819 protein-coding genes, 2 tRNA genes, 2 other RNA genes, 5 pseudogenes and 3 riboswitches (2 of these 831 running past the window's edge) are annotated in these 922,746 nt (G+C 46.6%); of the genes and pseudogenes, 435 read left to right on the top strand and 393 right to left on the bottom strand.

What is annotated here, in order from left to right; translation table 11 throughout:
* Together MY523_RS17135 and MY523_RS17130 are read right to left on the bottom strand one after the other, a co-directional pair.
* On the bottom strand, window positions 1-647 hold the 5' portion of the coding sequence (locus MY523_RS17135; RefSeq protein ID WP_250655899.1) for an SMP-30/gluconolactonase/LRE family protein. The gene continues 409 nt to the left of window position 1, outside the view; only the first 647 of its 1,056 coding nucleotides appear in the window; it begins with the start codon at window positions 645-647; the stop codon falls past the left edge of the window.
* A 60-nt stretch (window positions 648-707) separates the two neighbouring features.
* Complete coding sequence (locus tag MY523_RS17130; RefSeq protein WP_250655898.1) at window positions 708-1,574, bottom strand: phosphotransferase family protein; 867 nt, start codon at window positions 1,572-1,574, stop codon at window positions 708-710.
* Between the two features lie 72 nt (window positions 1,575-1,646).
* Here MY523_RS17130 and thiB point away from each other — a divergent pair, with 72 nt between their 5' ends.
* The 3 genes from thiB to MY523_RS17115 are packed head-to-tail and all read left to right on the top strand — an operon-like array spanning window position 1,647 to window position 4,813.
* Window positions 1,647-2,624, top strand: a complete 978-nt coding sequence (gene thiB, locus MY523_RS17125) for a thiamine ABC transporter substrate binding subunit (protein WP_250655897.1) — start codon at window positions 1,647-1,649, stop codon at window positions 2,622-2,624.
* Between the two features lie 34 nt (window positions 2,625-2,658).
* Complete coding sequence (locus MY523_RS17120) at window positions 2,659-4,221, top strand: ABC transporter permease subunit (protein WP_250655896.1); 1,563 nt, start codon at window positions 2,659-2,661, stop codon at window positions 4,219-4,221.
* Window positions 4,214-4,813 carry an ATP-binding cassette domain-containing protein gene (locus tag MY523_RS17115; protein ID WP_250655895.1) on the top strand — a complete coding sequence of 200 codons (600 nt, stop codon included), beginning with the start codon at window positions 4,214-4,216 and terminating at the stop codon, window positions 4,811-4,813. The genes MY523_RS17120 and MY523_RS17115 overlap by 8 nt, the downstream gene beginning before the upstream one ends.
* A gap of 84 nt (window positions 4,814-4,897) precedes the next feature.
* On the opposite strand, the gene nhaD (MY523_RS17110) is transcribed toward MY523_RS17115, so the two are convergent.
* Window positions 4,898-6,277: a sodium:proton antiporter NhaD gene (nhaD, locus tag MY523_RS17110; protein ID WP_370301151.1), complete on the bottom strand. Its 1,380-nt coding sequence runs from the start codon at window positions 6,275-6,277 to the stop codon at window positions 4,898-4,900.
* A gap of 390 nt (window positions 6,278-6,667) precedes the next feature.
* On the opposite strand from nhaD (MY523_RS17110), the gene MY523_RS17105 reads away from it, so the two are divergent.
* The 3 genes from MY523_RS17105 (at window position 6,668) to nhaD (MY523_RS17095) (ending at window position 9,100) form a co-directional block, all read left to right on the top strand.
* Window positions 6,668-6,961, top strand: a complete 294-nt coding sequence (locus tag MY523_RS17105; RefSeq protein ID WP_250655894.1) for a hypothetical protein — start codon at window positions 6,668-6,670, stop codon at window positions 6,959-6,961.
* A gap of 91 nt (window positions 6,962-7,052) precedes the next feature.
* Window positions 7,053-7,652, top strand: a complete 600-nt coding sequence (locus tag MY523_RS17100; protein WP_250655893.1) for a CBS domain-containing protein — start codon at window positions 7,053-7,055, stop codon at window positions 7,650-7,652.
* Between the two features lie 77 nt (window positions 7,653-7,729).
* Window positions 7,730-9,100 carry a sodium:proton antiporter NhaD gene (nhaD, locus tag MY523_RS17095; protein WP_370301148.1) on the top strand — a complete coding sequence of 457 codons (1,371 nt, stop codon included), beginning with the start codon at window positions 7,730-7,732 and terminating at the stop codon, window positions 9,098-9,100.
* 153 nt (window positions 9,101-9,253) lie between these two features.
* On the opposite strand, the gene MY523_RS17090 is transcribed toward nhaD (MY523_RS17095), so the two are convergent.
* The 6 genes from MY523_RS17090 to MY523_RS17065 all read right to left on the bottom strand — a co-directional run bounded on the left by MY523_RS17090 (window position 9,254) and on the right by MY523_RS17065 (window position 13,381).
* The gene (locus MY523_RS17090) at window positions 9,254-10,585 is read right to left on the bottom strand and encodes an ATP-binding protein (protein ID WP_250655892.1); all 1,332 of its coding nucleotides are present in this window, start codon (window positions 10,583-10,585) and stop codon (window positions 9,254-9,256) included.
* The gene (locus tag MY523_RS17085) at window positions 10,582-11,250 is read right to left on the bottom strand and encodes a response regulator transcription factor (RefSeq protein WP_250655891.1); all 669 of its coding nucleotides are present in this window, start codon (window positions 11,248-11,250) and stop codon (window positions 10,582-10,584) included. Before MY523_RS17085 ends, MY523_RS17090 begins: the two co-directional genes overlap by 4 nt.
* Before the next feature lie 25 nt (window positions 11,251-11,275).
* Window positions 11,276-11,599: a PepSY domain-containing protein gene (locus tag MY523_RS17080; protein ID WP_250655890.1), complete on the bottom strand. Its 324-nt coding sequence runs from the start codon at window positions 11,597-11,599 to the stop codon at window positions 11,276-11,278.
* Between the two features lie 63 nt (window positions 11,600-11,662).
* Window positions 11,663-12,247, bottom strand: a complete 585-nt coding sequence (locus tag MY523_RS17075; RefSeq protein ID WP_250655889.1) for a diheme cytochrome c — start codon at window positions 12,245-12,247, stop codon at window positions 11,663-11,665.
* A 36-nt stretch (window positions 12,248-12,283) separates the two neighbouring features.
* Window positions 12,284-12,700: a DUF1924 domain-containing protein gene (locus MY523_RS17070; RefSeq protein ID WP_250655888.1), complete on the bottom strand. Its 417-nt coding sequence runs from the start codon at window positions 12,698-12,700 to the stop codon at window positions 12,284-12,286.
* Window positions 12,701-12,763: 63 nt separating this feature from the next.
* Window positions 12,764-13,381, bottom strand: a complete 618-nt coding sequence (locus MY523_RS17065) for a cytochrome b/b6 domain-containing protein (RefSeq protein ID WP_250655887.1) — start codon at window positions 13,379-13,381, stop codon at window positions 12,764-12,766.
* 264 nt (window positions 13,382-13,645) lie between these two features.
* Between MY523_RS17065 and MY523_RS17060 the strand changes: the two genes are divergently transcribed.
* From MY523_RS17060 to MY523_RS17050, 3 genes are read left to right on the top strand one after another with little or no spacing between them, the layout of a single operon-like run.
* Complete coding sequence (locus MY523_RS17060) at window positions 13,646-14,011, top strand: hypothetical protein (RefSeq protein ID WP_250655886.1); 366 nt, start codon at window positions 13,646-13,648, stop codon at window positions 14,009-14,011.
* A 27-nt stretch (window positions 14,012-14,038) separates the two neighbouring features.
* Window positions 14,039-14,392 (top strand): hypothetical protein, encoded by a 354-nt coding sequence (locus MY523_RS17055; RefSeq protein ID WP_250655885.1) that lies wholly within the window; start codon window positions 14,039-14,041, stop codon window positions 14,390-14,392.
* Between the two features lie 49 nt (window positions 14,393-14,441).
* Entirely contained in the window at window positions 14,442-16,862 is a 2,421-nt protein-coding gene (locus MY523_RS17050) for a M48 family metallopeptidase (protein ID WP_250655884.1), read from the top strand.
* A gap of 71 nt (window positions 16,863-16,933) precedes the next feature.
* On the opposite strand, the gene MY523_RS17045 is transcribed toward MY523_RS17050, so the two are convergent.
* Window positions 16,934-17,086, bottom strand: a complete 153-nt coding sequence (locus MY523_RS17045) for a hypothetical protein (protein WP_250655883.1) — start codon at window positions 17,084-17,086, stop codon at window positions 16,934-16,936.
* 521 nt (window positions 17,087-17,607) lie between these two features.
* Between MY523_RS17045 and MY523_RS17040 the strand changes: the two genes are divergently transcribed.
* The 3 genes from MY523_RS17040 (at window position 17,608) to MY523_RS17030 (ending at window position 21,970) form a co-directional block, all read left to right on the top strand.
* Window positions 17,608-20,307 carry a cation-translocating P-type ATPase gene (locus MY523_RS17040; RefSeq protein WP_250655882.1) on the top strand — a complete coding sequence of 900 codons (2,700 nt, stop codon included), beginning with the start codon at window positions 17,608-17,610 and terminating at the stop codon, window positions 20,305-20,307.
* 70 nt (window positions 20,308-20,377) lie between these two features.
* Window positions 20,378-20,914, top strand: coding sequence for a GNAT family N-acetyltransferase (locus tag MY523_RS17035; protein WP_250655881.1), 537 nt, complete (start codon window positions 20,378-20,380; stop codon window positions 20,912-20,914).
* A 354-nt stretch (window positions 20,915-21,268) separates the two neighbouring features.
* Window positions 21,269-21,970, top strand: coding sequence for a TIGR02466 family protein (locus tag MY523_RS17030; protein WP_250655880.1), 702 nt, complete (start codon window positions 21,269-21,271; stop codon window positions 21,968-21,970).
* 8 nt (window positions 21,971-21,978) lie between these two features.
* Here MY523_RS17030 and MY523_RS17025 read toward each other — a convergent pair whose 3' ends face one another.
* Window positions 21,979-22,869 carry a transporter substrate-binding domain-containing protein gene (locus MY523_RS17025; RefSeq protein ID WP_250655879.1) on the bottom strand — a complete coding sequence of 297 codons (891 nt, stop codon included), beginning with the start codon at window positions 22,867-22,869 and terminating at the stop codon, window positions 21,979-21,981.
* Window positions 22,844-23,323: a Cd(II)/Pb(II)-responsive transcriptional regulator gene (gene cadR / locus MY523_RS17020; RefSeq protein WP_250655878.1), complete on the bottom strand. Its 480-nt coding sequence runs from the start codon at window positions 23,321-23,323 to the stop codon at window positions 22,844-22,846. The genes MY523_RS17025 and cadR overlap by 26 nt, the downstream gene beginning before the upstream one ends.
* Before the next feature lie 143 nt (window positions 23,324-23,466).
* Here cadR and MY523_RS17015 point away from each other — a divergent pair, with 143 nt between their 5' ends.
* The 10 genes from MY523_RS17015 (at window position 23,467) to MY523_RS16970 (ending at window position 33,384) form a co-directional block, all read left to right on the top strand.
* Window positions 23,467-24,096, top strand: coding sequence for a cation diffusion facilitator family transporter (locus MY523_RS17015; protein WP_250655877.1), 630 nt, complete (start codon window positions 23,467-23,469; stop codon window positions 24,094-24,096).
* Window positions 24,089-25,039: a cation diffusion facilitator family transporter gene (locus MY523_RS17010; protein WP_250655876.1), complete on the top strand. Its 951-nt coding sequence runs from the start codon at window positions 24,089-24,091 to the stop codon at window positions 25,037-25,039. Before MY523_RS17015 ends, MY523_RS17010 begins: the two co-directional genes overlap by 8 nt.
* 214 nt (window positions 25,040-25,253) lie before the next feature.
* Window positions 25,254-26,597, top strand: a complete 1,344-nt coding sequence (locus MY523_RS17005; protein ID WP_250655875.1) for a V-type ATP synthase subunit B — start codon at window positions 25,254-25,256, stop codon at window positions 26,595-26,597.
* Complete coding sequence (locus MY523_RS17000; RefSeq protein WP_250655874.1) at window positions 26,590-27,183, top strand: V-type ATP synthase subunit D; 594 nt, start codon at window positions 26,590-26,592, stop codon at window positions 27,181-27,183. Before MY523_RS17005 ends, MY523_RS17000 begins: the two co-directional genes overlap by 8 nt.
* Window positions 27,184-27,294: 111 nt before the next feature.
* Window positions 27,295-29,121, top strand: a complete 1,827-nt coding sequence (locus MY523_RS16995) for a V-type ATP synthase subunit I (protein WP_250655873.1) — start codon at window positions 27,295-27,297, stop codon at window positions 29,119-29,121.
* Window positions 29,122-29,568: an ATP synthase subunit C gene (locus MY523_RS16990; protein WP_250655872.1), complete on the top strand. Its 447-nt coding sequence runs from the start codon at window positions 29,122-29,124 to the stop codon at window positions 29,566-29,568. It begins immediately after the preceding gene.
* A gap of 11 nt (window positions 29,569-29,579) precedes the next feature.
* Complete coding sequence (locus MY523_RS16985) at window positions 29,580-30,257, top strand: hypothetical protein (protein ID WP_250655871.1); 678 nt, start codon at window positions 29,580-29,582, stop codon at window positions 30,255-30,257.
* 75 nt (window positions 30,258-30,332) lie between these two features.
* A complete protein-coding gene (locus tag MY523_RS16980) occupies window positions 30,333-31,025 on the top strand; it encodes a DUF2764 family protein (RefSeq protein WP_250655870.1) in 693 nt (230 codons plus the stop codon).
* Window positions 31,022-32,875: a V-type ATP synthase subunit A gene (locus MY523_RS16975; RefSeq protein WP_250655869.1), complete on the top strand. Its 1,854-nt coding sequence runs from the start codon at window positions 31,022-31,024 to the stop codon at window positions 32,873-32,875. Before MY523_RS16980 ends, MY523_RS16975 begins: the two co-directional genes overlap by 4 nt.
* Window positions 32,876-33,165: 290 nt before the next feature.
* On the top strand, window positions 33,166-33,384 hold the full coding sequence (locus MY523_RS16970) for a hypothetical protein (RefSeq protein ID WP_250655868.1): 219 nt from the start codon (window positions 33,166-33,168) through the stop codon (window positions 33,382-33,384).
* 131 nt (window positions 33,385-33,515) lie between these two features.
* Here MY523_RS16970 and MY523_RS16965 read toward each other — a convergent pair whose 3' ends face one another.
* Entirely contained in the window at window positions 33,516-35,135 is a 1,620-nt protein-coding gene (locus MY523_RS16965) for a methyl-accepting chemotaxis protein (protein ID WP_250655867.1), read from the bottom strand.
* A gap of 177 nt (window positions 35,136-35,312) precedes the next feature.
* Between MY523_RS16965 and MY523_RS16960 the strand changes: the two genes are divergently transcribed.
* The 3 genes from MY523_RS16960 (at window position 35,313) to MY523_RS16950 (ending at window position 37,511) form a co-directional block, all read left to right on the top strand.
* The gene (locus MY523_RS16960) at window positions 35,313-36,518 is read left to right on the top strand and encodes a porin (RefSeq protein WP_250655866.1); all 1,206 of its coding nucleotides are present in this window, start codon (window positions 35,313-35,315) and stop codon (window positions 36,516-36,518) included.
* A gap of 11 nt (window positions 36,519-36,529) precedes the next feature.
* Complete coding sequence (locus MY523_RS16955; RefSeq protein WP_250655865.1) at window positions 36,530-36,955, top strand: type 2 periplasmic-binding domain-containing protein; 426 nt, start codon at window positions 36,530-36,532, stop codon at window positions 36,953-36,955.
* A gap of 346 nt (window positions 36,956-37,301) precedes the next feature.
* Complete coding sequence (locus MY523_RS16950) at window positions 37,302-37,511, top strand: hypothetical protein (protein WP_250655864.1); 210 nt, start codon at window positions 37,302-37,304, stop codon at window positions 37,509-37,511.
* Between the two features lie 5 nt (window positions 37,512-37,516).
* Here MY523_RS16950 and MY523_RS16945 read toward each other — a convergent pair whose 3' ends face one another.
* The 8 genes from MY523_RS16945 to MY523_RS16910 all read right to left on the bottom strand — a co-directional run bounded on the left by MY523_RS16945 (window position 37,517) and on the right by MY523_RS16910 (window position 45,440).
* Window positions 37,517-37,876, bottom strand: coding sequence for a Na+/H+ antiporter subunit G (locus MY523_RS16945; RefSeq protein WP_250655863.1), 360 nt, complete (start codon window positions 37,874-37,876; stop codon window positions 37,517-37,519).
* Window positions 37,877-37,932: 56 nt separating this feature from the next.
* Window positions 37,933-38,202 (bottom strand): K+/H+ antiporter subunit F, encoded by a 270-nt coding sequence (locus tag MY523_RS16940; protein ID WP_250655862.1) that lies wholly within the window; start codon window positions 38,200-38,202, stop codon window positions 37,933-37,935.
* Entirely contained in the window at window positions 38,196-38,699 is a 504-nt protein-coding gene (locus tag MY523_RS16935; RefSeq protein ID WP_250655861.1) for a Na+/H+ antiporter subunit E, read from the bottom strand. The genes MY523_RS16940 and MY523_RS16935 overlap by 7 nt, the downstream gene beginning before the upstream one ends.
* Window positions 38,696-40,207: a monovalent cation/H+ antiporter subunit D gene (locus tag MY523_RS16930; RefSeq protein ID WP_250655860.1), complete on the bottom strand. Its 1,512-nt coding sequence runs from the start codon at window positions 40,205-40,207 to the stop codon at window positions 38,696-38,698. The genes MY523_RS16935 and MY523_RS16930 overlap by 4 nt, the downstream gene beginning before the upstream one ends.
* Window positions 40,207-40,590, bottom strand: a complete 384-nt coding sequence (locus tag MY523_RS16925; protein WP_250655859.1) for a Na+/H+ antiporter subunit C — start codon at window positions 40,588-40,590, stop codon at window positions 40,207-40,209. Before MY523_RS16925 ends, MY523_RS16930 begins: the two co-directional genes overlap by 1 nt.
* Window positions 40,590-43,385, bottom strand: coding sequence for a monovalent cation/H+ antiporter subunit A (locus tag MY523_RS16920; RefSeq protein WP_250655858.1), 2,796 nt, complete (start codon window positions 43,383-43,385; stop codon window positions 40,590-40,592). The genes MY523_RS16925 and MY523_RS16920 overlap by 1 nt, the downstream gene beginning before the upstream one ends.
* 202 nt (window positions 43,386-43,587) lie before the next feature.
* The gene (locus tag MY523_RS16915) at window positions 43,588-44,508 is read right to left on the bottom strand and encodes an oxidoreductase (protein WP_250655857.1); all 921 of its coding nucleotides are present in this window, start codon (window positions 44,506-44,508) and stop codon (window positions 43,588-43,590) included.
* A gap of 176 nt (window positions 44,509-44,684) precedes the next feature.
* Window positions 44,685-45,440: a substrate-binding periplasmic protein gene (locus MY523_RS16910; protein ID WP_250655856.1), complete on the bottom strand. Its 756-nt coding sequence runs from the start codon at window positions 45,438-45,440 to the stop codon at window positions 44,685-44,687.
* Between the two features lie 213 nt (window positions 45,441-45,653).
* On the opposite strand from MY523_RS16910, the gene MY523_RS16905 reads away from it, so the two are divergent.
* The gene (locus MY523_RS16905; protein ID WP_250655855.1) at window positions 45,654-46,625 is read left to right on the top strand and encodes an MBL fold metallo-hydrolase; all 972 of its coding nucleotides are present in this window, start codon (window positions 45,654-45,656) and stop codon (window positions 46,623-46,625) included.
* Window positions 46,626-47,001: 376 nt separating this feature from the next.
* Here MY523_RS16905 and MY523_RS16900 read toward each other — a convergent pair whose 3' ends face one another.
* The 6 genes from MY523_RS16900 to MY523_RS16875 form a co-directional block, all read right to left on the bottom strand.
* Window positions 47,002-47,487, bottom strand: a complete 486-nt coding sequence (locus MY523_RS16900) for a hypothetical protein (RefSeq protein ID WP_250655854.1) — start codon at window positions 47,485-47,487, stop codon at window positions 47,002-47,004.
* 88 nt (window positions 47,488-47,575) lie between these two features.
* Complete coding sequence (locus tag MY523_RS16895) at window positions 47,576-48,253, bottom strand: class I SAM-dependent methyltransferase (RefSeq protein ID WP_250655853.1); 678 nt, start codon at window positions 48,251-48,253, stop codon at window positions 47,576-47,578.
* A 147-nt stretch (window positions 48,254-48,400) separates the two neighbouring features.
* The gene (locus MY523_RS16890; protein ID WP_250655852.1) at window positions 48,401-50,065 is read right to left on the bottom strand and encodes an electron transfer flavoprotein-ubiquinone oxidoreductase; all 1,665 of its coding nucleotides are present in this window, start codon (window positions 50,063-50,065) and stop codon (window positions 48,401-48,403) included.
* Between the two features lie 638 nt (window positions 50,066-50,703).
* Window positions 50,704-52,239, bottom strand: coding sequence for a helix-turn-helix transcriptional regulator (locus MY523_RS16885; protein WP_250655851.1), 1,536 nt, complete (start codon window positions 52,237-52,239; stop codon window positions 50,704-50,706).
* Between the two features lie 164 nt (window positions 52,240-52,403).
* Entirely contained in the window at window positions 52,404-52,649 is a 246-nt protein-coding gene (locus MY523_RS16880) for a DUF2970 domain-containing protein (protein ID WP_250655850.1), read from the bottom strand.
* A gap of 157 nt (window positions 52,650-52,806) precedes the next feature.
* Complete coding sequence (locus MY523_RS16875; protein WP_250655849.1) at window positions 52,807-53,373, bottom strand: bacteriohemerythrin; 567 nt, start codon at window positions 53,371-53,373, stop codon at window positions 52,807-52,809.
* Window positions 53,374-53,511: 138 nt separating this feature from the next.
* On the opposite strand from MY523_RS16875, the gene ybaK reads away from it, so the two are divergent.
* Both ybaK and MY523_RS16865 read left to right on the top strand, forming a co-directional pair.
* A complete protein-coding gene (gene ybaK / locus MY523_RS16870; RefSeq protein WP_250655848.1) occupies window positions 53,512-53,979 on the top strand; it encodes a Cys-tRNA(Pro) deacylase in 468 nt (155 codons plus the stop codon).
* Window positions 53,980-54,156: 177 nt separating this feature from the next.
* Window positions 54,157-54,486: a DUF4156 domain-containing protein gene (locus tag MY523_RS16865; protein ID WP_250655847.1), complete on the top strand. Its 330-nt coding sequence runs from the start codon at window positions 54,157-54,159 to the stop codon at window positions 54,484-54,486.
* Between the two features lie 24 nt (window positions 54,487-54,510).
* Here the strand turns inward: MY523_RS16865 and MY523_RS16860 are convergent, their stop codons facing one another.
* The 3 genes from MY523_RS16860 to MY523_RS16850 all read right to left on the bottom strand — a co-directional run bounded on the left by MY523_RS16860 (window position 54,511) and on the right by MY523_RS16850 (window position 57,392).
* Window positions 54,511-55,305 carry a PhzF family phenazine biosynthesis protein gene (locus MY523_RS16860; RefSeq protein WP_250655846.1) on the bottom strand — a complete coding sequence of 265 codons (795 nt, stop codon included), beginning with the start codon at window positions 55,303-55,305 and terminating at the stop codon, window positions 54,511-54,513.
* A 516-nt stretch (window positions 55,306-55,821) separates the two neighbouring features.
* Window positions 55,822-56,442, bottom strand: a complete 621-nt coding sequence (bamJ, locus tag MY523_RS16855) for a BamJ family beta-barrel-assembly machinery protein (RefSeq protein WP_250655845.1) — start codon at window positions 56,440-56,442, stop codon at window positions 55,822-55,824.
* Between the two features lie 44 nt (window positions 56,443-56,486).
* Window positions 56,487-57,392 (bottom strand): LysR family transcriptional regulator ArgP, encoded by a 906-nt coding sequence (locus MY523_RS16850; RefSeq protein ID WP_250655844.1) that lies wholly within the window; start codon window positions 57,390-57,392, stop codon window positions 56,487-56,489.
* 176 nt (window positions 57,393-57,568) lie between these two features.
* Here MY523_RS16850 and MY523_RS16845 point away from each other — a divergent pair, with 176 nt between their 5' ends.
* Window positions 57,569-58,207, top strand: coding sequence for a LysE/ArgO family amino acid transporter (locus MY523_RS16845; protein WP_250655843.1), 639 nt, complete (start codon window positions 57,569-57,571; stop codon window positions 58,205-58,207).
* Here MY523_RS16845 and MY523_RS16840 read toward each other — a convergent pair.
* Window positions 58,193-59,089: a DMT family transporter gene (locus tag MY523_RS16840; RefSeq protein ID WP_250655842.1), complete on the bottom strand. Its 897-nt coding sequence runs from the start codon at window positions 59,087-59,089 to the stop codon at window positions 58,193-58,195. The genes MY523_RS16845 and MY523_RS16840 overlap by 15 nt on opposite strands.
* Before the next feature lie 155 nt (window positions 59,090-59,244).
* Here MY523_RS16840 and MY523_RS16835 point away from each other — a divergent pair, with 155 nt between their 5' ends.
* Together MY523_RS16835 and MY523_RS16830 are read left to right on the top strand one after the other, a co-directional pair.
* Window positions 59,245-60,039 carry a substrate-binding periplasmic protein gene (locus MY523_RS16835; RefSeq protein WP_250655841.1) on the top strand — a complete coding sequence of 265 codons (795 nt, stop codon included), beginning with the start codon at window positions 59,245-59,247 and terminating at the stop codon, window positions 60,037-60,039.
* 128 nt (window positions 60,040-60,167) lie between these two features.
* Window positions 60,168-60,491 (top strand): hypothetical protein, encoded by a 324-nt coding sequence (locus MY523_RS16830; RefSeq protein ID WP_250655840.1) that lies wholly within the window; start codon window positions 60,168-60,170, stop codon window positions 60,489-60,491.
* Window positions 60,492-60,503: 12 nt separating this feature from the next.
* Here the strand turns inward: MY523_RS16830 and MY523_RS16825 are convergent, their stop codons facing one another.
* The 5 genes from MY523_RS16825 to MY523_RS16805 form a co-directional block, all read right to left on the bottom strand.
* The gene (locus tag MY523_RS16825; RefSeq protein ID WP_250655839.1) at window positions 60,504-61,028 is read right to left on the bottom strand and encodes a hypothetical protein; all 525 of its coding nucleotides are present in this window, start codon (window positions 61,026-61,028) and stop codon (window positions 60,504-60,506) included.
* 161 nt (window positions 61,029-61,189) lie between these two features.
* Window positions 61,190-61,663 carry a DUF2947 domain-containing protein gene (locus MY523_RS16820; RefSeq protein WP_370301133.1) on the bottom strand — a complete coding sequence of 158 codons (474 nt, stop codon included), beginning with the start codon at window positions 61,661-61,663 and terminating at the stop codon, window positions 61,190-61,192.
* Window positions 61,664-61,868: 205 nt separating this feature from the next.
* Window positions 61,869-63,236, bottom strand: coding sequence for a phosphohexomutase domain-containing protein (locus MY523_RS16815; RefSeq protein WP_250655838.1), 1,368 nt, complete (start codon window positions 63,234-63,236; stop codon window positions 61,869-61,871).
* A 164-nt stretch (window positions 63,237-63,400) separates the two neighbouring features.
* Entirely contained in the window at window positions 63,401-64,345 is a 945-nt protein-coding gene (locus tag MY523_RS16810) for an alpha/beta fold hydrolase (protein ID WP_250655837.1), read from the bottom strand.
* A gap of 83 nt (window positions 64,346-64,428) precedes the next feature.
* On the bottom strand, window positions 64,429-65,985 hold the full coding sequence (locus MY523_RS16805; RefSeq protein ID WP_250655836.1) for a flavin-containing monooxygenase: 1,557 nt from the start codon (window positions 65,983-65,985) through the stop codon (window positions 64,429-64,431).
* A 208-nt stretch (window positions 65,986-66,193) separates the two neighbouring features.
* Between MY523_RS16805 and MY523_RS16800 the strand changes: the two genes are divergently transcribed.
* Window positions 66,194-67,198, top strand: coding sequence for an AraC family transcriptional regulator (locus MY523_RS16800; protein ID WP_250655835.1), 1,005 nt, complete (start codon window positions 66,194-66,196; stop codon window positions 67,196-67,198).
* 6 nt (window positions 67,199-67,204) lie between these two features.
* On the opposite strand, the gene MY523_RS16795 is transcribed toward MY523_RS16800, so the two are convergent.
* Window positions 67,205-67,978, bottom strand: a complete 774-nt coding sequence (locus tag MY523_RS16795; protein WP_250655834.1) for a ferredoxin--NADP reductase — start codon at window positions 67,976-67,978, stop codon at window positions 67,205-67,207.
* A gap of 176 nt (window positions 67,979-68,154) precedes the next feature.
* Here MY523_RS16795 and MY523_RS16790 point away from each other — a divergent pair, with 176 nt between their 5' ends.
* The 5 genes from MY523_RS16790 (at window position 68,155) to MY523_RS16770 (ending at window position 72,858) form a co-directional block, all read left to right on the top strand.
* Window positions 68,155-69,066, top strand: a complete 912-nt coding sequence (locus MY523_RS16790; protein ID WP_250655833.1) for a LysR family transcriptional regulator — start codon at window positions 68,155-68,157, stop codon at window positions 69,064-69,066.
* 136 nt (window positions 69,067-69,202) lie between these two features.
* Window positions 69,203-69,964: a substrate-binding periplasmic protein gene (locus tag MY523_RS16785; protein ID WP_250655832.1), complete on the top strand. Its 762-nt coding sequence runs from the start codon at window positions 69,203-69,205 to the stop codon at window positions 69,962-69,964.
* A 361-nt stretch (window positions 69,965-70,325) separates the two neighbouring features.
* Window positions 70,326-71,645 (top strand): NAD(P)/FAD-dependent oxidoreductase, encoded by a 1,320-nt coding sequence (locus MY523_RS16780; RefSeq protein WP_250655831.1) that lies wholly within the window; start codon window positions 70,326-70,328, stop codon window positions 71,643-71,645.
* A gap of 253 nt (window positions 71,646-71,898) precedes the next feature.
* Window positions 71,899-72,471: a PEP-CTERM sorting domain-containing protein gene (locus MY523_RS16775; RefSeq protein WP_250655830.1), complete on the top strand. Its 573-nt coding sequence runs from the start codon at window positions 71,899-71,901 to the stop codon at window positions 72,469-72,471.
* Between the two features lie 243 nt (window positions 72,472-72,714).
* Window positions 72,715-72,858 carry a hypothetical protein gene (locus MY523_RS16770; RefSeq protein WP_250655829.1) on the top strand — a complete coding sequence of 48 codons (144 nt, stop codon included), beginning with the start codon at window positions 72,715-72,717 and terminating at the stop codon, window positions 72,856-72,858.
* Window positions 72,859-72,972: 114 nt separating this feature from the next.
* Here the strand turns inward: MY523_RS16770 and MY523_RS16765 are convergent, their stop codons facing one another.
* Window positions 72,973-73,869, bottom strand: coding sequence for a Tim44 domain-containing protein (locus MY523_RS16765; RefSeq protein WP_250655828.1), 897 nt, complete (start codon window positions 73,867-73,869; stop codon window positions 72,973-72,975).
* A 141-nt stretch (window positions 73,870-74,010) separates the two neighbouring features.
* Here MY523_RS16765 and MY523_RS16760 point away from each other — a divergent pair, with 141 nt between their 5' ends.
* Window positions 74,011-74,481, top strand: coding sequence for a flavodoxin family protein (locus MY523_RS16760; protein ID WP_250655827.1), 471 nt, complete (start codon window positions 74,011-74,013; stop codon window positions 74,479-74,481).
* Between the two features lie 427 nt (window positions 74,482-74,908).
* On the opposite strand, the gene rsgA is transcribed toward MY523_RS16760, so the two are convergent.
* A complete protein-coding gene (gene rsgA, locus MY523_RS16755; RefSeq protein WP_250655826.1) occupies window positions 74,909-75,949 on the bottom strand; it encodes a ribosome small subunit-dependent GTPase A in 1,041 nt (346 codons plus the stop codon).
* 432 nt (window positions 75,950-76,381) lie between these two features.
* Between rsgA and MY523_RS16750 the strand changes: the two genes are divergently transcribed.
* The 5 genes from MY523_RS16750 (at window position 76,382) to MY523_RS16730 (ending at window position 83,334) form a co-directional block, all read left to right on the top strand.
* Complete coding sequence (locus MY523_RS16750; RefSeq protein WP_370301128.1) at window positions 76,382-76,819, top strand: DUF4399 domain-containing protein; 438 nt, start codon at window positions 76,382-76,384, stop codon at window positions 76,817-76,819.
* 382 nt (window positions 76,820-77,201) lie between these two features.
* Entirely contained in the window at window positions 77,202-77,813 is a 612-nt protein-coding gene (locus MY523_RS16745) for a DUF2760 domain-containing protein (RefSeq protein ID WP_250655825.1), read from the top strand.
* Window positions 77,810-79,777: an Hsp70 family protein gene (locus tag MY523_RS16740; protein ID WP_250655824.1), complete on the top strand. Its 1,968-nt coding sequence runs from the start codon at window positions 77,810-77,812 to the stop codon at window positions 79,775-79,777. The genes MY523_RS16745 and MY523_RS16740 overlap by 4 nt, the downstream gene beginning before the upstream one ends.
* A gap of 39 nt (window positions 79,778-79,816) precedes the next feature.
* Window positions 79,817-82,657, top strand: coding sequence for an Hsp70 family protein (locus MY523_RS16735; RefSeq protein WP_250655823.1), 2,841 nt, complete (start codon window positions 79,817-79,819; stop codon window positions 82,655-82,657).
* Window positions 82,658-82,701: 44 nt separating this feature from the next.
* Window positions 82,702-83,334, top strand: coding sequence for a LysE family translocator (locus tag MY523_RS16730; RefSeq protein ID WP_250655822.1), 633 nt, complete (start codon window positions 82,702-82,704; stop codon window positions 83,332-83,334).
* On the opposite strand, the gene MY523_RS16725 is transcribed toward MY523_RS16730, so the two are convergent.
* Window positions 83,331-84,188, bottom strand: coding sequence for a transporter substrate-binding domain-containing protein (locus tag MY523_RS16725; RefSeq protein ID WP_250655821.1), 858 nt, complete (start codon window positions 84,186-84,188; stop codon window positions 83,331-83,333). The genes MY523_RS16730 and MY523_RS16725 overlap by 4 nt on opposite strands.
* A gap of 155 nt (window positions 84,189-84,343) precedes the next feature.
* Here MY523_RS16725 and MY523_RS16720 point away from each other — a divergent pair, with 155 nt between their 5' ends.
* Complete coding sequence (locus MY523_RS16720) at window positions 84,344-84,775, top strand: universal stress protein (RefSeq protein ID WP_250655820.1); 432 nt, start codon at window positions 84,344-84,346, stop codon at window positions 84,773-84,775.
* 30 nt (window positions 84,776-84,805) lie between these two features.
* On the opposite strand, the gene ccoG is transcribed toward MY523_RS16720, so the two are convergent.
* The 8 genes from ccoG to MY523_RS16680 form a co-directional block, all read right to left on the bottom strand.
* Window positions 84,806-86,233 carry a cytochrome c oxidase accessory protein CcoG gene (ccoG, locus tag MY523_RS16715; protein WP_250655819.1) on the bottom strand — a complete coding sequence of 476 codons (1,428 nt, stop codon included), beginning with the start codon at window positions 86,231-86,233 and terminating at the stop codon, window positions 84,806-84,808.
* Window positions 86,234-86,253: 20 nt separating this feature from the next.
* Window positions 86,254-86,766, bottom strand: coding sequence for a DUF934 domain-containing protein (locus MY523_RS16710; protein WP_250655818.1), 513 nt, complete (start codon window positions 86,764-86,766; stop codon window positions 86,254-86,256).
* Window positions 86,750-88,411 (bottom strand): nitrite/sulfite reductase, encoded by a 1,662-nt coding sequence (locus MY523_RS16705; protein WP_250655817.1) that lies wholly within the window; start codon window positions 88,409-88,411, stop codon window positions 86,750-86,752. The genes MY523_RS16710 and MY523_RS16705 overlap by 17 nt, the downstream gene beginning before the upstream one ends.
* Before the next feature lie 225 nt (window positions 88,412-88,636).
* Window positions 88,637-88,945 (bottom strand): cytochrome C oxidase subunit IV family protein, encoded by a 309-nt coding sequence (locus MY523_RS16700; protein WP_250655816.1) that lies wholly within the window; start codon window positions 88,943-88,945, stop codon window positions 88,637-88,639.
* A 67-nt stretch (window positions 88,946-89,012) separates the two neighbouring features.
* On the bottom strand, window positions 89,013-89,675 hold the full coding sequence (locus tag MY523_RS16695) for a cytochrome c oxidase subunit 3 family protein (protein WP_250655815.1): 663 nt from the start codon (window positions 89,673-89,675) through the stop codon (window positions 89,013-89,015).
* Between the two features lie 408 nt (window positions 89,676-90,083).
* Window positions 90,084-91,532 (bottom strand): sigma-54 interaction domain-containing protein, encoded by a 1,449-nt coding sequence (locus MY523_RS16690; protein ID WP_250655814.1) that lies wholly within the window; start codon window positions 91,530-91,532, stop codon window positions 90,084-90,086.
* Between the two features lie 69 nt (window positions 91,533-91,601).
* Entirely contained in the window at window positions 91,602-92,294 is a 693-nt protein-coding gene (locus MY523_RS16685) for an SIMPL domain-containing protein (protein ID WP_250655813.1), read from the bottom strand.
* A gap of 242 nt (window positions 92,295-92,536) precedes the next feature.
* Complete coding sequence (locus MY523_RS16680; protein ID WP_250655812.1) at window positions 92,537-93,205, bottom strand: DJ-1/PfpI family protein; 669 nt, start codon at window positions 93,203-93,205, stop codon at window positions 92,537-92,539.
* 118 nt (window positions 93,206-93,323) lie between these two features.
* Here MY523_RS16680 and MY523_RS16675 point away from each other — a divergent pair, with 118 nt between their 5' ends.
* The 4 genes from MY523_RS16675 to MY523_RS16660 all read left to right on the top strand — a co-directional run bounded on the left by MY523_RS16675 (window position 93,324) and on the right by MY523_RS16660 (window position 96,082).
* Window positions 93,324-94,268, top strand: a complete 945-nt coding sequence (locus MY523_RS16675; protein ID WP_250655811.1) for a LysR family transcriptional regulator — start codon at window positions 93,324-93,326, stop codon at window positions 94,266-94,268.
* Between the two features lie 269 nt (window positions 94,269-94,537).
* A complete protein-coding gene (locus tag MY523_RS16670) occupies window positions 94,538-94,759 on the top strand; it encodes a DUF5683 domain-containing protein (RefSeq protein WP_250655810.1) in 222 nt (73 codons plus the stop codon).
* The gene (locus MY523_RS16665; RefSeq protein WP_250655809.1) at window positions 94,752-95,642 is read left to right on the top strand and encodes a substrate-binding periplasmic protein; all 891 of its coding nucleotides are present in this window, start codon (window positions 94,752-94,754) and stop codon (window positions 95,640-95,642) included. The genes MY523_RS16670 and MY523_RS16665 overlap by 8 nt, the downstream gene beginning before the upstream one ends.
* A gap of 89 nt (window positions 95,643-95,731) precedes the next feature.
* The gene (locus MY523_RS16660) at window positions 95,732-96,082 is read left to right on the top strand and encodes a copper-binding protein (RefSeq protein ID WP_250655808.1); all 351 of its coding nucleotides are present in this window, start codon (window positions 95,732-95,734) and stop codon (window positions 96,080-96,082) included.
* Between the two features lie 4 nt (window positions 96,083-96,086).
* Here the strand turns inward: MY523_RS16660 and MY523_RS16655 are convergent, their stop codons facing one another.
* Window positions 96,087-97,463, bottom strand: a complete 1,377-nt coding sequence (locus MY523_RS16655; protein WP_250655807.1) for an MFS transporter — start codon at window positions 97,461-97,463, stop codon at window positions 96,087-96,089.
* A 181-nt stretch (window positions 97,464-97,644) separates the two neighbouring features.
* On the opposite strand from MY523_RS16655, the gene MY523_RS16650 reads away from it, so the two are divergent.
* Both MY523_RS16650 and MY523_RS16645 read left to right on the top strand, forming a co-directional pair.
* On the top strand, window positions 97,645-98,088 hold the full coding sequence (locus tag MY523_RS16650; protein WP_250655806.1) for a hypothetical protein: 444 nt from the start codon (window positions 97,645-97,647) through the stop codon (window positions 98,086-98,088).
* 164 nt (window positions 98,089-98,252) lie between these two features.
* The gene (locus MY523_RS16645; protein WP_250655805.1) at window positions 98,253-99,617 is read left to right on the top strand and encodes an esterase/lipase family protein; all 1,365 of its coding nucleotides are present in this window, start codon (window positions 98,253-98,255) and stop codon (window positions 99,615-99,617) included.
* A 41-nt stretch (window positions 99,618-99,658) separates the two neighbouring features.
* On the opposite strand, the gene MY523_RS16640 is transcribed toward MY523_RS16645, so the two are convergent.
* On the bottom strand, window positions 99,659-100,516 hold the full coding sequence (locus tag MY523_RS16640; RefSeq protein ID WP_250655804.1) for a substrate-binding periplasmic protein: 858 nt from the start codon (window positions 100,514-100,516) through the stop codon (window positions 99,659-99,661).
* A gap of 230 nt (window positions 100,517-100,746) precedes the next feature.
* Here MY523_RS16640 and MY523_RS16635 point away from each other — a divergent pair, with 230 nt between their 5' ends.
* Together MY523_RS16635 and MY523_RS16630 are read left to right on the top strand one after the other, a co-directional pair.
* Window positions 100,747-101,736, top strand: a complete 990-nt coding sequence (locus MY523_RS16635; RefSeq protein WP_250655803.1) for a GlxA family transcriptional regulator — start codon at window positions 100,747-100,749, stop codon at window positions 101,734-101,736.
* 166 nt (window positions 101,737-101,902) lie between these two features.
* Entirely contained in the window at window positions 101,903-103,726 is a 1,824-nt protein-coding gene (locus MY523_RS16630) for an SLC13 family permease (RefSeq protein ID WP_250655802.1), read from the top strand.
* Between the two features lie 113 nt (window positions 103,727-103,839).
* Here MY523_RS16630 and MY523_RS16625 read toward each other — a convergent pair whose 3' ends face one another.
* Window positions 103,840-105,228 (bottom strand): OmpP1/FadL family transporter, encoded by a 1,389-nt coding sequence (locus MY523_RS16625; RefSeq protein WP_250655801.1) that lies wholly within the window; start codon window positions 105,226-105,228, stop codon window positions 103,840-103,842.
* Between the two features lie 276 nt (window positions 105,229-105,504).
* On the opposite strand from MY523_RS16625, the gene MY523_RS16620 reads away from it, so the two are divergent.
* The 9 genes from MY523_RS16620 to MY523_RS16580 all read left to right on the top strand — a co-directional run bounded on the left by MY523_RS16620 (window position 105,505) and on the right by MY523_RS16580 (window position 116,982).
* Complete coding sequence (locus MY523_RS16620; RefSeq protein ID WP_250655800.1) at window positions 105,505-106,011, top strand: hypothetical protein; 507 nt, start codon at window positions 105,505-105,507, stop codon at window positions 106,009-106,011.
* A gap of 360 nt (window positions 106,012-106,371) precedes the next feature.
* The gene (locus tag MY523_RS16615) at window positions 106,372-108,027 is read left to right on the top strand and encodes a hypothetical protein (protein ID WP_250655799.1); all 1,656 of its coding nucleotides are present in this window, start codon (window positions 106,372-106,374) and stop codon (window positions 108,025-108,027) included.
* A 12-nt stretch (window positions 108,028-108,039) separates the two neighbouring features.
* The gene (locus MY523_RS16610) at window positions 108,040-109,020 is read left to right on the top strand and encodes a hypothetical protein (protein WP_250655798.1); all 981 of its coding nucleotides are present in this window, start codon (window positions 108,040-108,042) and stop codon (window positions 109,018-109,020) included.
* Window positions 109,007-109,531 (top strand): peroxiredoxin family protein, encoded by a 525-nt coding sequence (locus MY523_RS16605; protein ID WP_250655797.1) that lies wholly within the window; start codon window positions 109,007-109,009, stop codon window positions 109,529-109,531. The genes MY523_RS16610 and MY523_RS16605 overlap by 14 nt, the downstream gene beginning before the upstream one ends.
* Window positions 109,531-110,082: a TlpA disulfide reductase family protein gene (locus MY523_RS16600; RefSeq protein ID WP_250655796.1), complete on the top strand. Its 552-nt coding sequence runs from the start codon at window positions 109,531-109,533 to the stop codon at window positions 110,080-110,082. Before MY523_RS16605 ends, MY523_RS16600 begins: the two co-directional genes overlap by 1 nt.
* Window positions 110,083-110,335: 253 nt before the next feature.
* A complete protein-coding gene (locus MY523_RS16595) occupies window positions 110,336-112,447 on the top strand; it encodes a DUF8754 domain-containing protein (RefSeq protein WP_250655795.1) in 2,112 nt (703 codons plus the stop codon).
* 296 nt (window positions 112,448-112,743) lie between these two features.
* Window positions 112,744-113,865, top strand: a complete 1,122-nt coding sequence (locus tag MY523_RS16590) for a ferredoxin reductase (protein ID WP_250655794.1) — start codon at window positions 112,744-112,746, stop codon at window positions 113,863-113,865.
* A gap of 21 nt (window positions 113,866-113,886) precedes the next feature.
* Window positions 113,887-114,990: a fatty acid desaturase family protein gene (locus MY523_RS16585; RefSeq protein ID WP_250655793.1), complete on the top strand. Its 1,104-nt coding sequence runs from the start codon at window positions 113,887-113,889 to the stop codon at window positions 114,988-114,990.
* 384 nt (window positions 114,991-115,374) lie between these two features.
* Window positions 115,375-116,982, top strand: coding sequence for an LA2681 family HEPN domain-containing protein (locus tag MY523_RS16580; protein WP_250655792.1), 1,608 nt, complete (start codon window positions 115,375-115,377; stop codon window positions 116,980-116,982).
* A 220-nt stretch (window positions 116,983-117,202) separates the two neighbouring features.
* On the opposite strand, the gene MY523_RS16575 is transcribed toward MY523_RS16580, so the two are convergent.
* The 3 genes from MY523_RS16575 to MY523_RS16565 form a co-directional block, all read right to left on the bottom strand.
* A complete protein-coding gene (locus MY523_RS16575; RefSeq protein WP_250655791.1) occupies window positions 117,203-117,457 on the bottom strand; it encodes a hypothetical protein in 255 nt (84 codons plus the stop codon).
* Window positions 117,458-117,749: 292 nt separating this feature from the next.
* Window positions 117,750-118,559 carry a helix-turn-helix domain-containing protein gene (locus tag MY523_RS16570; protein ID WP_250655790.1) on the bottom strand — a complete coding sequence of 270 codons (810 nt, stop codon included), beginning with the start codon at window positions 118,557-118,559 and terminating at the stop codon, window positions 117,750-117,752.
* 549 nt (window positions 118,560-119,108) lie between these two features.
* Window positions 119,109-119,360 carry a hypothetical protein gene (locus MY523_RS16565; protein WP_250655789.1) on the bottom strand — a complete coding sequence of 84 codons (252 nt, stop codon included), beginning with the start codon at window positions 119,358-119,360 and terminating at the stop codon, window positions 119,109-119,111.
* A 525-nt stretch (window positions 119,361-119,885) separates the two neighbouring features.
* Between MY523_RS16565 and MY523_RS16560 the strand changes: the two genes are divergently transcribed.
* Window positions 119,886-120,515 (top strand): NYN domain-containing protein, encoded by a 630-nt coding sequence (locus MY523_RS16560; protein ID WP_250655788.1) that lies wholly within the window; start codon window positions 119,886-119,888, stop codon window positions 120,513-120,515.
* A gap of 161 nt (window positions 120,516-120,676) precedes the next feature.
* Here MY523_RS16560 and MY523_RS16555 read toward each other — a convergent pair whose 3' ends face one another.
* Together MY523_RS16555 and ada are read right to left on the bottom strand one after the other, a co-directional pair.
* Entirely contained in the window at window positions 120,677-120,934 is a 258-nt protein-coding gene (locus MY523_RS16555) for a hypothetical protein (protein WP_250655766.1), read from the bottom strand.
* A 270-nt stretch (window positions 120,935-121,204) separates the two neighbouring features.
* Entirely contained in the window at window positions 121,205-122,284 is a 1,080-nt protein-coding gene (ada, locus tag MY523_RS16550) for a bifunctional DNA-binding transcriptional regulator/O6-methylguanine-DNA methyltransferase Ada (protein ID WP_250655787.1), read from the bottom strand.
* 198 nt (window positions 122,285-122,482) lie between these two features.
* Here ada and MY523_RS16545 point away from each other — a divergent pair, with 198 nt between their 5' ends.
* Entirely contained in the window at window positions 122,483-123,094 is a 612-nt protein-coding gene (locus MY523_RS16545; protein WP_250655786.1) for a DNA-3-methyladenine glycosylase family protein, read from the top strand.
* Window positions 123,095-123,096: 2 nt separating this feature from the next.
* On the opposite strand, the gene MY523_RS16540 is transcribed toward MY523_RS16545, so the two are convergent.
* The 3 genes from MY523_RS16540 to MY523_RS16530 all read right to left on the bottom strand — a co-directional run bounded on the left by MY523_RS16540 (window position 123,097) and on the right by MY523_RS16530 (window position 129,007).
* Entirely contained in the window at window positions 123,097-126,240 is a 3,144-nt protein-coding gene (locus tag MY523_RS16540; RefSeq protein ID WP_250655785.1) for an efflux RND transporter permease subunit, read from the bottom strand.
* Window positions 126,240-127,418 (bottom strand): efflux RND transporter periplasmic adaptor subunit, encoded by a 1,179-nt coding sequence (locus MY523_RS16535; protein ID WP_250655784.1) that lies wholly within the window; start codon window positions 127,416-127,418, stop codon window positions 126,240-126,242. The genes MY523_RS16540 and MY523_RS16535 overlap by 1 nt, the downstream gene beginning before the upstream one ends.
* Before the next feature lie 158 nt (window positions 127,419-127,576).
* On the bottom strand, window positions 127,577-129,007 hold the full coding sequence (locus MY523_RS16530; RefSeq protein WP_250655783.1) for an efflux transporter outer membrane subunit: 1,431 nt from the start codon (window positions 129,005-129,007) through the stop codon (window positions 127,577-127,579).
* A 441-nt stretch (window positions 129,008-129,448) separates the two neighbouring features.
* On the opposite strand from MY523_RS16530, the gene MY523_RS16525 reads away from it, so the two are divergent.
* The 7 genes from MY523_RS16525 (at window position 129,449) to MY523_RS16495 (ending at window position 139,521) form a co-directional block, all read left to right on the top strand.
* Window positions 129,449-131,056 carry a glycerol-3-phosphate dehydrogenase/oxidase gene (locus MY523_RS16525; protein WP_250655782.1) on the top strand — a complete coding sequence of 536 codons (1,608 nt, stop codon included), beginning with the start codon at window positions 129,449-129,451 and terminating at the stop codon, window positions 131,054-131,056.
* 275 nt (window positions 131,057-131,331) lie between these two features.
* Complete coding sequence (gene tssI / locus MY523_RS16520; protein WP_250655781.1) at window positions 131,332-135,759, top strand: type VI secretion system tip protein TssI/VgrG; 4,428 nt, start codon at window positions 131,332-131,334, stop codon at window positions 135,757-135,759.
* Window positions 135,759-136,463 carry a DUF7738 domain-containing protein gene (locus MY523_RS16515; RefSeq protein WP_250655780.1) on the top strand — a complete coding sequence of 235 codons (705 nt, stop codon included), beginning with the start codon at window positions 135,759-135,761 and terminating at the stop codon, window positions 136,461-136,463. Before tssI ends, MY523_RS16515 begins: the two co-directional genes overlap by 1 nt.
* Window positions 136,464-136,523: 60 nt before the next feature.
* A complete protein-coding gene (locus tag MY523_RS16510; RefSeq protein ID WP_250655779.1) occupies window positions 136,524-137,243 on the top strand; it encodes a DUF7738 domain-containing protein in 720 nt (239 codons plus the stop codon).
* A 43-nt stretch (window positions 137,244-137,286) separates the two neighbouring features.
* Window positions 137,287-138,000 (top strand): DUF7738 domain-containing protein, encoded by a 714-nt coding sequence (locus MY523_RS16505; protein WP_250655778.1) that lies wholly within the window; start codon window positions 137,287-137,289, stop codon window positions 137,998-138,000.
* A gap of 43 nt (window positions 138,001-138,043) precedes the next feature.
* Window positions 138,044-138,748, top strand: a complete 705-nt coding sequence (locus tag MY523_RS16500; protein WP_250655777.1) for a DUF7738 domain-containing protein — start codon at window positions 138,044-138,046, stop codon at window positions 138,746-138,748.
* Between the two features lie 62 nt (window positions 138,749-138,810).
* Window positions 138,811-139,521: a DUF7738 domain-containing protein gene (locus MY523_RS16495; protein WP_250655776.1), complete on the top strand. Its 711-nt coding sequence runs from the start codon at window positions 138,811-138,813 to the stop codon at window positions 139,519-139,521.
* Between the two features lie 163 nt (window positions 139,522-139,684).
* Here the strand turns inward: MY523_RS16495 and MY523_RS16490 are convergent, their stop codons facing one another.
* Window positions 139,685-140,413 carry a substrate-binding periplasmic protein gene (locus MY523_RS16490; protein WP_250655775.1) on the bottom strand — a complete coding sequence of 243 codons (729 nt, stop codon included), beginning with the start codon at window positions 140,411-140,413 and terminating at the stop codon, window positions 139,685-139,687.
* 156 nt (window positions 140,414-140,569) lie between these two features.
* On the opposite strand from MY523_RS16490, the gene yegD reads away from it, so the two are divergent.
* Complete coding sequence (gene yegD, locus MY523_RS16485; RefSeq protein ID WP_250655774.1) at window positions 140,570-141,934, top strand: molecular chaperone; 1,365 nt, start codon at window positions 140,570-140,572, stop codon at window positions 141,932-141,934.
* Window positions 141,935-141,945: 11 nt separating this feature from the next.
* On the opposite strand, the gene MY523_RS16480 is transcribed toward yegD, so the two are convergent.
* From MY523_RS16480 to tnpA (MY523_RS16460), 5 genes are all read right to left on the bottom strand, one after another.
* On the bottom strand, window positions 141,946-143,535 hold the full coding sequence (locus MY523_RS16480; RefSeq protein WP_250655773.1) for a methyl-accepting chemotaxis protein: 1,590 nt from the start codon (window positions 143,533-143,535) through the stop codon (window positions 141,946-141,948).
* A gap of 188 nt (window positions 143,536-143,723) precedes the next feature.
* Window positions 143,724-146,852 carry an efflux RND transporter permease subunit gene (locus MY523_RS16475; protein WP_250655772.1) on the bottom strand — a complete coding sequence of 1,043 codons (3,129 nt, stop codon included), beginning with the start codon at window positions 146,850-146,852 and terminating at the stop codon, window positions 143,724-143,726.
* A complete protein-coding gene (locus MY523_RS16470) occupies window positions 146,849-148,213 on the bottom strand; it encodes an efflux RND transporter periplasmic adaptor subunit (protein WP_250655771.1) in 1,365 nt (454 codons plus the stop codon). Before MY523_RS16470 ends, MY523_RS16475 begins: the two co-directional genes overlap by 4 nt.
* A 36-nt stretch (window positions 148,214-148,249) precedes the next feature.
* Window positions 148,250-148,897, bottom strand: coding sequence for a TetR/AcrR family transcriptional regulator (locus MY523_RS16465; protein ID WP_250655770.1), 648 nt, complete (start codon window positions 148,895-148,897; stop codon window positions 148,250-148,252).
* Between the two features lie 205 nt (window positions 148,898-149,102).
* Window positions 149,103-149,519, bottom strand: a complete 417-nt coding sequence (gene tnpA, locus MY523_RS16460; RefSeq protein ID WP_250655769.1) for an IS200/IS605 family transposase — start codon at window positions 149,517-149,519, stop codon at window positions 149,103-149,105.
* Window positions 149,520-149,540: 21 nt separating this feature from the next.
* Between tnpA (MY523_RS16460) and MY523_RS16455 the strand changes: the two genes are divergently transcribed.
* From MY523_RS16455 to MY523_RS16445, 3 genes are all read left to right on the top strand, one after another.
* The gene (locus tag MY523_RS16455) at window positions 149,541-150,605 is read left to right on the top strand and encodes an RNA-guided endonuclease InsQ/TnpB family protein (RefSeq protein WP_250655741.1); all 1,065 of its coding nucleotides are present in this window, start codon (window positions 149,541-149,543) and stop codon (window positions 150,603-150,605) included.
* Between the two features lie 199 nt (window positions 150,606-150,804).
* Complete coding sequence (locus tag MY523_RS16450; protein ID WP_250655768.1) at window positions 150,805-151,236, top strand: MerR family DNA-binding protein; 432 nt, start codon at window positions 150,805-150,807, stop codon at window positions 151,234-151,236.
* 118 nt (window positions 151,237-151,354) lie between these two features.
* The gene (locus MY523_RS16445) at window positions 151,355-151,708 is read left to right on the top strand and encodes a VOC family protein (RefSeq protein ID WP_250655767.1); all 354 of its coding nucleotides are present in this window, start codon (window positions 151,355-151,357) and stop codon (window positions 151,706-151,708) included.
* Between the two features lie 255 nt (window positions 151,709-151,963).
* Here MY523_RS16445 and MY523_RS16440 read toward each other — a convergent pair whose 3' ends face one another.
* Window positions 151,964-152,221, bottom strand: a complete 258-nt coding sequence (locus MY523_RS16440; protein ID WP_250655766.1) for a hypothetical protein — start codon at window positions 152,219-152,221, stop codon at window positions 151,964-151,966.
* Between the two features lie 381 nt (window positions 152,222-152,602).
* On the opposite strand from MY523_RS16440, the gene MY523_RS16435 reads away from it, so the two are divergent.
* A complete protein-coding gene (locus MY523_RS16435; protein WP_250658838.1) occupies window positions 152,603-153,193 on the top strand; it encodes a MarC family protein in 591 nt (196 codons plus the stop codon).
* A gap of 19 nt (window positions 153,194-153,212) precedes the next feature.
* Here the strand turns inward: MY523_RS16435 and MY523_RS16430 are convergent, their stop codons facing one another.
* From MY523_RS16430 to MY523_RS16410, 5 genes are all read right to left on the bottom strand, one after another.
* On the bottom strand, window positions 153,213-153,746 hold the full coding sequence (locus MY523_RS16430; RefSeq protein ID WP_250655765.1) for a GyrI-like domain-containing protein: 534 nt from the start codon (window positions 153,744-153,746) through the stop codon (window positions 153,213-153,215).
* Window positions 153,747-154,008: 262 nt separating this feature from the next.
* Window positions 154,009-155,025 (bottom strand): synaptic vesicle VAT-1 family membrane protein, encoded by a 1,017-nt coding sequence (locus MY523_RS16425; protein ID WP_250655764.1) that lies wholly within the window; start codon window positions 155,023-155,025, stop codon window positions 154,009-154,011.
* 233 nt (window positions 155,026-155,258) lie between these two features.
* Window positions 155,259-157,136, bottom strand: a complete 1,878-nt coding sequence (locus MY523_RS16420) for a PAS domain-containing protein (protein WP_250655763.1) — start codon at window positions 157,134-157,136, stop codon at window positions 155,259-155,261.
* Window positions 157,137-157,306: 170 nt separating this feature from the next.
* Window positions 157,307-159,154: a putative bifunctional diguanylate cyclase/phosphodiesterase gene (locus MY523_RS16415; RefSeq protein ID WP_250655762.1), complete on the bottom strand. Its 1,848-nt coding sequence runs from the start codon at window positions 159,152-159,154 to the stop codon at window positions 157,307-157,309.
* A gap of 559 nt (window positions 159,155-159,713) precedes the next feature.
* Window positions 159,714-160,412, bottom strand: a complete 699-nt coding sequence (locus MY523_RS16410; protein ID WP_250655761.1) for a hypothetical protein — start codon at window positions 160,410-160,412, stop codon at window positions 159,714-159,716.
* A gap of 421 nt (window positions 160,413-160,833) precedes the next feature.
* Between MY523_RS16410 and MY523_RS16405 the strand changes: the two genes are divergently transcribed.
* The gene (locus tag MY523_RS16405) at window positions 160,834-161,466 is read left to right on the top strand and encodes a hypothetical protein (RefSeq protein WP_250655760.1); all 633 of its coding nucleotides are present in this window, start codon (window positions 160,834-160,836) and stop codon (window positions 161,464-161,466) included.
* 25 nt (window positions 161,467-161,491) lie between these two features.
* On the opposite strand, the gene MY523_RS16400 is transcribed toward MY523_RS16405, so the two are convergent.
* Entirely contained in the window at window positions 161,492-163,252 is a 1,761-nt protein-coding gene (locus MY523_RS16400) for a vWA domain-containing protein (RefSeq protein ID WP_250655759.1), read from the bottom strand.
* 283 nt (window positions 163,253-163,535) lie between these two features.
* Between MY523_RS16400 and MY523_RS16395 the strand changes: the two genes are divergently transcribed.
* Window positions 163,536-164,297: an SDR family NAD(P)-dependent oxidoreductase gene (locus MY523_RS16395; protein ID WP_250655758.1), complete on the top strand. Its 762-nt coding sequence runs from the start codon at window positions 163,536-163,538 to the stop codon at window positions 164,295-164,297.
* A gap of 68 nt (window positions 164,298-164,365) precedes the next feature.
* Here the strand turns inward: MY523_RS16395 and MY523_RS16390 are convergent, their stop codons facing one another.
* Both MY523_RS16390 and MY523_RS16385 read right to left on the bottom strand, forming a co-directional pair.
* Window positions 164,366-164,692, bottom strand: coding sequence for a hypothetical protein (locus MY523_RS16390; RefSeq protein ID WP_250655757.1), 327 nt, complete (start codon window positions 164,690-164,692; stop codon window positions 164,366-164,368).
* A gap of 1 nt (window position 164,693) precedes the next feature.
* On the bottom strand, window positions 164,694-165,200 hold the full coding sequence (locus tag MY523_RS16385) for a hypothetical protein (RefSeq protein WP_250655756.1): 507 nt from the start codon (window positions 165,198-165,200) through the stop codon (window positions 164,694-164,696).
* Window positions 165,201-165,348: 148 nt separating this feature from the next.
* Between MY523_RS16385 and MY523_RS16380 the strand changes: the two genes are divergently transcribed.
* From MY523_RS16380 to MY523_RS16355, 6 genes are all read left to right on the top strand, one after another.
* The gene (locus MY523_RS16380; RefSeq protein ID WP_250655755.1) at window positions 165,349-165,948 is read left to right on the top strand and encodes a LysE family translocator; all 600 of its coding nucleotides are present in this window, start codon (window positions 165,349-165,351) and stop codon (window positions 165,946-165,948) included.
* A gap of 39 nt (window positions 165,949-165,987) precedes the next feature.
* A complete protein-coding gene (locus MY523_RS16375; RefSeq protein WP_250655754.1) occupies window positions 165,988-166,806 on the top strand; it encodes an AraC family transcriptional regulator in 819 nt (272 codons plus the stop codon).
* Between the two features lie 52 nt (window positions 166,807-166,858).
* Entirely contained in the window at window positions 166,859-167,758 is a 900-nt protein-coding gene (locus tag MY523_RS16370; protein WP_250655753.1) for a hypothetical protein, read from the top strand.
* 63 nt (window positions 167,759-167,821) lie between these two features.
* On the top strand, window positions 167,822-168,076 hold the full coding sequence (locus MY523_RS16365) for a hypothetical protein (protein WP_250655752.1): 255 nt from the start codon (window positions 167,822-167,824) through the stop codon (window positions 168,074-168,076).
* A gap of 199 nt (window positions 168,077-168,275) precedes the next feature.
* Window positions 168,276-170,336 (top strand): NADPH-dependent 2,4-dienoyl-CoA reductase, encoded by a 2,061-nt coding sequence (locus tag MY523_RS16360; protein ID WP_250655751.1) that lies wholly within the window; start codon window positions 168,276-168,278, stop codon window positions 170,334-170,336.
* 144 nt (window positions 170,337-170,480) lie between these two features.
* A complete protein-coding gene (locus tag MY523_RS16355) occupies window positions 170,481-171,431 on the top strand; it encodes an NAD(P)-dependent alcohol dehydrogenase (RefSeq protein ID WP_250655750.1) in 951 nt (316 codons plus the stop codon).
* A 182-nt stretch (window positions 171,432-171,613) separates the two neighbouring features.
* Here MY523_RS16355 and MY523_RS16350 read toward each other — a convergent pair whose 3' ends face one another.
* Both MY523_RS16350 and MY523_RS16345 read right to left on the bottom strand, forming a co-directional pair.
* Window positions 171,614-171,907, bottom strand: coding sequence for a type II toxin-antitoxin system RelE/ParE family toxin (locus MY523_RS16350; protein ID WP_250655749.1), 294 nt, complete (start codon window positions 171,905-171,907; stop codon window positions 171,614-171,616).
* Window positions 171,908-172,126, bottom strand: a complete 219-nt coding sequence (locus MY523_RS16345; RefSeq protein WP_250655748.1) for an addiction module protein — start codon at window positions 172,124-172,126, stop codon at window positions 171,908-171,910. It abuts the gene before it with no gap.
* Window positions 172,127-172,248: 122 nt separating this feature from the next.
* Between MY523_RS16345 and MY523_RS16340 the strand changes: the two genes are divergently transcribed.
* From MY523_RS16340 to MY523_RS16330, 3 genes are all read left to right on the top strand, one after another.
* Entirely contained in the window at window positions 172,249-172,425 is a 177-nt protein-coding gene (locus MY523_RS16340) for a zinc-binding dehydrogenase (RefSeq protein WP_256470533.1), read from the top strand.
* A gap of 248 nt (window positions 172,426-172,673) precedes the next feature.
* Entirely contained in the window at window positions 172,674-173,240 is a 567-nt protein-coding gene (gene tehB, locus MY523_RS16335) for a tellurite resistance methyltransferase TehB (RefSeq protein WP_250655746.1), read from the top strand.
* A 224-nt stretch (window positions 173,241-173,464) separates the two neighbouring features.
* Window positions 173,465-173,683, top strand: a complete 219-nt coding sequence (locus tag MY523_RS16330; protein ID WP_250655745.1) for a DUF3185 family protein — start codon at window positions 173,465-173,467, stop codon at window positions 173,681-173,683.
* A 24-nt stretch (window positions 173,684-173,707) separates the two neighbouring features.
* On the opposite strand, the gene MY523_RS16325 is transcribed toward MY523_RS16330, so the two are convergent.
* Window positions 173,708-175,036: an MATE family efflux transporter gene (locus tag MY523_RS16325; RefSeq protein WP_250655744.1), complete on the bottom strand. Its 1,329-nt coding sequence runs from the start codon at window positions 175,034-175,036 to the stop codon at window positions 173,708-173,710.
* A 196-nt stretch (window positions 175,037-175,232) separates the two neighbouring features.
* Window positions 175,233-175,375: riboswitch (cobalamin riboswitch) on the top strand.
* A gap of 34 nt (window positions 175,376-175,409) precedes the next feature.
* Here MY523_RS16325 and MY523_RS16320 point away from each other — a divergent pair.
* Window positions 175,410-176,090, top strand: coding sequence for an energy-coupling factor ABC transporter permease (locus MY523_RS16320; RefSeq protein WP_250655743.1), 681 nt, complete (start codon window positions 175,410-175,412; stop codon window positions 176,088-176,090).
* Between the two features lie 85 nt (window positions 176,091-176,175).
* On the opposite strand, the gene tnpA (MY523_RS16315) is transcribed toward MY523_RS16320, so the two are convergent.
* Window positions 176,176-176,592 (bottom strand): IS200/IS605 family transposase, encoded by a 417-nt coding sequence (gene tnpA / locus MY523_RS16315; RefSeq protein WP_250655742.1) that lies wholly within the window; start codon window positions 176,590-176,592, stop codon window positions 176,176-176,178.
* 21 nt (window positions 176,593-176,613) lie between these two features.
* On the opposite strand from tnpA (MY523_RS16315), the gene MY523_RS16310 reads away from it, so the two are divergent.
* The gene (locus MY523_RS16310; RefSeq protein ID WP_250655741.1) at window positions 176,614-177,678 is read left to right on the top strand and encodes an RNA-guided endonuclease InsQ/TnpB family protein; all 1,065 of its coding nucleotides are present in this window, start codon (window positions 176,614-176,616) and stop codon (window positions 177,676-177,678) included.
* A gap of 305 nt (window positions 177,679-177,983) precedes the next feature.
* Entirely contained in the window at window positions 177,984-179,300 is a 1,317-nt protein-coding gene (locus MY523_RS16305) for a sphingomyelin phosphodiesterase (RefSeq protein ID WP_250655740.1), read from the top strand.
* 246 nt (window positions 179,301-179,546) lie between these two features.
* On the opposite strand, the gene MY523_RS16300 is transcribed toward MY523_RS16305, so the two are convergent.
* Together MY523_RS16300 and MY523_RS16295 are read right to left on the bottom strand one after the other, a co-directional pair.
* On the bottom strand, window positions 179,547-179,837 hold the full coding sequence (locus tag MY523_RS16300; protein WP_250655739.1) for a HigA family addiction module antitoxin: 291 nt from the start codon (window positions 179,835-179,837) through the stop codon (window positions 179,547-179,549).
* Window positions 179,838-179,851: 14 nt separating this feature from the next.
* Window positions 179,852-180,142 carry a type II toxin-antitoxin system RelE/ParE family toxin gene (locus MY523_RS16295; protein WP_250655738.1) on the bottom strand — a complete coding sequence of 97 codons (291 nt, stop codon included), beginning with the start codon at window positions 180,140-180,142 and terminating at the stop codon, window positions 179,852-179,854.
* A gap of 469 nt (window positions 180,143-180,611) precedes the next feature.
* Here MY523_RS16295 and MY523_RS22015 point away from each other — a divergent pair, with 469 nt between their 5' ends.
* On the top strand, window positions 180,612-180,797 hold the full coding sequence (locus MY523_RS22015; protein WP_338021775.1) for a type II toxin-antitoxin system RelE/ParE family toxin: 186 nt from the start codon (window positions 180,612-180,614) through the stop codon (window positions 180,795-180,797).
* A 220-nt stretch (window positions 180,798-181,017) separates the two neighbouring features.
* Here MY523_RS22015 and trpB read toward each other — a convergent pair whose 3' ends face one another.
* Window positions 181,018-182,196: a tryptophan synthase subunit beta gene (trpB, locus tag MY523_RS16290; RefSeq protein WP_250658837.1), complete on the bottom strand. Its 1,179-nt coding sequence runs from the start codon at window positions 182,194-182,196 to the stop codon at window positions 181,018-181,020.
* A 173-nt stretch (window positions 182,197-182,369) separates the two neighbouring features.
* On the opposite strand from trpB, the gene ptsP reads away from it, so the two are divergent.
* The 5 genes from ptsP to MY523_RS16265 all read left to right on the top strand — a co-directional run bounded on the left by ptsP (window position 182,370) and on the right by MY523_RS16265 (window position 191,241).
* The gene (gene ptsP / locus MY523_RS16285; RefSeq protein ID WP_250655737.1) at window positions 182,370-184,640 is read left to right on the top strand and encodes a phosphoenolpyruvate--protein phosphotransferase; all 2,271 of its coding nucleotides are present in this window, start codon (window positions 182,370-182,372) and stop codon (window positions 184,638-184,640) included.
* 53 nt (window positions 184,641-184,693) lie between these two features.
* Entirely contained in the window at window positions 184,694-185,332 is a 639-nt protein-coding gene (locus MY523_RS16280) for a transglycosylase SLT domain-containing protein (protein WP_250655736.1), read from the top strand.
* A 194-nt stretch (window positions 185,333-185,526) separates the two neighbouring features.
* Window positions 185,527-187,764, top strand: a complete 2,238-nt coding sequence (locus tag MY523_RS16275) for a bifunctional diguanylate cyclase/phosphodiesterase (RefSeq protein ID WP_250655735.1) — start codon at window positions 185,527-185,529, stop codon at window positions 187,762-187,764.
* A 55-nt stretch (window positions 187,765-187,819) separates the two neighbouring features.
* Window positions 187,820-188,935, top strand: coding sequence for an ABC transporter substrate-binding protein (locus MY523_RS16270; protein ID WP_250655734.1), 1,116 nt, complete (start codon window positions 187,820-187,822; stop codon window positions 188,933-188,935).
* Window positions 188,932-191,241: a PAS domain-containing sensor histidine kinase gene (locus tag MY523_RS16265; RefSeq protein ID WP_250655733.1), complete on the top strand. Its 2,310-nt coding sequence runs from the start codon at window positions 188,932-188,934 to the stop codon at window positions 191,239-191,241. Before MY523_RS16270 ends, MY523_RS16265 begins: the two co-directional genes overlap by 4 nt.
* Before the next feature lie 141 nt (window positions 191,242-191,382).
* On the opposite strand, the gene MY523_RS22030 is transcribed toward MY523_RS16265, so the two are convergent.
* The 3 genes from MY523_RS22030 to MY523_RS16250 all read right to left on the bottom strand — a co-directional run bounded on the left by MY523_RS22030 (window position 191,383) and on the right by MY523_RS16250 (window position 197,402).
* On the bottom strand, window positions 191,383-195,024 hold the full coding sequence (locus MY523_RS22030; RefSeq protein WP_250655732.1) for an ATP-binding protein: 3,642 nt from the start codon (window positions 195,022-195,024) through the stop codon (window positions 191,383-191,385).
* A 182-nt stretch (window positions 195,025-195,206) separates the two neighbouring features.
* Window positions 195,207-195,911 carry a DUF4194 domain-containing protein gene (locus MY523_RS16255; protein ID WP_250655731.1) on the bottom strand — a complete coding sequence of 235 codons (705 nt, stop codon included), beginning with the start codon at window positions 195,909-195,911 and terminating at the stop codon, window positions 195,207-195,209.
* Window positions 195,912-195,926: 15 nt separating this feature from the next.
* Complete coding sequence (locus tag MY523_RS16250; RefSeq protein WP_250655730.1) at window positions 195,927-197,402, bottom strand: Wadjet anti-phage system protein JetA family protein; 1,476 nt, start codon at window positions 197,400-197,402, stop codon at window positions 195,927-195,929.
* A 285-nt stretch (window positions 197,403-197,687) separates the two neighbouring features.
* On the opposite strand from MY523_RS16250, the gene MY523_RS16245 reads away from it, so the two are divergent.
* The gene (locus tag MY523_RS16245; protein WP_250655729.1) at window positions 197,688-198,443 is read left to right on the top strand and encodes a substrate-binding periplasmic protein; all 756 of its coding nucleotides are present in this window, start codon (window positions 197,688-197,690) and stop codon (window positions 198,441-198,443) included.
* 84 nt (window positions 198,444-198,527) lie between these two features.
* Here MY523_RS16245 and MY523_RS16240 read toward each other — a convergent pair whose 3' ends face one another.
* The 7 genes from MY523_RS16240 to MY523_RS16210 all read right to left on the bottom strand — a co-directional run bounded on the left by MY523_RS16240 (window position 198,528) and on the right by MY523_RS16210 (window position 206,281).
* Window positions 198,528-199,016: a DUF2505 domain-containing protein gene (locus MY523_RS16240; RefSeq protein WP_250655728.1), complete on the bottom strand. Its 489-nt coding sequence runs from the start codon at window positions 199,014-199,016 to the stop codon at window positions 198,528-198,530.
* Between the two features lie 372 nt (window positions 199,017-199,388).
* Window positions 199,389-201,389, bottom strand: a complete 2,001-nt coding sequence (locus MY523_RS16235) for a ribonuclease R family protein (RefSeq protein WP_250655727.1) — start codon at window positions 201,387-201,389, stop codon at window positions 199,389-199,391.
* 101 nt (window positions 201,390-201,490) lie between these two features.
* Window positions 201,491-202,099 carry a hypothetical protein gene (locus tag MY523_RS16230; protein WP_250655726.1) on the bottom strand — a complete coding sequence of 203 codons (609 nt, stop codon included), beginning with the start codon at window positions 202,097-202,099 and terminating at the stop codon, window positions 201,491-201,493.
* A 135-nt stretch (window positions 202,100-202,234) separates the two neighbouring features.
* Complete coding sequence (locus MY523_RS16225; RefSeq protein ID WP_250655725.1) at window positions 202,235-202,738, bottom strand: DUF411 domain-containing protein; 504 nt, start codon at window positions 202,736-202,738, stop codon at window positions 202,235-202,237.
* A 119-nt stretch (window positions 202,739-202,857) separates the two neighbouring features.
* Window positions 202,858-205,125 (bottom strand): heavy metal translocating P-type ATPase, encoded by a 2,268-nt coding sequence (locus MY523_RS16220; protein WP_250655724.1) that lies wholly within the window; start codon window positions 205,123-205,125, stop codon window positions 202,858-202,860.
* The gene (locus MY523_RS16215) at window positions 205,115-205,564 is read right to left on the bottom strand and encodes a MerR family transcriptional regulator (RefSeq protein WP_250655723.1); all 450 of its coding nucleotides are present in this window, start codon (window positions 205,562-205,564) and stop codon (window positions 205,115-205,117) included. Before MY523_RS16215 ends, MY523_RS16220 begins: the two co-directional genes overlap by 11 nt.
* A 156-nt stretch (window positions 205,565-205,720) precedes the next feature.
* Complete coding sequence (locus tag MY523_RS16210; protein WP_250655722.1) at window positions 205,721-206,281, bottom strand: TMEM165/GDT1 family protein; 561 nt, start codon at window positions 206,279-206,281, stop codon at window positions 205,721-205,723.
* 392 nt (window positions 206,282-206,673) lie between these two features.
* On the opposite strand from MY523_RS16210, the gene MY523_RS16205 reads away from it, so the two are divergent.
* The 3 genes from MY523_RS16205 (at window position 206,674) to MY523_RS16195 (ending at window position 210,271) form a co-directional block, all read left to right on the top strand.
* Window positions 206,674-208,236, top strand: a complete 1,563-nt coding sequence (locus MY523_RS16205; RefSeq protein WP_250658836.1) for an ABC transporter substrate-binding protein — start codon at window positions 206,674-206,676, stop codon at window positions 208,234-208,236.
* 31 nt (window positions 208,237-208,267) lie between these two features.
* On the top strand, window positions 208,268-209,005 hold the full coding sequence (locus MY523_RS16200) for a substrate-binding periplasmic protein (protein ID WP_250655721.1): 738 nt from the start codon (window positions 208,268-208,270) through the stop codon (window positions 209,003-209,005).
* Window positions 209,006-209,368: 363 nt separating this feature from the next.
* The gene (locus tag MY523_RS16195; RefSeq protein WP_250655720.1) at window positions 209,369-210,271 is read left to right on the top strand and encodes a DMT family transporter; all 903 of its coding nucleotides are present in this window, start codon (window positions 209,369-209,371) and stop codon (window positions 210,269-210,271) included.
* A gap of 68 nt (window positions 210,272-210,339) precedes the next feature.
* Here the strand turns inward: MY523_RS16195 and MY523_RS16190 are convergent, their stop codons facing one another.
* Together MY523_RS16190 and trhA (MY523_RS16185) are read right to left on the bottom strand one after the other, a co-directional pair.
* A complete protein-coding gene (locus tag MY523_RS16190; RefSeq protein WP_250655719.1) occupies window positions 210,340-210,753 on the bottom strand; it encodes a rhodanese-like domain-containing protein in 414 nt (137 codons plus the stop codon).
* 77 nt (window positions 210,754-210,830) lie between these two features.
* Complete coding sequence (gene trhA / locus MY523_RS16185; protein ID WP_250655718.1) at window positions 210,831-211,496, bottom strand: PAQR family membrane homeostasis protein TrhA; 666 nt, start codon at window positions 211,494-211,496, stop codon at window positions 210,831-210,833.
* 424 nt (window positions 211,497-211,920) lie between these two features.
* Here trhA (MY523_RS16185) and MY523_RS16180 point away from each other — a divergent pair, with 424 nt between their 5' ends.
* From MY523_RS16180 to MY523_RS16165, 4 genes are all read left to right on the top strand, one after another.
* Complete coding sequence (locus MY523_RS16180) at window positions 211,921-214,257, top strand: efflux RND transporter permease subunit (protein WP_250655717.1); 2,337 nt, start codon at window positions 211,921-211,923, stop codon at window positions 214,255-214,257.
* Between the two features lie 400 nt (window positions 214,258-214,657).
* Window positions 214,658-215,545, top strand: coding sequence for an alpha/beta hydrolase (locus MY523_RS16175; RefSeq protein WP_250655716.1), 888 nt, complete (start codon window positions 214,658-214,660; stop codon window positions 215,543-215,545).
* A 574-nt stretch (window positions 215,546-216,119) separates the two neighbouring features.
* Window positions 216,120-216,500 carry a hypothetical protein gene (locus tag MY523_RS16170; RefSeq protein WP_250655715.1) on the top strand — a complete coding sequence of 127 codons (381 nt, stop codon included), beginning with the start codon at window positions 216,120-216,122 and terminating at the stop codon, window positions 216,498-216,500.
* A 29-nt stretch (window positions 216,501-216,529) separates the two neighbouring features.
* On the top strand, window positions 216,530-216,844 hold the full coding sequence (locus tag MY523_RS16165) for a DUF1244 domain-containing protein (RefSeq protein ID WP_370301101.1): 315 nt from the start codon (window positions 216,530-216,532) through the stop codon (window positions 216,842-216,844).
* Window positions 216,845-216,916: 72 nt separating this feature from the next.
* Here MY523_RS16165 and MY523_RS16160 read toward each other — a convergent pair whose 3' ends face one another.
* Together MY523_RS16160 and MY523_RS16155 are read right to left on the bottom strand one after the other, a co-directional pair.
* Window positions 216,917-217,219, bottom strand: a complete 303-nt coding sequence (locus MY523_RS16160) for a GIY-YIG nuclease family protein (RefSeq protein WP_250655714.1) — start codon at window positions 217,217-217,219, stop codon at window positions 216,917-216,919.
* A complete protein-coding gene (locus MY523_RS16155; RefSeq protein WP_250655713.1) occupies window positions 217,203-217,997 on the bottom strand; it encodes a tetratricopeptide repeat protein in 795 nt (264 codons plus the stop codon). Before MY523_RS16155 ends, MY523_RS16160 begins: the two co-directional genes overlap by 17 nt.
* Window positions 217,998-218,141: 144 nt before the next feature.
* On the opposite strand from MY523_RS16155, the gene MY523_RS21995 reads away from it, so the two are divergent.
* Both MY523_RS21995 and MY523_RS16145 read left to right on the top strand, forming a co-directional pair.
* On the top strand, window positions 218,142-218,603 hold the full coding sequence (locus MY523_RS21995) for a DUF3565 domain-containing protein (protein ID WP_370301100.1): 462 nt from the start codon (window positions 218,142-218,144) through the stop codon (window positions 218,601-218,603).
* Window positions 218,604-218,714: 111 nt separating this feature from the next.
* Window positions 218,715-219,242 carry a nucleoside 2-deoxyribosyltransferase gene (locus tag MY523_RS16145; protein ID WP_250655712.1) on the top strand — a complete coding sequence of 176 codons (528 nt, stop codon included), beginning with the start codon at window positions 218,715-218,717 and terminating at the stop codon, window positions 219,240-219,242.
* A 67-nt stretch (window positions 219,243-219,309) separates the two neighbouring features.
* Here MY523_RS16145 and MY523_RS16140 read toward each other — a convergent pair whose 3' ends face one another.
* The 4 genes from MY523_RS16140 to MY523_RS16125 all read right to left on the bottom strand — a co-directional run bounded on the left by MY523_RS16140 (window position 219,310) and on the right by MY523_RS16125 (window position 221,079).
* Entirely contained in the window at window positions 219,310-219,753 is a 444-nt protein-coding gene (locus MY523_RS16140; protein WP_250655711.1) for a CoA-binding protein, read from the bottom strand.
* Window positions 219,750-220,121 carry a dihydroneopterin triphosphate 2'-epimerase gene (folX, locus tag MY523_RS16135; protein ID WP_250655710.1) on the bottom strand — a complete coding sequence of 124 codons (372 nt, stop codon included), beginning with the start codon at window positions 220,119-220,121 and terminating at the stop codon, window positions 219,750-219,752. The genes MY523_RS16140 and folX overlap by 4 nt, the downstream gene beginning before the upstream one ends.
* Before the next feature lie 29 nt (window positions 220,122-220,150).
* A complete protein-coding gene (folE, locus tag MY523_RS16130) occupies window positions 220,151-220,705 on the bottom strand; it encodes a GTP cyclohydrolase I FolE (RefSeq protein ID WP_250655709.1) in 555 nt (184 codons plus the stop codon).
* Between the two features lie 209 nt (window positions 220,706-220,914).
* The gene (locus MY523_RS16125) at window positions 220,915-221,079 is read right to left on the bottom strand and encodes a hypothetical protein (protein ID WP_250655708.1); all 165 of its coding nucleotides are present in this window, start codon (window positions 221,077-221,079) and stop codon (window positions 220,915-220,917) included.
* A gap of 422 nt (window positions 221,080-221,501) precedes the next feature.
* On the opposite strand from MY523_RS16125, the gene MY523_RS16120 reads away from it, so the two are divergent.
* From MY523_RS16120 to MY523_RS16100, 5 genes are all read left to right on the top strand, one after another.
* The gene (locus tag MY523_RS16120) at window positions 221,502-222,380 is read left to right on the top strand and encodes an alpha/beta fold hydrolase (protein ID WP_250655707.1); all 879 of its coding nucleotides are present in this window, start codon (window positions 221,502-221,504) and stop codon (window positions 222,378-222,380) included.
* Window positions 222,381-222,519: 139 nt separating this feature from the next.
* On the top strand, window positions 222,520-223,032 hold the full coding sequence (locus MY523_RS16115; RefSeq protein ID WP_250655706.1) for a disulfide bond formation protein B: 513 nt from the start codon (window positions 222,520-222,522) through the stop codon (window positions 223,030-223,032).
* A gap of 182 nt (window positions 223,033-223,214) precedes the next feature.
* Window positions 223,215-223,352, top strand: a complete 138-nt coding sequence (locus MY523_RS16110) for a hypothetical protein (RefSeq protein ID WP_250655705.1) — start codon at window positions 223,215-223,217, stop codon at window positions 223,350-223,352.
* Window positions 223,333-223,803, top strand: coding sequence for a sigma D regulator (rsd, locus tag MY523_RS16105; RefSeq protein WP_250655704.1), 471 nt, complete (start codon window positions 223,333-223,335; stop codon window positions 223,801-223,803). Before MY523_RS16110 ends, rsd begins: the two co-directional genes overlap by 20 nt.
* A 276-nt stretch (window positions 223,804-224,079) precedes the next feature.
* On the top strand, window positions 224,080-225,039 hold the full coding sequence (locus MY523_RS16100; protein ID WP_250655703.1) for a WD40 repeat domain-containing protein: 960 nt from the start codon (window positions 224,080-224,082) through the stop codon (window positions 225,037-225,039).
* A gap of 77 nt (window positions 225,040-225,116) precedes the next feature.
* Here MY523_RS16100 and bamJ (MY523_RS16095) read toward each other — a convergent pair whose 3' ends face one another.
* From bamJ (MY523_RS16095) to MY523_RS16085, 3 genes are all read right to left on the bottom strand, one after another.
* Window positions 225,117-225,806, bottom strand: coding sequence for a BamJ family beta-barrel-assembly machinery protein (gene bamJ / locus MY523_RS16095; protein WP_250655702.1), 690 nt, complete (start codon window positions 225,804-225,806; stop codon window positions 225,117-225,119).
* Between the two features lie 261 nt (window positions 225,807-226,067).
* On the bottom strand, window positions 226,068-226,562 hold the full coding sequence (locus tag MY523_RS16090) for a DUF4124 domain-containing protein (RefSeq protein WP_250655701.1): 495 nt from the start codon (window positions 226,560-226,562) through the stop codon (window positions 226,068-226,070).
* A gap of 128 nt (window positions 226,563-226,690) precedes the next feature.
* Window positions 226,691-227,290, bottom strand: coding sequence for a TIGR02444 family protein (locus MY523_RS16085; RefSeq protein ID WP_250655700.1), 600 nt, complete (start codon window positions 227,288-227,290; stop codon window positions 226,691-226,693).
* 38 nt (window positions 227,291-227,328) lie between these two features.
* Here MY523_RS16085 and MY523_RS16080 point away from each other — a divergent pair, with 38 nt between their 5' ends.
* Together MY523_RS16080 and MY523_RS16075 are read left to right on the top strand one after the other, a co-directional pair.
* Window positions 227,329-229,245 (top strand): ATP-binding cassette domain-containing protein, encoded by a 1,917-nt coding sequence (locus tag MY523_RS16080; RefSeq protein WP_250655699.1) that lies wholly within the window; start codon window positions 227,329-227,331, stop codon window positions 229,243-229,245.
* Window positions 229,242-229,907: a glutathione S-transferase gene (locus tag MY523_RS16075; protein ID WP_250655698.1), complete on the top strand. Its 666-nt coding sequence runs from the start codon at window positions 229,242-229,244 to the stop codon at window positions 229,905-229,907. Before MY523_RS16080 ends, MY523_RS16075 begins: the two co-directional genes overlap by 4 nt.
* A gap of 15 nt (window positions 229,908-229,922) precedes the next feature.
* Here the strand turns inward: MY523_RS16075 and ppx are convergent, their stop codons facing one another.
* Window positions 229,923-231,449, bottom strand: coding sequence for an exopolyphosphatase (ppx, locus tag MY523_RS16070; protein ID WP_250655697.1), 1,527 nt, complete (start codon window positions 231,447-231,449; stop codon window positions 229,923-229,925).
* Between the two features lie 197 nt (window positions 231,450-231,646).
* Here ppx and trxA point away from each other — a divergent pair, with 197 nt between their 5' ends.
* Window positions 231,647-231,973, top strand: coding sequence for a thioredoxin TrxA (trxA, locus tag MY523_RS16065; RefSeq protein ID WP_250655696.1), 327 nt, complete (start codon window positions 231,647-231,649; stop codon window positions 231,971-231,973).
* A 109-nt stretch (window positions 231,974-232,082) separates the two neighbouring features.
* On the opposite strand, the gene MY523_RS16060 is transcribed toward trxA, so the two are convergent.
* The 8 genes from MY523_RS16060 to MY523_RS16025 form a co-directional block, all read right to left on the bottom strand.
* Window positions 232,083-232,220 carry a TIGR02808 family protein gene (locus tag MY523_RS16060; protein WP_250655695.1) on the bottom strand — a complete coding sequence of 46 codons (138 nt, stop codon included), beginning with the start codon at window positions 232,218-232,220 and terminating at the stop codon, window positions 232,083-232,085.
* 40 nt (window positions 232,221-232,260) lie between these two features.
* Complete coding sequence (locus MY523_RS16055) at window positions 232,261-232,860, bottom strand: NapC/NirT family cytochrome c (protein ID WP_250655694.1); 600 nt, start codon at window positions 232,858-232,860, stop codon at window positions 232,261-232,263.
* A gap of 34 nt (window positions 232,861-232,894) precedes the next feature.
* Window positions 232,895-233,350 carry a nitrate reductase cytochrome c-type subunit gene (locus tag MY523_RS16050; RefSeq protein ID WP_250655693.1) on the bottom strand — a complete coding sequence of 152 codons (456 nt, stop codon included), beginning with the start codon at window positions 233,348-233,350 and terminating at the stop codon, window positions 232,895-232,897.
* A gap of 1 nt (window position 233,351) precedes the next feature.
* Window positions 233,352-234,227, bottom strand: coding sequence for a quinol dehydrogenase ferredoxin subunit NapH (gene napH / locus MY523_RS16045; RefSeq protein WP_250655692.1), 876 nt, complete (start codon window positions 234,225-234,227; stop codon window positions 233,352-233,354).
* Complete coding sequence (napG, locus tag MY523_RS16040) at window positions 234,224-235,021, bottom strand: ferredoxin-type protein NapG (RefSeq protein WP_250655691.1); 798 nt, start codon at window positions 235,019-235,021, stop codon at window positions 234,224-234,226. The genes napH and napG overlap by 4 nt, the downstream gene beginning before the upstream one ends.
* 71 nt (window positions 235,022-235,092) lie before the next feature.
* Window positions 235,093-237,585, bottom strand: coding sequence for a nitrate reductase catalytic subunit NapA (gene napA, locus MY523_RS16035; RefSeq protein ID WP_250655690.1), 2,493 nt, complete (start codon window positions 237,583-237,585; stop codon window positions 235,093-235,095).
* A complete protein-coding gene (locus MY523_RS16030; protein ID WP_250655689.1) occupies window positions 237,582-237,956 on the bottom strand; it encodes a chaperone NapD in 375 nt (124 codons plus the stop codon). The genes napA and MY523_RS16030 overlap by 4 nt, the downstream gene beginning before the upstream one ends.
* A 7-nt stretch (window positions 237,957-237,963) precedes the next feature.
* On the bottom strand, window positions 237,964-238,560 hold the full coding sequence (locus MY523_RS16025) for a ferredoxin-type protein NapF (protein ID WP_250655688.1): 597 nt from the start codon (window positions 238,558-238,560) through the stop codon (window positions 237,964-237,966).
* 328 nt (window positions 238,561-238,888) lie between these two features.
* Between MY523_RS16025 and MY523_RS16020 the strand changes: the two genes are divergently transcribed.
* The 6 genes from MY523_RS16020 to maiA all read left to right on the top strand — a co-directional run bounded on the left by MY523_RS16020 (window position 238,889) and on the right by maiA (window position 245,795).
* Entirely contained in the window at window positions 238,889-240,706 is a 1,818-nt protein-coding gene (locus tag MY523_RS16020) for a type IV pili methyl-accepting chemotaxis transducer N-terminal domain-containing protein (protein ID WP_250655687.1), read from the top strand.
* Between the two features lie 10 nt (window positions 240,707-240,716).
* Window positions 240,717-241,370, top strand: a complete 654-nt coding sequence (gene narL / locus MY523_RS16015; protein WP_250655686.1) for a two-component system response regulator NarL — start codon at window positions 240,717-240,719, stop codon at window positions 241,368-241,370.
* Between the two features lie 390 nt (window positions 241,371-241,760).
* On the top strand, window positions 241,761-242,861 hold the full coding sequence (hppD, locus tag MY523_RS16010; RefSeq protein ID WP_250655685.1) for a 4-hydroxyphenylpyruvate dioxygenase: 1,101 nt from the start codon (window positions 241,761-241,763) through the stop codon (window positions 242,859-242,861).
* Window positions 242,862-242,920: 59 nt separating this feature from the next.
* Window positions 242,921-244,048: a homogentisate 1,2-dioxygenase gene (locus MY523_RS16005; protein ID WP_250655684.1), complete on the top strand. Its 1,128-nt coding sequence runs from the start codon at window positions 242,921-242,923 to the stop codon at window positions 244,046-244,048.
* 42 nt (window positions 244,049-244,090) lie between these two features.
* A complete protein-coding gene (locus tag MY523_RS16000) occupies window positions 244,091-245,071 on the top strand; it encodes a fumarylacetoacetate hydrolase family protein (RefSeq protein WP_250655683.1) in 981 nt (326 codons plus the stop codon).
* Window positions 245,072-245,153: 82 nt separating this feature from the next.
* The gene (maiA, locus tag MY523_RS15995) at window positions 245,154-245,795 is read left to right on the top strand and encodes a maleylacetoacetate isomerase (protein ID WP_250655682.1); all 642 of its coding nucleotides are present in this window, start codon (window positions 245,154-245,156) and stop codon (window positions 245,793-245,795) included.
* A gap of 4 nt (window positions 245,796-245,799) precedes the next feature.
* Here the strand turns inward: maiA and MY523_RS15990 are convergent, their stop codons facing one another.
* Window positions 245,800-246,039, bottom strand: coding sequence for a CDGSH iron-sulfur domain-containing protein (locus MY523_RS15990; RefSeq protein WP_250655681.1), 240 nt, complete (start codon window positions 246,037-246,039; stop codon window positions 245,800-245,802).
* A gap of 60 nt (window positions 246,040-246,099) precedes the next feature.
* Window positions 246,100-247,026: a hypothetical protein gene (locus MY523_RS15985; protein ID WP_250655680.1), complete on the bottom strand. Its 927-nt coding sequence runs from the start codon at window positions 247,024-247,026 to the stop codon at window positions 246,100-246,102.
* A gap of 223 nt (window positions 247,027-247,249) precedes the next feature.
* Here MY523_RS15985 and mobA point away from each other — a divergent pair, with 223 nt between their 5' ends.
* Window positions 247,250-247,864: a molybdenum cofactor guanylyltransferase MobA gene (gene mobA, locus MY523_RS15980; protein WP_250655679.1), complete on the top strand. Its 615-nt coding sequence runs from the start codon at window positions 247,250-247,252 to the stop codon at window positions 247,862-247,864.
* Window positions 247,865-247,880: 16 nt separating this feature from the next.
* Here the strand turns inward: mobA and moaE are convergent, their stop codons facing one another.
* The 5 genes from moaE to MY523_RS15955 all read right to left on the bottom strand — a co-directional run bounded on the left by moaE (window position 247,881) and on the right by MY523_RS15955 (window position 251,210).
* Complete coding sequence (gene moaE, locus MY523_RS15975; protein ID WP_250655678.1) at window positions 247,881-248,348, bottom strand: molybdopterin synthase catalytic subunit MoaE; 468 nt, start codon at window positions 248,346-248,348, stop codon at window positions 247,881-247,883.
* A 6-nt stretch (window positions 248,349-248,354) separates the two neighbouring features.
* Window positions 248,355-248,603 carry a MoaD/ThiS family protein gene (locus tag MY523_RS15970; protein ID WP_250655677.1) on the bottom strand — a complete coding sequence of 83 codons (249 nt, stop codon included), beginning with the start codon at window positions 248,601-248,603 and terminating at the stop codon, window positions 248,355-248,357.
* Window positions 248,604-248,749: 146 nt separating this feature from the next.
* Window positions 248,750-250,003 (bottom strand): molybdopterin molybdotransferase MoeA, encoded by a 1,254-nt coding sequence (locus tag MY523_RS15965; protein WP_250655676.1) that lies wholly within the window; start codon window positions 250,001-250,003, stop codon window positions 248,750-248,752.
* Between the two features lie 32 nt (window positions 250,004-250,035).
* Window positions 250,036-250,596, bottom strand: a complete 561-nt coding sequence (moaB, locus tag MY523_RS15960; protein WP_250655675.1) for a molybdenum cofactor biosynthesis protein B — start codon at window positions 250,594-250,596, stop codon at window positions 250,036-250,038.
* Window positions 250,597-250,838: 242 nt separating this feature from the next.
* Window positions 250,839-251,210: a hypothetical protein gene (locus tag MY523_RS15955; RefSeq protein WP_250655674.1), complete on the bottom strand. Its 372-nt coding sequence runs from the start codon at window positions 251,208-251,210 to the stop codon at window positions 250,839-250,841.
* A gap of 402 nt (window positions 251,211-251,612) precedes the next feature.
* On the opposite strand from MY523_RS15955, the gene rho reads away from it, so the two are divergent.
* The 3 genes from rho to MY523_RS15940 all read left to right on the top strand — a co-directional run bounded on the left by rho (window position 251,613) and on the right by MY523_RS15940 (window position 255,775).
* On the top strand, window positions 251,613-252,875 hold the full coding sequence (rho, locus tag MY523_RS15950) for a transcription termination factor Rho (protein WP_250655673.1): 1,263 nt from the start codon (window positions 251,613-251,615) through the stop codon (window positions 252,873-252,875).
* A gap of 266 nt (window positions 252,876-253,141) precedes the next feature.
* Window positions 253,142-254,614, top strand: a complete 1,473-nt coding sequence (gene ubiD, locus MY523_RS15945; RefSeq protein WP_250655672.1) for a 4-hydroxy-3-polyprenylbenzoate decarboxylase — start codon at window positions 253,142-253,144, stop codon at window positions 254,612-254,614.
* Between the two features lie 153 nt (window positions 254,615-254,767).
* Window positions 254,768-255,775, top strand: a complete 1,008-nt coding sequence (locus MY523_RS15940; protein WP_250655671.1) for a 2Fe-2S iron-sulfur cluster-binding protein — start codon at window positions 254,768-254,770, stop codon at window positions 255,773-255,775.
* 169 nt (window positions 255,776-255,944) lie between these two features.
* Here the strand turns inward: MY523_RS15940 and MY523_RS15935 are convergent, their stop codons facing one another.
* The 6 genes from MY523_RS15935 to MY523_RS15910 all read right to left on the bottom strand — a co-directional run bounded on the left by MY523_RS15935 (window position 255,945) and on the right by MY523_RS15910 (window position 262,399).
* Complete coding sequence (locus tag MY523_RS15935; RefSeq protein WP_250655670.1) at window positions 255,945-257,183, bottom strand: heme biosynthesis HemY N-terminal domain-containing protein; 1,239 nt, start codon at window positions 257,181-257,183, stop codon at window positions 255,945-255,947.
* Window positions 257,180-258,349, bottom strand: coding sequence for a uroporphyrinogen-III C-methyltransferase (locus MY523_RS15930; protein WP_250655669.1), 1,170 nt, complete (start codon window positions 258,347-258,349; stop codon window positions 257,180-257,182). The genes MY523_RS15935 and MY523_RS15930 overlap by 4 nt, the downstream gene beginning before the upstream one ends.
* A 102-nt stretch (window positions 258,350-258,451) precedes the next feature.
* Entirely contained in the window at window positions 258,452-259,303 is an 852-nt protein-coding gene (locus tag MY523_RS15925) for a uroporphyrinogen-III synthase (RefSeq protein ID WP_250655668.1), read from the bottom strand.
* Complete coding sequence (gene hemC, locus MY523_RS15920; protein ID WP_250655667.1) at window positions 259,293-260,228, bottom strand: hydroxymethylbilane synthase; 936 nt, start codon at window positions 260,226-260,228, stop codon at window positions 259,293-259,295. The genes MY523_RS15925 and hemC overlap by 11 nt, the downstream gene beginning before the upstream one ends.
* A 216-nt stretch (window positions 260,229-260,444) precedes the next feature.
* Window positions 260,445-261,194, bottom strand: coding sequence for a LytR/AlgR family response regulator transcription factor (locus tag MY523_RS15915; RefSeq protein ID WP_250655666.1), 750 nt, complete (start codon window positions 261,192-261,194; stop codon window positions 260,445-260,447).
* Between the two features lie 95 nt (window positions 261,195-261,289).
* On the bottom strand, window positions 261,290-262,399 hold the full coding sequence (locus tag MY523_RS15910) for a sensor histidine kinase (RefSeq protein WP_250655665.1): 1,110 nt from the start codon (window positions 262,397-262,399) through the stop codon (window positions 261,290-261,292).
* Between the two features lie 163 nt (window positions 262,400-262,562).
* On the opposite strand from MY523_RS15910, the gene argH reads away from it, so the two are divergent.
* Complete coding sequence (gene argH / locus MY523_RS15905) at window positions 262,563-263,963, top strand: argininosuccinate lyase (RefSeq protein ID WP_250655664.1); 1,401 nt, start codon at window positions 262,563-262,565, stop codon at window positions 263,961-263,963.
* A 70-nt stretch (window positions 263,964-264,033) separates the two neighbouring features.
* On the opposite strand, the gene MY523_RS15900 is transcribed toward argH, so the two are convergent.
* A complete protein-coding gene (locus MY523_RS15900) occupies window positions 264,034-266,499 on the bottom strand; it encodes a diguanylate cyclase (RefSeq protein WP_250655663.1) in 2,466 nt (821 codons plus the stop codon).
* 364 nt (window positions 266,500-266,863) lie between these two features.
* On the opposite strand from MY523_RS15900, the gene MY523_RS15895 reads away from it, so the two are divergent.
* The 8 genes from MY523_RS15895 (at window position 266,864) to MY523_RS15860 (ending at window position 278,602) form a co-directional block, all read left to right on the top strand.
* On the top strand, window positions 266,864-269,731 hold the full coding sequence (locus MY523_RS15895; protein WP_250655662.1) for a class I adenylate cyclase: 2,868 nt from the start codon (window positions 266,864-266,866) through the stop codon (window positions 269,729-269,731).
* Between the two features lie 116 nt (window positions 269,732-269,847).
* Window positions 269,848-270,048, top strand: coding sequence for an LPS translocon maturation chaperone LptM (gene lptM, locus MY523_RS15890; protein WP_250655661.1), 201 nt, complete (start codon window positions 269,848-269,850; stop codon window positions 270,046-270,048).
* A gap of 81 nt (window positions 270,049-270,129) precedes the next feature.
* A complete protein-coding gene (gene lysA / locus MY523_RS15885; RefSeq protein ID WP_250655660.1) occupies window positions 270,130-271,380 on the top strand; it encodes a diaminopimelate decarboxylase in 1,251 nt (416 codons plus the stop codon).
* A gap of 119 nt (window positions 271,381-271,499) precedes the next feature.
* Complete coding sequence (dapF, locus tag MY523_RS15880) at window positions 271,500-272,348, top strand: diaminopimelate epimerase (protein ID WP_250655659.1); 849 nt, start codon at window positions 271,500-271,502, stop codon at window positions 272,346-272,348.
* 60 nt (window positions 272,349-272,408) lie between these two features.
* Window positions 272,409-273,152, top strand: coding sequence for a DUF484 family protein (locus MY523_RS15875; protein WP_250655658.1), 744 nt, complete (start codon window positions 272,409-272,411; stop codon window positions 273,150-273,152).
* Between the two features lie 194 nt (window positions 273,153-273,346).
* Window positions 273,347-274,057, top strand: coding sequence for an HAD family hydrolase (locus tag MY523_RS15870; RefSeq protein ID WP_250655657.1), 711 nt, complete (start codon window positions 273,347-273,349; stop codon window positions 274,055-274,057).
* Window positions 274,058-274,117: 60 nt separating this feature from the next.
* Complete coding sequence (locus MY523_RS15865; RefSeq protein WP_250655656.1) at window positions 274,118-275,860, top strand: GGDEF domain-containing protein; 1,743 nt, start codon at window positions 274,118-274,120, stop codon at window positions 275,858-275,860.
* Between the two features lie 27 nt (window positions 275,861-275,887).
* Window positions 275,888-278,602, top strand: a complete 2,715-nt coding sequence (locus tag MY523_RS15860; protein WP_250655655.1) for an ATP-binding protein — start codon at window positions 275,888-275,890, stop codon at window positions 278,600-278,602.
* A gap of 47 nt (window positions 278,603-278,649) precedes the next feature.
* Here MY523_RS15860 and MY523_RS15855 read toward each other — a convergent pair whose 3' ends face one another.
* Window positions 278,650-279,057, bottom strand: a complete 408-nt coding sequence (locus MY523_RS15855) for a hypothetical protein (RefSeq protein ID WP_250655654.1) — start codon at window positions 279,055-279,057, stop codon at window positions 278,650-278,652.
* 218 nt (window positions 279,058-279,275) lie between these two features.
* Window positions 279,276-279,418, top strand: a riboswitch (adenosylcobalamin (AdoCbl) riboswitch).
* A 17-nt stretch (window positions 279,419-279,435) separates the two neighbouring features.
* Here MY523_RS15855 and MY523_RS15850 point away from each other — a divergent pair.
* Window positions 279,436-280,464 carry an energy transducer TonB gene (locus MY523_RS15850; RefSeq protein WP_250655653.1) on the top strand — a complete coding sequence of 343 codons (1,029 nt, stop codon included), beginning with the start codon at window positions 279,436-279,438 and terminating at the stop codon, window positions 280,462-280,464.
* 192 nt (window positions 280,465-280,656) lie between these two features.
* Here the strand turns inward: MY523_RS15850 and MY523_RS15845 are convergent, their stop codons facing one another.
* The 6 genes from MY523_RS15845 to MY523_RS15825 all read right to left on the bottom strand — a co-directional run bounded on the left by MY523_RS15845 (window position 280,657) and on the right by MY523_RS15825 (window position 292,328).
* Window positions 280,657-281,454, bottom strand: coding sequence for a heme ABC transporter ATP-binding protein (locus tag MY523_RS15845; RefSeq protein ID WP_250655652.1), 798 nt, complete (start codon window positions 281,452-281,454; stop codon window positions 280,657-280,659).
* Complete coding sequence (locus MY523_RS21820) at window positions 281,451-281,573, bottom strand: hypothetical protein (RefSeq protein WP_256469643.1); 123 nt, start codon at window positions 281,571-281,573, stop codon at window positions 281,451-281,453. Before MY523_RS21820 ends, MY523_RS15845 begins: the two co-directional genes overlap by 4 nt.
* A 15-nt stretch (window positions 281,574-281,588) precedes the next feature.
* On the bottom strand, window positions 281,589-282,629 hold the full coding sequence (locus tag MY523_RS15840) for a FecCD family ABC transporter permease (RefSeq protein ID WP_250655651.1): 1,041 nt from the start codon (window positions 282,627-282,629) through the stop codon (window positions 281,589-281,591).
* Complete coding sequence (locus MY523_RS15835) at window positions 282,626-283,600, bottom strand: ABC transporter substrate-binding protein (RefSeq protein ID WP_250655650.1); 975 nt, start codon at window positions 283,598-283,600, stop codon at window positions 282,626-282,628. Before MY523_RS15835 ends, MY523_RS15840 begins: the two co-directional genes overlap by 4 nt.
* Before the next feature lie 13 nt (window positions 283,601-283,613).
* A complete protein-coding gene (locus MY523_RS15830; RefSeq protein WP_250655649.1) occupies window positions 283,614-285,548 on the bottom strand; it encodes a TonB-dependent receptor plug domain-containing protein in 1,935 nt (644 codons plus the stop codon).
* 211 nt (window positions 285,549-285,759) lie between these two features.
* Window positions 285,760-285,939, bottom strand: a riboswitch (cobalamin riboswitch).
* Between the two features lie 134 nt (window positions 285,940-286,073).
* On the bottom strand, window positions 286,074-292,328 hold the full coding sequence (locus MY523_RS15825; protein WP_250655648.1) for an EAL domain-containing protein: 6,255 nt from the start codon (window positions 292,326-292,328) through the stop codon (window positions 286,074-286,076).
* A 344-nt stretch (window positions 292,329-292,672) separates the two neighbouring features.
* Here MY523_RS15825 and MY523_RS15820 point away from each other — a divergent pair, with 344 nt between their 5' ends.
* Window positions 292,673-293,494, top strand: coding sequence for a hypothetical protein (locus tag MY523_RS15820; protein WP_250655647.1), 822 nt, complete (start codon window positions 292,673-292,675; stop codon window positions 293,492-293,494).
* 61 nt (window positions 293,495-293,555) lie between these two features.
* Entirely contained in the window at window positions 293,556-295,790 is a 2,235-nt protein-coding gene (locus tag MY523_RS15815) for a patatin-like phospholipase family protein (RefSeq protein WP_250655646.1), read from the top strand.
* A gap of 45 nt (window positions 295,791-295,835) precedes the next feature.
* Here the strand turns inward: MY523_RS15815 and MY523_RS15810 are convergent, their stop codons facing one another.
* Genes MY523_RS15810 through cls form a run of 3 tightly spaced genes read right to left on the bottom strand, consistent with a single transcriptional unit; the run spans window position 295,836 to window position 298,580 of the window.
* On the bottom strand, window positions 295,836-296,330 hold the full coding sequence (locus tag MY523_RS15810; protein WP_250655645.1) for a hypothetical protein: 495 nt from the start codon (window positions 296,328-296,330) through the stop codon (window positions 295,836-295,838).
* 39 nt (window positions 296,331-296,369) lie between these two features.
* Window positions 296,370-297,020 (bottom strand): GntR family transcriptional regulator, encoded by a 651-nt coding sequence (locus MY523_RS15805; RefSeq protein ID WP_250655644.1) that lies wholly within the window; start codon window positions 297,018-297,020, stop codon window positions 296,370-296,372.
* 57 nt (window positions 297,021-297,077) lie between these two features.
* Window positions 297,078-298,580 (bottom strand): cardiolipin synthase, encoded by a 1,503-nt coding sequence (gene cls, locus MY523_RS15800; RefSeq protein WP_250655643.1) that lies wholly within the window; start codon window positions 298,578-298,580, stop codon window positions 297,078-297,080.
* Between the two features lie 123 nt (window positions 298,581-298,703).
* Between cls and MY523_RS15795 the strand changes: the two genes are divergently transcribed.
* Entirely contained in the window at window positions 298,704-300,614 is a 1,911-nt protein-coding gene (locus MY523_RS15795) for a Na/Pi cotransporter family protein (RefSeq protein ID WP_250655642.1), read from the top strand.
* Window positions 300,604-300,876 (top strand): hypothetical protein, encoded by a 273-nt coding sequence (locus tag MY523_RS15790; protein ID WP_250655641.1) that lies wholly within the window; start codon window positions 300,604-300,606, stop codon window positions 300,874-300,876. The genes MY523_RS15795 and MY523_RS15790 overlap by 11 nt, the downstream gene beginning before the upstream one ends.
* A gap of 12 nt (window positions 300,877-300,888) precedes the next feature.
* Here MY523_RS15790 and MY523_RS15785 read toward each other — a convergent pair whose 3' ends face one another.
* A complete protein-coding gene (locus MY523_RS15785; protein WP_250655640.1) occupies window positions 300,889-301,308 on the bottom strand; it encodes a hypothetical protein in 420 nt (139 codons plus the stop codon).
* 250 nt (window positions 301,309-301,558) lie between these two features.
* Here MY523_RS15785 and MY523_RS15780 point away from each other — a divergent pair, with 250 nt between their 5' ends.
* The 6 genes from MY523_RS15780 (at window position 301,559) to MY523_RS15755 (ending at window position 308,525) form a co-directional block, all read left to right on the top strand.
* Window positions 301,559-302,353: an alpha/beta fold hydrolase gene (locus tag MY523_RS15780; protein ID WP_250655639.1), complete on the top strand. Its 795-nt coding sequence runs from the start codon at window positions 301,559-301,561 to the stop codon at window positions 302,351-302,353.
* Window positions 302,354-302,850: 497 nt separating this feature from the next.
* Window positions 302,851-303,981: an IS91 family transposase gene (locus MY523_RS15775; protein ID WP_250655473.1), complete on the top strand. Its 1,131-nt coding sequence runs from the start codon at window positions 302,851-302,853 to the stop codon at window positions 303,979-303,981.
* Window positions 303,982-304,359: 378 nt separating this feature from the next.
* Window positions 304,360-305,490 (top strand): IS91 family transposase, encoded by a 1,131-nt coding sequence (locus MY523_RS15770; RefSeq protein ID WP_250655473.1) that lies wholly within the window; start codon window positions 304,360-304,362, stop codon window positions 305,488-305,490.
* Window positions 305,491-305,868: 378 nt separating this feature from the next.
* Window positions 305,869-306,999, top strand: coding sequence for an IS91 family transposase (locus MY523_RS15765; RefSeq protein WP_250655473.1), 1,131 nt, complete (start codon window positions 305,869-305,871; stop codon window positions 306,997-306,999).
* A 266-nt stretch (window positions 307,000-307,265) separates the two neighbouring features.
* Window positions 307,266-307,613 carry a hypothetical protein gene (locus tag MY523_RS15760; RefSeq protein ID WP_250655638.1) on the top strand — a complete coding sequence of 116 codons (348 nt, stop codon included), beginning with the start codon at window positions 307,266-307,268 and terminating at the stop codon, window positions 307,611-307,613.
* A gap of 123 nt (window positions 307,614-307,736) precedes the next feature.
* The gene (locus MY523_RS15755; protein WP_250655637.1) at window positions 307,737-308,525 is read left to right on the top strand and encodes a hypothetical protein; all 789 of its coding nucleotides are present in this window, start codon (window positions 307,737-307,739) and stop codon (window positions 308,523-308,525) included.
* Between the two features lie 10 nt (window positions 308,526-308,535).
* Here MY523_RS15755 and MY523_RS15750 read toward each other — a convergent pair whose 3' ends face one another.
* The 3 genes from MY523_RS15750 to ltrA (MY523_RS15740) all read right to left on the bottom strand — a co-directional run bounded on the left by MY523_RS15750 (window position 308,536) and on the right by ltrA (MY523_RS15740) (window position 311,125).
* Window positions 308,536-309,399, bottom strand: coding sequence for a DNA-methyltransferase (locus MY523_RS15750; RefSeq protein ID WP_250655636.1), 864 nt, complete (start codon window positions 309,397-309,399; stop codon window positions 308,536-308,538).
* Entirely contained in the window at window positions 309,374-309,652 is a 279-nt protein-coding gene (locus tag MY523_RS15745; protein WP_250655635.1) for a hypothetical protein, read from the bottom strand. The genes MY523_RS15750 and MY523_RS15745 overlap by 26 nt, the downstream gene beginning before the upstream one ends.
* Before the next feature lie 138 nt (window positions 309,653-309,790).
* The gene (gene ltrA / locus MY523_RS15740; protein ID WP_250655634.1) at window positions 309,791-311,125 is read right to left on the bottom strand and encodes a group II intron reverse transcriptase/maturase; all 1,335 of its coding nucleotides are present in this window, start codon (window positions 311,123-311,125) and stop codon (window positions 309,791-309,793) included.
* A gap of 705 nt (window positions 311,126-311,830) precedes the next feature.
* Here ltrA (MY523_RS15740) and MY523_RS15735 point away from each other — a divergent pair.
* From MY523_RS15735 to MY523_RS15725, 3 genes are all read left to right on the top strand, one after another.
* Complete coding sequence (locus tag MY523_RS15735) at window positions 311,831-312,961, top strand: IS91 family transposase (RefSeq protein ID WP_250655473.1); 1,131 nt, start codon at window positions 311,831-311,833, stop codon at window positions 312,959-312,961.
* Between the two features lie 298 nt (window positions 312,962-313,259).
* On the top strand, window positions 313,260-313,826 hold the full coding sequence (locus MY523_RS15730) for a hypothetical protein (RefSeq protein WP_250655633.1): 567 nt from the start codon (window positions 313,260-313,262) through the stop codon (window positions 313,824-313,826).
* A gap of 81 nt (window positions 313,827-313,907) precedes the next feature.
* Entirely contained in the window at window positions 313,908-314,306 is a 399-nt protein-coding gene (locus tag MY523_RS15725) for a hypothetical protein (RefSeq protein ID WP_250655632.1), read from the top strand.
* A gap of 242 nt (window positions 314,307-314,548) precedes the next feature.
* Here MY523_RS15725 and MY523_RS15720 read toward each other — a convergent pair whose 3' ends face one another.
* The 4 genes from MY523_RS15720 to MY523_RS15705 form a co-directional block, all read right to left on the bottom strand.
* On the bottom strand, window positions 314,549-315,610 hold the full coding sequence (locus tag MY523_RS15720) for an IS91 family transposase (RefSeq protein ID WP_250655631.1): 1,062 nt from the start codon (window positions 315,608-315,610) through the stop codon (window positions 314,549-314,551).
* The gene (locus MY523_RS15715; RefSeq protein ID WP_250655630.1) at window positions 315,607-316,509 is read right to left on the bottom strand and encodes a tyrosine-type recombinase/integrase; all 903 of its coding nucleotides are present in this window, start codon (window positions 316,507-316,509) and stop codon (window positions 315,607-315,609) included. The genes MY523_RS15720 and MY523_RS15715 overlap by 4 nt, the downstream gene beginning before the upstream one ends.
* Before the next feature lie 186 nt (window positions 316,510-316,695).
* Window positions 316,696-317,097, bottom strand: a complete 402-nt coding sequence (gene vapC, locus MY523_RS15710) for a type II toxin-antitoxin system VapC family toxin (protein WP_250655629.1) — start codon at window positions 317,095-317,097, stop codon at window positions 316,696-316,698.
* Window positions 317,094-317,288, bottom strand: a complete 195-nt coding sequence (locus MY523_RS15705) for a type II toxin-antitoxin system VapB family antitoxin (protein ID WP_250655628.1) — start codon at window positions 317,286-317,288, stop codon at window positions 317,094-317,096. Before MY523_RS15705 ends, vapC begins: the two co-directional genes overlap by 4 nt.
* A 162-nt stretch (window positions 317,289-317,450) precedes the next feature.
* Between MY523_RS15705 and MY523_RS21990 the strand changes: the two genes are divergently transcribed.
* The 5 genes from MY523_RS21990 to MY523_RS15685 all read left to right on the top strand — a co-directional run bounded on the left by MY523_RS21990 (window position 317,451) and on the right by MY523_RS15685 (window position 323,699).
* Complete coding sequence (locus MY523_RS21990; RefSeq protein WP_370301089.1) at window positions 317,451-317,705, top strand: type II toxin-antitoxin system HicA family toxin; 255 nt, start codon at window positions 317,451-317,453, stop codon at window positions 317,703-317,705.
* Window positions 317,702-318,037 carry a type II toxin-antitoxin system HicB family antitoxin gene (locus MY523_RS15700; protein ID WP_117618980.1) on the top strand — a complete coding sequence of 112 codons (336 nt, stop codon included), beginning with the start codon at window positions 317,702-317,704 and terminating at the stop codon, window positions 318,035-318,037. The genes MY523_RS21990 and MY523_RS15700 overlap by 4 nt, the downstream gene beginning before the upstream one ends.
* Before the next feature lie 430 nt (window positions 318,038-318,467).
* Window positions 318,468-319,325 (top strand): sialidase family protein, encoded by an 858-nt coding sequence (locus tag MY523_RS15695; RefSeq protein ID WP_250655627.1) that lies wholly within the window; start codon window positions 318,468-318,470, stop codon window positions 319,323-319,325.
* 5 nt (window positions 319,326-319,330) lie between these two features.
* The gene (locus tag MY523_RS15690) at window positions 319,331-319,609 is read left to right on the top strand and encodes a ubiquitin family protein (RefSeq protein WP_250655626.1); all 279 of its coding nucleotides are present in this window, start codon (window positions 319,331-319,333) and stop codon (window positions 319,607-319,609) included.
* 496 nt (window positions 319,610-320,105) lie between these two features.
* Entirely contained in the window at window positions 320,106-323,699 is a 3,594-nt protein-coding gene (locus MY523_RS15685) for an FG-GAP repeat domain-containing protein (protein ID WP_250655625.1), read from the top strand.
* Between the two features lie 58 nt (window positions 323,700-323,757).
* On the opposite strand, the gene MY523_RS15680 is transcribed toward MY523_RS15685, so the two are convergent.
* The 5 genes from MY523_RS15680 to MY523_RS15660 form a co-directional block, all read right to left on the bottom strand.
* Window positions 323,758-324,870, bottom strand: a complete 1,113-nt coding sequence (locus MY523_RS15680) for a dihydrolipoamide acetyltransferase family protein (protein WP_250655624.1) — start codon at window positions 324,868-324,870, stop codon at window positions 323,758-323,760.
* 34 nt (window positions 324,871-324,904) lie between these two features.
* Window positions 324,905-325,957, bottom strand: a complete 1,053-nt coding sequence (locus MY523_RS15675; RefSeq protein WP_250655623.1) for an alpha-ketoacid dehydrogenase subunit beta — start codon at window positions 325,955-325,957, stop codon at window positions 324,905-324,907.
* On the bottom strand, window positions 325,950-327,035 hold the full coding sequence (gene pdhA / locus MY523_RS15670; RefSeq protein ID WP_250655622.1) for a pyruvate dehydrogenase (acetyl-transferring) E1 component subunit alpha: 1,086 nt from the start codon (window positions 327,033-327,035) through the stop codon (window positions 325,950-325,952). Before pdhA ends, MY523_RS15675 begins: the two co-directional genes overlap by 8 nt.
* Before the next feature lie 62 nt (window positions 327,036-327,097).
* Window positions 327,098-328,120, bottom strand: a complete 1,023-nt coding sequence (locus tag MY523_RS15665) for a Leu/Phe/Val dehydrogenase (protein ID WP_250655621.1) — start codon at window positions 328,118-328,120, stop codon at window positions 327,098-327,100.
* Window positions 328,121-328,537: 417 nt separating this feature from the next.
* Entirely contained in the window at window positions 328,538-329,560 is a 1,023-nt protein-coding gene (locus MY523_RS15660) for an AraC family transcriptional regulator (RefSeq protein ID WP_250655620.1), read from the bottom strand.
* Between the two features lie 212 nt (window positions 329,561-329,772).
* On the opposite strand from MY523_RS15660, the gene MY523_RS15655 reads away from it, so the two are divergent.
* Together MY523_RS15655 and MY523_RS15650 are read left to right on the top strand one after the other, a co-directional pair.
* A complete protein-coding gene (locus MY523_RS15655; protein ID WP_250655619.1) occupies window positions 329,773-331,539 on the top strand; it encodes an autotransporter assembly complex protein TamA in 1,767 nt (588 codons plus the stop codon).
* Window positions 331,539-335,204, top strand: a complete 3,666-nt coding sequence (locus tag MY523_RS15650; protein ID WP_250658834.1) for a translocation/assembly module TamB domain-containing protein — start codon at window positions 331,539-331,541, stop codon at window positions 335,202-335,204. The genes MY523_RS15655 and MY523_RS15650 overlap by 1 nt, the downstream gene beginning before the upstream one ends.
* 549 nt (window positions 335,205-335,753) lie before the next feature.
* Here the strand turns inward: MY523_RS15650 and MY523_RS15645 are convergent.
* The 3 genes from MY523_RS15645 to MY523_RS15635 all read right to left on the bottom strand — a co-directional run bounded on the left by MY523_RS15645 (window position 335,754) and on the right by MY523_RS15635 (window position 339,360).
* Window positions 335,754-336,437 carry a response regulator gene (locus MY523_RS15645; protein WP_250655618.1) on the bottom strand — a complete coding sequence of 228 codons (684 nt, stop codon included), beginning with the start codon at window positions 336,435-336,437 and terminating at the stop codon, window positions 335,754-335,756.
* An 84-nt stretch (window positions 336,438-336,521) separates the two neighbouring features.
* Window positions 336,522-338,036 carry an ATP-binding protein gene (locus MY523_RS15640; protein ID WP_250655617.1) on the bottom strand — a complete coding sequence of 505 codons (1,515 nt, stop codon included), beginning with the start codon at window positions 338,034-338,036 and terminating at the stop codon, window positions 336,522-336,524.
* A gap of 223 nt (window positions 338,037-338,259) precedes the next feature.
* A complete protein-coding gene (locus MY523_RS15635; protein ID WP_250655616.1) occupies window positions 338,260-339,360 on the bottom strand; it encodes a hypothetical protein in 1,101 nt (366 codons plus the stop codon).
* A gap of 353 nt (window positions 339,361-339,713) precedes the next feature.
* Here MY523_RS15635 and MY523_RS15630 point away from each other — a divergent pair, with 353 nt between their 5' ends.
* The 3 genes from MY523_RS15630 (at window position 339,714) to MY523_RS15620 (ending at window position 341,461) form a co-directional block, all read left to right on the top strand.
* Window positions 339,714-340,109 (top strand): phnA protein, encoded by a 396-nt coding sequence (locus tag MY523_RS15630; protein WP_250655615.1) that lies wholly within the window; start codon window positions 339,714-339,716, stop codon window positions 340,107-340,109.
* Between the two features lie 247 nt (window positions 340,110-340,356).
* Entirely contained in the window at window positions 340,357-340,686 is a 330-nt protein-coding gene (locus tag MY523_RS15625) for a hypothetical protein (RefSeq protein ID WP_250655614.1), read from the top strand.
* Window positions 340,687-340,933: 247 nt separating this feature from the next.
* A complete protein-coding gene (locus MY523_RS15620; protein ID WP_250655613.1) occupies window positions 340,934-341,461 on the top strand; it encodes an aminoacyl-tRNA deacylase in 528 nt (175 codons plus the stop codon).
* Window positions 341,462-341,523: 62 nt separating this feature from the next.
* On the opposite strand, the gene MY523_RS15615 is transcribed toward MY523_RS15620, so the two are convergent.
* The 7 genes from MY523_RS15615 to MY523_RS15585 all read right to left on the bottom strand — a co-directional run bounded on the left by MY523_RS15615 (window position 341,524) and on the right by MY523_RS15585 (window position 347,756).
* Window positions 341,524-341,778 (bottom strand): hypothetical protein, encoded by a 255-nt coding sequence (locus MY523_RS15615; RefSeq protein WP_250655612.1) that lies wholly within the window; start codon window positions 341,776-341,778, stop codon window positions 341,524-341,526.
* Window positions 341,779-341,826: 48 nt separating this feature from the next.
* Entirely contained in the window at window positions 341,827-343,923 is a 2,097-nt protein-coding gene (locus tag MY523_RS15610; protein WP_250655611.1) for an NHL repeat-containing protein, read from the bottom strand.
* Window positions 343,924-344,010: 87 nt separating this feature from the next.
* Entirely contained in the window at window positions 344,011-344,772 is a 762-nt protein-coding gene (locus MY523_RS15605; protein WP_250655610.1) for a substrate-binding periplasmic protein, read from the bottom strand.
* Between the two features lie 291 nt (window positions 344,773-345,063).
* Window positions 345,064-345,909, bottom strand: coding sequence for a deoxyribonuclease IV (gene nfo / locus MY523_RS15600; RefSeq protein WP_250655609.1), 846 nt, complete (start codon window positions 345,907-345,909; stop codon window positions 345,064-345,066).
* Window positions 345,910-345,935: 26 nt separating this feature from the next.
* Window positions 345,936-346,583, bottom strand: coding sequence for a DUF4136 domain-containing protein (locus MY523_RS15595; RefSeq protein ID WP_250655608.1), 648 nt, complete (start codon window positions 346,581-346,583; stop codon window positions 345,936-345,938).
* 142 nt (window positions 346,584-346,725) lie between these two features.
* Entirely contained in the window at window positions 346,726-347,313 is a 588-nt protein-coding gene (locus tag MY523_RS15590; RefSeq protein ID WP_250655607.1) for a methyltransferase domain-containing protein, read from the bottom strand.
* An 8-nt stretch (window positions 347,314-347,321) separates the two neighbouring features.
* Window positions 347,322-347,756, bottom strand: coding sequence for a hypothetical protein (locus MY523_RS15585; protein WP_250655606.1), 435 nt, complete (start codon window positions 347,754-347,756; stop codon window positions 347,322-347,324).
* Between the two features lie 143 nt (window positions 347,757-347,899).
* On the opposite strand from MY523_RS15585, the gene MY523_RS15580 reads away from it, so the two are divergent.
* The 6 genes from MY523_RS15580 (at window position 347,900) to MY523_RS15555 (ending at window position 353,074) form a co-directional block, all read left to right on the top strand.
* Window positions 347,900-348,979, top strand: a complete 1,080-nt coding sequence (locus MY523_RS15580) for a DNA alkylation repair protein (protein ID WP_250655605.1) — start codon at window positions 347,900-347,902, stop codon at window positions 348,977-348,979.
* A gap of 166 nt (window positions 348,980-349,145) precedes the next feature.
* Window positions 349,146-349,469, top strand: a complete 324-nt coding sequence (locus MY523_RS15575) for a hypothetical protein (protein ID WP_250655604.1) — start codon at window positions 349,146-349,148, stop codon at window positions 349,467-349,469.
* A gap of 18 nt (window positions 349,470-349,487) precedes the next feature.
* A complete protein-coding gene (locus MY523_RS15570; protein WP_250655603.1) occupies window positions 349,488-350,618 on the top strand; it encodes an ABC transporter permease in 1,131 nt (376 codons plus the stop codon).
* Window positions 350,619-351,389, top strand: a complete 771-nt coding sequence (locus MY523_RS15565) for an ABC transporter ATP-binding protein (protein ID WP_250655602.1) — start codon at window positions 350,619-350,621, stop codon at window positions 351,387-351,389.
* Window positions 351,390-351,428: 39 nt separating this feature from the next.
* Window positions 351,429-352,430, top strand: coding sequence for an MlaD family protein (locus MY523_RS15560; RefSeq protein WP_250655601.1), 1,002 nt, complete (start codon window positions 351,429-351,431; stop codon window positions 352,428-352,430).
* 68 nt (window positions 352,431-352,498) lie between these two features.
* The gene (locus tag MY523_RS15555) at window positions 352,499-353,074 is read left to right on the top strand and encodes a PqiC family protein (protein ID WP_250655600.1); all 576 of its coding nucleotides are present in this window, start codon (window positions 352,499-352,501) and stop codon (window positions 353,072-353,074) included.
* 28 nt (window positions 353,075-353,102) lie between these two features.
* Here the strand turns inward: MY523_RS15555 and MY523_RS15550 are convergent, their stop codons facing one another.
* Entirely contained in the window at window positions 353,103-354,749 is a 1,647-nt protein-coding gene (locus tag MY523_RS15550; protein WP_250655599.1) for an FMN-binding glutamate synthase family protein, read from the bottom strand.
* Between the two features lie 279 nt (window positions 354,750-355,028).
* Here MY523_RS15550 and MY523_RS15545 point away from each other — a divergent pair, with 279 nt between their 5' ends.
* Window positions 355,029-356,054 (top strand): acyltransferase, encoded by a 1,026-nt coding sequence (locus MY523_RS15545; protein ID WP_250655598.1) that lies wholly within the window; start codon window positions 355,029-355,031, stop codon window positions 356,052-356,054.
* Window positions 356,055-356,075: 21 nt separating this feature from the next.
* Here the strand turns inward: MY523_RS15545 and MY523_RS15540 are convergent, their stop codons facing one another.
* On the bottom strand, window positions 356,076-357,269 hold the full coding sequence (locus MY523_RS15540; protein ID WP_250655597.1) for a DUF1570 domain-containing protein: 1,194 nt from the start codon (window positions 357,267-357,269) through the stop codon (window positions 356,076-356,078).
* A gap of 183 nt (window positions 357,270-357,452) precedes the next feature.
* On the opposite strand from MY523_RS15540, the gene MY523_RS15535 reads away from it, so the two are divergent.
* Window positions 357,453-357,698: a hypothetical protein gene (locus MY523_RS15535; RefSeq protein ID WP_250655596.1), complete on the top strand. Its 246-nt coding sequence runs from the start codon at window positions 357,453-357,455 to the stop codon at window positions 357,696-357,698.
* A 7-nt stretch (window positions 357,699-357,705) separates the two neighbouring features.
* Here MY523_RS15535 and MY523_RS15530 read toward each other — a convergent pair whose 3' ends face one another.
* From MY523_RS15530 to MY523_RS15515, 4 genes are all read right to left on the bottom strand, one after another.
* Window positions 357,706-358,695, bottom strand: a complete 990-nt coding sequence (locus MY523_RS15530; RefSeq protein WP_250655595.1) for an alpha/beta hydrolase — start codon at window positions 358,693-358,695, stop codon at window positions 357,706-357,708.
* 12 nt (window positions 358,696-358,707) lie between these two features.
* Entirely contained in the window at window positions 358,708-359,283 is a 576-nt protein-coding gene (locus tag MY523_RS15525) for an ATPase (protein WP_256470543.1), read from the bottom strand.
* Between the two features lie 54 nt (window positions 359,284-359,337).
* On the bottom strand, window positions 359,338-359,682 hold the full coding sequence (locus MY523_RS15520) for a TA system antitoxin ParD family protein (protein WP_250655594.1): 345 nt from the start codon (window positions 359,680-359,682) through the stop codon (window positions 359,338-359,340).
* Between the two features lie 242 nt (window positions 359,683-359,924).
* Window positions 359,925-361,289, bottom strand: coding sequence for an L-serine ammonia-lyase (locus MY523_RS15515; protein WP_250655593.1), 1,365 nt, complete (start codon window positions 361,287-361,289; stop codon window positions 359,925-359,927).
* A 341-nt stretch (window positions 361,290-361,630) separates the two neighbouring features.
* Here MY523_RS15515 and MY523_RS15510 point away from each other — a divergent pair, with 341 nt between their 5' ends.
* The 4 genes from MY523_RS15510 (at window position 361,631) to MY523_RS15495 (ending at window position 368,887) form a co-directional block, all read left to right on the top strand.
* Window positions 361,631-363,250 (top strand): IS1182 family transposase, encoded by a 1,620-nt coding sequence (locus MY523_RS15510; protein WP_250655547.1) that lies wholly within the window; start codon window positions 361,631-361,633, stop codon window positions 363,248-363,250.
* 173 nt (window positions 363,251-363,423) lie between these two features.
* Window positions 363,424-364,749 carry an alpha/beta hydrolase gene (locus MY523_RS15505; RefSeq protein ID WP_250655592.1) on the top strand — a complete coding sequence of 442 codons (1,326 nt, stop codon included), beginning with the start codon at window positions 363,424-363,426 and terminating at the stop codon, window positions 364,747-364,749.
* Between the two features lie 31 nt (window positions 364,750-364,780).
* Window positions 364,781-366,499 carry an alkaline phosphatase family protein gene (locus MY523_RS15500; protein WP_250655591.1) on the top strand — a complete coding sequence of 573 codons (1,719 nt, stop codon included), beginning with the start codon at window positions 364,781-364,783 and terminating at the stop codon, window positions 366,497-366,499.
* Between the two features lie 39 nt (window positions 366,500-366,538).
* Window positions 366,539-368,887 carry a tetratricopeptide repeat protein gene (locus tag MY523_RS15495; protein WP_250655590.1) on the top strand — a complete coding sequence of 783 codons (2,349 nt, stop codon included), beginning with the start codon at window positions 366,539-366,541 and terminating at the stop codon, window positions 368,885-368,887.
* Window positions 368,888-368,992: 105 nt separating this feature from the next.
* Here the strand turns inward: MY523_RS15495 and MY523_RS15490 are convergent, their stop codons facing one another.
* On the bottom strand, window positions 368,993-369,862 hold the full coding sequence (locus MY523_RS15490; protein WP_250655589.1) for an SDR family NAD(P)-dependent oxidoreductase: 870 nt from the start codon (window positions 369,860-369,862) through the stop codon (window positions 368,993-368,995).
* A 223-nt stretch (window positions 369,863-370,085) separates the two neighbouring features.
* On the opposite strand from MY523_RS15490, the gene MY523_RS15485 reads away from it, so the two are divergent.
* Window positions 370,086-370,724: a TetR/AcrR family transcriptional regulator gene (locus tag MY523_RS15485; RefSeq protein WP_250655588.1), complete on the top strand. Its 639-nt coding sequence runs from the start codon at window positions 370,086-370,088 to the stop codon at window positions 370,722-370,724.
* A 235-nt stretch (window positions 370,725-370,959) separates the two neighbouring features.
* On the opposite strand, the gene MY523_RS15480 is transcribed toward MY523_RS15485, so the two are convergent.
* A complete protein-coding gene (locus MY523_RS15480; protein WP_250655587.1) occupies window positions 370,960-371,157 on the bottom strand; it encodes a CsbD family protein in 198 nt (65 codons plus the stop codon).
* A gap of 332 nt (window positions 371,158-371,489) precedes the next feature.
* Between MY523_RS15480 and MY523_RS15475 the strand changes: the two genes are divergently transcribed.
* Window positions 371,490-371,975, top strand: coding sequence for a DUF4112 domain-containing protein (locus MY523_RS15475; RefSeq protein ID WP_250655586.1), 486 nt, complete (start codon window positions 371,490-371,492; stop codon window positions 371,973-371,975).
* Here the strand turns inward: MY523_RS15475 and MY523_RS15470 are convergent.
* Complete coding sequence (locus tag MY523_RS15470) at window positions 371,972-375,430, bottom strand: mechanosensitive ion channel domain-containing protein (RefSeq protein WP_250655585.1); 3,459 nt, start codon at window positions 375,428-375,430, stop codon at window positions 371,972-371,974. The genes MY523_RS15475 and MY523_RS15470 overlap by 4 nt on opposite strands.
* A 439-nt stretch (window positions 375,431-375,869) precedes the next feature.
* On the opposite strand from MY523_RS15470, the gene MY523_RS15465 reads away from it, so the two are divergent.
* The 3 genes from MY523_RS15465 (at window position 375,870) to MY523_RS15455 (ending at window position 378,055) form a co-directional block, all read left to right on the top strand.
* Window positions 375,870-376,028 carry a DUF1328 domain-containing protein gene (locus tag MY523_RS15465; RefSeq protein WP_250655584.1) on the top strand — a complete coding sequence of 53 codons (159 nt, stop codon included), beginning with the start codon at window positions 375,870-375,872 and terminating at the stop codon, window positions 376,026-376,028.
* A gap of 82 nt (window positions 376,029-376,110) precedes the next feature.
* Window positions 376,111-376,302 carry a hypothetical protein gene (locus MY523_RS15460; RefSeq protein ID WP_250655583.1) on the top strand — a complete coding sequence of 64 codons (192 nt, stop codon included), beginning with the start codon at window positions 376,111-376,113 and terminating at the stop codon, window positions 376,300-376,302.
* 130 nt (window positions 376,303-376,432) lie between these two features.
* Window positions 376,433-378,055 carry a diacylglycerol kinase family protein gene (locus tag MY523_RS15455; protein WP_250655582.1) on the top strand — a complete coding sequence of 541 codons (1,623 nt, stop codon included), beginning with the start codon at window positions 376,433-376,435 and terminating at the stop codon, window positions 378,053-378,055.
* Window positions 378,056-378,186: 131 nt separating this feature from the next.
* Here MY523_RS15455 and MY523_RS15450 read toward each other — a convergent pair whose 3' ends face one another.
* Window positions 378,187-379,593: a sigma-54 interaction domain-containing protein gene (locus MY523_RS15450; protein WP_250655581.1), complete on the bottom strand. Its 1,407-nt coding sequence runs from the start codon at window positions 379,591-379,593 to the stop codon at window positions 378,187-378,189.
* A 240-nt stretch (window positions 379,594-379,833) separates the two neighbouring features.
* On the opposite strand from MY523_RS15450, the gene MY523_RS15445 reads away from it, so the two are divergent.
* The 3 genes from MY523_RS15445 (at window position 379,834) to MY523_RS15435 (ending at window position 382,748) form a co-directional block, all read left to right on the top strand.
* Window positions 379,834-380,301, top strand: coding sequence for a ferritin family protein (locus tag MY523_RS15445; protein ID WP_250655580.1), 468 nt, complete (start codon window positions 379,834-379,836; stop codon window positions 380,299-380,301).
* A 204-nt stretch (window positions 380,302-380,505) separates the two neighbouring features.
* The gene (locus MY523_RS15440; protein WP_250655579.1) at window positions 380,506-381,063 is read left to right on the top strand and encodes a BON domain-containing protein; all 558 of its coding nucleotides are present in this window, start codon (window positions 380,506-380,508) and stop codon (window positions 381,061-381,063) included.
* A gap of 308 nt (window positions 381,064-381,371) precedes the next feature.
* Entirely contained in the window at window positions 381,372-382,748 is a 1,377-nt protein-coding gene (locus tag MY523_RS15435; protein ID WP_250655578.1) for a DUF2254 domain-containing protein, read from the top strand.
* Window positions 382,749-382,799: 51 nt separating this feature from the next.
* On the opposite strand, the gene MY523_RS15430 is transcribed toward MY523_RS15435, so the two are convergent.
* The 5 genes from MY523_RS15430 to MY523_RS15410 form a co-directional block, all read right to left on the bottom strand.
* A complete protein-coding gene (locus MY523_RS15430; RefSeq protein WP_250655577.1) occupies window positions 382,800-385,793 on the bottom strand; it encodes a cache domain-containing protein in 2,994 nt (997 codons plus the stop codon).
* A gap of 2 nt (window positions 385,794-385,795) precedes the next feature.
* Window positions 385,796-386,968 (bottom strand): ABC transporter substrate-binding protein, encoded by a 1,173-nt coding sequence (locus MY523_RS15425; protein WP_250655576.1) that lies wholly within the window; start codon window positions 386,966-386,968, stop codon window positions 385,796-385,798.
* Window positions 386,969-387,002: 34 nt separating this feature from the next.
* Window positions 387,003-387,656 carry a type 1 periplasmic-binding domain-containing protein gene (locus tag MY523_RS15420; RefSeq protein ID WP_250655575.1) on the bottom strand — a complete coding sequence of 218 codons (654 nt, stop codon included), beginning with the start codon at window positions 387,654-387,656 and terminating at the stop codon, window positions 387,003-387,005.
* Window positions 387,657-387,675: 19 nt separating this feature from the next.
* A protein-coding gene (locus tag MY523_RS15415; protein ID WP_250655574.1) for an IS3 family transposase occupies window positions 387,676-388,844 on the bottom strand; the annotation gives its coding sequence in 2 pieces (ribosomal slippage) (window positions 387,676-388,583 and window positions 388,583-388,844; 1,170 coding nt in all).
* A 404-nt stretch (window positions 388,845-389,248) separates the two neighbouring features.
* Window positions 389,249-390,046, bottom strand: coding sequence for a helix-turn-helix domain-containing protein (locus MY523_RS15410; RefSeq protein ID WP_250655573.1), 798 nt, complete (start codon window positions 390,044-390,046; stop codon window positions 389,249-389,251).
* Between the two features lie 211 nt (window positions 390,047-390,257).
* Between MY523_RS15410 and MY523_RS15405 the strand changes: the two genes are divergently transcribed.
* Together MY523_RS15405 and MY523_RS15400 are read left to right on the top strand one after the other, a co-directional pair.
* Complete coding sequence (locus tag MY523_RS15405) at window positions 390,258-391,217, top strand: lipase family alpha/beta hydrolase (RefSeq protein ID WP_250655572.1); 960 nt, start codon at window positions 390,258-390,260, stop codon at window positions 391,215-391,217.
* An 84-nt stretch (window positions 391,218-391,301) separates the two neighbouring features.
* Window positions 391,302-392,345, top strand: a complete 1,044-nt coding sequence (locus tag MY523_RS15400) for a lipase secretion chaperone (RefSeq protein ID WP_250655571.1) — start codon at window positions 391,302-391,304, stop codon at window positions 392,343-392,345.
* A 147-nt stretch (window positions 392,346-392,492) separates the two neighbouring features.
* On the opposite strand, the gene MY523_RS15395 is transcribed toward MY523_RS15400, so the two are convergent.
* A complete protein-coding gene (locus MY523_RS15395) occupies window positions 392,493-392,954 on the bottom strand; it encodes a 3'-5' exonuclease family protein (protein ID WP_250655570.1) in 462 nt (153 codons plus the stop codon).
* A 64-nt stretch (window positions 392,955-393,018) separates the two neighbouring features.
* Entirely contained in the window at window positions 393,019-393,540 is a 522-nt protein-coding gene (locus tag MY523_RS15390) for a Tn7-like element transposition protein TnsE (RefSeq protein ID WP_250655569.1), read from the bottom strand.
* 179 nt (window positions 393,541-393,719) lie between these two features.
* On the opposite strand from MY523_RS15390, the gene MY523_RS15385 reads away from it, so the two are divergent.
* From MY523_RS15385 to MY523_RS15375, 3 genes are all read left to right on the top strand, one after another.
* Complete coding sequence (locus MY523_RS15385; RefSeq protein WP_250655566.1) at window positions 393,720-394,409, top strand: transposase; 690 nt, start codon at window positions 393,720-393,722, stop codon at window positions 394,407-394,409.
* A 77-nt stretch (window positions 394,410-394,486) separates the two neighbouring features.
* Complete coding sequence (locus tag MY523_RS15380; RefSeq protein ID WP_250655568.1) at window positions 394,487-395,809, top strand: RHS repeat-associated core domain-containing protein; 1,323 nt, start codon at window positions 394,487-394,489, stop codon at window positions 395,807-395,809.
* On the top strand, window positions 395,806-396,270 hold the full coding sequence (locus MY523_RS15375; protein ID WP_250655567.1) for an ankyrin repeat domain-containing protein: 465 nt from the start codon (window positions 395,806-395,808) through the stop codon (window positions 396,268-396,270). Before MY523_RS15380 ends, MY523_RS15375 begins: the two co-directional genes overlap by 4 nt.
* 576 nt (window positions 396,271-396,846) lie before the next feature.
* Here MY523_RS15375 and MY523_RS15370 read toward each other — a convergent pair.
* Complete coding sequence (locus MY523_RS15370; protein ID WP_250654847.1) at window positions 396,847-397,863, bottom strand: IS110 family RNA-guided transposase; 1,017 nt, start codon at window positions 397,861-397,863, stop codon at window positions 396,847-396,849.
* Window positions 397,864-398,041: 178 nt separating this feature from the next.
* Between MY523_RS15370 and MY523_RS15365 the strand changes: the two genes are divergently transcribed.
* Window positions 398,042-398,731 carry a transposase gene (locus MY523_RS15365; RefSeq protein ID WP_250655566.1) on the top strand — a complete coding sequence of 230 codons (690 nt, stop codon included), beginning with the start codon at window positions 398,042-398,044 and terminating at the stop codon, window positions 398,729-398,731.
* Between the two features lies 1 nt (window position 398,732).
* Here MY523_RS15365 and MY523_RS15360 read toward each other — a convergent pair whose 3' ends face one another.
* Complete coding sequence (locus MY523_RS15360; protein WP_250655565.1) at window positions 398,733-399,050, bottom strand: hypothetical protein; 318 nt, start codon at window positions 399,048-399,050, stop codon at window positions 398,733-398,735.
* 176 nt (window positions 399,051-399,226) lie between these two features.
* On the opposite strand from MY523_RS15360, the pseudogene MY523_RS21980 reads away from it, so the two are divergent.
* Window positions 399,227-399,418 (top strand): annotated as a pseudogene (locus tag MY523_RS21980) (RHS repeat-associated core domain-containing protein); the annotation flags it as partial.
* A 101-nt stretch (window positions 399,419-399,519) separates the two neighbouring features.
* Here the strand turns inward: MY523_RS21980 and MY523_RS15350 are convergent.
* From MY523_RS15350 to MY523_RS15340, 3 genes are read right to left on the bottom strand one after another with little or no spacing between them, the layout of a single operon-like run.
* Window positions 399,520-400,236 (bottom strand): hypothetical protein, encoded by a 717-nt coding sequence (locus MY523_RS15350; RefSeq protein WP_250658869.1) that lies wholly within the window; start codon window positions 400,234-400,236, stop codon window positions 399,520-399,522.
* Window positions 400,233-400,937, bottom strand: a complete 705-nt coding sequence (locus MY523_RS15345; RefSeq protein WP_250655564.1) for a hypothetical protein — start codon at window positions 400,935-400,937, stop codon at window positions 400,233-400,235. Before MY523_RS15345 ends, MY523_RS15350 begins: the two co-directional genes overlap by 4 nt.
* Window positions 400,934-401,593: a hypothetical protein gene (locus MY523_RS15340; RefSeq protein ID WP_250655563.1), complete on the bottom strand. Its 660-nt coding sequence runs from the start codon at window positions 401,591-401,593 to the stop codon at window positions 400,934-400,936. Before MY523_RS15340 ends, MY523_RS15345 begins: the two co-directional genes overlap by 4 nt.
* Before the next feature lie 91 nt (window positions 401,594-401,684).
* On the opposite strand from MY523_RS15340, the gene MY523_RS15335 reads away from it, so the two are divergent.
* Both MY523_RS15335 and MY523_RS15330 read left to right on the top strand, forming a co-directional pair.
* Window positions 401,685-403,019: a DNA/RNA non-specific endonuclease gene (locus MY523_RS15335; protein WP_250655562.1), complete on the top strand. Its 1,335-nt coding sequence runs from the start codon at window positions 401,685-401,687 to the stop codon at window positions 403,017-403,019.
* A 10-nt stretch (window positions 403,020-403,029) separates the two neighbouring features.
* Window positions 403,030-403,566, top strand: a complete 537-nt coding sequence (locus MY523_RS15330; RefSeq protein WP_250655561.1) for an SMI1/KNR4 family protein — start codon at window positions 403,030-403,032, stop codon at window positions 403,564-403,566.
* A 494-nt stretch (window positions 403,567-404,060) separates the two neighbouring features.
* Here MY523_RS15330 and MY523_RS15325 read toward each other — a convergent pair whose 3' ends face one another.
* Window positions 404,061-405,077: an IS110 family RNA-guided transposase gene (locus MY523_RS15325; RefSeq protein WP_250654847.1), complete on the bottom strand. Its 1,017-nt coding sequence runs from the start codon at window positions 405,075-405,077 to the stop codon at window positions 404,061-404,063.
* A gap of 178 nt (window positions 405,078-405,255) precedes the next feature.
* Between MY523_RS15325 and MY523_RS15320 the strand changes: the two genes are divergently transcribed.
* The 4 genes and pseudogenes from MY523_RS15320 to MY523_RS21975 all read left to right on the top strand — a co-directional run.
* Window positions 405,256-405,945, top strand: a complete 690-nt coding sequence (locus MY523_RS15320; protein WP_250655560.1) for a transposase — start codon at window positions 405,256-405,258, stop codon at window positions 405,943-405,945.
* A gap of 183 nt (window positions 405,946-406,128) precedes the next feature.
* A complete protein-coding gene (locus tag MY523_RS15315) occupies window positions 406,129-406,752 on the top strand; it encodes a DUF6088 family protein (RefSeq protein WP_250655559.1) in 624 nt (207 codons plus the stop codon).
* Window positions 406,753-406,755: 3 nt separating this feature from the next.
* The gene (locus MY523_RS15310; RefSeq protein WP_250655558.1) at window positions 406,756-407,772 is read left to right on the top strand and encodes a nucleotidyl transferase AbiEii/AbiGii toxin family protein; all 1,017 of its coding nucleotides are present in this window, start codon (window positions 406,756-406,758) and stop codon (window positions 407,770-407,772) included.
* A 282-nt stretch (window positions 407,773-408,054) separates the two neighbouring features.
* Window positions 408,055-408,141 (top strand): annotated as a pseudogene (locus MY523_RS21975) (hypothetical protein); the annotation flags it as partial.
* 5 nt (window positions 408,142-408,146) lie between these two features.
* Here MY523_RS21975 and MY523_RS15305 read toward each other — a convergent pair.
* Entirely contained in the window at window positions 408,147-408,962 is an 816-nt protein-coding gene (locus tag MY523_RS15305) for a helix-turn-helix domain-containing protein (RefSeq protein ID WP_250655557.1), read from the bottom strand.
* Between the two features lie 146 nt (window positions 408,963-409,108).
* On the opposite strand from MY523_RS15305, the gene MY523_RS15300 reads away from it, so the two are divergent.
* Window positions 409,109-409,987 carry an SMP-30/gluconolactonase/LRE family protein gene (locus MY523_RS15300; protein WP_250655556.1) on the top strand — a complete coding sequence of 293 codons (879 nt, stop codon included), beginning with the start codon at window positions 409,109-409,111 and terminating at the stop codon, window positions 409,985-409,987.
* Between the two features lie 126 nt (window positions 409,988-410,113).
* On the opposite strand, the gene MY523_RS15295 is transcribed toward MY523_RS15300, so the two are convergent.
* Window positions 410,114-410,190, bottom strand: a tRNA-Arg gene (locus tag MY523_RS15295).
* Between the two features lie 111 nt (window positions 410,191-410,301).
* Entirely contained in the window at window positions 410,302-410,655 is a 354-nt protein-coding gene (locus tag MY523_RS15290) for a hypothetical protein (protein ID WP_250655555.1), read from the bottom strand.
* A 163-nt stretch (window positions 410,656-410,818) separates the two neighbouring features.
* On the opposite strand from MY523_RS15290, the gene MY523_RS15285 reads away from it, so the two are divergent.
* A complete protein-coding gene (locus MY523_RS15285; RefSeq protein ID WP_370301532.1) occupies window positions 410,819-411,235 on the top strand; it encodes a c-type cytochrome in 417 nt (138 codons plus the stop codon).
* Window positions 411,236-411,263: 28 nt separating this feature from the next.
* Here the strand turns inward: MY523_RS15285 and MY523_RS15280 are convergent, their stop codons facing one another.
* On the bottom strand, window positions 411,264-411,821 hold the full coding sequence (locus tag MY523_RS15280) for a PadR family transcriptional regulator (protein ID WP_250655553.1): 558 nt from the start codon (window positions 411,819-411,821) through the stop codon (window positions 411,264-411,266).
* Window positions 411,822-412,001: 180 nt separating this feature from the next.
* On the opposite strand from MY523_RS15280, the gene MY523_RS15275 reads away from it, so the two are divergent.
* Window positions 412,002-413,660, top strand: a complete 1,659-nt coding sequence (locus MY523_RS15275) for a phytoene desaturase family protein (protein WP_250655552.1) — start codon at window positions 412,002-412,004, stop codon at window positions 413,658-413,660.
* Window positions 413,661-413,895: 235 nt separating this feature from the next.
* On the top strand, window positions 413,896-414,426 hold the full coding sequence (locus MY523_RS15270; RefSeq protein WP_250655551.1) for an REP-associated tyrosine transposase: 531 nt from the start codon (window positions 413,896-413,898) through the stop codon (window positions 414,424-414,426).
* 95 nt (window positions 414,427-414,521) lie between these two features.
* On the opposite strand, the gene MY523_RS15265 is transcribed toward MY523_RS15270, so the two are convergent.
* Entirely contained in the window at window positions 414,522-416,141 is a 1,620-nt protein-coding gene (locus tag MY523_RS15265) for an IS1182 family transposase (RefSeq protein ID WP_250655547.1), read from the bottom strand.
* 114 nt (window positions 416,142-416,255) lie between these two features.
* On the bottom strand, window positions 416,256-418,271 hold the full coding sequence (gene rep / locus MY523_RS15260; protein ID WP_250655550.1) for a DNA helicase Rep: 2,016 nt from the start codon (window positions 418,269-418,271) through the stop codon (window positions 416,256-416,258).
* Between the two features lie 331 nt (window positions 418,272-418,602).
* Here rep and MY523_RS15255 point away from each other — a divergent pair, with 331 nt between their 5' ends.
* The 5 genes from MY523_RS15255 to rmf all read left to right on the top strand — a co-directional run bounded on the left by MY523_RS15255 (window position 418,603) and on the right by rmf (window position 427,060).
* Window positions 418,603-420,384 carry a two-component system response regulator gene (locus MY523_RS15255; protein WP_250655549.1) on the top strand — a complete coding sequence of 594 codons (1,782 nt, stop codon included), beginning with the start codon at window positions 418,603-418,605 and terminating at the stop codon, window positions 420,382-420,384.
* A gap of 220 nt (window positions 420,385-420,604) precedes the next feature.
* Window positions 420,605-422,998, top strand: a complete 2,394-nt coding sequence (locus MY523_RS15250; RefSeq protein ID WP_250655548.1) for a Tex family protein — start codon at window positions 420,605-420,607, stop codon at window positions 422,996-422,998.
* 153 nt (window positions 422,999-423,151) lie between these two features.
* Entirely contained in the window at window positions 423,152-424,771 is a 1,620-nt protein-coding gene (locus MY523_RS15245; RefSeq protein WP_250655547.1) for an IS1182 family transposase, read from the top strand.
* A gap of 111 nt (window positions 424,772-424,882) precedes the next feature.
* Window positions 424,883-426,490, top strand: coding sequence for a glutamate--cysteine ligase (gene gshA / locus MY523_RS15240; RefSeq protein WP_250655546.1), 1,608 nt, complete (start codon window positions 424,883-424,885; stop codon window positions 426,488-426,490).
* A 369-nt stretch (window positions 426,491-426,859) separates the two neighbouring features.
* On the top strand, window positions 426,860-427,060 hold the full coding sequence (gene rmf, locus MY523_RS15235) for a ribosome modulation factor (RefSeq protein ID WP_250655545.1): 201 nt from the start codon (window positions 426,860-426,862) through the stop codon (window positions 427,058-427,060).
* A gap of 292 nt (window positions 427,061-427,352) precedes the next feature.
* Here the strand turns inward: rmf and MY523_RS15230 are convergent, their stop codons facing one another.
* The 4 genes from MY523_RS15230 to MY523_RS15220 form a co-directional block, all read right to left on the bottom strand.
* Window positions 427,353-427,805: a flagellar basal body-associated FliL family protein gene (locus tag MY523_RS15230; protein WP_250655544.1), complete on the bottom strand. Its 453-nt coding sequence runs from the start codon at window positions 427,803-427,805 to the stop codon at window positions 427,353-427,355.
* Between the two features lie 19 nt (window positions 427,806-427,824).
* Entirely contained in the window at window positions 427,825-428,412 is a 588-nt protein-coding gene (locus MY523_RS15225; RefSeq protein ID WP_370301531.1) for a methyl-accepting chemotaxis protein, read from the bottom strand.
* A 326-nt stretch (window positions 428,413-428,738) separates the two neighbouring features.
* Window positions 428,739-428,975, bottom strand: a complete 237-nt coding sequence (gene nrtS, locus MY523_RS21970; protein ID WP_370301081.1) for a nitrate/nitrite transporter NrtS — start codon at window positions 428,973-428,975, stop codon at window positions 428,739-428,741.
* A gap of 357 nt (window positions 428,976-429,332) precedes the next feature.
* The gene (locus MY523_RS15220) at window positions 429,333-429,938 is read right to left on the bottom strand and encodes a LysE family translocator (protein ID WP_250655543.1); all 606 of its coding nucleotides are present in this window, start codon (window positions 429,936-429,938) and stop codon (window positions 429,333-429,335) included.
* 194 nt (window positions 429,939-430,132) lie between these two features.
* Between MY523_RS15220 and MY523_RS15215 the strand changes: the two genes are divergently transcribed.
* The 3 genes from MY523_RS15215 (at window position 430,133) to MY523_RS15205 (ending at window position 433,610) form a co-directional block, all read left to right on the top strand.
* Complete coding sequence (locus MY523_RS15215) at window positions 430,133-431,518, top strand: aminotransferase-like domain-containing protein (protein WP_250655542.1); 1,386 nt, start codon at window positions 430,133-430,135, stop codon at window positions 431,516-431,518.
* A 139-nt stretch (window positions 431,519-431,657) separates the two neighbouring features.
* A complete protein-coding gene (locus MY523_RS15210) occupies window positions 431,658-432,251 on the top strand; it encodes a TetR/AcrR family transcriptional regulator (RefSeq protein ID WP_250655541.1) in 594 nt (197 codons plus the stop codon).
* 156 nt (window positions 432,252-432,407) lie between these two features.
* On the top strand, window positions 432,408-433,610 hold the full coding sequence (locus MY523_RS15205; protein ID WP_250655540.1) for an NHL repeat-containing protein: 1,203 nt from the start codon (window positions 432,408-432,410) through the stop codon (window positions 433,608-433,610).
* Window positions 433,611-433,726: 116 nt separating this feature from the next.
* Here the strand turns inward: MY523_RS15205 and MY523_RS15200 are convergent, their stop codons facing one another.
* Window positions 433,727-434,548, bottom strand: a complete 822-nt coding sequence (locus tag MY523_RS15200; protein WP_250655539.1) for a sterol desaturase family protein — start codon at window positions 434,546-434,548, stop codon at window positions 433,727-433,729.
* Between the two features lie 188 nt (window positions 434,549-434,736).
* Here MY523_RS15200 and MY523_RS15195 point away from each other — a divergent pair, with 188 nt between their 5' ends.
* Together MY523_RS15195 and MY523_RS15190 are read left to right on the top strand one after the other, a co-directional pair.
* Window positions 434,737-435,774, top strand: a complete 1,038-nt coding sequence (locus MY523_RS15195) for an AraC family transcriptional regulator (protein ID WP_250655538.1) — start codon at window positions 434,737-434,739, stop codon at window positions 435,772-435,774.
* A gap of 109 nt (window positions 435,775-435,883) precedes the next feature.
* On the top strand, window positions 435,884-436,609 hold the full coding sequence (locus MY523_RS15190; RefSeq protein ID WP_250655537.1) for a lysophospholipid acyltransferase family protein: 726 nt from the start codon (window positions 435,884-435,886) through the stop codon (window positions 436,607-436,609).
* Here the strand turns inward: MY523_RS15190 and MY523_RS15185 are convergent.
* The 3 genes from MY523_RS15185 to znuC all read right to left on the bottom strand — a co-directional run bounded on the left by MY523_RS15185 (window position 436,595) and on the right by znuC (window position 439,843).
* Entirely contained in the window at window positions 436,595-438,076 is a 1,482-nt protein-coding gene (locus MY523_RS15185; protein WP_250655536.1) for a CHASE domain-containing protein, read from the bottom strand. The genes MY523_RS15190 and MY523_RS15185 overlap by 15 nt on opposite strands.
* 163 nt (window positions 438,077-438,239) lie before the next feature.
* Window positions 438,240-439,028, bottom strand: a complete 789-nt coding sequence (znuB, locus tag MY523_RS15180; RefSeq protein ID WP_250655535.1) for a zinc ABC transporter permease subunit ZnuB — start codon at window positions 439,026-439,028, stop codon at window positions 438,240-438,242.
* Between the two features lie 11 nt (window positions 439,029-439,039).
* A complete protein-coding gene (gene znuC / locus MY523_RS15175) occupies window positions 439,040-439,843 on the bottom strand; it encodes a zinc ABC transporter ATP-binding protein ZnuC (RefSeq protein WP_250655534.1) in 804 nt (267 codons plus the stop codon).
* Between the two features lie 222 nt (window positions 439,844-440,065).
* Here znuC and MY523_RS15170 point away from each other — a divergent pair, with 222 nt between their 5' ends.
* On the top strand, window positions 440,066-441,412 hold the full coding sequence (locus MY523_RS15170; protein WP_250655533.1) for a DUF3422 family protein: 1,347 nt from the start codon (window positions 440,066-440,068) through the stop codon (window positions 441,410-441,412).
* Between the two features lie 86 nt (window positions 441,413-441,498).
* On the opposite strand, the gene MY523_RS15165 is transcribed toward MY523_RS15170, so the two are convergent.
* The 8 genes from MY523_RS15165 to pilG all read right to left on the bottom strand — a co-directional run bounded on the left by MY523_RS15165 (window position 441,499) and on the right by pilG (window position 456,646).
* Window positions 441,499-441,966, bottom strand: coding sequence for a chemotaxis protein CheW (locus tag MY523_RS15165; RefSeq protein ID WP_250655532.1), 468 nt, complete (start codon window positions 441,964-441,966; stop codon window positions 441,499-441,501).
* 26 nt (window positions 441,967-441,992) lie between these two features.
* A complete protein-coding gene (locus MY523_RS15160) occupies window positions 441,993-443,009 on the bottom strand; it encodes a chemotaxis protein CheB (RefSeq protein WP_250655531.1) in 1,017 nt (338 codons plus the stop codon).
* 56 nt (window positions 443,010-443,065) lie between these two features.
* Window positions 443,066-452,092, bottom strand: a complete 9,027-nt coding sequence (locus tag MY523_RS15155) for an Hpt domain-containing protein (RefSeq protein WP_250655530.1) — start codon at window positions 452,090-452,092, stop codon at window positions 443,066-443,068.
* A 16-nt stretch (window positions 452,093-452,108) separates the two neighbouring features.
* Complete coding sequence (locus tag MY523_RS15150) at window positions 452,109-453,002, bottom strand: CheR family methyltransferase (RefSeq protein WP_250655529.1); 894 nt, start codon at window positions 453,000-453,002, stop codon at window positions 452,109-452,111.
* A 34-nt stretch (window positions 453,003-453,036) separates the two neighbouring features.
* Complete coding sequence (locus MY523_RS15145; protein ID WP_250655528.1) at window positions 453,037-455,082, bottom strand: methyl-accepting chemotaxis protein; 2,046 nt, start codon at window positions 455,080-455,082, stop codon at window positions 453,037-453,039.
* A gap of 133 nt (window positions 455,083-455,215) precedes the next feature.
* Window positions 455,216-455,761: a chemotaxis protein CheW gene (locus tag MY523_RS15140; RefSeq protein WP_250655527.1), complete on the bottom strand. Its 546-nt coding sequence runs from the start codon at window positions 455,759-455,761 to the stop codon at window positions 455,216-455,218.
* Between the two features lie 20 nt (window positions 455,762-455,781).
* Entirely contained in the window at window positions 455,782-456,144 is a 363-nt protein-coding gene (gene pilH, locus MY523_RS15135) for a twitching motility response regulator PilH (protein ID WP_250655526.1), read from the bottom strand.
* 115 nt (window positions 456,145-456,259) lie between these two features.
* Window positions 456,260-456,646, bottom strand: a complete 387-nt coding sequence (pilG, locus tag MY523_RS15130) for a twitching motility response regulator PilG (RefSeq protein WP_250655525.1) — start codon at window positions 456,644-456,646, stop codon at window positions 456,260-456,262.
* 331 nt (window positions 456,647-456,977) lie between these two features.
* On the opposite strand from pilG, the gene gshB reads away from it, so the two are divergent.
* From gshB to MY523_RS15085, 9 genes are all read left to right on the top strand, one after another.
* Window positions 456,978-457,937, top strand: a complete 960-nt coding sequence (gene gshB / locus MY523_RS15125) for a glutathione synthase (protein ID WP_250655524.1) — start codon at window positions 456,978-456,980, stop codon at window positions 457,935-457,937.
* A 116-nt stretch (window positions 457,938-458,053) separates the two neighbouring features.
* Complete coding sequence (locus MY523_RS15120) at window positions 458,054-458,917, top strand: energy transducer TonB (protein ID WP_250655523.1); 864 nt, start codon at window positions 458,054-458,056, stop codon at window positions 458,915-458,917.
* A 107-nt stretch (window positions 458,918-459,024) separates the two neighbouring features.
* Complete coding sequence (locus tag MY523_RS15115; RefSeq protein WP_250658831.1) at window positions 459,025-459,570, top strand: YqgE/AlgH family protein; 546 nt, start codon at window positions 459,025-459,027, stop codon at window positions 459,568-459,570.
* 51 nt (window positions 459,571-459,621) lie between these two features.
* Complete coding sequence (gene ruvX, locus MY523_RS15110; RefSeq protein WP_250655522.1) at window positions 459,622-460,053, top strand: Holliday junction resolvase RuvX; 432 nt, start codon at window positions 459,622-459,624, stop codon at window positions 460,051-460,053.
* 94 nt (window positions 460,054-460,147) lie between these two features.
* Complete coding sequence (pyrR, locus tag MY523_RS15105) at window positions 460,148-460,651, top strand: bifunctional pyr operon transcriptional regulator/uracil phosphoribosyltransferase PyrR (protein WP_250655521.1); 504 nt, start codon at window positions 460,148-460,150, stop codon at window positions 460,649-460,651.
* Between the two features lie 78 nt (window positions 460,652-460,729).
* The gene (locus tag MY523_RS15100) at window positions 460,730-461,722 is read left to right on the top strand and encodes an aspartate carbamoyltransferase catalytic subunit (protein WP_250655520.1); all 993 of its coding nucleotides are present in this window, start codon (window positions 460,730-460,732) and stop codon (window positions 461,720-461,722) included.
* A gap of 135 nt (window positions 461,723-461,857) precedes the next feature.
* Window positions 461,858-463,129, top strand: a complete 1,272-nt coding sequence (locus MY523_RS15095; RefSeq protein ID WP_250655519.1) for a dihydroorotase — start codon at window positions 461,858-461,860, stop codon at window positions 463,127-463,129.
* On the top strand, window positions 463,122-463,769 hold the full coding sequence (locus MY523_RS15090) for a MarC family protein (protein ID WP_250655518.1): 648 nt from the start codon (window positions 463,122-463,124) through the stop codon (window positions 463,767-463,769). Before MY523_RS15095 ends, MY523_RS15090 begins: the two co-directional genes overlap by 8 nt.
* Before the next feature lie 82 nt (window positions 463,770-463,851).
* Window positions 463,852-464,286 (top strand): ComEA family DNA-binding protein, encoded by a 435-nt coding sequence (locus tag MY523_RS15085; protein WP_250655517.1) that lies wholly within the window; start codon window positions 463,852-463,854, stop codon window positions 464,284-464,286.
* Between the two features lie 77 nt (window positions 464,287-464,363).
* Here MY523_RS15085 and MY523_RS15080 read toward each other — a convergent pair whose 3' ends face one another.
* Window positions 464,364-464,639 carry an HU family DNA-binding protein gene (locus MY523_RS15080; RefSeq protein WP_250655516.1) on the bottom strand — a complete coding sequence of 92 codons (276 nt, stop codon included), beginning with the start codon at window positions 464,637-464,639 and terminating at the stop codon, window positions 464,364-464,366.
* Between the two features lie 426 nt (window positions 464,640-465,065).
* Between MY523_RS15080 and MY523_RS15075 the strand changes: the two genes are divergently transcribed.
* The 4 genes from MY523_RS15075 (at window position 465,066) to MY523_RS15060 (ending at window position 470,698) form a co-directional block, all read left to right on the top strand.
* Entirely contained in the window at window positions 465,066-466,112 is a 1,047-nt protein-coding gene (locus tag MY523_RS15075) for a hypothetical protein (RefSeq protein WP_250655515.1), read from the top strand.
* Window positions 466,113-466,181: 69 nt separating this feature from the next.
* Window positions 466,182-467,201: a putative solute-binding protein gene (locus MY523_RS15070; RefSeq protein ID WP_250655514.1), complete on the top strand. Its 1,020-nt coding sequence runs from the start codon at window positions 466,182-466,184 to the stop codon at window positions 467,199-467,201.
* 158 nt (window positions 467,202-467,359) lie between these two features.
* Window positions 467,360-469,429 carry a TRAP transporter large permease subunit gene (locus MY523_RS15065; RefSeq protein ID WP_250655513.1) on the top strand — a complete coding sequence of 690 codons (2,070 nt, stop codon included), beginning with the start codon at window positions 467,360-467,362 and terminating at the stop codon, window positions 469,427-469,429.
* Window positions 469,430-469,660: 231 nt separating this feature from the next.
* On the top strand, window positions 469,661-470,698 hold the full coding sequence (locus MY523_RS15060) for a putative solute-binding protein (protein ID WP_250655512.1): 1,038 nt from the start codon (window positions 469,661-469,663) through the stop codon (window positions 470,696-470,698).
* A 203-nt stretch (window positions 470,699-470,901) separates the two neighbouring features.
* On the opposite strand, the gene MY523_RS15055 is transcribed toward MY523_RS15060, so the two are convergent.
* The 4 genes from MY523_RS15055 to yrfG form a co-directional block, all read right to left on the bottom strand.
* Window positions 470,902-472,455, bottom strand: coding sequence for a phosphoenolpyruvate carboxykinase (locus tag MY523_RS15055; protein WP_256470540.1), 1,554 nt, complete (start codon window positions 472,453-472,455; stop codon window positions 470,902-470,904).
* A 226-nt stretch (window positions 472,456-472,681) separates the two neighbouring features.
* Window positions 472,682-473,539, bottom strand: coding sequence for an Hsp33 family molecular chaperone HslO (gene hslO, locus MY523_RS15050; RefSeq protein WP_250655510.1), 858 nt, complete (start codon window positions 473,537-473,539; stop codon window positions 472,682-472,684).
* A 74-nt stretch (window positions 473,540-473,613) separates the two neighbouring features.
* Window positions 473,614-474,033 carry a ribosome-associated heat shock protein Hsp15 gene (hslR, locus tag MY523_RS15045; RefSeq protein ID WP_250655509.1) on the bottom strand — a complete coding sequence of 140 codons (420 nt, stop codon included), beginning with the start codon at window positions 474,031-474,033 and terminating at the stop codon, window positions 473,614-473,616.
* Between the two features lie 168 nt (window positions 474,034-474,201).
* Window positions 474,202-474,867 (bottom strand): GMP/IMP nucleotidase, encoded by a 666-nt coding sequence (gene yrfG / locus MY523_RS15040; protein ID WP_250655508.1) that lies wholly within the window; start codon window positions 474,865-474,867, stop codon window positions 474,202-474,204.
* 166 nt (window positions 474,868-475,033) lie between these two features.
* Between yrfG and cysQ the strand changes: the two genes are divergently transcribed.
* Window positions 475,034-475,873, top strand: coding sequence for a 3'(2'),5'-bisphosphate nucleotidase CysQ (gene cysQ / locus MY523_RS15035; RefSeq protein ID WP_250655507.1), 840 nt, complete (start codon window positions 475,034-475,036; stop codon window positions 475,871-475,873).
* A gap of 78 nt (window positions 475,874-475,951) precedes the next feature.
* Here cysQ and MY523_RS15030 read toward each other — a convergent pair whose 3' ends face one another.
* Together MY523_RS15030 and mutM are read right to left on the bottom strand one after the other, a co-directional pair.
* Complete coding sequence (locus tag MY523_RS15030; RefSeq protein WP_250655506.1) at window positions 475,952-476,287, bottom strand: hypothetical protein; 336 nt, start codon at window positions 476,285-476,287, stop codon at window positions 475,952-475,954.
* Window positions 476,288-476,494: 207 nt separating this feature from the next.
* Window positions 476,495-477,304 carry a bifunctional DNA-formamidopyrimidine glycosylase/DNA-(apurinic or apyrimidinic site) lyase gene (mutM, locus tag MY523_RS15025; protein WP_250655505.1) on the bottom strand — a complete coding sequence of 270 codons (810 nt, stop codon included), beginning with the start codon at window positions 477,302-477,304 and terminating at the stop codon, window positions 476,495-476,497.
* 122 nt (window positions 477,305-477,426) lie between these two features.
* Between mutM and MY523_RS15020 the strand changes: the two genes are divergently transcribed.
* Window positions 477,427-479,457, top strand: coding sequence for a hydantoinase/oxoprolinase family protein (locus tag MY523_RS15020; protein WP_250655504.1), 2,031 nt, complete (start codon window positions 477,427-477,429; stop codon window positions 479,455-479,457).
* Window positions 479,458-479,467: 10 nt separating this feature from the next.
* On the opposite strand, the gene rsmD is transcribed toward MY523_RS15020, so the two are convergent.
* The gene (gene rsmD / locus MY523_RS15015) at window positions 479,468-480,082 is read right to left on the bottom strand and encodes a 16S rRNA (guanine(966)-N(2))-methyltransferase RsmD (protein WP_250655503.1); all 615 of its coding nucleotides are present in this window, start codon (window positions 480,080-480,082) and stop codon (window positions 479,468-479,470) included.
* 252 nt (window positions 480,083-480,334) lie between these two features.
* Between rsmD and ftsY the strand changes: the two genes are divergently transcribed.
* The 7 genes from ftsY to MY523_RS14980 all read left to right on the top strand — a co-directional run bounded on the left by ftsY (window position 480,335) and on the right by MY523_RS14980 (window position 487,615).
* Window positions 480,335-481,576 (top strand): signal recognition particle-docking protein FtsY, encoded by a 1,242-nt coding sequence (gene ftsY, locus MY523_RS15010; protein WP_250655502.1) that lies wholly within the window; start codon window positions 480,335-480,337, stop codon window positions 481,574-481,576.
* 16 nt (window positions 481,577-481,592) lie between these two features.
* Window positions 481,593-482,333, top strand: coding sequence for a cell division ATP-binding protein FtsE (ftsE, locus tag MY523_RS15005; RefSeq protein WP_250655501.1), 741 nt, complete (start codon window positions 481,593-481,595; stop codon window positions 482,331-482,333).
* Complete coding sequence (ftsX, locus tag MY523_RS15000) at window positions 482,317-483,423, top strand: permease-like cell division protein FtsX (protein WP_250655500.1); 1,107 nt, start codon at window positions 482,317-482,319, stop codon at window positions 483,421-483,423. Before ftsE ends, ftsX begins: the two co-directional genes overlap by 17 nt.
* 206 nt (window positions 483,424-483,629) lie before the next feature.
* The gene (rpoH, locus tag MY523_RS14995) at window positions 483,630-484,484 is read left to right on the top strand and encodes an RNA polymerase sigma factor RpoH (RefSeq protein ID WP_250655499.1); all 855 of its coding nucleotides are present in this window, start codon (window positions 483,630-483,632) and stop codon (window positions 484,482-484,484) included.
* A gap of 211 nt (window positions 484,485-484,695) precedes the next feature.
* A complete protein-coding gene (gene djlA / locus MY523_RS14990) occupies window positions 484,696-485,511 on the top strand; it encodes a co-chaperone DjlA (protein WP_250655498.1) in 816 nt (271 codons plus the stop codon).
* 37 nt (window positions 485,512-485,548) lie between these two features.
* Complete coding sequence (locus tag MY523_RS14985; RefSeq protein WP_250655497.1) at window positions 485,549-486,226, top strand: winged helix-turn-helix domain-containing protein; 678 nt, start codon at window positions 485,549-485,551, stop codon at window positions 486,224-486,226.
* Window positions 486,227-487,615: a sensor histidine kinase gene (locus MY523_RS14980; protein WP_250655496.1), complete on the top strand. Its 1,389-nt coding sequence runs from the start codon at window positions 486,227-486,229 to the stop codon at window positions 487,613-487,615.
* A gap of 49 nt (window positions 487,616-487,664) precedes the next feature.
* On the opposite strand, the gene MY523_RS14975 is transcribed toward MY523_RS14980, so the two are convergent.
* Window positions 487,665-487,976 carry a hypothetical protein gene (locus MY523_RS14975; RefSeq protein ID WP_250655495.1) on the bottom strand — a complete coding sequence of 104 codons (312 nt, stop codon included), beginning with the start codon at window positions 487,974-487,976 and terminating at the stop codon, window positions 487,665-487,667.
* Window positions 487,977-488,462: 486 nt separating this feature from the next.
* Here MY523_RS14975 and MY523_RS14970 point away from each other — a divergent pair, with 486 nt between their 5' ends.
* The 4 genes from MY523_RS14970 to MY523_RS14955 all read left to right on the top strand — a co-directional run bounded on the left by MY523_RS14970 (window position 488,463) and on the right by MY523_RS14955 (window position 490,953).
* On the top strand, window positions 488,463-488,882 hold the full coding sequence (locus MY523_RS14970) for a hypothetical protein (RefSeq protein WP_250655494.1): 420 nt from the start codon (window positions 488,463-488,465) through the stop codon (window positions 488,880-488,882).
* Window positions 488,882-489,382: a transcription elongation factor GreB gene (gene greB, locus MY523_RS14965; RefSeq protein WP_250655493.1), complete on the top strand. Its 501-nt coding sequence runs from the start codon at window positions 488,882-488,884 to the stop codon at window positions 489,380-489,382. The genes MY523_RS14970 and greB overlap by 1 nt, the downstream gene beginning before the upstream one ends.
* A gap of 57 nt (window positions 489,383-489,439) precedes the next feature.
* Complete coding sequence (locus MY523_RS14960; protein WP_250655492.1) at window positions 489,440-490,408, top strand: VanZ family protein; 969 nt, start codon at window positions 489,440-489,442, stop codon at window positions 490,406-490,408.
* A gap of 119 nt (window positions 490,409-490,527) precedes the next feature.
* Window positions 490,528-490,953: a hypothetical protein gene (locus MY523_RS14955; RefSeq protein ID WP_250655491.1), complete on the top strand. Its 426-nt coding sequence runs from the start codon at window positions 490,528-490,530 to the stop codon at window positions 490,951-490,953.
* A 71-nt stretch (window positions 490,954-491,024) separates the two neighbouring features.
* On the opposite strand, the gene MY523_RS14950 is transcribed toward MY523_RS14955, so the two are convergent.
* Both MY523_RS14950 and MY523_RS14945 read right to left on the bottom strand, forming a co-directional pair.
* Window positions 491,025-491,336: a site-specific integrase gene (locus MY523_RS14950; protein WP_250655490.1), complete on the bottom strand. Its 312-nt coding sequence runs from the start codon at window positions 491,334-491,336 to the stop codon at window positions 491,025-491,027.
* Window positions 491,337-491,516: 180 nt separating this feature from the next.
* Window positions 491,517-491,789, bottom strand: coding sequence for an acyl-CoA-binding protein (locus MY523_RS14945; protein ID WP_250655489.1), 273 nt, complete (start codon window positions 491,787-491,789; stop codon window positions 491,517-491,519).
* 352 nt (window positions 491,790-492,141) lie between these two features.
* Between MY523_RS14945 and MY523_RS14940 the strand changes: the two genes are divergently transcribed.
* The gene (locus MY523_RS14940; RefSeq protein ID WP_250655488.1) at window positions 492,142-492,633 is read left to right on the top strand and encodes a DUF4442 domain-containing protein; all 492 of its coding nucleotides are present in this window, start codon (window positions 492,142-492,144) and stop codon (window positions 492,631-492,633) included.
* A 56-nt stretch (window positions 492,634-492,689) separates the two neighbouring features.
* Here MY523_RS14940 and MY523_RS14935 read toward each other — a convergent pair whose 3' ends face one another.
* Together MY523_RS14935 and pdsR are read right to left on the bottom strand one after the other, a co-directional pair.
* Window positions 492,690-494,900, bottom strand: a complete 2,211-nt coding sequence (locus tag MY523_RS14935; RefSeq protein ID WP_250655487.1) for an ATP-binding protein — start codon at window positions 494,898-494,900, stop codon at window positions 492,690-492,692.
* 30 nt (window positions 494,901-494,930) lie between these two features.
* Window positions 494,931-495,632 (bottom strand): proteobacterial dedicated sortase system response regulator, encoded by a 702-nt coding sequence (pdsR, locus tag MY523_RS14930; RefSeq protein WP_250655486.1) that lies wholly within the window; start codon window positions 495,630-495,632, stop codon window positions 494,931-494,933.
* A gap of 264 nt (window positions 495,633-495,896) precedes the next feature.
* Here pdsR and MY523_RS14925 point away from each other — a divergent pair, with 264 nt between their 5' ends.
* A complete protein-coding gene (locus MY523_RS14925; RefSeq protein WP_250655485.1) occupies window positions 495,897-498,407 on the top strand; it encodes a marine proteobacterial sortase target protein in 2,511 nt (836 codons plus the stop codon).
* Window positions 498,404-498,964, top strand: coding sequence for a class GN sortase (locus MY523_RS14920; protein WP_250655484.1), 561 nt, complete (start codon window positions 498,404-498,406; stop codon window positions 498,962-498,964). The genes MY523_RS14925 and MY523_RS14920 overlap by 4 nt, the downstream gene beginning before the upstream one ends.
* 19 nt (window positions 498,965-498,983) lie before the next feature.
* On the opposite strand, the gene MY523_RS14915 is transcribed toward MY523_RS14920, so the two are convergent.
* Entirely contained in the window at window positions 498,984-500,498 is a 1,515-nt protein-coding gene (locus MY523_RS14915; RefSeq protein WP_250655483.1) for an aminotransferase-like domain-containing protein, read from the bottom strand.
* Window positions 500,499-500,674: 176 nt separating this feature from the next.
* Between MY523_RS14915 and MY523_RS14910 the strand changes: the two genes are divergently transcribed.
* Window positions 500,675-500,905, top strand: coding sequence for a DUF1127 domain-containing protein (locus MY523_RS14910; protein WP_250655482.1), 231 nt, complete (start codon window positions 500,675-500,677; stop codon window positions 500,903-500,905).
* A 187-nt stretch (window positions 500,906-501,092) separates the two neighbouring features.
* Here the strand turns inward: MY523_RS14910 and MY523_RS14905 are convergent, their stop codons facing one another.
* The 3 genes from MY523_RS14905 to MY523_RS14895 form a co-directional block, all read right to left on the bottom strand.
* Window positions 501,093-502,460, bottom strand: coding sequence for a hypothetical protein (locus tag MY523_RS14905; protein ID WP_250655481.1), 1,368 nt, complete (start codon window positions 502,458-502,460; stop codon window positions 501,093-501,095).
* A 396-nt stretch (window positions 502,461-502,856) separates the two neighbouring features.
* Window positions 502,857-503,114: a hypothetical protein gene (locus MY523_RS14900; protein ID WP_250655480.1), complete on the bottom strand. Its 258-nt coding sequence runs from the start codon at window positions 503,112-503,114 to the stop codon at window positions 502,857-502,859.
* Window positions 503,115-503,391: 277 nt separating this feature from the next.
* Window positions 503,392-504,249 (bottom strand): OmpA family protein, encoded by an 858-nt coding sequence (locus MY523_RS14895; RefSeq protein ID WP_250655479.1) that lies wholly within the window; start codon window positions 504,247-504,249, stop codon window positions 503,392-503,394.
* A gap of 292 nt (window positions 504,250-504,541) precedes the next feature.
* On the opposite strand from MY523_RS14895, the gene MY523_RS14890 reads away from it, so the two are divergent.
* A complete protein-coding gene (locus MY523_RS14890; protein ID WP_250655478.1) occupies window positions 504,542-505,993 on the top strand; it encodes a rhomboid family intramembrane serine protease in 1,452 nt (483 codons plus the stop codon).
* A 49-nt stretch (window positions 505,994-506,042) separates the two neighbouring features.
* Here the strand turns inward: MY523_RS14890 and MY523_RS14885 are convergent, their stop codons facing one another.
* Both MY523_RS14885 and MY523_RS14880 read right to left on the bottom strand, forming a co-directional pair.
* On the bottom strand, window positions 506,043-506,315 hold the full coding sequence (locus MY523_RS14885) for a hypothetical protein (protein WP_250655477.1): 273 nt from the start codon (window positions 506,313-506,315) through the stop codon (window positions 506,043-506,045).
* A 36-nt stretch (window positions 506,316-506,351) separates the two neighbouring features.
* On the bottom strand, window positions 506,352-507,335 hold the full coding sequence (locus MY523_RS14880) for an integron integrase (protein ID WP_250655476.1): 984 nt from the start codon (window positions 507,333-507,335) through the stop codon (window positions 506,352-506,354).
* A gap of 466 nt (window positions 507,336-507,801) precedes the next feature.
* Here MY523_RS14880 and MY523_RS14875 point away from each other — a divergent pair, with 466 nt between their 5' ends.
* From MY523_RS14875 to MY523_RS14845, 7 genes are all read left to right on the top strand, one after another.
* Window positions 507,802-508,932, top strand: coding sequence for an IS91 family transposase (locus MY523_RS14875; RefSeq protein WP_250655473.1), 1,131 nt, complete (start codon window positions 507,802-507,804; stop codon window positions 508,930-508,932).
* A gap of 378 nt (window positions 508,933-509,310) precedes the next feature.
* Entirely contained in the window at window positions 509,311-510,441 is a 1,131-nt protein-coding gene (locus tag MY523_RS14870; RefSeq protein WP_250655473.1) for an IS91 family transposase, read from the top strand.
* Between the two features lie 378 nt (window positions 510,442-510,819).
* Window positions 510,820-511,950, top strand: a complete 1,131-nt coding sequence (locus MY523_RS14865) for an IS91 family transposase (RefSeq protein WP_250655473.1) — start codon at window positions 510,820-510,822, stop codon at window positions 511,948-511,950.
* Between the two features lie 292 nt (window positions 511,951-512,242).
* A complete protein-coding gene (locus MY523_RS14860; RefSeq protein WP_250655475.1) occupies window positions 512,243-512,605 on the top strand; it encodes a hypothetical protein in 363 nt (120 codons plus the stop codon).
* Between the two features lie 124 nt (window positions 512,606-512,729).
* Window positions 512,730-513,161, top strand: a complete 432-nt coding sequence (locus tag MY523_RS14855) for a hypothetical protein (protein WP_250655474.1) — start codon at window positions 512,730-512,732, stop codon at window positions 513,159-513,161.
* Window positions 513,162-513,360: 199 nt separating this feature from the next.
* Window positions 513,361-514,491: an IS91 family transposase gene (locus MY523_RS14850; RefSeq protein WP_250655473.1), complete on the top strand. Its 1,131-nt coding sequence runs from the start codon at window positions 513,361-513,363 to the stop codon at window positions 514,489-514,491.
* Between the two features lie 266 nt (window positions 514,492-514,757).
* On the top strand, window positions 514,758-515,225 hold the full coding sequence (locus MY523_RS14845; RefSeq protein ID WP_250655472.1) for a GNAT family N-acetyltransferase: 468 nt from the start codon (window positions 514,758-514,760) through the stop codon (window positions 515,223-515,225).
* Between the two features lie 94 nt (window positions 515,226-515,319).
* Here MY523_RS14845 and ltrA (MY523_RS14840) read toward each other — a convergent pair whose 3' ends face one another.
* A complete protein-coding gene (gene ltrA, locus MY523_RS14840) occupies window positions 515,320-516,612 on the bottom strand; it encodes a group II intron reverse transcriptase/maturase (protein ID WP_370301520.1) in 1,293 nt (430 codons plus the stop codon).
* A 937-nt stretch (window positions 516,613-517,549) separates the two neighbouring features.
* Here ltrA (MY523_RS14840) and MY523_RS14835 point away from each other — a divergent pair.
* The 3 genes from MY523_RS14835 (at window position 517,550) to MY523_RS14825 (ending at window position 519,794) form a co-directional block, all read left to right on the top strand.
* Window positions 517,550-517,714: a hypothetical protein gene (locus tag MY523_RS14835; RefSeq protein WP_250655470.1), complete on the top strand. Its 165-nt coding sequence runs from the start codon at window positions 517,550-517,552 to the stop codon at window positions 517,712-517,714.
* Between the two features lie 35 nt (window positions 517,715-517,749).
* Window positions 517,750-519,081, top strand: coding sequence for a group II intron reverse transcriptase/maturase (gene ltrA / locus MY523_RS14830; protein WP_250654866.1), 1,332 nt, complete (start codon window positions 517,750-517,752; stop codon window positions 519,079-519,081).
* 134 nt (window positions 519,082-519,215) lie between these two features.
* Window positions 519,216-519,794: a HupE/UreJ family protein gene (locus MY523_RS14825; RefSeq protein WP_250655469.1), complete on the top strand. Its 579-nt coding sequence runs from the start codon at window positions 519,216-519,218 to the stop codon at window positions 519,792-519,794.
* A 778-nt stretch (window positions 519,795-520,572) separates the two neighbouring features.
* Here MY523_RS14825 and MY523_RS14820 read toward each other — a convergent pair.
* From MY523_RS14820 to MY523_RS14805, 4 genes are all read right to left on the bottom strand, one after another.
* On the bottom strand, window positions 520,573-521,025 hold the full coding sequence (locus MY523_RS14820; protein WP_250655468.1) for a hypothetical protein: 453 nt from the start codon (window positions 521,023-521,025) through the stop codon (window positions 520,573-520,575).
* Between the two features lie 78 nt (window positions 521,026-521,103).
* On the bottom strand, window positions 521,104-521,499 hold the full coding sequence (locus MY523_RS14815) for a type II toxin-antitoxin system VapC family toxin (RefSeq protein WP_250655467.1): 396 nt from the start codon (window positions 521,497-521,499) through the stop codon (window positions 521,104-521,106).
* Window positions 521,496-521,726 (bottom strand): type II toxin-antitoxin system Phd/YefM family antitoxin, encoded by a 231-nt coding sequence (locus tag MY523_RS14810; protein ID WP_250655466.1) that lies wholly within the window; start codon window positions 521,724-521,726, stop codon window positions 521,496-521,498. The genes MY523_RS14815 and MY523_RS14810 overlap by 4 nt, the downstream gene beginning before the upstream one ends.
* A 226-nt stretch (window positions 521,727-521,952) precedes the next feature.
* On the bottom strand, window positions 521,953-522,354 hold the full coding sequence (locus tag MY523_RS14805) for a hypothetical protein (protein ID WP_250655465.1): 402 nt from the start codon (window positions 522,352-522,354) through the stop codon (window positions 521,953-521,955).
* Between the two features lie 21 nt (window positions 522,355-522,375).
* Between MY523_RS14805 and MY523_RS14800 the strand changes: the two genes are divergently transcribed.
* From MY523_RS14800 to MY523_RS14790, 3 genes are all read left to right on the top strand, one after another.
* Window positions 522,376-523,014, top strand: coding sequence for a Vat family streptogramin A O-acetyltransferase (locus tag MY523_RS14800; protein WP_250655464.1), 639 nt, complete (start codon window positions 522,376-522,378; stop codon window positions 523,012-523,014).
* A gap of 201 nt (window positions 523,015-523,215) precedes the next feature.
* Entirely contained in the window at window positions 523,216-524,112 is an 897-nt protein-coding gene (locus MY523_RS14795; RefSeq protein ID WP_250655463.1) for a patatin-like phospholipase family protein, read from the top strand.
* A gap of 50 nt (window positions 524,113-524,162) precedes the next feature.
* Window positions 524,163-525,698, top strand: coding sequence for a flavin-containing monooxygenase (locus tag MY523_RS14790; protein WP_250655462.1), 1,536 nt, complete (start codon window positions 524,163-524,165; stop codon window positions 525,696-525,698).
* Window positions 525,699-525,734: 36 nt separating this feature from the next.
* Here MY523_RS14790 and MY523_RS14785 read toward each other — a convergent pair whose 3' ends face one another.
* The gene (locus MY523_RS14785) at window positions 525,735-527,174 is read right to left on the bottom strand and encodes a B-box zinc finger protein (RefSeq protein WP_250655461.1); all 1,440 of its coding nucleotides are present in this window, start codon (window positions 527,172-527,174) and stop codon (window positions 525,735-525,737) included.
* Window positions 527,175-527,268: 94 nt separating this feature from the next.
* Here MY523_RS14785 and MY523_RS14780 point away from each other — a divergent pair, with 94 nt between their 5' ends.
* Entirely contained in the window at window positions 527,269-527,919 is a 651-nt protein-coding gene (locus tag MY523_RS14780; protein ID WP_338021781.1) for a DUF3179 domain-containing (seleno)protein, read from the top strand.
* 18 nt (window positions 527,920-527,937) lie between these two features.
* Here MY523_RS14780 and MY523_RS14775 read toward each other — a convergent pair whose 3' ends face one another.
* On the bottom strand, window positions 527,938-530,220 hold the full coding sequence (locus tag MY523_RS14775) for an ATP-dependent helicase (RefSeq protein WP_250655459.1): 2,283 nt from the start codon (window positions 530,218-530,220) through the stop codon (window positions 527,938-527,940).
* A gap of 183 nt (window positions 530,221-530,403) precedes the next feature.
* Between MY523_RS14775 and MY523_RS14770 the strand changes: the two genes are divergently transcribed.
* Window positions 530,404-531,141, top strand: coding sequence for an ankyrin repeat domain-containing protein (locus tag MY523_RS14770; protein ID WP_250655458.1), 738 nt, complete (start codon window positions 530,404-530,406; stop codon window positions 531,139-531,141).
* 225 nt (window positions 531,142-531,366) lie between these two features.
* On the top strand, window positions 531,367-532,305 hold the full coding sequence (locus MY523_RS14765) for a DUF2914 domain-containing protein (RefSeq protein ID WP_250655457.1): 939 nt from the start codon (window positions 531,367-531,369) through the stop codon (window positions 532,303-532,305).
* 256 nt (window positions 532,306-532,561) lie between these two features.
* Here the strand turns inward: MY523_RS14765 and mmsB are convergent, their stop codons facing one another.
* The 5 genes from mmsB to MY523_RS14740 all read right to left on the bottom strand — a co-directional run bounded on the left by mmsB (window position 532,562) and on the right by MY523_RS14740 (window position 538,346).
* The gene (gene mmsB / locus MY523_RS14760) at window positions 532,562-533,446 is read right to left on the bottom strand and encodes a 3-hydroxyisobutyrate dehydrogenase (RefSeq protein WP_250655456.1); all 885 of its coding nucleotides are present in this window, start codon (window positions 533,444-533,446) and stop codon (window positions 532,562-532,564) included.
* A 45-nt stretch (window positions 533,447-533,491) separates the two neighbouring features.
* Window positions 533,492-534,616 carry an enoyl-CoA hydratase/isomerase family protein gene (locus tag MY523_RS14755; RefSeq protein ID WP_250655455.1) on the bottom strand — a complete coding sequence of 375 codons (1,125 nt, stop codon included), beginning with the start codon at window positions 534,614-534,616 and terminating at the stop codon, window positions 533,492-533,494.
* A gap of 157 nt (window positions 534,617-534,773) precedes the next feature.
* Window positions 534,774-535,559 carry an enoyl-CoA hydratase gene (locus MY523_RS14750; RefSeq protein ID WP_250655454.1) on the bottom strand — a complete coding sequence of 262 codons (786 nt, stop codon included), beginning with the start codon at window positions 535,557-535,559 and terminating at the stop codon, window positions 534,774-534,776.
* 54 nt (window positions 535,560-535,613) lie between these two features.
* Entirely contained in the window at window positions 535,614-536,774 is a 1,161-nt protein-coding gene (locus tag MY523_RS14745; protein WP_250655453.1) for an acyl-CoA dehydrogenase family protein, read from the bottom strand.
* A gap of 78 nt (window positions 536,775-536,852) precedes the next feature.
* Window positions 536,853-538,346, bottom strand: coding sequence for a CoA-acylating methylmalonate-semialdehyde dehydrogenase (locus MY523_RS14740; RefSeq protein WP_250655452.1), 1,494 nt, complete (start codon window positions 538,344-538,346; stop codon window positions 536,853-536,855).
* 656 nt (window positions 538,347-539,002) lie between these two features.
* Between MY523_RS14740 and MY523_RS14735 the strand changes: the two genes are divergently transcribed.
* The 4 genes from MY523_RS14735 (at window position 539,003) to MY523_RS14720 (ending at window position 542,097) form a co-directional block, all read left to right on the top strand.
* Window positions 539,003-539,887, top strand: a complete 885-nt coding sequence (locus MY523_RS14735) for a helix-turn-helix domain-containing protein (RefSeq protein WP_250655451.1) — start codon at window positions 539,003-539,005, stop codon at window positions 539,885-539,887.
* A 19-nt stretch (window positions 539,888-539,906) separates the two neighbouring features.
* On the top strand, window positions 539,907-540,656 hold the full coding sequence (gene elyC / locus MY523_RS14730) for an envelope biogenesis factor ElyC (RefSeq protein WP_256470531.1): 750 nt from the start codon (window positions 539,907-539,909) through the stop codon (window positions 540,654-540,656).
* 384 nt (window positions 540,657-541,040) lie between these two features.
* Window positions 541,041-541,298 (top strand): hypothetical protein, encoded by a 258-nt coding sequence (locus MY523_RS14725; protein WP_250655449.1) that lies wholly within the window; start codon window positions 541,041-541,043, stop codon window positions 541,296-541,298.
* Window positions 541,299-541,359: 61 nt separating this feature from the next.
* The gene (locus tag MY523_RS14720) at window positions 541,360-542,097 is read left to right on the top strand and encodes a DUF4852 domain-containing protein (protein WP_250655448.1); all 738 of its coding nucleotides are present in this window, start codon (window positions 541,360-541,362) and stop codon (window positions 542,095-542,097) included.
* A 120-nt stretch (window positions 542,098-542,217) separates the two neighbouring features.
* On the opposite strand, the gene hemH is transcribed toward MY523_RS14720, so the two are convergent.
* Window positions 542,218-543,207 carry a ferrochelatase gene (gene hemH, locus MY523_RS14715; protein WP_250655447.1) on the bottom strand — a complete coding sequence of 330 codons (990 nt, stop codon included), beginning with the start codon at window positions 543,205-543,207 and terminating at the stop codon, window positions 542,218-542,220.
* 291 nt (window positions 543,208-543,498) lie between these two features.
* On the opposite strand from hemH, the gene MY523_RS14710 reads away from it, so the two are divergent.
* Complete coding sequence (locus tag MY523_RS14710) at window positions 543,499-544,020, top strand: copper chaperone PCu(A)C (RefSeq protein ID WP_250655446.1); 522 nt, start codon at window positions 543,499-543,501, stop codon at window positions 544,018-544,020.
* Window positions 544,021-544,272: 252 nt separating this feature from the next.
* On the top strand, window positions 544,273-544,539 hold the full coding sequence (locus tag MY523_RS14705) for a c-type cytochrome (protein ID WP_370301530.1): 267 nt from the start codon (window positions 544,273-544,275) through the stop codon (window positions 544,537-544,539).
* Between the two features lie 217 nt (window positions 544,540-544,756).
* Here MY523_RS14705 and ppnN read toward each other — a convergent pair whose 3' ends face one another.
* Window positions 544,757-546,127: a nucleotide 5'-monophosphate nucleosidase PpnN gene (ppnN, locus tag MY523_RS14700; protein ID WP_370301074.1), complete on the bottom strand. Its 1,371-nt coding sequence runs from the start codon at window positions 546,125-546,127 to the stop codon at window positions 544,757-544,759.
* 269 nt (window positions 546,128-546,396) lie between these two features.
* Between ppnN and thiI the strand changes: the two genes are divergently transcribed.
* Window positions 546,397-547,848, top strand: a complete 1,452-nt coding sequence (thiI, locus tag MY523_RS14695) for a tRNA uracil 4-sulfurtransferase ThiI (RefSeq protein ID WP_250655444.1) — start codon at window positions 546,397-546,399, stop codon at window positions 547,846-547,848.
* 141 nt (window positions 547,849-547,989) lie between these two features.
* Window positions 547,990-549,558 (top strand): DUF3369 domain-containing protein, encoded by a 1,569-nt coding sequence (locus MY523_RS14690; RefSeq protein WP_250655443.1) that lies wholly within the window; start codon window positions 547,990-547,992, stop codon window positions 549,556-549,558.
* Between the two features lie 80 nt (window positions 549,559-549,638).
* Here the strand turns inward: MY523_RS14690 and MY523_RS14685 are convergent, their stop codons facing one another.
* Together MY523_RS14685 and MY523_RS14680 are read right to left on the bottom strand one after the other, a co-directional pair.
* The gene (locus tag MY523_RS14685; RefSeq protein WP_250655442.1) at window positions 549,639-552,500 is read right to left on the bottom strand and encodes an ATP-binding protein; all 2,862 of its coding nucleotides are present in this window, start codon (window positions 552,498-552,500) and stop codon (window positions 549,639-549,641) included.
* Window positions 552,490-552,741 carry a hypothetical protein gene (locus MY523_RS14680; protein ID WP_250655441.1) on the bottom strand — a complete coding sequence of 84 codons (252 nt, stop codon included), beginning with the start codon at window positions 552,739-552,741 and terminating at the stop codon, window positions 552,490-552,492. The genes MY523_RS14685 and MY523_RS14680 overlap by 11 nt, the downstream gene beginning before the upstream one ends.
* A 443-nt stretch (window positions 552,742-553,184) precedes the next feature.
* Between MY523_RS14680 and MY523_RS14675 the strand changes: the two genes are divergently transcribed.
* From MY523_RS14675 to MY523_RS14650, 6 genes are all read left to right on the top strand, one after another.
* On the top strand, window positions 553,185-553,844 hold the full coding sequence (locus tag MY523_RS14675; protein ID WP_250655440.1) for a TetR/AcrR family transcriptional regulator: 660 nt from the start codon (window positions 553,185-553,187) through the stop codon (window positions 553,842-553,844).
* Between the two features lie 84 nt (window positions 553,845-553,928).
* A complete protein-coding gene (locus MY523_RS14670; RefSeq protein WP_250655439.1) occupies window positions 553,929-555,398 on the top strand; it encodes an OmpP1/FadL family transporter in 1,470 nt (489 codons plus the stop codon).
* A 73-nt stretch (window positions 555,399-555,471) separates the two neighbouring features.
* A complete protein-coding gene (locus MY523_RS14665; protein ID WP_250655438.1) occupies window positions 555,472-556,677 on the top strand; it encodes an amino acid deaminase/aldolase in 1,206 nt (401 codons plus the stop codon).
* Between the two features lie 77 nt (window positions 556,678-556,754).
* Window positions 556,755-558,197 carry a GMC family oxidoreductase N-terminal domain-containing protein gene (locus tag MY523_RS14660; protein ID WP_250655437.1) on the top strand — a complete coding sequence of 481 codons (1,443 nt, stop codon included), beginning with the start codon at window positions 556,755-556,757 and terminating at the stop codon, window positions 558,195-558,197.
* Complete coding sequence (locus MY523_RS14655) at window positions 558,197-558,649, top strand: hypothetical protein (protein ID WP_250655436.1); 453 nt, start codon at window positions 558,197-558,199, stop codon at window positions 558,647-558,649. The genes MY523_RS14660 and MY523_RS14655 overlap by 1 nt, the downstream gene beginning before the upstream one ends.
* Window positions 558,646-560,196: an aldehyde dehydrogenase family protein gene (locus tag MY523_RS14650; RefSeq protein ID WP_250655435.1), complete on the top strand. Its 1,551-nt coding sequence runs from the start codon at window positions 558,646-558,648 to the stop codon at window positions 560,194-560,196. The genes MY523_RS14655 and MY523_RS14650 overlap by 4 nt, the downstream gene beginning before the upstream one ends.
* A gap of 83 nt (window positions 560,197-560,279) precedes the next feature.
* Here the strand turns inward: MY523_RS14650 and MY523_RS14645 are convergent, their stop codons facing one another.
* Window positions 560,280-560,888 carry a CCXG family PEP-CTERM protein gene (locus MY523_RS14645; protein ID WP_250655434.1) on the bottom strand — a complete coding sequence of 203 codons (609 nt, stop codon included), beginning with the start codon at window positions 560,886-560,888 and terminating at the stop codon, window positions 560,280-560,282.
* Between the two features lie 128 nt (window positions 560,889-561,016).
* Here MY523_RS14645 and MY523_RS14640 point away from each other — a divergent pair, with 128 nt between their 5' ends.
* Entirely contained in the window at window positions 561,017-561,460 is a 444-nt protein-coding gene (locus tag MY523_RS14640) for an acyl-CoA thioesterase (RefSeq protein ID WP_250655433.1), read from the top strand.
* Between the two features lie 99 nt (window positions 561,461-561,559).
* On the opposite strand, the gene MY523_RS21860 is transcribed toward MY523_RS14640, so the two are convergent.
* Entirely contained in the window at window positions 561,560-562,087 is a 528-nt protein-coding gene (locus tag MY523_RS21860; protein ID WP_275975297.1) for a type II secretion system protein, read from the bottom strand.
* 291 nt (window positions 562,088-562,378) lie between these two features.
* On the opposite strand from MY523_RS21860, the gene MY523_RS14630 reads away from it, so the two are divergent.
* Entirely contained in the window at window positions 562,379-562,633 is a 255-nt protein-coding gene (locus MY523_RS14630) for a hypothetical protein (protein WP_250655432.1), read from the top strand.
* A 371-nt stretch (window positions 562,634-563,004) separates the two neighbouring features.
* Here MY523_RS14630 and MY523_RS14625 read toward each other — a convergent pair whose 3' ends face one another.
* On the bottom strand, window positions 563,005-564,213 hold the full coding sequence (locus MY523_RS14625; protein WP_250655431.1) for an iron-containing alcohol dehydrogenase: 1,209 nt from the start codon (window positions 564,211-564,213) through the stop codon (window positions 563,005-563,007).
* Window positions 564,214-564,575: 362 nt separating this feature from the next.
* Between MY523_RS14625 and MY523_RS14620 the strand changes: the two genes are divergently transcribed.
* The gene (locus MY523_RS14620) at window positions 564,576-565,448 is read left to right on the top strand and encodes a DMT family transporter (protein WP_250655430.1); all 873 of its coding nucleotides are present in this window, start codon (window positions 564,576-564,578) and stop codon (window positions 565,446-565,448) included.
* A 46-nt stretch (window positions 565,449-565,494) separates the two neighbouring features.
* On the opposite strand, the gene MY523_RS14615 is transcribed toward MY523_RS14620, so the two are convergent.
* The gene (locus MY523_RS14615; protein ID WP_250655429.1) at window positions 565,495-566,301 is read right to left on the bottom strand and encodes a transporter substrate-binding domain-containing protein; all 807 of its coding nucleotides are present in this window, start codon (window positions 566,299-566,301) and stop codon (window positions 565,495-565,497) included.
* Between the two features lie 106 nt (window positions 566,302-566,407).
* On the opposite strand from MY523_RS14615, the gene MY523_RS14610 reads away from it, so the two are divergent.
* From MY523_RS14610 to MY523_RS14595, 4 genes are all read left to right on the top strand, one after another.
* Window positions 566,408-567,286 carry a DMT family transporter gene (locus MY523_RS14610; RefSeq protein ID WP_250655428.1) on the top strand — a complete coding sequence of 293 codons (879 nt, stop codon included), beginning with the start codon at window positions 566,408-566,410 and terminating at the stop codon, window positions 567,284-567,286.
* Between the two features lie 211 nt (window positions 567,287-567,497).
* Window positions 567,498-568,349, top strand: a complete 852-nt coding sequence (locus MY523_RS14605; protein WP_250655427.1) for an MBL fold metallo-hydrolase — start codon at window positions 567,498-567,500, stop codon at window positions 568,347-568,349.
* Between the two features lie 209 nt (window positions 568,350-568,558).
* Window positions 568,559-569,305: a substrate-binding periplasmic protein gene (locus tag MY523_RS14600; protein ID WP_250655426.1), complete on the top strand. Its 747-nt coding sequence runs from the start codon at window positions 568,559-568,561 to the stop codon at window positions 569,303-569,305.
* 67 nt (window positions 569,306-569,372) lie between these two features.
* Window positions 569,373-572,330: an HD domain-containing phosphohydrolase gene (locus tag MY523_RS14595; protein WP_250655425.1), complete on the top strand. Its 2,958-nt coding sequence runs from the start codon at window positions 569,373-569,375 to the stop codon at window positions 572,328-572,330.
* 31 nt (window positions 572,331-572,361) lie between these two features.
* On the opposite strand, the gene MY523_RS14590 is transcribed toward MY523_RS14595, so the two are convergent.
* A complete protein-coding gene (locus MY523_RS14590) occupies window positions 572,362-573,948 on the bottom strand; it encodes a cytochrome-c peroxidase (protein ID WP_250655424.1) in 1,587 nt (528 codons plus the stop codon).
* Between the two features lie 232 nt (window positions 573,949-574,180).
* On the opposite strand from MY523_RS14590, the gene trhA (MY523_RS14585) reads away from it, so the two are divergent.
* From trhA (MY523_RS14585) to MY523_RS14575, 4 genes are all read left to right on the top strand, one after another.
* A complete protein-coding gene (trhA, locus tag MY523_RS14585) occupies window positions 574,181-574,840 on the top strand; it encodes a PAQR family membrane homeostasis protein TrhA (RefSeq protein ID WP_250655423.1) in 660 nt (219 codons plus the stop codon).
* Window positions 574,841-574,976: 136 nt separating this feature from the next.
* On the top strand, window positions 574,977-575,105 hold the full coding sequence (locus MY523_RS21965; RefSeq protein WP_338021780.1) for a PAAR domain-containing protein: 129 nt from the start codon (window positions 574,977-574,979) through the stop codon (window positions 575,103-575,105).
* Complete coding sequence (locus MY523_RS14580; RefSeq protein WP_250655422.1) at window positions 575,062-576,006, top strand: hypothetical protein; 945 nt, start codon at window positions 575,062-575,064, stop codon at window positions 576,004-576,006. The genes MY523_RS21965 and MY523_RS14580 overlap by 44 nt, the downstream gene beginning before the upstream one ends.
* Window positions 576,003-576,839, top strand: coding sequence for an Imm49 family immunity protein (locus MY523_RS14575; protein ID WP_250655421.1), 837 nt, complete (start codon window positions 576,003-576,005; stop codon window positions 576,837-576,839). The genes MY523_RS14580 and MY523_RS14575 overlap by 4 nt, the downstream gene beginning before the upstream one ends.
* Before the next feature lie 213 nt (window positions 576,840-577,052).
* Here the strand turns inward: MY523_RS14575 and MY523_RS14570 are convergent, their stop codons facing one another.
* Window positions 577,053-577,619 (bottom strand): hypothetical protein, encoded by a 567-nt coding sequence (locus tag MY523_RS14570; protein WP_250655420.1) that lies wholly within the window; start codon window positions 577,617-577,619, stop codon window positions 577,053-577,055.
* A 304-nt stretch (window positions 577,620-577,923) separates the two neighbouring features.
* Here MY523_RS14570 and ald point away from each other — a divergent pair, with 304 nt between their 5' ends.
* Window positions 577,924-579,045 carry an alanine dehydrogenase gene (gene ald, locus MY523_RS14565; RefSeq protein ID WP_250655419.1) on the top strand — a complete coding sequence of 374 codons (1,122 nt, stop codon included), beginning with the start codon at window positions 577,924-577,926 and terminating at the stop codon, window positions 579,043-579,045.
* A 31-nt stretch (window positions 579,046-579,076) separates the two neighbouring features.
* Here the strand turns inward: ald and MY523_RS14560 are convergent, their stop codons facing one another.
* Together MY523_RS14560 and acuI are read right to left on the bottom strand one after the other, a co-directional pair.
* Window positions 579,077-579,754 (bottom strand): substrate-binding periplasmic protein, encoded by a 678-nt coding sequence (locus tag MY523_RS14560; RefSeq protein ID WP_250655418.1) that lies wholly within the window; start codon window positions 579,752-579,754, stop codon window positions 579,077-579,079.
* Window positions 579,755-579,987: 233 nt separating this feature from the next.
* Window positions 579,988-580,995 (bottom strand): acrylyl-CoA reductase (NADPH), encoded by a 1,008-nt coding sequence (acuI, locus tag MY523_RS14555; RefSeq protein WP_250655417.1) that lies wholly within the window; start codon window positions 580,993-580,995, stop codon window positions 579,988-579,990.
* Window positions 580,996-581,225: 230 nt separating this feature from the next.
* Between acuI and MY523_RS14550 the strand changes: the two genes are divergently transcribed.
* The 5 genes from MY523_RS14550 (at window position 581,226) to MY523_RS14530 (ending at window position 586,712) form a co-directional block, all read left to right on the top strand.
* Entirely contained in the window at window positions 581,226-581,837 is a 612-nt protein-coding gene (locus tag MY523_RS14550) for a DUF998 domain-containing protein (RefSeq protein ID WP_250655416.1), read from the top strand.
* 105 nt (window positions 581,838-581,942) lie between these two features.
* Window positions 581,943-583,310, top strand: coding sequence for a glutamine synthetase family protein (locus MY523_RS14545; protein ID WP_250655415.1), 1,368 nt, complete (start codon window positions 581,943-581,945; stop codon window positions 583,308-583,310).
* 23 nt (window positions 583,311-583,333) lie between these two features.
* Window positions 583,334-584,716: an aldehyde dehydrogenase family protein gene (locus MY523_RS14540; protein WP_250655414.1), complete on the top strand. Its 1,383-nt coding sequence runs from the start codon at window positions 583,334-583,336 to the stop codon at window positions 584,714-584,716.
* An 80-nt stretch (window positions 584,717-584,796) separates the two neighbouring features.
* Window positions 584,797-585,996: an iron-containing alcohol dehydrogenase gene (locus tag MY523_RS14535; RefSeq protein ID WP_250655413.1), complete on the top strand. Its 1,200-nt coding sequence runs from the start codon at window positions 584,797-584,799 to the stop codon at window positions 585,994-585,996.
* Window positions 585,996-586,712, top strand: a complete 717-nt coding sequence (locus MY523_RS14530) for a glutamine amidotransferase-related protein (RefSeq protein ID WP_250658829.1) — start codon at window positions 585,996-585,998, stop codon at window positions 586,710-586,712. Before MY523_RS14535 ends, MY523_RS14530 begins: the two co-directional genes overlap by 1 nt.
* Here the strand turns inward: MY523_RS14530 and MY523_RS14525 are convergent.
* Genes MY523_RS14525 through MY523_RS14510 form a run of 4 tightly spaced genes read right to left on the bottom strand, consistent with a single transcriptional unit; the run spans window position 586,709 to window position 590,764 of the window.
* Window positions 586,709-587,563 (bottom strand): ABC transporter permease, encoded by an 855-nt coding sequence (locus MY523_RS14525; RefSeq protein ID WP_250655412.1) that lies wholly within the window; start codon window positions 587,561-587,563, stop codon window positions 586,709-586,711. The genes MY523_RS14530 and MY523_RS14525 overlap by 4 nt on opposite strands.
* Window positions 587,560-588,441 (bottom strand): ABC transporter permease, encoded by an 882-nt coding sequence (locus tag MY523_RS14520; RefSeq protein WP_250655411.1) that lies wholly within the window; start codon window positions 588,439-588,441, stop codon window positions 587,560-587,562. The genes MY523_RS14525 and MY523_RS14520 overlap by 4 nt, the downstream gene beginning before the upstream one ends.
* Before the next feature lie 11 nt (window positions 588,442-588,452).
* Window positions 588,453-589,640: an ABC transporter ATP-binding protein gene (locus MY523_RS14515; RefSeq protein ID WP_250655410.1), complete on the bottom strand. Its 1,188-nt coding sequence runs from the start codon at window positions 589,638-589,640 to the stop codon at window positions 588,453-588,455.
* A 50-nt stretch (window positions 589,641-589,690) separates the two neighbouring features.
* The gene (locus MY523_RS14510) at window positions 589,691-590,764 is read right to left on the bottom strand and encodes an extracellular solute-binding protein (protein ID WP_250655409.1); all 1,074 of its coding nucleotides are present in this window, start codon (window positions 590,762-590,764) and stop codon (window positions 589,691-589,693) included.
* 522 nt (window positions 590,765-591,286) lie between these two features.
* Here MY523_RS14510 and MY523_RS14505 point away from each other — a divergent pair.
* From MY523_RS14505 to MY523_RS14495, 3 genes are all read left to right on the top strand, one after another.
* Window positions 591,287-591,733, top strand: a complete 447-nt coding sequence (locus MY523_RS14505; RefSeq protein ID WP_250655408.1) for a CBS domain-containing protein — start codon at window positions 591,287-591,289, stop codon at window positions 591,731-591,733.
* Between the two features lie 93 nt (window positions 591,734-591,826).
* A complete protein-coding gene (locus MY523_RS14500; RefSeq protein WP_250655407.1) occupies window positions 591,827-592,210 on the top strand; it encodes an MmcQ/YjbR family DNA-binding protein in 384 nt (127 codons plus the stop codon).
* Window positions 592,211-592,230: 20 nt separating this feature from the next.
* Entirely contained in the window at window positions 592,231-592,923 is a 693-nt protein-coding gene (locus tag MY523_RS14495) for an aspartate/glutamate racemase family protein (RefSeq protein WP_250655406.1), read from the top strand.
* Here MY523_RS14495 and MY523_RS14490 read toward each other — a convergent pair.
* Window positions 592,867-593,778, bottom strand: coding sequence for a metal-dependent hydrolase (locus MY523_RS14490; RefSeq protein WP_250655405.1), 912 nt, complete (start codon window positions 593,776-593,778; stop codon window positions 592,867-592,869). The two genes, MY523_RS14495 and MY523_RS14490, sit on opposite strands and share 57 nt — an antisense overlap.
* A gap of 267 nt (window positions 593,779-594,045) precedes the next feature.
* Between MY523_RS14490 and MY523_RS14485 the strand changes: the two genes are divergently transcribed.
* Window positions 594,046-594,885, top strand: a complete 840-nt coding sequence (locus tag MY523_RS14485) for a 23S rRNA (adenine(2030)-N(6))-methyltransferase RlmJ (protein WP_250655404.1) — start codon at window positions 594,046-594,048, stop codon at window positions 594,883-594,885.
* A gap of 95 nt (window positions 594,886-594,980) precedes the next feature.
* Here MY523_RS14485 and MY523_RS14480 read toward each other — a convergent pair whose 3' ends face one another.
* Window positions 594,981-595,463, bottom strand: a complete 483-nt coding sequence (locus MY523_RS14480) for a winged helix-turn-helix transcriptional regulator (protein WP_250655403.1) — start codon at window positions 595,461-595,463, stop codon at window positions 594,981-594,983.
* Window positions 595,464-595,633: 170 nt separating this feature from the next.
* Here MY523_RS14480 and MY523_RS14475 point away from each other — a divergent pair, with 170 nt between their 5' ends.
* Entirely contained in the window at window positions 595,634-597,955 is a 2,322-nt protein-coding gene (locus MY523_RS14475) for a molybdopterin-dependent oxidoreductase (protein WP_250655402.1), read from the top strand.
* Between the two features lie 576 nt (window positions 597,956-598,531).
* Here MY523_RS14475 and MY523_RS14470 read toward each other — a convergent pair.
* From MY523_RS14470 to MY523_RS14460, 3 genes are all read right to left on the bottom strand, one after another.
* The gene (locus MY523_RS14470; RefSeq protein WP_250655401.1) at window positions 598,532-599,662 is read right to left on the bottom strand and encodes an HD-GYP domain-containing protein; all 1,131 of its coding nucleotides are present in this window, start codon (window positions 599,660-599,662) and stop codon (window positions 598,532-598,534) included.
* A gap of 171 nt (window positions 599,663-599,833) precedes the next feature.
* Window positions 599,834-600,040 carry a PA3496 family putative envelope integrity protein gene (locus MY523_RS14465; RefSeq protein ID WP_250655400.1) on the bottom strand — a complete coding sequence of 69 codons (207 nt, stop codon included), beginning with the start codon at window positions 600,038-600,040 and terminating at the stop codon, window positions 599,834-599,836.
* 150 nt (window positions 600,041-600,190) lie between these two features.
* Complete coding sequence (locus tag MY523_RS14460) at window positions 600,191-603,118, bottom strand: EAL domain-containing protein (protein ID WP_250655399.1); 2,928 nt, start codon at window positions 603,116-603,118, stop codon at window positions 600,191-600,193.
* A 246-nt stretch (window positions 603,119-603,364) separates the two neighbouring features.
* On the opposite strand from MY523_RS14460, the gene uvrD reads away from it, so the two are divergent.
* The 5 genes from uvrD to MY523_RS14435 all read left to right on the top strand — a co-directional run bounded on the left by uvrD (window position 603,365) and on the right by MY523_RS14435 (window position 611,007).
* A complete protein-coding gene (uvrD, locus tag MY523_RS14455) occupies window positions 603,365-605,530 on the top strand; it encodes a DNA helicase II (RefSeq protein ID WP_250655398.1) in 2,166 nt (721 codons plus the stop codon).
* A gap of 190 nt (window positions 605,531-605,720) precedes the next feature.
* A complete protein-coding gene (locus tag MY523_RS14450; RefSeq protein WP_250655397.1) occupies window positions 605,721-606,827 on the top strand; it encodes a TRAP transporter substrate-binding protein in 1,107 nt (368 codons plus the stop codon).
* A gap of 559 nt (window positions 606,828-607,386) precedes the next feature.
* Window positions 607,387-608,379, top strand: coding sequence for a Vgb family protein (locus MY523_RS14445; protein WP_250655396.1), 993 nt, complete (start codon window positions 607,387-607,389; stop codon window positions 608,377-608,379).
* Between the two features lie 299 nt (window positions 608,380-608,678).
* Window positions 608,679-609,545, top strand: coding sequence for a transporter substrate-binding domain-containing protein (locus tag MY523_RS14440; RefSeq protein WP_250655395.1), 867 nt, complete (start codon window positions 608,679-608,681; stop codon window positions 609,543-609,545).
* A gap of 604 nt (window positions 609,546-610,149) precedes the next feature.
* Window positions 610,150-611,007: an AMP-binding protein gene (locus MY523_RS14435; RefSeq protein WP_250655394.1), complete on the top strand. Its 858-nt coding sequence runs from the start codon at window positions 610,150-610,152 to the stop codon at window positions 611,005-611,007.
* Between the two features lie 31 nt (window positions 611,008-611,038).
* On the opposite strand, the gene istB is transcribed toward MY523_RS14435, so the two are convergent.
* Window positions 611,039-611,824: an IS21-like element helper ATPase IstB gene (gene istB / locus MY523_RS14430; RefSeq protein WP_250654787.1), complete on the bottom strand. Its 786-nt coding sequence runs from the start codon at window positions 611,822-611,824 to the stop codon at window positions 611,039-611,041.
* Window positions 611,821-612,843, bottom strand: coding sequence for an IS21 family transposase (gene istA / locus MY523_RS14425; protein ID WP_250654786.1), 1,023 nt, complete (start codon window positions 612,841-612,843; stop codon window positions 611,821-611,823). Before istA ends, istB begins: the two co-directional genes overlap by 4 nt.
* Window positions 612,844-612,969: 126 nt before the next feature.
* On the opposite strand from istA, the gene MY523_RS14420 reads away from it, so the two are divergent.
* Window positions 612,970-615,036 (top strand): AMP-binding protein, encoded by a 2,067-nt coding sequence (locus MY523_RS14420; protein ID WP_250655393.1) that lies wholly within the window; start codon window positions 612,970-612,972, stop codon window positions 615,034-615,036.
* Between the two features lie 51 nt (window positions 615,037-615,087).
* Here MY523_RS14420 and MY523_RS14415 read toward each other — a convergent pair whose 3' ends face one another.
* Both MY523_RS14415 and MY523_RS14410 read right to left on the bottom strand, forming a co-directional pair.
* Complete coding sequence (locus MY523_RS14415; protein WP_250655392.1) at window positions 615,088-615,312, bottom strand: hypothetical protein; 225 nt, start codon at window positions 615,310-615,312, stop codon at window positions 615,088-615,090.
* 128 nt (window positions 615,313-615,440) lie between these two features.
* Window positions 615,441-616,055 (bottom strand): DUF899 family protein, encoded by a 615-nt coding sequence (locus MY523_RS14410; protein WP_250655391.1) that lies wholly within the window; start codon window positions 616,053-616,055, stop codon window positions 615,441-615,443.
* 246 nt (window positions 616,056-616,301) lie between these two features.
* On the opposite strand from MY523_RS14410, the gene MY523_RS14405 reads away from it, so the two are divergent.
* The 3 genes from MY523_RS14405 to MY523_RS14395 all read left to right on the top strand — a co-directional run bounded on the left by MY523_RS14405 (window position 616,302) and on the right by MY523_RS14395 (window position 619,068).
* Window positions 616,302-616,673, top strand: coding sequence for a hypothetical protein (locus tag MY523_RS14405; protein ID WP_250655390.1), 372 nt, complete (start codon window positions 616,302-616,304; stop codon window positions 616,671-616,673).
* Window positions 616,674-616,980: 307 nt separating this feature from the next.
* Window positions 616,981-618,003: a YjgN family protein gene (locus tag MY523_RS14400; RefSeq protein WP_250655389.1), complete on the top strand. Its 1,023-nt coding sequence runs from the start codon at window positions 616,981-616,983 to the stop codon at window positions 618,001-618,003.
* Window positions 618,004-618,012: 9 nt separating this feature from the next.
* On the top strand, window positions 618,013-619,068 hold the full coding sequence (locus MY523_RS14395) for a M48 family metallopeptidase (RefSeq protein ID WP_250655388.1): 1,056 nt from the start codon (window positions 618,013-618,015) through the stop codon (window positions 619,066-619,068).
* Window positions 619,069-619,242: 174 nt separating this feature from the next.
* Here the strand turns inward: MY523_RS14395 and MY523_RS14390 are convergent, their stop codons facing one another.
* The 5 genes from MY523_RS14390 to MY523_RS14370 all read right to left on the bottom strand — a co-directional run bounded on the left by MY523_RS14390 (window position 619,243) and on the right by MY523_RS14370 (window position 627,308).
* Window positions 619,243-619,944 (bottom strand): response regulator transcription factor, encoded by a 702-nt coding sequence (locus MY523_RS14390; RefSeq protein ID WP_250655387.1) that lies wholly within the window; start codon window positions 619,942-619,944, stop codon window positions 619,243-619,245.
* A 27-nt stretch (window positions 619,945-619,971) separates the two neighbouring features.
* The gene (locus tag MY523_RS14385) at window positions 619,972-622,824 is read right to left on the bottom strand and encodes a cache domain-containing protein (protein WP_250655386.1); all 2,853 of its coding nucleotides are present in this window, start codon (window positions 622,822-622,824) and stop codon (window positions 619,972-619,974) included.
* Between the two features lie 216 nt (window positions 622,825-623,040).
* Window positions 623,041-624,681: an acyl-CoA synthetase gene (locus MY523_RS14380; RefSeq protein WP_250655385.1), complete on the bottom strand. Its 1,641-nt coding sequence runs from the start codon at window positions 624,679-624,681 to the stop codon at window positions 623,041-623,043.
* 39 nt (window positions 624,682-624,720) lie between these two features.
* Window positions 624,721-626,115: a xanthine/uracil/vitamin C permease gene (locus MY523_RS14375; RefSeq protein ID WP_250655384.1), complete on the bottom strand. Its 1,395-nt coding sequence runs from the start codon at window positions 626,113-626,115 to the stop codon at window positions 624,721-624,723.
* A gap of 245 nt (window positions 626,116-626,360) precedes the next feature.
* Window positions 626,361-627,308 (bottom strand): LysR family transcriptional regulator, encoded by a 948-nt coding sequence (locus MY523_RS14370; protein WP_250655383.1) that lies wholly within the window; start codon window positions 627,306-627,308, stop codon window positions 626,361-626,363.
* Window positions 627,309-627,448: 140 nt separating this feature from the next.
* Here MY523_RS14370 and MY523_RS14365 point away from each other — a divergent pair, with 140 nt between their 5' ends.
* The 7 genes from MY523_RS14365 to MY523_RS14335 all read left to right on the top strand — a co-directional run bounded on the left by MY523_RS14365 (window position 627,449) and on the right by MY523_RS14335 (window position 640,098).
* A complete protein-coding gene (locus tag MY523_RS14365; protein WP_250655382.1) occupies window positions 627,449-628,786 on the top strand; it encodes an efflux RND transporter periplasmic adaptor subunit in 1,338 nt (445 codons plus the stop codon).
* Between the two features lie 24 nt (window positions 628,787-628,810).
* The gene (locus MY523_RS14360) at window positions 628,811-631,954 is read left to right on the top strand and encodes an efflux RND transporter permease subunit (protein WP_250655381.1); all 3,144 of its coding nucleotides are present in this window, start codon (window positions 628,811-628,813) and stop codon (window positions 631,952-631,954) included.
* A gap of 90 nt (window positions 631,955-632,044) precedes the next feature.
* Window positions 632,045-633,127 (top strand): SAM-dependent methyltransferase, encoded by a 1,083-nt coding sequence (locus tag MY523_RS14355; RefSeq protein WP_250655380.1) that lies wholly within the window; start codon window positions 632,045-632,047, stop codon window positions 633,125-633,127.
* Window positions 633,128-633,334: 207 nt separating this feature from the next.
* Entirely contained in the window at window positions 633,335-637,069 is a 3,735-nt protein-coding gene (locus MY523_RS14350) for a cytochrome P450 (RefSeq protein WP_250655379.1), read from the top strand.
* Window positions 637,069-638,445: a phthiocerol/phthiodiolone dimycocerosyl transferase family protein gene (locus tag MY523_RS14345; protein WP_250655378.1), complete on the top strand. Its 1,377-nt coding sequence runs from the start codon at window positions 637,069-637,071 to the stop codon at window positions 638,443-638,445. The genes MY523_RS14350 and MY523_RS14345 overlap by 1 nt, the downstream gene beginning before the upstream one ends.
* A 160-nt stretch (window positions 638,446-638,605) precedes the next feature.
* Window positions 638,606-639,352 carry a DUF1194 domain-containing protein gene (locus tag MY523_RS14340; RefSeq protein WP_250655377.1) on the top strand — a complete coding sequence of 249 codons (747 nt, stop codon included), beginning with the start codon at window positions 638,606-638,608 and terminating at the stop codon, window positions 639,350-639,352.
* Window positions 639,353-639,588: 236 nt separating this feature from the next.
* Window positions 639,589-640,098: a DUF3087 domain-containing protein gene (locus tag MY523_RS14335; protein WP_250655376.1), complete on the top strand. Its 510-nt coding sequence runs from the start codon at window positions 639,589-639,591 to the stop codon at window positions 640,096-640,098.
* A 123-nt stretch (window positions 640,099-640,221) separates the two neighbouring features.
* Here MY523_RS14335 and MY523_RS14330 read toward each other — a convergent pair whose 3' ends face one another.
* Together MY523_RS14330 and MY523_RS14325 are read right to left on the bottom strand one after the other, a co-directional pair.
* Window positions 640,222-640,977, bottom strand: coding sequence for a fructosamine kinase family protein (locus MY523_RS14330; RefSeq protein WP_250655375.1), 756 nt, complete (start codon window positions 640,975-640,977; stop codon window positions 640,222-640,224).
* A 19-nt stretch (window positions 640,978-640,996) separates the two neighbouring features.
* Complete coding sequence (locus MY523_RS14325) at window positions 640,997-643,294, bottom strand: EAL domain-containing protein (RefSeq protein WP_250655374.1); 2,298 nt, start codon at window positions 643,292-643,294, stop codon at window positions 640,997-640,999.
* A 273-nt stretch (window positions 643,295-643,567) separates the two neighbouring features.
* On the opposite strand from MY523_RS14325, the gene trxC reads away from it, so the two are divergent.
* The 6 genes from trxC to MY523_RS14295 all read left to right on the top strand — a co-directional run bounded on the left by trxC (window position 643,568) and on the right by MY523_RS14295 (window position 649,921).
* Window positions 643,568-644,005: a thioredoxin TrxC gene (gene trxC / locus MY523_RS14320; protein WP_250655373.1), complete on the top strand. Its 438-nt coding sequence runs from the start codon at window positions 643,568-643,570 to the stop codon at window positions 644,003-644,005.
* A 77-nt stretch (window positions 644,006-644,082) separates the two neighbouring features.
* Window positions 644,083-644,349, top strand: coding sequence for a Rho-binding antiterminator (locus MY523_RS14315; protein WP_250655372.1), 267 nt, complete (start codon window positions 644,083-644,085; stop codon window positions 644,347-644,349).
* Window positions 644,350-644,500: 151 nt separating this feature from the next.
* Window positions 644,501-645,451 carry a glutathione S-transferase family protein gene (locus MY523_RS14310; protein WP_250655371.1) on the top strand — a complete coding sequence of 317 codons (951 nt, stop codon included), beginning with the start codon at window positions 644,501-644,503 and terminating at the stop codon, window positions 645,449-645,451.
* A 442-nt stretch (window positions 645,452-645,893) separates the two neighbouring features.
* Entirely contained in the window at window positions 645,894-647,873 is a 1,980-nt protein-coding gene (locus MY523_RS14305) for a transglycosylase SLT domain-containing protein (RefSeq protein ID WP_250655370.1), read from the top strand.
* A gap of 325 nt (window positions 647,874-648,198) precedes the next feature.
* Window positions 648,199-649,188, top strand: a complete 990-nt coding sequence (locus MY523_RS14300; protein ID WP_250655369.1) for a sensor histidine kinase — start codon at window positions 648,199-648,201, stop codon at window positions 649,186-649,188.
* Complete coding sequence (locus tag MY523_RS14295) at window positions 649,181-649,921, top strand: response regulator transcription factor (protein ID WP_250655368.1); 741 nt, start codon at window positions 649,181-649,183, stop codon at window positions 649,919-649,921. The genes MY523_RS14300 and MY523_RS14295 overlap by 8 nt, the downstream gene beginning before the upstream one ends.
* Here MY523_RS14295 and MY523_RS14290 read toward each other — a convergent pair whose 3' ends face one another.
* Together MY523_RS14290 and MY523_RS14285 are read right to left on the bottom strand one after the other, a co-directional pair.
* Window positions 649,922-651,427: a sensor histidine kinase gene (locus MY523_RS14290; RefSeq protein WP_250655367.1), complete on the bottom strand. Its 1,506-nt coding sequence runs from the start codon at window positions 651,425-651,427 to the stop codon at window positions 649,922-649,924.
* Window positions 651,424-652,143, bottom strand: a complete 720-nt coding sequence (locus MY523_RS14285; RefSeq protein ID WP_250655366.1) for a response regulator transcription factor — start codon at window positions 652,141-652,143, stop codon at window positions 651,424-651,426. The genes MY523_RS14290 and MY523_RS14285 overlap by 4 nt, the downstream gene beginning before the upstream one ends.
* A 235-nt stretch (window positions 652,144-652,378) precedes the next feature.
* Here MY523_RS14285 and MY523_RS14280 point away from each other — a divergent pair, with 235 nt between their 5' ends.
* Entirely contained in the window at window positions 652,379-652,879 is a 501-nt protein-coding gene (locus MY523_RS14280) for a Spy/CpxP family protein refolding chaperone (protein ID WP_250655365.1), read from the top strand.
* A 22-nt stretch (window positions 652,880-652,901) separates the two neighbouring features.
* Here the strand turns inward: MY523_RS14280 and MY523_RS14275 are convergent, their stop codons facing one another.
* Entirely contained in the window at window positions 652,902-653,504 is a 603-nt protein-coding gene (locus MY523_RS14275) for a TetR/AcrR family transcriptional regulator (protein ID WP_250655364.1), read from the bottom strand.
* A gap of 132 nt (window positions 653,505-653,636) precedes the next feature.
* On the opposite strand from MY523_RS14275, the gene MY523_RS14270 reads away from it, so the two are divergent.
* Window positions 653,637-654,245: a glutathione S-transferase family protein gene (locus MY523_RS14270; RefSeq protein ID WP_250655363.1), complete on the top strand. Its 609-nt coding sequence runs from the start codon at window positions 653,637-653,639 to the stop codon at window positions 654,243-654,245.
* A gap of 31 nt (window positions 654,246-654,276) precedes the next feature.
* The gene (locus MY523_RS14265; RefSeq protein ID WP_250655362.1) at window positions 654,277-654,936 is read left to right on the top strand and encodes a glutathione S-transferase family protein; all 660 of its coding nucleotides are present in this window, start codon (window positions 654,277-654,279) and stop codon (window positions 654,934-654,936) included.
* Window positions 654,937-654,953: 17 nt separating this feature from the next.
* Here MY523_RS14265 and MY523_RS14260 read toward each other — a convergent pair whose 3' ends face one another.
* From MY523_RS14260 to rpe, 7 genes are all read right to left on the bottom strand, one after another.
* Complete coding sequence (locus MY523_RS14260) at window positions 654,954-658,625, bottom strand: response regulator (RefSeq protein WP_250655361.1); 3,672 nt, start codon at window positions 658,623-658,625, stop codon at window positions 654,954-654,956.
* 347 nt (window positions 658,626-658,972) lie between these two features.
* Window positions 658,973-659,779 carry an indole-3-glycerol phosphate synthase TrpC gene (gene trpC / locus MY523_RS14255; RefSeq protein WP_250655360.1) on the bottom strand — a complete coding sequence of 269 codons (807 nt, stop codon included), beginning with the start codon at window positions 659,777-659,779 and terminating at the stop codon, window positions 658,973-658,975.
* A gap of 16 nt (window positions 659,780-659,795) precedes the next feature.
* Window positions 659,796-660,830 carry an anthranilate phosphoribosyltransferase gene (gene trpD, locus MY523_RS14250; protein WP_250655359.1) on the bottom strand — a complete coding sequence of 345 codons (1,035 nt, stop codon included), beginning with the start codon at window positions 660,828-660,830 and terminating at the stop codon, window positions 659,796-659,798.
* Between the two features lie 63 nt (window positions 660,831-660,893).
* Window positions 660,894-661,472 carry an anthranilate synthase component II gene (locus MY523_RS14245; protein ID WP_250655358.1) on the bottom strand — a complete coding sequence of 193 codons (579 nt, stop codon included), beginning with the start codon at window positions 661,470-661,472 and terminating at the stop codon, window positions 660,894-660,896.
* A gap of 58 nt (window positions 661,473-661,530) precedes the next feature.
* The gene (gene trpE / locus MY523_RS14240; protein ID WP_250655357.1) at window positions 661,531-663,012 is read right to left on the bottom strand and encodes an anthranilate synthase component I; all 1,482 of its coding nucleotides are present in this window, start codon (window positions 663,010-663,012) and stop codon (window positions 661,531-661,533) included.
* Between the two features lie 296 nt (window positions 663,013-663,308).
* Entirely contained in the window at window positions 663,309-663,995 is a 687-nt protein-coding gene (locus MY523_RS14235; RefSeq protein ID WP_250655356.1) for a phosphoglycolate phosphatase, read from the bottom strand.
* 57 nt (window positions 663,996-664,052) lie between these two features.
* Entirely contained in the window at window positions 664,053-664,736 is a 684-nt protein-coding gene (rpe, locus tag MY523_RS14230; RefSeq protein WP_250655355.1) for a ribulose-phosphate 3-epimerase, read from the bottom strand.
* A gap of 209 nt (window positions 664,737-664,945) precedes the next feature.
* On the opposite strand from rpe, the gene MY523_RS14225 reads away from it, so the two are divergent.
* On the top strand, window positions 664,946-666,184 hold the full coding sequence (locus tag MY523_RS14225) for a DUF3530 family protein (RefSeq protein ID WP_250658828.1): 1,239 nt from the start codon (window positions 664,946-664,948) through the stop codon (window positions 666,182-666,184).
* A gap of 16 nt (window positions 666,185-666,200) precedes the next feature.
* Here MY523_RS14225 and murU read toward each other — a convergent pair whose 3' ends face one another.
* Together murU and MY523_RS14215 are read right to left on the bottom strand one after the other, a co-directional pair.
* Complete coding sequence (murU, locus tag MY523_RS14220) at window positions 666,201-666,920, bottom strand: N-acetylmuramate alpha-1-phosphate uridylyltransferase MurU (protein WP_250655354.1); 720 nt, start codon at window positions 666,918-666,920, stop codon at window positions 666,201-666,203.
* Between the two features lie 4 nt (window positions 666,921-666,924).
* Window positions 666,925-668,139, bottom strand: coding sequence for an aminoglycoside phosphotransferase family protein (locus MY523_RS14215; protein ID WP_250655353.1), 1,215 nt, complete (start codon window positions 668,137-668,139; stop codon window positions 666,925-666,927).
* 130 nt (window positions 668,140-668,269) lie between these two features.
* On the opposite strand from MY523_RS14215, the gene MY523_RS14210 reads away from it, so the two are divergent.
* The 10 genes from MY523_RS14210 (at window position 668,270) to MY523_RS14165 (ending at window position 678,098) form a co-directional block, all read left to right on the top strand.
* Window positions 668,270-670,624, top strand: coding sequence for an LPS-assembly protein LptD (locus MY523_RS14210; RefSeq protein WP_250655352.1), 2,355 nt, complete (start codon window positions 668,270-668,272; stop codon window positions 670,622-670,624).
* Between the two features lie 78 nt (window positions 670,625-670,702).
* Window positions 670,703-672,013, top strand: coding sequence for a peptidylprolyl isomerase (locus MY523_RS14205; protein WP_250655351.1), 1,311 nt, complete (start codon window positions 670,703-670,705; stop codon window positions 672,011-672,013).
* 73 nt (window positions 672,014-672,086) lie between these two features.
* The gene (gene pdxA / locus MY523_RS14200; protein WP_250655350.1) at window positions 672,087-673,082 is read left to right on the top strand and encodes a 4-hydroxythreonine-4-phosphate dehydrogenase PdxA; all 996 of its coding nucleotides are present in this window, start codon (window positions 672,087-672,089) and stop codon (window positions 673,080-673,082) included.
* A 58-nt stretch (window positions 673,083-673,140) separates the two neighbouring features.
* Window positions 673,141-673,950 (top strand): 16S rRNA (adenine(1518)-N(6)/adenine(1519)-N(6))-dimethyltransferase RsmA, encoded by an 810-nt coding sequence (gene rsmA, locus MY523_RS14195; protein WP_250655349.1) that lies wholly within the window; start codon window positions 673,141-673,143, stop codon window positions 673,948-673,950.
* 29 nt (window positions 673,951-673,979) lie between these two features.
* Complete coding sequence (locus MY523_RS14190; protein WP_250655348.1) at window positions 673,980-674,813, top strand: symmetrical bis(5'-nucleosyl)-tetraphosphatase; 834 nt, start codon at window positions 673,980-673,982, stop codon at window positions 674,811-674,813.
* A complete protein-coding gene (locus tag MY523_RS14185; protein WP_250655347.1) occupies window positions 674,813-675,232 on the top strand; it encodes a DUF423 domain-containing protein in 420 nt (139 codons plus the stop codon). Before MY523_RS14190 ends, MY523_RS14185 begins: the two co-directional genes overlap by 1 nt.
* Before the next feature lie 12 nt (window positions 675,233-675,244).
* A complete protein-coding gene (gene thiS, locus MY523_RS14180) occupies window positions 675,245-675,445 on the top strand; it encodes a sulfur carrier protein ThiS (RefSeq protein WP_250655346.1) in 201 nt (66 codons plus the stop codon).
* A 94-nt stretch (window positions 675,446-675,539) separates the two neighbouring features.
* On the top strand, window positions 675,540-676,349 hold the full coding sequence (locus MY523_RS14175; RefSeq protein ID WP_250655345.1) for a thiazole synthase: 810 nt from the start codon (window positions 675,540-675,542) through the stop codon (window positions 676,347-676,349).
* A 56-nt stretch (window positions 676,350-676,405) separates the two neighbouring features.
* Window positions 676,406-677,005, top strand: coding sequence for a nucleoid occlusion factor SlmA (gene slmA / locus MY523_RS14170; RefSeq protein ID WP_250655344.1), 600 nt, complete (start codon window positions 676,406-676,408; stop codon window positions 677,003-677,005).
* 277 nt (window positions 677,006-677,282) lie between these two features.
* A complete protein-coding gene (locus MY523_RS14165) occupies window positions 677,283-678,098 on the top strand; it encodes a substrate-binding periplasmic protein (RefSeq protein ID WP_250655343.1) in 816 nt (271 codons plus the stop codon).
* 7 nt (window positions 678,099-678,105) lie between these two features.
* On the opposite strand, the gene MY523_RS14160 is transcribed toward MY523_RS14165, so the two are convergent.
* Entirely contained in the window at window positions 678,106-678,936 is an 831-nt protein-coding gene (locus tag MY523_RS14160) for an inositol monophosphatase family protein (protein WP_250655342.1), read from the bottom strand.
* Window positions 678,937-679,121: 185 nt separating this feature from the next.
* Between MY523_RS14160 and MY523_RS21815 the strand changes: the two genes are divergently transcribed.
* The 4 genes from MY523_RS21815 to fusA all read left to right on the top strand — a co-directional run bounded on the left by MY523_RS21815 (window position 679,122) and on the right by fusA (window position 682,986).
* On the top strand, window positions 679,122-679,247 hold the full coding sequence (locus MY523_RS21815) for a hypothetical protein (protein ID WP_256469637.1): 126 nt from the start codon (window positions 679,122-679,124) through the stop codon (window positions 679,245-679,247).
* Window positions 679,248-679,299: 52 nt separating this feature from the next.
* Entirely contained in the window at window positions 679,300-679,797 is a 498-nt protein-coding gene (locus MY523_RS14155; RefSeq protein WP_250655341.1) for a DUF2753 family protein, read from the top strand.
* Between the two features lie 135 nt (window positions 679,798-679,932).
* Window positions 679,933-680,628, top strand: a complete 696-nt coding sequence (locus MY523_RS14150) for a GGDEF domain-containing protein (protein ID WP_250655340.1) — start codon at window positions 679,933-679,935, stop codon at window positions 680,626-680,628.
* A 273-nt stretch (window positions 680,629-680,901) separates the two neighbouring features.
* Window positions 680,902-682,986 (top strand): elongation factor G, encoded by a 2,085-nt coding sequence (gene fusA, locus MY523_RS14145; protein WP_250655339.1) that lies wholly within the window; start codon window positions 680,902-680,904, stop codon window positions 682,984-682,986.
* Between the two features lie 306 nt (window positions 682,987-683,292).
* On the opposite strand, the gene MY523_RS14140 is transcribed toward fusA, so the two are convergent.
* From MY523_RS14140 to MY523_RS14130, 3 genes are all read right to left on the bottom strand, one after another.
* On the bottom strand, window positions 683,293-686,385 hold the full coding sequence (locus MY523_RS14140; RefSeq protein WP_250655338.1) for an efflux RND transporter permease subunit: 3,093 nt from the start codon (window positions 686,383-686,385) through the stop codon (window positions 683,293-683,295).
* Between the two features lie 9 nt (window positions 686,386-686,394).
* On the bottom strand, window positions 686,395-687,516 hold the full coding sequence (locus tag MY523_RS14135; RefSeq protein ID WP_250655337.1) for an efflux RND transporter periplasmic adaptor subunit: 1,122 nt from the start codon (window positions 687,514-687,516) through the stop codon (window positions 686,395-686,397).
* A 186-nt stretch (window positions 687,517-687,702) separates the two neighbouring features.
* Window positions 687,703-688,548 (bottom strand): prephenate dehydratase, encoded by an 846-nt coding sequence (locus MY523_RS14130; RefSeq protein ID WP_250655336.1) that lies wholly within the window; start codon window positions 688,546-688,548, stop codon window positions 687,703-687,705.
* Window positions 688,549-688,751: 203 nt separating this feature from the next.
* Here MY523_RS14130 and MY523_RS14125 point away from each other — a divergent pair, with 203 nt between their 5' ends.
* Window positions 688,752-689,504 carry a DnaJ domain-containing protein gene (locus MY523_RS14125; RefSeq protein ID WP_250655335.1) on the top strand — a complete coding sequence of 251 codons (753 nt, stop codon included), beginning with the start codon at window positions 688,752-688,754 and terminating at the stop codon, window positions 689,502-689,504.
* A 22-nt stretch (window positions 689,505-689,526) separates the two neighbouring features.
* On the opposite strand, the gene MY523_RS14120 is transcribed toward MY523_RS14125, so the two are convergent.
* A complete protein-coding gene (locus MY523_RS14120) occupies window positions 689,527-690,354 on the bottom strand; it encodes a secretin N-terminal domain-containing protein (protein ID WP_250655334.1) in 828 nt (275 codons plus the stop codon).
* 478 nt (window positions 690,355-690,832) lie between these two features.
* Here MY523_RS14120 and MY523_RS14115 point away from each other — a divergent pair, with 478 nt between their 5' ends.
* Window positions 690,833-691,897, top strand: coding sequence for a 3-deoxy-7-phosphoheptulonate synthase (locus MY523_RS14115; RefSeq protein WP_250655333.1), 1,065 nt, complete (start codon window positions 690,833-690,835; stop codon window positions 691,895-691,897).
* Between the two features lie 108 nt (window positions 691,898-692,005).
* Here the strand turns inward: MY523_RS14115 and MY523_RS14110 are convergent, their stop codons facing one another.
* The 3 genes from MY523_RS14110 to MY523_RS14100 all read right to left on the bottom strand — a co-directional run bounded on the left by MY523_RS14110 (window position 692,006) and on the right by MY523_RS14100 (window position 695,058).
* Entirely contained in the window at window positions 692,006-692,224 is a 219-nt protein-coding gene (locus tag MY523_RS14110) for a hypothetical protein (RefSeq protein ID WP_250655332.1), read from the bottom strand.
* A gap of 59 nt (window positions 692,225-692,283) precedes the next feature.
* Window positions 692,284-694,224, bottom strand: coding sequence for a methyl-accepting chemotaxis protein (locus MY523_RS14105; RefSeq protein ID WP_250655331.1), 1,941 nt, complete (start codon window positions 694,222-694,224; stop codon window positions 692,284-692,286).
* A gap of 165 nt (window positions 694,225-694,389) precedes the next feature.
* Window positions 694,390-695,058, bottom strand: a complete 669-nt coding sequence (locus MY523_RS14100; protein ID WP_250655330.1) for a LysE family translocator — start codon at window positions 695,056-695,058, stop codon at window positions 694,390-694,392.
* 267 nt (window positions 695,059-695,325) lie between these two features.
* Here MY523_RS14100 and MY523_RS14095 point away from each other — a divergent pair, with 267 nt between their 5' ends.
* From MY523_RS14095 to MY523_RS14080, 4 genes are all read left to right on the top strand, one after another.
* Entirely contained in the window at window positions 695,326-696,060 is a 735-nt protein-coding gene (locus MY523_RS14095) for a glutathione peroxidase (RefSeq protein ID WP_250655329.1), read from the top strand.
* A 118-nt stretch (window positions 696,061-696,178) separates the two neighbouring features.
* The gene (locus MY523_RS14090) at window positions 696,179-697,699 is read left to right on the top strand and encodes a dihydrolipoyl dehydrogenase (protein WP_250655328.1); all 1,521 of its coding nucleotides are present in this window, start codon (window positions 696,179-696,181) and stop codon (window positions 697,697-697,699) included.
* A gap of 93 nt (window positions 697,700-697,792) precedes the next feature.
* On the top strand, window positions 697,793-698,998 hold the full coding sequence (gene gltS / locus MY523_RS14085; RefSeq protein WP_250655327.1) for a sodium/glutamate symporter: 1,206 nt from the start codon (window positions 697,793-697,795) through the stop codon (window positions 698,996-698,998).
* Window positions 698,999-699,228: 230 nt separating this feature from the next.
* A complete protein-coding gene (locus MY523_RS14080) occupies window positions 699,229-700,263 on the top strand; it encodes a transposase (RefSeq protein WP_250655326.1) in 1,035 nt (344 codons plus the stop codon).
* 731 nt (window positions 700,264-700,994) lie between these two features.
* Here the strand turns inward: MY523_RS14080 and MY523_RS14075 are convergent.
* Complete coding sequence (locus tag MY523_RS14075) at window positions 700,995-701,981, bottom strand: hypothetical protein (RefSeq protein ID WP_250655325.1); 987 nt, start codon at window positions 701,979-701,981, stop codon at window positions 700,995-700,997.
* A 21-nt stretch (window positions 701,982-702,002) separates the two neighbouring features.
* Window positions 702,003-702,395 carry a TerB family tellurite resistance protein gene (locus MY523_RS14070; RefSeq protein WP_250655324.1) on the bottom strand — a complete coding sequence of 131 codons (393 nt, stop codon included), beginning with the start codon at window positions 702,393-702,395 and terminating at the stop codon, window positions 702,003-702,005.
* Window positions 702,396-702,564: 169 nt separating this feature from the next.
* Here MY523_RS14070 and MY523_RS14065 point away from each other — a divergent pair, with 169 nt between their 5' ends.
* Complete coding sequence (locus tag MY523_RS14065) at window positions 702,565-703,608, top strand: lecithin retinol acyltransferase family protein (RefSeq protein ID WP_250655323.1); 1,044 nt, start codon at window positions 702,565-702,567, stop codon at window positions 703,606-703,608.
* Window positions 703,609-704,062: 454 nt separating this feature from the next.
* Here MY523_RS14065 and purD read toward each other — a convergent pair whose 3' ends face one another.
* The 10 genes from purD to MY523_RS14015 all read right to left on the bottom strand — a co-directional run bounded on the left by purD (window position 704,063) and on the right by MY523_RS14015 (window position 715,699).
* The gene (gene purD, locus MY523_RS14060; protein WP_250655322.1) at window positions 704,063-705,352 is read right to left on the bottom strand and encodes a phosphoribosylamine--glycine ligase; all 1,290 of its coding nucleotides are present in this window, start codon (window positions 705,350-705,352) and stop codon (window positions 704,063-704,065) included.
* 106 nt (window positions 705,353-705,458) lie between these two features.
* Complete coding sequence (purH, locus tag MY523_RS14055; RefSeq protein ID WP_250658827.1) at window positions 705,459-707,033, bottom strand: bifunctional phosphoribosylaminoimidazolecarboxamide formyltransferase/IMP cyclohydrolase; 1,575 nt, start codon at window positions 707,031-707,033, stop codon at window positions 705,459-705,461.
* Window positions 707,034-707,292: 259 nt separating this feature from the next.
* On the bottom strand, window positions 707,293-707,616 hold the full coding sequence (gene fis, locus MY523_RS14050) for a DNA-binding transcriptional regulator Fis (protein WP_250655321.1): 324 nt from the start codon (window positions 707,614-707,616) through the stop codon (window positions 707,293-707,295).
* Window positions 707,613-708,599, bottom strand: coding sequence for a tRNA dihydrouridine synthase DusB (dusB, locus tag MY523_RS14045; RefSeq protein WP_250658826.1), 987 nt, complete (start codon window positions 708,597-708,599; stop codon window positions 707,613-707,615). The genes fis and dusB overlap by 4 nt, the downstream gene beginning before the upstream one ends.
* A gap of 311 nt (window positions 708,600-708,910) precedes the next feature.
* Complete coding sequence (locus MY523_RS14040; protein ID WP_250655320.1) at window positions 708,911-710,206, bottom strand: DUF3426 domain-containing protein; 1,296 nt, start codon at window positions 710,204-710,206, stop codon at window positions 708,911-708,913.
* 120 nt (window positions 710,207-710,326) lie between these two features.
* Window positions 710,327-711,217: a 50S ribosomal protein L11 methyltransferase gene (gene prmA / locus MY523_RS14035; protein WP_250655319.1), complete on the bottom strand. Its 891-nt coding sequence runs from the start codon at window positions 711,215-711,217 to the stop codon at window positions 710,327-710,329.
* A 215-nt stretch (window positions 711,218-711,432) separates the two neighbouring features.
* Window positions 711,433-712,770 (bottom strand): acetyl-CoA carboxylase biotin carboxylase subunit, encoded by a 1,338-nt coding sequence (accC, locus tag MY523_RS14030; RefSeq protein WP_250655318.1) that lies wholly within the window; start codon window positions 712,768-712,770, stop codon window positions 711,433-711,435.
* Window positions 712,771-712,783: 13 nt separating this feature from the next.
* Window positions 712,784-713,242, bottom strand: coding sequence for an acetyl-CoA carboxylase biotin carboxyl carrier protein (gene accB / locus MY523_RS14025; protein WP_250658825.1), 459 nt, complete (start codon window positions 713,240-713,242; stop codon window positions 712,784-712,786).
* Window positions 713,243-713,446: 204 nt separating this feature from the next.
* Window positions 713,447-713,899, bottom strand: coding sequence for a type II 3-dehydroquinate dehydratase (aroQ, locus tag MY523_RS14020; RefSeq protein ID WP_250655317.1), 453 nt, complete (start codon window positions 713,897-713,899; stop codon window positions 713,447-713,449).
* Window positions 713,900-714,061: 162 nt separating this feature from the next.
* The gene (locus tag MY523_RS14015) at window positions 714,062-715,699 is read right to left on the bottom strand and encodes a GGDEF domain-containing response regulator (protein WP_250655316.1); all 1,638 of its coding nucleotides are present in this window, start codon (window positions 715,697-715,699) and stop codon (window positions 714,062-714,064) included.
* A 390-nt stretch (window positions 715,700-716,089) separates the two neighbouring features.
* On the opposite strand from MY523_RS14015, the gene MY523_RS14010 reads away from it, so the two are divergent.
* The 4 genes from MY523_RS14010 (at window position 716,090) to MY523_RS13995 (ending at window position 719,902) form a co-directional block, all read left to right on the top strand.
* Window positions 716,090-718,075 carry an EAL domain-containing protein gene (locus MY523_RS14010; RefSeq protein WP_250655315.1) on the top strand — a complete coding sequence of 662 codons (1,986 nt, stop codon included), beginning with the start codon at window positions 716,090-716,092 and terminating at the stop codon, window positions 718,073-718,075.
* Between the two features lie 41 nt (window positions 718,076-718,116).
* Window positions 718,117-719,169, top strand: a complete 1,053-nt coding sequence (locus MY523_RS14005; RefSeq protein ID WP_250655314.1) for a DUF2333 family protein — start codon at window positions 718,117-718,119, stop codon at window positions 719,167-719,169.
* Between the two features lie 169 nt (window positions 719,170-719,338).
* The gene (locus tag MY523_RS14000; protein WP_250655313.1) at window positions 719,339-719,605 is read left to right on the top strand and encodes a type II toxin-antitoxin system Phd/YefM family antitoxin; all 267 of its coding nucleotides are present in this window, start codon (window positions 719,339-719,341) and stop codon (window positions 719,603-719,605) included.
* A gap of 3 nt (window positions 719,606-719,608) precedes the next feature.
* A complete protein-coding gene (locus MY523_RS13995; RefSeq protein WP_250655312.1) occupies window positions 719,609-719,902 on the top strand; it encodes a type II toxin-antitoxin system RelE/ParE family toxin in 294 nt (97 codons plus the stop codon).
* A gap of 301 nt (window positions 719,903-720,203) precedes the next feature.
* On the opposite strand, the gene MY523_RS13990 is transcribed toward MY523_RS13995, so the two are convergent.
* The 6 genes from MY523_RS13990 to nosR form a co-directional block, all read right to left on the bottom strand.
* Window positions 720,204-720,743 (bottom strand): nitrous oxide reductase accessory protein NosL, encoded by a 540-nt coding sequence (locus tag MY523_RS13990; RefSeq protein WP_250655311.1) that lies wholly within the window; start codon window positions 720,741-720,743, stop codon window positions 720,204-720,206.
* 90 nt (window positions 720,744-720,833) lie between these two features.
* Window positions 720,834-721,658: an ABC transporter permease gene (locus MY523_RS13985; RefSeq protein ID WP_250655310.1), complete on the bottom strand. Its 825-nt coding sequence runs from the start codon at window positions 721,656-721,658 to the stop codon at window positions 720,834-720,836.
* Window positions 721,658-722,632, bottom strand: coding sequence for an ABC transporter ATP-binding protein (locus tag MY523_RS13980; protein WP_250655309.1), 975 nt, complete (start codon window positions 722,630-722,632; stop codon window positions 721,658-721,660). Before MY523_RS13980 ends, MY523_RS13985 begins: the two co-directional genes overlap by 1 nt.
* Window positions 722,629-724,071 (bottom strand): nitrous oxide reductase family maturation protein NosD, encoded by a 1,443-nt coding sequence (locus MY523_RS13975; RefSeq protein ID WP_250655308.1) that lies wholly within the window; start codon window positions 724,069-724,071, stop codon window positions 722,629-722,631. Before MY523_RS13975 ends, MY523_RS13980 begins: the two co-directional genes overlap by 4 nt.
* Window positions 724,072-724,281: 210 nt before the next feature.
* Window positions 724,282-726,183 carry a TAT-dependent nitrous-oxide reductase gene (gene nosZ / locus MY523_RS13970; RefSeq protein ID WP_250655307.1) on the bottom strand — a complete coding sequence of 634 codons (1,902 nt, stop codon included), beginning with the start codon at window positions 726,181-726,183 and terminating at the stop codon, window positions 724,282-724,284.
* Between the two features lie 104 nt (window positions 726,184-726,287).
* The gene (gene nosR / locus MY523_RS13965; RefSeq protein WP_250655306.1) at window positions 726,288-728,432 is read right to left on the bottom strand and encodes a transcriptional regulator NosR; all 2,145 of its coding nucleotides are present in this window, start codon (window positions 728,430-728,432) and stop codon (window positions 726,288-726,290) included.
* Window positions 728,433-728,468: 36 nt separating this feature from the next.
* Between nosR and MY523_RS13960 the strand changes: the two genes are divergently transcribed.
* Entirely contained in the window at window positions 728,469-728,675 is a 207-nt protein-coding gene (locus tag MY523_RS13960; RefSeq protein ID WP_250655305.1) for a hypothetical protein, read from the top strand.
* A gap of 37 nt (window positions 728,676-728,712) precedes the next feature.
* Here MY523_RS13960 and ppa read toward each other — a convergent pair whose 3' ends face one another.
* Both ppa and MY523_RS13950 read right to left on the bottom strand, forming a co-directional pair.
* Window positions 728,713-729,258, bottom strand: coding sequence for an inorganic diphosphatase (ppa, locus tag MY523_RS13955; RefSeq protein WP_250655304.1), 546 nt, complete (start codon window positions 729,256-729,258; stop codon window positions 728,713-728,715).
* Window positions 729,259-729,403: 145 nt separating this feature from the next.
* Entirely contained in the window at window positions 729,404-730,552 is a 1,149-nt protein-coding gene (locus MY523_RS13950; protein WP_250655303.1) for an acyl-CoA dehydrogenase family protein, read from the bottom strand.
* A 298-nt stretch (window positions 730,553-730,850) separates the two neighbouring features.
* On the opposite strand from MY523_RS13950, the gene MY523_RS13945 reads away from it, so the two are divergent.
* Both MY523_RS13945 and MY523_RS13940 read left to right on the top strand, forming a co-directional pair.
* On the top strand, window positions 730,851-733,019 hold the full coding sequence (locus tag MY523_RS13945) for a PAS domain-containing hybrid sensor histidine kinase/response regulator (protein ID WP_250655302.1): 2,169 nt from the start codon (window positions 730,851-730,853) through the stop codon (window positions 733,017-733,019).
* 211 nt (window positions 733,020-733,230) lie between these two features.
* Complete coding sequence (locus MY523_RS13940) at window positions 733,231-733,911, top strand: transporter substrate-binding domain-containing protein (protein ID WP_250655301.1); 681 nt, start codon at window positions 733,231-733,233, stop codon at window positions 733,909-733,911.
* Between the two features lie 11 nt (window positions 733,912-733,922).
* Here the strand turns inward: MY523_RS13940 and MY523_RS13935 are convergent, their stop codons facing one another.
* The 4 genes from MY523_RS13935 to MY523_RS13920 form a co-directional block, all read right to left on the bottom strand.
* Complete coding sequence (locus MY523_RS13935) at window positions 733,923-734,246, bottom strand: branched-chain amino acid transporter permease (protein ID WP_250655300.1); 324 nt, start codon at window positions 734,244-734,246, stop codon at window positions 733,923-733,925.
* Window positions 734,246-735,016, bottom strand: a complete 771-nt coding sequence (locus MY523_RS13930) for an AzlC family ABC transporter permease (RefSeq protein WP_250655299.1) — start codon at window positions 735,014-735,016, stop codon at window positions 734,246-734,248. Before MY523_RS13930 ends, MY523_RS13935 begins: the two co-directional genes overlap by 1 nt.
* 262 nt (window positions 735,017-735,278) lie before the next feature.
* Window positions 735,279-737,051: an acyl-CoA dehydrogenase family protein gene (locus MY523_RS13925; RefSeq protein WP_250655298.1), complete on the bottom strand. Its 1,773-nt coding sequence runs from the start codon at window positions 737,049-737,051 to the stop codon at window positions 735,279-735,281.
* A 130-nt stretch (window positions 737,052-737,181) separates the two neighbouring features.
* Window positions 737,182-737,760, bottom strand: a complete 579-nt coding sequence (locus MY523_RS13920) for a TetR/AcrR family transcriptional regulator (RefSeq protein ID WP_250655297.1) — start codon at window positions 737,758-737,760, stop codon at window positions 737,182-737,184.
* A 518-nt stretch (window positions 737,761-738,278) separates the two neighbouring features.
* Between MY523_RS13920 and MY523_RS13915 the strand changes: the two genes are divergently transcribed.
* Window positions 738,279-739,079 carry an SGNH/GDSL hydrolase family protein gene (locus tag MY523_RS13915; RefSeq protein WP_250655296.1) on the top strand — a complete coding sequence of 267 codons (801 nt, stop codon included), beginning with the start codon at window positions 738,279-738,281 and terminating at the stop codon, window positions 739,077-739,079.
* A gap of 89 nt (window positions 739,080-739,168) precedes the next feature.
* On the opposite strand, the gene MY523_RS13910 is transcribed toward MY523_RS13915, so the two are convergent.
* Window positions 739,169-739,849, bottom strand: a complete 681-nt coding sequence (locus MY523_RS13910) for a PspA/IM30 family protein (protein WP_250655295.1) — start codon at window positions 739,847-739,849, stop codon at window positions 739,169-739,171.
* 38 nt (window positions 739,850-739,887) lie between these two features.
* Window positions 739,888-740,163, bottom strand: coding sequence for a YiaA/YiaB family inner membrane protein (locus tag MY523_RS13905; RefSeq protein WP_250655294.1), 276 nt, complete (start codon window positions 740,161-740,163; stop codon window positions 739,888-739,890).
* A gap of 188 nt (window positions 740,164-740,351) precedes the next feature.
* Here MY523_RS13905 and MY523_RS13900 point away from each other — a divergent pair, with 188 nt between their 5' ends.
* Together MY523_RS13900 and MY523_RS13895 are read left to right on the top strand one after the other, a co-directional pair.
* Complete coding sequence (locus MY523_RS13900; protein ID WP_250655293.1) at window positions 740,352-741,101, top strand: helix-turn-helix domain-containing protein; 750 nt, start codon at window positions 740,352-740,354, stop codon at window positions 741,099-741,101.
* Between the two features lie 91 nt (window positions 741,102-741,192).
* The gene (locus MY523_RS13895) at window positions 741,193-741,570 is read left to right on the top strand and encodes a DUF2237 family protein (RefSeq protein WP_250658824.1); all 378 of its coding nucleotides are present in this window, start codon (window positions 741,193-741,195) and stop codon (window positions 741,568-741,570) included.
* Window positions 741,571-741,574: 4 nt separating this feature from the next.
* Here MY523_RS13895 and rpiA read toward each other — a convergent pair whose 3' ends face one another.
* Window positions 741,575-742,255, bottom strand: a complete 681-nt coding sequence (gene rpiA, locus MY523_RS13890) for a ribose-5-phosphate isomerase RpiA (RefSeq protein WP_250655292.1) — start codon at window positions 742,253-742,255, stop codon at window positions 741,575-741,577.
* A 210-nt stretch (window positions 742,256-742,465) separates the two neighbouring features.
* Here rpiA and MY523_RS13885 point away from each other — a divergent pair, with 210 nt between their 5' ends.
* The 6 genes from MY523_RS13885 (at window position 742,466) to MY523_RS13865 (ending at window position 749,345) form a co-directional block, all read left to right on the top strand.
* On the top strand, window positions 742,466-743,293 hold the full coding sequence (locus tag MY523_RS13885) for an adenosylcobinamide-GDP ribazoletransferase (RefSeq protein ID WP_250655291.1): 828 nt from the start codon (window positions 742,466-742,468) through the stop codon (window positions 743,291-743,293).
* 60 nt (window positions 743,294-743,353) lie between these two features.
* Window positions 743,354-744,517 (top strand): MFS transporter, encoded by a 1,164-nt coding sequence (locus tag MY523_RS13880; protein WP_250655290.1) that lies wholly within the window; start codon window positions 743,354-743,356, stop codon window positions 744,515-744,517.
* Window positions 744,518-744,751: 234 nt separating this feature from the next.
* The gene (locus tag MY523_RS13875) at window positions 744,752-748,072 is read left to right on the top strand and encodes an EAL domain-containing protein (protein WP_250655289.1); all 3,321 of its coding nucleotides are present in this window, start codon (window positions 744,752-744,754) and stop codon (window positions 748,070-748,072) included.
* 211 nt (window positions 748,073-748,283) lie between these two features.
* On the top strand, window positions 748,284-748,721 hold the full coding sequence (locus tag MY523_RS13870; RefSeq protein WP_250655288.1) for a hypothetical protein: 438 nt from the start codon (window positions 748,284-748,286) through the stop codon (window positions 748,719-748,721).
* 174 nt (window positions 748,722-748,895) lie between these two features.
* Entirely contained in the window at window positions 748,896-749,123 is a 228-nt protein-coding gene (locus MY523_RS21960) for a type II toxin-antitoxin system VapC family toxin (RefSeq protein WP_370301046.1), read from the top strand.
* A 3-nt stretch (window positions 749,124-749,126) separates the two neighbouring features.
* Complete coding sequence (locus MY523_RS13865; protein WP_250655287.1) at window positions 749,127-749,345, top strand: type II toxin-antitoxin system Phd/YefM family antitoxin; 219 nt, start codon at window positions 749,127-749,129, stop codon at window positions 749,343-749,345.
* A 41-nt stretch (window positions 749,346-749,386) separates the two neighbouring features.
* On the opposite strand, the pseudogene MY523_RS13860 reads toward MY523_RS13865, so the two are convergent.
* Window positions 749,387-749,561, bottom strand: a pseudogene (locus MY523_RS13860) (transposase); the annotation flags it as partial.
* Window positions 749,562-749,986: 425 nt separating this feature from the next.
* Between MY523_RS13860 and MY523_RS13855 the strand changes: the two are divergent.
* The 3 genes from MY523_RS13855 (at window position 749,987) to MY523_RS13845 (ending at window position 751,702) form a co-directional block, all read left to right on the top strand.
* Window positions 749,987-750,541 (top strand): hypothetical protein, encoded by a 555-nt coding sequence (locus MY523_RS13855; RefSeq protein ID WP_250655286.1) that lies wholly within the window; start codon window positions 749,987-749,989, stop codon window positions 750,539-750,541.
* Entirely contained in the window at window positions 750,538-750,888 is a 351-nt protein-coding gene (locus tag MY523_RS13850; protein ID WP_250655285.1) for a hypothetical protein, read from the top strand. Before MY523_RS13855 ends, MY523_RS13850 begins: the two co-directional genes overlap by 4 nt.
* 448 nt (window positions 750,889-751,336) lie before the next feature.
* Window positions 751,337-751,702: a VOC family protein gene (locus MY523_RS13845; protein ID WP_250655284.1), complete on the top strand. Its 366-nt coding sequence runs from the start codon at window positions 751,337-751,339 to the stop codon at window positions 751,700-751,702.
* 282 nt (window positions 751,703-751,984) lie between these two features.
* Here MY523_RS13845 and MY523_RS13840 read toward each other — a convergent pair whose 3' ends face one another.
* Window positions 751,985-753,235: an NADH:flavin oxidoreductase/NADH oxidase family protein gene (locus MY523_RS13840; RefSeq protein ID WP_250655283.1), complete on the bottom strand. Its 1,251-nt coding sequence runs from the start codon at window positions 753,233-753,235 to the stop codon at window positions 751,985-751,987.
* A gap of 129 nt (window positions 753,236-753,364) precedes the next feature.
* Complete coding sequence (locus MY523_RS13835; protein ID WP_250655282.1) at window positions 753,365-753,973, bottom strand: TetR/AcrR family transcriptional regulator; 609 nt, start codon at window positions 753,971-753,973, stop codon at window positions 753,365-753,367.
* 283 nt (window positions 753,974-754,256) lie between these two features.
* Between MY523_RS13835 and ilvA the strand changes: the two genes are divergently transcribed.
* Together ilvA and MY523_RS13825 are read left to right on the top strand one after the other, a co-directional pair.
* On the top strand, window positions 754,257-755,777 hold the full coding sequence (gene ilvA / locus MY523_RS13830) for a threonine ammonia-lyase, biosynthetic (RefSeq protein ID WP_250655281.1): 1,521 nt from the start codon (window positions 754,257-754,259) through the stop codon (window positions 755,775-755,777).
* Window positions 755,778-756,113: 336 nt separating this feature from the next.
* Complete coding sequence (locus MY523_RS13825; RefSeq protein WP_250655280.1) at window positions 756,114-756,257, top strand: hypothetical protein; 144 nt, start codon at window positions 756,114-756,116, stop codon at window positions 756,255-756,257.
* Between the two features lie 48 nt (window positions 756,258-756,305).
* On the opposite strand, the gene MY523_RS13820 is transcribed toward MY523_RS13825, so the two are convergent.
* The 4 genes from MY523_RS13820 to MY523_RS13805 form a co-directional block, all read right to left on the bottom strand.
* On the bottom strand, window positions 756,306-756,962 hold the full coding sequence (locus tag MY523_RS13820) for a 5-formyltetrahydrofolate cyclo-ligase (protein WP_250655279.1): 657 nt from the start codon (window positions 756,960-756,962) through the stop codon (window positions 756,306-756,308).
* An 8-nt stretch (window positions 756,963-756,970) separates the two neighbouring features.
* A non-coding RNA gene (ssrS, locus tag MY523_RS13815) (6S RNA) lies at window positions 756,971-757,163 on the bottom strand.
* A 143-nt stretch (window positions 757,164-757,306) separates the two neighbouring features.
* Entirely contained in the window at window positions 757,307-757,591 is a 285-nt protein-coding gene (locus tag MY523_RS13810; protein WP_250655278.1) for a cell division protein ZapA, read from the bottom strand.
* Entirely contained in the window at window positions 757,591-757,797 is a 207-nt protein-coding gene (locus MY523_RS13805) for a TIGR02449 family protein (protein WP_250655277.1), read from the bottom strand. The genes MY523_RS13810 and MY523_RS13805 overlap by 1 nt, the downstream gene beginning before the upstream one ends.
* A 424-nt stretch (window positions 757,798-758,221) precedes the next feature.
* On the opposite strand from MY523_RS13805, the gene MY523_RS13800 reads away from it, so the two are divergent.
* The 6 genes from MY523_RS13800 (at window position 758,222) to MY523_RS13775 (ending at window position 763,407) form a co-directional block, all read left to right on the top strand.
* Window positions 758,222-758,818, top strand: a complete 597-nt coding sequence (locus MY523_RS13800; RefSeq protein WP_250655276.1) for a UPF0149 family protein — start codon at window positions 758,222-758,224, stop codon at window positions 758,816-758,818.
* Between the two features lie 138 nt (window positions 758,819-758,956).
* Window positions 758,957-760,276, top strand: a complete 1,320-nt coding sequence (gene pepP / locus MY523_RS13795) for a Xaa-Pro aminopeptidase (protein ID WP_250655275.1) — start codon at window positions 758,957-758,959, stop codon at window positions 760,274-760,276.
* An 80-nt stretch (window positions 760,277-760,356) separates the two neighbouring features.
* Window positions 760,357-761,631, top strand: a complete 1,275-nt coding sequence (ubiH, locus tag MY523_RS13790) for a 2-octaprenyl-6-methoxyphenyl hydroxylase (protein WP_250655274.1) — start codon at window positions 760,357-760,359, stop codon at window positions 761,629-761,631.
* Window positions 761,628-762,896: a UbiH/UbiF/VisC/COQ6 family ubiquinone biosynthesis hydroxylase gene (locus MY523_RS13785; RefSeq protein ID WP_250655273.1), complete on the top strand. Its 1,269-nt coding sequence runs from the start codon at window positions 761,628-761,630 to the stop codon at window positions 762,894-762,896. The genes ubiH and MY523_RS13785 overlap by 4 nt, the downstream gene beginning before the upstream one ends.
* A gap of 45 nt (window positions 762,897-762,941) precedes the next feature.
* Complete coding sequence (locus MY523_RS13780) at window positions 762,942-763,181, top strand: DUF4160 domain-containing protein (protein WP_250655272.1); 240 nt, start codon at window positions 762,942-762,944, stop codon at window positions 763,179-763,181.
* Complete coding sequence (locus MY523_RS13775; RefSeq protein ID WP_250655271.1) at window positions 763,141-763,407, top strand: DUF2442 domain-containing protein; 267 nt, start codon at window positions 763,141-763,143, stop codon at window positions 763,405-763,407. The genes MY523_RS13780 and MY523_RS13775 overlap by 41 nt, the downstream gene beginning before the upstream one ends.
* Window positions 763,408-763,435: 28 nt before the next feature.
* Here MY523_RS13775 and MY523_RS13770 read toward each other — a convergent pair whose 3' ends face one another.
* The 10 genes from MY523_RS13770 to ubiE form a co-directional block, all read right to left on the bottom strand.
* Entirely contained in the window at window positions 763,436-764,221 is a 786-nt protein-coding gene (locus MY523_RS13770) for a metallophosphoesterase (RefSeq protein ID WP_250655270.1), read from the bottom strand.
* A 10-nt stretch (window positions 764,222-764,231) separates the two neighbouring features.
* Window positions 764,232-764,939, bottom strand: coding sequence for a 16S rRNA (uracil(1498)-N(3))-methyltransferase (locus MY523_RS13765; protein WP_250655269.1), 708 nt, complete (start codon window positions 764,937-764,939; stop codon window positions 764,232-764,234).
* A 37-nt stretch (window positions 764,940-764,976) separates the two neighbouring features.
* Complete coding sequence (gene tatC / locus MY523_RS13760) at window positions 764,977-765,804, bottom strand: twin-arginine translocase subunit TatC (RefSeq protein ID WP_250655268.1); 828 nt, start codon at window positions 765,802-765,804, stop codon at window positions 764,977-764,979.
* 27 nt (window positions 765,805-765,831) lie between these two features.
* Complete coding sequence (gene tatB / locus MY523_RS13755; protein ID WP_250655267.1) at window positions 765,832-766,221, bottom strand: Sec-independent protein translocase protein TatB; 390 nt, start codon at window positions 766,219-766,221, stop codon at window positions 765,832-765,834.
* Window positions 766,222-766,244: 23 nt separating this feature from the next.
* Window positions 766,245-766,469, bottom strand: coding sequence for a Sec-independent protein translocase subunit TatA (gene tatA, locus MY523_RS13750; protein WP_250655266.1), 225 nt, complete (start codon window positions 766,467-766,469; stop codon window positions 766,245-766,247).
* 254 nt (window positions 766,470-766,723) lie between these two features.
* Window positions 766,724-767,056 (bottom strand): phosphoribosyl-ATP diphosphatase, encoded by a 333-nt coding sequence (locus tag MY523_RS13745; protein WP_250655265.1) that lies wholly within the window; start codon window positions 767,054-767,056, stop codon window positions 766,724-766,726.
* A 52-nt stretch (window positions 767,057-767,108) separates the two neighbouring features.
* On the bottom strand, window positions 767,109-767,516 hold the full coding sequence (gene hisI, locus MY523_RS13740) for a phosphoribosyl-AMP cyclohydrolase (RefSeq protein WP_250655264.1): 408 nt from the start codon (window positions 767,514-767,516) through the stop codon (window positions 767,109-767,111).
* A gap of 4 nt (window positions 767,517-767,520) precedes the next feature.
* On the bottom strand, window positions 767,521-769,161 hold the full coding sequence (ubiB, locus tag MY523_RS13735; protein ID WP_250655263.1) for a ubiquinone biosynthesis regulatory protein kinase UbiB: 1,641 nt from the start codon (window positions 769,159-769,161) through the stop codon (window positions 767,521-767,523).
* Between the two features lie 106 nt (window positions 769,162-769,267).
* Window positions 769,268-769,936: a ubiquinone biosynthesis accessory factor UbiJ gene (locus MY523_RS13730; RefSeq protein ID WP_250655262.1), complete on the bottom strand. Its 669-nt coding sequence runs from the start codon at window positions 769,934-769,936 to the stop codon at window positions 769,268-769,270.
* A gap of 1 nt (window position 769,937) precedes the next feature.
* Complete coding sequence (ubiE, locus tag MY523_RS13725; protein WP_250655261.1) at window positions 769,938-770,729, bottom strand: bifunctional demethylmenaquinone methyltransferase/2-methoxy-6-polyprenyl-1,4-benzoquinol methylase UbiE; 792 nt, start codon at window positions 770,727-770,729, stop codon at window positions 769,938-769,940.
* 337 nt (window positions 770,730-771,066) lie between these two features.
* Here ubiE and MY523_RS13720 point away from each other — a divergent pair, with 337 nt between their 5' ends.
* The 3 genes from MY523_RS13720 to MY523_RS13710 all read left to right on the top strand — a co-directional run bounded on the left by MY523_RS13720 (window position 771,067) and on the right by MY523_RS13710 (window position 774,204).
* A complete protein-coding gene (locus tag MY523_RS13720; protein WP_250655260.1) occupies window positions 771,067-771,351 on the top strand; it encodes a polyhydroxyalkanoic acid system family protein in 285 nt (94 codons plus the stop codon).
* A 309-nt stretch (window positions 771,352-771,660) separates the two neighbouring features.
* On the top strand, window positions 771,661-773,490 hold the full coding sequence (locus MY523_RS13715) for a long-chain-acyl-CoA synthetase (RefSeq protein WP_250655259.1): 1,830 nt from the start codon (window positions 771,661-771,663) through the stop codon (window positions 773,488-773,490).
* Window positions 773,491-773,835: 345 nt separating this feature from the next.
* Window positions 773,836-774,204: a hypothetical protein gene (locus MY523_RS13710; RefSeq protein WP_250655258.1), complete on the top strand. Its 369-nt coding sequence runs from the start codon at window positions 773,836-773,838 to the stop codon at window positions 774,202-774,204.
* 73 nt (window positions 774,205-774,277) lie between these two features.
* Here the strand turns inward: MY523_RS13710 and MY523_RS13705 are convergent, their stop codons facing one another.
* The 3 genes from MY523_RS13705 to MY523_RS13695 form a co-directional block, all read right to left on the bottom strand.
* Window positions 774,278-775,081: a crotonase/enoyl-CoA hydratase family protein gene (locus tag MY523_RS13705; protein WP_250655257.1), complete on the bottom strand. Its 804-nt coding sequence runs from the start codon at window positions 775,079-775,081 to the stop codon at window positions 774,278-774,280.
* Window positions 775,082-775,129: 48 nt separating this feature from the next.
* Window positions 775,130-775,909, bottom strand: coding sequence for a DUF8198 family protein (locus MY523_RS13700; protein ID WP_250655256.1), 780 nt, complete (start codon window positions 775,907-775,909; stop codon window positions 775,130-775,132).
* A 151-nt stretch (window positions 775,910-776,060) separates the two neighbouring features.
* Complete coding sequence (locus MY523_RS13695; RefSeq protein ID WP_250655255.1) at window positions 776,061-776,993, bottom strand: alpha/beta fold hydrolase; 933 nt, start codon at window positions 776,991-776,993, stop codon at window positions 776,061-776,063.
* A 503-nt stretch (window positions 776,994-777,496) separates the two neighbouring features.
* Between MY523_RS13695 and MY523_RS13690 the strand changes: the two genes are divergently transcribed.
* The 4 genes from MY523_RS13690 (at window position 777,497) to MY523_RS13675 (ending at window position 780,803) form a co-directional block, all read left to right on the top strand.
* Entirely contained in the window at window positions 777,497-779,005 is a 1,509-nt protein-coding gene (locus MY523_RS13690; protein ID WP_250655254.1) for a wax ester/triacylglycerol synthase family O-acyltransferase, read from the top strand.
* 99 nt (window positions 779,006-779,104) lie between these two features.
* Window positions 779,105-779,872 carry a substrate-binding periplasmic protein gene (locus tag MY523_RS13685; RefSeq protein WP_250655253.1) on the top strand — a complete coding sequence of 256 codons (768 nt, stop codon included), beginning with the start codon at window positions 779,105-779,107 and terminating at the stop codon, window positions 779,870-779,872.
* A 140-nt stretch (window positions 779,873-780,012) separates the two neighbouring features.
* Entirely contained in the window at window positions 780,013-780,291 is a 279-nt protein-coding gene (locus MY523_RS13680) for a hypothetical protein (RefSeq protein ID WP_250655252.1), read from the top strand.
* 32 nt (window positions 780,292-780,323) lie between these two features.
* Window positions 780,324-780,803, top strand: coding sequence for a CDP-archaeol synthase (locus MY523_RS13675; protein ID WP_250655251.1), 480 nt, complete (start codon window positions 780,324-780,326; stop codon window positions 780,801-780,803).
* A 93-nt stretch (window positions 780,804-780,896) separates the two neighbouring features.
* Here the strand turns inward: MY523_RS13675 and MY523_RS13670 are convergent, their stop codons facing one another.
* Entirely contained in the window at window positions 780,897-781,841 is a 945-nt protein-coding gene (locus tag MY523_RS13670; RefSeq protein ID WP_250655250.1) for a metallophosphoesterase, read from the bottom strand.
* 249 nt (window positions 781,842-782,090) lie between these two features.
* On the opposite strand from MY523_RS13670, the gene MY523_RS13665 reads away from it, so the two are divergent.
* Entirely contained in the window at window positions 782,091-782,897 is an 807-nt protein-coding gene (locus MY523_RS13665; RefSeq protein ID WP_250655249.1) for a hypothetical protein, read from the top strand.
* A gap of 82 nt (window positions 782,898-782,979) precedes the next feature.
* Here the strand turns inward: MY523_RS13665 and MY523_RS13660 are convergent, their stop codons facing one another.
* A complete protein-coding gene (locus MY523_RS13660) occupies window positions 782,980-783,270 on the bottom strand; it encodes a YebG family protein (RefSeq protein ID WP_250655248.1) in 291 nt (96 codons plus the stop codon).
* Between the two features lie 235 nt (window positions 783,271-783,505).
* Here MY523_RS13660 and MY523_RS13655 point away from each other — a divergent pair, with 235 nt between their 5' ends.
* Window positions 783,506-784,312, top strand: a complete 807-nt coding sequence (locus tag MY523_RS13655; protein WP_250655247.1) for a flagellin N-terminal helical domain-containing protein — start codon at window positions 783,506-783,508, stop codon at window positions 784,310-784,312.
* 597 nt (window positions 784,313-784,909) lie between these two features.
* On the opposite strand, the gene MY523_RS13650 is transcribed toward MY523_RS13655, so the two are convergent.
* Together MY523_RS13650 and MY523_RS13645 are read right to left on the bottom strand one after the other, a co-directional pair.
* Window positions 784,910-786,139, bottom strand: a complete 1,230-nt coding sequence (locus tag MY523_RS13650; RefSeq protein WP_250655246.1) for a saccharopine dehydrogenase family protein — start codon at window positions 786,137-786,139, stop codon at window positions 784,910-784,912.
* Window positions 786,140-786,218: 79 nt separating this feature from the next.
* Window positions 786,219-788,060, bottom strand: a complete 1,842-nt coding sequence (locus MY523_RS13645; RefSeq protein ID WP_250655245.1) for a sensor domain-containing diguanylate cyclase — start codon at window positions 788,058-788,060, stop codon at window positions 786,219-786,221.
* Window positions 788,061-788,497: 437 nt separating this feature from the next.
* Between MY523_RS13645 and MY523_RS13640 the strand changes: the two genes are divergently transcribed.
* Window positions 788,498-789,685: an FAD-dependent oxidoreductase gene (locus MY523_RS13640; RefSeq protein WP_250655244.1), complete on the top strand. Its 1,188-nt coding sequence runs from the start codon at window positions 788,498-788,500 to the stop codon at window positions 789,683-789,685.
* A 92-nt stretch (window positions 789,686-789,777) separates the two neighbouring features.
* Here the strand turns inward: MY523_RS13640 and MY523_RS13635 are convergent, their stop codons facing one another.
* The 4 genes from MY523_RS13635 to MY523_RS13620 form a co-directional block, all read right to left on the bottom strand.
* Window positions 789,778-790,818, bottom strand: coding sequence for a hypothetical protein (locus MY523_RS13635; protein WP_250655243.1), 1,041 nt, complete (start codon window positions 790,816-790,818; stop codon window positions 789,778-789,780).
* Between the two features lie 23 nt (window positions 790,819-790,841).
* Window positions 790,842-791,183 carry a hypothetical protein gene (locus MY523_RS13630; protein WP_250655242.1) on the bottom strand — a complete coding sequence of 114 codons (342 nt, stop codon included), beginning with the start codon at window positions 791,181-791,183 and terminating at the stop codon, window positions 790,842-790,844.
* A 91-nt stretch (window positions 791,184-791,274) separates the two neighbouring features.
* On the bottom strand, window positions 791,275-792,372 hold the full coding sequence (locus tag MY523_RS13625; protein ID WP_250658823.1) for a fatty acid desaturase family protein: 1,098 nt from the start codon (window positions 792,370-792,372) through the stop codon (window positions 791,275-791,277).
* 49 nt (window positions 792,373-792,421) lie between these two features.
* Window positions 792,422-793,543 (bottom strand): ferredoxin reductase, encoded by a 1,122-nt coding sequence (locus MY523_RS13620; RefSeq protein WP_250655241.1) that lies wholly within the window; start codon window positions 793,541-793,543, stop codon window positions 792,422-792,424.
* 360 nt (window positions 793,544-793,903) lie between these two features.
* On the opposite strand from MY523_RS13620, the gene fabR reads away from it, so the two are divergent.
* A complete protein-coding gene (gene fabR, locus MY523_RS13615; protein WP_250655240.1) occupies window positions 793,904-794,524 on the top strand; it encodes an HTH-type transcriptional repressor FabR in 621 nt (206 codons plus the stop codon).
* Between the two features lie 50 nt (window positions 794,525-794,574).
* Here the strand turns inward: fabR and MY523_RS13610 are convergent, their stop codons facing one another.
* Genes MY523_RS13610 through MY523_RS13585 form a run of 6 tightly spaced genes read right to left on the bottom strand, consistent with a single transcriptional unit; the run spans window position 794,575 to window position 801,400 of the window.
* The gene (locus MY523_RS13610) at window positions 794,575-795,702 is read right to left on the bottom strand and encodes an AI-2E family transporter (protein ID WP_250655239.1); all 1,128 of its coding nucleotides are present in this window, start codon (window positions 795,700-795,702) and stop codon (window positions 794,575-794,577) included.
* 13 nt (window positions 795,703-795,715) lie between these two features.
* Window positions 795,716-796,381 (bottom strand): potassium channel family protein, encoded by a 666-nt coding sequence (locus MY523_RS13605; RefSeq protein WP_250655238.1) that lies wholly within the window; start codon window positions 796,379-796,381, stop codon window positions 795,716-795,718.
* A gap of 9 nt (window positions 796,382-796,390) precedes the next feature.
* A complete protein-coding gene (locus MY523_RS13600; RefSeq protein ID WP_250655237.1) occupies window positions 796,391-797,281 on the bottom strand; it encodes an efflux RND transporter periplasmic adaptor subunit in 891 nt (296 codons plus the stop codon).
* 8 nt (window positions 797,282-797,289) lie between these two features.
* Window positions 797,290-797,499: a DUF1656 domain-containing protein gene (locus MY523_RS13595; RefSeq protein WP_250655236.1), complete on the bottom strand. Its 210-nt coding sequence runs from the start codon at window positions 797,497-797,499 to the stop codon at window positions 797,290-797,292.
* On the bottom strand, window positions 797,499-799,160 hold the full coding sequence (locus MY523_RS13590; RefSeq protein WP_250655235.1) for a TolC family protein: 1,662 nt from the start codon (window positions 799,158-799,160) through the stop codon (window positions 797,499-797,501). Before MY523_RS13590 ends, MY523_RS13595 begins: the two co-directional genes overlap by 1 nt.
* Window positions 799,161-799,168: 8 nt before the next feature.
* On the bottom strand, window positions 799,169-801,400 hold the full coding sequence (locus MY523_RS13585) for an FUSC family protein (protein WP_250655234.1): 2,232 nt from the start codon (window positions 801,398-801,400) through the stop codon (window positions 799,169-799,171).
* A 341-nt stretch (window positions 801,401-801,741) separates the two neighbouring features.
* Between MY523_RS13585 and MY523_RS13580 the strand changes: the two genes are divergently transcribed.
* Window positions 801,742-802,083: a DUF2956 domain-containing protein gene (locus tag MY523_RS13580; RefSeq protein ID WP_338021766.1), complete on the top strand. Its 342-nt coding sequence runs from the start codon at window positions 801,742-801,744 to the stop codon at window positions 802,081-802,083.
* 25 nt (window positions 802,084-802,108) lie between these two features.
* Window positions 802,109-804,043, top strand: a complete 1,935-nt coding sequence (locus MY523_RS13575) for a RecQ family ATP-dependent DNA helicase (protein ID WP_250655233.1) — start codon at window positions 802,109-802,111, stop codon at window positions 804,041-804,043.
* A gap of 16 nt (window positions 804,044-804,059) precedes the next feature.
* Here the strand turns inward: MY523_RS13575 and MY523_RS13570 are convergent, their stop codons facing one another.
* A complete protein-coding gene (locus MY523_RS13570; RefSeq protein WP_250655232.1) occupies window positions 804,060-804,698 on the bottom strand; it encodes an AF_1327 family membrane protein in 639 nt (212 codons plus the stop codon).
* Between the two features lie 126 nt (window positions 804,699-804,824).
* On the opposite strand from MY523_RS13570, the gene MY523_RS13565 reads away from it, so the two are divergent.
* Window positions 804,825-805,835: an AraC family transcriptional regulator gene (locus MY523_RS13565; protein ID WP_250655231.1), complete on the top strand. Its 1,011-nt coding sequence runs from the start codon at window positions 804,825-804,827 to the stop codon at window positions 805,833-805,835.
* 294 nt (window positions 805,836-806,129) lie between these two features.
* Window positions 806,130-807,680 carry a B12-binding domain-containing radical SAM protein gene (locus tag MY523_RS13560; protein ID WP_250655230.1) on the top strand — a complete coding sequence of 517 codons (1,551 nt, stop codon included), beginning with the start codon at window positions 806,130-806,132 and terminating at the stop codon, window positions 807,678-807,680.
* 106 nt (window positions 807,681-807,786) lie between these two features.
* Here the strand turns inward: MY523_RS13560 and MY523_RS13555 are convergent, their stop codons facing one another.
* The gene (locus tag MY523_RS13555) at window positions 807,787-808,107 is read right to left on the bottom strand and encodes an EF-hand domain-containing protein (protein ID WP_250655229.1); all 321 of its coding nucleotides are present in this window, start codon (window positions 808,105-808,107) and stop codon (window positions 807,787-807,789) included.
* A 492-nt stretch (window positions 808,108-808,599) separates the two neighbouring features.
* Between MY523_RS13555 and MY523_RS13550 the strand changes: the two genes are divergently transcribed.
* Genes MY523_RS13550 through MY523_RS13540 form a run of 3 tightly spaced genes read left to right on the top strand, consistent with a single transcriptional unit; the run spans window position 808,600 to window position 812,001 of the window.
* Complete coding sequence (locus tag MY523_RS13550; RefSeq protein WP_250655228.1) at window positions 808,600-810,072, top strand: sensor histidine kinase; 1,473 nt, start codon at window positions 808,600-808,602, stop codon at window positions 810,070-810,072.
* Entirely contained in the window at window positions 810,059-810,673 is a 615-nt protein-coding gene (locus tag MY523_RS13545) for a hypothetical protein (RefSeq protein ID WP_250655227.1), read from the top strand. The genes MY523_RS13550 and MY523_RS13545 overlap by 14 nt, the downstream gene beginning before the upstream one ends.
* Window positions 810,670-812,001 carry a sigma 54-interacting transcriptional regulator gene (locus MY523_RS13540; protein WP_250655226.1) on the top strand — a complete coding sequence of 444 codons (1,332 nt, stop codon included), beginning with the start codon at window positions 810,670-810,672 and terminating at the stop codon, window positions 811,999-812,001. The genes MY523_RS13545 and MY523_RS13540 overlap by 4 nt, the downstream gene beginning before the upstream one ends.
* 110 nt (window positions 812,002-812,111) lie before the next feature.
* On the opposite strand, the gene MY523_RS13535 is transcribed toward MY523_RS13540, so the two are convergent.
* From MY523_RS13535 to MY523_RS13525, 3 genes are all read right to left on the bottom strand, one after another.
* Window positions 812,112-812,879, bottom strand: coding sequence for a DUF748 domain-containing protein (locus MY523_RS13535; protein ID WP_250655225.1), 768 nt, complete (start codon window positions 812,877-812,879; stop codon window positions 812,112-812,114).
* A 195-nt stretch (window positions 812,880-813,074) separates the two neighbouring features.
* Window positions 813,075-814,091: a YbgA family protein gene (locus MY523_RS13530; protein WP_250655224.1), complete on the bottom strand. Its 1,017-nt coding sequence runs from the start codon at window positions 814,089-814,091 to the stop codon at window positions 813,075-813,077.
* 3 nt (window positions 814,092-814,094) lie between these two features.
* Window positions 814,095-815,162, bottom strand: coding sequence for an NAD(P)/FAD-dependent oxidoreductase (locus tag MY523_RS13525; RefSeq protein ID WP_250655223.1), 1,068 nt, complete (start codon window positions 815,160-815,162; stop codon window positions 814,095-814,097).
* Window positions 815,163-815,314: 152 nt separating this feature from the next.
* Here MY523_RS13525 and MY523_RS13520 point away from each other — a divergent pair, with 152 nt between their 5' ends.
* The 3 genes from MY523_RS13520 (at window position 815,315) to MY523_RS13510 (ending at window position 817,549) form a co-directional block, all read left to right on the top strand.
* Window positions 815,315-816,181 carry a MerR family transcriptional regulator gene (locus tag MY523_RS13520; RefSeq protein WP_250655222.1) on the top strand — a complete coding sequence of 289 codons (867 nt, stop codon included), beginning with the start codon at window positions 815,315-815,317 and terminating at the stop codon, window positions 816,179-816,181.
* Window positions 816,182-816,210: 29 nt separating this feature from the next.
* Entirely contained in the window at window positions 816,211-817,104 is an 894-nt protein-coding gene (locus MY523_RS13515) for a TIGR01777 family oxidoreductase (RefSeq protein ID WP_250655221.1), read from the top strand.
* Between the two features lie 73 nt (window positions 817,105-817,177).
* Window positions 817,178-817,549 (top strand): sirohydrochlorin chelatase, encoded by a 372-nt coding sequence (locus tag MY523_RS13510; RefSeq protein ID WP_250655220.1) that lies wholly within the window; start codon window positions 817,178-817,180, stop codon window positions 817,547-817,549.
* 243 nt (window positions 817,550-817,792) lie between these two features.
* Here MY523_RS13510 and MY523_RS13505 read toward each other — a convergent pair whose 3' ends face one another.
* The 4 genes from MY523_RS13505 to MY523_RS13490 are packed head-to-tail and all read right to left on the bottom strand — an operon-like array spanning window position 817,793 to window position 819,788.
* The gene (locus tag MY523_RS13505; RefSeq protein ID WP_250655219.1) at window positions 817,793-818,011 is read right to left on the bottom strand and encodes a tautomerase family protein; all 219 of its coding nucleotides are present in this window, start codon (window positions 818,009-818,011) and stop codon (window positions 817,793-817,795) included.
* Between the two features lie 19 nt (window positions 818,012-818,030).
* Window positions 818,031-818,693, bottom strand: a complete 663-nt coding sequence (locus MY523_RS13500) for a DsbA family oxidoreductase (RefSeq protein ID WP_250655218.1) — start codon at window positions 818,691-818,693, stop codon at window positions 818,031-818,033.
* Window positions 818,690-819,121, bottom strand: coding sequence for a nuclear transport factor 2 family protein (locus MY523_RS13495; RefSeq protein ID WP_250655217.1), 432 nt, complete (start codon window positions 819,119-819,121; stop codon window positions 818,690-818,692). The genes MY523_RS13500 and MY523_RS13495 overlap by 4 nt, the downstream gene beginning before the upstream one ends.
* Before the next feature lie 58 nt (window positions 819,122-819,179).
* Window positions 819,180-819,788 (bottom strand): glutathione S-transferase family protein, encoded by a 609-nt coding sequence (locus MY523_RS13490; protein WP_250655216.1) that lies wholly within the window; start codon window positions 819,786-819,788, stop codon window positions 819,180-819,182.
* A gap of 182 nt (window positions 819,789-819,970) precedes the next feature.
* On the opposite strand from MY523_RS13490, the gene MY523_RS13485 reads away from it, so the two are divergent.
* The 4 genes from MY523_RS13485 to MY523_RS13470 all read left to right on the top strand — a co-directional run bounded on the left by MY523_RS13485 (window position 819,971) and on the right by MY523_RS13470 (window position 823,311).
* The gene (locus tag MY523_RS13485; protein ID WP_250655215.1) at window positions 819,971-820,849 is read left to right on the top strand and encodes a LysR family transcriptional regulator; all 879 of its coding nucleotides are present in this window, start codon (window positions 819,971-819,973) and stop codon (window positions 820,847-820,849) included.
* 221 nt (window positions 820,850-821,070) lie between these two features.
* A complete protein-coding gene (locus MY523_RS13480; RefSeq protein WP_250655214.1) occupies window positions 821,071-821,553 on the top strand; it encodes an Hsp20 family protein in 483 nt (160 codons plus the stop codon).
* 141 nt (window positions 821,554-821,694) lie between these two features.
* Window positions 821,695-822,627: an alpha/beta hydrolase gene (locus MY523_RS13475; RefSeq protein WP_250655213.1), complete on the top strand. Its 933-nt coding sequence runs from the start codon at window positions 821,695-821,697 to the stop codon at window positions 822,625-822,627.
* 18 nt (window positions 822,628-822,645) lie between these two features.
* Window positions 822,646-823,311: a CocE/NonD family hydrolase C-terminal non-catalytic domain-containing protein gene (locus MY523_RS13470; protein ID WP_256470538.1), complete on the top strand. Its 666-nt coding sequence runs from the start codon at window positions 822,646-822,648 to the stop codon at window positions 823,309-823,311.
* Between the two features lie 169 nt (window positions 823,312-823,480).
* Here the strand turns inward: MY523_RS13470 and MY523_RS13465 are convergent, their stop codons facing one another.
* The 3 genes and pseudogenes from MY523_RS13465 to MY523_RS13455 form a co-directional block, all read right to left on the bottom strand.
* Window positions 823,481-823,963: a helix-turn-helix domain-containing protein gene (locus MY523_RS13465; RefSeq protein WP_250658821.1), complete on the bottom strand. Its 483-nt coding sequence runs from the start codon at window positions 823,961-823,963 to the stop codon at window positions 823,481-823,483.
* Window positions 823,940-824,284, bottom strand: a pseudogene (locus MY523_RS13460) (AraC family transcriptional regulator ligand-binding domain-containing protein); the annotation flags it as partial. The pseudogene MY523_RS13460 and the gene MY523_RS13465, both read right to left, overlap by 24 nt.
* A 49-nt stretch (window positions 824,285-824,333) precedes the next feature.
* Window positions 824,334-824,501 (bottom strand): hypothetical protein, encoded by a 168-nt coding sequence (locus MY523_RS13455; RefSeq protein ID WP_250655211.1) that lies wholly within the window; start codon window positions 824,499-824,501, stop codon window positions 824,334-824,336.
* Window positions 824,502-824,887: 386 nt separating this feature from the next.
* Between MY523_RS13455 and MY523_RS13450 the strand changes: the two genes are divergently transcribed.
* Window positions 824,888-827,839, top strand: a complete 2,952-nt coding sequence (locus MY523_RS13450; protein ID WP_250655210.1) for a ricin-type beta-trefoil lectin domain protein — start codon at window positions 824,888-824,890, stop codon at window positions 827,837-827,839.
* A 132-nt stretch (window positions 827,840-827,971) separates the two neighbouring features.
* Here the strand turns inward: MY523_RS13450 and MY523_RS13445 are convergent, their stop codons facing one another.
* Window positions 827,972-828,679, bottom strand: a complete 708-nt coding sequence (locus tag MY523_RS13445; RefSeq protein WP_250655209.1) for a hypothetical protein — start codon at window positions 828,677-828,679, stop codon at window positions 827,972-827,974.
* Between the two features lie 391 nt (window positions 828,680-829,070).
* On the opposite strand from MY523_RS13445, the gene MY523_RS13440 reads away from it, so the two are divergent.
* The 3 genes from MY523_RS13440 to MY523_RS13430 all read left to right on the top strand — a co-directional run bounded on the left by MY523_RS13440 (window position 829,071) and on the right by MY523_RS13430 (window position 830,193).
* Window positions 829,071-829,535: a M15 family metallopeptidase gene (locus MY523_RS13440; protein WP_250655208.1), complete on the top strand. Its 465-nt coding sequence runs from the start codon at window positions 829,071-829,073 to the stop codon at window positions 829,533-829,535.
* Between the two features lie 200 nt (window positions 829,536-829,735).
* Window positions 829,736-830,011 carry a type II toxin-antitoxin system Phd/YefM family antitoxin gene (locus MY523_RS13435; RefSeq protein WP_250655207.1) on the top strand — a complete coding sequence of 92 codons (276 nt, stop codon included), beginning with the start codon at window positions 829,736-829,738 and terminating at the stop codon, window positions 830,009-830,011.
* Complete coding sequence (locus tag MY523_RS13430) at window positions 830,011-830,193, top strand: hypothetical protein (RefSeq protein WP_250655206.1); 183 nt, start codon at window positions 830,011-830,013, stop codon at window positions 830,191-830,193. Before MY523_RS13435 ends, MY523_RS13430 begins: the two co-directional genes overlap by 1 nt.
* 196 nt (window positions 830,194-830,389) lie before the next feature.
* Here MY523_RS13430 and MY523_RS13425 read toward each other — a convergent pair whose 3' ends face one another.
* The 5 genes and pseudogenes from MY523_RS13425 to MY523_RS13400 all read right to left on the bottom strand — a co-directional run bounded on the left by MY523_RS13425 (window position 830,390) and on the right by MY523_RS13400 (window position 832,560).
* The gene (locus MY523_RS13425) at window positions 830,390-830,704 is read right to left on the bottom strand and encodes a type II toxin-antitoxin system RelE/ParE family toxin (protein WP_250655205.1); all 315 of its coding nucleotides are present in this window, start codon (window positions 830,702-830,704) and stop codon (window positions 830,390-830,392) included.
* Window positions 830,704-830,952 (bottom strand): type II toxin-antitoxin system ParD family antitoxin, encoded by a 249-nt coding sequence (locus MY523_RS13420; RefSeq protein WP_250655204.1) that lies wholly within the window; start codon window positions 830,950-830,952, stop codon window positions 830,704-830,706. The genes MY523_RS13425 and MY523_RS13420 overlap by 1 nt, the downstream gene beginning before the upstream one ends.
* A 145-nt stretch (window positions 830,953-831,097) precedes the next feature.
* Window positions 831,098-831,804: pseudogene (locus tag MY523_RS22025) on the bottom strand (TOTE conflict system archaeo-eukaryotic primase domain-containing protein).
* Window positions 831,797-832,165: a helix-turn-helix domain-containing protein gene (locus tag MY523_RS13405; RefSeq protein WP_250655201.1), complete on the bottom strand. Its 369-nt coding sequence runs from the start codon at window positions 832,163-832,165 to the stop codon at window positions 831,797-831,799. Before MY523_RS13405 ends, MY523_RS22025 begins: the two are co-directional and overlap by 8 nt.
* A gap of 92 nt (window positions 832,166-832,257) precedes the next feature.
* Window positions 832,258-832,560 carry a type II toxin-antitoxin system HigB family toxin gene (locus MY523_RS13400; protein ID WP_250655200.1) on the bottom strand — a complete coding sequence of 101 codons (303 nt, stop codon included), beginning with the start codon at window positions 832,558-832,560 and terminating at the stop codon, window positions 832,258-832,260.
* A gap of 80 nt (window positions 832,561-832,640) precedes the next feature.
* Between MY523_RS13400 and MY523_RS13395 the strand changes: the two genes are divergently transcribed.
* Window positions 832,641-832,889, top strand: coding sequence for a helix-turn-helix transcriptional regulator (locus MY523_RS13395; RefSeq protein ID WP_250655199.1), 249 nt, complete (start codon window positions 832,641-832,643; stop codon window positions 832,887-832,889).
* 259 nt (window positions 832,890-833,148) lie between these two features.
* The gene (locus tag MY523_RS13390) at window positions 833,149-833,364 is read left to right on the top strand and encodes a helix-turn-helix transcriptional regulator (protein ID WP_045857757.1); all 216 of its coding nucleotides are present in this window, start codon (window positions 833,149-833,151) and stop codon (window positions 833,362-833,364) included.
* Here the strand turns inward: MY523_RS13390 and MY523_RS13385 are convergent.
* Complete coding sequence (locus MY523_RS13385; RefSeq protein WP_250655198.1) at window positions 833,351-836,818, bottom strand: TM0106 family RecB-like putative nuclease; 3,468 nt, start codon at window positions 836,816-836,818, stop codon at window positions 833,351-833,353. The two genes, MY523_RS13390 and MY523_RS13385, sit on opposite strands and share 14 nt — an antisense overlap.
* 345 nt (window positions 836,819-837,163) lie before the next feature.
* Here MY523_RS13385 and MY523_RS13380 point away from each other — a divergent pair, with 345 nt between their 5' ends.
* From MY523_RS13380 to MY523_RS13365, 4 genes are read left to right on the top strand one after another with little or no spacing between them, the layout of a single operon-like run.
* Window positions 837,164-839,893 (top strand): DEAD/DEAH box helicase family protein, encoded by a 2,730-nt coding sequence (locus MY523_RS13380; protein ID WP_250655197.1) that lies wholly within the window; start codon window positions 837,164-837,166, stop codon window positions 839,891-839,893.
* Window positions 839,890-840,999 (top strand): hypothetical protein, encoded by a 1,110-nt coding sequence (locus MY523_RS13375; protein WP_250655196.1) that lies wholly within the window; start codon window positions 839,890-839,892, stop codon window positions 840,997-840,999. Before MY523_RS13380 ends, MY523_RS13375 begins: the two co-directional genes overlap by 4 nt.
* 12 nt (window positions 841,000-841,011) lie before the next feature.
* Window positions 841,012-842,544 carry a phospholipase D-like domain-containing protein gene (locus tag MY523_RS13370; RefSeq protein WP_250655195.1) on the top strand — a complete coding sequence of 511 codons (1,533 nt, stop codon included), beginning with the start codon at window positions 841,012-841,014 and terminating at the stop codon, window positions 842,542-842,544.
* Between the two features lie 2 nt (window positions 842,545-842,546).
* On the top strand, window positions 842,547-843,992 hold the full coding sequence (locus tag MY523_RS13365) for a sigma-54-dependent transcriptional regulator (protein WP_250655194.1): 1,446 nt from the start codon (window positions 842,547-842,549) through the stop codon (window positions 843,990-843,992).
* 132 nt (window positions 843,993-844,124) lie between these two features.
* On the opposite strand, the gene MY523_RS13360 is transcribed toward MY523_RS13365, so the two are convergent.
* Complete coding sequence (locus tag MY523_RS13360) at window positions 844,125-844,571, bottom strand: LacI family transcriptional regulator (RefSeq protein ID WP_250655193.1); 447 nt, start codon at window positions 844,569-844,571, stop codon at window positions 844,125-844,127.
* Entirely contained in the window at window positions 844,568-845,818 is a 1,251-nt protein-coding gene (locus MY523_RS13355) for a recombinase family protein (protein ID WP_250655192.1), read from the bottom strand. The genes MY523_RS13360 and MY523_RS13355 overlap by 4 nt, the downstream gene beginning before the upstream one ends.
* 276 nt (window positions 845,819-846,094) lie before the next feature.
* Here MY523_RS13355 and MY523_RS13350 point away from each other — a divergent pair, with 276 nt between their 5' ends.
* Genes MY523_RS13350 through MY523_RS13335 form a run of 4 tightly spaced genes read left to right on the top strand, consistent with a single transcriptional unit; the run spans window position 846,095 to window position 847,666 of the window.
* Entirely contained in the window at window positions 846,095-846,376 is a 282-nt protein-coding gene (locus MY523_RS13350) for a DUF6127 family protein (protein WP_250655191.1), read from the top strand.
* 34 nt (window positions 846,377-846,410) lie between these two features.
* Window positions 846,411-846,869, top strand: coding sequence for a hypothetical protein (locus tag MY523_RS13345; protein ID WP_250655190.1), 459 nt, complete (start codon window positions 846,411-846,413; stop codon window positions 846,867-846,869).
* 1 nt (window position 846,870) lies between these two features.
* The gene (locus tag MY523_RS13340; protein WP_250655189.1) at window positions 846,871-847,305 is read left to right on the top strand and encodes a lysozyme; all 435 of its coding nucleotides are present in this window, start codon (window positions 846,871-846,873) and stop codon (window positions 847,303-847,305) included.
* Window positions 847,306-847,363: 58 nt separating this feature from the next.
* Window positions 847,364-847,666: a hypothetical protein gene (locus tag MY523_RS13335; RefSeq protein ID WP_250655188.1), complete on the top strand. Its 303-nt coding sequence runs from the start codon at window positions 847,364-847,366 to the stop codon at window positions 847,664-847,666.
* Here the strand turns inward: MY523_RS13335 and MY523_RS13330 are convergent.
* The 9 genes from MY523_RS13330 to MY523_RS13290 all read right to left on the bottom strand — a co-directional run bounded on the left by MY523_RS13330 (window position 847,654) and on the right by MY523_RS13290 (window position 862,180).
* Complete coding sequence (locus tag MY523_RS13330; protein WP_250655187.1) at window positions 847,654-848,565, bottom strand: S-4TM family putative pore-forming effector; 912 nt, start codon at window positions 848,563-848,565, stop codon at window positions 847,654-847,656. The two genes, MY523_RS13335 and MY523_RS13330, sit on opposite strands and share 13 nt — an antisense overlap.
* A gap of 6 nt (window positions 848,566-848,571) precedes the next feature.
* Window positions 848,572-849,576, bottom strand: a complete 1,005-nt coding sequence (locus MY523_RS13325) for a nucleotidyltransferase (protein ID WP_250655186.1) — start codon at window positions 849,574-849,576, stop codon at window positions 848,572-848,574.
* A 62-nt stretch (window positions 849,577-849,638) separates the two neighbouring features.
* Window positions 849,639-852,476 (bottom strand): ATP-binding protein, encoded by a 2,838-nt coding sequence (locus tag MY523_RS13320; RefSeq protein ID WP_250655185.1) that lies wholly within the window; start codon window positions 852,474-852,476, stop codon window positions 849,639-849,641.
* 15 nt (window positions 852,477-852,491) lie between these two features.
* Entirely contained in the window at window positions 852,492-855,413 is a 2,922-nt protein-coding gene (locus tag MY523_RS13315) for a DUF1156 domain-containing protein (RefSeq protein ID WP_250655184.1), read from the bottom strand.
* A gap of 9 nt (window positions 855,414-855,422) precedes the next feature.
* Window positions 855,423-855,620 (bottom strand): hypothetical protein, encoded by a 198-nt coding sequence (locus MY523_RS13310; RefSeq protein WP_250655183.1) that lies wholly within the window; start codon window positions 855,618-855,620, stop codon window positions 855,423-855,425.
* Window positions 855,620-856,294: a retron system putative HNH endonuclease gene (locus MY523_RS13305; protein WP_250655182.1), complete on the bottom strand. Its 675-nt coding sequence runs from the start codon at window positions 856,292-856,294 to the stop codon at window positions 855,620-855,622. The genes MY523_RS13310 and MY523_RS13305 overlap by 1 nt, the downstream gene beginning before the upstream one ends.
* A gap of 2 nt (window positions 856,295-856,296) precedes the next feature.
* Complete coding sequence (locus tag MY523_RS13300) at window positions 856,297-857,712, bottom strand: AAA family ATPase (RefSeq protein ID WP_250655181.1); 1,416 nt, start codon at window positions 857,710-857,712, stop codon at window positions 856,297-856,299.
* The gene (locus tag MY523_RS13295; RefSeq protein ID WP_250655180.1) at window positions 857,709-861,272 is read right to left on the bottom strand and encodes a DUF8742 domain-containing protein; all 3,564 of its coding nucleotides are present in this window, start codon (window positions 861,270-861,272) and stop codon (window positions 857,709-857,711) included. The genes MY523_RS13300 and MY523_RS13295 overlap by 4 nt, the downstream gene beginning before the upstream one ends.
* Window positions 861,272-862,180, bottom strand: a complete 909-nt coding sequence (locus MY523_RS13290; protein WP_250655179.1) for a WYL domain-containing protein — start codon at window positions 862,178-862,180, stop codon at window positions 861,272-861,274. The genes MY523_RS13295 and MY523_RS13290 overlap by 1 nt, the downstream gene beginning before the upstream one ends.
* A 364-nt stretch (window positions 862,181-862,544) precedes the next feature.
* Between MY523_RS13290 and MY523_RS13285 the strand changes: the two genes are divergently transcribed.
* Genes MY523_RS13285 through MY523_RS13270 form a run of 4 tightly spaced genes read left to right on the top strand, consistent with a single transcriptional unit; the run spans window position 862,545 to window position 869,734 of the window.
* On the top strand, window positions 862,545-864,029 hold the full coding sequence (locus MY523_RS13285) for a DUF3375 domain-containing protein (protein WP_250655178.1): 1,485 nt from the start codon (window positions 862,545-862,547) through the stop codon (window positions 864,027-864,029).
* Between the two features lie 38 nt (window positions 864,030-864,067).
* On the top strand, window positions 864,068-865,012 hold the full coding sequence (locus tag MY523_RS13280) for a DUF4194 domain-containing protein (RefSeq protein ID WP_250655177.1): 945 nt from the start codon (window positions 864,068-864,070) through the stop codon (window positions 865,010-865,012).
* Complete coding sequence (locus tag MY523_RS13275) at window positions 865,005-868,403, top strand: ATP-binding protein (RefSeq protein ID WP_250655176.1); 3,399 nt, start codon at window positions 865,005-865,007, stop codon at window positions 868,401-868,403. The genes MY523_RS13280 and MY523_RS13275 overlap by 8 nt, the downstream gene beginning before the upstream one ends.
* Window positions 868,403-869,734: a Wadjet anti-phage system protein JetD domain-containing protein gene (locus tag MY523_RS13270; protein ID WP_250655175.1), complete on the top strand. Its 1,332-nt coding sequence runs from the start codon at window positions 868,403-868,405 to the stop codon at window positions 869,732-869,734. Before MY523_RS13275 ends, MY523_RS13270 begins: the two co-directional genes overlap by 1 nt.
* Window positions 869,735-870,008: 274 nt before the next feature.
* Here the strand turns inward: MY523_RS13270 and ssrA are convergent.
* Together ssrA and smpB are read right to left on the bottom strand one after the other, a co-directional pair.
* Window positions 870,009-870,395: a transfer-messenger RNA gene (gene ssrA, locus MY523_RS13265) on the bottom strand.
* A gap of 131 nt (window positions 870,396-870,526) precedes the next feature.
* Window positions 870,527-871,006: an SsrA-binding protein SmpB gene (gene smpB, locus MY523_RS13260; RefSeq protein ID WP_250655174.1), complete on the bottom strand. Its 480-nt coding sequence runs from the start codon at window positions 871,004-871,006 to the stop codon at window positions 870,527-870,529.
* A 243-nt stretch (window positions 871,007-871,249) separates the two neighbouring features.
* Here smpB and MY523_RS13255 point away from each other — a divergent pair, with 243 nt between their 5' ends.
* The 3 genes from MY523_RS13255 to MY523_RS13245 all read left to right on the top strand — a co-directional run bounded on the left by MY523_RS13255 (window position 871,250) and on the right by MY523_RS13245 (window position 873,666).
* Window positions 871,250-872,752, top strand: coding sequence for a sodium-dependent transporter (locus MY523_RS13255; protein ID WP_250655173.1), 1,503 nt, complete (start codon window positions 871,250-871,252; stop codon window positions 872,750-872,752).
* 196 nt (window positions 872,753-872,948) lie between these two features.
* The gene (locus MY523_RS13250) at window positions 872,949-873,386 is read left to right on the top strand and encodes a type II toxin-antitoxin system RatA family toxin (RefSeq protein ID WP_250655172.1); all 438 of its coding nucleotides are present in this window, start codon (window positions 872,949-872,951) and stop codon (window positions 873,384-873,386) included.
* On the top strand, window positions 873,376-873,666 hold the full coding sequence (locus MY523_RS13245; RefSeq protein ID WP_250655171.1) for an RnfH family protein: 291 nt from the start codon (window positions 873,376-873,378) through the stop codon (window positions 873,664-873,666). Before MY523_RS13250 ends, MY523_RS13245 begins: the two co-directional genes overlap by 11 nt.
* A gap of 143 nt (window positions 873,667-873,809) precedes the next feature.
* Here MY523_RS13245 and MY523_RS13240 read toward each other — a convergent pair whose 3' ends face one another.
* The gene (locus tag MY523_RS13240; protein WP_250655170.1) at window positions 873,810-874,154 is read right to left on the bottom strand and encodes an outer membrane protein assembly factor BamE; all 345 of its coding nucleotides are present in this window, start codon (window positions 874,152-874,154) and stop codon (window positions 873,810-873,812) included.
* Between the two features lie 267 nt (window positions 874,155-874,421).
* On the opposite strand from MY523_RS13240, the gene fur reads away from it, so the two are divergent.
* Window positions 874,422-874,829, top strand: a complete 408-nt coding sequence (gene fur / locus MY523_RS13235) for a ferric iron uptake transcriptional regulator (RefSeq protein ID WP_250655169.1) — start codon at window positions 874,422-874,424, stop codon at window positions 874,827-874,829.
* Window positions 874,830-874,885: 56 nt separating this feature from the next.
* Here fur and recN read toward each other — a convergent pair whose 3' ends face one another.
* Window positions 874,886-876,589 (bottom strand): DNA repair protein RecN, encoded by a 1,704-nt coding sequence (gene recN / locus MY523_RS13230; RefSeq protein ID WP_250655168.1) that lies wholly within the window; start codon window positions 876,587-876,589, stop codon window positions 874,886-874,888.
* A 266-nt stretch (window positions 876,590-876,855) separates the two neighbouring features.
* On the opposite strand from recN, the gene grpE reads away from it, so the two are divergent.
* From grpE to greA, 7 genes are all read left to right on the top strand, one after another.
* Window positions 876,856-877,485, top strand: a complete 630-nt coding sequence (grpE, locus tag MY523_RS13225; protein WP_250655167.1) for a nucleotide exchange factor GrpE — start codon at window positions 876,856-876,858, stop codon at window positions 877,483-877,485.
* A 253-nt stretch (window positions 877,486-877,738) separates the two neighbouring features.
* Window positions 877,739-879,661, top strand: a complete 1,923-nt coding sequence (gene dnaK / locus MY523_RS13220) for a molecular chaperone DnaK (protein WP_250655166.1) — start codon at window positions 877,739-877,741, stop codon at window positions 879,659-879,661.
* A 176-nt stretch (window positions 879,662-879,837) separates the two neighbouring features.
* Window positions 879,838-880,971: a molecular chaperone DnaJ gene (gene dnaJ / locus MY523_RS13215; protein ID WP_250655165.1), complete on the top strand. Its 1,134-nt coding sequence runs from the start codon at window positions 879,838-879,840 to the stop codon at window positions 880,969-880,971.
* 141 nt (window positions 880,972-881,112) lie between these two features.
* Window positions 881,113-881,913, top strand: coding sequence for a 4-hydroxy-tetrahydrodipicolinate reductase (gene dapB / locus MY523_RS13210; protein WP_250655164.1), 801 nt, complete (start codon window positions 881,113-881,115; stop codon window positions 881,911-881,913).
* A gap of 285 nt (window positions 881,914-882,198) precedes the next feature.
* On the top strand, window positions 882,199-883,329 hold the full coding sequence (carA, locus tag MY523_RS13205) for a glutamine-hydrolyzing carbamoyl-phosphate synthase small subunit (RefSeq protein WP_250655163.1): 1,131 nt from the start codon (window positions 882,199-882,201) through the stop codon (window positions 883,327-883,329).
* A 153-nt stretch (window positions 883,330-883,482) separates the two neighbouring features.
* A complete protein-coding gene (carB, locus tag MY523_RS13200; protein ID WP_250655162.1) occupies window positions 883,483-886,689 on the top strand; it encodes a carbamoyl-phosphate synthase large subunit in 3,207 nt (1,068 codons plus the stop codon).
* A gap of 156 nt (window positions 886,690-886,845) precedes the next feature.
* The gene (greA, locus tag MY523_RS13195; RefSeq protein ID WP_250655161.1) at window positions 886,846-887,322 is read left to right on the top strand and encodes a transcription elongation factor GreA; all 477 of its coding nucleotides are present in this window, start codon (window positions 886,846-886,848) and stop codon (window positions 887,320-887,322) included.
* 115 nt (window positions 887,323-887,437) lie between these two features.
* Here greA and yhbY read toward each other — a convergent pair whose 3' ends face one another.
* Window positions 887,438-887,740 carry a ribosome assembly RNA-binding protein YhbY gene (gene yhbY, locus MY523_RS13190; protein ID WP_250655160.1) on the bottom strand — a complete coding sequence of 101 codons (303 nt, stop codon included), beginning with the start codon at window positions 887,738-887,740 and terminating at the stop codon, window positions 887,438-887,440.
* A 172-nt stretch (window positions 887,741-887,912) separates the two neighbouring features.
* Here yhbY and rlmE point away from each other — a divergent pair, with 172 nt between their 5' ends.
* The 14 genes from rlmE to pnp all read left to right on the top strand — a co-directional run bounded on the left by rlmE (window position 887,913) and on the right by pnp (window position 903,259).
* Window positions 887,913-888,533 carry a 23S rRNA (uridine(2552)-2'-O)-methyltransferase RlmE gene (gene rlmE, locus MY523_RS13185; protein WP_250655159.1) on the top strand — a complete coding sequence of 207 codons (621 nt, stop codon included), beginning with the start codon at window positions 887,913-887,915 and terminating at the stop codon, window positions 888,531-888,533.
* Between the two features lie 109 nt (window positions 888,534-888,642).
* Window positions 888,643-890,571 (top strand): ATP-dependent zinc metalloprotease FtsH, encoded by a 1,929-nt coding sequence (gene ftsH / locus MY523_RS13180; RefSeq protein WP_250655158.1) that lies wholly within the window; start codon window positions 888,643-888,645, stop codon window positions 890,569-890,571.
* Between the two features lie 83 nt (window positions 890,572-890,654).
* Window positions 890,655-891,476, top strand: a complete 822-nt coding sequence (gene folP, locus MY523_RS13175; protein ID WP_250655157.1) for a dihydropteroate synthase — start codon at window positions 890,655-890,657, stop codon at window positions 891,474-891,476.
* 3 nt (window positions 891,477-891,479) lie between these two features.
* Window positions 891,480-892,823 (top strand): phosphoglucosamine mutase, encoded by a 1,344-nt coding sequence (gene glmM / locus MY523_RS13170; protein WP_250655156.1) that lies wholly within the window; start codon window positions 891,480-891,482, stop codon window positions 892,821-892,823.
* Window positions 892,824-892,963: 140 nt separating this feature from the next.
* The gene (gene tpiA / locus MY523_RS13165; RefSeq protein WP_250655155.1) at window positions 892,964-893,716 is read left to right on the top strand and encodes a triose-phosphate isomerase; all 753 of its coding nucleotides are present in this window, start codon (window positions 892,964-892,966) and stop codon (window positions 893,714-893,716) included.
* A gap of 4 nt (window positions 893,717-893,720) precedes the next feature.
* Entirely contained in the window at window positions 893,721-894,107 is a 387-nt protein-coding gene (secG, locus tag MY523_RS13160; protein WP_250655154.1) for a preprotein translocase subunit SecG, read from the top strand.
* Window positions 894,108-894,137: 30 nt separating this feature from the next.
* Window positions 894,138-894,223: transfer RNA gene (locus MY523_RS13155), tRNA-Leu, on the top strand.
* A 325-nt stretch (window positions 894,224-894,548) separates the two neighbouring features.
* Entirely contained in the window at window positions 894,549-895,007 is a 459-nt protein-coding gene (gene rimP / locus MY523_RS13150; protein ID WP_256470530.1) for a ribosome maturation factor RimP, read from the top strand.
* Window positions 895,008-895,027: 20 nt separating this feature from the next.
* Complete coding sequence (gene nusA, locus MY523_RS13145; RefSeq protein WP_250655153.1) at window positions 895,028-896,521, top strand: transcription termination factor NusA; 1,494 nt, start codon at window positions 895,028-895,030, stop codon at window positions 896,519-896,521.
* 27 nt (window positions 896,522-896,548) lie between these two features.
* Window positions 896,549-899,065 carry a translation initiation factor IF-2 gene (gene infB / locus MY523_RS13140; RefSeq protein WP_250655152.1) on the top strand — a complete coding sequence of 839 codons (2,517 nt, stop codon included), beginning with the start codon at window positions 896,549-896,551 and terminating at the stop codon, window positions 899,063-899,065.
* A 79-nt stretch (window positions 899,066-899,144) separates the two neighbouring features.
* Window positions 899,145-899,567: a 30S ribosome-binding factor RbfA gene (gene rbfA / locus MY523_RS13135; RefSeq protein WP_250655151.1), complete on the top strand. Its 423-nt coding sequence runs from the start codon at window positions 899,145-899,147 to the stop codon at window positions 899,565-899,567.
* A 5-nt stretch (window positions 899,568-899,572) separates the two neighbouring features.
* Entirely contained in the window at window positions 899,573-900,511 is a 939-nt protein-coding gene (truB, locus tag MY523_RS13130) for a tRNA pseudouridine(55) synthase TruB (RefSeq protein ID WP_250655150.1), read from the top strand.
* Window positions 900,512-900,611: 100 nt separating this feature from the next.
* Window positions 900,612-900,881, top strand: a complete 270-nt coding sequence (gene rpsO, locus MY523_RS13125; RefSeq protein WP_250655149.1) for a 30S ribosomal protein S15 — start codon at window positions 900,612-900,614, stop codon at window positions 900,879-900,881.
* 278 nt (window positions 900,882-901,159) lie between these two features.
* Window positions 901,160-903,259, top strand: coding sequence for a polyribonucleotide nucleotidyltransferase (gene pnp / locus MY523_RS13120; RefSeq protein WP_250655148.1), 2,100 nt, complete (start codon window positions 901,160-901,162; stop codon window positions 903,257-903,259).
* Between the two features lie 124 nt (window positions 903,260-903,383).
* On the opposite strand, the gene MY523_RS13115 is transcribed toward pnp, so the two are convergent.
* Window positions 903,384-904,274 (bottom strand): alpha/beta hydrolase, encoded by an 891-nt coding sequence (locus MY523_RS13115; protein WP_250655147.1) that lies wholly within the window; start codon window positions 904,272-904,274, stop codon window positions 903,384-903,386.
* Window positions 904,275-904,676: 402 nt separating this feature from the next.
* Between MY523_RS13115 and MY523_RS13110 the strand changes: the two genes are divergently transcribed.
* Together MY523_RS13110 and MY523_RS13105 are read left to right on the top strand one after the other, a co-directional pair.
* Window positions 904,677-905,159 (top strand): DUF3015 domain-containing protein, encoded by a 483-nt coding sequence (locus MY523_RS13110; protein ID WP_250655146.1) that lies wholly within the window; start codon window positions 904,677-904,679, stop codon window positions 905,157-905,159.
* A 184-nt stretch (window positions 905,160-905,343) separates the two neighbouring features.
* On the top strand, window positions 905,344-907,278 hold the full coding sequence (locus tag MY523_RS13105; protein WP_250655145.1) for an Lnb N-terminal periplasmic domain-containing protein: 1,935 nt from the start codon (window positions 905,344-905,346) through the stop codon (window positions 907,276-907,278).
* A gap of 107 nt (window positions 907,279-907,385) precedes the next feature.
* On the opposite strand, the gene MY523_RS13100 is transcribed toward MY523_RS13105, so the two are convergent.
* The 6 genes from MY523_RS13100 to MY523_RS13075 all read right to left on the bottom strand — a co-directional run bounded on the left by MY523_RS13100 (window position 907,386) and on the right by MY523_RS13075 (window position 913,361).
* On the bottom strand, window positions 907,386-908,087 hold the full coding sequence (locus tag MY523_RS13100) for an ABC transporter ATP-binding protein (protein WP_250655144.1): 702 nt from the start codon (window positions 908,085-908,087) through the stop codon (window positions 907,386-907,388).
* Window positions 908,088-908,855: a high-affinity branched-chain amino acid ABC transporter ATP-binding protein LivG gene (gene livG / locus MY523_RS13095; RefSeq protein WP_250655143.1), complete on the bottom strand. Its 768-nt coding sequence runs from the start codon at window positions 908,853-908,855 to the stop codon at window positions 908,088-908,090. It lies immediately after the preceding gene.
* On the bottom strand, window positions 908,848-910,116 hold the full coding sequence (locus MY523_RS13090; RefSeq protein ID WP_250655142.1) for a high-affinity branched-chain amino acid ABC transporter permease LivM: 1,269 nt from the start codon (window positions 910,114-910,116) through the stop codon (window positions 908,848-908,850). The genes livG and MY523_RS13090 overlap by 8 nt, the downstream gene beginning before the upstream one ends.
* Window positions 910,116-911,042, bottom strand: coding sequence for a high-affinity branched-chain amino acid ABC transporter permease LivH (livH, locus tag MY523_RS13085; protein WP_250655141.1), 927 nt, complete (start codon window positions 911,040-911,042; stop codon window positions 910,116-910,118). Before livH ends, MY523_RS13090 begins: the two co-directional genes overlap by 1 nt.
* Window positions 911,043-911,188: 146 nt before the next feature.
* Window positions 911,189-912,307: a branched-chain amino acid ABC transporter substrate-binding protein gene (locus tag MY523_RS13080; protein ID WP_250655140.1), complete on the bottom strand. Its 1,119-nt coding sequence runs from the start codon at window positions 912,305-912,307 to the stop codon at window positions 911,189-911,191.
* 526 nt (window positions 912,308-912,833) lie between these two features.
* A complete protein-coding gene (locus MY523_RS13075; protein ID WP_250655139.1) occupies window positions 912,834-913,361 on the bottom strand; it encodes a hypothetical protein in 528 nt (175 codons plus the stop codon).
* A gap of 517 nt (window positions 913,362-913,878) precedes the next feature.
* Between MY523_RS13075 and MY523_RS13070 the strand changes: the two genes are divergently transcribed.
* The 3 genes from MY523_RS13070 (at window position 913,879) to MY523_RS13060 (ending at window position 916,108) form a co-directional block, all read left to right on the top strand.
* Entirely contained in the window at window positions 913,879-914,322 is a 444-nt protein-coding gene (locus MY523_RS13070; RefSeq protein ID WP_250655138.1) for a hemerythrin domain-containing protein, read from the top strand.
* 132 nt (window positions 914,323-914,454) lie between these two features.
* Window positions 914,455-914,703, top strand: coding sequence for a DUF2249 domain-containing protein (locus MY523_RS13065; protein ID WP_250655137.1), 249 nt, complete (start codon window positions 914,455-914,457; stop codon window positions 914,701-914,703).
* 61 nt (window positions 914,704-914,764) lie between these two features.
* Window positions 914,765-916,108 carry a hypothetical protein gene (locus tag MY523_RS13060; RefSeq protein ID WP_250655136.1) on the top strand — a complete coding sequence of 448 codons (1,344 nt, stop codon included), beginning with the start codon at window positions 914,765-914,767 and terminating at the stop codon, window positions 916,106-916,108.
* Here MY523_RS13060 and MY523_RS13055 read toward each other — a convergent pair.
* From MY523_RS13055 to MY523_RS13040, 4 genes are all read right to left on the bottom strand, one after another.
* Window positions 916,092-916,652 (bottom strand): hypothetical protein, encoded by a 561-nt coding sequence (locus MY523_RS13055; protein WP_250655135.1) that lies wholly within the window; start codon window positions 916,650-916,652, stop codon window positions 916,092-916,094. The two genes, MY523_RS13060 and MY523_RS13055, sit on opposite strands and share 17 nt — an antisense overlap.
* 171 nt (window positions 916,653-916,823) lie before the next feature.
* The gene (locus tag MY523_RS13050) at window positions 916,824-917,498 is read right to left on the bottom strand and encodes a LutC/YkgG family protein (protein ID WP_250655134.1); all 675 of its coding nucleotides are present in this window, start codon (window positions 917,496-917,498) and stop codon (window positions 916,824-916,826) included.
* Complete coding sequence (locus MY523_RS13045) at window positions 917,495-918,937, bottom strand: LutB/LldF family L-lactate oxidation iron-sulfur protein (RefSeq protein WP_250655133.1); 1,443 nt, start codon at window positions 918,935-918,937, stop codon at window positions 917,495-917,497. The genes MY523_RS13050 and MY523_RS13045 overlap by 4 nt, the downstream gene beginning before the upstream one ends.
* Before the next feature lie 49 nt (window positions 918,938-918,986).
* The gene (locus tag MY523_RS13040; protein ID WP_250655132.1) at window positions 918,987-919,742 is read right to left on the bottom strand and encodes a (Fe-S)-binding protein; all 756 of its coding nucleotides are present in this window, start codon (window positions 919,740-919,742) and stop codon (window positions 918,987-918,989) included.
* 716 nt (window positions 919,743-920,458) lie between these two features.
* Between MY523_RS13040 and aceE the strand changes: the two genes are divergently transcribed.
* Window positions 920,459-922,746, top strand: the 5' portion of a protein-coding gene (gene aceE, locus MY523_RS13035) for a pyruvate dehydrogenase (acetyl-transferring), homodimeric type (protein WP_250655131.1). The gene runs 379 nt beyond the window's last position; 2,288 of the gene's 2,667 nt are visible here — the first part of the coding sequence; it begins with the start codon at window positions 920,459-920,461; its stop codon lies beyond the right edge, outside the window.

Here is a 922,746-nt window from a genome sequence, read left to right as displayed (position 1 = left end):
TATTGAAAGCCGGATGCGACAAGCTGTCCTTCTTTGCCATCAAAATAACTCACCGTTGATAACGGCAGGCCTAAGTAGTCTTCAACAGCCTGCATGATGCTGTCACGGGGATAACGATGATCATTGGTGGCATAAAACTGTGAAGGACCGACGGCGACCAGGTCATTCGGCGTAATTAATTCAGGGTAGGTAATACTTTGGCGGTGAGTTAGTTGGTCATTTGATGAAATATCGAAGATTTCTACCTGCTGTTTTCCACTGTTGAGGTGGTTAATAACAAACAATGACTTTGTTTCATTGTCGCCATGATAAAGGCTAATGCCGTGAGGGTGAAAATCGTCAGAGAACTTCTCTGTTAACAGAATGGGGGTTGCATCGGCTGAAGATAGGTTCAGGCCATAAATGCCACCGCTGACAGGTGCGCCAGCCATGATGGCTCGTCTGTCATCAGCAGAGATATAGGCAAACTGGTTAGCGTGATCGATGGTGATGTCTTCTGCTCCGGTGACGCCCTCTATGGCCTTACATTGGCCGGAAAAGTGTGGCTCGATAGGGTATAAAAGGCCTGCCCCTTCAATAGTACGGTAGCCCTGTATGCAGATCAGCGTAATAAAAATGGCCAGTGAAATTGTTGTAATGGGTTTCATATCTTTCCTTGTTTATTTTTGTTGTTAAGAGTTGCTGCAAAATATAAACGGCCTGGGTACTCAATCATGCTGGGTGTGGACGCCATCGCTACCCCTAACCGCGTACCAGAGCGTTTCAAGTGCCTTTGTTAACCATAACGCATTTGTTAATCCTTGCGTTAATTGATTTTTTTGAATCTGTTTAAATGCCGGTAAAGAACCAATGACGTCGGCTGTTATGCCAAACTTACCGCATAATGACGCGGCGTCAAACCAGGGGTTTCCAAACCCTGCATACTCCCAATCAAGTACGATTAGCTGGTGCCCATCAAGGCACAGGTTGCCAGGATGAAGGTCGTGGTGGGTCAAGCAGAGGGGTACAGTTGGTAGACGGTCAAACCGGTCAATCAGTTGATCGAGCAATTCAGTGTGACGTCGGCTCGATGAAATATTAGAGCTGTTTTCTATCTTGTTGCGATATGTTTCAAATAGCGTGGCATAGTTAAATCGCAGGGTATGTCCAAGCTGTATCGTATGGTCAAGTGAGGAATGGTCAAATGAGGAATGGCTATCGACAGCAATCGTTTGCCATTCAGCAATGGATGCCAGAAGCTGGCTGGTGACGGTTTGGCTAGTCTCTGACGCAACTGCTGAGCCGTGATCCTGCATTAAGCACCAGCCCTCTTGCCAGTTGTTTTTGATGACGGTGGGCGACCAGTCGAAGTCTTGAATGAGTTCAAGCGCCATGGCCTCGGATTGGCGAGAAGCGCCAAATGCCACGGTTTTGGTCGCATTGATTCTGAGGATCAGATTTTGTGCCTCATGCAGTCCACGGAAGTGGTGATTGCTTGTGCCTTGGGTTTCAATGGCCGTCCACACCACTGATTTGCCAAGAAACGCATTCACAGAATTTATTATTGCCGTGTTTGCACCGGGCTGAGCTGCCATTGTCGTCGCCCCTCCGAAAGGAGTGTGTTAGTATTTTTCAATATTTTACCTCTAATGCCCGATCTTATACTTATGAAAAAAACACTTTTTGCTGCCGCTTTACTGTGGGTGTCTGTTCCGACATTTGCTGCTGACCTGACCGTTTATACCTATGACTCATTTGTCTCTGAATGGGGGCCTGGCCCCAAGTTGGAAAAGGCGTTTGAGGCTCAATGCCAGTGTGACATTGAGTTTATTGCGGTCGAAGACGGCGTGAGTATCCTGAACCGGTTGAGGATTGAAAAACGAAAGACTAAGGCAGATGTGATACTGGGTATTGATGATGCGCTGATTGAGAGTGCCCGAAACGAAGGACTTGTTCAGTCTCATAACATTTCATTAACGGGGCTAAAGCAAGAGCTTAACTGGCATGACCCGGACTTTGTTCCCTTTGACTACGGCTATTTTGCGTTTGTATATGATAGCCGTAAGGTTAAATCGCCCGTTACTTCACTGCGTGAGCTTATTGAGTCAGATGCTTCGGTCATCTACCAAGACCCAAGAACCAGCACCCCAGGTCAAGGGTTAATGCTGTGGGTTAAATCCGTTTATGGTGATCAGGCGAATAAAGCCTGGGGGCAGTTGGCAACGCATACGGTCACGGTCACAAAAGGGTGGTGGGAAGCCTACAGCATGTTCCTAAAAGGCGATGCTGATTATGTGCTGAGTTACAATACATCACCCGCCTATCATGTGGTCACGGAGAATAAGTCTCAGTATAAAGCGGCTGCTTTTTCAGAAGGCCATGTGGCACAGATAGAAGTGGCGGCGATTACCAAAACATCACCCAATAAAGCGCTTGCCCAGCAACTGTTGGCGTTTCTCATTTCACCGCAAGCTCAGACAATTATTGCCACTAACAACTGGATGCTGCCGGTTATTGATGGAGTGGAACTGCCAGATGTTTTTTCACAACTTATCATGCCTGAGCGGATTGGGTTCTCTTCAACACAGGTGGCAAAACAGCGTAAAAAATGGTTGAAAGAGTGGCGAAGCAGCGCGACTCGATAGCGCCTAAGATAATGTTTAGGCCACTGGAAAAGCGATGAAGATAGCTGGTTGGGTTAGCCTGGCTCTAACAGTGTTAACCACTGTGTTTGCCTTTCAAGGGTTAATAGGCTTCAGTAATCAGGGGCCTGACTGGGCACTGCTAAGTGACCACTACTTTTACGGCATACTGGCCTTCTCAGTTAAGCAGGCATTGCTGAGTGCGGTGTGTTCTGTGGTTCTGGCTTGGCCTATTGCCCGAGCGCTTTATTACATTCCTGGTTTGCCTGCCCGCCGTGGCTTTTTAGCGCTTTGTCTACTCTGTTTTGTGATGCCTTCTCTGGTGCTTATTACCGGGCTTGTCGCCCTCTTGGGCCGTTCAGGTTTGTTATCACCGCTCATTATCAGCGCTACGGGTCACGAATGGAATCTATATGGACTGAATGGCATTCTTATCGCACATATCTATCTCAATATGCCTTTTGCAGTGAGGGGGCTTTATCAACAGCTGAAAAGCATACCTGATAGCAGCTGGAAGTTATCGGTGCAGCTTAAACTGAGCCGCTGGCAACGGTTGCGCATTATCGAATGGCCCAGTTTGAGAGGCACGATGCTGGTGCTGTTTGGTTTTATTTTTGTGCTCTGCTTTAACAGCTTTGCGACGGTGCTGGCGCTAGGGGGCGGGCCTCAATCAACTACGCTTGAAGTGGCTATCTATCAGGCCTTGAAGTACGACTTTAATATCCCCGAAGCGCTAATGCTGGCCTGGGTTCAGCTACTGATTGCTGGTGGGCTATTTTTGATGGTTTCCCGCTTTGGCAGCACAGGGTGGTTATCGGTTGATACCGGAAGTCATGAGTGGAAGCCTCGCCCTGTAGGCTGGCGACTAAGGTTAATGAAATGCGGTTACTACCTTGTTTGGGGCATATTGTTGTTGCCGATACTTGCCTTGCTTTTGGGGTTTGCTGAGGGCGATCAGCTGCGCCTGGAATGGCTGCCCTTGATTAAGCCCACACTGACGACGCTGGCCTTGGGGGTCATCGCCGCATCTGTTGGAATGGCGTTGGCGTATTCGATGCTCAGCCCTATCAGGCAGTTTAATGCATCGGGTTTATCTCGTAAGCGGTTGGTGCTGGAATGGTTGGCGACCCATGCACTGGTCGCTCCGGCGATGGTGATTTCAGTGGGGATGTTTATATTCTGGCTGCCGATTATAGATATTGACCAGTGGGGCATTGTATTTGTGGCTATTTTGAATACAGCGATGGTAGTGCCGTTTGCGGTGCAGAAACTCAAACCCAGGTTGTATCAGTTTGACGCGCAATATGGCGCATTGGCCCGATCATTGAAGCTTAAAGGATGGTCTCTTTGGAAAATAGAGTGGCCTTTTGTCAGGTCGGTTTTTCTTTCCAGTTATGCGCTGGTGCTCGTGCTGTCGATGGGTGATGTTGCCATCTTTTCAATTTTTGGCACTCAAGAATGGACGACACTGCCTTGGTTGATATACGGCTATGCAGGAACCTACCGTATTGCAGAAGCCAGCATGGCATCGCTTATACTGCTAGCGTTATGTGCATTGATTTTATGGTTATTTGAAAAGGCCCAATCCAAACATGCTTGATATTTGCCAATTAAAGATTACGCGAGAAGGCCGTGACCTCAACTACGACCTGCAGTTAGATGAGGGCAACATACTGGCAATACAAGGTATTAGTGGGGTAGGCAAGTCGACCTTGCTGAGTGCGATTGCGGGTTTTGTCGAGCCATCTGACGGGGCTGTGAAATGGAAAGGGCAGTTATTAAATGTGCTTCCGGTAGAAGAGCGTCCAGTCAGTTATCTGTTTCAAGACCATAACTTGTTTGAGCACCTCTCAGTGATGGAAAACCTGCTACTCGGGTTTCCGGGCGTGGCCCCAAAGCAGGATTTAGTCGAGGCGGCTGGTACGTTGAAAGTTAATGATCAGCTAGATAAGCGGCCTGGCTCCCTGTCAGGTGGCCAGCGCCAGAGAGTCGCCCTGATTCGCACGTTATTGCGGCCTGAGCCGATAGTATTACTGGATGAGCCGTTTGCCGAACTAGACCCGGAGACCAGGCTATTGACGGCTAGTTGGGTTAAGAAAACGGCCAAGGAAAAAGGTAAAACCGTATTGATGGTGACACATCAATCAGAAGATGTGGAGCAAGTGGCAGATGAATGTTTAGTACTGAATTAAGCTATTTGGCGGAGTAATGAGCAGGACATAAAAAAGGGAGCATATACAGAATGCTCCCTATGGGTAGTAGACTAAATAAGTGCGTTAAGCCCCATTAATCAAATAATGCGTGTAGATACTTCCGGCATAGCCTAAGCCGATTGCCCAGCTCCACTTCATATGGCTAAAGAAGGTGTACATACCCTGAGATTGACCCATCAGTGCAACACCCGCAGCTGAGCCTACAGAGAGCAAGCTACCCCCAACGCCCGCAGTCATGGTGATTAACAACCACTGATAGTTATCCATATCAGGAGACATTGAAAGAATCGCAAACATCACCGGAATGTTATCCACCACCGCTGACAGCAGACCTGCAACGATATTGGCATTGGTGGGACCCCAGCCTTCGTACATGAAGTGTGAAACATAACCTAAGTAACCAATCGTACCCAATCCACCAACGCAGAAGATAACGCCAAAGAAGAACAGCAGTGTATCCCACTCGGCACGGGCGACTTTATTAAAGATGTTGAATTCAGCAGTGTGGTCGTAGGTGTTCCTCTCGGTAATCTTGATGTAATAAGAGAAAAAGAACAGATACGAAAGCCCCATCATCATACCCAGAAAAGGGGGCAGGTGAAGTATTTGCTCAAAGCTGACTGCGGTCACAATGGTACACATAAACAAGGCACAGATGATGAAGCCGCCACGTTTAACAGACACATCTTCATTGCCCGGAGGCGGTGTCTCATTAGGCACTGCGAAGTGCATAATAGCCGCAGGGATTAAAAAGTTAACCATAGAAGGAACAAACAAAGCGAAAAAGCCGAAGAAGTCGATATGACCGGACTGCCATACCATCAGCGTGGTGATATCACCAAATGGACTAAACGCGCCACCGGCATTCGCCGCGACCACGATATTTATAAAGGCAACCGCAACAAATTTAGGTCGATCAGAGCCTACGGCTAATACCACGGCACCCATCAGCAATGCGGTGGTCAGGTTATCGGCAATAGGTGAGATGAAAAAGGATAAAAAGCCGGTAATCCAGAATAGCTGACGGTAACTAAAGCCTTTTCGAACTAACCAGGAGCGCAATGCTTCAAAAATATTTCTGTCTGTCATTGCGTTTACATAGATCATGGCGGTTAGCAAGAACAGCAATAGTGCGGCATATTCTAATAAGTTGTGATTGAGGGCTCCCTCAATTAATTCAGCGCCATGCTCAACCTGCTTCGCGAGTAAACCTACGCAAATCCAGATTAACCCTGCAGCTAAAATAACGGGTTTTGATTTTCGTAGGTGGATAAACTCCTCAGCGATGACCAGGCTATATGCCAGAACAAATATCACTAGCGCAGCAATACCTAAGCCTGTGGCCATCATATTTAGGCTGCCTCCGCCAGGAGAAGCGCCAGATGCCGCAGCGGGTAGTGTTGTTGCAAAAAACAGCAACAGAGAGTGCAGTAAGGTTTTCAAGTTTCGTCCTCATTTTAATCAATAAATCTTTATTGAAACGTATAGGGGTCAGTGTCTAATGGCTAAAACCCTGCTTCAGAATCGGTTAGGATACGTAATTGTGCGTATTCTGATTACTTTTAACCGGTTAGTAATTGATATTGACCAAGTTACGCTACGGTTATTTCAATGTTGTAGATGAGAGGTCAGCTTACCCCCCTTCGAATGGGCGACAATTTTATACTTTTTTACAGGCGCTCGCTGAGGAATTTTTACTGGATTTGGTGAGTATTGTCTTATTCGATTCATCAATGCGCCTTTTGCTTGTTTTCCCTGCGTTAAAACAAAGTATTCACCTGTATATGAGATTAGTTTATTATTGATTGAATTCTCTCCCAGAGGCATGCTGTTATGCGGCTGAACCATATATTGTTACTCATGTTAGTAACGCTGCTGTTTGCAGGTTCTGCTTCGTCCTCAGTTTATGATCTTCCTGCTTATCAAGAAATCAGCGTTAGCGTCTTTGACCTATTTGATGGCAGTGAAGGAGACAGCGACTCTACAGGGCACGCCGCCAGCCACGCTGTTTCTGGGGACACACCGAATTGCCCGTTAGCAATAGGTAAGGCACTCGCCAGCCCTGTTCAATGGAAGAGAGCCCGTGTTATAGCGTCTTCTCTAACGCCCCAAGCGCCTCCTGCCTGATTTCAAAAATAAAAGCACCTGCTGATCACAGTTATTCCGCGAATAGTTGATGTTCGGCGCAATCTATTTTTTGAAATTATGGAGGCATATTATGCCCTTAATCTATCATGCTATGCCGACGACAGACGTCGTTGAAGCCCAGCGCATCCTCTACCCTGACTCGAACAAACATCTGACGTTAGACGATTCCGCTTTTTCTGTTATGGACGACTATCTGGAAAAACGTCCATTGGTCATTGATGGCTCGCTTCCGGTCGTTGATGCTAAAAACTTCATGAAGTCAGCACACGTCTCTTTATATATGGTAATAAACGAGGCGGGAAAGATGACCGGAATTATCACATTGAAGGATATTCTTGGGAAAAAGTCCGCGGCTAAAGCCCATGAAATGGGCATTAATATTGGTGATATTCAAATTCAGGATATTGCACAACCTGTCTCGCGCCTGACACATATTCATGTCAACCAACTGAGAGGGGCAAAAATAGGGGATCTGATAAAAACCTTCTCCAATACAGGGATGGAGTACATTCTCGTGATTCAGGATGACGAAGTGCCTGGTAAAACTGCATTAAGAGGTGTTATTTCTGCGACTCGAACCGCCCGAATGCTTAATGTTTCCTTTGACTTAAATGAGAGAGCCAGATCGTTCTCAGATATCGTTCATGCCGTTCACGGCCACTTCGAATGATACAAAACGGCCACCTTATGGGTGGCCGTTTAGGTCATTTAACGGGTTACTATCATTTTGGATTACGAGGGCTAATTTTGAAAAATACACTGATAAGTTTGCTGTTATTACTGACCGTCGCGCTGCCGGTTGAGGCTTCTGAAGGCGCAATGGGGCATTTGGATATGACCACCGCAACATTAGGTATTGTCGCATTAGTCATATTTATCTTGGCGTATGGGCTTGTTATCGCCGAAGAGTTTATTCATTTACGGAAATCAAAACCTGTCATATTTGCCGCTGCAATCATATGGATATTAGTGGCATTGCTGGCAAAAGGCAGCCCTCATGGGGCGGCGCTAATCGAACAGGCAATTAACCACAATCTGTTGGAATACGGAGCCTTATTACTGTTTCTGCTAACCGCCATGGTTTATGTCAATGCGATGACCGAGCGCAACGTGTTTGAAGCGCTGCGGGCATGGCTGGTGAAGCGCGGTTATAGCTATCGAAAATTGTTCTGGATTACCGGCTTTTTGGCATTCTTTATTTCACCCGTTGCCGATAACCTGACGACAGCTCTGTTAATGGGGGCGGTGGTGCTCGCGGTGGGAGCGGAGAAGCCTGAATTTGTCGCACTGTCGTTTATCAACATTGTTGTCGCGGCCAATGCGGGGGGCGCGTTTAGTCCATTTGGTGATATCACCACGCTGATGGTTTGGCAGTCCGGTCATATCGACTTCTTCGGTTTTTTTGCTCTGTTTGTTCCCTCTCTGGTCAATTTCATAGTGCCTGCTGCCATCATGAGTTTTGCTATCCCCAATGAAACCCCGGCCGCGGCCGATGAGGGGGTATCGATTAAACAGGGCGGGTTGGTTATTTGCCTGTTATTTATGTGCACCATTGTGACCGCGGTTAGCTTTGAGCAAGTACTTCACCTGCCCCCTTTTCTGGGCATGATGATGGGGCTTTCGTATCTGTTCTTTTTCTCTTATTACCTGAAGCTAAAATCTCACAATGACTCTGATGTGGTTTCAGAATTCAATATCTTCAACAAAGTCGCTCGGGCAGAATGGGACACCTTACTGTTTTTCTTTGGGGTTATTTTCTGTGTCGGCGGGCTCGGAACAATAGGGTATCTCGCCTATGTATCCCACTTCTTATATGAAGGGCTAGGTGCCACTAACGCCAACATTATTGCCGGTGTTTTATCCGCCGTAGTGGATAACATTCCGGTGATGTTTGCGATTCTGACCATGAACCCCGAAATGGATACCTATCAGTGGCTGCTGGTCACGATGACCGCCGGCGTTGGCGGAAGCTTACTGTCAGTCGGCTCAGCGGCGGGTGTTGCATTAATGGGGCAATCCAAAGGCATGTACACCTTCTTCAGCCATATGAAATGGAGTTGGGCGATAGCGCTAGGCTACGCGGCCAGTATTTATGTTCACTACCTAATAAATGGTTAGTCACTGATAAAGAAGCTTCGTTATGTGTATTAACCAATACCGATAGAATAATAACAATAATATAGCCCCCTTCAGGCTAATAATGTCAGCAAATTTATGGCGCAGATAATGCGCCTTTTTTTATCCTTATTAATGGGTGGGGTATCGTTAGGGTTACAGTGGTAGTTCAACATCAATCTTGAACCCCCCGAATGTAGTTGAAACACCGGATGTCATCGTGCCGTTATAGTGGGTGACTATATCGCTTACAATCGATAACCCCAAACCATGGCCTTCAACCGTTTCGTCTAGTCGAACGCCGCGTTGATTAATGGAGTCCAGGCTTTCTTTAGGTGCTCCGGGGCCATCATCCTGAATGGTAATTTTGAGCGCTGAGGTTTGACTGACCTCCACATAGACCGTTTGATTAGCCCATTTGCAGGCGTTGTCGAGCAGGTTGCCCAGTAATTCAAGCATATCTTCCCTGTCAAACGGGCATTGAGAGCCGTTTGTAATATTCGTTGATATGGTCACTGATTTATCGCGATACATCATGCGTAGAGTGTCTAGAAGCCCTGGGAAATCATGGTCAAAATCGAATAGATTATCTGTCTTTACGGCCCCTGCAAGCCGTGCTCGACTCAAAATCCGTTGTGTTAGTTGTCTTGTTGTTTCTGCTTGCCTCTCAAGTGTCTGCTTTATCTCCGGGAGCGTTTCCAAATTGGGGTCTTTTGAGAGCTGTCGAATAACGGTCAGTGGTTTTTTGAGTGCATGGGCTAAGTCTGACAGTGCATTTCGGTGCCGCTTTAACCTGGCGTCGAGTCTGGTGTGTAAATGATTTATTTCAGTGACTAAGGGAGTGAGCTCCCGTGGAACAGAGGTTTCTAAGCGGTGTATATGCCCATTTTCAAGCGCTTTAAGGTCATCCTGTAATTGGGTAATGGGCTTCAACCCTCTACGCATGACCCACGCCTGAATGACAATCAGAACCAATAAAATAACGGCGATGATGATAGATAGACGGACTTGGAAAACCCCTATCGCGACCTCTACAGGCGAAAAGTCTTCTGCGATGATAATCGTAATAGGTTGTTGTTGCTTCACAAAATGACTTACCAGCACCAACAACGGTTGCTGTTGCGGCCCTGTTTGGTATAGACGTGTTTCTTGATAGGCTTGGTCAGTTTGATCGATTGTGACGTCAAGGCTTTGGTCCCACAATGAGCGCGAACGAATAACCTGACCATCATATATTATTTCAAAATAATGGCCTGAGAAGGGTTGCTGGTAAACTGCGCCAAGTCTTGAGCTTTCAACCTCGAATTCAGGTGAACCTTTAACGATAGCCGCTAACAGTGTTTCAGCATCATGAGCAAGGCGTGTATAAATATAGTCTTCAGTCAAATAACGGATACTGATACTGACAAACCCCCAAAGAGCAATAAAAGCGGTAATCAAACTCAGTAGCAGGCCAGTCCCTAACTTGCCTTGTAGCGAACGTATCATGGCTTATCCTTAAATAAATATCCCTGCCCGCGACGAGTTTCAATACGTGCCTTGCCAATGATTTGCCTTAGGCGCTTGACGTAAACCTCAATGACATTGCTATCTTTATCAGAGTCGAAGTCATAAACATGCTCTGTTAGCGTTGTTTTCGACAGTATCTTGCCGGGATGAAGCATAAAGTAACGGGCTAGACGAAATTCAATACCGGTGAGCGAGTGAGTTACATGATCGTTGGTGGTGATGGTCTGATTGGTACTGTCCAATATCAGTCCATTTTTCTTAAGTTGTTCCGAGGGCGCATTATTGTGAGATCGTTGTAACACCGCATTTAACCGTGCCAAAAGCTCTTCAATATGAAATGGTTTGCCGACGTAGTCATCGGCCCCTGTTTTGAACCCATCAACACGCTCATGCCAGCTATCGCGTGCGGTTAAAACAATTACTGGCATGGTGTAGCCTGTTTCACGCCAGTGAGCTAGAACCTCCAGCCCGCTGCGCTTAGGTAGTCCGAGGTCAAGAATAACGGCATCATAAATCGACTCCTTACCCAGGAACTCAGCATCAACACCATTATCGGCAGCATCGACGGCGTAACCTGCACGCTCAAGGTCTTTGCGCAACGAGGTCATCAGGTCAATGTCATCTTCAACGAGTAATAGTCGCATCTATTAACGCCTCTAATTATCGTCACTATTCGTCAATCTTTTCTTTGAGTAGGTGACCGTCTGTTGCATCAAAAACAAACTCTCTGACGATGCCTTTATTGTCGATCTGCTCAATTTCATAAACCAGGCGATCATTTTTTTGTTCGAGCTCAACCTCTATCACTCGACCTGCTATTCTCTTTTGGAGCTGTTCCAGGATATTTTCAAGGGGGACGATATCGCCAGATTCCATTAACTCTCTGGCGTTATCATGATCGCCTGCCCATAACGTGACAGAGAAAGAGATTGTCAGAATGATGACCGAGACCTTCAACAGCATAGTCCACTTCTGTTTTAACTGATTAATCACTCAACCTCCTTTGCTCAAGCTACTTCTACCATCTCTATTAAGACTGTAATTCAAAAGAACGGCTCACTCACCCCAATAACCAACACCGGGAATACTGACTTCATCTTCGCTGAAACTGCCTTTTTGCGCATTCAGATGACATAGGTTGCATTGGCTAAAGCTGCCAACCTTGGGGTTATCCACAACAAGCCGTTTGGGTATTTCGTCATGCTTACGAATAAAATACGGCGTCTTGGTTATTCTGTCGACCGTTTCATTTGAATTAAGAGAGCGCATGATTTTCTGTGAGCGACGGTATTCAGAATGGTCGGCGGCATTGTCGGTCAGGTATGACAGTAATTCCTGATGAGTTGACGTCTCCAATTCCGCATTATCACCAAAGTGGTTTTCTAAATTACGCATGACTTTTTTCCAGGAGTCCTGAGGAAGTAACCCAGGAGGATAGGCCATATGGCAACTGCCGCACTCGTCCTTGTATGATGCGTTCTTGACCGGAGCCACCCCTGTGTATTTCAGACTGGATAACCCAAATAGACTCCATTCTTCGTTATGCTCGTCGCTCCATGCCTGCTCACTGTTTACAAACACCAACGCGGTGATTAATAACGTGGTGGTGATTAGTGTCGTACTAAGAATAAACTTATTCATGCTGTCGTCCTTTTATTAACCGGATGCTAGTGATGTTCATTGAGATTGTAGGTAGGTGATGATGTCGCCTTTTTCTTGAGGCGTACAAACCCGACCAAGCGTCCATTTACAGTTGCGCGTAAACCACTTTTCAACCTTCTTGGTACTACTTAAACTCGCGGGGTTCACTGAAAGTGCCATAGGGTTAATGGCTTTTTTAGTTCGAATATGTTGCCCGCGTTGTTTAACATCTTGGCTATGGCAAGTTGTACAGCTTCTTGTGGTGAAGGGGGCAGTACCATCGTTGGGTTGCTCCCATAATTGTTGGCCTCGTTCTGCACTGAACTGGCTTACTCCTTGATCACTGTATTTCTCAAGCAATGTCGCGCGTTCGGTTGCCGATGAATTTAATGTTATCGCCATTAGCAAACTGATAAGAATTGTATTGCGATGGGTGAAATTGAGGTTGTTCATACGCTTGTTCCTGTCTTTCTACTACCAATATTGACTCTGTCTAAACAGAGAGAATGAGTTCCTTCAATCTTGCTTATCGTTGCTGCGTTTCTTGCCGTTTAACATCGAAGCCACTAGGTTTTCGCTATGAATCAAGCTTTCTACTACCACGCCTGCCACATGCACAAACACCAGAAACAGGGTGAAATTGGCAAAGAATTCGTGAAGTTCTTCAAATATATCGCTTACAAAATGGCTACTCCCTGATAGCCAAGACGCTAAAGGGCCTTGTCCTTCTTCAACGCCAAAAAGGATCAACCCGCTAAATGTGGTTATTAGCAAGCTCGAGATAAGCAAAATAACCATCGCACCGCCAGCAGGGTTGTGTCCTAAGTAACGTCTTGCTCGAAGAAAAACTGTATCTTTTATAAATTGGATGATCTGTTGTGGAGAGAAAATAAAGTCTTTAAAGCGGGCATGTTTTGTACCAATAACCCCCCAAATAATTCTGAAGATTAAAAGGCCAAGTACGGTATAACCGGCCCACGAGTGGATTGTCAGGAAATCCTCTTCTGTCATGTAGGCGATAAAAAATGCTCCCACCAGCACCCAATGGAAGATCCTCACCAGTGGATCCCACACAGAGACTTCGTTTGGGCTTAGGTCTGGTATAGAAGGGACATTTTGTTCAGTTGTTGTCATCGCAACGCTCCTTATGAATCGGTTTGGCGATGACTTTACAGGTTGAAACTGAATTAAAGCTGAAAACTCCCGAAGACTCATTATGCATTTGATACTCAATGAGCTGTGGTGATCGCATGACGGGGTGTTTTTGTTACGCGGTTAAAAAGATGCGAGGTCTGTGAGGTAGAGCGTTAATAATAGGTATGTAATTTCTATCTGGTTTGCTATAAATGATAAGAGCGGTATCATCGGATGCATACATCAATCAAAGGAAAAACATAAATGGAATTTATACTAATTGCAGCGGCAATCTACAATTTAATTGGCGCTTTAACCATGTGGTTTCAAGCTCCGCAGCTTCAAGCTAATGCAGGTGAAGTCCCCCCGGATTACATGCAGTATCGTATTTTTACCGGCGGTACTGCTTTCGTTTTTAGTTTAATCTACACCTATGTTTTTTTTGTTCCAGAGGCAGCCGTACCATTACTACTGTTTGGCATTGCACTTAAATTCTGGTCATTTGTTTCCTCATTAATTAGTTATAAAAAGTTTAACTTTCCTAAAGAGGAGTTCTTTAAGGTGGGGGTCGGCAATTTGTTTTTTGCAGTGCTATTTGTCGTCTATCTGCTAACCCGAACAACAGCCTGAATATAAGCAATTAGCGGGAGAGGCGGAATGAATAACGAAATGGAAGCACTATCCATTGTAGAGAACTTTCTTACTGAAATGCTGGAGGCGGATCGTACGAGTGATTATGAGGCCTTTATAAAGCGATTCGATAAAAATGACCTGGAAGACTTTAACAAGGATATTTTCCTTAATGATACGGCTTTAATGCGGGAAGAGTTGGGTGCATATAAAAGTCGAGTATATTTAGGGTCTCTAAATGGTTTTAAGGATGATAGTCATCCGAATTGCTTGAGATTTGTATGGCGCGGAATATATGAAAAGAACGAAGCGCTAATTGTTTTAGGCATTCATCAAAAAGATGGCGTCTGGTACGTTAACGAAAATGCGATATCCAAGTAGACCTTAAAAATTAAACGGGCCGCCACAATATAGTTTTAGGAGTAGTAGGTTGGGAGCATTAGAACAGTTTGATGTCATTTCAGAGGGATATGTTTCAGGCTCTCGGTCAATTGAAGACGTTAAAGGCAACATCGAGAAAAAGTTAAAACTATCCTCTGAGCAAGCAGAGCGAATTCTTTCGGCGGGTACGCTATTAAGAAAGTCTGTAACAAAAGACGAAGCTGCCCGATATAAGAAAACATTCCTAGCGCTTGGGGTGGGAATAACTATTCAAGGTGCTGCGGCCCAAGCTCAATCAGCTAAAAGCAATGAACTAAGTCAGCGTGAGATAGAAAAGAGACGGTCAAAAGCGCTAACGGATTTGGTGTCTTCTACCTTTTCTGACCCCATCCCCAGGCTGCCTGTCTCGCTGAAATACAAACTGGGCGTGGTCACTGTGAGTCTCTTGAGTCTAGTGGCCCCTCTCTTGTACTTATTGCTAGTCACCGCCTCGCTAGGGTTTACTGCATGGTATGGCTTAAGCATACCTGGATGGTTCGAAACGAACGTTCGTGGCGCAAATCAGGCTGTTTTCATCTTTTTGCCTCTTCTTGTTTCTGGGGTTTTTACCCTTTTCCTTATTAAACCGTTTTTCTCCACCTATAAAAAACAGCCAGAGTTGGAGTTGAACCCAAAAAAGCACTATCGTTTTTACCACCTTATCAATACCTTGGCTGAAAGTATGGGGCTGCCGAGCCCCGCGCATATCTATGTGAATGGTGAGGTGAACGCGTTCGTTGCGCCTAAAAATGGGTTTTTTAGTCTACTGAAGCGAGACCTGACATTAACCGTTGGGCTTCCATTGCTTGCAGGCTTAAATAGCAAGCAGTTAGTTGGGGTTCTCGGTCATGAGTTTGGTCACTTTAGGCAGCGCAATGCGATGATTGCCAACTATATTGTTAATACCGCTAATCAGTGGATGGCCAGCCGTGCATTTGAAGAGGATGCTTGGGATCAGAGACTCGAAAAATGGAATGAAAGCGCACCTTTCTTTATTCTTAATGTTGGAATAATGGGCGCACAGTTAATGATCAAACTGACGCGATTTATCCTTAAATACTTGTTTCTCTTTAATTTGAGCGCGACCCGCTGGATGTCTCGCGAGATGGAATATGATGCTGACCGGTACGAATGTTGGGTATCAGGTAGTAGCACGTTTAGAGAAACGGCGATTGAGTTAAGAAAAATGGGCTTGGCAGAGCAGCGCTCGTACGATGTAGGTCGAAGGGCTTGGAATGAAGGACATCTTATTGAAAATATCCCGGCTGCGATTGTCGCCATCGCAGACCAACTAACAGCTGATGATATTGAGGCTATTCAATGTCAGATGGAAAAAGACCAAACCAATGTATGGGATACACACCCGGCAGACAATAATCGAATCAATCATGCGGATTTGCAGAAATTTGAAGCGGTGTGGGAGCATGACTTTCCGGCTTCAGAGCTGATGCCTAAATTTGAAGCGCTATGTAAGACGGTAACGCTCAGGCAATTTAATCAATGGGGCATTGATTCGCCAGAGCAGTATGTAAAACCATACGCTGAAATTCTTGGAGTGACGAAGAGGCAAGCTGAATCAGAAAACGCGTTAGAACGTTACTTCGGCGGTCTTTTTACCATGAGATTAATGCATTTTCCTTCTTCGGTGGGTGGTGTTGATGACGTATCTTCAGTTATTTCGCAAATATCCAACCAATATCTATCCATAAAATCGCTGATCGATGATTACTGGGAGCAGTATAATCAGCTGGTTAATCTGAACTGGGCAATTGCTTACCTAGAGGCAGGTTATCGAATAGACCCTAGTGAATTTGGGCTGCATACGGTTGAGGTTGATGGCGTAAATAGAGAAATTACAAGCAAAACGGAAGCGCTACAGTTATCGAATACGAACGTGATTAAAGCGTTCGATAGCCTTATGGCGCAGCGTATTCAGTTCGCGATAGACAACATGACACCAGAAGATAAGCAGAAAACGGTCGCCTTGTACGATTCTCTTAGACAGTTTGGTCTTTTAAAGGATATTTGGACTACTCATGATTTATATCTTCAACGGTTGAAAGCCTTATTGGAAGATGATGAAGAGGAGCGACCTGCAACCTACGATATTGCTCTGAAGAACACCGTAGAACGAAATATAGAGTTTATTCGTCAATTTCAACATATCGCTTCAATGATTTGCCTTCAATTTGAAACTGCTAAAGGTCAATCGTTGAAAGCGTTTTCATTAACATGGGGCGTTGATTTGGACGAAGAGCTTGGAGGGCTTGGGCCTGCATCGATATATGAAATTAGCGATGGCTGCGCCAGGGTAATAAGATTCACCTATCACCGTACCATGGGGGAGTTAGCTTATCTTTGCGATGAGCTTGAAGCCAAGTTATCAGTTAAGCCGATTAGCGTACCTGCGGATGATGCTGGTGGGCAATAGAGCCTTATCTTGAAGATTAAAGGGGCGTTGGCCCTTGATCGTTGCTTTGGTTGTAAGAGTGAAGGTAGCCATTAACCAAGTTCGTCATCAAGTTCATTCATCAGGCTCTCATAGCTGTACTCTGCTGTACCGCTTTTCTCACCTTCTTCAGCAACTGTCATTCCGCCGAAGAGCGGAATCCATGATCGAAACTGCTTTCTAAAAGGCAAAGCCAGCGTTATCAATAAATAACGGGCTTTGGCTTATTGATACCCTTCACTTCCAGATTACTCAAGATTGAACCGAGAGAAGTCAGCTCCAACCTCCTTTCTCCTCTAATTTATTAGCACTGTTGGTTTTTTTCTGCTGTACTTTTTTGGTACAAAATAAAGTACAGAAGGGTGTGGTTATGAGCCGTATTAAATTAGATCAAGATATTCAGCCTCTCTCCGAATCAGTACCGCATCGGTATTCCCTCCTGTATTCAAATATAGGTAAAACTACCCATTATTTAATGATCGGCGATTTTATATCGTTTTAGATGCTCGTTTCGGGTATTTTATATATGGGCGGATATTTATAAACGCTATTGTACTGTTTTAAACCGTTATTTAACTGGCTTCAGAAAATCACTACCCCTAAGTTGTCGAGAGGCTATGAATAGCGCCGGTAGCGAGTGTGATTATTATATCGGATGATTGTGCTACGCTTTGAACCTATAAAGGTATATGTCTTTAGTGCTATATAGAATATGTAAGGAGATAATATGAAGTGGTATAGCCTTTCCGTTGAAGAGGCCATTGATAAGCTCGAATCGGATGAATTGACTGGCTTGTCGAAAGATATCTCCTCTGCTCGCATTGACCAGTATGGCTTAAACGAGCTCAGCGGTGAGGAGAAAACACCCTGGTACGTATTACTATTCAATCAACTTAAAAGTCCTTTGATTGTTATTCTCTTTATTGGTGCATTGTTGTCGGTGTACACCGGCCATATGATCGATGCCATCGCTATCACCGTTATTGTCTTGATCAATGTGTTAATTTCCTTCGTGCAGGAAATTAACATGCAAAAATCGATGGACTCTCTCAATGATATGTCTGCGCCGACTGCCTTGGTGCGCAGCGGCGGCGAGTGGTGTAAAAAACTCGCGTCTAATATTGTGCCTGGCGATATTGTAAAGCTTGATACCGGCTCAATTGTACCGGCTGACATGCGCTTAATTGAAGCGACGCAACTTCAAATAGATGAAGCCGCACTAACGGGCGAATCAGTACCTTCCGAAAAAGATACCGCCACGATTAGAGAAACAGAAGTACCGCTGGGTGATCAACTGAACATGGCCTTTATGGGGACTATTGTCTCTACTGGTCACGGCATAGGCTTGGTTGTTGGTACCGGTATGGATACCCAGATGGGTCAGATCGCGACCATGTTGTATAGCGCTGAAGAGACTAAAACGCCTATGCAGCAACGGGTTGATGCGCTCTCTCGCATATTGATCGCTGCCGCACTTATCATTGTTGCAGCGATTATCGGCATTGGTATCCACCAAGGCATGGACTGGATAGAGATCGTCAACACCGGTATTTCGCTTACTGTTGCGGCTATACCAGAAGGGTTAGTCACCGTCGTCACCATTGTGCTTACCCTCGGGGCTAAACGTATGGTGGTGAATAAGGCGCTCACTCGAAAGCTTGCCTCGGTTGAAACTCTGGGTTCTTCTACGGTTATTTGCTCGGATAAAACCGGCACACTTACACAGAATAAAATGCAAGTGTTGTCGATTTATAGTGGTGGTGACTACTTTTCAGTGACAGGTGAAGGTTATGAGCCGGTAGGTGACTTCTTAGATGCATCCGGCACTAAAGTTGACGCACAAGAAACACGTTCGCTTTCGCATTTGTTGAAAATGTCCGCAGCTTGTAATGACGCCATTATAGTCAGCGAAAATGGTCGTCATGGTATACAGGGCATGCCTACGGAAGGTGCTTTGGCTGTGGTAGCTGCCAAGGCAGGTATTACCAAGCAAAGTGTCTTGGATGAGGGGAGTGAGTTACTGAAAAGCTTCCCATTTGATTCAACACGAAAACTCATGAGTATCGTTGCTAAAGCGACAGACGGTAATTACTATCTAGTGGCGAAAGGCGCACCGGATGTAATATTAAAACGTAGCGTGTCGGTATTTAGTAACAACGAATCTCACTCTTTAACGGAAGAGAGCGCGCAACCCGCCTTGGATGCAATGCACCGCTTTTCGGCGAGGGCTTTGCGTACGCTTGCGGTTGCCTTCAAACAGATTGATGAAACCGACTTGGATAAGCCGCAAGAAGAGCTCGAAAGTGGTTTTACCTTTTTGGGTATACACGGCATTATGGATCCGCCCCGTATAGAAGTGCCTGTTGCTGTAGATGAATGCCATACTGCTGGCATACGAACCGTTATGATTACAGGTGATCATGCCGGTACGGCAGAAGCTATCGCTAAACAAATTGGTGTAAAACGCAACGATAACGAACATGTTATTACAGGCACTGAGCTCGATGCTCTCAGCGATAAAGCGCTAGAAGAGAGCGTCAAAAATACTGTGGTTTTTGCCCGCGTCACACCTAAACACAAATTAAGAATAGTGAAAGCACTGCAGTCTAATGGCGAGGTTGTTGCCATGACTGGAGATGGCGTAAACGATGCTCCCGCATTACGTTCAGCTAATATCGGTGTCGCCATGGGTATTACTGGCACTGATGTAGCCAAAGATGCTGCAGACCTGATTTTACTTGATGATAACTTTTCAACTATCGTAAAGGCCGTGCGAGAAGGGCGCCGTATTTACGACAATATGCGCAAGTTTATTAGACAAGCACTTACCGCTAACGTGAGTGAAGTAAGCGCTCTATTGTTTGCGTTTTTGTTAATGGGGGACGACCCTTTATTGACGCTCGCACCCTTGATGATCTTATGGGTAAACCTAGTGAGTGATGGTATTCCTGCGCTTGCCTTAGGGGTTGATAATGAAGAGCCTGGCATCATGCAGCGTAAGCCGGTGGCTGGAAACGAAGGTTTTTTTGCTGATAGCCTAGCGAGTAAGATTGTACTGCGCGGATTAGTGATGGGCTTTATTACCTACTATTTATTTCAAGTGGCTCTAGACAATGGTGCCACCCTGGCGTATGCACAAACAGTGGCCTTTATGACGCTTATCTTTGGCCAAATATTTCATATCTTTGATGCACGAACATTTACCTCGCTTTTCCGTCGCAGCCCCTTTAGCAACAAATATCTACTGGTTGCCGTCGCGGGCTCGTTGCTTTTATCGTTAGGTTTAATTTATAGCCCTCTAGGCTCTCTTGTGTTTGGCACTGAGCCTTTGCAGTTTAAACACTTACTAATGGTATTTTGTATCGCGGCGCTGCCGACCTTTGTTTTGTCAGGATTAAAAGAAGTCTTTAGGTTGAAGTGGGTGTAACGAGATATTTCGTTAAAGGATAGACAGCCAGTCGTAGCGCTTGATCTCAAACATAAGTGGTTAATAAAATATGAATATTTCTACGTTCGACGCTTGCCAGTCTCAAGCCGTCATTAACCTTTATATCAGCGTATTTTCTGATTCTGAAGGCCGAGATGAAGGGGCGTCAATTGGTCATCTGGTGTCAGACCTTATCGCGACCACCGATGAGCGTGATATTGTAGGTTTTGTTGCCATATTGGACGACGCAATAATCGGCTGTATTTTCTTCAGCCGCCTTTTCTTAACGAGTGAAAAAAACGCGTTTATTCTTTCCCCCGTTGCGATCGCTACTGAGCAACAAGGAAAAGGCATTGGTCAACAACTGATTAAGCATGGCATTGAGTACTTAAAGTCCAAAGGTGTAGAGTTTGTTCTAACCTACGGAGATCCGAATTTTTACTCTAAAGTGGGTTTTGAGCAAATTAGCGAACATATTATTAAAGCGCCCTTTAAATTATCGCAGCCTGAAGGCTGGCTCGCCCAGCCACTTCAACAGGGTAATATCGAAGCGATTAAAGGTTCGTCAACGTGCGTAAAGGCATTTAATAATCCTGAGTATTGGTGACATCCGCCAGAAAAGTCCCCACTACGCTTCATGCAAGGCTACGGCAGTGGGTCGTGCATAGAAGGCTATCGTAAATATCCAGACATAAAAAAACCCGGCAAATTGCCGGGTTAAAATAAGGATAAAATGAAAGGATTTGAGAGGCAGGGCCTGAAGTCTGTCTCTCACAATTCAATATTTGTAGATTAGGTGAAACAGGTCACAAAGTCTGTTGATGTTTCTTGTACAAATGTAAAGAAATGCAGCGTTTGTTGGTTTACGGGTAATTAACAGACCCTGTACCGGGTGCGTAGAGGCTCGGTGACGTAGTAGAATAAGGAGACTTTTAACCCTGTACACAGGCTGGTATCGCATATGAATTCGTACGACATTCAAGGCTTATCATTACATGATGCTGACGAGTATGAGTCACCCAATGTAGAGAGTATTTCAGCTTGGGCTTCGTCGTTGTTTGTTGCCGCCTTGCCTGAGCATGATGTGCTAAAAGAAGACTTGTTACCGTACGCCTATCAGGTGCGAAAGTCTGCTGACCGTGCCATTGCCAGCCAAGTGGCTGTCAGTGCAAAAAATAATCTGTTTGAAAGCCAGCTGGATTTTCTTGAGTCGGATACTCAAGGGGTTGGAGAGCTAAAGCTGATTCTTGAAGAGCTGGTTTCAGCTGTGGTTGAACAGGTTAACAGTCGTTGCATGGAAGAAGGTGAGGGGCTTTATGCCTCTATTATCGAATCCTGGTGCCATATCACTGAAAACGGTGGTTATCACGATGCCCACTCCCACCCTAACTGTTCATGGTGTGGCATCTACTACCTTGATGCGGGCGACTGCGAGCTGGCCAGTCGAAGTGGGGTTAACCGCTTTTATGACCCTCGCACATGCGCTAACCAATACCATGATGCAGGCACTCAATATCTTGATGCGACGGGCGTATGGGACTTTGTGCCGAAGAGTGGTCAGGTTGTGATTTTCCCCTCATACCTTAAACACTCTGCACTGCCTTATTTTGGCCAGAAAGACCGGGTTGTTATCGCGTTTAATTGCAGGGTCGACAGCGCCTAGAGCCAGGCTTATGGCCGATACCAATAATGCTCTATATCTAGCGGTGTTGCGGGTGAAAGGTTAGGGTTATTGATGAGGAACATTCTTCGTGTTGAAAGTTTGGCAGCTTTAATCATGTCGCCAAACTCGGCATTGAACAACTCATCAAATGAGCCATCCTCTATCATCATAAGCAGGCCTTCCTCTATTCGCTCCGCTAACTTAGGGCGTTTAGGGGTCACAAAAAAGTAAGTCGGAAGCGGTATATGCAGCAGCAAGTCTTGTTCAATCGCCAATTCAGGAATTTTGCTTTTGTAGACATCGTACTCTGCAAATATCTCACTAATTCCCCGTCCAAAGGTGATGAAACGGCCTTCCATTAGCATGGTGAACAACCCCTCGTAATTCATACCTTCTCTAACGTCGAAGCCATTTTCTATCAGCGTTTTGGTGGTAGACCATTGCCGTCCTGACCCAGTGGGTATTTTCTTTAGCTCTTCAAGAGAGATAATGCGGGATAGCGTTGGCTGGTGTTGTTGAAGAATAAGAAAAACCCTATACCCGAGAATGCCTTTCCGTATCGGTACTCGAATGGGAATCAGGCGTCTCTCCCATTCAGGTTTAAGTGCTGTCGCCATTACATGTATGTTCTCGCCCGCTTCCAATTCGATTAGCGATCTATTCCGTTGCATTGGAGAAGGGGCATACTGGATGAGAGCAGAACCATAGTTCTGCTTAGTGATTTCTAATATGTGGGTTAATAGTTTTTGCGGGTATTCATACCGTTTGTCATCAGCTGTACGGGGTTGATTGACCAATATGATATCAGTTGCATTCACAACAGGGCTGAGAAAGATCACCAGAACAAGCAAACAGAGACAGCGGGCTCTGAGGTCAACATACCTGATGTTCAGATTCATTATTTTGCCCTATTCTGGTGGGGCCTGATGTACCTTCATGACAAGGACAACTGCCCGCTTCTGCATCACTATCCAGTTCTTTGAGTATGCCGCAATCCCCTGCAGCATGGTCACTGTCACATCGGCTTCGCAACGAGTTGAGCTGCTCTTTCAGGCCCTCCAACATTTCAATCTTATTCGCTACCGAATCCAGTTGTTGATCAATAAGCTGGTTGACCTGATCGCATTTCAGGGTTGGGTGGTCACGAAAGTGAAGTAGCGAGGTGATTTCTTTGAGAGGCATATCGAGTGAACGGCAATGGCGAATAAAGTTGAGCCGCTCTAGGTGATGCTGGTTGTATATGCGGTAGCCAGACTCGTTTCGAGGGGGCGCAGGCATGAGTTTTATCTTTTCATAATACCTCACGGTTTCAAGGTCACAGTGTGCCGCTTTTGCTAGCTGGCTTATCCGCATAATGTTTATTCCACTTGCTTACTGTTCTTTTACTTGACTCTGTAGTGACTACAGAGTTTTTAATAAAGATAGTTGATAGGCTGGGCTAAAACAATATTTCGTTTGAAAAGCCTCTACGAATAGTAAAACTGAAAGGAACCAATATGTCTGGATGTGGTTGTGAGGTAGATGTAAAAGATGCCTCTCAGAAAAGAGTACTGCTGGTGCTACTGACAATCAATGCAGTGATGTTTGTTGTTGAGTTAGGGTTTGGCTGGATTGCAGAGTCTACAGCCCTGATTGCTGATTCGCTGGATATGTTGGCCGATGCGGTCGTATACGGCATTGGGCTTTACGCGGTAGGGCGGTCAAGTACTCATAAAGCTAAAGCGGCACTACTGAGTGGTTACTTTCAAGGCGTTTTGGGGCTGTTGATTGTGTTTGATATCGTTAGACGGTTCCTGTTCGGAAGTGAGCCTGCGTCAGGGTTAATGATGATGGTGGGGCTTGCAGCGCTGGTCGCAAACGTCATTTGTCTGTTACTTATCATGAAGCACCGTAGCAGTGATGTGAATATGCGCGCTAGTTGGGTATGCTCAAGAAATGATGTGATAGCTAATGTGGGCGTAATTATAGCAGGCGGGTTAGTCGGTTTGTTGGGCAGTCGCTGGCCTGACCTTTTGATTGGGGGCGTGGTTGCCATCGTCATTTTGCGCAGTGTGCGCGCGATCATCAATGATGCAAAAATGGCTTTGGCAGAGGGCGCGGGTCAAGAGGTGAAATGCAATGCATAGCCATTCACAATCAGGTCATGGTCATTCAAAGCCAGGGCATAGCCACGCTCATTCACACACTCACGGGCACCATCATACCGTATCCGGGCGCATTGGGGTGGCGTTCTTTCTGAACCTGTTTTTCACTGTTATTGAATTTATTGGTGGAGTATTAACCAATAGTACTGCCATTATGGCGGATGCGGTGCACGACCTGGGGGATACACTCTCTATCGGTCTGGGTTGGTTTTTAGGCAAGATGAGTGATAAAGGGGCCGACAACGCGTTTAGTTATGGTTACCGCCGCCTCTCGCTGCTGGGCGCGCTGGTCAATGGCGCGGTATTAGTGGCCGGATCCATATGGGTTCTGTTTGAAGCCATTCCTCGTCTCGCAAACCCTGAAATGCCCCACGCACAGGGGATGTTTGGCTTGGCTATTCTGGGCGTCGTTGTAAATGGCTATGCCGCGTATAAGCTCAGCGACGGCAAGACCCTGAACGAGCGCGTGCTCAATTGGCACCTGATGGAAGACGTTTTGGGTTGGGTGGCGGTATTGATCGTCAGTGTGGTGCTGATGTTTGTTGACTGGCCGATACTCGACCCGTTGCTGTCGATAGCGTTTACACTGTTTATTCTTATTAATGTCATGCGGACGTTGAAAGAGACGGTTAAGCTATTTTTGCAGGCAACGCCTGATCAGGCGTTGCGCGAGCAGATTCACCAGCAGTTGTTGGCGGTGGATCAGGTTGCGGCGGTACACCATATGCATTTGTGGTCGCTGGACGGCGAGCACCATGTCCTTACCGTTCATTTAGTACTAAAGCAACGCCTTGATAATGAGCTGCAGCAGCAGGTTAAGTCAGATTTGGCGGAGGGGTTAAAGAGCTACCAGCTGGCCCATACCACCATTGAGTTTGAGCAGCCTGACGAGCGGTGCAGGGATCACCATATTCAGCCACTTTAATGCAAGGCAGAAGCGACACAAGCAACAAAATGGGGATAGAAACGGCTTTTGATATTGCCGTTTTGTTAACTCTGCTGCTACATTGAGATGAGTCATCGTATTGCAAAGTCAGCGTTATAGGATAAGGCTGGGCTTATAAGGATTAACCTGCGCAGGTTCAGGCTAATACCGTCATGGCAGCCCCTGACTCCGCTAATTACCTACAGGATTGGCAATGGAAGGATTGTTCACTCGCTATAATGGCATTACCAGTATTGTTGGGGATATCGTCAATCTCAGGGTTGGCAATGTTGAGGAGATGGCTGTTCCTCCCCGCAACCGCGATTTGGCCGTGGTTGAGCAGGATGGTAAAACATTCTCTCTGGCCCAGATTATTAAACTCTCTGATGATCTGGTTTCACTACAGGTGTTTTCTGGCACTAAAGGGCTATCAAACAGCGCCTCGATACGTTTTCTGGGCGAAACGATGCAGGCTATCTATTCTGAAAATATTCTTGGTCGGGTATTCGGTGGTTCGGGCCAGGCGATTGATAATGGCCCGTCACTATCCCATGAGCCCAAGGTTCAAATTAATGGCCCAACAGTTAACCCAACCGCTAGGGTGCTGGCCTCACGCATGATTCGCACTGATGTGCCGATGATTGATGTCTTCAACTGCCTGGTTGAAAGCCAGAAAATCCCGATCTTTTCAGTAGCTGGAGAGCCTTATAACAAGTTTTTGGCACGCATTGGCATTCAGGCTGACGCTGATGTGGTGGTGTTTGGTGGTTTAGGACTGATCTTCGATGACTATCACAGCTTTAAACAGTCATTTGAAGAGGCGGGTGTGCTGTCGCGTACGGTCATGTATGTCAACTTGGCTTCCGACCCGGTTGTTGAACGGTTGATGGTGCCGGATTTATGTCTGGCAGTGGCCGAAAAAATGGCCACCGAAGAAGGCAAGCGCGTATTGGTATTGCTGACGGATATGACCGCCTATGCGGATGCGATGAAAGAGATCGGTATTGCGATGGAGCATATTCCATCGAATAGAGGCTATATGGGAGATTTGTACTCCCAGCTGGCGAGGCGCTATGAAAAAGCCTGTGATTTCAAAGGGGCAGGTTCGGTGACTATTCTATCGGTGACTACGATGCCAGGGAATGATGTCACCCATCCTGTTCCTGATAACACGGGGTACATCACCGAGGGGCAATTCTATCTTCATAATGGAGAAATTGATCCGTTTGGTTCTCTATCCCGGCTGAAGCAGCATGTTGTTGGTAAGCAGACCCGTGGAGACCATGGTCAGATCATGAACACTATGATTCGGTATTACTCCGAAGGTGTTGAAGCAGAACAGAAACAAGCAATGGCGTTTGACCTGAGCGAGTTTGACAGGAAGCTGCTTAAATTCAGCTTATTGTTCCGTCAGCGATTTATGAAGCTGGATGTATCGATGCCCCTTGAAGAAGCGCTGGATGGGTGTTGGGCGCTGCTTTCAGAGTGTTTTGACAAAGATGAAGTGGTGATTAAACAGCAGCTTAAAGACCAGTACTGGGTGCATTCCCATGGCTAAACTGGCGCTCAACAAAAGTGCTCTCAGTAAAGAGAAGCAGAAGCAGGCGGCTTATGGGAAGTACCTTCCATCACTGGAGTTGAAGCAGAAACAGCTGCTGCTGGAGCGGAAAAAGGCAGAGCAGGCACTGATTGAGCATCGGGAATTGATTGAGAAAATTCAGCAAGATGTTTATCAACGACTACCAATGCTCGCGCTCAGGCATATTCAGATGGAAGGGTTGGTCAAAGTGGATCAGCTCGATATACAGGAAGAGAATGTATTAGGCACTCTCTTGCCGAGCCTGAAAAAAGTAGAGTATCGAAGGGCGCGCTACAGTTATTTAGCACGGCCTCACTGGGTTGATGAAGTGGCCAATGCCTTGGAACAAGTTATTCGGTTAAAGCTGGAAGAGGAAATCTTGCAAGTAAGAGCAAAGCGGCTAAATAAAGCGGTAAGAACCATTACCCAGCGAGTCAACCTGTTTTCGAAGGTGCTAATTCCAGACTCTAAAAAGAATATTAAACGGATCGGATTGTTTCTATCTGATCAGGAGCGGGCGGCGGTGGTGCGATCAAAGCTTGCCAAGCAGAAACATCAGGCCTGACTCCATGAACTTCTCCCTAAAGGAATACACGGCGCTTCAACCTTTTGCTTATACAGCGCTTCAGCGGGTCGGACATAACTCGTCTCAACGGGTTGATCATAGGACGCTTCAATGAGCATCGCGGTACTGAAAAAGCTCACACTCGTGGGTGATGTTGCTGCTAAAACAGAGATTCTTGAAGCCGTTCAGGGTGTAGGGGCAGTTCATTTGGTGCCGCTGTCTAGTCGCCACGGAAGCCTTGCGATGGCATCTTACGACCAGTTGAAAGAGGCCTTGGCTTATCTTAACAACGCGCCCAATAAACGCCGGCTTCAGATGCCGACCGACGCTACCCAGCTGAGTGAGGTTATTTGTCAGATTTTGGACAGCAAACGGCTTAGAGAAGAAACGCTTGACCGGATTGAGCTGAATCGCCAGAGGATCAAGACATTAACGCCTTGGGGAGAGTTTGAATACCCTGAGCTCTCTAAGCTGGGGGGATATCGGTTGTGGTTCTATAAAATTCCTCTCTCTAAAAAGAGCGTGTTGGAAGGGGTCGAAATACCATGGAAAATTGTTAACCAAGACCACAAATTCTACTACCTTGTAGCGCTTTCAAAGAGTGAGCCTACGCAGGAGCAAATACCGTTTTCGCGTGTGCATGTAGGGAGCCTATCGCTTTCGCAACTGAGGCTGTCTCGCGAAGAGTTATTGGTACAGCTCGAAAATATCAATGCAGAGCGTGAGTCCCAAACCCGCTGGATTCTGCCGCTGACACGCTCGCTTGATCAGACCATTAATGATGCTGAATTAGTGACGGCTTCCGGTATGACGCTGGATACCAATGCCTGCTTTGTGCTTCGTGGCTGGATACCGGAAAGCGCCACGCCACAGTTGGAACTATTGCGGGAAACGCTACCCATGGCCTACCAGCTGAACTCAGTTGAGGCGGAGGATGAGCCGCCAACACTGCTACAAAACAGCAATCGTTTTGGCGGAGGAGAGGAGGCTGTCTCTTTTTTTCAGCTACCGGGTTATCGCTCCTGGGACCCTTCAATCATGATTTTTTTCTCCTTCTCGCTGTTTTTTGCCATGATCTTGGCCGATGCAGGCTATGCATTGCTATTAGGCGGGTTTTTAGGGGTGTTCTGGAAAAAGATGAGTCGATCCGAAACCGGCATTCGTATTCGCAATCTAGCCGCTTCGGTTATTGGCAGCGCGTTTGTTTATGGTGCGCTGGTTGGCAGCTATTTTGGTATCACACCTGCCGCAGATGCTTGGTTGAGTCACCTCCACCTTCTTGATATGAATGACTTCAAAAGCATGATGAAGCTTTCTATCGGCGCAGGTGTTTTGCATCTGGTGATGGCGAATATCATGGTCGCCTGGACTGATCGACAGTCGCCTAAAATGCTCGCGTCAATAGGCTGGATTTTGGTGATTGGGTTCAGTTTCAGGTTATGGCTTGAATATCTCCAAGTGGATCAGTTTGCGGTGATGGCCTCTGAGAACGCTGCGCTGATTGCTTCTGGGCTGCTGCTGATTCTGCTATTCAGTAGCAGCAGAAAAATCAACAGTGTGGGAGATTTGGCGATTCGTCTTTTTGACGGCGTTAAAGCCTTGTATGGGTTATCGAAAGCGTTTGGCGATGTATTGAGTTATATGCGGTTGTTTGCTTTGGGCTTGTCCAGCGCGTCACTGGCAGTGACCTTCAATAACCTGGCGGTGGAGGCGAGAGATTCAGTTTCGGCCGGAGGTTTTATTTTGTTTACGTTGATCATCGTGTTAGGGCATGGCCTTAACTTCGTGCTGGGTATTATGAGTGGTGTAATACATGGTTTACGTCTGAACCTTCTGGAGTTTTACAACTGGGGTGTTAAGGGCGAAGGCTACCCCTTTAAAGCGTTTAAGAATCAAGGCCAGTATGCAGGCCGGTCATTCAATACGAGGAAAGAGTAGATGGAACAGTTCCTGATAGCGTTAGGTTGGATCGGCGTGTTTGCGCCGGTGGCTCTCGGAGCCATAGGAAGCAGCAATGGCTGTGCCAGAGCGGGGCAGGCGGCCGCCGGTGCATTGCTGGATACTGAAAGTGGCTATGGTAAATATATCGGGTTGGCAGCCATGCCTTCGACTCAGGGAATACTGGGCATTGTGGTGATGTTTACGCTCAATCGCGACATCACCATCGCCAATGCGGCGGGTATTTTCGGTATTGGTTTGTTGACCGGGTTAGCACTGATGTTTAGCGCCATCTATCAAGGGCAGGCGCTGGTTGCCGCGATCAATGTGGCTAAGAATAAGCCAGAAGTCTTTGGCTTGACCATTACACCCGCAGCTATTGTTGAGGGGTTTGCCGTCTTTGCCTTTGTGTTTGCGTTAGTATTGAGTGGTTCTTTACCTGCTTAAGGAGGTTGGATATGTCGCAATCTGAAAAGCTACAGGAGACGTCTAACGGCGTTCAGGCATTGATCGATATTATTCACGAAAAAGGCGTGGATGCAGGTAAAGAAGAGGGGCTTCGGATTGTTGAAGAGGCCGAGAAGCGTGCCGAGTGGATTATTAACCAAGCCAAAGAAGAGGCTGAGCAGATCAAGCAAAAGGCGGATAAAGAAGCCGATTTTATTCGCCATGCAGGCAAAGACTCACTAGAGCTGGCGTTTAGAGACATTAAGCTCAAATTGAAAGATGACCTCTCGTCTCAATTTGCCAACCAGCTCAAGCGGCTGATTCGCCATGAGATGCAAGACCCTGATACGTTAAAAAAGCTGCTCATGCAGGCCGCGTCAAAATGTCGAGTCCCCGATGAAGAGATGCAAATTCTGTTGCCGGAACAGGTGTTGGGGTTAGATGAGCTGCGCCAGGACCCATCATCGATTGAGCAGGGCGCTTTGGTTGAAGTGCTTTCTGCGGTGGCCAGCAGCTTGTTCGAGTCCGGGGTTGAATTTAAGCTTAGTCCTGATGTTAAAGCGGGGATGACATTCTCTCTCCGTGATGGCGAGATCGTTATTGAGGCTACAGATAAGGCGTTGACCGAGTTGCTGCTGGCTCACTTGCAGCCGCGTTTCAGGGCTTTGCTGGAAGGTGTCGTTGCTTAATATGTCGATGCTTAGACTATCGGAACCTAACGTAATGGCGCTTAATAAATTGATGCTCAAGCGGCGGACATTGTGATGGCCACTCACCAACAATACATTGAGCTGCTGTGTTCGTTACCCCACCTGGCCAACCCGTTTCGCTATAAACGGCCTGCTATTACCCGAGTTCAGCTGCAAAAGCGCATGACGATGCTGGACCAGCAAGACCTGCACTGGCTGCAAAAATTGAATGAAGCTTTTTACTGGGGGGGAATCACACTGCACGAGGATGAGGTATCGCTGATCAACAAAGCCAATCGCTTTCTCGCGGGGATTCCATATCGGGATATACAGGAGTGGTTGGAGTGGCGAATGGATGTTCGAACCGTCGTGGCAGCGATACGGCGTAGAAAACAAGGCGAAGATGCCCCTGCTATCCGTGATAACTGGGGTTACGGGCGATATGTCCGGCAAATAGTTAATAACTGGTCCAGCCCCTACTTTAAACTGGAATATCACTTTCCCTGGTTGCCTGACGTGGTGGATGGAATCGAAACGGGAGAGAGTTTTAAGGTTGAACAGATTCTGCTGAATGCCGTATGGCACTATTATGCTATGCAAAAACCGGAAACCCCTTACGGCTTTTCTGCGGTGGTGTTGTACGTGGCCAAATGGGACTTGGTTGACCGGTGGTGCAAATACAATGCTGATCGTGCCGGAGAGCATTTTGATGAACTGGTAAACGATAGCCTGAAAAAATCAATGCTGACGTTGAAGGACATGGCATGAGATCTAATGAACAAGTGAAGCACGCCGAAATTCAGGCAACTGCAAAAGTGGTTGCGGTCAGTGATGATGTTGTGACTCTGGAGTCACTGACTACTCTGCCCAGCAGCCCTTCTTCAAACATCAAACCGCTAATGAAGAATGAAGTGGTGTATATCTGTCCGCAGCCCGTTGATGGCAAACCACAAGAAAGACTAAAGGCCGAGGTACTGCGTGTGAGGGGGCGGCGTGCCGATGCTCAGGTTTATGAAGATACAACCGGTGTTGCAGTGGGCGATCTGGTTGAGCAGACCGGGCAGCTGTTGTCGGTCGAGCTGGGGCCAGGCCTGCTGAGGCAGGTCTATGATGGGTTGCAGAATCCGCTCCATCGACTGGAGATTTTAAATGGTAAGTTCCTGTTGCGTGGTGCGGTTTCGCCTGCGCTGGATCGGAACGAGAAGTGGTCGTTTGTCGCGAAAGCCCGCGTGGGTGATCGGGTGGTTGCCGGCGACGTACTGGGCCAAGTCCAGGAAGGTCGTTTCAGCCATAAAATTATGGTGCCTTTTCAACACCGTGGCGTGCTTCATGTTGACTGGATTCAGGAAGGCAGTTTCCCTGTTGATACCATTGTTGCGCGTTTGCGTGACGAAGAAGGGGTTGTCCACAAGGTGTCCATGGTTCAGCAATGGCCTGTTAGAATGCCGTTGCCCGCTCACCTGATTAAGTCCGGCACCAGTCATCGTCAATATCCTTCGGAACCGATGATTACCACTCTGCGCCTGATTGATACCTTCTTTCCGATTGCCAAGGGCGGAACAGCCTGTATTCCCGGCCCGTTTGGTGCCGGAAAAACCGTATTGCAGAATTTAATCTCACGTTACTCCAACGTTGATATCGTTATTGTCGTCGCCTGTGGCGAACGTGCCGGTGAAGTGGTTGAAACGATTAACGAATTTCCTCAACTGCAAGATCCGCATACCGGAGGAACATTGATGGATCGGACCATTATCATCTGCAATACCTCTTCGATGCCGGTTGCAGCGCGCGAGGCCTCGATTTATACCGGCGTAACAATCGGAGAGTACTATCGCCAAATGGGCTACAACGTACTACTGCTGGCTGATTCAACCTCCCGCTGGGCGCAGGCGATGCGAGAAACATCCGGTCGGCTGGAAGAAATTCCCGGAGAAGAAGCGTTTCCAGCGTATCTGGAATCGTCTATACGTAACCTCTATGAGCGGGCGGGGGTTATTCAGGCGAACGACCAGTCGGTGGGATCCTTAACGCTGATTGGTACGGTATCACCCGCAGGAGGCAATTTTGAGGAACCGGTGACGCAAGGTACGTTGAATACCGTTAAAGCGTTTCTTGGCTTGAGTTACGACCGTGCATACAAGCGGTTCTACCCGGCGGTTGACCCGCTGATGTCGTGGTCTCGTTATGTGGAACAGCTGGCAGCGTGGTTTGCTGATAACATGGGGGATGGGTGGTTGGATGATGTAGAGCAGATAAATCAGCTGTTGTACAAAGGTGAAGATATCACTCGCATGATGCAGGTTACCGGGGAAGAAGGTGTGAGTACCGAGGACTTTATTATTCAGCAGAAAGCGATGCTGGTTGATATGGTCTACCTACAGCAGGATGCGTTTGATCCGGTCGATGTTTCAACCAGTATTGAACGACAGAAAGAGAGTTTTAGATTGCTCAAACGTATTGCTGATGTAGAGATGCGGCTGGCGTCTAAAGCAGACATTCGTCGTTGGTTTAACCGAATGACCGATACCTTTAAAAACTTGAACTATGCAGAGTTTAACAGTGATGCCCATAAGAGCTACCTGACGAAAGTAGATCACTTAATAGGCGAGCTGAGCTAATCATTAGTGAAACTGGCCGTGCAGGCCTAATAGCGATATTTTGTCCTACAAAACCGTATTTTTGCGTTATTAGTAGTGCAGTTTTATTGATGACGTCGTATACTTCACTTCGAGTGCGCTATTTGCGTAGCAAACTCACTAAAAAATATAAGTGACAAGGTTGTCATCGTTTGTTGGCTGATACCGCATTTCAAGGTATCTGTGCGATAAAGCAGGCGAACAAATATAATGTCGATTAATAATAAAATCTAATTTTATTAGATAAAAAAGACTTAACACGGACGTGAACTATGAATCTTACACCGAACATGCATCAATTTGATTCCTACCGGAATCATGTCAAAGCCAGGCTCGTGAATGAAGTGGTCAATCTTCAGCAGCGGGTTAACCAGCTCCAGCACTCTTCCAGCCAAAACCGCGAAGAAATTATCTCTGTATATCAAAAGATGATCGACCAAAAGCAGCACTTTATGCGCGATTGGGAAATGGCAGATCGCCGAGCGCGTTAAATCGCTATCAGCCGAGGTGCACTGCACCCCGGTGACTATTCAACTTATCAACACATATATAGAAACGATCGTTTCTTTCTAAGAGGCTATTGTTTGAGTAGCTACTGTTTGAATAGCTATAGTTTCAATTGCTATAGCTTGAATTGAGACGTGGAGTCTTTCAGTGAGTCGGATGCGCTCAGCAGCTTATTGGCAAGAATTGCCAGCTCACTGAATGAAACTTCAGTGGACTCCACTGACTCTACCATCGCTGTAATGATATCACTAACACTTGCTACGACCATTGTCTGCTCCTCTGTAGCCGCGGCGATGGTCATATTCATACCATTAACCTGCTCAACCTGGATTTTTATCTGCTCAAGATAATCACCTGTTTCCAGAGCGCAGTTCTCACTCATCTCTGACTGGCCTTTTGCAGACTGCATTGCACTAACCGTCGATGTGGCGGCTTCTTCAAGTCTATTTAGTACATTGCGTATTTCAGTGGTGGCGTCACCGGTTTTCGACGCCAGAGCCCGCACTTCATCGGCAACGACCGCAAACCCTCGCCCTTGTTCGCCTGCTCGCGCCGCCTCAATGGCTGCATTGAGTGCCAGTAGATTTGTTTGCTCGGCAATGGATGAGATAACATCCAGAATGCTGGCGACGTTCTCAGTGTCTTTGGCCAGCCTTTCAACCAGCTCGGCTGCATTGATAATCTGCGAATTGAGGTCTTTTGAGTTGGAGATCGTACTGGCTACAATCTCAAGGCCTTTGTTTGTTCTGTCTTCGGTATCCTGCATTGCGACGCTGGCATCAGAGGCTGAGGTGCTGATTTCAGAAATGGACTGCGTGATCTCGTCCATTGCTTGTTTTGCTTCGCGGGCTTTTACACCGAGTTGGTCGGTGACGCTTCGAACCTGCTGAGTATTTGAGTCGAGATCATTAGCGGTTTCAAGTAATGGGTTCGACACATTCATGATACTGCGAACGATACTGCTCAACTTGTCCATAAAACTGTTGAAGTTAGAGGCCGTTGACCCTAACTCATCACGACCATTAACCGGAATACGCTGGCTAAGTTCACCTTCGCCCTCAGACAACTCTTTCAATGAACCACTTAACTGATTAGCCGTGCTACTGATGGCTGAGGCGATATAGGTAATAAACAACGCTAAGACCACAAAAAATACCGCGCTGATGGCGCTGCTGGTATAAAGCGCATCTTCGCCACTGGAGACCGCTTTTCCAATTGTTACCTTAAACTCTTTATTAATAATCTGTTGGTAATGAGTGAGCGCTTTATTGGTGGCTTCAAATAGTTCCGCCTTGGTTTTTATCTTGCTTTGCAGCGCGGAAAAGTCGGCCTCATCACTGAGCATTGCTTCTACCAGAGGCACCGCAATGGCTTTGTACTTTCTTACGTTGCTATCGATATTTGCCAGCTCGGCCTGTCGCTCTGTGTCGAGTTTTTCCAGCTGTTCAAGGTTGCCAATTAACTGCTCAATACTCTCGACGCCTTGGAGCATCAGGTCTTCTTCAGAAAAGCTAACGGCCTGCGTCAGTAGCTCATCGGCACGTTTTAACAGTGTATCGTTAACCGTGGCGAGTATGACCGAGTCATAGATCTTCTGTTCAAGCTTAACCAGATGGCCTTGAGTTGATAGCAGTGAGCTAACACCAATGGTGGTATTGATGGCCAGAGCTACAACATAGACAGCCAGAATCAACATAATCTTGTAAAAGATTTTAAGGTTTTTGAACCAGCTCATTTGGAATCCTGAAATTGAGGGGTGAAATATTTTTTATATAGGTTTATAAAAAATGTAGTTTATTTGTTTCAATTCGTCCAATAACCGAATGAAATATATCTGGTTTTTCAATTGACAAAACAAGTGTTCAGTACTTTCCTTATAAGTCGAGAGAGATGACTAGTAAGGAGTAAATAAATGCCAATTAAAAATAGAATAATGCCCGGTATTGCGATTATAGGTGCATCACTGGCATTCCCTGCCTTGGCCTATGATATTGAGCAGATATCGATTAATGGTTTTGGTTCAGTTATCGCAGCTCAAACGCTCGATAACGATGAAGTTCTTTACGGACATGATAACGACTTATCTTTTCAGGATGAGTCGAGGTTTGCGCTACAGGTTGCGGCGCCTATTGGAGAGAAGTTTTCTGCAACGGCTCAGATTTTAGCGCGAGGCGAGGATGATTTTGACCCTGCCTTCGAATGGGCATATCTAAGCTATCAGGCCACTGACAACTTAATTGTTATGGCCGGTAGGCAGCGTTTTAACCTCTATAAATACTCCGACTATGTGGACGTGGGTTATGCCTATCACTGGATTCGCCCACCTCAAGGAGTGTATTCGCTGCCGTTTAGTTCAGGTAACGGGTTAGGCTTTTTGTATAACACTGCGTTGGGGGATGTTGATTTTAACCTGACCTATAAGTTTATCGGGGAAGAGATTTCAGACTATGTACCGTCAGGAACAACCGGTATTGCACCGGCAAATTTTAAAACCACGATGAGCCACCTGATTAATCTGGATTTTACCTGGAATGATTTGAACTTTGGTGCCAACTACGGGCTGGTTCCAGAACTAAGTTATGAAGCGGAAGCATTTGATACACTTGAAAGTGTATTGGCTAACCCGGCTTCTGCGGGGCTGCCATCAGCGGCTTTATCTCAAGCCGAAATAGATGCGGTTATGGCTGAGGTTCGATCTGACGATGAGAAAGTTAACTTTTTCGGTACTTATATTGGCTATGACCCAGGGGACTGGTTCCTGCTGGCTGAATACACCTACTACGAATTTGATGAGGCCAATGCGTTTTCAGATCAAGAGTCGTTGTACGTGACAGCGGGTGTTCGGGTCAATCAGTTCACTATTCATGGCACCTATGGCATGGATCAGAATGACCCTAGCTCAAGCGTGTATAAAACGGTTGCCGATCCATTTTTGCAAGCACTGGTGAAAAGTGCGGTATCGCAACAGGAAGAAGACAGCGAGACTTACTCGCTGGGTGTCAGGTGGGAAGTGGAGTCCGGTGTTGCACTTAAAGCAGACTACACCACGTATGATGATGACATTAACAATGGGGCCGATGCCGATCTGATTTCTGCTGGCGTTGATTTCGTATTTTAGGAGAGTGATTCATGAATATTAGTACGTTTAAGCTGTTTATGACGGTGTTGCTCTCTTCGTTGTTAAGTGCCAGTGTTTTCGCCGACGTGGCCGTTGTAGTGCATCCCTCGGTGAGTGATAGTGCTTCCAAAAAGCAAATCAGCCGAATTTTTCTGGGCAAGTCAAAGAAGTTGCCGGGTGGGCAGAAGGTCACACCGATCGCATTGTCTGAAGGAAACGCGGCGCGGGATGAGTTTAATGACAAGGTGTTGGGCAAGTCGGATAGCCAGCTCAAGTCATACTGGTCAAAGTTAATTTTTACCGGTAAGGGGCAGCCACCGAGCGAGCTAGATAGCGATGCCGATGTTGTAGCCAAAGTATCATCTGACCCTGGTACCATTGGTTATATCAGTCAGGAGAGCGTGACCGATGCCGTTAAGGTGCTTGCAACGTTTTAAGTAATTGCGGGGATTGTTTGCTGCTTTGGTAAATAGCCTCGAACATCACAGCCAATGCCCAGTGGGGGATATTGGCTGTGGTTATGACCATCTGCGACTACCACCACCTGCTACGACATCGACCACTATCATCACCCCTTTACCCTTGCTATATCAACACCGTAACATTAGCTCACTGTCCGAAACCAATCTCTACATAGTGTTACCCCTCATTGTTAACTATTTAGCAGTTAGTCTTCGCTCCATTTGTATAATTTTTATACATTACGGTATTTTTTATTGCGGCGTTGGATATTCGATATAGCGCAGGGTATCCAGTGTGGTGATAGTGAAGGGAGGTTGCAGTATGATGACAACACTTGAGGCGCAAAAACAGCGGTTACTGGATGAACTCGCTGAAGCCCATGATCAATTATCCTTGATTAAGGCGCAGCCTTATCCAGATTTCAAGATCCTGAATTATTATACGGATATGGTTCGCCGCAACACTCAGCTGGTCGAGATGATCGACTCACACCTGTTTGGTGAGGCGCGTGACAATAGCCAGGTCATTTAACCGGGCTATGGAATCATTCGCTCTCTGGCACGTTGCGAAAGCGCTTTATCTGAGGTCTTCTCGAGTATGTCAGCCTTGTGGTGAAGGGCTGTCTTGGCGAGCATATGCGCGGTAACCGGTGCCGTTATAATTAAAAACAGCGTAATGAGCAGCTCATGCAAACTCAAATACCCCTGCCGATAGGTTACCAGAACGACGGATGCAATTAAAAGGCTACTCATGCCAAGCGTAGTCGCTTTGGTCGGGCCATGCAGGCGGGTATAAAAATCGGGCAACTTGGCAAGCCCAAGGGAGCCGATAAAGACAAAAACTGCTCCAGTAATAAGAAATACAGATACCACCAACTCTATCCAGAAATCCATCATTGTGTCCCTTGTTTGATCGTGCTGTTCATCTTCGCTTTACACCGTTGTTGTCAGGGTTACTCAATCAAGTCGCCACGCAAAATATATTTGCACATGGCCGCCGTGCTGACAAAACCAAGCATGGCGATCAGCAGTGCTGCTTCAAAATACAGGGTGCTGCCAGAAGAGATACCAAATAATATAATTAAAGCAATGCTGTTAATGTACATGGTATCCAGTGCCAGAATCCGGTCAGGCCGGCCAGGCCCTCTGAACAGTCGCCACATGTTGAGTATCAACGATAGACAAACCAGTGTGGTAGCAATTGCTATTGCGGTGCTTAGCATCCGAAAATCTCCATAAGAGGGCGCTCATAACGCTGCTTAATGAGTGCGATAAGCTCGTCTTTATCACTCAGGTGGAGCACATGCACGTAAAGCCATCGTTTATCTTCTGATATTTCTGCGCTCACGGTTCCGGGGGTTAGTGATACGGTACTGGCCAGTATCGTAATGGGAAATTCGTGTTGAATGTCCATCGGTACAGCGACAAAGGCGGGGTTAAGCTTACGCGTTGGGCCAATGACCAAGAGCGCAACCTCAAAATTGGCCACAATAATGTCGCCAATAACCTTAAGTGCATATTTAAGCGTCAGGAAGGGCTTGCGAAACCCCGGTTGAGGGTCTTGCAGGCCAGACGTCAGCATCGGAATCGCAATGGCCAGGAATGCTGCTAGCACAATGTGCCCTGGGGCAATGGTGTTATTAAGTAGTAGCCAGACGACAAATAACAGTAGTGAGTGAATGGGCATTGGCAAAAAGCGAAAACGGGGTTTGGTTTTCATTGCTCATAACCTCCTGGAAGCAAGGCATCCACTGACTGGGTTGTGTCGTGCAACTGCTCTGCGGCAAGGTTCGTATAGTTTGTTATTGGTCCGCCGAATACCACTAGTAAAGGGGAGGCAGTGAGCAGCAGGGTCACCGCGATTAACTTAAGAGGCGGAATAGGTTCATTAACGGTGCTCTCCCCGGTATAGCGCCAAAAAATGGTGGTGCCTGCCCGAGAAATAGCAATCAGCGACGCCAGCCCTGCGATTAATACGGTGGGCCATACCCAGCTGATTTCAGCCATGCCTTGAGCCGCTTGTAATAGAAGGGTTTTGCCGACAAAACCAGATAGTGGAGGCATGCCAACGACAGTAAGTGCGGCGATGAAAAATGCAACGCTAATAAACTTGCCATGTTTCATTCTTCGTGCAATGACGTAGCGGTCTTCTGCTTTGCCTCGTTGTTTGCTGATCATGTCTGTCAATAGAAATAGGGCTCCAGACACCAGCGTCGTATGGATCATGTAATAAAGAGCCGCTGACGTCGCTGACTCACGTTGCATGGCAATGGCTAGAAGCAGCGTTCCGACTGAAATGATCACTAAATTGGCGACTGTGAGTCTTAAATTCGGGCTGGCTAGAACACCAATAGCGCCTATGACTAAGGTTAGCAGAGCTAATGGCCACAACCACGGCGTTGCGATGCTGGCCAGCGCGCCCGCTTCCTCGCCGAAGATGACCGTATGAACGCGAAAAATGCTGTAAATGCCCACCTTGGTCATAATAGCGAAGAGTGCTGCCACGGGGGCACTGGCCGCGGCATAGGTCCTGGGCAACCAGAAGTGCAAAGGCAATAAGGCAGCCTTGAGCCCGAATACGACTAACAGCAGCAAGCCACCGGCTTTAGCCAGTGCCTGGTCGTGCTCTGCCAGCAGACGTACCTTACCAGCCATATCGGCGATATTAAGTGAGCCAATCGTGCCGTATAAAATACCCAGTGCGAAAAGAAAGATACTGGAGCCAACCAGATTAAGAATGACGTAGTGCACGGCTGCTTTGGTTTTCTGCTTGCCACCACCGTGAATTAGCAGTGCGTATGAGGCAATGAGAAGAATTTCGAAAAATACGAACAGGTTGAAAATATCGCCAGTTAGAAATGCGCCATTAACGCCCATGATTTGAAACATAAACAGCGGGTGAAAATACATGCCATCGTTGTCATCACCGGCACAGGCATAGAGCTGCGCACCCAAGCCGAGTATTGAGGTCAGTAACACCATCATGGTTGATAATCTGTCAGCGACCAGCGTGATACCAAAAGGTGGTTGCCAGCCGCCCAGAATATATAGCTGTGTTCCTTGCTGATGACTGGTGATGAGCAACAGGGCTGAAATGGCAACCAGAACCACCATGAGCGGGACAGCAAAAAAACGATGTCGGCCTATCGAGTAGCTCAACGGTGGAAGCAGCATAAATACGCCCGCCAGCATCGGCAGCAGAATAGGAAGAATAGGCAGGTGCTGCATTAGCTACTCCTCTTATGTGAAGTTGGCGATTTATGCGAGAAAGGAGATTTTGCCGGTTGAGCAGGAATTTGGCCATCGACATGATCATTCCCCTGGTCTGCTCGGGAGCGCATGGCCAGTATGACTACAAATGCCGTCATGGCAAAACCTATAACGATGGCAGTAAGCACCAGTGCTTGCGGCAACGGGTCACTGTAACTGGTGGACTGTCCAAGCACCGCTGCTCCATCCAGTTTCAGGCGCCCGCTGGCAAAAAGAAACAGGTTCACCGCGTAAGAGAGGAGCGTAAGCCCCATTACGACGGTAAATGTGCGGCCCCTCAGAACCAGAAAAAAGCCGCAGGTGGTCAGTACGCCGACACAGAGCGCATAAATCGCTTCCATTAATCGTTCTCCTTGATATCAAAGCGTTCGCTGGTCGTGAGCTTGCCGAGGTTGGCGAGAATTAGCATGACCGCCCCTACTACCGTTAGGTAGACCCCTAAATCGAACAGCATGGCACTGGCCAATTCGAACTCGCCAATCCAGGGTAGGTGGAAGTGGTCAAACCATGTGCTGAGGAATGGTTTACTAAATAGCCAAGCCCCCAGGCCTGTTGTTGTGGCAATCAGAATGCCCCCGGCAATCAGCCATTGGTAATCAATATTAATTCTGGGTTTTATCCACTTAACGCCGTGGGCAATATATTGCTGGATAATCGCAACAGATGTAATCAATCCGGCAATGAAACCGCCACCGGGTACGTTGTGTCCGCGTAAGAAAATATACACCGATACCAATAGCGCCAGAGGCAGCAGGCTTTGTGAGATCATTTCGAGCATCATGGGGTGAGGGTCGTTGCTCCACGTGCGGCCTTTGTCATCGCTGATTGGCATATAGATTCGCATGCGTGCAATAAGCTTGAATATTCCCAGCGCCGCGATGCCAAGAACAGTGATCTCCCCCAAGGTATCGAAGCCTCTGAAATCGACCAGAATGACATTCACCACATTGGTGCCGCCGCCACCTGTTTTACTGTTCGCCAAAAAGAAGTCTGAAATTGTCGACAGTGGATTGGTGAGCATTGCGTAACAGATGGTACCGATCACCCCACCAATGAGTGATGAGACCAGAAGGTCACGACTCAAGCGGCTTGGGCTGGACTCTTTGAGCGTATTCTGGGGTAAGAAGAACAGCGCCAGCAGCAACAGAATAATCGTAACAATTTCAACAGAGAGTTGAGTGAGTGCCAGATCGGGCGCGGAAAACTGAGCAAATGCCAGAGACACCATCAGCCCGACCACGGATAGGAATATCAGCGCGAGAAAGCGTCTACGATGCCAGGTTACGGTTGCTATGGCGCTAATGATCATCAAGAAAGCACCCACTAAGGTGACACCATCCAGTGGGATTTGAGGGCGCGAGCCCGCATTTTTATTTAGTTCGAGTAGCGGCAGTGCGCTCATAACAAGGGTGAAAAGCATCAACAGTGCGCAGTAACGCTGCATAGAACCGTTTTCAAGGGTTTTGATGACCCGTTGGGAGAACGCTACAACCGATTGCACAACGCCTTCGAAAATGTGTTTGGCATCAGGCTCGTCAAAGTGCGACTGGAATTGAAAAAGGTGACGCCGGTTATAGTAAATGGTTAGCCCCCCGATCATTGCCAGAATACTCATAAACAATGGCACATTCAGCCCGTGCCATATGGCTAAGCTGTATTCAGGTAGACCTTCTGATAGTAGTGATAATGACGCAACACTGAGCAGGTCTCCGACCACGAAACTTGGGAAGATACCGACCAGTAAACAGAGTGCAACCAGAATTTCGATGGGAACCTTCATGTAACGAGGTGGTTCTTTGGGGGTTTTTGGCAGATCTATCGGTTCTCCATTAAAAAAGACGTCGTGAATAAAACGGAGCGAGTAGGCGACTGAAAATGCAGCACCGACAGTGGCCAGCAGGGGAATCATCCAGGAGAGTGAGCCCAGCATACTTTGGTTGAGGGTCTCTGCAAAAAACATCTCTTTAGATAGAAAACCGTTTAATAGTGGCACGCCAGCCATGGATAAGGCAGCGACGATGGCCAGGGTAGCTGTGTAGGGCATGTACTTCCACAGGCCATTAAGTTTGCGCATATCTCGGGAGCCCGACTCATGATCGATGATCCCGGCAGCCATGAACAGTGATGCCTTAAAGGTCGCATGGTTAATGATATGGAATATCGCAGCGACGGCTGCAAACTCCGAATTTAAACCCAAGAGCAGCGTAATCAGCCCCAGATGGCTGATCGTTGAGTAGGCGAGAAGCCCTTTCAGGTCGTGCTTAAACAGCGCGATATAGGCACCCAGCAGCAATGTGGCAAGGCCCGTCAGGCTAACAATCATAAACCATAAATCCGTGCCTGCCAGCACCGGATAAAATCGGGCCATCAGGAATATGCCTGCTTTAACCATAGTGGCAGAGTGTAAGTAAGCGCTTACTGGTGTTGGGGCTGACATGGCATGTGGCAGCCAGAAATGGAACGGGAACTGGGCAGACTTGGTGAAGGCCCCCAATAGCACCAATATCAATGCGACAGGGTAGCTTGAATGTGACCGGATAAGGTCTCCATTTGCCAAGACGGTATCAAGGTCATAACTATCGACGATGTTGCCGATCAGCAAAAGCCCTGCAAGTAACGCGAGCCCTCCGGCACCTGTGACTGTCAGTGCCATTCTGGCACCTTTTCGGGCATCAGACTTGTGAGACCAGAAACTGATGAGCAAAAATGAGCTAATGCTGGTGAGTTCCCAAAACATCCATAACTGAATCAGGTTGTTGGATATAACAATGCCGACCATCGCCGTCATAAACAGAATCAGGTATGCGTAAAAGCGCCCCATTGAGTCGCTCGACGACAGGTAGTATCGGGCATAAAGAATAACCAGCAGGCCGATTCCAAGAATTAGCAGCAGAAAGAGCAGTGCCAGTCCGTCCAGCCGAAAAGAAAGTTCCAGCCCCATGGCAGGAATCCACTCTATTGACTGTCTGATTAGCTGGTTATCAAACACATCTCCTGCATGCATCAGCACCAAAATAAGTGAACATGCGGGAAGCACGGTTACAGAAAGTGCGCAGAAACTGCGGCCGAATCGCTCTGTAAACAGGGGAACTAGTGTGCCAATAAGCGGAAATAGTACGACCCATAGCAGGTTCATAAGAAAGGATGACTCCGGTTTTATAGGGGGTAAGTCTTATAATAGACTGATTTATACTAATAAATGCCTGAGTAGTAAAGAAAACAACGAGGATGAGAAAAAAGGGACGCATTGATCTTCCCTTTTTTATGACGTGACAGACAGGACTTGATTTGTGACGGTAGGGGTTGCGGCTTATGGTGGTCAGGCTACCGGTGACCGTCTATATTGCGAACGCGACACCGGTCAGGTTTTCAGATACGGACCAGAGCTTCGCGGCTAAATCTGCATCCTTCGCGCGTTTGCTTGCGCCTACTTTTTTCGGATATCCGCGCCAGCCCATAACGTTGGGCCCAATATAATCGCCCCCTTGTATGTTGGGGTGAGTCGCCGCATAAAGCGTGGGTAGTGTGCCCATTTCCGCACTTTGGGCGACGCAGTTATTCATGGTTTTCCAGACTTTTTCCTGCATTGAGGCTCCGCCCATCTGAGCGCCGACCAGTTGTAAATTGGTCGAGGCATAGCCTGGGTGGCTTGCTACGCTAATAGCTTTTGCACCGGCATTTTTAAGTTTGCGTTGTAGCTCGAAAGTGAACAGTAGGTTAGCGAGTTTGCTTTGAAAGTATGCCTTCCAGCCTGAATAACCCTCTTCTGAGTGCAAGTCATTAAAGTTAATTTTGCCTGGAATATGCATCAGACTGCTGGTTGTAACAATGCGAGCGCCTTCTGTATGGGCGATAAGGTCAAGTAAATGGCCGGTGAGTGCGAAGTGACCCAAATGGTTAGTGCCGAACTGCATTTCAAATCCGTCGGTTGTTTTTCGATAGGGGATATCCATCACGCCTGCATTGTTGCAAAGAATATCAATGGCCTGAAAACGTTTATGGATCTGGTCTGAAAACTGTTTGATTGATTCAAGGCTAGATAGATCCAGCGTGATAATCTCAACAGATGCAGTGGGGTGTTGTTGCCTGATTTCATCTGCTGCCGCGTTTGCCTTTTCGATGCTGCGACAGGCCATGACAACATGACAGCCTTTGCTCGCTAATGCTTTCGCTGCAACGAGCCCCAAGCCACCGTTGGCTCCGGTAACAATCGCAACTTTACCATTAAGGTTGGGGATGTCGTTGGTGGTCCACTTCATGTTGCTGTTCCTCGTTGTCTATTTTGTCGTAGCCGTTTGTTGCTGACGATGTTCGCTGCCATAACAGTACGTCATTAGTGGGGTAGTCCAAATCTAATGACCGGTGGTCATATAGTATTATGACCACTGGTCATTTGTAAAGTCGAAACATGCAGAATGGACTGGAAAGTAGGTTTTTAAAGCGGGAAGTATTGCTGATAGATTTTTAGGTATTCTGGTGATTTTTTGAATTTTACGAGATTTTCTGAGAATTTATCTACTTTTTCGGCGGAGAACGCTGCTTTACTAAAGATAATGTAAAGCCCGTCTTGTTTCACCGGAGTTGCTAGTATCGGCTCAATGTTCGTTAGCCCCAAGTGGTCTCGAACGTAAATGCCATTACCCAGCTCCGCGATTGCGACGTCATAAAACCCCTGATTCAAATTACTGAGATTTATGTCATCAGTATAGTTTCCGGTATCCGTATAAAGGTCGTGCTTCCTGACAAAATGCCAAAATGCATCGGTATAGGCATAACCTTGTACTACGCCTACCTTCTTGCCTAATAAATCCTCCAGCGAGGCAAACTTGAACTGCTCCGACTTACGTTTCCATAAATACCAAGGGGTTACAACCAGTGGTTCGGTTGGGTAGTACGCAAATTTAAGGCGGTCTTCGCCGTAGTTTGCACTAATCAGGATATTGGCCTGGTTGGTCTCCAGCATATGCAGTGCCCGTTTCCAGGGGTAAATCCCGGTGGTGGAAATGGTATCGCCATTCATAGAGAGCACTGCGCGTAAAACGTCGTAGCTAAACCCTTTTATTTTCTTGTGCTCTTTATATTGATAGGGAGGGTAATGATCCCCCACTACAGCATATTCAGCTGAGGTGGCGATCTTGGAAAAAACCACTAAAAAAAGAACTATAATCGTCTTTACTGTTTTGCTTTTCATAAATAAAACTACCGGGAACCACAGACTAGCGGAAATTAGTATAACGCAGTGTTGTGGAACAATTGTATAAAATTTGGTTCGACAGCGTGGTCATTTAGTCGTAAGAGTGCTTTTATCATTATTATGATGAAGGTATAAAAAGGTCTGTCGATCTAATTATTTGTGCTTGTTACTCTCGAAATACAACATAAAATTCAAGGACGTAGACAGGCTATGAACAAATTACCACTCTTTCTCCAAATACCCTCTCGCCAAATACTGGCTCGCTTCAAAGCAATGGCTTTTCTGGTTATTACCGCACTAAGCCTGATGATGTTTTGCCTAACAGCAGGCTCTGCTGTGGCAGAAGACCATCACGCAGATAAAAAGATATTTAGTGTCACTGATATCAAACCCGGTTTCCACTTTTTGCAAGGAAAAGGAGGGAACATCCTGTTATCTAACGGCAAAGAGGGGCTGCTTATTGTTGATAGTGATTACAGTGAAATGACACCTGCGCTGGAAGAGGCACTGGCCAAGTTTGAAGGCGGTTTAAAGTATGTACTCAACACCCACTGGCATGGGGATCATACACAAGGCAATCAGGTGCTGGGTCACAAGGCCGAAATTATTGCCCATGATAATGTTTATACGCGCTTGAATAGCCGTCAGGAGGTCAAACTGTTCAATATGGTGTCAGAGCCTTATGAAGAACATGCCTTGCCGAATATCACCTTTGATCACTCGCTTACCTTGCGCTTTAACGGTGAGACGATCAAAGCACTTCATCTACCAAATGGCCATACAGATGGAGATAGCATCATCTTTTTTGAAAATGCCAATATTGTGCACATGGGTGATCATTATTTTAATGGCATGTTTCCGTTTGTCGACGTGGGGTCTAACGGCAGTGTGCGTGGTGTAGCCAAAAATATTGCAGGCATGCTCGATAAGATCGATGACAATACTGTTGTTGTGCCGGGCCATGGACCGATTTCTAACAAGAAAGAGCTTATCGCTTTCAGGGAGATGCTCATTGGTACCGCCAACGAGGTTGAACGCATGATGGAGGAATCAATGCCGTTGGAAGGGATTCAAGAGAAAGGCTTGAGTGATCAGTGGAAAAAGTGGGGTAACGGTTTTCTGAATGAGAAGCTTTGGATAAGCATTGTGCACAGTAGTTTAGAGCAAGATGCAAAAAAGTGAAGGTAGATAGGCGTTAAGAATATTGCGTACTCTGCGCAGTATTTTTATTCCATTTTTGACTTTAGCGAAGCTTGATTATTAGCCGAACCTGACCCATATTCTAGAGTGTGGCTCGGCTAATAAGGATCGCTCATATTGAGCCTGGAACGAAAGATTCCGTTAGCCTTACTGGTCGAGCCCTTATATATGTGTGGGATGATTGTCCAGTATAGACCTGACGTGTGTGTGGCACCTTCTGATGAAGTATCACGTAGAATACTTAGCCTCTCCTGCACATTTCTATTTAAGCTTAATACGCTTCCTGTACCTACTATCACTTGTGCTGACTAAGGCTTGCACCGCCTGAGGCTTGGTGATGCGCTCACTGCTGTTCTTCTCAACTGGCATAAACCCTGATAGCGATACTGGTGTATTTGTTACCGTGATTCGACTCGTTTTGGTAATCCGCGATGGTTAACCAACGATCAAGCTCAATCAGCAACTCCGATTCAGCGCTTAGAGACCCTGCGTCTTGGGTTAACTCTGCCGAGTAGCGTAGAAGGAATGAACCCGTGTCTTTATATGGTGAGAGTGAATAGCCGAATGACAGCTGGTCGGTAGCAAGAAAACCACTTTCTGTTTTGGAAAGGGCGACTTGGATAACACTGGACGTGGTCATAAACTCGGCTGATGGCGCGCTCGCCTCTGACTCCATGTCTAACCCCTTGCACGCACAAAACCGAATCTCCAAAATCAGTGGCTTTTGTGATTTGAAATGTTGCAGACCGGCCGCGCTCTGTTCCTGCCCAAAAGCTGAGCTGGCCAATAGGAAAATAAAAGCGACCGAGGTGATCAGCTGTTTAACGTTCAATTTAATGTTCATGCATCCCTTCCTGTGTGTTGATTAATCTATTTGCGGGGTTATCCAATCATGCTCGTTCTAGTAAGTTCTGGCAATTCGTTGATGTTTATTAGGCGGCTGAGCGGCCAATCAATATCAGCGATGCCGCCTTTCCTGTTTTGGGGTTGATTGGTTCAATCATCTTTCTGAGTTCCAGGCCGTTGTTTATGAATAAATCACACCATGACTCAGTCGTTCGAAAATACCAAGGTGCCGGGTCGGTAAACTCATCACTAAACCCCTCCCAGGAGCCCTCTCTCCAGCCGTCTCTATAGGGCATATTGCCACCGCTGAACGCTGGGTGCAGGGTTTGAACAATAAAGTGACCGTTCGTATTCAGAATTGAAGGTGCTACTTTAAAAATATGCTCTACAGATGTCTTGCCGATAAGTGAAAAATTGCAGACCGCGATATCGTACCTGCCTGCAAGGGTGCGGTTGGAAATCGCCTCATACTCCAAGACCTTAAACGTCCCATCACCCAGTGACTTTGCGTTATCGATAAACCCGCTAATGGCGTCTACTCCAGTGACTGATAGCCCCAGCTTAGACAACTCTCGAACAAGCCAGCCTTCGCCGCAACCAATATCCAGGACAGAACGAGCAGGAACAGATCTGACAGCCTCAATAATTGCCTGATCGGTTACTAACCTCCGCGTTTCGATTTGTTTGTTTTGGACGGCCTTCATCCATGGGGGAACATTCTTTTGCCATGAATCGAGTATTTTTGTATCGCTTAATGCATCCATTTTCTGCGCGCTCCATAAGTGTTTGTTCCCTCCATTAGGTTTCAGTAACCAGTTAGTGACTGGCCGTTGTCGTTACGCTAACCAGCTACTGACTTTTCTTATTGCAGGAACATTCTTTAAGACTTTAGCGCTATTTAGAATAAAAACCTACATATTTGGATATTTGGGGCCGCCGCCTCCTTCGGGTGTGACCCAGATAATATTTTGCGTAGGGTCTTTGATATCACAGGTTTTACAGTGTAGACAGTTTTGCGCATTTATCTGTAATTTGGGGCTGTTGCCACCATCAATTATTTCGTATACGCCGGCCGGGCAATAGCGTTGCGCAGGCTCATTATAAAGAGGTAGGTTATGGGTTACCGGCGTTTGCTGATCCTTGAGTATTAAATGACAGGGCTGGTCTTCCTGGTGGTCAGTATTGGATAAAAATACCGAACTAAGCTTATCAAAACTAATCTCTCCATCAGGCTTTGGGTATTTGATAACCGGGCACTTTGAAGCCGGTTGTAATGATTGATGATCCTCCTGCTGATCCTGTAGTGTAAAGGGTAGCTTGCCGCGAAATAATCCGTAATCGATAAACGTATAAATGGATCCCAATAGCATGCCAAAGCGATGCATCGCCGGAGCGACATTGCGAGACTGTCTGAGTTCGTCATAGACCCATGAGTCTCTGATGGCCTGCTCATAATGTTCGAGTTCGCGCTGTTCTGAAGCACCTTGGCATAACGCGTCAACGATGGTTTCAGCAGCGATCATGCCGGTTTTCATGGCAGTATGAGAGCCTTTAATCTTGGGGTAATTCATAAATCCGGCATCGCAACCCGATAACAGCCCACCTGGAAAACTGAGCTTTGGCAGAGCCTGAAGGCCTCCTTTATTGATGGCGCGAGCACCATAGCTGATACGCTTCGCCCCCTTAAGATAGCGGGCGATTTGTGGGTGATGTTTCCATCGCTGTAGTTCATCATAGGGGCTGAGATGAGGGTTGCTATAGTTCAGATCGGTAATCAGTCCAAGGCTAACCTGATGATTGTCACCGTGATAGAGAAAAGCGCCACCGGTTGCGCTATGTTTGGAGAGTGGCCAACCGAAACTGTGAAGTGTTTTACCGGGTTCATGAAGATCTGGGTCTATTTGCCAAAGTTCTTTGATGCCGAGCGCGTAATGCTGAGTGCCGCTATTTTTATCCAGTTTGTATTTGGCTATTAACTGTTTTCCTAAGCTGCCTCTGCAACCTTCGCAGAACAGGGTGTATTGACCATGAAGCTCAATACCCTGTTGAAAGCCTGGCTTTTGGTTTCCTTGTTGGTCAAGTCCCATATCGCCTGTGGCAATCCCTGTGACACTGCCTTGGTCATCGTAGAGCACTTCGCTTGCGGCGAACCCGGGGTATATCTCCACCCCTAGCTCTTCTGCCTGTTCAGCTAGCCAGCGGCAGATGTTGCCCAAACTGATCACATAGTTACCTTTATTGTGGATGACCCGCTCAGCCAGCGGTGTTGGAAACTGAATGGCACGCTCATCCCCCGTGAAATAGTAGACCTCGTCACGAGTGACGGGCGTATCTACTGGTGCGCCACGTTCTTTCCAGTCAGGAAAAAGTTCGTTCAGTGCGGTAGGCTGCATCAGCGCGCCAGACAGTATATGGGCGCCTACTTCAGCGCCCTTTTCAACCACACAAACGCTGATCTCTCTATTGTTTTGGTGGCTCAGTTGCTTAATACGGCAAGCGGCTGAAAGCCCAGAGGGGCCCGCGCCGACGATAACAACATCGTACTCCATTCGTTCTCGGGTATGAGTTGCAGTCATATTCCTCTCCTTGTATCACTGTTTTATTGTTGTCGTTGTAGAAATATCGGTCGCAAAAATAGCTGTTGTAAAAGAGGCAGCAGTAAAACCGTAGCGACAGAACCAGTCTATGAATAGGACGACCAGGAAACATCACCTCTAGGGGTGAAATTGAAAGGGTGAGAAGGGGTTATGGTAGGCGAAGATGTTTGATAAGGTGCCAGGTCTGATCAAGCTGGCACCCCTTACTAACAGATCAGTTCTCGGCTATTGGCGGTCAGTTAGTTTATAGCCGTATGGCACATTGAAGGTGCTATCCTTTACCATGTCTTCGCTGACATAAGTAACTTCGTAGATGTAGCGCACCAATGCGTCTTTTTGTCACTTGGCTACGATCTTGCCTTTCTGCTGCTCAAGGAAGTTGCCAACCATCCCCATGGCTGCACTTTCAAAGCCATTGGAGAGATCCATATTTTGGTTCTATTTTGGTGAGCGCTGTGCTTGGCAGGCTTCCATTTTCTGAAACCATTCGAGCTTAATCGATAATGGATAGCCTTCTATTTCCTTAATGTTTGATAACGGTAGAACATTGACGGGGCGTATGTTAATTCGGCTTGTTAGAGGTTGTACAGCGTTATGTGAGCGCTAGAGCAACGTTGTTAATACTCTAGCTTGTGTTGATTGACCTTGACCAGTGCCTGGGTGCGGCTTTCTACCCCCATTTTGCCGTATAGGTTGCGGATATGAACTTTCAGTGTATTAAGCGAAATATGAAGATTTTCGGCAATGAGTTTGTTTGACAGCCCCTGCGTAACAAGTGTCAGAACTTCTTTTTCCCGCTGAGTCAACGGTTCAGCTCCCTTAACAAGTGTGGTGTATATTGCCAGGTCAGGCTGCTTGCCTGTGTCTGGTGTTGTTGCGGATGATTTTGGCGGTTGTGGTAAAGAGCCTGCCTGATCGGCGGGAAGCTGGCTCAGCCAGCGCGCAATTTGGTCAGGTTCTGGTGAGCTGTTTTCGCAGGCCACCAAGCCTTTAATTAGGTTAACGGCAATATCCCATTGCTCGGCCTTTATCTGATGCTCAATGGCTTCTTCAACGTAGCCGAACTGCTCGTACCACTGCCCAGCCTTCTGGTGAAGCTCAAGTTGGGTTTTGACAGGAAGCAGCTGAAAGCGCTGTAAAAGAAACTGCCTGAAAAGGTCATGATAACGATACCATGTGCGGTGATTATCGAGTGGTACGAGGAACAGGTTGGCCTGTTCAAGCTTAAGTATCTGTATTTGGCTGTTGTTTTCCGGTGTGAGTCTATTTGCGAGGCCAGCACAGAACCGGGACGGGACTGATGTCAGTGTTAAAAATATCTGCATCTCTTTGTTTTGCAGGGAAAATACTTCTTCGAGCAGGTAATCCTCGATATGACGGTCCAGGCTGTGGTGCTTGAGTAGTGTTTCGCTGTTGCATGTATCAAGCGGATTGTGACCTCCTTTTAGAGACAGTGCGGCCAGTTGCAGTCCGGCCACCCAGCCTTCAGTGTCTTCGAACAGTTTGGTAACGGAGTCGGGGGCTATAGTTAATGACATTGCATTGGCGAAAAAGTCCTTGGACTCCTCAACACTGAACGCTAGATCTTTGATGTTCAATTCAATTAACTGATTATTGGCGCGTCGCTTTGCCAGAGACAATGGGGGGGCTTCCCTAGAGGTTATAACCAGGCGAATGCCCGGTGGGAGGTGGTCAACAAAAAGCGTGATCAGGTTGAGCAATTGTTGGTTTTCCATTAGATGAAAGTCATCCAATACCAGAGAAATTGCTTGCTGGGTGTCGTTATGGCCACTTAACTGGTCTAGATCGTTGAGCAGTGAAATAACAATATTCGATAGAGGAGGAGTGTCTTTTTGTTCTATTAAGGTTTTTGCTTCAATGCCTACTGATGGCTGGATACCTTGAAGCGCATTCAGAATATATTTCCAGAACTGCAAAGGAGAATTGTGAGTTTTATCCAGCGTAAGCCAGGCAAACGTGTGAGGGCGGTAATGCAACCACTGGCTCACCAGTGTTGATTTACCGTATCCGGCAGGTGCGGCAATGAGTACTAATTGACCGCCAGATGAGCGGTTGAGCCTATCAATGAGTTCTGTTCGAAAAACTGAATGCTCCCGTAGCGGAGGCAAGTAAAAGCGTGTTTTTAATAGCATAGCTGTGTGAGTGTTCGCTCCATCCTTGAGATAACAACGCTACCTGAAACTGGCGAGAAGATAAAATAATTTTCGGCTTGGTCGTATGTGTGATGCTTTCAGTTCAACACTTGTAACCTTGCATGGAAGGAGGAACGACTGGAATCAAGCTTTAGATAGCTTAATTAACCGCTTGAAATTGCGAGGTAGACGACAAGCGAAACAATCAGGATAAAGCAGCCGACGACTAAGAGTCCGACAAAAATAAACATGCCTATACGGCCTTCTTCGAGGCTGGCTTGGGCATTTTTTCGGCCCTGCACACCCAGCATCGCATAGAGTACACTGCTTAGTGTTTGCCAAAATGACAGTGTTCGCTTAGCGGGTTTTTCGGAGGGGTTTGGAGGGGCGGAATTGTCGGCTGTGTTCATAATAAAACCTAAGCGCTGAATGGTGTCAGGCCGCTGTATAAAGCGTACCTGATACAGTATAGACAGGTGCTTAGGCTTTAACTACTAACATATTAAGTTTGGCGGCTCTTTTTCAAGAACCGCTTAATACTTCAAAAGTTACTTAACACTTCAAGAACTATTTAACACCTTTTTCGAGCAGGAATGCGCTGTACTTTTTATCGGTGCCGTTGATGTGATTAATTAACCACTTTTTGAGATAGTCCAGAAGGTCTTCTACGGTTTTTTCACTGTCTTCTTCGTACTCTTTAACTTTTGCGACCACTTGGTTCGTCATATCGCGGTGTTGCTGGCGGTGCCCTTCGAAGTCGGGGTAGCCATTCTCTTCCATCATCTTCTCTTCGCGGTCGAAATGAAACTTGGTGTATTCCAAAAGCTCATTTAATGCCTCTTTATCGAAGTCTTCGCCGGTGTAATAAAGCGATGATGTCTGTAGCTGATTAATAAGCTTTAGTAGCATTTTATGGTCATTATCGATGGACTCAATGCCGACGCTGTATTCATCTTTCCAGGTTACAAACTGGCTTTCTGTCATCTTTTTATTAAGAAAAATAACCAGCGCCAAGGCGACTATAAGCACCCATGGCAAAGGGTGAGAGAGCCCCAGAGTAAAGCCAAGTAGAATGCCTGTTACGAGCGTTAATATTAGAAATGCAAGTGCAAAAGCTTTGAGCTTTTTGTTCATTGTTGTCTCCGTATAGAGCGAACCGGGTGGCAGACGTAAGAATAGATAATTACTATCTTAGTTCGAAATCTGATATTAGAATTGGTTTAGATCAATTTAGCGGGCTTTATTTGTTCCGCTCATAGTAAGGAAACCGAGATGACGCCAGCAATAAACTGCGCGGAGAAAGCAAAAATACCGTATAAAGTGCATCAATATGAACATGATAAGAGTGCCGCTTCGTTTGGTGAGGAAGCGGCAGAAAAACTGAATATTTCAGCGCAACAGGTGTTTAAAACGCTGGTTGTAGAGCTTGACTCAGGTGGAATGGCTGTCGCCGTACTGCCGGTGGCCGGCCAGCTAAACCTCAAGTCTATGGCGGGAGCGGTAAAGTCTAAAAAGGCCAAAATGGCAGACCCCAAAGCGGTTGAACGTTCTTCAGGCTACGTCTTGGGAGGCGTTAGCCCGCTAGGTCAAAAGAAGTTGCTAAAAACGGTGATTGACAGACAGGCGCTGAATTTTGATACGGTTTTTGTTAGTGCCGGGCGACGGGGGCTTGAAATAGAGCTCTCTGCCGATGATCTTGCGACATTACTCAATGCGTCTTTTGCTGACTTGAGTAAATAACACGTCTACAAGTAGCAGGCTGACTATTTTATTAGCGGAGGCAGAGTAAAGACGAATTGCTTGTCAGGAAAACGTCCATCTAATAATATCCTGCCATGCTTTGGACTGTCATTGAGTGTTTTTATACCTAACCTGACAGTGAATAAAAACTGCTGGCAACATTGCCATGGAATCATTATGAAAAAGACTATACCTACTAACATACTCATTACGTTGCCTCTGCTTGGTTTGCTCAGCTCTGGTTGTAGCTTTGTTCAATTAAAAGATGGTGCGGATGAGGTCAAAACATTAACCGCCGAACAGGCCGCAAACTGCCAGTCGGTAGGAACCGTTACCACCAAGGTTGTGGATGAGGTTTTATTGATCTCACGTAACGAAGAGACCATGGCCGAAGAGCTGGAAACGCTTGCTCGTAACGAGGCTGTGCACTCAAAAGGCAATGCGATTGTGCCAATTAGCGAAATAGAAGAGGGTCGACGAACCTTCCGGGTTTATACCTGCCCTTAGCTCAAACCCACTACATAAGGCGCGCTAGATAAAAATCTTACCTTCCAGATATTTAGCCGCGTAGCCTGATATCAATACTCTGTCGCCTTTGCTTTCACAAAATAGCTCACCACCACTTTTAGAGAGCTGGGCGGCATTGATCTTTTGCTTATTCAGCCTGGCCGACCAATAAGGCACTAATGCGCAGTGGATAGAACCGGTTACCGGGTCTTCCGGTATGTTGTAGCTGGGTAAAAAGTATCGAGAGACGCAGTCGTAGTCACTCCCCGGTGCGGTAACGACAACGCCGTATGGGTGTAGTTTCTCCAGTTCCGCAAGCTTGGGTTGCAAGGTTTTAACCTGTTCTTCCGATTCGTAAACCGCATAATAGTTAGGGTCTGAATCCACCTTAAACACTGACACAGGCAGTGTGCTTAAGCCTTTTTCCAGACTATCAGGGAGAGTGTCGCAGCGGCTGTAATGCATGGCAGGGAAGTCCAACGTTAGTAATCCACCGGCCTGGCGTACTATGAGCTCACCGCTTTTCGATTGAAAGCGAATTTCAGACCCGCTGTATGATAACTCGTTAAAGATGACAAATGCCGATGCGAGTGTGGCGTGGCCGCATAATGGAACCTCAAGGTTGGGGGTAAACCATCTGATATCCCAACCGTTATCGTCTGGCACAATGAACGCCGTTTCGGACAAATTATTCTCTCTGGCGATGTTTTGCATGGTGTTGTCGTCTATTGCACTTTCCAGTACACATACGGCAGCAGGGTTACCACTGAATACGGTCTTCGAGAATGCATCAATTTGGTAAATAGGGATTTCTATCATGGTTAGGTTGCCCTGTTTTCAGATCTGTGAGTTACCGACCGCGTAATTACACAAAATTTTTAATCGGGTAATAACAATATTGTTGGGTTGGCGCTCTGATAGCGAATTATGGCAGTAAACAGATGCTGAAAAAAGAAAAGGCGACGTCTCTGTGAGGCGTCGCCTAAAACTAACTAAAAGGCATGAAAATCGAAAAGGGTCGGATTTGATCACCCGAAAAAAACAGCGGCGGTACAACTTAACCCGCCGCTTATAGGGGGATACTACTCAAATCCACAATTAAAGAATAAGAGAAGAATGGCGAATGTTCTACGACAAAAGAGTAAGGGCGCGTTAGTAAATGAAAGGGAGTGTAACGGGATGTTTCGAAGGGGGGGAGGGGAGAAAAACGAGTGTAGCCTTGTATGAAGCAAAGCGTGATTCAGGCCAGTGGCCTGCCTCGCATTGTATCTCTTTAATGCAAGGCGACGAGTTTCATACAAGACTACGAACGTCGGGTATTAAAGCCAGGTGGTATTAACCGACGATCTCTAATAGCTCGACATCAAAAATCAATGTTGAGTATGGCCCAATCGCACCACCTGCACCTTGCTCACCGTAAGCCAGGTTGTGCGGTACGTATAGGCGCCACTTCGAACCTACGCTCATCAATTGCAGTGCTTCTGTCCAGCCTGCAATAACACCGCCTACTGGAAACTCTGCTGGCTGACCGCGCTCGTATGAGCTGTCAAATACCTGGCCATTGATCAGGGTGCCGTGGTAATGAACGCGTACAGTTGATGCCTGACCTGGCTTCTCGCCTTCACCTTCGGTGACGACTTCGTACTGTAGACCTGATTCAGTCACCGTTATTTCATCGCGGGTTGCATTTTCAGCCAGGAACTTTTCACCTTCTGCTGAAAGCACTTTTGCCTGTTCGGCTTGCTGAGCTTGCATTTTAGCGCTGACTTCTTTGAATGCTGCTTCCATCAGGTCTTGCGGGACAGGGCTCGCCTGACCGTTCAGTGCATCCGCTAAACCGTTTAGAACAGAATCAATATGCAGTCCTTCAAATGGATTGCTGGCTAACTGGTCGCCCATCTGGCGGCCAATGCCGTAGCTTACGCGCTCTTCAACGGTGGTGTATTTATCAGACATATTACTCACTTAAGTTAGAAAATTAAAAAAACGGGCGCAGTTTATCATGTTCCGGGGCAAATAGGGGTAAGTACTTTTGCTGCCTCGGTGCATAACGCATCGGTGAGTGACCGACTGAGTGTGGTGCGCAGGTTCCATATGTGCCAATAGAGCGGGATATCCAAGGTATTACCGTGAACAAGTTCGATTACCTTTCCCTCATTTATCCACTGTCTGCTCTGTACATCGGGCACCATGCCCCAGCCGAATCCTCTGGCGATAAAGTCCAGAAATGACTCTGTTGAGGGAACCCGGTGCCTGATGTCAGGGTAGCCCCCCTTAAAGTACTGTGCGAGGTATTGTCGCTGTAAGTCATCCTTGTGATTGAACTCGACGCAAGGGGCGGCGAGCATTGCATCACGGTCAACTCCTGACGGAAAGTGGCGGCGTTTGTATTCGGGTGATACCAGGCAGCGATAGGTCATCACTCCAAGCGGTATGCAGTTGCAGCCTTTTATCGGCGCTGAACTGGCACTAATACAGCCGACCACGGTGCCATCCCGTAGCAGGTCATGGGTTCGATCCTGGTCATCGACATGCACTTCAATAAACGTTTTTCCTTTGCTGAGCAGTGGTGTTAACGCATCCAGCAGCCAGGTTGCCAAACTATCGGCGTTTGAAGCGATAGAGATTGAAGCCACGCCGTTGTCTGCATTACCTGCCAGGTTGTTCAGCAGGTCATCCTGAAGGTGGCTGATCTGACGGTAGTATTTCAATATTTTCACGCCCGCTTCGGTCAGTTTAGGTGGGCCTGAGCGGATAATCAGCCGCTGCCCCAGCTGTGTTTCCAGCTGCCTTAAGCGCTGTGAAATGGCCGACTGGGTAATGCAGAGCCGCTCAGCAGCTTTCTCAAAGCTCTGCGCATCGATAATCTGAGCAACAGCCTCTAATTGTGATAATTCAATATTCATTAGAATTACTTATGCCTGAGTAAATTAATTAATTTAACTTATTATAGCCTGGCAGATAGACTTCATGGCATTAACTGGCTAAGCCACTGAAGTTTGACTCATCGCCATTGCCTTGCGTCTTCAGTGAGCTTTGCCTCTATATTTGCCATTGCCATTTTAACTGCGGGAACCTGCCGATGTATGAATTACTGCTACCTCTAATGAAGGGGTTTGTGACCAGCGGGAGCTTAATTATTGCGATTGGTGCACAGAATACCTTTGTGCTATCCCATGGCCTTAGGCAGGGGTTCAATGGGCTGATCGCCATGACCTGTAGCCTGTTAGATACACTGCTTATTTTTGCCGGAATTGCGGGGATGGGCGCGTTAATAACCAATGCCCCCTACATGATGCTTGCAGCAGCGCTTTTTGGTGGTGTGTTTTTGACGGTGTATGGCTTAAGAGCATTAAGGTCGGCCATTAACCCTAAACCGCTAAATACCGAGGGGAGTTCTCTAAAATCGAGAACCTCAGCTATTCTGACGACGTTGGCGATTTCGCTACTGAACCCTCACGTTTATTTAGATACGGTTGTGCTCATTGGCAGTATTGGCGGCCAATATGCGCTGCCTGAGCGCTGGTGGTTTGCCGGAGGTGCCGCGTTGGCTTCATTTATTTGGTTTTTCTCTCTGAGTTGGGGAGCGAAGAAACTGGCACCGTTATTTAAAAAGCCTGTGACCTGGAGAGTATTGGATACGCTAATATGCCTGATGATGTGGTCTATCGCGATCTCGTTATTTTTGCTCGCATATAGGCTGGTATCAGCGGGTTTTTGAACGGAGTCCCTTCAGGGCTAATTTCACCCACTGCCAACGGTTGACGAGCAAGGCGGAGAAGATTAATCCACAGCCGATCACCTGGATAACACTCATTGTCTCACCAAACCAGATCGCGGCCAGCAGCGTGGTCCAGATCGGCTCCAAGGTCAAAATAACTGCAGTATGGCTCGCTGGTGCCAACCCTTGGGCGAATGTCTGTAAATAAAACCGCAAACTGGTCGCGATAATGGCACTTGCCAATAACCAGCCCCATATATTATTAGCAACATGGGCGGGCCATGCTTCAATATTCCATGACACAGCGAGTGATACGGCTCCCACGACCATTAACTGTATTGATGTAAGGACTAAAGCCGGTACCTCGGCAACCATTCTGCTGTTAAGGTTAAAGTGAAGCGCAAATATGGTTGCCGCGATCAAAAACAGCCACTGGCCACTATCCAGATGAAAACCGTTATTAAGTGACAACATGGCCAGACCTACGATGGCGATAGGGAGTGCTATCCAGGTATTCAGTGTCGGCCGGTCGCCAAATATCCAGCGAGCCATAATCGGAACCAGCACAACCCCCATACTGGTGATGAATGCTCCTTCGCCCACATGTCGGGCATTAAATAACCCCATGATCCAGAACATCATCGCGATGGAAAATACGCTTCCGGTTAGCAGTGACCGCTTAACTGCGGTAAATGAGAGCGAGCCGAATGCACGCATCCCTATCAGGGCAAGCACTAGTCCCGCCAGTAAAAAGCGAATACCGATAAAGAGAATAGGGGGGAGGCCTTGCAAGGTCTCTTTAGAAAAAATCCAGCCAGCAGCAGCCAATAACGTGACGATAATAAGTAAAAAATCTGCTTTTAAATGCTGTTGAGGTGCCAAGAATATGACTCGGTTGTGTGATTATTTACGGGAGTAGCGTTAGTTGCGCAAGAGAGACATTAGTATAAGTTAAATTTGCAGCAAAGTATTTATATCATGCCCTATACTGAAAACGAATGAATGTCATTTTCATAGGTTGAGAGGTAGAGAAGCATGTGGCTGAGAGGTGTATAGTGCTGGCTCCGTTATACTATGTTGCTCTGATGCTTATTGGTTTATTGCCGGTTAGCGCGTCTATTGCCAGTGAACCTCTTCCCGTTGGCGTCTCTCCTTTTCCGCCTTTTAAGTATGTTGAAGATGGCAAAGTCGTTGGCTCTGACACAGAAATCGTCATAGAAGTATTAAAACAAATGGGCTACCAGGCTGATATATACAGCCACCCATGGAAACGTATTCTTACAGAAGCCAAATCAGGAAAATACGCACTGATTTATACCTTTACCCGAAATGAAGAGCGTGAAAAATACTTCTATTTTTCTGACCCCATTAGCGCTATTAGAGATGTGTTTTTTAAACAGGCAGATCGTGCTATTCAGTGGGATACGTTGGACGACCTTCGCCCCTTCATCGTGAGCGCCAGTGAGGGGTACAACTATCACGAGTCATTTAATAATGCGGCTAAAGAGGGAGTGTTTAAAGTTAGCTGGACATTAGGGCACGAACCCGAGCTGACACACCTCAAGCTGCTCAAAGCAGGTCGAGTAGATCTGGCGATTTGTGAAGTAAGCGTCTGCCAGTTCTTAATCCGCAAATACCCAGACGAATTTAGCAATATTGATTTCATTGATCGCAGTGTGGGTTCAACCCGAGCATTTTATGCCGGTTTTTCAAAAGCCTGGCCAGGCTCTAAAGCGCTTGTAAAAGCGTTTAATAAAGCGCTTGGGGATCTAGTCGCGTCGGGTAAACGAGATGAAATATTGAAGCGGTATGGGGTCGAGTCCAGCCCATGATACCCCGTTGTAATTTATACCGCTGCTAAGCTTCGGCCTATAGCTCACTAACAGATTCTGTTATTCTAGTTTGCAACCCATGGCATCCTAAATGACATGGATCCTCTATAATTGAATGATGTAATCACGTGAACAAACGGCCCACTAAAGCAGAAATAAGGCGTGAGCTTGAATCTCAAGTGCGAGACTTTCTTGAACAGGGAGGAAGTCTTGAGCAGATTGAGAGGGGCGTGAGTGGCCGTTTTGACCAAAATGGCCCGATTAAGTCAAATGCGATTGTTTTTGATGAGCCGAAGGAAGGCCGAACACTGCTGACAGATGTTGTTGCGACGATTGAGGCTCGCAAACATCCTGAACCCGTCAAAAAGAAACCCCGGCGTTCGACCCCTAAAAAGAAAATGATCTATGACGATTTTGGTGAACCACTCCGGTGGGAGTGGGTCGAAGAGTAATCGTCTTCTTAACTATACCGAGCCATTAGATGCAGGTCGGGCGGGAGTCCCATGCGGAGCGATAACTGCGGCTTCAGGGTTGTTGGCTTTATCTGGCGACAGCTTGAGAAATACGCCCAAAGCGGTTAGCAAGAATGCCGCGCTGGAAATAATAGCGACCGGGTAATAAAGGTTACCGGCCAGATCTAATTGGCTGTATTTGATCACCATAATCAAGCCCTCAAGCGCGAGCGCAACGCAAACAGTGCCGATAAATCGCGGCAGTGTTCGTCTAAGCATCACGATAACATCGTGGTTCTCTTCATCGCCGCCATACTCTTTGTTAATAACCATCGCCAGCTCAAATACGGCTAATGCTATAACCCCAGTGTTGATGGCTTTTAGGCAGGTCTGCATTAAACCCTGTCCATCTGCAATACCCTCGGCGAGTTGGGTGAAGGATAACAGTATCATGGCCAAAGAAAGCCCGAAAAAAAGAAAGGAAAATAAACTTGCAAATACTGAACGCACTGTAAAGGTTTTGGGTAACAAACTCATAGCGATCCCTGTACATATATTTATTGGTTATCAGTGCTTATAGTACACCACTTACCTGGCAGGTTATTATCTGTATATGCACCTATATCTTGGTACATAGTTTCACCCTGATAAGCGATTTAGCCTGAATTCATACCTGGCCCAGGCATAGGTCTACTAAGTTATGGCATTGCTCCAATGGCGAACGAACCATTTTGGAAGAATTGTATTGCTTGTTTTTTCTTGCGTGCAATCAACAGCGGGCCGTCGTCAAAAAACAGAAAATTCTTCCAGTTTCTTTTAAAAACAGCCCAGTTGGTTTCAATGATTTTGTAGCTGTCATAACAGAAGAATACGGTGACATTATCGGCCCAGTCTATCTGCTCTAAAATTAACTCAGGCAAATCGGGGGATGCGGAGTCCCATGTTTTTTGCCATAACGCCTTATGAGGCCAGGCATCTTCATTTGCAGCCCAGTCACCGCGCTCCCACTCTGCGGGGTGGTCACTCTCTTTACTGATGCGTTGCCGCCAGAGTTGAATAGCGCTGGATTCCGATAACGGCTTTATTTGCGCCAGATCTTCGGAGCTAACGGGCATATCCTTGTGACGAAAAACCCAGGCATTGCGATATTCAGAGAGGTCTATATAGTTCATCGAGATACCTGATGTTGACGGTTAACAATGGGAGCGAGGGTAGATTTTAACAGGAGCAGGCAGCAATAAGAACCGGACCATGCAATTTGCCAAGGTCTTTATCGGGCGCAGGGCACCCTCTTACTTCTTTGTCGCGACGCATTTTGCCAAGGTCTTTGTACGAGGGTGCCCCGCGCCCGATTCTATGGTGTCTTGACAAGCCCTTTTAACTAATTGAATTATCTAGGCTTTCAATTGAAGTTAAAATCTCTTGAGTCTGTTGCTCCATTAATGCCTGATCGCCACGAGACTCTACATTAAGGCGTGCCAGCGGTTCGGTATTGGAAAGTCTGAGGTTGAAACGCCATCCAGGGAACTCCATGCTCAAGCCGTCAATATGTGACACCTTAATGGCTTGGTCTGCATACTGCTCTTCTATACCTTTTAGCACCTGTTGTGGCTGAGTTAATGTGCGGTTTATTTCACCGCTGGCAGGGAACGCCGTCATACGCTCTTTTAGCAGTGATGAAAACGCGGCGTCTTGTCGGCTCAGTAGTTCGGCAATTAGTAACCATGGAATCATCCCGCTATCGCAGTATGCAAAGGAGCGAAAGTAGTGATGAGCGCTCATCTCTCCACCATAGATGGCGTCGGTTTCGCGCATTATCTGCTTTATAAACGCATGTCCGGTTTTGCTTTCTACGGGGGTACCACCAAACTCAGTGACAACGGCTTGGGTATTCCAGGTGAGCCGAGGGTCATGAATGATTTTCTCGCCAGGGTGGCGGCTTAAAAACTGTTGTGCCAGTAACCCAACAATGTAATAACCTTCAATAAACTCGCCTTGTTCATCAAACATAAAGCAGCGATCAAAATCGCCATCCCAGGCGATACCAAAGTCAGCGTTGTGTTCAATGATGGCCTGTTGAGTTGAGGCCCTGTTTTCAACCAGCAGAGGGTTGGGAACACCTGCGGGGAATGATCCGTCAGGATTGTGGTGCACTTTAATAAATTCAAAGGGCAAGTGGCGCTCAATCTCGTCGATAACGATGCCTGCGCCACCATGACCCGGGTTAACGACAATTTTCAATGGCTTGAGTGCATCAAGGTCGATATAGCCCAGAAGGTGCTGGATGTAGTCGCCCATCGCATCCAGTGAGTGAACGGCACCTGTGGCTTCAGGAATATTGTCACACTCCCCTGACGCGATCATCGCTTTAATCGTATTAAGACCGGTATCACCGTTGACCGGGCGAGAATCCTTCATGACCATTTTAAGGCCGTTATAGTCTTTAGGATTATGACTGGCGGTGACCATAATGCCACCGTCCATCTGGTAGTGAAAGGTCGAAAAATAGACCTGCTCTGTGCCGCACATACCGATGTTGTATACGTCGGCACCGGCACTGCGCAAACCTTTGCATAATGCTTCGGTGAGTTCGGGGCTGGACTCTCTGATGTCGTACCCAACAACCACTCTTTGGGTCTTTAGTACGCTGGCGTATGCGAAGCCTATTTTCTCGGCCAATTCAACGTTTAATTGGTCAGGAATCCTGCCACGAATGTCGTAGGCCTTAAAGCAGCTTAAATCCATTTTATACCTCTTCTTATTAACCACAGTCGGCTATGAGGTCGTAATCATATCATGGCATGAGCATGAATAATCTACTGGCTTAAGCTGGATTAGTCTGTATACGGAGCTAGCTCCTATTCAGGGCTAGTTCCTGTTCTGGATTAGCCCCTATGCAGCAATACCGGCTAAGCAGGGTTAGCCGCAAATTCTGCCAGCATGCTTGCGGACTCTTTCGGTACTTCTATCATCGGTGCATGACCTATCCCTTGCATAATGATCTTTTTAGCATTGGGAATTAACTGTTCAAAAATGTCGGCGTTGCCGACATTGATAACGCGGTCTTCCGTTCCCCATATTATCAGGGTAGGGGCCTTAATTTTCTTGAGTTCGGCTTTAAATTGCCCTGATTTTCCAGAGCTAATATCGTTGAAAATTTTACTATTAATTTTTTGTTTCTGGCTTGCTTTCTCAGCTGCGACTTCGGTAATAGGCCATGGAATAAAGGGTGGTTTTTCCATTGCGAACGTAAGCAAATGTTTGAAGCTCTCGGTATCTGAAACGATCAGCGGGTTTTCGCCTTTATGAAGGTGTTTCTCAAGGTTGCTTTCAACTTCATGAATGCCTGCTGGGTCATAGAGTGTCGCGGTTTTTATTTCGCTTGGGTATTTAGCGGCATACAAAGCAGAAATGGCTCCGCCCATAGAGTTACCCGCAATATGGAATTGACCCAGGCCGAGCGCCTGAGTGATCTGACGGACATTCTCAACCTGTGTTTCCAGGTCGTAATTTAGTGAAAAGTCTCGGGTGCTCTCTCCATGCCCTGGTAGGTCTAACACGACCACATGAAAACGGTTGGTCAGTTGCCCAGCAAAGCGTAACCAATTCTCCTTGGTGGCAGCAAAACCGTGTATTAATAGTACGGTTTCTTCACCTGCACGGCGGGGGCCTTCCAGATAAGCAATATCAAGATTACTGACGTTAATTCGTTTGGAGACTAACTGCGCCTGTTCCAACTCAAAGGCGATTGCGGCATCATAAATGTCGTATTTGTAGTGTGAGGCCGCCCAGTATAATGAGCTGCCGAGTACCCCTATCAGCAATATTACGAAGAGTAGTTTTGACTTGAGCATAAAGTTGACGATCCTTTAGTTAGTGTCCGTTTACGGTCTTATTTTTAAGGCTGTGAGTATTGACGGTTACTGTATAGATGCCGCTATCTTGCTATGGCGGAGGCGGTTTTGTTACAGTCTATCTCTTCGCTATGAGCATTAATACTATTGCTACTGGCAGGTTCCCAGTGGTAATTCTCGGCAACAACATGACGGGTTCGCGCCCGGTATTTCATCGTGGTGCCCGGCCAGATAGTAAAGTTTTTGCCATCCTCCTGTGCATACCAGCTATTGCAGCCAGAAGACCAAACTGTGTTTTCCAGCCCTTCGGCAATTTCCTGATTAAATGACTCTAAAGCATCCTGGTGAAGATTCATATAGCGAGCATTTTTCTTCTTCAACAGTTTGAGGCTTTCAATAATATAATGAACCTGGGATTCGATCATCAGGATGATTGAGTTGTGACCGAGACCTGTATTGGGACCGACCAGTTGAAATAGATTTGGAAACCCTGAAACATTGATACCAAGATAGGATTCTGCGCCTTTTTCCCACTGTTTTAATAGTGAGCGACCATTCAGTCCTGTCACTTCGAACCCCTTCATGTAAAGACGCGGGTCGGCAATAAACCCGGTACCCAGAATGATTGCGTCAGCGGGCCGCTCTTTTCCATCCTTAGTGATAATGCTGTGCTCTTTTATCTCGGCAATGCCATCGGTCACCAGCTCGACATTGTCACGATTAAAGGTCGGGTAGTACTTGTTAGATATCAGCACTCGTTTACAGCCTATGGTGTAGTTCGGTGTCATTTTTTCCACCAGACTTGCGTCATTTAAGCTGCTCTTGATATGCCATTTGGCAAAGCGAGAAAGTGATCTTGCAAGTGCAGGGCGGTAGATAGGCAGCACGCGCATTTCATTGGTCAGGTAAAGCCGGGCTCGGTGTAGCTTCCTCAGCAGTGGGATGCGTTTAAAGAGTTGCTTCTCAACATTCGAGTAACTGCGTTCATTTCTAGGTAACACCCATGCCGGTGTTCGTTGGAATACATACAGACGTTTAACATCGGGGGCGATTTCGGGCACGTACTGTATAGCGCTGCCTCCTGTGCCGATAGAAACAACATTTTTATCTTTTAAGTCGTAACTATGATCCCATTGGGCCGAGTGAAACACCTTGCCTTTGAATGTGTCCAAGCCTTTTATGTTTGGAATAGCGGGCACATGCAGCGGCCCTGACCCCATGACAAAGGCTTTGGCTCGATAGTGCTTGCCATCGGTTGTACCGATGTTCCACCGGGCATTGGCTTCGTCAAATTTCGCCGCGCTCACTTCGCTGTTAAAGCGAATGGATGAGCGCAGTTGGTATTTTTGGGTGCAGTGCAGGATATAGTTCTGTATCTCTTCCCATCCCGCATATGACTTTGACCAGTCCGGGTTCCCTTCAAACGAGTAGGAGTAAAGGTGGGACTGAACGTCGCAGGCACAGCCAGGGTAGGTGTTTTCACGCCAGGTACCACCCACCTCGTTCGCTTTCTCCAGTATCAAGTATGAGTTGATACCTGCTTCTTTAAGCTTAATTGCCATGCACAGGCCTGAAAATCCAGAACCAAGAATGATGACATCATACTCTTCGCTGTTAGCTTGATGGGTGTGTTTGGCCATTACCAACTATCCTTCCTATATTCTGCTTTGTTCGCACTGTTACTAGAGTCTTGAGCGATCACCCGGTGACCCCTTCTGCGCTAACATTTATTATTTTGTGTGACTGCTGCTGATTTTTAACCAGTATAGGTGGGCCATTGAACTAAAAGATATGGTAAGGTTGACGTCAAAATTGATAATTTCGGCCAATATGCAAAGCAAAAACAAAATGACAACACGCTCAATTCTGGGGCTGGCTTACACCGTTAATGGCCTAGAGTCCCTGGGCTACTCCTGCCAGTCAGTGCTTGAGCGCCATGGTATTACGCTTAAAAAACTAGACCCATTCGCAGAGATTGAGCGATCCTTGGAGCTGCAAATCTTGAGTGAACTGTTTGCTCCGGTTACAACCCCGACGATTGGTATCAAGATGGGGATTCGTTTCGGTTTGGCCGGTTATGGGCCGTTCCCAATGTTGTTGATGTCTTGCAATAATGCCTATGAAGCCTGCAAGGCGGGGGTCAAGTATCAGAGTATTGGTTACTCTTATGGCGAAATCCGGCTGGAGCTAAGCTCAGAAACGACAGCCCTCTGCTTACAGCCTACGGCCCTTCCGAGTTCGTTGAATCGAATTATTATTGACCGAGATGTATCAGGCATTTATCGCCTGATACAAGACATACTGAAAAATATCGGTCAAGAGGTCAGTCTTGTTGAGGTCTGGTTTTCATACCCTAAACCCGACGATGTAAAGCCTTATGAAGAGATGTTTCAGTGTGACGTTAAGTTTGACCAGCCCTATTGTCGGTTAGCGATCAAAAATACCGATATGAGCATCCCGTTCCCCAGTGCCAACCAGACGGCGTTTAGCTACTACCGCGCCCAGTGCGACCAAATTATTGCCAAGCGTACAGAGTCGATAGAGCATGTATCGGGCAAAGTGCGCAAACACCTAGCGCTGTTTGCTTATGAGTTGCCATCTATTGTCGAGGTGGCAGAGGCCTTTGGTGTGGCCGAACGCACGTTAAGGCGACAGCTTAAAAACGAAGGGGCGTCATATCAGAAAATTTTGGACAGTGTGCGGTTTGAGAAAGCACAACAACTGCTTAAAACCACAAACCTGCCTATCGAAGAGGTTGCCAGCCGCCTTGGCTATCAGGAGGCGGCTAGTTTTAATCATGCTTTTCAACGCTGGTCGGGAACGACCCCTTCCAAATTCAGAAAGGGCCAATAAGCGTATCTAGCTTTCAACAAACGCTCGTTCAATCACATAGTGGCCTAGGTCACCATGCCGGGCTTCTTTGAAACCTTTTGCATCAAGAATTGAGCAGGTATCTTTCAACATGCTGGGGCTACCGCAAATCATAAACCGGTCATCTTCGAGGTTGATGGGAGGCAAGCCGATATCCTCCGCCAACTTTCCACTATCCAGTAACTCGGTAATACGCCCTTGGTTAACATAGGGCTCGCGGGTAACCGTTGGGTAGTAGATCAACTTATCCCGAATCAGATCGCCAAAGTATTCATGACTGGGAAGCTCTCTCTGAATCAGATCTTGATAGGCGAGCTCAGACACCTCTCGAGTACCATGAGTCAAGATGACATTGTCAAACATCTCGTAGGTCTCCGGGTCTTTAATGATGCTCATAAAGGGGGCTAACCCGGTACCCGTACTAATTAAATAGAGGTTTCGTCCCGGTATAAGGTGATCAATAAGCAGTGTGCCGGTTGGCTTGCGGCTCATAAGAATCTCATCACCCACTTGTATTTTCTGCAATTTAGAGGTGAGTGGGCCGTCTTGCACTTTGATGCTGAAGAATTCCAATTCCTCTTCATAGTTGGCGCTGGCGATACTGTATGCACGCATCAGTGGTCGCCCTTCCTGCTCGAGGCCGATCATGATGAAATGGCCGTTTTTAAAACGGAATGCAGGGTCTCGGCTTGTTTTAAAGCTAAACAGGGTGTCATTCCAGTGATGAACGCTTGTTACCTTTTCTTTTACAAATCCAGCCATTTTTCCTTTCCAGTTTGGTTGCTGTAGCGATAGGCAAATGTTTTGTCGTCAGTTGCGTTGAGTTTTTAGTTGCATCAACTATACGCTCTGGATAATCTATCTGTGAAACAGGTTTTATCAATTAAATTAATCGGTAATTCCGATTAATTAATCATGCAGTGAGTATTTGGTTTGCTATGAGATATACACTTCGCCAGCTAGAGGTCTTTTTGGCTACTGCACATTATGAAAATATCACTCAGGCGGCAGAAAGTATTTCCCTTTCTCAATCTGCAGCCAGTGAGGCGCTTAAAGGGCTCGAAAAACAGTTTGATATTCAGCTGTTTGACAGAGTGGGTAAGCGACTTCAACTCAATGAGCTGGGGCGCTTATTGAGACCCAAGGCAGAAGCGCTGGTCGAGCGGGCGCAAGATCTGGAAAATGCCTTCAGGCAGCATAAAGATATTGGAGCCTTAAAAGTTGGTGCAACATTGTCCATCGGTAACTATCTTGCCGTGAATATTATGGCTGAATTCATGAGTCTTCATCCGACTGCGGAGGTGTCGCTGCAGGTGGCTAACACCACCACTATCGCTAATAAAATATCGAACTTTGAGCTGGACGTAGGGCTGGTCGAGGGCGAACTTCATCGCCCTGAGCTTGATGTGGTTCCCTGGCGTGATGATGAGTTATGTGTGTTTTGTGCGCCCTCTCATCCATTGGCGAAAAAAAACCGCTTAAATGACTCAGATCTGCTGACTGCCGATTGGATAATGAGAGAGTCCGGGTCCGGTACACGTCAGGCGTTTGACTGGGCGATGCATGGTTTGCTTCCTGAGCTGAATATTTCATTGGAATTACAGCATACCGAGGCTATTAAAAGGGCGGTCGAGGCGGGGTTGGGTATCGGGTGTCTGTCGAGTATTACCCTTGAAGATGCGTTTAAACGAGGGAGCCTGGTTCGGCTCGATGTCCCTCATCGAAACTTTCAGCGTCGTTTCTATTTTATCCTTCATAAGGATAAGTTTCGTAGTGCGGGCATCGATAACTGGCTGGCCCTATGCCAAAAGAGAAACGGGCAAATGGTCAGTGGAGAAACGGATAAATAGCCAAGGGGGAAGCGAGTAAAATAAGAACACAAAGTCATTCTTTACTATTGGCAACCTTCGACTAAGCTGCTTTATAAGCCCGTACGGCGGTACAACAATAAGTTTAAAAAAGTATGTATATTTGAGGTGTTTACCAATGCAAAGATTTTTGGTTCTTTTGTTAAGTGTTGTCTTATCCTCCAGCGTTAGCGCGGCTGGAAAAATAACAATTTGTTCAGATAATAATTTCTGGTATCCATTTACACTGGTTAAAGATGGCCAGTCTGCGGGGATCCATATCGATATTATTGCCAAAGCACTTAGCAATTTAGGATATCAGGCGGAGTTTAAGCCATTACCTTGGAAGCGCTGTCTGGCAGAAGCTGAGCAAGGTGGTGTTGACGGTGTTGCAACCGCATCATACAAAGATAAGCGCGCTGCCTTCCTTCATTACCCTGGTGACGCTGCAACGGCTAAAAAGTCAGCTCAGCGCGTGATGCAGGTAGAGTACGTCGTGGTAACCGCTGCTGATAACAACTACGAGTTTGATGGCGATGTTAAGAGCATCCCAACGCCTGTTAGAGCGCCAAGAGGTTACTCCATCGCAGACGATCTGAAAAAGCAAGGTGTTTCAGTTGATGATAAGGCATCAGGTGATGAGAATAATCTTAAGAAGCTTCTTCGCGGCGGTAAAGGTGCCGTTGTGACGATTCCGGAAGTGGTTAAAGTATTGAGTGAAAAGCCAGAGTACAAAGGCAAATTGAAGATTAGTGCTACGCCTTTAAAGTCTAAGTCTTACTACCTGCCAATTTCAAAGGCATCGAAGCTATCGGCTGATGATCGCGAGAAGATCTGGTCTGAAATTGCAAAAGTTAGAGATGATGCGGCCTTTATGGCAGAGGTGGGGGGCAAGTACTAAAGCTATATAATAAGTACTAGACCCATGACATCGTTATTTTAACAAGAACTGCGCCCAGCTTAATCTGGGCGTTTTAATTTTTTATTCCTGCTATTTATTTTCTCCTGTGTTTTGCTGGCGCTTCTTCATATTGATCTAATATTTGATTGATTGTGATAGGCTATCTCGACTAGATAATCTTACCAAATTTTGATTTACTGCTTTTTCCCGCATAAAAGCAATCTCTTAACGACTTATTCACGGTAATTAAAACGGCTCAGAACTCTTTGAATTGGTTTTGATAGGCTTTAATATGTGCCGAAAAGTGATAAATGCAGAGCCTGGGCTGTGCATTTATCACTTAAGTAAGAAGGAACCCAACATGAACAACCGATCTGCACTGCACCATGTAGTCATTGTGGGAGGAGGGGCCGGGGGGCTCGAATTAGCAACATCGTTAGGCAATAGTGTCGGGCGAAAAAAGCAGGCCAGGGTTACGCTGGTTGATGCCAGCCTTACTCATGTCTGGAAGCCTCTATTGCATGAAGTCGCTGCGGGCTCTATGGATTCCAGCGCGAGCGAAGTGAACTATCGAGTGCATGCCAAGCGGCATCACTTTGAGTTTCAGTTGGGGCGGATGCAAGGGCTGAACCGTGAAGAGAAACAAGTGATTGTTGAACCTCTTTATGACGAGTCGGGAGACGTTGTTGTCAAGGCAAGAAGCATAACCTACGACACATTGGTGATTGCTGTGGGCAGTATGGCCAATGATTTTGGTACCCCAGGAGCCGCCGAGAACTGCATATTTCTGGATAGCTTGGAGCAGGCTAGAAAATTTCATCGCCACCTGCTCAATAACTATCTTAAAGCAGAGTATGACGCTGAAAAGAAGCTTAAGCACTCGCTTGATATTGCCATTATTGGTGCTGGTGCGACCGGCGTTGAACTTGCAGCAGAGCTGCACTTGGCATCACAGGAGCTGCCGATATATGGTTTGAGTCATCTTAAAGAAAAAGACGTTCATATCAGTGTAATTGAAGCGGCTGAGCGGATTCTTCCAGCGCTGCCTGAGCATTTATCAAGCGCTGCAACCCGAGAGCTTGAACGGCTTAATATTAACGTAATGGCGGGTCACCGGGTGACTAATATTTCGCAAGACGAGATAGAGTTTATTGATGGTGGTCGATTATCTGCGTCTATCAAAGTCTGGGCTGCCGGTATTAAAGCGCCTGAGTTTCTAACGCAACTGGACGGGCTTGAAACAAATCGTATTAACCAGTTGGTTGTTCGGCAGGACTTACAGACCACGTACGACCGGAATATTTTTGCATTCGGAGACTGTGCCAGCTGCCCCCAGCCGGGTAAAGAATTTGCGGTTCCGCCTAGGGCTCAAGCTGCACACCAGCAGGCGACCACGTTGGTTAAATCAATTAAACTCAGACTCAAGAACAAACAAGCGATTCCTTATGTTTACCAAGATCGCGGGTCGCTTATATCATTTAGCCGTTACAGTGCCGTGGGCAACTTAATGGGCAACCTGACCGGTAAAAACCTGATGGTAGAGGGGCGTATTGCCCGGCTGTTCTATATCTCTCTCTACCGCATGCACCAGATAGCGTTGCATGGTTTTTTCCGCACCTCGTTGATTTGGCTGAGCGATAAAATTAATAAAGCGCTACATCCCCGTTTGAAGTTGCACTGATTAAGGCCCTTTCGTGAGTTTGAGGGCCAACAGGGAGAGTGAAGAGCCGATTAACATCCGAATTTTTAACTTTTTCTAAGCTTGAGAGCCCCTTTCTCCAAGGTTTTTCTGGAATTTGTGTCGGAAATATTTACGCTTTTATGCTTGCGTTCAGATGCCCCTTTTGCAATGCGCTTATAAAACAACTGCATGTATTGACTGGTGTGCAATTTGCGTAATTCGCAGGGGATAATTATCAAAAGGACGATAACTAATGAAAACAATAAACCTTATCTGTGCTGCTTTTATGTTGTTATGCTCTGTGTCCGCTCATGCGAGCTTAATTACACAGGGTGACTTCAGTATCAACATGCAGGAGAAAATCTTTACCGCGCCCAATGATACGGCAGTAGACGGAAGTGTTGAGCTGGACTCAACGTCTCTAACCCCAACGGGGGTCAATGCAGGGTTTACCGGTGCGATCAGTGTTGATGTCTCCGATGTTGACCAGACAATTGAGCTTTTCGTGACAGAGACATTCTCCAGTGGTGTTGCTGATTTTAAATACATCAACGCACTGTTTGATGACTTGGTTATTGCGGCAAATATTACGGCGGTATCTTTTGTTTCTGACACGCTTTTGAGTAACCCGCAGAGTGTAGTGCGTAGCTTAAGCTTTACCGGCAATAGTATATCGCTAGACTATGTTCTGGATTGCTGTGCGCTGATTCAAAGCGGAGGGAAAGTGACGCTTGCATACCAGACCGCTGATATTCCAGAGCCGGGGAGTCTGGCACTTCTTGTTCTTGGGCTTGCGGGGTTTTGTGCCATGCGCAGGAAGCAGTAGCAAACCTAATTTATCCAACTTTAATAGTTATTGATTAAAACGGCTCCTGTTCTGGAGCCGTTTTTCGTTTCAAGTGAACCTGTATATTAAATGTCGCAACCATAAAAACTATTTTTAGAAAAATTATAAATAATTCATTTCAGCGACAGTATCTGTCGTTTCAAAACATACACTCATTATCGTAAAAGCAATAAATAACAAACGGGTTAACGAACGGCCCACAACGATAGCCAGGAGAGTGTTATGTTTAGAGTGAACGCATTTACTGAGAAAGGTACAAAGTTTCGTTTTCGCATAAAGAGCGATAGCATCTTGGATGTTAGAAAAACGCTGGGTGAGATATTTAAAGACCGAGATATGCGACTGGTCTTGGTTGAACCTTTGTAGGTTGGAATAACGTCTACAGTTAAATAGAATTTACAGAGGGATATCGAGTGATAGGTGTTAAATAGGCGGCGCGTTAGCAGTATCGCCGCCTACTTTTCGGAGCAACAGCCCTTATTAAGCTTCTATGCCTACTATTAGCCAAGGTGCGTTGTCTTGTGTGGTGTCTCGCTCAAGATGCCAGATATCAGTAATATCTTCTTCTACGTTCTCAACCGTATCGCGGTAACGACCACTGAACTTGATACTTAATTCAGCAATACCAAATGCCTGGTCAGCCCTGACCAATTCCGCATCGACAAACATCACTTCGGTATGCTGCTCGCCTGAAAGTGCCGCACGTTCATCTTTTAGCTGCGCAAAAAGCGCTTCGCTTACATACTCTTTTATCGTTTCAATATTGTTTTCGTTCCAGGCCTGCTGAATCGTACGGTAGTGCTCACGAGCGCCTGACAAGAAGTTATTAATATCGAAACCTGCGGGCAAGTTAAAAGGCACAGACTCGGTATGAGAGAAACCGGCTGACTTTTCTTCACCGAATGTTGCATCGCCGCTGTCGTTACGGTTGTTGTCACTGGTATTGCCAGAGCCGAACATATCCGCGCCCGCGTTTTGGCGTGCCTGGTTGCCTGCATAGGCGGGCTGTGCTGCTGCCATTTTGGCTTGCGCCATTCCTTTAAACAGGCGAATAGCAATAAAGGCGACCAGTGCGATCAAGATAATATCCATAATCTGAATACCCTCAAACGCGCCTCCACCAATTAATGCCGCGATAAGTCCACCTGCCAGTAACCCGCCTAGCATGCCTTTCATCATTCCACCTTTCGCTGGGCTCTTTTGTGCTGTTTGCTGCTTTGAGCCTGTAGAGTCGGGTGTGGTTTTTTTTGATTTAGAGGGTGAAGTAAGAAATGATTTACCGAATGACTTTCCGCCGCCGAACTTTTTAGCTTCTACGTGCGAAGTGGTCAGAGTGAATGCAAATAAAATGGTCATCATGACCCAGAATTTTTTCATTAGTTATCAATACCTGCAGGTTGGTGAATGAGCCCCAGACAAGTCGCTCGTCGGTGCTGAATGATTCTGGAACATCCTACCGACAAGGGCTACGATGTCAATAAGTAGATGAAGCAAGCGGTTACTAATGGCAGGTGAAAAATGTCAGGCAAAAAGAAGCTCCTCGTTGTGGCTCACGCGCCTTCGGTCAACACTCAAAGGATGGTAGAAGCCGTTCTAAACGGGGCCCGGCACGAAGATATTGAAAATGTTGACGTGAAGCATATTCCTCCTTTGCAGGCCGTTGCAGAAGACGTGCTTGCAGCGGATGCGATTATTCTGGGGACGACAGAAAATCTGGCTTATATGAGTGGGGCATTGAAAGATTTTTTTGATCGTGTTTATTACCCCGTTCTTGAAAAGAAGCAAGGGCTACCTGCTGCGGCGTATATCCGGGCAGGGCAGGATGGCACCGGCACCAAGCGAGCACTGGAAACCATACTCACCGGGTTAAAGTGGCGATGGGTTCAACCGCCGCTTATTTGCCGGGGGGATTTCAGCGAAGAGTTTATTGACCAGTGTGAAGAATTGGGGTTAACGATGTCGGCTAGTCTGGATAACGGAATAATCTGAACCAGACAGGATAGGCGCTCTCGACTTTCAGCTTTCGCCTACAGATCTGGCGAAGGCAGTTTCTAAATCCGTTCTCATTAGAACAGTAGTGTCGCTTGCTAGCCCACAACTCTGCTATACAAAAATCCAAACCAGATCAGAATGCCACTTACTTAAGACATACATTGAATTAGATAAATGGCTTTATACGATGGCTGCTTTGCTAATAACTTCTAGCTTTCTGCTGAGCATAGAATCGGGCGCAGGGCGCCCTCTTACAAAGACCTTGGCAAATGTGTGGCTACAAAGAAGTAGGAGGGTGCCCCGCGCCCGATAAAATGAATTTTAATAAGCAGGTGGTTAGCGTGCCACTATGCGTAACGCACCTTAAGTTGAGGCTTTATTATTACGCATAGTTGATGTTTTCCTATTGCGATTTAACCTAGTGCTACCTCCCTTTCAGTTTCTTGGATTCATTAAGCGTTCGTTTATAGAATTTCCCCAACGCCTTATCTTTAGCTCGTTTTTCCATAAGGCTTGCAGAGTTAAGGTCTTCTTCCCGAAGCAGCTTGTGGTAATTGTCCAGCCGTCTTTGATCTAAAACGCCGTTTACAATCGCTTGCTGTACTGCACAGCCCGGTTCCAATTGGTGTTGGCAGTCTCCGTAACGGCACTGGTTGGACAGGTTTTCGATGTCTGCGAAGGTGGTTGCAATCCCTTCTTTACAATCAGAAAGCTGTATTTCTCTCATGCCGGGTGTATCCAAAATTAAGCTACCGGTATCCAGCGGAATAAGTGAGCGTCTGGTTGTGGTATGGCGGCCTTTGCCGTCATCTTCACGGATGCGTCCAGTACTCTGAACGTTTTCACCTGATAAGGTATTTATCAAGGTTGACTTACCCACACCTGAAGAGCCCAATACGCTAATAGTGCTGCCCTGTTTGAGCCATACGTCAAGCTTAGAAACACTATGTGGGTCTAAGCAATTAACAGGCTCTACAATCAGGCCGCTATCCAACTTTTGTGTTCGAGAGATATAACTTTCCGGTGAGATTGATTGATCGCTTTTGCTCAGGACAATAACGGGCTCGGCCCCTGACTCATTAACCAGTGCCAGAAACCGTTCAATTCTGTTGAGGTTAAAGTCCTCATTCATTGAGCAGACAATAAATGCCGTATCAACATTTGCAGAAATGAGTTGGCTTTTGACCTTGCTGCCGGGCGCTTTTCTCTGGAAGCAGGTTTTTCGCTCAAGTAGTCGTATGAACTGTTTATTTTTGTCCAGCAATAACCAATCCCCAACGACCATATTTGGCATTGAGTGAGACAATTCGATATTGAATATTTCCGATTCGTTAGAGAGTGTAACCTCAGATCGGTGCTGCTCGATAACGCGGGCAGGCGAGGCGTTTTCCCACTCGTCTAATGAGAGTTGTTGCTGAAAAAAAGATTGCCAACCTAAACTGGCAAGTAATGAAAAATTTGACATAGCAAACCCTTAACAAAACCAATGTTAATAAAATATAAGGGGCTATTTGCCCCGGTTTTGAAACCGGGCGAAGGTCGTCTACAGCTAGACTGAATGCCCGGTTAGGTTTGTTACAATCATCAACAATCTCCTAACCAGTGAAAGAATAACTCAGCCATTATAGTGCAGTTTGGGCAGGTTCTAAAGGCGCTTTTTATACCAGTGCTTTATGCCTGCACTGAGCTGGCACTCCCTAACCGGTTTAAGAATGTGTGAGTATTTAACAATCCACTAGATTCTTGCTTGGTATATTTTCAGTGGCTGTATAGACTTAAGCGACTGAGGCGCGGTATTACGTTGTGCTAGCGTGTTTTGGTTTGTCTGTTGCTCTTAGCGGGCAGTGGTCAGGCAAATGAATGCCAAATTTTCAAATTTATAAACAAAGGAGTGGATATGTTCAAAGCATCACTTTCAGCATCGGTTCTTGCATTATCAATGGTTGCATCATCTTATGTCATGGCGGATGGCCATGCACATGCGGAAAGAATGGCCTCACCGGAAGGTGCATCAGTCTACATTATCAGCCCTAAAGATGGCGATACGGTTGAGCAAACATTTAATGTGAAGTTTGGCTTAACGGGGATGGGAGTCGCCCCCGCAGGAACCGAAAAAGCCAATACAGGTCACCACCACCTGTTAGTGGATGGCAAAGTGCCAGATATGAATCAGCCGTTAGGCGCAAACGTAAAGCACTTTGGTGGCGGCCAAACCGAATCGGAAATCACGCTTGAGCCAGGGCAGCATACACTGCAGCTAATTTTGGGTGATCATATGCATGTACCTCATAACCCGCCGGTGGCATCAGAGGTTGTTACGATTACCGTAAAATAGGCGTCAAATCTCTATATTAACAAGGCTATTTGCTATGGAGCCGGCTGAAAGAAGGCCATAGCAAATAGTTAAATACGGCTATTATCGATCGTATTCCGCGCTATCATCTCTGGTTATCTCTTCAGTACTCAGCTTTTGTCTAATCTCATGCTAAAATAGCGCGCCGATGCCCAGAGGCCTGGTTAAGCGCTGTTTTTTTACAGTCATATTGAAACGATATGCTCTGCTGGCCGCTGTATTTTTTAAGGGTTATACATCGTTAAACGAATATTTATTTAAGCCATTGCTTATCTACAACCAGAATTTTGACCACGTAACGTAACACTTTTTGCGAATAACTCTTTTGTTAACAACTTTTTTGAGAACAACAAGGAAATGATTTATGAACATTAATCTAGCCGCAACCCCTACGACCATTGATATGCTGCACTTGGGGCTGGCCATTTTAGCGTTGCTGTTTTTTGTCCTGTTTCTAGTAAAACAGCGCTCATCAGGTAATGGAATGACCCGCAATAATGAGACGTTATCTCAAGCAACGCCAGTCACCCCAGCAGCAGAGCCCGCTGTTGAAAAAGCGACTGTTGAACCCGCTAAGCCTGCTCAGTTGAAAGAGTCGACACCAGATGCAGCGCTGCAACTGCTTACCTTGCTGCAACAAGAAGCCCGCTTTATCGACTTTACCCAAGAAGACTTGACCGGTTATTCAGATGCAGACATCGGCGCAGCTGCGCGAGTTGTTCATGAAGGAAGCAAAAAGGCACTGGATACCTATTTCACCCTTGAAGCCGTTAGAAGTGAGGATGAAGAAACGCGAATCACGCTGCCGAAGGGGTTTAATGCCTCAGAGGTGCGTTTAACCGGCAATGTAGTGGGCGAAGCCCCTTTCACCGGTTCTTTGGTTCATAAAGGGTGGAAAGTGACCAAGGTGAAGTTGCCTAAAGTGGCAGAAGGACATGATACGTCAATCGTCGCACCCGCTGAGGTGGAGCTATGACAGACTCAACGATGACCGGGCAAGAACCTGAGCAAAAGGCCCGCTTTTCAGTGGGTATCGATTTAGGGACGACCCATTGTGTTCTATCTTATCTCGACCTGTCACAGGCTAATGACCCAACCGTCCAGCCTGAACTGACCATTATGCCGGTTCCTCAATTGGCGCAACCCGGGCTTATCGAAGAGAAAAGCCAACTGCCGTCTTTTATGTATATGGCCCATGAGTCTGAGCTGAACGAATCTGACATTGCACTACCATGGAATGAAAAGCCCGGTGCCATCGTCGGTAGTATAGCCCGCGAACTGGGCAGTAAAACGCCGATCAGGTTAGTCGCCAGTGCCAAAAGCTGGCTGTGCCATAGCGGAGTAGACCGTCATTCAGACTTTTTGCCTGCGGGTAGCCCGGAGGACGTCAGCAAAGTATCGCCTTTGACGGCGACCTTTGAGTACCTCGACCATTTACGATTGGCCTGGGCGCATCAGTTTCCTGACTTCCCGCTGTCACAGCAAGAGGTGACCATTACCATTCCCGCGTCATTTGATCCGGCCGCTCGTGAACTGACTGCGGAAGCGGCCAGTCTGGTCGGTTTTGAAAAACTGACACTACTTGAAGAGCCCCAGGCTGCGGTTTACAACTGGATACATGCGTGCGGCGATGCATGGCGTGAGCAGGTCAACGTAGGCGATATTGTGCTGGTGGTTGATATTGGTGGCGGTACGACCGATTTATCGCTTGTAGCGGTGACAGAAGAAGACGGCAACCTGACCCTCAACCGGGTTGCGGTGGGTGATCATATTCTGCTGGGCGGCGATAACATGGACTTGGCCCTTGCTTACCGTGTTAAAGCCAAACTGGCAGAACAGGGCAAAGAGCTACAGCCTTGGCAAATTCAGGCCATCACCCATGCCTGCCGAGATGCCAAAGAGCAACTGTTGCTGGATAACGAGACAGAAAGTGTGCCGATAACGGTGCCGAGTCGCGGCTCCAAATTACTGGGCAATACGCTTCGTACCGAGCTGACCAGGTCAGAAGTGCGAGAAACGCTGGTAGAAGGTTTTTTCCCTAAAGTGGGTATTTCAGACCACCCCAGAGCAGCCCGCCGTAGTGCGCTGACCCAGAAAGGTTTGCCCTATGCTCAAGACCCGGCGGTCTCAAGACATTTGGCGGCGTTTTTAAGCCGACAAGCCGATGCTGCAACGGATGTGCTCGGTGCTTCGCAGTCGGACGATATGCCTTTCGACCCACTAGCTGGCGGGTTTGGCGGCCCCGAGACGGCAGACTTTATTAAACCAACCGCGATTTTGTTTAATGGCGGTGTGCTTAAAGCGCCTGTTCTGGCGGATAGAACCTTATCGACCATTAACCAGTGGTTGACCGATGCCGGTGCTGAACCAGCCCGATTACTCTCTGACGCGGACCTTGATCTCGCTGTTGCCAGTGGGGCCAGCTATTACGGATATGTTAGACAAGGCCAGGGTGTTCGTATTCGGGGCGGTTTGGCCAGCACCTATTATGTTGGAATTGAAAGCTCAATGCCTGCTATACCGGGTATGGAGCCGCCACTGGAAGCCTTGTGTATCGCGCCGTTTGGCATGGAGGAGGGCACTGAAACCTCAGCCGGTAGCGCTGAATTTGGTTTGGTTGTCGGTGAGCCAGTGCGGTTCAGATTCTTTGGTTCCAATACGCGCCGCCATGATGAAGCTGGGGTACAACTGGATCATTGGCAAGATGGCGAGCTGGAAGAGTTGCCCGAACTACAGGCAACCCTTTCTGTTGATACGGCTCAGTCGGTAGAATCAGGCGGGGCTTCAACAGGCCGTCGTAAGGGTGAGGTTGTGCCTGTCAGGCTGATGTCAAAGGTCACTGAAGTCGGTACGCTCAAACTGGAGGCGGTTGCGATTAACAGCACTGACCCCAGCGGTAATGCAGAGCGCTGGCAAATTGAACTGGACGTACGTGATTAATCTGGCAGGCTCCGATACAAGAAAAAAGGGTTCCACTTAATGACAGATAAACAGCCGCAGTATCTTATTGGTATCGATCTGGGCACGACGAATACGGTCGTGGCTTACGCAGATATGCAGCAACCGCTATCGCCCGATAACTGTAAGATATTTGAGATCGAACAATTGGTTGCGCCTGGAGAAGTCGCGAAACGTCCGCAGTTGCCATCGTTCAGGTATCACCCAACTCAGGGTGAGCTAAATGAATCAGACTTGGTGTTACCTTGGTCGGGGTCCGCATCTTCAGAGCCGCTATCAGGTGAGTTACCGCAGGTTGTTATTGGTGAGTGGGCGCGCGAGCTGGGGGCCAAAGTCGACGGGCGGCAGGTCGTGAGTGCAAAAAGCTGGCTGTCGCACCCTCAAGTTGACCGCAGCGCTGATATTCTGCCCTGGGCGGGGGCAGACGATGTCGCTAAAGTCTCTCCTGTCTTGGCCTCGTCCAGCTACTTGTTCCATGTGCGCAACGCTTGGAATTTTACCCACCCTGAGGCGTTGATAGAGCATCAGGAGGTGGTGATTACGGTACCGGCATCGTTTGATGAAGGGGCTCGGGCACTAACGGTAGAAGCCGCAGAGAGAGCAGGGTTCGGCAAGATTTTACTGCTTGAGGAGCCTCAGGCGGTTTGTTATGACTGGTATGCTCGGCAGGGTGAACAGGCTCAAGCCGCACTAGCCAAAATTAAGCTTTTACTTGTATGTGATGTGGGTGGAGGCACCACTGATCTGAGTTTGATCAATGTTGCACAAGGCAAAGACGGCCAGCTCACACTCACCCGAGTAGGGGTGGGCAACCACTTGATGCTGGGTGGAGATAATGTCGATCTCGCGCTGGCCCATGTAGCGGAGCGCCATATCAATGGCGGTTCATCAGCGAAAAAGCTCAGTGCAGCAAATTTATCGCAGCTGATTCAGCAAACAAGAAAAGCCAAAGAACTGCTGCTCAGTGAAGATGCCCCTGAAAGTGCTAAGGTCACCGTATTAGGCAGCGGCGCGCGACTGATCGGCGGGGCAAAAAGCTGTCAGCTGAGTCAGCAAGAGGTGAGAAATATCGCACTGGATGGTTTTTTCCCGCGCTCAAGCTTTGAAGAACGGCCGCTGGCTCGCAGAAGCGGCATGGTTGAGTTTGGTTTGCCTTATGCGCCAGACCCTGCTGTGAGCAAGTACTTGGCGGAGTTTATTGCTGATCATCAAGAGGCCTGCAAAGCATCCATGACCCAGGAGGCTGATAGCGGAGATGATCAGGCCGTTATTCCTGATGCGGTGCTATTCAACGGCGGTGTTTTTAACAGTCCGGTGCTCAATGAGCGCGCGCTGAGTGTACTGGCAGACTGGCGTGGCGAGAGTGTCACCATGCTTGATAACAGTAACCCTGACCTTGCCGTGGCTCAGGGGGCCGTGGCTTACGCAAAAGCAAGGCGAGGAGCCCAGCTTAAGATTGGCGGAGGTTCGGCGCGGACGTTTTTCCTGGTGTTGGAGCAAAATGAGTCGGAGCGGCAGGCGATCTGTTTAATGCCTAAAGGCACCGAAGAAGGGCAGGAGCTTACGTTGAGCGAGCGTAAGTTTTTGCTTCGTTTGGGGCAGCCGGTGCAATTTCATCTGCTTTCTAGCACGGCAGATCATCAATACCAGCCTGGTGAAATTCTCACCATAACCGAAGAAAATTTTGCCAAGCAGAAGTTTATCTCGTTGCCGCCGTTGGTTGCTGTTCTGGAACAGGCTGCTATGGGAAAGAGCGAGCAAGACTCGGTTACGGTTTCGTTGGCTTGCAGCCTTACAGAAGTCGGCACCTTGCAGATTGATTGTGTGGCTGATAGCCAGCAACGGTGGCATGTAGAATTTGAGATTCGGAAACAGCTATCCAATCAGAGAGCCAATCAGGCAACGGCCAAGCTTCCAGCAGCCTTTGAGAAGGCGCGCGAGCGAGTGGAAGAGGTGTTTGGCAATAGTAAAAAAGAGGCCAACCCCAAAGCGGTTAAAACACTTAGAGTTGATCTGGAAAAAATGCTGGGTAAGCGAGATAGTTGGGAGGTTCCGGTACTGCGTGCGTTATTTGATCTGCTATTGGAAGGGAAAAAACGCCGCCGTCGTTCGTCTGCTCATGAACGTATCTGGTTTAATTTAGCCGGTTATGGGTTACGACCGGGCTTTGGTTACCCGATTGATGACTGGCGTATAGAACAAGTGTGGGACTTATACCAGCCCGGCTTGCAGTTTGGGCAGGAAACCCAGGTCTGGATTGATTGGTGGACATTCTGGCGACGTGCGGCGGGTGGTCTAAATGCGGTTCAGCAGGCCAGTATTTATGAAGATATTGCCAAATATTTGAAGCCGTCAGCCCTCACTAGCCGAAAGCTTCAGGCAGAAGTAAAACAGAAGTCCTACGAAGATATTGTTAAGTTGGTCGCGGTTCTGGAGCACCTGCCGGTGGAAGATAAAACGGAACTAACCCAGTGGTTGCTAAAACGGCTGGAAAAACCGGCAGAAACCAAAACCAGCTGGTGGGCGGTGGGCCGAATTGCATCGCGCATCCCTTTCCATGGCAGCGCGCATAACGTGATTGCAAAAGATGATGTGCAGCAATGGCTGCCACAACTGCTTAAAATCGATTGGAAGAAAAACCAGCAGGCCGCCTTTGCCGCAGTCTTGATGACCCGTATGAGTGGTGACCGAAGTCGCGATGTCGATGATGATTGGCGCAAGAAGGTGATAGACAAATTGTCGGCAGCCAAAGCACCAGCAAGCTGGATCGAAATGGTAGAAATGGTCAAGGAGCTTGACGAAGCAGAGACCAAACGGGTGTTTGGCGAAGGGTTACCGGTCGGTTTGAAGCTGATCCAATGATTAATCAAGCACTGATCAGTCGACAATCCAGGAGGCGTTAACAGGTGGAGCTTGGACTTTGGACCTACGTTATTGCGATTACGGTTCTGACCTTAACACCGGGCGTTGATACCTTACTGGTGGTGCGAAACACCACCAGAGGGGGTTGGAGAGACGGGGCTGTCAGTAGCCTGGGGATTTGCTCAGGGCTTTTTGTGCATGCGGCTATTTCTGCGGTAGGGATTTCAATCATACTGCTCCAGACGGCCTGGTTGTTTAATGCGTTGAAGCTTGCAGGGGCTGTTTATCTGGTTTGGTTGGGAGTGGGCAGCCTGCGCCGGGCCGCCGCCAAAAACGTATCGAGCGAATCTGATGCAGTGGCGACTCGCCAAAACGTTCAGTTCTATCGGTCATTTCGTGAAGGGCTGTTATCGAATGTACTAAACCCCAAAACCGTTATTTTCTATATGGCGTTTTTGCCCCAATTTATAGATCCTGCGCAATCGGCGATAGTTCAATCGCTGTTCTTGGCATCACTTCATTTTGTTATTGCGATGGTGTGGCAGTGTATATTGGCGCTCTTTGTTGTGCGGGCGCAGCGCTCCATGGCCAGCCCGGTTTTTGGGCGGTTTTTCGACGGGGTCGCGGGTTTATTATTTATAGGACTTGGCTTAAAGTTGGCGTTGAGTGATCGTTAAAATGCCAGTTTACCCGGAGGCATCCACCAGCTGGTATCTATCGGTGGCGTATCAGCGGGAACAGCCGGGTTTTTCAGCACAATCAAATTGCGTGATGATAGATTGGCCCGCTCAATGATCTCTTGGTAGTTTGATAAAAACAGTGCCTTATAGGAGCCATCTTCAGTGGCCCGTTTGAGTCCTAGCTCAAGTTTTTCTGCAAGCTCCGGGCGGTGTTTACTGACGAAAAAATAGACCGGCTGGGGATAAAACAGCATGATGTTATCGGCTATGACAAAATCATCTGAATAGCGTTCCAGTTCACCCCAGATTTCGTTTGCGCCACGATGAAAGTAGTCGAAACGGCCTTTTTTCAGCATTTCGAACAACGTTTCATATCTTACTGATGTTACGACTTTCAAACTGTTGGCTTCATAAACGGGTAGGTCAGCCCAATGAAACCCATGCCCGCCGATAAACTTTTGAAGTTTCGCCAAGCTGTCCACTTCTCTTATTTCGGCGTTTAACGATGGCCTGATTAATAGTAGCCTCAACCCCAATAGCCCTTGATAAACAGGGACTTTTACCGGAATCATTTTTGATTCCCGGTAGGACGTTGCAGACAAAAACTGTAAATCATAATAGCCACTAATCACCAGCGCTTCGCCTCTTGCTTCATTCACATCCTGGGTTTGGGGGGCAATAATCTGGTAGTTGGTATTTAACTTACTTAACGCAAGATCCAGCACTTTGAGGCCAAACTCATAGCGTGCCTGCTGTTGGTAATGCTTAACAATAATGGTCTCGTCAGCAAACGCGAGCGGGCTGAGAAATACTGAGCACAGAAAGATTCTGATCAGCAGTAAAAACGGCATGATTCACCAAAATTAGTATGTATTGGATAACTATAGATGACTTTGGAGCTAAGTATAATACACTCATTTTTAGAATATGGGGGAGAATGGGTCTATTCTTCTAAATTGACCAGGTAACTTCATAAAATAATGGACTGCACACCAGAGGATGTTCCATGTTCAGTAAGATTTTAATACCGATTGACCTTGAAAATGAGCAGTTTGCAGATAAAGCGTTGGCGGTGGCTATTCAACAGGCTACTGACTCAAATGCCTCGTTGCATGTGGTTACGGTGATACCGGGCTTTGGTATGTCGATGGTGGGGTCGTTTTTTCCTGAAGATGCGATTGAGAAAGCACTCACTGCAGTAACAAAAAAACTAAAGCAATATGTGAACGCAAAGATTCCTGAATCAGTTAACGTCTCTGCAAAAGTACTGCAAGGTAAGTCTCACAAAGAGATATTGAAAGAGTCAAAAGCGGTGGGCGCAGACCTTATTGTGATCCCTAGTCATAATGTCACCCGAGTGGATAAAGTGTTGCTGGGCTCAACCACCAGTCGCGTAGTTGAACGGGCTAAAGTATCAGTGATGGTTATTAAGCCGTAAAGAGTTTGGGCTCTTTACGGCTTAATGGCGTTATCGGTATGCAGGCCCCAAAAACCGGCTGTCTGACGACGCAATCGATGCAGGGTCAGATTTTGACCTCACCTCAAACGTTATCTCTTCAGTGCTATTGAGCAGTCTTTTGGGATCTACGGCGATAGAGAGAGGAATGGATCGAACTTCGCCCGGGGCTACCGAAATGCTTTCAGGGGCATTTAATTCGCCGTCTATCCCTGCAATGTGAACCGAGAATTGATCTTCCACTTTTCGCTTGTTGATGATTTTCAAAACATAATTGTTTTCAATCATCCCCATGCCGGAAACTTGATAAAGCGCTCCACGGTCTCTTAGCACATCCAGCTCAACCAGTGGTCGTTGTTGCAGCGCAACCATAAACGCAATCATCGCTGCCAGCAATGTTAGGCCGTAACCAATGGCTCTGAAATTAACTTTTCCTGCTTTGGGTTTGTTTTCGAGTTCTTTCCCGGAGGCGTAACGAATAAGCCCTTTCGGGTAGTTCATTTGCTCCATGATGCTGTCACACGCATCGATACAGAGCGCGCAACCAATGCACTCATATTGCAAGCCATCGCGTATATCAATTCCGGTCGGGCAGACTTGCACACATACATTACAGTCTACACAGTCTCCCAAGTCGGTCTTGGCTTTCTTTGAACGGCTGCCTCTGGGTTCTCCCCGATTGTGATCGTAGCCTATGATAAGCGTGTCTTCATTAAACATTACCGACTGGAATCGTGCATAAGGGCACATGTGCAGGCATACCTGCTCTCTTAACCAGCCTGCGTTTATATAGGTCGCTAAGGTAAAAAATACAATCCAGAATATCGCTGCACCGCTACTGATGGAGAGTGTGAAAAGGTCGCTGGTGAGTTCTCGTATAGGGTAAAAATACCCGACAAATGTCATGCCGGTTGCAAAGGCAAGCAGCAACCAGCTGGTATGTTTGAGCGCCTTCTTAAAAAACTTTTGCTTGCTGAGCGGTTGTTTGTCCAGCTTGATACGCTGGTTTCTGCTTCCTTCGATACGCTCTTCCAGCCACATAAACATAAATGACCAGACCGTTTGAGGGCAGCTATAGCCGCACCAGACCCGGCCAAATAACGAGGTAATAAAGAACAGGCCAAAGGCACAGATAATGAGTGCAATCGCAAGCAGGGTAAAGTCTTGTGGCCAGAATACCGTGCCAAACAGCGTGAATTTTCTTGCTGGCAGATCGAAGTGGATAAGCGGGTTACCATTAACCGTAACCCAGCATAAACCAAAATACATCAGCAGTAGTGCGCTGAGCGATACATTTCTGATGCGTTGGAAAAAACCTTTGATCTCCCTGACATATATCTTTTTGCGTGACTGGTACAGCTCTATTGTCTGGGGCTTATTCGATGCCTTTTTTTCAATGTCCGGCTCTGATATTTCAGTAACAGGTATTTTTGAGTTCATGATGAAATCTCACTTAAGGTCTAGTAAAAAGCTTTTTGAAAACGGGATGGGGCAGGTGCTTGTTGCAGCGCTAACAGGGCATATTCCCAATCTATTTCATCGGAGAGCGAAAACGAGTCAATGCCACAGCGCTGTAGGTAGGGCAGCTGGTCGGGTATCAGGTTGCCAGTAGCACGAAGCTCCCCTTGATAGTTGAGCTGCTGTTTAATAACAGGTGCCAGCGAAAAACCTTGGCCATGGTTGAAATGCTCAATATCAATACAGAGCAGGGGCAGACTGAGTAGCGCTTGAGTCAGCGTTGCTGGGGCTGTATCGGCACTGAACCAGGCACCTAGCATTTTGTGCTTAATCGGCCACTGGCTGAATCCATCATAGGCCTGTAGCGGGAGTATCGAATAGGATGGCGCTTCCGAGATCAATACATGGCATTGGTTAAGACTGTTTTGGTTAAGATTGTCTTGATTAAGATCGCCATGGCCAAGCATGCGCCAAGGGTCTTCGACCACTCTGTTGTGCTTAATGAGCGTTGCCATATACGGTCTCCTTAAATGTTGCCAACCCAACCCTGTCTAACGTGGCGATAAAAGACTCGCCTTCATGCCGGTGCTGGATAAATATCTTGATGATGAACTCAACAACAAAGGGGATCTGTTCTTTGGAAAACGCAGGGCCGAGAATTTTTCCCAGTCTGCAGTGGCTGGTTTTATCGCCACCCAGACTGACCTGGTAGTACTGCTCGCCTTTTTTATCGACGCCTAAAATACCAATATTGGCAAGGTGGTGGTGAGCGCAGGCGTTAACGCAGCCTGAGATATTCAGCGTGACATCCCCTATATCGTAGAGGTAGTCCATATTGTCGAAGCGGCTGCGAATCGCCTCCGCAACCGGGATCGATTGAGCATTGGCCAAGCTACAGTAATCCAGGCCCGGGCAAACGATCATATCGGTCAAGGTGCCAATATTAGCGGTCGCCAGCCCAACATCCGACAGCGCCTTCCATAGCGGGAAAAGGTCAAGAATAGCGACGTCTGCGAGTACCATATTTTGCTGGTGGGTTGTTCTGACTTCACCATATGAATACTTCTCGGCGATGTTTGCCAGTGCCTCAAGCTGCTCACTGCTAATATCACCGGGTGCTACGCCTGGGCTTTTTAACGATACGGTGACCGATCGATAACCTGTGACTTTGTGAGGGCGGGTATTGTGTTTAACCCAGTTTTCAAATAGCGGGTCTGCCTGCGTGTGAATCCTCAGCTGCTCATCAGGTGTACTGTCGAAGCTCTGGTAACAGGGTGCTGAGAAAAATGAGTGAGCAAAGTTCAGGTCTTCATCAGTTAATGGGTTGCTGAACTGACTTGACCTCTTCCACTCTTCTTCAACCTGTTTCTTGAATTGTTCGATGCCTAAGCTTCTTACCAATATTTTGATGCGGGCTTTGTACTTATTATCTCGCCTGCCAAACTGATTGTAGATCCTTAAAATCGCTTGCAAGTAGTCCAACAGATCGTATTGTGGAATAAACTCATTGAGTATCGAGCCGATGACCGGGGTTCGCCCCAAGCCGCCTCCTACCCATACTTTGAATCCGATATCGCCCTGTGGACTTTTGGCGAGCTGCAAGCCAATATCATGCGCTTCGACAATGGCTCTGTCTTGCTGGGAGCCGAATACTGCAATTTTGAATTTGCGCGGCAGATACGCAAACTCAGGGTGCCCCGTAGACCACTGGCGAATGATTTCGCAAAACGGGCGAGGGTCAATTATCTCATCGGGCGCAACGCCAGCAAAAGGGTCTGAGGTGACATTACGTATGCAATTGCCGCTGGTCTGTGTGGCGTGCATTTCTGCTTCCGCCAGTGCATTTAATATGGTTGGAATGTTATCAAGTTCAGGCCAGTTAAATTGAATATTCTGGCGGGTCGACACATGGCAGTAACCTTTGTCGAAGGTTTGAGCGATATAAGCCAGCTTTCTCAACTGGTTAGATGAGAGCATCCCGTACGGCACAGCAACCCTCAGCATGGGGGCGTGAAGCTGAAAATAGAGTCCATTTTGTAAGCGTAACGGCCGGAACTCGTCGTCACTGAGTTTACCGTCAATATGGCGCTGAATCTGCGTGTTAAACATTGCCAGCCGGTCGCTCAGCTGTTGATAGTCTTGCTCGCTATATTGGTACATGTTAAACGACAGCCTATGATGTTGAATGGTCGGGCTAACGTTGCGGGCCGTTTAGTGACAGGGCCAGGCAACATTCTGTAAATTGACTTCTGCAACCTATATGCCAGTTTGGTTATGTTTATAACTTGCTGAAATATAAGGATTAAAATAAAGTATTTGTCAGGTTTTATATTTTGACGCGATATATCGCTATAGCGGTGATTTTTCGTGTTGATATATCGTGCTTTATGGCGATAACTGTGTGAGTTCAGCCAGCTGCGCAGGAAACAGCCATACCAATATGGCGAGTAGCGGAAAGATATAAAAATAGGCGTTCATCAGGTGGTAAATATAGGGTGATGCGCCTTTCAGCTCCATAAAGTGGTCAATGACCATGCGCGCTTTAACAATGATAATGACGCTGATGACAACCGTTATGGTTAAAGAGGGTTCCGCTTTTTCTGCAATCGCCGCGCTAAGGAGTGTCATGGCGATTAGAGATAACCAGATAATATCAATGCGATATTCTTTTGTTATATTGGCGAGTTTATTCATTTGGGTCACCGAATTTAGTGAGGGGGTGGATGCGTGAATGCGGTTAGAGGAATGATGTTTCATACTGCTAGCGCAACACGTAAAGCAAAGGGAAGATAATGATCCAGGCCAGATCTATCATATGCCAGTAGCAGGCGGCGGCGATTAACCCTGAGTGATTTGTTGCGGTGTAGTTGCCCGACTTTATCTGTGAGATGGCCCAAATAATACCGCCACTGCCCCAGCCAACGTGCAGCATATGATTAAAGGTGGTGTAGTAATACACAGCAAAAAAGTTATTGGTGTTAACCTCAATGCCTCTATCAACGTTCCACTGGTACTCCCAGTATTTAATAACCAGATAAGACATGCCTGCCGCAACCGTCATCCACAGCCAGCGAACGGCGGCATCGGGTCTGCTAGCTCGCAGCGCAGCAATCCCCTTAACGACACAAAAACTACTGGTGAGAAGTACCAGCGTGTTGATGGTGCCTGCTGTGGTATGTAGCTGCAGAGGCCCGCTGGTGAACTGCTCAGGGTAGTGTGCACGAGCAAGAAAATAGATAACAAAAAAGATACCGAACTCGGTGAGTTCAGAAAAAATACCGACCCAGATAGCGGGGTTTCCCGGTATTCGCTTCGGGTCAAATGGCGGTGCCTCCTGCTTAGGGGTATCGGATATGAGGTCACCAGATGTTAGTGGAGATAGGGTTAGCGTTGCTTCTTGGGGGCTGTTATTTGACGTAATCATGATTTGGCCGTGTGTTAGTCGCTCAATAGGATACAAGCGATGCACAGCAGCAATTGTGCCAGTGGTAAAAAAAACGGGCGTTTTACAGGCTAAAGGAGCGCGATTTTCAGGGGAAGAGAGGGGTTGTCACCAAATATGGGCGCGATATATCGCGCATGGCGATATTCCGTGTTCATTATTGCTGTCTACTTACTGTTAACGTAATGCTCGACTTTGCCACTTAACTGTAGCCTTGTATGCAGTGAGGAACGAACGGAATCAAGGTTTTCTTCTCGGTGCTTGAAATACCACTGAGATAATTAAAACTCAGTGAATGACCTTGATTCCAGTCGTACCTCCTTTCATGCAAGGCTACGCATGGATTGTTTTGAATACTTCAGAAAAAGTTGAGCATTGCGTTATTGTTAACTACTTCGAGCGCTCAATGGAGAGTTTTTTCATTCTTGAGCGTAATGTACTAGGGGGAAGGTCGAGGATTTCTGCTGCACCGCGCTTACCTGCAATAACCCAGTCGACTGAGTCAAGGGTGTTAATAATGTGCTGTCGCTCGGCCTCTGCCAGTGTCGACAACGGGGGGATTGGAGAAGCTTGCTGTTGTACCTGGCTTTGCGGGGCCATAACCTCCAAAAATGGAGGGTGCCCGACAATAGCCGCGCGTTCTAATGTGTTCTGTAACTCTCGAATATTACCCGGCCAATGGTAGTGGCCCAGACGTTCCAGTGACGCATTGGAGATCGCTTCATACTTCTTACCTAACGTTTTATTTAAGCGTCGGAGAATATGGTCAACCAGCAGAGGCAAGTCTTCGATACGTTGTTGCAGGCTTGGCACCTGAATCGGGAACACGCTCAGTCGATAGTACAGGTCGTTGCGGAAGGAGCCTTGATCAACCATCTCCTGCATATTGCGGTTGGTTGCAGCGATGATTCGAACATCCACTTTTTGCGTACTATTGCTCCCCACACGTTCAAACTCTCCTTCCTGCAGTACTCGCAATAATTTTACCTGAACATCGAGCGGTAACTCGCCTACTTCGTCAAGAAACAGTGTTCCGCCGTGAGCCAGCTCGAAGCGACCGAGGCGTTTTTGCAGGGCACCGGTAAAGGCGCCTTTTTCATGACCAAACAGTTCGCTTTCTACCAGGCTGGGCGTTATAGCGCCGCAGTTTATTTTGACCAGTGGGCGGTCTTTCCTTTGACTGGCACTGTGAATCGCACGGGCAATAAGTTCTTTCCCTGTTCCGCTATCTCCTTGAATCAGCACTGATGCGTTGGTCGGGGCAACATGCTCAATCTGAGTTAAAATCTGCCGCAGGGCCGGGCTATCGCCAATGATTTTGGAAAAGTTGTACTCTTCTTTAATTTCATCCATCAAATAGCGGTTTTCAGCCTGTAGCTTCTCTTTCAGCTGCTCAACCTGACTGAGGGCCGCTTTGAGCTTTTCGTCTGCCTGCTTCCGCTCAGATATGTCTTTGAATACGATGACGGCACCAATGATTTTGTTATCCCGAATAATTGCGGTGCTGACGTACTCTACCGGGAAGCTGCTGCCATCTTTGCGCCAGAATATCTCGTCATCAACATGTCGGCCGATGCCATCCTGAATGGTCTTATAGATAGGGCAGTCGCAACTGGGGTACGGTGAACCATCTACTTTCGTATGATGGTGAAAGTTATGCACCACCTTGCCCAGCAAGTCTTCTGCGGGCCAGCCTGTCATCGCTTCTGCGGCAGGGTTTACGAATGTGGTATTGCCATTACTATCAAGCCCATAGACGCCCTCACCAATGGATTGCAAAATTAGTTCATAGCGCTGTTTTAGGTTGGTAACCTCATGATTGGTCAGGGTGTCTGGCATGATGGCGTGCAAAAGTCTCTAATTAATTGTGGGTCGATTATATTTCAATGGTCTTGATTCGGTTAGCAATTAGTTAAATATCAGTTGAATTTGACCTGATACGTCAACGTTTATAGTGCTGTTGCCGCCTTCGACCGCTGGGCCAAGCGAGTCTGCGGCCATCGCCATCTCTGCTCGCATCATTTTGTTGCGAAATGGCGGGCGTTGGGAGCCGGTATTTATGTTGATATTAACAATCTGATAGCCGCTCGCTCCCATTGTTTTCTGTACCAGTAATGCGCGTTCCTTAAACTGGCTTAGCGCGGTAACCGTAAGCTGTTGCTCCTCTTTTTGTCGAACCGGAGGGCTGACTTCGAACCCCATTGAGATGATCTTCAGTTCTTTTTGTAGCTTGCCAGCCAGTGCTGACAGTTGGTTAACATCTGAACTCTTTAGTTCAATTTCCTGCGTCGCTTTCCAACCTGCAATTTGTTGATTTTGATAGATTGGCTGGGTTTGATAATTGCCGGTTTCATACTTGATGCCGGTGGTCTTTCTGAGTATTCCTAAAGCTGATGTCATTTGCTTGTTAACCACCTTATTGGCTTCTGCTGAGGTCAATGCCTGGTGAGTCGATAACAGGGTGACTCTCATGATGTCATTATCTATTTCATCTTCGGCGCTAGCGGATAGGTGGAACAGGTTATAGTTCAGCTCTTCGCTGTAGGTTGGCAGTGAAAATGACAGCAGTAATGCCATTGTGATGACGAGTGTAGATTTCATTGCAGTTCCTTGAGTTATCTATCTTGGCTAAGGGTTTAAGTCTGAGTTCAAGCGATGTTGTAAATCCTAGCAGCTCTTTACGTTCCGTTGTAGCAAGTTTAGCTGTAGTAAGTACTATTGCTGATCAGGGACTTTGCCAGATCAGTGGAGAAGGGGGGCCGTCAGGTCGATAGGGCTGGTAGTCAAGTTGTGTTGCGAGGGGCGGCTATCATCAGGGGGCATAGCCGCCAGCATAAGTCGTGTTAACGGTTGAATGCTGACTCTAATCGTTGCCACTGTATCGCTTCAGATATTTCTTGAGAAAACTGCTTGCTGCTCAGCTTTTCGAGAAGAATAAGTGCTGCCTGATAACTTACGACACTGCCATTGGATGTAATGACGTTTTTATCAACCACAACATTCTGGTCAAATTGCACATTCACAGCCGGGTAGTCATCTTTTAGCTCTTCTTCGCCTCCTGCCCAGGTTGTTGCCTTGAGCCCGTCGAGCAACCCCGCCTCTGCCAGTAAAAAAGCGCCGCTACAATTGCTGGCCAGCCATTCCGTGTGCTTTGCCTGTTGCTGAATAAACGAAATAAGCGCCGGATTAGAGAGTAGTGGCCCCATGTTATAACTACTTGGCAGCAGGAGCACATCAAGTTCCAGATTATCTGCTATCGAGTTGTCGACGGTGATCGTCAGCCCCTCTTCTGTTGTAATGGTGGCCTGCTTTTTGGTCGATATTAAGATGACTTCATAATTCGAGAACCAGGCTTTTTTAGTTGCAGCGCCAAACACTTCGATAGGGGCAGTAATATCTGATGTTAATACACCGTCATAGACCAGAATCCCAATAGTGTGTTTGGCCGCATTTGCAGACACTGAGCCCAGCATCAGAACTAAAACGATTAAGCATTTGTAGGGGGAAAACATAGCTATCTCCTTGAGGTAAACGTTAGCGGTCTAGAATACTAAGTGAACAAAAGTGGTGAATAAACTACACTTATGTCACTTTATAGATGAATAAAATTCACTGTTTTTTGTGAGCGAAATGGATAAATTAAGAGTTTTGCAGCTTTTTATTGCTGCGGCCGAACAAGGCAGTTTTGCTGCTGTTGCAAAGACGCTGGGGACATCGCCTTCGACAATCAGTAAAGCGATTAGCCGTTTGGAGGCCGACTTGGGCGTGCAGTTGTTATACAGAAATACCCGCCACTTAAAGTTGACACAAAGTGGAGAGTCTTATGCGCTGACGGTTAGAAATCTGGTGAATGAGCTGAGTACTTGTGAAACAGAACTGCTGCAGTCCAATGACCTTCCCAAGGGGTTATTGAAAGTTAGTGTGCCGGTTTCTTACGGGCGCTTGTATATTCGTCCCTGGTTAAAGGCGTTTCACCAGCGTTACCCTGATATAACGCTGGATATCTCATACAGCGATCATTATGTTGATATTATCGAGCAAGGTATTGATGTCTGTATCCGTAGTGGCACCGTGCAGGATAGTCGGCTAGTATCGAGGCGGTTAAGCCCTATGGATTTTATTATCTGCGCGTCGCCTGAGTACCTTGCCCAGCACGGTTCCCCTTCGGGGCCAGAGCAGTTTGCTGACCACCGCTGGATCAGGTTTCGTTTTGGCCAAACCGGGAAACTGATGCCCATTAAATTCCTGAAAGATGGGGCTATTGTTGACTATGAGCCGGACAAAAGCTTTGTTGTTGATGATGGTGAGGCGTTGGCTGAGTTGTGTGCAGATGGTATGGGCTTAACGCAAGCGCCTCATTTCATTGCGCGCAACTGGCTCAACTCAACCTCGATTGTGCCGCTGTATGCACCCTTTCAGATAGATGGTTATTCGGTTTATGCGTTGTATCCGAAAAGGAATTATTTGCCCTTGAGGGTGCGGGTGTTTATCGATTTTCTGGTTGAACAGTTGGCTAAACAAGGCGAAACCCGTGAGCAAACCTGGGCATCTAATCTGTCGTTACCAACAGTTTAAACAAGTGGGCCTTTTAATCACGGGCCACTACCTCCATATACTGTGCTAGTGTTGCTATACATAATGCAGGTCTCTATGCTTATATATTGAGACCTTTGCACGACTACTGCGCTTACAAATACAGCGTTAAAAAATGACTCAAAATGCTCATTTATAGACCATAAACTGCGCTTTTTCTTCATTTTTTGCCTTGTCTTTACTTCGCTCGTAACGTCGTGCAAAGGTCTCATATTGATCAGCGTATTTATGAAAATATTGAGGGGTTTTTAATGTCGAGTGCAGGCCTTGCGGCGGTGTTAAGTTTAATTGTCCCTGGCGTGGGGCAAATTTATAATGGTTATTTTCTACGAGGTTTATTCTGGTTGATCATCACTCCCGGTTTCTGGATAGGGACAGGCGGATTACTGGGTTGGATTTGTCACTTAATTGCGGCTTACACTGCTTACCAGAAAGCAGAAGAAAAGCTGGCAGAAGATGCCATTGATGGCTAACTCCCTGAATAACCCGGGCTACCTGCCAGGTAATGGGAATACTGGCGCTAGCCCTGTTCACGCGAAGGCTGCCTTGATGCGCCCTATAGCTGTGCTATGGCGTGTCGCCTGGTTGTTATTTGCTGGCCTGCTTATCGTTGCGTTTTCCTCGGTGGTCAACGCTAAAAGCTTCACCTTGTTTACCTACCATGATAAGCCGCCATACTACCTGAGTGGCGTTGCAGATTCGCCTGATGCTATCGGGATTTACAAAGAGTTCGTCAATTATTTAAACAGGAAGCAAAATAAGGTTCAGGTTCAACTGGTATTTCAGCCTCGCAAGCGGCTGGAAGAGTCGCTGCAACAAAACAGGCTGAAAGGTGGGGTATTAGGGGTAAACCCGCTGTGGTTTAACGATAGTGAAAAGCTTAAATACCTGTGGAGTTCTGTATTCATGCATGACCGGGATGTGGTCATAACACGCAAGAACAAAACGTTTAACTATCAGCATCCTACCGACTTAACAGGTAAACGCTTGGCGCTTCCTAGAGGGCTTTATTTTTGGGGTGTCAGTGAGCTGATTGAACTGAATAAAATTTGGGTATATGAAACCAGCTCCGATGTACAAAATCTGGATATGCTTTTGTTAAACCGTGTTGATGCCACCATTACCAGTGATCTGACGTTTAAATATTTTATAAAGACTCGATATACTCAAGAGGACTTTGCAGTACTGGGAACCCCACATGACCAATTCGACAGGCGCGTTCTGTTTCCCAGGCGTTATGATGAAACCTTCCAGGTGTTAGAGCCCATTATTGCCAATGCATTGAGTGACCCGGAATGGCAAGCGGTATTAAAGGGTTATCACTATATTCCTTATCACCAAGCTCCTTATAACTAGGCCTCTTACCACTAGGCCCCTTACCACTAGGCCTCTTACCACTAGGCCCCTTACCACTAGGCCTCTTAGCAGAGGACAAGGAACATAAAATGAAATTCATGATCGTTTTCGCCATTTCAATTCTCATGTTAGCAGGCTGTGCTGGCAGTGGAACGTCTCAAAACAGTAGCCATGCATCTTCAGGTGCGGCAATGGGAGAATCTGTTCGTGAGGTTTCAGCCTATGGGTTTGTAACGCAGGTGTCCATCACCGAGCGGGTTATCAATATTAAACATGCTCCCATACCGGAAATGAATTGGGCACCGATGGTGATGAACTTCGATGTTGTTGAAGGTGTCGACCTCAGCCCCTATGAGCGAGGGGACAAGGTACAATTTGTATTAGAAGTGGATGCAGAGCAGAACTACCGCATAAAGGATATTAAGGCTGCTGCTCATTGAGAGATCAGTTAGTCTGTTGCTTAAAGAGCACTTTAAGCAACAACACGACCCCCATAAGTGACAGTGCTGAAAAGATCATAAATGAAAATTCCATGACTGATAGATAGCTAGATAAGTGACCCCTGATCGTTCCTGAGCCAATAAATGTCGACATCAATAATGTGATGATGACCATACTGGTCACCATACCCAAGTAACGTGTTTTAGATGCCAGTGCCGATGCCATGCTGTAGTGCTCGGGGGCTACACTGCTCATAATAAGCGCCATATTAGGTGATGAGAACATTGCAAACCCCAGCCCCTGTAAAATCATTGTGGTGCAGATATAGATGATGCTGGTATCGGCACTGACCTGTGTTGCCATAAGCAGGCTGATTGAGGCAGATAGCATGCCGGCGAGAGTAATGTTCGTAGGCGGTACCCGATCCGCCAAACGACCAAACAGAGGGGCCGTCATTGCCATTAAGATGGGGCCAATCACCAGTACTTGGCCTGCTTGTTGGGCCGAAAGGGCTTTCACCTCTTGAAGGTATAAACTGTATAGAAAAGTCATGCCAAATGAGCCGGAGTACATCAGCAGCTGCGTGGTTAATGCACCGGACAACACCTTATTGGCTCGCAGGCGATCAAACCTTAGCAGTGGCTGTTTGACCTTTTTCTCTACCCAGAAAAAAAGCGGTATACAAAGCAGGCCAACTGCAATCAACAGGCCTCCCCAATGGGATTCATCCAGAATAGCGCTACCTGAAATCAAGCACAAAATAATGCTGGCGACCATGATGCTGCCGAGCCAGTCAAACGCCATGCGGGGGCGCCTCCACTGACCTTTCATTAACGTATGGGTTAATATAAATGCAAGCAACAGAACGAATGCGGTAAGGTAGTAGACCCAGCGCCAGCCAAGAGATGAGGTGATGACACCTCCAATAAAGGGGCCAGCTGCCAGCCCGGCGTATATGGCACCAATTGATAGCCCCATCGCTTTGCCCAACTGATCTTTGGCGACCACTTCGGTAATTAGTGCCATGCCTGTTGCCATTACCATTGCACTGGTAATGCCTTGAATAACCCTAAGGGTCACAACCATCGTTGGGGAGTCGGCAAAGCCTACCAGAAGCGTCAGCACGCCGTAACCAAATAGACCTGCCTTAAAGAGGATTTTTTTATCTGTAGCATCAGCCAGTCGACCAATCGGCAAAAGAAAGGCGGCGGATGCGCCCAAATAACCGGTTTCAACCAAACCCAATGCAACGGCGCTTGCGTGCAACTCGAGCCCCATCAACGGCAGCGTGACTCCGACACCTGAAAACATAAAAGGCATGGCAAACTGGGTGAGCGCAATAACATAAACGAGAGATGAAATTTTTGAATGAGTGTTCATAGTTCTTTTGGCATAGTTCTTCTGGCACAGTTCTTAGGAAACAGTTCGTAGGGCACAGCTGTTCTGGTTTGGTTCCCCAGACTGGTTTATCCAGATATCATACCAAACCACCATGCTCGTGTATTATGCTGAGCAAGAATAACGTTATCGCGCACTTTAACTAACTTGGCAGAACAAACCTATGTCTTTAGCTGAAAAATACTGTATCACCGCTGCGTTTATCTTTTTTATGACCGGCTTATTATCAGGAATATGGAAATACCGGTTGATGGCCAAAGGTGTGAGCCATGAAGCTCGCTACTATGTTGATATCACCCACCGCTCATCACTGTTGTATTCGTTCGCAGCCATTTTATTGGCTAAATTTGCAGAGTTGAGTGTGTTCTCGTCGGCGGTGAACAGTACCGCAGCACTGGCCGCGTTAACGTTTTTTGCCGCAGCGATTATAACGTATATCGTTCATGGCATCTTAAAAGACACTGACAACCAGCTTGAGAAACCCCATAAGGTTGGAAAGATAAAACTGCCTTCATGGTTGATCCCGCTATTTATGTTATTGCTTATTGTCGCCGAAGTGGGCGGAAGTGCCGTGTTGGGTATCGGAGCCCTGCTTTCTATCTGGTAAATCGTCAAACTCTTTGCTGGTGGTTCAAAAATTGAGCATTTTGTTGGTTTAAACGGTGATAAATATTTCTTATAGGGGTATTATGTTATTTAAGTGTACAACTGTACACTAGAGTGGCTGAAACCAGTCACATAACAGCCGGATCATCATAAGGGAGAACGCCAATGAAAGGCCCAGATAACAGGACGAACAAATCAAAAACAAGTGGTGACTATCGTCACTGGGCTAATGTGGGCAGAGCGGTGCTCAATGGTGTGGTTGGGGATTATCTGGTCGAGCAGAAAAACCCGTTGGCAATCGATATGGGTTTTTATGATCAAGGCGCCCCATTATCGCTACCCAACCCCGACATGGAGTTATCCAATAAAGTGGTGGTGCTATTGCACGGCCTTACCAACCTTGAAACGATCTGGGATATCGATACGCCAGAGCTGGACGGCGAGGTTACTGCTGGCGCAAACATAGCTAACTACGGCATTCACCTGCAACGAGACTTTGGTTATACGCCACTCTTTCTGCGCTATAACACCGGCCTGCCGATAGAAGAAAATGGGCGGCAGTTTGCGCAGTTAATGGAACAATTGATCCCCGCTTACCCTCAACCTATTGATGAGATTGTATTGGTTGGGTTCAGTATGGGTGGGCTGCTGATGCGATATGCTCAAAAATTTGCAATTGATACGCAATCACCCTGGATCAATAAACTGACTCACTGTTTTTATCTTGGGACGCCTCACGAAGGTTCATATTTTGAACGGTTTGGCCACTTGGCCAGTTCAGTGGTGCGCGCCATACCAAAAGACTACATTAATCATTGGGCCAACTGGATTGACCTGCGTAGCGAGGGCATTCAAGACCTTAAGCACGGCTTGGTACACCTGCAAAACAGTGAGCAGGATGGTAGTGGTATTGATCGTGCTCATGGTAACTGTGGTAGCTACTATCAATCGGCTACCCATCATTTTATCAGTGGTTCGTTGTCCGCAGCTGAGAGCAGCCTGGTAAATAAAGTATTTGGCGATATTCTGGTTACGCAAACCAGCGCAAACCCTGAGGCAGCCCCTGAAAGTAGCAAATTTGCTCACTTTGAAGGAATACCGCATATTCCCCTGGCCCATAATGAGCGGGTTTATCAGCAGATTAAACAGTGGATTTTAGAAGCCGATTCTTCGCTTGAGTTAACCTTGTACGGCAATGAAAAAACGCATAATGAGATAACACCCAAGGTCATGTTGCTGGCGGACGCGCAGCAGAGCCTCGGAAACCCTTGGGGAGACAAGCAAGAGATGTTGGCGGGTACGCTCGACCTGATGGCCGTCGGATACGAAAAAACAGTCGAAGCGGTTGAGAAGGTTCACCTGTCGATTGCCAGAGAACCTCATGTGATATTGGAAAAAGTGCCTGTGGTGAAAAATGTCTCAGGCATTGTTGATACCACTCATACGGGAATTTCGGACGTGGTTTATAGTTCCATTAAGCAAGGTGGAACGCTGTTGCGTGCGGCTGCTGATCTATTGAAGCGACAATAAACGCAGTCACGAATCCAGCTCAATCTCAAACAGTGGTAGGTTTAGTGATTGGACAGAACACCGTATTTGGCTTGAATGCACTTGAAGATACCTTGTTCAATGAGTATTTTGGCGCTTGTGTCGACGCGTTCGAATATATTGTCCGTAGTGTCTTTTCTCATCGCGATGTGTATCCCGTCAGCTTTGGGATTTTCCCCGTATGTTAAGCGCAAAGGGCTCGCTTTGATGCCTGGGATGTTGAGCGTTTTCATCATATAGCCACCAACAACATTATTGAGGGCGATAACATCTACGCGATCAGCTTCCAATTGGCGAAATAGCTGTTCATAGCTATTGGCAAATAAAAAAGGTTTCAATCTTTTTGACTCATATATCCAGCTATCCAGATCTTTATTATGAAAGGTGTCGCCTCTTACGATGGCAAGCTTAAGTGAAAACAGCTGTTCCAATTCTGTGAGTTTTTCTGCTTGCTTTCTCTTTGCGTAAAAAATGGTTTCCCCACCAATATCATAAAAGATGTAGCGGTATTTTGGCTGGTTATCTTCCTCTACGTAGAAAAATCCTGCGGATGCGTCGATAGCGCCTTTGTGAAGCATTAACTTTACTCTCGAATAGGGAAGAAAAAGCAGCTCATAGGAAAGCCCTGCATGCTCTAGCACCGATATTAAAAAATCAGGGTCTATACCAAAGCCCGTATGTGCTTTATGGTGGCACCCTTGACCGCTATAAGCCTCAAAGTTATGCCCTTTTTGTATCGCATAAGGCGGGAAGTCATTAAAAGCAATTCTTAATGCTCTATCGGACTCAGCATATGATTGGTATGAGATAAGCGTTGATGCTAAAGCAAAAGTAAGCATCAGCGTACAACGATGCCCGAGCAGTGTTCGATATAGAGTCATTGATAACAAATTCTCGGTTTTCGATATGACCTTCCGGCTAATAGACTATTTAAACCTAATTTGATTTTGAAAATCTGTCTAGTTTTTGATCTGGATATTATCAAAAATGGCAATAAAAGCCATTTAAATGCCAATATTGCCTATTTTATTATTTCAAGAATCGTTTTATTGTTCTTAATGAGCTGTTAGCAGGCTGCACAGTGATCTAACACAGAGATAGAAGGTGGACTATGGGAATTAATATAGCAATTGTCGTAACCGAGAGGTGCCATGCCTCATCGATTTTCTCTGTGGTGGATATGCTGCTGGCCTCAAACTATTGCAGTGGAAAAATTCTTAAAGAGCGCTTTGATATTTTTGATGTCACGCTGGTGGGGTATGAAGAGCAGTGCAGAGCCTCCAGTGGTTATACTGTTGGGCCACTGGTTAACCCGGAAGCGGTTAAGCGGCCAGACCTTGTTATTGTACCGGGGGTGGTAGAATCCATCTTTAGTTCAGACAGAATGGGAGAGCAGTTAACGCGTTATCAACGCTGGTTTGAACTTATTAAACATTGGCATCAGCAGGGGGCCGTTATCTGTGGAGCCTGCACGGGGAATATCTTTCTGGCAGGCTCGGGGGTTGCGATGGGGCGATCCTTAACTTGCCACTGGATTAGTGAGCAGGTTCTGTCGACGACCTTTCCGCAAGAGCGGTTTAATGCGCGGGAAATGCTGTTTGATCACGGTGATATTATCAGCTTGGGCGGCGCTTATGCGATTCAACACATCGTTATTTATCTGATCGAACGGTTTGTTAGCCGAGAGCTGGCTATGGCTACCTCAAAGCTCATGATGGTAGAGCCTGAGAAGGGCATGCAATCCCCATTCAGGCTTTTTTTACCGGATAAAAAGCATGGTGACAGTGCGATTAAAGATATACAAGACTGGCTCGAAGTGCATTTTCGTCATGCTGTCTCCATTGCGGACTTAGCCGCCCGAATGAATGTGAGCGAACGGCAATTCTGTCGTCGATTTAAAAATGCGACCGGTGATTCTCCTGGTAATTATATACAGCGCTTACGGCTGGAATTTGTGAAGCACGCCTTAGAAAGCAATGACAAAACGCCCAGCGCGATTATTTGGGAAACCGGTTATGAAGATGTAAGCTCGTTTCGTCGCTTATTCAAGCGCGAAACAGGTATGACGATGAATGAATACCGCAAGCGGTTCGGAACCTGACAGTGATGAAGGGTGAGAATCAGCCGCTATACTCTTCACCCGCTATACGCTTTAGCCGCTATACTCTATAGGTGCGTTTGTGCGCTGACAGTCCCCTACGTTTACATGGCTTTATTTAGGTTGGTTTAAAGACCTTATATGGTCAGAAATAGAGAAGGAACTTGCTTTGACCCTTGAAATAGGATTGCTCTATGGCATTCTAGCCATCACCATTGTGCTTTTCGCCAGTGAGTGGATACGTTTAGATATTACCGCGCTGGGCGTTATTCTGGCGCTTGTTTTAACGGGCATTCTTTCGCCCGCAGAGGCGCTGTCTGGCTTTGGTAATCCGCTGGTCATTCTTATCGCCTGCCTTTTTGTTGTTGGTGATGCGTTATTTAAAACCGGGGTGGCAGGGCAGGCCGGTGAAAAAATAGTGCAGCTGGCCAGTGGCAACAAAGTGTTGGCACTGGTGTTGGTGATTCTGGTGGTGGCGTTCCTCTCTGCATTTATGAGTTCGACTGGTGCGGTAGCGATATTAATCCCTGTTGTATTGAGTATGTGCCGGCGGCTCGGGCTGGCACCTTCGGTTATTATGATGCCGTTAGCATTTGGCGCGTTGATGGGCGGGATGCTAACCCTGATAGGCACCCCGCCGAATCTGGTTGTTTCCCAAGCGCTTAAGGGCGCATCGGGGCAGGGTTTTGGCTTTTTTGAGTTCGCCCCTTTTGGTGCTGTTACACTGGTATTAGGCATTGTATATCTGCTGCTGGTCAATATGGGAAAGCTTAAGCAGGGTAGTACCTCATCGACTGTTGAAGGCCGACTAACACTGCAGCACCTTATCGGAGAATACAATCTGCATGGGTTGATTCATCGCATCCGGGTACCTGAAAACTCCCCATTAAATGGTATGAGCATTGCCGAAGCCCGCTTAAGGAGCCAGTACCGGGTTACCGTGCTGGCTTACCGCAGTGAAGGCAGTACCGCAAGAGAGATTAAAGAGGTGCTGGCCAATACACGCATCGTTGCCGGTGATGAGCTGTTTGTCATGGCGCGTTCCGTCGATGTTAACTTGCTGGCAGATCCGGGCGGCGTAGAGCTGCTGGCGTGGCGTTCTGATGATAGTGGGTTTCTGAGTCGTGAGGTGGGGCTGGCCGAAGTGATGCTGGCACCCGATTCTCGCTTAATAGGGCTAACCATTAAAGAGGCGGGCGTTCGCAGTAGAAGTGGGTTGAGTGTCGCGGCGATAAAACGCAAAGGCGAGATATTGAGTGATGATATTTTTGAAGAACGATTAGAAGTTGGCGATATTATTCTAGCCGCAGGAGGCTGGGACTCGATAGCTAAACTCAAAAGTAGCCGTGGCGACCTGTTGGTTCTGCACCTGCCTGAGGAGTTCGAAAGTGTTGCGCCCAACCGCAACCGTTCGTCAACAGCGCTGTTGATTATGACCTGTATGGTGATGGTACTGACATTTACTCAGATGCCTGCGGTCGTGGTGGTGTTGGTTGCTGCAATTGCTATGGTGCTGAGTGGTTGTTTAACCATGCCCCAGGCCTATAGCGCGATTAACTGGCCGAGTGTGGTGGTCATTGCGGGTATGTTGCCCATGTCGCTGGCACTGGAAAAAACGGGCGGAATGTTTCTGATCACAGATTATTTAACGGGTTTATTGCAAGGCCAGTCACTGTTAATTGTATTAGTTGGCTTGTTTGTGATTACCAGTGTGTTTAGTCAGTTTATATCCAATACCGCAACCACTGTTTTAATGGCCCCCGTGGCTATTGTGATGGCGAACAATTTGGGGTTATCAGAAATGGGGCTGTTGATGACTGTTGCCATTGCAGCGTCAACGGCCTTTGCAACACCGGTTGCTTCGCCTGTGAATATGCTGGTGATGGCGCCGGGAGAGTACCGGTTTGTCGATTTTGTTAAGGTGGGTATACCTCTGATCGGGATTGCGCTGGCTGTGGTGTTAATCATGGTGCCGCTGCTTTACCCTGTTTAAGGAAGCGGAGTGGTGATATTCAGCGCACCCGAGATATGCCATCGGTGCGCTGAATAGATTACTAGCTTGTCTTTGTGTCGCTGTTAGCGTCGTAGAAAGGCCTCTATATGCGATTAAAAGCTTTTAGTGAGCTGTATCGCCAACGCATAGGCGCTTAGCTCGTAAGTCCCTTGCAGGTTAGAGAAACCTATTTTATCGCCGTTTACCTTGTAGTCGTGTTCATTAACTTTAACGTCATCAATCACAAGATAGCCCAGCGCGCCGTCAATCACCCAATCGCCTTCCATTTTGTATTGAGTGCCCAGGGTGAACCAGTTACGGTCTGTGCCGGGTACACGCGCAGTACGGAACTCTTTTTGAATGGGGGACTCATCATACGCGTACCCTGCTTTGATCAGGAAGTTCGGTGTATACGCATAAGATGCACCCACTGAAAATGCCCAGGTATTTTCCCAATGCTCAGGTACGTGACCGATCATGCCCTGTTGGCCGTATTTAGGTCCAGCCAGTGCGGAAACAGGACCAACTCCAGCGCTTTCATTGCTGAAAATATCAAGGTTTTCAAACTGAGACCAGCGTGTCCAGGTTGCACCTGCGTAAAGTGTCCACTCGCTATCCAGCTTCTGCATCAGGCTTAACGTTGCGCTTTCTGGCAGTGTTAGCGGCACCATCGCTTTTTCAGAGAAGGTCTGATAGCTGATAGGTGGGTTTGTGCCGGTAGCAACCGGTACATTGGTGATAGAAGCATTACCTTCCAGCTCAATTTCGACTTTAGATTTGTAGTTAAAGCCAATCGTCGTGTCAGCTGTTGGCTGGTACATCACGCCAAAGTTCCAGCCTGCTGCAGTATCGTCTCCTGATACGTCAAAATGTCCTTCTTTGATCAGGCTAGAGGGTATACCGGTAGGAGGTAACGCCAGTGCCGAGTAGTCCTGAAATTTGGTTAACGTGCCTTCTGCGTGAATAATATCGATGCCCAAACCTACAGACCACTCGCTGTTAACTTTGTAAGCGATGGTTGGTTGTACCGCAATCGCTTTCAGCTCGGTTTTGTCGGCAAAGAATCGGCCAACAAAGTCATCATTGTAGTCACCCGTTGTGCCAAATGGCGCGAAAACACCAATACCGGCTGACCACTTGTCGTTAATCGGGGTTGAAACATAAAGGTTTGGTACGACGGCCAAATCAACAAAGTCCCCACCCATTGAGCCGTCAACTGGCTGACCAAGGGTGTTGGTGGCACTGCCTTTGAAGTCGGTATCTACGTTAATCAGTGCTACACCGCCGGATACCTGTGCCTTATCAAGATAGGTTAAGCCCGCAGGGTTAAAAAACAGTACGGTGGCATTTTCCGGGTTAGCAGCTGCACCCGCATTGGCTGTGCCCATTGCAGAAGCGCTTTGCTCGTTGAGCGCATAACCGGCTGAAAATGAAATCGATGGAAGCGCAGCGAGAGAGAGTGCGCTCACTACTTTAGAAATAGACCTTACTCTTTGAAACATACTACAACTACCTTACTACATTTTTAAAGGATAGATGCTCAGGTGGGCAGTGCTCATAAACTGAGCTGCTTTTAGGATGTTGTATTTATTTTTAGAGGGTTACCTGGGCGTGCCGGGCGCATTATACGCAATTTTGTGTGAAATGCATCACGATAGATTTGTGATGTGGTTCTGTCTGATGGTTTTAGCTTTAAGATATTGCGCTAACTAAGTATCATCAGCTAATTCCATAAGAAATCAAGGAGGATTAAACAATGGCATTGAGGGGGATTTAATATGTTAAGAATGATGCTTGCCAGCATTTTACTTAGCCTACCGTTATGTGTCTTTTCTCAGTCTAATATGGAGTTGGTGTATTCTGAATTGAAACTGAGATTGCCAGGCCAATTTACGCTGATTGGTGCTCTCGGTGACATGGGTGAGCAAGAGGATATACTCGTCTTTAGGTATGGCGATAAACTGGGAAAGAATTACATTGCTTTTTCAGATATGACTAACGATGCATCGATTGAGTACGGTTGTTCAATAAATGTTTTCTACAACGACCTTTTCTCCAATAACCCTGATACCCGCTGTAATAATGAGAATCTCGATTTAATGCGTAAAGTCTTTATCGAAAATAAAGAGGCCGCTGTATGGACAATCAATGGTTATGTAGTGAACTATTCGTCAGGTAAAAACAAATCCTTTGTCTTCGTTAGTGGAAAAAATGGTAAATTGGTAGGAATAGAATCAGATTTTATCGATAAAAAAACCTACCAAAATATGCTTAAAGATATATAGCAAACAATATTGGCCCAAGGTTTATAGCTGAGGGCCGTTTTAAAAGATGTTTCTACCGTTAATGGTCAGAGGGCGATATCCCGTTGTAACAGTATTCCTTAGTGCCATGCTAGTGAGCTGAATTGCTCGCTTCTCAAATTTGACCCCTGTCATTTTATTTCATCTCTTTCTACAAGTGCGACACTTTGTCACTGTTTGAGCGCTTTTAGAGCTGTTAATCTACCCGGTTAAAAATACCAAAACACTGCTATCTATCTGATTAATATGTGTTTTTAGCTATATTAATTGACTCTTATCAAACGAAACCTCGTACATAAAATATACAGTCTGCAAAATTATTAATTCAGTGAAGGTTTAATTATGTTTAAGCGTAAAGTGCTATCTCAAGTGGTTGCGGCAGCGGCCGTATCATCGTTTTTAGTCGGTTGTGGCAGTAGTTCTAGTTCAGGGTCTGCCGCTTCAACTACCACAGATATAGAGGGCAGTGCATTTGCTTCTTATGTATCGGGTGCCAAGGTTATGGCAATGGCCGGTGTTAACGAGATAGCAGGCCCGGTTACCACAACTGCGAACGGTGGTTTTAAGTTAGCTATTCCGAATGAACATTTGAAGAGTGACCTTGTATTTAAGGCAACAGGCGGAACCTACACCGACGAAGCAACCGGAGAACAAGCTGCATCTGGAGAGCTTTCGGTTATGGCGGGTGCGGGTACACTAAAGGCGGGTTCATCTATTCATGCAACGCCTTCTTCAACCATTATTAGTAAGCTGATGGCTGAGCATGGGTTGTCAAAAGACGCAGCAGAAAAAGCCTTTAATGACGCGTTTGGCTACCTGCCTGATACTTCGGTTGCTCCTGTTGATGCAACGAAGGCTAGCGATGCAGAAGATGCGAAGAAGTTAGCCGGAGTTAGAGCGGCTGCGTTTAGCCAGTTGTTGAAAAATCTAGGCCTGGACAAAGGCGACCACTCAGCACTTCTGGCTGCTCTGGCAGAAGATTTGGCGGATGGTACTGCCGACGGCAAGAAAGATGGCCAAGCAGTGAATGTTGATGGCACAGCGGGAGCCATGGCATTGAAGGCTGATATTGCAAACAAGTTTGCTACCGCTTTGTATGACTTTGCTAACAATGCAGACATGAACAAATCTGGCCTCAATACAGGTCAGGTTGGGTTGATCAAATTCAATACTAAAGCGGTCAGTGAGAACTATACCTTTGAGTTAACGCCTCCTAAGATGACTCAGGTCGGCCAGGCAGTGTACACGCTAAAAGTTACTAACAATGCCGATAGTTCCGTTTTTGCCAATAAGCCGGTATCAATGACGCCAATGATGTATATGGCGGCAGGGCATAAACACAGCACCCCTAATACTGGATGCACGGATACAAATGATCAGGGTGTAGCAACTTGCACAGCATATTACTTAATGGCTTCAGCTATGGGGAACGGCGATGTAATGGGCAACTGGGAGCTTAAGTTCTCAGTGGGTATGGGTGATGATAAAGAAAGCGTTCACTTCTTCCCTAAAGTGATGATGGCGATGGGGGATACTGCCAGAGGGACATTGAAAGGTGACTCAAACGACCAGATTGCTATGGGAGATATGGCTATGTCTCGTAACTATAATATCTTCAACAATGGCTTAGCCGGAATGGGGGATATGCGTAGCGCTGAATTCTTCATATCTGCACAGGAGAGTATGATGAGCTTTCCAGCATTAGTTGATGGTGTAGAGCTGAATACGGGTACAGCTTATGCCATGACGCCGAACAATATTATAGTAGAAGTCAGTACTGATAATACGGCATGGGTTAAGGCAACCACAAATGATGATGGCTTGTGGATGGCTAAACCTTTAGCAGGGTTAGTTGATGGTGAAGAGGGCAAGTTATACGTCAAGCTTTCTGTTGACGGAAATGAAAAAACGACAGACGGTAAAACTGCTGAAGTAGATAATGTTGCAGCCGAGTTTACGGTAACGCCTGGTGCAGGCTCCATGAACATGTCAATGTAAGCAGGCCTCCCCATGAGTAATAGACGTACATGGGTCAACAACGCGCTGTCTATCAGCGCGTTGTTGTTATCCTCCTCAACGGTATATGCCGCTTCTTGTTGTGGTGGCGGTAACGCAACCTCGCTGGTGCTCCCGAAGTTTGGCAATCAGATGATTGATGTTTCATTTGATATGGAAGACTACAAGGGGTACTGGAATCAGGATGGCGACTATAAAAAAGACCCCGATGGTTCAGACCTGAATCAATACCGTTTGAACTTGGGTTATGCCCACCGTATCGCAGATAACTGGCAAGCCAGCATCACACTGCCTTATGTCTGGAATGACAATACCTATCCGGGCATTACCTCAAAAGAGAATGGTCTGGGCGATATGAGTGCCAGCTTCTGGTACGAGACCTTTGACCAAGTGACCTGTGTTTATCAGGTGAATAGCATTGCTGATTTGAGACCTGCGATTTACGTAGGGGGAACTCTCACCGTACCAACGGGCAAGTCTGCTTATGGTGATGATGCTACCAGTAGTTTTGATATTACCGGCAGAGGTCTGTATCGTTTTGATGCCAACCTGCTGATCGAAAAAACGGTTTATCCGTTTACGGCCACGCTACAAGGGTCTTATGGAAAGTACCTGGAGCGTGATGTGAATCAGGAATATGGCTCTCCTGTCGAGCCCTACAAAAAGAATTTGGGTGATCGCACCTTTGTTTCGGCATCGGTGGGCTATACCTATTTCCTTGAAGAGCTGGATACACTAACCTTTACAGCCGCATTTGCTGACTTGCGTGAAGGTGAAGGTGAAATCGATGGTGTCTCTGACCCGCTAACCGAGTTTGAGAAACAGTCCGTTGCGTTCACCACAGCTTATGCCTCATCTGACTTGCGCTGGGTAGTAAAAGGCACGTTCAGCCACGCTCTGAGAAGTGATGGAAGGGGTGAGAATTTCCCAACGACTGATATTTTAACCTTAGGGGTAAGTTATGCGTTTTATTAAATTATTGTGCATTGCACTGACCCTGACTGTGCTAACCGGATGTCTTGATGATCTGAAGTCTGACAGCAAAGACCTTAGAACTGACACCTCGACAGGCGGCGAAAACTCAGCCCCAGCTCTGGACTTTATGGAGTTGACCACTGAGAGCGAAACGGTTCAGCTCAGCACAGAGCTAATGAGCAATGATGCGGTGGTGCTTTATTACACGATGTGGTGCCCTATCTGCGACAGCCATATGAGCCATCTGCGCAATAATATTATCGACAACTATCGTAATGTACGGTTTCTCATCGTTGATTATGTTTCCGGTACGGTTGCTCAGTCACGAAACTCTCAGGTTTCCAATGGATACGCATCGCTAACCGTGTTGGCAGATACTGATCAGTCATTGATTGAACAGTTCAATGCCACGATGGGCACGACAGTGGTGATTGATGATCAGAATAAAATACTGATGAATGAAGACTATAAGAACGGCGCTAGACTGGCTGAAGTATTGGAGGCGCTATAATGGTACACACACAATCAACACTTCAATCAGTCACCCGGTTGTTAGTTATTGGCCTGCTTGGGTTGTTCTCTGTGTCGGCTTTGGCAAGTCCGGCTTATGACGCAATGAAGGCGAAAAAGCCGGAGCAGGTCGTACAGGCACCTGACTTTTCATTAACCACGCTTGATCAGCAAGCGATTAATCTGTCTGATTACAAGGGTAAGGTGGTCGTGCTGAACTTCTGGGCAACCTACTGTATTCCCTGCCGAATAGAGATGCCATCGTTAGAAAAGTTCTCGCAGAAACATCAGGCTAATGATGTAGAAGTGGTCGCAATATCTCTTGATGAAGGCAAAGAAAAAGCGATACAGAGTTTAGTTAATAAAATGAATCTGACGTTCCCTATTGCTTTAGAAGGGCAATCCGCTGGCGATAACTATCAAGTATCCGTGCTCCCGGTTACTTATATTATCGGCAAACAAGGCGAGTTGCTGGCTAGAGTTGTAGGCGATAGAGACTGGGCCAGTGAAGAGGCTGATCAGTTGGTAAAAGCAGTATTAGCAGGGGAGTAACTCCCCTCGCTTCTTATTCATCTAAATCATCCTAACGCCCTCAGTTCATATTAGCTTGCCGCATAGATCATATTCACATCACAGAACGGCTATTTTCCCAACCTATTTTCCCAATAATTGACCTACGCTAAGCCAATTAAGACTGGTTCATGGCTTTATCGTAGATTAATATCTATTTATAAGTAGATTAAGATTCTTTAGTAAAAATAAATACAATTCTATTGAGTTCTGCAGGGTAAAATCCGGAGGGAGTATGAAGACGGTAGTAAGCATCAGCCTGGGAAAAGATGCGCTTGATTATGATTTTCAAACAGAGTTCTTGGGGCAGCGATTCAGAGTCGTCAGAATTGGCACCAACAATGATGTCAAGAGAGCCGAGAAGCTGCTCAGAGAGTGGCAATCAAAAGCGGATGTAATCGGCCTCGGGCGGGTTCGAGAGCACTACAGCGTTGGCACTCGTAACTTTATCCAGAAAAGCACTCGCAGGCTGGAGAAGTGCGTTAGTCAGGTTCCTGTCACTACGGGGGCGACATTAAGAGGTATTTTGCACGAGTGGGCCATTCGCCACACGCAAATTGAGCAAGGTAACTTTTTTAACAACTCAAGAGTTCTGTTCTTGAACGGTGTCACCAACTACAAGGCTGCGGTGGTACTTAACGAGTACACCGATAACCTCCAGTTCGCCGACTCGGTTCTACAGCTCGGCATCCCTAAATTCATTACCTCACTCTCAGGCCTGGAGCTGTTTGCAGCGGGTACGCACCCGCTTAACAAATGGTCTTCTCCTCATGTTCTTTCGCCTAAAGTTATCGCACTGAAAGAGTGGAACCGCTTTATCATTAAAAAGGCGGCTCAAAAGGCGGATGTGATTGCGGCGGCCTATGAAGAGATAGAGGACTTCTCGCTGGAAGAGCTGGGCGGGAAAACGCTTTTGACGTCAACCATCTCAGATGAACGCCTTGATCGACTTAAACTGAAAGGCGTCAACATGGTGGTGGATATGTGTCCGCAGCTATTTGATGTGACGGTTGGTATCAATGTTATCGAGGCGATGATTTTAGCCGCACTGGACAAAAAGCCTGGCGAGCTAACCCTGGACGACTATCTTGAAATATTGTCGTCGCTAGAGGCAGAACCTCGCATACTTTATCCGGCCGGTTACAAGCGGCTTAACCGTTTTGCATTTGTTATTCACCCGCTATCGCAGCAGTACTTCCGCAATGCCAAGCCGCTTGACCTGGTTGCCAAGTTCTCGCCTCCGGTAGTGATGAATACGGTCGAAAAGGCGATGGCCTACGCGCCTCCGTTTGTTTACTCACACGTATCGGGTATTAAGTCGCCCACTGGTGATGAGGCTGAAGGCTGGTTGATTACGGTTGGTGGAACCCCAAAAGAGATTATGGCGCACAGCCCTGAATTTACTTACCGTCGACTATTGGCCGCAGCACGCATGGCCAAACGGCTGGGGGCGCAAATTATGGGGCTTGGCGCATTTACCAAAGTCGTTGGGGATGCCGGTGTTACCGTAGCAAAAAGGGCTCCTCTGCCAATCACTACGGGTAATAGCTACAGTGCATCTGGGGCGTTATGGGCCGCTAACGAAGCCACCAAGCGCTTAGGTCTTGTTAAGGTTGATAAAAAAGGCAAGGTTCAAGGTAAGGCGATGGTGGTCGGCGCGACCGGTGCCATTGGCTCTGTCTGTGCTCGTTTGCTCGCCAAAGCCGTTGTTGAAATACACATGGTTGCTCCCGAAACAGCCAAACTTTTAGCGCTTAAAGAGACTATTCTAAAAGAGACACCAGACGCCAAAATTCATCTAGCCACCTCTGCTGATTCAGATAAAGGGCTGGCAGATATGGATATGATCGTAACGGCAACCTCCGGTGCGGGTAAGAAAATACTCGATATTATGAAGGTTAAGCCAGGTTGTGTGATTACTGATGTCGCAAGACCATTGGATATTCCTGCCAGTGATGTGGCCAAGCGCCCTGATGTACTGGTCATCGAGTCGGGTGAAATTGAGTTGCCTGGGGAGGTGAAGATGAAGAATATCGGTCTTCCCCAGAATGTCGCTTATGCCTGTTTGGCTGAAACCATTGTGCTGGCACTGGAAGGGCAGTTTGAGAACTTTACCGTTGGCCGCAATATCGAATGGGAGAAGGTCAAAGAGATCTATAAACTGGGCCTTAAACACGGCATGAAGCTCGCCGCGATTTCTGGTGTGAATGGTGTTTACTCAGACGAAGATATTCAGCGAGTTAAAGAGCTTGCTGAGAAGAAGCGGGCTGAGATTAAAAAGCAAGAAGATACCAAAGTCGTCAAGTTGAAAAAGCCTCGTTCGACAAAGAATAAAGCCGCTGTTTGAGCGGACTAACTCGGCGCAGCTGAGGTTGCGCCTATTAACCAATAAAGGTGGCCCGAAATGGCCACCTTTTTTATTGCCTGTATTGAGCTGTAAGAGGGCGCCCCGCGCCCGATAAAATGTTATCAGCAGACGGGCAATATAGAGCTCGAAGCGGGAGAGTACTTACTTAAATAGTAATTCATCGAAGTAAATGAATGGTGTTCTATACGATGACTGTCTTGCTAATAATTTCCCTATGAGTTGCATTAAAATTATTTAGAGGTACACTTGTTCGCTCAAATATTGAGGTTAAGAGCATGAGTATATCGATAAACAGAGCTGACTTTATACACACTGCATGGCGCTGGTTGGCCCGTAATGTAACCAATAACAGTAGTTTTTCTGCATACTTTGAACCGCTCGTTCAAATGTTTTACACGCAGTGGCGTGCCGACCGATTTAGAAGTAATGTAATTGATGTACGCCGAGAGTCGGCAGATATGTATTCACTGGTGATCAAGCCTAATAAGCGCTGGCAAGGGTTTGAGGCTGGGCAATACATAGAGCTGACAGTCGAAAAAGAAGGCGCGTGGGTGAGCCGCTTTTTTAGTATTTCCAGCAGCCCTGCTTATTTTGAACAAAGCGGCTTAATTGAACTGAGTATACGGATTCAGGAAAACGGCCAAATTACCCCATGGTTACCTCAGGCGCTCAAGGCGGGAGGGGTGGTGAATATCTCTCAGGCTGCCGGTGAGTTCTGCCTGGAACGAGCGCTAACCCCAACATTAATGATTGCGGGTGGAAGCGGTATCACGCCATTTCGGTCGATGTTGCAACAACTGGCACGTCGTCGAGAAGTCGTTTCTCAGCCCATTAGCTTGCTGTATTACGCCCGAAGCAGCGAGCATTTTTTATTCCGAAACGAGTTAAAAACCTTTCAACAGCAACTTCCCGGCTTAGTGGTGCACTTTATTGACACCCGTGATGTAGGGTTCTTTAGCGAGGCTCATTTACTGAGCTATTGTGAAGATTTTCGTTCGCGTGACGTTTATATCTGCGGTCCCAGCCCGATGATTGTACACGCGCGAAAGGTGCTGCAAGGCCAAGGCGTCAAGCAAGAGCAAATTCACTATGAGTTCTTTGGCCCTGAGCCGGTGTCATTGGATGAAGACCGCGAGGCATCCAACGTATTGTTCCAACAATCGGGTAAACAAGTCACAACCGATAAAGATCAGGTAAAAACCTTACTGGCATTAGCAGAAGAGGCACAAATCAAACCGGTGACCGGGTGTCGTATTGGCGTCTGCCACCAGTGTATCTGCCAGAAAAAAAGCGGCGTTGTGTATAACAGCAAAACCAAAACCTATAGCGATACCGGCCAGGAAGATATTCAGTTATGTGTCAGCGTACCTGTCGCAGATGTTGTGTTAGAGCTTTAGTCGAAAACTTAAGGATTTAGTATGAGTACTGCAACCAATAATGCCAGGCCCGATAGTGCAACGCTTGATGCGTTTGCTCAGGACTTGGATCAGATACGATCTACCACGATGGAAAAAGTCGGCCAGGAAGATGCCAACTATATTCGTAACGTGATAAGAGTCCAAAGAATCAGTGAGATTGGCGGGCGTGTCGCTTTAGTACTGGGTTTTTTAAGCCCCATCTGGTGGGTTGTAGGGGTGTTGCTGCTGACGCTGGCAAAGATTCTCGACAATATGGAAATCGGCCATAACGTCATGCATGGTCAATACGACTGGATGAACGACCCCAACATTAATGGCAAGCGTTTTGAATGGGATCATGCCGCTGACTCCGACTCCTGGCGGCGTTACCACAACCATGAACACCACACCTACACCAATATTATCGGCAAAGACCGTGACTTCGGGTACGGGCTATTACGCTTAAGTGACGATACCCGGTGGAGACCGAAAAATCGCTGGCAGATTCTTACCTATCTAAACTTGAGCATACTGTTTGAGCTGGGCGTGGCGTATCACGAAGTAGCCGGTGAGCGAATTTTTATGGGTAAGCGACGCAAAACCAGCAACTTGCCGATTACCCGCAAAGAGCTACGAAATGCCTTTTTCAGCAAAGCAGGGCGACAGTTCTTTAAAGATTATGTGTTTTTCCCGCTGCTCTGCTTCCCCATGTTTTTGCCTGTTTTGGCCGGTAACTTTTTAGCCAATATACTGCGAAATTTATGGACCAGCACGGTGATCTTTTGCGGTCACTTCACTGAAGATATTCACACGTTCAAAATGGAAGAGTGTGAAAATGAAACGCAGGGCGAATGGTACTATCGACAAATCCTCGGCTCATCGAACTTCGAAGGCAGCCGATGGTTACATATTTTAAGTGGGCATTTAAGCTGTCAGGTAGAACATCACCTGTTCCCTGATGTGCCTGCCCACCGCTACCCGGCCATGGCGAAAGAAGTCGAAGCCGTGTGCCGTAAATACAATATCCCCTACAACACCGGCTCATTTGGCCAGCAGTATTTAACCGTCGTTAAACGGGTATTGAAATACAGCCTGCCGCCAAAGCAGGTTCCGATTGAAGCGTAGAGTGCCGTTGTAGATATCGACAAAAAGCCCGTAATGGGCTTTTTTGCTTTTAAGGTCTGTGAGTACCTTCCCTTCTTTTCACAACCCCTCTCTCTATTGCTTCAGCTAGCACTGCACATAAGACATGGTTAGTTTTTAAATGTTAACGTAGTTGCTGTAGTGGTGAGGCATTTATTTGGTGCCAGGTAAATGGGTGCTGCGTGGGTGAGGCATATCGTTAATTGTGATTGTGTTAGGGGAGAGGGGTTTGTTATAACTGATTTAGTTATTGTTGAATGGGTAGTTGTAGATATTAGCACCTGATATTGGATGCGGGCATGTGATGTCTAGTATTTCGTGGATATTCTCATGAATTAGTTGTTATAAATCTCAACCGGAGATCTCATGGAGATAGAGAGCATAGCCATAGAGTTAGATAGATTGTCAGAGGCAGTAGGTCTTGGGCAGTTTGATGAAGCTATGAATGGTGTTGATATTTTGTATCAACAGGTGAATGAAAGCGCTGAAAGAAATACTCAGTTTTTCACTATAATATCTAATATTGCTAGCATATTCATTGATGTTGGACACATGAAGCCATGTGCTGACTCAGCTAAAAAAGGTTTAGATATTCTCAATGAATACAAGGATGAGGTAATCGAAAAGATTGGAGAAGATGCTTACTTCTATAATTTGAGTAATGCGAAATCAAATTTAATCAGTGAGAAGAACCCATTTAAACACACCTTTTCTACAATCGAACAACTTGTAGAGATAAAAACAGACCTTTGGAAGGCGATTAAATCATTTAGTGATACTAACTCTGGAAAAATTGAGCCAATCTATATTGTCAATTTAGGAAATTCCTTGAAGCAGCAATTTCGCATAGCGGAGGCTATGGAATGCTACGATCTAGTTAATTCATTAAATCGTGATATCCCGCAATCGTGGATCAACAGGTCTGCAACTCTTATTATGCTAAATCAAGTTTCGAACACTTTTTCAATACAAATGCTGGAGCAGATTAAAAATGGGTATGAAAATGTGCTTTTATCGAAGGATATCCCTCCCATATGGCTAGATCACTATAGGAATCAGGTTGCATTTCATCAAGATAAGATTAACGAGGCTTGCAAAGAAGCCGGTATTGAGCCTGATTTGCATGATTCAGAAAAAACTAAAAGTGAATATGATGAGCTTAATAATTACAGAAAGTTTTGTTTAGATAATAACTTGAGTTTATCCGAGCATGGTTTGTATTGCCCGTGTGTGGGAAGTTCCAGAGATAACTTAACTATACCTACCGCCGCAGGGGTCGTTGGTGATTCTGTCATTCCTATGGAAATGGTTCTCAACCGATTAAAATCAGAGTTTTCATTCGCGCGACATTTGTATTTTGAATATCTTTCAACAGAGAAAGATTATGAATTGCTCCATGGTTCATGTTTTTCAGAGCTTTTTAATGATGAGCTTCTAGGCATAGATGTTGAGAAACTTAGAACAGCTTTTCGATTATGCTTTGGTATATTGGACAAAATAGGTATAGCTATTTGCGAACTATTTAACCTTTATCCACCTAATGGGAAAGTCTATTTTCAAAGTTTTTGGCAGCTTGACCGTGGCAGTAGAAGGGAGCTTTTTAATCACAACAAAAGCCCTGGGCTACTAGCTTTGTATAGTATTGCTACGGATTTGAATGAAAGAAAAGAAGGTGAGTGGTCATTTTTGAAACAGCTGAGAAATGATTTAGAACATGAGTTTGTGGTTGTTCATAAAAGCGATAATCCAAGTGATATCTATGAATCTTACGAATTCATGGATAGCATAGTATTTATTCAAGAAGATGATTTTATAGAGTATCTCAGACGTATATTGCAATTAACTCGATCTGCAATATTTTCGTTTGTATTCACAGTGCGTGATAAAGCGTTAAAAGAAAAGCAAGATGGGGCTCTTTATCTTCCCAACTGCATCTTTCGGCAAGATTATATATTTGAAGACCAAGATTTATAAGCGCATGCTGTGGAACTGACGCATGCGTTATGAGGATGACAAGCTTAAGTAAGCACCCTTCGGGTCGGTGACAACTGAGAATCATTACCACTCATCTTTAGTTTTCAAATAAACTTCGGCACTTTGGCATAACGTACCAGACCTTGAGCAATCAATGAAACAACAAAAAAAGCGACCGACTGGCCGCTCTTTTGGTTTGATGAAGTGGGAGACCCTTAACTTACACAATATGGTCAGTAGAGAAGTAGTTAGTCTTGCTCCACTTACGGCTGTGGTGCTTACGTACTTTCGAGCGAAGCTTACCATTCTTATAAACATACCCTAAAAAGGTTGTGCCGCGGAATTTGTACTGGGTTGACCAGCCTGTCCAGTAGCTGTAACCACCTGCAATAGTTTTAAGGGCTTTGCTGTCTAGCTCACAGTTAGCGGTTAGGTCTGCAATGTTCAATGAGTTAAGGGCTAAAGTTGTCATCATCGTATCCTCTGAATAAATCTTTTTACGTGTTTTGAGTTTAAGTAGTAGAACCTCTGTGTTGCTTGGTTGGTTCGTACTTAAGGTATTGCAGAGGCTGTGCCAGAGTTTACGTTGAATGATGAAAATATTTTTAACGCGTTGATAATAAATGAGATATTTTTAGTGTCTGGAAATTGATGATCATTTCTCTATGTATTATCAGTTGATTTATGTTGCTTTTATAACGACGAATATTTTGGGTGTGTTTTATATTTAATAACTATTTTTAGCCCACTCGGTTTTCCTCTCTGCCTTATTCCGTTGCCGTGTCGTGAGATGATAATTGTTTGAAAAAAAGCTTAGTTGCATCGTCTCCGGGGAAGTAATGCTCTATGCGTATGTTCTGCAACGTAACATCCAGTGGCGTGCCAAAGGTCGCAATGGTCGAGAATAAACTGAGTTTATGGCTCCCTACGGTAAGCTTTAACTGAACCAGCGGGGTGGCGATATCGCCGACCTCTCTTTTTTGCCAGTCACTCGGTATGGCGTTGTAGCTTAGCAGTTTGTCGAGCAATTCATTTGGGGCGTCTCGATTCGGGCGGAGTAAATGTTCTTTGTGTATGCGTTGCAGAAGAAAAATAGCGACCTCTTCCCAGTTGTCGACAAAGGGGCGATAGCCGTTGTCATCAAAAAATAGCTCCATCATATTGAATGTTGGAGGAAACTTAGCGCCTAGCTCTACCAGTTTTGCAGTTAATGTCTGCTGAGGCTGGTTAGCCATGAGAATATTCCAGTTCTCATCCATTACGATGGCGGGGTAAGGGGCATGGGTATCCAGCATAAAATTAAGTGCAGCGCGAATAGGCGAGAGCGTTGTCGCGTTCAGAGGTGATTCCTGATACTGGTAGCTGAAGCCTGCGGAGGCGAGCAACATATTGGTCTCTTTATAGGGAATATCCATCATTCGGGCTAAATGAAGAATCATCTCCCGACTTGGCTTAGAACGACCGGTTTCCAGAAAACTAATATGTCGGGTCGACACGTCAGACTCCATGGCTAAATCCAGCTGGCTAAGACGCCGACTCTTTCGCAGGTCTTTTAATACTTCTCCAAATGCGGTCACTTAATGACTCCCTAAAAAGAATATATTGGCCTTATCGTTAGGTTGCCTCAATTATCACAGCAAAAACATTACCTCAGAGGTAATTGTTACCTTACACAAAAATAACCACACTGGCATAAGACAAAACAGAAAAAATAGGTCAGAGTAGAATGGCACTTATTTAAGAAATAGTTTGAAGTAAATAAATGGCCCGATACGATGGCTGTCTTGCTTGTACCTTCTAGTTTTCTGTGAACATAGAGTTCGGGCGCAGGGCACCCTCGTACAAAGGCCCTGGCAAAGTGCGTGGCGGCAAAGAAGTAAGAGGGTGCCCCGCGCCCGATAAAACGAATTTTAATAGCAGATGAGTAATATAGGGGCTCGTAGCGGGATAGTACGTACTTAAGAAGTATTTTGTGGAGTAAATAATTGGTGTTCTATACGATGGGTGTCTTGCTAATGATTGCAATTATGGCATAACGTGCCTGGTCTTGATTAAGAAACGGAACAACGAAAAAAGAGCGACTAATCAGCCGCTCTTTTTGTTTGATGAGGTGAGTAACCCTCAACTTATACAATATGATCCGTCGAGAAGTAGTTAGTCTTGCTCCACTTACGGCTGTGGTGCTTACGGATCTTGGAGCGAAGCTTTCCGTTCTTATACACATACCCTAAAAAGGTCGTACCGCGGAATTTGTACTGGGTTGACCAGCCAGTCCAGTAGCTGTAACCACCTGCAATGGCTTTAAGGGCTTTGCTATCCAGTTCGCTGCTTGTTGCTAGGTCTGCAATGTTTAATGAGTTAAGGGCTAAAGTTGTCATAGTCGTATCCTCTGAATAAATCTTTCTACGTGTTTTGAGTTTCAGTAGTAGAACCTCTGTGTTGCTTGGTTGGTTCGTACTTAGGGTATTGCAGAGGCTGTGCCATAACTGACGTTGAGGAATGAAATTATTTTTAACACCTTGATAGTAAAGCGTATATTTTCTGTATTTAGATATTTTTGATCATTGATGGGGGGCGGTTGATTCAATTAATGTTGGCTAAAAAACAACGAATTGAATCGCTATGTTTTAATATTGGAAACAGTCTGAAGGGCTTACTCTGTTTCGGCTATGCTTAGACAGTGATCAAATTTAAGAGCTGGGCTGAACTCTATTTCCCCCTTTTTTCTAGCTTTGAGGAAAAGTTGATGATTTGGCTGCTTAATTGAATAACGCGGAAAGAGGTAATATACTTGACTTATTGTCGATATCGACTCACCGAAAAAATGCCATCCACACGTACCTTTCAAGTGAAGTTCGTCTTCCGCGTGTGGCTCTGGCAACCTAATTAAGTTTATTCTGATTATGCGTTTTGCCATCCTTATTGATGCTGGTTTTGCTAAGACGAAGCTTGGCAACAGAGATAATCCAGCTTCTGCTAACGACTTTATTAGCCTGGTTGATAAAATTAAAGCGCACCCATTTCTAGTTGATAAATACTTACATCGGGTCTATTACTACGATGCTCCTCCTTACTCTAAATCCCACAATATGCCTTTAAATGGTGGAAAACATAACTTCTCTCAAGACCCGCTTACTATTCATAATAAAAAACTACTAACAGAGTTATCAAAGGCGAATCATTTTGCTTTGCGTATGGGGGAGGTTCGTTTCAGGGGGTGGGAGTTAAATCGAGACTCTTTAATAAGTGGCGTTCAGTCTTGTGAGATTACAGCCGACAACTTACGTCCCTCCCTTCAGCAAAAAGGTGTCGATATGCGTATCGGCTTAGATATCGCATCTCTTACCCTCAAGAAACAGGTTGATATAATTGTTTTAGTGACTGGAGATAGTGATTTTGTCCCGCCTATGAAGTTTGCAAGAAAAGAGGGGTTACAGTTGGCGTTGGTGACATTTAACCATTCTGTTCACTCTGATTTGATAGAGCACGCAGACTTGTCACTTGACATTGATTTAGAAGAAACTGAGGAATAATTGACGTTTGTGTACTGCTATCTGATGGCAGTAGGCTTAATTCCTTTTTATTATTTCATTTAGTTTATGAATAGCAAAGTGCCGCACTGAACCAAAACTGCAACCCAAAAGAGCGACCGATTGGCCGCTCTTTTTGTTTGATATGGTTCGTAACCCTTAACTTACACGATATGATCCGTCGAGAAGTAGTTAGTCTTGCTCCACTTACGGCTGTGGTGCTTACGGATCTTGGAACGAAGCTTACCGTTCTTATACACATAGCCTAAAAAGGTGGTGCCGCGGAATTTGTACTGGGTTGACCAGCCAGTCCAGTAGCTGTAACCACCGGCAATAGTCTTAAGCGCTTTGCTGTCCAGCTCGTTGCTTGTCGCCAGGTCTGCAATGTTTAGGTTTGTCGTGTTAAGGGCTAAAGTTGTCATAGTCGTATCCTCTGAATAGATCTTTTTAAGTGTTTTGAGTTTAAGTAGTAGAACCTCTGTGTTGCTTTGTTGGTTCGTACTTAAGGTATTGCAGAGGCTGTGCCAGAATTGACGTTGAACGATGAAAATATTTTTAACTCTATGATGTTAAAGGGTATATTTTCTGTGTTTAGATATTTTCGCTCATTGGCTGGTGTCGGCTGATTTAATTAATGTTGGCTAATAAGCAACGAACTGAATCGCTATGTTTTATATAAGGCAACAGTTGAGTTAATCAGTGTGGTGTCTTGCCCGTTCTGCATCCAGTAGTGCGCGTTTGCGTCCCAGCCCCCAGCGATATCCACCAAGGCCCCCGTCACCTCTTAATACCCGATGACAGGGGACTAGTACGCCAACACGGTTTGCTGCACAAGCCGATGCTGCGGCGCGGAACGCCTTTGGTTGGCCGATTTTTACCGCCAACTCGCTATAGCTAAGTACTTCGCCTTCTGGAATGCTAAGCAGGAACTGCCAGACTTTCATCTGAAAGGCGGTGCCTCTTAGGTCAAGCGGTAGTTCTGGTTGCGGGGCACCTGCGCTGATATGTTGATCCAGTGCCGTAATCCAGTGATCGAGTTCAGGCGCTGACTGAGCAGGTGAAGGTACTATTCCAGCGTTTGGGAACTCCTCTTTTAGCTGTTCCAGCAGTGCTTCCCGATGCTCGCCAAACTGGACAAAACAAACGCCTTTTGAGGTGGCGGCCATTGCCATCAGCCCTAATGCGGTGTCGCGGCAGGCGTAGCTGATGACTTCGCCTGCGCCTCCTGCACGATATGATTTGGGCGTCATCCCTATATTGCGGGTTGTCTCACCATAGACCCGGCTCACCGAGCCATAACCCGAGGCGAAGACGGCGTCGGTGACACGTTCTCCCTTTTTCAATGACTGTTTGAACGTCCTCATTCGAACCGCATCCTGGTAGGCCTTTGGAGAAATACCGAATGCGGCTTTGAACTGGCGTTGCAATTGAGAGGGTGACAGGGATGTTTGGTTGGCCAGCGTGTTTAGCGTCAGCGACTCATCAGCGTGAGACTCAATATATCGCGCGAGCTCTATAAGCGGTTCGATACGCTGCTGGCCATTTGTTGACTGACAGCGCTTGCAGGGCCTAAACCCGGCAGCCATGGCAGATTCTACCGTTGGAAAAAAGCGCAGGTTTTCCGGTAGCGCAGGGCGAGAGGTACAGGAGGGCTGGCAGAATACGCCGGTGGTGATGACGCCGTAGAAAAAGCGCCCGTCACTGGTTTTATCCCGTGACGAAATCGCCTTTCGCATGGCTTGCTCTGATGGCATTTCGTTTGTTGATGACATGTTTATCTTTCGCCCCCGGATGTTGCTGTTTGATGATATATGACCACACCCGCTATGACATTTCTATCCGTTTCTTGCGGGCAATTTGAATGAAGGTATTAATTGTGGCGATTTGCTTACATACTAAAGGAGGCCTTTGCGTTGCTGATCGTGTCGTGAAACGGCCTCTAATATTTGATTAACCTGAAGGCGATTACGATGGATGCAGAACTGATTAATGAGGGTATGAATGCGTTGGCAAAGATAGACCGTGATGTTGCCGAAGCATATGAACGGTTGGGTGCTCCTGCGCCTCGCATTCGACCCAAAGGGTTTGAGACCTTTCTCTCGACCATTGTCAGCCAACAAATATCCACCGAAGCGGCCCAAACAATTTTAGGCCGGGTAAAAAGCATATTGCCTGATATGTCAGCGGACGCGCTATTAACGGTGGCCGATCAGGATTTACGTCAGGCGGGGCTCTCCTTTCGAAAAATTGAATACGCCAAAGGCCTGGCCGAAGCAGTTTATCAGGGACACTTTGATGTGGATGGGTTAGAACAGATGACGGACGAAGAAGCAATAACCGAAATAACCGCTTTACGGGGTTTTGGCCGATGGAGTGCAGAAATATATCTGATGTTTTCACTTAATCGCCGAGATATTTTCCCTGCCGATGACCTGGCGCTACAGGTTGCACTCGGGCGGCTTAAACAACTCACCGATAAACCAACGCCGAAACAAGCACGAGCGTTGATTGAGCACTGGGCCCCGTGGCGTAGTGTTGGGTCGCTGTTCCTCTGGCACTACTACCGGGGCGCACCGGCCTGATATCAGGGGCTTGTTTGCGCTTCCGGCTTGCGATAGAGCGCTTTTAAATCCTCCAGAATCATATAATTAACCGGCACCAGAATAAGCGTAATAGCCGTGGCGAATATGATGCCAAAGCCGAGGGATACCGCCATCGGGATCAGGAACTGTGCCTGCGTACTCTTTTCAAATATTAACGGCATAAGGCCCGCGAACGTTGTCAGTGATGTCAGTAACACCGGGCGAAACCGTGCTGCGCCAGCGTTGCTAATGGCATGTAACATCTCTTTCTGGCGTTGTTTTCCGGCGTTTTGACTGTGACGATTGATGTAGTCGACCAAGACCAGGCTGTCGTTAACCACCACGCCGGATAATGCCAGCATCCCCATTAGGCTTAACAGGGTTAAATCCATCCCCATTATCCAGTGTCCGATGATGGCGCCCATTGCGCCAAATGGAATAACCGACATCACAATGAGTGGTTGCAGGTATGAGCCAAACGGAATGGCCAGCAGTGCGTAGATCACAAATAGCAGTCCTAACATCCCGAGCCATAAGCTGTGAAACGACTCCTGTTGCTCACGGGCCTCACCTTCAAGGGTGTAACTGATGCCCTGATAGCGCGGCAGAACTTCTGCCATAAACTGGTTAATATCACGCTTAATCGCTTCAATATCGGCCAGTTGTTTATTGATGTCGGCGGTGACGTTGAGGGTGCGCGCCCGGTTGATTCGAGTAATTGATGCGGGGCTGGTGCCAGGTAGCAGTTCCGCTACCTGATTAAATGGCACCTCATAACCTGTTGCAGTACGAATCAGCATGGTGTCGAGGCTATTGATGGATCTGCGTTCGCTGGCGGGGTAACGAACCATTACTTTAACATCATCCCGGCCGCGCTGAATTCGCTGCACCTCAAAGCCCCAGAATGCCCTGCGCACTTGCTGGGTTATGTCTGCAAGCGAGAGCCCCAGTAGGTCAGCGGTCGGTTTCAGCTTGATCTGTCGCTCCTGCTTGCCACCCGATAAGCTGTCACCGATATCAAATACGTAGGCGTATTGACTCAAGTGCTGTTTTAATTGATCTGCAACGGCCCTCAGATGCTTAAAACTCTGACCACTTAGCTGAATATCAATCGGATCACCGGAGCGACCGATTTCTGCCCGGTAGGTGAGCGATTCTGCACCAGGGATGTCTCCAATCATTTTGCGCCACTCTCTAACCAGCTCAGTGCTGCCAATATCGACCGTGCGGGTTTCCGGTGATTCGACCTCGAAGAGCACGCGGCCGTTATGGGTGTTGCCACTTCCTGTACCCCCCGCGTGTCCGGTGGACGAGAGAATATTCTTGATCACAGACTTTCCGTTCTCATCTTTGTACTTCTCTTGAAGTGCCTGGGCGGCGACGGTTATCTGCTCAATGTACTGATCGGTGGTTTCAAATGCAGTGCCAGCTGGCATGGTTAATATTGCCCGCGCGGTTTCGCTTTCAACCCTGGGGAAAAAGATAAAACGCGTCCAGCCACTGGTGATGAGCGCGATGATAATAATGCCTGCGCCGATAAAGAGCGATAAAGTCAGGTAGCGGTGAGAGAGGGCTTTTTTCAGTGTGGGTCGATAGTATTTGAGAATGGCGCTTTCAAGACCGTTAGCAATACGTTGTTGGATGCGGGTCAACCATCCCTGCTCTGAGGGAGATGACGGAAGCATCTTAAGGTGTCTTAAGTGGGCCGGTAATATCCACTTTGATTCGACCAGTGAAAACAGCAGTACCGGCACCACTATCAACGGTATCTGGCCGAACAATATACTGCGCCGACCCTCAATCAGCGCCAGCGGAATAAATGCCGCAATCGTGGTGAGTACGCCAAATGTGACGGGCACTGAAACTTCCTGTGTGCCACGAATAACCGCATCCATCGGGTTATCATGGTGCTGAAAGTGAGCGTAGATATTTTCGCCGGTGACGATCGCATCATCTACCACAATCCCCAACACCATAATAAAGGCGAACAGGCTAAATATATTTAGGCTCACATCGAAAAACGGCATTGTTAAGAAGCCCCCCATAAAACTGATGGGGATACCGAGGCAGACCCAGAATGCGACGGCTGGGCGTAGAAACAACGCCAGCAGAACCAGCACCAGTACGCCTCCCTGAAGGGCGCTGTTGATCAAGGTATTCAGTCGGCCTTTGACAATACGTGAGCTATCTCGCCAATAGCCAACCGAAATACCTTCCGGCATCCGCTGGTTGACCTCTTCAACATAGGCTTTGACTGCATTGGCAATGGTGATGGCACTTTGGTTGCCGACTCGGTAAACCTCAATAAGTACCCCTTGACGGTTGTTAAAGCGAATCTTGACCGGGTTTTCTTCAAAGCCATCATTGATCACTGCCAGGTCTTTGAGTGTTAGCCGCGTACCGTCTTCGCGAGTCAGGACGGTGATCTTTTCAAAGTCTTCCTGCTGGTAGGCCTGGCCTTTGGTTCTGATGAATATTTCTCCACCTGCCGTACGCACGCTGCCAGCCGAGAGGTCAAACGAACCTTTTTGTACCGCATCGGCAATATCTGCCATTGAAAGGTTGTACTCACGCAGTGTTCGCTCCGGTATTTCAATTGCGATCTCGTAGGCGCGAGTTGATTCGAGAAATACCTGGGTGACTTCTGGCAGGTTGTTTAGTTCATCCCGTACCTGTTCGGCAACAATTCTTAACTCTTTTTCGGACTGCTCTCCCGAGACCACGACACTGATCACTTCTCGCCGGTATTCTGCAATGGCAATCGAGGGGCGATCTGCGTCAGCCGGGAAGTCATTAATGGCGTCAACCCGACTTTTTATATCGTTGAGTAAGTCCCGCTTGTCGTAACCATCTTCCAGTTCAGCTGTGACAACGCCGGCACCTTCAAATGATTGGGAGGTTATTTTTTCAATGCCTTCAAGATCAAAAATCGCCTCTTCGATCAGAATAGAAACCCCTTCTTCGATCTCTTCAGGGGATGCGGCTGAATAGCCAACGGCGATGTTGATCGCGTCTCGCTCTATGTTGGGGAATACTTCGAGAGGAATCAGTTTGGCCAAGGAGAAACCGCCTAAGCCAAGAATTGTCAGCATTAACAGGTTAGCGGCGACTGCATTTCGGGCAAACCAGGCAATAAGGCCGTGCATTATTGACTCCTGATCTTTACGCGGGTGCCAGAAACAGGGTTGCCTAATGGCGTCGTGACTAGCCACTCACCTTCGTTCAGCTGGCTGTTAACGACGGCATTTGTTTCATCACTCCAGATGATCTCGACGTCCCTGCGGACAAGTTGCCCGTTTTCGACCAGCACCACCGTTTTACCCTGATAGAGCGCATCGCGAGGAATAGTAAATACGTCATCCAGTGTACGAGCTTTAATCGACGCTTCTATAAACTGACCAATTTTCAGTGGGGGAGCCCCGTCTTCCCGCTGGCGGTAGGGGTCATTGATCTGGGCAATGACATAGAGTTGGCGGTTATTGCTATCAAGGGCGCTTTCAGCTCTACTGATAAAACCTTTCCAGGAGAACTGTTTACGGCCCTGACGGGCAATTATCTCAACGTCAGGCCCTTTGCGGGTTGCTGCCTCTTCGCCTCTATATTGCTCAGGTATGGTCAAGTGCTCTACCTGTCGCGGACTCAATGGCAGGCGGACTTCTACATAATCAACGGCGTAGATATCGGCTAATTCGGTGTTAGTTGATACGAACTGCCCGACATCAACCTTTTTGTCGACGATTCGGCCTGCATAAGGGGCTGATATCTTAGTGCGTTGCAGGTCAAGTTTGGCCTTATCAAGTGATGCGCGGGCGGAGGCGACCCGTGCCTTTGCCGCCGCCAGCTGAGGTTTTCTGAGCACCAGCTCTGAGGCCGCTTTACCTCTGCCGATGCGTTTCCAGTTTGCCTCTGCCTGTGTGCCACGCGCCCGTTCTTCTTCGAGTTCAAACTGGGCCTGAACGAGGTCGGACTCGGCCATGATGACTGCGGCCTTATAGTCCCGATCATCGATATGGACGAGCGTTTCGCCTGCTTCAAAAAAACCACCATTTTGAAACCGGGGAGAGACCTGAGTGAGTGTGCCCGATACCTGAGAGACGAGACTGCCTTCAGTACGTGGACGAACCTCACCGTATGCCTTAAGCTGGATGGTGTACTGGCTGCGCGCCAGCTGTATCGCCTCTACATTGAGCAGTGCCTGTTCAGGTGGCCGGGCTTTGCGGGCTTGAGAGGGGTTTTGGGTTATTTTAAACGCAGCAGCAGTACAGACCGCTAACACAATGAGTGGCAGCAGTATCTTAAGGCTTTGTTTTACTCGTTGGTTCATTAACTCAGCAATCCTTCGGTCTGGTGAGTAGTCATGTTTGAATTCTAGTCGTTTTAATCGTTGGCTGTTTTAACACTTGCTTGTTTTAACCCCAGGCCCTTTTAAATTCAGGCCTTTTTAAACATTGTGGCCCTAACAATAACGGCCTTAAATCTGGTTTAATTTGGGGGCTCTGATTGTGTCTTACTGAGCTTGACCGGCACCTCTTCGACAAATGCCCCGCCCAGTGCGAGGTAGAGATTAATACGGTTTTGCAACCTTTGGTTTCGTACTTCAATTTCAGCGCTTTGGGCATCGAATGACCGCCGTTGAGACTCCAGTACCGTGATGAACTCAAGCAGTCCACTCTGATATTGATCAAAGGCCAGGTTTTCAGCTGCGATTGACTCTTCAACCGCTTTCTTTAAAGCATTTTCCTGTGCTTTCAGCAGTGTCTCATTGATGAGACCGGCCTCTACTTCTTGAAATGCAGATAACAGCGCCTGGTTATAGTTGGCCTCGGCCAGTTTGATATTGGCCACCGCGCGCTCTTCCTCTGCTTTAAGGCGGCCACTGTCAAATAGTGGCGCACTCAGGCCGCTGAAGATAGACCAGATCAAGTAGTCGCTGCTGACTAAATTGTTAAGTTCATCTGAGCGGGTGCCAAGGCTCCCGGTTAAGGTGAGTCGCGGGAAACGGTCTGCGTGTGCCGCTGCAGCCAGGAGGTTGGCGGACTCTAGCTGCTTCTGGCTGGCCATCAAATCGGGTCGCCGTTGTAACAACGCTGATGGTAAGCCGCTGGGGATAGGCGTGCTCAATGGTGTCAATTTTTGGCTGCTGTTAATGAGCCCTTCCGGGTACTCTCCCAGCAGTATTTCAAGGGTGCGTTTGGCGTCCAGCACCGCCGCCTGACGCTTGGCTATACGGGCTCGCTCGCCCGCAACATCGGCTCGTGCCAGATAAACATCCAGCGCATCTCTTAAGCCTAGTTTGAAATCTTCCTCGATGGTGATCAGGTTGTCGCTTAAATTTCGTAATCGTTGTTCAACAAGATTGAGTTGAAGCTGGGCCTCAGTCAGATTAAACCAGCTTCGGGCAACGCTGGCAGATAGTGAAAGCTGTGTTGCCCGCCATTCCGCCTCACTCACTTCAAAGTCGAGAGTAGCGGCTTTGGCCCGATTTGAGAGGCGGCCCCAAAGATCTGCTTCCCAACTGATATCGGCTGTCAGGCTTAGGCTGCTGTTATAGCTCGGATTGACCGTTCCATTCTGCTCTGGATTGGTTCGCTGTCGTTGTGCGCCAAGGTTTCCGTCGATGCTGGGGTTGAGGTCAGCGCCAACAATTCGGGCTTGTGCCAAAGCGGCTTCAACACGGGCTGCAGAGGCTTTTAAGTCATGATTATTGGCCAGGGCTTGCTGTATCAGTTGTTCAAGTTGAGGGTCGTTGAAATCATTGATCCATGCTGCAGGTTTTGCTTGCCCGGCATTGTTCGGCTGTTGCCACTGGTCAGGAATTGAAACGGCAGGGTACTCTTCCTTGGGTACAGCACTACAGCCTGCCAACAAAAGGCCAAAAAGAATACTGATAAAAAGTGAAGGCGAATACTTCATAATTTTAAAAACGTTATGCAAACACACATATAAGCAACTACAAGGTCAGGCACATAAAATAGATAAGCTGCGGGTGACTGGAAAACCTGAGCTTGTGCGCACTGTTAGCAGCGTGACTGCCAACGGCAGAAAAGTTCACCGCTGACCGGGGCTACTATATTACGGCTAACTTTGATTAGCAGTTATTTTTACACATTATTTACGCTCCGGTTTTTAAAATCAGCCTGCCAGTAGGCTTTCAATGACATACAGAAAGAATAGTCCAAGTTCTGCTAATACTCACTGAACTCTCTCACCCCGTTCCGTAGCTAAGGCGCATGTGAGCAATTAATTTCTTAATAAAAAAAACTGTCTGCTAGACTGGTACTATTGAACCTAAACAGAACGTGATGAACCCAAACCAGATTTTCCCTGAATGTAAACAGACCTTCAAAAGAATAATTGATGAAATTAAGAACAAATAATATAAAAAAACTGGCCAGCGAAGAGTATGACGTATTAGTGATTGGCGGCGGCATTAATGGTGCAGTTTCGGCTGCATCGTTGGCGGCGAGGGGGGCTAAAGTTGCCTTGATTGATAAACGCGACTTCGCCGGTTTTACCAGTCAGCAATCGTCTAATCTGGCCTGGGGCGGGATTAAATATATGGAGACCTATGAGTTTGGCTTGGTCAGAAAACTCTGTATGTCTCGCAATAAATTGATGCGCAGTTACCCGTCAACGGTTAAAGAAGTCAGGTTTTTTACCACCATTAAAAAAGGGTTTAGGTATCCTCCTTTATTCCTGTTTATGGGCACCTTGCTGTATTGGTTTATGGGTAACGGCTTTACTCGCCTGCCTCGATACCTGTCTGCAAAAAAAATCAATGAAGAGGAAGCGATCGTCAATACCGAAGGGTGCAGCGGCGGTTTTGAGTACTCTGACGCGTATCTCTATGACAACGATGCACGCTTTGTTTTCAACTTCATCCGCTCAGCGATGAACTATGGCTGTATTGCCGCCAACTATGTTAATTCGTTAGGTGCAACGCGCAGTGACGATGGCTGGGTGACGCGTGTTGAAGATGACATAACTGGCGAGCAGTTCAATATTCGCTCCAAGGTGCTTATTAATGCCTGCGGCCCGTTTGTTGATGAACATAATGAAACCTCAGGCCAGAAAACCGGTCATCGTCATATTTTCTCAAAGGGAATCCACCTTATTGTTGACCGCCTTACGCCGAACCAGCGTGTACTGACGTTTTTTGCCGATGATGGGCGGCTGTTTTTTGTTATACCCATGGGGCCTAAAACCTGCATTGGTACGACCGATACCAAGGTCGATGACCCTGTTACAACGGTCACGGCAGAAGATCGAAAATTTGTGCTTGAGAATATTAATGCACGCCTCAAACTTGATAAACCACTGACTGAACAAGATGTTGTCGCAGAACGCTGTGGTGCCAGGCCGCTAGTGGTGGAGGGGGAAGGAGGTGATGAAACCGATTGGCTGCAGCTTTCAAGAAAACACGCGGTCGATGTTAACTTCAAGGATCAGCATATCAGCATATACGGCGGCAAGTTGACCGACTGCCTGAATGTGGGGGATGAAATCAGTAGTATTGTCGAAAAACTGGGCATTCACTACCCATACCCCGATGCAGTCTGGTATGGCGAGCCTGGCCCTCAGGTTAAAAAAGAGTTTATGCATCAGGCGCGGCTGATGGGGTTAGATGAAATGACCGACCCATCCTCGTCTGAGCTACTAACCCAACGGCTATGGCGTCGTTACGGTGCTCATGCGTTTGATCTGCTGGAATCGATACGTGCCAACCCTGAAGAGGCGGAACTATTGATCGAGAATGCGGAATATCTGCGCTGTGAAATCACCCAGGCGGCCCGCCGGGAGATGGTCACTAAACTGGAAGACTTCCTGCGCCGCCGCTCCAAAATATCGTTAGTGGTCAAACGTGAAGATATTAAAGCGGCACCGGGGTTGAAAGAGGCGTGCAGAATACTGTTTGGCGACGAAGCGGATGCCAAGTGGAACGAGTATTTTGATAATGCCTGAAGTGTATCTGGTTAAATCGGTTTTGAAGAGCAATGGGGGTTAATCGGGTTTAATGGGGCTTAATAGGAACGACTTTAAACTGCGCAGTCGTTGAGTAAAGGTCTCAAGATGTGTGTATTCTCCAGCCCTTTTAGCTTATAATTCAGACGCAGGTTCAGGATGAGCCTCTCTGCTGGGTTGAAAGACCCTCTGCTAGGAAAAAACTCTGGAAAGAAACCCTAGCAATATGCCGTAGAAATAAACCATAGAAATAAACTGACTCAAGGACGAGCCAAATGCCCCCACCGATAGACCTACAAACACCAGTCACCTCTTCGAAGCTCAATTCACGCCATTGGGATGCACGCTTGCAATTTTCTATTGCCGGTGTAAATGACCTGCTTAGGGTGGTGCATTTTAGTGCTCAAGAAGCCATTTCTTCGCTCTATGAGTACCGCATCAATATTGCCTGTGAAAATCCTGCTTTATCATTAAACGATTTAATAGGGCGTCAGGCTTCATTTCAGATCAAAGATGATCATGGGCGTCAGCGAACCATCCATGGCGCTATCTACGCCGTTACTCAAGAAACCGTAGGGCAGCGGTTTGCTTTCTACACATTCAGCCTGGTTCCTCATTTCAAGTGGTTACAGCACCGACGTGGGTTCCGCATTTATCAGAACCTAGATGTGCCTGCCATCGTTCGCCAGATTTTTGAAACCGCTGGGTTAGATAGCCAAAGTTATCGCGTTGACTTGAAAGACCAGTACTCGCAGCGGGAATTCTGCATACAGTATGACGAAAGCGAATGGGACTTTGTTTCCCGGTTGTTGGAAGAAGAGGGCATCCACTTTCATTTTGAGCAAAGTGAGCGACAGCCAGTGATGGTGATTGCAGACCACCCTGCTGCTTTCAGACCCTTGGAACCTCAGCGGAATATTAAGTTTCAGGCTAGCAGTGGCCAGGTGGGTGATGAGTCAACATTGCACTCATTCAGCGCTCGCCATCAGGTCGGGTATGATCAAGTCACATTAAACGACTATAACTACGAAAAGCCCAGGCACTCCCTTATTACATCAGCCCAGCATGGCAGAGCCCCTTCGCTTGAGCAGTATGACTTTCCAGGGCGTTATAAAAACACGGAAGAAGGAGGGCGGTTAAGCCGCATTGGCCTTGCCAGAGCGAAAATAGCGCGTGACATAATGGAGGCAAAAGGCTCGGTAAATTTGATCAACAGTGGTGCTGTATTTTCAATGACGCAGCACCCACGAGATGAACTTAATGATGACTACCTGATCACCGGGTTACGGCTATCAGGCCAGCAACCACAAGTTCTGGAAGAGCAGTCTGGTAGTGGCAGCTACCAGTTCGAATCTGTTGTCTCCTGTATTCCCGCCACGACTGAATATCGCCCACCATTAAACACCGTGCGCCCAACCATTCAGGGCAGCCAGACTGCTGTGGTTTATGGCCCACCGGGGGAGACCATTTATACCGACTCAATGGGACGCATCAAAGTTAACTTCCATTGGGATCGTGAGCAGCAGAACTCATGTTGGTTACGAGTAAGCCAGACATGGGCCGGCAACCAGTGGGGTGCCATGACGTTGCCCCGTGTTGGGCAAGAGGTGCTCGTCCATTTTGTTGAGGGTGACCCGGATCGCCCAATTGTCACGGGTTGTGTCTATCACCGCTTACACAAACCGCCTTATCCACTGCCTACCCATAAAACTCGTACCAGCTTTAAAAGCCAAAGTGTTCCTTCAGGCGGCAGCAATGAACTGCGAATAGAAGACAAAAAAGGGCAAGAACAAATTTTTATACAGGCCCAGAAAGACCTTGATATTAAGGCGTTGGAAAACCACAAAACCCACGTGGGGGCTGACAGCCATTATCTGGTTGAGAGTGATCTATTCGATCATGTCAAAGGTGATATCAACCAACAGGCTGGCAGTGATATAAAAATTAAAAGCGAGGGAGGCCATCATACAACCCTTGGCGGTGACCGGCAGATAAAAGTCGCTGGTGACATTGAACAGCAAGCAGGCAATGAAGTCCATATAAAAGCAGGCGGTCATGTTATATTGGATGCAGGGGTGGAACTGACCATTAAGGCTGGCGGAGCATTTATAAAGCTCAACCCTGCCGGTGTGCAAGTGCAGGGCGCGACCATTAATTTGAATGGGGGCGGTAGCGCGAGCAACGCCAGCACGGCTTCACCAAAAGCCCCTGCTCAGGCAATCGCCGTTGCTCAGGAGCGAACAGGCCAAGCGCTAAAGCAGCCTACAACTAAAGCTCACTATCTTGTTCCGAAAGTTGAGTTAGGTCGTACGCCTGCATCGCCCGACTTTGCCGCCAACGGTAGTACACTGTACAGGCGTGCGGCATCCTCGAATAAGCCAGTTTCAACGCAGGCCGGTGCCAACGGAAACGTTACCGGCGTGGTGTCAAACACCGCTACAGCGACGGAGCAGCCCGAGGGCCATCTAGCCACAGCCAATATAATAGATTCAACTACTGGTGCAGCCCAACCTACAATAAGCTACGAAATGGTCGCCGAAAGCGATATCAACTTTACCAGCACATTAGCCCATGACCAACTGGTTGATTTTGCCAACGATGTAAACGAAGTGTTATTTATTCGTACCTTAATCAACTGTTTCGGCACCGATATTCCGGCCGAGGCTTATCGTAAACTATACAATCAGTTGCGCAGTGGGGCACTCGCCTCCCCGGATATTGTCGTCCACGAAGGTTCTTCTGTCGGCGCAGCCTACAACCGAAATGAGCGTAAAATATTTATCTCCGAACAGTTTATTAAGCAGGCGGTCACTAGTGATAAAGCCAGAGTGCAACTGGTCGCCGCGCTTATCGAGGAGTACGGTCATTATATCGATGAACAGCTCCGCACCCAACTAAGCCATATTGGAGGTGATGCTGAACAGGATGAAGGGGCCAAGTTTGCTTATCAATTGATAAACCTCAGGTTAGATGAGCAGTCCACATTGCTCGTCGGCCAAGTTGCCTCGCCAAGCTATACCGGAGATATGGCTGTGCATTTTGGTGAACTATATAACCAGGCCAAACAAGCGGTTTCAGTACCGCACCAACTGGATGACGATGTGTTTGGCGAATGGGAGTTTTTCGGCGCAGGCATGGGGAATGTGAATGACCCACGCTCGTATGGCCATCAGAAAATTGAACTGGTTCTACAGCAGGTAGATTTTTCAAGGAAAGACCTCAGTAGAGTTTACTTTGGTAACTGGCTTAGGGATTTGTCCCAGATTATTGACCCGCAGATTATTCGCCCCGCCAAAGCGCAAATTCCAATGGTTTACCAACAACGTGCCAAGCAACAGGCGGGGCCGTTGCTGGATTTAATCGGGGCAGGCCTCTCGCGGCAAGCATTAACCAAATTGGTGGCACTATTTGCAGCAAAAGAGTTTGGCGATGAGTACGGTAAAGAGGCCTATACGTTACTCAGCGGCCCTAAAGGGCCTCAGATTCTAGGCGTCTATCGGCCGGAAGAACATATCGACAACCCGTTACCCGCTGGCAAACGGGAAGAGTGGGTAGATGCCAGCACCATTGACCCCGACTTTGCACCACCGCCAACAGAGTTGCAGCTTGCGCTAAACCCGACAACCGGGTTAAAAAACTATATCGGTACTGCTACGAAAGGCCAGTCATTCCCTACCGCAAAAGATTACATGTCCGCGCAATTAACAAAAGCGATGGCAGCAGGTAAAACTGATGAAGGGTTGCGGTATTTTGGCCAGGCACTGCATGTGCTGGAAGATTTTTTCTCCCACTCTAATTTTGTTGAGTTAGCCTTAATAAAAATGGGGTACCCCGTTTACCCCGGCGTCGAAGTAGACAAAAGCATAAAACGAATACCATTGGTGACTGGGCGATTTGGGCGGTATGACGTACTGGCCAGTATTGGACCAAAGTTTGCTGAGTTATTTCCGGTGACTTATGAAGAGTATGAGCAGCAAAACGCCGGTGACAGAAGCCTAACCGAAGGGGCGATACTCATCGTGCTGGAAGATTTAGCAGCAGCGCAGTCACTTAACCCTTCTACGAAAAACGGAAAGAGTCAAATTGCCGGCAGAGATTACGCCTATTGGCTCGACCAATATAAGCACTTTTTAAACCTCAGGGATATTCTTCGTAGCAAGCAGGATAATGTGGTGGCGCAATTTGCCTTAAAAACCATGCACAATATGAGTTATCTGTTCGCGCTTGTCGCTAATTTCTCGATTCACCACCTGCTAAATACCCTGTCACACTCGATTGATGATGTTCAAACACTGGTTGACGCAACCGGCACAAACCCCACGCATAGTCAGCTGGCAAAAGATCATGATCATCACCATTTCCACGAGATTGCTGCTTTGCTGGCAAGAGAGGCTGTTCGAGATATTGGGAGACACATGAAAGGTTTTTGGGATAGAAACCCAACTGCTCGACCGGTAGACAAAGCATCCCTTTACATTGCACACCCGCTGGACTCAAAGTGGTATGAGGATACGCTCGCGTCATGGGCCAGTAATAACCCGCATAAAATACAACGAGGTTATCACGCGTCGAGTATCGGCCATGTGACTGAGAAGGCTAATAATAACCTGGATGAATTATCTGCCTGGATAATCCAGCAGGAACAGGCGTTTAACAAGGCTTATCAAATTATTGAGAAATTAGTGGATGGAGACACTAAATAATGAATATTCGAATAAACCTGTTTGCTTGTTTTACTACACTCATTATTTCCCTCTCGGGCTGCTCTGGCGAACCTCCGTCACCTAAAAAGAGGCTTAACCCTGACCACCAGTTTACCTTCAACGGCTGCGATATTCGCTATAACGACGAGCCACTTATTCTGGGTAAATCAGTCGATGACTGGGTGAAAGTACTGGGGCCTTACGACCGCATGTCACCCACAGCCAGCGATGTCTACGTTTATGATGATATGGGAGTGACACTTTATGCTCACCCCAATACCAGTGCGATTATCTCACTCACGTTAATATTTAATGAGGAAAAGGAGATTCTGCAAGAGATTAGGAATAGTTTGAATGGGAAGAAAAGACAGCGTGAACAGGGAGAGCTTGATCCCAATTCGATTTATTTTAAAGACCTTGATTTTTCAATTGAGTTTGATGAAAACGTGCTGGCATCAAAACCCAAGCAGACCTTTAAACATGGATTTGTCATCGATGATGTGATTTTTGATGAAAACTTTGAGCGCAGCCGAGTGAACCCTGACCGGCTAAAGAAACACTCTGATGCCCCCCGTTTTGGGCGAAGCTATTTGCCAACCATCTTTAGTGCAGGGAAAAGCTGTGATTATGGTGAGTTACTTTATCAATTTCGAACACTCTCGACTGACCTTAAAAGGTTACATAGTTTTGTTGCCGAGATTTAAAGCTTGTTCAATAAAAAATATTTTCAATCAGAGAGTTATGAAAGTAACGGTGTATATTAAGTGAACAAACTACCAAACAAGAGCGCCATCCCATGGCTTGTCTCTCTTTGTATTTCCCTCTCTGGTTGCTATGGCGAGCCTCAGTCGTCTGAAAAGAGACTCAACTCCAACCACCAGTTTACCTTCAACGGCTGCGATATTCGCTATAACGGCAAGCCTCTCATTCTTGGCGACCCCATAGATGACTGGGTAACGGTGCTGGGCCCTTATGACCGCATGTCGTCCACCGCAAACGATGTGTACGTATATGATGATATGGGGGTGACACTTTATGCTCACCCCAATACCAGTGTGATTATCTCACTTACGTTAATACTAAATGAGGAAAAAGAGATGATGCAATGGACCAGAGATCGATTAGTTGCCAAGAAGCGAGATCGGGAACGCAGTGATCTTGACCCCAACTCTACCTACTTTAAGGGCCTTGATTTTTCAATTGAGTTTGATGAAAACGTGCTGGCATCAAAACCCAAGCAGACCTTTAAACAAGGGTTTACTATCGATGATGTGATTTTTGATGAAAACTTTGAACGCAACCGAGTGAACCCTGACCGGCTAAAGAAACACTCTGATGCCCCCCGCTTTGGGCGAAGCTATTTGCCAACCATCTTTAGTGCAGGGAAAAGCTGTGATTATGGTGAGTTACTTTATCAATTTCGAACACTCTCGACCGACCTTAAAAAATTGCATAGGTTTTCGGTTAGTAAAAAAACACTCTAGGCGAGTCTTCCGTCAAACATGAAATTAGAAAAGGCAACCGTCATTGAAACCCCTCTATAGCACTATTCTAAGAGTAGCTACTGCCATTGCCCTCCTATCAGGCTGCTATAGCGAACCTCCGTCACCTAAAAAGAGGCTTAACCCCGACCACCAGTTTACCTTCAACGGCTGCGATATTCGCTATAACGACGAGCCACTTATTCTTGGGGAGTCTGTTGATGACTGGGTGAAAGTGCTGGGGCCTTATGACCGCATGTCACCGACAGCCAGTGATGTCTACGTTTATGATGATATGGGGGTTACGTTATATGCTCACTCCAATACCAGCGCGATTATCTCAGTCACGTTAATATTTAATGAGGAAAAGGAGATAATGCAAGAGATCAGGGATAGCTTGAATGGCAAAAAACAACAACGGAAAGAGGGGGAGCTTGATCCCAATTCGATTTATTTCCAAGACCTTGATTTCTCAATCGAGTTTGATGAGAACGTGCTGGCATCAAAGCCCAAGCTGACCTTTAAACAAGGGTTCGCCATTGATGACGTTATTTTTGATGAAAACTTCGAGCGCAGCCGAGTGAACCCTGACCGGCTAAAGAAACACTCTGATGCCCCCCGCTTTGGGCGAAGCTATTTGCCAACCATCTTTAGTGCAGGGAAAAGCTGTGATTATGGTGAGCTACTTTATCAATTTCGATCACTCTCGACCGACCTTAAAAAATTGCACAGGTTTTCGGTTAGTAAAAAAACACTCTAGGCGAGTCTTCCGTCAAACATGAAATTAGAAAAGGCAATCGTCATTGAAACCCCTCTATAGCACTATTCTAAGAGTAGCTACTGCCATTGCCCTCCTATCAGGCTGCTATAGCGAGCCTCCGTCACCTAAAAAGAGGATTAACCCTGACCACCAGTTTACCTTCAATGGCTGCGATATTCGCTATAACGGTAAGCCACTTATTCTTGGGGAGTCTGTTGAAGACTGGGTGAAAGTACTTGGGCCTTATGACCGCATGTCGCCCGTTGCGAACGATGTTTATGTTTATGATGATATGGGGATTTTTCTGCTTGCTCGTACCAATACTAGCGCGATTACCTCACTAACATTATTATTTAACGAGGATAAAGAGATCGTAGAAGAGATTAGGAATAGCCTGAATAGCAAAAAACGGCAGCGCGAACAAGGAAAACTTGACCCTAACTCGATTTACTTTAAGGGCCTTGATTTTTCAATCGAATTTGATGAAAACGTGCTGGCATCAGACCCCAAGCAGACCTTTAAACAAGGGTTTGCCATCGATGATGTTATTTTTGATGAAAACTTTGAGCGCAGCCGAGTGAACCCTGATCGGCTAAAGAAACACCCCGATGCCCCCCGTTTTGGACGAAGCTATTTACCAACCATCTATAGTGCCAGTGAGAAGTGTGAGTTTGGCAAACTGCTTTATCAATTTCGTACACTTCCAACCGATCTTAAAAAATTACACAGTTTTACCGCTGAGATTTAACGTTTACTCAATAGAAAGGCTTCTCCCAACAATCAATTACCAAAAGTTACGATGAATATTAAATGAACAATCTAACTTACAAGAGCACCACCCCATGGCTTATCGCTCTTTGTATCTCCCTCTCGGGCTGCTCTGGCGAACCTCCGTCACCTAAAAAGATGCTTAACCCTGACCACCAGTTTACCTTCAACGGCTGCGATATTCGCTATAACGACGAGCCACTTATTCTAGGTAAATCAGTCGATGAATGGGTGGAGGTGCTGGGGCCTTATGACCGCATGTCACCGACAGCCAGTGATGTCTACGTTTATGATGATATGGGCATTGTCTTGTATGCCGGCCACAACACCAAAGTGATTAAGTCTCTCACGTTATTATTTAACGAGGAAAAGGAGATAATGCAAGAGATTAGAAACAGCTTGAAAGGCAAAAAAAAGCAACGCGAACAAGGAGATCTTGACCCCAACTCGATTTACTTTAAGGGCCTTGATCTTTCAATCGAGTTTGATGAAAATGTTTTGTCATCAAAACCCAAGCAGACCTTTAAACAAGGGTTTGCCATTGATGATGTTATTTTTGATGAGCACATCAATCGCTATAAACTCAATACTGAACGATTAAAACGGCATCCAAACGCTCCCCGTTTTGCGGAGCGGTATTTACCAAATCTCTATGACTACTCGCTTGATTGCGACAATAGTGCTCGCCTTTTTACTTTAAGAATGCTTTCAACTGACCTAACAAAATTACATAGTTTTTCTGTTGTTTTTTGATCTAGCAGAACAATACATACTGGGGAGTATGAGACTTTATAGGAGAAATAAAATACTCAATCGTGTTATTGCTTTGGTGATGATGCTTCTAGTGCTTCTTTCAGGGTGCTTGTTAGGGCTTTCTGCGCGATGCGTCTTAAAAGAGGATATATATGTTGGGCACTTACTCAGGCAATGATTCCATCACCTTGCGCTCAGATTGCTGAATCAGTGCCTGAAGTTCACCGGAATTCTGCATTTTTTGCATTAGTTTGGAAACGCTGTCAATCAGTGTTGAATGCTTGCGGTGTAGAAAGTGGTAGGCGGGTGCAACTTCCAGCGGAGGAGACAAGTCTACGATGACAGTGTGTAAGTTCATCTTTTTCAGCGCATATAACCCATCCAGTTTGGTAAATAGTGCTACATCAAAACGCTCTAAATAGAGCATTTTAAAAATAGACCGGTGATTGGTGACCATTTCTGTGTTGAGGTGTTTGCTGCGCAGCTCTATCAGTTTAACCCCTTTCAGAATACCGATACTGTATGGAGTTAGAGAATCCCAATTTTCGACGTCTATTTTTTTGTTTTTTTTGGTATACGCCACATACTCAACGTGAGCAACCGGGATAGGAATTTTTATCAAGTTAGGGGTGATATCTGTTAGCAGTGCTGAACGAATTAGTGTTCCGTCAAGTTTGCCATTATTGGCGAGCATTAGCGCTCTGTTGCCAGGGTGCTTATCGACTTGTAAGTTTATATTGAGCTTTTTGTAGACCTCTCTGAGCACCATTTCAGTGACTGTAAGGCGGGGAGCTTCCTGGTCAAACGTGGCCAGTGTGACGGTCGATGTTTCTGCCTGAGCGGAGCCAGTTAGCAGAATCATAACTAAAAAAATTATACGGTTTTGAATCATTAAGCCGAACCATATGGGTCGTTAGAAAAGATACCTGCACATGCTAAGTATAGGTGAAAAAAAGGGGCAAGGGTTCTCTGTCCCCGTCTCTTTGCATATAGGGCTAAGTGTGATAGTTTGCGCACCCTTTTCTTTCTGGTGGTGTGAGCACAAGTCATGTTTGCGGGTTTTGATTATGGCAGTTCCAACTGCGCTATGGGTGTTATCGATGATGGCGATGTTAAACTCTTGCCGCTATGGGGTGGCCAGTGCTTTGCTCCTTCAACGCTCTATGCGGCAGACCGGGGGCTGATTTGCGAGTCTGTTGCCCACAATATTCAGTCTGACAGCATCAGGAATCTCTACCTTCAGCAGCGAAAGGCCGCTATCCAGCATGCGACTCAAATAAGACGAAACCTCAATATTGGTGAGCAGGAGCAGACTCTTTTTGTTGGCGAAGAGGCAATTGAGAATTACATCGACTTTCCGGAAGAAGGGTATTTTGTAAAGTCACCCAAGTCGTTTTTAGGGGTTAGCGGGCTTCGTTCCGAGCAGGTGGCGATATTCGAAGATATAGTTACCGCTATGATGCAGTCGATCAAACGTCAGGCAGAGCGGTCACTTCAACAGCCGATTACCCAAACCGTCATTGGCCGACCAGTCAATTTTCAGGGTAGCGGAGGCGAGCAAAGCAACCGCCAGGCAGTAGACATATTAACCACCGCAGCAGAGCGGGCAGGGTATGAGCAGGTCGAGTTTTTATACGAACCGTTGGCAGCAGGTATCGATTTTGAAACGGGCTTGCAGCACGACCAGATTGTTTTGGTTGTCGATATCGGCGGTGGAACCACCGACTGCTCAGTGGTTCGCATGGGGCCATCGCACCGCGATAAAGCTGACCGGGAGAGTGATTTCTTAGGGCATAGCGGCCAGCGAATTGGCGGTAATGATTTAGATATAAACCTTAGCTACAAGGCATTTATGCCGTTGCTTGGGCTTGATAGCACGCTAAAGAGTGGTTTAGCGATGCCGAGTGAGCCATATTGGAATGCGGTTCGAACTAATGATGTGAATGCCCAGCTTGAGTTTAGCAGTCAGGCAAATGCAGAGTTGTTGCAGCAGCTCTGCCGTGATGCCAGTAATAGCCGTTTGGTACAGCGACTGGTTGACCTCCAGCAGCATAAAACCAATCACCAGTTAGTGCGGTGTGGCGAGCAGAGCAAGATTGCCTTATCTGACTCACTGGAAATCACCACAGATCTGGCATTTATTGAGCGCGGGTTGGCACAATCAGTCTCAAGGGCGCTGTTTGCCGAGGCGATACAAGGGCCGTTAAACAGAATATCCATGCTGATGGGCGAAGCGGTTACGCAGGCTCAGTGTTCTCCCGACCTGGTTTATGTGACTGGTGGCACGGCAAAATCGCCGGTTATTCGAGAGGCGATACAGCAGCAACTCGGTGAGATCCCCATTATGGATGGGGATCATTTTGGTAGCGTCACTGCAGGTTTAACCAAGTGGGCTGAGAAGCTGTTCGGTTAACGGTTAACGATTTATGCCTCACGCTTTTTGACAAAAAACTGTTCGGCTATTTTCTGTAAACTGGTTGCCAAAGTATTAACGCTTTCGCCCACTGTTGAGTTGTTGCTGGTGACGCTGGATAGTTCTTCAGCCAGCTCTGATACGGTGGTTACATTCTGATTAATGTCTTCTGCCACCGCACTCTGCTGCTCGACCGCGGCAGCGATTTGGTGACTCATATCGGTAATACTGCCAATCGAGGCGGTCATTTGGGTGATGCTTTCAGCCGCCTGCTTGGCACAGGCAACGCTATTATCGGTTTGGGATCGAGCAGACTCCATGCTGGCAACGGCTGCGCGGGAGCCTTGTTGAAGTTTCTCAATCATTGAGGTGATCTCTTCGGTAGACTCGTGGGTTCGGTTAGCCAGGGTGCGAACTTCATCGGCCACCACCGCAAACCCTCGCCCCTGTTCGCCTGCGCGGGCGGCTTCTATCGCCGCATTAAGTGCCAACAGGTTGGTCTGCTCCGCAATGGCACGAATAACATCGACGATGGTGTTGATGCCGTCGCTGTCTTTTTCAAGTTGTTCAATGACTTGAGACGATTTATCAATATCGGAGGCCAGTGTCTCTATCGCATCGGCTGTTTTGCGTACCAATTCGTTGCCTTGATCAGCACCTTGTTGGGCGTCGTGAGCCGCAGCGGCGGTCGCGCTGGCATTACTGGCCACCTCCTGAACGGTTGCGCTCATTTCATTAATGGCCGTAGCGACCTGATCGGTTTGCAAATGCATGGTATCGACATGCTGCTTGCTAAGCTCAACCGCGTTAAGCAGCTCGTGGCTTTGGCTGGATAGCTGACGGGAATCATCTGCAATTCGCCCAACTAACCCACCTGTTTCCGCACTGAGCATTTTCATTGCCAGCGCCAGCTGCCCGGCATCGTCAATGCGACCGGTATAGATATGCATGGCAACCGGGTCATCGGTTATGGCTCGGGCCTCTTGCAGCACTTTATTGATCGGTCGCCATAACCACCAAAGCGTTGCCTGGGTGACACCCGCTGACAACAGCAACACTGCTGCGATGGTGCTAATATCTTGGGTCGCTGTCATGGATGACAACGCCATTCCGAAAAGCACTGATGCCCAAAGGGCCAGTGACGTTTTAAACAGTGTCGAGGGCTGCTTGCGGGTGAGCGATTTAGGCACCGTACCTTGTTTCAGTTTTGCATACAGTGCCTCGGCTCTTTTAACCCATTCCCGTTTGGGTTTTACCCTTACAGACTGATATTCTTGTGTTTCACCATTGTCTTGAACCGGTGTTGCGTAGGCATCAACCCAGTAATGATCGCCACTTTTACTGCGGTTTTTCACCAGCCCCATCCATGAATGACCGGCTTTCAGCCGCTTCCATAACATATCGAACGCTAATGGCGGCATATCCGGGTGGCGGATGATGTTGTGCGGTTGCTGAGCCATCTCATCAAGTGAGAACTCCGCAATATCGATAAATTCGGGGTTTGCGTAAGTGATCTGACCTTTCAGGTTAGTGGTAGAGAGCAGGTTGGCGTGGTCATGGTAGTTTTTCTCAATACCGCTGACGGGGCTGTTGATTCTCATGAAGGTCTGGTCTCCATGGAACTCTATCGGAATTCCAAGTGCAATTGTTATAACGTTATAAGTGAAAGTGGTATCTCATATACCCAAATGATCTAATTACCAGAGTAGCCGACATTTCTAATTGTGGTAGATCAAGTTACTCGATAAGTGATCAATATAACGTTTTGTAGCGGGGAGACCCGCCCCTCTTATGAGTGGGCGGTCTTTTTAGCTTTGGCCAAACCAAAATCTTCAAGAATGCTGTAAAAGCAGGGAACCACGAAGAGCACTAACAGTGTGGAGCTGGCAATGCCGAACACAATGCTGGTCGCGAGGGGAATCAGTATCTGGGCCTGCAGGCTGGTTTCAAATAGCAACGGTGTCATGCCTGCGATGGTGGTGAGTGAGGTTAATAGTACGGCTCTGAATCGGTCGTGACTGGCTCTAGCAGCCGCGTTATGAACACTCATACCCTCAGCCACATGCCGTTTGACAAACTCCACCAGTAAGATTGAATCGTTCACCACAATCCCTGCCAGTGATACAAACCCCAGCAGTGAGGGCATGGTGATATCTAACCCCATCAACCAGTGGCCCCACACCACGCCAATAAACGCCAGCGGGATGTTAAGCATCACCACCAGCGGTTCTGCGTATGACCTGAACTGAAAACTGAGCAGTATAAACACGCCTGCTAAACCCAGGATAAAAGCCGTTTTCATTGAACCTTGGGTTTCTGCACCTTCTTTAACTTCGCCCTGAAAACTGATGTGTGTATTTGGGAATTGAGTTTGCAGGTCTGATAGCTTGGATTTTTTTAGATCGGCGATGACTTCTCCGGTGTTGTTTTTTTCACTATCGATATCGCCATAAACCGTTACCGTTCGTTGGTTATCCACCCGATGAATCCGGGAAAAACTGCGAGTCGGTGATATGTCTGCGACGTGAGAGAGTGGAATAATCGCGCCTGATATAGGGTGAATAATTGGGAACGAGTCAAAGTCAGCCAGCTCATCCTTTGACGCGTCATCCAGCATCACGCTGACTTCATAGGTTTCTAACCCCACGCTGGACTCAATAACTTTTGCGCCCTGGTAGGCGGCTCTTAATTGTGAGGCAACGGTCTGGGCGTCGATACCCAATGAGAAAGCGCCGGCTTTTAAGTGTAGTGTGAATTCCGGTTTACCCGGGCGGAGGTCATCCATCAGGTTGTTAACACCGGGGTAACCCGCAAGCCATTGCTGTAATGCGTGTGAGGCTTGGGACAGCTCGTTTAGATCTTCTCCTTGCAACCGAATGAAAATAGCGCGCCCACTTGGGCCAATACTTGGTTCCTTAATGGCGATGCTCCAGGCATCCGGGATACTGCCAGCTTCTGTTCGCCAGTCATCCATAAAGGCATTCAGCGAGAAATCCCGCTCCTCTGCGGTGAGCATATCGATGCTGATGGTAGCCAAGTGTGGCCCCGCTTCAAATGCATCAGCATGAGTATTGAATTTGACGGTGACCGCCTCCACTGCGGGTATGCCTTCCTTGGAGAAACGCTTGTTCGTGACTTCAAGCGCTTCGGTGTAATGGTTTACAACGGTCTCTGTGCGACTCAGTGAGGTACCGGTAGGCATTAGTATGCGAGCTTGAATCACATTGCCCTCAACATTGGGGAAGGGAGAGAACTTTATGACCCCCGATATTAAAAAGCTGACCGAGATAATAAGCACCGCCACGACACTGCCAATAAAGGCATAGCGGTAATTGATTAAAACAGACACCCACTGGTCGATGGTTTTTCGGGCCTGATCAAACCGTTGGTCAAAAGACTCTCTGAACCGGGCTTCCCATCGACTTATTTGAGATGCTTTTTCCTGGCTGGCCAGAGAGTGTTGATGAGCTAAGGAGTGCTGCAAATGATGGGGCAGAATGAAGAATGCCTCCAGTAACGAGACTGAAATTACCGCAATTAGCACGGTGGGGATGACTACCAATACCTGGCCGATATCCCCTTTCAGAAAGAGCAGCCCGGAGAATATACACAGCGTGGTTAAGAATGAAGAGAATACCCCCGGTGCGACGAGTTTTGTGCCGTCTATCGCCGCTTGAACTGGCTTTTTACCATGCCGTATCTGGCTGCCAATGCTTTCGCTGATCACGATGGCGTCATCCATCAAGATACCGAGCGCTAGCAGCAGGGCAACCATCGACAGCATGTTAATACTCACGCCGATATTGCCGAGCAAAAACGCACCAGCAAGGAACGAAACAGGCAGCCCCATGACCACCCAAAACGCGTAGCGGGTGCCAAAAAATACCCACATCACGGCAAACACCAGAATCAACCCTTGCCAGGCATTGGTCGAGAGCATTTCAATTCGGTCATTGATGATGCTGGTGAAATCCTGAGTGAGATGAAACTCTACCTGTTCGGGGAGGCGCTTCTCTTGCTCTGCAATAAACTGTTCGACCGAAGCCAGTATTTTAAGGCTGTCATCGCGGGTGTTTTTGCTGACTTTTAAAAATGCGGCAGGTTTACCGTTAAATGTAACTTTGTCCTCCGGGTTGTCAAACCCATCGGTAATGGTCGCAATATCCGCCAGTCGAACCTCGTTGCGTTGCCCGCCCTCAATGACCATCAACTGCTTGAGCTCTTCAATGGAGCGTTTTTCGTCACTGAATCGAATCTGGTAGTCCCGGTCTTGGGTGGTGATATCCCCTGCGGGGAGGTCGATGTTCTGCTTGGTCACCAGGTTGGCGATATCTTGCAGGCTGAGGCCATATTGTCGCAGGTTATGCTGTGAGACTTGGATCTTAAACTGCCGAGTCGAGAAGCCTTCTATGTCGACCAGCGGCACAATAGTCTCTCTCAACATGCGTTGTTTGATATCTTCAGCCAGGTTCTTGAGCTCAGGGCGAGGCATTTCCGCGACAATGGCCACGGTAATAACATCCTGCGTTTTACCAAGCTCCGTCACAACGGCGGTTTCTGCCTTATCTGGAAAATTATCAATGCCATCAACGGCGCTTTTAATGTCATCCTGAAACTGGCTGAAATTGCCCTCTTCAAGCATTTTAACGGTCATCAAACCGACCGAATCCCGCGCTTGGCAGCGTTTCTCTTCAGTGAAACTGATGCCATCGAGCGCATCTTCAAGCGGCTTACAAATCGCTTGCTCTACATCGGTGGGTGAGGCTCCGGGGTAGGGGACTTTGACTTCCACTTCGAAGGAGTTCACTTCAGGGAATGTCTCGCGCTTTATCTCTGGCAGGGTCAGAAAACCGGCAAGAATAAACAACCCCATAATGAGGTTTGAAGCCGTTGGATGGACGGTAAAAAAGCGGATCATTGGTGGGCCTCCAGCCACTCAACTATTTGCTGTTGTTTAGCGTTGTCTGGTGTTGCCTGAAGCTTCATGCCTGCAACGGCGGGGAATACGTCCGACGTGATGACCTGCTCTCCCGAAGTGAGTCCGCGCTCGATCAGCAGCATATTTCCCTGGGCTTCAGCGGTTATATCAACCCGTTTCAGTCGGCTGTCTTCATCGACCAGAAACAGCTGTTTTTCATGTAATGCATCCCTGGGCACTACAAAATACTCTTTAGGGTTTCCTTGCAGTATCACCTCTGTATACATCCCTTGCATCAGCGGCGGTTTGATACCGGGCTTGATGTTGCTGTAGGGTCTATCAACACTGACGATGACCCCCAGCGTACGAGAGGCTGGGTCGAGGTTACCGCTAATTCGCTCCACCTTGGCATCCCACAGGGTGAGTTTGTCACCTGCTAGTTTAACCTTTGCAGACAACCCTAAACGTGAAAAGAGTTCATCGGTATTGCCGTTCTTAAAGGCATCTTCCAGAATTGTCTGGTTGTGGTTGAAGCCTTTTGCCAATATGCGAAACTGCTCCAGAGGGAACTGGGCATTAATCAGCACCTTGTTAATGGTTTGCGCTGAAAAAAGTGAAGCCCCCTGGCTGACAAACTGGTTCTCTTCCACCGACATCGATGTGATTCGGGCGTTAAAAGGAAGCTTAATCACTGCCCGCTCCAAGTTACGCTGCTGGGTCTCAACAGAGGCTTGAGAGATGACAATTTTGGCTTCTTGAACTTCAAGTTGAGCGGGAAGTGTTTCGAGTTGATTGGTAAGGCTTTGAACTTCTTGTTTAAGCTGCAGCACAATGGTCTGTTGAGCGCCCATTGCGGTTTGCGATATAGAGCCTTTTTTCAGTAGTTTTTCATTACGATCCAGGTCTTTAGTGGCGATGGCCAGTTTGTTTTTGGCCAGCTTAAGATCGGTTTGAGTATCTTTAAGGTTAAGCTTCATCTCCTTAAGGTTGGCTTTGCTGACAGCTAAATCCGCCTCTGCCTGTTTGAGCGCCAAACGGTAGTCGTTATCATCAATACGAATGACGACGGTATCTTTTGGCAGAATATTACCCATTCTCAGTTGGGGGTGCACATAAACTACTTTGCCAGAAATCTCAGACTTTGCATCCAACAGAATATCGGGTTCAACTTCACCAAACCCTGTAATCGCAGGTTTCACCCGGTGTTGTTCCACATTGATTACGGTAACGTTTGCGGCTTCTCTGCTTTCAGGCTGATGCTGCATAGCTGGTCGAGATTTAACGATGATCACGGCTGCGAAGATGCCGATAGCAGCAATGATCAAAAAAATATATCGTCGGCGTAAGAGCTTGGCAGACATATGTGGTGTCCTGTACGTAACTAAATGATTAAATAATTAATTTGCTGTGATAGGGTGAGTTTGACAGCCCATCATAAAAAGCCCGTATATGTGTTCTACCCATGCCTCACTGGCAACGTCCTGATGGCTTATCTGCCATGCTTTGTCTCTAACAGGGGCTCCTATAAACGGCATTACAATCATCGTCATAAGCGAAAATGCAGCCCACTTCGGATCAAGGTCTGGCCTGATGAGCCCTTCTTTTTGTTGTGACGTTATAAGCGCAGGTAAAAATACAGCGACTCGTTTCGGCATCATATCGATGAATTTCTCCCCCAGCGGGCCTTGCTGAGACATAATTTCGTCTGCGATAAAACGGGACAGCGCAGGGTTGTCTGAAAAGTGGGTGACAGCCGTTTTGATAAACGCCTTAAGGGGGTTCGGGCTGTTCATGACATCGCCCATTCGTTTGAAGTTTACGGTGGCGTAACGTTCGATCAGTGCGGTGAAAAGGCCTTCTTTATTGTTGAAGTAGTAGCTGATCATCGCTGACTTCATGCCCGCCAACTCGGCAATTTCACGGATGGTAATGGTGCGGTAGCTTTTTTGGTCAAGCAGCTGGTAGGCCGCGTCCATTAGCCGTTCTTTGCGTTGCTGCTGGACTTCCGGGTCAGAAGGCCTGCCTCGTTTACTCTCTTTGGTCATGGCAATGGTGATTTATATATTTAATTGATCAATTGATTAAATATATATTAACGGAACTCAAACAGATAGCAAGAAAGGGTTTGTAAAGCGAGTGTAAAGCTTGGGAAAGGGGAGCGAATTGAACTACATTACTGAGTGTTGACCAAAATCCGCGCTATGCCCCGTCCTTTAGTGCAGGGAAGGATAGCGGAAACCGCGAAGCGGTTTAATGGGGGCTGTTTTGTTGCTCGATGTATTGCCTAACCACACTGATAGGTGCACCACCGACACTTCCCGCAAAGTAGCTGGGACTCCAAAGAGCATTTTTCATGTAGGCTGATTTTATTAGCTCGGGGTGATGCAATTTCAATTTCCTACTGGATACCCCCTTCAAGCTATTAACCAATTTTGATAAGCAGACTTTGGGCGGGAAGTTCACTAACAAGTGAACATGGTCTCCTTCACCATTGAACTCTGCCAGCTCAACATCGAACTCTTTGCATACGACTAAAAACAGTTCATGCAGCGTTTCTAAATGAGCGGAATTAAAGACAACATGCCGATACTTGGTCACGAAGACCAAGTGTGCATGGAGCATAAAAACACAGTTTCTACCTGTTCGATAAGGCTTGTTTTCTTTCATAGACCAATTATACTCAACTCTATGAAAAAGACAAAGACACTCCGAGTTCGTGTAAGAGATAACCACGCATACTTGCTAGGCCAAATGGCTCGGCAAGTTAACTATGTGTGGAATTTTCTCAACGAACTAAGCCTCCGCTCGGTCAAAGAGCGTGGTGTCTTTATGTCAGCCTATGACTTGCAGAAGTACACCGATGGCGCTGGCAAGCTGTTAGGCTTGCACAGCCACACGGTTCAAGAGATTGGCAAAGAATACGTTACCCGTCGTAAGCAATTCAAAAAGGCCAAGCTGAACTGGCGCAAGTCTGGTGGTGTTCGCCGCTCACTCGGCTGGATACCGATCAAGACGGGCGCGTCTAAATGGAAAAACGGCCAAGTATTCCACAACGGCCACCACTTCAAGATTTGGGACAGCTACGACCTGTCGAAATACAAGTTCCGTTCGGCCAGTTTCAGCGAAGACGCTCGTGGACGCTGGTACTTCAATGTCGTAGTCGATGTTGAAGCGGAGCAATCAACAGGCACACAAGCTGTTGGTATCGACTTGGGCTGTAAAGAAGCGGCTACGTCTTCCCACGGCGACAAGCTGCTTGGTCGTAACTATCGCACCCTTGAAGCGAAGCTGGGTCTAGCTCAACGCGCTCGTAACAAAAAGCGGGTGAAGGCGATCCACGCCAAAATAGTAAACCGCCGTAAAGATGGTATTCATAAGTACACCTCGAAACTTGTACAAGAGAATGCAGCCGTCTTTGTCGGGAATGTATCAAGTAAGGGTCTCGCTAAGACAAAATTAGCCAAGTCAGTGCTAGATGCTGGCTGGGGCATGATGAAAACAATACTGGAATACAAGTGCGATCACGCAGGTATTGTTTTTGATGAAGTTAACGAGGCATATACAACCCAAGCCTGTTCGTGCTGCGCGGTCATACCCGACAGCAGTCCGAAAGGTAGGACAGGACTTGGAATAAGAGAATGGACTTGTAGTGCTTGTAACACTACGCATGATCGAGATATTAATGCAGCCAAGAACATTCTTGCGGTGGGGCTACACCGTCTTGCGGAAGGAAAGGTAGCGACTACTCCGTAGTCGCCCTAGTCTTAGGGCTGTAATGGCTCTAAGAATCCCCCTCGTTTACGGAGGGGAGAAGTCAACTGTCTATTGGTTTAGGGTTCAGAATAGGCGTTTGATTGGCAGTGGATGGTTTTATGTTTACGGTAACTCAACTTGCCCGGACGAGTAACATCTCCCGGCAACGGTTCTTTATTATGAGCGCGAAGGTTTGTTAATGCCCGCCTATCGCTCAGATAACGGCTATCGCTGGTATGGCAGTGACGAAGTGGAAAGGTTGGCTTTAATTGTGTCATATCGCTCGTATGGGATACCGGTAGCGAGCATTGCCACCCTGCTGGATCATCAAAAGGGGGCGTCCCAACCCCAGCTGTTGAGAGATCACTTCAAACAGTTGGAGCAGGAGATAACCCAGCTTAGAAAGCAGCAACAGGCCATTGTTGCCTTGCTGCAAGAACCGCAACTACTGGAGGAAAACAGGGTGACCAAAGAACGATGGGTAGAGATAATGAAAGCGTCGGGGTTTGATGAAGATGCGATGCGCAGATGGCATCAGAAATTTGAAGAGATGGAGCCCGATGAGCACCAAAAATTTCTTGAGTCATTAGGCATTGATGCAGACGAAATCAAACGAATACGGCTGTTGTAAATCGACGGCTGGTGTAAACTCAAGCCCTGCTATAGCGATAGTTAGGGCTTGAGAGAGTCATGCACCCTATGTTTCTGTCGCAGGGCACTTGGCTTGCCATTAAAAAGGAGAGTAATGCATGAGTAACCACGAAAAAATTAACTACGTTGAGTTTCCGTCCAAAGATTTAGCAGCAACAAAACAGTTTTTTTCTACGGTATTTAACTGGTCTTTCACTGACTATGGGCCGGAATACACCGCATTTTCCAACGCGGGTTTAGAAGGTGGTTTTTTTAAATCTGATCAGGTGTTATCAACCAATACCGGAAGCGCGTTAATCGTTCTCTTTAGTGACCAGCTTGAGGAAACCGGCAACAAAATTGAGCGCTGTGGTGGCAAAATTATAAAGCCCATTTTTTCCTTTCCGGGAGGTAGACGTTTCCATTTCTGTGATCCGAATGGCAATGAATACGCGGTCTGGTCAGATAAATAGCTATTGTATCGGGCAGGGCTTTCAACGCCCTTCCGGTAGTTGAGCAAATTTTTCTCTGAGAATATCCCGCAACAGCAGTGCTGCGGGCGTAATCTGTTTGCGCGTAGGGCTTATAAGATTCACGTCAACTGAGAGTTATTACTATTTCCATCGATTCCTTTTAGCTTTCAAATTAATCGCGGCTAAAAGCCGCTCCCACAAAAAGAGCGACCGATTGGCCGCTCTTTTTGTTTGATGTGGTTCGTAACCCTTAACTTACACGATATGATCGGTTGAGAAGTAGTTAGTCTTGCTCCACTTACGGCTGTGGTGCTTGCGAATCTTGGAGCGAAGCTTTCCGTTCTTATACACATATCCTAAAAAGGTCGTACCGCGGAATTTGTACTGGGTTGACCAGCCTGTCCAGTAGCTGTAACCACCTGCGATGGTTTTCAGGGCTTTGCTGTCCAGTTCGTTGCTTGTTGCCAGGTCTGCAATGTTCAGGTTTGTCGTGTTAAGGGCTAAAGTTGTCATAATAGTATCCTCTGAATAAATCTTTTTACGTGTTTTGAGTTTAAGTAGTAGAACCTCTGTGTTGCTTGGTTGGTTCGTACTTAAGGTATTGCAGAGGGCGTGCCAGAAACAAAATAATGTAAATAAACAATTTATAAGTTTTTGATATTTAGTTGTTTTTAACGGTTTTTTATTTTAGTGCCAGAATTTTTAGTGCTCACTGATGGCTTAATTTGTTAGTTATTGGCTAACTAGATGGTCAGTTTGTTTGTTAATAAATAACTTTTTAGTCGGATGAGTGGCTTTGTTTTCGACCTTGTTAACAGAATCAACTATGCTCAAAGCGTCCTTATAACAACCTGTTTATACTTTCTTCGCTAAATGGAGTTTCCGTTGCTAACCGTGCTCATCAATAACTACCTCAAGCTGCTTTTTATTATGACGCCGTTTTTCGTGCTCTCGTCATTCATTACCATGACTAGCCATATGAGTGAGCGGGAGAAGAAAAGCACTTCATTAAAAGTCACTGTAGCGGTGTTAGTCAGTTGTTTATCGATGTTCTTTTTTGGCAAATATATCTTTGAGCTTTTTGGTATTACGTTGGATGCATTTAGGATCGGCGCAGGTTCTATTTTGTTTCTCAGTGCGGTTTCTCTGGTGAACGGGAGCCGAAAGGTTAGTTCGAATGATTATGAAAATGACATTGCCGTGGTGCCTCTGGCCATACCCATTACGGTTGGGCCAGGGGTTATTGGTGTCTTGATGGTGATGGGGGCGGAGCCTCGTAATGCCTTGCAATTATTGGAGTTTTTAGTGGCCTTGGTGGGGGCCGCTCTGACCATTGGTGTTCTCTTGTTGTCGTCTGGCTGGCTGCAGAAGTTTATCAGCCAGCAGTCGCTCTCGGTGATGCAGAAAATTACAGGGTTATTCGTCTCAGCCATCGCCGCGCAAATCATTTTTACCGGCGCTAAAGGTTTTTTTGCAGGCGGCTAGTCCCTTGGTAACGCAGGGTCTACTGCACGCCCAACTGAAGCTCGGCTATCACATAACCATTGGCACCTGATAACTTAATTACTGTTCGGCCTTCGCCTGTCACCTTATGCCCTTCGGCAATGGCTTGTGTCACCAGTTTTTTCCACGCATGGGGCAGTTCAGCGTGCGGCCCTTCATGGACGACACTGATGCATTTAAATTCCTTGGTTTCTTTAAACAGATATGAGCCCACGCCGTTTATGGGTTTTTCTACCGGCCAGCCGATTTGGGCGTTAATGGCTTTAGGGTCGAAAGACTGAACGTTTTCAAAAATATAGGTAAACGGGCCATTTAATACTGTTGGGGTTTTAGTGGCGATGGCATAGGCTGTTTTCTCTGCGATTTTTTCACCTTGTTTGTGCATATCTTTGCTAGAAAGAGAGTATTCGCCATAGAAAAAGTGGATGCTGGGCAGCGTTTTGACTTCTAAGGACTTCTCAGACGTGGCCATGGTTGTTGATGAGAGCGAAAAAATAAGTCCAGCGACAAGCCAGTAAGCAAGTTTGTTGATCATATGCGATACATCCTTTACGAAAGTGAAGTTATTTTTAGAAGGCTGGAGAATCTTAAGAAGCGAGGTTGTGTTTAACATTGGTAGAAATGACGGAAAAGGGGAACAAAAGTATAAATAGCAGAATATTTGTTAAATTTGAGAAGTCTGTAGCCTTGATACAGCGAGGGACGAGCGGAATCAGGGGAGGGCGGCCACCGATTCCAGGCTGAGGCAATAGTCCTTTATTCCGCTACTCAGTATCAAGGCCGCATTTGGTCATCATTTACGGGGTGAGCACGACCTTTCCTTTGTTTTTTCGGTCTTCAATATACTGGTGAGCGGCTGCAGCCTGGTCAAACGTAAAGCTGCAATCAACATGTGGGTTGATCCAACCCTCGTTGACACCATCGATAATATGCATCATCCACTGACGAATTTTTTCGTTTTCATGCCAAAGGCGCCCCATATTAACGCCGAATACCGCTTTGTTGGTGTTCATCAGGTTTACCGGGTGAAAGAAAGGCATTTGAACGGCTGTTTTGAGCAGTTTTACTTTGCCCTGCCAGCTTGAGTCTGAGGCTGCTGAGATACCAAACATACCAAGACGGCCGGTAGCGCGCAGGGCGCGATAGCTCTTGCGCCAGTGATTGCCGCCAATCGGGTCGGTTATTAGTTCTACGCCCAGGCCATTGGTTAGTGCTTTTAGTTCGTCCTCCCAGTTTGCGCTGCGATAATCAATGGCATGGTCTAGTCCTTTTTCTACCAGAAACCTGTGCTTACCGGGGCTGGCAGTGCCGTAAGTAGTCGCGCCGATATGTTTGGCAATTTCCAGCGCTGCGAGCCCAACGCCACCCCCAACATTGTGTATCAGTACGCTGTCGTCAGCGGTAAGCGCACCCATAACTACGAGCAGTTGCCATGCTGTCAAGTAGTTAACAGGAATGGCTGCGGCTTGCTCAAATGTGAGCGAGTCAGGTTTTTCAAAAATTTGGTCAACAGGCACGCAAATGGTATCCGCGTAGCCATTGAAGCGGGTGAGGCCGAATACCGCTTTGTCTTTCCAGCTTGGGTCGACTGATGGCCCAACTTGCGTAACAATGCCTGAAAACTCATAACCGACACAGGTGGGAAGTTGAGGGGCATCGGGGTAAAGCCCTTGCCGTGCAAGAATATCAGCAAAGTTGATACCGCAAGCTTTTGTGGTAATGACGACTTCGTTTCGTTGTGGTGATGGGGCAGGGAAGTCCTGAACATCGAGTACATCAACGCCACCAGCCTTAGTGATCATGACCTTTTTCACAATAGCGATCCTCCTTGAAGGGTCAATAAATGAATAGTTCGAGTTATTGTGCCGCAGATACGTACTTATGTAAATGACCGTTGGTCAATTGCATTGGTGTTTATGATATGCAGATTTTCTGAGGTTAAGTTATTGCAGGGGGCAAGTTATTGCAAAGGCTAAGTTATTGCAGGGGTTAAGCTATTGCAAAGGCTAAGGTATTGGGGAGGTTAAGATATTCCCGAGGCGGGGCGTTAGCCCCGCATGGTTAACCGCACGCTTTCTCTCGCCTTATTGATATCCGAGAACGTGCCGATGTAGTTGATGGTATTCATCTGCTCATCTTTAACTTCGTTGATGACTAGCCATTCTGAGTACAGTTGACCATCTTTTGTGCGATTCCAGATCTCTCCCTGCCAGCAGCCTTTCTTTCTGATATCTTGCCACATCTCTTGATAGAACTGGCTATTGTGTTTCCCTGAATGCAGGATCTGAGGTGTTTGGCCATACGCTTCATCCAGTGTGTAGCCGGTAATTGCGGTGAACGCGTGATTGACGGTGATAATCTTGGAATATTGGTCGGTAATGAAGATACCTTCATGGGTGTGCTCAAACATTCGATTGGCCAGTATCATGCGCTCTTCATTTTGCCTTTGTTTGGTCACATCCTGAAGCGTGCCAACCATGTGGCTAACCTTGCCGTTGGTTTCAAATATCGCTTCTGCAATCGCGTTTACAATATGACAGTGACCGTCTGGCGTGAGTACCCGGTAGTCCAGATCAATGGTGCCGACATGCTCAATTGCGTTGTATATCGCTTCTTTCAAGCGTGTTCGGTCTTCCGGGTGAACACGACCAATAAACTCATCCCGATGAATTTTTAGCGGTGGCATTTCGTAGCCCAGTATTCGGTAGGCCTCTTTTGAGCAGATAACATTCTTATCGGCTACGTTCCACTCCCAGCTCCCGATTTTGGCCAGGCGTTGTGCTTCAGCCAGTTGATGCTGGCTTCGCTGGAGTGCCTGTTCTGCGTTTTTTCGATCAGTGATGTTTTGCCGGCTAATCGGAATGTGTTGGTAATCCGCTTCGTTATCTGGAATGGGCATGTACAGGTGTACGTGTATATTGTTGCCATCCAGCGTTTTATACGTCGCATCGGTTTGGAATACTTTTGCGCCATTCCATATCGCTTCGACTTGAGACTTGAACAGATCAAGGGATTGATCGTTAGATATCTCATTAATATGGTTGATGAAGTCGCTGCGTGAATTGGCGTTAAAAAGAGAGAGGGTGGCTTGGTTAATCTCGTTAATCTCTACCATTGAAGCCAGGCGCATGGTTTGTTCTTCATTGCGGTGAAAGTACTCCACAATATTCTCAATGCCCATTTTGCGTAGCTTTTTCAGCTCGCGATATACCTCTGAGTAATCCTCCTCCCAAATGGCGACCTCATTATTTAAAAACAGGTTTTTGTATTTGCTTTTAATCTGGTCTCGGGCCGCTTCTGCATTAACCTGAGCTGTGACATCCCGTAAATTGATAATCAGCCCTTCAATGGAGGGGACTTTAAGCATGTTGGCAATGGTTCCTTCTACATGCCGGCTTTTTCTTTGTTTATCTAGTAGTTGCAGTGAGATCGGCAGTGCGACTGATTGCTCCTGTATGGCGCTATTGATTATCTTTTGCGCTCGTTTAATCTGTTTGGGGTTTAATATCTCTTGAAGGCTTTTTCCTGACACCTCATCAGGACGAAACCCCAATATGTCGGTAACCGAAGGGCTAACATAGTTGCAAGTCCCGCTTTCATTGATAATCAGAGTGATGTCTGTGGATTTTTTAATAAGAGTGTTCAGCCGCTGTTGCTGTGTGAGCAGATTTTTATAGTGGCTTTCAGAATAATACAGGCGCATATGCAGTGCTAAGCTCAGCATGAGTGCAAATACTGCAAATGATACTCTGTTTGCCAAGCTATCTGAGCTGGGCGCAAACAGGTGTTGTGAAAGAGGGCCGGGGTTTAATATCCACGCTTCTGACAAAGCGCTGAACAGCCAGAAAATAGCGCTTGCGAAAGCCGCCCATGCGACACCTGAAAGACAAAATGAGGCGCTGCTATCCTTTTTTATTAATATCATCACTTTAGCCTGATCCGAGGCAAAGGGGTGAGACCCTTTGACAGTCCATTTCGGGTGACTACTCAAACCAAACCGTTGAGCGTTTTGTATCACCCCTTCCATAGCTTAAAGTATAGGCCTACAAACGGCATTTGCCGATGGAATTTTTTGCGGTTATAGATCAATATCTTCTAAGCAGCAAACAGTAGCTGTTCAAAATCGTCGGAAGGCATCGGTTTGCCAAATTTGAACCCCTGAAGAATGTCACACCCTTCGTTTGCCAGAAATTCCTGCTGCCTTCTTGATTCCACGCCTTCAGCGACGATGGTCAAGCCAAGGCTGTGACCGAGCGCAATGACTGCCCGGCAAATGGCTTCATCATTGGGGTCATGGGCAATATCCTGAATGAGCATCCGGTCGATTTTTAACTTATCAATCGGCAGCCGTTTCAGGTATGCAAGTGATGAATAACCAATGCCAAAGTCATCAATCGCAATATGAAACCCTGAATCTCGCAATGATGTGAGCAGGCGCTTTGATTGCTCGGCGTTGTGCATCAAATAACTTTCAGTCAGTTCAAAATCAACACTATCGGGTGAAATGCCGGCATTTGAAACAATGGACTTGAGTTGACCAACGACCAGATTGCTAAGTTGGCGACCTGAAACATTAATCGCCATTCTGACATCAGTTGCGCCATGCTGATGCCACTGTTTTAACTGGATACAGGCTTGCTCGGTGATGATTGCACCAAGTTCATCAATCAGCCCTACCTCCTCCGCAACCTGAATAAACGCATGAGGGGACGTTAACCCTCGGGTAGGGTGGTGCCAGCGTGCCAGCGCTTCGATGCCAACAATTCTCCCTGAAAACGGGTTGACCTGGGGCTGGTAGAACGTTGTCAACTCCCGGTTGAGTAATGCTTGGCGCAAGTCCTGTTCAAGTGACAGGTGCTCATGGGCGGTATCTGTAAGTGACGATTCGTAAAATGAAAACTGGTTTCTGCCCATGGCTTTTGCCTGGTACATCGCTGCATCGGCGCAGCTCAGCAAGGTTTCATCATCCTGACCATCATGAGGGTAGACGGCGATGCCGATGCTCCCCATCAAATAAAACTTGTGTTCATGAATGCTCAGAGGGTGTTCAAGCGCAGATAAGATATGGGCGGCCAAGTCAGTGACTTTATCAATGTTGTCAACCTGGTTAACCAAGATAGCGAACTCATCTCCGCCTAGTCTGGCGACGGTGTACTCTTCTCCTGCAGCGTTAACAATTCGTTGAGCGACTTTTTTTAGCAGAATATCGCCCACTTCATGGCCGTATGAATTATTGATATGTTTAAATCGGTCAAGATCAAGCAGTATCAATGCAACCTGCATTTTATGGTGATTGGCCTGGATAATTGCCTGGCATATGCGGTCTCTCAGCAGGTGGCGGTTTGGCAACGAGGTAAGAGTATCCCGATATGCCGGGCTGGAAAAATGATCTTCATGCCGTTCACGTTGCAGCACCAGGCTCGCAAGATAACTCGTGGTCTTGCTTAGCTGATTGATAAAGTCCGGTGGTGTTGAGTTTTTGAGCCTGAATAAACAAAGCACGCCGAGCTTTGTTGCCTGTGCGTCACCGATTGTCGAGCAGACCATAGACTGGTGCTCCGGGGATATCGTATGCAGAAACGTTGAATTTGGAGAAGACTGAATATTACTGATAAATAATGGTTGTTTTGAGTTTAGGGTGTTATCGAGCCAATACACTGATTCGTCAAATTTGAGTTCATTAACCTGCTTGATTCGCTCAGTGTCCAGGCTGGGGGCTGCGCGTATTCGAAACCTTTTACTATCCAAGTCCATTTCCAAAATAAGTGCGAGACTGTTGGGAGAGAGGTGCTCAACCGCCAGACAAATCTGGTTTAGTATTTCGTGATAGTCCATGCTGAACAGGGCCGTTTCAAGGATATCCCTTTGCATCTCCAAAAGGCTTTCAAGCTGCTGAATAGAAACCTTTTCTGTGGCTTCTTCGTCTAATGTCTGCTGGTGCATCGTGATAACCCTTGTATTGGACGCTTAAGGTTAGACCCGTTGGATACCCAGTCATTCTCGTGTGGCTGGTTTGAGAGGCTTGTATGGCTTCCGCACTGGCATTGTTGTGAAAATCCATTGTTGTGAAAGCTCATTCTGTGCAAGTCAGCTCTGCGCAAGACAGCTCTATGTAAGACAGCGCTGCGAAAGGTCTCAACTTAAGAAAAGTATAGTGTATTAATTGAGTGATTGTTCAATAAATGATCAATTTATTCGGCGGAGTTGAGGCGAGTGCAACCCATGAGATAGAAAACAGGCAGGCAAAAAAAAAGCGCCGCACTCCATGCGACGCTCTTGTTTATTTGGCGCTTCCGTTACCATTCCTTCTGGTGGCCTTGTCGTCCGTGTTTACTTCCTTGCCACATCCGTGTTTGCGTCCCTTCGGGTAGCTTCCTAAGCGGTATCCTTTCTCGCTGCTTCCTTATGTTGAACATAGTAGAGTGCAGAGCGAGAAAAATATATAGGAGATCTCTTAAATGCGTGTGCGAGATATCCTACACTCGTCAGTGATTGTCTGGTTTTAGACTGCTTTTTGGTGAATCATGCTCTCAAGGTGGTAAGAAAGCTCTACTAACTGTTTGTGATTAACTTCTCTTAATAGCTTGTCGATTAGTTTTCTGATGCCTTTTTCGGCCTGACTAATGCCCAGGTCTGCGGCTTTTTTGCTCACCCCACCCATTGCTACTTTATCAATCGGCTGGTGGTAGTAATTGGCAACACTGAGCTCAACCAGTTCGCATAATGCATCGATAACATCATCAATATAAGCATCGGTAGTATTTTCTTCTCTGACCTGGTCAATCAGTGCGACGGCTCTTTTGTGCAGCTCCTCGTGCACGGCAAACACTAAGTGAGGTTCATTCTTGTCAGGGTGAGTCCAGAGCATTTGCTCGATGTAGAGGCTCAGCAGCTTAAGCTCTTCATCATTTCGCTTTTTGAAAAACTGCTTTATTACCAGCTGTATCGCACCCATTACGGCTTTAATCCCGGTGTCAGCAGCCTTTTTCATGGTGGGGGGTAGCGGAACAATCTCTGTTGGACGTTGATAGTAGTGCTCCAAGCCATGTTGTGTCAGTTTTACAACGATCTGGGCTGCTTGCTCGTTTAGCTGTCTGGTGCCTTTGCCGCAGTCATCTTGAATTTTCTTTACCGTATCGTGAGCTTCTATATGCAGTTGCTCATTGATGGGAAAACCCCACAGGGCAGTTGTTTCAGACATGATTTACTCCATTCAATGATCGTCCGGTTTAACGGTGTGGCAGTATTCCGCCCAATCCTCTTGCCGTCATTGACCCGTCACTGAGCTCAATGGGTCGCTTAGGTCAATATAGCGCAGATACAGCCTGTTACTCGGGTTATTATAATACTGGTACGATAGTTTTGTATTTGGGTTTGTTAGCAAAGAATGAATATTTTACATTTTTTTATACGTCTATTTATTGTGCTTAATAAGGTAAGTGTGCACTTACTTATTGTTGTTGTGAGATGTTTTTATGCGAATTGTACCTACTGTTATGGTGGTTATTGATCATTGAGAGACGTTTTAAAAAGGTTAATTATGATGGTGTGAGATGTGTCACTTAACTGTGATTTAAGGGAGTGAACCACTATTCCGGACGTTAACCACTATGGAGGTACTCATGATGAGTAACAGACAATTGAAGAACACAGATCATAACAAAAAGCATTATGGCGCTGGCCGGGAGGGGGTTCTCGGTGCAAATGTTAAACTGATGCGAGGTCATTCAACCTGTCTCGGTAATGCGAGAGAAAACACCAAGCGTAGCCAGCCCGCCGATGTTGTCTCATTTAACAGGGAGGTTTTGAGTGGCGATGGCAAAGCGGTTAAACCAAGGTTGCCTAACTCAATTCGAGTGAGCCAATTTACCGATGAGCAGGTTCGTTATATCGAACAGTTAGGGTGGGTTTTAGTCTATCTGTTTAAACGCTACCCTGAACTCAAACAGACTCAAGGCTTTAATCATGAGCATATTAAAACGGCTGAGCACGTTTTACGTAAAGGGTTTTATGAAACACATGTTTATTCAACAATCGATGTGGGCAATGCCCCGCAAAAAGTGACCATAGATGTTGTTTGTGGGCGCTTTGATGCAGAGCACTCTAGTTGGTCGGTGGAAATTTTTGCTGACGGCGGGCTGGTCAGAAAGCATATCTGTAAAACAGAAGATCAAGTGGTTGCTATGCTGGATCAGCAACTGCACAAATATGGTTTGATCCAGCTTGCATGGGAGCGGGCACGAGCTGCCCGCTAAAGCTTTCCTTACTGACGCCTTCCACTTAACCCCCGTCAACCCCTCCTTTGTTTTGTGGTTCATCTGCCAGGGTCTGGGCTAACCTGGCTAGTTGAACAAATTCACTTCTGTATCCGTATTGATCACGGCCCTTGGCACGCTCGGCCTGTTTAACAACATCGTCAAAGGAGTATGAGTCAAGGTATTGGCTATTGCGTAGGAGTTCTGAAAAGCCGGCTACCGATGAGGCAAATCGAAATGCTTCGCTGGTACTGCTTAGACTACTCTTAATTGCATTTTTGTTAACCGGGAACTGGAGCAGTTTACTATTAGATTGGTCAGGCAATTTGTAGCGAATTTTCAATAAACCAAGCTCACTGGAATTATTCTTGGCGCTATGCGGGGCCTGTTTTTCTCCATATCTAAGTGGGTCATTCCATGGTTTTTTGGCGTCTACCAGCGTTAACTCGTAAATAGCAGTTAAGCTGTGCCCCGCCCCGATTTCACCGGCATCAACTTTGTCATTATTAAAATCTTCCCGGTTTAATAAGCGGTTTTCATAGCCCAGAAGGCGGTACTCCTGAACCCACTGGGGGTTAAACTCCATTTGCAACTTAACGTCGCTGGCAATGGTTTGCAATGTGCTGCTCATCTCATCAACCAGTACTTTTTGAGCTTCTTTCAGGTTATCAATGTAAGCAGCGTTGCCATTGCCTCTGTTGGAAAGTTCTTCCATTAGCGCGTCATTATAGTTACCGGTTCCGTAGCCCAGCACAGAAAGTTGTATGCCCGTTTTTCGCTTCTGTTCAATATAGTTTTTGAGTTCGTCGATGGAGCTGACGCCTACATTAAAATCGCCATCGGTGGCCAGAACAACCCGGTTAATCCCTTTCTCGATGGTTGCTTGTTGTCCAAGTTGGTAAGCGAGTTCTATACCCGCGCTTCCGTGAGTCGAACCGCCAGCTTGAAGCTGATCAATAGCCTGTAAAATTTTATAGGTTTTGTCGCCTGGCGTGGGTTCCAATACCACACGTGCAGAACCCGCGTAGACCACCAGCGATATTCGGTCATCCTGATTTAGCTGTTTGGTCAGCAGACGCAGCGACTTCTTAACCAATGGAAGTTTGTCTGTGCTATTCATTGACCCAGATACATCGACTAGAAATACGAGATTGGCCGCTGGGCGCGTGGCAGCCTGCTCTTTATAACCCTGTATTCCGATATGCAGTAATGTTCGATCACTGTTCCATGGACTTGGCCCCACCTCATAATGAACCGAGAAAGGCTGGCTTTCGGATGAGGGTGGCATGTACTGGTAGTCGAAATAGTTAATTAGCTCTTCGGTTCTGACCGCATTGGCGGGCGGGATTTGCCCATTGTTAATGAATCGACGAATATTGGCATAGCTTGCTGTATCTACATCTATACTGAAGGTACTAACGGGAGATTCGCTGACCGCCATCACGCTGTTTTGCTCAATGTTCTGGTACCGCTCTGTAGATATAGGGGGTGATGGGGGTAGGGCGGGGCTGATATAAGCCCCGGAAGCGATGCGCATTTCTGGCATTGTTGCGTCCATGAGTACAGCTTGAGCGGCTATTTTGCTTTCATGTTTGGCCTTTTTACCTTGAGAGCGTGCTTGCTCTTTTGCTGTGCTTAAATGTGGGGCGTGTTCCTGCTCTTCGATAGCGTGTTCGTTAGTGCTGCACCCAGCAACCAGTATGGCGGTAGATAGCGCCATGGTCAGGTACTGCTTGGTGTGAGCTGGTTTATAACATGGTTTTGGGGGCATCGAGTTTATGGTCATGTTGGTATCCTTCATCATTCAGTTTGGTGGAGGGAGTAATGACAGGATAATAATGTTTCGCAGCCTGGAATAAGGGTGTATCAGCTTTAAATTGGTCTTCCGGCTAGCCATAAAATATGGTAAGGAGATTTCCCGCTACCCAAAAACGGGTGAGTCTCGCTAACCGGAGCGTTAAAATTGATTGTTTTTGCCTATTGTTATGGTGGCTATCACCATTGTGGTCAGTCTGTATAGTTCGCCAAAATAGCCTCATTCATTGTTTAAAAATAAGAAGGATTTCATCATGGAACTTCAAAATGTACCAGCGATCATAACCGGTGGTGCTTCTGGCCTTGGAGAAGGCGCAGCAAGAATTTTGGCCGCAGCGGGGGCGAAAGTCGTCTTGTTGGATCTGCAAATTGAAAAAGCAGAAAAGCTAGCGGCTGAGTTAGGTGGTCTGGCGATCCAGTGTAATGTCTCAGATGCAGAAAGTGCCAAGCAGGCGTTGGCGCAGTCGCTGGAAGCCCTCGGCCCTTGTGGTATCGCGGTTAGCTGTGCCGGTATTGGCACCGCAGGCCGAATTCTGGGCAAAGATGGCCCTATGGATCTGGATGTCTTTAGCAAAACGATCAATGTTAATCTGATTGGTACGTTTAACATACTTCGCCTGGCCGCAGAACAGATGCAACAGCGCACCCCTAATGCCGATGGTGAGCGGGGAATTGTTATCAACACCGCCTCAATTGCAGCGTTTGAAGGCCAAATTGGTCAGGCGGCATACTCTGCATCGAAAGGAGGGGTGGTTGCTATGACGCTGCCAGCGGCAAGGGAGCTTGCGCGTTTTGGTATTCGGGTTAACACCATTGCGCCAGGGCTCTTTAAAACACCAATGATGGAAGGTATGCCGCAAGACGTTCAAGATGCCTTGGCCGCTGGCCTGCCATTCCCACCACGATTGGGTCACCCGGAAGAGTTTGGCCAGTTGGTCAAACATATGGTGGAAAACCCGATCATGAATGGTGAAACGGTGCGCTTGGACAGCGCGGTTCGGCTTCAGCCTAAGTAGGGCTTTGAACGTTGTTTTACCTACGTTTATGATAAAAGGCTCTGGTCAGCCTTTTATCATATTGGTGTCTAAGTCCCTATACCCTGCGCTGCCATATGAAATTGATGCGCCATCCTGTAAGCTGCCGTTTTTGGGCATGTAACATACTGCTCTTTATTCTCCTTTAAATCTCTTAGGAACATACCTCTCAACTCTTTAGACATCCACTTGAATGGCGCTTTGCCATACGGTAATGGGCGGGGTACAACACTCATTGCTCCAGAACACTGGCCTGACTCTGAAACCAGCTCAAATGTTAAGTTAAATATGCCTTCTGACATCGGCCAGTTATTGGCTTGGTTGCCAAACAAAGAGACTAAAAAAGCTCTTAAGTCATCACTCTGATGTAAATCCATATTATCTCTCCTTGATACTGCGCTTGACTAAATCAAGCTTTTCCTTAGATCCATATACCGTTATATGGTGAGTCATCAACTCTTCAAAAATATATAGTTGGGCACTTTGCCTCTCTTCATCATAAACTGAAGTGATTTTTGCTTTCCCGATAGCTGATTTTTCAACACTTGTTGGGGTAACGTTAAACTCTTTCGCCTGATCTTTTGATAGCGCTGCCAGCCAGCTTGGCAGTGAATCTCGCTTTGTTTTGTCGAATATTGATATTAGAAACACTTGATCAATCCCCGTAAGATCTATCGACTTATATATACTTTTAGGGTCGACCACCTCGTGGACAAATGACCAGTTGTCGTATTTGAATATTAATGATGAGCGGGTGTGAGAAATTAATGTCGGGTCGGGGTAATCCATCGCTAAATTTGCAGAAAGGATCAGCTCTTTTGAGAAAGAGGCGGGGCTAAAAACCAGGGTGAGCAGAATAAATAGAACTGTGGTCAAGCTTTTCATAAACATCCTTATTTATTAAAAATCAGCGTGACGGTAGCTTATCAACTTATTATATGAAGAGGAATGAAGTTCACCGCAATTTTGTTCAATATCTTACCTGTTTGCATTGTTATATTGCCTGCTCTTTAACGTGATAGAGGCTGGCAATATGACGATCTTTCTCTCAATGTTTATCTTTGCCTTGATAGGCGCAATCTCTCCTGGTCCGGTCAATATTATAGCGACGGGAGCTGGGGCTAATTTTGGTTTTCGCAGAGCCTTGCCTCATGTACTCGGGGCGACTATCGCGTACACATTGATTGTATTTTTAGTTGGGGTCGGTCTTAATCGTATATTGGAGATGTACCCTCAGATAACTGATTCATTACGGTATCTTGGGGGCGCTTTTCTATTGTATATGGCGTATAAAATTGCGACATCTAAGCCGACCAATGATATTGAAGCGGCGCAAGCGAGACCGCCAAGCTTGCTTGAGGGAGCATTGTCTCAATGGTTAAACCCCAAAGCATGGCTGGTATCAATGTCAGGGGTTACGCTGTTTGTGGCGGCGAACACGCCTGCTTCGTTATACCTGTTTGTTTTCTGCGCTATATCGTTTGTCGTTTGCTTATTTGGAGTAGGTACTTGGGCTGCGATTGGGCATGTTATCCGCAAATATTTGTCTAATGAGAGGCAGCAAATTAGCTTTAATATTGTGATGGGGCTATTGCTAAGTAGCACGGTTGTTTCTATTTTTATAAGTGCATAATGATTTATTCACCCACTTCTTGTTGACGAGATATTGTTGATGGCGCAGGAACAGTCCTTATTTTTTAAGAAGAGCGACATACTGCCATTTGTCGAAATGCGTCGGGCTGATCGCTCTAGCGCCTGCTATCACACCCACTCTCATGACGAATTCTCATTCGGTGTGATTGATGAGGGAGAGGCTGAATACCGCAATCAGAGGTGTAAAAATCATATTGGTTCGGGCATGACCGTGACAATTAACCCGGCGGACGCTCACAGCTGCAACCCCAAAGAGGGGCTTTGGTCATATAGAATGCTGTTTGTTGATACCCACTGGATCGGTGAATTACAGCAAGAAATGCTCAGTTTTCATAGTATCGATTATCTGCCTTTTCCGAACCTTTATGAGAGTGATGCCAAAACCTACCACTCTTTTGGCAAACTATTCGAAATATTAGTCGCAGAAACGAACCCCTTGGTCGCTGAAAGCCTGTTAATTCAGTTTCTAGAGCGGCGATTTATGAATAGCGCCTCTCTGGCAAAGGCGTCAGCGCTACCAGACCTAATGCGAGTCAAACAGGTCAAGGAGCTGATCATGGATCAGCTGGACGTGAATATTTCTTTAGATGAGTTTTCAGCTCACTCAGGTCTCAGCCGTTATCACCTTATTCGCAGCTTTAAACACGCTTACGGCCAGTCACCCCATGCGTTTCAATTAGATCAGCGGATAAAAAAAGCCAAATCGCTTCTTCAGCGCGGGGAGAGTATCGTCGATACAGCAAGCGTGCTAGGATTTGCTGACCAAAGCCACTTCCAGCGTAACTTCAAAAAGCGATTGGCGGTCACTCCCAGGCAGTACCAAGCGTTTTTTGTCTAATCTCAGGGATTGGCTAGGCTGCATTTAGACTGATTAACGAACTGTATTCAAAATGCCAAATCTGTTCTGCAAAATTCACCGCTTAAAAAGCCAAGGTTGGACATGGGATCAGTTTATGTCGGAGCTGGATCGGATTTATTTTGGTGGCATTGATGAAAAAACACTTAAATCACACTATCGACAACCTCATAAGCGATCAACCAGTCACACCCAACAGCTGATTGAGTCGTTGCATAAGCGGTACTTTCCGTCACCTTTTCCGGCCGATACTGAAGCACTGATGCGTATTTACAACAACTTGGTTGATTGCCCAAAACATGCCACCACAGAAGCCGATGTTGCTGACCTTAGGTTGTTTCTGCAAGCGCAGGTTAATGAACAAGGTATGCCTTTGCTTAGGGCCGCCCGTTTAAATTGGCTATTGGCCAATACCTATTTTGATGACATAGGAGCACTCAGAACAGCGAGAAAACGAGTGCAGTTGCAGGAATACCAGAAGCACGCGATTCAACATTATCAGCAGGCCATTACGTTAATCGAAACGCACAACCAAGAAGCTGCTGAGAGCAGCGTCAGTGAATTTGTTCTATACAAAGTACACCAGAATATTTTGGCCTGTTACTTAAATGCAATTGAGCCGGAGCATAGGGAGAGCGACGAACAGGTATTAAATTATCTTACCCATTCTGACTTTTTAAGCCAAAGCAAAAAGGTGCTGGTGCAGGAGCCATACTTATGGGTGGTGGCTCGTAACGGACTGCGTTTTGGCTCTTTGCTGAAATCTGCCACCCTTTGCGAGCAGTTTTTCAGATTGCTGGTGGCGGCAAGCCCATACTTCCTTGACCTGGATTATGCCCCTCAGGGATACCCCGCCATATGCAACAGCAAGGAGTTCAACTGGGCTTGTCAGCATGTTTTATCGGCTGGCTTTATTGATACACTAAGAGGCTAATTCGCTGGTTCGTGGTAATATCTTCATCGCCTATTTTAATCCGCGTCAGGAGCCTCAGTTTTGATGAGTAAAATTAAAGCCATTCTAGCGTCTTTAGCCGTTGTTTTGTTACTGGTAACGGCTGGATGTTCTTCCTCTCATGCGCCTGATGATGCACAGAAGCAGAAATCAGAATCGGCACCATCGGCGCCAGCCGCCTCTGAAGAACGGCTCTATGACCATCAGTTATTAGAGGCTCAGGGAGCTGAGGCGGATGAAGAAAAAGAGCAGCTCAAAAAACGTAAATCCAGTGACGACGATATGGAACGTCTTGACTAACGCATCAGTAGCAGAGGCGGCTAAACTGAGTTGTTTTACGTCAACGCACTTTTAATTTAAATCCTTATATTGACCCTGCTGACCGCTGGTTAGGCGATCTGGCACTTGCGTTCTGAGTGATGATTGCGTATTAAGTAGCCCACCAAGCATAAGTTAAGATATTTAATACGAATTCGAACAACAGCTACTGCTAACTTGAATGATAAACACTGAGAGGAGAGACTCTGTGAGCCATCCATACCCGAAACTATTTGAACCTCTTGACCTGGGTTTTACCCAACTAAAAAACCGCGTCATTATGGGGTCGATGCACACAGGGCTTGAAGATCGCCTCTGGAACTACGATAAGTTGGCCGCCTATTTTGCCGAGCGTGCCAAGGGTGGGGTTGGCCTCATCGTAACCGGTGGTTTTGCACCCAATCTTGAAGGGGAGCTGGCACCACTGTCATCCAACTTGACCCATTCGCTGGTTCTGCCCTGGCACCGCAAAGTGACCAGTGCAGTGCACAAAGAGGGCGGCAAAATAGCGATGCAAATTCTGCATGCGGGGCGTTATGCCTACCAACCGCTGGCGGTTTCGGCCAGTGCCGTTAAGTCTCCTATTAGCCCATTTAAGCCAAGAGCGTTGAGTTCTAAAGGGGTGCAGCGCCAAATAGATGCCTATGGGCGCTGTGCTAAACTGGCTAAAAAAGCCGGTTATGACGGTGTTGAAGTGATGGGCTCAGAAGGTTATTTCATTAACCAGTTTTTATGTAAGCGCACCAACAAACGAACCGATGAATGGGGTGGTAGCTTCGAAAACCGCATGCGTCTGCCTGTTGAGGTGGTGAAAAAAGTACGAAAAGAAGCGGGTGATGACTTTATCATTATCTACCGTCTCTCAATGATCGATTTGGTTGAAGAAGGCCATACCTGGGAAGAGGTCGTTCAACTGGGTAAAGCGATTGAAGCAGCCGGTGCGACGATTATTAATACCGGTATCGGTTGGCACGAAGCCCGAGTACCGACCATTGTGACCTCCGTGCCACGTGCAGCCTTTACCTGGGTAACCAAGAAATTCAGAAAAGAAGTGTCCATCCCTGTGGTGACGAGTAACCGGATCAACACGCCAGAAAAAGCCGAAGAAGTGTTGGCAAGCGGTGATGCAGACCTGGTCTCGATGGCAAGGCCGTTCCTGGCTGACCCTGAGTTTATGATTAAGGCAGAAGCCAACAAAAGCGATGAAATCAACACCTGTATCGCGTGTAATCAGGCTTGCCTTGACCATGTATTTAAAGCTCAGCGTGCGAGCTGTCTGGTAAACCCGAGAGCCTGTTTTGAAACTGAGCTGGTGTACAAGCGCACCCGCAAACCAAAAAATATTGCAGTGGTTGGTGCCGGGCCAGCGGGCTTGGCAGCGGCAACGACGGCGGCCAAGAGAGGCCATTTGGTGACACTGTTTGACCAGTCTCATGAGATTGGTGGCCAATTTAATATGGCCAAGCGTGTGCCAGGGAAAGAAGAGTTCTACGAAACCATTCGTTACTTTAATAAGCAGATTGAACTAAATGGCGTTCGTATGAAGCTTAACACTCGTGTCGAAGCACAAGACTTGATTGATGGGAACTATCATGAAGTGATTTTGGCGACGGGCGTAACCGCACGGGAGTTAACCTTCCCTGGAATCGACCACGAGAAAGTGCTTTCTTATATCGATGTACTACGCCATAACAAGCCGGTAGGTAAGAAAGTTGCTGTTATTGGCGCGGGAGGCATCGGTTTTGATATCAGCGAGTATCTTGTCCACAACGAAGGTGAAGCGCCAAGCCTTGATTTAGCCCTTTGGCAGAAAGAGTGGGGCATCGATAAAACCATGAAGCAGCCCGGCGGTTTAGCCAAGAAAGGTAAGCAACCAACAGCCCCAGCAAGGCAGATTTACTTATGCCAGCGTAAAGAGACTAAAGTGGGGGCAGGCCTAGGCAAGACGTCTGGCTGGGTTCATCGTACAACGTTGCAAGATAAGAATGTTGAAATGATCGCCGGTGTAAGCTACGACAAGGTCGACGATAAAGGGTTGCATATTACGGTGAATGGACAGGCTGGCGTGCTTGAAGTTGATAATGTAATTACCTGCGCAGGCCAAGAACCTTGCCGGGAGTTATATGCTGCGCTAGAAACAGCAGGTGTCAACGTCCACTTGATCGGTGGTGCAGATGTTGCCTCAGAGCTTGATGCTAAAAGAGCGATTCGTCAGGGCTCTGAGCTAGCTGCAGAGCTATAAACCGTTATAGATCGGTTTTATCAGAAAACGCTGCATTGATGCAGCGTTTTTTCGTATTGCTATACGCCTGCCACAACGACTCTAGCCATGTATGAAATACTTGATGGTCAATTAATTTGAGCATCAGTCAATAAAGGTTCCCACATGAAAGCGGTATTCACACAACGTAAGTGTATAAAATCTGTTTTGACCTACGGTGAAACCAGCAAGCCAACCCCCGCAGATGACGAAGTGCTGATAGAGGTGAGCCATGCCAGTTTGAACCCTATCGACTGGAAGCTCTTCAAAATTTTACAGTTCTACCCCTTTAAACAAATCGTTCAGGGCAAAGATGTTGCGGGGACGGTCGCCGCGGTAGGGAAGAACGCTGCAAAGTTTAAAGTGGGTGATGAAGTTTATAGCTACCTTAGTTATACCTTGGGGGGAGGCTTTGCCGAATATGCCGTATCCAATGAGAACACGGTCGCCCTTAAACCCGGCAACATGAGTTTTGCCGAAGCAGCAGGTGTACCTTTGGCTGGCACCACAGCCTGGCAGTCATTACAGTTGGGTGAAATTTCAGCGGATAAAAATGTACTGATTATCGGTGCATCGGGTGGTGTAGGAAGTTATGCAGTCCAGATGGCAAAATCGACAGGCGCTAATGTTACCGGTGTTTGTAGTGGGAACAATGTTGAACTTGTTGAGTCGCTGGGTGCAGATAATGTCATTGACTACCAAAAGCAAGATTTTAGAACGCTCCCCGGCAACTATGACATCGTCTTTGATGCCGTGGGTAAACATAGCCTTAGTGCGTGTTCCGATATCCTGGTTCCAGAAGGCCACTACATTACTACGATGCCTAACGTTAAGAGTTTCTTTGAAGTTAAAAAGACTAAATCAAAAGGTGTCAGCAATCAGCAAAATCAAAAAGCCCATTTGATCAGCGCATCTGCGTCTGCCGAGTGTTTAGAAATGTTCGCTCAACTAAGCGAAACAGGGCAATTAAAGACCGTGATTGACCGCCACTTTGGTTTGCCTGCGCTGGAAGACGCCTATGCCTACAGCCGAACGGGCAGGGCAAGGGGTAAGATTATTATTGATGTAAAGGGATAGGTGTTTATGTGTAGAAGAGGTTTATTTGGCGCTTAATGCACGGCTGGAAAGGGTGACCACGAGTCTAAATCTGATCTTGTTGCTTATGACTCTTTTGCTTTATTCCTATGTGAAATACCTTGTGTGAAGCTGCATGCAGTGTATTGTGGGGGACTGAGGGTTAGAGACCCTCGGCCACCCGATTATTTTCGATCTTGCCAATATCCGGGTTTACGCTTATTGTGCATAATTGCAACAACGTATATTTGATTGCAATGCTTTTTATATATTACCGAAAATGGAAACCTTGATAGTAAGTATCTTTTAAACCCTGTTTGAAAATTTGGCCAAGTATCTGGATATTCTGAAAGTATTTCGTAAGAACTCTCTAGTTCTTGTAATAAGTCGTCACCTAAACCAACTGCTTGCTCTTCATACCATTGATAATAAGCTTTAATTTCGTCTTTCACATCCGGGTGAAAAATGAGGTTTTTCAATTACTCTCCCCTTGTGTCCTTTTTTATTTCACTCCAAGACACTCCTTTAACCTCACCAGATTCCAGCTGCTGAAAACGTTTTTCTGCTAGTTTACCCCAAGCTTCTTCTACACCCTGGTCTTGGGTAGAATCCAAAGATGAAATCAGACAATGAGCAAGCATAGCTCTTTCACTACTATTTAAATGTTTTGTACTTTCAAGTACTTGCTTAATACTCATGCGACTAATCCAAATAAAGTTTCAAACTAAGTATATAGTAGCATGGCCTAATTTTCTTTGCCAAACCAACTCCCGTAGATCGCGAAGTGCTGATAGAAGAAACCATGCCAGCTTGAACCCATTTGATCAGCGCATCTGCGTCTGCCGAGTGTTTAGAAATGTTCGCTCAACTAAGAGAAACAGGCCAATTAAAGACCTTGATTGACCGTCACTTTGGTTTGCCTGCGCTGGAAGACGCCTATGCCTACAGCCGAACGGGCAGGGCAAGGGGTAAGATTATTATTGATGTAAAGGGATAGGTGTTTACTCTTCAAATATTGCATCGTCCCTTAAAGCCTCAGTATTAATCAGGGCTTTAAGGGAGTCTTTCTAGTTAAAGTAAGCAACGATTTCTGTGTCGGATCAGGCCGGTGCGGAGTGAGAGGCAAATAGGGTTTTCACCTCATCACCCCACGAGCTAATCATCTGATTTATTTATATTCATAATTTAATTAAGCAATATTAGTAGTAAAATAATGACCCTCATTTTTCAAAAAAAGTGGTTACCATGACTGTTGATCTAAATAGCCGTTACGGCTTGAATTCTGCGCATAGTGAAGTGGTAGATGCGTGTAAAATTATTGAGCCGTGCGATACGTTAGACATGGGGTGTTCGAATGGGCGTAATGCGTTGTATCTCGGCCAACTCGGGTTTAATGTTGTTGCGGTAGATGCTAACCCTGGTGCCATTGATATGCTGCAAAGCATTGTCAGTGAAGAGAAGATGACCAATGTTAAGGCTCAGGTGTACGATATTAACAATGCCTGCCTTGGTGTGGACTATGGGTTTATTGCTTGTACCGTAACTCTCATGTTTCTCGATCCTGCTCGTGTTGATGCGGTTATTGCCGATATGCAAGAGCGTACTCTCGCTGGCGGATATAACCTGATTGTTTGTGCCATGAGTACGGAAGAGCACCCATGCCCGGTTCGCTTCCCTTTTACCCTGAAAGCAGGGCAGTTACGTGAGGCTTATGAAGGCTGGGAGCTGATAAAGTACAATGAAGATATAGGTACAATGCACAATGGTGCGCAACTGCAGTTTGCGACCATGTTAGCGCGGAAACCTGGCTAAAACAAAAACCATATCATCGTTATCGCGTTTGATTTTCCGTATCCATTGTCACTCCCGCGAAGGCGGGAGCCTATGCAGGTCGCTTGCTTGGCTCCAACCTCATGTTTATAGTGAACAAGAATGACTTCCTGTCTCACCTTCCATCTTAACTTTTGCACCATTGAATATTTCATGACAAAGTATGGATCTGAGTTGAATTAACTGGTGTATAGAAAGAGAATATAATGGCTTTAAGTGGAAATACCCCCATACCAAAAATAATTGCGCTGACATTATTGGTGTTTGGTATTGGTTTGTTGTTTTGGGCGTATGATATGTCTGGTTCTGCAGCCAACCAGTTTACATCAGCATTGACTGGCTCCCACTCGGATAAGGTGATGTATACCGGCATCGGCGGAGCGGTTAGCCTGGTTGTTGGAATGTATCTGTTTTTTAGAAAATAGATAGTTCCAATATTGTTAGGCACCCTATGAAGGGTGCTTCTCAAGCGCCTTTTTAAACCCTTTCTGATATAACATCCACGCCATTAACCCCGCAGCCAGGTTGCCAACCAGCGCGCCACTCATCAACCCGTCTAACGCATCGATTTGACTACCAATCCATAGCAGCGGTAAGTAGCAAAGGAACAATCTCAGGCAAGAAATCAGCAAGGCTCGCATCGGTAACCCCATGGCGTTGCATACCGATACCATGATCATACAGAGCCCCAACGCACCGTAACTAAAGGGGACTTTTAACAGGTAATGTTGCAGTACCTCGGCAACGGATAAATCGGTCGTCATCAGGCTGGTGATATTGTCCGAAAGCAGCAGCCAAATGATGGCGATGGCAAGCTGCCATAGCAGCACGAACTTAATTGCGATGTTAACCAGCTGGCGAATACTCTCCAAGTCTTTTGCCCCCCAAAATCGGCCTATCATTGGCGGCATTGACATGGTTAAGGCGAGCACAATGACGATTGAGAAAAACTCCAGCCGTGTTCCCAACCCCCATGCAGCAACAGCGGCCGTTCCGTAGGCCGCAACCAAGGCAGTGGCAAACATCGCCGAGAGTGATGGCATAAACTGGCTGAGCATGGCCGGGCCGGTGATATTCGCTAATTGTTTGATAGACGATGGAATAGTGCCCGGTTGAAACTTGAACGCTAACCACTGGTGCGAGATGACTTTTGGGTAGACGATTAACGCGCCAATGGCGAATGAGGTAATGGTTGCATAGGGTGCCCCCGCCAGCCCCCAGTCAAACACAAATATGTATAAAGGGTCTAACGCAATATTTAGCAGGCTGGTCACCACCATGGTAATGCCCGGTAGCATAGTATTGCCGTGCGCTCTGCATAGGCTGTAGCCAAAATAAAGCATTGCCCCTACCCAGGCGCTGATTAGCCAGGGTTTCCAGTACAGTGACAGGGTTGCAAGCAGCTCAGGTTCGCCGCCTAACACTTCAAGTATGGTGGCTCGCGAAAACCAGAGGATTAAACAGAGAATGGAAATAGCCACTGCGCCAATTATTACCACCAGCCCGCCAAGTTGTTTGGCATGCTCTGTCTGCTCGGCCCCCAGCGCTTTGGATATAACGGCGGTGGTTGCTATCCCAAGCCCGACTTGCACGCCGATAATGAGCTGGTACATCGGCACGGTAAACCCAACTGCTGCAAGTGGTGCGACCCCGAGTTGACCAATGAAGGCGCTGTCGGCCAGTTGAAAACTCATCAAAGACAGCACACCAAAAAGCATTGGCCAAGTCATGTGGAAGAGTGTTTTAGCCAGAGATGTATCGGTTGCCAGGTTAGTCATTTTTGCTTTGGTCGCATTATTTATAGAGACAAGAGAATCGCCAGTTTATCTTAATCAAGGCGGGAGGGGTAAGCGCGATTAGCAACTGTGTATAGAGGTTGAGTGATTAAGGTCTACCGTTGTGGCTTTTTCTACACCATGGCTGCGACATATTGTCTCAAATGTCGAAAACGAGTTGACGGCCATCTGGTGAGTCAATAACTTAGCCGCACCAAGTATAAGGGGAAGACCGGTTAAAGTCCGTCGCTGCCGCCGCAACTGTAAGCACTCGATGAGTTATCGCCGTTATGGGGATCAAAGAGTGCAAGCCAGAGTACCTGCTTGGTGTTCACTGCAATCTATTCGGATCGGAATAGCCACTAAGGAATTTATTATGCATATTGAACCCGGTGTCGTTGAAGGCACGAAAATCGCCCTGAGTTATGGAACCGCATTGTTGGCCGTAGGTGTATTGGCCAAAGTAAGTTATGAAAGTATTAGGCAGGGCGGTCTTAAGCAACTGCTGGTAAAAAGCCTGTTGGCAACACTGAGTGTTTTTGTTTTCTTTGAGGTGTTGCCTCATCACCCGGTCGGGGTTTCTGAGGTTCACCTTATTTTGGGTTCAACCTTGTTATTGATATTGGGCGTAGCGCCTGCGGCTATTGGCTTGGCGGCAGGGTTGCTGATACAGGGTATTTTCATGGCGCCTTTTGATTTGCCGCAGTATGGTATGAATGTCACTACATTGTTGGTGCCTTTGTATGGTATGAATATGGTTGCCCGGAAAATAATTCCGGCGAATGTGGCCTATAAGGATATTACGTATTCGCAAACTTTGAGACTTTCTCTGACTTATCAGGGAGGAATCATTGCATGGGTTGCTTTTTGGGCGCTATATGGCGGGGGCTTTAGTGCTGAAAACCTCAATGCCGTCGCAACATTCAGCTTGGCATACACCTCCGTTATTGTGCTTGAACCGCTGGTAGATTTGGCGGTACTGGCCATCGCCAAGGCTGTTGGCCCGCTACAAAGCAGTCGGTTTTTCGAGAAACGATTGTTTGAAAAAGCCGCATAATAGAGCCGGCTATCGACTCTGACTAAAATTCGCGCCATGCCCCGTCCTTTAGGGCGGGGAAGGATAACGGAAACCGCTTCGCGGTTTAATGGTGGCTGTTTTGTTGCTCGATGTATTGCCTAACCACACTGATAGGTGCACCACCGACACTTCCCGCAAAGTAGCTGGGACTCCAAAGAGCATTTTTCATGTAGGCTGATTTTATTAGCTCGGGGTGATGCAATTTCAATTTCCTACTGGATACCCCCTTCAAGCTATTAACCAATTTTGATAAGCAGACTTTGGGCGGGAAGTTCACTAACAAGTGAACATGGTCTCCTTCACCATTGAACTCTGCCAGCTCAACATCGAACTCTTTGCATACGACTAAAAACAGTTCATGCAGCGTTTCTAAATGAGCGGAATTAAAGACAACATGCCGATACTTGGTCACGAAGACCAAGTGTGCATGGAGCATAAAAACACAGTTTCTACCTGTTCGATAAGGCTTGTTTTCTTTCATAGACCAATTATACTCAACTCTATGAAAAAGACAAAGACACTCCGAGTTCGTGTAAGAGATAACCACGCATACTTGCTAGGCCAAATGGCTCGGCAAGTTAACTATGTGTGGAATTTTCTCAACGAACTAAGCCTCCGCTCGGTCAAAGAGCGTGGTGTCTTTATGTCAGCCTATGACTTGCAGAAGTACACCGATGGCGCTGGCAAGCTGTTAGGCTTGCACAGCCACACGGTTCAAGAGATTGGCAAAGAATACGTTACCCGTCGTAAGCAATTCAAAAAGGCCAAGCTGAACTGGCGCAAGTCTGGTGGTGTTCGCCGCTCACTCGGCTGGATACCGATCAAGACGGGCGCGTCTAAATGGAAAAACGGCCAAGTATTCCACAACGGCCACCACTTCAAGATTTGGGACAGCTACGACCTGTCGAAATACAAGTTCCGTTCGGCCAGTTTCAGCGAAGACGCTCGTGGACGCTGGTACTTCAATGTCGTAGTCGATGTTGAAGCGGAGCAATCAACAGGCACACAAGCTGTTGGTATCGACTTGGGCTGTAAAGAAGCGGCTACGTCTTCCCACGGCGACAAGCTGCTTGGTCGTAACTATCGCACCCTTGAAGCGAAGCTGGGTCTAGCTCAACGCGCTCGTAACAAAAAGCGGGTGAAGGCGATCCACGCCAAAATAGTAAACCGCCGTAAAGATGGTATTCATAAGTACACCTCGAAACTTGTACAAGAGAATGCAGCCGTCTTTGTCGGGAATGTATCAAGTAAGGGTCTCGCTAAGACAAAATTAGCCAAGTCAGTGCTAGATGCTGGCTGGGGCATGATGAAAACAATACTGGAATACAAGTGCGATCACGCAGGTATTGTTTTTGATGAAGTTAACGAGGCATATACAACCCAAGCCTGTTCGTGCTGCGCGGTCATACCCGACAGCAGTCCGAAAGGTAGGACAGGACTTGGAATAAGAGAATGGACTTGTAGTGCTTGTAACACTACGCATGATCGAGATATTAATGCAGCCAAGAACATTCTTGCGGTGGGGCTACACCGTCTTGCGGAAGGAAAGGTAGCGACTACTCCGTAGTCGCCCTAGTCTTAGGGCTGTAATGGCCCTAAGAATCCCCTTCGTTTACGGAGGGGAGAAGTCAATAAAGCCCCATCAGCAGGTGGGGCTTTTTTTGCCCTGGCAGCGCCTCAATAAATTAGTGACTACCTGTTCACAATTGCGCAATTTGTCCCTCTTTATGACGCGTTCTGTCCCTCATGTTATTTTTTTTGTCTTTAAAATACGGCCAGTAAATCTAGATGTCGTTTAGTAACAGAAGCGTCATGAAATAATAATAATTCGAATTTATATTCGACGGACTTTAACTTAGAAGGGCAGCTCCCATGCGCAGTAGAATATCGCTTTTTATCTTCAGCATTCTGATCTCGACGATCAGTTGGGCTGAATCGTACGTCTACCTCACTAACAGCACGATGGAAACATTGACGCTGAATACCGTGCAGACGGGTCACAATAACATTACCCATGGCAACGAATGGGAGCAGTTGGCCAATACTGTACCGCCTTTAGCCACGGTTAAGTTTCTTCGTTATAACCGTGATCAGGGAATCAAGTGGGGTAAGACTTACTACTTTACGACAACGGTTCAGGGAGCGACTAATTCAGTTGAGCTTCAGCAGAGCCTGGTAGGCACCATGACATTTAGTAAAATGTGGCTCTCGGCTGAAAATGATCCTTGGCACTATGATCGGGATATCCACAAGATTCCAATGAACTTTGACGGTAAAGACTCAACCTTAGCGTTTCGTTCTCAGTATGCCCGTGCCGCAGGTGATGATATTTACTACGTGATCAATAATGATTGGAAGACTGAAACCCGAGAAGCGGCCAGCAATAACTTTAAAGTGCTGACATACAATACCTGGGCGCTATTACCCGGCATTGAAAGTAAAAACACCCATGCCCGCCTTGATACCATCGCTGAAGAGATTGTTCAGGGCTATGATGCCATTGTTTTCCAGGAGCTGTTTGACCCTGCATTAACGGCACATTTTCGCAGTAAAATTAGTGCAGAGTACCCCTACCTGACAGACATTCCGTTTAAGTTTGGTAAGCTATTAACAGGTGGTTCGTTTATCGCCAGCCGTCACCCTATTATTGAACATGATGATGCCGTGTACAGTGCCTGCCGTGCAGATGGCTGCCTGGCATCCAAAGGCATGAACTACGCGAAGATTAACAAAGGCGGAAAAATATATAACCTGTTTGGCACCCACACTCACGCGTATACAACGCCGGATGATATCGCTGTTCGTTTTGCTCAATTGGCGGAACTAAAGGCCTTTATTAACAGTAAAAATATTCCTGCCAGTGAGCCTGTGTTGATGGCGGGTGACTTTAATGTGGATAAAATTCATTTTCCTCAAGAGCATTACGACTTCTTGGCGCTGATGAATGCTACTGAGCCAATGGCGTTGGGTGAATACCCTCACTCTTACGCAGGGCCTGTGAACGTATACGCTGATGACCAGTATACTGAGTATCTGGACTATGTCTTGTACTCAAATGAGCACCAGGCTCCCATCTACTCTCACAACAAGATGCTGGTGCCTCGTAGTATCGAGTCTGACCACTTTACTTCTTGGGACCTATCAGATCATTACCCGGTTGCGAGTGAGTTTGTATTTCCTGTGCAATAATCTGTTAGTTCAAAACAAAACGGCTATCAAAGTGATTTGGTAGCCGTTTTTTTTAGCTCTCTAAAGTCGGTGGCACAAGCTGGCCAGGCTTCTGTCCCAAGCCAAGAACCAACGAAAACTTTAGAAAAACATCAATATCCCTCAAAGTTAAAAACTGAGTGCTTCTAAAGCGCCTTTAAGTCTATATCGCCTGAAGTACCATCGTTAAAAGCAATCCAGAGCTGAAGTGGCTGCAAGATTACTTAGTTATATGCCTGCTGCAACGAGTGGCTGAATGTGGTTTTCAGGCCGGTTCGCTGATAAGTCATGAATTGACTGTAAATTAAGCCAAAACTCAGGAGATGTATTTAAAGACTCTGATAATAGCCACGCTGTTTCTGGAGTAACCCCACGCTTACCACGCACTATTTCATTTATACGTTGTACAGGAACACCTAAATGTAGCGCCAATGCTTTTTGAGTTACCTCAAGAGGCTCAAGAAACTCCTTGAGAAGAATAACTCCTGGATGTGTTGCTATACGATTTGAAGGAATCATAATTTACCTCGTATTTAGTGGTAATCCACTATTTGAACATCATGAGCTGCATTAGAATCCCAGCGAAATACAATACGCCACTGAGAATTAATACGAATACTATGGAAACCTTCTAAGTCACCTTTGAGCAGCTCAAGTCTATTTCCAGGAGGCGACTTAAGGTCATCAAGGTTTTGAGCAGCATTGATAACATCAAGCTTATACAAGGCCAACTCATGTATCTGATTAGGCAGCTTTCGCACCCAACGACTAGAAACACCATTAAACAGGTCTGATGTCGCTTTATTGCCAAAGGAAATGATCATTTATAAATGTTAACGAATACACGGTATTCATGCAATATGTAGAGCCAACACTTTTGGTCGATTTGTGGAGCGGTGAAGCCGCGTAGCAAAGCTGTTAACTGAGCTAGTAATCGACACTTTCTAAACAAGTTATACTACGCCTGATTCTGTTCTGGTGCATAATTGCACCTTAACTGCATCAGACGAAATGAGGTATAAGATGCCCAGACAAAAGTATTAGCCTAACAAGTCAAAATGACTTATGGTTGAGAAATCAGGTAGATCATATACGAGACTATTCCCGCAAAAGCGAATTGATAAACGATTTAATTCGCAGTGCTAAAAGAGCTGAAGCAACTAATAGAAAATTAGAGGACGCTGAGAAAAGCGGCTTTACTGATCAAAGTGCTTCAGAGATATTGGCTGAATTTAAATCTGAACTGAAATAGTCCATGTTTGAATTTAAGATATCTTCAAATGTGAAAGAGACTTGAAACGGATCTATGCATATGAATTCAAAGAATACGGTGAGTCACAAGCAGATCGCTATTATCATGGCTTTTTTAGCATGTTCGAAAAAATTAGCCTCAACCCGTATCTCTACCAGTCAGTTGATCATATTCGACCAGGTTACAGGCGATGCCATACTCTTCAGATAGTATTTACTACCGAATAAATGGCCAGGTTGTAGAGATAATGGCTATTTGGGGTGGTCAGGATATCGTCTGTAGCAGGTGCAAGTTCATTAGCCGCTAATCTCAGACAAGTGATAAGACCAACGTGATCCATCCACAAAAAAGACTCTTCAATGGTCTATTTTGTGGATAGCTATAGCCTGTCAGCAGGTATTTAGGTGAGGCTTGGTTCCACTTAGTTTGCTGAACAAGGCCTCCAATTTATAGTGCTAACTTCTCGGCAACAAAATCTGCATCTTTATCACCCCGGCCAGACAGGTTGACCAGAATGGTTTTGTCTGCAGGAAATGTTGCAGCAAGCTTTGTTGCGTAAGCTACAGCATGAGCACTTTCAAGTGCCGGAATAATCCCTTCGCAACGGGAAAGCGATATAAACGCATCCAGACACTCCTGATCATTAATGGCTTCATAACGAACCCGCTTAATGTCTTTCAGGTGGCAGTGTTGCGGGCCAACGCCTGGGTAATCCAAGCCCGATGCAATAGAGTATACGGGTAACGGTTCACCATTTTCATCTTGCAACGTTAAGCATTCAAAACCATGAATAGCCCCTTTTGTACCGAGGGTCATTGTGGCTGCATGATCAGGGGTATCCAAACCTTTGCCGGCCGGTTCAATACCCACCAGCTCGACATTCTCATCGTCTAAAAAAGCACTGAACATACCCATTGCATTAGAGCCACCGCCTACGCAGGCCATCACCACATCAGGCAGTTGGCCATTTTGTTGTTGAAACTGTTGGCGGGCCTCTTTGCCGATAATACTTTGGAAATCGCGAACCATCTTGGGGAAGGGGTGAGGGCCAACCACTGAGCCTATCGCGTAGAAGTAGTTTTGAGGGTCTTTCAGGTACTCCTCAAATGCACTGTCTACCGCATCTTTCAGTGTTTGCGTGCCTCGATCAACAGAGACTATTTTGCAGCCCAGTATTTTCATCTTCACAACATTGGGGTGCTCTTTGGCAATATCGATGGCCCCCATATGAATCTCGCAGGGAATGCCAATTAGCGCGCAGGCACTGGCTAATGCGACGCCATGCTGACCTGCGCCCGTTTCTGCCAGCACTTTGGTTTTACCCATGAACTTGGCGAGCAGGGCTTCACCGAGGCAGTGATTGATTTTATGCGCACCGGTATGGTTCAGGTCTTCTCGTTTTAAGAAAATCTGCGCGCCACCTGCTTTTTCTGTCAGGCGTTTAGCGTGAAATATTGGGCTGGGTCGTCCAACATATTTTGCATATAGCTCAGAAAGTTGATCTTGAAACTCCTGGGTTTTGCGGATTTCTTCATAGGCCAGGTCAATTTCATTCATGACGGCTTGCAGCTCAGGAGGCACGATCTGGCCGCCGTACTCTCCAAAATATCCGCGCTGGTCTGGCATGTTGTCGTTAAGTGACACGTTGATCCCTCCGATTTGCTGGTGTTAAAAGGTTTCTCTCATGCCATTAATTCTATCGCGCCAGGTAATAATAAAATTGACGCCACACAAGACGAAAGCAACCTTTTTTCATAGAATACTTATACATAGCCCTCAAATTTCCAAGGAAACACACTATGGAGCCACTACAGGCACTCAGGAAAATTTTTCAGGAAGCTGGTGAACTCTCATCGGCCGATGAGTTGCTCCATCTTATTGTTACCCGAGTTAAAGAGGTGACGAGCTCTGATGTGTGCAGCATCTATCTAGCCGATGAAGAGCAAGACGATTGGGTGTTGGTTGCCACAGAAGGTCTGGCAGATGAAGCCGTTGGCAAGGTTCGAATGCGTACCGGGGAAGGGCTGGTTGGTCACATCTGCAAGCATCAAAGCCTGCTGAATCTTAATGACGGTTCTACCCATTCAAGCTATCGTTACTTTCCCGAGACCGGCGAAGAGCACTTTGCAGGCTTTTTGGGGGTACCGATTATCAGTTTTCGCAGAGTCATTGGCGTTTTAGTCATTCAAAGCCGCGAAAAGCGCTGCTTTTCAGTCGAGGAAGAAGCATTTTTAATTACCATCGCCGCCCAGCTTGCAGGCCCTTTGAAAACGGTTTTGAGCCAGGAGAAATTGACCGCACTAGCGAGTGGCGAGCTTAATGACCAGATTAAAGTGCTGGGGGTTAAAGGCGCAGCGGGTATATCCATTGGTAAGGTTCATTTTCTCGCCCCTTTTAATGACCTGAAAACCATTAAAGATGAGCCCTGTGAGAATCAGGAAGAAGAGATAAAACTGTTTCGTGATGCACTTGAAGACGTAAAGTTAGAAGTGCAATCTGGCGGCGACAAATTGGCATCAAGTGTACCTCAAGATGTTCACGCGTTATTTGGTGTATACCTGATGATGCTCGATAACGACATGATTGCGAAGCAGACTGAGGAACGTATCAAAGAAGGCTTTTCTGCCGCGTCTGCTTTGAAGCACACCATTGAAAATCACGCCCAGGAATTCGAGCGCATGGACGATGCCTATCTCAGGGCAAGAGCGGAAGATATTCGCCATATTGGCTCGCGTATTTATGCCCGCATGAATGCCTATCATCATGAGATTGAGCTACCTGATGAGCCTGTTATTTTAGTATCCAAACTAGTGAGCATCACAGAAATTGCCCAGTTTCCGGTTGATAAGCTTGCCGGTATTGTCTGTATGGAAGGCTCATCACTCTCTCACACTGCGATTTTGGCCAATGCGCTGGGTGTTACGGCCGTTATGGGTATTGGCAATATCACGCGTAGCAAGGTAGATCAGCAGACTGCTGTGATGGATGGTTACCGCGCCCAAGTTATTTTTAATGCCAGTGAACCTCTGCAACAAGAGTATCAGCGGCTGATCGAACAAGAGAAAAAGCTGGTTCGGGGGCTGGATAAGTTTAAAGACTTGCCGGCCACCACACCTGACAACCATCGCATTAACCTATATGCAAACACAGGATTATTGGCTGATATTTCGCCGGGTCTTGAACGAGGGGCTGAGGGCGTGGGGCTGTACCGTTCAGAGATACCCTTTATGCTCCATGATACATTTCCCTCGGAAGAGGAGCAGGCGAAAATCTACCGGGAAGTACTACAGGCTTACGCTCCCCGTTCAGTCTATATGCGAACATTGGATATCGGCGGAGATAAAGCGCTGCCGTATTTTGGTTTTACTGAAGAGAATCCTTATCTCGGATGGCGAGGTATTCGTTTTACCCTTGATAATGGGGGCATTTTTATTACCCAGATTCGTGCGCTGCTGAGGGCATCCATTGGATTGGATAATATGAAAATAATGCTGCCGATGGTAAGCCGGGTTGAAGAGGTTGATGCTTTTAAATTACTGCTTGACGAGGCAATAAGCCAGCTACAGGAAGAAGGGCTCAAAGTGAAGCGACCATCGACCGGCATTATGATTGAAGTGCCTTCGGCAATGATGATTCTGGAGCAGCTGGCAAAAAGGGTCGACTTTATTTCGATTGGCTCAAACGACTTAACCCAATATCTATTGGCGGTAGACCGCAACAACCCCAAGGTGTCTTCACTCTATAACTATTTAAACCCGGCTGTTGTACATAGTATTCACCGTATTGTCAGGATAGCTCATCGGCACCGCCTAAAAGTGTCAGTCTGCGGTGAAATGGCCGCCGACCCTGCGGCAGTCCTGTTGCTTCTGGGCATGGGTATCGATACCCTCAGCATGAGCGCGTTTAACCTGCCTAAAATTAAATGGGTTATCCGCACTATCACCCGAAAGCGAGCTGAATCTCTCCTAAGAAAGGTGCTCGCACTTGAGAGCGAAGATAGCATTCGAGAAATACTGGAGTCAGAGCTGATACAGGCAGGTCTGGCAGGTTTGATCCGCGCCGGGAGTTAATTAAAAGCGGTTGCTGAAAAAACGCCGATAAGCTGTATAAACACTAAGAAAATATGAAAACAAAAACAATATTCCTCCGCCACCTGCTAAATAGTGGCGGCGTGCTACTAGCACTAATGCTGCTGTCGGGTTGTGCTGCCTCACCGCCGACAAACCCGGATAATCTCTGCTCCATTTTTGAAGAAAACCGGGACTGGTACGAAGCCGCCATTGACTCCCGCGATAAATGGGGGGCACCGGTTCATGTGCCAATGGCGATTATGTATCAGGAGTCCTCATTTAAGTATGATGCTGCCCCGCCTATGCAGTATGTGTTATGGATCATTCCTATTGGCCGAGCCAGTGATGCCTATGGTTATGCACAGGCCAAAGAGATGACCTGGGACGAGTATATTGATGAAACAGGAAACTGGTTTGCCGACCGGGGAGACTTTCATGATGCAATTGATTTCATGGGGTGGTATATCCACAAAACGAACCGGGTTAATAAGGTCTCAAAGTGGGATGCTTATCATCAATACTTGAACTACCACGAAGGCCATGGAGGGTACCGAAGAAAAACCTATAACAAAAAGCCTTGGTTGAAAAAGGTCGCGCGAAAAGTAGATGCCAGAGCCAAGCGTTATAGCCAGCAGTACTGGGGGTGCAAAGATGAGCTGAGCCGCAACTGGTTTATGCGGACGTTTTTTTGATGGCCATCCGCCGTTTTGAGTTAACTATCCGGTTAGTTCTCAGGCCCTCTTTCTGTTGACCAACTCTGGAAATCAACCATACTTATAGTTGTACATTACGGTATTGTTTAAGAAGCGTTGGACTCTGAACGAGTCGACGACAGCGGCCGCTTCAAATAGCGGTTTTTTATTTGTTAACGTGATTATTTTAGCCTATGTCAGAGCATTCCGAAGACGAGCTTCTTACATTCCTGGAAGATGACGTCGACTCACAGACAGGTCATTTATCTAACAAGTCTGATCCATGGCGCGTGCTCAGTGTTGATGATGATGAGGATGTTCATGTCACGACACAATTGGCATTGGATCGGGTAGAGATACTGGGTAAGCCAGTAGAGCTTCTCAAGGCCTATACTGCAGAAGAAGCGCTCGACGTTCTTGGTAAAGAAAAGGGCATTGCCGTCGTGCTGCTGGATGTAGTCATGGAAGATGATCACGCCGGTCTTGATATAGTTGATAAAATTCGCAATGAACTCGGGCTGGTGGATCTGCGAATTGTTCTGCGTACCGGGCAGCCCGGTTATGCCCCTGAGTTAGAGGCGATACGTGATTATGATATTAATGATTACCGCAACAAAAGCGAGCTAACGCACACCAAGCTTTATACCACACTAACTTCTGTAATTCGTTCGTATTCACAGATACGTGCATTGGAGGCCAGCCGGAAAGGGCTTGAATTAATCACCCAGTCGTCAGGCAAGTTGATCAACAGCAAAGGCTTTGACGAGTTTTCACTGGGAATTATCAAACAGTTATCAGAGCTTTTAGGCCTGTCGGACGACGGCATTGTGTGCACCCGCACGTCTAGTGATGATGCTGATATCGGTATGGGATATACCATTGTTGCTGCTTCGGGCAGATACCGATCAGCGATTAATAAGCCACTCAATGAGCTACAGCAGCCCACCGTTATGCAGGCACTGAAAAACTGCATTGAGCAACAGCAAAACTTGCTATTAGATAACGCCATAGTGCTCTACTTTTCCGGCCAATCAGGCAATGACTTGGTCGCTTTTCTCGACCAGACACGCAAACTCGATGACACCGAAAAACGCTTACTGGATGTATTCTGTTCTAATATTTCGGTCTGTCTGAACAATGTTTTAATGCTGTCAAAACTGCACCACTACGCTTATTTTGACTCACTGCTTGATATTCCCAACCGGTTGGCCTTTGTCAATCGTATCGATGAGTATAAGAGCAAAGGCATAGATGCCTCGGTCGTGCTGGTGGATGTTGACCAATTTAGCGCGATTAACGATACCATTGGTATTACTAACGGAGACTTTCTGCTTGGTGCCGTGGCTCTGAGGCTGGGTGAGGTGCTTGATGACAGTTTTGTCGCCAGAATATCCGGTGATGTGTTTGGCCTGGTTGGGGAACGAGAGGCGCTGACACCGGATACCGTAAGAGGGATATTCTATTCACCGTTCTCCATCGCAGACCAGGAGCAGCTCATCTCGGTTACGCTGGGTATGTATGACCTGGATGAGAAAGTGGAGAGCGGTCAGGAAGCACTGAAAAAAGCCAATATTGCATTAAAGAAAGCGAAAGAGTCTCTTAGAGGGAGCCACTGCTACTTTACCCGCGCAATGGAGATGGAGACTGAAACACGGGTTCGTTTGCTGCACAACTTAAGAAAGGCGTTTGATCATGACCGCCTGTTTATGGTCTATCAACCGCAGGTCACGGTGCCTGATGGTCGACCAGTGGGGGTTGAAGCACTTTTACGCTGGCGTACAGAAAAGGGGGAGATGGTTCCTCCTGACCGCTTTATACCACTGGCTGAGAGCTCGGGGTTGATTATTCACTTGGGTGAGTGGGTTCTGCGCACCGCCATGCTTCAATTGCAGCGTTTGCAGAGTCAGACCTCGTTTAAGCTGAGAATGGGGATCAACGTATCAATGGCCCAGTTCCGGCATCCTGAGTTCTTGAACGTGCTGGATCGGGCAATCGCTGAAACCGGCGTTGACCCTCATGACATAGAGCTTGAGGTAACCGAGTCGGTTGCGATGATTGACAGAGTTGCCGTTAGTAAAACGCTCTCATCAATTGCCAAAAGGGGCATTAAGATCGCGATAGATGATTTTGGTACCGGATTTTCATCGCTGAGTTATCTGGAACGCCTGGAGGTTCACCGGTTAAAGATAGATAAATCGTTTATTGACAAATTGCAGGGTGACTCCGCTGATCCAAGGCTCCCTGAAATGATCGTTAACCTTGCTAAAGACCTTGATTTGGACGTTATCGCTGAAGGGGTTGAAACGGAAGAGCAGGCTGCATGGCTAAAACGAATTAACTGTGATGAAGCACAAGGGTATTTATATGCCCGGCCATTAGAAGAGACCTGGCTGCTGGAATGGCTGAGAGAGCAAGAGCAGCGACTGGCATAGCGATCAGAGGTAACTCACGCTCTCACAACAAGACTGGATGGGTGTAATGGCGGTTATGATAAGAATAATAATCTCGGCTATGATTGGCTTACTTCTGCTTCCGCTCACCGGCTGTGGGGAGTCAAAACCGTTGAAGCTTGGCTTTATCGGAGGAACATCGGGGCGGGTTGCGGACTTGGGGGTGGCTGGCCGCAATGGCGTTATTCTGGCGGTAGAAAAGCGAAATGCAGCCGGGGGGATTAACGGCCAGAGCATTGAACTGCTGCTGAAAGATGATAAACAAGATGCGGCGACCGCCAAAAGAGCCGCTAAAGAACTGGCAGACTCCGGCGTAAAGGCTATTTTAGGGCCGATGACGAGTTCCATGGCTTTGGAAGTCGTCACGGTGTCTGAATTGTTCGGTACCTTAACGATGGGCATCACTGCCACTACAAATGAACTGGCAGGCAAGGATGACCTGTTTTTTAGAACCCTGTCTCCTACCATGGATCACGCTTCCGAAACGGCTGAGTATTTGCGCTCCCATAAGCAATCTGAGCGTGTGGCAATCATCTATGATCTGAAAAACAAATCCTATTCAGAGAGCTGGATGCATGACTTCTCGCAGGCGTTTGAGCTACTGGGTGGCGACATTGTCAGTAAAACCTCTTTTGTATCAAGTGATCAGGTCAGGTTTGAGCGTATTGCCTCGGATGCATTGAAAGAAAACCCGGATTCGGTGGTCATGGTGGCTAATTCAGTCGATGCAGCACTGCTATCGAAGCAGTTAAGAACGATGAACCCAGGCATTCAGCTGGCCACCTCGGAATGGGCCGGAACCGAGCGACTTATTGAGCTGGGTGGTCGTTATGTAGAGCATACTGTTGTACCGCAATACTTTGACAGAAACAGCCAAAACCCCGGATATCTGGCGTTTTATAATGCTTATTATCAGCGTTTTGGTCATGCACCCGGCTTTCCCGGCTTGGTGGGATTTAATGCAACGAACGTTGTCTTGGATAGTTTGGAGGCCTGTCAGGAGGGTGAAAGCCTGAAACAGGCTATTTTGCGGATAAAGGCCTTTTCAGGCGTGTCTGGCAAGGTGGTGTTTGATGCATTCGGCGATGCAAAAAGTAAGACCTATTTAACCGAGATCGTTGATGGTCAGTTTCGGTTAGGGGTGACACATTGAGCTATAGGAATGCGCGTAATATTTCGCTTAAATCATTCTTATCATCGCAGTTTTTGTTGGTGTCCCTCATCCCGGTTATTGTGGTATCGGTATTGGCGGGTATCTTTCTGCTTCCTCACCTGTCGAGCCAGGAAACCCTTGAACAGGAAGCACTAGCGCAAGCCATAACAGCAAGAATAGAGGGGCGATTTGAGTCGGCTAAAAGGGAGCTTAGGCGTTTCTCGGAGTTTTTGCCGTTCTTGGATAGCGATACAGATATTCAGCAATTGTTAGATAATGTGGCTGCCAGCAATGCGGTTTATGAGGCGATCTATATCACTGACCAAGATGGGATGGTGACTCAAGTTGGTCTTCCCGAGTTATACCAGCCACTACGTGGTAACTATATCGGTCTTGATATGTCACGCAAAAAGTTCTTTCTCGATGCTCGCCATCAGCAGCAGGAGAGGTATTACGGTACGTTTCTGTCTGCTGTCAGTGGCCGTTTATCAACCGGATATTTAATTCCAATGGGCGACCAAACCCTGATTGCCGAGATCTCGATAGGTGAGCTACCGGAGCTCTCTCAATTTCTATCAAAGGAAAGCAAACAAAAAATTATGATTCTGGATCGAGATGGCCAGTTGCTGGTTCACCCTGACTCCAGCCTCGATAATCAGCAATTAAATTTAAGCAATATCCCTCTGGTGAAAGAGGGGATCAAACAGGGAGGAGCCAGTGGCCCCTTTAGTTTTCAGGGCACAGAGTATTTTGGTTCACTGATTTTGACCGATAAAAGCGGCTGGGTTGTTATCGTATCCAAAACGTTAGCGAGTTATCGTTCAACAATCATTACATCAGGGCTTATCCTGTTAGTGGCACTGCTGATAGGCATGTTGGTGGCAATTATTGTGGCCGGTATTGTTGGTGGTGTGTTCAGCCGCCGCTTCAAGGTCTATATGCAGCTGGCAGAAGCGATCACCTCAGGGCATTATGATGTGCAGCCGATCCCGTCAAAAATTAAGGAGATAGAGTCGCTTGGGCGAGAAATTCTTCATGCCGGGCAGCAAATTAAAAATAGAGAACTTGCACTGGCGGCGAAGGAACAGCGCTATCGAGCATTAGTCGAGCAGAGCCCTGTTGCCGTCATTGAGTGGGATGAGCATCTGGAAGTCATTCGGTGGAATCGGGTGGCCCAGAATATACTGGGCTTTCTGGACAAAGGCTCTGTTAGCAGTGCTATAGATTATCTCGCGCAAGAGGAAAACCAGCAGCAGCTTGCCGCTCTTTCTGAACGTTTTAAAACCGAATCAAGTTTTATCGGTGAGCACCAGTTTAAGAGTGAAACAGGCAATATTATTATGTGCCGCTCATTTAATGCATCGATTGCGGATGATAATGGGGAGCTAATCGGATATTTAAGTTTGGTGGAAGATATTACCGAACAGTGCCGCATCGAAGGTGAGTTACAGGACTTAAATACCCGCCTCGAACAGCGTGTTGCAGACCGTACAACGGCGTTATCGAACACTAATGAGCAGCTAAAGCATGCGTTGAAGAACCTGAAACGAACGCAGTCTGAACTGCTGCGAGCGGATAAACTAGCCGCACTGGGTGCAATGGTTGCCGGGGTCTCTCATGAGCTTAATACGCCCATCGGTAATGCCTTAATGGCCATTACTACGCTTGAGGAACAGACCCGAATGTTTGAGGAAGAGTATCGGGCAGGGCGGGTTAAGCGGACAATGTTTGAGCGCTATTTGGAGACAACGAAAGAGTCAGAACAGTTGGTTACCAAAAATCTGAACCGGGCAGCTGAGCTTATTATCAGTTTTAAGCAGGTCGCGGTGGATCAAACCAGCGCGCAGAAAAGGAAGTTTGAATTAAAGCAGCACTTGGAAGAAGTTCTGATGACGCTAAAGCCGCTTATTAAGAAAAGTGCCGTGATACTGGAAAGTGAGATTCCTGAGGGAATTGAGCTGGAAAGTTTCCCCGGTTCATTGAGCCAGGTCGTAACCAACCTGATCAATAATGCACTGCTGCACGGGTTTGAGGCGAAAGCGAGTGGTACTGTGCTGGTCTCAGCGCAAGAAGTGAGTGGTGAGCGGGTAAAAATCAGCATCAAAGATACCGGTAAAGGCATTGCCAAAGAGCACCTTGATAAGGTGTTTGATCCATTCTTTACTACCCGTTTAGGTGAGGGTGGAACAGGGTTGGGGTTGCATATCGTCCACAATATTGTGACGGGCGTGCTGGGCGGTACGATTGAGTTAAGCAGCGATGACAAAGGAACCGAGTTTGTTATTGAAATCCCGTTTAAGGTTTAGCTAAAAGCTGCTTTTTTGCTTGTTAAGCCTGGCGCGATAAGAAGGTCGGGGCGCGCGTTAGCTATAGGCCAACAGGTGTTAACGCAGTAAGGGGTGGGCAATGCCCACCCTATCTGCCGCATTAATTACGACTCGGCATAGTTAATGAAACTCCTCCATAAAGTCCAGGGCATACTGGTGTCTAACCGTGCGGCGGTGGTTGGCCCACAACTCCTTGATCTTATCTGAGTTACATCGCTGCCTGTCAACCAGAACGCGAGTATTCAGTTCACCAACGGACTTGGTTGTCGGGCATTTGCTAAACACGAACTGATTGCTGATCAGGTCCATAAACGGGCCTGACTTGCTGGTAGGCATGATGAACAGTAGTTGTAGCCCCAAGGTCTCGGTGAGGTATTTGATCACTTCTCGCGAGCGGGTCTCATCCATTTTTGAGAAGGCCTCATCAACTAACACCATTCTTAGGTGGCTATTCCCTTCATTAAACTTAAAGGCGGAAGTGATTGCGGCTGAGCGGATGATATAAGCAGGGGTTTCCAGTTGCCCTCCTGAACCTGTTCCGTATTGACTCAGCGCGATAGCTGCTTTGCCTTCAGGTTGTTTATATATCTCGTAGCTGCGGTAGTTACGGTAGTCTGAGATACGCTCTAGCTCTCGCATCGAACGGACTTCGTCATCAGACAGTAACATTTGCATTAACCGGTCGCGAACCAGTTGTGACTTTTGACTGAGTTCCGCTTCGAACAATGTCGTGCCGTCACCCAGGTTAGGGAGGTTGATAATCTCTTTAAAGAAATTCCAGTACTCTTTGAACTCCGGCACCCAGTTCCAATCAAAATGGAATGACTCTCGGTCTGCCCCAAATCGATGGTGTTCCAGCTCCCGGTTCATGTTCTCAAGTATTTTCTTACCATCGTTAATCGACTGATAGATGGCGTGGCACAAGTGGGTGACAAACGCATTGTTAAAAGACTCTTTTATCTTGGTGAGCTTTTCTTGTTTCTCGACCAGAATATTGTTCTTCAGACGATTATGCACGAGATCGTTGTCTCGGCGCAGATCACAGATTGATTTGAAGAACTTTTTAGAGTGATTTTCACTGTAGTCTGGCATATAGGCGATATTGTCTGCCAGATTGCAGTGCTGGTTGTGCTCGATTACACCATGTTCAATGTCATGTGCAAGACTGTTTAAGCTGCTATAGGTGTCTTGCAGGTCGTTGAGTAAGATTTCAGGCCGAGTGTTTTCGGCCCGCTTGTCTGCCTTCTCAAGCTCTTTTTCACAGTCAAAGTCTGGCCATAGCGATACAATGCCGCGAAGGTTGTCTTCTTTCTCTTCCTGGAGCTGTTCGGAAATTTCTTGCTGATTTGAGAGCTTTTTGCAGCGCTCAGTGATCTCTGATAGCTCTGTTTTAATTGAGCCTGCGCGTTCAATTTTGTTTTCAATCTGCTGGCTAAATTCTTGATCTTGCGCTTTCAGGGCTTCCAGTTTTTGCTCCAATTCAGCAAAATCTGAAAGATCAAGGTGCTCCAGTTTGCCTTCTGCGTCTCTTAGCTCTCGCTGGGTGTTAAGCATTTGTTGCAAACGGTCAGCGTAGCTAACCGGGCCAATTCGGTCGATTGCATTTAGCAGAGATGATAACTGCTGTTGATGGTCATCTGCCGCCTGAAACTCATGTAGCAATTTATCCATCTCACCACGTTTGGCGGCCAGCGCTCGCTCTCTGGCACCCTGACCAAACACCAGCTCGCTGTCAGAGATGTCGCACCGCCACATACTGTACGAGCCGGAGCCCAGCCCATTGCTGGTAATACCCCGGCGGGTATAGCGCAATTCCTGTTCTGATTTTACGCGAATAACACTGCCATAGCTGGCGGCAATATAGTGTTTGGCGGTCGCGTGGGAGAACTCCATGGCATTAACGATCGAGTCTTTATCCAGTGTGGTGCGCTGGTAGTCTTTGCTGGCTTTTGAACCCTGGATAACTCTGGCGCGGTTATCCCGGCCGGGCATATTGCGCACGATACGAATCGCTTCGGCTTCCATTTCCGGCTCTACAATGATTGAGAAACGGGCACCGCCAATATAACCCTCAATGGCATTCTGCCATTTTTCGTCTTTCACCTCGATATAGTCGCACAAGACTCTGGGGTCTGCCTTGGGGCACTCTCGCCGGATGGTGTCGATGGCTTGTTTTATATAATAAGGATATGTGGCCTGGTGCCCTTCAAGGTTTTCGATCTCGGCCTGCTTTTGTTGTCTCTGCTTTTCAAGGGTTTTACAGAGTGTCTGGCGTTGAAACAGTGCACTGTTCACTTTATCGCGCACACAGATGCCATCTGCCGACAGCTCTTTATCGTGTAACAGTCTCTGCCACTGGTTTGCCTGCTGCTGAATCGTGACCGCATCTTCAAGATGCGCTTCAAGCGGTGAAATATCGACCCAATCTCTACCAAGCAGAGAGGTAAAGTCGATGGCACTTTTAGCTTGTTGCTGGGCAAAGGTTTTGGCAGCAGACATAAAGTCTTTTTGGCCGAGCCGCGGAATTTCTCTAGCGATATTGCTCTGTTGCAGCAACGTTAACAAACGGTCAGTGGCGTTAAAGCTGTTGTTAAGCCTGTTGCTTTGATCGAGCAGGGCAGGGGCTTGGTCGTGCAGTAGTTTGGTGTTGCTTTCGACCAGCTTTTCAAGGTCATCTTTTTGTTGTAGTGGTTGATGGCCCTGACGTTTTGCCTCCAGCTGAATTAGCTCGTTGCGGGCCTGCTGGTGTCTTGCTTCCAGTATATCCCGTTCCTGTTGGTTGGCGGTCTGTTCGTCCTGAAGGCTTTTTTGCTGCCGCTTGGCGTTAAGGTAGGTCTGCTGGTCATTCAGGTACTGGATACGGGTATCGATGTAATGCAGCACATTAAGATTGATCCACTGCTGAATATAACCATCACTCTTTTCTGCGGTTTGCTCAAGCAGGTTGATGGAATTTCGCAGGTGAGTGGCATCACTTTCCATGCCGTGAATGGTTTTCATCAGTTCAGAAACAGAACGGATGGCTTCACCAAGGTCTTTCTTTTCCAGAATCTCATTGGCAACAAAGTCGTTGATACTTTTAACCGGCTTGTACGCCATAAAACGGGAAAAGGCGCGCGCCGCATTCATCGCCTCTCGCTCTGATACTGACTCGCGCTTGCCTTTAAGTGCGCCGTATAGGCGTTTCAAATAGGGCTTTTTGGCATCATACTTTTCAACTGAGTCGGGGCCAAATTCATGTCGGAGGCTATTATAAATTTTGTCCAGGCCAACAATATGTTTATTGCCATCCTCTTGTTCCTTGATGAAGTGATTGAGTTGTAGTTGCTCTCCCGGAATAATCAGGAAAAACAGCTCACTTAATCGGGCAACGGGTTTGCTGCCTGCCGCATCAAGATACGCTCTGGCGGAAACCACTGCGGTGAACGGTTCTGAGGTTTCGCCTTGAGTCGGGTAAAAAGTTAGTGCGATATAACCGTCTGTTGGTTGGGGGCGTGCATAGGAGCCATCATCACAACCGAGAATGTATGATTGCAGTGTTCGTACTTGCTTGCCGCCTTTGCCTCTTTGGGTGGTTTCGTCCTGTCCGGGGTTGTAGGCGAACAGGTAATCGTATGCGGCTGTCATGACGGTTTGAATGGCATCGGCAGAGGTTGTTTTGCCCGAGCCATTACCGCCGGATAACAGGTTGATCGGACCGAAATCAAACTCTAAATGAGGGATATTCCCCCAATTGACATAAATACACTTCTTTATAAACATAGTTTTATCAATACACTTTTAAACGCAACAGTTCTTATATTTTCAGGGGGGTAATGAGACGCTTTTCGGTCACCCCAAACACAATGGTTTGATTCTGTTGTCATCCTCGCGAAGGCGGGGATCCATTACACTGGCTTAGTCATGGACTCCCGCCTTCGCGGGAGTGACGGTATAGTTCCTAACTATTCGCAGTCAGCCGTTTGGCTTTCTTCTTTGAGCTCCGACAACGCTTCGTCGCTCAGCGGCTCATCGCCAGGTTCTGCACCTTGCAGCGCAGATAATGCTTCATCGCTGACAAAGCTCACGATCATCGGGCGAATACGAATCCATGCGTCACCATTTGAAACTTCATCTTCGGCACCATATTGAATTAAGCGCAGTTGTTTTAGTCGGCTAAACAGCTTTTTCCGGTCGAGCATATGCTCGGGCAGTGCTCGACCAAGCAAATTGTGCATCGCGATACTGAGGGCTTCGAGGGATATGAGTACCTGGCCGTGATCATCGACAGCGCCCTCTCGGAGTGATTTATCATACTGAGAGCGAAGCACCAGGATAACGGCAATTTCCTGCTGACTGAGGCGCTGCCTTAAGCCACTGTTGAATGGCTGATATTGTTCATCATGCATGCCTGGTACTTCAGCACCGGGCGGGTAGGCGCGTATATACTGAAACTGGCTTTCATGCAGCAGGCGTATATGTAGCACTGATAAATAGTCCTGAACCAGTGGCTCGACGCGTAAAAAACGGTCATAAAGGTTCTGTTCTACCTGGCTTTCTTCACGGCAGATTACGCTATAGTCAAGCAGTCGTAGAACAAGCTCACTGAACTCAGTCAGTGTAATGCCTTCCTGGCTGAGTGCTTTTTCCAGAGATTGGGTCACGATCATGGTATCAGTCACTTATCAGGTGGTTAATGTTTGGACGTTGTTTTGGCCCACCGCGTTTTTGTCGGTCAGGTCTTCAATTTCTATGGTGAAATCATCTGCGGCCAGTAAATAGTCGTTGCTGGTGACATCCCCCGTTGGAACGACATTAAAACGATATTCACTGGAGAGGTTGTTTGCGGCAGCAATTTCGATGGCATGGGTTGCTGCCAAAAGGTCGCTTGCCTGTACGATTTGCAAGTTTTTGGTATTGATTTTCTCGCCGCCTCTAAGCGAGCGCACCAGAAAGTTACGCAGGTCTTGCTGGTTGATATTGAATGCCTGATCAAGCGCGTGTTGGATGAACAGCTCTTTGCGCGCAGATTCATCAACCGCATGATCTTCTGCCACCAGCGAGTCAACGATGCGCCGGGTGCGATTGTCGCGTAATGTGTTCTGTGCAGGGTCAACGAGCTCCAGCTTCAAACCAGACATCAACTGGCCAGCTTTTGCTAATCGTTTATCGGCACTTTCGGCATCAAGGTCTTTTAATGACTGACAAATGGCGACCACATCATTGTGCTGCTGGCTGGCGAGATAGTTAAGCTGGCGGATGATAATATCAGCGCGTTTGGTAAAGTTTTTCAGTGCAGTACGCAGTGCCGGCAGCATGATTTCGCAGGCATTTGAAAGCCTTACTTCTATCCGGTCAAGAATGATCCATAGCAGCGACTGCCCTTCAACAATCATGTCGGGTAAAAACTCGCGCAGTTTGTGTTCCGCTTCAGCTTTAAAGCCTTTAGATTGCCCTCGGATTTTATGGATCAGGTTGATCATATCATCACGGTGCTTTTCAACGCTGTCGGCTGACAGTCTGACCGAAAGATCGGGTTGAAAACGCTTCTCCATAAAATCAAAAAATTCGTCGCTGGCTTTTTGAACCAGCTCCCGCATGTCGATCTCTTTAACCAGCTCTCGCTTGCGGTCTTCCAGCTCGGCAATGACGTCGGTGAAGTCACTGATGATACGCTCTGAGTACTCAAAGGCATCCAGCAGGTCGTGTATTTCGCCCTGTTCTAAAAAGGCGCTGAGCGCATTGCGGGTGTTACGAGTGTTGCGGTGGCGGGTGCGAACCTGTGTCCCTTTAAGCTCTACAAAGGGTTGAGAAAAGAGTCGGCCGATGCGACTAAACCGGTAAGTGCTTTGCAGTGAGACTTCGTCGAGTTGAACTTCCAACCAGCCGTTGTCCAGCAATATGTTGAGAATCCAGTTCGCTTTCTCCCGGTCAGTGCGGGTGGCGATGGCATCATCATCTTCTCCATACTCAAGCTCTGGAGCACGGGTAATGGCTTCCTGAAAAATCTCTATGAGCTGACCTCTTCTCAGAGAGTGGCCATAGTCGGCCATAGAGCTATAAAGTCGGAGGTATAAAAGCCTGACGCACTCAACAACGACCTCTCTGTACTTGCTGGTAAGAGGACGAAAAAACTGTTCGCGATTATCGGTAAAAAACATAAGTAGCAACAAACATTAAGTAGGAACAAACATAGTTGTGAAAAATCGGTCGATAAAACTAACACGCCTTGGTTCGTTATGCGAACAGTTTGGCGATGTTAAAGTGGGCTATTATCGCCTCGATTGAGGGGGGATAAAAGCGATAATTGGATTGAATTTTGAGCGGTACTAGACTTTTCCTCAATCAGGCATGGGTACGATAGACTCTGAATTGAATAAATCTGCAAATTGTCTACGCTAAGTAGTAATGCCTCTTTTAGATCTTTTCTGGAATCTCTTCTGACTATGTTGAAAGGTAAAAGGCTTCTTGCTTGGTGCTCATTATGCGTCACTGTTATTGTGTCTGCACCGTCTGCTTGGTCAGAAGAGTTAATCTTTACCTATTGGAATGAGGCGCTGGAGCCTTTTGCTATCCGCTCTAACAATAAGTTAGTTGGAGGGATGGTTAAAGATATCGGCGACGAGTTGGCTGAAAGAGCCAACTTGAAACCGAAATATATCGAGCTGCCAACAAAGCGTGTTGCCATTATGGTAACAAGTGGCGAGGCTCATGTGAGTTGTTTGACCAACCCTAAATGGGAAGAAAAGCCGGATAATTATCACTGGTCATCGGTTTTGTTTGAAGGGACTGACAATTATTTAATACGGCTGGAGGATGTGAATACGCTGAACAGCGTGGCAGACTTTGAAGGCAAGCGGATTGGCACTTACAACGGTTACGTGTACAACCAAGAGATTATGTCGCTGTTCGCTGAAGGAAAGGCAGAGTCTGTGCCGGTGGGTAGCCTTGCTACAGGTATGAGACTGGTGGAGATGGGGCGGCTTGATACTGTTATTGATTTTGGCGCTATTATTGAGTACGAAATCAAAAAGCAGGGGCTGGAAAACAAACTTGCCATTGCGACGGTTGATGCCGATGTGTTTGGTCTGCACTGCTCTTATTCACTAAAAATGCCTTACGATGCAGAAATGCTGGACAATCATCTGCTGGATATGAAAAAGGAAGGTTTTTTTGAGCAGTTGCAAGCGCGTTATCGGTAATCTGAGTAACCAATACCAGCTGGGCGCTATTGTGGAAGCAAGTGTGCTATCAAGCGGCTGGCAAGATAGCACTTTTTGTGACGGCTACTGATCCAGTGCCGACTTAATGTACTGGTACTCTTCCTGCATTGATGTCTTAGACTGGCTGGCGACCAGTTCTGCCAGCTTTTTACCGACTAACGGAATGCCACAGTTGATATCTAAACAGACGGTGTTAGAACAGCCGTTGGCTTCGGCAGCCAGATCCATGGTGCCAGCAATAGTTACCGGAACACCATTAATCTCAATTGAAATATCGCAGTGATACTGCTCACCGGGCGTGCCACTCCAGTGCTCGACTTGCTTAACATGGTTCCACTCGCTAAGAAACTTTTTCATGGCTCGTGGCACTTCTGCGGGCACTTCGCGTTCAATGATGACCTCAAGGGTTGTGTCGGTCGCCTCAAATTTAACCAAGTTAATGTTTCTGGCGCCCAGAGCTTCCTGCTTGGCTTTAACCTGCTCGGCATTGCAAAAGTACTTAAATACTGTATCTACATCTTGGGTGTAGCTATGTTTGTCGCGTGCTTCCATTATGAGTAAATCCTCGCGTTAGCGTAATTTGAGATCCTTGCACGACTACTGCGCTTGCAAATACAGCGTTAAAAAATGATTCGAAATGGTGCGCTCTCCTGGGTCGACCGGGACTTATGTTCATAAACTCCGCTTCTTCATCATTTTTTGCCTTGTCTTTGCTTCGCTCATAACGCCGTGAAAAAACCTCAGTTTATTATTGTTCCAATGTTGTGAACTTGGTTTGTAAAAAAGTGAATAAGATTTTCGGAAATGAGGAGTATAAATAGTTTATGGTACGTTTTGCCAGAAACTCTATTCATCTACCACAAACCGCTATGCCGCGCGCTTGTGGTCACCCTCATTCTGAAGGGTGACCCGGTCGCTTGCTGCTCATTCTGTTGCAGGTGCTTCAGAGGCCTCTGTTTTAGGTGTGTCCTGCTGTTCGGGTTTAGCTGCTACTTTGAACTGAATCTGTTTTCGTTTCCAGTCGATACTGTCTAAACAGACGTTAACCTGCTGATCAAGCATAAACTGGTCTTTGGCCTTGCTGGTCAGCGTCATCAGGTTAGGGTCGAAGCTGTATTTAACAGGCATCGCTTTGGTGGAGACAAATCCTTCGATGCCATTTTCGTTAATCCTCACCTGACAGCCTGCGGATGTCATTCGTACCACAGTCGCCTCAAAGGTTTGATCCTTTAATGGCTCAATATATTGACACTTGAGCCACTGCTCCATTTCATTGACCGCTCTGCGGGCAGTAAATATCTGTTCTTGCAGTGATTCTAATTCGCTATCACTTAAAATATTGGCCGGCTCAGCATTGATTTTTTTCTTAATCAGGCGGTGAACATAAAAGTCATTACCCTTCCTGAGCGGCGAAGTAAACGTAGTGTATGCGTCTAGCCCCATACCAAAGTGGGGGTTGGCGGTGCTGCTGAACAGGCTGCGCTCATGTTGTCTAGCAATGATTGACTTAATGGGAGGCAGTGTCTGGTCTTGTTGAGCAAGTCGCACCAGCTTAACGTAATTCTCTTTTTCGGTCAGATTGTCGGGCGTATTGTCCGCCCAGCGACTGCGAGCCACTTCAAGCACATTGCTCTGGCGCTCGCTTCTTATCCCTGCATGGGTGACAAACAGCCCGCTAGGGAGTGCCTGAAGAAAGTCAGCCGCGCAGCGATTGGCAGCCACCATGCACTCTCCGACGATGTCGTGGGCCGCATTTTGTTCGATGACATCGATGGCAGCGATCTTTTTCTGTTCGTTTAGGCGCAGGCGGTAATCCGGGCGTTCGTCACCCAGCAACGCATTGTCTGCTCGCCACTGTTTGAGGGTACTGGTCAGGGTGGCAAGCGTCTCCAGTATTGGGGCAACATCACTGTCTACCTTGAGGTCATGAGCGTCAGCGGGTGCCTCTAGGAATGCTGCAACTTCTTCGTAACTGAGTTTTGCACGGGAATGAATGGTGGCTTCGTAGATGCTGTAGTCCCCAAGGCCACCCTGTGAATCGATCTTGATTTCACAGATTAATGCCAGACGATCAACTTTTGGCAGTAACGAGCAAAGCTGTGTAGATATACTTTCGGGCAACATTGCCAGTGGCTCGCCAGGGAAGTATATCGAGGTCATTCTTCTAAGCGCTGTTTTTTCCAGCGCAGACCCGGCAGGAATGATCGCGGTTGGGTCAGCGATAGCGACCTTGAGTGTCCAGCCATCTTCAGTGGTCTCGACAAACAGCGCATCGTCCATATCGGTGGTCGATGCCGCATCAATGGTGACAAATGGCAGACTTCTGAGGTCGCGGCGCCCTTGCTGCTGGTCAATAATGGTTTGCTCACTCAGGCTATTGGTTTGCGCCAGCGCGTCTTTGTCCCAGTCGCTTTCTATTTGATGTTTGCAGATTACGTACTCGCGCTCAATACCCGGCTTGTTTATGCTGCCAATAACTTTAAGCACTTCTGCCTGGGGTTTTCCGTTTCGAATCGGGTGCTGAATGACCTTACAATCAATCAGGTCGTGTTCTTGTGCTTTGTTGCGTTTGTTTGGTGGAATAAAAATCCAGCGAGACATGCCGGTGACATCCACCTCGACAAAATGAGCATTGCCCTTGATAACGTACTTTCCTGCAAAACGCTTAAGGTTTGACTTGATTAGCTTTTCAATGAGCCCGAACTCTTTGCCTTTCTCGTCTTTCTTAACTTCGATTTGAACTTCATCGCCCGGGAATACTTTTAACATTTCGTCAGGAGAAAGGTAGATGTCTTTGCCACCCTCCAGAGTTACAAAACCAAAACGGTTGTTGCTCCCTTTGACGATACCCTGGACTATTTCTTTGCTGTCCTTAATGTCTTTCTTGAGCGATTTTAGCTGCTGTAATGCATCGATGTTTAGCATGGGCTGTTGTGTGGTCTTTTTGCGAGTTGAATGAGGTAGCCAATGATACGGAAATTCGTTCTCGCTGTGTAGTCGCTATTCCTTTTGAATGGCGAAAATCTCTACCAGCCTAACGAAAAAACAGGGTCTATAAAAAGCATGACACCCACATAGGTGATGGCCATTAACAAGCTACTGGCAAAGGCCTGAAATGCCCATTTGTACCCTTTTTCTGCATCTTTTCTTACAAAGAAGTGGTAAATGGCCAGCAGCGTCAGTGTAAACACGATTAGGCTCAAAAGCATATATGCGCCGTTGACCAGGGTCGTATTCTGAATAAAGTTCTCTTTAGCTGCGGTGACTTCCGGTGGCTGTGTCGGGTAGTTGATAAGAGCGCCGGGAATATAACCGTTTGCAGGCAGAATCATGGAGTAACGATAGAAAGGCCAGAAGCGGCCACAGCGTACTACAATCGGATCATTAAGGTTATCTGTTTCAATGCTGTTTGCGCCGAATAGCGGCCCCCCGCAACGATTAAACTCGATGATAAGTTCGTCTTTAGTGATTGAGTCAATCGTTTTGCTGACCCCAAACAGTGCTTGTCCGGTGAGGTTAAAGTACGTGTACTCAAATATCGACAGGCTGTAGCTGGCGCCACCATAAATGAAAAAGAATACGAGTAATATTCTGATTAATTGTGATTTTTTAGAACGCTTTTCGTGGTTGCTCACGATCTGGTCTCTTATTTTTATGATGGCAGCATTATTTCACTGCAACGTGACTGCGTGCAATTAGTCTAAAGTATAAGCGGCACGGGCGGCCTTTGCCCCCGGCGTATTGCCGGGAGCGTTTATGGCCAGCGCGGTTTATTCGTAATGGCTCCAGCGTTGTACCGTGCCGTCCTTTTTGAAACCTAACACGTCAAACTCGGCATTCTCAGGAGAGACCTCCATGCCGGGTACGTTGGCGCCTGCTGGCATTCCTGGGACTGTCAAACCGTTGATATTGGGTTTTTCTGATAACAAGCGTTTCACATCGTTGGCGGGTACATGCCCCTCAATCACATAACCATCGATGAAGGCAGTATGGCAAGAAGCAAGTCTTGGTGTGAGCCCGGCTTTTTGCTTAATGCTGTTGAGGTCAGAGGTGTTGTGAACTTTCAGTTTAAAACCGTTTTCTTCCATATGCTTAACCCAATCTCCGCAGCAACCACAGCTGGCCGATTTATAGACAACCATTTCGCTGGTTGCCGAACTTACCGCAGGCTGGGGCGGCTGGGTGGTGCTATCTGCTGCGTTGGCTGATGTGATCACTATCAGCCCTGAAAGAAGAAGGAGAGAGAGTTGCTTTTTAATCAGGCTAATGTTCATTGTGTTTTACCTTGTCTGGGAGTAATGAAATGTTGTTGGATAGCGCCGTCTTCATCGCCAAAACCACCACGCAATGAGTCCGATCAACGCAACGCCGGAGAGATTAACGATAATGTCCATTAGGCGACTCCAGTTTTGTGTGAGTGTGAAGATGCTGCACGAGAAGGGCTAAACAGCCGTAATCGATTGGCATTACTGACGACGGTAAATGATGAAAGGGACATCGCTGCACCGGCAACCATCGGGTTGAGCAAAAGTCCGGTCAAGGGGTAGAGCAGGCCTGCTGCCAGGGGAATTCCCAACCCATTATAGATAAATGCGCCGAACAGGTTCTGTTTGATATTGCGTACGGTAGCGTTGGAAACCTCAATCGCATCGGCGACACTGTGCAGCGACCCGCGCATGAGTGTGATATCTGCACTTTCGATGGCCACATCAGTGCCACTGCCAATGGCAAAACCGACATCAGCAGAGGCAAGCGCCGCGGCATCGTTGATACCGTCTCCGACCATGGCTACGGTATGGCCTTGTTGCTTGAGGTGGTTGATAACATCGCCTTTTTCAATGGGCAGTACGTCGGCAATGACTTTATCAACATCAACTTGCTGGGCGATAGCCTGTGCTGTAGCCTCCTTGTCGCCGGTTAGCATCACCACCCTTAGCCCCTTGGCTTTTAGTCGCTGAATTGCCTCTCTTGAATCTTCTTTTACCGGGTCTGAGACACCGATTAGCCCTGCGGCCTGACCGTCAACGGCCAAAAACAGAGGCGTTATCGCTTGCGTAGACCAATTTTTTGCGGTGTCTTCCAGCGGTGTGATATCGATATGATTTGTGGTCATCCAGCGCTGGTTGCCCAAAAAAACGTTCTGACCTTCAATATTGCCGCCAATACCTTGTCCGCTTTCTGCCTGAAAATCGACACAGTCCGCCAGCGTGATGCGTTGTTGCTCTGCTTCGCTGATGATTGCAGCGGCTAACGGGTGCTCTGATGCCCGCTCCAGGCTCGCTGCCAGCATGAGTGCTTGATGGTCATTAACTCCACCATATGTCATAAGGTTGACTACGCGAGGTTTCCCCTGAGTAATTGTGCCGGTTTTGTCGAGCACGATCATGTCCAGTTTTCCGGCGCTTTGTAACGCTTCGCCTTTGCGGATCAGTACGCCAAACTGGGCTGCCTTGCCTACGCCGACCATAACGGCCATTGGCGTCGCCAGCCCCAAGGCGCAGGGGCAAGCAATAATTAAAACACTCATAATGGCGACCAGCATATAGGCGACTTTGGGTTCTGGTCCGATGTTGTACCAGGCGAGTGCCGCGATGATAGCAATAATCATCACACTGGGTACAAATATGGCAGAGATAGTATCGGCTAAACGACCTATGGCGGGCTTGGTATTCTGCGCCTTTTTAACTTGACTGATGATTTGCGCCAGCGCGGTCTGATGGCCTATTCGAGTCGCCTCAAAAACGAGCGTGCCTGAATCATTGAGTGTGCCTGCTGCGACCTCGTCTCCTGACTCCTTGGAAACAGGAACCGGTTCGCCAGTCAGCATTGATTCGTCGACCAGGCTCTTACCCTCTAAAACGAGACCGTCAACCGGAATCTTTTCGCCTGGTCTCACCCTTATTTTATCGCCTATTTGTACGCTGGCAATCGGGATATCCTGCTCATTACCGTCACGTATAATGCGTGCGGTTTTTGCTCGCAAGCCCAGCAGCCTTTTTATCGCCTGAGATGTTTTTCCTCTGGCTCGAACTTCGAGAGCCATGCCCAGGTTAATCAGGCCGATGATCATGGCGGTTGCTTCAAAATAGATGTGCCGGGCTTCTGTAGGAAGTGTCGAGGGGAATAACACCACATACATTGAATAAACCCATGCCGACCCGGTTCCCAATGCGATCAGTGTATCCATATTGGCGCTATGCGCTTTAAATGATCGCCAGGCACCGGTAAAAAAGTGACCACCAGACTGGTAGAGAATTCCCAATGTTAGTAAACCAACGGCAAACCAGATGAGCTGCTCACTGGTCGACTCCACCTGCATTGAGCCACCTAATAACCCGTAGGCCATTAGAATTACTCCCACAGAAAGGGAGAAAGCCATATTACGCATCAGTTTTTTGTAATGCGCCTGATCCAGTGTTTCACGCTCTTGCTGCGCTTTCTCTTCATCTTCAATAAGACTTGCGCCGAAGCCCGCCTGCTCGATGGCCTGGGTGATCGCAGACAGGCTTACCGCGCCTTCAACTTCGGCGGTTCTTTCCGCAAAGTTCATGGACGCGGCGGTGACCCCTTCTGTTGCCAACATGGCCGATTCAATTTTTTTTACGCAGCCTGCACATTTGGCACCGGTAATGGCAAATCTGATGGGGTTTTCACTGCTCATGATGGTCACTCCCTGTGCTGGGGCGGGGTGGTAGATGCTGATCCCAGTTTTCGATGAGTTGGCAGATGGTCTGGCCATCAGGAATGCCATCGGGCATCTCTTGCCAGACATCTACCGCATCCAGCATCCGCTGGCGCAGTGACTGTAGCTCTTCGATTTGCTGTTCAACCTGAAGCAGGTGCTTTTCAAACAGGCTTCGCACCATTGGGCAAGGGCTATTGTGATTGTCTGCCTGGGATAGTATCGCCTGTATCTCTTTTAAACTGAACCCTAACTGGCGTGCTTTGCGGGCGAATATAAGACGCTGATAGTCACTTTGACTATATTGCTGATAGCCATTGTCAGGGTTTTTTTGCGGCTGAAGCAGACCTTCTTTGGTATAAAAACGAACGGTATCGGCTGAGACATCTGCTTTTTTGGCAAGTTGGCTGACCTGCATTGTATTAGACCTCGTTCCAGTGTGTCGTGTCTGGGGTGGGCTGCTGTCTATTTTGTCATAACCAGCAGCAATAGGGCTCACTTAACAGTATGGAACAGTTTAAAACCTGTGAGTAACTCTTAGGTCAAGTCTTGGTGTTATTTTTCGCGTAACCTGTTAAAAAATGGTTGACGCTGTCCAGGCGGCGAACAGCAGGAACAGTATTCCACTAATCCGGTGAAGTGCAGTCGCGCTGATATGCTGGGTAACCCAACGGCCACCTATGACACCGATCAAGGTGGTGAGTGCCAGCGCCAGGGTTGCGCCGATATACACTGTTTCAGCAGGGTGTGATGCGCCTAAGGCGGCGATTGTCAGCTGGGTTTTGTCGCCCAGTTCGGCTACAAATATCATCAAGAATGTGGTGATAAAGACGGTATGTCCAGGTTTTTCTTCAACTGTTTCATCGTCCTCTTCGGGTTGGCGTAACGCGTTGACTCCAAAAAATAAAAAGAGCAGGGCGACCAGCGCCGATAGCCATTGATCGGGAATTAACCGGGATAGCGCGACCCCCACTGTTACAGCTAGCAGGTTAAGAATGGCGAATGCTGAAATTGCGCCTAAAAATACTGGCAACCCTCTATGTCTGCTTGCCAGAAGCATACAAACGAGCTGGCTTTTGTCGCCGAACTCAGCGGCAAATATCAATAGAAAGGTAGATAGAAGTGAAGTTAACACAGAAATTTGGTCTCTAAATTGTTAATCTTTGTCGTTGGGTATAAGGCCCATTTATTGTCCCGAATATTGACGATATCATGTTATTTCTGCTCAACATATAGATAGCCGCTATACTCTAGCTAAAGGTATATAGGTTAAGTGTTGTGAAGGTTAGTAATATTGGCTTGTAGTAACAAACTTACTGCGCGAACCATAATGTAGGGTGTGTTCTGAAACGATATAGATGGTCTCTATTAGCGGGTTTATTCGTCTCCTTTTCAACGGGCGGCGCTGTTCCTGAGAAAGCAGTTCCTGAAAAAACTGTCTCTGGTAAAGATAGCGCGTATGAGCTTGCTGCAAAGAAGTGGTTGGATACCGAGTTCGGCGTCTCTACGCTTTCGCCCGAGCAGCAAATGGATGAGATGCGCTGGTTCATTCAGGCGGCAAAGCCATTTCGAGGAATGACGATTCGTGTCGTCTCTGAACGAATTGATACTCATGTGTATGAATCCAACGTGCTGACCCGTGCGTTTAGTGACATCACCGGCATCAATGTTGTGCACGAATTGACCGGCGAAGATGATGTTATCAAAAAGCTGCAAACCCAGATTCAAACCGGGGTTAATCTTTATGACGCGTATATTAATGACAGCGACTTGATTGGCTACCACTATCGATCTGGCGAAACAGTAATTCTGAGTGACTACATCGAGGCAGAAGGAAAGAGTGTTACCCTGCCCACGCTGGATTTGGATGACTTTATCGGTATTTCGTTTACTGAAGCGCCCGATGGGCGAGTATACCAATTACCAGATCAGCAATTTGCCAATTTGTACTGGTATCGCCATGACTGGTTTGCCAGACCAGATCTACAGAAAAAATTCAAAGCTATATATGGTTATGAGTTAGGAGTTCCAGATAACTGGAGCGCATACGAAGATATCGCAGAGTTTTTTACGGTTCATGTAAAAGAGATTGATGGCGAACGGGTTTGGGGGCATATGGATTACGCCAGAACAGACCCGTCACTGGGTTGGCGTATGTCTGATGCATGGCTGTCGATGGCCGGGGCCGGCGATAAAGGCTTACCTAATGGTTACCCCGTTGATGAGTGGGGCATTAGGGTCATTGGCTGCCAGCCCGCTGGAGCATCGGTCAAACGGGGCGGGGCTATTGATAGCCCCGCCGCAGTTTATGCAGTGACTAAATTTGTGGAGTGGCTTGATAAGTACGCGCCCCCAGAAGCCAAGGAGCTGAACTTTACCGAGGCTGGAGAGTGGGTATCGAAAGGGAATATCGCGCAGCAAGTGTTCTGGTATACGGCTTTTACCGCCTCGCTGACAGACCCTGACCTCCCTATTGTTAACGAAGACGGGACGCCTAAATGGCGTATGGCACCTTCCCCTCACGGCGTATATTGGGATGAGGGTATGAAACTGGGCTACCAGGATGCCGGATCCTGGACGCTGCTAAAAAATACCCCGCCTATGCGCCGTGATGCCGCATGGCTATATGCCCAGTTTGTTGTTTCCAAGTCGATTTCCTTAAAGAAGACGCTGGTTGGGTTAACACCGATTAGAGAGTCAGATATTGAATCACCTGTGATGACTGAAAGAGCACCGTATTTAGGGGGGCTGGTGGAGTTTTATCGCAGCAGAGGGCGAGATGTGTGGACGCCAACCGGTACCAATGTGCCGGACTATGCTCGGCTTTCCAACTACTGGTGGCAATTTGTTTCTCGCGCGGTTGAAGGTAAAGAAACGGTAGAAGACGCGATGCGACAGTTGGCTTCGGCGATGGATGCAGAACTACAGCAAATAGCGGATGAGTCAGTACTGCGCTGTAAACCAGTGCTGAACGAAGTTGAGTCAGAAGCGGTCTGGTTAAAGCGGGACGGCTCACCTAAAGCGAAACGGAATGAGCGGCCCAAAGGGAAAACCTTAAGCTATGAAGAGGCAATTCGTGCCTGGCAATAGACAATTCGTGCCTGGGAACAGACAGTGCAAGATGAAAACACTAACGACAAAAAAACACTCATTTTTAGTATTTTTAGGGGGAGTAATACTTGCTGCAATGGCCTGTGGCGTGGGTGCAAAACCACTCAATGTGGTGACATTTATTGAAAAACCGCTGATATACCAGCATAACGGCGAGCCTGCTGGTGTTGTTGTTAGTGTGGTGAGAGAGCTTTTTCGCCAGTCTGGTATTGATTACAAACTAAGGCTGATGCCGCCGAAAAGGGCTATTTTAACGACCGCTGAAACAGACAGCTTTTGCGTTTTTCCGGTTGAGCGAAGTCAGGAGCGCGAAGCGCTTTTTCAATGGGTCAGCCCGGTGCTGATATCCCGGCATGGGATGTTCAGCCACCCTCATGTACCGGTCAAACTGAAAACCCTTGAAGACGCAAAACCATACAAGGTTGGCAGTTATCTTGGTAGCGGGGTGGGGGAGTACCTTGAAGGCTTGGGGTTCAATGTCGAATATGCCGGTCGTAATGAGCTAAATGCCCGCAAACTCCTGAAAAAGCGGATTGATCTGTGGGTATCGGATATTGAGTCGGCACGGTTTCTGGTTAAAAACGAAAAACTTCCTATCTCCGAACCTGAACTGGTCTTTTTTACTACGGTTAGAGCAATGGCATGTAACCTTGCGGTTGACCCGGCTACGGTGAAGACGCTACAAAAAACAATTACCCAGATGTATCGTAATGGGGATGTTGAAAGTATTTACCGTTCACGCGATTGACTTAACTTCTGGTACTCGACTAATATTGAACAGCACTCAACCAGCAACTAGTATTGAGAAGCACACAAACAACTTAGAACGCTAAATATGAAAATCGTAACCTCAAAACTAGTAACTTCAAAACATTGTAAACCGATTATGCAGTGGCGGATTATGTCTCGACGAGTCTGCCAATTGCTGTGCGTCGGAGGTGTTGTGAGGAGTGATTGTATTGAGTTGTAGTTTTATTCAAACGTACCGTATCTAACACAATTCCTGAAGGCCGCAGCGCTAAGCTCTGCGGCCTTTTTCTTTCTGTATTCTGAATTTGCCAATGAGTTTGCTTTAGCCCAAGGGTTTTATTATTTGGAAAAGGAGAGAGCAATGTCTATTCCCGCAGCTTACGCTGCTGTCGTTATTGTTTGGTCTACCACCCCTCTCGGGGTAGTGTGGAGCAGTGAGTCCGTGCCCCCCGTTATCGCTGCTTTGCTGCGAATGTCTATTGCCGCAGTGATTGGGTTGTTGATATTGAAATGGCGACGAATTCCACTGCCGTGGCACAAACAGGCGATACATGCGTACGGCTGCTCTGTACTGGGTGTTTTCGGTGCAATGCTATGTACCTATCTCGCTGCCAGGTCGATCCCATCCGGTTTGATATCGGTTGTGTTTGGGTTGTCGCCCCTCATTTCAGGGTTATTGGCTCAGCGAATTTTGGGCGATGCGACATTCACTCGAGTCCGTTGGGCTGCAACCTTTGTTGCAGTCGCTGGGCTAGCAATTATTTGTATGAATGACCTTACGATAAGTGGTGATGGCTGGGCCGGAATGGTCTTGATATTGTTGGCGGTAGTGCTGTTTAGCGCCAGTGGCGTGCTGGTTAAGCAACGCAGTGAAAACCTTCATCCGTTTTCGACGACCGTGGGCGCGTTACTGCTATCGTTGCCACTATATGCTTTGAGTATGGTGCTGCTTGACGTACCCTTTACGGTGTCTGAATGGAGTGCCAAGTCGGTGATGTCGATAATTTATCTGGCATTGTTTGGATCTTTAATCGGGTTCGTATCATACTTTTATGTGCTGCAGAAAATGGCTCCGAGCACGGTGGCACTGGTAACTTTGATCACCCCTGTTTTCGCTATTTTGTTCGGTGCTTTGTTAAATGATGAGGTGATAGGTCTACCGCTGATAAGTGGCGCAGCCTGCGTAGTGTTGGGGCTGGTTATTTATCATTGGGGAGATGTATTGCTCAATGCAGTGCAAGGCAAAGTTAGAGGTGCTAATTAGTGCCAAGTGCGCGCTTGTTTGAGCGCGCACCCCAATAGTGCTTAATGACCTGTCATGAAGGCGCTATCTTATTGCTCAATTGGCTGGTTGTTCTTGCTCCATGCGATCATATCACCCTCCAGATGAAGCAGTGACTGAATGCCCGATGCCTGTAATACCTCTTCAGCATAGCCCGCCCGTCGACCACTCCGGCAGTAAACAACAATTTGCTTACCGTCTTTTGCAGCTTGCTTAATCAGCGACAGCTGTTGTTTTACTTCAGTGTGGGGAATGTTAATAGCGCTGGGAACATGACCCTCTGAATACTCTTCTGGTGACCGGACATCAAGAATGAGTAGAGGAGTGTTGTTTGCCATTTTGTCGATCAGGGTTTGCTGTGAAATCACTGCGACGTCTGCCCAAGAGGCCACGCTCAGCAGTGAGAGCAACAAAAAAGAGACCATACGATAAACTAGTGATCTGTTGGTAATGGGTCGGGTCATAGCTCTCACCTTATTTGATAAACACTGTATTCTATGATTATGGTACGTGATCAATCGAGCTGTGTGCAATGGGCAAGCTAGGCGATGGGTAAGACATAATAATAAACGGCAAAGTAGTGAAAGGCGCTGCCGCCAAGTACAAAAAGGTGCCAGATCGCATGATTAAAAGGAATTCGGTCACCCACATAAAAAATGATGCCCAACGTGTAGGTAACGCCACCTGCAATAAGCAGGGTTAACCCGCCTGAGGCAATTGAGTTGACTAAATCGGCTCCCGCTAAGACTACCAGCCAGCCCATAATCAGGTAAGTGGCCAATCTGAGGTTGTGGAATCGATGTTTGAATACGATTTTTAATATGATTCCTAGTAATGCGATGCCCCATACCGCTGCAAACATAGGCCAACCAACATTGTCCCGCATGCTGACGAGCAAAAAAGGTGTGTAGGAACCTGCAATGAGAACGTAGATCGCACAGTGATCTAGCATTTTGAACGTTTCGCGCCGTCTGGGGCACTTGGCGCTATGGTACAACGTTGATGCGAGATAAAGTGAGGTTAGGCTAATGCCATAGATTGTGAAGCTGATAATTTTCCACGGGTCATTCATAGGGCTTGCATACGCAATCAGTAGTATCAGCCCAACTAGGCTGAGGACAGCACCAGCACCATGGGTGAGACTGTTCATCAACTCTTCAGCGACTGAGTAGCTCTCATCTTGAAGATCGTGGGTATCCGTTGCCATTGGTTTTGCCATAATATGCTCAGAAAACAGTCAGAAATTGATGTGTGCATGTTAGCTTTGAGTTGTGTGCTGGTGCAATGTGCTGTTGCGTAAGCGGTAGTCTGTTTGATTAGTTTGTAAGTGATTACTATCACAGATTTATTTGTTAATTAAGGGGCTGATCGTTTATTTAAACGTGATGAGGGCTATGTAAAAGAAATGTAAAACTGGGATGAAGGTTTGTCGCAAACTATTTTCTAACCATCAATCAAAAAATTGTTGTAACTTTGTGAGTCATCTGGTTTTATGTTGCTGTTGTCAACATCATTTTTAGATGGCAATCAGATAATGCGCAAGAGTATGCCGATAACTATGTCGTTGTTCTGTTGTATGTTTTATCATTGCTGCCAATATCAAAATAATATTAAAAAGGGACTTTATCGTTATGGTTAGTCAATTGTCAGGCTCACTGGTTAGATATCGAGTGTGGTTTGCATTGTTGAGTTTGGTTTTGGTTGCGGCTTTAGGGATGGGGCTCGGCTCTCTGCGTTTTGAGAGCGACTATAAAATATTCTTTAGTGATGACAATCCGCAGTTGCTGGCCCATGAGGCCAATCAGGAAACTTACACCAAGAGTGACAATATTACCTTTGTCATTGCTCCCGAAGATGAAACGGTTTTCTCCCCGGAAACTCTGGCGAGCATCAAGAAACTGACTGAAGAATCCTGGAAGATGCCTTATTCTTCCAGAGTTGACTCTATAACAAACTACCAGCATACCTGGGTTGAAGAAGATGATTTGGTGGTTGAAGACTTTGTTGCTAACCCTGCACAAATATCACTTGACCGTCTTAACGAGCTAAAAGATATCGCGCTTGCAGAACCTCAATTAGTAAACTACCTGATCTCCAATAGGGCTCACGCCACGGCTGTTTCAGTGAATCTTAACTTACCGGATCTACGGGTAGAGGCAGATAAAGCAACGGTGGAAGTTGTTGCTTACGCCCGGGCATTGCGAGATCGGCTTGAAGCTGAAAACCCAAACCTCAAGATCTATCTTATCGGGCAGACGGTTGTTAATAATACCTTTAACGAAATGTCGACCCAGGACATGACCCAGCTGATACCTATTATGTTTCTGGTGATTGTTGTGTTGCTCCAGTTTATCTTGCGGTCGGTTGTCGGCACGATCAGTACCGTCGTAATTATTGCCTTGAGTGTTCTGGCCACACAAGGGTTTATGGGGTGGGTCGGTTATGCCGTGAATCAGGTTAACGTGATGAGCCCAATTATTATATTGACGCTGGCTGTGTGCGATTGCGTGCATATTCTTAATAATTATTTGTATAACCTTTCCAGAGGTGATGGACGCGTGGCCTCGATGAAAGAGAGTCTGTCGCTTAACTTTCAGCCTATTTTATTGACCAGTTTGACGACAGCCATCGGCTTTCTGAGTATGAATTTCAGTGACTCACCCCCGTTTCAGGAGCTTGGAAATATCTCGGCATTTGGTGTGATGGCTGCCTTTCTTTTCAGTATGACCTTATTCCCATTCATTGTTTTATTGTTGCCGATGAAAGCGCGGCCTCCTTTGCAGCACTCGGGTTCGGACAAGCTAACCGGCGCAATTGCTCGACTGGCAATTAGCCGATATAACCCGCTCTTTTGGGGACTGTTAGTGGGTGCTATCGTGCTGGTTAGTTTTATGTTCAAAAATGAGTTGAATGATGACACGGTGGAATATTTCCACGAGGATGTGCCGTTCCGTCAAGCAGCCGATTATACTCAGCAAAACCTGACAGGCTTTGACATTATTTCATACTCACTTAACAGCGGTGAAAGCAATGGTGTAAATGACCCTGCTTACCTGGCAAAGGTTGAAGCATTTTCACAGTGGTACCTATCTCAGCCAGAGGTTGTCCATGTCAGCAGCTTCACCAATGTAATCAAACGACTTAATAGGAATATGCACAATGATGACCCTGAGTGGTATCGCCTACCGGATAGCCGGGAACTGGCGGCGCAGTACCTATTGCTTTATGAGATGTCTCTGCCATTTGGACTTGATCTGAACAATCAGATCGATGGTGACAAGTCCTCTTTGTTGGTCAGGGTGAGAGTAAAAGACCAGAAAGCCCAGCAGTTGATTGATCTGGATAAGCGTGCACAACAATGGCTGGTGGATAATGCCCCCGAAATGGTCACGCCGGGCGCCAGTGTGTCGATTATGTTTGCTCATATTGGGCAACGAAATATAGATAGCATGCTGACAGGCTCACTGGTGGCACTGGTGCTGGTGACATTGACGCTGCTGGTGGCACTGCGCTCCTTTAAATATGGTTTGTTAAGCCTGCTTCCCAATGCATTCCCTGCGGGTATGGCTTTTGGTTTGTGGGGAATTTTTGATGGCGAAGTAAACTTGGCCGTTGCTGTTATATTTGCGATCACACTGGGGATTGTTGTGGATGATACCGTCCACTTTATTACCAAGTATATTCGAGCCAGAAAGCTTCACGGCTATGATGCGAAAAAATCGATTGAGTACGCATTTACGGTGGTAGGTAAAGCCATCATTACTACCACAGTGGTGCTGGCTGCAGGCTTCTTTGTACTGGCATTCTCGAGCTTTGATGTCAATGCATCGATGGGACTAATGGTAGGGATTACCATTATTATCGCATTGATCTGGGATTTCCTGTTCCTGCCGTCATTGTTAATTAAGGTTGATGGTTCGAAGCCTTTGGCACAGTCTTCTCAGGAGCTTCGCGAAGCCACTCCATAAAAAACTATAAGAGACCTTTGCACGACGTTATGACTCGCAGACTTACCAGCAGGTCTGCGAGTCATGGCTGTACGAAATTTGATCAAATTGATTTTGTGGTCTATAAATTAACTTAGGAATGAATGGGCTTACTTAGGTTCGTCATCCTCGCGAATGCGGGGATCCAGAGGATTGTAGACTCCGTTCCAAATAGATTCCCGCCTGCGCGGGAATGACTGTGCGGGATCTTTATGTCTTAAGTAAGTGCCATTCAACTTAGAACCAAATAATAATTTTTATTTTGGGCTGCGTGTTTTAGCTGGTTGTGCGCGTAGCTGGCTTTTAGGCGTAACATTACGCCTTCACCTCTCGGTATTTAAGCCTTGCGCTTGAAGTAACAACATATCGCAGGAGGTCGACTGTGAATCGAGCCATGTTAATTAAGTCTCTGATTCGTTTTGGAATACGCTTTGTTCCTAATGAATTGCCCGCTTACCGCTTTTTTTCTGACAGCGGCCACTTTCTGGTTCGCCCTCCGAGAAACTTCCAAATTGACGCAACCCATGTCGATGATATCCCTGTTTTATGGGTTAATCACAAAACACACTGTAGTTCGAGAGTTATCCTGTATCTTCATGGTGGGGGATATGCCATCGGATCTAACCGCACGCATCTTGAGCTTGCCGCAAGAATCGCCCGCGCAGCGAAGTCGCAAATGCTCATGGTGGAATATAGGCTTGCGCCAGAACACCCTTATCCGGCGGCGTTGAATGATGCGCTGAAAGTATATCAATATCTGTTAAGGGAGAGGGTCTCGCCTGAAAAAATTGTTATTGCGGGCGACTCAGCAGGAGGCGGGTTAACCGTGGCGTTATTGCAGACGTTGCGGGATAAAAAAATGCCGATGCCTGCAGCCGGCGTTTGTCTCTCTCCATGGCTTGATCTGAGTTGTTCAATGTCCTCATTATCTAAAACGCTGAAAAGTGATCCGCTTATTACGCCGTCACGTATCCGTTTTTTTGCACAGCACTATGCCGGTATCAATGATCGAACCCAGCCAGGCTTGTCTCCATTTTTTGGTGAACTGGACAATTTGCCGCCTATGCTGATTCAGGTGGGTGGGGATGAAATATTACTGCCCGAGTGCAGGCTGTTTACTAAAAGAGCGAATAAGTTGGGCTCATTAGTTGAGTTGCAGGTGTGGCCGGGCATGTTTCATGTGTGGCAGTTTGCGGCGAGTATCTTGCCGGAGGGACGCCAGGCGATTCAAAAAATCGGCATGTTTGTCAGAACAATGTCCCCAGTTTAAATCCCACAAAAAGAGAGGCGGTCTAGATAAAAACAACGGCCTCTGCCAAGCTTGATAACGCCAAGTAAACGAGCATTGCAGCGGTTATTTTTAAAAATGAATTAGCTGTATCAGTCATGACTATTCCCCTGAATGAGATGAATCGCACAAGCACTTAATACCATTGCAATTAACAATCCCCATCTTTTAAAAAACAAACTAAATTATTTTGTTGTGCTGCCCTCTTAAGGTAATTTATGAACTACTCTTCTTTGTCTCTGTATAAAAAGGTGACAGCTACGCTGAAACTATTTTATTCAAGTGTTGGTGCCATAAACCATGATGCTGGTTAGTATACGATGAGAGGGTATAAAAAAGTAGCTGGACATTAGTCGTACTAACCCGCTGTTAATAGAGAATAATAATGAATAATGGAAGAGCGCTACAAAGGGTAACAGTCGAGCGCACTGTTTCGAACTCATACACTTGTAGAGCGTGTTTTTGTTTATAGGGGCAAATCCGTCATAATAGGTGAAGGTTTGATGTCGTTGATGATGAACCTTACCTATCGCGATTATATAGTTGAGTATTCAAGATGAGAGAGATACCGAGAGAGGTTTCTGGTTGGGCAAATGAGGCAAAGAGTGCTTTAGGGGTTGCCTGGACATTGCTAAAAGGTGAGCAGCCAGAGCTTGGCGCAGAGCAGAAAAGTTACTTATTCAAATACGGTGCTGCACTGTGTAGTTTAAACCGGGGCATTAAAGATAAAGACAAGCAAAAAGCGTTGTACCAATTTTCTGCCAAGCGTGTGCTTGCCAGCTTTGAGGCCGATGCAGAAACCAAAGCACATTATGAGCTTAACTTCTTACTGGCCTACATTGATGCTCATGTTGGGTTAGGGCTGCTAACTGAGGATAAGGCTGAAGAGGTCATGCTTTACATTACCGAAAATATTGAACTTAATGACTTGGCTTAATGCGTGTTGATGCACAAAAGAGGATGCACATGACGGATCAAAACAAAGAAATTGACGAGAAAAAAGCAACAGATATAGAGGCCGCTGTATTTCGGCGTTTGCTGCAGCATCTTGATGAGCGTAAAGATGCTCAAAATATCGATTTAATGAACTTGGCAGGCTTTTGCAGAAACTGTCTGTCAAAGTGGTACGTTACCGCCGCAGAAGAGCGTGGCGTTGAGATTGACTATGAATCTGCCCGAGAACGAGTGTATGGAGAGCCCTATGCTGACTGGAAAGAGAAGTATCAGAAGGAGGCGACCGCCGAGCAGTTAGAAAAATTTAAAGAGTCCCATAAGCATTAGTTGTACTAATCTGCTTCGGTTGGCACCGTCTGTTTATTTGAACAGTTCTATGTCTGCTTATTTGAACAGCACCTATGTCTGATTTTGGGGAGTGGTCGTGAGTGCTCGTTTTTTTATGGGCGAGAGTTTTTTTATTGCTATCTCTCGGCGGGTGGCCGCTGAACGGTTTTCAGCGGCCTCACGATAGACTATTTTTATTGGTTTATGACCCCTGAAAAACTTGGCGCCTTTTTTTCCTCTGCCTTCGTAGGTGGCCAAGTGTTCCTCAAAGCGGCGCTCTGGATTTTTGGCAATGCCTGTATACAACTGCTCTGAATCTGTCAGCACTAGATAGACCCACCAGGCTGAAGAGTGCGGATCATTCATCTTTAGCATTGGCTTTGACCGCATCATAAAACTGGTCGATAGCGGGCTGGGCAGTGGTATTTTCTAGAAATGCACTGTACTGCTTTATCAGTGTTTCAAGTAAACTTTTGCCCTCAATAACCTGTTCTGGTGTGAGCTCTTTGGTCAGTACGGGTTCTGACATTATTGACTCTTCCTGACCTGCCTTGGCCGCCAGCAGCGTCCACCCATAGGCTTTAACCAAATCTTTCTCGACCCCTTCGCCTTGGTAATACATCACTGCAATATTTTGCCAGGCAGGCACAAACCCTTGCTCTGCTGCTGCCATATACCAATTAAAGGCTTTTACCTTGTCGCCGAGGCAGCCCAGTGCCTGGTCATGGCAGTTTGCGAGATTGTACTGCGCTTGAGCAATACCTGCATCGGCAGCTTTTTCGAACCAGTGAAATGCAGTCAGGTAGTCCTGCTGTCCAAGTCGACCCTGAGCGTAAATGAGTGCCAGGTTGTACTGGGCTTCAGCTTTTCCTTTACTGGCGGCGCGCCAATAGCACTCGGCAGCTTGCTGTAAATAGTCTCCGTTCTCATACATAACGCCGAGTAGATACAGCGCGTCGATAACCCCTTCATTTGCCGCTTGTTTGCATAAATCGAATGACTCTTGCGGGTCGCTTATTTGTGCGTATTGGGCATGAAATAGGGCCGTATTTTGAGCGAGCTGCTGTTCTGGAAGCCGCTCTTCCGGCCAAAGGGGGGCAGAATCATCTGAACGCTGATCTGAAAACAAAGAAAAGAGTGATTTAAGCGGCATAGTAAAGACCTGGTAGAAGACGATAGTGTAGTGTTAGGTATGTGGGAGAGTATATCATTGCCGGTAACTTAGCGGTTAGTGTCGATAAACATCGAGCTGCTATCAGAAGGGTGGCGCTAAGGTGGACTAAAAGAAAGGTGAGTAGTGGAAAAGAAAATAGTCGGTTTTCATGTTGATGATCTTGGTGACTGGGTTGCAGATTTGGAGTGTGGCCACCGTCAACATGTCAGGCATAACCCTCCCTGGATAAACCGGCCTTGGGTATTGGATGACGCTGGCAGGGAGAGTATGTTAGGTCAGGTACTGAACTGCAAAAAGTGCAATATGCCGGCTATACCTGGCAATGCGAAACGGGTCACCTGCTCGCCGTTATTTGATCAGCAAATGTTGCAACAGCAATGCTCTGGCCCTCAGGAAAATGCCAGTGATTGCTGGATTGAGCTCGTCGTATCTCAAGGTGAACTGGTTTATCAACGCCATACAGATCATGTGGAGGGGTATGTTATTGACCCTGAGTTTTCTGCGGTCATTCCGCCTGGCACAGGTTATACGCTCATACCAAAAGGGGATGTGCAAATGTGCTTCCACTACTATGAAGAACAGTGAACTACTATGAAGAGCTGTGAACTACTATAAAGCAGCTAACTTGGTCATTTGGCCTGGTCATCGGTATAAGATTGGTCAGGAAGTAGAACATAGCAAGCAGAGGAGCTATAGGTGAAGCGTTTTTATCTGGCAGGGCCTGAAGTCTTTTGGCCAAATGCAGAAGAAGTGGGGCGGGAGAAGAAGCGCATATGTCAGGAGTATGGTATCGAGGGTTTGTTCCCTCTGGATAATCAACTAGACCTGAGTGATAAACCACCTTACCAGCAGGGGCTTACGATATTTGATGAGAATATTTCACTAATGCGCCACTGTGATGCGGTTATCGCCAATATGACCCCTTTTAGAGGTCCGAGCATGGATGTTGGTACGGCCTTTGAGATGGGGTTTATGTTGGCTTTAGATAAGCCTGTCTATGGTTATACGCTTGACGGACGACTATACAGCAGCCGGGTCAGTGATGATTCGGGTTGTGCCGTTGAGCAGTTTGATATGATTGATAACTTGATGCTGGTGGGGGCGATAGAGCGGAGTGGCGGCCAGTTAGTCGTTCAGGATGAACCCTGTTATTTGCACGCTGTGCCTGATGTTCAGCGCTCTCTGGAGGTGTTTAGGTCACTATTGGAAAAACTAAACAGCTAACAATGTATTAGCTGTTTTTAATGAGTCTACACAGGCTAAGCCGTAGCCAGCTTAAACCGTGGCTTGGCTACACTGTCGCCTGGGTAAATAGCCCTAGCTGTTCAATTTCTTTTTTAGGGCAGCGATCCATCACGACATCAATGCCTGCATTTTTAGCACGCTCCGCTGCCTCCTGATTTATAACGCCTATTTGCATCCACACAACCTTAGGCGCAAGCGCAATTGCATCATCAATAACAGGTAATACTCGCTCTGAGTTTACAAATAGATCAACCATATCAACCGGGCAGGGTAGAGACTTAAGGTCTGCGTGAACCGTCTCGCCGAGCAATGTTTGGCCAGCAAGACGAGGGCTGACAGGAATAATCTTAAACCCCTTGCTTTGCATAAACCGCATCACCCGATAGCTTGCTCGCTCTTCTTTGTCACTTGCGCCGACCAAGGCGATGGTTTTTACCGAATGGAGAATGTCGCTAATTTGCTGGTCGCTATGTGGGTCAATAAAGGTCATGCGGATGCCTCTCGGGTAGCAGTGAGTGTGACAGAAACCGAATCAGCATAACGAAGCGCATAGGGTTTATCAGCTTCAACGGTTGCATCGATTACGTCCTGGTAAGACATAATAATGCTCAATATTTCATGGGTCATTCTTTCAAGCAGTGCAAAACGGTTATCTTCAACCAGCTTGATAATCTGTTTGGTGATGGTGCGATAGTTCAATGCTGTTTCAATACAGTTTTCTTTAATGGCTGTGTCTGCATCGTAGCGGATGGAGGCGTTAATCAAGACATCCTGCTGGTTATTAATTTCTTCATCTTTAATACCGATGAATGTTCTTAATCGCAGGTTTTTAATTTTTATCGTTGCAACTGAAGACATAGCGAACTGGACCGGAATCTCTGTTTAAGTTATCGGTTAATAAGCGTCAGGAACTCGGTTCGAGCAGCCTGGGACTCTCTCATTGTTCCCAGCATCATTGATGAGCTCATGACGGAGTTTTGCTTTTCAACACCGCGCATCATCATACACATGTGTTTTGCTTCGATAACGACACCCACACCTTTTGCTTCGGTGACCTCCAGCACGGCTTCTGCAATCTGGCGTGTCAGGTTTTCCTGAATCTGCAGGCGTCTGGCAAACATATCAATAATACGAGCAAATTTGGATAAACCTAATACCTTTCCATTTGGGATATAAGCTATATGGCATTTGCCGATGAAGGGCAGCATGTGGTGTTCGCAAAGGGAATATAGCTCAATGTCTTTAACGATTACCATTTCATCATTGTCGGATTCAAAAATGGCATTATTAATAATGTCATTCAAATTTTGGCGGTATCCCTGGGTCAAAAACTCGATGGCCTTTGCTGCTCTCTTTGGCGTGTCAACTAAACCTTCCCGGTTAATATCTTCCCCAACCGCTCCAATGACCTGGCGGAAACTTGACTCAAGAATATCTTGCATGGACTAACCCCGGAAAACTGTAAAAAAATCTGATACTTTTAGGATTGAACCTGATCATTATTAAAAAATAGGTGTGCAGGCCGTTATGGAAAAGCGGAATGTAACACGAGATGGGTTATTTTGGCTAATGAGGGGGGCAGAAGAGCTTACTGAACTCCACTCTGGCCCCCTCATTGCGTAGCGGGCCAGTAGGAAAGAGCATGACTGTGTTAGCCTTGTAGGCTTTTTAGTTCCTGATCTATTGCTGCCGCTTCAGCCTTTAATACCATGTACATAAGGCTATTAGGGCACACCTTAGCTTTATCTGCCTGCTTTAGCTTTAGGTTGTGAAGTCTAGTAAGTCTTTCTAAATAATCATTTTGTTGGTAATGCATAACCCAAACCTCCTATCACCAAACTGGTATCTGGTGATCTATATAATGGCTATCGGCTGCAATGCTGTTTTACTTAGCAAAAGCCAGCTTTTTATTTTCAGCCTTAGAGTTGCCATGGAATTCTAAGGGATACTGACGACAATTTTTCAGCATTTATGCCGTTGATAATTACTATGCAGATTGCCTGCCAACCCCTTTACTTCGTTAGACAACAAAAAATTCTTTTCTATCAGGTTGAGCTTTGTTTCTAAACCGATAGAATTAGACCTGTGTACTCAGGGACTTACCCATCGGACAAACTCCTGGGAAGAAAAAATAAAAAATAAATATATCTGCGCGTATAGAATCATGCGCATGCAGAACTTAAAGGTGTAAAGTATTTTTTACATTGTTGGGCAATAAACTGCCAATTTGAGGCAAATATGGACACATCAGCAGACTTGGATAGCTGGCAACAAGGCGGCAAATGGTTTACATACCTGAACCATTCAATTTTTTGCCGTATGGAGGGGAAGGGAGAGCCTCTTGTTCTTATACATGGCTTCCCGACCTCGTCGTGGGACTGGCACGTATTGTGGCCAGCACTCACCGAGCGATACTTTGTTATTGCCATTGATATGATAGGCTTTGGTTTTTCAGATAAGCCTGTTGATTATGACTACAATATTATTGATCAGGCCGATCTGCTCTCCGGATTTTTAAGAGAGCTGGGGGTTAAACGCTGTGACCTTTTTAGTCATGATTATGGTGTTAACGTAGCGCAAGAGCTTTTAGCTCGCCAGCTGAGAGGGACGCACGACTGTGAAATACAAAGCGCCTGTTTCCTCAATGGGGGGCTGTTTCCTGAAGCCCATCAGCCGATTCCGGTTCAACGGTTATTGAGTAGTCCCATCGGTGGTATTGTGAGCCGCTTTATTAGCCGAAGCACTTATGAAAAAGCACTCTGTCGCCTGTTTGGCTCTTCCAATCAGCCCGATCAAGAGCTGCTGCAAAGTTTCTGGGAGCTGGTTGAATATAACAACGGACTTGGTTTGGTGCATCGTTTGATTCGTTATATTGACGAGCGGCGCTGTCATCGTGATCGCTGGGTTGAAGCCTTGCTACATAGCCGGATTCCAATGCGTTTTATTAATGGCACTGAAGACCCAGCTTCAGGCAGCGCCATGGCTGACCGCTATGAGAATATGATTGCTAACAGCGATGTCGTGCGCCTGGAAGGTGTTGGGCACTATCCTCATCTCGAATCACCGCAGCGAGTATTAGACGCCTATCTTGAGTTCAGGCAAGCCACTAGCGCTTAGGCAGTAATGCCCGTGACCTTCCAGTCTTATATTTTAAACTTTAATTAACTTGCAACATTTGTGGCAAGTTATTATGTTCTGCCTGATACCCATTAACTTTTATTAAATGGCTGCTGACCAAGTTCTGTTGGAGAACTCAATGACGATCCCTGCTCCTCGCATACTCAACCTGTTGCTTTTTATTGCCTGTACATCACTAATGGTTTTTGCCTTTTTTCTTGAACATATTAAGGGTCTTGAGCCCTGCCCCTTATGTATGTCACAGCGGATCGTGGTCATTGCCATTGCCATTCTGGCACTTATTGCGGCCATACATAATCCTTCAAGCGTTGGCGTAAAGGTATATGGCGCATTGTTAATCGTTTTGGCGGCAATGGGTGCTGCGTTGTCCTCAAGACAGCTCTGGTTACAAAGCTTGCCCGCAGATGAAATTCCCGCCTGTGGCCCTGGCTTAAGCTATATCGTTGAGAATATGGAGTACTTTCCTATGCAGGAAGTGTTAACGATGATGTTGAGCGGTACAGGCGATTGTGCAGAGGTTCAGTGGGTCTTTTTAGGACTCAGTATACCGGGTTGGACGTTAGTGGTATTTACCGGTATGGGGCTTATGGGGTTGTACCAATTGTTGAGAAAAACAGATCAGCGCACATAAGTAATCTGCTTCGGAATAAAATAATACAGGCCTAATATTTACAGAAAAAATGCGAGATTTATTGGCTATTTTTGACTGAATTACCTAATTATCCTTGCGATGATTTCACATTTTGTTTAAGTTCAGAGCTTGCTTCGTTTTCAAGGCTCGCATAAAGTAATAGATGAGCCTGTAGGGGGCGGATGAAAACAATAAACCAGGACGCAGCGATTATTCGACTTTATATTTTTCAGAACGATTTTCTGAATCAGGTCATCATCGATATGCGCTTGCGAAAAGACGTGGGTCAAGGGGACTGTTATGCTCGAGAATTGCCGTAATGCAAAAGAGCGTTGGGGAGGCGTGAGTGATATCGTCGACAAGTGGTTAAAAGAACGGCAGGATCTAATCGTTCTTTATTGCGAAATCACATCAACCGAAAGTGAGTCGCCCGAAGCGTTGGTCGCTAAATACCAACACTTCTGCCAGATTCTTGTAGACTATGTTTCTGCCGGGCACTTTGAAGTGTACGAACAGCTTATCCAGGAAGCCAAAGAGTTTGATGACGGTGGGTTGGAGTTAGCTAAAAAAATTATTCCTAAAATCGAACTGACCACCGAGATTGCTTTAACGTTCAATGATCAATTCGATGAAGTTCATAAAGTTGACGATGGTTTGGTGTCGTTAGGAAAGAAAATGTCCAAGTTGGGCGAAGTGCTTGAAGATAGATTCGAGTTTGAAGATGCACTTCTGGAAGCATTGCATAACTCGCACGCAGATCAAGTTGCCTAAAAACTGAACTGCTTGGCTTGCTTTCCTGGCAGATAGAGTAAGCTTATGGCGTTTGATACGCCTGACTGATAGTCCCTTTTTTAGTTAAGCAGGATTAACTTTAATTATCCTGCTTAACCCCTCTGTTTTTGTGATTTTTTAATAAACTACTTCTTTTTCCCTCATTTCTTTAGCTAAACTGATAGTGAGCCGTTGCCTGTTCAGGCTGTGTATATTCACTAGGAGTCTTCTTGTTTGATGAAAAAAACACAATTTAGCTTTCGCCCATGTGTGCGGATGACTAGTTTATTAGGGGGGATGCTGCTGTTTGCCAGCTTGTACGGGTGTGGCGGGAAAGGGCCTGAATCAAAAGCTGAACTGGCTGTGCAAGGTTTTTTGAGCGGAGACCTATCGCAAGATGGTCGTTATGCGCTAGTGGGCTCTATACACCATGGCGGTAGCTTATGGGATGTCGCCAGAAAAGAGCGTTTGTACGACTGGAATCATGCCGCGGGAGAAAAAAGCCTGATTAGAGCGGTGTCTCTGTCTGGTGATGGAACATTGGCAGCGACCACTGTGGAAGATGATATTGTTCTTTGGGAAACGGCTACCGGAAAATCAATTGCCTTTTGGAAGGCACCGGCCAGAGTTTTATCGCTTAAGCTGTCCTGGGATGGAAGTCATGCATTGTTAGGTATGATCAATCATGATGCAATGTACTTTGATATGAAGGCGGGAAGCAGGGTGTTTACCTTTCCACATGAAGCTGAAGTCAGGTCGGTTGATTTAACGGATGACGGGCGACTGGGAATTACCGGGGCAGATGATTTAACAGCTAAAGTCTGGGATCTAAAAAGCGGTGAGCAGGTGCATGTGTTCAGCCATGAAAACCAGATTAAGACGGTGGCTATTTCCGGCAAAGGAAAATACGGTTTCACCACCTCCCAAAGAGAAGATTCAATTGTCTGGGATTTAAAGAGTGGGCAAGCAGTTTTAACATTGCCGAACCGTTATACCAATTTCACAGTAGCAGGCTTTTCCCGAGATGAGAGTAAACTGTTGTTAGGGACGTTTCAGGGCGCGCTATCGTTGGTGGATATTTCGTCGGGAAACGTTGAGTCCAAATGGCAGGCAAGCCCTCGTAAAGCATACGGCGGCGCCTCAAGTAAGGCTGTGATTGCGGCTGAATTCTCACCTGGAGGCAACGGTATTATCGCACTGATGACAGATGGAATGTTGCAGGAGTTTGCTAAGTAACTTCATGCCCAGCTAAATAAAAAAGCCCATGCGCTGACAAAGCTGCATGGGCTTTTTTTATGGCGTATCGATTAACGTTATTTCTTTACTTCCAGTAACTCAACTTCAAATAACAGTGTTTCGTTAGGGCCGATGTTGCGATTTCCACCGGGGCCATAGGCTAAATCTGAAGGAATGTAGAGGTTCCACTTACTGCCTTCATTCATCAGCTGCAACGCTTCTGTCCAGCCTGGAATCACTCCGTTCACAGGGAAGCTAACAGGTTCCCCGCGCTCGATTGAGCTGTCGAAAACGGTTCCGTTTATCAGGCTCCCGGTATAGTGCACTTTTACAGTGCTGTCCGCTTTGGGTTTGTTTCCTGTTCCTTCTTTAATAACTTTATACTGCAAGCCGCTGGCAAGCGTTACGACACCTTCTTTGTCTTTATTCTGCGCCAGAAAGGCACTTCCTGTTGCTTTATTGTCTTCTGCCACTTTTTCAAATTGCTGCAGCTGCTCTTGGCGTTGACTATTTTGAAAGTTTTTAAGCACTTCCTCTATCTGTGCGTCGCTTAACAGGGCAGGGTCGCCTTTAAAACCGTCCTTAACGCCTCGAATAAACACATCTAAATCCAGGCTTGGGAGGTCGTTGGTCATGCGCTTACCAAAGATAAGGCCGAAACTGTAGCTGACCTTCTGCTCGTCGCTTTCCAGTGATTTAACCGGGTCGGCAGCATAAGTTAGAGAGGACGCGCTTAAGAGTGCCGCAGCCAAGAGCATTTTTTTCATTGGGTTGTGATCCTTAGTATGTATTTAACTGTTTATTATTGAATAACTTAGGAGCCTGCCTTGTCTAGGCTCCTTGCCGAAATAGGGTATTAACTGAATGGCACTTACTTAAGACATAATGACTCAGTACTGTCATTCCCGCGCAGGCGGGAATCCATTTGGAACGGAGTCTACAACCCTATGGATCCACGCGTTCGCGAGGATGACAAGTTTAAGTAAGTGCCATTCGGGTATTAACTTACTTGTTTTTTACCAGAGAGGCTACTTTTTATCTCGGTTGCCTACGACCGAGTCGAGGTGCTGGTTACGCTGCTCCATCATCTCACGAACTGCGTGGGCATCATCAACAATGTTGAGTGCGCGATCCAGTGTCAGTATATCTTCACTGTCTTTGGGCGGCTGGTAAGCTGGTTTTTTACTATCTTTCTTGGGGGCCTCCACTTCGGCAGTCTCTGTCTCCTTCGGCACCGGTGTCGACTGAATAATGTTGGTTTTATCATCGACGACCAGCGTACTAAACTGAGCCCCTTCCGGAGCCTGGTCACCATAGTGCCAGACGCCATTTTTATCTTTCCACTTATAGACCGTACGCTCAGAATTAAGTGAAGGCGGGTCTGATACCAGCGCGCTGGGAGTCAGGTCTTTAACGCCGGGTAAACTCATCATGGGTTCACCTTGTTTATTCTTCATAAAAAAAGGGATTGCCAAAGCACCGCCTAAAATAATGAGGGTAAAAACCCGGTAAATCCACTTCATAATGCTATCGTTCTCGTTTGCTAGGAGTTACAACCATCATAGTATATCAAGAGTAACCATTCATCCGGTTTGCCAGCTAAACAGGTCGCTTTGAACGTTACTCGGCGCGATTGCATGCCACTGTAGTTTTACTCGCCGCCAGGAAAGTAAATCTCAATATGGGAACGTTCGTGATTGGGAATCGTAGCCTGAACAAGGCTAACCAAACAGGGGGTGACCAACCGCGAAATGCGTTCATTATCTTGTAGCGCTTGCTCAGTATAGCTCAATAGGTTGAAAGATAAGGTTTGCAGCGTGTTTCGTTTTGTAGTCGGGCGGGATAATTTGTCGGTTTGTTTAAATAATAGCGCCTGCTCAATTTGCTCTGCCTGCAATTCGGCACTTTGAACGGTGGCCCTTAACTGAGGGTGATGTGGGGCGCTGTGCTTTAGTTGCTTTCGTATATTGCGAAGAGGTGTGACGGTTTGTTCGCTCCATTCTGCCAATAGTGAGTCAGCAGCCAGTGCTTCAGCTAATAGCTCTTTTCGCTCAAAGCCAAGCCAGCAGCAGAAGAGTAGCCGGTTCACCTTTAACCCGTATTCGTCCTGCAGGTGTAGCAGCGTGCGCTGAGCATCAGCGCTCTTCCACAATGAAATTGAAAAATCCCAGAAAGGCGTATTCAGGGGTAACTCTTGTGGCAGTGAAAAGGTACTGCCGCTGAGAGCAGAGCTGTTTGTTTGGTCTGGCATGGTTTAGTTTATTCCTCGGTCAAGGTAGAATGCCGCCCATGTTAAATATTGAAGCGTTAAGTCTACTACGCGGCGGTAATACGCTGCTAGACCAAGTTGAAGTGACGATCCACTCGGGCCGCCGTGTGGCTATTGTGGGTGCCAATGGTACAGGTAAAACCAGCCTGTTTAAATTGATTCTGGGTGAGCTGCATGCAGATGAAGGGCAGCTGACACTGCCAGGGCAGTGCCGTATTGCCCATATGCAGCAAGAGGTCGACAATATTGATCGCACGGCTCTGGAGCATGTGATTGATGGCCACAAGGAGCTTAGAGCACTGCAGGCGGCACTAGCCCATGCAGAACAGCAAGATGATCATAGCAAGATGGCCCAAATACATGGCCAGCTAGATGCCATTGATGGTTACAATGTTAATGTAAGTGCCGAACAGTTGCTGCACGGTCTTGGGTTTTCTCAGGCGGATATGAATCGATCCGTCAGCGACTTTTCTGGTGGCTGGCGTATTCGTTTGAATCTTGCTCAGGCGCTTATGTGCCCATCAGACCTGCTATTGCTCGATGAGCCGACCAACCACCTGGACTTGGATGCTACCCTCTGGTTAGAGCGCTGGTTGAAACAGTATAAGGGGACGTTACTGTTCATCTCTCACGACCGCGACTTTATTGATAGCGTCGCCAGCCATGTGCTTCATCTGGAAAACAAGAAACTCAATTACTATACCGGAACCTATTCTGACTTTGAGCGACAGCGAGCCGAACGTCTGGCCCAGCAGCAAGCAAACTTTGAAAAACAGCAGCAACGAATTTCGGAGATAGAAGATTTTGTCCGTCGTTTTAGAGCCAAGGCAACCAAAGCCAAGCAAGCTCAGAGCCGTTTAAAAGAGCTGGAGCGAATGGAAAAAATTGCTGCCGCTCATGTTGATTCGCCATTCCACTTCGAATTCCCATGCTCTGATAAAATGTCAGACCCGTTACTGAATTTGAAAAAAATCGCTGTTGGTTATGGTGATAAAACGATACTTGATGGTGTCACGCTGAGCATCCACCCGGGAACACGAATAGGCCTGTTAGGGCCGAACGGTGCGGGTAAGTCTACCTTGATCAAGTCGTTGGTGGGCAACCTGACGCCATTGACCGGGGAACGGGTATGTGGAGAGCATTTAGCCATTGGCTACTTCGCACAGCACCAGCTCGAAGCGTTAGATCCGCAAGCTTCGCCCGCTACTCATATTCAGCGGCTTTCACCTACCGAATCTGAGCAGTCGATTCGTAATTTTCTGGGCGGGTTTGGTTTTCATGGTGATGATGCATTTGGGGATATTACGACCTTTTCTGGCGGCGAAAAGGCCCGCCTGGCATTGGCCATTATTGCATGGCAGAAGCCGAATCTGCTATTGCTTGATGAGCCAACCAACCACCTCGACCTGGAGATGAGGCATGCGCTAACCATGGCGCTGCAAAGCTTTGAAGGCGCAGTGATTGTAGTTTCACACGATAGGCATTTGCTCAAAAATACTGTTGAAGAGTTTCTATTGGTGGCAGATGGTAAGGTCGAGGTATTTGATGGTGACTTACCAGCCTATGAAAAGTGGTTGCTTGAGTATCAAAAGCAGGCCGATCAATCAGTCAGCAAATCTGTTGGCAACTCTGATAATGAGTCGTCGGAAGATAAAAAAGAACGAAAGCGCTTAGCCGCAGAGTTAAGGAAGCGCATCAGCCCTTTGCGAAAGCAGTTGGAGAAAGATGAAAAGTCTATTGACCGCTTGCATGTAGCGCTGGAGGAAATAGAGACACAGCTGGCTGACCCGGACATCTACACCGATGCTCAAAAAGACCGCTTAAAGCAGTTATTACAACAACAAGCAGAAAATAAAACAGAGCTTGAAAGTGTAGAGCTGAGCTGGTGTGAACTGAGTGAACAGATAGAAGCGCTTCAGGCTGAAGCAGTCGAATGAGTTCTCAGCCTGTACTTTACTCATTTCGGCGTTGCCCTTATGCAATGCGGGCCAGGATGGCGCTGAGTTATAGCGCTATACCGGTTGAACTTCGAGAAACTGAGCTTAAAAACAAACCCGCAGAAATGCTGGATGCATCAGCAAAAGGCACCGTTCCTGTGCTGGTAATGCCTGATAGCCAGGTCATTGACGAAAGTTGGGATATCATCACGTGGGCACTTGAGAAGAGCGACCCTCAGAAATGGATGCCAGCCTCTGGTACTTCACAATTTCATGAGTTGAATGATCTGATTCATACCAACGACTACGAATTTAAAGGCTATCTGGATCGTTACAAATATGCAGATCGCTACCCTGAATACTCGGCCGAGCACTATCGGGCTCAGGGCGAAGCGTTTCTTGGCAGCTTAGAGCGCAGGCTGAATGCCAGTCGATATATACTCGGGCACGATATTTCGGTTGCTGATATTGCCATCATGCCCTTTATTCGTCAGTTTGCGCATGTAGACATTAACTGGTTTGAGCATGCGCCATATCCAAAATTAAGAACCTGGCTTAAAGCATTTCTGCAGTCGTCGCTATTCAATGGGGTGATGAAAAAGTACAAACCCTGGCAAGCAGGTGATACCCCTACAGCACTGCCGACTTATGTTGATCAATAAGCCGACTATATAGCGCTAGGATATCGATAAAGTATAACCCACTGCTTTTAACTGCTCGGCTTCGCTTTCCAAATCTGCTCGTGTGAGAGGGTGTTGTTTCAGCCAACCTGGCTCAAACTCAAGACTGAGTGTATCGCTATTAGCGTCAATTTTGAAGGTTGTTGACTGGCTTCCGTCACGACTTCTATTCAGAGTAACGGCCAACCTCAACAGTATTGATAGTCTAAGCAAAGGCGTTGTTTGCTCGTCAGAGTAGCCAGAAAAAATGTCGGCACTGAGCTTACGGCGGTGACTGCGAATTAAAGAGGCGATAGCCTGCTGTAACTGATTAGAAAACCCGGACAAGTCTGAATACTTAATCAGATATGCGCCGTGCTTATGGTATTGAGTGTGGGAAATTGCCAGACCAATTTCATGAAGCCGGCTTGACCAACGCAGAAGGTCGGCAAAAAAATCCGCGTTGAGACCCCAGTAATGTTGAACCTGACGAAACGCATACATGGCTGTTCGTTCGACCGTTTGCGCATGGGGTGTATCAACCCTATAGCGCTCCTGAAGCGCTGAGATTGTCCTTTCCCTGACATCTTCATGTTGTATTCGGCCAATCATGTCATAGAGAAGCCCTTCCCGTAACGCACCATCGGCGAACGTCATGATATCAATCGCCAAGACTTCAAAGCAGGCGCAGAGAATGGCAAGGCCGGAGGGGAAAATGGAGATCCGGTCTTTTTTAACGCCCATATCATGTAGTTGATCGATATGGCCGAGTGAAACAACGTGGGCTTTAAGTTGGTTGAGTGATTGCGCCGTAATGCCTTCTTTTGAGTAACCAAGGCTTTCGACTAACTGTGCAATGGCTTTAATTGAGCCTGATGAGCCGATGCTCGTTTGCCAGCCGAGGGTTTGAAAGCGATATTGAATGTTAAGAAGCTCTCTGGATGCGTGAGTGATGGCAGCCTGCATCCCTTTTTCGGTTATTTCGCCATTTTTGAAATAGCGCTCACGAAACGAAACACAACCCATGTGTAAGCTTTCAAGGGCTTGTGTTTCAAAGCGTTCGCCAATAATGAACTCAGTGCTTCCCCCACCAATATCAATAACGAGTTTTCGACCGGCGTCATCTGCCAGTGTATGCGCTACGCCTAAATAGACCAGACGGGCTTCCTCCCGGCCAGCTATGATCTCAACAGGTGCGCCTAAAACGGCTTCTGCTTTACGGGTAAACTCCCTTGCATTCTTGGCGACACGAAGGGCGTTGGTTCCGACCACCTGAATAGCATTAGGGGGGATGCCCTGCAATCGCTGGGCAAATCGCCTCAAGCAATCAAGGCCCCTTTCCTGGGCTTCTTCAGAAAGGTAATTTTTGTCATCTAACCCTGCCGCTAGTTGAATTTTTTCGCCCAGCTTGTCCAGAGTACGAATTTCGCCGTATACCGTGCGACCAACTACCATATGAAAGCTGTTGGAGCCCAGGTCGATAGAGGCTAGTGTTTCGGGAATTTCGTTCGTTGAAGAGTTATTACCAGAGTGCAATGACGTCACGTGCCTTGAAATCCTCTGTTGAACCTATATATTAGAAACCATCTAAGGCAATCATAAGCCAAAGATGGATAATATGACACTTGCAGTCAGTGGTTTTTGATTAAAGTCACTTTGAATTGTGTGTTTATTTAAGTCTTTAGTGGCCGATTGGCGAAAATGTTTACCACAACTATTGACGACAACATCAGGAAACCAGAATGAGTGACAAAATTGTTAACGTAACCGATGACTCTTTTGAAGAAGAGGTCTTAAGTGCTGATACGGCTGTATTGGTTGATTACTGGGCAGAGTGGTGTGGGCCTTGTAAGATGATTGCCCCTGTTCTGGAAGAGATTGCTGATGAGTATGAAGGGCGTCTTAAAATCTGTAAGTTAAATATCGACGAGAATGAACAGACTCCACCGAAGTTTAATATTCGTGGCATTCCTACATTGATGCTGTTTAAAAACGGCAACGTTGATGCTACTAAAGTGGGCGCGCTGTCTAAATCTCAGTTGACTGCATTTTTGGATAGCAATATCTAATGTGTTGATGTCTGGAACTGCGGACACTTAGTCATCCTCGCGGGAATGACATGAGACCAACAAAAAAGGCGAGCTATCATAGCTCGCCTTTTTTGTTGGTTTTATATCTTTACTGTTTTTCAGCGTTGCCCGTTACTTCCAGCAGGAAGCACGCGACGGCTGCGGTTACGGCAAACCCAACTATAAAAATAGTCGGCATTGCAGCATAACCCAGTACAGTCCAGATCATGGCTTCTAAAGGACTCATATTTCTCTCCTAATCCAGTGATGTGAAGCGGGCACTATTGCTAGTGCCAGCCCTCAACGCCTTCCATATCAGGTAGCCTGTGAGCAATCCCCTTGTGGCAGTCGATACAGGTCTTCTCACCGGAAGCCAGTGCCGTAGAGTGCATTGTAACAGAACGGCGGCCCTGCTCACTGAAGTCCATAGACTCAAAGTTGTGGCAGTTACGGCATTCACGTGAATCGCCATCTTTCATGCGTTTCCACTCACGTAGCGCCATACTTTTACGGTGCTCATCAAACTTCTCAGGTGTGTTAATAATACCGGTAATTTTGCCCCATACTTCTTTACTGGCGGCAATCTTACGAATTATTTTGTGCGTCCAGTCTTTTGGTACGTGGCAGTCAGGACAGGTCGCACGAACACCTGAACGATTACTAAAGTGAATCGTTTCGCGATACTCCTGATAGACATTGTCTTCCATTTCGTGACAGCTGATACAGAACTCTTCCGTATTTGTAAGTTCCAGTGCGGTGTTAAACCCACCCCAGAATACAATACCAGCCACAAAGCCAAGGGCAAGGATAATGCCCATGGCGATGCTACTGGGCCGCGTTAATAGCGACCAGTAGCGACCGATCAGACCTTTTTTTTGATTAGCCATACTTTAGCTCTCCACTTTCTATCATCTTCAAGCTCTATTTGGCGAGCGGCTTCACTGAGTTAAAGTTGTTATCAACTAGTGGTTTAGCGTCGGCCTGAGGTACATGGCATTGATTACAAAAATAACGGCGTGGCGACACATCGGATAGCTGCTGTCCATCACGGGTTTCAAAGTGAGTCAGACTAATTTTGGTCGCGCCCGCTTTTTTATAGTTCGTCCAGCTGTGGCAGGACAAGCACTTGTTGCTATTCAGGTCGACACGATAGCCTCGAATTTGATGAGGAATAAGTGGCGGTTGGTGTAAATAGTCCCGCTCAAACGTTTCGCGGTCTCGCGGAACCCGCTTAAGTGAGTCTGCGGTATTATCGGTATCAAGCTCCGTTGAGCCTCTGAGTGATTGAACACCACCAATATCAGCCCAGGCTGAACCGGTGACCATTATGCTAGCCAGCAAACTGACAAAGGCAACAATAGTTAGTCGTTTTTTCATGTTATTTCTCCGCCTCGTTGGCAAATCTCGAACTGTAGTGAAAAACATCTTTTGCGCAAATATCGATACAGCGTCCGCAATTGGTGCAGTCGGATGCGATGATGACAGGGCCGACGCCTTTAGCTTCACCCTTAAGAGCAGGCCTGATAACCTGGGGCTCCGGGCAGACAGCGTAGCAGTCCATACAGTCATTGCATTTTGACCTGTTGGCAGCACTTACTTTTAATGGGCTGAATTTACCCACTAAACTATAAAAAGCACCCATTGGGCATATATGCCCACACCAGCCACGGCGGCTGATAAATAAATCAAAAAGAAATATGGCGATGATGAGAGTCCAGCCCATTCCCATTCCAAATAGGAGTCCGCGGTGCAGCATTGATACCGGGTTAACCAGCTCCCAAACCACATACCCTGTAAACAGGGGGGTAATCAGGCACATGATTAGTATCCAGTATCTAAGTGAGCGAGATAGCTGAGTACTTTTACGCAGCCCTAAGCGGCGGCGCAGCCAGCCTGCACTATCTGTCACAATGTTAACCGGGCAAACCCAGGAACAGAAAACCCGACCTCCAACGATAAAGTAGAAAGCAAAAATGATCAGAGCACCCGCTAAGGCTGTCAGTTCGGGTTGGTGACCGGAAAAAAAGGTCTGCAACACCAAAAATGGGTCTGCCATCGGGATTGTGCCGAATAGTAAGCTGGCGCTCAGGTTGCCTTTAATCCACCAGATACCTGCTAATGGCCCGAGCAAGAACAACCCTAAAATGCTGAGTTGAGAGACTCTGCGTAGTAGCAGCCATTGATGGGTTTTTAGCCACCCTTTTTCAACTATTGCGTCCTGTCCGATGACCGCGCTTTTTGCTGGTGCACTCATTTTTTACCTCCTGTGGGGGCAATATTGAGTTTTTCAGCCGAATTGCTTGGCATTCGGTTAGGAAGGTCAATAATGTCAGGAACCAACTCTTTTCCGGCTTTTTCTTTCTCTTCCCAGCCCCAGCGATAGTGCTTGCCGAGTTCTCCTTTTGCCAGCTCTCTCGGCATAACCTTGATCGCAGCTTCTTCGAGAACGCAGGCATGCTCGCACTTACCGCAGCCGGTACAGATGTCTGAATGCACCACGGGTTCAAATATCGCGTGAACACCCGTGCGGGTGTTTTGCAGTAGATTGAGAGTGATCGCTTCTTCTATCAAAGGGCAGACGCGATAACAAACATCACACCTTAAGCCTTGCATATTGAGGCAGGTCTCTCTATCAATCAGCACTGCAACGCCCATTCTGGCATCATCAATATTGGTCAGTTGTGGGTCCAGTGCCCCGGTTGGGCACGCCTTAACACAGGGAATGTCGTCACACATTTCGCATGGCACTTTCCTGGCGTCAAAGTAGGGTGTCCCGGTGGTCACCGGCTCAAACAAACGAGCCAATTTTAATGTGTCGTATGGGCAATCTTCCACGCAAAGTCCGCAGCGCACACAGGCGCCCAGAAAATCATCTTCTATTAAAGCACCAGGCGGACGCAGAGCCAGAGCTGCATGAGTCTTACTTTGTTCGCCATACATTCCCAGCCCAAGCCCAAGCAGGCCAACACTGCAAGCAGCATGGCCGCTGTCAGTTAAAAACTGACGGCGACTAAGGGCCTGTTGGTTGTTCGCTTTTTTGGTTGCCATGGTGCTTACCACTTCTATTTATCGTTTAAGCCTTATTTCATATACGCGCACATAACTGTGCGCGCGGCGTTTTAGACTTTCACTACCTTAACTGCACACTTCTTATAATCGGTCTCTTTTGATAACGGGTCAGTCGCATCAAGGGTTAGTTTGTTGGTTAACTGACCTGCATCGAAGAATGGCATGAAGACTAGACCGGCTGGTGGGCGGTTTCGGCCACGGGTCTCGACGCGGGATTTGACTTCGCCACGTCTTGAGCTGATCACTACTTCATCACCACGGCGGAGACCGCGTGATTTTGCATCGTCCGGGTGCATAAACAGCACTGCATCAGGGAATGCCCGGTACAGTTCGGGTACACGGCGTGTCATGGTGCCACTGTGCCAGTGTTCCAGTACTCGACCAGTGCTTAACCACAGGTCATACTCTTTATCGGGTGATTCCGCTGGTGGCTCATAAGGCAGCGCAAATATCCACGCCTTGCCGTCAGGTTTACCATAGAATCGAACCCCTTCACCTTTTGGTACATAAGGGTCATAGCCTTCTCTGAAGCGCCATAAGGTCTCTTTGCCGTCTACAACAGGCCACCTTAAGCCGCGAGCCTTGTGATACATTTCGTAGTCTGCAAGGTCGTGCGCTTTGCCACGGCCGAATATTGCGTACTCTTCGAATAGCCCTTTTTGTGCATAGAAACCAAAATCACGAGACTCATCGTTCAAGCGATCTTCAGGCACTTCAGATAGAGGGTATTTATCAACCTGGCCATTCTTGTAAAGAATGTCGAATAAGGTTTTGCCACGGTACTCAGGCTTTTTCGCAAGCAACTCTTCTGGCCAGACTTCCTCAACTTTAAAGCGCTTGGAAAACTCCATGAGCTGCCACAAGTCAGACTTTGATTCACCAGGCCCTTTAACTTGCTGATACCATGATTGAGTACGGCGCTCGGCATTACCGTAAGCCCCTTCTTTTTCAACCCACATAGCGGTAGGAAGAATCAGGTCAGCTGCTTGAGCAGTCACGGTTGGGTATGGGTCTGAAACCACGATGAAGTTTTCAGGATTACGGTAACCCGGGTAGCCTTCTTCGTTCATATTGGGTGCGGTTTGCATGTTGTTGTTACACATAACCCAATACGCATTCAACTTGCCGTCTTTCAGCATGCGGTTTTGCAGTACAGCGTGGTAACCTGGTTTTGGAGGAATCGTTCCTTCAGGCAGCTTCCAGATTTTCTCTGCTTTGTCACGATGCTCTTTCTTTTTAACCACCATGTCTGCTGGCAGACGGTGGGCAAACGTGCCCACTTCACGTGCTGTACCGCAGGCAGAAGGTTGACCTGTCAATGAGAATGGCCCGCTACCAGGCTCCGAAATCTTACCGGTGAGCAGGTGAACGTTGTACATCAGGTTGTTGGCCCAAACTCCACGAGTATGCTGGTTAAAGCCCATTGTCCAGTATGAAACAATTTTTGCTTTAGGGTCTGCATAAAGCTTGGCTAACTTCTCAAGGTTCTCCTTAGGAACACCTGACATTTCGTGGGCATAATCTAATGTGTACGTTGATACGAACTTGGCGTACTCATCAAATGAGATGTCTTTTGAACCGCCTTTGCCGGAGTTTTTAGCTTTTTGCTCTAGCGGGTGCTCTGGGCGCAGCCCGTAACCAATATCAGTGACACCTTCTTTAAAGCGGGTGTGTTTATTAACGAAATCTTTGTTAACCGCGCCGTTTTGAATGATGTAATTGGCAATATAGTTCAGCAGAACCAGGTCGGTTTGTGGTGTAAAGATGATTGGGTTATCCGCCAACTCAAAACTACGATGCTTGAAGGTGGACAATACATGTACCTGAACATGAGGCGCACTCAAACGTCTGTCGGTCAAACGAGACCAGAGGATTGGGTGCATCTCTGCCATGTTTGACCCCCAAAGCACGAATGCATCGGCTTGTTCTAGGTCATCATAGCAGCCCATTGGCTCATCAATACCGAATGTACGCATAAAACCACCAACGGCAGACGCCATGCAGTGACGGGCATTCGGGTCGATGTTGTTGGTTCGGAAACCTGCTTTCATCAGCTTGGATGCCGCGTAGCCTTCCATAACAGTCCATTGGCCTGAACCAAACATACCTACCGAAGTAGGGCCTTTTTTCTTCAATGCGTCTTTGAATTTTTCAGCCATCACATCAAAGGCTTTATCCCAGGATACTGGGGTAAACTGGCCTTCTTTGTCATATTCGCCGTCAGTCATTCTTAGTAGTGGCGTGGTCAGGCGGTCTTCACCATACATGATCTTGGACAGGAAATAGCCCTTGATACAGTTAAGACCTTTGTTGACCGGTGCGTCTGGGTCACCCTGAGTAGCAACTACGCGCCCCTCCTGGGTTCCGACCAGAACGCTACAGCCAGTACCACAGAAGCGGCAGGGTGCCTTGTCCCATTTAATCGCCGAGTCACTTGATTTGGTAATCAAGTTAGAGGCTGAAACGGGAACTGCGACACCAGCTGCTGCTGCAGTGGCGGCCACCGCATTGCTCTTTATAAAATTTCTTCTGGTTAGTTTCATTTTTGCTCCTCCGAGTCGAGGTTTGTAGCGACTTTACTTTCTGTAAAATCTGTCTTTATTGTAGAGCCCACAGGGTCTGAAGAATCTATCGTATCTGAAGAGTCCAATTGCTCTGACTGGGAGAATACCAGTGAAGAATTAATAACCCCTTCGGTGTTATTGATCTCCGTAATGCGATCGATAATAAATCGTTCGCCTGGCTCTTCTTCGACAGTGACTACCAACTTTCCATCTTCATTTATTGCGTGCACTTCTACGCCGCGCATTAGCTCAAGTCGTTCTGCTACCAGGTTGCGGTTTTCGGGTTTGGTGTGAACGACAACGCCGGCCACACTGTAATCTTCATTGGAATAGCGAGGTGCTTTTTTCATTCGCTGATTAACCTGCCTTACGTGTGTTGCTGTGAGTGAGTGGCTGCATAGTGAGCGCATCATTTGGGCAGATACTGATGCACGCTCCACATCCGCTGCACAAGTCGTTATCGACAATTGGTGTTGCGATGCCTCTACTGCCTCCTGCGGATGCGCTTCCCCAGTTAAATGTAATTGCTTCAGGGTCACATGCTTCACCGCAGCTACGGCATACAACGCCTTTGAGAGTTAAACACTGGTCGCTAACAACAGGCGCCTGTTGCCATGCTTTGGCGGCGAGGTCGCTGTTAACAAGGTCACGGTTATCAGGGCTGCTGACGTGGCCATCAACATTGACTGCCCGGATGAGCGCACCTGTTGAGCAGGCATCCACACAATCACCACAGAAGGTGCACTCATTGTGTTTAAAATTTGTTGTGGGGAAACCGCCTGAACCGGGCATTAAAACATTCTCTGGACATTCACTCACGCAATCACCACATCGAGTGCAGAGCTCCAGGAATTTGGTCTGACCTACTGACCAAGGGGGTAGCAACATGGACGCTGAAGGCTTATATTGGCCTTTAAACAGCGATCTTCGTCCAAGATCTATTTCTCTGGACATGATATTAGCTTTACCGCTCTCTCAATTCTATTACGACAATTCTTTAAGTATTCTTTGATTCGCGTAACTTATTGATCCAGAATACTTGAGCAAAATTTAGGCGATAAATTTTGCTCCAAACTCAGCATAGACCGATGCGGAAAAATAACCATTGATAGCGGTCAATTTTATTGGGGTTGTAAAGTGTTATGAAAAGTAGGGTTATTGCTTTGTGAGTACGTTTGTTTTCTGTGTAATTGATTGAATTAAAAAGATTAAATATTGTTTTTGTCACTTAGATAATTTCAAGTAAATTTATATACCTATATATGAGTATGTGGAAGGTGTTGTGCGATTTTTAGTCAGAAATATTACTAAGGGGTCATTGGTTAGAAGAGCGATGTGGGGCTGGGCGGGTATTATTGTGCTGGTCTTAATTAGTATGGCTGCTTCTCTGATTATTATCCAGTCAACCGAGGGGGATGCGGAAAGAATTAACGTGGCAGGTTCGCTGAGGATGCAGTCCTATCGCATTTCGCAGGTTGTACTAAGGGTTAATCACGGCCTTCAAAAGACGGAAAGCTCGCTCGAAAAAGAGCTCAATGAATTTGATCGACGTGTAGAGACGCCCATTTTGGCTGAGCTGCTTGATTTGCCCCCATCCAACCTTGAACGCCAGTCGTTAGAGTCTGTGTTGCGAGAGTGGAGCGAACTAAAAACGCGCTTGAGGGTTCATGCTGAGGATGATGAATTGCCGTTGCTGGCTGAAATAGATCGCTTTGCCTCAGGTATTGATAAGATGGTAGGGCTATTTCAGGCGCATACCGACCTGAAAATTGAGCAGCTGCGTTATATTCATGGTGTCAGTATTTCGCTGGTTATTGTTATCGCTTTTCTGGCGTTGCTAGACCTTTTTAGAACAGTGGTTATTCCGTTGAGGGAGTTGGTGAATGCCGCAGATAAAGCAAAGCACGGAGATTTGAGCGCGCGGGTCGATTACTTAAAAAATGATGAGTTGGGGCTACTTGGTAATACGTTTAATCATATGGCCTCAAGTTTGGAAGTAACTTATCTTGAGCTTGAGGAGCGGGTGGCGAGAAAAACCCATGAATTACGCGCGCAAACGGAGTCTCTTGAGTTGTTGTATGAAACGTCGCGGCTGATCAATGATGGTGTTACTCATGCCAGCGCGATGCGATCGATACTGAACAACCTGAAACGAACGTTGGGAGGCGGGGACTTTGAGTTACACCTCACACCGCAGGCGCTGGCCTATGTTGACCCCTCTGAGAATTTTGGCCGTATTGAAAACGACGATGCGGAACCTCCGGTATCAGGTGCTGTGGAGCGATGGTTTAGTATATCTGACAAAAAACATAATTATGGCCGGTTGTTGTGGCGGGCAGAGTCGCCAAAAATCATTGAAGAGCAAGAGCAGTTGATCGTTGCTGTGTGTGATCTGGTCGCCTCTGCATTTAGTCGTGACTGGAAAAATGAACAGACCTGGAGGCTGTTGCTGGTTGAAGAGCGTGCCACCATCGCAAGAGAGCTACATGATTCACTAGCCCAGGCGCTCTCCTATTTGAAAATGCAGGTAAGTCGTTGGCAGACGCTGAGTGAGCGGAATGCAGACAAGCAGCAGCTTGCCGATATCACCGCAGAAATACGAACAGGGTTAAATGCCGCATATGGCCAGCTCAGGGAGCTGTTGACCACGTTTAGACTAAAACTGGATGAACCAGGGTTGGAATCTGCGCTTAAGGCAACGGTGGCAGAATATCGTGAACGTGGCTCAATGGAGATCGTGCTGGATTACCGGCTGGGAGAGATGGCGCTCAGACCTAATGCCGAAATTCATCTGCTGCAAATCGTGCGTGAGGCGCTTTCGAATGTGGTGCGTCATGCAAAAGCCACACGTGCGGATATTCTTTTTAATATAGGGCATGACAATAAATTGATTGTTGAGGTTTCAGACAATGGTGTTGGCCTTAACAAAGAGTCAGCTGGCCCGATGCATCATGGTGTAAGTATTATGAATGAGCGTACACAAAGTCTTGATGCCGAGCTGGCGATCAATAATAATTCGGAAGGCGGTGTAACGGTTCGCATTGACTGCGACATGGATAAAATAAAACGTACAGGCGAGACAACAATTCACGATAAATGATGGGGTAATCATGACAAGTGATAAAGAACAATTAAATATTCTGATCGTGGATGATCATCCAATGTTGCGTAAGGGGGTTATGCAACTGCTGCAGCTGGAAGCGGGGCTGGATGCAGTAGGTGAAGCAAGCTCAGGCCAGGAGGCGTTGGAAATTGCAGAGAAGTTAGAGCCTGATCTTATTTTGCTCGATTTGAACATGAAAGGGATGGACGGAATTCAGACATTGAAAGCGATGCGAGACAAAGATATTTATTCTCGTATTGTGATGTTTACGGTTTCAGATGACCATGATGACGTGATTGCTGCGCTCAAAGCGGGTGCTGATGGTTATGTGTTAAAAGAGACTGAACCAGAAGAACTGATCTCGTACATTCGACAGGCAGCAACGGGCACGATGGCTATTAGCGATAAACTAGCCGCAGTGCTGGCGTCGGAAATCGGCAACCGCAAAGGCGGAAAGGAACGTTCGGTAGATGGTTTAACCCAACGTGAGCGCCAGATACTGAAACAGATATCGGCGGGAATGAGCAACAAGATGATCGCCTCTAAGCTCGATATTGCTGAGGGAACGGTTAAAGTACATGTTAAGAATCTGCTCAAGAAGTTGAAGATGAGATCCAGAGTTGAAGCCGCTATCTGGGCCATGGAAAACAACCTGAACTAACGCGTATGCGCTCATTGAGCGGCCTATTGGTCAACAGGTTCAGCATCCATACCTGTGCTTCCTAAGGGACGGTTAGGCAAAAATGCGATTAATCGTCCATACTGTGTATATGTAGTATTGTTTACAACTATCATTTTATAGAGACCTTTGCACGACGTTATGAGCGAATCAAAGACAAGGCAAAACATGACGAAAAAGCGCAGTTTATAGTCTATAAGTCCCGGTCGACCCAGGAGAGCGCACAATTTTGAGTCATTTTTTAACGCAGTATTTGTAAGCGCAGTAGTCATGCAAAAGTCTCTTATAAGCACAGTCTATGAGCGCCACTTTAGGCGCTGCAAGTTTTATAGCTAGGCGGGTCACCCGTCTTTGGCTATAAAGGAGGTCGAAATGGGCCACGCGCACGATTATGCTAAGCAGTCGTTTAGTAATCCCGCGGGGACAGAAGGCTTCGAATTTGTCGAGTTCTCGTCCCCAGACTCTGAGCAGCTCTCAGCGCTATTTCTACAACTGGGTTTTCACCCTTTTGCACACCACAAAACACGCCCGTTAACCTGGTTTAAGCAGGGTGATATTCACTTTCTACTCAATGATGCGTCGTCAGCAGAGGGTAAAACCAATCAGGGTTTTGCATCTGAATTCTCAAGACAGCACGGCCCTTCTGCCTGCGCTATGGGGTTTAAAGTAACGGATGCCCAAAAGGCATACCAATATGCGCTCAGCCAGCGAGCCATGCCCTGCAAGCGGAAAATACTGGAGTTCGGTGTACCCGCTATTTTTGGTATTGGGGATAGCATTCTCTATCTGGTTGATGATGAAGTGAGAGATAAACTGTATCAGCAGCAATTTGAACCCGTTGAGCGTGAAGCAGCCGAGCACGAGTCGGCGGGGTTGACCTATATTGATCATCTGACTCATAACGTGTATCGCGGTCATATGGACCCTTGGGCTGAGTTCTATAAACGGGTCTTTAACTTCAGGGAAATCCGCTACTTTGATATTCAAGGGGAGATGACTGGGTTGCACAGCCGGGCGATGACCAGCCCGTGCGGTAAAATTCGCATCCCCGTCAACGAGGGTACGAGCGATGACTCGCAGATTGAAGAGTTTTTGAATGAGTACCATGGTGAAGGTATCCAGCATATTGCATTGGGAACCTCTGACATTTATCAGACGGTGGCACGGCTTCGTGCTAACGGTATCAAATTTATGGATGTCCCCGATACGTACTATGAAATGGTTTCAGATAGGTTGCCAGGCCACCATGAGGCGATTGAACAACTCAGAGATTTTCGAATACTCATTGACGGGCATGTTGAGTCGGGTGAATTGGTGTTGTTGCTCCAGATTTTTACCGAAACGCTGATTGGCCCGATATTTTTTGAGATTATTCAGCGGAAAGGGGATGAGGGTTTTGGCGAGGGTAATTTCCAGGCCCTGTTTGAATCGATAGAGCGAGACCAGATGGCGCGCGGGGTGTTGTCAAAGTAAACGCTAATGCTGTCAAAGTAAGTCTTAAGTCCCGATATAAAGACGAGCGAGGAAAGTAGATGATTCGTCGAATGAGCTTTCCACAACGCAAGGGAATATCCTCTCGGCAGGCTCATGCTGACCTGCCAGGAGAGGGACGCTATGAGCGAGAAGTAAGTCGGGAAGGTTTTTTTGGCCCGGCGACTCATATACACCACAAGCACGCACCAACCGGGTGGACCCGCTGGGAAGGTGATCTCAAACCGCGCGCCTATAATCTGTTGGCCCTGCCAATTGCACCTACCTCTCCATGGCAGGCGCCGCTCATGCTGAGCAACGCACATTGTAAAATCAGAATTTGGCGCTGTGAGCAGAGTATGTCATCACTGGTTAGAAATGCTGACGGTGATGACCTGCTGTTTATACACAAAGGGTGTGGGGAGCTGTTTTGTGACTACGGCCATTTGCATGTAAAAGAGGGCGATTACCTGTTAATACCTCGTTCATGTTTATGGCGGTTCGAGATTATTGAGCCGATGACCGTTCTTATGATTGAAGCGACGAACGAATACTACGGGCTGCCCGATAAGGGCCTTGTTGGGCAGCATGCGATCTTTGACCCGGCTATTCTTGACTCTCCCGAGATCAATGAGACGTTCATTCAGCAGCAGGACGAAAATCCCTGGCAGGTCGAGGTTAAGCGGTCGGGCGGCTGTTCGATTATTGAATACCCGTATAACCCACTTGATGCTGTGGGCTGGCATGGAGAGGTGTCTGTTGTCAGACTGAATTGGCGAGATATCAGGCCGTTGATGAGCCACCGCTACCACTTGCCGCCGTCTGCCCACACCACCTTTCTGACCCGCCGATTTGTTGTATGCACCTTCGTGCCGAGGCCGATGGAAAGTGACCCTGGAGCATTAAAAGTACCTTTTTATCATAGCAACGATGACTTTGATGAGATTATTTTCTATCACGCAGGCACGTTTTTTAGCCGGGATCATATTGAGCCAGGGATGCTGACGTTTCATCCGTGTGGTTTCACCCATGGCCCTCATCCCAAGGCGTACAAAACAGGCTTGAAAGCTGCAAAAAAAGAGACCGATGAAGTAGCCGTAATGATTGATACCCGAGACGGGATGAATATTGCTGACGGCATGCCGAGTGTGGAGTGGCAAGGGTATGTCAATAGCTGGCAGGAGACTTGATCACTTGTTTATTGCTTAAGGTAATGGGTTTAGGAGGTCTTGGTGAAACTGGCAACGTTAAGAAACGGGAGTCGAGATGGTGAGCTGGTTCTGGTCAGTAAGAATTTACGGGCGGCCGTGTATGTACCTGACATCGCATTGACATTGCAAGGCGCGCTTGATCAGTGGAAAAGCATCGAGCCCGAGCTACAGCAGCGTTACCAGCAGCTGAACGACGGTAAATTGGACGGTGTGTTTGCATTTGCCGAGTGTGAGCTGGAGTCTCCCTTGCCACGGGCCTACCAGTGGGCGGATGGTAGTGCCTATGTAAACCATGTTGAGCTGGTTCGGAAAGCCAGAGGGGCTGAAATGCCTGAGTCATTCTGGTCTGATCCATTAATGTATCAGGGAGGAAGTGATTCTTTTTTGGGGCCGGCTGACGCAATACCATTGCAGGATGAACGCTGGGGGCTGGACTTTGAGGCTGAGGTGGCCATCATTACCAATGACGTTGCGATGGGCGTGTCCAGCGCGGCGGCCCGGGAGTCCATTGTGCTAATCATGCTGGTAAATGATATTTCATTGCGCAACCTGATTCCCTCAGAGCTGGCAAAAGGGTTTGGCTTTTTCCACAGCAAACCTTCGACGGCATTCTCTCCTGTTGCGGTGACGCCTGATGAACTCGGTGATGCCTGGGATGGCGCCAAGCTGCACCTTCCTCTGTTAAGCCATCTAAATGAGCAGTTATTTGGTTCGCCTGATGCCGGGTGCGATATGACCTTTGATTTTCCTTCGTTGATTTCCCATGCGGCAAAAACCCGCACCTTAACTGCTGGCACCATTGTGGGGTCGGGCACGGTCTCTAATAAAGACGCATCTGTCGGCTCATCATGTATCGCAGAAAAAAGAATGCTTGAAAAGTTAGGCACCGGAGATATCTCTAGTCCCTTTTTAAACGCTGGGGATCGGGTGAAGATTGAAATGTTTGATAAGACTGGGGAGTCAATTTTTGGTGCGATAGAGCAGCGGGTGGTTCGGATTTAAGATTGTTAGATTGCTAACTCACCGTGTTTCCAGGTCGTGATTTTAATCGTTATATACACTGTTATAGCTGGGGGAAAGGGGTATGAAGCTTTATAGTTATTATCGCTCATCAGCGGCTTACCGGGTAAGGATCGCCCTAAACATCAAAAGGCTTCCTTATGACTGTAAACCGGTTCACCTTGTTCGAAACGGGGGGGAGCAATATTCTGCTGAATACACTGATGTTAACCCGCAGTGTTTGGTGCCGACACTGGACGTCGACGGCCAGATTATTACCCAGTCCAGCGCGATTATTGAGTATTTGGAGGAGCGCTACTCGTCACCACCGTTGCTGCCTGAAAGCCTTATTGATCGAGCCAGAGTACGGGCGCTGGTTCAAGTCATTGCATGCGATATTCACCCGCTTAACAACTTGCGAGTACTAAAATATATTGAAGGTCCGCTCGGCCACAATGAACAGGTTAAAACTGACTGGTATTTCCACTGGTTAGCCAGAGGTTTTGAGGCGATAGAAACACTGCTGGAAGAGGGGTGTGGTGGCGGATACTGTTTCCATGATCAGGTTTCGATGGCGGAAATATTCCTGATTCCACAAGTTTATAACGCGATTCGTTTCAATTTTGATCTGATACCTTTCCCTAAGATCAATGCAATATACCAGCACTGTATCGAGCTACAGGCATTTCGTGATGCCGCGCCAGAGCAGCAACCTGACGCAGAGTAACAGGCTACGACTTTTTATGGCTACCATCACATAGCGGTTGATTTGCCGTTTGTTTGCAGCCGCAAAAGAACACCCGCTTGGCTGTCGTAGCATGGTAGCTTACGGGCGTAAACGCCGTACCTTTGTGAGAGCCATCGCAAAATGGCTGGTTTTTACTTTGGCCACATGCGCACCAAAAGTATGTTTTTCCCGCCTCTGTCTCGACCAGATAGGGGGGGTCAGATGCTCGTTTTGGGCTGCTCATACTGCTGTCTTCCTTTAGTCTGTGCCGGGGGCGTTTATTGGCCAGCGTGGTCAAACATGTTTAATGTATCCGCTTTCGGTCTTCGTCCAGCCCCTGCCAAAAGGCGAAAACGCCATCCAGCATTTCATTGCCTCGGGTAATGAACAGGTCTTCGTCGACCGTGTTATTAAAATAGTAACTCTCAAGTTCTTCCTGGGTGTGGTTGGCATGATTGGCCTCAAGCTTGGCGTGCCAGGTAAAGAATGTCAGAGGCAGAGCATCTAGCTTTCTGCTGGTTTTATAGCGAGAGAGGCCCTCTACTAACTCATCCCAAAAACCGGCGGCGGCCCAGTTTTCAACCGCGTATGATGCAGCGGTTGAGGTGGCATAGTCAGCAGCACCATAGAGCCTGATAAGCTCATCGCAAAAAAACAGTGTTTTCTGGGTGCCAAACTGGCGTCTGCCCAATTGCTCGAATGTTATACCCAGATGGCTGGCCATTCGGTTAAGCAGCTCGAAATGAGCGGCTTTGAAATGGAAGTTGCCGCCTTCGATACTGCCTTCAATGTCACCAAAGTCACGTTCATCTTTAGTCAGTGCAGGTTGATCACCTTCAGAGTGGGTCTGCTGGGGATTCTTTTTGTATACCACGCCTATTTCGTTGGCCAGTATCTCTTTAGACGCACGCATCTCTTCAATGCTCTCTGCGTTAATCATCTTCTCAAGTTGCGCAACAAGAAACTGGTTCGAGAAAACAGAAAACTGAACGATGAGTTGCTTAATCTGTGCGTCATTGGGCGTTGATTTGCTAAACCAGCGGGTATAGGGGTTATGGGTAATGACTTTGTGATTGAGCAGTTCGCTATTGATGCGTGTTTGAAAGGCTATGAATCGTTGAGCTTTATTGATGTCAAAGTGACCTGATTGTATTTCTTCGACGGTGTGTGGTGTGAGCTTTTCTAACCCATGGATTTTCCGGTACGACTCGAATGAAGCGTGATGTTTCATGCTGACCTCCCTCCAGAATAACTCATGTGCAGAGCAGGCTATGGGTTGCCTGACCAGGCAGCAGGCTTCGGGAGTTATAAATTAAAACGATTATTTATCAGTTTAGTCGTTGATTTAGGTGCTGTCAGTTTAGGGGAAGGTTATTCGCTCTGTTGGTTATGAAAAGCGCATCACTTATACTGTCAGCCAAAATAGGGCGCTGATAGGCAGGTAGTAGATATTGATGAATAAGCAGTTGATGAATGTGGCAGGGCTAACCATTGATGCGGGAATTATCGCAGGCGGTTTGGGGTCACGTCTTGATGGTGCCGATAAAGGGCTACTGCAATGGCAGGGCGTGGAGTTTGCTCGCCACATTATCAAGCGTCTAAAACCTTATACTCGTAAACTGATTATTAACTGCAATCGCAATAGCGACCAGTATTGGCCTCTGGCTGACTTGGTGGTCAGTGACGGTGACGGGGCATTTGAAGGCCCTTTAGCGGGTCTAAAGTCCTTACTGCTGGCGTCTGATGCTGATTACTTGCTGGTATCGCCTTGTGATACTCCCGCCTTGCCTGAGGATTTCGCAGAACGAATGTTGCGTTGCCTTGAACAAAACCCCGGTGCGACCATTGCGGTAGATGATGGCGAACGGCTTCATCCGCTGCATTTACTGGTTCCGGTGTCACTGGCGGGCAGTATCAGCCAATACCTTGCATCGGGCGAAAGGCGCATGATGAAGTGGCTGAAACAGAATAATCTGGTTTGTTGCGACTTTTCCGACCAACCAGAGGGTTTTCTGAATGTTAATTCGTCTGAAGAGTTTGAAACGCTTATGCAGCGGGGTCGCCATTAATCTTGGCAGTCGTGGTTCAATCTTTTAGCGTTGTCTGATCTTTCCAGCGCTCTGCACGCTGCTGGTCTGTACCTTTCTCTTCCACCCAGTTCTCACCCGATGTGGTGCGCTCTTTTTTCCAGAAAGGAGCCTCTACTTTCAGGTAGTCCATAATAAACTCACAGGCGGCAAATGACGCTTCTCGATGCGCGCTGCTGACGCCAACAAAAACAATTTGGTCGCTCAGGTTAAGTTCTCCGACCCGGTGGATCACCCGAACATGTTCAATTGGCCACCTTTCATGCGCTTGATTAATGATTTTTTGCAGTGCTTTTTCGGTCATCCCCGGATAGTGCTCAAGGAACATGCCGGTTAGGTCGGTACGATCTCCAAACTCTCTGACAAGGCCGGTAAAACAACAAATAGCCCCGATTTTTGGGCAGTCCGATTTAAATGCGTCCATTTCTTCCTGGACATTAAAATCTTCTTTCTGAATTCGTATCATTAACTGTTAACCCCCTGTGACTGGAGGGAAAAAAGCCACTTCATCCGTTGGCTCTAGCTGACTGTTTAAGTGCGCCATCTCTTGGTTGATCGAGACTAATAGCTTGCCATTTTGCAATGCTTCATTCCAAGGTGCACCGCGCTCAATGAGTCGGTTAATAATATCCTGTGGCGATGTGATGCCAGCGGTATCTGTCCACTCCTCCTGGTCGCAGTTCAGTCGTTCTCTCAGGCTGGCAAAGAATAGTACTTTCATAGTCTGGCTCATTAATCTGCTGTTTGCTCTTTGTTGTATTGCTGGGGCGTTGGCTCATTGTAGGCCCAATAGCGGGTGTTGGCCCTGTCGTTTGCGTCGGCTCTATCGTTTGCTTAGCTCCGATTGTTTTGGGCTTATAGTTTGAGTTAACCGTTGCCAAAAAGTTCGGAGAACGGGCAAAACTCAACCAAATCACCCTTCTCGGGCACCGTGTGTTCAGGAATAATGGCGAAACCATCAGCCCAGGAGGCAGAGCTCAATACTCCCGAACTTTGATTGGGGTGGTTTTCTATTGTTGCAACACCGCTTTCATAGTTCAGTCGGGTTCGCAGGTACTCTCGGCGTTTGCCCGGCTTTTTCAGGCTAAAGGCAAGCGGCAGTTTAAAAGAGCGTGCGTTGAAACGCTCTGCGCCCTGACTTTTAAGCAGAAAGGGGCGGGCCAATATACAGAACGTTACGAAAACGGCACCGGGGTTGCCGGGCAGGCCGATGACCGGTGTGTTGCCAACCCGGCCATAAGCAAAGGGTTTACCGGGTTTGATGGCAAGCCGCCAAAGATTCAGCTCGCCAAGCGTGTTGATGGCCGCTTTAACATGATCCTCTTCTCCCACCGATACCCCACCGCTGGTGATGATTACATCGGCTGATTGAGACGCTTTGGTGAGGGCTGTAATGGTGGCATCCAGAGTGTCTTCGACAATGCCAAAATCGACAATTTCAAAGCCAAAGCCGTCCAGAAGCCCTTTCAACGTGTAACGATTTGAGTTGTATATCTGTCCTTCGTTGACGGTTTCTCCGGGTTCGACCAGTTCATCACCTGTCGAGAGAATGGCCACTTTTAATGGGCGATAGACCTCAATGTCAGAAACACCAATGGACGCCATCAGGCCCATGTCTTGCGCGCGGACGCGGTGGCCTTTTTTCAGAATGACCTGATTGGTTTGGATATCCTGACCCTGAGGGCGGATGTTTTGCTTCATGGTAAGGTTGCAAGGCAGCGATACCGCTTTTGTGCCAGACTGTGAGCCATCCAGCTCTGTGCAGTCTTCCTGCATAACAACTGCCGTTGCCCCTTCGGGAATGGTTGCACCTGTAAAAATGCGGGCTGCAGTGCCCGGTTTAAGTGGTTGCGGCACTGAGCCGGCAGGGATGCGCTGGGATATGTCCAGTTTGACCGTCCCGGCTTGCTGACAGTCCTCTATATTCACGGCATACCCGTCGACCGCGCTGTTATTGTGCGGTGGTACATCGATACCTGATATGACGTCTTTCGCCAGCACTTTACCGAGCGCATCTGCGACATGAACGCTGATGCTCTGCTCGACAGGCACCGCTTTGCTTAGCAACTCTTCCAACATGGCGTCAACTGAACGAAGCTGACCTCGGTCACAACAACTCATTGTTTACCCCTATAAGACTCTGATAGTGATTGTTAGCCTCGTGGCCCGCAATATGGTTTAACCGTATCTACAGGCTGATGCTGCTTGCCTGAGAGTAAACCAACAAAGTTACATGGGCGGTGGGTACTATCCAGTTGTTCTTTGATAATTTTGTTCCAACCTGTACGGCAAGCCCCCGTCGAGCCGGGTAAACAGAAAATAACCGTGTTGTTGGCAAGGCCTGCGAAGGCCCGGGATTGAATGGTGGAGGAGCCGATCTCTTCGTAAGATACTTGCCGGAATAGCTCCCCAAAGCCTTTAACTTGTTTATCGAAGATGGGGGTAAGCGCCTCAGGCGTGCTGTCCCGGTCAGTAAAGCCGGTGCCGCCTGTCACGATAACCGCCTGTACGTCGGGTCTCGCGATCCACTGGGAGACCACCGCGCGCATCTGGTAGATGTCGTCAGGAATTAAATTGCGGTCGATTAATTTGTGCCCTGTTTCTTCCAGAGCATCGACCAGGGCCTGGCCTGATGTATCATTTTCGTAGGTGCGAGTATCAGAAACAGTTAATACGGCAATATTTAGTGAAACAAAATCAGTAGCAGCACTCATGAGTCGTAGTATTCCTAAAGCTGGTATTCCTAAAGCGAGTATTCCTAAAGCGGGTCTTCCCAAAATTTAAACGGGTTGACGCCCATACTATCATTCCCTGACCGCCTCGCAAGTTTACCTGTATCAATAGTTGGTTTGTTTTATCCTGAGCCGCTCCTGTGTACGCATAGATTATTCCGCCACTATTTAATCCACCACTGTTTAATCCGCTACTATTTAATCCGCTACTGTTTAATCCGCTACTACGCGTATGCATTAATGACTGAGCCTGCCTGACTGTTGCTCAGCAACCCCGCTTGAGAGTAAGTGACAGGGCTTGACGCTTCTTGCTGGCGGTCAATGTAGTTGCTTATCAGATCGCTATTTGAAATCTGTTGTCGCCGGACTGCCTGGTTTATGTTTTGCAGGTCGCTATAGCCAGGGCTGTCACTACTTGCGCTGTTATCGCTGTTGGTCGCATTTTGATAGGCCTCGGTATAGGTATCGAGGTTATTCTGAGTTTGCTTGAAATCGACGGCCGTGGTCGCTACAACTCTGGCTGTGTCAGTGTCTGTGATTGAGGGATGATTAACTGCCTGGTAAACCTGTGCGAAGCTTGAATTATTGACTTGCATGTTGCTCTCCCTGGCCGAGGTTTAATAAATTGAGTGCTCCTGGCCATAATGTGTTGTACAAATTGCGTCTCTATGGCGTCTATTATCTTCGCTGTAGAGCTACAAAGGTATTCGTACAAGCACATAGCGCAGCGCAGTGATTTTACCTATATGGTGTAGTGAAATAGCGTATATTTTTCAGGATGGGCGCGCGCGGTAGCTGGGCGCTGTCTGGCGGGACAATAAAAAATTAGTAATTTTCTGGATTATTGTTATAATCCGGTCTATCTTTAGCTGAAACCCTTTTGAGGTTGCAGCTTTCTTCCTTCATCTCAGATGAAAGTGATTACAAATAAATCGAAAAATATTATCTGAAATTCCTTCAATTAAAACTCTCTTCTATCCCTATAGCCTACTAAAACTATGAATCTTTCCGAACTTAAGAAAAAATCCGTACCTGAGCTCTTAACTATTGCCGCCGAAATGGGACTTGATAACCTGGCAAGGTCCCGTAAACAAGATGTAATTTTCACGATTCTGAAGCGACATGCCAAAAGCGGCGAAGATATTTATGGTGACGGTGTCCTTGAGATTCTTCAGGATGGCTTTGGTTTTCTTCGTTCAGCAGAAGGTTCATATTTAGCAGGCCCTGACGATATCTATGTGTCACCGAGCCAGATTCGTCGATTTAATCTTCGAACGGGTGATACGGTCGCCGGCAAAATCCGGCCTCCAAAAGATGGAGAGCGTTATTTTGCGCTACTGAAAGTCAGTGAAATTAACTTCGATAAGCCTGAAAACTCCCGCAATAAAATCCTTTTTGAAAACCTTACCCCTTTATTTCCTAGCGACCGACTTGTTTTGGAAGTGGGTAATGGTAGTACTGAAGACCTGTCGTCCCGTGTAACTGACTTGGTTGCGCCGATTGGTAAAGGTCAGCGAGGCCTGATTGTTTCGCCGCCAAAAGCGGGTAAAACGCTGATGATGCAGAACATTGCGCAGTCGATTGTGCGTAATAACCCTGAATGTCATTTGATGGTTTTGCTGATCGATGAGCGGCCTGAAGAAGTAACAGAAATGCAGCGCTCTGTTAGAGGTGAGGTGATAGCCAGTACCTTTGATGAGCCACCGTCACGACACGTACAAGTGGCTGAAATGGTTATCGAAAAAGCGAAACGACTGGTTGAACACAAGAAGGATGTGGTTATCCTGCTTGACTCTATCACCCGTTTGGCACGCGCTTATAACACCATCATTCCTTCATCAGGTAAAGTGTTGACCGGTGGTGTTGATGCACATGCGCTGGAACGTCCAAAACGTTTCTTTGGTGCTGCTCGTAACGTAGAAGAGGGTGGCAGCTTAACTATTTTGGCTACCACACTGGTTGATACCGGCTCCAAGATGGATGAAGTTATCTTCGAAGAGTTTAAAGGAACCGGTAACCAGGAAATTCACCTGGATCGTAAAGCCGCAGAGAAACGTGTTTATCCTGCTATTAATATTCGTCGCTCAGGTACGCGTCGTGAAGACTTGCTGATGAGCGAGGGAGACCTTCAACGAGTTTGGATTCTACGTAAGTTGCTGCACTCAATGGAAGATGATGTGGGTGCCATTGAATTCCTGCTTGATAAGCTTAAAGATACCAAAACTAACGAAGAATTCTTCTTATCAATGAAGAAGCGATAGTTATTTTAAGGCTTTTTATAACACTGTATTTGTAAGTGCGGTGGTCGTGTAAGGTTCTAATTTAGTTTTTGGCTAAGTAATTACTTGAAAAAAGGCTGGTCGTTTATTGCCTGAAGTCTTGGTTTTTTTACCGATGGTTCAGCTTCAAACGCCAGCTTTTTTAATGCCCAGGATTTGGAGTCCGAAAGCCACTCCTTGACGATGCCTGCTAATCGCAACGAGAAATGCCTGTAAACTTAAATCGTTAAACAAAACGGATAAAGCAGATGAAATATAGCGACCTGCGTGATTTTATCAACAAGCTTGAAAAAGAAGGCGAGTTGAAGCGTATTACGATGGAGGTTGACCCTTATCTGGAGATGACTGAAATCTGTGACCGGACTTTGCGAAAAGGTGGTCCGGCACTGCTATTTGAAAACCCGAAAGGGTTTGATATGCCGGTATTAGGCAACCTGTTTGGAACGCCTAAACGTGTAGCAATGGGGATGGGGGAGCGTGACGTTACTGCGCTTCGTGAGGTGGGCAAACTGCTGGCTTTTCTCAAGGAGCCCGAGCCACCCAAAGGATTGAAGGATGCATGGCAGAAATTGCCGGCTTTTAAGCAAGTGCTTAACATGGGGCCTAAGGAAGTCCGCTCTGCAGCGTGCCAGCAAGTGGTGATTGATAAAGATGACGTTGATCTTTACAAAATCCCTATTCAAACCTGCTGGCCAGGGGATGCAGGGCCGCTGGTTACGTGGCCGTTAGTGATTACTCGCGGACCGGAAAAAGAGCGGCAAAACCTGGGGATTTATCGGCAGCAGTTAATAGGCAAAAACAAGCTAATCATGCGCTGGCTTTCACACCGGGGTGGTGCACTGGATTACCGTGAATGGATGCAGGCGAACCCTGGCAAACCATTCCCTGTGGCTGTGGCATTGGGCGCTGACCCAGCGACTATTCTGGGGGCTGTGACCCCTGTGCCGGATGCGTTGTCAGAATACGCATTTGCCGGGCTTTTACGAGGCTCAAAAACCGAAGTGGCATCGGCTCAATTAAGTGATTTGCAGGTGCCAGCGAGTGCTGAAATCATATTGGAAGGTTTCATTTACCCTGATGAGGTAGCTCCAGAGGGGCCATTCGGAGACCATACGGGCTACTATAATGAAGTTGAACAATTCCCGGTTTTTACGGTAGAAAAAATCACTCACCGAAAAGATCCTATTTACCATAGTACTTATACTGGCCGCCCACCGGATGAGCCGGCTATTTTAGGGGTTGCGTTGAATGAAGTGTTTATCCCGATATTGCAGAAGCAGTTTCCTGAAATCGTCGATTTTTATCTTCCGCCTGAAGGTTGTTCGTACCGCCTAGCTGTTGTGACGATGAAAAAACAGTACCCTGGTCATGCTAAACGGGTCATGATGGGCGTCTGGTCTTTCCTTAGACAGTTTATGTACACAAAATTTGTTATTGTTACAGATGATGACGTCAACGCAAGGGACTGGAACGATGTGATCTGGGCTATGACGACAAGAATGGATCCGGCGCGCGATACGGTGATGATTGAGAATACACCGATTGATTATCTTGACTTTGCTTCACCTGTCTCGGGGTTAGGTTCCAAAATGGGCTTGGACGCAACCAATAAATGGCCCGGAGAAACTGACCGGGAGTGGGGGGAGCCGATTGAAATGGATTCAGCAATAAAGCAACGAGTGGATGACATTTGGTCGCTGTTAGGCATTGATGAGTCCTGACACAGATATACCTGACTAAATTTGTCGGGTATATCTGTGTCTGATAGAATGCGCGAATATTGACTAGGGTCTTGGTAATACAAATGCCCTGACCAGCGCTTTTGTTGACGAGACCGCACTTTAATTTGGCCGTGCTTTAATTAGATCGTATTTATGTCATTAGTCACTTTATTGCCTAGAGGTTTGAAGTTTGAATCCCTGCCGGGGGAAACGGTGTTTGAAGCGGCTTTTAGACAGGGTATTCGCTTTCCTGTGAGTTGTGAAAATGGTGTTTGCCATATCTGTCAGGGGACATTGTTGTCTGGGTGTTGTTCAACCCCGGGTGGTCTTAAGGTTAGTGCGGTGAACACTGAATTAATGCTCTGCAAGTCAGTGCCGGAAGCTGATTGCGAGATAGAAATAGATGGCGTGCTAGAGCCAGGAGAAATTGCATTGAAAACATTTGCCTGTCAGGTAGAAGGAATTGAAGAGCTGAATCACGATGTTTATCGTGTAGTGCTTAGGCCTCCCGCAGGTAAGCGAGTTGAGTTTCACGCCGGACAGTATTTATCTGTTCTGATGGAGGGTCGAGAGCCTTCGTTCTTCTCAATTGCAAGCGCGCCAACTCTGCCTGAAGAGTCTGCCAACAGGAATATAGAGTTGCATGTGCAGGCGGCCGAGGGGTGGGAGTCTGCTTCTGCGGTTATCGAGTACATCAAAAATCATCCTGTAGTAAAAGTTCAGTTACCCTTTGGTAAAGCCTGTCTCACCAATAAACCGGACCAACCATTACTGCTGGTTGCGGCAGGAACAGGGTTTGCCCAGATGCAGAGTATTATCGAGCATGCCTTGGAGCTAAACCCGGAGCAGAAAATATCGCTGTATTGGGGGGGAAGGCAGGCCAATGATCTTTATCTGTTAGACAAACCCAGCGCCTGGCAGGTCTCATACCCAAACTTCTCCTTCCGCACTGTCAGTGGTGACATAGAGGATAATGAATGGCCGGGCCATCACGAGCAGCTGTTCAAGACCGTCTTGCAGGATAATCATGACTTAGCCGCTTGCCAGGTGTTTGCCAGTGGCTCACCGGGAATGGTGTACGCCACCATGGATGCATTCCTGGAGCAGGGAATGCCAGCGGAGAACTTTCACTCTGATGTACTGGAATACGCACCACGATAGAATTTGGGCCAGTACCTTCATCACCCTTGCCGCGGTGATGCAGCGAAGCGGAATCAAGGCGCGTTTGATGTGCTATAGCATAAACCCTGATTCCAGTCGTCCCTCCTTCCATCAAGGCTACGAACGCTCAGCCCCATAATAGTAGACTCGTTGTAGCCGTGATGCAGAGCTAACGTTTCCCTGGCTGAGGCAACTCAGGCAGGCCCACTAACTCCATAATACCCTGCATGAAGTACTCACTGCTTTGTTGGTGCTCTTCGAGATTGGCAGTCAGTCGGCATAATTCGCCAAAGGTTTGTGGCGTTTTCTTGATGCGGTGGCTGGCTTCAAAATACTCTTTTGCTTTTCCCCATAGCTGGTTTCGAAGGCTCAACCGCCCCAGTGAGAGTAGCAGAATGGCATTATTTGGGCGTTCTTTTAGCCAGTTTTCTGCTGTTAGCAGTTGTTCTTCCGGGCTATTGCCGCACACCTTGCCGTACAGCTCGATGAGCAGGTCACTCCAGTGGTTTCTTAATACTTTTCTTAGCAGTGTTTCTGCTTGAGTTTGTGCGCCTAAATTAGCTAAATGCCCGGCATAGGCGTGAATGATCACTTCATCTCGCCGCATTGAGCTGGGTAACCTGTCCCAGTGTTGACTCAGTTGTTCAGTGTTGTGGCTGCTACCCGACTGTCTGCGAACTTCGTCTGCGGTTTGTGCAAGCAGGTTAATCCAGGTTGCCCGTTCAAGTTCGTCCAGTTCGTGGGTCTCTGCGACATGGCGACGACGGAGTTCCGGGATTAATAGACTCAACTGGTGCCAGTCTTCCAGCTTGAAATAGACGTTTTTCAGCAGCTTTAGAACAAAAGGATGATTCGGGGATTGCTTCCTCAGGCGCAGCAGGGTGGCAAGCGATTGCTCCAGTTGATTATTGCCCAGTTGTAGCTGGGCCTGCGTTATGCCAACGGCGAGGTCGGAGCCGGGCGTACTTTCATAGGCTTTTTTAAGTAGTGTCTCGGTATCTTTTTCGTTGCCCTGCTCAAATGCGGCCTGTGCAGCAGCAAGGTAGTTAATAAGCGGTGTTTCTGCTTTTGGGGCGGCAGATGCAAGGTTCTTTTGAGCCCTTTTCCAGTTTCCTTCGGCAAACTCTAACAGCCCGCGAGTGGTCTTTTTTCGTGCTCGCTGGCCACCAGTTGATAACAGCCAGTTACTGACTCCGCCGGTCGATGACTTGACGCCTCGCCAACTTTTGGAAATCAGCCCAACGGTGACCAATAGCAGTAAGATTGCTGCGGCCGCAATCCATACACTTGTCTCCAGCAAGTAGTGGCCCCAGCTGATGCGAACGTAACCGGAGTCAATGGTCATCATCATTGTCATGGCGACCGATGCCAAAAGTGTGACGAGCATTAAAATGAAAAACGTTCTCATTCGGTTGCAGCTCCATCAGTATCCGCTTGTTTTGTTGCGCTATCTGTTCCTGCCTGTGGGTCAGACGATGCTGACGGCGAGCTGGGCACTTGATGCTGGCGATAGAGCAGGGCGACACGTTCTTTGAGTAGCAGTAGTGACTGTGAAATATCCGGTAGATCGGGGTTTATCTTATGAGCCTGCAGATCATTAAGTGTATTAAGTAAAAGAGCGGTGTCATCTTTGTTCTGGGAAAAGTAGGTCTTAATCCACTTTTCGGCTTTAGCAAGGCTCCGCAGATAGATTTGCTGGTTGCGGTCAAGCAACGCCAGCTCTGCTTGTTCAATCATCAAACGTAAGTTTTGCTGTAGATAGTAGACTTGATCGGGAGCCAGCAGTGGCTCCACCTGCTCGTCGAGACGACGAATGACCACCAGCTGTTTAAGCTCGCTTAGAGTTTGATCTAACAGGCGGCTGAACTGGTTTTCTTTGGTTGCCTGAGTGTTGTCGTCGGCTACAGCTTCGGCTGTAAAGCTTTCCAGACGTTGTGTTTGATAGTGGCTTTGGTCGAGCTTGTCGACAAGATCCAGCAGTGCTTCGAGCTGAAGATAAATGCCTTCACGGTCAATTTTTGATACTCGCTGTAGCGCCAGAATATCTTTACTCAGCTGCTTTCTGATGATGTAAAGGCCAGGGTCGTCAGACTCGGCTAATACACTGTTGGCCGCGTTGAGAATAGCTTCAGCGCCAATGGCGTCTCTTTCCATATTAAGCCGCTGGTTTGCCAGACGTATAAGATACTCCGCTTCTGCCAGTAGCCAGTCGGTTCTGCTTTGGCCACCGACTTTTGCCAGCTGCATGGCATTGTGTTCTGTTTGTCTGCGAAGTGTCGCCATTTGATCGCTAACAGCACGATTCTGAGTGAGCAGGTCTGTTCTATGTTTGCCTATCTGGCTTTCAAGCCGGTTGAGGCTTTCCTTCAGGGTTCCATCGTCTTTAGTAATATGTGACAGCTGAAACTTAAGCTGCTCGATCTGTTGAACATTAACCCAGCCATATGTTGCCAGCCCTCCCAATGCAGCGATAAGAATGATAATAATTATCCAGAGAGGCCACAGTCTTACTTTTGGCGAGGGCTTCAATGGTGTATCCGGAACGACTAATTGGGATTGGCTTTCGTTTGTCACTACAAATCCTGTTCTCTGAGGTCTATAGCATGAGTTTTCGGTCTACTCTATGCCGTTTGATACAATCTAGTTCGGTGCAATATGGTTTGGTACAACATGCTTTTATAAAAAATAGTTCGATGTAATACAGTCGACAAGCGCTTGTTTGTGTAACCCCTTAGGAACCCAGATGCTACTAAACCCCAATCTCCGAGCCTGATCTGCTACGCGTTCGCTCGGAACGATAACGGCTTTGTCTGTTATTACTGTTGTGTTTTTTAACGCTATGTCCTTATTCTGGCTTATCTTTACAAGGTTATGCAATGTCTCGCCACTTAAAGCAATCAGTATATCGGGGGAAAATGTTATCAATGCCTCATTAATTTCAGAAACCGTGTACTGGGGACAGTTTCGTTGATATAAGTCGGCATAGTCTACCTTAGCTCCGCGCAGTTCAAGCTGCTCCTTTATTAGCTCGCGACCTCCTGCCCCCCTCAAAATCAGAACTCGCTGATCCGTTAAGATGGCTAGTTCAGATAAGTTTAGCAGTGATTCGCTGTCATAGCCTTTTTGGGATGCAGTTGCGACAATGTCGGCCTCCAAAAGCGTGCGAGCCGTTTTTTCTCCCACAGCATACCACTTAATATCAAGCGGTAGTTGTGGCCAATACTGGTCGATCCACTGTAGTCCATAATGTGCAGCGTGGGTGCTAACGGCGATAATGTGGTGATAGTGATCCAGGTTAAGAAAGCAGTCTTTGAGTGTAGCGTACTGTTTGGTATTGCTGGCTGAAACCGGTTCAATGGTAATGGTGGGGAATTGAAGAGCGTCTGCACCCAGACTGTTTAAGTGGGCTGTTAAGGCTGCCCCCTGCTCATGTGGGCGAGCAACCAAGACTCGAACCCCCTTTAAGGAGGAGGTCGAGTTTGATAGAGGGGGCTGGAGGTTCTTGTCAGGGTCAGACTTATTGCTCACTATTGTAGACCGACTCCAATATTGCACCTGCCCCCTGCTCAAGTAGTGCTTCAGCCAGTTGAATACCGAGCTGTTCGGCCTGGTCGGCACTCCCTCTAACTTCATCGCGGATAATGCGGCTACCATCAGGCTCACCAACAAGGCCACGAACATAGAGTTGGTCGCCTTCAAGTGTTGCGTAACCGGCTATGGGAACCTGGCAGCCCCCTTCAAGACGACGGTTCATTGCTCTTTCTGCACTGACGCAAATCTGGGTCGGTTCATGAATTAGCGGTTTAAGCAATTCGATGACCTCATTATCTGCCAAGCGACACTCAATACCTAATGCGCCCTGGCCTGCCGCAGGCAAGCTGACGGTGTCTGGAATTGTGCTTTTAATTCGATCATTAAAGCCCAACCGCTTTAGCCCGGATGAGGCGAGAATAATGGCGTCATACTCCCCATTATCCAGTTTTGCCAAGCGTGTATTAACATTCCCTCTAAGCCACTCTATTTTTAGGTCAGGCCTTGACTCACTGATCTGGCAGCGTCTTCTGAGACTTGATGTGCCTACAACGGCCCCCTCAGGTAGCTCATCCAGATCGGCATACTGATTACTGACAAATGCATCGGTCGGATCTTCGCGCTCGGATATTACCGCCAGGCCTAAGCCGTCTGGAAACTCCATTGGCACATCTTTCATTGAATGCACGGCGATATCGGCCCGGTTTTCCAGCATCGCCGCTTCAAGTTCTTTAACAAACAGGCCTTTGCCTCCGACTTTGGCAAGAGGGACATCCAGAATTTTATCACCCTTGGTTGACATGCCCAGCAGCTCAACTTCGAGCCCTGGGTGCAGCGCTTCAAGGCGTGCTTTAACATGTTCTGCCTGCCACATGGCTAGTGCACTTTTTCGGGTTGCGATTCGTAGTTTCGAAATGGTCATTACTAGCTTCTTTATATTAAGGGTTGTTCACTGTGAGGCGTTTACCTTGTCTTTGCATTGTTCATAATGTCGCGCAAAGGCCTCATGGTGTATGAATACGTTGTCATAAACACTCGTTATTGGTTTCAAAGCCTACCTTTTTTGGTATCAAATGTCTTGATATATGGCAATGGCCAGAAAAGAAAACCGCGCTCTGTTGTATTGTGCGGTGCATTGTCAGCTTTTAGATTCCAGCCACGCTTTGACATCGCTGGTATGGCGCCTGCTAACAGGTATCTCTCCCGCGTTGTTTTTTAAGCGTACAAGGTAGTGACCGGCACCGTCTCTCACCAGCGCTTCAATGAAATCTGTATTCACCAGCGAGTTTCTATGGGTTCTCAAAAAGCGGGGTGAGTAGTCTGCTTCCAGCTCCTTGAGGGTATTGTCAATCACTGTTTCTCCATTGAGGTGATGAACAGTGACATATTTTTGATCTGCCATAAAGTAGTAGATATGGGTAAGGTCAATAAGCTCGCTGCCTTTCCAGGTTTTGGCGACCAGGCAGGGCGTGGTGTCGCCCTGGGCGCTGTTTGCCAGCGGGTCACTCAGTTGGACTTTGTTCAACTTGCCAGCCTGCATAAGTGCCTGTTCCAATGCCTCTTTTCTTACAGGTTTGAGTAGGTAATCAATGGCCTGTACTTTAAACGCAGAGATTGCGTACTCATCATAGGCTGTGCAGAAAATAATGGCAGGAGGCGTTTTCAGTGTTGCTATCTGCTCTGCTGCCGCCATGCCATCCATTCCCGGCATGCGAATATCCATAAGAACAATATCAGGCTCCGTCTGGTGGATCGCTTTTAGAGCCTCTTCTCCATTGGCTGCCTCAGCGCAAACCTGATAGCCATCCAGTGCTTCGACTAAGCGCATGAGTCGTTCTCTGGCAAGCTGTTCGTCATCGACGATTAGCACCTGTATGTTCTCTTTCATCTCTCTCTTCCATTACCTGTCGGTCAGGTTTGCAGGCAGGTTTGTAGCTAATTTATCTGTCAGTGCCTCTATTTGAAAGCCCATTGTCAAAAACCTTAATGAATAGGAAAGCGTAATATGACGGTAAACTGACCGTCAATCTGGCTTGTTTTCATAATGGCCTGTTGATTGAATATGGCTTCAAATCGACTACGAATATTATCCAGTGCGATTTTATTTCCCTGTTTATGGGAGTCAGACGGCGCATCGTCGTACGGGTTACTGATCAGGACATAAACGGTATTCTTTTTACGGTAGCTCTCGATGGTGATCGTGCCGCCTTCTGTTCTGGGTTGTATGCCGTGATAAATGGCATTCTCTACCAAGGGTTGAAGGCTGAGAGGGGGGATCAATGCTGCGCCATCAAAGTTGGCTAGCTTCCAGTCCACCGTCATTCTGTCTCCCAGTCTCAGCCCTTCGATATGAAGATAACGTTTACATAGCTCCAGCTCTTCTCGTAAGGGAATTAGCATCTTTTTGTTATTGAGGGTCGCTCTGAACAACTCGGATAAATCAAGCACCGCCTCTTCCGCCATATTAGGATGGGTGGATATCAGGCTGGCGATAGTGTTCATGCTGTTAAACAGAAAATGAGGTCTTATTCGGGCTTGAAGTGCTTCCAGTCTTGCTTGCAGCTCGGCTTGCTTCTGGCTTTTCCACTGATGTTGAAGATAGAAGTAGCGCAGGGTTATTCCGCCAATGATCGCACTGATAATCAGATTGCGCACGATAAACAGGGTATCGATTTGCCCACCACTTTGAGGGCGCAGTAGCGAATCAGCCGCTACGCTATAGATTAAGGTGATGGTTAGAATGATCACAAAGGCGACGGTTGCGGAGACGTTAATCGACAGCTTTGCCAGTGCCTGCCTTGATATACACAGCGTGGCGGCGCTAGTTAGAACAGTCCAGTGCCCAAATAGGGAGATAAGCCCGAGATAGTTCCAGTCTATCAACTCATTGCTGGGGCGTGACAGTGCAAAAAGCAGGGCAACCAGCTCTGTGACGATAAGCAGAAAAAATACCGACTGAACTTTACACAGGTCGGGTAAGAAAAAGCCGGAGCTTTGCTCATCTGAGGTGTTTGTGGTGTCTTTGTTCTCGTGAACGCCTCTGTTTAACTTTTTTTGCGAGAGGGGAAGCTTATCTTTTGGGGTGTTTTTCATTTGTGGCTGTTCTGATTATCCGTGGCTGAGTCGAAGTGATATACTTCGGCCTTTAAAAGTTTAGCATAACTCACTTTACCTGCAGGTCTTAAGGTTAACACCTTGTTTGAAAGGGTATTTTGTGGGTGTCAGTGTTTAAGGGTATCGATTAAAGAGAGTAGGCATGAGTAACGAAAACCAGACAACCGAAAAACCTTGGGGTGGGCGATTCAGTGAGCCAACCGATGCATTTGTAGAGCGTTTTACTGCTTCTGTGGATTTTGATCAGCGACTCTATTATCACGATATTCAAGGCTCAATTGCCCACGCGACAATGTTAGCTAAGGTGGGGGTGTTAACTGAGCAGGAGCGTGACACCATTATTCAGGGTCTTAAAGACGTTCAGAATGATATTGAAGACGGCAGTTTTGAGTGGTCGGTGACGCTTGAAGACGTTCATATGAATATCGAGGCGCGGCTGACAGACAAGATCGGAATTACCGGTAAAAAACTGCATACCGGGCGCTCTCGAAATGATCAGGTGGCGACCGATATTCGTCTCTATCTGAGAGATGAAATCGATATTATCGCGTCTGAAATCACTCGTTTACAGGAAGGCATGTTGCTGCTGGCTGAACGCGAAGCAGACACTATTATGCCAGGGTTTACGCATTTGCAGACCGCACAGCCGGTGACATTCGGGCATCACATTATGGCCTGGTTTGAGATGTTGAGTCGCGACTACGAACGACTTCAGGACTGCCGCAAGCGTGTCAATATCATGCCACTGGGTGCTGCGGCATTAGCGGGAACAACCTACCCGATTGATCGCAATTTAACGGCTGAGCTGCTTGGCTTTGAGCGGCCGTCATTCAACTCCCTTGACTCGGTGAGTGACCGCGACTTTGCGATTGAGTTCTGTTCAGTTGCCAGCCTTGTAATGAGTCACCTCTCTCGTAGTTCTGAAGAGCTAATCTTGTGGGCGTCTGCACAGTTTAATTTTATCGATTTACCCGACCGCTTCTGTACTGGTTCTTCGATTATGCCGCAGAAGAAAAACCCGGATGTACCTGAGTTGGTCAGAGGCAAGAGTGGACGAGTAACAGGCCATCTCATTTCATTGTTAATGCTGATGAAATCTCAACCTTTAGCCTACAACAAAGATAATCAGGAAGATAAAGAGCCGTTATTTGATGTGATTGATACGCTTAAGGGCTGCCTGAAAGCGTACGGCGATATGGTTCCTGCTATTCAGGTTAAAGCTGAAAGCATGAAAGAATCGGCCCGCAGAGGGTTCTCTACCGCCACCGACCTTGCAGATTATCTGGTGGTTAAAGGTGTGCCTTTCCGTGATGCTCACGAGGTAGTGGGTAAAGCGGTTGCGTATGGTGTTGAGTGTGAAAAAGACCTGTCTGAGATGAGTCTGGAAGAGCTGGTTAAGTTCTCTGATGTGATTACAGGCGATGTTTTTGATGTTCTAACATTGGAAGGTTCCGTTAACGCCCGTAACCATATAGGGGGTACTGCCCCGGCACAGGTTCGTAACGCCGTCGCTGCTGCGAAAGAGATGTTGGCGCAGAGATAGCGCCAAATACCGAGCGGGGTTGTTAAGGAACCCCGCTTACGCCTAATATTAGCGCGTTTGTTAAAAGCGCTTAGGCAACCATATCATCCATGGGTTTGGGTTTTGATATCCCGAAACCCTGACCAAAGTGAATCCCCATTCGGCGAATATCCCCCAGGGCTCGCTGATCCTCTATATTACCTGCGATTGTCTGTTTGCCCGTTAGATTGGCAATTTTCTGAATGCTCTCAACGATGACCTGTTTAACTGGCTCGTCATGCATTGAGCGAATCAAGTCACCATCAATTTTAATGTAGCTGGCGGGAATGTCTGCCAGGTATTGGTAGCTGGTATTGTTTTTTCCGACTTTATCTATCGCAGTTTTGCAGCCCATTTCGTTGACTGTTTTGGTGAATGTTTTTGCATGCTCAAAATGCTCGATTACCGCCAGTTCATCCAGCTCAAAGCAGAGCTTCTCGGCATCAAGCCCAAACTGATTGAGTTGCCTTTTTATAAAGGCTGGAAGTTTGCTATCGAGCATGCTCTCAACGGAGATATTGATGGAGCACAGCTTGCGTCTATGCTCCAGCTCATTGTGCTGTGCCAGCCATTGCATCACTTTATAGATAACCGCTTGATCGAATGCCTGGATGATATCGAACCGTTGTGCAATATGGATGAACTCGGAGGGTACGATCAAGTTGCCTTCGGTATCCCGAATGCGCGCAAGAACCTCAAAGTAGTCACCCCAAACGGCACTGTTTACAGGCCGTATTTGCTGGTAGCTCAGTTGCAGGCTATCACCGCCGCGCACCGCTTTTTGTATCATCTGAATTTGCTGCTTGGACTGTTTAAGCTCTGCTCTGCGCTGCTCACGGTGTATATTGTAGCTGTGCACACGATTGCGGCCTGCAGCTTTTGCCGCGTAACAGGTGCTGTCTGCGGTTTTTATCAGCTCTTCAGTGTTTGGGCTATCACGGGTGATGGGAACCAGACCTATACTCACCCCGACTCTAAACTGACGTCCTTCGTGCTCGAAGATGTAAGAGGCGATAGCGTCACGAATGTTTTCTGCGACGCGGTTGGCTTCTGTGGTTGAGCAGTTTTCCAGAATCGCGGCAAACTCATCGCCGCCGATGCGAGCGAACGCGTCTCGCTGGCGTATTTTTTCGTTAATAATACGGCTGATTTGGCGAAGAAGCTCGTCGCCCGCGCTATGACCACAAGCGTCGTTTATCTCTTTGAATCGGTCGAGATCCATATAGAGCAGGGCGTGCGTAGACTCCCGTTGCTGAGCATTGGCTAAGCAACGGCTAAGCCTGTTTTGAAACTCCCGGCGATTAAATATTCCGGTTAAAGGGTCATGTTTGGCAAGGTAATTAAGCTTCTCCTGAACTTTTACCCGGTCAGTAATATTTCGGGCGATGTGGGCTGCACCCAGTTGTTCTCCTTTACTGTTGGTAATCCGGCTGAAGCGAATCTCATAAATAGGGATGTCCTCTTCACGCTGAGCCAACGGCATCTCGACACAAAAGTTATCCCTTTTGAATGCTCGTTCCCAGAGGCGTTGATATATGCGTCGCTCGTTAGGGAATGCGCTTAGTGCTTCTGGCAGGCAATCCCCAATGGCAATCGAAAAACCGAATATTTGCTTAAATTGCTCAAGATAGGCTTTATTGAAGGTGATCACCCTCATCTGGTTATCAAGCGCGAGGACAAGGTCTTCAGTGCCTTCAAGAACGCCTGCCAGGTAATCGCTGAGCTGATCCTGTTCAAATTTAGCTTTGCGTAGTTCTGAAATATCCTGGATAGAGCCGGATATATGAGTGACAGCACCGTCTGTTTTATGGGCCTTACCGGTTATTCTGACCCAAATAGATTGCTGCTGAGCGTTTAGCAGTGAGGCATCTATCGAGAACGGCTGGCCTGAATTCAGGCAGCGTCTGAAAGCCACCTGTATTCGCTGCTGCGCATCATGAAAATAATAAAGGATGTTTTCCGGGGTAATCTCTTCACTCTTATCAATGGCGAATATTGAGTAAACGCCATCGGTCCAGCTCACTCTGTTTGACACGATGTCCAGCTGCCAGCCACCCATTTTACCCGCCAGCTCAAACTGTTTTGTTAATGACTTGTCACCCAGCAGACGTTGCGCAGACTCTGTGCTGTGAGTCCATGGTGTGATGGGCTGTTGAAAAAGCCCCTGGCTATCTTCGGCGACATCTTTTAATGCAATAGTAGCAGGGAAAAAGTAGCCTGTTTTATGGCGGAAGGTCACGGTGAGTGTTTTGTCGTTCTGGATCATCTCACGCTGTTGGATGTCTTTTGGGTAATCGAAGGTAGAAGCTGCAAGCACTTTGAAGTGCTGGCCAATGATATCCTGGTTTTTATAGCCAAATAAGCGTTCAGCCAGAGGACAGAGTTGTACTATATGGTCGTTGGTGTCGATAATAACGGAGGCAGGTTCATCGACCAAGGGCTCCTTGGCGTCCTGGTCTTCGTCATTTCGAACACGACTGATCTCATACTTCTTCATTGTATTCATGACTGTATTCATGCTTACCCGCCTATACCAAAGCACAACTCATCATTAAGTAAAGATGCAGAGTCCGGCATCGTCACTGTTAATCGATATAAAATTGATCGTTTTGTGAGCAGCTTCTCAGTTGTCCGTTCTAAATGCCCAGTGTCTGAATAACTTGGGCATATCCTGAAATATGATTGTTTGCAGCGATTTGAGATTTACTTTGCGATTATTTTTATTGGATGCTATTTATACCAGATGTTGCGTTGAAGTTCATTAGCTAGAAATAATGTTATTGAACGCCCGTGCTGGTGTGGCGGTAATGTTAAAATGACATTAGCCAGATCGAGATTAACCTGCTAACCATATCGAATACGTTTAAAAAACTGGAAACTCAATGGGTCTAAAAAAAGTTATTCAGCCTGACTATCGAGAGGGTGTAGATCGTAAACAGCTGAATATATTGCGAGACCGATTTCTAAAGGTTAACCAGTCGAGGCTTGAGCGCACCCAGCAAGCGCTTCCTTTAAGGCATCAAACCACGCTTGATCTTCTAGCTCTTTTTTTTCAGGTCAATCACCCTTTATTGCCAGGCTATGTATCGCGGGATACTCCCCGCGGCGTTGCCAATTATGTACCCGATAAACGGGTATTGCAGGCGGCTCGACGTTTCAGTAAGACCTTTAAATACAAGTCTGAAAAACGGCTGAGGCCGGATATTGTTTCGCTCTTTATGATGGGGAGTATTGGTACTATCGCTCAGTCAGAAGTCAGTGATATTGATATCTGGCTGTGTCATCGTTCGGGGCTTGGCGAAGACGCATTGAGGCTGTTGCAACGTAAAGCTGATCTTATCACTGAGTGGGCGGATGCGGCAGGCCTGGAGATCCACTTTTTTCTGATGGATTCAAACCATTTCAGGCACCGCAAAGTGGCTGCGGTAGATAAAGAGAGCAGTGGTTCAGCACAGCATTTTTTATTGCTGGATGAGTTTTACCGAACCAGTGTGTTGCTGGCGGGGTGTTACCCGTTATGGTGGTTGATCCCTGTTTGTGATGAGCCTGAATACGACACCTTTGCCGCGCTGTTAACCCGGAAACGCTTTATTCGAGAGTCGGATGTGATCGACTTTGGCGGGTTGGCGTCTATTCCCAAAGAAGAGTTTGTCGGTGCGGGGATGTGGCAGCTTTATAAAGGGATCGACGCGCCATACAAATCGGTTATCAAACTGCTGTTAACCGAGCTATACGCTCAAGAGCTGCCAGATAAACTGAATCTCAGCTTGGAGTATAAACAGGCTGTCTATAATGATGAGCTGGATGTCGATGAGCTTGACCCCTACGTCATGGTATATCGCAGGCTGGAGCGTTATTTACTGGCACGCAACGAATTGGAACGACTGGAGCTGGTTAGGAGAAGTTTTTACCTTAAAGTGGGAAAAAAACTTACCGGAAAACCCTCAACAAGAGTGTCATGGCAACGAAAGGCGATGACAAAACTGATTGAAGGGTGGGGGTGGTCAGAGTCTCTATTGTCTTCACTGGATCACCGGAATCTCTGGCGAGTGCCGCAAGTAATAAAGGAACGTAAAGCCGTTGTCAGTGAGTTAACCCATAGTTATCGATTTCTGTCACAGTATGCACGCAGTCATGGTTTAAAGGCCCATATTAAAGCTGAAGACATGGCTATTCTGGGGCGTAAGTTATATGCCGTGTTTCAACGTAAAGCCGGGAAAGTTGAACTTATTAACTCAGGCATTGCACCTTCTCTGTATGAAGATCATTTAGCGTTTTATCACCAAAGCAGCCAACCGCTGGCTAGTGATGGCAATGCTTGGCTGCTCTATCGTGACCTTGAATCATCATCGGATGTTGCGTTTCACCCGGTGTTGAAACGGTCAACGAGTATTGTTGAGCTGATCGCATGGTGCTACTTCAACGGCATCGTCAGTAAAGGCACTCGACTAAGCCTGGTTTCAGGCGAAAACAAAATGACGATGTTTGAGTTGCAGAATATTATTTCTACTTTTGATCAACTAGCACCGTACCCTCTACCGCCCGTTCCTCATGAACGATTTCGTCATAGCCACTTCCCGCTCCATACATTGCTGTTCGTCAATGTTGGCGTGGATCCAATGGAAGAGATGAGTGCCCGAGGAGTGCACAAATTAAGTGACCGGAATGACTCGCTTGGCTATAGCTCGTTTAGAGATAATCTGGTGGCCACACTTGACCAGATTAGCATCAATAGCTGGCATGAACTGTCAGTTCAACGCTACGAGCTGGGCGACACCCTGATTCAGTGTCTGAAACACTATTTGGCCAGCCTGGCTGACGTGGGAAGCAACCCTTTGCCAAGGCTTGATGTTCGTTGTTTTTGTCCCCATCGGGCGGCGGCGATAGCAAAGCGGGTAGATACACTGTTTAGAGATGTTGTCGGGGCGTTTTTCAGCGCCAAAGGGATATTGCCGGTGCGCTATGTTATTGAGATGGATCACCGTTTTTTTGTTGCCCAGTTCTTCAATCAGCAACCGCAGTTTACCGCGTTTGATAGTCTAAGTGCTTTATTGGCGCACCTTGAGCAGCCTCAAACATCATATGCACCTGTTGTGATTGACCATTATGCACTGTTGGAGCAACCCCGGCTCAGGCTTATTTTTGATAAATCCCGCTCCGGGGCAATTCAGGTTTTCTTTCATGTCATGGGGGATAAAGCGGATCTGTTTATTGTTGACGAGTATGGTTCGCTGTTCTCTTATTCAACGCCGTATCATAGCCATCAATCACTGCTTATCCCGCTTTACCGTTTTCTCTCATCTATTTTGGAACGGCGCCAGATGCATCAGTCTATTGATTCATATTCGTCTGACTTGGCGCTGGAATTCTGTGAACTAAAGCCTGGCAAGTTGCCATCATATTTCACGGTTGAGAAAAAGAATTTAACCCCTGAAGCCGTGGTGCTTTTTGTCGATATTCAAGCCATTGGGAGTTATGACCGGCAGGGGCAGTTACAGTTTGATGTCTATTGTGATCAGCAAGAGTTTTCGGTGCTTGAGTATGGTGATCAGCTTATTCCCGCTGTCGCACACTATATTCGTTCAAAGCGAGCATCTGGAGAACTTTATCCTTGTTACCTTACCGACCTTGGCCTGCCTCAAGGGTTAGACCAGCACGACTATCAGCATAGCCTCCAGACGGTGCAGTATTTACAGTACAAGAAAGTGCTGGAAGAGAAATTGAATCTTGCTTTACTGCAGCTGTCCTAAAGAGTGCCAGACCTGACGACAGGGCGGAAATAACAGCGAGTGGTTGGGGCTGAGGCGATAGAGTTTCAGGTGGCTAACGGGTATACTTGCCGAAATATTTTTAATGGTAGATAGCTATGTTAAAGCGTTTCTTCATTTTGGCTCTTCTGTTCGGAGCAGGCTCGTTAAGCTCAGGGCTACTGGTGGGGTGTGGTCAAAAGGGCCCCCTTTATCTGCCCAGCCAAAAAAATGAGCAGGCTGCAAGTAAACCCGGAACCGTAAATGATGATGAGAAAAAGCAGGCAACAGATGCGAAAGGCACACCTGCAGCTGAATAAAAACGGCTTTAACGGTTATTAAATTTGATAGATGAAGCCCGGAATCAACCGTCTCGGGTGAGTGTGAGTTTTGAGAGAATCATGGATTATTTTAATTATTTAGATGGCCAGCTATTTGCCGAAGATATACCTGTTGAAAGCATTGCATCTGAGTTTGGCACCCCGTGCTATGTATACTCACGGGCCACGTTTGAGCGCCACTATAAAGCTTATGACAACGCACTGGGTGATCACCCTCATTTAATTTGCTACGCCGTTAAAGCCAACTCCAATATCGCAATTCTTAATATTCTGGCGAAGCTCGGTTCAGGCTTTGACATTGTATCTATCGGCGAGTTAGAACGGGTATTGGCTGCTGGTGGAGAGCCGTCCAAAGTTGTTTTTTCCGGGGTCGGCAAACAGGCACATGAGATGAAACGAGCCCTTGAGGTGGGTGTGCACTGCTTTAATGTTGAGTCTGAGGCAGAATTATACAGGCTCAATGATGTCGCGGCAGAAATGGGCGTGATGGCTCCGGTTTCATTACGCGTGAACCCTGATGTGGATGCAGGGACTCACCCTTATATTTCTACCGGCCTTAAAGAGAATAAGTTTGGTATCGATATTCAGCGAGCACCAGATGTATACAAGCTTGCAAAAGAACTTAAAAACCTCGAAATTAAAGGCGTCGATTGCCATATCGGTTCTCAGCTAACTGAGGTTCAACCGTTTTTGGATGCACTTGACCGGGTATTGGTGCTGGTCGATAACCTCAAAGAGATGGGAATTGAGCTGAAACACCTTGATCTGGGTGGCGGCCTGGGGGTTCGTTACAATCAGGAAACGCCTCCAGAGCCAAGTGAATATGCCAGTGATGTCATCGCGAAACTCAAAGGCCGACCACTGACTCTGATTATGGAACCGGGTCGCTCAATAGCGGCAAACGCAGGCATTATGCTGACACGGGTCGAGTTTTTGAAGTGCACTGAACACCGTGACTTTGCTGTTATCGATGGCGCAATGAACGACTTGCTGAGGCCGTCGCTCTATTCAGCCTGGCAGGATATTGTACCTGCCTGCCCAAGAACATCGGGTGAGAAAAGGCATTACGATCTGGTTGGCCCGGTGTGCGAAACGGGTGACTTTCTCGGCAAAGACCGAGAGCTGATATTGGAGGCTGGCGACTTGTTGGCCGTGCGCTCTGCAGGTGCTTATGGTTTTGCAATGAGTTCTAACTACAACAGCCGAAACCGTCCAGCGGAAGTGCTGGTCGATGGTGACAAAGCTCACCTGATTAGACGTCGAGAGACGTTCGAAGACCAGATCGCGTTAGAGAGCATCATTGCTGAGTAATGAGTAGGCGAATTTGTGAGAGGGCGTATTTATGAATGGACAGTATTTATGAATGGGCAGTATTTATGAATGGACAGCACTTACGTCGCCATCCTCAAGGATGAATAGAAGGTTTAGTCATGTTAATTAAATTTACTAAAATGCACGGCCTCGGAAATGACTTCATGGTTGTTGATATGATCAGTCAACACGCCCACCTGAGGGCTGAGCAGGTGAAAAAGCTTTCTGATCGCCACTTTGGAATTGGCTTTGATCAATTGCTGTTGGTTGAACCGCCAGGTCGGCCTGACGTTGATTTTCGTTACCGTATTTTTAATGCGGATGGCAGTGAAGTTGAGCAGTGTGGAAATGGCGCACGCTGCTTTGCGCGCTATGTGATTGACAATAAGTTGACCGCTAAAAACCGCATTCGGGTCGAAACCTGTAATGGCATTATAGAGCTTGAAGTGACTTCTGATGGGCGTGTTGTAGTTGATATGGGGGCACCGATCTTAACCCCTGCTGAGGTACCGTTTATCGCCGATGAGGTTTCTGCTGAGTACCCGATTAATGTAAATGGCGCGGGTATCGATAGCCAGGAGCCGGTTATTGTGAGTGCTGTCTCAATGGGCAACCCCCACTGTGTGCTGCTGACTGATGATATCAAAACGGCACCAGTGGAGACGCTTGGCCCCTTGCTTGAAAGCCATGAGCGATTCCCGAACAGAGTGAATGTTGGTTTTATGGAAATTATTCATCGTCGCTTTGTCCATTTGCGCGTTTATGAGCGGGGCGTAGGGGAAACACTGGCGTGCGGAACCGGAGCCTGTGCAGCGGTTGTTGCGGGCCAACTTAGAGGGTTGCTGGATACCAGCGTCGAAGTAAAGCTACCTGGTGGAAACCTGCAAATCGAGTGGCTGGGTGAAGGTCATAATGTGATGATGAAAGGCCCGGCAACTAAAGTGTTTGAAGGCCAGGTTAGAGTTTAGCTTAGTGTTTTCAGTCTATAGATAATAATTAAAAAGTAATGGTTTTGGAGTCCAGTTTCAATGACAGATAAGGCAGTAACGTCCGAGGGGCAACAAGAGATCACCGAGCAGCAGGTTGTTGACTATCTTCGAACACATACCGGTTTTTTTACCGACCATGCATACTTGCTTAATGAGATAAAGTTACCTCACCAAAGCGGTAAGGCCATTTCGCTGGCGGAGCGCCAGGTTCATGTTTTCCGCGAACAACGAGACGATTTGCAGCGCGAACTTGCCGACCTTATTGACATTGCCAAGCAGAATGACCAGTTTTTTGATAAAAGTAAGCGGTTATTGATGAATCTGCTAGAGGCTCAAAGCCTGGATGAAGTCATGATTGTGGTCGAAGACAGCGTTAAGAATGACTTTGGTTTAGAGTTCTGTAGCATGCTGCTATTTGGTGAGCGGACTGAATATCCGGTTAGCAATGTTCAAATGGTATCGCAGCTTGAAGCAGAAAAAGTGCTGGGCACGCTTACAGAAAGCAAGCGCGCAGTGTGTGGCCGGTTCACTGATGACCAGTTACAGTGTCTGTTTCCTGATGCAAACTCAGAAGTAGCGTCCGCGGCGGTTATCCCGTTACGCAGTACTGAAACGCTGGGAATGTTCAGTCTTGGCAGCAAAGGCCAGGATTACTTTGAAAGCGGTATGGGGTCGTTATTCCTATCCTATATTAGTGACACGCTAAGCCGCTTGTTGCCGCCTTTGCTGCAACGCGAAAGGACTAACCCGAAATCAGAGAGCGTGGCGTCACTTCTGGATTGATCGGTTGTTCTGTTTAACCCTTTCTGGCCTTCATCAGCGCGATTGATTAGAGCGTGTCCTGAGTCAGAAAGGGGTTAACTCCCCTGTCTGCCTCTTTTATTGGTTCTTTTCCCTATTTAAACCGCGTTATACTCATTATGGAAGCGTAACGGTTATCCTTCATTTAACCTCTCTCTAGAGCGGCAGACCGTCATATGATTAAGCTGATTACTTTTGACCTGGATAACACGCTGTGGGATGCCAACCCTGTACTGGTTAAGGCCGAGCAGGCACTTTACGCGTGGCTGCAAGACAACTGCCCAGAGCTGGCCTCTCGTTATAGCATCGACACCATGCGTGATCACAAAACGGCTGTCGCGAATGAAAACCCTGAATTAATACACCGAGTCAGCGCATTGCGCCTGGAAGCGCTAAAAAGAGCGCTTTATGAGGTTGGTTATGGGGGGAAAGAGGCCGAGGCGTTAGCTGGTCAAGCATTTAGTGTGTTCCATAAAGCCCGACAACGGGTCACACTTTTTGAGCATGCCCAACATGTGCTGGAAAGTTTGAGTCAGCGGTATAAATTGGCTGCGCTGACGAACGGGAATGCGGATGTTGCTATTATTGGGTTAGATCACTATTTTGATTTTGCGTTATCCGCAGACGATATTGGTAGGCAAAAACCTGATCCAACGATGTTTTTGCTTGCATTGGAAAAGGCCAAGGTGGATGCTAGTCAGGTGGTACATATTGGTGATCATCCAGAGCATGACATTAAAGGTGCTCAAGATGTCGGGCTGCATACTATCTGGGTTGATTTTGATGCATCAGGGTGGCAGGGGGAGGCTGAACCGACAGAAGTCGCTAACTGTCTGAGTGAAATACCAAAATTGATCAGCCAGATTGAAAACAGCCAGTTTAAATAGGCTATACTTGAACGGATAAGTAATCTTAAATAAAGAACAATAAAACGGGATTAGGCGCTAATGTCAGGTTCAAAATCGGCCAAAGATGATCTTAAGCGATGGAAAGATAAGTGCTTTGCACAAGCAGAAGAGCTTGATCAACAAGAAAAAAAATTCGAAGATCATATCGATCTGTTGCAGCGTATGCTGGTTCGAGTCAGCTTGGCTGCAGATGGCTTGAATGAAGCGTTAGATAAAGAGCTTGGTTCTTTGTGCGACCAATTAAGAAAAGGCTCTGCCAGCCGTTCTGAATTGGCGAGTCGGCTGGAAAAAATTGAAGCCGCTGTGCTTGCACTGGACGGCCAGAAATCAGAGCGCACAGGCAAAGTTCTCGACTCTCTTGAAAGCCTGGTGGATCAGCTGTTGGGGCTGGATCTGGAGCGCAAGCAGAAAAAGCAGCTTAAGCAGTTCTCGAAAGAAGTTAAGTCAAAAAAGAGCGGGCTGCGAGACTACCCGAACCTTTTGATGCAGTATGCCCAGTTGCAGGAAAATGCGCTTAAAAGGCAATTTGAGTTGTTAGGCAAAGAGGACAAAAATGGCTTACTGGGACGCCTGTTTGGTTCCCGGGCCTCAGCCGGACAAGCCTCGGGTAACTCAGCGGCATTAAATGAGCGTACGCCAAGCGAAACGAGTGATCACTTCGAGGCATCAGATTCCACCGAGCTTGATATTACCTCGCAAAGTGTAGAGGGGGAGTTTATGCCTGGCTTCTCTGCTATATCGGGGCATATTAGCTCAGTGCTAAATAACCTGATTGTACAGTTGAGTATCCCGCCAAACGCCCAACCTATTGCGGAAAAAATTCAAACGACCATTAGCACTGGCTTAAACTGGTACGAGTTAGGGCCAACAATTGATGATGTGGCCAATTTGGTTATTTCTGCGGTGGGCAAAGGTCAAAAAGACTTTGAGATATTTTTGCAGAACCTGGACGTTCGCCTAGAGAAACTGCAAAGTTATTTAGCGGAGAGCCAATCGCAGCAGATTGACTGGCACGGGTCGAGCAGCGCTTTGGATAAACGGGTTCGTGATCAGGTCAACACGATTACTCAAGAGGTGCGAGACGCGAACGATATTGATCATCTGAAAGTCTCAGTGACTTCTCATATCGAGACCATTATTGCCTCAATGGATGACTTTGTTGCGATTGAAGACACTCGTATTCAAGAGATGAACAAGCAGATGCAAGAGTTACAGCAGCGCTTGGAGTCAATGGAAAGTGAAGCGGGAGAAATCAGAGAGCGATTAAAAGTAGAAAGAGCCAAGGCATTAACCGATGTGCTAACGGGGTTAGCCAACCGTGAGGCCTACGAAGAAAGGATGCTGATGGAGTTTGAACGTTGGCAGCGATACCACCAGCCGGCGGTTATTGTTGTTGCTGATATTGACTTTTTTAAGCGGGTCAATGATGACTATGGTCACCTTGCTGGCGACAAAGTTATCCAGATTATTGCCAAAGAACTCTCTAACCGAATTCGTAAAACAGACTTTGTAGCCCGCTATGGCGGAGAAGAGTTCGTTATTATCATGCCGGAAACGAGCCTGAAAGATGCGATTCCGGTAATGGAAAAAACCCGGGATATGATCTCGAGGCTACCCTTTCACTTTCGTGATGAGCGCGTTCAGATAACCATGTCGTTTGGTGTGGCCCCGTTCCAGGATAAAGAAACACCCGAAGAAGTTTTCGAGTTGGCTGATAAAGCGTTATACAAGGCTAAAGAAAATGGCAGAAACCGGGTAGAGGTTGCTGCAAGTGATCGTTAGGATAGTAAAAGGCAGGGTTGCGAGGCCGTGTTAAAGCAACTGCAACGACTCTTTAATCTGCCCTTTCATCGGCCCATGCTCCGCCATTGGTTGTTATTACTTCCCATTACGGTATTTGTTTGCTTTCCCCGTTCTGTGTACTCCGAAGAGGCTGAAAAGGAAGGCGATGAAATAATCATTGATAATGTTCCCCAGACTCAGGATCAAGCCCAGAGTATAGTCCCGCTTGATGTGGGAATTCAGGGAGGGGAAGGGGTTCTCGATGAAGATATTCGCACTCTTGAGCGTGCGCCACTTGAGGTTATTCAAGCGCTGACTGATGGCTTGTTAACGCTCGATGAGCGGGCATGGCTGCAAAACCACCCCAAGCTGGAGTTATCCGGTGATATTTCCTGGCCCCCATTTGAGTTTATCGACCATGAAGGCAATTATGCTGGAATGGTTAAAGATGTCATTCAGCTCATTGAAGAGCGTCTGGATTACGAGTTTGACATTAATCACAAGGATACCTGGAATGAGACGCTGGAAAGCCTGATAGACCGTGAAATCGCTGGAATAACGGCGATTGCGAAAACACCACAACGTGAAGACTACATGCTGTTTTCGGAGCCCTACTTCTCTTTCCCCATCGTATTGGTGATCAGGGAAGGGCTAGGGTTTGTGACAGACCTTCGTGAGCTGGATGATGAGCGTGTGGGGGTCGTCAAGGGGTATGCGTCTTACGACTATCTGATTATCAACCATCCTGACCTAAACATACAGGTTGTTAACAATGTATCAGAAGGCCTTCAGGCGCTTTCTGATGGCGACCTGGATGTGTTTGTAAGTAATATTCCTTCGGTTAGCCACTTAATTAAAAAGTTAGGGCTTTTTAATGTCCGCCTAACCAGCATTACCCCTTATGTCTATGACCTGCGGGTTGGGATTAATGCTGATTATCCCGAGCTGGTTCCTATTATCAATAAGGCCATTGCCAGTATTCCTCAACAGGAGCTGGATGATATCTACAAAGAGTGGATATTCAAAGATATGGAAGTGCAGGTCGATTATCGGATAGTGCGCCGCATCGGGCTCATCTCGTTTTTTGTTATCGGTATTTTCTGGTATTGGAACCGTAAGCTTTCAAAAGAAGTGAGTGACCGGATTAAATCGGAGCAGGCACTGAGAACCAGTGAGGAGCAACTGAGAAAAGCGTCTTATGAGGCCGAGTTGATGGCGCGAAAAGCGGATGAGGCCAACCAGGCAAAGAGCATCTTTCTCGCCAATATGTCACATGAAATACGCACGCCTATGAATGCTGTTATGGGGTACACCGAACTGTTAGCTTCAGCGGTTAAAGATCCAAAGCAGAAAAGTTATCTGGAATCCATCAGAACAGGCAGTAAGGCACTGCTCACTTTGATCAATGATATTCTTGACCTGTCAAAAGTTGAAGCCGGCAAGCTCCATATTGAACTCCGCCCGATTACGTTGCAGCCATTATTTAGCGAGCTTCAGAAAATATTTGCTGCGAAAATAGACAGTAAGCAGTTACAGTTTTCGCTTGAATTATCAGAGAGTATTCCCCGTGCCGTGATGTTGGATGAAACCCGGTTGCGGCAGGTGCTTTTTAATCTGGTTGGCAATGCCATCAAGTTTACTCATCAGGGTAAAATTTGTGTGCGGGCCAGCGCTGAGCGCTCTCAAGAGGCTGGCAAGGTCACCCTGACAATAGATGTGGAAGATACCGGCATCGGCATTCCACATGACCAGCAGGAGAGAATATTCAAAGCGTTTGAACAGCAAGCGGGGCAGAGCACCCGAGATTATGGCGGCACTGGCCTTGGGCTGGCGATTAGTAAAAAGCTGGTTGAAATGATGGGCGGAGAGTTGTCGCTCAAAAGCGAAGTGGACAAAGGGTCATGCTTTACGGTTAAAATTTACGATGTAGATATCGCTGCCGCTAGCCAGTTAGTGGATGCAGGTTCGCCTGATATATCCAGGTATCGATTTAAACCGGCTAAGATTCTTGTGGCAGACGACATTGAACTGAATCGTCAGCTGGTAATAGACCTGCTGGAAAAGACCCCTGTTGAAGTTAAGCAAGCGGAAAATGGCGAGCAAGCTATTAGCATTGCCCAGCAATGGATGCCTGACCTGATTTTAATGGATATCCGAATGCCGGTAATGGATGGCTACGAAGCGACAACTAAACTCAAGCACGCCGCAGCGACCCGTGATATTCCCGTGGTTGCCCTAACCGCATCGGTTATGAGCAAAGATGAGAAAAAAATTCAGGATGCTGGGTTTGATGGCTACCTTAAAAAGCCGGTAAGCGGCAGTGAGCTGTATTCGGGGATTGCCGCATTCCTTTCTCATGAGGTGCTCAATGACAGCAATGAGCACCTTGGTGGGGAGGCGCCGGACGCCGATATAAAAGCTGAAGATAGCCGCTCTAAAGGTGCCGATATTACAAACGGTCAAAATAGGTCAGGGCGGCAGGAGAACTTACCGCTTTCGTATGACCGGGATGTGAGACGAACCATTCGGGAACAGTTCATTGCTCAGTGGGAACGTGTTAACGGAAGTGGAGATATTGCCGCAGTAAGTTTATTTGCTGACGAATTACACTCGGCGTCTATTGATGCGGGGCTAACAAATCTTGAACGGTTTGCAGCAGACCTGAAGGCGGCTACCGACGCTTTTGACTTGGATGAAGTGCAACGCCTGTTAGAGAGCTTTGAAGAGCGAGTGGCTGATTAGCGAGCCGCTGTTATCCTACTATTCAGTGAGTGGCTGCCGGGTGCCCGTTACAGACAGTCATATTGGTCATTTGCATCAAATGATACTGAAATCATATCGTAGCCATTATTTGATAGCTGCTCGATTAGCGAGTAGTCGGTGAGAACGGTATTACATATCGAGTGAATGCTTGCCTGAAGCTGCCGTTCAACCAATACCTCACGATCTATTTTAAAGTCCAACACCATAAATTTCTCAGAGCCTTCATCATCAGCGGATGGCTGTATGACGCTTGCGTGTTTGATAAAAGAAATAGCCGCCTCAGCAGGGTAGGCGTTGCTTAGTAGTTTCTCTACATCATCAGCCAATGACGGCGTGCTTAAGGTGAGAGTACTAACCAATAGTGTACTTAACAGCATGGTTGTTTTAGTGGATTGTTTAGTTGATGCGGCTCTAAAAAACGTATCTGCTTTCATGGCTGCGTCCTCACACGATAATAGATAAAACGTTGGGTTCTTATGTTTTTAATTATCGCACAAAGTTTCAAAAAGTAACGGAGTGTAACTGGCAAATCAGCCGGATTTTGCAATCGTTCACAAATGGCTCGTTCGTTCGCACGAATAACATATTGTTCTTATGTGCACGGGTATGGTTTGTTGGATTGCCCTTCGTATATCCACCGCCTATAATCCCGTCTTGCAAATTTACCTACAGGGAAACCGGTGAAAATCCGGTACGGTCCCGCCACTGTGAGCCGTTTATGTGAACGGTAAGTCAGACCTCTGTATTCACGCGATAGACACCGCACAACTCCACGAGGATGGAACTGTGATCTCTTTGGCTTGGTTGAACCAATGTCTCTTTTGAAGCAATGCATCTTGGCCGCACGTGCCCCTTTAATGCGTGCTTTTGCTTATCTGGAGAGTGGTGCGTTTCGTCCATGGCGAAATAATACGGATAAGTCGGAGCGACTTACTCATAATAGTGGCTTTAGCGTACCGAAGCGGTTGAGCCGCTATGCAGTTTCGGTTTTATTCGCCGTATTGCTCCATGCCTTACTATTGGTGTTCTGGAGCGTGTATCATCAATCGATACAGCTTCGCTTGCCAGAGGGCCACCAGACGGTATCGTTGAAACTGGCGAAAACGGGGCCGAATCGGGCGCCGGAGATGGCCAGTCCAAAGATAGTGGCCAGTCCAAAGATAGTGGCCAGTCCAAAGATAGTGGCCAGTCCAAAGATAGCGCAGGCCGAGGCCTTGCCTTTACCGTCAGCGACGGATGGTGCTGCTGCCCTTACTCATACCGAGCCTGGCCCCGTCTTAAGCCATCGCGAGCACACAACGTCACAGGCAACATTTTCTCGTCCCAAAAGCGTCCCGGTTAAGAGTCGCAAGGTGTTGCCAATTAACACACCTCATCCTTTTGTAGAACCTAACAACAACGAAGTTGAGAGCCCGAAAGCAGAAGCGGTTGTTGGTAGCCGCACTCAGTCAGGCAATGAACCTATAGAAGATATAAAAGCACAGGCCTCGGATGCAGGTGCAGTTGAAAACAAACCTGATCCCCCGCCCGCGGACTCACTGGTGGATGTTGAAACAAAGCAGAAAGGGACTTTGGCAAGGGCGCAACCGTTGTCTAATAACAGTCCGAAATATCCGCGCAGGGCGATTATGCGTAACCAGCAGGGAAGGGTGAAGGTCAGCCTGTCGGTCGATAAGAGCGGACATGTTAACCATGTTGAAGTCATTGAAAGTAGTGGCTACTCATTGCTGGATAACTCCGTTTTAAGGTTCGTCGAGCATGAGCGTTTTGTACCCGCGATGCGAGACGGGGAAGCCATTGCTTCGACTCAGCTTTTTTTGTTCAGGTTTTTGCTTGAGTAGTTTATTTCGTTTACCGGTTTATTTGCCGGATGATTTATTTGCCCCTGTTAGAGACCTTTGCACGACGTTACGAGCGAAGCAAAGACAAGGCAAAAAATGAAGAAAAAGCGCAGTTTATGAGCAATAAATGAGCATTTTGAGTCATTCTTTAACGCTGTATTTGTAAGCGCAGTAGTCGTGCAAAGGTTTCTATTAGTTATTGCGGTATCGCGGCCTTAGCGCCGTTACTCGCACACTTTCCCCTGCTTCAGTAGATGGCTCTATCTGTGCCTCGATGGAAAAGTATCGGTATAAGTTATCTTTCGTGAGTACTTGGGTCGGTGTTCCGTCTGCCACGACGTCGCCTTGAGATAACAAAATTAACCGGTCACAAAATCGTGATGCTAACCCCAGATCGTGAATTGCTGCAATGGCTGTATGCCCGCTTTCGGTTAACTGCTTAACTAATGTCAAAACCTCTAACTGATGGCAAAGATCTAAATTTGCGGTGGGCTCATCCAGTAACAGAATCGGTGCTTGTTGAGCGATAGCTCTAGCGATAAACACTCGTTGCCGCTCCCCTCCTGAAAGCTGGTCCACCCTGCGCTCTGCCATCTGCAATAGATCCGTTTTTTCCATGGCGGCTTGGATCAGTTCAAGATCTTGTTGGCGCTCAGACTGAAACGGGCCTAAGTGAGGGTTTCGCCCCATCGCTACGACCTCCTGTACGCTAAACGCGCAGTCAATCGACGTGTCCTGAGGAACCAGAGAGATATGGCGCGCTATCTCCCGTGGTTTGTAGGTGTTAAGAGATCGGCCTGCGAGCGTAATTTCCCCGTGAGTTGGGGAAACTAACCCCATCAGCAGTGTTAACAAGGTTGATTTGCCCGCTCCATTAGGGCCTATAAGGCCAACAAACTGCTTTTTATCGAAGCTTAACGCGACGTCCTTGATGATGTTCTGCTTTCCATAGGCGAATTCCAGGTTTGAGCAACTAAGCAGTGTACTCATGGTGCGGGCACCTCTCGTTCTTGGTGAGCGGCTTGCCCGTGAAATTGGCCCGCTCTTAATGAGCCCAGGCTCCAACTGCTTTGGCGGTTCTGCATGTGCTTTAAAATGAGTTCTTTCATAGGTTAGCCTCCCTGTTATATTTGCATGGCCCAGCGTTTTTTTATCAAAATAAATAAGAAAAAAGGTGCACCTAAAGAGGCGGTTGCCACCCCAAGGGGGATGGCTTTTTCAGGGGCTGCTGTACGTAGTAATAGGTCGGCCCCAACCAGTGTAATCGCGCCTCCGATAGCGGAAGCGGGCAGTAGAAAACGATGATGGGGGCCAATTAACAGCCGTATAATATGAGGCACTACCAGCCCGATAAAGCCAATTGCGCCACAGACAGAAACGGTTGCGCCGACCATGAAGGCAGTGATCACGAGCAGCCACCTTCTGGTATTCGCAATATTGACGCCAATGGATACGGCATGAATCTCCCCTAACAAGAGTGCGTCCAGGTGCTTTGAGAACAGTAGCAGAGCAGCGGTGCCTAGCGTTGCAAACGGCAGCAGTAGTAATACATGATCCCAGGTGCGGCCGTCTAACCCACCCATTGTCCAGTAGATGATCATGCGCCCGACTTCCCAGTTGTTAAGAGATAATGCCAGAACCAGTGAAGATATGGCGGTATTCAAGGCACCTATGGCTACGCCTGAAAGCAGCAGCGTTCCGGTGGCTATATGACCCCGCTGGCTGGCAATTCGATAGACTATAAAGAGGGTTAGGGTGGCGCCGATAAACGCAAAGGCAGGCAGTGCCCATACAGAGACGGATGCAACCCCTAAATAAAGTGCTAGAACTGCACCGAGTGAGGCGCCAGACGAAACGCCCAGCACCGAGGGGGATGCCAGGGGATTGCGAAACATGCCTTGCATGACTGCGCCACTGATCGCGAGGCAAGCACCGGCAAGCGCCCCAACGATAATCCTGGGCATTCTTACGTCGATCAAGACGCTCTGCATCCATGGTCGTACACCTTCAACGGCGACAGGCCACCCCCATGCGTTTGACAATATGCCTGGCACCTTACTGAAGGGAATATCAACCGAGCCCTGAAAAAATGCAATGACTGCAAGCCCTGCGAGCATGAATAACATTAAGATCAGAATATTTAACGGTTTTGCCAAAAGTGTCATTCAAATACCTCCGGGTGCAGAAGCCTGGCGACTGGCGCTATTCCGTGCCAACTATATTGAGAGACTGAAAGCACCCATGCGCCTTTTAGATCGTAGACACGGTTATTGAGTATCGCTGGGGTGTTTTGCCAGGCAGGCTGCATTGCAAGAAACTCAGATGGGGTGGGGGTGCTGTCGGGTGCCCAGCCGTTCATGAGAATAACGTCTGGCTCAAGGCCGATTGCCATCTCTTCACTAATCTTCTGGGTGCCTTTGATATGGGTTTCATTGATGACATTGTAACCGCCTGCTATTTCAATGATTTCATCAATAGTGGTTCCGGCCCCGGCGGTATAACCATTCATGCTGTAATAGAGTACTCTGGGCCTGCTCTTTCCGCTAACTCGCTGTTTTATTGATTGAATGTTCTGCTGTAGCGCGTTAAACATGGCCTCTGCTTGTGGTTCGTTGCCAACAACACTGGCGACGAGTCGAATATTTGCTTCGATATCGCTGAAAGAGCGGTAGTGACTCAGGCGCACAACAGGGACTTTTGAGCCGAGTAATAGCCGTACCGTTTCGGCACGGGTATAGGCCGCGACAAAAACCAAATCAGGCTCTAGTGACAGGATCTCTTCTACCTCTCCCGTAATCCGCTTAACATGGGCAGGATAGTGGTTGGGTATGTTTGACATGATGGGGTCATCAGCGAGATGCGTAACGCCTGACACTCGGTCACTGTCGACTAGTGCAGACAGTATTTCATCGGTTCCCAGCGTCACAGACACGATGCGTTGCGGTGGCCTGAGCAGAGGGTATTCTTCTCCTATGGGGTCGACCAGCATCTTGGGGAAGTGGGCTCCCTTGACGGATGTTGGTCGTAGAGCGTTGTCGTTTAAAAGCGCAATGTTGATATCCAGCCTTATCAGCAATATACCGCAAAGCAGCAGTGCGAAGACGATAAGTATGTGCTGGCTGGATATCTTAAACATTAGCTCATGACCTCTACAGGCTGCCTGTAATGGTGATACCCACCATGCCGTTGATGCCTTTAGTCCCGTAGGTCAAGACCTCTTCATACTCCTCATTGAGAAGGTTATCGACACGGCCAAAGAGCTCGATGTGTTTATTCAGCTGATGAGTGAGTGCGACGTTGACTAATGTGTAGTCCGACAGTGTAACGGTTGATGTATTCCAGTTGGCATCATATTCAATATCATCTTGTTTGCCATTGTATTGAACCCCCGTGGTTAAACGGGTTTGATCATTGGAGAACAGATAGCTGCCATTGATGCTGGCAACATGCTCGGGCCGCCGTACCAGTTCGTTGCCGTTTCCGTCGTTGCTGTCTGTGTATGTATAGCTGCTGTTAAGCCGGGTGTTATCGCTGGGGCGCAAGACCAGGCTTAATTCAACCCCCTTAATTTTAGCGTCTGAGGGCATATTGACCGATGTTTGCCCCGAGCCAGTGATTAAATTGGTTACATCGGTATGGAAGTAGGTTAAATCGACATAGCCGTCTAACGCGTTAAAGTGATACTCGGTTCCAACGTCCCATGTTGAATTTTCCTCTGGTCGAAGGTCTGCATTGCCGGTGTAGTCAGGGGTGCTGCCGAATAACTCGAACAGCGTCGGGTTTTTAATGCCTTTACCCTTGCTGGTGTGTAGCCGCACACTGTCTGTCACCCAGCCTGCGAATGTTAGCCGGTAGGTGTTGGCATTCTGGAACAGACTGTTGATATCTCGCCTGCCTGCGACCGTGGCATAATAGCGATCATCAATGTTGGCGCCATATTCAACAACATAACCTGACACGTCCATGTCACGATCTATTGTTGAGAACCCTTTGTTGTAAAATTCCTCTTCTTCATGCTCGGCGGCAAACGTAAAGCGGTGCTCCAGGTCATCGCTGTTTGTCAGGCTGCTATAGAGAAACAGGTCGGTCTGATATTCATATTTTTGCTTGTAGCCCTGGCTGTTGTAGCTCTCTGTACCGGCGGTGAAGAAGGTGTTGTCAGTATCGTTTGCCGAAAAGCTCAGCCGGTGATGCCACTGCTCATCCAGAAGGTCGAGTTTGGCTGAGACCTTGCCAGAGGTTTGCTCCGTTTCGGTATTATCGTCACTATCAACTGCGCCGACTCCGCCTAAAAATGAATCGGTGTCTACGTCACTCTTTACGTGGCGCACCACAAGATCCATAGACAGGTTGTCGAGCAAATCGATGCCGCTTTTTAAGTTGATTGTTGCATTTTTATAGCCATCTTTTTCGCGGTTGCCTCGCTCTTCACTGGCAGCAGAAATGCCATTAGTGTTTAACAGCGTGCCGCTTAATGCGTAGTGATAGTCGTCTGTGCCTGCATTAATAGCAAGGGTTTCCTGATGGGTGTCGTAGCTGCCTCCCTCAACAGTAATTTTACCGTTCAATGACCCCTTTCCGCGTTTAGTTACGATATTAATGACGCCACCCATTGCATCGCTACCCCACAGCGCACTTTGAGCGCCACGGAGTACTTCTATGCGTTCAACCTCCAGGTTCATCAGGTGGGCAAAGTTAAACTCTGAACCACTGGCGACATCATTTACTTCAATGCCATCAATCAGCACCAATGTCTGATTGGCTTCGGCTCCACGAATCCGCACTTGAGTCGGTGCGCCTGCTCCGCCGGTTCGACTCACCGCCACGCCGGGCACATCTCTAAGGACATCAGACACAACCTGAACCTGATTTTGTTCAAGGTAGTCTGAGTCTAAAACCGTGATGGCGCTGCCTGAGGACTCGCGAGCCATTTCAATACGGGAGGCGCTAATAACTACCTCTGTTGCTTCATTGGCTGCCATTGGTGCCTCTGCATGAGCCGTTGAGGATAGTAATAGTAATAGTAATAGCGATGTAGCCGCTGCGGCCAGTACAGGGGTTTTGGAAAAGTTTTGATAAAGCAATTTAAGCTCCTTAAAGTACTGAAATCTTGGAGCTGGAAGCGCAACGCGGCCATCCGTGCAGGCAGCAAACAACGGTTCGCTGAGTGTTCGGATAACTGAGTGGCAGAAACAGATAAAAGGAAGCCCCTCTTACGGATTCGTTTCCAGCAACAATAATCTATGTTATTGCCACCGTTACGGAATCCGCCCAAACAAGCTCCCCGCTTGATGGTAGGTGACGACTTAAACGGCAGGTCTCCTGGCTCACAGGTCAAGGTATTCGGCCCACCTTCCCGGTTTCCCAGTGGTATAAGAGCCGACACTCTCTGCTAACAGTTGCGGGGGCAGCCACGGTTTCTCACCGTGTTCCCTTTCAATCTCAATTAAGAGAACCGTCTTCGGCGCGAATTTTAAACGGAAGATGACGTTGTATGCAATTATTCTTATGAAAAACACGCAGCCCAGAGCAGAGGCAAAATCGATGCACTGGTTTGGAGTATGAGGTGCTACGAGATGGTACGGCGGAGCTGTGAGATGTCATCAGGCTTAAATCACGACAGTCTCGTTATTAGCCGTAATATCTGTATTACTGATCCAGCGTTCGACATCCGGTAGTGCGATGGGGCGACTGAAATAGAAGCCTTGAATAATATCGCAGCCCATCTTTTGCAGCAGTTTCAGCTGTGTTGCTGACTCTACGCCCTCTGCAACCACGGTCATGCCCAAGGTATGCCCTAGCTGAATGATGGCAAGTGCGATGGCGGCATCATCTTCATCGGTTTCGAGGTCTTTGATAAATGATCGGTCTATCTTGATTTTATGCACTGGAAAGCGCTTGAGATAACTTAGTGAGGAGTAACCGGTGCCAAAGTCGTCGATCGACAGCTTGACCCCTAACTGGTTCAGTTGATTCATTGTCTGCACCGCTGACTCCAGGTTTTGCATGACCAGGCTCTCAGTAATCTCCAGCTCCAGCCTTTCAGGTGGAAATTGGGTTTCCTGTAGCACTTTCTGCACACAAGCGGTTAGGTCTGACTGATGAAATTGAGCGGCGGATACATTGACGGCCAACGTAATCGGCTGATCATCATGGGCCCAGTCTAACGCGTTCAGGCAGGCATTTTTTAGCGCCCACTCACCAATAAGCGGCATCAGTCCATTTTGCTCGGCAATGGGTAGAAATTCGTGAGGTGGCATGAGTGCGCCTTCATGATCCCAGCGAATAAGTGCCTCTAAGCCTGACACCTTGAGAGATTTGGCATTAATCTGTGGCTGAAATACAAGGTGAAATTTATCGTTTGCCAGCGCAATACGAATCTCATTTGAGATCTCTTTCTGCCGGCGGAGTGTAAGGTTCATGTCCTGCTGGAAAAAGTGAAACTGATTACCCTTGTTGTTCTTGGCGCTATACATGGCCATATCTGCAAAACGTACCAGCTCTTCGGTGTCCTGGCTGTCTTCCGGGTAGAGCGTAATCCCAATACTGGCAGAAGTATATATTTCGTTTTCCTCAAAGCTAAAGGGCTGAGACAGCGAGTCGAGCACTCGCTGTGCCGCGACCACGATGTTGTCTGCACTGCCTACATCTTCCAGAATAATTGCAAACTCGTCACCCCCGAGTCGGGCCACGGTGTCGCTGTCTTTAATATGTGCTTGCAAGCGCCGGGCAACCCCTTTGATCAGCTCATCACCAATGGCATGTCCGAGGGTGTCATTGACCTCTTTAAAACTATCGAGATCCAGCAGTAATAACGCGCCCTGTGTGCCATGTCGCTCACACTGGGCCAGGGATTGGTGCAACCGGTCCTGGAATAACATTCGGTTGGGTAAATGGCTTAGGGCGTCATGGCTGGCCATATGCTCAATCTGGTGCTCGTACTCTCTCCTTGAGGTGATATCCACCAGTGTACTTTGTATGGCTGAGTTGTTATCCCATTGGATAACGCGGCTCATGTTGTCCAGAATAAGCTTGCAACCGTCACGGGTTTCGATCTCGATGTCAGAGTGCTCTGGTGGTTTGTCTCCAGCGGCGATAATGGCATCAAGACGTTTAAGCTGGTCATTGGCACTTTTGGGCACCAGACTTAGCAGCGAGTTCATCGACATTAACTCGTCCACTTGGTAGCCCGTCATCTCGGCAAAAGCCTGATTGATAAACAGCGGCTTAAAGTCGCGGTGAATCACTATGCCTTGAATAGACCCTTCAATCAGGTCTCTAAAACGTTGCTCACTGGTGCGTAACTCTTCATAGAGGCGGGAGCTTCTGAGTGCGGTAATAACCTGCGAACCGAGCATTTCCACCAGCCCCATACGCTCTTCCGTGAAGGCATGTGCCATTTGGTTGTTTTCAAAATAGACCAGCCCCACTTGCGTTCCGGCATCAGAAAGTGGCACGGCCATGGCTGACTGAACCTTGGTATTACGAAGGTATTCGATGGGGAAAAAGCGTTGCTCGGCCCTGACATCAGCGACCAGTTGCGGGCTTCGGATGCGCTTAACATAGTTGATCAGTGACTTTGAAAACGAAAAGTCATGACATCGATTAATCGGTTGTTGCAAGCATTTTTTGTTGCCCTGCTCTGGGTAGACGGCACTGACAACCAGGCTGTCATCTTCCTGAAGCAGTAGCATTGCTTTACTGGCACCGGCATTCTCAGCCATGATCTTAATCAGCTCATGGGCCAGGTTTTCGGACTGTATATTCTCCATAATGGCCTGGCTGGCTTTGAGCGCTGAGAGCCAGTCCAGCCGTTGATCAAGGTTGGTGCAGGTTACACTGTCGTTTATTTCACTGTTTTGTGTGCTGTGTTTATCTGCAATATCATGGCTGCTGAATGATGGGTAAGCCGGGTTTTCCAGTAACTCTTTGTACTCTTCTTCAAGGCGTTGGGTTTTGGCTCGGTTGCCCCAGTGAAAATAAAGGTAGTGGGCACGTTTAATATAAATAGCGGCAATTTGCGAGCGATTCTGCGACATCCAAAAATGAGCATAACGCTCATTCGCCAACGCTTCGATGTGAATAACGTGGCTTTCTCCTGCGGTCTCGATGGCGGCTTCATATAAATCCATCGCGTCGAGAGGCTGGTTGTCAATTACTGCCAGTTCAGCGTTAATCAGCAGGTATTTATGCAGATAATTACTGGTACAGTTATCGGTGTAGAGTTTTAGTTGCTGCTGGTTGCTGTGAATCAGTGCTTGCAGCTCGGGCCAGTTATCCAGCGCCTTATTTGCGTGGCTCAGTAAAAAGCTCATAGAACTTAAAAAGAGCGTTTCGGGCACTTTCAGTGAACCATGCAGATTAGCGGTGACACTAATCAGCGTATTCCGGGCGGTGCTGGTCAGGCCGGTGTGTTGGCCACTCCAGAACTGGCTGCAAAGAGAGCCGAAATCATACCCCGCCATAAATACCGGAATATGGTGATGATCCTTTAGAAACCGGGCCTGGTCAAAGGCATAGCCCACATCTTCATCACAAGTACTTTCTATGGTGCGACAGAATGCCAGCGCAATATTGAATAGTGGCTGACTCTCTTTCTCTAAAAATGCCAGATACTTTCGGCTATCTGCTGCTACTTCCGTCAGTGCCCGTCCTTGAATAAATCCATCGGTAATCAGATAGTAAGCGGCATAACAGGCGTACACCTGATCACCGGCCTCATTGGCGCAATCAAATGCTTTCTCGAGCCACTTACGGCTTTTGCTGACCGGGTTCTGCCAGTTATTGATAGAGATAGAGAAGAGGAAGTAACTGCGGTTACGAACCACTAGGTTATCGCACTCTTTAGCCAGCTCCGCGCCGGCCAAACCAAACTGGTATGCCAGGCAATGGTCATTCTTTAGAAAACTGTATACCAGTGCGAAGGAGCAGTAGGCAAAAGGGGTTATTTCGTTTCGGCCGTGCTTGAGGCTGTAGTTAACCAAGTAAATAGAAACCAGTGCCAGTAGGCTCTTCTGCCCGGTGATATAGCAGGGCGTCCAGAGGCGCATCAGCAACCTCATCACCAGCAGGTGGTGAGGATTTTGTGTCTCACTGGTTTCAATCAGGCTTTGGGCATTAATATCTTCAAAGCGAGAGGGGAGCACCTGCAACAGTTGGCTGAGTTCCTGCTGCTGTTGCTGCTCACTGTTGGGAATATTAACATCAAGCAGCGCTAACCCGATTAACAGCACATCAATCGACTCTGCGTATTGTCCTCTCAGCTCTACCAAATTCATCTGAGTCAACAGCAACTGTATTTTTTCTTCTACACTGTTGGCGTGTTGTTGCAACTCGTTGATGCGCTGTTCTGACTGAGAGAAACGCCGACAAAGCCCTTCACACTCAGCGAGAACAAGGCCTTGCTCAAATCGCAGAGCATGGTGCTCAGACCAGGCATCGTGCTTATTTCGTGTGCCGTTATTACCCTTAGTGTCACTGTTTGAGGCATGGCCGTTAATATGGGGAGAGCTGCTTTCCAGTAACCGAATACTGAGTTCAGCATAAAACACGGCCGACTCGAATGCGGTTGCTGTGCGGGCTTTTTGAGCGGCACGTAAACAGAGTTTGGCAATGGGTAAGCGCTCATCATCAGGTAGTTGGTCAACACCTGAATTAAACTGATTGGCTATTTCAAAAAGCTGTTCCTGCTGCTGCTCTTCGGTCAGCCCTGCCAACAGGCAATAGCCGATATGCAGATGGTTTTGTTGCTGGGTACTGGCTGGTACCAGATCATATGCGGCTTGCTGCACCCGATCATGGAGAAATTCGTAGCTGGAAATAGGGCAGATGTTTCGTTGGTCATAGTCAGACCACTGGCTTTTGGATATCACCAGACCTGACTCGATTGCAGGTGCCAAGCGCTGCTTGATGTCGGTTTCGCTAACCCCTTGCTCTGATGAGGCGATGATATGGGTCAGACTCTGGGTATCAAAGCGGCTGCCGATGCAGGCGGCAAACTGTAATAATTTCTTGGTGTCGGCTGGTAACCGGTTAATCCGGCTGACGACCATATCGACCAGTTGATGGTCTGTGACTTTCTTTAAACTGTCCGTCAGCTCATAACACCACTCTCGCTGCTCGGCATCAAAGTAGAGCTGGCCATCCTGATTGAGTGTTTTTAACAGCTGGGTGACATAAAACGGGTTGCCTTGTGTTCGGCTAAATACGTAGCGGGACAATTGGGCCGCTTGTTGGCTGGAGTATTGCAAGGTATCACAAATCAGCCGAGTCACTTCGCTGCTTTTAAGCGGTTCCAGGTGTATTTGCTGAACATGAGGGGTGTTTTGACGAATATGTTTCAGCGTATCGATTAGCGGATGCCCGCCGTATATCTCGCTATCTCTGTATGAGCCAATCAGTAGTAAATGACAGTCGTGTAAGTCAACGAGAAGGGACTTCACAAAGTCTAAACTAATGGGGTCTGCCCACTGCAAATCATCGATAAACATCACCAAGGGGTGAGCTTTTACTGCAATGACTTTGATAAACCGCTGTAACAGCCTAAGGAATACCAGTTTCCTTTCGTTACTGCCCATCTCTGGTGAGGGGGGTTGAGGGCCGAGAATGGTTTCAAGTTCTGGAATCAGCTCTATCAGCATGCTGGCTTTATCACCCAGAGCGGTGATGATCTGCTGTCGATACTCAGCGATACGGGACTCAGGTTCAGTCAGCAATTGCTGTATTAAATCCTGTAAGCTTTGCGTAATGGCACTTAAGGGGACATTGCGCTTTAGCGGCTCAAACTTGCCTGAGATAAAGTATCCTCGGCGGTTAATCAGCGGCTTTCGGGTCTCGTTGACCAGTGCTGTTTTGCCCATCCCTGAGAAACCACTCACCAGAACCAGTTCGGTCAGCCCGGTGTTAGCCGTTTCAAACGCACTGGTTAGCCGTGCAACTTCCTTGCTGCGACCATAGAGGTTTTGCGGTATTGATAACTGTTCATTGCGGTCATATGAACCAATTTCGAACCGTTCAAATTGTTGTGTTTTTTGCCACTGCTGAAGGCACTTTTCCAGATCGTGCTTTATGCCTTTGGCTGACTGGTAGCGGTCTTCAGACTGTTTGGCCAGCAGCTTGGCCAGAATGTCATCAAATAACGGCGGGATATCTTTGCGCCATTCTGACAGCCGTGGTGCAGGCTGGGTCAGATGAGCGTGAACCAACTCTAGTGGGTCGGGTGAGTTAAAGGGGCGTTGACCACAGAGCATTTCGTAAAGTGTAATGCCGAGCCCATAAAAGTCTGTTCGATGATCAATAACACGGTTTAGCCGACCGGTTTGCTCAGGGGCAACATAGGGTAGATTCCCGCCAAGCAAGGTTGTTTTCATATAGGCGGGTGACTCTTGGGACAGTTTTGAGGCCATGCCAAAGTCAATAATCTTGGCTAAACGCTTCTGAGGATTGTAAACAATGTTGTATGGGTTGAGGTCTTTGTGGATGACCTGCTGAGCATGAATCTCGATGAGGGCTTTGACAATTTGCAGCGCAATATCCAGAAACGTGCCGATTGGAAAGCCTTGCTCTGGAATACACTCTGCCAGCGGTTTGCCATTAAAGTCCTCGGTTACAATAGCCAGTCGGTGATGGTGTTGTAATAACCCCCGATAGGCAATAATGTGTGGGTGTTTAAAGTGTCGGCCAATCTCATATTCATGGCGAAGCCGCTCCATTAAAAATAGTGGAGGCGTTTCGCTCTGCGCCGACTTGATAATGATCGGCTGATCATGATTGAGGTCATAAGCCCTCCAGGCACAGGTCTCCCCGTGACGTGATAGCAGCTCAGAAATCTCAACACCTTTAAAGGTAAACTGTGAAGAACTCATGGCTTTTCTTTTATTATTGTGACTGCCTTTAACGGCAATATTATCGGGTGAGTGCACTCGCTTTTATACACAACTAATGAATTATAGGCGCTGATTTAGCGTTTCATCTGTAAGACAAATGTAATGTTTTGAAAATGGCCTGTGAGTAAAAATGCGGGCAGTGCCGCCATATAGAGGATAATCTTCACTGGCCGAGCGAAAATCTCGCCAAATTGGCTATAGTAAGAGAATAGAACGTAGCTATATTTATTACATGTTTATAGACATGCTTATAGATACGTCTGTAGACATCTTTGTAGATATGTTCGTTGAACCAAGATTAAACAACAGGATGATTGGGTGTAATGAGTGAACCTCTTTTTGAGTTAGCATTTTATGGTCGGCTGGTCGATGGTGTCAGCCTTGATACCGCTAAAAGTAACGTAATTCGTTTGTTCAAAGCGTCCGCCGCGCAGGTTGATAAGATGTTTGCAGGAGGTCGTGTTGTTATCCGTAACAAGCTTGATAAAGCCACGGCTGATAAATACGTTGCGGTGATGCGTAAAAATGGTCTGATTTGTGAAGTTGACCCAATGGGCCAGGCGGGGCAGGCAGGACAGGCAAGGTCGAAAGCGCCTTCTCCGTCAGCGGCTGCTGCGAAACCATCTGCCCCGGAACCATCTGCCCCGAAACCATCTAGCACTCCCGCGCCTGCACAGGCCGTTTCAGGTGAGGCGAGTAAGGCAGGCGACAGGGATGACAACAGCGATAGCGGTGATAGTGGTGGTAGCGGTGATAGCGGGCTTAAAGTTCTGCCGTTAGCATCAACTTTTTCAGCTCCCGAAAGTGGCGCTGGATCTCGTCCGAGCGGCTTTAATTTGGCGGGTGAGGATGTTGATGGTATCTTGCAACAAAGCCACTTAGACCTTGACCCTGAAGGGGTTAGGTTGTCTGAGCACCATGAGGTTGAAGCCCCGGTTTTTTCTGATATCGATAATATCTCTATTGCCCCCGCGGGAAGCGACCTGGCTGATAAAAAAGAGGAGTTACCTCCTATTGTTCCTGATGTTAGTAGCATCTCTATCGCGCCTGTTGGGAGTGATATGGGGCAGCTAAAAAAAGATGAGCATATTGAGGTTCCCGACCTTTCCCACCTTAAACTGGACGATTTGCCGGATAATCAATAAGATAGCCTATTCGTTCGGCCCCAAGCGTAGAGCGGGGGCCAGGTAGGTTCCGGAGACATCCATGGCAGGTTTATTTTTTAAAGTTGTGATGATTATCATGGCTTTTATCTCTATTGATTCGCGTGCTGAATCTTCCCCTGACCCCCTTCCTTTTGAGAATAACACTGAAGAAAAGCGCCCGGTCGTCGGGCTGGTTCTTAGTGGCGGTGGGGCTAAAGGGATAGCCCATGTGGGCGTCTTGAAAGTACTCGAAGAGATGCAAATACCCGTTGATATTATTGTCGGTACCAGTGCTGGTGCATCGGTGGGTGGTGTATACGCAATGGGAATGCCGCTGGTTGAAATTGAAGACCGCTTTCACCGTATGGACTGGAACAGGGGGCTGATAGACGAGCCTCCACGAGAAGACAAAGCGTTCAGGCGGAAAGGGGATGATTATGACTTTGCAACCGACCTCACTTTAGGCATTGGTGCTGACGGCGTAAAGTTTCGCAAGGGGTTGATTCAGGGGCAGCAGTTAATGATGATTCTGAATGACTTAACCAGTCAGGCAGATCATGCAGAAAACTTTGATGAGTTTCCCATTCGCTACCGTGCGGTTGCATCCGATATTGAGACCGGTGAAACGGTCGCAATAAGTAAAGGCAATCTTGCGTTAGCGATGCGCGCGAGTATGTCTATTCCTGGCGCGTTCCCCCCGGTTGAGTATGAGGGCCATCTACTGGTAGATGGCGGCATTTCAAACAACCTGCCGATTGATGTGGCGCGCGAACTGGGGGCCGAGCTTATTATCGCGGTTGATATCAGCTCTCACCTATTAGATAGCGATGAAATTAACAGTTTGTTAGGGGTTATCGAGCAGCTGACAAACATATTGACCCGCAGGAGCATGAAGGAGCAGATTGCTTCGCTTACGGAAGCGGATATCCTGTTAACACCAAACCTGGAAGATGCTGGTTCCGGCGATTTCGAGCGCAGTGATGAACTGGTCGAGATGGGGGCCACATCCGCAAGGAATAATGCTCTGGCGCTTAACAAATTGTCGGTGGATGACGAAACATGGGCAGCGTATTTAAAAAAACGAAACCATCAGCGTGAAACGGGAAGGGTTATTGATCGAGTCGTGATTAATAACCAGTCAAAAGTAGCGGACAAATTTATTTCCTCCCGTATTCAACAGTCAGAAGGCGAATTATTTGATATTGCCGAACTGGAAAAGGATCTTGATCGCATCTATGGCTTAGGCTATTTCGAACTTGTGACGTACGATGTTACCAGCAACGATGGCGAAAATGTCCTGAATATTAATGCCAAAGAAAAGTCCTGGGGGCCAGACTATCTTCGTTTTGGCCTGCAGTTTGAGGATAACTTTCAGGATGATACCCAGTTCAGTATGACCTTTCACTATGACCAGACGGCCATCAACGACCTTGGAGCCGAGTGGCAGAGCTCAGCCCGAATTGGCAGTGAACCATTTGTGCGCACCGAGTTCTTTCAACCACTGACCTACGAGTCGACCTATTTCCTGTCTTTGAAAGCGGCTTTTGAAGAGCGTAACCTCAACATTTACGAGAACGGCAGAAAAACATCCGAATGGCAAGTGTCGAGTGCCAACGCTGATTTGGGTGTGGGCAGAGGGTTCGGTAATACCGCTGAATTACGGTTCTTTTATGAATTAGGCAAGGTCGATGCAGAGCTCGAAATAGGCAAAGAGCTCGATGAGAACATGGATGATAACATCGGCAGCATAGTGACTCAGTATACCTACGACTCGTTAGACAACCTGTTTTTGCCGCACAGCGGTGTTATCGCTCGTCTTGAATGGAAAGTATCGAGAGATGATTTTGGGGCCACGCGAGACTATGACCGTGTATCTGCTTTGCTAGGCTCAGCGTACTCTTTCGAGCGGTATACGGTGGCAGGCAGAGCAAAGGCCTCTTCTGTGACCAGAAATAGCGCGGGTATCAGTGATTTTATGACCTTGGGGGGGCTGTTCAATCTGTCGGGTTATGGCCGTAATGAGTTCTCAGGGCCTGATGCAAGTTTAATCAGTGCGATGGTTTACCGCGAATTTGGCGGCCCTTTTATTCCTTACATGGTCGGGGTGTCGTATGAGGCAGGAAACGTATGGGAGAATTTGCATGACGCCCCATTTAACCAGCTACTGGATTCGTTTACCTTGTTCGCAGGCAGTGATACGCCGTTGGGGCCTGTTACACTGGCTGTTAGCTATGCCGACAAAGATAATCAGGCGATATATATCACCATAGGGCATGATATGTTTACCATGTTTTAAGCTTGGCCGTCGGTGTGTGGGTTATCCCCCCTGCCGCCAGCCTGTTTATTGAACCGAGGTGAGTAGTTCGAATTCAGTTTCGCTGCAAGGCCCTGAGATGGGCGTTCTGGCGATAGCCTTAAGCTCTTGCCCAGGTTTAATATCGGTATAGGTCACGTCACTGGCGGCTTTTTGAAAGATATGGTCACCAGGGTAGAACTTAAAGCGAACACGCTCTTTGTTAACGTCTTTTACTTCGGCGATGCCTTTAGTGGTTTCATAGACACAGAGAGGCTGCGTGCCTTCAGCGTCAGGCCCGGTTTTTGTTTCACTACCATCGCTGTCTTGTTTTGAGTGCTTATCTTCCCCGTCAGGTGCAGCGTCGCGTTCTTTGGCTTTGTCATTCGGGCGCTCTTTTGCTGATGGTGTGCTTTCTTCTGAGTCGATATCTTTTTCGGGGTAAATGCTACAGCCGCTTAACAAAGCCAATAATATAAGGAGCAGGGTTGTATGACGGAAGAGGGGGGTAAGGCAATGTTCGGGCTGTTTTGTTGCCAGCATAGCAAGAAATTGATCCTGTCTTTTATTGAATGGGGACGATTAATTGATGCATTGTAATACTTGCCTGCACTGCTGGTCAGCATAATCTTTTAGAATTTTGACCAAGGCCTCTTCATCTCGGTCTTTGATGGTATCCAGTGAGTGGCGCATGTGCTCAAGGTTTTCTTTTAGAACCGGGGTGCCCTGTTGCAGTGCCACAAAGGCACACCGTTTTGCAGATGGCCATAAATCCTGTATGGCGCTGACTATAAAATAGTTATCAGCATAGGCGATAGAGGCTTGGGTGTATTCAATCCCCAAGTCCAGAAACTCCATTAATTGGCCTTTCTGAAAGCACTCTTTCATTTGTGTGTAGAGGCTCTCCATGCGGTCAATATCTTCTTGTTTCCAGTTTCTGACAAGCTTGATGCCAGTGTTGGTGAGGTACATCAGGATGGCTTCATAAAGGCTTTTTACGAAGTGCTCATCGAGCTCTGTAACGAATGTCCCCTTACGAGGAATGCTTCTAACAAGGTGCTTTTTCTCCAGTAACAACAGGGCCTCTCTAACCGAGCCATGACTCACTGAGAGTTCTTTTGCCATAGGGCCTTCGTAAATTCGCTGCCCCCCTTTTAGCTGATTAAACGCAATCAGGTTCTCGATGTGCGTGGCCACTTGTTCTGTGAGAGTTTCTTTAGGCTTAAATTGCATTGTGCATTCGCTTTGTTTTTATAGGTTCTAAGTTCTTAATAATACAATAAAGGCTTTTTAAAGCAACGGTGCGAGTAGCCGGGCACCTCGGCACATCACCCTGAACGCCCAGGGTCGCTGGCGGTAGTATTGAGCCGTGACTTGCTGGCAGTGGTCAAAGTCTTTTTTTAGCATCAGCTCTACATCTCTGACGACTTGCTGGTTGCATATCAGCGCTGTGACTTCGAAGTTTAATCGCATGGAACGGTTGTCAATATTGGCCGTGCCAACACAGGCATAGCGATTATCGACCAGCATGACTTTCTGGTGCATAAACCCGGTTTTATAGCGGTATACCTTAACTCCACTGAGGTCGGTTGCCTCCAGATAGGAGAACGCCGCGTAATAAACCAGCTTATGGTCAGGGTTATCAGGGATCATTATTCGGACGTCAACGCCTCTGAGTGATGCGAGTTGCAGGGCACTGATGATCTGTATATCCGGCACAAAATAGGGGCTGGCAATCCAAAGTCTCTCTGTTGCATGGTTGATGCAATTAAGAAAAAAAAGTTCGCAGGTATCGAATTCGTCCGCAGCGCTGGTAGGAATAATCAACACCGCTGAGCTTTCTGGCAATGGTGGTTCTATTTCAGAACCATCGATAGAGCGAGTTACTGTGGTCGTGGTCGCAGGAGGTTGTTCGTGATGGTCGGGGGCGATGGTGGGAATCCAGTTAAGCTGTGGCACGGTATCAGCTGACCAGTACCAGTCTTCGATAAATGTGACTTGCAGCGCCAGCACAGAGGGGCCGATGAGTTTTAAGTGGGTATCGCGCCAGGGTGAAAGCTTAGGGTTCAACCCCAGATACTCATCCCCGATGTTAAGCCCACCAAGAAAGCCGGTATGCCCGTCAATAATCAGAATTTTCCGGTGATTCCTGAAATTGATCTGAAAGCGCTTGCGGCGCTTGCTCACAGTATTAAACGAGCGGATATGAGCGCCAGCCGAGTTCAGTTTTTCAATGAACGGACTGGAAAGGTTTGCGCTGCCCACATCGTCATATAGAAAATAAACCCGGACGCCCTCCGACAACTTTTCCAGCAGCAGGTTACTGAGTTTGTTACCGATACCATCATCTCTGACGATATAAAACTCGATGAGTATGTACTCCTTTGCCTGACGTATGGCGCTAAACATGCTGGTATAGGTTTGCAGCCCATCAATTAGAAGCTGGGCGTGGTTATGTAATGTGAAGGGCATCGTTGTAAGCTGGGTAATAACTTCGTGCTCCCGGCTCTGCAATGGAGGTGAACAGATACACTGTTCAGCGTGCGTGGCCAAGGTATCGGCAATATGTGATAGCTCTTTGTCACCGATTCTGCGTGCAGCGACATAACCTTCAAAGCGATTGCGGCCAAAAAAGAAATAGAGCAAAACAGTTATGTACGGAAAGGATATCAGCCCAACTATCCAGGCAATAGCAGCCTGAGCGGTGCGAAAATTCTGTAGCACATGAAATATACATAACAGCGCTAGAAAGTAGACAAGGCTGAACAGGCTGGCAATGACGCTGAAATCCATTTTTATCTCAATCTGACGTACTGGTGAAGGCACACAACAGGGCACTCTATTGCTGCTATTCTTAAATAATAAAGCCCGTGTCTAATCTTAGTTGTTGTTTAGTCTATGTTAAAAAGAATATTTTTGCCTAGTATCGTTGCTGTTCTTGGTTATGGCTTTTGGGTCAGTCCAGACTTCAAGACAATCTGTGCGGGTGTGGCAATATTTCTGTTTGGAATGTTATCACTGGATTCGGGCTTCCGCATTTTTACGGGAGGCGTGCTGGAAAAGCTGCTTGCAGCCACCACTGACCGGTTATGGAAAAGCATTAGTTTCGGCGTTGTGAGCACCAGTTTAATGCAGTCCAGCTCATTGGTTTCGGTGATTAGTATCTCCTTTTTGTCGGCAGGCCTGATTGGCTTGTACCAAGGAATCGGGATTATTTTTGGTGCCAATATCGGCACCACGACGGGGGCCTGGTTAATCTCCGGTATTGGCTTGAAGGTCAATATCTCTGCCTACGCGATGCCAATGTTGGTGTTTGGTGCCATTTTTGTTTATCAGCACGCCAAACCGATAAAAGGCGTTGGCTATGTGTTGGCGGGTGTCGGCTTTCTGTTTCTGGGCATTCACTTTATGAAAGAGGGCTTTGATGCCTTTCGTGGCAATATTGACCTCACGCTTTATGCGCTGTCGGGAATTAAAGGGCTATTGATCTATACCCTGCTGGGCGCTGCGGCAACGGTGGTTATGCAGTCCAGCCATGCGACACTGGTACTGACGATTACTGCGCTGTCATCAGGCCAGCTTGAATATGTTAACGCGCTGGCATTGGCGATTGGTGCCAATGTTGGAACCACTGTGACTGCCATTCTGGGCGCGTTGGGGGCAGATATTCAAGGTAAGCGGCTGGCAGGAGCGCATTTGGTTTTTAATCTGATAACAGGGCTAGTGGCGCTGGTGTGTATTGCGCCATTGCAGTTGGCCGTTGATGTGTTGGCTGCCTCACTGGGAATTGCTGACGATGACTATACCTTGAAGTTATCGCTATTTCATACGCTGTTTAATGTAGGCGGGGTGATGATTATGCTGCCCTTTATTCGTCGCTTGGAAAAAATGCTGATGGTCGTTTTGCCAGAAGTGGCCACCTCGAATGCGTTGAAGTTAAACGAATCGGGAGGCAGCGCAGCGATTCGGGACATTGACGTGCCACGGCCCGAAACCCGCCGTGCTCGCTACTTGTCCCGCTCTTCCCTCATCTACCCTGATACCGCACTGTTTGTTCTGATAAAAGAAGTGAATGATTTGGCAGACCGAGTGCTGGCCGTTATTTCTTATGGGCTTTACTGCAAGTTTGATGCGATCACTTCTGGCGCGCCTATTGAAAAAGTTATGAGCAAACCAGAGCAAAGCCAGTTTAGTGAAAATATTGATGACCTATATAAAAATGAAATAAAAGGTGTGTACAGTGACATTGTTGAATTTGCGGCCAAATCCCAGCCACAGATGAGTGCCGCACAGATTCATCTGGTGTTTGAACTAAAAACCGCCTGCCGAAACGCCGTTGAGGCGCTTAAGGATGTAAAGCATCTGAGGAAAAACTTACACCGCTCCATGTTCTCAGACTATACCTCGGTGAGTGAGCAGTACGAACGTTTACGGCAAGACCTTATTGAGCTTATCCGAGAGATAAAACTGATTAGACAGCGGCCGAATAAAAGCTCACTGCTGTCGATTGACCGGGCCAGAATGCATCTGGAAAAGGCTGATGTGCTAGGCAGTGGAGAGCTGGATCAGTTAATCCGTGAACGAAAAATACCGGGGAGTGTCGCGACGTCTTTGATGAATGACTTTCATTATGCTCACGGCGTCGGGCGAAAGCTGATTAATATGACGGAGTTGCTGCAAGGCGCATCTTCAGCGGGTGATAGCGCTATTGACCCAGAACTGTCGCTGGATGCCAGCGAAATTTCCGAGTTGATAGAAGAGATCGACCTGCGGGAAGAACGGTCAGAACGTCCATCGGTGGCGAGAGGTAGACGAGATGCCAGCTAAACATAAGGTTCAAAAAATGCTGAAGAAAATAAAGGCGTTTCTTGATAGCGACTATCGGGAGCAAGTGGCGCGCAAAGAGAAAATTCTCGACGTGCTGAAACGCTTGAAGAAGAGAACAAAGGCGATTGAAAGGCAGCTTGCAGCGCAGGAAGAGGGAGCCGATAACACCGCACTGTTAGATGAGCTGGAACTGATAAAGGCCCAGCGGAAAAAGGCCATAAAGGTCATCAAGTCGATTAAAGAAGAACACTCCCAGAGCTAGGCCGTATTAATGTTATTGCGCGTCTGGCACGGTTGGAGTATAGGTAAATTTATGCAACGCCCAGATGGTTTGATTTGAAAAGGGCGGCTTAAACCGTTCATCAAGAATCTCCCCCCGTTTTCCCCTTATTGCTATTTCCTTGGTATGAAACACTTGCTCCCCAGTCGTCAGGTGACCGGAAAAGGTAAAGTTTAGCTTGCCTGGTTCAATAGCTCGTTTCAGCCGGCCTTCTATAGTGATCATTTTGCGATTTTTCAGCCAGGTAATGACACCGTCAATACAGGCGGTTTCAGTTTGATCACAGATTGAACGACCTCTGGCAATTTCTCTTGATACTGCGTGGGATACATCCGATATAACAAACAACCCGATAACCAATAGCAACGAGAGGGATTGGCTTAAACCTCGTTTAGGGAGTGAATAATGAGTCATACAGCACCTGTCAATCACGTAATAGGAGGCAAATATTGAGAGAACCATTCCAATGCTGCCATATTGGCAATCATGAAACTACCCCCGCTAACCCATAAACTATAATAAATGACGGTAGACGAGGTTTACTGGCTATTCTTATATATGGGCATGATAAACAGGAATAAATGTGGATCGGGTGGCGCAGGGTCAACGTTATACTAGCACTGTTACTCGCCTTCTGTGCCGTCAGAATGTCTGGTGCATGTTATTGGCAGCTCCGCTGATCTTGTCGTTGGCTGGCTGCTCTCTGCCCTTACACCAACAGGTCGAGGGTGTTGGAGGAACCTATCAAGAGGTGACAACCGACTCCTTTAAACACGTTTTCGCACTCAATCATTTTGCTAATAATGACGGCCCCGTGGTGGTTTATATCGAAGGGGACGGCACCCCATGGGCAACGCGACGACAGATATCTAACAACCCGACCCCCTTTAACCCGCTGCTGTTCGGTTGGTTCCTGGCCTCAAATGGTCCAGCGGCTTACCTGGGCAGGCCCTGTTATTTTGAGTTGGATGATGACCAATGTTCCGCCTATTGGTATACCCATGGTCGTTATAGTGACCGGGTGGTAGAGAGCCTGGTTGATGTTTTACACCAGACGTTGAAAGGGCGTTCGCTAATACTTGTTGGGCACAGCGGCGGCGGAACGTTGGCAATGCTAATGGCTGACAGAATGAATAATGTCTCAATGGTTGTGACAATCGCAGGCAACCTATCGGTGCAACAGTGGGCCGAGCATCACCAGTATTCAGCGTTAAGCGGTTCGCTTGACCCGATGCATGACTTAACCATGCACAACTCTGCATTGGGTAACGCTATTCCGCAGATTCATTTCTACTCCCCGAATGATGAAGTGATAAAACCGGAATGGATTGAAGCGTTAGCGGCCAAACAGGCTAACGCAGAATTGATTGAGCTGCCGGTAGAAGGGCACTCTGAGGGGTGGAATGTATACCGAGACGAGGTTATGAAGCGCATCAAAAAAGAATTAGATAAGCTTTAAGATAACTTGATGATCCTTTCTTTACGACATCTCCTTTTCAGAACGGGCCGTTATGCCCCGCTAGCTCATAGGTATTGTGAGCTGGGTGGAAAGCTTACGAATAATTACGTACTTAAGCCGGTATTTCTGGGAAACTTCTCAAAAATTATTGATAGGTCAATTAAGAGAACTGACGCTAATAATATGAGTGGTGGTCTATATTGCGTTGATTTATAAAGATATTGATTTATTTTCAAAGGCTGAGAGTTTCTGAGAAGCATCTTGTTTTAATTATTGGCCTCAAAGCGGAAAAGTGCTCTAATTGACTGATAGTAATTAAATTAATGTAGGCTTTCCAAAAAGGCATTTCTGAGTTTATGGGAATGGGGTTTTTGGGAAGGTTCCCATGAACTAGCTGTTAAATTCGCCAGGCAAAGCCTGGGGAAGACCTATCAATGATCTCGCACGCATAGAATAAGTACTGTAAATAAAAACAGTATAATGTTATAACTTCGTTTATGGAAACGAAGACTCTACAAGGACTGTTGGAGCAGCACTTACCTAAAGTGCGGGAACATATAAAGCTCCCGGTGTATCAACATAAAGCGTTGGATCGCCTTTCCGTTTGTCGCACACAAGCGCTGGGAGGGCATACCCAGTATTGTCCCAATGGTCATGTTAATGGCATTTGGTATAACTCCTGTAAACATCGAGCTTGCCCGCAATGCCAAGGACTTGCAAGTGAAGAGTGGCTTCGTAATACCCAATCCATCCTATTGAACTGCCCGCATCACCACGTCATCTTCACCATCCCTGAAGCCCTGAATAAACTCTGGCAATATAACCGCGAGTTTATGACAGGGGTCTTGTTTAAGGCAGTGCAGGAAACACTCCGTGAATTCGCTAATGACCCAAAATACTTGGGGGCAACGCCGGGTATACTGTCAGTTCTTCATACCTGGGGGAGAAACTTATCACTACACCCGCACATACATGTGTTGATCAGTCATGGTGGTTTAGATGCCAAAGGTCAGTGGGTTGAGCCAAAGAAGGGTAGTCTCTTTCCTCAAAAACCAGTGATGATGGTATTTAGAGGTAAGTTATTGGCAACACTTAAGAAAGCGCTAGAGCAAGAAAAGCTGGTTTTACCTAAGGGCGAAATGACTCATAAAGTAAAAGCGATGCTAAATCAGCAGGGGCGAAAAGATTGGGTGGTACATTTTTGTAAACGCTACGACCATGCTAGAGGTGTCGCCAAGTATCTTGCACGATATGTTAAAGGAGGGCCCTTTCGAAACCAGCAGATTAAATCGACTAATGAAAGCCACCTGACATTCAGCTATCAATCACACCAGACAGGACGAAAGGAAAAGCTGACGATCAGCTACGAAGCGTTTGTTCAGCGTTTTATGCAGCACATACCTTTACCCCGAAAGCAAAGTACAAGATACAGTGGCCTTTATACATCAGTACAAAGAGAAAAACTAAACGTAGCACGCAAACAATTACGGCAAAAGCCGGTGCCGAAGAGATTAGAGCTGGACTGGAGTAGCTACCTCGAAGAAAAAGGATTTAGACCCGCATGCAGTACCTGCGGTTTACCGATCTACCATGGAGAGGCAATAGAAAAATTAAAACAGATTCATTGATAATAAGAGACATAGCCGTTGATAGCTATGGGGTTAGTCGTGCCCGATAAAAAGAGATTGACGAAACAGGCGTCTAGCATGCACACTCAAAAACAGGTTAAAAGGCAGCAGAAGAGATGTTGTGGTAATGAAAAAATAGATCAAACCACCATAGATCAGGAAGGGGAAGCGTCGAATTCCGGAGCTGTGAATTTAACAAGGTGATGCAACGACCTCACTCGGGATAGAACGGTGCTGGTCGTTTTTTTAGGGGCCGAGTAAGGTCGATGATCAAAGCGTTAAATTCGCCAGGCAAAGCCTGGGGAAGACCTATCAATGATCTCGCACGCATAGAATAAGTACTGTAAATAAAAACAGTATAATGTTATAACTTCGTTTATGGAAACGAAGACTCTACAAGGACTGTTGGAGCAGCACTTACCTAAAGTGCGGGAACATATAAAGCTCCCGGTGTATCAACATAAAGCGTTGGATCGCCTTTCCGTTTGTCGCACACAAGCGCTGGGAGGGCATACCCAGTATTGTCCCAATGGTCATGTTAATGGCATTTGGTATAACTCCTGTAAACATCGAGCTTGCCCGCAATGCCAAGGACTTGCAAGTGAAGAGTGGCTTCGTAATACCCAATCCATCCTATTGAACTGCCCGCATCACCACGTCATCTTCACCATCCCTGAAGCCCTGAATAAACTCTGGCAATATAACCGCGAGTTTATGACAGGGGTCTTGTTTAAGGCAGTGCAGGAAACACTCCGTGAATTCGCTAATGACCCAAAATACTTGGGGGCAACGCCGGGTATACTGTCAGTTCTTCATACCTGGGGGAGAAACTTATCACTACACCCGCACATACATGTGTTGATCAGTCATGGTGGTTTAGATGCCAAAGGTCAGTGGGTTGAGCCAAAGAAGGGTAGTCTCTTTCCTCAAAAACCAGTGATGATGGTATTTAGAGGTAAGTTATTGGCAACACTTAAGAAAGCGCTAGAGCAAGAAAAGCTGGTTTTACCTAAGGGCGAAATGACTCATAAAGTAAAAGCGATGCTAAATCAGCAGGGGCGAAAAGATTGGGTGGTACATTTTTGTAAACGCTACGACCATGCTAGAGGTGTCGCCAAGTATCTTGCACGATATGTTAAAGGAGGGCCCTTTCGAAACCAGCAGATTAAATCGACTAATGAAAGCCACCTGACATTCAGCTATCAATCACACCAGACAGGACGAAAGGAAAAGCTGACGATCAGCTACGAAGCGTTTGTTCAGCGTTTTATGCAGCACATACCTTTACCCCGAAAGCAAAGTACAAGATACAGTGGCCTTTATACATCAGTACAAAGAGAAAAACTAAACGTAGCACGCAAACAATTACGGCAAAAGCCGGTGCCGAAGAGATTAGAGCTGGACTGGAGTAGCTACCTCGAAGAAAAAGGATTTAGACCCGCATGCAGTACCTGCGGTTTACCGATCTACCATGGAGAGGCAATAGAAAAATTAAAACAGATTCATTGATAATAAGAGACATAGCCGTTGATAGCTATGGGGTTAGTCGTGCCCGATAAAAAGAGATTGACGAAACAGGCGTCTAGCATGCACACTCAAAAACAGGTTAAAAGGCAGCAGAAGAGATGTTGTGGTAATGAAAAAATAGATCAAACCACCATAGATCAGGAAGGGGAAGCGTCGAATTCCGGAGCTGTGAATTTAACAAGGTGATGCAACGACCTCACTCGGGATAGAACGGTGCTGGTCGTTTTTTTAGGGGCCGAGTAAGGTCGATGATCAAAGCGTTAAATTCGCCAGGCAAAGCCTGGGGAAGACCTATCAATGATCTCGCACGCATAGAATAAGTACTGTAAATAAAAACAGTATAATGTTATAACTTCGTTTATGGAAACGAAGACTCTACAAGGACTGTTGGAGCAGCACTTACCTAAAGTGCGGGAACATATAAAGCTCCCGGTGTATCAACATAAAGCGTTGGATCGCCTTTCCGTTTGTCGCACACAAGCGCTGGGAGGGCATACCCAGTATTGTCCCAATGGTCATGTTAATGGCATTTGGTATAACTCCTGTAAACATCGAGCTTGCCCGCAATGCCAAGGACTTGCAAGTGAAGAGTGGCTTCGTAATACCCAATCCATCCTATTGAACTGCCCGCATCACCACGTCATCTTCACCATCCCTGAAGCCCTGAATAAACTCTGGCAATATAACCGCGAGTTTATGACAGGGGTCTTGTTTAAGGCAGTGCAGGAAACACTCCGTGAATTCGCTAATGACCCAAAATACTTGGGGGCAACGCCGGGTATACTGTCAGTTCTTCATACCTGGGGGAGAAACTTATCACTACACCCGCACATACATGTGTTGATCAGTCATGGTGGTTTAGATGCCAAAGGTCAGTGGGTTGAGCCAAAGAAGGGTAGTCTCTTTCCTCAAAAACCAGTGATGATGGTATTTAGAGGTAAGTTATTGGCAACACTTAAGAAAGCGCTAGAGCAAGAAAAGCTGGTTTTACCTAAGGGCGAAATGACTCATAAAGTAAAAGCGATGCTAAATCAGCAGGGGCGAAAAGATTGGGTGGTACATTTTTGTAAACGCTACGACCATGCTAGAGGTGTCGCCAAGTATCTTGCACGATATGTTAAAGGAGGGCCCTTTCGAAACCAGCAGATTAAATCGACTAATGAAAGCCACCTGACATTCAGCTATCAATCACACCAGACAGGACGAAAGGAAAAGCTGACGATCAGCTACGAAGCGTTTGTTCAGCGTTTTATGCAGCACATACCTTTACCCCGAAAGCAAAGTACAAGATACAGTGGCCTTTATACATCAGTACAAAGAGAAAAACTAAACGTAGCACGCAAACAATTACGGCAAAAGCCGGTGCCGAAGAGATTAGAGCTGGACTGGAGTAGCTACCTCGAAGAAAAAGGATTTAGACCCGCATGCAGTACCTGCGGTTTACCGATCTACCATGGAGAGGCAATAGAAAAATTAAAACAGATTCATTGATAATAAGAGACATAGCCGTTGATAGCTATGGGGTTAGTCGTGCCCGATAAAAAGAGATTGACGAAACAGGCGTCTAGCATGCACACTCAAAAACAGGTTAAAAGGCAGCAGAAGAGATGTTGTGGTAATGAAAAAATAGATCAAACCACCATAGATCAGGAAGGGGAAGCGTCGAATTCCGGAGCTGTGAATTTAACAAGGTGATGCAACGACCTCACTCGGGATAGAACGGTGCTGGTCGTTTTTTTAGGGGCCGAGTAAGGTCGATGATCAAAGCGTTAAATGTCAATGAGGGAATTATGGCATATTGGGTAAATCACCTTATTGGAAACTCAGATTTGGAGTATCCACTAGAATCACTCTCTTCACTTTATGATGAACTTTTGGAAGCAACAAATGAGCATCCAGATGTATCTCTTACTCACGAATCTGAATGGTGTTTATCCGCATATTCATCAGGCTTGCTAGTATGGGAAAATGTAGAAGGTGATGGTGAACCTAAACACTTAGAAAATACCACAAAAGAAAAAGTAATAACTTTGTGGAGCCTGTTAGCCAAAGGTAATATTTCAGAAATCGAAACAGAAAATTGGCAGCAGGGTTATGGAAACTAAACATTTAACAAGAGCATGTTGCATCAGCCACTTCGTGGCTTGGACAGCTTTGCTACGCGGCTTCGCCGCTTCACAAAACTGCCGCAAATGCAGGCGTTAAGCACCACTACTAAGGAGTAACCAGTGGTAATAAAGAAAGACAGAATTAACAACTTGGTAATCGAAATGGAGGGACTGTCGGAACCTCAGCTATCTCTCATTGAGTCGATTATCGAAAAGCTGAATGTTCCATTTGATATTATATGGTCAAAAAATGATTCCGATCTTGCTGTTGGTGACTTTTCTCAGCTTTTTGGTGACTACCTAAAAGTGCATCATTGCTTATCAAGGGAGGCGCTTTCAAAAGATCGTTTCGAATACGCCTTAGAGGATATTTGTAACCAAGTTGGCCTCGTCGCTCGTTTAGCTGACAGAGGAAATCCAGGTCAAGATATAACTATTAATGGAAGTAAATTCTCCCTAAAAACACAAGCAGACAAAAAAATTAAGGTAGACGAACTTTGGGTTTCAAAGTTCATGGAGTTAGGAAAAGGCGAATGGACTGATAAGCAGGAGCATTTAGTAGGCTTGAGAAATCAGTTCGTTGAGCACATGGAGTCTTATGAGAGAATTTTTCAATTAAGGTGCTTATCGAACAATTCAAAAACTCATTCTGATAATGTCTATCATTATGAGCTGGTAGAAATACCTAAAAGCTTGCTGCTTGAATCGGTAAATGGAAATCTCTCTTATTCTGAAAAAAGCCAACAAATCCCTAAGATAGGATCATGTACAACTTTAGATGGAGCCGGAGAGATAAAATTTCAATTGTATTTTGATGGTGGCGGTGAACGAAAACTTCACATCAAAAAGCTTCAAAAGAAGCACTGTATCAAACATGCAGAATGGAAGTTTTCGTTAAAAACGATCTAGCTTAGCTTTTTTAAAGTAGTTTTCTGTTGAGTTGTGAAATACGCTTTTTAGCAATTTCGGCATACTCTCTGTTTAGCTCAACCCCTACGCACTTCCGATTTAGCTCAATTGCAACTTGTGAAACGGTGCCTGACCCTAAAAATGGGTCTAGCACTGTATCCCCAGCATCACTACTTGCAAGCATACACTGCTCAACCAATTCGGGAGGAAAAACAGCAAAATGAGCTTCCTTAAAAGGTTCTGTATTTATTGACCAAACAGTCCTCTTGTTTCTCAGTCTTTTTCCATCTGCAGTTGGTTCTTTAATCGCTATATGATCATAATGATATTTTTCATTTTTGCTAAAGAGAAAAATATACTCGTGTGATCTTGTTGGTCTATCTTTTACTGACTCAGGCTGACAATTTGGCTTGTACCACACAATATCTGACCTCAAATACCACCCATCAGCCTGCAAGGCGAAAGCAATTTTCCATGGTACACCGATAAGGTCTTTTGGTTTTAAACCTTCAGGTGTTGGCGCTCTGTAAGACATCCCTCTAGCAGCATTTTTCTTATCTGCATCTCGCCAAGTTCGGCCTCCACTAGTATAGGAGTCTCCGATATTTAGCCATAATGTCCCGTTATCCTTGAGTGTTCTTCTAACTTCTCGGAATACTAGAACTAAGTCCTCTATATATTTATCAACAGTGTTCTCAGCTCCAATTTGCCCCTCGACGCCGTAATCTCTTAAACCCCAATAGGGAGGGCTAGTTATGCACGATTGGAAACATTCATCAGGAAATTCGCTTAAAACCTGCCGAGAGTCACCAATCTCAATCGATATATCAGAAGTATCAGGCAAATTGCTATTTAGTTTTTTTGCTGACGTCATATTTTGCTGAAGCCTCCTTGATTAATCGCCCCATAATTTTGTTCACTTTTTCATGATCACTAGTGCCAATTGGATATGATGGGCTTTTTCTGCCTGCAACAGCTCCTTTGTATACCATCTGAACCTTGGCAACAGGGATGAATGTATCATCCCATTCCTCCATACCAACAGATACACGGTATTGAGTGTCATCTGGATGAGGAGGGCTAGCTGAGACGTGCTCAATGAGCTCTGGAAAAAATGTCTTTGCCACTATAGTATCCTATAGGTTTCTATAGTGGCCCATGGTAGTATCTAGTACTGTATGTGTCAACAGTGCTTAATCGGGTAACCGGGGGTATCTAGCCCCCAGTCCCCACAACACCCTGCATGCGGGTCCGCACAGGGCGTTTCACTCAGGATAGTGAAGCTTAATCCATCCATCACGTAACGAATAAAGGCCCTCAGATTTCAAAAACTCCAATGACAGAGCTTGATTGATACCTGGAGTCTTAGCGCTACGCCATGGGCCCTTGCTGGTAATGCCACAGGCAACTGCCGCCTGAACGTGAACACCACGTTTCATGAGATTTCGTACTTTGGTTCGTGGCTTTCGCCATTGACGCCAGTAGGCCATCCGCACTCTGCGACGAATCCAATGATCCAGCTCGACACAATGCTGATAACAGTTAGCGATACCAAAGTAGTTAATCCAACCACGTAAGTATAGGCTCAGTTTGAAGAGCTGATATTTCATCGAAACTCCCCAGTTGCGATTCGTCAAACGCCGAACTTCCTGTTTAAATTTCTTAAGAGAGTTCGGGTGCCATTGAATGCGCCCAGCCTGGAAGGTAAATCCCAGGAACTTGCACTCACTGGTTTTGACGACGTGGCTTTTGGTCGTGTTAACAACCAGTTTCAGGCGGATTTCAAGAAAACGGGTGATACTTTTTAGTACCCGTTCGCCTGCTCTAGGACTGTTAACGAGAATCGTAAAGTCATCCGCATAGCGGGCAAAACGGTGTCCCCGTTTCTCAAGTTCTTTGTCCAGCGGGTCGAGCATGATGTTAGCCAATAAGGGAGATAATGGACCTCCTTGAGGTACACCTTCTCGACTCTCGATGTAGAACTGGTTATCGATAATCCCAGCTCGGAGGTAACGTTTGATCAGTTGTAATAGGCGCTTATCCTTCACCTTTCGGCCAAGAAGCGTCATTAGCAGATCGTGGTTAACTCGGTCAAAGAACTTGGACAGGTCAACATCAACGGTAAAACGGCGTCCCGTTTTGATGATGCGTTGAACCTGCTTTACCGCCTGTTGCCCATTTCGGTTAGGCCGGAATCCAAAGCTATTGCTAGAAAAGCCGGGATCGAAGATAGGCGTAAGCACTTGGGCGATGGCTTGTTGAATCACGCGATCAGTGACCGTGGGAATCCCCAGTTGGCGTTTACCACCATCAGGTTTATCGATTTCCACTCTTCGTACTGGAGCCGGTTTATATCGTCCTGAGTTCAGGTCATTAACCACCGTTTTCCAGTGCCCATCTCTTACCCAAGCAGGGAACTCATCAATGGTCATGCCATCAATGCCAGCGGCTCCCTTGTTGGCTCGAACTTGTTTCCAAGCCCTTTGAAGATTCTCGGCTTGGAAGATTTGTTCGAATAGATTATTGCCAAAGGCTGGCTTCAGATCACTACGCTGAGTCACGTCATCGCCAGTCGGCGTTCGTGTATTCAAGTCTGACAAGGCTCCTCCTTTATTCAACTAAGTGTTCAGGCCTTCACCATGTCCCATCCATTACGATGGGCGTTGGGCTACTATGCCGTCTGCTGACTTCTGATAGATCACCACCATAATTGCTTATCGTAGCGCTCCCTTTGCTAGGCTGGGTTGCTGCTGGTTCGCTCGCATCCAATCGCAGCTATTGATGCGCCAAGAGTTGATCAACCAGGCTCTCACTGGTAATCTCCGCAGCGTAAGCGCAGGACGCTTGTCTATCAGATCTCCCCGGATAAGAGCATTAACTTTCACTACACAACTGCATCATTTACGGTGGCCGTTAGATCACCTGGCTTCGTTGTCTTGTGCCAACTCGCCTTCAGCCTACGCCTCATATGATGTTCTTGTTCATCAGCTCGCAGCTTTGCTAGCGGCTTCCTCCAGACCGCTCCTCACGGATTGGCCCTTGCCATTCGCTAGTAGTTATCGTTAAATCGTTTAGGATTGATTTAACGGTGACCTTCCTACAGAGGACTTTCACCTCATTAGTTAATGCCCATGCCGGGCGTACACAAGTTGCTGCACACGGATAAATTACTCGCTACGCTCCCAATTTACCGGTGAGCAAAGCGTTAAATTCGCCAGGCAAAGCCTGGGGAAGACCTATCAATGATCTCGCACGCATAGAATAAGTACTGTAAATAAAAACAGTATAATGTTATAACTTCGTTTATGGAAACGAAGACTCTACAAGGACTGTTGGAGCAGCACTTACCTAAAGTGCGGGAACATATAAAGCTCCCGGTGTATCAACATAAAGCGTTGGATCGCCTTTCCGTTTGTCGCACACAAGCGCTGGGAGGGCATACCCAGTATTGTCCCAATGGTCATGTTAATGGCATTTGGTATAACTCCTGTAAACATCGAGCTTGCCCGCAATGCCAAGGACTTGCAAGTGAAGAGTGGCTTCGTAATACCCAATCCATCCTATTGAACTGCCCGCATCACCACGTCATCTTCACCATCCCTGAAGCCCTGAATAAACTCTGGCAATATAACCGCGAGTTTATGACAGGGGTCTTGTTTAAGGCAGTGCAGGAAACACTCCGTGAATTCGCTAATGACCCAAAATACTTGGGGGCAACGCCGGGTATACTGTCAGTTCTTCATACCTGGGGGAGAAACTTATCACTACACCCGCACATACATGTGTTGATCAGTCATGGTGGTTTAGATGCCAAAGGTCAGTGGGTTGAGCCAAAGAAGGGTAGTCTCTTTCCTCAAAAACCAGTGATGATGGTATTTAGAGGTAAGTTATTGGCAACACTTAAGAAAGCGCTAGAGCAAGAAAAGCTGGTTTTACCTAAGGGCGAAATGACTCATAAAGTAAAAGCGATGCTAAATCAGCAGGGGCGAAAAGATTGGGTGGTACATTTTTGTAAACGCTACGACCATGCTAGAGGTGTCGCCAAGTATCTTGCACGATATGTTAAAGGAGGGCCCTTTCGAAACCAGCAGATTAAATCGACTAATGAAAGCCACCTGACATTCAGCTATCAATCACACCAGACAGGACGAAAGGAAAAGCTGACGATCAGCTACGAAGCGTTTGTTCAGCGTTTTATGCAGCACATACCTTTACCCCGAAAGCAAAGTACAAGATACAGTGGCCTTTATACATCAGTACAAAGAGAAAAACTAAACGTAGCACGCAAACAATTACGGCAAAAGCCGGTGCCGAAGAGATTAGAGCTGGACTGGAGTAGCTACCTCGAAGAAAAAGGATTTAGACCCGCATGCAGTACCTGCGGTTTACCGATCTACCATGGAGAGGCAATAGAAAAATTAAAACAGATTCATTGATAATAAGAGACATAGCCGTTGATAGCTATGGGGTTAGTCGTGCCCGATAAAAAGAGATTGACGAAACAGGCGTCTAGCATGCACACTCAAAAACAGGTTAAAAGGCAGCAGAAGAGATGTTGTGGTAATGAAAAAATAGATCAAACCACCATAGATCAGGAAGGGGAAGCGTCGAATTCCGGAGCTGTGAATTTAACAAGGTGATGCAACGACCTCACTCGGGATAGAACGGTGCTGGTCGTTTTTTTAGGGGCCGAGTAAGGTCGATGATCAAAGCGTTATAATTTTTAGGAAGTTTATGTTTAGAGTATTAATCGTATTAGCAGTATTTTCATTAAGTGGGTGTGGTGGAGGTTCTTCATCGAGTTCAGAGTCACCCACTACTGAAATAACAAATTCAGGAAGCACAATTATTGACGGAACTTGGCAAGCTGATTGCCTCGTAGCAGGTAGTAGATTAAAGGATATTAGATGGAATTTTAACGATGGTGAATTTTCTAGAACGACCGAATCTCTTATAGGTGGTTGTGGTTCAGACATTACTTCAACTACAACCAGTAATGGAACCTATATTTTGGGTTCAGAGGTTACTATGTCAAGTGGAGTTATCGCCAACAAACTTGACCTTACCTATCAAAACGAAGACAACACACAGTCAACTATACTAGATGTCGCATATATAAATAACGATGAGATATATTTTGGTATAGAGAATGAAGATGACTCTTGCGAAGGTGAGCACTATGAAGAAGAGCGAACTGAAATGATAATTGAGAACAATCTAATCATTGGCACAGAAACTATCACAAGGTGCTATGCGAGACCTGTATCAGTAAACTTTGACTTACCATACGTTCAATTATAACCAAAAAATGTTTAGGACAAATAATGCTGCGCTCCTTCGTCACTCCACATTATTTGCCCAAAATTTAAGCGTTAGGCAAATATGAATAAATATCAGCTTCAAATAACAGAAGAAAATTTCACTATCAAAAAAGATGGTGAGCTATTTTGTGAGGGCGGTTTTCTCCCTTCGTTTGGATCGTATAGCTTTTCGTTTACTATATTGGACGAAGTAAAATATGTAATGAAATCGTCAGGAATGTTTTTTTGGCGAAAAAATTGTTTGTATAAAAATGATTCATTAGTTGAAGAGTATTCGGTTAATAAAGCAAAGGAGAGCAATATTAAGTTAAATTTTGTTCCTAACTATCAAGCAGAAAATTGTTTAGTTAAGTGGTCAATCGACTCAATAAATAATGAAATTCAAATTATCTGTTTAGTTATTTTAGGGTATATTAACTATCAACATAAAATTACTACTGGTTCAGTACCGGCTGCCTAACTAATAAGGATAGGTCGCGCGAAGCCGCGACTTAATCCTATTGTTGGACAAGCCCGGTACTTATTAATAGGAAATAGCTAGATCGGTTTGAAGGGATTTTCTTGTTGCTACATTTAGGCACTTTTCTCAGGCCGAGCGCGGCCATTACCTCAACCTTAGCGTAGTCAGTTTACTCTTCTATATTCACCTATTTTTCATTTTCTCCTTCTACTGATGAATGGCATCCCTGATTTTTTAGTCCCTTAGCTGGTCGGCTGAGTGAATCGTTTAGGTTTGAAAAACTGAATGACGGCCATGCTGAGTCCACAGCTTGGGCACCGATGCGCTCTTTTTTTGTTGATTGCAATGTCGGGAACTTTGGCCTGCAATATCAGCTGCAACCGTTTCAACGTTTGCTTGGCATTGCTATGCAAAAAACCATAATCACGGGCACGTCGAAATCCTTTTGGCAGCACGTGTTGTAAGACTAACCAGAGAAACTCGGTCGCCGGTTCAGTGCGTGTTAGCCATTGCTTGCTTTTATTTTCTTGATACTTGAAGGTGACTCTTCCTTGTTCATAGCGAGTAATGTTCTTTTCGCTGATGACGCCACGATAAAGATATCTGGCAAGATAAACGAACGCTGACTCGCCTTGGCCGACATGCTCACATTGCGTCACCCACGCTTGAGGCGTGTTTTGGGGGAGACAAAAGCCTTGTTGTTTCATGGCGTCAATGAACTTTGCCCGGAAGACCTTGGCCAGCGACTTGCCATTAAATAAATATTTACCGGATTTTTGTCGCCATGAGACTTTGTTTTTGTCCAGGCCTCCGTTGGGCACAATAAAGTGAACGTGTGGATGAAATTCCAATCGTCGTGAATGGGTATGTAATACCCCAGTTAGCCCTAAATCAGCGTGGAGTTGCTTATCGTTTTTTGCAAACGTGGACAAGGTCTGCCGGGCAACGTTAAACAGGGTTTGATAGCCCCACTTCTGATGGTGCCAGACAAAATGCCTGAGTTGTGTGGGCAGCGTAAAGGTCACCATATAATAATCAACAGGCAGCAGCTTCTGGCGTTGACGATCTAACCACTGATTGTTGGTTTGATGCTGACACGCAGGGCAACTACGATGGCCACAGCTGTGACAAAAGCGTTGCTGCTGTGAGCAGGGGGCACAATGAAATTCAACTTCACCACAGGCCGGTGTGTGACAATCAATAATGGATTGCATGGCGTGATGATGTTGACGACTCATCATCGGGCCATAACATTGCGTGAGTGCATCTTGATGATCGCGCATAATCTGCGCTAGCGTAATCATGATTCAATCCAGTTAATCTCGAATTGATCGACGAGCGCATTAACCATGAGTGCGCTGTTTTGGGCGGCTTCTTGTGTCATTCGGGTGTATTTGGCGGTGGTGTCTGGACTCACATGACCTAAATAGGTTTGGATTGAACGAAGGTTCACCCCATTTTCTAACAAGTGGGTCGCAAAGCTATGGCGTAAGGTATGGATGTGCACATTCTTGGCAATACCACACTCTTTGGCGATTATCTTGATGGCTTTTTGAACCCCTCCTTTATCCATGACCATCTCTTTTCCTTCTCGGATATAAGGCGCTTTTCCTCCTGGAAAGATTAGCCTGGGATGGCGATGTGTAGCCCAGTATCGACGTAGCGCTTTATACGTTAGCAAGGGTAAGGGAACGAAACGGTCTTTATTCCCTTTACCACGGCGAATATGAACCCGCATCAAGTGACCGTCGATATCAGCAATGGTTAAGTTGAGTGCCTCAGTTAAGCGCAAACCGAGACTATAGGTGGTCAGAAAGTAGACCTGATAACTCAGTTTGTAGGTATGATTAATAATGAGTTCCACCTCACTCACGGACAGCACATCTTGCAGTGGTTGTAACTTGGGCGGTTTGACGATGTTGATCCAAGTCCAGGGTCGATCAAGCACATGTTTATAGAAAAACTGAATGGCATTGCGGGCTATCTTTACGGCACTCCAGGAACGGGTTTCAACGAGTTGCATAAAGTAGCTTTTAAGTTGATCTGCAGTCAGGTTGTCAGGGCAACAATCAAAATAATCGCCGATCTTCCGCAGGTAGCGAGAATACATTTCGATGGTTTTAGGGCTTTTGCCTTGCAGGGTTAATTCGTTAAGATAGCGTTCATATAAAAGAGTGAAGCGGGTTTGTTCGTTGATGTTCATAAGAATACTCCTCGAAGCCTTCGGGATTGAAGGTAAAAGAAGTAAAGACGACAAGCTCTTCTGCCGCATAGCGGCTTCGTTCAACAAGCGCATCTTGCCGGACTGTCACTTCATGGCTTTGCTTGTGCCTGGCTTCGCCAGTTTGGCACAAACAAAACCATTCCGTTCCAGCCGCAAATGCGGGCGTTATGTTTTTGAAATAGCTGAAATTAATCCGCAGTGTTCTACAAACGGTTTGAAATCTCTATCGGTAAAGAGAAGTGGCAATTTATTATCTATACAAAAAGTCGCAATAATCACATCCGCTGTTTTCCTTATCGTAACGCCTCGCTTTCTCAGCAATCGATAATAGTCCGCACATTGCAATACCATCCTATGACCAAGCATTTCATATTGGTCTAGTTTTCCAAGTATCGACTTGGTCTTATTGTATTCTTTGTCGCTCTTTATTCCCTGCAATATCTCAAGCAATATTAAATCGCCTAAAGCAACATTTCCCTCCATTAATTGCTTGTCTAACTCATCGGTAAAAGGGCTCACTACACCGTTAAAATAATCAATCCAAACACTTGTGTCAGCAATAATCACTTATCGCCTCGCATTTCGTTTAAATCGCCTTCCCAGTGTATTTTGCCTCTTAAACTCCGTACAGCCTGTTGTTCATTTAGCTTAATTAGTAGCTTCAAGCCTTCTTCAACAGCATCTTTCTTTGTATTTAAGCCACTTACTTTTAAAGCATTTGCCATTAGTTCGTCATCAATTACAATGTTTGTTCTCATAAAAACACCTGTGTGTACAATGCTTGAATTTAATACACACTAACACAATAAATAAACATAACCAAGCGTTCAACCGGACTCGCCTTCGGCTCGCGCGGTTAACGCGGCGTTAAGTTTCAAGAAATAGATTGTTATGATATCGCCATGTGATATCATTAAGGGATGAATTCTAAACAAAAGCGCACTTTGAAAGCTATATGCACTGATCCGGTATCATCCTCTTTAGCGTGGAAAGATATTGAATCTCTTTTTGTATCTTTGGAAGTTGAAGTAATAGAAGGCAATGGTTCTCGAGTAAGGTTCCATAAGAATGGAATTATTGCGAGTTTCCATCGACCACACCCGAAAAAAGAAGCAAAACCATATCAAGTCAGAGATGCACGAACCTTTCTCAAACAACTAGGAGTAGAGCCATGAGTAATTCAATGGTATATGAGGGTTATGCTGCTCGCATAGAGTTTAGTTCAGAAGATGAGTGTTTTATCGGGCATATTGCAGGCATAAAAGACGTTGTAGGCTTTCATGGAGAAACAGTTTCAGAGTTAAAAACTGCATTTGAAGAAGCTGTTAATGATTACCTAGAAACATGTCATGCAGTTGGTAAGACACCTCAAAAACCATATTCAGGTAAGCTAATGCTACGCATTCGTCCTGAAATTCACGCAGCTGTTGCTACGGCAGCGGAGTTAAGCGGGCAAAGTATAAATCAATGGGCATCTGAAGCGTTAAATAGAGAAGCGAGCTTATAAAAAACTTAACCAGGCAAAGCACAGGATGCCAAATACTCCGCGCTTCGCGCTCCATATTTGTCACCTGTGTTCGCGGCGTTATGTGCAGGCAAGTATGGAGAAATATGAAAAAAATATCCTTCGTGTATCTATTCTTTTTATTCTCGTCGGTTAGTTATGCTGAACCTTTTTTATATGAGGATGGCGTATATAAATTTAAGGCCGAAAATATTGATGATTGTTACGAACTGGGAACTAGCGGCTATGGGCATCTTTAGATCATGGCCATTGGGGGCCAAAGCTATCTTCTTCTGAGGACGGTGGCCAAACATGGAAGGAAAGGCCTGCTATAAAATACCCCGCGGGTGCGCGATACATTGCCAAAACCATACCTACCCCGGACTTTGACCCGAACGCGCCGGCTGGGAAGCCTGAATACCAAGCGGCCTCGGTGTTAAAGATCTGGAATATTGAATTTGGCAGCGCATCTCAAGCGGGTAGGCTTTATGCCGGGACGATTCCGGGTGGGTTGTTTTTCAGTGATGATAACGGAGAGACTTGGCAGCTCAATCGACCACTTTGGAACCATGAGAGTCGTGGCGGAGACTTGTTCAGTGGTGACGCGACCAGCGAGAACAAGTGGGACGGCACACCTGCCAGTATTGACTATGGTGTTTTCGAGCCGGGTATCCACTCAATTATTGTTGACCCCCGTAACCCTGATCACCTTTATGTTGCCGCATCTTCGGTCGGGGTAATCGAAACGACCAACGGTGGTCGCACCTGGGCCGCCCGTAATAAGGGAATGTTAATGGACTACATGCCCAACCCGAAGGCAGAATGGGGACATGATCCGCATTTTGTAACTGCTTGTCCTGGACAACCAGACTTTCTTTGGCAACAAAATCACTGCGGTGTTTTTTTTAGTAAAGACGGTGCACAGAACTGGAATAAAGTCAGTATGCCAGAGAGTGGAGTGCACTTTGGCTTTCCCATCGCGGTGGACGCTCAAGATGGACATACCGCGTGGGTCGTGCCCGCGAAAGCAGACTCAGAACGTATGGCTATTGACGGTGGCTTGTTTGTCGCGAGAACCACCGATGGCGGTGCGTCGTGGCAAACATTTCGTAGCGGCCTACCGCAGGAGAACGCATATGATATCGTCCTCAGGCATGGCTTGGATGTTTGCGGTGACTTCCTGTGTTTTGGCACTACCACCGGCAATCTTTACGTGTCAGATGACCGTGGAGAGACCTGGCAATGCCTGGGGAATAACTTTCCGCCAATCTACTCGGTACGATTTGGGTAAATACGATGCCTAGAGTAGAAATGACATCCCACCTTTACCGTTTCTTCCCGGTGTTGGAGAACCGTGAAATATTAGTGCCGGAAGGCTCAGTGGCTGATGTTGTTCGTTCGGTTAACGAGATTACCCCTGGTTTTTCGGATTATGTACTTAATGACTATGGGGCTCAGCGCCGACATGTTTTAATTAGCATAAATGATAATCTCATTGTTGATAGAAACGCGCTCACAGACCGGGTAGCGGAAGATGGCACGGTGTATATTTTTCAAGCACTGAGCGGAGGGTAGAGTAGAGGCTACTATTGGTAACTACCGGCAGCACTCATTAGCCAGAAAGTGTCGGCAGGAAAGTATCAAGCCTGTTTCTAGCCCTTAATCTTCAATGATCACCTAGCTTTGACTTGATGCTCGAGAACAAATAAGCCCCCTATTCACCTGTTAGCCCTGCCGAGTAATGCGAGTGTCTCCAAACAGGGCCGGAAGTGTACCGGTATATGTTGAACGAAGTGAGTTCACGTGTTCATTCAGACTCTCCTTGCCCTCTTCATTTTACTTAAATTTTCATTCTTGATATCAAACAAGCCTGTTCATTTTTAAGCCAGTAAAATACAATCGCGCGCTTTCGATGGAATGCTTAACTTTATAGGGCCATGGAAGGGGCTAGCAATCGCTAACCTTGTTTTCTCGTTCCTTAGATCACTATATTCATTCCAGATTTGTGTCCTGCCATCGCATTTAGCGGCCGCTGGACTTAGTTTGTTTCAATCAAAGATGGAGAAGCCTTGTGTTTAGAGGTTGTGTAGTAATTGCTGTAAGCCTGTTGTTCGTTGGTTGTGGTGGAGGAGGCGGAGGCAGCAGTGACTCTGCCAGTTCCGGTGGTACAAGTACGCTTTCAGGAACGGGGCTTGATGCAAAATATAAAGGTGATCAGAGCCTAGCAACGCTGGATACCTCAACATCCAAATTGGCAGCACACAGTTATACTGAAATAACATCTAAGGTATTCGCATCTGCTTATCCTCAGCTTGCATACAATGTTTCCTCCGATGGTCCTCAAGCACACCGACTAATATCATCCCAACGTACCAGCTATAGTGACATTCCTTATCTAAAGGAGTCGATATTTAGCCAATTCACAAAACAAGCGTTTACTTCTTATAATTCGGGAACGGAACATTGCGACTCTGGGACTTTAGAAATCGTTGAAGATATTGATGAAGCATCTGGTCTTGGAACCTCTACCGTTACATATAATAACTGCCGATTTTACAGTGTGACTTATAACGGAAAGATCACTTACGAAATCATCAGTAAAGACCAAGGTGGCTTGGTCAGTGAAGGTCGGCAAACGTTTGAAAGCTATACGTCCAAAGCCGAAAACTATCATAGAGAGTTGGATGGCCATGTGTACTTTCGATTTGAGGGCTCAAACCTATCGTCTCAGCGTCACATCGAATCGGACTTACTAATCAAAGACAATATCAAAAATGAAACGACTTACCTTAAAGATTTTATATATACCCTAGATAGCGAACAGCAAACACAGACTTTGAGCGGCAAACTGTATCAGTCTAATCTAGGATATGTGACTTTAGGGTTGGATGAGCAAAGCGTGTTTGCAGTAATGTCCGGAGCAAATGAAAGCTCTTTACTGCTCTTTCCTGAACAAGGAATTGACCCGGTTACTCAATATTCTGAACAGGGTTATAGGTTGTTGCTAGATGAAAATGGTGATGGCGAATATGATTATGCTACTTGGTTTGGCGCAACTGCACTCAGCCAATATGAAGATGACAAAACGGAGAATCACGCGCCTGAGATACGTGCCGAAGATAGCGTGACCGGCAATAAAAATGAAGTCATTTTTCTTACGGTAGACCTGATTGATAGCGATTACGATTTTATAAACCCACAATGGAAAATTAAGAGCCAGCCGGAAGGGAGTACTTTTGATGTAGAGGTTTCCTCCTGGAACATTATGGAAATTACTGCAAATCTGGCAGGAACCTATGTTCTTGAAATTATAGTAACTGATAGCGATGGTGCCACCACGACTAAAGAGATTACTATAGTCGTTTCTGGAGAGCCCGCAGAGTTCAATGTTACAGGCCCTGCTGAGCTCAAAAACGGTGAAGTGTACAGTGCACAAATTGATGTCTTAAATTCGAGTAGTGGATCTTTCAGTTATAAATTGGCTTATGGGCCTGACGGGATGTCCGTTGACCAAAGTGGCCGCATCACGTGGACTGCCAATGCATTACCGGTTACTAGATTTTCTACCGCGATTTACGGTGTTGTGGTTGTTAGTCCGGGACACGAGGTGTTAAAAGAGGTTGAAATAAAAATTGATAGTAAAGGCTCTGCCAACTTTGTTAGGACGCCTCTTTCTACTCCAAACAGAGAAGATGATATACATATTGTTGACCTTGATGGTGACACGAAAAACGAAATGCTGGTCTTCTCAGAGGAAAAGCAGCTCCTATATACGCTTACTTTTAGCAATAACGATTACCAGCAAAACTGGATACTGGATGAAAGGCTGGGAAACAAAAGCGCAACTGGAGCAACGACGGGAAAAATAGGCTCAAAATCGTATTCTGATATATTTGTCACGACTGAAGATAAAATTTATCGTTTAGACGGCAAGAGCAAAGAAATTTTGGCAGAAGCTGAATTAACTAACATGTCTTACGTAAAGGGAATCAGCGTTAATGATGTTGATGCTGATAGTACACTCGAAGTTACCATTCTTGGATCCTATGGTTCTTACTCAAATCAAGACAGCCTTGTTGTTTTTGATGCAGAAACACTTGTAAAAGAGTGGTCTCTAGGTCGAAATGGTCTCGGAAAAAGTATGACAGTGGGGAATGCCGACAACGATTCTCAGTTAGAAATTATCACTAGCGGAGGGTATGTTTTTGATGGAGCTTCAAAAGTTAATCAATGGCTTTATACAGAGACGTTTGGCGCATTCCTAGCGTTGGGAGATACTGATGGCGATGGCGATACTGAACTGGTTGCTGTTGATGGTAATTATAGGGGCAAACTCAAAGTTTTTGACGTTTTAAATAAAGTGTTGGTTTCACAACAAGATCGAACACATAGTTGCGGCATTAAGGCCTTAAATCTTGATGCGGATGCTCAAGACGAAGTTGTAATATCAAATTGTAGCTCTACGAATGCCTTCTCTATTCTTGACCTGAAATCCTCAGACACCGAGGACAAGGATGTGGGTGTTAAAAGTGACAATCAGGGGGCAACTTTCAGCTTAACGCATGGCGATGTTGATAATGATGGCGATATCGAATGGGTAGGATCTCATAAAGGAAGGCTGTTCGTTTATAATGGTCAAAGCCTAGAATGGCAGGACGCTACTTGGAAAGGGGTTAACTTAGGTGGGCATTATCTAACTCTGCATCAGGGTCCATCAAACTATTCTTATTTTGCCAGAAGTGTTTTGGATTCTAGCTATAGAATTCTAGAGTTTTCTCCGTTGACGGGCATGCCAACAATAAGCTCAGATGTTAACGCTGGCTATGCAAATTACCTGTCGTTTACGGGTTTTGATTACGATAATGACCTTATTGATGAGGCCGTATTCTCTTCACGCCTGACAAACGGTAGCGGACTTAAAGTATACGATATAGGTAATGATATCGAAGAGTGGACAGTTTCAAGTAGTGAGAATTCTCAATACAAACTCCAATATGCCAACATGAATGCGGATAACAAAATGGATCTTGTAGCCATAGCACGAAACCGTATTGAGATATTTGATCTTTTTGATCAATCACTCATATGGAGCAGCGATAGACTTAATGACGGAGTTGAAGACTCAGCGGTTTATGACTTTGATAAAGATGGAGTTTCAGAAGTTATTACCCTGGACAGTACATCAATAAAAATATACAAGAAGTCCACAGACGGGGTTGTATTACATAGGAGCAAAACGTTAGATTCACTTTACTATTATGGCAATAAGTTAGTAGTAGGTGATGTTAATGGTGATAGTTTAGTTGACATCGTTATTGCTTCAATTGATTACTCTCAACCAGGCAAGCGTCAAAAATTCGTATCTTTTTCAACGGACTTGACTGAAACCTCAAGGGTGTACGGTACAATAGAGCTAGAGAAATTTAAACTACTGCCTGATTGCACAAGTGAAAACTGTTATTTGTTTGTGCTTGTAGATAATTCAGCTGGGTATCCATATCGAGATCAACTTGCCATTGCATCAACCAAGACTGGAAATATTGTTTGGAAGTCTTCGCCATTGCTGGGGAAAATAAAAGAGGACTCTCTACAAATATACAAACATGGTGATAGCTATAGAGTTTCTTTAGGCATGGAAGGAGGGGTATCGTTCCCTCGACATTGAGGCTCATGCTTAAAAATACCAATATCCCGGCTGAAACCGGGATATTCTCATGTCCACCTCATGCAGACTGCAAATCCTCAATTAATGCGGCCATAAACCGCGCCGCTTCGCCGCCTGTAGCAGCTCGATGGTCGAAGGTGAGTGAGAGAGGCAATATTTTTCTGATTTCCATTTCGCCATTTCTGGCCACGACTTCGTCTCTTGCCACGCCGCAGCCGATGATGGCGACCTGCGGGGGCACAATAACCGGGTTGGCGTAACGGCCTGCAATTGTGCCGAAGTTTGAGAGTGTTATTGTTGCGCCCTGCATTTGAGCTGGGGGAATCGAGCGTTTTTTAATATCCGCCCGCATCTGGTCAAGGCCTTCTCGTAGCTCTTTAAGTGGTCTTTTGCCAACGTTATTGAGCACGGGTACAAAGAGCCCTTCGTCAGAGTCGACGGCGATACCAATGTTAACTTCGTTGAGCAGCCGCAAACTGAGGGTGTTGCCATCAAACCAGGCATTCAGGTTAGGTGACTTTTTACAGGCCTTCGATATGGCCTGAATAAGTCTCATAGTGAGATCTGTGTCGGGGCTCCAGTCGTTGATGTCTGCATCTTCCATCAGGGTAACGGGCACCACCTGGGCGTGCGATAGGGCCATCGCTTTGGCCATTGTGCGCCTGACCCCTTTTAACACATGGGCCTCACCGTGGGTTTGTTGCAGTTTGGCGGCTTTCTCTACGTCGTCTGCGTTAATCATCTGTTTACCGGGTGCAGGGGTCAGTTGCTCCAGGTCGACATTGAGATGTTTGGCGAGGGCTCGCACGGCCGGCGTACTTTTTACGTGATGAGCCTGTTGGCTCGAAGGGGCTGCGCCGATGATAAAGTGGTCGGTTGCTGAACCAACTTCAGCAGTTTTTAGCTGGCCGACTACGGTTCCGCCATCGTCTTGTTGATCACTTTTGAACTCCACCAACGGCTCTCCGGTATGAATGATGTCGCCTGTTTCGCCAAATAGCGCGACCACCTTTCCATCCTGAGGGCAGGGAATTTCCACAATGGCTTTAGCCGTTTCAACTTCTACCATTAGCTGGTCAGCCTTTACGGTGTCGCCTGCCTTTATGTGCCACTGTACAATTTCGGCTTCTGGCAGACCTTCCCCTAAATCTGGCAGTTTAAAATATTTCATGAATTCACCTTCTTGATACTCTCCACCTGAGCGGTTAGTCAAATGCCATAACATCGTTAACTGCATGAACAATTCGTTCAACGCTGGGCAGGTAGTAACCTTCGTTACGGAGGTAGGGCATGATGGTGTCGAACCCCGTCACCCTCTTAACCGGGGCTTTGATGTCTAATAGACAGTGCTCCGCAAGGTGAGCAGCTATCTCTGCACCAACTCCTGCGCTTCTTGCCGCTTCATGGACAATAATGCAGCGGCCCGTTTTAGCGATTGAGCATTCAATGGTGTGAATGTCCAGTGGGCTGATAGAGGCGACATCGATCACCTCACAGTCCACTCCTTTATCTGCCATTAGCTCTGCGGCTTTCAGCGTCTCCTGAATCATCGCTCCCCATGACACCAGGGTCAGGTCACTGCCCTCTCGTAATGTAAAACAGGTGTCTAATGGCAGGGCGACGCCATCATCAATAACTGGTTGGGACACCGCGCGGTAGATGCGCTTGGGTTCGAGAAACAGAACCGGGTCGGGGTTTCTGATGGCAGACAACAGCAGCCCGTAGGCCCGAAGGGGTGAACTGGGAATGACCACTCTAATACCGGGTATATGGGCAAATAGCGCTTCGGTGCTCTCGGAATGATGCTCTGGTGCATGAATGCCGCCACCGAATGGGGCTCGAATCACCATCGGGCAACTTAGCCTGCCTCGGGTGCGGTTACGCAGTCGGGATGCATGGCTGATAATCTGCTCCATTGCTGCATAAATAAACCCCATAAACTGAATCTCAGCAATCGGCTTAAGACCCTGGCTGGCCATGCCAATGGTTATGCCGCCAATGAGTGCCTCCGCTAGGGGCGTATCCATAACGCGTTTTAAACCAAACTCTTTTCTGAGGTCTACTGTTGCTCTGAATACACCGCCGTTTGCGCCAACATCTTCACCCAGCATCACCACACTGTCATCCTCTTCCATGGCATGTGCCAGTGCGAGGTTAATGGCTTCAACCATGGTCTGATTGGATGGCGTGGTATTATTTGCATCGACTGGGTGAGGGGCGTCTATGCTTGTCTCGCTGACCCTTGCTTTGCTATTCACGATGCTGACCTCCTGCTCCACCCAGTAGGCAGACCTCCTGATACTGTTGTTGTAAAGGGACGGGGAGTACTTCGAACAGGTGGTTGAACATTGCAGATGGTGGTTCAGGTTTGATGTTCAGGTACTCCTCGACGGTTTTGTCGACCTGTTGCTTAACCTGCTGCTGGAGTTGGGTTTCTTTGTCTGAATCCCATAAATGCTGATGGTGAAGGTAATCCCGCAAACGTTTAACCGGTTCCAGGTCCCAGCCTTTTTTGAGTTCTTCATTGCTGCGATAGCGTGTGGCGTCATCTGCTGTGGTGTGATCGCTCAGTCGGTAGCTGACCGCCTCAATCAGGGTCGGACCTTTGCCTGAGTGAGCCCGATTTAATGCCGTGAGCATGGCATCGTAGAGTGAGACAAAATCATTGCCGTCAACCTGAACACCGGGAATACCCGCACTAATGGCTTTCTGTGCGAGTGTTTCACCGTGAGACTGTACCTCTCTGCGGGTCGATATGGCCCATTGATTGTTATTGATGGCCATTACCATCGGCAATTGCCAAACACCGCTTAGGTTGAGGCTTTCGAGAAAGTCGCCTTTTGAGGTGGAGCCGTCCCCGCCAGTTACCACTGAGGCTCTTTTTTCACCGCGAATTTTAAATGCTGACGCTATCCCAGCGGCATGACAAAACTGAGTAGCGATAGGCACACAAACAGGCATATCTTCCTTGCAGTGTTGGTAGTCGCTGCCTCGTTCGTCACCGCCCCAGTACTGTAAAATCTCTGTGAGCGAAACGCCTCTGAGGTACTGCGTAGCATGATCACGGTAGTACGGGACGAAGACATCATCGCTACGCATCGCCAGCCCAATGGCAATACCAATGGCTTCCTGGCCTAGTGATGACGGGTAAGTGCCCAGTTTACCGGTGCGTTGCAGTGCAACGGCCTTTTGGTCAAACGCTCGAATCAGTACCATGTTTTGATAGGCCTCCAATAGCAAGTCATGGTTGACCGTGTTGGGCAGCGGTTTGATAAGCTGGCCGTCGTCAGCGATATACTGCGTTGAGCTGATTGAAAAATCGTATTGTCTATTCATCCTGTTCTCCCTGAGCCCCCTGTATCATCGACCCGCGGACTAATGCTGCTGACTGAATATTGTTATTCCCGGTAGAGCCGCTGCTGAGCAATGTGGTCGGCAACTTCGCTACTGGGTCTGTTCTGGGCGCTGGATTCTGCAAATATCTCGCTTAGCGTTGCGGCGATTTCACTGGTTTTTTTGGCAATATCGGCGGCCGGTTGATGGATGTGGTTCATCGAGGCATAGATCAACCCTCCGCCATTGATTACATAGTCAGGGGCGTACAAGATGCCCTTTTCAAAGAGTCGCAAGCCGTCTTCTTCGGTTGCTAGCTGATTATTGGCTGAACCCGCGATAACCTTGCATTTGAATTGGGGAATGGTGTGGTGGTTGACGATCGCGCCTAACCCACACGGAGAAAAGACGTCACATTCGGCTGCGTAAATCTCATCGGGGGCAACGGCGGTAGCGTTAAACTCCTTGGCGACCTGCTGAAGCCGGTCGGCATTGATATCGGTCACGACAAGCTTGGCGCCTGCGTGGTGAAGTGACTGGATCAGCGGATAACCGACATTCCCCAGCCCCTGTACTGCAACGGTAATGCCCTTTAAATTTGATTGTTTGAACGTGCTTTTGACGGCCGCTTTTATACCTTCAAAGACACCTTGCGAGGTATAAATAGAGGGGTTATCTTCATGACTGGTACTGGTAACGTGGCTTGTTTGCTGATTAATGATATCCATCTCAACCGCAGAGGTACCACTGTCGATGGCAGTGATATAGCGGCCATTGAGCTCTTCAACAAACCGACCGAAAGCGGTAAACAATTCTTGACGGTTAAAGTGCCCGTTAGGCTTCATAATGACTGATTTGCCTCCTCCTTGCGGCAAGTTTGCCATCACCGCTTTGTAGCTCATTCCTCTTGCCAAGCGTAATGCATCGTTAATGGCATCATCCGCGGCGTTATAGTGAAGGAATCGGCAACCGCCCAGTGCGGGGCCCTTGCGGGTATCATGAATGGCAATGATGGCTTTGAGCCCTGAGTCAGGGTCATATTTAAAATGAAGGTCGTGTGCTTTGTTGGCTTTGAGTCGTTGGAACATCGCTAATCCTCCAGCAACGAACATCTCACTTAGCCCGCATTCGCAGGTGTATCGTTAATGTTTCGATAACGATGGGGCCAATGGCCTTCTAAGTGAAACATCCGGTATTCACGTTTAGCACAAGGTATCAACGGAGATTGGCTTTTGGCCGACTTGATGCGGTGGGTATGGTGTACCCGTTTTGCTGCATCAGGTTAATCCGTCTGCTGTGCCACAGGTTTTGCCCGCGTGTACGGAGTCACGTAATTAATCCAAGTATAGTAATGGATTGATCATTTATTGAACTGAACGTTTAGACCGACATGTTATAAAGCCTGGCAGTATGATTGCTACGAGTAATTAGTCGTTAGGGAATGGGTAGGCATTTGAGCAAATTGGCAGGCACTCGCATGCCTGCTAAAGCCTGCCAAGATATTGTTATTTCTGATATTTTGCTGGTGACGAACCGGTCCAGCGTTTAAAGGCCCGGCTAAAGGCGCTGAGCTCTGAAAAACCGAGTAAGAACGCAATTTCACTGAGCGAGTAACGTTTTTCTTTAATATAACGAATGGCTTTTTCTTTTCTAACGGCTTCGATTAGTTCCTGGAAAGAACTGCCTTCGGCTTTTAGTTTTCGATAGAGGGTATGGCGGCTCATACAGAGTTGTGAGGCTACCTTCTCTGCATCAATATCGCCTTTTGGCAATTGCTTGGAGGCAATGACTTTGACCTGATCCGAGAGTGATTTTTTGGGCCTGATCTTGTTCAGCAGTGTTTCAACGTGTCGGGTCAGTACCTTGTGAAGGTAAGGGTTACGTTTGGGAAGTTCAAACGCCAGAAACTGTTTCTTGAAGACAATCGAGCAGTGGGGCTGATCAAATTTGATCGGGCACTGAAATATCCGTTGATACTCGTCTATGTAACCCGGTTCAGGGTGCGCGAAAGCAACATACTCCATTTTTAATTTTGAGCGAATCAGTGTGCGTGCTCTTATCACAGAGATGGCCATGGTACGATCCATGTTGGCGCGGGAGTAATACTCCGGCCGCTCGCAAATATAGTTTAGATAGGCAAAGTCATCATCGACATAAAACTCTACCCGCATGCCTTGGTTGACCAGCTTATAGAGCCTTTCAAATTGCTTTAATGCTTCTCCCAGCGTGGCATTGTTGAAGAATATATGGCCTACCACTCCCATATCGTCGGGGTTGGATGACTCTCCGACATGAAGGCCGACCGCCGGGTCTTTGGTAAACTGTTCGGCAATGTCCCACAGGGATTGAAAAGTTTCAATGGGAATGCGTTGATCCGGCTGGTCAAGCTTACTCAGTGTCAGACCGGTCTGGGCTTCCAGCTTCTTTTTTGAGAGCCCTTTTTTAATAAGGTAGCCCGATAACGAGCGAGTGGAAGAGGCATTTACTGTGACTTCGTTGTTATCGTCTTGTTTGTCTTTTGCAGTCATTACCACAGTGATCAATCCTTAGACGTGTGAGTGGTTTAAGTTGCCCAACGTTCTTGATTTGTCACTATTCAGTATTTCAGGTTTTAAGGAAAATGCAAAGAGGTCTGTTTTGCCTGGTAGTTAGCGGTGAAGGTTATTCATGGTACGATATCACTTTAATTTACTTCATTACTCGGTTTGTAAGGCTTTGAATTCAGACTGTCAGGTGTTCTTTGAAACGACGAAATAACGGTCACGGTTTTACGGCAGCACTCGCTCACCATTGGGCCCTCAACGGGCTTGTGTTTTTTGTCTTAATTTTTCTTGCAAGCCCATCTGTATTGGCGAATGTGGAGGTTATTGTTACAGGGGGGGATAAAGCGTTAACGGATAATGTAAAAGCCCGTATCGGAGATGTTGATGATGCGGAACTTCGTAATCCAAGGCTTTTGGAGCGAAGGCTTAATAGTCTGGTAACCGATGCAGTCCAAGTATTGGGTTATTATCACTGCGAGTGGACGATTGAGCTGGCCCCTGACAAGGTCATAGTTGAGCTGGCCCCCGGGCCGCCAGTGGTTTTGCTGGCGCCTCACATAAAAATAAATGGCCCAGCTGCTGAACTGCCGGTATTCAATAAAATAATCAAAGATCATCCGCTTACGGCTGGAGAGCAGCTGGATCACTCTAAATATGACGCACTGAAAAAAGCGCTAATGCAGAAGGCGCAAAGTCTTGGCTTTTTCGATGCGAATTATACGGAAAGTGAACTTTTGGTGGATGTACGTCGTAATGATGCACAAATCAGACTGATGATGAAGAGTGGCGAGCGTTACCACTTTGGTGAGGTCACCTTTGATGGCAGTCAGCTTAGCTCTGAATTTCTACATACCATCGTGCCGTTTAAACAAGGGGCCCCTTATGAACGAGAGTTGCTGGTCTCCTTTCGAAGGAAACTATACGAAACGGGTTACTTTTCGTCGGTTTCGGTGGATACGGAACGGGTTGTTCGAGAGGGGCAGAAGCAGGTTAACCTAAAGGTGAGTGCAGAAGATACCAGCCAGCATCAATTTGAGGTGGGGCTAGGGTTTGACACCGACAATGGCCCAAGGGTGCGCTTTAACTGGGGCATGCCTGTTATTGGAACCAGAGGGCACGCCTGGAACTCTACCTTGGAAGTCTCGAAACCTGAACAAGAGGTCAGTGCCACCTACCGAATACCGTTGCAGAAGCCGCTGACACATTTTCTGATGTTTGATACCGGGTTCCTTCATCAGGAGATCGAAAGCACTGAGTCGAGCCTGTTTAATGTCGGCGTGGCAAGGCTTAACCTTAAAGAGAACAACTGGCAGCTGCGCTATGGTGTAAGTGCAGACTATGAACGTTATCGACAGTCTGATGATGATTGGGTTGATGTTTTTTATTTAGTGCCCAAAATTGGCTGGATGAGAAGTGAACTGGACAAAGGCCGCAGCCCGGCACATGGTTATCGATTGTGGCTAACGTTTTCTGGAAGTTCAACCGAACTGGGAGCTGATGCCAGTTTTTTTAAAGCGCATGCGGGTGTTCGTTGGCTTACCCCGCTAGGTAAAACATCCTTCAGGCTTCTTTCACGGCTGGAACTTGGGGGTATTGCAACAGACGATCTGCTTAAAGTGCCGGTTTCAAGGCGCTTCTATACCGGAGGTGATCAAACGGTTCGAGGCTATGACTACCGGTCTTTGGCAACTCGAGATGAAGAGGGCGAACTCATTGGTGGGCGCTACCTTAATGTTGGCAGCCTGGAGCTGAGTGGTCGAATTGCCGAGCATTGGCGGGGTGCTGTTTTTGCGGATTCTGGTCGGGCTTATGATGACCCTGACGAGTCATTCTCCAGCAGTGTGGGCGTTGGCGCTCGTTGGTTGTCTGTCATAGGTGAGGTGCGAGTTGATCTGGCACACCCATTAGATAGCGATGCCGAAAACCCTATCATGCTGCATATCTCCATGGGGCCACCGTTGTGATGTGGCTAGTGGTGAATTTCCCTTCAGCCGTCGTTATTGCATTAAAAGTGCTGCGATGGCTGCTCTATGTTTTCGGTGTGGTTGTGCTGATTGGTTTGGCATGGTTGTTATCAACCCGCGAAGGCACGCAGTTTATTGCCGGGGTTGCGAGCCAGCAGCTGCAAGAACTACAGCTGGATGATGTTGAAGGTTATGTACTGGGTGACTTAACGGTTGGCCGCTTGCAGTGGCGTGAAGAGTCAGTGGTGGTTACGGCTCACTCTGTCAGCCTGAACTGGTCACCACTCTGTTTATTGAATAATAAACTATGCATTGAGCCCCTCTATGCGGCACGCCTTGAAATCACGGTGCTACCCGGTACCGAGGATGATTCACCCGCTGATGATGGGCTACCGGTTATCTCTATGCCGGTAGGCCTTGTGATCGATGAAACCCATATTAAAACCCTGCAATTAACCATCGAGGGGCAGAGTCACATCATTAACGGCCTTAAGTTTTCCGGGCGTTGGGTAGATACCTTGCTTTCGCTGTCGGACTTTGCCGCCAGCTACAACGGATCAGATCTAAAAGGGCTGGGGTTATCTGGCAAAGGAGAGCTGGATTTTTCGAACCCGTGGATCAGTCAGTTTGTCGGGCGAGTGGACTATCCGCTTCCCGCTGATATAAGTCAACAGCCACTGGCGTTTGAATTTGAGCTGCATGGTCGTCAGTTAGCCTTTGACATAAAAGGTCAGCTGTCTGGCGATTGGCCGGCACAGCTTTCGTCAACAATCTCTTTTGATGACCCTCGTTTGCCGTTGTCGGTAAGTTTCGACTCACCTGCATCATGGATTGTTCCGCTAGGCAGTGAAACGACACCGCTGGATATTTCGCAGTTCTCTGCTGATGCCAGTCTCCGAGACCTGTCCCTTGAGGTGGAAAGCCGTCTGAAAACTGCCTATTGGAGTGAGTTAACGGTTTCGCTCGATGCACAATGGATAGAAGATCGCTTGCAACTGAATAGCGCTACTATCGACTCTAAATATGGTCAGCTACAACTGCAGGGGGCATGGGTTACTAGCGAGCAGATGCCGTTTGATTTCAGTATACAAACTCACCAGCTCGCCCTCCATCAAATCAGTCTTCCTGACTCTGCGACTCCGCCAGTGCCGTATCCTGTTATTTTTGACAGCGACTGGCGTATTTCAGGCACTGCTAGTGAGAGGCCAAATATCAGCTTTTTGCTTAAGCGCTTTGCAGGGCAAATTAACCAATACCCCATTGAGGGGCATGCTGCATTCAGCTATGACACTGAAATGTGGCATGTGAAAGAGCTTGCCGCGTCTTCGGGGCTTAACAGCCTTAATATTAGTGGTTCATTGGGCGCGAATGGTAAAGAGTTCAAGGGGGTTGAAGCGCATTTTGACATTCCCGAACCGGAACGCTGGATACCGGAGTTGAAAGGTGCCGTTGAAGGGGCGGTCAGTCTTGATGGCTCAATCGAAAAAGCTGACATTAGTGGAAGGGTGACATCCAGCAAGCTGAATTATGATGACATATCCGTAGGTGCTATTGAGGCGGAGTTTGACATTGTGCAGTCGGGTTTTCAACCGAGCATGCTGGTATTCAGCGCCGAGGCGTTAACCTACCAAGGCGTTGAGATTGAATCGACCGACTGGCAGTTAAAGGGTGATATTAATGGCACGTCTGTCAAAGCGGGGGTCACACTCAGTGACACAGGTACTGCCACTGCACAGTGTGACTTAACCTGGGAGCTGGGGCAGGGCAGCCAGAATTTTACGCCACCGGATAAGGGGCAAGTTGAAAGCCGGTGTGCAGATGTACGGTGGCGCTCAGATACCTATCCTTATTCACTGCTTACGGTTAGGAATAAAACCCCCATTGTTGTTAATTGGAATTTTGCCAGCAAGGCCCTGTTGATTGAACCGTTTTGCCTTGTCGATGATGATGTTGAGATCTGCAACCATAAAGACGCGACCTGGGACCCGGTTAATGGCTATTCATTATGGCTCAATACAGAAGCACAGCCTCTCAACCAACTTATTCAACGTTGGAACGTTAAGGGGTTAGCGGATAACCGTATTGAGAACGTAGGGCTACAGGGAGAACTCAGCGGGTTTGCCAAAATAAGTCAGAAAACCGGTGGCACCATTGATGCTGAAATCGCATTGCGTGTTCCAAAACTGGATCTGTTATTGCAGCGACTCAGACCGCAAGTCTATGACAGTCGCTCAAAGCACCACTTAAAAGATGACTCCAGCCCATCAGTGTCGATAGTTTTTGAGCCACTGACCCTTTCATCGACCATGCAGAATGAAAATATCACCATGAAGGCTCAGTTCTCATCTCCCCAGTTAGGTGATGCCGAAAGCCAGATGAGACTGACTGATATTGCTAAAAAACGGTTACTGGAGGGTGAATTTTCGCTAAACGAGCTGAACCTGAACTTTATGCAGCCACTTTTGCCTGCTGTTGAGACGCTTAAGGGGCTGTTCTCGAGTCAGTTAAATGTGGCGGGATCGCTTAATAAGCCAAATTTATCAGGGCAATTCAGGCTGTCTGATGGTGAGTTTAAGAGCGACTATTTACCCGACCGTTTTCATAAGATTGGTGTAGAGGGAGAATTCAGTCAGCAGCAGCTTGATTACAGTGGCTCGTTTAAGCTGTCGGGTGGTGAAGCCAGTTTAAGTGGGAACCTTAACTGGCAACAAGAGTGGGTATTGAATACCTCTTTAACCTCAGAGTCGTTCGACATTACGCCTCGCTCAGGTGTTAATCTCAAGTTAAAACCGGATCTGAAGCTACAGCTTAAACAGGGCTTTGCCGACTTATCCGGGACGCTGGAAGTGCCTCATGCTCGAATTAAGCTGGACAAGCTCCCTGAAGGCACTAAATCGGTCTCCAGTGATGCGGTTGTCATTGGAGATAGTCAGGAGGATTCCAATGCTAGCCCATGGCGTTACCGGGCAGATATCAATTTGATTCTGGGTGATGATGTGTATTTCAGAGGTTTTGGTGTGAACACCTATCTCACAGGCCGGTTATTGTTGAGGCAACGACCGGGGCGTGAGCTGGTTGGTATAGGGGAGATTGCGACAGAAGACGGTTTCTATACCCTATTTGGTCAGCGCTTAACGGTTAAAGAGGGGCTTTTCATATTCAATGGCCCGCTTGATTCACCCGACCTTCAGCTTGACGCGATGCGCTCTATTCCTAGCAGCGCTGTGAAAGTGGGGGTGAAGGTAACCGGACCAGCGGCTGAACCGGAGGTGATCTTTTATTCGCAACCGACTATGAACGAAAGCAGTATTATTTACTATTTGCTAACCGGACGGCCCCCTGATCAAAAGTCAAATAACTCGGCTCTTTTAAATAATATGGTGCTATCTGCGGGGGTCTTTGGTACAAGCGACTTTACCGAGAAAATGGCCAACAAGATAGGCGTTACTGATCTGCAAATAAGTACTCAGTCAGATGAGGAGGGTACCAGCCTGGAGGTGAGTGGTTACGTGTCTCCTGATATTTACTTGAAATACGGTACAAGCCTTTATGATGAGGCGAAAACAGTGGCCGTGCGTTACCGGCTTCAGCCTAACCTGTTTATTGAAGCGGCAGGCGGACTCAGCAGCTCGCTGGATCTTATATACCAGTTTGAGCATCGTTAAAGGTTGTTTACAGGTTGCAACAAATAGTCAAATGATCGACCCATACTGTCAAGCGACTGAAATATATTTTAGCTACTATGAGCGCGTAACTTAAACAAATTATCCGATATCCCGATGGACATAACTCAGGGGCGTCGGATCGGCAGAGCTTATAAAAGGCTAGGAGAGAATTGTCGTGGAATTAGAAATCTTTGTACCTCATTCGGATCTTGAACAACAAAATATGGATGCATTGGCTGTTTACCTGAACGAGATGTATTTCTGCTAGCGTTTTGGTGCAGTTAGTCACTCAGTTAGAAAGTTGTCAGCACTCGCTCTGCCGCCCTGTTAGTTTACACCAACAGGGCGGCTTCTTTTTGTCTGGCACCTATTTCCTGTAATCTATTTCCTGTAACCTATTTTCTGTAATCTTCGCGACATCACTCCTTGTTCTGCCCGACCTGATGGTGCATAGCCTATTCAAAATTCGTTAAGTAGGCGATTACCAAACTACCGGATAGAAGAACGTTCTATGAAGCGGGGAATAGAGCTTGGGTCGAGTCGTCTTAATTAGTCTTCCGGGACTTCATATTTGTAACCGACACCATAAACAGAATGGATCAGCTCTTTTTCCGGGCAGACCTCAGCAATTTTCTTTCTGATTTTCTTGATGTGGCTGTCAATCGTACGGTCGCTGACTACGCGGTGGTCGCTGTAGATATGATCCATTAGCTGCTCTCTGGAATAGATCCTGCCAGGGGCTGAAAATAGTTTGCTCAGCAGCTGAAACTCTACGGCTGTAAGCGATACTTCCTCATTTTTAATGAGCGCTTTATAGCGGCTTTCATCTAAGGACAGAGTGTTTGATAGCGCACTTGTGTCAGTGGCAGGCTGGCTGCGCCTTAACACCGCTTTAACTCGGGCGACGACTTCCCGGGGGCTAAAGGGTTTGCATATATAGTCGTCTGCTCCCAGCTCCAACCCCAGCAATCGATCAATTTCTTCCACCCGGGCAGTGATCATAATAATAGGGGTATTGGAAAACTGTCTTATCTCTTTACAGACTTCCATGCCGTCTTTGCCAGGCAACATCAGATCCAGCAGTATGAGATCAGGTGGTGTTTGCTTAACAAAAGGTACAACGTCCATACCATTTGAAATAATAGACGTATTATAACCGGATTGAGTCAGGTAGTCGGATTCTATGGCTGCGAGCTTTGGCTCGTCTTCGACAATGAGTATTCTGGTTGGCATGGTATTACTCTCTCATCAGGGTATTAAAGTCTTTGGTCGAGGCTTTGATTGAGGCAGTAAGCCGAGTCGTTATAAGCCGTGCTGCTATGTGCACAGCGGCAGTTTTACGGTAATCCATAATCCTCCCATTGCTGAGCGCTTGGCAGACAGCTCACCTTCATGTGCCTTGACGATATTCTGACATATAGAGAGGCCTAGCCCGGCCCCGCCTAATGCTCTGTTTCTGGAGCCTTCGGCCCGGTACAGGCGTTGAAACAGTTTGCTTAGCTCGTCAGGTGGCACGCCAGGCGCTGAGTCCTTGAAGTGCAGTGCGATATGGCGGCTGCTTACCTCTTCAACAATTTCCAGTGTGCCAGGGGCATCCGTATAACGGAGGGTATTCTTAAGCAGGTTGCTGAATAACTGCTTCAGGCGATTAGCGTCGGCCTGACAAAAATACGACTCCTCTTTTGAGGGGGTATATAGAATGGTAATGCCCTTTTGTTCAAAGACCCTTTGGAAACCCTCAACGCAATCTGCTAATAACTCGCCCAAATAGAGTTTTTCTTTTTTGTAACTCAGCGCCCCTATATCTGACATTGATAGTTCATAAAGGTCGTTGACCAGCTGGCTAAGATGCTCGACTTCGCTGTGCAGTGATGAAATGGCGCTGGCTGACGACGCTCTAACGCCGTCCTGAATGGCTTCAATTTCGCCCTTTAAAACCGCCTGGGGGGTTCTCAGTTCATGAGATATGTCGGCTATCCACTGCTGGCGCGACTTTTCGTTCTCAGCCAAGGTATGGGCGAGGGTATTAAAGTCTTTCGACAGCTGCCCCAACTCATCATTAGAGGTAACAGGAATGACAGTATTGTAATCGCCACTGGTGAGTTTGCGGGTGCCTTGGGTCAGTTGTTTGATCGGGGTGACAAACTGGGCCGCAATCGGCAAAACTATCAACAGTGGAATCAGGATCATGACCATGGTGATCCAGCTAAACGCCTCAGTTTGTTGCTGTAGAAAAACTCTGTCTAATTCACCCGTCAGCTCTTTTTTCTGCAATTGACCCACATAACCAACAACCGTTCCGCCACTGGAAACCGGGTATAAGGTGACCTGATCCAGTTGGCTGGCCTGCCCGTATATTACGCGCTTATTATGGTCTAAGAGGAACGGCCTTGGTGTGCCCATAGATGTTGGCGATGGAGGAATGTCGTTCGCCTCCGGCCTTGGCGGAGCCTGGGATGTAGCTGGCGGACGAAAGCGGTTTCCGCCTTGAGGGTCAAAATGTGGAGGAGGCCGTCTATCGCTGTAGCTATCTCGTGCTCTATTGGCAAAGCCAGGGCTTCTCTGAGGAGGGGGTAAAGATATGCCCAAGGCGCTGGAGAACATCTCTCCCCAATAACGGCGATCATGCTTAACTCTGTCCCAGCTACCGGTTTGTTGCCACTCCCTGCTTAGTGCTTCAGCCAGTCGTTCATATTTGGGGCCTTCCTGAGCATTAATATAGGCGAGAAATCCGCGGTCAAAACTCCACTGCATGACCAGATACATACATATGACCAGACCGCTGGTCGCGACAAGCAGAGTGGTCAGAAGTTTGAAGCGAATACTGTTCATGTGTGCAACGGTCTAAAAGCTGAGGTGGACTTTCATGACTTACTATACTGCTTCATTTTTTTAATAAGAAGTGGTTGCAAGCGGTTTCCTTGTTATTTCCACATTTGATCGAATGTGAGGCCGAGACTGCCTGAGCCACAGCATCCTTTTCAGTAGTCCTAACCCGTTCAGCAGCCCTAACCAGTTCAGCAGCTATAATCTGTTTGATAGACGCTTAGAAGGACTAATAGAGCCGAGTTGTTAACTTACGGCTGGCATCTTTGGCGAATAGCATTTCCAATCTTAATGACACAAATGGATTTGGGCTAAAGTCTTCTGCTCTTTGGAACTCAATGCCGGGGGTTAGCTCATAAAACAACCAGTCTTTATAAAGCCGGCGACGGTAGGTAGCCTTAGTGTAGTAGTTGGTAATCCGGCTACCATTTTTCTCTTCGGTTACGACGCCTAAGGCATACTGAATGGCACGTTTGTCATCAACATCATGAAAGATAGAAAACTGTTCCAGCAAGCTGAATGTTTCTATCCGCTCTTGCCAATCGAGTGCACTGGTCGCGCGAAAGAGAAACTGCTCGGAAAGCCGTCGGTCGAAGTCCAGCTGTGAATAGGTACCAAACCCTTTGCTTTCGAATATTGATACCTCCTGTGAGTAGATCATTCTCCAGTATTCATTTAAGTCCCAGCCTCTGACAGCCCTGAAGCGTGCAAAAGGGTCGGGTGGCCATCGGGCCTTTACCCCCCAGTCGAAAGAGAGTCGGCTCCACTTTTCTGATTCAAACAGGTAACGAATTGAGCCATATAAACCGTCGTTGGCTTCCCTATCGGTACTTGGCAGCTCAGACAAGTTTCGCTCTTTAAGATCCAGCTCTTCGTCCGGATCGTTTTCAATAACCAGTCTGAGCTTTTCCTTAGTAACCGGGAGGTCAAGGCTGAGTTTAACGCGGGGTTTGAACTCGAATCCATCATATTTTGATGTGTCGAAATCAAAATAAATTTTCAGAAAACTTTTATTGCTGTCCTGATAGGCTCGGGTGTCATCCATAAAACTATCCAGATAGGCCCCGAGCGTTGATATGTCGTGCCCCCACTCAGTTCTTTGTTTCTCAACCCATTGCATAGAGTCTGGATTAAGAAATGGCTTAGTTGCTTCATCGCCTTGTTCGCTTTGCTCAGATTTCTGATCTGAAGCTTGTGCAGGATGTTCATCAGATGAGGCTTTGGCGCGCGCAGGGGCTGTTGTATTCGGGCTATCTGATGAGGCATGTGTCCACTGAATGTTTAACGATGAAGTAAACACAATAAAGAGTAATGGTATAAATTTTCGCATTAAGGGAAATACAGTCCTTTTTATTCCTATTCGCTCGCGATATGGCAACCCAGCTTAACCGACGCCATGGCAAACACTGTTAGACCTGGGTCAAAACGCCGTGCAAAGGCTCCATACTATTCAAAACACAGAAGTATTTACGCATTCCTAACAGTATAGCAATCGTTTATGAACGGCTAGCGAATCATTTACTAATACGGTTTTTATTTGTTATCTATTCACTGATATTAGTGGGTTGAACTTGGGACTCTTACATATTTGCAGCTATTATTTGAAATAGGCCATAGTGATGAGTGGCTAGGCGTTTCAGTGCGGTGGATTCTACTATTGGTGATGTCTGTAGAGAGTGAATTATGTCTAAGGGGCAAGAGAAACATCAAAAGCGTGTTAACGAACTGCTGATGCTGGGGAAAGACTTAGCCCGAAGGGCTCATTCGAAATGCGAGTTGTGTGCTGCAACGGGGGTTAGTCTGGCAGCCTACGAAGTGCCACCAGTGCCTGCTGAGCCGGATATGGATAAGACGTTGTTCATATGCGCTGTCTGCTCGGCGCAAATTGATAACCCCGGAAAAATGGATCCACATCATTGGCACTGCCTCAACACATCGGTCTGGTCGACCACGCCTGTTGTTCAGGTGATGGCTGTTCGCATGCTGGAAAGGCTTGTAGATAGTGAAGGCTGGGCGCAAGATCTGTATGACCAATTATATCTGGAACCGGAAATTCAGGCGTGGGTCGAAAACGTCTAATGCATTGGGTGCTACTCCCTCTGTGCCGTTAAATGGGGTTGTCGGTCTTCTTTTTTCTTTGTCTGAACTTTTGGTTGAACTCTCGGCTGAACTACGTGCCGCCTTGTCAGGCTATTCGTCCTGATATTTCCAAACCATCTTAAAACGGTATCTCTTCTTCTTAAATGGTGTAGAACCATACTGCAGTTAAATGGTCACATACGTTGGAGTGAGTGATTTTAATTTCAGCTGTTAGAAGGAGGAAGTGATGAAAATCTTAATCCGGAATGTAGTATCTGTAGCGTCTGTGCTGGCTATTTCGCTTTTGCCTGCGGTGGTATCAGGGGAGTCTCTGGCGGATAGAAAATCTGATACGGCTGTTGAAACATGGGGCAGCCATGAAGCTGAGCTAGAGCGCGCGATTTTGACTGAAAGTGTCGAGCCTACTGCAGCCGGTGGTATAAGCCATGATGGTGTTGCTGGCTCACAGGGAGATTCAGGTACGATGTCACATAGACAAGGCATGAGTGAAGATCATGGCATGAAAAAGTACAAAAGTGCGTATGAGTACAAGAGGGAGGTCTTTGGAACAGACTAGTATCAAGTAGTTGAGAGGCCGAGTTAGTGTTGGGTGATGTGGTGATTTAGGTCGTCATTACCTGCATGGGATGCTCGTAGCTGGTACGGTGTTAAGAGGAGTATATGCTGGCTTGTTAATAGAAGATAAAAGTCTTTCGGTTGCTGCTCTGATGTTCGCTGAAAGCGTGTTTTTTGACTACTTTTAGGACGTGGAGTGATCGAAACTCAGAGCGCATTGACTAAATAACGCAGAGGGGGTGAGAATTATGCCTTTTCAGAACTTGTTAGATTATTTGAATAGCCATCAAGCGAAGTACTCTATCGAGGTTCATTCTCCAGCATATACCGCGCCAGAGGTCGCTGAGCGCGTTCATATACATGGTATCAACATGGCTAAGGTGGTGGTACTGAAAATTGATGAGAAACTATCTCTCATGGTCGTGCCTGCTCATTACCATGTAACGTGCGAAGCACTGGCCGACGAGATCGGTGTTCATGCTGTTGATATCGCCTCGGAAGCAGAGTTTAAATCCAGTTTTCCTAATTGTGAACTGGGTGCGATTCCTCCCTTTGGTGAATTGTGGAATATGGATGTGTGCATGAGTACCGCTTTTCATCAGGATGCTGATATTGCATTTAATGCGGGTAGCTGGTCAGAGCTTATTCGGATGCCTTGCATGGAGTATATAAGAATCGCTTCGCCAGTGCTGGTAGAGCGTGGTGCTCAGGTTCCAGGGCTGAGTGCGAAAAAAATTGCACAACGCCACGGGCGGATGGCAATTCATCTGCATTAATAAAAGACCCTTTTTTCTGGTAGGCTCAGATATTACATGAGTCTGCTTTTAAAAAGAGCTGTTTAAGGCATGATGGGCGGCGTCGCTTTCCGGCGAAGCTTGTGGTGTGCCTCGACGATCTCTTTCTCCCGGAGGGGAGATTGTTGTAGGGTTGCTTTGTGTAGAAGTGACTCGATGCGGTTTAGACTATCTTCGTCTACTTCGTTATCACTTATATTTCCTTCTGCCGTAATACCGTATTTCTTAAGCCTTTTTTTCGCTGCGGCTTCCAGTATCTTCATAATAATCTCTCGCTTCTGGTTAATCTTTGCCTGCACTAACGTTTCCGGGGCCCAGGTTGCAGGGCCTGGTTTATAGAGTCGGTATCATAGCGTGTATATATGCGCTTGATTGGTCGCACAATCCGGGACGATCAGTTTGCTCTCGCCGTCAGTGTGGCCGTCGTTGGTGTGGTCAGCATTGCCGATATTGGTATTTTTGTCACAGGCATTGGTGGCATGCAACAGGTAGGGCATCCACAATTGCCCTGTATTGGGGGTTGCTCCCAAGCCTGAAAATGAACTCAGGTATTGCCCGGTGTGAGTGAAAACTTTGAGTGACCGGTTTACTAGGTCATTGACGACTAAATACTGTCTGGTTACCTGAATGCTGGTGGGCAGCAGAAAGTTGTCGTTATCAGTGCCATACCCCTGTTGGCCAAACTGATAGCGGTACTCTCCGTTGCTGTTGAGCACTTGAATGCGGTTGTTCATTTGATCCGCAACGTAGACATTTCCCTTATGATCAAGTGAAACATCAGAAGGGCAGGAGAACTGCCCGTTACCGCAGCCATGCTCGCCATAAGTATTGATAAAACCAATAATACCGTTTTTTGATATGCGCCAATGGGCAATTCGGTGGTTGCCCGAGTCTGCAATATAGATATCGCCAGTTGCATCGTTAACGGCCATACCTTGAGGCTTGTTTAACTGCCAGGGCTGGCTACCATGTCCTCCAAAAAATGAGAAATGAACCAGATCGTCGAGATAAGGGTTATATTGCAGCACGCTTATAAATCCAGACAGGTAATTACTCACCAGAAACAGCGCAGTACCGGGTGCTAGCTGTCCAGGAATTGCAACGGGAGAGTGAAACGCCTCGACTCCCAGCGCTCCAGGGATCAATGGAAAAAGGCTCTCCGCTTCTGCCGCCGTGTAGGGCTCTGAAATATTCGCCCGTTTTACTTGCCGGTTAGCGCTATCTAACAGCCAGGCGTCTTCGCGGGTATTCTTAATCCGTGATGTCGGAGCAAAGCGGTTATTGAAAACCATGCCTGCCAGCCTGTTCCAGTTTTGAGACCAGGCGTTAACGCTATCGAAAAACCACTCCACAGGCTTAAATGGGTTATAGACGGGTAATGGGGTAAAGCCACGCTGCTCGGTAACGGATTGTTGAGCGGGTGATACCGGCTTTCTGATCGCTTCGGTAATGGCAGAAGTTACAAAATAGAGTTGGCCAGGGTTATTGCGCGCAGGCCCTGATACATACTCAGGCACTGCCATCGGTGCGTTATCGAGCGCCAGATAGCGGCCCACTGTGGCCAGTATCGGCTCCGAAACAATAATATGCTGGTTGCTTTTAGGGTGGGCAACAACCTGAATAGGGGCAAAAAACTCACCGAGCGGAAGCAGCGCTTCACCATCTAGCGAATAACGGTTGATATGATTGGCTGAACCGCCAGGGACATACAGTATATTGTTGATGACGGAGACATCGCGGCTGAGCTCTAGGTCATCAATCTCGGGTGTGCCCGTTGCTGCAAAGGGCACACCTTTGCCTGACAGGTCACAGCGAACGATGTTATAGAAACCGGTGTTGGCGATATAAAGGTTACCATCATTGTCGCTTGATATTCCTTGAGGCCACAGTAAGCCCGGGTCGGTCGCGCCCTGTATGCTCTGAATGTCACTGATAAAATCACCGTTTTCGGTGAAGATTGCCACTCGACCACCGCCCTCGGCGTTAACAAAAAACTCATCGGCCACACAGAGTTTCCCATCGCAAAACGTAAGTCCGTTGGGGCCTTGTAGTGGTAGGTGAGCTTCTCCCGAATCGCCAAAAACCTTAATCGTCGAAAGGGTTAAGTTCCTGCTGTATTGTACTATCTGAACTCGGCGGTTAGCGAGATCGGAAATGTATATCCAGGGTTTCTCAGGGTGATGAAGCAAGCGGAAAGGCATATTAAACTGCCCTGGTTTTTTGCCAGGTTCGCCGTATACCTTTACCACCCTTGTCATATCAGGGCTCAATATCACAATCCGGTTGTTACCGGTATCGGCAAGCCACACTCGCTTGAATTGGTCGCAGCACAAGCCTACGGGTGAGTTAAAGGTGAATGTTGGCTGATCGGCCAGTTTAAAAGGCGTCCGGGGGACGGGTAGATCAGCATTGCTACCAATACTGTGCTGGTATTGAATTTCCATATCTCGTTCCTGTTGCTAAAGAGTCCCGGCGGAGAAAACCGTTGCGACCCTGAAACGCGTTGCACTGGGAACTTTTTGTTGCCCGCGCTATTGCTGAGGTGGCCAGTGACCTTCACTAAGCAGTTCGTTATAGGCTGTTACCAGCGCCTTTAGAAGTTGTTGGGCATGTTTGGTCTTCTTGGAGACAACAAAACGCGCCTCCAGTGAAGAAATACGATTATGCTTCAATGCCTTGATAGGTATCTCTTTTAGCTTGTTTTTCATCGGCCCTGAATAGTTTAGCAGATAATCACAGCGGTTAAATTTAAGCATGTTAACGGCTTGGCTTTGAGTGAAGGAACGACACTCCGTGACGTTATTTATAGGGCTTTGGATATAGTTAATCCACCCACCGTAGCTATAGCCGTGCAGTGTGATGATGCGCTTTCCAGACAGATCCTCCTTGCGTCGTATGGGCTGTTTGTCGCCAAGCCAGTAGGCGTTCAACTCAATGGTTGCAACGACAGGCTTACCTATATAGGTGGTATTTTCGAACTCCGGCAGAGTTGATAGCCCGATCCAAAGATCCAGGTCCCCATTAACGATATCATTTGCCATCCTTTTGGTCGGCCGAGAGTGTGCAGCCCAGCGATATCCAGCTTTGGGGATAACCATTTTTGCCAGGTCAATCAATAACCCTTCTGGATTCCCTTCTTCATTGGTAGAAAATACGGGGGGGAACTCAATGTAACCAACTGCAATTTCTTGAGCTTTGGCCAGATCGCCAGCGCTTGCAAACATAGAAGCTACCGCCATGTAGCCGATAAGAAAGGTGGAAAGGCGTTTTTTCATTACTATTGCTACACTCACAATATTTGCCAATATTGCCGAAAATGCTAGATGCATGCAGCAATATTGGAAGTTTACAAACTCTTCCTTTATAAAAAGGCATATTGAAGCGAGCAATGTAGTCGCTGGAGGCAATAGGCCAAATTGAAAACTGCTCTATGTTTTCAAGTGTTAAGTTCGATTTATTAACAGCTAAGCACAAGATTGTAACATCTCAGGTCATCGACTTTACACCAAGTGAAACCTTCTAACGTATTATTTTTGTTAGATAAAGATACCTTTATGCAACATTGTACAGTTTCACAGATTACACTATTGTACTGAAAATTGCCTTAACATTTGTATTTCATCAGCCCAAATTGTTTCGTCTATGGTCTCCAATACCAATGGAATATTACTAAATCGTTGGTCACTCATGATAAATCGAAAAACGTCCAGGCCAATGTGCCCCTGGCCTAGGCTGTGATGTCGGTCAAGGTGACTGTCGTAGTCGCCCTTAGAGTCGTTAAGGTGCATGCCGCATAAATAGTTGAACCCGACTACACGGCTGAATTCTGCAAATACGGCTTCACAGCTCTCAATCGTACGGAGGTCATAGCCTGCGGCGAAGGCATGGCAGGTGTCCAGACAAACCCCCACCCTGGTTTTGTCATCAACCTGTTCGATGATAGCGGCCAGCTGCTCAAACCGGTAGCCCATATTGCTACCTTGTCCTGCCGTGTTTTCTATAACGGCCGTCACGCCTTTAGTCTTTTGCAAAGCGATGTTGATTGACTCGGCAATTCTTGCAATACACTCTTGTTCAGATATCTTTCTCAGGTGGCTGCCGGGATGAAAATTGAGATAAACCAGCCCTAGCTGCTCACATCGTTGTAGTTCATCAATAAACGCGGCTCGTGACTTCTCCAGAGGCTCTTGCTCAGGGTGGCCCAAGTTAATCAGATAACTATCGTGTGGTAGAATTTGTTCGGGCTTAAAACCATGAGTTGCGCAGTTGTCTTTGAAGGCTGAAATAGATTGTTCGGTCAGGGGTTTTGCATTCCACTGCCGTTGGTTCTTGGTAAAAAACGCAAAGGCTGATGCATCTAATTTTGCTGCATTCAGAGGGGCGTTTTCCACCCCTCCAGCCGCGCTGACGTGAGCGCCGACGAACTTCATCTGTGTATTCCTGTTTAGTGATCGCGTTACTTAGGTGGGAATTTAGCAAGTAGTTTTGCAATAACTTTGTTGATTAGCTCGTCCCGTTGTTGCTGGTTGGGTTCGTCATAGGGCAAGCGCTTGTCGCCCGTCGCTCGCCAAATTAACTTGTTGTGGTCAGGTTCAACAAAGTCGATGCTCATTGAGCCTTGAACATAACGGTCAACGACGGTTTCATTCACCGGATTTACTTCCATCGTCATCGCGATGCCGGTGTGATAACGCCCTGCATAACCATAACCGTAGCCACCAACTGTTTGATAGGTTCTCGAGTAGCCGTCATATACCTTCTGGGTTTCGACATCAACCTGATTTTTTGCAGACACATGGTAGTTGACGAGAAAATCAACCACGCCTTCTTCTTTCTTGATCATGCCTTTTTTTGCCAACTGCTGATCGATCATATAGCGGATATTGGCGTCTAGCAGCTCGTCAATCTGTTCCTCATTTTTGGCACCGTTTTCTTCTGATGCTTCTATGGCCTTGCCCGTGTGCCAGCGATAGTACTTGAAATCTTTAAAGTTGGTTGCCTTACTGTATTCGGTTTCAATTTGCAGCTTGTTTCCACAGCCTGAAATAAACAGCGACACCAATAAAATGGCCAGGATGTTCAGATGTTTTAATGGGGTGTTCAATGTTCTCTCCTTTATGCTAACTCTGGGTTCTAGGGGGCTAGCGTTTCCAGGTTGGTCATTACTAAAATTGTTATCATGATGCCAATCAGAACGAGAGTTCTTATCAATCGGCATCGTTTGCATGAGGTTGTCATGGTGTGCTTTAACTGTTTGTCAGGTCGGTGCTTTTGTTTTTGGGGTTTTGCATTGGTTTACGGCAGACAATTTGAGCGATGGCCCTGTCAGGGTCGGATAAAATGCCTTCAAAGTAGTGTAACGTTTCCCATTCATTAAACCAATCTCTTAGCTCGCCCGTTTTAAGAAGAAAATCGGGGTTATCAGGGCGGCCAAACTGCCTGTTTTCGATGGTAAATGTTTCGTAGATGATGATCCCGCCAGGCAAAATGGCATGCTTTAATGGTTCAATCAGAGGTCGGTGCAGGTAACGAAAAACCAGTGCTGATGAGAACGACCGCCCTTTAAACGGTGTGGTGCCAGGTTTTTCCAGGTCAATATGCCAGAGTTCATTGTCGCTGGTGGTGCTTGATAGAGACTCAGTCACCTTATCGAGCAGGGTCTCAGATTTATCGGCGAAGGTCACTGGCAGCCCGTTGTTGGCCAGAAATAACCCGTTTCGCCCGGCTCCGCAGGCCATATCGAGAATGTTGCCGTGATGAGCCGCCTGTTTTAGCTGGTCAAAATACTTTTCCAGCAAACGGGAGTGAGCGCTATTTTTACAGTGACCGGACATGGATCGTGTTAGCCTTTGCTGTCGTGGAATGAGTTGATTCTGCGGCGATGAACGATGGAATAATAACGAATATCTCCGGGCGCGTGAGAGATAATGGCCGATATAACAACGATGGTGATCAGAACCAGCTGGTTGATGAGCATATTGCCACCCAGAAACATAAGCAGCAATAACTTAATATAAATGACAATGCCCCTTATCTGAACGAGCCACAAAAAGTTCGATAAGGCATCAATCGCTACCATAGCAACACCGGTAGCGACCGCGGCATACCAGTACCAGACCCATTGGCTGAATGGGACGTTGAACAGTACTGCGCCGCCAACACCAATGACGCTCAAGATGTGAAGCGTTCTTAGTATTATTTTTAACCAGCGTTTGCCCGGAAAGTCACCTAAAAGAGAGAGCTTTCTCGGCATGAGTGAATCCGTCTTTTTTCTCATTGAGCATTCCTAAACTAAGACTGTGGCGGGTTGGTGCAACGTCCAACACGGCTTAACGTCAGCGGGGCAAAGCAACTGACAGGCAGTTGTCAGTTATATGCGTAATCATTATTGTAAACCAACATCATACAAGAGACGAACCCATGGCAGAACCGCTAAAAAACGCCTATAACCTGAACTATATTGAACGCTTGGCCGATAGCATTAAGCGTGCATGGCCGCCGTTTGATAAGCCACTGTTTGTTTCCAAAGTGCTTGACAGCCAATGGGAAAGCAAAGAATTAAAAGCACGTATGCAACATATTTCGCGCATGATGCATGAGTGCCTGCCGCTGCCTTTTGAGCGGGCGGTTAATATCCTGCTGGCAGCAAGCACTGAATTTGGTGGTTTTGAAGGGATGTTATTCCCGGACTATATAGAGCAGTTTGGTGAAGATGAGTGGGACTTGTCTGTGTTAGCGCTTGAGCAGCTCACCCAGTACTCGAGTTCTGAATTTGCTGTGAGACCCATGATCTTGCGTGACGCCCCAAAAATGATGGCGATCATGCTGAATTGGGCATCACATCAGAATTATCATGTCCGGCGTCTTGCCAGTGAAGGTTGCAGACCACGACTACCTTGGGCTATGGCGTTACCTGAGTTCAAACGCAACCCGGATTTAATATGGCCCATTATTAACCAGTTAAAACAGGATGACTCGCTTTACGTCAGACGTTCAGTGGCGAATAACTTAAACGATATAGCAAAGGACAATCCGTCAGCGGTTATAGATTGGTGTAAAGAGAATATTGGACGACATCGCGACACTGACTGGATCATAAAACATGGATGTAGAACGTTATTGAAACAGGCCAACCCTGAAGTGATGGCGCTATTTGGTTATGCGCCTGCATCACGGGTTTCAGTTGATGAGGTGGTGATCAAAAACAAGCGGCTGGCAATTGGCGATGATCTTCTTTTTAGTTTTGGAGTATCAACAGATAGAAAGGCATTGTCTAAATTGCGAATTGAATATATCGTTGATTACGTTAAGGCAAATGGGCGGCACTCGCCAAAGGTGTTTATGTCGTCTGACTCAGAGTATGCCGAGCGCAAACTCTCATTTGAGCGAAAGCACTCTTTTCGACAAATGACCACCCGCAAACACTACCCGGGTGTGCATAAACTATCGATTCGTATTAATGGCGAGATCAAACATACCCAGGCGTTTGAACTCTATTAATGGGACCAATAAGATGATGATGGTACCTAAAAACTCATTGGTTTAGCAGTAAGGACACTGTGAACCGCGAATAAAGGTCTATACTGAAAGCTAAAACCTGTTAATAATGCGTGCTTAGGCTTGTTTAATTTGGAAACACTAAACTCTTCACAAGGAGGTACGTTACGTGTGGCATAAATTTGTTTTTTTACCTGTAGCCCTTATTCTGTTTGCTCTAGGTGGTTGCAGCTCGGTCACTCACTCTGAGTCACTCATGGTTGCTCGTTCAGACAAGCATGGAGGGGGCGTTAAGGCCATTCGCCACTTGCAAAGGGGGGATGACCAACAGTGCGAGATTAAGGTGACACAGAAATCGCCTGTGCAGAATGACCTTAATTCTGAAATATGGATGGTGTTAGTCTGTGAAAAGCTCTATCAATATACGGTCACATTTGAACCGCAAACTGAAGATCGTTACAAAGTTACGGCAACCCGATTTTTAGACCCATAGATAACATTGGAGGAATATGTGACAGAGGAAGTCGTCACTTTTCACCGCCACAAAAAACATACCCTTCGGGTTCTGATCAAAGGAGATTGGAGTATCTCCTTTGGTCTGCAAAATACCGATCACTTTCTGGCCCACCTAAATGAGGCATCTGAAACCACTCACCTGATATTTGATACCCGTAAACTGGGCGAGTGGGATAGCTCTCTCATTAGCTATCTGGTTACCCTCAATGCACTATCTAAAAAACAGGGCATAAATGTTGACGTGAGCGGGCTGCCAGAGGGTATTGTCCGCCTTATTGCGTTGGCGGAAGCAGTACCTGAACGAGATGGCGTGGCGAAGCAGGCGGCGAAGCTCAATATCGTTGATAACGTCGGGCAGGGCGTTATTGGAGCTATTAAGCAGTCCATGGCGTTTATTACCTTTTTAGGTGAAGCGATACTCTCTTTAGGGCGAATGATAAAAGGACAAGCGGTTTTCAGGCGCCAGGATCTCTCTATTTTCCTTGCGGACACAGGCCCTTCATCGCTGGGAATTGTCACACTTATTAGTGTCTTGATTGGTATGATACTGGCCTTTGTGGGGGCTGTGCAGCTCGAGAAATTTGGTGCAAGCATCTACGTTGCCAGTCTCGTGGGCCTGGCAATGGCAAGAGAAATGGCACCGATGATGACGGCTATCATTATGGCCGGTAGAACCGGAGCTGCTTATGCCGCCCAATTAGGCAGCATGCAGGTTAACGAAGAGATTGATGCGCTAAAAACAATGGGTGTTTCGCCGGTGGATTTTCTGGTTTTGCCTCGCTTGTTGGCGCTTATTGCGATGATGCCGTTATTGACTATATATTCAAATATGATGGGCGTATTTGGCGGTGCTCTAGTCAGTATTATTATGCTTGATCTCACCTGGTCTATGTACCTTGAACAAATGATTGCTACGGTACCGCTTACGCATTTTTTTATCGGTTTGATCAAGAGTTTGATTTTTGGTGTGCTGGTTGCGTTGTCTGGTTGTTATATGGGAATGAACTCCGGCCGCAGTGCCAGTGCTGTCGGTTTGGCAACCACCAACGCAGTGGTGATGGGGATCGTACTGATCATCGTGTTTGACTCGCTAGTGACGATTGTCACGACTGTTTTTGGGGTTTGAATGATGACACAAGAAAGCCCTCATATTCGCGTGCGAAACCTGACTCTGAAGTATGGCGATAAACTGATTCAGCAGGACTTGAACTTTGATGTCGGTCGCAACGATATATTTATTATTATGGGAGGGAGTGGTTGCGGAAAAAGCACCCTGCTGAAACATATGATTGGCCTCTATCAGCCGGCAGAGGGGCAGATTTTTGTTAATGATGATAGCTTGTGGGAAGTATCAGGGACTCAGCGGCAGTCCATGATGAAAAATTTTGGCGTCTCTTATCAAGCTGGTGCACTTGTAAGCTCGTTGACGCTGTCTGAAAACGTTGGTATGCCATTGGAGCTGTATACTAACCTGCAACCAAAAGAGGTCGCGGAGATTGCCAGTTTAAAACTATCCATGGTTGGGCTCGCAGGTTTTGAAGACTACTATCCATCTGAAATAAGCGGCGGGATGCTAAAAAGAGCTGCCTTGGCCAGAGCGATTGCGCTTGACCCTGAGATTCTTTTTTTTGACGAACCCTCTGCCGGGCTCGACCCTGTCAGTGCTCGTCTGCTGGATGATCTTATTTTGGAGTTGAGCGATACCATGAAGTCCACTATCGTGATTGTGACACACGAGTTGGCGAGCATATTAAGTATCGGAACGAATTCGGTATTTTTGGATACCGACACCAAAACCATGCTGGCTACCGGGAATCCAAATCATCTGTTAACGCACTGTGAGAATGGCAAAGTCCAACAGTTCCTGAGACGGGGGGAAGCGGTTAATGTGGAATAATTTAATGTACAGGTTTGCTATTGGGTTGGCGGGTATTTTATGTCTCAGCAAATGAATGCAAGAGCGATCGGACTATTCACGATCGGCGCGATTGTAAGTGCCGTCATTGGTATCTTATTGTTTGGTTCGGGCGATTGGTTTAAGAAGCAAAACCGCGTTGAAATGGTGTTTACCGGGTCAGTTAAAGGGCTTGGTGTAGGCTCGTCAATTACCTATCGTGGTGTCAGAATCGGCGAGGTCGAGTCTATTAATATTAGCCTTTATGAAGACGAGAATAATATTAATATCAGAACGGTAGGCGTGATTATTCAGCAACAGCCAGGTAACAGCTTATTTAAATTCAGTACGGATCATGATGAGATTCTTCGAACACTGATTGCGCAGGGCGTTCGAGCCCAGCTAGTACAAGAAAACCTGGTCACGGGGCGTTTGCAAATTCAGTTTGAATTTTTTGAAGACCGGCCAGGTTATGCGCCTCCAAGTAAGTCTGGTTATATTGTTGTGCCGACGGTGCCCAGTGAAATAGAAATTTTTGGTGAAACGTTGAGTAAGTTAGTCGAACAGTTTGGTGATTTACCGATAGAGGATATTTCCAATAATCTCGCCGCGGTGGCTGAGGGCATGAATAACATTGTGAACTCTGAGGATGCCCGTCTGTCGATGCGAAACCTTTCCCAAAGCCTGCAACACCTGAACAGTTTGCTGAGCGAACTGGATGAAGAGAAAGATGAAATAACCGGTGAGCTTATCGCGGCGACTCGGGCAGTTAAAGGTATGGCTGACTCAGTGGCGTCAGCGGCAGACAGTAGTCAACCATTGCTGATTGGGGCCGCCAGCTCATTGAAAAAGCTTGATCAGTTACTGGCACAATCAAGCAGAACATTATCAACGTATGAAAAAATCGTACAGCCAGGATCTGAGCTTAGTGTGACGCTAGTGCAAACACTGAAATCGTTTGATCGAGCCTCAGAACAAGTACGGCAATTAGCAGAAACGTTACAGCGAAACCCTGAATCAATTTTAACTGGCAAACAACGCTAGGCGTTACTGACAGGGTTAGATGACCATTAAACGATGGCGAGACGCTATAGATATCTGGAGACAGTATTATGAGGCAAGTGCAGGTTATTGGGTTGGTTCTTTCGCTGCTGCTAATGACTGGATGTGCAACACCCACACCTTCCGCTAAAAGTGAGTTCTACCTGCTATCTTCTCCGTCATTGCCGCACCGACAGATCGACTTAAATGCTGATCTTGTGGTGATTGGCCCTGTGACGATTCCTGATTACCTCAAGCGCACCTCGATAGTGACACTCCAATCAGATACTCGCTATGATATTGCCAAGTTAGAGCAGTGGGGGGGAGACTTGGAAGGAGAGATACAGATGGCATTACTGAAAAATCTTTCTGCGATTGATTCCAAAAAAGTATATGTCCAATATTCAGGGCTTGCGAGCACGGCTGAGGCTTATAATCTTAGAATTGATATCTTGAGATTTGATGCAGAGCTTGGTGGGGTGGCCCGGCTTGAAGCCTCTTGGGCATGGCTGGATCAGGGCCGCAATGTTGTCTCTGCCGGATTATATTCAAAAACCGGCAACGCAGGAATTACAATGGAACAAGCCGTTGCGGCACAAAGCGAGCTGCTAAAGCAGTTATCGCAAGATATATTCGAAGCGTTGTGAGGAATAACTCTTGGCAAGCGCTATGAGGTTAGTGCGACAGATGTTCTGACTCCTCCGGCGTTAAAATGTACTGGTCTTCGACATAGAACTGTTCTGAGCGGCTACGCTCCCACCACTGCTTCCAAGGCTTGCCAATGAGTTGGTTCTCTAATAGCTCCCGTGGTTTTAATGGCGGAATTAAACTCCCCACTGGCATTAATAACCCACTTGCCGAACGTCTTTTGATCATTTGCGGTTTTAGTTTTGCCGGGTCGTCTAACCCCATGCTTCCAACTAACTCATAAAAGTTTTTCAAGGTGTTGTGGTGGAAGTTTTTCACACGCTCACTTTTCTCGCTTATGTTGATGGCTTTTGATCGAGCCGGGTCTTGTGTGGCAATACCTGTAGGGCAGCGGTTGGTATTACAGTGACGGGACTGGACGCAACCCAGCGCCATCATCATGGTACGGGCTGCATTAATAATATCGGCCCCCACTGCAATTTTGGTGAGGACATCAAAACTGGAGGCTGTTTTTCCTGAGGCGATAATCCGGATTTTATCTCTTAATCCCACTCCAACCAGTGCATTATTTACCAGGTAAACGCCTTCCAGGCAGGTCATCCCTAAGCGGTTGCTGAACTCAACAGGTGCTGCGCCCGTACCACCTTCAGCACCATCTATAGTAATAAAGTCCGGCGTGATACCGGTTTCCAGCATGGCTTTACATAAGCTGAGAAACTCTGCCGGATTGCCAACGCAAAGCTTAAACCCGACCGGTTTTCCGCCACTGAGGCTGCGTAGTCTTTGCACAAATGACAGTAGTGCGATAGGGGTGGTGCACTCGGGGTTAACAACAGGGGATATGCAGTCTTTTTCCATTGGAATATTGCGTATATCTGCAATCTCTTTGGTAATTTTGGCTTTGGGTAAAACACCCCCGTGACCGGGTTTTGCCCCTTGGCTCAGCTTAATTTCGATCATCTTTACCTGAGGAAGCTGCGCTGTTTTTGCAAACCGCTCGGGATTAAACTTTCCTTCTCCATCGCGGCAGCCAAACAGCCCGGTGCCAATCTGCCATACGATATCGCCGCCATGCTCCAGATGATAAGGGCTTACACTGCCTTCACCGGTATTTTGATAGCAACCAGCCTTTTTTGCACCGAGGTTCAATGCCTCAATCGCACGGGAGCTTAAAGAGCCGAAGCTCATGGCCGAAATATTCAAGTATGAGGCTTCATATGGCTGAGAGCATGCAGGCCCGCCGACCGATATCCTTTTGGCTTCGTCCCGAATATCTTTAGGCGATAGCGAATGCCATAGGCTGAGATAATTGTCCTTCATCAGGTCCTGCTGTGTACCAAAAGCAATGGTGTCACGCACGTTTTTTGCCCGCTGGTAAACCAGTGACCGCTGCTCACGGTTAAACGGGGTTTCTTCGGTATCACTGGCAATAAAGTATTGTTGGATCTCCCCCCGGTATGATTCAAGAAAGTACCTGATATAGGCAACTACAGGGTAGAGGCGATTGAGATTATGAGAGCTGATATTCAGGTCGTAAAACCCAACGGCCGTGTAGGTCAGTGTTGATATGAACAACACCACGCTGAGGGGGGCACCCGATTCACTCCAAAAATAGAAGGCACCGAAATTACCGATACTGGCAATAAGCCAATAGACGACCTGCATCGCAGTCATTCTGTTTCCTTGTCTATAGTTAGGGGGATTAACAGCTTGAGAGCTTTGCACGACTACTGCGCTTACAAATTCATCGTTAAAAAATGACTCAAAATGCTCATTTATTCCAATAAACTGCGCTTTTTCGTCATTTTTTGCCTTGTCTTTGCTTCGCTCATAACATCGTGCAAAGCTCTCAGCTTAATACTAGCCTGTTTATTGTTGTTTCAACAAGTAGGGAGATATAATCCCGCTAATTTCAATTCGAACCTATGGCTATAAGAGATAACTAATAACGCTATGTCTGAGGTGCGACCGTCAATATTCTACATTGATCTACTGCGTTTTATTGCTGCGATTGCTGTTGTTGTCATTCATGTATTGGGGCCATTCAGGTTTTTGTATGGTGACATTAGTGACTCGGACTGGCTTGCCGCGATGGGTTACAACAGCATCAGCCGTTGGGCGGTTCCTGTTTTTATGATGATCAGCGGGGCGCTGCTGATATCAGACCATAAGCCGTTTGATTGCCAGCGTTATCTGACCCGCAGGTTGGGTAAAGTGGTGATTCCTTTTGTCGCCTGGACGCTAATATATGCATTCGTCGGTGGTTTTGAAGGGTATAGCTGGAGTGAGGCTGCAACGGTTAAGCTTCTACTGGAATCAACCAATGAGCCCGTCTGGTATCACTTGTGGTTTTTCTATGATTTCATCCCGCTATATTTTGTCATTCCGCTGTTGGCGCTTGTGCTGTACCAAATGCGTTCCGAGCATGTGAAGCTTCTGCTGTCTGCCTGGGGGCTGCTGACGCTAATGCACCTGCTTAAGGTTGAAACGCCGCTAAGGCAAAATATTGTACTCTATTCGGGCTACCTGGTATTGGGTTGGTATCTGTTTAACCGTGATAATCGCCCCGAGCTCAAGTACTGGGTAGTGGCGGGCGTTGTCTGTCTTTTGTTGAACGCCTTTGGCAGTGCTTATTTATCCTTCACCGATGGCAAGTATCGTGCATTTTTTATGGGATACAAGTCTCTCAATACGGTGCTTATCGCCGGGATGCTATTTGTGCTGGCGCAATGTTATGCCGAACGCATACAAGGTCGTTTGCGGGATGTGGTGTCTATTGTCTCCAGATATAGTCTTGGGATATATCTGGTTCATCCGTTGCTATTGATCCCGGTGCGAAAGCTGGAAAACGGCGTGTATGATTTTTTTGGCTCAAACTGGTTGGCCATTCCGCTGATCAGCTTGCTGGTTCTGATTGTCGCACTACTGGTTACGATGATACTGGCAAAGTTGCCGTTCGCCAGACGATTAGTGCCCTAGGGGGTTGATCGTTATCCTCAGTCAGCCTTCTCGCGCTGTTTGTAGCATTATTCGCCAACGGCTCTCAAATGCAGACAGACCACCGGGGTAATGTTTGTCCCAGAACTGCAATGTGTCGAGTTCCGAGCATGGGTTTTCTGCCATCTCTGCCAGTAAATGACGGGTAAACTGCTCACCTTTTTGGTGGTTTTGCAGCAGGTAAATAACAGACCATGCCAAGCTATACATGGTTCTTTGATTGCGTGACCGCCACTCCAGATCTGATAGCGTCAGGTAGTCCCGCAAAGAGGGCAGTTGACCCTGCTTTAATAGTGTTGATAGATGGCGAAGGTGATAGCGGTTAGTGTTGGTTGCCCCAGCTTTGAGCCCGCTGTACTCATAGCTTTCGAAGAATTCTGCTATCCCCTCATTAAACCAGATCGGGGTGCGGCCAAATAGCCCTGCGTTAATAACGTGAGTCGTTTCATGTCGAGCTATGGCGCGGGTATGCTGATCATAACGCTGTCTCATGACGACGGCTTCGTTGTTTAAGGCGGTATAAAACCCGGCCGCAGACTTAAGTGAAGGGGCGTGCGCCTGCCGGTATTGTTCAAACCCTTTGGCCGAGTTAAAGACTTTCAGGTTAAGGTCAACTTGTCGCAAGTACTGGCTGGCCATTCGGTCAGATAGATAGCCGAATATCGCGCTGACATCTCGTTGCAGCTGTTCGCCAAGCAGCGTGGGTAATACCTGTTCGGGGCTGGTCAGGTTCATTCGGAAAAACTGTTTGTCTGACCGGTAGTTAGCGGTTATCTCATCACTGGCCTGTTGTGATGGTTTGCTATCCGAGAAATGGACTTGCCCGTTCTGATCCGTCCAGCGAAAAATGCTTCCGGTTTTTTCGACCGTGGTTATGGAGCGGGTATTGGTTTTTAAACATAGCGCTGGAATGGCATGCTTTTCAACGCCGCTTAAAAGAGTCTCCTTAAGCGGTATCGGCGCTCCACTGGAGCGTGCTGGCTGCTTGCTCTCAGGAGAAGAGGCGGGCCCGGTTACGTGAAGCGGCTGAGTGTTATCTGTGCCTGCCTGGTTTGATATTGGCAGGGTTCTATCGAATGGAATGCCGAACAGGTCAAACACCCAATGCTTTTGTGGTAACGACAAATTTCCCCAGGTTATAAATGCAACATAGGCAGTAAAAATGATGCCGAGCAGTGTTTTCAGTAATGTCGTCATAAGCGAATACGTTTGAGCTGATAATTAGGTGCCTGAACTGCCAGAAGCCTCTGTCTATACTCATTCTATCAAATCTAATGAGTGCCCAGCGTGCTCTATGGCTAAAAACAGGCCTGATCTGTAGCTATCGACTAGTATAATAGTAGACAGTAATAGAGATTGAGAGCGTTGAGCAGGAGTCGTATGGTGGGAAAGGTCATTGATTTTAGGATTCCCGAAAAAGATGATATCAATGAAATTAAAGAAGCATTGCGTGAGCGGCTCTATAAAACAGGGCTCAATGATGACTTTGTTGAGTATACCTGGCCCCATTGCGATGAGCTGATTAAACGTTTCTCATCAAAACCCGGGGTCGACAAAGAAGTGGTGATGGAGTTACTACACCTTAGGATTAATCTCGATTTAGAACACTTTTCCCGTAACCATTAAAGGGCTCTCAATCAACATATTGCAGCATCAGGCTGAATATCTCATCTTGAAAAATCGGGTCTAGCGGGATTAAATGCCCCGCTTCAGGTTTAATGTATAACGTGGCATTGGGGATCGTGGTGGCCATATGTTCTGCAAATCGCCAGGGCACGAAGGTATCTTTCTGGCCTTGGAAAACATAGGCCGGAACGTTAATCTCCTTCAGGCTAAATTCCCAGGGTGACCACTGAACCTCAAGGTCTTGAATGGTGCCTTTTACACCTTGTTGCAGCGCCTCTTGCTGGTTGCGCATAAACAGGTCGGCAACCTGTTTGTCTTCCAGTATTGTCCGGTCATAGGCCGACATTTCCTTTTCTGCCATTTTCATATAGAAATTGGGTAAAGACATATCGGTCCAGCGAACCAGCTTAATAGCCTGCTTAAATAACTTAGGACGCTCTTCGGATAGTTCAGGGCCGCGTAAATCGTAATCTTTCATTAATTCCTGGGCCTGATCAAACTCGCCAAAATTGGTATAACCCGATATAGAGATGACAAATTTCGCTCTTTCGGGGTATTGGTGAGCAACCGCCAACACTGGGGGACCTCCACTCGACCAGCCTAACAAACCAAACTCGTCTATACCTTTTTCGTCTGCCAACTGCTTAATATCCTTGGCGAAATCCAGCAGGCCATAGTTGTCAATGTAGTCGGACTGGCCCAACCCGGGGCGGTCGATCACGATGAGGCGAATACCATACTGCTGTGCTTTTTGATCAAGAAAAAGCAACTCCAGACGAGAGCCAGGGTTGCCGTGGGCATAGAATACCGGGAACCCCTCTATATCGCCTCGCTCCAGCCATGCTACTTTTCGCTCTCCCCTTATTGAGAATTGAGGAATGCCGTTATCCGTTATGGTGCTGTCATAGATGTTTCGGTCAGCTCGAGGCGATGCACAGGCAGTAAGCTGCAGCACGACAAATAATGCGACTATATGGGTGCAGGTTCGTTGGATCATCCTTGAAGCTCTCTATAGGTTAAAAATGTATGTAGCCCACTCGGGTAGTGATTGCTGTTGGGTTACATGGCCTTGTTCACACTTTAGCAAAAAACGGTGTGGAATATCTGAGCTAGTGTTATCAAATACATAAAGAAAATCAACAATGTAACGTGCTGCTTTTACATTTTCTATCGTCCGGGGAATTCGAGACTGAATTTTATCCTCCGGAACATTATGCCCGCCATGGTTAACCCTGTGTTCCACTCGGCGTTTATTGAGCTCTGCTAATTCAACATGAATAAACACCAGAGTTATTTCATAGCCGGCTTGCTTTGCTTTAGTCAAAAAATCTACTTTTGAGGCGTGAGAAAACACCGTTTCAAAACAGAATGAACGGCGTTCTTTAATATACTGTTCGCGTAATGCGTCTGCCTGGCGCGCCGCCTGATAAGAGAAAAACTCAGGGTTCTCAGGGTGTTGCTCTGCGGCAATCAGGTCTGCGTTAATAAAGGGGATCTTTAGGTGAGCGATGTTATGACGATAAAAAGTGGTTTTACCCGCTCCGTTACCTCCTACGATGACCCATAGGACCGGTTTACTGTTGATGGTGGTATTCCTTTAATTCTAAAATGTACTATTGCGGGTTATTTCTGCGGTTAACTAATCATCAGTTGATGCTGTTACCTGTCCATTGCTTGCTGAATAATAAGGGTGTTCAGAGTTCTTTAGCTCATTAATGACACCTTCACGGTTAGGCGCTTCTGCCAGTTGGTCGAACAAGCTTCGAGAAGCGGCTATACGCTCATCCGGCGTTAGATCGTCAATGGATACATGGCCTTCCTGAAAGCTACGAATACGCGATAGGCTAAAACACCCCGTCTGTTCAACCAGTTTGCCAATTTCAGCCCAATATTCTATTTGGCCTGCTGCAGACCGTTTTAAAAATCGGCCTTCCTGGCTGGCTGTATTGACCAGTTCATCACTTAAACGTACGGATTTTGCCATGATTGAGTATCACCCTTAGTTAGAGCCCATCCAGATATACTTTCACACTGTCATCCCCGCGAAGGCGGGGAACCATAACTCATTGAAATGACTGGATTCCCGCCTTCGCGGGAATGACAACAGGAACAATGCCTATATATTTCTGAATGGAAACTAGTTAGCATTAATAATCAGATTACAACAAAAGATCGCATAATGCGATCTTTTGTTGTTAAAAGCAGTGTTGTTAATAGCCGTACTAACTAGCATTCAGGCGTATTGACCTGTATTGCCAAGCCTCCCAATGATGTTTCCTTATATTGGTGCTGCATATCTTTACCCGTCCGCATCATGGTTGCGATTACTTTATCAAGCGATACTACGTGGCGGCCATCGGAATTAAGTGCCAGCCTCGCGGCGTTAACTGCTTTAACTGCCCCCATGGTATTACGCTCAATACAGGGGATCTGTACTAAACCACCCACCGGGTCGCAGGTTAACCCCAGATTATGCTCCATGCCAATTTCAGCCGCGTTCTCAACCTGCCATATTGAGCCGCCCTGAATGGCAGTGAGTGCGCCAGCTGCCATTGAACAGGCCACGCCCACCTCTCCCTGGCAGCCGACTTCAGCAGCCGAGAGAGACGCACCTTCTTTGTATAAAATGCCAATGGCACCTGCCGTTAACAGGTAGTCGATGATTGTCTGCTCCTGACGGGGAGCCAGATGCTCTATGTAGTACTTCAATACTGCGGGGATGATTCCGGCGGCACCGTTTGTGGGGGCTGTTACCACTTTCCCGCCAGCGGCATTCTCCTCGTTGACTGCCATGGCATAAACACTTAACCAGTCAAGAATATCGGTTTTGACCGGTTGGGCTTGTTTCGTCTTGACTAGCGCTTCAAAGAGTTTGGGGGCTCGGCGTTTAACCGCCAGCCCTCCCGGTAAAACGCCCTCGGTGTGCAAACCCGACTCGATACTGTTGTTCATGGCGTTCCAGACCTCTAATAAGCCTTGCTTCAGGTCTGACTCTGATCGCCAGCAACGCTCGTTTTGCCATATCAGCTGGCTGATTGAGCACTGTGCCTGTCTGCAATGTTTGATCAGCTCTGCGGCAGAGCAAAAAGGGAAGGGGCAGTCAGCTGATGTTGAATCTGAGCCAACAGGAGTTCCCGATTCATCGCAGATAAACCCGCCGCCGACTGAGTAGTATCCCTGGCTATGAATCTCCTCGTTATGGGCGTTGTACGCCTTAAACATCAGCCCATTGGCGTGCAGAGGCATTAATTCGCTGGTCAGAAAGACGATATCTTTGTCTGGGCTGAATGTGAGGAAAGTTCGGTCATCATAGCTTAATTGCTGGTGATGATAGGCTTGCGTGATGGCCGCTGCTTGCTCTGAAGGTGTCACTGTCTCGGGTCGCAAGCCAGATAAGCCAAATATGATGGCGTTTTGGGTGCCATGGCCCCTACCGGTCAAGGCAAGCGACCCATATAGCTCGCAGATAACTCGGCTTGTATCGGGGGGAAGTGACTGCAAAAACTGCCAGGCCGCACGCATAGGGCCAACGGTGTGGGAGCTGGATGGCCCTATGCCAATTGAGAACAGGTCGAGAACACTATGAGCCATAATAAACCCTCATACTATTCAGTTAAGTATAGACCTTGCCGCGACTGCTATTTCCGCTACCTCAAATCACTCTCAAAACTAAGCCATTCTGGTTGTTTAATAACAGGTCAGAGTAAAATGGCACTTATTTAAGCGTAACGGTGGGTGATTTCTAACATTATTTGGTGCGCAAGCGCACATCAGCTGTAGCCTTGATGAAAGGAGGCACGACTGTAATCAGGGTTGGGCTATTTGAAACTTCAATGTGGCGGGCTCCTTGATTCCGCTGCGAGGCTGTGAAAGTATCCATAGGCTCCCCGCTGTATAATATCGTCGCCTAACGACTTCGAAGATATAAGAAAATGGGAAGACAATACAAGAAAACACACTCCCGCGATCAAGGGGATTTGTTTCCGAGCCATATGGATGACTACGTGCATGAGAGGCATCCCATCAGAGCCCTTGATGCCTATGTTGAATGTTTAGACTTAGGAAAGCTCGGCTATCAACATACCTTAGAAAACAAGGTTAATAGCGGGCAGCCTGCCTACCCTCCCGGTGCGTTACTCAAGCTTTACCTCTACGGATATCTAAACCGCATTAAGTCGAGTCGTCGGTTGGAACAAGAGTGCCACCGTAATATAGAGGTGATGTGGTTAGTTCAAGGGCTTAAGCCAAGCTATAAGACGATCGCTAATTTTCGCAGCCAAAACCGGCGTGCGATTCGGGAGACTCATAAAGAGTTTATTTTATTCTGCAAGAAACTTTCGTTGTTTGGAGGCCAGTGCATTGCTATTGACGGCAGTTTCTTTAAAGGAAGCGCGAGCCGCAAGAGCTTTACGACCACCACAGGTCTCAAGAAGAAGCTCAAAAAGCTAGAGGCGCATATCGAGCAATGGCAGAACGAGCTAGATCAGCAAGATGCGCAGGAAAAGGAAGAAGAAAACAAGCCCAGTGATATTGAACTGGAAAAAGTGCTTCAGCAACTCGAAGACTGGAAAAAAGAAAAACAAGATAAAGAGAGCGAATTAAAAAGGTTAGAAAAATCTAAAAAAACACAAGAGAGCAGTACAGACAAAGATGCCCGTTTACTGAACAAAGGAACTCAAAAGGTATCCGGCTACAGCGTACAGATAGCAGTAGATAACAAGCATCACTTGATCGTTTGCGAAGAAGTCACAACGGAGCCAAACGACCTTAAACAATTGCACCCAATGTCGCTAAAAGCAAAGAAAATACTGAATTCAGATGAGTTAGAAGTGCTTGCTGATGCGGGCTATTACAGCGGGGCGCATATTGCTAAGTGTGTAAAAGATAAGATAACACCTTATGTTCCCAAGCCTAAAACGGGGGGTAAAGGGAAAAAGGGAAGGTACACAAAAGACCAGTTCATATATGATGCGAGGAAAAATCATTATGTGTGCCCTGCAGGAGAGTCATTAAACCAACGAGGGTCGCCCCGCACACAGAACGGACAAGTATTTCATCGCTTCAGTGCATCAGAAACAGTCTGTAAAAGCTGCCCCCAAAAAGCAAGCTGTCTTGGGGAGAAAATACCTTGCCGAGTCGTGTGGCGAAGTGAGAATGCAGACCTGCTCACAGCTCATCAAGAACGAATGAAGGTAAGCAAAGGAAAAATGCGCGAGCGAAGTACACTCGTTGAGCACCCATTTGGCACGATGAAATCTAGAGCAGGTTGGAGCCACTTCCTGCTAAGAGGCCAAGAGAAGGTAGCGGCTGAGTTTAGTTTAATGGCGTTATGTTATAATCTCACACGTGCACTTAATGTGTTGGGGTTCGACAGGCTCCTTGAGGAGATAAAAAATAAAGCTCTGTTTCGCCTTAATAGAAGGAGCCCAGAGCTATATTTAAAGGCCTATAAGTATTACCTGTTTCTACAGACAATAATTATAAAGGCCGTTGTAATGACGCCAGATTCGCTTCGAGTTCGTTTTGAAGTCAAAGAATCTCTTGCTTGTTAATACTTTCACAGCCTCTGCGCTGCATCACGGCTACGGGTATCCAGGAGTCTTTGGTGCGCAGCACATCCTATAGGTTAGAATAACTTGGCTTAAGTACGTGTCATTTAGGTCAGAATGCTATAGTTAGAGGAACAAAAGTTAGACCTCTTATGATATATCACTGGTGGTAATAGATGACGGGACTTTTTCTGGTGTTAGCGGCGCTCAGCGCGTGGCTGACTTACAACTTGTATTATCCTATCTATAAACATCCCAAAGGGGTGGTGATTAGTTTTGTCTCTGGCTGGTTAGTTGGTGAGCTGGTGTGGCACCACTTGGCGGTGCAAGTATTCATTACTTTGCTGTTTGTTGCAGCGGGTGCCGTTGAAGGCTTGCCGGGTTCTGTTGGTCTGCTAATGCTGCTGGTCTCATGGTGGGGGATGATCATGTATCAGTTTCAGGCAGGCCTGGCCGAAAGCCAGGTTGAAGAGAGCTTGCGCAAAGGGCTTGGAGCAGACTATAGCCAACATATACGGGAAGATATTGGCTACCAGGGTAATAAAATTTTTACTAAAAAGCAGTTGATGCGGCCTTTTTCCGCGCTCCGTTCGCTGGACGTTGAGTGTATTAAGAATATCCCCTATCAACAGGTGGGTGGACTCAACTTAAAGCTGGATATCAGGCGAAGCAAGTTGCCCTGTAAGAATGCGCCGGTATTGTTCCAGATACACGGCGGGGCATGGACACATAAACTGGGCAGTAAGAACGAGCAGGGCATCCCACTGATGAACCGGTTAGCCGAGATGGGCTGGGTCTGTGTTGCGATCAGTTATCGTCTCAGCCCCAAAGCGACGTTTCCTGACCATATTATTGACTGTAAAAAAGCACTGGTCTGGGTTAAACATCATATTGCCGAGTATGGGGGGAACCCTGATTTTATACTGGCAACAGGTGGCTCGGCAGGCGGGCACCTCAGTGCGTTACTTACACTCACCGAGAAGGTGGCTGCATTCCAGCCCGGGTTTGAGCATGAAGATACTTCCGTCAAAGGGTGTATCCCTTTTTATGGTATTTATGATTTTCTTAATGAGTCGGCGCTGCAGTATCACAAAGGGCTGGAAATGATTCTGGAAAAATCGATACTGAAAACAGCAAAACATACCAACCCCGACATCTATCGGCAAGCCTCGCCTATCAACCATATTCATGAAGACGCACCGCCGTTTATGGTCATTCAGGGGGATAAAGACACGCTGGTTTCAACCGACGAGACACGCTATTTCGTAGAGCGGTTGCAAAGCATATCGAAGAGCCCTGTCGTTTATTCTGAGATAAAAGGTGCTCAACATGCATTTGATGTATTTCCTTCGGTAAGAAGTGAGCATGTACTCAACGGTGTCGTGCGTTTTGCAGAATCGGTCTATAGCGACTATATAAATAAGCAGAACCAAAACAGCCAGGCAGAGACTCGCGATGTGGAAAACGTTAATGGGCTGTCACCAGAGGAATGCGCCAGCTAATCATTGAGAAAAGGACTATAGAGGGATCTACATGCCAGTGTTAAATAATGCGAAAGCCTTGTCATTAGGCTTGTTGATAGTCGCCCCCTGCTTTACCAGTCAGGCTAACTCAGCAGACCATTCACCGGTTAAGCACAAACCTAAGTTGATTCTTCAGGTAACTGTTGACCAGCTGCGGGGAGACTTGCCTACTCGTTACTATGACCGGCTTGGCAAAGGAGGATTTAAGTACTTGTGGGAGCAAGGGCTGGTGTACGCCAACGCCCACCATGCCCATGCCAATACCGAAACGATTGTAGGGCATACCACATTGGCAACCGGAGCTCAGCCTTCAGTGCACGGTATGGTGGGCAACTTGTGGCTTGACCGTGCAACAGGGCTTACCACCTACAATATCGAAGACCCCAATTACAAACTGCTGTCAAAAGGGGCTGACGTTAATGAAAAAACAGAAATAGACCCGACGCAAAAAGCCGCTAAAGTTGAAGGTCGTTCTCCTGCGGCGATCAGGGTGACAACCTTTGGTGACGAGCTAAAAGCCAATAGCAATGGCAAAGCCAAAGTGTACGGTGTGTCGATTAAAGACCGGGGGGCTGTGGCGATGGCGGGCCACGGAGGCAAAGCGTTTTGGTTTTCAAAAGCAAGCGGTGAGTTTGTCACCAGCAACTACTACTTTGATGACTACCCGCAGTGGGTAAAGGACTGGAACGCAAAGAAAATTCCGCAATCCTATGCGGACACAACGTGGAGCCTGTTGCATGAGAAAAGCAGCTACCTGTTTGCGGACTCAGATGACCGAGCCTGGGAAACCGATTTAGCCGGGTTTGGCAGAACCTTTCCCCATCCTTACGGGGCCGCTGACGGCAAATATTATACAACAATGCTCACTACCAGCCCGGCGGGTGATGAAATAACCCTGGATTTTGCAAAGACATTGTTAGTCGCTGAGCAATTGGGCAAAGATGATGTAACTGACTACCTCAGTGTCAGCTTTTCATCGACTGATTATGTGGGCCACTTATTTGGGCCATCCAGTCTTGAGGCTGAAGACAATATTCTGCGTTTAGATCGTCGTTTAGCGGAGTTATTTGAGGCGGTCGATCAACATGTTGGTTTAAAAAATACCTTAATCGTCTTATCGGCAGATCACGGTGGGCCTGATACTCCGGGGTATCTGAAATCTTTAAATATTCCCGCAGGCTATATCGACCCTGCTTCGTGGAGCAAAGAAGAGGCCATCGTTCGTTTAAAAAAACAGTTTAATATTCATGGCAAGTTGATAGAAAAATACGAGCATCCTTATCTGTACCTGAGTAAGTCAATTATTGCCAACAAAGAGATAGACCGGCAGGCACTGGAAGAGGCTCTATCAAAAGAACTGGCCTCATTGCCGGGTGTTTCCATGGCTGTTTCGAGCAAAGCGTTACAGCGCGGCAACTTGCCAGAAACGCCCCTCTACCGGGCTGTACGGAACAACTTTTATGCTCCGCGGTCAGGCGATATTTACATTGTGTTTGAGCCTAACTGGTTTATTAACAGCTTTGATGGCTTAGTGGTGGCCTCATCCCATGGATCACCCTGGCGCTATGACAGTTTTGTACCTTTGGTTTTTGCCGGTTCAGACATAGGCTCAGCGCATGTTACCCGACAGGTTTATACCGTCGACATCGCCTCAACCCTTGCCGCTTACTTGGGGATTAAACCGCCGTCAGGCGCTTTTGGGCAAGTGCTGGGAGAAGTTTTTGAATAGGGTGGAAGTAACTATTTTATAGGTAATAAAAGGACTTTCATGCCGTTCTTGATTTCGTCTCTACCCAAGCGCTTTGGTACTCACCGCTGTGCTGTTTTTACACTGCTGTTGTGCTTAATCGGTTTAAATGGTGTTGCCAAGGCCGGTAGCACTGGCCATCTTGAAGGTAAAAACAACAATGGGGTTGAACCGGTATACCCCAGCATTAAGGCTGAAGAGGCGCATGTTGGTAGCGAGGTGTGTGGCCAGTGCCATCAGGCAGAGCTGAAACAATGGCAAACATCACATCATGCGAAGGCCATGATGCAGCCTTCGGCCAAAACTGTATTGGGAGACTTTGATAATAAAAAAGTCAGCTTTAATGGTGTAATTACCCAGTTTACCCGGCAAGAAGGGGGGTACTTTGTTACCACGCAAAGCGCCAGCCAAAAAGCAGAACGCTACAAAGTCGCATTTACTTTTGGTTATACGCCATTACAGCAGTATTTGATTGATATAGGTGAGGGCAAACTTCAAGCATTTGATATCGCGTGGGATGCAAGGCCTGCTTCTGAGGGAGGGCAACGCTGGATTAAATTGCTTCCGAACGAAGATACCGGCCCAACCAGCCCGTTTCACTGGACTCGCCAAACACAAAACTGGAATAGTCGGTGCGCAGACTGTCATTCAACCGGTGTTTCTAAGGGCTACGACCCGATCTACCAACGCTATAAAACAACGTTTGCTGAGTTGAATGTTGCTTGCGAGTCCTGTCATGGGGTGGGCAGGCAGCATGTTAATCTAGTCAGTAACGGCGACTACGAAAAAGGCGTAAACAGCGGTTTTAAAACAGACCTTAAACAGACTCGCCAATTTGTTTTTGACGGCAAAGAGCCGATAGCAAAACCTCAAGGGAAGGTCACTTCGTCGCAGATTAATGCCTGTGGTGGATGCCACTCTCGAAGAGAGGTGATTGGCGGGGTTGACCCTGCCAATGATTACCACGACCAATACGCACTGCGCTTGCTTGATGACCCGCTTTATCACCCGGACGGTCAAATCCGAGATGAAGTGTTTGTTTTAGGCTCTTTCCTGCAAAGCAAAATGCATCTGGCTGGTGTGACCTGCACCGACTGCCACAATGCACATACCGGGCAAGTACGAAACCAGGATAACGGGCTTTGCACTCAGTGCCATAGCGCAGAACGTTATGATGCTGAGGTCCACCATCACCACGCGCGTGCATCGCAAGGTGCGCAGTGCATTAACTGTCATATGCCCGCGACGACCTATATGCAAGTGGATGATCGTCGAGATCACTCGTTTAGCATTCCCGACCCTCAGCAGTCAGAGGTGATGAATACACCCAATGCGTGTAATAACTGCCACCAAGACAAGTCGATAGAGTGGAGTTCAAAAGCAATTAATAAGTGGAATAAGCGCGACCTGAAAGACCCGTTTGCTTCCATTAATGTGCGAGCGCAGAAGACGGACATGTTGGCATTACGTGCAATGGTTCGTTATGCGGAAGACGAACAGTATCCGGCCATTCGCCGAGCAACGCTGTTATCACTTGCGGGGAACATACCGTCTCGCTTGACCGCTGAAACCATTAGTCGGCAGCTGGCGTCTAAAAGCCCTTTGGTTAGGCGTGCCGCAGTAGAGGCTTCAGCTTTTATTCCTGTTCGGTACCGTTGGGGGTTGTTGAAACCGCTGCTCACTGATGAGTCTGCCAGCGTCCGTTTTGCTGTGGCGAACCAACTGGCGGGATATGGTTCGCAGGTCAACGGAGAAGACTATATTGCCCTCAGCAAACTGTTTAGAGAGTATGAGAAACAGTTGCGCAGGTCACAAGATACACCGTCAGGACAAGCATCTATTGCAACCTATGCGCTGAACCAAGGCGATACAGAACAGGCACTTATGGCCCTGAATAAAGCCCTGGAAATTGAGCCAGACTATGTGCCTGCCTTGCTTAACATTGCTGATCTATACCGGGGTTTGGGTGATGAGAAAAGCGCCAAGCAGACACTGCAAAAAGCGGTTTCAATTGCGCCAGATAGTGGCGCCGCTCAGCATAGTTTTGGTTTGTATTGGGTTCGGCAAGGGCAGCTGGACACCGCTTTGAATTATCTAAAAGAGGCGACAGAGCAGAGTGATCGTTCTGTCAGATACTCTTATGTCTATGCGGTGGCGCTGGAGTCATCTGGCCAGTTACAGGAGGCTGTTAAGGTGCTTGAGCGCACGAATGAGATGTGGCCGAATCAATATGATGTGTTGCTGTCGCTGATTGTCTATTTGGAGAGAGCAGGCCAGCAGAAAGAGAGCTGGCGTCACTTAACGAACTTGTCAGCCATTGCGCCGAATGACCCTGAGGTTAAACGCAGAATCAGCGCTATGAAGCAGTGATATAGCTTCACCATCGACGATGGCAAAACGCTTGCCTCAATAACAGAGACAAGCGCTATACAACACCAGGCTAAACAACACCAGGCTAAACAACACCCGGCTAAGCTACGACTTTTTAGCTTTCTCCTGGTGTAACCGAATTTTCTCTTCTAGCCTGTAGCTCAGGTTCATGATGGTGCTGGCAGAGGTAGGAGATATGTCATATACCAGTTCTGCCAGTGAGCCGAGCGGGGTGGTGACTTTCTTCTGTTTGGTTACGAGTGATTTCAGTACCAGCTGTGCAGCACGTTCTGGCGACATGACAGGTAGATAGTCATAACTCTTGGTGGGCGCAATCATCGGGGTGCGAACAAGCGGCATGTAGACGGTGGTAATGTGCACGTTCTCTTGTGCGATTTCATTGGTTAGGCAGCGGCTAAAGGCATCCAGCGCTGACTTACTGGCGATATAGGCTGAGAAACGAGGAACATTAGACTGGCAGCCCGCCGATGAAATGTTGATGATATGCCCTTTTTTACGCTCACGCATTGAAGGCAGAAAACCTAAGATCAGCTGTAAACAGCCAAAGTAATTTAGGTTCATGGTTCGTTCAAAGTCATGCAACCGGTCATAGGCGTCGTTGACTGAGCGACGGATAGAGCGTCCGGCATTGTTAATCAGCACGTCAATCGGGCCATGCTCTTCGAGTACCTTTTCGACCAGCTCCTTACAAGAGTCTGTGTCGCTCAGATTGCAGGTATAAATATAGGCTGTACCACCCAGGGCCTCGACTTCTTTCTTGGCTGCTTCAAGTTTTTCCAACCCTCTGGCGACGAGAATAACCGTGCCGCCTGCTTCACCGATCTGACGTGCAACCGCAAGCCCGATCCCGCTGCTACCACCAGTGATCAGTGTTAGTTTTTTGTTCAGTACTTTTGGGAGGATGGGTTTTCTTACGATGCCGAGGGTTTCTGAAAGAAGCGTCTCTAATGCCATTGCGATATTCCTTGTGTATAAAAAGTCAGTAGTGGGATGTCTACCATCCATGGTTTTGGTTACTAATGTTACCAACTGGTCACATAATTTATAGCGAGCGAAAAAAGAAGTCAACGGGTTTTCAAAAAATGTTACCCTCTGGTAACATTGTTGCTGCCAAACCGGCGTTTGAAGTCGAATTGCTGGGCAATATCGCACTATTTGATAACTGAAGAGATCTCCATTGGCTGAGAAACAGATAAAAAATAAAGAGCAAACCAAAACCCGAATACTGGAGGCGGTTGAGCACATATTGTCGAAAGACGGCTATCGAGGGCTGGGTATCAATAATGTTGCAAAGCAGGCAGGTGTTGGTAAGGCACTGATTTACCGTTATTTTGGTGGCCTGGAAGGGGTTATCGAAGCATATGGTGAGACCGATGCCTTTTGGCCTTCAGCGCGAGAAATACGAGGCATGTCCCGTGAAGACTTTAGTGCACTTTCGTTACGAGACCGCTGTAAATGTATTTTTAGAAATTTCAGAAGCGCTCTGGAAAAACGACCTAACACGGTGGCTATTTATGCCTGGGAGATGGCGGAAAAAAATGATGCTGCCAAAAAGCTCATTGCTGAAAGAACGCAAAGCTCGCTGGACGTGGTAAAACAGATGCTGGGGCAACATAAAAAAGTGTACTCGGAGTACGATCACGAGATCATTGCGCTGTTGGGTGCGGCGTTGCTTCACTTAACCATTCGTGAGCATATGGAGTCACCTTTTGCCGGGCTTGAGCTTAAAGAAGAGGATACCTGGGATAGAATCGAGGGCGCTCTTGATACCCTCTTTACCGGGCTTGAAGCGGCATATAGAAACAAAGCCAAATAGATAATACGTGAGTGCCTTTGAACAATTTTTTAGTCATTACCGAGAGCCAATATTGCAATGAGGTTTGAAAAAAGTTCACTCCAATGAGTAACTTTTTCACTGCTGTGAATAAACCGAAAAATAGAACTTTGTAGAATTTAACGGTCTGATACAAAAAAAGCGCCACCGTCATTGAATGACGGTGGCGCTTTTTCTATACAGCTTGAATCTCTATTAATGCCGAGAGTTCATTCGTTTAGATTTTTTTAAGAAAATCGTCTACAGCTTCCTCTGCTTTCTCTTTGGCCAGCCCATATCGTTCTTGTATACGGCCTGTTAGCTCCGTGCGGCGGCCTTTGGCAGAGTCCAGATCATCGTCTGTAAGCTTGCCCCACTTCTGTTGGAACTGACCTTTAACCTGATCCCATTTACCTTCTACTTGGTCCCAATTCATGTTGTGTTCCTCCATTTTCACACAAAAAATAAAATGCTCAACGCATTTATCCATAACGAGCATTGTTGCGCTCTATATTCTTATAGACATATTTCGTGCCAGTTTTGTTTTGGCTTTTGAAGGCTTATCTGACTTTATATTGAACGTTACCTGAGTGATATTATTTTATTGCCTATTGTTGGTTTGCTGCATTGGTTCTTTATGGGGCCACGAAGTGGAGGTACTATAAATTAACTATAAAGCGCAGTATGTAAACCATGGGGGGCTGAAAATAAATGTTGATGCCCCCAGGCTATAGCGCCTCGTGTTTACGAGGCCAAAATGAGGAAGCTATGAATAGCAGGCAGGGAGAAACGCAACAGCACACCGTCAAAAGGCTTGAGCGACTTGCTTGGTGGTTGGATGATTCGATCTGCTTGCCCGGTACGTCCCGGCGGATTGGGTTAGATGGTTTGTTTGGGCTGATTCCGGTCGTTGGTGACCTGTTTTCAAGTTTTCTTTCTGGTTATATCCTGGTCAATGCGGCTAAATTAGGTGTGCCAACCAGCGTCATGAGCCGCATGATTTTTTACGTGGTGTTCGAAAGTATTGTCGGCATGATACCGTTTGTGGGCGATATTTTTGATTTTGCCTTTAAAGCGAATCAACGTAATGTTCGTCTGATTCAGTCATACGTTAACAATCCTGGCCGGGTGAAGCGGCAAAGCCGCATCAGATTGTTGCTCGTGTACTTAACCATTGTGGCGGCACTGACTATGACAATTTGGCTTGCCTTTATCCTCTTTAGCTGGCTACTCAGGCTTACATCCGGTGCTTAACTGCTCTGTGCAGGCGTGTTTTGCTCCTTTGCCATCCTTACATCGAGAGGCCCTGCGGTATGCAAGTGTACATCTCGTTGCGGAAAGGCGATAACAATACCGGCTTCATTCAGGCGTTCGTAAACCTCAAGGTGCAGGTCGGTTGTGGTTGGTAAACGGTGATCAAGGTTATTGATGTAAGCGCGCAAATATAGAATCAGCGCATTATCTCCGAGGCTCTCGAACGTGACGGCTGGCGCGGGCTCGTCGACTATGTTGGGGTGTTGTTTGGCAATATCGATAATAATGTCCATTGCCTTTCTGACATCGGAGCCATAGGCCACTCCCACCTGAACCAACAATCTCATGGTTTGGTCAGACAACGACCAATTCAACAGGCGATTGGTAATAAACTCCTTGTTGGGAACCAATAGCTCTTTCTGATCCCAGGTACGGATGGTGGTTGCGCGAATCTTTATCTTGGTGACGATGCCATCGGTCTCGCCAACGGTGACAATATCTCCCACACGTATAGGCCGTTCAAACAAGATAATCAAGCCGCTGATAAAGTTGGCGACAATTTCCTGCAAGCCAAAACCAATACCGACGCCAAGCGCGGCGACCAGCCACTGAACCTGTGACCAACTGGCGCCAATCGAACTGAGTGCTGAGAGCACACCTATAGCTACAATGGTATAACCCGACAGGGTTCGTATGGTATAGCGGCCACCGGCACTGAGTTGCATCCGTTGCAGAAAGATAAACTCAAGCAGTGCAGGCAAGCGCTTGGCGACCAGAAATGTCAGTATGATGATGAGCACGGCGATGGTCAGGCTAAATAACGTGACAGGAACCAGCTGCTCTTTGTCGCCTACTTTCCGGGTGTTCTCCCAGACCTCAATATCTTCCAGAATTCCCAGCGCAGGAAGTATCTCTTTCCAGATTAACCAGAGAATGATCGCGCCAGAGATAAATAGCAGCGTGTTGATCAGTTCCTTGGTCTCTCTGCTCAGGGCATTCAGGTCTACCTGTGGCTCTTCAATCGCATCCTCAATCGACTCGATGATGGCGCTACTCTGGTCTCCATTGCTCTGCTCAGCTTTACTTTGTTCGGCTCTTTTTTGCCTGGCCTTGTCACGGCGTTCAACGGCATTTTTATAGGCCATTTTGCGTTGTGTCAGCACCAGCCAGCGGATAATGAGCTGGTGTACATTAATCAGGCTGGCAATACTCAAAATGGAAGTCAGTAGCAGCAGGCTAAGGGTCGCCGCCGTATAAAGGTAGCCCATCAATGCGGCAATAGATAACGTGCTGGGGACGATTGTTGAGAGGCTGACCAGTGCTTTTTGTAGCACATTTGACTCCGTCTTGTGTATGCGGGAGTGATAAACAGTCATCGCGCCATTTTTTTTATTGACCAGACGAAAGGCACAATAGCCAAAGCTGATTGTTGCAAACGCGAGCGTTATATGTGGCAGGGCTCCGGCACTTGCTTCAAACGGGTAGTTCATGACGGTTTCAGCTGCGATAACTATTGGAATAAAGATAAAGATAAACCGCCCGAGGTCTTTGTAGACTTTGTTAACGTCTTGTTTTGGCCATTTGAAGTGGGCAATGGCGAGACCATCAGGGAGGCACATTTTTCGTAAAAATGAAAAGCTGAAAAGTATGATCGCTATACCTGAAAGCGCATTTGCCAACGCTGAGGTGAGCGAGGATATTTCAGGGGTTGTGCTAATCGCATGGCCACTGAGAAACAGAATCAGCGGCCAAATGGATGCGTGTAGCAGCGTTATTAGCAGTGCTTTCAGGGTAAACATGTAATTATCTGTCGTCAGGCGCTGCATAGGTTCGTTCAACGCGGTTAATTGGCTGCTCAGCTGCTTGTGTCTTGAGGCAAATACGAGTAGCACAACTACCAGCAACCAGTATCCCAGATTACTGAACGACCATCGCCTGGCATCCGTAATTAACTGCTTGATCTGAGGCCCAAGAAACAGCTCAAGTAGTTGACTGCCGGTAGCACCCAACATGGAGGCATTGACCGCGGGCGAACTGCGTATCCATAGCAGATGCTCAGTTAAAAACTCGTTGTAACTATCTGCTTTGGCCAGGTACTTTCGTAAAACAAAGTCCAACTCCCCCAAAGCCCGTACATAGGCTTGGTCGATCTCGATTGCCTTGTTTAGAAGCTCTCGACGTTGTTCGGCCAACTCAATTAATTCAGGCTCAAGGGATTGTGCTATCTCACTATCAAGATTTTTAGTTAGTTCTTTGACGTAGGTATTGATGTCGCGTAGCGCTCGGCGCTCCTCTTCATGCCTTATCTGTCTTAAACCCGCTTCAGCTATTGTTTCGTCGTTGGCTGGGCTGCCAGCTTTAATGTTTGTTGCGTTCGGCAGCCGACGCCTCTCTTCCAGTAACACCTGCCCCAGCGCTTTGCTGAGGCCTGCTATTTCAATTTTTAGCTGGGTATTACGAAAACTCTCAGATAACTCGAGTGTTTTGGTTGCGGCTTCCTGAGTGTCGGCTTCGACTTTTTTAAACTGTTCGCTGGTGTTAGCGCTTTGCTTGCTAAGTGCGGTATTTTGAGCGGCTAGTTGTTGCAGCAGAATATGCTGATCTTTGAATTGTTGCTCTTGCTTGGTCAGTGTTTGTTCTGTCTTTTGCGCGCTCTCAATCCGCTTCTTCGATAGCAGCTCTTGCAGGGTTTGTATCCGGCTATTTGCGTTGCGAAGCTGAATCTCAAAGATAGAGAGCTGTATTCTCTTCAGTTCTATCCTTGCTTGAAAGCTTAATAGCTCCTGCTCCAGAGACTCCTGCCGAGCAGACAGGGCTTTTTGCTCTGCTTCCAGTTTCCAGCGCTGAACCTGTTCCTCCAGATTGCCTGAGGTAGACGTTAGACTGCTGGCTAGTTCAGAGTCGATACCGGCCTGCCGGTTGAATATTTCGGTGAGGTTATTGCGAATGATCTTGGGGCGGTTTTTGGCTTGGGAAACCTGAGCTTCAAGCCGGCTTATTTCTGCACTGAGGTTGTTGTGAAATGTCTCAGCAGCCAGCAACTCGTTTTTTAGTCTATCGATGCTTTTGTTTTTATCGTTGTGGGACTTTGGCTTACCAGGGTTCCGCTCAAGCCGTTTCAGATCAGCCTGTAGTGACTGAGCCCTTTTGGGGGCGGTTCTTGCTGCTTCTGCAAACTGCTTGGCATCCGCACTTTTGCTATCGGCCTCTTTTAGAAAGCCGATGGTATTGGTCAGTGTTTCTATCAGCTTGGTCTGGGTTGACTCATCAAGTTCAGGGCTCTCTTTGACTCTTTCTATCTTAAACTCTACTTCATCAAGGGTTGGCGCTGCGCCAGACAGGCGAGGCAGCAACAGTGACCATAACGAAATAATCACAAAAAGTGCCGAGAGCTGTGTGCGAGTTAAATACCTGGGTTGTCGACAGCCATGTAATTTCAATGTCCCGGTATCCATTCAGTAAACCTTTTAATCAGAATGATGGTTATAGTGTTTTTTATAATAGCCATGTTTTTAAGGCAGATACATCACAGTTTTAGTCGCCTGCTTGGTTGAGCCGCTTGATTTTACTTCTGCCATTTGAAGATAGCCTATATGCCAGCAGGGTAAATGAAACAATTACACTGTACTTGTAATATTTTCGTTCAGTGGAGAAGTATTTCTTTCAATTTTATTGGGCGTTTTTAATAATGTCTATATATTTCAATTCGTTATGTTCTGTTTGTTTGATTGGCACGGTTATCGCTAAGTAGTTAGTAAGTAGAGTCAATAAGCATTGAAATCAGGCTGTAGTCTCCGATCTGGCTCTCACTTAAACGTTAGTTCGTAGAACCCCAGTTTGAAGACTCTAAGGTAGAGGAAAATATTTATTAACTAAAGGGTAGAGGAGAATGACATGTTAAGTTGGGCATTAGCATTTCTCGTTATAGCCGTCGTCGCAGCAATATTCGGTTTTTCAGGTATTGCAGGTACAGCGACAGGTATTGCAAAAATACTATTTTTTGTCTTCCTGATACTGATGGTCGTTTCGCTGATCGGCAATGTGGTGAGTTAGCGTTGTAGTTGATTGACGTTGTCGCGGATTAACCACCCCCATGATTCACATTAACCTAAATAGACTAAATAAGGATATAACTATGAATTTTACAAAATCACTTCTAGCGCTAATGATGGTAATAGGAATGGCGTTCACTGTTGTGGCGTGTGATGGTTCTGCAGAAAACGCGGGAGAGCGAATTGATGAAGCCGCGACCGACGCAGGTAATACGGTAGAGGATCTGTGTGAAGATGCGAAAGAAGGCATGAATGCTAAAGATACAGACTGCTAATTGCTCGGTTCAGCACGTTTGAACAATCCCCCCTGCTATGGGGGGTTATTGTTTGTGAGGTGCAATTTTTGAGGTACGGTTTGTAAGCTATGTTCTAAAAAGCGTTGATGCAACAGGAGGGTGAGCGAACGTGTTTATTGCAAAGTATTATGTGGCAGGAGCGCTGCTAAGCTTGCTGGGCGCTATTTTTCTCGATAGCTCGATATTGCGCGCACTCCTGTTATGGGTATCGGCTTCTCTTTTTGCGGTGAGTTCAGCGTACATCATCAATAAGGCCGAGGTTTTTCGCAAGCGACACGATGGCACCATACCAGGCTATATCCGTTGGTTATTCTTCCCGTTTTTGCTGGGCGCAAGGGGCTACAATGCATGGGCCAGAAAACACGATCCGACACCTTCTATGCAGCGAATTGATAAGGGGGTCTTTCTTGGCTGCAGGTTGTTCCCCAGGGATATCGAGCGCCTGAAAGAGAATGGCGTGACTGCGGTTTTGGATGTGACTGCGGAGTTTGATGCGCTGGACTGGTCACTGATTAATGAACCGATTGATTACCTGAATATTCCCTTGCTTGACCATACGGCTCCCAGTGAGGAGCAGTGTGTGCGCGCAATTAAATGGATGCACAGCCATATTGGCAATGGCGGTAGAGTGGTGGTGCACTGCGCGCTGGGAAGGGGGCGCTCAGCGTTTGTGGTTGCGGCCTATATGCTCAGCCGAACAAGTCAGCGCTCGATCCCGGATATGATGAAGAAGATTCAAAGCATTCGAAAAACAGTAAGGCTGAACAAAGGCCAGATGGCTGCACTTGAAAAACTACATAGACGCGGAGTGTTAAAAATCATGAACAACGCATGGGTTATTGCTAACCCGGTAGCGGGTGGTGGCAAGTGGGAAGACCAGAAAGATGAGGTGATCAACACGCTGTCGCCGTATTTCAACATTACACTAAAAACGACCACTGAAACGATGGACGGCGGTGCACTGGCCGAGCAAGCCAAGGAAGCTGGTGCTGATATCATTATTGCTGGAGGCGGTGATGGTACTGTCTCGGAAGTTGCCTCAAAGATTGTGGGTACTGATATTAAACTAGGGATTCTTCCTTTGGGTACTGCCAATGCGCTATGCCACGCGTTGTGGGGTATTGAGTCAAAGCTTGCCTCGGCAGAGGCGGTTTGTCTCGATATTATAGAAGGCCATAGTACCTGTATCGACACAGCCCAATGCAATGGGAAGTTGATGCTGCTACTCGCCGGTGTCGGCTTTGAGCAAGAGATGATTGAACTTGCCAATCGTGATGAAAAAAATGAACTAGGCCAGTTAGCTTATATTCAGGGGTTTATGCAAGCGGTGAATGAATCGGAAAACTTTGTGGTGGATATGGAGATTGATGGCCAGCCGCTGCTTAATCAGTCGATTAGCAGTGTTGTAATTGCTAACGCCGCCCCTATTACCAGTTTGCTTGCTCAAGGCGGCGGTGAGCCGGACTGGGCAGACGGTTATCTGGATGTCACCTGGATTGATACCTCAGAGCAGACAACTGAGCGTATTGCTGGAATTGCAGAGTTGGCCGTTGCCGGGCTTGCGCAAATAAAAACGGATAATAGAGTTCATCATGTGCGGGCTAAAAAAATCAAATTAAAGACTGATCCACTGAGAAAGTATGTGATTGATGGCGAGGTGTTTGACGCGGAGCCTGTGGAGATTGAAGTGCAGCCCAAGTCTCTGCATGTGCTAGTCCCTGAAAACGGGTAGCTGTGTCTATGATAAAAGGGAGGGCGTGATTTTGTTTTGGAGAGCGGCTCTTAAGGTGCTTCGACCTAATGGTGCTCTTTAAGTCAAATTGGTGATACGCAGTCCGTTGCGATTTGAGTCACTGCTGGAAATTATGAGTGTGATTGAGAGTTATTGGTTTGGGGTTGTTCGTCTTCCTGAGTCTGAACCGTATCGGTAAGATCATACTTTTCCAGCTTGTTATATAGCGTCTTAACGCTAATCCCCAGTTGTTTAGCGCTATCTGTTTTATTACCGTCGTTTGATTTTAGCGTATTAACGATGGCATGTTGTACGATCTCGTCCAGTGGAACACCAGAGGGTACGTTTTCCAGTTGTTCTGCTTCGTAGTCTTGGCCACCTGAGTCAAGGATTAAGTGCTCGGGCAAGATAGTATCATCCGCCAAAATAAAGGCTCGCTCCAGCGTATGCTTTAGTTCTCGCACATTACCAGGCCAGGAGTAATTAGCAATAATATCCAGTGTTTCATTGGCAATGTCTTTTAGCTGCTGGTCCTGAGCATTGCGGTAAGCGAGAAAGTGCTTTGCCAGCCCGACAATATCTTCACCTCGCTCCCTTAGAGGGGGTACGCGAATGGGGAAGTGAGCCAAGCGGAAGTATAAGTCTTCTCTAAACACTTCATCATCAATGGCTTGCATTGGATCCCGGTTTGAAGCGGCTAGTATTCGAACGTTGGACTTGAGGGTCTGACTGCTTCCGACAGGGCGGTATTCACCCGTTTCCAGCACTCTCAGCAGCTTAACCTGATGGGCAAGTGGCATTTCTGTCACCTCATCAAGAAACAGTGTTCCCCCTTCTGCCTGCTGAAATACCCCTTGATGGTCTTTGTGGGCGCCAGTGAATGCCCCTTTGATATGCCCGAACAACTCGCTGTCAACCAGCTCCGGGCTGAGTGCCCCGCAGTTGATGGCAACAAAGGGCTGCTCAAACCTTGGACTGGCCATATGAATGGTGTTAGCAACCAACTCCTTGCCTGTACCGCTTTCACCGATAATCAACACGTTGGCACTTGATGATGCGATTTTCCGTATTGTGCGGCAAAGGTCGTGCATAACACTTGATGAACCGACCAGCATGCCAAACTGATCCATATTACTGGATACAACCTGCTCTGCACTGGTTTTGTTAACCGCTATCTGTTCCAGATAATCGCTTATCGCGTCACTGATAAGGTTGAGGTTATAAGGTGAGCGAAAATGATAACCTGCGCTACGCAGCACCATTTGATCAAGGTGCGGGTTAGGTTTTCCCTGACTGAGAAAAATAAAGTCCATCTCCGGCAGTAGGTTTTCATCGTGAATTCGCCCGATCTGCCCTTGGTTAAAAGCATCTGCTTCTATTAATGCGATGTCATACTCGGGGCCAGCTATTATCTGATTTATCCAAGAGGTTTCTTTATCGCTCCTGGTGACAGCGAGTTTGTTTATGATATCCAGCTGTAAAATCTGTTTCTCCAGAGAGTTGTCGATCACATGCAAGAATATTCTGGGTATGCTCATAGTGGGAGTCGCTGTATATAGGAAGTAGTAGGTGCCCTTAAAGCCGGAGTATATAGTTGATTGCGTCAACATAGCAATTTTTCAAGGGGATGTTATTGAAGTTGACAAAAAGCAATTATTCAAAATGACAAAGGTGGTAGTTCGCTTGCCGCACTGTTTTGTTGGTGAGGTATTTGCTTAAAAACAATACACGAAGTGTATTGGTTGGACTCAGCATTAATAACTTAAGGGGGGACAGTGATGACTAGCCAGAATGGCGCCCTGCCCAAAGAAGAACAAACCGACTTGGATTTGATCATTGAAATTCATGCCCTGTGCCGTCATGGCGTCGCATTTTATCAACACTTGGCAAATGATGTAGACGACTATAGCTTGAGGCGTTTATTTAGCCGCATGATGCAGCTCCGTCACGTGATAGTGAGTAGCCTAATGCCTTATATACAGCATCATAGCGGGGGAAACAGCGCTGCTGGCGCGCTGCCAAACAGCTATGCACCGCTGTACGATTCGGTACAGAACAATGCTAAAAAGGCTGAGACCTCAGCGTTTGTTGAGACGCTTCAACGACATGAGGCGAACACGCTTTTATTGCTAAAGCTTGCGGTAAAACGGGTTACGAGGCGTGAATTATCAATACGGTTATCGAATATTGCGGCTGACGTTCAAGTGGAAAATGACCTGCTGGAAGAAACAAAAAAGCGGTTTTAGCGCTCATGACATGTTGCTTTGAACACACTGCTGACGGGAAAAAATGATCATTCACCATGAAAATTTTACAAAGATACTGTCGTTAGGGTGTTGTACGAAAAACAGGCTGTTTTATTTTAAGTTAATGATAAATAACAATATATGGTTTTTGGCATTGTGGTTGCTGTTTCTAATTTGAATTTTAACAAAATGGAGATTTAAATTATGAAACGCATTGTTAACTCGTCAATTATCGCTGCGACCTTGATGGCAACTTCAATCAACGTAGCTTACGCAAAGGAGTGGAAAGATGAAGCTAAAGATGCGTGGATTGACGGAAAGGCAGAAGCAACTTTATTGTTGAACACTAACCTCAACTCATTTGATATCAATACCGATGTGGATGGCGGTAAAGTCATTCTAACCGGTAAAGTGGGTAGTGAGGTGGATAAAGCCCTGGCTGAAGAGTTAATGGAAAGTGTTGACGGTGTAACGGGGGTCGAAAATAAGCTGCATGTTCTCAAGATGGAAAAGGATAAAAAGGAAGAAGCCAATGACCTTGGCAACGACCTGACAGACATGAAAATTGCCACGGTGGTAAAGACTCGTCTTCTGTTTGAGTCTGAGGTCAATGGCACGTCGATAGAGGTAGATGTTAATAAAGGTGTGGTCAGCCTTAAAGGAAAGGTTGATAGTGATGCAGAAAAAGACCTTGCGGAAATGATCGCTAAGAACACTAAAGATGTTGAAAAAGTTGTTAATGATCTGGGTATTGTGAAATAACGCTCTTTTTCACTGACGCGAGGCCGATGGAGGAACTCCACCGGCCTGTCTATTTTAGTGGTGCCGCAAACAGATAAACCGGCTAACGCCACATCGAGCGCTTGCCTTGATGCGCTACAGAATCTACTCTCATAAACGTAATTATTAAGTTTGACGGGGGCTAATGCTTCTTGTAGCGGTCAAGCTTATTCTGCGCAAAAGCTCAAATAGGAGGGGCGGAAGACCAGCCTCGCGCTGATTAAAAATACGCTCATGGCTTGTGCAGAGTGCCATGACTTCCTTGAGTCGACCGGGACTACACGCCAGATATGAAAACGAGATTGCTTAATTTTTGGGAGTCACTCAGAACCAGCTTCTGGTTTGTACCTGCGTTGATGGTGTGCTGTGCCGTTGCGGCCTCTTTCTTTCTGATTGCGACAGATCGTAGCACCGAGCTTAAGCCACACAGGATATTTGGCTTTTTTTACGAAGTTGGGCCTGAAGGTGCCCGAATGGTGTTGTCCACCATCGCAACCTCCATGATAACGGTGGCAGGTGTGGTTTTTTCAATTACCATCGTTGCCTTGACGCTAGCGTCGTCGCAGTTTGGCCCGCGAATGCTGCGGAACTTTATGAAAGATAAAGGCAATCAGACGGTACTGGGGATGTTTATCTCAACTTTTATCTACTGTTTGCTGGTGCTCAGGGCGGTGCATACTTCGGGTGGAGAGGATTTTGTCCCCAATCTTTCAGTAACGTTCGCTTTGATTTTGTCGCTGACCAATGTTGGTGTGTTGATTTATTTTATTCACCATATCTCGGCTTCCATTCAGGCAGAACAGGTCGTTGCCTCGGTATACCATGAGTTGGATGCACATATTGATCTGTTTTTTCCGCAAACGTTGAGTGACAACGAGGATGCCAACTCTGAAGGCAAAAACTCTGAAAATAATAACTGTGACACCCCCAATGAGCCTCCGCTTGATATTAGTCATTATCATGGGCATACGATTCGCAGTGACCAAAGTGGTTATTTGCAGGCGATTGATGACGCAACGCTGTTTGATATCGCTAAAGAGAATGATTTGATTATTCGTCTGCCGTACCGCCCCGGTTGCTTTGTCTCACTGGGCAGTTGCTTATTTGCCATCATGAGCAAGGACAAAGGTGCGGTTGATGACGAACTCCAAACGTCTATTTCAAATGCATTGATTTTGGGCTCACACCGTACACCTGAACAGGATATAGAATTTACTGTTAATCAGCTGGTAGAGATTGCTGTGCGTGCGCTCTCACCGGGAATCAATGATCCGTTTACCGCGCTGGCCTGTATTGATCGTTTGGGAACCGCGTTATGCAGACTGTCGAATCGGGCCTTTCCATCAGCAAATCTCTATGATGATGAATACAACCTTCGGGTGATTACCAAACCCATTACCTTTGCAGGTATAACCAATGCGGCATTCGATCAAATCAGGCAATATGGGCTCAGCAGTGTCGCTGTTTCGATTCGATTGATGGAAACCCTCACCAGTATCGCCAATCAGGCAACGGATAAAGAGCAGTATGAAGCGATCAAGCGTCAGGCTGAGATGACCAGGCGGGCGAGTGAATCCTCGTTTTCTGAAGAGAATGATATTGCTGATATTAAGCAGCGCTATCAAGCGTGCATGGACGCACTAAGCAGGTTTGAAAATGACTCATAAGGCGCTAGCTGACTTGTCGAAGGCCTTTTGTCGCGCCTAAAATTGATGATGTCAGGTCTTCGAGGGTGGGTAGTGCGTATTTGGGCTGTCTTCAAGTTCGTCTCTTGCACTATCGGTAGATTGCTGTTTTGGCGTCGCGGGTGTTGAGGGTGATGTCTGCGCCGAACTTGTGGGTAGCCATTTTGCCAATACGTCATACAGCTCGTGAAGGTTATAAGGTTTTGATAAAAAATCATTCATACCTACGTCCAGGCACTTCTCTTTGTCAGAAACGAGTGCGTTGGCAGTTAGGGCTATAATCGGAATCTGCTCTTCTTTGTGCTGTTTTTTCTCATCCTCACGAATTTTTATCGTTGCGTCATAGCCATCCATAACCGGCATATGGCAATCCATTAATACGGCATCGTAATCAATACTGGCAAGCTGACGCAAGGCTTCAGCGCCATTATTGGCTAAGTCGGCATTGATGCCCAGCGTTCTCAGTAACTCCAGCGCATAATCTTGATTGACTGGGTGATCCTCTACCAAAAGTATTTTTCCTTTTAACGTGTAGGCTAGCGTGCCAACGGATGATGACGTGCCACCATGATTAGCTGCCTCGGTGTCATCAATAGGTAGTTTGTTTGCTTTTTTCCGGTGCGATAATGACTCCATTGGAAGTACGTCCATCATCGCGTTATAGAGCTTTGAACACTCCATCGGGTTGTCGGCGAAATTATCATCAAACGTAAAGATCAGAATATTAAGCTTATTGAGAACCGCGTCTTTATCGAAAATCGATTGCAGCGGTAATAGGGAACGCTGTTTGTCTTGTAAGTCCACAATAACCAGCGGGTAGCTGAGCGAGGACGAAATGCACGTCTTAAGCATGTGTATTGCGTCATTATGACTATTAACAGGAATCGGATGTAACCCCCAACTGGAAAGATTGTGAACGACGACTGTTCGATTAGCGGTGTCAGCCCCTACGACAAGCACATCAAAACGGCTGTCCTCTCCAGTGGAAGATCGCTGCTCTATGACGTCGGGGTTCTTATCCAGATACATGGAGAACCAGAATGTAGAGCCCCTATTCGGCGTGCTTGCGACGCCGAGTCGCCCACCCATCAGTTCAACCAGCTTTTTACATATGCTTAGGCCTAAGCCTGTGCCGCCATATTTCCGTGTCGTTGACCCGTCAGCCTGGGAAAAGGAGTCAAAAATTGTTTGCTGCTTATCATGAGGAATGCCAATACCGGTATCCCGTACATAGATTTGCAACAATAATTTTTTTGACGTCTGCTCGACTATTTCGATACCTACATCAATGGTGCCTTTTGAGGTGAACTTAATCGCATTGCCAATCAGGTTAGTGAGTATCTGGCGGATACGGCCGCTGTCACCGATCAGGCTTGCCGGGATGTTTGTTGGTGTATGAAACGCCAAGTCGACGCCCCGGTCTTCTGTCTGGTGGACAAACATGTCATTTAGCTCGGTTAGCAGCTCTTTGATATTAAAAGGGTGCAAGTCGAGTTCAAATTTACCGGACTCAATCTTCGAGAAATCAAGGATGTCGTTGATGATACTCATTAACGACTTACCTGAGGTTTTAATGATATTCAGGTATTTATGCTGCTTGGGGGATAAGTCTGTGCCATCCAGAATACTGGCCATGCCTAGCACTCCGTTCATAGGGGTGCGTATCTCATGGCTCATTCGGGCCAGAAACTCACTCTTTGCCTGATTGGCCTCTTCAGCGATCTCCTTCTCTTTCCGTGCTTTTTTGATGTTTTTTTGAAGCTCTGCTTCCATCACGACAAAGGATCGGGCTAATCGACCGACCTCATCTTTTGAGTTGGTTGCCAGTGTTTCAAGTAGCTGATTGTCCTCTTCGCTATTAATGAAATGTTGCGAGGGTAGCTTGGTGGTATAGTCGGTTAAAAAATTGAGTGGGCGTGATATCCGGGTCGCCCATATCAGCGCAAATAGCACGCTGACTAAAAATGAGAGCACAATTATCATACTTTGATTGGTGACCAGTGTTTGCGCTGGTGCTTCAATCTCATCAACAGGCACAACAACCGCCAAATACCAGTCAAATGGCTTAAAGTAACTGATAAATGTTCCCACTAATCGGCCTTCCGTTTCGGGGCTGCCTGAAAAAAATGGGTCGTTATATCGGATGCTGGTTTTCTCTGAGCGGTGGGCCTCTATAACCTGTTCCAGAACGGCTCTCTGAGGATAGTTAAGGTTATTGTTTAAGTTATGCTCAGAAGACATTGGCGATACGAGTATCTCCTGGTCGCCATTAAATAGAAGTGCATAGCCTGTATCGGCCACTTTAATTTGGGGTAACGTTTTACGTAAGCTATCGATAATCGCGGCCATTTTTTTTTGGCTTTCTGCTTCTACGTCCCCAAAATTAACCGTCGCCGCGAGGGTCAGATTCCACCTTGAAATGGGTTTAAACAGACCAATATGGCGGCCGGGAGATATTTCTCTGGGCTTGGTCCAGTTAAAGATACCTTTGTCACCTGCGGGAGATAGCTCCTCCCCCATGACTTTATAAATCTGGCGGCCCTTAAAGTCGCTGATTGGGGCGATAGATGAGCCCTGAATAGCCGGATTGGCATGGGCTATGATTGTACCGTTTCGGTCAAATGCAAAAATCTCTACTTCAGCGAAGTCTACGCTCCTTAGCCACTTCATTGCCAGGTTCTTTGATTCAGCATCTGTTATCTGCTTTGAATCTGCGAGGGTCATAAATTCAGCCAGTGCCGATAGGCTGGCACTTGAAACGCTATGCAGTTCAGACTCCAAGCGATTCAGTATTTCTATTTTGTCTGCTGTTAATCGGTCATAGCCGCCTTTCAAACTTAACTCGACCAGCTTTAGAACGTTCTGGGCTGATGCCTCTTCAGCCTTTAACATGGTTTCCTTTACGTCATGGTTCGTAAAGTACATGATAAATGCGGCAGTGCAGGCCATGATCATCAGGATCAAAAATATAAATTTTGTTTTTAGAGATCGAAATCCATACTTTCTGCCAGCACTCGTTTCCATCATGGTTACTTGGTCTCCGGTTGTTCGATCTGGCGGTATATCCTGTCTGCAATCGCTAGCCAGTCTGCATAGATATAAGCTCCGATGATCTCGGCGGTTTTAAGGTTGATCGATATGCTGTTTTGTTCTTTAAATAGCTGATTCAGATTCCCCGGGGCAGCCCCCTTAAATACGTCGTCGAGTGCTTTGGCTAGAAATAAGCCAACGGAGTCAAAATCGGGAGATGAAACACTCATTAAAATACCATATTTAACCGCGTCTCCCCCCTCTTGAGATAATGTTGCAACTTGTCGCTTGTTGGCTATGTCAACAATATCGGGAATACTCTGTTCATTGACGCCACCTTGCTCTGTAATATATAAGGCATCGACCTCTTTTGCCAAACGGTCTATACAGGTGATAACGCTCGTGTTTGCTATTGCCCGCTCTGAGATATCACTTTGGGTATAGCAACTTATGATTTCAAACTGCCTCTCTTTGGCAACTTTAGTGATGCTGTTTAATGCTGCGTAGGTTCGCCCGTTTTTAGTGTTCTCATAAGCCACTCCCAGCTTTTTGAATTTCACCAGATCATGAAATAGTCGGACTTGTTGCTCGTAACGCTGGGGCGCGACCCTTGCAAATACATGGTCATAGCCAGAATTGTCGGCACTTTTGATGATGCCAGACTCAATAGGGTTGCTGGCAGAGATCACAAACGTAGGGGTGTGATGCGTATTGTTAGCTAAGTCCTCTCCGGCCCACGTGCCCATCGCAAAAATAAGATCAATGTCGTTTTCCTGAGTTAATCGTCGAATAATCTTTTGTTTCTCCTTTTCTCTCAGGTTTTGATCCCATTGAGCGGAATAATAATTTCCTTCGACAAACTTAATGTAGTTACTTTTTGTGTTGTTTGCCAGCCAATACCAAAGCTGTTTTGAGTTGTTAAGGTGAGGTATCTCCGCTGGCTCAACCCACCCCAGTTCCATTAACCTTTCTATGGTGGAAATTAAATAGCGACGATAGCTGCTGTTATCCCCCCCTTCGTAGTAGGCGAGATGCCAGGTTTTCGAAGTTTTTTCGGGAACCTGTTGAATGGCCTCTGCTGAGGTTGCACTTCTCCAAACGCCAAGCAATAAGAAAATAACAAGACTCATTACCAGTCTGAAACGGACAACTCCTTTGTCTAAACCGAACATGAAAACGCTCCTTTGTTTATAACAGTATCCATATTTACTTGGGGCGTACTATTTCACGGTAAATCTCATCGCTGGCACCCAGAAGCAGTAGCGGCGGGTTGAACCCGATGATCTCTGCCGTTTTCAAGTTAACCGCCATTCTGGGGGGCTCTTCAAATAGCTGGCTTAATTGATAAGGCTGAGCACCGTTAAACAGTTTTGCCATGGTTTCGGCGTGAAACTGGCCGAAGTACTTAAAGTTGGCTTGTGACAAACTCGCCAATACGCCAAATTTCACCTCTTCTGCACCAGACTGAGAAAAGGTGGGTATCTTATGTTCATTGGCTATACGGATGAGTATCGGAAGGCTGGTTTCGGTTACGCCTCCCTGTTCTGTCACATAAATGGCATCAACCTGTTCTGCAAGTGTTTGAAAGCATTTTATAACACTGTACTCGGCCAGCCGAGTATCGCTAATATCACTTTTGGTATGGCAAGCTTGCACACTGAAACCGAGGGTTTTACTGAGCGAGTTGATCATATCGATAGCGGCATAACTTCTACCATCGCTGGTATTTTCAAACGCCACCCCCAATTTGGTAAATCCGGTAATATCATGAAAAACCCGAAGTTGACGCTCATAACGGTTTGGATCTGCCGTTGCATGTATGTGTTTGTAGCCAGAGTCTTCAAGGCTTGACGTGGTCAACCAAAGTTGTACAACCCAGTTAAGCTACTTTTCTTAGTTCAGTCATTTCTTTTTCAAATTCCGCCGGGCTTCGATAGCCCAGATAGGAATGCATCCGCTGATTGTTATAAAACACTGAGATGTACTCCAGGATGTCTTGCTGAGCTTCATGTCGTGTTTGATAGCTTTTCCATTGAACACGTTCTTGCTTCAAAGTTCCAAAGAAACTTTCAACAACCGCATTATCCCAACAGTCACCTTTCTTGCTCATACTTCCATTAAAATTATGCAGCGTTAGAAGTTTTCTAAACTCCTTGCTGGCGTACTGGCTCCCCCGATCAGAATGATGTATTAACCCGGCCTGCGGGCGTCTTTGCCAAATTGCCATCTTGAGTGCATCACAAACCATCTGAGCCTTCATTCGCGAACTCATGCTCCAGCCAACAACCTTTCTTGAGTAAAGGTCAATCACAACAGCTAAATACAGCCAACCTTCTTGTGTCCAGATATACGTGATATCTGAGGCATAAACCTGATCAGGCTTTTCAACTGCAAACTCCCGCTCTAACAGATTATCGAATACAGGTTGCTTATGATTACTGTTTGTCGTGACCTTATACTTTTTCTTGTGCTTGACCTTAACACCAGCTTCTTTCATTAACTTTCTAGTTTTGTTCCTGCCTACCCGATAGCCAAGAATATTCAGCGCTTTTTTCATTCTTCGGTAGCCGTATGTATGCTCACTTGACTCTGCGATATCTTGTATCCATTCAATCATTTCGGTATGAGTTGGATCGTCAGACATAGTAGCTTGGCGTTTTAAAAAACTATAATAACCTGAACGTGTAACACCCAATTGTTGGCACATAATGCCAATAGGCCACACCTTTTTATGCTGGGCGATGAAAGCGTATTTTACTTTGCTTCCGTGGCAAAAAAGGTGGCTGCTTTTTTTAGGATGTCGCGCTCCATCTTGAGCCGTTTGTTTTCTTCCCTTAAGCGGCGAAGCTCTTCTTGTTCCGGTGTCAGCTTTCCATTGCCGCGGAATGCGTGACCATCATCATTTTCGTGCTCTTTGATCCAGCGCCCTAAAACGTTAGGATTAATACCAAGATTTCTTGCCGCTTCAGCCTTCGAATAGCCCTGGTCAATTACCAGACTAATCGCGTCTAATTTAAACTCTTTTGAGTACTTCTTTCTTGCTGCCATTTTTCACTCCAGTTTTTAGGATTATCTCTTAACTGGTGTGTACAAATCTATTAGACCACGTCATCATCCCATAAGGATAGCTCCGACTTCGTTGTCGATTTTTATAAGCAAGCTATACCAAGTGACTCAGTAGCGCGTGCAATAGCTTTTGCCATTTCTCAGCCTAGTGATGTTGATATTAACGAAATCGTATTACGACCGACAGTACAGGAATTTTAAGGGTATACCGCTCGCCAGACTTGGCTTGAAAGGCAGTGAGTAGGCGCGTTATTGTTAATTCAAATACTATGAGAGTTGGATGCTATAGTTTTCTATCTACTCTCATAGCTTCTTGGCGAATACCTATTGTGTCTATCGACCAAAACAGCATTAAATGTTGAAAACGATTAACTATTCATTTCTTCCTAACGAAGACATTTTAAGTTTTCTGAAGCTTCAGTAATGATTTTGATCTCTTCAGGCCTTTGCAGAAAATAAGACGGCTTCATGCCAAACATAAGATTAAAAGCATGAGTACAGTGGGGTAAGTCAACGAAGCCTGCCGCTTGGGCTGCTTGTGTCAGCGTTTTCCCCTTCCCGATTTCTGTCGCCGTGATATATAAACGATGCCACTGTCGGTAGCGACGAATTGGTACGCCCGTTTGCCTCTTAAAAAGCTTAGTTAGCCCTGCTACTGACAAACTCACTTGCTCTGCCAAATACTCGATAGAAATATTCTGATCTATCGAGTTCTGTATCAAATCAACAACCGTTTGTACTCGTGGATCGCAATTGTATTTTATTCCAGTATTAGGAAGTAAGAGATGATCCAAAACGCCCATAGTGTTGCTTAGGCTGGTTTGATTCGCAAAGATTTCGTAGAGTTCTGATCTATACCAGGCTTCTTCTTTCAGGCCAAAACCTAATTCACCTTCCAAGATTTTCATGCCAAGAGAAAGGTGAAACATATCTTCGCCCATTACATCAAGGTTTAGATTAACCGTAGGTTGCTGCTTGGAATCGATCAAAACTGAACAGCCTGGAGGTATCAGAACAGATGTACACTTAAACTCTTTATTGCTTTCCAACTGCTTAACATAAAAAGGCTTGTCCAGAGAAAAGTGCAGTGTCGCCGCTCCTTGAGAAAGGTGCAAGGGTTCATCAATATAACCAATAAATAGGGTCCTTTTCTTAGACAGGTATAATAACGACTTTCTTTTCATAAGACTCTAAATTCAGTAACGACTGTTAGCTAATTGTAACGATTCTGCTAATTAATTCATGTTAATTCCGGCGTTATGAGAGCTGGTGCATAGTTTTACGTTCTTACACAAAACTGTCCCAGTTTTTACAATCCCCTTGTTCTCATTTAGTGCAAACATAAAAAGCGCTGTAACAAAAACTCAGTATAAAAATAACCTTGAGGATTTATTCATGAAAAAAACAATAGCATTAACAGCCGCTCTAACATGCGCAGCAGCGAGTCAAGCTCAAGCTGGCTTCTTATCAGATTACTTCAGCTACACTAAAACAGAACACCCAATTATGCTCGTCCCAGGCATATTCGCGTTTGATACCATCGCTACAATTGACTACTGGTACCAGATTCCTGATGCAATCGAGAGTCGCGGAGGTGAAGCTTACGTTGCGAAAATCAATGCGTTTGACAGTTCCGTTGGACGTGGCGAAGAGCTCATTGCACAGCTTGAGGAAATTAAGGCTTCTTCAGGTGGTAGGATAGAGAAGTTTAACTTAATGGGTCATAGCCAAGGCGGTATGACATCACGTTATGTCATGGAAACACGTCCAGACCTAGTGGCATCAGTCACTACCATGCACACACCACACAATGGTTCACCCATTGCAGATTTAGTTACGGATATTGCACCACCCGACACAGTACAAGGTGAACTATTTGAAACGTTTGCCAATGCTGTAGGTGATTTGGTTAACTTAATGTCTGATAACGAAAAATCTGATTCAGATGTTTATGCCATGCTAGGAGAGTTTAATGCGGCGGGTTCAGCGCAATACAACGCAACCTACACTAATGGCTTGCCATTAAGTGAGTGTGGAAACGGTCCCTCTCAAGTTACGATCAATGGCGAGAATATCAAATTGTACTCTTGGAGTGGCACAGGATTACTTACGTCCGGGGCAGACATCTCCGACCCACTCTTTGCTTTAACAAGTTTGGCTTTCGACAGTGGCGACGATAATGATGGGATTACTGGTCGCTGTTCTTCACACTTCGGGACTGTACTTCGAGATGACTACTTTATGAATCATCTAGATGTGAATAATCACGTTTTAGGCCTAGTATCTCTATTCGAAACTAACCCCAAAACCTTATTCAAAGATCACGCAAATCGGCTGAAAAATGCAGGTCTTTAATCAGTCGGGACGTTTTTAGGTAACGTCCATTTCCTTTGGGGCTCCTCGGGCCCCTTTTTTTCCTCTCTTAAAAGAAGAACAATAATGAATAGACTATCCATTGGCCTTGTTGTCATCAGTATCATTGCATTTTCCATTGCAGCACTATTTTTATCTCCATTCTTAAGTAATCAACAAGAAGCCACCACAGACAATCACCACCTGTCTGTACTTAAGGAAGAAGCAAGACACGCAAATGAAACGCTGTTCGAGTCGCCTACAACCAAGGGAATAACAGAATTACATAAACCTGACTCATTAAGAGGTATCAACTTTCAGGCAGACTTCAAAGTTAGTGAGTCCAACAATCTTATTCCCAACTATGCTATCCGAGAGTTATTCGATCATTACCTATCTACTTATGGCGAAGTAGAGATAGACAATATTATCGCGCTTATTCAAGGTGAAATTAACGAATCCCTTCAAGAACCAGCTAAATCTGAGGCGCTTGCTCTCCTCAAGCGTTATATCGATTATAAAATTGAACTAGCAGAGAATAATCCTGAATTGAGCCTCAATACTGACGATGGGGCTTCTTACCTAGAGAAAATTATAAGCGCACAAAGTGCGCTTCAATCATTACGAAAAGACTTTTTTAACCAAGCAGAGTACGAAAGCTTTTTTGGTCTGGAGGATACTCAGAATGCCTATATGATCGAACAAATTCGTATCAACACTGACCCTACATTAAGCGATGAAGAAAAGCGCGAGAGATTAGAGCAAGCTAATATGCTTTTACCAGATGAACTGGTCGAGAGACGTAATCGAGTTCAACGCCACGCACAACTTCGTGAACAAGTAACATCGATCCAGGCTGAAGGAGGAAGCCAGGAAGAAGTGTTTCGTGTTAGAGAAGAAGCGCTTGGATCAGAAGCCGCCAGTGCGCTAGCTCAATTAGATGAACAACGTCAACAATGGTCTCAACGTCTGAACAATTTTTCCAAAGAAAGGAAATCTATTTTAGATTCGAGTCTAAGTGACCAAGATAAAGCCACATCAATCGATAACTTGATAGCCGCTCATTTTGATACCAGCGAACAAAAACGCGTTCGCGCGATTATGAATGATGGTCAGCTAGACTCAAATTAGTTGCCACACATCTGGATCAAGCAAGGGGTTTCTCTCAAACACGAGCACCATATACATTTCTATATATTTTAAGGAATTGGACTGCTCAAATAGATATGGCACCCAAGAAGACTGCTAGGGTGCCTTTTACTATCCTCACCCAATGGCTTACTCAGTAAACAATAAACGAATGATTTGCCTTGCGTCATCAAGTGCTCGGTGAACGATAAATTCATTCTCAATCGAACTTTCAAATTTCAGCAACGTAACTTTATCTATCACGTGATAGATGGATCCGATTGAAAACTTCGGCGTCATTCCTACTTCATCGAACAACTTGAGAAGCCATCTTTGATCATACTCAATTGCATCCGAATAAATGGTCTTACCAGCGAGCTTGGTGTTTAGTCTTGTGCATGCACCAGCAATCGAGACCCCTTCCTTGTATAGGGTATTTCGTGAAATATGATGAATTTCCTGTTCCGCATAATCATCCCAATGTTTCCAGGATTCGCTCGGATTTATTAGAAAACTGTCGAAGCAGTCTGGATCATCGCTGTCTTGCCAAGCGACTTCAATCGGGTAGCTAGCATCAGACAAACCACTCGCCTCTACGTCGAAAATGATCATGTATTCTATATGCTCCAAATAATTTCTGAGCTTCGTGGTTGAAATACAACCGTTTCTGCATTAGTCATTGAAACTTCTTGATTAATCGCTTCGCCCAATAGTCAGCCGGATTTGCAACATTAGCAGGCATCCTGTGTTGCATAAATTCTACCTGGCCAAAGTCTTTTGCAACCGTGGCAAGTTTGTCTTTTGGCCAGCTTCCAGAATTTTCGACAATTAACTTCAACACCTCATTAACTTTAGCCTCTAGATTACTGCTCTTTTTAGAATCCAGACTAATTAGAACAGTCGAGATATGATGATTAACACTACGATCAACTTCCAGAAGCATAGTCGTTCCCTTTGAGCTTTCAATTGTCGCGATATATGCAGATCGTGAAATCCCGCTACCGAGTTTAGAAAACTTCTTTTTGCCGCATTCGGGAAGCTCAAATATACCAGACGAAATATTGTAGGAAGGAGCAAGCTGGGAAACCCTCAGGATTGCCTTTTCTATGTCCTCTAAATCACCGTCATATTCTCCTTCGCACGCGTTAAGTCCATCTAGAATTAACGGTTTTGTTTCACCGCCACTCTGTGACGTCATTAGACTTACCGGCTGATGATTAATTTCATTAACCTCTTCACCTTCAGTATCAGATGAAGGTTTTGAAAATATTAAGGGGTCGGTGACAAATAAGAATCATTAACATCAACTCATTGAGTCCACAGTTAATTTAAGTGATACTGCCTGATTCCAAGGAAGGAAAAAGAAAGGATCAAGAAATGCCAAGGAAGCCAAGAATGTATATGGCGGGAGTGCCATGCCACGTTATTCAACGTGGAAATAACCGAGAAGCCAGTTTCTTTACAGATGACGATTATTCGTTTTATCTGGAATGTCTGAAAGACGCCTGTACGCGTTATCGTGTTAACTGCCATGCCTACGTACTGATGACAAATCATACCCATCTTCTCTTATCGCCTGAAAGCGAAGAGGGGATTTCGAAGGTGATGCAGTCATTGGGTAGACGCTATGTGCAATATGTAAATAGGCAATACAAGCGGTGTGGTACGTTGTGGGAGAGTCGTCATAAAGCCAGTTTGGTTGATGCAGAAAATTATCTACTTAGTTGCTACCGCTATATAGAGCTAAATCCAGTGATGGCGAATATGGTTGGGCACCCAGGCGATTATCGTTGGTCGAGTTATAGAGCGAATGCGCAAGGAGAGAACAATTCCTTAGTAACTGGACATGCTATTTACTCAGGTCTTGGGTCGGACAAGGAAGGTCGATTGCACAATTATAGAGAATTGTTCAATACGGTGTTGTCAAAAGAGTTAGTGCACGATATTCGAAAGGCCGCTAACTTTTCAATGCCATTAGGAAATAACAGATTTAAAGATCAGATTGAAAAGACGCTGGGGCGTTCAATAGGATACGCAGACAGGGGGAGGCCGAGAAAGGAATCGTGAGTTAATGATAATGCATATCATTTGTCACCGACCCCTATTGGTGTTATTTCAACTGTCAATAAAGAATTCATAATAATGTGGGAACCCTCTATTCTAAAGGCAGCACCACTATCAACTACCTCTACGGGCCAGATGATGCACGCTTCTACCAACACAAAGACGCTAATGGCGAACTATCTGAAACCATATACATTGGTGGCGGTATCTATGAAGAAGAGACCGTTGCTGGCGTGACTACGCTTAAGAGTTATGTGGGCGACTTCCTGATCGATAAGCGACAGGGCGAAACCGTAACACAAACCTATACCCTACGTGACCACTTAGGCTCGGTTGATACCGTGGTTGATGACGATGTAACCGATGACCTACAAGCGTCAGTGATAGAGCGCTCCTTCTTTGCCCCGTTTGGGGAGAGGGTAGAAGATGCGCGTGCTGGGACGACGTTAGAACCGGTAACCGACGACCGAGGGTTTACAGACCATGAGCATATGGATGAGGTAGGGCTCATTCATATGAACGGGCGGGTTTATGATCCGGTCATTGGGCGGTTTTTGAGTGCTGATCCGTATGTGCAGGCTCCTTATAGCTCTCAGAGCTACAATCGATATTCTTATGTTTGGAATAATCCTTTGAGTGCTGTCGATCCAAGTGGATATTGGGGTGAAGGATTAGTAATGAGTGAGGCTGCCATGGGAGGAATAAGCTATGGTGGCTTGCAGTCAGGAACACTGGCTGCGATGGAACAGTCGATAATCCGACTTGAAACTGCGGCTGTTACTGCTGGAACCGGTGTGGCTAGTACTCTGGCGGGAGTAGTAACCTTAGGTTTATATTCTGAAAACCTTGGGGATGGAACGTTAAATGGGGAAACGATATATAGCTTCCCTGTAAGCCACATAACCGCTCAGGATTCCATTTTACCCGGAGCCGAAGCAGTTGATACTTTGCCATCAATTCTTAGTTTCCCTGTCGAACAACAAAATGATTGGTATCGGTATGAGAGCCCTATTAGCAATATTTTAAACGGGGAAACGTCATATACATTTCCGGCAAATGATGGTGTAACGATTGCTCCGTATTATATGGCGGATAAAGTCTACGATGACTCTACTTATGATAAGCATGGAGCACAGGATATTGGGGAAATAAGCCGAGCACCAGCGAATGGACAGGAGGCACTTAACAATTCTATCCAAATCAAGCCAACCTCACCCCGCAGGGTTGGAGTAGATGCTATAAATAAAGAACTAGTTATATTGGATCGACATTTAGAAACTAGCAGCTCAGAATATTATCATGGGCATGTTCAGGATAAGATATCTGAGCAAAATATTAGAAATGCGGCTGCGAAACTGCCTGGTGTCAAAGTTAAAAATAATGGAACGTGGAAGATAAAGTGAAGTCATCTCTAAATTTGACGGAGTTGCATGAGGCGACTACTTACAAAAAAATTAAAGAGCTTCTAAAAAAAGGAGAGTGTGTCGACGTTAGAGCTAAAGGAGGGATCACACCTTTGCACTATAACGAAAACGTTGACGCAGTTAGGGCTTTGCTCGAGAACGGTGCGGATGTGAACGCAAGAAGAGAAGACGGGCTATGCCCATTACATATTCATAGTAATCCAGAGATTATTAAGCTATTAATAGAGTTTGGTGCAGATATTAATATTGTAGATGATGAGGGAGATTCACCTTTACATTTAGCCTCTAACCTAACTAGTGTTGAGTATTTATTAGATGCAGGGGCAGATGTAAATAGAAAAAATAGTGAATCGGAGTTACCTGAAGACTGTTATGGTGATGATTCGGAGGGGCAATCAATGAAAGCGGTTGTGCGAGAGTTTCGAAAGAAAGCCAGTTAAAAAGGGACACCCATCAATTACCCATCTAAGAAGAGGGCAGAGTGAGACTTCGCCCTTTTGCTTTTTACCAGCAGTGCTTGCAACGTTTTCCGGTTTGACCTTTCATTCCTTAACAGCACGACCTGCATGGAGCGGCAGTCCCTACACCTGTAGGGGCCGGATGAAATGAATATTAAGGGGTCGCCCATAAGTCGCTAGTTTGTCAATAGCACGAGTTTGAACGAAGCGCGTCGTGGCACCCATGCCTAAATATAAACTGTTTTGGCTGTCATGAAGTACACCTGATTTTAGTTGTGTTGTGCTACTTCAAAATGAAGTGCTTCAGTCACCCATCAGGATCAAGGCTAAACGGCTGAGCCCCATAACGCGCAAAGCCGCTTACCCCTGGTATATTCATACCCCATTAAATAATCAGTACCCCTGCATAGCTAATTGGTACAGAGTTAAAGACTCGAAGTCAGTCTCCGGAGAGCTTATGCAGAGGGCACTCCATTAAACCAAATTAGGTTCAGGCGAAGGATATTCAGAGCCCTAGGTTAACCATACCCCTTTTGATCTCATCGCCTGAAAAGCTGTTTAACCAAATGCGAGTTTAATATCAAACATCGTTTTCTCCTTGAGCATGTGATAACACGCTCTCGTTAATTTATTGGCTATCGCTTTCTTGGCAACCATTGTTGGTGATTTCTTCAGCCTGCGTTGATAGGCTCGTTTTATATCAGTATTCCAGATAGATGCATAATGTGCTGCTTCAACAAAAGCCATTGCTAAATATCTATTTCCGTTCTTCGTATTTCCTTTCCCTTTTGATTTACCATTGCTGACCTTATCGGAAGGCACACAACGAGCATAAGATGAATAATTTCCAACACGAGGAAAACGCTCAATTGGTCCAGTCTCAAGCAAAATGGTCATCGCCAGTATTTTTCCAACGCCAGGGATACTAAGTAGAATTGAATACAATTCCCCTTGCTGGCATTCTCTGAGAACAAAATTTTCTATCGTAGTAATTTGCTGAGAGAGTTTTTTCATCATATGCCACTCAGTCAACGCAGTTAGTTGCGCTGCGCTTGTTGAAAAGTGAGCTTTCAGTTCTGCTTCTGTAAGATGTTTTATCTTATTCGCATTAAGCCTCTCACCTGTGTGCCGGTTAATCATGCTTTGTAAACTAAGGTGATGAGCGGTTCGTTGCTTAACCAGCAAGAGCCTTCTCCTTAGTAGATCGCGAATAGCACGTAAAGCTTTAGGGTAAATATATCCCGTAGGAAGTATGCCTAATCTTAGTAGGTGAGCTAAATAACGCGCATCCGTTAAATCATTCGTGTATTTCAATCCGCTGTATTGTTGAATGGCAAGCGTATTAGCTAGATGAACTGGATAGCCTTCATCCATTAGACCATCAACAAGCCAATACCAATTGTATGTCGATTCAACAACTATTCCGAAAATGTCTGATTGGTAGGGTGCTAGTAGTTTAGAGATATCATTGAGATCATTATCTAAACGCTTTTCTTGAACAATAGTATCGTTATCGTTGATTAACGATACAACGCTATTGTTGCTATGAAGATCGATTCCGCAGTAAAGTTGCATAAGCCGTCTCCTTTGTTGAGTGTAAGCCCTCTCGAGTATACCTCTGGATGCCTCGGCGAGGGAGGCGACTTATGATTTTCAGTGACAAATAAGAATCATTAACATCAACTCATTGAGTCCACAGTTAATTTAAGTGATACTGCCTGATTCCAAGGAAGGAAAAAGAAAGGATCAAGAAATGCCAAGGAAGCCAAGAATGTATATGGCGGGAGTGCCATGCCACGTTATTCAACGTGGAAATAACCGAGAAGCCAGTTTCTTTACAGATGACGATTATTCGTTTTATCTGGAATGTCTGAAAGACGCCTGTACGCGTTATCGTGTTAACTGCCATGCCTACGTACTGATGACAAATCATACCCATCTTCTCTTATCGCCTGAAAGCGAAGAGGGGATTTCGAAGGTGATGCAGTCATTGGGTAGACGCTATGTGCAATATGTAAATAGGCAATACAAGCGGTGTGGTACGTTGTGGGAGAGTCGTCATAAAGCCAGTTTGGTTGATGCAGAAAATTATCTACTTAGTTGCTACCGCTATATAGAGCTAAATCCAGTGATGGCGAATATGGTTGGGCACCCAGGCGATTATCGTTGGTCGAGTTATAGAGCGAATGCGCAAGGAGAGAACAATTCCTTAGTAACTGGACATGCTATTTACTCAGGTCTTGGGTCGGACAAGGAAGGTCGATTGCACAATTATAGAGAATTGTTCAATACGGTGTTGTCAAAAGAGTTAGTGCACGATATTCGAAAGGCCGCTAACTTTTCAATGCCATTAGGAAATAACAGATTTAAAGATCAGATTGAAAAGACACTGGGGCGTTCAATAGGATACGCAGACAGGGGGAGGCCGAGAAAGGAATCGTGAGTTAATGATAATGCATATCATTTGTCACCGCCCCCTTTTGGTGCCGACCTGCCAATGTTAACAGCTCTGTCACTGCGTTCGGGTCAGTTGTTGATGCAACCTGATCTGCAACGGCTTTAACCAAGTCCAGCTTACCATTCAGCCAATTTGAGATGTTCGCTGTCGCCGCCTCTGACGTTGCGGCGATTTCCTGCTGCAAGTCCTGGTGAGTCTGACTCTGCATCCGAAAGTAGTTCACCAACGAGAAAAAGAACAACCCCAGAACCAGTATAAAACTGGCAGCAATCGTGATTTTCTGACTAAACCCCGGCTTTCTCATGAACCTTGACCCCTCTAATGGCTGTGGCGTCGAGCATATGCAGAAGCGCAATAACTATTGAGTGCATATGAAACACTAGACAGCAACGCTGGAAAAATCCAGAAAGGGCAGGTTTTTAAGTGGAGTGGGTAGAAGATGCTCGTGCAGGGACGACGTTAGAGCCGGTGACCGATGACCGAGGGTTTACAGACCATGAGCATATGGATGAGGTAGGGCTCATTCATATGAACGGGCGGGTTTATGATCCGGTTATTGGGCGGTTTTTGAGTGCCGATCCGTATGTTCAGGCACCTTACAATTCTCAGTCATATAACCGTTATTCTTATGGTTGGAATAATCCTTTGAGTGTCACTGACCCTGCTGGATATTGTAGTGGTTTGTGGACTTGTTTGACTTCTTTAGCAAATTCTTTTGCTGCTGCAATTGGTTTTGGCGGCGCTGCGGCCTCCACAATTGACGCCCAGGTTGATTATTTCTGTTTCGTATTTTCGATTAATATGAAACTGATATCATCATCGGATTCATTTAAGCGTGATTCTTCTTGGTTATATACTTGCCTCACCAGGTATTGTTGCTGAGAGTCTGAAAGGCCTGCCCAAAAGCCATCACTTGATAGAATGAGACGTTCGTTCTCACGAAGTGCTCTGACTTGCCATTGAGGTTGATTAAAACGCCGAGCTTTAAAACTCTGGGTAAGTGCATGTCGATCAGGATCATTTTTTAGTTTATCGAGTGTAGTGGGATTTATAGCAGTAGCGAGGCAGTGAATGCGATTCACCCAAGGGTGCCTGAGTGGTTTACGACGGTTTAAATTATAAGGTTTTGGGAGTCGTTCTAGAAAACAATCTCCTGCGTGAAGGACAATTGCCACATTGTTCTTAATACACACGAGAAGATAGCTGGCAGAATCAGCAGGATATTTAGTTCTTAAGTCTAGCTGCGCTTGCTTAAGCAATAGGATTAATGATTGTTTTAATTCAGCGAACTGTAGTGCTTGAGGTGGTAGCGTTTTAAAACCTTGTTCAATATGTGTAGTTAATGCTCTTGCCAGGCCTCCTCCATAGGGACAGTTTGTCGAGCCGTCCACTATTATGAAAAGACTCACGTCGTTATTCTGTGAGGCAACTAGGGCATCTCGATTGTCGTCAGTGCGTGTTCCTTTTTGTGTGAAAGATATTGTTTTCATTGATCTTTAGAAAGTAGTTTGACGGCTTCAAGGCGCTCAAATAGAAGGTCTTCTCTATCTACGTCTCCCTTTGCTGTTGATTGAACCGCATATTCGAAATCATTGTGATCTAGTAATAAAGCAACTTGCTCAGAAATATACTCTCGTAGGTCTTGGGAAGACTCCTTTAATTCTCTGAATAACTCCTCGCGACCATCGAAAAGGCAGAGAATATCTTCAATGTCACGACTTCCAATGGGATCATTATTGCCTCTGCCATTGTAGGCTTCTAGCTTGGTGGCGATGAAGTAGGGAGGTGTGATCAGTTTTATCGTAATGCTCGGTGTTAACGGATAAGGCTTAGCTGCATCCATTGCCTCTGCATACCATCGATTAGAGTACCCTAGTACTGCTTCATCATCAGGCATAAAGTCCACGATTAACTCTCCTAGTCTCATACGGCAGTTGATATTGTCTTCCATAGAAACTCGAAAGCCTTTCTCTTTGAGTCTTTCCTGAAAGGTATTCCAGCCGGGATAGCCGGTGACGCTAATGATGAGGTCTACGTCATCAGTATATCGAACACCCTCTTTGGTAAAGTCATCGGTCACATGCAGGCCTGTTGTACATCCGCCAACGAAAGCCACTTCATTCAAAAGCTCTGAACCTAAGGCATTGGATACTGTTATCATCATATCCATTAATTTGTTAACAGTGCTCATATCTTCAACTTATCTGCTAATAGTTGCTCGGCAAGTTTGGCTTCGCGCGAGTTTCCCAATCGAATCGCATCGACTAGTGCAAGCAGTTCGTATAGGTCTGGGTCTAGTTTCACCGCCTTAGGTACCGATTTATATAAAGGCTTGACTGCTTGGCCTTTGCTATTACCTCTGGCATCAGGCCATACACAGATCATCTCTCCTGCTGTCATCAGTTTTCCTTCCATTACTGGCGCAGCGAATGAAGTAGGTATCCCTCTTACAATTTCAGCGGGCTTAACAGGGAAAACATACTTTAGACCGTGAACTGCAAACTCCAGCAAGGCTTTCGTATTGGCTTTAGGATAGCCTGTCTTTCGATCATGCATTGCCATGCCTACGGCAATGCTTCGTTTTAGAGATGCACTGATTTCTGTTTTGCTGATGCCTGTTAATGACTGGAGCCCACGAAGAGAGTACCTCTCCTCGAATTGTGGGATTCCATCTAGCTCTTGCTGCGCTTCATGCAGGTCGTCTTCCCACCCTTGCCAATCGGGCGGAAAGTATTCTTTTGATTCTTCAATCCAGTTAGCACCTTGCTGACCCTTCTTCACTTCTCGCCGAGTTTGTTTCTGAAGGGAGACAAGCTTTAATAAAATAAGTATGTCTTGACTTTTCATTTTTATCGCTCTATTGACTGTCCGTCATCCTAGGACAAGGGACAGTGTAATAATGCTTTATTTCAACTGTCAATAAAGAATTCATAATAATGTGGGAACCCTCTATTCTAAAGGCAGCACCACCTTTAACTACCTCTACGGGCCAGATGATGCGCGTTTCTACCAACGTAAAGATGCTAATGGCGAACTATCTGAAACCATATACATTGGTGGCGGTATCTATGAAGAAGAGACGGTTGCAGGTGTCACAACGCTTAAGAGTTATGTGGGCGACTTCCTGATCGATAAGCGTGAAGGTGAGACGGTAACGCAGACCTATACCTTGAGAGATCATTTAGGGTCGGTTGATACCGTGGTAGATGACGATGTAACCGATGACCTACAAGCGTCAGTGATTGAACGTTCCTTCTTTGCCCCGTTTGGGGAACGGGTAGAAGATGCACGTGCTGGGACGACGTTAGACCCAGTGACCGATGACAGAGGGTTTACAGACCATGAGCATATGGATGAGGTAGGGCTCATTCATATGAACGGGCGGGTCTATGACCCGGTCATTGGGCGGTTCTTGAGTGCGGATCCTTATGTTCAGGCTCCTTATTTTAGTCAGAGTTATAATCGTTACTCTTATGGTTGGAATAACCCTCTAAGTGGTGTTGATCCAACTGGTTATGAGTGGTGGAATCCCTTTTCATGGGATTGGTCCGGTGAGTCGGCTGCTTTAGTTAACATTGAGACGGTTGGTACGACTAACTATGGAAGTGATGACTTTTTTAATCCGACATACCCTGAAACAGAGCAAAACTATGAAATAGTTGCCGATGCCATGGTGGAATTTGGGAATGACTACTTAGAAAAAGGCGTCATTCCAACAATGGAAATGCTTGATCCTCGTGAGCTTGCGCAAAGTTATGTCGAGGACGGTGTATCTGCGGTGTTTATTGCCGCTGCTAAAAAGAACCCTTATGTAAAAATTGGGGAAAGGGTCTATGATAATCTTTTTAGTGGATCTATTGACTACGGAAAGTTAGATGAACTATCGCGCCCCACAGGTGTAAGCGCAACTATTACTCCTGATATGATTGGTACAGGGTCTCCTGCAAGTCGTTCGATTATTCCTCCAGGCTGGAGTGGAAATGGCACTCTCAATAATGAGGCTAGAGGCCACCTTTTAGGTAATCAGTTGGGTGGATCAGGGAAAATCCCTGAGAACATTGTGACGTTGCAACAAAATTGGACAAATTCTCCAGTTATGAGGGATTTTGAAAGTTCAGTAGCAAATGTTGTTAAGCAGGGTGAGGTAGCAAACTATTTGGCTTTACCAATTTATAAAGGAAATAATCTTGTACCAAGAGGGATTACTATTCAGGCTGAAGGGTCTAAAGGTTTTTCATTAGGTGTTACTATATTAAACCCACCAGGAATGTGAGTGTGATGAAGTGAATAATATAACTAAACTGAAGCAGTTGTTGACGCCTCCTTCTTGTTCACTGGAAGTGCCTTCTGACCCCCTTTGGAGTGAAATTGAAAAGAAGCTCGGTATACAGCTGCCTAACGATTACAAAGAGTTTGTTAGCTCTTATGGGTCGGGCTCAGTTGATGATTTCTTGTGGGTTTTTAACCCATTTTCCGAGAACCCTAATATAAACTTATTCGAGAGACTGACTACAGAAACCGAAACCTTTGAATATCTCAAAAAGTCCGGGAATGAGACCCTCTTGTTTTCTATGTATCCTGAAAAAAGAGGGCTTTTACCCTTAGGAGCAACGGACAATGGAGATGTTCTTTTTTGGCAAGTTGGGGGGAATCCATCTACTTGGCCTATAGTGATAAATGCTGCGCGACAAGCAGAGTATGAAAAGTATGAAATTACGTTAGTTGATTTTTTAATAAAAACTCTAACTGGCGGTATTAAAAGCAATATATTCCCATCTGATTTTCCCTGTGACAGACCTTTGTTTAACTCGGCGTGCTAAATTAAGAAGAATAATAATTTAATTTAAGGGGTCACCCATAAGTCGCTAGTTTGTCAATAGCACGAGTTTGAACGAAGCGCGTAGAACGTTTTAAGGGGTCGCCCATAAGTCGCTAGTTTGTCAATAGCACGAGTTTGAACGAAGCGCGTCGTGGCACCCATGCCTAAATATAAACTGTTTTGGCTGTCATGAAGTACACCTGATTTTAGTTGTGTTGTGCTACTTCAAAATGAAGTGCTTCAGTCACCCATCAGGATCAAGGCTAAACGGCTGAGCCCCATAACGCGCAAAGCCGCTTACCCCTGGTATATTCATACCCCATTAAATAATCAGTACCCCTGCATAGCTAATTGGTACAGAGTTAAAGACTCGAAGTCAGTCTCCGGAGAGCTTATGCAGAGGGCACTCCATTAAACCAAATTAGGTTCAGGCGAAGGATATTCAGAGCCCTAGGTTAACCATACCCCTTTTGATCTCATCGCCTGAAAAGCTGTTTAACCAAATGCGAGTTTAATATCAAACATCGTTTTCTCCTTGAGCATGTGATAACACGCTCTCGTTAATTTATTGGCTATCGCTTTCTTGGCAACCATTGTTGGTGATTTCTTCAGCCTGCGTTGATAGGCTCGTTTTATATCAGTATTCCAGATAGATGCATAATGTGCTGCTTCAACAAAAGCCATTGCTAAATATCTATTTCCGTTCTTCGTATTTCCTTTCCCTTTTGATTTACCATTGCTGACCTTATCGGAAGGCACACAACGAGCATAAGATGAATAATTTCCAACACGAGGAAAACGCTCAATTGGTCCAGTCTCAAGCAAAATGGTCATCGCCAGTATTTTTCCAACGCCAGGGATACTAAGTAGAATTGAATACAATTCCCCTTGCTGGCATTCTCTGAGAACAAAATTTTCTATCGTAGTAATTTGCTGAGAGAGTTTTTTCATCATATGCCACTCAGTCAACGCAGTTAGTTGCGCTGCGCTTGTTGAAAAGTGAGCTTTCAGTTCTGCTTCTGTAAGATGTTTTATCTTATTCGCATTAAGCCTCTCACCTGTGTGCCGGTTAATCATGCTTTGTAAACTAAGGTGATGAGCGGTTCGTTGCTTAACCAGCAAGAGCCTTCTCCTTAGTAGATCGCGAATAGCACGTAAAGCTTTAGGGTAAATATATCCCGTAGGAAGTATGCCTAATCTTAGTAGGTGAGCTAAATAACGCGCATCCGTTAAATCATTCGTGTATTTCAATCCGCTGTATTGTTGAATGGCAAGCGTATTAGCTAGATGAACTGGATAGCCTTCATCCATTAGACCATCAACAAGCCAATACCAATTGTATGTCGATTCAACAACTATTCCGAAAATGTCTGATTGGTAGGGTGCTAGTAGTTTAGAGATATCATTGAGATCATTATCTAAACGCTTTTCTTGAACAATAGTATCGTTATCGTTGATTAACGATACAACGCTATTGTTGCTATGAAGATCGATTCCGCAGTAAAGTTGCATAAGCCGTCTCCTTTGTTGAGTGTAAGCCCTCTCGAGTATACCTCTGGATGCCTCGGCGAGGGAGGCGACTTATGATTTTCAGTGACAAATAAGAATCATTAACACCAACTCATTGAGTCCACAGTTAATTTAAGTGATACTGCCTGATTCCAAGGAAGGAAAAAGAAAGGATCGAAAAATGCCAAGGAAGCCAAGAATGTATATGGCGGGAGTGCCATGCCACGTAATTCAACGTGGAAATAACCGAGAAGCCAGTTTCTTTACAGATGACGATTATTCGTTTTATCTGGAATGTCTGAAAGACGCCTGTAAGCGTTATCGTGTTAACTGCCATGCCTACGTACTGATGACAAATCATACCCATCTTCTCTTATCGCCTGAAAGCGAAGAAGGGATTTCGAAGGTAATGCAGTCATTGGGTAGACGCTATGTGCAATATGTTAATAGGCAATACAAGCGGTGTGGCACGTTGTGGGAGAGTCGTCATAAAGCCAGTTTGGTTGATGCAGAAAATTATCTACTTAGTTGCTACCGCTATATAGAACTAAATCCAGTGATGGCGAATATGGTTGGGCACCCAGGCGATTATCGTTGGTCGAGTTATAGAGCGAATGCGCAAGGAGAGAGCAATGCCTTAGTAACCGGACATGCTATTTACTCAGGTCTTGGATCGGACAAGGAAAGTCGATTGCACAATTATAGAGAGTTGTTCAATACGGTGTTGTCAAAAGAGTTAGTACACGATATTCGAAAGGCCGCTAACTTTTCAATGCCATTAGGAAATAACAGATTTAAAGATCAGGTTGAAAAGACGCTGGGGCGTTCAATAGGATACGCAGACAGGGGGAGGCCGAGAAAGGAATCGTGAGTTAATGATAATGCATATCATTTGTCACCGACCCCTATTGGTGTGTATCATTTGTCACCGACCCCTATTGGTGTGCAGAACATTGAATTTATATATGCAAATTATTGAATTATTGTGTAGTATTTATACAGGTTTTTACATGCGTGCCACCTATTATTACTGAGTTTCGCTTAGGTCAATATTATGAGTGTTATAGAGCAAGCAGAAGAATACATTAAGCATAGGCCTTATGGCTCTGTATTTAGCTTTGGTCAGCTTGTAGCAAAACTCAGCGTTCCAAAGGATACATTATCTCATGCACTTTCCACGCTTGAGTCTAGAAAGCGTGTGGTTAGATTGGAGCGAGGATTATGGCATCGCCCTAAAGAGACTCGATTCGGTACTGTGGGACCCAAACCTGAGGTCGTGGCTTCGGTATTGGCGGCAGAGCGCCATGCTTATATTTTGCCTGCAGGCGCAGCCGCGCTGAATGCCTTGGGCTGGTCTAGTCAGATGAGCTTGGGGCACAGTTATATTTCCACTAAACGTATTGAGCCTGTCGTTTTCGGTAAACTCAGTGTTGGTTTTCGCTATAGTCGTGCTTTTGAAGAGCTTATAAAAAAACTTGAAGGTACTAACGCTAAAGAGAAAGAGTATGCCGCGACCTTATGGGTTGCTCTTGAGTATTTAGGAGAGCAAGAGGCCCATAATAAGGCGGGTTTAATTCGCGAATCGTTTGAAAGGCTTTCTGTACGAACACGAAATAAACTTTTAATAGCGATTACTAACGGCAAGCTGCGTTGGGCTACGGCCATTCTGGGAGAGTAGAGAATGAGCGTACCGTTTCTTTTTTCGTTGAGCGACAGCGAAAAGCAAGACCTCTTCGAAGCTGCAGCAACTGCAAAAGGCTGGCCTGCTTATGTGGTAGAAAAGGACTATCACGTAACCTTGGTTCTTAGTCTGTTGTTTGAGAAGCTTAAGCCTACATGCAAGTCTGAGGTTGATACACCTTTCCTGTTCAAAGGCGGTACCTCGCTCAGTAAAGTTTATGGCTGCATTGATCGTATGTCGGAAGACATTGATCTTTCGCTTCATATGACTTACCTCGGCCACCCAATTCCAGAACCTGATGAGGAATCAAATACCGCTCGAAAGAAACGAATGGAACGGTTAGAGCTTGCGGCAAAAGAAAAAATTAAAGAGGTGATCGTCCCTTTCTTGGTTGAAAACCTTGAAGAGCTCAATGATGATTACTCAGTATCTATTGCAGACAATGGCCTGGATGTTGAGATAAATTACCCTAGGTACTTAGACACAGAAAACTATGTAAATAATTATGTCTTGCCGCGGGTATTATTAGAGTGTGGTGGTAGAGCTAGTTTCGATCCATCAGAATCAAAAAGTGTATCGCCCATAGCTATGGAGGCAACGGGCCAGAAGGGTGACGAGTGCACTATTGATGTATTGGGTTGCGATCGTACTTTCTTCGAAAAAATTACGTTGATGCATGAGCTTAATAATCGAGGCGCTGAGCACATTAACGAACGTCAGTCACGGCACATTTACGACATTGTTAGGATTTATGCTATCAATCCTGAGTATGTCAGCAATACCGAGTTGTTGGCCGCTGTTGTAGATCATAAGCGCAAATATTTTGCACGTGGTGCCGCTAAGTGGAATGAGGCCATCCCAGGCTCACTCAAATTGGTGCCTGTGGATGAGGTAGCTGATTTACTTAAAAGTGACTGGGAAAAAATGTCTGATATGTTTCCAAGTGGTCTGCCATATAGCTTTGAAGAATTAATTGAACAGTTACGTGATATAAACGCGGCTATTAACAACTCTTGACTCTTTACCCGCTTATTGCTTGTCTTGAGGTTTAAGGGCTTTGACCCGAATGGCACTGACTTAAAGAATAGTTTGAAGTAAACAAATGGCTCTATACGGTGTCAGTCCTGCTAGCGCCTTCTGGTTTTCTGTAGCGCATAGAATCGGGCGCGGGGCACCCTCTTACTTCTTTGTAGCCACGACCCCTTTATTCCTTTGTTTTTAGCTAATCTCTTATTTCTCATAAATTGAGCCAAATTATCTGTATTAATGGCTCATAATTACGGATAATATGAGCCAAATATGATCAGGAAGCGGCTCATGAAATGTAATTGGGAACATCCAGATTGGCCAAATTTCACTTATAAGGACAATGCTATTCAGCCTGTTCTTTATCAATATGCTTTGGATGCTGGTCGATTGTCGGGTGGAATGGAGCTTCCCGAACACCCCCTTTCGTTGAATTTCTCTATCTTAAAATACTGGGGGACATTAAAAGGTGCGATGGTGGTGACCATTTTGTAGGGTTGTAACTGAGAGGCAGGGTAGAACATCTGGTCTAATGCGGCCTGTTGCTGGAACCGCTGGTAGAGCCGTTCGACTTCGTCATTTAATTGCCTGATGCTATATTCGCTGAACAGTCGGCTGGCGGAATAAAAAGGGTATCCGCCATCAGCGTGGTTGGTTAATGCCTCTTTAATGAAGTTTTGGTTTACGCGAACCAGCGTATGATGCAACGGCCCGTTAAGTCGCCAACGAATAGGGCGCTTAACCAGTATATGAACCGAGTCCTGTTTACCCAGCCTGACCAGCCCCAGTTTTTCAAGTTCTCTTAGATAGAGGTAGACATCGCTGCGCGTTAGCTGGCTTTGTTGAGCGATCATCTCCGGGCTTATTTCACTGATCAAAAGTATAAAGAAGGATGTCAATGAAGGGTTGGCTGCGAGAGCCTGCTCGATGTCCAGCGTTAGCTCGGTAGGCTCGACCGGGGTATTTGAGGCGATACCTGTCAGATCATTAAAGCTGATTCCAAGCGCATCACAGATGTCGATCAAACGACTTAGCTTGCAGTCCTGTTCCTGAAATAGCCGTTTGATGGTTGGCTCCGATGTCTGCATGATGTCTGCCAGATCTTTATACCGTATGCCCTGACTTTTTAAAATCTGCTTCAATGCGCCGAATAGGCTGCTACGTTGCCGGTGTTCGCTCATAGATTGATCCTGAAAAAACAAAAAAGTATTAAATTATAATACCTGACTCCAATTAAATTGCAGCAAAAGCTTGTTTATATATTCTTCTTAACGTCAGTACCCAATGCGGTATTTTAAACGTTTATAAGGTTAAGGAGAGAACCGTTATGAGAAATACGATTAAATCCTGGGGCGCGCTGGTGTTAATGGCTGTAGCAACGTATGCGATAGTGCCAATAGCACAAGCGGAAGAACTCGCGCCTCTTTGGAAGGTGGAGGGCATGGATCAGCCTGAATCTGTGGTTGCAGGCCCTGACGGTCAGCTGCTGTATGTGAGCAATATTAATGGGCAGCCGGTTGAAATGAACGGACAAGGTTATATCAGCAAATTATCAGTTGATGGCCAAGTGGTTGATAAACATTGGGTAGAAGGGCTGGATGCCCCAAAAGGAATGGCCGTAAGCCAAGGGCTTTTGTACGTGGCGGATATGCAGACGCTGCATGTTATTAACATGCAGCAAGGCAGCGTGGTCAAACATTACCAAGCGCCAGACGCCAAGATGTTGAATGATGTTACAGTCGGAGAAAGTGGAGAGGTTTATGTGTCTGACCTGCTGGGCGGCGCCATATATCGTTTGAAGGAAGATAGATTTGACCATTGGCTGGCTAACCCCAAGCTGCCGCATCCAAATGGTTTATTGTGGCACAACGGAGAACTGTATATTGCCAACTGGGGTGAAGGGATGAAAGATGACTTCACGACACGCGAGCCGGGCACTTTGTACCGTTTGGATGTTGCAAGTAAAACACTGAAGGCTGTCGCGACTGGATACCATTTGGGTAACCTGGATGGCGTTGTTGCGATGGACTCCCAGCTTTATATCAGTGACTGGATTACAGGTGAGTTATATCGCCTTTCCGGAAATGAGCGCCATAAGGTGTTACAGCTAACCGCCGGGCTGGCGGATATTGGTAGTGCTGGCAATGGTGTGATCTACGCGCCTATGATGATGGATAATCACATTATTGCTCTCAAGCCCCAGTGATATTTGGGCTGAAGTAGAGGTGGGGTACAAGCTGCGTTGCAAATGTGAGCTATAGGCAAGTTAAAACGCGGTAATCTGGGTTATGAGTTGGTATTCAAGAAGGAGGAAATTAACAAATCAAAGAAATGGCCCGCCCGGAGAGATTCGAACTCCCGACCAAGTGGTTCGAAGCCACCTACTCTATCCAGCTGAGCTACGGGCGGACATTATCTTCAATCGTTATGCCCTTGAAAAAGGGCAAATAGATCAGGCGGCTATAATACGCAGGCAGGCAGAGTGTGTCTAGTGTTCTAACCCAAAATATTGTGATTGTATTACGCGCCGCCCATCCAGAATGTTTTGATCACGGCAATACACCATACCGATAACAGAGAAAGAGCCAGCAACCAGAAAAAGACTCTATTGCGTTGTGTGGTTGATGACTTGCCTCCAGCGCTATCGATCCACCGGAAGTACATATTGCTCATAAAACCAGTCAAAACAAAAAAACTGGCTACAATAGGGAGGGCAAGCTGCCAGGTGGAAATAGCTTCGCCTGCCTGTTTTATTTGGCCGATCCAGACCATTGAGGCAACCAGCACAATAAGTGCGCTGAATTCGACAATTAGTGAAAGTTTGTGATGCTTGTGCATAGGTTTACAGGCCGTATAGCTCGATTTAAAGGCCACAGTATACACCAGTGTTCAAGGGTAGGCTTTTTATCGTTATTCTTTACCGCTATAATGGCGCCACTAATTTTTCGGGCGGGGCTTTTTGATCTCGTCACCCATAATTATGTAGCTATTAAATAGCACTAAATAATATCCCACGAGGTGAAGTGTGAATAAAGTGATGAGAGCGTTAGCAGTGTTTGGATTGGGTGCCGTATTAGCCGGTTCAGTTCAGGCGGCAACAGACGAAGATGCGATTCGTGATCGTATTAAGCCCATCGGAGAGGTCTGTGTTGAAGGTCAGGACTGTGGTTCTGCTGCGGCCGCTGCACCTGCTGAAGCCGCTGCTGGTGGTGCTCGCTCAGGAGAAGATGTTTATAACTCATCGTGTTTTGCATGTCACGGTACTGGCGCAGCAGGCGCGCCGATGATGGGCAACGCAGAGCAGTGGGCACCTCGTGTTGAGCAAGGCATGGATACATTGTTGGCGAACGCGATCAACGGTATCCGAGCAATGCCTGCTCGTGGAACCTGTGCGTCATGCTCTGATGACGAGATAAAAGCAGCGGTTGAGCACATGGTTAACAACAGCAAATAAGCTCAAAGCCCTGATGAAAAAAGCCGATTCAATCGGCTTTTTTTGTGTCTGCTGTTTTTTGCAGTGTAGTTTTGACCTCTTTGGCCCACTCAAGCCAAGCCCTCTCTCCCAGAATACCCCGTCGCAGCGTCATATAAGGTAATAGATAGTGTGCTTTTTTATCGTCATCCAACGACAGGTAAAGTTGTTCAATCTGTTCCAGGTTTTCCAGTGTGCTTTGATGCAGTTCAGTGTGGTTATCCAGCTCCGCTTGCAGGTTCTCTGGTGTTGCCAGGTGCCCGCCATAGAGTTTAACCAGTAAGGCGTCATTTAGCCTGTTTGGTTTAACTGGCTGGCTGATCCAGTCACTTAGCTCTTTCTTTCCCAACGCTGTTATTTCATACACCTTTTTGTCGGGCTTATTACTTTGAGAGTGGGCTTGAAAGGTCACCCACTGATCTTCAGTTAATTTTTTAAGCTGCTGGTAGACTTGTTGATGTTTGGCATTCCAAAAATACCCCAAGCTTCTTTTAAAATGCTTAACAAGGTCATAACCGCTACTGGGCTCAGTTTCGAGCAAGACTAAAATGGCGTGTTTCAATGACATATACGGCCGCTGCTTCTAATAGTAGTGAGGCTGATAATAACAAATTATATGAAAAAAGTTGCATATTAATTGGTGGATCTACTAATATGCAAAAAGTTGCATAAAGGTGATTGAGCGAACACGTCGCCTTAGAGCATTAGATCATCGTCAGCACCATAACAATAACGGCAGAGGTGAACAGTGAAACGTACAGGAACTCGTTTTCGTAAGGATAGAGCAGACACTCATTATGATGTGATTGTTATTGGGTCAGGCCCTGGTGGTTTGTGCAATGCCGCTCTGCTGTCCAAACTAGGCAAAAAAGTGTGTGTGCTGGAGCAGCACTACACTGCGGGTGGTTACAGTCATACCTATGAGCGCAATGGCTATGAGTGGGATGTGGGCGTTCACTATGTCGGTGAGGTTCACAAACCGTACTCGATGCTTCGCCGCGTGTTTGATGTGATCTCAGATAGCCAGCTGGAATGGGCGTATATGGATCAGCTCTATGACCGCATTATCATTGGCGACAAAACCTATGATTACCTTGCCGGCAAGGAGCCGTTTAAACAGCAGATGAAGGAGTATTTTCCTGCTGAAGCCGATGCGATTGATCAGTATGTTGAGCTATTGGGCAATGTTAGCAAATTGGTGCCTCGCTACTTTGCAGGGCAGGCATTGCCTAAATTGGCTGCGGTTGTTTACAACAAAGCACGCCACTATATGCTGCCTGACTATTTCTTTAAAAGTACTCGCGAGGTGCTGGAAGGCCTGACTAAGAATGAAGAGCTTATCGGTGTGCTGACGGCTCAGTGGGGCGATTACGGCCTAACGCCAAAAGATTCGTCATTTATGATGCATGCGATGGTGGCCAAGCACTATATTGCTGGAGGCAATTACCCTGTGGGTGGCTCATCCCGTATCTCCGAGACGATTATTCCGGTAATTAAGCAGGCGGGCGGCAATGTCTTTACCTATGCTGGTGTGGATGAAATCCTGGTTAAAAACAACCGGGCTTACGGCGTTCGTTTAAAGAAAGGCGGACACGAAATATTTGCGGATCAGATTGTCAGCAATGCGGGAATTTACCCAACCTATCAGGACTTGTTACCTGAAAAAGTCGCCAAGAAAAACGGCTTGCTTAAGCAGTTGAATAAGGTTGAGCTGTCGGCTTCTCACGTCTGTATCTATGCCGGGTTTAAGGGGACAGCCGAGGAGCTGAATATCCCGAAGACTAACTTCTGGATCTACCCTGATGTGAATCATGATGAGAATGTTTCACGTTTCTTGGCCTCAGACGGTACAGATGATTTTCCACTGACCTATATTTCGTTCCCATCTGCCAAAGACCCTGCCTGGAATGATCGTTTCCCGGGTAAGTCAACGGTTGAAATTGTCGCACCCACCAATCATAAGTGGTTTCAGCAGTGGCAAGGGACAACGTGGAACAAGCGTGGTGAAGGGTATGATGAGTTAAAAGAAGAGATTCAAAACTCGCTGCTTGAGACGCTGTATAAGCACATGCCACAACTGCGTGACGCCATCGACTATGTAGAACTTTCAACACCGTTATCGACCCAGTGGTTCCAATGGAATAAAGAGGGCGAAATTTATGGTATCAATCATACGGTTGACCGCTTTCAGCAGGACTGGTTACACCCGATAACGCCTGTTAAGAACCTTTATCTTACCGGCGCCGATGTTGTGACTGCCGGGGTCGGTGGTGCGCTCATGGGTGGCGTTATGAGTACCTGCGCAATGGTGGGTTTGAAAGAGAGCTATAAAGTGATGGGGCTGATCAAGGATATTTACAAACCGGAAGAGAGCCCGAAGCTGAAGGCCGAGACGCAAAGGGCGTAAGTTCTGTCTATGATTCCCTGATTCCAGTCGTGCCTCCTTGCATCAAGGCTACAAGTGCACATTCCGCACTATTCTGTAGCCGTGATGCAGCGAAGCGGAATCAAGGGAGGGGGGCAAGGTTACGGGTGCATGTCTCGCACTATTCTGTAGCGAAGCGGAATCAAGGAGATACAATTGTCAAAACAAAGGGCTGTTTTGATCAGGAATAACATATTAAAAGGAAGTATCAAGGAAGATGGTTGCCTACCGAAGAAATTTTGTAGCTGGCGGAACATATTTTTTCACTGTTACGTTAAAGAACAGAAAAACAACATACTTAACAGATTATATTGATGAACTCCGAAATGCTTTTCGACTGTGTCGAAATAAGCAGTTTTTCACTATTGATGCCATCGTGATTTTGCCTGATCACCTGCATACAATTTGGGGCTTGCCTGAAGGTGACATCGATTATCCTTCCCGCTGGCGCTTTATCAAATCGAGTTTCACTCGAAATATTCGTAAATCAGGCGTTCCCCTTAATGCAAATAAACACGGAGGTTTTGATGTCTGGCAAAGGCGGTATTGGGAGCATACGATAAAAAGCCAAGAAGACTACAATCGGCATATAGACTATATCCATTACAACCCTGTGAAACACGGTTATGTTGAAAACCCAACAAATTGGCCATGGTCATCATTCCATTCTTTTGTAAAAAAAGGTGTTCTAGAACCCGAATGGGGATCAGTAATAACCCCTGAAGCCGACTTTGATTTCGGAGAGTAATCCCTGATTCCAGTCGTGCCTCCTTGCATCAAGGCTACAAGTGCACATTCCGCACTATTCTGTAGCCGTGATGCAGCGAAGAGGCTGTGAAAGTATTAACAAGCAAGAGATTCTTTGACTTCAAAACGAACTCGAAGCGAATCTGGCGTCATTACAACGGCCTTTATAATTATTGTCTGTAGAAACAGGTAATACTTATAGGCCTTTAAATATAGCTCTGGGCTCCTTCTATTAAGGCGAAACAGAGCTTTATTTTTTATCTCCTCAAGGAGCCTGTCGAACCCCAACACATTAAGTGCACGTGTGAGATTATAACATAACGCCATTAAACTAAACTCAGCCGCTACCTTCTCTTGGCCTCTTAGCAGGAAGTGGCTCCAACCTGCTCTAGATTTCATCGTGCCAAATGGGTGCTCAACGAGTGTACTTCGCTCGCGCATTTTTCCTTTGCTTACCTTCATTCGTTCTTGATGAGCTGTGAGCAGGTCTGCATTCTCACTTCGCCACACGACTCGGCAAGGTATTTTCTCCCCAAGACAGCTTGCTTTTTGGGGGCAGCTTTTACAGACTGTTTCTGATGCACTGAAGCGATGAAATACTTGTCCGTTCTGTGTGCGGGGCGACCCTCGTTGGTTTAATGACTCTCCTGCAGGGCACACATAATGATTTTTCCTCGCATCATATATGAACTGGTCTTTTGTGTACCTTCCCTTTTTCCCTTTACCCCCCGTTTTAGGCTTGGGAACATAAGGTGTTATCTTATCTTTTACACACTTAGCAATATGCGCCCCGCTGTAATAGCCCGCATCAGCAAGCACTTCTAACTCATCTGAATTCAGTATTTTCTTTGCTTTTAGCGACATTGGGTGCAATTGTTTAAGGTCGTTTGGCTCCGTTGTGACTTCTTCGCAAACGATCAAGTGATGCTTGTTATCTACTGCTATCTGTACGCTGTAGCCGGATACCTTTTGAGTTCCTTTGTTCAGTAAACGGGCATCTTTGTCTGTACTGCTCTCTTGTGTTTTTTTAGATTTTTCTAACCTTTTTAATTCGCTCTCTTTATCTTGTTTTTCTTTTTTCCAGTCTTCGAGTTGCTGAAGCACTTTTTCCAGTTCAATATCACTGGGCTTGTTTTCTTCTTCCTTTTCCTGCGCATCTTGCTGATCTAGCTCGTTCTGCCATTGCTCGATATGCGCCTCTAGCTTTTTGAGCTTCTTCTTGAGACCTGTGGTGGTCGTAAAGCTCTTGCGGCTCGCGCTTCCTTTAAAGAAACTGCCGTCAATAGCAATGCACTGGCCTCCAAACAACGAAAGTTTCTTGCAGAATAAAATAAACTCTTTATGAGTCTCCCGAATCGCACGCCGGTTTTGGCTGCGAAAATTAGCGATCGTCTTATAGCTTGGCTTAAGCCCTTGAACTAACCACATCACCTCTATATTACGGTGGCACTCTTGTTCCAACCGACGACTCGACTTAATGCGGTTTAGATATCCGTAGAGGTAAAGCTTGAGTAACGCACCGGGAGGGTAGGCAGGCTGCCCGCTATTAACCTTGTTTTCTAAGGTATGTTGATAGCCGAGCTTTCCTAAGTCTAAACATTCAACATAGGCATCAAGGGCTCTGATGGGATGCCTCTCATGCACGTAGTCATCCATATGGCTCGGAAACAAATCCCCTTGATCGCGGGAGTGTGTTTTCTTGTATTGTCTTCCCATTTTCTTATATCTTCGAAGTCGTTAGGCGACGATATTATACAGCGGGGAGCCTATGGATACTTTCACAGCCTCGAAGCGGAATCAAGGGAGGGTTGATGTGGGTTATCAAGTAGGTTATTCCCCCATCAAATCCTTCAAACTGGCGAGCGTGGCTTTACCCTTTTCCTGATTAACGGCTTTGTCGTTTTTGCCGCCACCTTCCCATACCACATCATCCTCCGGCAGCTCATCAAGAAAACGGCTGGGGATGGTCTCAATTTTTTCGCCATATTGCTTGCGGGTTCCAGCATAAGTCAGTGCGAGGGTTTTCTTGGCGCGGGTAATTCCGACGTACATCAGGCGGCGCTCTTCTTCGATATTATTTTCTTCAATGCTGGCACGGTGAGGCAGTATCTCTTCTTCCAGCCCCATGATGAACACATGGGGGAATTCGAGCCCCTTTGATGCGTGCAGGGTCATTAAGTGGACTTTATCGGTCTCCTCTTCCTCTTGTTGCTGTTCTAGCATATCTCTTAGAACAAGTTTGGTGACGGCTTCATCAATGCCAATTTCATCGGCCGTGCCTTTGTCTTTATCGAGCATTTTTTGCAGCGAATCGATCAGGTACCAGACGTTTGCCATTCTGCGCTCAGCCTGAGTGGGTGAGGCGCTGTTTTCATGCAACCACTCTTCATACTCAATATCGGTAAACATCTGTTTGATCACGGTTACCGGGTCTTCCTGGCTGCAGCGTCGGGTGGTGTTGCGAAGCCAGTGAGTGAACCGCCTGACCCTTTCTAGCCCTTTGCCCGTCAGGTGCTGTTCCAGACCAATTTCATCAACGGCCTGATACAGACCGCAGTCTCGTTCGGTGGCATAATTACCGAGTTTTTCGACCGTGCTGGGGCCTATCTCTCTGCGTGGCACGTTGATAATGCGCAAAAAGGCGGCATCGTCTTCCGGGTTTATCAATAATCGCAGATAGGCCATGGCATCTTTAATTTCGTTTCGAGCGAAAAAAGAGGTACCGCCCGACAACTGGTAGGGAATCTGAAACGCCTGCAGCTTTATCTCCAGCAACCGTGATTGGTGATTGCCGCGGTATAGGATCGCAAAGTCTTTAAAGTCGACTTTATTCTTGAGTTTAAAGTTAAGGATTTCTCCGGCTATGCGCTCAGCTTCTGCATCTTCATTTCGGCACTCGATAATGCGTATCTGGTCACCGACCGCAAAATCGCTCCAGAGTGCCTTTTCAAATACGTGAGGGTTGTTGGCGATAACCTGGTTGGCCGCATTCAGGATGAGCCGAGTAGAGCGGTAGTTTTGCTCAAGTTTGATGAGGTTGAGATTGGGGAAATCCTCTTTTAGCTTCACCAGATTTTCGGGGCGAGCCCCACGCCATGAATAGATTGACTGATCATCATCCCCAACTACGGTAAATGTGGCTCTGACCCCAACCAGCATCTTGACCAGCTCATATTGAGTGATGTTGGTATCTTGATATTCATCGACCAATAGATAGCGAAGTTTATTCTGCCATTTATCGAGGATTTCAGGGTTATTTTGAAACAGTGTTACGGGCAACAAAATAAGGTCGTCAAAATCAACCGCGTTATAGGCCTTCAGGTATCGGTTATAGAGTTTGTAGACCTGAGCCATCATCTGTTCGCGCTCGTCTTTCGCACGGCTAAGGGCCCGGTCTGGGCATAACATGTCGTTTTTCCAGTTCGAAATGGCCATCTGCACGTCAGCGACCTCTTCTCCGGTATCGGAAAAGTCCTTCATCATCAGGTCACGAATCAGTGCCTTGGCATCTTCGGAATCAAAAATGGTAAAGCCGGATTTATACCCCAGCACTTTATGTTCTTGCCGAATGATGTTCAGGCCGAGGTTATGAAACGTCGATACCGTGAGGCCTTTAGCGTCCTTCCCTTTCAGCAGTTTGCCGACACGCTCTTTCATCTCACGAGCTGCTTTATTGGTAAATGTCAGGGCTGCAATATTTCTGGCTTTGATGCCACATTGCTCAACCAGATAGACTATTTTGCTGGTGATTACGCTGGTTTTACCACTGCCAGCACCGGCAAGAACCAAAAGAGGGCCACTAACATAATGTACGGCCTCGCGTTGTCTGGGGTTGAGTCGTGACACGGAATTGAACCTTTAAATCAATAGATACGAAGAGGGGTTAAGCGCGAGCTATTTTAACAGAGAAGTGATCGACTGAAGAGATTAATTACACCCAGGCTTTTATTAAATCGAAAGCGCTTGCCTTGCGAGTTTGATGTATTGAGCTACCTTAAAATATATTAGAAGCGTGATCCAGGCATCATATGAAGTGGTGGGTTAGCGTATATTATTGTTCGTAGACCTCTAATAACAAGAGATAAATACCGATTGAGCCGGTAACAAGTGAGTGGTTACCAGAGAGCTTTATAGGATAGAGCTGAGGATTATGGCAGGAGAGTGCCAGGAGAAAAGGATGTCAGAAGCCGTATCAGGTCGTGATGCAATGTTGCCACTCGTCAATCGCTCAGTTGTTAGTCAGCCAGTAGAGCTTAGTGTGCTGCTGCTTACGGGTGAGCATAAGGATTACCTCTGGCTACAACACCTTGTTCAGCAGATGTCCGGTTTTGACTGCTCGCTTACCTGGTGTTCTGATTTATCTCGTCGACATGATTTGGTTAGCGGTAGTCAGTTTGACCTGATTCTCTGGGATTGTGGTTTTCGTGATGAAGACCCGTTGGTCTTTTTAGGTTTCCTCTCTTTTGATAGCGACCAAACGCCTGTTATCTGTCTGAGTGCAGAGCCGGAAGAGTCTTTTGCTAAAATAATTTTTCAGTCCGGTGGTGCCGACTATATCTGCAAGTCGACGCTAACTCATAGCCTGCTCGAACGCGCGATTAGAAATGTCACACTCCGGCGTGCGGTTGAAAAGCAGCAAGATACTAAAAGCCACATTGATACCTTAACCGGTGTCGTTAACCGCCGGGTTTTTCTTGACCGCCTCCACCAATCTGTTTTGAGGGCTGACCGCCACGAGGAGGTATTGGGGCTGGTACTGTTCAATGTTGATGATTTTAGCCGGGTGAATGACCGTTTTGGCTATCGGGTCGGAGATCAGCTGATCAAACGTGTGGCATCAAGGTTAAGGCAAGGGCTCCGCAAGAGTGACAGCCTGGCGCGGATAGGGGGCGACGAGTTCGCCATCATTCTGGAAAATATGGATAACGCACTGGATGTGAACCATGTGACGGCCAAACTACTGGCGCAGTTTGAAGCGCCGTTTGATATTGAGCATCACCAGCTGGTGGTTACGCTGAGTGCTGGCGTTGCATCATTCCCGGAGGCAGGGCCGGACTCTGAGAGTATTCTTAAAAATGCTAACCGGGCGATGCAGGATGCAAAACGCCAGCAGGGTAGTAGTTTTGATTATTATCGCCAGAAGATGAGTGTCGCCGTTGAGCGTGAATTAGAGCTGGAAGCGGAGTTTCGTACCGCCATCAGGAATGGCGAACTCAGATTGTTCTATCAGCCAAGGGTCAGTATTGCCAATGACCAAGTGATTGGCTACGAGAGCCTTATTCGCTGGCAACACCCGACCCGAGGGTTGTTGATGCCTGATGACTTTATACCGGCCGCCGAACGTAGCGGAATGATCGTGCCTATGGGCTACTGGGTCGTGGAGCAAGCCTGTCGTGACCTGGCCAAGTTACAGATGTTGGGGTATGGCGAGTTAGTGTGTGCGGTGAATTTATCCTTCCGTCAGTTCTATGATAAAAAACTAAGTGAAACGGTATTTCGTATTATCTATAACGCCAATATCAACACCGGTAATCTGGAGTTTGAGCTAACCGAATCTGCAATGATGTATGACCAGGACTATACTCAGCGTTGCCTGAAACAGTTGGCGCAGTTAGGGGTTAGTTTTTCACTGGATGACTTCGGAACCGGCTATTCATCATTTGCCAACATTCAGAAACTGCCGGTCTCGACCATTAAAATTGATAAGTCATTTATCGAGAATGTTACCAGCAATGTTGACGATGAGATTATTGTGAAGGCCATTATTAGCCTGGCTCATAACCTGCAAATTAACGTCGTAGCGGAAGGGGTAGAAAGTGAAGATCAGCTGGCTTTTTTGCGCAATCAGAACTGCGATGAAGCTCAGGGTTATCTGTTCAGCAAGGCGGTTAACTTCGATGCATTTTTATCATACCTCGAAGCGACACGGGCTTTAGAGGTGATAAATAGCCGAGGTTAATCTCCTCTCCATACCGCTTTCTTGTTAACTTTCCCCTGTATCTCAAGCACCCGATTGTTAGCTATAGGCTCTTTTTTCTGCCGCTGATTGATCAGGGCTACTTTTTCAATATTGTTCAGCGTTATAATGCCTGCCCTCTATGGGCTTACTCTCTTTGGGTTTACGCTCTGTTAGATTAGTACAGCTATATTGAAAACTCGCTTCGTTACAAGGTTCTCTAATGGATAAAATATCTCAACGTATTGCTGACGAAATCGGCGTAAAAGTGCAGCAAGTGACGGCTGCTGTGGGGTTGCTTGATGAAGGTGCGACCGTGCCGTTTATCTCTCGTTACCGAAAAGAAGTGACCGGCTCGCTAGATGATACGCAGATGCGTCAAATAGAAGATCGTTTGCGCTACTTGAGAGAGCTGGAAAGCCGAAGAGAGAGTATTCTGGCCAGCATCCGTGAGCAAGAAAAACTGACCCCCGCCCTTGAGCAGGATATTTTAGCCGCTGAGACTAAAACCATACTGGAAGACCTTTACCTCCCCTACAAGCCGAAACGGCGTACTAAAGGCCAAATTGCTCGGGAGGCAGGGCTAGAGCCTTTGGCCGATAGTTTGCTGGACAACCCTGAACTGAACCCTGAAAAAGAGGCGGAAGCATTTATTAATGCCGACGCAGGTGTGGCAGACACCAAGGCTGCGTTAGATGGCGCTAAATTTATATTGATGGAGCGCTTTAGTGAAGATGCTGCTTTGCTGGGCAGGCTGAGAACCTTCCTTTGGCAGGAGGGCGAGATACAGGTCACGGTTGCAGAAGGGAAAGAGCAGGAAGGAGCGAAGTTCCGAGATTATTTTGAACACCGGGAAGCGTTGAAAAAAATACCCTCTCACCGTGCGCTCGCTATTTTTAGAGGGCGGAATGAAGGCATCTTAAACTACAGTATTGAGGTAGGCGATACTGATGGAGATAGAAAGGTCGCCCACCCCTGTGAGTCAATGGTGGCAGAGCACTGGGCTATAGAGAATAAAGATCGCCCTGCTGATAAATGGTTGCAGGAAGTGGTTCGATGGACCTGGCGTATCAAGCTCAGCACGCACCTTGAAACCGAACTGATGGGGCAGATACGCGAGCAAGCAGAAGACGATGCCATCAACGTATTTGCCAGCAACTTGAAAGATTTATTACTTGCTGCTCCGGCGGGGCCAAAAGCAACACTGGGCCTGGACCCTGGGTTAAGAACAGGGGTTAAAGTTGCCGTCGTTGATGCCACAGGCAAGGTGTTAGACCACTGCGCGATATATCCTCATGCGCCACAGAACAAGTGGCAGCAGTCGCTTGATATACTGGCTGCGCTTTGTTTAAAACATCGTGTTCAGCTTATTAGCATCGGTAACGGCACAGCATCTCGTGAAACGGATAAACTAGCAGCAGAGCTGATGGCGAAACACCCTGAACTGAAGCTGACGCGTATTACGGTGAGTGAAGCGGGCGCTTCGGTCTATTCTGCTTCTGAATACGCCGCTAAAGAATTTCCTGATCTGGATGTAACAATTCGGGGGGCGGTATCGATTGCACGTCGCTTGCAGGATCCGCTGGCTGAACTGGTTAAAATTGAACCCAAGTCTATCGGTGTGGGTCAATATCAGCATGATGTGAGTCAGACCCAGATGGCCCGCAGTCTGGATGCGGTGGTAGAGGACTGTGTAAACGCCGTTGGAGTCGATCTGAATACAGCCTCCGCGCCGCTGTTAACGCGGGTATCGGGTTTGAATCAGGTTATCGCCAACAATATTGTTGAATACCGTAATCTCAATGGTGCCTTTGCTGGCCGACGTGAATTGAAAAAAGTACCAAGATTAGGCGAAAAAACATTTGAGCAGGCAGCCGGCTTTTTAAGGGTGATGAATGGTAAGAACCCACTGGATGCATCTGCTGTGCACCCGGAAGCCTATGATGTGGTTAAACAAATTGCCGAGAAAAATAACCGCAAGGTGGAAGCGATTATCGGCGACTCAGCCTTTTTGAAAGGGGTGAATGCGCAAGACTATGTTAGTGAAAAATTCGGCACCCCAACAGTTAAGGATATTATTGCCGAATTAGATAAACCCGGACGAGACCCAAGGCCTGAATTTCGTTTTGCCGCCTTTCAGGAGGGCATTGAGAAAATTACCGACCTCAAGCCGGGGATGACACTGGAAGGGGCGGTCACCAACGTAACTAACTTTGGTGCCTTTGTTGATATCGGTGTTCATCAAGACGGTTTAGTTCATATCTCTGCGCTATCGAATACATTTGTTAAAGACCCTCGTGAAGTGGTTAAAGCGGGAGATATTGTAAAAGTTAAAGTGATGGAAGTAGACGTACCGCGTAATCGCATTGGGCTGTCTATGCGTTTGACTGATGAACCGGGTGTAGAGGCCAGGAAAGAGTCTGGTGGACGCGGCGCTGAAACGAGAAGCGCTGAGCCCGGAAAGGGGCACCGTAACCCGCAGAATCGTGGACGTAGTCAGAACAGGGGAAGTAGTCAGAACAGGGGAAGTAGTCAGAACAGGGAAAGCAGCCCTCAGGGGGCGATGGCAGGCGCGCTAGCGTTGGCCATGAAGTCGGCAAAAAAGAACAAGAAATAATATAGGCGCAAATACTGTAGCCGTGATGAAAGGAGGCACGACTGGAATCAAGGAAAACCACTTCCCCCTTGATTCCGCTTCGAGGCTGTGAAAGTATCCATAGGCTCCCCGCTGTATAATATCGTCGCCTAACGACTTCGAAGATATAAGAAAATGGGAAGACAATACAAGAAAACACACTCCCGCGATCAAGGGGATTTGTTTCCGAGCCATATGGATGACTACGTGCATGAGAGGCATCCCATCAGAGCCCTTGATGCCTATGTTGAATGTTTAGACTTAGGAAAGCTCGGCTATCAACATACCTTAGAAAACAAGGTTAATAGCGGGCAGCCTGCCTACCCTCCCGGTGCGTTACTCAAGCTTTACCTCTACGGATATCTAAACCGCATTAAGTCGAGTCGTCGGTTGGAACAAGAGTGCCACCGTAATATAGAGGTGATGTGGTTAGTTCAAGGGCTTAAGCCAAGCTATAAGACGATCGCTAATTTTCGCAGCCAAAACCGGCGTGCGATTCGGGAGACTCATAAAGAGTTTATTTTATTCTGCAAGAAACTTTCGTTGTTTGGAGGCCAGTGCATTGCTATTGACGGCAGTTTCTTTAAAGGAAGCGCGAGCCGCAAGAGCTTTACGACCACCACAGGTCTCAAGAAGAAGCTCAAAAAGCTAGAGGCGCATATCGAGCAATGGCAGAACGAGCTAGATCAGCAAGATGCGCAGGAAAAGGAAGAAGAAAACAAGCCCAGTGATATTGAACTGGAAAAAGTGCTTCAGCAACTCGAAGACTGGAAAAAAGAAAAACAAGATAAAGAGAGCGAATTAAAAAGGTTAGAAAAATCTAAAAAAACACAAGAGAGCAGTACAGACAAAGATGCCCGTTTACTGAACAAAGGAACTCAAAAGGTATCCGGCTACAGCGTACAGATAGCAGTAGATAACAAGCATCACTTGATCGTTTGCGAAGAAGTCACAACGGAGCCAAACGACCTTAAACAATTGCACCCAATGTCGCTAAAAGCAAAGAAAATACTGAATTCAGATGAGTTAGAAGTGCTTGCTGATGCGGGCTATTACAGCGGGGCGCATATTGCTAAGTGTGTAAAAGATAAGATAACACCTTATGTTCCCAAGCCTAAAACGGGGGGTAAAGGGAAAAAGGGAAGGTACACAAAAGACCAGTTCATATATGATGCGAGGAAAAATCATTATGTGTGCCCTGCAGGAGAGTCATTAAACCAACGAGGGTCGCCCCGCACACAGAACGGACAAGTATTTCATCGCTTCAGTGCATCAGAAACAGTCTGTAAAAGCTGCCCCCAAAAAGCAAGCTGTCTTGGGGAGAAAATACCTTGCCGAGTCGTGTGGCGAAGTGAGAATGCAGACCTGCTCACAGCTCATCAAGAACGAATGAAGGTAAGCAAAGGAAAAATGCGCGAGCGAAGTACACTCGTTGAGCACCCATTTGGCACGATGAAATCTAGAGCAGGTTGGAGCCACTTCCTGCTAAGAGGCCAAGAGAAGGTAGCGGCTGAGTTTAGTTTAATGGCGTTATGTTATAATCTCACACGTGCACTTAATGTGTTGGGGTTCGACAGGCTCCTTGAGGAGATAAAAAATAAAGCTCTGTTTCGCCTTAATAGAAGGAGCCCAGAGCTATATTTAAAGGCCTATAAGTATTACCTGTTTCTACAGACAATAATTATAAAGGCCGTTGTAATGACGCCAGATTCGCTTCGAGTTCGTTTTGAAGTCAAAGAATCTCTTGCTTGTTAATACTTTCACAGCCTCTTCGCTTCATCACGGCTACGAATAGGGTGTCGCCTTGTGTTTTAAAAAAACGCCCCCATTTAGTTTCACATTTAAACTTAGGCCAATAGGTTGCTCATGACAAATGCTCTGGACGCTCGACTGGAACTGCTTTCCGAAGCGGCACGCCGTGAATTGTTAAATATTTCACGAGGAATTGAAAAAGAAGGGCTTCGGGTCGACTCAAGTCACTTTATCTCTCAGACCAGTCATCCAGACGTATTAGGGCATACGCTGACCCACCCGCAAATCACCACAGACTACTCTGAAGCGTTGATGGAGCTGATTACGCCTGTGTCGCAAAGTGTTGACGGGCTATTGAAAGACCTGGGCGATGTGCACAGCTTCGTACAGAGCAACCTGGGTGACGAAGTACTTTGGTCTGGCAGTATGCCCTGCAAGATTGAAGGCAACGAAAGCATTCGCATTGCAGAATATGGCGACTCAAACCTGGGTAAGCTAAAACATATCTACCGTAAAGGTCTGGATGTTCGCTATGGCCGGATTATGCAAAGCATTGCCGGGCTGCACTACAACTTTTCACTGCCTGATGCATTCTGGAAAGAGTGGCAGGTGGTACTGGGCGATAAGCAGCCTTTGCAGGATTTTAAGTCAGAACAATACTTCTCTCTTATCAGAAACTTTCGACGTCACTCGTGGTTGCTGATGTATCTGTTTGGTGCGTCTCCCGCGCTTGACCAGAGTTTCCTGGCAGGCATGAGACACCCGCTTCAGCCATTTGATGAAAAAGGCACGTGGTATTTACCTTATGCGACCTCATTGCGTATGGGGGACCTGGGGTACCATAGCAACGCCCAGTCTTCGCTGGCGATCTGCTTTAATAACCTAAGCAACTTCACCAACACCTTACAGGAAGCGATACATAAGCCTTACCCGGCTTATGAAGTGATGGGGGTTAAAAAAGATGGCGAATATATCCAGTTAAATACCAACATCCTTCAAATTGAAAATGAGTACTATAGCTCGATAAGGCCTAAGCGAAATGCTGAGTCTGGCGAAAAACCAATTTCTGCGCTGCAACAGCGGGGCGTTGAGTATATTGAGGTTCGTTGTCTTGACCTGAACCCGTTTCTTCCTCTAGGTATTAGTGCCCAGCAAGTTCGTTTTCTGGATGCCTTTCTGATTCATTGCCTGATCGCTGATAGCCCGCTTGTTTCAGACGCAGAGTGCCAAGCGTTAGACTGGAACTTTGAGACCGTTGTTAACCGTGGTCGAGAGCCCGGTCTTAAGTTAAAGACGCCTGCGGGTGATGCGCCTTTAAATGAATTGGGCTTAAGCCTGCTGGACGGCATTGAGCAGGTCGCAAAGATATTTGATGACGTTAATGCGATGGCGGCTGACGCAGGTTCACTGGGCCAACAAGGCCAGGCTAATGGTAAAAGTTATATCGCAGCCATTGAGGAGCAGCGGCAAAAGTTAATTCAGCCTGACTTAACGCCATCCGCCAACATCTTGTCTGTAATGGCGTCTGAATCGCTCTCTTGGCTGGAATTTGTCGGGGAGCTATCTCTCAAGCACCAACTGGTGTCTCAATCACAGGGGCATCAGCCATCTATTGATGAAAAGTATGCGTTAATGGCTAAAGAATCTTTCCTTAAAGAACAGCAACTTAAAGAGGCTGATTTAAGTGAATTCTCTGAGTATATGACGCAGTATCTATCTTAAACGTTATCTGCCGCACAAAAAACAACCTACTTTATTGTTGCGTTATGTAAGCTGTGTTAACTTTAGTGTCGTATTAGGGGTTTCCCGCATACAAAACGTAACAAAATGATCTAAAAATTCGCTTCATGTTTCACTGTGTTGCGCTATTGTAAAATCATAATAATAAACTGTGGATAATATTCCGCGATAGGGTAGGGCTACCACATAGTACTCAGTGAGGGATAGTTTGTTGTCTATAGGGCCGAACCATATAGACAGCGTTGCTGTTAGCCGCATGGCAACTCGGCACGAATTTGTTGAACGATGATGTTTTGTTGAACAATATCTTGACCTCTCTGGATATGAGTGGAAAAAGAAAGGAGCGGCCTCATGGCCAAAGACTTTTCATTAGGGTGGGACCTCGAGTCTCTCAATAAAGCATACCAGCAAGGTTATATGGCCGGATTGATGGGGATGAACCGTCAGAAGTGTCCGTACAACGGAGAAGTCATTGCTGCAGCATGGGAAGCGGGCTGGGAAGATGGATATGACTCATGCAAACTTAAAGAACCTGTTCATAGGATTGCATAATTAATATCCATTTATAAGAGACGTTCGCACGACTACTGTGCTTGCAAATACGGCGTTAAAAAATGGCTCAAAATGCTCATTTATTACCCATAAACTACGCTTTTTCGTCATTTTTTGCCTTGTCTGTGCTGCGCTCGTAACATCGTGCAAAGGTCTCTATAAAATTGTCGGTCGGGCTCTTGAGGGTGTCTACCTGATTGAACCCCGACCTGCATTGTTAGACTGTTATGGCGTCTTTCTGTTTGTTTTGGCTTGCCCAATGGCTAATTCTGAAAAACACTACGTTACAAACTTAACGCTGCAACACAAAGTTGGTAAATAGCAGATCCTCTGCTGTTGGTGAGCCCGTTTCTTCTTCCAGAACTTTCTTCACCCTCTCCAGCGCCTCTAGCCTTAGTTTTTCCTGTCCTTCCATGGTGCTGATATCGGCTTCTGCCTGCGCACTTAAAAGCAGTACAATTTCATTTCTGATCAGTGGCATGTGCTGTTCAACCAGACCGGCAGCCGCCACGGTATTTGTTCTTACTGAAATGTCTGCTTTAACAAATTTAAGCTTTGGTGCTGGTCCGCCGAAATTAGCGACAAACGAAGGTTTTAGATCAACGTACTGAACATTAACCTTGTTCTCGTCTTCTTCTGCCTGGCTGTGGCCGCTGATCGTTGAGCAGATAATGAATAGCGCGGCCAGCAGAAAGCCAAAACGGTGTGTGACTGTATTTTTGGATGGTGCATGTTGCTCTATCAATGGTCCGTCCTGTTGCTAATTAATGGCTTAATGATGATAGCTGATTGACAATCTGTTGTCCCAGGCTGACGTTCTCTTCTGAGCCTGAAATAGCCTCTTGAGTATCTTCAACGAGCTGCTGTACCCGGCTGCGAATGGTTTCTGCTTCCTGCATCTGGTGAGATATACTTTGCAGAACGGCTTGAACCGACTCTGCGCTACTATGGGCGGAATCTTTTAAACCAGATAAATTATTCATTGTTTCATTGGCTATGGTGACACTGCTATTGATGACCTCCGCGACTTCCTGTTGCTTGCTGATGACAGAGTTTGAGATCTCGGTAATCTTGGTGATTTCCCGCTGAATCTCTTCCGCTGACTCATTTGACGTATTGGCAAGCTGGCGAACTTCATCCGCAACAACAGCAAACCCTCGTCCATGTTCACCGGCGCGTGCGGCTTCAATCGCTGCATTGAGCGCAAGCAGGTTTGTCTGGTCGGCAATTGCCTTAATCGACTCAAGTAACTTACTGATTGTTTTGTTACTTTCGTCGAGACTTTCGAGCAGTGTCGTGAACTCTGTAATATCTCTGGCAGATGCTTCAATGTTGTTCGATAGTTGGCTCATATCGTTGTAGCACTGACCCGTCATGTCTACGGTATGCTTAGCGGACACCTCTGATTCCTGGGCACTGTTTTGAATATGGTGTATCTGGTCAACGAAAGACTCCAGGCCTTGGTGGCTTTCCTCTATTTCATTGAGTCTTCGGCCAGAAGAGGCATGTTCTCTCTGCGCATTATCAACCACATTTTTTGCAGAGTGCAGCGGGTTGTCGGCTAGTAACTGGTCAAGAATTGATGCTTTACGTTCTAATTCACTCAATTCGCTTTTATCAACTGCAACTTCGTTTTCTTTGAGTGAGTTATTACCAAATCCAAACATAATGATACCTGTTATTCATTATTTGTATTTTCGAGCGTCGCGCCTACGGCAGCATAGGTAGAAACCGCGTAGGGGACAAAGTAAGTCAGTAACATTTTTATCATCTGTGAGGCACCCGCGTCCCCTTGTATCAATGCATCACCATGATTGATTCCAACGAGAATGCTACCCACTATAATTGCAACTTTTAATGCTCTTTTTCTTATCGGCCGCGAGCAAGCGGTCTTGAGCCAAACGCTGGATATCATTCACAAGTCCGCAGTAGCCTAATGTCTGTTTGCACGCTTGATATGGCGCCTGCATGTGACAGACTTATTGGAAAGGTGTTTATGCTTACGCTCTGTCAGGTGCATGGCTGATAACCAGACGCTTCAGGTTATTATTGAAGTTTAGACGGGGATTTTAAAAAAGCCTGAAAAAACATAAAAAAACGTTTGGTGGTGACGCCTCAACGCCGCCCACCATACATACGCCGCCTACAATACATAGAGAAGGTCGGCTGATAACTCGAATGCGTGTCGTAGTTAGTTTAAGTTAGTTGAAGTTAGTTGCAGTTAGTCGCAGCACGTCACAATCGACACGTTCTGCCAGATGACCCTCAAGCGCTAAAAGATAATCATTAATACCGATGAGGCTGTTAGGCCGCCCATCATATAATTGAAACGAACCCTCGCTCGTTGGGTTTTTAGTTTTTGTCCTATCAGTTTGCCAAAGAGTGTCCAGATGGGCAGCGTATTGACCATGACTAGGCTATAGGCTGCGATGATCAAGAGAGCAGAAATAACATACTGATCGCCACCTTTGGTAAAGCTTGAGATCGCTGTAATACACATAATCCAGGCTTTAGGGTTTACAAATTGAAAGCCTGCCGCCTGCCATGTTGAGAGCGGTTGACTGCTTTCATGGTTATCATCAGGTGATGCGTTCGCGTTTGCGATCTTCCAGGCTAGATAGAAAAGATAAATTGTCCCAATTACTTTAAGCAGTGTATGAGTGAGTGGCCACATTTGGAAAATTGACCCTAGTCCGGCTGCGACAGCGGATAGCAGTATGGCAAATCCAATCAGGATGCCAAGCATGTGAGGGATCGACCGAACGAAACCGTACGTTGCGCCAGATGCGGTTAGCATTAAGTTGTTCGGCCCGGGTGTCCCCGCTGTTGATAGTGCGAATAGTGCCAATGCCAGTAGATAAGGTAGCTCATCTTCCATGTTCTTGTCCTCTTCTCATTGTATCAACATCTAATTGTATCGATACAATTTGTCTGTTTGTTTAATTTAAAATAGATACAATGTTATAGTTGATGTTGTTTGTGGGTGTCAATTAGAATATTGTTATGGTGACAATGTGGCGGCAGCTGGTATTGCTGTACCGTGATTAATCTTTTGAGCATAGGTTGATGGATTTGAGTGAGTGGATTCCTGATTTAAGTAATATTCAAGGCCCTCGTTATAAGGCTTTGGCAACAGCGATTGGCTTAGCCGTTGAACATGGCGAGCTTAAGGCAGAAATGCGTTTGCCGACTCACCGTTCTCTTGCTGAGGCGCTTGGTGTGACAGTCGGCACAGTGACTCGTGGTTATACAGAAGCTGAAGAAAGAGGGTATGTATACGCGGTAGTGGGCCGTGGCACATTTATAAAACCTGAAGGTGAGCCAGGCATGTTGCACATTCCCGAGCAGCATGACTCGATAATTGATTTGAGCCTGAACTTGCCGGTCAGGCTGGATAAAGCCAACGACTTGGCAGTGGCGATGCAGAATGTTGCCAAGCGGCCTGCTGACCTGAATAAGCTCCTCTGCTACCAGCCGGAGGTTGGCTTGCTGGAGCATCGGGTCGTGCTGGCGGAGTGGTTGTCGAGACCGCAGTGGGATGTTCATGCTGACAACGTAGTGATTACCCATGGGGCTCAGCATGGCATATTGGTAACGCTTATGGCCCTCACGCGCCCCGGCGATGTGATGCTAACCGAAGGGTTAACCTATCCAGGTTTAACGGCTATTACTCATCAATTAAAAGTAGATGCTCAGGGTCTTGCCCTTGATCAGGAAGGTATTATTCCTGAAGCGCTTGAAGCGGCCTGCCAGCGATACCGCCCTAAGCTTTTGTACTGTACACCCACACTTCAGAACCCTACCACCGCTATTATGTCAGCACAACGTAGAGCAGAGATTATCCGTATTTGTCGGCAGTACGAGGTGCTAATTCTTGAAGATGATGTGAATGGCCCGCTCGCCGAAAATGCGCCGTTACCAATGGTGGCCATGGCGCCTGAGCAGGTTATCTATATTGGTAGTTTATCAAAGTCACTGGCAGCGGGGCTCAGAATAGGTGCTATTGTGCCACCTGGGTGTGTGCTTGACCGTATTGCCGCGTCTGTGCGAGCCAGTAGCTGGATGGTTAGTCCTCTGGTCGCCGAGATCGCCTGTGAGTGGATTCGGAGCGGACGGGCAGAGCAACAAATTGTGCATCAAAGAGAGGAGGTTCGAAGGCGCCAGCTAGTGGCAAAGGATAAACTGGCCGGTTTTGATGTTGCTATTGCCCCGTTTGGATTTCATGTATGGCTTAAGTTGCCAGAGCCATGGCGTGCCAGCCAGTTTGTAAAGGAAGCTGAGCATCGAGGTGTGTTGCTTAAGGGCGCGGGCACATTCGCCGTGGGCAGGTTTGAAGCGCCTCATGCCGTGCGCATAGCGATAAGCAGTGCGATAGATATTGCACAACTGAGCCAGGGGTTGGATATCCTGGTGAAGATGCTCAAAGCAGGCCCAGAGCCCACCTTATCGGTGTTTTAGTTTTGCCTTTTCTGCGCTGATAAAACCGTTTGTAAGACCACCGAAAGAGCGGTGGTTTGGCATTAATCGGCTGAGCGTTTACTATGAGTAGAATAACTTTCTAGAACGGCGCAGTGATGAAACCGCCACAAGGCAGAATATGAAAAAACTACAAGGCCGAAGTGAAGGGCGCCGAAGAGAGATTCTGATGGCGGCGCTGGCCTGTTTTTGTGAGCACGGTATATCCGGTGCAACCATTGAAATGATTAAAGAGCGCTCAGGTGCCAGCGTGGGTAGTTTGTATCATCACTTTGGCAATAAAGAGCAAATTGCCGTGGCGCTTTATACCGAAGGCATGAGAGATCATTATGCCAGGCTGCGTGAAGTACTGGCTGAAACTCAGTCGGCAGAAGAAGGGGTTAAGAGCATTGTGGCCACGTTCATCAACTGGATTGCAGATAACCCGGAATGGGCGCGGTTTGTGTTTTATTCTCGCTCACAAGTTGCCCAAATTGATAAGGATGAAGCCATCAAGCAGGATAACCGTGAACACTGGGGAATGCTGAGAGAGTGGTTTAGTCCGCTTGTTTCAGAAGGAACCGTAAAGCGCTTGCCTTCAGAGTGCTATAGCTCAATTATCGTCGGGCCTGCACAGGATTATGCTCGTAGATGGCTTTCAGGGCGAGCAAACCGGGATATTCGTGAATATATTGACGTGTTTTCTGATGCGGCATGGCTGGCCCTCAAACCCTGATATTCAAATTAGGGTGTATATTCTAAATTAAATCGCTAAATTCTCCATTAATGGCACTATCGTGCATATAAATGTCTTGCAATGGCTTTGTGCAGACAATTTATGTGCGGCTATATGATGTTGTCGTTATCCCCCTAAACATGGAGTTGTATTGTTATGACGTCAAAGTTGTTCCGTTTTATTGTCCTTTTTTCTGTTGTTACGCTTGTTGCGTGTAAAGCTGCCTTGAGCCCGGAGTGGACGCTTTTTTACACGCATGCCAAAAATGACGAGACCCGTCTAGAGTGGCTTTCTAATGTTGCTGTCGATGCATTCGGTGATCTGCTCAGCGCGGGTGAGACAATTCAAACCGGTAGTAACCGTCAGCAAAACGTATTGCTGGTTAAACATGATTCAGCTGGCAACCTTATTTGGGCAACAGAGTATGATTTTGCTCAGGGTGCTTATCGTAGTGATGACAAAACGACAGACATGGCGTTGGACAGTGATGGCAATGCCTATTTAACAGGCGTGCAGTATATCGTAGAGAATGAGGTGCAACGTTATGGCTCTTTCTTGCTGAAAGTCGACCGGTTTGGTGAAGTACTATGGGTGCAGTCTATAAGCGACAAAGAGGATGCGAGAGACGTAGAGGTTGTGAATGGCAAAGTCTATGTGACGGGACACGCGACTCAGGTATTTGATATTGATGGTGCTCGCTTGCTGAATATCCCTCACCCAGAGGCCAAAGCATGGGATGTGGAAGTTGATGACTTGGGTAATATTTTTGTCGTCGGTTATGCTGCTGCGACAAAATACAGTGCAGAAGGTGTTCGTCAGTGGAGTGTGGCGCAGCCAGAAGGGTTGAGTCATCAGGCGTCTGTAGCGGTTAACCACGATGGCTCGTTGACTATTGCGCATACCACGTCAACCAACGCGGTACGTATTGCCGGAATTACCGCTAACGGCACTGCCAGTTGGGACAAAACCTATTTACCACCGCAGCAGAGTTATGGCCTACCCGGACATGCGCTTGTTAAGGCAGATTGGCGTGGTGACATCATGTTGGCGGTCTCAAACGATAAGGGGCGTCGCCTGGTTAAGCTGAGCAGCAGTGGTCAGCAACAGTGGCAGGCAACGTCCAGCGGCATCGTAAAGGATTTTACCATTGGAAGTGACGGTGCCGTTTATGTTGTCGGGGGCGGAAGTAATGAGAAATATGACGCAAACGGCAACTTCATTGCCGAGGCGACAGTAAGCCCAACAACACAAATCACTACAGGGGCCATTGCTCTTGACGGAAACGATATTTATGTAGGCTACAGTGCGAACAATAGTGGCGGGTTTCAGTTCTTTTTATCAAAGTACATTGACCAATAGAGTACATTGACCACTAGAGCACATTGACCACTAGAGCACATTGACCACTAGAGCACATTGACCACTAGAGCACATTGACCAGCAGCGATGTGTTAATTGCACACAAGTCGACAGTTTTACTTTGACAAGCGGCCAGCCTCTTGGCCGCTTGTCGGTGAGTTGGGGTATACATGGCTCTTTTTATATTCCAGATACTCTTTAATGTAGGTGCCAAAATATCGATCAACGTAATGCAGGGCTCCTGCATAATTCCCTTTGAAGCGCGAGTGATGAAAGTCGTGATACACCGGCCCGTCGTATAGCGGTAAAAAACGCAACGGGTTCCAGGGGAAGTCATAACCGGCATGGCCATCTGCCGCCTCAAGGTTTCGAATAACAATCCAGCAATAGATCACGTAAAGATGACTGCCCAGGATAATTGGGCCGAGCATCGCGAGAGAGCCAATCAGCACAAACTCAACCCAGTGAAAGTAATTGCCATCCAGTGCGCAGGTATTCTTGATTCGGTGGTGCACAGAATGGATGTGCCTCAGCACCCACTTGTTTTCATGCATATAACGATGCATCCAGTAAAAAAGAAAGTCATCTAACAGCAGGAAAAAAACAATTTGAATGACCCATACATACCAGGGTGGGATATCGCCATGGTGGATTCCGCTTAAGCGTAATAGTGGCCAGGTCAGCACTAGAAGTATCAGCATCATTGTCGAATTGATAATTATCCGGGCAATGTTTGGAAGGAAGTACTTACTTACCTGAAATGGCTTCTGCTGAATCTTATAGGGTTTTGCCCACTCAGGGTCAAGCCAGGCTAATAACGTCCAGGGTAAGGCAAATAACAAAAATGAACCAACACTCAGAGCCAGTGTTGCAATGGGCAGCATGAGAAACATAGGGTCTTGATATAAGGCCAGCCAATCATCAAAAAAACTCTCCACATTTCCTCCTGTAAAACCGTTACTCGTTGTTGTAAGCCCAGTTGTTGTGAACGCCGTTGTTGTGAACCCGGCTGTTGTGAACCCAAATGTTGTGAACCCGGCTGCCGTGAAGCCAAAATTGTGTTGTTCAAAAATATTGGTGTATGCTCAAAAGATAATACAGCGCAGATAATTTGGCTTGTGAAACTATGACAGCAACTTGTTACTCGACGACAGCCACGCCATTTCACGGTGAAGTCGCTCTTTCTTATTGGCAAACACTGGCGCGCGTAGCCGAGCGGGAAGGTGTGCCGCAGGCGAAAATAGATCGCACGCTAAAATCAACGGCTCATACCTCTGCCATTTCAGTAGGACAATACTTGACGCTCATGAGGCTTGGGGCGAGACAGCGCGATGATTTTGGTTTGCAGGTTGGGCGGTCGATTACGCCGGGTTCGTACCCGGTGTTAGGAATGACGTTATTAAGTTGCCAGAACCTTAGGCAGGTGTTGGAGCAAGTGGTCAGATATGAGAGTCTGAATCATGATTTGGGAACCTCTTGTCTGGATATCGGCGCGAATGAAAGTCGGTACGTCTGGACTCCGAACCCACTCTATCTCCCAGACTCTAAAGACGAAATTAGTTTTCATCTGGTGGTGAGCGTCTTTGCAGGCATACGAACATTTGCTCCCTGGCTCATTAACCAGCATATCCCGATTAAGCAGATCTGCTTTACGGCCTCTGAGCCAAAGAACCTGTTTTTGTATCGGTCATTTTTCGATACAGATATTCTCTATAATCAACCCAACAACTCTATTTTGGTTAAAAGTGACGTTGCCGATTGGCCTGTTTTAAATGGTGATACTGCATCGTTTAGCGCGCTTACCGCTTATGCGGATACACTGCTTAATTCTCGAGAAAGCCAGCAAGATTTGGTCTGGAAACTAAAGACCATATTGCCTGAAGCGTTGCGCAGGCAAACCTATCGCATTGAAGACGTTTCAAACCAACTGAATATGAGCGTCCGAACCCTTCAGCGAAAGTTGAAGGAAAGCGGTTGTGGTTACAAGCAGATATTGGATGAGGTTAGAAAACAGCTTGCAGAGTTCTATCTGACCGAGTCATCTATTTCGATGAGTGAAATTGCCTTTCTGGTGGGTTATCAGGAGCAGAGTTCATTTAATCATGCCTTCAAAAGCTGGAGCGGTCTCTCACCCTCGGCATACAGGGATAGTCAACATAAATAGCAAAACAAGTTGTACGACGACACGACAGGTTTCCACTGAGCAACTCGCTATTGAATGTTACCCCGTACACGTGTACGCTGAGCCGATTGTAGTCATTTGAGTGCTGTTAATGCTGTCCCTTATTCGAGTTCCTTTAGCTTTATTATATTTTGTCGTCGTCGCCATTATTGGAAATTTTCTGTTAATTTTCAGGCCGTTTAATCCAGACAACACTCGGGTATTTGGCCGAATTTATTCATGGGGTGGCACGCGGATATTGGGGATTAAGCTAAATATTAGCGGCCTTGAAAATATAGCGCACATGCCCCCGTCTGTTGTAATCGCCAACCATCAAGATAATCTGGATCTCTATATCTGTGGTGCGGCAGTGCCTGAAAGAACGGTCTCGGTTGGTAAGAAAAGTTTGTTATATATTCCGGGGTTTGGTCTGCTGTACTGGTTGGCAGGGAATGTTCTTATCGATCGAAGCAGCAGCAAAAACTCAAAAGCAACCCTGAATGCAACAACAGAAGCCCTGACCAAAGGGAACCGGTCAATTTGGGTTTTCCCGGAAGGTACCCGCAATCATGGGAATAACCTTCTTCCATTCAAGAAAGGTGCATTCCGTATGGCAATAGAGGCGGGAGCCCCCATCGTTCCTATTTGTGTTAGTCGTTATGCCGGCCAGTTGGACTTTAATAAGTGGATCAGTGGAACGGTTGAAATTGAAATTCTTGAACCTGTTAGCACTGCAGGTATGACCTTTAAAGACACTGACCGCTTGATGGATGAATGTTGGCACAAAATGAAAGAGAAGATTGACCAACTGGATAAAAAAGCACTATTGATCCAATAAATGCCCCATGCCGCGAAAACCATCCCACCTTCCTAACGGGTCGGCGAGTGGTACCGCCCTGATTATTTCTCTGGTTGTCTCCCCTGATGACCCGATAAATCTTAGCTCAATCTCAATATTTGATTGGTTCTTCTGCGAGAGCCGAAATGCTTCTTTTGCCTTGTCTTGGTCTTCTGCTATCAGACATTCAAAAAAGTTCTTCCCGGCTAACTGCTTGGGAGGGAGCCCTTTTATTTTAGCTGCCTGAGGCGAAACAAACGTGTACTCGTTGCGGTTATCCGTTTCCCAGGTATAGTCTCTGGAGAGGGATATGACATCCCTGCAGCGCTTCTCACTGTCTTCCAGTGCTCGTGACAGAACCCCTTTCTCGATGATCTTATTTTGCAGTGCCCGACTTTCTATGTCTTGTTGCTCTTCAAGCGCGGCGAGCTTGCTTGTGAGCCTTAATCTGACGCGGTAACTCCAGTGCAGGCTAATATAAGCCAGTGCGGTCAATAGTAAGCCTCCGAGTAACAGGTTCCGGGGTGCGTTGGAACGCTGACTTTTGAGAAAGCGGTGAGTAGGGACGCTCATGACCAGCCACTTTCGGTCAGCAAAAGGAATGGTTTCGCGAGGTTGAATGGTATCCGATTTAACATGGGATAGATTAGTTTGCTCTCCAAACCACGTGTAAATAGGATTTTTTGACTGCTGGTTTAGATCGTACAGTTCGGTGCTGATTGAGCTTAGGCCATAACCTTGAAGTGTGTGCCGAATAAATGGATCCAGTTTTATAACCATGGTTAGAAAGCCTTTTACCAACTTTTCATCGTCATACACTGGGTAAAAAATACGGATACTCTTTTGCTTATGTCCCCCCTGCATGATGGTTGTAACCGAAGTGGCAATAGGGGCGCTTTGCGTTTTTGCTTTTTCCAGCAGATCCTCCCAGTGCTTAACACTGGTAAGGTCGAGCCCGAGAGAGGCGTTACGCTCTGACTCCGGTACGACAAACTGGACAGGGAGGTAGCTCTTTCTTGCTTTACTGGGGGTGATTTGGTTGGCTGAGTTGTACTGGCGTATCTGGTAATCGTGAGCACCTGATGCCTGCATAGAAGACTCAAAATCAGAACGTAACGCATCTGGAATTCGAGGAGCCCACTCAATGGCTAAAATATCAGGGTAATGGTCAAGAAAAAGCGTGGCTTGCCGAGTGAACTTGTCACTGGAGAGTGTTTCCTGCGCCTCGATATAGCCTCGCAGAGAACGCAGCACAACAAGCCTGTCATTGGCATTCGAGGCGATTGCCAGTGCGCGTTGTTTGTTTTGGCTGCTTATTTGATCATATGCTTTTTGACGGTCAATATCAGACAGATAAAAAAAGCACCCGATAGAGAGGAGAACGCCTACCGCTAAAACAAAAAAGCGGGGAGCGAAATAACTTAGGGGCTTATGCAGTTCTGTACCTTGCGTATAGGCTTTATCCATTGCTTAACTTCCTGCTTGCTCAAATTCCTTGCTACTGCAATTCCTGATGATTTACAGCCAGGTTGAAATTTATTCCACACCACTGAAAGCATAGCAGTATGGTATTAAATTGTGCAGGATTTAATCGTCAGGTTGTTGAGCGTCGTTGAAGCTCAACATAAAGCTAGCTTTTTTGTGGTTTTGCCAGGTAAATAAGAGTAAACAGCGCAAACGCACTGACAACCACCGAGGGACCAGCGGGAGTATCTGAAAAATACGAGAGCGTCAGGCCAAGTATGACCGACAACATGCCTAATAAGCTGGCGTTGATTGCCATCGATTCAGGCGTATTACTGACTCTTCGCGCCGTTGCCGCAGGGATTATTAACATGGCGGTAATGAGCAGCACGCCGACAATTTTCATCGCCACCGCGATGACTATCGAAAACAGTAGCATTAGAATCAACCTAAGCCAGTCAACGGGCAACCCTTCAACCTTGGCTAACTCTTCATGTATGGTCATCATCAATAGCGATTTCCAAATTATGGCTAACAGTAGCCCCACCACGATGGCTCCGCCATATATCCAGGCCAGATCAGCGGGTGAAATAGCTAGCAGGTCACCAAACAGATATCCGGTTAAGTCGATCCTGACTTCTTCAATAAAACTCACGACCACCAGCCCTATCGACAAGCTGGAGTGCGCGAGAATACCCAGTAAGGTATCTGATGCAAGCTGCCGTTGTTTCAGAAGAACCACCAGCGCCGTCGCGATAAAAATACAGACCATGGTAATGGCGATATTCATATTAATATCAAGCAGCAGGCCCAGTGCAATACCCATCAATGCCGAGTGGGCCAGGGTGTCGCCAAAGTAAGCCATCCTGCGCCAGACGACAAAGCAGCCGAGTGGGCCGGATATTGCGGCGACCCCTAAACCGCCCATAAGTGCGTAAATCATAAAGTCTGGCATAAAGGTCTCGGTTAGGAATGCTCTCTAGTCGTGTTGGAATGCGTCGTGTTAGAAGGCGCTGGAGAGGACGGCGCTGAGTGCTGGCACGCGACGACTTCTCCATTGATCGTATGCTCGTGATTGTGGTGATGGTGATACACCGCAATTTGCGTCGCCCCGGTATCGCCAAACAGCTCTTGATAAGCCGGGTCATTGGAGACGGTTTCAGGATGGCCCGAGCAGCAGACATGCTGATTGAGGCAAATGACATTGTCTGTTGCCGCCATGACAAGGTGAAGGTCATGAGAGATCATCAAGACACCACAATCTAGCTGATCCCGTATTTGTTTTATCAGTGCGTACAGCTCCGTTTGCCCGGTAATATCAACACCCTGTGCTGGCTCGTCAAGTACCAGCAGTTCGGGCTTGCGTAGAATGGCCCTGGCAAGCAACACGCGCTGTAGTTCGCCACCGGAAATGGCCTGGATGGGCTTTTTACCGAGGTGTTCAACGCCCACCAGTCTGAGTGCCTCTGCAATACCGTTAGCGCGGCGACTGGCGAGCGCCAGAAAGCGGTTAACCGTCACCGGTAGGGTTGAATCAATCTGTAACTTTTGAGGCATGTAACCGATGGATAGAGAGGGCTTCTTGGTTAGCTGACCAGACGAGACTGGCGTGAGCCCCAGAATAGCGCGCACCAACGTGGTTTTACCCGCTCCGTTTGGGCCTATCAGCGTGACGATCTCGCCCTTATTAATACTGAGCGAGACATCGCTGACAGCAGTGTGTTCATTATAGCGAACCGAGATCTGTTGAGCTTCTACCAGTAGTGTCATCGGGGGCCTTGTCTAGTGTTGTCGCTCACTCTGAATATGGGGTGTTTTTGTCAGCTGAATGTAATGGGGAACGATTATAACATCAAACTTGGTTTCATTAACTTAATCCTTAACTTGATCGATCTTAAACATTGATAATGTGGTGGCTGATATAATCCGGTTTTGTTGAGATATTTCAAAATGTGTTAGAGTGTGCGCCTTTTCGGCTGTAGGTGTTTAGTTATGACAGAGCAAGCTCCTAAGATTGCATCAATGATTTTTGATTTTCATGATCAAAGGGATGAGCTTTTTAATGAGCTTCATACTCGGCCTTTTCCGGTTATTGACTCTCAGTCTCGAATTTCGCAGTTAGCGGTACTGAATGCGGGTGGCGACGATGAGCGAGCGGACAACCGGCTGAAAGAGTTTCAGCATATCTGCGCTTTATGTACGCGCTATAGTGTTAACCCACCGGCCCCGGAGGCGAGCTGCTACTATCAGGACTTTGGTGGCTTTGAGTTCAGGTGGGAACGCCATACCGAGTTTTCGACCTACACCTTTCTTCACAAACTTGAATCCGGGGTTTTTCAGCGCACAGCGCTTTCGCTGCTGCCTGATGAATGGCTTAGTGAAATACCCGGCAAGGTGATCAGCGGGTTGCATGTAGAAATTGAACAGATGCCAGAGCAGCCTCCCACCGTCGATGCTCAGCGGGTTCACTTTGAAGGCCACCGGTTGCTGAGCTGTTATGCGAACGACAAACGCGCACAAATCTGGACTGCTTACCGTATTCACAGTGACAATATGGGCCGTTTTTTAGTCTATAACAACGGTCTGAACCCATGCCAGACAGGGCGACTTGTGAGGCGAATACTGGAACTTGAAACCTATCGCATGGTGGCACTGCTATCATTTCCGATTGCACGGCAGATAGCCCCGAACGTGCGTGAGATGGATCAGCAATTAGCCACGATTATCCAACAGATTACAGATATTGAAAGCCTTGATGACGAGCGCCGCCTGTTAGGCGAGCTTACGACGCTCTCCGCTAAAATTGAGCAGATTATTTCGGACACCAACTACCGCTTTTCTGCGACCGAGGCATACTACCGCCTGGCGATGAGTCGGCTGGAAGAACTACGAGAGCAGGAAGTATGTGGCCTGCAAACCTTTAATGAGTTTTTGGGACGCCGCTTAACGCCCGCCTATCGAACGTGTGAAACGGTTAGGGAAGACCTTGATGATCTGTCGGGGCGCATCGATCGTGCAAGCGAGCTACTGCGCACCAGAGTTAACCTGACGATTGAAGAGCAAAATCAGGATCTGCTTCAATCGATGGATCGTCGAAGCAAGCTGCAGCTGAGAATGCAGCAGGCCGTTGAGGGGCTTTCGGTGGCTGCAATAAGTTATTATCTGGTAGGGCTATTTAAATATGTTGCTGAAAGCGCCAAGACAATGGGAATTATCAGCAACAGCAGTTTGGTAACAGGGCTGTTTGTGCCTGTGGCCGTTGGTTTTGTGATGTTTGGTTTGATCAGGATGAAAAAGAGTTTAAAAACCGCCAGCAAGCAGCTTAAAGGTGAACGGTAAGGGGCTTTTATTTATGCCAAGACCTGCGGAAGCAGGTAAGAGGAGATTGTTTGAGAGGGAGGTAAACCTCCCTCTGCGAATGATTATTATGCGGGCCGATGCTGAACAATCATATTTTCAACGTACTCGACATTGGGGATAACTGCTTCGTCGCCCATTATTGAGACTTTCATCAGGTCGGCTGGGCCTAATTCCTTCTCATCCTCTATCTCTTTGATATTATCCTGATCTATTTTGGTTTGGCGGGGGATACCTTGAGTCACAATAGCAAAAAACGGCAGGCTGGCGTGATCCTTTCCAATGGTATTAATAACGGCAATTCGAGTGTTATTGAGGCTATCAGGTAACGGTGTGTTGTTGAGTTGCTCATAAGAGACGACTGGCAGCGTTACCCCTCTCCATCTAATAGTGCCGAGAAACCACTCGGGCGCATCAGGTATGGTTTCCGGCGTCTGATAATCTACAATCTCTGCAACTGAAACGTTAGGGAGCACTAAACTCCCTCCTGCCACAGGCAGGTATAGGCTGGATAAAATACTTATGGATTCTTCCACTTTTCAGCTCCTCAGCTTAAAATTTTTCAGTGTCCCTGGCTGGCATTAGCGCCAACGCCTGACAGAATGGTTTCTTGTTCTATTGTTTTGATCAGATGACCCGCTAGCTGGGTTGGGCTGCCAATAAACGAGCTACATCCGGTTGCTTCTACAGAGTCCGGCATCGAGCTGTTGGCACAGCTATCAGAGCTTTGCACCCAAATATTACAACCGTAGGCCTTAAGAAGCGGGGCAGCAATAGCACCGTCATTTCCCATACCACTAAACACCATGACATTACAGTTGGCTCCATAGTGGTTAGCAATGTTAAGCATCACCTGGTCGATGGATGGGCCATAAGGGCCAGGCCAGGCGTTGTCTTTAAATTGAATCTTTCCTTGCTCATCGAGCACCATTTCCCGGTCAACCGGAACCATCAGCACCTGGCCATTTTTAAGGCTGTCGCCCTCCTGAGCCTGCTTAAGTTCGAAGCTGGAGTGTCTGGCTAACACCTTAGACAGGACGGATGAGAAATTTGCGTCGATATGCTGAGCGTAAATAAAAGAGACCGGCAGCCCTGCGGGTAGCTGATCGAGAAACTCTTTTACTGCAGCAGGCCCCCCGAGTGAAGCAGCCAGTATCCAGATCCGCTCGACCGGGCTTGCCTCCAAAGCACCAGATTGCAGTGTATTGGAGAGTATACTGGGGAGCGGGAGTGGGCCTTTGTGCTCACTTGTATCGCCCCCCAGTTTGTCTAACGTGTCTTCAGAGTCGAGCAGCTCAAGGGAGCCTATCTCATCTCTGAGCTTAGAGAACAGGCGTCTCTCCCAGCGTGGATATTCATCGCTCTGGCGTTCAGGGGCTTTGCCCAAACCAAATAAAACGGCCGCTTCGGTAGAGTCGAGCAAAGAGTCGATTAAGTCAGGAAATTCGTCTTCGTTTTCCAGCTCAAGAATCCAACAGCCAATATTATCAAGCTCGGGCGCTTGCGCATTTTCAAAACGAACAGGGTCACAGCTGATGGCGATTTCAAGTCCATAACTTGAAATCGCGTGTTGGAGCATGTGACGTTGCAGCGGGCTATCAGAAAGGATCCCTATTCTAGGTCGCTCATTGCCGCTCATGACAGATCTGTCAGCTTCTCAATGGTGTTAAGCAGTTCTTTCTCCTGGAATGGTTTACCAAGGTACTCATTCACACCGATAGACATCGCTCGTTCACGGTGCTTCTGACCGGTACGAGAGGTGATCATGCATATCGGCACATCCTTAAGGTTCTCGTCGTGGCGAACCAGGCTCGCCACCTCAAACCCGTCCATTCGAGGCATCTCGATGTCGAGCAACATGACATCAGGCTTGTGATCCTGTAGCTGGGCTATCGCATCAACACCATCTTTTGCTGTAATAACGTCCATGCCGTTTCGTTCCAGCAGGCGGGTAGTCACCTTTCTGACCGTCACCGAATCATCAACCACCATAACCAATGTCGGTCGTTGTTCAATTGGTGCAGGTGCCTCAACCTCCTTACCCGTACTGGTGAGGGCTCGACCATCATCGGCCCGAATCAGTGCAGGCAGATCAAGGATTACCACAACACTACCATCACCGAGTATGGTTGCACCTGATACGCCTGGAACTTTGCTGAATTGAGCCCCAAGGCTCTTAACAACGATTTCACGGCTACCCATTAAACTATCTACTTGCAATGCAATAGGCTGGTCGGTTCCACGTACCAGAATGACCGGTAGTGGAAGTGGTTGACCCTGCAATTTAGGCTTGTGATCGCTGTGTAAAACGTTACCTAGATACTGTAGACGGTATTGCTGTCCTGCGTACTCATACAGGGGCGCATCCGGCTTATAATACTCTTCAAGTTCGTATGGGCTAACTCGTACAATACCTTCAATGGTATTAAGCGGTATGGCGTAGAAATCTTCACCGGTATTAACCATCAATGCCCGGTTAACCGAAACAGTGAATGGAAGCCTGACGGTAAATGTCGTGCCGACACCCTCTTTTGAGTCGATGCTGATGTTGCCGCCCAGCATTTTGATCTCACTGGCTACAACATCCATTCCGACACCGCGGCCAGAGATTTGTGTAACCTGTTCTGCTGTACTGAATCCGGCTTTCATGATGAACTGCAAGACATCATGGTCTGATAGCGCAATATCTTTCTTCATTAAGCCTTGCGCGATCGCTTTTTCACGAATCGCCGCGACTTTTATACCACCGCCATCATCCTTCATTCGCAGGACAATATCGCCACCTTCACGATTAAGTGACAGACTAATGTTACCGGCTTCAGGTTTACCCGCTGCTTTACGCTTTTCAATCGACTCGATGCCGTGATCCAGTGCGTTTCTAAGCATGTGCTCAAGTGGTGCGACCATTCTTTCCAGAACGGTACGATCCATTTCGCCCTCTGCATTCTGGACATCAAACTCAGCTTTTTTGCCTAACTCACCACTGATTTGCCTTACGATTCTCCTCAGTCTTGGCACCATTGACGAGAATGGAATCATGCGGGTCTTCATCAGACCTTCTTGCAGCTCTGTATGTATTCTCGACTGCTGTAGTAGCAGTGTTTCTGCGTCCCTGGCTTTATCTGCAAGTGTTTCGCGCAGATCAAGCAAGTCGAAGGTACTTTCTGTGAGTGCTCTTGATAGTTGCTGAATCGATGAATAACGATCCATCTCTAATGGGTCAAAATCAGCATAGTCAGGCCCAACGCCTTCTTTTTCTGTACGGAAAAGAACCTGGGCTTCTGTCTCCATATCCATTCTTCTGAGCTGTTCACGAAGACGCTCAATAGTGGATACCATTTCGTCAAGGTTGAAACTGAAGTCACTGATCTGCTGTTCCAGTCGGCCCCGGGTAATACTGGTTTCACCTGCGAGGTTTACGAGGTCGTCGATCAGAGAGGCTGATACTCTGACGGTTTCTTGCTGTGCCGGTCTCGCTTTCGCTGCCTGTTGGGCCTGGCTGGCAGGTTTCTTGGCCACTGTAGTGACTCGGTCTGGCTGAGCCTGTACAGGCTCTGCCGTTTCCGTTGTTTCTGTGCTGGTTGCAGTATCTTGCGTCGGTTCAGCAGGAGGCTCAGAGATATCAACGGAAGGAGACGCCTCAGCTTTATCGCTGGTGCCTTCAGCTGGCACTTCAGGTTTAGCCTGTGGCTCGCTCTGTGGCGCGGATGCTTCTCCGGTTGATAGCGCGATGAACTGGTTATTAACCTCAGCGACCAAAGAACTCAATTGATCCTGGTATTGATTGACGGTCTCTCGAAGCTCATCGCTTAAGCCTTGGCCGTTCTCTATTGCTTCAATGAGTTTGCTTTCAAGGTCGTGGCTGACATTGCCAAGCTCTTGAAGGCCCGCAAGTCTGGCGCCCCCTTTAAGGGTGTGCAGTAGTCGCTGGATTTCGCGGTTAAAGTCATCATTTTGAGAATCCGTTGACCAGTCGGATAGTTGAGTTTCGAGCGACTCTAATATCTCGTTCGCTTCTTCAAGGAAAATCTCAAGTATCTCGGCATCTGCCGCGTTATCGCCACTTTCAGCTGAACTATCTTCTGTTGCAGTAAGATCCTTGTCAGCTTCAATTGTTATGGCATTTATTGCTTCAATTAACTCACTGGCTGGGGACGACTCACCGGCACTTTCAAGCTCGTTAAGCATGGCAAGCAATTGCTGGGAACTGCGCGTGGTGATACGAATCAGTTCCGGGTTGCTTGTTGCATTCTGGTTTAGCGCTTCTTCAAGTTTATCGTAAAGTGCGTCTGCCAGGTCGCCGATATTATCGATGTCAGCAAGGCGGGCTCCCCCTTTCAAGGTATGCAGTTCGCGCTGAAGATCAATGACGCCATTCAGACTGTCGGGCGCGTTCGTCCAGTGATCCAGATTGTCGATGATTGCATCGCAAATTTCGCGGGCTTCATCGAGGAAGATAGACAGCAAGTCGTCAGCGAAGTCCTGCTCGCTGTCAATGCTGACAGCTTCGGTTTCATGATCTTCTGCCTCAACAGCTTCGCTTTGCTCAGCAGCTGGCTGCGCTTGGTCTGATTCCTGCTCGGCCTCTGATGCTGTTTCTTCTGGTGCTAAGTTTTCTGGGGCAACCTCTTCAGCAGTCTCATCAGGAGCAGTGTCTTCAGGAGCAATGTCCTCTAAACCGCGCTCTTCAGCCGCCTGTTCTGCAACCTCTGGTGTTTCTTCTGCAAGTTCCGAGCTGGCCTCTTCTGCCTCTTCCTGAGCAGCCTCAATATCAGTATCCGGCACCTCAGTTTCAACGTCAGATGCGGTTTCAGGAGGTATGCCAACCGCAGTATCCGGCGCTTCGCCGCTAGTTAATGCAATGACCGATGCAATAAGATCATTGGCGGGATAAATAGCTGAACCGCTGCCTATCTGGTCAACCATTGTGGCTAACTTATCGTGACAGGCCAGCATGAGGTCAGAGATAGAGTTGTCTACCACCAAACCGTTTTCAACGATCCCTTCGAATAGTGTCTCCAGCTCGTGAGCCAAATCACCCAAAGGTGCAATTTCTGCCATTCGAGCCCCACCTTTCAAAGTGTGAAGCTCGCGCTGAAGCTCTTTTACATTGCTTGTATCGTCAATGTCTTCGAGCCAGGTCTGAAGAAGCTCACCCGTATTGTCGATTATTTCGTTTGCCTCTTCGAGGAAAATTTCAACTAACTCAGGGTCAAGTGTTTCAGCCAGAATCGGTGTTGCATCCTGCTCTTCTGGTTTGATGATATCGGTCGCTGTCGTGTCCTGTCCGGGCAGGTCAATAGCTTCAATTTCATCTGCGTCACTTTCAGCTTCAATCGTTAATTCAGGCAGCTCATCTGTCAGTTCTGGCAGCTCATTCGTTAGCTCTGGCAGTTCATCAGCAGGCTCGATCAGGTTATCCGTTTCAAGCGATATCTCGTCTATTGAACCTAGTAGCTCGTCATCAGTTGGAATCTCTTCCAGTGACTCGATCTCCTCATCTTCGCTCAATTCAAGCGTTGGCACATCGCTGAAATCGATTTCTTCATCGACCTCTTCATGGACGGCATCAATAAACTGCTCAGCCGTTTCTTCGGTTAGATCCTCTGAATCAACTTGATCCAGCTCTTGAAGTTCAGGCTCGGGTAATGCTTCCTCGCTCTCTTCATCAGCTGATTGTTCGGGCTCTTCAATGGAGGGTTCAGGTTCCTCAATGGATAGTTCGGGTTCTTCAGTGGATAGCTCAGGTTCATCTATAGACAGAACAGGGACTTCTTCAATGGGCTCTTCAATCGACGGTGCTGCTGTGCCATTGATGCATGCTGTTATCTGGCTGATAAGGTCGGGGGCAGGGCGACAGGCTCGGCCTGCTTCTATATCTTCAACCATTTCAGCAAGACGGTCATGTACCTTAAGAGATAGTTCAATGATATGGCTATCGGTACTAACCTGCCCGTCTACGATGCGTTCGAACAAACTTTCAAGTTCGTGTGCTAAATCACCTATTGCCGATATTTCAGCCATACGAGCACCACCCTTGAGGGTGTGCAACTCTCGTTGAAGCTCGTTAACGACCTGATGCTGTGAGGGATCTTCTTGCCACTGGTGTATCAGTGAGCCGGAGTTATCAATAATGTCACTGGCTTCCTCCAGGAATATCTCAATTAGCTCTGGGTCTAGATCGATCGGTGCTTGTGACTCGCCTTCAACGGCCTCAGTGATATCGTCTTGCTGTACTTCGGTCTGTTCATCTTGAGACAGACTTTCGGTAGAGGAGGCTTCTTCAGGTAGTGTGACTTCTATTTCTTCAGGCTCCTCAATGGCGCTTTCGGTCGATGTTGAGATTACCTGCTGGATCTGTGAAATAAGATCGGTTGCCGGGGCTCCGCTGTTGCCGGAGGCTACATCATCAATGATAGACGCCAGGCGGTCATGGCAGCTGAATAGCAGCGACACTAAGCTATCATCGGCGCTGAGTCTGTTCTCGGTCAAACCTTCAAAAAGTGTCTCCAACTCATGAGATAGGTCGCCAATTGACGATATGTCAGCCAGGCGTGCTCCACCTTTCAAGGTGTGTAGCTCACGCTGAAGCTCCACAAGTAAGTCAGGGTTGGATTGATCTTCTGACCACTGCTGCAACAGCTCACCAGTGTTATTGATGATATCGTTGGCTTCTTCGAGAAATATCTCAACCAGTTCCGGGTCTAACAGAGAGGCACTGACGTCGTCTGAGAGTTGTGGAAGCGCGGTTTCTGCTTCTTCATCTGTCTCCAGTGTTGGTATCTCTTCTTCAGACTCAAAACCTGAAAGTGTTGGAATTTCCTCTTCCAGCTCTTCATCCAGCTCTTTTAGTGCGTCTTGCTCCTGTTGCGCTAACTCTTCCGCAGCCTGGGCTTCGGCCTCTTCTGCGACAGATTTCTCTGCTTCTGCTTGCGCTTGAGCCTCTACCGCAGCGGCTTTGTCAGCTTCCATGTGCTGAATTAGCTCTTTGATCTGCGCAATTAACTTATTGTTGGGCTGTGTTGCCAAGCCAGCTGCAACCTGATCCATTAGGCTCAATAGTGCTTCATGGCCAAGAGCAATGGTCTCCAGGAAGTTTTCATTTGCTACAACATCGCCGGACTCAATAACCTCGTAGGCCTGTTCCAGTAGATCCGCAAACTCCGATATATCTTCCAGTCCGGCAACTTGTGCGCCCTGACTAAGCGTTTTAAGCTCACCGACCAGTTTTTCAAGTTCTTCACCTGGAACTGGATTACTACGCCAATTGTCAAGAATTGACTCCGCATCAAGAAGTATATCGATGCCTTCGGTAAGAAAAATATTAATCAACTGAGGATCAGTTGTGATGCTTTGTGTTTGCTCTTTGTCGCTTACGTCTGCGAAGGTTAGCTCGCTGAGTTCATTCAAATGAGAGAGGAACTCTTCCGTACCTTCAAGGTGGTGCTGAGGGTCGTTATATAGCTGCTCTATCCCTTGGCGTACGTAGCCTGCTGCCTGACGAAGCATCCCGGAAACAGCAGGATTAGCTGGAATATTCTGTGCTCTGGCTTCTTTTACAAACTTCTCTACCGGAACAATAATGTTGGCTATTGGGCCTATTCCAGCGGTATTTGCACTGCCTTTTAAGGTATGAAGCGCCCGAGATATCGCATCGGTGAAGGGCAGTTCCCCTTCTGACTCCGCTTTGTCTACAAACTCATTGATAGTATCAAGGTGTGTATCTGTTTCACTCCTGAATATATCGAGTAGAACCGGGTCGACACCGCTGTCTGTATCGATCTCAGTACTACTGTCAGTTTCTGCTACCGGGCCGGACTCAGTGCTGCCAGCCTGTTCGCCTTGGGCAAGGGCTTCAGCTTGCTCAATGATCGGAGTGACATTATGTCGTGGCGCGTTGTGGTTTTTAAAATCTTCAACCAAGTCAGGCAGCAACGCTGTGGCATTGGTTAATACTGCGGCTGCATCCTGGCTCATCTCAATAGAACCGTCAATAATGCGGTTCATCATGTTTTCGGCAGCCCAGGCAAGCTCGCCAACGGTTGTTGCGCTGACCATTCTTCCACTGCCTTTGAGGGTGTGGAATGCTCTTCTTAACTCAGTAAGGGCTTCTTTGTTCTCGTATTGGCTGAGGTATGTCGGCAAGTACTCAGCGATAGTTTCTAGAACTTCCTCTGCTTCTTCGATGAAAATTTCAATGATTTCATCGTCGATTAAGTCGTCTTCATCTGAGCTGCTAGCGGCAATCGGTGCTGGTTCGGGGCTTGTTGAAGGAGCAGGGGAGACGTCTACCGGGGGCTCTTCAGGCTGCTCAACTTGTATATCAGCGTCTATCGCGTCATCTTCAGCGGTGACCTCTTCTGTTGGCTCAACGTGCTCTGCATCTACTTCCGCATCTACTTCCGCATCTACTTCCGCATCCGCGACAATAGACGCTTGATGCTCTTCTATTGCATCTTCTTCAGTAGACTCAGCTTTAACCGCGCCTGGTCTGGGGACGCCTGCCAGTTGATTGGCTTGGTCGATCAAATGAGTGACGTCAGCAGAAGACTGCTTCTCTTTAAAGTCATTGACGAGCTGCGGTAAGTGATTAATGACCTCGTCTAAAAGAGGAAATAGCTCTTTTGACGTGCTGATCGTATTATCGAGAATACGATTCAACATGTTCTCTACAGCCCAGGCAAGCTCACCAAGAGTGGTTGCGCCAACCAGGCGCCCACTACCTTTTAATGTATGGAACGCTCTTCTTAGTTCGACCAGCGCGCCTTTATCTTCGTTATCCTTGACGAATTTAGGATAAAACTCAGAAATCGTGCCCAGTACTTCTTCGGCTTCTTCGATGAAAATCTCTATAATTTCATCGTCAATCAGTTCGGTATCGGACTCTTTGACTGGCGCATCGGGGGACAGATCAGACTGAGTCGCTTCTGCGGGAGCCTCTGCAGCGTCGTCGGCCTCTTGATAGGTCGGTGTTTCGCCCGCCGGGAAGCCCAGTTCAGCGACACTCTCTTCCGCTACCTGGAGAATCAGCTCGTTGTCTTGAGCGCCTTCCGTCAGGCGTTCAATATAGTATTCAATGCTGGTGATCGCATCTGCAAGGGTGTCTAACTGCTTCCAATCGGGAACCTGTTTCTTTGAAAGCAGTGCTTGCTGGATGTATTGATTACAGGAGTTTATTAACTCTGATGCTTTAGTCAGCGGGATAATCTGCAAGCCGCCGCGAAGTCCATCCAGAATCGCAGGAACGCCTTCGATTTCACTATGATCCCACTGTGAGGCGATAAAATTAACGATACAGGTTTTAGCCTGCTCCAGCCCGTTTCGTGCTTCTCTGAGAACCGCATCATGGGCGCTGCCTATTTGTTCCGCAGGAATATCAGATTCGATCTTTTCTGATAGTGATGGCGCATGCTCCTCGGTCATCCCCGTCAATGTTGCTTCAACATAGAGCAACGCGCCTGCAATATCCATTAGGGTACTATCTTCAGCTTCACCGCGCTCTTCAACAAGCGTCTCTATTACCTCAACCTGCTCCAGAATGACTTTTCTAGGAATTCCAAGCCCCAGCACCGCCATTGTGTTGGCTACCTGCTTAAGTCCTGGTAATAGCTCTTCAAGATCCGCGTTGTCCCTGAATTCACCTCGGACAAAAAGATCGAGTTGATCTTTAATTCTGGCCAGCTCTTCATTTAGCGCTGAAACAACTGATTCAATGGCTTCTTTGTCTGGCCCCTGCATGCGCTGTCTTTCTTCATCAACTTCTTCATCTTTTGGCAAAGACTGATCAAGATGAAATTGCTGGCGAATACTGTTGACTCTTTCCGTGTCCGTATCGGATTTGGCGATGTAGTAAAGAAGGTGTTTTAGCAGGTCTTCCGGGATGGGCTGAAGCAATACGTCAACGCTCTCATCAATAAGGCGCTTGATCTGGTGATCTAAATCCCGGAGTAGTGTTTTGGTTGCAGAGGTCAGCTCTAGTGAGTTGTCGTCAAACACATCTATAAAGGCTATTGCCACTGACCAAAGCTGGCCTAGCGAGGTATTTTGGCAGAGTCGTTCTACCCGCGTTAATACCTTGACCATATAGGCGGTGTTGGCTTTGACTTCATTACCGCGAATAACGCCTGCCAGGGAAAACTGAAACATCTGGCGTAATTTGCGCAGGCTGGCGACAATTTTTTCGTCCTGTAAGCGTTGGGCTGCGCCTGGAGGGGGTGGGATTCTTGCTGCTGACAGGTCAGGAGTAAACAGTGAGGTATCTGAAAGGAGTGGCTCTCCTCTCGATGCTCTTAAATCGTTAAGAATAGGGAGTATGACTAGAGGCAGATCTTTTCGGCCTGCGTGCAGGTGCTCCAGGTAGTTGGGCAGCTGTAGTACGGCCTGCATGAGTACTTCTACGGCTTCGCGAAGGCTTGGAACCGCATTATTGAGCAATGCCTGAGCGAGCTTTTCCATCTCCTCTGCAAGCAATGCCGCGCCATAGAACTCGACCATCTGCAATGTGCCATGCACCTGATGGATATAGTTCAGGCAGAAACGCATACGGGAGGTGTCTTCCGTATTGTCCACATAGGCTTCCAATGCCTGCCTGGCCTGATTTAGTGTTTCATCTATTTCGCCTCGAACCCAGTCGAGTGCTACATAGTCATGGCTATTACCCATAACTTCTCCAGTATTTCTAATTCTTTTCTGGGCGTCGGATGAACGCAAGAGTGTTATCGCTTGGAACCCTATCTAAATCGGGGTGATGCCAATCAACCATTTCCCCTTGGCCTAGCACCAGTAATCCACCCGGTACTAGTCTTTCCACCAATCTGCTTAATATCTCTTTGCGCCGCCAACGACGAAAATAGATCAACACATTTTGGCAAAAGATGACGTTCATTCCATGCATGGGTGCGTTGCCGAGATCTAAAATGTTTACTCTGGCAAAACAAACTCGATCTTTAATCGCCGGTATGACTTCGTACTGGCCATTGTCGTGTTTGTTGAAATATTTTTCCCGTTGCGTATCTTCAACTGTCACCAGTTTACGCTCGGTATATATCCCGGCTCGCGCTTTTTCTAAGGCTGGTTTACTGATATCTGTACCGGTAACACCGTAATAGTGCTTCAGCCCTAGCATATACATACTTTCACTCAGTAGCATGGCTAAGGTATAAGGTTCTTCTCCTGTTGAGCAACCAACACTCCAGACTTCCAGCGTTGATTTTTTTAGGTTATCGACTGGGCGGGTAAGCACATAATCGGTTACCAAGTTACAGGCATCTATATCTCTGTAGAAACGAGTCTCTTGGACGGTAAGCCGATCAACCAGTGTGGTCCATTCAATAATGCCGCCTGGACCACTAATAACCTTTTCAAAATATTCCTGATAGTCACTACACCCAATTTCACGCATCCGAGTACCCAGGCTGGTCTGCAAGAAGACCTTGCGGCCTAATGGCAGGCTCATGCCTGTCCGGCTTTCAAGCAGCTCTTGCCACTTTCGAAACTGGTCATTATCCATTTCTGGTAATGGTTTCAAGGCCCAGCCAGTCGGTTGAGCCTTGTTATTGTAGTTAGCCATCATATTCACAACAGGGGGTTAAACCTCACCAACTACTTTATGCTGCGGTCTCAGACTCACCTTCTTCAGGTAGATTAAAGCCAGCAACAGAGCTTCGAAGTTGGTTTGCCATTTCAGCCAGGTTACCGATCGACTTCGCTGTTGCGTTAGTACCCGCGGAAGTCTGTGAGGTAATCTCCTGGATAACGTTCATCGTGTTGGATATATGGCCAGCAGATGATGACTGTTGACGAGCCGCGTTAGATATATTCTGGATCAAGTCTGCAAGGTTCATCGATACGTTTTCGATCTCCTCCAGTGCTACACCCGCATCTTGTGCCAGTCTAGCGCCTCGAACCACTTCTGCGGTTGTGTGTTCCATCGATATAACCGCTTCGTTGGTATCGGTTTGGATGGTTTTAACCAGCGCTTCAATCTGCTTTGTTGCTGCAGAAGAACGTTCTGCCAGTCGCTGTACTTCGTCGGCAACAACCGCGAAGCCTCGACCCGCATCACCAGCCATCGATGCCTGTATTGCAGCGTTCAAAGATAGAATGTTGGTTTGGTCGGCAATGTCGTTGATCAGCGATACGATGTCCCCGATTTCCTGAGAAGACTCACCCAGACGTTTAATACGTTTGGATGTTTCCTGGATCTGCTCACGGATGGTGTCCATGCCTCGAATAGTGTTTTGTACAACTTCGGCACCTTTCTTCGCGATGGCAACCGATCTTTCCGCAACCGCAGATGACTCGCCAGCATTTGAAGATACCTGGTCGATAGATACCGCCATTTCGTTTACAGCGGCAGAGGCGCCTGCAATTTCCTGAGCCTGGTGCTCAGATGCATCAGCCAGATGCATTGCTGTAGCCTGTGTTTCCTGTGCCGCAGCAGCAACCTGTACTGCGGTATCACGAATTGCCTTAACAAGGCCGCGCATCTGGTCGATTGCGAAGTTGATAGAGTCAGCGATCGCACCGGTGAAGTCTTCGGTTACGGTTGCTTCTGTTGTCAAGTCACCATCAGCCAGATCGGCAAGTTCATCAAGTAGTCGCAAAATTGCGTTCTGGTTCTGTTCGTTCTGTTCGGTAGTGGTTTGTAGGCGCGCCTGACTCTCACGGAAGAGTGACAAACCAATCAAAACGATGACGATAATGACTACACCCAGAATAAGGTATGCGAGGGTCGGGCTTAATGCTCGTGATTCAGCCTGAGTCTGAAACTGGGTTGATAGTGATGTAGTTTCTTTAAGTAGCGCCTGAGAATCTTCGAAAATGTTGTTTGCTGCTTTACGAACTTTGAATAGCTCAGGTGATGTTTCCAATATTGCATCAACGTTTTCGTTAACAAACTCAAACATCTCGGCAATCGCTTCGAGGCCATAAATAGCATCTTCATCACTGACCTGACTGATGCCCATTACATTGTTGCCTTCAACCATGCCGTTCAGTACGCGGCCGAATAGCTTGGCGTCGCGGCCAAAACGGTCAGCCGCAATTACAGCGTCTTCATCGCCTGAAAGTACGTTGTTAACACTACGAACGATACGTTCTGCAAGTAGTGACTGGCGCTGAGCAACAGCAATCTGGTCTGCCGGTGCTTCACCTTCCAGAAGAATTTGTACGACGTCATCATACTCAACCTGCAGTTGAGGAATGGTTTCGTTCAGGGTTTCTGCAACCAGGTGCAGAGATAGTACCGTATCCTGGTTTGCAAGGATTTGGTCTGTGTTGTTCTTTACTTCGTTCCAGCGTTTTACCACACCTGTTTCAGATGCAAGTTCGCTTGGTGGAAGGTTTGTTTCCTGGTTACCTTGAATAATGAGGTTCAGCTTACGTTCGAAGTCATCTCTTGATCGTTTAAGCTGATCAAATGCCTCAGCCTTACCATCAGATGCTTCAGAGGCGTTTTTCGCAATCTCCTGCGATAACACTCGAAGATCACTCGCGTGTCCTGCATATTCCTTATCGTGGTTACTGTCTCTTACGATTATGAAGGATACATATGCAAGAAAGAGCAGCAGGACGACCAACACTCCACCCAATCCAAGTAGGAGCGAGTTGTTGCCCTGGCCTGAATTAAACTTTCCAGATTTACTTTTCATTTTCTGGCTCCCGGCCTCTTATGTTCTAAGTTGTTGTTTTCGAGTGTGGGTGGTTTTCAACGCACCGTTACCGCATTTAAATTTCTAGTTGTCATCAATACATCTTAAAGTGCCAAGCGCTTTAAATTGACCACTACCACTGAGAAACGCTGAGAAATTTGGGGTCTTCTGTGAATGTAGACGCACTAAATACTTTCCAAACTTCGTCATTCTTTATATATGCACCGTTGATAAAAGGCGCCATTGACCTGTTGACGTTTTCAACCGTGTCTTTAAATCCATCAACTGCGAAGTACTGCATCCCTAACACGCTATCAACGATCAGGCCGCTCAGCACTTCTCCGTGCTCAACAACAAGTACGCGTCTGTCTCTGCTGGAAACTGAGGTTTTTGATAATTCAAAAAACTGCCCCAGATCCATTATGGGCAAAAGACGTCCACGGACATTTGCAAGACCTTGCATCCAGCTTTTAACGCCGGGGATCTGAGTGTATCGAGGGATATGCAGGATTTCAGTGACTTCCCCCATCGGGGCAACAAAGTGCTCCCCCGCCAGGGTAAAACCGATGCCGCTCCAGAGTTCGACCGCTTCTTCCTGTGCAGGAAGACCTTCTGCGAACGATTTACTTCTCGAAGCGATATCTGAGAGAGCGGCAAAAGGGGCTATCTTTGCAGACATGGTTAGTAGTACTCGATCAATTATGAGAGAAGTTGATTAATGGTGCTAATCAAGTCGTCCTCGTTAACTGGCTTAACAAGATAGCCTTTAGCACCTTGTCTTGTACCCCAAACACGGTCTGTTTCCTGGTCTTTGGTAGTCACAATGACGACAGGAATCTCTGCGGTCTCAGCTGCTCGTGTTAGCTGCCTGGTTGCCTGAAAACCGTTCAAGCCTGGCATAACAACGTCCATCAGTACCAAATCTGGCTTTTCTGCACGGGCTGTCGCTACACCGTCAGCCCCGTTGTCTGCTGTAATAATTTCGTGCTGGTGCTTTTCTAGAATAGTTGAGATTTTTCTGACTTCGGTTGGTGAGTCATCAACGATTAAAATGCGAGCCATAATTCCCCCGGATGAATCTCCTGGCTACAGATAAAAAAACTTCGAGTAACTGAGGTATACTCAAAAAATGTGTCAATTCTTTAGTTTCTGCTTGCAACCATGTTGCAGTCAAAAACTAGCTGGCTGGTATATACGTCCTTATAGTACCTAGCAGTTCGTCTTTGCTAAAAGGCTTGGTTAAATATTGATCCGAGCCGACTATTCGTCCTTTAGCTTTGTCAAATAACCCGTCTTTACTGGAAAGCATAATGACAGGGGTTGCTTTAAAGGCGCTGTTGTTCTTAATTAGAGCACAGGTCTGGTAGCCATCTAACCTAGGCATCATAATATCTACGAAAATAATGTCAGGGTGTGTGTCCGCAATTTTTGCGAGGGCATCAAAGCCATCTGTGGCGGTAATTACTGTGCATCCAACCTTCTTTAATAGTGTCTCCGCAGTACGACGAATAGTCTTACTGTCATCAATCACCATGATTTTCAGGTTCTCAAAATTGTCTTCCATTGTCCAACTGCCCTAAGCGTTTAGAAGGTCGTTATGTATTATTTTGTGGCCATGAGGCGGCCTAGTAAAGTCTGTGACAGCCAATATGTTAACGTGCATTTTTAACATAGAATTCTAAAGCATTCTATAAACATTTATTATTTATAGTTTATTTAAGAATCTTTAGAAAGAAATAGTTTGTATATAAATTGTCACAAATGTTTACGGAATGATAAGTGGCTCCCCATTCAGTACTTTGATAAAGTCTGCGGCTTAACGCGAACTCTTTCAGTTTCAATATTCACTTAAGGTTAGTACAAAAAATACAACTTTGTAGCGTAATAGGTATTTTATGACGATAAAGCTCGGAATAGTGATGGATCCCATCAGTGATATTAACATCGTTAAGGATAGTTCTTTTGCGATGTTGCTTGCTGCACAAAAAAAAGGGTGGGAGCTCTACTACATGGAGCTTAAGGATTTATATCTTGAACAGGGGGTGGCCAAGGCTTCGCTGAGAAGACTGAGTGTTAAAGAAGACCCTCAAGACTGGTTCGAGCTTTCTGAAAGGGCTGACAGTAAACTGAGCGATCTTGATACGATCCTGATGAGAAAAGATCCTCCATTTGATAGTGAGTTTTTATACTCTACCTTGATATTGAGCCGGGCAGAGGAAGATGGCGTTTTACTGGTTAACAGTCAGCAAGGTCTACGCGACTGCAATGAGAAGTTGTTTGCAACCCAGTTTCCGCAATGTTGCCCCGACGTGCTTGTGTCGAGAGATAAGGCTCGCCTTAAGGCGTTCTTTCTCAAGCACAAGGATGTTATTTTCAAACCACTCGATGGTATGGGCGGGGCGAATATATTTAGAGTGAAAGAAGGGGACGCCAATATAGGTGTGATCTTGGAGACGTTGACGCAGCACGAGACTCAGCAGGCAATGGCCCAGGTTTTTATCCCGGAGATCGCTGAAGGCGATAAGCGTATATTGCTGATCGATGGCGAGCCTGTACCTTATGCGCTGGCTAGAATACCTGCACAAGGCGAGAATAGAGGAAATTTGGCCGCAGGCGGGAGAGGAGAAGGAAAGCCTTTGAGTGATAGGGATCGTTGGATATGTGAACAGGTTGGGCCTGTGTTAAAAGAGAAGGGGCTGCTTTTTGTCGGGATCGATGTTATTGGTGACTATCTCACTGAGATTAATGTAACCAGTCCGACCTGCATCCGAGAACTAGACCGGGATTTTGGTCTGGATATCGGCGGCCAGTTAATGGATAAAATTGAACAAAAGCTAAAAGCGCGCAATGACTAACACGCTGGACAAAGCACGGGTGTGCGTTCAGACTACTTTGCACCTTAATAATCGCTGTTTAGTTCAGCGCTACGCATGAGCCAAACGCTCAGTTTACTAATGGACAACGATAGGCTATGTCAGCAGTGGTGACCGCTGGAGCGGCAGACAGATTGAGCTTTACGGTTTTTTTGGCCTTGGCGCTCCACGCAATTCTTGTGCTGGGTGTGACGTTTGGCCTGGAAGACCCTAAACCTGCCCCGCATACGATGGAGATTACGTTAGCTCAGTATGACGATGGCGAAAAGCCTGAAAAAGCCGACTTCCTGGCGCAAGCGAACCAGCAGGGGAGTGGTACCATTGAAGAGGTCTCCAAGCTTAGCACGCCCGTTGTGGCTAAGCAGCGGGATACAGTTGTTCGGCAGACAGAGAAGATTCAGCAGCAGGCGGCAAGCAGGCCTGAACCGGTTAAAAAGAATAAGACGCTGGTTGCTACCGAGTCTCGAGCGAAAAAGAAGTCGCCGACCGTTGAAAATAAAAAAACACCCAAGCCTGACCCGGTTAAGAAGCCCAGAAAGTCGCTTCTGGCCAGAAGTCTGGAAATAGCGAGCCTGGAAGCAGAGCTGCAGCGTCAGCAAAGGGAATATTCTAAACGACCCAAGGTGACTCGCTTTAACGCGGCCTCTGCCATGAAGGTGGTTGATGCGCAGTACATTTCACTGGTGACAAACAAAATTGAACGAATCGGAACACTAAACTTTCCAGATGAAGCGCGTTCAAAGCTGTATGGCCGCCCTAGACTACTTATTGCGATACGCTCGGACGGCTCATTGAGAGATGTGTCGGTACTGCACTCCTCAGGCAATAATGTTCTGGATGATAAAGCGTTGAAAATAGTGCGTATGGCCGCCCCGTTTCCTCCTTTTCCTGACGAAGTTCGGCAGGAGCGGGATGAGGTCGAGCTCATTCGGACGTTGCAATTTAAAGAGGGGGGGAGCTGAAAGCCAGACCCTAATCGATAAGATAGTTAACGCTGATGAGTAGAAATAAGCGTAAATTTGTTGCTAAACCCTGATACTGGACAGATACTTATAGCATGAGCGAACAAATGACTTCACTGCGCGATCACTTTTTGATTGCAATGCCGAGAATGAAAGACCCAAACTTCGAGGGTACGGTGACCTATATTTGTGATCACAATGAGCACGGTGCGATGGGGATTGTGATCAATCGCCCTCTGGATATGAAGCTTGGTGAAATTCTGGCCCAGCTGGATTTGGGGGGAGAGGATATCAGTCGCCCCATATACGGCGGTGGCCCAGTGCAAATGGAAAGAGGGTTTGTTTTGCACTCTCCTGAAGGTGAGTGGCAGTCTTCGCTAAAAATATCGGATGGAATCTGTTTAACCACCTCTCGAGATATTCTTGAGGCGCTGGCAGTCGAACAAGGCCCGACAGAAAACCTTGTTGCGCTGGGCTATGCAGGATGGGGGGCTGGGCAGCTGGAGCAGGAAATTGCTGAAAACTGCTGGTTAACCTGCCCGTCAGATGAGGGGATTTTGTTCCGGGCTCCTGCTCATAAAAAGTTTGATACTGCAATTTCTCTTTTGGGCTTTGACCCGAGTCAGTTAAGCGATCAGGCTGGGCATGCCTGAACCTCTCCGTTGTCTGAGCCTTCTTGTTTAATCATTTTAGGAAATAGTTCGTTGTCTACAGAGTTAAAGACGTGTCTTGGTTTCGATTTTGGTACGCGTAGAATTGGTGTGGCCGTTGGGCGACGCCTGCTAGGTAGTGCATCCCCTTTACCTCCCATTACTGCCCGTGATGGCATACCTGATTGGTCTGATATTGAAAAACTGGTGGCAGAGTGGAGCCCGGACGGGTTTGTGGTGGGGCTGCCGCTCAATATGGATGGCAGCGAGAGTGAAATGTCCCGTCGAGCAACCAAGTTTGGTAAACGTCTGCAAGGACGATTTAACAAACCTTATTTTATGATGGATGAGCGCTTGTCCAGTCATGAGGCAAAGGGATATGTCATTGAACAGGGTGGTGACCGCGATTTTGGTCGAAACTCAGTGGATGGCATTGCGGCCGTTTTAATACTGCAAAGCTGGTTCGCGGCTCAGGAAAACGAGTAACGCAAGATTGCAGGCAAAATAGTGTTGGCGTGTCGCCGATAAATGTAGAAAATGGCTATTGTCAGATCGACTTGATTAATTTCGGGATAAACATATGACGGCATTACTTGATGTTGAGAGCTTATTGGTCGAAATGTGCGATGACTTGAAAGAGCACCTCACGACAAAAAAAATAGACTCGCCCTGCGTGATTGGCATTCGCACTGGAGGGGTTTGGTTAGCTAGTTATATCCACAAAAAGCTCAATATTAAAGAGCCTTGTGGTGAGTTGGACATCTCATTTTATCGTGATGACTTTACTCGTATTGGTTTGAACCCCACTGTTAAGCCGTCAAGCTTGCCGTTTGAGACCGAAGGTCGCGACATTGTGTTGGTTGACGATGTTGTTATGTCAGGCAGAACCATTAGAGCGGCGATGAATGAGCTATTCGATTATGGTCGCCCGGCCAGCATAACGCTGGTTGCACTGATCGACTTGGATGGCCGGGAACTACCTATTCAGCCTGATATTGTAGGGCAAAAAATGGCACTTAAAGATAATCAGCAGATTAAGCTGAAAGGGCCTGAAGGGCTGGCTCTGGAAGTGACGGAGAAATAGCCCGATTAACCTATTTTAGCTTGAGCGCAAACTGATTTTGGCTTGAGTGCAAATTGATTCTGGACTGGATTATACGCTATGACGCAACCTACAGAGCCTAACCGTCTTCAATTAAACGAGCAGGGGCGGCTTAGGCATTTTCTCACCTTGGATGGCCTGAATCGTGAAATACTAACCGAGATTCTTGATACTGCTGATTCATTTATAGAGGTCGGAGAGCGATCAATAAAAAAAGTGCCACTGCTTAGAGGTAAAACCGTTGTAAACCTGTTTTTCGAAGCGAGCACTCGAACCAGAAGCACCTTTGAGCTGGCTGCGAAGCGATTATCGGCAGATGTATTGAACCTGAACATTAGTACCTCTGCGACCTCAAAAGGGGAGTCTCTTTCTGACACCTTGCAAAATCTGGAGGCAATGGCAAGTGACATGTTTGTCGTGCGGCACTCCCAGAGCGGTGCTCCACACTTTATTGCCGAGTCGGTTACGCCGAAAGTTTCAATTATAAATGCGGGTGATGGGCGTCATGCACATCCGACTCAGGCCATGCTGGATATGTTGACTATTCGTCAGCATAAAGGGCACTTTGAGGGACTAAAGGTCGCCATCGTTGGAGATATTCTTCATTCGCGGGTGGCTCGATCTCAGATTAGAGCATTAAATACCCTGGGGGTTGATGAAGTGAGGGTGATCGCGCCGAATACGCTTCTACCTGTCGATATAGAAAGCCTCGGTGCTTCGGTATTTAACTCGATGAAGGACGGGCTGGATGATGTTGATGTCATTATTATGCTGCGCCTTCAAAAGGAAAGAATGGAAGGAGCATTGCTGCCAAGTGAGCATGAGTTTTATGAGTTGTATGGCCTGACGACTGAGAAGCTAAAGTACGCCAAACCTGACGCTATTGTGATGCATCCGGGGCCAATTAATCGAGGTGTGGAGATTGAATCGGCGGTAGCGGATGGCCCTCAATCAGTCATTCTTAATCAGGTGACCAATGGTATCGCTGTCAGAATGGCCGTCATGTCTATGGCGATGAGTGGGCAGACGGCAGCCATCTCTACGTCTTCGTAAACGGTGTCGTGAGAGATGCTGAAAGTGGGGGCTGTTTTCGTGCTGTATTTATCAGTGCGGTCGTGGTGCAAAGGTCTCGCAGTTTATGTGCGCTTAATTCTTTGAGTACCGTATTAGGTATGTGTTGGTGGGTAAATGAATATTGAAATAAAGTCTGGTCGTGTGATTGACCCAGCTAATGAGATGGATGCTGAGGCGTCAGTGTATGTATCTGATGGCAAGATCGCTGCTGTTGGCACTGTCCCCGAGGGGTTCCAGGCAGATCAAGTAATCGATGCTTCAGGCTGTATCGTCTCTCCTGGTTTTATTGATCTGTGCGCGCACATGCGCGAGCCCGGCTACGAGTACAAGGGGACGGTTGCATCCGAAACGTTTGCCGCGGTTAAGGGTGGCTTTACTGCGGTTTGTTGTCCGCCTGACAGCTCGCCGGTGAATGACTCCGAGGCAGTCACTAACCTGATTCTTGACTTGGCGGGCAGAGCGGGTTTTGCGAAAGTTTATCCGGTTGGCGCTTTGACTAAAGGCTTAAAGGGGCAGCAGTTAAGTGAGGTTTACTCACTGAAACAGGCAGGGTGTGTAGGGGTTGGAAACAGCGGACACCCAGTGGTGAGCTTAAGCGTGATGAAAAGGTGCTGTGAATATGCCAAGACCCATGATGTGAGTGTTTTTGTACGGCCCGAGGATGCGTCACTCGCTTCGGATGGTTGTGTACATGAAGGGGCTGTGGCGACTCGCTTGGGGTTGTCAGGTATTCCGGTGCTGGCTGAAACAGTAGCGGTATCTCAGTTAGTGTTGCTTTCAGAAGAAACCGGGGCTCATCTACATTTGTCGCAACTGACATCGGCAAGATCTGTCGAACTGGTTGCTGATGCCAAGAGAAGAGGTATTCGAGTGACCGCTGATGTTTCTGCGCAACACCTTGTTCTGACTGATGAGGCTGTTAGTGGTTTTGATAGCCAGTTTCATTGTCGCCCTCCGTTTCGCTCAGAACTGGATAGGCAGGCTCTGATCAAAGGATTGCGAGACGGCACCCTTGACGCGGTATGCAGTCAGCATCAGCCTCACGAAGCAGCCGCTAAGCAGGCGCCGTTTGCTGAGTCCGAGGCAGGCAGTTCGTCGTTGGAGATGGTTTTACCTCTGTTATTGAGCCTTGAACGTGAATCGTTGCTGCCGCTGGATATACTTGTTCGTTCGCTTTCCAGCGGGCCTGCCGGGATTTTAGTTAAAGATGGTGGTTCTTTATCTGTGGGTGGAAATGCCGATATTTGTATTTTTGACCCGGCAAAAAAGTGGCTGGTAGAAGAAAGTTCAATTAAATCAGCCGGGAAGAATACGCCTTGGATAGGCGCAGAGCTGCAAGGGCTTGTTCAAACAACAATCGTTGATGGTCGTGTTGTGTATGCATGAGTTGTCTGAGTTTGCATTACTCTGCTTTACCTCTTTGTTTGCAATGATCAACCCGTTTGGCGTAGCGCCTGTATTTCAGCCAATGACTACGGATATGACGCATCAGCAGTCCAGGCAGGTTGCATTAAAGGCGTCTTTAACGGCTTTTGTGATTCTGGTTATTTTTGCGTTAGTTGGTAAGTTTATTTTCGACTTTTTTGCGGTGTCGGTGAATAGCTTACGCATTGTTGGTGGTGTGATCTTTTTTTTACTTGGCTATGAACTGCTACAGGCGAAGCTATCCAGAATGAAAACCGATCAGATCGATGACCTGGATAGCTACAGTAACGATATCGCGATTACTCCGCTTGCTATTCCCATACTCTGTGGCCCAGGGGCTATCGCCAATGTGATCATCTTTATGCATGATGGTGAAACATTTTGGCATAAATTAGTCCTTATTGGCGCTATTGCTGCAGTGATGATTATTAATTATTTGGGGTTGGTGGGGGCAAGCCGTTTGCTGCGTTTTCTTGGTGACAGTGGGAACAAAGTGATGATGAGAATTATGGGGCTTATTGTCATGGTCATTGCGGTAGAGTTTTTCTTTAGTGGCCTAACTCCTATTGTTCAAGAGATGCTTCACCCCAAGCTAATGTAAAGCATGGTTTGCACCTGCCCATATTTGATCTATGTTTAATGTGAGCTGTTGATATCCGGTTTTTTATTGTAAGAGGTGAATAATGTTTTTTCTGACGTTTCTATTGATGGGCGCAGCGGTCTGGCTGCTTTGGAATATCTGTAAAAATACAGGGGATGCGCTGGATAAGCAGACAGCCATTCAGTATGAATTGGTATCACTGGAAAAGAAACTGGAGGAGCTGTCTGAAAAGTTGGAATCCTCTTCTGCTGGAGCGAGTGTCGTAAAAAAGACTAACGCCCCGGTGTCGGCCAGTAGCGCAGGTACTGGGGCGGTTGATAAGCAGGCCTCTTCTGACACGGTGAACATAAATACCGCTAATTTGAAAGAAATGACCCAGCTGCCGCGTATTGGAAAGGCGCTCGCCCAGCGTATTATTGATGGTCGGCCCTACAGTAATATTGAAGATATTAAGCGGGTGCAAGGCATATCTTTAGATATGTTTGATGGAATTAAAGCGAGCATCACAACCGGGTAGCACAAGCGATCTACTACCGAGATCGTGCAATAATAAAAAGGAGGTAAGCCTCCTTTTTATTATTTAAGAGACGGCTGTTACTTGTTTACGGAATCTTTAAGAGATTTGCCTGGCTTAAACCCTACTGATTTGCTGGCAGGGATTTGAATAGTCGCGCCTGTTTGAGGGTTTTTTCCCGTTCTTGCACTTCTTTCTCTTTGGCTGAATGTGCCAAAACCAATTAATGTTACAGCTTCGTTGCGGGATAGTGCGTTGGTTATTTCGTCGGTAATTACGGTGATAACTTCGTTGGCCTTGTCCTTAGTTAGTTCTGCTTTGTCAGCTATAGCAGCAGCCAATTCTGGTTTGCGCATAAAACTCTCCTGATTTAATTAATGTCGTGCATTTGAACCAATTAAAAACTCAAATGAAAACCGTTATGTAAGATGTAGGGGGGTTGATTTGGTGTCCGCTTTCAACACTTCAGAAAACAGTCTCACTATATTTATAGCGAGTTTACAGCGGCTGTCAAAGTGCTTTGGCTATTTTCGAGGTAAATATTGAGGGTAATGCTAACTTTATGTCGTTATTGGGTTATTAAGCGACCTAAGTGGCGGTGAAACAAGGGATTAAAGCCATAAGTAGGACGTTTGTTCCTGGTTTTTTTCTGCTTTGTGTAGTCGATCTCACAATTCTGTTTGTATCTAGTCCATAATCTGCTACCTCAAATATGCACAGTCAAAACAAATAGCTGATAACAATAACGCAATAGAAAGCAGAAATTGCGACAGGAGATACAGGTGAAAAACTTCGGGGTAATAAAAGGTCTACTTAAGAAAAGCATACTGCTGTCGGTGGTTTCCTTGCAGCTTGTGGGGTGTCAAACCTTTAAAGACAAGGTGGTTTACGCGCCCGCAGGTGATGTCATGCAGAACTTGGCAAAGGAACACACCGTTCCTTATATGCTGGGCACCGAAGATTTGGCCGTTAGTTGTGCAATGAGTGAAGCGCTGTCGCCACTGCTTATGGCGTTTGGTCGAGTGACATCAAACCCGGATCAACTGGGTGTCATGATGGGGCTATCTGCTGGGGCATGTGAAGAGCAACGAGCATGGGATAACGAACTGCGCTATCTGAGAGCAATGCGAGACTTACGCCCGGATGAGGCAGAAGATGCCTTGATTACTCAGAAACGGCACCTGGTTAATGCGGCGAAGAGACAGTTCTCGGCCTACAACCATTTGGTCAACTATTACGGTGAGCCCGGTGGCGAGTGCCCAGACCTTGATGATGAATTCGACCAATTTATCTGGATGGCAGGTATGCTGTCAGGGTTGCAGGCTCTTAACAATGAAATTCAGTCGACCACAGGTATTGGCGTACCAAAGAACATCGCATCAAAGGTCGAGCGTGGAACCAGCTGCATTGATGATGACTTGTGGTGGGGAGTTCCGATGGCGATGAAGGCGGCTGTTTGGGCTATGCTGCCAGGGGCGCTTCCTCAAGGTGAAAATGCCTGGGAACGCTTGGAAACAGCACAGGCCAAAGGTGAAGACGCTCGTGTAAGGCTACCTAATGTAATGTATGCCATGGCAGCATTCACCAACGGCAAGGACGAGCTCGTTAAAGATATTATTCGTCGTCATGCTGATCAGGTTAAAAAGCACCCGGCTAACCCTGAGTATGCACTGATCGATACGACTGCAACGTTACAGTTGCAGGCTTTATCCGACAGACTTTGGACAGAGAACACCGGTCACAGAACACCTGTGGGTGGGTTAGGCACTTTTTGGGATGATAAAAAAGAGTCTAACGTAGAAGTAATGGAACTGGATGATCTGTTATAAGAATGACTAATCAGATGACATTCAACAACCCACTTTACCTATTTAAATAACCGACATAAGGGCAGAACAGTGAAGTTATTAAAAAACATTAAGGCGCTATCAGTGGCCGCAGCAGTATCAGCAAGTGCAGTGAGTGGCGTCGCTCAGGCAGACATGATGAAGAGATCATTTTGTGTGTGGGATCCAGTAGGCGCTAATGGGCCACTTTTTAATGTTATGAAGTCAGCTAAGCCAAGTGCAATGAAGTGGGGCATCGATCTTGAGCTGAAGGCATACACTGATGAAAAAATTGCTGCTGAAGATTTTAAAGCAGGCCAGTGTGATTCGGTTTTGTTGACTGGAACTCGTGCGCGAGAGTTCAATAAGTTTACTGGTTCGCTAGAGGCGATGGGTGGAATTCCTGGTAATGAAGAGATGAAGATGATCCTTCAGACGCTTACCCAGCCTAAAGCGGCTAAATTAATGAAGAGTGGTGAATACGAAGTAGCGGGTATTTTACCTGCTGGCGCGATTTACCTGTATATCAGGGATCGTAACATCGACACGGTAGAAGAACTACAAGGTAAAAAAGTTGCAACTCTCGACTATGATCAAGCTTCAATGACCATGGTTCGCCACGTGGGTGCTTCGGTTGTTGGTGCAAGTACGGCTAACTTTGCCGGTAAGTTTAACAACGGCAGTGTTGATGTCGCTTATGCGCCAGCTGTTGCCTATACACCTTTAGAGCTATACAAAGGCTTAGGTGAGAACGGCGGGATATTTGACTTCTCTCTGGCACAGATGAACTTCCAGATTATTGCTCGTATAGACCGTTTCCCAGAAGGTTACGGACAAAAAGTAAGAGACTACACTGCTACTCGCTATGAGGAAGCATACAAGCTGGTAGCGGATGCGGAAGCTGAAATTAAGAAAGAGTACTGGATGCGACCAAGCCAGGAAAACCTGGAAGGGTATTCAAAAATGCTCCAGGAAGTTCGTATTGCTCTGCGTGATGAGGGTGTATATGACGCCAAAGCTCTTCGTTTAATGAGAAAGGTTCGTTGTAAGAAGAACCCTACAAACTCTGAGTGTGCAGAAAAAAGAGAGTAATTGGTTCGTTGAGTTCTTAAAAGCAAACATGCGATAAAAAGGCATGTATGGTAAGAGTCGCCTTGCGGGGCGGCTCTTATTTTTTAAGTGCGTAATGTTTTTTAAGACTAGATAACAAAAGAAGAAAATATATAACAAGCTTTGGGGGCTGTGTATCCATGGAAAATCGTGGAGTTGCTAAACGTTCTGCCAGGGAGTGGGTGTCGTCCTTTCCTGCCTGTATTTTATTGCTTGCCGTAGTCATATTTAGTACTGGCAGTGATATTCATAATCAAATGCTTAAAATGGGCGAGCAAATATGGGGCGGCTATTACAAGCTTCGCGTTGACCCTCAGTTACCAGCCTGCGATGCAAATTTTGATGTTGAGCAACGAGTACAAGAGCAACTGCTTGCAGAAAAGAACAAGCCTGAAGATGATGATATGGATCTTTTTGAAGATGATCCTATTGATCCGGCTATATTGCGTAGCTCTCTGGAAAATGCCAAAGCTGACTGTGCAGCAAAGCATGCTAACTTTGAGGAATTAAAAGATCGAATTACTCCTGGGGTTAAGGCATTTAGGTCGGTCGAGTTATTTATTTCGGATCTGGTTGCATTTGGGTTAACCTCTCAGCGGTTTATTTTGGCTTTTCTTGTATTGTTGTGCGCCGCCACTGCGACCATGACGCGTCATCATATCGCGATGCGAGCAATGCAGACCCAGCTTGATCATACTGTCTCCTTCTCTTTGCAGTTTATTGCAAATGGTATGTTGTTTGTTTCAACGTTATCATTCAGGGCGCTCTCTCATGCTGGCGGAGCGGAAGTCGAGCTTCCGAAAGAGATACTTCATGACTTATGGATTGCAGGCTTTGGTCTGTTAACCATCATTAGTGCGGTTAAGCTATTCAGAATTCCGCCCGATATAAAACCGGGTGGTAACCTGACCCACGCTTTACTGTCTGTACCTCTTTATACAACGATGTGTTTGATTTCAGGTACCTACTTTGCCCTTGCGGGACACGTCGCGGGCATCGGCATCTACCTGGATAAGATGATGGATCTATCTGACATGTTTTTGAATGTTGGGTTGTATGTATGGGTCGGTATGATGCTTAAGGAGACGCGCCTGGCATCATTGGTATTCAATGTATTTAAACCTTGGAAAATGCCGCCTGAGTTACTTGCAGTGGTTGCCGTTATCGCTGCTGCAGTGCCTACTGCATATACCGGGGCGTCGGGAATATTCGTTATAGCGGCGGGTGCCGTTATCTATCATGAGTTGAGAAATGCCGGTGCCAGACGACAGCTAGCTCTGGCTGCTACAGCAATGTCGGGAAGTTTGGGGGTTGTACTAAGGCCTTGTCTTCTTGTTGTGGTCATCGCTTATTTGAACCGGGAGGTCACCACTGACCAGTTATTCAGCTGGGGGATCTGGGTTTTCTTGTTAACTGCAGGCCTATTTTTACTGGTAGCTATGACGGTCAATCGCCAAAGCAAGCTTGAGATTGCTCCTGTGGGCGAAGCGTTTCCTGCCATGGTTAAAGAGTTCAAGCACCTTGTGCCTTATATCCTAGTGGTTGCGGGTATTATTCTTTTTTACCGTTTTGCACTTGAAGTGAAAATGGACGAGTTTTCTGCACCGCGAGTGCTGCCTGTTCTTCTTCTGGGTATTTTGCTCTATGAGCACATAACTCTGAAGGGGGGTAAGCAAAATGTTACTGGAGAGATAAATCACCAAGGCTTGGAAAAAAGCATCCGTTCAGCTACGAATGAGACCACTTCTGAGATTGGGGCGTTGCTTCTTCTGATAGGTTGCTCTGTTAGTATTGGTGGGGTTATTGAACGCTCAGGTATGATGGAATCGTTCCCGCACGCATTTGATAGTGCCTGGGCTGCGATGACGCTGTTAGTCGTGGTATTGGTAATTCTTGGCATGATTATGGACGCCTTTGGTGCGGTGATATTGGTTAGTGCAACCATCGCGACCATTGCTTATCAGAGTGGCATTGACCCGGTTCATTTCTGGATGGTGACACTGGTTGCATTTGAGTTGGGTTACTTGAGTCCGCCAGTTGCATTGAACCACTTGTTAACACGACAGGTGGTGGGGCAAGAAGAGGTTGAGCTGGCGACGCAGGAGGGGGATACCTTCTATCAGAAGCATGAACGCATTATTATGCCTCTCATTGTAATGGGAATAGCGCTGGTATTGGTTGCGTATGTCCCTTTGGCTATAGGGTATTGATTGTTGCTTTGTAGATGAAGCGGGATTAGAAAAGGGTAAGCAGTGCTTACCCTTTTTTTATGCTCGCAAAGCGGACTTTTATTGCGAAATGCTCTATTGTTACATTTCGTAATCAAGTAAGTGTTCACAGAATTGAACAACAATTTTTGGGAGTATTCGTTAGCTAGGGAGCGCTTTTATAGCAGGGGATAACGCAGCTGCGTATAACAATAAAAACTCAATGGAGTTCACATGAAAATAACAAAAAACAGACTTAAATCTATGGTTCCAGTCAAATCTGCGCTTGCTTTAGCTGCAAGCGCTATGATCTCATCAGCCCCGGTTCAAGCAGAAATGATAAAGCGTTCATTCTGTGTATGGGATGCAGTGGGTGCGAATGGTCCACTCTATAACCTTATGAAGTCCTCCAAGCCGGCGGCTTTAAAGTGGGGGGTAGACCTGGAGTTAAGGCCTTATACCGATGAAAAAATTGCGGCAGAAGACTTTAAGGCAGGGCAATGTGACTCGGTGCTGATTACCGATGTTCGGGTTCGAGAGTTCAATACGTTCTCAGGCTCTATTGGTGCGCTGGGAGCAATCCAAAGTAAGAAAGAAATGCGGATGATTCTTGAGACCTTGAGCCAACCTAAGGCTGCCAAGCTGCTTAAAAATGGCAAGTACGAGATCGCAGGCATACTCCCTGCTGGCGCGGTCTACCTTTTTGCCCGAGACCGAACGATTGATACAGTCGGTGAGTTGCAGGGTAAAAAGATAGCGACGTTTGACTATGACTCTGCGGCTATGCACATGGTGCGTCACGTAGGTGCTTCGATAGTTGGCTCAAGTACTGCTAATTTTGCCGGTAAATTTAACAACGGCAGTGTGGATATAGCCTATGCACCTGCCGTTGCCTATGAGCCACTGGAGCTGCACAAAGGCATTGGAGAGACAGGGGGGGTGTTTAGTTATAAAGTCGCACAGCTAACATTTCAGGTGGTTATCGATTCAGAGAAATTCCCAGAAGGTTTTGGTCAGAACTTTAGATCATATGCCGCATCTAAGTATGATGAAGCTTTTCAGATGATCGCTGATGCAGAAGCCACTATTAATAATGATTTATGGGTTTCGCCTAAGGCGACTGAAGTCGCGAGCTACGGTGAGATGTTTAGAAATGTTCGTATTGGTTTGAGGGATGAGGGTGTTTATAGCCCTAAGATGCTTACACTAATGCGAAAAGTACGTTGTTCGCAAGCACCATCCAATGCAGAGTGTGTTGAAAAAACGGAGTAATTTTTTGCACTTGTAGCCTTGATGGAAGGAGGTACGACTGTAATCAGGGGGGGAGTGTTTCCTAGATTCCGCTGCGAGGCTGTCACGGCTACGGAAAATAGAGTTGAGTGCATGGCTAGATAATAAAAAGCCCCGATTGATTACTCAATCGGGGCTTTTTATTGTGTAGCGCCGCTTATTGCCGGGGCTACAAAGTTAATCGCTTAGCCTAGTTTTGGGCCTGCGTTAATGATCGCGTCAGAAACATCAAACTTCTTGAAGTTGTCAACAAACTGCTTGATCAAGTCCTGCTCTTTTGCATCGTAAGCAGCGCTGTCACTCCAGGTGTTTCTAGGGTTCAGCAGTTCTGAATCAACACCTGGAACTTGCTTAGGTACGTCAAGATTCAGGTTATCAAGGTGCTCTGTTTCTGTGTCACTGATATCGCCATTCTGGATTGCGCTGATAATGGCACGGGTTGTTGGAATGCTAAAGCGTGTGCCAACACCGTGTGAGCCGCCCGTCCAGCCAGTGTTAACCAGATATACACGGCTGCCGAACTCTTCCATTCGCTTCATTAACAATTCAGCATACTCGCCTGCGGGACGCGGAAAGAATGGCGCGCCAAAACAGGTTGAGAATGTAGATTTGAGCTTAGAGTCTGAGCCCATTTCTGTTGAGCCGACCAGTGCCGTATAACCACTTAGGAAGTGGTAGGCTGCGGCTTCTTTTGACAGAACTGAAACAGGAGGAAGAACGCCTGTCATGTCACAGGTTAAAAAGACAATTGACTTTGGCTCGCCTGCCAGATTTTCAGCAACACGCTTTTCAACGTGTTCTAGAGGGTACGCACAACGACCATTTTCAGTCAGGCTAGTGTCATGATAGTCAGGGATACGCTTATCTTCAGAGATCTTGACGTTCTCGACGATTGCGCCAAACTTGATCGCATCCCAAATGATGGGCTCATTTTTCTGTGACAAGTCGATCGTTTTGGCGTAACAACCGCCTTCAATATTGAAAACAACGCCCTTACCCCAACCATGCTCATCATCACCGATTAGGAAACGCTCAGGATCAGCAGATAACGTTGTTTTACCTGTACCTGATAAACCAAAGAACAAGCAGGTTTCACCGTCATCACCAACGTTTGCTGAGCAATGCATTGGAAGAACGTCTTTTTCAGGAAGAAGGAAGTTCTGTACTGAGAACATGGCCTTTTTCATTTCACCTGCGTAGCTCATGCCCGCAAGTAAAACCTTGCGTTGAGCAAAGTTAATCATCACTGCGCCATCGCTATTGGTGCCGTCTCTTTCCGGGTCACAGGTAAAACTGGCAACATTCAATATTTGCCACTCCTGCTTATCCGCAGGGTTATATTCAGATGGGCGGATAAACAAGTTGCGACCAAACAGGTTTTGCCATGCAGTTTCAGTAGATACTTTTACTGCAAGATAGTGGTCTGGATCAGCGCCAACATGTAGATGAGAGACAAAGCTGTCTCTTTCTGCAAGATAGGCTTCAACACGATCCCAAAGGGCGTCGAACTTATCGGCATTGAAAGGGCGGTTTATTGGTCCCCAATGGATTGCGTCAGAGGTGCTAGGCTCCTCTACGATAAAACGATCTAGTGGCGAGCGACCTGTTCTCTTTCCGGTATTAATAACCAGAGAGCCGTTATCGGCCAATTGGCCTTCCTTACGTTCAAGCGCTTGCTCAACAAGTTGAGCGGAGCTTAGATCAATATAAGTGTTACTCACTTGTACCTCACCCTTCAGCTGGTGTTTATCACGATGTTAGGCGCCTTATATGGGCGTTACATCCGTGACCTAAAAAATTCTGGGGCGCCATTATGCCAAAATGCAGAATAAAAAACGACTATTTGTGATTTTGAATGACGCTTTTAGTGATAATTCTGTCGTCATCGGTCGGTAAGTGCTTCAAACTAAGCAATAAATCTATCGCTCCGAGGCTCGCCACACGACTCACCCAGAGCTAAATACGCTAGTGGAAATGCTTGTTGCCAAACAGTTGATCTATTTCGGCTTTTTCGTATCGATAGTGCTCGTTGCAGAACTGGCAGTTGATTTCGATGGCCTTTTGCTCTGCCAAAATGCTGTAAACTTCTTCCTGACCGAGAGATACGATTGCACTGCTCGTGCGTTGTTTGCTGCAGCTGCACTCAAAGTTGACAGGTTCTTCCGGGTAAATCGTCACTTCTTCTTCGTGGTAGAGGCGATTAAGCAGTGCTTCACCATCAAGCGAATGAATTTCCTCTGATGTTAGTGTGCTTGCCAGTTGAGTTAGTCTGTTCCATGCATCAGAGTCTTTTTCTTCATTGTTTTTCGCGGGAAGTTGCTGCAAAAAAAGCCCGGATGCCTGTTCGTTGTCACAAAACAGGAGAATATGAGTGCTCAGCTGTTCTGACTGTTCAAAGTAGTGAATGAGGCAGTCTGCCAATTTTTCACTTTCCAATGGGACAACGCCCTGATAGCGCTTGCCCTGAGTGGGGTCAATGGTGATTGCAAGCTGTGCTGCCCCTAGCTGCTCCGATAGTTTTTCTTCGGGCACTTCTCCTTCCCATTGCGATATAGCTCTAATTTTTTTATCGTGGGTGCACTCTGCCATTAACAGTTTGACAGGCCCATTGCCTCTAGCCTGAACAGAGAGAATCCCCTCAAATTTCAATGTGCCGCTCATTAAAACTGATGCCACCAGAGCTTCACCAAGTAACGCTTGGAGAGGTTTAGGGTAATCCTTGCGTTGTTTAACGTCCTCAAAGCTAGTGTTGAGTCTAACTAACTCGCCACGTATCTGATGATTATCAAATAAAAAGCGCTGAAAGGTGTCGCTGTGTTTCATATTGGTGGGCCTATTTCTGAGATAAATATATTTTTAGATATAAATGCAGGGTCTTTGAATCAACAGATAGCTGGCTAAGTATTGTTTTCGTCGGCTCGGTTGATGTTTTCAAACCGGTGTATTTGACGGCGCTGCTTCTTGTTTGGGCGTCTGGCGGGAGGAAGCTGCCCTGCTTGCATGTTTTTGCGCTCTGCTGCAGCTTTCTCTCGCTTGATTATACTTTCGTCAGTTTCATTGTAGAGCAGCACGGCTTCGGGGGCTCCCCGGCGTTTATCACTAATCGCAAGTACAACGACCTCTTTCTCTACAAAACCTTGCCTTATATTGAGGTGGGCGTTGAGTTCCATTACTTTGCCAGGTTTAGTGCGAGCACCATTATAGTGAACCTTTCCACCCTCTATAGCCTCTTTGGCTATTGCTCTGGTTTTATAAAAACGCGCAGCCCATAGCCACTTATCTAATCTTACTTTTTCTGAGTCTTCGGTTTTAGCCATCTTAAAATGTGTAGTTAATTAACCTTGATCTGCTTTGTTGAACTCACTATAGGTCTATTGTAGCAGTATTAGATAGCAATAATCGAAGTGCATTGGTTTTCCTGTCTCTCTTAACGGTGGTTATGAAACGATGGGAATGTTTAAAATGCATCTTGTGGTGCTGCCGGGCTAACGGTTTATGTTTTGCGTCAGGTGGTGATCAAATCGCTCAATGGCGGGGAATTCATCATTCTCTCTGGGTGGCTTCTGACTGTCGGGTTGGACGATTGAGTAAATATGTTGAATGCCGTAAGTTTTGGCTGACTTAAGCACAGCCAGGCTGTCGTCTATGAGCAGGGTGCGCTCTTTATCAAATGGCTCTACCGTTTGAAGTTTTTGCCAAAATTGAGGGTTTTCTTTAGGAAGCTTAAGGTCGTGTGAGCAGATAATTGCATCAACGTAGTGGTCGAGTCCGGTGATGCTAAGCTTGAGGTTTAAGCCTTTGTTGTGCGCGTTGGTAACCAGAACTACTCTGTGTCGGGTATCCTGAAGTTCTTGCAGGAATGTTTTGACGTGCGGTCTGAAGGCAATCAGGTGTTGAATTTCCTGCTTTAGTTGAGTGATGTCAACGCCGAGTTTTTCAGTCCAGAAGTCCAGGCAGTACCAGTTTAAGGTTCCTTCTTCCTGTTTGATTAGCTGGAGCAATGTTTTATTGGCTTCTGTTTTCGGTATCCCTTTAATATCCGAGTACCTTTCGGGAAGGTGTGTTAGCCAAAAGTAGTTATCGAAATGGAGGTCTAGCAGCGTACCGTCCATGTCCAGGAAGACCGAGTCGATGTTGTTCCAGTCAATCATTTCATGCTTACCAGGTTGTGGATGGGTTTGGTCGCCATATATTCTACGTGAGTTAAATTAAATAGTCAGCGCTGTGACTGATCTGCCTCTGACTGCTATATTGGAACTAATGCTTGATTGGGCCAAAGAGATTTTAAGGCGAGGAACAAATGGATGGAGCGATACAATGAACGACAATAACCGAGCTTTGATGGATATGCTTCCCCGGCTACTGGATATAGCTGAACAGGCGGGCGAAGCGATATTGCAGGTCTACAATGAAGCAGGGGAGATCGAAGTTGACACCAAAGGCGATGATTCACCAGTAACCAAGGCAGACCACGCTGCACATCATGTTATTGAGAAGGCTTTGAGCGAACTGACGCCGGATATTCCTCAGCTTTCAGAAGAGGGGACTATTCCTTCGTTTGAAGAGCGCTCCATGTGGGGGCAGTACTGGTTGATCGACCCGTTGGATGGAACCAAGGAGTTTATTAACCGAAATGGTGAGTATACGGTTAATATCGCGCTGGTTGATAAGCATCACCCTGTGTTGGGCGTGGTGTATGTTCCGGTGAAGAAAGTGTTTTATTACGGTGTTAAAGGGCAAGGAAGTTGGAAAAGAACTGATGCCGGTGAAGTATCAATTGCGGCCAGTAAAGTCCATGATTCCGGGCGGGTCAGAGTCGTTGCGAGCAGAAGGCATGGGGCTGAAGCGGTCGAGAAAATGATTGCTGAGGCTGAGAAGGCGTTCGGTGGCGTCGATAAAGTGAGCATGGGGAGTTCGCTGAAAATATGTATGCTTGCTGATGGTTCGGCAGACTGGTATCCGCGACTTGCGCTCACATCTGAGTGGGATACGGCTGCCGCCCAGGCGGTTTTAGAGGCCGCTGGAGGCGTGATTTATGACGACAAATTTAATCCGCTTGAATGCAATCGTAAAGATTCAATGCTGAATCCGTTTTTTCATGCTGTAGCCGATGACGGTTATGACTGGAAGTCGTTGGTAGACCGTGCGCTAGGCTAACGCCATTTAATCAGCCTCCCCTCTAATGTGGGGAGGTCTGTATAATACCCGTGAGGTATGTAGGCGGTGCTGGCTAGATTAGCTTTCTTCTTGCTCTGTTACTTTTTCAAGCTTACGTCCGCTCATGCTGCATCCCAGGCAGCGAACAAATGTCGCTTTTGCAGGGCCGACAACCAATACATCTGCTGCTTCACCAGCGTTACCGCCCAGTGCTGAAAATGGCAGCGATACTAGATAAACTACAGAGCCAACGACAGTCATTGCTAATAGTGCGGGGCGGGCTATAAGCGCATCACCGGTCATCGCTAATGCCGAAGGCGTTTCCTGAATTGCATTTGCTGAACCTACCGCAGGTATTGTCAGGCTTAATGTTGCCACGATGGCCAACAATGTGCGTACGAATTTGGATCGCATCTAAACTTCTCCCAAAATGAGGTTGAACGCAGTTTAAAAACAGAGTTCTCTTAACTATAACAGGTATATTTTCAGTGTCTAAAAAATAGTTGAGATTTAACCTGTTATTAGCTGTTTTTATGGCGTTTTTTACGAATCGACTGAATTTGTTACATAACTTTACTTAATGCCGCTGCTTTATCCTGTTAGGTGCGCCTCTTTGCCCGCTTAGTGTTGGCATTTCGGACAATAAACAGTCGATCTCTGTCCAAGTCGAATCTCTTTTAGTGTTGTTTTACAGGTAATGCAGGGTTGTCCTCCTCGGCCATATACGCTTAGTTGTTGTTGAAAATAGCCTGGCTTGCCGTCACCCCCTACAAAATCTTTTAGTGTGGTACCGCCTTGGGTTATTGCCAGAGCCAGGGTCTCTTTAATGTGTTTGACGAGCTTGCCCATTCTCGCCTTCGAGATTTTGCCTGCAGGTCGCTTAGGGTGGATTCGGCTTAAAAACAGTGCCTCATTGGCGTAAATATTACCTACGCCCACAACATTTTTGTTATCCATAATAAACTGCTTGATATTGGTCTTTTTCCCAGCGGCTTGTTTAAACAGGTGCTCAGTATCAAACGCTTGCTCCAGCGGTTCAGGGCCCAGCGTCGAAAATAGACGGTGCTCCTTCCAGTTTTCGACCCATAGAACAGAGCCAAAACGTCTAGGGTCGTTATATCTGATGATTTTTCCGTTGTTCATTTGCAGATCAAGATGGTCATGCTTGCCGACGGGGGCCTCAGGTTCAACCACTCGCAAGCTGCCTGACATTCCCAGATGAATAATGATATACCCCTCGGGAATGTGGAGTATAAGGTATTTTGCTCTGCGCTCCACCTTGCTCACCAACGCCATAGACAAAGATGCCAGCTCGTCTGAAACAGGCCAGCGTAAGCGATGATCTCTTATAACAACTGAGCAAATTTTTGCATTCTCGACATAGGGCTGAATCCCTCGCCGGGTGGTTTCAACTTCTGGTAGCTCGGGCAATGTCTCACCTATTCATGACAATTTTGTCTTATTGGTCGTGTAAATTAAGTTACTTGGCATAATACATTGGAACTTTGCTCACGTATAATCGTGTTTTTACACTTCCGGAAAGGGCAAACTAAGTGGTTCGATCTTTGAATAGCTGTCGGCATGAGAAACTCGAAAAGCAGTTTATGGGAATTGATACTGGAGGAACGTTTACAGATTTCGTTTTACTGTCTGGTGAGCAAATTTCTATCCATAAAGTTCTGTCGACGCCTGATGACCCCTCTGTGGCTATTTTGCAGGGTATTAGGGAGCTAGGGCTTGCGGAAGCAGCGCAGCAAGGTCGACTGGTCATTGTTCACGGCAGTACTGTCGCAACGAATGCTGCACTGGAACGGAAAGGTGTAAAAACTGTTTATGTTGCAAATAAAGGGCTGAAGGATGTCTTAACGCTCGCACGCCAGAATAGGCCTGAGCTGTATAACTTGACGCCTGACCCGATAGAGCCGCCCGTGCCTGAAGAGCTGTGCCTGGAGGTTGATTGCCGTATTGATGCCCTGGGTAATGAGCTGAAGAGTTTGCAGGATAAAGATATACAGCGGTTGGTTGACGCAGTGCAAGCGCTTAACCCTGAATCAGTTGCGATTAATCTGCTGTTCTCATTTTTAGATAGCCGTCATGAGAAGCGTATAGAAGCTGCATTTGCAGAGCGTTATTTCGTTTCTCGTTCGTCATTTGTTCTTCCTGAGTATAAAGAGTATGAGCGAGGCATAGCTACCTGGTTGAATGCCTGGCTGGGGCCTAAGGTTGACCGCTACCTTGAACGGCTGGTATCTGAACTGCATGGTTGTTCGGTTGCCATGATGCAATCATCTGGCGGCACGGTGGATGCAGCTCAAGCATCAAAACGCACCGTTAATTTGCTTTTATCCGGGCCTGCTGGAGGTTTGGCTGCGACACGTTATATCGGCGAGATGATCGGTGAGTCTCGTTTTATCACCTTTGATATGGGGGGAACCTCAACCGATGTCGCATTAATTGATGGCGATATCCGGTTAACCAATGAAGGCCGTATTGGAGACTGGCCTGTTGCTGTGCCAATGGTCGATATGCATACCATCGGTGCGGGAGGCGGCTCTCTCGGCTGGGTTGATGGTGGGGGCATGCTTCAAGTGGGGCCTGAGTCTGCCGGGGCTAAACCCGGGCCTGCCTGCTACAGGGCGGGAGGCCAACGGCCGACAGTTACAGACGCAAACCTGCTGCTGGGCAAGCTCAGGCCTGATGCTTTTCTGGGTGGGAGCATGGCGTTAGATATAGGCGCAGCAGAAAGTGCAATAAGGCCTTTGGCTGAGGTTATGGGGATGGACGTTCGAGACGCGGCTTCAGGGATTATTCGGGTCGCAAATGAACATATGAATAGAGCGCTAAGGGCTATTTCGGTTCAGCGCGGATATGACCCTTCTCTATTCCGTTTGTGTTGCTTTGGTGGGGCTGGCGGTCTTCATGTCTGTGCGCTGGCAGACGGGATGGGGATGAAGAAAGCGATTATCCCCGTTTATGGAGGGGTGCTATCTGCGTTCGGAATGCTGGTTGCGCCCCATGAGCGACAGCTCTCCCATAGTAGTATTCAGCTATTAAGTGAGTCTGATGAAGCGTCGCTTATTGCGGCCTTTGATGAAATGGCTAACAGGGGGAGATTAGAGCTTGAAGCAGAAGGCATCGATGCAGCCGATATCACGGTTGGGTATTCGGTCGACCTGCGCTATCTTGGCCAGAGCTTTACCTTGAACCTGGCGTGGAGTTCACCGGAGCAGTTAATTGAACAGTTTCATCAGCTGCATAAACAACGTTATGGTCACGGTATGAAAAGACCAGTGGAAATGGTGAATCTTCGGGTTGCGGTGAGCGCTCCCGGGCAGCACTTTGATATGCCTTCCCCGTCTGAACCGTCGGCATCTGATATTGAGCGTGTAGTTATTGAGCATGTAGTTATTGCGGGTTATGAAGAGCGGGTCCCCGTGTATCCCAGAACGGAGCTTGGCGTGAATAAATCCTATCTCGGGCCGCTGTTAATCGTCGAGCAAGTCTCCACTACGATGGTGGAAGCAGGGTGGCAGGTCACGTGTGACAGGTTTGGGAACTTACTGCTTGATAAAATAGAAGATTAAGGCACGAGCCCTAATCTTCACAAATAAACAGCATGTAGCGTACTTGTCCTGCTTCTTTTTCCCGATGTAAATGCCAGTGTTCAGGCGTTGAGGGTCGTGCCGCTTCTTTTTCTATTTCAATGTAGATATAGGCCCCTTTGCAAAGAATTGAGTCTTCCTGAAGGTAGTCTATACACTGCTGAACCAGTCCACAGCGAAACGGCGGATCTACAAATACGATATGATAAGACGCTTCTGGCGCGGCTGTGCTAAGCCATTTAACGGCATCGGTGTTTAATACCGTCGCATTCTGCGCTTTTAGCAGTTGTAGATTATTTTTCAGCGACTGTGTTGCGATAGGTGACTGGTCGATAAAAGTGGCTGAACTTGCCTCTCTTGACAACGCCTCGAGGCCCAGCGCTCCACTTCCTGCAAATAAATCCAGGCAGTTTGCGCCCGGCAAAACGGGGGCTATCCAGTTAAAAAGTGTTTCCCTTACCCTGTCTGTGGTCGGTCTTAGTCCTTCGGCCGCAGAAAACGTTAGCCGGCGACTTCTCCATAGCCCTCCAATAATCCTTAGCGTACTGCTCTTTTCTCCGCTTTTACGTGCTTTGTTGTTGCGTGGCTGAGTTCTTCGGGTGGCCATAGTAATCTGAGGGGTATCCAGTTAGGTCTTTACAGTCGCTAAATTAACAATAATTCGGCGTGCATGTTAAAAGGGATTTGGTCTCGTTACAAATCAATAATAGAATACGCGGCAGCATAAGATTCTAATAATTCCTGTTAGATTGGGTAAGATGGCTGAAAGGTGCTGGTTTAGTGTGTTTTGAAAGGGTAAGCTGGGCACACTTTCTGTAACGGCGATTGAAACTAAGTGAGTGATGGTAGTTAAGTGAATATGGATACGGCAAATTTAATTGCATTAGCGGTACTGACCGTTTTGGTTCTTTTTTGGGTTATCGATTATTACACACTCAAGAGTCGTCGTCCCACGCCGAAAAAAGTAGAGCAGCGGCCTCTTGGCCAGGAGAGAACCGGGGCGATTAAGGCGGCCAGCCTGAAGGCAAGTGCCGAAGTTGGAGGGCCCAAAGACTCTGACGTCGCCGTGGCTGAGCCCGTTGCACAGGAGCAGGTTGTACCAGAAGCCGTTGTACCAGAAGTCGTTGCACCAGAAACAAAGGCCCCAGAAGCCGCTGTCCCAGAAATAGCGGTATCAGAACCTGTTAACTTTTTTTCGCGTATCAAAAGTGGTTTAAGCCGAACCCGGTCAACGCTGTCTGATGGCTTGGCCAGTTTGTTCCTGGGGCAAAAGACCATAAATGAAGACTTACTGGAAGAGATTGAAACGCTACTTTTATCTGCTGATGTGGGGGTTGAGGCGACGACTCAGATTATCTCCTCGCTAACTGAAAAAGTCGAACGAAAGCAGCTTTCAGACCCCGCGGCACTTCATGAAATGTTGCAACAGGAGCTGACCGCGCTTTTGGCCAACAGCAGCGAGCCTCTATCTGTTGATAATAATGGTCAGCCTTTTGTTATTTTAATGGTGGGCGTCAATGGCGTAGGTAAGACAACGACTATCGGTAAGCTTGCTAAGCGTTTTCAGCAGCAAGGTAAGTCGGTTATGCTGGCAGCAGGGGATACGTTTCGCGCTGCCGCAGTAGAGCAGCTACAGGTGTGGGGTGAGAGAAATGATGTGCCAGTCGTGGCGCAACACACCGGGGCAGATAGTGCCTCAGTTATTTTTGATGCGGTGCAGTCTGCTCAAGCTAAAGGTGTGGATGTGGTTATCGCTGACACCGCCGGACGTCTTCAAAACAAAGACAATTTAATGGCTGAGCTCGAAAAAGTGGTTCGTGTCATGCAAAAGCTCGATGGAGCAGCGCCTCATGAGGTGATGCTTGTGCTTGATGCGGGCACCGGCCAGAACGCCTTGAGCCAGGCGCAGTTGTTCAAGCAGGCAGTGGGTGTGACAGGCATAACGTTGACTAAGCTCGATGGTACCGCAAAAGGCGGTATCATCTTTGCCATCGGCAAGCAGTTGGGGCTGCCTATTCGATTTATCGGTGTCGGAGAGCAAATTGATGACCTGCGACCCTTTGAGTCATCCGAGTTTGTAAAAGCCCTGTTTGAGAACTAGTTGATTAAGCCTGCCCATGATTAATTTTGACAACATTAGTAAGCGTTATGAAGGCGGGCATGAGGCCCTGTCTCAGGTCAGTTTCCACCTAAGGCGTGGCGATATGGCTTTTTTGACAGGGCATTCAGGAGCGGGGAAAAGTACTCTGCTCAAGTTGATTATGTTAATGGAGCGGCCCAGCCAAGGGCAGCTCATTGTGGGTGGGCAAAACGTAAATCGCATCCCTCGCCGCCAAATTCCCTATTTTAGGCGCCATATTGGCGTCGTCTTTCAGGATCACCATTTATTATTTGACCGCACGGTATATGACAATGTGGCGTTGCCGCTAGAAATTACTGGAATGCCGCAGCGCGAGATTGGTCGCAGGGTCAGAGCTGCGCTGGATAAAGTCGGGTTACTGAGCAAAGAAAAACTTAATCCGATTCAGTTATCAGGAGGAGAGCAGCAGCGCGTGGGGATTGCGCGCGCGGTGGTTAATAAACCGTCACTGTTATTGGCGGATGAGCCAACGGGTAACCTGGACCCCGACCTCTCGTCGGATATTATGAATTTGTTCGAGCAGTTTAATCAGGTCGGGGTTACTGTGTTGATTGCGAGTCACGACCTTGCTCTGATCGCTAACCTCAAGCATCGAGTATTGGAGCTTAGTGCTGGCCAGTTGGTCGAAAATCCTAGAATCGAGGCGGGTTTGAGTGCTGAATCCGCCCCGGATGAACTATCGAGCCAGGAGTTTGGAGAAGATGATGGAGCCTGGTAAGAGAGGTAAAGGGGCAAGTCCTATGCGCGCTCAGCCGTCTAAGAGCTCCACATCATCACATTCAAGAGGTGGAGCCACGTTAAAGGGACGCGCCAGTAACAGAGAAAAAAATAAGCGGAAGAATAATCCTAAGGCAGAAGGCACCGGGGCCAAAACAAGCAGGAAAGAAGGCTCATTTGATAGCTATGTTGCCAATCACCGAAAGATTGCGAAAGAGAGCCTTCGACGCTTAATGAAGCAGCCTGTATCCAGCCTTATGACCTGGGCCGTTATCGGTATAGCGTTATCATTACCAGTCGGTTTATCGGTGCTACTGGCCAATGTACAGCAGTTAAGCAGTGGCTGGGATGGCTCGGCGCAGATTACGTTGTTTTTAAAGATGGATGTCAGCGACAAAAATGCGTCTAACTTGGCACTGGAGTTGTCGGCGCGCCCCACTATTGCACAGGCAGACTTCATTAGTCGGAGTAGCGCACTGGATGAATTTAAAACACTGTCCGGCTTTGGGGAGGTTTTGAATTATCTGGATGAGAATCCATTGCCTCATGTGATCGTGGTCAAACCGGCCAAGTCACTGGCCACTGTTCAGCAAACGAATGATCTTCAGCAGCGCTTGTCAGAGATAAAACTGGTCGAGAAAGCGCAGCTTGACCTTCAGTGGGTTCAACGATTACACACCATGACCGAGTTGATTCAGCGAGGCGTATGGGCGCTGGCTTTCTTACTGGCGTTGGCTGTACTCTTGGTGATTGGCAACACGATTAGGCTGGCGATAGAAAATCGCAGAGATGAAATAGTGGTGGTTAAGCTGGTGGGGGCCACTGATGGCTTCGTTCGTAGACCCTTTTTGTACACTGGTTTATGGTATGGCTTGGGCGGCGGGCTGATTGCTTTTTGTCTGGTGCAGATTACGTTGTTCTGGCTTGATTCACCCATAAGTGAATTAGCTCGTCTTTATTACAGTTCATTTAGTTTGTCAGGCCTGGATCTAGAGTCTACACTTTTTTTGCTGACCACCAGCATGTTGCTTGGCTGGTGCGGTGCCTGGGTTGCTGTTAGACGGCACTTGGGAGCAATTGAACCCAGCTAACCATCACCAGGCTGTTGTAAATGACGCAGTATTTCCTGTGAGGGGAATTACCTATTGGGTTCGCTTGGTGGTTCGCTAGACTATAGAACATCAATTGGTCATAGAAAAATTAGACATTAATTTATGCAAAAAGGAACTTTTTGCGCCACTAGAAGTCGTATAACAAAGATGATATATTCGGCATCTAGTTAATTTTGGAGGTTTAGATGGGTACCAGCTTACTGCCAGTAGATATGCTTTCACCAGGGGGTAACCTTGAGTCGTATATGCAGGCCGTTAATAGCATTCCCGTGTTGTCAGTTGAAGAAGAGCGCAAACTGACCGCTAGCTTGCATGATGAAGAAGACTTGGAGGCCGCTCGCCACCTGGTTATGTCACATCTTCGCTTTGTTGTGTATATCGCAAAAAGTTATTCCGGGTATGGGTTGGCTCAGGCTGACCTAATACAAGAAGGTAATGTCGGCTTGATGAAGGCCGTTAAACGCTTTAACCCAGAGTTTGGCGTGCGTTTGGTTTCGTTTGCTGTGCACTGGATTAAAGCCGAAATACATGAGTTTATACTGCGCAACTGGAGAATTGTTAAAGTTGCGACAACCAAGGCGCAGAGAAAGCTGTTTTTTAATCTTCGAAGTGCCAAAAAGCGCTTGGCATGGTTAAGCCACGACGAAGTCAAGGCTGTTGCCGCAGACTTGGGGGTCGAACCTAAAGTGGTTCGAGAGATGGAAGGCCGTTTAAGTTCTCAGGACGCTGCATTTGATGGCGGAATGGGTGATGACGATGATTCGGCTTATCAGGCGCCTGCCCACTATTTGGAAGATCACAGCCATGATCCTGCTAAGCGCATAGAGCAAGAAGACTGGACTGAAGATTCCAATGCCCGGCTGACCTCGGCGATAAGTACGCTGGACGAGCGTAGCCAGGATATCTTAACACAGCGTTGGTTGTCTGAAGGAAAGGCGACCCTGCATGATTTGGCTGATAAATACGGTGTTTCTGCTGAGCGAATTCGCCAGCTGGAAAAAAATGCCATGAAGAAAGTCAGAGTGTTAATGGAAGCCTGAGCTTAGACTGACCCCAAAAACCGCCTCGAAACTGTGGCGGTTTTTTTATGCCTGATATTTATATTTCGGGTAGGTTACAAACAATTAATTATGCCTTTTTAGGCGTGTCACTTAAGCTACGTAATTATCCTCGTAGCCCGGTTTTTAACGATTGAAGCAATAGAACACTACAGGAAACTACAGATGAGAGTGTATCAATGAGGTTGTATCAATGAGTTGGTGGGGGAAAGCAATTGGCGGTGCGTTTGGATTTATGCTTGGAGGGCCTTTAGGCGCGCTGCTAGGGGCAACTCTGGGGCATGGTTTTGATAAAGGGCTCTCGGGCATAGAGGTGTTGGGAGCCGACTCGGGTTGGCAGGGTGGAGATCAGGAGCGTGTTCAAGCCGCATTTTTCACCGCTACGTTCTCGGTCATGGGGCACCTTGCAAAGGCTGATGGCCGCGTAACCGAAGATGAAATCCAGCTTGCGCGGCAGACGATGGCAAACATGCAGCTTGATGAAGATCAGCGGCGCGCGGCAATCGCATTGTTTAATAACGGAAAACAAGATGACTTTCCGTTGGAAGAAATTCTTGAGCAGCTTAGGCAGGAATGCCATCGCAGGGTTAACCTGATTCAAATGTTTTTAGAGATACAGATCTCTACTGCATTGGCTGATGGGGATTTGCACCCCGCTGAACAAAGGGTGCTGCTCACGGTTGCTGAGCGCTTAGGGATTTCCCGCAATCATTTCGAGCGGTTGCTGGCAATGGTTGTTGCTCAGCAGCGGTTCTCCCGTAGAAGCGGGCACAGTGATGCGCCCATTGCGCGAGAGTCTCTCACAGAGGCATATCAGTTGTTAGGGGTTACGCCTGAAGCCAGTGATGCGGAAATCAAGAAATCCTACAGAAGGCTGATGAGTCAGCATCATCCGGACAAGTTGGTATCGAAAGGGCTGCCTGAGGAAATGATGAAGATTGCTACTGAGAAAACCCGAGAAATTAAAGCCGCCTACGATGTAATAAAGGCCTCGCGAAAAAAGGCTTAATAAATCAAACTCATTAGTTGATTAGGTTGGAGAATTAATGCGTGTATTAGTCATTGAAGATGATAAGGATGTTGCAGCATATTTAGTTAAAGGCTTGCAGGAGTGTGATCATGTGGTTGATCATACCCTTGATGGCAAGGACGGTTTGTTGCTCGCGGCAAGTGAAAGTTACGACATCATGATTATTGATCGGATGTTGCCGGGTATGGACGGACTTTCGATTATCAAAACTGTCAGAGCGACAGGTAATCAAACGCCCATTTTAATTCTCAGTGCTCTGGGTGATGTGGATGATCGGGTTGAAGGCCTTAGAGGTGGTGGCGATGACTACCTGACCAAACCGTTTTCGTTCACCGAGCTACTAGCCAGAATGGATGTTTTACTGCGCCGGGGTAGCTCTCAAGCAGAGCAGGTGACCACCCTGAGTTTAGCAGACTTGGAAATGGACTTGTTATCCCGTGTGGTTAAGCGAGGTGAGCAGAAGATTGACTTGCAGCCACGAGAATTCAGGTTGCTGGAGTATTTAATGCGTCATGCCGGACAAGTTGTTACGCGTACGATGCTATTGGAACAAGTGTGGGATTATCATTTTGACCCTCAAACTAACGTTATCGACGTTCATATCAGCCGACTCAGGTCAAAGATCGATAAAGAGTTTGACAAGCCTCTGTTGCAGACCGTTAGAGGGGCTGGGTATATCTTGAGTGACAAATAATTGAAAATCCTTAGCCTCCTGCGCACCTCCTCGTTTCAGCTGGCACTGGTCTATATGGTGCTGTTTGCGACCTCGGTATTTATTCTGCTGGGCTTTATTTATTGGGCAACAGCAGGGTATATGGCAGATCAAACCGATGAAACGATTGAAGCTGAAATTGTTGGGCTGGCCGAGCAATATAGCCGACAGGGGCTAAATGGTTTGATTAGTGTTATTCGGGAGCGGGTATCAAGAGACCCCAACGGAAAATCGCTTTACCTGTTTACTGCGCGTGACTATATCAAACTGGCCGGCAACCTCAAGGAGTGGCCAAAAAGTGCACAGGTTCAGGATGGCTGGGTCAATTTTCAGCTGGACGAAGAAGTTGGCTGGCAAGGTAAGCCGCATATTGCCCGTGCGAGAATATTTGTGGTTCAAGGCGGGTTGCGTCTATTAGTGGGCAGGGATGTTCATGATCTGATGGTGGTCAAACGGCTAATTGAACGCGCGATCAACTGGGGAATGGGGATTACGCTCGCTTTAGCGCTAGTCGGCGGCATTATGATGAGCCGAAGTACCGCAAAACGAATAGAAATAATCAATCAGATTAGCCGTAAGATTATGGCTGGAAACCTTTCGCTTAGAATTCCAGGTCGTGGAACAGGGGACGACTTTGACCAGCTTGCGGAGAACTTAAACCAGATGCTGGATCGTATTGTTCAGTTGATGGATGGTATTCGTCATGTGTCGGATAATATTGCCCATGACCTCAGAACACCGTTAACTCGTTTGAGGAACCAGTTGGAAAGTGCGCTCGTTTCGGCGGAGCGGGAAGAAGATCGGGATCAGATTGCGGTTGCTGTAGCCGAAGCTGACCAGTTGTTGGCGACGTTTAATGCGCTGCTTCGTATTGCCCGCCTGGAAACGGGAGGCAAAGTAGCCAAGCCAGAGGCGTTAAATCTATCTCAACTGATGGAGGATGCCGCAGAGCTTTATGAGGCGCTGGCAGAAGACAAGAGTTTGGCGATGCTGAAGAGCATTCAGTCTAATGTGGTTGTCTGTGGTGATAGAGATCTGTTATTCCAGGTTATGAGTAACTTGATTGACAATGCCATTAAATATACGCCAGAAGGGGGAAAGCTATCACTGCAGCTTGTCGAGAATGACGAGGGGGTCTTCTTCCAAATAGCGGACTCAGGGATAGGTATTCCTGAAGATGAAAAAGAAAAAGTATTTCAGCGGTTTTACCGGGTCGCTAAAAGCCGCTCTCTGCCAGGAAATGGTTTGGGGTTGAGTCTTGTCGCTGCTGTGATTGCAATGCACAAAGGTGAAATTAGCTTGGAGGATGGAAACCCTGGATTAAAGGTCTCGGTAAAGCTGCCTAAAAGCAAAATGCTGGAATCGAGCTAGCTGAGTTGCTAGCTCGGAATTAATCAGCTCGCCTAAGTGGGGCCGCAGACTATTTGCCAACAAACCCTTTTAAGGTGCCCACAACTGATTTAGCAGGCTTGAGTACCGTATCAACACTGTTGTTTACCAGCGTTTCAACGCTGCTGATTGCCTTTTCTACTTTTACTTGTGTGGTGACTACGCGTGCTTTGATGCTGTCCAGCTCACCTTCAAGGTGCTTCTGCTCAGCCATAACATAGCCAATTAACGTATGGCGGTTAACCTGGCTGGTAATTCCCATGCTATCTAGCTGAAAGCCAAGATTGTCTAGTCCACTGAGTGCAGTCTCAACCAAATTGTTAATGTTCTGATTTACTTTCATCGGGTCACCTTCCTGAATGCTCTAACCGTGTCACCCGGCTTTTAGTATTAAAAACCGAATGTTTAAAATATGCGCTATTGTAAATTATTGCGGCGAAGATTATCGACAAAAAATAGGGAAAACAACCTAATTATCGACTAGCCACTAAATCATAAGGCGACGCATATTAAATTATTTGTAATATAGAGGAAAGTTTGTAGCAAGGGCACTTGGGTTAGTCTAATAATCAGCAGATATGAAGAACTCCGTCTATATGCTGTTTATTGTTATTAGTTATTGCTCCCTTCGAAGAAAGCAAATGCTTCGGCTCCTCCTGAATCAGGTGGAGCTTTTTTATTTCTGAATTGGCAAAATTTCTGTTAGCCTCCCCCTTTAACCTAATGTTATACCCGTGCGATCTGCTGAGCGTCTGTACTTGCTTCTAGCGGTCAACGCTGGGTGAACGATAAACTTTAAGAAAGGTATATATACATAGGGCTTTCAAGTATGAAGCTTAAGTGGAGTGCCATTGTTTTTGGAGCCTTAATTGATATAGCAATCTCTATTGCAATGAGCTTTTCTGTGCTTATCGTCTACGCTTCAATTCTGGCTGGACAGGGAATGCCGGAGGCGACTATACAGCTGAAACTAAGTGACCCAATGAGTTCATTGTTTTTTGCGTTTGTTCTGATGGCTGCGGGTGTAATAACAGATGCTGTTGCAGGTTACTTGACTGCAAAGTTTGCAGGTTATCTGGAGTACTGGCACGCTCTTTTTATGATAATGACGGTGATGGTTGTTCATGCGGGCTTAAAGGCTGACTCAATTATTCCCTTTTGGTACGAGCTGCTTGCACAGACTATGGGTGTTATTGCAGCACTTTTTGGGGCTGGGATATACAAGAAAAAAAGGAGTAGTAATAATTAATGGGTCGATACCGTGCACCACAACAGCCAGGTTCAAAATATATTACTCCTGAGGGGGAGAAGGCTCTGAAGGATGAGCTGCACTTTTTATGGAAAATAAAGCGTCCTGAGGTGACGCAAGCAGTGTCTGAAGCGGCTGCGCAAGGTGACCGCTCCGAGAATGCAGAGTATATCTACGGCAAAAAGCAGCTTAGGGAGATTGACTGGCGAGTCAGGTTCTTGAGAAAGCGCCTGGATAATATGGTGGTAGTTGATCGCCCTCCTGATGACCCGTCCAAAATTTTTTTTGGGGCATGGGTGGAGCTGGAAGATGAGTTAGACAATGCGTTTCGTTACCGTATTGTTGGGCCTGATGAGCTGGATCCGAGCAAAGGTTATATTAGTATTGACTCTCCTTTGGGGCGAAGCTTGCTAAAAAAGCAGGTGGATGATGAAGTGGTTGTAAACACACCAGAAGGCGAGAAACTATATTATGTTGTTGCTATTAGCTACTCATCTTAAGCCGGTCATTAGTCTTGACTCCCTGCTGTGGCGTTCGGCCATTGGGTTCCTGCTCCGGTGAATAACTCTGTCCGAAAAGTAATAAGAAAAAAAATACCTCTTTGGCTGGTTGTGGCCTGCATTGTCGTAGGCACCCCTCTGCTTTTTATTGGTGGTCCTGACTACTATGATGGCCGGATAAGTAAATTGTTTTGGGATCTCGGCCATATACCCTTTATGTTTTTTGTAGGCGTTGCTGTTTCTCTTGGGATCTCACAGGTTTCTGCAATGCGTTATTCGCTCCGTTTTAGCCTGTATCTTTTTATTATTCTAGCTTTTTCAGTGGTTACAGAGTTAGTACAGGGTGAAGTCGGGCGAGTACCCAGTTATTTTGATCTATTGGCTGATACATGGGGAGCCTTGCTTGCTTGGTTATTTATGGAATGGGGCGTAATCAAGCAGCGGGTATTTAAGGGGCAACTATTGACTCTTACGACGCTACTACTTGGCGTTACAGTGCTCACAAAGCCTGCACTTATTTTGTATGATGAGCTGCTGGCTCGAACTCAATTTCCGTTAATTGCAGGGTTTGAAACTGCTAGTGAGCTGACTCGTTGGGACACAAATAGTGAGATACTTCGTTCCATGGATAAAGCAACCCACGGGCAATATTCGCTAAAAGTGCTACTCTTACCGAAAGGGTATAGTGGCGTTTCGGTTAAAAACTTCCCTTCGAACTGGGATGGCTTTGATTATTTGCAGTTTGATGTTTGGAGCCCGAGGGCGTGGTTACCGGTGACGTTGCGCATACATGATAAAGAGCATGCGGTTGGTGCGCAGGAGTATAATGACCGGTTCAATCGAGGCTTTAAGCTGGATGAAGGGTGGAATCGAATTTCGGTCGAGTTACGAGATGTTCTGCGTGCTCCTAACGGTAGGGAGCTTGATTTAAAAAACGTTATTGGGATTAGTTTATTTAGTTACAACCTTGGAACTACTGAAACGTTGTATATGGACAATATTATATTATCGGATAAGGTCGACTAGATAAACGATGCGTCAATTCACATTTTTTATGATTGCCTTTTCTTTGGTGTTGGATTGTCTATAAAATGACCTAAGGAAGAGCATAGTAGGGAAGTGCCAAGATGAAAATGAACAATAAAATGAAAAAAAAGATATATTTTCTGGCGTTTGCAAGCTGTGTCGGCGTAAGCATGTCCGGTACTTGTTTCGCTGATGGAAAGCAGCTTGTAGAGCCGCTAGAATACAAAGAAAAATCAACACTTGAGACATTTCATCTAAAAGAAATTGCCTCTGATGAGCTTTCTGAAGCGGTTATTGCCGGTGGGCTAGAGCCTACTAGCGCTGGCGGGCAACGAAATCAGCCTGCTACCGTGTATGAAGATATTACGCTGATTGAGCCGAGGGATAGACAAACTGATTTAGGTCGGTATGAAATCCCCGTGACGATAAACTACAGAGAGCCGCGACAAGTTCCAGGGGTTACGTTTGGTAATGATTATGCGATCACTCCAGGTCCTGGCAACCGAGTCTATAATCAGCATACGACAAATCTTACTGAGAGATAGTTCTAGCTAATAAATAAAGGAGGCCGAAGACCTCCTTTATTTGTATATGTAGGCACCGCCCTTCGGTATAGTTAAGTTCTCTTGTGTGGAATTCCAAGCGGCTTATTCAGAACCTTTTCATATAAAAACGAAAGCGCCTCTTTGACTTGATTGAGTTTAGCGCGTGACAGACCCACTTTATTGGCAAGATAGCCCAGAAACTCCTTCACATTATTTTCAGACAGAAGTGCTGGATTTTTGAGGTCGTTGAAGAAAATATACTGGGTAATCCAGTGTTGGTAGGTTTGCTCTGTACGGGTATTAAAATGCTGCTTTTTAACAACTTTTCGAACCTGCTGAAGTAGTCCAGACTGGCTCTGATCAAGTGCCTCTGCATTATCCATAAGTAGTCATCCTTTTAGCTTTTTTATTCTAATTATCTAATTTTGAGCGGATTCTATTACATTGTTATGACGGTTGCAAAGATTGTCGATAGTTTATAAATTTGTTCGATTTTTGCCTGAATATTGGCGCCAGACGGTGCTCTTCGTTGTATGAATCGTCGCTCTGACGCCGTGCAGGTGTTAGCTGTTTTCTGACTTTAGTTCTTCAATACGATCAACATAGCGCTGCATCGCTTCTTCTGAAGACAAGCCTTTGTACTCTTCCCAAGCGGTATATTTTGCGCGGTTCACAAAATCCATCATGCCGGGCTTCTTACCACTCACATCACCTTCTGTAGCTTGCTTGAACAAGGCATACATTTGTAGCTTAAGTTCGTTTGACGGCTTAAAGTCACCTTCTGCATTCTGAACATAGTTTACGGACTCTTCGAACTTTTGTTTTAGGTCGCTCATTTTTATTCCCTAAGGTCTTTTCATGTTTTATCGAGTTATATGGGTATTCGATTTGGATTATAACCTGATCGTCACCCCTGTGACAGTGGCATTCTGTCGCCTGACGAATGTTGTTCAGGTCAAGTTATTCTTGGCTTACCCATCCTTATCCAGTCCGTGATTCAGCGGGAGATGCTGGTTGAGTACAAACTTGTCATTGTGAGGTAGCGCGTCCCATTTTGAGCGCAGTGCAAGCCAGCATCTTACCTGAAATGTTTTTACTACTGCGCGGTATGGGGTATTTCTGATTTTTAAAAAATACGTTACCCTAGCGGCCCTATTTTTAGAGAAACTATTACGCAGAGTGTTTAGCATGAGCAAGAAAAACAAACTTAATGGAATTGTAAGCAAAATTAACACATTACCAGAATTTGTACGAGTTAAGGCTCTGACTACGTTTTTCGGGACTGTCGTTAAATTTACAGGTACAGCCGGGATTAAGGTTGAAGAATTAACCGAGAAGCGTGCTGTTGTGACATTAAAAAACAAAAAATCTGTCCAGAACCATATTGGTTCAGTGCACGCTGTTGCCAGTATCTTAATTGCTGAGTCGGCTACAGGTTATCTTGCAGGCATGAACGTACCAGAGTCGTCGGTTAATGTAATCAAAACCATCAAGGCTGATTACGTGAAGCGTGCAAAAGGTGATATGAAAGCGGTTGCAACCATTACAGATGAGCAAGTAAAACTGATGCAGTCTCAGGAAAAGGGCGAAACCGTTGTTAAAGTGACCGTCACGGATGCCGATGGAAAAGAGCCTATTTTGATGGAAATGGTTTGGGCCTGGACGCCTAAGAAACGCTAATCGCGTTTTAATATGTTTTAGTTCGGCCTAAATTATGGCCTGCCAAAAGGGTGCGATTAGCGCCCTTTTTGCTTCTTCTTAGCCACATGGTTTTTAGCTACAGCACTCTTGGCTGCAGCATTCCTGGCAAAGGGCAAGCGAACCTCAAAGCAAACGCCGTGCTTTCCTTCAAAAGGCTGATGGCCTTTAATATTGTAGGCTCGAACACTGCCCCCGTGGTAGTCGGTGACCAACTTAACAATCACCAGACCTTGCCCCATATGTCCCTCTTCTTGAGTGTTATCTCTCAAAGAAATGAATGAACTGAATATTTCACGTTGCATTTTCTCCGGGAGTGGAGGCCCTTCGTTGCAGACCGAGAGAATGTAGTCACGAGAAGAGGTTTTGAGGCTGATTTTTATCTTCCCTCCTTCGGGTGTAAAATCCTTTGCGTTCTCTATCAGTTTATCCATCAATTGCGCGATCAGCTCAGGGGCCCCTGATACTAGTCTGCAATCAGGGCTTGCCTCAATTGAAACGCTATGCCCTGTCAGCAAGCTTTTAAACGCTTCCCCCGTACTTGTGACCACGTCAGATAAATCAAACTGCTCTTTTTCTGTATTGGCGATACTTTTTTCCAGTCTCGAGGCTTCGCTCATTGACTGAATAATTTGACTAAGGCGTTTTGCGCCGCCATCTGCTCGCTGTAAGTAAGTCCTTACTTCTTCGATATTTTCTTGCACAAAGAGCTGTTCGTTAATCGAAAGGTTTTCGATAGAAGAGCGTACGATAGCCAGCGGTGTTTTCAATTCGTGGGAAAGCTTGCGAGAGAAGTTTTCCAGATACTCCGTGTAGTGTGTGACCTCCTGATGCATCGCCGAAAAACTTCGGGAAAGGTCGCCTAACTCATCCTGTGCAACTGAGGCTTTAAACTCACGCCTTATACGCCCATCTTCGCTGATCGAACTGTCAATCTGGTTACGTAGCCGGGTCACCCGCCATGAGAGTAAAGAAGAAAACCCCAGCAAAACGAGCACAATAAGCAGAACCACCGAGAAGCTAATTGCAATTAGCTTAACCATTGCGCTATCCGACAGCGAGGCAATAGCGTCCGTTGTTTGTTCAACCAGAATAACACTCTGTGGCTTAGGGCTGACTTGGTTAATGTGGTCTTGGTTATTGTAAGGGAGTGAGACTGGATGCGCGGCAGCAATAATCGCTTGATTACTGGCAGGGTCATGAAACCACTCAGTCGCAGGCTGGTTGTTCAGTGCTTGTTGAATCGCCCGGTTATTGCGTTGGCCAGTGAGTTTAGACTGCTCAGATTCGGTTGGCCTTTGTTGGCCCAATACGGCCTTGAACAAAGACAGCAATATTTCACGAACCAGAGAATCATACTCACCGTCTTGCCAGGGTGCGCTGTATGACTCTTCGTTGGTCTGGCCAATTTTCGCAATGACCCAATGGTCACGATCAACAAGGCTGATACGCGTATAGTCCCTTCGGTAGGGGGTAATGAGGGACTCCAGCTCTGCCAGACGATAAATCACTGGGGGCAATATTCTTTGCTCTTCGGGAGGTGTTATTCCAGACCAGGCTGGCTGAATCATACTATCAGGGTGTTTACCTGAAGGTTTTTTTATAATGGAAAAGCCAACACCGTGCCGGACTCTCGAAAGCGGTATTTCGAGCTCTATTTGAAACCCTTTTCGCGTGTCTTGCCAGTACCCCCTTAGCGCAGGGTCTTTAACGAACTTGCCAGAATAGCTGCGGCTTAATAAATCGATAGGGCCTGGGGCGATTGGGCTGGCAACAATGTCGATGACTTGGCCCGGCGGGGACGCTAGCTTAAGTAACAGGTGGTCGCTATTGTTTAGTTCCCCTTTGCTGGGGTCTCTATAGGAGGTTTGGGAGGTACTCGCGTTAATAAAAAGATAAAAGTACTTTCCTCTAACACCCGTTTGGTAGGTGACTGACAGGTCGCTGTTCGTGCTTGCCAATGGGATGAGTTTGTCAGATGCGGCTCGCCAGTCATCGAAATAGCCATCCAGAATGATTGGTGCCGGAAGTTTTAAGGCGTAAAGAGGGTGATAGCCTTTTGCTGATTTGGCAGGCAGTTTAATTGAGCTTTTTTCCAGTTGCTCGGCGATCAACTTAGCGTGTTGGCTGAGGTTCGTAAGCTGGTTGTGCCTTAGGGTTTGCTCCAGCTCCTGGATAAACAAATAACCCGCCCAAGGAACGAGCAGTGTCAGTAAGCTAATTAGAAATAGCTGATGGCGAAGTTTCAAAAGCAGATTCCTTTAACAAGCCTCACTGACTCAGGCACTGTCTGACTTCCAGCGGTAACCCATGCCATAAGCGGTTTGAATATTATCGAATGAGGGGTCAACCGCGATGAATTTTTTACGAATCCGCTTAATATGCGATGTGATCGTGTTATCGTCCAGTACAGTATTGGCTGCATCCATTAATTGAGTTCGGTTTTTTACGTGCCCAGGGTGTTTGATCAGGGCGTGCAGCATCCAGAACTCGGTAACAGTCAAGTCAATTGAGTGAGACTTCCAGGCCACACTCATTCGATCAACATTGATATCCAGTGATCCGCGAGATAGCTGCTCTTCATGCTTTTGAATGTTGCTTTGCATGGCTTCTACACGTCTGAAAAGAGCCACAATACGGGCCATCATATGAGGGAGTGTAATATCTTTAGTGAGGTAGTCGTCAGCCCCCAGCTTCAGTCCCAGAATCTGGTCAAACTCACTGTCTCTGGCGGTTAGAAATATCATCGGTAACTCGGGTGATTTAACCCGTAGCTGCCGGCAGATTTCAAAGCCGCCCTCGACATCATCACCCAACCCCACATCAATAATAACCAGATCTGGCAGAGAGTGTTCAAAGTGGTTTAGCGCATCGACCCGGTTGTCAAAATCCACCACTTCATAGCCATATTTTGTTAACGCATCGCAATAATTGGCGCGGATGGCTGGTTCGTCTTCAATGATGGCAATCTTTCGTTTCATGGCTTATCGGGCTCTTGGGCTTGATCCGTTCTCGATATTCGGCTTTGCCAGCTTTATAAGTGTATTGGTTCTTAAGCTGATGATTATTAAAGCATGACTGAGACTTTTCGACTATCCCTGATCGACCGTTTGCCACAATTCATCACATTTCATCCCTGAGCCATCATTTTTCATCCGCTGAATCGACGTATTTGATTGTTGTAATAAATGGTAGCGATTAATACCGAGCACGAAGCGAATAGCATTATATAAGAGGGCTGAAAAATGGGACTTTTACTAGCAGACAATAACTGTGTGACTGAGCAACGATGCTATTGGGGAGCAAAAAAATACACTGCTCCTTTATATACACTGAATAAATCGGTGAAACAGCAAAAAACGCAGAGCGAAGATAGAGCCAAAAACTATACCAAAACCAGTACCCAGGAATGGGGATGGTGGGCGGGAAGGGGATGGTGGACAGCCAGGGCGCAGGATGCACTCATGGCGGTCGCTGTATTGCTGCTACTTTCAGGTTACAGTTTTTCGGCGATGGCTGTTTCTGAAAGGGGAGCGGCGGGTGAAATGACGCTTGATCAAGTAGAAAGCGGACGTCTGTTGTGGAAGGCATCAGGGGCTGATTCTTCTACTTCCTCTATTGTTCGTTACAAGCCTGCAACGCTGCTTGAAGAAGAGGTGGCTATTCGTGTCTCAGGGCTGATTTTAACCGCCACTCTGAAGCAACGATTCAAGAATGATACCGCAGAGTGGCTGGAAGCTGTTTACGCATTTCCGTTACCCGAAAATGCTGCGCTTTATAAAATGGACATGCAAATAGGAGAGCGCCGAATTAAAGGCGTGGTGAAAGAGAAACAGCAAGCAAAAAAGATCTACCAGCAGGCGAAAAAAACAGGTAAAAAAGCGGCCTTGGTGGAGCAGCACCGCCCCAACTTATTTACCAACCATGTGGCTAATATTCCACCTGGAGAGACGATAGAAATCTCCCTCGAATACAATCAGGTGGTTCGATACGATCAGGGTGAGTTTGAATTGCGTTTTCCATTAACCACGACGCCTCGCTATTTTCCGGGTGAGATAACCTCTGAAACGGGTCGCAAAGCGTTGATGCCAGCTGACGTGGCCGAAAGTGTTGCCGAACAGATTCGTCAGCGCAATGCTGGCACCGCGATCGATGGGTCTATTGATGCGGCTACGGGGTGGGCTCTGCCTACAACAGCGGTACCGGATGCGCATCTGATTTCTCCGTTTACTATTCCCCTCAAGTCGGTGCCTGAGAATACTCATAGGGTACGACTTTCAGCGACGATTGATGCAGGGTTCCCGGTCGAGTCTTTCAACAGCAGCAGTCATAAAATTACTACTCAGTCACAGCGTCCTGATGATTCAAAAGGCGCTACCGGTGCCGAGCGTTATCAGGTCATGCTGGAAGAAGGCCAAAGCGCGATGGAGCGTGATTTTGTACTTACCTGGCGGCCACAGATTGGCTCGACCCCGAAAGCGGCGTTATTTACCGAGACATTGCAGGATGAACTATATTCGTTGCTCATGGTCATGCCGCCGCAACAGCTTCCGGAAGAGATGTTGCTGCCTAGAGAGCAGATATTTGTGATTGATACTTCAGGCTCAATGGGAGGCGAGTCGATACGCCAAGCAAAAGCCTCGTTAGAGAAAGCACTGCTCAACTTAAGGGCAACAGATCGCTTTAACGTGATTGAGTTTAATAGTGCGACTCACACACTGTTTAACTCGTCAGTGCCAGCCGACCCGCAAAAGATATCCGCAGCGCTCAGCTATGTAAGACGTTTGCGGGCTGACGGCGGCACCGAAATGTCATCAGCGCTCACAGCAGGATTCTCTGGTTCTGTTTATCCTGGCTATCTTCGTCAGGTAATCTTTATTACCGACGGTAGTGTTGGAAACGAGCGCGCGTTATTTGATCAAATTCAACAACAACTGGGGGACTCAAGACTGTTTACTATCGGTATAGGCTCGGCCCCCAACAGCTATTTTATGAGAAAGGCTGCGGTATTTGGGCGGGGAACCTTTACCTATATCGGCGACCTTAAAGAGGTTGAGTCCAAGCTGGCCAGGTTGTTTGATAAGTTAAGAGCGCCCGTATTAAGTGATTTGGCTGTGAGTCTGACATCCGCCGCGAATGAGGAAGCGCCATCAAAACATGGAGAGAGCTACCCAAGCAGGGTCAATGACCTGTATCTCGGTGAGCCTGTGGTGCAGGTAATAAAACATGACAAAGCCGCTTCAGCTATCAACGTCACCGCTAGCAGTATTGGTATGTACCAAAGCCATACACCACTCTGGGAACAATCTTTTGAATTGAACGGAGCCAGACAGGCAGATGGGATTGCGACCTATTGGGGGCGACAGAAAATTGAGTCTCTAATGGATTCAGCTTCTTCCGGCAGCGATAGTGCCACCAAGGCTGCTTTGCGGGAGAAAGTGATAGAGGTTGCCTTGAAGCATCACTTAGTGAGCCCTTACACCAGTTTGGTTGCGGTTGAAGAGGTTATATCAAGGCCCGTAGACAGCGCATTAAAAAGTGATGCAGTCCCCCAGTTATTGCCAAAAGGCAGCACCCAAAAAATGGCGCGACTTCCTCAAACGGCCACGTCATCGCAGTGGTATTTGCTGGTCGGTTTTTTATGCTACATGTTGGGTATTGGGTTAATTTACCAGCAGCGTTCTGGGGCGCCCTTTAGCAAGCGCTTACCTCAACGCAAAGAAGTAGCGCTATCAACGCTGGAGGTTTCGCAATGAAACTGTGGGTTTTGCCAATGTTCGCCGGTTCTCTTCTGCTTGGAGCAGGAGGCTATATTCAGCTAAAAGCCTATGCGGCCCAGTGGATGCTTGAATATGCCTGGCAGAACACGCTCGAGCATCATCGAAGCCAAAAACCATGGCCATGGGCTGACACTTGGCCCGTTGCAAAGCTACAGTTAAGCCCTGAACATTCAATGGTTGTGTTAGAGGGGGTGAGTGGTCAGGCGTTAGCGTTTGGCCCGGGGCGCATGCAAGGCACCGGTGAGGCTGAAAATAACGCATTGACGGTGGTTGCGGGTCATCGCGATACCCATTTTAGCGGGCTCAAACAACTTGAAATTGGTGATGAAATCTCGATTCAACGTGTTGATGGAGGGTGGCGTCGTTACATCGTTTCGGGGGTCGACATCGTAAACACCGAGACCCATATGATTGATCTCAGCGCAGATGAGCAAGCCCGATCCCAATTAATGCTGGTGACCTGTTACCCTTTTGATGCCATGCAAGCAGGGGGGCCGCTTCGCTATGTTGTAACCGCTGATGAGGCGGTTTGAGTTGGCGTGACTTAAACCGTCAAGTCGAAAGCTGCTGCTTGGCCAGTTTTCCGAGGGTTTGAATGGCGTCTTCGCGCTCTTGTGTCCAGCTATTCGCGTAGCTGATGCGTATTGAGTGAGGGTACTTATGCGGGTCTGATGAAAATATCTCCCCGGGGGCAATGAGAATATGGTGCTCTCTTGCGTCTCGGTATAGCCTGGTTGCGGCGACGCCTTTTGGCAGCTGTATCCAGGCAACAAACCCTCCTTGTGGGGATGACATGCGTGTGCCATCAGGAAAGTGCAGCGAAACAAGGTCAATCAGCCGGTCACGGCGCTGGCGATAAGCCTCTCGAGCAAGCCTTAAATGCCGGTCATAACCACCTCCTGCCAAAAACTCCGCCACCGCCATCTGTGGTAGACGAAAGCTGCCTGTGCTGCTAAGAAACTTTTGATACTCAATCAGTTTGAGGTATTTACCAGGCATCACCCAGCCAATTCCGAGTTGTGGTTCCAGTGTCTTGGACACCGATGAGCATAGCAGCACCTGGCCTTTGGTATCGAATGACTTAACGGCCTTCGGGCGCTGTGATGCGTACCCCAGGTCGCCATAGATATCGTCCTCTATCAGCGGAACATCATACTTGTATATAAGCTCTAGCAGGGCTTGTTTGCTGTCGTCGGGCATCAACGTGCCAACCGGATTACTAAAGCAGGGGATACCCAGTACTATTTTGATAGGCCACTGCTCAAATGCGAGCTTTAATGCTTCAATGCTCATACCGTTTTCTGCATTGGATGGAATCTCAATGGCCTTCAGGCCCAGAGCTTCAATGAGTTGCAGCAGGCCGTAATAGCTAGGTGTTTCTACCGCGACGATATCGCCGGGTTTGGTGAGTGCCCGCAAGCAGAGCCCAACAGCGGCCTGACAGCCTTCAGCGATGACAATATCGTCCGGCGAGACCAGTATGCCGGCATCGATTGCGCGCCTGGCTAATTGCCGTCTTAACGGGTCGCTGCCTTTGCTCGAATCGTAGCCGATGCCTATAAAGGGTTCAGTGCGAACTTTTTGCGAGAATATCTTTTTTAATTGATTGATAACCGGGAAGTCACTGGCCGGAACAGCGGCCCCAAAGCTTGTAAGGTTAGGCAAGCTTGAGTCTCTCATGACCTCCATCACCAATTGTGGCGTAGATACTTTCTCCGGGGTATTGGCTGTTTGCACAATTGAGGGTGCCTTGGGCGGCTTGCCGAGGTTGCGGCGCACGTAGTAACCCGACTTAGGGCGAACCTCAATAATGCCTCGGTCTTCCAATAGCCCGTAGGCCGCCAAAATAGTCGACACACTCACTTGCTGTTGTTTTGCCAACGCACGGACAGAGGGTAACTTATCTTCTGCCTTATAGATGCCATCACGAATTTGTTGCTGCACCTGACTGGCGATCTGGCTGTAACGGTGTTGTTCCATCGAAAAATTCCGGCGTCTTATATTGAGGTTACGGTGGTCAGCAATTGAGGTTATGGTGATCAGCAATAGTGCATCTAATCGTGCCATAGCGCTCGCTTACCCGTAGACCAGTACAGATAACATGAAAAAGCACCATAACAGATGAGGTCTGGCTTATCTGTTATGGTCTAATTAGTTTAGTTTTGAATCTGTTTCGGTGCAAATGTTATCTATATCATTTAATGACCGTGGATAGACCTTTAAGCAGAGATAAGGAGTGCAAAATGACATCTATCGTTAGGTTTGGTCGTTATCAGGTCATATTGGTAAAACGTGAAAGAGAGCGTTCCAGCTGGGTGAAAAGCCTTAATAACATAGTGACAAAGCTCAGAGAGTACCGTGAAAACTCGCGCCAACGACGGCAGCTGGCACAGCTACCGGACTATTTATTGAAAGATATCGGCATCACTCGGGCCGATGCCTTGAAAGAGGCGGAAAAACCCTTTTGGCAGTAAAGCGATGGCAGGACTAGAGCGTGTTGAGCGTATTGAGAGTGCTGTGAAGATTGATCGTTTGGAGAATAGTGATGGCGCAAAGGGTACTGATTGTGTGGAGGGTACTGATTGTGTGGAGCGGGCTGATTGTATAGAGAGCAGCAGCCGACGCGCCGCAAGTTATAGTGCGGCGCGCCTGGGCTTGTTTCTAGCGTCGTCTGAGTGTTCTGCTGCTGTCTTGGCTGCGAGAGTCGATTCTGGCGACTATCTCTGCCATTTCATTAGCGGATGATGATGTCATGGCGGCTTTTTTAGCTTCCAGCATCGCTTTCTCTTTTTCAATCATGCGCTGAAGGCGCTTATCTTGAACGTTGGAAATAGATTCGCGTTTTTTAGGCTCTACTGGGGCTTTGGGCGCATACTGCTGAGCACGCTTGGCGCGGATAATTTCATTCAATGCCTTGGCAGATTTAATAGCCATTGCCCGGTCAAATAACGGCTCGGCTGGCTTTTCAACGGGCTCGTTCTTCTCAATAAACCCTGTTTTGATCAGCGCTTGCGTGAGCTGTTCGGTATCGGCGACAACCGTTTTCTTGGCCGTAGTCGAGCGACTTAACGTTGTTTTTTCTGGCTTTTCCGCTTTTTTAGCTTTGGTTAATGTCGTCGTTTTCGCGGCTGGTTTTGCCTTCGCCTTAGTGGGCTTTTGTGTTTTTCTGCGCAGCTCAATTGAGGCGATAACCTTACTCATTTGAACGGCTTCACGGCGCTCTGCGGCTTGTTTTGCCTGAGCACGCTCTTCCCGCTCTTTATCGATGCGTTCTCGTATTTGTTGCTCTTTGGCTCTTGAAGACATCCGGCCAGTCGGTAGTTTGTCTTTGACGGGCTTGTCTTTAATGGTCTTAGGCCCAGTCGCAGGCTTGGTTGCCGAGGCCGCTTTTTTCGCAGACAGCTTTTGAGCTTGTGCTGCAACCTTTTCGCGTTCGACCTTCCTTGCGAGCTGTTCAATTAACGACTCTGTTCGGTCGACTCTTTTTGTGCTGGTTGCATCCTGGCTTTTTGATTCTTTTACATCGCTTGCGCGGGGGCTGCTCGTTTTTGGTGTTGTACTAGAGGGCGCTTCCGAGTCGGCAGGTGATGGGTTCTGCGAAGAGAATGTATCGTCGCTTGCAGCTTCATCTTCCGCGCTCATCGATGGGGTCGGGATCAGGTCATCGCCGTTATCACTGGCTAACGACCTTTCAATATCTTCAAGTAGCTTGGACGCTTCTCTATCGGTTAATTTCTTACGTTTGGCAGAAGGTAGCGCATCCACTTTACCGGTGTTAACGACGATCGCTCCCAAGTCATGCTGAGCCTCACGCATGAGCTGCCTGATCTCTTTCGGGTCTTCACCAAACCCCCACTCTTCAACGCTAAACACGTCTGCATCGTGGCGTCTTATTTCGTCAAATATTTCACCCTCAGAACCTTCTTGGGCTTGGGTGATTAACTGCTCCCATCTATCTTCAGGGGCGTTACGGCTGGATGCTACAAAAACTCGGTCGGACTCATTATTGGTAATAGTAAAAACGATCACACAACAACCTGCAAAAATTGAATGGTCAATACTTCAAACCCTGAGTATTAAAAAAATGGCGCTGATTTCAGGGTTTATGAAAAGTGGTCGGCAATTATAGTGTGCAATAAAAAAAATGTAAGAATTGACAAAGCAAAAAGACACAGAGAATGTAAGAGAATTACTGTAGATTGTTGAAACCATTAACGTGAAAAAAATGTTACAGATTGTCTCTATTTTTTAAGCTATAGGTTCGGTCAAATCGCACAGGGTAACTCAGGTATGAGCAGCAAAAACAGTCAGCCCTATATCTGAAATGCTAATCAACGTGAGAGGCGCAGGTAATGATGTAACTGGCTGTTCTTAGTCAGCGTTTGCTAGTCATAGTCAGCGTTTTCCCAGTCAGCTTATACAGGGTTAGCTGCGCCGGATATATTCGCTATCGACTTTTTCATCTGACTTGAGTCTAGCTTGCATCTCCGAGCCGCAATTAAGAAAAAAGAGCAAAAACTCCCGCTGAATGTCGGTGTCTTGAAGTCTGGATGCAAAATGCACCAGCTCACGCAGAGAGTCGGGATCTTCTATATTAAACTCTTCGTGGTATCGTTCGTAAATCAGATCTTCCAAGCGTTCTAGATGAAATACCCCTGTATGTGTAAGTTGTATATCCTGCATGACAAGATTAGATTCCGTTTGGCATGTATTAAGCACAGTAATTTTCCGGTATGTTTTATTATTTTTTTTATTCCTCCTTATCTATTTAGCCTAATTTGATCGAATGTGCCATATCTATTTGGATAAAAGCCGGAATTTTTGACTAAAGTATAGTGTTTGAATAAATGTTGCGTTAAATCAGCTGGTTAGGGGTTGTTAAATGACGATATAGTCATTAATTTCCATAAAAAGCCACCTCATTGCGAGGTGGCAAACAGGGCTTTTGGGGAGTCGGGCGTTATCGGTTTGCTGCGTAGTGTATTTCTGAATATTCAAGCTCAATGCGACGGTTTTCAGCAAAATTGAGCGTACTAACCAAGGGGTAGCCACCACCCCAGCCGATGGTCTTGATTCTGTCTTTGTCTACCCCTTGTTTTATCAGCTCAGAGTGCATCATTGCTGCACGTCGCTTCGATAAGGCAAGGTTGTAATCCGGGTTGCCTTGTGCGTCGGTATGGCCATGAATAGTCACTTCTAACTCAGGGTTTGCCTTGAGATATTTTGCATGCTTCTCAATCAGCTCTTTGTCCTCTTCACTGAGCGCAGTTTGGTTAAAGCCAAAGTGGAATACCCGCTTCCCTGGCCGGTGCATTGACTCGGCCGGTATTTTGGGTGTTGTGGGGACAACAGGTTTGAGGTTTTCGCTAGCGAGCTTCGATAAAATATCAGGGTTTTCGATGACAAGAACCGTCATTGGTTTATCTCCTTCGGGGGGGGCATCAAGCTGTGTATCGTCGCTTGGTGACTCATGTGTCGGGGTTGGGTTAGCTTGGCTCAGTACTGTCTCAGTTTCTGCTGTACTTGTAGCCTCTACAGGCTCTGCCGTTTCTATCGATGCCGTTTTGCCTTCGGTGTCTGTAAGGTCAGGGCCAACATTGTTATGGCTGTAAGCGTTATCGTCGTGTGCGGTATGGTCGAGGGGGCTGCTCGTTTCTACTGCCGTAACATCCGGTGCATTTGAAGGGGTGGCCTCGCCATCTACAGAATTTTGCTGGCTTGCACAGGCTGCAAGCACAGACAGTGGTAGCGCCATCAATAGCGGTTTTAACACAAACTTTGTGGGTATTGCTGTCTGATGCCGGGTATTTTTGTTCATAACGTCTGCTCCAGTAATTAGGGGAATTGAATCGGGTTTCAATCTAGAGCCTTGTTAGCTCCTTGAATGTTATTAAACAAAATAGATGTGGCTGGCAGGTGGAGATAAAGTGGCAAAAAAACAGCGGAATATGATCAAATGTGGCAGAGGGTAAAATTTTAAACTGAATAATTTAGTGTTATAACAAGAGACTGTAAGCCTTATGCTTGAAAGGGCCACAAACAACTAAGTCCGTTTAAGCCGCGATAAGAATTTAAAAATGAATGGAATAACCGCAAAGGTCCTTTTTTAGATGTTAATTATTCCCGTAGAAAGGCAGCTCGATTGGCGTAAGCCTCCCTTAATGACGCTCGCTATTATTCTGATTAATGTGTTGGTTTTTTTTCTGTACCAGTCACAAGACGCTGATCTGTTAGAGGATGCCGTTGATCAATATCTGAATGCGGAACTGGCACAGCTCGAAGCTCCGGTATATTTAGAATATTTGGAGCGAGGGATAAGGCTTAAGCAAGATGATCGGGTTGAATTAGCAAGCGATGTGGCCAGCGCGATAGAACAGCGGGACGCAGAATGGTTGGCGTATGTTATTCTGCTAGATCCTGGCTTTTATAAAATGCTTGTTGATGAAGGCTCGTTGTTTTGGCACAGCGATACGTACAATGACTGGAAAGAAATAAGGTCAGATATTGTTGATCGTTATATCAATAATATTAGTTCCCGACGGTTAGGTCTGATTCCCGCAGACATACAGCTTTCTGACCTTGTAGGGTATCAGTTCCTGCATGGCGGCATAGGCCACTTGTTGGGCAATATGATTTTCTTGTTTTTACTCGGTTTTACGGTTGAACGCGCCCTGGGGAAAAGCAAATATTTGATTGCTTACCTGTTGTGTGGTGTTTTGTCCGGTCTTTTTTTCGCCATGTTTGATGGTGAAAGCCTTGTACCACTGGTGGGCGCCTCAGGCTCTATTTCGGGCCTAATGGGGATGTATGTCGCCATATTTGGTCTACAAAAAATTCGCTTCTTTTATTTTCTTGGAGTCTATTTCAACTATTTTACTGCCCCTGCGCTTGCCATACTGCCGGTCTGGATAGGCAAAGAAGTGTATGACTACTGGTTGGGCGAAGCGTCCCGCGTCGCTTATATGGCCCATGCAGGCGGGCTGATTGCGGGAGCCGGGATGGTCTGGTTACTGGGAAAAAGCTGGCTGCAAATTAAAGAAGAGTTCTATGAGCCAGACGAAACCGAGCAGGATGACGCGTTCAGAAAAAGTTACGCGCAAGCATTGTCTTTAGTTGCACAAATGGAGTTTTCACAAGCAAAGTCTCGCTTTGCTGCCCTATATAAGCAGTATCCAGATAACATCGGCATGTTGGAGCACCTTTATAGCTTGGAAAAACTTGATCACAAAGGTGATGGGTATCACTTGCATGCCAAGCAGCTAATAGAAGCCTCATTGAAAAAGAACCTTTTTCAACTCATGCTCGACACGTATAAAGACTACTTAAAAAGGGTCGGGGCTGAGAGCCAATTGGACGTGGTTTTTCATAACAAGGTGCTCTACGCCTGCTTGCGGCATGACGATGTCAAAGAAGCTGAGCGGGCATTTGAGAATCTGAAAAAGCACCCGGATATATCGGACGAGGTGCTAAAAGAAGCGTGCCAGGTACTGGTGCAAGAGTTCAAAAAACGCCAGCAAACCATGAAAGTTAATCAATACCAAACGGTTATGAATCAGCTTTAATTTGTTTAACCGCCACAGCTAATAGCAGTAAGGCTTTTATGGTTCGTCGCTAGTGGCACTGGGCGTATGGCTGACGCTCCTGGTGATAGTGATCCCAGGTTAGCATCCAAAACCCCCACTCTTCGGGGAGCAGGTCTGGCAGCCTGGTGAGCAAGTGCGCTTGAGTTAATTTATCGTCAAGCGGAGCCCTGTTAATCGCATCTAGCAGGCTTTGCCACCATGACAGCGCGACACCGACTGTCGAGAGAGTTTTATACTCCCGGGCATCCTTAACGGCGAGTTCAAACTCGGTTAAGTAGTCCAAAACAGTCATATCATCCATGCTTTTTTTCCTCTGTTTATTCTTCTTGTTTAATGATCACTCATCCATCGGGCTCAAAACCCCTTGTCCGCCTTTGCCTGTTACATGGGTATAAATCTCGGTTGTTTTTACATCCGAGTGACCCATTAGCTCCTGTATTGTGCGTATATCGTAGTTATTCTGTAAGAGACGAGTAGCGAAGCTATGCCGAAAGGTATGGCAGCTGGCGTGCTTGAGAACCTGTGCGTCATTGATGGCTTTTTTAACCAGTTTCCTGACTGTTGAATCGTGGAGGTGGTGCCTTCGAACGGTGTTGCTTCGCGGGTCAATTGAGGCCTTTTCTGCCGGAAATAAAAATTGCCACTCGAGACTGGAGGCTGCTGAAGGGTATTTACGTGCAAGGGCGTTTGGCATGTAGACTCCACCAACACCTCTCTCTGTATCATATCGATGAAGTGCTTTAACTTCATTTATTTGTGCTTCAAGCTTTTTCGTGAGCGACTTGGGTAGCAACGTCCGTCTATCTTTGTCGCCTTTGCCGGAGCGAACAATGATTACGCCCATGCCAAAATCAATATCTTTTACGCGAAGGCGAAGCGCTTCCATAACCCTAAGACCGCCCCCATACATTAGCTCTACAGCGAGCTGAGAGGGTGGCGCAACCCTGCTAATAACGTCCTTTGCTTCATTATGTGTGAAAACGACAGGAATTTTGGGCGTCTTCTTGGCGCGTACAATATTAAGCTCGCAAAGCTCAATATTCATGAACTCCCTATATGCAAACACAATTGCATTCAAAGCAATATCCTGTGTAGCTTTGGCGGTGCTTTTTTGAACAGCAAGGTAAGATAAAAAGCTCTCAATATCTGAGGCGCTTAACTCTTTCGGATGCCTATAATTGTGGAAGCGAATATAACGTTTGATCCAGTGTATGTAGGTTTGCTCAGTGCTGTAAGCCATGCCTCTTGCACGTATAAAAGCCCTCACCGAGGGTATAAACCTTGTGGAGCCAGGTTCAATCGGTATTGGTATGTCGTCCATGACAGCTCACCTTAATTTTATCTGTATATATAAACAGTATTTTGTGTTCTGAAGACTAAAAAAGTCAACCCCATCTTCAAATTAATATGGTTTTTGGGAAGCTTCTCATAAATAGTTTGATGGCATATAAGTGCGATTTTGTTTTTCAGCGTGGAGGAATTCTTTATAACTAACTGTTTTTATTGTATTTGTTTTTTATGAGTGAGACGTGAAGTTTTTAGGACGCTTCCTGTTTTAATCATTGGCCTCAGAGCGGAAAAGTGCTCTAATTGACTGATAATGAACAAATTAATGTGGGGCTTTTCAAAAAGGCATTTCTGTGTTTCTGGGAAAGGGGTTTTTGGGAAGGTTCCTATGAATTAGCTGTTAAATTCGCCAGGCAAAGCCTGGGGAAGACCTATCAATGATCTCGCACGCATAGAATAAGTACTGTAAATAAAAACAGTATAATGTTATAACTTCGTTTATGGAAACGAAGACTCTACAAGGACTGTTGGAGCAGCACTTACCTAAAGTGCGGGAACATATAAAGCTCCCGGTGTATCAACATAAAGCGTTGGATCGCCTTTCCGTTTGTCGCACACAAGCGCTGGGAGGGCATACCCAGTATTGTCCCAATGGTCATGTTAATGGCATTTGGTATAACTCCTGTAAACATCGAGCTTGCCCGCAATGCCAAGGACTTGCAAGTGAAGAGTGGCTTCGTAATACCCAATCCATCCTATTGAACTGCCCGCATCACCACGTCATCTTCACCATCCCTGAAGCCCTGAATAAACTCTGGCAATATAACCGCGAGTTTATGACAGGGGTCTTGTTTAAGGCAGTGCAGGAAACACTCCGTGAATTCGCTAATGACCCAAAATACTTGGGGGCAACGCCGGGTATACTGTCAGTTCTTCATACCTGGGGGAGAAACTTATCACTACACCCGCACATACATGTGTTGATCAGTCATGGTGGTTTAGATGCCAAAGGTCAGTGGGTTGAGCCAAAGAAGGGTAGTCTCTTTCCTCAAAAACCAGTGATGATGGTATTTAGAGGTAAGTTATTGGCAACACTTAAGAAAGCGCTAGAGCAAGAAAAGCTGGTTTTACCTAAGGGCGAAATGACTCATAAAGTAAAAGCGATGCTAAATCAGCAGGGGCGAAAAGATTGGGTGGTACATTTTTGTAAACGCTACGACCATGCTAGAGGTGTCGCCAAGTATCTTGCACGATATGTTAAAGGAGGGCCCTTTCGAAACCAGCAGATTAAATCGACTAATGAAAGCCACCTGACATTCAGCTATCAATCACACCAGACAGGACGAAAGGAAAAGCTGACGATCAGCTACGAAGCGTTTGTTCAGCGTTTTATGCAGCACATACCTTTACCCCGAAAGCAAAGTACAAGATACAGTGGCCTTTATACATCAGTACAAAGAGAAAAACTAAACGTAGCACGCAAACAATTACGGCAAAAGCCGGTGCCGAAGAGATTAGAGCTGGACTGGAGTAGCTACCTCGAAGAAAAAGGATTTAGACCCGCATGCAGTACCTGCGGTTTACCGATCTACCATGGAGAGGCAATAGAAAAATTAAAACAGATTCATTGATAATAAGAGACATAGCCGTTGATAGCTATGGGGTTAGTCGTGCCCGATAAAAAGAGATTGACGAAACAGGCGTCTAGCATGCACACTCAAAAACAGGTTAAAAGGCAGCAGAAGAGATGTTGTGGTAATGAAAAAATAGATCAAACCACCATAGATCAGGAAGGGGAAGCGTCGAATTCCGGAGCTGTGAATTTAACAAGGTGATGCAACGACCTCACTCGGGATAGAACGGTGCTGGTCGTTTTTTTAGGGGCCGAGTAAGGTCGATGATCAAAGCGTTAAATTCGCCAGGCAAAGCCTGGGGAAGACCTATCAATGATCTCGCACGCATAGAATAAGTACTGTAAATAAAAACAGTATAATGTTATAACTTCGTTTATGGAAACGAAGACTCTACAAGGACTGTTGGAGCAGCACTTACCTAAAGTGCGGGAACATATAAAGCTCCCGGTGTATCAACATAAAGCGTTGGATCGCCTTTCCGTTTGTCGCACACAAGCGCTGGGAGGGCATACCCAGTATTGTCCCAATGGTCATGTTAATGGCATTTGGTATAACTCCTGTAAACATCGAGCTTGCCCGCAATGCCAAGGACTTGCAAGTGAAGAGTGGCTTCGTAATACCCAATCCATCCTATTGAACTGCCCGCATCACCACGTCATCTTCACCATCCCTGAAGCCCTGAATAAACTCTGGCAATATAACCGCGAGTTTATGACAGGGGTCTTGTTTAAGGCAGTGCAGGAAACACTCCGTGAATTCGCTAATGACCCAAAATACTTGGGGGCAACGCCGGGTATACTGTCAGTTCTTCATACCTGGGGGAGAAACTTATCACTACACCCGCACATACATGTGTTGATCAGTCATGGTGGTTTAGATGCCAAAGGTCAGTGGGTTGAGCCAAAGAAGGGTAGTCTCTTTCCTCAAAAACCAGTGATGATGGTATTTAGAGGTAAGTTATTGGCAACACTTAAGAAAGCGCTAGAGCAAGAAAAGCTGGTTTTACCTAAGGGCGAAATGACTCATAAAGTAAAAGCGATGCTAAATCAGCAGGGGCGAAAAGATTGGGTGGTACATTTTTGTAAACGCTACGACCATGCTAGAGGTGTCGCCAAGTATCTTGCACGATATGTTAAAGGAGGGCCCTTTCGAAACCAGCAGATTAAATCGACTAATGAAAGCCACCTGACATTCAGCTATCAATCACACCAGACAGGACGAAAGGAAAAGCTGACGATCAGCTACGAAGCGTTTGTTCAGCGTTTTATGCAGCACATACCTTTACCCCGAAAGCAAAGTACAAGATACAGTGGCCTTTATACATCAGTACAAAGAGAAAAACTAAACGTAGCACGCAAACAATTACGGCAAAAGCCGGTGCCGAAGAGATTAGAGCTGGACTGGAGTAGCTACCTCGAAGAAAAAGGATTTAGACCCGCATGCAGTACCTGCGGTTTACCGATCTACCATGGAGAGGCAATAGAAAAATTAAAACAGATTCATTGATAATAAGAGACATAGCCGTTGATAGCTATGGGGTTAGTCGTGCCCGATAAAAAGAGATTGACGAAACAGGCGTCTAGCATGCACACTCAAAAACAGGTTAAAAGGCAGCAGAAGAGATGTTGTGGTAATGAAAAAATAGATCAAACCACCATAGATCAGGAAGGGGAAGCGTCGAATTCCGGAGCTGTGAATTTAACAAGGTGATGCAACGACCTCACTCGGGATAGAACGGTGCTGGTCGTTTTTTTAGGGGCCGAGTAAGGTCGATGATCAAAGCGTTAAATTCGCCAGGCAAAGCCTGGGGAAGACCTATCAATGATCTCGCACGCATAGAATAAGTACTGTAAATAAAAACAGTATAATGTTATAACTTCGTTTATGGAAACGAAGACTCTACAAGGACTGTTGGAGCAGCACTTACCTAAAGTGCGGGAACATATAAAGCTCCCGGTGTATCAACATAAAGCGTTGGATCGCCTTTCCGTTTGTCGCACACAAGCGCTGGGAGGGCATACCCAGTATTGTCCCAATGGTCATGTTAATGGCATTTGGTATAACTCCTGTAAACATCGAGCTTGCCCGCAATGCCAAGGACTTGCAAGTGAAGAGTGGCTTCGTAATACCCAATCCATCCTATTGAACTGCCCGCATCACCACGTCATCTTCACCATCCCTGAAGCCCTGAATAAACTCTGGCAATATAACCGCGAGTTTATGACAGGGGTCTTGTTTAAGGCAGTGCAGGAAACACTCCGTGAATTCGCTAATGACCCAAAATACTTGGGGGCAACGCCGGGTATACTGTCAGTTCTTCATACCTGGGGGAGAAACTTATCACTACACCCGCACATACATGTGTTGATCAGTCATGGTGGTTTAGATGCCAAAGGTCAGTGGGTTGAGCCAAAGAAGGGTAGTCTCTTTCCTCAAAAACCAGTGATGATGGTATTTAGAGGTAAGTTATTGGCAACACTTAAGAAAGCGCTAGAGCAAGAAAAGCTGGTTTTACCTAAGGGCGAAATGACTCATAAAGTAAAAGCGATGCTAAATCAGCAGGGGCGAAAAGATTGGGTGGTACATTTTTGTAAACGCTACGACCATGCTAGAGGTGTCGCCAAGTATCTTGCACGATATGTTAAAGGAGGGCCCTTTCGAAACCAGCAGATTAAATCGACTAATGAAAGCCACCTGACATTCAGCTATCAATCACACCAGACAGGACGAAAGGAAAAGCTGACGATCAGCTACGAAGCGTTTGTTCAGCGTTTTATGCAGCACATACCTTTACCCCGAAAGCAAAGTACAAGATACAGTGGCCTTTATACATCAGTACAAAGAGAAAAACTAAACGTAGCACGCAAACAATTACGGCAAAAGCCGGTGCCGAAGAGATTAGAGCTGGACTGGAGTAGCTACCTCGAAGAAAAAGGATTTAGACCCGCATGCAGTACCTGCGGTTTACCGATCTACCATGGAGAGGCAATAGAAAAATTAAAACAGATTCATTGATAATAAGAGACATAGCCGTTGATAGCTATGGGGTTAGTCGTGCCCGATAAAAAGAGATTGACGAAACAGGCGTCTAGCATGCACACTCAAAAACAGGTTAAAAGGCAGCAGAAGAGATGTTGTGGTAATGAAAAAATAGATCAAACCACCATAGATCAGGAAGGGGAAGCGTCGAATTCCGGAGCTGTGAATTTAACAAGGTGATGCAACGACCTCACTCGGGATAGAACGGTGCTGGTCGTTTTTTTAGGGGCCGAGTAAGGTCGATGATCAAAGCGTTATGCTCAAAAATATGAATAGAATAGTCCCAATTACACTTATATCCGCCTTACTTTCTGGTTGCCCAGTTACGTTTAATGCGATGCTCAAAAATGGCTCAAGTAATGAAATTGTTTTCATACCACCATTTGAAACTACCTTTAATTGGCGCATCGCGTCAGGCGGCACAGAAAAAGTAAATTGGTATCAAGGCTGCATTACTATTGAAAATGAAAACGGAATACAATATTTTTCTGGTTGGCCGATACCAAACAATGTTGTTACCAATGGTTGGTTTAGTTCTTCTCTTGATACAATTTACAAAGACAATGAGCTTTTCTTCAAAACACATGATGGTAAACTCATTAAAATTAACGAGCTAAACTCATGCAACTAAGCATAACAAGTGCATCTAGCAAGGACTTGGTTAAACTGTCACCTTTTTTGCAAAGACACGCAAAAAAGCCGCCAATTCAACCAAGCCGCTAATGCAGGCGTTATGAGTATCAAGGATAAAAAGAATGCTCCGAGAAAAACTAATTGAAGTCGCACTAGAATGGCAGGATAAATTTGGTGTTGCCCCCCAGATTACAACGCCAATATCTGAATACGATGCTGCAATGTTAGTTGGTATGCCCGAAGAAGAGTATTCACATTTTATGCAAGATAAAACTGCTGTTATGAAAGGCAGTGACTTTGTCTATAAAGGCATAAAATACCAAGTAAAGGGCAATCGGCCTAGCGGTAAGCCCGGCAGTAAAATTACAATGGTGCCAAAAGCAACCAACTATGATTGGGATCAACTAATCTGGGTAATGTATGACAAACATTACGTCATTCAAGAAGCATGGCAATGGGGTGTAAATGATTATAAGCAAGCCTTTCATCACATCAAACGCCTATCCCCAAATCATTACCGTCAAGGGCATTGCCTATATGCTAAAAACTCATAACAAGTGCATGCTACGGACAAAAAACAGCTGTCACCTTTTTCGCAATTCCGCTGCGCGGGCGCAAAAGCCGCCAGCTGTTTCTTGCCGCAGATGCAGGCGTTAAATTCGCCAGGCAAAGCCTGGGGAAGACCTATCAATGATCTCGCACGCATAGAATAAGTACTGTAAATAAAAACAGTATAATGTTATAACTTCGTTTATGGAAACGAAGACTCTACAAGGACTGTTGGAGCAGCACTTACCTAAAGTGCGGGAACATATAAAGCTCCCGGTGTATCAACATAAAGCGTTGGATCGCCTTTCCGTTTGTCGCACACAAGCGCTGGGAGGGCATACCCAGTATTGTCCCAATGGTCATGTTAATGGCATTTGGTATAACTCCTGTAAACATCGAGCTTGCCCGCAATGCCAAGGACTTGCAAGTGAAGAGTGGCTTCGTAATACCCAATCCATCCTATTGAACTGCCCGCATCACCACGTCATCTTCACCATCCCTGAAGCCCTGAATAAACTCTGGCAATATAACCGCGAGTTTATGACAGGGGTCTTGTTTAAGGCAGTGCAGGAAACACTCCGTGAATTCGCTAATGACCCAAAATACTTGGGGGCAACGCCGGGTATACTGTCAGTTCTTCATACCTGGGGGAGAAACTTATCACTACACCCGCACATACATGTGTTGATCAGTCATGGTGGTTTAGATGCCAAAGGTCAGTGGGTTGAGCCAAAGAAGGGTAGTCTCTTTCCTCAAAAACCAGTGATGATGGTATTTAGAGGTAAGTTATTGGCAACACTTAAGAAAGCGCTAGAGCAAGAAAAGCTGGTTTTACCTAAGGGCGAAATGACTCATAAAGTAAAAGCGATGCTAAATCAGCAGGGGCGAAAAGATTGGGTGGTACATTTTTGTAAACGCTACGACCATGCTAGAGGTGTCGCCAAGTATCTTGCACGATATGTTAAAGGAGGGCCCTTTCGAAACCAGCAGATTAAATCGACTAATGAAAGCCACCTGACATTCAGCTATCAATCACACCAGACAGGACGAAAGGAAAAGCTGACGATCAGCTACGAAGCGTTTGTTCAGCGTTTTATGCAGCACATACCTTTACCCCGAAAGCAAAGTACAAGATACAGTGGCCTTTATACATCAGTACAAAGAGAAAAACTAAACGTAGCACGCAAACAATTACGGCAAAAGCCGGTGCCGAAGAGATTAGAGCTGGACTGGAGTAGCTACCTCGAAGAAAAAGGATTTAGACCCGCATGCAGTACCTGCGGTTTACCGATCTACCATGGAGAGGCAATAGAAAAATTAAAACAGATTCATTGATAATAAGAGACATAGCCGTTGATAGCTATGGGGTTAGTCGTGCCCGATAAAAAGAGATTGACGAAACAGGCGTCTAGCATGCACACTCAAAAACAGGTTAAAAGGCAGCAGAAGAGATGTTGTGGTAATGAAAAAATAGATCAAACCACCATAGATCAGGAAGGGGAAGCGTCGAATTCCGGAGCTGTGAATTTAACAAGGTGATGCAACGACCTCACTCGGGATAGAACGGTGCTGGTCGTTTTTTTAGGGGCCGAGTAAGGTCGATGATCAAAGCGTTATGTGAAGGCAAGGAGCATACATTGAAATATAGATGGAAATATTCAGCGGATAATATCGATTGGGAAGAACTGTCTGAATTATACAAATTAGCACCTTTAGGTGATAAAGAACCAAATAAACTTGAAACTGCATTTTCTAACAGTTTGTTTAAGTGTTTTGTGTTCGAGGGTAGTAAATTAGTAGCGGTTGGGCGAGCATTAGCAGACGGTACAGATTGTTCTTATATATGTGATGTTGCGGTTTTACCCGAATACCAAAGTGAGGGGCTTGGCAAAGCAATTGTTTCAAAGTTAGTTGAGCTATCTGACGGACATAAAAAAATAATATTATACTCATACCCAGGTAAAGAAAATTTTTATAAAAAACTCGGTTTTAAGCGTATGAGCACTGCAATGGCTATATTTGAAAATCAAGACCAAGCAGTAGAGTGGGGCTTGGTTAGTGAAGTATAAAAAACCAATCAAAAACAGTCACATAATCGGGTAGCCGAGGGTCTCTAACCCTCAGCCCCCACAACACCCTGCATGCGGGTCCGCACAGGGCGTTTCACTCAGGATAGTGAAGCTTAATCCAACCATCACGTAACGAGTAAAGCCCCTGAGATTTCAGGTAATCCAGAGATAAAGCCTGATTGATCCCTGGGGTCTTAGCGCTACGCCATGGGCCTTTGCTGGTAATGCCACACGCGACTGCGGCCTGGACATGAACACCTAGCCTCATCAAGTTTCTTACCTTGGTTCGTGGCTTTCGCCACTGTCGCCAATAAGCCATTCTCACTCTGCGTCGAATCCAATGATCCAGATCGACACAAAGTTGATAGCAATTGGCGATACCAAAGTAATTAATCCAGCCTCGTAAGTACTGGCTGATTTTGAAGAGTTGGTATTTCATCGACACGCCCCAGTTACGGTTCGTTAGTTGCCGTACTTGCTGCTTAAATTTCAGCAGCGTTTTCGGGTGCCATTGAATGCGTCCTCCTTTGAAGGTAAACCCTAAGAATTTGCTTTCACTGGTTTTAACGACATGGCTTTTGGTCGTATTAACGACTAATTTCAAACGGCGTTGCAGGTATCCACTGATACTCCGAAGAACCCGTTCGCCAGCACGCTCACTCTTCACTAAAATCGTAAAGTCGTCAGCATAACGAGCGAACTGGTGGCCTCGTTTCTCTAGTTCTTTGTCTAGCGGGTCGAGCATGATGTTAGCGAGTAACGGCGATAATGGCCCGCCTTGCGGAACACCTTCTTGACTCTCACTATAGAGCTGGTTATCGCCATTCAATTTTAAGGTCAGCCCAGCTCGGAGGTAACACTTAATCAATTTGAGAAGACGCTTGTCCCTTACTTTGTAGCCAAGGTGCGTCATCAATAAATCGTGGTTAACTCGATCAAAGAACTTAGACAGGTCAACATCAACAGCAAAGCGGCGTCCCGTTTTGATGATGCCTTGAACCTGCTTAACCGCTTGTTGCCCATTACGATTTGGACGAAACCCGAAACTATTGTTCGAAAAGTCTGGGTCGAAAATGGGTGTTAGGACTTGGGCAATGGCTTGCTGAATAACACGGTCTGTGACCGTGGGAATCCCTAATTGCCGTTTACCGCCATCTGGTTTATCGATTTCAACACGCCTGACCGGAGAGGGTGAGTATTGACCTGTTTCGAGATCAGTTGTCACCTTAATCCAGTTGCCTGCTTTAACCCAAGCGGGGAACTCATCGATGGTCATACCATCAATGCCAGCGGCCCCTTTATTAGCTCGAACGCGTTTCCATGCTGCCTGAAAGTTCTCAGGGCGTAGTACTTGTTCAAGTAGATTTTCGCTAAAGGCTGGCTTCATACCAGTACGCTGAGTCACGTCTTCACCGGTCGGTGTTCGTGTATTCAAGTCTGACAAGGCTCCTCCTTTATTCAACTAAGTGTTCAGGCCTTCACCATGTCCCATCCATTACGATGGGCGTTGGGCTACTATGCCGTCTGCTGACTTCTGCTTAATCACCCACAAGGTTACCCCTGCTGGCGCTATCGGTTTTCATCTAGTTCGCTCTCTTTGGTTGATGAGTCCAAAGAGCCAAGGCACTTCTATACCAGAGCCTTACTGGTTATTGACCGATCGCTTGTTAAGCAGATCTCCCCAGATAAGAACATGAACTTTCCCTGCGCAACTGCATCATTTACGGTGGCCGTTAGATCACATGGCTTCGTCGTCTTGTGCCAACTCGCCTTCAGCCTACGCCTCATATGATGTTCTTGTTCATCAGCTCGCAGTTTTGCTAGCGGCTTCCTTCAGACCAAACCTCGCGGTTAAGCCCTTGCCATTCGCTAATAGTTAGCATCTAATAACGATATTAATCGCTAAAGGATGGTGATCTTCCTATAGAGGACTTCCACCTCATTAGTTCATGCCCATGCTGGGCGTACACAAGTGGCTGCTACGGACCCAAAACAGTTGGCACCTTTCTTGTGTCGCTTCGCTCACAACAAAGTCGCCAACTGTTTTGGGCCGCAGAGCAATGCGTGTGTGCCAGGCATGGCACTTAACTAGTTGGGTGAAAGTCCCGATACCAGGTATTCGCAGAGCCGAAGGTTAGCCAAAGGGCAAGGGCCAACTCGTGAGGGGCGGTCTGAAGGAAGCTCAAGGCAAATTCGCGGGGCGATGAACAAGAACCCAATAAGAGGTGTGACGTATTCGGGGCCAGTGGGCACGTGACCATTAAGCCCTCCATCTGCAATCGGGATACGTTTTATAAATTGGGCGTCTACGCGAGGAAAGTTAAGTGTCTTACCCTGGGAGGTCTCCTGATGTTGCGCTGGGACGCTGCGTGCAGCTGAAAACCGCTGAGGGTCGAGCAATTGACTCCGACCGCACAGGAGAAGTCAGCAGAGGGCATAGTACCGGTGATTACTCGGCTGGATTTTTTTTTCCAGAAGTGAATGTCTAAGGGAAGGCCCGAACGGTGCCCTTTATCGGGTTTAAATGAAGAGAGTAGTTATTGAAACAATGGATCTAGGTATGGCATCCGAACAGGATGAAACCCAGGTTGGGTTATTCAAAGAAGACGCTCCGGTTATCAATGATCAACTGATGGAACGGGTGCTGGAACGTGAAAACCTCCAACGTGCTTTCCGTCAAGTCAAACGCAACAAAGGAAGCGCGGGGATAGACGGGATGACCGTTGACGACCTGACCGCCTTTGTCAATCAACACTGGCCCAAGATTCATCAACAACTTCTGGAAGGTAACTACCGGCCACAACCGGTCAGACAGGTAGAAATACCCAAGCCCAAAGGCGGTGTTCGGAAATTGGGTATACCAACGGTACTAGATCGCTTAATCCAACAGGCATTGCTCCAGGTCTTACAAGCAGAGTGGGACGGAAGCTTCTCCCATTTTAGCTATGGTTTTAGACCGGGCAAGTCGGCCCATCAGGCTATCCGTCAATCGCAACACTTCATCAATGAAGGGTATAAGTGGACGGTGGACATGGATCTGGAGAAGTTCTTCGACAGAGTGAACCATGACAAGCTGATGAGCCTGATTAAACGCCGAACCCAAGATAAGCGTGTTCTTAAGCTGATCAATAGCTTCCTAAAGGCAGGAGCACTAAGCGGAGACGTTTGGGTTCCAGCTTCAGAGGGTACGCCCCAAGGAGGCCCCCTTTCACCACTGTTAGCGAATGTGCTCCTGGATGAATTTGATAAAGAGCTCGAAGCGAGAGGGCACAGGTTCGTGCGCTACGCGGACGATTGTAACATCTATGTGAAGAGTGCTCGTTCAGGCGAGCGCGTGTTGGCCTCGGTCACACGCTACTTATCAAACCGGCTAAAGCTCAAAGTAAACAGTGAAAAGAGTGCAGTTGATCGACCTTGGAATCGCTCATTCCTGGGATTAACGTTTAGCCGACGAAGAAAGCGAAAGGTGAGCGACGAGTCAATACAACGTTTTAAGTATCGAGTCCGTCAAATAACCAAGCGAACCCGTGGGCGTTCCATAGAAGCAATCTACAAAGAACTTTCGGCGTACATGCGGGGCTGGAAGGCTTACTTTGGTATAGCGGAAGTAAAGTCTCCTTTATTAGACCTAGCTAAATGGGTACGGAGGAAGTTAAGATGCTATCTTTGGAAGCAATGGGGACGATCAGGCTACCGGCAGTTAAGAAAACGGGGTATAGATAGATGGCTAGCCTGGAACACGGCGAAGTCAGCGCATGGCCCGTGGCGTTTGAGTGGGAGTCCGGCGTTAAGATACGCACTGCCAACGAAGTACTTTGTGGCAGTGGGTATACCGGAACTTGTTGATCGCAAATAACTCAATCAACCGAACCGCCATGGTACGTGATCCGTATGCCTGGTGGTGTGGGGGGAGAGGCATCGTGAGGTGTCTCCCTATCCCGATTAGGCTAAATCAATATGAGCGCATTTATTCACAATAGGAGAAAGTAGATGAAACAAACCATATCAAAATTATTAGTTTTGTTGCTCTTTTTGCCAGGTATTGCGTTAGCGCATACCGGCGTTGGACAAACAACGGGGTTTATGCATGGATTTGGACATCCAATCGGCGGAGCAGACCACGTTTTGGCAATGGTAGCGGTGGGGATTTGGGCTGCCCAAATGAATGGACGGGCGTTATGGGTCGTTCCTTGTACTTTCGTCGGCGTTATGGTCTTCGGTGGCGCCCTTGGGTTCACAGGTGTCCCAGTTCCATTTGTTGAAGAAGGGATATTGGTTTCTATTTTAATTTTAGGGGTATTGATTGCGGGTGCCTTTAAACTTCCACTTATATTCGGCAGCTTAATTGTTGGTATATTTGCTATTTTTCATGGTCATGCTCATGGGTCTGAGATGCCTGCTTCAATAAGTGCTGTATCGTATGCGGTTGGCTTTGCACTGGCTACAGCAATGCTGCATTTAGGTGGTATAGGTTTGGGGATGCTTATGCAAAAAACAAATCTGCAAGTTGTCAGTCGCATTGCTGGCGGTGCGATTGCGCTCAGTGGCATTTATTTAGCATTTGCATAAATAGCCTAACAAACGGCTGCACCGGACAAATTTTTGCCGTCACCTTTTTTGCAAAAACACGCAAAAAAAGCCGCCATCAAAAATTTGCACGGTGAGCCGGGCGTTGGTATGACTCCCCACGTCAAGAGGCCCGCACAAAATCCTGCCGGAACCTCGGCCAGAGCCTTTCTTTTTAATCAACATGCTTCCCGTTAGGGAAGCGTCAACGCATCAGATGAAGCAAGTAATTTCGACGGTGATCATGCTGGTATTCGTGGGTTGCCAACGCGAAGCGTTAACCTATCCAACCTTACTTATTACGTCGTGGTGCCTGTCTTCAGTCTATGCTCGCGGATTCACGGCTAAATTAACCGCTACCGCCTAACGCCTTCGGTGATTGCACCACAGCCGCTGCTTGATCGTTTGCGTTGACGCTAAACTTGTTCATTTATCTTTCCCTAGGCTGGCACTCTAGCCAACCTTGTTCTTGGGTCTACCTTCGGTAAGGCGATCTCTTTAGAGATTGACCAGATATAAGCAATCAGCTCTCGTGCGATTGCCGTTACTGCTCTACTAACAAGACACTCACTCTATAAGAAATCAATAATTCATCATTCATTCGATATTTCGCTCTCAATAACGTGAAAAAGAGTAAGTCAACAGGCCATTACTCGGTTCCTGTTGGAGTCTGATAGACATTTTGTAAGGTTGACGAAAAATCCGTCAGTTCGAGATCGTCATGAATCCTCAGGCGAAAGCCTGATCATCTTGGTAGGTAAGGGGCGTTAGAAACAGGTTATCAGGCTGACAATAACTCCCTACAACGTTGCAACCCTCTAGGTCGTTGGTAACCCAGTGTCTGATAAGCCTCTTTCACCTTGTCTTCATCACCAACAAAGTGTTGAAAGTGTTTTTCGAAGTCTTGGGTGAGCGCCTTCCATTGGCATGGCGTTAGTGCGAGTCGTTGCAATATCGGTGGCAGGTTGTGATCGATAACGCCGCGTTTGTCATCACGAGATATTTTGCCTGCCCAATCGACCAGCGCCAGGTAATCGTTGAGTTCATAGGGGAGCCCGTCTGGCATATCCTGCCGTGGATTGCCGGCAAACGGCAGCATGTGCCGGGGTTGATGAGGTCGTTCAGTTGGTTGAGCACATTTGATTCGCGCTTTGACGGAGGTGTGATCAGAGGTTCCGTGATCAGAGGTTCCCGGCGTATCGGCTATGCCCGCACGGATCGGGTTGAGATCCACACATAGAACATACAAACTGTTAATATGGGGGTCTTGTTTAATCGTGTACTTATGTCACCGCAAATCGCAGCATTATTCTTACCAAATAGTATCTAACATCTCACTTGAAATTAGGTTTTGATCTGCCGTGACTAACCTTGCATTGTGGATAATTGATGTGGCTGCAATTATTCTGTCGGCTGGGTCATTGTTAATTTCTGAATTAAAATTAACGGATAGCTCTGCTATTTCAGGAGAAATTAGTTTTACTGCAACATTTCGTGATTGAAGAAATAAGTTAATGAAATTAGCCGCAGTTGTTTCAACCTCTATTCGTTTCTTCTTAATGAGCATAGATATTTCCCAAATTGAAATATCTGAGATTATTAATGCATTGTTTTCATCTGCTTTATTTATAGCTTCCATTGCGGTGGCCGTAACACTTTTTGGGTTAAGTGAATCCAAAATAATGGCACAGGTATCCATTAATATCATTTCAAGGCATCCCAGTCACTATCTATTGGTGAAGTAATATCATGTAATTTCGCATTTGTAGCTAAGGCCTTTAACTGTTTTTTTGCTTGCTGTTTTTGGTTTTCTGGCGGTGTTATAGTAGCTAGTAACTTACCATTAGAGGTGACAGATATTTGTTCGCCAGAGTTAGCTACCTCTAGATATTTCAAAAGGTTAGCTCTAAACTCACTAATGTTAATCGTTTGCATGGTTATGTCTGCCTTGGTTGTACAATATTCTTGTACGATAATAGCTGGATAAATCATGCATAACAAGAGGCTGCTACGGACATCGCACTTCCCCCGATAATGTGGACACTTTCTGATAACTAGTCAGCAGCACTAACATGACACTCATCCTATAGAAAAATCAATAATTCATCATCCATTCGATATTTCGCTCTTAATAACGTGAAAAGAGTAAATCAACAGGCCACTATTCGCTTCCTGTTGGAGCCTGATAGACATTTTGTTGCAATATCGGTGGCAGGTTGAGATCTATAACGCCGCGTTTGTCATCACGAGATATCTTGCCTGTCCAATCGACCAGCGCCAGGTAATCGTTGAGTTCATAGGGGAGCCCGTCTGGCATATCCTGCCGTGGATTGCCGGCAAACGGCAGCATGTGCCGGGGTTGATGAGGTCGTTCAGTTGGTTGAGCACATTTGATTCGCGCTTTGACGGAGGTGTGATCAGAGGTTTCCAGCGTATCGGCTATGCCCGAACGGATCGGGTTGAGATCCACACATAGACCATACAAACTGTTAATATGGGTGTCTTGTTTAATCGGACTAACGATTAGCCATGCTCGTGTGACATGTAATCTCAAAGTAATCATTAGCTGCATTCTGGAGTTGCAATGAATGGCCCAAGCCCAGAAGACAAAGAACCCATGAAAGGGTTTCCTCAGGTTGGATTTTTGAAGAATTTTATATCCAGCGAAAATATTATTGTTGGTGACTACACCTATTACGATGACCCTGAAGGGCCTGAGCGGTTTGAAGCTAATGTGCTTTACCACTTTCCGTTTATTGGAGATAAACTGGTTATTGGGAAGTTCTGTGCTATCGCAAAAGACGTTAAATTCATCATGAACGGAGCTAACCATAAAGTGTCTGGCTTTTCCACGTACCCGTTTCAAATATTCGGCAATGGTTGGGAAAGGGTCATGCCAAAAGAAGGGGATCTTCCATACAAAGGAGATACCGAGGTTGGAAACGATGTATGGATTGGCTATAACGCGACGATTATGCCGGGTGTTAAAATTGGTAGTGGGGCTATTATCGCTAGCCAGTCAGTGGTGGTAAATGATGTTCCTGCATACAGTGTTGTAGGCGGGAACCCCGCTAAAATTGTTAAGCACAGATTTGATGAGGGGGTAGTTGCCGAGCTTTTGAGCATAGCGTGGTGGGATTGGGATGTAGAAAAAATCACCCAAAACCTTGAAGCCATCGTTGGTTGTGATCTGCCGGCACTTCGAAACGCCGACAAGGTATAACTGGCTAGCGTGGGCTATTCCGCTAATGTTTGTCGTTATTAGTTTTGTGTTATATCCAGCCATGTATATCGTGAAGCGCACCAAGACTAAAAAAACACTGATAGCCAGCGAGTGATCACCTGCAATAGAAATCCAAGCTAGCAGAGCATTAATGCTCACTAACTATCACTATGGAAGAGTACAGCGAGTTGAGATGTTGTTATGAAGTGGAATCCGTTTAACACGTCTGTTGGGGTTGCGTTGGGCGGAGGTGCGGCAAGAGGAATTGCCCACATAGGTATATTAAAGGCATTTGAAGAAGAGCGAGTTTCTATCTCGTATCTTTCGGGCACCAGTATCGGTGCTTTGGTGGCCGCATATTATGCATTTGGCAAAAGCTCAGAAGAGATATTTCATGTCGGAAGGTTGTTAAATTTCAAACAGATCGCCAGCTTTAGTCTGATGCAGATGGGCGGCTTTTTTACTACCGATGCCATACGTGAAATGATCTTACGGGACTTGGGAGATGTTCAGATTCAAGACTCGCTCATTCCTTTGGCCATTTGTGCAACGGACATAGAGAGCGGAGAGCAGGTTGTTTTTGAAAAAGGCAGCGTGGCAGATGCGGTTTGTGCATCTGTGGCTGTGCCGGGAATATTCTCACCGGTAGAGATTGACGGTCGAATGCTGGTGGATGGAGGGCTTATTGAAAATGTACCTATTTCACTTGTTGAACGATTAGGCGCGGGCATCGTAGTGGGGGTTGACCTTAATGGTATTAAGCGCTACCCCGCGCCATCAGGTATGCTTGATGTGGTTGGCAATGCGATTGATATCTGCATGGACCTGAAAACCCGCGATCAGTTAAAAAAAGCGGATATTGTCGTATCACTTGATCTGACTAAGTATAGCCGAACGGATAATACAGATCGCGTTGAACAGCTGGTGCTGGAAGGGTACCGGCCCATGAAAGACAAAATCAATAAACTGCTATGGTTTAAGCGGGCAAATGCGATACGTTATGTTATTAAGTTACTAAAAGAGATTGTGCCGCTTAAAGTGCCGGAATTCATTAAGGGGAAGGTTAGGAAAAAGCGGTCTAATATTAAGGTTAAGTAGGGCCGGAAAGAACATCTCTACTCAAATAAAAATAATTAAGGAGGCCTGTTGTGAAACGCCAACAAACGACTGTTGAGCATACGGATACGCTTATTATCGGCGCGGGACTTTCGGGTATTGGCATTGCCTATTACCTGCAAAAAGAGCAGCCGGCTCGATCTTTCACCCTATTGGAGGCTCGAACAGCAACGGGGGGCACATGGGACTTATTCCGTTATCCTGGCATCCGTTCAGACTCAGACTTACATACATTTGGTTATGAATTTAAGCCCTGGGTTGATAATCATGCGATAGCGGGGGCGGATAAAATTCTCGACTACTTGCGTAATACCGCCTCGGAAAATGATATAAACCGCCATATCCGGTTTCAACATAAAGTCGTTAAGGCAACCTGGTCAACCAAACAGGCTTGCTGGTGCGTTGAAGTGGAACGCGAGGACACCGAGGAACGCTTTAGCATGACCTGCAATTGGCTATTTTCAGCTGCAGGTTACTACCGTTATGACCATGGCTACACTCCTGACTTTGAAGGCGTTGAACGTTTTGGCGGAGCGGTGGTTCATCCTCAGCAATGGCCCGAAGACCTTGATTATCAAGACAAGCAGGTGTTGGTGATCGGCAGCGGTGCAACGGCGGTCACCCTGGTGCCTGCGATGACAGATAAAGCCGGCCACGTAACAATGTTGCAACGCACGCCCAGTTATATTATCAGCCTGCCAAGTGAAGATGTGATCGCCAACACGCTACGTAAGTGGCTGCCTGATGATATCGCCTACTCGATAACGCGGCGAAAAAATATTGCCCTTTCGCGCGGAATCTGGCGTTTTTGCCAACGATTTCCAACACTGGCAAGAAAAGCGATCCGTTATAGCAACAAACGCTCTCTGCCTGAAAATTACCCTGTTGACGAGCATTTTAATCCACCATACAACCCCTGGGATCAACGCCTCTGTGTCGCACCTGATGGCGACTTCTTTCAGGCGATCTCTGAGGGGCGTGCCTCAGTGGTGACAGACCATATTCAGACTTTCACCGAGAAAGGGGTGCGCTTGACGTCAGGCCAAGAGTTGGAAGCAGATATTATCGTTACTGCTACAGGGTTGAATCTACAGGCATTTGGCGGTATTGATATGGTGGTCGATGGCAAGCTTGTCGATATGTCGGAAAAGGTTGCCTACAAGGGCATGATGCTTGATGGTGTGCCAAATTTTGCGTTCGCCATTGGGTATACCAACTCTTCATGGACCTTGAAGGTGGGGCTGCTGTGCGAGCACTTTTGTCGAATACTGGCGTATATGGATCAGCATGATAAATCGATCTGTTGTCCAACGCTGCCTCAACCTGATATGCCTACCCGACCGCTCTTAGACTTTGGCGCGGGCTATGTTCAGCGATCCTTAAGCAAACTGCCCAGACAAGGGTTGGGGGCGCCCTGGGTGATTCCAATGGATTATTGGGTGGACAAAAAGTTGATGAAAGATGGGCCTGTGGAAGACCCTAATCTAAGGTTTTACTCTGCAACAGCAGAACGCCGTGTTCATGATACGCCTTTTGTTCAAACGGGGCTGCAAACAGAAGGTGCCTGATACCTGATACCTGATACCTGGTACCTTATATCTGGGTCATAATTGTTGGCCGAACTCCAGTCGCTTGTGTGCCGCTACCGCATTTAAGTACTCTGGTAGTTTTGCCTGGGATGGGTGCTCGGGAAAGGTTTGCTTAATGAACATCAGGTACTTGGCGGCCTTATCCCACTGCTGCAATCCGTTGGCCAGTGTTTTTACAACAACAAGGTACGCATCGGGTAGCTTTTCAAATGCATCGAATCGTCGGTGCATCTCTTTTACCAATACTAAAATCAGGCGATACTCCCCCTGATTGTAGAGCTGCTGGATTAGCTGAAAAATAAGCTCGGGGTCTTGCAGCTGAAAAGCAGGGTTATGTTTGAGCAATTTTTTAAGCAATGTGGCAGACTTATCGGGAGTATTGTTACTGACAAACAGTCGCAGAATGGGCTGAGCGTATTTGCTCAATTTTTCAATATTGTGGCTGGCCCATAGGAGTTTGTAGAGTTGCTCTCGCCTGACAATGCTGTTGGGGTTCTTCTTTAGTTGATCTTCGAGGATACCCAAAACAGTATCGTAACGACCTTCCTTTAAATTAATATCGATGTCTGCATCTATACGCAAACTGCGGTTATGCAACATTGATGAGGATTCTGACTCTTCGTCCTGAATATCAGCTGCGTATCCCAGTTTGTCCTGATACTGGAGCAGAATGTAGCCCAGCATATGGAAGATGATCACCATAAAGTAGCTAAATAAAAAGCCTGAGATGGGGTGAGCAATAACGATGGGGAAATGCTGCAAAATAAAATCTTGTGTGGCCGAAAGCGCAAAAAATAACAGTACCAGATGAGCATATAACACCATATAGGGCCAACCAATCGCCCCCATTAAAGACAGTTGTCGCAAAGGGTTAATCGCATCAGCTATGTTCTTTTCCAGCGCCAGGATAATAACGCTGGCAGGGAAGCTCAACAGCAAAAATGCAGAGACAATCAGGGCGAGCACCGGGCCGCCCAAGTGACCGGCCCCAGTGATAATCAGCCCCATCAGGATAAATACGCCGATTTGCTGGAATATTATTCCCATGCCATCGCCGGTGAAGGCTGAGGAGAAGGTTGGCGGAGTCAGATGACCTTCCGAGGTATGCTCTACGATACTGTACACGTATTTGGTTAAAACACAGAAAAGCAGGAACGCACCTAACAGTCCAAATAGGTTTTGCCCCAGGAATATGGGCACAAAGGTACAGACTGCGATGAGTATCATAGGGTCAAGGGCGAAAGGGTAGCCAAAAAATGAGCCTATACGGTTCCAGAAAGGGACAATGTCGTTTGCGGCGCCCTGGTAGCGCAAGTTTCTGCTGCACTTTGGGCATAGGCCCTGCTGCTTGGCCTCGTCGGCATCAGGCATACAGGACTTGCAGAAAAACGTCATGCACTCTTGGCAGTACCATTTTGCGGGTGATGTAGGGTGGTAGTGGCAGTGCTTATTCACGTTACTTGTCGCTCGTTCACAATCTAGCTGTTTGAATGGTGCTTTTTCTAATAATGTCAGATGGATAGGCGAATGACTAGCAGGATTCGCGGTTATTAAAGCAAAATGCAAACCTGCGGGCTTAGAACTTGATGATGCAATCGCTGTCCAACCACCGAAGAGTAGAAGCAATAACGGGTATTGTTATGGAACTGAAGGTGAGCCGGTACATAATAGTGATCTATTAATGTATGACCGTCAGAGTGACTCGTTGTGGTCTCAAATTGAAGGAAAGGCCGTCAGTGGACACGCTAAAGGTGAGCGACTTGAGAGACTCCCGATAGAGCACACTTCGTGGGGAGACTGGAAGTCGCGCCATCCTGACACCTTGGTGCTATCGGATAAAACGGGGTTTAAACGGAACTACACAGCAACCCCTTACCCCGGGTATGAGCAAGGCAAGTCGGTCTATTTCCCTGTGTCAAACAGTGATAAACGCTATCACCCGAAAGAGGTGGTGGTGGGTATTGAAATAGAGGGGGATGTTAAAGCCTACCCGTTTGTTGAGTTGGCAAAAGGCCGTGGTGTATTGAGTGATAAGGTGAACGGGCAGGCCTTGACCATCCATTATAATGCAGAAGCAAGAAGCGCACGGGTACCGAATCAAAAGGGAGAGGTTTTGCCATCGTTGACCGCCTTTTGGTTTGCCTGGGTGGCATTTCACCCTGAAACGAAGGTCTATACTTATTCGGCACCCAACAATTAAGGCCTTGCTTGATACTGCTTAGCGCCTACTAAAATAAAGGTGGGCGCTTTTCTTACTAAAGTCCATCTCTTTGCCGTCTTCAAATTTCACCTTGAATGAGCGGTCATCTTCACCGATAACGCTTCCATCGCCAAATATTGCATGGTGTACAGCGTCATGATGCCAGGCAGGGGGCTCGTCGCTGCTGTTGGGGGTCTGCTTTTTTTGTTGCTTTAACGTGGCGTTTTTGAGTTCCGCGTACCGTCTCGCGACCTTGGTGGGCGCATGCTTGAGTGTGATGTTGGAAGTGTGTTCTTCTGATTGTTCCTGTGGTTGTGTTTTTTCGGTTTGCTGTTCTACATGCTGCAACTGTTCTCCCAGCTCATCGCACAGTTCAAAACGCATCTCTTTGACGAAGCGGCTTGGCATCAAGTCACTGGTGGCAGAGCCGCCTTGCTCCATGGTTGGCGGCACAAGTAGATGCAGATGGTGAATGGTTCGGGTTATCGCTACGTATAGCAGTCGACGCTCGCTTTCCAGAAGAGAGGGCATATCATTACTGGCCCTGAGGGTATAAGGCAAAAACTTATCCATCATTCCTGGAATAATAACAGTGGACCACTCAAGGCCTTTGGTTCGGTGCATAGTCGAGAGTAATAGCCCTGCATCCGTATTTTGTTTTCCTGCCCGCGCTTTTAGTTCGTCCAGATGAACCAGGGTCTCTTCTGGCGGTCGATTGAGCGAATGTAAATAACGGATGACGCCCTTAACGGTGCCTATTCGTTCTTCTGCTGACTCATGGGTCATCGCCAGACTGCGAATACCTTCGTACAGGTCAGACTCCTGAACATAAAAACGAATAATGTTTGCCGCTGAGCCGGACTTGCCTTCCAGCCTTCTAAATATTTTGGCTGTTCGGTCAAGCTTGATGGATTGAATCTTTTTGAGGTCTGGCAGGTTCATTTGTTCCAGCAGCGTTCCCCAACCTGTGGGTTGCTGTGCCAGGGCCTGGCATAGTTGCCGTAGTTGAAACTCTTTTAAGCCAACATGCGGAAAGCGTAAAATCTGTTCAAACCGTTGCTGCCGCGCAGGTGCTGGCATAGTCGAGAAACGACCCGCAGCAAGTTCCAGAATAGCGCTAATCGTTTGTACTTCCCGGGTAAACAGCGCGCCTCTGGCCCGGTCAATCTTATAGGGGATCTGTTGTTCAAGCAGCTGTAGCTCAATCTGCACACTCTGGCTCCAGACCCTGAACAGCACGGCTATATCATTAAGGTTGCCGCCCTCGTTGTTAAATTGCTTTGCAAAGTCTGCGATGAATCCTGCATCGTCCTGAGAGCTGTGCCTGGTTATTCCGGTTGCCGGGGTGCTTGGGTGAGAATGGCAAATGACGTCTTTGCGCCCTTTATTGAAGCTTATCAGGTGATTGGCCAGCAACGCGACCTTGTGGCCATAACGGAAGGTATATGACAGTGTTAGCTCTTTCGGGCTTTCGAACTCTTCAGAGAAACGGTTAAGAATAAACTCCGGTCGTGCGCCCCGAAACTCGTAAATGGTTTGGTCAGGGTCGCCTACAACGGTTACCCGTGCACGGGTACCTGCAATGTACTTAAGCAACAGGTGCTGTATTTCATTAGTGTCTTGGTATTCATCGACCAGAATAATATCCATCTTATTACTAACCAGCTTTTGTAAGGCTGGATTTTGATGAATAGCCATCACCGGTTCATAGAGCATATCAGCATACGAGATTCTTCGTTCTTGCTTGCGCCATTGCTCGAAGCGGTCAAATAGCTCTATCAGATAGCGGTACTTATCGGCTATTTCAAGCTCTTCAAATACGACTTCCGCAGATGATAGCGTCGACTTTACCAGGTCAATATAGTTGGAGGCGGTCTCTACATGCTCTTTTTTGCTGCGTTTAATCTCGTCTTGCAAGGATTGCGGCGCAAGCTGGGTAATTAAGCGCCAGACTTGATAGTGAATTTCATGCTCTTGCAATACATCAGGCTGGATGGGAGAAAGGTAGCCTTCGCTAATGAATCGTCTATAAAGCCGGTAACCCATTGAGTGGTAGGTGCGTATTTCAGGAAGACTTACCTGTGGACTATCAATGACCCGGCTTAGCTTTTTGGCGAAGTCTTCCCTGGCGCTGCGGTTAAACATCAAAATAAGTAGGCGCTGCGGATCATGCCCCTCATTTAACAGGTGTTTAATCCGGTGCGCGAGGGTTGTTGTTTTGCCACTGCCTGCAACTGCCGTAATAACGCAATGTTCGAAGCCTGTTTGGATGATGGCTTCCTGCTCATTAGTAAGTTGCATGTATCCGTTTTTCTCTTGTTGGTGTCAGGGGCATATATTGTACGCCATATTGGTGATATCCCGTCACTGGATATGCAATATAGCGCAGAAAATGACAGAACTGTGACCAATAGACTTTACCATTTGGGCTATTTGGGGAAGAATGGGCACTGACGATTACTATAATCATCACGGATGAGAAATATGAAGAACAGAATAACAACAGCCATTGTAATAACCGCACTGCTTTCATTCAGCCTGACAGGGTGTGGCATGCTATCTGGCGGTCAAGATGCCGATAACCAAAGTGACGCAGCGTCCGCAGACGCATCAGTTACCAGTCAGAGCCAACCTGCCACTGCGAATGAGCCGACGGCCTTAATGCTTTCAGCTGCTGAAGGTGACTTGTCTGAATTGAAGGACTTGGTAGAGCAAGGGGCAAATGTAAACACCCTGACCCCAGAAGGCACCGCTCTCAGTTATGCCATTGAAAAAAACCAGCAGATTCCAGCATTGTACCTGATGAGTGTGGGCGCTGATCCAAATAAAGGTTTTACAGACGGAGACGCGTCGCTATTAATGGTGGCGGCAGATAGAGCCGATAACCGGTTGGTAAAAGCACTGTTGGCAGCAGGGGCAGATGTTAATTACGCTGATGCCCAGGGTGAGACGGCTATCGCTTATGCCAGCTATAAAGGGCATTTGACGACAGTTAAGGCGCTACTGAAAGCCGGAGCAGATGTGAATGTTACGCCTGAAGGAAAGTCTTTATTGATGCATATTGTTAAGAACAATGACCTGTTGCTGGCGCAGGTGGTTATTGCTGCGGGTGCTGATGTTAATTACGCCGATGAACATGGCAACACGGCATTAAAGATCGCACAGGAGAAAGGCCTGGCCGATCTTGAGATGCTACTGATTCAATCTGGTGCGACATCGTAATCTGTCAGTTGGCGACTAGTCTGTATTGAGAAGAAACTGAGGAGGTAGCCTGTACGGCAAACACCTCTTCGGGCCTTTAACAGAAAACCTTGGCCGCTATCTCTTGGTCTTATTCACCCGTATAATGCCGCCACTGGAATCGATTGTGGCTACAGCTATTGCTCTTTGCGATATGAGCCGCAGCCCACCTCATCTATTTATTTGCTAAAAACTGAACAGAATACTATGTCAAAGAAATTGGTCATTCGAATTAATAATCTTCAGGACAATGAAAACGACGACACCTATGAAGTAAATGAAGAAACCATTATACGCTGGGATAGAGTCGTGGCTGTCTCTGTTTTGGCGCTGGCTCTGATGGCTGTCGTGATTTGGGGTGGCTGGCAGCTATTCTCAAAAACCAGTTCTACCAAGGTAGATACAGATTCTTTCACGGACTCTGGCGCTGTTATAAATTCTGATTTGGATAGCCAAGCCCTCGTATTAGAAGCTGCACCTGAAAACGAACAAGAGACTATTGATGCTAGCGGCAAGGCTGTTGAAGGAAATACTGTTGCTGCGAGTTCTAAGGGTGCTGAGAGTGTGGAGAGTTCTGAGAGTTCTGAGAGTGTACGTAGCACGAAAAGCGAAGCTGCTCATAATACGGCATTAGAGGACATTAGTAAGGCGGCTGAATCTAAAAAATCGGACGTTACGCCAGTCGGTGCGGGCACTGCTCAAATCAAACGTAAGACCTCAGCTGAGAAAGCGGTGTTAGTCGATCAGGGGAGTCGTTTAGCGAAACCCGAACAAGGGGCGGCTATAAATTCGCCTGACCCTGTTACCATCGAGTCGTCTCGCATTGTAAAAGCCCAATTAACCCATCGCGTTAAAAACAGTGAGCCGGTTGACAAGCTAGGGTCTGTTATTCCAATGAATGAAGATAAACTAATCAGGGTTTACTTGTTTACCGGTATGGAAGGGCTTAAGGGCGAAACGCTGTATCACGATTGGTATCTTTCGGGTAAGAAGATGGCCCGAGTTAAGATTAAGGTGAAAAATGATAAAACCTCGGCCTCTTCCAGTAAGTTTATTGATCGGCACATGACTGGAGACTGGCGAGTGAAAGTTACTACCAGTCGAGGTGATGAGCTGGTATCTGCTAGTTTTAATGTAGTTAACTGACATACGGTATTTTTGCGCGCACGATCTTGAGCATCTAGAGCCTTTACTCCAGTCGTGTGAGAGATATCGCACAGAACTTTGAGAGATTGGCTATATCTATCAACGAAGCGTTTTCGTATTATTCTTTTCGTCAGGACGACATAGCAACGTATGGATGCGGACACGGAAGTAAACAAGGACGGCAGGTTACCTAAGGAATGGTAAAGGACGCACCAAACAAGTAAGGCGCTGCAAGGATTGCAGCGCCTTTTTGCGTTTATGGCTTATACAGTTTCTGAATGCTCGAAAAATCCAGCGCCCCATTGCCCTGAGATGAATGAAGTGCATAGAGGCTTTTGGCCAGCGAGCCCATCGGAGTAGAGGATTTGGACGAGAGCATGGCTTCTGTTGCCAGTCCCAAATCTTTATTCATCAAATCCACTAAAAAACCGCCTTCATAATCTCTCGAAGCAGGAACATTTTCCATTACGCCAGGGTAGGGGTTATAGACTTCCAACGGCCAGTTATTGCCTGAACTTTTGTTCATAATGCCTGATAGCACTGATGGATCAAGGCCGTTGTTAACCCCTAGTTGAAGTGCTTCTGCGGTGCCAATCATTTGAATGGCGAGCAGCATGTTGTTGCATATTTTAGCGACTTGTCCAGCGCCGTGATCACCTGCGTGGAAGGTGTTTTTGCCCATCACATCAAACAGCGGCTTGCCGTGGTTCAGGGCTTCAGCGCTGCCTCCTACAATAAAGGTCAGCGTGCCTGCTTCGGCGCCAGCGACGCCTCCTGACACAGGGGCATCAAGCATTTCAAGCCCTCTTCGCTGGGCCGCTGCTGCGACCTCTTTGGCAACGTCAGGGGCAATGGTGCTGCAGTCAATAATCAGCGGTCGTCCAGAGATGTTTTGCAGCAGCGCACCGTCTCCAATATAGAGTTGTTTAACATGTGGGCTTGAGGGCAGCATGGTAATGAGTACATCGACATCATTTGCTGCGTCCATCGCAGATGGCGTTGCTGTGGCACCTGCATCGACCAGGGCTTTAAGCGCCGCAGGGACTAAATCAAACACCTTTAGGTTGTACCCGGCTTTGACCAGATTAAGGGCCATCGGGCCGCCCATGTGCCCTAAACCAATAAAACCGATTGTTTTCATTGTTGTTTTCCTTTCAGGGTTTTATTAACTGTTATTTATTGCACCTTAAAGGTTTTTTAGCGGGTGTTGATTGTCCTGCCAGGGGGACGTCAGGTGCTCATTCAGCCATTCGTCTGTCACGCTGGCTACATCGCTAAAAAACCATTGGGGTGAATTATCTTTGTCAACTAATAGCGCTCGTATACCTTCGGCAAAATCAGGATGCCGAGTGCACTGTATTGCGGTTGTAAGCTCTGACTGGAACACTTCTTTTAGTGATAGAGCGTGCCCTTCAGTTATCTGGTGATAAACAATTCTGGCGGTTGTCGGGCAACCGTTTTTAAGGGCCGAAATGCCCTTAATGAGCCATTTGTCATCTGTTTCCAGCGTAGTGATGGCGGACACAATCTCTGCCAATGACGAGTGGGAAGTCACCTGTTTGATAATTTCCAGGTGCGCTTCAACCTGAGCCGGTGGTCTAATGGCCTCGGTGTTGTCTGACAGTGTATTAAGAATATTGTCGACGATGCTGTTGTTGCTTTGCTGACTGTTGCTCCAGTCTGCGCTTTTTAACTGTCGCAGCAGAGAACTTCGGCTATCAGACGAGATAAAGTGGGTGGCTAACTTCAAATAGAGCGCATCGGTCGCGTTAATGGATGAACCGGTTAGCCCTAGATAAAGCCCGCAGTTATCCGGCATTTTATTGAGAAACCAGGTGCCGCCTACGTCGGGGAATAACCCGATGGTGATCTCCGGCATGGCAATTCGAGAGTGCTCGGTCACAACTCGATGACTGGCTCCGGCGAATAGCCCGAGCCCTCCACCCATCACGATACCTTGACCAAGGCAGATAACCGGTTTGGGGTAGGTATGAATCAGGTAGTCTAAGTGGTACTCACGGGTAAAGAAGTTCTCAGCGTACGGGTTCGGCCCATTGGGGTTTTGCTGCATTGACTCATAAAGCCGAATGATATCACCACCGGCACAGAAGGCCTTGTCTCCCGCTCCCCGTAGAACAACGCAGGCCAATTTATCATCAATGGACCACTCCATTAACTGATTGGTGAGAAGGTCTATCATGTCGAGTGAAAGTGCATTGAGTGACTTTTCGGCGTTCAGTGTTGCAACGCCGATTGCGTAGCCATTGAGTGCGTCTTGCTCTTCAAAAATAACTGGTGATGACTGGTTCATAGCGTTCCGGACTTCCTTAGTATTAAGACCCTTGCACTACCACTATTACTATTACGCTCGAAAATAAAACGTTTAAAAATGACTCAAAATGCTCATTTTTTGTATTGTCTTTGCTTCGCTCGTAACGTAGTTCAAAGGTCTCATGTTATCTAATCTTTTACTTGTTTTTCCACGCGGGAGGGCGCTTTTCCAAGAATGCATTAACGCCTTCGCGCTGGTCTTCAGTATCAAATAGCCCAACAAACAGTGAGCGCTCTTCTGGTAACGCTTGTTGCATGGGGTTGCTACGCGCAGCTTGCACCAGCTTTTTACATGCGGCTACCGAAGAGGGGCTTTGTTTCGCCACTGATTGTGCGAGCTTAAGTGCAGCCTCGAAAGCGTACCCGGTTTCAACCACGTCCTCTACCAGACCAATGGCTAGTGCTTTTTCTGCGTTAACGCGTTCACCGCACAGAATCATTCGCTTAGCCCAGCCTTCACCGACTAACCAAGGCAGGTTTTGAGTTCCTCCAGCACAAGGCAGCAAGCCAACCGTTGCTTCGGGTAACGCCATTTTTGCTTGTGTTTCGGCAATGCGAATATCACAGGCCAAGGCGCATTCAAGCCCCCCGCCCATAGCAAAGCCGTTAATAGCCGCGATGGATACGCCACGGAATTGACTGAGTGTTTCAAATGCTTCGCCGAAAACCTCTGCCATGTGTTTGGCGTTACCTTTATCGCCATCTGCAAACAGATTGAGGTCAGCCCCTGCCGAAAAGAACTTTTCGCCTTGCCCAGTGATGATCAGACTATAGATAGTGCTGTCATCATTGAGGTTAAGTATGAGCGTCTTAAGCGCTGTAAGGCTCTCGCCATCCCAGGTGTTGGCCGGTGGATTGTTGATAGTAATAACCGCAGTGTGGTCGATAATTTCAAGGCGTAATTTTGATGTTTCGGGTGTCATGTTCTATTGACCTGCTTTTGCTGTCTGATTAATTGCGATATATACGTTTTATCGTTATTTAATTACGTCTGTTGCCCCTTCCATTAACAAACGCCGGGCAATGATGACGCGCATAATCTCGTTGGTGCCTTCCAGTATTTGGTGCACCCGGCTGTCGCGTACATGTCGCTCTAACGGGTATTCACGAATGTAACCGTAGCCCCCGTGTATTTGCAGTGCTTCATTACATACCTTAAAGCCGACGTCAGTCGCGAAACGTTTTGCCATCGCGCTATATACACCGGCTTCCGGGTCACATTGGTCGAGTTTCCAGGCGGCAAGGTGCACCATTTGTCTTGCTGCGACAAGCTCTGTTGCCATATCGGCAAGCTTAAACTGCAGTGCTTGGAAGTCAGCCAGTGGCCTGCCAAACTGCTGCCGCTCGTGAAGGTAACGTTGAGCCTGTTCGAGGGCTGCCTGGGCAGTGCCTAGCGAGCAGGTTGCGATATTTATTCGCCCACCATCTAGGCCTTTCATGGCAATTTTGAACCCTTCGCCTTCACGGCCTAACAGGTTCTCAGCGGGTACTTTGACGTCTTGCAGCGTAATCGCTCGGGTAGGCTGACTATTCCAACCCATTTTGCTCTCTTTTCGCCCATAACTAATACCTTCCAGATCCGCTGGAATAACGAAGCTTGATATGCCCTTGGCACCTTCCCCACCTGTGCGTGCCATCAGCACTAATACATCGGTTGCGCCAGCCCCGGAGATAAACATCTTGCTGCCATTAATCACATAATGCTCGCCCTCTCGGCGGGCCGTTGTTTTGAGTGATGCCGCATCAGACCCCGCATTGGGTTCGGTCAGGCAATACGAGGCGAGCAGGTCACCCGTGACCAATTTAGGGCACCACTCATTGCGCAGCCTTTCATCGCCAAAACTGGCGATCATCCATGTCGCCATGTTGTGGATGGTGAAGTACGCGGTTGTTGAGGTGCAACCTTTAGCCAGAGCTTCCAAAATGAGGCAGGAATCAAGTCGCCCAAGCCCCATGCCACCCAGTTCTATGGGGGTGTAGAGGCTGCAAAACCCGGTTTTACCGGCTCGTTTAATCACGTCGATGGGAAATATTGATTCTTCATCCCAGCGGGCCGCATTGGGCGCGAGTTCTTTCTCCGCAAATGCCCGGGCAGATTGCTGGTAGGCTTTTTGTTCATCGCTTAGGTTAAAGTCCATATTTTTAACTCGATGTCTCTTCTTTGTTTATTTATGCACAGTTTTTACTTAAGCATGGTGTTTATTTAAGCGTTCTGTCTATTTAAGTGTAATGGTCATATTTGGCCCGTGAAGTGCGTCTTCATCAAACCAGCGTGAGGTGACGGTTTTGGTTTCAGTATAAAAACGCACGCCTTGTTTTCCATACGCATGGTGGTCGCCGTAAAAGGAGTTTTTCCAGCCAGTGAAAGAAAAGAACGGCAGTGGCACGGGAATAGGCACGTTGATGCCAACTTGGCCCACTTCGATATTGTGCTGGAAATAGCGGGCAGCGGAGCCAGATTCTGTAAAAATGGAGGTGCCGTTACCGTAGGGGTTCTGGTTGACCAGTGTTACCGCATTTTCCAGTGACTCGGACTCCATGGTGAGCAGTACAGGGCCGAATATTTCTTCCTTATAGATGGTCATATCTGGGGTTACACCGCTGAACAGGGTAGGCCCGACCCAGTTGCCTTCCGGGTACTCGGGAAGTGTAAATGAAGAGCCATCAAGTTCGCAGTTTGCGCCTTCTTTTCTACCTTGCTCGATTAGGCTGAGGATACGGCTTTTGGCTTGTGGACTGATCACTGGGCCGAAACCTGCATCTTCGTCGTTCCAAAGCCCCGGTTTGACATTGGCAATGGCTGCTTTGATTTCAGGTATCCAGGCTTTGCTTTCACCAACAAAGACGGCAACACTGATGGCCATACAGCGTTGCCCTGCTGCCCCGACTGAGGCCCCAACCAGGTGGTTAATGACTTGTTGTTTATTCGCATCAGGCATAACCACCATATGATTTTTTGCGCCGGTCATGCATTGCACGCGTTTAAGGTTGTGGGTGCCTGTGCGGTAGATATGCTGGCCAACGTGTGCAGAGCCTACGAATGAAATGGCTTTAATATCCGGGTGATTAATGATTTGGTCAACCTGTTCTTTATCGCCATGAACCACCTGCAACAACCCTTTGGGAAATCCGGCTTCATCAAATAGTTCGGCCAGCCGCATTGGGGTCATCGGGTCTTGTTCTGATGGTTTCAGAACAAACGTATTGCCACAGGCTATCGCCAAAGGAAACATCCATAGAGGGATCATTGCCGGAAAGTTAAACGGGGTAATGCCCGCGCACACACCGAGCGGTTGAATATAACTATAGGTGTCGATATCGCGCGCGACATTCTCTGCGGTTTCTCCCATCATCAATGACGATATATTGCAGGCCTGCTCTACGACCTCGATTCCTCGCCATACATCCCCTTTGGCGTCAGCAAAGACTTTTCCGGTCTCCTGACTGAGTATCTCTGCAAGCTCATCATGATGCTCTTTCAAGAGCTGCTGATATCGCAGCATTAACCTGGCGCGCTCGGGAGAGGGTGTCTCTTTCCAGCTGGCAAATGCGGCTTTGGCGCTGCCAATTGCCCGCTCAACTTCCTGGTTAGTTGCACAAGGGGCGTTGGTTAATGTGAGCTGTGTGGCGGGATTGGTGACTGGAATCGTGCGTTCGGCTTTACTGGGAGTAAACTCGCCATTGATATATAAAGGTAGTGTACTGTGCATTGTCTCGTTCCTTCTGACCGGTGGTGTGGGGCATAAACGGCTATTTATAAGTATAGTCGCTGTTTACCCGGCCTATGCGACGCAAGGTGGTGCTAATTTGAGCGTTGATCACCTAACAACACGTTTAAATCAAGGTTGCTGCTTTGGTGCTTGAGGCCCTGTTGCTCAATAGGTTAGCGCTAGGCCGGATAGATGTATGTCTAAATAGTGGAAGAGGTAGTGATGATCGTTCATTTCCTGAAAGGGCCAGGAAAGCGTTAGATCGGAATGGTTTTATAGTAAGGATACTCATCAGCCAAGACGACCAAAGAAAGAACAAAACTGCTAATCAGTAACGATTCCACCCTTCCACATCGTTGTTATTTTTATTCACTTATTTTTATTTTTTTATCTGTGTTTACTGCACCTAGACTATTGTTTTTATTTGGATGTCTGTGTGCCGGTTTGCTTAGGTAGGGTGGCTCATATTTAAGCCAGTATCCCAAGCCAGTTAATTTCTTGATCGAACCCTGATTAGCAGCGATGAGAAGATTGTAAACCGAACCGTGCGAGACTCTGGATTGACTAAATTGCTGTATTGATGGACTATATTGTTCTCAGTATAGGTTTTGAAAACTCATTATTTCGTCGTATTTATTGGTATATCAGGCTGTCGTATGTCTTTAACCTCTGATTGGCCGCTCCCGGTTGACGGTGTTCGTTTTTTTGTACCGGACTTTATTGTGACGCTGTTCACAGGAAATGTGCTGTGCAAAGACCTCTACCCACTAAGGTTTGGCTACTACCCAAAGGCGGTAGGGCACAACATGCAGCGCAATGAGCACCACGATGACCACCTGTTAATTTACTGTATCGATGGAGAGGCTGACTTGATGGTGGAGGGACGCCATCATCGGGTACGCAAAGGCAGTTTGGTTCTGTTGCCGAAAGATAGTCTTCACTCCTACGCGGCCAATGATGATAATCCATGGACTATCTTTTGGATTCACTTTGAAGGTGAACTGAGTCAGGCGTATCTCGATAACCTCAACTATAGTTTTGAAACCCCGATTATTCCCCTGGGTGTTTTGCCGCGATTAGTCTCAGGATTTGAGTCTCTGCTGGCGATTAGTGCATCGGGCTTTGGCCAGAAAGTGTATATCCATATAGCCAACCATCTAAAACAGTTGCTGACCTATATTGCGATTCAGATACCCAAGGTTAAAGCGGGTGAAAGTAAGTCGCTGAATCTGGATGAGATTCATGGCATTATGCAGCATCATATTCACGAGCATCTGGATTTGGACTCGTTGGCAGAGAAGGCTAACTTGTCCAAATATTATTTCTCAAAAAAATATAAAGAGCTTACCGGTCGTTCACCGATTCAGCATTTTATCCACCTGAAAATGGAGCACGCCTGCTATCTGCTGGATGTATCAACTCAGCATGTGAATCAGATTGCGCGAGAGCTGGGATACGATGATGCATACTATTTCTCTCGCCTGTTTAAGAAAGTCATCGGCATGTCACCGACGGAATACAAGAAAGTTAGATATCGATAGCGAATAAAAGGACATTGACGTGTTATTTCAGCTTAAAAAAGTAATAGGGGGGTTAATGATGCCGTTACCCCTCTCCTTGATTATTATCCTTATTGGGCTGGTGTTGCTGGTTGGCGGCAGGCAGAAACTGGGGCGGGTGGGGGTAGCGCTCGGATGTCTGGTTATTGCGCTAAGCAGCTCAATGCCATTTGCACAACTTATCACCAAACCCCTTGAAAGAACGTACCCTGCCTATGCCGGCCAGCCGGTGTCATATGTTGTGGTATTGGGAGGCGGACATGTGACGGATGACTATCTTCCGGTCTCCAGTGTGCTTAGCAGCGCATCCCTGACCCGGTTGGTAGAAGGCATTCGAGTCTATCGGCTTAACTCAGGTGCGAAGCTTGTACTATCAGGTTATAGCGGCAGTGATTCTGTGCCTCATGCCATTGCCATGAAGAGGGTCGCACTGGCGCTTGGTATTCCAGAGCAGGATATTATTGCTGAGCCCCGACCAAGGGATACCCGAGAAGAGGCCCAGTATATGGTGAATATTGTGAATGAAAGCCCTTTTGCGTTGGTGACGTCTGCTTCTCATATGGCTCGGGCGGTATCCCTGTTTAAAGGACAGGGTCTTGACCCGATAGCATCACCCACCTATTTTTCGGTCAAAGAAGCTAAAGAAAACGATTGGCGTTACTATCTTCCAAGGCCAGACGCGTTAGCTATGACCCAGATGGCGTGGCATGAATACCTGGGTCGGGCTTGGGGGTGGATGACGAAGGAATAATATCGGGCGCGGGGCACCCTTACTTCTTTGTAGCCAAACATTTTGCCTAGGTCTTTGTACGAGGGTGCCCTGCGCCCGATTCTATGCTCAGCAGAAAACTAGAAGGTATTAGCAAGGCTGCCATCGTATTAAGCCATTCATATCGGTTGTAATTATCAATGGCTGTGAATATTATACTCCGTACCCCCTCATTGATTAAATGTTGGGTGCTTCAAATAATCTACTATCCATGGAATGGATACATAAACAAGGAGGTATTATGCCCTGCACTGATTTTTCTAATTTTGGCTCATATTTCGAGCAGAACATGAATGCGATTGGGTTACCGGCATCAACTGAGTTGTTACCCCATCCATAATTTGTTAACCCTATAGGCTGATCTAGATGTTTGAGAATTGGAATGGTTTGTTTTTGGTTGTAGGTCTAGGGCTGATTGTTATCTTGATATCTGAGATATCTAACTATGTTCAAGAAAAGTTTTTAGTTAAACAAGGTATTTTAAAGCCACTTGATCAAACGACTGATGAAGACATTGCCTGCTTAAAAAAAAGAGGGTATCCGGTCTGGGCTATTAAGCGCTATAGACAGATGAACAAAGGGGTTTCATTGAGAAAAGCTAAAGAGTATGTGGAGTCTCTTTAGTTATAATGAGATTGTATAAAGTAACACAAGGAATTATTTGATCTGAACAGGGAAAATGTTTATGAAAATACTAATAACTCTATTAATCACGAGCCTTTTAACTGCTTGTGCTGTTAACGGACAGCACTCTTATATAGGAGGCAAGTGTGTCTCCTGTTGGAATAACCCTCTTACGCAAGAGCCTCTTAACTATGCTGCCGGGGCAAACAATACTGAGGTGCTTACATGGCATGAGCTAATGCTTGAGGGACTTAATGGCAAAAGAGATAGTTTAGATATATACGGTGAGGACTATTTACGGTATCAATATGGAAATAAAGTGGTTTCCATGAAGGGGAATGAAATAGCCTATCAGCGTAATGTTAATCAAGCAGTCGGTGATCTTAAGAGTGCAGTCAGCTCGCATAGTTTGAAACCTGCATATCAGGTTACTGTTTCATCTAAGATAGATGGCTATGATTTTGAAAAACAGGAATTCCCTGTCATGCTAGCTGAATCATTTATTCTTCAATCGGATAATAATATAAATGTCTTACCAAAAGAAATTGTTGTTAGTGTGAACAATGTTAATGAGCTGCCAAACTTAAAAATGGCGGCGAATGAGGCTGAAAGGTTCCTTAAAAAAAGACGAAATAGCAGAGGAATATATGTAAGGTATGTTCTTGAAAATATTGAGATGGATGTGCCTGGAATCTTCAGTGCCCGCGTAAAAGAAGTTCAATTCATTGATGTAAAACCTAGCATCGTCACCCGCCCAGATAAGGAAAAGTTTCAGCCTATTTCGGTCGTAGAAATCTGACTTGAGTCTCTCAATACCGCAATAGAAACGTTAAAAAAGAACGGTCAATTAGAAGAGATATACAGTAAATATCGCTAACTATGCTGCTTGCCCTCTTAACTTGAAAGAGGGCTTTTGATATCAGATGTTTTCGTTCACTAACGCTTCCAACAGGTCAATATGGGGGGCTTGATCATTTAGCGCGGGAATGTAATGGAAGTCACTGCCGCCAGCTTCTTCAAAGTAGCCGCGGTTTTCTTCATCTATCTCTTCTATTGTTTCCAGGCAGTCGGCAGAAAAACCTGGGCAGATCACATCTAGCCCTTTCAGGTTTGTTTTGCCCAGCGCCTTCATCGTTTCATCTGTATAGGGTTTCAACCACTCAGCGGCCCCCACTCGAGACTGATAACTCAGCTGCCACTGATCGTCTGAAAGGTTTAGTGCTTTGGCGACTAACTGTGCGGTAGCAACACACTCGTCCGGGTAAGGGTCACCTTTATCCACGTATGATTTGGGAATGCCATGAAATGAAAAAAACAGTTTTGCCTGTCGGCCAGTTGTTTTCCAGTGCTCGCGCACAGTGGAGGCTAATGCTTCAATGTACAACGGGTGGTGGTAGTATCGTTTAATGAAGTGCACCTGAGGGATATCGCGCATGTCTTTTAATGCTTTGCTCAGCGCATCCCATGAGGCGGCTGTTGTAGTCGCCGAGTATTGAGGGTATAGCGGTAAGACCAAAATATCTTCGTACCCTTCATTTTTAAGTGTGTTCAATACGGTTGTAAATGACGGATTTCCATAGGTCATTGCTGCGGCAACTTTGATCTGAGGGCCGTTGGTATTCTGATCCAGACGTTGCTGAAGCTTACTGACTTGCTGATTGGTGATGCGGCGGATTGGCGACTCTCCATCCTTCCAGATGCCTTTGTACGCTTCTACCAGCTTCGCCGGGCGGAACCTTAAGATGATAAGATTAAGTACGAACCACCATATCAGCCTGGGCGTTTCGATAACACGCGGATCGCTTAAAAACTCTTTGAGATAGCGTCGGATCGCGGGTGTGGTTGGCTCATCAGGCGTACCAAGATTGACCAAAAGAACTGCTTTTTTACGGGCGTCATTCGGGTTCATGCTTGTCTCTTTGTCTAAATGTGGTCAATTGGCGGGTTTTATTGGGGCGTTAGATTATCGCCGGATGAGCCGGTTGGCAAGGGATATGGTTAATATAAGCGTCTATCCCGGCTATTAACCTGCAATGGTTTCATAATTTGAGGTGCATCATAGGCACGGTAGAAAACTGCTTTTAGTGTGACAAAATGACGCAGATCGTGCTCGGTATCTTTGTCTATTAGTCGTTAGAATAACGGTCAGTATTTAATGACCTGTATTTTGTGCAGTATTTTATGAACGATAGGAGAGTTAATGATGCGATGGCTTGGGCGTTTTACAGCAAGTTGTTTGATTCTGGTATTGAGTTTGTCGGCAGTTACTGCAAGCGCAGAGATGAACCATACTAAAAAAACGGATATACAAGCACATATGACCTGGGTTAGGGCCGTTCCCCCTGTCGCAACGATTACCGCAGCCTATATGATGCTGCATAATTACAGCCAGCAAGATGACCGGCTGATTGGGATCGAATCGCCTGTTGCGGGTGTGGTTGAGATGCACGCATCGGACATGAGTGATGGGGTGATGAAGATGGTTAAGCTTCAGGAGGTCGTGGTGCCAGCCAAAGGGTTCGTGATGTTCGAGCCGGCAGGTAATCATATTATGTTGATTGATTTGAAGCAGCCGTTAAAAGTGGGCAGCATGGTACCGCTTACGCTGGTTTTTGAGCATCATGGCCGCGTAGATATGCAACTGGTTGTATCGCACCCGCCAGAAGGGCAGAGCAATGGTGACATGGAGATGCAACACAGCGGGCATCAAATGAATCATTAAACTGTATCTCCTTGATGGATATCATTTTCAATAAACAGTAGTATTGCTTAAATGACGTGTTTTATAGAACGCTGATAGTTAGTCTGTTATAGACGTTGTTGTCTGGACGTTATCGCTGCTAATGCGAGTCCGGCGCAGTGGATGAATTAGGTTAGATATTAGAAAAATACTACGATTTGAGAGGATCACAATATGAGAGCACTTAAAAAGTCTGTTTTGGCATTAGCTGCTACATTAGCCGTTTCTGCGCCTATGATGGCAAATGCTGGCGGTGATGTTGCTGCTGGAAAGGCAAAGGCGGGTGTTTGCGCTGCATGTCACGGCCCAGAAGGGGTTGCAATGATTCCAATTTACCCTAACCTTGCAGGCCAGAACGAGCAGTACCTGGTAAGTGCTCTAAAAGCATACAAAGCGAAGCAGCGTACAGGTGGTCAGGCAGCAATTATGCAAGGCCAAGCTGCCGCTCTGAGCGATGCAGATATTGCTAACCTTGCAGCGTACTATGCTAGCTTGAAATAATGCCAGTTTGAAGTAATCGAGCTAGCTTGAAGTAATTGCGCTAGCTTGAAGTAATTGCGCTAGTTTGAAGTAATGCTAATTTGACGTAGCGACGACTCACCCCGCTGTTATGCGGAGAGAGTAAAAAAGCAGTTCCCGTCTGGGCACTGCTTTTTTTGTGCTTGATGTTTATATCAACGTTATGCCCCTTCGGACGTCTATCGCCAGACGTTAACTACTAATTCACAATACGGTAGCTCGGCGTGTAGACCTTGCCTGGCAATTTCATTCTGTGTTCACGTATAAAGGATTCAAGCAACGACTCTAATGGATCAAGAATAGACTTATCGCCGTGAATCTCAAACGGGCCAAACTTTTCGACTCTGCGAATGCCTTCATCTTTAACGTTACCTGCGACGATGCCGGAAAAAGCTCTTCGAAGGTTAGCCGCTAAGATATGGACCGGTTGCTCTCTATGCAGCTGAAGATTTTCCATATTCTCATGGGTTGGCTGAAACGGCTGTTGAAAAAGCGGGTCGATCTTAAGCAGCCAGTTAAAGTAGTACGCATCTCTGTGAATCCGCCTATAATGCGCGACCTCTTCTATTCCTGACTTGATCTCCTGGGCGACTCTGATTGGGTCATCAATAATTATCTTGTAGCGCTTTTGGGCTTCTTCACCCAACGCTCCGCCAATAAATTTATCGATCATATTGAAATATGACTCGTTCTCTTTCGATCCGGCAAAAATAACTGGAAACGGAAGCTTTTGGTTAGCCGGGTGCAGCAGAATCCCCAGTAGATAAAGTATCTCTTCTGCGGTGCCTACTCCACCGGGAAACACAATAATCGCGTGTCCGGTTCGAACAAAGGCCTCAAGCCGCTTTTCAATATCGGGCAATATCGTCAGCTCGTTGACGATAGGGTTGGGTGACTCGGCTGCGATAATGCCCGGCTCACTGATGCCAATATAACGGCCATTGTTAATACGCTGCTTTGAGTGCGCAATGGTCGCGCCTTTCATTGGCCCTTTCATTGCTCCAGGCCCACACCCCGTGCAGACGCTTAGTCCTCTTAGCCCAAGCTCATGACCGACATTTTTGGTGAAGTCATACTCCTGTCGGCTGATTGAGTGACCGCCCCAGCAGACTACGATATCGGGTTGTGTACCTGCCGCTAGAATTTGCGCGTTACGTAGCTGGTGAAAAATAAAATTCGTGATGCCGTCTGAGGACTCAAGGTCAAAACCACTGCTTTTCACTAGTACACTGTTGGCATGAACAATATCTCTTAGTGCAGAAAACAGGTGCTCCTTAATACCCTTGATCATCTCGCCGTCGACGAAAGCACTCGCCGGCGCGTTAATGACCTCTAGTTTGATCCCTCTCGGCTGGTTAACCAGCTTGATATCGAAATCTTTGTATTCCTCCATAATGGCTTTGCTGTCATCGCTTTCGTTGCCGCAGTTCAGAACAGCCAGGGCGCATTGGCGGAACAGGTCATACAGCCCCTTTTTGCTTTTATCTTTGAGCAGGCTTACTTCATGCCGCGATAGTACTTCCATTGTACCTTCAGGGGTGATTCGCGCGTTTATTCCAGAGTTGGCCATAATGCCTCTATAGGTGATGCCCTTCGTTTACTATTGGCCTATAACATGCGCAGAAAAAATAGGTGGCGCACGGACGAGCCAGACGTTGGGGTTAATGTTTGTTGTTTATTAATAAGCTTAGTTGATTTCAGTAAATTCTGTAGAACCGTATTTCTAAGCCGATATGTTTACGGATAAATCATTGTTATGAAATCTTGATGACAAACAGGTAAAATGCTCAGCTACGCCCTCGTTAAGTCACTTATAGGTTCAGTTTTACAGGCAAACACATGAAATTTATCGTCAAGCTATTTCCTGAAATCACTATTAAAAGCAAGCCCGTTCGAAAGCAGTTTGTAAAACAGCTAAGAAGTAATATCAGAAAGATTATTAAGCGAATCGATGAGGGAATTGAGGTTATTGGCCTGTGGGATAAAATCGAAGTAGGTCTTCCCGAGGCGCTAATTGATAGATCTGACGAAGTGGTTGAGGCGCTGGAACGCATTCCAGGTATCGCCAATATTCTTCAGGTGACAGAGCATACCTATAGTGATTTTGACGATATTCTAGAGCATACCCGCGCGGTCTATGCTCCGATGATTGCGGGCAAAACCTTTGTGGTCAGAGTCAAGAGGGCTGGTAAGCATGACTTTAAATCCACTGACGTTGAGCGTTATGTGGGGGGTGGGCTGTTAAAGCTGACTGAGGGCAAGTCTGTAGAACTACGCAACCCTGAGGTGACGGTTAAGCTCGAAATTAGAGATGAAAAACTCTATATCATTGAGAAACGGTTTGAAGGGCTTGGAGGTTTCCCGCTTGGCAGCCTTGACTCTGTCTTATCACTGATCTCCGGTGGATTTGATTCGACAGTATCCAGCTTTCTCACCATGAGGCGAGGCTTAAGAACCCACTACTGTTTCTTTAACCTGGGTGGTTCTGCCCATGAGATAGGGGTTAAACAGGTATCGCTTTATTTGTGGGAGCGGTATGGGTCTTCACACAAGGTCAAGTTTATCACGATCCCGTTTGAAGAGGTGGTGGCAGAAATCCTCAAGAGCGTCCATCACTCACAGATGGGCGTTGTGCTAAAAAGGATGATGCTCAGAGCGGCCTCTCAAGTGGCCGAAAATATGAGTGTGCAGGCGCTGGTGACGGGCGAAAGTATTGCGCAGGTGTCGAGCCAGACGCTGACCAATTTGTCGGTGATTGATAAGGTAACCGATACGCTGGTGTTACGACCACTGGTTACCATGGATAAACCCGAAATTATTCGTATTTCAGCTGAAATCGGCACCGAAGATTTTGCTAAAACAATGCCTGAATATTGCGGTGTCATTTCTGATCGTCCGACTACGCGAGCGAAGCTGGATAAAATAGTCAGGGAAGAAGAACGTTTTGACTTTTCGGTACTGGATAAGGCAGTAGAAGAGTTGGTGGCGGTTAATATTGATCAGGTCATGGACTCGGTGGTCACCGTTGACGATGTTGAAATTGTTTCGACTCCAGCGGTTAGTGATGTGATTGTTGATATTCGTCACCCGGATGAGGCAGAGCGTAAGCCCCTGCACTTAACCAACAACGAGATCGTGCACATTCCATTTTTTGAGCTTATGAGCAAAACTCAGGAGATAGATTTATCAAAGCGCTACCTGCTGTACTGTGATAAAGGCACCATGAGCCAGTTACATGCCAGTCATTTAAAAGGGCAAGGGTTTGATAATGTCCTGGTATATAAGGGGTAGGTATATAAGGGCTAGGTGTATAAGGGCTAAGACCTTCTACAGAGTTGCAAAACAGTTTGTTAGTTAAGCCGTCATCGCAACCTTCAAAAGAGACACTATACTTAAGTAGTTCATTGATTATTTAACTGGATTAGTGTCTCTATGGCGACTGAAGAGCTATTTCAATTTGCAGACGAAGAACCTCTATTACCCTCTGCGCTGATACCACAAGAGAACCAGTGGAACGTATTGGTTATTGATGATGAGGAAGAAGTTCACTCTGTTACCAGTATGGTTCTGTCTGACTTTGAGTTTGCAGGGAAAGGCGTAAAACTAATTAGTGCTCATTCGGCCAGCGAAGCTGAAAAGATTTTACGAGAGCAGGATGATATCGCGGTTGCATTGGTGGATGTCGTCATGGAAACCGATGATGCAGGCTTAAGGCTTGTTCGCACCATTCGGGAGACGCTCAAAAATAGTAAAACCCGCCTGGTTTTGCGCACCGGCCAGCCGGGCCAGGCACCAGAAGAGCAGGTGATTGTCGACTATGATATTAATGACTACAAAGATAAAACCGAACTCACCGCAATAAAGCTCAAAACACTACTCTATTCCAGCCTTCGAAGTTACCGTGATATTGTCGCGCTTGATAATAACCGCCTTGGTCTAAAGCAGGTGATAGAATCTTCTGCCACTATATTTCAGCTTCAGTCCCTGCGACGATTTTTTTCTGCGGCGCTGATGCAGTTAACGTCTTTGCTCCACCTGGGAAAAGATGCTGCGTATGTGGAGCTTGTAAAGGGGTTTGCGGCAACGTCGGTAGAAGACCACTTTGAGGTCATGGCAGGCACGGGCGATTATGCCAGCCTGAACTGTGGTGAACCACTAAAAAACCTCCCTTTGAATGTCATTAAGTCTTTGTGCGAAGCTAACAGTGCGCGTCAGAGCATTTTTTCTGATCATCATATTGTGATCTTTTTTGAGTCGACGCGAGGGGCTAGAAACCTGCTTTACCTTGAAAATACTAACCCTCTCTCTGATACGGATAAGCAGCTGATCGAGATTTTCTGTACCAATGCGTCGATAGCATTTGAAAATGTCCTGCTGAAAACCGAGATCGAAGAAACCCAACGAGAAACCGTTTGTTTACTCGGTGAAGCAGTGGAAAACCGTTCCAAAGAAACCGGCAGCCATGTTCAGCGAGTGGCTGAAATTTCGAGCTTTTTGGCTAACAAGGTTGGGCTTTCGGAAGCGGACGTCGACATCCTGCGGGCGGCGGCACCTCTGCATGATCTGGGTAAAATTGGTATTTCGGATGTTATTCTAAACAAGGCCGGCAAGCACACTCCGGGTGAGATGGCGGTGATGAGGCAGCATGTTTCGATTGGTTATGAAATGCTGAAACGTTCGTCTCGGCCGGTGTTACAGTGTGCTGCGATTGTCGCACAACAACACCATGAAAAATGGGATGGCACCGGGTATCCGCAAGGGTTAGCCGGTGAAAACATTGATATTCGTGGACGAATTGTTGCAGTAGCAGATGTTTTTGATGCCTTGAGCAGCCGCCGTTGCTATAAAAAAGAGTGGCCGCTTCATGATGTCGTTGAATACTTCAACGAGCAGAAAGGAAAGCAGTTTGACCCTGCGCTTGTTGATCTGGTGATTACTCATATCGATGACATTATTGCTATTCGTGCCCGCTATCAAGATGGCAATGGCGCAGACTCATAAGCTGCAAGCTGTTTTGAGGTTGAGGTTGAGGCTGAGGTAGAGGTAGAAATTGAGGTATGGCCGCCTTTGAATGGCGCAGGTTACTGAGCCACTCTGGGAAAACGCACAGTATACTCGACACCTTCATTGGGTGAGCTGTTGCACTGAATCGTTCCCTGCAGTTTTTGCACCACAATATTATACATAATGTGAGCACCCAGGCCGCTCCCACCACTGCCTCTTCTGGTTGTGAAGAACGGTTCAAACAGGTGCTCTAAGACCTCACTACTCATGCCCTTCCCATTGTCTTTATAGATAATGATGACATTGTCACCTTCAGTGGATGCATCAATCGAAATCTGGCCCTTTTCGGTCTCTTCAAAGGCATGCATAAGCGAGTTGGTGATGAGGTTGGTAATAATTTGTGATAGCGCCCCAGGGTAGCTGTTGATTTCAATATGTTCATTGCAATTGACGCTTATCGTGCAGGCGCTGTGCTTGAGCTTGGGTTTTAACGAGAGCAGAATCTCGTCGATATAGGTTTTTAAATTGAATGATCGCTTCCCTTCACTGGACTGATCAACCGCTACTTGCTTAAAGCTTTTTATTAACTCTGCCGCTTTGCCGGTATTATTGAGCAGTATGCGAATGCTCTCATCGCTGGTCTCGATAAATTTTAAGAAGTCAGGTTTGGTGAGCTGCCCTGACTCGAATTTACTTTTGAATTGGTGAGTACTGTCATTGAGGTGTGACACTGCGGTAATGGATATACCCAGCGGGGTATTTATTTCGTGAGCAACGCCCGCAACCAGACCGCCCAGGGCCGCCATTTTGTCTGCTTCCGCGAGACTCTGCTGTGTCTCGCTGAGTTCAACCAGTGTTTTTAGCAAATGATCATTGGTTGCCTTTAGTTCTGTGGTCTGCTTTTCGACCTGATTTTTCAAGTCTTTTGCATTTTCGATATAGAGATCTTCTCTCTCCTGGTAGTAATCAACTTTCTCCTTTAGCGCGTGTGGGGAGATATTTAGTTCCGCCAGAAGATCGGCATAGGTTGCCGAGAGCTCTTTATATTCGTCCCGGTTGAGCAACCCGGAACGCTTTATTGCGATATGTGCCGAAGCCGCGCCAATAGAACCGGCCAATGTACTTTCTGCTGCGTTGACCAATTGTGATAATTGGAGAATGCTGATCTTTTCATCAGGATTTAATGATTCCCGCTTTAGCGTTTGTTTAAGCTTCTGCTGGGCAATGTTATGGGTAAAGTAGTCACTGTATACCGCTTGGATGATATCGATTTTATCGTTTATATCGACCTTCTGGTCTTGCTTGAGATGGTGAAAATCTTCCTGATCAAGAATGCCTGTGAAGAGGTTGGCGTTCATTAACTCTTCTCTGGAGGTTTTGGTGATCAGGGAGACCACGATATATGTCGTGATGTTAACCAGTAGTGACCAGAATACGGTATGAGTGAGTGCATTAACCCCGCCGGTGCCAAATAGTGCTTGAGGGTTTAAAAACGTTATGGCGTCGACGCCTGTTTGCATTAATGCCACAGGAAACCAGCCACTTTGAATGAGCGCAGGCAGAACCATGGTATAAAACCAAACTGAAAACCCGGCAAGAATGGCTGAAATGGCACCGTAATGGTTGCCTTTTTTCCAGTAGATGCCACCAAGTATAGCGGGCGCAAACTGGAGTGTCGCCGCAAATGAGATGAGCCCTGTCCGGGCCAGCATATATGACCCTCCCACGGCAAGATAGAAGAAATAGCTGCTGAGTATAATGGCGGCTACGACCACCCAGCGACAGGCAAGCAGGTTTCGCCTGATAAAGAGGCACACTTTGTAACGCTCAATGATGGGTAAAATCAGGTTGTTGGTGATCATGGTCGACAGGGTCATTGAGCTCACCATGATCATGCCCATTGCCGCAGAGAAGCCGCCAATAAAAACGAAAAATGCTAATGGCAGCGCGTCAGACCAAAGCGGCAGTAAAAGAACAAAAATGTCTGCATCAGAAGAGGGCAGGCCTGACATCAGACTGACTAAGGCAATAGGTACAACAAACAGGGTGATTGCCAGCAGGTACAATGGCAGCATCCACTGAGCTGTCTTGATGTGGTTGGGGTCATGGTTTTCGATCACGGCAACGTGAAACTGCCTGGGCAGGAAGAAAAAGTTGGCTGCCCCCAGCATTAACAGTGTTATCCAGAGCTCGGAAGGCAGCGCCGATGCCATTCTGGCGATGACCGGGTGTGTCTGCTGGTGAATCTGGGCGGTTTCAAACAGCTCTTCAACACCGTCAAACAGAGAATAGCAGACAAATACTCCGATGCTTAGCAGGGCTGCGAGTTTTACAATGCTTTCTGTCGCCAGTGATAACATCATTCCCTGATGCCGTTCAGTGGGGTCTAGCCGCCTGACGCCAAAAATAATAGTGAAGAAAATCATGATCACGATGATGATCCAATCAAAATAGTTTATCAGCACCTGCTCATTACTGGAGGGGTCACTAAACGCGACCAGTTCATTGAAGCTAACAATAATCGCCTTGAGTTGGATTGAGATATAAGGAATGCTGCCGACCATTGCCAGCATCGCCGCGAGGGTGCCAAGGGTGTTTGACTTGTTATAACGCGCAGCGAGAAAGTCAGCCATGCTGGTAATACGAAACTGATTTTTAATTTTGATCAGCCTGCGGAGAATACTCCAGCTAAAGATCATAATGAGGCATGGCCCCAAGAAAATAGCCATATATAAATAGCCAGACTGGGTCGCCATTCCAACCAGCCCATAGAACGTCCATGAGGTGCAATAAATGGCTAGAGAGAGGCCGTAGGTCATGGGGTGTTTGGCAAATTTATTGGCGGTTGGTGAGTGGCCTTCCCCCCATCGGGCGATCAGAAACAGCACGCCCATATAGCCCAGCATGACAGAAACCAATAGCGTGACGTTAATCATCATCGGCCTCCTCAGCGGAGCGCTCAGATGTCAGCACCAGATACCCTTGCACAGCGAGGCCGATAACAAGTATGCCCCAAACGCTGTGGTAGTATAGGTATAGTGACCATAACGAAGGTGTTTCGGTGGCAAAAAAAGGCCACATCAGCAGTAATAGGTAACCGATAAGAAACAGCCCGCGTATTTCTTTGTTGCGGCATAGTTTGCGAAATGCGGTCAGGGCTGTTGTTAATCGGTTTTGCATCGCGTTATCTGCTTTTTTATTTTTTGCCTGTTAAGGCTGTTTTTCGCGTGATGTCATCGTGCAGGGTAGATCAAGGGAAGCGTGAGAGGCCAGAACTGCTATTGATGTTCGGGGCAACCCCCTTTATTTACAAGAAGGGCGGGTTAAGCAGGTGCCTCTGTTCTCTGCATCGTTTAGACTTGAGAATAGATTAGAAATCATCAGTGCTCCACTCTTTGTGGTGATTACAAGTGGTGGGGGCGTGCTGCTTTTAGTGAGGGTAACCGAACAATAATGATCTAAACGAGATAATATGTCACGTTATTTTGTGCTGATATTTATCTAGAAACGTGGGAAATTATTGATGCTGTATGCTTGTTCACAAATCATACAGAACATAAAACGTGATATATTGTCATCTTTTAATGTTAAGACTACACTTTAGCTAACATAAGAGGTCTTGAATGAGTACCGAAAGCCTTAAAGACGACCAGACTGCATCGACTGATGCAGTATCAACTGATATTGAGCCGCGCCGATTGCCGGTTCAAGGGCGTAGCCGTGAACGAGTCAATGTGATTCTTAATTGCACGGTTGAGCTAATAAAAGAGGTGGGTGTTCAAGGGTTAAAAACCTCGGAAGTCGCGCGCCAGGCTGGCATCTCGCTGCCATCGCTTTATCGGTATTTTCCAAATAAAGCCGCGATTATTAAGGCTATCGCCCAACAACACATTGAAAAGTTGAGCGGTTTGATGCAGGCGTTCCTGGTTGATTTTGACCTGGACGAAGGGTTTGACCACCTTATCGATGTATACGCACAATTTTATCGCTCAGAGCCGGGTTACAAAGAGATTTGGTCTGGGGTCGAGTCTATGCCGGAGTTGCAAGAGCTTGATCTCGGAGACCTGTATAACAACGCTGACAGTCTGTCGGTTCGAGCAAAGTCGAGGTTTAAAGGGGTAGATGATGAGCGGGTTTGGCTCATCTGTGTGATGCTGCCACGAACCTGTGGCGCAATATTGCGACTCTCAATGACAATGGATGAAGCGCAATCTGCGATGTTGTTATCAGAATTAAAGCTGATGGTGAAAGCCTATTTGAAGGAACGCGCAACCTCGGAATAGAGTGGGCGGTCACGATAAGTCAGGCACTCATCAGGCTTCTGGAGCAGTAGCGATGCTATTGCGAAAATGTAACTGGAGTATGCCATGAATAAAAATAAGAAGTTAGCAAATGCTTGTCGGTCTAAAAATAGCCATAACACCAAAGGGGATAAAGGGCTCTGTACACCCTCAAAAATGCTGGCAATAAGTGCCTTGCTGGTCAGCGGTCAGCTTTCGGCTCAAGGTTATTATGTTGATGAACAAAGTGCCAAACGATTAGGGGACGCCTTCTCAGGTGGCGCTGCCGAAGCGGAAGATGCCTCAACGGCATTTTATAACCCCGCCGGGCTCAGCAGAATAAAACAGTCGGAGCTGGTGGTTAACCTTAGTCTTTTGAATACTCAAACCGACGTTAGTGCGACGGGTTCCAGCCTGGATCAAATGACCAGCTTAAATACATATACCACCACGCCATTGCAAGGTGATGGCTCCCCATCGGTCAGTGAAGTCTTTGCCCTCCCGAGCATTTATCTCGCTCTACCTCAATATGATCAACTCGCGTTTGGCCTCTCCATTAATGCCCCTTATGCTAGTGGTACGGAGTTTAATCGTGATTTTGTTGGCCGCTATTTCTCAATTGAGTCAGAGATTGCCGGTATCAATGTTGGTTTTATGGCCAGCTTGAAGCTGAGTGATCAACTCTCGATTGGTGGCGGCGTCAATATGCAGCGGGTTTCAGCCAGTATTGAGCAAGGTATTAACGTGGCAGGGTTTTGCAGTGGGGCTGAAAGTTTAGGATTTACCGGGGGAAATACCTGCTCCGGTATAGGCATCGGCGCACCGGGAACCAGCAGCAGTGACGGCTACTTCAAAGTAAAAGGGCATGATACAGATTACGGCTTTACTGCGGGCGTTTTGTATGAATTCAATGAAAATACCCGTATAGGGATGAATTTTAGAAGCAAAATAGAACATACCCTTGAAGGCAGCGCTAACTTTACTATTCCGGCCAATGCAGAAGCTATTTTGTCGGCACTTGACCCAAACTTAACAACACATGCAACATCCGGCACCGTCGAACTAGTCACACCTGAAACACTATCTATAAGTGGTTTTCATCAGATTAATGAACGCTGGTATGTTCAGGCGGATGCCAACTGGACTAACTGGAGTCGGTTTAAATCTATAGACATTGTGTTGGAGGATACCGGCAGTGTACTGAGTACCCCACAACACTGGAATGACTCTTGGCGCTTGGCGCTTGGGGGCGGGCTTAAGTTAAATCCAGAGTGGACACTTCGCGCGGGCATCGCATTTGAAAAAACGCCGATTCCAGATCAAACCGCGTCTATCGATTTCGCGTTTGATGATTATAAGGCGCTGTCGGTTGGTTTTAGTTACGAACCCAGCGAGACCATCGTGGTTGATGCTGGCTTGCAGCATACCTTGTCGTTTGACAGAAATGTCAGCCAGGGCAATGCCTCTATTTTTGGTGATGCGGCGACGACAGAAAGCCATATTGAAACACAATACACCTCGCTTGCGGTTGGCCTTCGCTGGAAGTTTGGAGAGTAGCCGGTTAGGCGCATATTTTTAGGAACATCCCTTAAATGGGCCAATTTAAGGGACTTAGCTTTTCAGGACAATAATGAACTACCAGAGTTATAAACAAAGCTTACAGGGTCAAACGCTGCCGTTGGCGTACGTTAATCTTGATTACCTTGAGCTGAACGCCAACGCGATACTGCAGCGAGCAGGTGGTATGCCTGTGCGAGTGGTTTCAAAGTCGCTGCGCAGTGTTGATATTATCAAAAAGCTGTTGGGCCATTCGTCTCTATTTCAGGGGGTGATGTGTTTTCACCCCGATGAGGCGGTGTTTTTGGCTGAGCAAGGCCTGGATGACCTGCTGGTGGCATACCCATCGATGCAGGCTGAAGCCATCACCGCGGTTTGTGAGGCTACGCGGTCAGGCAAGCGTATTGTTTTGATGGTGGATTCAGCCGCGCATGTTGAGCTGATTGCCAGCATCGCGGAAAAAGTAGGCGTTATGCAGCCTGTCTGTATGGAAATAGATATGTCTACTCGTTTCCCCGGTGTTCATTTTGGCGTACGCCGGTCACCGATCAGCACGCCAGCACAGGCCGTTGAGCTGTACCGAACCATTGCCAAAAAGGGGGCCGTTAAACTTGAGGGGGTAATGGGCTATGAAGGGCAGATAGCGGGCGTGGGTGACCAAGTCCCTGGCAAAGAGCTTCAGAATAGAGCGATACCGTGGCTAAAGCGCATATCAATACCCCTGTTGACCCGGCGCAGAGGGGCCGTGGTAGAGGCGTTGCAAGATGCCGGAGCCAAGTTGAGATTTGTCAATGGTGGAGGCACAGGCAGCATCGATTCCACCCGTGAAGACCCATCTGTTACCGAGCTGGCGGTAGGTTCTGGTTTTTTCAGCCCTCATCTGTTTGATTATTACTCTGACTTTCAATACTTGCCAGCAGCAGGGTTTGCGCTGGAAGTGTCTCGGCTACCGGGCAGTGGTTATGCCACATGTAGCGGAGGAGGCTATATTGCCTCTGGAGGTGTGGGGGTTGAAAAATCACCCAAACCTTATTTGCCAGAGGGCTTTGTGTTGGATGAAAACGAAGGGGCCGGAGAGGTTCAGACCCCGTTAAAAAGGTCTTCTGATAAAAAATACAAGAATGTAACAAATGCACTGTCTCATGGCGACCCGGTGTTGTTTAGGCATTGCAAAGCGGGCGAGCTCTGTGAGCGTTTTAATGAGTTGGTTTTAATTAAGAATGGTGAAGTGGTTGATAAATGCCTGACCTATCGAGGCCAGGGAAAATCATTTATCTAAAGACCGTTAAACATGCATTGAACATGTAGCAATAGGGTCGTATAAGTTTGAGCTTCACATGATGAGAGGGATAGCACGTGGCAGATATTTATGATTTTGTGATTATAGGCTCAGGGCCGTCGGGAGGCGTACTGGCATATAACCTGAGCAAGGCGGGTGCACGGGTCTTGATGTTGGAAGCGGGTAAAGAGTTTTCCGCTAAAACCTTTCCGAGTAATGAACTGAATGCCAATGCCTCGCTCATGTGGAGTGGCGGAATGGACACCACAACCGATTCCGGTCTGCTGTTTCTTCGCGGCAAGGTGCTAGGCGGTGGCAGCATTATCAACCAATGTCTGCTGGATCGTTTTGATGATAACGCGTTTGATGACTGGCGGGCACGTACTGGTGTTGATTTTTACTCAACGGATGCTATGGCACGCCATTATGATGAGGTTGAGTCGCATTTGTCCCTCCATACGATGGAGAGAAGTGACTGGAATCGCAATGCAGAACTCTATGTTGAAGGGTTTGAAAAGTGCGGCATGGAGTGGGCGCCACTTCGCCGCGGGCAAAATAATTGTGGTGATGGCAACGACTGTATCGTCTGTTTGGGAGGGTGCCCCAGAAATTCCAAGCAAAGTTCGTTGGTTACCTTCATCAAAAAAGCGAGACAGCACGGCCTTGCGGTTGAGACTGAGTTCAACGTGTCGCAGATTATCCATGGTTCGAATCTGGTGACGGTGTATGGACAGCAGCATGGAACTGCCAAGCAGGTACATGGTCGCCGCTGTATCGTAGCGGGGGGCGCATTGGGGTCAACTCAGATGCTATTGAAGTCAGGCTTTAAAGATAAGCTGCCCGCCTTGGGGCAGAACTTTAACTGCCATCCGCAATTTATGAATATTGCGCTTTTTGATGACATTGTCGACTCCCACAAAGGGGCCTTTCAATCGGTTAAATCCCAAGACGCTCGTTTTCGTCAACAAGGGTTTAAGCTGGAGAATGTTTTTGCCGGGCCTATTGCCATCTCATTGCTAAAGCCAGGCTTTGGCAGAGAGCACCAGCAATTTATGCAGAAATACCGCAACATGGCCTGCATTGAAGTAGCGGTAAGAGACGCCACTGCCGGAACCATTGATATCGATAAATCGGGTCGTTTAAAGATCAAAAAAACCATGGCTGACGCGGATTGGCAGCGCGCTAATGCGGGCCTGCAAGTGGTTGAAACGCTGTTTAATACGTTGGGAGCCAGAGAGGTAATGAAGTCGCCGATCAAAATCGGCTTGCACCTAATGGGGGGATGTACGTTGGGTAAAGATGGCAAAACCTCGGTGGTGAATGAGACCTTTCAGGTTCATGACCACCCCAATTTATTCATTGCCGATTCTTCGACCTTTCCTTCCGCCCCGGGAATTAACCCTGCGCTCAGTATTATGGCATTGGGGCATAAGGCCAGTGAGCATATCCTCGCAGAATGCGGTGTTTCGCCGGCAACTCAAACGAAAAAAGAATCACCGGTGGTGGAGGTACAACTCTAATGTCTCTGTTTTTATCTCAAACTGAACTTCGTGGCTTAAACAAAGTGGGCGACTTGGTCATTCCAGGTGGCTACGGTTTTCCTTCATTTTCAGAAACGGGCTGTATCAACCATGTGGATGAGGTGATGGCGCCGACACCTGAGGCTGACGTGAAGGACTTCAAACTACTGATGAAGGTCTTTAGTGTGGCCCCTGTATTTCTTATTAAAGGTATTTTGAAGCTGCTAGACAAAGAGTCTGCTTTTCCAGAACCGATAGGCGGGCTTCTAAGGCTTTTGAATGTAGGCATTAAAGGGGTTGTTTTTAGCCTTTACTATTCGGGTAAAAGCAGTGACTTTTACCAAGGGCCTTCCGTGCATGAAGCGATGGGGTATCAGGTGCATTGCGAGCCGGTTGAGGATGAGCAGGGGAAGAGTGAAACTAACAAGCCAAATGGGAGTGTAGCGCGATGAATGCGATTGCAGTAAAAAACAGCGTGACGCTGGAAACGCTTTACGAAATAAACGAATCCAGTGAAGAGCAGATAAAAGCCGCATTTAGCAATGCCCGCGAAGGCTTCCAGCAGCTAAAGAAAACAACGGTTAAAGAGCGGGTAGAGGCACTTAAAAAAGTGCGGGATGTGATCTACGAAAACCGTGAGAAAATTGTTGATAAAGTTATATTGGAAACCGGCAAAAGCAGAACGGATGCACTGGTGTCAGAAGCCATGGGGGTGTTGGACTATGCTGATTGGTTGATTGCCAATGCGCCCAAAATACTGGCCGATGAGAAAGCCCATACGCCGATTTCGTTAATGGGCAAGAAGTCAAAAATCTACCATGAAGCCTTAGGGGTGGTATTGATTATCGCACCCTGGAATTACCCGTTTAATATTGCGATGGTGTCGATTTTGACGGCTTTAGCTGCCGGTAACGCGGTGGTTTTCAAACCATCCGAAATTACGCCTTTGAACGGGTTAATCGAAGAGATGATGTCGGCTTCACCGCTTTTAACGTCATCTGTCAATGTGGTGTACGGTAGTGGCATCACAGCGCAACGACTAATAGATCAACGGCCGGCAAAAATCTTCTTCACTGGTAGTGCTCGTACTGGCAAAAAAATACTGAGCCAAGCGGCTAATTATCTGATTCCCGTTGAGCTTGAGCTGGGCGGCAAAGACCAGATGGTGGTCTTTGATGACGTCAATATTGATCGCACTGTGGCTGGTTGTCTATGGGGGGCGATGACCAATGCTGGACAGTCGTGTACCTCTGTTGAGCGGGTTTACGTGCAGCGAGGTATCTATCAGGCGTTTGTCGATAAGCTCAAAGAAGAGTGCGCAAAATTGGTGTTAAATGCCGGGGATGATGGCGGTGCTGATATTGGCGGCATTACGGCAGATTTTCAGCTGGATATTATTCGTAAACAGGTTGAAGATGCCCGTGCCGCAGGGGCCAGTATTATTGCTGGCGGAGAGATGCTCTCTGGAGAGCTGCCTTTTTACCTGCCGACGATTATTGAAAACGCCACGACCGATATGGCGGTTATGAGTGAAGAGACGTTCGGTCCGGTTATTACGGTTTCACCTTTTACTACTGAGCAAGAGGTGATTGATGAATCCAATAATACTGAATTTGGCTTAAGTGCCAGCGTATGGAGTAAAGATTTGGTTCGTGCAGACCGCGTTGCCAGAGCGCTGGAAGTCGGGGCGGTATCAATCAATAATGTCATGCTCACTGAAGGCAACCCAGCATTGCCATTTGGTGGCACTAAGCAGAGCGGATTTGGTCGAGTCAAAGGGGTGGAAGGACTACGAGGCATGACACAGTCGAAAGCCATTTTAGTCGATAAACAGAGCGACAAGCTGGAGGCCAACTGGTATCCCTATACCCGAGCTAAGTACAAGTTATTCAGCCAATTTATTGAAGCGTTGTTTGGTAATAAAGGGCTGCAAAAGTGGATTAAATTTGCCGTTAGTGGCATTAAGCTAGAGTCAGAGTCGCAGAAGCCAAGAGGATAGTTGGTTGTTGAGAACGTACTTAAGACTGTTGAGTCTACCTGCTGTGTTAAGCAGGTAGACCATTTTATAGCTGTTTGTATCGCTTAACTCTTTTTCTTGGTACGGGCCAAGGTTAAACCAACCAGTCCCAAGCTGAATAGAGCCAGGCTGGCAGGCTCCGGTACTGATGCTGCGGCATCAATATTGTCGGTCGATAGTGCTAACCAGTTTGAGCCGTCGGTGGTGAATTTTGCGCTGCTGGCGCCATTGCAGCACTTTTCTGCCCAGTAGATTTCAATCTTATGGCTGCCGGCAGTCAGTGTATTGTCCATCACATGCATCACATCGCCATGGTTCCAGTTATATGACCACCAGAGGTCATCTGTTCTATTGCTGACTAAGGTGTCGTCCAGATAAAACGCTGCACCGTAACCGGCGTCTAAGCCTAAATCAAAGCTCCATGTGCCCGTTGATACCATATCAAAGTCAATGGTTAGCAGGTTAATGGTATGGTTGCCCGAGCGATAGGATTCAAACACCTCAAGCTCAGTGCGAGTTACTGAGGAAGCCTGGTTAGCCCATGATGAGACAAAGTCAGTATCGTCGATAGCTGCATCAATACTTCTGCTATCAAGTGTTATCAGGCTGGCATTAACTGCTGAGCTAAAAACGAATGCTGCAACTGCTGATAATGCTGACGTTGTTTTTTTCATAAACCGACCCTGTTTTATGCATTAGAATGAATATGGGGGTAAGCATAAAGGTTTTTCCTAAATGTCGGTGTAAACGAATGTAAAATGTGATTAACATCCTGGAATAATACTATTGAGTGAGGTGGCAGATGGCGTTGCAAGATATGGATAAACAATACCCGGTAAGCCTTAAGCAGAGCGTTATTTGGGGAGATATGGATGCATTTGAGCATGTGAATAATACGGTTTACTTTCGTTATTTTGAAGATGTGCGGATGGCGACTTTTATCCGGCTGGGTGTAATGGAGCACCTTAAGGAGACAAAGGTCGGGCCTATTTTAGCGTCGACCCGCTGTGACTTTAGAGCGCCTTTAAACTTTCCCGATGAGATTATTATTGGTGCGTGGATTGATCAAATTGCCGAGAAGCGTTTTACCATGCACTACAGGGTTCATAGCCTGACCCAGAACTGCTTAGCAGCCGAAGGGGAGGGGTTAGTGGTGTTTTACGACTATGAAAATAAGAAAAGTAGCGCCGTACCCCAACATATTGTTCAGAATATTGAGCGATTGCAGGCCGGGTTTTCAGTCTGATCAAAGGCTGACGGAAACATAGTGACCTGATATTGAAATAAATTTGTAGGAGCAAACACCCTCCAAGCACTTTTGGCTTGCCTGTTAGAAGCTAACCCACTAAGTATTCGCTACGACTTCACCGGTATTCGAATCATACTGTATGGTGAATGCGGTGTTTTCCTGATAGGTATAGGTGCAACGGTTCGAGCCGTTATACGTCGCCAGATAGTCACTGGTGCCTGAGCTGGCGACTTGCTCCGAGTTGGCTGAAAGTACAGCTCTCCATACGTCCAGACAATCGTCCTGGCTGTTGAGCGTTAGACTGACACCCCGGGTATCGGCAGGCCAGCCCGCTGCGTTGACGCTAAGGTCTCCGCCTACTACAGGGTCGCTGATAGGGATAAAATTAAGCACGGCGCCCGGGCTTCCGGCGGCGTTCCATTGAAGGTGGACATTTCTCACGCCGACATTAAATGCGGCGGCGGTTGCCTCAACGGACGAGCGCTGTGCTTCTACCTGAAGGTCGGCAAAGCGAGGTAGCGCAAATGCCGCCAATATGGCCAATAGAACGATAACAACGACCAACTCGATTAGCGTAAAACCATGAGCACTGGAAAGTTTATAGGGGGGGATTGTTTTTACCACAGAAGACAACTCTCAATTAGCCTATTAACAACGTCAAACCACCTTTCACTACACACCCTGCAAAGGTGTGCTTTACAAGCTATAGGCCGATTCTACGCTAACTCCGCCGCGCGCAGTTTAAAAGATTGTAAAAAATAGTCCAAGTTAACAAAAGACAATTCAATGTTAACCGTAGCTTAGTATTTTGCGAGCATCAAACGGCAAACATAACGAAATGCACAGCGCTGTGTAACAGTAGATGGCACTTGTACTTTACGACAGAGAACAATTAGCTACCCTTATAGGGGCTATTTGCCCAACGTAAACGTGTTTAAAGAGCAAATTGAGGCTTTTAAAACGTTCCTGTTAAAAGCCTCTCCAGACGAGCATCAGTCTAAAGATATCGACTACCTGCTGGCTCTGGGAGACTGCTTTACCCTGGTCGTGTATGGTCAGCTGATTGATGAAATCATTGACTTTTTGATTCGCGACTTCTCCAAGTATGCGGTTACCATTTTGACTAAGCCCAGCAACTCTGAAAAGCAGAAAGAGCTTGCCAAGGGTTGATTAAAGCGCCGGTGCCGAATGCGGAACGATTTGAAAAAATCTGGAAGGCGCAGGTTTATACCCTAAATGGGGAGTATGAAATGGGGCAGTAATCGCTCATAACGTCTACAAAGATCTCTTGTGATACAAAAAGGGCGAGCTGATATTGCGTCAACTCGCCCTTTTTACTTCTTTTGTTTGCCGATTAGTCTTGCTAAGCAGCAGTTATCCATAGAGATATGAACATAGTCCCCGCTGTCATTCCCGCGAAGGCGGGAATCCACAGTTCGGAATACTATTTAAACCTCTAAAACAATGGATTCCGGCTAAAACAATGCCGGAATGACAGTATTTTTTAAATTTGGATATGAGGTTTGAACAACTGTGTCTATTTAAGCAACCATCTGCTTAATAAAGCTTTCACAGGTTTCCTGATCCATATACTTCGGAACCGGGTAGTTGTAATGGGCTTCTTTTAAGGCCAATCGAGCAATTTCCGGGATATCTTCTGTTTTTAACGCGTCCAGCTTTTCAGGGATATTAAACTCTTTCAGCATGGCACGAATCTTATCGATGAACTTCTGAGCTAACTCGGCATTGCTTTCGTTACCCTTTTTCAAACCGCTGACTTCAGCAAGGTCTGCCAAACGGTCGTTAATTTCAGCTTTTGAGTAGTCCAGAACGTAAGGCAGTACAATCGCGTTGCCTAAACCATGGGGCGTAGAGTACTTGGCTCCAAAGTTGTGTGAAATAGCATGAACGTAGCCCAGGCTTGCCTTGGTGAATGCCAAACCGGCATAGTATGAAGCGAGAGCCATATTCTGGCGTGCTTCCAGGTTGTCGCCTTTCTTAACCGCCTTAGACAGGTTCTCCATGATAAGGCGAGTTGCCGCAATGGCATACCCGTCGGTATCACTGGACGCATTTTTTGAAATATACGCTTCAACCGCATGAGTTAACGCATCCATACCTGTCGCTGAAGTGACGTGTGCAGGTAGGCCGGTCATAAGGCCTGCATCAAGTGCTGCGACCATCGGTACCAGCTTAGGGTCAATCAACGGAGTTTTCTGGTGCGTGACAGGGTCAGATACAACCGCCGCGATAGTCACTTCAGAACCGGTGCCGGCTGTTGTTGGAATAGCAAATAATGGAGCCGGAGCTGTCCATACTTTAAACATGCCGGCCAGTTTTTTGATCGCCCGGTTATTCGTAGCGCGCGCTGCGATTACCTTTGCTGCATCAATCGGAGAGCCTCCGCCCACTGCCAGAATGGCTTCACATTTGTTTTGCTTATAGGCGTTAAGGCCATTTTCTACCTGGTCATAGGTTGGGTCAGGTAAAACGCCGTCATAAATGACAAACTCAACCCCGTTTTTGGTGAGCCTCTTTTGGATTTTGTCGAGCACGCCTAACTTCACCAGCATTTCGTCAGTCACGATGAGAACCTTCTTGGTACCCATCTGGCCAATTGCATCGCAAAGCTCAAGAGATGAGTCTACACCAGTGAATAACGTTGGCTTGGGCATAGGAACCACTTTTGCAGCGAACTTCATTGCACCCATTAAGCCTTGATAACCTTTAACCTGAAGAGAAAATAGCATCTTTATTACCCTTTTATTTGTTCCCTGTGTTCGAGAGGTTGATGGACAAATGCTAACGCTTAAGCCCATTGATCCCTGAGTGACACAATACCTTGAATACGGAATATCTTAAATACAGAATGTTTTAAATGCTGTATAGAGTAATTACTCTAACATGAACGTTTACTAAAGTCATATTGGTCTATATTTAGACAGCCACCAGTTTAATGAAAACGTATTCGATGCAGAAGGGGCAAATACCCTGTAGGATTAAAATAGTGATGTTTTGTTGATCTTTATCGGGGGCATTGCCGTATTAACACAGGTAAAGCATTTGCAGTGGATAACATGTCCTTTGTGAGCCAGTTTGGCTTCTTTATAACATGAACACACACACCAGAAAGAACCCGTTTTATTATGCGGTATTAACCGCCACAGCCCTAATTGCGTTTGCCGCGAATTCGGTATTGTGTCGATTGGCATTAGGCCAAGGCTTAATTGATGCTGCGGGTTTTTCTGTGCTACGTCTGCTTTCGGGCACGTTGATGCTGTTGTTGATATTGAAGGTCAACCCTAATAAGCGTCGCCGACACGCAACGCCTAAAGGCAGTTTGTCTGCCAGCTTGATGTTGTTTGTTTATGCGGTAGCGTTCTCATACGCCTATATTTCCCTGGATACCGGTACGGGGGCGCTTATTCTCTTTGGTGCGGTACAGATGACCATCATTGTGCTCTCAATTTTGTCTGGCAATAGGCTAAAAGTGGGGGAGGTTGTTGGAGTGCTGTTGGCCTTTGGAGGTTTTGTATACCTGATCCTTCCCAGCGTAACCACTCCGTCGATACTTGGCTTTTTATTGATGAGTATCGCAGGTATTGCGTGGGGGATTTATACCCTAAAGGGGCGTGGATCAGAGAACCCGCTTGGGGATACTGCTTATAATTTTTTCCGTTCAGTTCCTCTGGTTTTGGTGCTTGCGATTATCACACTGAAGGATATGCGGTTATCAACGGAAGGGGCTTTGTTAGCGGTTATTTCGGGGGGCATTGCCTCGGGTATGGGTTACTCTATTTGGTATATGGCGCTGAGAGGGTTATCGGCAACGATAGCCGCAGTGGTACAACTGCTAGTGCCTGTTATTGCTGCTTTGGGTGGTGTGATATTTATGTCTGAAGCTATCAGTATAGATTTGATTGTGTCTGGGGTGCTGATCTTGGGGGGGATAGGTATCGTGGTGCTGGGTAGATCCTCCCGTTAAAGATTGCTCCATGAAACTAACCTTGCTCTGCTTAACGACACACTGCTTATTGCAGCCCTACTTTTGGCTCCGTCGATAGTGGGTTGTCTACGCTAATATATCGGCTCAGCGCCTTTTGAATGGTTCCATTCTGTTTAAGTTGTTTGATTCTTTTGGCTGCGTACTCATTAACACCCGACTGGTTGTTTTTGTCGGTAGTTAAGTAGATCGAGTAAGCGGGAATAATATGGCTGATATCCACAAACTGTAAGCAGGGCTTTTCAATGGAGGCAGTTTTGAGCTTGAAGCGTACGCGCAAATCCATTTCAACAAAGGCATTAACCCTGTTTAGCATCGTCAGGCTGATACCTTGATCGTAGTCGCTAACAGGAATCAAGTTCAGCTGCTCTTTGCCCCTGAGTTCATCAAGCTCAGGGTAATCAAAGTTTTTGAGTACGGCGATGTAGTGATTATTAATATCGCTTGCGGAGTCGATCTGCTCGGGGGCGTTTGGGCTGCATGTTAAATAGGTGTGCCTTACTGGAAAGAGTGGTTCGTCTACAAAGTCTCCCCATTTGCTGAGTGAGTTCCAGACTTTGGCATCATATGCAATCCAGTTTGTGATCTCACCGGACTCAACCATTTTATATAGCCGGTTAAGCGGAAACGCATGATGCTTAACGGTATACGGGGAGTCCTCGAACACTTTGTCTACGATGTCGGAAATAATGCCGCCGTTGCTTTTTCCATCCTGTGTTAACTGAAAAGGCTCGCTAAGTCTCTCGACAATGAGGTAATGAACCTCTTCGCTGAATGCCTTGGTACTTAGGCTTAAAAGTATGAGTGCCGATAACGTTGTGATTGTCTTGAACACGTGTGCATTGCTCTCCAGCAAGAATTTAATTGCAAGAATAAGTATAGTGCCTAGTTAACTATATTACACCGAAGGAAGGCGTTTATTTGATGGGAATTATGAGCAAATGAGTAGACTTAACCCTGCGACAGTCGCCGTTGTTTGGATGCTGGGAACGCTGTCTTCATTTTCTCTTATGGCTGTTGCGGGTAGAGAGCTGTCGGAGACACTTAGCACCATTGAGATTCTGTTCTTCAGGAGCTTGGTAGGCTTATTGATAGTGTGCACATTGATTAGCCGCAAAGGTTGGGGGCTTGTTCGCACCCGGCACCTATCGACGCATATCGTCAGAAATCTGGCCCACTACGGAGGGCAGTTTGGCTGGTTTTTGGGGTTGGCGTTTATCCCGCTTGCAGACGTTTTCGCAATTGAGTTTACCGTGCCCGTCTGGACGGCCATCTTTGCGGTTGTGATGCTCGGTGAGCGAATGACAGGCAGTAAGGCGATAGCCATTTTACTTGGCTTAACCGGGATGTTAATCATTCTCAGGCCTGGCATCGAAGTTGTTCAGCCCGCATCTATTGCGGTGTTGCTGAGTGCACTCTGTTATGGCCTGGCATATATTAAAACCAAGTCGCTGGTGGGCACTGATAGCCCACTATGTATTTTGTTTTATATGACGGTTATTCAACTTCCGCTAGGCTTGCTGCCGGTGTTAGCTGATTTCACAATGCCTCAGCTGTTTGAATGGTTTTTAATTAGCCTGGTAGCTATTACTGCCCTGAGTGCCCATTTCTGTATCGCAAAAGCCATGCAGTTAGTTGATGCATCGGTGGTCGTGCCGATGGATTTCATGCGCCTACCGCTTATTGCGCTGATAGGTTTTCTTTTGTACAACGAACCGCTTGATTGGGCTGTACTGGTAGGGGGAACGGTTATGTTTTTGGGGAACTATATTAATATCAGGGCTGAAAGCCGGACACTCGCTTTAAATCGCGTAAAGTGAGACATGGGTACATTAATTGAATGAAGGCTCATTGACGTATGAACTGTCCAGTCGTTTAATACACCTACAGATTTTGTAATGTGTATCGAGACGCTTCCAAGGCTACTGCGTTTACTCATCATTTTTTGCTTTGCTTTGCTTTGCTCATCACGCCGTGGAGAGGTCTCGCATCGCTTTTAACCCCTTTATTACTTTTTATCCGGAATATTGAATGGCTCACCGAATACATCATCTGAATTGCGCAACGCTTTGCCCCCAAGGTGCCAGGCTAATTAATGGCAAAGGAGGGTTGTTCGCAAAGTCGATACTGTCCTGCCATTGTCTATTGATCGAGTCTAATGAAGGCCTGATCCTTATAGATACAGGGTTCTCGGTAGAAGATATGCAAAGCACCGGTCGAATGGGGTTGCTAATTGCTAAAGCCATGAACCCGGTGATGGATGTGGAGCAGACCGCTCTGTATCAGATCGAGAAGCTTGGCTTCAGCCGCAATGACGTAAAGCATATCGTGCTTACTCATTTGGATCCTGACCATGCTGGAGGTATTGTCGACTTTCCTCATGCCAAAATACATGTGCACGAGAAAGAGTACTCGGCCGGTACAGAGCCCTGCACACTGGTTGAAAAATACCGCTACCGGTCACAAATGTGGCAGCATAACCCCGATTGGCAGTTGCACCGGGTTACAGGAGAGCGGTGGTTTGGCTTTGATAGCGTTCACGTCTTGAATAACCGGTTGCAGGACTTGTTGTTGGTGCCTCTTCATGGCCATAGTCGGGGACACTGCGGTGTAGCGGTTGCCACAACAGAGGGGTGGGTATTGCACTGTGGTGATGCCTATTTTCATCAAAGTGAAATGGATCTTGATAAGCCTCGCTGTACTCCAGGGTTGTCGCTAACTCAAATGATCGATGAATCAAGCAGGGCAGACCGGTTGCATAACCAGCAACAGCTAAGATCATTGAAGCGTGATAACCCGGATATTACTCTGTTTTGCTCCCATGACCATGGCGAGTTTGAAACCTGTTCAGCCTGCCCGCCCATTTACCTCAAGCATGTATAAATTATCGAGCGGAGTTGCCAAAGCAGGCTAGACATGCCGTTGACATCAAGCTGTTGACGTCTAAAGTTGAAGTATCTTTTGTATATGTATCGCTGTCATAAGCAGCGCATGTTGGTGAAGATATTATGATGGGCGGCTGGTTAAAGGCTTTTGTAAAGCACAACTCGCTTCGGTATTTAGTCAGAACTTTTCTCTCCGTGGCCTGCGCTTTGGCAGCTTTTTCTCCCACTAGTTATGCCGATGACCCTGCGGGAAAGAATCGGTATTCAGGCGGTCTCGTCTTGAAGGCTGGTTTGCCTCCATTCCCTCCTTTTGCCTACCCAAATAATAAGTCTAAGAGCGGCACCGTTGTTGATATCTACAGAATGTTGGAAACAGAGCTCGGCGAAAAAATACGCATTCACTATTATCCATACCCCCGGGTGATAGAGAGCATGAAAAATGGTGATTTGGATATCGCCATTATATTTAAAAATGCGTCTCTAAAACAGTATGTCACCTATGCAGGGGAAGTTTCAAAATCCAAAGTTCTGGTAATTCCAAACAAAGGGTTTTATGTTAATAACTATGAAGATTTGTACAAGTTAAAGAGTATTGCTGTGCTGAGAAGGGCAAACTTTGAACCACGGTTTGATAAAGATAGTCAACTGAACAAGTTTACGGTAGTTGACTATAGCGCAGGGCTGAAAATGATGAACCGAGGGCGAGCATCGGCCATTGTTGGTTCACAATCTGGCCTTTATGAAGCAAACCGGTTGCTCAATTACGATATTCACCGCTGGAACCCTCATTTTCTGCTCAATAAAAAAGAGTGGTGGCTTCATGTATCGAATAAATCCCCTTATCAAGCACTGATACCAAAAATTAAAAAAGCAGTACGGGCTATCTATAGTGAAGATCTGGTTTGGCAGCTATATACAGATTCGTTAAAGAACGCAGAGGGGGTTGAGCGTTAGACTGTTTCTTTGCTTAAATTGAGTTATCTGTGATCCTATTTAAAACAGCGTGAAGCGAGAAGTCAAATTGAACTCTGGTGATGAGCCACAATCAAAAACGTATAGTTTCCCTATCCGCATACATCTTTTTGTGGCGATCGTGTCGTTTGTATTGCTGCTGGGTATTTCTTTGGGGGTTTTTCACTACCAGAAGATCACCAAGCTTATTATTGAAGATGCCGAAGCGGTATTTGACAGAGCCGCGCAAGATGTTTTTTTGAAGTTTGAAACCACCTACCACCCCGTTGCCACCACGGTTGATCTGCTCTCTTTTTCCAACCTTTTGCAAGCAGACAGTTTTGAGCAGCGCATTGTTTATCTGGAGCAGCTTGCCAATGTACTAAAGACCAAACCCGAACTGGTTAATCTGGTTGTCGGCAATGCCAATAGCGAAGCGTTAATTCTCCGTCGTATTGAAAATAATGATGAGCGGAATTTATATGCTGCACCGGTGAATACTGCTTATGTGATCGATAATATTGAAACGGACTCTGGCGGCGCTATTTTGAGTCGCTACTTTTACGACCACTCATTAGTTCAGATAGCCCATAAGTCGTTGGAGCAAACCACCTATGATCCCTTAAAACGGCTGTGGTACGAGCAGGCGCTGGCGCATGATGCAATAATAACTACCAAACCTTACCTGTTTTACTTTTCCGGCATCGTTGGCATCACCGTTGCCAAACATAATACGAATAAAAATGCGGTTATTGCCGCAGATATTTCGCTTAAAAACCTATCGCAAACACTAAGGCTGAGTCAGGTTACGCCGGGTAGCAGGTTGTACCTGATTGATAAAGAGAACCGCCTGTTAGCAAGCTCTGAAGATGACAACTTTATACTCAGCAGTACGCTCGATAAGACGGAACGGAAATCGATAAAGGAGCTGAACAACCCGCTGCTTAATCAAATAGTGCACCGCGAAGGCACTTATTACGAAAAAGGGAGTTTTTTTGAAGTAAAAGGCGATGAGTGGCTAGCCGCTGCCCGCAATGTAGATCTCAGTGATGACCTTAACTTACGGTTGCTGATTCTTGTACCAAAAGAAGAGTTGCTTATTGAGGCGCTGGTGGTTAGGGACCAGTCCATTCTAATCACCATAATCATTATTATTTTGTCGATTCCTGCGGCGCTTTTTATTGCCACGAAAATATCAAACCCACTTAAAATGCTAGCCGAGCAAACATCTCGTGTCCGCCGTTTTGATTTTACTAAGCCGGTGAAGGTTGATTCGTTCATTCTTGAAATCAGTGATCTAGGGAATTCAATTCAACTGATGCAGGATACGATTCATAACTTTATTGAGATGATCAACTCGGTAGCCGGTGAGAAAGACTTTGACCGCTTGTTGGAAAAAATAACCAGAGACACTATTGAGGTCAGTTCTGCATCCGGGGCCGTGGTGTATCTTTTAAACGAAGATGAAACCCGCTTGCAGCCGTCTTGTTTTATGACCCCGTCTGGGGTGGTTGACAGCCTGTTGAATGATGTTGATATCACGCAAGAGTCGCTATTCAGCACAAGTATCAACAGCCAGCAAACCATAACATTCACGGTTGACCGGCTAATTGGTGAAGCGAGTGATAAGGCTTCCCAGGGCGGGGTTTTTCAGGTGCTGGATGCGTTAGCGGTGGATGAGTTAAAGGTCGTTGTTTTTCCACTAAAAAATCGCCAGTTTGAGCATATTGGCATGTTGTGCCTGCTGTTTGACCCACTAACCAAGGGGGAGGCCGCGCAGTCAGCCGAAAAGTTAGATTTTGTACAGGCAGTGACCGGTTTTAGTGCTTTGACTATTGAAAGCGCTCAGATGGTAGAAACTCGCAAAAACCTTCTGGAGGCTTTTATTAAACTGATTGCGGGTGCGATTGATGAGAAGTCCCCATACACCGGCGGGCACTGCCAGCGGGTACCGGTTCTGACCAATATGCTTGCGGAAGCTGCCTGTAAAAGCGATGACGCCCGTTTTTCTGATTTCGATTTAAAAAAGGAGCAATGGGAAGAGCTTCATATTGCGAGTTGGCTGCATGATTGTGGCAAAGTGACGACCCCTGAGTATGTCATTGATAAATCAACCAAGCTTGAAACCCTCTATGATCGTATTCACGAAGTCAGGATGCGATTTGAAGTCATCAAGCGTGAAACTGAACTTGAGTTCTGGAAATCGGTTGCCAATGGCGCGAACAAAGAAGAGCTGAAGCCAGGGCTGGATAAAGCGCTTGCTGAACTGGATGATGACTTTGCGTTTATTGCTGAGTGCAATCTTGGGGCAGAGTTTATGGCGCCAGAAGCGTTAACCAGGCTAAATAAGATCGCGCAAAGAAAATGGCTTCGAACACTGGATGATCGCTTGGGTATTTCATGGGAAGAGCAGCAGCGCAAAGCCAAAATACCAGCCCCCGCATTGCCCGTTGTAGAGCCGCTGTTAGCTGACCGGGCAGATCATATTATTGAACGAGACCCTGGTGTCTATGATGACCCGGATAACCCTTGGGGCTTTAAACTACAAATACCTGAGCACAAATTTAATAAAGGTGAGCTTTATAACTTGTCGGTGGCAAGAGGCACGTTAACGGAAGAAGAGCGTTTTATTATCAATAATCATATGACTCAGACAATCATCATGTTGAGTAAGTTGCCGTTCCCGAAGCAGATGAAAGCCATACCTGAAATTGCGGGTGGCCACCATGAAAAAATGGATGGTACCGGGTATCCAAAACGACTGCGCAGAGAAGATATGCCTCTCAGTGCACGCATGATGGCCATTGCCGATATATTTGAAGCACTAACGGCGTCTGACCGCCCCTATAAAAAAGCGAAAACACTGAGTCAGGCTATCGAGATAATGGGGCATATGAAAAAAGATAACCATATTGATCCTGACCTGTTTGAACTGTTCTTAACATCAGGGGTGTATAAGCAATATGGCCGACAGTACCTTGAACCTGAGCAGGTCGATGATGTGGATATCTCACCCTATATAGGGTGAGATATTTGTGAGGATAGATCACTACATGCGACTACAGTGGGTTGTTTTGGTCATCTGTCGCATTGAGTTGTTGATTATCCGGGCCGTTACTGGAAGAGTCAGCGACCCAAGGGGACAGGCAGCTGCGGTTTAAAGCACAATCATCGGTCAGGGCAGTAAGAAATGCGATCAGCCTGTCCTCATCTTCATTGGATATTGCGGTGGGGACAAATAGCGACTGCCCAGCCTGGCGTTCAGCATTGAGTTTGTTTAGCGCCAGCTGGCTATTACTCGCTGCATCTGGGTACAAGGTTGCACAGTTGGCAACGGACTCGAACTGATCTAGCTGGCACCAGGCCCCACGGTCAAAGAAATTGTTCACCGAGCGGTTAGCATTGCGGTAGTGCCCAATGACCTGGCGTAAGGATTCGTATGCACCGGTGTGTCCATAAGGGGCTGTGAGGGTTATATTGAGCAGGCTGGGGGTTCTGAATTTATATCGGTCATCGCTATCGCCGGTTTCGCGTTCGCGGCCAAAATCATCATTATCACCATCTCCTTTTCCGGGGCCAAACTGTGGGAAGGCCACAGTATGGTGCCGCCCATCAGAGAGCAGAGGCCCGTTGTGACAGGCTGCGCATCCTGCTCCTCCTTCTGTACTGGGGGTAAAAAATAACACCGCCCCCTGCTTCTGTTGTTCAGTTAGTGCGCTGGTGTCACCATCAAGGTAACGCTGCCAAGGGCTGTCAACAAAAACCATTGACCGCTCATACTCACCAATAGCCAAGGCAATATTGTCAAACGTGATCAGCGTTTCGGCGGTCTCCGTTGTGGCGAATGCCTGCTGAAACTCAGGAAGCCAATTGTTGCTCGTGAGCTCTCCTGCGCCGACTGCATAGTCACCTATTCTGGCCGCGAGATGCTCTCTGATGGTGTTGTTATCAGAGCCGTTTTCAAAGGTGGACGTTTTCATTTCATCAACTGATGTAACGGGAAAGCGAGCCTGGGCGGCGGCAAGGTTTGCGCCTGCCTGACTGTCAGCGGTGAGGAATATGCTATCAGGCGTTCGTATGCCTGAAATCGCGCCGTTGGTACCCGGCTCCTTGCCAATGCTTTCGACTCGGGAGTCAAAAAACAGCCCGGTATCCCACAGGCCGACATTGAATACAGTTGGTGAGTTTCTTGGCACGGGGGGAATACCAGACTGGTGAACTCGGCCGGGGCCTAACAGCTCCGGGTTAACGGACTCAACGCCAACAGGTAGTGATAACCCATCTGCGCCACCTAGGGCAGGGTGGTGGCAGCTAACACAGGCGGTATCAAATTGGCCGCTTAAGCTCTTGCTGAAAAAGAGCTTTTTGCCTAACTGTGGCAAAGGGTCATTAATGTCGGGCAGGTCTCTATTCTCGACAGGGCTTATTGCCAAGTCCAGATCAGAGATCAGTGCTTGCAGTGAAATATCTAACTCTGACAGTGTTTCCGTATTCTCTGGCTCTATTGTACCTGAACCTGTCGCGCCTGGATCAATACTTGTCTCTGACTCAGACTTACATCCAGAGAGTACAGGCAACACCAACATCAGTGTGCTGGCCAGTACCAAGGGGTTTAAGTTTGCAGTGTTATCGGTGGTTTTTTTCATTATTGTGATCTCGCGTCTAGTTCTCACTTTGAACAGGCTGGCTGTATTTATTTCTCCATGGCTGAAATATTAAGAGGGGAATAAGTAAGAACTAGGGAGGAAATGTGCAACAAATATGAACTGGCAAAAATGATCCAGTGATCATAAAACTGTCGAATTGTTTAAACCGAACTGTCATATGAGGCGAGGATACTCAGCTATGTGATAAATGATCTCTGCTAGAGGTGCTGATATGAATCGTGAACGCGCTGTGTGCCCGATTTCCGGGCAAACCCGGCTTGAGGAGTTTTGGAACACCTTAACCCATGGAGTGGGAACCGCACTGAGCATTGCAGGTCTGGTAGTGATCGTTGTTTATGCCAGCTTAAACGGCAACTCCTTGCACATTGTCAGTGGCACGATCTACGGCACCACCCTGGTTTTGCTGTATAGCGCATCCTCTTTGTATCATGGCGCACGCTCACTCAGGTGGAAGCAAATCTTTCTGATTTGCGACTACTGTGCAATCTACCTTGTTATCGCGGGTACCTATACACCGTTGGCGCTGGTTACGCTGCATGGAGAGTGGGGGTGGTGGATTTTGGGTATTGAGTGGAGCATGGCGATCATTGGGATGTTTGTTAAAGGGATGCTGGGAGACCGTTATCGGCTGCTGAGTACGCTTGCTTATCTGGTTATGGGGTGGATGGTACTGGTGGCGTTTTACCCCCTCTATGAAGTGATGGATGCAAGCGGCATTGCCCTGATCATCGCAGGAGGGGTGGCATACACCATCGGTGTGCTGTTCTTTTTATGGGAGTCTCTGCCGCTTAATCATGTTGTCTGGCACGTTTTTGTTATTCTGGGGAGTGCGCTTCACTACTTCGCCATTTTGAAGTATGTGATGCCGTAGCGTGACAGAGCGAGGAAGAAGTGAAGATATCATCGATGACGTGGCTGCTACTTAGGGCTAACTCGATGCCAGATTTATTCTGAAGTATTTAAATATCACATACATAGTCTTGCATCAAATCAAGCTGTGACGCTGTATCCCTCATACCATTATTCAAGGCTCTTCAACGGTTTTCATTAACGGAATGCCCGCCGCGACCATGGGGAGCGCGACTGCCCACGGTGGCGTTATTATCGGGGGGGGCTGGGGATGTCTTAATTGGTGATGTCACACCAGTGGAACTCTCACCTGCAGCCGAAGAGTCCTTTGTTGATGCACTGGTTGGCGGGGCCAAGGAGTTGCTTAACCAGTTTCTCAGAGAGAATGCGGCAATGCACGCGGAGTGGATGGCAGGCAGCGGCATTATTCAATATCAGGATCAGGCCACAGGCGAAATACTAAGCGCTGACGAAGTCGCTTATCGCTATAAAGCCGAAGGCCGGGATATGATTCCGCTCAGCAATGAAACAGAGCAGGCAGCAGCAAAGAGCCTGCGCAACCTGCCGCAAACACCGGCGGTTGTATCTGCCATTATGGCGCTGGGTAGCCGGGGCAAATCACTGCTACGCAAGCCCGACCAAATAATACAGGATATTGAGCAAGCCTTGCTAAACAGTCGCTCCAGCAGCGAGGCGCTGGGCAAAGTAGGAATGGAGCAAGCCAAAAAACGTCAGGGTATCACCACAGACCCGCGTTATATTGACCGCTACCATGGGCCAGACGATCTTGCACTGGACAAAAGCGGTAAACTGGTTGAAATAGAGGCCAAAGGAAATAATAAAGACAGTCTGACAGTCGCTAAAAATAGCAATAGGGAAAAGCAAAGTTCAAAAGCCAAAAATAAACGCCGGGCCGAGTTAATGACTGGCGAAAAACGGAAAAAGATTGACAAGCCATCCTCTAGACAAGGCGGCCCTTATACTGATAACGAACTTGAATTATGGGGTAAAGTTCTGCGTAGCTATGGACAAAAGCGCCATTTGTCGACTCATACCAATACAGAGACCGGGCGGGTACGGGTGCTGGAGCGTGATTCAGAGGGTGAGATCATCGATATTCTGGATGATTTTAGTATAGAAAGTTTTGATAAGGTAAAGCAGGCCATTATGGAGGCGTTTAAACAATGAAAAGAGCAGATCAGGAAGATATTGATCATTGGATTGAGGTGAAGTTAAAAACTATTCAACAGTCTGAGGATGATTACAAAACCGGGTGGTATAAGGAACAGGATATCCCCATGCAGAGTGTTTATTCTGGTACAGCTATGAATTATGCCGGTTTAGGCCGTGCCCGTTTTCTAAATGGTGAATCTCCGGAAAGGTTCAGGCATGAATTTTCAACTGCTGGCAAGTGTATGGTTAAATGCTTCAAAATGGCTTATGACCTCACAGATCCGGATTATGTCGGTGATAAACCAAAACCCCCAAAAGCACCCAGTGCAGGTTACGGCCAAGTGGACTGGTCTGAGGTCATGGAGACCATTGCCATTGACGGTTTTAATTACTGCCTGCTAGGGGCCGACTTTGAGACCGCCAGAGAGCTGGCTTACTGGTATCAGGACAGAAAAGATGGCAAAAAAATGGAGGCAGATGTAAATCGTTATACCTATGCTTACAAATATGCCTTGTTGAATAAGCTGAAAGAAGGCCAGCGATTGTTAGAAAAAACACTTCAGGAGTATGCTGCCAAACCACCCAAAACAACAGCAGATATGAATTACTTTACCCTCAGCATGACCTTGTACGGCATACTGAAGCTGGATGAAGCCCTGTTTAATGAAGGCTTGGCATTACAACTGAAGTTCTATAAAAAATCATACATCCCCGCAGAGGACTTATGGGGGACGCCTTATGAGTATATCTGCGACCATGCCGTTGCCCTCTCCAATCTGGCGCTTGATGCAGGGTTACAGGTCACTGTAGAGCACGACCTTTTACCGAAGGGGCTGTTAAAACAATAATGGGGCCACATCGCAACCTGTTCGGCTTTTTCTAGCGTATTCAAGCACAGCATACTATCGCCTTACCTGAAAGCAGACACCACTGGAACCAGGGTCACTGACTTAATCTTGAATATTTTCAGAGATATTTCAAGCCGCGGGAATTGAACCCTTGATTCCGTTCGTTCCTCACTGCATACAAGGCTACAGTCTGATGGTAACGTTGAGTATTCGTTAAGCGGTTATCTGGTCAATATAGTCTACTGCGATATCCGCATCGATATATGCCATACCTAGCAAGTTCAAGTACGCCATACGGTTGATTTGGGTTGGATCCAGCTCGGGAAGCAGGACTTTATTTTGCTCGTATAGTGCCTTTACGTGCTCGATGTACGCGTTATTTTCTTCCAGTAGCATTGTTGCTGCACCGACATCTGTTTTTACAGTACTGGCTAACTCATCCGGTAGTTTAACTTCAAAAACGACAGGGGCTTCATCGGAACCAAAGCGGGTTTTGCGTAGTTTTGCTTTTTCGTTGGCCCAGTAATACGCAAGCTCCTTGCTTTGAGTTAAAAAAACGGGCTCTTTTCTTTCGGTGTAGTTATTGCCGATGGTGGCCATTGCTTTTTTTGCCATCTTGTTCAGCTCTGCATCACCAGACCCGATTAACCCCTTCTCTGCAATGGAGTCAGATAAGCCTGACGTTGTGCCGTGATACCAGAGTCCAGTTGTTTTAAATCCATCGTTAGACAGCAATTGTGAGGCATCTTTCAGATAAGTTGGGGTTTCAATATTTGTCATGGGATATCAGGTTCCAAAAAAGAGAGTCATCAAACACGAATGGGGGAGATTATAGCAGTATTGATTCTAGTTGTTGAATGGGGGCTCTTCTATTGCCTTCACTCCGCCAGCGAATAGGGGGGCAGAGTTTCATTTATTGTTTCCACGCTTTGTAAGGTTTATATGGAGGTTATAGCGCCAAATATCCGAAACGGATGACTATACTAAAGGTATGTGCTGGTAAGGTTGGAGCGTTTAAACCTTGCTGTAGTGAATTTCTGTAATAGGGGGCGTCATAGCCCTTCTATACTGAGGAGCCTCTCCCATGATTATTGGTGTGCCTAAAGAAATAAAAAACCATGAATATCGAATAGGTATGACCCCGGTAGGCGTTAGAGAGTTGGTTAACCATGGCCACAAAGTGCTCGTACAAAGTGGCGGAGGAGCAGCAATAGGGCTGGCTAATGAGCAGTATGAAGCGGCAGGTGCCAACTTAATAGATAAACCGGAAGATATTTTCTTAGCCGCAGATATGATCGTAAAGGTCAAAGAGCCTCAGCCAAACGAATGCAAGATGCTGCGGCCCGGGCAGCTTCTTTTCACCTATCTTCATTTAGCACCAGACCCTGAACAAACCAAACTGCTGGTGGATTCAGGGGCGATAGCCATCGCCTATGAAACGGTCACCGATGACCATGGTGGATTGCCGCTTCTAGCCCCTATGAGCGAGGTTGCAGGGCGTATGGCTATTCAGGCCGGAGCGCACTCGCTTGAGAAAGCGCAAGGCGGCAATGGAACACTGCTCGGTGGTGTGCCTGGCGTGCTGCCGGGTAAGGTGGTGGTTATCGGAGGTGGTGTGGTTGGGGAAAATGCCGCGCGAATGGCGATGGGGTTAGGGGCTGATGTGACTGTGCTTGACCGCTCCTTAGACCGACTGAAAACACTGGATACCCTCTATGGCCCACGGCTCAAAACGCTTTATTCTACAGTCGAGTCTGTTGAGGATTCCGTCTGTAGTGCAGACCTTGTGATTGGCGCTGTATTGGTGCCTGGTGCTGCAGCGCCAAAGCTGCTTAAGCGGGAAACGCTTACCAAAATGAAAGATGGTGCTGTGCTGGTAGATGTGGCCATTGATCAGGGGGGGTGTTTTGAAACCAGTAAAGCGACTACGCATCAGGAACCTACTTATAAAGTTGATGGTGTGGTGCATTACTGTGTGGCGAATATGCCGGGCGGCGTAGCGCGAACAGCGACGTTTGCACTAACCAATGCTACGCTGCCTTACACAATCGCATTAGCGAACAAAGGTTGTCAGCAAGCGCTGGCTGATGACCCACATTTGCGCAATGGACTCAATATATTTAAAGGCAAAGTGACCTGTGAGCCGGTAGCGGAGGACTTAAACTATGACTATGTGCCTGCGACTGATCTGATTTGTGCAGGTTGATCGGTGAGGCGTCGAGTAAAGCAGGTTATATTTATTGAGATACCGGCTTTAAATACTTATCAAATATCGCTTGATAGCGGCCAGTTTTTTTCAGCTGTTCCAGCCCTTCATTGAAGTCATCCCGGATATGTTTGTCCCAGAAAACAGGACGATAGTCTTCAGGGTTGATTTCTGTAAAGCGGTGGATTTTTACATGCTTTAGTTTTTTTCCCAGCTCTTGCTCAGCTTTAAGCGAGTAGTACTTAAAGATATTAATGTCACTTAAAGCAATGTCGCGGCGACCACTGTTGAGCATCAATACTTGTTGCAGTTGTTTATTTTGCTCTGTAACCAGGCCTGCTTTATTGGGCGCTTGCAACCATTCGGGAAACCGTTTGCTGGCACCCTGAAACGAGATAATAGAGAGGCCTTTTAAATCTGTGGGTTTCTCAATGGTCAGGTTTCTCTCTTTCAGAGAAATAAATACGTTGTCATAGGTGACCGCTGAATTGCCATAGTAGGCCCCAATGGCGGCCATATCATGACCAAGATCTGTCATGGTGGCGTCCAGATGTTTTTGTTTGAACATATAGGGAATACGGCCAAGAGGGAAGTATTTGGGGCGCAGAGTATGGTTGTGGAACGCGAGAGCTTCGCCGATAACATCCAGCTCGATGCCAGAATTAGACTCAGGAAACGAAAAAGGCGGTATGGCCTCACCGAATGCCATCACCACCTCTTTCGCAGCAGAAGTGCAAGAGAGCATAAAAAGCACAGTGCAAATTATCACTTTCAAGAGAGCGCCCTATTTGTCTTGATTGACTCTGGGTTTTCACAAAGAAGGCCTCCTGCGGGATGGCCTCCACTTTTACGCTATTATTTCAGTGTAGTTTGCTAATAGATGAATGCTAACTTTTATGAGCGCGTGTCATCGTTGGGTACAGGCACTTCGGTTTGAACATGTTATGAAGCTTGCAGATCAACGACGGTGCGCCCTTGTACTTTACCGGCCATCATATCTTCAGCGACCTGCTTGATCTCGTCTATAGCCACTACACGGTTAATGCCTGTCAGGGCTTCTTCTGGCAAATCCTGCGCTAAACGTTTCCAGGCAGTTTGCCTGCGCCCATTTGGACACATTACTGAATCAACACCTTGCAGGCGGACATTGCGAAGAATAAATGGCATGACGGTGGTCGGAAGTTTGAAACCTGCTGCCAGTCCGCAGGCCGCGACTGCACCGTTATAATCGGTTTCTGCCAGAACGCGCGCTAAAATAGCATCGCCAGCAGTGTCAATTGCCCCGGCCCAGCGCTGTGCTTCCAGTGGTCTGGCGGGTTTCTCCATCTCTTCCCGGCTGATAATCTCTTTAGCACCGAGCCCTTTTAGGTAGTCATGGGTTGACGTGCGCCCCGACACAGCGGTAACGTTGTAGCCCAGCTTACTAAGAATCGCAACGGCGATACTGCCAACGCCCCCTCCGGCGCCCGTGACGATAACAGGGCCTTTCTCTGGCGTGACGTTAGCCTCTTCCAACGCCATAACACAAAGCATCGCTGTAAGGCCGGCAGTGCCGATAGCCATCGCTGTTTTGCTTTCCATACTATCGGGCAGGGGGATCAGCCACTTTGATTGAACCCGTTGAACTTGTGAGTAACCTCCCCAGAATTGTTCCCCTACGCTCCAGCCTGTCAGTAGTACTTTGTCGCCTGGTTTGTAGCTGTCGGCCTGCGACTCAATGACCGTACCGGTAAGGTCAATTCCCGGCACCATTGGCCAGGTTCGAACGATTTTACCCGTGCCGGTTACCGCCATACTGTCTTTGTAGTTGATGCTTGAATAATCCACTGATAGCAATACATCACCTTCAGGCAGGTCATCGACGGTGAGCTGCTCCACTGCACTTACGGTTTTTCCGTCATCTTGTCGAAGTACCAGTGCTTTAAAGTGTTGGGGGATTGCTTGAGTCATGTTAAGCCTCTATGTTCAATTGAAGAACGTCACTTTGCGAGTGTCGTGATATGGTGGCATGTTATGGTTCAGTTTAGCGTGAAACGCGCTATAGCAAAATGCTATAGCAGAAAAGATAGGGTTATACTTTAGTTTTAGTTGCTCCATATTTCGATTCGTGTTCTGGTTTTGATACACATTTTTTATAAGCACATTTTTTAGGCACCAGCATTGTTTTAAAGGAGTCAGACTTGGTAATACAGCTATTGGCGATACTGGGCATTCTGACCGCTATTTTTGCGCTGTTGGCACCTGTTTATTTTGCCAGCAAGAGTGAAGGGTATTCGCCAATCGTAAACACATTGAGTGAATTAGGCGTGACTGGAGGCCCCCATCAACTGGCTGTCTCACGTTATTATTTTTTGCCTCTTGGCGTATCGGTCTGTGTGTTTTTGGTGTTGGGTCACTTATTGGAAACGTCTTTCAGGTATGACGTGCTGAGTACCGTGCTGTTAAGCCTTGTTGGGACGGGGTATATCATCGCGGCGTTTTTTCCTTGTGATGCCGGTGCGCCGGTTCTCGGCTCAGTGAGTAATCAAATACATAATGTCGCCGGCGTGTTTGAGTACTTAGGCGCGGGCTTCGGGCTAATCCTGATGGGGGCCGCCCCTGTGGATGCCTTAGGGCTAAGGGTTTGGAATGGCTATTTAATACTAAGTGGTTCGGTGATACTGTTGTCTTTAGTGCTATTGATCTTACCGTTATTTAAGCGAACCAGAGGGCTATTACAACGTGTAGCAGAAGCCAGCTTTTTTATCTGGATGCTGAGTTTTTCGCTTTTATTACTGCTGAGAGACGGCTAATAGCGCAGGATGCTGGATTTAAGGCTAGGCTTATAATGTTAGACAAGGCCTCTAAGCCGTTATAACGCTCAAAAAATAAGAACCAAATAAAGGCAGGGGAAAGCCATGGAAGCAAAAGATGTCCAGAACATTGAAGATGCACGAGAGCTTATTGAAGAGAGAGGCCTCAGTCATGTAAAGGTGGGGGTGTTTGACGTTGATGGCGTTTTGCGCGGCAAATACATGTCGAAGGATAAGTTTTTATCATCGCTGAAAAGCGGGTTTGGTTTTTGTGACGTTGTATTGGGCTGGGATGTGAGAGACCAGCTTTACGATAATGTTAAATACACCGGCTGGCATACCGGTTATCCGGATGCCTCTGTCAGGATTATCCCCGAAAGTTGCCGTGATATGCCGCTTGAAAGTGACGGCCTGCTATTTCTGGCGGAGTTTGTGGGCGATGCTGAAGCCATTTGCCCGAGAGGCGTGCTGCGAAATGTGATCAAAAAAGCCAAAGCCCTTGGCATGCAGATAGAAACGGGTTTTGAGTATGAATTTTTTGTTTTTAACGAAACGCCAGAGAGTATTCGCGAGAAAGGTTACCAATCCCTTCAACCCATGGGGCCATCCGAGTTTGGATATTCGGTTATCCGTAACAGTGTCGGCTCTCAAAGCTATTTGAACCTGCTTGAGCTATGTGAAAGGATGAATATCCCTTTGGAAGGCCTGCATGAAGAGACTGGCCCCGGTGTGCTGGAAGCGGCGATTGCACATGATGACGCGTTGTCCTCGGCCGATAAGGCAGCGCTCTTTAAAACCTTCACTAAAATTGCCATGCAAAAAGAAGGAAAGATGGCGACGTTCATGGCCCGGTGGTCGGCAGACTACCCTGGGCAGAGTGGCCACATTCATCTGTCTGTTAGAGATTTAAACGGCACTTCCATGTTCTATGATGAGAACAAACCGGACAACATCAGCGATACCATGCGCCACTTTTATGCCGGGCAACAAAAACTAATGCCTGACTTGCTGGCGATGATTGCCCCCACGGTTAACTCTTATCGACGATTGGTGCCTGGTTTTTGGGCGCCCACTGAGGCGAGTGTCGGGATTGATAACCGAACCTGTGCGATCCGGCTTATTCCTGGTTCAGAAGCTTCTCAGCGCATTGAGTACCGAATCGGTGCGGCCGACGCCAACCCTTATATCATCCAGGCAGCGGTTATCGCTTCAGGACTGTGGGGGGTTGAAAACCGAGCGGAACCCGAACCTCTGGTTGAAGGCAATGCCTACGAGCACCGGTTCCCGGATTATCTGCAACTGCCTTACACCTTGTGGGATGCAGCGCAACGGCTTAAAAAGTCCCAGATTGCGCGACACTATTTTGGCGATGCGTTTGTGGATCACTTCTCTGCGACGCGCGAGTGGGAAGAGCGAGAGTTTAGAAAACACATCTCCGATTGGGAACTGGATCGGTATTTTGAAATTATTTAACAGGCGATCAGGTAGGTAGAGTGATGAGTATCATATTACATTCTCCGATTGATGGAAGGGAGATTGCAGAACGAACACTGGCGTCGGCAGAGCTAATCGCCGCAGCGGTTGATCGCGCATCCGCTGCCCAGCAAAGTTGGCGACAGGTTAGCTTAAAAGAGCGCGCCGCATGTTGTCATAAAGCGATTGATTATTTTATCCAGCATCAGGAGGAGGTCGCTCAAGAGATTACTCTACAGATGGGGCGACCTATCCAGTACGCCGCCGGAGAGATCAAAGGGCTGGAAGAGCGTGGTCGCTATATGATCGATATCGCTGAATCCGCGCTTTCTGACCAATTGGTGGAAGAAAAGGCCGGGTTTAACCGGTTTATTCGACAGGAGCCCCTTGGTGTGGTGGTGACGATTGCTCCCTGGAACTATCCTTATCTGACGGCGGTTAACTCGATTATACCGGCTATTATGGCGGGCAATAGTGTTATCCTGAAACACTCCAATCAAACGTTGTTATGTGCTGAGCGCTTTGCCGAAGCCTTTCAATATGCAGGCCTTGCTGACGACATATTCCAATACCTGCACCTTGATCATGAAGGGACGTCTACGCTGATAAAACATGATCAAGTGGACTTTGTCTCATTTACCGGCTCCGTGGCGGGGGGAGAGCACATTGAAAAGGCCTTGGCCGGGTCATTTAAAGGCCTGGCGTTGGAGCTGGGTGGTAAAGACCCCGCTTATGTCAGAGAAGATGCCAATCTGGCCCATGCTATTGAGAATGTACTCGATGGCGCGTTTTTCAATTCGGGGCAGTCCTGTTGCGGTATTGAACGTGTATACGTGCATGAATCATTATTTGAGCGGTTTGTCACCGGCGCGGTCAATCAGGTATATGAACATGTTTTAGGCAACCCCCTTGAACCAGAAACGACCCTAGGCCCAATGGTCAATGCCAAAGCCGCCGCTGCCGTCAGGCAGCAAATTGAAGAGGCCATTGCTCAAGGTGCCAGAGCGAATATCGATCAGCACTATTTTGAGCGCGACGAAGAGGGCACGGCCTATATCGCCCCCCAGATACTGACACAGGTTAATCACCAGATGAGCGTGATGTCAGAAGAGAGCTTTGGCCCGGTCATTGGTGTCATGTCGGTCACCAGTGATGAAGAAGCGATCAAGTTGATGAACGATAGCCCCTACGGGTTAACTGCGTCCATCTGGACAGAAGACGAAGAGCAGGCCCTGATGATTGGTGACCAGCTGCAAACCGGCACGGTATTTATGAATCGCTGTGATTATCTTGACCCGGCACTGCCCTGGGTTGGGGTTAAGCAGTCGGGGCGAGGGTGCGCACTGTCGAGGCTGGGGTATGACCAGTTAACACGGCCCAAGTCATTTCATTTAAAACGCATTTAGCACGTATTCAATAAACTCATTGTCGAGTAAAGATTGAATGCGCATTGGTTGATGACACGATCAGAGAAGTGAGAGTATTTATGGAACAGCCGTTAGACCTTACAACCGCTGACGATATACAAGGTAACTGGAACTATCCGACGACGATAAGAATGGGGTGTGGCCGACTTAGTGAGTTGCCTTTTGTCTGTAAATCATTGGGTATTCGTAACCCTTTATTGGTGACCGATGCCGGGTTGGCTGGTCAGCCATTTGTCGCCAAGGCAATGGAGTTAATAAAGGCAGAAGGTGCGAGTATTGGCTTGTTTACCGATATTAAACCCAACCCCACCGGCGACAATATTGTGCAAGGTGTTGACGCGTATAAAACCGGAAACCATGACGGCGTTGTTGCGCTAGGGGGAGGCAGTGCCCTTGATGCAGGCAAGGCAATTGCGTTGATGAGTGGCCAAACGCACTCTATTTGGGACTTGGAAGACGTTGGGTCAAACTGGTTACGTGCAGACCCAGACGGTATTGCACCGATTGTGGCGGTGCCAACCACTTCGGGTACAGGGTCAGAGGTCGGCAGGGCATCGGTTATTTTAGATGAAGAGAACGAAATAAAAAAAATCATCTTTCATCCCAAAATGATGCCTCAGGTCGTATTGGCAGACCCTGAATTGGTGAAGGGGCTGCCCGCTCATTTAACCGCCGCAACCGGTTTGGATGCATTTGTGCACTGCCTCGAAGCATACTGTGCAAAAGGGTACCACCCGATGGCCGATGGTATTGCATTAGAGGGAATGCGACTGATTAAAGAGTGGTTGGTTCCAGCGGTAGAAGATGGCAACAACCTTATTGCACGTAGCCATATGATGGTCGCTTCATCCATGGGGGCCACTGCATTCCAGAAAGGGTTGGGAGGCGTACATGCCTTGGCCCATCCTTTAGGGGCGCTGTTTGATGCGCATCACGGCTTGCTGAATGCCATCTTACTGCCCTATGTGCTGGTGCGTAACCGTCTGGCCATTGAGCATAGGATTGAGCACGTCGCTACCTGCCTGGGGCTTGACGATAAGACCTTCGACGGGTTTATTGGCTGGATTATCGAACTGCGTAAGCAGCTTAATATTCCCCACTCATTGTCTGAGATCGGCATCACCGCGGAATACAGCGAACGTGTTGGCGAAATGGCCGCAGAAGACCCTTCTGCGGGCGGCAACCCTGTCCCGTTAACCGCAGAAGACTATGGCATTCTATTCAGTACGGCCGTAGCGGGCATCGGGTTTGTCGCGTGATGAAGCAACAGCTAAAGCTCGGCATACTCGACTGCGATATATTGCATGAATCACTGCGTAAAGAATATGCGTCGTATGCGCACATGATACAGACGCTCTTTATGCAGGTTGAACCATCCATAAACTTTGCTATTTATCCTGTTGTTGAGGGTGTTTACCCTGATGATGTTGATGAGTGTGATGGCTACATCATTACCGGCAGTAAAAGCAGTGCCTATGATAATGATGAGTGGATTGGTGAATTACGCAATTATGTAAGAACCCTTGCCTGTCAGAACAAAAAAATGGTCGGGATCTGTTTTGGGCATCAGTTACTCGCCCATGTATTGGGCGGGCGTACTCAAAAAAGTGAAAATGGCTGGGGTGTTGGAGTAAAGTCCAGTGACGTGATTGACAGCCCTGAGTGGATGGAGCCGAAAATGAAATCCTACTCGTTGCTGGTGAGTCATCAAGACCAAGTCGTTCAGTTGCCCTCTGAGGCAACGGTGATAGCCAGTAGTGAATATTGCCCGAATTCGGCCTTCCAACTCGGGGATAATATATTGGGGTTTCAAGGGCATCCAGAGTTTATTCGGGGATATAGCCGCAAACTAATGGAGATGCGCAGGGGGATTATTCCTGATGACGTCATTGAACAGGGGATGGCTTCTTTGTTGGAAAGCACCGATCATTTAGTCGTCGCCAGGTGGATAGTTAACTTTCTACAGCGCTCTTAACGCTCTTTCCGCTGCACAAACAAAGACAATAACGCTAAGCAGGCAGACCCCGCCATCAGTATCACCGACACCGCGTTCAACACCGGTGTCGACCCTTCTTTAAGTCGATCAAACATTGCGATGGTCAGCGGGGCATCTGAACCAACCAGCATTAATGTGGTATTGAAGTTCTCAAATGACATAAGAAAACTAACGATACCCGCGCCGATGATGGCAGGTTTAAGATAAGGCAGTGTGACGGTGAAAATAGCGGTTAGTCGGCTTGCGCCCAGGTTCATGGCGGCCTCTTCTAACGTTGTATCAAACTTACGCAAGCGGGCAGATATAACCAGTGTGGCAATGGTGGTAATAAAGGCAAACTGTCCGATAACAACCAATGTTAAGCCGGGTCTCAGTGCTTCGATATCATAGCCAAATTGCAGCTCCACCCAGTTTGCAATCGTGCTGCTGAACACGAGGATAGAAACACCCAGAATGACTCCAGGAATAACCAGCGGCGTGAGCATCAGGATATAGAGCAGGTTTTTAGCTGGAAATGATTCACGCTCAAACAAGAATGCATTGCAGGTTGCCAGTGTCAGGCTGATGAGGGTCGTCGCTATGGCGATGCTGACACTTGTCCAAATGCTCTCCAATAACTCTTCATCGTGGAATATGCCGAGCTTTGGCTCGGTGTCATTGATGTACCAATCGAGTGTTCCGCCACTCCAGGGCAGGGATGGAAACATCGAATCATTAAACGAAAAGACCGCCACGACAACCAGTGGCGCCATTAGAAAAATAAAGAATAAAGTCACATAAGCGGCATAAGAGAGTTTGAAAAATCGGCTGCTGTTGAGGGTGGGTATCATGACATCACCTTCGAAAAGGACTGCTTCGTCAGTTTTAAGCCGAGCCATACAATAATCGACGATAGAATAAGTAGTAACATGCCGAAGGCTGACCCCTGTTCCCAGTTAAAACGGGTAATAAACTGGGTGTAAATCTGCTCTGTGAACCACAAACTGTCTTTGCCGCCCAGTAGTGTTGGCGTTAAATAGTTGCCCAGTGTCAGCATAAACACCACAATACAGCCGCTGACGATGCCGGGCATGGCGTGGGGTAATACAATCTCTCTGAGCACATTCCAGCTGTTGCCGCCTAGATCATAGCCCGCTTCAATTAAGCTGTTATCAAGGCTGTCTAAAGTCGAGACCAGGGGGACGACCATAAACAGCATTGAGGTATAGATAAGGCCGACCATAATGGCAACATCGTTGTACAGCATCTCGATAGGCTGATCGACTAACCCAAGCCATTGAAAAAGCGTACTGATCAGGCCGGTCTCCCTTAAGATAATCATCCAGCCGTAGGTTCTCACCAGCTCGCTAACCCAAAACGGGATAAGGCATAGAACAAATAGCACGGTTTTTACGCGGCCTGTTAGCATCTTGGCAATGTAATATGAGACCGGAAATGCGATGAGCAGCGTCAGCGCTGTTGCAATAATCGACATAACCGCCGTTCGGACAAAGGTGTTCCAGTAAAGTGGCTCTGTAAAGAATGCGGTGTAGTTGTCGAGACTAACGTTATACTGTCTGGCTGATACCCGCTCTTGCAGCGAGATCAGCACCATGTCGACATGGGGCAGAATTATAAGCAATGACAGCCACAGTAAAATCGGGGCAAGCAATAGCCATAATCCTATTCGACGCGCGCTTGGCAATGTTGCGGACTGAACTGATGTCATAGCTGGCTCTTTTAGTGTGAGGGCTGATTATTTCTAGCGACACTCGAACGTTGGCTGGGGAAGCACAGGCACTGATGTTGACTCCATCGAAGTGTCACGCTATCGCCTTTGCACAACTGTAAATGATGACCTGTCTGGGGTAGAGAGACATTCAAGGATTCACTGCCGGTTGTGTTGACCAGAATCTGGCTACGAGCACCGTCAAAGAGTATGTCGGTAATGCGGCCCTGGCACTGATTGATCTGGCTGTCCTGTTCATCAGCGGTTCTGGTGCTCGTTGTGTTTATGGCCTCCGAGCTTGTTATTGATATCGCTTCGGGGCGGAGGTAAACCGCAACATCGTCATGTTGACGAAATGAGTGGGGGGAGCGCGATAGCCCGTTGAGTGCAAGACCTTGTTCGGTGATAAGTGAAATGGTTGAACCTTCTTGACGGGTGACTTTTCCGCGCCAGCAATTGCTGTCACCGACAAAACTGGCGACAAACGGCGTTTTTGGCTCGTAGTAGAGCTCTTGAGGTGTGCCTATTTGCTCAAAACGGCCATTATTCATCACTGCCACCTGATCGCTCATGACCAGTGCTTCTGACTGGTCATGTGTAATGTAGATAAAGGTGGTACCAAATACCTGCTGTAAACGCTTGAGCTCTATTTTCATCTGCTCGCGAAGCTTTAAATCCAAAGCGCCTAGCGGTTCATCAAGTAGTAAAACATCGGGCTTTAATACCAGGCAGCGGGCGATGGCGATACGCTGCTTTTGGCCGCCTGATAACTGATCAATGCGCTTATTGCCCGAGTCAGGCAGGTCGACCCGTTCTAACACATCGTCGATAAGAGGTTGTTGTTCCTTTTTGCTAATCCCTCTGCGCTTTAAACCATAGGCAATGTTGTCTGCGACGGACATGGTTGGGAATAGGGCCAGGTGTTGAAAAACCATATTTACCGGGCGCTTGTTGGGCGGTGTATGGAGCACCGACGCGCCTTTAATCAGAATGTCGCCGGAGTCCGGTTGCTGAAAGCCTGCCAGCATTCTTAATAACGTCGTTTTACCGCAACCAGAAGGCCCTAATATTGAGAAAAAAGAGCCTTTTGGTATGCAGAATGAGACATTATCTACCGCAACAAACTCGTCGAAAGTCTTGCTAATATTACGACACTCCAAGTCGAATAAAGGTTGCTTTGAGTGATCATCAGTCGACATTGAGTATGTTTCCAGTTGTGGTTTATTAGTTAAGTAGTGACGAAAGCCCTTTAACTGGCTGCTTTTATCCGGTCAAGCGCTTTACCTTCCAGCTCTTCTAGCCCCGCAGGCACTGGTGGGTACCACTTAATATTATCAATCGCCTCTTGCGAAAAGCTCTCTTTAAACTGTGCTTTCAGGGTTTCATTAACGTAATCATCGCTACCTTTTGCTGCAGTAAAGTTACCGGCTGCTTCAGTGATTTTTGCCGCGACGTCAGGTCTCATAACGTAGTTTATCCATTTATATGCCGCGTCTTCTGCTTTGGTTTTGCGTGGCAGCGCAAAGGTATCGATCCACCCTAAAGCACCGGATTTCGGCGCGATAAAGGTAATATCCTTGTTTTCCTTGTTTAGCTTCCAGCCGCCTGCATCCCAGGCCATCGCGGCGTTAACTTCCCCTGAACGCATCAGGTTCAATAGCGCGTCACCACCACTCCAGTAGGCTTTAACGTTACTTTTGCAGTCAATGAGCTTTTTCTCGACCTTATTCAAAATGGCCTGGTATTGAGACTTATTGTTATAGGCGGCAAATGGGTCTTCCCCCATCGCAAACGCAAAACCAATCAGCGTGGGGCGTTTTAAACGGTATGAAACCGAGCCACTCAGGCTGGTATCACATAAGTCGGTATAGTCAGCCACTTGGCCAGCCGCTTTGCGGTTTACCACCAAACCGCTGGTTCCCCATACGTGAGGAACACCATATACCTCCCCGTTATGGGTGGTACTTTTTTGTGTTGCCTCAAACATGGAAGGAATAATCTGGGCTGCGTTGATGTTGTTTAAGTCGATAGGTTTATAAATATTAAAGTCTGCTTGAGCGCTGCTGATACGGTCCTGACTGGGTTGAGCTAAATCGAAACCCGCACCGCCTGTTGCCCGGAGTTTCGATATCATGTCTTCATTATTTGACTTGGTTACTTTGACCGAAATGCCGGTCTCCTTCTTAAAGTCTTTAATAACTTCTTTGGGTGCGTAGCCACCCCATGTAAGTAACCTGAGCGTTTCTGCCTGAATAGGGGCGGACATAAACGCGGCAGTTGCGGTGATTAACCCGAGCGATTTGAGATTGAGTAGACCTTTCATTGTAATACCTATCTTGGTTAGACGTTTTAAACGTCGAGGCTGATGACAGATTTATTGTTATATTCGCTGGTACTGTTAGTTGTTTCGTCTGGACTACAGCGGGAAATTCGACGTTGTGTTCGTAATTTCCACCTCAAGCTAACAACGATAAGTTACAGAAAAGTGACAGTGTCTAGCTAAGCATAGCTGAATTAAAAGCCTATTAGACTTTAGTTGTAGGGCTTGCCCGTAATTCAATGGATGAATGTTAATTGGTCATCTTAAGTTTGACGGGTATCAATGCTATGGGGGGGGTATGTCTGTTTATCTAAGAGAGGGTTTTTCACAACTACTGCGCTCACAAATACAGCGTTAAAAAATGACTCAAAATGGTGCGCTCTCCTGGGTCGACCGGGACTATATTACGTATATACTGCGCTTCTTCGTCATTTTTTGCCTTGTCTTTGCTTCGCTCATAACGTTGTGTAAAGGCCTCTCTGAACTGAGAACTAACAATAAATCTGAAAAGCCAGGGAGTGCAGCATGATTAGTGTCGATGAAATTATGACCAGTAATGTAGTTACATTAACGCCTGATAGCAGCGTATATGATGCACGCTGTATCATGAGTGAAAAAGATATTCGCCACTTGCCCATTGTGGATGCCAGCAATAAACTTGTCGGGTTAGTCACTCAGCGCGACTTACTCAGCGCATCGGAGTCAACCTTGTATGCGACCAGCAATGACGCGCGTATTGAGCTGGAAAAACAGCACAAAATTGAAGAGATTATGACGCGCCAGGTTAAAACAATTGATGAACGCGATAGTCTTAGGTCTGCGGCGCAACGCCTTAGAAAGTATAAACATGGCTGTTTGCCTGTTGTTACTGATGGCGAGTTAAAAGGGATTATTACTGATACCGATTTTGTCGGCGTCGCGGTGCACTTGCTAGAGCAGGTAGAGTCGTCCATTCCTGTTGAAGAGTTCTAAACACTTCGCTATCTTCTTAAAGGGGGCCTGCGGGTACCCCTTAAAAACTGACCCTGAGCATGATCGCATATTGAGTGAAAGCAGGTTTTGATAATGGACTATAACACCGCGAAGCAATACCTCTTAAGCAAACCCGAAGCAGACGAAAGTGAACCTTTTGGCGATGATATCCCAGTGTTCAAAGTGTGCAACAAGGTCTTCGCCATCCTTGGTATGAAGGAGGGGGTTGGGCAGCTAAACCTTAAGTGTGACCCTGATGAAGCGGTGGCGTTACGGGATATTTTTGATGCAGTTATTCCTGGTTACCATATGAATAAGAAGCATTGGAATACGGTCATTTTAGATGGTTCGATTCCTCATGGTGAAATAGAGCGGATGATTGATCACTCCTACACGTTGATCGTGAAAGGCCTTAAAAAGCTTGATCGACAAGGTTTGGAGCTGCGTCACGGACAGGATGCTCTGTATAAAACGTAATTTACTAAGGAGTGGTCGAAGTGAAAACAATTGGACTCATTGGTGGGATGAGTTGGGAGAGCACGGTAGGTTATTATCGTGCGATTAATCAGGGGGTTAAAACCGCTTTAGGCGGCCTGCATTCGGCAAAAATTGCGCTTTATAGCGTAGACTTTGACCCGATTGAGAAGCTACAGCAGCAGGGTGACTGGCATGCCAGTGGAGAAGTGCTGGCCGATGCCGCGCGTAAGGTGGAGCTTGCAGGCGCTGAATGTATCTTGATTTGCACCAACACCATGCATAAAGTGGCTGAGCAGGTCGAGCGTGTCGTATCGATTCCCCTTTTGCATATTGCAGACGCAACCGCTGAGGCGCTGCTTAAAAATGGTGTAAAGCGGGTTGGCCTGTTAGGGACTGCGTTTACCATGGAGCAGGACTTCTACAAAGGCCGACTGGCAGAGGGTTACGGTCTTGAGGTGCTAATACCCAATCAGGAAGATAGAAAAATAGTCCACGATGTCATCTACCAGGAGCTTTGCCTGGGCCGTGTTGAAGCCTCATCAAAAGCTGAGTACTTGCGCATTATTGATGAACTATGCCGTTCAGGGGCAGAAGCGGTTATTTTGGGTTGCACCGAAATAGGCTTACTGGTCAGCGCCGACGATACGTCAACCCCCTTATACGACACTACCCAAATTCATGCCGCCAAAGCCGTTGAGTTCTCTCTCAGCTAACTCAGGTTCATCATTTATTGTTTGTTTGAAAGAACTGACCCGCTCGGTTAGTTCGTCAATCATGCCAAGTAGGTGGGCATTGTCATGATCCCAGGGGTGAAAGCCGGGCCTGAAGTAGTCCAGCCAGGCGGGCACGGCTTTCCTTAGTACGCCTGGTTTTATCCACTGGTTTTTCAATAGAGACATCCAGCCGCTGATGTTTCGGTGTTCATTACTCTGCTTCATTATCTGGAATTGAAATCGATAGCAGTGGATGAAAAAGAGTAGCGTGACCCATGCCAAGGTAGTGGTGCGAAGGGCGTAGCTTTTGACCGTACTCCTCATTACTGATCGATAAACATCAAACGCAACAGCCTTGTGCTCAGTTTCCTCTAATGCATGCCACTGCCATAGTGCGACAAAGTGAGGGTCTGAGTTCTCAAGCATTTCCGGGTTTTTTAGCAGTGAGTCCGCCATAATGGCCGTTAGGTGTTCTAAGGCAATCGTGATGGCAAGCTGTGCTGAATGCGATGTATGTTGCTTGAAAAAGTTAAGCCGTTGAATGACTTGTTGCTCCATTTCGTCAACCGGAAAGCCAGCCTCTACCATCGCCTCGTTGTACTCTGCGTGTTCCCTGCCATGCATCGCTTCCTGCCCGATAAAAGCAGTTACCGCCTTTTGAAGTGCCTTGTCTGTTATTCGGCCTCGGTAATACCGTACGCTCTGGATGAAAAAACGTTCACCTTCAGGAAAAAACAACGACATTGTATTGAAGAACTGAGATACATGTGTACCTTCGTCGTGCCAATTGGCGACTTTACTTTTGGGAAGATTGAATTTCAGATTTCGAGTTAAGGGGGTGATAAAAGCATTCATCGAGCGCACCTCTCTAAAATTAAAAGGCTGTATGCATAATACATTGTTTGATGTTACATAAAATAATGTAGATTAATAATGGTTGAGACGCCAGTTTTTTAACAAATGAATGCGGTGCAGATGGTATTGTGATTTAGGGGCTGTGTTCGCAGTCTATATGAGGGCTTACAGTACAAGATACTTTTAGTAAGGCGATTTTAGGTTGATTTTCGTTTATGCAGCAGGCATTGTCGCACGAACTGATTAGTTTAGAAGGGTTGGATTGGTATGCTTAGTTATCGGCACAGTTATCATGCAGGGAATTTTGCAGATGTACTTAAACACTGCACCCAGCTAGCCATTATTGAATACCTTAAAAAAAAGGAGAAACCCTTTTGCTATCATGATACTCACAGCGGGGCAGGTGGCTATACGGTTGCTTCTGCCGAAATGCAAAAAAACGGCGAATATCAAAGTGGTGTTGGTAAACTCTTTGGTCGGCGTACCGGTGTGAAAATGGTTGATCAATATACCGATTTGATCGCTTCGCTCAATCCAACGGGCAGATTGAATACTTACCCAGGCTCCCCTCAAATAACCCTTAAGGCAAGGCGTTCTATTGATAGAATGCAGCTCACTGAACTCCACCCAGCAGATTACTCGCACCTTCAGGAAGTGGTCGGTAAAGCCAAAAAAGTAAAGGTGTATCAGCAGGACGCTTGGCAGGGCCTAAAGGCACTTTTGCCCCCAGCCGAAAAGAGAGGGTTAGTGCTGATTGACCCCTCCTATGAAGTCAAGCAGGACTATAAAACCGTTGCGGCTTCATTGCAGCAAGCACATAAGCGGTTTTCTTCTGGCATATTTGCTATTTGGTACCCGGTATTGACGCGAAATGCTACAGAGCAGTTTGTAGGTCAAATGGCGAATTTGGGCATTCGCAACATGCTGCGTATAGAGCACTGTGTATTGCCCGACGTCGAGCGAGGAATGACGGGAAGTGGCATGATTGTTGTGAACCCTCCCTATACGCTTAAAGCTGATATGGAAATGGCATTACCGGTGCTGGATCAATTGCTGAGTGAGGGTGGTTGTGGAAGTACCGTGCTTGAGCAATTAGCCGATGAGTAAACGTAAATCGGGCTTATTTATCGGGCGCGGGCACCCTCCTACAAGTTCTCTAGATCTTTGGATGCGCCCCCCCGCGCCCGGCTCAATTAGTCGGTTTATGACTTTGATTGCGCCCTTTCAGAGTAGGCCCTTAGCCCTGGGCCTACCTTGGGTATTATCTCTTTGGGGTTAATGGCTTCACCGCACTCGGTGCAGCAAAGTTCAGCAGATGTATTGTGTTGGCACTTGGTGTGAAAATACTCAATGGGCGGGCCATCCTCTCCTGCCATCCAGTTATCGCCCCATTTTGCCAATGTCATTAACACCGGGTATAGCTCTACCCCTTTTCGTGTTAAGCGGTACTCGAACCGCACGGGCTTATCCTGATATGGGCTCTTTCGCAGAATCTCATGCTCTACTAACTTGTTTAGCCGATCGGTAAGACGGTGTCTGCTTAGTCCTAGCTGCTTCTGAAACTTATCGAACCGCTTGATACCCATAAAAGCATCACGAAGGATTAGCAGTGTCCAGCGATCCCCGACGATTGATAATGCTCTCGCTACAGAGCAGGGCATCTCTTGAATATCATCCCATTTCATCTAAGGTTTTTTTACCTGTTGGGTTAAGTGATTAAGTTTTGAGTACGCAGTCATGCTTATATTGCTTGCCTGATTGGGGTTAATTATAACTTTACAAGTTCTATTTTGGAACTTACTATTATTGTTAGTTCCAAAATAGAACTTACTGATAATAGCATGAGGATCGTCAAATGAGTGCAGTAAGGAAGGCTGAAATTAACAACCAAGACTGGAAATCGACTGCCTGCATGTTATGCAGTATTGGTTGCGCGATTGAAGTTCAGGTTGAAGGTCAACACCTTAAAAAGATCCGGGGTGACAAGGGGGCTGCGTCCTCGGAAGGTTATATTTGCCAGAAAGCCGCGCGTTTGGATCACTATCAAAACCATGGTGAGAGGCTTACAAAACCGCTACGTAAAAACGCCAAAGGAGAGCTTGAAGAGGTTGAGTGGGATATAGCCATTAATGAAATTGCTGCAAAAATGGTTAGAATTCGCGAAGCCCACGGTGGACACTCTTTTGCTTATTACGGCGGTGGAGGGCAGGGAAACCACCTTGGCGGCACCTACAGTTCTGCGCTTAACGCGGCCATGGGAACGCCCTATATCTATACCGCGTTAGCACAGGAAAAGACGGGAGATTTTTGGGTCAATGGTAAGCTTTTCGGGCGGCAAAATTGCTTTGCTGTTGAAGGTATGGAGCATGCAGACTATGCCATCGTTTTAGGTGCTAATCCGTGGGATGCTCATGGCATTCCTAAAACGCGAGACTTATTGAAAGCATATAAAAAAGACCCTAATCGCACCATGGTAGTGATCGACCCTCGGCGAACCGAGTCTGCCAAAATGGCTGATATTCACCTGGCTGTTAAGCCGGGTAAAGATGCTTTTCTGCTCTCGGCGATGATCGCAATCATATTACAGGAAGGGCTTGAGGATCATTCGTTTATCGAGACGCACACTAATGGGTTTGATGCCGTCAAAAAACGCTTTCTCGAGGTGCCTATCGCCCAGTATGCAGAGGAGTCAGGCGTTGACTTAGAGACTATACGCAAGGTTTCGATTGGTTTTGCCACTGCAAAAACGGCAACGGTCAGAGCTGACCTGGGTATTCAGCAAAGCCTTCACAGTACACTTAACTCATACCTTGAAAAGCTGCTATTTTTAGTGACTGGTAACTTTAACAAGTCAGGTGGAAATCATCTGATTGCACAGTTTGCCCCGATCATCGGGCATTCAAAAGAGCCTGAAGAGGGCGGCCCGGTTACTCGTGTTACTGGCATGAAGGGTATTAGTAAGTTATTTCCACCTAATATACTGCCACTGGAGATTAATACGGATCACCCTGAGCGTATTCGCGCACTGGTGGTTGATAGTGCTAACCCTGTGCTCTCTGGTGCCGATAGCTCTGCCTATAGACAAGCCTTTGAAAACCTTGAACTGTCGGTAGTGATTGATGTTGCGCTTACTGAAACGGCCAGACTGGCTGATTATGTGTTGCCTGCCTCATCGCAGTTTGAAAAAACAGAGTGCACCTTTTTTACCTTTGGTTTCCCAACATCATACTTTCATTTACGTAAACCAGTCGTTCAACCTCAAGGTGATACGCTGCCTGAGCCTGAGATCTACCGACGACTGGTGGTGGCGATGGGGGCGATCCCTGATCGTTTTCCGAAGCTTGAGAAAATTGCAAAGCTTGACCGAACATTTCCGTCGGGCCGGCTTTTCCCATTAGCGCTTGCCGCAGCGGTTAAGGCTAACCCGAGTTGGATGCCCTATTTGCCTGTTATTCTTTACGCTACATTGGGTAAGGCGCTGCCAAAAGAGATGGCGTCCGCAGCAACACTGTGGGGTGTTTGTCAGTTTTACGCAGCCAAATTTAGCAAGCAGGTTGCCAAAGCAGGTACAAAAGGCAAGGGATACGCTCAGGGGAATGCGCTGTTTGAACGGGTTTTGTCATCTGACCGGCCTGTAGGGCTTGCAACCTTTGACTACGCTGACACTTGGGCACTGATGAAAACCGCCGACAAAAAAGTTGAGCTGTACATTGAAGAGATGTCGGATGAGTTAGCGCGTTTAGCAGATGAAGTGACCGCTGTAGACGAAAGTGACCGGAAACAAGCGTTTCCCTTTACTCTTATGGCAGGCGAGCGCCGCTCATACAATGCTAACCAGATCTTCAGAACGCCTGACTGGCGCAAGACAGATAAAGAGGGCGCGATGAGAATCCACCCGGACGACATCGCGCAACTTGGCCTCAAAGATGGTGAGAAAGCGGTTTGCCGTTCACAAGTCGGGCAGGTTGATGTGTTGTTGATGGCGGATGACAGTGTTCAACCCGGAATGGTGACACTGCCCCATGGCTATGGAATGTTATATTCGAATGAAGAGGGCGCGCTGGTGCAAAATGGGCCTTCTGTAAACGAGTTAACGTCTGCAAACCACTGTGACCCTATTGCGAAAACACCCTATCACAAGCATGTGCCGGTCATGATAGAGCCGTTATCCAATTAAATTGACCAAGGTTAAGGTCAGATTAGGTTGTTGACTCTAGAATCTCGGCCGTAGAATGGTGGAGCCTTTAAAAACCACACTGCGCAATCATTGAGTTGGTTGCGTGTTTGCTGCTTATGTAACGCTAAAAATAATACGTTGAATTAATTCAGCCCGAGTAGTTGAGCCAAGACTTTGAGTTCCGGGAGAATATAGAAATGGTTGTTTTGTCAGATTGCACCTGTGGTTGTGAGCCTGTATGTGAATCGGGTTCTATTGGAGCTCGCAGTTGGAATGTCTGTTGTTTTAACTGCGGGGCTCGCTCTGCGACATTTCCAAACAGGACGGAAGCGGTAATGAATTGGAATCAGATTATTGCTGAGAACCTGAAAGAGCCTGAAGCACCAGCCGTAACAAGCCTGCTTGATCAAGCTATACAGCATATTAGAGGCATTCAGTCAGCTGGGTAAGCGCTGAGTAGTTTATCTAAGCCGCTCAGTTCCTGCAGTATTGGTTCAACTTGTAAATAGCCCTCCTTGTTAAGTGCACATCACGGGCTTGAAGGCGGGCTAAATGCATCGCCCCTTTTAACTGTTGTTACCCATAATCATTTTCTACAAAGGTTCGCTGAATTTCCTCTATCTCGTCGGTATGAGCGAGCAGTGCTTCAACACATTGGGGGTCGAACTGTATCCCTGATAACTCCCTTAATTTTTGATAGGCTGCTTCGTTGTTCCATGCTTTCTTGTATGGGCGCTCGCTGGTCAAAGCATCGAATACATCCGCTACCGTGACGATTCTCGCTTCAATTGGAATATCCTCCCCTGCCAGGCCTTCTGGATATCCGCTTCCGTCGATAAATTCATGATGATAGTTGGCAATATTCCGAAGCATATCAACATGCCCGATCCCGTTCAGCCCGTAATTCTCCAGTAATGAGTCGATCAGGTCTCTGCCGTCTTGCGGATGGCTTTTCATGATTGAGAACTCTTCACGTGTAAGCTTGTCGGGTTTTAGCAAGATGCGGTCAGGTACTTTAATTTTTCCTAAATCATGTAGTGGTGCAAACAGGTAGATATGCTCGATATATTGATCATCAAATCCATACCTATCTGCTAAAGCCTTTGCTATCAAACGAGTGTAACGGGACATTCTCTCTAGATGATAGGCGGTTTCAGGGTCGCGGGAGTGGGTCATGTCCAAGGCTGACTTGACCGTGGCGACCAGCGTGCGAATACTTGAGCGTTCATTGTAAATCAGCAGGCCGATCATGTGGCCGATCATATCCAGCTCAACCATTACATGTTCGGTAAAGACATCTTTTTCGCCAGCATTAAAAAATACGAATCCAAAAAAGTGATCATTAAAGATCATCGGTAACGTATAGCTGGATAAATAACCTGCATCGAGGAGCGCTTTGGTGTGCGCCTTGTCTGAGTGTTTCAGGGTGCTAAGGTCATTGATTACTCGCGGGTCGGCGTTTTTGATTACCTCTTGGAGAGATTCTGTGTCTGATAGTTTTGCTTGATAATTTGCCAGAGGGGTCTGGTTATCACTGCTGGAAATGAACGTTTTAAGCAGGTCTGTGTCGTGGTCGTAAAGTGCCACGGCTACTCTTGAAATAAACGGGTGATGTTGCTTGGTTGTATGGTGTAGTGCTTTTAGCTTGCTGGCAATGGAGGTTTTTTTATTGAGGCTGGTTAAGGAATCTTTGTGTTGCGACATCATGTTCTCGTGCAGATCAGTTGTTAAGAGTCAATACAGATCATCAGATGATGAGCACACCGATTATTGACTCCTAAAACTATAGCAGAGTAATTGAGAAGCGACGAACGAAGCCTCGATTGCTATATGGGCTTTGTCAGCAGACCCTGTTATGGGCTTTACTTGCAGCGCTTTCTAATCATCGAACCAGTAATCTTCAAGGTCTTGCTCGAGGCGCTTTTTCTCAAAGTGTTGCTCAATTGCGCGTCTTGCGGCCAGCTTTTGCTGTGGAGTGGATTTTTCTTTCTCTTTAACTTTTGGTTCAAGCTTGTTGAAGTCCATAAACAGCTCAACCAGTTGTGATTTAGTCGATTCGACAACGGCATTATTGTTGTTATTCATGTGCACATTTCTCCTTCGGAAATGATCAGCTTCCTGTGTTTGTGGATCATGTACTACGTTATAGAACTGATGTGAAATTAAAGTGACCGAGTTAACAATTCTGAATATTGTTGAGAGGTAGATCACAAAAAACGCTAAGTTGCTGAGGGGTTATGTTGCTGAAGAGATAAGCGCCTTTCGCTGTTCCAGCATGTCTGTCATGTCCGCGGGTGAAAGCGGTTTTGCGATAAAGTAGCCTTGAATCTCGTCACAGCCCAAGCGTTCCAGAATATCAAGCTGCTCTTTGCTTTCTACCCCCTCAGCGATCACCTTGAGCGACAGGTTATGACCCAAGACGATAATAGCATTGATGATGGCTTCATCTTCAGGCTTTGACACAATATCCCTGATAAAACTACGGTCGATTTTTAACGCGTTAACCGGAAAACGTTTCAGGTGACTGAGGGATGAGTAGCCGGTTCCAAAATCATCAAGCGCGATGCTTACGCCAAGTGCACAGAGTTGCTTTAATAACGAGGTGGCGGCGTTGAGGTCTTCCATTAGGGCGCTTTCGGTCAATTCCAGCTCAAGTTGACTCTCAGGTAACCGGGTTTTCTTAAGTACTTCTGACACAGCCTCTACCAGGTTTTCTTGGCGTAGCTGATGAGCCGATACGTTAACTGAAACCTTAATATCGGCCATGCCTTTATCTGACCACTGTTTGGCCTGCTGGCAAGACTTAAGCAGAACAAACCGGCCTATTTCTGCAATTAAACCGCTTTCTTCGGCGATATGAATAAACTCGGATGGTGGAATAAGCCCTCTTGAAGGATGTCGCCAGCGTACTAGCGCCTCAGCCGAATCTATATGTTTAGTGTGAACATTGACCTTAGGTTGATAGAAAACCTCCAGCTCATCGTTCTGCATCGCTTTTCGTAGCTCCCGTTCAACCTCCATATGATATTGGGATTTGTTTTGCAGTGCAGAGCTATAAAACTGAATGTTGTTGCCTCCGAGGTACTTCGCCTGTTGCGTGGCCATGGCTGCTTGCTGAAGCAGTGTTTGGAGCTCTTTGGCGTTTTCCGGGAGTTTTGATATGCCGATACTGCATGAAATTAGAAGTTCATTTTCCGCCACAAAGTAGGGGGCGGATAACGATGTGAGAACCTTTTCGGCTTGAGGGGCAATATCATTGTCAGTGTTGTACTCAATCAAAATGGCAAATTCGTCGCTGGATAAGCGTGCAACAGTATCCGCGTTGCTTATAGCGCCACTGATACGTTGGGCCACATCTTTTAGTAAATAGTCACCGGCTTCATGGCCAAGGTTGTCATTGATCTGTTTAAACCGGTCGATATCTACCATCACCAAACAATACTTCCCAGCACTGTTACGCACCTTAATCACGGCGTTATGAAGCCGATCTCTAAACAGTGAACGGTTGGCCAGGCCTGTCAGGTCATCATAGTTCAGCAGGTAATTTAGTTTCTCATCGGCCTCTTTTCGGTCTGAAAGGTCTGATATTAAGCCCGCGTAATACTCAACCTCGTTCTGATTATTTGTGATGCTGTTTATCTGAATCCAAGCGGGGAAGTAGTTACCGTCTTTCCGTTTTTCAAACAACTCGGCTTGCCACTGCCCACTATGGTCGATTTCATCTTTCGCCTGGCTGAAGACCTTGTATTTTTGTGGGGTATTACTTAGCTCGATAAAATAGTGCCCCTCCAGATCCTCTTTGGAGTAGCCGGTTATATTGCAGAACGCGGGGTTCACGGAGACAAAGCAGAAATGGCTGTCGAGAACGAAGACACCTTCTGAGGTGTGGTCAAAAACTGACTTGGCAAGCCTGACCTGTTCGTCGCGTTTTTTCTCGGCATTGATATTACGCCGTGTGCCCAGCATTCTTGTAGGGTTGCCTGATGAGTCATGTTTTACAGCTTTGCCACTATCCTCTATCCATAGCCAGTCGTCCGCTTGTTTGATTCGGTACTGCACCTGATAGGTATTGTTCTGTAGTTTTAAGTACTGGCTCAGTGCCTGTTTGGCGATAGGGTAGTCCTGCGGATGAATGGCTTGCTTCAGGTTGGCAATAAAATCAGCCGAGGTGAGCTCCCGCTGTTTAAATGCGTCATGAAATGCAGACTGATAAACGGTTCCTGATGTTAAGTCCCAATCCCACAAACCAAGCTGTGAGGCTTCTATTGCCTGAGATAGACGGGTTTGGCTCTTTACAAGTGCATCACTGATACTCTTGCGCAAGGCGACCTGCTGATTGAGGCGTTCGTTTGTTGCCGTGAGATCTCGAGTTCTTTGGTCGACGCGGGTTTCAAGTGTTTTCTGAGCTGAAAGAAGCTCTTTCTCAGCGGCCTCTCGACTAAACACTTCGTTGCTAAGTTGCTCGTTTAGCTCTTCTGCTACTCTGCGGCCGTTGTCGAGGTACTGAATGAGTGACTCGTTTTCCAGTTCTTTTATCAGCGTCCGTTCTCTGTTTTTGTAGTGACGGTATGCGCTATATATAACGAAGCCCGCAAATATGATATTGACGAAGAAAAAAGGATAGCCATAATTTTCAAATGACAGAGTGGTATGAATGACCAAACAAAAAAACGGCGGCAGCGCGAAGCATAAAAAGGCTTTTATGCTCATGGTGAAAATAGTGGTCGCAAAAACCAACAGACCTGCCACTGCCACCAGTGCAACAAGTTGGGTGACGCCCACCGTATCAGACAGCATCGTTAATGCGGCAAACCCCCAGTGTGCGCCACTCAACAATGCCCCGCCCAGAAACAGGCCTTGCCACAGCTCAAGTGAGAAAGCTTGCTGACATCTTTTTTTGAATTGACCGATGAGAGCGATTTGCAGAAGTGATGCGAAGGAGGTTGATATGAGCCAGGTGAGCAACAGGTCTTGGGTAACATGCTCTTCCCAGAGCAATAGTGTGACAAGCAGGGCGCACCCGATTGAGGCAATAAACAGCGGCAAGCTTTGGTGGTAGGTCGCTTTTAGCTGGTGTAGCAAAATGGTTGAGCGCTCAGGTGCAGAAAATTCTGTCATTAAACGCAGTTCTGGCGACGGATGGCGCTCTAATGGCCCTGTCATCTTGTTATAATTCCCTGTTTAACTGAATGCTATCGATGTTAACGGCAGTGTTTGGGATAATGCTATAAATTAGATGCACACTGTTGGATATTACTGCTCAGTAGCGATGCATTGCATTCTAACTTTATTGACATCTGTACCGCTTGATATGTGTTAGTAAACTGTGATTAGGTGCTCATAACTTATTGGTATGTTGTTATGATAATAAACAATATTTTAGATTTTATTTTTTGACAGGTTAACTGAATGGATGTTTCCCATATTCTAGACTCCCTTAACGAAGAACAGCGGCAAGCTGTGGCAGCACCAGCTCGCAACCTGCTGGTTTTAGCGGGAGCCGGGAGCGGAAAGACACGAGTACTGGTACATCGCATTGCCTGGCTGATGGAAATTGAACACCTGACGCCAACCAGCATTATGGCAGTGACGTTTACTAACAAGGCTGCGCGCGAGATGCGTGGCCGGATAGAAAAACTGCTGGATCTGCCGCCACGAGGGCTTTGGTTTGGCACGTTCCATGGTATTGCCCATCGTTTGCTCAGGGCTCACTGGCGTGATGCCAACTTGCCAGAGAATTTTCAAATCATTGACTCTGATGACCAGTTACGAATCATCAAACGCGTGATGAGAGATTTACAGCTGGATGAGACAAAGTGGCCGCCCAAACAGGCGCAGTCATTTATCAATTCGCAGAAAGATGAAGGTATTCGAGCTGAATATATAGAAGCTTCGAGTGACATGTATATGCGCACGATGGCGCTGGTTTATAAGGGTTACGAAGAGCAGTGTCAGCGCTCAGGGATGGTTGACTTTGGAGAGCTACTGCTTCGTTCTCATGAGGTCTGGCTGAATAATCCCCAGTTGCTGGCGCACTATCAACAACGATTCAGACATATTCTGGTCGATGAGTTTCAAGATACCAACACCATTCAATATGCCTGGTTACGGGTGTTGGCGGGTAAAAGTATTCCGTTGACCGTGGTGGGTGATGATGATCAGTCTATCTATGGTTGGCGGGGCGCAAAGATAGAGAATATTCAACATTTTCAAAATGATTTTGTTGATTCGATGCAGGTCAAACTGGAGCGCAACTATCGCTCGACCAGCACTATTCTGGATGCGGCGAACGGACTTATCGCTAACAATGGCAGCCGATTAGGCAAGCAGCTATGGACAGAAGAAAATGAAGGTGAGCCGATTGATTTGTACTCCGCCTTCAACGAGCAAGACGAAGCCAACTATGTGGCTGACTGCATTCAGGATTGGGTTAAGAAAGGCAATCTGAGACGTGATGTTGCAATACTCTATCGCTCAAATGCCCAGTCAAGAGTGATAGAAGATGCCTTTATCAGACAGCAAATTCCGTATCGCGTATACGGCGGTTTGCGATTTTATGATCGAATGGAGATCAGGAACGCACTGGCTTATATTCGCCTCGTTCACTATCGTCACGATGACGCAGCGGTCGAGCGGGTGATTAATGTGCCACCACGTGGAATCGGCAACAAAACGATTTCGGATATTCGTGAACACGCCCGAATGGAGTCCGTTACGCTTTGGCAGGCGTGTAACGAAATGATCTCTCTAGGCAGTCTGAAAGGGCGCGCAGCCAACGCCGTACAAGCGTTTATTGATGTGATTGAAAGCCTGGCAGATGGAGCCAATGAGCTGCCGCTTCATACGCTGGTAGAAAAAGTGATTAACGAGAGTCAGCTAAAAGAATTCCATGGCAGCGAGAAAGGGGAAAAAGGCCAGGCGCGGGTTGAGAACTTGAATGAGTTGATCAACGCCACTAGAGATTTTGAAGCCGAAGATGATGAGATAGAGCCGTTAGCTGCATTTATTGCCCAGGCGGCGCTGGATGCTGGCGAGAATCAAGCTGAGGAACATGAAGACAGCGTGCAGATGATGACGCTACACTCCGCTAAAGGGCTTGAGTATCCGCTAGTCTTTATGGTGGGCATGGAAGAAGGGCTGTTCCCTCATAGCCGGGCGGCTGAAGAACCAGGCCGGATCGAAGAGGAAAGGCGACTGTGTTATGTGGGGATAACCCGTGCAATGGAAAAGCTGGTAATGACTCACGCAGAAACCAGACGGCTATATGGTCAGGAAAAGTATCATGCCATCTCGCCGTTTATCCGTGAAATCCCGGCATCATTGATACAAGAAGTACGGTTAAGAAACACCGTCTCCCGGCCTGTGAGCTTTCAGCGAAGTGAAGAAAACTGGGCATCCGAAGCGGCTGGCGAAGCAGCATTTCAGCTAGGGCAGTTGGTCAGCCATCCGATTTTTGGTGAGGGCACAGTGCTCAACTACGAAGGGCAAGGCCCGCACGCGCGAATTCAGGTTAATTTTCTCAGTGAAGGCAGTAAATGGCTGGTTCTATCCTATGCTAAGTTGGAAGCGGTTTAGCGCGTAACTATTAATAGAGAGTTTTGCACAACTACTGCGCTTACAAATACAGCGTTAAAAAATGGCTCAAAATGCTCATTTATTTCAATAAACTGCGCTTTTTCGTCATTTTTTGCCTTGTCTTTGTTTCGCTCATGACGTCGTGCAAAGCTCTCTAATAGGAACAATAATAAACAAAGCAGGAGAATATATGAAAAGGCGACATTTTATTTCAGCGGTAGGGGCAACAGTTGTGGGGGCAATGCTCGCAGCGTGCACACCTTCAGATGATGCGAATAGCAATAAACAGGACGCGACATCGACCGCGCAAGAAAAATTCAAGTGGAAGCTGGTTACCTCGTGGCCTAAAAACTTCCCCGGTCTGGGCGAAGCACCAGAGCGGTTTGCAGAAGAAGTGAACCGAATGAGTAACGGGCGCTTAACGATCAAAGTGTACGGTGGTGGAGAGCTGGTTCCCCCGTTAGAAGTCTTTGATGCCGTTTCACATGGCACTGCTGAAGCAGGACACAGTGCAGCCTATTATTGGAAAGGTAAAATCCCCGCCGCACAATTCTTTTCAACGGTTCCCTTTGGCTTGAATGCTCAGGAGTTTAATAGTTGGATTCATTATGGCGGCGGCTTAGAGCTATGGCGTGAAGCATATGAACCGTTTGGTGTTATTCCTTTTGCTGGTGGTAATACCGGAGTGCAAATGGGCGGCTGGTTCAACAAAGAGATCAACTCACTGGACGACCTTAAGGGCCTCAAAATGCGCATTCCCGGCTTAGGGGGCGAAGTGCTGCAAAGAGCAGGAGGCACGCCGGTTAATTTGCCTGGAGGTGAAATATTTACCGCGCTACAAACAGGCACCATTGATGCCACAGAGTGGGTTGGCCCATACAATGACTTGGCGTTTGGGTTGCATAAAGCCGCTAAATACTACTACTTCCCCGGCTGGCATGAGCCTGGCACCGCGCTGGAAATTACTATCAACAAAAAAGCATTCGATAAACTCCCGACAGATCTGCAAGCGATTGTTGAAAACGCAGCGCGAGTCGCTAATCAGGATATGCTAGACGAGTACACTGCACGCAATAATTCGGCACTGGTAGAGCTTATCAGCAAGCACAATGTTGAACTCAGAAAGTACCCGGAAGATGTGTTAGAGAAGCTGCAGGTGATCTCAGAAAGCGCAGTTAAAGAGATTGCCGATAGCGACCCTGCGATTGCCAAAGTCTATGATTCATACAAGGCATTCCGGGATAGTGTGATTCAGTATCACGAGATATCAGAAAAGGCGTATATTAACGCTAGATAATGCAGTGATTGCTATCTTAATGAGAAACGGGCTTTTTGTTGCTGACGATTTCTTAGAAAGGTAATATGCATTGTGATCGTTCTTCGAGTGGGTTGTGAACTTCGCGATTTACAGTCTACCGCGAGAACGATCTTTAATTAATTCAATGAACTAACCATTAAGTAAACGTCACACCGTTACAATCCCTGTATTACCCACCTGCTGATTAACATTCATTTTATCGGGCGCGGTGCACCCTCGTACTTCTTTGCAGTCACGCATTTTGCAAGGCTTCTTGTAGGGGCGTGTCTTGCGCTCTTACTTCTTTGCTGCCACACATTTCGCCAAGGTCTTCGTAAGAGGGGGCCCTGCGCCCGATTCAATAGTCAGTGGCAACCACCACGCAACTGGTTCAAGCCACGTTTCAAGCGGCACCTAAAAAAACACCACCGAGAATTAGCGCGACTAACCGTTCTGGATGAGACATTCTGAAAGGTTGCCAGGACGCATTGTTTTTTTGATCTGCTGGCCTAATATCCTTAAATATGGGCTAAACACCGCTTAATTAAGGGGTGAAATCATGCTAAAGGTACTTCATGTTTTCTCAATGCTTTGTATAGCGATGCTTATGGATATCGCTGTCGCCGACTCTCAAGTTGAGTTGGAAATCAATGAATGGGAAGTCCGTTGGCAAGGGCGTCCGAGAGACCCATTTGTAGATGGGTTAGGACGGACTTGGTTTTGTGGTCAGGCGGGAAACTATCTAGCTTATCTACAGCCAGAAACGGGGCAAATGAAACGTTTCGAAATTAGTGATGATACTCATCCACACAATTTGATTATTGATAAAGAGAATCAAGTTTGGTTTGCCGGTAATGCAGATGCATATATCGGCAAACTGATCCCTGAAACGGGCAAAATCAAGCGATTCGATATGCCCAGTTCCGACCTAAAAGACCCTCATACCCTGATATTTAACCATCAAGGTAATATTTGGTTCACCGCCCAATGGGGCAACGCCATTGGTCTCCTTGATACGTCCACGGGGGCTATAAAATATGCTGAGCCGACTACTTTTTTTGCTCGCCCATACGGCATTAAAATCTCGTCTAAGAATGAACCCTGGATTGTCTTACTGGGTAGCAATCTGCTGGCCACCGTTGACCCAACCAGCTTTGAAGTTTCTGTTGTCACATTGCCGCGAGATGATGCGAGACCTCGCCGACTGGAAATCGATCATAAAGATAATATCTGGTACGTTGATTATGCAGAAGGCTATCTTGGCCGTTACACTCCATCCAGCAAAAGGTTTAAAGAATGGCCAATGCCTAGTGGCGAAAAGAGCCGCCCATATGGGACGGCTATCGATAGAAATCAAATAATATGGATCGCGGAGACGGGAATAATGCCTAATCGGTTGGTTGGCTTCGACACCCATCAAGAGCGGTTTATCTACACCACTGAGGTTCCCAGTGGTGGCTCCATTCGACATATCTACTACCATGAACCAAAGCACGAGTTCTGGTTTGGCGTAGATACTGGCTATATAGTCAGAGCGAAAATCGTGGATTAACAGAGTTATCCAAAAGGGGATTTAGTGATTGAAAATTGATCAGTTTGAATGGGCTTATCAAAAATAAACCGTTACGGCCCCTTTAATCTTTAGATATCAGAAAAGGCGTATATAAACGCTAGATAGTGGTAGTTATCGCTTCCTTAATAAGAAACAGGCTTTTTTGTTGCTGACGATTTCTTAGGAAGGTAATATGCATTGTGATCGTTCTTCGAGTGGGTTGTGGATTTTGCGATTTACAGCCTGCTGCTACAACTCAGATTTATAGCTGAGCACGCGACTTTAATCATGGCTGCTGAATGAGTTCTACGAACAATAGTTGGAAAGGAATTTTATGGAATCCACCCAGAAAAACTAAGAAAGGGTTATCTGCCAATACCCAAATCTGCGTGGTTCTCATTTTATTGAGTTCACTAATTAACGTTGCTTTTGCCAAAGACCCGGTTCCAATTAATTTTGCCTTTTCTAACTCTGATCCTCCTACCTCTTATCTAGATCAACAAGGCCAGCTGAAAGGAATACTGCCGGAGTTAGTATTATTAGCGTTTGATAGCCTTCCTGATTACAACTTAACAATGAAAGCATTTCCATGGCGACGAGCCAAGGCCAATGTTAAGGAAAATCAGATGGATGGGCTCATTACTTACCCCTCTGAACCTTTAACTCAACACATGCGTTTTACTGACCAGGCTATATATCTAATAGACTATGGTTACATCATCTATTCTAAAAATAGCACACATGCTTCAACGCTTGACTCGATAAAGACCGAAAAAGGGCTTAAAGACCTCGTGCTCATTTCCGATTCGAGCCCTGGCTTTAAATCTTGGGAAGAGGTAAACCTCCCACCTAATGTTTTTCGCAGAATTTACGCTAAAAACATTAAAATAGCGTTTCACTTACTGTTTTTGCGTAATGCAGGTGACTATTTGATACGAAACCCAGAAGAAGCCATTTCAATAGCTAAAGAGCTCGGCTATCAAGACCTGATTCGCATTAGAAAAATAGAACTCCCATCACTAAACGTCATCCCCTTTCATATCGGCATCAGAAAATCACATCTGGAGAGCGAAAAATTAATCGTTTCACTGAATCAACTCTTACAATCAGACGACTTTCAGCAGAAGTCAAAACAATTGATCTTAACTTACCAGAAGGTTAAGTAGAGGCAGGTTAGTTACACCTGACAAGCAAAGGTTGTAATGGTTCTAGGGTTTAACATGGAGGGGTGAAGCAATTTTAACAAGACACCCATAACAACAGTTACGACCCGAATGCCACGTACTTAAGAAATATATTGAATTATATAAATGGCTTTATACGATGGCGGCTTTGCTAATACCTTCTAGTTTTCTGCTGAGCATAGATTCGGGCGCAGGGCACCCTTATATGGACTCCTCATACAAAGACCTTGGCAAAATGTGTGGCGACAAAGAGGTAAGAAGGTGCACCGCGCCCGATAAAATGAGTTTTTAATAAGCAGATGAGTAATATAGGGCTCGTAGCGGGATAGTACTTACTTAAGAAGTAATTAATTACGAAACTATCCTCTAGGTGGCTTAGATAAACTGTTGCGGGCTGTTGACACCGTCTGGCTACAGGGCCAAAATTATCGTTAACTACCTAATAACTAAGGTGATTTTTAATCTGGGATGCCTCAACTATTAATGGTGCAGAGGTCTCAAAGAGGAAATAGAGTCGTTTCAGACTATATTAAACATAAGATTTATTAAATAAGTGTTACTTTTTAGATGATTGAGACGAGCAGGCATGAGCAAAAAAGCTAAGTCACACATCAAAAAAAAAGGCAAGTCACCAGAAGCGCCTATCAATCAGGCTGAAAGTGCAGAGCGTTTGATAGAGCTCATTTCAGAGATGCTTAAAGAACTGCATCCGCGTAAGTCTCATGCTTTAAATGTTCGTTTAGATAGCTCTCTTGATAAAGATCTCGGGTTTGACAGCTTGTCGAAAGTAGAGCTAATAACACGAGTAGAAAACGTATTTTCGATAAAACTGCCCGAGCAAATTTTAACTCGCTCTCAAACACCAGACGATATTCTCGCGTCTATAATCCAAACGAGCAAAAACTCCACTGGTTCAGTATTGGCAACTGCTTTCAAAGCGCCTCTTCTTGATGTCGTCAATGGCGCTCCGGCTCAGGCATCGACGTTACCTGAAATGCTTAGGTGGCATACGGGCGCTCACCCCGATAGAACACATATCTTTCTGTATGGAGAAGGCGACGAACCTGAACAGATCACCTATAACGACCTCCTTAAAGGCGCAGAACAGTATTCGGTAGGATTGAGAAATAAAAATCTACAAGCAGGCCAAACCGTAGCAATAATGTTGCCTACAGGAAAGGACTACCTTTTTAGTTTTTTTGGTGTTTTATTAGCGGGAGGCGTTCCTGTACCAATCTATCCTCCAGCAAACTTATATCAGCTTGAAGACCATGTAAAAAGGCACGTTGGAATACTGCAGAATGCACAATGTTCAATCTTAATTACCGTACCCGAAGCTAAAAAAACGGCGGGACTTATTAAGGCTCAAGTTGAGTCAATTCACTCGATTATTGTCAACGGCAATCTAATTTTGACCCACTTTGCCTGTAAAACGGCAATTTAAAATTGACCCACCCTTAGCGTTTTCTTTTCGTTTATTTTCTCACTTGCTGGTCAGTAACTGGCACTATGCCTGCCGCTTTCTTGCCTTTTAGTCGATAGCTGTTTCCCGATATCTGAGCGATGTGCGCATGATGCAGTAGCCTATCAAGCAAGGCTGCAGTTAAAGTCTGATCATCAGCGAAGGCCGTTGACCACTGTGAGAACGGTAGATTGCTCGTCACAATGACACTTCCTTGTTCATAGCGTTTGGCAATCACATTAAAGAACAAGTTGGCCTCTTCTCGGCCAAATGGCAAATAGCCGATTTCGTCAATGATGAGAAGTTTAGGTGCCAGTATGCTGCGTTTGAGATATGCCTCTAATCGATCTTGCTTTTTGGCTGTCGCTAACTGCAACATGAGATCGGCAGCAGTAATGAAGCGGATTTTTATGCCGTTCATAACGGCCTTGTATGCCAGGCTAATTGCTAAGTGGCTTTTGCCAACTCCACTTGGTCCTAGTAGAACGATATTCTCGGCACGTTCGATAAAGGCTAAGCTGGTTAATTCCTGTAGCTGCTTACGGGGAGCGCCGGTAGCAAACTTGAAGTCATAGTCTTCAAAGCGCTTAATGCTCGGGAGTCCGGCGAACTTCAGTAAGGTTTCTCGGGTCCGTTGCATTCTAGCGTCCAACTCAACTTGTAACAGTCGCTCAAGGAAGTCTGCCAGTGATGATTCATCCCCAGAAGCTTTATCTGCGATGGCCGACCACTCCAGGGCGACAGCATTCAGTTTAAGGGTTTCACAAGCCTGCTGTATTCTGTCCATCTGTAGGTTCATAAAGCCACTCCCAACAACTGGTCATAGGTGCTGAGTGGATGCTGAAGGCTTTCGACTGGGATGGCCTGCACATTATCATGCGGTTTGATTTCACTCGCAGACTCGGGAAGTGACGGCAGTGGCATTAGACTAAGTCGCTCTGTATCAAGTAATACTTGAGGCTTTTCTCCCGTAGTACCATGAATGCGCTGATGCGCAATGTCAGCCAGCCATGGACCCACTTGCGCATTAGCAATATCGATATCCAGTGTTAGTCCTGCTTGTTTCAATGACGCCGCAAGTGGCGTGATAAAACTGTTTTTCAGGTAGCCGTTAAAACGCTCCACTTTACCTTTGGTTTTGGCTCGATACGGACGACAGGCACGAAGTCTAAATCCATAGTCTCGCGCCATAACCAACAGACTGGCATTCCACCGATGTTGGCCCTCCCCGAAGGCATCCCGTTCGATCATGATGCATTTGGCATTATCGAACAGCATTTCCTGTGGTACACCACCGAAGTAATGCAGTGCACCTTCGATCCCTGCTAACCAGTCTTCTTGTCGCTCGTATTCGCTGAACCGTACATAACTGGCACGACTATAACCGAGTGTTGCCACGAAGGCCTTAAGCTTGGTTCGCCCTCGACATATCGTGGTGAAGTCCACCTGCATCTGTTGACCAGATGCGGTTTCAAAGCGGACAACCGGGTCGTCGACTTTGGGCTTAAATTGTCGAATATAGTTTTTCAGAATACCTTCTTTGCCCTGATAACCCATGGCCTGGATTTCTCTGCACAGAACCGTCGCCGGAATCCAGTTCGGTTTTGCCGCGTCGATACGTTCTTTTAAATACGGCTTGAAGGCATCCAATTTCGAGGGGCTAGGTTCGCGCTGGTTATACGTAGGTGTTCGAGCAACATCGCGTAAATACTTTCGTACCGTATTTCGGGATACATTGAGTTCTTTAGCGATTTTGCGAATGCTCATGCCTTGTCGGTGTAAAACGTGTATTTCCACTAATTTCTCCTGAGTCAACATTTCATCGACACCGCCTTTTCGCTAACAAAAAGCGGTAATTGTGCCTCAGGTGGGTCAATTTTAAATTGTCGTTAGTGGGTCAGTTTTACATTGTCGGTGACAATTATACCTCCCCAAGAGTTAGCGTTGGCAGATGGAGTTTTTGTCGAACACAAGGGAAAAGAAGATGAAATTGCATTTTTGCAATATACCTCAGGAAGCACAGGGCAACCGAAAGGTGTCACGCTTACGCATGCTAATCTGTTAGCAAACATACGAGCAATGGGCGAAGCAACCGAAGTAGATTCGACTGATATATTTGTTAGCTGGTTACCTCTTTATCACGATATGGGGCTAATCGGTGCTTGGTTTACCAGCCTTTATTATGCAATGCCGCTTGTTCTCATGTCTCCACTTTCGTTTCTTGTTCAGCCAAGTCGTTGGCTATGGACTATAGCCAACCATAGGGGGAGTATTTCAGCAGCACCCAATTTCGCCTTTGAACTCTGTCTAAAAAAGATACCAGAAGAAAAACTTAAAAACCTGGATCTTAGTAGTCTTAGGTTTCTGTTTAACGGTGCAGAGCCGGTCAGTCCTCGCACTATCAGGCAGTTCTCAAACAAATTCGTAAAATACGGCTTTAAGGCTCGTGCTTTAGCACCCGTTTACGGTTTAGCAGAGGTCGCTGTCGGTTTGGCCTTTCCACCACCCGATAGAGAACCAGTCATTGATCGTATCCAGAGGGAAGTACTTGTATCAAAAGGCATTGCGATTCCAGTGGTTAGGCAAGTTGGAGAGGGTGATGATGTTCTTGAGATTGTAGCTTGTGGTCAACCGCTACCTGGTTACCAAATTAGAATAGTTGACGGCGCCGGTCGTGAAGTACCCGACAGACAGCAGGGGCGGTTGGAGTTTAAAGGGCCTTCAGCAACTAGCGGATACTATCGGAACGCAAAAGCAACTAAAGCATTATTCCACGGTAAGTGGCTTGACTCAGGCGATTTGGCCTATAGCTCTGAAGGGGATATATTTTTAACAAGCCGAGTGAAAGACATCATTATCAGAGCTGGGCGGAACCTCTATCCTCATCAACTGGAGGAGGCTATTGGAAATATAGAAGGCGTTCGAAAAGGCTGCGTAGCTGTATTCGGTGCAACTGATTCAGTTTCTGAAACTGAAAAACTAGTTATAGTTGCAGAAACTCGATTGAAAAACGAAAACGAGTCGACACGCCTTCGAAAGGAGATAGATCTACTGGCGATAGATATTCTTGGAATGCCCACTGACGATATTGTAATAGCGCCTCCTCATACGGTGTTAAAAACCTCAAGCGGTAAAATCAGACGGTCTGCGGTTCGTGAACTATACGAACGTGGTGATATGTTTCTTCATCCGCGTCATTTGTGGTGGCAGCTAGCAAGGCTGTTTGCAAAAGCCTTTGCGTCCAGATTTCAAATATTAAATCGTCTTTGCAAAGAGTATCTTTATGCCGGTTATGTAAAAACAATATTTTGGGTTCTTGCCCCCTCTGTCTGGTTGTTAGTAGCGATATCTCCAAATGGAAATACCGCTAGATTTATTATGCGTCAGGCAGCACGTTTATTTCTAAAACTATGCTCTGTACCTGTTGACGTTACAGGCCTAGAGGGCCTACCGAAACAACGTGCATGTGTGATTGTTGCAAATCACACCAGTTATCTCGATGGAATTATTATTGCCTCGATTCTGCCCATTGAGTTTGGTTTTGTGGCAAAAGGAGAGCTAAAGAAAAAGTTTTTCCCCCGAGTGTTTCTGCGCAAGATAGACGCGGTGTTTGTGGAACGTTTCGATAAACAGCGGGGAGTTGCTGACGCACGAAGAGCCGCAGCTAAAGTAAAGCAAGGGTTGTCTCTTTTCTTTTTCCCAGAAGGTACGCTAACCAGGGTGCCTGGACTGCTTCCTTTTTATATGGGGGCGTTTGTCGCCGCAACAGAGTCAAACGTGCCTGTTATTCCTGTCGCTATTAAAGGCGCCAGATCTATTTTGCGTTCAGGTTCGTGGTTTCCTCACAAGGGAAAAATATCCATAGTAATTAGCCCTGCTATCAGTCCCGTCGGGGATGATTGGAAATCTGCAGTAAACCTGAGTAAACAGGCGCGTATCGCCATACTCTCGCAGCTCAATGAACCTGATCTGGCTGCTGAAAAAATTAAAGGAGTCGCAACGACCCTTTAAACGCCGTCCCCTATAGCTCTTTAAATAAACAAGAGATAATTATATCGCTATTTATGAACTACACTCAGGTGTTGTAAAACCGCTTAAATTGATTTTTAGAACATGTCTTATTAAGGGAAGGGATTGATTAAATGCTATTGTTGAGCTGCCAATTACTTCGTTGTTACCTACCCCCTTTGGAAAGGCATACACACGTTCCAAAATAGTTTTCACTTGCGGAGGTTTTGGATAGCGTGGAATAGCATCGTAGAGCATTGGCGCATACTTGGCACCCATTTGGCGATGCATCCTCTCATTAAAAGATGCCCTCTGTTTGTACTTCCCATACAAGCAGAGAGGACGGGACGGCCTGCCGTTATTGGCAGGCTGTAGGTAGGCTATATCTGTTGCGCTGTGTTTCACTGTTAACCCAATAAGTTTTCTCCCCCGTCATCCAGCTTTCCGGGGCGTTGCCAGTAGTTATATTGCGGTGTCCATTCATCAGGTTGCACGCCGGCTAAACTCAATATGTGCCAGATTGAGCAAAACGCGTCTCGTGGGCCGAACACGCTGGAATTTTTCCGGTAGATTTCATTGCCGTTCCTTTCATAGCATACGATCCCTGGCATATTATTGTTTCCAGGCATTACACTCTGCTCCTGAATATATTCACCGCCTCCGTGAGAAGCCATTGAAAACCGCCACTGCCGTGAGTTAGCGAATTTTCTTTGATTAACAGGGGCGTCTTTTGATAACAAAACAACAGCGAATTGGTTTTCCAGGTGGGGGATAAAGCCATTTAGACCATCTGCCCATAACGTGCAGTATCGACACCCTTGGCCCATATTGTGGATTGCGAATAGTTGCTGCTTGTCTGCAAATAGATCCAGCAGTGAAACAGGCCCTTGGGTCGTTTCAAATTGGTAGTTCTTTATCGGTTCTAGTTGAGAGCGTTTACGCAATTCCTCCAGCCGTTGAACTAACTGATATATCTCTTGTTCTATCTGTTGTATTTCATCTGATGGTGTTTGGCCGTCCATATTTTCCTCCAAGGCCCCTTTAATTGGAAACGTTTGATGGGTGAAGCGAAGACGGATACAACTTGTCTGATGATCAACTAGTATAGACGCTGCTGAATAGAATCAAAGGGACGCTGGGCTGTGTAGAGGGGGGGGGAATCCTTCGGTATTGAGTCCTTATGACGTAAATTCGGGAAAGATCCTCATTAAACACTGGCAGACTGTGTACAATGTCAGGTCTTTATAGGTATGGAGGCGTGTTACTCAATGAAAATTGCAACCAAAGCGGCGTTGTTCTCAGCTATTGTTTTTCCCGGGGCTGGGTACTTTATTGTTGAAAAACGAGTACGTGGTGCCGTTGCGTTTGCTATTACGCTGGCAGCGCTGTCCGTTTTGATGGTTGAGGCTTACCACAAGGCTCAAATTATCGCTGAAAAAATAGTGTATGGCGTGATTCCACTTGATATTCAGGTTATTAGAGAACAAATCGTGTTAACGCCTGGACATTTAAGCCCTGAAACAGCGACCTATCTCTCTTTTATCGTGGGTGCTGTCTGGCTAGTTGGTATTGTTGATTGTTATAGAATAGGTCTGGCGCAGCAACGTATAACTTCCGTTAGTAACAAGACCTGCCCGTAAGCGCTGAGGTAATCACTACTATTGTTACAAAGCATTGATATCCTTACAAAACGTGACATTAATGAAATATATCTCCTTTCTGGTCGCTCCTATACTGACAGCACTTTGCCTTAATAGGCTTGGTTTAAGGTACATTGAGACCTTCGCACGACTACTGCGCTTACAAATACAGCGTTAAAAAATGACTCAAAATGCTCATTTATTACTCATAAACTGCGCTTTTTCTTCATTTTTTGTCTTGTCTTTGCTTCGCTCGTAACGTCGCGCAAAGGTCTCACTTTACAATTAGCTATTAAAGGAATAATCAATGGATGATAACGCTGTGTCAGGTTCAACATCGCCTTCAACTTCTTCTACCATTTTAAATTTTGAATTCCGTGGCAACGGACTGGAGTACTTCAAAATATGGATCGTCAATATTCTACTGACGGTACTTACATTGGGGATTTACTCCGCCTGGGCTACCGTTAGAAATAACCGCTATTTCTACTCCAATCTATACTTGGATGGGGAGAATTTTCGCTATCTTGCAGAGCCGTTACAGATACTGAAAAGTCGCCTTATCGCCATCGCAGCATTTATTGTTTATTCGCTGCTATCCCAGCATTACCCTATGGTTGCGCTTGGTTTGGCGGTAGCGCTTATATTTGCCATCCCTTATTTTATCAACCAGTCGTTGGCCTTTCATCGCCGCATGTCGGCCTACAAAAATGTACAGTTCCGTTTTAAGGCCGGGTATGGTGAGGCCTTTATGGCGCTATATGTGTGGCCATTGATCGGCGTGTTGACACTGGGGATACTGTATCCGCTAGCGATGTTGAAAATGCACCAGTATGTGGTTAGAAATAGTGCTTACGGTACGACTAAGTTTGATTTTACGGCGACCTTTAAAGACTACGGGATGATCTTCCTGATTATGTTGGGTGTCGCTATTATGTTTGGCTTGCCAGCCTGGGCCATTATGACGTTCTTTAAAGACGCCGCATTTATCTCACCGATTATTCTGGCCGGTCTCTATATTGGTCTTTTCTTGTATTTTATGGTGCAGACAAATAACTTATTCTTTAACTGCCTGGCGCTGAATGAACACCGCTTCTCTGCTCAGTTAACCATGCTGGGGCTGGGTAAAGTTATTTTGATCAATGGCTTCTTGACCATTATTACCCTGGGGCTCTACCTTCCAGCAGCCAAAGTTAGAATGACCAAGTATATTGCCTCTTGTCTGGAGATGGATGCTAAAGGCCCACTTGATAACTTTGCTGCGGCCGAGCAAGACAATATCAGTGCGCTAGGTGAAGAGATGGGACAAGTTTTCGATTTCGCTATGTAAGGCGGTTTCATGCAGATAGAAGGACGCTACATGGATGGAACAACCTCCAGCAGGCATTATGCCCGCCTGGAGGTATCTTCGTATCATCCTGTAAACATTACGCTGGTGATTGAACCCGACATTGAAGAGGGTGCGCGCAGAGAGTGCCCCTTAAACTTTGATGAGATGAAGGTGTCATCCCGCTTGGGGAATACTCCAAGAGAGATTGCATTTGGGGACAATGAGCTGTTTGTGACGGATGATAACGACGCCGTTGATGAGTTTGTTCGTGGCTTCAAAGGAGGAGGCTCTGCTTCGTTCCTTCATCGGATGGAAAATAGTCTCACGATGATTCTGGGAGCGACCGCTGTCACCATTCTGATGATTTGGGCCGCGGTGGTGTACGGTATACCTTCATCTGCTCACTATATCGCACATCAACTACCTGACTTTACTTCGGAAAAGCTGGGAAGTGGCTTGACCATGCTGGATGAGACGATCTTTTCGCCTTCTGAGTTGCATGAGTCAGAGCAGTATCGGTATAGAGCAGTGATGGCGCCATACCTTGAACCCTATGAAGATCTTGGCCCAAAAATCGAGTTCAGATCTGGTATGCCTGCCAACGCGTTTGCGTTACCGGGGGGCGAGATTGTATTCACCGATGATTTTTTAAAACTGGTTGAGAGTGACGAGGAGTTGATTGCGGTACTGTTTCATGAACTTGGCCACCTGAAGCACAAGCATATAACCCGACGAGTGCTGCAGGACTCGATGATTACGCTGATGGTAATCTTTATCACCGGCGATATTGATACGATTGACCTGCTTACCGGTTTACCCACTTTGATGCTCGACCTGTCGTACTCCCGCTCGTTCGAGCTGGAGGCCGATCAGTTCGCGCTGGATGCCATGCAGATATCGGGCATTTCAGCCAAACATTTTGCGTCGATTATGCAGAAGTTGGACAAGTCCTATGCTGACCACTCAGATACGGACGACAACAAGTACAAGGCCGTCACGGACTTCTTATCAACACATCCGCCGACCGAGCAGCGAATCAAGTTGGCAGAGCAGTATCAAAACTAGTTATTTCGAAAATATAATTGTTTAGGCATTGGGTTCTCGCCCGCCTCACAATAAAACCGTTGTGTTATCGACAGGCGTAGATAGTTAATTTTCAATACGGTAGAGCCGTTTGGCGCTCACTATTTGGCCCTCACTATTTGGCTCTCAACATCCGGGGGGGCAGGGCTTTGACTATTAACGCCAAATAACATCAGGTGTAAAGATATATCCTGCGCCATAAACGGTTTTAATTATTCTGGGGTTTTTATGGTCTTGTTCTATTTTCTTTCTGAGCCTGGACATTCTGACATCAATGCTACGGTCAAACGGCATGGCGTGTTCGCTTAACAGGCGTTCTCTTGAGAGAATTTTTTTCGGGGCCTTTAAAAATATGTTAAGAATCTCGGCCTCAGCAGCACTTAGCATGACCTTTCTGCTATCGGTATTGGTGAGGGTTAAGGTCGGTTGATCAAATGTCCACTCACCGAATATCGCGCTATTGTGTTCGGCCGCTACTTTGTCACTGGGGTTGAGCCTGCGAACGATACTTTTCGCCCGCGCGACTAGCTCTCTTGGGTCAAACGGTTTGCCAATATAATCGTCTGCGCCCAACTCCAGGCCCAACACCTTATCAGGTAAACTGTTGCGGCCTGATAGTATAATGACCCCGATTTTTTTATCGCTGAACAGGTTCTGAACGAGCGATAAACCATCCATATCAGGCAATCCTAAATCTATAATACAGAGAGAAGGAATACGCTTTTTAATTGCCCGTTGCGCTTGGGAACCTGTTGAAAAGGCTTCTGTCGAGAAACTATAACGTTCCAGTTCGGCACATACCAAGTCACATATATCCTGCTCATCGTCTATTACATAGACTAAAGGTCTGTTTTCCACGTTGACATCTTCTATGGCGTTTTAAGTTCATTCGTTACAGGCCTCATTTAATGCCGTATGTAACGCGTGAGCATCAAATGGTTTTTTTAACACCTGATATTGCGGGCTTTCATTATCATCTTCTAACCCCTCGAAGGCATAACCACTCATCAACACAATTTTACTGTTAGGTGAGCGTGCTTTTAACATTGTAGCTAAGTTAAAACCGTTTTGTTCACCAGGCATACTAATGTCTGATACCATGCCATAGAGTTCATCAATGGAGTTGATCAACTGCGCGGCTTCGTCGGCGTCGGCTGCTTCAATGACGTTAAACCCCTGCGAGACTAACTGTTCTCTCACAATATTTCTGACATCCTCATCATCTTCGACCAACAGCATGAGCTGGCCTTGAAAGTCATCAACGTGAAATGAAGAGGTAGACACGCTCTGATTGTTCTCTGGTGTTATAGCCTCCTGTGCCGGTAACAGCAGAGCTATTTTGGCTCCGCCCTGATGAGGATTCTCCAGCTTGATATACCCTCTCGACTGCTTGATAAACCCGTACACCATACTCAAACCCAAGCCGGCACCTTTACCTTTTGATTTGGTGGTAAAAAAGGGCTCAAAAGCCATCTTGATGGCATCGTCCGAGAACCCTGTGCCGCTATCAATCACGCTTATCTCAACATATTGAGCAGGCTCAACGACGTCATCATATAGCAGGTAATCTGAAACTGTTTTGTCAGATACCCGTATCTCAATGTGGCCGCCTTTGGGCATGGCATCTTTGGCATTTAAGACGATGTTAATCAGGCAGTTCTCTAACGGCCCCGGGTCTGCATAGGGTGTCAGTGTTTGGTTTTGCAGGTCATAAAAGACGTTGATGTTGCTGGGCAGAGAACCCTTCAGCAACTCAACGGTTTCTTCAAGTAACTCAGCCAGGTTGATAGCGCAGGGGATCAGTGATTGACGACGGGAAAACGCCAGTAGCCGGTTGGTTATATTACCGCCGCGCCTTGCAGCCCTTATGGCGGGAGAAAGTCGCTTTAATAACGTTGTATTATTCGAACACTGCTCTTCGGCTGCGATCAGGTTGCCCAGGATAATGGTGAGAATATTATTAAAATCATGGGCCAGCCCTCCGGCAAGCTGTCCAACCGCGTTCATTCGCTGGGCTTCTGCAAGTTGGCGCTCTGCCTGTTTCTCGGTGGTGACATCAATGGTAAGGTTGAGTATGCCTATCACTGTATTTTCGGGAGAAAAATCCGGAATTAACACGCACTTGGTTATCATCTCTTTGCCGCTGGTGACAAGGGTATAGTTGAACGTTACTTCTTCGCCATTTAAACATTGTTGAATATGGGGCGAAATGTCACTCAGCATAGACAAACCGATCACTTCAAGCATTGGCATACCCACAATGCTAGGTTTATCGATATTGAACTGTTCGCTGTATTTGCTGTTGGCAAACAGATAGTGAAGATGCTGGTCTACATAAGATATTTGGGCGGGCAGTGAGTCTAGTATACGTCGTTGCCTGGCTTCCACTATCGTCAGTTGTTGCTGTGCTTGTTGTGTTGAGGTGACAGCCGCTTGCAACTGTACGTTGGTATGTTCCAACGCCTTGGTTCTTGAGGCCACTTTTGAATCCAGCGTTTCTATACTGTTGCGTAGTCGGCTAACCATACTGTCGAATGCATGGGCTAATATGCCCAGTTCGTCACTTCTTTCTATGCCGCTTTTTACCGACAAGTCGCCCTTAGTCACTTTTGCCGCAACGCTGGCGAGTGCAGTGATCGGGCGAGTCACCCATTTAACAAACAGAAACGCGAGAATGATGGCGAAGAAAAGGGCGATCAAGCCAATCGTTAGTAGCCGCTTACTCAACAATTCAGAACTGCTCTGTAGCTCATCGACATAGACCGATGAGCAGATATACCAGTCGAAACCTTCCAGGTGCCTTACCAGTGAGAGCTTTTCGTAGATGTAATTATTCGGGTCGGTGGGTCTGTCCCATAGATATGAGAGCTCCTTACCGGTATCCGCTACATCGATCAGCTCTTTAAGGATGGATTGATTTGTCGCAGGGTCTTTTAATAATAAGGCGTTGGTTTTGTCGATGTTGGGGTTGGGGTGGGCTAACATGTTGCCTTGCTTATCAAATATAAACAGGTAGCCGGTTTTAGCGATGACTATTTGATTCAGCGCTTGCCTTAGCTCCTTGATAGCCTTGGCTTTTCTTAATTTAATTTCTTCCTCGATATCGTCAAGGTATACGCCGCTACCGATAAAAAAGTCCCACTCGGGGAAGTACTTAATGTAGGATATTTTTTCTACTTCTTCTTGCTTACTCAGACGGTGCCAAATGTACTGATAAAATCCCTCTCCTTTCTCCACCACCTTGTCGATGACCCGAGGGATAATGAGCTCTCCTTTTGCATCTTTTAATTGGGACGCATCCGTGCCATGAAATCGTGGGTCGGGATGCGAAAGGATCTTGGCGTCGTAGTTGGCGACCCAGATGTAGTCGTCACGACCATAGGTGAAATGTCGCAGCCCTTCAAAAACGCTCTCCAGCGCCTGCTCTTTTGAAAGGTTATTCTTTTTTGCATTATTCAGGCTATCTTTAACATAAGACTCTGCAAGGGAAATAACCGAGATAAGATTTCTTTTGTGGGCTCCGATGGCTTCCTGGCGATACGACTCCAGATTGAGGTGCATCCTGCTGGCGAGCTCAAAGATATTATTGAGCACGAGCCTGCTTGAGTTGCGCTCTACTTGGTAAACTTCTTTTTTTATCAGGGGAACTGAATACCAGTAAATAGCGATAAACAAGGCCAGCAAAATCAGAATAATTGTCGAAAAGAAAATGCGGGCTAATTTGTGCTGAGAAAACATGCGTACCTACTTATTCGACCTTGTCCTTACTAGTCACCGCCTAGAAACAAACTGACTATGTCATCCTCGCGAAGGTGTGAATGACTGAAGCTTCTGGGCGAATACTAACTTAAGAGAAACCGAAATACGCGGTTTCTACAGCTTATTTAGTACCATCTTAAAACAAAAAAGGCCGAATTGAATTCGGCCAAAAGTAGCATTAGCTAGGAACAAGGACTAGCGGCTACTGATATCATTGGCTTGCTCACGCAACACAAATTTCTGAATTTTACCGGTGGATGTTTTCGGCAGATCACCAAACACCACTGTTTTCGGCGCTTTAAAGTGGGCCATGTTATCTCTGCAAAAATGAATAATCTCTTCTTGCGTTAGTTCGGCATCGGGTATCGGGGTGACAAAGGCACAAGGTGTTTCTCCCCACTTTTCATCGTGCCTGGCGACGACTGCCGCTTCCTGAATTTTAGGGTGCCGGTAGAGAACATCTTCGATTTCAATGCTCGAAATATTCTCGCCTCCTGAAATGATGACATCTTTCGAGCGGTCTTTTATCTCGATATAGCCATCTTCATGCCAGACGGCCAGGTCACCAGAGTGGAACCAGCCGCCTTTGAATGCGGCATGTGTGGTTGAGGAGTTTTTTAAATACCCTTTCATGACGAGGTTTCCACGCATGAAAATTTCACCGATACTTTTCCCATCTTTAGCAACCGGTACCAATGTAGATGGGTCAGCGACCATGAGTTCATCCAGCATGGGGGCTCTTACACCTTGGCGAGACTTGAGTTTTGCTTTTTGTTCGTCGTTTTCGGCGTCCCACTGCTCATGCCATGCACAGACCACCGATGGGCCATAGGTTTCGGTCAACCCGTAAACATGGGTGACCTTAAAGCCCATCGCTTCCATACCTTGAATCACCGATGCGGGTGGTGCCGCGCCTGCCGTCATGACGTTAACGTCGTGACTGATTCCCTCTTTCAACTCCTGAGGCGCACTGTTGAGCATATTGAGTACGATAGGGGCACCGCAGAAATAATTTACGTTTTCCGACCTTATCAATTCATAAATGAGCTCGGGACGCACTTGTCGAAGGCTAACGCTGGTGCCAGATGCGGCAGCAATAGACCAGGGGAAGCACCAGCCATTGCAATGAAACATGGGTAGCGTCCAGAGGTAAACGGGGTGAGAGCCCATATTCCAAGACATCACGTTGCTTACGGCATTCAGATAAGCGCCTCGGTAGTGATACACCACACCTTTGGGGTCGCCAGTGGTTCCTGAGGTATAGTTTAGCGAAATGGCATCCCACTCGTTTTCGGGGACTGACCATTTGAACTCAGGATCTCCCTCTTCCAGTAACGCATCATAGGTTAATTCACCAATAAGCTGTCCGCCTGTATAAGCGGGGTCATCAATATCAACTACCAACGGTTTGTTTGGCACCATCTTCAGTGCTTTTGCAGTGACTTCAGAAAACTCGCGATCAACTAGCAGCACCTTGGTTTCAGCATGCTGAAGGATAAACGCGATGGTTTCTGCATCAAGGCGGGTATTAATGGAGTTAAGTACTGCGCCACTCATCGGCACGCCAAAATGAGCTTCAAAGTGTTCACTGATATTGGGGGCTATAACCGAGACGGTTTGTCCCTTTGTGATGCCTCTGTTATTAAGGGCGCTTGCCAATTGGCGACAGCGAGCATAGACCTCTGCCCAGCTCCTGCGGATATCCCCATTGATGGTTGCTGTTTTATGGGGGTAAACAAATGCTGATCGTTCCATAAATGAAATGGGGTTTAGGGCAGCATAGTTCGCTGCATTTGGGTCAAGGCACTGTTCGAAGATGTTGTTATTTTGGTTCATAGTCTATACCTGTTTCAGTCACATCTTATGGAGGTTAGTTTACGCAGACTCTTGTTTCAGCGCGTCCTCAAAAATTACGTTGTCTTCTGGCTTATGGCGTCCCAGCAGTTTTGGTCTTTCGATTAAGAAATAGAGAACCAAACCAATGACTACGGCATAAACGGTAGACCTGGGGTCTGGCATGGCCAGAGTCACTGCAACGATACCGGCGACGCCTCTTTCGGTAGAGTTTTTAAGCTGCTCCATGCCAACCATGATGCAGATATAGGCAGTTAGGATTAGCGTTAGGGACAACGCTATAGGTAACACAGGCTTAAAGAAGGTCACTAACGGAAGTAAAAATAGAGCAACCAGGCCACTTATCCAGAATGTGCCGCCTCCGCTATAGATTGAATCCATTGCCTTGCGCCCCATTGCATATCGTTCAGCTACCGTTGCGTGTGCTGCGGTCCATAACGGCCCTGCCAGCCCAGGCCAAGGGGCGAAGAAGGCGTGAATTGCATTGCGAATGGCGGTAACAAGGTGAACACGGTCAACGTTATCTTCGATTTTCTCATCATCACGCAGGTGGTCGACACGTTTAACCAGTGTAAAACCTACGACGATATCGCCAAACGCAATCACGTAAGCGATGAGCGCGGTCGGGATCGCCAGTAAAAATACATCCCAGCCCGGAAAGCCTACTGAAAACGCCAGGTACTGCCACATCAGAGCAAAGTCTGGCTGGGTAATTCCCCACTCGATGTCTGGCAGTGTATATTCACCGACTGTCCAGCCGACGATCATTGCGATAATCATTCCTGGCACCATGCCGAAGTTGGCAATTTTCTTCGCAAAGGCGCTGCCATCCACCACATTTTTAAATGAAAGAGAAAACAGAACATAGGCGGAAATGATTGACCCCACGATCAGCGAAATGGGCGTCGCATCAATACGTCCTCCTACTTTTAATTCGCCCATCATGGCAGCGATACCAGCACCAATAATGATGCCAGACTTAAGTGAGTTAGGAATAATATGAACCAGCTTTGAGCCTAACCGGGTAATACCCAGAATTAAAAATATGATCGATACTTCCAGCTGCAATGCGAACATGGCTTTGATGGCGTCAGGCCCTGGCTCAAACCCTTTTAGGTAGAGCAGTACAACGGGGATGGCGGGCGTTATCCAGCCGGGAACCAATGGAACACCCAGCAGTGAAGGAAGGATATAACAGACGCCTGCGATAAAGGTAAATGCTAATGCGGCTTCGTATGGCATACCCAGATAGGATTGCAGTAGAGGGATCATGGCGAGCCCAACCACAAACATGATCAACCCTTGAATCATTTCGGGTGTTTCCCACCGGTAATGAATAAAAGGGAGTCGAATTTTAAACGGCCCTGCTGGCCAATAGGGCTGCTCAGCCCCTTTGTCTCTTTTGATCGCTTGCATCTTTTTATCCTTATTTTTAGGCGGAACGCTAAGATGATCAGTGAACAATAAAAACGTTGCTAAATTTTTTCTGAAATCTAACGAAATGTAACAAGAGGGGGGGAGTCGCTGGTTTGCGCTTGGAGAGGTTGGTTTGGAGTAATGAGTTGATTTTTCTTATGTTTTGTCGTGGCGCGAGCAGTAGGCTTTGTTGGGTTATTCTTTCCTGTCATGTAACGTCCTTGTTTAGTGGTTAGGTTTAGTAATTAGGCGCACTCTTTACATATATGTTGTTTCAATTCTCTCAAATGCAACTCTGAGCTGGCTTTAATCATGCTGTTTACATGTTGTCGCAGCCATATCAGCCCTTGATCTCTCTCCTGTCTTTTGTGCCAATAGCAGGCTACGGGGTTAGGCGATAACTGGATAGGCGGCTCTACTACGGTTAGCTCCCCACTGAATATTGCCTTCTCGACCGCTGTTGACGGAACAATGGAGATTAGGTTGGTCTCTTTGAGTAGCGCTGGAACTGCGGAGAAATGGTTTACCGTCATTGCTACTCTCCTGGACAGGCCATGCTGTGCCAGTACGTTATCCGAAAACCCTGTCGCGTCACCCGACAAAGAGATCAGCAAGTGCTCTGCGTCTGCAAACTCTTCAAGCGTCAGGTTTGCCTTGGCAAGAGGGTGTTTGGGACGCATCACACATATATAGCAGGGAGTATAAAGGTACTGGCTGCGGATGACGCTGCCAGAGGTGAGCGATGCCCCCACCACCATATCAACCTCTGCATCATGTAGCATTCGTTCTGCATTGAAGATAGTATAAGGCACTGCATGAATGTTGATGCCGGGTGCTTCCTGCTCAATGAGTTTGCGTAGCGGAGGCCAGACGGTTTGCACAATTACATCGACTGTTGCGATGCGAAATGTTCGCTTGGCGGTTGCTGGGTCAAAGCTATTGCTATCAATCGCCTCTTCCAGTTGCTCCAAGGGGTGCTTGATTTGAGACCATAGGTTTTGCGCATAGAGGGTAGGCTGGATATTTCGCCCGTCTTTAACGAAAAGCTCATCTTTCCATGCGACCCTCATTCGAGACAGGGCATTAGACACTGCCGGCTGTGTCAGCGAAAGGTTTTTTGCCGCTCTTGTGATTGAGCGCTCCGTCATTATGGCGTCAAAAATTACCAGTAGATTCAGTTCTTGATTTCTCATAACACGCCAACCTCTTACTCTTAATTGCCAGAGCTTAAATATATCATTTTAAGTGATGTGTTTTATATGTAAATATAATTATATTTATTGTTATTAACGTTGCATACTGGCGTTAATGTAAATTTAACTGGTATGTCACTATGTTTTTAACTACAAATTTTTTAAGCGCCAGGTTTTTTGGTGCCAAGTTTTTAGGTGCCAGGTTTTTTGGTGCCAAGTTTTTAGGTGCTAAGCCCTTACGCAAAAGCTATAAATTGGGTTTGTTGGTCGCTATTGTAAGCGTGTTGGCCGCCTGTGGGGAAGCAACTGAGACTCAGGTTCAGCCTTCGGCTCAGCTACCTGTTGTAACGGTAGCGCCTGTTGTTCATGAACGGCTTACGGAGTGGGATGAGTTTACTGGGCGACTTGAGTCACCTGAAAGCGTTGAACTGCGCCCGCGGGTGTCGGGCTATATTGACTCAGTGGCGTTCAAAGAAGGGGCTTTGGTTGAGGCCGGAACCCCACTGTTCTATATCGACAGTCGACCTTTTGAAGCTGAGGTAAAACGCTTGAGCGCAGAGCTAAAGGGGGTTAAAAGCCGCCTGAAGCTGGCTGAAATAAGCCATCAGCGAGCAGACACGCTTAGTGCCAAAAACACCTTATCAAAAGAAATTTATGATCAACGGTTTGCTGAACTGGAGCAGGCTAAAGCCAGCGTTCAATCGGTTTCTGCTGCGCTAGAGTTGGCAAAGCTTAAACTGGGTTATACCCAAGTGAAAGCGCCGATTACCGGCCGCGTTTCAAAAGCCGAAATCACCGCCGGGAACTATGTGTCGGCGGGGCAATCCATACTCACCAGTATTGTATCGACCGACCGGGTGTATGCTTACTTTAATACCGACGAGCAGACCTATCTCAAGTACATTAAGCTAGCGCGGGAAGGTTCAAGGCCTAGCTCCAGAGAGGCTAATAACCCTGCATTGATGGCGTTGGCGAATGAGTCAAATTACCCTCATGAGGGGCATATTGATTTTATCGATAATCAGGTTAACCCTGCGACAGGTACAATAAGAGGGCGTGCTGTATTTACCAATCAGGAAGGGGCATTTGTACCTGGACTGTTTGCACGGATCAAACTGGTTGGAAGTTCAACATACGAAGGCATTCTCATTGATGATAAAGCGATTGGCACTGACCTGAATAACAAGTTTGTGTTGGTGCTTGGTGAGAACAATACCGTTCAATACCGCCCGGTAACGATGGGCGAGAAATTGAATGGCCTCAGAATTATCAAATCAGGATTGAGCAAGAATGATCAGATTGTGGTGAAAGGCTTACAACGGGTTCGCCCAGGTGCAACGGTATCGCCTGAGTTTGCAGAGATGGTCAGCCCAGATGCTCTGGCTGAGCTGCAGGCGCTTCAACATCGACTGGATAATCGTTTGGACAGCAAAACAGTTGCCATTAATCGTCCTGTAGTAACAGATCACGCCCTATAGGCGAATCATTTTTAGGTGACTGGTTTGAGTATTTCGCAATTCTTTATACTTCGCCCGATTTTCGCGGGCGTTATTTCTTTAATGATTTTTATTGCCGGGGCTCTGGCTGTCTGGCAGTTGCCAGTAACAGAGTACCCCAGTGTTGCACCACCTACGGTTATTGTGACCGCTTCTTACCCTGGTGCAAACCCAAAAGTTATTGCTGACACGGTAGCTTCGCCGTTAGAGCAGCAGATTAATGGTGTTGAGGGCATGATATATATGTCTTCGCAGGCCACTTCTGATGGTCTTATGACGCTGACGATTACCTTTGCCATTGGTACCGACCCCGATGAAGCTCAGGTATTGGTGCAAAACCGTGTTGATCGAGCCGTGCCGCGCCTGCCGCTTGAGGTGCAACGATTAGGCGTCGTGACTAAGAAGTCGTCGCCCAGTCTTACCATGGTTGTGCACCTGACATCACCCGATGATCGCTACGACATGCTCTACTTATCCAACTATGCCAACTTGAAGGTGAAAGATGAGCTGGCGCGTATTGAAGGTGTGGGCGATGTGGGCATTTTTGGTGCCGGTGAGTTCAGTATGCGAGTCTGGCTTGACCCGGAAAAAGTGGCTGCATTGAACCTCAACCCAGGTGACATTGTGACGGCCATTCGAGAGCAGAACCAACAGGCCGCCGCTGGTTCACTAGGGGCACAGCCGTCGGGCGACAATGACTTTCAGTTGCTGATTAATGTGAAGGGGCGGTTGGCATCAAAAGAAGAGTTTGCGGATATCATTATTAAAGTGGGGGAGAACGGGGAGATCTCTCGTCTTAAGGATGTGGCGCGAATTGAGTTAGGCGCTAACTCTTATGCCTTGCGTTCACTGCTCGATAATAAGCCCGCGGTTGCTATTCCAATATTTCAAGCGCCAGGTTCAAATGCAATTCAGATATCCAATGATGTTCGCTCGACCATGGCCGAGCTTAAAAAGGTATTTCCTGAAGGGGTGGATTTCTCTATTGTCTACGACCCAACGATTTTTGTTCGCGATTCGATAAAAGCCGTTGTTAATACGTTATTGGAGGCCCTGGCGCTGGTTGTTTTGGTTGTGGTGCTGTTCTTGCAAAACTGGCGTGCGTCCATCATTCCTCTGGCTGCGGTTCCTGTTTCATTAGTTGGTACCTTTGCGGTGATGCATGTAATGGGGTTCTCCCTGAATAACCTATCGCTGTTTGGGCTTGTTCTGGCTATTGGTATAGTCGTTGACGATGCGATTGTCGTGGTAGAAAACGTGGAGCGAAATATTAGTGAAGGCTTGTCTCCAGTTGAGGCCACACAGCAGGCGATGAAAGAGGTGACCGGGCCAATTATTGCCACCACGCTGGTATTGGCTGCGGTGTTTATTCCTACGGCGTTTATGTCCGGGTTAACCGGGCAATTTTATAAACAGTTTGCACTGACGATCACCATTTCGACCTTTATCTCAGCGATTAACTCATTAACCTTAAGCCCAGCGTTATCGGCCTTGTTATTGAAAGGCGAGAGTGCAACTAAAGACAAGCCCACTCGATTGATCAATTGGTTATTTGGAGCGTGGCTCTTCAAACCGTTCAATCGATTGTTTGATGCTGCTGCCGAGCGCTATACCTCTGGCATCGGAAAGCTGATTCGTCTGAGTGGCGTGGTATTGGTGCTGTATGCTGGCCTTATGGGGTTAACCTATTATCAATTTAATACCACGCCGACGGATTATGTCCCGGGACAGGACAAAATGTACCTGGTTTCATTCGCGCAACTGCCTGATGCGGCATCGCTGGATCGAACAGATACGGTGATTCGGGATATGTCTGAAATCGCACTTGAACATCCCGGCGTAGAATCGGCTGTTGCGTTTCCTGGCTTGAGTATTAATGGCTTTACCAATAGCCCAAACAGTGGAATTGTTTTTGTTACTTTAAAACCGTTTGCTGAGCGAAACGTTCCTGAGCTAAGTGCGCACAGTATTGCAGGACAGCTTAATGGGCAGTTTGCCTCGATTCAGGATGCGTTTATTGCGATCTTTCCGCCACCCCCTGTGCAAGGGTTAGGTACCATTGGCGGTTTTAGGTTGCAAATAGAAGATCGGGGCGATCTTGGCTACGAGAAATTGTATGAAGTAACTCAAGAGGTGATTCAGAAAGCCTGGGCTGCACCTGAGTTAACGGGTAATTTTTCCAGTTTTCAGATCAATGTGCCTCAGCTGGATGTGGACCTGGATCGAACCAAAGCGAAAAGTCAGGGTGTTAGAGTTGATGATGCCTTTCAGACCATGCAGGGGTATCTCGGCTCTATTTATGTGAATGACTTTAACCAGTTTGGTCGTACCTATCAGGTCAACGTGCAGGCAGAAGACCGCTTCAGGCAGGAGCTTGAGCAGATTGGTCAACTTAAGGTGCGCAATCAGAATGGCGAGATGATTCCTCTAGGCTCTTTTGTCGATGTGAGTCACAGTGCGGGGCCTGACAGAGTGATGCACTATAACGGTTTTGCGACGGCAGAGGTTAACGGCTCTGCTGCCCCCGGTTTTAGCTCAGGCCAAGCAAGAGCCGCGATTGAGCGTATTCTTGATGAAACGCTACCGGTGGGCATGAGTTATGAGTGGACGGAATTAACCTATCAACAGATACTGGCAGGTAACACCTCGCTGTTTGTTTTCCCTTTGGTGGTGTTGTTAGTGTTTCTGGTGCTGGCAGCTCAATATGAAAGTGTGCGACTGCCACTGGCGATTATCCTGATTGTACCAATGACACTACTGTCGGCGATGAGTGGTGTTATTTTGTCTGGTGGGGATAACAATATCTTCACACAGATTGGTTTTATTGTACTGGTCGGCCTGGCAACAAAAAATGCCATCTTAATTGTCGAGTTTGCTAAAGAGCTGGAAGACAAGGGCATGACGGTTATCGAGGCCATTAAAGAAGCAGGGCGACTAAGGTTGCGGCCCATCTTGATGACCTCTTTTGCATTTATTATGGGGGTAGTGCCTATGGTACTTTCAACAGGTGCTGGGGCTGAAATGCGACAGGCAATAGGGATTGCAGTGTTTTCCGGCATGATTGGCGTAACGATTTTTGGCCTATTGTTGACGCCAGTCTTTTATTACCTGATGCGTCGTAAAAAGGGGGGCGAAACTAACAGCCCGTAGCACAGGTGTTGATGAGGCAGGGTGTTACGCTTACCAGCCAATTAAAAATGCGTTACCCTGTCGTCGTCAATAACCAGTAAAGAGACACCGATGCGTTCAACCCAGCTCTCTGCTATTACCGCAACCCTTCTAGATGAGGACAGTTCGCACCAGGATGTTTGCCTCGCGTTGGATGAATTTTCACATTTGTGCAGCAGTATTACTGGAGTTAAGCCTGACACCAGCTTTGATGCCTGGGCGGAGGATTCATTTTTAGATTATGGCGTAGCGATTAATCCTCAGGCTGCGGCATATTGTATTCACGACTATCAGAGAAGTGTCGTTTTTATAAGGGGTGTTTATGCGGCTATCAATGTCGCTAAACTGAGGTTTCCGGCTCAGAAACTGAAAATCCTCTATGCAGGTTGCGGCCCCTTTGCAACGCTGTTACTTCCACTGATGACCCAGTTCGAGTCTGACGAGTTAGAGCTGCATTTGCTGGACATTCACCAGCGCTCTTTAGATAGTGTTGGTCGGTTGTTGAGTCAGTTAGGAATGGACGACTACGCGGTAAGCCTCACTCAAGGTGATGCGTGTACATACCAGCACCCTGAGGATTTGCACATTATTGTTGCGGAGGTGATGCAAAAGGCACTTGAGCAAGAACCACAGGTCGCGGTAACCGCTAATCTTGCCCCCCAGCTATGTGAAAAAGGTATCTTTATTCCAGAGCAGATAGACGTACAACTATGTTTGGCTCAATGGGATAATGAACGAAAGCAAATAGAAAAAAATGCCTCAGCGAAGAGCAGTCGCCAGCGCGCCAAGTCAATGTTGCGAACACCCTCGGTGTTTAGACAACCCATAGGGACTATTTTTACGCTATCTCCAGCCAATATCGTTGCAGGTCTATCGGAAAAGGGGAGTGATGGGGCTAACTTAGAGTTCAACACGGTGGTGGTTAATATGCCGGGAATTGATCATATAGACCGTTACGACGTGTTGATGCTGACTCATATTCAGGTTTTCGAAGATTATGTTTTGGGCGATTATGAGTCCGAAATAACGCTGCCTCATAAATGTTATGACTTCCCTCCTTTGCAGCGATTTGCACGTTACCATGTGCGCTACCAGCTGGGTACCTACCCTAGGTTCATGTTTACCCTCGAGCCTAAGGCGGTCAGCCAGGCTTAGTCGCTTTTACCTGGATCTATTCTGAGCGTTATTACTTAATCACCTTGTTATTTTTATATGGTACAATTGTGCATTTAGTGTTCGCTCTCAGCAGTTTTTTAGATCTTTGCTTTAATGAATGGAGCAAGTCAAAACCGCCACGTTTAATAATGATGATCTCATCTCTTTTTAGGGTGATGGTTGTAGCCGTATACTCGGAGAATAGTAATGCCTCAGCAATTTATCGAACTGATGTTAGCAAAGCCGAAACAGGTTTTGCTATGGGTCTCGATTATTACCCTGCTTGCCTGCGTGGGTTATAAAAATGCAGTGCTCAATACGTCATACAAAGCATTTTTTGATGGTGATGATCCACTGTTGATGGCGATGAATGAGCAGGAAGCCACCTATTCCAAATACGACAATATGGTGATCATTGTTGGAACCGAACAGGGTGACCTGTTTACGCCATCGGCGTTGCAAGCACTGCACGGGCTAACAGAAAAAGCCTGGATGGCCCCGTACTCCTCGCGAGTTGACTCAATCATCAATTACAACCATACCGAAGGCCTTGAGGACGAACTGGTTGTATCGCAGATTCTGGAAACCCCCGCCGCGCTTTCTGCTGAGCAAATTGAAGAGGCCAAGCAGGTCATAATGTCTACGCCTGCACTGGTAGGAAACTATATTGCAGAAGATGCCAGGGCGGCGACTGTTTTTATGACCTTTGAGATCTCTGATAACCCTGTGGGGGAAACATCAGAAATTTCTGATTATGTACACCAGATTGTTGAACAAGCACGGGGTGAGCACCCTGAGCTGAGTTTCTATGTTACTGGTACAGTAGAAAACGCAGAGGCGTTTGCTGGTGCCACAATACAAGATGTCATAACGCTCATCCCGGTCGGGTATGCGATCATGGTTTTTTTGCTGATTACCTTAATGCGTAGTGTCTGGGCGACGGTAATTACGCTGACCATTGTGACCTTTTCGACGACCATCACCATGGGGTTCAAAACCTGGTTTAATGGCGATATTAACTCTGTTAACTCGTTTGCCCCCACCATGATTATGACCATTGCCGTGGCAGACTGTGTTCATTTAATGGTTAGTTTTTTTCAGTACTATCGAGCCGGGCAGCCGAAAATAAATGCAATGCGCCTTGCTTTGAGCCATAACTTCAAATCGGTACTGCTCACCAGCATCACCACCGCGATTGGTTTCGCTTGTCTTAACTTTCATGAATCCCCCATGTACCGAGAGCTTGGCAACATCGTCGCCGCAGGCGTCATGGTGGCATTTGCGCTCTGTGTAACACTGCTGCCTGCATTTGTGTTGCTTCTGCCGATAAAACCGGGCCGTGCTCAGGTTAAATCAAAACGTTTTATGCTGGCTTGGAGTAATCTGGTTATTAACTATCGCAAAGCGATTCTGGCAGCAGGGCTAAGTGGAATCGTATTGCTCATTGCTCTTGGTTTGCCTCGTAATGAGCTGAACGAAATGTTCACAGAATATATGGATGAAACATTTAGCTTCAGGCAGGCGAACGACTTTTTGAACGAGCGAATTGGTGGGCTGCACCGCCTGCTATACTCCATTGATTCGGGCAGCGAGAATGGCGTTCACCAGCCTGAATATCTTGCGGTGCTGGAAGCGTATTCAAACTGGTTACGAAAGCAGCCGGAGGTCGCTTATGTCGGCAGTTATACCGATATCCAGAAACGCATCAATAAAGCGATGAATGAAAATCAGCAGAGTTTCTATCGTGTGCCGGATGATCTGGCGCTAGCCTCCCAGTACGCATTGCTGTATGAGCTGTCTCTGCCGTTCGGACAAGGCTTAACCAACACTGTGAGCATGGATAAGAGCAGTACCTTATTGATTGCCATCCTCTATGAGTCGGACTCCAACAGCATGATTCGTTTTAATGAGCGGGCCGAGCAGTGGTTAAGAGATAATGCCCCTGAAGCGATGCATAGTCGTGGGGCAGGCTTAGACCTGATGTTCTCAAAAATGGCGCAACAGAATATTCCATCCATGGTTTATGGCACGTTCTTCACTATGTTGCTGATCTCGGCCATTTTGATTATTGCGTTGCGTTCCTGGAGTTTGGGGTTCGTCAGTGTGCTTACCAATATTCTCCCTGCACTTTTGGCGTTTAGCTTCTGGGGTTTGGTTGATGGGCGAATCGGTATTGGTGTTGCAGCTGTTGCCACGCTAACGCTAGGGTTGGTCGTCGATGATACGATTCACTTCCTGCACCGATTTAATGAATCGAGAAAGGCGGGCATGAGTGTTGAAATGGCTGTGCGTGAGACCTTATCGACTACCGGCATGGCAATGATCACCATCACGCTGGTGTTCGCAGGAGGCTTCGGTGCCCTTAGCTTTTCTCATTACAGTGCTAATGCTGATTTAGGACTGATGACTTCGGTGACGATATTGATCGCACTGGTGATGGACTTGGTTGTGCTGCCGGCCTGGCTGATTACACGTTATGCTAACAAGGATGCTGCCGCATCCGCATTAAAAGGTAAACCTATTCCTACTCCTCCGAGTGGTTTACTGGGGCATCTACCCTTGATGGCCAAAGGGCAGCATGGCTGTATGTATGACTCCATGATGCAACTGCGTGAAACCTATGGCGACATTTTCCAGCTTAATATCCTTAATAAGCCCTGGGTTGTGGTCTCTGATCGAGCGATGATTCAGCAGATATTGATGAGTGATCGGGAGAGGTTCCCGAAAACAGGGGATGCGGTCGATGAGATGAAAGCGATTGGAGGTGATCAGGGGATTCTGGTGACTGAAGGCAAGCAGTGGCTTCGGCAAAGGCAGTTGGTGATGCCGGCGTTTAGACCCGAGCAGCTTAAGTCGATGATGGTTGATATGAATGCGATATCGCATCGAGCGGTGGCGGATCTGTCTGACGCTAAAGAGGTTGATGGTAAAGGATTCTTTAATCGTGTTTCGTTGGCCATTATATGTCACGTAGGCTTTGACTATCGTATTGCTTCGTTAAAACCCTGTGAAAAGACAGACCCGCTGCTGGAAGCACAGGAAGTGGCTTGTAAAGAGTTAATGACGCGTATTCAAAGAACTAAATACTGGAAGAAGCTTCCGCTGCCTTCGAACTATCGTCTGGATCGTTTGTTGATGAGCCAGCGAAAAATATTTGAAGAGATAATTCGCGACCACCGAGAAGGGCGCGCAGAAGCCAAGGTATTGATGCAGCAGCTACTGACTGCGACAGATGACAACGGCAAGCACATAGGGGACGATGAGCTGATTCAGCTAGTACACGCCTTTATAGCTGCCGGCCATGAAACGACCGGCGCATTTTTGCAGTGGACGATGTATTACCTGGCGACGCACCCTGAATTGCAGGAACAGGTGAGAGACGAGCTGAATCAGGTGATGGGCGATAAACAAGATATCGACTATGACGATTACCAGAAACTGACTTTGCTGGATAAAGTCATGAAAGAGACCCTGAGGCTTCGCCCCCCCATACCCATTATGCTGCGATCCGCTTCAGAGGATCTAATGCTGGGTGATTATGCGGTTAAGAAAGATTCCCCGATTCTCATTATGCTGGGAGCCATGCAGAAAGACCCGAAGTATTGGGGAGATAATGCCAGCTTTTTTGATGTTTCGCACTTTGATGAAGAGGTCGAATCCCGGCGGGAGAAGTTTACCTTTGCCCCATTTGGCCTGGGGCCCCGTATCTGTGTAGGCCACCGGTTTACGATGATTGAGGCGGCGGTCATTATAGGACAGTTATTGAGATCATACCGTTTCAGCTGGCCAGAAGGGCAAAAAGTAGAGCCTGCTTTATCGCTAGTCTGGACGACTAAGACAGCGCTTCAGTTTAAGGTCGAAGCCTTGCCTCAAAAAGCTGATATGTCAAAAGCGGGTGCTCAGATGGCAAAGGATATTAGCGCTCAGGAGGTAGGCGAGTAATGAACACTATTCAGCGAGCATTAAGTATTCATGAAGCCAGCTTCCCGATTTATGCAGAGCTTTCTCCTGGAGCGGGTAACATTGTTGCCTGTTTACGCTTACGGGGAAGTCTGTCTTATCAGCAAGCAATGGATGGTTTCTCCAAACTCATGTCTGTTGAGCCCTCATTGCGAGTAGGCATTGAATGGTTACATCCAGAGGGACAGCCTGAAAATTATTACGCGGTCGAAGTAGACTCAGAAGGCGTTCCCTTTGAACAGCTAACGCTAGCTGAGGGTGACGATATAGCTCAGAGCGCTGCCAAGGTCAGAGAATCGTTACTTAATCAGCCTTTTCAGCGAGGGCATTTGCTGTGGCGAGCAAGGCTGCTCTCAAGAGACCTGGAGCACTGTCTGGTTTTTAGTATTAATCACGGCTTGTCGGATGGCACCTCGGTGCACTATCTACTAAACCGCTGGCTTGAGGCAATGGATGGCAGTCAGTTGTTGGATGCGTATGATGGCGCAATTGCGCCTTCTTTGTGGAGTTACATGCCAAAGAAAATATCGGGATTCTTTGGGGCTTTTCGCTCGCTTGGTATGCTATCTACCTTTGTTAAAGCGCAAAAACTGGCTGATCAAGGGTTGGCATTTAAGGTGGGGGACAATGTGCCAGCAGAAGAGCACCGCTGCCGTTCGACCTACCGAACCCTGGAGAAGGGTCACTTCGGTCATTTGCTCTCATTGGTAAAACAAAGCAATAAAAGTATTCATGGCTTGGTCGGCGCAGCAACGGTGAGTGCTTTTTTATCAGACTCTAAAGACGCGGGAAACCTAAGCAATATAGGTGATGATTTTGCCATGCCGTTTGTTACTACTGTGAACGTGAGAGATAAAATTGACCCGCCATTGAGCAATAAGGTGGCAGGCAGTTTTTCGTCGGGTGTTACGGGAATGGTTAAGGTAGATCAGCAGTGTATTGATTCTGCTTATCAAGAGGCTCCATGGCTGCTGGGTGACCAGATCGCGTCAGGCGTTACCGCTGCGCTGGAAGAGGATCAGCACTGGAAAGTTTTACGTATCTATCAGTTGGCTGGGTTTAAGGGGCTCAAGAAGATGTTTTTAGACAGCAGTGAGAAGCCTCTTGCGACGCCTATTAGTTTTGCAAACCTGGGGCGAGTTGACTTTAGCTGCCAAACCTTAACCGTTACAGGGTATGAAATATACGCCGCTTTTCATGTCTCTGGCGCGGGAATGAATATTACCGCCAGCACTTTAAATGGGGCGCTAACACTCTGCTTTACTGGCCCCTCGCCAGCGATAAACGAGGAGGTAATGAACGGGTATGCTGACAAGGTTGTGGCGCTGCTGAAAAAATGGGCTCAGCTAGGGAAGTAGTTTGTCGAATATTTTTACATTGTAATAGAAATGAAGTGAAGTATTCGTTGTTAAGTTGCTGATAAGTAATTTTTAATTTTATGTTGGTGTGTTTTATGCTTATGCTGGGGAGCTATTTTAGATAGCACGAAAAGGAATCGTTTAAATCGGGATTATTATTATGTTGAAAAAAATATTAGCTTCTTCAATCATTGGTGCATCTTTACTTTCTGGTGCAGCACAGGCGAGCCCAATCACTGTAGACCTAGAGCTGCAACTTTTGGCCGATGTATCTGGCAGTGTCAACTCTAGCGAGTACCAGCTGCAGCTTCAGGGTTACTCAGATGCATTTCGTTCAAGCAGCGTAATCGACGCAATTCTTGCTGGAGGAACGGGTAGCATCGCTGTTCAGTATATCGAGTGGTCAGGTAGTTCACAGCAAGCAACTAAGGTTGACTGGACATTGATCGACAGCTACGCGTCTGCTTACGCATTTGCAGATTTGCTGGATGGAACAACCAGAAGCTTCGGTGGTAGTACTGGTATCGGCTCAGCTATTGATTACGGTGATGACCTGTTTTTCAATAACAACTATGAAAGTGCGCGTCAGGTAATGGACGTTTCTGGCGACGGCAAAAATAACACAGGTGTAAACCCGGCCACTGCACGTGATGCAGCTTTAGCAATGGGTGTTGACACTATTAACGGTATTACCATTGGTAACGCATACGGACTGCAAAGCTACTACACCGATAACGTAATTGGTGGAACGAATGCATTCCAGTTGCACGCTGACACATTTTCTGATTTCCAAGCTGGAATCGAGCAGAAGTTGATTCGTGAAATTAAGGCTTCTGTTCCAGAGCCTGCTTCTGTTGCATTGTTTGGTTTAGGTCTTCTTGGTTTACGTTTAGCGCGTAAGTCATAAGCACCATCATGCACAAGTTAGTTTGGGTGAATCTTTTGTAGATTAATCCCGATTGACTGAAAACCCCGGATTCTCCGGGGTTTTTTGTATATCCCCCTTCTTTTTTATTCACTTATACTCATTCTTCTGCTGCTCTTATTGAGTTATGCATCTTAAGTCTGTGCAGTTTTAGCTAATATGTCGCCAATTCGAGTGCTATAATAGCCATCCTTTTCTGTTATAGATAAAACTCTCCCATGCACCTACAAACAATCGACAAAGCCACTTACCGGAAGCATCTTAATAGAGCGATTGCGGTGGTTATTGTGACACTGATGGCTCTTGGGCTTGGTTGTTCTACGTTGCTAATAGCTATGTTTGGCGAGCTGGGAGGCTCTAACTTCGTGCTTAACTTGATAGGCGTTGTCGTTGCTGCAAGCCTTGTCGGCCTTGGTTTACGACATTACAGCTCGCACCCCTATATGCGCGAGGTGATGTATGTTTGGAAGCTTAAGCAGGAGCTTAACCGAATCTATCGTAAGTACTCAAAGGTTAAGAGTGCTGCAGAAGAAAATGATATTGGCGCATTAACTATTATGAAGTTTAACTTAGAGGGCTCTTACCAGGTCTACAAACTGGATGACAACGACTTGACGCTGACTGAGTTGAAGGAACAGATGAAGGCGCTGGACAACAAGATTGAGAGCCTTGGTTTAACCATTAGTGCAGACGACTATAGCCAGGATTTGCTGGCGCAGCTGGATTAGACTCATTGTCAAAACGGAGCATGGCTAAAGGCTTTCTTGAGTAATACCGCTAAAGGCTCTCTAGAATAATGTCGTTAAAGACACTCCTGAGTAATACCGCTAAAGGCTCTCCAAATAACCCGGTTAAAGACTTCCCAGGGCATTGAACCCGGCTTCGCAGGCGGGCAGGTAGCTGTTACCAAACAAGTTGTAGTGATTTAAGAAGTGATAAAGGTTATAAAATACCTTCTTTTGTTGGTATGCAGCGGTGCGAGGATATTCACTATCGTATGATTGATAAAACGCTCTGCTAAAACCACCAAACATCTCAGTCATCGCGAGGTCGACTTCTCTGTCGGCATAATAAATAGCAGGATCTATCAGCCATACCGAGTCTTGGTCAAACAGCACGTTACCTGACCACAAGTCGCCGTGAACAAGGCTTGCATGTTCACAATGAAGGTTCAAAAAATCTATAAGCTTGTGCTGAAGCGATGACAATATTTTATCGAACTCGCCTCTGACTGAATGTTGCTTGATCAAGCTGACCTGATACTGAAGTCGGTTTGTTACAAAAAAATCCCCCCAGTTTTGACTGATCTTATTTGCCTGTGGGTTAAGACCAATAAAGTTATCTTCGTTGAGCCCATAGTGTGGCTGCTTGATATGGTGCAGCTGCGCTAGCCCTTTCCCTAACTGTACCATCTGTGCTTGGGAGGCCGACTGAACTCTAATTTCTGACGTTTCAAGAGTCGTTTCAGTCACCTTAAATACGTTAGGAACCCTGAGGTAGTGATTGCCACACTGGTTCAATGCCTGCCTCAGCTGGTCGAGCCCCTTTGCTTCTGCTATTAAGGCGCCGGGGGTGGATGCTGATCCATGTTTAGTAAAAATCGGCATTTGCTTTATCGCCTGTTGGCTAGTCTGTTGCGGCTTCAGTCATTTCTAATATTTGCTGCTTGAACGGCTCATCAGTGAGCAGCCTGGTAAACGCTTCTCCGGGAATGGGCCGGCTAAAAATGTAACCCTGTATTATCTGGATACCTTGCTTACGCAGAAAGTGAAACTGCTCTATATCGTCAACACCTTCGGCTACCATGCGCAGATTAAGGCTCTTTCCCATTGCGATAATAGCGCTGACTAAACTCGCATTATTTTCACTTTTGTCGTAATCAATTACAAAGCTGCGGTCGATCTTAAGCTCATCCAGCGGGAAACGACTGAGATAACTTAACGACGAATAGCCGGTGCCAAAGTCATCAACCGACAGTGTGCAGCCGAGGCTTTTGAGTTCATGCAAGGCCTGCACGGAGGCCTTTGCATTGCTCATAATAACCCCTTCAGTTAGTTCAAGCTCAAGAAGCTTGGGTTCTAGCTGTGTTTCGATTAAGACCTGTTTGACCAGCTCGATAAAGGCCGAGTTGAACTGTAAGCTTGATACATTGACCGCTATTTTGGGGAGCTTCAACCCTTGTTCATGAAATGCCTTGCACTGCCTGCAAGCCTCTAATAGTGTCCAGGCGCCTAGCTGCACGATTAGCCCCATCTCTTCTGCCAAGGGAATAAAACGGGCGGGTGATACCAAGCCGTGCTCTGGGTGGTTCCAACGAATGAGTGCCTCTGCACCGGAGATTTCACCGGTTTCAATGTTAACTTGTGGCTGGTAATGCAGGGTCATCTCTTCGCGCTCTACTGCTCGGCGCAGGTCTGCCTCCAGCTTTAGGCGGCCGACAGAGGTACCTTTCATTGCGCTGGAGTAAAAGCTAAAGCTGTTTTTCCCTGTTGTTTTTGCATGATACATTGCGGTATCCGCGCGCTTGAGAAGATCCTTTACGGTGGAGGCGTCCTGCGGGGCGATAGCAATGCCAATGCTTGGCGTAATAACAATCTCATGGCCTTCAATTAACATGGGGGCTTGCAGTGACTCTAATAGCCGCTCAGCGACGATGCCCGCAGTTTTTGGTTCGTCAAGTTTGTTGAGAACGACGGTAAATTCATCGCCTCCCAGTCTTGATACATCAATTTTTGATTCGCCATCAAAATATTGAGAAATAAGGTCACTTTCTCGAATACAGTTAGATAACCTTGCGCCCACTTCCCGCAGTAACATATCGCCTGCCGTGTGGCCAAGTGAGTCGTTGATGCGCTTAAAATTGTCCAGATCCAGAAATAACAGCGCGATATTGGATTGTTCCCGTTTTGAAATTTTAAGCAGTAGATCCAGTTGCTCGGTGAACAGCTGCCGGTTGGGCAACGAGGTTAGACTGTCATAATAAGCAAGCTGCCTCATGCGATCTTTTGCTTGCGTCACTTGTTGCACTGCTTGGTTCAGCTCTTCGTTTCGCTTGGAAAGCTGCTCTGTCCGCTCTTCAACTTTCATACTCAACAATTGGCTCTCGACATCCATTTTTGCTTTGTGTGAACTCAAATCAGACAATACCAGATTTAACATGCCTGCAATTTGGCGTGCTTCGCCAGAGCCCTGCGTTCTAAACGTTTTGTCTAACTTGCCATCTGCAATATCATCAGCAAGTTGCGCAAGATTTGCCAGTGGCGCCGTAATGCGGTGAGTGATCATCAGAGCGATGTATATCACCACAAGAAAGAGTGCGAAGCAGATGGCAGCGACTTTCGTTGCATACCCCAACATATTTTGTTGCAGCTGTTGCTGACTAATGCCGAGCACATAATAACCGAGGATGTTTTGCGCTCCCCGATTGCGGGCTTGAGCAAGTGTCTCCCCAAACATTTCCCGGCTAATGTTGTCCTGGTATGGGTTTACAAATGAAAATACAGGCACTGAGACTTCAATGAGAGTAGCGTCTGTGAAGGGGCTGTCACGCTCTGTTTGGGTCACATCAAATGATGAGTACTCTTCCCGAACTTGAGTAAAATTATCAGGAAGTTTTTGGTCGTTGTGTTGAGTTCTGCTAGTGATGACGTTTCCTAGCCTGTCATACACCGAAGCATATTCGACCATTGGAGCGCTCATAAACTCATCTAGCAACCCCCGCAATACGCTGGTGTCCTGGTAGTAAATGGCAAACTGCTGTTGGGCACCGCTACGAACACTCTGGACAACATTGTTGATTATCTGCTGTTTTTCCGCGGTGTAACGGTCATGTACCAGATAAGCCGTGACGCCGACGCTGGTAAAAAAGAACAGGGCAGTTAGCATTATGCCAATGGTTTTTCTGATGGTAAAAAATCGAAACATCAATGTTTCCGTAAACTGAACTTAATAACCGATCTGCCTGTTGTCATCCCTAGGTTAAGGAGGTGTGGACAGACTGTGTGAATGAGCATATTTAAACATGTTAAATGACCTGGACAAAGCCCAAAAGAGCAGGGAGTAGCGGTATTTAAGTTATTTGTGGTGAGTGTTCAATTTTCGTTGAATTTGGTGAGGTTTGTTTAGCATTGTATTACTAATATAATCATGACTAATCGTTGTTGAAACCTCCTCATATTCAGTGAAATAAATACCATTATGTCCACTACTAATGTTACTTGCCCAAAATGCAATACCACCAACCGTTTACCTAGCGATCGCCTGACGCATAACCCTAACTGCGGGAAGTGCAAAAAACCGTTGTTCACAGGTAAGGCAATGGAGTTATCCGGGGCTAATGTCGCCGCGGTTCTCAATCATAATGAAATACCTGTGCTGGTTGACTGCTGGGCGCCATGGTGCGGGCCTTGCAAGAGCTTTGCGCCAGTCTTTGAGCAGGCGGCTAAAGAACTGGAGCCTAAGGTACGCTTTGCTAAACTTAACACAGAAATGAATAAGTCGCTGGCAGGACGGTGGAAAATTCAGTCGATACCTTCGTTAATTCTATTTCAGCGTGGCAAGGAGGTTGCCCGCCTGGCTGGCGCTGTCCCGTTGGTGCAACTGAAAAAATGGCTAAGCCAGCACGGTATACGGTGAGCGCCAGACCGCACCCGGTTGGCCGTTGTCGAACGTGAATTTACAGAGGGTGAAATGAATCGGTGGCAGGTGAATGTATGAGTAAGATATTGAGTTGCGACCTGCATGACTACCTCGAAATCGCTTGTTTATATCGCTATAAAGTAAAGCTTTTATCGAATGCGGGTGAAAGCTATGTGGGGGTTCCACAGACAACCCTAATAAAGGCTGGTTCCCCAAATAAGCAGGAGGTGCTGCTTTTCTGTTGTGAAAATGGAGAAGAGGTCGAGCTGGAGCTACTGACACTAAGAGAAATGCACGTACTGACTCCGCAAGCCAAATTTAGCTCAGTTAAGTTCCGTTAAGGCTGTTTTGGCTGCTTATTGATTGGATATTTTGATTGAAAAAGGTTGCAATATGAATAAATCAATCGCTAATGTGAATGTATTATGAGGGCTAACGTTTAACAATTTGAACCCCGTAGCAACTGGCTAATGGGCTTCAAGAGAGGGATGTATGGGCTTAATTGTAGATGGTCAGTGGGTAGACAAGTGGTATTCAACTGATAAGACAAAGGGGGAATTTGTTCGTCAGGAAAGCCGGTTTAGAAATCACCTGTCATCCGAAGAGGGCGCTTCTTTCAAACCAGAAAAGGGACGCTACCATCTATATGTCTCGCTGGCCTGTCCTTGGGCGCATCGAACACTTATCTTTCGTAAAATTAAGCAGCTTGAAGACATTGTATCGGTCAGTGTAGTGCAACCTAAAATGTTGGAAAATGGCTGGGAGTTTGGCGAATCGGGCGACTCTTTGTATGGGTTAAACTACCTCTACCAACTCTACCTGAAAGCGGCACCCGACTACCAAGGGCGGGTGACTGTGCCTGTTCTCTGGGATAAAAAAACAGAGTCAATCGTGAATAATGAGTCAGCAGAGATTATTCGAATTTTTAATTCAGCATTTAATGGGCTGACCGGAAATACCGATGATTATTACCCTGAAGCGTTAAGCGCTGAAATTGATGTTGTTAATGAACGAGTTTATAACACTATCAACAACGGGGTATACCGTGCCGGGTTTGCGACAACTCAGGATGCGTACGAGAACGCTTATCACTCACTGTTTGATTCGCTGGACTGGTTAGAAGAACGCTTAAGTGCCCAACGTTACCTGGTTGGTAATACGGTTACCGAGGCTGATTGGCGCTTATTTACCACACTGGTACGCTTTGATGCTGTTTATCATGGGCATTTTAAGTGTAATCGCCAGAAGTTAAGCGAGTTTGAGAATATAAGTCACTATTTGAGAGAGCTATACCAAGTACCGGGTGTTAAAGAGACGGTTGATCTCGAATACACCAAAACACACTACTATGGCAGCCACTTGACGATAAACCCAACGGGTATTGTGCCTTTAGGGCCTCTGGAAAACTTTGGTCGTCCCCACGACCGAGCTAAATTTGATTAGCTTTTTGACGATTGATAGCTAAGTATAGTGCGATGCTCGACTTTTTCTGAGGTATTCAAAACGCTTCCTATGTAGCCGTGATGAAAGGAGGTACGACTGGAATCAAGGTCAAACACGGAGTCTTGATTATCCACAGTGGTATTTCAAGCACCGAAAAGAAAACCCTGATTCCGTTCGTTCCTCACTGCATACAAGGCTACAACCAAGTGGGAAAGTTGGGAGTCGCGCTAAGTTTGATGAGAGCACACCCATAAAATTGAGGCTGATATTTAAGTTTTGTGGGTATTACCTATTGCCATTAAAAAAATTAGTAGTAGGCTGTGAATCTTATGAGTCTATAATTGTCCTATTTAAGTCGTTAACCGGTATTTCTCGAGCCCAACAAACTCTGCCACTACACTGTATGGGTTAGTAAGAGGACGAATGTTATTTTGGGAATACCATGATCAAAAATGCAGTACTGCTAACATTTTTTACTTTGCTGTTACCCGCACCGTTGGTAGCTCAGCTCAATACGACCCAGCAAACCTACCTGGCTGCGCTGGATGCTTTGAGTGCAGGAAAAGTAGACACCTTTAAATCTCTCAGTGAATCTATTTCCGATTACGTTTTAAGCCCTTATCTTGAGTATCAACGTATAAAGCATGGGAAGTATAAAGACACGCAATCAATTAAGGCCTTTTTAGCACGCTACCCAGACCAGTCGATCAGTGCTCGTTTAAAATATGAGTGGTTGTTAAGCCTGCCGGGAAGAGGGGAGTGGGCGCAATTTCTTGATAATTATGACGATACTATTCAGTCACGCACACTTAACTGCTATTACTTGCGGGCGCTCTACCGCTCGGGGGAGCAGGATAAGGCTTTTGAAATGACTGCCGACGCCTGGGTTGTTGGCAGTTCGTCACCTAAAGCCTGTGACCCTCTATTCAAGCTCTGGCTAAAGTCCGCCTATTTCAAGCCGGAGTTTGCATATGAGCGTGTTAAGTTGGCATTGAGAAAGGGTCACACATCACTGGCCAGCTACGCCAGTAACTTTCTCAAAGGTGATCAGCACAAAGCGGCTTCGACTATGATTTGGGTGCACAAGAACCCCAATATTCTCGGCAGTACCAAGCTTTTCCCTACAGCTAACCCTTACATGAAAGAGGTGGTGCTGCACGGTATCAAGCGCCGCATCCGCCGTAGACCCGATGCCGCACTAAAGTATTGGAACGTGCATCGTAGCCGATTTGATTTTGCCCCGTCAGAAGTGGTTGAGCTGGAAAAGCGCATTTATCTTGGCCTGGCTCGACAGTATGATGATTCTGCCAGCAGTTTGTTGGCATCGTTGCCTTCAGACTATGACTCTCGTGAGGTGCTGGAGTGGCAAATTCGCGTCAGTCTGAGAAGTCGTGACTGGGCGTCTGTTCTTAAGTGGATCAGGGCGCTTGAAAAAACAGATGGCATGAAACAAAAGTGGCACTACTGGAAACATAAGGCTTATTTAGCGCTCAATATGGATGTGCCTCGCTTAGACAAGGTTCAGCTGGAGAGGTTGGCAGATACACGAAGCTATTACGGCTTTCTGGCTGCGGAGTTTCTGGGTAAGCCCTTAACCCTGACTCATTTGCCCTTGCCAGTCGCACTGGATGTGTATGAGGCGCTTGGTCGTCGGCCTGAAATAGATCGGGCGAAAGAGTTTCTCAGTATTGGGCATACCAATACTGCAAAGCGGGAGTGGCAGTATCTGGCGCGTAAAAAAGAGAGTCCGGCTGGTCTGATGTCACTGGCAAAGCTGGCTTATCAGTGGGGGTGGCATAATCGTGCGATTACTGCGGTAATAGCAGCTGACCACTGGAATGACCTGTCTATTCGCTTTCCGACCCCGCATAAGCAGACGTTTATTGATGCTGCATCACAGGTGAACCTGGAGTCATCCTGGTTGTTTGCGATTGCTCGCCAGGAGAGCGCATTTGCAGAGAAGTCTCGCTCAGGTGCTGGTGCAAGAGGCTTGATGCAGTTGATGCCCGCAACGGCCCGGCAGACGGCAAAAAAAATAGGCTTAAAACCGTCCAAAAACTCCTTGTATGACCCTCAATACAACATAACGTTAGGCTCGACTTACCTTGCCTCTATGTATGAGCGGTTTAACAATAACAGAGCATTAGCTACCGCCGCCTACAATGCAGGCCCTCACAGAGTAAAAAAGTGGATAAAGTCGTCAGCGGCGCTGCCAATTGACGTCTGGGTCGAGACAATACCTTATGATGAAACCCGGCGTTATGTTAAAAATGTGTTGGCGTTTGATGCGATATACCAGCATAAGTTAGGGGAAGGAAGCCCACGGTTATTGCGAGAGTTTGAGAAAATATTTGTATCGGAGCAGATGCTGAGTGATGCAGGCAGGCTTCAAAGGACGCATACGACTGTCGCCGCCAAATGACTATATTAAACTAATTAAAGGCAGGCGAGTGATTGGCCTTCCTTTAATTAGTGATTTTACCCTTCGCTCTACCAGACTTTGCGCCAGCTGTAAGCCAACAGAATTGTTTTGTTTACATCGGGGCAATCAATATCTCGTTACTCAGCATCTTCAATGCTAAAAGGCACTGCATCAAAGGGTGGTGCGCCAGCAAAATTATCTATCCAGCTATGGCTGCGCCCCTTGTCCATGAATGAATGCCTTATTTACCCCCCATGTTATGATGTCTCTAATGAACGGCAAAGCCAACTATGCCTGTTTTAAGATGGTTTGAGGAGAAGGGGTTGTGAAACGAAATAAGCTCATGCCCAACGCGATATTTATTTTTATTTTCTCCATTATCGCGCTGGTATCGTCTTTTGTGCTTTATATCTACTGGTATATAGAAATCAGTAGCGGGTTAGATGATGTCGTCCTTAAGTTTGACCTTGATCCGAGGCAGGTTTTTGAATCTCAAACTGTACTGGTTATTGTTGTGCTCTCTTTATTGGTTGGTTTGATTCTCACAGGTCTGTCTATGACATTTGTCTACAACCAGAAAATGCAGCAGCTTTACCGGCTGCAGAACAACTTTATTAATAACTTTACGCACGAACTAAAAACGCCAGTAACGTCTTTAAAGCTGTATTTGGAAACCTTTCAAAAGCACGAGCTGAGCAAAGCTGACCAGCAGCAGTTTATTGGCTATATGCTTCAGGATGTTCATCGTTTATCGGACAATATCAGCAATATTCTTGATTTGGGGAGTATTGAAAGCAAACAGTTTAAAGGTGAGTTTGTCGCCCGTGACGCCGTTGAATTTGTCTCGTCTTTCTATCGCCGAAACGCACATCTGTTTCATAAGGGCTGTATCGATGTTATTTGCCCTGAGGGCGGCTCCTATAATATTGCTATCAACCCGCCATTGTTTGAAATGCTACTGATTAATATAGCGACTAATGCCTTTAAATATAATCACTCCGATACGCCTTGTCTGAGCGTTGAGTTTGCAGAAAGGTCACGCCACCTAGCCATCAAATTTGTCGACAATGGTGTGGGTATTGACCGGTCTCAGCACCGTAAAATCTTCAAAAAGTTTTATCAAGTCGGTGACTCCAATGTGATGTCTGCAAAGGGCAGCGGTCTGGGGCTTTATATTGTAGAGAATATTGCAAAGGCGCATCGTGGCAAGATCAGCGTGATAAGTGATGGCGCAGGGAAGGGAGCGACTTTTGTTTTGACCGTTCCGCTGAGCAACAGGCGAACATCAAATAACACAGGTAGGCAAAATGGGTAGCTCAACACAAGAAGATAAGCCGATAGCCCGTCAGCGTATTTTAGTCGTTGAGGATGAATCTCATATTGCCGATGGGATTAGAATAAACCTTCAGCTACAAGGCTATGATGTCAAAATATCAACGACGGGGTCGGCCGCGCTGATTGATTGGAAACAGTGGCAGCCTGACTTGGTTGTACTGGATATTATGTTACCCGGCATTGACGGCATTGCCGTGTTGAAAAGTATTCGGTTGGAAGATGAGCGTCTTCCGGTGTTAATACTGTCAGCTAGAAACTCGGCAGAAGATCGCATTAACGGACTGTCACATGGTGTTGATGACTACTTGTCGAAGCCCTTTAATTTAGATGAATTCTTGCTCAGGGTTGACCGCTTACTAAAACGTAACGGTTGGTTAACTGATGACGCGTCTCCTGAGCCATCAAACCCACCTGGAAATTACACGTTTGGCTCTAACGAAATAGATTTCGAGCACGGGGTTGCTTTTCATGAGGGCCGGAAGATATTGCTAACAGAGCAAGAGCTACGGTTGCTCAGGTTGTTTGTTGCCAACAGAGGGAAAGTGCTTACCCGGGGAGAAATACTCGAAGTCGCCTGGGGGGTATCAAAAAGTTTAACCACCAGAACGGTCGATAACTTTGTCGCACGGTTTCGAAAATACTTTGAAGATGACCCGAAAAAACCGCTATATTTCAGGAGTCGTCGATCAGTGGGTTATGTGTTTGATCACTAACTAGCGGTTATTGCCCTGTGGCAAAGGAAGGAAAACCCGTACACAAAGGCCGCCGGTTTCGGGCGATTGCAGCTCAACGTTACCGCCATGTAAATCAATCACTTTTTTGACGATTGATAAACCAAGCCCATACCCACCGGTTGACTGAGTGCGTGAGTTATCCGCTCGATAAAACGGGGTAAAGACGTGTTTGATTTCTTCTTCGCTGAGGCCGGGCCCCTGGTCTTCTATTGCCACCAGTATCCCACCATCTACTGATGAGATATCAACTGAAACAATGGCACTTTCCGGGCTGTATTTGAGTGTATTGCCTACAATATTCTCAAATGCTCTGGCGAGCAGTATGCGGTTGCCGTTGATCAGCGCTTTGCTAAGTCCCTGTTGCTGCATGTTAATTTTTTTTGTTCGGGCTTCGATCTCCGCATCATCTAATAGCTCAGCTAATAGAGGGGGCAAATCTACTAGCTCCATCGGTAGCTGACTTGCACCTTCATTAAGCCGGTTCAGGGTCAGCAGGTTTTCGATAAGTTCATTTAGTTTGTTGTTCTGGGTCTCAATCTTGTTGAGCATTGAGAGAGAGGGGTCGTCTTCAGCGAGTTGTTCGCGTGCCAGGTCTATGGCAATGCGTTGCCGGGTGAGCGGTGTTCTTATTTCGTGAGAAATATCCCTTAGTAGCTGCTTCTGCCCAGTAATAGTCTTTTCCAACTGGTCGGCCATCTCATCAAAGGAACGGCCCAGTTCCCCCAGTTCGTCTTTTCTACTGCCAACACGTGCCCCCACTCGGGCTGACAATTCACCGGTTGCCATTTTCTGACTTGCCTGCTTGAGGGTGATGACCGGCTTAACCACGTGCCTGCCAAGCCAGAGTGATGCAATAAGAATAATGAGCAGTGTCACGCCCAAGCGCAGCCAGCGGAATTCATTGGAAGATCTAAGTGTTTTATATAGGTAGGGTGATGGAAGTACCTTAAAAAGGTATCGCTGGCCACTCGGAGATATAACTGAAACCCTCGGGTTAATAGGGGGGCGGCGGAAATCAAAGTGTTTTCTGGGGGCCGCTTTTTCGTCGTACTCTACTTCTTCTCTGTCGTGTGAGCGACCCTCCCGCTCATCATGCCGATCTCTATATCGGTCATGATCGTCTTCTCTATGATCGTCTTCTCTTTCCCCGCGCACAGGGGCACCTAACTTCTTGCGCTTGCGGCTGCTTTTATCGCTGCTATGAAGATAAAGCACTGCACTAATTTCATAATCGTCGTAGATGCGTTCATACCACTTGTTCAACGCTTTTTTTCCAGACGTTTCATAAATGGTCACGCCGTCGTTGGCGAGACTCTCAATTTGGCTTCTAACCTTATCCGCTTTATGTTCAATGTTGCTGATTTGAGATGTGATGGTGATGTTGGCAATGGTGGTGAGGATAATTGTCATCCAGAATACCGCCATAATTTTTAGAAAAAGCTTATGGTGTACTTTAACGTGACTGGGGGGCGGTCGGTTATTCATAGACTGGGCTCTTCAATGACTCTAAGCAGATATCCGACGCCGCGAATGGTTTTGATACGAGGTTGCCCGCCTGTCGTTTCTCCCAGTTTTTTTCTGAGGTTGCTGACATGCATGTCAATGGCCCGGTCATACAGGGTCAATTTTCTGTCGAGCGCGCGTTGAGTCAGTTCGCCTTTCTCAATGACTTCCCCAGGGTGCTTCATCAGTTCAACCAGAATATTGTACTCGGCGTTGGTGAGTTCAATTTCGTCTGAGTCGAGAAATACTTGTCGGCTTTGCGGCCTTACCTCTATGTTGCCGATAGCGAGTTTTGTTTGTGCGGTCGTGGTGGACTCTGCATGATCCAGCCCTACCCGTCTCAAGATTGCTTTGATTCTAACGATCAACTCACGAGGATTAAAAGGTTTTGGCAGATAGTCATCGGCGCCCATCTCAAAACCTACGATTCGGTCGATGTCGTCACCTCTTGCAGTGAGCATCAGCACAGGTGTTGTTTTAACCTTTCGCAGCGCCCTTAATACGTCGAGGCCATCTCGTCCTGGTAGCATGATATCCAGGATTATTAAATCAAATTCGCTGTCAATGGCGGACGTTAAGCCGTCGTCGCCGTTAAACGCGCAGCTAATGCTAAACCCTTCATTTGAGAGAAGTGTGACTAATAGTTCGCTGATTTCTGAATCATCTTCAACCAGCAGTATTCGGGGTGAGTTTTTCATGACGTTCTATTCTGAGGCTACTAACGATTGAACAAGCTTGATTCTAGCATAGCGAATAAATTGTAAAGTACCTCTGCGCCTATCTTTACACCTTCTTTACACGCTTAAAACGTTGCTTTACATCCGGTTTAGTACACTGATTCGGTATTAAAAATTCAGCTTACAAATGCCAAGGGGATTTGTAAGTGCCTGCTGGTATTGAAATACGGCGTCGATTCACCATTGGAGAAATATCATGAAACAACAACCCGTTAAACAGAAGTTACGTATTGCACTGATCATTCCTACCGTTATTGCGGCAGGGCTGTTTACCGCAAGCATGGCCAATGCCGACTCAGGTTGGTTTGGTAAAGGGAAGCATTATGGAAGCGAGCACCATTATGAAAGAATGGAGCACTTGTCCGATATGCTTGATATGACTGATGACCAGGAAGCTCAGCTTAAGGCTATTCTCAAAAATGCAAAAGCGCAGGGAAAGGCGAATAAAGTATCGCGAAGAGGTATGCGTCAAGCGATGATGTCTATAAGCCCGGATGACCCGCAATTCATGACGAAGGTTGAAGAACAGGCTGATATGGCGGCCTCGAATATGAAGGCCAAAATGCTGCACTTCGCTCAGGTCAGACAGGATGTATATGCTATTTTAACCGAAGAGCAAAAACAGAAAATGCAGCGTATGATCGAAAAACGCATGAAGAAAATGGAGAGACGCTGGGATGACGATGACGAAGAGTAACTGTGTCACTAGCAAGCGGCCACTACCACTCTTTGATTGTAGACCTTAAGAAATCCATTTGGTCTTTAATCCGCTCTGGTTGGTTCAAGGTCTTCCGCAGCAGTATCAGCCCTTGAATGGCCGCAAGAACATGATCCGCACACTGTAAAGGAGTACGTTGTGCGGACAGATCCCCTTCGTTAAGCGCATCCTCAAATGCACGTTCCAGCTCGCTTTGTAATGCACTGTACATCCCCGTTAGATGTTGGCCGATTTCTTCACGCTCGATGTTACTTCCTGACCCGGTGAGCTCTAGCCCGGTATTCTGAATCAGGCAGCCTAGTCGACCGCTGTGCGACTGCAGTTTCTCGCCAAGATTTTGCAAATATTGGTCTAATCGGGTTTTGCCATTTCCTGTGCCTTTGAGCGGTGCAATAAGATTTTTAAACACCGTATCAAGGTAATGCGAGAGAGACTTTATAAAGAGCTGCTGCTTATCGCCAAAGGTGTTGTAAATGCTAAAGCGATTGATCTCCAGTGTGTCTACGATCTCTTGCATTGAGGTTTGGCCGTAGCCTTTTTGCCAAAAAAGCTGCATAGCTAAATGAAGTTTTTCGTCCGGGTTAAATGCTGTTTGTCTAGCCATTGAGAAATCCAATAAATTCCTGCTGTGTTGGAAATTATAACTTAATACTTGACCATTCGTTTAGTTATTCTCTATATTTCTAACCAATCGTTCAGAAAATGCGTTTTACAGGCAATCACTATAAGGACTGTCATGAAAATCTATGAGATGAAAATTGCACCTAACCCACGTCGAGTACGTATTTTTCTTGCTGAGAAAAATATACCGATGGAGTTTGTTGAGCTGGATGTGCAGAAAGGTGAAAACCTTACCGAGGCGTTTCGTGCAAAAAATCCGCTAATGAAAGTGCCAGTGTTAGAGCTTGATAACGGAAAGACTATTTGTGAGAGCGTGGCTATTTGCAGGTACTTTGAAGAAACAAACCCGGAGCGCCCTTTGTTTGGTCGCGATGCAGAAGAGAAAGCGATTATTGAAATGTGGCAGCGTTGGGTCGAGTTTTATTTTTTGATGCCAACGGGCATGTGCTTTCAACATAGCAGTGGTTATTTTAAAGACCGAATGAACCCGATTGAAGAGTGGGGCCGTGAGTGCAGGTCTCACGCGGAGAAATTCTTTGATATTTTGGACAACCAGTTGGCCAACAACCGTTTTGTTGCGGGAGAAGAATTCTCTATCGCGGATATAACGGCCTTATGCACGGTGGACTTTAATCGGGTAAACAGGTTATCGATTAAGCCAGAGCAGGTTCATCTGCTACGCTGGTATAAAGAAGTATCAAGCCGACCCTCTGCAAAAGCTTAATACGACTTAATAAGAACATAGAGATATTATTATGATTGACCTTTATACGTCTCCGACTCCAAATGGGCACAAAGTAAGCATTGCACTAGAAGAGATGAGTTTGCCCTATCACGTCATTGCCATGGATATTTCAACTGGGGTGCAGAAACAACCTGAATACTTGAAGTTAAACCCCAACGGCCGGATACCGACCATTGTTGACCGGGAAAACGATGACTTTACGGTGTTTGAATCAGGCGCGATCCTGGTATATCTCGCTGAAAAGAGTGGGATGTTTAACGGGGGCTCAGCAAAAGAGCGCTCTGTCATCCTGCAATGGCTGATGTTCCAAATGGGAGGTGTGGGGCCGATGATGGGGCAGGCCAACGTATTCTACCGCTACTTTCCAGAAAAAATTCAACCAGCCATTGACCGCTACCAACATGAAGTGAGAAGACTCTTTACCGTGCTGGACAATCGTCTGGCAGACCATGAATATCTTGCAGGTGATTACAGTATTGCGGATATGGCAAACTGGGCATGGGTGAGAACCTATAAATGGTCAGGCGTTGACATCGGCGGCTTAGACAATTTGTCTCGTTGGGTTGAGCAGGTTTCCGCACGTCCTGCGGCAGCAAAAGGCATCAGCATTCCTCAGCGGCCAGACCCTGAAGCGGTTGTCAAAGGGGCGCAGAATATCGTCGTTAAGTAACCCGGAAAAGCCAGTGTTTAGCTGTTGTGAAGGGTTTTGTTGAGAGAGTCCATCATTACTCTGGTCTTGTGGTAAACCCGCTCGATATCATGTAAATCTGTTTCCCAGCTGTCGGTTAGCCCGTCGGTATATCGTTGCTCGAGCCCAGCAGCCAGCTTTGAGAGCTGCTGGGCACCCAGCGCGCCACTGCTTGATTTAAGACTATGAACGGCTCGAACCATGGTTTGGGTGTCACCTTGCTCCCCCGCGAGTTTGAACTCATTGATGATGTCCTGGCTCTCTTCGACGTATGAGTCCACAATTTGTTGAAAGCGGCTTGATAGCTGGCTGCTCATGCGGGTGAAATGTGTTTCATCTACAACTGGGATATTGTCCATAACTGTTGGCCCGGTATCTTTTGCTGATGTTTCAGCATGCGGTGGGGTTATGCCTTGTTGTTCCTTGTCTGTAGGCTCTTTTTTGGTTGAGTTTAGCCAATGGCAAAGTTTTCTAACCAGCTCATCTTGCTCAATCGGTTTCCCGAGAAAGTCATCCATTCCAGCCTTTTCACAGTTTTGTTTGTCACTGTTCATCACGTTGGCTGTCAGTGCGATGATCGGTGTATGGCTTTTTCCAGTCTCTTGCTCCCTAATCATTCTTGAGGCCTCATAACCGTCCATTACAGGCATTAAGCAGTCCATGAGGATGAGGTCATACTCGGTGCTTTTCCAGCGTTTCAAGGCTTCCAGTCCATTATCAGCGATATCGACTATTAAACCTAGCTGGCTTAGAAACCCTTTAGCGACTTCCTGGTTAACCTTGTTGTCTTCAACTAATAGAACATGGCCGGTAAGTTTTACATTTTCCGGCATGGCGGTTCTCTGCTCGTCAACACCATACTGAGAAAGCGGTTCATGTTGCAGCTTGTCGCTACTCTTTATGAGTGCTATTTCCAGCGCATCCTTAAGGGTTTCTGACTTGTAGGGTTTGGTCAGGCAGACTGAAATACCAGCACTGCGTAGCGTTTCAGTTTTATTCTGGTCAGGCGATGAGGTGAGCATGACCTGGGGAATATGGTATTTGTTTTTAATCTGCTGGCCCAGCTCAAAACCATCGCAGCCTGGCATCATATAGTCGAGTATTACGAGTTGAAAAGGTGACCCATCGCTGATTGCACTGTCTATTTTACGCAAAGACTCGGAATGAGTGGTCGCGATAGTGACATCCACGCCCCAGTGAACCAGCAGCTCTTCTAAAATTACACAGTTGGTATGGCTGTCATCAACGATGAGTGCTTTGATGCCTGCAAGGTCTGCACGGGCCAGGCGAGCGGGTTTTTGGCTGACAGCGAGCGGTAAATTGAACCAGAATTTAGTGCCTTTGCCAGGCTCGCTGGTTACTCCAATACTGCCGCCCATAAGGTCTATTAGGCGTTTGCAAATGGTTAGGCCAAGTCCGGTTCCACCGTAACGTCGTGTGGTTGATGCGTCAGCTTGAGTGAAGGCTTCAAACAGATTCTCCTGCTTTTCTTTTGATATACCAATGCCGCTATCGATCACTTCAAACCTGAGTGGTGCAGGCTCACTTTCACGATAATAAATATTGAGTTGAATATGACCTTTCTCAGTAAACTTAATCGAGTTTCCGACCAGATTAATTAAAATTTGACGGATACGGCCAGGGTCACCTTTAAAATATCTGGCACTGTGAATATCGTAGTTAAATATTAACTCAATTCCTTTTTGCGCTGCCGTTGTTGCCAACAGGTGCAAGGCATCATGAGCAACATGCTCCAAGTCAAACTCAATGGGGTCGAGTTCCAGCTTGCCTGACTCTATTTTTGAGAAATCCAATATATCGTTGATGATGCTTAGTAATGCTTCTCCAGACTGATTAATGGTGTTCAGGTAATACTGTTGCTGGGAGGTAAGGTCGCTCTTGGCTAAGAGCTGGGCCATTCCCAGCACGCCATTCATCGGCGTGCGAATTTCATGGCTCATCGTCGCCAGAAACTGGCTTTTAGCAACAGAGGCGGCCTCTGCTTTGTGCATTGATTCCGCCAACTGGGCGGTCCGCTCTTTAACGCGCAGATCAAGTGTTTCGGCAAGCTGAGATACGGCTCTGGCGTTTTCATTGGCTTCCTGAGTCTGCTGCTGCAGCTGTGAAATCAGCGTCTCAAAAGCACTAACCATGGTTTTAACTTCACCTTTGGCGCCTGGGATGCTCAAGGTAGTGCTGCTACTTCCTGCTGTGATTTGCTTGGCCTGCTCGGTCAGCAAGGTGATTGGTTTGAGCTGACGATGGGTAAACACGGCGATTGCCAACCCTGATAATATGATTGCCAGAATCGCGGAGTAGATAGACTGGGCTTTGAATGCCTCGATCGGGGCTAATACGTCTTCTTTTGTGCGGGTGACAACCAGCCCCAAGAAACGGTGTCGATCATTGTTGGTAAAAAGTACTTTACCCGTAATGTGCAGTTCGCCATGCTCATCAAATGAGAGGCGGGTATTGTGTGTTTCTGAAATGGCTTGCCAGACCCATGGCTCGTCGTGACGTATGTCCCGAGTGGCGGGGTCATGTTCAAATATCCAACGTTTGCTCTTGTCTGGATGATAGATATATTGCCCTTTGGCATTAACGAGCATTATCGTCTCAGAGCGCTTGTTTTCAAGTGTTTGTAGAAGCATGCTGGCATTGGTGTTGATAACCAGCAGTGCTTTTGACCTGCGCTTATAGTTGGAGGTAATGTATTCACTCTCAAAGGTTAAAATCAACTCTTCAAGAGTATTTTTGAATGCTTCTTTTCTTGACCAGTAGCTTTCACCAATAATTTCGCGGGTGGCATTGATAAGCTGCCCAAAGCTTGCCGTGTCAATTACACGTTGTTCAGCTTTCTGAAGATTTGAGTGGTGTAATCTGAGTTTTTTTAACAATATGCCCCCTTCCTCGGGGGACATGTACTCAAGCTTGTCGAGAATGATATTAAGCTTATGGATGGTTTGTTCGTAGCGACTATGCCACGCAAGGTTTCCTGATTGGGCGATGCGCATGGCTGCGAGGGTGCGCTGTTGACCATAACTGCGAAGCTGCTCTGCCAGCTCCAGCCCTGATAAACTGGTGCCCGACGTAAACGTGTCGGCATCAAAAAAAACCGGAGCCACAATTCGCTGAGTCGGTTGATAGGGCTCTTCCAGCTTCCCGCTCTCACGATTGAGGGTGATATCAGAAATATAGACTTCGCCATTTTTTAGCTCGCGGCCATTTATGACATAGCGCGTATCACTTTTATTCTGCAGATTGTCCCCGCGCACAGGCTCGGGTATTAGGCCTTTTTTGGGGTGATTTACTCTTACCAGCTCGCGTCCGGTTTCGGTATCAATGAGCCTTACTTGCAGGTAACGCTTGGACTCAATAAGCCTTGAGAAATGTTCTTCTAAGCGACGGCGCCACTCACCTTCAGTCGACTCTGTTTTCGGATCATATTGTTGGTTTTCACGGGCAAAGAGAAAACCTTGCACGATAGGCGAGTTCGCTAGTTGCTGGGCCTGGTCTCGGGTTTCATCAATCTCGCGGGTAATCCTTTCAATTTCGAGTGATAGCGTGCCCTCCATCCTTTTTAAGGTAGAGCTAAGTATCAACTCTTTTGCGCTTTTAAAAACCAGCCAGTCTGACAGTGCAACGGCTATTGCCAGTATGCAGGATGTCATAATGACAATTTTTAAGGTTATGGATAGATTCTTTTTAGTGTTATTGAACAGCAAACTAGACGTCCATTGTGATAAAGCGTACAAATTGAGAGCTAACCAGCAGGTTTAGCGCAGGTAGTAGGGTTGAACATTAAGTAAGTCGTTTAATCTTTAACTATAGTTCAAATAATAACGAACGATAGCTCGAATAAGCGCTATTTAGTGCTTAAATAAAGGAGATGTTTGGAAGGGAGCCAGTAAGTAAAGGACGACGCGAGTAAAGGGCGAGGCAAATAAGGAGGAGTCACTATGCTCTATGGATATTCGATCCATCAAACATTGCGACTCATGGTTTGACTGGCTACAGGTTAGAAAAATAGCTCGGATAGCTTCTCGCCAGGGTTCTCTGCACGCATAAATGACTCGCCTACCAGAAAACTGTTTACATTGTGCTGCTGCATCAGGCGAACATCGTCAATAGTGTTGATTCCACTCTCTGTGACAACAATACGATCTTCAGGGATACTTTTCAGCAGATCAAATGTGGTGTTGAGAGAGACCTCAAATGAGTGTAAATCCCGGTTGTTAATGCCTAATAGCTTTGTATTAAGTGTTAGTGCGCTTTCCAGCTCCTGTGCGTTGTGTACTTCAACCAGAACATCAAGCCCCACTTCATCTGCAAGGCCTGCAAGGTCTTGCATTTGCCCTTTGCTCAGGCAGGCTGCAATTAATAGAATGCAGTCACCACCAATTATCCTGCTTTCAAATATCTGGTAAGGGTCAACCATAAAATCTTTTCGAATAACGGGTAATGAACAAGCGTTTCTTGCTTGTTTCAGGTAGTCCTCATGCCCTTGAAAGAAGTCATGATCGGTCAGTACCGATAAGCAAGCCGCGCCCGCAGACTCATAACTTTGCGCAATCGCTTCCGGGATGAAGTCCTCTCTGATAACCCCTTTACTGGGTGATGCTTTTTTAATTTCTGCAATAACCGCAGGCTTACCATTATTGATGTTTTCAGAAATGGCATTAACAAACCCTCTGGTTTGAGGTTGGTCAAACGCCATTGACTTGCAGTTTGCCAGCGATAGCGTCTGCTGCCGTTCTTTAACTTCTTCCCATTTGCGTGCGACGATTTTTTTCAAAATAGTCGGAGTGCTATCAGAGCTGCTCATTTTCGTGATTAAACCTTTAGTCTTTTAATAAGGTGGTGAAGCTGGCTAAATCATTTATCTTTGCCAGCGCCAGGCCGCTGCCAATTGCATCCGCTGCCATGGCTATACCTTGATCGAGTGTTTCTGCAAGGTTGGCAGCGTAAATGGCTGCGCCTGCATTTAATGTGATGATATCACGTGCGTTATTGGCGTTGCCTGAATGGTCTTTGCCAAGGGCTGACTTGATCAGTGCAAGGCTTTGTTGCGCGCTGTCAACGCTTAGCCCGATAAGGCTTTTGCTCTTGATGCCGAAGTCTTCTGGCTTGATGGTATATTCCGTTATCTCGCCATTCTTTAGTTCAGCAATATGGGTTTCGTTGGCGATACTGATTTCATCTAACCCATCTGCGGAGTGCACAACCAGTACATGCTCGCTGCCGAGCCGCTTAAGTACTTCTGCCATTGGTCGGCATAGCGCTTGGCTAAATACACCAATCACCTGATTTTTGACGCCAGCAGGGTTTGTCATTGGGCCAAGCATATTAAAGATGGTTCTCAACCCCATCTCTTTTCGTGGCCCAATCGCGTGCTTCATTGCACTGTGGTGGGCTGGCGCAAACATAAAACCTACGCCAATTTCATCAACACAGCGTGCAACTTCGGCGGCAGATATATTCAGGTTAATGCCCGCAGCTTCTAGTACGTCGGCGCTGCCTGTGCTGCTACTCACACTGCGGTTACCATGCTTTGCAACTTGGCCTCCTGCCGCTGCGACGACAAATGCACTGGCTGTTGAGACGTTAAAAAGGTTGGATCCGTCTCCGCCTGTTCCGCAGGTGTCTACAAGGTGATCGCCGGTAATTGAAACCTTGGTAGCAAGCGCCCGCATCACCTCTGCTGCCCCTGCTATTTCGTCAATACTTTCGCCTTTCATGCGCAGGCCGATCAGGAACCCGCCAATCTGGGCGTCTGTTGCCTGGCCGGTCATAATCTGTTGCATTACCACCTTCATCTCTTCTGTAGAAAGATCTCGGCGTTCGACAACGGCATTGAGTGCAGTTTTGATATCCATGGATGAGGCTCCAATCATTATTCTTCTAAGATGATTACAAGCCTAACCGGCTTGCAAACGACGCTATTTATCCAAAAAGTTTTTAAGCAGGTCATGGCCGTGTTGAGTCAGAATAGATTCAGGGTGAAACTGAACCCCTTCAATATCCAGCGTTTTGTGCCTGACGCCCATAATTTCTTCCATACTGCCATCCTGATTTTCTGTCCATGCGGTTACCTCCAGACAGTCAGGAATGTGGTTTTTGCAGATTACCAGAGAGTGATAACGGGTGGCTTCAAATGGGTTGCTAAGGCCTTTAAATACCCCCGCATTGCTATGATGGATCATAGAGGTTTTACCATGCATGACTTGCCCGGCGCGAACAATTTTCGCGCCGAACACCTGGCCAAGACTTTGATGGCCCAGGCATATCCCTAAAATAGGAAGTTTGCCAGCAAAGGTCTCTATCACCTTCATGGATATGCCCGCTTCATTGGGGGTGCAAGGGCCTGGAGATATCACAATTTTTTCTGGTTTGAGTTCGTTTATCTGCTCAATGGTAATTTCATCATTGCGATAAACCTGAACATCTGCACCTAATTCACCTAAATATTGCACTACGTTATAGGTGAACGAATCATAGTTGTCGATCATAAGAAGCATAAGTTGCTCCAGTCATATTAAATTTAGCCGAGTAGAGCAGGTTGAGCCTGCCCTGTCATTAGCCGTCCAGCCCTTTGGTTGCCATCGCAACCGCTTTAAATATGGCGCGTCCCTTGTTCATTGTCTCTTTCCATTCCAGTTTGGGGATCGAGTCTGCGACTACGCCAGCACCTGCTTGTATATGTAAGGTTTTGTCTTTTATAACGGCTGTTCGAATAGCGATAGCGGTATCCATGTTGCCATTCCATGACAGATAGCCTACAGCGCCTCCGTATACTCCCCGTTTTACCGGCTCCAGTTCGTCGATAATTTCCATTGCTCTGATTTTTGGTGCGCCACTGAGGGTTCCTGCGGGAAGTGTGGCCTTAAGCACATCAATAGGGGATACCCCTTCTTTAAGCTGGCCTTTTACATTGGAGACAATGTGCATCACATGGGAGTATCTCTCAACCACCATATTATCGGTGACTCTAACGGTGCCGGTTTGGCTGACGCGGCCTGCATCATTTCGTCCCAAGTCAATCAACATCAGGTGTTCAGCGATCTCTTTAGGGTCGGCTAACAGCTCTTTCTCAAGCGCTTGATCCTGCTCTTCGGTTGCGCCTCTTTTGCGGGTGCCTGCTATGGGTCTTACGGTGACTTCGTTATCCTCAACCCGTGCCAGAATCTCAGGGGACGAGCCGACAATGTAAAACTCATCCAGATTCAGGAAATACATATAAGGCGATGGGTTTAAGCAGCGCAGAGCGCGGTATAGATCCAGCGGCTCTGCTTCGTAGGGTATCGACATGCGCTGTGCGATAACGGTTTGCATGATATCGCCAGATAAAATGTACTCTTTTATTTTTTCAACAGATGACTCGAAGCTGGTTTGGGTAAAACCTGAAATAAAGTCACTTTCAGTTACCTCGATTGGTGCTACTTGCTTCTCAAGCGATGAGGTAGAGACGGTGCGGAGTTTGTAAACCAGTTGGTCGAGTGCTTGTTGCGCGTTTTCGTAAGCATTCTCGTCCGCAGGGTCTGCATGGTGAATCAGTATCAGCTTTCCGCTGAGGTTATCAAATACCACGACATCCTCAGAGACCATTAGCAGAATGTCTGGCGTCTGAAGCGGGTCATGGGGCGCTTTACCCGATAATTTGGGTTCTATATATCGAACGGTATCGTAACCAAAGTAACCGACCAGCCCGCCATTAAAGCGAGGCAGATCAGGCAGATCTGCTGCGCGATAGCGTTTTTGAAACTGCTCGATAAATTCAAGTGGGTCAGCGACTTCGTAAGACTCTACCACCTTACCGTCCAGGGAGATGGTGATTTGCTGGCCTGATACTTTCAATATCTTTCGACAAGGCAGGCCAATAATAGAGTAACGCCCCCATTTCTCGCCCCCTTGTACTGACTCTAATAAGTATGAATAGGGGCCGCTGGCAAGTTTTAAGTAACTGCTGAGAGGTGTGTCAAGATCAGCTAAAACTTCCCGGGTGACGGGTATGCGATTAAACCCCTCTTTAGCGAGGTGGTCGAACTGTTCTGGTGTCATGTTGTATCCTTTACTGCTTGTTACGGCAGTTATGCTTGTCACTACGACACGCTCGTTGATCCTTTGGTGGGCAGAGCGTCGCTTAAATATCGAACTTTAACGGTATTTTAGCTGAAAGCCTTTCTATCAGCGTTTTGTTACCTACGCCATCGGGCGACAAACCTATCGCCAAGCCGGTTAAAGTTGTTATTTGTTGTGTTCTGCACTTCAGAATACTCCAGAAAATAGACTCGTTTGAATGAATTTAACAAGATACCAAGTCTTGTCATGGTCTGCTATAACTTGACGCCGATAGGTTACAGCAGCTCTATGAGTGAATCAATAACTGCATCGGGCGAGGTGTCATGTATGCTTTCCCCATGGTTATAACCATAACTTACGCAGATCACGGGCACTCCCGCTGTTCTCGCGGCCATAACATCACTTTTTGAATCGCCGATCATGACACTCTCAGCGGCTGAGCAGTTTGCTTCTTGCATGCAATAAACCAACTGATCTGGTGCAGGTTTTTTGTTTTCCAGCGTGTCTCCACTAATCACATAGTTGAAGTGAATGCCGAGCTTGTCAAGCAGCTGTTCAGTAAAGCGGCCGGGTTTATTCGTGACAATGGCCAAAATGCACTCATCAGCCGCCAGTTTATTGAGTATCTCGATAACGCCCGGGTAGAGTACGCTGTTGTTGCCATTGACTTTGTGGTACTGGATCAGAAAATGACGAAAGCCCTCTTCGTATATGTCATCAGGAATGCTATCGAGGTCTGTTGTGCCCATGCTGTCAGCAAGAGCGCGTTTTACCAGCGTTGAAGCGCCATTGCCGACCCATAAACGTACCTTGTCCTCACCTGCGGCTGTTCGATCAAGATGGTGCAGCATGTGATCAATAGCCGCAGCAAGGTCTGGAATGCTGTCAACCAGCGTCCCATCCAGGTCGAACATGACCAGTTTCGGTGAGTTGTTGGGGAACAAGGTTTCGAGTGCTGTCATTTAACTGTCCTGAGGCTGCGAGCGATGACTGAATAACGTGTTAATGCTTAAACAGGCTTAAGCCTGGGTGCTGTTGGCCAGCGCTAGCTGCTCTCTCATCGCATCAATCGTCGTTTTGTAGTTATCGGTGTTAAAAATCGCTGAACCTGCTACAAATGTGTCGGCTCCGGCTTCCGCAATCTCACGAATATTGTTGATGGTTACACCTCCGTCTATTTCAAGTCGAATGGCGCGACCACTTTGATCTATTTTTTCCCTGGCTAACCGAAGCTTATCCAGGGTGCCAGGGATAAACTTCTGCCCTCCGAACCCGGGGTTGACTGACATAAGCAGCACCATGTCGAGTTTGTCCATAACATAGTCCATGTAGTGAAGCGGTGTCGCGGGGTTAAAAACCAACCCGGCTTTGCAGCCGCCGTCGCGGATTAGTTGTAGTGAACGGTCAATATGCTCGGATGCTTCCGGGTGAAAGGTGATATAGGTCGCGCCAGCGTCTATGAATGACCGGATCATGTCATCTACTGGCTTAACCATCAGATGTGCGTCTATAGGGGCTGTTACGCCGTGCTTTCTTAATGCCTGACAGACCATGGGGCCAATGGTGAGGTTGGGCACATAGTGATTATCCATGACATCAAAATGGACGATATCTGCGCCGGAACTCAGCACGTTGTCAACTTCTTCTCCAAGTTTTGCAAAATCAGCCGATAAAATAGAAGGAGCAATTTTAAATTCAGGCATGAGAGTCTCTTTTGTTGAATAGTGTTGAAAGCATTAAAAATAAGGGTGGAGTCCGGGTTGCGCTGACCTGCTACCCTATATAGATAAAATTTGCGATATTCTAACGTAATGAGTTGAAATAGTAATCCTCTATACCGCTAAATTGCCCTCTTGAAAGAGGCATTTGAGATTAATAAGAACAATTATGACCTAAAAGGACATTTCGCTTGATGTTGGTTCAACGGTTTCGGTTTTCAGTTACTTTATTTGCACTATGCTGCTGTTTGTCTGCACCTCTCTATGGTGAAGAGGAAGGAGGGGAAGAAGAGCGCGAGGTGGTGCCTGGTGCAGAATCTGATGGGCCTGAAAGTTCTGGTGGCGCTGAAAGTAGTGCTTCAAAGGAGCCTGACAGCCCAAAGAGAGTTCACTTGTTACCGGAGTCAATAGAGCAGGCGGCGCTGGCTGATGAGAGTGTGAGAAAGCAGGTTGTTTGGTTGGATAGCCCAGAAGGTAAAGGGGGCAGCGCCAGCTCATTTCTCGCTTTGGAGCTATATGAGAATACTCCCGAGCCGCAGGGGGCAGTGATTTTTTTGCATGGCGCAGACCAACACCCTGATTGGCCTCAGGTGATTAAGCCGCTGAGAACTCTGTTAACGGATGACGGCTGGTATACATTGTCTATTATGTTGCCCTACGAAAATGACCGGCCCGTTCCAGAAAGAGAAATACCGGTGAAGTTGGCGGAAGCCGTTCCGGGCAATGAGGCTGCACCGCGTTATTCAGGTCGATATTTCAAAATAGCAGATGCCAGCAATGCTGAAAGCAGTGAAGAGGGAGGTAAAGAGGGTGATGATGGCGCAGAAGATACCGGCGGTCAGACTGAAGAGGAGCCAGATAACACGGCGGTGACCGCAGCCGAAAATGAAGCATCCGAAGCGACCGGTGAAGAGGCAGGAAGCGAAACCGGAGAAGATTTAATTGATATCTCCGCAGATGAGAAAGCGGCCAAACCTTCTGGCATAACGTTCGAAGAGAGGGTGCAGATGAGGCTTAGGGCGGCTCTTGAACATGCGGCACAAAAGAATTACCAAAATATCGTAATTATTGGCTACAAACAGGGGGCGCAGGGGCTGCTGGATTATCTGGCGGGCAATCGAGGTCTGTTGCCAGAGCAGGGTATGAGCATGGTTTGGATTGATGCGCAGCTGCGGGATGGCCCGCAGGCAGGGTTTACGGCAGCACTTGGTGAAGATTTTTCACTTAAGATGCTTGATCTGGTGGACTCATCCTCTCGCACGAGTGCTGAAAATGGCAGGCAAAGACTGGGGCAGGCTAAAAGGTATAACTACAGTGGCTACTCTCAGGTAAGGCTGCCGATTATGGAGGTGAAGTCGCTGCCGGTAAGCACCTTGACTCAGAGGGTTCGCGGTTGGCTTAAAGTGAATGCCCCTGGCATGAGAGCACCGTAAGGTACCTTGTTAAATATTAACTCGCCGAACTGCCCGATAATATGTGCTGATTGAGCTGCGCCAGCCGTTCGGGGGTGCCGATATCCATCCATGTACAGTCTGTCTTGTGTCCACTGATTTGCCGATGGGCCATGGCTTTTCTAAGTAGCGGTGCAAGAGGGCGTTTACCGGGAGCGCACCCTTGAAAAAGTGCTTTGTTGAGCAGGCTAATACCGCTGAAGGTTAGCTTCTCGGCAGGGTCACCATCATTTGGTGCTTCGTCAGTCAGCAGCCCGTTCGGGTGTAAGTAGAAATCACCATCTGGGTGCTGAGGGGGGTTATCCACCATGACCAGGTGGCCCATTACAGAGTCTGGGAGCCTGGAGGCAATGTCTGATAGCTCTTGATAGTCAAAGTCTGTCCATACATCACCATTAACGACAATGAAAAATGATTCGCTTTCACTTACCAGTAGTGGAAGTGCGTTGATTATTCCTCCGGCCGTTTCAAGTGGCTCATCTTCATGGATAACTTGAACGTTATCTTTGTACAACGGGTGGATGTTGATAAATTCTGAAATTTGAGCGCCTAGCCATGAGGTGTTTATAACCAGGCTATCTACGGCTGAAGAGGTTAGCCCCTCAATGTGATATTGAAGCAGGGGTTTGCCAGCCGCTTTGAGCAGGGGCTTGGGGGTATGGTTGGTTAACGGACGCATGCGGGTGCCAAGACCGGCTGCAAGGATCATTGCTTTCATGTGATTAAAGGCTCTGCTGTGCAGAGCTTGCTGACTGAGCCGTTACACTCGACACTGGAAGTAAACTGCTGTTAATGGCTGGTATTACTGTGCTTGTTAACCAGTGGTTAAAGTCTGCTAGCTGGTCGTATTTTGCTGATATCTTGTTGATATAATTGACGGTTCTAGGAACGTCATTTAAGTAGTCGTGTTTACCATCCCTTAACGATAGGCGAGCAAAAATCCCTGCTGCTTTCAGGTGTCGCTGGATACCCATTAAATCAAACCAGCGTGTAAATTGAGTGAAGTCAGCAGTATGCAGCCCTGCTTTGCGTGTCGCCTGATAAAACGCTTGCAAGCGCTCCTCAACAAAATGATCGGGTAAAACGATATAGCAGTCTCTTAGTAACGAAACGGCATCATAGGTAATGGGGCCTGTCACGGCATCCTGAAAGTCCAGGACGCCAATAGATTGATCACTGAGCTCCATCAGATTGCGTGAATGATAATCTCTGTGGACACAGGTGGTGGGTTGGCTTAATGCTTCATCAATTAAGACGCCGAACGTTTGATCAAGAAGCGCTTGTTCGTTTTGCGTTAAGGTCAGTCCAAGCTTTTTGGATACCAGCCACTCGCGAAACAGTTCCATTTCGCGGGCCAGTAACGCTTTGTCATAGGGCGGTAGCGCATAATCAGCCGGTGGGGGGCAGGCCTGAATTTGAGCCAGTGTTGTTAATGCCGACTGGTAAAGTGTCTTGGCGGCTATTGGATCCCCAGCCAGGTAGGTTTCTATATCTATGGCTGCGTTTGACCCTGCGGTACTGAGTGGTGCGAAAAGGGCGTTAAGTAATAAAGTGTCGCCAAAGTCTCGCAGCAACATAAACCCTTGGGTTAAATCAAAGGCTTCGATATGGGGAACCTGAATACCATTTGCTTCCCAGTGTTGAGCAATAGCGACAAAAGGAAGGCTATCTTCCTTTTCAGGTGGCGCATCCATTGCAATCCAGCACTTATTGGCGGCGCTGGTTTTTAGCTCTTTTTGTTCACTCTCAGGCAGCTGTTCGACTCTGAAATAGCGGCGAAAACTCGCATCGCCCGAAACCGGGGTAATATTTAATGATTTGCCACCAAGCTGCAGCGCTACCCATTGACGTAATTGCTGTAATCTCTGATCCATCGCACCACTTACCCGTGTTAATTGCGAGTTATTATGCCCCGCATTGATTTTGGATGGAACCATAAGTGATTGGCTCGTTGACTTCAAGAAAGGGATTAAGCTAAAGCTATGGAGACTATTGCCATAACCGTTTATCATTGCGGGTTTATTTGCAAACAAATAAGTCTCTATTTTTTGGGGTAGTCGGCACAAAATGACAAAAATGGTTTATCGACTCGCACAGGTTATGGTGTTGCCGCTGGCTACTTGTTCTTTTGACTCTTTAGCGGATGCTTCGCCTGAACGGAAGCCAAAAACGGCTGCGGAGATCGATTGGCGTCCCGTTGAGTTAATGACTAACGAGCAGAAAAGCAAGCTTCCTCCCGTATGTAAAGGAGGGTATGTGGTTCCCTCTTATCTGCCTGACGGGGCTCCAATGTCTGCGGCAAGCCAGTCCGAAAAACCTTTAAGAGCGCGTGCTAATAACGCTACATTTGATGCTGAACAGAACGCATATTTAAATGGCGACGTAGAAATCTTTCAGGAGCCCTATCTGCTAACCGGGGCATCCGCCAATCTTGACCAACAGGCCAGCAATGTAACTGTTGACGGCGACATTTTGTTAAGAAGCCCGGATATGCTGCTGACGGGGGAGCAAGTCAACTACGATATTTCAACGGGCACCTTCGATATTAAAGGTGCCTCGTATTTGGCCCATGAGCAAGGTTTTCGTGGACAATCGGCCACTGTTTCCAGACCTTCTGAACATGTGATGGTGATTCAGGACGGAACCATTACTCGTTGCGACCCAAATGATAAGTCCTGGTCAATTGCCGCCAGTGAAATTACGCTGGATCAGGAAGAAGGGGTTGGTTACGCGGAGCACTTTCGTTTCAGAGTGCAAGATGTGCCTATCTTTTACTTTCCCTGGGTTACTTTCCCTATAAATGATAAACGGAAAAGTGGTTTTCTTTATCCCTCAATAGGAAGCTCAAATGTTGGCCGGGGTATGGCGATTACGACCCCCTATTATTTTAATCTGGCACCTGATTACGATGCCACGTTAACCCCTCAGTACGTCCATGGCCGTGGTTTGTATACAGAGTTAGAGGGGCGGCATCTATCGAGCTATGGCCTATCAAAAATAAACCTCGGTTACATTCACGAGGATGAAGAGCATATTAATGATTTTCCATGGCGTGATGGCCAGCGTTGGGGCTTGAGCTTTGAGAATGACTCAACCTTCTCTGGCGGGTGGTCGTCGAGTATTGATTACAATGTCGTCAGTGACGATGATTACCTGGAAGACCTTGCCCGGGCACTGAGCATAGAGAATGAAACCCACTTGGACAGAGTCTGGAAAGTCAGCTATGTCGACGATATTTGGCAGTTTGATGGCTCGCTTCATGGTTACCAAACGGTTGACTCGGCTGTAACAGAACCTAATAAACCCTACTCCAGGCTACCTGAGCTTAACTTGGTGGGAGACTGGGATAATGACGTTTTTGATTGGACGGTGGGATCCCAGTATGTCTACTTTTTTAGAGATGATGAATTCCTGACTGGTAATGATAAGGTGCAAGGTAATCGACTAAGAATAAAGCCCGAGGTATCTATGCCGATGGAAGCACTCTGGGGTTACCTGACTCCTGCTCTTAAAGTGGACCAGACCAATTATGTGCTCGAAGACAACGGACTGGGAAGTGACGATATTAACCGAACCGTCCCTTTTGCCACGCTGGATACCGGCCTTTATTTTGACCGTCCATTTCAGGTCGGTGATCAAGACTATAATCAAACACTAGAACCCAGGCTTTTTTACGTATACTCCCCTGAAGTTGAACAGGATGATATTCCTGACTTCGACACGTCCGTTACCTCATTCAGCTATTCCCAGTTGTTCAACGACGACCGGTTTGTCGGGGGCGACAGGGTTGGCGACAACAACCGGATTACATTAGGGCTGACAACCCGTTTTACGCAGCTTTCCAGCGGTATCGATAGTGCTGTTTTCAGTATCGGTAAGGTTTATCATTTTGAGGATCGAAAAGTGAGCCTGGCCGGCGCTGGAGCTTCAACTGAAAGTGAATCCCCTTATGCGGGTGAGTTTATTCTGACACCTATCGCAGGGATGGATTTAAAAGTGACCGGTCTATGGGATGATAACGAAAGCAATACGGTAGAGGGCAATAGCACATTGAGCCTTCATACCGCAGACTATGGTTATGTGTTGAACCTTGGGCATACCTATAAAGATGCTAGTGACCCCTTGGAGCAGGCAAATATATCAACCATCTTCCCTGTGACCCAAAAGGTCAGTGTTTTTGGCCGCTGGTTGTATGATCTGAATGATGAGCGAACCGCAGGCACGCTGGCAGGACTGGAGTACCGAAGCTGTTGCTGGCGAGCCCAGGTGCTGTCTAGCAGCTACCTGACTGATGACTCCGAGTTATCTCACACGATTTTATTTCGCATTGAGTTGAAGGGAATTGCTGGGTTTGGTGAAAGTGGCGAAGAGCTGGATAAACAGGTACCCGGATACTTGGGGCGAGAAAGCCTATACCACTGATACATCGTCGACTAGATCGCCGATTAAAAAGGCAAACGTTTAGTTTTTGAATTTATTTCTATTAGGTAGTGCTGATTTATGTTGTTAAAAAACATACTGTTTCGTTGCTTAACATTAACGATGCTGTTCTTGTTAACGCTCTCCACGGCTTACGGTAAGGTGAAGCCGCTAGACCATGTTCTGGTTATTGTGGATGACGATATTGTCATGGTGTCAGAACTAGAAGCGCGCATTAAAACGATTACCGCCCGACTCAAGGCTCAAGGGACAGCGCTTCCTCCTGCCAGTGTTATGTCTGAAAGAGTCTTGGATCAGTTGATTCTTGAGAGTATTCAGCTGCAGATGGCAGAGAGAAATGGCTTGCGTGTAGACGATAACCAACTCAATGAAACCATGCAGAACATTGCAAAGAGAAATGGCTATACGTTAGATGAGTTTCAGGAAGAGATAAAGTCTGAAGGGGTTACCTACAATGAGGCTCGTGAGCAGATTCGGCGTGAACTCCTGATAAGCAGACTCCAGCAACGTCAGGTAGACAGAAAGGTTCGGGTAACCGACAAAGAAGTAGAGACATTCCTGGCTTCTTCCGAAGGTAAACGGCGCACGGCCACCGAGTACTATTTAGGTCACATATTGGTTTCTATTTCTGACCCTGCCAATCCTGTCATTGTTGAAGAGGCCAGAAAGCGGGCAGAAGGCATTGTTGCCGAACTTAACAATGGCGCTGACTTCAAGCAGACTGCCGTCGCAAAGTCGGATGGGCGAAACGCTTTGCAGGGGGGGGTTATTGGCTGGCGTAAAGAGAACGAGGTGCCATCAATTGCGGCGGATATTATTCAAACCCTGAAAGTAGGTAAACCTTCGGAACTACTCAGAACACCCAGTGGCTTTCACATTATGTCTGTGCTTGATAAGCGGGGAGGAAAAGAGCAGCTGGTTAAGCAGTTCAATGTACGCCATATTCTGATCAAACCCAGTGAGGTGCGTACAGAGCAAGAGGCCAAAACAATTATTGAACAGTTGCGCGAGCGGATTATCAGTGGAGATGACTTTGCCGCAATTGCCAAGGCTCACTCTGAAGACCCTGTTTCTGCAATTAGTGGGGGAGACCTTGAATGGGTCAGTCCGGGGGAGATGGTGCCCGCTTTTGACGATATCATGCAACATAGCAAAGTAGGCGAAATTAGTGAGCCATTTCTGTCAGATTTCGGTTGGCACATCCTTCAGGTGCAGGATACCCGGATGGAAGATTTGGGAAACAGGATTCAGGCCAATCAAGCGCGACGGGTGATTCATCGTCGTAAGTATGATGAAGAGCTGACGCTATGGCTTCGCGAAATTCGTGAAGAAGCGTTTATTGAGTTTAAATATCGTGATGGTTCCGAGTAGGCTACAAAAACACTATGAGCGCAGTAGTCGTGCAAAATGCTCACTATATATTTCGCAAATAAGGCTAGTTTAAATGTCTCCACTCGCAATAACAGCAGGAGAGCCTGCGGGCATAGGGCCGGATCTATGTATACAGCTGGCTCAGAAAGGTTTCAAGAGCCCGGTGGTGTTGGTATGCGCAGCAGAGGTATTGCAGGAGAGAGCCCGTATATTAGGCTTACCTCTCACTGTTGAGTTGTGGCAGCCTGGTGGCAGCGTTTCAAACCAGCCTGGCCATATTTCCGTTTACTCTGAGCCGTTTGATGGCATGCTGGAAGGCCCCGTTGAAGCGGGCATTCTTTCACCCAGACATGCCAATTATGTTCTCGAAACCCTGAAAGTAGCGGCTGAAGGGTGCATAAATGGGATGTTTTCGGGGGTTGTCACTGCGCCAGTTCACAAAGGTGTCATCAACGATGCGGGTATTGCCTTTACTGGCCACACCGAGTTCTTTCAGGCCTTATGCGGCGTTGACAGGGTCGTGATGATGTTAGCGTCTGAGCAGCTAAAAGTTGCCCTGGTAACGACGCACCTTCCCCTGTCTGAAGTGTCGGGTGCGATTACCAAGCCACTATTGCGACAGATTATTAATATCCTCCACCACGATCTAGAGACCAAGTTCGGCCTTGCATCACCTAGAATTCTTGTTGCCGGATTAAACCCTCATGCAGGAGAGGGAGGGCATATGGGGATGGAGGAGATAGAGACCATTACGCCGGTGCTGGATGAGTTTCGCGCTCAAGGAATGAACCTGATAGGCCCTCTTCCTGCAGATACACTGTTTACGCCAAGATGGTTGGAAGATGCTGATGCCGTTCTGGCCATGTATCACGACCAGGGGCTCCCCGTGCTGAAGTATCAGGGGTTTGGTTCTGCTGTGAACATTACGCTGGGATTGCCGATCATCCGTACCTCAGTCGACCACGGCACGGCATTAGACCTTGCGGGCAGTGGCCGGGCGGATGTTGGCAGTCTGGAACAGGCGGTTAAGTCGGCGACATTAATGTCAGAGCGATCAAACAGCAACTAGCCTATTTAGTCCAGGCAGGCATAACTTAAGATTTACCATCAATATAGAGAAAACGCAGATGGCAAAGCAATCGTCCAACTTGGGACATCAGGCTAGAAAACGATTTGGCCAGAACTTTTTGCATGATCATGGTGTGATTGACCGGATAATCAGAAGCATTCACCCTAAACCCGATGAGTGTCTGGTTGAAATTGGGCCGGGGTTGGGCGCCATAACAGAGGAGCTGCTGGCTGCAACAGAAGGTAAGCTAAACGTTGTTGAACTTGATCGCGACCTGATTCCCATTCTGAGAACCAAGTTTTTCAATTATCCTGATTTTGTAATTCATGAAGCGGATGCCCTGACGTTTGACTTTAACCAGTTAGCATTGCCGGGACAGCCTTTGAGGCTTGTTGGAAACCTTCCTTACAACATCTCAACGCCGCTTATTTTTCACTTGTTGAAACATGTAGAAAATATGCGCGATATGCACTTTATGTTGCAGAAAGAGGTGGTGGATCGCCTGGCTGCGGGGCCTGGTGACAATAACTATGGCAGGTTGGGTATTATGGCTCAATACTATTGCCAGATACAGCCTCTGTTTATCGTACCGCCTGAATCGTTTGACCCTCGGCCTAAAGTGGATTCTGCAATCGTCAGGTTAACTCCTCATAAAACATTGCCACACCCCGCCAAGGATATAAAAACACTGGAAAGCGTTGTTAGAACCGCGTTTACGATGCGAAGGAAGACGCTTCGAAACGCTTTATCGGCGATGATTTCTGCCGAGGAGTTGGAGCTGTTGGGTATTAACAGCGGACTTAGGCCTGAAAACTTATCGTTGCAAGAGTATGTGACAATAAGTGATGCAATTACTGATCGGGCATAATCGGTGATGACAATAACGAGGGTGGTGTATTGGCTATATATGCGGTAGGTGATATTCAGGGGTGTTACGATAGCCTGCGCTGCCTGTTAGACAACGTTAAATTTGACCCATTGAAAGACACGCTTTGGGTGGCTGGAGATTTGGTTAACCGGGGGCCTGAGTCGCTTAAAACGTTGCGATATATTAAGTCCCTGGATAAATCTGCACGGGTGGTGTTGGGTAATCATGATCTACACTTGCTGGCCGTTGCGCGAGGGGCTCAAAGTCGTAAGCGAAAGGATACCTTTAACGATATTCTTGATGCGCCAGATGTTGATGAGTTAATGGACTGGCTCCGTCATCAAAAGCTGATGATCAGGGACAAAGCCCGCAAAGTGGTGATGACTCATGCGGGGGTGCCTCATATATGGAAAATCAAGCAGGCGAAGCAATACGCCAAAGAGCTTGAGGCTGTGCTGAGGGGGAATGATTGTGATGCGTTCCTTAAGGCTATGTATGGCAATGAGCCGACAACCTGGGGTGAATCACTAACTGGCGTAGAGCGGTGGCGAGTGATTACCAATTATTTTACTCGCATGCGCTTTATTGATGAGAATGGCGCTTTAGATTTTGATAGCAAACTGGGGCCGTTAAATGCGCCTGAGGGCTATAAACCTTGGTATGCATATGGACGGAGGGGCCGCACTAAAATCATATTTGGCCACTGGGCCGCGTTGGAAGGGAATGTATCTGACCCACAGATGATAGCCATCGATACGGGTTGTGTTTGGGGCGGAAGGCTCACGCTTGTAAACCTTGATACCTGGCAGAAAACAAGTTGTGACTGTGGTTTTGACGAAAGAGTTGCGGTGAGTGAAGCCTGATGAATGAGTCGCTAATGAACAGTAAAGGCTACAGCGTGATCACTCTGGGAGCGGCGCTGTCGTTTTTGAGTGTGGCTGCCGGTGCGTTTGGTGCTCATGCAGTTAAGTCTATGCTCAGTGTTGAGTTGTTTGCAATCTATGAGACCGCAGTTGAGTACCAATTCTACCACAGCATGGCTTTGTTGATCGCTGGGCTGATGATGGTGTTGCCGCTCGCCGTAAATCTCCGGTATCTTAAGTTGGCGACCTATTGTTTTGTGATTGGTATTGTGTTGTTTTCGGGGAGCTTATATCTATATGCGTTTACTGGCCTTAAGAAACTGGGGATGATTACACCGGTGGGCGGTGTGTGTTTTCTCGCAGGTTGGGTCATGTTGGGCTTAAGTTCTGCGTCAGCAGTTAGGAAAGAACGTCATTAGCGGGAGATTAAATTGAACGTTATCGTAAATGGGGATGAAAAAGCGCTTGAACCAGGCGCAACCGTTGCAGATCTGATTCAGGCGCTCTCCCTAACGGGAAAGCGTATTGCTGTAGAGTTGAATATGGAGATTGTGCCTCATAGTCAGCACGCAACAACAACGCTCAATCAGGGCGATACACTTGAGGTAGTTCATGCCATTGGCGGTGGTTAGTGCCTGCGTTAACACTGTTTCTGAATGAAGCGATAAACCGCATGATATATTGAATTAAAATAGCATCTGAAAATTGATCAAACCAGGTAAAAATATGACAAATAATACCACGAATCAAGGCGTTGATAGTCCGTTAGTTATTGATGGTAAGGTATACCAGTCCAGGCTGTTGGTGGGGACCGGTAAATACAAGAACCTTGATGAAACCCGTGAAGCGATTGAGACCAGTGGCGCAGAGATTGTAACGGTTGCGGTAAGAAGAACTAATATTGGTCAGACCCCTGGCGAACCTAATCTGCTGGATGTTATTTCGCCTGATAAATATACCATTCTGCCAAACACTGCTGGCTGTTATACCGCGAAAGATGCTGTTCGAACCTGCCGGTTAGCAAGAGAGCTGCTGGGTGGCCATGATCTGGTTAAGTTGGAAGTTTTGGGAGACCAGAAAACACTGTATCCCGATATTACTGAAACCTTGGTTGCAGCGGAAGAGTTGATTAAAGATGGCTTTAAGGTGATGGTGTATACCACCGATGACCCTATTATTGCCAAACGGCTTGAAGATATGGGGTGTGTTGCTGTGATGCCATTAGGCGCACCGATTGGCTCAGGGCTAGGAATAAGAAACCCATACAATATCCGTATGATTCTAGAAAATGCAGCGGTTCCTGTGTTAGTTGATGCGGGTGTAGGTACCGCCTCTGATGCAACGATTGCAATGGAGTTGGGGTGTGATGGCGTGTTAATGAATACGGCGATTGCTGCAGCGCAGAATCCTATTCTGATGGCGCGGGCGATGAAGGGTGCTGTAGAATGCGGCCGCGATGCTTATCTGGCAGGCCGTATGCCGAGGAAACTCTATGCTTCTGCATCATCACCGATTGATGGCACCTTTTTTAGTTAACGCCTGATAAGGTTCTTGGGGCATTTTTCAATACATATATAGTGGGAAGGATGGGGATGGCTGCTTCACCCAAAAAAGATCGTAATAATCGTCGTCAGCAGATTTTGGAATCGCTAGCGTTAATGCTAGAGCAGAGTCCTGGTGCACGCATTACAACGGCAAACTTGGCAAAAGAAGTCGGGGTGACCGAGGCGGCGCTTTATCGCCACTTTCCTAGTAAAGGTAAAATGTTCGAAGGCCTTATTGAGTTTGTAGAAGAGAGTGTTTTTAGCCGTATAAGCCGAATAATGAAAGAGGATAAAAGCTCGCAGGATAAAATCGAGGGCATTCTTACCTTAGTCCTGGCTTTTGCGGAAAAGAACCCGGGCATCTGCCGTATTTTAATGGGGGACGCGCTTGCAGGAGAGAAAGATCGTTTGCGTGTCAGGGTCTCTCAGTTCTTTGAAAGGTTGGAAGCTCAAATTAAACGAATATTAAGAGAGGCCGCGATCAGGGAAGGGAAGCGGTCGACGCTGGTGGCGAGCAAAGCGTCAAACCTCTTAGTGGCGCTAGCTGAAGGGCGTATTCACCAGTTTGTCAGGTCTGAATTTAAGCAAGCGCCTCTTGAAGGATGGAGTGAGCAGTGGAATTATCTATCAAAAGGGCTGTTAGTATAGGTTGTGCGACTCATTTGCTCTGCTGCGATGAGTAGCTACTATTAGTGACATTATGAGGCCTTTACACGACGTTATGAGCGAATCAAAGACAAGGCAAAACATGACGAAAAAGCGCAGTTTATGGTCTATAAATGAGTATTTTGAGTCATTTTTTAACGCTGTATTTGTAAGCGCAGTAGTCGTGAAAAAGTCTCATTATAAAAGGTAAGGTTAACTCAAAACTGACATAACGCAGTGTGTTCAGAGGACACTGTATTCTGCTATCGAAGGTCTGTTTATGGCTATTGCCAATATAAAACTGGAATACCTGAGCCAGCTTGCTGCCCGGTTGGGTGTTGCGTTGCTTTTATTTTTATCATCTGTTGCGATAGGTGGTGAGACAATCCGTGTTGCCACCGGAGAGTGGGTTCCCTATGTATCTAAAGACTACCAGCACCATGGCGCGATTGGGCATGTCATAGAAAAAATTTATCAAGAAAAGGGGATTGATACGGTTTTTGGTTATTTTCCCTGGGCGCGTGGCTATCAAATGGTCAAGGATGGCGTTTGGGATACGACCATGCCCTATTACTGCTCCCCTGAAAGGGAAAAGCTTTTTTATTGCAGCGATCCGATCGTGAGTGGTGAGCAGGTTTTCTTTCATCGAACAGATTACCCTTTTAAGTGGAGCAGCATAGCTGACCTGAAAGGTCTTAGTGTGGGGGGGACGTTAGGGTACTACTATGGTGAGGCGTTTGAAAAAGCGGAGCGGGAAGGGCTGTTTAAAGTGCAACGAATAGTCAGTGATGAAACAAATTTTATGGTGCTTCTAAAAAAACGAATCCACGTATTCCCTCAAGATAAAGAAGTAGGTTATGCGATGGTTCGTCGTTTATTCTCAGAAGAAGAACAAAAACTTATCACCCACAACCCAAATCCTATCCACTCGAAATCTCTGCACTTACTGTTTGCCCGAAATAATGACAAAAGTAAGCGCTATCTTGATATCTTTAATCGGGGTCTGAAACGCTTGAGAGAAACGGGTGAGCTGCAAGGCTACCTGAATGCAATGAGTGATGGCGTCTATATCAAAGGTGGTGCGTACGGTGATTAGGTGCTTTTTAACCTGCTCTATCCGTGGCACTTCTCAACAGATGCGCCAACTCGTCATATAGCTCCGGTGTGGCGATAAGAATGTCTTCCCCGTAAAGACCTTTGGATGCCGTGAGTGGGATAGGACTAAAGTGGCCGCACCGAGCGCCTGCCTGCTCAGCTATCAGTTGGGCTGCTGCGAAATCCCATGGGCTCAGCGACTCATAAAAACCATCTAACCGTCCCATTGCGACCCAGCATATATCAATGGCAGCGGAGCCAATACGTCGAATATCCTGGCAGTTGTTAACTATCAACCGAAGGCGTTTAATGAGAGGCTCCAGGTTGCTTTTGTCATAAGGGAAGCCAGTACCGATTAGCGCCTTTCTTAACTCTCTCTTGTGGCTAACCGCTATAGGGTTGCCGTTCATTAAGCTATCCTGCCCACGAACGGCCTCAAATGTTTCTCCCTGAAAAGGGCAGTGAACGATTCCAACTTGCACTTTTCCTGCATCTGCGTAAGCAATTGAAATAGCGACTTGATGGTGGCCATGAGCATAGTTAACCGTGCCATCTATAGGGTCAATGATCCAGATTGGGCTATCTAGTTGGCCACTGTTTTGCTCCAGGCTGTCTGGAGAAGACTCCTCTGAGAGTATTCTATGGTCAGGGTAAACCTCACGAATCTGACGCGTGATAAGTTCATCAGCCTTTATATCTGCTTGGGTAACAAGCTCATGGTTAGACTTGTAAGTCTGCGTCAGCGTATTTTGTTCACGCTCATGCTTGATTAGTTCTCCTGCTTTGATTGCCAGATCAGTGGCAAATAGAGAAATTTCTTGAAGTACGTTTTTGCTCATCCTGGCCTCAGTGGTTTAAACGGTGGAGTGTTACTTTTAGTTGATTAATTTAGCACTAAATATTATTTGCTGGAAATGGGCGGCAATCTCTTGACTTTTTCGCTAATGAGAATCATTATCATTTGATGATGTAAAAATGTAGCACCAAATACCAAGGAACTTTGAATATCATTCAGGAGAGGCTTATGAACACCAAGCAGAGACAGATCAATAGGTGGCTTAACAAGTACTGGGTAGCGATTGCCCCGTTATTGGCGGTCACGCCTTTAGTTTTGACCGTTGTCGTTAGCGCACCGACTATCGGTAACTAATGACGTTATAAAGAAAAATATCAACGCACATATTCTGTTAAGGAGAGCTGCATTGTTTAATCACAAATGGAAACGGCTGATCACGAAAGGTAATGCCGCGTTGAAAAGACGCTGTAACAGTGATGCAAGGGATCTCTACTGCCAGTCGATAACCGAATCTGATCGACTATTAAAACTGTTTAGAACGCCGTCATGTGAACAGGTTAGAACACCAGATAACTACCTTGCGGTCATATCCATGATGGTTGTATCACATCATAATATGGCTGACCTGTGGCAGCGTTACGGTGTGCGTGTATCGCAAACCTATTACTTGGAAATGGTTCATCAGAAAATGATTGACGTAGTAAGAGATGGGCGTTTTCCTGGCGCGTTAAGAACTGTCGCTTTTTCAGAACTGAAAAGAACCTATATGGCGTTGCTTTCGCACTACAAAACCAATCAACTGGCTGATGAGGCCGCGCTGCTGGTAGATCAATATAGCCGAGTCAGGCAGACGTTTGACTCATCATATATTGTTGATGGTCAGGTTGAGATGCTCATTCATTAATAGCGTGACCAGTTTCGTAGAGCGGGAGATTTTTAGCTTTGAATTTGCTGGCTAAGCATTGACAGCAATAATGAGTGGCTTAGACTAACAGTATTCATCTTAAACAAGTTTTAGCCACTGGATCTACCTGCTTGTATGGCTCAGATACCTCTAACACCTCCAGCATGCCTATCTCAAAAAGAGTCCTGCGAAATTATTTCTGAACTGGTTGATTTACGAGAGCAAGTCACAGAATTATCGGAGCTTGTGCATACCGATACACTCACAGGCCTTTCTAATTTTCGATATTTCATACAGGCTCTGGAACAAGAAATGGAGCGAACCCGGAGAACTGGGTATGCCACCGGGCTTATTATGATGGATCTCGATTTCTTTAAGAAAGTAAACGATGATTGGGGGCATGATGTTGGAAATCAGGCTCTTGTTCTTGCGTCTACACTGATTAAGGCGGCGGTAAGGAAGATGGATGCTCCATGCCGGTATGGAGGGGAGGAGTTTGCGATTATTCTTCCTTCCACAGACAGGCATAACTCAATGCTGGTGGCTGAGCGAGTGAGAGAGATGGTCGCAACAACCCCTTTGGTATTTGATGATAATGAGCTGCTGCTGACCGCAAGTTTTGGCATTGATATTTACACTGGCCTAGAGGCAGGCGGTGCTGAAGAAATGGTAAAACGAGCCGACAGCTATTTGTATCAGGCCAAAGAAGCAGGGAGAAATAGAGTCTGTGTGGCCCCCGCTGTAGAGAAGGAAGATACCTCTTCCGTAAATCAGGATGAGAAAGACGCATTGTTTGGGTTGTTTGGCCGCGCTGGTAATACCAATGACTAGCTACGTTCATTTAAGTAACTCTTCATACTGGTTTACACAATTCCCCACACAAAGTCGCGTTTTTGGCGAATTAGATGTGGCGGGGGGAATCCCTTTTAGCCTATCATTGCCTCCTATTTTGAAAGATCGTTTTATCACTAAAAATCGGATGAATTTTCTTAATTAGAAATTTTGTACGATTTTTATGCGTAAAGTTGCAGTTTTTTTTCGAAAACTTTTTTGAAAACCTGTATACTTACGCGCAATTTTCGCCCTGACTTATCGAGTATAGAAATGACAGATTTATCCAAATACAGAAATATTGGTATTTTCGCGCACGTTGATGCGGGTAAAACAACCACTACAGAACGAATTTTGAAGCTGACCGGTAAGATCCACAAGCTTGGAGAAGTTCATGAAGGTGAGTCAACAACAGACTTCATGGAACAGGAAGCTGAACGAGGTATTACTATCCAGTCAGCTGCTGTAAGTTGTTTCTGGAATAACCACCGCTTTAACGTCATCGACACACCGGGGCACGTTGACTTCACTGTAGAAGTTTACCGTTCACTTAAAGTACTTGATGGTGGTATCGGTGTATTTTGTGGTTCTGGTGGTGTTGAGCCTCAGTCAGAAACCAACTGGCGTTACGCTAACGAATCAGAAGTTGCGCGAATCATCTTCGTTAACAAATTAGACCGTATGGGTGCTGACTTCTTGCGTGTGACAGATCAGGTCACTAACGTACTGGGCGCCAAGCCATTGATCATGGTTTTGCCGATTGGTCGTGAAGATGAATTTGTGGGTGTTGTAGATCTGCTATCTCGCAAAGCATACGTTTGGGATGAAACAGGACAGCCAGAAAACTACGAAGTAAAAGATGTGCCTGCCGACATGGTAGAAGACGTCGAAATGTACCGTGAACAGCTTATTGAAACTGCTGTTGAAATGGACGACGACTTGATGATGGCTTACATGGACGGCGAAGAGCCTTCCACGGAAGACCTTAAACGTTGTATTCGTGAAGGTACCCGCACACTGGCATTCTTCCCAACATACTGTGGTTCTGCGTTTAAGAACAAAGGTATGCAGCTTCTGCTAGACGCCGTTGTAGATTACTTGCCAAGCCCAACAGAAGTTGAGCCGCAGGATCTTACTGATGAAGAAGGTAACCCAACAGGCGAGAAAGCAATTGTATCTCCTGATGAGCCTTTACGTGCATTGGCCTTTAAGATCATGGATGACCGTTTTGGTGCCCTGACCTTTATTCGCGTTTATTCGGGTGTTCTTAACAAGGGTGATACCGTTCTTAACAGCTTTACAGGCAAGACCGAGCGTATCGGCCGTATGGTTGAAATGCAGGCTGATGACCGTAACGAGATTGATACTGCCCAGGCGGGTGATATCATCGCGGTGGTAGGTATGAAGAACGTTCAGACAGGTCACACGCTATGTGATCCTAAGCATGAATGTACGCTTGAAGCGATGGTATTCCCTGAGCCGGTAATCTCTATCGCTGTTGCGCCTAAAGATAAAGGCGGATCAGAGAAAATGGGTATCGCTATCGGTAAAATGGTAGCAGAAGACCCATCTTTCCGTGTTGAAACTGATGAAGATTCAGGTGAGACGATTCTAAAAGGTATGGGTGAGCTTCACCTGGATATCAAAGTTGATATCTTGAAGCGTACTTACGGTGTTGAGCTGGAAGTGGGTGAGCCTCAGGTTGCTTACCGTGAAACAATCACTCAGGAAGTTGAAGACAGCTACACACACAAGAAGCAGTCTGGTGGTTCTGGTCAGTTCGGTAAAATTGACTACCGTATCAAGCCTGGTGAGCCTGGTTCTGGTTTCGTATTCTCTTCAACGGTTGTAGGTGGTAACGTACCTAAGGAATTCTTCCCAGCTGTTGAGAAGGGTTTCAAAACGATGATGGATGAGGGTGTATTGGCAGGATTCCCAGTGCTGGATGTTGAAATTGAACTGTTTGATGGTGGCTACCACGCGGTGGATTCATCTGCAGTGGCATTTGAAATCGCAGCTAAAGGTGCATTCCGTCAGTCAATTCCAAAGGCAGGCCCACAGCTGATTGAGCCAATTATGCATGTTGATGTATTCACCCCAGAAGATCATGTTGGTGATGTTATTGGTGACTTGAACCGTCGCCGTGGCATGATCAAAGATCAGATGGCTGGTGTTACCGGTGTTCGTATTAAAGCAGACGTTCCTCTTTCAGAGATGTTTGGTTATATCGGAAGCCTGCGTACAATGACTTCAGGTCGTGGTCAGTTCTCTATGGAGTTCTCACACTACTTGCCATGTCCAAACTCAGTAGCTGAAGAAGTTATTGCGGCAGAGAAAGAGAGAAAAGCGAACAAGTAATACTTATTACTTAAGCTGACTTTCTAAAAGCCCGGTGATGAAAATCACCGGGCTTTTTTTTGTGTCTATTGCTGTAGAAGAGAATGAAGTATAGGTTGGGGTAGAGACTGTAGAGACTGTAGAGACAGGGTTGTGGGATGTAGTGAAGGTTCCGCTTCCTAAAAGCTTTAAGGGCCCTTGAAATAATACTTTTTCAGTTAGAAATCTACTTAATGTCTTCGGGGTTCAGTGGAGAGATGTTTAAGTGATGGGTTACAGGAGGGGGTGGCCCTCCTGTATGACGCTGCAGGACTGCTTGCCTGAAAACTATGGCAAGGTTGCAGGCTCGCTGACTGGTTTTGCATCACCAGCAGGTCGTTCGTCTTCATCGACACCGATTGATGTGCGGTCTTTGGCCACAATCACGTACATTGCAGGAACAACGAACAGTGTGAATATCGTACCAATAGACAGCCCTGATGCAACGACTAAACCGATATCGAAGCGACTGGCTGCACCTGCACCCGAGGCCAAAATAAGCGGCACGACTCCGACGACCATCGCTGACGTTGTCATCAAAATCGCCCTGAGGCGAATCCCTGCGGCCTTTTCGATAGCTTCTCTTCTACCAAGCCCCTCTTCGACTTGAAGTTTATTGGCAAACTCAACCATCAATATACCGTGCTTACTGATAAGTCCAATCAGCGTGACCAATCCTACCTGGGTATAGATATTGATTGATGTCGCTCCGAATGCAATAGGCAATAGGGCGCCAAGGAGTGACATAGGGACACTGATTAAGATAATAAAGGGGTCTCTAAAGCTCTCAAATTGAGCGGCAAGAACCAGATAAATCATAATCAGTGCGAAAAAGAAGGTGAATATCAGCACGTTACCTTCTTGCATAAACTGCCGCGACTGCCCCGCATAGTCGATACCTATGCCTTTAGGGAATACCTCCAACGCCGTGCTTTCAAGATAGCCCAAAGCGTCCCCCAGGCTTACCCCCGGGCGCATGACACCCTCTATGACCATGGAGTTTAGCTGTTGGAACTGTCCTCGTTTATTAGGCTCTACGTCTTCCGTAATTTTGGCGATTGTCGAAAGCGGTATCAGGCTGCCTTCCGCGGTTCGAATATAATAGTCATCGAGCTGCTGGGATGTTCGTCTATGATCACGTTCTACCTGCGGAATAATGTCATAGCTTCTCCCATCTACATTAAAGCGATTGACCGTTCCGCCACTTAGCATGGTGCTCAGGGCTGAGCCAATATCCTGCATGCTGATTCCCATTTCAGCGGCTTTGCTTCTGTCTATGCTGATATCTGCTTTGGGTTTATTAAATTTTAGGTCGGTATCTAAAAATATAAACTTGCCGCTTTGCATTGCCTGGCCGAGCAACTCCTGACCAAGCTCATATAAAACCTGGTGATCCTGGGCGGAGGTAATGACAAACTGGATCGGCAGTCCACTTGCTCCCGGAAGGGTTGGGAGGTTAAATGATACAGACTGGAAACCAGCGATTTCCGAGAGCTTCTGCTGCATGACAGGAACCAGTTCCATCTGGGTTTTCTCACGTTCAGAGAACGGCTTTAGCAGCATGCCAGAGAATACCGAGTTAACGCTATCCATGCCCGCGACAACAAATGAGCCTTCTTTCTCTTCAAAAGAGTCGATGGCTTTGAGCAGTTCTCCCGTATAAGCGTCAACATAATCGTGCGTTGCATTTTCTGGTGCCGTGGACAGACTGAATATAATCCCCTGGTCTTCGCTGCGAGCCAGCTCCTTTTTAGAAAACTGATAAAGAAACACACAGCTTACCAACATGGTCAGCACCATCACCAGTGTCACAGGCCTGTAATTGAGCGTGTGATGAAGGCGATTCTGGTAGCGTTCCCTGATTTTGTCAAACAGCTGATCGAGACGCTGGGCCATTGGGCTATTGGTTTCTGTGAGTAGTTTTGAGCACATCATGGGAGAGAGTGTGAGTGCAATGACACCTGAAATGATCACGGCACCGGCAAGCGCGAACGCAAACTCTTTGAATAATCCACCCGTGAGCCCGCCCATAAATCCGATGGGTGCATAGACTGCGGCGAGGGTCAGGGTCATCGAAATAACCGGTCCGGCTATCTCGCGTGCCCCTTCAATTGATGCTTTGAAAGGGGAGAGCCCTTCATCAATATGGCGATGAATGTTCTCTACCACCACGATGGCGTCATCAACTACCAGACCGATCGCTAATACCATGGCCAGTAACGTCAGCAAGTTCAACGAATAACCCATTGCCAGCATGAAAAAGCAGACACCAATGAGCGAAAGAGGAATCGTTACGATAGGGATCAGTACCGCACGGCCACTGCCTAAAAACAGAAATATAACAAAGATAACGATAATGGTCGCTTCGCCGACAGTTTTGACCACTTCAGAAATGGAGTCTCGAATAAACTGGGTGGCGTCATAGTTTATTTTTGCTTCCAGAGCGCTGGGCAGTTGCCTTTGGATATCGGGTAGCTTTGCATAAACGCCGTCGATAACCGTTAACGGATTGGCTGAGGGTTGGGCATCGATTGCGATAAAAACAGCTCGTTTACCGTTAAAGTAAACGGCGGAGTCATCATTTTCTGCGCCCAGTTCGACTGTCGCTACATCGCGAAGTCTCACCAACGCCCCTTCGTCACGCTTTATAACCAGTTGCTGGAACTCGTTAATGCTTTTAAGGTCAGTGTCGGCGGTTACATTGATCGCTACATACTGGCCTTTGGTTTGGCCAGCAGCCGATAGAAAACTATTGCTATTGAGAGAGCGGGCAATATCTTGTGGTGTTAGATTGTAGGCCGCTAGCTTGCCAGGGTTTAGCCAGACACGCATAGCGAAAGACTTATCACCCAGTATTTTAGCACTCGCGACGCCTTCCAGGGTCTCTAGCTGAGGCTGTACAACACGCTTTAGGTAATCTGTGATCTGTGTTTCTTCCATCTGTTCACTGGAAAAACTCAAGTAAAGCAGGGACGTTGTGCCTCCCGTCGATTTTGAAACAATGGGCTCTTCTGCATCTGAAGGAAGCTCTTTCCGTGCTTCGGATACTTTTGCCAGCACTTCTGTCATCGCAGCATTGGCATTCTGACCCAGCTTTAAGTGTGCCTGAATAAGGCTCACGCCTTGTGAGCTGGTTGACTTTAGGTAGTCAATGCCTTCAGCGCTAGCAACTGCTTGCTGTATAGGCGTGGTGATAAAACCGGCTACTAACTCAGAGCTGGCACCAGGGTAGGCTGTTGCGATAGATATAATCGAGTTTTCCAGTTCAGGGTACTGGCGTACTTGCAGCTCTTTCAGTGCATTCAGACCGAGCAACAAAATAACCAGGCTGACCACCGAAGCCAGCACCGGGCGGCGTATAAACAAGTCCGTAAAACGCATGTAAGCCCCTTAGTTAAGTTTAACCGTGTTATTAATGACAACGTGTGAGCCGTTTTGCAGTTTAAGTTGCCCTGCCACGACCACTTGCTCCCCATCTTCCAGGCCCGATATCACTTCAACATAACCGTCGAGCGTGAGTCCGGTCTTAATATAGCGTCGTTCCACAGTTAAAACTGTCTTGGCCTCTTCTCCGCTATCAGGGGCGGGCTCTGCGTTTGTTTCAGAAATAACAAATACGGATGTGCCATATAGCTTTCGCTCTACTGCCTGCTCAGGAACTGTAACCAAATCTCTAGGCTGCCCTGTGATTAATCTGACTTCAGAAAACATACCTGGCAGAAGCTCATGCTCAGGATTATCGATAGTGGCCTGAATTGTGAAGTTTCTCGTTGCTTCGCTGATTCTTGAGTCAATGGCTGTTATCTGTCCTTTAAACTCTTTTTCTGGCCAAGCTGCTACCGTGACTATGGCTGTTTGGCCTAGCCTGACTTGGCTAAAGTGATGCTCTGGTAGCGAGAAATTGACATACACTTGATCCAGTGCCTGTAATGATACAATGGGTGATCCGGCTTGCAGGTATTCCCCCAGATCAACCTTTCTAATACCCAGCTTTCCGCTAAAAGGCGCCCGAATCGATTTTTTGCTGATTGTTGCTTTTTGGCTTTCAATGTTAGCCTCAGCGGTACTTAAACTGGCAAGACTGGTCTCATAGTCAAGAGAGCTGACTGCTTTACGTTCTATAAGTTGCTTGTCGCGCTTAAAATTGGCTTCGGCGAGTTTACCTGAGGCTATCAGCCCCTTAAGCTCAGCTTGATCAACAGATGTGTCCAGTTTGACAAGTAGGGCACCCTTATCAACATCCTGGCCTGATTTAAAGTTGATTGATTGAATCAACCCTGCCACCTCTGTTGTGACGACGACTTCCTGCACGGCTATAACTGTGCCGGTAGACTCCAGAAAAGGAGTACGGGAGCTTGTTTCAGCGGTAGCCGACGAAACGGATACCGGAGGAGGCTGAAAACTGGAGAAGTACTGGTTGACCATTTTTGGCTTAAAGTACCCTAAAAACCAGAAGATGCCACCAAAAACGATAGCCAGAATGATAATCATTATACTCATGCGCTTTAGCATGGATGTTCTCCGTTAGACACTCTTTAGTTTACTGTGACACCCGGCTATGGCGAGTGAAAAAGGGGTTATATCGGGATCGATAAACTGTGGGACTTGGTTTTCAAATCAACTATAGCTGAATCGTAACCGAGTTATTATAGATCGTTGTTCGAAATTATAGATACGTAGAAACCGAAATGTAAATGACTACTCATGAAAATTGGCACTGGCCCTGAATGGGTGGGCTTCATAACTACCAAGAACCCTGACCTCTTCGGCGAAAAAGCTCAGCTCTTCAATTGCCAGCTCCATTGAGCGCATATTCAGGTGGCCTTCTATGTCTACGTGAAACTGGCTTGCATTTAAGCGTCCGCCTGGCATGTAGCTTTCGAGCTTGACGAGGTTTACACCATTGGTGGCAAAGCCGCCTAACGTTTTATATAGCGCGGCGGGAATGTTCCTGACTCTGAAGATTATCGACGTGATATAAGATTTGTGCTGCTCAAAAACGGGGAGCTGTTCTGTGTGAGAAAGAATAATAAAGCGCGTCGTATTGCCTTGCTCATCCTGGAAATTGTCTCTGAGGATCTTAAGGCCATAGAGCTCTGCTGCTAGTGACGATGCTATTGCCGCTTTTGTAGTATCCCCGCTTTGGCTGACTTCGCAAGCAGCGCCAGCGGTATCAAGCTTAGCCACTTCTACCAGCCCTAACTGCGCGATATGGTTATTGCATTGTGCGAGTGCCTGAGGGTGTGAGCCGACGCTGCGAATAGACGCCAGTGATGCCTGGGGGAGGGCTAGCAGACAGTGATTGACGGGTTCAAAATGTTCACCAACGATATGCAGGCTCATTTTGGGGATCAAACGATAGATCTCCTCGACCCGCCCTGCGGTTGAGTTTTCAACCGGTATCATTGCAAGATTTGCCTCTCCCTGTTCAACTGCCTGCATCGCTTCCAGAAAGGTTTCACATGCTCTGGCCTGTCGTTGTGGAAATACGTGCTGGCAGGCAAGATGTGAATATGCACCTTCTACGCCTTGATAGACGATCAATTTAAGCTCCTTGAAACAGGTTGTGGCGGTTAGATTTTTTCAGTCGAACGCGGGATAATCTATCATACTCTTCTATTCTCTTATATAGATAGAGGGCTGTTCGATTTGAAGAGGTATCTGGATTTGACGGAGCCGCTTTGATGGTTGATTTTAGATAGATGGCTCGCGTATGGTTGTTTTATCGTTATCAGAGAGTTTAGTCGATGCATATAGTGATAGGTTTTTTAGCTGCTTTACTCGTATTTAGCCTTATCCGGTACGGTATCAATAGCAACCCTAAGCAGCGCCGACAACTCGGCTATATTATCGCTGTGGTGCTGGCGGCAGGGGTTTTGTTGCTGCTGCTCCTGACGGGGCGAATTCACTTTATAGCCGCTATTGTGGCTGCTGTTATCCCGTTTACTAAAAAGCTTCCGGTATTGCTTCGGTATGTCCCGCTATTTCGTTATTTGAAACAACAGGTACAAGCATCTAAGCAGGCTGACTCGGATGATCAGTCAACGGTAGAAACGTCTTTGCTGACTATGACACTAAACCATCGCAACGGAGAGATGAACGGAGAGGTATTGCAAGGTGATTTTAAAGGCAAGCGCTTAAATGCGCTTAACCCTCAACAACTGTTTCAGCTATATCAGTTGGCATCCGACCAGTATATTGATTCCGTGCCTGTCTTTGATGCCTTCCTGCAACGCCGTCTCGGTAAAGAGTGGCGAAAACAAGCAGAACAGTCTGGCTATCAGTTTGATGAGCTAAAGGCCCATGTTAACCCATCGAATATGGATACCGCGCAAGCGCTACAGGTTCTGGGGCTCAGCGAGGGGGCAACACGTGAGGAAATTTTGGATGCTCATCGTAAATTGATGCAAAAGTTGCATCCAGATCGAGGTGGAAGCAATTTTCTGGCGGCACAGGTTAATATGGCGAAAGACATATTATTAGAACAGCTGGATCGTTGAGTCTGGGGCGTGATTAAAGCAGCTATTGCGTCACCAGCTCTACTTTAATGGTTACATTTTGATCTTCCACGCTCTGTCGTTGGGTGGAGTAGCTGATCCCGCTTTGATGGTTGTTGTTAGCTGTCGAACTTCCGCCGATACTAACCCACTCACCCAGTCTGACCACCTGTATTGTCTCGACCGTCGTGGTGTCTATTTCATTGTAATGTTGTTTACTTGAGCGGTTTTGCTGAGATCGAATCTTCAGCTCAACCTGGCTTTCCCCAATAAGCCTGGGTTGAACATAAAAGCCGCGGGTCATATCAATGTAATCCACTGAGTTGACCCATTGGCCATTGACCAGTTGGCGGCCTCTGACAGGCCTTTTTTGGCCTGCGCTGATATAGGCTGAGTGACCCTCTACCGCCCTTACGGTTTGATTTCCCGAACCTCGTGTTTGATATGTTTTGTTGTGAGCAGATATTTTAACTCCGTTACTGCTGGCAGAATTGGTTGATATTGATGCAGCGCCAGAGATACCAGATTGCAACTGCTTATGGTTCATATCGTTTGAGATACTGATTAAAAATTGATGCGGTGGCGTATCCAATGATGAAACGAGTTGTTTAACCTCATCGACTATAGGAGCGCTAGCTCTTACGGTAAGTTGCTTGTTGTGGCCAACGATTCGTAATTCCTGTTCAGGGTAGAGTGCCTTGACTTGTTGGGCGATATCTTCGGCTGAACGGTGTTGTATAGAAATAACCTCAACCGTTTGAGCAAGCACAGATGCACTTAAAATAAAAAGTATAAGCACCAAGCTTGATCTGACCAGCGGCCTGCTGGCTGTTTTAACCCTGCTGAATTTCATAACGAGATCCTTAGATACAGTTGAGCGAGATACTGTTTTTTCATCCCTGTATATGGAATGTAGCACTAAATATCTAAAATCGCAGGCACCTGTTTGATGACGCCATGCAAAAATGCGGCTAAAAAATATATTAAGTTTGCTGAAATCAGGTTTGAAAGTTTGATTATTTGCGTTAAGCTTCTGCATTATGAATATGAAAAGCACGCAATTAAATTCCTTACTTGTTGATCTGTCCGCAGCCATTGCGGGGCAGGCTCGTGTCTTTTCGTCTGATACTTTTACTGGTTGGCACTATTGGTTTTACTTTTTTAGTAAAACGGTTAAGCGAACCTGGATGCCTATGAAATAGCATAACGTATCTGGAAGGTGAGTTTAACAAAACAGCCTTCCGGAAGATTTTTAAAACCCCGAAAGGCTTTGGCTGATCGGGGTTTTTTCGTTTTAGGGCTTAAATTAGGGAACAATAAGGAATTCATAGATGACACACTTAACGAGTACAAGCTTAAATCACGCTACGGTGGCAGCGACCTCCTCTACCAGCGTGGAGGTTTTGCCATCACCTGCTGTGATTAAACGCCAGTTGCAAGCTAAACCGGCGTTGTTATTTGAGGTTCAACAGCATCAGCAGAGCATTCATCGTATCGTAAATGGTGAGGATGCACGAATGCTGGTGGTGACAGGGCCTTGCTCTATTCACGATACCGCGTCTGCGATTGATTATGGTCGACGACTTGCGCACCTGTCAGCCCAAGTGAGTGATCGCTTGTGTATAGTGATGCGTTGCTATTTTGAAAAACCCAGAACCACCGTCGGCTGGAAAGGGTTGCTGCACGACCCATCCCTGAATGGCTCTGACAATATGGAGCAAGGAGTCAGGTTATCTCGAACCTTGCTGCTAGAGCTTGCTGCCATGGGGCTTCCCCTGGCAACAGAAGCCCTCAGCCCGTTGGCGATTAGCTACTATGACGACCTGATCAGTTGGGTCGCGATTGGTGCGAGAACCACTGAATCTCAACCGCACAGAGAGATGGCCAGTGGGCTTAATGCGGCGGTGGGGTTTAAAAATGCAACAGACGGCAGCTTTGCAACAGCTATTCACTCCATGAAGTCGGCGGCCAGTCCCCATGCGTTTATGGGAGTATCTGACAATGGGGAAGTGGGTGTTGTTCGTACGGGGGGGAACGTAAATGGCCACATTGTGCTCAGAGGTGGAAATGGGCAGCCGAATTATGATGCACTAAATATTGCCCGTTGCCAGCACGCATTGCGTGATGCCGGGTTAAATGAACGTATTATGATTGACTGTAGCCATGAAAACTCAGGGAAAGACCACCTTCAGCAGCCCAACGTCCTAAGTGATATAGCAGAGCAGGTTAGTTCAGGTAATCGGTCAATTATGGGCGTGATGATTGAGAGTCATATCAATGAGGGGCGCCAGAACATATCTGAGGAGATGGAATACGGCGTCTCAATCACTGATGCCTGCATGAGCTGGGAGCAAACCGAAAAATCTATTCGAGCGCTTTATGAGCAATGCGGTTAATTTACTCGTCTGAGCAGGGTATTAATCGGCTTGGTTTGAGGTGTAGCGACAGGCTTGATTTGCTGGCTCTCTTGGTGAGAGCCAGACGTTATTTACTAATTCAGCTAATTACTGTTTCTTATCGCCTTGGGAAGAGGGCTGCGTTTGCTGGTCTTCTTTTTTGCCCGGCTCAGATATTGATTTTATTTCAGACAACTTCACAGCAATCCCCATTGAGGCGACGAAGACAATCGCGATAAATACCCATAAGTGGCCAAACAACCACGTACAAAAAAGGCAAACAGCACCCGCTGTAAATGAGTAGAGTAGAGCCTGCTTTGTCGACATGTTGCACCCTGTTTCAAGATTGTATCACCTGTAGTAATACACTATGCTTTGTTGGCGCATTACTCAACTTTAAACTGGGACACCTTATCTTTTAGCAATTTAACCACATCGTCTATTTCAGTGCTTGAGGCTGCAGCCCGGTTTACCGATGACGCAGTCTGTTCTGTTGCTTCATTAATATTTACAATATTGCGATTAATCTCCTCTGCAACATGAGTTTGCTCTTCTGCCATTGAGGCTACTTCTGTTGATAGGTCAAATAGCTGTGTGACCGAAGTCGAAACACTCTCTAAATGGGCATCTGAATTGCTAAATGAGTCAATGCTTTCTTTGGCTACCCGGTTTGCCGTGTTAATGGCATTGACGGCAGATTTACTGCCCTCTTGAAGGCCCTCAATGCTTTGTTGAATTTCTGTCGTTGATTGCTGTGTTTTGCTGGCCAACGCTCTAACTTCGTCGGCAACCACTGCAAACCCTCGTCCACTCTCTCCAGCTCTGGCAGCCTCTATCGCTGCGTTTAGTGCCAGAAGGTTGGTCTGTTCGGCGATGCCTCTAATTACATCGAGCACGGAGCCGATCTGGTTGCTATGGGTTTCAAGCTCCATAACAACCTGATTTGCATTCGTTATATCTCTTATCAACTGGTTTAACTGAGCGTTTACCTGAGTGGAAATGCTGGAGGCTTCGCTGGATTCCGATTGAATATCTTCTACATTTTTTGCGGCTGTTTGAATGCTCTCTGCAACATGCTGAATTGAACTGCTCATTTGAGAAATAGCTGATGATATCTGCTCAATCTCATTCTGTTGTCTATTTACCGCACTGTTAGCCGTGTTTGCCGTATTGGCCAATGTGCCTGTCATATTTGAGGCGTTATCCGCAGCGAGGTTAACCTCTGTAATGATACTTTGCGTTTTTTCTATAAAACGGTTGAGTGCCGTTGCCATGTTGGTAATCTCGTCGCTCCCGGTAATTTGCGCTCGCTGAGTAAGATCCCCTTCGCCCTCAGCAATACCCCATAAGGCTTTTCTCAGGCTATTAATTTTATTAAGCACGAGCTTGGTCAGCAAAAATGCCATGCATAGTAAGGTTACCAATGAAGCAATAATGACCAAGGTTGTTAGAGATACTGTTAAGTTTGTTGCCCCGGAACTGATCGTGTTGATTGATGATGAAATCGTTTCGCCCAGATCGTTGGTGGTTTCTTTGAGTGATGTTTGTAATGCAGCAACAACATTGACCGACTCTTCTCTCATCGTCTCTTTAACGGTCTTATTGCTATCGTTTATAAGTTTACTAAAGCGATCTTTTAGCGACTGAACTTCTGAAACAACCTGCGCGTTGCTGATCCCTAAGACAAACTTGCCTATTTCAACATCTCTTGAATTTATTGGTTCGTAGATAACCGAAATGTCGTTATTTTTGGGGGCTGCCTCGAGTACTTTGTTAACTGAACCGCGAACCTGGCTGCTGGAAATGAGGTCTTTTATGATGGGGTCTTTGCGGTTCAGGTAGCGAGTGAGTGGCTTGCTTTCCTTGTCCAGGAATATAGCAAACACAACATTGTCTGTCTGATGCGCCATTTCTACAATGCGTGTCAGCTCAGGCGTATCGTTGTCCCAAATATAAGGCGGTGCTATTTGAGCGAGCACCGTTGCAAGTGTCCTTGATGATTGCTCTAGCGAATATTGGAAGCTCTCTTCTATTATCAGTTCTTCTTTTTCAAAGTTGAGCGCAAGCGTTGCCGAAAGCGATTGGCCGGTTTTATCGGCCATCTGTTGAATGAGTGTTTCCACCTGAGAATTTGTCTGAGCGAGCTGGGTTGTTATCTGTTGTTCGCTGTTTTTCAGGCCCGACTCGATACTATGGTTGAGGCTGTTTACGTTACTTGAGGTGAGTACAATAAACAGCAAAACCTGCACGATAGAGATAACAATCAATGCGGCAAAAACCGGCTTCAGTAGTTTACTGCTGACCATTGACTTGAAAAATGTTAGCACAATCAATCCGCCCCCGGTTTATTAACAGAGCCTGGATGATTATGGCTACCACTTCTCAGGCGTCGCTTATAATCAAAGCATAGTTCAAGAACAGGGTAATGGAGAAACTATCTCTATACTCAGCGACATATATACTGTTAAGCCCCGATTTACGAGGTGTGCAATCTATGACGGGTCTGGGCTATCTAACGTAGCAAATGCCAGCTTTCCGGCTAAGAGGATGAGTGCTCCCCCCATTACACGCTCGACCCAGTGCCCAAAGTGCGAGAAAAAAGAGCGAACCCGCTGTTGCGAGAGAAACAGCGATAACCCGATAAACCAAAGCCCGGTCGCAAAGGCCATCCATAGACCATAAAAGAGTTGCACGGCGGTTGGAGTACCAGGGCTGATGACGACAGTAAAAAGCGCCACAAAAAACAGTGTGGCTTTAGGGTTTAACGCGTTGGTTAAAAAACCGAGGCGGAAGCACGACATCGCCGAATGATATGACAGCAGGCGGCTGTTCGGTGTATCGGATTGACTCAGGTTTAGCGACTGTGGTTTTGCGTTTATGCATTGCCAACTGACAAAAAGCAGATAGCCAACTGCGAGAACCTTGAGAATATTAAATGCCAGGACTGATTGAGATATCAATAGCCCTAACCCTAACAACGAGTACGTCACATGGAGCAGGATACCGGCTCCCACCCCTATGCTGGTCCATATCGCTTCTTTACGGCCTAAACTAATACTTTGTCTTACGACGACAGCGAAGTCGGGGCCAGGGCTGGCGACGGCAAGAAGGTGAACGGTTACAACCGTTAGAAACTCTGGCCAATACTCTAATACAGACATATCTAATCTCATCACAGGTTACCCTCTGCACTCAGAGGAGATGGTGCTCATCCTAACACGGCTAATACAATGGTTGAAGGTGAGGGCGTGAGCTTTTGTCGCTCCTATCGCGGCGGCTGTGTTGACTAGGCGATGGTCTGTCTGGTCGCCTATATAACTAACTATATTTAAAATCTATCAAAGTAATTTAAACAATTAATTATCTTAATCGGTGTCTCTATCGTATCTTATTTACATCAACTAAACATCACGACCCAGGAGAAACAAATGTTGCAATCTAGAGAAGGCCACGCAGTTCCACAAGTTACATTTCCGATCAGAGAGAACAATGAGTGGAAACAAGTTACATCTAAAGAGCTTTTTGAAGGTAAAACCGTCGTTTTATTTGCATTGCCAGGTGCATTTACGCCTACCTGCTCAAGCACGCACTTACCTCGATACAATGAATTGGCAGGCGTGTTCAAAGAGAATGGTGTTGATAGCATCATCTGTTTATCAGTTAACGACCCGTTTGTGATGGATGCCTGGAAAGAGAACCAGAATGCAGAAAATATCTACTTTTTGCCTGACGGAAATGCGGAGTTCTCAGAAGGCATGGGCTTAGCCGTAGACAAAAATGAGCTGGGCTTTGGCAAGCGCTCATGGCGTTATTCAATGCTGGTAAAAGACGGCATTATTGAAAAAATGTTTATTGAGCCACAAAAGCCAGGCGACCCTTTTGAAGTATCTGACGCAGACACCATGCTTAACTACATCAATGAGGAAGCCAAGTTACCCGCAAGAGTAACGCTTTTTAGCAAGCCTGGCTGCTCACACTGCCACAGAGCAAGAAACCTTTTGGACGCCAAAGGTATTCGATATGAAGATATTGAGTTGGGGCAAAATGGTATTAGCTATAGTTCACTACAAGCCGTTACCGGAAAAGGAACAACACCTCAAGTATTTGTTGATGGGGTTCTGATTGGTGGCGCAGATGAACTGGAAGTGTATATGAGCCGCTAGTCACTGACCATTGCGAAGAGCCTTGCCTGGAGGTAAGGCTCACACTGAAATAATATATCTTAAGGCGATCATGAGGTTGTGCAAACTTAGTAACATGGTTTAGCCAGGCTTGGGAGGAATGATGCAGGCATATCAAACAGAAAAAATGATACGAAAAGTTGATGTACTGATAATTGGCGCAGGCACCGCAGGCTTAGGGGCATACCGTGCAGCCAAGGAGCATACTGATAGCGTATTACTTGTTGAAAGTGGGCCGTATGGAACGACCTGCGCAAGAGTCGGTTGTATGCCAAGTAAGTTATTGATCGCGGCAGCAGAAGCAGCACATTCTATTGAGAAAGCCCCTGTCTTTGGCGTTCACCCTGGCCCGCTGAGCATTGACGGGGCTGAGGTCATGAGTCGTGTTCGTTCAGAGCGGGATCGTTTTTCGGGCTTTGTTGTGGAGTCGGTTGAAAATATTCCTGCAGATGACCGGCTTCGAGGGGTTGCATCGTTTGTAAGCGATCACCAAGTAGCGGTCACACTGGAAGATGGCGCAGAAATTGAGCTAGAGGCAGAGCGAGTGGTTATCGCCACAGGTAGTCGACCAAGCTATCCGTCGAGCTTTGAAAAGTTAGATGACCGGTTACTAATCAATGACACCGTCTTCGAGCTGGAGACCCTGCCAGACTCTATTGCCGTGTTTGGGCCGGGTGTCATTGGGCTGGAGCTTGGCCAGGCGCTGAGCCGACTGGGTGTTAGGGTTAAAGTCTTCGGCTTGGGAGGTGGCTTAGGGGCGATACGAGACCCTGATATCAGAGCCTATGCCAGAAAAGCGTTTAATGATGAATTCTATCTTGATCCCGATGCTCAAGTGCAGGGAATGGAGCGAGTGAAATCAACCGTCGATGGTGAAACAAAGCCACAGGTAGAAATTGCCTACAAACACCTGAAAAAGGGTGATGTGGTGGAACGGTTTGATTTTGTCTTGGCTGCTACTGGCCGGGTGCCCAATGTTGATAAGCTAGGCTTGGAAAATACCTCCCTTGAGCTTGATGATAGAGGTGTTCCGCTATTTGATCGATATACCATGCAGGCACAGCGAATTGACGCGAAAGCTGGAAGCCACATTTTTATTGCGGGTGATGCCAATAATGATATTCCGTTGTTGCATGAGGCCGCAGATGAAGGCCGTATTGCTGGGCAGAACGCTGGAGGTTTTCCACGGGTTCTTGCGGGTAACAGAAGGGCTCCCATTGCGGTGGTGTTTACCGATCCGCAAATTGCGGCAGTCGGGCTAACACTGGATCAGGTTAAAGAACGTTGCCAAACCTGTTATGCCACGGGAGAGGTCTCGTTTGAAGACCAGGGCAGAAGCAGAGTAATGGCAAAGAACAAAGGTCTGCTTAAAGTATATGGGGAACAAGGTACAGGACTGTTTTTGGGGGCAGAGATGTTTGGCCCAGCCGCTGAGCATATTGCACACCTGCTATCGTGGGCAGTTCAAAAACGCATGACGGTATCCGAGATGCTGGATATGCCGTTTTATCACCCGGTGATAGAAGAAGGGGTTAGAACGGCCCTGCGCGATCTTAACCATAACTTGCATATTGGGCCAGACGTGATAGAGCGCTGCTTGGATTGCGGGCCTGGCGCTTAACTATTAAGTAATTACAATCACTCCCATTCTTGTCGCTATCAGACGGTGCTGGTAATCTAGCACCGTCTTTTTGTTGATATAAATGGGATAACAATGAGTTACCGCATCGAGGGAATCGACTTTCTTATACTCAGCATCATTGCCGTGTTTGCCGGGGCATTTATTAATCGTGTTATTCCTTTACTCAAAAGAAATAATATTCCCGACGCGGTAACCGGAGGGTTGCTGTTCAGTCTGGTTATCACACTTGTAAGCAGTCATTGGGGGCTTACGGTTGAGTTCGATATGAGACTGAGGGACATTCTACTGCTGGTCTTTTTCACAACAGTAGGTTTAACAGCCAAGTTCAGGTTGCTGCTGGCGGGTGGAAAAGCATTGGCGATCCTGCTCGCTATTTCTATGATGTTTCTGTTTTTGCAAAATGCGACCGGGGTGCTGGTGGCTACATCGTTCGGCGGCAATCCGGCCTACGGGCTTTTTATAGGCAGTATTTCGTTAGCCGGGGGGCATGGTACGGCTATCGCGTGGGGGGCAGAGGCTGCAAAAGCGGGCCTTGAGCACGCAGAAGCGCTCGGTATTACCTTTGCGACCTTTGGCTTAATTATGGGGGGCATCATTGGCGGGCCTATTGCTGGCCGGTTGATTAAAGTGAACGGACTCAAGCCGGAGGGCGAGCTTGATACCATCAAAACAGTGGCTGAAGTGAAAGAGCAGTATCACCCCACCAAACTTGAGGATATTCTGAAAACGGTTTTGATTATTGCTATCTGTATTCAAGTCGGTGACTTGGTTAACCGGTTTCTTTTTAGTACGGGAATGCTGTTGCCTGGCTTTCTGACCGCGATGTTGATGGCTATCTGTATTACCAATGGTGCGGAACTGGTCAAGTTTAAGATTAGCGAGCGAGCGGTCAGTGTTGCAAATAATCTGAGCCTACAGATATTCCTCGTAATGAGTTTAATCTCCATGCAATTTGCGGCGCTGTCTGAAGGGGTTCTGTCAGCGGTTATCGTTATGTGCATTCAAGTGACACTTATTACGCTGTTTACCATGTGGGTGGTGTTTCGCGTTATGGGGCGAAACTATGACGCAGCGGTAATGGCGTCGGGCTTTGCCGGGTTAGGGCTTGGGGCAACTCCGGTTGCGATTGGTAATATGAATGCGATTACTAGCCGGTTTGGGCCATCACCCAAAGCTTTTCTGGTTGTTCCGTTAGTCGGTGCATTTTTTATTGATATCGCTAATGCTTTGATACTCAAGTTCTTCTTAGCGTTACCGATGATGGAAGGAGGTTTTTAGGAACCGTTTGTTCAATTGCTAAAAAGTGGATATTTCGAAAAGAGTCTAAAATCGTAGCCTTGATGCAAGGAGGCACGACTGGAATCAGGGTTTTGGTTGATAGCTAATGTTGGTATCTTTAGGTTTGAAGATGAACATCTCTCCCCTGATTCCGCTGCGAGGCTGTGAAAGCATCCATAGGCTCCCCGCTGTATAATATCGTCGCCTAACGACTTCGAAGATATAAGAAAATGGGAAGACAATACAAGAAAACACACTCCCGCGATCAAGGGGATTTGTTTCCGAGCCATATGGATGACTACGTGCATGAGAGTCATCCCATCAGAGCCCTTGATGCCTATGTTGAATGTTTAGACTTAGGAAAGCTCGGTTATCAACATACCTTAGAGAACAAGGTTAATAGCGGGCAGCCTGCCTACCCTCCCGGTGCGTTACTCAAGCTTTACCTCTACGGATATCTAAACCGCATTAAGTTGAGTCGTCGGTTAGAACAAGAGTGCCACTGCAATATAGAGGTGATGTGGTTAGTTCAAGGGCTTAAGCCAAGCTATAAGACGATCGCTAATTTTCGCAGCCAAAACCGGCGTGCGATTCGGGAGACTCATAAAGAGTTTATTTTATTCTGCAAGAAACTTTCGTTGTTTGAAGGCCAGTGCATTGCTATTGACGGCAGTTTCTTTAAAGGAAGCGCGAGCCGCAAGAGCTTTACGACCACCACAGGTCTCAAGAAGAAGCTCAAAAAGCTAGAGGCGCATATCGAGCAATGGCAGAACGAGCTAGATCAGCAAGATGCGCAGGAAAAGGAAGAAGAAAACAAGCCCAATGATATTGAACTGGAAAAAGTGCTTCAGCAACTCGAAGACTGGAAAAAAGAAAAACAAGATAAAGAGAGCGAATTAAAAAGGTTAGAAAAATCTAAAAGAACACAAGAGAGCAGTACAGACAAAGATGCCCGTTTACTGAACAAAGGAACTCAAAAGGTATCCGGCTACAGCGTACAGATAGCAGTAGATAGCAAGCATCACTTGATTGTTTGCGAAGAAGTCACAACGGAGCCAAACGATCTTAAACAATTGCACCCAATGTCGCTAAAAGCAAAGAAAATACTGAATTCAGATGAGTTAGAAGTGCTTGCTGATGCGGGCTATTACAGCGGGGCGCATATTGCTAAGTGTGTAAAAGATAAGATAACACCTTATGTTCCCAAGCCTAAAACAGGGGGTAAGGGGAAAAAGGGAAAGCAGGTTGGAGCCACTTCCTGCTAAGAGGCCAAGAGAAGGTAGCGGCTGAGTTTAGTTTAATGGCGTTATGCTATAACTTCACACGTACACTTAATGTGTTGGGGTTCGACAGGCTCCTTGAGGAGATAAAAAATAAAGCTCTGTTTCGCCTTAAAAGAAGGAACTCAGCTCAGAGCTATATTTAAAGGCTTATAATTATTACCTGTTTCTACAGATAATAATTAAAAGGGGCGTTGTAATGGCGCCAGATTCGCTTCGAGTTCGCCTTGAAGGCAAAGAATCTCTTGCTTGTTAATACTTTCACAGCCTCTACGCTTCATCAAGGCTACTGACATCCCAACGTCCGCAAAAGACTCTAAAGAGACACTTATAAATTAGGTGTAGATCCTCCATTGAGTCTGCCCAGACTGTTTTTAACTTGGTAATTTTTCACAAATCTCAAGGTTCAAGTTTGTAAACTCTTCCCACGAGTAAATTTCAGAATAATAAGTTTGATATTGTTTGTCTATTTGGCAGATGTCAGGTCTATTCTCATAGACATTACAAATGTTAGTGGCACAATTTAGGTGCTTACAAATGCCATCCCCTCTATCCAACCATGAAGTCAGGTCAGATAGATCAACATTTTTGCAGCATTTTCCACACTGTGTGCATGGAAATGGTTCTAAAGATACCGTAGTGATTTTTTGAGGCTTATCTGTCATAAAGTGAAGGGCCAATACATAGGCCCTGATCTATATTTTGTTTGAAAATATTCAGCTGTCGCTTTTTGATAAGGTCGTTTTTCCTAAAGTGACGGCTTTACGAGACTCCTTAGTTAACGAGCCTTTTTTATCAATAATTGGCGATTCCATAATAGTTTTAAGCACTTTTGCTGTGGATGCGGCCAAGAAAACAAGCTTCTTGTTTTCTTCGGAGTACATTTGATAGTCCTTATTTTCTTCAACTAAATCCTGTAAAGAATTTAGCAGTGGTATAAATCGCTCATTTAGACCAACAAGAATTTTGTTTATCTCGCGGAACCTGCGGCCAATACCGTCTGTGGCAACCCCTGCAGACTTCATCTCTTCAGCTGCTAGTTCAGCTTTATCAAAATTTGCGTATGCATCATGTTTTGCTGCTTCAGCCTTTGATGCTAGCATCATTCCGCCGACTGCTAGAACTGGGCCGGCAACAACCCCACCTAAAACGGCCATTCCGCCGGCCATTCCAAATCCTCCGCTAGCGAGAGATCCTCCGCCTAGCCAAGCCAGAGTAGCATTTGTTGCTGCTGCTCCACTTAAGCTACCAATGGCGGTTCCTGTCGATGCGGCTCCAAATGTTCCAACTCCGCCATAAGCAGCAAGGCCTGCTAAACCGCCGCTTCCGAGGGCAGTCATCCCTCCAGTCACAGCTTGCTTTATTTCGAAGACTGACTCCTCCATCGCGAGCATTTCAGCACGGTCTATATTGGGTAGTCCAAAACTATCTATTAGAGACTCATCATCAAAATCAATAGCTTTAATTAGTGAGAAAGTTTCAACAAAAGGAACAATTGAGTTCTTGTAGAGGCCAAACTTTGTTTTCCCAAGCGTTTTCATTTGCGTTTGGGCTTTCTCGCGTTTTGACTCTAGTTTTGTTTTAGCGTTATCGTAAAGCTCTTCTGCTCGTTCATTCCAGTGTTTCGCTGAGTCGTGATCAGATTTGGCATCGACACCTTTTTTTACTCCATAAACACCAGTTGCCAAAGCTGCACCTGCCAAAATAAGGGGTAAAGGCATGTCTTAGTTCTCCATGAAAATTATAGCTTCTTGCATTAGGGTCATTTGTCTTTGTGCCCAAGATTCCAAGTCTTCTAGCAAAACCTCTGGAACCTTGATCATTCCTGCTACTTGGGAAATGTAATTTTTTTCTTTTTCATCGTAATTTTCATCTACGCATGCAATACTGATTAATTCCAGCAAAAGCGAAACTCGAGATTTTTGATCGAGAAACAGTGTGGCTAAATCATCATTTGAAGTGATTTTCACCGGCTCGCTCTCAACCGAGCAAAGGGATTTTAATTCTTCAACCAGGCTGAACTCCCGATCATCAACTTGACCATCTATTTCTATCAGTTCTATTGCCATTCCTAGAAAAATACTTTGCTGTGATGGAGTTAAATTGTGAATAAACATGCAATATCCTTGTAATTTAAGTAAGGATTTCAGCCTAGTCATCTAACCCAAATTTAACAATGAAACAGTCGTATATTTATGTAACAGATTGCAAAATCGGGTACCTTAATGCCGGTTCGAAGGCTATCATTCTTAAGTTTCTATAAAAACGAATTAAAGGATTTCCGGTTTGAATAATTTAGAATTAAATTTACCAGAAAAAGAGGTTTCTGAGTTTCTTACACGGAAATATCTAGATCAGGTTTTTCAAAGTACGGTAATTGAAGACCATTCATTGACCGACCAAATTAATAGACATTATAATCTACCCAAAATTGGATCCCACCTTGTAACCCCTCGTCTTGGCTACACGCATCATGGTGTATATGTGGGCGATGAACAGGTAATCCATTACTCGGGATTTGGGAATGAGATGCGGGGTGGGCCAGTTGAGAAAGTGAGTATAGGCGAGTTCTGCGATGGGCGGGAATATACAATTCAGTATCATAATCATGTTCAGTTTTCACCTGAACAAATTGTCGAAAGAGCAAAGTCCAAACTTGAAGAGTCGCAGTATAATCTTGTCTTCAATAATTGTGAACACTTTGCAAACTGGTGTATAGATAACCTTCATATAAGCAATCAGGTCCATCAAGTCAGCCGAGCGGTTTTGCCCAGAGGCACTTATATTGTAGCTCTTGAACAGACACGAATATCTCTGGTTGGCTATTTGAAGGGTGATATCAATAAAGAAAAACTTTTCGAGGATATAAGTCATACAGTTATTAATACGGCATCAATGTCTTTTTATGGTGCGTTAGGTCAGGCTGCTATACCTATTCCCGTAGCGGGGTTTCTTATTGGTTCTAGTATAGGTCTTGTGGTTGGTAACTTATTACAACAATCTGGCCTTTTGGCGCTTGGGGATAGCCCTGTCGTGCAAGAGGCAAAAGAAAGGAGGCATGAAATAAATCAATTATGTCAACGCCTAATACCCGAGATTCAAAAAAGTAGAGCGCAGCTTGAAGAATATTTATCTACCCATTTTGAGAGCAGAGCAGCTATATTTTCAAGCGCATTCAATTCATTGGACGAATCGTTAACAACACTTGATACAAAACGCTTTACTGATTCTCTTGAACAGATAAATAATCAATTCGGTACTGTTCTTGAATTCGCTGACTTTCAAGATTTTGATAACTTTATGGAGTCTGATGATTCTTTTGATTTTTAACCACCCATAGCTAAAGGCTTATCGAGCCCTTTATAGCTATCTTTTGCTCCAAAGCGAGGTTATCCCTGAGCTAATCTCACGCTTCTAAAGGAGGTCGTCTCTTAGCCGATTTCTGCCTTCATAGGTTCCGCTACCTTAGCCAAAATCTAGGGGGGGGGACTTATGGTCGAACAGATAAACCCTGATTCCAGTCGTGCCTCCTTCCATCAAGGCTACGAACCCTCTCAGAATCGACAGTGCCCTTGTAGTCGTGATGCAGCGAAGCAGAATCAAGTGAATTCAACCCCTGCTAGGATATACAAAACTTGAACTCCTGTGGAGGAACGGAAACTAAAAGAGCATATGGTATAAATTTCATTCGTGGCAAAAAAAAGGGTGGATCAGCCTAAATGCTTAATCCACCCTCATCTTGTACCTTGTACCTTGTACCTTGTACCTTGTACCTTGTACCTAGCTACTGGCTGTTCTCTCTCTCGATAGCGCGGTATGCGATATCGTTGCGGTAGAATACGCCATCCCAGCTGATCTGCTTGGTTAGCTTATAGGCTCTCTGCTGTGCTTCGGTAACAGACTCTCCGAGCGCTGACGCGCAAAGTACCCGCCCGCCGTTAGTGATGACCTGGCCGTTTGCGTCCTTTGTGCCAGCATGGAATACTTTTTCACCGTCTACTTCTGTCTCAGGTAGCCCGGTGATAATGTCGCCCTTGTTGTAGCTATCGGGGTAACCCCCTGCTGCCAGTACAACGCCGACGGATGCTCGCTCATCCCAGTCCGAACTCTTTTCATTTAGCTTGCCATCTACAGCGGCTTGGCAAAGGTCAACAAGGTCTGACTTCATGCGTAACATGATGGGTTGAGTTTCAGGGTCGCCAAATCGACAGTTGTACTCAATGACTTTTGGGGTGCCATCTGCCGCGATCATTAAACCGGCATAAAGAAAGCCTGTATAGTCATTGCCTTCCGCTGCCATGCCTTCGACCGTGGGGTAGATCACTTCATCCATAATCCGCTGATGTATTTCTGCGGTGACAACAGGGGCCGGTGAATAAGCACCCATTCCGCCTGTATTAGGGCCTGTATCGCCATCGCCTACGCGTTTGTGATCCTGACTTGTTGCCATGGCTAAGACATTTTTACCGTCTACCATAACAATGAAGCTGGCTTCCTCACCTTCTAAAAACTCTTCAATAACCACTCGGTGGCCTGCATCGCCGAATTTATTGCCGGCGAGCATATCTTTAACGGCTGCTTCTGCTTCTTCAAGCGTCATAGCGACGATGACGCCTTTACCTGCTGCAAGGCCATCGGCCTTTACGACAATAGGCGCACCTTTTTCACGAACGTAACCCAGTGCCTGATCAATGTCAGTAAAGTTTTCGTACGCACCTGTTGGTATCTTGTGTCGCGCTAAAAAGTCTTTGGTAAATGCCTTCGAACCTTCAAGCTGGGCCGCGCCCGCTGAGGGACCAAAAATACGCAGGCCTCGTTCGTTGAAGAGGTCTACGACACCTGCAACCAACGGTGCCTCTGGGCCAACAATCGTCAGGCCTATTTGCTGCTCTTCAGCAAATTTCGCCAGACCTTCAAGATCCATTACATCAATGTTTACGTTTTCCAGCTTAGGTTCCAATGCGGTGCCAGCATTGCCCGGAGCAACATAAACGGTGTCAACATAGTCAGCTTGGGCTGCTTTCCACGCTAAAGCATGTTCGCGTCCACCGCTGCCGATAAGAAGTACTTTCATTTTATGCTTGTCCTGTAGTCTGCCAGATAACGACATGGGGTGTCGTTATCTGGAATCAGAGGGTGCCTAGATAAGATCCTCTCGGATGAGTATCTTAATGCAGGGGTTAATGTCTGAAGTGACGCATTCCGGTGAACACCATTGCAATACCGTGCTCGTTGGCTGCATCAATGACTTCCTGATCTCGCATTGAACCGCCGGGCTGGATCACTGCGGTAATGCCAGCCTTGGCAGCGGCATCGATACCGTCTCTGAAGGGAAAGAATGCATCTGAAGACATGACAGACCCCTTAACTTCAAGACCTTCGTCTGCCGCTTTAATGCCTGCGATTTTAGCGCTATAGACTCGGCTCATTTGGCCCGCGCCAACACCGATAGTGCGGCCATTCTTGGCATATACAATCGCGTTTGATTTAACAAACTTGGCAACTTCCCAGGCGAATAATAGATCGTTAAGTTCCTGCTCGGTTGGAGATCGCTCAGTCACCATTTTCAGTTCGTCATGATTTACCATGCCTAAATCGCGGTCTTGAACGAGTAGTCCACCATTGACGCGCTTGTAATCAAAGCCAGGTATACGCGCTTCACCAAACTCGCCACAGGCTAACAAGCGCACGTTTTGTTTAGCTGATACCACATCAATTGCCCCTTGAGATACGGTAGGCGCAATAATCACTTCGACAAACTGGCGATCAATAATTTCTTTTGCCGTTAGTTCGTCCAGCTCTCTGTTAAACGCAATGATACCGCCAAATGCAGAGGTTGGGTCAGTTGCGTAAGCCAGATCGTACGCCTGTTTGATGTCTGCACCAATAGCGACACCACAAGGGTTGGCATGCTTGACGATGACACATGCAGGGTCAGCAAACGGTTTTACACATTCTAGTGCTGCATCGGTATCTGCAACGTTATTGTATGAAAGTGCTTTGCCTTGCAGCTGTTTGGCTGTGCTAATAGACGCTTCCGCGGGGTTTTTCTCAACATAGAACGCGGCTTGCTGATGAGGGTTCTCACCGTAGCGCATGTCTTGTGCTTTAACAAACTGGGTGTTAAACGTGCGAGGGAATGTGTCAGATGCGTTATCGTTGGTTTTTGTACCCAGGTAATTTGCGATCATTCCGTCATAGGCTGCGGTGTGCTCAAAGGCTTTAACGGCCAGATCGAAACGGGTCTCAAGTGACAGCGCGCCTTCTGCGCTGTTCATTTCAGCTAATACCGCATCATAATCAGGAGCATTAACGACTATCGCAACATCTTTATGGTTTTTTGCCGCCGAACGAACCATGGTTGGGCCGCCGATATCAATATTCTCTATTGCCATTGGCAGATCGCAGTCAGGTTTGGCGATGGTGGCTTCAAACGGATATAAGTTGACGACCACCATGTCGATAGGGTTGATGCTGTGCTCATCCATGACGCCATCATCAATACCGCGACGCCCCAATATTCCACCATGAATTTTAGGGTGCAATGTTTTGACTCGGCCATCCATCATTTCTGGAAAGCCTGTGTAGTCGGAAACTTCAATAGCGGCGATGCCACTATCGGTTAACAACTTAAATGTTCCGCCAGTCGAGAGGATTTCAACGCCCATCTTTTCGAGTGCCTGGGCAAACTCTACGATGCCGGATTTGTCAGACACGCTGATGAGAGCGCGTCGTATACGGATACCTGATTGCATTTCAGTCATGGTTTTTAATCGTGAACAAGTTTATAAAAGTTGAGGCAGGCAAACTACATTTTTGATCTTTAGATTCTGTAGCCTGCTGGTTGCCTGAAGTAAAGGCCGTTACTTTGGTTTTGTTTCAAGTACAGTTACTATCTCTAGTAAACTAACACTCTTCTGTAAAGCAACTCCATCATGTAAAGATACTTTGTAATGCAAAGGTGCTCTCACTCAAAGATACGGAGCCTAATACGAACAATATTCTGAGAAAATATTATAGCAGACCGTACTGTTTTAGCTTCTTGCGTAATGTTCCACGATTCAAACCTAACAAAACTGACGCTTTAGTTTGGTTGTTTCGAGTGTACTTCATTACTTGCTCCAACAGAGGTGCTTCTACTTCGCTAAGCACGAGCTGGTACACTTCTGTCGCCGGGGTGCCATCCAGCTGGGCAAAGTAGTTGATTAGCGCTTTTTCTACACTGTCGCGCAGGGTCACGTTGCCTTCGGCCCCAAAAGGCAGGCCCACTTCGGTTTGGTTTTCAGATAAAGAAACTGGGATTGCAGTGGTCGTTTCTGCAAATGCTTCAGTTGTCATGCGGCGATGTCCTCTCCATTACTTAAACACTCAAAATACTTGGTTATATTTTCAATTTGTTCTTGTGCTGATTCCAGCTTATTAAAGTCTTTCCGGAAGTCGCTTCCATTCTTGTGTGACTTCAAGTACCAGCCCACATGCTTGCGGGCAATTCGTGTACCCATGAGCTCACCATAAAAGCGGTGTAGCTCCTTCAGATGTGTCAGCAGTATTGCTCCAACTTCTGAGGCAGACGGCGCTGCAAGGTGTTCACCTGTTTTGAGGTAGTGGTCTATTTCTCTGAATATCCATGGACGGCCTTGTGCGGCCCGCCCAATCAGTAAACCGTCTGCCTGGGTATGGTCTAGAACAAAACGGGCTTTTTCTGGTGTATCAATATCTCCGTTGGCAAAGACGGGAATAGATATTTGCTGCTTAACTTCAGCAATGGTGTCGTATTCTGCTTCTCCGCTATAACCACAGGTTCGGGTTCGACCATGTATAGCAAGCGCCTGAATACCTATCTCTTCAGCCATACGCGCAATCGTGACGGCGTTTTTATGGTCGGTGTCCCAGCCGGTCCGGATTTTCAATGTCACCGGGATATCAACGGCCTCTACAACAGCCTTAAGAATGCTGGCGACTAGTGGCTCATCTTTCAGCAGAGCAGACCCGGCAGCTCGATTGCATACTTTTTTGGCGGGGCAGCCCATATTAATATCAATGATTTGTGCGCCACGCTCTTGATTCATTTTTGCTGCCAAGGCCAGCATTTCTGGTTCGCCGCCCGCTATCTGTACCGACCGTGGATCAGGTTCACCGGTATGGTCAAGGCGATGTTTTGACTTGCGCGTGCCCCAAAACTTCGGGTCTGCAATAACCATTTCTGAAACGGCCATACCTGCGCCCATTCTTCTGCAAAGAAGCCTGAAAGGGCGGTCTGTCACTCCCGCCATGGGAGCCAAAACCAGTTGATTTTTCAACGTGTATGGGCCAATTTGAATCACATCTGATCTCTTCGAAAGGTTGTTTAGTTGTGTCCCTTCGTCTCGCCAGTCTATTGAATACAGCCTATTGAATATATTGGGAGCAGGGTAACCGAGTGAAACTGTTTTACCGGTCTAATCAGGGGGGGTAATGATACTCGTCAGAGGCGTGTCATTAAAGGGGCATTTAGAGGAAAAAATAGATTATTTTTCACTCAGTTTGGTTGACAATTGAACGCTTTTTTGCCGTTTTGAGATTTTAATTGGATTGTTATACAAGTGGGCTGGGTTTTGTAAAAAATGACGGCCAGCCCATAATCGTGAGTTGCCTAAATTTGAGGCGTGTGTTTGAAGAATTTAACCGAGTAGTTTACTGCGTCTTTGCCCGGATCCATTATTTCAATAGAAATATGAATTGGTGTGCCTTTTGGCATAGCTGCCCAGCTCTTAACATCACCTGCCAGGTATTCTGAGGGTTCAAACAGCCTTTGCGCAATGACCTTGTTGTTCAAGTCAGAGAAGTATAGCGCGAGGTTTGGGAATGGCTGATCAAAGAGAGCCTGGTTGACGATCACTGCATCGATAATCAGTGCTTTGCGAGCAGTGGGATGGCTACGCACGATCAGGTTTTGGCTTTTGATTTTGCTGGTATCAACTAAATCGGGAAGCTGGCACCCCACCAGTTGGCAACCTTGCTCGTAAAAAGGCCTTAGCTGGTCAAATTGTGAAAGCTTATCATAGTGGAACCAGGCGAGTTGAGCTAACAGTATGACTAACAGTGACAGGTTTAAAACCGTCCAAACTAACGTGCCAAGCAGAGAGCGCTCTGAAGATCGGGGAAGCTCCAACGGGTCTACTTGTAGATTCTGGTATTGGTGCGAAAGGTTGTAGTGGGCTTCACGTTGCGATGCGTGTGCACTGGTAAGCGCTGCATCCGGGCTATCTGAGGAGGTGGATTTGTGGTGAATGTTATTGCTGCGCTCCTCCTGATCCAGCTTTTCAGTAATATCTTCATCGAGTGCTGAAAACTCTGCCGAAAGCATGTTCGAGGCCGGGGTATTACCTGTGTGCTCGGTTGGCTTGCTTTTTTGTGTGGCAGGCGTTGAAGGTTTGCTGGTCTCGATCTCTTCAAGCATCTGTTCAGCCCAGCTTTCATCTGAGCCTGCTTTTTTGCTGGTAACGCCCTTATCAAGGCTGTCTTCTAACTCTTCGTCAGAGAAATGATTGCCACCACCGCTCTCTAGCTCAAGAAAGCTGTCGCTAAGTTCGGATGAGAATGTGCCGGGGCCAGTATAGCCGTCGTCTTCACTATCTTCGTCAGGATTATCTGCAAATATCAGCTCATCTTCATCAGGCTCATTTTTGTCGCTAACGGCTTCGGTCGCAGGTGTCTCAGTCGCATTGGGTTTATTGGACGCGCCAGCTTGATCGGTGCCGTTTGTTTTATGGGGGGGCGTTGCGGGTTTGGGTTTTGCTGCAGTTGAATCAACAAGGTTTTCCAGCGCATTAAATACTTCCAGACAAGATCCGCAACGGACTTTCCCACCCGCTGCGTTAAGGTGTTGATCTTGAACTTTGAAGGTTGCTTGACAGTGAGGGCATTGAGTTAAGTGAGTGGTGCTCATCGTGTCCTTTTGCATCCTTTGTATAAAATCTGACATCAAGTTGATAATTCAAGTGTAGCGATTTTTTTGGATTCTGAATAGCAGTGCTTGCGAGCCCGTAGTTAATAGGCTCCAGCCACTTTAGCGTTTTATACCGCTGAGCCTCATCCACTCTTCTTTTTGCTCTGGCTGATCCATTTCAAACCATTCGCTGTAGCGTTCACTTACGCCATCTGCTTGTTGCTCAAGTATCCCTGATAGAACCAGCTTACCGCCTTGTTTGGTCATTTTTGACAAGGTAGGGGCGAGATTGATCAGTGGTTGAGCCAGTATATTGGCAATCATTACGTCCGCTTCTAAATCCGGGGCCTCTTCAGGCAGGTATATCTCAAAACGTTCTTCTGCAATATTATTTCGGCGGGTGTTTTCTCTTGATGCCTCAAGCGCTTGAGGGTCATTATCAACCCCGATGACCCGTTTGGCACCTAGCAACAGTGCGGCAATGCCCAAAATGCCTGAGCCGCAGCCATAGTCAACGACAACTTTGTCATTGAGGTCTTGCGCGTCAAGCCAGGCAAGACAAAGCGCAGTTGTCGGGTGCGTACCTGTACCGAATGCAAGGCCTGGGTCAAGCATGAGATTAATGCCGTTAGGGTCTTCAGGCTCTCGCCAGCTGGGGCAGATCCAAAGTCTTGATCCGAACCGCATAGGGTGGAAGTTATCCATCCAGGCCCGTTCCCAATCTTTATCTTCGAGAATTTCTATACGATGGGAGGGCAGTGGCTTGCCACTCAGCGTTTGATACTGTTCTTCTATTTTAGGAATTATGGCCTGCATATCCGCAGCCGCATCAAACAGCCCGGTTAGCCGAGTGTGTTTCCAGAACGGGGTGGTGCCGCGCTCGGGCTCATAAATAGGTTGATCTTCACTATCTTCCAGGGTTACCGCGCAAGCCCCGGAGGCTAACAAAAGATCCTCAATGCTATCAATTTGCGCAGGGTGTATATCGATTTTGACTTGTATCCACGGCATGATGTGACCTTATCCCATGTACTGAGACCTTTGCACGACTACTGCGCTTACAAATACAGCGTTAAAAAATGACTCAAAATGCTCATTTATTACTCATAAACTGCGCTTTTTCTTCATTTTTTGCCTTGTCTTTGCTTCGCTCGTAACGTCGTGCAAAGGTCTCATGCTAATTGGTTTAAATGTGTATTTACTGGTTGCCAGCAAGCGCAACGAGCTTATTTTATCAGCTGCTCAAGGTGATGAATGGTAAAATCACCTTGGCGGAACGCCTCATTTTTGATGAGTGTCCGGTGCAGTGGAACATTTGTCTTAATGCCATCAACCACCAGTTCATCGAGTGCAACTGACATGCGGTTCAATGCGCTCTCTCGATCTCCCCCATGAGTTATCAGTTTACCAATCAGTGAGTCGTAGTAGGGAGGGACACTGTATCCGCTGAACAGGTGAGAGTCCACTCTGACACCATAGCCACCGGGTGCATGAAAGTGATTTACCTTGCCTGGGCTGGGTGCAAAGGTTTTCGCATCTTCTGCATTGATTCGACACTCTATCGCATGGCCGCTGAATCGTATCTCCTGCTGAGAAACTGAAAGGGGCAAACCACTGGCGATGCGTAGCTGCTCTTTAACGATGTCAATGCCGCTGATCATCTCCGATACAGGGTGCTCTACCTGTATTCGGGTGTTCATCTCTATAAAGTAAAACTGCTCATCCTGATAGAGAAACTCAAACGTTCCCGCGCCTTTGTAGCCTATATCGATACACGCTTTAGTGCAGGCTTTAAATACAGCCTGTCTGGCCTCTTCGTTGATATTGGGTGCTGGCGCTTCTTCAATGACTTTCTGATGCCTGCGTTGCAGTGAGCAATCGCGATCACCCAGGTGCACTGCGCCACCCTGGCCATCCGCAAGTACTTGAACTTCGACATGGCGGGGGCGGTCAAGAAACTTTTCAAGATAGACGGTATCGTCACCAAAAGCGGCTTTTGCTTCACTCTTTGTCAGCGCGATGCTGCTAAGCAACTCTGCCTCGCTGTATACCGCTTTCATGCCTCTTCCTCCCCCTCCGGAAGCGGCTTTTATCATGACGGGGTAACCAATCTTATGTGCAATGGCCAGTGTACGGTCATCATTGTTGGTGACCGGGCCGTCTGAACCTGGCACCGTTGGAACGCCTGCTTTGCCCATCGCTTGAATCGCAGATACTTTGTTCCCCATCAGCCGAATGACATCATGGGTAGGGCCAATAAATGCGAAGCCACTTTTTTCTACCTGCTCGGCAAAGTCTGCATTTTCAGCTAAAAAGCCATAACCCGGGTGAATTGCCACGGCATCGGTCACCTCTGCCGCAGAGATGATAGCGGGTATGTTCAGGTAGCTTTCAGCGGGGCTATCTGGGCCAATGCAAACAGACTCATCAGCCATTCGCACGTGCATTAAGTCCCTATCAACTCTTGAGTGTACGGCAACCGTTTGAATGCCCAGTTCTTTGCACGCCCGCAAAATGCGCAGTGCGATCTCTCCGCGGTTCGCAATTAGTACTTTCTCTATCATGCTGGGTACTCAATCACACTATTGTGATAAGGGGTTGATCGAATTCGACAGGTTGCCCATTTTCAATGAAGATCTCTGAGACCGTGCCGCTCTTATCCGCTTCTATCTGGTTCATCATCTTCATTGCTTCAACAATACAGATGGTATCGCCCGATTTAACCGTTTGCCCGACTTCGATAAACGCGGGTGCGCTGGGAGAGGCTGCTCTATAGAACGTACCGACCATTGGGGAACGAACGACATGGCCATTGTGCTCTGGTGCAGGGTCGGTTTCTTGTTGAGGGCTGGAGCTGTCAGCTTTCTCAGTTGGGGCCTCGGGGGCGGAGGCTACAAAAGTGGGTTGCTGTGCCGTGGCCATGACTTGCTTGCGCCTGCTGATGCGCACCGCATCGTCGCCTTCTTTAATTTCAATCTCTTCAATATCTGACTCTTCTATTAGCTCAATCAGTTTTTTGATCTTACGAATATCCATGTTGTTATCTCTTCTCGCTTTAGGCAGCGTGTATTTGTTCTTGAGACTGATGTTGCTAGCCATTCACCTAACATTTATTTACTTGGTACTTATTTCCTTAGTACTTAATTACTTAGTACTCATTTATTTGGTACTCATTCGTGCCGCTGGTCTGTGGCACTGATGACAAGTACTTAGGCTGAGGTAGGCCAAGCTGTTTTAATTCTAATAGCCTGCTGACTCGTTTAGTTGTTTGATGGCTGCTTGTAATGCCAGATCATAGCCTTGACTGCCTAAACCGCAGATAACGCCGATAGCGATATCCGAAAAATAGGAGTGGTGCCTAAACGCCTCCCTTGAATGTACATTGGATAAGTGCACCTCAATAAAAGGGATTTCGACGGATAGTAAGGCGTCTCTAAGGGCTACGCTGGTGTGAGTAAAGGCTGCCGGGTTAATAATGATAAAGTCGACCCCTTCTTGCTTCGCATCATGAATTCGGTCAATCAACTCGTATTCAGCATTGCTCTGAAGGTACTGTAAGTGATGCCCGAGCTCGGTTGATGAGTTGGTCAGCCGTTGATTGATATCGCTCAGGGTTTCAGAACCGTAGATTTCTGGCTCACGACTGCCAAGCATATTTAAGTTAGGGCCATGAAGAACGAGAATTGTCGCCATAGCAGAGTGTCCTTTCTCGGTTTTTTCACTGTTAATGGAAGGGGGTAAAGTTAATTTTGTTGCTATTTCCAAGAAGTTTGCCGCCTTTTCCCTGTATTTTCAAGAAAATTCGGCAAACTTGTCTGTTTAAGAAGAGGCAGGTTTTGTTTATCTAAGATGATTTTATTGGGTGAGTTGAGCGGGGGGCTCCCGATAGCTGCGAACGGTGTTACGGCCTGCTCGCTTCGCTTCATACAGGGCGTTATCTGCACGCTCGCAAATTAGCTGGGCGTTTTCATTAAGCCCAGAGGCTACACCGCAACTAAATGTAACCTGAAACTCTATGTCGCCAGCGGGTTGCCTGAGTTCAGAAAACTTCTCTCGTATCTCGTTTAGAATCACTTTGGCGTCGCTTTCGCTGGTGTTAGGTAGCACAATCGCGAATTCCTCACCGCCGTAACGGCCAATATGGTCTGTTTTTCTTAACCGCTGTTTGAGAAACAATGACAGGCTTTTAAGTACTCTATCTCCAATAGGGTGGCCGTAGCTGTCATTAATTTTCTTAAAGAAGTCGATATCCAGCATGGCAAAGGTGAGTTTCGATCCACTCTGGCTGGCCTTGGCTATTTCCGTTTCAAGCAAATAAAGGGTATGTGTGTGATTATAAAGCCCAGTCAGGCTATCTCTAATCATCAATGCTAACAGTGATCGGGCTCTACGCCCTCTGTTATGGATGGTCGCCGTTAAATGTTTCGGGTTGATAGGCTTGGTTAAAAAATCATCCCCCCCCAAACTCATGGCATGTAACTGTTTGTTGATATCATCTTCGGCAGAAAGATAGATAATCGGCACGCTGTGGAACTTATCCTGCTGTCGAATCACCCGCGCCAACTCCATGCCCGTGCAGCCGGGCATGTACATATCCATGATAACAATCTCAGGTGAGAAGTCGTTGAGGGCAATCAGCACCTGCATCGGGTCAGTAATCACGCAAGTTGTCATCCCTGCTTTAGTGAGTACATTCTCGATATATCGTGCCTGGGCTCTGGAATCATCCACCACCAATACTTTGTATGGATCCAGTGGGCTGGCGTTGGTATATTCTTCAATCTTCTCGATGAGCTGGCCAAGGTCTACCACTTTGTGAAAAAACTCTTCTCCACCGCTGCGGGAGGCCATTAAGCGCGTTTCGATATCGTCATCTTCATCGCTGGTATAAATAATCGGGATGGGCATTTCATGGTTGGATTGTATCGATTTGATGGTTTCAATCCCGGAGAACTTATCTCCACCAAAATTGACGTCAATTACGATGGTCTCGGGTTTATCGTGTTTAGCCGCCTTGATCAGGTCTTCACCCTTATCAAAACTGACGGCACGAAAGCCAAAAAACTCCAGCTGTTTGATAATGCGCTGGGCATTCTCTTTATTATTGATGGCGATATAAATAGGGGTACGGAGAAAGGTGCGGGGCGCTGTTGTAGCGTTACTGTCGCTCTTTCTTTGAGTGCATTCGCTAAGCGCAGAGATCGCTTTGTTGATTCGTTCCTTTTTGGCGTCATCAAGAGAGGTCGCATCTGCCTTTATAGCGTTTAACTCGTCTGTTAAATCACTCGCAACAAGCTGGTGCTGTGCCATCTCAAAGCGAGAAGCGAACTTGCCCAATTTTGCAGATGACTCTTTTAAGTCGTTCAGCCACTGCATGTCTGCCCAATCAGAGTCTTTGAGCTTTTGCCAATTATCGAGCACGATGCGGGCTTGACTGGTGACTCGTTTGGAGAAGTGTTGTTTAAGTTTATCCCGCTGATCTTCTGATGACATTAATTGTTCCTTCGGTCGTGAAGCTTCGGCTTCCACGCTTCTGTTCAAACAATGCTCGCCTGGAGGGTGCCAATTAAACCAGAACGATGTAGGAGTATAGCGTGTTCGTCCCAAGCCCACACGATAGTGGCTGCTTTTTTATATTTATTGAACTATTTTCCAAAAAAATCTAACTATTATTGTAGAGATTTTCTACCGGACTATAGTATGTAATATAGTCCTTTAATGTCATAGTGTGTAACTATTTGTAATAAATGGGAATGTGTTCATATTAAATTCTCAGAATCGAGCAATATTGCGATTTACATGCGAGTTTATCTGCGTCAAGCCACAGGTTCGATTTATAAGGCTGTGCCTGTAAATTTAGACCTGATCAAGAGGCCGTTATAAATGAATAAAAAAGTACCTCGAAGTATAACGTTAAAACATCTGCTGCTTTGGTTCACGGGCTTGTTGATGGCTACGCTGCTGGTCGTTAATTTCTTTTTGAATGTAAGCAGCGCCAGGGACTACATGCAGCAGCAGCTAAGTTCGCATGCGCAGGATGCAGCAACGTCGCTTGGTTTATCCCTATCTTCGGTGATTGATGCCAGTGATCTGGTGGCAGCCGAGTCAATGATTGATGCAATGTTTGATAGCGGATACTACCGGCATATTATCTATTACGATGTTAATGGTCAGGCAAAAGTACTGCGGCATGCGTCAATGAAAATTGAAGGGGTTCCTGGCTGGTTTGTTGATTGGATAGAACTGAACGCACCAGAAGGGCAGGCAGCTGTTGTTAACGGCTGGATGCAATTAGGCAGCGTATCTGTCGTTAGTCACCCGGGTTATGCTTATAAAAAACTATGGGACAGTTTAAAGGTTGAACTGGTGTGGTTTACGCTGATTGCCGCAATCGCGTTTCTGGTCATGCAACTGGTGATCACCACCATCTTACTGCCTCTGAGAAGAATTGAGAAACAAGCCAACGCTGTTAGAAACCGGGATTTCAGTTATCGGGCACCGATGCCTAAAACCCGTGAGCTAAAACGGGTGGCGATTGCTATGAACAGCATGTCAGACCGGCTTGGCAAGATGTTTAGCGAGCAGCTGTCACTGATTGAGCACCTGAGGGCGGAGTCATTTCATGACCCGATAACGGGGTTGGGCAATCGGGCAGAATTTGACGGTCGACTAAAAGCTGAACTGGAGTCGGAGCAGAGTGTCGCAGTGGGTAGCTTGTTGTTGATCCAATTAAGTGATTTTGCAGGCTACAACCAGACATATGGCCGAAGTTCGGGCGATGAACTCTTAATAGAGCTTGCAGGCGCAATAAAATCCAGCGCTTTGCAGGTTGCCGATGCATTTGTGGCCCGTCGCTCCGGGTCAGACTTTTCGGTCTATCTGCCAGGGGTTGTGGACGAGCAGGCTGACAAGTTTGCCAATGACTTGCTGCACAAGCTATCTGGGCTGCACCTTGTGAAACAGATGTGTAGGAATGACGTATTGCATATTGGCGTTGCCTCGACGCTGGCCAAGATATCGCTGCCGATGTTTTTGTCAGAGGCGGATATGGCATTGCGCAGGGCGCAAGCAGAAGGCCCGAATGGGTGGCAGCGTTATGTCAGTGGCAGTGACTTTGCCACTCCCGGGGACGCTGTCAGGCAGGCCAATGAGTGGCAGAAAATACTCAGCGATACGCTGGCTGAAAAAAGCATTATCTTTCATTATCAACCCGTCTATAGTGGGGATCGTTCAACTATCATTCATCATCAGGTACTGTCACGTATTGAAGTGAATGGTGAGCTGGTGATGGCGGGGGTATTTATTCCCATGGCCGAACGCTTCTCCATGCTGGCAGATTTTGACCGTTTAGTTGTTGAAAAAATGATAGAGCGAGTGGACGGTGGGCGATTTGATGGCAAGTTGTGCGTTAATTTGTCGGTTCACTCATTGGCTGATGACCGATTCGTCGCCTGGCTTTTAGGTACGATGGAAATGCACCCGTTGGCGGCAAAATGCTTTATTTTTGAAATATCCGAATACAGTTTGCAACTGGCTGATGAGCAGCTTGAAAAACTGGTTGCCGCCAGCAAGCGGCTTGGGTATCAGGTTTCAATTGACAAGTTTGGTGTTGCTGCTGTGCCCTTTGCTTACTTGCAACATTTGTCGATTCACTATATTAAGGTGGATCATAGCTTTATTCGCGATATTCAAAATAGTCGGGATAACCAGTTCTTTTTGCGGTCTGTTCTGCAAATTGCGCATGGCCAGGATATACAGGTGATAGCCGTCGGGGTTGAATTTGAAGATGAGTGGCAATCAATAGAGCCTCTCGGCATCGACGGGGCAATGGGGTATTATCTATGCAGACCTCATGAGCATATTGAGTAAGCAGCTTCAGTAAATCTATATTAAGAAAATAGGGTTGTAGAATGGCATTTGAAAGGGTTAAAGAGTTCGTAAATAATCGCTGGGAAGACCTGCAAGATTACCTTGGGGGCGGGCTGTTACCCAAAGTGCTTTTGGGTGGACTTGTGATCTATTTATTGGTGTCTGTTGTACTGGGTATGTTTTGGAGTAGCGAGCCTGATACATTTGATGTTGCGCCGGTTGCTGCGGCTAAAGCAACCTCGGAAGGTCATGAAGTGGTGGTCGGGTCTACTACCACCGCAACGCTGATTATTTTGGCAGAAACACTGCTTGAGAAGCCGGGAGGGTATATTCGAAACGATATTTTCCCGCCGGGTGTTTGGCTAGACAATATCTCCAGCTGGGAGTTTGGCGTTTTGGTTCAGGTCAGGGATTTGGCCAGAGCCCTGCGTAAAGACCTTAGCCGGGTTCAGAGCCAGTCTACAGAAGACCCCGACTTGGCGATTGCAGAACCTCAGTTTAACTTTGATAGCCGTAGCTGGGCTATTCCCTCTACAGAGCGAGAGTATCGCCGGGGAATTGCGGCGTTAACGCGCTATCTTGGACGTTTGGCTGATGACAACAAGCAGGATGCCCAATTCTACTCCCGTGCCGATAACCTTAGTAACTGGCTGTCTGATGTTGAAAACCGGTTAGGCAGTCTCTCTCAAAGACTGAGTGAAAGTGTAGGGCGCAACCAGTTGGATATGGGCTTGGCTGGCGACCCTTCTGCCATGCAGTCAACCGCAACAACAAGCTTGATTGTTAAGAAGACTCCCTGGCTCAAAATTGATGATATTTTCTATGAGGCAAGAGGCACAACCTGGGCGCTTATCCACATCCTGAAAGCCATCGAAGTTGACTTTGATAAAGTACTACGAGATAAGAATGCACTGGTCAGCCTAAAACAGATTATTATTGAGCTGGAGGCCACGCAAGAAACCGTTTGGAGCCCGATGATTCTGAATGGCAGTGGATTTGGTATGACCGCTAACCACTCGATTACCATGACTTCTTACATCTCACGCGCGAATGCGGCGATTATCGAACTAAGAAATTTATTGCAGCAAGGGTAGTGCATCGCTGCTTTTGACTGATTGTCCGAACATGGTGACAAGCTGATGCTTGTTACCATGTTGGGGGGTTATCGGCTTGCTTATCACCATGCATTTTTATTATGCCTATGTACTTTGACGAAGCTGGTTAATTGGTGCTATAAACAGGTCCTAATAAGAGGGCTTTATCATGCAAACAAAATTCTCCGAGGACGTTATTCCTCTTTCTGATCTCAAGGTCAATCCAGGCAAAGTTATAAATCACGCTAAAGATACCCATAGGCCTGTCCTTTTAACTAGCCGCGGGCGGGGTGTTGCTGTTGTTCAGGGGCTTGATGACTATGAAAACGTCAAAGAAGAGCTTGAGTTTGTAAAGGGTATTGCCCAGGGCTTAATGGAAATCAAAGAAGGTGAGACTTTTGACATTAGCGATGTGAAAAAGCAATTAGGTCTCTAGTTCGTGAATATTTCTTTTTCAAAGTCTGCTATCGAAGACCTTATTGATATTAAAGAATACTATCTTGAGCAGGGAGTCCCTCAAGTAGGTCAAGATTTTATAGCATCAATTATTGAGCACATTCAAACACTCTCGGCGCATCCCGATATAGGCCGCGTTGTGCCGGAGTTCAATGATGATTCAGTCCGTGAGCTTATTCATTCACCCTACAGAGTTGTATATCTTCGGGAAGCCAAGTCGGTAAAAGTGATTCGCGTGTGGCGCAGTGAAAAGCTACTTAAACTCCCAGAAAAATGAATATAACCAAGCGTTAACTTCAGGTGAGCGATGCGTGAGTACTTTTAGTTATTGCTAGTCGTGCAAAGGTCTCTATAAGTGTGTTCGTACCTATTACTCTTTGGAATGCCGTGAGCCTATACTTTACAGAGTCATGCGATCCCAAATTTGGATGTTTTGGGGTTTTTAAACTTTTAACATTTATTGTTAGTGTCTTTGCGCTTATATCTGCGTTTTCTATGTCTGTTGCTGGTCACTTATTAGTCGTCCGAAAAGGGCTTCAAATACATAATAAAGAGCACCACATAGCAAGCGCGACTAATTAATGGTGCATGCCCCCCATGTTCATTGCGGTGCCTGAATTCAATATATCCATGGTGATATCGTTAAACCCGATGACCTTGCCACCGTGTTTTGTGGCAAACTGTTCGGCGTCTGCTTTCTGGGCAAAAGATGCCAATGTTGGCCCCATCGCACCTTTCATGCTTGAACCGGCAACGAACCAGGCATCTTTGGCATTCACCATGTGTTCGTCATTGGGGGAGTTCCAGTCACTTCGACTCATATCATGAACATAGATATCTTTACTGTTCGGTTTGTTTTCTGGTTGCAAGTACCAGCTCATTAGGTCACGTGTTGAACAGAACTTTCTGACGTTGCTTTTTCTCCCCTCGAATAATTCGCCCTTAGGGCCGGGAAATTCTGTAATTATCATACCGCATAGGTGGCATTCGTCGCCAGATTCAATCGCCACAGGTGTGTTTTTTGCCTGCTGTGTTTGTTCTTCATTGCTGCATGCAGTAAGAAGCAGTAATGCAAAGGCGGTTGTCATCGTGATTTTTAACGTGTTGCGAATTAACATGTCAGTTTTATTCCCTTGGTGCGCAGCCGCACTCTATTTAGGTATGTATATGTTAAGCGTTGTTTTATAGGGCGCTTGCGCACCGTTTGTCTATATCTTTCGTCGTGAAAATGCCCAATAAGCCAAGCTAAGCGGCAATAAAAGCCAACCTAGCAAAACACCGAATAATGTTGTGAACCCAAATTCAACTTCGCTGGCCATGACCAGCAAACCACCGCCACTGCCTTCAAAGCCAACAAGGTTAATGAGTCTAAATACATCGGTTGGGTTTAATAAGAGCAGATAGGGGAATAGGTCTGGGTTAAATTGACCGTCAGTGGCCACCAGTAGACCCAGCAAGCCCAAGTCGAAAACCAGAACAAATATAAACCAGAAAATCAGTGCCAGCCCGGCCGCTTTTGATTTTTCAGATACCAATGTGCTTATAAAGTAGGCCGCTGCCACGAAAATAATGCCGAGCAGTGTGGCGGAAACAATAAAGCGGGTAAATGCGATGGACAGTGCTGAGATATCTACACCACTGGCGAATAATGCAATGATCACCGCAGAGGAGCCAAAACCGAGCGCGGTGGATATCCCCATGATTAGGCCGTGACCTAGCAGTTTGCCTAACAGCAACTGAGCTTTTGTTAATGGGTAGGTCAGCAGTAGCAGCAAGGTACCATCCTCATCTTCGCCCACAATGGCATCGTAAGAGAGTAGCAGGGCAATTAGGGGAATAAGAAATACAGCCAAACTGGCTAGGCTGATAATGGTGTTGGGTATTGAGGTAAAACCTACAACCCCAGACGCAGCGGCACCAAACCATGAGATACCGATGGACAGCAACGAAAATACCAGTGTGATTGCAATAATCCACCGATTACGAAGGCCGTCTTTTAGCTCTTTTTGAGCAACACACCAAATCGCATGCATTATTCGACTCCTTCTTTCTTTTTAGTCAATGAATTTGTCATATGTGGTGCAGGCTCTCCATTGGCTTTATGTGAGCTGGCTTCTACGTAGTAGCGGTAAATTTGTTCTAAAGAGGGTGTTTGAAGGTCAACATCTGAGACGCTAGGGTGTTTCATCAGTTCCCGCAGAACATGGGTTTTGTCTACATGTGATGTTTGAATTTCTATTGCCTCGCCATTGTTGGATATCTGTATGGCATGGGCTTTTAGTTCAGAGCGTAAAATGTCCTGATTAATTCCACCATAGGCATGAATGACGGTGGGCAGCTCTGCCTGCTGTCGAAGCTCTGCCAGTGTGCCAAGCGCCTGTAATTGGCCAGCGCCTAAAATAGCGGCGCGATCAATGTGTTTTTCCACCCCGGGTAAGACGTGCGAGCAGAGTATCACTGAGCAACCCGATTTTTTAAGCTGGTCGACCATGCCATAGAAATCTTGTGTGGCAATGGGGTCAAGCCCTACGGTGGGCTCGTCAAGCAGTAGCAGCTTTGGTTCGGTCAGGAGTGCCTGTGCCAGTCCTAGTCGCTGTTTCATTCCTTTCGAATAGGTTTTGACCTTTCGGTTTGCAGCGTGATTTAAACCGACTTCTTCCAGCAGTTGAGATACTCGGTTTTTGCTCACTTTTTTCAGTTTGGCAAAATACGCCAATACCTCTTGGCCAGTGAGTTGCTGGTAAAACGAAACATTTTCAGGCAAGAACCCGAGTCTGTAGCGGTAGTCACTAAAGTGTGGAGAGGTTGGGGCATGGCCAAAAACAGACACAGTGCCTTCCGATGGTTTGAGCAACCCCAGGATGAGTTTCATCGTAGTTGTTTTACCGGCCCCGTTGTGCCCAAACAACCCTAATACCTCTCCTTCATCAATAGTGAGAGAGAGTTCTTTAATCGCGGCAACACCATCAAAGTGTTTCTTAACGTGGGTGAGCTGTACTACGCTCATGATGACGCTCCCGTTGTTTGATTTGTGTGAGAAAGCTGGCTGCTGGGTGGATTTTGCTCAATTTTACTGGCAGGGCGCATTAATGGGTAGCTATCCGTCACACCGGGTGACTTAAGTACCGGAAATTCGCGCTGAATCCACCTTAAGGTTTCTACAGCCGGGCTGTTCATAAGTACTTTGGCAGAGGGGTATTTCCATAACATTTTATCAACACCATCATTCGGCTCATAAGGTATGTCGCCGACGCCATTATTGTCTCTATCCCAGCCTAGGTAGTCGCTCCAGAAGTTCCCCGTGCCTTCGTTCGACCACTCCTGGGTTCGCGTTGATACATATTTAACTTGTTGTTTGTTACCAATAAAATTATTGCGAGCAATAACGTTGTCTTCCGAGCCTGCAGTAATGTGGATTCCCAGGTCACCCTCTCTAAATGTGTTGTTTTCAAGCCGGTTGTAAAAGGAATTATAGATAAAGAGCGCCTTGCCTTCAGCGCCCTGTGATGAACTGTCACCGACATAATTACTGCCTTGTCGGGTGTTACTTACGTGGTTATTTTTTATCGTTGAGTTGGTGATGTAATTTAGAAGAATTCCGTAGTTCTCGTTCCACTCCGAGCGGTTATTAATAACGGTCAGGTGTTTGGACTGCATGAGTGCATAGCCGGTGCGGGTATGATGGGTGTAGTTATTTTCTACCAGATTACTGTACGAATACATGTAGTGAACACCGTAGCGGAGGTGGTGGAACTCGTTATTGCGAATAGCGTTTTTGTGACTGGTATCGATATAGATTCCATCGCGGGTATGCCACACCTCATTGAATGCAATGTCGGCTCCCGTCGTGGCATAGAGATGGATCCCATTCCCTCTATCCTGAGAACGTATTTCAAGTACCCCTTCTATTCGGTTCGAGTGTACCGAAGTGTTTCGAGCGGCATCCAGGAAAATGGCAAATGAAACGCCTTTGAAATAATTGTCTTTGATGACGACATTATCAGCCGTCTTTTTGACGATGATGCCTGCATCCATTGCAGTCAGGTCGTCACCCCAGTTAACAATATTGCAGCCTTGAATAGTGACATCGGATGCGGTAATTCGGATGGTGTCCTTGATATGGTTTCCGTCCAGTTCCGTACCGGGTGAGCAATTAATCGTCAGGGGTTTATCTATGATGAAATTGCCTTTGTATTGTCCTTGCTTCAGCCGAAGTACGGCACCGTTTTCAGCTTTGTTGATGAATGACTGTAGATCATCTGTCGGGTTGACAATCGTAGTATCTGAAATAGTTCCAGAAACAGCTTCTGGACTGTGTGCGGCCTGGCTGTGCTTTCTAGCATCGCCGTTAAGCTCGTTCGCATCCAGGTTGGCAGAAAACAGCATCGTCAGTGCAGAATATGTGATTAAGGCACCAATATGTAAGGCAGAAGGTTTTTTGGGCATCACACTTTCTCAATAAAATCGGTCAGAATAATTGGCAGTAAAACGACTTGGTTATGCAGTCACTTTGAGTTCTGCTTACTATCGTCTGTTGCCATTGTTTAGGGGTATTTTAGTGCGATTAAGGAGGTTGTTATTTGAGTTAGCTCAACCTCAGGTTAGAGGTTGAGCTAATAAGACATTTATACAGGATATAATGCCTTCAGGTGTATCTTAAGCTTTTTCTACCAGCATACGGCCGCGCATTTCCATGTGCAGAGCATGGCAGAACCACTGGCAGTAGTACCAGAATACGCCTGGGTTTTCTGCTTTAAAGGTTACCGAAGAAGTCGCCTGAGGACCAATTTCCATTGCAACACCGTGGTTTGTCATTGAGAAACCATGGGTTACGTCTTCAATAGTATCCAGGTTGGTGACAATTACAGTGACTTCATCGCCTTGTTTAACCTTAAAGTCAGTCATGCCAAAGTTAGGTGCAACTGAAGTCATGTATACGCGAACTTTTTTGCCATCGCGGATTACTTTGTTATCAGACTCCAGAGTTACACCGTCTTTTTTGGCCTGTGCTACGGTGCTTGCGAAGAACGGATCGTCACGCGTCCATAGCTTGCTGGGCTTTAACTTGGTGCGGTGAACGATCATGCAGTCGTGAGGTTCTGCAAACGCAGGGCCATCGTGAACCAGCTTCATTTCGTCGCCTGAGATATCGATCAGCTGATCATTTTCGGCACGAAGCGGGCCAACCGGTAAGAAACGGTCTTTCGAGAACTTACATAATGAAACAAGATATTTGCCATCAGCGTCACGGGTTTCACCCATTGTGGTGTGGTTGTGACCAGGCTGGTAGTGAACATCGAGCTTCTGCTTGATGTAGTTAACCTTTTCACCGTTGTAAGCTTTGATTGCGTCTTCTACGTTCCACTTAGCGATTTGGCTATCGATAAATAGTGTGGTGTAAGCGTTACCGCGACCATCAAATGCGGTATGCAATGGCCCTAAACCTAGTTCAGGTTCACCGACTACGGTATCACGCTCTTTGATCTTGCCATCAAATAAGTCAGGTAGTTTATCGATAGCGATAATGGTTACCGTTGGAGATAACTTACCGTTTGCAACAAAGTACTTACCGTCTGGAGAGGTGTTTAGACCGTGAGGTGACTTAGGCACAGGGATGTAACGAGTGTATGGGCTCTTAGCCGCTTTACGACCATCAACAACAGGCACTTTCGAGTCGCCAATCGTTTGGTATTTGCCTTCTTTAACTGCTTTTTCAACGGCATGAATATCAAAAATAACCGCCCAGTCACGCTCATTACGCATTGACTCAGCCAGTGTTACACCATTTTCAGAGTTGTAGCAGGTTGAAGCTGCAAAACGACCAGTGTAGTCAGCATCTGTGTTATCAAGGTTACCGTCAACGATAATCTGGAACGCCATTTCCATTGTTTCTGCGTCGATGGCATTGTACATGGTGAAGTACTTTGAAGGGTCTGCCAGATCTCGGCCATCATTTGGCTGTGGCACACGGAACTCACCGTTGCAGAATACATATTTTGTGTGAGGAACTTTCTGTACACGCAAACCGTGGATTGCCTGAACGTTAGGTACGTCAAGAATTTTGTCGGTTTTCATAATGTCGCAGCGAATACGTGCAACACGGGTGTTTAGTTTATCGTTGATAAATACGTATTTACCATCGTACTTACCGTCGGTCATTGACATGTGAGGGTGGTGAGCATCACCGCACATGTGCTTACCAGACTCTCCACGAATTTCTTTACTTTCGTTAGTAATACCCCAGCCTGTTGCTGAGTCAACGTTGAATACCGGGATACGCATCAGTTCACGCATTGAAGGTAGACCCATGATGCGAACTTCGCCAGACTGGCCGCCACTCCAGAAACCGTAGTACTCATCTAGCTCACCAGGATGAACCTGTGCATTTGCTATAGAGTCCTGTGCGGCTTTTGCAAACGCTTCGCGCGTCATAACTGCCCCGCCTAGCCCGGCAACGCCTGCAACACCCGCAGCACTGGCCGCTGCTGATGCTCCCAAAAAGCCTCGACGGCTCAGGGATGGCTGGTTTTCATTTTCGTTCTTCTTGTCGTCCATCATTTTACTCCGCTTTCATCGGGTTTTAATTGGGTTACGAGACGCTTTAATTACTCATATCCCGTTTAATTTCAATTGGTTATTGAGTGTTCTCAATAACCTGTTTTCTATGCAATGTTAACGGCATCTATGGGTTGTAACTCAGGTGCCGGTTTTTTCTTTCTTAATTTCTTTGCTTTATTTACAAGTGGTGGACACTTGCTATCGTTGTGATAGGTAATCTGGCAATCAAGGCAGTGGTGACACTCGTTAGCGTTGATTGTGCCATCTGGATGAATGGCTTGTATTTCACACTCAACCGCACATAACTGGCATGGTTGACCACACTCTTTGCGGCGCTTCAACCAATCGAACAGTCTTAGCTTGGTTGGAATTGCCAGTGCAGCGCCCAGCGGGCAGATATAGCGGCAATACACTTTTCGGGTGAATATCGATATGAATAGCAGCGTGACTGCGTAAGTGACAAACCACCACTCTCTTTGGAAGGCTAAGAGAATTGTGGTTTTAAAGGGCTCGACTTCTGCGTAGCGCTCTGCTGTTGCCATTGACTCTAGCGAGATGCCGAACAAGGCAAGGAGGATTATGTACTTAACCGCCCACAGACGCTCATGCACCGCAAAAGGAAGCTCATACTGTTTGATCTTGAGTTTTCTGGCTAGCTCATTAATCAGCTCTTGAAGTGCGCCAAACGGGCACAGCCAGCCACAGAATATTCCTCTGCCCCATAGCAGTATTGACGCAGCAGTGAAGCCCCAGAGAATAAATATAATGGGATCCATCAAGAACAGCTCCCAGCGGAAGTCACTCATGACTGCGTGGGTAAATGTCAGTACGTTAACAATAGACAGTTGCCCTAATGCGTACCAGCCAATAAACAGCACGGTGTAGATTAAGAAGCCGCGTCTGATATTGTGTAGCAGGCGAGGGTAACGAACCAGCCAGTCCTGCATGAAAATAATAGCGCTTAAAAATACTAAGCTGATTATCAATACTGATACAGAGAATGACTTTTGCTGCCAGATAGAGACCCAAATAGGAAGATCTTCTTCTGGTTCCACAACGGGTTGAACGGGGCGATCAATATAAGCCTCAGGAACTTGATACCCACCAGTAAAACTAACAAACACACTATCCAGAGGGCCTGTTTGGCGGCGGACGAGCAGTTCAATATCCCAATTTGTACCTGGGTCAAAATCAAACTGTGGGCGGATGATAAAGATGTCCATCTCTTTGAAGTCAGGTGTGTTTGCGGTGTAGATATCGGTAAGACGATGGTGATCTACATCGCGGAAGCTAACTGTATCATCACCCTGATTGAGCTGTATGCGGTCAAAAATGCCGCCACGGACGTAGCCATTGCCTTTAAATGAGTATGGGCCTGTTCCCATTACAGCGATGGCATGCTCGCCTTCTTTAAGCTCACCCATCAGCCAGTTATACTCACTCTCGCCCAGCAGGTTTTTACCCACAGTAGGCGCATTCAGGTAGGTGTAGTACATATCGATGAAGGTGTCTTTCTTTTCATCGGGAGTGGCTTCATCTATGCCTTCACCATCGGAGCCTATAAACGCCTCGTCAATCTGAGCGCGTTCGAGGTGCAAGCGACGGATTGAACCATCACCTGTGAGGGTTTGCCAATCAGCTTCCTTAAATACATCCTGCTTAACCGTAGCAGGAAGGGCTGCCGTACCTTCTTTGGCTTCGATAAGGCCAAGCTTTTCTGCTGCCTTATGTGCAGATTTCATAATGGTGTCGTTAACCACGATCACGGTAACTGTTGCGCCCGTGACAGCATCAACGGTGTAAGCATTAGGGTCTGAACTGAAACCAACGCGAATTTTATCGGTGATATGCTTACCAATATATTGTGCGGCAAAGTCCCATAGTTTTTGTGCAGGAATACCCACCAATAAGATTGGCTCGTGGTGCTCCAGCACCCAGGAGTTTTTGAAAACCCCTTCAGTATCGAAAGAAACCAACAGGTTTATTGGTTTGCCTGAATATGCCGGGATGCTGACCTGGTCGTCGGTTTCAAATGCATAACCGAGAACCTCGTCACCCTTCATAACAGGCCAGACGTTTATTTCTTCATCGAATTGGCCGAGATGGTCAGCGCCTTCGAATTGGCTTATAACCCTTTCTCGCAGATCTGCTGCTAGCTCTTTTTCAGCTGCATATGACATCTGGGGGGCTGACAAATAGACCATTGCGGCAAAGGCCACAAAACAAAGGCTATGTATCAGTTTGCTCATGGAGACTCCAAATAAACAGGTGCGACAGAATGTCGCATGACAGGAGCAACTATACGCCCAATAAAAACGGCTAAAATTGATCGGAATCAACTTCGTTACAGAGAAAGGGGTAAGCTTATACTAATGTGGTATATGCAGTGGCTGGAGCCTTACCACGTTTGGCGAGGCAGTGGCTTGGCTGTTGGTTTTAAGGGAGGCAAAGGGGGAGTTAAGTTCCCCACAAAAACAAAAGGAACCGAATAGAGCGGTTCCTTTTACGGCGTTATGGGGAATTAAAGGGTTAGCCTTCTTTTCCGTTTTCACCGTTATAAGCTGCAATGGCACCCACGATTGCGCGTCGCGCTGCGTCTGAATTTTCCCAGCCTTGAACTTTAACCCACTTGCCGTTTTCGAGATCTTTGTAGTTCTCGAAGAAGTGCTTAATTTGCTCGCGAAGCAGCTCAGGCAGGTCTGTCACTTCTTTTACATCTTTGTATAGACGAGTGATTTTGTCGTGTGGAACAGCAACCAGTTTTGCATCTTCACCGGCTTCGTCTTCCATGTTCAGTACACCCACTGGACGGCAGCGAATCACAGAGCCTGGAGCAACAGGGTATGGTGTGACAACAAGAACATCCAACGCGTCGCCATCGTCTGCCAGCGTGTGAGGGATGAAACCATAGTTTGCAGGGTAGAACATGGGGGTTGCCATAAAGCGGTCAACCATTAGTGCACCCAGATCTTTGTCAATTTCGTATTTGATTGGGCTGCTGTTTGCAGGGATTTCAATCGCTACATAGATGTCTTCTGGCGCGTTTTGGCCTGCTGGGATATTGTCAAAGTTCATGGAAGTACCTTTGTCCGTGTTTCCTGAATTATAAAGGCGCGAATTATAATCCTTCCTGATCATCAAACCAACAGTTGTACCATAGCAATAAGTTGTAAATATCACATTTTTATCGCTTGCTGGTGGTTTAGGTGCTTGAAATACCCTATAAGCCCATTTGTTTGGCAATCAGCTCCTTCATTATTTCGGTTGTGCCTCCACCGATGGGAAGAATTCGGCTATCACGATAGAGACGCTCAACAACTGACTCTCGCATATATCCCATTCCGCCAAATAGCTGTACAGCTTGGTTAGTTACATTTTCGCAAACTTCGGTGGCGAAATTTTTTGCCATTGATACCTCTTTGATTGGGTTTTTTCCCGCCTGCATGAGGGCTGCGACTCGATAAGTGTACTCTCTGGCTATTTCAACTTGAGTGGCCATATCTACCAGCTTGTGTTTGGTGACCTGGAATTTACCGATGGGACGTCCAAAGGCTTCCCGCTCTTTAATGTATTTAAGGCTTTCTTCCAATGCGAGTTGGGCAGTCATATACGCCATTGTTGAGAGGAAAAGTCGCTCTTGCAGAAAGTTGGTCATAATGCAGACGAATCCGTTGTTTTCACTACCAATCAGGTTTTCTGCCGGAACCATACAATCGTCAAAAAACAGCTCTGCGGTATCGCTGGCCCACCATCCCATTTTTTTAAGGTTCTTGCCAACAGTGAAACCAGCCGTCCCTTTTTCGATCAGCAACATGCTAATGCCGTTATGGCCTGGACCGCCTGTCCTGACGGCTACGGTATAATAGTCGGCTCGCACACCACTGGTAATAAACACCTTGCTGCCATTGACCCGATAGTGCTGGCCCTCTTTCACCGCTTTTGTAGCGATGCCTGCAACGTCTGAACCGGCTCCCGGTTCTGTTATCGCGAGCGCCGCAATTTTTTCACCCCGTAATACAGGAGGAATGACCCTCTCTTTAAGTGCGGGGCTGCCCCATAGCGCAATAGGAGGGAGCGCTATATCGAGCGATCCAAGGCTTGCGACTAATCCACCCGAGGTTGACCTCATCAGCTCTTCACTGGCGGCAAGCTTCATGAAAGTGTCTTTGTGGCCGGTACCACCATACTCTTCTGGGAAACCAATACCCAGGATACCTGCTGCTCCGGCTTGTTGGTAAAGCGCTTTTGGGAATGTACCCTGTTCTTCCCATTCGTTTATATTGGGCAAGATATGGCGAGTGACAAATTGGCGTACGCTCTCGCGAACAAGGTTATGAGTCTCGTTAAAATAGCCTGTATCCTTACTCATCGCTTCACCTTTATTTGGGATTATTGTATTGGTGGGTGGTTATGGTGTTAATCGTGAGTATGGATGAAATAGATAAACCAAGCAAGCGCTTGGTTTCTGTTCGGTGTGTGGAGGTATAGTGGAAATATGAACTCAATGTCACATCTATGACAATTTAATCAAGAATTTTGCCCGGTGGTTGAGTATAATTTTTACCCTGTAGGGTAATCCTAACGCACACTGATAATCGGTCTGGCATGCATCAGTCGAACGTGCTTTAGGGGGGACTGTTGAAGGATATGGATTATTGTCGTGCTAAATGGATATTTCAGTTAAAACATTCATCAACCAGGGTATTTCGCCTGATAGCTCATCCAGTTTAGCGAAATGCGTCAGGCTATGTAATCTAGCGGCCTATACGCTTGCCGTTGGCTTAATTCCATACCTTTTTCTATATTGGCATCATCAGCTTTACACGGCATTTTCAACCGTATTCTTTCTCGTTTTATTCAATGCCTCAATCCCTTATGTGAACCAGCTCGGTTACAACAAGTTAGCCCGTACATCATTCGTCATTGTTAATTATGCTCTGGGGTTTGTTAATTCAACGCTGCTGGGGCAAGAGACGTTTGTCTTCCTTTATCTGGTCGTCGGCCTTCCGGTGTCTGTAATGCTATTTCGGTTTAGAGAGTATGGCTTACAAACTCTTTGCTTGGGTATTGCTTCGTTTCTCATTGTGCTTGATCTGGTGTTTTGCGTTGCGCCTTTTTTCAGATATGAGCTAACCGACTCGGCGCTTGAGCATATTCGAGTGACCGTCGTGTTGGGGTCACTGTCCTGCTCATTTCTTTTTATCCTGTTTTTCCGTTATGAAAGTGGCTCTGCGCAGCGGAATTTTGAGCAACTTGTGGTGAGCAAACAGATTATAAAAAATGATCTGGATGCAGTTTTTTTCTGCGATATGGCAGGACATATTAAACTGGCCAATCAGGCTGCGGAAAAACTGTCCGGTTATGCCCTTAACGAGCTGATCGGAATGAAACTGAGTGCCATGTACCGCGACCCTGAAATAATAGGCGCTGATGACAACCTGTCTGTGAATAGCCCATCTTCCACCACGAAAGAGCCCTGGTTGATGGCCTGTGAACAGAGGAATTGGCATGGTGAAACTGAGCTACAAATGCGAGACGGCTACTATGTTACTGCATTGGTCAGTCAGTTTGTTGTCACTGACGAAGAGGGAAGGCCTGTTGGAATAGCCGTCACTGCAAAAAATATTACCCGTCAGAAACAAACCGAACTTGCATTAATTGAAGCCAAAGAAAAGGCAGAAGAAGCGGCAATCGTAAAGGCAAATTTCTTAGCGACAATGAGCCATGAAATACGCACGCCGCTGAATGGCGTTATTGGGATGGCGCAGCTGCTACTTGAAGATGACCCAAAACCTGAACATGTCGAGAGTTTGAATATTCTTAAATTTGCGGCCGAAAACTTACTCACGCTTATTAACGACGTGCTGGATTTCAGCAAAATTGATGCTGGTCGAATCACTTTAGAAACAGTGCCTTTTTGTCTAGCTGAACTGGTTAATAGTATCAAGAATAGCTCGCAATATTTGGCCTGTGAGAAAGGTATTGAGTTTAAGGTCTCTTTGGATAATCAGCTTGATGAAATGTATCAGACTGACCCGGTTCGCCTGACTCAGGTGCTCTTAAACCTAACCAGTAATGCGATTAAATTTACCAAAGTCGGCGGCGTGACACTGAGTGTTGCGATTGTTCGCAGTGACGAAAGTGAGGCTGACATAGCGTTTAAGGTTTCGGATACGGGTATCGGCATTGCACAGGACAAGCTGGGTTACATCTTTGAGCAGTTTTCCCAGGCGGACAGTACAATCACTCGTCATTACGGAGGGAGTGGGCTCGGGTTGTCGATTACCAAGGGGTTGTTGGAAGCGTTTGGGGCAGATATTGAGGTAGAAAGCGAGGAAGGCAAAGGAACAACATTCTCGTTTACCCTGACTATGAAAAAGGTGCTGGATGGTGCTCCGTCCAGTGCCTCCAAGGGTTATCTGGACAATCGTCATAACCCTGACTTAAACGAAGAACTGGCAGGGCTTTCAATTCTGGTCGCGGAAGATAACCCGGTTAACGTGATGGTTATTCGAAAGTGGTTAACTAAGTGGCGCGTGGAGCTTGATATCGTGAAAAACGGTGAAGAAGCCGTGCAGAGAGTTCGTGAAAAAACATACGACTTAGTGTTGATGGATATACAAATGCCGGTTATGGACGGTTTTCAGGCGACACTGGCGATTCGAAGCTTAATGAAAGGGGCTCCTCTTCCCATTATTGCACTTACCGCGACCACGACGGATGAGTTTGTAGCTGAAGCGTACAACGTAGGTATGAATGGCTATTTGGGTAAACCGTTTAACCCGAATCATTTGAAGTCCAAGATTATGGAGTTGTGCTTGGTTCAACCTGCTTAAACGGCTAAGCTACCATGCCTTGTTGCGAGTACCCCCTGACCTTTTCAGTCAGAACACCAAAGTTTGTGCTATTTCATTTTTTACTCATACTGAAGTTATGACTTGGCGTAATCTGCTAGCGTGGCTATTAATCAGGAATGCTATGGTGAGGTTGTTTTTATACTGTTTAAGTGTGGTGATTCTTTCATCAGAATTAAAGGCGAGCCCTCCGTTGTCGGTTAAGATAGCGGGCTATGATTATCCTCCACTTTATTATTTGAACGAATCCGAGCAGGTAGAAGGCGACTTTTTCGATGTACTTAACGAAATGTGTCGCAGGCAGCGTTTCAAATGCACGTTTGTCGCGGATAGCGCGGCTCGTTCATATAAGCAGTTAGAGGATGGAGCCATTGATTTGCTACTGACAGGTAAAATCCCCCGCTTTGAGGCGTGTTGTGATGTTATCGACTGGTCTTACCTTTGGACCGGAGGCATATATTCAAGAGAACAGCTTACTCAAAACGTTGATACGTCGCTGTTGATTGGACGGTCTTTGGTTGTGCCGCTGGGTTTAGAATTGCCCTATATTGTATTCAAAGACCTGAGAACATTGGAGAGTCAAAGCAAAGCGATCGTGATTGAAGCAAGAACCGCCAAGTTAACCTTAAAAATGTTCGGCAAAGGGCGAGGGGATTTTGTTTGGAGCTCGAAAGAAACAGAGCCACTGCTGAAGTCTTACTCCGCCAGCCAGGATGCTCGGTACTATTTTTATCCGCTTAAAACAATACCTGTAGTGGTTTGGATCAAACGCTCAAACCCTCATTACCAGCGTATATTAGAAGGCTTTAATCAGGCTTACGCTGAATTAATGTCTTTAAAGCGCTTAGGAACTAATGGCTTATTGTTGAAATAGCCTATGTGGCCTTACATGTTTTGTTTCAGAAACATGTAGAGACTGGTTCCCAACAAAATACTAATGAGCGGGTTGCGGAAGAGCAGGTGTGCAATGGTTACCACGCCCAGGGCTACGAGTTCGTTAACTCCACCTTTATCTACAAACCAGTTAATGTCCTTTACACAATAGATCAGCAGCAAAAGCATAATGGCGGGGGGTAAATAGCGGCCTAGAAACACTAATATGGGGTGCTCACCCTGTTTGTGAAAAAGCATAAACGGGGCGGCTCGGGTCACGAATGTGGCCAAGCTCATCACCAGAATAAAGCTAACCAGATAGAGCGTATTCTCCATTACTTTACTCCTAGCCTTGTATCTAACCGGTGTTTACCTAGCAGCAGCGCCAATGTCATGCTGATCGATATCAGCAGCATGCTATCTGAGTCGAACAGAGCCAACGATGCGACTGCGCAGATGAGAGCAATCAAAAAAGGAAACAGCTTTTGAGTCGCTTTATATTGTTCAATCACTAACACCATGAAGAGGGCAGGCAGGGTAAAATCGAGCCCGGTCGTATCAAATGTTATCGCGCCACCCAATATTGCACCAATGGTGCAGCCAAATACCCAATAGCTCTGGTTAAGAGCGGTAACGATAAATTGAAAGCGGCCTTCACTCAGTGCTAAATCGCTAGATTCTTTGGTTGGGCGACTCCTTTGGCTTTGGGTTGCATGGTGGGCGGTGAGCAGCGAATAGGTTTCGTCAGTCAGCCCGAAAATGATATAGAGCTTTCGCCAGCCTCTGGCCTGTACGTGGTGAATGAGCGACAGACCGTAAAAAATATGGCGCGAGTTAAGCAGCAGTGTTGTCATCGCCACTTCAAAAAGCCCTGCATTTGCAGCGAGAAGCCCGATTGCCATAAATTGCGCTGCACCTGCAAAAATGGCTACTCCCATAATGGTTGCCCAATACCAGGCATAGCCTTGATCTGAAAGCAATAAACCAAATGCCATTCCCATCGGGATATAGCCAAATAAAACAGGCAGTGTTGCCTTAAAGCTGCTTGTTATTGGCGCTGTCTTTGCCTGTAAAGAGGGCATGCGCGACTGGCTCTGCGTTGTCATATTAAATGGGTCTTTGTTATACGGGGGAGGGTGTAGAAATATAGAGAGGCTAGGAGATATTATCAATAGTTCTTTGATCTAATTCGCAGCTTAATTAAATCAATGTATTATCGATTAGTGCCCATTCAGAACAAGTTAGATACGTTGCTTTTGGTTATCTCAGCACAGCTAGTCATCCAGCGACTTCAATTAATTATTAACCCCCACTTTCGTGGGGGCAGAATGAAGCTATATCAGAATAGGCACGTATTGGGTGGCCAATTTATGGGTTCATTTCGAACTGGTCTTTCATGTTGTATGAGTAGCTCTCCCAGACTCTGTTATGACGATCAGGGTCAACGGCGGGGCGCTTGATCATGCGGTCGCAGATAGTTTGTTGAACGAGCGTAGCGCACCCTTTTTGACTCAACTGCAGTGCGAACTTGGAAAAGTCGCGAACCATGAAGTCAAATATCTGTTCAACAAGGTCATCTTCGATGCCTTTAATTTCAGCGTTTTCCAAAATTAACTGGCCGTAGACCACCAGTGTAAATAGCTCACCCAGATTCAATAAGAAGTCGAAATCCTTGCTTTGCTCTTTGCTTGGTTTACCTGCAACGAGCAGTAATTTCAGAAGCCGAATCTGTTTTTTGAAAATGTTGACGTTAGGCAGGTCAACCTTGTCATAAACTTTTCGGTAGTCGTGAAAGCGTGTCTTTCCTAAGCCTTTGGTTGCACCTTGATTGAATAGAAAATCATCATTTTTCGGTTCGCTCATAGTCGGTATTTCAGGGAACTTAGCCGGTTTGAAGAAATAGTTGCCCATAAACTTCAGGATAAGCGCCATGTTGACGTGCACCGTGCCTTCAAGTTTCGGAAGTGCGCGAATGTCCTTTACGGCCATTTCGAAATACATGTTTTTCTCAAACCCTTTAGCCGCCATGACATCCCATAGCTCGTTTATAACCTCTTCGCCCTGAGTCGTCACCTTCATTTTAACCATGGGGGTAAACAGTAAATAACGGCGGTCATCCTTGCTGGCGCAACGCATGTAATCGATGCCTCGCTCTGCAAATAGTTTCATTGCGGTTAAACGCGCGTAAGCATCATTAAATAGCTGCTTTATATGGACAAAGTCAGTTACGTAATGGTCAAACAAACGACGATGAGAGGCATGGTTTATCGCTTCATAGTAGGCGTGAGAACAGATGCCAATCGATGCCCAGCCCAAATTGAACTTACCAATGTTGACTGTGTTGAGCGCCATATCCCAGGCCTCTTGACCCTTGGCCAGTATATCCTCTCCACGGATAGGGTAGTTATTGAGCTTGTACTCAGCCACATAGTTTTGAGAGTTCACAACATTCTGAACTAACTCGTAATTTTTATGCTGTGAATCGACGACAAAAAATACGTACTCATCAGTATCCGTTAGTTTGCCAAATGTTGAGACCAATGCGGCTTTGTTACCGTTACCAATATAATATTTACTGCCATTGGCTAGATAGGTGCCATCTTCCTGGCGAGTCAGGTGCATGTCGCTGGAGTAGATATCTGCGCCGTGCTCTTTTTCAGACAGGCCAAACGCAAAGATACCGCCTTCTTTAAGGAGTTTTGCGGCACGCTTTTTAACTGTTTCGTTATGGCTGATCCAGATTGGCCCCAAGCCAAGGATGGTAACCTGCCAGGTATACCAATGTGCCAAGCCATAAAAACCAAATATTTCATTTAGTGCGCAGTTTCTGAAGGTGTCCCAGCGATAATCTTTATTGCCGTACCTTTCAGGCGTCAGGAAGGTTGCGAATAACTTCTCTTTCTTCTCGAACTCTAAAAAGTCGGCATACCAGGTTCGTTCATGGTCATCCTCTTTTAGTTTTGCTTTTCCTCGTTTCTCAAAAAAGGCGATGGTTTTTTTAACCAGCTCTCTGGATTTTTTATCGAGGTGGTCGTAGTTCTCGAGCTTTGGGTTTAGTATCACTTTCGTTTTTTCAGCAGACGGCGTTGCAGGTGCCTTCTTGTTGAATAGGATGTTGTTGGGTAGGTCTAGCAGTTTCATTCGGTGTTCTCCCTGATTCCGTTTTCAGTTTTTCATTTCTTTAAGCGTTAACGGCTACTACTAACCCCTGTCGTTAACAGTGATAAGAGGGGACTGAATTTACCTTGTGCTGTTATGCAGTGAGGTGTTGTTATGCAGCCAAGCCCCTTAGTATTCGCTGATAAGTGCGGTCATATTTTTGCTTCATTTCTTCAATGCTACCTTCGAACTTCTTTGAGACATAAAGACCAAAGAATCCGTTGCAGGTTGAAAGCAATAACATCGCAACCTCTTCCGGATTATCTTTTTTAAATATGCCTGCATCCATACATGATCTGACGCTGTTAATAATGAACTCGTAAGTTGCCATGGCTTCTTTCTGCAATGTTTTGTCGACTTGAATTTCGTTAGTTGAGTCCATGGTCAGAAATAGAAGTTCGTAGTATCGCGCTTGCTCAGTGGCAAACCGGAAAAAAGCATCAGCTGCCTGGTTGAGCTTATCGAGAGGTGTTGTGCCAGCTATCGCTGGGTACAAATAGGAACCAAAGGTACGAAACCCATCAATTAACACTTGATGGTGAAGGGCTTCCTTACTTTCGTAATGACGATAAATTGCCGTAGGTGTGACCCCGGCTTTGCTGGCAACCTTGCGCATACTCATGCCTTTTGAGCCTTGCTCAAGGTAGATATCGCATGCCGCTGATAAAATTTTGCCTTTAGTATTCAGCATGTAGTATCCAGTATGTTAACGGGTGTTAACCTCTCAAGTAAAAAAATACCCACGTAGGGGGTTGTTGGTTCAGTTTAATTGTTCAGTGAGCGAGTTAATTGTGTTAGATCAATTTCATTGTCGTTATAACGATTAACACAAAGTGTGACAGGTGTAGCAATTTTGAAAAGATGAGCAATTGTTTCTTTAAGTAAAAAAGCGCTGCATCAGTACAGCATTTTAGAAAAAAAATAGCAGATTGCGACATGAGTGTAGCGTTTTTTCAGGCTCAACAGGTTTGCGTTTGTGTTTGGTTGCATTTGAATCAACTTCGGTTACGTTAATTTACTTTTTACAGGCTTTTGCCTGGTATAGGTTTAGTGTGTTTTTAGCCGTAGGCACCGTGAGGGGAAACCCGAACGTTCATTGTCTTCAATGCTAATGACTTCCTGTTGGTCTTTCAGAGAGAGTTATACTGCCCTGGTGCGACAAACCAACAGCCTTGATCCAAAAACTATAAATAACAAAGGATAGATTTTATGAAAAAGATATTAACGTTTTTAGTGATGACTTTTTTCTCGGTAGGCGCGTTTTCATCGGATAAGCCATTGCTGATTATTGGTGCATCTTACGCGAATGCCGGTGTGCCTTTTAATGACAACTTGCAGGCACCCTTGGGGGGGGGCGCCGTAGACTTTGGCAGTTACCTATCGTTGGGGAATGCACTAGTGCGAACGCCTCTACTGGATGGCCATGTTATTAATGAGGCCCAAGCAGGCGCGACAACATTTGACCGAGTTGCCTGCAACCCTGTTTGTGACCCGCTTGTACAGTGGCAAGGTTATGACAAACAGCTAACTAAAGCACTGGGCAGGGTAACGGTTCCTGGTGGCCCTGTTAATGCTGATTATGTGGTTATAACGACGGCCAATGACTGCTTGCACTCTGATTCGTTTGGGATACCTCAAAGTGATGCTATACCGTGTACCCTGTCTGATATGAATGCAACAGTAGATCGTCTGATCGCCGTTGGACAGCGTGCGCTGGATGCAGGTGTGACACCTATCTACGATATCATGCCAGAGTGGGACGCCTTGGATTTACCATTTTTTCAAACGGCGTTTGGTCTGAACTGGGCCATAAGTGAAACGGACTACAACCAACTTCGCAACTTGCATAAGAATCGTATTGCGAATGAGTTACCGAATGCTATCCAGATCGATATGTGGAAACGTTTTGAGCATCGAGGCGATGGTATTCACCCTACAGATCGAACCACTAAGCGAGCAGCTATGAGAATAGCGGTGGAAATGCTTTGGATTCAGTCGGCAGGTATCTAATGTCAATGCGTTACTGTTTGGCCTATCGGCACAGCAGTAACGCAGAATCAATTAAGCCTCCGGTCGGAGGCTTGTGTCAGAATGATTGGTTATTTTCTTACCCGATCCAATACCGCTTGGATATCGGCTTTGCGGGTTCCTAGTCCGGCGCTTTCTACTTTTTTATCCAGCGCTCCGTCACCTATTTCATCTTCAATAGCCGCGACTGCACTGGCTGTATCATCTACTCTCTGTTGCTGCTGTTTGATTCGCTGTAATGAACTGTTTAAGTCGATGATATTGGTGTCGACTGAGTGAGCATGATTATTGGCAAGCCTGGACGCCTTTTGCGCGCTGGCTGTTGCTTTGGCGATTCCTAACTCTCTGCGGAAGGCTTTTATTTGTTGCGCTGATGACTGGATATTGCGAGTGAGATTTTTCTCCCGTGTTATCAGGTTATTGACTGCAAGCATTTGCTCATTCATGACCTTTTCTTTCTCAATAATGTCTTCCGCAAGCTCGGTTGCCAGGGGGGCATCCTCAATGCTCAACGCCTTTGCGGCCTGACTCTCTCTGGATTTGATCTGCTCCCTGAGTTGATCATTTGATCGTTCAAGCTGAACTCGCTCCGCCATAACATAGGCGAGTTGCTGCTTTGATCTGGCGATGCCATGCTCAGCATCGACGATCTCTTGCTCGAATATCCTGATGGCATTTGCATCAATAACGACTTCTGCGCTTTCACGTACTGACCCACGAAGGGCGGTGGCAATTTTTCTCATAACGTTCATAGTGGCTAACTCCTGACTATGGCATTGTTGGGTCTAACTTATGCGTCTGAATACTCTTTAATAATTTGCTGTGTTTTGGCCTCGGATAGCTTGTTAATGAGGCGCTGACTCTCGTGATCATCTCGTAATGTTTTAGACATCGTGATGGTTGAGCTCACTAAAAATAGTGCGCAAATGGCCAAGTACCCTTTAACCATTAAGTCCGCAGGTATCATCACGATGCCTACTGCCATAGCCAGTAGGGAAATGGCAAATGAGGCTTTAACAAAAAATAACCAGCTCTGGCTGTTGCTTTGTACTTCATCGATCATCATATTGTTTCTCCCAAATAACGGCTGTTTATAGTGATTAGCGTGTCGCTTAGCTGATGTGCAAAATTTACTGATCGGGTCTTGGATAAACAACTAAAATGCTTGAAGTCTCTGTTGGATAAACTATAAGTATCGTATATTGATACCATTGCAGTGTTTAGCTGTCGTAAGTGATTAGGTGGAGAATAGATTTGGCTGAGACAACCAGTATTGTCAGCACATTGAAACGAGAGCTTAAATCCCACGGTTTAACATATAAGCATGTGAGCAGAGCGCTCAATATTGCTGAGTCGAGCGTAAAGCGCTTGTTCGCAGAGAAAGACTTTTCATTGAAACGGCTCGATCAAATATGCCAGTTAATGGATATGGAAATTTCTGAACTTCTACAGCGAATGGAGCAGGATAAACGCCTGATTAGCCAGCTTACCCTGGAGCAGGAGTCACTGCTGGTGAGTGACCATAAGTTATTGCTGGTGGCGGTTTGCGTATCTAATCGCTGGAGTTTTAATGATATTTTGGACGCCTACACCCTGACAGAGCATGAGCTTATTCAGGTGCTTGCTTCACTCGATAAACTGAAGCTGATCGAGTTGTTGCCAAATAATCGGGTCAAGTTGTTGATGTCGCCTGACTTCAGCTGGATTCCCAATGGACCTATTAATCGCTTTTTTGATGCGCAGGTGCAATCGGAATTTTTTAAATCCCGTTTTAATGGCGCGGGCGAGTCCAGACTTTTCGTATCCGGGATGCTTTCCCGTGCATCGAACGAAATTATGTTGAGGAAGATGGAGCGGCTGGTTCAGGAGTTTCGGCAATTTAATGATGATGATCAGGAACTCCCTTTATCAGAACGCTTTGGCAGTAGTATGATGGTGGCTATTCGGCCATGGGAGCTTGCAGTGTTTGAGACTTATAGAAAAGACAATAGCAAACGTTTTTAACTGCACTGATTAGCACTGCTGCTGGTTAAGACGCTGTTGGTTCAGTATGGTGATGACTTAAATGTAACGACACGGAGGCTTTATGAGCGAGCTGGATATGGATGACTCTCTGAACGTATACGGAGAGGTGTTGAAAAGCTGTAGTGAAGACCCGGTAACGGGTTTTTTTAGGGATGGTTGCTGCAATACAAACGGCCAGGATGTAGGCTCCCATACCGTGTGTATCGAAGCGACTCAGGCCTTTTTAGAGTTTTCTCGCTTCAAAGGAAACGACCTATCCACCCCCATGCCAGACTATGGGTTTCCGGGGTTAAAACCCGGTGATCGGTGGTGCTTATGCGCCGCCAGATGGCTGGAAGCACATGAGCAGGGAATGGCACCCCGTGTTCACCTTTCCCGTACACATATTAAAGCGCTTGAGATTGTGCCGCTGGATATTCTCAAACGCTATGCAGCCGACCTTAATTAGCGTTTTACTGGCTTTTGGCAGTGATGGTTTTAACGCCATCACGGGTGCCCATTAAAAGTACATTGGCTGGTCGACATGCAAACAGGCCATTAGTCACTACACCGGTGATCTGGTTAATGCGTTCTTCGATTGAAATAGGCGCAGACAGGTTCATATTATGGACGTCCAAAATAATATTACCGTTGTCGGTAACAAACCCTTCCCGGTAGACCGGGTCACCACCTAGCTTAACCAGTTCTCTGGCGACGTAGCTGCGAGCCATCGGCAAGACTTCTATCGGGAGAGGGAAGTCACCCAGAATATCAACCATTTTGCTGTCATCGACAATACAGATAAACTCTTGTGCTACTGCGGCAACAATTTTTTCACGGGTCAGGGCGCCGCCGCCACCTTTGATAAGCTCAAGTCGTTCATTGGTTTCATCTGCGCCATCAATATAGAACTCCAGATGAGAGACGGTATTTAACTCATAAACAGGAATACCATGGGACTTCAGCCTTTCTGCTGTTGCCTCGGAACTTGCGACCGCACCGTCAAAAGATGTTTTAATGCTGGCTAAGGCATCAATAAAAAAATTGGCAGTTGACCCAGTGCCAACGCCAATAACACTATCATCCGATAATTTGGGTTGAATATAGTCGAGCGCTGCCTTGGCAACAGCCTCTTTAAGCTGGTCTTGGTTCATGGTTTCTCCCCGTTATCGAAACGGCGTAAGTCATCAGTGTAAATAAGCATAAATGTTGGTGGCTATTAATGTTGGTGAGTATTATAGCGGCGATTCTGTTATTACACTAACTTCTATTGACGCGCTTTCGATATTCACAGACACTCGTTAGCCCTTGTTTTAACGCCCGAATATCAGCCTTTATCGTTCAGCTTTAGAAATAGATTTTTTATGAAAAATATAAATTGGCGCAGAGAGCTAGACCTGTTTTTTACTGCGGTAATGTTTTTAACCCGACTGCCTACGCCGAAGTGGGTTCAGTTTGAAGAGCAATACCTGACAGACTGTTCCCGCTACTTTCCACTGGTTGGTTTGCTGGTTGGCCTCGTTGCTGCCGCATCATACGCCATATTCTCCCTTCTCCTAGGCTCGTTGCTGGCAGTTATTTTATCGATGTCATTAACTGTTCTGATTACAGGGGCTTTTCATGAGGATGGTTTTGCTGATTCTTGTGATGGCTTTGGTGGAGGCTGGGAGAAAGATCAAATACTACGCATCATGAAAGATTCCCGCTTAGGCTCCTATGGCGCTTTGGGGTTATTGTTGATCTTGGGGACGAAGTTGATGGCATTGTTGACGCTAGCAGCACAGGAGCCATTGTTCAATGTGTTTACCAGCGGTCAATACTCTGGCAACGTCGTATGTGCACTTGTTGTTGCGCACCCGTTAAGCCGTTTATTTTGCCTCTTAATTATTTATAACATGGACTATGTACAAGAGAGCCAAAAAAGTAAAGTCGCCTCCCAGGCGCAGAAATTGACTGATAACGCCCTATGGTTTGCAGCTGCCAGCGTAGCGTGGTTGTTACTGTTGTTAGATGTCGTGACTGTGCTGGTTCTATTGGGCACCTTATGGGTTGTTTATGTCGGTATTAAGCGCTACCTGCTGGCTAAAATAGGTGGGTATACCGGTGATTGCCTGGGGGCCGCCCAGCAGTTAGCGGAAGTGATAATCTATATATTATTGTGTACCTCTTTTTCAGCTTTAGGCTTGTTTTAACTCGCGACTTTGCTATCTCTAACATCGCTTTTTGTTCAGCAATATTTTATGGAATTTTGAATGAAACTACTGCCTTTCAATGTCTGGCTATTAATGCTGGTGGGGTCAATTGCCATGATGGCTGCCCCCATGGTGGTGTTTTCAGGCGGTTTAATTGGCGCCGCTTTGGCACCCGATAGTTCGTTAGCCACATTGCCGGTTGCGATTATGGTGGTCGGCACGGCGGTGGCTGCTGTTCCTGTCACGTTCTTGATGCAGTCGATAGGGCGAAAGCTCTCATTCCTTTTGGGGAGTTTGGTTAGTTTTTGTGGTGCGCTGCTCTCGGCGTATTCAGTGAATGAACAACTTTTCTGGGGCTTTTGCAGTGGTATATTTTTGCTGGGCGCAGGGCTGGCATTTGTCCAGCAGTATCGTTTTGCCGCAATGGAAAGTGTTGCCCCTGATGATATGGCTCGTGCGGCAGCGCGGGTTTTGTTAGGTGGTTTGATTGCAGCCTATGCTGGGCCTGAAATTTCTTTACGGAGCAAGGAGTTGTTCTCGGTTCACTATGTAGGCGGCTTTGTTATTTTGGCTATGCTGTATCTGGTGTGTGCGATGTTGCTGCTATTTTATAAATCTAACGCAATGATAGTCACCGAGGAGCGGGGGGAGGGGCGTTCTTTAGTTGAGATTGCTTCACACCCTGTATTTTGGACTGCTGTATTATCGGCTGCCGTTGGCTATGCGGTGATGAGTTTCGTTATGACCGCGACACCAATGAGCATGCATATCACTATGGGTCATTCGTTAGAAGATACGAAGTGGGTCATTCAGAGTCACATCATGGCGATGTTTATTCCTTCCTTTTTTAGTGGTTGGTTGATCAGTCGATTTGGCACGGGCAACATTATGTTGGCCGGGGTTGCTGCATTTTTGCTCTGCATTGTGGTTGCTTTTGTTGATCAGGCACTAATGAATTACTGGTTGGCATTGGTGCTGCTGGGAGTGGGGTGGAATTTTCTGTTTGTGGGGGGAACATCACTGTTACCTCAAAGCTACCGTAAGGGAGAACAGTTTAAAGCACAGGCTTTTAATGAGTTTTTCGTATTTGGTTTTCAGGCGGTCGCTTCTCTCTCTTCCGGTTGGGTATTGTATACATTGGGTTGGCAGTCGTTATTGCTTATCTGTATTCCTTTACTGGTTGTTGTCCTGTTCTCAATCGTACTCTGGAGACGCGCCGCATAGAGTTGTTATTTTATGTGTACTTTTGATGATAGCTTACTGATTTTATTCTATTCTAAACGGTAGTTTCTATCGCGGGTGATGTGCCAAGTAAGCCTGCATAAAACACTTTTTCTGGTGTTTTTCTTAGGGCGGGCTCTGCTGCCTATGCTCCCAAGCGCTGGCGTTCTCAAGTGTTTTGGGCTTTGAATTTTATAAAAGAGAGTCGGGTTGTTGGTGTTAAAGTTATCTAGATGTATGAGCTTTTTGGCTTCGATCGGGAGTGTCTGGTGGGTTCCCGTATTGATCGCCGCCGGGCTGATTCCTGTTAATGCCTATAATCCACTTTTGTTTCACACCCTGTCAGAATTGTTCGCAATTGGTATTGCCATTATCAGTTTTGTGGTTGCCTGGAACACCTACTCACTTTCAAGAAATAACTACTTGATGTTTTTGGGGGTAGGCTATTTTTGGGTAGGCACTTTAGATTTTTTCCACACCTTAACATTTACCGGGCTGCCTTTTTTCTCGGTGTATGACGCCAATCCGACGTTACAAATCTGGATTATTGCTCGTTATTTTGAGGCATTGGTATTGCTGGTTGCGCCACTGTTTATTGCGCGTCAACTGAACCGCAGGCGGGCGTTTCTCTATTGCGGCGCCATTTCGACAGCCGCGCTAATAGCGGTTGCAAATAAATGGGTGCCGGTGATGCATATTGCCGGTAGCGGTTTGCAGCCAGTTAAAGTTATCAGCGAATATATTATTGTCACTATTCTGATCCTGGCCGTCATGGCGTTGTGGCATGAGCGGAAGAATATCGACAAGCATGTGCTGCGGGTTATTGATGCATCTATTGTGTTCACCATCGCGGCTGAACTCTCGTTTACCTTGTACAGCGACTTTCAAGGCATCATGCTGATGGTTGGGCATTTATTAAAACTATTCTCGTTTTGGGGCATCTATGTTGCGTTGATTGAATCCTCGCTAAAAGAGCCATTTAAAAACCTGTCGAGAGAAGCGAATACGTATGATGCGGTGCCTGATGAAACTGTCGTTATTGATGCCAAAGGTATCGTACGACAAGTTAACGAAGCGGTACGACAAACTACAAAGTTATCCACGGCTGAATGTGTAGGCTGTCATTGCCACGAATTGCTTCATCCAGCCAGTCTAAGTATCGACGACTGTCAGGTTTGTCGGGCGGTATTGGAGCAAACCCCACTGCGCTCTTTCGAGTTTTTTGACCCTGAGTCTGAGAGTTGGTTTGAGGCTACATTGACCAACATTCATTATGTGGGTGAAACCGCGGGCATGGTTCATGTGCGCCGGAACATTACCAAACGAAAAGTGGCTCAAGAAAAAGTGGCCAGCCTTAATCGGCTTTACACGGTGTTAAGCCATACCAATAAGGCGATTTTATTAGCAAAAAACCGTGAAGAGATGTTTCAGAGAATCTGTGATATCGCCATTCAAAAGGGTGGCTTTAAAATGGCATGGATTGGCGTTATCAAAGATGATGTGGTCAGCCCTCAGAGTTTTGCCGGTGACGAACACGGTTATTTGAAAGATATGGAAATGCGCGTTGATGACTCGGTGTTAGCGAGAGGCCCTGTAGGGCAAGCAGCGAAACGTGCTCAGGTCTGTTATGTCAATGACGTGCTGACAGACCCGGACTTCTCCCCCTGGCGTGAAGCGGCGATTGAACGGGGTTATCGCGCCCTGGCCGCAGTGCCTCTTCGGTTTGGTGGTGAGGTGATGGGAATATTCACCATTTACTCTGCTGCACCCAATGTGTTTGATAGCGAAATGTTTGGTCTGCTTTCCAGCTTAAGTGATGATATTAGCGCGGCTATCAGACATATAGACCATGAGCAACGCAGGGTAGCAGCAGAAAAGAAACTTCGACAGCTGTCGCAAGCGGTAGAGCAGAGCTCAAATGCCATCATTATTACCGATACCCAAGGTGATATTGAGTATGTAAACCGGTCTTTTACCCAGCTGACCGGGTACAAGCTAGAGGAGGTTGTAGGAAAAACACCTCAACTGCTCAAAAGTGAACACAGCTCTGCGGAGGTCAGCAAAGAAATATGGCACACCTTGCTGGCAGGTGATGAGTGGAATGGAGAGCTTCAGAACAGAAAAAAAGACGGCACACTCTACTGGTCGCTACAGTCCATCTCGCCTATCAGAGACGAGCAGGGCAACGTTACGCACTATTTGTCGACCCAGGAAGACAATACAGAGCTGCACGAGGCACAGGAAACCATTAAAAAACTCGCTTTCTATGACCCGTTGACGAGTTTGCCTAATCGAAGGTTATTGAATGACCGGTTAGACCAGGCCATCGCCAGTGCTAAACGCTACCCGCATCAGATGGTTGCAGTGATGTTGTTTGACCTTGATAACTTCAAGCGAGTGAATGACTCGTTAGGGCACAAATATGGTGATCTGGTTTTACAGCATGTGGCAAAAAGCTTTTCAGGCATCGTCCGAGAGGAGGACACTGTCTCGCGCCTGGGGGGAGATGAATTCACGGTTGTATTGAGAGGTATGCCCGGTATCGATCAAATAATCGATATTGCCACACTGTTTATCAATAAACTTGCAGAACCGATTGAGTTGATGGGAAATCAGGTCATAGTCGGAACCAGCATCGGCATTGCAGTGTACCCGCAAGACGCCAACGATGCGGATACCCTGATGCGGAATGCAGATATGGCGATGTACCATGCAAAAGCTGAGGGTAAGCACAACTTTCAGTTCTATAAGGAAGAGATGAACAGCAAAGCTCAAGAGCGTTTACTGCTTGAGAATAAGCTTCGTCATGCCATTGAGAGTGGCCACTTTGTTCTGCACTACCAGCCACAAGTTGACTTGAGAACCAAAGAGCTGATTGGCTTAGAAGCGCTTATTCGATGGGTCGACCCAATTCAGGGTGTTATCTCACCTTTGACGTTTATTCCGTTGGCCGAAGAAACCGGCATGATAGGCAAAATCGGTGATTGGGTTATCAGCCAGGCGTGTGAAGAAAACAGACGACTACAGAAAAATGGATTTCCTGCTGTCAAAGTCGCGGTTAATGTTTCTGCCTATCAGTTCAGGCATGGCGACCACCTATGCCGAGTGATTCAGAACTCGTTAGAGGCGACCGAATTAAACCCTGCACACTTGTCGGTAGAGCTAACGGAGAGCATTCTAATAGAAGATGTAGAAGGAACCATCGCTCAGCTGAATAAGCTTAAAGCCCTCGGCATTACACTCGCCGTCGATGACTTTGGAACCGGCTACTCCTCACTGAGTTACTTAAAACGATTCCCTATTGATATTCTAAAGATTGATCAGTCGTTTATCAGGGATATTCTGGATGATGCCAATGACGAAGCGATTGTGAATGCGATCATCGGTATGGGGCGATCACTGGGCTTAACGGTCTTGGCAGAAGGTGTTGAAACCGTTGCCCATCGAGACTACCTGATACAGCAACAGTGCCACTTTGCACAGGGTTATCTCTACTGCAAACCAAAACCTGCAGACGAGCTATTGGCTTGTTGGCAGGCCGGTAGTTTATTACTTTAGTTTCAGGCCTAAATAGCACTCCAACAGTCATTCCCGCGAAGTCGGGAACCCATTGTTTTAATAACCTTGAGCAAAAATTGACTCTTTGATTTGGCCAAAAAGTGTTATTGTGATTCTTATAAAATAACTTATACAGATGCTGTATAGCACCGAAAATGCGGCTGCTGTATAAGAAATTGTTATACGTAATTAATCGATCACAGGAGCAAGGATGAGAGAAGTTAGACTCCAGTTGTACTCTAATGAAGAGATGCTCTCCATTTGTAAGCATACGAGAAATTATCTGATTGAAAAGCAAAATGGAGCACCATTAAATAGTTACTTCAAAATCAAAGCAGGAAAACAAGCTCGAAAGACGACTATGCCAATAGGCGATCACGAGGAATACTTAGATCATATTCTTGATTGCCAGAAGTGTCAGCAATGGATCAAGGAGGTCTATCCAGAGGAGTTTTGGAAACGCAGCGAGAGTATTGCAAAGTACTGTTGTGCTGGTTTTTATTGTGCCGTTGAAGAATACAACAAAACAAATCGTGAACGTATTTACTCAACTTTACATAGAGGTGAAGACCCTGTCTGGGTATTTGGTAGCAAAGGAGACCACATCGTATTTTGTCCTTGGTGTGGTTCTCGGTTGCATCATGAGTGAGCCATATCAAAAAACGTATAACCAAGCCAGCTTTCGGAACTTCGTCCGCAACTGGCGGCGTTAGAATGCCAAGTTACCCATGAAAAGTAGACACCTCACTACAAGCTAATGAGGTTCTAATTATGACCCTATGAGATTGGTAATGCACTAAGTGCAATAGTTAAAAGAAAACAGTTGTCTCAAGACGAGGCTATGCAGGCTATAGAGCTAACTCAGGCAATACCGGTTAGGTTGATTCAAACTGATGTAAACAGTTCGTTAGAGTTAGCTCTAAAATTTAATATCTATGCATACGATGCTTATTTTTTACAATGTGCTTTGTCTTTAAACTGTCCGTTATTAACGCTAGACAAAAAAATGAAAGATGTGGCAAAGCAACTTAACATTGTTGTAGTGGAGTAATTTATGAGAATCTATACATATTCTGAAGCACGTCAAAATTTATCAGAGCTATTGTCGTTAGCAGAAAACGAGGAGGTCGTTATTCAGCGTAGGGACGGTAAAACATTTACGGTTAACTTTAAGCAAAATGAAGTTAAATCACCGTTTGATGTTTCGGGCATCAACACAAAAGCAACTACAAAAAACATTCTAGATGCGGTGGAAGAATCAAGAAAACTATAAGGCGCTCATGGGCAACGTTATATTTCAGGAGTTAACAATACCAACGCGACACCCTCGCGCTGTGCTTCGATTTTTTCCTTCCACTTGTATAGCAAACTGGTGCCAATACCCAGCGATTTAGCGGCTTCTGAAACGGAGTAGCCTTGTTCCAATAAAAGCTACAGCTTCTTCTTTAAACTCTTTCGTATATTGCTTGTGACTGCGTTTCTGACTCATACTGACACCTTAATTCATGGACGATTATTGTCTCTCAATTAAGTGTCCGGTGCTATTAGACCACTACACGCGAATGTAAGTTATCCGAGAATGCAGTGGTGCGCAAGCGCAGGGTTATCTCTACTGCAAGTCAAAACCTTCTGATGAACTACTGGCGTGTGGCAGGCGGGTAGTTTATTGCATTAGTGTCGGGCGTATTTTTTGGAAAATGCGTTTAATGCAAAAACTCCACACTAAAAGCAGCACTTCAAAACGTTGGAAGTGAGTCGTAGGTTATAAGTAAAGATATAGCTGCTCTAGAGAGCTATATTGAGTCTTGATATGGGGGACTTAATGCTAGTTCCTTTTTGTTCTGTATGTGTCATTAGTGGAAAAATTAATGCTAGAATTCGGGGGGATTAATCTACCAATGGAGAAATAAATAAATGAAATGGATGTCAATACTACTTTTATCGTTGTTTAGTTTATTAGCATATTCACAAGAGGTCACTCAATACGACGTGAAGCCTGGGTGCTCAGAAGACTTTGTGAAAATTAGTGATGGTTTTTTAGACTGGTGTTTAGACGTAGGTTCATTGCAGGGCGCTAGAATAGTTAGTGATGATGGCGTAATGATTTTTTGGTCTAAAAAGAAACACATGAGCATAAAAACACACACGTCAAAGTCATGGGGTAAAGGTGACTCTGATATGACTCGTGTACCAACAGCTTTGCTTATGAATGATTACGCAGAGATAGACGATCCAAGGCTTAAAGATGATTTGGCTGCATTATATAAAGTTTTATACGATGATACTGGCTATCGCGAAACGGGTGTTGTTAATAACGGATATAAAAGTGTAAGTATTATTTTTGGCCGCAGTGTTTCGTACGTTTTCGTAACGAATGCGAAAAATAAGAGCTATCTTACACAAATTAGTGTCTATGGTATGAGCAAGGAAGAAATCTTAAGTAAAGTTATTAAAGGAGTTTTATTATGATCGGTACCAAATTAACAGATGAAGAGAAGGAAAGCGTAATTGATATCATGGAAACGATATATGGCTTTGACTCCTCTTTTAGAAACCAAAAATCGCAAATCAATCAGCAAACAGTTGATGCTTTAGAAGAAACGCTTTCTGCCCTTGAAAAATGTAATTCTGATATGAAAGATTTAGTGACAAAACTGGTTGGCGCCGCTGCTAAAGGCAGTGAAGGTTGGTTACGTTGGTCCTTAAAGACAATAGGCAAAGCACTAAAGAATGAAAAGCTAAAATTCAATGGGTTGGCGTGTCGAAATATTGTTGGTGCCAGCAGGAAAAGTTTTATTTATTCAACTCTTTGGTAATGTAAATTAATCGGGTAGCTGAGGGGGCTAACCTTCAGCCCCACTACAGCCCGAATTTGGGCCCATTTAGGGAGTTTCACTCAGATATAGTGAATCTAAGCAATGTCTTCGTACAGCGATGGAAAAATGCTATATCGTTTGTGTACAGGACTGGCACCCAATATTTTTGAACAACAACGATTGCAAATTTTCAAACTCCTAGCATCTTTCGAAAAACCAAAAATGGTTATCTTGTTTCAATCTATCAACGTTAATAGGCGCTCAATTAAAAATATAACTAGCCGCCATGTTTGCCGTTCGCTTCGCTTCACGCCCATCTTGAATACTTTAAACGACTATTTTCAACAATAGTGCCGTGCAATATTTGTTAGTTCCCGCAACACTACTGACATACAGCTGTCAGCAGTGTGGATAACTATTCTGCCTACTATTCAGTAGGAGATTTTGAATGATGAAAATGAACTATTTTGTTCTTGGGACAAACAACTTGGAAGCATCGACTAAATTCTATGATTCACTTTTCGAACAAACAGAATTTTGTCAGGTTTTATCAACCGAAAGAATGACATTCTGGCAGGGTGAAGATGAAGACTCTGCATTTGCAGTTGCGATACCCTTTAATAAGGAGGCTGCAACTAATGGAAATGGAACCATGGTTGGTTTTGGTGTTGGATCTACCGACGAAGTAAAAAGACTTCATAAAAAGGCTATTGAATTAGGTGGCACCTGTGAGGGCGAGCCAAATCAACGGGGGCCTCGTTTTTCTGCATATGTGAGAGATTTAGATAAGAATAAAATCGCTTTTTCTAACTAAAATGCTTAACAACCGTAGGCTGCGAAACGACGTAAAAACAGTCATTCCCGCGCACAAGGTGAATTGCGAAGCAAGAGAGAGCACTCGGGGTGCGCTTGCGCACCGGTTGGCTCTCCCGCTAATGCAAGTTATCCGAGATATGCCAATGCCTACTAGCTTTCTGTTGAGCATAGAATCGGGCGTGGGGTACTCTCGTACAAAGAACTTGGCAAAATGTGTGGCGACAAAGAAGTAGGAGATGCCCCGCGCCCGATAAAAAGTCAATATCTTCCTGTATGTCTCTTATGCGCGACGTTTTCTAAAAGAATATACACCAGCGCCCAATAGTGTTTTAAAGAATGTGCTCCATTCACTCATGTCAGGTTTAGGTGCTTTCTTTTGTGCCATTCTTGCCAGTTGAAACTCATACCAGGTGATATCCAGCATGGCCATTTTGTCCACAAGTTTGACTCCTGTGGTTAAGGGTCTTAACTCGATGCTATGTGTGGCATCGGTCATGAGTTTATTTGGCAAATCAGGGTCTACTGCCAGCGGACGGGCAAGGCCAATAAAATCTGTCGCGCCACTTCGTAAAGCCGTCACCATTCCATCTGCAGAACGGAAACCACCAGTTACAACAAGCGGGGTGTCAATCAGACTGCGCACTTTCTCTGCATACTCTAAGAAGTAAGCTTCTCTTTTCTGCGTTGTTGGTTTCATCTTATGGCCAACCATTGAAGGGCTTTCATAGGTTCCGCCCGAAATTTCAATTAAATCGATGCCAGCCTCTGCCAGCGCTTTTACCACCTCCATTGAGTCTTCCTCGGTAAAGCCTCCACGCATAAAGTCTGCCGAGTTAAGTTTTATACCAATTGGGAAGTCTTTACCGACCTTCTCGCGAATGGCGTGGTATACCGCCAATACGAAGCGCATTCTGTTTTCCAGTGATCCACCCCATTGGTCGTTTCTTTGGTTGTGCCTCGGTGATAAGAATTGGCTGACCAGATAACCATGGGCACCATGAATCTGAACCCCTGTGAAACCTGCTGTCTTTGCTAGCTCTGCGGCTGTTGCGAACTTTTGGATAATCTCCAATATCTCATTTTCAGCCAGTGCGCGAGGCTTGTTAAAGCCCTTTTCAAGACCGTTCTCTAATGCGATAGCAGAAGGCGCAACCGGTTCGTCGCAGATAAAGTTAGGTATCTGCTTACCTGGGTGATTAAGTTGCGTCCATAGATGGGTACCGTTTGCGGTGCCCGCCTTTGCCCACTCACGAAAAGGCGCCAGGTCGCTCTTTTCGTCAAGTACTACATTTTTGGGCTCACCTAACGCGCCTCGGTCAACCATTATATTGCCGGTAATGGATAGGCCTAAACCGCCTTCTGCCCAGGTTTTATAGAGCGTGGCTAACCCTCTGGTTGGATTATGTGCTTTCGTGCCCAGTTGTTCACTCATCGCAGACTTGAACAGCCTATTCTTTATTGTTGTGCCATTTTTCAGGGTGAATGGATTGCTTAGATCAAGGTTGTTGCTGTTAGTACTGTGGTTGCTCACAGGTAAATCCTCTTTGGCTATTTAGTCGCTTCGGTACTAATTATTTAATTAGACCGGTCGTCTATTAACTGGGTCTAAAAAAACGAACAAGCCATCAGGTTGTTCGTTTTTATCTGTTCTTTGCTCGTTTTATCCGTCGGCTTGTGGCTTAAGCAGGTGGTCAAGCATGATAAATAGTGTTTCTTTGGCTGACGCTATACTTCCTTCCATTTTCATTTTAAGCAGGCTGCCTTCCCATGTTGCCCAAAATACAGTGGTAATTTGTTCTGCTGTCAGGTCGTTCCGAATCTCGCGCTCATCTTGAGCCTGTTGGATTAAGCTGGATATTCGTCGCTTCGACTGATTTACTGACTCAAGCATCGCAACTTGGCATGTCTCGCTTTGGTTGCCAATTTCGGCGGCGATGCTGCCAATTAAGCAGCCTTGTTGACAATTTTGGCCAGAAAACTTCTCCAGCATAAACTGATAAATGGTCTTAATTTTATCCAAAGGTTGTTCGTTGGAACTCTCTACATAGTCATCCAGTATTTTTAGGTACTGGCTGCTATATTCTCGAATAATTTCAGCTACAAAGGCTTCTTTACTCTCAAAGTAGTTGTAAAACGAACCTTTGGGTACATTGACTGCGTCAAGAATTTTCTTAATGCCGGTGCCGTGATAGCCGTGCTGTGACAGCTGCTCGATACCGTTCTCAATAAGTGCTTCTCGTGTATGTTCACTTCGTCTAGGTCTTGGCATAAAGATAATATATGACCGGTCGTCTATTAATTCAAGTAAAACAGTGTAACGTTTTCGGGTAAAGCGGAAATTGTATCTATTATGCCGCTTTATCGCAGTAAAGCGGGGTGCAAGGCTAGTAATATCGAATCAATACGATATATTGTGGCATTAGTTTATAAGTGCTTTAGCGTTATCTTGATCGTATCCCGGCCCTTAGCATGTAGAGTTCTGTTATTGGATAGAATAACGACGAGTAGCACAACGATTTCTGCCCACTTTAATTTAGATAGAATGATATTCCATGCCTCAGCGATATATAAAAAAAATACTGGATGCGCGCGTTTATGATGTTGCCATCGAAACACCTTTAACCGATGCGAGACTTCTTTCATCACGTTTTAATAATCACATTGTATTAAAGCGCGAGGATTTGCAGCCTGTTTTTTCATTCAAGATTCGAGGCGCTTACAACAAGGTTTTTCAATTAACTGACGAAGAGAAAGCGAAAGGGGTTATTGCGGCTTCAGCAGGGAATCACGCGCAGGGGCTGGCATACTCGGCCCAAAAACTTGGCATTAAAGCGACGATTGTTATGCCAATGACCACGCCTGAAATTAAGGTGAACTCGGTTAAAAGCCGAGGCGCCAAAGTGATTCTGAAAGGCGATGCCTTTGATGAGGCATCAGCTTATGCCCGGGAACTGGTTGAGAAAAAGGGCATGGTGTATATCCCGCCCTACGATGATGAAGATGTCATTGCAGGGCAGGGAACCGTTGCAATGGAGTTGCTTTGGCAGCATACCGCGCCTATTCACGCGGTCTTTATCCCTGTTGGTGGTGGCGGCCTTATTGCGGGTATGGCTGCATACATCAAATATATCAGGCCAGATGTTAAGGTTATCGGTGTGGAGTCTGACGAGTCTGCCTGTTTATATGAGGCGCTTAAAGCCAATGAACGTATCACGCTGGACGAAGTGGGGATTTTTGCCGATGGTGTTGCGGTTAAACAAATTGGTGAACTGCCGTTTGAAGTGGCCAGAGACTGCGTTGATGAAGTGATAACGGTCACAACAGATGAGATTTGCGCCGCAATCAAAGATGTTTTTGATGATACCCGCTCTATCGCAGAACCCGCAGGCGCGTTAGCGGTTGCCGGCCTTAAAAAATATGTTGAACGGGAAAACATAGAGAGCGAAAACCTGGCGGCTGTCGTGAGTGGTGCCAATGTCAACTTTGACCGATTGCGCTATATCTCCGAACGAACAGAAATAGGTGAAAAGCGGGAAGCAATACTAGCGGTCACATTGCCAGAGAGACCCGGAAGCTACAAACAGTTTGTTCAAGCATTGAGTAAGCGAAATATTACTGAGTTTAACTACCGCTATTCTGACATGTCCGCCGCTCAGGTTTTTGTTGGGGTTCAAATCCAGCATGGAGGTCAGGGACGTGAAGAGCTGGTTACGAGCCTTCGAGAGGATGGATATCCGGTTCTCGATCTAACCGATAACGAAATGGCTAAACTGCATATTCGCTATATGGTAGGAGGACACTCGGCTGCTACAGATAACGAGAAAGTATTTCGTTTCGAGTTTCCCGAGCGCCCAGGTGCGTTGATGAAGTTTTTAATGTCGCTGGGTACACGCTGGAATATCTCAATGTTTCATTACCGCAACCATGGCTCTGCCTATAGTAGAGTGTTGATGGGCGTTCAGGTTGATGATGCGGATTTATCTGAGTTCCAGAAGATGCTGGACAAGGTCGGATTCAGGTATTGGGATGAGACGGATAATCCGGCCTATAAGTTATTTTTAGGTTGTTCGTAGGCTCGGGGCCTTTGCACGACGATTGCGCTCGCAAATACAGTGTTAAAAAAATGGTTTTGCTTCGCCCATAACGTCGTGCAAAGGTCTTGTTTTGTTTTTGTCCGTTGAATAAAAATGTTCAAAAACTGGACAATCATTAAATTTGATATATCTTAAGGTTACAGCGGTTAGTTGTGTTACGGTTTGTAATATGTGTTCAACTGATTGATAATTATACGAACGACTCTTTTCACGACCGCAGGGAAGCCAAAAAAATAAAGAGGGCATGGAGGCACACTCTAAATCTACAGCTCATAAAGAGTGATAAACGTTAACATAGTGGATCTTGGGGGATCTATGAAACGTAAGCCTGATAGCATGGTGGCATTGGTATTCCTGTTTTGTCTTGGGTTGGCAGCAACGGGGTTTGCATCGATTTTGTCGGATGACGAGCCGCGTATAGGTCAGCCGACCACGACCCAGACGCTGGCAAAGAAATAGTAAACTCTTACATAGAGTCGCTTGGTTTTAAATATAGGTCGAGTGGCTCTAGCTAGTCTGATATAACGTCTTAGTCTGGTACAACCTCTTGTCTGTCGCTATACCATGAAGGGGAATATCCCACTTTTCCAAGGGGATCGATTCTACCTGCTGAAAGTGGTGAGCCAGCCCATAGAGTTGAGTTCTTGCAGGTGTTGAGCCCTTTTTTTTCGGCTGCGTGAACTCAAAGGTTCTATCATAAAAGCCACCTCCCATTCCTAAACGCCCCCCCTTACTATCGAACGCAACCAGCGGGAATAAAACCAAACTCAGTGCCCAAGGCGATACTCTGCGTTTGTTTTTTATTGATGGTTCAAGAATGCCAAAACGATTCTTTTTAAGTATCGTGTTCCGACGGTATTGATAGAACCACAGGCAGTTCTTTTTCGTCGGGTGTAAAACAGGAAGGTAGCAGTGCTTTTGGCAGCGCCATAGTGTGTTTATGAAATGTGATGGGTCGATTTCACCATCGTTCGCCAGGTAAATTGCAATATGCTTGCTGCGCTTAAAAAGGTCGCTTTTTATGAGTGTTGATTTTAGTTTCTGTGCGGCTTTTTTCTGTTGAAAAGGGGATAAGGAGCATCGCTTCTTGCGCATCTCGCGTCTAAGCTGCTGTTTGCTTAATGGGGGCTTAAGAAGAGATTCAGGGTATGCTTGTTGATTCATAATCGTAGAAGTTTCCCAATGTGCCGCTGTCGAATATGGCCTTGAACCCTATGGTTCAAGGTGGTGGCAGCTGTGATAAATTAGGCTTTCCCCATTTACCTCAAAGAGATAAGGGGACTTGCACACATTACCCTGAGTCGCCACCGGTAAAACGCTTATCGGCTCGAGGACTTATCCAACTCGCGAACACACCAGGAAACTAGTCTTTATTATAATTGATGATCGAGAAGGTTTAAATCTGGTTATATGATTTTAGACAAAAATTAACGAATTTTTACTCGTAAAGGCGACTATGTTTAAGTGCAACGATACCTCATGCGCTAGACCTTTAGGCCTTTAGACCTTTAGGCCTTTGCGAGCGCTGCATCAAGCTTCGAATCAAGATCCTGAATGATTTTTGATGTGCTCTCTGAAAGCTGTGACCCTTGTAGCATATCATGGGTAATGTTGAGGGCAGCCATCACAGCGATGCGCTCGGTTCCATGCACTTTTCCGCTGTTTCTGATCTCTCTCATTTTGCTATCCAGATGCTTTGCTGCACTTTCTAGTTGCATTCGAGCTTCATCCGGGCAGGCAATTAAATACTCTTTATCAAGTATTCTAACTTCTACAGTATTACTATCGGACATTAATGCTGCTCCAGCGCTTTAAGGCGGCCTATCATTGCTTCAATTTTATTGCGTGCTAAATCATTTTTCTGCATCAACTGAGATCGCTCCTGATGCCAACCTTCCTGCAGTTCGCGAAGGGCAGAGTTATCACTCTCTAATTGCGCGCAATATTTTATTAATCGGTCTATTTTATCTGACAGTACTTCAAAATTGGCTTCAGCCATAATACTTTTCCGAAAACCTGTATGTGAAAACTATAATTTGGCACCTGCTATGGGTCAATCTAGCGGGTAATCTTAACACTGAGATTTTTTCACGACTACTGTGCTTGCAAATACGTCGTTAAAAAATGGCTCAAAATGCTCATATATAGCGCATAAACTCCGCTTTTTCGTCATGTCTTGCCTAGTCTGTGCTGCGCTCGTAACGTCGTGAACAGATCTCAGCACTGATATTTTTACTTTTTTAACGTTTTTTCTCTAAAAAGCGCTCAATGCCTTGATTTGATGCCCGAATTCCCTAAATCTGAGTATAGCGGTTTTGTTGAAAAAATCCTCTAATGCAACAAATCGTTGCAGTTTAGTTTCTTCATTCCTATCAACCCGTATAATAGATCGATAATCGATATTCACTGGAAACGACTTATCTATGACTGATTTTAATACCGAGCAAGAGTCTGATTTTGACTGGTTGGCTAATTTTTATGCCAGTCAAGGGGCCATCAACCACCCCTGCGAATTGCATGGTTTGCTCATCGGCCGACTGGCTGGTGGGGAACGGCTGAGCGCCGATGAGTGGCTGAAACTTGTTGTCGAACATATGGGGCTAGAGCACTTGGTTCAAGATAACCAGAGTGAGCGGGCACTTACTAATCTCGTTGAGCTTTATACCAGCAACCTCCAGCAGTTGGAAGAGATGGCAATGGGGTTTAGCCTGGTACTGCCCGATGATGACTTTATCTTGAGTCAGCGGGTTGAAGGTCTTGGCATGTGGGTCAGAGGGTTTCTGGAAGGTCTTGCGCTTTCTGCCAAGGGGCAGCTGGCTGCAGCTGATTCCGACATTCAGGAACTATTGAGAGACCTTGTTGCAATATCTCAAATTGATGATCAGACAGAAGAAAGTGAAGATGCTGAAAAGGAGATCAATGAGATCATAGAGTACGTGAGAGTCGGCGTTGTAACAGTCTTTTCTGAGTTTAATAATCAACAAGATGTAGAAGCGGGTGAGAGCAAAACGCTACACTGACGCTACCACTATATCAAGGCCTTTACGTAACAAAGCATTCGCGGCAGCAGTCGTGGTATAAAGGCCTCATAACAATAATTTGTCAATCAGCCTGCAACACGCAGGGTAAGCCACCTGATCTTTAGGACATTCAATTTTATGGGCATCTCTCTCAAAGAGTATTCTAAACGACGAACAAACCTTATTCAGCAGATGGGCCATAACTGTATCGCCATTCTGCCTGCGGCACCGGTAAAGTCGCGAAACCGGGATGTAGACTACCCATTTCGCCAGAGTAGTGACTTTCAATATTTAACCGGGTTTTCTGAGCCTGATGCCGTGCTGGTGTTAGTGCCTGGACGTGAGCATGGTGAGAGCATTCTGTTCTGTAAAGAAAGGGACGTTGAGAAAGAACTGTGGGACGGGGTGATTATTGGCCCTGAACGAGCGCCTGAAATGTTTGGTGTCGATGATGCGTTTCCAATAGGTGATATAGATGACATTTTGCCAGGCATGATCGAGGGCACTGAAAAGGTGTTCTACTCCATGGGGCTTGATGCTCAGTTTGACAGCCGGTTAATGGAGTGGATTAACGTTATTCGTAGCAAAGTTAGAAATGGCGCTCATCCACCGGGTGAGTTTGTTGCGCTTGAGCACTTTCTTCATGACATGAGGTTGTTCAAAAGCGCAGGTGAGATCAAAGTCATGGCAAAGGCGGCTGAAATCAGTGCCGAGGCACACAAGAATGCCATGCAAAAATGTCGGCCCGGGCAATATGAATATCAGCTAGAGGCGGAAATTGTTCATACCTTTATGGATGCGGGAAGTCGTTCTCCTGCCTATTCGTCGATTGTTGGTGGCGGCGATAATGGCTGTATTTTGCATTACATTGAAAACGATGCAAAGCTGAAAGATGGGGATCTGGTGCTCATTGATGCAGGGTGCGAGCTAGACTGCTATGCATCGGATATTACGCGCACATTTCCTGTCAACGGCCGATTTTCCGACGAGCAAAAAGCACTCTATGACACGGTTCTGAATGCTCAAAAGGCGGCTATTGCAGAGGTTAAGCCCGGTAATCACTGGAACCACCCCCATGAGGCAGCGGTTCGCGCCATTGTAGAAGGTTTGGTCGAGCATGGTTTGCTGCAAGGCGATATTGAGACGCTGATTGAAGAAGAGAGTTATAAGCCTTTTTATATGCACCGCACAGGTCATTGGCTGGGAATGGACGTGCATGACGTTGGAGAATACAAGGTTGGTGGTGAGTGGCGGGTGTTAGAGCCTGGTATGGTGCTAACTGTTGAGCCGGGCCTATATGTTTCTCCTAATTGTGAAGAGGTAGACCCTCGCTGGAGAGGGATTGGCATTCGCATAGAAGATGATGTTGTCGTTACTAAAGAGGGGGCTCGTGTTCTTTCTGACGGTGTTCCCAAAGAGATTGCTGAAATTGAAGCGTTGATGGCACATAACGCCTGAAATGGGTCGGTTCACACGGAAGTATGTGGTGAGTATAGTCAGCAGCAGACATAGCATGCAAACAGAGCAGGTAGCATAGAGTGAATAGTCATTATGATGTGGTTATAATCGGTGGCGGAATGGTTGGGGCCAGTCTGGCCATGGCGCTGAAAAACACCGCGCTAAAAGTAGCGGTGATCGAGCCTTACCCTATTCCAGATGCTCGAGGGGAGGGCTATCAACCGAGTTATGATGCTCGCTCAACGGCACTTTCCTGGGGGAGCCGGCTTGTTTATCAACAGCTTGGTCTTTGGGAAAAACTGTCTGAGCATGTTACACCGATCAAGAAAATCCATGTTTCAGATCGTGGTCGGTTTGGGGCAACCCGCCTGGCCGCTAAAGATTACCACGTTGAGGCATTGGGGTATGTCGTTCCCAATGAGTGGATTGGCATGACGCTGATCTCTGCACTGAAAACAGAGCCCAATGTCGACTTTATTTGCCCGGCTAGAGTAGAAGGGCTTAAGCGTAGCGAGCAATCCACCTGCATTACGTTATCGAAGCAGAATCCGGAAACCGGTGAGTATGATCTTGAGCCGCAAAGCGTGACCGCTAATTTGGTTGTTATTGCAGACGGCGGCCGTTCTGAAACCTGTCAAAAATTAGGGATTGAGATCCAGACTGAATCCTATGGTCAGCATGCGTTGGTTACCAATGTGACCACGTCAAAGCATCATGGCTATGAAGCCTTCGAGCGGTTCACCGAAAACGGGCCTATGGCTATGTTGCCATTGGGAGAGTCTGACGGAGCAAGTGTTGGTTGCACTGATGCGCGATGCGCGTTGGTCTGGACGCTCCCGGAGGATGAAATAGACGCAGTGATGGCAATGCCTGATGCTGAGTTTATGGCGCTTTTACAGACTCGATTTGGCTACCGGTTAGGAAAAATAGAGCAAGTGGGTACGCGGCATCATTACCCATTAAAGCTATCCCAGGCTGCTGAGCAGGTACGTGCGGGTATTGTGGTCGTCGGTAATGCCGCTCATGCGTTACATCCGGTTGCTGGTCAGGGCTATAATCTGGCCCTCAGAGGGGTTGTTGCGTTAGCAGAGCTGGTATCGGAAGCTGCCGGAAAGGGCGAGAACATTGGCGCGTTACCAGTATTGCAGCGATATATTAATGGTCGCTATGCCGATCAAGACAAAACGATACTCTTCAGCGATAAAATTACTCGGTTATTTGGTGACACCAGTGCCGGGGTTGGATTGCTAAGAGATATGGGGCTGGTGGGGCTGGATATACTACCGGGAGCCAAGCGACTATTTGCACGGCAAGCGATGGGCTTGGGCGGAACAGAGGCAAAAATTTCATCATGAGTGAGACTATACAATCGTACGATATTGTCATTGTGGGGGGCGGAATGGTTGGCGCTACGCTTGCCTGTGCGCTTTCCAGAACCTCATATCGGGTTGCTGTTGTAGAGGGGCAGCCACTGGATCAGTTGCTGAATGGCATGAGGGGCGCTGGCCACGGGGGTAGCGCTGATAATGAATCTGTCGACCAATATGACCCCAGAGTGAGCGCGCTTACCGTTGCCTCTCAGTCCTTCCTTGAAAATTTGGGTGTTTGGCCGAGAATACTAGAGAAACGAGTCAGCCCATATCAGGAGATGAAGGTGTGGGACGGTGAGGGAACCGCCAGTATTGAGTTCTCAGCTGCCGAACTATACCAACCTGCTTTAGGACATATAGTTGAAAATGGCGTAACAGTCGCCTCTCTATATGAGCAGTTGCAGGCTGACGATAAAATAGCATTGTTGACGGGAGAACGGATACGGCAGGTTGAACTAAAAGGTAACCGCCCGGAATTATTATTGGAAAGCGGGCTGCAGTTGAATGCAACGCTAGTTGTCGCGGCAGATGGCGCGAACTCGCTTATTCGTAAAGTTTCCGGATTGCCCACTCGCGAGTGGGATTATCAGCACCATGCTATTGTTGCCACGGTGAAAACCGAAAAAAGCAATGAACAGACTGCATGGCAACGCTTTATGGCAACAGGTCCATTAGCCTTTTTGCCGTTGTCGGTAAAGAGTGGTGATTCACATTATTCATCGATAGTTTGGTCGTCGACGCCTGAGCGCGCCAAGGCCCTCATGTCTTTGAATGAAGAGCAGTTTTGCGACGAACTAGGGCGCAGTTTTGAACATCGTCTGGGGAGCATAGAAGGCGTATCTAAGCGTTATAGTTTTCCCCTTCGGCAGCGCCATGCCAAAAAGTATGTTACCTCTAATATAGCACTGGTGGGCGATGCGGCACATACGATCCATCCTCTTGCAGGGCAAGGTGTAAATCTGGGCTTGCAGGATGTTGCCGTGCTGGCTGACGAGTTGATTAAAGCGTCACACAGAGGTTTATTGGCGAACGATCAGCTAATGCTTAAGCGCTATCAGCGTCGTCGTATGGGGCCAAACCTGGCGATGATGGGGTTGATGGAAGGTTTTAAACAGTTATTTGCGCAGGACTCTCTGACTGTGCGCCTGTTAAGGAATACCGGTATGCGCTGGTTCAACGGGCAATCCTTTCTTAAAAACCAAGTGGTTTCGCAGGCAATGGGGTTGGATCTAAAAGTACCGGAGATTTAGCGCCAGACTATAACTTGATACGGATTATCTTAACCAAGGAGTGGTATGAGTCCGACAGTATTTAGAGAAAACGGATATAGGTTTTTCTTTTTCTCAAGAGAAGAGGAAAGAATGCACGTTCATATTATTTCAGGTGATGGGGAAGCAAAATACTGGCTTGAGCCTGAAATTGAATTAGCTAAAAACTATGCTTACACTAACAGGCAACTCAAAGAGATCGAAACATTGATAGAGGCGCATTGCAATGAACTCATTAGCGCATGGAAAAAACACTTCAGCGATTGAAGTTACTAATATATCGACGCATGGGATATGGCTTCTTGTTCGTGATAAAGAAGTATTTATATCATATGAAGACTTTCCTTGGTTCAAGGGGCAGACTGTTGAATCTATTATCAATGTTGAAGAACAGGGGCATCATCATTTTTATTGGCCTGATATTGATGTTGACTTAACACTCGAATCAATAGAAAACCCTGACCGGTTTCCCCTTAAAGCCAAGCCCATTTAGTCTAAGGTATCGGCGCGTTGGCAAAGTCCTAGATCGTTAAACAAAGCTCAGGATTAAACTGTGTCTTTTCACGCTGATAGCCTAGCTGGTTAGACACTATTCGAGTCTTGCCTATCGTGTAGTCAACGTTAAAGTGGGTATGGCCAAATAGCCACAAATCAGGCGTTTGTTCTACGATAAAATCAGTTAAGTTATTTACAAAGTACGGGTTGAGTTCATCTCCCATATACTCGGGGCTAACGCACTTTTGATCTGGCCCAAAATGGGTGCAGATTACTTTCTTCATGGTGGTAGGGCATTCAGTCAGCTCGCGGTTTAGCCATTCAAAATGCTGGTTAAATAACTGCCTCGTATTGATCGCCTGAATCAGGCCATCTTCAAAGTCTATCGCTCTATAGTCTGCCAGCTTCCTTTGTGCGGCCTGCAATGCCCAGGGCATCTCTTCTTCTCCATGCAACAGGAAGTTGCTCCAAAGAGTGCAACCAAAAAAACGGACGCCTTTAATATCCACATGCGCCTGTTGCAGCAGTGTAATATCGAACTTATTGCATATTTCCGGGAGTTCTTCGTTTAATGTCTGGTAGTGGCTACCATAGTATTCATGGTTACCGGGGATATAGAGTATCGGCTGTTTAAACCGGCGCCTAAAGGCGGAAAATGTTTGCTCAAACTTGTTTTTTGTTTTGTGATAGCGGTTGGTAATATCGCCTGCCAGTACGATGACATCTGCATCAGCAGGAAGTGAAGGAACAGGGACTGCGCCTCGGCTGAGTTCAATATGGAGGTCTGAGGCCAAGGCAATACGAATAGTCATGTGAATACGCTTAAAATAGCTTTGAAAGAAGAACCGGCACAGCGGTTTCGGTTCTTAATATACGTTCGCCGAGGCTAACAGGGGTAAACCCGGAGGCTATTAACTTATCGACTTCGTAGGGAATAAACCCGCCTTCAGGGCCAATGGCCAGTGTTGTTTGCTGGCTAACCTGAGTTGGGCAACCTTGGCTGCCGGAAGGGTGTGCAATCAAACGCAGAGAATTATTGGCAATGTCTGGCAGTTCATCTTCAACAAACGGCTTAAACCGCTTTCTCAAATGGATATTGGGGAGCTGGGTGTCCATTGCCTGCTCTAAGCCTAACACGACATTTTCCAGTAGTTTGCCTTCTGTCAGCCAGGGGGATTGCCAAAAGCTTTTTTCGACTTTATATGAATTGATAAAGTAAAGCTCCTTTACCCCCATGGTAGCAATCGTTTGAATGATTCGTTTAACCATTTTGGGGCGGGGCAGGGCGATAATGAGGGTGACTGGCAGTGGTGCGGGGGGCTGTCTGTTCCAGTTGATTTCAAGTTCAGCCGATAGGGGCGTGAGTTGTGTGACTGTTGCTTCGCCAAGCATTCCGTTAACTTGTCCGACTGAAATGCAGTCGCCCAGTTTAATATCGAGAACTTCTTGCAGATGCCTCAGCCGACGGTCAGTGAGTGTCGCTGAGCAGGGTGAGGTTAAATCCTCTTCAAAAAGCAGTGCGATATTCATAGTGGGTATAGTGAGTTAGGCCAGTTGCAGCAAGTGTCTAGCCTATCCGGTTCTCTTCTTCATGTTCTGGCGGGTTGCGGTTCTCAACCATCCGGCTAAAAAATACACCAATTTCGAACAGAAGCCACATTGGAACAGCTAGCAGGGTTTGGGATATCACATCAGGAGGCGTTAATAGCATGCCGACAACAAAACAGCCGACAACAATGTAAGGCCTTTTATTGCTCAGGCTTTTTGACGAAGTGGCACCTGTGGCGACCATTATGACGGTGGCAATCGGTATCTCAAACGCCAGCCCGAATGCAAAGAATAGTTTTAGCACAAAGTCCAGGTACTTGCTGATGTCTGTCATGACTGTCACCCCTTCGGGGCCAGCGCTTGTGAAGAAACCAAAAACCAGAGGAAATACAACGTAATAGGCGAACAACACACCCAAATAGAATAGAAATACGCTGGATATCAACAGTGGTATCGCCAGCTGCTTTTCATGTTTGTAAAGTGCTGGTGCAACAAAGCGCCAGAACTGAAACAGGATAAATGGCATGGCCAAAAAGATGGCCATAACCAGTGTTAATTTGAAGGGCGTTAAAAATGGCGACGCAACGTCGGTTGCGATCATTGATGTGCCTTCCGGCAGATAGACTCGCAGTGGTTCAGAAATAACCAGATAAAAGTCGTTGGCAAAATAGTAGAGCCCCAGAAAAATGGCCAACACCACAAGTACTGACTTGAGTATACGATCCCGAAGTTCAATCAAGTGCTGAATGAGCGGTTGCTGCTGCTCTACTGCCGCTTCATTTAACTCTGCAGACGATTTATCTACAGGTTTTTGATTACCGGTGTTTGGTGATGACGAGTTGGTCATTTACTTCAGGGTCTTCCTGTTAGTCAATTAAGAGTCTTTCGAGATCGAAGGTTTGGGGGGAGGGGCAGTTGAAGCCGTTGCGGTTTTAGTTGTAGCTGCAGGTGCGATGTCTAGTCTTTCAGCAGATACATCTTTATTGACCATATGTTTGAACTCTTCTGCTTTATCCAGGGCAGATTGAATGGTCTGTTGTACTTCTTCAACTTTTATATCATCTCCGGCTTGCTGAATCCTCTCTCTGAGTTCTTCAGCTTTTAGCTGCCGGTCGACCTCTTCGGTTAGGTTGCTCGCCATGCGCTTCGCTTTGCCAACCCATCTGCCAGCCGTTCTGGCGGCATGCGGCAACCGTTCTGGGCCTAATACCAGAAGCGCAAGCACAGCAATCAGTACTAATTCAAGAAAACCAATATCAAACATAGTGATGCTCGAGTGAACGGACGTTAGCTTTTAGGTTTTTCTTCTTCAACCTTTTCGACTTTTGCGTCGATCACTTCGTTAGCATCTTTCTCAATTGGCTTGTTCTTTTCCTCATCTGTTACCGCTTTTTTAAAGCCTTTTACTGCTCCGCCCAAGTCAGAACCAATGTTGCGCAGCTTCTTGGTGCCAAATAACAACATTACAATTACCAGAACAATTACCAGCTGCCAAATACTAATGCCACCCATCAGGTTACTCTCCTAAAACAATCTAATTTCTTTATCTACTGAAGGCTTCTCTTTGTATGATCAGCAGATAACAGTTACTTCATTGTACACCAAATAGTTCGCCAAGAGTCGTTTGTCATCAATGATGATGTTATTGCTCTTTGGAATATTGTTGTATTTCACGTGCCGCCATTTTGCCGTAGAAGGCATGAGGACGTTATGACCTCCGTCAAGCAACGCATGCCGTTGTTTTTTCAGGCCGTGCACAGGCTTATCTATTTGGCACTTCTTGAGGCTTTTTCTTCCAGGCCTGAAAGATCAAATCTACGCTCCAGCTCGTCTAATATGGCGTCAGGGCCTACCTCAAGGTGAGATAGCATTACCAGGCTGTGGAACCATAAATCTGCGGTTTCGTAGATAAGATCGCTGGTATCGCCGGAACGCTCTGAGTCTTTAGCCGCAAGAATGGTTTCAGTGCACTCTTCGCCCACTTTCTCAAGGATTTTGTTTAACCCTTTTTTGTGAAGGCTGGAAACGTATGAGCTTTCAGCATCTGCTTTTTTTCTTTGTTCCAGAACTTTTGCGAGCTCTTTTAGTACGTCGGTCATTCTCTCTATTCCATAAAATCGCTGAACTAAGTTTCGCGAGGCATGCTGTTGTTTATGCCTTGTAGATATCGTTAGGATCTTTTAACACCGGCTCAACCGCTTGCCACTCATTGTTGTTCAGTTGTTGGTAAAAGCAGCTACGTCGGCCGGTATGGCAGGCAATATCGCCCAGTTGCTCAACCTTAAGCAAAATTACGTCAGCGTCACAGTCGAGTCTTATATCATGCAGTTGTTGAACATGGCCTGATGACTCACCTTTGCGCCATAGCGATTGCCGTGATCTAGACCAGTAAATGGCACGTTTTTCTTCAACGGTAAGGGCTAAAGATTCACGGTTCATCCATGCCATCATAAGTACTTCGCCGGTTTTATGATCCTGGGCGATAGCGGGCACTAGACCATCTTCTGTCCACTTGATTTTGTCTAGCCATGCTACGTTGTTTAATGCTTTCTCTGTCATATTGCTATTTTCGCTTGATAAGAAAATAAAATCCAATGCCTGCCAACAACCAGCTTTGGCCTGGAAGCTCTCGAAGCCAGTCCACAGCCACCGCATTTTGGCTGAATATGGCGGCACCAAATGCCAGGGTGGCAATCCAGTAATCTTTGTTAACGCCCTGGTTGGTGTGTATCTCTTCTTTCAGGGCTTTAATGCTGCGTTCCTGATTTTGGCTGAAACTATCCAGGCTTTTAACCTGCTGGATCGCATCATAAACCATTTGAGGCAACTCGGGGGTTTGTTCCAGCCAGCTGGGTATGTGTTGCTTGACGTTTTTCCATAAACCGGGAGGAGCAATACGCTGCTTCATCCAGTCCTCTAAAAAAGGTTGTGCAGTGCTCCACAGGTCGAGGTCAGGGTAGAGCTGGCGGCCAAGGCCTTCTATATTCAGGAGAGTTTTTTGTAGCAGTACGAGCTGGGGCTGTACTTCCATATTAAAGCGGCGGGCGGTTTGAAAGAGTCTCAGCAGAACCTGACCAAATGAAATATCCTTAAGCGGCTTTTCAAAAATAGGTTCGCAAACCGTGCGTATTGCAGACTCGAACTCATTCACGGGAGTATCTTCAGGCACCCAGCCTGATGAGATATGAAGCTCTGCAACCTGTCTGTAATCGCGGTTAAAAAATGCGAGCAGGTTGCGCGCCAGATAGCTTTGATCGTCAGGGGTCAGGGTGCCGACAATACCAAAGTCAATTGCGATATATTGTGGGTCATCAGGGTTCTCTACATTGACGAAGATATTGCCAGGGTGCATATCGGCATGAAAGAAGCTGTCTCTGAATACCTGGGTAAAGAATATATCGACCCCTTTTTCCGCCAGCTTTTTCAGGTTGGTACCGTGAGCATTCAGTGTATCGACATCGGCAACCGGAATTCCATATACCCTCTCCATGACCAGAACATCGGTATTGGTGTAATCCCAGAAAATTTCTGGCATATAAATTAAACTGGAGTTATCAAAATTGCGTCTTAGCTGCGAGGCATTGGCGGCTTCTCGTTGTAAATCAAGCTCGTCAAAGATGGTTTTTTCGTAGTCGCTAACAATGTCTACTGGGTGCAGTCTCTTGCCATCTTCCCAATATTTTTCTGCCAGACCTGCAACAAGAAACATCAGCGCAATATCTTGATGAATGACGCGAGTAATACCCGGCCTAATCACCTTGACGACCACTTGTTTGCCATCTTGCAATTGAGCCGCATGAACCTGAGCAATAGATGCGGAGGCAAGCGGGTTAATATCAAATGAGAGAAATATATCGTCGGTAGACTGTTTAAGGGCCTGTTCCACAATGTTCTTGGCGGTTTCTCCCGAGAAAGGCGCAACGTTATCCTGAAGCGATTTCAGCTCAACTGCAATGTCATCTGGCAGCAGGTCTCTGCGGGTAGATAGTATTTGGCCAAACTTTATAAATATTGGTCCCAGCTCTTCAAGGGCGTATCTAATTCGCGCGCCTCGCGGTTGTTGAGGTTTTGGAAACAGGTGCCAAGGGGCCAGAATAAACAGCAGTCTCAGGTAGAGGGGGAGGTGGGTAAGGGGAAGAAACTCATCGAGTCGATATTTTCCAATAACCCAGATGATTTTTATTAGTCGTTGAATGCGTGACACAGGCTACTCGTTAATTGGTTGGCGATGCTGAACAGGTGATCTCTGTAGTCGTTATGGTGATCTCTGTAGTCGTTATGGTGGTATCTATGGTCATGTTTGATAGCGGCTAGGATGCGCTTTCTTCACTCAAAATAGCGTTGTTTAATTTTGCCAGGCGAGCCTCCAGCCGTTCTGTAGATAGGCGGAGTTGATCAATTTGAGCAAACTGCTCCTGCAACTCAATTCGGTTGGGAAGTAAGCGGCTCTCTTCATGCAAGTGTTCTTCTATATTGGCGGTAAGGCTTTGCTGTGCCTGCTTGCCCCACGAGAAACCCTGGCGGAGCTTTTGTCCGATAAAGTGAGCAGGAATATCACCGATAATGTCTGCTAATGCACTCTCCCAGTCAATATTCAGTTCGGCCAACAGCGATTGAAACCTCTGTGCGACCTCTGCATTACCCAGTAGCTTAATATCGCCAGACCGAACCAGGCTGTTTTTATCGTCTTCAAATACTAGGCGCGATAGAGATAAAGGGGAGCCTTCGATGGTGACGTCAATTTCGCTATCGGTATATTTATCATCGTTGCTGGAGATGATTAGTTGATCGTTGCAGGCATTAACCGTGACTGACACATCAATCGGATGCAACGAAACTTTGACAACTGAACCGTCAAGCTCTTTTACCTTAATGAGCGCTGCGGAATCCAGCGCCAGGGTTTTGTTAACAAGAGCCTCTGCTGCAGCGGCAGCCGCTGTGATTAGCGAAGGGTCAATCCTCATTCCGTCTACCTTCATGCTAAGGCTTAACTCCGGTGTGTAATGCCACAATGCCACCGGTCATGTTGTGGTAGCAGCAGTTAACCAGCCCCGCCTGCTCCATCATGCCCTTTAGCGTTTCCTGATCCGGGTGCATGCGAATGGATTCGGCAAGGTACTTGTAGCTTTCAGAGTCACCGGCAATGAGTTTACCCATCGCTGGAAGTGCTGTGAAAGAGTATAGGTCATAGGCTTTGGTCAACAGCGGGTTTTCCGGCTTGGAAAACTCCAGCACCAGCAGCTTTCCACCGGGTTTCAGCACGCGCGTGATTGAGCGTAACGCTTTATCCTTATCGGTCACGTTTCTTAATCCAAACGCGATGGTCACACAATTAAAGTGATTGTCCGGGAACGGGAGTTCCTCTGCATTGGCTTGAACAACTTCAATGTTCGACGTATATCCGCGATCCATCAGCCTGTCTCGGCCGACTTTTAGCATGGACTCGTTAATATCAGCCAGTACCACTGTGCCTTCAGGGCCAACAATGTCAGAGAATTTCATGGTCAGGTCGCCGGTGCCACCGGCAAGATCAAGCACTTTATGCCCTTTTCTTACGCCACTTAACTCAATGGTGAAGCGCTTCCAGAGACGGTGTATTCCCATCGACATAAGATCGTTCATAACGTCATATTTGCTTGCGACGGAATGAAACACATCTGCCACATGGTTTACTTTATCTTCTACTTTTACTTGTCGATAACCGAAGTGGGTTTTATCGTCAGCTTTTCGCTCGGTCGATGAAGATGCTTCAGGTACGTGGGTATTAGACATTTGGGCCTCTGTTGGCGTTCTCATCATCAAAGTCATTAATTGGGTTATATTCTAACGTCACATTCCGGCAATGTCTTTTTTTATGTCAATTTTGGAATACAATAGTGCAATAATTTGCTTTCCAGGTGTGCTCAGCGGCAGCACTTGGCCAGTAACATGCCCTTTAGGTGTATTTAGCACTGGGCGCTACAAACCTTCACTGACTATCTATTTGTGTGTTGAGTATCGTATAACCGAAACAGCCGGCTTGAATGTCTGATTTGGTTTAGGCGTCGGGTTAGTTTAAAGTGTTTGAATAGTAAGATGCTGAATTATTTATTTAAATTATAGGAGTTGTATGTCCGTCATAGATATTACCCGCCATCATACCTTGAATCACAGTGATGCTATTGCGACAGCGGATGATTTGGCAAAGAGTTTATCCGAGAGGTTTGATGTTAGTTATTCCTGGGACGGTGATACGCTGACCTTTAAACGAAGCGGTGCCAAAGGTAAGCTAACAGTTGAACCGACGACCATTCATGTGAAAATGGAGCTGGGTTTTTTGCTTAGACCTTTTAAAGGCCGCATTGAGCAGGAAATTCACAATCACCTGGATGGGTTGCTGGAAGAGGGTGAGTAGTCTTCTTCTAGCTGGTCAGATCTTGCTGGTCGGATCTTGCTGGTTCTAGCTGGCCAGATATGGTCTCGTGCGGTTGTTAGTGATCGTTGTGCGGCCTGCATTGTTAGCAAATGCATCGTAGTAATCAGCGCCGATAGTAATAGATATAGCAAGACTTAAAAATAAAACAGTTAACCGTAAAAAGTTGCTCTTTAGACTGGTCGAATAGTCACAGATGCCATTGATGCAATAATGGTTTGATTATACTCTCGGCCAGTTTTTAACAGGGATAGAACGCCCCTCTGATAATAATTAAAGAATGGAGATACCATGAGCCAGTCCGATGTCATTACCCTACCTAAATTCCTCTCTAGAATACCTGGCTTATTAGCTAATTTGCCAGGCACGATCAAAGGCGTAAGAATTGGTAATAATACCAATAAAACCAAACCTGTAGGGCTTGGGCTATGTATTGAAGAGGCTGTAAAAAAGAACCCGAATGGCCACGCGCTGATCTATAAAGACACCTTCATAACATACAGTGAATACAACGCCTGGGCTAACCGCATCGCTCATTACTTGTTAGGCAAAGGGGTGAAAAAAGGCGATACCGTTGCGATTCTAATTGAGAACAGACCTGAGCTATTTGCCTGTGTGGCTGCTTGTGCAAAGATTGGAGCAACCAATGCATTGATTAACACTTCTCAGCGAGGAAAAGTGTTAACGCACAGTATTAATCTGGTCAGCCCCAAACTGGCGATTGTTGGTGAGGAACTGGTAGACGCATTTGACGAAGTAAAAAGTGACTTAGTTGTGCCTGAAGAGAGTCACTACTTTCTTGCCGATCAGGATACTTTAAAAGAGCCGGGTAAAGCGCCAAAAGGCTGGAAGAATCTCGCCACTGAAATTCACGGATTCTCTGAAAGTAATCTCCCGGAAACTCAGAAAATCTATAGTGAAGACCCTTGTTTCTATATTTATACATCGGGTACTACAGGGTTACCTAAGGCCGTAATCTTTAATCATGGACGGTTTATGAAAGCATACGGCGCTTTCGGCTACGGTGCGTTACGGCTGAATACATCTGACAGAATGTATGTCACTTTGCCGTTTTATCATGCGACGGCGATGGCTGTATGCTGGGGCTCAATCTTAGCTGGGAAGTCAGGATTAATTATTGCCCGCAAGTTCAGCGCAAGCCGCTTTTGGGATGACATTCGTCGTTATGATGCCACTGCGTTTGGTTATGTAGGAGAGTTGTGTCGCTACCTGATGGATCAGCCGGCCAAGCCTAATGACCTCGACAACAAAATCCGTGTTGTTGTGGGTAATGGCCTGCGACCTAGCATTTGGAAGTCATTTAAAGACCGTTTCGGCATCGAGCGGGTCATGGAGCTTTACGCATCGAGTGAAGGTAATATTGGTTTCACCAATGTTTTGAATTTTGATAATACCGTGGGTATATCCCCATTTCCTTATGCGATTGTTGAGTATGACAAAGAGGCCGAAGCACCTGTTAGAGGTAAAGATGGCTTTATGCGTAAGGTGAAGAAAGGCGGGGCGGGTTTATTGATTGGTGAAATCACTGAAAAGACCCCTTTTCATGGTTACACAGACCCGAAGAAAACAGAAGAGTGCATTTTGCGCGATGTATTCAAAAAAGGGGATGCATGGTTCAACACCGGCGACTTGATGCGAGACTTGGGCTTTAAGCACGCACAGTTTGTTGACCGTTTGGGAGATACGTTTAGATGGAAAGGTGAGAATGTATCGACTACTGAAGTAGAGCATATTGTTGATAGCTGTACTCACGTCAGTGAAACCGTGGTTTATGGTGTTGAAATCCCGGAAACGAATGGTCGTGCGGGTATGGCATCTATTCGCCTGGACTGTGAAGAGTCGGAATTTGACTTTAAATCATTACTGGATCACCTAAAGCAAGAGCTGCCTCATTATGCGATACCGGTTTTTATTCGCCTCAGTGGAGGAATGGAAACCACAGGTACGTTTAAGCATAAAAAAGCGCCGCTAAAAGATGCTGGCTTTGATCTTAACAAGCAGGATAACCCGGTCTACGTATGGCTGCCTAAAGCTGATTCATACGTGCCGCTCACGGCCGATATCCAGAAAGATATTGAGTCTGGCGAGTATCGTTATTAATTAGCCTCCGTTTGGCAAAACACCCATTGTTACTACTTCACTCCTGGCAGAAGTGGTAATAGTGGGTTTCTTTATAGGGCTATACGAGTTCTTTCCCTGAACTATATATCTTGCTCCTCATACCTCCACCAATTCAAAACGACCCAGCGCTCTTGCGGGTCGTTGAGCCTTTATTCCTCTGTTATCTCAATCTGCATTGGAAAAACTGCTTACCAACTCAATACCAAAATTTACGTTTATTAACGGTGATATTGAGTCTTCTTTCATAAACTGGTAGATGAAGTGGTCATTTTTTGGTCGTTTAGTGCGGCTGATCAGGTGACTATGATTATGTTGGAGTCTCTGATGAAAAGAAAACAAAGCCTTTGCTCACTCGCTGCCGGACTGCTCTTGGCGTTGCTGTCACTCACTGTTAATGCCACGGAGTCAGCGTCTGCAGCAGATGCCATTCTACTGGCAGAGTGCGGTGGTTTCTTCAATGCTTACGGAACGTTAGTAGGGCGGACTGATTTAAGTTCAACCGGAAACCGACTTGCAGCAAAAGTGCTGAATCGTGAGAAAGATGTACGGTCACTGGCTGTGAGTTTTGAGCGGGGTAGTGAGTTTGCTGGAGATTGGCATGACTCAAATGAGAAAGAGGTTGTTGTTGACTACATCCAGATGTGTTCACGGGTGGTGAGCCGCAATATCGATTACTTGAAATCGGCTTCCTGAATACTCTTTGGCCAAATTCGGCTACTCTCCGAACCGGGAGGGCATAGCCTCCCATGTTCTGTTATGGCAGCGACTATTTTGAACGCTTTTTGAACGCCATTGGATTTTTTTCTTTAGGGTTGTTCTGGCTAATGGATGCCCGTTGGTTCCAGCGGCCAATCAACTGTTTTTGCAGTTTTGTTTCCCACCATAGCGCGACCTTTTCGGTAGCCGTCCAGGTTTCGTTAAACAGCTTCTTGGCATTTGCAATGGCGTCAGGTGAGCGCTTTGATATCTCTTTTGCAAACGCAAGTGCATCGTCAAACGGTTTTTCTGATACGTGAGAAACAAGCCCCATTTCTTTAGCCTCATTGCCGTCAAAAATACGGGCGGTCATAGTAAGCTCTTTAGCCAAATCAATCGGTATAAGCTCCCTCAGGGTAATGCTTCCGCTCATGTCGGGAATCAGGCCCCATTTCATTTCCATAATAGAAAACTCACAATCCGGCATGGTGTAGCGGAAGTCTGCGCCTAACGCAATTTGAAAGCCGCCACCCCAACATTTGCCCTGAGTAACAGCAATAACCGGTACTGGAACCTGTCGCCAGAGGTAGCCTACATCCTGCGCCAGATTTGAAATCTTTCGCCCTGGTTTGATCAACAGCTTAGCGGCTGCCAGAGGGTTTTTCATAATGCTTTTTACGTCTAACCCGGAGCAAAAGGCATTGCCTTCGCCGCGCAGAATAACTGCTCTGATGTCTCGGTTTTTTGCTAGTTTCTTAGCTGTTTTGGCCAACCCTTCAAACATCGGCATATCAAGCGCGTTGAGTTTATCGGGGCGGTTCATGGTGACAACAGCAATGTTATCGACAATCTCTAGGGTGACGCGTTCGTTCATGGTGAGTCCTGTAATAAATCTAGTCAAAAGGCTGCAATCTAATAGGCATTAGGGTACTTGGCTGGCAGAGCTAGCCAGGCTTTGCTTTTTCGAATGAGTCAAACTTAACGGAGAGGGTTTATCGTTGTAAATATCGTCCAGAATAGCACTCTCTCTGCTGATAATGAGTTCCAGAAGTTCGTCAACGCCACCCATTTGGTGGAAGGCACTGAAGCCCCGCCGTAGAAAACTATGCAGGTTTCCCAGTCCTGCCATCTCGGCTGGAGAGCGAGTCATTTTAAGTGTGAGTCGTACCAAGCGGCTTCGCACGTAAACATCAAGGTCATTACCGATGTTGGCAATGAGCTGTGTCTGGTGCACTCTTAGGCTTTTATTGTTGCATAGCCGATAAGCTTCGCAGTATGACTCTTCTGTAATCTCGTTCACATTTAACTGGTTGAAGAGCACATCTGCGAGCTTATGATCGAGCTGCTGCGTCAGTAAATTGAGCTCCACCAAAAGGCCAACAGTATATATTAGATTGTCTGGAAGCAGTTTCACTGCTACCGGGAAGATTCGCTCAAGATCATCGTCTCTCTGAGTAAACTCTTTTGGGGCATACAGATCCTTTAACAGGAACTCAAGGCCTTCATGGTAGCGCGGATTCTGATATAAGTCCTGATGGGTGAATTTTAGGCGTTCTGCCTGCCAATGGCTTAATTTCTCCATTTCGGCTTCAAGCGAAGTATCATCGCGGTAACGGAAGTTATGGTAGTCGAGCAGGAGTTGTCGTAGTCGTTCAGCGTTGTCGCTTCTAACTTTTGTGTTTAATAGTTTTTCCTTGGACATCTGGTTTCCCTGAATATGCAGAGCGATTCCTAATCATACATCGGAATATTGAACGGGTATTCTACACTATTGTTGAATATTCAGCAGAGCGGAGTGGGCTTTAATGAGGTTGGATATTTAAACGTAAGCGGTGGATAGATTAAAGGCCGCGCTAGAGAGCGGCCTTTAATCTTGGTTCTGACATCATATCAAGCGTCGGTAGCCACTCATGGCTATCCAGCGTAATAAAGTGACTTGATGCTTCAGTCTCGATAATTCTGACTGAGTTGGGGCTGTTTTCAGCACTGGTCAGCATCGCTGCCCGGTCAAGAATTCGGTCAACCTTAGGAATAAGGAAGGTACCGTGGTTGATATGCTTATAAACGTCGAAGGAGGTTTTCTCCGTCCACTCCATGATATTTTCAATATTTCGTACGATGGTTAAATGATCTTTAGTCGCAGTAAACAACTTATTCAACAACTGCTTTTTGCGGGCATTCATTTTACCAAAGAAGCTCTGCCCATAGGACGATGAGGGTGTGCTATTTATAAAACGTATTACCCAAGGCCACATTCCGTGGCTTACAGGTTCCAGTAATGCATTGACCAAGGGGTGAAGCTGGCCCTGTGGCAATACTGACGCTTCTAATACAATATCCGCATTTTTATACAGTTCAGGGCGCTGTCTTATGGCTTCCAACACCACTGCGCCACCACGAGAGTGCCCGTGCACGCGCACGTTGTCAGTTGTTGGTAGATTCTCCATTGCCTGGTTTAAGATGCTTGCATCATACTCGATTGTGGCTTCCAGCGACTTTATAGGTACTTCCCAAGGCGCAGGCTCAGGCGAAGGGCCGCTAACGGGTATGTGATAGTTGCTACAGGTGAGCAAGATTAATTCAGTGGTGGCGTCTTGGTAGGATTGGGTGAAGTAGCAGTGATTCTCAAGAAAACCATGTACCCCAATAACGGTGTTTTCTGCTTTTCCGCTGTGGTTTCTTACGGAAACAGCACCTTTTCCAACAGTGTACACCCTACCGGAAAACATCTCGGTATAGGTTTGGTCGATAGACTTAATTAGCTTTCGGGCATGAATGGCCTTCATTAAGCTTCCTCCCCAAATTTGGGTAACAGATTTCGTGCCTTACAACATGGCACGTACATACGTCTCTGAGCTTCAGACCAATCCGTTACATCATAATTATTATTAGTGGCCGAACATCACTGTGAGGGAAATATATACCTCGTTATCATTATATTTTAATAGTGTTGCTAAAATGACGCCACACTAATCTATAATACTTTGGTCTAAGTGTGCAATTTTTAACCTGACTTTGTGATATTCGTATCATTTGAGTTCTTTCATGCATGAGCGACTTCATTAAGAACCTGCTCTAACACTATGAATTGATTATAGGATAGGAAATTGCACGATTGTGTTATTTTTTGTTACTGAAAAAACAGCGCCTTTTTTATAACTTTTGAGGGACTTGATCTGCCAAGGGTATAGGTTCATATTGCATGGGCTAGGCGTGAACAAATGTGGTGATCTCTATATTCGGGAGGTTGCCATTAATAATTATAACGAATAACAACAAGGAGACCGGCATGAGCACTGAAGCTAACGAACCGATAAGCGGCGTCGATATTGCTTGGTTAAGAATGGATACACCCACAAATCTAATGGTCATTAATTCGATGCTCATTATTGAGAGTATCGACTTTGAAGAGTTTAAGAGAACGGTTAGAAATCGCTTTTTAGCGTATAGTCGGTTTAAAAAACGGCCAGTGTGTCACTCCGGTCAGTATTATTGGGAGCCGGACCCTTATTTTGATTTGGATAATCATGTCCATAAAGTTGCGTTGACCGGTAATGCAGACAAGGCCGCGCTGCAAGCGTATCTTGCTGATCAGTTAAGTGTTGCATTTGATCCTTCCAAGCCATTATGGCAAATACACTTTGTCGAAAACTATGTCGATGGCGTAGCTGCAATTCTGCGGATTCACCACTGCTATGCCGATGGCATTTCGCTAGTGTCTGTATTTCACGCCATCACTGACCAAAGCCCGAATGTTAAACCATTTTCAGGGCCTGACGTGGTGGCTAGAGCGAATGTCAGCGCTACAGAAGCAGGGAATGACGAAAGTATTGAGCCTGAATCTTTTAGCGCTGATGAGCTATATCCCTGGCCTCTTTACCAGCAGTTTATTGATAATGCGATCCACTGGGTTGAGAGGTACACACGTGTTGGACTAAAAGCCTCTGAAGAGAGTGTCCACCTGCTCAGAGACCCTGAAATTGTTAAAACATACGCAAATGACTGTCTAAAAGTCGTATCAGAGGTGGGCAAGCTGGCGCTGTTGCCACCAGACCCCAAAACGTCTCTCAAAGGCTCACTAGGCGCAAGGAAAAAATGCGCCTGGTCTGAGCCGGTGTCGCTGGACTATATTAAATCAGTCGCACAAGGTTTGGGCTGCAAAATTAACGACTTGCTGATGTCATGTGTTGCCGGTGCGCTGCGTGAGAAAATGAAGGAGTCTGGTGATGATGTGGAAGGCCATACGATACATGTGACTGTCCCGGTCAATATCAGGCCATCTAAAGGCGCGAAAGGGGCAAACGAGCTGGGTAATTATTTTGGTACGGTTTTTGTGCCCCTTCCTGTCGGCATCGCAAACCCAATTGAACGGGTTTATAAGCTCAAACACGATATGATTGAACTGAAAAAATCATTTCAACCGGGGGTTTCATTTGGCTTGCTATTTGCTGCCGGGTTGATGCCTAAACAAGTGCAAAAACCTTTGATGGATGTGTTTGCTAAAAAAACCAGTGCAGTGATGTCAAACGTTCCAGGTACTAAAGAACCCAGATATTTAGCGGGTGCAAGGATTAAAGAGCAAATGTTCTGGGTGCCACAAACAGGCGGAGTCGGTCTGGGGTTAAGTATTATCAGTTACGGAGGGCAAGTTCAGTTTGGCCTGATTGGTGATGCCAAGCTATTTCCCGATCCTGAGAAGATTGTGCGCCGGTGTGTTGAACATATTGAGCACCATCGCTTTGACTTTTCGTTAGTTGATTCAGATAACTATGGAAAGGAAAAAACGAAGGTATCATAGCCGCCGAGTGGTTGTTTATAAGCAGCTAACGGGGTGTTAAAAGTAAAATGTCTTAATTAATGAGGCATTGTTAATAATATTAATAAGAGTTAAATGCCCGTGAATAATCAAAAAAACCTTTCTGCACTGGCAAGTCTGCTGGTATTGCTGTTGAGTTTAACGGGGTCGCCTTATGTGTTGGCCGAGCCGCTGAAATTGGCCACTGCAAGTTGGCCTCCCTACATTGGCCGAGACCTTCCCAATCAGGGGATGGCTGTCGATATCGTCACCAAAGCGTTTGAAGATGCAGGTATTGAAACAAACGTTGTAATGCTGCCGACGTGGGCTCAAGTCAGAGAAGGGGTTGAGGCTGGAGTGTATGACGTGATTCTGGGATATTGGTACTCAGACGAACGGGCTCGCTTTCACCTCTATAGCGACCCGTTTATTGTCAATCGCCTTAACTTTATTAAACGTAAAAATAGCCCTACAACGTTTCAGTCGCTTGATGACATCGAAGGGCTTATGGTTGCAACCGTTCATGACTATGCGTACGGCAATGAATTCGAGTCTCACCCTGGCATCTATCAAATAAAGAACAATCATGTAATACAGGCGCTGCTCACGTTGTTGGAAGGCCGCGCTGATCTGGCATTGGGTGACTTTTGGGTTATGCGGCACGAGTTAAAGAGCTATATGCCGAGCAAGCTAAAAGAGCTTGAGGTGTTGCCTAAACCGTTAACGGAAAAAGGGCTACACATTACTGTTAGCCTCTATAACAAAGATGGACCGTCTATCATTACTGCGTTTAATGAAAAAATTGCCTTGATGAAGCAAAAAGGAGAGTTGGCTCAAATAGTTAAGACACATCAACAGTATTATGAGTAAAGCGTTGTTTACGCAATCTCTTTGCTAATAATGGGCAAACGTTTTTATTCTGCTTTATTCTGCACAGCCTTTCTGCCTGGCTTGAACTACACTCTAGGGAAGTGTTTTATTTGTCCCTCGAGCGGGGTTTGGAGGCTGCCATGCAACTATCCGACGATGCACTAACAAATCATGAGGTTACAGTCTGTCTTAAGGGCGGGGCCGTTCTTGGCCCATTTAACGCAGCCTGGAGCAAAGAGCACAGTGGGGATGTCAGGGCTCTGAGCCGGGAGTTTGATGAGTTTCTTAATGGAGGACAGCAATCTCGTTTTAAGTTTCACCTTCATGACACCTACAGCAACAGTGTTCATACATTAATTCTCCGGTTCGAGAATGTGATGGCTATTTATGATCATGTAAAGCTACGCGGTGCAGGATAGCTCGAGTCTACTTGCTCACTGAGGGCTGACTGGTGTTAGAGCTTAAGCTATTACTGATATTGATCTCGGCTAACGGGGCGCCTGTTCTCCTGTATTGCTACCACGGGGATAGGTTTTCCTGGCCTGTAGATCACCATTATGTGCTCGCAGACGGGAAGCGGTTGTTAGGCCCTAGCAAAACGTGGCGAGGTTTTTTATCAGGAGCACTCTGCGCGGCCGTCGTCTCTTTCTTGGTTGGACTGTCTTTTTGGTTTGGATTACTTTTTGGGTTTCTGTCACTCGTTGGAGACGCGTTGTCGAGCTTTATTAAGCGGCGGATGAACCGGCCCTCCAGCAGCAGAGCCGTGGGCATTGATCAAATCCCTGAAGCGGTTGTTCCGCTCATATTTGGCTTTTTTTATTTGGGGTACAGTGTTGAAACTGTCTTGGTTGTGACGCTTTCCTTTTTTCTGCTCAATATTCTGGTCTCACCTGTTCTGTATCAACTGGGTATACGCAAGCGTCCGCATTAGTCAGTACCGTTTGACAGGGTGTGCTGTCTGATATCGCTCCGCGAAGGCGTCTGGAACCTATCGCTGAGGGTTGTAACGGCAGAATTAAGCGATTTATGGTCGTCGCTTGCGTAACGTATGAAGCGTAATCTCTGGTGGGCAGTTAATTCGTACATTAACCACCGATGTGCCCGCACCCACAGAGGTATACCCCTGCATGTTCTGATAACGCCACCTTCCTTTACCGACAAAGCGTGGACAGTCGGAATCCAGGGTGAGTGGAATGCCCAAGGGAAGGCATATTTGGCCGCCATGAGTGTGTCCTGAAAGAGTCAGGTCAAAACCAGCGTCAGCGGCTTGTTTATAAATAGCAGGGGTGTGGGATAGGAGAATGCTGGGAATAGACTCAGAAAGACCCGTTGCTGCTTTCGCTATATCATCAGCCTGAAAGTAGTGGGCATCATCAATGCCGCTTAAAAAAAACGTCCCTTGCCCCTGTTTGATGGTGGTGTTTTCATTTAACAGCAGCTGGATACCCATCTCTTCCAAAGCTGGCACCATGAGAATGCTGTCATGGTTGCCCAATACAGCATAAATATCCTGCTTTAAGTGGTATCTGACTCTCTTCATCGCCCTGAGCGCGCCTTCAATATCGCCGTATGTGCGAGCGCGGTAGTCTCCGGTCATCACACAAATATCATATTCAACAGTGCGCACCTGGTTGATCAGTGAGAGCGTTGCTTCCTCATCCATGTCCACATGGAGGTCGCTCAGGTGCAAAATAGTGAAGCCTTCAAGGTCTCGATGAAGGTTAGAAAGCTGAACCGTGTTGCGCTTGACCTGAATGTCTCGGGCGTTTTGTTGTCCGCGTTTGTGCATAAGGCATAAACGGAGGGTATTGCGAATGACAGAGTGAACGGAGTACCAGTTTTCAATGTGGAAAAAGTTACGCCCTTGACCAAATACCTGAGCCGTATGCGCCTTTTCAATAGCGAGGCGCTTTCTGGCATGTTCAGCCCCCATTCGAACTTCTAACTGTTTTTGTATTTGGCCATTCATTATCAACGGTATCGCTTCCTGGCTTTGCAAGCTGTAATGAAGGATTGGTTCGTGGCTGCTGTGCACCACCACGCGGGTATCAATGAGTATAGTTTATGATCAGGAAAGTTTGTGGATTGCTCGTGGGGTAGTCGAAAGTTTTAATAACAAACGGTCACAAACTGTAGCGGTTTTATGATAGATGGCAAAATTTATTGCGTTAAACTGTCAATATATCATCTTGTTCCATAGAGGCTTTTTGCTGAACATATGTCTACATTAATTGTTGGTGGAATATTACTGCTTTTTTGCGTGGTGGCTCCTATCGCGTTGCATTTATATCGCCGATATCAGGATGCGCAAATGGAAAAAATGCGCAGAGTGGCGCAGTTGACCCATGCCTATCGACTGACCCAGCGTTTCTTGCACCAAATCCCCAGTCAATACCTGACTCGCGAATCAAAGCTATTGTTGCTGGAGCGGGCAATCTGCTTTTTAAACAAGTTGAAAAAAGATATACCGGGCAGCCAATTGGTGTCTTCCAAGATATTTCGTAATCAGTCAATGCTGGATGAGCTGCAAAAGAATTTTGTAAGGCCTGCGCCGGTTACCTTAAAAACAGCCGTTGACGCGCGCCAGGCCCAAATACACCTAAATGAGTTTAGCCGGTTCGTTGAAATCCAGGCGAGAGTCAATGCTATCGGGCAGGATGTTGCTAATGAGGTGATTGGTCATGTGAACTGGTTTTCCGTAAAGTGCTTAACTGACTTTTATCGGGAGCAAGGTTTGAATGCGTCCAAAGCAAAGGAGTACCGGCTTGCCATTCATCACTTCAACAATGAGTTAAACGAGTTCAATAAACACCTGGAATTTGAGACAGCCGAGCAGGGGGTGCAGGAGTGCCTTAAACTGATTGAAGAAAATGAGCAGTTCTTGGCATCTCAGGAGGCGGGCGACAATAACCCTGCTTCATCTGGCGAGAGCAAAGCAAGCGAGGAGAATGTACTGTTAATGAGGGAGTGGGACTCTCTTGATGACGATAACGAGCACTTTAAGAAAAAGCAGCTTTATGGGTAGTGGCGGTTAACATAAAAATGAGAGGATGAGCCTCTCATTTTGACTGCGTGCATTGTTTATCACTGCCTGTTCTTGCGCAGGTTTAACCCGTGTTTTTCAGTGAGTCGATTGCTTCGACGTTATCCTTGTCTATGTTCGCCAATACTTCAGGTTTTCCCTTTAAGGCTGTGAGCATTTCGTCTTTATAGTCTGCTATAAGCAAACCTATTTGCTCCGCTTTTTCTTCATCCAGGCCAACAATTCTCGCTTCCAGGAATAGTCGAAGGTTTTCGGCAAATTCAAGCTTTTTATCTAAAGCATCCGCTTCTTTTTTGTCGGTGAAAGTGCGTTTTTCTGGGTCTCGATCAGACATATATAACGTGGTTACCGCCATTGTTTGCTCCGGTACTGTATAAATAATCAGTTAATAGTATCTGGGGTTTAGGGTTTTATCAACTATTTAGTAAGGAATGTTCGCGCCGCGTGAACTGCATCGAATCGGGCGCAGGGCACCCTCCTACAAGGGGCTAGGTATGGTTAAGTATTGAACAACTATACTATAACTATAGCGATTTAGATGAGTGCTGTTTTTTGGCGCGATTCGTTAAATGGTACATTGGGAGGGAAATATGGCGATAACAATTAATGGCCCTGCGGGGGCGGCAGGTTCCCAGCAGACCAATAACACGAATACGCAGTTTAACCGCATCAGCTCCGGGCAACGCATTAACAGTGCTGCTGATGACGCTGCGGGCTTAGCCATTTCAAATAGAATGGCGACGCAGCTAAGCGGGTTGAATACGTCATTAAGAAATGCCAGTGATGGCATCTCTCTGGTTCAGGTTGAGTCCGGCGCGCTTGATACAATGACTGACAAGCTACAAAGAATCAGGGAACTCTCAATTCAAGCGGGGAATGGTGCACTCAATCGTAGTGACCGTGAAGCGCTGCAAAAAGAAGCAGATCAACTACTGCAAGAGACTCAGCAAACACTTGAAACAGCACGTTTTAATGGTGTGAGCTTGTTAAACAGTGATGGTTCTCAGTCGTTTCAGATAGGCCCAGGTGAAGCGGATAAGGTCTCCGTTGAGGGTGAAAACATACAGGCTAAGCTAACCGATAATGGCCTTTTTGCCATTGATCTTACGTCTGCGGAAGCGGCTTCAAATGCCTTGAGTACAATCGACTCATCTTTGGCGATCATCAGTGAACGAAACTCAGAGTTAGGTGCTATTGCCAACCGTTTTGAGTCGATTACTGATCGTATACAAGAAGAGAGCATTAATACAGCCGAGGCAAAAAGTAGAATTGCTGATGCGGATATTGCCAAAGAGGCGAGTGACCTTGTTTCAAACCAGATTAAAAATCAGGCTCAAATTGCTGTTCAGGCTCAGGCAAATGGTGATCGAGGTTTGGTGTTGCAGTTATTAAGTTAGCGGATAAAAACGCCGTCCTTGGCTAGCGGTACTCTTCCTTATAGACATCCTGGTCTGTATTTCCATGTGCCCGAAAGTTTTAATCAAGGGCAATATGTGCCCTTGATTAAATTGGTTTAGTTAGCAAAATACATTGAGTCGAAATACGCCTCCATCTCCTTCATGTAAACCGTTTCACTTGGGTGGGTTAGGGTGAATAGAAAATTTCCTTCTTTTGCTCGTTTCATAGCCATATCTCCGATGTTATAAAAATCTGATCGTTACTTAGAAATCAACTTTTTGGTTAGAAGCACTGAGTGGAGAGGCTTTGATTACGATTAGGTTTTTGAAAGCTCCCACGCCAATGTTCCTTACATACTAGGTAAAGCATTACTCATACCACTTTGTGGGTATTTTTTGAGATAGGTGAAAAAATACTATAAATTCATAAGGTTGTATAGAGAGGTGACGAGGCAGGTATTTAGGGGAAATACCCGTTAAGCCATGGAAGCGGTCAATGCTGCTTAATCGTGGTGCAAGCAATGCTCAAAATGCTCAATAAGTGAACAGGGAAAGTGGCGGCTTCGGGTAATATCGGAAAGAGGCCGCCACAGCTGTTTATTCGACTATAAATTTTAGCCCTGCGCTCTTCTCTAACCGATCAATAAAGCGCTGGTCAAATACTGTTGCGGTTGTCCAGAATCCGCCGCCTTTTTCCTCTTTGCTAACATCTAGCGCGAGGCTGAGACCTGCTTGGGCAAGCATTTTTGATGTTGATCCGTAGCCTGGGTCACGATCACCGACCACTTTGGTTTTGATTTTTTGCCCTTTGTCCGTTTTACCAACAAAGCGAATATCATAGAAACCTTTTTCCTGGTCTTCTGGGCTAGGGCCTTCTCCAGGTTTGGGTAACATATAATTCTCCATTAACCACCGGGTTGGTTTGATGGCCGCGCCTGCCAGAAATACGCCTAAGCCAAGTCCAAAACTGGTTGCTGTTAGACGCCCTTTGAGCCCTTTGCCCATTAGCATGGATTCGTCATATTTGAATGATGAGCCATATGCGTTGCCGCTCAACGCGTTACTTCGGTGCACGACCCGGGTGTTGATGCCAGCCATGATAAAGGGGCCAGCCCACTGGCCAGATTCGCTGTCTAGCTCTGGCGTGGTGACGTTTGCCTGCCGAACATTGAACGCGTGGTTATCAGGGCAGATAGAATATGGATTCGCTAGCTCCTTACGAAGCGCTTTACTCTTGGCGGCCTCTTTGGTGATGTTAATCATGCTGGCAATGGTTCCGCCTGATGCGGCCCCGCGAATGGCTTTGACTCTCATTCTTACAGAGGTGCATGGCGCACCAAATTGCTTAAGCGCCGCTTGTTGAAGGTGGTAAACCCCCATATCGGAAGGGATTGAGTCGAAACCACAGCAGTGCACAATTCGTGCGCCTGTTTCCTGTGCTTTTTTTTCGTATCGCGTGATCATGAGTTTAACCCACTGAACTTCACCGGTGAGATCACAATAATCGGTGCCGGTTTCTGCACACACCTTGACCAGCGGCTCTCCATATAACGCATAGGGGCCAACGGTGGATATGACTACTTTGGTCTGTTTGCAGAGAGCGGTTAAAGCCGTCTCATCGCTGGCATCTGCGGTTAGAAGTGGTAGTGCTTTAGCGGTACTCCCAAGGTTATTTTTGAGAGACTCTAGCTTTGATTGTGAGCGACCTGCCGCTGCCCACTTGATTTCACCATCTACTCCGTAATGGTCGGTCAAATACTGACACAATATCTGACCGACAAAGCTGGTGGCACCAAATACTATTAAATCAAACTGTTGGTTACTCATCGTTATCCTCTGATGAAACATGTTGTGCAAAAAAATGGTTGTTAGCCATTGATAAACGGCTGGGGCGTTGGTGTATGGTTTAGCTCACCCTAAAGATTGATTCTGTGTCGGGCGTTAGGTTACAGACCTTTACGGCATCTCTGCCTGATACTTTTACTTCGTACATCACTTTATCTGCGGCTGTTAGAAGCCTTTCCAATAGCTGTTCTGCGCTTTCTTCAAAAAATTCTGGATCATTCAGGCTGATTAGCCCAAAGCTTGCGGTAACCTTAACCATTGTATCATTGGCCTTTATCTCAATTTCATTGACGGCTTCACGAAGGCGGGTTGCCAACACAGAGGCATAGTTCGAGTCAGTGGCATGTAGCAGAATGACAAACTCCTCTCCGCCGTATCGGCAAATCAGTTCTCCTTCTCGGCAGCTGTCTTTGGTTGCTGATGCGATGGCTTTTAAAACCTTATCACCCACATGGTGGCCGTAGCGGTCGTTTATATCTTTAAAGTGATCAATGTCGAACAACAGCAGCGACAGAGGCCGATTAAAGCGGATGGCGTTTGATATCTCTATCATGGCCAACTCATTAAAGGAACGGCGGTTTAGCAGCGATGTTAAAAAGTCTTCACGGGCTAACTGTTCAAGCTGCTTTTTGCTGGACTGCAGCTCTTTGGTTCGTGCCTCCACTTCTGCCTCCAGATGTTCAGTCAGCGCGGTTAGTGCTATTTGCTGCTTCCAATCCTGAACCAGGTAGATGGTGAGAGAGGTTAGGGCAAATAGAATAAGCCCCCATTGGCCTGAACGGCCTATCCAGGTAATCAGGTCATGAGAGCTAAGCATATCAAGCACGAGGGAGATAAACAGCGTGATAATGCCAAAGGCCATTATCATGCCCGGCACGCCGAGCTGCTTAAAGGCTTTGAAACAGCCGATAACTAACGCCAGCACCAGTACAATGAAAAGTACGTCAAAGTAGGGGTAGGCGTTGACAAAATTAAACTCGGTAAAGGCAGACAGCGCTGCAACGCCGAATACAAACAGAGCGGTAATAACAAGTACGCCATGAGCCACTTTAGGTGCTTTCTCTTTCAGCCAGGCTAATACGATTATGGATAGAAAACCGGGGATTAAAAAATAGCAAAATGCCGCTATATAGCGCCAGCACAAGGGGTTAAACCAAACCACCTGGCTCAGTTCGTTTTCGGCAAACATCATAAGGGCCAAATTGAAGGAAAGCAGCCCAGTGCAGATGGCAACGCCACTGTCTTTCTTGATTGAACCCATGATCGTGCTGATAATACCGACCAGAAGCACGATCAGAATAAAAGACAGCCCGGTTATTCCCCTGCCATAGACTTCATCTAATAAACTGAATCGGTCACCGATTGCGACTTCGCCAGAAAGGCCTATATAGGGGTAGTCAGAATATATTCGCAGGTATAAGGAATGCTGCTGGTAATTGCTGGGCAGGCGTATGATATGCCACGGCCAGCCCTCAAACTGACTATGACCTTGGTCGTCAATTTCGCCAAAATGATAAATTTGTTGACTATTTTGAAAGGCTTGCAGTGTAAGGTCGACACTGTTGATGAATAGATAGGGGTCGCGCCAGCCTTTGTTGGGTAAGTCTATTTTGAGCCAGACAATCGTTTCGTTATTTCTGTTTGGAATGTTGCTGGGAGAGGGAGCTGGTTGCCATTTGACATCATCGTAACGCCATTGATCTGTTGCAGCGTCTCTAGGTAGGTCGCCCCAGTGATAAAACCAGTCTCCTGATATGACCTCTCTTTCGGGTGGCATGTTCTGATCGGATGCCATCGACGTAATCGGCAGCATGCTGCATAAAACCAATGCCAGGCAGGTAGAGGTTGTTAGTCTGCGGGCATGATACAGAAGGGATGATAGCAAGTAGTGCTTCTTTGGCATTGTGTTTCCATTACCTCATCGGGTATTACACGAGCTAGCCATTGTGGCGGGGCCGTTTGTGACAACTATTGTGACAATATAGAAATGGTCTCCTGATTATAGCTAAGATAATACCGCACGCGATCAAAATTATCGCTGTTTCGTACTCATTAAGCGGTGTTATCTTTATTGTTGATGTTCTCCACAGATTAACAGCCACTAGCTTTACATCGTGAATTATTGATTTACCATTCCTGCTATGTTTTCAGTGAATACTTTTTAGGTGATCTCGCCCGGCAAGGACAGCAACCCGTTATGATGACACGCCAATACGCTTTACCGGCCTTGTTTACTCTGCCATCCAGTGGGACATATTGCCGTATAACGTGGTATCTGTGTAGTGAGAGACATAATATGTCAATGCATGTTGTTACGCTATTTGCGGGCTTGGAGGCGTTTTGAATAAGCCGGAGAGCAATTATAGTGCTGTGATTGTGGGTGCCAGTATAGCGGGTTGCAGTACTGCGCTCAGACTAGCCAACCAAGGCGTGAGGGTAGCTATTGTTGAGAAACAGTCGAACGCCCGTTATTACAAGAAAATGTGCAGCCATATCGTTCATCCATCGGGTTTAACGCAACTGATAAAACTGGGCCTGTGGGATGGCCTTCAAGCATCTGGGGCTCAACCAACCTATATGGATGTTGAGAATCAGGGGGATCGATTATTTTATCCTTTATTCAAAAAGGCAGAGGCTGCAAATATTGAGCGCCGATATTTAGACCCCGCTCTTAAGAAGTTGGTCACCAACCACCCCAACATTACGACGTTCTTTGGCTATCGGGTTACAGAGCTATTGCGTAATAATAAACGTGTGGTAGGTCTTATAGCAGCAGGGCTTACTGCAGAAAGTTCAAACCAAAAAGTCACGTTTACCTGCCCTTTGGTGATCGCCGCAGATGGGAGAATGTCTCGAACTGCGAGGCTTGATAAGTGCCGCAACCATATCGTTGAAAATCATCGCGTCGCACTCTTTTCATATTTCACAACCCGCGACCTGATGGTGCCCAGCAAGATCTGGGTGAAAGCGAAGGGGGAGTCCTATATCGCCTGCTTTCCCAATAGCAACAAAGTACTGCTGAGTTGTTATATTTCCGCCAGCAAATTTAAAGAAATTCATGATGTTCAGTCATTTTACGACGGATATGTCAGGCACTTTGTTGAGAGTCAGGGCATTCAAGTGGGCGAGCAAGTTGATGATCTTCTGATTGCGAAAGACACATCCACGCTTTATCGTGCACCCAACTCGAAAGGTTTAGTGTTTGTAGGGGATGCATTTATCGCAGCAGATCCGTTGACGGGAATTGGTTGTAGCTGGGCGATGAGTTCTGCTGCACTGCTTAGTCGTTGCGTCGGTAAATCGCTTGCGGGGCATAGTGCTAAGGGCGCTCAGACACTAAAAGGGTGGCGCCTGCTCAGGCTGAATGTTGCTGTGGAGTCATATCATTTAATCCACAGAGTCAAATATCGCTTGCCTGCTTATGCGATGGCATGGCTCTCTCTTAAAGGCAAGGCTGTTTACGATAAACGCTGGTTTGGTTTTTTGGCTGGGATATTGGGGGAGCGCAGGAGCAGAGCAGAAAACTAGACTAAGTCTAGTTTTCTTTAGCCTTTGCCAAAAGCATCGCTTTATCGATCTGCAATGGCTTATGAGATGGTTCGCATGAGTTAAACCTGGCGCTAATGCCCCTTTATGCAGTCGAGCGCTTCGCTTGAAGTGTAAAATGATGCCAAGCGCCGCCTTAAAAGCTCTTCCAGTTGGCCACTCTCTCTCAACGCGTCAAGTATCTGAGGGGCAAACCGTTCTGCTTCTTCTGTGATACGCTGGGGAGTAATCATAAAGTCATCAAACAGTACGGACAGGTCGTTGTCTCCGTATTTATCATAGAAGTACGCTACTATAAGTTCATAACTCCTTTTAAAGTATGCTGATTTACGGAAACGCAACCAAAACTCATACCCCAATACCACGAACTCAGAGAGATCAAGACTGTCCATTCCCGCCTGCAATTCGCCTAATGATTTTGTTTCAACTAAATCCCATAAATCCATTGCTGACGTTTTAAGCTCTTCATCCGTCATATTATTTTCAAGGAACAGTTTGCTTTCAGTGATGATTAACCCAAGGTTGTTGCTGATGTAGCTTTTCACATTGTCTTCGACGGCCCCTTCAAGTTTAGGTACGGTTTTGCTGATAACGTTACTGCCAAACTTCAGCATTGAGGAGACACCGGGGACTTTCTTACTGAATATATTGTTGTCGTAGATGTAGCGGACGATGGCCTGGTAGAGCACCCCGGAAATCAGGTCAGTATAAACCGGCAAGTCAATGATGCGGTTTAATGCTTCTTGACGCTGCTCTTTAAGCTCAAGTGCTTTATCGACAAACTCTTCAACCTCATGGCTGGTCATGATTTCATTGAGCTGGGTGTTTTTGTGTTGCCCAGAGGTGAATAGTTTACTGGCGGCTTCGCCTGCAACCTCGGCAATACTGCCGGGGATTTCTCGCTCGACCACGTTTTTATGGATCGTGTCATTGATCGACTGTTGTGGCACCAGTTGGTTAAGCTTAGTTGAGCGTAGCCATTCGAAAACAGTTTCAGACTCTTCTGAAAGCCATGTTGAAAACGCAGCGTTATCAAACGCCTTCATTTCGTGTTGTATGTGCAGTTCTAATAGCTTGTTTGCTATATCTTCTGGAGAATGCGTGTTTTTAGCCATAAATGGGTCCAATTAACAGCTCTTTAAGGGGTCTTATTGTCTGTTTGCTTGTGATCTTTTTGGTTGTTCTGTGTCATCACCTCGGAGGCATGAGCACTGTCTTCCAGAGTGCCAAAATAGTCAGAAGCGAGTTGCCCCAAACTCTGGTTAACGCCTCTAATGGCATCATAGACCGCGCCTGCTGACAGGTCGTGCTTCTCTTTCAGACTACTGAGTCGTTGCTCATCAACGGCTCCCTGGCTAAGCAGTTTGTAGCTGGTGTCTGCAATCAGGCTATGGACGCTTTCGACAGACGTAACGGTGGTATCGATAGCGGTTTGTGCGAAGTCTTTGGCGAGTTCCAGACGTTGAAGTAAATTGGCCATAATTAGCTCCTTGGTTATTCTGTTGTTCTAAATCGCTATTGTTTTATCTAGCCACGATGTTGTCTAGTCACTATGTAGTCTAGCTACCATGTTATGCGCCGACTGCTGGAGAGCGCGGCGCTGTTTTTTTGGGTGGTAGCGAGTAGCGAGCGATTCTTGCCAATACGGTTTTAAATTGGCTCCCAAACGAGCCTGTATTGTAGGGTATATCATATTTCTCGCAGAGTTGTTGTACTTTGGTCGCCATTTCCGGATATCGGTGGGCAGGAATGTCTGGAAACATATGGTGTTCAATCTGATAACTTAGATGGCCGCTCATGATATGGAGCCACTTGCTACCGGTGAAATTGCTGGAACCCAACAGCTGGCGGTAGTACCACATGCCACGGGACTCGTTTTCGCACTCCTCCTCTTTAAAGGTTTGTGCATCTTCAGTGAAATGGCCGCAAAATATGATGGTTGATGTCCACAAGTTTCTATTCAGGTTTGCCAGCATGTTGCCTAAAAATACTTTAGGGGCCATGGGGCCAGCCAATAAGGGGAATACAATATAGTCTTTAGATACTTGCTTTGCGGCCTTTTTGGCGAACCGTTTTATAAACGGAAGCTTGTCTTTCCAGGTTACCTCACCGCTTCTTAGCTTTTCTGTCTCCAGTTCATGCAGACCGACTCCCCACTGAAAGAAAACACTTAGCACACCGTAGTTGATGAACTGGAAAAGGTGCCTGGGCTTCCAGGGTTCATCGTCTGTTAAACGAAGCACCGCATAGCCATAGTCGCGATCTTTACCCAATATATTGGTGTAGGTATGGTGTTCAAAGTTATGGGTTTTACGCCAGGATTCTGCGTCGCAAACGGTGTCCCATTCATAGGTTTGTGAGTTAAGTGCCGGGTCGTTCATCCAGTCATACTGACCATGCATGACGTTATGGCCTATTTCCATATTCTCAAGAATTTTTGCAGTTGATAACAGCCCGACGCCAACCGCCCATGATAACGGGTTGAGGCTGAAGTGAATTAATGCGCGACCAGCCACTTCGCTATAACGCTGTTTTTTTATAATGTTGCGTATATGGTCCGCATCTCGTTGCCCAAGATCGTTGATGACCTCTTGGCGTAGTTGATCGAGTTCGTGTCCAAAAGCATCAAGCTCTTGGTGGGTTAGTGTATCGAGTATGTTTGTTTTCATGTCCATTATGAATGTCCTATCGTTCTATGCAGTTTGTTTCAAAAGGTGTTCACAAACTGTCTATTGATATATCGCCTACAGGGATTGATATGCAGGCTTGTATTTGGGTTTGGTCATCGGGAGTTAATTCGCCAGTTAATGTATTTAATACCTGGCCTGATGATTTGCTGCATTTGCACTCATGACAAATGCCACTACGGCAGCCGTATTTAGGGTTTAAACCTGCTGATTCTGCGAGTTCCAGCAGTGTTTTATCGCCTTGTGACTGAATGCTTTTTCCCGAGTTCAAGAAACTGACCTGGCCCTTGGTTCCAGATTGACGGGTTACCGGAGATGACGCACCAAAGCTTTCTAAGTGAATGCGTCCATCGGCAACGCCTAGCTCTTTGGCGTGGCTCGTTACAGACTCCATAAACGGCTGCGGGCCGCAAAGATAGATTGTTCGTTCAGCCAGGTCGGGGCAGTCATGTTGAAGTTGTTGCGATGTGATGTAGCCTTCTGACTCAGTAAAGTGGGGGATAAACGAAACGTTTGGCAGACTGCCAGTCAGTGCTTTTAGTTGAGCCTCAAAAATTAGCGACTGCGGGCTATTTACGTAATAGATTAATGCTGCATCTTGCGCGGGTGATGTTTCTTTGACATTGAGTAGCATTGACATCACTGGAGTAATACCGCTGCCAGCCGCAATAAATAGAGGTTTATCTGATTGCTTTTTGTTTTCTCTTTTGACTAATGTGAAGCTTCCACTAGCGGGACTGATAGCTAACGTATCGCCAATGTTGAGGTGGTTATGAAGGTGAGTGGAGACACGTCCCCCCGGTATTTTTTTCACCGTAATACTAATAAGTTGGTGCTGCTTAAACGCGTCGGGTGACGATGAAATTGAGTAGTTTCGGCGTAGCGTCACGCCATTTATCTCTGTCGCAATATTGATATATTGCCCGGCTTGAAAGCCTTGCCAGCGACTGGAAGGTCGCAGCACAAATGTTTTGGTATCGTCAGTTTCGTCAATAATCCGGGTTACCTCTGCCATGTATCGCTGTAAGCTGAGCATTGGGTCAACTTCAGATAGCAGAAAATCAAGGTATGTTTGCAGTGCTCCGTTTTGCTGCCAAAACCGGGTTGCCAGTGCTGTGATGTATTGAGTCGCATTAGCGAGTGGATTTTGCATGATGTTGTCCTTGTATAGATTGTCCTGATAATTCTATGTTGGTGTACGACTGTTCACTAATGTAAGTTAGAAAAAGGCTTCAGTCAACACTTGTACACTAATAAATAAGCTGGTTGGCAGGATAAAATACGCGACCTATCATGTTTTATGCGGCTATTTTTAACCGGTTTAGTGGTAAAACATGCTTTAAAACATAGGGTAATGTCGATACTATATGACAATATTATGATTGATTACATTTTTGTGTACGAGTGAACACTGTTTTTTATAAGGTCTTAAGGATTGTTATAAGGTCTTAAGGGTTGCTATAAGTAGTGAAGGTTTTTTTAGAGTTGTAAGCACAGGTTGCCGGAATTATAAATGCTAAGTAGAGAAGACAAGAAACGCCAAACTAGACAGTCGCTGATGGATGCCGCTTTGATGTTGGTTGGTCAGGGTGATAATTTCTCCAGTATCAGCCTTCGGGAAGTGGCTAAAAATGCCGGGGTGGTACCGACTTCTTTCTATCGGCATTTTACCGACATGGAAGAGTTAGGGCTCAACCTGGTTGACGAGTTGGGAATGCTACTCCGAAAGCTCATGCGGGCCACCCGGCAAAATGGTGAAAGCTTTGACGGGTTGGTTCGTAGTTCAATTAGCGTATACGTCGACTTTGTTACCCAGCATCCTAATCATTTTCATTTTATGGCTCAGAGTCGCACAGGCGGAACTCAGGCGTTACGCAACGCGATTCGAAACGAGTTGAAGTTTTTTGCCAACGAGCTGGTATCAGACATACATCAATCATCAATGCTATCTCATGTAGATAGTCATGATTTAGAAATAGTTGCACAGCTTATTGTCGCGACGGTGGCTGAAACCACCATTGATATTTTAGACCTGGCTGAGTCAACACCCGATTACCGGCGGGCACTGGTAGAGAAAACAGAGAAGAAACTGAAGTTAATATGGTTAGGGGCAGGAGTGTGGCGTTCGTCCTGATAACCGGCTAATAAAGCCAGTTATCAGGGCTTTACTTTCATGCCTATTTGTTAAAGTGCTTGTTTTTTAGCATCAGGTGCCACGTCAGGTTTCGGCAAACTCTCATCACTTTCCCCTGCATTTAACCAGGCCAAGAACAGTTCATACCAGATCGCCAGCACTACAGCACCTAGGAACAACCCAATAATACCTGCTGCAAGCATTCCCCCAATCGCACCAAACAAGATCACCGGCATGGGGATATTAACCCCTCGGCCCATTAGCAAAGGTTTAAGAACATTGTCAGAGAGCCCAGCGAGAAACACCCAAATACTGAAAATAGTGGCAGGTGTGGTGTCCTGAGTAGAAAACACATAACCGATAAGGGGTAATACAACAATAAGAGCGGGTAGTTGTGCAATCCCTAGTATCAAAATGCCAATCGTTATCAGGCCCGCAGCGGGGATGTTAAAGGTAAACAACGCTGCACCAATAAGAATCGATTGAATAAGAGCAACCCCTACAACGCCTAGCAGTACACTGCGGATAGTTGCAGCGGTTAGTGTTGTCCACTTTGCTCCACTTTCCCCTGCCACTCGCACGATAACGCTCCTGAGCGCAGCCGTCGATGCTTCTGCATGAGCCATAAAACCTGCCGCAATCGCGAGGGATACAATAAACATTAGCAGAGCGGATAGGCTGCTGCCGACAATCGACGCCATTTTGCTGGCTGCGATTTTTATTTCCGGTAGAAAGTGAGCGACCGCTTTTTCCAGATTAGAAGAAAACAGTGACCAGACGTCGAAAAGCTTATCGCCAATGACGGGGATATCGGCAACACGTTGAGTTGGGCCGGGGATTTTAACTTCGCCGCTTTTAAATACCTCGGTCATGTGAGTCACTACTTCAACAAGTGACCCTGATACGACGACAAAGGGGGTTATTAATAGTGTAATGCATAATAGCACCAGTATGGTGGCGGTAAGGCCTCGCTTGCCGTTTAGTGAGGTTTCCAGTTTTTGTGTGATTGGCATTAGCGCGACGGCTAAAATGGCCCCCCACAATACGGGAATGATAAACGGCTTAATAATATCGTAGGTCCATACGATCAGAATAAACAGTAGCCCAATTCTAATGGCTGACTCCACCATATTGTTGATAAAGCGCTTGGTCTGATTTACCTCTGTTTGCTTTTCCATATTGGTTTCCAGGCTATTTCTTGTGATTGTTTTGGCTTGAACTGACTAGACTTGCGACCACAATGGCCATATAAAACACCCCCGTTATGGCTTCCATATAGACAATGACTTGGGAAAACGGCGATGCGGGACTTATATCGCCATACCCCAAGGTTGTCAGCGTAACAAAGCTGAAGTAGGCCATCCGGGAGAAGTTCTCCCCCCATGGTTTAGAGGTCATACCGTTAAATGGCTCCGGCACCAGCTCCAGAATGATCAAGTAACCTATTGTCCACATCAGCCCCAGTAGTAAGAACAAGGCGACAGAGCCGATGATTTTATTGCTATCGACGCGATTACCGGTGAATAAAATTTGCCTGGTGATGGACTTAAACGTGCTAAAGAAAAATGCGAACATTAGCGCTAGCATCACCGCATCAAGCTGTTTAACGTCTACCAGATTACGGATCAAAATCGCGGTTAGCCAGCAGCAGGCTAAGGTTATCAGCAATCGGTACCAACCTTTGTCAAAGCGCAAGCTCATTAGGCAAATGATAAATGTCAGTGCCGTAAAACCTTGTAATACAAACGCTAACAGACCTCCTGAAATGGTCTGCACCAATGACGAACTCATCAGCAATAAGATGAGTGCCGTCGTGAGGTAGAAGAAGTTATTTTCCTGGTTTATTTTCTGTTCCATAGGTGTTGTCTACTTTTTCTTATCTTCCTGCATGACCATAATAGACGCTGATAACCCGAACCGCAGGTTAATGCCCTCTGGCAATTGTTTTAGCGAAATACGGACTGGAATACGTTGGGCTAGACGAATCCACTGGAAAACAGGGTTCACATCGGGCAGCAGGTTATAACCGACTTTGCCATCTTTCGGCGCAATCCCCCAGCCGATAGACTCTACGTAGCCTTCTATAGGCTGTTCAGGGTGCGCCATCAACGTCACCATCGCGCTATTTCCGATTTGAATCTGCGGTAACTGATTCTCGCGGAAATAGCCAAATACCCAAAAACTACTGCTATCAATAAGTGCTAACAGTGGTTGGTTTGCCACGGCTTGTGTACCTAGTTGAATGTCTACGTTTGAGACATACCCGTCCACAGATGCATAGACGTTGGTAAACTTTAGATTTAGCTGCGCGGCCTTTAGCTGTTCTTCCGAGACTTTGATGGCAAGCAATGATTCTTCATAGGCAGTTTGGCGGCGACTGAGATCTTTGTGAGATACAGCCCCTTTGTCTTTGGCGCGAATATCTTTCAGTCTGTCGTACTCTATCTTTTTGCCACGAGAGTTTACTCTAGCTCGTTTAAGCGAGGCTTCAGCCTGAGCTAATGCGACTTCATAAGTACTTGGATCTATTTGGAACAGCAAATCTCCCTGGCGAACAAATTGATTATCCTTTATGGCCAGCTGCGTGATAGGGCCAGAAATACGGGGCGCAACCTTGATAATATTAGCCCGAACCTGACCATCTCGCGTCCAGGGGTTATTAAAGTAATCCTCATATTTTTGGTACGCAAAATAGAGCGCACCACCAATAATGATGATATTCAACGAGATGACTAATAGCTTCTTTAGCGTGTTCAATGTCGCACCTAAAACGGTAAGAAAAAATGATCAATGCCTACCATGTAAAGCAGCATGATCGCGATAAAGGTTGTGGATGGAAACGCAATCAATCGAGATACGCGGGTCTTATTCAAAATAGCAATGGTTATCCAGGTTGCGATAAGCGAAAGTACGATGACCAATAAAAATGGAGAGTAATACACATCGCCAATCGCCAGCTCGTGCGGCACCTGCATTATTGTACCTCCTTGTTATCGATCCCTGGCCCGATATTAGGTTGTTCTTCGCGCTGATTGACGAGCGATGGAAGTGTTTGTGGCGCTTCTAGCTGATCACCCCAGTCTGTTCTCGCCTTCATTGTTTCGATGACCGAGTTACTTACGAATGCTTTACCGCTATTGGCTTCCCAGCCTCCACCCAGCGACTTATACAGCGCAATAACCTGATTTGCAATATTGCCTTTGGTTTGGGCGTGACTATCTTCGCTGCGCGTCATTTTTTCCACTGAACTGAGTAGGCGCTCAAAGTTGATTTGGCCATTTTCATACTGTGTCATGGAAATATTAAATGCGCGCACGGCGGCGTTGACAGCCTTTAGCCTGAGTGCTTCTTGTGTCTGGTAGAGTTGATAAGATGATAGTGAATTACTTACTTCCTGGATCGCAAGCAGTACTTTTTTATTGTAATTGGTGAGGGCTTCCTGGAAGCGAGCGTCTTCTAAGCGGATGTTATTTTTTACGCGACCATATTGAAATATATTCCACGAAAATGAAGGCCCAACAGCCACTGTTAGAGAATCACTTAGGCTAAAGCTGGTGCTTGACTCTTCGGTACTATTCACACCAATTGAGCCAAATAGTGAAAAACTAGGGTAAAGCGCTGATTCAGCGATGCCTATCTGCGCACTCTGTGCGCGAGCTTGCTGCTCAGCCACTTGCAGATCCGGTCGCCTTAAAACCAGTGAGGCATCTATTTCGGGGTCAATTGTCGGAGGGGTCGGAACCAGCGAATAATTCTGGTTATTCGCGGATGCACGTTTAGCTGCGTTGCTATCGTACTGAGTTAAGTATGTTTTTATTCGATCATTAATATCGTTTGACGCTAGAGTGGCATCGATTTTCTCTGGCAATGTTCCTAGCAAAACCGCTAGGGCGTTGCGGGATTGCATCATACCAATTTGCAATGCGGGCAGGGCTGCTTGAGTACCATAGAGCTGGCTTTTGGCTTGTTGCACATCCAGCTCGGTGACATTGCCCGAGTCATACTGAACCTGAGTAATTTCTACGACCCTTTGCTGTATTTGAATATTCCGTTGCGACAGCAATACCCGCTCCTGAAAGGTCCGGTAGTTAACGTAGTTTCTGGCAACTTCGGCGCTTATACTAACCGCAATGTTATTGTACGAGGCAATTGATGCGTATAATGCAGCGTTTGCTGACTCCAAGCCTCGGGCATACTTTCCCCATACATCCATTTCCCAGCCTGCATCAAATGACAGCGCTGCATTCGTGTATGACTTATCATCAGTGTAAATTTTTGCCAGTTGGCCAGACACTACCTGAACTTGCGGGTAGCTCAATGCATCCGAAATACTGTACACCATTCTTGCCTGTAGAATGCGCAAACCTGCGGCCTCAACATCCAGGTTTTGTTGGCTTGCAGCCTCGACCAAGCGATTGAGTGTTGGATCGTTAAACTGCTTCCACCATTGACGTGTATTTAACTCTGCTTTTTTAGTGTCGTTTTTGTTCCAACTGGTGGGTAGCTGAATGGTGTCGGTGGGTTCAAAATTTGGGCCGACAACACTGCAGGCGGCAAGACTATATAGCGCGAGTATTGATAGGCATGATTTAACGTACCTTTTACATCCTGTTGTAAGGTTGAGACTATTCATCATTGATCACATTAAAATCTCTTTTGTTGCAAACTTGCCCAATTGACTTCTTCATAGCTAGTCTTGCATTGATTGATAGCCTCAAAGACATTTTTTTTCAGGTGTAACAGAATATAGAAACCTGATATTTCTGTGTGAGAGTAACGATCTAAATCGACGCTTTTAAAGAATTTTTCCAGTTTATTTTCTGTGTGTTGATTCTCATTGTAGTAGGCATTAAAAAGTTTGTTTAAAACCGCTGTGTCTTTTCCAGCGGCCAACCCTTCTGTTAGCGCTATGGCTGTCTGGTTTGAGTGCACCTTGTTATAGGCTGCTTCTGCCGTTTTTATCAGGCGATTGTGACGTAATTTTTCCCCTGCTATGTCAAGTGTATTGAGCTGGTTGCGGAGTAAATTACAGGCATCGGCAAAGGCATTTATTGACTCGGGTGACAAAGAATCAAAATACTGATGGTTAATTTTGCTGCCCCACAACCTGAGCTTATTAACGGTTTCACTCATCGTTTTGGCGTGCCAACGGTATCGCAGCTGGTTCAAACTGAAGACAGATGACACAGGGCTGGTAAACTGGCTAAAACACAATACCCCCGAGGCATGCCTAAAAAACCGTTCTTTCATTACATAAAAAAGGTGTTCTGGTTTAGATGAAAATGGCAGGTAATAAGAGACGACAATCATCAATACGATTAAGTAATACATCAGTATGATGGTTAGCATAATGCCGAAATGGTAGGTCATGGTATTCTCGATTCCGAGAATAAATAAGCCCAGTAAGAAGAATATGGTGACAGGGCCTTTAAACAGATAAAACGCAATGAAGGTATAGATGAAAATGAATATGCCCAGTTCGATGCCTAAGCTCAGTTGCGGAAGTATAAAAACATAAGATGGCACCGAGAACAGAAAACCAAAGGTAAACAGCACGAGCAGCATGGCCGGGTGGACAGGCAGAAAAGAAAGCAGCGAAATAAAAATAGTTGAGAAAATAACAAAACTATAGCCACCTGGAGGGTTAAAGTAGATCCAGAAAATGGCGGCAACCCAATAACCGACAAAGACCTTTATTGCTGTTTTGGCGTTTTCCGCGTCCCACCATAAAAACAGGCTCGATTTACGAGGCAATGGTTCTTTAAAGTGAGCTGTTTCCGTTACTGAGTCAATGCACCGAATGGTTAAAACAAGGTTTGATAGTTTTTCTTGCAGTGAATTTAAAAGGTAGTTGAACGTGATGACGCTGCCTTTTTGAAAATGAGAGCAACGATCTAAAGCTTCGTTGTTTAACTTAATCTCCTGAATAGGCGTGGGTGGTGTTTTGCTGTTTTCCGGCTGCCAGGCGTTTTGCGTTGACTCAAATAGTAACTCAATGTTTGAAACCGCACGGCTATAGTTGTGTATGAATAGCGCGCTATCAAGGTCTTCGCCCTCATGGCTTTCCGCAACTGATACCAGTAGTTGAGTGAGTTGTTTGTAGTAGCAAAGGGTTAAATTCCACTCATTTTTGTAGGCAGAAAGGTCACTGTATTCGCTACTCAGTAACGCATACCGCTTTTCCAGCGCGTCTTGAGCGGCATAGAGTTGCTGAATTAGTTGCGTGTCGTTCGTTTTATTATTGGCGGTGTTGGCCGTGATGCGTTTAAAGACCTTGAGTTGCAGTGTACTGAGTTCGTTAGCCAGCTGTTTAAGGTTCTGTTCTGTTTTTGATGGGAAAACAAACACTCCGACCAAGGTATAAACCATAACACCGAACGTTGTCATAAATGCTCGCTCGACACCGTAAAGAAATGCGCCATCCGCATCCCCACCATTAGACATCATCAAGACCATAACCCCTGTCAGCATAAAAAGGGTCGGGTCTTTGGTGTAGGCATTGCGAATATAAAAAATAATCGCAACGGTCAGCGATACTGCGAGCATGTAGAGCAGTCGATCCTGGGCGAACAACCCTACCAGTAAAAGGCCTATTACGGCACCAATCACCGTACCGATGACCCGAAACGTTCCTTTAGCTAATGACTCTCGTTGACTGCTGATGGATGCGATCAGCATGACAGTGGTGGCTGCGGTTGAAGCTTGCGGCCAACCCATCGCCATAGGAATTAGAAATGATAGTGTCAGGCTTAAGGCGACTTTAGAGGCAAACTTGAACTTTTCGCTCAGGCAAAACGGCCATAGCCAATTGTTAAAGGATAAAAACGAGCGAGCTGAAGCTGTTTTTTTGGTGCCATCCAAGGCTTTTTCTGACATTGTCATCTCTTGAGAGTCTTGCACGACTACTGCGCTTACAAATACAGCGTTAAAAAATGACTTAAAATTGTGCGCTCTCCGGGGTCGACCGGGACTTATAACCTATAAACTGCGCTTTTTCGTCATTTTTTGCCTTGTCTTTGCTTCGCTCATAACGTCGTGCAACAGCTCTCATCTTATTATTAAGCCATCTGTTAAGGCTCTATTGGGTCTATATGAACTAAAACTCAATCGATAACAGGCGTTAAGCAAGCTCTGATTCTACCTAGATTAAATGACAGGGCACAAGTAATCTCTGTTAGTATGTCGTGATATCGCGCTTACTTTGTGACTTCGGTGAAATGATGGCCAAATACTCAAAAAGACACCAAGCAATATCTGAGAAAACCCGGGAAGAGGCGATGCAGATTGCTCGTGCCACGCAAAAGCCGGGTCAAACTAAAGAACAGACGAAGTTAATCTCCCAAGGGATTCAAAAGGGAATTGAACACTACAAAAAACAGCAAAAAGCGAAATCGCGTGAGCTGAATAAGCAACAGAAAAAGGCTGCCCAGGCCAAACATCAGGAGAGCGACGTAGAAACCGTTGAAGTTACGCCAGTAAAGCCATCTCGGCTACCCTGGGTTTTGTTGCTGACTTCCTGGATACTTTTTATTGCTTATATCCTGTTTACCCAGCGCTAACTGTTTTAACAAGGTTTTAAAGAGTATGACTGAGAACCTGCAAAAGCTATTACAAACGCACTTTGGTTTTTCTTCGTTTCGCCCCGGACAGGCAGACGTTGTTCGGGCCATTGCTGAGGGGCGAAGTGCAGCCGCAATTTTTCCCACCGGCTCAGGCAAGTCTCTCTGTTATCAGTTTTCAGCATTGCACCTACCCCATCTGACGTTAGTTGTCTCGCCATTGCTGGCGTTGATGCAAGATCAACTGGATTTCCTGGCCCAAAAGGGCATTCCCGCCGCGAGTATTGACTCCACCCAAAGCAGGGAAGAGTCTGCTGAGGTCATGAACGGCATCCGTGAAGGACGCATCAAAATACTGATGATTTCGGTTGAGCGGTTGAATAATGAGCGCTTCCGCCAGTTTATGCGTCAGGTTCCCGTTTCACTGCTGGTAGTTGATGAAGCGCACTGTATTTCGGAGTGGGGGCATAATTTCAGGCCAGATTATCTCAAATTACCGCAATACCGACGCGAATTTAATATCAAGCAGACCCTCCTGCTGACGGCAACCGCGACGCAGCCAGTGATAGAAGACATGGGGCGTAAATTTGGTATTGAAACAAAAGACATTACGCTAACCGGGTTTTACCGCTCAAACCTCAACCTGCTGGCTCAAGGTGTTGCCAGCGAAGACAAGCTGGGCTGCCTAAGCCAGTGGCTTAAGGGGCGTGCAGGTCAATCAGGTATTGTTTATGTCACGCTACAACAAACTGCGGAGCAGGTCGCAGAACAACTGAGGCAGCTCAATATTCCGGCACAGGCCTATCATGCAGGTATGAATAGTGAGCTTCGGCAAGCGGTGCAACAGAAGTTTATGACCGGTGAATTGCCGGTGATTGTGGCGACGATTGCGTTTGGTATGGGGATCGACAAAAGCGATATCCGTTTTGTTGCTCACTATGATTTGCCTAAATCGATTGAGAATTACGCCCAGGAAATCGGCCGTGCCGGGCGAGATGGAGAACCGTCAGACTGCCTGGTGCTGGTGAATGGCGATAACCTGAATGTGCTGGAAAACTTTGTCTACGGCGATACCCCTGAGCTATCCGCTATTCACTATGTATTGAATGAAATCGCACAGTGTGTTTCCAGTGGGGCATATCAGTGGGAGGTCGTGCTTAATAGCCTGTCAACCCGGTCGAATATCCGCCCGCTTAGCCTCAAAACCCTACTGGTATACCTCGAAATATTTCAGATTATCAAGCCGGTATATAGTTATTTTGCGGAATATAAATATAAGCTTCTGCTACCACAAGAAGAGGTCGTTTCTCGTTTCAACGCTGAACGTCAGGCGTTTATCAATGCGATTATCGATTCTTCAGATAAAGCGAGAACCTGGGCGACCGTTAACTTTGAACAGCTCAACCAATGCTACCCCAGTGAGCGGAGTCGAGTGTTAAATGCCCTGGGGTATCTTGATGAGCAAGGTTTAATTGAGTTGCAGACCAAGCAGATGACACAACTTTATGAAATTACAAGCCCAGGCTTTGATCAAAATCGCCTTGCTACCTCACTGTTTGACCGCTTTAGTGCCAAAGAGCAGAGCGAGATAGAGCGAATCCATCGGCTGATTGCTTTTTTTACCAGCGAGGCATGTCTGAGCCGGCAACTGGCTGAATATTTCTCTGACCATCGGTTGCTGACTGACTGTGGACACTGCTCCGTTTGTGCCGGTCAACCGGCGAGCATACCGGCTGTTCCGCCGCTTCGGTCTCTGGAGCAGTATGACTACCCGCAGCTAACGCAAGACATTCGAGACAAGTTGGGCGATGAAGCGACGTCGGTTTTAATTAGCCGTTTTTTGTGTGGCCTGACTACCCCCATTTTTACCCGACTAAAAGCCCGTTCGCTCACAGGCTTTTCAACACTTGAACAGTATCGGTTTGCGGATGTTAAGGCCTGGGTCGAGTCATTCGACTAACTTCACCAGATGCACACTACAACCAACCGAGGCCCAAGCCGAATACTGCTATGCCTAGTGCATTTACCGTGTAGATGCCGCCCAAGGTCAATAGCTGCTGTTTTCGTGTAGGCATGTCATAAACCCAGTAGCACATCAGGTAGAATGTGAGATAGCCAAAGAGAAAAATGAATACCGGGAACTGAGCACTCCAGAAAGACCACTCCCAGGTCAATGCGCCGATAGCGTTCAAGACTATCTCAATAAGCACTGATGCGGCGGCAAAGCAACATGCGAGAAATAGCCGGTTATTAATTCCTAGGATTTTCATCGTTCGGTCTTGTGGCAATGCCAATGTGGCGGCAATGCCTGTGATGGCAAACATCATACAAATTTCAGCATTAAGCCCTATTAATATCAGGAATGCGGTATCGTTACCCGGTGCGCCCCACAGCGGGGCAAAACCAGAGGTATGGAACACAATGCCGTTAATAATTTCATTGAATATATCCACGCCGAAAAAAGCCAGGGCAGCCAATACGCGGTTCCAATGACCTTTCTCTATTTCCATAAAATAGACATACAGCACAACCAGAAACATAGGGATGACGTGCCATGAAAATTGACTGGCGTCTCTAAGAAGAGACTGGGCTTGCAGGGCGCTTTCTGTAATCATATAAAACTCGTTTTTCAATGGGTTTATTTCGGTGACGTGAGATAGATAATAAAATCGAACGGATCAACAACGGTATCGAATAGGGGACTTTCGTTGGTGAATAGTGGCCATACAAGTAATCATCAGGTGCAACTTAATCAAGATACAGTCTCAGCATCACTCGTTATTGGGCTCTTGAAATCGGCCCGGTCACAAGCGCTAAATCTAGCTCAAATAGAAGAGCGAGTAGGCCTTGCAGAAACTGCGTTACAAGACCCTGTCTCTAGAGTGCCCTATGAGACCTTGATTGTACTGTTGGATGAGCTTTTCAGGTTGTCTGGCGATAGCAGGGAAATCGGCTTGAGATTAGGTAGCCAACTGATACCGGGCAGTTTTAGCGCGCTGGGTTACGCGGCCGCGAGCTGCGAAACCGTAGGCGAAGCCATTAACGTGATTCCTCAATATGAATCCGTCACATTAACCCCCGGCAAGACCTCATTAGAGATATCAGAAGACTGGGCAACCCTCAGCTGGACAACGACCCGAGAACCTTACTCAAACATACTTGAAGAGGTTATCCTAAGCGCGTGGGTAACGTTAGCGAGAACGCTGACTTCTGAAAACTCATTGAATATCAAGGTGGCGCTAACAGGCTGTGCACCCGAAAATGCCGGTCTCTATGCGTCTCTGTTTGGTGATCAAATCTCATTTGAACAACCGATCGCGACAGTATCGTTCCCCGTTAATCTGCTATCTACACCGATTATTCAGTCCGATCCCTTTATTAACAGCCTGATGAAAGAACAGGCAGATCGCATTCAACAATCTTTAACGCGTTTGCAGCGCTTTAGCTGCACTGTTGCCGAGTGCATTAACCGCTCGTTGGCGCAAGGTATTATTGGGCAAGAGGCCATTAGCCAGCAGTTACATATAGGCGTGCGAACACTTAGACGAAGACTCAAGGATGAAGGGACAAACTTTCAGTCACTGCTCGATAGCGTAAGGCGAGAAGGTGCCCAGCGTTATCTAGCCACGAAGTACCTGTCGATTTTTGAAATTGCGATGCTGCTTGGCTATAGAGACCATAGTGCTTTTTCTGCGGCATTCAAGCGCTGGTTTGGCGTTTCGCCGCAAGCTTATCGGGATAGTATTGATTAATGCTCAATACATTACTAGATAAAACTAGAGGTTTTTTGCTCTATTGATGTAGCAGCAATTTTGTCAATGCAAGAAAGTTGCTGCATTGATGGGGCAGTATAATTAAAAGAGCTTGATAGGTGCGTCTATGACGTTCATCATGCCGATCGGCTAATCAAACTGGCTTTCCTTTTAATAGCTTACTAGCGAGTTAACAAAATACCTGAGCATTTCATGGCCTCTCTATTTCTATTTTTGTTAGAACGGGACGAACTGCCAGTGATAAAAAACTGATTTTGATTTCAGCTCCGCTTGATGCTTACCCCGCATTTTGTTTTAACCGCCAAAGAGAAATACGATATACAAACGATGTTACTTAATAATACTGGTTATTCTGGGAAAATCCTCCTAATAGACCTAAACAATGAGGCAGCTTATCCTACGCTTGCTATAGGGGCTCTTGTTTCGCCACTAAAACAAGCCGGGTATGATGTAGATGTTTTTTCCCCGCTGGCGCATGGAATGAAACCGCTTGCGAGGGACCAGCAGGAGAACCTTGTTGATTATGTGGTTGCTCGGCTGCTGTTTGCTGCTAGCCCTTTGTTTGCATGGGCAAATGAGTTTTTGTACGCAACTTATTGTAAGATTCGATTTAGAGCAACTAAAAGGCTGCGTCGGAAATACCGCAGTATTTTAAAAAGCGGGCAATATGATGTTGTTATGGTCTCTTCTTATCTTCAGTACTATAGAATTACTAAAGCAATAGCGGAGGAGACAAAAGTACAGAAAATACCGCTCCTGCTAGGAGGCCCATATTTTAATCACAGAAAAGTCGCTGAAGAATGGTTAAAAATTGATGGCGTTACAGCCATTTTCGGAGGTGAAGCTGATTTTATTATACATGAACTGGCGCATGGCATTATATCTGGAAGTGACGTGAGCTCTATTAAGGGTATTTTTAGGCAAGAAATAACGGCTGTTGGGCAAGCTGCTGATCCTGTTCAGATAGAGGAAGGGCTGCCAATTCCGGATTTTGATCATTTTCGCTGGCATGACTACCCCCACCGCGTATTGCCTATTATGACTGGGAGAGGTTGTGGGTGGGGGCATTGTTTATTTTGTAGTGATGTAACGACTGCCAGTACACGAACATTTAGGTCTAGGTCTTTGTCGTCTGTGTTAAATGAGTTGCAAGTGCAGTCACAAAGGTATGGAGCAAAAAACTTTATTTTTTTTGATAGCAAACTTAACTCTAATTTGGATATTTGGTTCGGAGTTATAAATGGAATTCAGCGTGTTGTGCCGGGAGCCGCGTGGGTTGCATCTGTCCATGTCGATGGGAAAGGGGTCAATGGTCTTGATTTGGAAACGCTAAGGAGGGCATTTAATGCAGGTCTTCGGCGAGTAAGCTTTGGTTTGGAAACGGGGAGTCATCGGTTAAATAAGCTAATGCTTAAGGGCACCACAATTGAGCGCACCAGTCAATTTGTCAAAGATGCAAAAAGTGTTGGCATCAGTATTCGCACCACGATTATTCTTGGTTATCCTGGTGAGACTCCCGCAGATATTAGAGCCACTACGAGCTTTTTAAGGACGCATATCGGTAGTTTGGATCGGGTGAAATTATCAAGATTTAAGGCTATACCTGGCACCGCTTTTCATGAAAGGCTAAAGCAAAAACCTGAGAAATACCCTGGCGTGGTTAACCCCATTTGGGACTACCGTTTTGCACGCGCAATATATGATTACAGGCCAAGCAAGAATCCAGAATATCGTCTAGCCAAAGCTGAGCTGATTAAAACAGTTTATGTGATCAATAAAAAAGAGATTACGGACAGCGCGCAACAGTTCAACGGATTAATGTAATCTAAAAATAAAAAACTGCCTTGTAAGGGGAGTTTAGTCAAGGCAGTATAAAGGGGTAGTGCAAAGAAAATCTGTGTCAATCAATGTCTAAATAATGCTCTCCTTGTTATTCAGAAGGATTTTCAGATGTCTCTGTTGGCGAGTCACCTGGAGCACCTGCTGCGGTTGCGGGGCTTTGATATAGCACGTATTCGCTGATATCAATATCCCCATTGTTGTCTGCATCAAGTTCCACAAATGAGCTGGCCAAATCTTCGCTCGCGCTTGCTTCTTCCTGAGTTAGCTTTCCGTTGCCATCGGTGTCGAGAGCAGAGAACTCTTCTTGAACCTGAGATGAATTGGGCTGCGCGTCCTTCGCCATTCCATCAGCAACAGCTGCGGTGCTGAATGCTAGAAATAGAGCCGTTGTGGCAATACGAATAATCATAATCTTTCTCCGTTACGCTTTTCTGTATTTCACCAAAGTCGTTTTATTCAGACTGCTCAATTTGTCAGAGCGGAGTGTTAAACGGCTGCTAAACGATATTTCTAATGGTTCTGAATACCACGTGTTGTGTCCAGGCTTTAGCTAAACCAATGCCAATATTGATAACTTTTTATAATTCAAATAGTTATGCTTTTTAGCGGTGGTCAGATGGGTGGTTTCAAAGCAAATATGTCGCAGATTTGCGACGCTTTATTTTTGTCTGACTGCTTAGTTATTATAAATCAATGGGTTGCATGTCTTTATTTTGCGACAAACGATTTGTGACGGAAATCTGCCTATGTAGAGTAGGCGCAGCAACAAACTGGCTCTACAATTAATAGAGGCCCTTGCACGACGACTGTGCTCACGTTGTGTAAAGGTCTTTATAGTACCCGTCAATGGTATTGCACACTTTGGCTACGGCTTATTTAGATCATTATGCAGAAACCCGTCATGCTATTTCGACCACGATCCCTGCTACAGTTGGTTGTTATCTCCTTTATTCTGGTTTTGACGCCGCTCGGTGCGCTTCTGGTGCAGGCGTTGCAGGCGCTTGATAGCGTTTCGATGAAAGGGCGAGTCGCCACGCTTGAAATTGCAGCGTTGGCAAAAAGTAGTCAGCGACTACCTGAAATTGTTTTGGACATGGAGCACTCTGCCAGACAGTATCAGGTGTTGGGAGACCCTAAACTCAAAGGTATTTTTCTGGCGACAGAAACACGCTTCACCAAAGACCTGAGCAGTATCTGCAACGAACAGCGAGCACACAACGTGCTCCAGCTCTGTCAGGCGCTTAATGACAGTGCCCAGTCCCTCATTGATACACTGGCAGACGCCCCTTATGACTCATCCGCCTATGACGAGGCACTTGCTGCGTTTGAGCTACTGGCCAAGCAGACTCATCAGCTGGTGCAACAAATTCAGCAACTGATTGAAATCAGATCCGAGCAACTTGCAGTTGATGCCGCCTCAGTCAAGTCAAAGCTCTTATGGCAAGGGGTTAGCTGGGTTCCGCTGAGTATTGCATTGAGTATTTTGTTTACCTTTTTAATCATACGACCGATACATCGACTGGAAGAGATCATTCAACAGCTGGGCACGGGGCAGGCCCCGTTAAGATTTGAAGTTCATGGGCCTAAGGAGTTAAATAAGCTCGGCGAGAAACTCCAGTGGTTACAGTCACGGCTACAAGCGCTTGAAGAGCAGAAACTGCGCTTTATTCGACAGATGTCCCATGAATTAAAAACGCCGCTTGCCAGTCTTAGAGAAGGGGCTGACCTTATGGAAGAGGAAATTCTCGGCCCGTTGACGGAGTCCCAGCGAGAAATTGTCATGATTCTTCAAGACAAAGGGCTGCAACTACAACGTATCATTGAGAACTTACTCGACTTTAATGGGCTAAAATATCAGCGAGGGATACTGATTAGCCAGTTTGACTTGCGTAAACTGGTCGATGAAGTGCTGCGGGAACACCGCTTGGATATAGACAGAGCAGGCCTGTACTACTGCCTTGATGGGCCGTCGTTGACACTGCATGCAGATAAGATAAAGCTAAGGACATTGCTGGGCAACCTGATATCCAATGCGGCCTATTATAGTATCCCTCCAGCGAGAATGTGGCTGAGCTGGAAGGCTTCAGACCGTAACTTGCTGCTTCAAATTGCCAACAGTGGGCATGCTATCCCGGACGAAGACCGTCAACGTATCTTCCTGCCTTTTGAACAGGGTCGCCAGCCCAGGTCTGGCACCATTAAAGGTTCAGGTATTGGCTTGTCTGTTGCCCAGGAGTATGCCCTAATGCATGGTGGTCGTTTGCAGTTGGTGAGTCACCCTCAAGCAGAGGTATGCTTCGAACTACAGATTCCTTTGGTATCAAAGGGCAGCATTAGTGAGCCTGAGAGTGAAGGCCGTCATGAACAAGGGTAAGGATGATAAAGGTAGAGACTTCATGAGATTGACAGGCTTGTCTATTGGGGTGGTTGTGCTCGCAGTGTCTGCGTGCGCAAACCAGCATTATGAAGTGCAGCAAGCACCTGCACCCGTGGACGTTGAGGAGATAAAAAACGTCCCCCCAGCGTGTGATTTGAACTTACCGGCAGAAGACTGGGTCGGCGCGTTTATGCTTCCTGATGCGCTGCGCGAAGAGGCGATCAGCACCGTTGAAGAGACTGACAGTACACAAAATATGTGGCTTCGAGCTGTTTTGCTGACTCATACAGAGTCAAGTTATCGTGACTTGAGAGAGGCTGAAAGTCAGCTTCTTAAACTGATGCAACTAACTAACGCAGAACCCACTGGCTGTGACTCTAACGAGCTGCTCGAATATGTGCTCAAGATTAATCAGATGCTTCAGGAACACAAGTCAGAAGTGGTGCTATTGCAGCGTAAGATCAATCAGCAGAACAAATCGATTAAATCGCTGGAAGAAGAGAGTGCTGTGCTGAAGAAAAAGATAGAGGCCTTAACCAATATTGAGCAGCGAATGAAGCAGCGCTCGAAGAGTGTCAAAGCTGAGGCTGCGCCATGAAACGAGCCCCTCACATATTGTTGGTCGATGATGACGTAAGCCTGCTGCGTCTGCTGGCTATGCGCCTGGAGGCTGAAAACTATCAGGTTCACTGTGTTGATAGTGGAGAGACAGCCCTTCAGTGGATAGCCAACAAACGCGTTGATCTGGTTATTACTGATTTAAGAATGGAAGGGATCGATGGTTTGGCGCTGTTTGGCAAAATCCAGCAGCAACAGCCAGGGTTGCAAGTCATTATTATGACCGCCCATGGCTCGATTCCTGAAGCGGTTGCAGCCACCCAGCAGGGTGTTTTCAGTTTTATCACCAAGCCCATTAACCGGGATGAGTTTCTCTCAGAGATTCGCGAAGCGTTACAACAAACCTCGACGGTAGACGAAGAGTGGCGCTCAGACATTGTCACAAACAACGAAACCATGGAAACCCTGCTGGGGCAAGCGCATCAAGTCGCCCAAAGTGATGTTAGCGTGCTGATAACCGGGCCAAGTGGCACTGGCAAAGAGTTATTGGCCAAAGCCATTCATAAGGCCAGCCCTCGGCATGATAAACCGTTTGTCGCCGTGAATTGTGGTGCGTTGCCAGAGCACTTGCTAGAGTCTGAGTTGTTTGGCCATGTGAAGGGGGCGTTTACCGGCGCCATCGCTGAGCACACTGGGCTGTTTCTGGCGGCTAATGGCGGCACGCTTTTTCTTGATGAAATAGGTGATATGCCAACTACGTTGCAGGTCAAGTTGCTAAGGGCGTTACAGGACAGAGAAGTGCGCCCTGTAGGGAGTGTGCGTTCTGTGCCCATTGATGTGCGTATTTTGTCTGCGACTCATTTTAATCTTGAAGAGGCTATGCAACATCAACGCTTCAGGGAAGATCTCTACTACCGGTTGAAAGTGGTTAAGCTCCAAATCCCCAGCCTGGCAGAGCGCGCTGATGATATTCCAGCGCTGGTGCGCTATCTGCTCGATAGAAAAAAGAGCGCTAAAGTAAAAGGGTATTCGCCTGAATCAATGCAGATGCTGATGGCGGCTCCCTGGCCTGGGAATATTCGCCAGCTGGTGAATGTTGTAGAGCAAACCCTGGCACTTGCAACAACGCCTATTATCCCAGCGGCGTTAGTTGCCCAGGCGCTTGAGCAACAGGCAGAGTATCTGCCATCGTTTAACGATGCACGCGCAGAATTTGAGCGCAATTACCTGAATAAACTGATGACCATGACCGAAGGGCATGTTGCCAATGCCGCAAAAATAGCACAGCGTAATCGTACTGACTTTTATAAACTGCTGTCGAAATACGGTATCGAAGCGACTCAGTTTAAACCCAAGTCCAAACAATAGAACAATCAGTATGCTGGGTCTATAGGGTGTGCTTGCGCACCATCAGTAATTAACGTTCAGAGCGACTCGGTGCGCAGGCGCACCCTATAATTATTGATGGTGCTACTTTTTTAGTTACCAAAACTATTCAAAAGGCCTTTCAATTTCTCGCCGCCTTTTTCGTCTAATTTTTCCATTATCTTTTCTTTTGCTTTGTCTTTTAACTTCTCTTCTTGCTTGTCTTTAGCCTGTTTGATTATTTTATCCAGCATACTTTTGCCGATGGCCTGACCAAGCTCTTCTGGAGGAAGGCCATTGTTTCCACCAATATTCTGTATAGCGAACGTTGGCAGTGTTTCGTCATACTTCTTCTGGCCCAGCGCGGTCAGGTCTAGTGCAAGTTTCGTGTCTTTAACCGTCAGTTTTTTAACTACGATGCGAATATCAGACTGCCCAGATGCTTTCTCTTCTGTCTCTTTGGGCGTTGAAGCCTGGCCAGAACTTTGGCTGCGCACTTGATCGAGTAACGCGTTTAAGTTTCCTTTACCTTGCGCGTTTAATTCATAGAGTGTTGACACTGAATCAATCAATATTTCTTCGATGACAATCGGCATTTCAGTGATATTTTTGGTGTCGATATCCAGTCGTACGGTATCAAAACCAAGGGCTGTTGCGTTACTGAAACCTTTAGGATTGGCGATTGAAAAGCCAGTTATTTCGCCAAATCCATCGAGTAGCTTAATATTCACGCCACCGACTTTGACTTCCGTTTTTAGTGCATTTGAGCCGTGTTTTTCAACCTGCTCTTTGACAATTGAGTTGATCGATCCAAGATAGTAGTAGGCAGCACCGCCAAGAGCGACGATGGCTAATAGAAGTACAATCAGTATTTTTTTCATTATTAAGTCCTTGATAAAAGAAAAAATGTGACCGACAGTTTATAAATTAAATGTCGCCCAATGTCACGTTACAGCGCACCCTAAACCAATACTGCTTCCCTAAACGAATACTACCTCTATAAACCAATACTATGCCCTTGATTACGTTGCACTTCATTACGGCTACAAAAGCGGGATTCATCACCAGACTCGTCGCTACAGCAGGTTCGCCAGACCCAATGATTCAGGATAGGGGCTAAGGTATCGCTGATTCCGAATATAGTCTGAACCATACTGTTCCAGGTAGTGCTTCAGTAACGTCAGCGGGGTAACGAGAGGCAACACGCCCTGATGGTATTTCTTAATGACCTCCGCAATATTCTGTCTTGCCTGGGAAGGAACGGATTTTCTCAAATACCCCAGTATATGCAGCAGTGTATTGGTGTGATTCTTCTTGCTGGCAGGTTTTGAGATTGCCGACATAAATTGCTGAAAGTACTCAGCAGTGAGCGTATTAATCGCCTGTTTCGCGCCGCGCCCCAATAGGCGACCTAATTTCCGATAGGCTGTTTGATTATGCGCCATGAGTACATATTTGTAGCTACTATGGAAAGCAATTAACTTTCCCATGCTTGGCGCGGCTAAGACCTCGGTGCGGAAGTGGTGGTAGGCGTAAACGCGTAAGACAAAGTTCTCGTACAACCTTGCGTCATGGAGGCGGCCTTCCTCTTCAAGAGGCATAAGCGGAAATCGATCTCTTAATGCCTGGGCAAACAATCCCCTTGATTTTTTTTCGTGAGGGTAACCGTTTTCTTGATAGACTTTTACTCTTTCCAGTCCGCAACTCGGGGAGTTTCGCATGAGGATGTAGCCATCTAGCTCACCGAATTGCTCAAGCTTGTGCCTAAAGCCGTCAGTTAGTTGATCCGTTAGGTTTTCGCTGCTCCCGCTGGTATATGACAGGGTAGGGCTGTCCGGGTCACCGGTTAAACGCATGGTGGGTCTGGGTGTACTGAAACCGGCAGCGACTTCCGGGCAAAAAGTCTTGAACTGAAAATGCTTGCTTAGGGTATTCTGGCACAATCGTGATTGGGTATGCCCCCCGTTATAGCGAACTTCATGTCCAGCAAGGCAGGCGCTGAGTCCGATATTGATTTTCCCCGAAGCTTTATGCATGGTGTCCGGTGATGTCGGAATCGCGCTGTCTGTTGCAATAATGGTTTGATTATTCATCTCTTATACCTCTTGCGTTAGCGTGGAAGCAATGTGATCACTCAGGTTTTGACTGCTATTCAGGGCGCCGATAATCCCGCCCCCAGACAGCCAGTCGGCGCAGCAACCGAGTCGCAGTCCTTCATCCCACAAGAACGGTTGCTGGCTTGCGTTGTCATTAACCAAACTGCTGTTAGCTGTTGTAATGCGGTGTCCCGCCAATCGCCAATAATGAGATGTCAGGACTTTGCTTGATTCAGGTTGCATCGAGAGATTGAAATGTTCACAAAACAGGTGATGCATCTTATCCGCGACTATTTCAGCATCCTGGTTATGTTGTTGCTGAGCCCATTCGTGAGTACTGTGAAGGACCCAGATATCATGTTTTTGATGGACTTTTGTGCCTTTCTGATTTGGCTTGCTATTGGCCCTGATCGCTTTTGAAAATACCGGATGACTGCCCTGAAAAACGTCTACCGAAGTTTCCAGGGGGTGTTCAAGCGAAATCGCGCAGACGTATTGAGGGAGGCTTGATTGAGAGGCCTCCAATATAGCCGTTGCAAAATGTGTGTATTGCCCTACCAGGCTATAGGTCTGTTCGGCGGGAGCGGTGATGATGACGGCAGTGGCTTCCGTGATAAGCTGGTCAGCCCCATCCAGTAATTGCCAAACCTCGTCTGTTCGTTGCAGTGTATGCACATGTTGCTGCTTGAGGCAGGTGACATCGCCAAGCAGATGGCGGTGAAACGCATTCATTGATGGCATGCCGCACAGTTCAATCTGTTCCGTGATGGGAAAGGAGGGCTGAAAGCTGGCTGATTTAAAATTCCACTCGGTCAAATATCCCAACTTTACCCAGTGCTGGGTGTAGTCGATGAGTTGTTGGCTGTCTATATCGTAGGTGGAGAAGCTAGAGGCCCCTAAGTCAACGTTTTCAATGTCTGGCACACGCCTTCGGCTACAGCGCCCGCCCAAGCCTCGGCTTTTCTCGATAACGCAGCACCTTAGGCCTGCCTCAGACAGCTGTTTTGCCGCCATGCAGCCTGCTGTACCCGCGCCGATAATCGCGATATCAATTATTGAGTGAGCCATTACCACCTCTCAAATAGTTATACATAAAATTTGAATGTACAACTATTATCTTATACAAAAAAATACTATGTACAAGAAAAATATTGTACAAAAAAAATTAATGTATAATAATTGCCCCAGATGAACGATGTGTATATGAGAGCTAAGAGTTTATGTCTCAACAAGATAGCCAAGTTGAAACAGCCAGATTTCCCATTCGAGAGCTGAGCGCTCGTACCAAGGTTAATACGGTTACAATACGAGCATGGGAAAGGCGCTATGGTTTACTAACCCCTCAAAGGACGAGCAAAGGGCATCGCCTTTATTCGGACAGCGATGTGACGACGGTCGAAAAAATACTGGCACTGGTTGCCCGTGGTGTGCCGCTGGGTAAGGTCAAGGCTCTGTTGACCGAAGATGAGCCTGATGATGGCTACAATGCGCTCGATACATGGGCAGAGCCGGTTGAGGCCTTGCTTGGTGCGGTTCAGGCGTTTTCGTCTAGCCGGATAGAGCACTTGGTTGATGAGTACTTCTTAAATTACCCTCCCGCGGTGTGCCGTGAAAGGTTAGTTGAGCCCGCGTTAGAGACGTTAGCTCAGGACGGTAATAGCAACGCTGCGCTTGTTTTTGCCGAGAGTGAGCTGATTCGATATGCGACATTGCGCCTTAATAATAAAGGTGCCAGCAATAAACGCCCGGTACTGGTGATGGCCTGTGGCGATAATACACCCGTCTGGCGCTTGTCGTTGATGGCAATGGAGTTTGCTGATGCAGGGTATAAAGTGCAGCTGATTACACAGCCTCTCAGTGTTGATGCGTGTGTTGAAATAACCGCTAAACTAACAGACGCAAAGGTCATTTTTTATCAAGATGGTCTATGGCGTGAGAACGAAGCAGAAAAAATGAGCCAGACGCTGTCTTCATGTGACGGCCTGATACTCATTGGTACTGCTCCGATATTAGCCGGACTGGAAGATGATCAAAAGGTTTTTAACGATTTGGGTCAGTGCATCCGAGTCATAAACAAAGCACCTTGAATACAACTTGATACGCGAATGGAGGCTGTATGAAACTATTAGTAACGGGCGGCACCGGTTTGATCGGTAGTCGATTTATACAGACATTTCCGCAGCATCAATATACGGTACTAAGCCGCTCCCCTGAGCGTGCTAAGACTCGGCTTCCAAATTCGACTAAGGTGATTGGCGGCTTGTCTGATATCGATAATCTGGATAGCTTTGGCGGTGTGATTAATTTGGCTGGGGAACCCATAGTAGACAAGCGCTGGACAGATAAGCAAAAGCACATTATCTGTGAGAGCCGTTGGGATATCACTCGCCAACTGGTTGATAAATTTCGTTTAAGCAGCAACCCTCCTGCATTCTTTGTCAGTGGCTCAGCCATTGGCGTATATAGCGACCATGGTGATGCCATCATTACAGAGCAGTCGACTTCGACTCAGGCGGATTTTGCCACATCGGTCTGCGAGCGCTGGGAATCTATAGCCAAAGAGGCAGAACCCTATACCCGTGTCGTTCTTCTACGTACGGGGATTGTGCTCGACGCCAAAGGCGGAGCACTGGCCAAAATGCTGCCCCCGTTCAAGCTCTGCCTGGGAGGCAGAATAGGGGATGGGCGCCAGTATATGTCATGGATTCATATTAATGACATGGTGAGTGCCATTGAGTTTCTTATTAACAATCAACACTGTAGCGGGCCGTTTAATATGGTCGCCACTGAACCAGTACCGAATCAGCAGTTTACGAAGGCGCTGGCTTCTGCACTCAACAGGATAGCGGTGCTGCCGGTGCCGAAGTTTGCATTAAAGTTGCTGCTTGGGGAGTCCTCTGAGCTATTGCTGGGGAGTCAGCGAGTAAAACCAGATAAACTATTAAGTAGTGGGTTTCAGTTTAAGTTTCCAAGCCTAAACGCGGCGCTTGGGGATCTGTTTAATGATTAACTACTCGCCTAAAGCTCAGGTTATAGGCAATGCGAGATATAACGGATAAAAAATTAATTTTTGAGTATACAGCATGAAAAATTTGGTTCTTGTGGCGCACGGTAGCCGACGTCAAGCTTCAAATGAAGAAGTAAAAGTTCTAGCCGCCAAAGTGGAGAAACACCTACCTCAAGGCTTTAGTGGCGTTAAAGTTGCGTTTCTAGAGCTTGCTTCTCCGTCGATCGAGGCCGCTATTGATAGTTGTTACGAAGAAGGGGCTTCTGAGTTACTGGTGTTGCCGTATTTCCTCTCGGAAGGGACGCATGTCGCAAAAGATGTGCCCTCTGAAGTGGCGAAGGCGATGGATAAGTGGCCCGATAGGAAAATTGAAATTGTCCCGCACATCGGTTCATTGGACTCGATGATTGATCTAATTATATCTGTTTGCCCGACAACAGAGGTTTAATGAGTGATTATTTTATGATGTCGCGGGTGGCCCATGTGAATATGATGGCGATACGATGCAAGATATTCACACAGGCATGCATATAAAGAACACGACTTCAACAGCTTGGTCGAGCGTTTAATCGAGGCAATGGACTCAGCAGGCATTGCCTACCCATTATTGCCAACCCATTACAGAATAAGCCGCTCTCTTGTTTAGTGACATTGAGAAAAGACATTATCAAGATGTAGTGTTGCTTGGCGATCACCCCGGCCTTTTTGGGGTTGATGATTGGCGAAGCGTCGTAACCTGTTCAAAGCCTATCCCCCAATTGTCGGTATTAACCTCATCAATAACAACAAACGTCGTTTTAGGGTCTTTGTTGAGAACATCCACCATTAGCTGAGTCGTCCCTTTTATCAGTGCTTGCTTTTGCTCGTTAGTGACCCGTTCGTCGGTGATTTTGATATTTATATATGGCATGTTTTACTCTACTCGTGAGTTAGCTTGCTAAATGAACGTTAGGGTTATCCTGTTTGATTTGATCAGTGATTAGCTGCTCAAAATACGCAACAGAATTTGAGCCAGTCACTAACTGATGATCATTGAAAATAAAGGCTGGCACGCTTGGCAGGTTTAGCTGCTGTACACGCCTTTTTTTAAGCTGCCAGGCTTGGTCTACTTCGTCTGATGTTAGTGCTTGCTGCGCCTGAAATGTATCCAGCCCTAAGTTCCGGCAAAGTTCCACCAGCACTTGAGTATTGCCAATATCCAGGCCGTGCTTGAAGTAGGCGTCTATTAGCTTGTCATTCATGGCTTGCTGCATGCCAAACCCTTCGCACCAGTGCATTAAACGGTGCCCTTGAAGGCTGTTGAAGTAACGGGTTCGTTTTGAAAAATCCATACAGACGTCCGCTTGTTCGGCTACTTTTAATAACGCTTGGCGATACTCCTGCCGCTTCGTAATACTCCAGCCGTAGCGTTGTTTAAGGTAGTCGTTGATATCTTCACCTTCGGGCTCCATATTCGGGTTAAGCTCATAGGGCAAAAAGTGAAAGTCCAGGGTGATATTCAAATTGCGAGCAGCAGCCAGAACGTTGGCATACCCTATCGGACACCAGGAACAAACCAGGTCATGTATCATTTCGACTTTTAAGGTTTTCACAATGCTTCATCCTTTAAGTCTGTGTACATTTTGTTGACGATTAACCAGCGCCCGTTCTCTTTTAACAGACCCAGAAAGTCAAGATATGCGTGGTTAAACAGAGGGCACTCCAACTTGACCATGGCCTGATCTTTTATGACCTCAATGGATAACAACCTGAATTCATAAGGTCGTCCCTGCTCGACAGGCACCGGACGATTGGCGACGGCCTCAAGCCATTCATCCAGGCTGCGTCTCAGGCCTGGAGCCTTGAGATAGGCATCAGGGTGAAAAATGGCTTTCAGCTTCGCCGCATCCCCATGATGCAGACCATCAAAATAGTCCCGTATAACGTCGATGACTGACGCGAAATCATTCGCGCCAAAATCGGTTGAAGGTGCTGTATCGGTTAAAGGTACTGTATCGGTCGAAGGTATCGTATTCTGCACGAGTGATCTCCCATGAAGCGTTGCGCAAAGGGCTGTCTTGATTATGACGGTATAGCTGCTAGGCCGCTGAGCGCAGTTGCTCTGTTTCGAGGGCTTGTCTAAAGCTGGTCATGGTTTGTACTTTCTCAATCATTTTTTGGGTGTTGTGCCCGAATTGAATATCGACCGGAAAGTTGGCGCCCCAGCGCGAATAAACGGTTAGCATAATGTCTGCGGCTGAAGGTTGGGCTCCGCCTAAAAATTCCTGTTGTTCCAGTTGCAGATCAACCACTTGCCATAAGCGGGTGATCGCCTGGGCCGCCGCTTCAAATGCTTGTTGCTTGGCTTTCTCATCACTAATGTACTGGGCTATAAAGAATAAGCGGCCGTAGGCAGGGTGCATGGTGGCATTGGCAAACATGATATTTTGAATAGCGGTTTCTCGGGCCTCCCCTGCGGTGGGCAGCATGGTATTGTCGTGTTTATTGAGCAGATACAGCATGATTGCCGCGCCTTCCCTGTGTGTGCTGTCACCGTCAACGAGCACCGGAACGGAACCGACAGGGTTGATACTGTTAAAGTCCGCAACCTTCTGCATATCGATAATGTCGACCTCTTGCCCGAGCTCTCGAAGGACGACTTGTGTTGCCAAGGAGCACGCACTGGGTAGGTAGTATAAGGTGTACATTGTTTAGACCTCATTTCAGATTAATTTATGTTCTAAGCCCGCCGCAAACATGTAGTTAACGGCGACGAAGAAAAGTTTAGTGCTTCAGGTTAAGTGGATATATAGCTACAATAAAAACCAAGTGTTCTCATTATGGAAACAATTGACAGTGTTAATGACCTCTTCTTCAGCGAAACCGTGGCATGGATAAATTAAGAGCGATCGAGCTATTTGTCCGTCTGGCCGACTTGGGTAGCTTTACCCGAGTTGCAGAGCAGACCCACTCTTCGAAATCGATGATTAGCAAAGAAATTAGCCGGCTTGAGGGTGAATTGGGTGCTCGTTTACTTCATCGTTCCACACGAAATGTAAAGCTGACCCATGTTGGCGAGGGTTACTTACAGCGGGCAAGGGAGATATTGGAAAAGCTGGAAGATGCCAATAATTTCGTACAAGAGCTGCAATGCCAGCCACGCGGAAAACTGAAAATCAACGCCCCCATGGCGTTAGGTATCACAGATTTATCTGCACTGTTTGCAGACTTTATGCAGGCTTACCCTGATATAGAGTTAGATATTCACCTTGGGGATGAGAGTATTGATTTAGTCGAGCAGGGGTTTGACTTGGGGTTTCGGGCGTCAAGCCGTCCTGTTGATTCAAACTATGTTGGTCGGCCGCTCACTGATTTTCGGTATCGAGTCTGTGTTGGGCCTGAATACCTGGATCATCACCCGGCGATTACGCTTCCCAGAGACCTAAGCGAGCATAACTGTTTCGTGTACAGCTATTTCCAAGGTAAAAACACCTGGCCGATTGAAGATGGCGTTGTAATAAATGGCACGTTACGTGTTAATAGCACCATCTTTATGATGGAGGCGATTAAAAGGAATCAAGGGGTTGGTTTTATCCCTGACTTTGTCTGTAAGGAGGCGATAGCGAAAGGGGAGGTCGTTGAAGTCTTGAAAAACGCCAATAAACCCAAATTGACGTTATATGCGCTATACCCTGCGCGGCATTTTGTGCCCTCAAAACTGATTCAATGTATTGAGTTTTTAGAGCGGTGGTTTGCCAACAAATATTGATAGCTTTCAATCCCGCAAGCGACCCAATGTTGTATTTTATGATGCTGTAAAATCGGTGTTTTTATCGATCTTTGTAATTGATTGCGAAATTTTTTAAACAAATCCCTTGAAAATAATATCGGAAACCTTATTTAAAAAATTGTAGGCAATTCGTCTTATTACAGAGTGTTGTCTACCTCATTTGAATTTATTTTACATTGCTTCTTATTGGAGGATCTATTATGAACTCAATTGATTTGACCCCACTTTACCGCAGCAGTATCGGCTTTGACAGGTTAGGGGCACTGCTTGATAGTGCACTAACATCTGATAGTTCTGCGACCGGTTATCCACCCTACAATATCGAAGTGCTTGACGATAATCGGTACGCCATAGCTCTGGCTGTAGCAGGGTTTGAAGAAAGCGAACTCGATATTAATGTGGAAAAAGGCGTGCTCACCATTCGCGGCGAAAGAGCGAAAACAGAAGAGCATAAATACCTGCATCATGGTATCGCAAACCGAGCGTTCGAACGAAAGTTCAACCTTGCGGATTACATAGAAGTGACAGGCGCCGATCTGAAAAACGGACTGCTCACCATTAACCTGGTTAAGGAAATTCCAGAGGCGATGAAGCCTAAGAAAATCTCAATCAACCAAAACCAGAATGTGTTGGAGCACAATTCCGAAAACAAGGCGAACGAAAAAGGCAATGAAGCTGCCTAATCGGGGAATAAGGCTGCGGGCAACCCGCAGCCTTGTGTTGTTTTTATTGTTGCCATCATGGCAGGTGATGTACTAGACGTATGACGTTGCAGTGTTATGCGTTGCTTGACAGGGTTATATAAATGGAATGAGTCCTGTTCATTGTTTTCCTCAACCTTTGCGTTTTCTGCAGAAAGCCCTCTAATTCCCACCATTACTTTTGCTAAAGGATTTCTAGACAGTCCTAATTTCACCCAATCTGATGACTACACCATTAATGATGATATTTTGATCACGTCGGATGATGGAGTGACTCTTACTGCAAATGTGATTACTCCGACCAGTGGTGCAGACAGCTATCCTGCAATCATATTTATTAACAGCTGGACCATGAATGAATACGAATATACCTCAGAGGCACAAAAACTAGCAGCAGACGGATATGTTGTTTTAAGTTATAGCACGCGCGGATTTGGGAGTTCTGAGGGGCTGATCGATACTGCAGGCCCTAATGATACAATGGATCTTAGCATCGTAATCGACTGGTTAATTGAGAATACTCCGACAGACCCAGAGCGCATAGGGGTTGCCGGGATATCCTATGGTGCGGGTATTGCCCTCATTGGCGCCGCCCATGATTCAAGAATTAAAGCTGTGGCATCCATGAGTGGCTGGGGAAGTTTGATAGAGTCTCTATACGGTAACAGCACCACCCCTTTAGCCTGGGGACAGATACTGGATTATTCGAGCCAGATTACTGGTCGACCAGATCCCGTCATTCATGAATATTATAATGTGCTATTAAACCAGGAAGTTGAAAGGATTGATGAACTCACTGAGTGGGGCAGACCACGATCTCCTATCTCATTCATTGATCAAATTAATAGCAACGGAACTGCAATTTACCTGAATAAAAACTGGGGTGACTATCTGTTCCCCTCAAATAATACGCTCGACTTTTACCAACAACTTAACACTCCCAAGCACCTGACTTTAGTACCAGGAACCCACGCTAGTAATGAATTGCTCGGCATGCTGGGACTGGGTTCAAATAAGATTCTGAAAAATGCCCGCCGTTGGTTTGACCACTTCTAAAAAGGTGAAGATAACGGCATACAGCATGAACCTCCTGTACAGATGGAAGTTAAGTCGAATGGACATGTCGAAACCTTTGACGATTACCCTGTACCAGGTACCCAAATGGTACAATACCATCTTCATCCACGTGGTTTTGGTTTAGCAGGAGAGCTGGAAGACGCACCTTTCCAAAGCCGATGGTCCAGATCTGACTACATAAATTCCTACTTAGACACCCTAGCGGATTCTGGTATACCGGTTATCTCTCAACTTGTTGAGCAATTTGATATACCTACTACCGCCTATATTCCTGCAATTTCTCGACTAAATGGAGTTTGGTACGAAACTAATCGCCTCGATAGAACGATGAAAATCAGGGGAAATGCGAATCTTACACTTCAATTTGAACCGCTAAACTCTCAGGTACAAGTGGTCGCATACCTTTATGATATGAAACCATCCGGAATGGGGACTCTAATTACTCATGCTCCCTTTACTCTTCCAGTTACCCAATCAGGAAAAGCGATCACACTAGATTTTGATTTGCTCGCAACGGCCTATGATGTTCCTCAGGGCCACAAGCTTGTGCTAGCAATTGATACTCAGGACTCAAGCTATGGAAAACTGCCAGACTCCAAATTTAAGCTAAAAATCAAATATCACTCGGGACAACAATCTGTGCTGAAATTACCGGTTTTGTAGATTTTTAATGACAACAAGAGGGGGGGACAATGAGAATGATTACGTTTTGTCACCGCTCCCTTAAATCTCTTAAATCTTTGTGACGGTGCAAGCTGGTCTTTAGTAAGAAATTCCAGTTTGATCAATGACGCGGAGGGGGGTGACCTTTGCCTTGACGCAGGCAAACGTCTTAATTGGTATATTCTGTTGGTGACATTCCGCTCCAACGTTTAAATGAGTGACCAAACGATGCCGAACACGAGAACCCCAGGCGATAGGCGACTTCGCTAACAGTATGCTTGGGTGAGCAGAACATGCGCTGTGCTCGTTGATAACGGATGCGGTCAGAGATCTCCTGATACGAGCTGCCTTCCTGCTTTAGCCTTCGTTTCAGGGTGCTCACGCTGACCCCTAAAGCGTTGGCCGTCTCGTCTAAACTCGGCCAGTGCTGCCACTCCTTTTCTGACCTCAGGTACTCGCTGACTTTATAGCGGTATCGCTTTTGGCTGATGTCAGCTTGATAAATCGAATCAACCTGCTTGAGCAGATGCTCATAAAGCCCTTTGTTCGGAGCGTTTGAAGCCAGTAGCAATGTCTCATAAGAGAAAATAATGCGATTTGCTTTTTGCTCAAACAGCACCTCACAACCAAAAATATGCTGATACTCGGCCATTGCGGTAGTCGGTGGGTGAGAGAACTCCACCCGAAGTGGCTTTACGCGGTCTTTTTCTTTACGTGCGACAATTTGTTGTCCGAGCTGAACCATCGAGGCGAAATGAAATTCCACCTGATGAAAAGAGGCGGAGTGCGGATATAAGTATTCCAAACTATACGTTGTGACCCGTTGCTCGGTTTTTGACTCGCTGACCAAGGCTTCGTTCATCATGAAACTGTACTTATCAATAAGCTGCATTCCGTCATAGATGGTGGCACAGTTCATCAGCAGATGAGAGAAAATTCCGTAACTTGTCAGGTGGCAGTGCTGCCCTGTATGAAGACCAAACGCGTTGTCTGAGCAGGTTTTAGCGGCTTGCTCCCAATAATCAAGAACCTGTTTTTAGCGGTAGCTTTTTATTATCTTGCAGGTCTTGTTTCGCTGGTTGTTGGAGGGAGGAGTCCGCAAGAAGGTCTGGCAGGTCAATATTTTGTGCTGCGGCATGCTGACGAGCAATTTTGATATATAGAACGGAAGCTTGGTAGTCACTGCTCATGAAAATATCGCTCTCGACTATATCGATGTGTAGTCGATTTTTATTGTTATTAGGTTTATCGCATTATTCGCTGTTTAGCGAAGCAAAGTAAAGAGGGTAATGACGGCGATGTTTTAAAAATAAGCATACTTTCAGAGTATGTTTGTGCGCTATTTATCACATTGATAATTTGAGCCGATAAGTAAACACTTTGACCTTTTAGATCGAGCGTCCCATTTTCTGCCATGCTAGATTTGAATGCTGCAATAGTTGTCTTCGAAGCAAAGGTTAGCCGAACGAAAATGTAAACCTGCGTTTTCCATGCCGCATTTTGCTTCGCTGTGCACCGGGTGATGGTGCTCATACAGACCATCGCGCAATAAAATAAAAATAATTTAGGTGAAACGATGAAACTAAAGCACTTAAGCCCTTTGATACTGGGTTGTTCTGCACTCGTGTCAAGTTGGGCGCAGGCAGCGAGTAATGCGCCTCAAGACCATCCTGTTTATTCCCTGGCACAGGGTTGCTACTCCGTTCAGTCCCCCCACAATGGCCGTTACATGCGCGCTTACTACAGCGGTGGCAGCATCAATGACGGACGCAGTTATGATTTCAGAGCGAGCAGTATTGGTGATGCGGCCAAGTTTTTTATGAAACCTTCCTCTTTGGGGCACTTCAGGCCATATAACGTGGATGGCCGCTACCTGGATACCCGCTTCCCGGCGGATATTACTGCGGGTACGGTTTCTGGCAAACACTCGAATTGGCGCGTGGACTACAAAGAGGTCAATGGAGAATACCTTTATCGCTTTAACAGCCATGCGCTGGATAAATGGTTGCGTCATAACTGGTCTAGTGAGGGCATTTACTTTATCGATCTGCTGAACCCGTTCTTTAACACCAGTGAGGAGTGGTTCCGTCTGGTACCTAACACGGGGTGCACGCCTCCGCCGGAAATCGAAACCAATGTTGCTGGTAACTCGGATTCGTTAAAAGGCGATGTTAATGACCCGGTTCGCGGCTTTGTTGACCCCCATACCCATATTACCTCTTACGAATTTATGGGCGGGCGTTTTATGCATGGTTACCCCTTCCACCCTTGGGGGGTAGAAACTGCGTTAAGTGATAGTAGCAATATCCATGGTCCATGGGGCTCTCTGGATATCATCGGCAACTTGCAGGCGTATGGTGATGTTAATTACCGCTACGATACACGTGGTTATCCTGACTTTCCTCATTGGCCCAACCATAGGCAAATGAGTCATATGGGGTATTACTATAAGTGGATAGAGCGGGCCTATCTGGGAGGGCAGCGCATGATTGTGACCCACTTGGTCGAAAACGAAGTGCTCTGCAATATGCAGTCTACGGTCAACCCTGCTAGTTGGGTCGGCCATAACAGCTGTAATACGATGGATAGCATCCGTCTGCAAATTCAGCGCTTGAACGAAATGCAAAGTTACATTGATGCGCAGGAAGGGGGTATTGGAAAGGGTTGGTTTCGTATTGTGACCTCGCCTGAACAGGCGCGAGAGGTCATAGCCGATGGCAAATTGGCTGTATTGATTGGTGTTGAAGCTTCAGAAACCTTTAACTGTGGTGTTAAAGATCACTGTACCCGACATGGTGTGGAAACCCAGCTGCAAGCGCTATATGAGCAAGGTGTTCGGGTACTTTATCCCACACACAAGTTTGATAATAAGTTTGGTGGCTCGCGTGTTGAAGACGGTTTGATCAATGCCGGTCAGTGGCTCAGTTCGGGTTACTTCTTTGATACCAAAGAGTGTGATGCGCACACCCATGGCCCTTCGATGACTTCAGGTTTCCCCGAGTTGGGCAGTGTTCCCGTCATTGGGGATATCATCAATGGTATAGCTGGCAATCCTCAATATGAACAAGGCATTGAGCACTGTAATGATAATGGCTTGACCGAGCTGGGTGTTTATCTGGTCAACCGCATGATCGACATGAAAATGTTGATTGAGTTAGACCATATGAGTGAGGAAACGGCTTCGTCTGTTTTAGATATTACCGAGGCCCGAGGTTACAGCGGCGTTATCTCTTCACATAGTTGGATGACGGCAGGTAAGAATGGTGAGCTTCACAACAACTTGAAAAGAGCCATTCAAGCGGGTGGTTTCGTTACGCCGTACAACTGGGATGCCCACTCAATATCCAACTCAATCAGCCGGTATCTGGATGAGGTTGAACAAACGCCCTATGTCAATGGTGTGAGTTTTGGCACCGATATGAGTGGTCTGGGTAATCAGCCTGGCCCACGCTATGATGCGGGCTCGAACCCATTGGAGTACCCATTCACGACCGAGTTTGGCCTGGTCGTTAATGAGCAGCAATCCGGTAATCGCACATACAATTACAACAATGATGGCATGGCGCATTACGGCATGGTTGCTGACCACTTGCAGGATATTCGTGAACAAGCCCCAACGCGAATTTATGAAGCCATTATGAATTCTGCCGAGGCCTACTTGCAGATGTGGGAGCGTGCCGAGGCAAACACTAATACCGCCTACCATAATCCGCTTGAACTTTATGTCCGTATTGTCGGCTGGGATTCAGGGCGCTGTATGGGTGTGCCAGGTGATGACGATAATCTCTATGATGGCCAGAATGTTGCGCTATGGGACTGCCAGCCTCAATCAGAAGACCAGCAATGGATTTATGATAAATCGGCCCGTACGTTACGCAACCGAGCCGATAGCAGCATGTGCCTGGACAACAAAGGGCAAACCTGGAATGGCGGCGGAGTGGGTGTATGGCAATGCATCGACAACCACTCGAATATGCAGTGGGTGTTTGATGGTTACTGGTTGCGTAATGCTAACAACCAGAACTATGTTGCCGATGCCTATGGTTCGGGTAATGGTGGTAATGTGGGGCAGTGGTGGTTTCACGGCGGCAATAACCAAGCCTGGGAGTTGCGCACCGATAGAGAGGTTTATGTCTGGACGACTTACCGAACCCATCAAGGAGGCCGTTGTCTTGATCTTCCCTCCGGCAATACCGCCAATGGTAACGCGCTTAAGCTAGACCGCTGTCATGGCGGCGACAACCAGCAATGGTATTACAACCCCAAAGATGGCACCGTTCGTAGCAAGTTGAACTGGAACAAGTGTGTTGATTTATCGGCCCAAAATACCAGCAACAACACCCAGGTTCAGATATGGGACTGCAATGGCGGCAATGCCCAGAAATGGGATCATGATAACGGCTATTTCCGCCTGCGTGCCAACCATAATAAAGTGATTGATGCTAACGGCAACTATGACCGCGCAGAGGTGACTATTTGGGACTATAACGGCGGTTCTAATCAGCGATGGCGCCCGGTACTGAACTAGGCTAAGACTTGGTAATATCGTTTAAATTACCATTGGCGAAGAGTAACCGTTAACATGGTTGCTCTTCGCTTAATACTACATCAACCCTTAGTGCTTATTTAGCGCCGAAAAGAGTGGTGAGTACCGGCAGCCTCAGAGACTTTTCATTATCAGTGCTTCCAACCTTTCTGTTAACTTCGAATCACGCTCTACTTCTCCATGGCTCGGTATCAAAATGCGAGGCTTATCCTGCTGTAACTGGTGCAATACCCATGGCTTAAACGCTGACCGGCGATCTAGTAACAACCACTTGATCACCTGACTAATTTTCAACCCTGGGGCTGCGTCTAATACTTTTTGCAACGCGCGTGCAACAGGCTGGTTTGAAACCCGTTCATAGTTTAAAAAGCTGTCGCAGGTAATCCATAGGTTATTTTGTGCGTCATCGCGTTTAGACAACCAAACGTCACCGCCACGATGACCGGGGGGAATCAGCACCTGATAACCGGCAGGCAGCTCAGGCCTGTTGTTTTCAAGGGGCAGTATATTTTGGAAGCCTTTCTTCTTTAATCGTCGTGAGGCTTTTTCGCTGGCATACAGCTTTGCATCAGGAAACTTCTCTAACCAAGCGTTAACTCCCATATAGTGAAATGAGTTAGGGAAAATAATGCTGATGGTTATCTCTTGGTCACCCCACTTTTCAAGCCATGCATTCAATAGCTTTTCGCCTGGGCTAATAAATACCCAGTGCTTTTCTGATGTCTGAATAGCAACCGAATTCGATATAAAATTCGGCACGATGTATTGACCAAAATAGACTTCCGGGTGCTCATCAAGCTGAAACCAGGTGTGCTTTTTCATGAGGGTATCCATCTTTGATTGTAATGGGGCTGTATGAACAATGTCAGGTTATCAACTTTAAAATTTAGCACGATACAACGCGAGTAGGAGTTATCAATTGATAATTGAGTAAAAGGAGAGGGTAGGGATTTATGGCTCAAACAACGCGAGCTAATTTATAGCTGCAGGTGAAAACTTTTCTGTTGCTATCGCCTTACTCCTGTCCTCGATCTCGGCAACAGCATGAGTGTGGAAGGGGCGCTTAGAGTATAAAAGTTAAGTTTAATCAGCGAAAACGTTCTAGCTTTCATCTGGCAGTTATAGCAGTTTATTCTACTCTTTATCTCAAAATTATTGAATTTGATGAGTTTGGTAAAGGTCAATCTTCGGTATATACAACAAGGAGATAACTATGGCATTTGCACTGGGGCCTAACTCTTTAAAGGAGCTAAATAATGTACACGAGGACTTAGTCTCTATAGTTAAGCGAGCCATTCAAATTACCCCACAGGATTTCAGCGTTCATGACGGTATAAGGACGCTTGAGGAGCAAAAAGAACTGGTAAAGCGCGGTGCGAGTAAAACTCTGAATTCTCGGCACATAACTGGACATGCAGTAGATTTGGTGCCTTATATCAATGGCAAACTTAGATGGGAGTGGGAGCCCATATTTGTCATTGCTGATGCCGTTAGGCTAGCCGCTAAAGAACTTAGCATACCTCTGACATGGGGCGGAGCATGGGATATAGACTTTACCAATAGTAACGAACCAACTGAAGATTTGGTTAATGATTACAGCGCTAGGCGTAAAAAAATGAATAAACGAGTTTTCCTCGATGGGCCGCATTACGAATTACCTAGAATTACATACCCATAATATTTTTTGATATCAAGCTCTGAGGAAGCAAAAAGGAAGGGACAAAAGCAATAAAAAAGGCAGCTCAATTTGAGCGGCCTTTTTAGGAATTGGTAGCAATTATCAATATGAGAATGCGTGCACTACCTGACCTCAACTGACCTTTCTAATTGATTGGTGTCCTGTTATCGGACTATATTTGGTCTTAATAAGAGGTGTTTATGAAATTATCAGATCAGATTAAGCCTATTAGTTACTTGAACGCTCATGCCGCTGAAGTTGTGCGCAACCTGTCGACTCACATGCAGCCCTTGGTTATTACTCAAAACGGTGAGGCTAAGGCTGATATGCAGGACATCAAAAGCTATGAGCAAACCCAGGAAACTATGGCTCTGTTGAAAATGTTGGCTCTGGGTCAGCGTCAGATCGACGAGGGAAAAGTTCAGCCTGCAACCGATGTTGTTTCAAAGCTGCGTAGCCAGAGAAAAAACCGGTAATGAGTTATCAGGTTTTTCTCACTGATGATGAAGCTTGCGATCTTGAAGATTTGTACGACTATATCGAGTCTCATTATGCACCAGAAAAAGCGGAATATGTGCTCGACAAAATAAAAGAGACATTTTCAAGCCTTATCGTATTATCTATCGAGTTATTGCACAGAATGTCTATGTCATGGTGATCGCTGATGGTCGTCGTGATATGCAATCTCTTTTACAGCGCCCCTGTTCCAAGTCTAGGTTATTGCCATGCCAGTGATTATTTAAAAAGGTGACAATTATCAATATGAAAAGCCGTTCGAGAGTTGCTCAGTCGAAGCTTGCTGGTGATGGTTGTAGCTTGCTGTTTCAGAGCTTTTCACGTTTTGGACGTGGTTGTCAGCCTTCCAAGAAGTAACTGATAATGTCCATTTCTTTGTGGGGGATGCCGATGATATCGATGCTGTTTCTGCCAATCAGATAGAAAACGACATGCTGGCCTTCGGGGAAGCTGTAGTACTCCTCGCAGATATCCGTTCGGTGCTTGCCTAGTTGTGGGTTTTCAGCAAGCCAATGAAAACGAGCGTCAATGCTCTTCAAATAACGGTTTCGTTGAGTTTTGCCCCATGTTTGTTCTGTATAGCGGCCGATATTTTTTAAATCGTCGCGGGCACGCGGGGTAACTCTAACTTTACTGTTGATCTTTTGCTTCACTAGGTCTCAGCGTCCAGGTCGTTGATGAGTGAGTCCATTGAGAAGTTATCAACAAAGTCACCATTGCTGGCCTGGGTAGCCCCTTCGGCTAAGTGTGAGCGCAGGGCCTCCAGTTTGCTTTTGCGTTCTTCCATGGCACGTAAAGCATCTCGCACTACTTCACTGGCGGAGCCGTAACGACCGCTGGAAATTTCATTCTTGATGAACACCTCCCAGTGCTCACCCAAACTTAAGCTGGTGGTTGCCATGACTTACCTCTAATATTCATATTTAATAAATATGAATATAGTACCCATTGCCCGATATGGCAATATTTGATTAGCTTTTGTAAAAAGGTACCTAAAAAGGTATCAGATCTATTTATGTTTTAAACAAAGCAACAAAAAAGGCCGCTCAATTTGAGCAAGGCCTTAACCTTGCCGCTAACGCAGTTGGTAGCTCACTTAAATTAAAATAAACATGATTTGCAAGAGTGACGGTTATCTTTTCTGGTGGGTTTTCCAATAAAAGAGGTTTTGCCTTGGCGGTCATTTCCCAGGGGACGGGATTCTCTATAACCTCTTGCTCTTTAAATAACGCTGAGTTTGGTGAAATCTGTGTCAGTAGCTTTGTCAGTCTACTGTGTGAAATAGACTCGATATTAGCCAGGTGCTGCCATTGATCTTTATCAAAATCAGCGGCAAGAAAGTAGCAGGTGTTATCTTGCATCAAATGATAAAGGCCAACGACTCGTTGCTCAGCTAAGTGGCGATAAATGATCTGATCATTTAACTCTGTGAACTGACGGTGAGTGCAATCCTGACATTTGATGCGAGGCTTATGAAGATTCCTTGTACCCACTCGTTATTGCAGGCAACAGAGTAACCACTACGACCTTGTTTGTTTTGCCAGCGGTTAGCAAAAATATCGGTTCGGCCTCTAAGCAATCCTCTGAAAATGGCAATCTTTTGTTCTGGCGAATATAGGGGGGAGTCTGATGTATTCGGTGAAGGTTGCTGGAGTTGCTCTCTGAGAGCTAGAAGCTGCTTTTTCTCCTGCTCAAGCTCTGCGAGCCGAGCGTCAATCTCGGTTGTGTTTTGAAATATATCACTCTTAAGCATGCGCTTGAGGTGGTTTGATTAAGGATTCAGCAGGAATACCCAAACCTTCATGCAGCTTCCAGATCATTTTTAGTGTGAGCGAGCGCTTGTGATTGAGAATCTCATAGACTCGGTTGCTTTTACCAATCATTGGCTCAAGATCTTTTACGGTTAAACCTTTACGCTCCATCTCAAACTTGATGGCTTCAACAGGGTCAGGCAGTTCCATAGGGAAATGCTTGGACTCATAAGCTTCGATAAGCGTGACCATTACATCCAGTTTTTCACCTTCAGGCGTATCAGGGCCAGCCATCATCAGGCTTTCAATTTCTTTTAATGCCGCTCGGTAGTCGGCATCAGTTTTAATCGGTTTAATGTTCATAATCAACGTTCTCCTATGCGGAGTACAACTTCACTTCTAATGCTTTCCTACGCGGAAAGCTACCCACCCCTGATTAACTGCGAGGTGCCAGTTTAAATAGTTTGTACATCAATTTTGTCGTATTGCGCATGGGTGCCTATGAATCGGATGTACACCACTCGATAGGCATAGTTGACCCAAACGACCAGTCGGTATTTGTTGCCCGCAATATTGAAAACCGCTCGTCCATCTTTGAGGACGCTGGCATTTCTAAAGTCCTGCTTTACATCAGCTGGTGCGCTCCAATCGGCTGCTAAGGCATGCCGATACCAGGCGAGCGTTGGCTCTTTAGCATCCATGTACTCTGGGTGCTCTTCCCAGAAAGCTTTCAGTGTCGATAGGGCAATGATTCTCATAGAGTTAATGGTAGTCCCAAATTGGGACTGTATCAACTAAAATATACTGGAGAATCAACATGAATTAATATCAAGCACTTATGACGCAAAGAGAGTTATGTAATCGTTGGCAGGTAAGCGAAACGACACTGGAGCGCTGGCGTTCAGAGGGTATAGGCCCGATTTATGTGAAACTTGGTGGTCAAGTTAGGTACAGGCAAGAAGATGTGCTGGAGTATGAGGCCAGTTGCTTGTGTGTCAGACAGGGGGAGGGTTCTACGAGCCATAGTAACATCGCCTTGATGTTACATTCAGTGTTACTAAAATTCATGGATTTTATCGGACGCTAACGGATGCTATAGACATAAAAAAACCCGCTAAAGCTTGATTTTAAAGGCTTTGCGGGTCTTCTTTGGTTCTGGCTGAACCTTAATTTGGTGGTGGGACGGGACGCGGGTTCAGTTCCCTAACTCGCAACCGAACAAGTCCATTAAATACCTGCGATTAGCTATCGATATTTATGCCCCTAACCAACCCTAATTAGCTTGATTTGATCCGTAGTTTTGAGCGTTCATGGTGGTTACCAAATAGTCCAACACAGGAGTTTTTATGACGGTAATACACATGAATCAGAGGCAGCTGGCGAATCGATGGGGCGTAAGTGAAGCGACTTTAGAGCGGTGGCGTTCCGAAGGGATTGGCCCCAGGTATTTGAAACTACAGGGGCGAGTTATGTATCGGGAGAAAGATATTGAGGCCTATGAAGCCAACTGCTTGAGGCAGTCGACTTCTGAGGCTGTCAAAGAAAGTATTAGTTCTTCGTGACTGCATTAAACAGATTTACCAACTTGAGCTGGTCAACCCGGCTCACCGGTGTTTTGCCGATATTAGGATTGCCGACGACTACTGCCAGTGATTGTGCTCTCGATATAGCTACATTAATGCGGTGCTTATCGAAGAGGAAGTCCAGTCCTCGGGGGGATTCACTGGCGTCGCTGGCACACATGCTCAAGAACACAATTGGGGCCTCTTGGCCTTGGAACTTATCGACACTGCCCACTTTGGCTTGCTCCCCTAGCGCAGCGCGAAGTTTACTGACTTGATGGTTATACGGGGCGACAAACAAGATGTCGTTCCAGTCGATGGGTCTAGTTTCTGGGGATGACTTTCCAGTATGAAAAGTCCTTCCAATCAAACTATTGGCAAGATCCCGGATGACAGCCACTTCCTCATCAGAGGCCTGTGTATTGCCTTCATGCTCCACCGGAACGAATAAGACTCCGGCTTCAATATTAAGCGGCCCTTCATAGTCTGAAGGCACATCGATAATTCGTTTATCGTTAGACGGGTGTGACTCCAATTTTCCTTCGTAAATATGTTCACTAATGAACTGGTTGACCTTAGAGTGCATTCGATAGGTTGTGCCCAAAAATACGCCCATGTCGTCTGGAATGGTCGGAGTTTCGTGTAAGAGGTAGTCCAGCACTGAAAGGCCGCTGTCGGCCGGGTGTGTGCCTTGTGAGGGCTGGCCTAACTGCATTTGGTCACCCATCAAAATAAGGTTGGTCGTGCTGCGGCTCATGGCGATCAGGTTTGCAACGGCAACCTGGCCTGCTTCATCCACAAAAAGGTAGTCGAGTTCGCTCGCCAAATCTTCTCGAGCGAATCCCCATGCTGTTGTACCCACCACACAAGCCGGTTGGATATGATTGACCAGCTCGCTGTTCTTTAGGATGGCAACGTCATAGTCAGCCAGCTCAGGCTCATTGTCTTTGGTGCAGCCGAAGGTGGCTGAGATACCTTCTTCTTTGCAGTATTTTGCTGTACTCAATAGCAGGTTATTGATCGCCTTGTGGCTATTACTGGCAATTCCCACTTTTGCACCGGACTTCATAAGCTCTGCGATAACATGCTTACCGGTATAGGACTTACCAGCACCAGGAGGCCCTTGGATCGTTAGGTAACTGCAATCCAGGTTGCTGATCGCATGAATGATTTGTTGGAGTCGTTCACCCGGATCGTGACTGGGTGCGATAGGCCCTTCGGTGTGACCTTTTATACGGGGTTTGGAGCGCGTCAGAAAATCAATGATGGCTGATTGACCTGAACTTAGCTGTCCACTTTCATATTCGCTAACGCTCTGGTCGATGGCTTGTGGAATTGGATTTGGATTGACGTATTCGTCTGGTACTAAGGATACGACCGCTGGTGGCTCCTCTTTCGACTGCAGGACCACCAGACCATTTTCAAGATCGCTTTCCTCTCGGACAAAGGTAACTTTTGCGGTATTTCCGTCATCCGTTTCGACACCCAATAAATAGAATTGTTTTTGCGCGCCTTTAAATTCCTGTGTGGGATCAAATCGATATTCATAAGCCAGATTACGCGCTCTTGGCGTAGGCTTAAATGGTTCACGCTCTGTTCTTTCACAGCAGGCCAAACAATCTAAGTCGTCCATCAACTCAATGTGACTTAAGCCAAGTCTTTCAAATAAACGCCAGAATATGGGTTTAGCTTCTCGTCGATGAAACTCGAGCACCCATGCAAGGTTTTCAGTTAATGCCGCTTTTCTTGGATCTGACTCAAGTTCTGATAAGACGCGCTCAAGCAGACGATCACGTAGCTGCGTACGCTCTGTTACTTCCTCTTTGACATCGGGTTCGGTGCCAGTGTCTTTATAAGAAGGGGTTTTACCTAAATAAACGATGCCATGCTCGGCTTGCTGTTGTCGCAACCAATCGACCAGCTCCTGGGTTGAGTCGCAATCATCGATGTTGTAATCCCTAATATCGTTGAGGATCTTTGAGGTTTCCCAGGTGTCGCCTTGTTCACCTCGTGAGTGTAGTTCTCGCCATTGCTCATAGACCACAACCGAGTCACCGCCATTGCCAACTTCAGTCTCACGCTTTCCGCGATAAAGGTGTTCTACATTCTTGATTGAATACCGAGGCTCTCCCAGAAGGACGCCGCCTTTAACGATTTTGTAGAGGTCGACGAAAACCTCATTGCGAAGCAACTGGTCTACTTCGTATTCGCATACGCCGTAACGGCCCATCAATTTGCGGCAGGCTGCGATTTCATAATTGGCGTAATGGTATATATGCATCTTTGGGTCTTGCTGCCAACGCTGGTAAACCCATTGAATAAAATCTTGGAAGCACTGTTTTTCCTGTTCAGGATTGTGAGCCCAAAAGTCTTTAAATTGTCGATTTCCTTCTTCATCAAAATATGTGTTGCCCCAAAGGTACTCCAAGCCACCTTCATCAAGTGGATAGCCCTCTATATCGAAGAACACATCCAGCGGTGAGTGTGGCGGGAGTAATGCTAAACCTGATTTTTCATTGGGCGCAGGCGTAATGATTTCGAATCGCGGAATGGCGTTGCCAGCACTTTGCTTTTGGATTTTTGCCTGAGCTTTCAGTTTCTCAAGAACTATCGTGTTTATCCCAGGCACATGTTCGATGTCGTTCGTCGCTAGTTCTTGCATCTTATTGATGCCTGCTTGATTCAACTTCTTGATTTGGCCTTTGGTGATAGTCGCCACCTGAAATAAGTGGTCTTTTTCAACCATTAGAGATTCAGCGTAATTGCTCCAATCGGCCCAATTTTTAGAATCGGCAGGGTCTGGTCGATTGTCTACCGAATAGTGACTATGATCGTTTAAGAATGATGATTTCAAAGTTTGGTAATAATAAAAATAGTCACTCGTTCTGAGTCGCTCATTTTCACCGTTGCCTAAAGCTACCGTTATAAACTCTGGCAGGCACCCCTGTATGGATTCAAGCATTTGCGCATAACAACACAGCTGGATGACAAAGGTCGGCTTCAACTTGTTGGCGAGTTTGGTGTCCCATACTTCGTAATGCCAATCACCGAGACTGCTCTTTTTTTTAGCAGGAGAGCTAGACTCTGCTTCATGCGTTACCTTAACCAGAAAGTCTGCATAGCCACCAAAAGGAGGTAGCTCTAATCGGGCTTGTACGATGACATCAACACCTTGGCGCATCGCTGCAATCGTATTGGCGCGCTTTTCATCTGACGATTCACCTTCGATTTTAACTACATTGAGGCCTTGCTCAATAAAGGCTGCTTCCAACGCATCTTCATGCTCATAGCCCTTTTGTGCGAGGGAACTCATCAAAGCATCGGCTGGGTCTTTTTCTGGCGCCTGATCAGGATGCTCAATGGAAAACCTGTCCATCCATGAGGCAAATGGGCTCTCCATGTACTGGGTCAGGTCTGAGGGGGAGAAATGAAACTGTCCGTATTGTTTATACATATTTGCCTGACTTGATTGTTCTTTTTAGTGGTCATTATTACATAGAAAGTGGCTCATAATGATCGGTCTAGAGCACATTTGCCAAGTAAGGAGGTCTAGGCACCAAGCCTTTTCTGAAGGTTTAATCTCTTATTGCTCATCCTTTTTGAGCCCTTCAACCATCCAAATATAGTTAATCAATAGCTCGGAGTGGGTTAATATTATTACCTTCGGGTGCAATAACACCCCTTTAAAGTTAACCTTTGTTTTATCTGGTGGCCGTAGGTGATGAGGTTTGAAAGATAAAGCTTGTTGGCACAAAGGTTGAAAACAGGAAGTGTTATTAATAGAAATTGAGGAAATGAGATGGCGTTATTGAGATACGCAAACTTAGGAATTCACAGGCCAGACATCCTGCTTAGTAAAGCAGTGAGTGGTCTTGGTGACTTTTATAAGTATTTAGACACCACTCGAAAATACCTAGAAAGTACGAAGGCTGTGAAAGCGATAGCTTGGGAAAAACTAGATGATGCTAAAAGTGGAGTATGGGTACAATTAGTTGAGCCAGCTGATAACTGTGGTGATTTCGAAAAGAACTTAAAGCTCTTTTTAGATGAAAGTACTGACACTGTTTACGAAGCAAGTCCTGCGAGATGGAAAGCTGTAGGCAGTGCTGCTAGGGAATGCCCAAATTGTAGAAGTCACGGCAAGCCTAAAATGGCGTATGCGACTGAGAAGCATGCGGACGAAATTGCGAGTGAATTAGGAAATGGGCTGTCGTCGTATGAGTGTCCAGACGGTTATGGTTGGCATTTGACTGGGAAATCACAAAGCAATGTTGGATTCAATAAATCCAACGCAATTTCAGTCCAGGACAGAAATGTAGAGAATGACAGCTTGTTATTGGATCGTTTACCTGACCACGACTATTTGGTTATTCGTCCAAACACATACCAGTTAAAGTGTCAGATTAATGCATTACAAAGCTTACAAGACACCCCTTCTATTCACCATCTTCCGCTATTGAGGCTGTTTGAAGGTAAGGATCATGCTAAGTGGCCGAATGTTCCTTATGATGAGCACTTATTTAACGATGACTACTACGTTCTTACCGATGGAGCAAGAGAGGGAACATCTCAGCAGCGTGAGTTTGTAAATATTGCACTCAATACACCAGACTTTGCCTTCCTTGAAGGCCCCCCAGGATCTGGCAAAACTACAGCCATTTGCGAACTGATTCTTCAATTAATAAAGCGAGGTAAGCGGATCTTACTTTGTGCATCAACACACGTTGCTGTTGACAATGTTCTTGAACGAATGATGTCTGAAGAAAATATTTATCGCGACATGGTGTTACCTGTACGGATTGGAGATAAATCAAGCGTTTCTCAAAAGGCAAAGCCATGGCAATTAGAAGAGTTTGTTAAAACTGAACGCACAAGATTGCTAAAACATCTTCAGCAACAACCGCACATTTCAGTTAGTCAGAAGTTACTTAAAAGTAAGGTCGGCGAAGGTAAACATATTGTTGAGCGTCTTGTTCTTGAAGCGGCGAATTTAGTTTGCGGGACAACTATTGGGTTGCTTCAGCATCCTGATATCAAAAATAAACAATCAACATCGCCAATCTTCGATGTGATGATTATTGATGAAGCATCAAAAACAACTTTTCAAGAGTTTTTGGTGCCAGCGGTACTTGCCAAGCGTTGGATCATGGTGGGAGATCCAAAACAGCTTTCACCTTATGTTGATGATGAAGCTACCGAAGTAAATTTGCAGCCATGTTTACAGGATAGTTATCAGCGAGAAGCATGCGCAGATATTTTCTCTGCTCGACAAATCAATATTCAGAAACGAGAAGTATCCTTGGTTTGCACTGACGATGAAAAGACAATTGAATTTTATCATCAGCAAGCAAAGTCCAAAAATGTATTGGTTGCATCATCTAAAGGTCCGAAGACAGATCTCCCTTACGCATCAGTAGTCCTTGGTTCATCAGCGTTCATCGCTCAGAATGCTAATCACCTTCCCCTGGATTTGACGACCATAAGGGGGCTGCCTGCGTTACCGGAAAAGTTAGAAATGCGACTTGCAGCGCATTCGAGATTAACTCGTACAAAAATCAAGACCGAGTCCGATAGCTGGGAATCCCAGTTAGCGTGGCGACTGGCTCGTATGTACGAACAGCGCCTAAATACAGAATCTCACGGAAGTTCTAAAACTGTTAATAAGTTAGAGGAAGATATCAAAGCGCTACTACCATTTGACTCAGAAAAAGATACGTTCACTGCAATAGACAGGGTACGTAGGATCGCACTGCCTTCTATCCTTGAATCACTGCAAGTTGGATTTGAACGAACAGAGTATCAGAAACAAGGCACCGCTCTGTCTGATGGACTTCCAGCCAGTGTTTTGGAACAACGACAAATACGGCTTAGTTACCAGCACAGAATGCATCCAGACATTGCCGAGTTTTCCCGAGTACATATATACCATGAAAAAGCACTGCAAAGTCCTGATGGCCAAGCTGAAAAGCGGGACTGGGGATACCGAAGCGGCTCACATCGTTGTATATGGCACGATGTTAAAGGTCGAAAAGGCAAAGAAGGTGAAATCACCGCTGAAGTAGAAGAAATATTAAAAGAATTAAGTCGCTTTGATTCTTGGGCAAAATCAAACCCAAATGTTGAGAAAAACCAACAAAAGCCTTGGGAAGTTGCTGTTTTGGCATTCTATCGGGCTCAAGAGCGAGCTATACGTCGAGCTTTACGAAAGTGGACGGGAAATCATCACGGAGTAAGGCATTTCTATCGAGGTGAAAAATCCTCACCGTATATTGATATTCAGATATGTACCGTAGACCGTTTTCAGGGGCATGAGGCTGATTTTGTCATGCTTAGTTTCGCAAATAACCATCCCACGAGTTTTCTTGAAAGCCCAAATCGCTTGAATGTGGCAATTACGAGGGCCAAGCATCAGCTCATTGTGTACGGAAACCGCCCTGCAATGCAAAAGGCATCGGGTGTGTTAGGTACTTTTGCCAGCAATTCTTACTGGTCTACAACAATCGAGACTGAATCACAGGAGGCACTATGAGCCAGGACATCATACTAAAACGAGAAATTAAGACTGAAAGTTGGCTCATACAGGGTGAAATCGCGCTGGCAGATAGCCGTCCAGAAATTAACTGCGTGCTGCAATTCCTTCAAGATTATCCGAATGCGAGTTCTGCTGAGTGCTCCGAGCATTTATTTGGGGACAAAATCGGACGTCGTGTCGTTGCTGATAGGTTACTAAACATATGTCGATTATATGGGCTTGCGGAGTCTAGTCGAGGCCAATACAGGCTCACTGAGACAGGACTGATTGCTCTTAAGAAAGATCAAATTCTAGTGCCAGAAGATGGATGTTGGAGCCTTTGCGTTTGTCATGAGCCATTATTGCCCCATCCACTTTTGACTATTGACGCGCACACAGAGCCAAGTGCAGCGTCAATCGGGCTGGGAAAGAACCGTCATAACTTAAAAGCGCGGGCTGATAAGTTATCGAAGATACCTCAATCTGTTAAGGAGCTAATTGGTTTGCAAGAACAACCAATAGGTGGTGGCTCGGAAGTACGAGTGGATAAAATTGAACATAAAGGTGAGCGCATCTCACCTCAAGGAAAACCGTATTACATCGAGTGGAATGTGATTGATGGCAATGTCGATGTGAAGCGCGGAAAGGATCTTATTTTTTCACATCGGGTTAAGCCAATCAGTCGCCTGCAAGTTTTGAAAGAACTTCTGCGTAGTGAAGGCTTGCTTGAACAATGGGATAAGAAAACGGAAATTTTGTCAGTAGTTTTTGAAAATACAACTGAATCTGAGCGAATCAATATGAAGCGCTCGGTAAAAGTAAACAAACCATCTGTTAAGAAGTTTGGCTCGTTTGATACGATGAAATTACACAATATTTCAATATCAGCATTGACTGAATTGGATGCTAAAAAGTGGGCTGAATGGAGATTAGAGAAAAATATTAATATGTATGCCACTAATAGCAAATATCAAATTTGGAGAGAAAAAGCACTCGAACCTTTTACAGACTGGAATTTTACACTACCTGATAGGGCTGAACTGGCAAATCAGTTTTGGATTGAAGAAGACCAGCAAAATCAGCATACCTGGCATGTCATTGCAGCCCATGATTGGAATCTATAAGGAATAATAGTGATGAATCTAATTGAAAAGTTTACTAAAACAGAAACTAAGATTGTTGATCAATCAAATACCAAGTTGCCCCCTGTGCTTTTGCCTGTTCCACCAAAACAGGTATCTGATCCGCAGCAGATTAATAGCTCTTTGTTTTGCGATAAGCTGCAATCAAGAGTTGTCGAATTAATCGATAGTGCTAAACATTCGGTTATTCTTAGTACGTTTTTGCTTGCCGATGAAAATGTCGAATCAGCGGTCTTAAAAGCAGCAAAGCGCAAGGTTCGTGTGTACATACTATTGGCATGTGAGACTCGTCTTGATGGCGATGTGCCTGATGATGACTTTGGTAAGAAGTGCCTTGTGCAGCATAAGGAAATGTTAAACAAATTGTCTGGGCATGTTCACTTTGCATCTGCGCCGCATTTCCATGCAAAAGCTGTTGTCATAGACGCATTACATGAAGATGGTATTGCGAAAGGGTTGCTTTTAACGGCAAACCTTACAGAAGAGGCACTTAAACGAAATGAAGAGCTGGGGGTCTCGCTTTCACGCCATCAAATAGCTGAGATCTTGAATGTGTTCCGTTGGGCAATCTTCGAGAGTGCGCAGCACCATATGACAAGCCGTGGTGAATTCTCAGCATACAAGTCTCCGGGAAATGTCGGATACCCAAGAGAATTAACTGAAATACTGGTCACATCTAGTGAAGATGCTCGAATTAGGGAACACGCATTAGCGTTGATCAATAAAGCGGATAAAGAACTCATCATATCGAGTTTTGGGTGGCAAGAAGACCATCAGCTTGTAAAAGCAATATGTAAGCGTGCGAAATCGGGGGTAAAAGTCACAGTTCTATCCCGCCAAAGACCCGCAGCCATGCCAGCGTTGTTGGCTATGAAACAAGCTGGTGCATCAGTGATGTGTTTTAAATGGCTACATGCCAAAGCGATTGTAGTAGATGGAATGCATGGCATGGTGATGTCGGCCAATTTTCAAGCGCATGGTATGGATCAAGGCTTTGAGTTAGGCGTAAAGCTCACTGTTAGTCAGGTAAAAGAGCTGATGAATTGCTTCGATGTGTTTTTAACTAATAGCCACAATCAATTGAACATAGATATGAGTCTAGGGATGATTTCCGGTGGTTTTGAAGCTTGGGAAAATAATATATTCAAGAGGTACTCAGTCAGCGAAGTAGACATTGTTGAGTTATCTCCCATAAAAGCAGATTGTTTGTCTGATATGGATAAGCACCCAAAAATACCCAATGCAAACTGGCGGGAAAAAACCTCGCACAAGATTGAGTATAAATGGCGTATAGAACCGCCTGTTATCACCAATACAAGTTCAGAGTATTTTAGACCTTCAACAGCTAAGGATGAAACCTCTAAAAAGCAGAATACAGGCTCGACTAGAAAAAGTTATGAGCCCAAGGTTGTTCGACTGACAAAAAAGCAGTTAGCGATTACAGTTCGTAAAGAGTCTGAACTTTCCATGGCAAAAAGGCTGAAGCAAAGTGAATTGCCAAACGCCCGAATTGTATTGGAGGCGTAACTTTGGATATCAAAAACACGCTGCTTTGTTGGCACTCAAAAAGAGCTGGGGTTGAGGTATTAGATGAGGCGTTAAAGCGGCTTAAGAATCGTAAAGTTTATGTTGGCAAAGTAATTGTGCTTACTCAGTCAGCTGAGGATAACAGACTGTACAAAGAGCATGAATTTGGCGATATACAGATTACCTTTCGAACTGTAGCTATCGAGAACCCAGCTGATCACAACGAAATTTATCACGCAATAGAATCTGAGATTATTCCAGAGCTAAAGCTTGAACAGCATCTTCATATAAATGTATCGCCGGGAACTCCGGCGATGCATGCGGTTTGGTTGATTCTTCATGCTCGGGGGCGTTTTCCACGCGAAACAATCCTCTGGTCATCTCAATATAACCCCGATACCAAAAGAACCAGCATTGCCAAAGTTGACTTCAGTGTTAACACGTATCTGGCAGAGATCTCTGCTATTTCGAGTTCAGAGGCCGGTTACGCCCTTTACGATTTAGATCCTAAATCAAAAGCAAGGCAGGATGCATTACAAACGTTAAAGCAGTTTTCTTGCGTCCCCAAAGCACCGTTACTTGTATTGGGTGAACGTGGTACAGGGAAAACGAGGTTAATTGAAACCGTTGTCGGTAAGGTGAAGCAAAAGCAGGTAGTTACGCTTGCATGTGGAGGGTTAGACTCTCAAGTGGTTGATAGTATGTTGTTTGGCCACGTAAAAGGTGCGTTCACTGGGGCGGAAAAGGATCGCAATGGGCTTTTGAAAGAAGCAAATGGAAAAGTATTGTTCTTGGATGAGATACAAGATTTACCAACTTCGGTTCAGCGAAAGCTGGTTCGAGTGCTTCAAGATAATCATCACAGCTTTCGCCCTGTTGGAAGTGACACCGAGGAAGCATCTGACTTTGAGCTAGTTTGCGCGAGTAATAAATCTCTTGAGCAATTGGCAGCGATACTCGATGCTGATTTCTTTGATCGTGTATCCATGCTCACAATAACAATACCTCCACTTCGGGCATGCAGAGAAGATATATTGTCCGATTGGCAAAGAATCTGGCAGGAAGTTAATGTCAACCCCAATCTGCCTGCGGAAGCTCCAGTATCAAATGATTTAATCCAGTTTTTTAACTCGGCATATTTACCAGGTAACTTACGTGACCTCAAAAAGCTGGCATATATGTCTTGTGCGTTTTTGAGCTCCCAAACTACAGAGTCGGCAATCTCTAGCTCATTAGCTTCTTTGGGCGAGCCTGCTATCCAAGGGGATAGTCCTGACACAAGGTTTGCATTTGGTGATTTATCCAAGACAACTAAGGATGAGTTAACGAAAGCGTTTCATAAGGAATTTGCCACAGCTGCCAAAAAGCAATTCGGGACATGGGTTAAAGCCGCAGAAGCATTGAAGGTGGATCAAAAAACTCTGCAAAAGTATATGAGAGACAATTGAATACTAACTTTGCTAGGCTTGGAAAAATGGAAAATCCGCAAGCATCTCAAAATGATAGGTATTTAAAATACTTAGCTGTAGGTTTGAAATTGTCACGATAGTTAAACCTAGGGTTTAACTATCGCTGTGATTTTAAACTGTGAGTCTTGTACGTTGATCTGCCCAAAGCCTAGGCGGATCTACCGCCAAATCAAACAAGGTCAAGGTTGGCGGCAATTGATCATCCAAAATGGCTTCTACGATATCGGGTGCAAGAGTTGTCAGGTTAACCATTCGGCTGACGTAGCTGTTGTCGATACCTTCTTTCTCGGCAATTTCCCTAAGTGATTTAACTTGGCCGGTTTCCAGCATAGCAAGCCAGCAATGACCTCTGGCCAATGTAAGTTGCAGTGGCGTTGGATCAGTATCCCATGGCCTGGGCTCATGGGAGGAACCATCTGGTAGAGTAATCAGTTGTCGTCCACTTCTGCGTTTTAGACTGATGGGGACCGATATGCTGAGTTTGCCATTACTGGCTTCGAAGACGCTTGGATCGCCAGATTGGCTCATTTCAATTTTAAATCCGCTCCCCTTGCTCATGCGACAACCTCCTGCTTAGCCGATTCTGTAATCTCTAGCGCGAGGCGCTCAACACCATTTTCCCAAAGCCTGATATCAATATTGTCGGGTTTAACAATGATCTTCTCGATCAACAGTTTAATAATCCGCGATTGTTCGTCGGGGAATAGTTGCTCCCAGACATTATCGATTTTATTGAGTGCGACAGTGACCTGAGCTTCATCAATTTCGTGGTCCTGCTGATTGGCAATCGATGCTACCTGCTGAGTAATGGGCGGTGCTTTGAGAATACCTCTGATTTGCTCGACTACGGCCGACTCCAATTCAGCGGCGGGTATTCTCGGTAAGCCTGAGGCGCCAGAATATTCTTTGGTATCGCGGGTGCTAATGTAATAGCGGTATCGCCTGCCACTTTTCTTTTTGGTTGAGCTCCATGTTGTAAGCGCTCGACCATCTTCTGCGAAGACCATCCCCTTGAGAAGAAATGGGATCTTTGCGCGGGTGTAGTTGCCGCGTTTGTGCCCATTGATCGATAGTATTGAGTGAACGTCATCCCAAAGTTTTTGATTAATGATTGCGTCGTGCTTGCCTTCGTACCACTGGTCCTTGTGCCTAAGCTCTCCGAGGTAGGTGCGGTTATGAAGTAGCTTGTAGATAAGGCCTCTATCAATTGGTTTTCCGGGCCGAAACCGACCATCCTGAGTAGTCCAGGATTTACTGGTGGCACCTTCCAGTCTCAGCTCCTTATACAGCAGCGTTGTTGAGCCGATTTCAGTAAAGCGTAGGAAGACTTGTTGCACCAACTTAGCTTCCTTGGGGTTTATCACAAGGCAGCGGTCCTTTACATCGTAACCAAGAGGAGGAATTCCTCCCATCCATAAACCTTTCTTCTTACTGGCGGTGATCTTATCGCGGATCCTTTCGCCGGTGACCTCTCTTTCAAATTGGGCGAAAGACAGCAGAATATTCAGCATCAGCCTGCCCATTGAGTTAGTGGTGTTAAATTGCTGGGTGACTGAAACGAATGATGTGTTATGGCGTTCAAATACCTCAATCATTTTGGAGAAGTCGGTTAGGCTTCGTGTCAGTCGGTCAATTTTGTAAACAACAACTACATCGATTTTGTCATCCTGAATGTCCTTAAGTAGACGTTTCATTGCCGGGCGATCCATATTTCCACCGGAGTATGCGGGATCGTCGTAGTCATCCTCGACAGGTATCTGCGCAACGGCCGAAGTAGATGGTTCGAATATGATATCTGAGCTCATTTTGCCTCCGAAGTGCTGGTGTTCTCTGGTTCACCATGAACGCTTCGGTAGCCAGACAGGCTGGTGTCTCTGCGCGAGCGCTATCGCGTGAAAACACCCCCCTTGGTGCATCACTCGATCGTTTAAGTCAGAAGTATCGCAGGCTGAAGTCCCCAATAACTGATTGAATATTCTTGATTGTTGAAACCGCCCCTGAGGCGGTTTTTATGTATAGGACATACGGTATGTCGCGATGCCATGGATGGCATAGAGCGACCGTGTTTTAGGAGAGCATAAATGGCGCCTGCCAAAGAAAAAGAGAGCGGCATGGTCGTCATGCCAAAAGACGAATTTGAGAGCCTTTTAAATAACGCTGCCGAGCGAGGGGCGGAACGTGTATTGGCACACCTGGGTTTAGAAAACGGTCATGCCGCTCGAGATATACGAGAGCTTCGAGACTTACTTGATGCTTGGCGTGATGCCAGACGCACCGCATGGCAAACGGTAATCAAAGTCGCCACTACAGGCATTCTTGCGGCTTTCATTCTGGGGGTCGCTATCAAATTGAAGCAGCCTTGAGCGCATTTCAAAATAAATAACGGAGGACAATAACATGCTCACATTGTTAGGTAGCCTGCTTGGCTTTATTTCCAGTGCCTTTCCAGACTTGCTTAAAATCTGGCAAGACAAACAAGACAGAAAACACGAGCTACAGATTCTCGATCGACAAATGGAGCAGATGCGCCTCGGCCATAACCAGAGGCTTGAAGAAATTACTGTCAATGCGGATATTAACGAAAGCCTCGCCTTACTGAAATACGACAGCCAGCCTTCTGGAGTAAAGTGGGTGGATGGGCTTAGAGCCTCAGTGCGCCCGGTAATCACTTACGCTTTCTTCCTGCTGTTTACCACTGTAAAAGTCAGTGCGCTGTATGTGCTAATGGTCGATCAAGGTGTGGAGTTTGTTGCGGCTTTGCCGCAAATCTGGGACGCAGAAACACAAGCCCTGTTTGCCGCCGTGATGAGCTTTTGGTTTGGACAGCGAGCTTTGGCAAAAGCCAGGGGGCAGTAATATGCGCCACATTACTCAAGATGGCATCGACTTAATCAAGCGTTTCGAGGGCTTTAGCTCAACGGTTTATATCTGCCCAGCCGGTTACCCAACCATCGGCTATGGGCACTTGGTCCGTTCGGGCGAATCTTTTAATGAGATCAGTGAGACTGAAGCCGAAGAACTATTGCGCAAGGACGTTGAGACAGCTGAGCGAGCGGTCCTGCGTTTGGTGAACGTCCCATTAACAGATGGCCAGTTTGATGCGTTGGTTTCATTTACCTTCAATCTGGGGGCCGGGGCTTTTCAGCGTTCAACCCTTCGGAGAAAGGTGAATCGCCGAGCTCATACCGAGGTGCCAGCGCAAATGATGCGCTGGGTGTGGGCTGGTGGGCGGAAGTTGAACGGATTGATTAGGCGTCGCGGTGCTGAATCAAATCTGTATGTCTATAGCTAAACTACAGGAAATGTTAATATCTGGTTTTTGTAAGATTCATTTTGACAGGCGCATATTAATGAAACTGCTAAACACCTATGAAGACAGGGATGAAGCCGAGGCAGCGGCTCAAAAAATCACCGGAGAAAAGCGCTTGGCTAGCGAGCGTGATGCTACCGAAACTATTTACAATTTATTCGGGCAACCCACCTGGGGTAATTTTTATAAGCTTGGTATGTTCAATCTTCCTCAACTGAAAGATATTGTAGATAAAAAACAAGCGGGCCAGCCTTACGATGAAGCCAAGCATAAAGAAATACTAAATATGCTTCGCTATGCAGCCAACTCTTTTGAAATTGAAATACCGAATCATTGGCTCTGAACTAAAGCATCATCTACAAGAGCATTGGCATCGATTATCATATCTTCGTTCGTAACTTTTTGTGTCGTCCAGTATAACCACTCGAATATAGGGTTTGAGTTAGCCCTGTAGCCGTTCCATAAGTAGCTAAGTTGGTCTAATTCACTACTAATATCAACGCCATTACTCTGCCATAGCTGAAAGCACTGGTCAGAACACTTTGAAGCAGTATCTATGCTGGTTCGATTGCACAACCATTCATCGATCAATAAACCTAGGAAAGGTGAAATCGGCACGAGTATTCGAACAATGTAATCTTCAATTCTGTAGTTTAATGTATACATCAGAAATAAACTCAGAGCTGTAGTGGCAATAAATATCATTGCTAAAACAACGCCATATTTTTTTCTAATCTCTGTTTCCCAGCGAAATGTTGAAAGTAGGCAGAGTGCTATGCCTTTTTCCCTTCCTAGCTCGGAAACCCTAGCTGGCCACCATTCAGATAGGTTAGATTTGTCTTGACTGTTTTTGTCGAGCCACTTTTTGGATAGTCTATTTATTTGAGATTGCGGCGTTTCAATTGGGCTTGGTTTTATTCCTATCCCTAAAACATTGAAATCGTGGAGGCGTTGTAGACTGCTACCTAAACCGACGTATTTATTGATTTTTGTGTGTTTTCCAATAGTGCTGGCCATTATCATCAAAAGAGTGGTGGCGGTAACGTAAGCTGCAAGATTTACAGTTGGAAAAGAAATGATTTTTTGAATATTGATAGCGACGATTAGCTGGAGTACAGAGAGTAGTATGGTTGGGATCCATATCCATGTCTTCCATATCTTAGCCATTTTGTAGGCGCGTCTGAACGCTGCTGCGATCTTCACATTCGAGTCTTGTGACTGAAATTCATTAATCCTGTTCATCTTTGGTTATCCATAATCCGGGAAGTTGCTGCCAAAGATATCACCCCATTTTTTAATAGAGCTGCGGTGATCCTTGTCGGACTCAAATTGTCGTGCTTCAATAGCTTTGTTTTTATCAGCCCATGCTCGGGTGGATATTTTGCTTCGTTCGTCTTGCGTTAGGGAATTGATATTGCCTTGAATACCTTTCGGGTCTGACACATCGTTAGTCACGTTTAGCCAGACATATTCGAATATCTTAGGAAGCTCCAAGTCTACAAATTCACTTGCAGCATCAGATCTCGTCGAATAATAATTTAAGATCATTACCTCAAGAAGATAGGAACTCATTGATGGCATCGTTGGCCGTTTGTTCCAGTATTTCATTATCCGGATCACGTTAAGTACGTTGCCATTATGGTTTGCATTTATTGCTTGCGTCCGATTTTGATCGAGTATCGGGTTGGTCTTTTTCCATGACCCGCTTCCGTCAGGAATTAAATAGAATGAATTTCCATATGTGTCTGGCGAAGTGAAAAAACAGGGAACAATGTCATAGCTCCAGTCATAACTTGTCAGAGACAATATAGCGGCCTCTTGATTTCGTTTAGTGTCTGCACTTGCATATTGAGGAACATTATTCAGGGCAGAGACGATTTTATTTACAACCTTGATTGAGTTGAGAGTATCTGTTCCATCGTTACATAGACGCCGAAGCTGTGTTGATTGTTCAGGAACAGATATTGAAATGCCACCTAATAGTCCTTCGAAATAAGTTGAGCCTTGAGCGTTTAGACAAATCATGATGTCAATGTCATCAAGGGGTCTCTTCTTTGTACTTCGAGCAAATGAACCAAAGAAAATATTTTTCTCCGTATACACTTGAGGAAAGTGATCGACCTTTGATGGAAAATTACAGATTTGCCCAACCAGCCAATCACGGCTAGCTCTGGCTATCTTGGTTTCGTCATCACACAAATTCACCTGATCGGCCAGAAATTTGTTAAAAGCTTCTATTACCGTTGTGGCCACGATTGCATCCTTGCATTGTTTATTTTAATCAGCCAATTTGCGTGATGACAAAGGATCAATTCCTATTCCTCTTCAAACTCCGAACTGCTGAACCGCAGCACATTACAGTTCTCTTTGATGGTGCGTTGAAGCGCTTCATCAAACCCATCCTTTGAGCGAGCTTGAATCTCGACAGAGATCGACACTTCCACGCCTAACTTCGCGGTGAATTGCTGCACCACCTCATCAACAATGGTGGCGAAGTCCATTTTTGCTTTCACTGGGTCGAGTTCTATATTGCCGTAGAACTGTCTCTTAGCTGCCGTTTGAACTGGTGTAGGCGTCGTGCCGCCAGGTGTTGGTTGAGGCTGTGACCCTCCAGTCGGGCCTGTTCCACCAGTCGGAGTAGGTGTTGGTTGCCCCCCAGTTGGTGGTGTGGGCTCAGGCTGTGGTGCTGGTTTTGTTCGCTCACGATAATCAGCCGCTGCTTCACGCTCGATTAACAATGAAGAGTCATCCAATATAGACATAGAGCCACGGCCAAATACGAAACCTAGATAACGGTCACCATCTTTACCCGAAGCAAAGCCAAAATAATCTTCGCTGTCTAAGCCCGAAGTAATCGCATTTTTGAAAACGTGGTCATTTACAAGGCGAGGCAGGTATAAGTAGTGGCAGCTGTCTTGCCAAACCTTTAACGCGCCTACCTCGGTTACGCCATCTTTCAGATACCACTGTTGAAGTGTGTTACGCAGATGAATAGGGCTCCATTCAGAAATCAGCCACTCTTCTTCCTTTAGCTTATTTTCTATTTCAGAAATTAAGTTTTGTGCCGCCGGAGATACTGATACAGACTCCCATACAAGCTGAGGCTTACCTTTAGAAAATTCTTCAACCGGGCAGATTATCCACTTATAAGTTTCACGCACGATTTGATGTAAGCTTTGCTCGGCAGTATCTGCGTTGCGCTTAGCCTGTTTAGACAGTGATACCGTTAGGTCCAATTTCCCATCAGCCACATCAGACACGATGCTCTTCCACGCAAGATAAGTTCTACCCGCATCTTTTAAACGGCTAACCACATCATAATCGGCAGCAAAGAAAATCAATCGGTTTTGCTTTTGCCTTGGTTGGTCGCCGCGATTGCGCAGTATCTCCTCAGCGGCTTCATAGGCTTGTCTGGCATCACCACGGCTGTATGCAGCATTTGGTGGCAGCACTACTAAGCGTGGGCCTGGCGCATAGTCGTCAGGTACGTCTACCGAAGGGGTGAAAACATGAATCCCGCCAAAACAATGGTTTCTACCAAATACCCTTCCTACACGCTCTTTCAATAATGGGTGCAGCTCTTGGGGTTCATTAATATTTTGCTTTCGGCTTTCCATTTCACGGCGTAGGTTTGGCCGTGTGTCCAGGTAGTAACGATCTTGCTCTGAATATAAATAATGCAAACGATCTCGTAAGCGCTTAAGCACATCTTCAAACACACCGATGGTTTGCCCAGGCTGGGCACAGCCTAATAAAATGTGTTCCTGGTTTAAGCCTTTAACACCTTGTTCCGCATTCGAAGGGGCACTGCCTAAAAAGATGGTGCGCATTGCGCGGCGGGCAGCCTGTACGCTACCAAAACGGGTATCGTGGCCATCAATATTAGCGGGCTCTGAACGTGGGCCATCCACTTCTTTTTCCAGTACCGGCTCCCAACCTTGAGGTAAGTAGTGAATGCTCTTATTGCGTACATTGCTGTCGTCCAAGGCAATGGAGCCCGGCATAATCAACGCGTCTTTGTTATCTGAATTCCAAAGGCGGTGAATCACAATTGCCATGTACTGCAACACGCCACGTGTGCGCTGGAATTTATCCAAGGTCGACCAGTCTTCATATAAGCGGTCGAATACTTCTGGGTGAATGGGGTAAGACTGGCAAAGTCGCTCAAAATACACATTCGACTGTGTTTCCAGCGGGAACTTGTCACTATTGGTGCGATAGAAATCAGAGAACTGTCGGCTAATCCCTTCTACTTCGGCACGTTCTCCAGCCGATTCAAACAAACGGCGGCGTACAATTTCAAAGGCTTCAGTGCTGGCGACAGGTTTCCAAACCGATTCAACACGTGCAAAGTATTTTTCCAGCGATTCCAGAGCACGTTGGCCCATGGTGCCACCCACTTCTAATTCAGACTCCGGTAACGAGGCCAATAGAATCGCGTTGGGGACCGCTTTCATGGCTTCGGTGAGCGCCTGAATAAATGAAATGTTGCTGTCGAAAGTACCGGCTTTAAATTGTTTGCCCACTTCTAATTGGCGAACAAAGGCCACGAGCTCGTCAATGAGGATGACACAAGGCGCTGCTTTCTCAACCAGCTGCCGCACCACTTCTTTACCCGGTGATGTACCATCGGCATCGCTCTGGGCAACCATGGCGTAACCTTCATCGCCGAGTAGCTGCCAAGCTAATTCACCCCACAGCGTGTTCGCCGCAATATTGTCATGCTGTTGTGGTTGGCTTGGAGAAAGCTTAATGCCATCTATGACTGCTACTTTTGCACTGGGTAAGTCATGGATGCCCGCTTCATCCAATAGCGGTGGAATACCTTCAAGCTTATCGGTACTGACTTGGCGAGAGGCCAAATGTAAAACCGCTAACATGGTATGGGTTTTACCACCACCAAATGCGGTTTGCAGTTGAATGACCGGGTCACCACCTTGGCCTGCTAAGCGCTGCGCAACCGACATTAACAATAAGCGCATGCCTTCAGTAATAAAGGTACGGGAGAAGAACTTTTCCGCATCTTGATATTCGACTGTCGCAGTCCCTGAAGCGACTTGCGAAATATCAGCCGCAAATTCAGATTGCTTGAAAGTGCCTTCTAGTACATCTTTGTGAGGGCGGGCAATTTCACGCCATGGTTTTAAACTCATTCTTTTTTCTCCCTCTTAAAAATCTAAGCCAAGTTCAGACTGGGTACCGCGATGGCCTACTTCGTGCGAAGCGGCGACAATGGCATGCCAGGAACCAATTAATTCGTTATAGGCGCGGGCTTCTTCTGCCCACTTTTTGCGTTCGCATAGTGTGTATAGGTGGTAGGCCAGCTGGCGAATGTGCTCGCCTCGCTCAGGCATACGAGCAAGCAGGCTGCCTGCTTCGGCTTCGCCTTGCTGGTTCAGTACGCGGATCATCTGGTGGCAGGCTTCCCATATCGGGGTGCGGGTATCAGTTTTTGGGTCCCAATCAGTGGGGTACTCGCTCCACTTCAACAGGCGGACTTTACCGCCGCCGGATTCAATCACTCCGGCATCACGCACACCATCTACCGATGTGCCTTTAGCGCGAGCGAGAGTGTCAGCTTCTCCAAACTGTCCTTGACCCCAACCGTACTGGCTAAACCAGTCGTCGCAGAATAAAGTGTCGTTGTCGAAGTTACCGCTGTCTGGGTTGAGGTAATCGGTGATGGCGCGGTTAATTAAAATAAGCGCATCGTGCACACTCATTTTGCTACCGTCTTGATTCAGAACCGCCTCATACTTCGAGAAAATGGCCATGCCAGGGCCGATAGCGGCTTGTGCTAAATCTACTGGGGCGATAGGTGATGCACCAGTACTGCCGCCGATCATCGCTTCAAGGGCTTCGGGCATTTCTTCACGGAGTTCACGTTGGAATTGTCGGCGTGAAATAGACTCTGCTTGTTCACCTCGTTTTTTACACACCAAAACGACAGAGGATGCTAGAGCGTTTGTGCCTGATGCAATCATCCTATTGGCTAATTCTGTTCTCATTGGCCACGTTCCATCAATTGAAAAACCTGCACTGATAATCGACTCGAGGAATGTTTCCCAACCAGTACTGGATGTGCTGCCTTCCTTGGTTTCTGATTGTTTGAATGCATAGTAAATGGTTACAGGAAAAGCAGGATTTCCTTTTTCTGCCATGCTATGAATGGCTCGAGTCATTCCATCCAAAAAGAAAGATTCTGCACTTTCTTTACTTCCGTGGCGGTAAGGTGTTGCTACTAACTCTTCGCTCTTAGGCACAGCCATGGTTGAAAACAGGTTTGGATATATTGATTTTAGAGATCGGCGCATCCAAACATAAAAATAATCTGATAGATCCGCATAACCTATGTTGTCGTAGTATGGCGGGTCTGTTGAAATAACTTTTCCAGTAGATATTGACTGAGTAGCAGCATCTGCTTGTGCTACAGAACCCGCAATCAAAGAATTAAGTTTGGTACACGCATTCAGGTTGTCAGAAGTGTATTTAATTGCCTTTAGCCAGCAGATAGATTTCTCGCCAAGGATATTTGATTCTGGAAAATCCCAAGTCATTGGTAGGGCTTGTCTTTTATACGTCTGCATAACTTGCTCGCCCGAAGCTTTCCAAGTCGCGATACTACTGTTGTAGTCAGCCAAACGATCAACGGCAAACGCTAAATAGACCGCAATCGCATCTCCGTAGGCTTTTGCCCCTGTTCCACCTTGATCGATGCCTAGGTCATCATTTTCCATACCACTAGCTATGGCATCTTCAATTGCCTTTTCGCGAGCAACTTGCACTAAATCTGAAAATGTCGTGAGTGCGAAAAGTTGTCTCGAGGTAAATAGGTCGCCATAGACATTCAGCCCATATAGCTGTGTTCGTATATCTCGCGGATTATGATTAATTTCCGTGTTTGGCTTCCAATCTGGAGTGGCTGAGTTAGCGATTTCTTCCATCTCTTGGGTTGGAGATAGATAGACTCGACCTTGCTTGCCTTCAGCAACGATGGCCATTAGTCGTTGCTTAAAGGTACCCTTTTGTCCTTGCGCCCTTATGTCTTTAACTGGAATTGGAGTATCAGAAATTAGGCATCGAAAGTTTCCGCCTCGACCTACTTTTGTTCCTTGTTTTGCTTCAGAGGTTGGTTTCCCTTTAATAACTTTAAACTCATAATTTGTACCATCGATGCGTGGTTCTACATAAGCTTCTTTACCTTTTTTGCTTGAAAGTACAAATGTCGAAACTAAAGGTACATCTACACTGCTAAAAGCAGGATTTGGACTCTTAACTGTCCTTGCCCATAACCATGTTAAAACAGTTAACTCTTTCCCTTCGTATGCTTTTAGGTCAGGGCGTTCATTCACCATATCGGCTGTTATTTTTATTTTTGGATAGAGGTGACCTATTCGTTTGGTCGCTTCTTGATTTACCCAATGGCCATATCTGCGCACGTCCTCCGCTAGTCCTCTGGCTCCTGACCAATCATTTATTAGGTCTGATTGTTTGTCTTCTGGGTTCGTTGGGCCAATCGGTGCTTGACCTGAAAACTTTGGAGGTATTTCAATCATCGCCTTATTGATCATGACCGCAACAGGATTTAAGTCACTAGCGAAACTTTCTAAACCTAAACGCTGTCCTTCAAGCGGTATTGCACCTCCACCAGCAAAGGGGTCATGGAAAGCAGGTAGTTTTTCCGGATTAAAAAGCTCATTAGCTTGCGGATGCTTTTTGTTTAGCTCACAGGTAAAGCGCCAGCTTTCTTTAATAGCTTCACGCGCTTTATTCAATACCTCTTCATTATTGGTGTTTTCCCACTTCACCAATTCACGAATAATATCAAACAGTCTTTCTCGTTCATTTTGCATTTTTAGTTGAGTTTCACGAAGGCGTTTATCGCCAGAAACAGTTTCAGAAGGATCATTTACCATTTGCGCAAAAATAACAGCTCTAGCAGCAGGTAAAGGGCGTCTTGCCCACCACAAGTGAAGGCCTCTCGGGTGTGCGCCAATCCCTGGTTGCTTTTCATGAGCACAAGCAGCATTGATGTCGTCGAGAGGCAATGCCACTTCAATCAATTTCTTTGGAATTTTAATGTTACTCATTTATCTGCCTTAAACGGTTTGCTCAGGCGCAACTGCTTTTGAGAGCAGGTCACTGAGATCATAATTAATACTGGCTACACCAAAGTCTGGTTCGGCGGTGAACGGCGTTTTAACGTAGTACGGCCCTTCAAACTCTTCTCCGTCGACCATGACTATGGCGAGCATAAATTTGTCTGCTTGGTTTAAGCGAAATACAGCAGCGTTCATTAACAGGCTCCTGCCAAGAAGTGTTTGATCGTTGTGGAAAATGCTTGCCACTGGGTGCTTTCAATTTCTTCTTGGATATACTCAGCTATTAACTCAGAATCCCAATCGGCTATTTCTTCCAGCATTTTTTTATAGGGCTGTACTGCTCTGGCTCTATTACCTTTCAGCACTCGATTGTCTAAACCAAACACTCGAATGGTTTCGGTGGCTTTGCGAACATCGTTTGCACCTATACCGGCGCGTGCCCTGACTTCGCCGGAAGAATGAAAATATAGATAACCATCGGGGTCTTCTATGTCGGGCTTGATAAGGTTATCTGGGTTATAGGCTTCAGCTCTGGAGCGATCTTTGTAATGGCCACAGTGGTCGTTTGAGCCACAAGCTAAAAACAGGTTGCTCCATTCGAATGTTAATTCTGGAAAGTGGCTTGGATTTTTTCGGCGAAAATGTTCAATGTGTCCTGCATGGTGAATAGCATCTTCGCAATAGGCACAACGCACTCCATATTCAGATGCTTCCGCCGTTGTTACGCCTGGCACACCTTGCATTTGCACAAGTGCCGCACGAAGTTGCTTTTTACATTCGCCACCGAAATTATCCCAAGTCTGTGTATTGTGATCATATTCACTTAAACACTGAGGCGCTTCTGTGTTGTCTCGATCTAACTTATGCATCGCTAACCCTTATTGTTCTTTTGCTTGAAGGACTGGAAGCGAATGAGTTTATCTGCATCCAACAAAACGCGATGGGATTCCCCATATATATCGATGAGTTTTGTTCGTAGTGCCTTTCCTTGATCGCTTTCATGTTGGCCTTGCTCGATTAATGCGGTGTAATCAGCAACCCATTGTGCTTCCTCTACAGGAGGAATTGGGTTCACTTCTTGGTAATCGATCAGAATATCGCTGCTCGGGATGCCAATAGTTTGCTCATCTTTTCGTTCGGCAGTTGATATTGTTTCCCCTGTGTTGGGATCAGGTTCGTGTCTTAAAACACGGATACATTCAGCAGGTACCGTAGACAATACTTGAGGGCTGTGGGTAGTCACAATAAACTGAATTTTTGGAAATGCTTCTCGCAATGAGCCAATCACGGTTTGTTGCCAAGTTGGATGAAGAAACATATCCACTTCATCTATCATGACCACACCTTCGGTTTTTAGAGCCGCTTGTTCACCGAAGTGTGGGTTTAGTTTGATACAGCGAAAGGCTATGTCTGACACCATGACAACCATATTGCGCAAACCATCACTTAGCATACTCAGTGGTAAGGCACCATGTACAGGGTGGTTCATAACCAGTTGCTGGCGCTGGCTAACGCTATATTCAATGTCGTGCCATCCTGTTGCTTTTTGAGTAAGTGCATTTACAGATTGCTTGACGACTTGAATGGCAGATTTAAATTGCTCTAAGAGTTGAAAGTCAAAATAATCGGAGCCTTCCAATTGTTGTATTTGAAGTTCACGATAGCTTTTGTAAACCCAGCCATACCAATCTTCGAATTGTTTGTAGCTCGATGCAGTAGTTAAGCAGTTCTGATAGCCCCAAAGGCGAGATTGCATGCTTTTATCTAATTTTTTGTCGGCTACTGTAGACGTATAACGTCCTTGATACCAAAGCCTACCCGTCCCCAAATAAACAATGAGAGGCAAATCTATTGCTGTAAGGTTTTTTTCGTCGCGAACTTGGTTCTGAAGCTTCTTACCAAGTTTGGTTAACGCTTTAGCATGTTCATCTTGCAGAGTATTGGTGCCTGACTTAAGTTTTTCTCGTGTCTGGATCCAATGCTTCTCTTCAGACTCTCCTGGCCAAATTCCCTGAGCATCCACAATAGAAGGTATGACTGCCTCCATGTTGTTTTGATCACGACGCGTTAAACGTACGTCCTCAATTTGTATGGTTGCTGATTTCCCCGTTTGGCTTCCCAAGTCAAAGGCTTTTACGAGTGGCCACATAGCAATGCGTGCCGCATCAATAATGGTTGTTTTACCTGCACCATTGGGTGCAATTAACACAGTGACTTCTGGGTGAAATGAAATATTAAGTCTTTCAAAACACCGGTAATTTTCGATAGTAATTTCTGTCAGTTTCATGTCGTTTGCTCCGGTGATACTGCTTTCGACAGCAGGTCACTGAGATCATAATTAATACTGGCTACACCAAAGTCTGGCTCGGCGGTGAACGGCGTTTTTACGTAATACGGCCCTTCAAATTCTTCTCCGTCGACAATGACTATGGCGAGCATAAATTTGTCTGCCTGGTTTAAGCCGTAGATGATTTCATTACGGCTAACAGTAATGGTGCTTTTACCTTTGGCGCGGCCTTTCACTTCTATGTGACGATCTGGCCGGATTGATCCATCGGCATTGGCAGGTGGGCGTGAGGTAACATCCCAACCGCATTTTTCTGCACCAACGTCTTTTACTTCAAAGCCAAAACTGCGCTCGATATTCATTACGGCATGCATGGCGATGCGCTCCACGCGAGAGCGGGCTTCGGCATCGACACTAAATTGGGTTTCGCCTTTGCGATGAGCCAACAAGCCTTGCGGAATGACTAGGGCGCCGCCCATTACCACTGGCGTACTGGAGACGACGTTTTTCAGTGCTTCTAGTTCTGTTTTACGCTGCTCTAACCGAGCGGTGAGTTCATCCACGCGGCGACGTGCCATTTCAGGCTGCATGCGGGGTTGTTTGCCTGCGTTCACATCGTCTTGCAGTTTGATGTAGCGGTCAGACCAGTAGTTAATCTCTTTCACTAGGCGCTCATTCACTGCCGCAAGGGTTTTATCTGCCTGGCGTTCACGGCGACCTTTCACTTCGCCATAGTGTTCGGGCACCAGTTGCTGTGACGCGTGGTTTAAAGCTAATGCTTCAAGGTTGTTGTGCTCTCCATTCAACCAGGGGGCATTAAGAACACCGCCAACCAGTTTTAAGTCGTAGTCATCGATCGGTTGCAAATCGAGGTGAGGTGCCCAGCCTGCATTGATGGCATTGCCTTTTTCGTCGATCTCTACAAACTGCAATCTACGCGATGCGATATCTGTGGAGTTGCCGCCTTCTCTTACCGTATGGTCCACCATGAAGAGTACTTTTGGTTCTAAACCATCATCATTTGGGTCTACCAACACAGTACCTTGCTTGAGCTTGGGGCGATGGGCCTCTAGCACCAAATCGGTTGAGGCATGCATTAATGGGTGCGATGGGTGAATCAGGTCGGCCATCGGCTTGCCTTGCTGCCGAACATGCTGCTTTTCGAAGCAGATACGTTCATATTTTCGCAATACTGGGGTTCGCGTTTCGCCGATGATGCGGTCGCGCTCACGAATGGCGGCAGGCACATGGCGCACCTCAAAGCGGCCCGATTCACGGTTGCGCATTTCACCGCCCAAGGTTTGGAATGCTTCGGTAAAAAAGGCACGAATGAAGTAAGGTTGTAGTTTACGGGCTTCTGCCTTTTCCATTTCTTCTTTAACAGCATAGAGCTCTTCTAGCCCCATGTGCTGCTCGACCAAAGCGTTACGACGCAGGATTTCTTTCAAGTGCTCAGCATCGAGCGCACCATCGATCACTTCGTTCATTTTGGCCTTGGTTTCTGGGGCTTCGCCATAGCGAATGGCATCAACTAATAGGTCTTTTAGCGATACGTTGTCGAAGGCTTCACCGAGCACATCGAAGACTTTGCCGCCCAGTGCTTCTTTTTCGATCTCAATCTTGTCGAAGAGCTTTTTGAATACTTCACCTTCACGGGTTTCGGCGGCAACGATATTCCAGAGGTGACAGACGTCGGTTTGACCAATACGGTGAATACGACCAAAGCGCTGTTCCAGGCGATTTGGGTTCCAAGGCAGGTCGTAGTTCACCATGAGGTTGGCGTTTTGCAGGTTCACACCTTCGCCTGCGGCATCGGTGGCAACTAATACAACCACTTCTGGATCGTTACGGAACTCTTCCTGTACTTTGCGGCGTTCATCCCGGTTGGTGCCACCATAAATAGTACGCACCGCGTTTTCGTTGCCGAGCATGTCACCGATGCGCTTCACCAAGTAGTTCAGGGTGTCTTTATGTTCGGTAAATATCAGAAGCTTGCGACGAGCACCACTGGCGGTGAACATTTCTGGCTTGTCTTGCAACAGGTAAGAAAGTTCTTCCCACTTTTTGTCGTTGCCGGATTGCACAACAGTAAGCGCCTGATGCTCTAGATCTTTTAAACTGAGTATTTCGGCCTCAAGTTCCGGAATGGTTTCTGCTGCCGATGCCTGATCGACCACTTGCTCGGAGAGAATTTCGTATTCTTCTGCGCTTAAGTCTTCATCGAGTTCGTCAAAGTTATCCGGTATATCGATTTTCTTTTTAACAGTGTATTCGCCCAATGTTTCGGCTACTCCAGCACCAGACTGGCCATCTTTTTGAACAGCCTGACCACGCGCCATGAGTTTGGTTTCTTCTAGGCGATCTTCTAAGCGCTTGCGGCGACGTTTCAATGACTGGTAGATGGCTTCTGGGCTGGAAGCCAGCCTGCGTTGCAGCATGGTTAGTGCGAAGCCAACGTTGTTCTTCTTTTTGCTGTCGAGGTTATCGGCGCGGTTCATCTCTTCACGCACGTAGGTGGTCACTTGTTCGTAAAGCGATGCCTCCATCGGCGAAAGCTCGTAATTGGCTGTATAAGCGCGGCGCTCTGGGAACAGTGGCGTACCATCAAACTTGAGTAGCTCTTCTTTCACCATACGACGCATCATGTCTGACACATCAACTTTATGGGCACCTTCGCGGAACTTACCGTAAAAGCGATCGCCATCTAACAGGGATAGCCAAATCTGAAAGTCTTCTTCCTTACCGTTGTGTGGTGTTGCAGTCATCAGCAAGAAGTGGCGCGTGATGGAGCCAAGGAGCTCACCCAGTTGAAAACGCTTGGTTTTATTGATTTTGGTGCCGAAGTAACTGGCCGACAGTTTGTGGGCCTCATCCACTATGATGATGTCCCACTCGGTGTTTTTGAGTTTTTCCTGGAACTCTTCGTTGCGCGATAACTGATCTAAACGGCAAATGAGTTGGTCGGATTCATCAAAGTAGTTGCCAGAAGCGCATTGCTCTTGCTTCTCTCGACTAAAAATATCGAAGGTAACACCGAACTTTTCGAGTAACTCATCCTGCCACTGCTCGGTGAGAGAGCCGGGAGAAACGATCAAAATACGCTTGGCATCACCGCGCATAATGAGCTCACGAATTAACAGCCCAGCCATAATGGTTTTACCGGCACCGGGGTCATCGGCCAAGACAAAACGCAAAGGCTGCTTTGGTAGCATGGCTTCGTATACCGCAGAGATCTGGTGAGGCAGTGGCTCAACGTTTGAGGTGTGTACCGCCATCATTGGGTCAAACAGGGCAGCTTGGCTGATACGGTAAGCTTCTAAGCCCAATTTAAACTCGGCACCCGGCGCATCAAATGCCCATGGTCTACCAACAGTAGCCAGTTCAAGGCGTGCCTCGTCTGAGCGGAAAAGCATTTGCTCGCCCAGTTTGCCTTGGCTGTCTTTGTAGTAAACCGTAATTGCGGCATCACCAACCGGTTCAACCTGCACGACGCGGACAATTTCTTCAGCTTGGATGCCGCGCACCTGCGCATCTTTTTTAATGTCTTCGAGTTTTAGCATTAGCGCTCCATATCGTCCGTGATAGTTTCGTCTTGATAGCCAGGGGCAATAACCAGGTTTTCAACACCGTATAAGGTCTGCCTGTTTTGCAGCCAGAGATGATTTTCAGGGCCTGTGAGGATGTGTCGTTCAGAGCAATCGATATTCCAGTGTCTTAGTACGTAGCCAGCAACTGCAGCTCGCACTTGTATCTTGAGCATTCCATTTGCCATTCCATACTCGGTCTCAATGGTTTCTGGGTGTTTCAAGTTAGGGTGCGGAACAATGTGCATTTCAACAATACGGTTCCACTGAATATCGCCTTCTTTCGTTTCAGGCTTTGTAATTTCTGTATTGAGCAGTTTCGGTTTTGCTATGCGGTTAATGACAAAGTCGGTGAATCTTTCTCTTTTTCGGTCGAAGGCTCTTACATGCCAGCGAAGGCCGTTATCCACCAGAGCAAAAGGCACGATTTCTCGTTGGCTTAAACCACTGGAGAGGGACCGGTAGTCTATCTTAAGCGCCTTTTTCTGGTGAATGGCTTTGGTGATCTCAGCCAACACATCTAGGTTTGGAAAATTGAGTTGAGTTGGCGACTCTGCAGTGACCAAAGACGTGCTGCCTGATACATGATCGTCACCTAGCCCGTAGCACAATGCAGATAATGCTTGGCTCCCTTGATAGTCAAACAGGGGCTTGAATTGATTGGCTTCTATATAGGTCTTAGCTTTTGTGTCGTAGACAAGGTTTTTAGGTGCCAGTTCTTTGTATAGAGAAATATCCCGAGTCGCGGCGGCGGCTTTAATGCCAAACCGGCTGACCAGGTCATTTCTGTTGACTGCGCCTAAAAAGCGTAGCTTGAAATCTATATGGAATAGCCTTTCTTGCTGCGCTTGGCTGATGTCTTCTAGTGCTTTGTTTTCAATCAAGGGTTGAGGACCTTTGTCTTATCAAAAGTGGTCAAAACAATTGCTACCTATTTATCCGCTGATGGTCTGCGCTTTATCCTACTCTTCGGAAGGGATAAGGCTGGCCATCATTACTCTTGTTTATCTGAGTCTTGGGCATTTACGTCAAACTACCGCCATTTACAATAGTGATCTCACTTGACGTATAAAGTGCTGCTCAAATTTATCATGGATCATAATACTGATAGCTTATGCGTGTCAATAATGGTTGTTGACATAATCAAAAAGATGATGATAAGGTTTTGCTATTGATTATAACTAATTCCTAGTGAATGAGCCGACTGTTTTAAATAAAGGGCAAGGAGAGAGCTATGAGGAAGGTGCATTGAGCTTTCAGGGTTTACAGGCAAAGTATCGGCGCTTATTTGCCGAGCATGCCTCATGGAAACTTTTAAGAGCCGACAATGCGCCTTATATATTGGCTTTTATTGCTGATTTATTTTCTGAGGAAAGTGAAATTCCATACGGTCGCGCTCGAATAATGCTGCATGCAGAAATAGAGCGTAGCCGTGAATTGGGTATTTGGTCCACAGAAACGTCTGCGGCGACTTATCTGAATCAGTGGATTCGAACCGGTTGGCTGCGAGAAATGGATGATTCTTTAACCAAAACCGACGCAAGTGAGATTGCGCTTAGGTTCTGTAAGGGTTTGGATGAAAGGAACTCTGGCACCACAGCATCGCATTTACGCATTGTTCAGGAAGCGGTTCGTGACTTAGCTGTTGCTATAAGCCCCAATGTAGATGAGCGAGTCACCTTGCTGGAAAGTAAAAAAGCTGAGATTCAGCGCGAAATAGATGCGCTACAGGCCGGAGTTGTGCCTGAGCTTAGCGAGGTAGAGCAGCGAGAGCGAATTAGAGAAATCTACCAACTTGCTTCAGTGTTAACGGGTGATTTTCGTCGAGTAGAAGACGAAATTAGAGTGTTAGACAAAGAGCTGAGGGTGCAGATAATCGAGGGAGATGTATCTCGTGGCGATATTCTTTTATCCGTTATGGAGAAAGAAGCATTCCTTTCTACCACTGAGGCCGGAAGCGCATTTGAGGGGTTCTTTCAATTGCTCTGCGACCAAAACAGATCAATGGAGTTTCGTGAGCAGCTTCGCAGCATTTTGAATAGGCCTGTCGCTAAGCAGCTATCTGGTAGTCAGCAACAATTCTTGAATCAACTGATGCGAGAGCTAAGCCGCGAAAGTGATCGCGTTTTTCGCATTAGGCGTCGCACAGAAGAAGGTCTTCGTTCTTATATCGAAAGTGGCGCTGCGGCAGAAAATCAAGCGGTTGATCGCTTGCTATCAAAACTTGAAAGGCAGGCTGTGTTGTTAAGGGATGGGATGCGTGATGACGGTTTAGGCTTAAGAGTGGACTTAAAAACCGAAACCACGCTTAGTTTACCTGTTGGCCCCATCGAAATTAAGTCACCAGAAGCTATGCGACTAAGAAACCCTGACGATAAGTTAGACACATCAGGTGTGGAAGAAAAAGCAAACAGTCGTGAACCAAGCTCTCATGTTCTCGATTGCTTGGATGCAGTTCAGGTTAGGGAAATTGCACATAAAACATTCGACTCGCTCAAAGAGCATGGCCCGATGTCGATAGCCGGGTTGGCTGCTAAGAATCCATTGGAGTCTGGTTTGGAAGAACTGGTTGCCTATCTACGAGTGGCCAAAGCAGTGGGGGCAACGGCCTTGGAGCAAAAAGAAGATGTGGAATTGATGGATAAGCAAGGAGCTATGTTGAAAGCATCAATACCTACTTACCTGTTGACCCTCGATTTATTCCCCGAAGATATTGATGAGTTGTCGTTGTAAAAGGACGCCTCCTGAATAAAAAGCTTTAAGGAAAAACTATGACCAATAATTCTCCTCCGAACAGTTTCTTTTCTCTCGTCATGGATAAAGAGAGCGACAATAAGAGCGGCGGCAAGCCAGGTTCTGAAGAAGAGTCTGCCGAGAATGAAGTGGTCAAAGCAGATGCTCCGGAAAGTCAGCTTTCCGAAAGTGCTATGGGGCTGGGTGAAAGTACATCTCGGCCGTCTGAAGATGAAGCCTTAGCCTCTTCCGTAATGCAAAGCGACTCTGCTGTTCACTCTGAAACAATGCCTCACGATGCAAGGCGGGTTCTGGTGCACCTAATGCGGCAAGGTTCAGTGATGGCTTCGCAAAAATCCAAGCTCTTTGAGTTGCTTTGTCGACATGAATCTGCAATACGAAAGCATTTGTCGGAAGTTTACCTGCAGTTAGTTCTTGATCAAAAAATGGGGGTGGCGTTTGTTGCTAGTGCCGATTATCAGAATGATATCGGTGACATTAATGTCGAATCTGACTCTGAGAATCAAGATGATCTTGAATTAGATGAATCGACAACATTGATACCCAAGAGAGCACTATCGCTTTACGACACTCTGATATTGCTGGTTCTGAGAAAACATTATCAAGACAGAGAGTCGGCCGGAGAGCAAAAAATTACGATAGACATTGAACGTCTTGAATCCTATCTCACCCCTTTTCTCCCAATTACTGATCATGTATCTAAAGATCGTAAAAAGTTGCTAGCTCGAGTGAAGGAGATGGTTAAGAGGAAGGTGTTATCTACGATTCGCGGGACTGAAGATCGATACGAAATAACTCCGATTATTCGTTATGTGGTCAGTGCGAGCTTTTTAGAGAGCATGTTGGCCGAGTACACACTATTGGCGCAGCAAACAGAAGGTACTTCGGTTCAAGCAAGTCCTGTTGATAACAGCCGTATTGATAACATAGACGGGGAAGCAATTGGTGAAGCCAATGAATGACGTTACAACATCACGAGCTGACTTGTTTGCTCAAGGTCAAATAAGATTAGCGGAGTTGTCGGTTTTCAACTGGGGCTCTTTTCATGGCTTGCATACTGCTTCTATCGATTCTGATGGAACTTTGGTAACAGGTGATAACGGCGCTGGAAAGTCGACCTTTATTGATGGGCTAATGGCTCTACTTTTACCAGCAGGAAAAGCAACTTTTAACGTTGCTGCGGCTCAGGGCGACCGCTCTGATAGATCACTTTTATCCTATATGCGTGGAAGCTTTGGGTCTGCTCATGATGGATCTTCCACGCGAGTCAAAAGTAAGCGTGAGAAAGGGGTTGTGACTGGACTTCGAGCGCTTTACCAATGTGAAGATGGTTCAAGTATTACTCTGGCGGCACTTTTTTGGACAGCGAGCTCAACTAATACACTTAGCGATGTTAAGCGGGTTTATCTTGTTGCAAAAAGGAACATGCAACTAAAAGAGTTGTTAGACGCATTTGGTGAAGGAAATGCTAGGAAGTTGAAACAATGGCTGCGTGACGATCCTGCCATTACCGATTGTGATAGCAACTTTACTGATTACCAGGAGCTTTATCGCAAGCATCTATACATGGACAACAAAAATGCGCCTGCTTTGTTATCGCGTGCGCTGGGCCTCAAGAAGATAGATGATCTTACAAAACTTATCCGTGAATTAGTCTTGGAACCTAGTGGTGTAAAAGAGGATGCCAAGAAGGTTGTTGAAGAGTTCTCTGATCTCGTCGCCATTCACGAACAGCTGATTGATGCTAAAGAGCAAAAATCTCACTTGAGTAGATTACCTGAACTTTCAGAATCCATTGCCGAATCCAAGCTTGCTTTAGAGAAGCTTCATCTGCAGAAAAATCATTTAAGCGTTTACTTTGGTGAGGCACTCTCAATGCTTTGGTCAAAAAAGCTGAGTGAGTTAGAAGAAGAGCTAGCATTGCTTGGAAGGTCTATTGCTCGCGCCGAAAAAGAAGAGAATGATGCACAGGATTCGGTAGAGAAAAGGCATGAGGAGTACCTCAACCTTGGTGGCGATAAGATCGAATCCCTTGAGAAAGACATTCAGCATGCTAAGGACAAGCTTAACTCTGTCATACAAGCATCCTCAAATTATCAAAGTGACTGTCGCAGTTTGGAGCTGGATGCTGAGCTGAACGAAGAAATATTTATCTCGAATAAGCGTGCAGCGACTTTAAAGTTAGAAAAAATCGAAGATGACACTAAGCAAAGCCAAGATTATTTTGGTGGCATTGCAGCACAGTTGAGCGAGCAACAGAAAAGCTTAAACGATATTAAAGACGAGATACGGGAGATAGAAGCTCGCCCAGACTCAAACATCGATGTCCGCTATCAGCAGCTTCGTGATGAAATGATCGAGTCGCTTAATTTATCTGGTGATGAGCTGGTTTTTATTGGTGAATTACTTGATGTTAAAGACGATGAGAAAGCTTGGCAGGGAGCTGTTGAGCGTGCGCTAGGTGGCCTCAGGACGACTTTGTTAGTACCTCAAAAGAATTACTCAATGGTGACTCGCTGGCTCAATGTACGGCATACCGGCTTGCATGTTCGTGCTCAGGTTGTAGCGAAATACAATTCTCAAGATAGGCCGTCAAACTTTACTGAATTTAATGAGCGTGGCTACCTTCGTAAATTGGTATGGAAAGATCACCCATATCGTGATTGGCTAAAAGCTCACTTGAATAAGTTTGATTTGCGATGTGTGTCTGGTACCGATGAGCTTGATGCGACGCCATTCTCAATGACAAAGGAAGGTCTCGTGCATATGGAACGAGGCCGCTTTGAAAAGAAAGATCAGCGGAAGATAGATGATCGCAGAAGTTGGAGTCTTGGTTTTTCGAATAAGTCACGCTTAGTGCTTTTAAATAACGATGAGAAAGAAGCAGAATCTCGCGTGGCAGAGTTGGCTGCAACGTTATCCCAGGCACGAGAGTCCCTCAACAATATCGCTGAGAGAGCTAAGCTTTGGGAAAGAATTGATGGCTATAATTGGGAGCAAGTGGACGCACCCTATTGGCAGAAGCGCTTGGACACAGTGAAAGCCGACTTGGAGAGACTTGAACAATCAGGCGGAAACCTTGAGTTGGCTAAATCTCGCTGGGATGCAGCTAAGAAGCTGTTGCAAGATATTCAGAAAAATAAAGAGCAACTCAAAAAGGATGAAGGTGCATTAGAAACCAAAAAGGGTGATGCGCAACGCCAGGCTGAGAAATACCGTTTATTGGCGTCAACTGGTATGAGTGATGAAGTTAGGACACTCCTGTCGGATCGAATTGGTGTCGTCACTTTAGAAATAGCAGATCAACAATCGGAGTTTGAAAAAACGCTGGATAGCGAATTGGAAAAAGTCCGATCTGCTAAAAACACTGCTGAAAACTCTGCAAATGGCATTATGGGCTCCTTTAGAGGAAAAGATAAATGGCAGCCCCTTACGGTTGATTGGCCCACTGGCTTAGATGGACTGCCAGATTATTTAGAGCATTACTCCTATATTGAAAAAGAGGGTTTGCCCGATTTAATCGATCAGTTCAAAGAGCGCTTAAATAAGCACGCAACTCAATCTCTGGCTCGAATTAAGACCAAGCTTGAATCTGAGAGAGAAGATATCTTAGAGCGGATCGATACAATCAATCGCGTGTTGAAGCGAACTGAATTTAAGCAAGGCAGTCACTTAAAGCTTGGCTCAAAACGTGAAAAGTATCCGCATGTTCAGGAGTTTGAGCGTAAAGTTAGAAGTGCGCTAAGTCAGGCGACAAGTGATGATCATGAAGCTCGATTTAACCTTTTGGCTGAAGTTGTGGAAATTCTTGAGAAAGCGAGTGCGCCAGGAACGTCCAACAATATGGAAAGTTTGAGGCTGCTAGATCCAAGATATCAAATGTCATTCTTTGCTGAAGAGATTGATTCGCAGACGTTCAGTGTGCGTGATGTGCTTGAGTCTAGTAGTGGAAAGTCAGGCGGTGAAAAAGAGTCGTTTGCCGGTACTATCGTTGCCGCGAGTCTTGCTTACGTGTTGACTCCAGATGGGTATGATAAGCCTATTTATTGCACAGTATTTTTGGATGAGGCATTTTCAAATACCGCTGAGGCAGTTAGCCGAAGAGTGCTTCGTGTCTTCAAGGAACTTCATATACACGTCAATTTGATTACGCCCTATAAAAATCTGAATTTAGCGCGAGAGTCAGCGAGATCATTGCTCATTGCCGAGCGGGATCCTGAGCTTCATGAAAGCCACTTATGTGAGGTGACATGGGAGGAAATTGATCGGCGCATGGCAGAGCAAAAACGCTCTGCGATCGGTGCGTCGCTACATGATGAAATCACCGCCGAAATCGATCTGGTCAGAACTTAATGAGCACTTCATCAAAAGCGACTTGGGGCTTACTACCAGAAGATGTCCTTCTTACGCTGAAAAATAATCACTGGCAGAACTCAAGAAATTTGAAAAGCTTGCTGAGCGGTGGGGACTCATTTCCCTTGGTAGTTCCTTTGAAGCCTCCAAGGGGAAATGCGGCAATCCAGAATATTGGCCATTTTCAGAGCTTTGTATCGTCTTGGAAGAGCTTTTCCCAAGATTCTATTAATGGGGCTGGCCAAGAAAGAGGCGACTCAAAAAGCAAAGGGTTTGAGGTGGTTTGGGAAAAACGGAATTTCCGCTCGCTCGCAGAGCAGGATGTTCCCACACACTTAAATATCTTAGATATCGGCTCACTTGCCTGCATACTTGGTTTGGATGAGGAGCGCCAGTTACAAGACTGGCTTTCGAAAATTCGTTACATTTTTGAATCCCTTTCATCGCAATCCTATTTACCTCAAAGTCAGAGTCACCAAGCCAGCTCTGATGAGGGAAGCTCTTCCCATGACTCTTCCCTTAGAGATAGCGACCAGAACTTGTTCCAAGTATTAATTGATCATTTAGAAACGTTAGATGGTTTCGAGCAGGACGATTTGGAGCTGCTGGTGAGGTTGTTGCCACAGTTACAAAAAGGAATGGGGCAAGGATGTTACCTCAGGGCGTTACCTGTCACTTTTGTGGATACAAAATTCATCGAGAAAAATTTACGAATAATTGAGTCTGTCGTTACTGCGCTGCTTGATAGGAGCGTTAAAGATACTGGCTTGATGAGCTGGCTTGATTGTAAAGAAAAACCGAAGGACTGGTTGTTAGTTAAGCCTCTATGTCAGGAAACTAGGTCACTGTTGGGTGGCCTACCATTGCTTCGCCTATCCTCAGACACTTTGCAAGATTTTGAGTTGCCCGCGAGAAATATCTTGGTGATCGAGAACGAACAGTCCTGCCTAGCGCTTAGTGATGTTCACAACACGATAGCAGTCTCGGGTGGAGGCAAAAATGTTTCATGGATGAAGGCAGGCTGGTTGGCTGATAAGAATGTTGGTTACTGGGGAGATATTGATTCTGAAGGCTTGGCTATTTTAAGTGATGCCAGAAGTAAGCTGAGTAGCATTGCTCCATTGATGATGGATGCACAGACGGTCAAGGCTTTCGAAGAGCGCATGGTGCCAGAACCTGACTCGGTATCTAAAGACCCGGTTTCCTTAACAGAAAAAGAGCTCGCTCTGTTTAAGGGTTTACGTGCTGCTCAGTATGCTGACAAGAGGCTGGAGCAAGAGCGTCTGCCGATGGAGTATGTCGCGCAACATATTGACGCTTGGGTACTGTGATTTCCTTTCGCCCAACCAATTCACCCAACAAACCTTTTGATTAGTCCGATAATAAGCTGCTGATTCTAAAGGGTTCTCTGTTCTCTGGTTATGGACTTGGGGCCTGAGAGGTGGGGAGAGGCGCAGAGAGTATTCGGCAATTTAGAGAATATTTGCCTTGAAAAGTCCGTGATTAGAAATGGCGCGAAGTCCGTAAACCCTTGCCACATATAGCCTGTAGCGCGGGGCGTAGGCAATAAAAAACCCCAACTGATAACAGTTGGGGTTTCGTATTTGGTGGAGACGGCGGGGATCGAACCCGCGTCCGTCAGCACTCTGCCATCGGCTCTACATGCTTAGATTCCGTTAATTAGTTTAACCTTCCACAGCCCAACGGGCAGGACGTGGTTGGCGAGCTCAGTAAAGTCTAACAAAACGACCCTGAGTAAGCCGTGTTGCGATCCTGTTCTCAGTGACAGTCAGTAGCGCGATACAGGCATCTTGCTAAGGACCGTTAGGGTCGAAACCCTAAAAGTGTTCTTTCACTGCTTACGCAGCTAGTTGAGCACCGTAGTTGTCATCGTTTGCAACTATATGTTTACAACTTTGATTTTACGAGATTAGTTGTCATCTCGACATGCACCTTTGGTTTTGTTACCAGCGTCGAAGCCATGTCGTCCCCAAGGTTAATCAAGTATATAGGGGCGCTGTGGCAAAGTTCAAGGGGGGATGGTTAAAAAAGAATATTTCAGTTTGATATAGGCTTCAATGCTATGAAGCCTAGTGATTTAACACAGAAGCAATGAGGGGCGGTTACAGGCTTTTTTGCATGGTGCGTTGCTTTTCACGGTTCCAGTCTTTTTCTTTCTCGGAAGCCCGTTTATCGTGTTGTTTCTTACCTGTTACCAGTGCTATTTCACATTTAACCAGGTTTCCACTCCAGTATAGCGCTAATGCGACGCAGCTTCGTCCTGTTTGGTTTATCTTGGTGGCGATTTTGCTGATCTGCTTTTTATTCAACAGTAGCTTTCGTGTTCTGGTTGGGTCGGCAACAACATGAGTGGAAGCGGCAGTTAATGGTGAGAAATGAGTGCCATGTAACCAGGCTTCTCCGTTTTTTATCATTACGAAGGCGTCGGTCAGTTGGGCCTTTCCTGCCCGCAGGCTTTTTACCTCCCAGCCAGTGAGTACCAGACCTGCTTCAAACTTCTCTTCTATGTGGTAATCGTGGCGCGCCTTTTTATTTTGGGCGATGGTTCCGCTGCCGAGACTACTTTTTTTCTTTTTTGCCATTGTCGTCTTTTATCTAGGAAATACTTAAAGAAGGAGGTGTATTGTAACGTAACCTCAATAATAATCATGTGATATTTTATAAAATATCGGCGTTAGGTGACTCGTTTCGCTGACTTTCAGATAAATTATCTTATAGAATTGCTGCCTTCTTTGTCTTTTGTCACTTATTGTTTATTGGGTCTTGATCGTTGGTGAGTATGAGGCATCTATATATGATCTCACAAGGATGTACAGCGAGGTTGCATGCTAGGTAAACACGAAACCATACATGGCTCATGGAATAGCCAGCTAACGTTTGTTCTTGCTGCCACAGGTGCAGCGGTAGGGCTGGCCAATCTCTGGAAATTCCCTTATTTAGCTGGCGTGCATGGCGGCGGGTTTATTATTGCCTACGCACTCTGTCTACTGCTGGTTGGCATTCCTGTGGTAATGGCCGAGGTCGCGCTTGGAAGGCAAGGGCGAAAAAGCCCCATTGGCAGTATCAATGCGCTAGTCGTTAGGGCTGGGTCGGCTCGTGCCTGGAAAAGCATTGGCATTTTAGCTGTGATTTCCGGTTTTTTAATTTTAACCTTGTACTCTGTTGTTGGTGGAATGGCGCTGGCATATGTGTTCTCTTCAGCTTTTGGCGAGTTTGTTGGTGGGCAGCCGGGTCAGGTTGTTGATGTTTTGCGCCGGTTAGAGTCCTCTCCCAGTTATTTTTCATCCTGGCATACACTGTTTTTGCTGCTAGTGGTTGTTGTACTGGCTCGAGGTGTTAATCGAGGTTTAGAAAAGGCGGCGAGAATTCTCTTTCCAATGATGGTTATTCTCATTTCGGTATTGTTGCTTTTCTCGATGCGCCACGGGGAGATGGAGCGAGCGGTTAATTTCTTGTTTACGTTGAGAAAGCTTACGCCTCAGGCATGGATGGACGCTCTGGGACATGCTTTTTTTACGCTGGGTATTGGCGCGGGTGCGATGATGGTTTATGGCGCCTATATGCCGGGCAGAGCTAAAATCGGACGCCTGATGCTAACGGTGGCTCTTCTTGATTTGCTTGTTGCGGTTGCTGCTGGGTTGGTTATTTTTCCTATCTTGTTTGTCGGCCATCTGGAGCCGATTGCTGGTTTTGGGTTGATCTTTCACTCGGCTCCGCTTGCTTATAGCACGCTGGAAGGCGGGCAGTTTATGAGTGTGATATTTTTTGTTTTGGTGACCTTTGCTGCATGGAGTTCAGCGATAGCTGTAATGGAACCCGCAGTCGCATGGTGTGTTGAAAAATTTAACGTTAATCGTCGATTTGCCACGCTGCTTGTTGCCATTGCCGCATGGGGGGTAGGGGTGGCGGCCATATTGTCCTTTAGTAGCTGGCAGCATGTTCAGTTATACGGGATTAATGTTTTTAATGGCTTGGATATTGTAACGTCACGGCTACTCTTGCCTGTGTGTGGTTTACTGATAGCGCTGTATGCTGGATGGTTTCTAAAGAAAGAGTTTATTGGGGAGCAGTTTGCCAATTATCAGTCATGGTTTTTTAGTTTATGGCGTTTGATTCTGAGGTGGTTTGCACCTTTGGCGGTGGTGACGATTTTCTTTGTTAACCTGTTTGAGCTTAGGCATGACCTATGTGAAAAAGACCATCGCAGAGCGTTTTGTTCTGCTGGTGTCGAGGTTTCTGCTGCTTCCACTTCGGTAAGTAAACCGACTCTTGATGAAGGGATAAATAGTGACGCTCATGAAGCGACAACCCCTTCACCTTCAGACTAGAGCGTGCTTCTACCGTTTCAGTGCTGCTTTTTAGATGAGATACTTGGAGAAAGCAGTTAGAATAGCCTCAGTATGTATTTTTAAGAAGGTGGGCATTGAGCATGCGCTAACAATTTATTAACCGCATGTTAGGCATGTTAAATATGCCAGATTGTACTTCCTCTGATTTTAAATGGTTCATGGTGTTGGTTTATTAATGGCTCATAGTATTGATCGAAGCGCGCTTGTGTTTCACTCCTCAGAGCGTATGTACAGTATCGTAAACGATATTACCTCTTACCCGATATTCCTCCCCTGGTGTTCTGACGCAAAGGTCGTGTCGCATGGAAATGGAGAGATGATTGCTACATTAGGGGTTGCTAAAGGCGCAATGCGGCAGCAATTTACGACAAGGAACTGCTTTGTTGAGCATAATGAAATCAAAATGGAGCTAGTTGAAGGGCCATTTCGCTACCTATCGGGTGCATGGCAATTTAAGCCACTCGAGACTACGGCGTGCAAGGTTATGCTTAAATTGGATTTTGATTTTGATAGCCAGCTGGCCAAAATGGCTTTAGCCTCGTTGTTTAATCAGGCTGCGAATACAATGGTTGATGCTTTTTGCAAGCGAGCGAATGAGGTCTATGGGAATTAGTAAGATAAAAGTGGAGGTTGCTTATGCAACCCCGGAAGAGCAGAAAATTATTGAACTTGATGTGATGGCGGGTACCTCTATGTACGATGCAGTAGAGCAGTCTGGCATCACCGAACTGTTTCCTCAGATAGATATCGACAAAGATAAAATGGGGATTTTTGGTAAGGCGGTTAAAAACCCGCGAGAGCATGAGTTGATAGAGGGGGATCGAGTTGAAATCTATCGCCCTCTGATTATCGACCCCAAACAAGCCAGGCTGAATAGAGCTGCAAAAAAGTAAGCTGCTACCTGCGCAGTTAAAGACGTGCTTAAACAGTTAAAGGTGTATCTAAATAGTTGAAGAAACACCTAGATACTTGCAGAAGGTTCTAAGCCGGTTAAGAGTCTCTGGGTATTTTTGGCTAAGTGCGTCTTTTTTATCGGCTAATAGGCAGGGTTTTTGTCTAGTAGTTCACCGGTAAAATGAGTGTATTTATCTTCTTCAAAATACACCGTGATAAGCTGGCGATCAGTTTTTTCACCTGCGTGCTGGTAGGTGTATGCGTAGTTTTCGTGGCTGTCGTCAAATACGTTGTCAACGAGTGGGTTGCCCAAAATAAAGTGTACTTGTCGTCTGTTCATGCCAGGCTTAAGCTGATCCAACATGTCTTGGGTGATAATGTTGCCTTGCTGGATGTTGATTTTATAGACACCAGGGAATGAGCACCCGATTGTGCCAAGTAGTAAAACGAGTGTAGGAATGAGTATTTTGAAACGGATTTTTTGCATCTGAAATTGAATTCCACTATCTTTGGCGAATCTTTTGAATGATACCTGAACTTGTCGGTAACTGCGATAATATATGCTGAGAGTTTTGCACGACTACTGCGCTCACAAATGCATCGTTAAAAAATGGCTCAAAATGCTCATTTATTACACATAAACTGCGCTTTTTCGTCATTTTTTGCCTTGTCTTTGCTTCGCTCATAACGTCGTGCAAAGCTCTCATGCTGCATCAGGTATGTAATTAAATAAAAATGTTGTTGGTGTATCAATATGGCTCCAGAAAATAGTGAATTGCGTAAGGCCGGATTAAAGGTCACGCTGCCGCGCGTAAAAATATTGAACATGCTAGAAAATGCAGATGACCACCATATGAGTGCCGAAGATGTCTATAAGGCGCTGTTGGATGCAGGGGAAGATGTGGGGTTGGCAACGGTTTATCGCGTACTGACCCAATTTGAAAGTGCAGGTCTAATCTTGCGGCATAACTTTGAAGGTGGGCATGCTGTGTTTGAGCTGGCAACTGACAGCCACCATGATCACATGGTATGCACGCAGTCGGGCAAGGTTATAGAGTTTTGTGACCCTATTATTGAGCGTCGACAGCATGAAATTGCCGAAGAGCATGGCTTTGAGTTGATAGACCATAGCCTTACGCTGTACGTTAAGCCTAAAAGTTAGCGTTTATTTACGATTTAGGTCTTCGCATATTTTAATATACGGGCGCGGCGTTCTGCTTATGCGCCCTCTGCTTCCATTTCTGGAATATTCAACATCTCCTGCGCGTGTGCCAGTGTTTGCTCAGTCATATTAATTCCGCCAAGCATGCGGGCGATCTCTTCGGTTCGAGAGCTTCCGTTAAGTATATTGATGCTTGAGTGTGTCTCTTTTTTGTTTGTTTTCTTGCTGACAAATAAATGATGATGGCCTTGAGATGCGACCTGAGGCTGGTGGGTGATGCATATGGCCTGGCCTTTTTCACCTAATGCTCTAAGCAGTCTTCCTACGACCTCGGCAGTGCCTCCGCCAATGCCTACATCGACCTCATCAAATACTAAGGTGGGGGTTGCTGATGTTTGTGCGGTAACGACTTGTATGGCCAGGCTGATGCGAGACAGTTCACCGCCAGATGCAACTTTATTGAGAGGCTTTGCGGGCTGGCCTGGGTTGGCGCTAACCAGGAATTCTATCTCTTCTTGTCCATGACGGGAAAACACGTCTTCTGGCAGAGGGGTGATTTGGGTAACAAACTTAACCGAAGGCATGCCTAGCTCGGCAAGTTGTGTGGTGATTTTTTTATCAAGCTTTTGTGCTGTTTTTATGCGTGCTTCACTTAGCTTATTGGCGGACTGAAGATATTCTCCCGCAAGTAGCGCTGTTTCTTCGGTCAGAATTTCAAGGTTTCCATCACCCTCTTCAAATGACTTTAACTCATTGATCAGTGTTTGATGCAGGGCTGGAAGTTCTTCGGGCGTTGTTCTATGTTTTCGGGCGAGCTCATAGGTGGAGCTTAATCGCTCATCCACTTCCTGCAAGCGAGCTGGGTCTATCTCAAAATGATCAACAAATCCTCTGATGCTATGGCTGGCTTCTTCCACTTGAATAAGCGCTTCAGATAGCAAGTTTTGCGCTTCGGAGAGCGCCTCATGCTTGACAGGTAAGGCTTCGAGTGCGCTCATTGCTAGCGATAATATTGATTGTGCGGTGGTGTCTCCTTCACTGCACAACTGCAATACTTCGTGGCCACTGTTTAGTAGCTGTTCTGCGTGGCTAAGCGACTGTTGTTCTTTTTCCAAGTCTGCCAGCTCACCTTCAGCAAGGCCTAACTCATTCAGTTCTTTTACCTGGTATTTCAGTAGTTGTAGTCTTGCATCCCGCTCATCCTGATTGCTCTTTAACTGTTCTAGTTTTTGCGCCTTCTCTGACCAGTGTTTGTAGTTTGTGGCTGTGCTATTAGCTAGCTTCTTGAGGTTGCCAAATTCATCAATTAACCGTCGATGCGTCTCTTTTTTTAACAGTGACTGGTGCTCGTGCTGGCTGTGAATGTCTATTAGCATTTCACCCACTTCGCGCAGGTTGCTCAGCGAGCTGGGTTGGCCGTTGATATAACCTCGTGATCGTCCTTCACTGGTAATAACTCTGCGTAGTATACAGTCGTGCTGGCTGTCGAGGTCGTTTCCGTTATCAAGATCGTTGTCTTTTAGCCATGCCTTGGCGCTTGGGATATTGCTAATATCAAAAACTGCGGATATGTCAGTTCTGTCGGCTCCGTGTCTGACCAGGCCGCTATCAGCTCTGTCTCCTAGTGTTAACCCTAGCGCGTCCAGGATTATTGATTTCCCTGCGCCAGTTTCGCCGGTGATTACACTCATGCCTTTTTCAAAAAACAGCTCAATATGATCTGCGATAGCCAAATTGTCCACTGTAAGCTGGGTTAGCATGGGGTGCTCCTTTTGTTTGCAAAAAACGGTTTGTAGAAAGCAGTTTTTGTGGAACGGTAAATTGAAAACTTATTAATATGTTTGGATGTACAGTAGTATGGCGAAAATTACTGGGTAGTCAATATTTGCATTTTAAAAAAAGATGAAATTTTTAGTGGTGAGATAAATTGGCTGCTAGTGAGCCCTTGAAAGTTCATTTGGTGAGCCCCATATACGGCACTTGAATTATTGATTTCGGTTTAACGGTTGAAGCGGGAGAGCACTGAATGAGTGTAGAAGAAGAAAAGGTTGAAAATAATCCTGAGCAGGATTCCCACGATCATGATGTGTTGGATGTTGAAGTCGAGCAGGGTGCTCAATCTGTAGATGATGTAGAAACAGAGGCAGACGTTACGCCAGAAGGAGAGAAGGATTGGCAGAAAGAAGCACTTTCACTTCAAGAGCAGATTTCTGAACTTAAAGATCAGGCTCTGAGAGCGACCGCCGATGCGCAGAATATTAGACGGCGGGCTGAGAAGGATGTTGAAAAGGCGCATAAGTTTGCACTGGAAAAATTCTCTAAAGAGCTTTTGCCTGTCGTAGATGGCCTGGAAAAAACAATTGAAAGCAGTCAGGCAGAAGAAGGCGAGAAAAACGCCTTGGTAGAGGGGGTCGAAATGACCTTGTCGATACTGATTGCTGGTCTTAAAAAGTTTAGCGTGGAGCAGGTCAATCCGGTCGGAGAGCCTTTTGACCCTGCACTCCATGAAGCAATGTCTATGATAGATGCGCCTGACGCGGAGCCGAACTCCGTTATTGCGGTGATTCAAAAAGGTTACACATTGAATGGCCGACTAATTCGCCCTGCAATGGTTATGGTTGCAAAAGGTACAGGAAAAATCGACGAAAAGGCTTGAAAAAAAATATTTGATGCCAATATAAGGCAGTAATCCAATTGAGTCTGGCATTTGGAACGAAAGATAAGCGGACGTTTATTGGAAGCTATTTTGGGTTGCCAGTGTATTCAGGTTTTAAAGTTACCAGAGTATTCAGGTTCTAAATTAGTTGGTGTCGTGGAAATGCTTAAGACATAGAAAATAGGATGCACACAGCGTAGAGGGTGTGTCCCAAATGAATAGAGTTATTACGAATTAGGTTTGGAGTATATAAATGGGCAAGATTATAGGTATCGATTTAGGAACAACCAACTCATGTGTTGCAATCCTGGATGGTGATAAAGCACGCGTAATTGAAAACGCTGAGGGTGATCGTACCACGCCATCTATTGTTGCTTACACCGACGACGAAACGTTAGTAGGTCAGTCTGCTAAGCGTCAGTCAGTGACAAACCCAAACAACACGCTGTTTGCAATCAAGCGCCTAATTGGCCGTCGTTTTGAAGATGATGTTGTACAGAAAGATATCAAAATGGTTCCGTACAAAATCACCAAGGCAGATAACGGTGATGCGTGGGTTGATATAAAAGGTGACAAAAAGGCACCACCTCAAGTGTCTGCTGAAATTCTTAAGAAAATGAAGAAGACAGCAGAAGACTTCTTGGGTGAGTCAGTCAGTGAGGCGGTTATCACCGTTCCTGCTTACTTTAATGACTCCCAGCGTCAAGCGACAAAAGATGCGGGCCGTATTGCAGGGCTGGATGTTAAGCGTATTATTAACGAGCCAACAGCGGCGGCGCTGGCATACGGTTTAGATAAGCGTGGTGGCGACTCTACCGTTGCGGTTTATGACCTTGGTGGTGGTACGTTTGATATTTCGATTATCGAAATTGCCGATGTAGATGGTGAAATGCAGTTTGAAGTATTGGCAACCAATGGTGACACATTCCTGGGTGGTGAAGACTTCGACTTGCGTTTGATCGAGCACCTTGCGTCAGAATTCAAAAAAGATAGCGGTATTGACTTAACAGGTGACCCACTTGCAATGCAGCGCTTAAAAGAAGCCGCTGAAAAGGCAAAAGTAGAGCTTTCAAGCTCTCAGCAAACGGATGTTAATCTGCCTTACATTACTGCTGATCAAACTGGCCCTAAGCACCTTAACGTTAAGGTTACGCGTGCGAAGCTTGAGTCACTGGTTGAAGAGTTGGTTACCCGCAGCTTAGAGCCATGCAAAATGGCCCTTAAAGATTCTGGCCTAAGTGCTTCCGAGATCGATGAAGTGATTTTGGTTGGTGGTCAGTCTCGTATGCCTATGGTTCAGGAGCAGGTTCAAAAGTTCTTTGGTAAGGAGCCTCGTAAGGATGTTAACCCTGATGAAGCGGTTGCAATCGGTGCGGCTATCCAGGCGGGTGTATTATCAGGTGACGTAACAGACGTATTGTTGCTGGATGTTACTCCTCTGACTTTGGGTATTGAAACAATGGGTGGTGTTGCAACGCCTCTGATCGACAAGAACACAACTATTCCTTCGAAGAAGTCTCAGGTGTTCTCGACGGCAGAAGATAACCAGTCTGCAGTAACAATCCATGTTGTTCAGGGTGAGCGTAAGCAAGCGGCGCAAAACAAGTCGCTGGGTCGATTCGACTTGGCAGACATTCCTCCAGCGCCACGAGGCATGCCTCAGATTGAAGTTACTTTTGATATCGATGCGAACGGTATTCTGAACGTATCGGCAAAAGATAAAGCAACAGGCAAAGAGCAGTCTATCGTCATTAAGGCGTCTTCTGGTCTGTCTGATGACGAAGTGGAAAGCATGGTTCAAGATGCTGAAAGTCATGCAGAAGAAGATCGTAAGTTCGAAGAGCTGATTACTGTTCGAAACCAGGCTGATGGTATGATTCACGCCGTGAAGAAAACCTTGGAAGAAGCGGGCGACAAAGCCACTGCTGAAGAGAAAGAGCAGATTGAAACTGCAATAAGCGAACTTGAGGAAGCCATTAAGGGTGACGATAAGGATGATATCGAAGCCAAAACTCAGAAATTGACTGAGGCTTCTTCCAAGTTGGCTGAGAAAATGTATGCCGAGCAGGCTCAGTCTGCTGAAGGTGCGCAAGCAGCACCAGAAGGAGAAAGTGCTCAATCACAAGATGATGTGGTTGATGCTGAGTTTGAAGAGGTTAAAGAAGATAAGCAGTAAATTAAAGACTTGGCCGCTCGTATATCGAGCGGCAACGGTCTGATGTATACTGTGTAGCACAACGCGGGGGTTTTCTCCCGCGTTGTGCTATAGGGCAAATAAAGATTTAATGTGGTTTTGGGTATTGCTTAGTGCGGTTCCTGAAGCTGCCAGAACCGAAGCGCAGCAGAGCAGCTATGTCAAAGAGAGATTATTACGAGGTTCTCGGAGTATCAAAGTCCGCGGACGAAAAAGAAGTTAAAAAAGCCTATCGACGACTGGCGATGAAATTCCATCCTGATCGAAACTCTGATGATCAGAATGCCGAGGAAAAGTTCAAAGAGGCGACTGAAGCCTATGAAATCCTCTCTGACTCGGAGAAGCGAGCAGCGTATGATCAATTTGGTCATGCGGGTGTTGATGGAAGTGCCGGTGGAGGCTTTGGCGGCGGAAGCGGTAATTTCAGTGATATTTTTGGTGACGTTTTTGGGGATATCTTCGGTGGCGGAGGTGGCGGTGGCCGCAGCCGAACCACTCGAGGTGCAGATCTAAGATATACCTTGGATCTTGACTTGGAAGATGCAGTTAAAGGTACAACGGTAAAAATTCGGGTGCCTACACAGGTTAATTGTACTGAGTGTGATGGCAGTGGTGCGGAGAAAGGCTCCAAACCAGAGACTTGTGGAACTTGTCATGGTGCGGGTCAGGTGCGTATGCAACAGGGGTTCTTCTCTGTGCAGCAGACTTGCCCTCATTGCCGAGGACGGGGCAAGGTTATCAAGAAGCCTTGTAAGAGTTGCCATGGTGCAGGTCTGAAAGAAGAGCAGAAGACGCTTTCTGTTAAAGTGCCTGCGGGTGTTGATACCGGTGACAGAATTCGCTTGGCTGGAGAGGGTGAAGCTGGAGCGCAAGGTGGCCCAGCGGGTGACTTGTATGTGCAGATTGCGGTTCGAGAGCACCCTATCTTTGTGAGAGATGGTAAAAACCTGTATTGCGATGTACCTATAACATTTGTTGATGCCGCATTGGGTGGTGAGCTTGAAGTGCCTACCTTGAATGGCCGTGTTAAGCTGAAGATACCGGCTGAGACTCAGACGGGTAAGTTATTCCGTTTGCGGGGTAAGGGGGTTGCTCCTGTTCGTGGTGGGGGTGCTGGTGACCTGTTATGTAGAGTAACAGTGGAAACGCCTGTCAACTTGAGTAAGAAGCAGAAAGATATGCTGAAAGAGCTTCAGGCTACCATGGAGTCTGGCGGCGATAGTCAGCATGCACCTCATAAGCACTCCTGGTTTGAGGGTGTTAAAAACTTTTTTGAAGATATGAAGTTTTAGTGTGGGGCTTAGGTTTTAGATTGTAGAAACAAAAGAATCGGGGCTAGGACGCCCCGTTTTTTTGGCCTGTTAAATGGTTGTTCTATTGAGCGATTGATCAATTAATAGTTTGTTGATTTTTATTGAAGAGAGTTTGAACTTATGCGTGTAGCGGTGATTGGTGCGGCAGGTCGAATGGGCAAGATTTTGGTTGAGGCCTCGGTTTTGGCGGATGACGTGGATTTTTCTGCTGCGATTGTGAGTCCGGGGAGTTCTCTGGTTGGTGTTGATGTAGGTGAGTTGGCCGGCGTGGGTAAGCAGGGCGTTTTGGCGTCAGATGATATTGAGTCTGTTGCGGATCAGTTTGATGTGCTGATCGATTTTACATCGCCAGAACTGACAATGCGCAACGTCGAGGTTTGCCGACGCTTGGGTAAGAAAATAGTTATTGGTACAACAGGGTTGACGGACGAGCAAAAAGCGCAGTTGGCGTCAGCCGCCAAAGATATTGCGATTGTTTTTGCGCCTAATATGAGTGTTGGCGTAAACCTGACGTTTAAGTTGCTTGAGTTGGCGGCCAAGGTGCTGGGAGATGATGTTGATATCGAAATCGTTGAGGCTCATCATCGCCACAAAAAGGATGCGCCGTCCGGAACTGCTTTAAGAATGGGGGAGGTTGTCGCGGATACTCTAGGTCGAGACCTAAAAGAATGTGCTGTCTATGGTCGAGAGGGAATTACTGGTGAGCGGGATGGCAAGACAATTGGTTTCGAGACGATTCGTGCAGGTGATATTGTTGGAGAGCATACCGTTATGTTTGCCGGGCTTGGTGAAAGGGTTGAAATAACGCATAAGGCCAGTAGTCGTATGACGTTTGCTAAAGGGGCTGTTCGCGCATCTTCATGGCTTGCCTCTCATAAGGCTGGGTTGTTTGATATGCAGGATGTTCTTGATTTGCATTAAGGGTGACCCTGGGTTCTACCCTGTCACAGCAAAAGAGTTAATTGTTTCGTGGACATAATAGTGTGAAAACAGTAAAATGATAAAGTTTGAGTGTGGTTAAGATCCCTTGGTTTGGGTCGATTCACATGCTCTGGTTCAATTAAATGCGCAATGTGTAAGCCGTATATGAACTGTTACTGGAATTCATAATAAAAGCGAGATGAGGTTTTTACCTCATCTCGCTTTTTTACAAATTGAATCGGTGTTTTATAAGCCCTGGCCAATCGATTTAAAGAGGAAATGGCGTTGACTAAACCTGCAATTCTTGCCCTTGAAGATGGAAGTATCTTTAAGGGGGTTTCTATCGGTGCAAATGGGCAATCTAGCGGAGAAGTGGTATTTAACACATCCATGACCGGTTATCAGGAAATTCTGACTGACCCATCTTATGCCCGCCAGATTGTAACCCTGACCTATCCACATATCGGTAATACAGGGGTTAATTCTGAAGATATTGAATCTGAGTCTATATCGGCGGCCGGATTAGTGATTCGAGATTTACCTCTATTAGCGAGCAATTGGCGTTCAGAAAAATCACTGGATGCTTATCTGACAGAAAATAATATTGTTGCCATTGCTGATATCGATACTCGCCGTTTAACACGTATTCTTCGTGAAAAAGGCGCACTTAATGGTTGCATTATTGCTGGCGACAATCTTACAGAAGATGCAGCCTTAAGTGCGGCGAAGGAGTTTCCCGGGTTAAAGGGGATGGATCTGGCTAAAGAGGTTACCCGATCTGATATTTCCACTTGGGATGAGTCCAGCTGGGATTTGGTGACTGGCTACGGCAAGAATAGTGATGAGTCTTACCATGTGGTCGCTTATGACTTCGGTGTTAAGCACAATATACTAAGAATGCTGGCTGACCGCGGCTGTCGCTTAACAGTGGTTCCAGCGCAAACGCCAGCTGCAGACGTACTGGCGATGAACCCGGATGGTGTATTCCTTTCAAATGGCCCAGGTGACCCCGAGCCTTGCGATTATGCGATTGCGGCGATAAAGGAAATCCTGTCAGCGAAAGTACCTGTTTTTGGTATTTGTCTCGGGCATCAGTTGCTGGCGCTGGCTAGCGGTGCGCAGACGTTGAAAATGAAGTTTGGTCATCATGGCGCTAACCATCCTGTGCAGTGTCTGGCGGATGGAACGGTAATGATCACCAGTCAGAACCATGGTTTTGCGGTTGATGAAGCATCGTTGCCCGATCATATTGAGGCAACGCACAAGTCACTGTTTGATGGCTCGCTGCAAGGTATTCGAAGAACGGATACGCCTGCATTTAGTTTTCAGGGACACCCTGAAGCAAGCCCTGGACCGCATGATGTTGCGCCACTATTTGACCAGTTTATTGAGTCGATTAAAGCGTTCCGTGAATAGCTATTTAGCTGCTGATTGCTTGAGTCATTGACTTAACGAATATACGCCGTCTTCTCGTGCTTGTTCATGGGTTTTGATAGCAACGTTTATTGACTAGGGGAAGCTATAACCGCTTACTCCTGGATTAAAACAGATATAGATGGATTGAATTCTATGCCAAAGCGTACCGACCTTAAGAGTATTTTGATTTTGGGTGCTGGCCCTATTGTTATTGGTCAGGCCTGTGAATTTGACTATTCTGGAGCGCAGGCTTGTAAAGCTCTTAGAGAAGAGGGTTATCGGGTTATTCTGGTTAACTCGAACCCTGCGACGATAATGACTGACCCGGCGATGGCAGACTCTACATATATAGAGCCCATTACGTGGAAGACTGTTGAGAAAATTATAGAGAAAGAGCGTCCCGATGCTGTCCTGCCGACGATGGGTGGGCAGACTGCGCTTAACTGTGCCTTGGATTTAGAGCGCCATGGTGTGCTTGAGAAATACAATGTTGAAATGATTGGCGCAGATGCAGATGCTATTGATAAGGCTGAAGATCGAGAGCGGTTTGATAAAGCGATGAAGGCTATTGGTCTGAGTACGCCGCGATCAGCTATTGCTCACAGCATGGAGGAGTCGTTTCAGGTTCTTGATAACCTTGGCTTCCCTTGCATTATTAGACCTTCCTTTACCATGGGAGGAACCGGAGGCGGGATCGCCTACAACCGGGATGAGTTCGAAGAGATTTGTGCCAGAGGGTTGGATCTTTCACCGACCAGCGAACTTCTTATCGATGAATCACTGATTGGTTGGAAAGAGTATGAAATGGAGGTGGTTCGTGATCGTAATGACAACTGTATCATCGTTTGTGCGATCGAGAATTTTGATGCCATGGGGGTTCACACTGGCGATTCCATTACCGTTGCACCTGCTCAAACGCTGACCGATAAAGAATACCAGATCATGCGTAACGCATCGTTGGCGGTGCTTAGAGAAATCGGTATCGAAACGGGAGGGTCTAACGTTCAGTTTGGTATTAATCCTAAAGATGGGCGCATGGTCATTATCGAGATGAACCCGCGTGTATCGCGTTCGTCGGCGTTGGCTTCAAAAGCGACAGGCTTCCCAATCGCCAAGATCGCAGCTAAGTTGGCAGTGGGTTATACCCTGGATGAACTACAGAATGATATTACAGGAGGGGCGACTCCGGCGTCATTCGAACCTTCTATCGATTATGTTGTTACCAAAATTCCTCGTTTTACTTTTGAAAAGTTCCCTCAATCTGACCAGCGCCTAACCACTCAGATGAAGTCGGTGGGTGAGGTGATGGCTATTGGGCGAACATTCCAGGAATCCATTCAAAAGGCATTGAGAGGGCTTGAGGTTGGTGCTTCAGGCTTTGACCCCAAACAAGATCTATCTGCTGAAGATGTTCGTGAAAGCCTTATCCGTGAGATGAAGACGCCAAGTGCGGAGCGCGTCTGGTATGTTGGCGATGCATTTAGGGCTGGGATGACGGTAGAAGAAATCTATGAGTACTCCGGTATTGACCCATGGTACCTGGTTCAGATTCAGGACTTAATTCAGGATGAAGCCAAGGTTGCTCAGCTGGGTAAAGCTGAGATGACGCAGGAGCTAGTGTATAAGCTTAAGCGCAAGGGCTTCTCGGATTCCCGTTTGGCAACATTGATGGATGTGTCGGAAAAAGAGTTCAGAAAACTCCGTCATGACTTAAATGTTCGCCCCGTCTACAAGCGAGTTGATACCTGTGCAGCTGAGTTTGCATCGTCGACGGCTTACATGTACTCAACGTATGAAGAAGAGTGTGAAGCTGACGCAACGGATCGGGAAAAAATCGTTGTAATCGGCGGTGGGCCAAACAGAATTGGTCAGGGCATTGAATTTGACTACTGTTGTGTTCATGCGGCCCTCGCGATGAAAGAAGATGGCTATGAAGCTATCATGATTAACTGTAACCCCGAGACAGTTTCAACTGACTATGATACCTCTGACAGGCTCTATTTTGAGCCCATTACGCTGGAAGATGTGTTAGAAATCATTGATCTGGAAAAGCCAAAAGGGGTTATTGTTCACTATGGTGGTCAGACACCTCTAAAATTGGCTCGTGGCCTGGAAGAGGCTGGTGTTCCAATCATTGGTACGTCTCCAGACGCGATAGATAGAGCAGAAGACCGAGAGCGTTTTCAGCGAATGATTCAGCGACTGAATATTCTTCAGCCGCCAAATGCGACAGTAAGAAGTCTCGAAGAGGGTGTTATTGCAGCCAAGGAAATTGGTTATCCTTTGGTTGTTAGGCCTTCTTATGTGTTGGGTGGTCGCGCTATGGAGATTGTCTATAGTGAAGCTGAGCTGACTAAATATATGCGTGAGGCGGTAAGTGTCTCGAATGATAGTCCGGTATTACTGGATCACTTTCTCAATGCCGCTATTGAGGTCGATATTGATGCGGTGAGTGACGGTAAACAGGTTGTGATCGGCTCTATTATGCAGCATATTGAGCAGGCGGGTGTCCACTCGGGTGACTCTGCGTGTTCACTGCCTCCTTATACGCTGGCAAATGACGTTCAGGATGAGATGCGCGAAATTGTTAAGCGTATGGCGTTGGAGTTGGGCGTTGTCGGTTTGATGAATGTTCAGTTGGCTTACCAGGATGGCGAGATTTACGTTATTGAAGTAAATCCGCGAGCATCGAGAACGGTTCCGTTTGTGTCAAAAGCAATTGGTGTGTCGCTGGCTAAAGTGGCAGCGCGTTGCATGGCGGGTGTTTCTCTTGAGGAGCAGGGGTTCACAAAAGAGATTATTCCTTCTCACTTTAGCGTGAAAGAATCTGTTTTTCCTTTCAATAAGTTTCAAGGGGTTGACCCTATTCTTGGGCCAGAGATGAAGTCGACTGGTGAAGTAATGGGGATTGGTGACAGCTTCGATGAGGCTTTCGCGAAAGGTGCGCTGGCGGCTGGAGAAATCTTGCCAACAGGGGGATCTGTCTTCATTAGTGTTCGTGATGCGGATAAGGCGGCAGCTGTTGCGTTGGGGAATGATCTTGTTGAAGCTGGCTTCAAGCTGGTTGCTACGAGCGGAACGGCCAAAGCGTTAAAGGATGCTGGTCTTGATGTTACGCCGATCAATAAAGTTAATGAGGGTCGCCCTCATATTGTTGATGCAATCAAAAATGACGAGATTGACTTGATCATCAATACCACAGAGGGGCGTAGAGCAATTGCTGACTCTTCTCAGATTCGTCAGTCTGCATTGCAGCACAAGGTGACTTATACCACTACGTTGGCGGGCGGCGAAGCGTTCTGTAGAGCAATTAAGTTCGGTCCTGAGAAGCTGGTTAGGCGTCTTCAAGATCTGCACTAGCGTATCGCAAGCCTGGGAGTTGTTTTAAGCAAGCTCTCGGAGCCTCACTTGATATCCTCAAGTGAGGCTTTTGTATTTTATGTCTTACTAATTTATAAAGCCGCCCTCTGTATTGTGTTGTGTGTTAAAGGGGCGCATTTTCAAGGTTGAATTAAAATGAATAGAATCCCAATGACTGTTAAGGGCGAAAAAGCCCTTCGTGAAGAAGTGCAAAAACTAAAAACAGAGGAGCGTCCAAAAGTTATCGAGGCGATAGCGGAGGCTCGGGCTCACGGTGATCTTAAAGAAAATGCAGAGTACCATGCTGCAAGAGAGCAACAGAGCTTTATTGAAGGGAGAATTTTAGAGATTGAATCAAAGCTCTCTCATGCTCAGGTCATTGATGTTACAAAAATCGACAAGAGTGGGAAGGTTATTTTCGGTACGACTGTTAACCTGATTAATGTTGATACGGATGAAGAGCTTTGCTATCAAATTGTTGGGGATGATGAGGCAGATATAAAAGCTGGAAAAATCTCAGTTTCTTCGCCTATTGCGCGTGCCTTGATTGGTAAGGAAGAGGGTGAAATTGTTCCTGTGCAGATACCTAGCGGTTTGGTTGAATATGAGATTGATGAGGTTTTACACGTATAGCCCTGGTTGTTTCTCTGGCGAAGGTAGGCTGATAGCTCAGTCAAAGAGGATGTGCACCCAATATGCAGCACGTCCTCTTAGTAATATGAGGTTGTTGGATTAATCTAAAGCAGGATTATCTAAGTAGGTTTGATAGCTTAGGGTTTGGCTGTTCCGCTTTTCGTAGAATTATTGCAATCTTTCCAATGGTTTGAACCAGTGTTGATTGAGTTTGCTCACAAAGCTCTTCAATAACGGCAGCTCTATCATCACGATCATTGAACGCAATCTTAACTTTAATTAACTCGTGGTCATCCAGTGCTCGATTGAGCTCTTGTAGCAAGCCCTCGCCAAGGCCTTTTTCGCCGACAATGATGACAGGGCTAAGTGAGTGTGCAATGGCACGGTATTGCTTTTTTTGCGCGGCGGTTAGGGTCATCTTTGTCTCTCTTAAATTTCTGCGGTTGATATCTTGAATGCGTTTAATATGGCTTCACAAAAATACGCTGTTCAAAAATATCATTATCTTTCGGGATTGGCGCTATTCTATCAGTTGTGGGCAAATGGTTAAATCAAATCAGTGTCTGATTGTTTGTATGGGGTTTTAAAATATGGCTCGTTCCAAGTCTAGTTCTCAGTGGTTAAAAGAGCACTTTGATGACCCGTATGTAAAGCTATCGCAAAAAGAGGGGTATCGTACCCGTGCGAGCTATAAGCTGATTGAGCTGCACAAAAAAGACCGGCTTTTTAAGCCTGGAATGACGGTTGTTGATTTGGGCGCGGCTCCGGGAGGTTGGTCTCAAGTTGCGATTAGGTATGTTGGTGATAAAGGTCGAGTAGTGGCAAGTGATATATTGCCTATGGACTCTATAGCGGGGGTTGATTTTGTTCAAGGCGATTTTACAGAACAAGAACCCTTTGACCGTATCCTTAATTTATTAGGTGATCAGAAGGCAGACCTTGTAATTTCAGATATGGCCCCCAATATGAGTGGTTCAGCATCTGTTGATATTCCTCGGGCGATGTATTTGGTTGAGTTGGCACTGGATATGGCTGATCAAGTGCTAAAACCAGGCGGAACTTTCGTGGCGAAAGTGTTTCAGGGCGAGGGTTTTGATGGATTGATCAAGCAGATGCGAGAGAAGTACAAAAAAGTCTATAGCAGAAAGCCTGATGCTTCTCGGGCAAGGTCGAGAGAAGTTTATCAAATAGGTGCAGGGTTTAAAGGGTAATAAATTTATTTATTTTAATGTTTGTGAACTGGCTTGGCTGACCAACATGTAGTATGTTTGGAAGCTCTAAATGTAATGAATTTTTAAAAAAGGTTGAGAGGGGTCTCTCTTGAACGATATGGCAAAGAATTTAATTCTCTGGCTGATCATAGCTGCAGTACTACTAACGGTTTTTAACAATTTTAGTATGAATCGGTCGACTGAGCCGATGGAGTATTCGCAGTTTGTAGAGCTGTATGAAAGTGGCCAGGTGCGTAAAGTGGTTATTGATGGTTTACGTATAGAAGGTTATCGCCCTGATGGTACTCGGTTTGAGACTGTACGCCCAAGTGCACCTGATTTAAATCTAATTGATGATCTTCTAAAGCATAAGGTCGCGATTGAAGGTAAAGAACCTGAAACTCAAAGTATTTGGACGCAGCTATTAGTTGCATCCTTCCCGATACTGGTCATTATTGCGGTGTTTATGTTCTTTATGCGCCAGATGCAAGGCGGTGGCGGTGGCAAAGGGCCGATGTCCTTTGGTAAGAGTAAAGCTCGATTGATGAGTGAAGATCAGATAAAAACAACATTTGCAGATGTTGCAGGTGTTGATGAAGCAAAAGAAGATGTTAAGGAGCTGGTAGAGTTTCTTCGTGACCCAAGTAAGTTCCAGCGGTTGGGTGGGAAAATCCCTCGCGGTGTTTTGATGGTAGGTCAGCCGGGTACGGGTAAGACATTGTTGGCCAAGGCGATTGCAGGCGAGGCGAAAGTACCGTTCTTTTCAATTTCGGGCTCAGACTTTGTTGAGATGTTTGTCGGTGTGGGTGCTTCTCGTGTGAGAGATATGTTTGATCAAGCCAAGAAACAATCACCGTGCATTATTTTTATTGATGAGATTGACGCGGTTGGTCGGCATCGTGGTGCCGGTTTAGGTGGTGGTCATGATGAGCGTGAGCAGACGCTGAACCAACTCTTGGTTGAAATGGACGGATTTGAAGGCAATGAAGGTGTCATTGTTATTGCTGCGACTAACCGTCCGGATGTTCTCGATCCGGCACTGTTAAGACCGGGCCGTTTTGATCGCCAGGTTGTTGTTGGTTTACCGGATATTATTGGTCGTGAGCAGATCCTGAAAGTTCATATGCGAAAAGTGCCGTTAGGGGATGATGTTGAACCTGGTTTTATAGCAAGGGGAACACCGGGCTTTTCAGGTGCAGACCTCGCAAATCTGGTAAACGAGGCTGCCTTGTTTGCTGCGCGGGCAAATCGTCGCACTGTATCAATGTCTGAATTTGAGCTTGCAAAAGACAAGATCATGATGGGGGCTGAGCGTAAGTCCATGGTGATGTCTGAGGATGAAAAGCGTAATACCGCCTACCATGAGGCAGGGCATGCCATTGTTGGTCGACTTATGCCAGAGCATGACCCTGTCTATAAAGTGAGCATCATTCCCCGGGGCAGGGCTTTAGGTGTGACCATGTTTTTGCCAGAGGAGGATCGATATAGTCATAGTCGTCGATTCTTAATTAGCCAGATTTGTAGCTTATTTGGTGGCCGTATTGCAGAAGAGCTGACGCTGGGAGTGGAAGGCGTGACGACTGGCGCATCAAATGATATTAAGAGGGCGACAGAGCTGGCTCGAAGCATGGTCACAAAGTGGGGCCTATCAGCAAAACTTGGCCCGCTAATGTACGATGAAGATAGTGAGGAAGTTTTTCTGGGGCGTTCTGCTGGTGCACCTGCAAAAGTGTTTGCGCCAGAGACGGCTCAACGTATTGATGAAGAGATCCGGCAGATTATTGATGACTGCTATGCTACTGCAGAAAAAGTGTTAGTCGATAATATGGAGAAGCTTCATATTATGGCGGATGCTCTGATGAAGTATGAAACTATTGATTCAGGCCAGATAGATGACATTATGGATGGCAATCAGCCTCGTCCGCCAAAGGGGTGGGGTGACGGTGCTCCTAAGGGGCCTGCATCAAAAGGTGGTGCTGATTCAGAGGGGCAGACTTCCTCAAAAGATGATATCGGTGATGCTGCTGGCGAGCATTAATTTTTGATATTGTTAAGAAAGGCGCGATGAACTCGCGCCTTTGGCATTTCTAAGGCGTCTAATCTTTTGTTGTTGGTGTTTAAATGAATTTCCCAAATTGTGGTATAGACCTAACCAGGCCGAGGGTTATGGGGGTTCTAAATGTCACACCTGACTCATTCTCTGATGGCGGCCGATTTAATTCGCTCGACACGGCCATTGAGCAGGCAGAAGCGATGGTTCGCGCTGGTGCATCCTTCATTGATGTAGGCGGGGAGTCTACCAGGCCGGGAGCAACACCAGTTTCACTAACGGAAGAGTTGGATAGGGTTTGCCCCGTGGTCGAGCTCATTAAGCGCAACCTGGACATTGTTGTCTCTGTTGATACCAGCACGCCGGAAGTGATGGTGGAGGCTGTTGCTGCAGGAGCTGGCCTCATTAATGATGTCAGGGCTTTGCAGCGTGAAGGCGCAATGAATACTGCAATAAATCTAGGTGTGCCTGTGTGTCTTATGCATATGCAGGGTGTGCCTGAAACCATGCAGGATAACCCGCATTACGACTCTGTTGTTGATGTTGTCGAGGATTATTTGCTGACATGCTCGAATCAGCTTGTTAATGGAGGGTTTGATCGAAGCAAAATAATCATTGATCCAGGGTTTGGGTTCGGTAAGACGCTCTCTCATAACCTTCAGCTTCTTAATGCTGTTGATAGGTTTTCAGGGCATGGGTATCCGGTTTTGGTTGGCGTTTCGAGAAAGTCGATGATTGGCTCAATTCTTAATAAGCCGGTTGATGAGCGGATGATTGGTAGTGTTGCGGCTGCGACAATAGCTGCGTACAAGGGTGCCTCTATACTTAGGGTGCACGATGTTGAAGAAACAGTTGATGCTATGTCTGTTGTGCAGGCTTTGCTTGAGGAGTGAGATATGAGTGGAAGGAAGTATTTTGGCACAGACGGTATTCGTGGAAAGGTTGGTGAAGGCGTTATAACGCCTGAATTTGTATTGAAGCTTGGCTGGGCTGTTGGTCAGACATTTAAAAAGCAAGGGCAGCGAGGGCGAGTGCTTATAGGCAAGGATACTCGGCTGTCTGGTTATATGTTTGAGTCTGCACTTGAGGCGGGGCTTTCAGCAGCGGGTGTTGATGTTGGTTTGCTGGGCCCTATGCCGACTCCCGCCATCGCGTATTTGACCCGAACTTTCAGAGCGTCAGCGGGCATTGTAATAAGTGCTTCTCATAACCCTCATTACGATAATGGGATCAAGTTTTTTTCACAAGAGGGGTTCAAGTTAGATGATGCTTTGGAGCATAAGATTGAATCCTTGTTAGATGGCGATATTGAGGTGGTGGAGTCGGCGCATTTGGGTAAGGCCTCCCGTATTGAGGATGCGGCAGGCCGCTACGTAGAGTTCTGTAAGAGTACCGTACCTTACAATATGTCTCTTGAAGGGCTAAATATTGTGTTGGATTGCGCTCACGGTGCGACCTACCATGTTGCGCCATCTGTTTTTGCTGAGCTTGGTGCAAATGTGACTACGTTGGGTGTCGAGCCTAACGGTCTCAATATCAACAAGGATGTTGGCTCTACGAGCCCTGAGCAATTGGTTAAAGCGGTTATCGAACAAAATGCTGATCTTGGCATTGCTTTTGACGGTGATGGTGATCGCGTTGTGATGGTTGATCATAAAGGTGAAGTGGTTGATGGTGATGAGTTGATATATGTTATTGCTCAAAATCGTCATGGCCGTGAACGATTGGGCGGAGGTGTTGTTGGTACTCTGATGACGAACTTCGGTGCCGAGCTTGCCTATCAGGAGATGGGGGTTCCATTTATTCGGGCGAACGTTGGTGACAGGTATGTAATGGAGAAGCTTGTCGCGAATAATTGGTTGCTTGGCGGGGAGGGGTCAGGGCATATTCTGTGTCTTGATAACTCAACTACTGGGGATGCGATTATTTCCGCATTACAGGTATTGATCGCCATGTGGGAGGAAGAGAAACCGCTGCATGAATTGAAAGGGGGTATGAATAAGCTTCCACAAACAATGATCAATGTTAAAGTGGCGCAGAAATTTGACCCTGTTTCGCATCCCGATATTGCTAAGGCTATTGAGTCAGCGGAGCAGCGTTTTGCAGGTGAAGGGCGGGTTTTACTTCGTCCATCAGGCACTGAACCGGTTATTAGAGTGATGGCTGAGGGGCGGGATGAAGCGCTCGTTCAGGACGTGGTTTCGGCGCTTGCAAAAGAAGTAGAGAGCGCGAAAATCTAGTCGGAGAGGGGTGCTGAAGAGTGTTAGTCGATCAGCTTGCGAAAAATCCTGTATTTCACTTAAAAAACGGGCTAGAGGATACTTGTAAGTTGTAAATAACTCGGTTAGTATTTGCGCCTTCTTAAATGGTGGTACAGAAAATGCGCCGTAAGGTTGTAGCTGGAAACTGGAAAATGAACGGGAATCGCCAAATCGCTAAAGATTTGGCTGTTGGTGTCTCAAAAATTGTTGAGAGACTGAACTCGTCCGCGGAAATATTGGTTGCGCCTCCTTTTGTGTTGATGACTGATGTTGCTGAAAATGTTTCATCCAGTGTGAATTTAGCTGCACAAGATGTTTCCAGTTATGACAATGGTGCATATACCGGCGAAGTGTCGGTTGATATGCTGAGTGAGTTCGGATGTGCTTATAGTATCGTCGGTCACTCGGAACGCAGGGCGTTGTTTGGTGATACTGATGAAGTTGTTGCCGCCAAAGTAGCGAAATGTGTTGAAAAAAATGTTCAGCCAATTGTTTGCGTTGGCGAGACTCTGGAAGAACGAGAGTCCGGAAAAACGCTAGAAGTGATTGGTGGTCAATTGCATAGCGCGCTAGAAAAATTAACTGGCGATGAGCTAGAAAAGGTTATTGTTGCCTATGAGCCTGTTTGGGCGATAGGAACAGGAAAAACTGCAACGCCTGAGCAGGCTCAGGAAGTGCACGAATTTATCAGGGGTGAGGTCGCTGCCCTGGATGAGGCGACTGCCAGCGTTATGCCAATTATATATGGTGGTAGCGTTAATGCCGGTAATGCAAAGAGTCTTTTTGCTATGGCAGATATTGACGGAGGCTTGGTTGGTGGGGCCTCGTTGAAACTTGAAGAATTTGAAGAAATTTGCAAGGCGATAGGTTAATTGTATGGAATGGTTAGAGACGATAGTTCTTGTGGTTCATGTGCTGGTCTCTGTTGGCCTGATCGGTTTGGTTCTTCTTCAGCAAGGAAAGGGCGCTGATGCAGGTGCTTCTTTCGGTGGCGGTGCATCACAAACAGTATTTGGTAGTCAGGGGAGCGGCAATTTTTTAACCAAAACAACATCGTTGCTTGCGGTGGTGTTTTTTGTAACCAGCTTCTCATTGGCTGTGTTTGCAAAGCAGCAGTCAAGAGTGGCTGTTGATCAGGGTATTGCTGTTCCGGTGGTAAAAGAGAGTGAGTCTTCTGGGTCAGAAGTAGAGGGTGCCATTGATTTGGAGGCGCCTCAGCTTGAAACTCAAGAGCAAGGAACTGATGCTCCCGAGCTGGAGTGATCGAGTTAAATAAGTAAGGTGATAAGTTTAGCCGAAGTGGTGAAATTGGTAGACACGCTACCTTGAGGGGGTAGTGCTCTTTGGGCGTGCCGGTTCAAGTCCGGCCTTCGGCACCAATTAGGAGCGACTTGAGTGATCAAGTCGCTCTTTTGCTTTCTGGGTATCCGCTTCTAGTGGTGAAGTTAGTGTTGCGTATCCTTGACCGTGTAGGTCTGTGGGAATATAATGCCCCGATTGTATTACGGATATTGTATGTATCTCGTATTTTGTGGGTTTGTGTTATAAAAGTACGCTAATCTACGTAATGGTTACAGATATCTGCGTATTGATTGCAGAAATCTTGCAAAAAGCCCCTCATGAAGGGGCTTTTTGCTAGTTTAAAATGGGCATTTAGGCCCATTTTTTATTTGTGCTGAAAATTGGTTGACTCGGAGTAGGAATTTGTCCGGAAAACAACGAATACTTGATGAAATGATTCGCCCTGTAGTTGAAGGTTTAGGCTATGAATTTTGGGGAATAGAATTTATTTCTCAGGGTAAGCATTCGGTGCTTAGGGTGTTTATCGATAGTGAAAACGGCATCATGCTAGAGGATTGCGAAGCGGTAAGCCGACAGGTTAGTGGTGTGATGGATGTTGAAGACCCTATTGCAGGTGAGTATGCACTAGAAGTCTCTTCTCCCGGAATGGATCGGCCATTATATACGCTTGATCAGTTTGAGCGTTATGCAGGGCACAAGGTGAGTTTAAGGCTCCGAATGCCTTTTGATGGTCGAAGAAAGTTTGAAGGTGTGCTGAAAGGTATTGAAGGCAGTGATGTTGTCATGGTGGTTGAGGATACAGAGTATCTTTTCCCGGTTGACAGTATTGATAAAGCTAACGTTGTACCACAGTTTGATTAAATGGGTTTGAGGGCAACGCAATGAATAAAGAAATATTGCTAGTTGTAGAAGCGGTTTCCAACGAAAAAAATGTTGATAAAGATGTCATATTTGAAGCTATTGAGTTGGCGCTGGCTATGGCAACTAAGAAACGATATGACGAAGAAGAAACTGTAGATATTTATGTCACTATCGATCGCAAAACAGGCGAATATGATGCGTTCCGTCGTTGGACTGTGGTAGATAACGATACGGTACCTGGACTAGGTGATGACTTGACTTTGGAAGAGGCTCAGGAAATCAACCCGGCGCTTAAACCGGGAGATATTCACGAAGAGCAGGTAGAGCCTGCTGCGTTTGGGCGCATTGGTGCCCAAGCCGCTAAACAAATTATTGTTCAGAAGGTTAGGGAAGCAGAGCGAGCACGTATTGTTGATAGCTATAGAGATCGTGTTGGTGAGCTTGTCTCGGGAACGGTAAAGAAGGTTACCAGAGACAATGTCATTGTTGATTTAGGCAATAACGCAGAAGCCCTTTTGCCAAGAGATAACCTTATCCCAAAAGAAATATTTAGAATGGGGGATCGTGTCAGGGCGCTTCTGTCCGAAATTAGCACAGAAGGCCGTGGTCCACAGTTAATCTTGAGCCGAACCAGTTCCAAGATGCTGATTGAACTATTCAAAATAGAAGTACCGGAAATCGCAGAGGAAGTTATCGAGATTAGAGCCGCGGCGAGAGATCCTGGCTTAAGGTCTAAAATAGCGGTTAAAACTAACGATGGAAGGATCGACCCTGTTGGTGCCTGTGTAGGTATGCGAGGCGCCAGGGTTCAAGCTGTTTCGGGTGAGTTTGGTAACGAGCGAATTGATATTGTGCTATGGGATGACAACCCTGCCCAGCTTGTTGTTAATGCAATGGCACCGGCAGAAGTCGCATCTATTGTCGTTGATGAAGATACACACTCAATGAGTGTTGCTGTCGCAGAAGAAAACTTGGCAATGGCAATTGGTCGAGGTGGACAAAATGTAAGGCTCGCCAGTGAATTAACTGGGTGGGTCTTGAATGTCATGACCGAAGATGAAGCTGGAAGGCAGAAGGAAGAAGAAGTCGGCCGCTTTGTAGAAAACTTTATTGACGCACTTGATGTGGATGAAGAGCTGGCAACAGAGCTTGTTGAAGAAGGGTTTACCTCTTTAGAAGAAATTGCCTATGTGCCACTGGAAGAGATGGTTGCTATTGACGGGTTTGACGAGGACTTGGTTGAAGAACTAAGACGACGGGCAAAAGATCAGCTATTGAACCAGGCAATCGCTTCAGAAGAAGCACTTGAGGGGACAGAGCCAGCAAAAGACCTTCTGGAAATGGATGGAATGGAGCGACACCTAGCATTTGTTCTCGCCAGTAAAGGTATCGTTTCCATGGAAGATCTTGCTGAGCAGTCAGTTGATGATCTTATCGATATTGAAGGCATCGACGAAGAACGTGCCGGCCAATTAATTATGACGGCTCGAGCACCCTGGTTTGAAAACCAGTAGTAGTGGCGAGAAGTAGGAGAATGAATAATGTCAGAAGTTACCGTAAAGAAACTCGCTGAAGATGTTGGCGCCCCAGTCGACCGTTTGTTGAAACAAATTCAGGCCGCCGGTCTTAAGCACACATCAGAAACAGATGTTATGTCTGCTGATGAGAAACAGGCCTTATTGTCATTTCTAAAAAGAAGTCATGGCGAATCGGACGCTGAAGCAAAGAAAATTACCCTAAAGAGAAAAACGACTAGCACGCTTAAAGTTGCGGGTATGCAGGGTAAAACAAAAACGGTTAACGTAGAGGTTCGTAAAAAACGAACTTATGTTAAGCGTAGCGAAGTGAGTGTTGATCTTGAAGCTGAGAAGCAAAAGCAGCTTGAAGAAGAGATGGCTCGTAAAAAAGCTGAAGAAGCAAGCATCCAGGCTGAAAAAGAGCGCAAAGAAGCTGAAGCCAAGAAACTTGCTGAAGAGCAAGCTAAGTTAGCCGAAGCTGCCAATAAGGAAAAAGAATCTGCCCCAGCGGGTGAGAGAAAGCACAGAACGCCAGAAGCCGCACCTAAGAAAGCTCATGTGCCTGCAAAAGATGATGCGAAGAAAGGGCATAAGAAAAAGGGGCGTAGTGATCATGATGATAGCGAAAGCAGACATCGTCGTGAGAAAGCCAAGTCTGCTGGAAAAGGCGGCAGAAAAGGTGGATTTGTTTCGCTGACAGGTGAAGAAGAGTCTCGTCACCGTAAGATACGCAGCAAGAAGAAGCCAAAAGCGGATAGAGAGCATCAGTTTGAGAAGCCTACTGAGGCTCAGGTGCACGAAGTTCAGGTTCCTGAAAGTATAACGGTTTCAGAACTGGCTTCTCGAATGAATGTTAAGGGCACCCAGGTTGTTAAAGTGCTGTTTGGTCTAGGTGTTATGGCAACCATTAACCAAACAATAGATCAAGAGACGGCGACGCTTGTTGTTGAAGAAATGGGACACACGCCGACGCTGATTCAGGATGATGCAGTTGAAACCAATATTATTGACTCTATTGACTACGAAGGCGAAGAAGTAACACGCGCGCCAGTCGTGAGTGTGATGGGGCATGTTGACCATGGTAAGACCTCTCTTCTTGACTATATTCGTCGGGCTAAAGTGGCGGCGGGCGAGTCTGGTGGTATTACCCAGCACATCGGTGCATACCATGTAGAGACTGGGCATGGCATGATCTCCTTCCTTGATACGCCTGGACACGCGGCCTTTACAGCGATGCGGGCTCGTGGAGCAAACAGTACCGATATCGTTATCCTGGTTGTTGCCGCGGATGATGGTGTGATGCCTCAGACCGAGGAAGCTGTTCAGCATGCGCGTTCAGCAGGTGTTCCTATTATCGTTGCTGTGAACAAAATAGATAAAGAAGCCGCAGACCCTGATCGAGTTAAGAACGAGCTTGCTGCTAAAGATGTTATTCCAGAAGACTGGGGTGGTGATGTTCAGTTTGTTGAGGTTTCTGCTCATACAGGGCAGGGCATTGATGAGCTGTTGGATGCTGTTCTTCTCCAGTCAGAACTGCTGGAGCTAAAAGCGGTACCGTCTGCACCCGCGAAAGGTGTTGTGGTTGAAGCAAGCCTGGATAAGGGACGCGGGGCGGTATCAACCGTTCTAATTCAGAATGGAACGTTGCGCCAAGGTGATGTTGTCATTGCCGGTATGTTCTTTGGTAAAGTTCGGGCCATGCTTGATGAGAACGGACAAAAAGTTTCGGAAGCAGGTCCTTCTATCCCGGTTGAGATCTTAGGTCTAAATGGAACGCCAGATGCGGGCGATGATTTTATTGTTGTGCCTGATGAAAAGCGTGCACGTGAAGTGGCTAATTTCCGACAGGGTAAATACCGGGATGTCAGGTTCCAGCGACAGCAGTCTGCGAAACTTGAAAACCTATTCCAGGGAATGGGACAGGACGAAGTTAAGAATCTTAATATCGTTCTTAAGACCGATGTTCGCGGATCTCTTGAGGCATTGACAGCCGCGCTTGCAGAAATCGGTAACGAAGAAGTGCAAGTGAAAATTGTTTCCAGCGGTGTAGGTGGTATTGCTGAAACTGATGCTAACTTGGCTCTGGCAACCAATGCTGTAATCATTGGCTTTAATGTTCGGGCAGATGCTGCGGCCAAGAAAGTTATTGATGCAGAAGGGCTTGACCTTCGTTACTACAGCGTCATCTACGATATTATTGATCATATCAAGAAAGCGCTTACCGGAATGCTGGCGCCAGAATTTAGAGAAGATATCGTTGGCTTGGCAGAGGTTCGTGATACGTTCAGATCTCCAAGATTTGGTCAGGTTGCAGGATGTATGGTCACAGAAGGAACGATTTACCGGAACAAGCAAATCCGGGTTCTGCGTGACAACGTCGTTATCTTTGAAGGTGAGCTAGAGTCACTGCGCAGATTTAAGGATGATGTTAACGAAGTTCGTTCTGGTACCGAATGTGGTATCGGTGTTAAGAATTACGATGTAAAAGTAGGCGATAAGATTGAGGTCTTTGACTCAGTAAGAGTTGAAAGAAAGCTCTAACTTGCCCTTGGTGCCCCAAAGTCTTGGGGCACTTTGTTTACATGCTTTTAGTCGGTCACAACCGTTTAATTGAGAAACTATGCCTAAAGAATTTAGCCGTACACAGAGAATCGCAGACCAGATACAGCGAGACCTTGCCCAGCTAGTACAAACGGGTTTAAAAGATCCTCGCATTGGGATGGTGACGATCAACGATGTTCGGGTCAGTCGTGATATGGGGTATGCAGATGTCTATATCACGGTTTTAACCGCAGAAGAGTTGGATGAGCACTCAGAGGAAATCAAAGTCACATTAGATGTCCTCAACAAGGCTGCTGGCTTTTTGAGAAATGAATTAGGCCGCGCACTTAAAATCAGAATGGTGCCTCATTTACGTTTTTACTTTGATAAAACTGTAGGTGAAGGGCGTAGAATGTCTAACTTGATCGATAAGGCTCGTTCCAAAGACCAGCAGCTTGCCGGAAGTAAAACGAGTTCCTCTACTGACGACTCGAAAGGTTAACTCTCTTGGGGCGCAGAAAAAAAGGCCGCAAAATTAGCGGCGTTCTTCTTTTAGATAAACCCACTGGAATTACATCAAACAAAGCGCTACAAAAAGTTCGTTGGTTGTTTGATGCCAATAAGGCTGGACACACGGGTAATTTGGATCCGTTGGCAACCGGCGTCTTGCCGATTTGCTTTGGGGAAGCCACTAAGTTTTCTCGCTACCTCCTTGATGCAAATAAGGCTTATCGTACAACCGCAAAGCTCGGAGTCATCACTGATAGTGGCGATAGCGATGGGAATGTACTGGAAACGCGTGCAGTAAATGAAATTGTGCGAGGCCCATTGCTGGAAATTATTAGCCAATTTGTCGGTGATGTTGAACAAGTCCCTCCTATGTTTTCCGCTCTTAAGCATAAAGGTAAGCCTTTATATGAGTATGCCCGGGCTGGCGTTGAGGTAGAGCGAAAAGTTCGGAATGTAACTATTTTCAAAATAGAGCTGCTCGATATTAGAGATGGTGAGTTTGATCTGGAAGTTTATTGCAGTAAAGGGACATATATTCGTACGCTAGTTGAAGATATTGGTGAAGCTCTGGGCTGTGGCGCTCATGTATCTATGCTCAGACGGATAGAAGCAGGGCCTTTTTCACTTGACCAGACAGCCACTATTGAACAACTTGAGGTGTTGCGAGAAAACGAAAAAACGTCTGAGTTAGACGGTTTTCTACTGCCAATTGATATAATGCTGGAAGGATTTGGTAAAATTTGCCTGAATAGTGAGCAATCTGACTCGATATTACATGGGCAAGGGGTTAGAATAGCGCACTCTTTAGAGCCTGGGTTAGTTCGAGTTTATTCTAGCGATGACTCTCCAGGTGAGCGATTTATCGGCATGGCCGAAATCATGGCTGATGGTGAGATAGCGCCACGCCGGTTGGTGAATTTTGATTCTAATGACTAAACTATTGTTCTGATGGTTGGTTAGCGGAGTCGAATGTCAGTAGCTGTAAATATGCGCGGTTACTGAAAACTTTAATTTATGCATATTGAGGAGACTAAACATGGCGTTAAGTGCCGATGAAAAATCAAAAGTTGTAAGTGAGTACCAGCGTTCAGAAGGCGATACTGGTTCCCCAGAAGTTCAAGTTGCATTGTTGACGGTTAACATCAACAAATTGCAAGGTCACTTCAAGGAAAACAAGCAGGATCACCATTCTCGTCGCGGACTTATTCGCATGGTTAACCAGCGTCGTAAGCTGCTTGACTACCTGAAGAAGAAAGACGCAAGCCGTTATGTTGATCTGATTGGTCGACTTGGTCTACGTCGATAAGACTCAGGCATAGATGAGCAATGAGCCGCGCTTGCAAGGTGTTGTTAATACACAATGCTGGAGCGGGCTCGCTGCATAAGTACCGGATTATTCTTTTATAGGGGTAATCCGGTATTTTTTTTTTGTGCTATGGTGTTATGGTTACGCTTGAACCATTGCGATGATTTTTCAGTAAAGAATCCTTTAGAAAGAATTTATTTGGTGTTGCTTCGGCCAGATGTCGGCCGCAGTAGCAAGTTGGAACTGGGATATATATTAAATAATTGACAGGAGCCGTCGTGACTACGGTAACAAAAACTTTTAAATACGGTAATTCTTCAGTGACCTTGGAAACAGGTCGCATTGCGCGCCAAGCAACAGGCGCTGTTCTTGTGTCGGTTGATGACACATCTGTACTGGTGGCAGTGACTGCTGCAAAAACAACTAAACCGGGACAAGACTTCTTCCCACTATCTGTTCACTACCAGGAAAAGAAGTATTCTGTAGGTAAGATTCCGGGTGGATTTATTAAGCGCGAAAATCGCCCAAGTGAAAAAGAGACGCTAACGTCTCGATTGATAGATCGACCTATCCGCCCTCTATTCCCTAAGGGGTTTATGAACGAGGTTCAGGTTGTTTGTCAGGTTATGTCAGCAAACAAAACTCAGGACGCCGATATTGCTGCGATGATTGGTGTTTCTGCTGCGCTGAGCATTTCAGGCATTCCATTTAACGGTCCGATTGGGGCTGCACGTGTTGCATTTACCGACGAAGATGGCTATTTGCTTAACCCATCTTATGAGCAACTGGAGACATCTCTCCTTGATATGGTTGTTGCGGGCACAAAAGACGCCGTTCTAATGGTGGAATCTGAAGCAAAAGAGCTAACAGAAGATGAAATGTTAGGTGCTGTGCTGTTTGCTCATCAGGAAATGCAAGTTGTTGTTGATGCGGTTGCAGAATTTGCGGCTGAAGCAGGAAAGGAAAAGTGGGATTGGCAGCCAGAAGAAACCAACGAAGGGTTACTTGAGGCCGTTAAATCAGGCTTTGCAGAGCAGATTAATGAAGCTTATACCATCAGCGACAAAATGGCTCGTTACAGCCGGTTAGAAGAAATCCGTACTCAAGCCGTTGAGAAGTTGGCAGGTAGCGAAGATGGTCAAGCAAGTGAAGAGGATGTAAAAGGTTTCTTCAGCAAGCTTGAAAAGAATATTGTTCGTTCACGCATCATTAAGGGTGAACCTCGTATTGATGGAAGAGACACTAAAACGGTTCGTGCAGTCAATGTTGAAGTCGGTGTACTTCAAAACACTCATGGCTCAGCGCTCTTTACACGTGGTGAAACCCAGGCAATTGTAACCACTACATTAGGTACAGCAAGAGATTCCCAGCTGGTAGAAACACTGCAGGGCGAACAGAAAGAAGCCTTTATGCTGCACTACAACTTCCCTTCATACTCTGTTGGCGAATGTGGTCGAATGGGCGCTCCAGGGCGTCGTGAAATCGGCCATGGTAAGTTGGCTAGCCGTGGTATTCAGGCAGTTCTTCCTTCTCAGGAAGAGTTCCCTTATGCCGTTCGAGTTGTTTCTGAAATCACTGAATCTAATGGTTCAAGCTCTATGGCCAGTGTGTGTGGTAGTAGTCTTGCGTTGATGGATGCGGGTGTGCCGATTAAAGCACCGGTTGCAGGTATTGCAATGGGGCTGGTTAAGGAAGGTACAGAGTTTGCCGTATTGACCGATATCCTTGGTGATGAAGATCACTTGGGTGATATGGACTTTAAAGTGGCAGGTACAGCAGAAGGCGTGACTGCGCTTCAGATGGATATCAAGATTGAAGGTATCACTGAAGAGATCATGGAAATCGCGCTAGAGCAGGCTCAGAACGCGCGTATCGAAATCTTGGGTGAAATGAATAAGGTTATTGAAACTTCGCGTGAGAAGGTTTCTGATAAAGCACCGTCAATGCACAACCTTAAGGTTCACCCTGATAAGATTCGTGACATTATCGGTAAAGGTGGCGCAACAATTCGCTCAATCTGCGAAGAGACCAATGCTTCGATCGATATTGAGGATGACGGTTCTGTTCGAGTGTATGCTGAGACATTGGAAGGGGCGGAAGCTGCGATACACCGCATCAATGAAATTACAGCTGAAGCAGAAGTGGGCTCAGTATACGAAGGTAAGGTTGAGCGCATCGTAGATTTTGGTGCGTTTGTTAATATCTTGCCAGGTAAAGACGGGCTTGTTCATATTTCTCAAATCTCCCAAGAGCGAATTGAGAATGTAAAAGATGTTCTTTCTGAAGGTCAGATGGTTAAGGTCAAGGTGCTTGATGTCGATGCACGTGGCCGTATCAAGTTGACAATGAAAGGTCTTGAAGAAGGTGCAGAAGCATAATCTGTATCGACTTATAAAAAGGGAGCCTAAATGGCTCCCTTTTTTTTTAAGCATTTAGTCAATACAGTATTAATGCAAACCCCTAACCCAAATAGTTACTCTGTGCTTAATGGGTTCTGGTTAATCAGTTCAAACTGCGAGTCGAATTATATTCTATGAACTTTAGCGTGTAATCGATATATCCGGCTGATGCGAATGTCGCTGTGTGCGGTGTGTCTGTTACAAGGAACTCTTTAGGTTCGGATGCTTGTTGGAAAATCGTCTGGCCGTGGTGGAACGGGATAACTATATCGTTGGTGCTGTGAATCACCAGTAAAGGGATCGGTGCTATTTTTTCTATACTGCTCTCGGAGTCGTAGCTTGATGGTATCAACCATGACAGCGGATATTGAAATGGCCAGGTTAGCCAGGCCTCGCTCAACTTTTCTTGTGCTATGCCCCTAAAGCTGGGAAAGCCTGCATCAACTATGATGCCACTAACATGCTCTTCAAGGCCTATTGTTCGGCTCGCAAAGCTAAGTGTGAGTGCGGCGCCAAGACTTTGTCCTAATATAAACAGATCTTTGTCATTCGCCCCGGCTTGCGATGTTACCCACTGGTAGCCCTGCTTAATATCTTCCAGAGCACCTTCTATATCTGGTGATCCGGTAGATTTTCCATAGCCACGATAGTCTAAGGCAAAAACCTCATATCCTTCTTGCACAAGCCATACAACGCTGCCAGTGTGCGTGCTGATGTTTTCTGCGTTCCCGTGCAAAAAGTAAATTATCCCTCGGCTTTGTCCGTCTGGCCTTAGGTGCCAGCCATGAATGATCTCACCGTCTGAGGTTCTTAAGTAGATATCGTCATATTCTATGTTGGCTTGCTTGGGGGTAAAATAGTGAGTTTTATCGGGGAAAAAAAAGAGCCCGCTGCAAGCGCTTAGACCTAAGCATATCGTCAATAAGATAATGAGGAAGGAGATCTTACGCAGCAGGTGATGGGTGTTGTTTCTATCAGGGCTTTGCATGTGCATAGTTAAGTGTCAATACTTGTTGTTCGGAATAGTGTAGTAATTGCTTTACTAAGCATAACATTATTGTATCCAAATTCTAAAAAAGCATATTCTTAGTTCTAATCGCTTGCTTTATTGCCTTTGTTCTACTTTAATTCGGGATAGTCACTTGAAAAGACAATGTTTTTTTGGGACGATCAGTGACGATGGATCGGCTATTGAGTGAATTGCTGCAAAGCAAGGAACGGTAAATAGAATAGAAATCGGCTAATGCAATTACGATTCACTCTTATGTTTACTTTGAGCAATTGCTCGTTGTTGGGTAAGCAAGACATAGAATGGATGTAATTAGCTAATTTAAAATTTCAAATGCAATGTTTAATTTTGATCAGTTGCATCGAATGAAAAGTAAGAGGAATTACAATGAAAAGAGTTTTACTAGCGACAAGTTTAATGGCAGCTTCTTTATCAGCTTCTGCGGTTGTTCCAGGTGGAGACAGCTGTGGTTGGGGTAACATGTTATTTGAAGGGCAGTCAGGCCTTCCTATGCACGTTCTTGCTTCAACCACCAACGGTACGTCAGGTAACGCTACATTCGGTATGACTAGTGGTACAAATGGTTGCTCTGCAGATGGAACGCTAACTTATGGTGGTAAGTCGATGATCGACCTGTCAAGCATCATGGGTGAGTTCTCTGAAGACGTTGCTCGTGGTCACGGTGATGCATTGACTACAGTCGCAGTTGCACTTAATGTTGAAGCTCAGGATCGTCAGGTTTTTGATGCAGTAATGCACGAAAACTTTGCTGTTATTTTCCCAAATGAAAATGTAACAGCTGAAGAAGCAATGGCTACAGTATTGAAGGTAATGAAGGCTGATAGCCGTTTAAGCAAGTACGCTGCTTAATTTGCCAGATAAAGAGTGCCTAACTGTTTAGGTGCTCTTTTTTAATGACATTGATTCAATCGCGTATAAGCAACCACTATATAACTTTCACACCATAATATGACTATCGCATACATCTTACTTGATGTATTGTGCGACACTTCTTAGCGTATTTGTTCATTCCACTCTTCTAAGTTTTAAATATATGTATCTGTTACGTTTGTTGATTTCCTTTTTGCTGTTTGGCTGGCTACCCGCTATAAATGCATTTGCTGATACAGGTCTTTCTGGCACTGGTCTTTCTGATACTGATAGTAAAAATCAAATAAGAAGTTATGCCGAGTCAGCCAAAATGAAGGCTGCTGATCTTAAGCTTTCAGAGGAAACAACATGGAGGGCGTTGCTGCACTATAGGCAAGACAGCTTTTCAGAATCGGGCGTAAGCAGTTATGTTGATGACTCTGCTTTCTTCTTCTCGCCTATGGGGCATTACGATGCGGAGCAAGAACTGCAAAGCACAATCGATGCGCTTTTCTTACCTGAAAGCCTGGGTAACGAGCACGCACAGTGCCGCTTTGTTTACCGTTTTCAGTGGATTACCAGCAAACTGAACCTTGACCTGGATAAAATGCCTGTTGCACAGTGCACTGACTACCTTGAATGGCGCAAGCAGGTAAACGCTCACTCTGTTTCACTGATATTCCCCGCTACAGCGCTTAATAGCCCATCGTCTATGTTTGGGCATACTTTACTGAGGTTTGACCCAAAGGATGTTGAGGGAGGGTCTGACTGGCTTTCGTACGCGCTTAATTTTGGTGCCAATATTAATAATGATGATAACTCTGTTTCATTTGCCTTCAGAGGGCTGGCGGGCGGTTATCCTGGTGTCTATAACATGATGCGTTACTTTGAGAAAATCAAAGAATACAACAGGATGGAAAACCGGGATATCTGGGAGTACAAACTTAATTACACGCCGGAAGAAGTTGACCTGATTCTCACTCATGTTTGGGAATTAAAAGATATAAATTTTGACTACTATTTCTTTGATGAAAACTGTGCATTCAGGCTCTTGGAGTTGCTTGAGCTGGTGCGTCCTGAAGTGAATCTCACTGAACGCTTTAAGCTCGATGCGATACCCACCAATACCGTTCGAGCGGTAGTGGAAGAGGGGTTGGTAGAGAGCACTCATTTTAGACCTTCTGAGCTTGCTGAGCTGCATGCGCGTATTGACTCCTTGCCCAAGTCTATTCAGCGGCTTGGTAGAGCATTGGCGGACGATATTGAGGTGATGCAGTCGCCTGAGTTCATGGCATTGAGTCAGGAGCAACAAGGCGAAGTAGTGCAAATTGCCTATAGCTATTTGCGTTATGTCCAGCTTCAAACCCAGCGTGACGAGGAGATGGCGAAAAGAAGTTATCAGCTACTGCTGGCGTTGAACAAGTTATCGTCAAAAAAGGTTGAAGTTGCCAGACCCGATGCGCCGGAAACCGGGCATAAGACCATTACCGCAGGTATTTCTGCTGGTGAGCGAAATGATGATGTATTTCAGCAGGTCAATTATCGTGTTACTTATCACGATTTGCTGGATAACGAAAAAGGCTATTTACGTGGCGCTCAGATCATTTTATTTAATACGGAATTACGGCACTACAATAATGATGGTTTAAAACTAAACCGTTTTGATATTGTTGATATTACGTCGTTGTCAAAGCGCAACCTATTTCTTAAACCGCTCTCGTGGAAGGTTCAGGTCGGCTATGAAAGGTTATATAGCCGGGGTGATGAGGTTGGAGTGCTGCAATTAAATGGCGGGGCAGGGCATAGTTATGAAATAACAGATGATGTTGAGGTATTTGGTTTTTTAACCGGAAGAGTTGAGCATAACAAGCAGTATAACTCTATTCTGGAGCCTGCTATTGGTGCTGAGACTGGTTTGCTGTATTACTCGCCAATAGGTGCGCAAAAGCTGGATGTGCAGGGCTATCAATTTCTCAATGATGACTACCGGGTAAGAGCTTCGTTTAGTCAGAACTTCAATATTGCGGTAGATCATGCCATAAGGCTGTCAGTCGCTCAGGAGTGGCATGACGATGACGATTTCTATGACGTTTCGATAGGTTATCGCTACTACTTCTAGCACAAAAAAACAGTGCCAAGTCCTGGATGGGGCGTTGTTGGGGGTATCGTTGGAGAGGGGAAAGCTAAAGAGCTGGCCGTGCGGTTTATTGCCCGGCCAGCTATAATTTATCCGCCTAGATAGGCCTTACGAACATCTTCATTGATGAGTAGGTTGTCGCCTGTATCCTGGAGCACGACTTCACCGTTCTCAAGCACATAACCTCTGTCGGCCAAACGCAAGGCCTGGTTTGCATTTTGCTCCACCAAAAAGACGGTCATGCCTTCATCTCTCAATTGCTCGATAATTTCGAATATCTGATTAATGATGATAGGTGCCAAACCTAATGAAGGTTCATCCAGAAAGATCATGCGGGGTTTGGTCATCAATGCTCGACCAATCGCCAGCATTTGCTGCTCCCCTCCTGACATAGTTCCACTGCGCTGATTCTGGCGCTCTCGTAGCCGCGGAAATAGCTTAAAAACATGCTCTAGTGTGGCGTCAAAGTCGCGCTTGTTGGTAAAGAAACCACCCATATGAAGGTTCTCAAGGACGGTTAGGCCTGAAAACACGCGTCGTCCCTCGGGAACAATCGCCAAACCGCTTCGCATTATCTCTGCGGTGTTGGTATGTGTAATGTCTTTTCCTTCAAAGAAAATCTGCCCCGAGCTCGCTCTTGGGTCACCACATACGGTCATCAGTAGTGTTGATTTCCCGGCACCGTTTGCACCGATCAAAGAGACGATTTCGCCTTCATTAACCTCCAGTGATACGCCCTTTAACGCTTCAATCTTACCGTAATGGGTATGAACGTTTTGTAACTTCAGCATTTATACCTCTCCCAAGTAAGCTTTGATAACGTCTGGGTTTGCTCTGATTTCGTCAGGTGTGCCAGATGCAAGGGGTCGACCTTGATTTATTACGAATATTCGATCAGAAATGCCCATAACAAGGTTCATGTCATGTTCAATGAGCAAAATCGAAACATTGTAATCTTCTTTAAGGCTGACAATTAACTCATCAAGCTCTTTGGTTTCTTTAGGGTTAAGGCCTGCTGCTGGCTCATCAAGCATCAACAAACCAGGTTCAGTAACCATGCAGCGCGCTATTTCAAGTCTTCGCTGCTGGCCATAAGCCAGGTTCCCAGCTTCCCTGTTGGCAAAGTCCAGCAGGTTTACTTTCTTAAGCCAGTAGACCGCTCTGTCTATCGACTCTTGCTCTTTCTTGCGATAAGAAGGGGTTTTAAACAGCCCTGAGAACAAATTGGTATTCACATGCCGGTGCTGAGCGACCAGCAGGTTTTCGATAACCGTCATTTGACTAAATAGCCGCACGTGCTGAAATGTTCTTACCATTCCCAGTCGGCTTATTTTGTAATCTGCAAGCGTGTGGATCTCTTGCCCTTTGTAGCTGATATTTCCACCAGTGGGCGTGTAGAAACCGCTAATGCAGTTAAAAACGGTTGTTTTTCCTGCGCCGTTCGGGCCAATAACCGAGATAATTTCCCGCTCTTTTACATCAAGCGATACGCCATCAACGGCCAATAGCCCGCCAAAGCGCATGGATAAGTCTTTAACGTTTAACATCAAATCAGCCATTGGTCAGCTCCATATGTCTACGCTTCATTGGGAGCAAACCCTGTGGTCGCCAGATCATCATTAATACCATCATTAAACCAAACATTAGCATTCGGTACTCTTGGAACTCTCGTGCAAGCTCCGGTAGTACTGTCATGGCAATTGCAGCCAGAATTATTCCAAGCTGAGACCCCATGCCACCTAACACAACAATGGCGAGAATGATGGCGGACTCAATAAATGTAAATGACTCGGGGCTTATAAAGCCTTGTCTGGCAGAGAAGAATGCACCGGCAAAGCCCGCAAATGATGCGCCAATGGTAAATGCAGAAAGCTTGATAACCGTTCTGTTAAGACCTAGTGAGCGGCATGCTATTTCGTCTTCTCTAAGCGCTTCCCATGCTCTGCCTACGGGCATACGAATGAGGCGTCTGATAACGAATATGGTTAGTAAAACGAGTAGCAAGGCGAGCAAGTACAAGAATATGACTTTATAGCCACTGTTGTAATCGATGCCGAAAAATTCGTGAAACGGCACGTTACCTTCTTCTTTCGCTCGGCGCCCAAACTCAAGACCAAACAGTGATGGCTTGGGAATGCTGCCTATTCCATTTGGGCCACCGGTAATATTGGTCCAGTTGTTGAGCAGAATGCGAATAATCTCGCCAAAGCCAAGTGTCACGATAGCCAGGTAGTCGCCCCGAAGCCTTAATACGGGGAAGCCCAGGATAAAGCCGAACGTCGCGGCAAATAACCCTGCAAGAGGCAGACATACCCAGAATGAAAGGCCAAAATACTGGTGGAGCAGGGCATAGCTATAAGCGCCAACGGCATAGAATGCAACGTACCCCAAGTCGAGCAGGCCTGCCAGGCCAACAACGATATTAAGACCTAAGCCCAGCATGACATAAATGAGTACCAATGTGGCTAAGTCTACGTTGCCTCGAGAGGCGAAGAATGGCCAAACTAGTGCCAAAGCGACAACAATAAGCGTAAACAGTTTTTCACGCTTGTCTCTTTGTGCTTGAGAGAGGACAGAGGGGGCACCATAGGCTTTCCTTGGTAGTGGAATGCTCTTGGCTACTGCGGTGATGTTTTCTTTCCATAGTTGAAAGAAGAAAACGACCAGAGCTGCAATTAGAATCGAGGTGATTGTTTTGGCATCAGCACCTTCAATACCCAGCGTAATGCCATCTGCAACCAGATTTAAACCCAAAAGCGGGAAAGCAAGAATTAAAGTAACGACACCTGCAATCAGTGCAGGGATAAATTTCTCTTTCATTAAATCTTCTCCACCTCTGGTTTTCCGAGCAAGCCAGTCGGACGGAATAATAAAATAAGTATCAACAACCCGAATGAAACAACATCTTTGTATTCCGAGCTGAAGTAAGCTGAAGTCATACTTTCGGTAACGCCTAGAAGCAGTCCGCCTAGCATTGCGCCCGGAATGCTGCCGATTCCTCCGAGTACGGCCGCGGTGAAGGCTTTAAGCCCTGCGATAAAGCCAACGTATGGATTAGTTACCCCGTAGTACAAGCCGAGAAGAAGGCCGGCAACGGCAGCGAGTGCTGCACCTATGACAAATGTAAGAGAGATTATACGGTTGGTATTGATGCCTAATAATCCTGCCATCTTCATGTCTTCAGACACTGCGCGACAGGCACGCCCCATGCGGGATTTGGCGATAAAGAGTGTAAGCCCTCCCATCGTGATAAAGGTAGCGATAAATATGAAAAGCTGCATGTAGGATAGGGTTGCCTGAAAACCTTCTGGAGGTCCAAAGCTCCAGCCACCTTGTATCAGTGATGGCATGGCAATATCTCTTGAACCTTGGGCGATTCTTACATAGTTTTGCAAGAATATAGACATACCAATTGCTGAGATCAGTGCAATCAGTCGATTGCCGCCTCTCACTGGGCGATATGCCACACGCTCAATTGCCCAGCCGTAGGAACTGGATACGAACATGGATATTGCGAGTGTAATAATTAGAATAAGTGGGAGGTATTCGACACCGAGCATCATTAAACCGCTGATGGCGACGAACGATACATACATGCCGATCATATATATTTCGCCATGGGCAAAATTGATCATGCCGATAATGCCATATACCATGGTGTAACCTATCGCGATTAACGCATAGGTGCTGCCGATGGTAAGGCCATTCAGCAACTGCTGAATGAAATAGAGGGTTGCTTCTAACATTAATGGGCTCCAGGCTCTGTTAAACTATTTGGCGCTGTACACTGGATTATTGCCACCCAAAACAACCTTGTTTAAAGATGTCAATGATATAAAAAAACACCCGCTTTTTACCAAAGAGGGTGTTTCTGTTTTCTTCCTATAACAAACTACTTAGCGAGAGTCTTGCTGCCGTCTGCGTGCCACTGATAGACAACAAAATCAAAACTCTTTAAGTCACCTTTTTCGTCAAACTGAATATCTCCAGTCGGTGTTTTAAAGGTCATTTCACGCATCGCTTTCTGCATTTTCTCGGTATCGGTTGAGTTCGTTTTCTTCATCGCGTCTGTCATTACCTGAACAGCCGAGTAAGCGGTTAAAACGAATGCACCACTGGCGTCCTGGTTTTTTGCTTTGAACGCTTCAACCAAGTCAGCGTTTTCAGGACGCTGGTCAAAACTAGGTGGCAGTGTTACTAGCAGTTGCTCAGATGCTGGGCCAGCAATAGCGCTCAGATCTTTGTTACCCACACCTTCAGGCCCCATGAACTTAGCGTTGAATTTCTTCTCTGCCGACTGGCGAAGAATCAAGCCAAGCTCTGGGTGGTAACCACCGTAATAAACAAAATCAACACCTTCTTTTTGCATTTTTGCAATCAGAGATGAGAAGTCTTTGTCGCCTGCAGTAACACCTTCATACATGACAACATTAACGCCTTTGCTTTCTACTGTTTTCTTTACAGCGCTAGCAATACCTTCACCGTACTGCTGCTTATCGTGAATGATCGCCATTTTGCTTGGCTTCACTTTGTCAGCAATATAGTTTCCGGCAGTTGGTCCCTGATGGCTATCAAGACCTATGGTACGAAATACCATTTTGTAGCCACGAGCAGTGATGTCGGGGCTAGTCGATGCAGCCGTCACCATCATAATGCCTTCATCTTCATAAATGTCAGATGCAGGCTGAGTTGAGCTTGAGCATAGATGCCCTACAACAAAGCTAACACCATCGTTTACAATTTTGTTGGCAACTTGAACTGCCTGTTTTGGGTCACAGGCATCGTCATAAATTATGCCTTCCAGTTGCTTTCCGTTTACGCCGCCGGCTTCGTTGATCTTGGCAATAGCCATTTGAGCGCCAATCATCTGCATGTCGCCATACTGCGCAACAGGGCCTGTGACAGGGCCTGCGAGTGCGATTTTTACTGTCTCTGCCTGAGATAGCGTCGCCGCTCCCATCATCATTAGTGAGGCACTAAAACCGAGAAGCTTCTTGTTCAGTTTTTTCATTATTATGATCCTGATTATTCAAATGATTGCGTTATAGGTGTGGATCACCCTTATTGGTAATTCTTTTTCTTGAACGTCCGGTTCACTGTCATTTTAAACGCGCTTTCTAACTCCTTGGAGTCTTGGGCACCAATCTTACAAACATTGCAGAATGATGAAAAGCCCGAAATTTGTAACGGATATTTAAGCAAGCTTAAGTCAGCCTCACTATATTGCAAGTTAGATTACTCCTGTACGCTGAAGATGGCCTTTTTTTCATGGAGTTATCTGTGGCTGGCTATGGAATCGAACATGCATTTTCTGCTAAAGGCAGAAAAAACAAAGTGCAATAGGTATATATGCTTAGAGACCTTTGCACGACGTTATGAGCGAAGCAAAGACAAGGCAAAAAATGACGAAAAAGCGCAGTATATATGTAATATATGAGCATTTTGAGTCATTTTTTAACGCTGTATTTGTAAGCGCAGTAGTCGTGCAAAGGTCTCGCTTATACACTGTTCGGCTTAAAATATTTCAATCACAGGGTTTAGTCTTGCTCACCAGACGGGGAGTCTGGTTGCGACATTAACTCGAATGCCTGTTTCACTTTGATAGCGTCACTTGCACTGTCCACCTTGAATACCAACTGAGAGGCCTTGCTACGTTTTCCTGAAGCAAAGATAGTCTCAAACCCAACAGTCTGATCTTTTGCCGGGATAGTCACTGCATTATTGCTGTCTTTCTTTCTATTACCAGATCCATGGCGGCGAAGTGTTGCATTGTCGATATCAAGGTTCTTCATATCAAAGAGTTTGTACTCGTTTGAGAATCTCGCATGAACAAATTTTTTGAATGTGGTGCTGTAAAAGACCTTCTCGCCGTACTTGAGTTTGTTGTTAACATACTCAAGTGTGGACTGCCAATTACCCTGAGTATTGGTTTGTGAAGGGCTCAAGCCTGACATTTCAGACTTTAATATCACGGCAGGATTGTCAGGGTTTGCATCAATGATTTTTACCGATGAGCAACCGTATAACGTTACTAGTGAAAACAGAATGCTAATGACAAACTTCATGCTGATATCCTTTAATTGTTGGTTGGGCCGTCAAGCTACCGATTGGTTGAGGTAACTTTTTAAGGAATGTGTGATGGCCTATTATGCCTTATTCTAAACGTTTATTATTGCAGAACGGCGAATATCTGGCTGGAAAACGTCTGTTTTTGACCAGGCAGCGGTTTGAGTGTGCTTTGGGCATAAAAAAAGGCACTTAAGTTGCGATAACCTAGTGCCTAAAGCTCTTCTCAGATGACAGGGAAGTAGTGAAGTAAAATCAATATGCGTATTCTAGTCGTTTGACAAAAAGACAAAATAGGGGATTACCCTTATATGCCACCTTCTGATGAGTTTTATAACGGTATTGCTGCTTGTCCAGTTAGTCTGCCAGGTTTTTTATAGCTCACGGGGATGTCAGAAAACAGATTTTAACATTTCTTTCTGTAGCGAGTTGACGTACATCATTTAGGTTTTGGCCGCAGTTTTCGATACTCTGTCCCACTAGTTTTATATGTCGTAAAACAATAAAAGAGACTTAATGGATATGTCTTCTATATCAGAATTAATGACCCATGATCACCGTAGTTGTGATGAAATTTATGCCAATGCAGAAGAGGCGATCAACTCAGCAGACTTTGAGCAAGGCCTCACGTTATGGCATGAGTTTTGTGACCGGGTTGAGCAACACTTTACGCTGGAAGAGCAAACCCTCTTCCCTGCTTTTGAGTCGGCTACCGGTATGCAAGGGGGGCCAACCATGGTGATGCGAGGTGAGCATTTGCAAATGAGGGAAATGTTCAAGTCGATCACTGCCTCAATTGAGAGCAAAGATGCCGATGAAGCACTAGGGCAGTGTGAATCGCTGATGATTTTTATGCAGCAGCACAATATGAAAGAAGAGCAGGTTCTGTACCCAATGCTGAATGATACCCTGCCCAAAGAGGCTACCGAAAAGCAGATTACTGAGGCGCTGGCTGGCTAATCGTAGCTATGCATTAGTCAGTGGGTACGACAAGAGTTCATGGCTATAACCATAATTCATAGCTATAACAAACTGGTTTGATGTTTAAATCGATAACAGCTTGGAGTGCCCATTTATATTGGGAGAGCGTGCGTGAATACGATCCATTTGGACGTAAGTGAGTTAGAACCTCCTGAGCCCTACAGGATGGCGGTAGAGCTTCTCGCCGCTCTGCCCCATGAGTCCATATTGAATATGGTGCACCGGAAAGAACCCTATCCTTTATATCAAACAGCTGCCGAAATGGGGTTTGACCACAAAACGATCCACCTCCCTGATGGTATTGTGAAGATTCTATTCTGGCATAAAAACAACAGTCAGGCAGCGCAGCTCTATTCTTAATCGAACGCTTCTTTTTTGGCGTAGACTCCTTGTTGTTAATGCTATTTCTGGCCAATACCTTATGAAACGAGATGCATCACTCAATTTTGACTTTGTTCCTTACTGGACGATTCCCTATCGTTTTTTCCTAACCGCACCGTTATTTGCCGTAGCGGGGGGCATTGCTCTGGTTATTTTAGGTGCTCAGCTGCTATGGGACGGAAATGAGGTGCTGTGGCAGAGCCGGTGGTTGAAAGAGGTTATTTTTACCCTTCACTTGATCACGCTTGGCACCATTACGATGGTGATGGTGGGAGCACTGTTTCAGATTACCACTGTGGTGGGAGGGCGTCTTCTGCCGGGCGGAAAGGTGGTGCCTGCCATTGTCTATAGCTCTCTGGTATTGGGCGTTTTATTGTTTCTTGCCGCTATGCTTAATCGCTATACATGGTTGTATGCGGGGGCGGCACTTTTTATTGTGTTTGCATTATTGCTGCTATCTTGTTGTGGTTTGATTGCGATAGGAAAGGCCCAGAGACGTTCGCCGACACTGCTTTCAATGAGATTGGCTATCGTCTCTTTGCTGATCACGATAACTATTGGTGGCGGCCTTCTATTAATGAACGGTTATCCTGATGTGGTGGGTTTTGATCGCCGGTGGACAGATTTTCATCTGCTCTGGGCATTAGCCGGGTGGGTGGGCCTGTTGATAATGGGCGTTAGCTTCCAGGTTGTACCTATGTTTCATGTTACGCCGTCGTTTAGTCAACGCCTCCAAAGCTGGATGCCTGTTCTTACATTCACAAATATCCTCATCACCAGTGCTGTGGCTTTTTTCTATCCTGGCGGGATGTTAGCGGCTATTGCCATGGGCGGGTTACTGGCGTGTTTTGCTGTTTACGCCGGTTGCTTGTGGCGGCTACTCGGCAAGCGCAAACGAAAGATTGAAGATATTACGGTATTGTTTTGGAAAACCGCGATCATCTCTCTGGCGCTGTTTATTGTCATGCAGTGTCTTTCCGGGTTTGGGTTATTTGATCACTGGGGAGATAAGTCTTGGCTTGTTCGCGGGGTAATATTGATCTTTGGCGTGATTGTTTCTGTTCTTGGAGGCATGCTGCAAAAAATTATACCGTTTTTATCGTACCTTCATATGCAGCGCTTCTGCGCAGGCAATTTTGAAGCGATTAAGGCACTGCCTCACATGAGGGCGATACTCAAAATTAAGCACTCGCGATACTTTTTCCGGCTTCATTTGATGAGTTTAGGACTGTTGATCATGATGATCATTGTGCCAGAGTTAACCTTGCTTGCAGGTCTATCTGTTTGTGTGGAATTTTCGTTGCTGTTTTTTATCACTGCAAGAGTGGCAGTCATGGTTTGGAGCGCTGAGCATAAGCCGTTAGCCGTTAGCGCTCTGAAATAGAGACCGCACTGTTAACCTGTATTGCTCCAAACGAATAATCCCCTCTTGGGGCATCCATGGCTGAATGTCGCACCTGATTTATCTGGACTTGCTGAACCTGAACATTTTGATTAATCGTGAGGGTGTTGTTCGAATATGAGGAGCTTGTGCTATTCGCGCTCTCATCATAATAGAGTATGGTCTGGCCGTTTCCAGCGCTTCCCCGCTCGCTAATCTTGAATGTCGAAATGCTATCTTTAGCGTTTATTGATGATGGGGTAAGTGATGAGTCTGCACGAGGTTCAAGTATCTGATCGGCTTCAATATAGTTAACAGAAGCCATTGCTTGATCATTTGCCGCTTCGAGTTGTTTATCACCAGGCTGAACGTTGCCTGCACCACCCGATGCAGGTGACCCCATAATATTAAGGACATTGCCACTCTCGGCAGATATGTTACCCATATCCGACTCGCTCATTGGTTCGACACTGTAAGCTATATTGCTTTGGCATATTGTTAACAATGCAGCACATGAAAGAGCAGCGCTTAAGCTTGATTTTTTCATACAACTCACACTTTATATTTCCTCATGCTTTATCGAACTGCAGACGGGCTGTATCGAATTGCAGAGGACTATTTTTTATGATGGTCATTTATCTTAGCAGCTAACCTGTTTCTGTAGGTTACAGAAAGCAGTAAATGAGAACAAGTGCTCATTTTTTGAGCGCTTAACTCTCTACCTTGCGCCGTTATCCCTAATAACCAGCACCACTAACTCTTTGGGGCCGTGGGCTCCGTATGCGAGGGTTTGCTGAATATCCGCCGTTTTGGATGGGCCTGATATTAATAAAGCATTGGTGGGCATTCCTTTGGTTGACCAGTCTTGTCCCTCTATTAATTCGGAAAAACTGTCCAGTAATACAGATTCACGGAAAAGTGCAACGTGAACGGGAGGCACAAGGGACATCAGCCTTGGCTCTGCTGAGTCAGGCAGCATTACAAGCGTTCCGGTCTCGGCTATGCCTGCTTGTACCTCTGTCAATGAAGCGTCGATATGGTGAAAAAGCGTGTCTTTAAGCTGTTCTATTGGTTGATCGTATGGCACTAAACTTATGCTGCTGGGGCTATTATTGTTAGCCGCCTGCTGGAATGTAAAGCCACTTTTTGAGCTGGGATTATAGAGCCATGTTGATAAGTTTTTTGAGTTTGCAATGCTAAGGAGTTGTTCGACCCACTGATCTTCTGAACTCTCTATCACTTCTGCATGGGCAGCTTCCAGCGCCGCTTTAAAACGTCTAAAGCGTTCTTCATGATTATACTGAGGTGCGCGCCAATTAGATGATAGGGGTTGAGCTGTATAGTTTGTTGACTGGCGAAGCCTATTGAGTATGTTGGCTTTTGAAGAACTCATAACTCGCCTCCACTAGCTCTGTTTTGCTGGCTTTGCTGATTTCGTTTTTTTATCCGTTCGTGGAGTGTTCTGGCGGCTGGAATAGGCGCTGATCGAAAACGAGTCCAAGGTCCTATAGAACGGGGGCTAAAACGACGAAAGCGGGAAGCGAAAAACGTAAATGCGCTGTAGAGCAGGGGGCTACGGTTGAGCGATTCCCACAGCTTCCAGGCAATTGCTTCTTTGACTTTTCGTTGTGATCCAGCGCCTTTCGTAGTTCTTTGCTCGCTGGGCAGTGCAGACTTTTGCTGCCGCAGTTCGCGGATAAGGTCAGGTAACGGAATTTCAACGGGGCAAACCTCGCCGCAGGCACCATTCAGTGAACAGCCTTCTGTCATTTCTCCATGTTTCTCCAGCCCTTCAATCTGCGGCATTACAACCTGACCAATAGGCCCCGGATATACCGTCCCGTAAGCATGGCCACCAATCCGGCTGTATACCGGGCAGTGGTTCATGCAAGCCCCGCAACGGATGCAGCGAAGTGTTTGCTGTAACAACTCATCTTGGTACATGCGGCTTCTGCCGTTATCAAGCAGCACCAGATGCACCTCTTCCGGGCCGTCTTTCTCGCCTGTTTTTCTGGGCGAGCTGATCATATTAAAGTAGGTTGAAATGTTCTGGCCTGTTGCAGAGCGAGTGAGGAGACTCAGCAAAGGGGGGATGTCGGCCAGCTTAGCGACCACTTTTTCGATACCGGTAATCGCAATATGAACAGCAGGAACCGTCGTGCACATGCGGCCATTGCCTTCGTTTTCAACTAAACAGAGCGTACCTGTTTCAGCCACCGCAAAATTGACCCCGGATATGCCAATGTCGGCTTTATAGAATTTTTCTCTTAGAATTCGCCGACCCGTGCCGATGAGTTCGTCTACGTTGTCGGTGTAGTCGACATCAGCTATTTTATCTTCAAAGAGGTGTGCAATTTGTTCTTTGCTCTTATGGATTGCCGGCATGATGATATGAGAGGGTGTTTCGTTGGCAAGCTGGACAATGTATTCCCCCATGTCTGACTCAACACACTCGATACCGTGGTTTTCAAGGTGGTGGTTGAGGCCAACCTCTTCACTGACCATCGACTTGCCCTTTACCGCCAGCTTGCCGCCGTGTTTAGATATCAGCCTTTCAATAATTTCGCAGCCTTGCTTGGCGGTTTCAGCCCAGTGAACCTGAATGCCGTTTTGGCTGCAAGTCGCTTCCAGTTGTTCAAGCAGGTCAGGGAGTTGAGCAAGTGTGTTGGCTTTGATCTGGTGGCCGAGAGTTCGTAGTTCTGCGAGCTCGTCCTGCTCGGGAAAAACCGATTGCCGTTTATCTCGAAGAAAGTCCATCGCACCACGAAAATTATCCCGCAGTTGTTGGTCGGCTAATGCGTCGATGGCTTGTTTTCTAAACTGATTTTGCATTTGCCTAGTCCCAATAGCGATAGTGGGTATCGTCAATGTGGTTAATGGTTTATGAGCTTTTATCCAATCCGGGTGCGCTTCTGCTCAACAAAAAGCTCGCAAGGTGCTCGCCATGCATATTTCTGTTTGTGTTATCCATCACTCCATTGATATTCATTATGCAACCGCAGTCGCCACTGATGAATCGAGATGCCCCGGTATCTTTAATTGCCTGACACTTGTCTTCTGCCATGGCTGCAGATATTTCAGGTTGTTTAACAGAAAAGGTACCCCCAAAACCACAGCATTCGTTGGCTCTGGCTGGCTCGCAAACATCGACATTTTTAAGCTGCCTTAGCAGAGATAAACCATCTTCTGTGACCTCCATTTCACGGCGTGCGCTGCATGAGGTATGCATGGCTACTTTTATTGGCGAGCCATAATCTGTTAATGAAATATTCAATACTCTAACGAGAAACTCAGTGAGTTCGTAGACTCTGGAAGACAGCGCCAATGCCTTTTCACTGAGGTGATGGTTGGCAAATAATTTAGGGTAGTGGTGTTTCATCATTCCGGCGCAAGAAGCGGAAGGGACGACGACAGGAATGTTTTCACTCAATAGCTCGACCTGCTTTGACGCGACGGATATTGCTTCTTTATTGTAGCCAGAGTTAAAGGGCGGCTGGCCACAACAGGTCTGTTGCTGAGGAAAGTCTACAATGATGCCTTCTCGCTCGATCAACTCAATGGCCGAGATGCCTGCCTCCGGGTAAAAAAGGTCGATAAGGCAGGTGCCAAAAAAATAGACGCGTTTCGGTTTGCTCATTGTTTTAATTAACCTTGTTTTTGCTTCACTTATAACGCCGTTCTATGGTCTTACTGTATAGCAAATTGTAAGAAAATATCATCATAATCAGATAGCCATACTTTGGTCTAAGGGCGGTAAAGGGCTATTTTTTGTACTATATCGCTGCCGATTTGATAGTAAACAGAAGCACGATTTTGAGCGTTGATACCTTCTTTATCAAGGCGTTCTTTTCTGTCAGCTTATTTCATTAAGCAAAAAACTGTAATCGGCCTACACTATTAATAACGAAAGCTTATTGAACACTGCTTTTCAGCAATGCGGCACGCTTTATTGGGTTCTGTTTTAAGAAACGACTTATTAAAACGTTGACCCACAGGCAAGTTGCACACAGGCGGCCTATTGACCAGGTCGCCATGAAAAGCACAAAACGTTGTGACGAGTCACCCATAAAAAATAACAGACTCGCACTAAGTGACCTGGCCAGATCTGACTGGTTGCCAAGGGACAAACAGTGATAGTAGGCGAATCAACACTTCTATTGGTTGTGATGAATGCGTGCGCGAGCGCGCTGGATATCAGTATCGTTTCGGCTACTCATTACACTTAAGCGTGTTAGACGTACGATGTTTTTATTAGCAAATACGGCCGTATTTACAGTGTTCGTGTTTGTTGATGACCGATGTGTGCGTCAGACACTTACGTATTTACGTTATGATATTCAGTAGGAGTACCTGATGCACGAGGATGCAGATCCGATAGAAACCCGGGAGTGGTTGGAATCGCTGGAATCGGTTATCGACAATGAGGGCGTTGATCGAGCCAACTATTTGCTGACACGCCTTTCTGAAAGAGCCACACGAGATGGCGCCCAATTACCTTATTCAATTACCACCCCGTTCCGTAACACCATCCCCGCGACAAAAGAAGCAAGAATGCCAGGCGACCTGTTTATGGAACGCCGTATCCGCTCGCTGATTCGCTGGAATGCTCTGGCGATGGTGCTGAGGGCCAATAAGCGCCCAGGAGAGCTAGGCGGGCATATATCAACATTCTCTTCTATCGCCACTATGTACGATGTTGGCTTTAACTATTTTTTCAATGCCGGTAATGAGTCCAGAGACTCAGATCTGGTTTATATCCAAGGGCACTCTGCACCGGGAATCTATGCACGTTCATTTCTGGAAGGACGAATATCAGATGAGCAGATGGATAATTACCGGAATGAAGTCGACGGCAACGGGCTCTCTTCATATCCGCACCCTTGGTTGATGCCCGACTATTGGCAGTTCCCAACGGTTTCGATGGGGCTTGGGCCATTGCAGGCGATTTATCAGGCTCACACGATGAAGTACATGCATAACCGAGAACTGGTGGATAACTCGGATCGCAAAGTCTGGTGCTTTATTGGTGATGGTGAGACCGATGAGCCAGAATCATTAGGCGCTATTTCGCTGGCCGGTCGAGAGAAGCTTGATAACCTGATTTTTGTCGTGAACTGCAACCTGCAACGTTTGGATGGCCCTGTTCGAGGTAACGGAAAAATTATTCAGGAGCTTGAAGGTGTATTTCGTGGCGCAGGCTGGAACGTCATCAAGGTAGTTTGGGGACGACATTGGGACACGTTGTTTGAAAATGATACCGATGGCGTGATGCAAAAGGTGATGGACGAATGTGTTGATGGCGACTTGCAGAACTTCAAAAGTAACGGCCCCGCCTATACGCGTAAAAACTTTTTCGGCCGTTACCCTGAACTGGCCAAGCTGGTTGAACACTTGACCGACGATGATATATCCCAGTTAAACCGGGGAGGGCATGACCCCTATAAAGTTTACGCGGCGTACCATGAAGCGGTAAAAACCAAAGGCCAGCCGACAGTGATTCTGACTCATACCATCAAGGGGTATGGGTTCGGCAGCGCGGGGGAAGCGCAGAACGCGACACACTCGCTGAAAAAGCTCGACATGGATACGCTGAAATCATTCCGAGATCGCTTTGGCATTCCTCTAAGCGATGATGAGTTGAAAGATATTCCTTATTACCGCCCACCTGCTGACAGCCCAGAAATGCTCTATATGCGCAAACGGCGTGAAAGTCTGGGCGGGTTTTATCCTAAAAGACGGAAAGATAGCCGACCACTTACGATTCCCGACCTGGATGTTTTTGAAGGACAGTTAAAAGGTTCCAATGGCCGTGAGATTTCCACCACCATGGCGTTTGTCCGAATACTCTCGACACTCACAAAAGATAAGCGGATTGGGAAACGCATTGTGCCTATTGTTCCTGACGAAGCGCGAACATTTGGTATGGAAGGGATGTTCCGCCAGCTTGGCATCTATACATCAGAAGGTCAGAAGTACGTCCCTCATGACCGTGAACAGATGATGTACTACCGGGAGGATGCGAACGGGCAAATACTTGAAGAAGGCATTAACGAAGCCGGTGCAATGGCCGCCTGGATTGCCTGCGCAACCGCCTATAGCACCAGTGACTATCCGCTCATTCCGTTCTACACCTTTTACTCAATGTTTGGTTATCAGCGGGTCGGCGACCTCTGTTGGGCTGCTGGTGATATGCGTGCCCGAGGCTTTCTAATGGGCGGCACGGCGGGGCGCACAACCTTGAACGGTGAAGGTTTGCAGCATCAGGATGGCCACAGCCATATATTGGCTGGAACAATACCCAACTGTGTCGCTTATGACCCGGCTTATGCCCATGAGTTAGCGGTGATTATTCAAGATGGGATGAGGCGGATGTATGCCGAGAACGAAAGCGTTTATTACTACATCACCATTATGAATGAGAACTATGAACAGCCTGCGATGCCTGAAGGTGCAGAAGAAGGCATCATCAAAGGGATGTACCTGTTAGATGAAGTTAAGGTAAACGCTAAAGGACGAGGCAAGAAACCGCATGTTCAGCTGCTTGGTAGTGGCACCATTTTGAATGAAGTGAGAGCCGCTGCGCAACTACTCGCAGATGATTTTGGCGTCTCATCGGATATATGGAGTGTTACCAGTTTTAA

This window comes from Alkalimarinus coralli (assembly GCF_023650515.1).
In the GTDB taxonomy this organism is placed as follows: domain Bacteria; phylum Pseudomonadota; class Gammaproteobacteria; order Pseudomonadales; family Oleiphilaceae; genus Alkalimarinus; species Alkalimarinus coralli.
Note: the sequence above shows the minus strand (reverse complement) of the source record. Positions and strands in the feature narration are given on the sequence as shown.

Excerpts from the sequence above, each read along its gene's own strand:
- MY523_RS17130 (WP_250655898.1), bottom strand. The coding sequence starts at position 1,574 with ATGGCAGCTCAGCCCGGTGCAAACACGGCAATAATAAATTCTGTGAAT.
- thiB (WP_250655897.1), top strand. The coding sequence starts at position 1,647 with ATGAAAAAAACACTTTTTGCTGCCGCTTTACTGTGGGTGTCTGTTCCG.
- MY523_RS17120 (WP_250655896.1), top strand. The coding sequence starts at position 2,659 with ATGAAGATAGCTGGTTGGGTTAGCCTGGCTCTAACAGTGTTAACCACT.
- MY523_RS17115 (WP_250655895.1), top strand. The coding sequence starts at position 4,214 with ATGCTTGATATTTGCCAATTAAAGATTACGCGAGAAGGCCGTGACCTC.
- MY523_RS17105 (WP_250655894.1), top strand. The coding sequence starts at position 6,668 with ATGCGGCTGAACCATATATTGTTACTCATGTTAGTAACGCTGCTGTTT.
- MY523_RS17100 (WP_250655893.1), top strand. The coding sequence starts at position 7,053 with ATGCCCTTAATCTATCATGCTATGCCGACGACAGACGTCGTTGAAGCC.
- MY523_RS17090 (WP_250655892.1), bottom strand. The coding sequence starts at position 10,585 with ATGATACGTTCGCTACAAGGCAAGTTAGGGACTGGCCTGCTACTGAGT.
- MY523_RS17085 (WP_250655891.1), bottom strand. The coding sequence starts at position 11,250 with ATGCGACTATTACTCGTTGAAGATGACATTGACCTGATGACCTCGTTG.
- MY523_RS17075 (WP_250655889.1), bottom strand. The coding sequence starts at position 12,247 with ATGAATAAGTTTATTCTTAGTACGACACTAATCACCACCACGTTATTA.
- MY523_RS17070 (WP_250655888.1), bottom strand. The coding sequence starts at position 12,700 with ATGAACAACCTCAATTTCACCCATCGCAATACAATTCTTATCAGTTTG.
- MY523_RS17065 (WP_250655887.1), bottom strand. The coding sequence starts at position 13,381 with ATGACAACAACTGAACAAAATGTCCCTTCTATACCAGACCTAAGCCCA.
- MY523_RS17060 (WP_250655886.1), top strand. The coding sequence starts at position 13,646 with ATGGAATTTATACTAATTGCAGCGGCAATCTACAATTTAATTGGCGCT.
- MY523_RS17055 (WP_250655885.1), top strand. The coding sequence starts at position 14,039 with ATGAATAACGAAATGGAAGCACTATCCATTGTAGAGAACTTTCTTACT.
- MY523_RS17040 (WP_250655882.1), top strand. The coding sequence starts at position 17,608 with ATGAAGTGGTATAGCCTTTCCGTTGAAGAGGCCATTGATAAGCTCGAA.
- MY523_RS17035 (WP_250655881.1), top strand. The coding sequence starts at position 20,378 with ATGAATATTTCTACGTTCGACGCTTGCCAGTCTCAAGCCGTCATTAAC.
- MY523_RS17030 (WP_250655880.1), top strand. The coding sequence starts at position 21,269 with ATGAATTCGTACGACATTCAAGGCTTATCATTACATGATGCTGACGAG.
- MY523_RS17025 (WP_250655879.1), bottom strand. The coding sequence starts at position 22,869 with ATGAATCTGAACATCAGGTATGTTGACCTCAGAGCCCGCTGTCTCTGT.
- cadR (WP_250655878.1), bottom strand. The coding sequence starts at position 23,323 with ATGCGGATAAGCCAGCTAGCAAAAGCGGCACACTGTGACCTTGAAACC.
- MY523_RS17015 (WP_250655877.1), top strand. The coding sequence starts at position 23,467 with ATGTCTGGATGTGGTTGTGAGGTAGATGTAAAAGATGCCTCTCAGAAA.
- MY523_RS17010 (WP_250655876.1), top strand. The coding sequence starts at position 24,089 with ATGCATAGCCATTCACAATCAGGTCATGGTCATTCAAAGCCAGGGCAT.
- MY523_RS17005 (WP_250655875.1), top strand. The coding sequence starts at position 25,254 with ATGGAAGGATTGTTCACTCGCTATAATGGCATTACCAGTATTGTTGGG.
- MY523_RS17000 (WP_250655874.1), top strand. The coding sequence starts at position 26,590 with ATGGCTAAACTGGCGCTCAACAAAAGTGCTCTCAGTAAAGAGAAGCAG.
- MY523_RS16995 (WP_250655873.1), top strand. The coding sequence starts at position 27,295 with ATGAGCATCGCGGTACTGAAAAAGCTCACACTCGTGGGTGATGTTGCT.
- MY523_RS16990 (WP_250655872.1), top strand. The coding sequence starts at position 29,122 with ATGGAACAGTTCCTGATAGCGTTAGGTTGGATCGGCGTGTTTGCGCCG.
- MY523_RS16985 (WP_250655871.1), top strand. The coding sequence starts at position 29,580 with ATGTCGCAATCTGAAAAGCTACAGGAGACGTCTAACGGCGTTCAGGCA.
- MY523_RS16980 (WP_250655870.1), top strand. The coding sequence starts at position 30,333 with ATGGCCACTCACCAACAATACATTGAGCTGCTGTGTTCGTTACCCCAC.
- MY523_RS16975 (WP_250655869.1), top strand. The coding sequence starts at position 31,022 with ATGAGATCTAATGAACAAGTGAAGCACGCCGAAATTCAGGCAACTGCA.
- MY523_RS16970 (WP_250655868.1), top strand. The coding sequence starts at position 33,166 with ATGAATCTTACACCGAACATGCATCAATTTGATTCCTACCGGAATCAT.
- MY523_RS16965 (WP_250655867.1), bottom strand. The coding sequence starts at position 35,135 with ATGAGCTGGTTCAAAAACCTTAAAATCTTTTACAAGATTATGTTGATT.
- MY523_RS16960 (WP_250655866.1), top strand. The coding sequence starts at position 35,313 with ATGCCAATTAAAAATAGAATAATGCCCGGTATTGCGATTATAGGTGCA.
- MY523_RS16955 (WP_250655865.1), top strand. The coding sequence starts at position 36,530 with ATGAATATTAGTACGTTTAAGCTGTTTATGACGGTGTTGCTCTCTTCG.
- MY523_RS16950 (WP_250655864.1), top strand. The coding sequence starts at position 37,302 with ATGATGACAACACTTGAGGCGCAAAAACAGCGGTTACTGGATGAACTC.
- MY523_RS16945 (WP_250655863.1), bottom strand. The coding sequence starts at position 37,876 with ATGATGGATTTCTGGATAGAGTTGGTGGTATCTGTATTTCTTATTACT.
- MY523_RS16940 (WP_250655862.1), bottom strand. The coding sequence starts at position 38,202 with ATGCTAAGCACCGCAATAGCAATTGCTACCACACTGGTTTGTCTATCG.
- MY523_RS16935 (WP_250655861.1), bottom strand. The coding sequence starts at position 38,699 with ATGAAAACCAAACCCCGTTTTCGCTTTTTGCCAATGCCCATTCACTCA.
- MY523_RS16930 (WP_250655860.1), bottom strand. The coding sequence starts at position 40,207 with ATGCAGCACCTGCCTATTCTTCCTATTCTGCTGCCGATGCTGGCGGGC.
- MY523_RS16925 (WP_250655859.1), bottom strand. The coding sequence starts at position 40,590 with ATGGAAGCGATTTATGCGCTCTGTGTCGGCGTACTGACCACCTGCGGC.
- MY523_RS16920 (WP_250655858.1), bottom strand. The coding sequence starts at position 43,385 with ATGAACCTGCTATGGGTCGTACTATTTCCGCTTATTGGCACACTAGTT.
- MY523_RS16915 (WP_250655857.1), bottom strand. The coding sequence starts at position 44,508 with ATGAAGTGGACCACCAACGACATCCCCAACCTTAATGGTAAAGTTGCG.
- MY523_RS16910 (WP_250655856.1), bottom strand. The coding sequence starts at position 45,440 with ATGAAAAGCAAAACAGTAAAGACGATTATAGTTCTTTTTTTAGTGGTT.
- MY523_RS16905 (WP_250655855.1), top strand. The coding sequence starts at position 45,654 with ATGAACAAATTACCACTCTTTCTCCAAATACCCTCTCGCCAAATACTG.
- MY523_RS16900 (WP_250655854.1), bottom strand. The coding sequence starts at position 47,487 with ATGAACATTAAATTGAACGTTAAACAGCTGATCACCTCGGTCGCTTTT.
- MY523_RS16895 (WP_250655853.1), bottom strand. The coding sequence starts at position 48,253 with ATGGATGCATTAAGCGATACAAAAATACTCGATTCATGGCAAAAGAAT.
- MY523_RS16890 (WP_250655852.1), bottom strand. The coding sequence starts at position 50,065 with ATGACTGCAACTCATACCCGAGAACGAATGGAGTACGATGTTGTTATC.
- MY523_RS16885 (WP_250655851.1), bottom strand. The coding sequence starts at position 52,239 with ATGCTATTAAAAACACGCTTTTACTTGCCTCCGCTACGGGAGCATTCA.
- MY523_RS16880 (WP_250655850.1), bottom strand. The coding sequence starts at position 52,649 with ATGAACACAGCCGACAATTCCGCCCCTCCAAACCCCTCCGAAAAACCC.
- MY523_RS16875 (WP_250655849.1), bottom strand. The coding sequence starts at position 53,373 with ATGAACAAAAAGCTCAAAGCTTTTGCACTTGCATTTCTAATATTAACG.
- ybaK (WP_250655848.1), top strand. The coding sequence starts at position 53,512 with ATGACGCCAGCAATAAACTGCGCGGAGAAAGCAAAAATACCGTATAAA.
- MY523_RS16865 (WP_250655847.1), top strand. The coding sequence starts at position 54,157 with ATGAAAAAGACTATACCTACTAACATACTCATTACGTTGCCTCTGCTT.
- MY523_RS16860 (WP_250655846.1), bottom strand. The coding sequence starts at position 55,305 with ATGATAGAAATCCCTATTTACCAAATTGATGCATTCTCGAAGACCGTA.
- bamJ (WP_250655845.1), bottom strand. The coding sequence starts at position 56,442 with ATGTCTGATAAATACACCACCGTTGAAGAGCGCGTAAGCTACGGCATT.
- MY523_RS16850 (WP_250655844.1), bottom strand. The coding sequence starts at position 57,392 with ATGAATATTGAATTATCACAATTAGAGGCTGTTGCTCAGATTATCGAT.
- MY523_RS16845 (WP_250655843.1), top strand. The coding sequence starts at position 57,569 with ATGTATGAATTACTGCTACCTCTAATGAAGGGGTTTGTGACCAGCGGG.
- MY523_RS16825 (WP_250655839.1), bottom strand. The coding sequence starts at position 61,028 with ATGAGTTTGTTACCCAAAACCTTTACAGTGCGTTCAGTATTTGCAAGT.
- MY523_RS16820 (WP_370301133.1), bottom strand. The coding sequence starts at position 61,663 with ATGAACTATATAGACCTCTCTGAATATCGCAATGCCTGGGTTTTTCGT.
- MY523_RS16815 (WP_250655838.1), bottom strand. The coding sequence starts at position 63,236 with ATGGATTTAAGCTGCTTTAAGGCCTACGACATTCGTGGCAGGATTCCT.
- MY523_RS16810 (WP_250655837.1), bottom strand. The coding sequence starts at position 64,345 with ATGCTCAAGTCAAAACTACTCTTCGTAATATTGCTGATAGGGGTACTC.
- MY523_RS16805 (WP_250655836.1), bottom strand. The coding sequence starts at position 65,985 with ATGGCCAAACACACCCATCAAGCTAACAGCGAAGAGTATGATGTCATC.
- MY523_RS16800 (WP_250655835.1), top strand. The coding sequence starts at position 66,194 with ATGACAACACGCTCAATTCTGGGGCTGGCTTACACCGTTAATGGCCTA.
- MY523_RS16795 (WP_250655834.1), bottom strand. The coding sequence starts at position 67,978 with ATGGCTGGATTTGTAAAAGAAAAGGTAACAAGCGTTCATCACTGGAAT.
- MY523_RS16790 (WP_250655833.1), top strand. The coding sequence starts at position 68,155 with ATGAGATATACACTTCGCCAGCTAGAGGTCTTTTTGGCTACTGCACAT.
- MY523_RS16785 (WP_250655832.1), top strand. The coding sequence starts at position 69,203 with ATGCAAAGATTTTTGGTTCTTTTGTTAAGTGTTGTCTTATCCTCCAGC.
- MY523_RS16780 (WP_250655831.1), top strand. The coding sequence starts at position 70,326 with ATGAACAACCGATCTGCACTGCACCATGTAGTCATTGTGGGAGGAGGG.
- MY523_RS16775 (WP_250655830.1), top strand. The coding sequence starts at position 71,899 with ATGAAAACAATAAACCTTATCTGTGCTGCTTTTATGTTGTTATGCTCT.
- MY523_RS16770 (WP_250655829.1), top strand. The coding sequence starts at position 72,715 with ATGTTTAGAGTGAACGCATTTACTGAGAAAGGTACAAAGTTTCGTTTT.
- MY523_RS16765 (WP_250655828.1), bottom strand. The coding sequence starts at position 73,869 with ATGAAAAAATTCTGGGTCATGATGACCATTTTATTTGCATTCACTCTG.
- MY523_RS16760 (WP_250655827.1), top strand. The coding sequence starts at position 74,011 with ATGTCAGGCAAAAAGAAGCTCCTCGTTGTGGCTCACGCGCCTTCGGTC.
- rsgA (WP_250655826.1), bottom strand. The coding sequence starts at position 75,949 with ATGTCAAATTTTTCATTACTTGCCAGTTTAGGTTGGCAATCTTTTTTT.
- MY523_RS16750 (WP_370301128.1), top strand. The coding sequence starts at position 76,382 with ATGTTCAAAGCATCACTTTCAGCATCGGTTCTTGCATTATCAATGGTT.
- MY523_RS16745 (WP_250655825.1), top strand. The coding sequence starts at position 77,202 with ATGAACATTAATCTAGCCGCAACCCCTACGACCATTGATATGCTGCAC.
- MY523_RS16740 (WP_250655824.1), top strand. The coding sequence starts at position 77,810 with ATGACAGACTCAACGATGACCGGGCAAGAACCTGAGCAAAAGGCCCGC.
- MY523_RS16735 (WP_250655823.1), top strand. The coding sequence starts at position 79,817 with ATGACAGATAAACAGCCGCAGTATCTTATTGGTATCGATCTGGGCACG.
- MY523_RS16725 (WP_250655821.1), bottom strand. The coding sequence starts at position 84,188 with ATGCCGTTTTTACTGCTGATCAGAATCTTTCTGTGCTCAGTATTTCTC.
- MY523_RS16720 (WP_250655820.1), top strand. The coding sequence starts at position 84,344 with ATGTTCAGTAAGATTTTAATACCGATTGACCTTGAAAATGAGCAGTTT.
- ccoG (WP_250655819.1), bottom strand. The coding sequence starts at position 86,233 with ATGAACTCAAAAATACCTGTTACTGAAATATCAGAGCCGGACATTGAA.
- MY523_RS16710 (WP_250655818.1), bottom strand. The coding sequence starts at position 86,766 with ATGGCAACGCTCATTAAGCACAACAGAGTGGTCGAAGACCCTTGGCGC.
- MY523_RS16705 (WP_250655817.1), bottom strand. The coding sequence starts at position 88,411 with ATGTACCAATATAGCGAGCAAGACTATCAACAGCTGAGCGACCGGCTG.
- MY523_RS16700 (WP_250655816.1), bottom strand. The coding sequence starts at position 88,945 with ATGAATAAACTCGCCAATATAACAAAAGAATATCGCATTGATATTATC.
- MY523_RS16695 (WP_250655815.1), bottom strand. The coding sequence starts at position 89,675 with ATGATTACGTCAAATAACAGCCCCCAAGAAGCAACGCTAACCCTATCT.
- MY523_RS16690 (WP_250655814.1), bottom strand. The coding sequence starts at position 91,532 with ATGCCAGACACCCTGACCAATCATGAGGTTACCAACCTAAAACAGCGC.
- MY523_RS16685 (WP_250655813.1), bottom strand. The coding sequence starts at position 92,294 with ATGAAATCTACACTCGTCATCACAATGGCATTACTGCTGTCATTTTCA.
- MY523_RS16680 (WP_250655812.1), bottom strand. The coding sequence starts at position 93,205 with ATGTTTTCCCCCTACAAATGCTTAATCGTTTTAGTTCTGATGCTGGGC.
- MY523_RS16675 (WP_250655811.1), top strand. The coding sequence starts at position 93,324 with ATGGATAAATTAAGAGTTTTGCAGCTTTTTATTGCTGCGGCCGAACAA.
- MY523_RS16670 (WP_250655810.1), top strand. The coding sequence starts at position 94,538 with ATGTCGAGTGCAGGCCTTGCGGCGGTGTTAAGTTTAATTGTCCCTGGC.
- MY523_RS16665 (WP_250655809.1), top strand. The coding sequence starts at position 94,752 with ATGGCTAACTCCCTGAATAACCCGGGCTACCTGCCAGGTAATGGGAAT.
- MY523_RS16660 (WP_250655808.1), top strand. The coding sequence starts at position 95,732 with ATGAAATTCATGATCGTTTTCGCCATTTCAATTCTCATGTTAGCAGGC.
- MY523_RS16655 (WP_250655807.1), bottom strand. The coding sequence starts at position 97,463 with ATGAACACTCATTCAAAAATTTCATCTCTCGTTTATGTTATTGCGCTC.
- MY523_RS16650 (WP_250655806.1), top strand. The coding sequence starts at position 97,645 with ATGTCTTTAGCTGAAAAATACTGTATCACCGCTGCGTTTATCTTTTTT.
- MY523_RS16645 (WP_250655805.1), top strand. The coding sequence starts at position 98,253 with ATGAAAGGCCCAGATAACAGGACGAACAAATCAAAAACAAGTGGTGAC.
- MY523_RS16640 (WP_250655804.1), bottom strand. The coding sequence starts at position 100,516 with ATGACTCTATATCGAACACTGCTCGGGCATCGTTGTACGCTGATGCTT.
- MY523_RS16635 (WP_250655803.1), top strand. The coding sequence starts at position 100,747 with ATGGGAATTAATATAGCAATTGTCGTAACCGAGAGGTGCCATGCCTCA.
- MY523_RS16625 (WP_250655801.1), bottom strand. The coding sequence starts at position 105,228 with ATGTTTCAAAGAGTAAGGTCTATTTCTAAAGTAGTGAGCGCACTCTCT.
- MY523_RS16620 (WP_250655800.1), top strand. The coding sequence starts at position 105,505 with ATGTTAAGAATGATGCTTGCCAGCATTTTACTTAGCCTACCGTTATGT.
- MY523_RS16615 (WP_250655799.1), top strand. The coding sequence starts at position 106,372 with ATGTTTAAGCGTAAAGTGCTATCTCAAGTGGTTGCGGCAGCGGCCGTA.
- MY523_RS16610 (WP_250655798.1), top strand. The coding sequence starts at position 108,040 with ATGAGTAATAGACGTACATGGGTCAACAACGCGCTGTCTATCAGCGCG.
- MY523_RS16605 (WP_250655797.1), top strand. The coding sequence starts at position 109,007 with ATGCGTTTTATTAAATTATTGTGCATTGCACTGACCCTGACTGTGCTA.
- MY523_RS16600 (WP_250655796.1), top strand. The coding sequence starts at position 109,531 with ATGGTACACACACAATCAACACTTCAATCAGTCACCCGGTTGTTAGTT.
- MY523_RS16595 (WP_250655795.1), top strand. The coding sequence starts at position 110,336 with ATGAAGACGGTAGTAAGCATCAGCCTGGGAAAAGATGCGCTTGATTAT.
- MY523_RS16590 (WP_250655794.1), top strand. The coding sequence starts at position 112,744 with ATGAGTATATCGATAAACAGAGCTGACTTTATACACACTGCATGGCGC.
- MY523_RS16585 (WP_250655793.1), top strand. The coding sequence starts at position 113,887 with ATGAGTACTGCAACCAATAATGCCAGGCCCGATAGTGCAACGCTTGAT.
- MY523_RS16580 (WP_250655792.1), top strand. The coding sequence starts at position 115,375 with ATGGAGATAGAGAGCATAGCCATAGAGTTAGATAGATTGTCAGAGGCA.
- MY523_RS16575 (WP_250655791.1), bottom strand. The coding sequence starts at position 117,457 with ATGATGACAACTTTAGCCCTTAACTCATTGAACATTGCAGACCTAACC.
- MY523_RS16565 (WP_250655789.1), bottom strand. The coding sequence starts at position 119,360 with ATGACAACTTTAGCCCTTAACTCATTAAACATTGCAGACCTAGCAACA.
- MY523_RS16560 (WP_250655788.1), top strand. The coding sequence starts at position 119,886 with ATGCGTTTTGCCATCCTTATTGATGCTGGTTTTGCTAAGACGAAGCTT.
- MY523_RS16555 (WP_250655766.1), bottom strand. The coding sequence starts at position 120,934 with ATGACAACTTTAGCCCTTAACACGACAAACCTAAACATTGCAGACCTG.
- ada (WP_250655787.1), bottom strand. The coding sequence starts at position 122,284 with ATGTCATCAACAAACGAAATGCCATCAGAGCAAGCCATGCGAAAGGCG.
- MY523_RS16545 (WP_250655786.1), top strand. The coding sequence starts at position 122,483 with ATGGATGCAGAACTGATTAATGAGGGTATGAATGCGTTGGCAAAGATA.
- MY523_RS16540 (WP_250655785.1), bottom strand. The coding sequence starts at position 126,240 with ATGCACGGCCTTATTGCCTGGTTTGCCCGAAATGCAGTCGCCGCTAAC.
- MY523_RS16535 (WP_250655784.1), bottom strand. The coding sequence starts at position 127,418 with ATGAACCAACGAGTAAAACAAAGCCTTAAGATACTGCTGCCACTCATT.
- MY523_RS16530 (WP_250655783.1), bottom strand. The coding sequence starts at position 129,007 with ATGAAGTATTCGCCTTCACTTTTTATCAGTATTCTTTTTGGCCTTTTG.
- tssI (WP_250655781.1), top strand. The coding sequence starts at position 131,332 with ATGCCCCCACCGATAGACCTACAAACACCAGTCACCTCTTCGAAGCTC.
- MY523_RS16515 (WP_250655780.1), top strand. The coding sequence starts at position 135,759 with ATGAATATTCGAATAAACCTGTTTGCTTGTTTTACTACACTCATTATT.
- MY523_RS16495 (WP_250655776.1), top strand. The coding sequence starts at position 138,811 with ATGAACAATCTAACTTACAAGAGCACCACCCCATGGCTTATCGCTCTT.
- MY523_RS16490 (WP_250655775.1), bottom strand. The coding sequence starts at position 140,413 with ATGATTCAAAACCGTATAATTTTTTTAGTTATGATTCTGCTAACTGGC.
- yegD (WP_250655774.1), top strand. The coding sequence starts at position 140,570 with ATGTTTGCGGGTTTTGATTATGGCAGTTCCAACTGCGCTATGGGTGTT.
- MY523_RS16480 (WP_250655773.1), bottom strand. The coding sequence starts at position 143,535 with ATGAGAATCAACAGCCCCGTCAGCGGTATTGAGAAAAACTACCATGAC.
- MY523_RS16475 (WP_250655772.1), bottom strand. The coding sequence starts at position 146,852 with ATGATCCGCTTTTTTACCGTCCATCCAACGGCTTCAAACCTCATTATG.
- MY523_RS16470 (WP_250655771.1), bottom strand. The coding sequence starts at position 148,213 with ATGTCTGCCAAGCTCTTACGCCGACGATATATTTTTTTGATCATTGCT.
- MY523_RS16465 (WP_250655770.1), bottom strand. The coding sequence starts at position 148,897 with ATGACCAAAGAGAGTAAACGAGGCAGGCCTTCTGACCCGGAAGTCCAG.
- tnpA (WP_250655769.1), bottom strand. The coding sequence starts at position 149,519 with ATGAAAGAAAACAAGCCTTATCGAACAGGTAGAAACTGTGTTTTTATG.
- MY523_RS16455 (WP_250655741.1), top strand. The coding sequence starts at position 149,541 with ATGAAAAAGACAAAGACACTCCGAGTTCGTGTAAGAGATAACCACGCA.
- MY523_RS16450 (WP_250655768.1), top strand. The coding sequence starts at position 150,805 with ATGCCCGCCTATCGCTCAGATAACGGCTATCGCTGGTATGGCAGTGAC.
- MY523_RS16445 (WP_250655767.1), top strand. The coding sequence starts at position 151,355 with ATGAGTAACCACGAAAAAATTAACTACGTTGAGTTTCCGTCCAAAGAT.
- MY523_RS16440 (WP_250655766.1), bottom strand. The coding sequence starts at position 152,221 with ATGACAACTTTAGCCCTTAACACGACAAACCTGAACATTGCAGACCTG.
- MY523_RS16430 (WP_250655765.1), bottom strand. The coding sequence starts at position 153,746 with ATGATCAACAAACTTGCTTACTGGCTTGTCGCTGGACTTATTTTTTCG.
- MY523_RS16420 (WP_250655763.1), bottom strand. The coding sequence starts at position 157,136 with ATGATATTAATAAAAAAGGATAGCAGCGCCTCATTTTGTCTTTCAGGT.
- MY523_RS16415 (WP_250655762.1), bottom strand. The coding sequence starts at position 159,154 with ATGCACCAGCAGACATTAGACGAAGAAGCCACAGAAAAGGTTTCTATT.
- MY523_RS16410 (WP_250655761.1), bottom strand. The coding sequence starts at position 160,412 with ATGTCTGAAACAACTGCCCTGTGGGGTTTTCCCATCAATGAGCAACTG.
- MY523_RS16405 (WP_250655760.1), top strand. The coding sequence starts at position 160,834 with ATGATGAGTAACAGACAATTGAAGAACACAGATCATAACAAAAAGCAT.
- MY523_RS16400 (WP_250655759.1), bottom strand. The coding sequence starts at position 163,252 with ATGACCATAAACTCGATGCCCCCAAAACCATGTTATAAACCAGCTCAC.
- MY523_RS16395 (WP_250655758.1), top strand. The coding sequence starts at position 163,536 with ATGGAACTTCAAAATGTACCAGCGATCATAACCGGTGGTGCTTCTGGC.
- MY523_RS16390 (WP_250655757.1), bottom strand. The coding sequence starts at position 164,692 with ATGGATTTACATCAGAGTGATGACTTAAGAGCTTTTTTAGTCTCTTTG.
- MY523_RS16385 (WP_250655756.1), bottom strand. The coding sequence starts at position 165,200 with ATGAAAAGCTTGACCACAGTTCTATTTATTCTGCTCACCCTGGTTTTT.
- MY523_RS16380 (WP_250655755.1), top strand. The coding sequence starts at position 165,349 with ATGACGATCTTTCTCTCAATGTTTATCTTTGCCTTGATAGGCGCAATC.
- MY523_RS16375 (WP_250655754.1), top strand. The coding sequence starts at position 165,988 with ATGGCGCAGGAACAGTCCTTATTTTTTAAGAAGAGCGACATACTGCCA.
- MY523_RS16370 (WP_250655753.1), top strand. The coding sequence starts at position 166,859 with ATGCCAAATCTGTTCTGCAAAATTCACCGCTTAAAAAGCCAAGGTTGG.
- MY523_RS16365 (WP_250655752.1), top strand. The coding sequence starts at position 167,822 with ATGAGTAAAATTAAAGCCATTCTAGCGTCTTTAGCCGTTGTTTTGTTA.
- MY523_RS16360 (WP_250655751.1), top strand. The coding sequence starts at position 168,276 with ATGATAAACACTGAGAGGAGAGACTCTGTGAGCCATCCATACCCGAAA.
- MY523_RS16355 (WP_250655750.1), top strand. The coding sequence starts at position 170,481 with ATGAAAGCGGTATTCACACAACGTAAGTGTATAAAATCTGTTTTGACC.
- MY523_RS16345 (WP_250655748.1), bottom strand. The coding sequence starts at position 172,126 with ATGAGTATTAAGCAAGTACTTGAAAGTACAAAACATTTAAATAGTAGT.
- tehB (WP_250655746.1), top strand. The coding sequence starts at position 172,674 with ATGACTGTTGATCTAAATAGCCGTTACGGCTTGAATTCTGCGCATAGT.
- MY523_RS16330 (WP_250655745.1), top strand. The coding sequence starts at position 173,465 with ATGGCTTTAAGTGGAAATACCCCCATACCAAAAATAATTGCGCTGACA.
- MY523_RS16325 (WP_250655744.1), bottom strand. The coding sequence starts at position 175,036 with ATGACTAACCTGGCAACCGATACATCTCTGGCTAAAACACTCTTCCAC.
- MY523_RS16320 (WP_250655743.1), top strand. The coding sequence starts at position 175,410 with ATGCATATTGAACCCGGTGTCGTTGAAGGCACGAAAATCGCCCTGAGT.
- tnpA (WP_250655742.1), bottom strand. The coding sequence starts at position 176,592 with ATGAAAGAAAACAAGCCTTATCGAACAGGTAGAAACTGTGTTTTTATG.
- MY523_RS16310 (WP_250655741.1), top strand. The coding sequence starts at position 176,614 with ATGAAAAAGACAAAGACACTCCGAGTTCGTGTAAGAGATAACCACGCA.
- MY523_RS16305 (WP_250655740.1), top strand. The coding sequence starts at position 177,984 with ATGCGCAGTAGAATATCGCTTTTTATCTTCAGCATTCTGATCTCGACG.
- MY523_RS16300 (WP_250655739.1), bottom strand. The coding sequence starts at position 179,837 with ATGATTCCTTCAAATCGTATAGCAACACATCCAGGAGTTATTCTTCTC.
- MY523_RS16295 (WP_250655738.1), bottom strand. The coding sequence starts at position 180,142 with ATGATCATTTCCTTTGGCAATAAAGCGACATCAGACCTGTTTAATGGT.
- trpB (WP_250658837.1), bottom strand. The coding sequence starts at position 182,196 with ATGCCAGACCAGCGCGGATATTTTGGAGAGTACGGCGGCCAGATCGTG.
- ptsP (WP_250655737.1), top strand. The coding sequence starts at position 182,370 with ATGGAGCCACTACAGGCACTCAGGAAAATTTTTCAGGAAGCTGGTGAA.
- MY523_RS16280 (WP_250655736.1), top strand. The coding sequence starts at position 184,694 with ATGAAAACAAAAACAATATTCCTCCGCCACCTGCTAAATAGTGGCGGC.
- MY523_RS16275 (WP_250655735.1), top strand. The coding sequence starts at position 185,527 with ATGTCAGAGCATTCCGAAGACGAGCTTCTTACATTCCTGGAAGATGAC.
- MY523_RS16270 (WP_250655734.1), top strand. The coding sequence starts at position 187,820 with ATGATAAGAATAATAATCTCGGCTATGATTGGCTTACTTCTGCTTCCG.
- MY523_RS22030 (WP_250655732.1), bottom strand. The coding sequence starts at position 195,024 with ATGTTTATAAAGAAGTGTATTTATGTCAATTGGGGGAATATCCCTCAT.
- MY523_RS16255 (WP_250655731.1), bottom strand. The coding sequence starts at position 195,911 with ATGATCGTGACCCAATCTCTGGAAAAAGCACTCAGCCAGGAAGGCATT.
- MY523_RS16250 (WP_250655730.1), bottom strand. The coding sequence starts at position 197,402 with ATGTTTTTTACCGATAATCGCGAACAGTTTTTTCGTCCTCTTACCAGC.
- MY523_RS16245 (WP_250655729.1), top strand. The coding sequence starts at position 197,688 with ATGTTGAAAGGTAAAAGGCTTCTTGCTTGGTGCTCATTATGCGTCACT.
- MY523_RS16240 (WP_250655728.1), bottom strand. The coding sequence starts at position 199,016 with ATGGAAGCACGCGACAAACATAGCTACACCCAAGATGTAGATACAGTA.
- MY523_RS16235 (WP_250655727.1), bottom strand. The coding sequence starts at position 201,389 with ATGCTAAACATCGATGCATTACAGCAGCTAAAATCGCTCAAGAAAGAC.
- MY523_RS16225 (WP_250655725.1), bottom strand. The coding sequence starts at position 202,738 with ATGAACATTAGCCTGATTAAAAAGCAACTCTCTCTCCTTCTTCTTTCA.
- MY523_RS16220 (WP_250655724.1), bottom strand. The coding sequence starts at position 205,125 with ATGAGCAGTGAAAACCCCATCAGATTTGCCATTACCGGTGCCAAATGT.
- MY523_RS16215 (WP_250655723.1), bottom strand. The coding sequence starts at position 205,564 with ATGCAGGTCAGCCAACTTGCCAAAAAAGCAGATGTCTCAGCCGATACC.
- MY523_RS16205 (WP_250658836.1), top strand. The coding sequence starts at position 206,674 with ATGGATGAGATGCGCTGGTTCATTCAGGCGGCAAAGCCATTTCGAGGA.
- MY523_RS16200 (WP_250655721.1), top strand. The coding sequence starts at position 208,268 with ATGAAAACACTAACGACAAAAAAACACTCATTTTTAGTATTTTTAGGG.
- MY523_RS16195 (WP_250655720.1), top strand. The coding sequence starts at position 209,369 with ATGTCTATTCCCGCAGCTTACGCTGCTGTCGTTATTGTTTGGTCTACC.
- MY523_RS16190 (WP_250655719.1), bottom strand. The coding sequence starts at position 210,753 with ATGACCCGACCCATTACCAACAGATCACTAGTTTATCGTATGGTCTCT.
- trhA (WP_250655718.1), bottom strand. The coding sequence starts at position 211,496 with ATGGCAACGGATACCCACGATCTTCAAGATGAGAGCTACTCAGTCGCT.
- MY523_RS16180 (WP_250655717.1), top strand. The coding sequence starts at position 211,921 with ATGGTTAGTCAATTGTCAGGCTCACTGGTTAGATATCGAGTGTGGTTT.
- MY523_RS16170 (WP_250655715.1), top strand. The coding sequence starts at position 216,120 with ATGAGAGAGATACCGAGAGAGGTTTCTGGTTGGGCAAATGAGGCAAAG.
- MY523_RS16165 (WP_370301101.1), top strand. The coding sequence starts at position 216,530 with ATGACGGATCAAAACAAAGAAATTGACGAGAAAAAAGCAACAGATATA.
- MY523_RS16160 (WP_250655714.1), bottom strand. The coding sequence starts at position 217,219 with ATGCTAAAGATGAATGATCCGCACTCTTCAGCCTGGTGGGTCTATCTA.
- MY523_RS16155 (WP_250655713.1), bottom strand. The coding sequence starts at position 217,997 with ATGCCGCTTAAATCACTCTTTTCTTTGTTTTCAGATCAGCGTTCAGAT.
- MY523_RS16140 (WP_250655711.1), bottom strand. The coding sequence starts at position 219,753 with ATGACCTTTATTGACCCACATAGCGACCAGCAAATTAGCGACATTCTC.
- folX (WP_250655710.1), bottom strand. The coding sequence starts at position 220,121 with ATGTCTTCAGTTGCAACGATAAAAATTAAAAACCTGCGATTAAGAACA.
- folE (WP_250655709.1), bottom strand. The coding sequence starts at position 220,705 with ATGCAAGATATTCTTGAGTCAAGTTTCCGCCAGGTCATTGGAGCGGTT.
- MY523_RS16125 (WP_250655708.1), bottom strand. The coding sequence starts at position 221,079 with ATGCATTACCAACAAAATGATTATTTAGAAAGACTTACTAGACTTCAC.
- MY523_RS16120 (WP_250655707.1), top strand. The coding sequence starts at position 221,502 with ATGGACACATCAGCAGACTTGGATAGCTGGCAACAAGGCGGCAAATGG.
- MY523_RS16115 (WP_250655706.1), top strand. The coding sequence starts at position 222,520 with ATGACGATCCCTGCTCCTCGCATACTCAACCTGTTGCTTTTTATTGCC.
- MY523_RS16110 (WP_250655705.1), top strand. The coding sequence starts at position 223,215 with ATGAAAACAATAAACCAGGACGCAGCGATTATTCGACTTTATATTTTT.
- rsd (WP_250655704.1), top strand. The coding sequence starts at position 223,333 with ATGCTCGAGAATTGCCGTAATGCAAAAGAGCGTTGGGGAGGCGTGAGT.
- MY523_RS16100 (WP_250655703.1), top strand. The coding sequence starts at position 224,080 with ATGACTAGTTTATTAGGGGGGATGCTGCTGTTTGCCAGCTTGTACGGG.
- bamJ (WP_250655702.1), bottom strand. The coding sequence starts at position 225,806 with ATGAAAAAAATGCTCTTGGCTGCGGCACTCTTAAGCGCGTCCTCTCTA.
- MY523_RS16090 (WP_250655701.1), bottom strand. The coding sequence starts at position 226,562 with ATGAAGTGGATTTACCGGGTTTTTACCCTCATTATTTTAGGCGGTGCT.
- MY523_RS16085 (WP_250655700.1), bottom strand. The coding sequence starts at position 227,290 with ATGCCAGACCAAACAAACAGCTCTGCTCTCAGCGGCAGTACCTTTTCA.
- MY523_RS16080 (WP_250655699.1), top strand. The coding sequence starts at position 227,329 with ATGTTAAATATTGAAGCGTTAAGTCTACTACGCGGCGGTAATACGCTG.
- MY523_RS16075 (WP_250655698.1), top strand. The coding sequence starts at position 229,242 with ATGAGTTCTCAGCCTGTACTTTACTCATTTCGGCGTTGCCCTTATGCA.
- trxA (WP_250655696.1), top strand. The coding sequence starts at position 231,647 with ATGAGTGACAAAATTGTTAACGTAACCGATGACTCTTTTGAAGAAGAG.
- MY523_RS16060 (WP_250655695.1), bottom strand. The coding sequence starts at position 232,220 with ATGAGTCCTTTAGAAGCCATGATCTGGACTGTACTGGGTTATGCTGCA.
- MY523_RS16055 (WP_250655694.1), bottom strand. The coding sequence starts at position 232,860 with ATGGCTAATCAAAAAAAAGGTCTGATCGGTCGCTACTGGTCGCTATTA.
- MY523_RS16050 (WP_250655693.1), bottom strand. The coding sequence starts at position 233,350 with ATGAAAAAACGACTAACTATTGTTGCCTTTGTCAGTTTGCTGGCTAGC.
- napH (WP_250655692.1), bottom strand. The coding sequence starts at position 234,227 with ATGAGTGCACCAGCAAAAAGCGCGGTCATCGGACAGGACGCAATAGTT.
- napG (WP_250655691.1), bottom strand. The coding sequence starts at position 235,021 with ATGGCAACCAAAAAAGCGAACAACCAACAGGCCCTTAGTCGCCGTCAG.
- napA (WP_250655690.1), bottom strand. The coding sequence starts at position 237,585 with ATGAAACTAACCAGAAGAAATTTTATAAAGAGCAATGCGGTGGCCGCC.
- MY523_RS16030 (WP_250655689.1), bottom strand. The coding sequence starts at position 237,956 with ATGAAAAAAGCACCTCGCTATTCCAATGAAGATTACAGTGTGGCCGGC.
- MY523_RS16025 (WP_250655688.1), bottom strand. The coding sequence starts at position 238,560 with ATGTCCAGAGAAATAGATCTTGGACGAAGATCGCTGTTTAAAGGCCAA.
- narL (WP_250655686.1), top strand. The coding sequence starts at position 240,717 with ATGACAAGTGATAAAGAACAATTAAATATTCTGATCGTGGATGATCAT.
- hppD (WP_250655685.1), top strand. The coding sequence starts at position 241,761 with ATGGGCCACGCGCACGATTATGCTAAGCAGTCGTTTAGTAATCCCGCG.
- MY523_RS16005 (WP_250655684.1), top strand. The coding sequence starts at position 242,921 with ATGATTCGTCGAATGAGCTTTCCACAACGCAAGGGAATATCCTCTCGG.
- maiA (WP_250655682.1), top strand. The coding sequence starts at position 245,154 with ATGAAGCTTTATAGTTATTATCGCTCATCAGCGGCTTACCGGGTAAGG.
- MY523_RS15990 (WP_250655681.1), bottom strand. The coding sequence starts at position 246,039 with ATGAGCAGCCCAAAACGAGCATCTGACCCCCCCTATCTGGTCGAGACA.
- MY523_RS15985 (WP_250655680.1), bottom strand. The coding sequence starts at position 247,026 with ATGAAACATCACGCTTCATTCGAGTCGTACCGGAAAATCCATGGGTTA.
- mobA (WP_250655679.1), top strand. The coding sequence starts at position 247,250 with ATGAATAAGCAGTTGATGAATGTGGCAGGGCTAACCATTGATGCGGGA.
- moaE (WP_250655678.1), bottom strand. The coding sequence starts at position 248,348 with ATGATACGAATTCAGAAAGAAGATTTTAATGTCCAGGAAGAAATGGAC.
- MY523_RS15970 (WP_250655677.1), bottom strand. The coding sequence starts at position 248,603 with ATGAAAGTACTATTCTTTGCCAGCCTGAGAGAACGACTGAACTGCGAC.
- MY523_RS15965 (WP_250655676.1), bottom strand. The coding sequence starts at position 250,003 with ATGAGTTGTTGTGACCGAGGTCAGCTTCGTTCAGTTGACGCCATGTTG.
- moaB (WP_250655675.1), bottom strand. The coding sequence starts at position 250,596 with ATGAGTGCTGCTACTGATTTTGTTTCACTAAATATTGCCGTATTAACT.
- MY523_RS15955 (WP_250655674.1), bottom strand. The coding sequence starts at position 251,210 with ATGCAAGTCAATAATTCAAGCTTCGCACAGGTTTACCAGGCAGTTAAT.
- rho (WP_250655673.1), top strand. The coding sequence starts at position 251,613 with ATGAATCTTTCCGAACTTAAGAAAAAATCCGTACCTGAGCTCTTAACT.
- ubiD (WP_250655672.1), top strand. The coding sequence starts at position 253,142 with ATGAAATATAGCGACCTGCGTGATTTTATCAACAAGCTTGAAAAAGAA.
- MY523_RS15940 (WP_250655671.1), top strand. The coding sequence starts at position 254,768 with ATGTCATTAGTCACTTTATTGCCTAGAGGTTTGAAGTTTGAATCCCTG.
- MY523_RS15935 (WP_250655670.1), bottom strand. The coding sequence starts at position 257,183 with ATGAGAACGTTTTTCATTTTAATGCTCGTCACACTTTTGGCATCGGTC.
- hemC (WP_250655667.1), bottom strand. The coding sequence starts at position 260,228 with ATGACCATTTCGAAACTACGAATCGCAACCCGAAAAAGTGCACTAGCC.
- MY523_RS15915 (WP_250655666.1), bottom strand. The coding sequence starts at position 261,194 with ATGAAAGAGAACATACAGGTGCTAATCGTCGATGACGAACAGCTTGCC.
- MY523_RS15910 (WP_250655665.1), bottom strand. The coding sequence starts at position 262,399 with ATGAAAAACACCCCAAAAGATAAGCTTCCCCTCTCGCAAAAAAAGTTA.
- argH (WP_250655664.1), top strand. The coding sequence starts at position 262,563 with ATGAGTAACGAAAACCAGACAACCGAAAAACCTTGGGGTGGGCGATTC.
- MY523_RS15900 (WP_250655663.1), bottom strand. The coding sequence starts at position 266,499 with ATGAATACAGTCATGAATACAATGAAGAAGTATGAGATCAGTCGTGTT.
- MY523_RS15895 (WP_250655662.1), top strand. The coding sequence starts at position 266,864 with ATGGGTCTAAAAAAAGTTATTCAGCCTGACTATCGAGAGGGTGTAGAT.
- lptM (WP_250655661.1), top strand. The coding sequence starts at position 269,848 with ATGTTAAAGCGTTTCTTCATTTTGGCTCTTCTGTTCGGAGCAGGCTCG.
- lysA (WP_250655660.1), top strand. The coding sequence starts at position 270,130 with ATGGATTATTTTAATTATTTAGATGGCCAGCTATTTGCCGAAGATATA.
- dapF (WP_250655659.1), top strand. The coding sequence starts at position 271,500 with ATGTTAATTAAATTTACTAAAATGCACGGCCTCGGAAATGACTTCATG.
- MY523_RS15875 (WP_250655658.1), top strand. The coding sequence starts at position 272,409 with ATGACAGATAAGGCAGTAACGTCCGAGGGGCAACAAGAGATCACCGAG.
- MY523_RS15870 (WP_250655657.1), top strand. The coding sequence starts at position 273,347 with ATGATTAAGCTGATTACTTTTGACCTGGATAACACGCTGTGGGATGCC.
- MY523_RS15865 (WP_250655656.1), top strand. The coding sequence starts at position 274,118 with ATGTCAGGTTCAAAATCGGCCAAAGATGATCTTAAGCGATGGAAAGAT.
- MY523_RS15855 (WP_250655654.1), bottom strand. The coding sequence starts at position 279,057 with ATGAAAGCAGATACGTTTTTTAGAGCCGCATCAACTAAACAATCCACT.
- MY523_RS15850 (WP_250655653.1), top strand. The coding sequence starts at position 279,436 with ATGTCTCTTTTGAAGCAATGCATCTTGGCCGCACGTGCCCCTTTAATG.
- MY523_RS15845 (WP_250655652.1), bottom strand. The coding sequence starts at position 281,454 with ATGAGTACACTGCTTAGTTGCTCAAACCTGGAATTCGCCTATGGAAAG.
- MY523_RS21820 (WP_256469643.1), bottom strand. The coding sequence starts at position 281,573 with ATGAAAGAACTCATTTTAAAGCACATGCAGAACCGCCAAAGCAGTTGG.
- MY523_RS15840 (WP_250655651.1), bottom strand. The coding sequence starts at position 282,629 with ATGACACTTTTGGCAAAACCGTTAAATATTCTGATCTTAATGTTATTC.
- MY523_RS15835 (WP_250655650.1), bottom strand. The coding sequence starts at position 283,600 with ATGTTTAAGATATCCAGCCAGCACATACTTATCGTCTTCGCACTGCTG.
- MY523_RS15825 (WP_250655648.1), bottom strand. The coding sequence starts at position 292,328 with ATGAGTTCTTCACAGTTTACCTTTAAAGGTGTTGAGATTTCTGAGCTG.
- MY523_RS15820 (WP_250655647.1), top strand. The coding sequence starts at position 292,673 with ATGAGTGAACCTCTTTTTGAGTTAGCATTTTATGGTCGGCTGGTCGAT.
- MY523_RS15815 (WP_250655646.1), top strand. The coding sequence starts at position 293,556 with ATGGCAGGTTTATTTTTTAAAGTTGTGATGATTATCATGGCTTTTATC.
- MY523_RS15810 (WP_250655645.1), bottom strand. The coding sequence starts at position 296,330 with ATGCTGGCAACAAAACAGCCCGAACATTGCCTTACCCCCCTCTTCCGT.
- MY523_RS15805 (WP_250655644.1), bottom strand. The coding sequence starts at position 297,020 with ATGCAATTTAAGCCTAAAGAAACTCTCACAGAACAAGTGGCCACGCAC.
- cls (WP_250655643.1), bottom strand. The coding sequence starts at position 298,580 with ATGGATTTCAGCGTCATTGCCAGCCTGTTCAGCCTTGTCTACTTTCTA.
- MY523_RS15790 (WP_250655641.1), top strand. The coding sequence starts at position 300,604 with ATGCCAGCTAAACATAAGGTTCAAAAAATGCTGAAGAAAATAAAGGCG.
- MY523_RS15785 (WP_250655640.1), bottom strand. The coding sequence starts at position 301,308 with ATGACTCATTATTCACTCCCTAAACGAGGTTTAAGCCAATCCCTCTCG.
- MY523_RS15775 (WP_250655473.1), top strand. The coding sequence starts at position 302,851 with ATGGAAACGAAGACTCTACAAGGACTGTTGGAGCAGCACTTACCTAAA.
- MY523_RS15770 (WP_250655473.1), top strand. The coding sequence starts at position 304,360 with ATGGAAACGAAGACTCTACAAGGACTGTTGGAGCAGCACTTACCTAAA.
- MY523_RS15765 (WP_250655473.1), top strand. The coding sequence starts at position 305,869 with ATGGAAACGAAGACTCTACAAGGACTGTTGGAGCAGCACTTACCTAAA.
- MY523_RS15760 (WP_250655638.1), top strand. The coding sequence starts at position 307,266 with ATGATCAAAGCGTTAAATGTCAATGAGGGAATTATGGCATATTGGGTA.
- MY523_RS15750 (WP_250655636.1), bottom strand. The coding sequence starts at position 309,399 with ATGACGTCAGCAAAAAAACTAAATAGCAATTTGCCTGATACTTCTGAT.
- MY523_RS15735 (WP_250655473.1), top strand. The coding sequence starts at position 311,831 with ATGGAAACGAAGACTCTACAAGGACTGTTGGAGCAGCACTTACCTAAA.
- MY523_RS15730 (WP_250655633.1), top strand. The coding sequence starts at position 313,260 with ATGTTTAGAGTATTAATCGTATTAGCAGTATTTTCATTAAGTGGGTGT.
- MY523_RS15725 (WP_250655632.1), top strand. The coding sequence starts at position 313,908 with ATGAATAAATATCAGCTTCAAATAACAGAAGAAAATTTCACTATCAAA.
- MY523_RS15720 (WP_250655631.1), bottom strand. The coding sequence starts at position 315,610 with ATGATTACGCTAGCGCAGATTATGCGCGATCATCAAGATGCACTCACG.
- MY523_RS15715 (WP_250655630.1), bottom strand. The coding sequence starts at position 316,509 with ATGAACATCAACGAACAAACCCGCTTCACTCTTTTATATGAACGCTAT.
- MY523_RS15705 (WP_250655628.1), bottom strand. The coding sequence starts at position 317,288 with ATGAGAACAAACATTGTAATTGATGACGAACTAATGGCAAATGCTTTA.
- MY523_RS21990 (WP_370301089.1), top strand. The coding sequence starts at position 317,451 with ATGAATTCTAAACAAAAGCGCACTTTGAAAGCTATATGCACTGATCCG.
- MY523_RS15700 (WP_117618980.1), top strand. The coding sequence starts at position 317,702 with ATGAGTAATTCAATGGTATATGAGGGTTATGCTGCTCGCATAGAGTTT.
- MY523_RS15690 (WP_250655626.1), top strand. The coding sequence starts at position 319,331 with ATGCCTAGAGTAGAAATGACATCCCACCTTTACCGTTTCTTCCCGGTG.
- MY523_RS15680 (WP_250655624.1), bottom strand. The coding sequence starts at position 324,870 with ATGAAATATTTTAAACTGCCAGATTTAGGGGAAGGTCTGCCAGAAGCC.
- pdhA (WP_250655622.1), bottom strand. The coding sequence starts at position 327,035 with ATGAATAGACAATACGATTTTTCAATCAGCTCAACGCAGTATATCGCT.
- MY523_RS15665 (WP_250655621.1), bottom strand. The coding sequence starts at position 328,120 with ATGTTCCAACGACTCAAAGCCAACAAAGCACACGACCTTCATTTTAAA.
- MY523_RS15660 (WP_250655620.1), bottom strand. The coding sequence starts at position 329,560 with ATGACTGCAAAAGACAAACAAGACGATAACAACGAAGTCACAGTAAAT.
- MY523_RS15650 (WP_250658834.1), top strand. The coding sequence starts at position 331,539 with ATGTGGCTAGTGGTGAATTTCCCTTCAGCCGTCGTTATTGCATTAAAA.
- MY523_RS15645 (WP_250655618.1), bottom strand. The coding sequence starts at position 336,437 with ATGCCAACCAGAATACTCATTGTCGAAGACGAGCCAAAGCTCGCAGCC.
- MY523_RS15640 (WP_250655617.1), bottom strand. The coding sequence starts at position 338,036 with ATGAACAGTATTCGCTTCAAACTTCTGACCACTCTGCTTGTCGCGACC.
- MY523_RS15635 (WP_250655616.1), bottom strand. The coding sequence starts at position 339,360 with ATGCGAAAATTTATACCATTACTCTTTATTGTGTTTACTTCATCGTTA.
- MY523_RS15630 (WP_250655615.1), top strand. The coding sequence starts at position 339,714 with ATGTCTAAGGGGCAAGAGAAACATCAAAAGCGTGTTAACGAACTGCTG.
- MY523_RS15625 (WP_250655614.1), top strand. The coding sequence starts at position 340,357 with ATGAAAATCTTAATCCGGAATGTAGTATCTGTAGCGTCTGTGCTGGCT.
- MY523_RS15620 (WP_250655613.1), top strand. The coding sequence starts at position 340,934 with ATGCCTTTTCAGAACTTGTTAGATTATTTGAATAGCCATCAAGCGAAG.
- MY523_RS15610 (WP_250655611.1), bottom strand. The coding sequence starts at position 343,923 with ATGGAAATTCAATACCAGCACAGTATTGGTAGCAATGCTGATCTACCC.
- nfo (WP_250655609.1), bottom strand. The coding sequence starts at position 345,909 with ATGAAGTTCGTCGGCGCTCACGTCAGCGCGGCTGGAGGGGTGGAAAAC.
- MY523_RS15590 (WP_250655607.1), bottom strand. The coding sequence starts at position 347,313 with ATGTCCGGTCACTGTAAAAATAGCGCTCACTCCCGTTTGCTGGAAAAG.
- MY523_RS15585 (WP_250655606.1), bottom strand. The coding sequence starts at position 347,756 with ATGAGAAAAAAGACGGATTCACTCATGCCGAGAAAGCTCTCTCTTTTA.
- MY523_RS15580 (WP_250655605.1), top strand. The coding sequence starts at position 347,900 with ATGGCAGAACCGCTAAAAAACGCCTATAACCTGAACTATATTGAACGC.
- MY523_RS15565 (WP_250655602.1), top strand. The coding sequence starts at position 350,619 with ATGATGACACAAGAAAGCCCTCATATTCGCGTGCGAAACCTGACTCTG.
- MY523_RS15560 (WP_250655601.1), top strand. The coding sequence starts at position 351,429 with ATGTCTCAGCAAATGAATGCAAGAGCGATCGGACTATTCACGATCGGC.
- MY523_RS15555 (WP_250655600.1), top strand. The coding sequence starts at position 352,499 with ATGAGGCAAGTGCAGGTTATTGGGTTGGTTCTTTCGCTGCTGCTAATG.
- MY523_RS15550 (WP_250655599.1), bottom strand. The coding sequence starts at position 354,749 with ATGACTGCGATGCAGGTCGTCTATTGGCTTATTGCCAGTATCGGTAAT.
- MY523_RS15545 (WP_250655598.1), top strand. The coding sequence starts at position 355,029 with ATGTCTGAGGTGCGACCGTCAATATTCTACATTGATCTACTGCGTTTT.
- MY523_RS15540 (WP_250655597.1), bottom strand. The coding sequence starts at position 357,269 with ATGACGACATTACTGAAAACACTGCTCGGCATCATTTTTACTGCCTAT.
- MY523_RS15535 (WP_250655596.1), top strand. The coding sequence starts at position 357,453 with ATGGTGGGAAAGGTCATTGATTTTAGGATTCCCGAAAAAGATGATATC.
- MY523_RS15530 (WP_250655595.1), bottom strand. The coding sequence starts at position 358,695 with ATGATCCAACGAACCTGCACCCATATAGTCGCATTATTTGTCGTGCTG.
- MY523_RS15520 (WP_250655594.1), bottom strand. The coding sequence starts at position 359,682 with ATGGCAAAATCCGTACGTTTAAGTGATGAACTGGTCAATACAGCCAGC.
- MY523_RS15515 (WP_250655593.1), bottom strand. The coding sequence starts at position 361,289 with ATGGCTCATAGTGTTCTCGACCTGTTCTCAATTGGCATAGGGCCATCC.
- MY523_RS15510 (WP_250655547.1), top strand. The coding sequence starts at position 361,631 with ATGGGAAGACAATACAAGAAAACACACTCCCGCGATCAAGGGGATTTG.
- MY523_RS15505 (WP_250655592.1), top strand. The coding sequence starts at position 363,424 with ATGACGGGACTTTTTCTGGTGTTAGCGGCGCTCAGCGCGTGGCTGACT.
- MY523_RS15500 (WP_250655591.1), top strand. The coding sequence starts at position 364,781 with ATGCCAGTGTTAAATAATGCGAAAGCCTTGTCATTAGGCTTGTTGATA.
- MY523_RS15495 (WP_250655590.1), top strand. The coding sequence starts at position 366,539 with ATGCCGTTCTTGATTTCGTCTCTACCCAAGCGCTTTGGTACTCACCGC.
- MY523_RS15490 (WP_250655589.1), bottom strand. The coding sequence starts at position 369,862 with ATGGCATTAGAGACGCTTCTTTCAGAAACCCTCGGCATCGTAAGAAAA.
- MY523_RS15480 (WP_250655587.1), bottom strand. The coding sequence starts at position 371,157 with ATGAATTGGGACCAAGTAGAAGGTAAATGGGATCAGGTTAAAGGTCAG.
- MY523_RS15475 (WP_250655586.1), top strand. The coding sequence starts at position 371,490 with ATGAATAGCAGGCAGGGAGAAACGCAACAGCACACCGTCAAAAGGCTT.
- MY523_RS15470 (WP_250655585.1), bottom strand. The coding sequence starts at position 375,430 with ATGGATACCGGGACATTGAAATTACATGGCTGTCGACAACCCAGGTAT.
- MY523_RS15465 (WP_250655584.1), top strand. The coding sequence starts at position 375,870 with ATGTTAAGTTGGGCATTAGCATTTCTCGTTATAGCCGTCGTCGCAGCA.
- MY523_RS15460 (WP_250655583.1), top strand. The coding sequence starts at position 376,111 with ATGAATTTTACAAAATCACTTCTAGCGCTAATGATGGTAATAGGAATG.
- MY523_RS15450 (WP_250655581.1), bottom strand. The coding sequence starts at position 379,593 with ATGAGCATACCCAGAATATTCTTGCATGTGATCGACAACTCTCTGGAG.
- MY523_RS15445 (WP_250655580.1), top strand. The coding sequence starts at position 379,834 with ATGACTAGCCAGAATGGCGCCCTGCCCAAAGAAGAACAAACCGACTTG.
- MY523_RS15440 (WP_250655579.1), top strand. The coding sequence starts at position 380,506 with ATGAAACGCATTGTTAACTCGTCAATTATCGCTGCGACCTTGATGGCA.
- MY523_RS15435 (WP_250655578.1), top strand. The coding sequence starts at position 381,372 with ATGAAAACGAGATTGCTTAATTTTTGGGAGTCACTCAGAACCAGCTTC.
- MY523_RS15430 (WP_250655577.1), bottom strand. The coding sequence starts at position 385,793 with ATGATGGAAACGAGTGCTGGCAGAAAGTATGGATTTCGATCTCTAAAA.
- MY523_RS15425 (WP_250655576.1), bottom strand. The coding sequence starts at position 386,968 with ATGTTCGGTTTAGACAAAGGAGTTGTCCGTTTCAGACTGGTAATGAGT.
- MY523_RS15410 (WP_250655573.1), bottom strand. The coding sequence starts at position 390,046 with ATGAAAAGAAAGTCGTTATTATACCTGTCTAAGAAAAGGACCCTATTT.
- MY523_RS15405 (WP_250655572.1), top strand. The coding sequence starts at position 390,258 with ATGAAAAAAACAATAGCATTAACAGCCGCTCTAACATGCGCAGCAGCG.
- MY523_RS15400 (WP_250655571.1), top strand. The coding sequence starts at position 391,302 with ATGAATAGACTATCCATTGGCCTTGTTGTCATCAGTATCATTGCATTT.
- MY523_RS15395 (WP_250655570.1), bottom strand. The coding sequence starts at position 392,954 with ATGATCATTTTCGACGTAGAGGCGAGTGGTTTGTCTGATGCTAGCTAC.
- MY523_RS15390 (WP_250655569.1), bottom strand. The coding sequence starts at position 393,540 with ATGACGTCACAGAGTGGCGGTGAAACAAAACCGTTAATTCTAGATGGA.
- MY523_RS15385 (WP_250655566.1), top strand. The coding sequence starts at position 393,720 with ATGCCAAGGAAGCCAAGAATGTATATGGCGGGAGTGCCATGCCACGTT.
- MY523_RS15370 (WP_250654847.1), bottom strand. The coding sequence starts at position 397,863 with ATGCAACTTTACTGCGGAATCGATCTTCATAGCAACAATAGCGTTGTA.
- MY523_RS15365 (WP_250655566.1), top strand. The coding sequence starts at position 398,042 with ATGCCAAGGAAGCCAAGAATGTATATGGCGGGAGTGCCATGCCACGTT.
- MY523_RS15360 (WP_250655565.1), bottom strand. The coding sequence starts at position 399,050 with ATGAGAAAGCCGGGGTTTAGTCAGAAAATCACGATTGCTGCCAGTTTT.
- MY523_RS15350 (WP_250658869.1), bottom strand. The coding sequence starts at position 400,236 with ATGAAAACAATATCTTTCACACAAAAAGGAACACGCACTGACGACAAT.
- MY523_RS15345 (WP_250655564.1), bottom strand. The coding sequence starts at position 400,937 with ATGAGCACTGTTAACAAATTAATGGATATGATGATAACAGTATCCAAT.
- MY523_RS15340 (WP_250655563.1), bottom strand. The coding sequence starts at position 401,593 with ATGAAAAGTCAAGACATACTTATTTTATTAAAGCTTGTCTCCCTTCAG.
- MY523_RS15325 (WP_250654847.1), bottom strand. The coding sequence starts at position 405,077 with ATGCAACTTTACTGCGGAATCGATCTTCATAGCAACAATAGCGTTGTA.
- MY523_RS15320 (WP_250655560.1), top strand. The coding sequence starts at position 405,256 with ATGCCAAGGAAGCCAAGAATGTATATGGCGGGAGTGCCATGCCACGTA.
- MY523_RS15315 (WP_250655559.1), top strand. The coding sequence starts at position 406,129 with ATGAGTGTTATAGAGCAAGCAGAAGAATACATTAAGCATAGGCCTTAT.
- MY523_RS15310 (WP_250655558.1), top strand. The coding sequence starts at position 406,756 with ATGAGCGTACCGTTTCTTTTTTCGTTGAGCGACAGCGAAAAGCAAGAC.
- MY523_RS15305 (WP_250655557.1), bottom strand. The coding sequence starts at position 408,962 with ATGAGCGAACACCGGCAACGTAGCAGCCTATTCGGCGCATTGAAGCAG.
- MY523_RS15300 (WP_250655556.1), top strand. The coding sequence starts at position 409,109 with ATGAGAAATACGATTAAATCCTGGGGCGCGCTGGTGTTAATGGCTGTA.
- MY523_RS15285 (WP_370301532.1), top strand. The coding sequence starts at position 410,819 with ATGAGAGCGTTAGCAGTGTTTGGATTGGGTGCCGTATTAGCCGGTTCA.
- MY523_RS15280 (WP_250655553.1), bottom strand. The coding sequence starts at position 411,821 with ATGTCATTGAAACACGCCATTTTAGTCTTGCTCGAAACTGAGCCCAGT.
- MY523_RS15270 (WP_250655551.1), top strand. The coding sequence starts at position 413,896 with ATGGTTGCCTACCGAAGAAATTTTGTAGCTGGCGGAACATATTTTTTC.
- MY523_RS15265 (WP_250655547.1), bottom strand. The coding sequence starts at position 416,141 with ATGGGAAGACAATACAAGAAAACACACTCCCGCGATCAAGGGGATTTG.
- MY523_RS15255 (WP_250655549.1), top strand. The coding sequence starts at position 418,603 with ATGTCAGAAGCCGTATCAGGTCGTGATGCAATGTTGCCACTCGTCAAT.
- MY523_RS15250 (WP_250655548.1), top strand. The coding sequence starts at position 420,605 with ATGGATAAAATATCTCAACGTATTGCTGACGAAATCGGCGTAAAAGTG.
- MY523_RS15245 (WP_250655547.1), top strand. The coding sequence starts at position 423,152 with ATGGGAAGACAATACAAGAAAACACACTCCCGCGATCAAGGGGATTTG.
- gshA (WP_250655546.1), top strand. The coding sequence starts at position 424,883 with ATGACAAATGCTCTGGACGCTCGACTGGAACTGCTTTCCGAAGCGGCA.
- rmf (WP_250655545.1), top strand. The coding sequence starts at position 426,860 with ATGGCCAAAGACTTTTCATTAGGGTGGGACCTCGAGTCTCTCAATAAA.
- MY523_RS15225 (WP_370301531.1), bottom strand. The coding sequence starts at position 428,412 with ATGAGCCAACTATCGAACAACATTGAAGCATCTGCCAGAGATATTACA.
- nrtS (WP_370301081.1), bottom strand. The coding sequence starts at position 428,975 with ATGATATCCAGCGTTTGGCTCAAGACCGCTTGCTCGCGGCCGATAAGA.
- MY523_RS15220 (WP_250655543.1), bottom strand. The coding sequence starts at position 429,938 with ATGGAAGATGAGCTACCTTATCTACTGGCATTGGCACTATTCGCACTA.
- MY523_RS15210 (WP_250655541.1), top strand. The coding sequence starts at position 431,658 with ATGAAAAAACTACAAGGCCGAAGTGAAGGGCGCCGAAGAGAGATTCTG.
- MY523_RS15205 (WP_250655540.1), top strand. The coding sequence starts at position 432,408 with ATGACGTCAAAGTTGTTCCGTTTTATTGTCCTTTTTTCTGTTGTTACG.
- MY523_RS15195 (WP_250655538.1), top strand. The coding sequence starts at position 434,737 with ATGACAGCAACTTGTTACTCGACGACAGCCACGCCATTTCACGGTGAA.
- MY523_RS15190 (WP_250655537.1), top strand. The coding sequence starts at position 435,884 with ATGCTGTCCCTTATTCGAGTTCCTTTAGCTTTATTATATTTTGTCGTC.
- MY523_RS15185 (WP_250655536.1), bottom strand. The coding sequence starts at position 438,076 with ATGGATAAAGCCTATACGCAAGGTACAGAACTGCATAAGCCCCTAAGT.
- znuB (WP_250655535.1), bottom strand. The coding sequence starts at position 439,028 with ATGCCAGACTTTATGATTTACGCACTTATGGGCGGTTTAGGGGTCGCC.
- znuC (WP_250655534.1), bottom strand. The coding sequence starts at position 439,843 with ATGACACTACTGGTAGAAGCTCAACAGATCTCGGTTCGCTATAATGAA.
- MY523_RS15170 (WP_250655533.1), top strand. The coding sequence starts at position 440,066 with ATGACAGAGCAAGCTCCTAAGATTGCATCAATGATTTTTGATTTTCAT.
- MY523_RS15160 (WP_250655531.1), bottom strand. The coding sequence starts at position 443,009 with ATGCTCCAACACGCGATTTCAAGTTATGGACTTGAAATCGCCATCAGC.
- MY523_RS15155 (WP_250655530.1), bottom strand. The coding sequence starts at position 452,092 with ATGGGTAATAGCCATGACTATGTAGCACTCGACTGGGTTCGAGGCGAA.
- MY523_RS15150 (WP_250655529.1), bottom strand. The coding sequence starts at position 453,002 with ATGATGGCTAACTACAATAACAAGGCTCAACCGACTGGCTGGGCCTTG.
- MY523_RS15145 (WP_250655528.1), bottom strand. The coding sequence starts at position 455,082 with ATGAAAAGTAAATCTGGAAAGTTTAATTCAGGCCAGGGCAACAACTCG.
- MY523_RS15140 (WP_250655527.1), bottom strand. The coding sequence starts at position 455,761 with ATGTCTGCAAAGATAGCCCCTTTTGCCGCTCTCTCAGATATCGCTTCG.
- pilH (WP_250655526.1), bottom strand. The coding sequence starts at position 456,144 with ATGGCTCGCATTTTAATCGTTGATGACTCACCAACCGAAGTCAGAAAA.
- pilG (WP_250655525.1), bottom strand. The coding sequence starts at position 456,646 with ATGGAAGACAATTTTGAGAACCTGAAAATCATGGTGATTGATGACAGT.
- gshB (WP_250655524.1), top strand. The coding sequence starts at position 456,978 with ATGACGATAAAGCTCGGAATAGTGATGGATCCCATCAGTGATATTAAC.
- MY523_RS15120 (WP_250655523.1), top strand. The coding sequence starts at position 458,054 with ATGTCAGCAGTGGTGACCGCTGGAGCGGCAGACAGATTGAGCTTTACG.
- MY523_RS15115 (WP_250658831.1), top strand. The coding sequence starts at position 459,025 with ATGACTTCACTGCGCGATCACTTTTTGATTGCAATGCCGAGAATGAAA.
- pyrR (WP_250655521.1), top strand. The coding sequence starts at position 460,148 with ATGACGGCATTACTTGATGTTGAGAGCTTATTGGTCGAAATGTGCGAT.
- MY523_RS15100 (WP_250655520.1), top strand. The coding sequence starts at position 460,730 with ATGACGCAACCTACAGAGCCTAACCGTCTTCAATTAAACGAGCAGGGG.
- MY523_RS15095 (WP_250655519.1), top strand. The coding sequence starts at position 461,858 with ATGAATATTGAAATAAAGTCTGGTCGTGTGATTGACCCAGCTAATGAG.
- MY523_RS15090 (WP_250655518.1), top strand. The coding sequence starts at position 463,122 with ATGCATGAGTTGTCTGAGTTTGCATTACTCTGCTTTACCTCTTTGTTT.
- MY523_RS15085 (WP_250655517.1), top strand. The coding sequence starts at position 463,852 with ATGTTTTTTCTGACGTTTCTATTGATGGGCGCAGCGGTCTGGCTGCTT.
- MY523_RS15080 (WP_250655516.1), bottom strand. The coding sequence starts at position 464,639 with ATGCGCAAACCAGAATTGGCTGCTGCTATAGCTGACAAAGCAGAACTA.
- MY523_RS15065 (WP_250655513.1), top strand. The coding sequence starts at position 467,360 with ATGGAAAATCGTGGAGTTGCTAAACGTTCTGCCAGGGAGTGGGTGTCG.
- MY523_RS15060 (WP_250655512.1), top strand. The coding sequence starts at position 469,661 with ATGAAAATAACAAAAAACAGACTTAAATCTATGGTTCCAGTCAAATCT.
- hslO (WP_250655510.1), bottom strand. The coding sequence starts at position 473,539 with ATGAAACACAGCGACACCTTTCAGCGCTTTTTATTTGATAATCATCAG.
- hslR (WP_250655509.1), bottom strand. The coding sequence starts at position 474,033 with ATGGCTAAAACCGAAGACTCAGAAAAAGTAAGATTAGATAAGTGGCTA.
- yrfG (WP_250655508.1), bottom strand. The coding sequence starts at position 474,867 with ATGATTGACTGGAACAACATCGACTCGGTCTTCCTGGACATGGACGGT.
- cysQ (WP_250655507.1), top strand. The coding sequence starts at position 475,034 with ATGAACGACAATAACCGAGCTTTGATGGATATGCTTCCCCGGCTACTG.
- MY523_RS15030 (WP_250655506.1), bottom strand. The coding sequence starts at position 476,287 with ATGCGATCCAAATTCGTACGCACATTGTTGGCCATCGTGGCAACATTA.
- rsmD (WP_250655503.1), bottom strand. The coding sequence starts at position 480,082 with ATGGCCACCCGAAGAACTCAGCCACGCAACAACAAAGCACGTAAAAGC.
- ftsY (WP_250655502.1), top strand. The coding sequence starts at position 480,335 with ATGGATACGGCAAATTTAATTGCATTAGCGGTACTGACCGTTTTGGTT.
- ftsE (WP_250655501.1), top strand. The coding sequence starts at position 481,593 with ATGATTAATTTTGACAACATTAGTAAGCGTTATGAAGGCGGGCATGAG.
- ftsX (WP_250655500.1), top strand. The coding sequence starts at position 482,317 with ATGATGGAGCCTGGTAAGAGAGGTAAAGGGGCAAGTCCTATGCGCGCT.
- rpoH (WP_250655499.1), top strand. The coding sequence starts at position 483,630 with ATGGGTACCAGCTTACTGCCAGTAGATATGCTTTCACCAGGGGGTAAC.
- djlA (WP_250655498.1), top strand. The coding sequence starts at position 484,696 with ATGAGTTGGTGGGGGAAAGCAATTGGCGGTGCGTTTGGATTTATGCTT.
- MY523_RS14985 (WP_250655497.1), top strand. The coding sequence starts at position 485,549 with ATGCGTGTATTAGTCATTGAAGATGATAAGGATGTTGCAGCATATTTA.
- MY523_RS14975 (WP_250655495.1), bottom strand. The coding sequence starts at position 487,976 with ATGAAAGTAAATCAGAACATTAACAATTTGGTTGAGACTGCACTCAGT.
- MY523_RS14970 (WP_250655494.1), top strand. The coding sequence starts at position 488,463 with ATGAAGCTTAAGTGGAGTGCCATTGTTTTTGGAGCCTTAATTGATATA.
- greB (WP_250655493.1), top strand. The coding sequence starts at position 488,882 with ATGGGTCGATACCGTGCACCACAACAGCCAGGTTCAAAATATATTACT.
- MY523_RS14955 (WP_250655491.1), top strand. The coding sequence starts at position 490,528 with ATGAAAAAAAAGATATATTTTCTGGCGTTTGCAAGCTGTGTCGGCGTA.
- MY523_RS14950 (WP_250655490.1), bottom strand. The coding sequence starts at position 491,336 with ATGGATAATGCAGAGGCACTTGATCAGAGCCAGTCTGGACTACTTCAG.
- MY523_RS14945 (WP_250655489.1), bottom strand. The coding sequence starts at position 491,789 with ATGAGCGACCTAAAACAAAAGTTCGAAGAGTCCGTAAACTATGTTCAG.
- MY523_RS14940 (WP_250655488.1), top strand. The coding sequence starts at position 492,142 with ATGAGCAAGAAAAACAAACTTAATGGAATTGTAAGCAAAATTAACACA.
- pdsR (WP_250655486.1), bottom strand. The coding sequence starts at position 495,632 with ATGAAACGAAAGATTGCCATCATTGAAGACGAACCAGCCATCCGCGCC.
- MY523_RS14925 (WP_250655485.1), top strand. The coding sequence starts at position 495,897 with ATGGGACTTTTACTAGCAGACAATAACTGTGTGACTGAGCAACGATGC.
- MY523_RS14920 (WP_250655484.1), top strand. The coding sequence starts at position 498,404 with ATGAAACTGTGGGTTTTGCCAATGTTCGCCGGTTCTCTTCTGCTTGGA.
- MY523_RS14915 (WP_250655483.1), bottom strand. The coding sequence starts at position 500,498 with ATGGCACGATTAGATGCACTATTGCTGATCACCATAACCTCAATTGCT.
- MY523_RS14910 (WP_250655482.1), top strand. The coding sequence starts at position 500,675 with ATGACATCTATCGTTAGGTTTGGTCGTTATCAGGTCATATTGGTAAAA.
- MY523_RS14900 (WP_250655480.1), bottom strand. The coding sequence starts at position 503,114 with ATGCAGGATATACAACTTACACATACAGGGGTATTTCATCTAGAACGC.
- MY523_RS14895 (WP_250655479.1), bottom strand. The coding sequence starts at position 504,249 with ATGAACAAAAATACCCGGCATCAGACAGCAATACCCACAAAGTTTGTG.
- MY523_RS14890 (WP_250655478.1), top strand. The coding sequence starts at position 504,542 with ATGTTAATTATTCCCGTAGAAAGGCAGCTCGATTGGCGTAAGCCTCCC.
- MY523_RS14885 (WP_250655477.1), bottom strand. The coding sequence starts at position 506,315 with ATGGATGATATGACTGTTTTGGACTACTTAACCGAGTTTGAACTCGCC.
- MY523_RS14880 (WP_250655476.1), bottom strand. The coding sequence starts at position 507,335 with ATGGACGACATACCAATACCGATTGAACCTGGCTCCACAAGGTTTATA.
- MY523_RS14875 (WP_250655473.1), top strand. The coding sequence starts at position 507,802 with ATGGAAACGAAGACTCTACAAGGACTGTTGGAGCAGCACTTACCTAAA.
- MY523_RS14870 (WP_250655473.1), top strand. The coding sequence starts at position 509,311 with ATGGAAACGAAGACTCTACAAGGACTGTTGGAGCAGCACTTACCTAAA.
- MY523_RS14865 (WP_250655473.1), top strand. The coding sequence starts at position 510,820 with ATGGAAACGAAGACTCTACAAGGACTGTTGGAGCAGCACTTACCTAAA.
- MY523_RS14860 (WP_250655475.1), top strand. The coding sequence starts at position 512,243 with ATGAATAGAATAGTCCCAATTACACTTATATCCGCCTTACTTTCTGGT.
- MY523_RS14855 (WP_250655474.1), top strand. The coding sequence starts at position 512,730 with ATGCTCCGAGAAAAACTAATTGAAGTCGCACTAGAATGGCAGGATAAA.
- MY523_RS14850 (WP_250655473.1), top strand. The coding sequence starts at position 513,361 with ATGGAAACGAAGACTCTACAAGGACTGTTGGAGCAGCACTTACCTAAA.
- MY523_RS14845 (WP_250655472.1), top strand. The coding sequence starts at position 514,758 with ATGATCAAAGCGTTATGTGAAGGCAAGGAGCATACATTGAAATATAGA.
- ltrA (WP_370301520.1), bottom strand. The coding sequence starts at position 516,612 with ATGAAGCCAGCCTTTAGCGAAAATCTACTTGAACAAGTACTACGCCCT.
- ltrA (WP_250654866.1), top strand. The coding sequence starts at position 517,750 with ATGAAGAGAGTAGTTATTGAAACAATGGATCTAGGTATGGCATCCGAA.
- MY523_RS14825 (WP_250655469.1), top strand. The coding sequence starts at position 519,216 with ATGAAACAAACCATATCAAAATTATTAGTTTTGTTGCTCTTTTTGCCA.
- MY523_RS14815 (WP_250655467.1), bottom strand. The coding sequence starts at position 521,499 with ATGATATTAATGGATACCTGTGCCATTATTTTGGATTCACTTAACCCA.
- MY523_RS14810 (WP_250655466.1), bottom strand. The coding sequence starts at position 521,726 with ATGCAAACGATTAACATTAGTGAGTTTAGAGCTAACCTTTTGAAATAT.
- MY523_RS14805 (WP_250655465.1), bottom strand. The coding sequence starts at position 522,354 with ATGATTACTTTGAGATTACATGTCACACGAGCATGGCTAATCGTTAGT.
- MY523_RS14800 (WP_250655464.1), top strand. The coding sequence starts at position 522,376 with ATGAATGGCCCAAGCCCAGAAGACAAAGAACCCATGAAAGGGTTTCCT.
- MY523_RS14795 (WP_250655463.1), top strand. The coding sequence starts at position 523,216 with ATGAAGTGGAATCCGTTTAACACGTCTGTTGGGGTTGCGTTGGGCGGA.
- MY523_RS14775 (WP_250655459.1), bottom strand. The coding sequence starts at position 530,220 with ATGCAACTTACTAATGAGCAGGAAGCCATCATCCAAACAGGCTTCGAA.
- MY523_RS14770 (WP_250655458.1), top strand. The coding sequence starts at position 530,404 with ATGAAGAACAGAATAACAACAGCCATTGTAATAACCGCACTGCTTTCA.
- MY523_RS14765 (WP_250655457.1), top strand. The coding sequence starts at position 531,367 with ATGTCAAAGAAATTGGTCATTCGAATTAATAATCTTCAGGACAATGAA.
- mmsB (WP_250655456.1), bottom strand. The coding sequence starts at position 533,446 with ATGAAAACAATCGGTTTTATTGGTTTAGGGCACATGGGCGGCCCGATG.
- MY523_RS14755 (WP_250655455.1), bottom strand. The coding sequence starts at position 534,616 with ATGAACCAGTCATCACCAGTTATTTTTGAAGAGCAAGACGCACTCAAT.
- MY523_RS14750 (WP_250655454.1), bottom strand. The coding sequence starts at position 535,559 with ATGACACCCGAAACATCAAAATTACGCCTTGAAATTATCGACCACACT.
- MY523_RS14745 (WP_250655453.1), bottom strand. The coding sequence starts at position 536,774 with ATGGACTTTAACCTAAGCGATGAACAAAAAGCCTACCAGCAATCTGCC.
- MY523_RS14740 (WP_250655452.1), bottom strand. The coding sequence starts at position 538,346 with ATGCACAGTACACTACCTTTATATATCAATGGCGAGTTTACTCCCAGT.
- MY523_RS14735 (WP_250655451.1), top strand. The coding sequence starts at position 539,003 with ATGTCTTTAACCTCTGATTGGCCGCTCCCGGTTGACGGTGTTCGTTTT.
- MY523_RS14725 (WP_250655449.1), top strand. The coding sequence starts at position 541,041 with ATGTTTGAGAATTGGAATGGTTTGTTTTTGGTTGTAGGTCTAGGGCTG.
- MY523_RS14720 (WP_250655448.1), top strand. The coding sequence starts at position 541,360 with ATGAAAATACTAATAACTCTATTAATCACGAGCCTTTTAACTGCTTGT.
- hemH (WP_250655447.1), bottom strand. The coding sequence starts at position 543,207 with ATGAACCCGAATGACGCCCGTAAAAAAGCAGTTCTTTTGGTCAATCTT.
- MY523_RS14710 (WP_250655446.1), top strand. The coding sequence starts at position 543,499 with ATGATGCGATGGCTTGGGCGTTTTACAGCAAGTTGTTTGATTCTGGTA.
- MY523_RS14705 (WP_370301530.1), top strand. The coding sequence starts at position 544,273 with ATGATGGCAAATGCTGGCGGTGATGTTGCTGCTGGAAAGGCAAAGGCG.
- ppnN (WP_370301074.1), bottom strand. The coding sequence starts at position 546,127 with ATGGCCAACTCTGGAATAAACGCGCGAATCACCCCTGAAGGTACAATG.
- thiI (WP_250655444.1), top strand. The coding sequence starts at position 546,397 with ATGAAATTTATCGTCAAGCTATTTCCTGAAATCACTATTAAAAGCAAG.
- MY523_RS14690 (WP_250655443.1), top strand. The coding sequence starts at position 547,990 with ATGGCGACTGAAGAGCTATTTCAATTTGCAGACGAAGAACCTCTATTA.
- MY523_RS14685 (WP_250655442.1), bottom strand. The coding sequence starts at position 552,500 with ATGATGATTAACGTCACGCTATTGGTTTCTGTCATGCTGGGCTATATG.
- MY523_RS14680 (WP_250655441.1), bottom strand. The coding sequence starts at position 552,741 with ATGCAAAACCGATTAACAACAGCCCTGACCGCATTTCGCAAACTATGC.
- MY523_RS14675 (WP_250655440.1), top strand. The coding sequence starts at position 553,185 with ATGAGTACCGAAAGCCTTAAAGACGACCAGACTGCATCGACTGATGCA.
- MY523_RS14670 (WP_250655439.1), top strand. The coding sequence starts at position 553,929 with ATGAATAAAAATAAGAAGTTAGCAAATGCTTGTCGGTCTAAAAATAGC.
- MY523_RS14665 (WP_250655438.1), top strand. The coding sequence starts at position 555,472 with ATGAACTACCAGAGTTATAAACAAAGCTTACAGGGTCAAACGCTGCCG.
- MY523_RS14655 (WP_250655436.1), top strand. The coding sequence starts at position 558,197 with ATGTCTCTGTTTTTATCTCAAACTGAACTTCGTGGCTTAAACAAAGTG.
- MY523_RS14650 (WP_250655435.1), top strand. The coding sequence starts at position 558,646 with ATGAATGCGATTGCAGTAAAAAACAGCGTGACGCTGGAAACGCTTTAC.
- MY523_RS14645 (WP_250655434.1), bottom strand. The coding sequence starts at position 560,888 with ATGAAAAAAACAACGTCAGCATTATCAGCAGTTGCAGCATTCGTTTTT.
- MY523_RS14640 (WP_250655433.1), top strand. The coding sequence starts at position 561,017 with ATGGCGTTGCAAGATATGGATAAACAATACCCGGTAAGCCTTAAGCAG.
- MY523_RS14625 (WP_250655431.1), bottom strand. The coding sequence starts at position 564,213 with ATGCTATTTTCTCTTCAGGTTAAAGGTTATCAAGGCTTAATGGGTGCA.
- MY523_RS14620 (WP_250655430.1), top strand. The coding sequence starts at position 564,576 with ATGAACACACACACCAGAAAGAACCCGTTTTATTATGCGGTATTAACC.
- MY523_RS14610 (WP_250655428.1), top strand. The coding sequence starts at position 566,408 with ATGAGTAGACTTAACCCTGCGACAGTCGCCGTTGTTTGGATGCTGGGA.
- MY523_RS14605 (WP_250655427.1), top strand. The coding sequence starts at position 567,498 with ATGGCTCACCGAATACATCATCTGAATTGCGCAACGCTTTGCCCCCAA.
- MY523_RS14590 (WP_250655424.1), bottom strand. The coding sequence starts at position 573,948 with ATGAAAAAAACCACCGATAACACTGCAAACTTAAACCCCTTGGTACTG.
- trhA (WP_250655423.1), top strand. The coding sequence starts at position 574,181 with ATGAATCGTGAACGCGCTGTGTGCCCGATTTCCGGGCAAACCCGGCTT.
- MY523_RS14575 (WP_250655421.1), top strand. The coding sequence starts at position 576,003 with ATGAAAAGAGCAGATCAGGAAGATATTGATCATTGGATTGAGGTGAAG.
- MY523_RS14570 (WP_250655420.1), bottom strand. The coding sequence starts at position 577,619 with ATGACAAATATTGAAACCCCAACTTATCTGAAAGATGCCTCACAATTG.
- ald (WP_250655419.1), top strand. The coding sequence starts at position 577,924 with ATGATTATTGGTGTGCCTAAAGAAATAAAAAACCATGAATATCGAATA.
- MY523_RS14560 (WP_250655418.1), bottom strand. The coding sequence starts at position 579,754 with ATGGCATTCGGTGAGGCCATACCGCCTTTTTCGTTTCCTGAGTCTAAT.
- acuI (WP_250655417.1), bottom strand. The coding sequence starts at position 580,995 with ATGACTCAAGCAATCCCCCAACACTTTAAAGCACTGGTACTTCGACAA.
- MY523_RS14545 (WP_250655415.1), top strand. The coding sequence starts at position 581,943 with ATGGAAGCAAAAGATGTCCAGAACATTGAAGATGCACGAGAGCTTATT.
- MY523_RS14540 (WP_250655414.1), top strand. The coding sequence starts at position 583,334 with ATGAGTATCATATTACATTCTCCGATTGATGGAAGGGAGATTGCAGAA.
- MY523_RS14535 (WP_250655413.1), top strand. The coding sequence starts at position 584,797 with ATGGAACAGCCGTTAGACCTTACAACCGCTGACGATATACAAGGTAAC.
- MY523_RS14530 (WP_250658829.1), top strand. The coding sequence starts at position 585,996 with ATGAAGCAACAGCTAAAGCTCGGCATACTCGACTGCGATATATTGCAT.
- MY523_RS14525 (WP_250655412.1), bottom strand. The coding sequence starts at position 587,563 with ATGATACCCACCCTCAACAGCAGCCGATTTTTCAAACTCTCTTATGCC.
- MY523_RS14520 (WP_250655411.1), bottom strand. The coding sequence starts at position 588,441 with ATGACATCAGTTCAGTCCGCAACATTGCCAAGCGCGCGTCGAATAGGA.
- MY523_RS14515 (WP_250655410.1), bottom strand. The coding sequence starts at position 589,640 with ATGTCGACTGATGATCACTCAAAGCAACCTTTATTCGACTTGGAGTGT.
- MY523_RS14510 (WP_250655409.1), bottom strand. The coding sequence starts at position 590,764 with ATGAAAGGTCTACTCAATCTCAAATCGCTCGGGTTAATCACCGCAACT.
- MY523_RS14505 (WP_250655408.1), top strand. The coding sequence starts at position 591,287 with ATGATTAGTGTCGATGAAATTATGACCAGTAATGTAGTTACATTAACG.
- MY523_RS14500 (WP_250655407.1), top strand. The coding sequence starts at position 591,827 with ATGGACTATAACACCGCGAAGCAATACCTCTTAAGCAAACCCGAAGCA.
- MY523_RS14490 (WP_250655405.1), bottom strand. The coding sequence starts at position 593,778 with ATGAATGCTTTTATCACCCCCTTAACTCGAAATCTGAAATTCAATCTT.
- MY523_RS14485 (WP_250655404.1), top strand. The coding sequence starts at position 594,046 with ATGCTTAGTTATCGGCACAGTTATCATGCAGGGAATTTTGCAGATGTA.
- MY523_RS14480 (WP_250655403.1), bottom strand. The coding sequence starts at position 595,463 with ATGAAATGGGATGATATTCAAGAGATGCCCTGCTCTGTAGCGAGAGCA.
- MY523_RS14475 (WP_250655402.1), top strand. The coding sequence starts at position 595,634 with ATGAGTGCAGTAAGGAAGGCTGAAATTAACAACCAAGACTGGAAATCG.
- MY523_RS14470 (WP_250655401.1), bottom strand. The coding sequence starts at position 599,662 with ATGATGTCGCAACACAAAGATTCCTTAACCAGCCTCAATAAAAAAACC.
- MY523_RS14465 (WP_250655400.1), bottom strand. The coding sequence starts at position 600,040 with ATGAATAACAACAATAATGCCGTTGTCGAATCGACTAAATCACAACTG.
- MY523_RS14460 (WP_250655399.1), bottom strand. The coding sequence starts at position 603,118 with ATGACAGGGCCATTAGAGCGCCATCCGTCGCCAGAACTGCGTTTAATG.
- uvrD (WP_250655398.1), top strand. The coding sequence starts at position 603,365 with ATGGATGTTTCCCATATTCTAGACTCCCTTAACGAAGAACAGCGGCAA.
- MY523_RS14450 (WP_250655397.1), top strand. The coding sequence starts at position 605,721 with ATGAAAAGGCGACATTTTATTTCAGCGGTAGGGGCAACAGTTGTGGGG.
- MY523_RS14445 (WP_250655396.1), top strand. The coding sequence starts at position 607,387 with ATGCTAAAGGTACTTCATGTTTTCTCAATGCTTTGTATAGCGATGCTT.
- MY523_RS14440 (WP_250655395.1), top strand. The coding sequence starts at position 608,679 with ATGAGTTCTACGAACAATAGTTGGAAAGGAATTTTATGGAATCCACCC.
- MY523_RS14435 (WP_250655394.1), top strand. The coding sequence starts at position 610,150 with ATGAGCAAAAAAGCTAAGTCACACATCAAAAAAAAAGGCAAGTCACCA.
- istB (WP_250654787.1), bottom strand. The coding sequence starts at position 611,824 with ATGAACCTACAGATGGACAGAATACAGCAGGCTTGTGAAACCCTTAAA.
- istA (WP_250654786.1), bottom strand. The coding sequence starts at position 612,843 with ATGTTGACTCAGGAGAAATTAGTGGAAATACACGTTTTACACCGACAA.
- MY523_RS14415 (WP_250655392.1), bottom strand. The coding sequence starts at position 615,312 with ATGGGTGCCAAGTATGCGCCAATGCTCTACGATGCTATTCCACGCTAT.
- MY523_RS14410 (WP_250655391.1), bottom strand. The coding sequence starts at position 616,055 with ATGGACGGCCAAACACCATCAGATGAAATACAACAGATAGAACAAGAG.
- MY523_RS14405 (WP_250655390.1), top strand. The coding sequence starts at position 616,302 with ATGAAAATTGCAACCAAAGCGGCGTTGTTCTCAGCTATTGTTTTTCCC.
- MY523_RS14400 (WP_250655389.1), top strand. The coding sequence starts at position 616,981 with ATGGATGATAACGCTGTGTCAGGTTCAACATCGCCTTCAACTTCTTCT.
- MY523_RS14395 (WP_250655388.1), top strand. The coding sequence starts at position 618,013 with ATGCAGATAGAAGGACGCTACATGGATGGAACAACCTCCAGCAGGCAT.
- MY523_RS14385 (WP_250655386.1), bottom strand. The coding sequence starts at position 622,824 with ATGTTTTCTCAGCACAAATTAGCCCGCATTTTCTTTTCGACAATTATT.
- MY523_RS14380 (WP_250655385.1), bottom strand. The coding sequence starts at position 624,681 with ATGAACCAAAATAACAACATCTTCGAACAGTGCCTTGACCCAAATGCA.
- MY523_RS14375 (WP_250655384.1), bottom strand. The coding sequence starts at position 626,115 with ATGCAAGCGATCAAAAGAGACAAAGGGGCTGAGCAGCCCTATTGGCCA.
- MY523_RS14370 (WP_250655383.1), bottom strand. The coding sequence starts at position 627,308 with ATGAGAAATCAAGAACTGAATCTACTGGTAATTTTTGACGCCATAATG.
- MY523_RS14365 (WP_250655382.1), top strand. The coding sequence starts at position 627,449 with ATGTTTTTAACTACAAATTTTTTAAGCGCCAGGTTTTTTGGTGCCAAG.
- MY523_RS14355 (WP_250655380.1), top strand. The coding sequence starts at position 632,045 with ATGCGTTCAACCCAGCTCTCTGCTATTACCGCAACCCTTCTAGATGAG.
- MY523_RS14350 (WP_250655379.1), top strand. The coding sequence starts at position 633,335 with ATGCCTCAGCAATTTATCGAACTGATGTTAGCAAAGCCGAAACAGGTT.
- MY523_RS14345 (WP_250655378.1), top strand. The coding sequence starts at position 637,069 with ATGAACACTATTCAGCGAGCATTAAGTATTCATGAAGCCAGCTTCCCG.
- MY523_RS14340 (WP_250655377.1), top strand. The coding sequence starts at position 638,606 with ATGTTGAAAAAAATATTAGCTTCTTCAATCATTGGTGCATCTTTACTT.
- MY523_RS14335 (WP_250655376.1), top strand. The coding sequence starts at position 639,589 with ATGCACCTACAAACAATCGACAAAGCCACTTACCGGAAGCATCTTAAT.
- MY523_RS14330 (WP_250655375.1), bottom strand. The coding sequence starts at position 640,977 with ATGCCGATTTTTACTAAACATGGATCAGCATCCACCCCCGGCGCCTTA.
- MY523_RS14325 (WP_250655374.1), bottom strand. The coding sequence starts at position 643,294 with ATGTTTCGATTTTTTACCATCAGAAAAACCATTGGCATAATGCTAACT.
- trxC (WP_250655373.1), top strand. The coding sequence starts at position 643,568 with ATGTCCACTACTAATGTTACTTGCCCAAAATGCAATACCACCAACCGT.
- MY523_RS14315 (WP_250655372.1), top strand. The coding sequence starts at position 644,083 with ATGAGTAAGATATTGAGTTGCGACCTGCATGACTACCTCGAAATCGCT.
- MY523_RS14310 (WP_250655371.1), top strand. The coding sequence starts at position 644,501 with ATGGGCTTAATTGTAGATGGTCAGTGGGTAGACAAGTGGTATTCAACT.
- MY523_RS14305 (WP_250655370.1), top strand. The coding sequence starts at position 645,894 with ATGATCAAAAATGCAGTACTGCTAACATTTTTTACTTTGCTGTTACCC.
- MY523_RS14295 (WP_250655368.1), top strand. The coding sequence starts at position 649,181 with ATGGGTAGCTCAACACAAGAAGATAAGCCGATAGCCCGTCAGCGTATT.
- MY523_RS14290 (WP_250655367.1), bottom strand. The coding sequence starts at position 651,427 with ATGAATAACCGACCGCCCCCCAGTCACGTTAAAGTACACCATAAGCTT.
- MY523_RS14285 (WP_250655366.1), bottom strand. The coding sequence starts at position 652,143 with ATGAAAAACTCACCCCGAATACTGCTGGTTGAAGATGATTCAGAAATC.
- MY523_RS14280 (WP_250655365.1), top strand. The coding sequence starts at position 652,379 with ATGAAACAACAACCCGTTAAACAGAAGTTACGTATTGCACTGATCATT.
- MY523_RS14275 (WP_250655364.1), bottom strand. The coding sequence starts at position 653,504 with ATGGCTAGACAAACAGCATTTAACCCGGACGAAAAACTTCATTTAGCT.
- MY523_RS14270 (WP_250655363.1), top strand. The coding sequence starts at position 653,637 with ATGAAAATCTATGAGATGAAAATTGCACCTAACCCACGTCGAGTACGT.
- MY523_RS14265 (WP_250655362.1), top strand. The coding sequence starts at position 654,277 with ATGATTGACCTTTATACGTCTCCGACTCCAAATGGGCACAAAGTAAGC.
- MY523_RS14260 (WP_250655361.1), bottom strand. The coding sequence starts at position 658,625 with ATGACATCCTGCATACTGGCAATAGCCGTTGCACTGTCAGACTGGCTG.
- trpC (WP_250655360.1), bottom strand. The coding sequence starts at position 659,779 with ATGAGCAGCTCTGATAGCACTCCGACTATTTTGAAAAAAATCGTCGCA.
- trpD (WP_250655359.1), bottom strand. The coding sequence starts at position 660,830 with ATGGATATCAAAACTGCACTCAATGCCGTTGTCGAACGCCGAGATCTT.
- MY523_RS14245 (WP_250655358.1), bottom strand. The coding sequence starts at position 661,472 with ATGCTTCTTATGATCGACAACTATGATTCGTTCACCTATAACGTAGTG.
- trpE (WP_250655357.1), bottom strand. The coding sequence starts at position 663,012 with ATGACACCAGAACAGTTCGACCACCTCGCTAAAGAGGGGTTTAATCGC.
- MY523_RS14235 (WP_250655356.1), bottom strand. The coding sequence starts at position 663,995 with ATGACAGCACTCGAAACCTTGTTCCCCAACAACTCACCGAAACTGGTC.
- rpe (WP_250655355.1), bottom strand. The coding sequence starts at position 664,736 with ATGCCTGAATTTAAAATTGCTCCTTCTATTTTATCGGCTGATTTTGCA.
- MY523_RS14225 (WP_250658828.1), top strand. The coding sequence starts at position 664,946 with ATGTTGGTTCAACGGTTTCGGTTTTCAGTTACTTTATTTGCACTATGC.
- murU (WP_250655354.1), bottom strand. The coding sequence starts at position 666,920 with ATGAAAGCAATGATCCTTGCAGCCGGTCTTGGCACCCGCATGCGTCCG.
- MY523_RS14215 (WP_250655353.1), bottom strand. The coding sequence starts at position 668,139 with ATGGTTCCATCCAAAATCAATGCGGGGCATAATAACTCGCAATTAACA.
- MY523_RS14210 (WP_250655352.1), top strand. The coding sequence starts at position 668,270 with ATGACAAAAATGGTTTATCGACTCGCACAGGTTATGGTGTTGCCGCTG.
- MY523_RS14205 (WP_250655351.1), top strand. The coding sequence starts at position 670,703 with ATGTTGTTAAAAAACATACTGTTTCGTTGCTTAACATTAACGATGCTG.
- pdxA (WP_250655350.1), top strand. The coding sequence starts at position 672,087 with ATGTCTCCACTCGCAATAACAGCAGGAGAGCCTGCGGGCATAGGGCCG.
- rsmA (WP_250655349.1), top strand. The coding sequence starts at position 673,141 with ATGGCAAAGCAATCGTCCAACTTGGGACATCAGGCTAGAAAACGATTT.
- MY523_RS14185 (WP_250655347.1), top strand. The coding sequence starts at position 674,813 with ATGAATGAGTCGCTAATGAACAGTAAAGGCTACAGCGTGATCACTCTG.
- MY523_RS14175 (WP_250655345.1), top strand. The coding sequence starts at position 675,540 with ATGACAAATAATACCACGAATCAAGGCGTTGATAGTCCGTTAGTTATT.
- slmA (WP_250655344.1), top strand. The coding sequence starts at position 676,406 with ATGGCTGCTTCACCCAAAAAAGATCGTAATAATCGTCGTCAGCAGATT.
- MY523_RS14165 (WP_250655343.1), top strand. The coding sequence starts at position 677,283 with ATGGCTATTGCCAATATAAAACTGGAATACCTGAGCCAGCTTGCTGCC.
- MY523_RS14160 (WP_250655342.1), bottom strand. The coding sequence starts at position 678,936 with ATGAGCAAAAACGTACTTCAAGAAATTTCTCTATTTGCCACTGATCTG.
- MY523_RS21815 (WP_256469637.1), top strand. The coding sequence starts at position 679,122 with ATGAACACCAAGCAGAGACAGATCAATAGGTGGCTTAACAAGTACTGG.
- MY523_RS14150 (WP_250655340.1), top strand. The coding sequence starts at position 679,933 with ATGGCTCAGATACCTCTAACACCTCCAGCATGCCTATCTCAAAAAGAG.
- fusA (WP_250655339.1), top strand. The coding sequence starts at position 680,902 with ATGACAGATTTATCCAAATACAGAAATATTGGTATTTTCGCGCACGTT.
- MY523_RS14140 (WP_250655338.1), bottom strand. The coding sequence starts at position 686,385 with ATGCGTTTTACGGACTTGTTTATACGCCGCCCGGTGCTGGCTTCGGTG.
- MY523_RS14135 (WP_250655337.1), bottom strand. The coding sequence starts at position 687,516 with ATGCTAAAGCGCATGAGTATAATGATTATCATTCTGGCTATCGTTTTT.
- MY523_RS14125 (WP_250655335.1), top strand. The coding sequence starts at position 688,752 with ATGCATATAGTGATAGGTTTTTTAGCTGCTTTACTCGTATTTAGCCTT.
- MY523_RS14120 (WP_250655334.1), bottom strand. The coding sequence starts at position 690,354 with ATGAAATTCAGCAGGGTTAAAACAGCCAGCAGGCCGCTGGTCAGATCA.
- MY523_RS14115 (WP_250655333.1), top strand. The coding sequence starts at position 690,833 with ATGACACACTTAACGAGTACAAGCTTAAATCACGCTACGGTGGCAGCG.
- MY523_RS14110 (WP_250655332.1), bottom strand. The coding sequence starts at position 692,224 with ATGTCGACAAAGCAGGCTCTACTCTACTCATTTACAGCGGGTGCTGTT.
- MY523_RS14100 (WP_250655330.1), bottom strand. The coding sequence starts at position 695,058 with ATGTCTGTATTAGAGTATTGGCCAGAGTTTCTAACGGTTGTAACCGTT.
- MY523_RS14095 (WP_250655329.1), top strand. The coding sequence starts at position 695,326 with ATGTTGCAATCTAGAGAAGGCCACGCAGTTCCACAAGTTACATTTCCG.
- MY523_RS14090 (WP_250655328.1), top strand. The coding sequence starts at position 696,179 with ATGATGCAGGCATATCAAACAGAAAAAATGATACGAAAAGTTGATGTA.
- gltS (WP_250655327.1), top strand. The coding sequence starts at position 697,793 with ATGAGTTACCGCATCGAGGGAATCGACTTTCTTATACTCAGCATCATT.
- MY523_RS14080 (WP_250655326.1), top strand. The coding sequence starts at position 699,229 with ATGGGAAGACAATACAAGAAAACACACTCCCGCGATCAAGGGGATTTG.
- MY523_RS14070 (WP_250655324.1), bottom strand. The coding sequence starts at position 702,395 with ATGTTTATTCACAATTTAACTCCATCACAGCAAAGTATTTTTCTAGGA.
- purD (WP_250655322.1), bottom strand. The coding sequence starts at position 705,352 with ATGAAAGTACTTCTTATCGGCAGCGGTGGACGCGAACATGCTTTAGCG.
- purH (WP_250658827.1), bottom strand. The coding sequence starts at position 707,033 with ATGCAATCAGGTATCCGTATACGACGCGCTCTCATCAGCGTGTCTGAC.
- fis (WP_250655321.1), bottom strand. The coding sequence starts at position 707,616 with ATGACAACTGAAGCATTTGCAGAAACGACCACTGCAATCCCAGTTTCT.
- MY523_RS14040 (WP_250655320.1), bottom strand. The coding sequence starts at position 710,206 with ATGAGCACCACTCACTTAACTCAATGCCCTCACTGTCAAGCAACCTTC.
- prmA (WP_250655319.1), bottom strand. The coding sequence starts at position 711,217 with ATGCCGTGGATACAAGTCAAAATCGATATACACCCTGCGCAAATTGAT.
- accC (WP_250655318.1), bottom strand. The coding sequence starts at position 712,770 with ATGATAGAGAAAGTACTAATTGCGAACCGCGGAGAGATCGCACTGCGC.
- accB (WP_250658825.1), bottom strand. The coding sequence starts at position 713,242 with ATGGATATTCGTAAGATCAAAAAACTGATTGAGCTAATAGAAGAGTCA.
- aroQ (WP_250655317.1), bottom strand. The coding sequence starts at position 713,899 with ATGGCGACAATTCTCGTTCTTCATGGCCCTAACTTAAATATGCTTGGC.
- MY523_RS14015 (WP_250655316.1), bottom strand. The coding sequence starts at position 715,699 with ATGTCATCAGAAGATCAGCGGGATAAACTTAAACAACACTTCTCCAAA.
- MY523_RS14010 (WP_250655315.1), top strand. The coding sequence starts at position 716,090 with ATGAATAAAAAAGTACCTCGAAGTATAACGTTAAAACATCTGCTGCTT.
- MY523_RS14005 (WP_250655314.1), top strand. The coding sequence starts at position 718,117 with ATGGCATTTGAAAGGGTTAAAGAGTTCGTAAATAATCGCTGGGAAGAC.
- MY523_RS14000 (WP_250655313.1), top strand. The coding sequence starts at position 719,339 with ATGCAAACAAAATTCTCCGAGGACGTTATTCCTCTTTCTGATCTCAAG.
- MY523_RS13990 (WP_250655311.1), bottom strand. The coding sequence starts at position 720,743 with ATGTTAATTCGCAACACGTTAAAAATCACGATGACAACCGCCTTTGCA.
- MY523_RS13985 (WP_250655310.1), bottom strand. The coding sequence starts at position 721,658 with ATGCATGCGATTTGGTGTGTTGCTCAAAAAGAGCTAAAAGACGGCCTT.
- MY523_RS13980 (WP_250655309.1), bottom strand. The coding sequence starts at position 722,632 with ATGAGCGTAGTACAGCTCACCCACGTTAAGAAACACTTTGATGGTGTT.
- MY523_RS13975 (WP_250655308.1), bottom strand. The coding sequence starts at position 724,071 with ATGCCCAAAAAACCTTCTGCCTTACATATTGGTGCCTTAATCACATAT.
- nosZ (WP_250655307.1), bottom strand. The coding sequence starts at position 726,183 with ATGATGGACGACAAGAAGAACGAAAATGAAAACCAGCCATCCCTGAGC.
- nosR (WP_250655306.1), bottom strand. The coding sequence starts at position 728,432 with ATGAGCAAACTGATACATAGCCTTTGTTTTGTGGCCTTTGCCGCAATG.
- MY523_RS13960 (WP_250655305.1), top strand. The coding sequence starts at position 728,469 with ATGACAGGAGCAACTATACGCCCAATAAAAACGGCTAAAATTGATCGG.
- ppa (WP_250655304.1), bottom strand. The coding sequence starts at position 729,258 with ATGAACTTTGACAATATCCCAGCAGGCCAAAACGCGCCAGAAGACATC.
- MY523_RS13950 (WP_250655303.1), bottom strand. The coding sequence starts at position 730,552 with ATGAGTAAGGATACAGGCTATTTTAACGAGACTCATAACCTTGTTCGC.
- MY523_RS13945 (WP_250655302.1), top strand. The coding sequence starts at position 730,851 with ATGGATATTTCAGTTAAAACATTCATCAACCAGGGTATTTCGCCTGAT.
- MY523_RS13935 (WP_250655300.1), bottom strand. The coding sequence starts at position 734,246 with ATGGAGAATACGCTCTATCTGGTTAGCTTTATTCTGGTGATGAGCTTG.
- MY523_RS13930 (WP_250655299.1), bottom strand. The coding sequence starts at position 735,016 with ATGACAACGCAGAGCCAGTCGCGCATGCCCTCTTTACAGGCAAAGACA.
- MY523_RS13925 (WP_250655298.1), bottom strand. The coding sequence starts at position 737,051 with ATGAAACTGCTAGACCTACCCAACAACATCCTATTCAACAAGAAGGCA.
- MY523_RS13920 (WP_250655297.1), bottom strand. The coding sequence starts at position 737,760 with ATGCTGAATACTAAAGGCAAAATTTTATCAGCGGCATGCGATATCTAC.
- MY523_RS13915 (WP_250655296.1), top strand. The coding sequence starts at position 738,279 with ATGAAAAAGATATTAACGTTTTTAGTGATGACTTTTTTCTCGGTAGGC.
- MY523_RS13910 (WP_250655295.1), bottom strand. The coding sequence starts at position 739,849 with ATGAACGTTATGAGAAAAATTGCCACCGCCCTTCGTGGGTCAGTACGT.
- MY523_RS13905 (WP_250655294.1), bottom strand. The coding sequence starts at position 740,163 with ATGATGATCGATGAAGTACAAAGCAACAGCCAGAGCTGGTTATTTTTT.
- rpiA (WP_250655292.1), bottom strand. The coding sequence starts at position 742,255 with ATGAACCAAGACCAGCTTAAAGAGGCTGTTGCCAAGGCAGCGCTCGAC.
- MY523_RS13885 (WP_250655291.1), top strand. The coding sequence starts at position 742,466 with ATGAAAAATATAAATTGGCGCAGAGAGCTAGACCTGTTTTTTACTGCG.
- MY523_RS13880 (WP_250655290.1), top strand. The coding sequence starts at position 743,354 with ATGAAACTACTGCCTTTCAATGTCTGGCTATTAATGCTGGTGGGGTCA.
- MY523_RS13875 (WP_250655289.1), top strand. The coding sequence starts at position 744,752 with ATGAGCTTTTTGGCTTCGATCGGGAGTGTCTGGTGGGTTCCCGTATTG.
- MY523_RS13870 (WP_250655288.1), top strand. The coding sequence starts at position 748,284 with ATGAGAGAAGTTAGACTCCAGTTGTACTCTAATGAAGAGATGCTCTCC.
- MY523_RS13865 (WP_250655287.1), top strand. The coding sequence starts at position 749,127 with ATGAGAATCTATACATATTCTGAAGCACGTCAAAATTTATCAGAGCTA.
- MY523_RS13855 (WP_250655286.1), top strand. The coding sequence starts at position 749,987 with ATGAAATGGATGTCAATACTACTTTTATCGTTGTTTAGTTTATTAGCA.
- MY523_RS13850 (WP_250655285.1), top strand. The coding sequence starts at position 750,538 with ATGATCGGTACCAAATTAACAGATGAAGAGAAGGAAAGCGTAATTGAT.
- MY523_RS13845 (WP_250655284.1), top strand. The coding sequence starts at position 751,337 with ATGATGAAAATGAACTATTTTGTTCTTGGGACAAACAACTTGGAAGCA.
- MY523_RS13835 (WP_250655282.1), bottom strand. The coding sequence starts at position 753,973 with ATGCCAAGACCTAGACGAAGTGAACATACACGAGAAGCACTTATTGAG.
- ilvA (WP_250655281.1), top strand. The coding sequence starts at position 754,257 with ATGCCTCAGCGATATATAAAAAAAATACTGGATGCGCGCGTTTATGAT.
- MY523_RS13825 (WP_250655280.1), top strand. The coding sequence starts at position 756,114 with ATGAAACGTAAGCCTGATAGCATGGTGGCATTGGTATTCCTGTTTTGT.
- MY523_RS13820 (WP_250655279.1), bottom strand. The coding sequence starts at position 756,962 with ATGAATCAACAAGCATACCCTGAATCTCTTCTTAAGCCCCCATTAAGC.
- MY523_RS13810 (WP_250655278.1), bottom strand. The coding sequence starts at position 757,591 with ATGTCCGATAGTAATACTGTAGAAGTTAGAATACTTGATAAAGAGTAT.
- MY523_RS13805 (WP_250655277.1), bottom strand. The coding sequence starts at position 757,797 with ATGGCTGAAGCCAATTTTGAAGTACTGTCAGATAAAATAGACCGATTA.
- MY523_RS13800 (WP_250655276.1), top strand. The coding sequence starts at position 758,222 with ATGACTGATTTTAATACCGAGCAAGAGTCTGATTTTGACTGGTTGGCT.
- pepP (WP_250655275.1), top strand. The coding sequence starts at position 758,957 with ATGGGCATCTCTCTCAAAGAGTATTCTAAACGACGAACAAACCTTATT.
- MY523_RS13785 (WP_250655273.1), top strand. The coding sequence starts at position 761,628 with ATGAGTGAGACTATACAATCGTACGATATTGTCATTGTGGGGGGCGGA.
- MY523_RS13780 (WP_250655272.1), top strand. The coding sequence starts at position 762,942 with ATGAGTCCGACAGTATTTAGAGAAAACGGATATAGGTTTTTCTTTTTC.
- MY523_RS13775 (WP_250655271.1), top strand. The coding sequence starts at position 763,141 with ATGAACTCATTAGCGCATGGAAAAAACACTTCAGCGATTGAAGTTACT.
- MY523_RS13770 (WP_250655270.1), bottom strand. The coding sequence starts at position 764,221 with ATGACTATTCGTATTGCCTTGGCCTCAGACCTCCATATTGAACTCAGC.
- MY523_RS13765 (WP_250655269.1), bottom strand. The coding sequence starts at position 764,939 with ATGAATATCGCACTGCTTTTTGAAGAGGATTTAACCTCACCCTGCTCA.
- tatC (WP_250655268.1), bottom strand. The coding sequence starts at position 765,804 with ATGACCAACTCGTCATCACCAAACACCGGTAATCAAAAACCTGTAGAT.
- tatB (WP_250655267.1), bottom strand. The coding sequence starts at position 766,221 with ATGTTTGATATTGGTTTTCTTGAATTAGTACTGATTGCTGTGCTTGCG.
- tatA (WP_250655266.1), bottom strand. The coding sequence starts at position 766,469 with ATGGGTGGCATTAGTATTTGGCAGCTGGTAATTGTTCTGGTAATTGTA.
- MY523_RS13745 (WP_250655265.1), bottom strand. The coding sequence starts at position 767,056 with ATGACCGACGTACTAAAAGAGCTCGCAAAAGTTCTGGAACAAAGAAAA.
- hisI (WP_250655264.1), bottom strand. The coding sequence starts at position 767,516 with ATGACAGAGAAAGCATTAAACAACGTAGCATGGCTAGACAAAATCAAG.
- MY523_RS13730 (WP_250655262.1), bottom strand. The coding sequence starts at position 769,936 with ATGAAGGTAGACGGAATGAGGATTGACCCTTCGCTAATCACAGCGGCT.
- ubiE (WP_250655261.1), bottom strand. The coding sequence starts at position 770,729 with ATGTCTAATACCCACGTACCTGAAGCATCTTCATCGACCGAGCGAAAA.
- MY523_RS13720 (WP_250655260.1), top strand. The coding sequence starts at position 771,067 with ATGTCCGTCATAGATATTACCCGCCATCATACCTTGAATCACAGTGAT.
- MY523_RS13715 (WP_250655259.1), top strand. The coding sequence starts at position 771,661 with ATGAGCCAGTCCGATGTCATTACCCTACCTAAATTCCTCTCTAGAATA.
- MY523_RS13710 (WP_250655258.1), top strand. The coding sequence starts at position 773,836 with ATGAAAAGAAAACAAAGCCTTTGCTCACTCGCTGCCGGACTGCTCTTG.
- MY523_RS13705 (WP_250655257.1), bottom strand. The coding sequence starts at position 775,081 with ATGAACGAACGCGTCACCCTAGAGATTGTCGATAACATTGCTGTTGTC.
- MY523_RS13700 (WP_250655256.1), bottom strand. The coding sequence starts at position 775,909 with ATGTCCAAGGAAAAACTATTAAACACAAAAGTTAGAAGCGACAACGCT.
- MY523_RS13695 (WP_250655255.1), bottom strand. The coding sequence starts at position 776,993 with ATGAAGGCCATTCATGCCCGAAAGCTAATTAAGTCTATCGACCAAACC.
- MY523_RS13690 (WP_250655254.1), top strand. The coding sequence starts at position 777,497 with ATGAGCACTGAAGCTAACGAACCGATAAGCGGCGTCGATATTGCTTGG.
- MY523_RS13680 (WP_250655252.1), top strand. The coding sequence starts at position 780,013 with ATGCAACTATCCGACGATGCACTAACAAATCATGAGGTTACAGTCTGT.
- MY523_RS13670 (WP_250655250.1), bottom strand. The coding sequence starts at position 781,841 with ATGAATGGCCAAATACAAAAACAGTTAGAAGTTCGAATGGGGGCTGAA.
- MY523_RS13665 (WP_250655249.1), top strand. The coding sequence starts at position 782,091 with ATGTCTACATTAATTGTTGGTGGAATATTACTGCTTTTTTGCGTGGTG.
- MY523_RS13660 (WP_250655248.1), bottom strand. The coding sequence starts at position 783,270 with ATGGCGGTAACCACGTTATATATGTCTGATCGAGACCCAGAAAAACGC.
- MY523_RS13655 (WP_250655247.1), top strand. The coding sequence starts at position 783,506 with ATGGCGATAACAATTAATGGCCCTGCGGGGGCGGCAGGTTCCCAGCAG.
- MY523_RS13650 (WP_250655246.1), bottom strand. The coding sequence starts at position 786,139 with ATGAGTAACCAACAGTTTGATTTAATAGTATTTGGTGCCACCAGCTTT.
- MY523_RS13645 (WP_250655245.1), bottom strand. The coding sequence starts at position 788,060 with ATGCCAAAGAAGCACTACTTGCTATCATCCCTTCTGTATCATGCCCGC.
- MY523_RS13635 (WP_250655243.1), bottom strand. The coding sequence starts at position 790,818 with ATGGCTAAAAACACGCATTCTCCAGAAGATATAGCAAACAAGCTATTA.
- MY523_RS13630 (WP_250655242.1), bottom strand. The coding sequence starts at position 791,183 with ATGGCCAATTTACTTCAACGTCTGGAACTCGCCAAAGACTTCGCACAA.
- MY523_RS13625 (WP_250658823.1), bottom strand. The coding sequence starts at position 792,372 with ATGAAAACAAACATACTCGATACACTAACCCACCAAGAGCTTGATGCT.
- MY523_RS13620 (WP_250655241.1), bottom strand. The coding sequence starts at position 793,543 with ATGCAAAATCCACTCGCTAATGCGACTCAATACATCACAGCACTGGCA.
- fabR (WP_250655240.1), top strand. The coding sequence starts at position 793,904 with ATGCTAAGTAGAGAAGACAAGAAACGCCAAACTAGACAGTCGCTGATG.
- MY523_RS13610 (WP_250655239.1), bottom strand. The coding sequence starts at position 795,702 with ATGGAAAAGCAAACAGAGGTAAATCAGACCAAGCGCTTTATCAACAAT.
- MY523_RS13605 (WP_250655238.1), bottom strand. The coding sequence starts at position 796,381 with ATGGAACAGAAAATAAACCAGGAAAATAACTTCTTCTACCTCACGACG.
- MY523_RS13595 (WP_250655236.1), bottom strand. The coding sequence starts at position 797,499 with ATGCAGGTGCCGCACGAGCTGGCGATTGGCGATGTGTATTACTCTCCA.
- MY523_RS13590 (WP_250655235.1), bottom strand. The coding sequence starts at position 799,160 with ATGATGAATAGTCTCAACCTTACAACAGGATGTAAAAGGTACGTTAAA.
- MY523_RS13585 (WP_250655234.1), bottom strand. The coding sequence starts at position 801,400 with ATGTCAGAAAAAGCCTTGGATGGCACCAAAAAAACAGCTTCAGCTCGC.
- MY523_RS13580 (WP_338021766.1), top strand. The coding sequence starts at position 801,742 with ATGATGGCCAAATACTCAAAAAGACACCAAGCAATATCTGAGAAAACC.
- MY523_RS13575 (WP_250655233.1), top strand. The coding sequence starts at position 802,109 with ATGACTGAGAACCTGCAAAAGCTATTACAAACGCACTTTGGTTTTTCT.
- MY523_RS13570 (WP_250655232.1), bottom strand. The coding sequence starts at position 804,698 with ATGATTACAGAAAGCGCCCTGCAAGCCCAGTCTCTTCTTAGAGACGCC.
- MY523_RS13560 (WP_250655230.1), top strand. The coding sequence starts at position 806,130 with ATGCTTACCCCGCATTTTGTTTTAACCGCCAAAGAGAAATACGATATA.
- MY523_RS13555 (WP_250655229.1), bottom strand. The coding sequence starts at position 808,107 with ATGATTATTCGTATTGCCACAACGGCTCTATTTCTAGCATTCAGCACC.
- MY523_RS13550 (WP_250655228.1), top strand. The coding sequence starts at position 808,600 with ATGCTATTTCGACCACGATCCCTGCTACAGTTGGTTGTTATCTCCTTT.
- MY523_RS13545 (WP_250655227.1), top strand. The coding sequence starts at position 810,059 with ATGAACAAGGGTAAGGATGATAAAGGTAGAGACTTCATGAGATTGACA.
- MY523_RS13540 (WP_250655226.1), top strand. The coding sequence starts at position 810,670 with ATGAAACGAGCCCCTCACATATTGTTGGTCGATGATGACGTAAGCCTG.
- MY523_RS13535 (WP_250655225.1), bottom strand. The coding sequence starts at position 812,879 with ATGAAAAAAATACTGATTGTACTTCTATTAGCCATCGTCGCTCTTGGC.
- MY523_RS13530 (WP_250655224.1), bottom strand. The coding sequence starts at position 814,091 with ATGAATAATCAAACCATTATTGCAACAGACAGCGCGATTCCGACATCA.
- MY523_RS13525 (WP_250655223.1), bottom strand. The coding sequence starts at position 815,162 with ATGGCTCACTCAATAATTGATATCGCGATTATCGGCGCGGGTACAGCA.
- MY523_RS13520 (WP_250655222.1), top strand. The coding sequence starts at position 815,315 with ATGTCTCAACAAGATAGCCAAGTTGAAACAGCCAGATTTCCCATTCGA.
- MY523_RS13515 (WP_250655221.1), top strand. The coding sequence starts at position 816,211 with ATGAAACTATTAGTAACGGGCGGCACCGGTTTGATCGGTAGTCGATTT.
- MY523_RS13510 (WP_250655220.1), top strand. The coding sequence starts at position 817,178 with ATGAAAAATTTGGTTCTTGTGGCGCACGGTAGCCGACGTCAAGCTTCA.
- MY523_RS13505 (WP_250655219.1), bottom strand. The coding sequence starts at position 818,011 with ATGCCATATATAAATATCAAAATCACCGACGAACGGGTCACTAACGAG.
- MY523_RS13490 (WP_250655216.1), bottom strand. The coding sequence starts at position 819,788 with ATGTACACCTTATACTACCTACCCAGTGCGTGCTCCTTGGCAACACAA.
- MY523_RS13485 (WP_250655215.1), top strand. The coding sequence starts at position 819,971 with ATGGATAAATTAAGAGCGATCGAGCTATTTGTCCGTCTGGCCGACTTG.
- MY523_RS13480 (WP_250655214.1), top strand. The coding sequence starts at position 821,071 with ATGAACTCAATTGATTTGACCCCACTTTACCGCAGCAGTATCGGCTTT.
- MY523_RS13465 (WP_250658821.1), bottom strand. The coding sequence starts at position 823,963 with ATGGCCGAGTATCAGCATATTTTTGGTTGTGAGGTGCTGTTTGAGCAA.
- MY523_RS13455 (WP_250655211.1), bottom strand. The coding sequence starts at position 824,501 with ATGAGCAGTGACTACCAAGCTTCCGTTCTATATATCAAAATTGCTCGT.
- MY523_RS13450 (WP_250655210.1), top strand. The coding sequence starts at position 824,888 with ATGAAACTAAAGCACTTAAGCCCTTTGATACTGGGTTGTTCTGCACTC.
- MY523_RS13445 (WP_250655209.1), bottom strand. The coding sequence starts at position 828,679 with ATGAAAAAGCACACCTGGTTTCAGCTTGATGAGCACCCGGAAGTCTAT.
- MY523_RS13440 (WP_250655208.1), top strand. The coding sequence starts at position 829,071 with ATGGCATTTGCACTGGGGCCTAACTCTTTAAAGGAGCTAAATAATGTA.
- MY523_RS13435 (WP_250655207.1), top strand. The coding sequence starts at position 829,736 with ATGAAATTATCAGATCAGATTAAGCCTATTAGTTACTTGAACGCTCAT.
- MY523_RS13430 (WP_250655206.1), top strand. The coding sequence starts at position 830,011 with ATGAGTTATCAGGTTTTTCTCACTGATGATGAAGCTTGCGATCTTGAA.
- MY523_RS13420 (WP_250655204.1), bottom strand. The coding sequence starts at position 830,952 with ATGGCAACCACCAGCTTAAGTTTGGGTGAGCACTGGGAGGTGTTCATC.
- MY523_RS13405 (WP_250655201.1), bottom strand. The coding sequence starts at position 832,165 with ATGAACATTAAACCGATTAAAACTGATGCCGACTACCGAGCGGCATTA.
- MY523_RS13400 (WP_250655200.1), bottom strand. The coding sequence starts at position 832,560 with ATGAGAATCATTGCCCTATCGACACTGAAAGCTTTCTGGGAAGAGCAC.
- MY523_RS13395 (WP_250655199.1), top strand. The coding sequence starts at position 832,641 with ATGACGCAAAGAGAGTTATGTAATCGTTGGCAGGTAAGCGAAACGACA.
- MY523_RS13390 (WP_045857757.1), top strand. The coding sequence starts at position 833,149 with ATGACGGTAATACACATGAATCAGAGGCAGCTGGCGAATCGATGGGGC.
- MY523_RS13385 (WP_250655198.1), bottom strand. The coding sequence starts at position 836,818 with ATGTATAAACAATACGGACAGTTTCATTTCTCCCCCTCAGACCTGACC.
- MY523_RS13380 (WP_250655197.1), top strand. The coding sequence starts at position 837,164 with ATGGCGTTATTGAGATACGCAAACTTAGGAATTCACAGGCCAGACATC.
- MY523_RS13375 (WP_250655196.1), top strand. The coding sequence starts at position 839,890 with ATGAGCCAGGACATCATACTAAAACGAGAAATTAAGACTGAAAGTTGG.
- MY523_RS13370 (WP_250655195.1), top strand. The coding sequence starts at position 841,012 with ATGAATCTAATTGAAAAGTTTACTAAAACAGAAACTAAGATTGTTGAT.
- MY523_RS13360 (WP_250655193.1), bottom strand. The coding sequence starts at position 844,571 with ATGAGCAAGGGGAGCGGATTTAAAATTGAAATGAGCCAATCTGGCGAT.
- MY523_RS13355 (WP_250655192.1), bottom strand. The coding sequence starts at position 845,818 with ATGAGCTCAGATATCATATTCGAACCATCTACTTCGGCCGTTGCGCAG.
- MY523_RS13350 (WP_250655191.1), top strand. The coding sequence starts at position 846,095 with ATGGCGCCTGCCAAAGAAAAAGAGAGCGGCATGGTCGTCATGCCAAAA.
- MY523_RS13345 (WP_250655190.1), top strand. The coding sequence starts at position 846,411 with ATGCTCACATTGTTAGGTAGCCTGCTTGGCTTTATTTCCAGTGCCTTT.
- MY523_RS13340 (WP_250655189.1), top strand. The coding sequence starts at position 846,871 with ATGCGCCACATTACTCAAGATGGCATCGACTTAATCAAGCGTTTCGAG.
- MY523_RS13335 (WP_250655188.1), top strand. The coding sequence starts at position 847,364 with ATGAAACTGCTAAACACCTATGAAGACAGGGATGAAGCCGAGGCAGCG.
- MY523_RS13330 (WP_250655187.1), bottom strand. The coding sequence starts at position 848,565 with ATGAACAGGATTAATGAATTTCAGTCACAAGACTCGAATGTGAAGATC.
- MY523_RS13320 (WP_250655185.1), bottom strand. The coding sequence starts at position 852,476 with ATGAGTTTAAAACCATGGCGTGAAATTGCCCGCCCTCACAAAGATGTA.
- MY523_RS13315 (WP_250655184.1), bottom strand. The coding sequence starts at position 855,413 with ATGAGTAACATTAAAATTCCAAAGAAATTGATTGAAGTGGCATTGCCT.
- MY523_RS13310 (WP_250655183.1), bottom strand. The coding sequence starts at position 855,620 with ATGAACGCTGCTGTATTTCGCTTAAACCAAGCAGACAAATTTATGCTC.
- MY523_RS13305 (WP_250655182.1), bottom strand. The coding sequence starts at position 856,294 with ATGCATAAGTTAGATCGAGACAACACAGAAGCGCCTCAGTGTTTAAGT.
- MY523_RS13300 (WP_250655181.1), bottom strand. The coding sequence starts at position 857,712 with ATGAAACTGACAGAAATTACTATCGAAAATTACCGGTGTTTTGAAAGA.
- MY523_RS13295 (WP_250655180.1), bottom strand. The coding sequence starts at position 861,272 with ATGCTAAAACTCGAAGACATTAAAAAAGATGCGCAGGTGCGCGGCATC.
- MY523_RS13280 (WP_250655177.1), top strand. The coding sequence starts at position 864,068 with ATGACCAATAATTCTCCTCCGAACAGTTTCTTTTCTCTCGTCATGGAT.
- MY523_RS13275 (WP_250655176.1), top strand. The coding sequence starts at position 865,005 with ATGAATGACGTTACAACATCACGAGCTGACTTGTTTGCTCAAGGTCAA.
- MY523_RS13270 (WP_250655175.1), top strand. The coding sequence starts at position 868,403 with ATGAGCACTTCATCAAAAGCGACTTGGGGCTTACTACCAGAAGATGTC.
- smpB (WP_250655174.1), bottom strand. The coding sequence starts at position 871,006 with ATGGCAAAAAAGAAAAAAAGTAGTCTCGGCAGCGGAACCATCGCCCAA.
- MY523_RS13255 (WP_250655173.1), top strand. The coding sequence starts at position 871,250 with ATGCTAGGTAAACACGAAACCATACATGGCTCATGGAATAGCCAGCTA.
- MY523_RS13250 (WP_250655172.1), top strand. The coding sequence starts at position 872,949 with ATGGCTCATAGTATTGATCGAAGCGCGCTTGTGTTTCACTCCTCAGAG.
- MY523_RS13245 (WP_250655171.1), top strand. The coding sequence starts at position 873,376 with ATGGGAATTAGTAAGATAAAAGTGGAGGTTGCTTATGCAACCCCGGAA.
- MY523_RS13240 (WP_250655170.1), bottom strand. The coding sequence starts at position 874,154 with ATGCAAAAAATCCGTTTCAAAATACTCATTCCTACACTCGTTTTACTA.
- fur (WP_250655169.1), top strand. The coding sequence starts at position 874,422 with ATGGCTCCAGAAAATAGTGAATTGCGTAAGGCCGGATTAAAGGTCACG.
- recN (WP_250655168.1), bottom strand. The coding sequence starts at position 876,589 with ATGCTAACCCAGCTTACAGTGGACAATTTGGCTATCGCAGATCATATT.
- grpE (WP_250655167.1), top strand. The coding sequence starts at position 876,856 with ATGAGTGTAGAAGAAGAAAAGGTTGAAAATAATCCTGAGCAGGATTCC.
- dnaK (WP_250655166.1), top strand. The coding sequence starts at position 877,739 with ATGGGCAAGATTATAGGTATCGATTTAGGAACAACCAACTCATGTGTT.
- dnaJ (WP_250655165.1), top strand. The coding sequence starts at position 879,838 with ATGTCAAAGAGAGATTATTACGAGGTTCTCGGAGTATCAAAGTCCGCG.
- dapB (WP_250655164.1), top strand. The coding sequence starts at position 881,113 with ATGCGTGTAGCGGTGATTGGTGCGGCAGGTCGAATGGGCAAGATTTTG.
- carB (WP_250655162.1), top strand. The coding sequence starts at position 883,483 with ATGCCAAAGCGTACCGACCTTAAGAGTATTTTGATTTTGGGTGCTGGC.
- greA (WP_250655161.1), top strand. The coding sequence starts at position 886,846 with ATGAATAGAATCCCAATGACTGTTAAGGGCGAAAAAGCCCTTCGTGAA.
- yhbY (WP_250655160.1), bottom strand. The coding sequence starts at position 887,740 with ATGACCCTAACCGCCGCGCAAAAAAAGCAATACCGTGCCATTGCACAC.
- rlmE (WP_250655159.1), top strand. The coding sequence starts at position 887,913 with ATGGCTCGTTCCAAGTCTAGTTCTCAGTGGTTAAAAGAGCACTTTGAT.
- folP (WP_250655157.1), top strand. The coding sequence starts at position 890,655 with ATGAATTTCCCAAATTGTGGTATAGACCTAACCAGGCCGAGGGTTATG.
- glmM (WP_250655156.1), top strand. The coding sequence starts at position 891,480 with ATGAGTGGAAGGAAGTATTTTGGCACAGACGGTATTCGTGGAAAGGTT.
- tpiA (WP_250655155.1), top strand. The coding sequence starts at position 892,964 with ATGCGCCGTAAGGTTGTAGCTGGAAACTGGAAAATGAACGGGAATCGC.
- secG (WP_250655154.1), top strand. The coding sequence starts at position 893,721 with ATGGAATGGTTAGAGACGATAGTTCTTGTGGTTCATGTGCTGGTCTCT.
- nusA (WP_250655153.1), top strand. The coding sequence starts at position 895,028 with ATGAATAAAGAAATATTGCTAGTTGTAGAAGCGGTTTCCAACGAAAAA.
- infB (WP_250655152.1), top strand. The coding sequence starts at position 896,549 with ATGTCAGAAGTTACCGTAAAGAAACTCGCTGAAGATGTTGGCGCCCCA.
- rbfA (WP_250655151.1), top strand. The coding sequence starts at position 899,145 with ATGCCTAAAGAATTTAGCCGTACACAGAGAATCGCAGACCAGATACAG.
- rpsO (WP_250655149.1), top strand. The coding sequence starts at position 900,612 with ATGGCGTTAAGTGCCGATGAAAAATCAAAAGTTGTAAGTGAGTACCAG.
- MY523_RS13115 (WP_250655147.1), bottom strand. The coding sequence starts at position 904,274 with ATGCACATGCAAAGCCCTGATAGAAACAACACCCATCACCTGCTGCGT.
- MY523_RS13110 (WP_250655146.1), top strand. The coding sequence starts at position 904,677 with ATGAAAAGAGTTTTACTAGCGACAAGTTTAATGGCAGCTTCTTTATCA.
- MY523_RS13105 (WP_250655145.1), top strand. The coding sequence starts at position 905,344 with ATGTATCTGTTACGTTTGTTGATTTCCTTTTTGCTGTTTGGCTGGCTA.
- MY523_RS13100 (WP_250655144.1), bottom strand. The coding sequence starts at position 908,087 with ATGCTGAAGTTACAAAACGTTCATACCCATTACGGTAAGATTGAAGCG.
- livG (WP_250655143.1), bottom strand. The coding sequence starts at position 908,855 with ATGGCTGATTTGATGTTAAACGTTAAAGACTTATCCATGCGCTTTGGC.
- MY523_RS13090 (WP_250655142.1), bottom strand. The coding sequence starts at position 910,116 with ATGAAAGAGAAATTTATCCCTGCACTGATTGCAGGTGTCGTTACTTTA.
- livH (WP_250655141.1), bottom strand. The coding sequence starts at position 911,042 with ATGTTAGAAGCAACCCTCTATTTCATTCAGCAGTTGCTGAATGGCCTT.
- MY523_RS13080 (WP_250655140.1), bottom strand. The coding sequence starts at position 912,307 with ATGAAAAAACTGAACAAGAAGCTTCTCGGTTTTAGTGCCTCACTAATG.
- MY523_RS13075 (WP_250655139.1), bottom strand. The coding sequence starts at position 913,361 with ATGAAGTTTGTCATTAGCATTCTGTTTTCACTAGTAACGTTATACGGT.
- MY523_RS13070 (WP_250655138.1), top strand. The coding sequence starts at position 913,879 with ATGGATATGTCTTCTATATCAGAATTAATGACCCATGATCACCGTAGT.
- MY523_RS13060 (WP_250655136.1), top strand. The coding sequence starts at position 914,765 with ATGAAACGAGATGCATCACTCAATTTTGACTTTGTTCCTTACTGGACG.
- MY523_RS13055 (WP_250655135.1), bottom strand. The coding sequence starts at position 916,652 with ATGAAAAAATCAAGCTTAAGCGCTGCTCTTTCATGTGCTGCATTGTTA.
- MY523_RS13050 (WP_250655134.1), bottom strand. The coding sequence starts at position 917,498 with ATGAGTTCTTCAAAAGCCAACATACTCAATAGGCTTCGCCAGTCAACA.
- MY523_RS13045 (WP_250655133.1), bottom strand. The coding sequence starts at position 918,937 with ATGCAAAATCAGTTTAGAAAACAAGCCATCGACGCATTAGCCGACCAA.
- MY523_RS13040 (WP_250655132.1), bottom strand. The coding sequence starts at position 919,742 with ATGAGCAAACCGAAACGCGTCTATTTTTTTGGCACCTGCCTTATCGAC.